Source organism: Winogradskyella sp. PC D3.3 (assembly GCF_054366245.1).
Map to the genome: position 1 here is coordinate 1338943 of NZ_CM135962.1, position 922746 is coordinate 2261688.

Sequence of the window (922746 nt, forward strand, 5' to 3'; positions counted from 1 at the left end):
TTCAGGACTTCCATCAACATTAGTATTGGTTAGTTCACTTGTTTTTGGAACTGATAATGTCGGTCCAGCAGATAATTGAAAATTAATTTTTTTGTCTTGTGAATAAATTTTGGTTAAAAAACCAATCATAAAAATCAGTAAAATTCTTTGTTTCATTGTTCAGTTTGGGTTTCGTGGTTAATGTATGCTAACGGTTACGTATAACCGTCAGTTACGGGTTAATATGCGTTAATTTTCGGTTTGGCACAGGCTTTAGCAATTCCGAGTGGATTCGGACGTAGTCGAATCCGCCGTAATTGCAGTTATACATTGTTGTAAACAGTTTTTTATTCACAATTCAAGTTTAATCTCAATTCAACATTTCGATTCCCTAATTCCAAAGATTTTTTCCAATTCTCGCAAGCTTTTTCATTATCGCCTTTTAGCTTATAAGCATTACCCAAGTTTGCATAAACAATTGGATAGTCAGGTTTAATTTCAATTGATTTTATATAATCAGAAATTGCTTTGTCGTTTTCGCCCATTTTCATAAATATAAGTCCGCGATTCATATGAGCTTCATTGTCATTCGGATTCAATTCAAGAGATTTTGTGTAATCCGATATTATTTGTTTTTCTTTTCCTCCAATCAGTTGTTGAGCATAAGCTCGATTGTAATATGCATCAGAATATTTAGGGTTGTCCTCAATTGCTTTTGTAAAATATTCAATTGCTTTTTCTTGATTTCCTTGTCTTGCGTTATAAATTCCGAGATTATAATTGTCAGTTCCGTTACAGCCTAATAAGACAGCAAAAATGGTCAGAAATATTAAGTTTTTAAGTTTTCTCAATGTTGGTCTTAAATTGTTTACAGCGTGTTATATCATAACTTTTGTCACTCATATTCTGCTAATTAGGTGGTTAATAGTCAGTGTTTTAAATGTTTAAAGTTACGAGCTACGAAGTTAATTCTATTTTTGTAAAAATCTATACGTAAAGTTACGTACAGCTGCGCTTCATTAATAGCCAAGATAAAGCCTTCAATTCTAAATTACTTACGGTAAACCGTAATAGCCAATTCATAATAGCCAAAACCCTACACAGATCAAACCCGCTTTGATTATGCAACGTAGTATTAAGCGTGGCTATATAGTGCTTATAGCATTGTTATGGCATAGTTATATCGTATTTTATCCCAGTAAAATATGGTTTAACTGTGTTTGTAAAAGTTCATAGTAATCTTGTAATTAAAGACATAAACAAGGACGTGTATATATGAGGGTTTAAATATAGTACTAAATGATTTTTTAGAGGACTTAATAAAATCATAATATGACTTTTCCAAAATAAATTAGTCTCTTTTTCCACTGTTTAGTGAGGTCGAGGTCTAACTCTTCGGTGTCTAGTTGAAAAAAAACATAGTATCGCAAACAATTTAGGTAATTGTGAAGGACTTTAATCCATTTAGGAAGTTTTGATTTTGCTATGGTTAAATTGAGGAAAAAATGTTACTTCCGGTTTAGAGTGTTGTTAAAACAGTTGTGGTTTTTATAGTAGTCTGATTATTATAAAATTATGTTAGATTTGTAGTTGAGGTTATAGATTGAATATAAACAATTGTCTATATCCAATTGTTGGCAACAATATGAGAAACACATGTCCGCATTCAATAACTTATCGTACCATTTTAAAATATGAATTTTAAATTCTACCTTTTTATTATATTAACTTTAATGTCAATTAACACTTTCAGCCAAGAGAAAAATGTAAACTCTAAAAAGCAGTTAAATGATAAATATAAAATCATTGAAAAAGAAAAAAAAGAATTAAGAAAGCAAATAGATGGTTCAATATTAGAGGAATTGAGCTTTGAGGATATTGACGGTAACAAACATACTTTGGAATCTTTAAAAGGAAAAATAGTTGTATTCAATTTTTGGTTTATTCAATGTAAACCTTGTGTTGAGGAATTTCCTGATTTAAATAAATTAAAAAAGAAATTCAAAGGTAAATCTGTAGAATTTTTTGCTGTTACATGGAACGATAAAAATTCATTAATTAAGTTTCTAGAAACAACTACACTTGATTTTACTGTAGTGCCTGACAGTGAGCTAATTAAAAAATTTAAAATTCCTTATTATCCATATAATATAATAATCGATAAAAAAGGAAAAGTTGAATATATAAAAGATATTTTAAGCTTAAATATTATGAAAAAAATTGAACGAAAAATAAATAAACTACTGTAATAGAAAATGATTCGCCAAAATTATTTAAAAACGCTGTTTTTGGCTAAATCTAAAAATCATTGCACGTTTGTTATGTCTTAAATTCTATTTAAAAAACAGTAATTATCATTACAGAAATGAACAAAAAAACAACAATTGGATTAATTCTAATACTATTTTTTGCGTGTTTATCATACGGACAAACGGAAAGAGACATAATTATTAATGATTCAATTTATCCAATAATTCATGAATCTGAAAATTATCAAAACGTAAAAAATAGGATATTTGAATTGGAAAAAAATTATGGTTATGAAGCTGAATTAAAATATTCACTTATAAATTATAGCTACCAATACAATGATATTGGATTTTTCAAAACTGAATTAACAAAACTTGTAAAAAATTATGGATTTCAACTCATTTATTTGAATGGTAGAGAATCTTATTATGAATCTATCACAAAAGGAGAATTGGCTGAATGGTTTAAAGAAATGTACCTTAAAAATCACTTTTTTTGGTTAAAAAATAATTTTGACAAACAAATAGATTTAAAAAAACTAAATGACATTAATGTAAAAGACCAACTAATAAATAAATACACTCGTCAAATTTGGAATGAATTAGAACTTGATTCAACTCAAAAAGCCAAACAAAATAATTTAATCTCTGACTTCTATTTTACAAATATTGCTGAATTATATGAAATTACTAGAAAAAATAGTAACTACCCGAATAGTAAGAGTTTCGCTCTAATTCAAAATAACTTATACGTTGCAGAAATCCACAATTTACAAGCAAAATCAAATTTTAAAAAATATTGGACTCTTTTTTATGCTTATTTTAAAAAAGCATATTTGAATAATGAAATCACGTATTCAATTTTCAAAAGCTATGACCAAATGAGTTTTGTGCATTTTGGTAACCAACATTTTGGTCTTTTAGAAATTGACAAAATTCCTGAAATCTATAAGAAAGAAAATTTGACAGAAGTACCAATTGTAGATTTGGAATTTTATAGTAAAATAAAAAAAGAATTTAACTGGAAATAAAATACTATTGCGACCAAAGTAATGAGGCAAAAAAAACAAGTAAATATCTAAATTATTTTTTACTAAAGTACTGTTATAGTTGCTATCAAATAGTAGGCTCTATTTGCGATGTCAAAACCTAATTTTAATTCCCGACAAGATATAAAAAAGGAATTCAATCCGACAATCTACCCTAATAATTAAGTGCTTTTTTCAAATATAAGTCTGTATTTAGGTCCAAAAAGCAGACATTTAAAGTATCGGTTATAGCGTGGTTTATAGTGCTTATAGCGATGTTATGGTATAGTTATGTCGTGTTTTATCTCAGTAAAATAAGGTTTGAGTGTATTTGTAAAAGCTCACAGTAATTTTGTAATTAAAGGCATAAACAAGAACGTGCATATATAAAGGTTTAAATATGGTATAGCTCTATATGTTTAAGGTAGAGTGGTGGGGTGCCTAGTATGGTTTAATATAAAGAGAGGTACTAACGTCTAAATTATGTATTCTAAAATGGTTGTTCTTTTGTAGTAATATGGTTATTATAAAATTATATTAGATTTGTAGTAAATATTATAAACTGGATATAAGCAATTGTTTAGATTTAATTGGTTTATAGGATTTTGATAAAGGAATGAAAATCCGAATTTTAACGACATTACTTTTAGTTTTTATAAGTTGCAAAAATGTGACTAAAAATGAAACTGAACAAGTTCAAATTGTAGTTGATCCGAGGGGATTAGAAATTAAAACGACCGAAAACCCAAATGGAAAACTAAAATTAGAATTTGAAAAAATATCTGATATTATAAAATCGACTTTTGAAATTGAAAAACCTGAATATAAAAAGGTGTTTAAACCATTGAAAATGGAATATTATACACTTATTGATTCAACCAAAGTGAATAGTTTTAAGAAATATTCAGAATTTTTAATAATCGAATTTGAAAATCAAAATGACACTGATAATGAATTTAAGAAAATAAAAACCATTGCAGAAAAATCACTGAAAGATAAAAAAGAACTGTTTGATTATTACGGAATTTTTAGTAAAAGTGGTATTAGTTTTAACAAAGTTGATAATTGGATTATAGCTCATCTTCTACGTTGTAATATGAACCCTAAAGATTATGAAATTGACAAAAAATTCTCATCTGAATTAGAAAAATTGGATTCCGAAGTTGATTGGATAAGGTCATATTGTGGTTGGGGAAAAATAGAAATAAAATAAAAAATGTTGTACAACACCGTCTATAATTAAGTGCTTTGGCAAGTGTTAATTTAGAAAATTTTTTCAGAATTATCTTGGGTTCGTATTTGTTTGTTAAATTTATCAGTAGTAGTTTAATCATGTCTCTAACTATCATCAATGGTTATAGGTAATTAGAGGAAAAATAACGAAAAAATAAACTTTGTAATGCTAAATAAAACGATAAACGATATCAAATTTAGATAAATGGTTATATATATTGTGATTTGTGTTTTATTGTAAGAATATATTAATTTTGTTTTTTATAGCTTTATATGAAGTCTTTATTGTTTTTTTTACTTTTCTTTCCTTGTATCCTTTTTTCTCAAACACGTCAACATAAAAAATTTGATTCTATTTATTATGATGTAGCAGTAAATATTTCTTCCGCTAATCCAACTAAAGCATTACATGTAGCAGATTCGTTATATGTTTACTCAATCAATGATAAGCAAAAAGTAAAAACGCTAATGCTTATTGCAGATATTTTAGAGAAACAAGAAAAGAGAGGTGAGGCAATTATAAAAGCCTTGAAAGCGTTAGATATAGTTTTAAATGAAGAAGATTACATATGGCAATCTAGAATTTATGGGTTTTTATCAACTCAATATAGAACAATAGGGTTTATTGATGAAGGAAAAAAGTTTTTAACAAAAGGAGTAGAAGCTAGTAATCATTTTAGTGATAAGAAGCAAGTGTTAAAATATAATGCCATGAGTAATCATGAAATGGCAGAATATGCAATTGAAGAGAAAGATTACTATAAGGCAATTGAATATCTAGAGTTAGCTAAGCTTTTATATAAAAATGAAGAAAATCCACAGCTTAAACTTTTTCTTCTTGCTAATACAGAAGAAATGTTAGGCCGTTCTTATAAATATCTAAATAAAAATAAAAAAGCATACTTTCATTTTTCTAAAGCTAATTTATATATAAATCAATCTGGCTCAGAAAATTCATTATGGTCAGCATTGATTTATCAAGGTTTAGGAGATACTTTTTTACAAAGAGAAAATATAGATAGTGCTAAATTCTATTTAAATAAAGCTTTAGTTATTTCTGAAAAAAGTAATCACAATGAATTAAAAACAAAAGTTTACAAGAGTATGTCCGAATATTATCAAAAGAAAAATATCTTGGATAGTTTTACAACTTTTACTTATAAATATAAAACTATTGTAGCCCAAAATAATTTTGATAAAAAGCTAATGATTAATAGAGCATACAATACTCTTCAAAATCAACCAAATAAAAGAGGATTAGGTAATTATGTTTATATAATTGTAGTCGCTGTATGTTTTGCAATAGTAGCTTTTTATTTTTATCGCAATAGAATAGGTTTGCTTTTTAAAGATAGAAATAAGAGGCAAGTAATGCATAAGGATAAATTAGTAAATAGTGTCCTTTCTAAAAAAACTGAAGATGAATTATTAGAAAAGCTAAAGCTGTTTGAAAATTCAAACAAGTTTTTAGATAAAAATATTTCATTACCTACAGTAATTGGGCAGTTAAATACCAATACAAAATATTTTAGGCAAATTCTTAAAAAATATAAAGAAACAGATTTTAATAATTATATAAATGAATTACGCATCCAGTATATTTTAGACAAGTTGAATACTGATAAAAAGTATTTGAATTATAAAATTAGTGTTTTAGCTAACGAATGTGGTTTTTCTTCTCATAGTAAATTTTCAGCTAGTTTTAAATCTATTACAGGCATTTGCCCTTCAGATTATATCAATAATCTTAAAAATAATCCAGCCGCTTAGTTTTTCATATTAAATATAATAAAGTTTATCTTTTTATTATTGATTTAAAGGTGCATATGATATGCATCTTTTGATTGTTGGTGTCTCGTATTATATAATAGCGATAGCTCGGCTCTCTATCTAAATTTTACGAGAATTTCCGCCTAAGTACCGTTTTTGATATTGTATCTTAATAGCTCTTCTGTCACGATAGTTATATCTTTTATTTATCCATCATGTAATTTCCTTTTTTTACTACTTTAATTTTTAATAACTCCTCTTTTGCTTTGATATTTATTAAGGCTTTACTGTCATTTATTTTTATCCATTTTCGAATCATTGAGATGTTATGAGCATAAAACATGCAAAGTTAGTATCGTTTTTAGGGTAGTTACGTTTTTTTATTTTAATGTTTTGAAAAGTGATTTGTAACTATCTGTTTTTGGGTTAGTTATAAAGCGTAAGGAAGGGCTATTTTTAGTGAGGTTTAGCTGTCTATTTAGCGGAAAACGGCTGTTAGTTTAGCGGAAAACGGCTACTGGATAAGTTTTTAGATGATGATACATAACCTAAATTGTTAAATAAATCTTAATGAAATTTAAAAGGAATAACAATCTAAAAGCTTTAGCATATGATAAAAAAACACTTTATAATATTTCTGTTAGGAGTCCTCTCTTTTCGGATGGGGTTTTCTCAAGAAATTTATAATAACAGATATAATGATGTAAATAGTATGATCTAGATTGATCTGCAATTGTTTATGATTTGAATAGCCCGTTATCTTATTAGAAGGTAGACTAAGATAGGTTAAAAGTCTTTAAAATAGTCTAATAACTCAAAGTAAAAACAAAGATGAATTTCATTTGTTTTCTCAAGGTTAATTTGAAAAAGCTTAAAAACAGAGAAAATAAATGTTTTAAAAATGTTAATAAAGAATGAAAAAAAACTACTCAAAAAAAGAGCTTGAATTTGAAAAATTTAAGATTAAAACTAAGAAAGCTAGCTTTCTATTTGTTTTTCTAATCTCATTGTTATTTACAAATTATGTAAATGCACAAGCCAGAGTATATGTAAATGGGAGTCTTGAGTTTGGTGTTCCTGTAAACGCTATGGATTTTAAAGATGCAAATTTTGGCTGGGGCGGAACTTTTGAAGCTGGTGTTCCAGTTATGTCGCCTTGGTATACAACACACCCAGTTAATGGTTGTACAGTTAGTGTAGGTGCCTGTCATCCCGTAGAAATTTGGGGATCAGGTTTTTTGGGAACACCAGCCACAGAGGGAGACAATTTTGTAGAGCTAAATGCCTATGTAGACTCTATGATTTATCAAAACATGTATCTTGTTAATGGCGATGTGGTTACATATGATTATAGACATAGAGCAAGGACTAATGGAAATCTGGAACAGGCAGGTTTGGTTATTGAAGATCAAAATGAAAATGTTGTTGCTGCAATTCATGAAACCACATTACCTTCATCAACAAGTGCTTGGTCTACAAACCAAGGAACCTATACTTTTACCGGGACTGATGGTGTATATAGACTAGGATTTAGAGCACTTAGTTCTTTTGCAGCTGGAGGGGGGAATTTACTGGATGCCGTAAGTGTAACACTCAATCCTATTATCGATTTAAAATATAGTAGTATATCTTCTTCGTGTGAAGGGGGTAGTAATGGTAGTATCTTTTTGAGAGTTAATGGAGGGGTAACAACGCCTACTTCAGTAGCTTTTGAGCTTATAGATCCTTTAAATGGTACTCCTTTTGTTTCAGATTCAGATATTACATTGACCCCTGTTCCTAATTCAAATGGAACACCTGTTCTTACACATACACCAGGAACTAATATATATGTAGTAACTATCCCTGTAGGAAATTACGACGGAGGTACGGTTTTAGGTTACGCTGACCCAATAAATGACGAGGATGGCATACAAATAAATGTGTCATCTGTATATGACGGTATTACTGAAGGTAATGAAACTTTTAGATTCGAAATAAAACCGCAAAATACGAACGGGGCAACAAATAATTTTGTCTCAACTTCATCTCCCGTATTTGGTGACACTTATTATGGTGCTACAAATGATGGTTTTATTTATTCGGTAGATTTTGATGGTGATGGTATTCCTGATGCTTGTGATTTAGACGATGATAACGATGGTATTCCAGATACGGTTGAAACAGGAGGTATAGATCCTCAAACAGATGCAGATGATGATGGTGTTCCAGTCTATTTAGATGATGACGATAGTGATCCATTAGTAGGTGATGCCAATGGAGCTATAGAAACTGGTTTTGATACAGATAGTGATGGTACGCCAGACTTTTTGGATTTAGATTCAGATGGCGATGGTTGCTCAGATGCTGTAGAAGCAGGAGCTACTAAAATTCTAACATCAAACTTCCAATTTCCTGCATCAGCGGTTGGAGCGGATGGTATTCCAGATGCAGTTCAAGCTACTAGTGGAGCAGATAGTGGGGTGATTGATTATAATGTTATAGGTTCTAATATTAATAATCTGCATTTTCAGAATGCCTCTGTTGGTTTTGCATGTTTTCCAGAGTTAGGATGTCCTGCTGAAGGTTTTCAAGTGATAAATAATGCGACACCTTCACAATGGCAACTAATGGATTTGGTAACTGGAGATATGGTTTTGGTAGATGATAATTCTAACCATAAAATAAATTCCATAGGGTATAATGTAAAGGATGGAAGAGTTTGGGGAGCATCGACGACTAGTATTGGTAAACTAACTGTTACGGCAAAAGATGGCTCAGGAAATTTAGTAACGGAAGTTGTAACCATTCCAGGCATACCAACATCATTTAATTCTAATGTAGGAGATATAGATGAGAATGGCCATTACTACTTCTGCGCGGGATCGGCTAATGCTAATGTTAGAGTCATTGATTTAGACCCAGAATCAGTAACATATTTACAGCAAATAAATAGTTTTACTGTTACTAATGGAGTTAGTTTTTCCGATTTTGCTTTCCACCCTTCAGATGGATTTCTATATGCTGTAACTAGTAATTCTGATTTGCTTAAAATAAACCCTAACACTGGGGTGCATATCAATTTAGGTTCTGCTGGAATGTCAACTGCATCTGGTTATGGTGCGGTATTTTTCGATGCTAATGGGTTTTTCTATGTTTTTAATAATAGTAATGGTAGAGTTTTTAGACTAGATTTACGTACAGACCCGGGTACAAATTACGACGAATCCCAAACAATACTCTTTTCACAAGGGGTAGCATCAGGCAATAATGATGGTGCACGTTGTGCGTATGCTGAACTATATACAGATTATGGAGATGCTCCAGATTTAGGTATGGGGACATCAATAGGAGATTATAAGACTCTATTATCAGATGATGGCCCTCGCCATACTTTACTTGATTTTTCAGAGGTGTCTAATACTTCTTCTTTAATGCTTGGTACTGCTGTAACTGCAGAATCAGATGCTTTGCAAAACACAGACGCTACTGGAGACCAAGATGATGGAATGACTTGGACTTCTTTAACTTCAGCACAATCTTATACAGAAACTATTGAGCTTATCAATACAACAGGTGAGTCTGCATATCTTAATGTATGGATAGACTATAATATGGATGGAGATTTTGATGATGCCGATGAACAATTGATTAACGATCAAGAGGTTTTAGCTGGGACAACTTCAGCTACTATTAATTTTACAACACCTTCTTATGCTATTTCAGGTGACACTTTCGCTCGTGTTCGTCTTTGTAGCAATTCTGGAGAATGTAACACTTCAACTGGTCCAGCCGCCGGGGGTGAGGTAGAAGATTATCTTGTTAATTTCTCTTTTGATCCATCAATAGAGATAACCAAATCAAGTACTTATGTAGATGTAAATGGAGATGGAGTAGCTAATGTAGGCGATGAAGTACATTATGTATTTGAAGTGAGTAACACTGGAAATGTTACAGTTAGTAATATCACAGTAAGTGATGCAAATGCAGTCGTAAGTGGAGGTCCAATAGATTTAACTTCAGGAGCTACAGACAGTACCACCTTTACAGCAGTGCATACTTTAACACAATTGGATGTAGATGCAGGCTATGTTTATAATATAGCCACAGCAACAGGAGAAGATCCAAGTGGCGATCCAGTAGAGGATGAGTCAGAAGATCCAGATCCATTAGATCCAAGTGATCCAGGTTATGATTCAGGTTGTCCAGATTGTACGGTAACACCAATACCACAAGAGCCATCAATAGAGATAACCAAATCAAGTACTTATGTAGATGTAAATGGAGATGGAGTAGCTAATGTAGGCGATGAAGTACATTATGTATTTGAAGTGAGTAACACTGGAAATGTTACAGTTAGTAATATTACAGTAAGTGATGCGAATGCAGTCGTAAGTGGAGGTCCAATAGATTTAACTCCAGGCGCTACAGACAGTACCACCTTTACAGCAGTGCATACTTTAACACAATCGGATGTAGATGCAGGCTATGTTTATAATATAGCCACAGCAACAGGAGAAGATCCAAGTGGCGATCCAGTAGAGGATGAGTCAGAAGATCCAGATCCATTAGATCCAAGTGATCCAGGTTATGATTCAGGTTGTCCAGATTGTACGGTAACACCAATACCACAAGAGCCATCAATAGAGATAACCAAATCAGGTACTTATGTAGATGTAAATGGAGATGGAGTAGCTAATGTAGGCGATGAAGTACATTATGTATTTGAAGTGAGTAATACCGGAAATGTTACAGTTAGCAATATTACAGTAAGTGATGCGAATGCAGTCGTAAGTGGAGGTCCAATAGATTTAACTCCAGGCGCTACAGACAGTACCACCTTTACAGCAGTGCATACTTTAACACAATCGGATGTAGATGCAGGCTATGTTTATAATATAGCTACAGCAACAGGAGAAGATCCAAGTGGAGATCCAGTAGAGGATGAGTCAGAAGATCCAGATCCATTAGATCCAAGTGATCCAGGTTATGATCCAAGTTGTCCAGATTGTACGGTAACACCAATACCACAAGAGCCATCAATAGAGATAACCAAATCAAGTACTTATGTAGATGTAAATGGAGATGGAGTAGCTAATGTAGGCGATGAAGTACATTATGTATTTGAAGTGAGTAACACTGGAAATGTTACAGTTAGTAATATCACAGTAAGTGATGCAAATGCAGTCGTAAGTGGAGGTCCAATAGATTTAACTTCAGGAGCTACAGACAGTACCACCTTTACAGCAGTGCATACTTTAACACAATCGGATGTAGATGCAGGATATGTTTATAATATAGCTACAGCAACAGGAGAAGATCCAAGTGGCGATCCAGTAGAGGATGAGTCAGAAGATCCAGATCCATTAGATCCAAGTGATCCAGGTTATGATTCAGGTTGTCCAGATTGTACGGTAACACCAATACCACAAGAGCCATCAATAGAGATAACCAAATCAGGTACTTATGTAGATGTAAATGGAGATGGAGTAGCTAATGTAGGCGATGAAGTACATTATGTATTTGAAGTGAATAATACCGGAAATGTTACAGTTAGCAATATTACAGTAAGTGATGCGAATGCAGTCGTAAGTGGAGGTCCAATAGATTTAACTCCAGGCGCTACAGACAGTACCACCTTTACAGCAGTGCATACTTTAACACAATCGGATGTAGATGCAGGCTATGTTTATAATATAGCTACAGCAACAGGAGAAGATCCAAGTGGAGATCCAGTAGAGGATGAGTCAGAAGATCCAGATCCATTAGATCCAAGTGATCCAGGTTATGATCCAAGTTGTCCAGATTGTACGGTAACACCAATACCACAAGATCCATCAATAGAGATAACCAAATCAGGAAGTTATGTAGATGTAAATGGAGATGGAGTAGCTAATGTAGGCGATGAAGTACATTATGTATTTGAAGTGAGTAATACCGGAAATGTTACAGTTAGCAATATTACAGTAAGTGATGCGAATGCAGTCGTAAGTGGAGGTCCAATAGATTTAACTCCAGGCGCTACAGACAGTACCACCTTTACAGCAGTGCATACTTTAACACAATCGGATGTAGATGCAGGCTATGTTTATAATATAGCTACAGCAACAGGAGAAGATCCAAGTGGAGATCCAGTAGAGGATGAGTCAGAAGATCCAGATCCATTAGATCCAAGTGATCCAGGTTATGATCCAAGTTGTCCAGATTGTACGGTAACACCAATACCACAAGATCCATCAATAGAGATAACCAAATCAGGAAGTTATGTAGATGTAAATGGAGATGGAGTAGCTAATGTAGGCGATGAAGTACATTATGTATTTGAAGTGAGTAATACCGGAAATGTTACAGTTAGCAATATTACAGTAAGTGATGCGAATGCAGTCGTAAGTGGAGGTCCAATAGATTTAACTCCAGGCGCTACAGACAGTACCACCTTTACAGCAGTGCATACTTTAACACAATTGGATGTAGATGCAGGCTATGTTTATAATATAGCTACAGCAACAGGAGAAGATCCAAGTGGAGATCCAGTAGAGGATGAGTCAGAAGATCCAGATCCATTAGATCCAAGTGATCCAGGTTATGATTCAGGTTGTCCAGATTGTACGGTAACACCAATACCACAAGAGCCATCAATAGAGATAACCAAATCAGGAAGTTATGTAGATGTAAATGGAGATGGAGTAGCTAATGTAGGCGATGAAGTACATTATGTATTTGAAGTGAGTAACACCGGAAATGTTACAGTTAGCAATATTACAGTAAGTGATGTGAATGCAGTCGTAAGTGGAGGTCCAATAGATTTAACTCCAGGCGCTACAGACAGTACCACCTTTACAGCAGTGCATACTTTAACACAATTGGATGTAGATGCAGGCTATGTTTATAATATAGCCACAGCAACAGGAGAAGATCCAAGTGGGGCTCCAGTAGAGGATGAGTCAGAAGATCCAGATCCATTAGATCCAAGTGATCCAGGTTATGATTCAGGTTGTCCAGATTGTACGGTAACACCAATACCACAAGAGCCATCAATAGAGATAACCAAATCAGGTACTTATGTAGATGTAAATGGAGATGGAGTAGCTAATGTAGGCGATGAAGTACATTATGTATTTGAAGTGAGTAATACCGGAAATGTTACAGTTAGCAATATTACAGTAAGTGATGCGAATGCAGTCGTAAGTGGAGGTCCAATAGATTTAACTCCAGGCGCTACAGACAGTACCACCTTTACAGCAGTGCATACTTTAACACAATCGGATGTAGATGCAGGCTATGTTTATAATATAGCTACAGCAACAGGAGAAGATCCAAGTGGAGATCCAGTAGAGGATGAGTCAGAAGATCCAGATCCATTAGATCCAAGTGATCCAGGTTATGATCCAAGTTGTCCAGATTGTACGGTAACACCAATACCACAAGAGCCATCAATAGAGATAACCAAATCAGGTACTTATGTAGATGTAAATGGAGATGGAGTAGCTAATGTAGGCGATGAAGTACATTATGTATTTGAAGTGAGTAATACCGGAAATGTTACAGTTAGCAATATTACAGTAAGTGATGCGAATGCAGTCGTAAGTGGAGGTCCAATAGATTTAACTCCAGGCGCTACAGACAGTACCACCTTTACAGCAGTGCATACTTTAACACAATTGGATGTAGATGCAGGCTATGTTTATAATATAGCCACAGCAACAGGAGAAGATCCAAGTGGGGCTCCAGTAGAGGATGAGTCAGAAGATCCAGATCCATTAGATCCAAGTGATCCAGGCTATGATCCCGGTTGTCCAGATTGTACGGTAATCGAGATACCAAACATTACTAATGCAATTAATGATATTAACAATACGTTTGTAAACACTCCTGTCTCAGGAAGTGTATTGACTAATGATTTTGATTTAGAAGGTAATGAACAATCAATAACATCAAATACAGAACCAGAAAATGGAACTGTAGTTGTTAATTCAGATGGAACATATACATATACACCGAACACAGGTTTTGTAGGTACAGATACGTTTACATATGTTGTCTGTGATAATGGAAATCCTCAAGCATGTGATACAGCTACAGTCACTATTAATGTTGAACCTATCTCAATTATAGAAAACAATGTTGTGGTAGCTAATGATGATGCTGTCATCACAGAAGTGGATACACCTATAGTTATTTCGGTGTTATCTAATGATTTTGATCCTAATGGAGATGCTTTTAGTATTACATCAGGTTCAGTAACATCACCACAAAATGGTGTGGTAACTGTAAATGCAGATGGTACCATAATTTATACACCAAATATCGGTTATGTTGGAGAAGATTCATTTACATATACGATATGTGATGATGGAACGCCTCAGGCCTGTGATACTGCTACAGTATATGTGACAATATTCCCAGATGATGGAGTAAATAATACTTATGCTGTTGATGATGCCTATTTTATTGAATGTTCATCTGATTTAACGATGAATTTATTAGATAATGATTATGATAATGAAGGTGATGATCAAATAGTAGTAACAACGCCTTTAGTTCAACCACTTCATGGAACTGTAATAATTAATCCAGATGGTACTTTTGATTATTCAGTAGATGGATGTTATACCGGACCGGATAGTTTTGTTTATCAGGTATGTGATAGTCATAACCCATCAGCATGTAGTCAAGCTACTGTCTATTTATTAATTGAAGATACTACTGTGCCAATATTCAATGAGAGTTTACCAGTAGATGTTACTGTTGGATCATGTGATGCTGTACCAACAGCGCAGACTTTAACCGCCACGGATAACTGTGGAGCAGTAGGTGTGGTGTTTGAAGAAACCATGGCAGAAGGGACTTGTGCAGGAAACTATACCTTAACAAGAACTTGGACGGCAACAGATGCATGTGGTAATGAAACATTACATACACAAGTCGTTACTGTAGAAGATACTACAGCACCAATATTTAATGAAGCATTGCCAAGTGATATGATCTTAGAATGTGATCAAGAGATTCCAGCAGCAGCGGCATTAACTGCGTCAGACAGCTGTGGATTTGTAGAGGTTACTTTTGAAGAGTCAACCGCATATGGTAGTTGTTCAGGTAGTTATGATTTAATTAGAACATGGACAGCAATTGACGACTGTGGAAATGAGAGTATCCACACGCAAACGATCACGGTAGAAGATACTACAGCACCAGTATTTATTGGAGATTTACCATTAGATATATATGCTTCATGTGATGCGATACCAGAGGCGGCTGTATTATCAGCTACAGATAATTGTTCGTCAGAAGTTACTATAGTACTAAATGAATATGAAGAAGCAGGAGACTGTAGCAATAAGTATAATTTAGTAAGAGAATGGATAGCGACTGATGATTGTGGAAACAGTTCAACCTATGTTCAGGTAGTTCATTTAACCTGCAAAATAAAAGGGGAAGATATCCATAATGCGGTGAATTTAGATAATTCTGTTTACGACAACTATTTTGTAATAGAAGGTATTGATTGTTTTCCAGACAATATGGTTCGGGTATTTAATAGATGGGGAGTAGAGGTATATTCTCAAAAAGGCTATAATAATGAAGATAAGGCTTTTAGAGGGTACTCTGATGGGAGAGCAACTATTGAAGATTCTAACGGTCTTCCAACAGGAAATTACTTCTATATCATAGAATATAAGTACAGTTATGATGGAGGTGAGACCTATGAAATATTAGATCAATCAGGATTCTTATATGTAAATAATAATAACAAATAAACAAGTGATGACGAAATATATAAAACTTATGAGAGCTACTATATTCATAGCCATGTTAGCGGTATCTCAAATAGTACTTAGTCAACAAGATTCCCAGTACACTCAATATATGTATAATACTCAAACGGTTAATCCTGCGTATGCAGGTAACCGTGGAGTATTGAGTTTTGCAGGTCTATATAGAACTCAGTGGGTAGGGATAAATGGTGCCCCAGAGACTATGAATTTTTCGGTAAATTCTCCAGTAAGCGAGCGCGTAGGATTAGGCTTATCCTTCTTTAACGATGAGATAGGAATTTCTACAGAGAATAATGTAGCAATAGATTTCTCATACACATTACCTTTAAATGATGATGAATTATATTTATCATTTGGCTTAAAGGGTGGTCTTAATATTTTAGATGTAGATTATGGTAAGCTAAATCCGAATGATATTACAGATCCGGCATTCCATCCTTCTAATAATATCGATGGTCAGTTATCAACGATAATAGGAGCAGGTTTATATTTACGCCATAGAGACAAATGGTATTTAGGATTCTCAGTACCGTCATTTTTAGAGACTGAGCATTATGATGATGTTACAATAAGTACAGCAAGTGAGTTAATGCACTTGTATTTGATAGGGGGGTATGTTTTTGATTTGACACCAGACTGGAAGTTTAAGCCAGCGTTTTTATTAAAAGCAGTAGATGGTGCTCCATTAGCGGCAGATCTATCGGCAAACTTTCTATATGCCAATAAGCTAACTTTAGGAGCTGCCTATAGATGGGATAGCGCCTTGAGTGGATTATTAGGATTTCAGGTAACAGAGCGTATAATGTTAGGATATGCCTATGATTATGATTTAACCGATATCCGTAATTATAGTGGTGGTTCTCATGAGATTTTCCTTCGCTTCGAGTTAGGAAAACAAGGTTCCGGAATTATTAACCCAAGATTCTTTTAATTCTAACTAACAACAAAACAAGATATGATGACAATAATAAAAACAGGAAAGCCCTCTATAAAACACTTATTAGCGTTATTGATGCTATCAATAAGTATTTTTGTACAAGGTCAATCAAAGCTAAAGAAAGCAGACGAAGCCTTTGTTAGTAAGTCTTACATGGAAGCTGCCGAGATTTATGAGCGCGTCGCAGAGAAAGGGTATAAGTCAGAAGAGTTATTACAGAAATTAGGAGACAGCTATTATTTTAATGGTAAATATGAAGAGGCCTCGAAGTGGTATGGAGAATTATTTACAATGAATAGTTCTCAATCTTCAGATTATCTATTAAGATATGCCCAGTCTTTAAAAGCGACTGGCGAAGATTCAAAGGGAGAGACTTATTTTGATCGTTACATACTTGAATCAGGTCTAGATAAAGGTGCACAAGTATTGGTAGAACGTTACAAGGAAATGATAGAGGCCAACTCAGGGCGTTATGATCTATGGTACGTACCATTCAATACAGAAGGAATAGATTATGGTGTAAGTTTTAAGGAAGAAGGACAATTAGTATTTGCTTCTACAAGAAATAAAGGAGTATTGAGAAATCGTCTTAGTTCGTGGGACGGATTACCATTTTTAGATATTTACACCGTAGAAGTAGAAAACGATACGGTATTTGGAACACCTAAGACCTTAAAAGGCGATGTCAATGCAAAGTATCATGAGTCAACGGCTTGTTTTACTAAAGACGGAAAGACCATGTACTTTACCCGAACCAATCCTCAACCATCCGAAGAAGAGGACGTAGATTTATACCATTTAGAGATTTATACAGCCACATATGACGATGGGAAATGGAAATCTGTAGAATCACTATCAATCAATGGAGAAGATTTTAACACGGCTCATCCAGTGTTGTCCCCAGATGAGACAAGATTATATTTTGCATCAGACCGTCCAGGTGGCTATGGGTCAGTAGATTTGTATTATGTAGAATTAGATGAAGGAGAATTAGGATCTATTGTAAATCTTGGACCTATAATTAACACCAGTGGTCGCGAGTCTTTTCCTTTTGTATCCTTAGAGAATGAGTTTTATTTTTCATCAGATGGGCATTTTGGTTTAGGAGGATATGATGTATTCTACCATAAGATGAACTCAGAAGGAGAATTCGTAGGGAATCTATTGAATGTAGGAGAGCCAATAAACTCGAGTTTTGATGATGTATGTTACGTTGTAAAAAACAAACGCGGATTTATAAGTTCAAATCGTACAATAGATGGAGAAGAGGTATATGATAACATTTATACCTTCTTAGAAAAAAAACCAATAAAAGATATTTACTTAAAGAGTCTTTTACATGGAGTCGTAACAGACAAATCTACTCAATTGCCATTACCAGGAGCGAAAGTAGAGGTGTTGGACGTAGAAAACCATGTTATAGCAACTTTAATCACGGATGAACAAGGAAGATATTCAGAAGAAGTAGCCTATGAGCCATCATATGTGTTAAAGGTGACGAAAGAGAATTATAGCAGTGCTGATGGCTATTCAGAAAAGGAACAAGAGGATAGAGAGCATAATTTTGAATTATCACCAGTAGAGAATGTTATAGAGCCTGGTACCGACTTAGCAAAGCTATTAAATATCCCCATTATTTACTTTGATTTTGATAAGTCAAATATCCGTCCAGATGCAGAAGTAGAGCTTCAGAAGTTAGTAGAAGCATTGAATATGTATCCTGAATTAAAGATCGATATACGGTCACATACAGATAGTAGAGGTAGTGATAATTACAATGAAGCCTTATCATCAAGACGAGCTACATCAACAATGCGTTATTTAATATCAGAAGGCATCTCTAAAGATCGATTGACAAGCAAAGGCTATGGAGAATACCAATTAGTGAATCATTGTAGTAATGGTGTACCTTGCAGTAAAGCAGAACATCAAGCCAATAGGCGAAGTGAATTTATTGTCGTAGAATAATGGTTTAAACCTCTCCTTTTTTAACTTAATCTTCAATAAGATTGTCTGGTTAATTACAAAAAAAGTAAAGGTTTATAAATTGTTGTTATTTAACGTAAATAAAATAGAATAAATATTTTTAACTGCCCTCCCTTCACAAATTTTCCCTAAGATTTGATTAAATAGCAGCGGAGGAGAGGGCTTTTATGATTTGAATTTTAAAGAAAAGATTAACTAAATTTAAATTTTTATTTGAAAGAATATAAAAAAAATAGCGAAGAGAATTCACTAAAGATGATTGCGCTTATGACTGTAATTATGATGGTAGCCTTTTTTGTATGGAGAATAGTTATTAGATATATGTGAATTCTATAATTTTTTGCAAAAAATTATATCCTTTATTCAGGACGAATCAATATGATCTTGTATTTTACTGTTATAGGTAGACTTAAATTAAATACTTTTAGTAATTTTTATATCCCATCTTAAGGAGGCTCTAAAAAAAAAAAAGAGGCTTTTGTATTTACTAGCTGTTGGTAAAGAAGTGTTAATGTATTAAGTTAAGGATAACACGATACCAATATTCTTATTACACTATTGTTACAAGTATAATAATTTGTTAAGACAAATCAAATTAACATGTTTGTTCACGAAATTTTAATGTTTACGAATATTGAACAGGTGGAAATAATGAACATTAAGGATTGTTAATATGAATAAAGTAGATATTCATAATAATGCAATTTATAATTTGTAATAGGAGAATCTAATAACTTAGGACAGGAAAATAATAGATTGTAATGAAGATATTGGAGTTGATGGATTAGGTATAACAATTAACAATTAACGGATTATAATGATTGAAGAGATTAAGAAAGACGTTAAAAAGCACTAACTATTTAATATTATTGTATACAATAAGAGATCTGAGGAGTTTTTGTTGGTTGCATAAAAATTATATCCAAAAGTTAAAAAAGAATTTCGCAAAATAATATTAATATTTAAAAGATAATGGTAAGGTGTATATTAATACAAATGATATTTTCCTTTGTATAGATACTAAAAAAAAACAACCAGAAACAAAAAAGAAAATGGAAGCCGAGCATTTACAAAAACAGGTTTATGATTGGTTTTTAATCAGCGTTTTAGATTTCAAAATAAAAATCAAGATAGGAGAAAATTATAACTCAATACAGAAAAAAACAGTTTGAGGAGGTGAACCAGCAGTAGGTATATTAACTAAATTATTTACAGCCAGAAAAGTTCATCCTACTCTATAAAAGAAACTTCAGAAGAGTTAATGATAAATCATTTATAATTAACAGATTATAACGTTAATATAGTGCCAAAAGAATAAGTTATGAAGACTTAATAATAAACTACGTACGATAAAAGAAGTAAAGAAACAGCAAAATAATACATCCAGCCAAAGCTATAAACAATTATGGAAACTATTTTGATGTTTTAGCCATAACTCAAAAATTCACAACACTATCTAAGGCATCATCTGCATCCTTATGAATAAAGTTAGCTTGATAATTGAGTGTAGTTTTTAGGTCACTGTGACGGTATAGCTTTTGCAACATTAAAGGATGAATATTATCCCCAGCAATGTTTCCAAATGAGTGCCTAGCGATATGCATAGTTATTTTTTTGGTTATACCTGCTTTCTTAGCTATTGATTTTAAATGTGTATTAAATTTTCTATTAGCAGTTTTTATTTTATTGAAAACATCTTTGGGGTTTGTTAGATCAGCTTTTTTTAGTTCTGGAAATATAAAATCAATTTCACTTCTTTTATCTGCTTTATATTTATCTAATATAAGTAAGGCTTTTTGCGGAATCTTGATAGAAATCAATTTTGAATTTTTGCCCATTCTATATTGAAGTCTATTATCATTGATATCAGACCATCTCGTTCTAAGAACATCTGCAATTCTCATTCCAGCAAAGTTGAAACTGTAAAGCCAAACATTTCTTGCATGTTTTTGACTAGGCGATAGATCATTTAAACTTTCAATGATTTTAATTTCCTGAATGTTAAGTCCAATTTTTATAGATTCGGGAAACTTAATTTTTATTTTATTTCCTCCAAATGGGTATAATTCTCTACTTACAATTTTCTGTTCTGTTGCTCTATTGTATAATAAACGGATGAGTACCATAATATTCATTATAGTTGTTTCTGAGAGTTTGTGCTTAGTTTTACAATATAACATTAACTTTTTCAAAAAGCGTTCGTCAATTTCTTGAAAAGTGAGTTGTTTGGATTTATAGAATTTGAATATATAACTAATCCAGGCTTTATCAGCTGAGAGTCTATTGAGTTTTTCTAAACTTTCTAAATCATCCAAGTGTTCTTGTGCAAGTTCAAAGAATGTAGAATTTCTGCCAGAACAGTATAACTCCTTCTTAATTTGATTAGCCGAAGCGTCTTTTTTTTCAGACTGAAGGGTTATTAATGCCTTGTTTAATTTTGATAATTCTTGAGATAATAGACTGTTTAAACTATTTGAATTTACATGAGATTTTTTAACTCTAATATTTTTCTCATCCCAATCCTCAATGTCTATATAATGACCAACATATTGATACGTTGAACGACGATTTTTCGTAATCCGAATTGCTAAAGGATAGAGACCTTTTGAATTTGCTTTTTTACGAAGAACTATTTTAGCATTTGATGACATAATTAACCTGTTTTGATCACGAAAGTCAAGTCAGGTACAACATAGGTACAACATTCAATTTTGAATGTAGTTTTTACCTAAGAATTACCTCAAAGATACAAATTTATTGGTCTTTTTGGGTACAACATAGGTACAACAAATGCTGAATTTAGCTGATATTAGATAATATCAAAGAAAATGATATATTTTGTAATTAACTATAAATGAACGACTTTGGTGTTGTTTGGTCAAAGGTACGCTAGACTTAGGATCTAGTGCCGCGAGGTGTGAGAGTTCGAGTCTCTCCGCCTGTACTGAGTAAGAAAGCTAACTTTAACGAGTTAGCTTTTTTTGTGCTTATATGTAATTAATTGATTTGCTGTACTAACAACTCTTAAAGACAAAAAAAGAGAGCTTCCGTTTAAAGAAACTCTCCTTTTAGTAAAAAAACACTTAATTAATTAAAGCTTTACTAACTTAGTTGTTAGGGTTTGGTTAGTGTCGTTTTGAACTTTAACCATGTACATACCAGAATTTAAAGATGATATGTCGAACGTATCGGTTCTTGTAAAATAACCTTGGAACGATTTAACTAATTTTCCGGTTAAATCATAGACTTCAACATTAGAAACGTTAACACTAATACTAAAAGCAGTTTCTGAAGGATTAGGATAAATATTGAAACCTAATATGGCGTCGTCATCAATGCTTAAAACATTTGAAGATGTGTTTCCTAATATTCTAAACTGACCAGCAGGTATGGTTAGTGCTGAGGTCGAATTACTAACAGTAGTGCTTCCTGTAGCATCCATAAGATCATACCATGTAGTGGTTACTCCTGCAGGGAAATTAGTATCAATACTTCGTGTAACAACGTCAAAATTGGCATATATAATTACATTTTTCAATTCTGAACTTGGTATTGAATTATCAAAAATATCAATTCTTGGTGTTAAGTTTCCTGAAGTGATGGCATAATCTCCTTTAAAAACTGGTTCTTCAATTTTTAGTTTATGAAGTTTAGACCAATCGTTATAAATCTGACCTCTAAGAGCATCCGTTAACCAGTTATTTGCCCATTGTGGTTGTGGTTTCGTATCTAATTTACAACCGTCGTTGTCATAACTTCCATCGTTACATGTAAAGATAGAAGTATCCATTCCTAATTCTCCAAAATGCCAAATCATTTTTGGCCCAGGAACCATTACAGAAATGGCTCCTAATGCAGACATTCTAGATAAGGCAGTATTCAAATCTTGAACGTTATGACTGCTATTACTTGTGTTACCAAAGGCTACATTCTTGTACATTAAACGTTCTTCATCATGACTTTCAGTATAGCCAACTAATCTAGGCCCGTTAAAGCCAGAGTGTGCTTTATGGCCCATTCTGTTGATGTTTTTATCACCACCTTGACCCATTGTGATTTCTCCGTATTGGGAATTCATATTTCCCCACATCATGACTCCTTTACCTTCGCTTAGTCTGTAATTAGCCCATTCTTTTTCTTCATTGTCAGATCCTAAATGCTCAAAAATTACGTAATGGTCTGGGTCTACTGACCATGAATGATCGGCATATTCTTTTAAAACATCCACTCGATCTTGTTGGTAATTTCCAGTACAGCCTGCATCTCCATCATAAGTCCCATTTCCACAATTTTGTGTAAATCCTTTGGTTAAATCCCAACGGAAACCGTCAATTTTATATTCTTCAATCCAATAACCAACGACTTGTTTAACATAGTCTTTGGTGTAATCTGAACTGTGATTAAAGTCGTTACCAACACTATATGAGTGTGTTGGGTACACATTAAAGTATGGGTTTTCTGTTGAAGGACCTCCCCAACCATCACCATCAGGATCGTCCATCCACATTCTCACCATTGGATTTCTTCCAAAAGCGTGATTAAAGGCGATATCTAAAATCACAGCAATACCGTTTTGATGACAAATATCAACGAGCTCTTTGAATTTTTCTTGTGTTCCGTAAAATTTATCAATGGCCATATGAAATGCGGTATTATACCCCCAACTTTCGTTGCCTTCATATTCCATAATTGGCATTAATTCTATAGCATTGACATTTAGATTTTTGAAATAGTCAATCTTATCAATTATGGTCTGAAAATTACGGTCAGTATCAAAATCTCTAATTAAAACTTCATAAATAACTAAGTCTTCTTCTGCGGGCTTAGTGAAATTGGTGACTTGCCAATTGTAAGGAGTTTGACCTGTTTGTAAAACGGTAACTTCACGTTCTTGTCCTTCGGGATATACAGGTATATTTGGATAAGTTGAAGCCGGAATATAAGCGTCATCAAAAGGAGATAAAACTAAAGGAGAATATGGGTCTGCAACTTTTACTAAGGCAGGTGAATTAGCTATAGGATTGGTGTCAAAAACCCAATATTGGTATGTTTCAATAGCTCCAGGTGTTAACCCTGAAACTTCCAACCAAAACTTTCCAGTAGCTGGATCACGTTTCATAATATCGGCAGTAGATGGAGTGTAGTTGTTCCAACTTCCAGCAACTTGTATAAATTCTTTATAAGGTGCTGTTAAAACTAAAGTCGCTTTAGTAGCATCGCTGTGGTAATTAATCCCATCAACCATGTTAGTTGGCATGGCTTCTTCTACTACGGTTGGTACAACAATAACATCAAAACTAGCTTCTCCGGTATCTGTAGAACCTGGAGGAGTCCCTACAAATTTTACAGTACCACTTTCTGTGATATTTGTAAGTGTTGAATTACAGGCCGGAAACCCACAAGAACCAGTAGTGGCTAAAACCTCATTATAGTATATTTCGAAACTACCCATAACCGTTGTAGAACCTTGATATGTAATGGTTGCACTTACAGAGAGATCACTACCAGAATTTATAACAACAACCTCACTAGTAGGTTGTGTGATATTGATTTGTACTTTTCCAACAGGAAAAATAAAATCACTACAACCATTATCTTTCAATTCTTGGTCACCAGTGGCATTTCTAAATACCATTCCTATTTGTGTCGCACTATCTGCTTGAGCTTGCGAAATGCCGTAATATGTTTGTGGAGTAATGGTAATACTAAACGTACCATCTCCATTATTTGTCATTTCACCAACACCATCATCTAGCCCCCAATTACCAACAACTCCATACCCGAAGGCATCAGAATTATTACCAATTCCAGAATGCATATATACTTTTGTTGGGTTATTTAGGCCATTACAATTGCTATCCGTGCTATTAACATCAACAGTTATTGTTACAGGCTGATCGACTTCGATTGCACTGACGCTAAGGCTAACTTGTGCATGCGCGAAGTATGAGAACACTATAAAAAGTGCAAGTAATATTTTCTTCATAGTTAAAATTTTTAATAAAAAAAGCTATGTATTAAACATAGCTTTTTTTATGAATATCAATTAGTTAATCTAATGTAATAGTTAAATTGACGGTATCAACTGTTAGTGTGTACGTACCAGGCGTACCATCGAATGAGAAATTTAAATCACCATCCATAGCATTACTAAAGTTACTATCAATCGTGTAGCCTAGACCTTCATAAGTTGGGTAATTTATACCTGAACCCCAATCGTTATTAACTGTAAAGAATCTAAACGCATCATTTGTTAATTCTATGTCACCAGAGTATATTCCGGCACCAGTACAAGGTAAAGCAACAGGACTATCCCATCCCCAACCAGCATCAGCAATACCTGCACCAACTAGCCAAAGTTGTTCAAATTCGCATTGTAATTGTTCAGGACCTAATGTAATGGTTTTATTAATATCATCAACAGTTAAGTAGTACGTACCAGGTGTACCATCGAAAGAGAAATTTAAATCACCATCCATAGCATTGCTAAAGTTACTATCAATCGTGTATCCTTGATCTTCATAAGTTGGGTAGTTAGTTCCAGAACCCCAATCGTTATTAACGCTGAAGAATCTAAATGCATCATTAACTAATGCTACATTTCCGGCATAGGTTCCGTTACCAGTACAAGGTAAAGCAACAGGACTATCCCATCCCCAACCAGCATCAGCAATACCTGCACCAACTAGCCATAATTGATCAAAGTTACAGTTTGGTCCAACAACTGCAGGGCCTAATGTAATTGTTTTAGCTGCCGTATCAACTTCTATAAAATATTCACCAGGGGTTCCTGTAAATTGGAAATTACTGTCACCGTCTAAAGCATTTACTAAGTTAGAATCTATGGTGTAACCAACAGCTTCGTAATATGGATAATTTAAGCCTGAATTCCAATCTGAAGCCACGGTAAAGAATCTAAACGCATCATTAATTAAATTAATGTTTCCAGAGTACTTAGTTCCTTGTAGTGGTAACTCAACTGGAGAATCCCATCCCCAACCAGCATCAACAGCACCTGCCCCTACAACATATAATACTGGAGCTAATTCTACACTAAAAGGAGTAACGGTAATTGTAATAGGATCTGAAAAACGTTCCATATTTCCACCAGCCATCTCAATGGTCGCTTTAATTCTAATATCTAAACTTCCTGCTTCTTCTGCCGTAAGTCCTGAGTTAAGCACAATCTCGTTAAAAGCTTCATGTGTACTAGAAAAAGAAAAATCTGTTGCACTTTCACTAACTGCAGTGGCGAAATTAGTACCAGCTTGTGCAAATTGAACTTCATAATTAACACTTACAGTGCTATTTTCACCAAAGTCTGGATCGTCCCAAGTTACAGCAATAGCGTCATCCGTTGGTGTGGTTTCAAGTAATACCAATTCGAAGGTGTTATCTGGACTTGTAATTACAGGAATAGCCTCTGAATATGAAGATACACTAAAGCTTATACTATTAGTTATATTAGATCCTGAGGTTACTCTCATAAAAACCGTGAACGGTTCAAAAGCATCTGCTCCTTGATCTAATAGTAAATTATTAAATTCGGCAACAGTCATGGTAAATCGATCGGAAGTAGACGATCCAATAACTGTAGGATTTTCAAATAACGCATCTGGTGATAATTCAACCATATAGCTATCTCCAGAGTTTAATTGGTCATTCCATACAATAGTGAATGCTTCATTATTCGGAAGATTATAATTTAAATTAATATTAGAAATCGCTGGCTCCAAAAGTTTAAATGAAGCATCAGGAGTAGTAATATCAATACTTTCTTCTGTTTCGCACGCCACAAAAACTAAGAAAAGACTTAGAATAAGCGCACTAATTTTATTGAAATTCATAGTGTTATTTTTTTATAAGTTAAGTGGGATCATTATATAATCTCCAGTTAAGTCGTTAAACCAAACCTCATAGTCATCTTGTACAATAACAGGAATAGATCCGCCTCCGTCAGTCGCAACACCAGAGAATGATGTATCTCCTCCCCAAGAAGATCCTGTATTGGTTACAAATTGTAAATTGCCAGATTGAAGATTTACGCTGGTAATATTCCAGATGTGTGGATCAACGTTAGATTGCGTCATTGAAACATTCCCTCCAGATAAAGCACTACCTTCTATGGTTATGCTTGAATAATCTATTGCGCCACTCACGTCAAAGCTTGAAAACGTATAGTGAGGTTCTTCAGTTGGCATAGAGAAATTAATGGTAAATGTGTAATAGCCATCTACCTCTATTCCAAAACGTCCAGGGTCTCCATCTTGTGTGGTTGGGTTTCCTGCAATATTTCCAGACACTTGCTTAGTGTCGTCACCTTCATTATCTGTAACTCCCCATTGTGGTTGCCATTGTCCACGTTCTTCTAAAATTTTAAATCGTCCTTGGTCAAAACCACCACTTCCTGTCCCGAAGAATCCAGTATAGGTGTACAAATTACCATTAAGCCCATCTCTGAACAATGGTGGATTATTATTGTTGTTATTCCAATCAGGATCTTCCCAAACTCCATTACCGTCTATATCTAGTGCATTTCCAACTAAATAAAAATCTTTTAATGTATAGTTGTAGTAAGGTTGTACTTCAAAACTAATAATATTAGAACTCACAGGAAGACCGTTTTGTGTCCCTAATGAACTTTCTACTTTAGCATACAAAGTATTAAAGAAAAAAGGAGGTAATCCTGCAGCACCAGCCGAAGAATTTAATTCACTAACTGACAAGGTTGCTGATGTTGTTCCTGTGATTATTGTTGCTACAACAGGATTTGTAAATGCTTCATCAGCAGAAAAAATGACAGCATAATTTTCGGATGCTTGTTGGCCATAATCAGCTTCATTCCAGTTAAATGTTATTGCAGGATTTCCAGGATTAGAGGCATCTAACTCTATCACTGTAATAGGAAGTTCTGCAAGCGTAATAGGTTCTGTTTCTGTAGCTGTAAATACTGAGGTGTCATCTTCACAAGAATTTAAAAGGAATCCTAGTGAGAGTACAGTTAACAGTACAGCTTTTAGTTTTAGTATTTTTTTCATTGCTTTATTTTTTAGTATCCAGGATTTTGAGTAAGATTCGGATTAGAAGACATACTTAAACTAGGTATAGGAAATAAGTTTAAATGTGCTGGTATAGCTATACCATTACTTCCGTTTCCTTTCCATGCCCAATTGTAATTTCCTCCGGTATATAATCCAAAACGAATTAAATCTTGTCTTCTGTGTCCTTCCCAATGTAATTCTCTAGATCTTTCATCTAATATAAAAGGTAGGGTTAAATCAGAAGCAGAAATCATATTAGGGTTGTTGGCACGAGTTCTTAATGCATTTACTAAGTTAACAGCTTCGGTAATGGTTCCTCCACCGCCACGAAGATGTGCTTCAGCATACATTAAATGTACATCAGCTAATCTAAATAGTGGAAAATCTGTATCAACAAATGTTTGATCTATCCCAGCAACTCCATTAGAACCGATATTAGAATATTTTTTAATAATATAACCTTGGTTAGGATCAGAGATATCCGTAATTCCAATAGGTCTATCAGCAGAAATGATTGTGTTTCTATCATCATCAATAAAGTTTCCACCTTCCCATAATTGAGCAAATTCTTTTCTAACTCTAAGTGCGCCTCCCCAGCCAGCTTCTGATACACCAACTTCGGCACCATTAACTTCAAGACTACCTACAGAACCGTTAATCATAACTGTTGTTGGTCCGTAGTTTTGAATTGTAGAACCATCAGAAATAATAGGAAAAATAACTTCTCCTGTTGCTGAATTGACATTATTGTCTGCTTGGAATAGATGTTTGTATTCCGTTGCAAGAACATAACCAGAGTTTAATAATTGTTGGCAGTAGTTCATACAATCGGTATATCTAGGTGTTCCTGTATAAACTTCGGCATTAAGATATATTTTAGCAAGAATCATATAAGCAACACCTTTATCTGCTCTACCATATTCGTTTTGACCAGCATCTACTAAATCTGATTCAATGTCTAATAATTCACTTTCAATAAATTCAAAAAGCTCTGTGCGGTTGGCAACAGGTAAAACCGAGTTGACAGGATTAGCTTCTGTTCCAAAGTTGGCTTTTCCATAAAGATCCATCATATAATAATAAGACAGCGCTCTTAATAATCTAGCTTCAGCACGATATTTAACGATGTCTTCACGTCCACTTTCAGAGACTCCTCTTGAATCTAATTTTTCTGGAGTTGTTTCTCTCAAAAAGTTATTGGCAAGTGCAATAGTTAAATGAGTTCTACTAAACATTCCTAAGATTAGAGGGTTTTGAGCGGTCCAAATGTTACGTTGAAGTTCTCTAGTTCCTGGGTCATTTTCGTAAGACCAAATCATTTGATCTGCTGTTAACGTCTGTAGGTATAACAATACACGACCAAATTGACTTGTACCAGCATCAATACCTTCAATATTAGAAGATTCTGGTCCGCCTGTTCCTGTTAATGCTAAATTAGCATATACACCTGCTAATACCCGTTCGTAGGCTGCTTCATCTTCGTAAAGTGTTGAGCCTAATATGGTGTCGTCATCATTTGGTGTTATATTTAAATCTTCAGTACAAGACGTCAATGTAAACACCGTTAAAACGGCAATGACACTAATATTTTTTATTATTCTTTTCATAGTTATTAAAATTTGAAATTAGCACCAATTAATATGTTTCTTGGTCTAGGATAAATTGTATTATCAATACCATTGAATACTTCTGGATCTAAACCGCTGTATTCTGTAATGGTAAATACATTTTGAACACCACCCCAAACTCTAATCGATTTTATAAATTTTGATAAGTCTTTAAACGTATAGCCTAAAGTAATGTTATCCATTTTTAAGAACGATGCATTCTCAACATAGACATCTGAAATAATGACATCAGAGGTTGTTTGAAAGTTCGTGTCTAAAACTGATGTAGGGATGTTTCCTAAAACAGCATTGCTACGTAATAAATCATATTGCGCACGCGCAGAATTTACATTGTTATAAACGTAGTTTCCAATGTTGGCTCTTAAGTTAAATGAAAAATCAAAGTTCTTGTACTCTAGATTAGTTTGGAATCCTAAGATAACATCAGCATCTGGGTTTTCTTTAAGATAACGATCTTCATCATTAATAATGTTATCACCATTTAAATCTACATAAGCCCCTTCGATATAATTACCTTGAGTATCTCTTAGTTGTTTAAATACGTAGAAAGAATTTGGTGATTCACCTTCTCTAAATAACTGAACAAAGTTTCCTGTTCCTCCTGCAATACCACCAGTAGTTACATCTTGGCCAAAGGCTAATTCTGTAATCTCTCTATCTAAAAGTGTTGCATTAAAGTTGAAATTTAAGTTGAAATCTTCCTTTTTGATAACGTCTGTATTAATTGTAAATTCTAAACCTTGAATTCTAAGATTTCCAATATTTTGAACAATACTGTTTGAAAAATTACTTCCATCTGGCACAGGTGCATTAAATAATAAATCTTCCGAATCTTTCTGGAATACGTTTAAACTACCTGTAATGCGTTCATCAAATAAGCCGTAATCTACACCAATTTCTAAAGTTTTTGTTTCCTCCCATTTTAAATCAGGATTAATTTCTGAAGGAATTAATGACGATATAACCCCGTTACCAAATTGATATTGAGAATTATTCTGACCTGCTTGGTAACGACTTAAAAATAAATCACGTTCACCAATTTCTTGCTGTCCTGTAATACCATAACCAACTCTTAACTTTAAAGTAGAAATGGTCTTAGATTCTTTAAGAAAATCTTCATCACTTACTTTCCATGCGAAAGCACCGGCATAGAAATTTCCCCATCTGTTGTCTTCACTAAAACGCGAGGTACCATCTCTTCTATAAGTAAGTGTCATTAAGTATTTTTCATCTAGAGTAAGATTAGCTCTTCCAAAAAAACCAATTAATACAATGTCTGGATCTGCAAAGGTATCACCAAAACTATTGGGATCCATTTGGTTTCCTGTATAATAGCCTTCGTTAGTAAATCTTTGGTAAGAATAACCAGCAGTTAAATCAGTTCCTATTTTACCAAATTCTTTTTTATAGTTTAAGAAACCATCTAAAGATTGATTGGTTCTTTCTTGGTAACTAAATGATCTATTTCCTTTAATAGGGTCATTTGTTGCGTAGACGGCATTGTTACGAGTTATACCTTCGGTTTTATCGTAACCTAAGTTTAATACTAATTTCATTTCTGGTAAGAAATGGAATTTATAATCGAAATTGATATTACCAAAGAAACGCTCAGAATCTCCAATATTATTAGTTTGTAGTAATGATGCTACAGGGTTTGAACCTCCTAATAAAAGGGTGTTTCCGTTTCTATGTTGGTAGAATCCTCCAAAAGGAGACGTTGGATCATAAACAGGCTGTGTTGGGTCATAACCAAGTGCAGCTCCAATTTGTCCCGAATCTGCAAATCTGTTATCCTCGTATGAGAGGTTTGTATTTATGTTAACTTTAAGATGATTATCTAAAAACGTTGGATTTAAAGATAACGATAAGTTACGTCTGTCGAATTCTGAGGTTAATAAAGCTCCTTCTTGTTCCGTAACACCAAAAGAAAAACGTGCTGGTATAGCATTAAATAAAGATCCTCTTAAGGTAATGTTGTGGTTAACGGATACCGTTTTTCTGAAAATTTCATCCTGCCAATTGGTATTAGCGTCTCCTAATTGAGAGATGAAAGAATCTGGTAAGTTTTGAGCTGCTACTAATGCTCTGTATTCGTTTGCCGAGAAGACTTCAATTTGCTCATCAATATCTCCTAAGGTATACTGTACATCGTAATCAGCACTAAACTCAGATTTCCCTTTTTTAGTGACAATAATAATGACACCATTCGACGCTCTAGAACCATAAATAGCAGTTGCAGAAGCATCTTTTAAAACGGTAAATGAATCAATGTCGTTAGGGTTAATACTCGATAAAATACCTCTAGAACCCCCTACGTTATCATTTGTAATTGGTAAGCCATCAATAACAATTAATGGATTGTTAGAGGCGTTAATAGAAGAGCCACCTCTAATTTTAATTTCTGATCCAGATCCTGGCGCACCACTAGTATTAATAGTTACACCGGCAACACGACCGCTTAATAAGTTTTCAGGTGTTACAATGTTTCCACGTGTAAAATCTTTTGACGTTACAGCTTCAACAGAACCTGTGGCGTCTTTTTTAGTGGTTGTACCATAACCAATAAGGACAACTTCGTCTAATTGAGAAGCGTCCTCTTCAATAACGACATCTATAGTGGCTTGGCCTGTAAACTCAATTTCTTGTGTTGTATAGCCAAGATAAGAAACTACGATAATTTCACCTTGGCTTAGTTCTAAGGAAAATTTACCGTCGAAATCCGTGGATGTTCCTCTGGCAGTACCTTTAATAATAACATTTACGCCTGGTAGAGGCATGGCGTTTGCTTTGTCTGTAACAGTACCAGTGACGGTAGATTGTGCCATCAACGTTGCTGGCAGCATAATGAGACAGAATAGTAAAGCATTTAAAACTGTTTTCATAAAATGTATTTAAGTTAATTGCTTGTTTAATAGATTTATATTTTCACTTCTCGGGTTAAATCTATGTAAATTTAATGTGAATTGAGGTTTAAAAAAGATGACGAAAGTCACGAAAACGTTTTCGTGTTAAAAACTTTTCTTAAAATATTAACATTCGGAGAAGATTAGTAAAAAACTGAGTATCTTTTATTAATAATATCTAAAAATTGCGAAGTCAAAAATTCTTTAATTTAATATTTGACTTATATTCGTTTATTCTTAGCCTTATTTAAGAATGAAGCCTATAAAGCGTTTTGTTAGATCAAGGAATGCTTGGTGACGTATAAGATGCAACAAAATAAAGAATTAATATACACACATGAAAAGAAAAATAACATTAAAACAAATAGCAAGAGAACTCGATGTTTCTATTTCTACAGTGTCTAAGGCGTTGCGTAATAGTGCCGAAATTAGCGACGACACCAAACAGAAGGTTCAGGCATTCGCTAAACTCTATAATTATAGACCAAATAATATTGCTTTAAGTCTTAAGAATAGAAGAACAAATACAATAGGAATCATAATTCCTGAGATTGTCCATCATTTCTTTTCTAAGGTTATTAGTGGAGTTGAGCTTGTAGCGAACAAAAGAGGTTATAATGTTATTATTGGTTTGTCTAATGAGTCCTTTTCTAAGGAGGTGATTAACATGGAAATGCTAGCCAATGGTAGTATTGACGGCTTTATTCTATCGATGTCTAAAGAAACCTTAAAGTTGCAAGATTATCACCATTTTAATGAAACGATGACGCAAGGAATGCCTATTGTAATGTTTGATCGTGTAGTGTCCGAGATAAAATGTGATAAGGTTATTGTTGATGATTTTAATGGTGCAAAAAAAGCAGTTGAAAAACTAATAGAAAATGGATGTAAATCCATTGCTTTAATTACTACAAAAGATTATGTAAGCGTTGGTAAATTAAGGACACAAGGTTATCTTGAAGCTTTAGAGGAACACCAAATGCCACCAAAATCAGAGTTAATTTTAAAAATTGACGAATCTTTAGATTATGAAGCGCATTTAGAGGCACTTGAAAAGGAAATAGAGCAGTTGTTTCAGTCCAACCCTAAATTAGATGGTGTTTTTGCTGTGAATGAAATATATGCCTTATTGGCCATGAAAGTCGCTCGAAAATTAGGACTCGATGTGCCTAATGATGTACAGGTTATTGGTTTTACTGATGGGGTGTTATCAAAACACGCAACACCAAGTCTTACTACCGTGAGTCAGCATGCGCAGCGTATGGGGGAAAAAGCTGCGGAACTATTAATTGATAAATTAGAAAGTGAATTTAATAGTGCAGATGAAGTCTTTCAAACCGTTGTAATTACTACAGATTTAGTTGAACGAGAATCTACCAAATAAAAATTTATCATTGCCGTTTTAAAATCTTTTTTATCTTTGTCGCATATTCAAAACTTATATTTTCACTTCTCATCATAAGTTTTGATAAGCTAAGCTTGTCAGAATAGTATTAACTTTAATATACTATTTAATGGAAAAGCGTAGATTAAGTTTCTGGCAAATCTGGAACATGAGTTTTGGATTTCTAGGGATACAGATGGGTTTTGCCCTTCAAAATGCCAACGCAAGTAGAATTCTTCAAATTTTTGGAGCAGATGTCCATGAGTTATCATGGTTTTGGATTATAGCGCCTTTAATGGGACTTATAGTTCAGCCTATTGTTGGATATTATAGCGATAGAACTTGGGGTAAATTAGGACGACGAAAACCTTATTTTTTAGTAGGAGCTATTTTATCGTCAATTGGTCTTGTGCTTATGCCACAAGCAGACATGTTTATTGCCTTTTTACCAGCACTATGGGTTGGAGCAGGGATGCTAATGATTATGGATGCCTCTTTTAATATTGCTATGGAGCCTTTTAGGGCTTTAGTTGGTGATAATTTAAGAACCGATCAGCGTACGGCAGGTTTTAGCATTCAAACAGCATTAATCGGTTTCGGAGCCGTTATTGGGTCTTGGTTGCCTTATGCCTTAACCAATTGGTTTGGGGTGTCAAATGAAACTGTTGCAGGTGTTGTTCCAACAAATTTAATACTATCTTTTATTATAGGTGCTGTGATCTTAATCATCTCGATTTTGGTAACAGTTATTACTACAAAAGAGTATACACCAGAAGAATTACATAGTTTTGAAGATCAGGAAGAGACCTATGCTGATAAAATAGCTAATGAAGAAAAATCGAGTTTAGTTGATATTTTTGATGACTTTAGAAAAATGCCAACAACAATGCGTCAGCTAAGTTGGGTACAATTCTTTTCTTGGTTTGGACTTTTTGGAATGTGGGTCTTTGCAACACCTGCAATCGCACAACACATTTATGGTTTGCCTTATACAGACAGCAGTAGTTCTACGTATCAAGATGCTGGAGATTGGGTTGGTATTCTTTTTGGAGTCTATAATCTTGTTTCTGCATTTTATGCTTTTGTACTTCCTTATATCGCAAAGAAAATAGGACGAAAACGCACGCATGCCATATCCTTAGTTATTGGAGGATTAGGTTTACTTTCAATTTACATCATGCCAGACAAAAACTGGCTCATCGTTTCTATGATTGGTATAGGAATCGCTTGGGCAAGTATTTTGGCTATGCCTTACGCTATTTTAGCTGGTTCAATTTCTCCAAAAAAGATGGGTGTTTATATGGGGATTTTTAATTTCTTCATTGTAATTCCTCAAATAATTAATGCCTTAATTGGTGGACCTCTTGTTAAATATGCCTATGGAAATCAAGCCATATTTGCTTTAATGATAAGTGGTATTAGTTTTTTAATCGCAGCAGCATTAGTATCAAAAGTTAAAGACGTTGATGACGTTATTCAAAAATAAATAGATGAACAAAAAAGGATTCATATTCGATCTCGATGGTGTAATAGTAGATACCGCCAAATATCACTTTTTAGCATGGCAGCAATTGGCTAAAGGTTTAGATATCGATTTTACAGAAGAAGAAAACGAACAATTAAAAGGAGTTAGCCGTGTACGCTCTTTAGAAAAAATATTGGCTTGGGGAAATAAAACCATTTCTCAAGAATTGTTTAACGAACTCATGGGTAAAAAGAACGAAGAGTACTTAAGTTTTATTGCCGAAATGGATGAAAATGAAATTCTACCCGATGTTCCAAGAGTTTTACAAACACTAAAAGAAAATAATCAACCGATTTCTTTAGGTTCAGCAAGTAAAAATGCTAGAACCATTTTAGAACGTGTGAATTTACTAACGGACTTCGATGCTATTGTAGATGGTAATGATGTCAGCAAAGCAAAGCCAAATCCCGAAGTGTTTTTAATTGCCGCTAAGGAGATCAACATAAAACCAGAAGATTGTATTGTTTTTGAGGATTCTGTTGCTGGAGTTGAAGCAGCTAATACAGCCAATATGATATCTATAGGTATCGGAAGTAAAGACGTATTAGGTCATGCAGACTACGTGTTCAATGATTTTACAGAAATATCAGATGATTTTATAAAATCATTAATAGAAAACTAAACATAAAAAAAATGTCTCATAAAGAGACTTTTAAATAATATTATAAATGAACCTAGATTACATCATCCCAAACAACTGGTCAATTTTAGAAGAAGGATTTGAACCAGATCATGTTAAAGCATCAGAAAGTTTATTTAGCATTGGAAATGGTGCTATGGGACAACGTGCTAATTTTGAAGAAAAATACTCAGGCCCTACATTTCAGGGGAGCTACATTGCAGGCGTTTACTATCCCGATAAAACTAGAGTTGGTTGGTGGAAAAATGGGTATCCAGAATATTTTGCTAAAGTTTTAAATGCGCCAAGTTGGATAGGGATTAATGTCATTATTAATAACGAACAACTCGATTTATTTACTTGTAAAAACGTAAAAAACTTTCGTAGAGAACTAAACATGAAAGAGGGTTGGTTGTCTCGTAGTTTTGTTGCAACGCTTCAAAATGATATTGAAGTTGAAGTGAAAACGACCCGATTCCTAAGTTTAGATTTAGATGAAGTTGGAGCGATTAATTTCAACATTACACCTCTAAATGCAGCTGCAGAAATTACCTTCGAACCATATTTAGATTCAGGAATTACAAACGAAGATACCAATTGGGACGATAAGTTTTGGGACACCTTAAATGTGAGTCACAAGAATCATCAAGCCTTCATTCAGGCTAAAACCATGAAAACAGATTTTTACACCTGTACCTTTATGGAGTCTCAAGTTTTTATTGATGGTAAATCGGTATTAACTGAACCAAATTTTACGGCAGATTCAAATTTAGCGGCTTTCAGTTATACTTATAATGTTGAGCAAGGAGAAACATATTCTATTCACAAATTTGGAGGTTATACTGTAGATCGCAATCACGATAAAAATGAATTAGTTGCTGCAGCAAAATCCACATTAAGTAAAGCTACAGAAGCTGGTTTTTCTAAGTTATTAGACAACCAAAAAGAAGCTTGGGCTAAAATTTGGGATATGGCAGATATTACCATTGATGGTGATGTTAAAGCACAGCAAGGGATTCGTTTTAATATTTTTCATCTCAATCAAACGTATTCAGGTACAGATGCCACTTTAAATATTGGTCCAAAAGGATTTACGGGAGAAAAATACGGAGGAAGTACCTATTGGGATACTGAAGCGTATTGTATTCCTTTTTATATGGCAACTAAAGACCAAGAAGTCGCTAGAAACCTTTTAAAATATCGTTATAACCATCTTGAAAAAGCCATAGAAAATGCTGAAAAATTAGGCTTTTCAAATGGAGCGGCTTTATATCCTATGGTGACCATGAATGGTGAGGAATGCCATAACGAATGGGAAATTACGTTTGAAGAAATTCACAGAAATGGCGCTATAGCTTTTGCCATCTTTAACTATTATAGATATACAGGTGATTTTAGCTACATTCCAGAAATGGGACTTGAAGTCTTAATCGGAATTGCACGTTTTTGGCATCAAAGAGCTAATTTTTCTACAAACCAGAATAAGTATGTTATTCTTGGAGTTACAGGACCAAATGAATATGAAAACAACGTTAATAACAATTGGTACACAAATTATATTGCGAAATGGTGTATCGATTATACCTTAGAAACGATTGAAAAAGTAAAAGAAGGTTATAATGATGATTATAACAGAATTGCTGGTAAAACTAAAATTACACATGAGGAGTTAGACCTTTGGAAAAAGGTAGCCGACAATATGTACTTTCCATATTCTGAAGAACACAAGGTGTTTTTACAACAAGATGGCTTTTTAGATAAAGAATTAATCACAGTAAAAGATTTAGACCAATCACAACGACCAATTAATCAAAAATGGTCTTGGGATAGAATTTTACGTTCTCCTTACATAAAGCAAGCAGATACACTACAAGGAATGTATTTCTTTGAAGATAAATTTACCACGGAAGAATTAGAACGTCACTTTGAGTTTTATGAACCATTTACAGTTCACGAAAGTTCATTGTCCCCTTGTGTACATAGTATTCAAGCGGCTAAATTAGACCGTATGGATCAAGCTTATACCTTTTATCTAAGAACATCTCGATTAGACTTAGATGATTACAATCACGAAGTACACGAAGGTTTACATATCACCTCAATGGCTGGTACTTGGATGAGTATTGTTGAAGGGTTTGGAGGTATGCGAGTTAAAAATGATACCTTATCTTTTGAACCTAAAATACCAAAACAATGGGAGGCGTATTCGTTTAAAGTGAATTTTAGACATCAAATTATCACTGTAAGTGTTAGCCAAAACGAAACACAATTTATATTAGAAGGCGATAAAGATTTAACCATTTATGTAGATGGAAAAGAAGTTTCAATTAGTCCTAATAATAGGGTTACCGTTTAAATAAAACTATAATTTCCTGTCGGGTTTCTATAACCTGACAGGTTTTTAAAATAAATAGACATGAAAGCACTAAAACACATTTTTATAATATTTATCCTTATTAATGTGTCGTGCAAAGAAACCACGTCTAAAACAACAGTTGTTTCTAAAACGGTTTTAGAAATTAGAAACGATATTGAACGTGTTGAGCCCCCAAATTGGTGGGTTGGTTTTAAAAATCAAAACGTGCAACTACTGGTTAAGCATCCAAACATTGGTAATGCAATACCTCAAATTTCGTATCGCGGAGTTACTCTCAAGGAAGTTCATAAGGCAGATAGTCCTAATTATTTATTTTTAGATTTAGATATCGCTGAAACAGCAAAAGCAGGGCAATTCAATATTACGTTTCAATTTGAAAATAAATTAGAATTAATTCATACTTACGAATTAAAGTCACGAGAAAAACCAGCCGAAGATTACATAGGATTTGATAGTTCTGATGCGATTTACCTTATTACACCAGACCGTTTTGCAAATGCCAATTCTAAAAACGATGAAGTAGAAGGGCTGCTTCAACAAGGTATTGATAGAACGGATGATTATGCGAGACATGGTGGAGATATTCAAGGGATTACCAAGCATCTAGATTATATTGAAGACCTAGGATTTACTGCCGTTTGGCCCTGTCCTGTTTTAATCAATGATATGCCCAATGGATCTTATCATGGCTATGCTATAACAGATTTTTATAAAGTCGATCCACGTTTTGGAACCTTAGAAACGTATAGAGAATTAGCCGATGATTTAAGATCGCGAGATATGAAACTCATCATGGATCAGGTGGCTAATCATTGTGGTTTATACCATTGGTGGATGGAAGATTTACCGTTTAACGATTGGGTAAACTATCAAGAGTTATACGAAGAACATATAGATAACTGGGATTGGAAAGTTACTAAAACATCCAACCACAGACGTACTACCAACCAAGATCCTTATGCCTCTAAAAGCGATCATCGCGAGATGGCTGATGGTTGGTTTGTTTCGGGTATGCCAGATCTAAATCAGCGCAATCCATTTATGGCAAACTATATTATTCAGAATAGTATTTGGTGGGTCGAAACTTTAGGTTTAGGAGGTATTCGTCAAGATACCTATCCATATTCTGATAAAGATTTTATGAGTGATTGGGCAGGAGCTATTATGACCGAATATCCTAATTTTTCTATTGTAGGTGAAGAATGGAGTTACAATCCATTATTAATAGGGTATTGGCAAGAAGGACACCATAACAACGATAAATACGATTCTAATTTAAAATCGACCATGGATTTTGCCATGCAAAAATATATCGTAGATGCCTTAAACGAAGACGAATCTTGGGATCAAGGACTTGTTAAAATGTATGAAGGCTTAGCTAATGATTTTGCCTATGCCTCTCCAAAAGATATTATGGCATTTTTAGACAACCATGATAAGAGTCGTGTTTTTACAGAATTTAAAGGCGATATAACTAATACTAAAATGGCATTGAGTTATCTATTGATGATGCCAAGAATTCCACAAATTTATTACGGAACAGAAATCTTAATGGACGATTTTGATAATCCTGGAGATCATGGTTTAATCCGCACAGACTTCCCAGGAGGTTGGGAAGGTGATACTGTAAATGCATTTTCAGGAGAAGGACTAACTGCAGCACAAAAAGACATGCAAGTCTATCTTAAACAAATCCTAAATTACAGAAAAAACAGCAAGGCTATTCACAATGGAAAAACCATGCATTTTGCACCAGAAAATGGAGTTTATGTTTTAGCTAGAATTTTGGATAATGAAACAGTTGTACACATCATTAATAAAAATGAAGATCTAATAGAATTAGATTTAGAAAGATTTGAAGAGTTAGGTTTAGATGGAAAGATGCTAAAAAATATCATTACTCAAGAAGACATAAAATGGAACACTAGTATAGCATTACCTGCCAAAGGTAGTTTCATTTTTACCACTAAGTTTTAATTAGAGTTTATATACAATTATCTAAAAATGAAAAATATAATTTTAGCGACCATAATCCTCTTTTCCTTTGCATTTTTAGCGGCTCAAAATACCAATCGTGTTTTTAAAAGTGCAGTTAAACAAGGTTTAGATTTAAAGGTAGAAGTCAATGATGGCTATTACATTTTTAAATCCTATTCGGCCAATATCATAGAAACGACCTTTGTCCCTCAAGGGGATTATCTCAAAAAGAAGTCTCATGCTGTAATTGCAGAACCTTATAGTTCTTATTTCGAAATGACAGACAGAGGTTCGGATGTGGTCTTAAAAACAAAGGGATTAAACGTAACGATAACTAAAGAACCATTTCAAATTTCATACTATTATAAAGATCAGTTTGTAGTTTCTGAAAAAGAAGGGTATGCAAAAAACGATAGTTTAGAAACTATAGAATTTAATCTTACAACAGACGAAGTGTTATATGGTGGTGGTGCCAGAGCATTAGGAATGAATCGTCGCGGTAACCGATTACAATTATACAACAGAGCTCATTACGGCTATGAAACCCATAGTGGGTTAATGAATTATACCATGCCAATTGTGTTGTCGTCTAACAAATACATGATTCATTTTGATAACGCTCCAATCGGCTTTTTAGATTTAGATAGCAAAGGAGATAATACCTTGAAATACGAAACTATTTCGGGTAGAAAAACCTATCAAGTCATTGTAGGAGACTCATGGTTAGATATGTTAGATAGTTATACCAATTTAACAGGAAAACAACCCATGGTGCCACGTTGGGCTTTAGGGAATTTTTCGAGTCGTTTTGGTTACCATTCACAGAAAGAAGTTGAACAGACAATCGCTAAATTTAATGATGAAAAAATTCCTGTAGATGCTATTATTCTCGATTTATATTGGTTTGGGAAAGAACTAAAAGGGACTATGGGAAATTTGGAAGTCTTTCGAGATTCCTTTCCTGATTTTGAAGGCATGGTAAAGCGCCTCAATACTAAAGGTGTAAAAACGATTACGATTACAGAACCTTTTGTACTAACAACGTCTAAAAAATGGAATGAAGCCGTTAAAAAAGATGTGTTAGCTAAAGATTCTTTAGGTAATCCTGCGAAATACGATTTCTATTTTGGCAATACAGGGCTCATTGATATTTACAATCCTAAGGGCGAAAAATGGTTTTGGGATATCTATAAAGGATTAGCCGACAAAGGAGTTGCTGGAGTTTGGGGCGATTTGGGCGAGCCAGAAGTGCACCCCAATTGGGTACAACATAAAACCGGTAGTGCAGATGAAGTTCATAATATTTACGGCCACGATTGGGCTAGATTGATTCATCAAGGTTATCAACGCGATTTTCCAAATACAAGACCATTCATCTTAATGCGTGCGGGCTACTCAGGGTCGCAACGCTATGGATTAATTCCTTGGTCAGGAGATGTAAATAAAACTTGGGGTGGTTTACAAAGTCAACCTGAAATTGCACTACAAATGGGAATGCAAGGATTAGCGTATATGCATAGTGATTTAGGTGGTTTTGCAGGTGCTAATTTAGATGATGAGCTTTATGTACGTTGGTTGCAGTACGGAGTATTTAATCCAATATTTAGACCACATGCTCAAGAAGATGTGCCAAGCGAACCCATTTTTAGAAGCGAAAAAGCAAAAGCACTAGCCAAGCAAGCTATTGAATTACGCTATAAATTATTGCCATACAATTACAATTTGGTATATGAAAATACCAAATTTGGGAAACCATTAATGCGACCATTGTTTTTTGAAGAAGCAGCTAATTCAGAACTGTTTAACTATTCAAAAACCTATTTATGGGGAAATGATATTTTAGTTTCACCTGTTTTAGAAGCAGCGATAACAGAACAAGACGTTTACTTTCCAAAGGACAATGTCTGGTTTGATTTTTATACGGATGAAAAAATAAATGGTGGACAAACAAAATCGGTAGCATTAAAAGAAAACTCAATTCCGACATACGTAAGAGCAGGAGCTTTTATTCCAAATACAAGTGTAGTTCAAACTACAGATAAATATGATGATAACGTATATAAAATTGATTACTATCACGATTCATCTGTTGTAACGGGTAGCCGACAAATCTATTCGGATGATGGAAAATCTGCAAATGCTGTTGCAAACGAAGCTTATGAAATTTTAAATTTTGATGTAACCACCAAAGGTTCTGTTTTAGAATTTAAATTCTCAGATAAAATAGGAAAGAATTTTAATTCAAAATCACGTTTATACTATCTAACTATTCACGGGTTAGCACATAAACCCAAACGAATTACAGTGGGCAGGCATTCGGATTTTGATTGGTCTGAGACCTTAAAAACTGCTAGAATTCCTATTGAAAGAAATTCAGGAGAAACTTCAATAATTACGGTTAAACTCAAAAAATAATCCAAATGAAAAATAGTAAAAGAATCGCAACGTTATTAGTTGTATTAAGTCTTTTTGGATGCAAAAATGAAACTAAGAACACAGACATGGAGCGTAGCCGAAATGATAAAGAAATAAAACAGAGCATGAAGAAAAAGGAAGTCGTTTATCAAGTCTTTACAAGACTCTTCGGTAATACTAATACCACCAATAAACCTTGGGGAACCCTAGAAGAAAATGGAGTTGGAAAATTTAATGACGTTACCGATAAAGCTTTAAGTGAAATTAAAGATTTAGGTGTGACACATATTTGGTACACAGGTGTGCCCCATCATGATGTGATTACCGATTATACAAAATATGGCATTTCAAACGACGATCCAGATATTGTAAAAGGTAGAGCAGGTTCGCCTTATGCAGTTAAAGATTATTATAATGTGAACCCAGATTTAGCTGTAAATGTTAAACATAGATTAGAAGAGTTTGAAGCCTTAATAGAGCGCTCACACAAAGCCGGATTAAAAGTGATTATTGATATCGTTCCAAATCACGTAGCGCGTAATTATCAAAGTTTAACTAATCCTGAAGGCACAACCGATTTTGGAGCTGAAGATGATACAACTAAAACTTACGACGTCAATAATAATTTTTACTATAATCCAGGTGAAGCATTTAAAGTGCCAGAATGGAAAAATGGCTACCAACCATTAGGAGGTGAGCAACATCCTTTAGCCGATAGTAAATTTGAAGAAGTACCTGCAAAATGGACAGGTAACGGATCACGTGCATCGCAACCAGATATGAATGATTGGTACGAAACGGTAAAAGTAAATTATGGAATTTCACCAGAAGGAAGAAAAGACTTTGATGAATTACCAGATGGTTTCGACAATGAGGATTACAAAAAACACTTCGAGTTCTGGAAAGATAAAACGGTTCCTAGCTCATGGATAAAATTTAAAGATATCGCCTTGTATTGGACCTCCAAAGGAGTGGATGGCTTCCGTTATGATATGGCAGAAATGGTGCCAGTTGAATTTTGGAGTTATATGAATTCGCATATTAAAATGGAAAATCCAGAGACCTTCTTATTAGCCGAAGTTTACAATCCAAGTTTATACAGAGATTATATCAAAAAAGGAAAAATGGATTATTTGTATGATAAAGTACAATTGTATGATACCTTAAAACACGTGATGCAAGGTCATGGAAGTACAGATAATATTCCTCCAATCTTGAAAGATTTAAGTGATATTGAACATCATATGCTTCATTTTCTAGAAAATCATGATGAGCAACGTATTGCGAGTCCAGATTTTGCTGGGAATGCATTAAAAGGAAAACCCGCAATGGTGGTTTCGGCAACGTCATCAACAGCACCAACTATGATTTATTTCGGACAAGAATTCGGTGAGCCAGGAGCCGAAGATTTAGGGTTTGGAGATCCAACTCGGACTTCGATTTTCGATTATGGCTCTGTACCAAGTGTAGTCCGTTGGGTTAACAATAAACAGTTTGATGGAGGGCAGTCTACAACAGAAGAATTAGAGCTTCGTGATTTTTATAAGCGTTTGTTAAATTTTACCATCAATAGCTCGGCCTTAATGGGAGACTATCAAGATCTTCAGCATTACAATCACCAACATACCGAATGGTATAATGATAAAGTGTTGTCGTTTGTACGATGGAGTGATGATGAAAAATTAATCATCATTTCAAACTTTAATGCCGATAATACTTATGGTTTTGAGTTGCAATTACCAGAAGATTTAGTTCAAAAATTAAAACTTCAAGATGGTACATACGAAGTAAAAGATCAATTGTATAACCAATATACTTCAACATTAAAAGTTGAGAATGGCAAAGCGCAAGTCAGAATTGATATTAAACCTTTGGAGTCGTTTATTTTAAAAATCAAATAAAGACCTAGCAGGTTTTGTAAACCTAGCAGATCTAATACCGATAATCAAAAAGATACCCACTTTCGTGGGCAATACATATGAAAAAACTATTTTTATTTACTATAATTCTTGTCACTTTGAGTTTCAAAAATAAAGACACAGAAAACCAAACCGCTACCGTGGAAACACCTGAAGTTGTAGAAATACCATTTATTTGGGAAGGTGCAAATCTCTATTTTTTATTAATCGATCGCTTCAATAATGGGGACACATCAAATGATGTTAATTTTGATAGATCAGAAAAAACCGGAAAACTGAGAGGTTTTGAAGGAGGAGATATTAAAGGCATCACTCAAAAAGTAAAAGAAGGTTACTTTACAGATCTAGGAATTAATGCCATTTGGATGACTCCAATAGTGGAACAAATCCACGGAGGAACAGACGAAGGTACCGGAATTACCTATGGTTTTCATGGCTATTGGACAAAAGACTGGACAAAAATTGATCCGAATTACGGAACCAAAGACGATTTACACGAGTTGGTAAAAGAGGCGCATGCTAGAGGTATAAGAATTGTGTTAGATGCTGTTATCAATCATACAGGACCAGTAACAGATAAAGATCCTGTTTGGCCAGAAGAATGGGTAAGAACAGATAAGCAATGTACTTATGATAATTATGAAAATACTGTAAGCTGTACATTGGTAGCTAACCTTCCAGATATTAGAACCGAAAGTAATGATGACGTGGAATTACCGTCGCAATTGGTAGAAAAATGGAAAGCAGAAGGACGCTATGAAGAAGAAGTAAAGGAGCTCGATGCCTTTTTTGAACGTACAGGTCACCCAAGAGCACCGCGATTTTATATTATGAAATGGCTCACGGATTATATCACCGAATTTGGAGTTGATGGGTATAGAGCAGATACCGTAAAACATACCGAAGAATATGTTTGGGAAGAGTTTAAAGTGGAATGTGATTATGCCTTTTCGGAATATAAAAAGCACCATCCAGATCAAGTTTTAGACGATAACGATTTTTACCTTGTTGGTGAGGTTTATAACTATGGAGTAAGTAGTGGTCAAGAATTTGATTTTGGTAATAGAAAAGTCAATTATTTTAATCCTCCTAGTTTTCAAAGTCTTATTAATTTCGAGTTTAAGTACAATTCGAAAGACATGGGGTATGAAGATTTATTCGCACATTATGATGCTATTTTACACGACGCCTTGGAAGGTTTTGGTACATTAAATTATTTGAGTTCACATGATGATGGAAATCCTTTTGATGCTCAAAGAAAAAAGCCCTTTGAAACCGCTAATAAATTGTTATTATCGCCAGGAACATCGCAGGTTTATTATGGTGATGAATCTTCTCGTTCTCTTATTGTAGAAGGAACCGAAGGAGATGCAACATTACGCTCAATGATGAATTGGGATGCTATTGCTAAAAGACAACATACCAAAGACGTATTAACACATTGGCAAAAATTAGGTCAATTTAGAGCAAAACACCCAGCAATTGGTGCCGGAAAGCATCAAATGATAACTGAACAACCTTATTATTTCTTCAGAAGCTACGAAAAAGGAGATTTTAAAGATAAAGTCGTTATAGGTTTAGATCTTGAAAAAGGAATGAAAGTGATTGATGTTTCTAAAGTTTTTCAAGAAAGCGTATTGCTACATGATGCTTATTCTGGAAAAACAGCAACTGTAGAAAATGGAAAAATCACTTTAGACACAGAATTTGAAGTCGTTTTATTAGAAAGAAAATAAGCTATAAAATTGACTTGTAAGGTTTCCAAAACCTAACAGGTATTAAAGATGATAAATATTATGAAAGTATACATTTTAGTTTTCGCAATTGCATTATCATTATTCTCATGCAATTCAGAAAAAAAACAAACTATGCAAATCACGTCACCAAATAAAAAGGTGACTATTGATTTTAACATTAATAAGGAAGGACGTCCTTTTTACATGGTTAAATTCAACAATAAAACCGTTGTTGATACCTCTTATTTAGGTTTTGAATTTAAAGATGCTCCTGCTTTTCATAAGAATTTCATAGTTAAAAATACAAGCAGTTCAACGTTTAACGAAACATGGCAAATGCCTTGGGGAGAACAATTAGATGTGGTTAACCATTATAACGAATTAAAGGTTGAGCTTCAAGAAAAAACAAGTCCAGAGCGTTTTTTAACCATCGTATTTAAAGTCTATGATGACGGTATTGGATTTAGATATGAATTCCCAGAGCAAGCACGATTAAAAGGAGATGTGTTTATAACAGAAGAACACACGGAATTTAATCTTACAGAAGACTATAAAACCTTTTGGATTCCGGGAGATTGGGATATCTACGAACATTTATACAATACAACTAAACTGTCTGAAATTGATGCTTTGCAATTTGCGAATCATAAAAATTTAGCCCAAACTTATATTCCAGAAAATGCAGTGAATACACCAGTTACTATGGTGGGAAGTGATGGGACGCATTTAAGTTTTCATGAAGCAGCTTTAGTCGATTATTCAGGGATGACTTTAAAAGTAGATACTGAAAATTTGAACCTTAAAAGTAATTTAGTAGGTTCAAAAAACACAGATTACAAAGTAAAAAAAACAATGCCCTTCAATACACCTTGGCGAACGATTCAAATTACAGATAATGCTCCAGAATTAATTGAATCTAATCTTATTGTCAACTTAAACGAACCTAATAAACTTGGAGATGTCTCTTGGTTTAAACCTATGAAATATACTGGGGTTTGGTGGGAAATGCACTTAGGTAAATCATCTTGGGATTACGGGATGACGCAAGATATGAGCACATGGACAGATGGAGGAGCGTCTCACGGAAGACATGGAGCAACTACAGAAAACGTAAAAAACTTTATCGATTTTTCAGCAAAAAACAATATTGGTGGTGTTTTAGTTGAAGGTTGGAACATAGGATGGGAACACTGGATTGGTTTTGAAGACAGAGAAGGAGTGTTCGATTTTGTAACTCCATATCCAGATTATGATATTGAAGAGGTCGTACGTTACGGAAAAGAAAAAGGTGTGGACATTATTATGCATCACGAAACTTCTGCAGCTACAGAAACCTATACCAAACAACAAGATACCGCTTTTGCATTGATGCAGAAATATGGTATGCATACGGTTAAAACAGGTTATGTTGGTAAAATATTACCAAAAGGCGAATATCATCATGGGCAATACATGGTGAATCATTATAATCATACAGTAGAAAAAGCAGCAAAGTATCAAGTTGCCATCAATGCCCATGAGCCGATTAAAGCGACAGGTTTAAGACGTACTTATCCAAATACCATTTCTAGAGAAGGTTTGCGTGGTCAAGAATTTAATGCTTGGGCAAGTGATGGAGGTAATCCACCAGAGCACTTACCCATTGTTGCGTTTACAAGAATGTTGTCTGGACCTATAGATTTTACGCCTGGTATTTTCAATATTAAGTTTGATGAATTCAAAAAAGATAATCAAGTCAACACCACCATTGCTCAGCAGTTGGCATTGTATGTGGTTATTTACAGTCCGGTGCAAATGGCTGCTGATTTGGTAGAGCATTATGAGGCTAATCCAGAACCGTTGCAGTTTATTAAAGATGTTGGTGTCGATTGGGAAACGACTAAGGTTTTAAATGGAGAAGTTGGAGATTATGTGACTATTGCTAGAAAGGAAAGGGAAACTGGCAATTGGTTTGTGGGAGGTATTACAGACGAAAATGCAAGAAACATAGATGTTGTTTTCGACTTTTTAGATGCGAACCAAAAGTATGAGGTTATCATTTATAGAGATGGCGAAAATGCACACTGGGATAACAATCCTTTAGATATTTCTATAGAAAAAATAGAGGTGAGTAAAGGTTCTAAATTAAATGTAAAGTTAGCTGAAGGTGGAGGTTTTGCTATTAGTTTAAAAAAAGTATAAATTAAATATTTATCCCTCATGAAAAATTTAATCATTTTAATTACGCTCATATTATTCACTAATAATGCATTGGCCCAAGTAGGAATTGGTACTACAGATCCCAAAAGCACGTTAGATATAAACGGAAACTTATCTCTTAAAGTTGTGAGTTTAATTGGAGGGCCAAGTGGTACTGCAACCTCTATTGATGATGGTGTTTATATTAATCTGATACCTACTTCTGGTAATGCGGATTTTGAATTGCCATATCAAGAACTGTACCAGGACGAATCTACATATTAAGAAATATTACAGATACAGAAACAGCTTATATTCTAACTCAAGGAGCAGGAGTTGAATTTTTTGCAGGCGATAGTACGTCTAGTACAACTGTTGTGAATATGACAACAGTTGTAGGAGGTGGAAATTTAAATAAAACACTTATTTTTATAAGTGATGGTTCTAATTGGACCTATGGTAAATTAGGGTTTTAAACGTTTTTTAATAGCCAATAGGTATAACAATTTATCATGTAAGATATTTTTAAAATTATCGACTATATTAGAAATACGTAACTTTGCCTATATAAAAAAACTACTTTCTTTGGATATTAATGATAACATAGAATCGTCTCTAGTGATTAAAATTAGCTTTGATAAGCTATTTAAACAGTATGAGAACTTAATCGCAGATGATAATGATTACATTTCAGCTAATGCGCACCGTGTCTTAGAAATTGCCGAAAACAATCCCATTTTAAGAGAAGGCTTTAGTGATTTTTCTGTATTTGAAACACATGAAAAGGAAATAAAAGGAATTCTTCAAGACGCCTTTAGTCCGATTTTAACTAAAAATGAGATTAAAACAGCATCTGTTCCTTATCACAATTTTATATTCAATGCTTCAGAACGTTTTAAATCTATTTTAAAAACAGCTGGTGATGATTTTGAATTAGAGATGAAGAATTTACCAGAAAATCAAAGGTATATCACTGAATGTGCTATTATTTTGAATTTCTGTTATGGGTATAATCTAAACTTTAAAAGACCATTTTTTTACGAAATACCAGATGCAAACGGGATAATGCGTTATTATAAGATTTTATATAATGCAGATTTTACAGAAATAATTCCGAATGAAAATGCACCTAAAATTACCGAAGACGATTACAACGAATTACTAGATAATTTTGAAAATATCGATTTATGGAAAGAGAAATTTCCGCTCAATAGTTACACTTTTAAAGGTTTTGTAATTTCAAATATATTTGATGTCACAGACGATCAATCGATCTCTAATATTAAGTCGACATTAATAGGAAAAGAGAAGCGTAAAAACGAAAGTTTTATGCAAGGTTTTTCCGGAATCTTTCAATCGTTATTTGGTTTAAAAAATATTGAAGTCGGATTTTCGATATACAATGAAGAAGACGATACGTTTGAGCGTGTTCATGGAGTTGGAATGAATAGTTATTTACTGAATAATTTAGAAAGTAAAAACTGTGCGGATGCTTTGTGCGAATGGTCCTATAATAAACTTCTAAGAGAGAATGAATATTTTTCAGTTTCAGATATCGAACAATCATATCAACTTTCAGAAGGTAAGGCACCTCACATAAAAGTATTGAACGAGCAAGGATTTAAAAGTGCCATTTTTGCTCCAATAGCTAATGAGGATGGCTTAATGGGGATTTTAGAAATCGTGTCTAAACAACCTAAAGTTTTAAATAGTATTAACGCTAATAAGTTGGTAGATGTAATGCCTTATATTGTGTCTGCAGTTGAGCGTTCTAAAAATGATGAAGCCAATTTAATTGAAGCTATTATTCAAAAAGAATGTACGTCCATTCATCCTAGCGTCCATTGGAGATTTAAAAAAGAAGCTAAGCGTTTTATTATAAATCGCATGAATGGCATAAATTCAAATTTTAATAAAATAGCCTTTGAAAATATTTATCCGCTATACGGACAAATAGATATTAAAGGGTCTTCTGAAGCAAGAAATTGGGCTACACAACAAGATTTATCATTGCAGTTAAATACGGTAAAAATGATCTTAATAAGTGCTTCTAAAATTGAAGAACTTCCCATTTACGAGCAATATATTTATCAAATAAATGACTTTCTAAATGATATAGAGGTTCATTTTCAAGTGGATTCTGAGCATCAGATTTCAAGTTTTATTAAAAATGAAATTGAACCGATTTTAAAACATCTTTATTCTATTGAAGATCTTAAAGAAGAAATTGATAGCTATTTTAATCATATCGATGATCGTGCAGATGTGCTTTATCACCATAGAAAATTATACGATGATACAATTTCGTTAATTAATAAAGAAATGGCGTCATTGTTAGATCAAAAACAGGTTGAAGCACAACTGATGTATCCACACTATTTTGAGCGTTTTAAAACAGACGGTGTAGAGCATAATATGTATATCGGTGAGTCGATTACAAAGGAAGATAGTTTTAATCCAATTTACTTATATAACCTTCGGTTATGGCAATTGCAAGTCATGGTAGAAATGGAAAATGTCTACTATCAGATGCAGCCAGATTTTCCAGTAGCATTAGATGTGGCATCTATGATTTTAGTTTTTAATCAGCCATTATCGATTAGTTTTAGAATGGATGAAAAGCAATTTGATGTTGATGGTACTTATAATGCCAGATACGAAATTGTAAAAAAACGCGTCGATAAAGCTTTTATAAAAGGGACTCAAGAGCGCGTTACCCAAAAAGGAAAAATAAGCATCGTCTATTCGCAACGCGAAGATGAAATAGAATATTTAAGATATATCAAGTTTTTACAGTCTAAAAAGTATTTAGATAATGATATCGAAATTGTAGAGCTTCAAGATTTACAGGCAGTTACAGGGTTAAAAGCAATTAGAGTAAGCGTTTTATATCATAAAATTAACGGCGATAAAGATTTCTATACTTACGATGATTTAATGAAAGAAATTAAGGCGTAATTCGTCTTAAACTTGAATAAATAAAGTACCGTAAAATCTCACTCCTTTTTTTATTTATAAAAGTGCAGTAACCGGAGCATGTGACTCTAAACCAGAAAGCTTAAATGCCACTGCAAAAGCAATCACACTTACAACAATACCGACCATAAATACGGTGTACGTAATTCGCAATAATTTGTACTTTCTATTGAGAACGAGGCCTAAAAAATACAGGTCTTTTGTTAACGATCCGTAAAGATAATCTCTGTCTTGCATCATTTCACTCATGGCCCATTCAAATTCATCCAATTTCATTTTATGAAAGTTTCCAAAGAATAGAAGATTTACTTTTTTATTGGCAACATCTTCCTTTGTAAATTTTCCACTAGTTACATTTGGTCGTGTGGCTAATACCGATAAAACGATAGAGACTACTGTAAATAAGGCAAATATAGCCGTTGGTAATATTAAATATCCATTTGAAGGATTATCTAACTTAGAAATCAAATTGGAAATAACTAATGAAATAATAATCGCATTTACAGATAATAAAATATTGGCTTTGGTATCTGCAATATCACTCAGCGTAATATGATTTCTAAGGGCTACTCTAAACATCGTTTCTATACCGCGTTCAGGAAGCTCAACTTTACTCTTTTTAAATTTAAGTTGTTCTTTCTTTTGCTGAAGCTTTATATCGGCTTGTTTTAATTTATGTTGTTCCTTCAATAATTGCGCTAAATTTTTGCTTTTGCGTTCTTCCCATTTTGCAGCTGCGATATCGGAATAAAACTGATGCGTTGTGGTTAGCCAATTAATATTTTCCTCGAGCCACTCAGAATCTGTTAAGATTTTGTCGCAAGTTAGTTCCCATTCTTTTCTAAGTAACTCGCAAATTGCATGGTAGTTTTTGCTTCCAATATGTGCAGAATCCCCATCTCTAATGAGTTTTTCTAAGAGGTTGGTAGGTTGATGATTTATTTCAGTGGCCAATATTAAATCTAAAACCAATTGAGTTTTAGCTTCAGGGTACTGGTGTTGTTTTAGAAAATCTGATGCTATTTTAACACTTTCTTTTTCATGCTTCTTGAAGCCTTTAGTAAAACCTGTATCGTGAAACCAAGCGGCCAATTCTAATTGTTCTTTCTCTTGGTCATTTAAATTCAAAGCTTCAGAGAGCGTTTTGACACTTGCAACAACTAATTGGGTATGCGGAAGATTATGATAAACAAAATGGTTGTCTAATTCTTCATTCAAAAGATGAATGACATAGTTTTTGGCTTCTAATAAAATGTTTTCCATGAATTAAGAATAGAGATTAAATTAAGCATTTTTATCTACACGTCCTAAGGTCAAAAATTGAAATTTAGCTTAGATAAAAATATTTTATGCAATGTAATAAATACTTTGACGACAAACAGTATGTCGGTATGTGTACAATATAATTACTTTTTGAGTCAACTATTAAAAAGTATGAGTAGTATTTTTATAGTATTAATACCAATTTACAAGTCGTTTGTAGCAATTGTAATTTGTATTTTTGATAACCAACCTGATTTTTATGAGAATATTTTACAAGTTTGTTTTTTTGTTAGGTCTAATTGTGCTTAACATTTCATGTGCAACATTTAAGAAGCAGGTCGTTGTCGGTTCAGAAAAGGCCATTTCAACAGACAAAGCAATAGAACATACATTTTACTTAATTGGAGATGCAGGGAATTCCGATTTAGGTGAGAGTTCTAAGCCTTTAAAAGCTTTCAAGGCTGAATTAGAACAAGCTAGTAAACATAGTACAGCCATTTTTCTTGGAGATAATATCTATCCAAAAGGACTTCCAAAAACATCGTCTAAAGGCTATGAGTTAGCAAAACATCGTATACAAATTCAAACAGAAGCGGTTAAAAACTTTAAAGGTGAAACTATTTTTATTCCCGGAAATCACGATTGGTATTCTGGTATTTCTGGTTTAAAAAATCAAGAGCAATTTGTTACAGAAATACTCGGTAAACATAGTTTTATGCCAGAAGATGGCTGTCCTATTGATAAAATACATGTGTCTGATGCTATCGAACTTATCATCGTTGATTCGCAGTGGTATATTACTAATTGGAATAATCACCCTACAATTAATGATGATTGTGACATTAAAACACGACAAAATTTTTTAGATGAATTTGATGGTCTCATAAAAAAAGCAAGAGGTAAAACAACCATTGTGGCCATACACCATCCGATGTATACCAATGGTTCTCATGGTGGTCAATTTAGTTTTAATGACCACATGTCGCCTTTGCCAATACTAGGAACGATTAAAAATAGTATTAGAAAAACAAGTGGTGTTGCTAATGTAGACCTTCAAAACAAAATGTATAACGAATTAAAAAAGCGCTTAGTCACGTTAGCGCAAGCAAATAAAAAAGTGGTTTTTGTTTCGGGTCATGAACACAATTTACAGTATTTGATAGAAGATAATTTACATCAAATTATATCAGGTTCGGGCTCTAAGGTTTCTGCCGTACGTAATGTAGGATCTGGTTTATTTGGTTATGCGACTCCTGGCTATGCAAAACTCATGGTTTATAAAGATGGTTCTTCAGATGTCGTTTTTTATGCTGTTGATGAACAAAAAGAGGTTTATCAAGCAGAAGTTTTTCCTGAAGATCAATCAGTAGCGGTAGACGTATTTAATAATTCATCACCTTATACATTAGCTTCGGTCTATTCTGAAGAAGAAACTACTAAAGGTGGTTTTGGTAAGTTTCTGTGGGGAAATCGCTATAGAACGGAGTATAGTACTAAAGTTAAGGCGCCGAATGTTTTATTAGACACCTTGTTTGGTGGATTAGTACCAGTAAGAAAAGGTGGGGGAAACCAATCAAAATCATTACGTTTAGAAGATAAAAATGGGACTCAATATGTTATGCGTGCTGTGAGAAAGCAGGCACTTCAATATTTACAAGCCGTCCTTTTTAAAGATCAATATATCGAAGGTCAATTTGATAACACGGAGACGGAAGATTTAATTTTAGATGTCTTTACTGGTTCGCATCCTTTTGCACCACTTGCTATTGGTGATTTAGCCGATGCCATTGGGGTTTATCATACCAATCCAGTATTGTATTATGTGCCAAAGCAAGAACGTTTAGGACACTATAATGAGGACTTTGGAGATGAACTTTATATGATTGAAGAACACACTTCAGAAGGGCATGATGATAAAGCTAGTTTTGGTTTTCAAAATGAATTGGTGTCAACTGTAGACATGATGCAAAAGATTCATAAGGATGAAGATATCCTAGTAGATGAAACAGCTTATATAAAAGCGAGACTATTTGATATGCTTATTGGAGATTGGGATAGGCATCAAGATCAATGGAGATGGATTGCATTTGAGGAAGATGGTAAGACTGTTTTTAGACCAATGCCAAGAGATAGAGATCAGGCATTTTCAATTATGTCCGATGGTTTTCTTATGGGAGCGGCTGTAAAATTAATTCCAACAGCTCGTATACTTAGAAAGTATTCTGAAGATTTAGTAGATGTTAAGGGAGTTAATGTAGAACCCTATCCTTTAGATATGGAGATCATTACACAATCTGGAAAAGAAATTTGGGATGCACAAGTCAAACATATACAAGAGCATGTTACTGATGCTGTTATTGAAAAAGCATTTTTAAATATTCCAGAAGAAGTTAACGGTAAGTCTATTGAGGATATTAAACGGAAGTTAAAAGCAAGACGCGCTAATCTTCAAAAGATATCTAATCGTTATTATGAGTTAATAAACAAATATGCTGTAATCAAAGGCACTAATAAAGATGATTGGTTTGATGTTGAACGTCTTCCAAACGGGTTAACAAAAGTGACGGCGTACCGCATAAAAGGAGGTGAAAAGAAAGATAGGTTCCATGAGCGTATATACAATAGTAAAGACACAAAAGAAATTTGGATTTATGCATTAGATGACGACGATGTTTTTAATGTTACAGGGAATGGAGATCATTTAATAAAAGTGCGCTTAATCGGTGGACAAAATAATGACAAGTATCATATAGAAAATGGAAAACGTGTTATTTACTACGACTATAAATCAAAGAAAAATACGATTGTAAATAATAATGGACATAAGAAGCTAACAGATGACTATGAAACCAATGTTTACGATTATAAAAAATTAAAAAACAGTACCAACCAACTAATTCCATCGTTTGGAGCTAATCCAGATGATGGCTTTAGAATAGGTTTTGTAAATCGATATACAACTTATGGTTTTGAACGTAATCCATTCACCTCGCAACATCAATTGGAAGCAGCTTATTATTTTGCAACACAAGGATTTGATGTTGCTTATAACGCAGAATTTGCTAATGTTATAGGAAATTTAAATCTCGGGATTAAAACACGTTTTACAAGTCCAAATTATGCATTTAATTTCTTTGGTTCAGGTAATGAAACTCCAAATCCAGAAGCTGATGAAGGTGATGGATTGGACGTAAATTTGGATTATAATAGGGTAAAACTTCAAACTTTAAAATTAACACCAACGTTAATGTGGAATGGGAGATATGGAGCAAGTTTTGAATTCGGATTAACCTATGAAAGGATAGAAGTTGAAGATACCGAAGGCCGATTTATAAACCTGTATATTGGTGATAACACAGAAATTAGTAATACCTATTTCGGAGCAGATGCTAAGTATCAGTTTTCCAATTCAGACAATGAAGCATTTCCAACATTAGGGATGCTTTTTGGTCTACAAGGAGGTTATAGGAACAATACAGATTCTAAAAAAGGATTTGGGTATATTATATCAGAATTTGGTGTGGATTACAAATTAATACCAAGTGGTCAGTTTGTTTTAGCAACCAAACTAAGAGGGCATTTTAATTTAGGAGATGATTTTGAGTTTTACCAAGGCGCTACAATAGGAGCTGATAATGGGTTGAGAGGTTTTAGAAATCAGAGGTTTAATGGTAAAAGTGCCTTTGTTCAGAGTACAGATTTACGATTGAATTTAAGAAATGTCAAAACGCGTATTATGCCCTTGAAAATAGGACTTTATGGTGGCTTCGATTATGGTAGAGTTTGGTTAGATGCAGAAGATTCAGACACTTGGCACACTTCAATTGGTGGCGGGGTTTTTGCAATCGCTGCAGATATGATGACCTTAAATTTATCAGCTTTTAATAGTGATGAAGGATTACGCTTGGCTTTTAAATTAGGTTTTGGCTTTTAATGAATTGTCTATTTAGATTAATGGCCTCTTTGTTTTTTTGAATTTTCTAAGAAATGTACTTTGGGTAAGTGGCGTTATCCTATGACTCAATTTTCAATTTTGGATATGAGTTAAGATGTCGTCGTATTTTTATAATGAATTGAATTATTAATTGGTTTATTGCATACTGCATTCAGTGTACTATAACCTCAATGCTAAAATAGATGGAGTTAAATATAAAAGATACATTTAGTAAAGAGTTACCATCAGATCCTATTTTGGAAAATACAAGACGCCAAGTCTCTGAGGCGACACATTCTTATGTAATTCCTAAAATTCCATCGCAACCCAAATTAATTCATGCTTCAAGAGAGATGGCAAATGCGATTGGTTTAGATGAAGAAGCTATCAAATCAAAAGATTTTTTAGACGTTTTTTCTGGAGTAAAAGTTTATCCCAAAACAAAGCCTTATGCTATGGCCTATGCTGGACACCAGTTTGGGAATTGGGCAGGACAACTAGGAGATGGACGTGCGATAAATTTATTTGAAGTTGAAGAAAAGCATAAGCGTTGGGCTATTCAACTTAAAGGTTCTGGAGAAACACCATATTCAAGGCAAGGTGATGGTTTAGCTGTTTTGAGATCTTCAATTAGAGAATACTTATGTAGTGAGGCTATGTATCATTTAGGGGTGCCAACAACAAGAGCACTGAGTTTAATGTTGTCTGGTGACGATGTCCTTAGAGATGTACTTTATAATGGTCATCCAGATTATGAGAAAGGAGCCATAGTCGCCAGAGTTGCACCGACGTTTATTCGGTTTGGTAATTTTGAATTGTTTGCAGCTCGAAATGATATCGAAAACCTTAAAAAACTAACCGATTATACCCTAAAATACTTTTATCCTGAATTGGGAAAACCTTCAAAAGAAACCTACATCAAACTTTTTGAAGCGGTTACACAACGCACTTTAAACATGATTATCCATTGGCAACGCGTTGGTTTTGTACACGGAGTTATGAATACCGATAACATGTCCATTCTTGGCTTAACTATAGATTATGGACCTTACGGTTGGCTCGAAGATTTTGATTTCGGTTGGACGCCTAACACAACGGATAGTCAAAATAAACGCTATCGCTATGGTAATCAACCAAACATTGGATTATGGAATTTACTGCAACTCGCTAATGCCCTATATCCATTAATAGAAGAAGCTGAACCTATTGAAGCCATTTTAAATCAATATCAAACAGATTTTGAAAAGCAATCCCTCCAAATGATGCGCTCTAAATTAGGACTACAAGTTGCAATGGAAACGGATGCTAAATTAATGACCAATTTAGAGGATTGTTTGCTTTTAACGGAAACAGATATGACCATTGCCTTCAGATTATTAGCTCATTATAAGAAAGGTGATGCAGACAATGGCTTAGAAATTATTGAAAAAGCATTTTATAACCGCGAAGAACTTACTAAAGATAAATTGTTACAATGGAAAGTTTGGTTTAAAGCTTACGACCAAAGATTACAGAAGGAGGAGGTAACAGATGCTCAACGACACCAAATGATGAATACTGTTAATCCTAAATATGTACTTCGGAATTATATGGCACAATTAGCCATTGAAGACGCCGATAAAGGAGATTATGGTTTAGTTGAAGACTTATTTCAATTACTAAAAGCGCCTTATGACGAGCAACCCAAATATGAAAAATGGTTTGCCAAACGCCCAGAATGGGCAAGGCATAAAGTAGGATGCTCTATGTTATCTTGTAGTTCTTAATTGTTTAATTAATAAAAATGTTATCATGGATTTTTCAAAACTCAAAGTGCTGTATATCAATTGTACTTTAAAGAAATCACCTGCGACTAGCCATACCGAAACACTTATGCAAGTGTCTCAGAATATTCTAAAAAAGGAGAAGGTTTCATTTGAGACCATTCGATTTATAGATTGTGATGTAGCGGTTGGAGTGTATCCAGATATGACAGAACATGGTTGGGATAAAGATGAGTGGCCAAGTATTTATAAAAAAGTGATTGAAGCAGATGTCTTAATAGTAGGAACACCAATTTGGTTGGGCGAAAAATCTTCTGAAGCTCAAAAGTTAATTGAACGCTTATATGCTATGAGTGGAGAGACCAATGATAAAGGACAATATGTGTTTTATGGTAAAGTCGGTGGATGTATGGTGACAGGAAATGAAGATGGAGTCAAACACTGTGCAATGGGTATTTTGTATGCCTTGCAGCATATAGGTTATTCTATTCCTCCACAAGCTGATTGCGGATGGATTGGTGAAGTAGGACCCGGGCCAAGTTATGGAGATTCAAAATGGAAAGATAAAACTATTAAGCCGCCAGTAGGTTTTGATTCAGAGTTTACAAACCGAAACACCACATTTATGACCTATAATCTTTTACACCTAGCAAAATTATTGAAAGAGCATAATGGGTATAGCAATTACGGAAACTCCCGAGAAGCATGGGACAGTGGTACGCATTGGTCTTTCGAAAATCCGGAATACAGATAGAATTTTGTCTACACTAAACGTGCTTATTAAATACTAAAACACAACAAATATGAAGGCCATTTGGAATAATAAAGTCATAGCCGAAAGTAATGAAACAATCGTCATAGAAAACAATCATTATTTTCCTCATGAGAGTATTAATAAAGAATTTTTTAAATCAAGTGAATTACACTCGGTATGTCCTTGGAAAGGAACGGCCTCTTACTATACGATCGAAGTAGACAGTAAAGTAAATAAGGATGCCGCTTGGTTTTATCCAGAAGTATCAGAATTGGCAAAAGGGATTAAAAATCGTGTAGCGTTTTGGCGCGGTGTAACCATTGAAGATTAAGATGAGATTATGAAAAGTACGAAACTAAAAATAGTAAATAGAAAAGGCTTGATTTTAAATGCAAGTTTAGAATTACCAGCCAATCAGAAGCCAAATTACTACGCCATTTTTGCACACTGTTTTACGTGTAGCAGTAGCCTCAGTGCTGTTAGAAATGTGAGTAGAGCTTTAACGCAAAATGGATTTGCGGTGCTGCGTTTTGATTTTACAGGTTTAGGACGAAGTGAAGGAGAATTTTCAGACAGTCATTTTTCTGCAAATGTTGATGATTTGTTAGATGTGCATCAGTATATAGCTGAGCATTATAAAGCTCCAAGCCTACTTGTTGGTCATTCTTTAGGTGGAGCGGCAGTATTGGTTGCTGCTTCAAAATTAGAAGCTGTCAAAGCCGTTGCTACAGTAGGTGCTCCCGCAACAGTAGATCATGTGAAGCATTTGTTTTCACACCAAGTTGAAGAGTCTATCGAAAAAGGAGATATAGAGGTTAATATAGGCGGACGACCATTTGTTATTAATCAAAGTTTTGTTGAAGCGTTTGATAAAACAGATTTGCCTTTAATTGTAGGAAATTTACGTAAGCCTTTGTTAATAATGCATTCGCCTATCGATAAAATTGTCGGTATAGCAAATGCAGAGCAATTATATAAAAATGCACACCACCCTAAGAGTTTTGTTAGTTTAGATAATGCCGATCATTTATTGTCTAAGGAAGAAGACAGTCAGTATGTTGGTGAGGTCATTGGGACCTGGGCAAAACGATACTTTCCAAAGGAGGAAAATGTTATGTTAAGTACAGAAGGCGAGCAATTAGTGGGGCATTTAAACATCATTGAAGATAATTTTACCACTTCAATACAAACTAAAAATCATACGCTTATTGCAGATGAACCCGCAAGTGTTGGAGGTAGTGATTTTGGACCTTCTCCTTACGAATATCTCAATGCGGCATTAGCAGCATGCACGGTAATGACGCTTAAAATGTATGCCGAACGCAAAAAGTGGGATTTAAGAGAGGTTTATGTTTATATATCGCACTCTAGAAAACATAGCGACGATTTAAATCTTGTTTTAGAACAACCCAAATATTTAGATCACATAAGTAAAAAATTAAAATTTGTTGGAGATTTAACGACCGAACAAATAGAACGTTTAAAAGAAATTTCGTCGCGTTGCCCTGTACATAAAACAATAGCGAGCGAAGTTGTTTTTGAAACCGAAGTCCTTTAATTTATAGATGTAAATAAAAAAACTTTTTAAAGCTTGTGGTTGCGGTTGTTCGATTAATATTCTGATGAGGAGTTGTTGAATGTTATTTTTAAGAAGTAAGCTTTATTTCTTAACAAAGCTCTGTAGATTGGTTGAATTTTGAATGATATCAATTAACATCTTAAGCATAAGGCATAAGCTATTAAAACTAAAATACCGTTTTTTGGTATTTACTTTGAAGTACCTACTTTCTGTGGGTTTTATTTATAATTAACAAACGTGAAGAACTACCTAGATACAATCTTTAACTCACTAGGAAAGTTAGAAAGTAATATTGCTTTTTCTCCTTCAATTATTAGTCTATTGGGGATGTAATTTATTTAGGAAGCTTTGAGGTGTCTCATACCTCGTTAAACATGCTCTAATCTTAGACGTTAACAATGCCGAAATGACTCGAAGCTTGTTAACGACATTTATTTCAGGTTTAATTTCAATATTGGTCATTAGCTTTTCACTAGTGATGATTTTACTTAATCAGGCTTCTAGTAACTTTTCGCCACGATTACTTCCAGGATTGATATCCAATAGAAGACATCAAATTGGCTTGCATTAAAGGAGTGTAACACGTTAATTTAAATTAAAAGAATAGATATATCCTCCTTCAGAATTTTTTCTTTCGTCAGTAATAATTAGGGTTGAGTCGGTTTTAAAACAGATACCTTCTTTTTGAGAATCATGATCAAATTTAGTTTCTGTTAGCGTTCCGGTGAAAAAATCATCACGCTCAAAATTGGTGATTTTCCATAATTTATCGTGATTTAAAAGAATTATAGTGTTGCCGTCTTCGCTAATATCGGCTGAGGTTATTTTATTATTTTTACCTTTAAACTTATATTCAGAATGTAGTTCTGCTACTTGTTTTCCGATGCTATTCTTCACTTTTAAAACACGGAATGTTTTATTCTCTTTACTGAAAATGTAGAAGGAATTATTATAAATAAAAAAGGACTCAAAATCTTCAGGTTTTTGGTTTTTAGGAAGTGAAAATTCAATGATTTCAGCATCTGCTGAATTGGAATTTAAATCCTCGTAATTTACTTTATAAATCTTAAATGTTTTCCGCTTTTTTTTGTTGTTTCCAAAATCTCCTATATAAATGTTGCCTTGGTTATCAGAAGTTAAATCTTCCCAATCTTTATTTTTGGCATTACTAATATTAATGTTTCTAACCATGTGCCCATTGTTATCTAGCCCTATTAGGTGATTGCTATTTCCAGCATCTTGAATGACCCAAATGATATCAGAATCTTTGCCTATTTCTGCAGCAGACACTTCCGTTAATTCGTTAATAATGCGCGCTTCAATTTTTAATTGCCCTGTAGATTGACAAGAGCTCGCAATAAATAGTAGAAATATTAGTCTTTTGATGGATATCATTGTAATTTTATACTTTGACTCAAAGTAGCATTCGTCAATAAAAAACACAAATAAATTATCACAAAATCTTCTTAATAAAACAGTTTGAATAAGCAAAAAGATATTATAATTATAGGTGGTGGAGCTGCAGGTTTTTTTGCAGCAATTAATATTGCAGAACAGCATCCTGAATTGTCTGTTGCCATTTTAGAACGAGGAAAAGAAGGTTTGCAGAAAGTAAAAATTTCTGGAGGTGGGCGCTGTAATGTGACGCATGCTGAATTTATACCCTCAGAATTGGTTCAGAATTATCCACGAGGAGAAAAGGAACTTTTAGGGCCTTTTCATACGTTTATGACAGGAGATACTATTGCTTGGTTTGAAGAACGTGGAGTGGAGTTAAAGATTGAAGAGGACGGCAGAATGTTTCCGGCGTCAAATTCATCTCAAACCATTATAGATTGTTTTTTACATGAGGCTGAAAAGCATCATGTAGAAGTACTTTATAATCATTCTGTAAAGACGGTAAAAGCTTTAGAAAATGAGTTTGTAATTGAAACCTCTCAAGGCATTTTTCAATCGAAAAAATTATTAATTGCTACAGGAAGTAATCCTAAAATTTGGAAGCTTCTTGAAGATTTAGGACATACGATTATAAACCCAGTACCATCACTTTTTACTTTTGATATTAAAGATAATCGTATCAAAGATATTCCTGGTGTGGTGGCAAAAAATGTTGAAATTAAAGTTGTCGGAACCGATTTAGAATCTCATGGCCCATTGCTTGTGACTCATGTAGGAATGAGTGCCCCGGCCATATTAAAACTCTCTGCTTTTGGAGCTGTAGAATTAGCAAAAAGGAATTATAATTTTAAGATTGAAATTAATTTCATTCAATTAGATTTTGAATCTTGTTTAGATCAGCTTAAACGTTTTAAGCAAGAATTTGCAAAAAAGACGGTGGTTAAATTGGCACAATTCGATTTGCCCAAACGCCTTTGGAAACAATTGGTTTTGGCTTCCGATATTGAGGAGACTATGCGATGGGCAGATCTTAATAAACAGCAACTAGAAGCCTTAGCAAATCAGTTGACTTGTGCTATTTTTCAAGTGACAGGAAAAAGTACCTTTAAAGAAGAATTTGTGACGGCTGGAGGAGTTGACTTAAAAGAAGTGAATTTTAAAACTTTTGAAAGCAAACGTATTCCTAATTTGTATTTTGCAGGTGAAGTTATAAACGTCGATGCTGTTACTGGAGGTTTTAACTTTCAGAATGCATGGACCAGTGCTTATATCGCTTCGGCATCCATTTTACGGTAGTTGTCATTATGGCCACTGTACGAGGTGATTACGGCTTTAAAATCGTCAAAAATATAAGGTTTTGTAATAATCTGATCGATGCCTACAGCTTCTGCTCTTAAAGAAATTTCGTTAGAATTTAATGCTGTCAGTGCTAAAATAGGGATGCTTGTGTTAAACATTCTAATGTGTTTAGTTACTTCGTAACCATCCATGTCTGGCATATTGATATCCATTAAAATTAAATCGAAATCCATTTCCTTTATGATAGAAATAGCTTCTCTGCCATTAGCGACCGTTTGGCAACTATAACCTTTAATTTTTTCGATATTCTTTTTCGTAATTAATAAGTTTATTTTGTTGTCATCTACCACTAAAATACGCATATCTCGTTGTGGTATAACAGGTACAGTGCCTTGAGTATCTATGGCTTTAGCAAGCTTAAATTTGATTTCAAAGAAGAAACAAGTGCCTTTATTAGGTGTTGAAACAAAATCGATATCTGAATCATGACTTTTTAAAAGTGTTTTTACAATGTATAAACCTAGTCCAGAGCCGCTACTGTTTTTATTTAAAAAGGCTTTGTTTTCAAAAGCACTAAAAACAATTGATCGGTGTTCTTCTTTAATACCAATACCAGTATCTTTTACTTCAAAGCGCAGAGTAATATCGTTAGCGTTGCGTTTCTGTTCAAAAACATTTATAGTAATGCTGCCTATTTTTGTATACCTAATGGCATTGTATGCTAAATTGATTAAGATCTGACTAAAGGCCACTTTATCAACCAAGATAAATTCTTGGTCATCAGATTTATCAATATGAACTTTAAGTTCTAAACCTTTGTTTTCAGCAGCCACGGCAACCGTATTCATAACGTGGTTAACAATCTGCGATATCTTACCAGGCTTTAATCGCAGATTTTTCTTTTCAAATTTTAAACGATTGGCCTGTAAAATATTATCAATTAAAATCGATAAATAATTACTAGATGATATTAAAGAATCTAAATAAGATTGTTTTTTATTATCGTCACTCTCCTGATCAATAAGTGTCGCTAAACCGCTAATACCATATATTGGTGTACGTAATTCGTGACTTAATACTGAGAAAAATTCAAGACGATCTTTATCAATCTCAATAAATTTAGAATTAGAGGCTTTTAAAGCTTTGTTCATTCTTAGTATATTTCGTTTGGCTTTAAAATAAACATAGAAAATGCTTAAGGTAATAAGCAATAATGCACTTACAATTATTGTACTGATTAGAAATATTTGAGAATTTTTTGCGTCTTTTTTCTGTAGCTCTTTAGCTAGGTTTAATTTTTGTTCGGCATCTATAATTTTGTAAATTAACTCCCCATTTCTACTGTTTTTGTTTTCAATAATTGCGAGGGCCTCGTATTTGTATTTATCAGATTTTAATAAGTATTTATTAGCAGAATCTAAATTTTTCTTAGCATTAGTATAATATAAATATTTATAATAATTGAAGGTTGCTAGCTTTCTGTACGCATTAATATTGGTGCTTAATGATGCTTTTAGCTCTTCATCTTTTATAGAAAATAAAAGGTGATAATTACTAGGTTTGGTATTGTCTACTTTAACTTGTGCAAGCGCATTGTAATATTTGTAAGACTGTAGTAGATTTTCTTTTAAGTTTTCTGTATGATATTCTTTAGAAATATTTAAGGCTGAAACATCAGTATTATTTAAGAGTTTTAAACCTTTACTAGACATTTCTAATAGGCTAGCATTATTAAAAGTATAATAATCTCTTTTGATTTTGTTTTCTAAATTTAAAAAGTAAATTTCACTATTTAGTGATTTTGAAAGTCGCTGTGCCTTTGGATAAATACTGTCAAATTTATCATAATTCTTTTCTTGAATATATGCATTTAACATTCCGGATAAAACAAAATCTTGTCCTTTTTTATTGCCAAGCGAATCATAAATATGTAAGGCATCTTCAAGATAACTTTCAGCCTTCTTGAAATTAGACATTTTTGCTAAAACATTTCCTAAGGCATTATAAGATTTAGCTAGTGTTAACTTTAAATTGTATTTTTTTGAAAAACTAATGGCGTCATTAAGGAGAATTGTAGCCTTATAAAGGCTGTCATTTTTAACCAATACATCTAGTTTGTAACTGTCAAAAGTACAAGCTGTTGTGGTGTCGTTAGCTACAAGCTTTTCTTGGGCCTCAATCGTATGCCAGTTAAAAAATAAGAACGCGAATATAATAATAACAGCGTTTGATTTGGGGAAACACATGTAGTTAAGGGATTAAGGACACAAAACTAAACTTTTTATGAAATCTTGCAACATTTAATCGGTTTTATTTGCATTTAAAAGAATTAAAGACTATAGTTATTGATGAATTTTTGCATGGTTAATAGTTGATGTGGTATGGTAATGCGTTGTTTATATTGATATTAGTTAAAGGGTGTATTTTAGCTATATTTACATTAATTGCTAAAAATAAAATTATTAAATGCAGCGTTATATTGCACTTTTGCGCGGAATAAATGTTGGTGGTCACCGTAAAGTACCCATGGTTGAGCTTAGAGCATTGTTATCTGATTCTGGTTTAGAAGATGTGACGACCTATATTCAAAGTGGTAATGTTATTTTTAAATCTTTAAATAAGAATTTAAAACAATTAGAACAGAGGATTCAAAAATTGATAAGGGAGCATTTTGGATTTGAAGTTTTAGTTTTTGTTAGAACCCAAGAGCAGTTATCTACTATTTTTAATAGGTGTCCTTTCGAAGATGCTAAAAAAGTAGAAAGTTATTTTGTGTTGTTAAGTGAACTTCCGGGTGCGGATTTAGTAATCGAAGCGTCTCAAAAAACATATCCAGATGACGACTATGTAATCCTAAATGATTGTATTTACCTCTTTTGTTCTAAAGGTTATGGGCGTTCAAAATTTAATCTTAGTTATTTTGAAAAAAAGCTCAATAGTAATGCCACTGCCAGAAACTATAAAACAATGGTAAAACTACTCGCATTGTCAGAAGAATAAAGTAAGAACCTTTAGAATTTACTTATTTTTGCAGATAATTATAAGATATAATTGAAAAGTCTGCCTTTAGGCAGTCTTGCTCAGATATTTAGTATGCAATGACAGAACAAGACTTTATACTTAAAACCTACAATTCAACAATAGAACAAGGTGTTGTAAAATGGGCTTCACCAAGTAATATTGCTTTGGTAAAATATTGGGGAAAAAAGAAACATCAAATTCCCGAAAATCCATCGATTAGCTTTACGCTTTCAGATTGTAAAACCATTACCGAAATTACTTATATAAAGAAGGAGGGCCAAGGTTTTAGTTTTGATATTTATTTTGAAGGTGAAAAAAATGAAGCATTCAAACCAAAGATTCAAACCTTTTTTGAGCGTATTGAAATTTATATGCCTTTTTTAAAGGATTACCATTTTAAAATAGAAACATCGAATACGTTTCCACATAGTTCTGGAATAGCTTCTTCTGCATCTGGCATGAGCGCCATTGCTTTATGTTTAATGAGTATTGAACAAGAACTTTCTGGTTCTGTGGAGACGGCTTACTTTAACCAAAAAGCATCTTTCCTTGCGCGATTAGGTTCAGGAAGTGCTTGTAGAAGTATTGAAGGAGAACTTGTAGTTTGGGGGAAAAATGAAAGCGTTGTAGGTAGTTCTGATTTGTATGGTGTGAAATTTGAAGGAGATGTGCATGCAAACTTTAAAAATTATCAAGACACTATTTTATTAGTTGATAAAGGCGAAAAGCAAGTGAGTAGTACCGTTGGTCATCAACTAATGTATGGTCATCCGTTTGCAAAAGAGCGTTTTTTGCAAGCCCATGAAAATTTAGCAAAGTTAAAAGGAATATTGAAGTCTGGTGACTTAACTCAATTTGTGAAAATCGTAGAAAGTGAAGCCTTAACCCTTCATGCTATGATGATGACAAGTATGCCGTATTTTATATTAATGAAACCAAATACGCTAAACATCATTAATAAAATTTGGGCTTATAGACAACAAACGGATTCCAATATTTGTTTTACACTCGATGCAGGAGCCAATGTGCATGTCTTATATCCAGAAAATGAAAAAGAATCTATTCTAGAATTTATTGAGCAAGAATTGGTTAGTCATTGTCAAAATGGGCACTATATTTGCGACCAAATTGGACTCGGCGCCAACCAATTAGAATTTTAATACGTATATTTGTTAAAGCTATTGCTTATACCATATGAAGGGACCACTATTTTATTCTAAGATTCTATTATTCGGTGAATATGGAATTATAAAAGATTCTAAAGGTTTATCTATTCCTTATAATTTTTATAATGGAGCGTTAAAGAGGGATGAAAATCCAACTAAAGAAGCTCAAGAATCTAACGAAAGCTTAAAGCGTTTTGCGACGTATTTAGAAGGGTTAGATAAGGATTTGGTGACCTTTAATATCAATAAATTGCAAGACGATGTAGACTCTGGTATGTATTTCGATTCTTCTATTCCACAAGGATATGGAGTGGGGAGTAGTGGTGCATTAGTAGCTGCAATTTACGATAAATATGCTAGTGATAAAATCACGGTTTTAGAAAATTTAACACGTGAAAAACTTCTAAAGTTAAAAACCATTTTTTCTGAAATGGAGTCATTTTTCCATGGGAAATCTTCGGGATTAGATCCGTTAAATAGTTATTTAAGTCTACCTATATTAATCAATTCTAAAGATAATATTGAAGCTACAGGTATTCCTTCTCAAAAAGTGGAAGGTAAAGGTGCTGTGTTTTTATTAGATAGTGGTATTGTAGGAGAAACTGCACCAATGGTGAGTATTTTTATGGAAAACATGAAAAGTGAAGGTTTCCGTAGTATGCTTAAAGATCAATTTATAAAACATACAGATGCTTGTGTTGATGATTTCTTAAAGGGTGATATGAAGTCATTATTTAAAAACACAAAACAATTGTCTAAAGTGGTTTTGAATAACTTTAAACCGATGATTCCTACGCAATTTCATGAGCTGTGGAAAAAAGGTTTAGAGACTAATGATTATTACCTTAAGCTTTGTGGTTCTGGTGGTGGCGGTTATATTCTAGGATTTACCGAAAATATAGACAAAGCAAGAGAAGCGCTTAAAGGTCAGAAATTAGAAGTGGTATATAACTTCTAAATTTTTGGTATTGTAATACTGCGTTTAAATATGCTGTTGTTTCAGAATTTACACCTTCAAAATAATGTTATCAAGACGGCAGAAACACATTCTACTTAAATTCTTTAGTCTATTTTCTGTAGTTAGAGGGTACAATATTTTAGTGGTCGTAATTGCACAGTATTTAGCATCAGTATATATTTTTGCTCACGATAAACCTGTTAAATCCGTACTTCTCGACCTTAATCTTTTAATGCTGGTTTTAGCTTCTTCGGCAACAATTGCAGGTGGCTATATTATTAATAATTTTTACGATTCCGAGAAAGATTTAATCAACAAACCTAGAAAAACCATGCTAGACCGTTTGGTGAGTCAAAACACAAAATTATCCTTCTATTTTGTGCTCAACTTTTTGGCCGTTGTGGTTGCTAGCTATGTATCTTTTAAAGCAGTAATATTTTTTTCAATTTATATTTTTGCGATTTGGTTGTATTCCCATCGTTTAAAAAAGCTACCCATTGTTGGTAATATGGTGTCAGCAGTATTGACCGTAACACCGTTTTTTGCTATTTTTATTTATTATCAAAATTTTGAAACGGTTGTTTTTGCACACGGAATTTTTCTGTTTTTGCTCATTTCTATGCGAGAACTCACTAAAGATTTAGAGAATTTAAAAGGGGATTTGGCTCTGAATTATAGAACGATTCCTGTGGTTTATGATGAGAAGGTGTCTAAGTTAATGTTAACCATTGTGGCTGCTTTTACGATTGTCTCAGCAATTATGCTCATTTTGTTTTTTAAGATTGGTCATATGTATTATTTCTTTTATCTCAGTATTGTGTTGTTGGTGCTATATCTCATTCTTCTCCTAAAATCGAATAAAAAAAACCATTATCTTATTCTTCATAATATTCTAAAATTTATCATTGTGGTGGGTGTTTTTTCTATTCTTTTAATTGATGTTTCCATCGTTTTAAATCGAATTTAAAAGCAAGGCCTATTGTTTTTTAGGGTGTTGCAAAGCTTGGGTGTTAAACATCTTAAATAATTAAGCACTAGATATAAACAATTGTTTACCTTTGCAAAAAATTGGAACATGACCAAACATCAAGATAGCAAGGGAAAAGGAAAGACTTCAGGAAGAGGAAATGCTAATAGTAAGACAAACAGTTTTGCTAAAGGAAGCGCTCCTTTTAAAAAGAAAACACAATCCGTTAAGAAGACAGCATCGTCTTCAAAATCATCAAACCCAGATGAGATTCGTTTAAATAAATACATTGCCAATAGTGGTATGTGTTCACGTCGTGAAGCCGATGAGAATATCGCCATTGGTTTAGTAACGGTTAATGGTAAGGTGATTACCGAAATGGGTTACAAAGTGAAACGTGCAGACGATGTTCGTTTTGATGGCCAACGTATTACTCCAGAACCACCTGTTTATATTTTATTAAATAAACCAAAAGGCTTTGCTACAACGACTGCCGAAGGTAAAGGGAGAACGGTTATGGATTTAGTGGCAAATGCGACTAGTGCAAGTATTAAACCTATTGGTCGTTTAGGAAGAAACTCTTTAGGCCTATTATTGTTTACTAATGATGATAAAATTGTTCAAAAATTCACAAATTCTAAAAGTGGAGTTGCCCGATTATTTCAAATAGAACTTGATAAGAATCTTAAATATGAAGATTTAAAGAAGATTCAAGAAGGATTTAAGGTCGATGGTAAATTAGTGGCTGTTGAGGAAATTAGTTATATCCAAGGTGAATCTAAGAGTCAAGTTGGTATTAAGATTAAAAATACAGGTAACACTATTTTACGTACCATATTTGAAGAACTGAACTACGATATTGTTAAAATTGATTGCGTTGCTATAGGTCATTTAACTAAAAAAGACATTCCTCGTGGTCACTGGAAGCATCTTACTGAACAAGAGGTAAATACCTTGAAGATGCTGTAGTTTCTGGGCTCACCGGCAACGGCGATAATATTGTGATTTTACCGTTCGTCGAATAAATGTAACATTTTATCGATTGACTGGTTGTTTTTTCTATATTGCTCCCCCAAATAGATTAAAAATGACCTACTTATGAAAAATTTTACACTTTTTTTCGTGCTTTTACTTATGTTAAATTGTACGACGGATACGTCAGATGTTCAAGACCCTTTTGCCGATTTAAGTCCACAAACGCTCAATTGCGTAGATGATTTGCCACAAGTTAGAATTACTAACAACGGTACAATGAGTTACGATATTGTGATATACGGACAAGATTACAGTGAATTGTACACCCAGAGTTTATCGACTACTAATGATACAGATTGGCAAGCGTTGTCTAATAATGATATTATTGTTGTAGCCTCTAATGTCAATAGCAACGGACAAAAAATGCAATTAAATCTTTTGCCTTGTGATGCTATTGAAATAGAGATAGATACCAATAATGCTTTAATGATTTCTGACGAGTAATTACTAAAAAGCCTCGCGTAATCTTTAACAGTCGAATTTAATGGTGTACGTGTAAATCAAGATGTTTCTATTGCCTAACAGCATAAAATTAAACAGAGAACGTTTAAAAAAACCTTAGATCGTAAATTTGATCTGAGGTTTTATAATTATTTATATACCTCGCATTTTTATCATTTTTTGAATTATTTATTGAGTTTTCTTAGTTTATTATCGCTCATGTCTTTCACTTTATCATCATCATTTTTTATAGCTTTTGTTTATGATGAGCTTTAGATCTTCTAACTCAGCATCATAATTAGTGTCATTCGTTTTAATATCTTTAAATATAATTTCTAGAGAAGGCTAGAATTAGCATCAGGTATATTAGCTATGTTGAAGTTTATAGTTGTACTAGGTGGTTTTAATTGAGTGTTGTTTGCACGATATAAATTTGTAGTGTTTAAAAGATAAATGAAGATAATGATAGGTGCTACAGATATATCGTACGAGGTATATATTTCTCTATTAAAGTTAAGATTTCTATAGCTTACATTTTAGTTTTTGTAGGAATATTATTGAATTGATTATCTGTTTTTTAAGGGTAAAATAAGCAGGGCTTAAGGGGGGAGTCGGTGATATAAGTGTTTGTTTACTAATGATTTGTTTTAGGTATATGTTGAATTTGAAAAACGATTAAAAAAAAATAAAAAAAGTTTAACGTATTAAAAAATAATTTACATTTGTACCGAAATTGGTACCTTTCTAACAAGATTATAAAACCAGTTTTAGCTGAACAATTGAAACATGTTTTTATGTTCGGGTTCTTGAAAATTAGGAAGTCATATTCAAGAGCAGCTTATAGATTAAGTAACCGAATTTTAGAGCTAACTTCCGCATCTGCGATTGCTGCTAGTCAGCATATTTATGGTTTTGTACCAACTACACAAAGCCAAATTCAGGTATGATATAACGTGCCCTTATACGGTCTACGCTTATATTTTTAATTTTTTACTTGAATTTTTAATAAACATTATGAATAATAAATACATTGATCTTATTGATCAATCCTTTCACTTTCCTCAAGACGAATTTAAACTTGAGGACAAAGAGCTGCATTTCCACGATATCGATCTTATGAAGTTGGTTGAAGATTATGGAGTGCCATTAAAATTTACTTATTTACCACAGATATCTAATAACATTCAACGCGCAAAAAAATGGTTTTCAGATGCGTTTGTAAAGTACGATTATAAAGGAAAATACAATTATTGCTATTGTACCAAAAGTTCGCACTTTAAACATGTTTTAGATGAAGCATTAACCAATGATATTCATATTGAAACGTCTTCAGCTTTTGATATCGATATTGTAAGAGCGCTTAAAAAAGAAGGTAAAATTACGGATAAAACCTATGTGTTAAGCAATGGTTTTAAACGTGACCAGTATATTACAAATATTGCAGATCTTATTAATGATGGGCACAAAAATGCAATTCCAATTATAGATAATTATGAAGAAATTGACTTGCTTTCTAAAGAAGTAAACGGAAAGTTTCAGGTTGGGATTAGAATTGCTTCAGAAGAAGAACCAAAGTTTGAATTTTATACCTCACGTCTAGGAATTGGATACAAAAACATTGTCCCTTTCTATAAGAATCAAATTCAAGATAATAAAAAAGTAGAGCTGAAAATGCTTCATTTCTTTATTAACACAGGGATTAGAGATAATGCCTATTACTGGAATGAATTACACAAATGTTTAAAGGTTTATACGGCTTTAAAAAGAATCTGTCCAACTTTAGATAGTTTGAATATTGGAGGAGGTTTTCCAATTAAAAACTCTTTAGCGTTCGATTTTGATTATGCATACATGGTAGACGAAATCGTTAATCAGATTAACATCGTTTGTGAAGAAGAAGAAGTTGATCCACCGAATATTTTTACAGAATTTGGCAGTTTTACAGTTGGTGAAAGTGGAGGAGCATTGTACAAAATATTATACCAAAAGCAGCAAAATGATCGTGAAAAATGGAACATGATTAATTCTTCTTTTATCACAACTTTACCAGATACTTGGGCTATAAATAAGCGTTTTATAATGTTACCTATCAACCGATGGAATGATAATTACGAACGTGTACTTTTAGGGGGATTAACATGTGATAGTGATGATTATTACAATAGTGAGCAACATACTAACGCTATCTATTTACCTAAATATAATAAGGATAAACCGTTATATATTGGGTTTTTCAATACTGGTGCTTATCAAGAAACTATTGGTGGTTTTGGTGGGTTACAGCATTGCTTAATTCCAACACCAAAACATATTTTAATTCAAAAAGATGCTGAAGGTAATCTAAGCACTAAAGTTTTTGCAGAACAGCAAAAAAGTGAAAATCTGTTAGGTATTTTGGGCTATGAGCCAGAAGAAAAGGTGAAGTAACTTTTAGAAAATAACATTTAAAAGAAAAGATAAAGTCCTAGTTTAAATGATCTCATTGAGCGGATTTTAGGTTTTTTTTTCGAAAATAAAATAAGTATAATTTAATAAGATTCCCGTTTGCACGGGAAGTAAACATGAAAACAAAAACTTACGCTGGTATTCCAGAAGAATTAGCAAAATTAGAAACGGCTAAAATCGTATTAATTCCTGTACCTTACGATGGTACAAGTACATGGCAAAAAGGAGCTGATAAAGGTCCTGATGCGTTTTTAGAGGCTTCAGCAAATATGGAGCTCTATGATATTGAAACCGATTCTGAAGTGTATCAACAAGGTGTGTTTTTAGCAGATGCTGTTACTGAAAAGGCGTCGCCAGAAGCGATGGTAGAAGCGGTTCACCAAGCTACAAAACGCTATATTAAAAAGAACAAATTTGTGACTATTTTTGGTGGTGAACATTCTGTGTCTATCGGAACCATTAGAGCATTTAATGAAATGTTTGATGATTTAACGGTTTTACATATTGATGCACATGCCGATTTACGCGAAAGTTACGAAGGTACTAACTGTAACCATGCTTGTGCTGTTTATGAAGCGAGTCAAACTACTAACTTAATACAAGTTGGAATTCGCTCAATGGATATTATTGAGAAAACCGTAATGGATGAGGAGAAAACGTATTTTGCTCACGAAATGGCTGTTGATGATAGTTGGATGGATGCTGCAATAGATCAGATGACTGATAATGTATTTATTACATTTGATTTGGACGCTTTTGATCCTTCAATTATGCCAAGTACAGGTACGCCAGAACCAGGAGGTTTATTATATTACGAAACACTAGAGTTCTTAAAACAAGTATTTGAAGAAAAGAATGTAGTTGGTTTTGATATTGTAGAATTATGTCCAAACGAAAAAGATAAATCATCAGACTTCTTAGCGGCTAAATTGTACTACAAAATGTTAAGCTACAAATTTCAAGACCAAAATATTGAAGATGGTTTTGAAAGCAATTTCAACGATTCAACTAACACAGGAAATAAAAAATCTAAATTTGATACAGATGATGACTACTAATAAAGGAGAAATTTCAAAATTTATAGAAAAGTATTATTTACACTTTAATTCAGCTGCTTTAGTAGATGCTGCAAAAGGTTATGAAGATCAGTTAAATTCTGGTGCAAAGATGTTAGTGTCTTTGGCTGGTGCTATGAGTACTGCGGAATTAGGGAAGATTTTTGCCGAAATGATTCGTAAAGATAAGGTGCAAATCGTGTCTTGTACTGGTGCAAATTTAGAAGAAGATATCATGAATTTAGTGGCACATAGCCATTATAAACGTGTGCCAAACTACAGAGATTTAACGCCTCAAGATGAATGGGATTTATTAGAGAAGGGCTTAAATCGTGTAACAGATACGTGTATTCCTGAAGAGGAAGCCTTTAGACGTATTCAAGAACATATCGTAAAAATATGGAAAGATGCTGAAGCTAAAGGTGAACGTTACCTTCCGCATGAATATATGTACAAATTGTTATTGTCTGGTGTTTTAGAAGAGTATTATGAAATAGATTTGAAGGACTCTTGGATGTATGCTGCAGCTGAGAAAAACCTTCCTATTGTTTGTCCAGGTTGGGAAGATAGTACTATGGGGAACATTTTTGCAAGCTACGTGCTTAAAGGAGAGCTGAAAGCAAGTACTATGAAATCGGGTATTGAGTATATGACATTTTTAGCAGATTGGTACACCGATAATTCTGAAAATGGTATCGGATTCTTCCAAATTGGTGGAGGTATTGCTGGTGATTTTCCTATTTGTGTAGTGCCAATGTTATATCAAGATATGGAACGTCCGGAAACTCCATTTTGGAGTTATTTTTGTCAAATTAGCGATAGTACAACCAGTTATGGGTCGTATTCTGGCGCTGTGCCAAATGAAAAAATAACATGGGGAAAATTAGATATTAACACCCCTAAATTTATTATAGAAAGTGATGCGACCATTGTAGCACCTTTAATTTTTGCTTATCTTTTAGATATGTAATGGAAGAGCATAGAATTGATAATATAGAATTAAGCTTTTTAACGGTTGGTGATTTTGAAGAATTAAAATCAGCAACCCTAGAAGCCTATGGTGGTGTTCTGAATTCGTATTGGAAAAAGGATCATATTGCTCGTTTGACCTCTATTTTTTCTGAAGGTCAAGTGGTTATTCGTATCGACGGACAATTGGCGGGTTGTGCGTTGTCTTTAATTGTAGATTACGATAAAATTGATGATAACCATACCTACGCGGACATCATTGAAGGTGATAAATTTAAAAATCATGATCCTGATGGCGATGTTTTATATGGAATAGATGTCTTTATTAAACCAGAATTTAGAGGCTTACGTTTAGGACGTCGTTTATATGATTACCGAAAGGAACTATGTGAAAATCTAAATCTAAAAGGGATTGTGTTTGGTGGTAGAATGCCAAATTACCACAAGTATAAAGATCAATTTTCACCAAAAGAATACATTCAGAAAGTAAAACATAAGGAGATTCACGATCCGGTTTTAAACTTTCAGACGTCTAATGATTTTCATCCCATTCGAATTATTAAAGGCTATTTAGAAGGGGATACGGCCTCTAGTGAATACGCGGTGTTAATGGAATGGGATAATATTTATTATACCAAACCCAACAAAAAGGCGAGCAGTGTTAAAACAGTAGTGCGTTTAGGGTTGATTCAGTGGCAAATGCGTCCATACAATGGCTTAGATGATTTAATGCAGCAAGTGGAGTATTTTGTTGATAGTGTCTCTGCGTATCGTTCAGATTTTGCGGTGTTTCCTGAGTTTTTCAATGCACCATTGATGGCTAAGTATAATCATATGCACGAGCCACAAGCCATTAGAGAGCTTGCGAGTTATACGCAAACTATTGTAGAGAAAATGCAACAGTTATCCATTTCTTACAATATTAATATCATTTCGGGTAGTATGCCAGAAGTTGTGGATGATGTGCTTTACAATGTGGGGTATTTATGTCGTAGAGATGGAAGTTTAGAACGCTATGAAAAAATTCATGTCACTCCAGATGAAGCTAAAGTTTGGGGAATGCAAAGAGGGCATCAGTTAAAAACTTTTGAAACCGATGCTGGGAAAATTGGAGTTTTAATTTGCTATGATTCAGAATTCCCAGAATTATCGCGATTATTAGCAGATGAAGGCATGGATATTTTATTTGTGCCATTTTTAACAGATACTCAAAATGGCTATTCTAGAGTGCGTTTATGCGCTCAAGCAAGAGCTATAGAAAACGAGTGTTATGTTGCTATTGCAGGTAGTGTTGGTAACTTGCCTAATGTAAATAATATGGATATTCAGTATGCACAATCAGCAGTGTTTACGCCTTGTGACTTTTCATTTCCGAGCAACGGCATAAAAGCAGAAACCACACCTAATACAGAAATGATATTAGTTGCTGATGTAGATTTGGGATTATTAAGAGAATTACATTCCTTTGGTGCAGTGAAAAATTTAAAAGATCGTAGAAAAGATTTTTACGATGTTATACGAGTAAGCAAATAAGTATTATATTTAAAAAAAAAATAGCTTCAGAAATAGTATTAAAGAATGACATATCCATTGCTAAACGTTTATCAAGGAGAATCATTTACAAGGGATATAACATCTGACATATAGAAAAAAACAGAAATTACCTGATGAAACCAAAAGACGCACATTTAAAACGAGTTATAGTTGATTTTAAAAAATTGACACCAGAAATTTTAGCACTACTGGTAGAGAAATATCCTGATGGCTATGACGACGATAATGTTATCTCGTTTAAAAATGCAAGAAATGAAATAGTCGAAGCTGTAGAGGTCACTACTGAAGATACCAAATATTTGGTAAAAGTGAGTACAAAGCTAGAGCAAACTATGGAAAATTATGACGAAGATGATTATGAAGACTTCGCAGATGATGATCCAGATGCTATAATTGACCCAGATTTAGAGCCTGGAGCTGAGGATGAAGATTTCGATTAAAGTTTAGTTTAGTTGAAACTAATGTTGAAATTTGAATTAAAATTTATACAATTTTAAACGGTTGAATTATGGAATCATCGTTTCACATGTCATTACCATGTTTAAGTGTAGAGGACACAAAAAACTTTTATACTAATAATATTGGTGCTTCAATAGGAAGAACAAGTGAGAATTGGTTAGATATAAATTTATTTAATCATCAACTCACGTTTATTCAAGCCGAAAAATTCAATTTTAATAGTCCAAATTATGTGTTTGAAGGTAAGTTATTACCCTCATTTCATTTTGGTGTGATTATCGATGTTGAAAAATAGGGAGAACTCTATGCTAAACTGAATCGTTTAAAATTAAAAGTGGTAACACAGACTACATTTTTAAAAGATAAAACCGGTGAACATTTATCGTTTTTTATCAAATATCCAAATGATTACATGTTAGAATTTAAGAGTTTTAAAGACTCGCAAGACATATTTAAAATATAATTGTTACTATTAATTTAGTACGATAGAGAAAAATAAACTTCACTTATATCCACGTAATTATAACCAAGAGGTTGTAATCTAAAAGCATTTGGGCTTGAGGTGGCAAATTCCCAAAACCACAATCTAAAATTAATATATGCTGATGTTGTCAGTATTAAAATTTAATGCAATGAATACAAAAAAAAATATAGTATTTGTGCTTCTAGTAATGGTTTTAAGCGCGAATGCATTTTCAATTTCAAATGAAAATAGTCAAGACAAGAAAAAAATAACAACGACTGGAATTTATGACGGTTACGATGCAGACGATGGTTATGCTTTTGTAATCAGAGAAGATGAAGATGACGAAGACAGTGAAGAAACCGTCTATTTTTCAGAAATTACAAATGAAGCGTTAAAAGCAATAAATCTAAAGTCTAAAGCTATGATTGGTAAGCGTTTCAAAATCACTTATGAGATCACAGAATACGAAGAAATAGATGAAAATGGTATTGAAGAGGTTTATGAAACCTTTAAAATAATTGAGGTTAAAACGATGTAATTAATTAAATGCAATAGGTATTATAAAATTAGACTACTAGGCAACTAGTGGTCTTTTTTTTATAAAAATTTCCCATAGAAAAACGGAAAATACAATGACATATTCTAAGCTAATGATCCAAAGATTTTCGGAATAGGTACTGTTAGAATAGGCTAAATAACTCAATACAATCACCATTGACCAAACTAAAGGGAATTTGTAATTTGTAAATACACTTAGTATTAGTAGCGTTGCGATATACCATGGATGCACCGTTGTACTTAAAAATAAATAACAGGTTAAGGCTAATAACATCGACGTTATTAATTTACTCATGCTGTTGTTCTGCTTTAGGAATGAAAAGCCTAGAATGATAATGATGGAAATTAGAGGTAGAATTTTACCTATAATCGCAATTTCATTATAACCTGTTATTGCATACCCAATAGCTCTTGCTACATAATAAATACTGGCATTAAATTCAAAATTACCAAACCAAAGTCCAACGGTTTTGGAGTAGTTTGTTATAAATTCCATAGAAAAGAACGGTAAGAACAATAACAGGGTCGTGGCCATTACAATAGTGTAAAATGTAATTAATTTTATTAGTCCTAATTTCTCAGCTCGATCATTCAATTTATTAGAGTTGAACCACCCAAAAAATAAAGGCAGCAACATTAATGGGATTAATTTTATTGAAATAGAACAGGCTAACACTACTGCAGCCCATTTCCATTTACGAGCGTGTAATAAATACAATGCCCACATTAAGAAGAAAATCATGACACCTTCAAAATGAAGGTTGCCTGTAAGTTCAATGATAATAAATGGATTTAAAATGTACCAAAATATTCTATTTGACGGTAGGTTTAAGCGTTCTAAAAGTTTCTTTCCAAAATATAGTGTTCCAATATCTGCGGCTATAATAACTAGTCTTAAACCAGTTATAGCGCTTAAAATACTTTGACCAGGAAATAGATTGGCAATAACAAAGCACAGTTGATTTAATGGAGGATAATTAGAAAAATGTGAAGAACTTAAACTTCCCATACCATTGTATAATTCCTGAGCTTGTTCTATTGATAATTCCCCACTATTAATCAAAGAATCTGGAGTATAGAGATATGGGTTAAGGCCTTCAAGAATTAAGCGTCCATCCCAAATAAACCGATAGAAATCTTGTGATAAATTTGGAATCGCAAAGAGGAATAATACTCTAAAAACAATTGAAAAGATTACTAAAAGGCTAAAGTTAAACCCAGAGGTCTTTATAATTTTATAGGCAAATACAAATAATGCAATATATAAAAGTATGAGTTGAGTCGTTTCAATGCGTGTTAAATGGTAAGCAAACCATAAATAAAGGATGCAACTCGCAATGAAAAATAGAAATGGAATTTTGTGATATTTCCAAAGCGCAATCACACCTTAGATCTCAGTGATTTAAAAAACACATAGCCAAAACCAATAAATAGCATTAAGTGAAAAGGAAATAATCCAAAATCACCACCTTGGTCCCCAACCACAAATGCACTATACATACCAAAAGCAAAATAAAGCATCAATATACCTTCAATAATCACATGAGGAGATACTTTTTTGATAATGTATTTATTGCCTTTCCAAGAATCTCTAATTGTACTAATATTGAATTTTGGAGTTCGTACAAACTCACTTCGTTTGCCGATATGGCCTTCAATTACAGCAATAGAATTATGAAGCGAAAAGCCCATAGCTATTGAGAAAAAGGTAAAAAACATCCCGATGTAATTAAAGAATTTTTTGAAGCCACTACCATAAATACTGCGGTACATAAACCAATAGCATACAAAGAAAATAATGGTGCTCATTACAAAGAAACTCATCACATAAAAGTAATTTCTTAAATGTTCATATTCGTTCTTTATATACAACATTGGAATACTTAAAATAGCCACTGTAAATATGCTTAAGAACATCGTACTGTTTAATAAATGAAGCAAACCGTGAACTTTAGTTTTTGTCGAAATATTATCAGATTTTAATACACGCCAAAGCATTTTTCTAAAGTTCTCTGCGCCACCTTTATTCCAACGAAATTGTTGAGAACGTGCAGCACTAATCACCACAGGTAATTCTGCAGGAGTTTCAACATCTTCAAGATATTTAAATTCCCAATTTTTTAATTGTGCTCTATAACTTAAATCTAAATCTTCAGTAAGTGTATCACCTTCCCAATTACCAGCATCGATAATACAGGTTTTACGCCAAACACCAGCGGTACCATTAAAATTAATAAAGTGCCCTTTACTATTTCGTCCTACTTGCTCTAAGGTAAAATGGGCATCTAAAGCAAAAGCTTGAATTTTAGTCAACAAAGAATAATCACGATTGATATGTCCCCAACGTGTCTGAACAACTCCTATTTTTTCATTTTTAAAATAAGGGATGGTACGTTTTAACCAATTCGGTTGTGGTAAAAAATCGGCATCAAAAATGGCAATAAACTCACCTTTTGCAATTTTTAAACCTTCTTTAAGTGCACCAGCTTTAAAACCACTTCGGTCTGTTCTGGTAATATGTGTAATGTCTAAACCTGTTTTAGCTAATTGTTCTACATGTGCCTTTGTTGTTGCAACGGTTTCATCTGTAGAATCATCTAAAACCTGAATTTCTAATTTGTCTTTAGGATACTCTAAAAGTGCAATGTTGTTTAACAAGCGCTCCATGACATACATCTCGTTAAATACAGGAAGTTGAATGGTAACAATAGGGATTTCTTCAGGATTTGAAAAATCAAAGGTCTCACAATCTTGTCTTTTCTTTTTTGAAGACAAATAATTGTAAAGTAGATTTAATTGTGCCAATGCGTACATAAATATTAGTACAATGGCAATGGTGTAAATGACAATAATAATCGATTCGAGAATCATTTTTTAAAACTATATTTAAAAATCCAACCTAGGATTTTTATGCCTGCAAAGATAGCACCTTTTATTGTTCCTGAAACTTTTGAGACACCTATTCTGTTTCTGTAATTAACAGGAATTTCCCTATAACTTAATTTTTGCTTTAATACTTTGAGCTGCATCTCTACCGTCCAGCCATAGGTTTTGTCTTCCATGTTTAAGCCTAAAAGCGTCTCGTATTTAATAGCTCTAAAGGGGCCTAAGTCTGTAAATGTTGAACGGAAAAATAAGGTCATTAGGCTTGTTGCTAGCCAATTACCGAAAATTTGAGGTGAAGTCATTGAGCCTTCTTCTCGTAATGCTTTGTCACGAGCCCCAACCACAAAATCAATATTATCGTCTATTATAGGTTGAATAATTTTTGTTAATTCTTCGGGATAATCACTATAATCACCATCTAAAAAAACAATGATATCTGGTTTTTTTTCTAGTTTTGAAATATAATCCATGCCTTTTAAGCACGCATAACCATAACCTTTTCTGTTTTCAACTACAACCGTTGCACCAGCATTTTTGGCATTAAGTTCTGTGTTATCAGTAGAGTTATTGCTAACTACAATAATTTCATCGACAATAGAAGGGATGGCTTTAACCACAAGAGGAATGGACTCTTCTTCGTTATAGGCAGGAATAATAACTTTTATATTGGGCATCGCGGGCGTTTAAAAGAGCAAAAGTAATCTTCTTATTTTTGATTCACTAAATCCATTAAATCCACATCGTTTCCTAAAAGCACTTCTGTTGGATTAATACGGCCTTTCATAGAGTCATTTTCTAATTTTAAAACACCTCTTGGACAAACAGCAGAACAAATACCACAACCCACACAACTAGAACGTACGATGTTTTCTCCTTTTTGCGCATAGTGTCTTACATCAATACCCATTTCACAACTGTTAGAACAGTTACCACAAGAAATACATTGGCCACCATTAGTGGTAATTCTAAATTTTGAAAATAAACGCTGTTGGAATCCAAGAATTGCTGCCATAGGGCAACCAAAACGACACCAAGAACGATTTCCTAAAATGGGATAAAACCCAGTACCAATGACTCCAGAAAAAATAGAGCCGATATAAATACCATAGGTAGATGTTAAGGTTCCTGCTTTAATATAAAATAAGTTTTCGGTAGTACCTGTAAAGTGCATAATGAGTAAAAGCATAATGACTATAAAATAACCAATAGCCCCATATTTGGCATCTTTTCCTAATTCTTGTCGTTTAAAGAACATTACGGCGGCAAAAACTAGGGTTAAAAAGCCAATGACTAAGCTTATAAAAACACCTCTGGTCAGCCAGAAATCATTTTTATCATAACCTAAGTAGGTGTACACCATGGCAACAGTCATTACAATAGAAAATACTAAAACAGTATGGATTAACCAACGTTCTAATTTCCAAGCTGACATCTTTTTAGACGATAATTGTCTAAACGAATCACCAGCCGTTTCTGCTAATCCGCCACATCCACAAACCCAAGAGCAATACCAACGTTTACCGTATTTGTAGGTTAAAATAGGTGTAAACACAAATATGGATAAGATACCAAATATGAGTAATGCGATACCAATATTTCCATTTGATAAAAAGCCATTTACTGACCATTCATCAAAAATGTAATAATTAAGAGGCCATATACTTTTAAGGTCATAGTATGGTAAATCGTTGTTCATAACGTACATAAATTCAGGAATCAAAAAGGCAAAACCCAATTGAAAAAACATCACTGAAACGGTACGTAATTGTTGGTAACGATTATGTCTGTATTTTAGAATAAATTTATATCCAAAAGCTAAAATAGCAACGGTATACAAGGTGCCGTAAACAAACCATTGGCTCGCATTTCTACCACTTAAGAGTTGACTTAAAGGGTCAAATAAACTAATTAAACCCGTGTTTTCTGCACCATCAGTACCTAAACCTAAATATTTAGGAAAAAAGTAAAGTACAATATAGAAGGTGGTTAAAATCACACCAACAATCCAACCCCAAACTCCACGAGAGGAAATAGATTTAAACCAAACACCATCATTCTTTATGCCTTCTAGTTTTGTAAGGTAAGCTTCTCTAGAATACATGATAATACCACCAATTATAGATCCTAACGACAGTGTAAGAAATAAACCTTTATTGGGGAAATTAGTATTAAAAAGCGCTAAGGCTAAAATAAATAAACCAATAACACCTATGGCAAGAGCTACTTTTTGTTTATTATTAATATCTAAAGCATCTGGTTTTGCTAAAGACATACTGTGATTTATTTTATTGCTCATTTTTATACTGGTTGTAACTGGTTAGTGTAGGCTTTTAAAATTTCGTTTTCAAATCTTGAATAAAATTCAGGATCAAAGTTGGCTTCAGAGAGGTGATTCATCACGTAATCCACATCGCGTTTTTCAGTAAGCCATTGATCAAAAACGTCATGGCGCATTCTAATTCCAAAGGTGTTAATGCCTAAAAATTTATTGGTATTTTTATCGTAAGCAACAGTTATACATTTGGTGTCGTCTTCATGTTTCCAATGAAAATGTTGTTCGTATTCTGGTCGTCCGCGTTCGCCAAATACCCAACCATAGGTTTGATATTCGATATCTAAAAATTTAGCAGAATTAAACCAATGACCTGGTTTGTATTCCATTCTATTACCACAAATAGTTTGCGCTAAAGTTTCACCCATCATACGGCCAGTGTACCAAACGGCTTCAATAGGTCTTCGATTGCCAATAGCTTCATGCTGTTCGGCACAATCACCAATAGCATAGACATCTGGAATGTTGGTTTCCAAAAAACGATTCACTTTTACTCCACGACCTAATTCTATACCAGAATCTTTTAAAAAATCAACATTTGGTGTGACTCCTGCCGTTAAACCAACCACATTACATTCTAATTCTTCACCGGTTTCTTCAATAATAACCGATTTCACATTGCCATTATCGTCTGAGTTAATGGCTTTTAGATTTGTAGAAAGTCGTAAATCGATATGATGATTTTTAATGTGCCTATTAATCATTTCACTTTCTCCTTGTGGCAAAACACCATTCCAAAAGCTGTCTTCTCTAACAAGAAATGTTACAGGAATACTTCGGCTATTCAACATTTCAGCCAATTCAATACCTATTAATCCACCACCAACAATTACAGCACGTTTGCATACCTCATTATTGGGTGCATATACTTCTAGATTTTCTAAATCTTGTTTGTGGTACATGCCCATTACACCGTTTAAATCTTGTCCTGGCCAACCAAATTTATTGGGTTTACTTCCTGTTGCAATAATTAATTTATCGTATTGAAGCATATCACCTTCGGCAAAATGAAGTGTTTTAGTGGCCGTTTCAACCTGTTTTACGTAACCTTTTTTGAGTTCAATTCTGTTTTTTTTCCAGAACCAATTTTCGTAAGGTTGTGTGTGTTCAAACTTCATATGGCCCATATAAACATACATTAATGCTGTACGAGAGAAGAAATAATCGGCTTCGGCAGAGACGATAGTTATTCTTTTATCGGATAGTTTTCTGACGTGTCTTGCAAGCGTAACTCCAGAAATGCCGTTGCCAATAATAACGATGTGTTCCATATAATTGAGGTTGTTGATATGGACTATAGGTCGAAGCTTTTGTTAAAACCTTAATCTATTAGTCGAATTTCTTTAAATTTAGGCATAATTTTATAGTATGCGATATCTTTTTTACTTCCTTTTAAGTGTCATTGTTATTAGTTGTGCTGCGATTCCGCATCAATCTTCTAAAATTAATGGTGTTAGTTTTGTCGCTTCTAGAGGCGTTGTAGATGCAACACATGTTAAACCAATCGTGAACATTCATGCGAATGCTGCTGCTGTTATGCCTTTTGGTTTTATTAAGGATATGAACCATCCTGAAATAATTCATAATACTGAACGTCAGTGGTTTGGTGAAACGCGATCTGGAGCAGGACAATATATTGAAGCGCTTCACAAAGAAGGTATTAATGTGATGGTGAAACCACAACTTTGGATTTCTCATGGGGAATTCACAGGATTTTTAAAAGCATCTTCGGAAGTCGATTGGCAATTGTTAGAAACCTCATATACTGACTTTATTGTTGAATATGCTGAATTGGCTGAGGAGTTAAATGTAGAGGTGTTTTGTATAGGAACCGAGCTTGAAGAATTTATAAAAAACAGACCAGAGTATTGGCATCAATTAATAAAGGATATCAGAAAAGTCTATAATGGGAATCTAACTTATGCAGCCAATTGGGATGAGTTTTGGACCACTCCATTTTGGTCGGAATTAGATTATGTGGGCATTGATGCCTATTTTCCTGTGAGTGATATGCAAACCCCAACGGTTGAAGATTGTATAAAAGGTTGGGAAAAACATAAACCTGGTTTAAAGAGGTTTTCCGAAACATTAGATCGTCCAATTCTGTTTACAGAGTTTGGGTATAGAAGCGTCGATTATTCAGGTAAAGAACCTTGGCGCTACGATCGTTCTATGACTTCTGTAAATCTCGTAGCGCAAAACAACGCTACGGAAGCTCTATTTGAGGCCGTATGGGAAGAGGATTGGTTTGCTGGAGGTTATTTATGGAAATGGTTTGTAGATCACCATAAAGTTGGTGGTTTAGAAGACAATCAATTTACTCCACAGAACAAGCCTGTAGAGCAAATTATAAAAGCACACTACTATAAAAAATAGGGAGTGATGAGTTGGGTTTACTCGCTTTCAAGGGCCTTAAAATCTTTTATCGCTTTATTGGGTTCAATAATGTTATAACCCTTCCAAAACTCAGGGTCGTATTGATTTAATTGGGTTGGAGTGACAAGTGATTTTTCTTTGAAATTTTCAAAATCAGACTCAGAAATGGCATTAGTTTCAAAGACAATCAGTTCTGACTTTTCAATATTTCTAACGATAAAATGAAGGTCTCCTTTTAATTCATTTTGTTTGCGTCTGCCTCTTACATTTTTGTTCTTTTCAACAATTTTTATAGGACGTTTAATTCCTACTAGTTGACCTAAAGATTCATCTCTGTATTTTAAAGTGTATTTTTCATTGTCATTTTTTTGAAAGATGATGGTCCCTTCCTTTAAGTACTTTTTCATTGAAATGCCAAGGAGAGAAAACTTACTAAGGGGCTTCACATTTTTATAATCAACTCTTACAACCGCAAAGTCTTCAGTATTCACATACATGGTTCCAGAAAAGTCTTCACTGCGTTTGGGCTTAAATGGAATCACATACACAAACATATCATTGATATACGCATAATCTGCAATTTCAAATTCATATCGTCTAGATTTATGAATAAAATTGAGGTCATTGTCGTCATCAATAAAGTTGTTGTTTTCAAAATTATGAATCTGCATTTTTCTCCAATGTAAAAAACTAATTTTACGGATCGAGTCTTTTTTCTTTTGTTCGGCAAGTAAGGCATCTGTAGCGGCTTCATTTTTTTTATTTGTATCTCCAAATAATGAAGAATCCATTTCCTCTTTTACACTAAACCAACCCGATTTTATTTTAAAGTACGAATCGCGTTTTACATACTTTTTAAAGATATCGTTAAAACGTTTTTCGTAGTTATCCATATTGATGTCTTTAGATTTATCATATAAATAACAAGCTTTTAAGATGTCCATTTTTTGAGAGGCCTCAGGATCGATTTCACCATAGAGTTCACCTAATATTTCAGTATGACTACTACTGTTTTTAGGCATCATTTGAAGCAAACTATCTATGAATTGCTGGTTGAATTCTGGTATGGTCGATTTTTCTAATTTAACATCATATTTGTCCATTTCATTATAGTAAGATGTTCTATAAAAGAGTTTGCGTTTGTTATAACTGTAGTCGTAATTATCAGTTAAGCCTTCTTTTACTTTATCTAAAATTTCGTCAATCGTGTATGTTTTATTGGTGACTAGCACTTCCGATAAATCCACAGATTTTGAGGTTAAGTAAATAGGGGAGTTGTTGAAGTTAAAAAGAGGGATTCGCTTTTCTTCATAACCCAAACAACTGATCATTAATGAGTCTGTAGCTTTAATAGCACGTTTAATCGTAATATTGAATTCTCCATTGTCATTACTGATTACTCCTGTTTTTGAGTTAAATTGAATAGTTGCAAAAGGAATGGGTTGTTCTGTTTTTGCATCTAGTAATGTTGAAGAAAAAGTTTCCTGTCCGTAAGATTGCGACACTATGCATAGGATAATCGCAATGATGATTTGATTGATTTTCATGATGAAGGATTGATTGGTTGATTTACAGCCAAAGTATAAGGTTGAAAGATTTTATAACGTCAATTTAATCTTTTTTTAAGTAAGATTTATCTTAAGTTTAACAACTTTAAGAAAAATTAAGACGTTTAATTATTAAGAGATTGACAATGTTATTATATTTGTGTTAATACTACACAAAACAAAATGGCATTACAACAAAATATTAAAGTTGCAGTAGATGCTGTAGTTTTTGGCTACGAATCTAAAGGGAATTTATCAGTGTTATTAATTAGACGAGGTGTTAATCCTTATAAAAATGCTTGGGCTTTACCTGGAGGTTTGGTTTTAGAAGACGAGTCTTTAGAGGCTGCCGTAAAACGAGAACTTAAGGAAGAAACAGGGGTTAAGATCGACTATCTAGAGCAATTGTACACCTTTGGAAAACCCAAAAGAGATCCACGAAATAGGGTAGTGTCAGTGAGTTATTTTGCTTTGGTTAGACCAAATCATTTTAAGATAAAAGGAGATACAGATGCTGCTGAAGCAAAGTGGTTTTCGGTTAATGATTTACCAAAACTAGCATTTGATCATAAAACCATTTTTAATACGGCAGAGAAACGTCTCAAAGGAAAATTAGTATATCAACCTGTTGGATTTGATTTGCTTAATCCAGAATTCCCATTTTCAGATTTAGAACATTTATATGCTACTATTTTAGGCCAAGATGTCGATCGAAGAAACTTCAGAAAAAAAATAATGAGTTTTGGTTTTGTTGAAGAAACGGATAAAATTCATCAAGAAGGTAGTGGTAGACCTGCAAAACTCTTCAAGTTTAATAAAACAAAATACGATGCCTTAGTGGATAACGGCTTCCACTTAGATATTAAGTTTGTGTAATTTTTACGCAAAATATTTTGCGAAGTCATTATTTCAAATTACATTTGTGTAAAACTAACACAAATGATTTTAAATTTAGACCCTTCATTTCGGCCATTAGGAAAAGCGCATAACATTCTATTTGAAAGTTTTGTATTCTCAGGTGGTGAACCTCATATTAAAATTCATTCGGATTTAAGTGCTGTAAGTAAGATTACAATTACAACAAGACTACAATCCTTTAATGATTTAGGATTGTTGTTAATCGCTGTAGATGCTTTGCGTAGAATGGATGTTAAAACGATTCATCTGTTCTTACCCTATATGCCAGCAGCGCGTCAAGATCGTGTTATGATTCCAGGTGAAGCCTTATCGGTTAAGGTTTATGCCGATGTTATTAATAGTTTAAATTTAGAGTCTGTTACGGTTTTCGATCCACATTCTGAAGTTACACCAGCCGTGTTGAATCATTGTAAAGTGATTTTTAATTATACCTTTATTAGGTCTGTTATAAAGGCTATAAATTCTGAAGTGACACTTATCTCACCAGATGGTGGAGCTCTTAAAAAAATCTATAATGTCTCGGCTTATTTAGGTGGACTTCCTGTTATAGAATGTTCTAAAAAACGAAATGTAATCAATGGAAAGCTAGAAGGATTTAAAGTTTATGAAGACGATTTAAAAGGATGTAATTGTTTAATTGTAGATGATATTTGTGATGGAGGAGGTACCTTCATCGGTTTAGCCAAAGCACTTAAAAAACGGAATGCGGGTAAATTATATTTAGCGGTAAGTCATGGAATATTTAGTAAAGGACTAGATGTATTGAATGCTCATTTTGAAAAAATATTTACAACAGATAGCTTTAAATCTAAAACGATAGAAGGTGTAGAACAGATTAAATTAAAGGAATTATTGTAATGAAAATTCAAGTCATAAAAGCTGATATAACCAAGATAGACGTCGATGCCATTGTGAATGCCGCAAATTCATCATTACTTGGGGGCGGAGGAGTTGATGGAGCCATTCACAGAGCTGGTGGTAGGGCCATCCTTGATGAATGCAGAGCAATTAGAAATAGGCAAGGCAAGTGTAAAACTGGAGAAGCTGTAATAACAACAGCAGGGAATTTATTAGCTAAGAAGGTCATACATACGGTTGGGCCAGTTTATAATGGAGGAAACCGTTTAGAAAAAGAAAAACAAGCCTTAGAACAGTGTTATGTAAATAGCTTAAAGCTTGCTGAAATCAATGACTTAAAATCAATAGCATTTCCAAATATTAGTACAGGGATTTATAAATTTCCAAAAGAATTAGCAGCAAAAATAGCAATTAAAACGGTCTCAAATTTTAAAAGTGAGATCATAGAAAATGTAATCTTTGTCTGTTTTGATGATGAGAATTATCAGATTTATAAAACGGAATTAGAATGAAACTTAAATTAAAACCATATAAAGAACAACTAAAGGATTGGCCTAAAACAGGTCATCATATCATGGCGCAATACAATGAAGATGAAATTGTAGTTTACCAATCGTATAGACCAGAAATTGGGAATTTTGCTGCTGAAAATCAATATTTCGGAGGGGCTTTTAAATTGAGTCGCATGACCTGGATTAAACCTAATTTTTTATGGATGATGTATAGAAACGGATGGTCTACAAAGGTTGGGCAAGAAGTTGTTTTAGCCATTCATTTAAAACGCAAGGCTTTTAATCGCTATTTAGAACAAGCCGTTTATTCGAGTTATCAAGATGATTTGTATCTGTCGAGAGAGGCTTGGCAAACTCAAGTAAAAGATTCATCTATACGTTTACAATGGGATCCCGACCACGATCCTTATGGTGCAAAATTAGAACGACGCGCCATTCAAATTGGTATTAGAGGAGATGAGATTGCTAAGTATGCAAAAGATGATATTTTAGAAATTGAAGATATTTCGGGTTTTGTAAGAGAACAATATCAATTTGTTTTAAATAAGGAATTAAATCAATTGATAATTCCAGAAGAGCATCCCTTAGTATTAGAGGATGAAAATTTAAAACATCATTTAAGATTGTTATGAAAACCAAGACGGTACATTCTGCATTATTTGGTTTAGCTGTTGGAGACGCTTTAGGAGTTCCGGTGGAGTTTAAAGAACGTCATTATCTAAAACAATATCCTGTTACTGATATGATGGAATTTAAAGTCCATAATCAACCAAAAGGTACTTGGAGCTATGATAGTTCTTTAGCTTTTTGTTTGGCAGATAGTTTGTGTAAGTCATATGATCTTAATGATATTGGACAAAAATTTGTACAATGGAGAAATGAGGAACTTTGGACTCCGCATGGAAAGGTTTTTGATATTGGTATAGCTACCAATCACGCCATTCATTCTATCGAAACAGGAACTAAACCAATTCTTGCAGGAGGTTCTTCAGAAAGAGATAATGGCAATGGATCTTTAATGCGCATTCTTCCTTTGTTATTTTTTATTCAAAATTTTAGTATCGAAAAACGATTCGATATAATTAAAGAGGTGTCCTCAATAACACATGCCCACATAAGATCAGTCTTGGCTTGTTTTATTTATCTTGAATATGCCCTCAATAGTTTAAAGGGAAATGATAAATGGCAAGCCTATGTAAAGATGCAAGTTGAGGTTAATAATTTTTTAAATACGAATGCAATTTGCGCTCAAAATGAAATAGATAAGTTTCATAAAATATTAGAGAATAAAATTGATGGTTATGGGCAACAAGCCCTTTATAAATTGGAAGCGCACGAAATTCGCTCAAGCGGCTATGTCTTAGATAGTCTGGAAGCTAGTTTTTGGTGTGTTTTAAATTCAAATACCTATAAGGAAACCGTCTTAAAAGCCGTAAATTTAGGAAGCGATACAGATACAACAGGAGCCATAGCTGGTGGATTGGCAGGATTGATTTATGGTTTTGAAGCGATACCTAAAGATTGGATTGAGGTATTGTCTCGTAAAGAAGATATTATAAAGTTATGCGATAATCTATCCAAGACATATAAGTAGATCATGAATGAAAAAGATAAAAATCAAATAAGTAAATTTTTAAGCTTGGTGTTGCGACATCAACCAGAATACATCAACCTCAAATTGAATAAAAACGGTTGGGCTTCAGTTGATGAACTAATTGAAAAAGCAAAAACAAAACATATTAAGGTTTCCAAGGAAGAATTGAGCGAGATTGTAGAAACAAATGATAAACAACGCTTTGCTTTCAATACGAATAAAACCTTAATAAGAGCCAATCAAGGGCATTCCGTAAAAACGATAGATTTACAATTTGAAGCTATAAAGCCACCCGATTTTTTATACCATGGAACCGTTGCAAAGTTTATGGATTCAATTAGAACAAACGGATTACAAAAGCAAAGTAGGCAATATGTGCATCTCAGTGAGGACCGAGATACGGCGACTAAAGTTGGACGTAGACGAGGAGATGCTATCATTTTACATATAGCATCAGGTCAAATGTATCACAAAGGGTTTAAGTTTTACCGCTCAGAAAATAAGGTGTGGCTTGCAGATCATGTTCCAATTGAATTTATAGATTTTGAATAACATGAAAAAAATCGAACGATATAAAGATCTTTTTATTGTAGAGTATTTTTTGACTTCAGAAGAATGTGACTATTATATTAATTTTGGAAACTCTATAGGGTTTGAAGAAGCTAAAATTGGTGTTGAAGGAGCGCAAGTTATGAATAAAGAGGTGCGTAATAATGACCGATTATTATTTTTTGATCAAGCTTTCTCCGATAAACTTAGGGAACGTATTCAGCCCTTTTTACCTAAAAAAATGGAGTCTATAACGCATTAGATTTAAATGAAATGTTTAGAATATATCGTTATACTAAAGGGCAGCGTTTTAAAATGCATCGTGATGGAAGCTATGAGCGTAACGAAAATGAAAGTAGTTTCTTTTCATTTATAATATATTTAAATGATAATTTTGAAGGAGGAGAAACAAAATTTAGAAAATTTGAAACCATTGTGCCCCAAAAAGGTTCTGTTTTATTATTTCAGCATGCCTATAGGCATGAAGGAAAAGAGAGTATATTCGGAACAAAATATGTGTTACGCACCGATGTTATGTAATAAATTAAACGAATGAAAAGAACGTTAGCCATAGGCGATATTCACGGAGGCTATAAAGCCTTAAAACAACTTTTAGATATACTGAAAATAACTAAAGAAGATAAACTGATTTTCTTAGGTGATTATGTTGATGGATGGAGTGAATCAGCTCAAGTCATAACCTTATTAATGGAGCTATCAAAAAATAATGATTGTGTATTTATTAAAGGAAATCATGATATATGGTGTGAGCAATGGTTAAGGACGGGTGAGGTGAATGATGTTTGGTTTATACACGGAGGAAAAGAAACCATTGAAAGTTACAGTTCGTTTTCAATAGAAGCTAAAAAACAACACTTAGACTTTTTTGAAGCCATGCCATCGTATTATATTGATCATAAAAACCGACTATTTCTTCACGCAGGTTTTACCTCAATGCACGGCGTAGAAAAAGAAATTCACAAAGAAAATTTTTCTTTCGATCGTACGCTTTGGGAAATGGCCTTAACTATGGATAAACGTATTAAAAAAGATTCAGCTATATATCCTAACCGACTAAAACATTATACCGAAATCTATATTGGTCATACTCCAACGACTAATTATAAAATACTTCAACCAATGCACGCTGTTAATGTTTGGAATATTGATACTGGAGCGGCATTTACAGGACCTTTATCTGCCATTGATGTTGATAGAAAAGACATTTTTCAGAGTGATAAGGTTATGGACTTATATCCAAATGAAATCGGCCGGAATAAAAAATGATATATGTGATGATAGGTAGGACTTTATCTTAGTTTTATAAAATCTTTTTTATTTGTGTAAATAATACACAAATAGTTTTGTGCTTTAAATATTGAAATGTATATTTGTGTAATAATTACGCAAATCAAATATTATGAATCCACTACTATACACAGATGGTTATAAAGTTGACCACAGAAGACAATATCCAGAAGGAACTACTTTAGTCTATTCTAACTGGACACCAAGAAAAAGTCGAATTGAAGGTATCGAAAACGTCGTGTTTTTCGGATTACAATATTTCATCAAAAAATATATGATAGATGATTTTAATACCAACTTTTTTAATCAACCAAAAGCCGAAATTTGTAAACGTTACTCTAGACGTATCAATAATTATTTAGGTCCAAACCAAGTCGGAATTGACCATATTGAAGCGCTACATGATTTGGGATATTTACCCATGGTTATAAAAGCGTTGCCTGAAGGCTCACAAGTGCCAATTAGAGTGCCAATGGTTACAATGTATAACACAAAACCAGAATTTTTTTGGCTAACAAATTATTTCGAAACCTTATTGTCAACCACACTTTGGATGCCTTGTAATTCAGCTACCATTGCTAAACAATACCGAAAAATATTGGATACCTATGCCGAGGAGACGTCTTCAATTCCTGAATTTGTAGATTGGCAAGGTCATGATTTCTCAATGCGAGGCATGGCCGGATTAGAGGCCGCAGTTATGTCTTCTGCAGCACATTTGTTGAGTTTTACAGGAACGGATACAATACCAACAATCGATTTTTTAGAAACTTATTATAATGCAGATTCTGATAGCGAATTAATTGGAGGTAGTGTCGCAGCGACTGAACATTCTGTGATGTGTATGGGAACAAATTTAGGAGAACAAGCGACCTTTAAACGCTTAATTACAGAAATTTATCCAAACGGTGTTGTTTCTATAGTTTCAGATACTTGGGATTTATGGAAAGTACTTACAGATTATTTGCCTCATCTTAAAAATGAAGTATTAGCAAGAGATGGAAAAGTAGTGATTAGACCAGATTCTGGAGATCCAGTGGATATTATTTGTGGAAATCCGCATGGCAAATCTACAGAAGAGCAAAAAGGAGTAATTGAATTACTTTGGGATATTTTTGGTGGTAAAACCAATGATAAAGGTTACAGAGAATTAGATTCGCATATCGGAGCTATTTATGGTGATAGTATCACTTTAGAGCGCGCTACGCAAATTTGTGAACGCTTAAAACAAAAAGGCTTTGCATCAACCAATGTTGTTTTAGGAATTGGCTCGTTTACCTACCAATACAATACTAGAGATACATTCGGATTTGCCATGAAGGCTACTTACGGAGAAGTGAATGGAGAAGGAAGAGAAATTTATAAAGATCCAATCACAGATGATGGTACAAAAAAATCTGCAAAAGGTTTAATTAAGATTGAAAAAGAAAATGGTAGTTATAAATTAATTGATCAAGTGTCTTGGGAAGAAGAGCAACAAGGTGAGTTGAAAGAGGTCTTCCGTGATGGGAAAATACTTGTAGAAGCGTGTTTAAGTTCTATTCGTGAGCAAATAAAAAGCTAGTTTTAATCCGATGCTGAAGGATTAATTTATTCTAAGAGTGATGAGATAATCGTTTAAATATATAACCTAGCCAATGTGCCGCTTATAATACGCCAACAACTCATTAGCTGAAGCACCAAACCATTTTTTTACATAAATCGTCCAAAAATGATATTGTAGTTTCCAAACACCATGTTTACGATAGAGTCGTGCTGAGGTTGTCAATTTTTTATTGATGACTGTAAATTCATTCCGAGCATACAACTCATTAATCAGAATATTGTCTTCGTAGATAATATAGTTCTCGTTATAACCACCAATATCGTTAAACAGTGTTTTTGTAATAAACTGACTTTGGTCGCCACCTCTACTGGCTCGCCAAGAAAATTGGGTAAGCCAACTGGCTAAACGTAACCACCAATGGTTACTGTCAAACTGCATTCTAAAACAACCTGCTTGATTACCTTTTTGAACTTCGTTTATAATAAATTGATCAAAATCTTTAGGTGGAAAAGAATCGGCATGAAGAAAATATAAAATACTTCCAGTGGCATGCTTTGCACCAAAATTCATTTGTTTTGCTCTTCCTTTTGCCGAATTAATCAAAAGAATATTTGATTTATTTGCAAATCCTGAACTTGATTCAGGATCTCTTTCAGCGTTATCTAATACGTCAGTTCGAGTGAAATTCTTTTTTTGGAATTTTGTATCGCGAACATTGGATTTTATGCTTTCTATTACAGACCTGTCTGGTTTCAAAAATCGGACAGGTCTAAGTATGTCCAAAGTACCATCTGTACTACCTCCATCAACCACTATAATTTCAGAAATATTCTTAGACGACGAATTCTCTATTAAATGTGTTAACAAACGGCTAATAGTATCAGCCTCATTTAAAACAGGAATAATAATACTAATCATACAGTACTTACGATAAATTAATGATCGTAGTTTTAATCATTTAAATTCCAATTGTAATCGGTATAGCTCTTTTTAGCAGATGAAGAAATGGTAATGTCTGAGTATTGATTTAAGAAATCAATTAAGCTACCATCTTGCTCAAAATCCTTTTTAAACCACTTAAATATTTTTGAAATCTTGATGTTGTCTTTAGACAATTCGTTTTTAGACGTATCCGCTAAAAATTCTTTTGTAGCATTGGTTAATTGTGCATCTAAGTTTGAAGCTGTAAATGCTGTATTCTGAAGTTTAGGACATGATACAGAAGCACAAACAATAGCAAAATGAATTCTAGGTTCATTCATTTTTCTTAGTATTTTATGTTCAATATCGTTTAGGTTTTGCCAAGTGTTACCAAATTTCCAAAGCCTTTGATCCCAGGATCTTAATATCTTTTATACTTTTTGTTGGGTAATTTCTGAGGATTAAATCTATGGTTAAAGCGTTGTATGCATTAATCCAGTAAGCGAGTTTGTCGTTCTTAGTCCAATCATCATTAGGTTGATGTAATTTTAACAAGTCAATATAACGTTGTAATGTTTTTGACTCAGTTTTAAGACCTTTATAATTTACATTTCCATTTTCTGAAACGTACTTTTTTAACAATGCATTAAAAATAGCGTGATCAAAAGCTTCCGTATAAATAATCTCTGTAGTTACTGAAATGCCATCATCACTTATGCTACCATTTTCTCCTAAGCTTATTTTAGTCGAATTATTGTCTTTGTTTTGTTCTGTCAAAACAATCTTAGAAGCATTTGTTTCTATAACTTTATCTTGAGTTACTTTTTGGAATCCACTACACGCTGAAGTAAATATTAAAGTGACAATTAAGGCTGATAAATATTTCATATAAATTCTTTTATTAATCTGTTTTCCGCTTACGCTGAAATGCAGGATAGGCAGACTGACTCATAAAATCTTTTGGGAAATTTTCATCGTCATCAAAACCCAATTCGATATCTCTGCCATCGTGTGGAATGTAATCGGTTTTAAACAAATAATCCCAAATACTTAACGTGATTCCGAAATTGACTCCGAAACGTTCTCCTTTGGGTAATTCTTTCACGTGATGCCAAATATGCATTTTCGGATTGTTGAAAATATATTTCAAAACTCCATAATCCCAACCCAAATTCGCATGGTTTAAATGTCCAATAGTTATGTTGAAGAAATAAACAATCGCCACATCTTGTGCGTCAAACCCTCCAATTATAGCAAGTGGAACGTATAATATCGTTTTATAGACAATAGGTTCCATCCAATGGTAGCGTAAATGACCAGCAAATCCCATTTCTTTGATGCTGTGATGCACTTTGTGGAAATTCCAAAGCCATTCAAAACGGTGCAAAAGCCGATGGGTATTCCATTGTACAAAATCTGAAACAATAAAAAAGATAAATAAGCCTAACCATTTAGGAAGTTCATCAACATCAAACAATTGAAAGCTTGAAACAGACAGTCCTACAAGGCCCAAAACATCATTAAATAGTTCTGAAACCGTATTAGATAAGGCAATAAAAACAATAAGATTCAACAAAAAGAAATTGAAAAACATGTAAAACGTATCTAGCCAAAAATCTTTTCGGAATAAGGCTTGGTCTTTACGCCAAGGAAATGCAATTTCAAGAATCCAAACTAAAACAGAAATAAGGATAAGACCATAAAAAAAGTTATCCCAATGATTGAGGTCAATGAGTTCGTATTTGAGGTAATTCCAGTATCCTGAATAGGAATTTTTAATGAGGTCTATATACTTTTCCATAGGTGCTTCTTGAGTAGGCAGGAATATCTTTTGTTATTCTGCAAGGTTTTTTAAATCCTGGCAGTTTTTTTATAAGGTCTTAATCAATTCTTTAAATAAAGTAATCATATTCGGTTCAGCCTTTCCGGCCATAGCAATGATTTCAGAAATATCAACGGGTTTTAAATTATCTGGATCACATTCGTCTGTTAATACAGAAACGGCTGCAACTTTTAAATTCAAATGATTTGCCACAATAATTTCTGGAACCGTACTCATGCCAACAGCATCAGATCCAATAATTTTTAACATGCGATATTCGGCACGAGTTTCTAATTGAGGACCAACGACACTAGTGTAAACACCTTTGTGTAGCGTTATATTGTGTGCTTTAGCAATGCTTTCAAATTTCGAATTAATTTCAGCATCATAAGGTGCACTCATATCTGCAAAACGTTCTCCTAATTCTGAAACGCCTTTAAACGCTAAAGGTGAACCTCCTTGAAGATTAATATGATCGTCAATAAGCATTAATTCTCCTTTTTTATAATTGAGATTAATGGCTCCGGAAGCATTTGAAACGAGTAACGTTTTAATACCTAATTTTTCCATAATTCGAACAGGAAACGTAACATCTTGCAACGAATACCCTTCATAAACATGAAAACGGCCTTGCATTACCACTACCTTTTTACCTTCTAAAATGCCGTAAATAAGTTTGCCTTTATGAAACTCTACGGTTGCTGTAGGAAAGTTGGGAATGTGATTATAGCTGGCTTCGGCTAAAATTTCTATTTCATCAATTAATTGTCCTAAACCTGTACCTAAAATGATACCGATTTCTGGGTTTTCAAAACCTTTGCTTTGTAAATATTCGGTACTTTCTATAATCTGTTTAATCATTGAGCTGCTGTATTTTTTCTTGTAATTTATTATTCGATTTGTAAAAGTCTGAAGCAATTAAGTCTTCATAAGTATCAATATCGTTTAAAGTGTCTAAGGTACCAACTGAAATTTGATTATTCTGTAACTCTTGTAACGTTAGTTCTAATAAATTGGGTTGACTCCATGGTTTATTGGTGAAAATTTCGGTATTCAATTTAGACATGCCTACCAAATAATAGCCGCCATCTTCTGCAGGTCCGAAAACCACTTCACTCGTATTTAAGGCCTCTAATCCATTTTTTATATGTGTAGAATGGATGTCTGGTAAATCAGAACCAATTAATACAATGTTGTTATAGCCAGCATCAAAGCCATCTTTAAAAGCGTTAAGCATGCGTTCTCCTAAATCTGCTCCATGTTGCACCACTTTAAATTCACCTTTCCATTGATCATCTACAATAGCATTAGAAAAATAAATGTGTTTATCGATGTCTAATTTCTGAGTTGCTTTTTCTGTGATTTTTACCAACTCGGTGTACACTTCAAACGCACCAAAATCGCCAATAGTTTTAGCGAGTCTAGTTTTTACAGTTCCTAATTTTATGTTTTTGACAAACACAATAACAAGTGATTTATTCATAGATTTTAATGCCTTTTAATAACCATTTACTCCAGTCTTTAGAGTAAGCGTGTACGTGATCTGTTTCCTTTTCTTCGGAATTATATACGGGAAAATTGTTGTTCTTCCATTCAAAAATACCACCAAATAAATTGTAAACATTGGTGTAGCCTTTCTTTTTCAGTTGTTCTGCAATGTCTTCAGAACGAATACCAACAGAACAATATACAACAATAGTTGATGTTTTATCAGGCAGTGTTTTTATAACAGTATCTATATCGAAATTATCGTAGCCAACATGTATAGCATCCTCAAGATGACTTACATTGTATTCTTTAAGTTCTCTGGAATCCAGTAGAATAGCATCCGTTTTTGGCATGGCCAATTCTTGAACAGACATATAAGGAATACGCTCTTTATTATGAATTTTTAATAACTCATGAAGGGTTTCTTGGCTATTTCCAAAGCAACTTAAGAGTAAAAATGATAAGATAAAGAGGTTTCGCATTTCTAATTAGTATAAATAGTTTGGTTAACCTTACAGTTCTAGTGGTTTTCCTTGCTGCTGTTTTTCGGGTTCAGGTAAAATTTCCATGTTGTCCCAAATCCCTGAAACTATCGTTTTTGCATAAGATTCTGGGAGCAATCCGTTAAGCATTAATTTGTTAGTGAACGTATGGTTATAGTCTAACTTACGAAAATTTACTTGCAAAGGTTTTACAGAATCCTCCAAAATAGCAAACCAAACATTGGGTTTTCCATCATTAGCAGGCATACCAATCACACCTGGATTTATCCAAAGTTTATCGCTGTTTTTATGTTCGAAAGGTAGACCACAATGGCCAGCAATAATAATATCACTTTCGGTAGCTTCAAAATTAGAGTGTTTCGTAGCCCAAGCTGTCGATTTGAAAATAAATTCTGAAACATTAAAATACGAACCATGTACAACAGTCACCTTTTGATCTCCCATTGTGAATTTTATATAATCTGGAAGCGTGTCAAGATAGTCAAGTGAATCTTTAGAGAGTTTGCTCTTCGCATAAGGATACCATTGTTGTGAAAAACCATCGCATCGTGAGCCTTCTCTAAAATCGCAGCCGCAATCGTCTTCATCATCACGTAGTTGAATTTCAACATTACCAACAATGCTTCTGGCATTCCAAGTTTTAAAGGTTTGAATGGTTTCTTCAGGTTGTGCGCAATAACCAATAATATCGCCAGTGCAAATACAATTTTCAGGGGCAATGCCTTCAGATTCTGCCACAGCAATTAATGCTTCAAGGGCTTGAAGGTTACTGTAAACACCACCAAAGAGTAGTACTTTACCTGAAAGGTTTCCTATGTCAACTATGTTTTTATCCATAACATTTTCCACGCAAGTGGACATCTCATTTATTTGATTTCAACCATTTCGGTATGAAATATAAAATATTACAACTTAAAATTCCCCAAATATTCACCCAAAGTAAATCAGCATACTTACCTTCTGTAAAAATTAAGGCTTCCGGAAACACATTAAAAACCAAGGTAAATCCAAATATTAATCCGGTAATAACACTCAAATAGAAACTCATTTTGGGTACTTTAATGTTCCAAAACAGAAAGATGGGTGTTAAACCAATCACCATGGTGCCAGATATGGTGGTTGCTGATAAAATTTCGGCGTCAAGAAAAACAGGCAGTGTACCTAATATAGCAATAGCTGCCATGGATATTCTGCCAAAGGTGATATCGTTAACGATACCTAAATCAATCGCCAATAATTTTGAAAAGGACGAAAATGTTGAGTCTAGTGTGGAAGCGGCTGAGGTAATCATTATAAAATTAATGACTAACAAAATAACCACGCCAAAGGCTTTTCCAACTTCTACGGCGGCTTGACCTTTAAATCCTTGGGTTTGTGCATAGATACCAATAACACTAAAGAGTACAATACAAAGCGCACCTAATAAACTTGCCCATAAAAAGCTTTTTCGGGTGACTTTAGGTGAACTGATAAAGGCTCTATCGGTTAAAACCGGATCGTGAAACGGATAACTAAAGGATTGAATAATGGCAGCGAAAAATAAATTTAAACCCAACTCAAAACTCCACGTACCAGAGGTTACCACATCAGTAACGCTAAAGGTTTCAATAGAGAAGATATTCCATAAAATCACTATAAGTAGAATACTGAATAATACCATTTGAATCACATCGGTAAAAATAGAACTACTTAAGCCTCCTTTTATGGCATACGCTAAAGTCAAAATAGTAAAAACGATAATCGCCCAATAATAATTGGAACTGCCTGTTTCTCCAAAATAACTCCCAATAACCATGGTATTACTCCAGACTTCATTAAACAAACGAATCGCAATCAATATCGAAAATAAAGCCATGGCTCCTTTTCCGAATTTGGTGGTAAGAAACTGATGAATACTTTTAAATCCACCAACAACGCGCATTTTGTAAATTAATAAACCAGCGACAGCAAAGGATATATAATAACCAGCATAGGCAACACCACCAACAATACCAAAGTCTAAACCTAAATTAGCAGCATTGGTAATGCTCTTGGCAAAAATCCAAGAAATAATAAGACTTCCAGTAAGCACTAAGCTGTTTGGTGCTTTTCTTTTATGAATCGCCTTAAAAAATTCGTCTGTAGTTTTTGCTAATGGTGATAATAGAAAGAGTAGTAAACTCGATGCGATTATCAAGATCCATTGCCAGTTAATTATATCCATCTATGTTTATTCATTCCACCAAACTGGCACGTTTATACTATTGTTGTCTGTTGCGGTTGCAGCAACACTGTAATTTTCAAAATTTAAAGCTGCTTCTTCGGCGGGATAAGGCATTCTAATCGGGATTAAATCATTGTTTAAACTCGCGGAAATGGTTTGCAGTTCGGGGAAACCTGTTCTTCGGTATTCTATCCAACCTTCATAACCATTAATGACATTAGCGATCCATTTTTGCGTTAAGATTTGTTCCATCGGATTTGTACCAATTGCATCATAAGCCGCAGGACCAGTGAGGTAATCTGCCGGTAATGCTGTGTTCCAATATTCGAAAGCTAAAGTGACTCCGGAATTATAAAGCGTTTGTGCATCTGCATTAATAATGCCTTTGGCAGCCGCTTCGGCTAAGGCAAATTGCACTTCCCAAGCCGTAATAAAATTAGCGTCTAAAGTTGAGGTGTCTTCTCGAAAAGCAGTACTTGCTAAAGAATAATTAGCTAAGGCAATTGAGGTTGATGAGGCATCAATGCCATTTAATAAACCATTAAATTCATTGGAAGTTGAATTAGAAAATGGTCGGAATAAACTTGAAAGTCGTGTGTCATTCAAACTCACTAAAATCGTTTCCATAGTTTCGGATAAGACAAAATTGTTGAAATCTCCAATTCGTAATTGGGCTAACCTAAAACTGTTTGGATCTGTATTGGTAAAATTGAAAATAGCATTCTCACTGTTGGAAGTGATATAATTACCTTCATCAAAAAGCGTTTGTAAATCATTAGAAATATCAATTTTATCTGAAATACGCACCAAATGTTTAATTTTTAAAGCATTCGCGAATTTTATCCAAGCCTCCAAATTGCCATTAAATAAAATATCTCCTTCTAGCGGAATCACATCCGTATAGGCTTCAATAGCTGCAATACCTTTATCTAAGTTATCTAAGATGCCGTTTTCATTGAGGTAAATCTCTTCTTGCAAATCATATGCTGGTGTTACTGTACCGTTAACGCCATTAAAAGCTTCAAAATAAGGCACATCTCCAAATAAATCCGTCAAACCAGCAGCCATATAAGCCTTAAGAATTAAAGCAGGACCTTCATAAACAGCAAAGGTTTCTGTGGTTCTGGCTTGGTTGAGAATAATCTCATTATCTCTTAAGTTTGTATAAAAAATAGGCCAAGGATTGCCACCTAATTGTGGTGATTTTAGCGCATGTCTATCAAACAAATTAAAATCTAAAGCGGTTCTGTGTTGTGCTAATAAATCGCCAGCAACAAAACCTTCGTAGCTCATGTTTTCGCCAAAATCGTAAATCACTTGTCGCAGTAATAAACTAGGCTGAACAGAACTTGGTGCATTTGGATTGGTATTAATGTCTTCAAAATCTTTGGTACAGCTTGTGGTGAACATTAAGCTTAAAACCGAAACGATATATATAATTTTTTTCATTGAAAATTTTATTTTCATTCCCTTAAAAAAGGGAAGTTTATTATTTTGTTCACTATTCTTGAGATTCCCATTGTTGTGAGAACTAGAAGTTAAATCCGGCTTTAAAACCAATACTTCGTGTGGTCGCATAACTCATGTCTTCAACACCACTTACAAATCCATTCCCTTGAACCGCTAATTGCTCAGGGTCAAAATGCGGATTCTCCGTAATCGCAAATAGATTATTTCCAACTAACGAAAGACTTAAGTCAGCACCTTCTTTTAGTCCCAAGAAGCCATCTTTTATATTGAAGGTATAACCAATGGCAAATTGACGTAGCTTTAAAAAGGAAGCGTCGTAAACGTTGTTTTCTTCGTGATTTCTATCGTAAAACTGTCGGTAATAACTTTCTGCCGAAACCGCAACAGTATTGGCTTGTCCTGTATTTACATTAACACCTTGTGCTACAATTCCAGCATCTGGTCTGTAACTCGTTTCAGCTAATTGACCACCGACATTTCCTAAAGCACGTGTTCTCGAAACAATTTCGCCTCCTTGTCTCCAATCGAATAAAAAACTCATATTCCAGTTTTTATAATTGAAATTATTGCTCCAGCCCAAAGTGAAATCAGGATTATAATTTCCTAATTTTTGTAAATCATTATCTGCGATAAATCGACCTTCATCATCAATTAAAAATTTGCCATTTTCGTTTTTTTCATAACCTGTTCCATAGAAATCACCAACACGTCCACCTTCTTCTACCTGAAACCAAACCGTTTGGTTGGCGCTATCGTAAATTCTACTGTAGGCTAGTGTTAATCTGCCATCAGCTTGTGGTAAATCTTTAATTACAGAACGATTGGTTGCAAAATTAAACGTGCTATTCCAATTAAAATGATCGGTTTGAACAGGTGTGATCCCTAAAATAATTTCCACACCTTGCGTATTTACTTTTCCGCCATTAACCACTTGCTGATTGTAGCCCGAAGAAATAGCCACAGGTAAAGAAATAATTTGGTCTTCGGTATTGGCATTGTAATAAGTGACATCTAATCGTACTCTATTTTCAAAAAAACGCAAGTCGGTACCAAATTCATAAGAGGTGGTACGTTCTGGTTTTAAGTTGGCATTTGGGATAAAATTTTGATCGCTAAATGTGGGTTGACTGTTATAAGGCGTTTGTGACACAAAAGCACCTGAAGTTTGATAAGCGCTAGTATCATTTCCAACTTGTGCCACACTTGCTCTAAGTTTTACAAACGAAAATACGTCTGGCAACTCCACAATATTAGATAGAATAAAACTCGATGACACAGAAGGGTAGAAGAACGAGGTGCCATCCACAGAAAAAGGTGTAGCTAAAGCACTAGACCAATCGTTTCTTCCTGTAATATCTAAAAATAAATAGTCTTTATAACCCAGTTTTGTAATGCCGTAAAATGAATTAATTCGCTTTTCGCTTTCAAACTGAAACACTTCAATTGGTGATGCTGCATTGTTTAGATTAAAGATTCCTGGTTGTGCCAAACTAACCGTTTGCGATTGTTTAGTTGATGCGGTTTGGTTCAATCGATTTCCACCTAAAAAGATATCTACAGAAAAGTTATTAAACTGATTTTTATAGTTGATTAAAAAATCGGTATTCACTTCTCTAAACATTACATCGTGTTCTGCGTATGCACCATTACTAAAACGGTTGCTGCTGTAAGCACGACGTAATTGGCGTTTTTCTGTAGAATAATCCATTCCTGTTCTTAAGGAAATACTTAAGTTTTTAGTCAGTTCTTGCTTAATAGAAATATTCCCAAAAATACGATCGCGATTAAAGGAATTGGTGTTCTCATTTAAGATTAAATACGGATTGTCAAAAAAGGTGTAGTTAAACGAGTATTGTTGTGTGCCTTCTAAACCAGGTTGCCAATAATTTTTTAAGTTGTCAATATTTAAAGAACGTGGACCCCAAGCTACAAGCGAATAATTCACGTTTTCACTTCCGTAACCATTGGAAGGTCTATTGTCGCTACTAGAATTTATGTAGCTAAAAGATGAATTGATTTGAGTATTCTCACTTGGTTGAAAGTTTAATTTGGCAGCAATGGTTTGTCGGTCTAAATTCACGCCAGGAATAATCGATTCACTTCTCAAGTCGGTAAATGATAATCTGTAATTACCGGAATCAAATCCATTAGAAACTGAAATATTATTAATGGTTGTAACACCGGTTTCATAAAAATTCTTCAAGTTATCTGGATTCGATTTAAAAGGTGTTGCTGTGATGTCTAAGCCATCGTAAAGGGCAGTATCTCCACCTCTAACAAAAGTGCCATTTGGTAATTGCACAGGACTATCAAATTGCGGAATTAACAAACCCGTGTCTAATCGTGGTCCCCAAGAATAGGTGATATTGTCATTTATACCACCACCTAAACCGTCTACATATTCAAATTCACCAGAATTACCTTGACCATACGAATTTTGAAATTCAGGCAATTTAAAAGCAGATTCAACAAAAAGAGAAGAATTAAAACTGACGCCTAAACCTCTTTTGTTTTTTCCGTTTTTAGTTTCAATAACAATAACACCATTAGAGGCTCTTGTACCATATAATGCAGCAGCACTCGGACCTTTTAAAACCGTAACGGAACCAATATCATCCGGATTGACTTCCATGCCACCATTACCAAAATCAATTTCTTGAAATCCTGCAGCAGCTTCATTGGTGAAATTAAAAACCGTTTCATTATTTATAGGCACTCCATCCACCACAAATAAAGGATTGTTGTTAGAAAAGGACGCTTCGCCTCTAATCGTAATTTTGGAAGAAGAACCAACACCTGTGGCACCTTGCGTTACTGTAACTCCAGCTAATTTTCCTTGTAGGTTATCTAGAAAGTTTACGGTTTTTACTTCTGTTAATTTTTTGGAAGAAATGGCTTGAACAGCATAACCTAATTCTTTAGTGTCCCGTTCTAAACCTAAAGCAGTAATGACCACTTCGTCTAAAGCTGCGGAATCTTCTTCAAGTGCAATATTGATTATAGTTGTATTACCAACACTAATGGTTTGGGTTTTAAAGCCTAAAAAGGAAAAAGTAAGTTGCTCTGAATTTGAATTAACGACAATGCTATATGTGCCTTGCTCGTCTGTTGTTGTTCCATCGCCATTGTTAGATGAGATGTTTACAAACGGCAAAGGTGTGTTTGAAACAGCATCGGTGACGGTTCCGGTAATTGTAATTTGCGCATTGCCCAATAGACATAAGCATAGCAGCAAGCATGAGTAAATGTACTTCATATCACGACCACAAAACATGGCGATTTTTTAAGATGTGAGAATATTTAGGTGTAAAAATTCTTGGATTTTAATAGCGTTAAAATCCCTCTTTATAGATGAAGTGATATTGGTGAGCCTTTGTTGTATGGTGATTCAAAGACTGTAGCATATTGAAAAACGGAAGCAGACGTTACAATGGTCTTAATTGTTTTTCGAAGTATTAATAGTAATCGTTTGATTTTAAAATCTAATGTTTTAAAACGTTCTAAAACAAGGTCGATATCGGAAACATCATCAATATCTGTTAGCATTTCTAAATAGGAAACACTTTTGTTTTGATGTTGCAATTCGGTATTTAAACGCTGTCTTAATTTAGCCGTTTGCCAAGGTAAATTCTGAAAACTAGTTTTATTAAAATGTGTTTTTTTGAAACCCATTAAATAAAAACCACCATCGGTTGAAGGTCCTAAAACATAGTCTGAAGTTGCTAAGTTTTGAGTCGCCTTTAGAATATGATTGGCCCTAAGATGTGGTATGTCGTTTCCGAGAGAAATAACATGTTCAAAGCCTTTATTAAAAACGGCTTCAATGGCATTAGTAAAGCGCTCGCCAAATGAACTACCTATTTGCTCTTTTTCGGAAAAATGAAAATAGGGTAAATTCGTTTTCTTAACCGTTTTTACAGTATCAGAATCAAGCAAATTAAAGAAGTCAGAAGAAGAAATTGATTTTGAAATCAATTCTTTTTCTGCAGAATTTGCAAAGATTAATATGGCGGTTTTAGTCTTCATTATTTATTCCTGCGAAGGCAGAAATCTTAATTAATTTATGCTACAACACCTTGACAGCTGCTTCCTGCGCCAGCAGTACAGCCATAGCAATGTTGTGAAATGACGATATTACGTCCTTCTAATAATTCTTCGTTAAATTCTGATATGTGCCTCGACTTACTATTTACAGGTAGTTCTAACATTTGATTAAAATCACAATCAAATAAATACCCATCCCAACTAATCGATAAGGTATTGGTACACATCACATTTTCTACAGCAGCCGGATTATAAGCTTCCACCAAAGAATACATGTAATCTTCGTAGTTTTCTGAAGCAATTAAATAATCTAAGAATCGTGCAATAGGTAAATTTGTAATGGCAAATAGATTGTGGAATTCAATTCCGAAATCGTCCATCAATGCCTTTTTGAAATCTTTTTCCATTGCAACTTGATCACCTGGTAAAAAGGCTCCAGACGGATTGTAAACCAAATCTAATCTTAGGTCACTTCCTGGCATTCCGTAACCCACAGCATTTAATTCTTGTAAGGCTTTTATCGATTTATCAAAAACACCATCGCCACGTTGTTTGTCTGTTTTTCCACGTGTCCAGTGTGGCATAGAACTTACCACGTGTACATTGTGCTTTTTAAAGAATTCTGGTAAATCGTAATATTTTTTATTGGCTCTAATTATGGTTAAATTAGAACGTACAATAAAATCTTTAATGCCGACTTTAGCAGCTTCTTCTACAAACCATCTAAAATCAGGATTCATTTCTGGTGCTCCACCAGTTAAGTCTAGCGTGTGTGCTCCAGAATTTTTGATCACCTCAAGACATTGTCTCATGGTGTCTCTGGTCATTATTTCTTTTCGATCCGGACCAGCATCAACGTGGCAATGGTCGCAAACCTGGTTACACATATAACCAACGTTAATTTGTAGAATTTCTAGTTTTTTTGCTTTAATTGGAAATTGACTCGTTTCTGAAATCTTAGCTTTAAACGTAGGTAATTCACCATTTTTAAAAATACCATTAGAGAGTATTTCTATTTGTTTATTGCTTTGTGCTAAATCGTTTCCGAGCTTTTTTAGGGACTTTGTTGCCATTAATCGTTTCTCTTGTTTGTAATTCTTACGAAATTAATGCGGTTGAGGTTTTTAATCTAACCGTCTAATTTGTTGACTTTATTCATCATTTGTACACCATGTACTAAAGTAGCACCGCTTTTTATGGCTGCACCAACATGTATGGCTTCCATCATTTGCTCTTTGGTAATACCACGTTGCAACGTGTCTTTTGTATAGGCATCTATACAATATGGGCATTGTTCTGTATGTGCTACTGCTAAAGCTATGAGTGATTTTTCGCGTGCGGTTAAAGCACCTTCTTCAAATACTTTTCCGTAATAGTCAAAGAATTTAGTTCCTAATTCTTCACTCCATTCGGTAATTTTTCCAAATTTGCGTAAATCCGCAGCATCGTAATATGGTTTCGACATAAAATTATTTTTTGATTTAGAAAAATCAATATAACGATTAAGTCGAAGTTAAATCTTAAAGATTACAGAAAATTTTAAAAGATTGATTTCTATTAAAAGGTTTGACGCTAGTTTTAAAAATAGAAGAGCATTTCAATCAAAAAACCTTACTTTTAAATTCTCTTTTTTTATTAGAAATGCAAAACTGGATTGACTTACTTTCTGAATTTAAACAAAAGCAAATACCTGTTGCCTTTATAACGGTAACGAAGTGCTTAGGGTCAACACCTTGTGTGGTAGGGGCGCGTATGTTAGTGACTGAGAACAAAGATATTCACGGAACCATAGGAGGAGGGAAGCTTGAGTTTAAAGCCATAGACGAAGCTATCGTTGCTTTAAAAGAGAATAAAATTATTGAATCTACCTATACTTTAGGTCCAGAATTTGAACAATGTTGCGGAGGAAAAGTGGAATTTATCATAGAACCTATGAATCAATCACCAGAATTATTTTTATTTGGAGCAGGACATATTGGTGTTGAAATCTGTAAACTTCTAGTCGATACACCTTTTAAAGTGCACCTTATAGATTCACGCCAAGATTGGTTTTCTAATTTAGAATTAGACAGCAGTGTAACGACACATCAAGCGACCGAAACCGATTTTAAGACCTTTAAAGATGCTGTGAAATGGGGACCTAATTGTTATGTTTTAGTGCTGACACATAATCATGCCATTGATTTTGATTTGATAAGTATGGCTTTGCAAAACGAAACTAAATTTTTAGGACTAATAGGAAGCAAAACAAAAAAAGTAAGATTCAATACGATGTTGATTAAAGAAATGGATATTCCTGAAGGGATGACAAATGTGGTTTGTCCAATAGGATTAGATATCGGAGGCGATACACCAAAAGAAATCGCGATTAGTGTGGTTGCTCAATTACTTCAAGTGCATTATAAAGACACCGTTGAGAATTAAAAGAGATTCCCGTTTTCACAGGAACTTAAGATGAAAAACAACAAATCCATCATAGAAAAACTAACAGCACTTTGGGCTTTAAACGAGTCGGGTTTAGGCGGTTTTTTGCATGTGTTTAATTCGCCATTTACTGGATTGATTGTTGGTGGCGTGTCCATTTTACTCATTAGTTTAATTGCCTATTATGCCGAAAATAAATGGCAATCGATTCTAAAAGCCTTGGTCATTGTCTTAATTATAAAAATGGCCGTGAGTCCATATTCACCATTCGGTGCTTATGTTGCTGTGAGTTTTCAAGCGGTTTTAGGCGCGATTTTATTTTCTAATGTCTCATGGAAAGGAGCGACGATAATGGTTTTAGGAATGGTGACGTTTTTAGAATCGGCCCTTCAAAAATTATTAATACTAACCATCGTTTACGGAACAAATCTCTGGGAAGCCATTGATATTTATGGAGCTTGGGTTCAGAAAAAGTTAGATTTTGTTTCAGAAACCTCTACAACATCGGTTTTAGTCACCACCTATCTTTTGGTTTATGGGATTTGCGGAATTTTGGCAGGTATTTTTATTAAAAACACGATTAAGATTATTTCGAATAAAAAAGAAACTGATTTTTATCTTCAACTTGAAACGAATAAACGCGATAAGAAAACCAAAAAAGTAGCTTTTAAAACGAAAGTCATTTGGGTTTGGTTGGTTACGATTGCGATTATAGTTTTAGCCTTTTCAATATTTGGTGGTCCGCTTTTTGGGTGGCAAAAAGCCATTTATATCGTCTTACGAAGTTTCTTAATTTTAATGCTTTGGTATTTGGTTATAGGCCCTTTTTTATTGAAAGTGGTTCAGAAATATCTTCGAAAAAAAGAATCTAAATATCAAGAGGATATTGCGAATGCTCTGGACTTATTTCCGTATTTCCGTCAAATTATTGCATTGACATGGAAAGACACAAAACATTTAAAAGGCTACACGCGATTCCAGTATTTTATGGCGAATAGTATTTCTAATTGTATTCATTTTAAAGTGCCTTCGGAATGATATATATCCTCACAGGTGCTATACGAACAGGGAAAACAACAGCTTTATTACAGTGGTGTAAAAACCGAAATGATGTTGATGGTTTATTATGTCCGGATGACGAAAATGGAAAGCGCATTTTTTTGAAAGTAAAATCAAAAGAAGCATTTGAACTTGAAGTTGAAACTGAACTTGAAAACAAAAATGAAGATATCACTGAAGTAGGACACTTTAAATTTTTAAAATCGGCTTTTGATGAGGCGAATACTTATTTGCTAGCTGTCGCTTCAGAAAAGAAATCGCAATATCTTATTATTGATGAACTTGGGAAGTTGGAATTGAAAGGTGAAGGCTTGCATAGTTCTGCTGAAAAATTGATTTCAAATTATGAAACTAATGAAAACAAGCATCTCATTCTTGTTGTTAGAGATTATTTATTGGATGCTGTTTTGACGCATTATGGAATTACGGAATTTAGAATTTTTACTAAAGAAAATTTAGAATCACTGAATTAGTCCTGTAAGGTTTGAAAAACCTGATAGGTCTGATTAAGGGATGTTACGCATCACACAATCTCATTCGTCTCCGTTTGGTGAGGTTTTATAAGAAATAGTAAGACCTTGCAGGTTTTTCAAACCTTGCAGGTCTGGTAAAGCAAGAACATATAATCTATTTGTTCGGCTGTTATCCTGATACGATTTTAAAAAACTTTGCTGCTGTTAATTAACTTTCATACCTGTCAGGTTTTAAAAACCTTAGAGGATATGTACGATAATAATGTTCTTCTCATTTTTGGGATTCCTGCGTTTGCAGGAATTGGTTAAGAAAAAATAGTCTCACTCAAAGCATAATAAATCGCCATTAAAGCAGAGAATACAGCCGATCCCAAAAACCTCCATTTGAGTTGGAATCGATTTTGAATAATATAATTTGCCATAAAAGAAATAGGGATATTTACCAAAAACGACCAAAACGCAATCTCTAAAAGGTTAAAACCAATCGCTTCAAACTGACCTGAAAATAATTTAATAAATAGTAAATGTCTGGCAATCCATAAGGGATTAAAATAGGCTATTGCTAAAATAGTTTTGCTTAATGTGGCTTTAGCGCCTTTTCGAAACTGTGTTGTTTTTACTATCCAATCAAAATAATTTGGGATTTCAAAAGCGTAGAATGTAGCACCAACTAGCATCATTCCCAATAAGCGATAAATTGAAAATTCATCTAGCAGCAATGCAGCAATAGAGTCGCCTGCACTGTAAATAAGTGCGCCTTTAAGGATGTTTTGTTTTTTGTAATGTAGAGCGATAAGGCGTTTAGATTAAATCTGATTTTATGAGACAATAAATTTCGCTATCTGAAAACTGGCCATCATAATAAAAGTTCTCTCTAAAACGAGCCTCTAATTTAAATCCAAATTTAAGTAACAGTGCTTTAGAATTTTCATTTTTAGTATTAACATTAGCAGCGTAACTATGAAGATTTAAATTATTGAATCCAAAACGAATTAGTGTATTAAAAGCTTCTGTCATGTATCCTTTTCCCCAAGAGTCGGGATGTAAAATATAGCCTATTTCTCCTCTTGAGTTTTGCCTGTCAATTCGCCAAATCCCAAAATCACCTATAGGAGAATTACTAGACTTTTCAATAATAGTCCAAGTAATACCTTTTTTTCCTCGAAAGCGTTCTGATAGTCTGTGATTTTATTTTCGGCGTCTCTAATCTGTTTAGGGATTGTGGTATCCATATATTTTGAAACATCTTTATGGCTTCTAAGATTAAAAAGCGCTTGAGCATCATCCTTTTTATAAGCTCTAAAAAGTAATCTGTCGCTTTCTAATTCAGGGAATGTTTCAAAAATGCGTTCGTTGATTTGTGTTTCTGTAGTCATTTAAACGCTTTGATTGTTGTACAAACTCATCAACACTTTTTCAGGTGTCATCGGTGCATGAAATTGTAAATTATACTTAGGATTAAACGCCTTTATCGCATTTTGAAGCGCAAAATAAGCGCCAATACCATACATTAATGGTGGCTCACCAACGGCTTTAGATTTTAAAATCGCCATGTCATTGCCTTCGGTTTCTACTGGAATCACTTCCACACGTTTGGGTACAGAAAATATATCAGGCACTTTATAGGTTGATAGTGCATTAGATAATAATTTACCATCATCATTATAGGCAATTTCCTCCAAAGTCATCCAGCCGATACCTTGTATTAAAGCACCTTCTACCTGACCTAAATCAATGCCTTCACTCATGCTTTTTCCGTAATCGTGTACAATTTTAACGGAGTCAAATTCGTAAGTACCACGCGTACAATCTACAGTCACCGTTGTAATCGCTGTGCCGTAAACGTGATAGGCAAAAGGGTGGCCTTTTTCTTTGGTTTTATCAAAGTGAATTTCTGGTGTGGCGTAATGGGCATTTTCGGTTAAAGCGACACGTTTGAGCATGGCACTATTAATAAGTTCTGTCCAGGATAATTCGGATGGTTTATCATTTATAAAGACAAATTCATCTTTTAAAGTAAGGTCCTTTTCTGAAACATTTAAATCTTCTGAAGCCACTAGTTTTAAACGTTCTACTAAAGCATTACAAGCCATTAAGGTCGCTTTTCCGTTTAAATCTGCCGTAGAACTCGCCGCAGAAGGAGACGTATTGGCAACACGCGTTGTATTGGTCGTTTCAATCTTAATTTTTTCAATAGGAATCGAAAATACATCTGCAGCAATCTGCATCATTTTAGTATTCACACCTTGACCCATTTCTACAGCCGCTGTGCTTATACCAACACTACCATCTAAATAAATATGAACCAAAGCACGTGCATGATTCATTGGTGTGTTGGTAAACGATATACCAAAGGTAATTGGCATAAACGAAAGGCCTTTTTTGAAGGCTGTATTATTCTTATTGAAATCAGCAACCTCTTGTTCTAAAGCATCACTATTAAATATGTTTTTGGCAGAATGCCATGTGTTTTTGGCTTCTACTTGTTTAGCAATTTGTCCATAGGAGAAGGTGTCATTTTCATCTAGTAAATTCGCTTCTTGAATTTGTCTAGCAGAAACCCCAATTTCAGAAGCTGCTTTTGCAATAGCAGATTCAATCACAAACATACCTTGTGGACCGCCAAAACCTCTAAAAGCTGTATTTGGTGGTAAGTTGGTTTTACAACTCAATACTTTTGTGGTCACATTTGGTACATAATAACTGTTGGTGGCATGAAATAAGGTGCGCTCAGCAATGGCAGGAGATAAATCTGCAGCAGCACCAGAATTTTGTAAAAATTCGGTTTGGTAAGCTAAAATTTTTAAGTCCTTAGATAATCCAATTTTATAAGTGCTTTCATAAGGATGACGCTTTCCTGTCATGCGTAAATCATCATGACGATTTAGGATCAATTTCACTGATTGGTTTAGGTGATACGTTGCCAAAGCAGCCATAACGGCCCAAGGTGTGGCTTGATCTTCTTTTCCACCAAATCCACCACCAAGACGTGTCACATCGACCTCAACTTTATGCATGGCAATGCCTAAAACTTTTGCAATAGTTTTTTGCACAGCCGTTGGGCCTTGCGTAGATGAAGTGATTTTTATATTGCCATTTTCCATTGGTTCAGCGTAAGCGCCTTGTGCTTCAATATATAAATGTTCTTGTCCATTGGAAAAGGTTTCCCCTTCAAAAACATAGTCACAGTCTGCAAATGCTTTTTCAGTATCACCTAAACTAAAAGAACGTGGTGCGTTGATAAAACTACCTTTAGCTTTGGCTTCTTTTGCTGTGGTGATGACTGGTAAATCTTCAATTTCAATCTCAATTAAACCTCTTGCTTTTCGTGCAATGAATTCTGATTCGGCAACAATTAAAGCAATTGGCATGCCCCAAAAATGCACCTCATCTTCTGCAAATAAAGGTTCGTCTGCGATGATGCCTCCAATTTCATTTTCACCTGGAACATCTTTGTAGGTGAAAATACGTTCGACACCTTCCAAAGCTTCTGCTTTAGAATAATCGATATGTTTTATTTTTCCGTGTGCTTTTGGTGAGTCAAAAACCACGGCGTGAAATGTGCCTTGTCTAATATTAACATCATCAACATACAAGGATTCGCCACGAACATGCGTATAAGAATCTAAGTTTTTAATGCTTTGTTTTAATGATTTTGAAACCGCATCTAATTTAGTGTCGCGTACTGTATTTGTCTTGTTATTATGCATACTGAACAAAATCGTTTAAGGTGAAATGATTGGGGAACAACTCCGTAAAATGTGCGAAAAACAATTGCCTTGCAAGTAAACGCTTATAATCACTAGTTCCTCTAACATCGCTAATTGGACTAATTTCCTTTTGAAGTATCTCGTTAGCTTTTAATATCGTTTCTGAATTCAGTGGTTTTCCTGTTAAAAATGCTGAGGTATCGTGTAAATACTTCGGAATTGCAGCAACACCGCCAAGAGACACATGCGCTTTTGCAATGGTACCATTTTCAACGGATAAATGTATCGCTGAATTGACACTTGCAATATCTAAATGGGTGCGTTTACAGACTTTTTCAAAATTGAAAAAGGACTGCGCTGTTGGTAACTTAAAGCTGATGGCTTTTAAAAGTTCATCATCTTTTAAGTCGTAAGTTTTATAACCTTGATAAAAGTTATTTAGTGCAACACTACGCTCTTCGTCTTTTTCATTGGTAATTGTAAGATCACTATTAAGTGCTAAGAAAAATATGGTCATATCACCAATAGGCGATGCGTTGGCGATGTTTCCACCTAAGGACGCCATATTTCTAATTTGTTCTGAAGAGACTAGTTTTAAGTGTTTTCTTAAATTGGGTAAAATGCGGTTTAATTCTTTATGATTCCATAAATCAGAAACGGTAGAGTTGGTTCCAATAGTGCAAATTCCGTTTTCAATTGAAATGCCTTTTAGATACTCTTTTTCAGCAATGAGATGCACGTCGTTATCTGCTAAATGATCTGCTTTTTGCACGTATAAGTCCGTTCCGCCAGAAACATATTTTCCTTTAGGTTGATTTAAATCTTTAGCTTCAATATCTTTTAAACGTTGTGGAATGCTTTCAAAATACTCTGGAATAAATCCATTGTCAATTAACCATTTAAAAGAATTTTTTTCTTGATGCTCTAGTTTTTTAACCACTTGATGAGCGGCTTTTTCAATGGCTTTATAACCTGTGCATCTGCAAATATTTCCACTAATAGCGTCAATGGCATTGCTGTAATTGTTTTCTGAATTAGATAAAGCAAAGCCAGTTAGAGCAACGACAAAGCCTGGTGTACAAAATCCGCATTGGGTAGCGTAATTCGCTTTCATGGCTTCTTGAGCTGTGGTGAGTGTGTCTTTTAGATTGGTGCCTTCAACCGTTACTATATGTTTGCCATGTGCGTTTCCTAATGGTGAAATACATGAGGTGATACTTTGGTATTCCATTGTATCGTCGTTTAGTGTACCGACCAAAAGTGTGCAAGCACCACAATCGCCTTCACGACAACCAATTTTGGTGCCAGTTAAGCGTTGTTGGTAACGTACAAAATCCAGTAAAGTGGTTCCGGAATGTTCCGATGTTTTAATGGTTTTGTTATTTAGGATGAAGGTGATCATGTTAGTTATTTCAATTATAAATGAATTAAAAATGTAACGATTACATCACTTCGAGTGAAATTCCCTTTTCGGAATTTTCTATCGAGAAGCTTTTTTGTGACAAAAGTTCTCGATACATTTCGACCCAAAAGTCAAAACACTCGAACTGACGTATTGGATTGTTTAGTATTCTGTCTTATCTTCTTTTTTAGTCCATTCCTGAAATGGTTCTAATGCAATTTCTCTTCCTAATTGTTCAAAAGGAATGCTACGTTCTGAGTATGGTAATGGGATTTCTTTGTAAATAAATTCGTCATCAAAGCCAATATTTGCAGCATCTACTTGGTTACTTCCATAATATACTTTGTCTGGTCTCGCCCAATAAATAGCGCCTAAACACATGGGGCAAGGCTCGCAAGAGGTGTAAATTTCACAACCATCTAGTTGAAAAGAATCTAAATTTTTACAAGCATCTCTAATCGCTGTAACTTCAGCATGTGCTGTTGGGTCATTTGTAGAAGTTACTTTATTGTTTCCACGTCCTACAATTTTTCCGTCTTTAACAACCACGCAACCAAATGGTCCGCCTTCATTGTTATTCATTCCTTTTAAAGCTGCGTTTACAGCCTCTTTCATGTATTGTTCTTTTTCTGTCATATGTAATTGTTGTCTAGTTTTGAAAACCTATGTTTCAATAAAGATATTAAATTCAAATATAATAAGGTATTTGCAATTGCATAGCATTGCTTCGGTTTATCATATAATTAAAACGAATAGCCAATAGCGAAGTTAAGTACAGGTTCGTCATATTTAAAATCGAAGCGTTTTCCTGGTGCTAATGACGGATCGTGGAAAGGTGCAGCCAAATCGAAACGAATAACAAAACCTTGGACATCAATATGCAATCCAAATCCGGCTCCCATACCTAATTCATTAATGAAGTTAGAGGTGAATTTATCTTCACCATCAAACACAGAATTGGCTTTAGAGTTCCAGACATTTCCAGCATCGGCAAATACCGCACCTTTAAAATATGAAACTATAGGAAAACGATATTCTACATTGGCTTCTAGTCTAATATTTCCAGTTTGATCCCAATAGGTTACATCGTCGTTATTGCTATTGTCATTGTAAGTTCCTGGTCCTAAAGAGCGCGTTTTAAAAGCTCTAACACTATAGGGACCTCCTGAAAAATATTGCTTTACATACGGAATAACATCCGAGTTTCCATAAGGTAAGCCGTAGCCCGCAAATAATCGTGTTGCTATGGTTTGTGCTCTGTCTTTACCGAAGTTAAGATGGAATCTTAAATCTAAATCGGCTTTCGCATATTGCGCATATTGCAATCCTAAAAATTCTTTAGGTTCGCCAGAAGTGGTTTCTTTTCCTAGCAAACTAATCGAATTACCTGCAACATCTAAAGCTGTATTTAGGTAAAACTGATTAGGATCGTTAGCATCTACCATTTCGTTATAAGTAAATGAAAAGGTCATACCTGAAATAAATTGCTGATCGAAACTTTGTTGTAAGTATGAATTTTCGTCTAAAATAGCTTCAAATTCAGCAGTGGTATTTGAAAGTCTAGTGTAGCTTACGGAAATAGGATTAAACTGATAGGTTATAAATCTATTAGCATTCCAAGAGTAGCCAAACTGTCCAGTTCCTGAAAGTAAAGTATATAGTTGACTTCGACTCAAATAATTAAGTCCAACACTTGTCTTTGTTTTTGGGATAGAATATTTAAAGAAATCCGTATTGATTTTTACAGGAAATAAAACACGAGGAAAAATGAGTTCCGTTGTTAGACCCAATTCTATACTGCTAAGTCCTGTGTTGTTGCCACTGATAAATTGCGATTCGTAACCAACATTTGTACTAATGTTAAACGTTTCTCCACCTTTAAACACATTTCGATTACTGTAGGTTAACGCTAAATGTGGGCCTGTGTAATTATTAGATTTGGTGACGGCTTGCAATTCGGCACGGACGGCACGTTTGGTTAATGGTGATAAAAAAATATTAGTTTCAAGAATACCTAAACTGTCCGTGAGTAGCGAATCAATTTCTTTATATTGAATGTTGACATATTTATACGCTCCAATTTTAGATAAACGTCTGGCGGTATTTTTAGAATTTTCAGGACTGTAGAAATCTCCTTCATTTAGTGTAATAAATTCATCGAGGAATTTAGGTTTTATAAACAGTGTATCCTGTATGTAATTCTTATTGTTGAACCGTTCTGTTTTGGCGTATGTGGAATCTTGTAAGTCGTAATTAGCAAAGACATTTATCTTTGAAATGCGGTAAGGAATAGTCGCTTTTTTAGGGACTTCAGCTTTCAATTTTAGAAATAAATCGAAACGTTTATTGTCGTACTGATTGGTATCTGCTTCAAAAATGAAAAAATCGGGATTGAGATTATAATAGCCTTTTTGCTTTAGTTGCGCATCAATACGTTGACGTTCTAATTTCATATTAGACAAATCGAAACGCATGCTTTTTTGAAATGGGGATTTGTCAGTTTCTTTTTTTACATCTTCATAGAGTGGTGACGGCATAGAGTCGATCTGAAAACGTTCCATTTTATAGGGTTCCGTGATTTTTAGTTTATAATTAATGGACGCCTCAATCTCTTTTTCTTCAAAAGCGGAAGTTGCAGTGCTATAGAAATAACCTTTGTTTTCTAGTCGATTTCTTAATACGTCTTCAATCTCAAAAGGTGTTATGCTAGATTGATAAATAGGTTTTTCTCCTATTTGTTTATATAGCCATCTGTTGAGAAACCCTGGTTTTTTCTTTTGCATTTTGTAATAATAATACAAGCCTAAATGCATGCCTAAGAATTTAGAATTCGGTTCAGGTCTTAAAATGGTTTCCAATTCGGCTTTAAGATCATCTTCATTTTTTATAATCGAATCGGATTCAATTTCAATTTTAGCACCAGTATATAAACGTTCGCCTTCAGGAATGTGTTTTGTTATACTGCATGAGTATAAAATCATTCCGAAGAAAATAAAAGCGATACTATGTTTTAAGATGCTTTTCAAGTTTAATTGGTTTTCTGTTCCATGCTTTCGTCCGTTGCTTCTTGCTGTTTTTCTTGTGTCGCTTTCTCGGCTTCGGGTTTTGCTTTCTTTTCTTTTTTAGAACGCAAAATAGCGTCCCAAAGTTCGCTAAATTGGTTGAATTCTTTTGTAAATATTAAACTAATACCACTCACTATGGTTTGGCCATCTATTACATTTTCAAATTCACTTTTTCTAAAGCCTTTTAGTCGGTATCTGCCATCTTCTGTTAACGCATATTCTAAGCTTACATTACCAATTACAGGTGTTTCCTCATCAGTGCTACTGCTACCTTGTATATCAACGTCACTACCAACACTAACCGTTAATCTGTCGTTAAACAATTTTTTCTTTGCTGCGATTTCTAACTCGGTACGGTCGGTTGGTGAATCGCCTTGATAATCGGTGTAGCTATTCAATCCAAAATCGAGTTCGATACCAGTACTACCTAATATTTTATCAGAAAATGTATTCAGCTGATCGGATACCGCATCGTTTAAATTGTCTCTTGCAATAGTGGCAAAGCCTCCGTCACTACCATCACTACCCGAATCTGGATAAAAACGATTGAGCACTAAAAGAGAAAAGACTTGGCGATTCAATTCTCCTTCTTGCTGGTTGACTTGTTGTACTCTCGAATATACTTGTCCGCTAATGGCACCTTGGTCTTCTTCCGGCATATCTAAGCCAAATGAAATTTTTGGTTGTAATAATTCACCATCAATATTGAGGTAGACATTAAAAGGTAAAACTTCTTGGTATTTGCTTTTTACAGAGGAATCTGCACCAGAGATTTGCGATGCCATCAATCCGTAAGCTGAAGTTTCTAAATTGTAAATGGCACGTATATCTAGTTTCGCATCAAACGGATCGCCAGACCAAGTGACACGACTGCCTTGAGCAATTAAGAATTTTCGATTCACTAAATTGTAAAGGTTGAGTTCGTAATGCCCTTCTGAAATTTCATAGGCACCAGTTAAAGTGATTCTTCCGTTTGGTTTCATGGTGAACACAAAATCGCCTTCACCTGAAATTTTAAAATTATCTCCGGTGTCTTTATCTATAATTATAGTGACTGCTGCGTTTTTTCCAACGTTGAATAACGCCCTAATATCAAAGCCTTTTATCGTAGCCGTTTGTTCTTCAGTTTGAGTGAGAATAGCATCTCGATTTTCACGATTAACAAATACAACAACTCCATCGCGTTCCTCTACACTGGCTACTGACGATGGTAGTACATAAGTGAGATCGGTATCGGAACCTAAAGTGAGCTTAGCATCTAATTTTGGGATTTGTAAATCGCCAGTTAGTTTTGCATTGGCATCAAAAGTGACCTTGCCGTAAAATTCTTGATTGTCTTCTTTTGAAGCGTTTAAGACTTGAAAATTTGTAGTTTTCACACTTAAATCGAAGGTTGGATTGATAAAACTTTCGGTGCCAACCTTACCAGAAAGGACTAAGGCATTATTGTTTTCATCGTTAATGGTGAAATCTTTCATTGAAAGTCCTTCATTATTGATGCTCAGCGTTTCTTTAGTCATGCTAAATTTAGTGTTCAATTTAGCGATATTGAAACCAGTATTATTGAATGTTATGGAACCATCATATTTTAAATCTGATGTTGAACCTGTAACTTTAAAAGCACCAGAAAAACTACCGTCAGCATCTTTAATTTCACCCATAGATAAGGTGTTGAGTGCTTGTATTTTGAATTCGTTGATATTAAAATCGAGATCGAGATTTGCTATGTTATTAGTAATAGTGTAATCTCCAACGAGATCAAAATCAATATCACCACCTTTTAGTCCAGCATTAAAAGCATAACTATTGTCGTCCAATGAATTTCCATTCACGCTTAAAGTCCCTAAATCGGTTTTAAGCATGTTCAATTGTTCAATGCTTAAATCGGCTAAAATACCAGCATTGTTAAACGGATCTTCAAGAATAAAATTACCATTTAGTTGTCCGGTTGCTAATTCGGCTTCTGGGTTTAGATAATCAAAGACGGCATTGATATCAAAATTCTCGAATTCAATGGCAATATGCTCTTTCGAAATATTTTGTAATTTGTCCGTAAGCGCGATAGATTGGTTGTTTTTGTTGATTTTGAAGTTATTAAATTCGAGATGCTTATCGGTTAAGAGGATTTCATTGTCTTCAGGAATTAACCATTTCTCTTTATTGAGAATTAAGCTATCCGGATTTACTGTAAATCTTAAACGCTCTCTGCTACCAGTGATTTTGGTGTTGACGTTCATGAGCTGCTCTCCTTGATGATAGCCCAAAAAGTTAAGCGCTAATTCGTTGTTGGTTTGGTGGCCAGTTATGATGGTTTTAGGCACATCTAACGGACCAGCAGTGATGTTTTTAAAACCTAGATTAAAATTGAAATTCTCTTTGTCAGTATCCATAGAAAAAGCAAGACTGTCCAATTTATTGCCACTATAGTTAATATGTGGCGCCGTAATATTTGCTTGTAGTTGTCGCGCTTTTTCGTTAAAATCTACAGCCACGTTAATGGTGTCTAAACCTTGAACATTAACTAAGAAGACGTCATTCAGTAAAGGGGATTGTGCAATTTTTCCTTTGAGGTTTAGGTTTACAAAATCACTAATCGTGTCTGAGACATTTTCATCCCTATAAAAATAACTTAGAACGTGGCGTTTAATCGCTTTACTAAACGTTTGAGGATTGGTATTTGACTTTAAATCAAGATCTAAAATGTTGTTTTTAACAGAAACCGAAGTCGTGTCTGTATCCACATGAGCAAAGGCTTTAATATCACCTATTAAAAAACTTCTATTGTCATACACAACAACACCGTTGTCAATGTTAGCGCTAGCATCGTAGGTTTCACCATTGCCTTTAAAATCTACAGTGACATTCATGGCCGTTTTAATATTACGACTCATTACACCAAGCGCTTCTAGGTTAGCGCCAATAACGTTAATTTTAACTTTAGCTTCAGGTGAAATAGAATCTAAAACCACAAAAGCATCTAGGTTGGCATTGAGATTACTGTCTTTATATTGCGACTGAATATTTCCTGTTCCGTTTTTAATATCACCATTAAGATGAAGATCTTTTATGGCATAATTATGAAGTTGAAATTCAGAAATAGTAGCATCCAAAATGGCATCGAGTGTGTTGATGTTGTTTCCGCTTCCTTCAGATGTAAGGGTAAGACTTAGTGTCCCAAATTGCGGATTGTTAAGCAATTCATTTACTTTATAATCTTCAATAGCGACAGTAGCATTAAACGCAATTTTATCTGCGTTTTTAAAGCTACCATTAATAGTCGCAAGGCCTTGAGAGCTTGTTAGTTTTGCTTTTGCTGAAATGTCTTGTGGGTTGCCTTTGAGTTGTGCTACAAATTTCACGTCATTTGGAAAGCTAATTCCTAAGTCTTCCTCATTTACAAACTGAATTAAATCAGAGCGTTTTGTAACTGCTGAAAACTGTGGAATATCAAATTGAAGTGTTTCAGGATTGGTGACGTTTTGAAGCGTTCCTTTAGCTGAAATTTGGGTTGTAGTTCCCCAATTTAATTTGGTATTGGTTAAATTGATGGAGGCTAAAGTTCCTGAAGCATTCAGGTTTCCGGTTAATTGTTTTTTACTTAATGTGTTGAGGTAAGTGTTGTTTTTTAAATCGGGTTGAAACTTGAAGATTTCAGATAAGGACACGCTAAATTCAGGTAAATTCAGGTTGACTTTAGTAGAAGCAGGAGCTTCTATTAATTTTGAAAGTGACTGATACTCTAAATGCGCATCACCTGAAATTGAATTGTTATTTAACTTGAATTTTAAATCATCCAATTGCATGCTTTGATCTGTAGCTTCAAAATTAACAGCTAATTGATTTAAGTTTAATCCTGAAGCTTCATTAAAATTAAGCTGCTCTAAATTTAGGCTTGCGTTTTTATCTTTTAATAAAATGTCCTTCGCTTGAAGCGTGAAATTTGACAGGGCAATCGCATCAGGATTAAACACGTCCTTTGTTGGTTTTGCATTGCCAATAAGATAATTAATGGTGTTGTTTTTAAAATCAATTGTCGCAACATTCACTTTAAGTTGAGGCCATTCAAAGGTGTTGCTATCTGTTGTTGAATCTTCAGTGACGTCATCTATTTTTGGTGCTAAACCATCTATTTTAGCTTTGGTTGTTAAGCTAATTCTTGAATTTTTAAGCGTGATTTTTTTTAGACTGAAATCATTATCCGCTAAATTTATATTCGGTGATTGTGTTTCGAATTCTGAAATATCGACATCTGCAATCAAACGGTCAGGTTGGGATTCGTAATAAGCAACCACATTGTTTAGCACAATAGTTTCAAAAGCTAATTTCGGTAAAGGAGTATTTGAAGTTGTGGTGTCAATCTCCACAGGTTTTTGAATAAACTTGATATTAGCTTCGCTAAGTTCAATCGTTGAAGCATCAAAAATCATGTCTTCAATATTGGTGGTTTTCATATTAGCTTTCAACTTGCCAATTATAAACCTCGAATCAATGCCCGCAACCGCATCATCAAAAACAACATCAAAATTCTTGAAATTTAAGTTACCTAAAACAAGGTTCAGTGGAGTGGAGGTGGTATCTGTTGCAACAGCTGTAGTGTCGGTAGAAGCAAAAGCATCAATTAGAAATTGAAAGTTATAACCTTCAATGCTATCTTTTCTAATCACATTGGCACGCAAACCATCCCAATCTAAAGCATCAACTCCTATGCCATTACCTCTTATAATTTTAATTAGAGGGATATTAGCTTCCAATGATTTTGAATAAACTAAAGTGTCCCCTTTTTTGTCTTCGAGATATAAACCATCGAGTTGTATATCACCGTCAAACGTAATAAAGAGTTTTTCTATAGCAACTTTAGTTCCGGTTTTATCTGAAACGAAGCTAACGGCTTTTTCAACAATAATAGATTGTCCCCAAGGACTACGAACAAAAAGAATCACCAAAAATAAAAACACAAGAATTCCTAGCAGTACGCGTAAGGTTCTGCGCAACCAACGAAATTTTCGTTTTCTTGGTATTTGGGGTGCTGTGTCTTCTGTTTTGTTCAATACGTAAAAATATACGAGTAAAAGTATTACAATTGTCGTTATTGCTAATAATATTAACGCTCATACTTTAATTTTAGCTAAAATTAAAACGTAAAAAAGCCAAACAGATCGTTTGGCTTTATATTTATAAAATGTAAGTGTGTTCTACGCAACTTGCTGTACTAATTTTTCCTTTGATTTCAATGCCGTCGAAAAAATAGGTTTCAAAAAGCGTGCTAATTGGTCAAATTCTATTAAAAAAGCATCGTGGCCGTGTACGGATTTAATTTCATGAATATGAACGTTGTCTTTCACTCCTTTTAAATCTACATAAGTATTCCAGTTTTCATCCGCTTTAAAGAACAAATCAGAATTAATGGTGATGATATGAATATCACTTTCAATTTTTGAAGCGACTTCTAAAAAATCAGTTCTGTTTCTTGTAATATCAATAGTGCGCAAAATTTGATTCATCAGTTTATAAGCCGCAACCTGAAAACGATTGTCTAGAGCGTTGCCATGATAACTCAACCATGATTCAATATTGTAAAGGGCATCGTTTTTCTTAGTACGTTCAAATTTTTGTGTTAACGATTCTGGTGTGCGATATAAGGTCATGGCGTGCATTCTAGCATCCACTAGTGGTTGTGAAGAATTATTCAATATTGCATCTTGAATGTGGCAATTCGCAATGACCCAATCTGTCGATTTCCAGTCGGTCGCAATAGGAATTAAATGTTGAATTAATTGGGGTTTTAATGCGGCTAATTCCCATGCAATTCCACCACCTACAGAGCCTCCAATTACGGCAAATAAATGTTCAATTTCTAATTGCTCTATGGCTAAAGCAAATAGTTTTGCAATATCTCTTGCTGTAAAATCTTTGTAATTTTCAATGCAGTTTTCTGCAATATTATCGTAGCCATTACCAAGAATATTAAAGGCTAAAATAGTATAATCATTAGTGTCAATACATTTGTCGTCTCCAATAATATCATTCCACCAGCCGTCTTCTCCAACCACATTTGAGTTTCCGGTTAGGGCGTGGTTGACTAAAATTATGGGTGCAGAATGTAATGCTTTACCAAAAGTTTGGTAAGACAATTTAGGATTGATTGTCTTACCACTTTCAGTAACGTAATTAGTTAGGGTTATGTAGTGTAAATGTGCCATTACAAATATTTATATAGCTGTATATTCTTTTTCTACGGAAATTTTTAAAGGTGTCTTGTTCTGTAAATTATCTTTTACAGGACAACGTTCTTCAACAATTTGAAGCCATTGCGTTAAAACTTCAATACTGGCATCGGTCTCTGGAATAAGATTGAGATTAATGGTTTTAAAGCCTGCGCGTTCTTTGGTAGATGTCCCTAGAAATCGATCAGGATTTAATTCCCCTGTTACTTCAATCTTTAAATTTTTAATTGTAAAACCTAATTCCTTAGCTACCAAATGTCCAACAACATTGGCACAACCAGCAAAGCCTGCTAAAATGTATTCTACAGGATTGGCATCTTCATCGGTGCCACCTAAAGCTTCCGGTTCATCTACAACTAAAGTAAATTGTCTTGTTTTTCCTATAAATTGGGTTGCAGAAGTACTGTCTCCTACAACGGAGAATTTTAAATCACTCATGTTTTTGTCTTTTTAGTGTTGAATACTATAAAACAGATGTCTTTAGAATTAAAGACATCCATTTTACTTCACAATTTAAATTTAATTTTGAAGGGCTTTTTTCTGTTTAACAACAGCAAAAGCTTCTTTTAAATCATCTTTTAAATCTTCTATGTTTTCAATACCAACAGACAAACGAATTAAATCTTTAGTAACACCTGTGGTTTCTTGCGCTTCGTCACTTAATTGTTGATGCGTTGTACTTGCAGGATGAATGATAAGTGATTTTGTGTCTCCAATATTGGCTAATAATGAGAATAGTTTGGTCGTATCGGCAATGGTTTTTGCAGCTTCGTAACCACCATCCACTCCAAAAGTGACGACGCCACTTTGGCCTTTTGGTAAATATTTTTTAGCAAGTTCTCTGTATTTGCTGCTTTCAAGTCCAGGGTAATTCACCCATTTGACTTCGGGTTGAGACTCTAACCATGTTGCTAATTCAAGGGCATTTTCACTATGTTTTAAAATACGTAGTTCTAAAGTTTCTAAACCTTGAATAATTTGAAAGGCGTTAAATGGACTTAAGGCTCCACCGTAATCTCGTAGACCTTCAATTCTAATTTTTGCTATAAATGCAGCTGCTCCTATGGCTTCGCTATAGACTAAACCATGATAACCTGCAGATGGCTCTGTAAATTCTGGGAATTTTCCGTTAGTCCAATCAAATGTTCCGGCATCAATGATGATACCTCCAAGTGATGTTCCGTTTCCAGTGATATATTTGGTTAAGGAATGAATAACGATGTTAGCACCATATTCTATTGGATTTAATAAATAAGGTGTAGCCACGGTATTATCTACAATTAAGGGCACTTTATGCGCTTTCGCTCCTTTTGAAATTGCTTCAAGATCTAAAACATCTAATTTCGGATTCCCTAAAGATTCTACAAAAAAGGCTCTTGTGTTTTCTTGTGCTGCTTTTTTAAATTCTTCCGGATTTGACGCATCAACAAACGTTGTAGTAATACCATGTCTTGGTAAGGTGACGCTTAATAAATTGTAGGTGCCACCATACAAACTACTCGACGCGACAATATGGTCTCCTGCTCTTAAAAGCGTTAGCAAGGTTGTTGCAATTGCTGAGGTTCCAGAAGCCGTAGCCACTGCTGCAATTCCTCCTTCTAGCGCTGCTAATCGCTGCTCCAAAATGTCGTTTGTGGGATTGTTTAGTCGTGTGTAAATAAAGCCAGGAACCGAAAGGTTAAATCGTCCGGCTGCATCATCGGAATCATTAAAGACATACGATGATGTTTGGTAAATAGGAACAGCTCTTGTTCCTGAAGTTTGACTGACGTCGTGACCTGCGTGCAACGCTTGTGTTGCGAATTTTTGTGTACTCATTTTTCTAAGTTTTTGAGTTAATAAAAGATTAAACCAAAAGCCAAATAAGCCTCATGTGTTCTTTGAACGTGAAGCGTACTTAATAGAAAAATATTAAAAAGAAAATGCTAATTACAGATGGGTAATTAGTCTTGAGTTATCTATCCAATTTTCCGATTAATGAATCGGATAATTAAGTAGAATTTAGCACCTTCTTAGTAAATCTAAGGGTTGCTAAGGCTTCATAGGGTCATTCCCTCCACCTTTCTTGATAACATTTCAGTAAGTGTTTGAACTTTGTGAGCACAAATATTGCAACACAAAAATTGGAAATCCAAATTATTTGTAGATTTTGTGAGTTTTTTATGAATTTCGTAGAATTATGAACTTTTCTTTGCTAAATACTTAATTTGGATGATTTCGCTAACAGGTTTGTTTTCGATTTTGCTTTCTAGCCAAGAAATAATATCGAGATATAAAAAGGCGCGTCGTTCGTACGGATGGTCTTCAAAAGTCTTTAGTGTTTTGTGTAATTCTTTAAACGCATTTTTAAGATCGTGTGGGTAAATATCCTGAAGTCCTCTAATGAATTTTATCATTTCTTTTTGCACTTCATGCAGGTCATTCATCTTAATTAAAAACTTGTACGTGCTTCGTAAAAGGGTTTCTAAATGGTAATCTAGTCCAGCTTCATAATGCGCTACAAGGTTTAGAACTCTCGAAAAACAGAGTAAGTCTTCGCGCATTGAAAGTGTTTTGTTTGAGATAATTTTATCTAAGTATTTTATACAAGCTTTGTTATTTCCGGCTCCAAATTGTAAACTCGCAAACTTATAATAAAAAACCATTTTATGGTGAGGGTCAATTCTGTCATTAAACGGAATTAAGTCGTTTTCAATTTTTGGAATTAGATGAAGTCCGTCTTCAAAACTACCATCAATAAAGTGTTGGTTAATGCTGTGGAAATTGGTGTATAAAAAAACAAGAGTAGCTACATTTTCATCGGTTGGAAACGTCGATTTTTGAACAGTCGCTTCAAACTCAGAGAATTTTTCTAAAAATTTTGGTTTGTTACCAATAAAAACGAGTGCTTCTAAAAGGTAATTATTGCCTTTGAGGAAAAATACAGGATTCAGGTTAATCATGCTTGGATTTTGATAAAATAAATCCACCCATTTTGAAGCGTATTTGTAGCAATTCAAAAAATCTTGAAGCAAAAAGCTTTGCCATAAATTGGCTTTATAAAGCCATAGTTTCTCTCTAAATCCTAATTTTTCAATATTAACTTTTGGAAGGCTTTTGTTAAAATAATTAATGACCATATTGGCTTCTTCCTCATTTCTTATATAGCCTGTTTTTAGAATAGTACTATAGAGTTGTAGTGATAAATTAGAGAGTTTACTGGCGATAACATTAAGTGCACTTAGTTCTTTGGCTTGTATGGCTAGTTCGTCCGCTCGGGTGCTAATGCTTCGTGTGATGTATTGAGATTCAATTAATTTTTCAAGCTCTACAATCTCAAAAGCTGAATTTTTTTCTTCGTTAATAATTGCGAGCTCCTTGGCCTTATCTAAAATTTTTAAGCTTTGTTTATATAAGCCTTTGTGATACAAAATAGAAGCAAAATCGAGTTGTTCTCTAATTTGTGAGCGTACATTTTGATGTGATGGGTTGAGCTTAAGACTGATTAAAATTTGTTTATATAAATGCGCTTTGACATTGGCAAGTTGTTGCTTTTTTACGATGCCACTTTTTAAAATAAAAGCTTCATTGTAGGTTTTAGCTTTGTCCAAAAGATTGAATAAATTCAAGAATTTAGAATCTGAATTTACTCCAAGTCTCCCTACGTAAAGTTTAAATTGCCGTTTTTCGGATTTTGTTAAGGACTTTACAAGTGAAAATAAATTATCTTTTTGGTCTTTAGTTATCAATAGAAAATAGATTTATAAATCTGTAAATCAGTTATTTAAAGTATATTTTGGCGACTGAACATCGTAAACTAACTATATCAATAATGTTTAAATCTAAATCAAAACATACATTCGTTAGACAATACTATAAAATATATTTTGATATATGTCAAATAACAACATACAAATCTTCGATACAACACTTCGCGATGGAGAGCAAGTTCCGGGTTGTAAACTCAACTCAGAACAAAAAGTAGTCATAGCAGAACAGTTAGATCAACTTGGGGTGGATGTGATTGAGGCAGGATTTCCGGTCTCTAGTCCAGGTGATTTTAAATCGGTAGAAGCAATTTCAAAAATTGTTAAAAATGCGACTGTTTGTGGATTAACTAGAGCCGTAGAAAATGATATAAAAGTAGCGGCAGAATCTTTAAAGTATGCTAAAAAGCCAAGAATTCATACAGGAATAGGAACTTCAGATTCACATATCCTTCATAAATTCAAATCGAACAGAGAGGCGATTATTGAGCGTGCTTTTGAAGCGGTAAAATATGCAAAATCATTTGTTGAAGATGTTGAGTTTTATGCTGAAGATGCCGGACGAACAGATAATGAATATTTAGCAAGAGTTTGTGAAGCTGCCATTAGAGCAGGTGCAACAGTATTGAATATTCCGGATACAACTGGGTATTGTTTGCCAAGTGAATATGGTGCAAAAATAAAATACTTAAAAGAAAATGTAAAAGGTATTGAGAAGGCTATTCTGTCTTGTCATTGTCATAATGATTTAGGCTTAGCAACAGCAAATTCTATTGAAGGTGTCATTAACGGAGCGCGTCAAATTGAATGTACCATCAACGGTATTGGTGAGCGTGCAGGAAACACGGCTTTAGAAGAAGTAGTGATGGTGTTAAAGCAGCATCCTTATCTTAATTTAGACACCAATATTAATACATCAATGCTATTCGGAATGAGCCAGTTGGTTAGCGATAGTATGGGGATATATACACAACCAAACAAAGCGATTGTTGGAGCAAATGCTTTTGCGCATAGTTCTGGGATTCACCAAGATGGTGTAATAAAAAATAGGGCAACTTACGAAATTATCGACCCTAGAGATGTCGGTGTTACGGAGTCGGCTATTGTGTTAACTGCAAGAAGTGGAAGAGCAGCCTTGGCTTACAGAGCAAAAAATGTAGGTTATGAACTGACCAAATTACAGTTAGATGATGTGTATGCAAACTTTTTGAGTTTTGCAGATCGAAAGAAAGAAATCAATGATAATGATATTCATCAAATTATCGAAACGAGCAATGTGTATCAACAAATAATTTCAGCATAAGATAGATGGGTAAAACATTATTTGATAAAGTTTGGGATTCGCATGTGGTCAGTACTATAGAAAATGGGCCACAAATATTATATATAGATAAACATTTAATACACGAAGTAACAAGTCCGCAGGCTTTTAACGAGTTAGAAGACCGTGGTATTCCTGTTTTTAGACCCAATCAGATTGTGGCTACAGCAGATCATAATACTCCAACACTACATCAAGATCAACCGATAAAAGATGCCTTGTCTAGAAAGCAATTGGAGCAATTATCTGAAAATTGTAAAAAAAAGAATATAACACTATACGAATTAGGGCATAAATATAATGGTATTGTGCATGTAATGGCTCCAGAGTTAGGGGTGACACAACCAGGCTTAACCATGGTCTGTGGTGATAGTCATACGTCTACACATGGTGCGTTTGGGGCCATTGCTTTTGGTATTGGGACAAGTCAGGTAGCGCAAGTATTTGCGAGCCAGTGCTTGTTGCTTACAAAACCAAAAAGTTTAAGAGTGACCGTTAATGGTAAGTTGAAAAATGGAGTTTTACCTAAAGATGTGATTCTGTATATCATTTCAAAATTAGGAACCAATTCTGGTACGGGCTATTTCTGTGAATATGCCGGAAACGTGTTTGAAGAAATGAGTATGGAAGGTCGAATGACGGTCTGTAACATGAGTATCGAAATGGGCGCAAGAGGAGGTATGATTGCTCCAGATGAAACGACTTTTGAATATGTAAAAGGTAGAGAATTTGCACCAAAAGGTGAAGAATTTGAGAAGAAAGTGGCCTATTGGAAAACCTTGCCAACAGACAGCGATGCTAAATTTGATAAAGAATACAGCTTCGATGCCGAAGATATAGCGCCAATGATTACATATGGAACGAATCCGGGAATGGGAATTAAAATTTCTGAAACGATTCCTGTAGATGAAAATCCATCGTTTAAAAAATCTTTAGCTTATATGAATTTTGAAGCTGGAGAAAGCTTGATTAATAAGCCTATCAATTTTGTGTTTATAGGAAGTTGTACCAATTCTAGAATTGAAGATTTTAGAGTCGCAGCCAACTATATAAAAGGCAAGAAAAAAGCCGCTAATGTTACAGCTTGGTTGGTGCCAGGAAGTAAGCAAGTAGAAACTCAAATTATTGAAGAAGGTCTAAAATCTATTTTTGATGACGCAGGTTTTGAATTGCGTCAGCCTGGTTGTTCGGCGTGTTTAGCAATGAACGATGATAAGATTCCTCAGGGAGAATATTGTGTGTCAACCTCTAATAGAAACTTCGAAGGTCGCCAAGGACAAGGTTCAAGAACGATTTTAGCAAGTCCTTTGGTCGCTGCAGCAACAGCTGTAGAAGGTAAAATTATAGATATTTCAAAGCAATTAAATTGATATGGTCCTGCAAGGTTTCAAAAACCTTGTAAGTATTTAAAATGAATTAAAAGAAAATACCCACTTTCGTGGGCGTTACTATGGAAAAGTTTACAACATTACAATCAAGAGCCATTCCATTACATATAGAGAATGTAGATACGGATCAAATTATACCTGCTCGTTTTTTAAAAGCAACAGATAGAGAGGGGTTTGGTAACAATGTATTTAGAGATTGGAGATATCATAAAGACGGAACAATTAATACGGATTTTGTGTTAAATGATTCAAAATACTCAGGAAGTATTTTAGTTGCTGGAGATAATTTTGGCTGCGGATCGAGTAGAGAGCATGCCGCTTGGGCTATAACAGATTTTGGATTTAAAGTTGTGGTATCTAGTTTTTTTGCTGATATATTTAAAGGAAATGCCTTAAATAATGGCTTGTTGCCAGTACAGGTCTCGCCAGCTTTTTTGAGTGACTTAATGCAGGAAATCGTGTCCAATCCAGAGACAGAATTAGTGGTTGATCTCGAAAAACAGACCATCTCAGTAAAAGATTCAGAATTATCCGAAAATTTTGAAATCGATGCCTACAAGAAAACATGTATGATCAATGGTTATGATGATATTGACTATTTGATTAATAATAAAGAACAAATTGAAGCTTTTGAAGCTCAAAAAATATATTAATAACTAAATAAGATTTTCGTTAATTCGGGAATTGATTTTTCTTCGATGAAATTAAATATAGCAATTTTACCAGGTGATGGTATTGGTCCAGAAGTAACGAATCAAGCTGTAAAAGCTTTGAAGGCGATTGCTTCAGAGTTTAATCACAATTTTAAATTTACAACAGCAGATGTGGGTGCTGTTGCCATTGATAAGCATAATGCTGCTTTGCCAGAGGAAACATTAGAACTTTGTAAAAAAAGTGATGCTATTTTATTTGGAGCTATTGGTGATCCTAAATATGATAATAATCCTTCTGCAAAAGTACGACCAGAACAAGGCTTACTGAAATTGCGCAAAGAGTTGGGATTGTATGCTAACATTAGGCCTGTAAAAGCTTATAAAACATTGCTAGATAAATCCCCTTTAAAGAAGCATATCATTCAGGGGACAGATATTTCTATTTATAGAGAATTGACTGGTGGTATTTATTTTGGTGAAAAACAGACGTCAAAAGATGGTGATTATGCTTCAGATTTATGTAGTTATTCACGTGAAGAAATAGAGCGTATTGCACATTTAGCATTTGTTGCTGCGGAACATAGAAATCATAAAGTGACGTTAGTAGATAAGGCTAATGTGTTAGAAACATCTCGACTTTGGCGACGTGTAGTTAAAGAAGTTGCGGAGCAATATCCAGATGTTACACTCGACTTTTTATTTGTAGATAATGCAGCAATGCAAATGATTTTAAACCCAAAACAGTTTGATGTGATTTTAACAGAGAATATGTTTGGTGATATTATTAGTGATGAAGCTAGTGTTATCGGAGGTTCTATAGGATTGTTAGCTTCAGCTTCAGTTGGAGATAAATATGCGATGTTTGAACCTATTCATGGCTCATACCCTCAAGCGGCCAATAAAGGTATTGCGAATCCGATTGCGTCAATTTTATCTGCTGCTATGTTGTTGAGTCATTTTGAATTACATAATGAAGCCGAATTAATTAGGTTAGCTGTAGAAAAATCGTTAAAATTAAACATTACAACACCAGATATAAATTCGGTGGTAAATACAGTGACGACCTCTAATGTTGGTGACTTTGTTGAAGATTTTATTTACAATCCAAAAGATACTAATCTCAATTTTAAGAATATCCATTTAGGGCAGTCTACAATAATATAATTTAAGATAATGTCCACACAACCAAAATTAACACGATTCAATCAAAATGTATTGTCTAAGTATCAGATATACAACAGTATATTTATGACCTTGCCTTTTGATGCGGTTACAAAAACAGGAGCGCTTTTGCCTTTGTTTCACGAAACCTGCCATAAAGGATTTGAAAATAAAGAGATCCTACAACAATCGTTAATACATTTTTTAAAAAATACCAAGCCAGACGCTCTTCTGAGAGTCAGGTGAATCTGTTATTTCGATTTATTCAATATATCGAAAGACAGGTCGTTTTATTCGATGCGATTGAAGATGCTGCTTTTCCTATTGTAAATAATATGGATGGTATCGGAACCTTGCGAAGTTTAAAAGAAACGGTTTCTGCTGATAATAAGTTGGAGACCCTTCGTAAATATTTAGAAGAATTTAAAGTGCGAATTGTTCTAACAGCCCATCCAACACAGTTTTATCCGGGTTCTGTTTTAGGAATTATTACGGATTTAACCGAGGCTATTCGCGAAAATGATTTATTAAGAATTAATGATTTATTGGCGCAATTAGGAAAAACACCATTTTTTAAGCACGAAAAACCATCTCCTTTTGATGAAGCAGTGAGTTTAATCTGGTATTTAGAGAATGTATTTTATAAGTCCTTTGGAGGTATATACGATTACATTCAACAGAATATATTCGATGGTGAACAAATAGAAAACAATATTATTAATATAGGTTTTTGGCCAGGAGGTGATAGAGATGGAAATCCTTTTGTAACACCAGAAATTACGCTAAAGGTTGCCGATAGATTACGACTTTCAATTATTAAAAATTATTATAGAAACGTAAGGCAATTAAAGCGGAAGTTAACGTTTCAAGGAGTCGAAGATCGTATGGGTAATTTAGAGCGTGAGCTTTATAGTATTATTACAAATGAAGCTTCTGATTTAACGTTGAAGACTTTTGTTTCAGAATTAAAAGCGGTGAAACAAATTGTTATCGATAAGCATCAGTCTTTATATGTTGATGAGCTGAATAGTTTAATTAATAAAACTCATTTATTCGGATTTCATTTTGCGAATTTAGATATCAGACAAGACAGCCGAAAACACGAGCAGTTTTTTAATGATATGGTAAATGCGTTGCTTGAAAATGGAAGTGACATCTTTCCTAAAAATTATCACGATTTACCAGAACGTGAACAAATTAAAATTTTATCTAAAGTTGAAGGTTCTGTAGATTTATCTCTAATTAAAGATGAAGAAACTTTAATGGCTTTAGAGACGATTAAGGCTATAAAAACCATTCAAGAAACCAATGGGGAGCAAGCTGCAAACCGTTATATAATTAGTAATAACCAATCGACTTTACATGTCATGCAATTGTTTGCGATGTTAAAATTAGTGGCATTCCAAGACGATTTAACAGTGGATATTGGACCGTTATTTGAAACTATTACCGATTTAGAGAATGCTCCAAAAGTGATGGAGGAGTTGTATTCTAACCCTGATTATGCGAAGCATTTAAAAGCAAGAGGTAATAGGCAAACCATTATGCTTGGGTTTAGTGATGGTACTAAAGATGGTGGTTATTTAATGGCAAACTGGGCCATTTATCAAGCTAAGGAAAATTTAACCAGAGTATCTAGAGAACATGGTATCAAAGTAATTTTCTTTGATGGACGTGGTGGGCCACCGGCACGTGGTGGCGGAAAAACGCATAATTTTTATGCGTCTTTAGGTCCGACAATAGAAGATGAAGAAGTACAATTAACCATACAAGGTCAGACGATAAGTTCTAATTTTGGAACTTTAGAATCTGCACAATATAATTTAGAGCAGTTGATTAGTTCTGGTATTGGTAACAGTTTAAGTGATGCCGATTTAAGCATGCAGCCAGAAAACAGGGAGGTTATGACGGACTTGGCAAATCGCAGTTATGAGGCGTATGCGAATTTTAAAGCGCATCCTAAATTTATTTCGTATTTAGAGCATATGAGTACGCTTAAATATTATGCGAAAACAAATATTGGTAGTCGTCCGTCTAAAAGAGGTAAATCGGAAGGTTTGGTGTTTGAAGATTTAAGAGCGATTCCTTTTGTAGGATCTTGGAGTCAATTGAAGCAAAATGTACCAGGCTTCTTTGGAGTAGGTACAGCATTGAAGCATTATGAAGATATTGGTGAGTTTGATAAAGCACAGCATTTGTTTAAAACATCTGCGTTCTTCAAAACGTTGATTGAAAATAGTATGATGTCTCTGTCTAAGTCTTTTTTCGACTTAACACGTTATATGTCTGAAGATGAGGAATACGGTGAATTTTGGAATGTAATTTATAAAGAATATGAAGTTTCAAAACGTTTGATTTTAAAACTTACGGGTTATAAGGAATTGATGCAAGAAGAGCCTTCTGGAAAAGCATCAATTGCCGTAAGAGAATCTATTGTGTTACCGTTATTAACGATTCAGCAATATGCTTTAAAGAAAATCCAAGAGCTTGAAAAAGCTGAGGTACGAGATGAAGAGCAGATTAAAATCTTTGAGAAGATGGTAACTAGGTCTTTATTTGGTAATATAAACGCGAGTCGTAATTCAGCATAAAAACAAATAGTTTGTAATATTATAAATCCTTAGTAGTTTTAAACTTCTGAGGATTTTTTTTGTGCAATTACTAAACTAAAGTAAAAAACCTTCAAAGTTAGACTTCGAAGGTTTTTATTCTAATAACTAAATTAATTATCAATTAAAACTTATGTGAAAGAATACAACACGTTAATTAGCGTTCTCTTTTTCCTGGATAAGCAATTTCACCATGTTCGGAAAGGTCAAGTCCAACAAGTTCTTCTTCTTCACTAACACGAAGCCCCATTGTAGATTTTAATATTTTTAGAATGATGAATGATAGCACAACAGACCATACGCCGTAAGCTAAAACACCTGTAGCTTGAGCTCCTAATTGGGTAAATCCTCCGCCGTTGAATAGGCCTATTCCTGTTTCACCATCAATTCCCCAAAGGCCAATAACAAGTGTTCCCCAAACTCCGGCAACACCATGAACAGAGGCAGCTCCAATAGCATCATCAATTTTAAGTTTTTTCTCAATAAATTCAATAGAGAATACAACAATAACACCTCCGATTAGTCCGGCTAGAATGGCACCTAAAGTAGACATGTTTCCGCAGCCAGCAGTAATACTTACTAAACCGGCTAAAGCTCCGTTTAAAGTTTGTGGTAGATTTGGTTTTCCGTACCAGATCCATGTCGTTATTAGTGCGCCTAAACCACCAGCTGCTGCTGCTAAATTTGTGATTAAAACAACATTAGATGCGGCGATAGAATCTGCACCTCCCCAAGCCAATTGAGAACCTCCGTTAAAGCCAAACCATCCTAACCATAGGATAAAAACACCTAAAGTTGCTAGTACTTGGTTGTGGCCTGGGATTGGCATTACTTTTCCATCGATATATTTTCCTATTCTTGGTCCTACCATATAGGCGGCAACTAAAGCTGCCCATCCACCAACAGAGTGTACAATTGAGGATCCTGCAAAATCAATAAAACCAAGTTCGGTTAACCAACCAGAACCTTGCCATTGCCATCCACCAGCAATAGGGTAGATTAATGCAGTCATTACGATTGAAAATATAGCGTAAGTTGAGTATTTTGTTCTACCTGCAATAGCTCCAGAAACTATGGTTGCGGCAGTTGCGGCAAACATCGTTTGAAATAATAAGTCAGCTCCTTCTCCTTGCATTAGGCCACTCCAGAAAAACCATCCGTTTGAAGTGTCACCATACATTAAAGAATAACCAACAAACCAATAGGTTAATGATCCTACGCAAATATCAAGTAGGTTTTTCATGGCGATATTGGCCGCGTTTTTAGAGCGGGTCATTCCTGTTTCAACAAGCGTAAAACCAGCTTGCATAAAGAAAACTAGGATTGCCGAGATCAGCATCCAAAGCATTCCCATGTCGCCATTTATAGCAGCAACTGCAGCTTCGACTTCAGTAGGTTCAGCAGCATCTTGCAATGCTGCTAGAGTTGGGAGTGTTGTTAAAAAATTATATATCATAATAATAGAAATTAGTTAGTGTTGTGATTTAGAATGTGTAGATAGCGGCTAAAGTAAAAGCACTTAGGCTGCTAGTTGCTAAGCCATCATTGTCGATAACATTACCATATATGCCTCCATCTGCATCAGTTAAAGAATCTAATCTAAACTCTGGTTTAATGATTAAGTTGCTATCTACGGTATAGCTACCTGTTAATGTAACTCCAAATACACTCGGGTAGTCAAAGTTGTCAACTTCACCATGTAAAGCAAAATACTCGCCTCTTAAGCCAATGCTAAAATCTTCAGATGTAGCATATTGTGGATATAATGCAGCACCATAAAAGCCACTTCCATCATTATCGTTGTAAGCTGCGTTGATCCCTAAGAAAAAGGCATCAGAAACATCAAAGCCACCTGTATAGTCAACTTCAAAACCTAATCCACCATTGTTTCCACTGTCATAGTAAAAATTTAAGAATTGACCAGAGTAGCCTAATTGCGCTCCAAATGAATATTCACCAGTTGTAGATGTATCATTGGTGTCCCAAGGATTCATAACGGCTAACATTAAGCTAAAATCATCAGATAAAGCAAAATCTGCTTTTAAGCCCATGTGTGAGAAAGGGCCGCTAGAGAATAGGTAAGATGTGCTATAGTTAAAGTTTGCTGCTGGGGCAATGACTTCGTATCCTAAAAATGTATTAAAACGTCCCATGGTTAAGGTTGTTTTTTCTGAAACATTCCAGTAAACATAGGCTTGGTTGACGATACCATCAACAATATCATTGCTAAATGTAGCGGCTCCACCTCTTGGTCCTGTAACTAAATCTAGAACAGCACCTACTTTGCCGCTTTCATAGCTAGCGATGATGTTTCCCATACCAAAGGCAAAACCTGATTTATCTGCGAAAGCTGTACCAAATGTTGCACCAGCATCATCAGGCGCAGATATGTAGGTTTGGTAATAAGCGTCAACACTTCCGCTTACTGTAAAAGACTTTTCTTTAGTCTCTTCTGTTTCTTGAGCCGTTAAAACTACTGACATCGCAAGTAGTGTTAGAGTAAAAATTTTTTTCATAATGATGAATTTAATATAGTTAGTTCGTTTCAAATCTATATAATCTTTATTTATACCCTATTAAAATGTGGGGTTAAAAAGTAATTTTTATGAATATGTAATTTTATACCCTATAAATTTTAGGGTTAAAATTAATTTAAGCTATATTTTTGTTATATCGATAATTGAGGTTTTAATAATGTTCATCAAAATGAGTATTTTGATGAGTTATTTTTAATGTTTAATTGCTTTTTTGGTTGTTTTCTTACTGTAGCTTGCTTTTTGTTGATTATTTCTTATTGTTGATTTGATATTTAGACGTCGTGTTAATTAGATTTCCCGCAATCATTTCAAGGCTTATTGTGAATTCTTGAAAAGTGTTTGTGCTTTTTTTTATATCAAACCTAAGTGCATATATTAGAGGAGTAATAAGGTGTGAAAGCCTTTAAAACTTTCTGAATTATGCTTAAGAAACAAGGACTCTATTTACCAGAATTTGAACACGAAAATTGTGGTGCAGGTTTTATATGTAACTTAAAGGGAGAAAAGACAAATCAAATTATACACGATGCACTAGAGATTTTAGTAAAACTAGAGCATCGCGGTGGAGTAAGCTCTGATGGTAAAACCGGTGATGGTGCTGGTTTGTTAATAGATATTCCTCATGCTTATTTTAAAAGAGTATGTGGGTTTAAAGTGCCTGTTAGAGGAAAATATGCTGTAGGTATGGTGTTTTTGCCTAAAAATAGAAACCAGTACAAATTTTGTAAAGATACTTTTGAGAAAGAAATAATAGCTCAGGGTCTTTCTGTGATTGGATGGCGAGAAGTTCCTGTGGATTCAACACAACTCGGTGAAATAGCATTGGCGTCTGAGCCAAATATTGAACAGCTGTTTGTTGGAAAATCAAATGAAGTTTCTGAAGCTGATTTTAAAGCAAAATTGTACGCAGCACGAAAAATAACAGAACATACGGTTAGGAAATCTAAGATGTCGCAAAGTTCTTATTTCTATGTGTCCAGTTTGTCAATGAACACACTTATCTATAAGGGGATTATTATGCCTGAAGATATTGGGGCGTATTATAAAGATTTACAAGAATCAGATTTAGTAACACGTTTGGCCTTAGTGCATCAACGATTTTCAACAAATACAATGCCTACATGGGAGTTGGCACAGCCATTTCGATTTATGTGTCAGAACGGAGAAATCAATACGCTTCGTGGAAATGTGAGCAGAATGCGTGTACGTGAGGAGATTATGAAGAGCGATGTGTTTGGGCCACAAATTGAAAAATTATTTCCAATTATCTTACCAGGAAAATCCGATTCAGCATCTATGGATATGGTTGTGGAATTGTTAACGCATACTGGACGTTCATTGCCAGAAGTCATGATGATGATGATTCCTGAAGCATGGGAAAAACACGCAACAATGTCACCAGAACGTAAAGCTTTTTACGATTATAATGCTTGTATCATGGAGCCTTGGGATGGACCTGCTTCCGTACCGTTTACAGATGGTAATTATATAGGTGCCTTACTCGATAGAAATGGTTTAAGACCATCGAGATATACCGTGACTAAGAGCGGAAAACTAATTATGTCTTCAGAAATTGGAGTGGTAGATATTGCTCCAGAAGATGTAGAAAGTCATGGTCGTTTAGAGCCAGGGAAAATGTTTTTAGTAGACATGAACCAAGGTCGGATTATTAATGACGAAGAAATAAAAAGTAAGATTGTTAGAGAACGACCATATCAAGAATGGTTAGATAAGACCAGATTGCACTTAAAAGATATTCCTTATACAGGTGAAACATGTCCAATTGAAAATTTAGATATTAAAACAAGACAGCGTTTATTTAATTACACGTTTGAAGATATTCAAGAAGTTATTACGCCAATGGCTCTAAAGGCTAAAGAAGCTTTGGGGTCTATGGGGACGGATACTCCATTAGCGGTTTTGTCTAATAAACCACAACTGATTTCTAACTATTTTAAGCAATTATTTGCTCAGGTTACCAATCCTCCTTTAGACGGTATTAGAGAGGAGATTGTAACTGATATTAGTTTGTCTTTAGGTAAGGATCGAAATATTTTTAGTATTACAGAACGACAATGTCGAAAATTAAAAATTCAGAATCCCGTAATTTCAAATGACGATTTAGAAAAAATACGACACATTTCCGTTGAAGGGTTTAAAGCCGAAACGATTGAAATTTTATATCAAAAAGATAAAGGTCTTAACGGACTCGAAGATGCTTTGGATGACATTATTATTCAAATTGAAAAGGCATTAGCTCGAAAAACAAATATTATCATATTGACAGATAGAGGTGTTAGTAAGGAGATGGCTCCAATTCCATCGTTATTGGCGTGTTCTTATGTTAACCACCAGTTGAATCGTTTGCGTAAGCGTTCCTATTTTGATATTATTATTGAATCGGCAGAGCCGCGTGAGCCACATCATTTTGCGACCTTATTTGGTTATGGAGCGAGTGCTGTAAATCCTTATATGGTAAACGAAATTATTCGAATCCAAGTCAAAGAAGGCTTCATTACAGGTATAGATGAACAAAAGGCGGTGGATAATTTCAATAAAGCCATTGGAAAAGGTATCTTAAAAGTGATGAATAAAATCGGAATTTCTACACTTCACTCTTATAGAGGTTCTCAAATTTTTGAAATCGTCGGTTTTAATTCGCAATTCGTAGAAAAGTATTTTCCTTATACAGCTTCAAGAATAGAAGGTATTGGTTTGTATGAAATTGAAAAAGAGATTGATAAACGCTATAAGTATGCTTATCCAGATATTGAAATAGATAAACGTTTGGGGTTAAATATCGGTGGTGATTACAGATGGAGACGTAATGGTGAAAAGCATTTATTTAATCCAACAACCGTTGCAAAATTACAACAAGCGGTTAGGTTAAGTGACCAAGCGAGTTATGACGTGTATGCAAAAGCTATTAACGAACAATCAGAAAATTTAATGACCATTCGAGGGTTATTTGAATTTAATAATATCGATCCAATTCCTATTGATGAAGTCGAACCTTGGACTGAAATTGTAAAACGGTTTAAAACAGGTGCCATGTCTTATGGATCCATTTCTCGTGAAGCCCATGAAAATTTAGCCATTGCGATGAATAGAATTGGAGGAAAATCTAATTCTGGTGAAGGAGGAGAAGACCGAAGACGTTTTCAACCCGATGTGAATGGAGATAGCAGGAATTCTGCCATTAAACAAGTGGCTTCGGGGCGTTTCGGCGTAACGTCTCATTACTTAACCAACGCTAAAGAGATTCAAATAAAAATGGCTCAAGGTGCAAAGCCTGGAGAAGGTGGTCAATTGCCTGGTGAAAAAGTATTGCCATGGATAGCTGCAGCACGGAATTCGACACCATTTGTAGGTTTAATTTCACCACCACCACATCACGATATTTATTCTATTGAAGATTTAGCACAATTAATTTACGATTTAAAAAATGCGAATCGTGACGCTAGAATTAATGTAAAATTAGTATCCGAAGTTGGCGTTGGTACCATTGCGGCTGGTGTAGCAAAAGCAAAAGCAGATGTGGTACTTATTTCAGGATACGATGGCGGAACAGGAGCCTCTCCTTTAACTTCGCTTAAACATGCTGGTTTACCTTGGGAATTGGGTTTAGCGGAAGCACAGCAAACTTTAGTACTTAATAATTTAAGAAGTCGAATTGTTGTTGAATGTGATGGGCAATTAAAAACGGGTCGTGATGTTGCGATTGCGGCATTATTGGGAGCAGAAGAATTCGGATTTGCAACGGCGCCTTTAGTGGCTTCAGGATGTATTATGATGCGAAAATGCCATTTAAATACTTGTCCTGTTGGAATTGCAACCCAAGATAAAGAGTTACGTAAAAACTTTAAAGGGACACCAGAGCACGTTATTAATTTCTTCTATTATATAGCAGAAGAATTAAGACAGATTATGGCAGAACTCGGATTTAGATCTATGGCAGAGATGGTTGGTCAGACGCATAAAATAAATGCAAATAAAGCCATTAAACATTATAAAGCTAAAGGTTTGGATTTGTCTTCAATTTTGCATCGACCAGCATCATACAGTAAAATGCCGGTGAAGAATTCAGAAAAGCAAGATCACAATTTGGATAATGTTTTAGATTTTACCATTCTTAAAGATTCACATCGCGCATTGTACCGTAAGGAGCAAATGTGTTTGTCATATCCTATTAAGAATACAAATCGTACGGTTGGAGCTATTGTGAGTAACGAAATTTCAAAAATATATGGACATTTAGGTTTGCCTGAAGATACTTTAAATATCAATTTTGAAGGTTCCGCTGGTCAAAGTTTTGGAGCGTTTGGAGCCCATGGATTGACGTTTAAGTTAGAAGGAAATACTAATGATTACTTAGGAAAAGGCTTGTCTGGAGCTAAGTTAATTGTCAAAAAGCCTACTAAAGCAAGTTTTAAAGCGGAAGACAATATCATAGTTGGTAATGTTTGCTTATTCGGGGCGGTTGAAGGGCAAGCGTATATCAACGGTATTGCGGGTGAACGTTTTGCAGTAAGAAACTCGGGTGCAACAGCTGTTGTAGAAGGAGTTGGGGATCATTGTTGTGAGTATATGACAGGTGGAAAAGTGGTTGTTCTTGGTAAAACAGGACGAAATTTTGCAGCAGGAATGAGTGGAGGAATAGCCTATATCTACGATCCTGAACATCAATTTGTCAACGGCTTGTGTAATACCGAAACGATAGAATTTGAAAAGATTTTGAAGAAAGATGCTAATGATTTAAAAACACTAATTGAAAAGCACGTAAAATTTACAGATAGTAAACGAGGTGCTGCATTATTAGCGGATTGGGAAACAAGTTTGAAAAATTTTGTTCGCGTGATGCCAATAGAATACAAACGTGCTTTAAAACGTTTAGAGACAGAAGAACAAATGGTTGAAGAATTGGTGTGAGCTAAGGGAGACGATAAAAGTGATAACACAATTAAATTTAGAAAGTAGGATGAGACTCCTGCTTTCGCAGGAATAAAATGGGAAAAGTAACAGGTTTTAAAGAGTTCGAAAGAAAAGATGAATCCTACAAGCCAGTAAAGGATCGTGTAAAGCATTATAATGAATTTACCGTACCCTTGAAGGATAAAGACATGACTGAACAAGGGTCGCGTTGTATGGATTGTGGAATTCCATTTTGTCATAGTGGTTGTCCGCTTGGTAATCTAATTCCAGATTTTAATCATATGGTACACCAAGGCGAATGGCAAAAGGCCTCTTGGATTTTACACTCAACAAATAACTTCCCTGAGTTTACGGGGCGTTTATGTCCTGCACCATGCGAACAAGCTTGTGTGTTAGGTATTATTGAGGATCCGGTTTCTATTGAAAATATTGAGAAAAATATTGTAGAACGTGCGTTTAAAGAAGGGTGGATTAAACCTCAACCTCCTAAAAAACGAACAGGAAAGACGATTGCTATTGTGGGTTCTGGTCCCGCAGGTTTGGCGGCAGCACAGCAATTAAATAGAGCAGGGCATTTAATAACGGTTTTTGAACGTGATGATGCTATTGGAGGTTTGTTACGCTACGGTATTCCTAATTTTAAAATGGAAAAAGGAGTCATCGATCGTCGTTTGGCTATATTAGAAGCAGAAGGTATTGTATTTAAAACTAATGTTAACGTTGGCGTGAATTATGATGTTGAAGATTTAAAAAAGTTTGATGCCGTCGTGCTTTGTGGTGGTGCAACTGAAAGACGAAGTTTGCCAACACCAGGTATTGATGCAGATGGTGTTGTGCAGGCGATGGACTTTTTAACGCAACAAACTAAAGTGGTTTTTGGTCAGAAAGTAAAAGACCAAGTATTAGCAACAGGAAAAAATGTAATTGTCATTGGAGGTGGAGATACAGGTTCAGATTGTATTGGGACATCCAATCGTCAAGGTGCTAAATCGGTTGTTAATTTTGAAATCATGCCGAAACCACCAGGACATCGTTCACCAACGACACCATGGCCATATTGGCCCTTACAATTAAAAACGTCAACATCGCATAAAGAAGGTGTGGAGCGTAATTGGTTAATCAATACTAAAGAATTTGTAACGAATGCGAAAGGTAAATTAACAGCTTTAAAAACGGTAAATGTTGAATGGGAGATGGTTCCTGGCGAGCGGCCTAAGCTGATTGAAGTAGCCGGTACAGAAAAAACTTGGAAATGTGATTTAGCATTATTGGCGCTTGGTTTTACAGGTCCAGAATCTACAATTGCAGATAAACTTGGAATAGAGCGCGATGTACGCTCTAATTATAAAGCGAGCTATGGAAAATATCAAACTAATATACCTAATATATTTACAGCTGGCGATATGAGGAGAGGTCAATCATTAATTGTTTGGGCAATTTCTGAAGGTAGAGAAGCCGCTCGCCAAGTCGATATTTATTTAATGGGAAAATCTGATTTAGCGACTAAAAATGTTGATGGGGATTTAGTAGGGTTATAATTTTACATGTTTCTGCTACTATATATTTCTAGGGGTAGTCTATTGTTAGGGTAGAAATATAAAAGCATCTGTTTTACAGATGCTTTTTTTATGAAATTCAAAATTTTGATTATTTTACTTCATAAGGCCTCTTGAGTTGACACTTGTGAGAAGTTTATTCCTAGGATTGTCCCCTTGAAGGGGTTTTAGAGAAGTTTTTTATTGAGGAAACTTAGCTCTAATGTCATCCAAACACAGATTATGAATACTACCTATATGCGAATGTTCTTTTCCTAAATCTGGTTTGTAAGTTCCTGCTTGTACTTCGCTTCCAATTTTTTGATAAGCCTCTCTAAAGCTCATGCCTTCAACCACTAAATTATTAATGCTGTCTACGGTGAATAGGTATTGGTATTTCTCATCAGTGAGGTCAATATCCTTCACGATGATTTGTTGAATGGAATAATTAAAGATGTCTAAAATATCTTTGACATCTTCAAACGCATTGATGATGTTTTCTTTCAACAATTGAAAATCTCTATGATAACCACTTGGTAAATTATTGGTGATTAATAACATTTCAGAATGTAAGGCTTGAATTTTATTACACTTACCTCGAATCAATTCGAATACATCAGGATTTTTTTTGTGTGGCATGATGCTGCTTCCAGTGGTTAACTCATCTGGAAATGTGATAAACCCAAAATTCTGACTCATATACAAGCAAATATCCATGGCAAAACGTGCCATTGTATTACATAAGCCTCCTAAAGCACTGGCGATAGCACGTTCGCTTTTTCCTCTGCTCAATTGTGCAGCAACCACGTTATATTTTAGTGTTGAAAAGCCTAATTCTTTGGTGGTAATATTCCTATCAATAGGAAAAGAACTGCCATAACCAGCAGCAGAACCTAATGGATTTTGGTCTGCAATTTTTGAAACTGCATTCAGTACATACACATCATCAATTAACAATTCAGCATAAGCAGAAAACCATAAACCAAAAGAGGAAGGCATGGCTACTTGTAAATGTGTATAGCCTGGTAACAATTGTGTTTTATGTGTTTCGGCTAAATTTAAAAGCGTATCGAAAAACGTTTTTGTTTTACTGTTTATGATTTCAAGATTCTCTTTGTAGTAGAGTTGAAGGGCTACTAAAACTTGGTCGTTTCTAGAACGTGCGGTGTGGATTTTCTTTCCAACATCGCCTAGTGTTTTGGTGAGTTCGTGTTCAATTTTAGAATGTACATCTTCAAATGAATCTTCAATTATAAACGTACCATCTTCAATAGATTTTGCTAAAATATTTAATCCTGATTTTAATTGTTCTAACTCTTCTGAAGATATAATTCCAATAGATTCTAACATCACAGCATGCGCTCGTGAAGCTTCTACATCATATTTTGCAATATGCATATCGATTTCTCTGTCGTTGCCAACAGTGAATAATTCTATTTTTTTATCTATTGAATAGCCTTTGTCCCACAATTTCATACTTATTCCTGCGAAGGCAGTAATCTCTGCCTTCATTATTTAGTTAATAAATTTAGACCTGCTAGGTTGAAAAAACCTACTAGGTCTATTATCTTTTTATAATACTTTCTCTAACAATTTAATATACAAATCAATACCTTCTTCAATTTCGGCTAGATAAATAAATTCATCAGCCGTGTGCGAACGTGTGCTATCTCCAGGCCCTAACTTTAACGACGGACAAGTTAAAACCGATTGGTCAGAAAGTGTTGGCGAACCATAAGTTTCTCTTCCAAGTTCAATTCCGGCTTTAACTAAGTCGTGATTAATAGGAATAGAAGACGAATTTAATCGTAAGCTACGTGGTGTAATGCTTGAGCAAGGTGATTTCTGGGTTAAAATATCCGCAATTTCCTGATTTGAGTATTTGTCATTCACGCGCACATCAATAACCAAATCAACTTCTGCAGGAACCGCATTGTGTTGCTTACCAGCATTGATTTGGGTGACCGTCATTTTTACATCACCTAAGACTGGTGATTTACGTTCAAACTTATAATCTTTAAACCAATTTAAAACGTCGATGGTGTTGTAAATTGAATTGTCATTATTAGGGTGTGCTGCATGGCTAGCGGTTCCTTTTACTTTCGCATCAAAAACAACTAAACCTTTTTCAGCTATGGCTAGATGCATTAAAGTTGGTTCGCCAACAATAGCGACATCAACTTTAGGAATGATAGATAACATGCTGTTCAGGCCCTTTGGTCCACTGCTTTCTTCTTCTGCAGAAGCTACAATGACTAAATTGTAGTTGAGGTCTTTCTTATTATAAAAATACGTGAAGGTGGCTATTAAAGAGACCAAGCATCCACCAGCATCATTACTTCCTAAACCATATAATTTACCATCTTCAACAATCGCCTTAAATGGGTCTTTTGTGTAACCGTTGTTGGGTTTTACGGTATCGTGATGTGAGTTTAATAATAAGGTGGGTTTGCTCTCATCAAAATATTTGTTGGTTGCCCAAATGTTATGATGGTTTCTTTTAAATGGTATGTTATGCGATGTAAACCAATTTTCAATAAGCAAAGCTGTGTGGTCTTCCTCTGACGAGAATGACTGTGTTTCTATGAGTTGTTTTAACAAGTCAATGGCTGCTGTGGTAAGGCTTTCTATCATTTTGTGATGGTTGTATGTTTGTTGTTGGTATTGAAAAGCATGTCTGATTTTCCGATACAAACTTTTTGAACGTTTTGATTTATAGCATGAAAACAGTTGTCTAATTTCGGTAACATGCCTTCGAATATGATATGGTTATCTTTTAATGCTTTATAACTTTCTGTGTTGATGTTTTCAATGACAGAATCATCATCTTCTACATTTTCTAGAACACCATTTTTTTCAAAACAATAATATAATTCGGTGTTAAAAATTGACGACAAGCCAATCGCCAATTCTGAAGCAATCGTATCTGCATTTGTATTTAGTAATTGTCCGTTTTCATTATGAGTTATAGCACAAAAAATAGGTGTGATATTGTTACTTAGTAATATATTTAATACCTCTGTATTTACTTTTTTTACATCACCAACAAAGCCATAATCAATGGTTTTAACAGGTCTTTTTCCTGAAACAATAGTATTGCCATCTGCACCAGAAAGTCCAATGGCATTGCATTGATTAGCTTGTAATTGTGTCACTATATTTTTATTGATTTTTCCAGCGTAAACCATAGTGATAATATCTAAAGTATCAGCATCTGTAATACGTCTACCTTCAGTCATCTTTACAGGAATATTCATTTGTGTTGCTAACTTGGTGGCTAATTTTCCGCCTCCATGAACTAAGACTTTAGGACCTGTAATAGTTGAAAAATCTTTAATGAAGGTGGCTAGTGCGTCTTCATTATCGATAATATTTCCTCCTATTTTTACGACTTTTATTGTTTTCATCTCGTGCTCGCGAAGGCGAGTATTTTTAAGTTGTAGACCTGTCAGGTTTTTCAAACCTGCGAGGTCTAATATATTTTTTGTCTCCTCGAGCGCAGTCGAGAGGTCTTTAACATTAATAGGTCTCGATTGCGCTCGACCAGACATAAATTATAAATCTTCCAAAATCTGTTTCAATACAATTTGTGTAGCATAGGTTCTGTTATTCGCTTGCTTAATCACCACAGATTGTTCACTGTCTAAAACCGCATCTTCAACCACAATATTTCGTCTTACAGGCAAACAATGCATGAATTTGGCGTGACCTAATTTGGCTTTTGTCATCATCCAATTTTTATCTTGATTATTAACTTTTCCATAGTCTTTGTAGCTACTCCAGTTTTTTACATAGACAAAATCAGCATCTTTTAAGGCGTCTTCTTGGTTGTAATTTATTGATGTGTCTTTAGTGATTACTTCATTTAATTCGTAGCCTTCAGGATGCGTAATGGTTAAATCTACTTCTAAATCTTGCATCATTTCTACAAACGAATTTGCAACGGCTTGCGGTAAAGCTTTTGGATGTGGTGCCCAAGACAACACGACTTTTGGGTTTACTTTTTCTGCAAGTTCGGTAATGGTAATAGCATCAGCCAATGCTTGCAACGGATGCGCAGTAGCACTTTCCATATTCACGATTGGAACAGTCGCGTATTTTTTAAAATTGTTGAGAATGTATTCCGATTCGTCTTTAGCTTTATCTTGTAATGTTGGGAATGCTCTTACAGCAATGATATCTGCATATTGTGAAATAACACGCGCTGCTTCTTTAATGTGTTCAGATTTGTCAACGTTCATAATGGTGCCATCCTCAAATTCTAAATTCCAAGCGTCATTCACGTTTAAAATCATCACATCCATACCTAGGTTTTTTGCTGCTTTTTCAGTGCTTAATCGTGTTCTTAAACTCGAATTGAAAAATAGCATGACTAAGGTTTTGTGTTTTCCTAAGTCTTCAAATTCAAAAGGATTCATTTTTAATAAAATGGCATCCTTAATGATTTCAGAAAGGTTAGAAATATCTTTTATTTTGGTGTAGTTTTTCATAGTCATTTCCCACGAAAGTGGGAATCTCATTAATTAAACTTTAATTTTAAGGTTTTCGAATTAATCCTTATTTCTTTTTTAATTCATTTTCTAAGGCTTCAAAAAACACATCAATGTGTTTTTTCTGAATCGTTAAAGGCGGAAGTATTCTAATTAAATTAGGATTCTTTGCACTTCCTGTAAAAATATGATGGTTAAAAATTAATTTTTTTCTTAGTTCTGAAATTGGAAAATCGAACTCTAATCCCAACATTAAACCACGACCTTTTATCGATTTTAAATGTGGTAATGACTTCGCTTTCTCTTGAAAATATTTTGAAATATTTTTAGCATTTTCCATTAATTGTTCTTCTTCCAAAACTTCTAAAACCGAAAGTGTTGCTGCACATGCCAAATGATTACCTCCAAAGGTAGTTCCTAATAATCCAAAAGATGCTTTAATTGAAGGATGGATTAAAATCCCTCCAACCGGAAAGCCATTTCCCATGCCTTTGGCCATAGAAATAATATCTGGTGTAACGTTATGCTTTTGAAAAGCAAAAAAGTCACCAGTTCTACCAAATCCAGATTGTACCTCGTCTGCAATAAATGCTGTGTTGTATTGTTTGCAAAGTTGTTCTAGTCCTTTATAGAATTCCGTTGTACTTTGGTCTAAACCGCCAACACCTTGTATAAATTCTACTATAACAGCGCAAGTTTCGTTTTGTTTTAAAATGGTTTCAACCGTGTCTAAGTCACCTAATTCTACAAAATCAACGTGTTGTTGCGCATTAATTGGTGCAACAATTTTAGGATTGTCAGTTGCGGCAACAGCAGCTGACGTTCTACCATGAAATGAATTTTTAAAGGCTAAAACTTTCTTTTTGCTATTATGGAATGAGGCTAATTTTAAAGCATTTTCATTCGCTTCTGCACCAGAGTTACATAGAAATAATTGGTAGTCTTTACAGCCAGATACAGCTTCAAGCTTATCTGCTAATGCTGTTTGTAATGGATTTTGAATCGCATTACTGTAAAAGCCTAGTTTTTCAACTTGATTAGAAATTGCTGAAACATATTTTGGATGGGAATGACCAATAGAAATTACTGCATGTCCACCATAAAGGTCTAAGTATTCTACATTTTTATCATCGTAAACGTAAATGTCTTTTGCGCTTATTGGTGTGATATCAAACAGTGGGTAAACATTAAATAAACTCATATTTGCTCTTCTTTAATGGTATTGATTTTATTAAAAGAAGCCACCATGCCTTGGATTAAAGATGAACTCAATCCTTTGTGTTCCATTTCATTTAAGCCTTGAATTGTACAACCTTTAGGTGTGGTTACGCGGTCAATTTCTTCTTCTGGATGATTGCCGTTTTCTATCAGTAAGTTAGCAGCTCCTTCACTGGTGTACATGGCTAATTCTTGTGCTTCTTTCGCGTCAAAACCTAACTGAATTGCGGCTTGCGTCGTCGCGCGAATGAGTCGCATCCAAAAGGCAATACCACTTGCGCAAACCACTGTTGCGGCTTGCATTTGAGATTCTGGAATGGCTAAGGTATGACCTAGTCTATCGAAAATAGCTTCTGCAATTTTAATACGTTTAGCACCTTTTTCATTACTACACATACAAGTCATGGATTTACCAACCGCAATGGCTGTATTTGGCATAGCTCTGATGATAAATTGGTCAGTCCCAACAATGCCTTCGATTTTAGGAATTAGAAACCCTGTAATCGTTGAAATTAAAACGTGTTTTTCAGTTAAATGAGGTTTCACAACATTTAATATATTTTCAAAGTGTCTAGGCTGAACAGCAAATATTAATATGTCTGATTGCTTTACGGCTTCGACGTTGTCTGTTGTTAATACAACATTTTTGTACCCATCAAATTCTTGAATATCATCCAAGTTTCTTTTGGTTAAATATAGAGTTGTTATGGCGTTGTTCGTGATGAGTCCTTTGGCTATGGACTTTCCTAAGTTTCCTGTTCCTATGATTGCTATTTTCATTTTGCTTTTCTATTGTTTTTTAATGGTAAAATGTGTTCGCATTAAAAAATGCTCGGTTCATATTTATTAACCGCGAAAGCGGTTATCTCTTTAAGTTAAACTTTATTTTATCTAAACCTTTCGACTGCACTCAAGGTGACAGTTTAGGCGATTTTAAATTTGGTTTAGACCTGCTAGGTTTCAAAAATCTGACAGGTCTATAGTGTTTATTAAAAATAATTTGCCTTCAATTGTAAGCCTTCGGTTTCTTCAAAGCCATACATTAAATTCATGTTTTGAATCGCTTGTCCTGATGCTCCTTTTAATAAATTATCAATGATACTTGTGACTAATAATTTATCGTTGTGTTTATGTAAATGAAGAATGCACTTATTGGTATTGACGACTTGTTTTAAATGAATTTCGTCATCTGAAACAAATGTGAAAGCGGCATCTTTATAAAATTCCTGATACAATTGTTTTGCGTCTTCTAAACTGCCTTCATATTTCGTATAAAGTGTTGCGAAAATGCCTCTTGAAAAATCACCGCGATTCGGCATAAAAATGATTTCAGAATTAAAATCTGATTGTAGCGTATTTACGGTTTGATTTATTTCTCCTAAATGCTGATGTGTAAATGCTTTGTAGTGTGAAAAATTATTATCTCTCCAAGTAAAATGTGTTGTCGTAGATAATGATGTGCCAGCTCCAGTTGCTCCAGTTACAGCATTAATATGGACGTCATTTTTTAAAGCTCCTGCTTTAGCAAGAGGTAATAATGCCGTTTGAATTGCTGTAGCAAAACAACCTGGATTAGCAATGTAATCGGCTTTTTTAATGGCTTCTTTATTTAGTTCAGGTAGTCCATAAACGAATGGTTTACCATCAAAATTAGAGTCATCTGTCAATCTAAAATCATTACTTAAGTCAATGATTTTTGTAGCTTTTGAAAATTTAATTTTTTCTAAAAAAGCTTTAGAATTTCCATGACCTAAGCACAAGAAAAGAACATCAATCTCAGGATTAATTTCGTTTGAAAATACTAAATCTGTAGAACCTAATAAGTCTTGATGAACCTTGCTGACTTTATTGCCAGCATTAGATGTGCTATAGATAAAATCTATTTCAACTTGAGGGTGATTAATTAACAGACGTATTAATTCGCCTGCTGTGTAACCAGCTCCTCCAATGATTCCTGTTTTTATTTTTTTCATATCCATTTCCCACGAAAGTGGGAATCTTTTTAATTCAACCTGACTTTAAGTTTTATACCTACAAGGTTTTTGAAACCTTGCAGGATAATTTAATTTTTGAGACCTGCTAGGTTTTAAAAACCTGCAAGGTCACGAAATGACTAATTATTTACCTGCTGGTAAATCTTATTTTGATTCCCAAAAATCTTAATAAACCCTTTGGCTTCATCTGCGGTCCAACCTTTATTTTCTTCACCATAACTTCCAAACTTCGCACTCATTAAATCGTGTTTAGATTTTATACCATCTAGCGTGAAGTGGTAAGGTTTTAGTGTTACAGTTACATCACCAGAAACTTTATCTTGACTACTTTGTAAAAAGGCTTCCATGTCTCGCATTACTGGGTCTAAATATTGCCCTTCGTGTAAATGCATGCCATAAAAATTAGACATATAATCTTTATGTTGTAGTTGCCACTTCGTTAAGGTGTGTTTCTCTAATAGGTGATGGGCTTTTATAATAATTAAAGCAGCTGCAGCTTCAAAACCAACACGACCTTTGATACCTACAATCGTATCGCCAACATGAATATCTCTGCCAATAGCATAAGCAGAAGCTAAGTTGTTAAGCACTTCGATATTGACTTCGGGATTATTTTCTACACCATTTAACGCGACTAATTCACCTTTAGAAAATGTTAGTACTACTTTTTCAGGATCTGAATGTTTTAGTTGTGAAGGGTAAGCGGATTCTGGTAGTGGTTTTTCGGACGTTAAAGTTTCTTCTCCACCAATACTCGTTCCCCAAAGGCCTTTGTTTACTGAGTATTTCGCTTTGTTCCAAGACATGTCGATGCCATTTTCTATGAGGTAGTCAATTTCTTGCTGTCTGGTTAATTTGCCATCTCTAATTGGTGTAATGATTTCAATTTCTGGTGCTAAAGTTTGAAAAATCATATCAAAACGCACTTGGTCATTTCCTGCGCCTGTGCTACCGTGTGCAATATATTTAGCATCTATACTTTTGGCGTATTGTACAATTTCAATGGCCTGAATAATACGTTCGGCGCTAACAGATAAAGGGTAGGTGTTATTTTTTAAAACATTCCCGAAGATTAAATACTTAATCACTTTATCGTAATAGGAAGCAATCGCATCAATATTCTTGTATGTTGAAACCCCCATTTTATAGGCATTGCTTTCAATAGTTTTAATTTCTTCTTGAGTAAATCCGCCAGTATTCACACTAATCGCATGAACATCATATCCTGCTTTACTTAAACTTACTGCGCAGTAAGAGGTATCTAAGCCTCCACTATATGCTATAACTAATTTTTTATTCATTTTTCGCTTTTATTGTTTTTTCAGTTGTAAAATGTGTTCGCATTTAAATGCTCGGTTCATCTTTTTTGTCTTTTATTAAAAACATATGCTGTTTTATTAATTTTAATCGTGTCCATACTTTTTTGTCATAAGGACGTGTTTTAGGTTTTGATGCTTCAGCTTTAGAAGGATCATATAGCATTCCTGTGCATAAACACATTTTCTGTTCTGTTCTCGTTAATACATCGAAATTTTTACAGGTTTGGCAGCCTTTCCAAAAGGATTGATCGTCTGTTAATTCTGAAAACGTCACAGGTTTGTAACCTAATTCGCTATTCATTTTCATAACCGCTAAACCTGTCGTAATACTAAAGACTTTGGAGTCGGGGAATTTTGTTCTAGAATGATTAAAAATGACTTTCTTAATCTGTTTTGCGAGGCCAAGATTTCTAAAATCAGGATGTACAATTAAACCCGAGTTAGCGACGAATTTACCATGACTCCAAGCTTCGATATAGCAGAAACCTGCGAATTTGTCTCCGTCTAGGGCTATTACCGCATTGCCATTTTCCATTTTAGTAATAATATACTCTGGTTGGCGTTTTGCAATACCAGTACCTCTAACTTTAGCAGCTTCTGCAATGGTTTCGCAAATAAGTTCTGCGTAAATGCTATGCGATTTATCAGCAATAACAATTTTCATTGTAATTGAATTTTTGAATTAAAAAATATGATGTTGTGATTTTGAAAGTAGAACCGGACACACCTGAGTTCCATAAATAGTAGCATACCCTTACGGGCGACGAGGAAAAATACGGCGCACAACATTAGCATTATCTTTTAGGATAATTAATGATTGAGAGTAGTATTTAAAATTTAAGTGGAACACAATAAAATAAGTAAAAATGAATATAGACTTTTGCTGCTAAATTAAAGAATTAGCTACGGCGTTTTTCCAGATTAAGTTCTGTTGGTCTGGGTGTTCTATATTTGTGTCTCAGTGTAAACATAGTACTAATCTACATATTAAATTATTAATAACAATAGCTATACTATTGTTTTTAGAGATATTTACGAATTTCTAAAAAATAATCTTTTTTAATTGTAAACATCTCATTTTAGGCTTCTTAATTAAAGAATATAATCTGTGCTTACAAAGTTTGAAGCTCTAGAATCTAGTAAATCTTTTAAGATGGCATTGTTGTAATCGTTGTCTTTTGACGCCACAAAGGTTCTTATTGAAAATGAACGTAAAGCATCATGTACACTTAATGTTGCTACAGCCGAATCTTTTCGTCCAGTAAATGGATATACATCTGGTCCACGTTGACAAGAACTATTTAGATTCACACGGCAAACTAAATTCACAAGAGTATCAATTAGTGGAGCTAAGGTTTTAACGTCGTTTCCAAATAAACTCACTTGTTGTCCGTAATTAGATACTGCCATATCATCTAAGGGTTCTTCAATATCATTAAAAGGAACTATTGGAATTACAGGTCCGAATTGTTCTTCTTGAAAGACGCGCATATCCTTAGTTACTGGATATAATACCGCTGGAAAAATATAGTTTTCTGTGGTGTTTCCACCTTTCTTATTAATGATGTTGGCTCCTTTTTCAATGGCATCGTCAATTAGATCTTGAATATATATTGGTTTATCGGGTTCTGGCAACGGAGTTAGTTTTGCGCCATCTTCCCATGGGTTTCCGAATTTAAGCGCATCGACTTTAGCTGAAAAACGCTTGTTAAATTCTTCAATGATATTTTCATGTACATATAGAACTTTCAAAGCCGTACAACGTTGCCCATTAAAAGAAGTTGTTCCTGCAATACATTCATCAATGGCTAAATCTAAATCAGCATCTGGTAACACAATAGCAGGGTTTTTCGCTTCAAGACCTAAAACTAAACGTAACCTGTTACTTTTTGGATGTTGGTTTTGTAAAGCATTTGCGGATTTACTATTCCCGATTAAAGCTAAAACATCCACTTTACCAGATTGCATAATTGGAGCCGCTACGGTTCTTCCTCTTCCGTAGATAATATTTACAACTCCTTTTGGAAAACTATCTCTAAAAGCTTCCAATAACGGTGTAATTAATAAAACTCCATGTTTTGCAGGTTTAAAAATGGCTGTATTACCCATGATTAAAGCCGGAATCAATAAAGCAAAGGTTTCATTTAAAGGGTAGTTATAAGGGCCTAGACACAAAACAACACCTAAAGGTCCTCTTCTAATGTGAGCGTTAACACCAGAACTTTTTACAAATTTAGCGCTATCGCGATCCATTTGTTTGTAATCTTCAATGGTATCGTAAATGTATTCCACAGTTCTATCAAATTCCTTTTCAGAATCAGGTAGGGTTTTTCCAATTTCCCACATTAGTAATTTGACGACTTCCTCACGTTTCGTCTTCATCTGTTCTACAAACTTTTCCATGCAAGCTATGCGGTCTACAACTTTCATTGTTGGCCATAAACCTTGTCCTTTATTGTATGCTGAAACAGCAGCATCTAATGCTTTTATGGCTTCTTTTTTCCTAAAGTCGGAATAGTTCCAAGTAAGGTGGGTTTATAATCTTCAGTGGAAGAAATTGTAGAATATACTTTAGAAGTTTCTCCGCGCCAAGGTATCAGTGCGCCGTCTACTAAATAGGTGTTTTGTTCGACTAAATTTTTAATTTGAAACTGTTCTGGAATATTCACAAATGCTGAAGTCATACTAACTTGTTTTGAACTGTTAATTGTAAGTAATAAAGATACTAAATCGCATCTCTTGTGTGGTTATGGTTATGTTAAGCTATACTAAAAACTGAAATAAATCGGGTTTATCATTTAGGTAATCTCCATAGAAGTTATTAAGCTTCATTTTGGTAATTAAAGGTTCTAAATCCTCTGGTGATTTTAACTGTAAACCAACGACTGCGACATCATTTTCGCGATTGACTTTTTTAGTGTATTCAAAATGTGTAATATCATCTGTAGGGCCTAAAATATCAACTACAAAATCACGTAGAGCTCCTGCGCGTTGTGGAAACTTGATGATAAAGTAGTGTTTAAGATTGGCATAAAGAAGTGCACGTTCTTTTATTTCTGCCATTCGCGTGATATCGTTATTGCTTCCGCTAATCACACAAACCACGTTTTTACCTTTGATTTCTTCAGAAAATTGGTCTAAGGCACAAAGACTCAAAGCTCCTGCAGGTTCAACTACAATAGCATCTTTATTATAAAGGTCTAAGATAGTTTGGCAAATTTTGCCTTCGTCTACGGTAACGACACGATGCAGTGTTTCTTTACAAATAGCAAAACTTAAATCTCCAACACGTTTAACAGCAGCACCATCTACAAAACTATCGATGGTATTTAATTCTGTATTTCGATTAGCTCTAATAGAGGTGAGCATTGCTGGTGCTCCTTTCGGCTCCACGCTAATAATTTTAGTTTGAGGAGATAAGATTTTAAAAACAGAGGATAATCCTGCGGCAAGTCCACCACCACCTACTGGCACAAAAACATAATGAATGGGATGTGTTTTGGCTTGGTCTATAATCTCTAAGCCTACGGTTGCTTGGCCTTCAATAACTTTTTCGTCATTAAAAGGGTGTACAAAGGTTTTATTGAGTTCCTCACTTTGTTGCATTGCTGCGTGGTAAGCATCATCAAACGTATCTCCAACTAAAACAACTTCAACAAACTCTTCCCCAAACATTTTTACCTGTTCAATCTTTTGATTGGGAGTAGGCGAGGGCATAAAAATAGTGCCTTTTATTTTTAAAAGTTTACATGAAATGGCAACACCTTGCGCATGATTTCCTGCGCTTGCGCACACAATTTCATTTTCAATTTGAGATGGACTTAATGAGGCTATTTTATTATAAGCACCACGAATTTTGTAAGAACGCACAACTTGTAAGTCCTCTCTTTTAAAATAAATATTAGCATCAAAATCTTTAGAATAGCGTGCATTTTTAATTAAAGGTGTTACGGATGCAATGCCTTGTAATTTTTCTGCTGCAGCTTCAATAGCTTTTAATGTTGGTCTGTATGTGGTTTTGGTTTCTTTCATGCTCACTTCCCTTGAAAAAGGGAATCTCTTATTTATTAGCCCTATCAGGTTTTTACTTTGGCTACACTCAGCCATCATAAAACCTGACAGGATAATTTTTGTTACGCTAAAACAGATGCTTTTACATCTTCAGTTTTAATCACTTTCATAGCAGTCATTGCTGCACGCAAACGTTGACCAACAGCTTCGATAGGATGATTTCTAATCGCGTCATTAACAGCGATTAATTCTATATTGTCAACTCCTGTTGTTTTTGAAAATGATTTTCCAATGATAGATGTATCTACTGTTTTCATGAAATCCGTTAATAAGGGCTTGCAAGCATGATCAAATAAATAACAGCCATATTCTGCCGTGTCAGAAATGACGCGATTCATTTCAAATAATTTTTTTCTTGCGATAGTGTTAGCTATTAATGGTAACTCGTGAAGCGATTCATAATAAGCTGAGTCCTCAATAATACCTGCACTTACCATGGTTTCGAAAGCGAGTTCTACACCAGATTTTACAAAAGCAACTAATAATACTCCATGGTCAAAATATTCTTGCTCTGTAATATGATCTGAAGTCAATTTTGTTTTTTCAAAAGCAGTTTCACCAGTTTCTGCTCTCCAGGTTAATAAATTAATATCGTCATTAGCCCAATCTTCCATCATGGTTTGAGAGAAGTGACCTGAGATAATATCGTCCATATGCTTTTCAAATAATGGACGCATAATACCTTTTAATTCTTCAGATAATTCGAAAGCTTTTAGTTTAGCAGGGTTAGATAAACGATCCATCATGTTGGTAATACCTCCATGTTTTAAGGCTTCTGTAATGGTTTCCCATCCAAACTGAATTAATTTCGCAGCATAACCTGGTTCGATGCCTTCTTCAACCATTTTGTCAAAAGATAAAATAGCTCCGGTTTGTAACAGACCGCACAATATGGTTTGTTCTCCCATTAAATCTGATTTTACTTCAGCAATAAAAGAGGATTCTAAAACACCAGCACGATGTCCTCCAGTTGCAGCGGCATATGCTTTTGCTTGCGCCCAACCTTTACCTTCTGGATCATTTTCAGGATGTACAGCAATTAATGTTGGAACTCCAAATCCACGTTTATATTCTTCTCTTACTTCGGTTCCAGGACATTTAGGTGCCACCATAATTACGGTTAAATCCTCTCGGATTTTAGTGCCTTCTTCAACAATATTGAAACCATGAGAGTAGCTTAACGTTGCTCCTTTCTTCATTAAAGGCATTATGGCTTTTACGACATTGGTATGTTGTTTGTCTGGAGTTAAGTTTAAAACTAAATCGGCTGTAGGAATTAATTCCTCATAAGTGCCTACTGTAAATCCATTAGACGTTGCATTTTTATAAGAATCGCGTTGTTGGTCAATGGCAACTTGACGAAGCGTGTATGAAATATCTAATCCAGAATCGCGCATATTTAAACCTTGATTAAGGCCTTGCGCTCCACAACCCACAATAACGATTTTCTTTCCTTTTAATGCGTTGACGCCATCTTCAAATTCTGAAGCGTCCATAAAACGACATTTTCCTAATTGACCTAATTGTTCTCTTAATGGTAATGTGTTAAAGTAATTTGACATTTTTTCTTGTATTTTAATGTTCTAATGCTAATAGCATTGTTGATATTTTCATTTCGTCTTTAGTTACAGCAATACGGCCTGAGCGTGTAAACTGCATAATGCCAAAGACACTTAATTCTCTATGTAATAAATCGATTTCTTCTTTTCTACCTGATTTTTCTATAACGAAGAAATCGCGATTTACAGTGACAATTCTAGCATTGCTTTCTTTAATGATATTCTGAATTTGACGTTCATCAAACAATAAATTAGATTTCATTTTGAAGATGCACGATTGCTGATAAATGATTTCTTCTTCAGTATGATAATAGGCTTTTATGACTTCGACTTGCTTTTCAATTTGGCCTTGAATCTTTTTCATTTGAGATTCTGTAATATTGACGACAATCGTAAACCTAGAGACTCCTTCAATTTCAGATGGCGAAGTGTTTAAACTTTCAATATTGATGTGTCTTCTTTGGAATATTGCAGAAATTCTGTTTAATAATCCGATGTTGTTTTCCGTATATATAGAAACGGTAAATTGTTTTATTTCGTTTTCCATAGTTAGTCTAGTCTTATATCTGAAACACTTGCGCCTGTTGGAATCATTGGGAAGACATTACCTTCCTTTTCCACTCGGACTTCTAAGAAATAAGGGCCTTCACAGTCAATCATTTCTTTTACAGCTGCTTTTAAATCTTTTCTTTCGGTTACTTTTTTAGCTTCGATAGAATAGCCTTTTGCAATGGCTATAAAATCGGGGTTTGTCATTTCTGTTGATGCATAACGTTTGTCAAAAAATAACTGTTGCCATTGGCGAACCATACCTAGGAATTCGTTATTTAATACCACGATTTTAACTGGTACTTTTTGTTGAAAAATAGTACCTAACTCTTGAATTGTCATTTGGTAACCACCATCTCCTGCAATCATTACGACTTCTCGGTCTGGTGCTGCCATTTTTGCCCCTATGGCTGCTGGCAATGCAAATCCCATAGTCCCTAAACCACCTGATGTAATATTGCTTTTGCTTTTATTGAATTCGGCATAACGACAAGCAATCATTTGGTGCTGACCAACATCACTTACAATAGCAGCATCTCCTTTGGTTTGAATGTTGATTTCTTTCAACACTTCTCCCATGGTTAGGCCTTCTTTGGTTGGGTGTAAATCATTTTTAATTACTTTTTCGAATTCAATGTTATATAAATCTTTGAATTTTTGATGCCATTCAATATGAGAATTGGCATTTAATAAGGGTAGCAAAGCTTCTAAACTTGCTTTTGCATCTCCAAGAACGGCAACATCTGTTTTTACGTTTTTATCTATTTCGGCAGGATCAATATCAAAATGAATGATTTTTGCCTGTTTTGCATAGGTTTCTAAATTTCCGGTAACACGGTCATCGAATCGCATGCCAATCGCGATTAAAAGATCACATTCGTTTGTTAATACATTTGGAGCATAATTTCCATGCATGCCAACCATACCAACATTTAATGGATGCGACGTTGGGATGGCAGAAGCACCCAAAATTGTCCAAGCCGAAGGGATTCCTGCTTTTTCAATAACTGCTTTAAATTCTTGTTCCGCTTTACCTAAAATGACTCCTTGCCCCCAAACGACTAATGGTTTTTTTGCATTATTAATAAGTTCGGCAGCTGCTTTTAGTGTGTTTTTATCAGTGTCTGGTACAGGTTTGTAGCTTCTTACGCCTTTACATTTTTCATATTTAAAGTCAAATTCTTCAAATTGAGCATCTTTAGTGACATCTATTAAAACTGGTCCTGGTCGTCCGCTTCTAGCAATATAAAATGCTTTAGCAATAGCTTCTGGGATTTGAGAGGCTTTAGTAACCTGACAATTCCATTTGGTTACAGGAGTTGAAATTCCAACAATATCAGTTTCCTGAAACGCATCACTTCCTAATAAATGCGAACCGACTTGGCCAGTGATGCAAACCATTGGAGTCGAATCGATTTGGGCATCAGCAATACCTGTAATTAAATTGGTGGCTCCAGGGCCAGACGTTGCCATGCAGACACCAACTTTACCTGAAATACGAGCATAACCTTGTGCAGCGTGTGTTGCGCCTTGTTCATGACGCGTTAAAACATGATGGATGTTGTCTTGATACTTATATAGTTCATCATAAACAGGCATAATGGCACCTCCAGGATATCCGTAAAGCATATCAACACCTTCGGCTAATAGGCATTTTATAATGGCTTCACTTCCAGAAATACGTTCTGTAGCTTCAGTGTTTTTGGTGTTGTTTTGTACGGTTTGAGTTTCTTTCATGTTTTTACTTCCCACGACAATGGGAATCTCATTTTAAAATCTGTACGTCTCGAAGGAAGCATAGATTGGTTATTCAATACTTGTATTATCGTTCTCTTTTTTATGGATTGGCTTTTTGGTTTTCCGACTTAGAGATTCCTTTTTTAAGAAATTAGTTAAAACTCGTCAGTCACACATCCTTTAGATGCTGACGATACTGTTTTGGCATATTTATAGAGGACACCACGTTCAAATTTTAATTCTGGTGCTTTCCATTGTTGGCGTCTTTTCTGAAGCTCGACTTCAGAAACTTCTAATGAAATGGAATTGGTCTCAGCATCAATAGTAATAATGTCTCCATCTTTTACGACGGCTATTGTACCTCCTTCTTGTGCTTCAGGTGTAATATGACCTACCACAAAACCATGAGTTCCACCAGAGAAACGACCATCTGTAATTAAAGCAACATCCTTACCTAAACCAGCTCCCATAATCGCAGCGGTAGGTTTTAGCATTTCGGGCATTCCTGGTCCTCCTTTTGGCCCTTCATATCTAATGACAACAACATCTCCTTTTTCAACTTTGCCATCTCTAATACCATCATTAGCGGCATATTCTCCTTCAAAAACTTTGGCCTTTCCTCTAAAGCATAAGCCTTCTTTTCCTGTAATTTTAGCCACACTGCCTTCGGTAGCTAAATTGCCGTAGAGCATTCTTAAATGGCCTGAAATTTTTATAGGTTCTTCAATAGGTTTAATAACATCTTGCCCTGCTTTAAGGTCAGGAACGTCTAATAAGTTTTCTGCAATTGTTTTTCCTGTAACGGTTAAACAATCTCCATGAATCATGCCTTTCTTTAAAAGGTATTTTAATACAGCTGGAATACCTCCAACAGCATGCACATCTTCCATTAAATATTTTCCGCTAGGTTTTAAATCTGCTAAGAATGGCGTGTTATCGCTAATATCTTGAAAGTCTTTAAGTGTAAACTCTATTTGAGCAGCTCTTGCTATGGCTAAAAAGTGTAGGACGGCATTGGTTGATCCTCCTAAGATGGTTACAAGTCTTACGGCATTTTCGAGTGACTTTCTTGTAATAATATCTGAAGGTTTAATATCTTTTTCTAATAATAAACGTAAGGCTTCACCAGCTTTTACGGATTCGTTTTGTTTGGCATCACTTAGTGCTGGGTTTGAAGAATTAAACGGTAATGTCATTCCCAAAGCTTCAATGGCAGAAGCCATGGTGTTTGCGGTATACATACCACCACAGGCACCAGCTCCTGGACAGGCTTTTTCAACAATATTTTGGTATTCTGATTCATTCATTGTACCAGCCACTTTACTTCCCCAAGCTTCGAAAGCAGAAACAACATCTAGTTTTTTGCCGTTATGACAACCCGAATCAATAGTGCCACCATAGACTAAAATACTTGGTCTGTTTAAACGAATCATAGCCATTAAAGCGCCAGGCATGTTCTTGTCACAACCGACTACAGTTACTAAGCCGTCGTAGCTCATGGCTTGGACTACGGTTTCCATAGAATCTGCAATAATGTCTCGCGATGGAAGTGAGTAGCGCATGCCTGGCGTTCCCATGGAAATGCCATCACTTACTCCAATGGTATTGAAAATTAATCCAACGATGTCTTCGTTTTTTGTGCCGTCTTTTACCAATTTAGCCAAGTCGTTAAGGTGCATGTTACACGGATTGCCCTCGTAACCTGTACTTGCAATACCAACAATAGGTTTAAAAAAATCTTCTTTTGTTAATCCAATGGCATGCAACATAGCTTGAGCTGCAGGTTGCGTTGGATCTTGGGTGACGGTCTTACTGTATTTGTTTAATTCGTTCATAGTTTTATTATGGCAAAAATGATTTGCTGAATCTAAATTACTTGTTATGCAGCGTTTGTATATTAATATTCTGTTTCTTAATCTAAATTCAATAGAACTAGCTCAGTAATAAATATCTAGAAATCAGTTAGTTAGTGCAAAATAAATATGATGTCCAAGTGTGGTAATTTTTTGCATAAAAAAAGCCTTCCTGTTTAAGGAAGGCTTAAAATAAATTTATGTTTAAAATTATCATAGCATTCCTTGGCCTCGTGAAATAATCACGATGCGACGAATAATAGAAATGATATTGATAACTTGTTTTGTCATATATAAAATCAAATATTAAAATTTAATTTTAGGATTCCTAATTAAGTGCCTAGTGTTTTATTAAAACATTTCTAAAAGTTAAAAAAAGCAAGGTATTAGGGTAGAAGTTTTAGATTTGTGTTGCTTTTTCAAAATTTCGTGGTATAATGTATCACTTTAAAGGAAATTCTTATTTTTAGAGCGTTCTCATCTAATTTGTATATTGTTACTGCATGAAAAACCTCCTGTCGTTTTTACTTTTATTATTTATTTTTACTTTAAATGGTTATAGTCAATTCTCCCCTAGTATTCATAATTATACATTAGCCGAGTATAAAGCGGGTAATCAAAATTGGGATATTTCTAGAGCAGATAACGGTAAAGTTTATGTTGCTAATAATAGTGGGTTATTAGAGTATGATGCTCTAGTTTGGAAATTTCATCAGTTACCAAATAAGACCATAGTGCGGTCGGTATTGGCTGTTGATGATGTTGTTTATACAGGATCTTATGAAGAGTTTGGGTATTGGAAACGGGATGACTTTGGAGCGCTAAAGTATTATTCATTGAGTGATACTATACACAATTTAGTTTCACCAAATGAAGAAATTTGGGAGATCGTAAGGTTTAAAGATCGCATTATTTTTAGATCATTTTTAAATATTTATATCTACGATTTTAAAACTGTTATTCAGTTAAGGCCTAGTTCGGTTATTATTTCTTGCAGTGTTGTTGAGGATGATTTGTATGTCAGTACACTAAATGAAGGGGTGTTTTTATTAAAGGATAACACCTTAGAGCCGTTTTATTTTAATGAGCTATTGTTAGATACCAAAATTATATCAGTTACTAAGTATCAAGGTAAACTTTTACTTATGACGTCATTAAAAGGAAGTTATTTCTTAGATGACGGAAAGTTAACACCAGCTAATTTTGAAATTAATAAGTATATAAAGCGTCATCAGTTAAACGCATTTTCTGTTTTGGGTAATGGGGATATGGTTTTTGGAACGATAAAGGATGGTGTGTTTTTAACGGACAATAAAGGAATTCCTAAATTTCATATTAGTAAAGAAAACGGCTTGTTTAATAATACGGTGTTGGGCTTGGCTTTAGATACTACTGATAATCTTTGGTTAGGGTTAGATAATGGTATTGCTAATATTGAGCTCAACAGTAGTAATTACTTTTTTAATGATGTTTCAGGTAGGCTAGGCGCTGTATATGATATTGTAAAGTATAAGGGGATTATTTATATAGGGACTAATACTGGACTTTTTAGATTAGATGAAGAGGAAAAATTAAAGTTTATAGAAGGATCACAAGGTCAGGTTTGGGATTTGGAGATTATTGAAGACGAACTGTTTTGTGGTCATAATGAGGGGACGTTTATAGTAGATAAAGATAAGCTGACCAATATTTCTACGCACACTGGTGGTTGGACGATAAAGAAAGTGCCAGAACGAAAACACACGTATATACAAGGAACTTATTCTGGATTAGTGAAATTTGAAAAAATATCTGGAGAATGGCAAGTCAATCATCTTGGGAAAACCACCATACCTTCACGATTTTTAGTATTCGAAAATCCATATACGGCTTGGATTGCTCATGCAACAAAAGGTGTGTACAAGGTTCGTTTTGATGAAAACTACAATGAGATTACTGAGGTTAAGGATTATCATGATAAAGGTATCAGTTCTAATTATAATGTGCGCGTTTATAATATTAAGAACAGCATTAGTTTTAAATCTAATGAAGGCTGGCAAAAATATGAGCCTATTTTAGATACTATAGTGCCTTATGAGTTGTTGAATAATTTGTTAGGGAAGAATAGTTATATAATATCTGAAGAGAATACTGATCTTTTTGCATTGAAAGACAAAAGTGGATTTATAAAATTTAAATCCTTTGATAATGCTCAAGATGAGTTTTATTTAAACGATATATTTTTAAAGAATAGGTATATCGTAGGTTATGAAAACGTTTCTAAAATAAAAGATACGGTTTACGCTCTAAATCTTGATAATGGCTTTATGATGATAAATGGTACTTCTACCGCAGGTATTAATTTGTATAAGCCAAAAATAGAAGTCGTTACGGTAGGTGGTCGTTCTATTAATTTATCCAATATTGAAGATGAAGGCGTTGGTTTTAATTTTAAAGAAAGTATTGCTGTAGAGTTATCCTCTTCAAAATCTCTAAATCATTTTTTTGAGTATAGTATTTCTGATTCTGATGGAGTAAGGGCAGGTGATTTGTGGTATGGCATAGATGGGAATAAGGTTGAATTTTCAAATCTTATAGATGGGGATTATACCATATCGTTTAGAGCGAGTGATAACGCAGGTAATGTGTCGCCAATACAATCATTGAGCGTTGATGTCTATCCTCCTTGGTACAGGATACGTTGGGCTATTTGTTATACGTCCTTTTAGTGGGTTTAACAATAGTTTTATTTTATACGCTTCACAATAAAAAAATCGCCAAAGAGCAGCGTCTCATTAAAATTAAATACCAGCGCGAGCAACAAAAACTCCTACGTGAGAAAACTTTAGAGAATGAAAAACGAATCGTGCAGCTTAAAAATGAAACCTTACAAAACGAGATTAAGCTAAAGAGTAAGCAGTTAGCTAATAATGCTATGGCATTAGTAAAGAAGAATGAAACACTTCAGGACATCAAAAAGGATCTAATGATTAATAAAGATGGTTTTAATAATTATTACTCTTATAAAAAGCTCGTGAAGAAATTAGATAATTCAATTGTTTTAAAAGATGAATGGGAAGTTTTTGAAAACAATTTTAGTCAAGTTCACGATGAGTTTTTTGAAATTTTAAAGGCAAAACATGCTAAACTTACACCAAAGGATTTAAAGGTTTGTGCTTACATCAAAATGAATCTTTCTTCAAAAGAAATAGCTCCACTTATGAATATCTCAGTAAGAGGTGTTGAAACTCATCGATATCGATTAAAAAAGAAATTAAACTTAGAAAATGATATTTCTTTAGTGGATTATTTATTAAATATTAAAAACTAGCAGTATTTTCTTACGTCGAGCTTAATATTTAATACGTCATTACTACGTCATATAGTTATTTTTCTTTCTACTACAACGTTTTTTTTATAGGTTTATAGTACGTCAATACGTGTTTTATTAACACATATTAACCTTCTATATGGTGTGTGGCGTATTTAAAATGTAAATAGATGTTAATAGAATTTAACATTAGATTATAACTTGGACTTTTAAATAAACTAACTCTATTATTAAATATTAATCAATCTATATGAAAACAAAAATTAGTCTATTGTTGATGTTGTTTATTTCAATTTGTTCTTTTGCTCAGCAGATTGAAATCAATGGAATTGTGACAAGCGAAAGTGACGGTATGCCCTTACCAGGGACTAGCGTTATAATAAAAGGAACGAGCAGAGGAACTACAACTGACTTTGATGGTAAATACATGATTAAGGCAGAAGTAGGTGAACAAATTGAATTCAGTTATATTGGTTTCGTTGTGCAAGTGGTTACAGTAAGTGATCAGGCGGAAATCAATATTACGCTTAAAGACGATGTAGCTTCATTAAGCGAAGTTGTTGTCGTTGGTTATGGGACGCAGAAAAAAGCAGATTTAACTAGTGCCATTTCAACTATTAAACCAGAAGAGCTACAAAAAACACCTTCGGCTCAAATTGCTCAGAGTTTCCAAGGTAAAGTTGCAGGTGTGCAAGTTAGTAGTATGGGGTCTCCAGGTGAAACACCAGAAATTATTATTAGAGGTACCAATTCATTATATGGTAACTCTTCGCCGTTGTTTGTTGTGGATGGTGCTTTTTTTGATGACGTGGATTTCTTAAACTCTAGTGAGATTGAAAGCGTTTCAATATTAAAAGATGCTTCTGCTTCTGCCATATATGGTGTAAGAGCTGCAAATGGTGTTGTTTTAATTACAACCAAAGGTGGGCGATTTAATAAGAAAGCAGAAATTACATTTTCTACTTATTATGGTATGCAGACTGCCCAAAATGTTTTAAAAATGGCAAACTCAGAACAGTTTGTAACGTTTGCACAAGAGTCTGGTTCAGCTGCTGAAATTTCTAGCGTTGAGCAAGCAATACAACGTTTTGGTCGTAGTAGAGTGAATCCTAATATACCTGATGTAAATACAGATTGGTATGATGAGGTACTTAGAGTCGCTTCTATTGAAAATCACGATTTCCAAGTTAATGGAGGTGGAGAAGATGTTTCTTATTCTGTTGGTGGTAACTTTTTTGCTCAAGATGGTATTCTTGATATGAAAAATAGTTACGAACGTTTTAATGTTAGAGCCAAAGTAGATGCAAAAGTTAATGATTGGCTTAAAGTTGGTGGAAATATGTTATACAGTAATGCTGTAAAATATGATGACGAAGCTTCTGCTTGGCAAGAAACTTATTTTGCAGTGCCAATTTTACCAGTATATGATAGTAATTTTACTAATGCAGATCCTTTACCATACTCAGATGCAAGAGAAATTGGATATAGAAATGCACAAAACCCATTTACATTATTAGATAATTCTGATAGAAGGGGAGAAAGAAGAAGAACTGTAGCTAATTTTTATGCAGACTTTAAACTGATTCCTGAACAATTAAGTTTTAAAAGTAGTTTGTCTTATAACTATTTAGGTGTAAATGAGCGTATTGTTTATCTTCCATATTATGTTACGGATGATTATCAAAGAAGTGTTAATCAGTCTTCAATAACTCGAAACAATGCTGTTACAGAAAACTACATTTGGGATAATGCCTTAACATATACAAATACTTTTGGCGAGCACGATGTTACCGTTTTAGCAGGAATGTCATTTAGAGATGATTACGGAAGAAACTTTGGGGCTTCTGGTAATTTTGATCCTAATGGTGCTTTTATTAGAAATAATGATAAAACGTGGTATTTAGGAAATACATCTGAAGATAGTAGAACAGCATACGATGGCGGAAGTCGTTCTTATGGTTTTTCTTATTTTACAAGAGCGCAATATAAATTTAAAGATAAGTACTTAGCTTATGCAACATTTCGTGCAGAAGGAAGTAATAAATACGATGAAACTTATGTATATCTACCTGCATTTGGTTTAGGTTGGGAATTGTCTAAAGAATCTTTCATGGAAAATGTAGGGTTTATAAATTATTTAAAACTTAGAGCGGGTTGGGGTAGATTGGCAAATGATGCCGTACCAGCTAGTATTCCTCAAAGTGCTTCTACTATTTCTACAGTTTTTGACGATACTTTAGTGAATGGATTTCAATTCTCTACAGCTTCAGATGATCTAGATTGGGAATATACAGAAGAATTAAACTTAGGTATCTCTTCTAATTTCTTTAATAACCGTTTGTCTTTAGAAGCAGATTATTTTATAAAAGACACCGAAAATTTAGCCATTCCTGTTTTACCTTTAATAGGTACTGATGTTAGCTACCAAAACGTAGGTTCGCTAAGAAATAAAGGACTAGAACTAGCAGCAACATGGCGTGGAGAAATATCAGAAAATTGGAGCTATTCTATTTCAGGAAACTTTAGTACTCTAGATAATGAAATTACAAGTCTTGAAGGTCAGCCATATATTGATAGAGGTACTGCAGAAGCACGTCAGCGTTTAGTTGTTGGTCAGCCTATAAATGTATTTTATGGTTGGGAAATAGACGGTGTTTATCAAAATCAAGCAGAGATTGATGCAGATCCTGTAGCGCAAGCAGCAATTGCAGATGGTACGGATATCAAACCTGGTTATTTTAAATATAAAGATAACAATTCAAATGGTACTTTAGATAGTGAAGATAGAGAGTACTTAGGATCACCAGTTCCAGATTATTATTACGGAGGGAGTTTAGGTCTTAATTATAAGAATTTCGAATTAAATGTTGCTTTTTACGGTCAAGGAGGAAACGTAATTTTAAATACAAATCGTATGGAAGTTATTCGAACTCAGGGTCGTAATATAGATGCGCAATTGGCTGTTAATCGCTGGCATGGTGAAGGAACAACCAATGAATTCCCTTCATCAGAAGGTTATAGAAATGTATGGAACCAGAGATTGTCTAAATTCTTTTTACAAGATGGAGATTTCTTCAGAATTCAAAATATTCAATTAGCTTATACTTTGAGGGAGAAAAATTTACCTGAGATGCGTTTTACATTAACTGCCGATAGGCCTTTTCTTTCTACGAAGAGTTATGATGGTTTTAATCCAGAAGTGGGATTTGATGGGAGAGACACTCAAACATACCCAACGCCTTCAGTTTATACTTTTGGTGTAACCGTAAAACTTTAAAATTTTAAAATTAAGATGATGAAAAATATATTTAATATACGATTGATTTTATTTATTCTACCTGTTTTTATGTTTACTTGTGAAAACCAGTTAGATGAAGAACAAGAACTAGTTGTTATTGCCGATGATATTGATTACACTAGTGCAGACGGTGCCTTAGGTGCCTTAGTTGGTGCCTATCAAAAATTTAATGATATAGGATGGGAGCAAATTCCTTTGTTATCTGTAAGAGGTGATGATGTTAATGCAGGAGGTCTGGGCGATCAGCAAGGTTTTGCGGATACAGATAATTATGTTTATGATAATAATTTTTGGATGTATAATGTGTTTTTTGAAAATTGGGCACAAGATATACTTCAAATTACAGCTCAAATAGAGCAATTAGAAAAGTTTAGAGCAGGAGGTGTTGATTCCGATTTAATCGATCAATATGTTGCAGAATGCAGGGTTTTGAGAGGTTTTATAACATTAGAGCTTTCTAGAATGTTTGGAGCTGTCTATAAAATTGAAACAACAGATCAGACACAAATCGAAGTGCTTCCTAAAGATGAATTGATGGTTTGGATTTCAGACGAAATGGATCAGTCTATTCCATATTTATTAGATGTTGCGCCAAATCAAAGAGTAGATTTACCAGGAGGAATTACTAAATATACCGGGTTAACAGTTAAAGCAATGGCTAACTTAGAAGTGGGTAATTATCAAAGTGTTGCCGATGCAACGGGTGAAATTATTAATTCTAATCGTTTTGAGCTTTTTGATGACTATTATCACTTATTTAAAACGGATGGAAAGTTAGCTAATGAAAATATTTTAGAAATTCAATATTCAGATTTTGGCCAAGCATCCGGAGAAAATATAAGTCATCTATTTGCTTTTTATGGCCCAGAAAATTGGACAGGTGCTGTTGCTGAATCCACAAGTGGTTGGGGGTTTTATGAACCAAGTTTTAAGTTTATTAAATTTATGTTAGATAGAGGTGAAACCATTCGTTTAGAGACAAGTGTATTGTTTACAGATAGAGGTATTGCTGAGTTGCAGTCGGATCCTAGTTATGCAACCTTGCCAAGTTGGATCTCTAATACTACAAGAGATGGAGACATTATAAACGATTTTAACAGAGCGTATTTTTCTAGTGGTAAACATTATTTGCCATCTATAGAGTTAACTCCTGGTAGAACGGATTATGGAACTAATAAAAATTATACAGTAATTAGATATTCTGAAGTATTATTGATGTACGCAGAAGCATTAACAAGAGGGGCTTCTGGTTCTGCGGGTTCTGCAGATAGCGCAGTAAACGAGGTGAGAAATCGTGCTGGTTTAGGAAATTTAAATGGAGTTACTAGTGACCAAGTTATGGATGAGAAATTTGCTGAGTTAGGTATGGAATGGGGAATTAGATTCTATGATATGGTTAGACTCGGAAAAACGGAAGAATTGAGTTATGACGGAAGAAATTTTACCATGGATAAAGCGTTTTTGCCTTACCCACAGGCACAATTAGATCAGAGTTATATTCTTAATGATTATTATCAAAACCAAAACGACTAAGACATTATGAAAACTATAATATTAAAAACAGTAGTAATTTTTACGATGCTTTTTTTAGCGTCGTGTGACGATGGTATAGATCCGATTACTAAAATAAATCCAGGTGCTGATGCTGGTGCACCAGTTGTTACAATTAACTATCCCACTGAAGGAACAGTCATAACAGGTTTAGAATTGGTTGTGCCAATTGATATTAAATTCAAAGTTGAAGATGATATTGAAGTCGGTTCAATCGTGGTGAATATGGATGGTGTTCAAATAGCAACTTACGATACGTTCTTAGATTATAGAATCGTTAATCAAGAGTTTACTTATAATAATTTATCTAGTGGAGAGCACGTGCTAACCGTAACAGGAACTGATTTAGTTGGCAATATTACAACCGCTACAGTTAACTTTTCTAAAGCTCCACCTTATGAAGCGCTATTTCCTGGGGAGGTTTTTTATATGCCTTTTGATGATAACTATACGGAATTATTGTCTATAACAGATGCTGATCAAGTTGGTACACCTGAGTTTTCAGGAGAGCCATTTTCAGGCACAAATGCGTTTAAGGCAAGTGAGGGGTCATATCTAACATTTCCTATTGATGGTATGTTTGGAAGCCATATGAGTGGTGCTTTTTGGTATAAAGTTAATGGTGATCCAGACAGATCAGGTATTTTAACCATTGGTGATGATGCGGATGATCGTCTTCAAGGACTTAGGTTATTTAGAGAGGCTAGTGGAGTAGAACAACGGATTAAGTTAAATATTGGAACAGGAGATGGAGAAAGCTGGAATGACGGTGGAGTTATTGACGTTACTGCTGAAGAATGGGTACATGTAGCTTTTACAATTTCACCAACGCAAACTGTAATTTATCTTAACGGGTTACCTGTAAATACAGGAACACCTAGTGGTCCTATAGATTGGACTGGTTGTAGTGAAATTACAATTGGTTCTGGTGGTGAAACTTTTAGTTATTGGGGGCATGAGTCTGATAATAGCGCAATGGATGAATTACGTTTGTTTAACACCACATTATCTCAAGATGAAATTCAGAATATGATTAATATTACTAATCCTTATGAGCCTGTATACGATGGTGAAACATTTTATATGCCATTCAATGGATTTAATACTGAATTTGTTAGCTTAAATGAGCCTTCAGTTATAGGGGCACCAGCGTTTTTTGGAGAAGGTTACCAGGGAGATAATGCTTATATGGGAGCTGATAATTCGTATCTAACATTCCCTATCGATGGGCTATTTGGAGCTGATGCTTTTAGTGCTACTTTTTGGTACAAAGTGAATGGAACACCAGATCGTTCTGGAATATTGGTCGTTGGAAATGATACCCCAGAAAACAGAAAACAAGGCTTTAGATTGTTTAGAGAGGGTAGTGCTACGGAGCAACAGATTAAAGTAAATGTTGGTATTGGAGATGATGAGAGCTGGAACGATGGAGGTATTATTGATGTTACCGCAGGTGAATGGGTGCATGTTGCATTAACCGTTTCTGCCACTGAAAGTAAAATCTATTTTAACGGAGTTGAACAATTGTCTTCAACGTTGAGTTCTAGTATCGATTGGACCGGTTGTAGTGAAATTACAATTGGGGCTGGTGGAGACACATTTAGTTATTGGAATCATCTATCTGATTTAAGTGCTATTGATGAATTAAGATTATTTAATAGAGCGCTTTCACAATCCGAAATAGCAGATATGCAATAAAATTGAAGAATTAATTAGTAATATTAATTATCTCTTATTTGGTTTTTAGCGGCATTTTTTAAGCATCTAAAATGCCGCTATATTCTTACTTAAATTTTTAATGATGAACCTTTATAAAACACTTGTCATTGGTTGCTTGTTGTTTCTTAGTGTTGGGTGTAAATCCAATGATAAAACGGATATTAACCAGGTACAACAACGTATTAATAATAGTGAAAAATCAACTACAGTATTGATAAATAATAGTTTGTTAGATACCATTCAAAAACAAACCATCAATTATTTCTGGGAAGGAGCGGAACCGAATTCCGGATTAGCAAGAGAGCGTCTTCATATGGATGATCGTTATCCAACATCTCCAAAAAACACAGTAACAACAGGAGGGAGTGGTTTTGGCTTAATGGCAATTTTAGTAGGTATAGAAAGAGGATTTATTAATAAGGATGAAGCCTTAGATAGGTATCTTAAAATTGTAGATTTTTTAGACAACGCAGAGCGTTTTCACGGAGCTTGGCCACATTGGATAAATGGTGAAACAGGTGAGGTATATCCTTTTAGCAAAAAGGATGATGGAGGTGATTTGGTTGAAACTGCATTTTTAATTCAAGGTCTGTTAACCGTTGCAGAGTATTTTGATGGTCATACTGAAAAAGAAAAACAACTTGTAACTAAGATTGATGAATTATGGAGAAGTGTTGAATGGGATTGGTATACTAAAAATGGAGACGATGTGTTGTATTGGCACTGGTCTCCAAAATATGGTTGGGATATGAATTTTCCAGTAGGTGGTTATAATGAGTGTTTAATAATGTATGTTCTTGCAGCGTCCTCACCAACCCACCCAATTAGTCAATCGGTCTATGAAAAAGGTTGGGCTAGAGATGGTGCAATTGTTTCTGATAAAACTTTTTACGATGAAGATCTTGTTTTAGATTATTATGAACAGGATGACGATTTAATAGGGCCTTTGTTTTGGGCACATTATTCGTATTTAGGTTTAAATCCAAAAGGCTTGTCAGATCAGTATGCGGATTATTGGAAATTGACTCAGAATCAGGCTAAAATTCATTATAAGTATGCCGTAGATAATCCAAAGAATTTTAAAGGTTACGGAGATAGTCTTTGGGGGTTTACCTCAAGTTATTCTATGAAAGGGTATTATGGTCACAGACCAGAAAAAGATATTGGAGTGGTGTCTCCAACAGCAGCATTGTCTTCATTTCCTTACACACCAAAAGAGAGTATGAATGTTTTGCAGAATATCTATAACAACCATGACAGTCTTGTTGGTAAATACGGGCCTTATGATGCTTTTAGTTTTGAATATAATTGGTATAAACCAAGATATTTGGCGATAGATCAAGGACCAATTCCTGTAATGATAGAGAACTATAGAACTGGTTTGTTATGGAAGTTGTTTATGAAAAATAAAGATGTACAATCAGGTTTAGATAAACTTGATTTTAAATATAAAAAGATTGATTAATATGAGAATTTATAGCCTTATAGTCGTAGTATTATTATGTTTTAGTTGTGGTTCAGATGATGGGCCAGGCTATCAAGAACCTTATAATCCAAATGATGATGATCCTGTTGTTGAAACTTTGACAGATGAGGAGATAATGGATTTAATCCAAGAAACTACGTTTAAATATTTTTGGGATTATGCTGATGCTAACTCTGGTGCCGCTAGAGAACGCTATCATCCAAATGATCCTACTAATAGCCAGAATATAGTGACAACTGGAGGAAGTGGTTTTGGTATTATGGCCATTTTAGTAGGTATAGAGAGAGGCTATATTTCAAGAAGTGAAGGATTTGATAGGTTAGCTCAAATCTTAACATTTTTTGAAAACGCAGATCGTTTTCATGGAGCATGGCCACATTGGATAAACGGAACTAATGGTAGTGTGGTGCCATTTAGTGCAGAAGATAATGGAGGTGATCTAGTTGAAACGGCACTTTTAGCGCAAGGTCTTATTTGTGTTAAAGAATACTTTAAGAATGGTACAACGGAAGAAGCTGCTTTAGCAACTCAAGCAGATGTGCTATGGAAGGGTGTAGAGTGGGATTGGTATACGCAAGGTCAAAATGCATTGTATTGGCATTGGAGCTCTAGTAATGGATTCTCAATAAATTTAGAACTTAAAGGTTACAATGAAACGTTAATAGCGTTTATCTTAGGTGCAGCTTCTCCGGACTTCCCTATTCCGGCAGAAGCGTACCATCAAGGATGGGCTAGTAATGGAAGCATTGTGTCTTCTTCAAGTCAATATGGTATTCCATTAGTATTGGATCATGCAGGTACTGGTACAGGACCACTATTCTGGGCACATTATTCGTTCTTAGGATTAAACCCTAAAAACCTATCAGATCAGTACGCTAATTATTGGGATTTAAATGTAAATCATACAAATATCAATTATCAATATTGTGTTAATAATCCAAATAATTATGTGGATTATGGTGAGGATTGTTGGGGCTTAACAGCAAGTTATAGTCGAAATTCAGATGGATCTACGGGCTATGCTGCACACGATCCTGAAAATGATTTAGGTGTTATCTCGCCAACAGCAGCCATTAGTTCAATTCCTTATACACCAGAGAAATCACTAGCAGCAATGCATTATTTCTATAGCAAGAAAGATGTTTTATTAGGACCTGCTGGTTTTTATGATGCCTTTAGTCCGCATTATAATGATTGGGTAACCGAACGTTATTTAGCCATAGACCAAGGTCCAGAAATTATTATGATTGAAAATCATCGATCAGGCTTGTTTTGGAATCTTTTTATGCAGAATGAAGATGTTCAAAATGGTTTGGATGCCTTAGAATTTACATATTAAACATTTTAATAACGGAATATGAAACCTCATTTAGTAACTTTAATTTTTAGTATTATAATCTTTAGTTCGTATGGTGTAAAAGCGCAACAAACGGAATCTTCAAAAGATTTGTTTTCATACGAAAATCATATTGTAAAAGGAGATACGCTTAATTACAGAATGCTTTTACCTAAAGATTTTGAAGCATCTAAAACATATCCATTGGTGCTAATGCTTCATGGCGCTGGTGAACGTGGCAATGATAATAAAAAACAACTGGCTCATGGAAGTCAATTGTTTTTAAACGAAACGGTAAGAGATTCGTTTCCGGCTATAGTGATTTTTCCACAATGTCCTAAAAATGATTATTGGTCTAAACTAGATGCCGATCGTTCAACAAAACCGATAACCTTTAACTATAAATACAATGAAGCTCCAACGAAAGCAATGGCATTGGTGATGGATTTAATGAAAGATATGGTTGCTAAACCTTTTGTAAAAACCGATCAGGTTTATGTTATGGGATTATCCATGGGAGGTATGGGAACTTTTGAAATCATTTATCGTTATCCTAAAATGTTTGCTGCGGCAATACCAATCTGTGGTGGTGGAGATCCAGAATCGGTAACGGCTTATGCTAAAGACATACCACTTTGGATATTTCATGGAGCAAAAGATGATGTGGTTGATCCGAAATTGTCTTTAAATATGGCTTCTGCAATTATTAGTGCAGGTGGCTTTCCTAAATTGACCTTATACGATTTTGCAAACCATAATAGCTGGGATCCGGCTTTTGCAGAACCAGAACTTTTAAATTGGCTTTTTTCAAAAACAAAATAATACAATGACTAAACGATTTTTCACTAAATTAATAGCACTTTTTTTAATCGCTTTCACTTTTTCAAGTTGTAATTCAAATTCGAATGCAACAAAGTCAACTGCTGACACTAATAATCCATTTGAAGCTCAAGTAGATTCTATTTTGGGACTCATGACTTTAGATGAAAAAATAGGTCAGCTTAATCTCCCTGTTTCTGGTGATATTACAACAGGGCAAGGAAAGAGTTCTGATGTGGGTAAAAAAATCCAAGAAGGTAAAGTTGGAGGGATGTTCAACATTAAATCTGTTGAAAAAATTAGAGCCGTTCAAAAGATTGCCGTAGAAGAAAGCCGATTAAAAATTCCATTATTATTTGGTATGGATGTCATTCACGGTTACGAAACAACGTTCCCTATTCCTCTAGGTTTATCCTCTACTTGGGATATGGAACTTATTGAAAAAACAGCTCGTGTTGCTGCAACTGAAGCTAGTGCAGATGGTATTAATTGGACGTTTTCACCAATGGTAGATATTTCTCGTGATCCACGTTGGGGACGCGTTTCAGAAGGTAATGGTGAAGATCCTTATTTAGGAAGTAGAATTGCAGAAGCCATGGTCAAAGGTTATCAACAAGATGACTTAAGCGGTAATAATACTTTGATGGCTTGTGTTAAACATTTTGCATTATATGGAGCTTCTGAGGCAGGTCGTGATTATAACACGGTTGATATGAGTAAAATTAGAATGTATAATGAATACTTAGAGCCTTACAAAGCTGCTGTTGATGCAGGTGTAGGTTCTGTTATGGCATCATTTAATGAAATTGATGGTATACCAGCAACAGGAAACAAATGGTTACTTACAGATTTATTACGAGAGGATTGGGGTTTTAATGGGTTTGTGGTTACGGATTACACCGGAATCTACGAAATGATGGCTCATGGAATGGGCAACGAAGAACAAGTCGTCTCTCAAGCATTAAGTGCAGGAATTGATATGGATATGGCAGGTGATTCTCCAATTGCAACGGCTGCATTTATTAAATCGCTTAAAAGTGCTTTAGAAAAGGGAATGGTGACTATAGATGAAATCGATACCGCAGTAAAACGAATGTTAACGGCTAAATATCAGTTAGGGTTATTTGATGACCCATACAAATACTGTGATGCAGAGAGAGCAAAAAACGAAGTTTTTACAGATGAAAACAGAGCGTTTGCAAGAAAAGTTGGAGCTGAATCTACAGTATTGCTTAAAAATGAAAACAACATATTGCCACTAAAAAAAGAAGGTACTATTGCTTTAATTGGGCCACTGGCCAATAATGCTGTTAATATGGCTGGTACGTGGAGTGTGGCTACAAACCAAGAAAAATCGAATCCATTTTTAGCAGGGTTAAAAACCGTTGTTGGTGATAAAGCGAATGTCCTTTATGCCAAAGGCAGTAATCTCGATTACGATTTAGAACTCGAAACCAAAGCAACCATGTTTGGTAAAACGATTCCAAGAGATGGTAGAAGCGATAAAGAATTATTAGATGAAGCCTTAAGTATCGCTAATAAGGCAGACGTTATTGTTGCTGCTATTGGTGAATCGGCAGAGTTCAGTGGAGAAAGTAGTAGTAGAACAGATATAGGAATTCCTCAAGTTCAAAAAGATTTATTGAAGGCTCTCTTAAAAACAGGTAAACCTGTAGTTTTAGTTTTGTTTACAGGACGGCCTTTAGTTTTAGTTGATGAAAATGAAAATGTTCCAGCAATTCTCAATGTTTGGTTTCCGGGAAGTGAAGCCGGTTTGGCTATTTCAGATGTATTATTTGGAGATGTAAATCCTTCAGGTAAATTAACAGCAACCTTCCCAAGAAGTGTTGGACAAATTCCAATTTTTTACAATCATAAAAATACAGGGAGGCCTTTAATGAATGAAGAAGGTCGCTTCGAAAAATTTAGAAGTAATTATATCGACGAAAGAAATGAGCCTCTATATCCTTTTGGTTACGGTTTAAGTTATACAACATTTGATTATTCTAATTTTAAGATCAGTACAACAACTATTGATAGGGATGGTACACTTGATGTTTCTGTGGATGTCACCAATTCTGGAAATTACGATGGAAAAGAAGTTGTGCAACTTTATATTAGAGATGTTGTCGGTTCAGTCACAAGACCGGTCAAGGAGTTAAAAGGATTTCAAAAAGTTGCAATTAAAAAAGGAGAAACTAAAACAGTAAGCTTTAAGTTAACTGTTGAAGATTTAAAATTCTATAATTCGGATTTAGATTTTATAGCAGAACCAGGACAATTTCAAGTATTCATAGGTACTAATTCAGATACCAAAATGATGAAAGAGTTTAAGTTGACTAAATAATAGAGGCATAAAGTGCAAGCGCTCTAATATTAAATGATAATGGCATAACATCTTAGATTCATATTTTAAAAATAAATTTCTTTAATTGATTAATAGCAGCCCCTATGCCACATATAAACTTTAAGTACCAATCCCTATTCTTATTATTATGTGTGGCTTTTACATGTCAAATTATAGCGCAATCTCAGGATATTAATTTTAGTGTAAAGTCTTCAGAAAAGCGTATAAGTTTCAAAACCTATACTTATGCTATAAAAGGAAATGATACCTTAAAAATGGATATGTTTACACCTAATAAAATTAAAAAAGGAGAAAAATTACCACTATTACTTTGGATGCATGGGGGTGGGTTTTCGGGTAGTCATCGAGCGTATCCAGATGATCGTAATTTAGTTGTATATGCAGCTAAAGAGCAAAACTATATTGGAGTGTCTATCGATTATCGTTTACTTAGAAAAAATACGGCTACTGGTTTTGGTTGTGATTGTACTAAAGATGAAAAATTAGAAACGTTTAAACAAGCGGCAATTGATTATTTGGATGCAGCAAAGTTTTTAGTTGATCGAGCCGAAATGTTTCAAATAGATACTACTAAGATTATTGCTGGTGGAAGTAGTGCGGGTGCAGAAGGATCGTTAAATGCGGTATTTATGAAGGATTATTTTATAACCAATAAAGACGCCTACAGTAATGTGAAATTTGCAGGTGTGTTTTCATGTGCAGGTGCTGTGGTAGATGCAAGTTATATTACAGCGAATAATGCGGTGCCCTCAGTTTTGTACCATGGAACTAATGATAGTTTAGTGCCGTTTAGTAGTGCCTCACATCATTTTTGTGATTCTAAAAAAGACGGTTACTTTATGCTTGATGGTTCTGAGGTTATCGCTGAACAATTAGAAGAATTTGGAGTTGGCTATTATTTTAATATTGTTAAAGGAGGAGGGCATGAAATTGCAACAATTCCTTCGGAAGATTTCGATAAAATATTCAACTTCTTTAAATGCACGGTTTTAAATAACGACGTAATTCAGACTAAAGTTTTAAAAACAAAACAGCTATGAGACAATTTTATATTCTATTAATGATTTTGTTGGGGGTTCAATCTTGTAATAATGCCAAGGATAAGAGCATAGAACAACAGATTAATACAAAAGAAAAGACAGAAATAAAAAAAGGATTTGATACGTATATTAATCCTTTGGATATCGATTATACTTATATGGTTTATAATTCAAGCCAAAACAAATCGTACCGTTCTGGTGCAGATCCTGCGGTTATAGAGTTTAAAGGCGAATATTATATGTTTGTCACGCGTTCTTTTGGCTATTGGCATTCTACGGATTTGATGAATTGGAATTTTATTAAGCCGCAGCAATGGTTTTTTGAAGGGAGTAATGCACCAACAGCGTTTAATTACAAAGATTCGTTAGTGTACTTTGCTGGTAACCCTGCAGGATATGGAAGTATGCTTTATACGGACGATCCGAAAAGTGGAAAATGGGAACCGACAGCATCCATATCTACGGACATTCAAGATTCGGAATTATTTATAGATGATGATGGAAAAACCTATTTGTATTGGGGGTCTTCTAATGTACATCCGCTTCATGTAAAACTATTGAATAAAGACGATCGGTTTTTAGAAACAGGTGTTCGTAAAGAATTGTTTACTCTTGTTGAAGAAGAACACGGATGGGAACGTTTTGGTGAAAATAACTTTCACCCAACTTTAAAGGAGGGGTATTTGGAAGGCGCTTCTATGACCAAACATAACGGGAAATATTATTTGCAATATGCAGCACCCGGTACGCAGTTTAATGTGTATGCCGATGGCGTTTATATTGGTGATACGCCTTTAGGTCCTTTTAAATATATGAAAAATAATCCGATGAGTTTTAAGCCAGGTGGATTTACAAATGGTGCAGGACACGGCATAACGGTGAAGCAAACCAATGGACAATATTGGCACTTTGCAACGATGGCGCTTGCCTCTAATTCGCAATGGGAACGTCGTTTGTGTATGTTTCCAACTTATTTTGATGAGGATGGATTTATGTATAGCAATACAGCATATGGAGATTACCCGCGTTTTGGAGCTAATCATCCTACAAAGGCAGGGCAACATAATGGTTGGATGTTATTGTCGTACAAAGGAACTGCTACTGTCTCTTCTTCATTAATGCAGGTTGAGAAATTTACATCTGATGATGATGCCGTAGAGGTCACAGAATTACCTTTAGAAAAAAATAATGATGGTCAAATAATTTCTAAAGTATTAACAGATGAAAATCCTAAAACATTTTGGGTTGCAGATGCTAATGATGATAAGCAATGGATAACGATTGAAATGCTAAAACCTGGAAACATCAATGCTTTTCAATTGAATTTCCATGACTATGAATCAGGTATTTATACACGTACTAAAGGATTAAAACATCAATTTACAATTGAAACTTCTGAAGATGGCGTTAATTGGCAAACAGTTGTAGATAGAAGTATAAGCGAAAAGGATACACCAAATGCTTATATTGTATTAGATAAAACTGTAAAAGCAAAGTATGTGCGTTATAACAATATAAAAGTACCTGGTGCCAACTTTGCAATGTCCGAGTTTAGGGTTTTTGGATTAGGATTAGGAGATAAGCCAGAGAAGGTTACAGGATTTAAAGTAAAAAGAGAAGAGGATCGCAGAGATGTGTCTTTTTCTTGGAATGCTGTAGAAGGTGCTCAAGGGTATAATATCCGTTGGGGCATTGCAGAAGATAAATTATATCAGTCATGGCAAGTTCACGATACCAATGAGCATTTTATGCGTTGTTTAGATCGTGATACGCCTTATTATTTCACAATTGAAGCCTACAGTGAAAACGGAGTTTCTGAAAAAAGTGCAGTGATTTTTGTCGAATAAATTCTTAAATATGCAGTGTTAATTGATACTTGTATTAAATGTATTATCATTTATCTCCTTTAACTGAAGTATAGTATTAAGGGCTAAATAAACTAATATTAAATAAATATATAAAATGAAAAAAGGTGTTTTCTTATTATTAATCGCCGCGGTTTCCGCGTTAGGTGGTTTGCTTTTCGGCTATGATACAGGGGTTATCAATGGTGCTCAATTTTATCTTACAGAATATTTTAATTTAAGCGATGCTTTAAAAGGCTGGGTTGTAGGTAGTGCCCTTTTAGGATGTTTTGTTGGAGCTATTGTTGCTGGGCCATTGAGTATTAAGATTGGACGTAAATGGTCGTTAATTATTTCGGCAATTTTCTTTACGGTGTCCGCTTACGGTTCAGGTTTGCCAGAGATATTTCCTCAAACGGTGAGTATGTTAGTTGTGTTTAGAATTATTGGTGGTTTGGGTATTGGTGTCGCTTCGATGAATGCACCTATGTATATTGCTGAAATTGCACCTTCAAATATAAGAGGACGTATGGTGACGTATTATCAATTAGCTATTGTTATTGGCTTTTTTGTGGTATTTCTTGCAACTTATTTTATTGGTAACGATTTAACCGTAGCCGAAAATATTGAATTCGGGTGGCGTCGTATGTTCTGGTCAGAATTAATTCCGAGTCTTTTGTTTTTAATACTGTTGTTTATCGTTCCTAAAAGTCCAAGATGGTTGGCTCTAAAGGGGAAAGAAAAAGATGCTTTAGCCGTTTTACAAAAAATAAATGGAGATGAAGTCGCAGAAAAGGAAATGAGGCATATTAAAGAATCACTTAATGAAACGAATGATGGTGTTAAAGTGAGTTATTTTTCTAAAGGTATACTTGTAATTATAGCTATTGGTACAGTGCTTTCAATGTTGCAACAATTCACCGGAATTAATGCGGTATTGTATTATGGTGCTGATATTTTTGAAAAAGCACTTGGCTTTGGAAAAGAAGACGTCCTAGCTCAGCAAATATTATTAGCCTTTGTAAATTTAGTATTCACTTTTGTAGCCATGTTTACAGTCGATAAATTTGGAAGAAAACCACTGCTTTATATCGGTTCTGTTGGAATGATTGTTGGGTTTTTACTTTTAGGAATAACATTACAACAAGAAAGTGTAGGTGTCTTATCTTTAATTGGTGTGCTGCTTTTTATTGCGTCATTTGCCTTGTCTATGGGACCTGTAGTTTGGGTTTTATTATCAGAGATGTTTCCAAATAAAATTAGAAGTGTTGCGATGTCTGTGGCTGTAGCAGCGCAATGGGCCGCTAATTATGTGGTTTCGCAATCGTTTCCTGTTGTTATGGGGAGTGAAGTAAATAATAGTGCGCCTTGGAATGGCTCTTTACCTTACTATATTTTTATAGCCTTTATTCTAATCATTGTATATGTTACTTACAAGTTTATACCTGAAACAAAAGAAAAATCTCTTGAAGAAATTGAAGGGTTTTGGTCCTAAATCTTGTTTATATATTTGTTTTAATTGAAAAATCAAGGTGTAACACCTTGATTTTTTTGTTTAAAGCTTTGATTAACTGTTTTTATATACAATTTTTAATTTTGATCCTTTTTTTTTTATAAAAATCGGTATCTAATTTTAATTAGCACACACACACACACAACTTTTGAGATTGATCCCCTTGATCCGTAATACGCTTTGAGTACGCTATAAAACCAAAAAACCCGATTCCTAGGAATCGGGTTTTGGTGGTGGTGCCTCCAGGAATCGAACCAGGGACACAAGGATTTTCAGTCCTTTGCTCTACCAACTGAGCTAAGGCACCAATTGCTTTGTTAAGCGGATGCAAATATAGAAGCATTTTTATTATTCACAAAAAGAATTTGATAAAATTTGATTTTATAAATTTGCAGTATATAAAAATACTTATGAATCTTATTGTAGATGTGGGGAATACGTATGTAAAGTTTGCTGTTTTTAATAACGCAGATTTAATATATAAGTTAAGTTTTAAGCTTAAAGAGTTCAAAAAACAGTATAAAGTCTTGAAAAAAAACTTTCCAAAGTTGAAAAAAGCAATTATTTCATCTGTTGGTCATTTGTCCATGGAGCAAGTAGAACTAATAAAACATGATTTAAATGTAATTGAATTAACTTCAAAATTAAAATTTCCATTTGTAAACGATTATCAAACACCAAATACGTTAGGTGTAGATCGTATTGCTTTAGTTTGTGCTTCCGTTAATCAGTATGCAAACAGGAATACACTAATCATTGATGCGGGAACGTGTATAACATACGATTTTGTCACAAACGATAACCATTATCGTGGAGGAGCAATTTCTCCAGGATTGAGATTGCGTTATGTCGCACTAAATAATTTAACAGCAAATCTTCCGTTATTAGAGACTAAGCGACCTGTTAATGTAGTAGGAGACTCCACAGAATCATCAATTCATTCGGGTGTAGTTTATGGTGTAATAAAAGAAATTGATGGAGTAATTGATCAATATCAAGAAGATAACTCAGATTTAACAGTTATTTTAACAGGAGGAGATAGTAAATTTTTGTCAAACCAATTAAAAAATACCATATTTGCGAAATCAAATTTTCTTTTAGAAGGTTTGAATTTTATTCTAGAATATAATTCAAAATAATGATAAAACGATTCATTGTAATTTGTATTACAATTATAAGTTCTGCAGCTTTTGCACAACAAGGCACAGGCTCTCCATATTCATTTTATGGTATTGGAAGTCTTAAGTTTAAAGGTACTGTAGAAAACCGTAGCATGGGAGGAATAGGTGTTTACTTAGATAGTATTCACTTTAATCTAAGAAACCCAGCTTCGTATGCAGGGAATCCTATAGAAGGATCTTATTTCAATGGTGAGAGTAGACCTGTTAAATTTACGGTTGCTGGTACTATGAATAATGCAACATTAAAAAGTAATTCAAACGAAGCCAGTACTAATAGTACTATGTTTGATTATATAGCGATATCAGTTCCTATCGGTAAATTTGGCTTTGGCTTTGGCTTGTTGCCATACACATCTGTAGGATATAAACTAGATGATATTAATGATGATAGTATCTTAGAGAACCGTTTTAGTGGTGAAGGTGGTTTAAATAGAGTTTTCGCAGGCTTAGGTTACCAAATTACGGAGAAGCTTGGTGTTGGTGTTGATTTTAGTTATAATTTCGGAAATATTCAAAATAATGCACTCGAAGTAAAGTATGGCCTAGATGGAGATATTATACAATATCAAACATTAGAATATAATAGGTCTGATTTGAGTGGTTTAACTTTAAATTTTGGTCTGAATTATAAAACTATGATTTCGGATAAATTAGAGTTGTCTGCTACGGCAACTTATGCGCCTGGTAGTAAACTGAACTCAGATAATATAAGATCATTATCTACGGTTACTATTGATGCTTCTACATATCAGGTTTCACGTTTGTCGAATGAAATTGATGTAGATCTTGAAGCTCAAAATCTGAAAAGCACAAAATTAACTTTACCATCAACATTTTCTTTTGGTGTAGGTGTCGGATCGCCAAAATCTTGGTTTGTTGGTACAGAATATACGTATCAAAGTGCTAGTGATTTTTCTAATCCAATATTTTCTAATACGATTTCTTCTTTTGAAAATTCTTCAAAAATTGCTGTTGGTGGATTTGTTATTCCAGATTATAATGCATTCTCAGGTTACTTTAAACGTGTCGTTTATAGGGCTGGATTTAACTTCGCTAATACAGGCTTAGTTATAAAAGATGAATCTATTAAAGAGTTTGGCATGTCTTTTGGTCTAGGATTACCAGTTGGAAGACGAAGTTTATTCTCTAATGCTAATTTAGGCTTAGAATTTGGAAAGCGAGGAACAACTAATAAAAATTTAATTCAAGAGAATTTTGTAAACTTCAATGTAAGTTTATCTTTAAATTCTAGATGGTTTGAACAAAGGAAGTATAAATAACAAAATTAACTAAAGATGAAGACGAGAATTACTATACTATTTTTAGCACTGTTTATGAGTGTTAACTTAGGGTTTGCTCAGCAAGATGAAGAATGTATGAACAATCTATCAATTTTTGATAGTTATGTAAAGAGCAAAAAATATGATGATGCATATGGTCCTTGGAAAATTGTTAGAGATAAGTGTCCTAAATTTAATAGAGCAATCTATGTGCATGGTGAAAAAATCCTAAAACATAAAATAGAAAACTCTACTGGAGCAGAACAAATAGCACACATTAAAGATTTAATGTTGTTACACGATCAGAGTAGAGAGCATTTTGAGTCTAGATATGATTTAGGTGAAATTTTGGTTGATAAAGCTAACTTAGCTTACAAATACAGAAAAGAGTTAAATATGTCAGACGAGCAAGTCTATAACATGTTCGATGAGGCTTATCAAAAAGATCCAAAAAACTTTACTAATGCAAAAGGACTTTATACGTATTTTTCTTTGGCTGTAGATTTATATGACGCACAAAAGATAACGGCGCAGCAAATGTTTGATAAGTATGATGATGTTATTGAATTGATTGATGATATCGAAAAGAGTCATACAGAAAAACTGAATAACTTAATTGAAAAGGAGGAAAGTGGTATTGAACTAACGAAAAATGAATCGAAATACAAAAAATATCACGAAAGTAGTTTAGAAGCCTTTGATAAAGTAAAGGCTAGTATGGATCAGAAAGTAGGTGAAAGAGCGACTTGTGAAATTTTAGTGCCATTATATCAAAAAGATTTTGAAGAGAATAAAACTAATGGAGAATGGTTGCAACGTGCTATGAACAGAATGTATGCTAAAGGCTGTAAAGATGATCCTTTATTTGTGCAATTAGTTCAACAAAAAAATAGTATTGAGCCTAGTGCAGATACCGCATTCTACTTATACTTATTAACGGGAGAGCAAAAGTATTTTGATCAAACGGTAAAGTTGGAAACAGATCCATTAAAAAAAGCAAAGCTTTACAAGAAATTAGCGCAAGAGTTTAAAGGAAAAGGTAGTTACGGAAAAGCAAGACAATATTATATGGAAGCTTTAAAGCTAAATCCTTCAGATGGTTCACCATACTTAGCAATTTCTAATATGTATGCAAAAAGCGCAAACAACTGTGGAGATACAAACTTTAATAAAAGAGCTGTATTCTGGTTAGCTGCTCTTGAAGCAGAGAAAGCTGGACGAGTAGATGGACGTTTAAAAAAGGCAGCGGCTCAAACAGCAGCAAGTTATAGAGCGCAAGCACCTTCTAAGACAGAAATATTTAACTGTACTTGTGCAGGTGAAACGATTAAAATCGGATGTTGGATAGGACGATCAGTAACAGTTCCTAAAAATTAATGAGAAAACAGTTTTCACATATTACAAAAAACCTAGTCACAGCAATTGTTGTGACTTTGTTTTTTTCATGTAACAATGACTTTAATGAGGTTCAAAAAGTTGGTGTCTTACAAAATCAGCCTATTGGTGAGGCTGAAAATATAGATTTAAAATATACCGAGTTTGAAGAAGATACTGTAAGATTACTAGCCAATTTGCTAAGTCCAAAAATGTTAGACTATTCTAATAGGAGATTTGCATTTTCTGAGTTTCCAATAGGAATAGAGCTGAAAATCTATGATAAAAATAATAATCTAACAACAATAACTTCCAATTACGCTATTGTCTATTCAGATACTGATATTATAGATTTACGTGGCAATGTTCAAATTGCAACACATGAAAAGGATACTTTATTTACAGAGCAATTATTTTATAATCAAAAGTTAGAATGGCTATTTACTAATGAGCCTTGGTTGTTTAAACGTTTTGGTAGCCCGTCACATGGAATTGGTTTCGATTCTGATAAAGAATTCAAAAACTTTCAGTTGTTAGAAATGGGAGGCGAAGTTCAATTCGATAATTAACTATCTTTGCGCTATATTCAGTTTACTTAAAACATGACCTGAGCGCAAAACAGAACTTCAAAGTTTTAGAACGGTTTCATGCGTCAAGATTATGAGGTAAGTAAAAAAAAACAATAAAAATTAACACATGAAAATACAGAAGATTTTTCATTACGCCTATCTCATTTTTGCGGTCCTTTTTATTTATGATGCCATAACAAAATGGTCTGAAAATAGAAATGGGGCATACATGTCATTGCTTTTTGCAGCATTGGCTGGATTTATGTTTTTCTTTAGAAAACGCTTCAGTAAAAAGTTCGAAGATCATAACAATAAATAATTTATGACTACTGATTTAGTCATTATTATAAGTACACTGATACTGTCAGCCTTTTTTTCAGGTATGGAAATCGCTTATGTGTCTTCAAATAAAATTCATATTGAATTAGAGAAGAAACAAGGGGATTTTTTGGGGAGAATTCTAGGTAAGCTTACCGCTAAGCCATCCAAGTATATTGCTACAATGCTTATTGGTAATAATATCGCCTTGGTGATCTATGGTTTTAAAATGGGGGAAGTTTTGGTCCGTTGGTTTCAAACCATGTTGCCTTCAGATAGTGATGCTTTAACGTATTTGTTTGTTGATTTGCAATTGTTGACACAAACTGTGATTTCAACCTTAGTGATTTTAATTACGGCAGAGTTTTTACCTAAAGTATTCTTCCAAATTTATGCGAATACCTTATTGAAGATATTAGCATTTCCTACGTATATATTCTATCTCTTATTTTCTTGGGTTTCAGATTTTATCATTTGGATTTCAGATGCGGTATTAAAATACATATTTAGAGCCGAAGGAGAAGATGTCGTTTTAGCAATGACTAAAGTAGAACTGGGTAATTATATTACAGAGCAAATGGAATCTGTTGAAAACCAGGATGAGGTAGATAGTGAGATTCAGATTTTTCAAAATGCTTTAGAATTTTCAGAGGTAAAGGCGCGTGAGGTAATGGTGCCGCGTACAGAGATCACAGCGGTAGATATTTCAGATTCTATAGAAAATCTAAGGCAACTTTTTATAGAAACAGGTAGGACTAAAATTATTGTCTATAAAGATAATATTGATGATATTTTAGGCTATGTCCATTCGTTTGAACTGTTTAAAAAACCCGAAACCATTAAGTCTATAATTATTCGTGTTGCTTTTGTTCCTGAAACCATACTTATTAAAGATGTATTGAATATTTTAACGCGAAAACGTCGAAGTATAGCCGTAGTCATTGATGAGTACGGAGGTACATCTGGGATTATGACAGTTGAAGATATTGTGGAAGAGTTATTTGGTGAAATTGAAGACGAGCATGATACGGTTGAAATGGTTGAAGAGCAATTAAATGAAAACACCTATAAATTCACAGCCAGATTAGAAGTTGATTATATTAATGAAACCTATAAATTAAATCTTCCCGAAAGTGAAAATTATGAAACATTAGGTGGATTAATTGTTCATGCTACAGAAGGAATTCCACAAGAGAATGATGATGTGCAAATCGATAATTTTAAGTTTACCATTACCGAAGTATCATCAACAAAGATTGACGAAGTTATATTAAGAGTTCTTGATGTAGATTAATGGATTTACTTTTTTTTAAGTAATATTGATTATAGTTGACTTATAATAAGTGTATTACGAGAATTTAAAAGTTAATATAACTTTGTGTTTTGCTTCTGTAATTACAAAGTTACTTAAGTCTATTTCTGTAAAATTTTGAATAAAGCTGATAACACTTATAAAAACTGCACTTCTCCTTTTATTATTTAGTAGAATATACTATTTTCGCAGACTTATTTACATCAAATTAAAGACGATACAAGAAGACTATGGCAGTTTTAAATAAAATTAGACAACGCTCACTAATATTAATATTAGTAATCGCATTAGCGTTATTTTCATTCGTAATTGGAGATTTATTCAAAAATTCTGATGCTCTAACAGGTGGCTCACAAGACGTGATTGCTACAATTAACGGTACAGACATCAACCGAGTTGAGTTCCAAGAAAAAGTAAAGAATTATCAAGATAGATCTGGAGGAAGACAAACGTCTACCCAGTCTATGAATGCAATTTACAATCAAGAGCTACGTAGAATCGTTTTACAATCAGAATTTGAAGAATTAGGATTGTCTGTTGAAAAAGACGAAATGAGAGATTTATTAAAAAATAGTTTCTCTTCTTATCCAGAATTTCAAGATGCTGACGGAAACTTTGATGTTAACCGTTTAAATGCATTTATTGCAAACTTGAGAGATTTAAATGGTGATACCGCTCCTTTAGGTAATTTTTTGGTAAACTATGAGAGCTGGACAAACAATGAACAAACCATTGCTACAAATGCGATTCAGCAGACGTATTATAACATGATAAAAGCTGGTGTCGGTACAACTGTTGCTGAAGCTGAAGCGGAGTATTTAGGTGATTCTAAAACAGTAGACATTCGTTATGTGCAAGTGCCATATACAACTATTGCTGATACTTTAGTTTCTGTGTCTAAAAGCGAAATTTCTGCTTATATGAAAAAGCATGAGGATACTTATAAAACTGATGCGACTAGAGAAGTTGTTTATGTAGAATTTAAAGAAGAAGCTTCTAAAGCTGATGAAGATAAAATTAAAGCTGATTTATTAGCCTTAAAATCAGATAGAACTGAATATAATGAAAGTAGTAAGAATACAGAAACAATTCCTGGATTTGATTCGGCTACAGATATTGAAGAATTTGTGAATTCAAACTCTGCAATAAAATACAACGATGCTTTTTTAAGAGCGGGACAATTACCAGCTGTTGCTAAAGATACTTTAATGAAATTAGAGGTTGGTAGTTATTACGGGCCTTATAAAGATGGTGAGTTCTATAAGTTATCTAAAGTTATTGCAACTCAAGAATTACCAGACTCAGTAAAAGTGCGTCATATCTTAGTCCCTTTTGTCGGTGGTCAAAGAGCAGATGCGTCTGTAACTAAAACACCAGTAGAAGCAAAGAAAACTGCAGATAGTATTTTTGCAGCAATTAAAGGGGGTACTAAGTTTTTAGACTTATTGGAACTGTCTTCTGATAAAGTGAGTAATGAACAAGATGGTGAAATTGAATTTGACTATTTAGCAGGAATGGCACCAGAATTTAAGGCTTACGCTTTTGATAATAAAGTTGGCGACATTGATGTGGTACAAACCTCTTTTGGTTATCATATTATAGAAATATTAGAGCAGAAGAGTTTTAATAAAGCGATAAAAGTAGCGACAGTAGCAACTAAAATTGAGCCATCTGATCAAACGCTTCAAGATGTATTTAACGCGATGTCTAAGTTTGAAATTGCAGCAAAAGATGCAGATTTTAATGCCTTAGCTAAAGAACGTGGTTTAACAGTTAAGCCAATTACATTTAAAGCATTAGATGAAAATATTCCTGGTCTTGGAAGTCAAAGAGAAGTGGTGCGTTGGGCCTTTGAGGAAGATACAGAAATTGGTGACTTCAAAAACTTCGGAATTTCTAATTTTGGTTTTATCATTGCTAAGGTTGTAGAGAAAAGAGAAAAAGGATTAATGAGTGTTGAGGACGCTTCAATTACAGCATTACCTGAAATAAGAAAGGAAAAGAAGGCGAAGATGATTCGTGAAAAGATTACAGCAACGACTGTTGATGATATCGCTAAAAATCAAGGACAGAGTGTGAGAACAGCTGCCGCACTTACAATTAAGAACACAACCTTATCTGGTGCTGGTGTTGAGCCTAAAGTTGTAGGAGCTGCATTTGGTTTGGCTCAAGGCAAAACCTCTAACCCAATTGATGGAGATAAAGGGGTTTATGTTATTGAAGTTACTAAAGTTAATGAAGCAACGAAATTAGATAACTATGGTGCTATAGTAAACCGATTAAATGCAGAACGTAGAAATACAGTACAATCTAAAGTGTTTACAGCTTTAGAGAAGTCTGCAGATATTGAAGATAACAGAGCTAAAACGGTATACTAACCGAGAAGCTTACAATAAAATTAAGAATATGGCTTTGCAGAAATGTGAAGCCATTTTTTTGTGTTATAGATTTAGGTTAAAACCATGGAGTCATAGCTCAAAACTGTCTCAAATCCTTTAGCATTAAAATAGGCTTTAGGATTGGTTTTAGCTGTGACCATAATAAAATCTCCTCCCCAAGCTCCTAAGCTTTTTACGGCGCCATTAAAGTCTGAAAATAATTGCGTTTTAATTGGAGCTTGTTGTATAAGGTCAGCAATAATGTTTTCATGAGACGCAATTAAGGTTTCAAATTCTGAAAGTGAATCGCAAACAAGCATCGCTTCGGTAATAGCGTTAATTTGATTAATGATTTTAGAGTTGATTTTGTCTAGGGTTTTATATGCTGAAATACCATCTCTACTATTTTGTTTCTGATTCAAGTATACAAAATAGAGCTGATCTTTAAATTTAGGTATAAAATTAACGGGTTTTACTATTGGGTTTTGTTTGGGTTGTAGTTGAAAGGTAATTGACGTATCATGTTGTGCACATGCAATGTCATAACCACTACCTCCAAACGTTTTTTCAAGCAATTTATAGGCGTTCACCTGTGCCCAATTGGCAATATTATTAATTAAAGTAGAGGATGTGCCTAAGCCCCAAAGACGGTTAAAATCCTGATAGGTTGTGATCTGATAACCTTGGGTTGACGATAAAAAATCAGGATTTAGGCTTTGAGTCGCTTTTAGAATTTGTAATAGTCTGGCTTTAACATCGAGTTGAGACGGAATGGTTTTGTGAGAAGAAGCGATTTCATCATAGGTCATAGAGCATTCAAACCAAATCTGTTCAAGTTCATTGTAACTTTTCCAGTTAATGCGATTAGAGTCGTTCTGCTGAATCTCTAAACACTGTCCATATTTAGTAGGAATGGCCAAGGCTTTGGCGCCATTCAAAACAGCATATTCAGCGGTGAGTAATAGTTTTCCGTTACTTCTAAAAGTCTTCAAATTTAGTGTCTTAAGGTTTCAATAGCATCTACCACAGCACTGTGTGTAACGACATTGGTTTTAAAATGTTCTACGATCTTTATTTTCTCCTCAGGTGTCGCTTCAAACTGATTTAATATATTCATTAAGTGCATTTTCATGTGTCCCTCTTGAATACCCGTTGTAGTTAAGGATTTTAAGGCTCCAAAATTCTGCGCTAATCCTGCAACAGCAACGATTTTCATTAAATCTTTTGCTGTTGGTTTTTGTAGCATTTCTAACGAGAATTTGACTAAAGGATGTAAGCTTGTTAAACCGCCAACGGTTCCTAAGGCTAATGGGATTTCAATCCAAAACTTAAACATACCATTGGCAATTGTACAATGGGTTAAGCTCGAATATAGGCCATCTTTTGCGGCGTAAGCATGTACGCCGGCTTCTACAGCTCTAAAATCATTTCCTGTAGCCAAGACAACAGCATCAATTCCATTCATAATACCTTTATTATGCGTTACTGCTCTATAAGGTTCTATTTCGGCAATATTAACTGCTTGCTTAAATTTTTCGGCAAATTCTTCCGGATTTGGAATATCCTTACTTTTTAAATCTTCGATCTTACAAGAGACTTCTGCGCGTACTAAACATTGTGGGACGTAATTAGAAAGTATACTCATTACAATTGAAATATGCTTTTCTTCCGCATTAAACATTGAAAATTGTGATGCTTCGTGTTTAAAAGTTGTCGCAAATTGCTCTAAACAAGTGTTGATGAAATTAGCACCCATCGCATCTAAAGTTTCAAACGTCGCATGAAGTTGAAAGTAATTCGGTAAATCGTTAGATTTATTTCGTAACTCAATATTTAAAATGCCCCCTCCTCTGCGTTCCATGCTCTTTGTTATGGAAGCAGTGTCTTTGATTAATATAGGTTTTACATGCTTAAAGAATGCCTTAAGTTTTTCAACATCTCCATTATATATAAAGTGCACTTGTCCGATTTTTTCTGTGGATAAAACTTCGGCTTTAAAACCGCCACGTTCTAACCAAAACTTTGCAGCTTTACTTGCTGCAGCAACGACCGAACTTTCTTCAATAGCCATTGGAATGGTGTAAAACGTATCGTTAATTAAAAAATTGGGAGCCACACCTAATGGCAAATAATAGTTAGTAATGGTGTTTTCGATAAACTCATCATGAAGTTTTTGAAGTTTCTCATCTGAGTTCCAATAACGTTGAACAAGTAATCTTGCGCTATCTTTATCTGTAAAATACGTATTTAAAAGCCACTCAATTTTTTCGGATTTAGAAAGCTTAGAAAAGCCAGTAATGGTGTTGGGCATATTGGTTTTAATTTTTGAAAAAAACAAAGATACTAGGATTGGTGTAAAATGTCTGCATATAGGATTGTAAATGCCGATTTACTGTTAATAATAGCGATTTTTTGCATAATTTTTAGTAAACTTGGCATTGCTTTATTAAAACATGAAATTTACGAAACGAGCATACTTAGAATGCTGTTCATCAACGAAATGATTATTAGCGCATAGCATGTGACCTTTTTAAAATTAATAAATATAAATACATGAAATTGAGATACCTTGCGGTTATTTTTTGCTTTTTAATGACCTCTTTAGTTTTTTGTCAAGAAAAACAAATCACGCTTCAGGAAATTTGGAGTGGAACTTTTAGAACAGAAGGAATGCAAGCTTTACATTCAATGGCGAATGGAAATCAGTATTCTGTTTTAAATTTTAATAGGCAATCGCGAACTTCTACTATCGATATTTACGATTATAAAACATTGGAAAAAGTAAAAACCTTAGTGTCTTCTGCTGACATTTCAGAGATTCAAGGTTTTTTTGATTATTCATTCAGTGCAGACGAATCCAAAATAATACTTACTACAGTGTCTCAACCGGTTTTTAGACGTTCTACGTTAGGTGAGTACTACATTTACGATATAGCTTCAAAGAAAGTTATCAAAGTTTCTGATAATTTAGTTCAAGAGCCAACATTGTCTCCAGACGGTTCTAAAGTCGCTTACGGATATGAAAATAATTTGTATGTAAAGGATTTAAAATCAGGAAAAGTAGATCAGTTAACTACAGATGGTGAAAAAAATAAGATTATCAATGGAATTACGGATTGGGTTTACGAAGAAGAATTCAGCTTTGTAAGAGCCTTCGATTGGAATGCTGATAGTAATAAAATTGCATTTATACGATTTGATGAATCTGAAGTGCCAGAGTTTTCAATGGATGTTTATGGTTCGGATTTATACCCAACACAACATGTGTTTAAATATCCTAAAGCAGGTGAAGCTAACTCTAAAGTGTCTTTGCATTTGTATGATTTAGACACAAAGAACGTAACAGAATTAAAAGTTAATAAAGGCTATAACGATTTCTACATTCCAAGACTTAAATGGACTAATGAAGCAAATGTTTTAAGTGTTCAATTTATGAATCGTCACCAAAACGAATTAGATCTTTGGATGATTGATACCAAAGCTATGACTTCAAAAATTGTATTGGCAGAAAAAGACAAGGCGTATATCGATGTTACTTTCAATCTGACATTTTTAAAAGATAATAGTTTTATCTGGACGAGTGAATTAGATGGGTTCAATCATATTTATCACTATTCTAAAACAGGGAAACTTATTAATCAAGTTACAAAAGGGAATTGGGAAGTGACAGATTACTACGGTTTCAATGAAAAAAAGAATACCATTTATTTTCAATCTACAGAGAATGGTTCTGTTAATAGAGACGTTTATTCTATTAGTTTGAATGGTAAAAATAAAAAACGTCTCACCCAAAAGGATGGAACAAACAGTGCGTCGTTTAGTGCTGATTTTACTTATTTTATTAATACATTTTCTAGTGCAACCACTCCACAAGAATATACGTTGTACGACTCAAAATCTGGTAGAATTGTAAAGCAGATTAAAGATAATAAGGCTTTAGCTAAGCAATTAGAAGGTTATGCTATGTCTAAAAAGGAGTTTAGTACTATTTCTGTAAATGGTAATGATTTAAATATGTGGACCATTAAGCCGGCAAATTTTGATCCTAATAAAACATATCCATTATTTATGTATCAATATTCCGGACCAGGATCTCAACAGGTTGCTAACCGTTGGAATAGTGCAAATGATTATTGGTATCAAATGTTAGCACAACAAGGTTTTATAGTGGTTTGTATTGATGGAAGAGGTACTGGGTTCAAAGGAGCAGATTTTAAGAAAGTCACACAAAACGAATTGGGGAAATACGAAGTAGAAGATCAAATTGAAGCGGCAAGGCAACTTGGGAAACTAGATTATATTGACGCAGAAAGAATTGGTATTTGGGGTTGGAGCTATGGTGGATTTATGAGTAGTAATGCACTTTTTAAAGGGAATGATGTCTTTAAAATGGCTATTGCAGTGGCACCGGTTACAAGCTGGAGATTTTATGATTCTATTTATACAGAGCGTTATATGACCACGCCTCAGGAAAATCCAAGCGGTTATGATGACAACTCACCAATAAATCACGTTGATAAACTTAAAGGTGATTTTCTTTTAATTCACGGAACAGGTGATGATAATGTTCATGTGCAGAATACTATGCGAATGGTTGAAGCTTTAATCCAAGCGGATAAGCAATTTGAATGGATGATTTATCCAGATAAAAACCACGGCATTTACGGGGGAAATACAAGATTGCATTTATATAAGAAAATGACAAATTTTATTCACAGAACATTGGGTGATAAACTGTAATTCTTAAAAGATTAAATGCTAAGATTAATGACAACGAAACTAACTAATACTAACGAATAAGATTATGTCAGCAACAACTAAACAAGCACATCAAAAGGAACTTTTTGGGCATCCAATAGGACTATTTATTTTGTTTTTTACAGAAATGTGGGAACGTTTTTCTTATTATGGAATGCGGGGTATTTTAGTACTTTATATGGCAACGTCTGCAACAGCAATAGATCCAGGTTTAGGCTGGTCTAACAAAGATGCGATCTGGTTATACGGCTGGTACACTATGTTAGTCTATGTTGCCTCTATTCCAGGAGGATGGATAGCAGATAAATTTCTAGGACAAAAGAAAACAGTAATGCTCGGTGGGCTACTTTTATGTTTTGGTCATGGTATTTTAGCAATACCTCAGAGTTGGGCCTTTTTTACAGGTTTAGGTTTAATTATTTTAGGTGTGGGTGGACTTAAGCCAAACATTTCTACAATGGTTGGTGGTTTGTATAAAGAAGGTGATATTAGACGAGATAGTGGATTTACAATCTTTTATATTGGTATTAATGTTGGTGCCTTTTTAGCAAGTATAACAGTTGGTTTAGTAGCTTATTATTATGGTTGGCATTATGGTTTTGGTTTAGCTGGTATCGGAATGTTACTGGGACAAATTGTATTTATCTGGGGGCAAAAATTCTTAAAAGGTGTTGGTGAATTTACAGGTGGAAGTCAGGCTACGGAAGCAGAGCGTTTAGCGTCAAAACGTCCGTTAAGTAAAATTGAGAAGGATAGAGTTGTTGTTTTATTAATTTCATTCTTAATCGTTGTTGTGTTTTGGGGAGCTTTTGAGCAAGCAGGCGGGTTGATGAACTTATATACGGATGCAAAAGTCGATAGAACTATTGGATTAAGCTGGTTAGAAGAAATTCCTGCAGCAGTATTTCAATCGTTAAATGCCGGTTATATTATCATATTTGGAACGCTAGTAGGTGGATTTTGGATTTGGTGGAAGAAGAGCGGAAAAGAATCATCTTCATTATTCAAAATGGCCATCGGTACCATTATTATGGGGCTAGGATACGTGTTTATGATGTTTGCTTCTCAAGAAGCTAGTTCTGAAACTTTTGGAAAGGCCGCTATGATGTGGATTTTCTTAGCGTATTTATTCCATACAATCGGTGAGTTATGTACCTCTCCTGTATCACTATCGTTTATTACAAAATTAGCGCCATTAAAATATGCGTCTATTATGATGGGGGTTTATTTCGCAGCGACAGGTTTTGGGAATAAATTAGCGGGTACTATTGGGGAATCGTCTCAGTTAGAATCGTTTAGCGGAACAATGATAGTGAGTAAGCAAGAGGTTTTACCTTTTATTTCAAAAGAGACATTTAAAATAAAGAATGATAAAAAAGAAGTTGTAGATACAACGGATTATCCAATTAATGAGGATAAAAATTTCATTATAAAAGCTACTGTATATCCTGAAAATGGACAGGTCGTGTTTAATGATTTTGAAACAGGTAAGAACTTAAATGGTTTGTTTGAATTGGCTCAAGGAGACGATTCAAATACCCATCAACTTTTAGAAGAGTTAAAAGAGAATAATGTATCGGAAGCTAATCCTTATCACGCAAGATTAGTATTCGAAAAAGATAAGGATAAGGCTCAAATTATTGAAAACAAAGGAGACGGAAAAGATTATGGAGTGTCTTTTGTTTTAGAAGAAGAGCAAAGCGAACAAGAATTTGCAACCTTTATGTGGTTAACTATATTTACGGTTGCATTTGGATTATTGCTACTTTTATTCTTGAAGAAATTGAAGAAACTAACACATGGTGCAGAGGATAACGAACATGAAATACTAGAAACAGAAAATTTCGAGTTAGCAAATCCAGATCTAAACGATTAATATAAATAACCCTAATAAGAATTCAAGCTTAAGAATTCACCCTAACTAAATTATTTTTTATGAATACAGACATCGAAAATTTATTTAAAGACAAAGTTCTAGGTCATCCTGCCGGACTTTTTGTATTGTTTTTTACTGAAATGTGGGAGCGCTTTTCATTCTACGGAATGCGTGTATTATTAGTAAATTTCCTTACTATGGCAGCTATTGGCTATAATCCAGGTTGGGAATGGACAGTAGAAAATGCAGGGGCACTTTTTGGAACTTATGCGATGTTACTATATATCACACCTATTATTGGTGGTTGGCTAGCTGATAAATATACAGGATATAGAGCGGCAGTTATTATTGGGTCGTTAATTATGACGGCAGGTCATGCGTCCATGGCTTTAGAAACTGAATTTTCATTGTACTTTGGATTGTTTCTTTTGGTAGTCGGTACTGGTTTCTTTAAGCCAACAATGACGTCTATTATTTCAGATATGTACAAAAAGAACCCAGAAAAGAAAGATGGTGCTTATACCATTTATTATATGGGGGTAAATGCTGGAGCGTTTTTCGGAATGATGCTTTGTGGTTACTTAGCTGAAAAAGTAGGTTGGGCTTATGGATTTGGATTAGCAGGAATTTTTATGCTGTTAGGAACGATTCAGTTTTGGTTAGCAGGTCCTTTATTTGGAAAGATTGGTGCTAAGCCATCTAATGTTCATGAAGTAGAACTACCTCAAAATATTAACGAAAAAAGTGTTGAAATTACAGAAGAAGAGCAGGAAGAACGTCCTAATCCTTTTACAATTTTAGATAAAGTATTAATTGTTATCGCATCTATCATAGGTTTAGGCTATGCAATTAATGATCCCATGTCTAAAATTGCGGGTGTCGATATGTTCTCCTTTTTGCAAATAGGTGATTTTGAAGGGCAGTACACTGCCGTTTTATTTGCTTTAGCGCTGTTTTTGATATTAGTAATAGGTCGTATTTTAAGATATACAGCTGTTGTAAGAGATCGAATGATTGCTTTTATCGTATTTGCGTTCTTTACGGTATTCTTTTGGATGTCTTTTGAACAAGGTGCTTCATCATTAGTGATTTTTGCTAGAGATAATGTCGATAGATTATTGAGTGGAAATTCGGCGATAATATTCAATATCGTAAATACATTACTTACGGTGATTCCATTGATTATTATTTCTTATGTCCTTTTTATTTTATGGAAGAAAACATTTAAGAAAATTCCAGGTTCTAATATTGTGTTGGTAATTTGTTTCTTGTTAATGTGGGCCATTGTTGGATGGATGTTAAATAGGGATTTTAATACTACAGCTTATGATGTGAGCTATAGTGCTATTGAGCAACCACAATTAGATGAAAAAGGTGTACAGGTTAAGAATGATAAAGGGGAATTGCAATTTAAATATATCCCAGTTACTCAAAGTACAGTAACCAATTCATCGCAAAAAATTGTAACAAAAACAATTACTGTTGGAGAACCTTATGCCGATTATAAAGTAGGTGAAAGCAAAATTCTTATTAATAAGAATAAGGAATTAACAGAATTCTCATTTGTGTCTTCTGAAGAAAAACAAGCGGAATTAATTGCTAATGCAAAAAACTTAGGGAGAGATACAGGATTTGTAAATGCAACTGTTACTAAAGTTAGAGATAACGAAGTTGAAATTACAGTGTCTTGGTTTAGTATTCTAAACTCGTTCTTTATTATTGTTTTTGCTTCATTCTTCTCTAAATGGTGGGAAAGTAAATATAACCCAAGTGCAGCAACAAAATATGCTTTAGGATTATGTACTATGGGACTTGGTTTTGGTTTACTAGCCTTCGGTGCTTTTGGTCTTGTAGATGGTGTAAAAGTAAGTATGGTTTGGCTGATTTTAGCCTACCTGTTCCATACTCTCGGCGAACTCTGTCTATCGCCTGTCGGTTTATCTTATGTAAGTAAATTGGTGCCAGGTAGAATGATTGCCTTAATGTTTGGGATGTGGTATTTAGCCATAGCCATTGGTAACAAATTGGCAGCAGTAGTTGGTGGACAAATTGAAAATATTACTAAGCAATATAGCTTGTCTACGTTCTTCTTAATATTTACGATTGTGCCAATTATCGCAGGGCTAATTATCTTTGTATTAAATCCAGTATTGAAAAAACTAATGCACGGTGTACGTTAACAAAAACCGTTAAAACGATCTAAAATGCTCCTGTTTAGGAGCATTTTTTGTAAGTTCGACTCATTATTTGCAACAAATCTAATATGATGAAAAAAATAACTTTAGGATTAATAGCTGTTTTTGCATTTTCATTAACAGCAATAGCGCAAGAGATTAATTGGGTAACTTTAGAAGAGGCTTTAGAGCTACAGAAAAAGGAACCTAAGAAAATATTTATGGATGTGTATACCAACTGGTGTGGGCCTTGTAAAATGTTAGATAAGAACACTTTTGGAAATGCAGATGTAGCCGCTTATGTAAATGAACATTATTATGCTGTAAAATTTAATGCAGAAGGTAATGATGAAGTAACTTATAAAGGTCAAGCATTTGCGAATCCTAATTACGATGCAACAAAAGCAAATAGACGTAACAGTGCACACGAATTTTCGCGCTACTTAAAAGTACAAGCATATCCAACTATGGTCTTTTTTGATGAAGAAGGTGGTGTTATTTCGCCAATAACAGGATATCTAAAACCACAACAATTGGAGCTGTATTTAAAACTTTTTAAAAGTGATGCATATAAAGAAATGACGTCTCAAGAGCAGTTTAATGAGTATTTTAAATCCTTTAGTCCTACCTTTAAAGAATAATAGAAATCTATTTTAATATAAAAGCTCCCTTTTCACTTGTTTGATGGAAAGGGATTTTTTTATGTTTACAAGTGGCCTTCCAACGATTTAAATACGACTTATAATTGCTAGCATCAGCAATAATGAGTTCTGGCTGTAAACTATCGATTACTCTGCTGAGATTTAGCTTTGGTGAATTTCTTAGTAAAATGTAATTGGGCTGAAACGTAATCCCTTTATAAATTCCGAAACTATCTATTGCTAAAATAACCTTGTCCTTGTATTGATAAACGGATTGTAAACTGTTTGAAATCACAATGTCTAAAGATGAGCCTACTTTATAATTCTTAATGATATTATCTGATTTTAACTTAAGGGAGTCTAAATTATGATACAAGGTTAATGTTTTATGGGTTTTTAGTCCAATCATTGAATAGCGATTCTTGTTGAAAATCACTAACGCATTATCTTGTGTTTGATGCTGATTGTAAAAGTAAACCCCTTGAAGTGTAATAATTGCAATTAAGCTTATAGCAACCCATCTAAAGTTTTGAAATTTGTAAACTTGAATCAAAGCTATAATGAGCATATAATAAGCAATGGCCTGAAGCATTGTAAACGGAATGTCTCTAAATAGAAATTCTTCAAATTGAGCTACCCAAGTGATAAACGCATTGAGACTATCAATGATGAAACTATAAGTGGTAACTATGGCACTTGGAAGCCAATTTATGAGTGCTAAAACAATAACCAAGAGTCCAAAGCCTAGAATTAATCCTAAAAACGGAATTACGACCAGATTGGAGATGAAAAACAAACCAGGAAACTGATGAAAATAAAACAAACTAATCGGAACAACCCCAGCCTGTGCTGCTAAAGTCACTGTAAAAATCTGCCAAGGTTTATCAATAAGCCAATATTTTGGTTTCCAAAGATTATAAATAATAGGTTGTACACTTACAATCCCTAAAACAGCCAAATAACTCATCTGAAATCCTACAGCAAATAAAAAAGTAGGTTTAAATAATAGAATTATAAATGCAGAAATAACGAGGGTATTATAAATGTTAGTTTGTCGCTTTAGATGCATGGCAATACTTATAATACTAAACATGGTTACAGCTCGTGTTACAGAAGGGGATAAACCTGCAATAATAGCGAAAATCCATAGGATGCAAACTAAAATAAAGGGTCTAATAAAACGCCCGTATTTAAGATAGAGTAGTGGCTTAAATACAAAATTTAGGATCCATAAAATAATACCTACATGAAGTCCGGAAATGGCTAAAATGTGGATAGTTCCGGAGTTGACATAATTGTTGTATAAGCTTTTGTCAATGGATTGTCGTTGCCCTAATAACAGTGCGTTCATAATGCTAAGGATGTCATTTTTAAATCCGGCTTCTTCAAATTTGGAATTGATATGAGTTCTCAAGGCATCGGCATAGCCATAAATTGTAGATTTTGAGTTGGAAAGTTTTAAAATGGTAGATGAATCGAGGTAAAGCTGATGATTTACCTGTTGCAATTCTAAATAGCGGCTATAATCAAATTGATAAGGGTTTAATGGCTTTTGAATGGCTTTTAATTCTGAAGAAGTAAACAGAACATCATCAACGTAAAAAGGTTGAGAAGTGCTATCTCTTCTAATGTTGATTAATAAATGACCAATAGCATCTTCATTATTAAAAGCCTTAATTGTGGCTATATATTTGTCATTATAAGCATCAGGCTTTAGTCGTTCTTCGATTTTAAAAATAAAAGCATTAATATTATTAGAAGTATTGAGATGCGTATAATGCTTAAGTCTTAGTGGTTCATCTTGAAGATTATATGTTGTAATGCCAACTCCAATCATACAAAAGAAGGCGAGGATTCCGAAATAAGGGGAATGTGTAATTTTAGATTTTATACTTAATCCATAGGCTCCAAGGAGAATAACTAATCCCATACTTACATATAAAACGAGATGGACATTTGGCTTTAGGTAATGCGCCAAAAGAATGCCAATCACCAAATAGATGGTCAGTTTTATAATGGTAAAATTTAGTAACTTCATGACAATGAGTTACTAATATAATAAAAAAAGCTAATTTATAGTACGCGTCTTGCTTGCACAAAAGAAAAGTACCAATACTTCTCAGCGATAGAAGAAATCATAACACCTCTGCTGGTTGAGGCATGCAAAAATTCAACATTCCCAGTTCTAACATTAGTTACAATGCCAACGTGATTTACTTTTCGACTGTTCTTGTTTGTTGCAAAAAAGACTAAATCACCAACGTTAACTTCTTTTAAATCGATCCACTCCCCGAAACTTTTTAGTCCAGAGGTTGTTCTAGGTAGGTTGACATTATATTTTTTATAGCTCGTGTAAATTAAACCAGAACAATCCATACCTTTTTTGGTGGTGCCACCGTATTTATAACGGGTGCCATCAAAGGTCTTAGCGTATTTTACAATGGTTTCAGCTTTGGCACTTGGCTTTGATGCCGTATTAACTTTTACAGTATGAGACTGTTTTTTTTTGTTAGAATATGTTTTTTTTGACTTACAGCTAACTATAAATAGTGTCAATAATAAGATGGGGAGTAATCGTTTCATTCAAATTTTAGTAGGCGTAGTTACTTTAAGGTCGAAAATAATAAAAAAAGATGATGATTTTTTATAAATTTATAGAATCATGAAAATTATAAGACTTTATTCTGATGTTGATGATGTTATTATATTATGTATAGTAGGCATTACTGCATTTCTATTTTTGATGAATTGGTTTTAGCATAGAATGAAAATGCTAAGGAAGAAAGCACAACTTGTTTTTTTAGATTTAGAGACATATAGTAAAGTCAATGTAAATAATTATACATTACATTTTGAAAACAATACTAAAGTCTTAGATCCAATAAGCATAGTGTCTAAACTTATGTTAATGGTTTTTGCTTTAGTCGTTATGGTGACTCCTTTATCTGAATTTGTGGTTACTTTGAAACCTGCTATGTTTTTTCAAGTTTGGACTTGTGTGCTGTTTTGAATTTTTGTTTTAGAGAAATATAAAAGGTGTTATTTAGACTTTTTAACAGCCTCGTAAATTAACTTTGCGGCTTTGTCGCTTGCTCCTCGTCCTCCTAAGACTTTTTCTAATTCGTAATAATCTAAAAAGAGTTGTTCTCGTTTTTTGGTCTCTAAAATAGCCGTTAGTTCTTTTTTAAGGCGCTTTTTATTTAAATCTCCTTGAATCAGTTCTGTAACCACTTCACGATCCATAATTAAATTCACCAATGAAATATATTTTAACGTTATAATACGTTTTGCAATTTGATAAGAAATGGCATTTGCTTTATAACATACAACTTGTGGGACTTTAAATAAAGCAGTTTCTAATGTTGCTGTTCCTGAAGTGACCAACGCCGCAGTAGAAACACTCAATAGATCATAAGTTTGGTTAGAAATAAACTTAATGTTTTTCTTTTTAATAAAGCCTTTGTAAAATTCAAAATCTTGACTAGGAGCCCCTGCAATAACAAATTGGTAATCTTTAAAATCATCGACTAAGCTCAGCATTACACCAAGCATTTTTGTTATTTCTTGTTTCCGGCTTCCTGGCAATAACGCAATGATAGGCTGGTCGCTAAGGTTGTGTGCTTTTCTAAATACATCTTCTTCAACCTGAGGTCTATCTGCAATGGCATCGATTAAAGGATGACCTACAAAATTAACCTCGTAGTTGTATGTTTTATAAAACTCTTTTTCAAAGGGAAGAATGCAATACATCGCATCGATATCGTGTTTTATTTTTTCCACTCTACCTGCTCTCGAAGCCCAAACTTGAGGAGATATATAATAATGTGTTTTATAATTGAGTGCTTTTGCCCATTTGGCAATTCTAAGGTTAAAGCCCGAATTATCAATAAATATAATCACATCGGGTTGAAATGATTCAATATCAGTTTTACAGAATTTTATGAGGCCTAAAATTTTTCTGAGGTTAAAAATCACTTCAGCAAATCCCATAAATTGACGTTCCTTATAATGCTTTACGAGTTCTCCTCCAACTTGTTGCATAAGATCACCTCCCCAAAATCTTATGGTAGCGTCTTTGTCCTGTTTAAACAAGGCTTTCATGAGATTAGAACCGTGTAAATCGCCTGAGGCTTCACCAGCAATAATATAATATTTCATGTGTGTTATTGCTTTTTGTTTGTCAAATGAAATAGCGTTATATCAGTTAATTGTGCGTAATTATATTTTGTGAGTCGCTGTTTCATTTAATTTATAAGTTTAATTATAAGCGTTATAATGAGTATGACTACTGTAGATATTAAAACGCCTTTAGCTCTATCATCCTTATTTTTCTTTAAGAATAGAAAAAATGTTCCCAAATTTAATAGTGCACCAAGGCTAATTAATTTCGTAAAAAACCCTCCTGCGATGGCTTTTTCAATTACAACTCCCCAATCATCGGATTTTCCAAATATCTGAATAGCAAAAACAAATCCAAAAATGCTGGCTATAATACCAATAATAAAACCTATTAAAATTTCCTTTTTCATATGAATATACTTCAGCTTGGTAAGCGCTATTTAGTGTTTAATTTCCATGTGTTTAGCTTCTGTATAGTGTGATGTGCGGTTAAATCAAAATGCACAGGCACCACAGAAACATAGCCGTGCTCTAAAGCCCACTCATCGGTGTCTTCTCCTTTGTCCATGTTCACAAATTTTCCACTTAACCAATAATACTCACGTCCCATAGGGTTAGTGCGTTTGTCAAATTCTTCCTCCCAATTTGCTCTAGCTTGTCTACAAACCTTTATACCTTTTATAGCGTCTTTTTCAAGATTTGGTAGATTGACGTTTAGAACCACACCATCTGGTAGTCCATTTTCTAGCACTTGCCTAGTGATGGTTTCAATAAACGATGTGCAATGTTCAAAATTAGCATTCCAATTATAGTCTAATAATGAAAAGCCTATTGCAGGAATCCCTTCTATACCAGCTTCTAAGGCTGCACTCATAGTGCCAGAATAAATTACATTTATTGAGGAGTTAGAACCATGATTAATTCCTGATACGCAAATATCTGGTCGTCTTTCTAAAATTTCATTTACAGCTAATTTTACACAATCTGCTGGCGTTCCAGAGCAACTGTACTCAGGTTGTTTTCCGTCTACAGTAATTTTTTCTAAATGCAATGTGGAGTTAATAGTAATAGCGTGTCCCATAGCACTTTGTGGGCTGTCAGGAGCAACAACTACAACGTTTCCAATTTTGTTCATTACCGAAATCAAGGTTCTTATTCCGGGAGCTGTTATGCCATCATCATTAGTAACTAAAATTAAAGGTCTTGCAGACATTTTTTGTAAAGATTTAATGCGTTGTAAAAGTACTAAAAAAGCTTTCGAATTATAAGTAATCTTAGGTTTAACAAAAAAATAGGGAATGTATTTTTTATGGCACGGTTTTTTCTTCTATTTTAGTGAAAAATTGAAAGCCTACTTAATTTAGAATAAAAAATAAAAAAATGAACCGAGCTAACTCAGAAAGTTTAGTTGAAGGGTTAAGTTAATTGGTGAACACATTTTTGCCGAATCAAAATAATAAAAAAGAAAAAAAAGAAAAAATGAAAGGGAATTATAAATTTTTATTACTCGCGCTGTTAATAGCATTTGCCTCATGTAGTTTTACAAGTAAAAAATTTGAAGATCCAGATAAGGATAAGTTACTAATACAATTGATTACTTATCTTCTCGATCAAGGTCATTTTGAACCAAAAGATATAAATGATGATTTTTCATCGCATGTTTTTGAAGATTATTTAAACAATTTAGATCCCTTTAAACGCTACTTCTACGAATCGGATATTAAAGAATTTGAAGCGTATAGAGATAAAATTGATGATCAAATCAAGGCTTATGATGTTTCATTTTTTGATCTTACACATCAACGATTGTTACAACGTATTGCTGAGTCTAAAGAAATATATAAAAACATATTAGAGAAACCATTCGATTTTTCTAAAGATGAAGATTACGACGCAAATTATGAGGATCTTACCTATGTAACTAATAAACGTGAAATGAAAGAGCGTTGGAGACAACAACTTAAGTTTTCTACAATAGCGAATTATGACGAAGTAATTTCTCAGCGTGAAATTGACTTAAACCCTGAAACAATTACAGATATAGATTTTTCTGAATCAAAAAAGAAACCGAAGGCGATTGGTAAAAAATCATTAAAAGAGATTGAAGCTGAAGCGAGATTATCAACTAAAAAATCATTAGACGACCTTTATGATTATATTGATGACAGAAGACGTGCCGATTGGTTTGCTGTATATATAAATGCTATTGTGGAAGAGTTTGATCCACATACGTTTTATTTCGCTCCAGAAGATAAAGAACGTTTTGATAGAGATATTTCAGGGAAGTTTGAAGGTATTGGAGCACGTTTGCAAAAGAAAGTTGATGGCATTATGGTCAATGAAATCATTAGTGGTGGACCGGCTTGGAGAGCAGACGAGTTAGAAGTAGGAGATCAAATCCTTAAAGTAAGGCAAGAAGATGAAAAAGAAGCGGTTAATGTTGTTGGTATGCGCCTAGACGATGCTATTAAATTTATTAAAGGCCCAAAGGGCACTGTCGTGACTTTAACCTTGAAAAAAGTAGATGGAACCGTTAAGGATATTTCTATTAAAAGAGATATTGTTGAGTTAGAAGAAACCTATGCGAAATCTTCAATTGTAGAAAAAGAGGGGAAAACGTTTGGAATCATTAATTTACCTAAATTCTATATCAGTTTTGAAGATTATAATGAGCGAAATGCGGCTTCAGATATCAAACAAGAAATTTTAAGATTAAAAGAAGAAGGAGTTGAAGGTTTGGTAATGGATTTAAGAAATAATGGTGGTGGTTCTTTACAAACTGTAGTAGATATTGCTGGTTTATTTATTGAAGACGGACCAGTAGTGCAAGTAAAAACAACCGGTGAAGCTAAGGAAGTGCTTAGAGATAAAGATAAATCGATAGTTTGGGATGGGCCATTAGTGATTTTGGTTAACGAATTATCAGCATCTGCTTCTGAGATTTTAGCGGCTGCAATGCAAGATTATAAAAGAGGTATTGTTATTGGTAGTAAACAAACATACGGTAAAGGAACAGTACAAACGGTAATGGACTTAAACCGAATGGTTAAAAATAATACTAAAGGAGACATGGGGGCTTTAAAGTTTACCACTCAGAAATTTTATAGAATTAATGGTGGTTCTACGCAATTAGAAGGAGTTAAAAGTGATGTTGTGGTTCCGGACCGTTATAGCTATATCAATATTGGTGAAAAAGATCAAGAAAACCCATTACCTTGGGATAAAATTGATGCTGCAGATTATGAAGTTTGGGGCAATTATTTTGATTATGATACTACCATTAGTAAGAGTAAAGCAAGAATGGCTGCGAATGAACAATTGAAACTTATTGATGCAAACGCACAATGGGTGAAGAAAATAAGAGATCGTGAGTCGTATTCGTTAAATTATGATACTTATAAAAAGGAAATGCAGGTTAACGAAGAGGAAGCTAAACGTTTCTCAAAACTTTCAGAGTACCAAACGGATTTAACCTTTAGTTCTTTACCTTATGAAGTAAAACTAATGAATGAAGATTCTGTATTGTTAGAAAAGCGTAACCGTTGGCATAAAGCTTTAGCAAAAGATGTTTATGTAGAGGAAGCGATTAACGTACTTCACGATTTAAAAATGACTTATGCTGTAAAAAATAAAGTGGCTAATTCTGTGAAGAATTAAAATTATAAATGAGCAATCAAAATAATTCATTAACAAGCTTAGCGCTTCAAAAGTTTAAAAGGAACTTTTGGGGCGTTTTTAGTTTGGGTATTATCACGTGTATTGGTTTGATGTCTATTTTTGCTTATATATTAGCGCCAGATGCTTCTAGTAATGCAAATCAAATGCATTTGTCTATTCATTCAAAATCGCCTGGTTTTGAAGTGCAAATGCTAACTATTCCTTCAGGAATTGCATCGGATCAAAACCTCGTTTCAAAATTATTCTTTGGAACAAATAATACGGATACAGAGATTCCTATTCAATCTTATAACGAAAAAGATGGAGCCTTGTATTATGTAGAATATGCTTCAGACGGAGTATTAGGTAACGAAAAACAAATTGCGGTGTCACGATTTCCAAATTCAAACTATGAATCTTATATTGATAACAGAAGCTTTGTTTTTGGCACAGACAAATACGGAAGAGATTATTTAAGCCGAATTTTGATAGGCTCAAGGATTTCGTTTTTTATTGGTTTTGTTGCTGTTTTTATCTCCTTAATTGTTGGGCTTATAATGGGAAGTTTAGCAGGTTACTATGGAGGGAAAATAGATGCCTTTATCATGTGGATTATTAATATCACTTGGTCCATTCCAACCTTATTATTAGTTATTGCTATAACATTAGCGTTAGGGAAAGGTTTTTGGCAAGTTTTTATAGCTGTAGGTTTAACGATGTGGGTAGAAGTGGCAAGAGTGGTGCGAGGACAAATCATTAGTGCTAAAGAAATGCAATATGTAACAGCAGCAAGAGCTTTGGGTTATAATGATTATAGAATTATCACAAAACACATATTACCTAATGTTTTTGGACCATTAATCGTTATTTCTGCAGCCAATTTTGCAGCGGCCATTTTAATAGAAAGTGGACTGAGTTTTTTAGGCATTGGAGCACAACCACCAATGGCAAGTTGGGGAGCGATGATAAAAGACCATTACAATTATATTATTTTGGGCAAACCATATTTAGCCTTAATTCCAGGGCTTTGTATTATGCTCTTGGTAATGGCGTTTATGCTGGTAGGGAATGCTTTGCGTGATGCTTTGGATGTGAAGACTTAGTTGCTGTTTCTTAGTTGTTCAATTTCTTCGTTGGTGTCTTCAATGAAATTTAGCACATCATCTTTGCCTGTATAATTAGAAGCAGATGTCACAAAATAGGGTGGTAATTCTTCCCAGAATTTAAGTAGTTCTTGGCAGTATTCATCTACATGACGTTCAATCGCTTTTGGTTTTAACTTATCCGCCTTGGTAAAAATAATGCCAAAAGGAATCTCGCTTTCACCCATGTATTTCATAAATTCTACATCTATGGGCTGAGGTTTGTGTCTTATATCTACTAATACAAAAGCAGATACCAATTGAGTACGTTGCTCAAAATAATCAGTTATAAACTTCTGAAATTTCTTCTTAGAAGATTTAGAAACACGAGCATAACCATAACCTGGTAAATCTACTAGGTACCAGTTTTTATTAATAATAAAGTGGTTAATTAATTGAGTTTTTCCCGGACGGCCAGAAGTTTTTGCTAAACTTTTTCTATCGGTTAGCATGTTAATCAATGACGATTTTCCGACATTACTACGTCCTATAAAAGCATATTCTGGTAGGTTGTCTTTAGGGCATTTAGCCACTTCGGAATTACTAACTATAAATTCAGCTGATTTTATCTTCATCTTCAGTTCCCGTGAAAACAGGAGTCTTATTTAATTAAACTTAGTCTTTTGTGAAGTAAAAAAAGCGGGTTTTTCAAAAGGACAAATACTAGTGATTTTTTTTAAGTATAAGCTTTGTGTCTCTGTACCTTTGTGTAATATTTTTACTTCCTGCTTCCAACTTTTCAGTAGTCAAGCTTTTTTTTTACCTAAAATCCACGCTTCTTAAGCCAGCGCATTAAAATTTCATTAAATTCATCAGGATGCTCCATCATTGCGGCATGGCCACATTTGTCAATCCAATGCAATTCAGAATCTGGTAGTAACTCATGAAATTCTTCAGCGACTTCTGGTGGAGTTACTGTATCGTTTTTTCCCCAAATAATACAAATTGGTGTATTCATTTTTGGTAAATCTTTAGCCATGTTATGCCTTATAGCACTTTTTGCAATGGCTAAGGTTTTTATGAGTTTATTACGATCATTAACAGTTTCATAGACCTCGTCTACAATTTCTTTTGTTGCCACAGCTGGGTCATAAAAGACGTCTTGTGCCTTCTTTTTCATCACTTCGTAATCGCTTCGTTTAGTGTAGCCACCTCCCATGGCGCTTTCGTAAAGTCCAGAGCTTCCTGTGATTATAAGTGCTTTTACTTTTTGAGGATATAGTTTAGTGTGGTAGAGACCGATGTGTCCACCAAGAGAGTTTCCCAGTAGAATAACGTCTTCTAAACCTTTAAAATCAATAAAATCTCTTAGGTAGTTAGCAAAGCTTTTGACGTTAGTTTTTAGTAGCGACATGCTATAAATTGGTAGTTCTGGAATAATAACTTTATAGCCATTAGAACTAAAATATTTAGTCACGCCATCAAAATTGCTGAGCCCACCCATTAGGCCGTGCAACACAATAATTGGTGTGCCTTCGCCTACTTCAATATATCTAAATTCCTTTTCTTTTTTTAAAAGGTGTACCATGTGCGAGTTCGTGCTTATGTGTTAGAAACAAATATAACTAAATCCTTTAGAATATAAATAATATGGAAAAAATATCAATGTTTTTTATCGTAAGAATTTTAAGAGGCTTGTTGTTAATAATTCCCACTCAAAAATAATTGCTTAAAAGTCGAATTCATTGGTGTTAAAATATAACAGGAGGTTTTTAAACTAAAACTTATCAACAAATGTGGTAGAATGTGGTAAAAAGTGGTGATTTTTTCAATATCTTTGAATATTAATCGTTAAAGTGGTAAACGAAACCTTTTGAATTCATTTATAGGAACATACGAATGTAAAGCTGATGCCAAAGGAAGGCTAATGATACCTGCTGTGCTAAAAAAACAGTTGTCATCGGCCTTGCAAGATGGTTTTGTTTTAAAGCGTGCTGTGTTTCAGCCGTGTTTAGAATTGTATCCGATGTCTGAATGGAATAAAATGATGGAGAAAATAAATAAGCTCAATCGTTTTAAGAAAAAGAACAATGATTTTATTAGACGTTTTACTGCTGGAGTTAAAATGGTAGAAGTGGATAGTGCGGGGAGATTATTAATTCCGAAAGATTTGATCAGTTTTTCTGGTATACAAAAAGAAGTGGTTTTAGCTTCTGCTGTTAATATACTCGAAATCTGGGATAAAGATAAATACGAACAAGCTATTGATGATGCGGCTTCAGATTTTGCTGATTTAGCCGAAGAAGTCATGGGACAAGAGGAAGATGACGATGGATTATCATAATGCAGTATTACTTAAAGAAACCGTTGATGGTTTAGCTATTAAGCCCGATGGTGTTTATGTCGATGTCACTTTTGGTGGTGGTGGGCATAGCAAAGAAATCTTATCTAGGTTAGGGCCTAATGGAAAACTATATGCTTTTGATCAGGATAAGGATGCTTTAGAAAACGCCATTGATGATGATCGTTTTGTGTTGATTAATGAGAACTTTAGATTTATAAAACGATTTTTAAGATTTTATGGAGCTAAAGAAGTTGATGGAGTTTTAGCAGATTTCGGAGTGTCATCGCATCAGTTTGATGTTGCAGAGCGCGGTTTTTCTACGCGTTTTGAAGCAGATTTGGATATGCGAATGAATCAAGATAGTAAGTTGTCTGCTTTTGAAGTTGTTAATAATTATGATGAAGCGCAATTAAGAACGGTCTTATTTCAGTATGGTGAATTAAGAAATGCGCCAGCAATGGCAAGGGTGATTGTTGAGGAGCGAAAGACAGCTGAAATTAAAACAAGTCAGCAATTAAAAGCGGTTTTAAAGCCGTTTTTGAATCATCAAAAAGAAAATAAAGTTTTGGCACAAATCTATCAAGCGATTCGTATTGAAGTGAATCAGGAGATTGAGGCGTTAAAAGAGCTGTTGCTGCAAACACCTGAGGTCTTAAAAAAGGACGGGAGATTGAGTTTTATCTCATACCATTCCTTAGAAGATCGATTGGTGAAACGATTTATTAGAAATGGGTTGTTTGAAGGGGAGCCTGAGCGTGATATGTTCGGAAATTTTGAAGTGCCATTAAAAAAAGTTGGAGGTTTAATTGTGCCTTCAAAAGAAGAGATAAAACAAAACAATAGGGCTAGGAGTGCAAAACTGAGGATTGCTAAAAAAATATGAAAAAAAACATATACGGCATATTAAGGGGGAAGTTTCTAATCAGTGATGATTCGTTTAAAAATTGGCGTATCATCATTTTTATTTCATTTCTAGCAATAATAATGATTGCAAGTTCGCATAGTGCGGATCAAAAAGTATATCAAATCGCAAAGCTTACAAATGAAGTGAAAGAATTACGTTCGGCATTTGTGGATAAAAGAGGAAAGCTGATGCAGCTTAAAAAAGAATCTTTTGTAGAAGCTGAAATGAAAGATAAAGGAATTGGGATCTCCTTAAACCCACCAACAAAAATAATAGTAAAAACCTCAAAAGTAGGGAAGCATACAGATTAAGAAATAAGATGGGGTTTAAACCGTCTTAAGTATAATTAAATCTCGATTAACGAGTAAAATCACAACGTCAATAATAATAAGCTTTGGCAATAACAGAAAAAAACATATTAAACAGATTGTATTTCGTAGCAGGCTGCATGTTTGTGTTCGCCTTGGCTGTGGTGTTCAAGTTGGTGAGTATTCAGTTTATTCAAGGTGATGAATATAGGGCGCTTGCGGATAAGCGTACGTTAGAGAATTTTGATATTCCTGCAAATCGTGGTAATGTCTATTCTGCAGACGGCAGTTTGTTGGCGACGTCGATTCCTAAATACGATATTAGAATTGATGCTGTTCAGGCGAAAGAAGCAACGTTTGAAAAATATATTGGTGCTTTGGCAGATTCGCTTCATGCATACAAGGGAAAGCCAGCTTCGTATTATAAGAATGTTATTCGTAAAGCACGAAAAAATAAAAACAGATATTTTTTGCTGGCCAGAAATATTAGCTATTCCGATTATATCAGAATGCGCAATTTTCCATTACTAAATTTAGGTGCAATAAAAGGTGGGCTTATTGTAGAGCAAACAACAAGACGAGAGCATCCAATGGGAGAAATTGCAGCGCGTTCTATTGGTTATGAACGTTTTGATGATGAGGGTAATGTGAGTAGAGCAGGTATTGATGGTGCTTTTGGTGAGAAGTATTTGCAAGGTACTAATGGTAAACGTTTAAAACAAAAAATAGGTAATGGGCAATGGAAGCCTATTCGAGATTTCGATCAGATTGAGCCAAAAGATGGTTATGATGTTTATACCACTATAGATGTTAATATTCAGGATATTGCACATCACTCTTTGCTTGGGCAATTAGAAAAGTATGAGGCTGAACATGGTTGTGTTGTGGTTATGGATGTGAAAACAGGAGAGGTTAAGGCGATTGCTAATTTGGCTAAAACGTCTAAGGGTACCTATTATGAGAAGCGTAATTATGCCGTTTATGAATCTCATGAGCCGGGTTCTACGTTTAAAATAATGGCAATAATGGCAGCCTTAGAGGATAAGGTTATTGATACGTCTACGGTTGTGGATACTCAAAATGGAAATAAACGTTTTTATGGAAGAACGATTAGTGACTCCCATAGAGGTGGTTATGGTAAGATTTCTGTAGCTAAGGCTTTAGAGGTTTCTTCTAATATAGGAATGGCTACTGTTATAGATGATAATTATGCTAAGCAGCCGATGAAATTTATTAATCGTCTAAAGCAATGGAAGCTTAATGATTCTTTAGATCTCTCAATTATGGGTGAGGGTATTCCAGATATTCCTGAACCTGGTAAGTCCAATTGGAGTCGAAATGCATTGCCGTCTATGGCTTATGGTTATAATCTTACCATTACACCACTGCAAACTTTAGCTTTTTACAATGCGATTGCAAATAATGGTGAGTTAATAAAACCACGCTTTATAAAAGCGGTTAAGTCATTTGATAAAAATATCGAAGTTTTTCAGAAAGAAGTATTAGTTGATAAAATCTGTTCAGATAAAACCCTAGCAGAAATACAAGATATTCTTAAAAATATAATTATTCGTGGGACAGGGAAACGTATGTATTCTGAAACGTTTTCCATGGCAGGTAAAACAGGTACGGCTAGAACAGACTATGCAAACGCTGAAGAATGGAGGAAAGATAGAAAGTATATTTCTTCATTTGCAGGTTACTTTCCGGCTGATAACCCAAAGTATTCTTGCATTGTTGTTATTCATAAGCCTAGTACAAAAGTTGGGTATTATGGTGCTGATGTATCTGGACCAGTATTTAAAAGAATTGCGCAAAAAATATATACAGATACACCAATTATAGATGAGCTTGAGACTTTGGATTTTAAAGATGAGTTAGTTAACGAGGATTTTGAAAGCTACTATGAAATTGCGCGCAAATATAAAGAATTGATGCCTAGTGTGGTTGGTATGCCTGCTATGGATGCTATAGCGTTATTAGAAAATTTGCATGTAGATGTTAAGGTGAAATTAAATGGTACTGGTGTTATTAAAAAGCAATCGGTAGAGAAGCATCAAAAATTACGAACCAATCAAACCATTGTTTTAGAAGCGTCATGATGGTATTAAAAGACATATTATATAAGGTTACTATTAATGCTGTCGTTGGGAGCACCAATATTACGGTGCGCAACGTTCAATTTGATTCACGTCAAATTGAAGTCAATGATGTTTTTGTGGCTATTTCAGGAACCTTAACAGATGGTCATAATTATATAGAGAAAGCTATTAAAGACGGAGCAACTGCAATAGTTTGTGAAAGGCTTCCAGAAATTCTAGAAAATGGAATCACTTATATATCAGTAGCGAGCTCTAATCAAGCTATGGCGTATATGGCGGCTAATTTCTATGGTCACCCTTCCGAGAATTTAAAACTCGTTGGAGTTACTGGGACTAATGGGAAAACAACAGTTTCAAGTTTGCTGTATCAATTGTTTAAAAAAGCGGGTTATAAAGTCGGTTTGTTGTCAACTGTAAAGATTATGGTGGATAATACCACTTATAAGGCAACGCATACAACGCCAGATTCATTGACGATTAATAAATATTTACAGTTGATGAATGAAGAGGGTGTGGAATTCTGCTTTATGGAAGTGAGTTCGCATGGAATTCATCAAAGTAGAACAGAAGGCTTGAAGTTTGAAGGTGGTATTTTTACAAATTTGTCACACGACCATCTCGATTATCACGATACGTTTGCGGAATATAGAGATGTTAAAAAACGATTTTTTGATCAATTACCAAAAGAGGCGTTTGCATTAACCAATATCGATGATAAAAATGGCTTAGTGATGTTTCAAAACACAGAAGCTAAAAAATATACGTATGCCTTAAAAAATTATGCAGATTATAGAGCTCAGATTTTAGAAAATGAGTTTAGTGGGTTGTTGTTAAAGCTTAATGAAAGTGAATTGTGGACCCGATTAATAGGGAGCTTTAATGCTTATAATATTCTAGCCATTTATGGAGCGGCCGAATTATTGGGCTTGGATAAGGATGAAATATTACGGTTAATAAGTGAGCTTGAAAATGTTGCTGGACGTTTTCAATATTTTATTTCAGAAGGCAAGATTACTGCGATTGTTGATTATGCACATACACCAGACGCCTTAAAGAATGTTTTGGAAACTATAAATGATATCAGAACTAAAAATGAATCTCTAATAACCGTTGTGGGTTGTGGTGGGAATCGAGATAAAACAAAGCGGCCAAAAATGGCACATATTGCTTCTGCTTTAAGTACAAAGGTGATCTTAACTAGTGATAACCCGCGCAATGAAGTGCCTGAAACCATAATTGAAGATATGGAAAAAGGAGTGGAACCACAAAATTTTAAAAAAACATTATCCATAACGGATAGGAAGCAAGCTATTAAAACAGCGTGTCAAATGGCAGAGGAAAAGGATATTATTCTCATTGCAGGTAAAGGACATGAAACCTATCAGGAGATTAAAGGTGAACGCTTTGATTTTGATGATTATAAAATCGTTCAAGAGTATTTAAAACAATTGCAGAAATAAATAAAATCTTCCTGTTAGTTTTTTTTTAACCAGACAGGTATTAAAGTGTAACAAGAGAATGTTGTATTACTTATTTGAATATCTAGAAAAACAATTTCAGTTGCCAGGAGCATCACTTTTTGGGTTTATAACCTTTAGAGCAGCTGTGGCCATGATATTGTCGTTATTGATTTCTACGATTTATGGTAAGCGTATTATTCGATTTTTGCAAAAACAACAAGTAGGAGAAACGATTCGTGATTTAGGCTTAGAAGGTCAGGTTGAAAAGGCAGGAACGCCAACTATGGGTGGAATTATTATCATTCTAGCAACATTAATTCCAGTCTTACTTCTAGCAAAATTAGAAAATATTTATATCATCCTTCTGATTGTTACAACGTTGTGGATGGGTACTATTGGATTTATTGATGATTATATTAAGAAATTTAAAAATGATAAAGAAGGTTTAAAAGGTAAATTCAAAGTGCTTGGTCAAGTTGGATTAGGGGTTATAGTTGGTGCAACCTTATTTTTTCATCAAGATGTAACGCTGAAAGAAAAGTTGCCTATTCAGCAACAAAATGAAATTCGTGCTGAAAACCCAAATATACAAGCATCAAAATTATTTAAAGCTGAAGAGAAATCGACTAAAACAACGATTCCTTTCTTAAAAGATAATGAGTTTGATTATTCAGATTTAATTACATGGATTAGTCCTAGCTTAGGTAAATATACTTGGGTTGTGTTTATTCTCGTCAGTATTTTCATTATTACAGCAGTCTCAAATGGAGCTAATCTAACCGATGGCATAGATGGACTTGCAGCAGGAACATCTGCTATAATTGTATTAACCTTGGGAATTTTTGCATGGGTCTCTAGTAATATTGTGTTTTCAGGATACTTAGATATTATGTATATCCCAAGAGCTGAGGAAATTACCATTTACATCGCAGCGTTCGTTGGAGCTTTAATTGGGTTTTTGTGGTATAATACGTATCCGGCTCAAGTATTTATGGGTGATACAGGGAGTTTGACGATCGGTGGTATTATCGCTGTAATTGCTATTGCCGTTCGTAAGGAATGGTTAATTCCAATTTTATGCGGAATATTCTTAGCAGAGAATCTATCGGTGGTATTACAAGTTAGTTATTTCAAATACACCAGAAAGAAGTTTGGAGAAGGACGACGCATTTTTAAAATGTCCCCTTTGCATCATCACTATCAGAAATCGGGTTATCATGAAAGCAAGATTGTTACGCGTTTTTGGATTGTGGGAATTCTTCTAGCTATTATAACTATAGTAACCTTGAAAATTAGATAATGAAAAGGCTGGTAATTCTTGGTGGTGGCGAAAGTGGAGTCGGAACAGCGCTTTTAGGAAAAGCAAAAGGATACGATGTATTTGTATCAGATAAAGGAAAGATTAAAGAAAAATATAAAGACGTTCTTTTAAATAATGAGATTGAATTTGAAGATGAACAGCATACGGAATCAAAAATTCTAAATGCAGACATCGTCATGAAAAGTCCTGGGATTCCAGATAAAGTGACTTTGGTGAAACAAATTCGTGATGCAGGAATTTCGGTGGTTTCCGAAATTGAATTTGCTTCAAAATTTACAGAGGCTACTTTGGTGGCTATTACAGGGAGTAATGGTAAAACTACAACGGCAACGTTAACACATCATTTGTTAAGTCAAGATTTGGGTGTGGGTTTAGCCGGAAATATTGGAGATAGTTTCGCGAAGCAGGTTTTAGAAAAGAATCATGATAACTACGTGTTGGAAATTAGCAGTTTTCAATTGGATGATATCAAAGATTTTAAACCAAAAATTGCGATTATAACCAATATTACACCAGACCATTTAGATCGATACGATTATAAGTTTGAAAATTATATCGCTTCAAAATTTAGAGTGGTAGAGAATCAAACAGAGGAGGACTATTTTATATATGATGCGGATGATGAGGTCATTTTAGACTATATGAAAACGCATCAAATTCAATCCAAAAAATTGCCTTTTTCATTAACAAAAATTATTGAGGAAGGCGCCTATTTAGACAATAACAATATAATAATAACAATAGATAATAATAAAATCATTATGCCAACAGATAATTTAGCCTTAGAAGGGAAACACAACGTGAAGAATGCAATGGCAGCTTCTACTGTGGCGCATTTACTTAAAATTAGAAAACAAACGATACGCGAAAGTCTTGAGAATTTTCAAGGTGTTGAACATCGCTTGGAACACGTGTTAAAGATTAATAAAGTGCAATATATCAACGACTCAAAAGCAACCAACGTTAATGCAACCTATTTCGCTTTAGAAAGTATGGATGCTCCAACGGTTTGGATTGTTGGAGGTGTAGACAAAGGGAATGAGTATAGAGAATTATTCCAATTTGTAAATGAAAAAGTAAAAGCAATTATTTGCCTTGGTGTAGATAATGCGAAGCTTATGGAGTCTTTTGAAAATATGGTAGATGTGATTATCGAAACCCAATACATGAATGAAGCGGTAAAGATAGCATACAAATTGGCTAATGCTGGTGATAATGTATTGTTGTCTCCGGCTTGTGCTAGTTTCGATTTATTTGAAAATTATGAAGACCGAGGACGGCAATTTAAAAATGCGGTTCGTAATTTATAGAGATCTGTAATTCTTGTGTAAGCAGGAATTCAAAATATAATGGATACATAATTAGATTTCTGTATGTGCAGGAATAAGAAAACGGGAAATGCAAAATTTATTCAAACAGATAAAAGGAGATAGAGCCATTTGGGCTATAGTCACGCTGTTGGCTATATTTTCGTTTTTGCCTGTGTATAGCGCTGCAAGTAACTTGGCATATCATGGAGGGAATAGCAGTACGTTTTCCTTCTTTATAAAACACTTTATGCATTTGTTTTTGGGCTTTGCAATTATGTTTGGTATACATAAGGTGCCTTATAAATATTTCAGAGGCTTATCAATGGTGATGATTCCGATTGTATTTGTGTTGTTGTTAGTAACCATGTTACAAGGTACTACCATCGATGGTGCTAATGCGAGTCGTTGGATACAGATTCCTATCGTTGGGATGTCTTTTCAGACGTCAACCTTGGCAGCAGTAGTGTTAATGGTTTATGTAGCGCGGTATTTGTCAAAAATTAAAGATAAAGAAGTTCAGTTTAAAGAAACGATTTTGCCGTTGTGGACTCCTGTGTTTTTTATTTTAATCTTAATACTTCCGGCTAACTTTTCTACGACAGCCATTATTTTTACCATGATTATGATGTTGGCTTTTATAGGTGGTTATCCTTTAAGGTACTTGGTGTTAATAATATTATCTGGTTTTGTTGGTTTAACAATTTTTATTCTTGTTGCAAAAGCATTCCCAGAGACTATGCCAAACCGAGTAGATACTTGGATCAGTAGAATTGAAAACTTTTCTAATGGTGAAGATACAGAAGCGGATTATCAAATAGAGAAAGCTAAAATAGCGATTGCTACTGGTGAAATTAAGGGATTAGGACCAGGAAAAAGTATTCAGAAGAATTTCTTACCTCAGTCGTCTTCAGATTTCATTTTTGCTATTATTATAGAGGAATATGGACTGATTGGCGGTGTGTTTATATTGGTTTTGTATTTGTGGTTCTTGTTTAGAATAGTTGTTGTAAGTCATAAGTCAGATACCATTTTTGGTAAGTTATTGGTTTTAGCAGTTGGTTTGCCAATTGTGTTTCAGGCTTTAATTAATATGGCGGTTGCAGTTGAATTATTTCCTGTAACAGGACAAACGTTACCATTAATAAGTAGTGGAGGAACCTCTATTTGGATGACCTGTTTAGCTATAGGAATTATATTAAGTGTAAGCGCTAAGCGTGAAGAGTTAAAAGAACAAGAAGATTTGGAGGATAGTCCATTGGCGATTTTAAGTGAAGCTATTTAATGAGTAATTATAAATTTATATTATCAGGAGGAGGAACAGGAGGACATATTTATCCTGCGGTTGCGATTGCAGACGAATTAAAGTCGCGTTATCCTGATGCCGAATTCTTATTTGTGGGTGCTTCAGACCGAATGGAAATGGATAAAGTGCCACAAGCAGGCTATAAAATTGAAGGCTTATGGATTTCTGGAATTCAGCGTAAATTGACTTTAAAGAATTTAGCATTTCCGTTTAAGTTGATAAGTAGTTTGTTGCGTTCAAGGAAAATTGTAAACAGATTTAAACCCGATGCCGTTATTGGTACAGGTGGTTTTGCAAGTGGACCATTATTACAAGTGGCGTCATCAAAAGGAATTCCGAGTGTAATTCAAGAACAGAATTCATTTCCGGGAATCACAAACAAGTTGCTTTCTAAAAAAGTAAACACTATTTGTGTGGCTTATGAAGGCTTAGAGAAATTCTTTCCAAAAGATAAAATTAAACTGACAGGAAATCCGATTAGAAAAGATTTACTAGAAGTAAAGAATAAACAAGTTGAAGGTAAAAAAGCTTTTAATTTAAAAGAAGATAAACAAACGCTTTTAGTGTTAGGTGGAAGTTTAGGAGCAAGACGAATCAACCAATTAATAGAATCGAATATCGAGTTTTTTGAGACTCAAGAGGTTCAAGTAATTTGGCAATGTGGAAAATTATATTACGATCAGTATAAGCATTATAATGAATTGAAGAATATACAAGTGCATGCGTTTTTAAATCAAATGGATTTGGCCTATGCTGCAGCTGACGTCATTATTTCTAGAGCAGGAGCCATTTCGGTTTCGGAATTATGTATTGTCGGAAAGCCTGTGATTTTTATCCCGTCTCCAAACGTGGCTGAAGATCATCAAACTAAAAATGCGAAATCAGTTGCAGATAAAAATGCGGCTATTTTGATAAGAGAAAAAGAATTAGATGCTGATTTTCAAAAGAAATTTTTAGAATTAATGTCTAATGACGGAAAGCAAAAAGAATTAAGTAAAAATATTGAAGCTTTAGCTTTGGTGAATGCCACTAATGCCATTGTTGATGAAGTTGAAAAACTATTGGGAAATAAATGAATTTTGAAACGATAAATAACGTCTATTTTATTGGTATCGGAGGAATCGGTATGAGTGCGCTTGCGCGTTATTTTGTAGCCAATGGTAAGCAAGTGTCTGGGTATGACAAAACACCAACAGACATCACAAAATCACTAGAGGCTTTAGGAGTTGAAATTCATTTTGAAGATGATATCAATAAGGTTTCAAACGCATTTTTAAATCCGGAAAATACACTTGTCGTTTATACACCTGCAATTCCAAAAGGACATTCTGAATTTAATTATTTTAAAGATAATGGTTTTTATCTTTTAAAGCGCTCAGCGGTTTTAGGCGAAATTACAAGGCAAACCGTGTGTCTTGCAGTTGCTGGTACGCATGGAAAAACAACAACAACGAGCATTTTAGGGCATTTGTTGAAGGCGTGCAATGTTCCTGTTATGGCCTTTTTAGGTGGTATTAGTGAAAATTATAATTCAAATTTAATTATTAACGGAACGGAAGTCACAGTTGTAGAAGCTGATGAGTTTGATCGTTCGTTTTTAACCTTATCGCCAGATTTAGCTTGTATTACTTCAATGGATGCTGATCATTTAGATATCTATGGTAATGCCGAAGAGTTGGTAAAAACCTTCAAGGATTTTTCAGAGTGCATTAAGCCCAACGGAAAATTATTTATAAAAAATGGTTTGCCGTTACAAGGTGTTACTTATGGTATAGAGGATGATTCGGACTATTGTGCACAAAATATTTCTATAGAAAATGGTAGCTATGTGTTTGATGTAAAAACTCCAAATGGCATCCATAAGGATTTTAAATTTAGTTTACCAGGTAGGCATAACCTTTCTAACGCTATTATTGCTTTGGCAATGGCAGCAGAATATGGTTGCTCTTATGACGATTTATCAAAGGCTTTGGAGACCTATAAAGGCGTGAAACGACGATTTACGTATCAAATTAAAACGGATGATTTTGTTTTTATAGATGATTATGCACATCATCCTGAGGAGATTAATGCCGTATATCAGGCAGTTAGGGAAATGTATCCAGGCAAAAAAGTGTTGGCCATATTTCAACCTCATTTGTTTAGTAGAACAAGGGATTTTATAGATGGTTTTGCTGAAAGTCTTTCAAAATTCGATGAATTATTGTTGTTAGATATCTATCCAGCAAGAGAACTGCCCATAGAAGGAGTGACTTCAGAATGGCTTTTAAATAAGATTGAAAATTCAAATAAAAAATTAGTTCAAAAATCACATTTAATTGATGAAATAGAAAAATCTGATGCTCAAATTGTATTAACTATTGGAGCAGGAGATATAGGGGAAGAAGTAAAACATATCAAAGAAGCGTTTTATGTTGAGAATTAATTATAACTACATTAAAGTCATAGGTTTGTTGCTTTTGGTTGGCTTTTTGTTTGCCTTTTCCAATGAAAGAAATAAGGGGCGAAAAGTGAGTGCGCTTAACATAAAATTTTTGGGTGAGAATAAATTATTTATTACAGAAGCAAATGTTAGTAAATTGTTAATACTAAATCAAGAACCTGTTTCGGAGCAACCCAAAGATATTATAGATTTGAACGAATTAGAAATTGCCCTGAATTCTAATCCAATGATTAAGCAAGCCGAGGTGTTTATGTCAGTAAACGGAAGGCTTTCAGCTGAAATCGAACAAAAGAGACCTATAGCAAGAGTCAACACAAATGCATCATATTATATAGACGACGAAGGTGGTTTTATGCCTTTGTCTCATAATTATGCTGCAAGAGTTCCACTCGTTACCGGAAATATTAAGAAAAATAAGCTTGAAACTGTCTTTCAATTTGCGAAATTTGCAGACGGAGATGATTTCTTGAAGAAGCATGTAATTGAGATTCGTCAAAATGATGATGAAACGATTGATTTCAAAATTCGGAAAAGTGATTTTAAAGTCCACGTAGGAACCTTGAAAAATCTCGAAAAAAAAATAAATAATTTTAAGGCGTTTTACCAAAAGGCTTTAAAAGACCAGATTCTAGATCGCTACAGTGTAGTGAATCTTAAATTTGATAAACAAGTTATTTGCACCAAAAAGTAAACTATGGACAAACAAAACATTTCGGTAGGTCTAGATATAGGAACCACAAAAATTGTGGCCATGATTGGTCGCAAAAATGAGTATGATAAAGTTGAAATTTTAGGTTTAGGTAAAGCCAAAAGTATGGGTGTGCATCGTGGTGTGGTTAATAACATCACCCAAACAATTCAGTCTATTCAGCAAGCTGTGCAAGAAGCAGAGGCAGCTGCTAATGAAAAAATTGTAGATGTGACCGTGGGTATTGCAGGTCAGCACATTCGTAGTTTACAGCATAGTGATTATATCACACGTCCTAATTCTGATTTAGTAATAGATGAAGCAGATATAGACCGTTTAATTAATCAAGTGCACAAATTGGTAATGCTTCCTGGAGAAGAAATTATTCATGTATTACCACAAGAATTTAAGATTGATGGTCAGGCCGAAATTACAGAGCCTATTGGAATGTACGGTGGACGCTTAGAAGCAAATTTTCATGTTGTAGTTGGTCAGGTTTCATCAATAAGAAATGTTGGTCGTTGTATTAAAAGCGCAGGTTTAACTTTAGAAGGGATCACATTAGAACCCTTAGCTTCTGCAAATGCGGTATTGAGTAGAGAAGAGAAAGAAGCAGGTGTAGCGTTAATTGACATAGGAGGTGGAACAACGGATTTAGCTGTTTTTAAAGATGGTATTATTCGTCATACTGCAGTAATTCCTTTCGGTGGAAATGTAATTACTGAAGATATAAAAGAAGGCTGTTCAATTATTGAAAAGCAAGCTGAGCTTTTAAAAGTAAAGTTTGGTTCGGCATGGCCAGGTGAAAATAAGGATAACGAAATTGTTTCTATTCCAGGATTACGTGGAAGAGAGCCAAAAGAAATCACCTTAAAGAATTTGTCTAAAATTATTCACGCAAGAGTAGTAGAAATTATAGAACAAGTTTATGTTGAAATAAAAAATTACGGACACGAAGAGCAAAAGAAAAAATTAATAGGTGGTATTGTATTAACTGGTGGTGGAGCGCAATTAAAGCACCTAAAACAATTGGTAGAATATATCACAGGAATGGATACGAGAATAGGATATCCTAACGAGCATTTGGCAGGAGATAGTGATGAAGATATTGCAAGTCCTTTATTTGCTACTGCTGTTGGTTTAGTTATGGATGGCCTAAAACGTCAAGAGCGTAAAAAAGTCGAAACTATTGAGGAAGAGGTGGAAGACGTTGTTGAAGAAGAAGAAGAAGAGATCCCAGAACCAGAAATAGAAGTTAAAGTAGAAACTCCTACAAAAGAGCGTCGTTCGTTTTTAGATAAGTTAACAGAACGCGTAAAGGATTTTTTGGATAATGCGGAGTAAATTCCGATGAGTATAAATAAATATAAATGTTGGGGCAACTAGTGAGTTGTCTGTGAGTACAAAGAATAGAATAATAGAAAACCCATAATTATCATGAGTAGTAGCAACGAATTTGGAAACATTTCATTTGATTTGCCAAAGCACCAATCAAACGTCATCAAAGTAATTGGTGTCGGTGGTGGTGGTAGTAATGCCATTAACCACATGTTTCAACAAGGCATCAAAGGAGTCGATTTTGTAATCTGTAATACAGATTCTCAAGCACTTCAAAGTAGTGGAGTTCCTAATAAAATTCAATTAGGAGTTAATTTAACTGAAGGTTTAGGTGCAGGAGCCAATCCAGATGTTGGAGAAGAAGCGGCAATAGAAAGTTTAGAAGACATTCGTAGAATGTTAGATACCAATACAAAAATGGTATTTATCACAGCAGGAATGGGTGGTGGAACAGGAACAGGAGCTGCGCCAGTCATTGCTAAAATGGCTAAAGAACTCGATATCCTTACCGTTGGAATTGTAACGATGCCATTTCAATTTGAAGGTAAAATGCGTAACGCCCAAGCACAACGTGGTATTGAAAAACTACGTTCTCATGTCGATTCGTTAGTGGTTATTAATAACAATAAACTACGTGAAGTTTATGGAAACCTTGGGTTTAAAGCTGGTTTTTCTAAAGCCGATGAGGTCTTAGCTACAGCATCGCGAGGAATTGCGGAAGTTATAACTCATCACTATACACAGAATATCGATTTACGTGATGCGAAAACCGTATTAAGTAATAGTGGAACAGCGATTATGGGATCTGCTACAGCTTCGGGTCAAACTAGAGCACAAGAAGCTATTATGAGTGCCTTAGATTCTCCATTACTTAATGATAATAAAATTACAGGTGCTAAAAACGTATTGTTGCTTATCGTTTCTGGCTCTCAGGAAATTACTATTGATGAAATTGGAGAAATAAATGATCATATTCAATCTGAAGCAGGATTTGGAGCCAATATTATTATGGGTGTTGGTGAAGATGCAGAGTTACAAGAATCTATTTCTGTAACAATCATTGCTACAGGATTTGATTTGGATCAGCAAAATGAAATTTCTAATACAGAAACTAAGAAAGTAATTCATGCCTTAGGAGAAACTACTGAAACAAGTACTCAAGAAAAAGAGCCTGCAATTATTACTCCAGATATTGTTTTAGAAAAAGAAAAGGAAGCACCTATTGTACGTCATACTTTGCTTGAGGAAGAAGTAGAAGTGACTAAAGTTACCCCAAAAGCAGAGGCTGAGCCTAAGACTGAGGATAATAATGATATGAACATCATCCCAACTACAGATTTCTTAAGAAATATGAATATCGTGTATGATGAAGTTTTAGATACAAAACCAGAAACGTCAGTTAAGCCAGAAGAGTTCGTTATTACGCCAATAGAGAATAAAGCAGAGACCATTGAGCCTGAACCAGAAGAGCAAATAACATTAACCTTCGATTTACCTATCTCTAACACATCACCTAAGCCTGTGGATGAAGATAGAAAAGAAGAGAAAATGTTCTTTAGCTTAGATGAAGAGGTTAAAGAAATTGATGTCAATGAACCAGTAGAAATTATCGCTGTAACTGAAGTTAATGAACAAGGTGAAAAGCGTTATGCTTTAGATGATTTTGAAACCTTTCAATCTTCTATAAATACAAAAAAGGAAAAAACAGAAGTAAAAGAAGAAATTGTTTTTGAAAAGAAAACACTTCCTTTAGATGAAACTGTTGAGGTGTCTGAAGATGAGATTGATCCAATGAATAGTCCAATATCAGATTTACTTATAGCTCGTGCAGATGAGCGTAGAAGAAAAATGAAAGATTTTAACTATAAATTTAATAATGCAAAAATAGACGAAATTGAAAGAGAGCCTGCTTATAAAAGACAAGGTGTTAATTTAGAAGATGCTCAGCATTCCTCTGAAACGAAAGCTTCAAGAATGTCAGTAGGAACGGACGAGAATGACGACATTCAATTAAGAAGTAATAATTCATTTTTACACGATAACGTAGATTAGTAGCAAATTTTTATTATGGTGTTAAAACACTAAAATCAAGCCCAAAAAGTCACTCATGCTTTTTGGGCTTTTTGTTTGTAAAAAAAAATAAAGGTATCTCTGTTTCTTCTGTAAGCTAAGACGAACTTTTTAGTATCTTCGCATTCTTATTTAAAGGAACATTACTATGAGTTTACAAGTCGATATAATGACTGCTATGAAAGCAGCGATGAAAGAAAAGGATCAAACAGCTTTGGCTGCATTGAGAGCTGTAAAATCAGAAATATTATTAGCACAAACATCTACCGGATATAAAGAGGATATTTCTGAAGAAGAAGAAATAAAAATCTTGTCTAAAATGGTAAAACAACGTAAGGATAGTGCTGCTATTTTTTTAGAGCAAGATCGTAATGATTTAGCAGAACCTGAATTAGCTCAAGCAGAGATAATCAGTCAATTTTTACCGGAAGCCTTAAGCGAAGAAGAAGTTGAAAAAGTCGTTGTTGATACTATTAAAAAGATTGGAGCTGAAGGCATGAAGGATATGGGTAAGGTAATGGGAATAGTAAGTAAAGCATTGGCAGGTAAAGCTGATGGAAAAACGATTTCAAATATTGTAAAGGCTAAATTGTCTTAAATACATATACGAATAAGACACCTGTTTTTGCAGGTGTTTATGGCTGCGTAGTTCAACTGGATAGAATATCAGATTTCGGCTCTGAGGGTTGGGGGTTCGAATCCCTTCGCGGTCACAATACATAAATTGTAGTATAAAAAACGCCAAGCTTGCTTGAGCGTTTTTTTTATTGAATGTTTTTAGAGAAGTGAAGTCTGGGTTCAAAGCGTTGTTTGTAGTTGCAAAACAATATCTTTTAGGGTTTTATGGTGGTAAAAGTGGTCAATTGACTGCTTTTTCTTGTTAATAAGCTAAACATTATTGATTTTTTACTTCAATAAAAGATTAATTAATAACTTATGAGTTCTAAAACAGATTAGAATGAAGAAAATAATGACAATATTATGTGTCGTACTGATGTGTTCTTGTAAAGTTCATCAAAGATCAAACATTAAATCTAATGAAGAATTTATAGTAGAATTAAAGCGTCCTCAAACACGTGGAGGTTTAGTTGAGACTGCTTTAGAAGGTATCTTTTTTGGAGCGTCATATCTAGCAGAGAAAACATCAAAATCCTTATCAAATACTTATTCTCAGTCGCTTTCTATCAATAATTATTACAATACTGATTTAGGAAAGGTTAAAAAAACGTATAAAGAGATTCATATTAAAAAATTCTCTAAACCTGATGACACTGTAAAGAAAGATGAAATTACTGCTATTGTTAAAGATGACTTCAATAAAACACCGAAGTCTAGAGGGCATGCAAATGCACTTAATATTAATGATGTCATCAGAGTTGAAGAAGATGATTTGTTAAATTTTTACGCTGTAATTGAGTTAATTAGCGACCCAGAAAATCCTGGGATTACTAGGTTAAGTTTTAATGAATTGCGTGTGTTTTTCTCCAAAACTAAAGTGTATAGTGATGAAGATCTAAACGCTAGAGTTTCAATCGCTATTGAAGGTCAATGGAGAGGTGACGACGGTACACCCAAACATGCAACGCTGATTGAGCAAGAATACGATTTTAAAGATTTAAAATACGGAGCCGATAATTTAATTGCAAAACCAATTTTGTCTCCATGGTACTATGATATTCCTACAACCACACTTGTTGACAATAATAGTAATTACGGTGTTGTAAAAGTCAATGTAAGATTAGAAGAATATGAAGGAAATAAAAGTAAGTATATTAGTAAACTACCAAGTATGCTAAGTGATAATAAAGATGCTATTGTTACTGACGGTGCTTCTGTTATCGAAAAAATCACAAATTGATATATTGTTCTATAACCACATTGTATAGAGACGCTTTGAGATATGCTATTCTGACTTCTGTTTTAATAGTCACTTGGAATGTATTACTTGTGAGTTTTTTTAAATAAAATTATATGCGATTACCATCATTAATTGGTTTGTTTTTATGGTCTCTTGGTTTACATGCTCAAGGGGATTTTTTGGAAACGCATACAAAATTGAATGATTTACTCATCAATAAGACGGGTAATGAGTTGATGTTTGCCAATGATAGTTATATTTATTTTGCCGATTTTAATACTTTAAAAGTTAAAGATTCTATTAAAATTGTGACATCAGATAATGTTTATATTGATCAACTACAGTTGGTTAATGGCGCTAATCCATTCGTAATAATTAAGACGAAAAATAGAAATACCTACTATCAAGAGTTTTATGAATACCCAGAAGATTCTCTGTATATTTTCAATCTAAATCTTAAGTCTGTAGTCAACAAATTTGCAGGAAACTTGTATGCGAATTTTAATGAGAAAACTTCAAATCAATCTGTTGTTGCTTATAACAACTTTCGTCCTTATAACAGTCCTCGCACAAGGAAAACCTTTAATAGTGCGCGTCAAGGAGGATTGCAAGTGTTTCCTGAGAAAACCCAAGTAGCCGCTTCGGGTATAGTTCGTAATTTGAAAATAAATTCGAAGGGCAGCGAAGTAGCGATTGTTTATTTTGATTCAATTGCTAAAAACTCTGATTATTACTATACACTTGAATTACGAAGTTTACCCAATCTAGAAATTATAAATTCTAAGCCTATTGTGGGGCGCCCTAAATCAATATATTTTTCTAAGGACGATAGCTATTTAGTTTTAAAGAAGGATTACAGTACTATAGGTTCAACCTCCCTATCTGCAGAAGAAGACGTGGATATATACGAATCTAAAACCTTGAAACAACTTAGAGAGATACCCAACAGCTTATACATCGAAAATGTAATTGAAAATGGAAATGTTTGGAAGAAAGTTAAGAGTGAGGTTATTAACAACAGTTATGGAACAAATGAAATTAAGCATCGCATTTGGTCTAATTTAACGCCGTTTGCAATCATCGATGGTTTTGTTAAAATAAATAGCGATGAGCTCTTAATTTATGGAAATAAAGGCTACGGTTTTTCAGGAGAAAAAAATGGTATTTATAAGTATTCATTGTCAAATAATGCTATTTATTCAAAGAATTTAAAGGTCGCGGTGTTAGATACGTTATTTCAAAGAGATAAGGTGTTGATTTCAAATAATAAGGTGAATGGCGATCATCCTCAACTCGATAGAAATAAAAACATAATGCAATTGCATAGCGGTAAAAAATTGCAACTATGGTCTACTCTAGATAAACGAAAACTTTATGATTTTGAGTTTGATACTGCTATAAATGCGTTTTTGCACCCTTTAGGGCACTCTAGTTTTATTTTTCAGTCTTATGAAGGAAAATCATTTAATGAATTTAAATTGCGATACCTAGACTTACAGACCGGAATTGCAACTACCAAATTATTTACTGAATCCGATTTTAACGCATTACGCTCCAAGTGTTTTAACAGCGATGGGCAAGGAGATAGTTGGTTGTGTAATGATGGTACTGCGCGTCTTTGGAAGATTAATGCGAAAAGTAAAGTGATTACAGGGTTAGAGGATTATTCGAATCCTAATTATTATAGAACCGATATTGAGGTATTCAAAAATATCCCTGAAACTAACAAAGTAATAATTGCTTTAAGAAGCGTTAATGTAGCACCAAATCATTCAGTCACTGAATCAAAATTTGAAGGCTTTAAAATTTACGATTCAAATACAAATACTTTAACGGATATTTCTAATCTTAAAGAAAATCTTGAGGTGTTTCCAGTGTCATCAAACGCGTTAATATTTCAAAACGGAACTCACTTAAAACTATTTAATTTAAAGAAAGACACATCAAGAAATTTACAAGCCTTAACGGGTTATACTATTTCAAAAATTGTGAAGCATAAAAACGTAGCGAACATTATTCTTGAGAACAATGAAAAGTTTGCGGATAGTTTATTAATCTTAGAATATAAGGATGATGCAAATGAAATTTCAAATACATTTAAAGTGCCATATAGTACAGGTCATTTTTTAAATGATGACGGGTTTCATTATAAAAAATCAGACCAATATTTTACATATAATAGCACATTAAACGAAAACGTCGTTTGGGAAAACCCTGAAAGTCTGTATACCCAAAGTACAGACCTATGCCTAACGTTAGATGGTAAAATGTTATTTAGAAATGAATCGTTGTTCAATCTAAATACACTAGAGTTAGAAGCTCAAATTCCTGGGTTTTACAATAGTGTTTTACTCGAAGAGAATCAGTTGTTTTATGTAGATTCACAACAATACAATGTGGAAAAGCCATTTTTTCAGTTTAAAATTGGAGAACAGCATAATTTAGAGTCGGTCTATTGGGAGAGTGAAAAATTTTCGATAAAAGGACATGATTATCCTAACGTAACACAATTCTCCAAAAATAAAAAGTTTGTTTTAGCATATAAAACGGGATTGTATGAAGGACAGACTTTATATCTAATAAACCTAGAGGATAAAACCATAAAGACTAAGAAAATAAAGTTTCATCTTAATACTGTCCGGTTTTCTGAAGATGAATCGCGTTTAGTATTAGTTAATAGAACGAATACGTTTCCATCTCAAACCATCAGTCAATTTTACGAGACTAATACCTTTAAACTTATTAATGAGATAGATGTAAATTACAGTAGTCACATTAATACAAATAGTATACTTCATATAAACGGGTCGTACTTGGTGCATAGTCGTATTGATGCTAATCAGTTAACAGAAGTGAATCGTTATTTTGCTCGTAAACAATTGTCTATTGGAACCTATGTCGGCTCAAAAGAACTTATAGTTGCGGGTTCTGATACTGGTGAATTGGTATTTTGGAACTTCGATAATCAATCGCCTATTAAAACATGTAAAGTTTCCGATTCTGAGATTTTAAAAATTCAAGAAATTAATAATGCTTTATTTATACTTTCTAAAGATTGCTAAAGTAAGTATCGTTAGTTTAGAGGATTTAGAGCTTGAAGTCACCTGTTCTTTTTTTGAAAAAGACCAATCGGTATCCGCCGCATGGTTTACACCAGAGGGGTATTTTAAAGCAAGTAAAACAGATATTAGAAATTTTCACTTTGTAAAGGATGGTAAAGTTTTTCCTTTATTAGATTATTCATTGTTTCTGAATAGGCCAGATGTATTAATGAAAAAAGTAGGGTTTACACCAAAGTTAATTTACAATGAATACAAAAAAGCCTATTTAAAACGACTTAGTCGAAATAATTATTCTGAAAATACCGCTATTCTAAGTCTGAAAAGACCAACTGTTATTTTAAAGAATAGAGCCGATATTACCTCAATTACAAATAAAAATAATCTGTTATTGGACATTCAAAACACTTCCAACGCAGAGGAATTAACAATTTATATAAATGGTGTACCTGTTCAGAACGAAAAAATTAAGAATAAGGCTCTAATTTCTACAACTATTGTCTTAAATAATGGTATGAATCGAGTTAGTATTATCACTAAAACTGCTGAAGGTATTGAGTCTGATCCAATCACATTTGAAACTAAAACTATTATAAAAAGGGAGAAGTCAAAAGTTTATTATGTTGGTGTTGGAGTGTCAAAATATAAGGATAGCTCAATGAATTTAAAGTATGCCGATAAAGATGTACGGAGGTTAACCGATGTTTTTCTAAGTGAATTTGAAGGGAGAATAGAAATAGATACTTTGCTGAATCAAAATGTAACAAAGACCAATATCAAAGCTTTAAAAAAGAAACTTAAACAAACATCTATAGATGATACCGTGATTATTTCATTTTCAGGACATGGTTTAATTGGTGCTGATAATACATTTTATTTTGGAGTGCACGACATCGATTTTGATTCTCCTGAAATTGATGGCATTAATTATGAAGAAATCCAAGATTTACTGACTAACATTCCAGCAAGGAGGAAGCTATTATTGTTAGATGCTTGTCATAGTGGTGAGTTAGATGTCAATGAAAATACAGACACAAATACAAATATTGATGAGAAAGTGACTCAAAATATCCCCATAGGTGCCAAAGGAAGTAAGGCTAAAAAAACGGAAGGAAGTAATGGAGATACGTTTCAACTTATGCAATCATTGTTTTATGATTTAGATCGAGGTAATGGCTCGTATGTTATTTCTGCTGCAGCCGGATCTGAATTTGCTTATGAAGATGATAAATGGAAAAACGGTGTATTTACCTATAGTTTTATTAATGCACTATATGATTTGGGATATGATACGTGGCAAGGGGATTTAGGTATTCCAATTTCTAAAATTAAGAAATATGTGTACGATCATGTAAAGAAATTGACCAATAATAAACAGCAACCAACATCTCGAGCAGAAAATCTAGAATGGGATTGGGTTTTAGAATAGTCGTTTTAATCTATGCCATCAATTTCATTAAGCGATAAGTAATAGCATGGTAACATTCTATTGTAAAGCGATTATCATTCTCGTTTTAAAAAAATAAATTCGCCACCTTCATGGTTGGCATTTTTTATAACTCCATATTGTGGAATATTCTCAGTATTTGATAATACAACCTCTTGAATTGTATTAAAAAGATCACTAGATTTTAAATAACTTTTTTCATTTTCTGCTAGTGTTTTTAATAGGTATTTAATAAATACGCTTTGGTCTGGTACAGGTTTATCTAAACCACTTGTCATTGCATTTCTACCATTTTTAGTCAGTAGTTTTTTTAAGACGAAATCTGATGAATTTGTGTTTACATCTCTATTGTATTCAAATATAGATCCACTGAAACAAGCATCGCTAATAAGTAGTGTATGTTTTGTCTTTATATTGGTAATGTAGTCTTTAATATCTAAATTAGACATCCAAGTGCCTTTGTTGTCTATTTCTGCATCAGAAGGTAACCAATACCCTCGCTTAAATCCTTCGTCATAAACTCCGTGGCCAGCATAAAAAATAAGTAAGTGATCTGTAGGTGAACTTATTTCATAAATGGAATGTAAGGCCTTAAATATATCTTTACGAGTCGGGTTTTCAAGAAAGATAATATTGGCATCGTCAAAGCTGTATTTTGACCCCAAAATGGTTTTTAATTTTTTGGCGTCAGAAATGGGAAAGCTTAAATCCTTTATAGCGTCATCATTGTAGTTTTGCTCAGCAATAATCAATGCTCTATAAGTGAATTCTGTTAAAGGATTGGTTTCGTTTTTTAAAACTTTAGCTCCTCTTGTTTGTAAATTTAAAGCTCCCTGAGCACTTAATTCATTGAGTTGGTTGGTTAACAAGTCAATCTGTGTTTTAAGTGTTTTTATCTCTGCTTTTTTTAAATTATTTTCGCTTTGAAGAAAACTGATTTTTTCACTATCAGTCATTTTAGCAAAACGCATGGCTTCTTCTGCCGCTTTTTTCTAGAATCTGCCGTGCTGATCTTGGAGCTAGATTCTTTATGTCTTTGCAATTTTAGTTTCAATGTAGCAGCTTTTTTGCTGTAGGCCATAGCTTCATCAATATTACCTAAGTCATGATGTAAACTTGAAATTTCGTTTAATTTGATCAGGTATTCAGATGTTAGTTTTCCTTTTTTTATGGTTTCGATTTCTAAAACGGCAGCCTCTAACTCAGATGAGGTTTTGGGTTTGTAAGCGTCAATAGCAACGTTATAAGGCATATTGCCATTTTTGTCAAGGATATTATAAGCAAAATCATAGGTGTACATTTCGGTATAATTAGCTTTCACATATTCTAAAGAAGAATTATCCTCATTTTGAATTATAGGGTCAAAATTTATAGGTTCGGCAGAAGCAAAGCCTTTTAAGGTTAGTGTTTCATATGGTGGACCAAAATTAAAGAGGCAAGACTCTACAGAAATAGTTTGATGAGGTTCTAATCGTCTTTCGCTTCCCAAGAGAGCACAGTTCACATTAGGAATAAATGACTGTATTTCTCCTCTACTATTTATTTCAATAATACTAAAATATATAGGAAGATCCGATAGGTTGGTTACTTCTAATATCGCAACACTCTCATTAGCATTAAAGTTAATAATCCCATCGCTTTTTGATAGGTGTTGTAGAACTGGAGCGTTTACGACTTTACCATTTTTATATGTTATGGGTTTTATTTTGAATTGAAAGGCGTATAAGGGATTTTTTAATCTTAAATTTTTAATCCTATAACCATAAGCATATTGTTGAATCTTGTCTTTTATAAGTGCTAATGTTTTATTGGGTTTAGAATTGTCGATTTTATAAATAGTTTGCATTTCAGGTAACCTCGTCAAAGTATAATTGGAACCATCAAAGGCGAGTAGTAAGTTGCTGGTTTTTAAATTAGGATGTAATAGTCCTATGTGTTTATTATTTAAAAATTCTGTAAGGTCTAACTTAAAATTATCATTAGTTATTGAAGCATCTATAGTTATTTTAAGTCCTACAGAATTAAATGATGGTGCCGCTTGACTATAACCAAGGGCCACAGACCAAAATAAAACAATCGCTAAAATGCTTCTCATAGTTTATTCTTTTTTTCTTACAATTTCATAGACAAACTCCGTACTGTAGCCATCGACACGTTCTGTGGTTCTATTACTTTTACTGCCTCTAATTTGTGTAAAAGTTTGCCCAATAAAGCCTTCTAAAGGATTCTTGCTACCTCGTGTTGTATGCGCACCTCTAGATTGTACTGTTGGTTGAAAGTTGATAGGTGTTGGAGTGGCAAACCCTTTTAATATTAAGGTTTCATAAGGGGCGCCAAATTCATAATAGCAAGTTTCAAAAACCATAGTTTTACCAGGTTGAAGAAGTCTTTCGTTATCATTTAATGAACAGTCATCATTCGGCATAAAAGGAGCAACTTCTCCTTTAGAATTAATTTCGATAATACTAAAATATAAAGGTCTGTCACTTTTATTGGTAACTTCTAAAAATACAATGTCACTTGTGGTGTTTACTTTAAATTTTCCGGCTTCATCAGTAAAAGCATTTGAATCTAAATACACTATGTCTTGTGTTTTTTCGTCTCGTTTGGCTGGTATCAATTTAAATTCAAATTCATAATCTAAATTCTTAAGACTTAATTCTTTGAGGTAACTGCCTTGTGCATAGTTAAAAATAGCTGTGTTTAAATTTTTAAAATTATAGTCACCATCAATTTTTGTTTGGGTATAGATGTTTGATTTTCCATTAACGGTTTCTATAGCAATGCTGTTTTTCGATTCCGAAATAATAAGATTTGCATCTAGAGTATCATTAACTATTTTACCTAATTGTTTTTCATCTAAAAAAGTTTTGATGGCAGTTTTAGCTGTTTTAGATTGTAATGAATGGTCAAAATAGAGCTTCATATGAATATCTCCGTAAGTCGGTTGGTCTATAAAAACCCAATATGATTTCTCGTTTGTAGTACTTAACTGCTTGTCTAATTTAATTATAGATTCATTAAACGTTGTTGTTTGTATGGTGCCTTTAGAAATGATATTCTTTTCGTTTACTTTAGTTGTTCCGGCAGGTAAAATTAAAACAGTTGTACCATCAAATAAACGTTGTAATTTTCCTGCATTTATTTTTATGATATCTGGTCGGGAGACTTTTGAAACCTCATAATAAGGCTGTTGTTTTACATAGTCACCTTTAAATAATTTGTAATCGATATCTCCTTCAATGGTTGGAGTTTGTTTTGGCGAAATGACATTCATATTTGCCGAAATTGAAGAGAATAATTTGCGATAGGTGAAGTCGGAACCTAGCTCATTCATGGCTTTAGAAAACGCAAAACTAAGTGAGCCATAACCGTCGTATTCATAGTTTAATTCATCTGCAGAAGCACCTGATAGCATTACGAATGGAGCGGCTTCTGGGGTTGCAATAGTGCGTTCTACCATAGCACTACCTGTTGTGTTCTTATCTGAAGTAGGAGTCCAATTTGGTGGAGCAAATGTGGCTTCTCCACCACGAGCAATTCCTCCTCTAGTTGAAGAGCCTGAATGGCAACTATCTAATAGCATTAAAAGCTGACCATGTTTACCTAATTTATTTCTGAAATTGGCAATGATATTTCCTAACTCATCATCTCTAATATGATTTTCACCTTTATAGTTCGAAGTGTATCGGACCAAGGCGTCATAAGGGACAATGGCTTCATCTTTGCCATCAATTTCATCTCCATTATTGTCAAAAATCTGTTGACCATGCCCAGAATAATGAATCACAACAATATCACCAGGTTTGATTTTTGATTGTAAATCTTCGATGGCTTTTAAAATGCCAGCTCTCGTAGCAGAAGCATTGGTGAGTATTATAATGTTTTCAAGTTTAAAATTTTGATTCAGTAATGCGTTTTTAATTAAAGGTACGTCATTAGTTGAGCTTATAGACGACCAGCCTGTTTTAGCTGGATAGTCTCCAATGGCAACAATAAGGCCATATTTTTCAGCCATAGCATTTAAACTAAACATTAGAGCAATAAGGAGGAGGACTTGTTTTTTCATAATTGTTATCATTAATGGTTTAGTTTAAATCAAAGAGGCTAAAGGAAATTCCAAAATAGTAACCAAAATCATAGACGTTCTTAGTAAAACTGTCTGTACTGTTAAAAGGAGTTACATCACCGACTTCCGTGCCGTTGGTTAATTTTTTTATCGGTCCATAAGCAACTCCACCCGAAAGTGATAAGCGACTATCGCTTCCAAAGAAAAGCGAAGGTCCAAATAGGAAATTAATACCATTAACATTATTGTCTCCAGAAATTGGAATAGACAAACCAAAGCTTCCTCCTACATTAAAATTCTCTCCTAAATAAGGATAAAAGTTAATCATGGTACTTAAATTAGGAGTATAAAAATCATTTTTATCGGCTCCAATAACTCCACTTTCATCTATAAAATAATCATTTGATTTGGATCCAAAATTATTTAATGTCATTGCAACACTGGTGTTAATTTTAAATCCACCTCTAGAAAATAATTTTATGTTTCTCGTTTTTAATGTGGTAGAGCCACCATCATTTTCAATATCACTAGAGAAATCACTTTGTACAAATTTAAGTTCAATATTTACTTTGTCTGCTGATATTTCATAATCATACGTTTGCTCAAAGTTGGAAGCTTCTAGCACAGTATATAAGGAGCGTAATTCTTCTAAACTTTGTAAACTTTGATCGGTTGACTTATTAAGGTTAGTCATAAGATGCTGTAAATCGGCTAAAGCAATGTTGCGAGAGGTTAACTCTCCTCGAGTAAGATCGGTGTCGTTGGCAATCTCAGTTTCAACAGCACCAGACATGGTCTTAACATTACTTTCCAATTGTGAACGACTTTCTTTAATGGATTTTTCAACCTTAGCTAAATAGACATAAAAATTGTCTTTTGCACTTGGTAAGCGTACATCTTGTTCAGTGTCTGCAGTTTCTATAAGATTTTTTAGAATGGTTTCTTTATCTAAATTTGGATTTAAGAGATTAGACAGTAAGGTTGTTTTTAATGCCGAAACATTTGTAATGGTATTGTTTAAATCTTCAAAATTACTAGTGGCCAAAGCACTTCCTCTTGTGCCAGCTTCTGATCTAAACATATTAGAGTCAGGAAGGTTAGAAGTATTTAAATCGATGTTGTCTCCTGTAAAAGAGTTGATTCCGCCTAGTAAGGAGCTGAAATTAAAACCTTGTCCATTAGAAATTAAGTCTTCTTCCTTAACATCAGTCTTTACTTGTACAGCAAATGGATTGATGTTTTTGAGCTTAAGCTCAACTAGGCTATTTCGTTTTAACTTAGGATTATTGAGGGTATCTATTACTATATTGTTTTTATCTAGTTTTAGATATCTCACTGTCTCAGTAGCATAATCGTAGGTGATTCTGTAGCGCTCTTGAGCGGTTAGTGCGCCAAATAATAGAAAACCAAATACAATTAAAATACTTTTAGTAGCGGTGTTTTTTTTCATGATGATGCGTTTAAATTTAAACCTGATTTATTGTTTTACTTTTCAGTATGTTTTATTATTTAGTTTAGGGTGATTGACACTGCGCTATGGAATTATCCTTTTCTTGATTTTTTCAAAAACTTTGCTAAAGTTTTATGCTTTGCTTTCTTTGCAAGTTTCTCAGGATAGTTTTTGTCAGTGTTTTTAGCATTAGCATCAACACCTTTATCTATAAGTATTTTAGCTATTTCTGTATTGCCTGTTTGGGCTACTAAGTGTAATAGATTATCACCGTTACTCGTTATTATATTTGTATTTGCACCATAATAGATTAAGATTTCAGCTACTGTAGTTCTGTTATTTAATACTGCATTTTGCAATGCGGAATATTTTGAATTCATCCCAGCATCAGCTAAAATAGCCTTCGCTAAAATAATTTTAAGAGCTTCAGTATTATTTTTAGAAATTGCAAGATCAATCAGCTCTCTAGCAAAATCATCAGAAATAGTTTCAGAAGTATTACTTAAGATATGGTCTAAAGCTGCATTGTCATTATAATTAAGTGCTAGGGTTTCAAAACGACCATTTTGATTTGTGTAATCACTATTAAAAATCCAATTGTAGATACTCCATGAATTAAATCGGTCCTTTAGATTGTGCTGTATGGCATATTCTATATTTTCATAGATAGCCATCAAGAGTGTTTCTGGCGGTATTGCAGTGATTTTGTGTGCTTGGCAACCGGCTGTGTAATTAACAGAATCCCACTGTACCGTTTTAATACAGTCACAGTCTTCATTATATGTGTAATCGCCCGTGTATGTCTCATCAACGGCACTATATGCTACGGCACCTCTAACTAAAATGCCTTCAATAAAACCATTTTGGTCAAAAACAGGACCTCCAGAATTTCCTGGAAATGAATCAATATTACTTTTAAACCAATTACTAGGAGAATTATCAACGACGACAGCATTTGTAGAAAATTTTAAGGGTAATCCTGTTGGACATCCAATAGTGTTAATTGCTCCACTTTCTAATACAGTTCCGCTAGTTCTAAAACGGTAAGGAGCTCTATCAGACTGCCGTTTTAGCTTCAAGATGGCATAATCATTATTGGTGTCATCATCAAAGGTAGAAGCGATAATGCTTTCAACTTCAAAAATATTTTCAGATTTAAAATTAAGTCGATTGCCATCTATGAAGTCAGACTCATTTGTATAATCAAATACCCAAACGGATCTATTGGCGTCTTCCATAGAGTTTATACAATGTCCGGCCGTAACCATAACATCTGGTGCAATTAAGAATCCTGTGCAAGAACCAACGGTTGGTTGGTCTAAGAACTTTACGTTTGGATGAAATTTATCCGTTTCAAATTTTTGTATTAGCAAATCGCGCAAGGACCAGGCATAGAATTCATCATCGTAGATGTTCTGTTTAGAAATCATAACCGCTGTGGCTCTTACAAAGTCTTCGTACCCTTCCGCATCTTTAACTTCTAGACGTCCATCTTCCCCAAAAATGCCTCTAGCGACTTTAGAACCTGGTTCTGCAAAAGGGTATTCAATGTCTTTGTTTTGGGATGTTTCTTGTGAAAAAAGAGATAAATTAAAAGTCGCCAATAGCAGGAATAGGTAGTGTGTTCTCATCGTAAATGTTAATTAATAGCTCGATAAAGTTATTCTTTTTTATTCTTTTAACAAGTAAATTGATGCGTAATGAAGTTGAAATGTGCATTATTTCAGTCAATTAGGGGGTGTTTGGTAAGTTTTTATGTGTGGAATGGATTGTTATTTTTGATAACGGATTAAATTGAAATATAAACTTATTAAGAAGCTTGATGTATTATTGTCTTAATGCTTTAAGTCCAATTTGAAGCTAATGAATGACAATTTATTTTGTCAATTACCTATAAAAAAAGGACAATAATTTAACAATCATTTTGCAAAGGATTATTGAATTATAGATTTACTTTGTATTATAATTTGAATTTAAAAATGTTTAAAACACTATTTCATATAGTATTGTTTATTGTTGGCATGAGTGTTTCTGCTCAGGCCGTCAATATCGAATTACTCAATAGTGATTTAGAGTATTCAAAGACTGATACCACCTCTAGTGAAGTATACACATTAGCGTCACCTCAGGATTTGTTTTTTGATATTCAAACGGAGGACTATAGTGTTGTTATTGTTTCTGTTACGGAACCTTCTTCATCCGATGAGATTTCGGTAAATATAGATGGTATTACTAATTACAGTAACTATCTTTTAACAGTACAACGCTCTCAATATGTTAAAGCGAAGCGCAATAGTTTTAATAATTTTCATTTAAGGGAAACCCTTTTTCCATTTCATTCTTTTTGGTAATACTGGTGTTATAATCTCATTTACATGAGGTCGTTTTATGGCATAAAACTGTCGTATTAATACATACACTTAAAATTACTATCAAAAAATATCAAATATTATGGAATCTGGATTATATATTATCGATGCGATTATAATCGCTATTGTTGTTTTACCTTTTGCACTCTTTGTAAGTGGAAGACAAAAAAGAAAACGAAAGTTGCGTAAGGCCCTTGAGCAAGTTGCAACACGAAGCAATTGTAAATTAAGTAAAATAGATACGTATAGCAATTTTGCAATAGGTTGGGACGAGGCTGAAGAAAAACTGCTTTTTTATAAAGAAATGGAAGATTCGGCCTATGCTAAGGTGATCGATTTAAAAGCAATAACGTCTTGTAGAATTGTAAAAGACGCTAAACGTGTTAAGGATAAAAAGACGCACTACGATGTTATTGAAAAATTACAATTGTCTTTTGAGCCTAAGCATAAAAAAGACAATGTAAGCTTAGAACTTTATAATAATGACGATGAAATGGTTTTAGGTAATGAGCTTGTTGTGGCACAAGAATGGGAAGCATTTCTCAATAAATACTTGGCTAATAAGCATCAAGGCATAGCTTCAGAAAATCAGAAAGAAATGGCGGCTGCTTAAGCATTGCATAGGTAATACCGCAGCAGATGTGATTAGAGTTTGAAATTAAAAAAAGGCTTCTTTTAATACGTGTTTTAAAAGAGGTCTTTTTGATTTTTGCAGTGCGTTTTATAATTCAAACACAATCATTCTACATTAAACTTGGCGGTTAATTTTAGCATCTTCTCACTTAAGCTAAATAACCAATATAATTGTTCCCATATTAAGTGGGCTTCTTTATGTGAATGCTCATTATCAGATTGTGAAATGGCATTGTTTGTAATACGATTTATGGGGAATTCAAAATGATCTGTGGTGTAAGTTTTAGTTTCAATGTTAGGTTTAGAACCTTCAAAATTTATGGCCTTTAATTGTGAGCAGACTTTATTTAAATTAGCATTTATTTTTTCTGAAATAAGCTTAAAATTATCAGAAGCTTCAGTGGTTGTATGATTTTGAATATAGGAGCTCAACGATGCTAATGAAGATAAGAAACTATGGTTAATTACAACCAATTCGTAAATGTCCTCTATGTGGTTTTGTTTCGATTCAGGTTCTTGTGCCATTCTTTGAAACGCAGCACTTAAATTAGAAGTTTGTAAAAAGGCTTCTTTACGATTAATTTTTAAGCTTGTAGGAATCGCCCCTTTTTTTTCATAATAGCTGCTAATAGATTTAAAAAATGCGGTATTGGCAACTAAGCTATCTTTTATATGATTGCCTATGTCCATAAAAGACCAAGCTGGCCATAACCAGCGCATTGCGGTATATGAAAGTGCTGCTCCAATTATGGTATCTATAACTCTAAACTGGATAACCTTTATAATATCGGGTTGTAAAATGGCATAAATAAAAATAACACTTAGGGTTATAAATGTTGCGGAGGCTTTATAGTTTTTCTGTACCATTGAAAATGCGATAACCAAAGAACAGACTCCTAAAGCACCAAAAACATAAGGGTTTGAAATAAGAAACACCAATCCACTAGCTAATGCAGCACCAATGAGTGTTCCAATGATTCGATCTTTTGTTCGGGTTTTAGTTAAGCCATAACTCGGTCGCATAATAACAATAATGGTTAACATAATCCAATAGGGGTTTTGAAAATGGAAGAATAGACCAACACCGTAACCTAATACTACGGTCACAGCTAAGCGTAAGGAATGTTTAAAAATTGTTGATCTAAAGCTGAGATTTCTAAGGATTAAGTTGGGATTGTAATCTTGCCTATCAATAAAGCGTTTTAGCTTATCGTTTTTTATAATATCGTCTGTTGTTAATTCAGGATTCCCTAATAGCCATTTAATTTTTTTTAGTTTTCCAAATTGCTTTTTTTGATAGTCTAATAAATTCTGAAGCATTAGATATTGTTCGTAATCTTCAGGATGCTCTTCATTTTTAAAAGCTATAATATTATTTTCGAGTGTTTTAAATGCCTCTGAAAGTCTTTTGTTTGAAGGGAATTGCTTAGGTTTATTGATATGCTTTGTAATGGCTCGCAATTGGCTAGAGAACTCCGTAATTAAGTTTTGGAAATCGGATTGAAACTGAGGATGCTTGTTAAAAAGAGCATCCATTTTATCATAATTTACAGGATTTGCAATCGCGGTTTCTAATATTTCAATCAATTGAACAAAAACTAATAGTCGTCTACTTTGATAGTTCGATTTACCAGAATGTTTTCGTGATAAGACTAAGGTTTCGCGTAACGTTTTGTGAAGCTCAGTTAATTCAATTTGCAATGTCATAAGTTGCTTTTGCAGAGCAACGCGGTTAGGTTGTTCTCCTATGAGTTGTTTTCTAGTATCTAAAAAATCTGCAGTTAATACGAAGGTTTCATTGAGCGCTTCTTCGGTTTGTGCCTTGGGATTGAGAAGGTACCAAATAGTTGATAGTACTAAATACCACAATCCACCGGCTCCAATTAACAATGCATATTGGTATACTTCTAGGGTCTTTGTAGTATGCGCAAAGCTTAAAACTAAAGCCAATAAACCCGAAAAGCTAATTAATGATGCTCTAAAACCATAAATGGATATAAATGCAATGCTAAAAGTTAATATTCCTAAAATAGGGAATAGAAAGATATTAAAGACCTCTAAATAGCCGCCTATAAAACTAATAATAACGACCATAATAGAAGAAAACAGAATGCCAACCTGTTTGTGTTTTAAACTACCGCTAACATCACTAGGTGAGCACCAAAATCCACCAAAACAGAGCGCAAGACCAATTTCAAAATGATTAGTGGCAATCCCTAAAATAATAGGAACCGTAACAGCAATACCAATTAAAACGGCTTTTGAAAAGCTAGTGCTCTTAAAGAATTCTAGTAATTCTTTAGTATGATTTGATATCAGATTATAAATAAGATTGGAGATTTAAACATTAGCAACAAAGATACAACTAGAATGCTAAAGCAGGTTTTAATAAGGAGGAGGGAATTAAAAATTATTGAAGGAAGAAGAACTAAAATAGGATAAAGCGAATTGTTGTACTACTTTTTTATTTCAATAGGATAGGTTAAAAACAACAATGCCTTCAAAATAGAAGGCATTGTTGATATATCGGTGTGATATTATTGTATTACTTCATAATACGAGTCAATTGGAAGAATTTTTTGTAATCTTCAGGAATGGTATCAATATTTAATAAAGAGCCCTCTTCAATTGTAGGGTAGATGTCAGCGTAAGTTTTTACATCGTATAAGCCAACACGTTTACTAATATGTTCACGTTCTAACTCATCAGGGCTGTTAAGTCCTGCAGCGGCAACAAGCTCTAAGAAACTGTGAATAGTCGCTTCGTGGTAGCGGTGTGCTCTTGGTGCTTTATCTTCTACAACTAATCCTTTTACTAAGGATGGGTTTTGTGTTGCTACACCAACAGGACATGTGTTTGTATTACACTGTAAGGCTTGAATACAACCAATAGAAAGCATCATAGCTCGTGCACTATTACAACCATCTGCACCTAAGGCTAAGGCTCTTGCCATGTGGAAACCTGTGATGATTTTTCCGGCAACAATCACTTTAATATCCTTTCTTAAGTTGAAACCAACTAAGGTATCATGGACAAAAATTAACCCTTCACGTAAAGGCATTCCCATAGAGTTAGAAAACTCAACAGGCGCAGCACCTGTTCCTCCTTCACCACCATCTACGGTAATAAAATCAGGGAGTATTCCTGTGAAAATCATAGCTTCACAAAAATCCATAAATTCTTGTTTTCTACCTAGACATAACTTAAATCCAATAGGTTTTCCATCAGAAAGATCTCTAAGTTTTTTAATAAAATGCATAAATTGTATGGGGTCTGCAAAGGCAGAATGCGATGGAGGCGAGTGTACTGCAACACCAGGTTTGACGTGTCTGATTTTTGCGATTTCTTCCGTGTTTTTCGAAGCTGGTAAAATACCACCATGGCCAGGTTTAGCTCCTTGAGATAATTTTATTTCTATCATTTTTACTTCAGGGCGTAAGGCATTTTTTCTAAAAGTAACCTCGTTAAAAGTGCCATCATCGTGTCTACAGCCAAAATACCCTGTGCCTATTTGCCAAATTAAATCACCACCATGTTTTAAATGATGATCACTTATCGCACCTTCACCTGTGTTATGAGCAAAATTACCCATTTTCGCACCTTTGTTTAAGGCGAGAATAGCGTTATTACTCAACGAACCAAAACTCATGGCGGATATGTTTAATAAACTTGAAGAGTAAGGTTGTTTACAATCTTTTCCTCCAATTATTAAACGTGGAAATTCACCAATATCCTTTGGGTTTGTTTTGGCATACATAGAGTGTTCTAACCATTCGTAACCCGAATGATAAAGATCCATTTGCGTTCCAAAAGGTTCGGTGTCGTTTTCACCTTTAGCCCTTCTGTAAATTAAAGATCGTAAAATACGATTGAGTGGCCTTCCTTCTGTATCTGTTTCAACAAAATACTGCATAATTTCCGGACGTATAGATTCTAGCATATATCTAAATCTTCCTAATAATGGAAAATTTCGTCGGATGGTATGCGCTTTTTGTAAAATGTCAAAAACACCCATAAGAATGAGTGGGCCAACTAACAGGAATGCCCATAAAATAGGAGGCCAATAAATCGCTATTCCAACGATAGCTAAAACTACAATTGTAGAAATTACAATAAAGTACTCACGGACTTTCATAGTGAAATTTTTAAATTAATTGGCAAAGATAAGATTACCCAATCGAATAATAAACTATAATTATGTAGTTTGTCTTTTTTTGCTAATTATTTTTTCAAATCAATAATTATCTTGGTGTTTTTTATTGATATCATAAATTCTTTCGCTTTACGGAAATTCTAAGCTCTGTTTTTTAAATTCGTGATTATAGTTGTTCTTTTGTGTGTTAAATTGTTGTAAGCTAATGAATTGCGTAGTTTTTCTTCGTGTTTTTATTATTGTAAAAATCGTTCCATAAATTCATTTTTGAAAGCACGTCCTAATGGAGTCCTAATATCGTTTTCAAAATAGATCTGATTGCCAGAGACTTTAATTATTTTCTTGGTGTTAATTATATAGGATTTATGAACGCGTATAAACTTAGGTTGAGGTAAAAATGCTTCCCAATAACGTAAGGATTCTGAGGAAAGGTGTTTTTTGTTTTTTAGATGTAACTCCGTATAATCGGCATCAGACCTAATGAAAATGATATCTTTTAAATTAATGCGGATATGGTCGTAGCCACTCTTTATATAAACATCTTCTGTCTGATTGTTTTCTCCAGCGTCTTGGTTGAGGTGATTTATTTTTTGTTTAGCCATAACTTTAGAAATAGCTTTAACGAAACGCTGAAATGAAAATGGTTTTAAGAGATAATCTACCACATTTAAATCATAGCTTTCTAAGGCATAGTCAGAAAATGCCGTAGTTAGGATAATTTGAGGTGGATTAACCAGTGTTTTTAAGAAGTCAATTCCAGATAATTTGGGAAGATGAATATCGAGAAAAATCAAATCGATATGTTCTGATTTTAAGCCTTCCATAGCTTCCATGGCATTGGTGTAGCTATGTATTAAATTTAGAGTATCAGTGTCTACATTATTGACAAACACCAATGAATCTAGTTCTAGAAACTTTACAGACGTCTTTCCGTCATTACATACATCTTATAAATTAAGTGATAATGTTTCATTACAAGCGGGTTATTCTAAACGTATTTTTAGACCAAGATTATGGGATTTAAACCCATTCTTTAATATTAGAAATAACTTTAATATCCGAATTGGTAATCCAGAGTTACAGCCAGAATTTACAGATTCTTATGAGTTAACGAGCATTTATAAGATTGGTAAAGCATCATTTAGTTCTAGTCTCTATCATAAGTATACCACAGCAGTGGTAGAGCGTGTTTCAATATTTGTAGATAATGTAACAATTACAACGCCAGAAAATATCGGGACTAATTCCACCGTTGGTTTTGAGACCAATGGTAAATATAATCCTAGTAAATGGCTCACCTTTACTGGTGATTTTAATTTTAATTATTTTGATCGTGTTGGAACTTTTGAAGGGCAATCTTTTGATTTTTCTGGTCGCCAATGGTCTTCGAGATTAGGATCAAAAATAGGTTTACCAGCAGATTTTGATGTGGAGTTAACAGGAAACTATCAATCGGGTTATGAAACCGTACAAGGTGATGTTACGGGCTATATGTTTTTAGATTTAGGTATTCGTAATAAAATATTCAAAGGAAAGGCTGTCGTTAATTTTGGAGTTAGAGATGTATTCGAATCTAGGATTTCGGAGCAATTTGTATCACAACCAACTTTTGAAACTTATAACTATGGAAAACGAGGTCGTTTTATTACTTTAGGAATAAGTTATGGCTTTGGAAAGGGTGAAGCAATGACGTATTCTGGTGGTAGAAGACGATAATTCAATTCTTTAAAGTTCTTATTTCTTCAAAAAAAGTTGTTATTTATTTTAAGATTTCTGCGTTTGAAATCTTATATTTGAAGTTGATTTTTTTGTAACAAAACTATTTATATGATAAAAAAAGTATTTCTTACCCCATTCCAAAAATTCGTAAAAATTGAAAGCTTTAGTGGTATTTTACTATTGCTTACCACAATAACTGCTTTGGTTTGGGCAAATTCATCTTATGGTGATATTTATAGAGAAATATGGCAATATGATATAGGTATTGTTACGCAGTCCTTTGAGTTTAAAAAACCATTAATCCTTTGGATTAATGATGGGCTGATGGCTATATTCTTTTTTCTTATAGGATTAGAAATTAAACGTGAACTCTTAATAGGTGAACTTAACTCCCCTAAAAAAATTGCGTTCCCCTTGGTAGGGGCTTTGGGAGGGATGTTGGTTCCTGTTATTTTCTTTTTAGTACTCAATCAAAATCCAGAAACAACTAGAGGTTGGGGAATCCCAATGGCAACCGATATTGCATTTTCATTGGCTATATTAAATGTGTTAGGTAAGCGTGTACCTTTAGGTCTTAAGGTGTTTTTAACTGCTTTTGCCATAGTCGATGATATTGGAGCCGTATTAGTTATTGCCATTTTTTATAGCGGTAGTATTAATATAAGCTTGCTTTTAGTGGCCATAGCGATGCTCGTTGTTTTATATGTATTATCTTATAAAGGAATCTACTCTAAATTTTTGATGTTCTTCTTTGGGATAATTATTTGGTTCTTGTTTTTAAAAGCGGGAATTCATCCAACAGTAGCTGGTATTTTATTAGCCTTTTCTGTACCTATTAGACAAAAGATAGATACGGCTACATTTTTAGAACAATTAGAAAATGTTTATAAGGATATTAAAGATGCTAGTGTTCTTAAAAAGCCAATTTTATCTACTGAGCAAATTCAACATATGGATGATTTAGAAGATTGGTCTTCTAAATTTCAGTCACCTTTACAGCACTTAGAACATAATTTACATGGTTGGGTGGCCTATTTTATTATTCCAATTTTTGCACTGGCAAATGCCGGAGTTTTAATTAGTGGTTCAGAAAATCTAGAATTCGCCTTAGTTACTAATATTGTCATTTGTTTAGTTTTAGGGAAGGGGATTGGAATTAGTTTAATTGTCTTTTTAGCTAAAAAAATCAAACTCATTGAGGTACCAGATGATATTACTTTTAAGCATATAATAGGGGTTTCATTTATTGCAGGTATCGGTTTTACTATGGCTATTTTTATAGCAAGTTTAGCATTTGCTTCAATACCAGAATTTGTTGATTCAGCTAAGATTGGTATTCTAATAGGATCTTTTATTTCAGCAATTATTGGGTATGTAATTTTGCGCTTTGATTCCAAAAAGGCTTAAACACACGGCCAACTTAAGGTTGATTGATTTACAAATGACTATGCAACTTGTCTTGAAATATCACTTCGGTGTTTGTTTTACATCTCATCTACTTTAGCAACTTATAAAGAAGCTTGCAAAAATCACTGATTATTGGCGTTTAATAGAGCATAATAATATTAAAAATTTGGTGGTTTTTTACTGACAGAACATGAGAATTCTGTGATTTTAACCGCAATTGGAATGATAATTTCGTCTTCAAATCGTGTTAACTCCTTTATTATCTGATGTTCTATTTTATTGCACACACAAAATGTGTTTTTACTAGAGAGGATATTGTTAAATAGGATTGCTTATCGAAGCATTAAGACCGGTTTAAATAAAAACAAAATTTTAGTGAAATCGATATATAGTTATTTAATAATAAAACTGCTTTATATTATGGAAAATGTTATTTTTGTGGTGTAATTATATGTAATTCTAAAAAAACGATACGCATAAATGGGAAATACAAAAAAAGATTCAAAAACAAAGAATAAAAAAGTGCCTTTAAAAGGGATGATGGATAATGTTATGGAGCAGTTTAATAGTGCTGCAGATCATATTAATCTTCACCCTAATATTAGGAAAATATTGAGTATTACCAATAATGAGATTTTGGTAAATTTTCCAGTAAAAATGGATAATGGCGAGGTAGAAGTTTTTACCGGTTATCGTGTTCAGCACAATGGTGCTTTAGGGCCTTATAAAGGAGGATTGCGTTATCACGCAACAGTAGATTTAGATGCGGCAAGAGCATTAGCAATGTGGATGACGTGGAAAACGTCTTTAGCTGGTTTACCATATGGTGGAGCCAAAGGAGGTATAAAAATTGATCCTGCGTTATATTCAGAAAATGAATTAGAGCGTATAACAAGACGTTTTACTTATGCTTTAGCTGATAATATTGGTCCAGAGCATGATATCCCTGCGCCAGATGTAAATACCAATAGCCAAACGATGGCTTGGATTGCAGACACCTATATGAGTTCTAGGCCGCCTGCACAACGTTCAGCAAACCAACATGTGGTTACTGGTAAGCCAGATGGAAGTGGTGGATTAGAAGGTAGAGATAGAGCTACAGGATTTGGTGTGTATTTAACAATTAAGTTTTGGGCTGAGAAAAACAATATGGATTTAAACGGTAAAAAGTTTATTGTTCAAGGTTTTGGTAATGTAGGGTATTGGGCTTCACACTTTTTAGAAAAAGATGGTGCTAAATTAGTTGGTGTTCAAGATGCTCAAGGCAGTATTGAAAATCAAGACGGTTTAGATGTTGAAGAACTTTTTAAATACAACGTAGCTAATAAGGGCACTATTTTAAATTACCCTGATTCTCAACCCGTAGAAAAGAATGAATTCTTCTCAATTGATTGTGATATCTGTATTCCTGCGGCATTAGGAAATCAAATTACTAAAGAAAATGCGCCTAACATAAAAGCAAAATTAATTGCTGAAGGTGCTAATGGGCCAACAAACGTTGAAGGTGAAAAAATATTGAAGGAAAGAGGTGTTTTTATTATACCAGATATTTTATGTAATTCAGGTGGGGTTATTGGTAGTTACTTTGAATGGTTACAGAACAGAAATGGTGAGATTTGGCATTTAGAAGAAGTTATGGAGAAGTTAACTAAAAAGCTAAAAGGTTCGTTTAATAAAGTCTACGATTATTCAGAGAGCGAAGGTATAGATATGAGAACGGCAGCGTTTTGTATTGCTATAGAGCGCATAGAAAAAGCCTATGTACAAAGAGGTATTTTTCCATAGACTTTAGATTTTCTAAGTATATTATTAAAAAAAGCAAGTAGGCGTTTCTATAACGATACTTGCTTTTTTTAGTTATATACGGTATTCAAAAGCCTTAACTGCTTTTACCTTAAGCGGATTAGAAAGTATATCCATATTATAATGGATTGATATATAGGTCTGTACAATTGTAGTTTTAGGTTAAGCCTTATTTTTTTGACCCCCCCTTTATTTTATGTCCCCAAATGGCAAAGAATAAAATGAGAGCATAACAAGGAATAAGAATCCAATAACTATTTGTTGAAGCACTTGCTAAAGCATCGGCTTCATTGAGTCCTGAACTGATGAGGTCTAATTTTTTACTATCAACTATTTTTCCATATAAAGGAGGGATTATTGCACCACCAGAAATAGCCATAATTAATAAAGCAGATGCTGTTTTAGTGTGTTTACCTAAACCGTCTAATGTTAATGGCCAAATCGCAGGCCATACTAAGGCATTTGCAATGCCTAGAGCAGCTACGAATAAAACAGATGTTAATCCTGAAGTTGATAAAATTATAAGACTAAATATAATTCCTAAAATAGCACTAATAATCAAGGCTGTTTTTTGTTTAATATACTTCGGAATTAAAAACACGCCTAAAGCATAGGTGGCGACCATTGCCATTAAAGTGTAAGTTGTGAAATATTTAGCTTCTTCACCTGTAAAACCTAAGGAAATACCGTAAGAAATTATAGTGTCACCTGCAATTACTTCGGCTCCTACATATACAAACAAAGCTAAAACTCCCAACCATAAATGAGGAAATTGGAAAATCGTTTTATTAGAAGAGCTTTCTCTGGTAGTTGCTTTATCTTCTGTAGCCTCAACATGTGGTAAAGGAGCGTTTCTTATTAAAACACCTAAAACAATTAAAACGATTGCCATAATAACATATGGTATAAAAACGCTATCTGCCATGGTATCAAGAAGCACGGCTTTTTCAGAATCAGTAGCAGATGTTAACTGTTCTTTTACAGCATCAATTCCCGATAGAAGAAGCGCTCCAAAAATTAAAGACCCTAATGCACCAGCAACTTTGTTTGCGATCCCCATAATAGCAATACGTTTCGCTCCGCTTTCAATAGGTCCTAAAATTGTGATATAGGGATTGGCAGCGGTTTGTAAAATCGTCATTCCTATGCCCTGAATAAAAATTCCAGTTAGAAATACCCAATAAGTTCTAGCTTCAGCTGCTGGAATAAATATTAAAGCCCCAATAGCCATAATAAATAAACCGAGTGACATGCCTTTGCGGTAGCCTATTTTGCTTAGAATATATGATGCAGGAAGGGCCATCACTACAAACGAAATATAGGATGCAGATGCAACCAAATAAGATTGAGCATCGGTAAGTTCGTTAATGGTTTTCATAAACGGTATGAGTGCTCCATTAATCCAGGTTACAAAACCAAAAATAAAGAAGAGTCCTGCAATAATTACAATAGGAATTAGGTTGTTTTGTGATTTTACGTTTGTGTTCATAAGATTTAATAGTGTATTTAGTTTTTGCGCGATGAAATTAGGTGTTAAGATAATAGTTTTGTTTACAATTTAGTACCCCTTGCTTATTAAAATGTATATATACAATATGAGTACCACTATTTAAAATAGGTCTGTTTTGTTATATTTGGACATGACTTATATTTCGATAACGATGATACACTTTTTTATGCCAAATTTAGAATTCATAATCATCAACACAGCATATTAATGGTATTAGGTAAGTCTAATGCCATTCTAGAATTGGCTATAATTTCTAATCTGGTGATACCTGTAGTTATTGTTGTGATAAGTCTATTTATCTTATATCGAATAGTAACAATTTTTCAATTGTATTACGCTACAGTTTGTAAAAAGCCATTATTTGTGCATCGTTATTTTAATCTGAAGAATTTATCTAAACAACAGAAAGAAATTTTGCAGAACGAACATTCTTTCTTTGGAAAGTTATCGGTTAAACAACAGCGTCAATTTGAGCATAGAGTCGCTACATTTATAAAAGGAAATAAATTTATTGGAAAACAAAATTTGCAGGTTACTGAGCAAATGAAAGTGGCGATAGCTGCAACCGCAACAATGTTGAGCTTTGGGTTTAAAAACTACCAATTAGATATCATTGAAACTGTAATTATTTATCCTAGTGCGTATTATTCTCAAATTAATAAAACGTTTCATAAAGGTGAAACTAATCCGCGATTAAAAGCCATTGTTTTTTCTTGGGAAGATTTTCAACGTGGTTACGATATCGAAAATGACAATCTTAATCTAGGGGTTCATGAATTTGGACATGCAATCCATTTAAATGCTTCTAAAAATAGAGATGAGAGTAGTCTCATTTTTAATCGAGGTTTTAAACGATTAATGCTGTATTTACAAACACATGAATCTGTTAGACAAAATTTAATTGCCTCAAAATATTTTAGAGCATATGCTTACACCAATCAATTTGAGTTTTTTGCTGTACTCTTAGAGAACTTTATAGAAACACCATTAGAATTCAAATCTCAATTTCCTGAACTGTATAAATATATGAAGCAGATGCTTAATTTTAACTTTGAAGGCTATTAGCTATTATTCCTTGAAAAACAATCATTAAGAATAGTAAACATAAGGTGTTAGACGTGGTATAGAGAAGATTTGTTGTAATTTAAATCAAAAAAAAGGCTCACCATGGTGAGCCTTTTTTTTTTGATTTTTTAATTATTAAAGCTTAAATATAGCTTGTAAGTGATATTGGTAATGGTTGTTATCATAACCACTATTAGAGTGATCAAAGGCAAATTTAGCTATTGTTTGAGCTCTTAAACCAAAAGATCTATGTCTGTTTAACCAAAATAATACACCACCACCTATATTTGCTGATATATTAGTCTCATTTATATGAAAGAAACCTAGACCTGCATTGGCATATATATCAAACCAATCCGCATTTCTACCGCGACCGAGGATAAGTTCTCCAAAATAATATTTTACGTGTGTATCAAAAGATATATAATTATAATTCTTTTCTGGTTTAGCATAGTCAATACGAGAATCTTCACTAAAACCATTGAATGTAATTGATTGCTCTATCGCAAATCGATCTGTCCAATTAAATTCAACTCCTGCAGATATTGGAAATTGATAGCTCCAGTCTTCAGGACTATTAAGTGGAGATTGAGTTCCTAAACTATTGATAGCATTAAGACCAATATTTAAAGACCAATCGCTCTTGTTTCTTTGAGCAAAAGAGGATATACTAAATGTTATTATTAATGCTAATAAAAGTATTTTTTTCATACTAAAATATTTTGACCAAAGGTAGACTTTAATGATTATAAAACATGTATAGGGGTAAAGGTATTATAATAATGGTTAAATCAAATTAAAATCGATTTAATTTAGACTTAAATTTGAATTATTACGTATATTTTAGCGTAAATGGCCTTTTTTTCTATATGAAACTGAAAAGCAATGGGTTAATTGGAAATTGTAATTCTGAAATTTGAAAAATATACAGAGATATTTTAGGGGGCTTAAAACGAAAAGTTATTAAAAAGATTCGTTTTATTTAAAATTTTTTCCTTAAGGATATGTTTGGTGTAACTTTTATTAGTGTATATTAATTGTAAACGACTTGTTATAAAAATTGTGGCCATTTTTATACTGTTAATAGTAATACGTACAGGCTTAAAAGACATTTTAATTCTATGCAAAAGACCTCGGTATTTCATATAATTATTAGAATTGATATACGAGAATTCAGGAAAGTATTGTTTAGCTAACTCAAAATAAGACTGCCCATATTTAGAATTTAATAGGATAGATATAAATTCGTTGTTCTGGGGTGTTTCTAAAACAATAAGATCATAAATAGATTTTATACTTGTTATATTATAATAATGCCCATTATCATTAAGTTGCCAACTTAGTATTAAATGTTGGATTATGTGGTTTATGTGAGGAACGGCAATTGTATTTATACTTTGTTTAGAATTCAGAATCGATTCCATATTTAACAGGGACCAATGTGGTTTATTAAGTAGATGTGTATGCAGTTCTATCGCCGCTAGTTCATCTTCGGATATTAAGCGATCAAGATGTCTAAAATCCTTTTTGTCATACGAAAAACCAAATGTCTTATTATAACCAGCATTTTTTAAAATATCAAAAGCATTATATACTTCTGATTTTTCGACTAAAATATCTATATCACCAACCATACGTTCCCCATTGTCTTTATAGCATCCAGAAGCAAGTAAGGCCGTGCCTTTTAAAAACACGTGATCTATGTTGTGATGGTTTAAAATTTGTGATATGGTATGAACCTGATTGAGGATTCTTATATTTCTAGATCTATTTATATTAGTGATTTCTTCTAAGTAATCAACTAATTCATGAGGTAATAAGTGAAGAACTTCTTTTGCTTTTAATCGGCAATATAGGGTAGGTAATACCAGTTGTTTACTTCCCTCAATTACAATTTTGTCCCAATCAAAACTAGGGGCACCAATGGTTGTCTCTAGCTGTGACTTTGGGGTTTCAAAACTTAAGATAGCGGCAATATGTTGATATGTAGTAGCTAAATTATCCATAGACCTCAATACAGACTACTAATATAGGTTATTAATTTTCGTAATTAAATTGTTTAAATAAAGTTGAAATTGTGGCAGACACACTGGTGGTGTCACTATAAGTGATTTGATATAATTTAACGGTTTCCAACCAATCTAAGAATTGCTGAGCATGCTTAGGATTTGGTGATAACCAAGAGTCTTCTATTATGGTTTCTAAAACCTGTTTAATAGAAACCGATTCTATTATGGTTTTGGACTCAGGGGTATAATTCACTAAAATAATTGCACGGCATGGATAGTGATTTTGTTCTGGCTTCGGACAAGGCATATACTTTAATTGGCCTTTAATTTTGTTAAATTCGACTATAGGTAAGTCTTCAAAATTATTAACTAATGGTTCCAATAGGTTGAAGGCACCTTGTTTAATTGAAATTGATGACGGATTGTAATATATATGCTGATCTTCTGAAAGTAATTGAGAAACATCATCTGCTAATAACTGAAAACCATTCGTTGCTAACAATGCGGATAAGGTACTCTTTCCTTTTCCAGATTTTCCAACAAATAGAATAGAAGAATGTCCATCTGTAATTGTTGATCCATGAAGCGTTCCAATCCAGTCGTGTTCTGTTTTATTATGCAGGGAACAAAGTAGTTGCATAATGAATTTACCTTGCAAATGATGATATTCTCTTTTGGGAACACGAGTTATTAATTCTGCATTCTTAAAAAGGTATAAGTGATCATCATTTAAATAAATATCGAACGTTACATCTGGCTCATTTGTGGTTGTTTTACAAAAATGGGCAATAGCAGGGTGAACTGTTTTTAGTACCAGTTCAGAACTGTAATAAATTTGAATATGTTTAGAATTGAATAAATACTGCTTAGAAATATTCCGATAAGACGTATCGAGAATTTCTAAAGATTTAGAAGGTAGGCTATAAGGATTATTACAATCCTTAAGGTAATTAGATATGCTCTCATAAATCTGAGAGCTTTCCATATCACAAAAATGATTTGAAATTTTTAACGAAAATTCGTTTTTGGTATTAGATGCTAGGTATAAGTCTAAAAGAAGCTTAAAATCCGAGTCGATGATACTATAACTATTAGAAGTAGAGTACCACAAGACGTAATAATCACCGAACATCTTTTTATATGTTGGTGCCAATTTAATATTCAAAATAGATATCGAAAATTAATTACCATGGTAATCCACCCGGATCAGGTGGTAACGATTGTGCCTGTGATTTAAGCGGATTTAAAATCACAAATGTTCCTACTGCCGTTATTGCAGCATACTTCCCCATTTTTGAAATGGCTTCTTTACGTGTGATTTTATCTGAGTTGTTTTCTTGCTTCATGGCTTTTGCCCTAAATTTGAGTTCAAAAATAATAAAATTATTTATTTAATTACCTAATTTACAAAAGGTTTACATTAAAAATCAATTTTATCTCTAAAAGAGAATGTTTTTTGTAATTTACATCTAAAATCTTAGACTTCAAAATTAAAGAAAACATACTTCATTCTTATTCTATATATTATTGTGTTTACTGTTTGTGTAATTTGCGTTGCGATTAATTATAATGTAACATATTAATTTTCAGTTAGCTTATAATTAAAACCGGGCGCAAGATATGTAATATTTTATGAAATAGCCATCATTTTTTAACGTATAATTATTTTTTGAGTTTTATGTTGTGTGCTATTTGTTAATTCAATAATATAAATGCCCGTTATAAGGCTGCTCACATCAATTGCATGCCAATTGTCGTTTGTGTTTTTTAAACTAGTTGCACTTACAAGTCGTCCTTGTAAATCGTAAAGTTTTGCCGTTGTTTTTTCTAATAACATACCGGAAACCATAATAGTTTTATTTGTGTTATTAGTGGAAATGTTAAATCCGTTAACTTGGTTGTAAGTAGTTGATAGAGTAGTGTTTGAAGTGTGTAAATAGAAGCGACCTGTGCCATTTAGGTTGGAATTAAGTGTTGTTGTATAGCTATCAGTATTGAGTAATGTAAATGTGTTAGTGGCATTATCTTCTAAGTACACTTGTGTGGTGTTTGATAAATTACTCGTCGTAATGTTAAAGGTAACGGCGTCCCCTTGCTTAGCGTATACACCTAAAGGAATCGTTACATCGCTTAAGTCACTACTATTGAGTGATTGAATGGCCATTTTCTGACCTTCGTTACTTTCAACGAGCTCAGAATACAAATAAAAATCGGGGACATTGCTATTAAAAAGTTTCGCATCATAACCTGGGTCTAATGCACGAGTTGAATTCGTGTTAAAATAGAAATCCGTGTGATACTTGGCATTTGTCTTTTCTAGTTGTAGACTAAAATGAGAGTTGGTTTCAGAGGTCCTTCCTGCAATAAAATCATCGCCTCCAGAGGCACGTCTCATTGTAGGTGTGAAATTTAGCGTTGAAGAGCTTTCAGCGGCGACCATAAAGCCTTGCCCTGGCGCTAAGTTTCTTGTGGTATTCATGGTATTGAAATTTATAATGTCCCAACCATCTTGAGCAGAACCATCATAGCCATAAATACCTACGGCATCTTCGTCTAAAAACGCAGCATTCGCTGTTAGAAAATCGGCACTATTGATATAAGATGGGTAAGGATTACCTATTAAGTTCCAATTAAAAGCAGACCCTGTATTGATGTTCACAGGAACTGTTCCTGTGGAGACGTCACCTACAAATGTAAATGTTGAAGCATTAGTAGACCCAGTTCTGTACCCTGTACCAGTTGTTATAATTTTAGAATCATCGGATGCAGAGTATAAAGTGTATGGTGCCGATAGATTAGAATTATCAAAAGGACCAAATAAATAGTTAGTTGTGCCACCTATACTTCCAGAGGGAATATTGGTATTGGTCGCTCTAAATACGCCAAATGTTTGACTAGCATTAGTTACAGGAGCTGAGATAAGATCATTCCCTCCTGTTGTAGAACCAGGTGTTGAGTTATAGGGGTTTACATAACGCTTGTAAGTTACATTGCCTATAATTGTACCATCTGAAATTAAACTAGAATATAAATCTGAATCTGAATTTAGAGTTAAATCCTCAGTGATGGTTAATGTTGTACTTGTGTTTAGTGTTAGGCTAGAACCGGCATTAATAGTTGATGTATCTATGTTTGCGTCAATATCTAATACCAAGTTATTATTAATAGTTATATCTCCACCATTAGTTGGGATGCCTTTATAGACCCAACGGTTAACATCATTCCAATTGCCATCTGAATTAGATGTATATTTGGTATGTTCTGAAAATGAATTTTCATAAAAAGAAGTAGATGGATTTATGCCAGATCCTGTAGAGTTGAATATAATTTGATGCGTAAGGACTTTTGAAGTTGCCCCAGGTAATGGGTTAGAATCTGGATATCTAGACCACATATAATTCCCTTCAGGATTATTAGTCCAATATGTAATTCCAATAGGTTTATTATCACCTGGCGTAAAATTTAAAGCAGTCTATGCAATTCTTATCCTTACTTCACCGTTAGGCGATTCTGTAAAGTTGATTTTAGAGTTTGTGTTATCATTTCCATTAGTTCTACTTATAAAATTCCATGAGCCAGAGGTGCCATCATATAACTCAATAGCATTTCCATTAGATTCAGGAATTCCGTAAAAATTTGAGTTATTTTCAAATACTGAGTAATAATCAGGTAAGTGATTTCCTGTGGCAAAACTAACGCCTTCAATAGCTGTTCCTGTTCCTGCTGTAGTATTGGGGTCTGTATCAATTGCGACATAATACATGTCAGAAGAATAGTTTGTTGACCCTTCAGACCAACCAATATATAAATAATTAGTATCCCAGTGCGTATAAAATGTTGTTATTGATGTAGCTATCAGACCTTCAGTAGAGAATGCAGTATTGTTATTGTCACTACTGCTCATACTTATAGTTTTTGGTGTATTCTGACCGAATACTGAAATAGTAATTAATAAGATTAGTATTAATTGCACCTTAGTTGCAACGCATAGGAGTTTTTTAATCATCTTAGGGGAGGTTTAATCGTTTAGAGATATTTGTTTCAGCAAATATATATGAGTTTTTATAACGGCAATAAACGAAAACGTTTGCGTGTTAATAAATTATTGAGTTAATGTTAATTTTCTTTAAGATGTGATAATTTATGTATAAAAAAACGCGCTAAACTAAGTTTAGCGCGTTTTTTAGAAACAGTAAGCGATGAGTAAGATGCCTTATCTTAATATCACTTTTTGAGTTTTGTTTTGAGCCGCATTATGCAGTTTTACAACATAGATACCATGGCTTAAATTGCTTACATCTATAGCTTGTGATCTAACAGTGGTTTGTAATAGCGTAGTAGATACCAAGCGTCCTTGAACATCATAAACCGATGCTGTTGTTGGTTCTAATAATTGACCTGCTATAACAATGGTTTTATCTGCTTTATCAGTATAAATACTTAGTTGGTCTAAGGTGTTATCTATAGTAGATAATGTACTATTTGACACACGTAAATAGAATCTACCTGTTCCACTTAAAGCATTACTAGGTGTTAGCACATAATCATTAGTATTTAGTAGAGTAGAGGTATTAGCCACATTATCGTCTAAATAAACACTTACTGTACTTGGTAATGTGGACGCGTTAATGCTAAATGTTAATTGTTCGCCTTGGTTAGCATTTACACCAAGTGGAATCGTAACATTAGCAAGATCGGTTACATCTAAAGTTTGAAGCGCTATAGGTAATCCATTATTATCTTCAACTAAATGTGAAAATAATGCGAAATTAGGAGCAGTACCTCCCCAAATGGCAGCGTCATAGCCTGCATCTAAACCTAGGGTTGCATTAGCATTAAAGTAAAATTGCGTCGTATAATTATGAGTGGTCGTACTTGTGTTAAGTTTAAAATAGGTTAACGTATTGGCATTACGACCAACAATAAAATCATCTCCGCTTCCTGTGGTTCTCATCGTTGCTTTAAATTCTAAATCGTGAGTAGCAATATACGTTGCATCTGCACCTACTAAGAAACCTTGACCTGGAGTCATCAGTCTTCCTGAGGCATTAGCAAGGTTAATTATGTCCCAATTATCTGAGGCATCTCCATCATAGCCGTAGATACCAGAAGTATCACCTAGTAAATCAATATTCTTAATATCGGTTCCGTCAACTGTATCTACGACATAATTTAAAAAGGCATTGATATCTAAGTACGAAGGGTAAGGATTACCAATTAAATTCCATTCTTGGTAACTAGATCCAGAATGGTCAATGTTAATATTGATATCTCCTGAATTCGCATCGCCTGTAAAAATAAGTGTTGACGTGTTGCTTGATGCCGCTCTATAACCTTTACCTGCTACTAATAGTGTAGAAGCGTTATCTGTTGTGTTATAATTTTCATAATCACCTGTAGACTTATCAAATATAGCAAAGGCTTTTTCTGAAGCATCCCCAGGATTGGCAAGTAAGTTGCTATTGGCAGTAGCAAAGTCTCCAAAAGTTTGACCAGATAGTGGTGGTGTAATTAAATCATTCTCACCAATGGCGTTAGTGTCCCCTGTAAGAGTATTACCGTTTACATGACGCTCATAGTTAATAGTACCTGCAATAGTACCATCTAATATTAAACTAGAATAACTATTTGAAACAGATTCTAAAGTTATAGCATCTGTAACTGTAAGCGTTGCACCAGTGTCAATAGTTAAACTAGCACCAAGATTAACCGTTACTGAGTTAATATCTGTATCAGATGAGATTATTGCGTTGCCAGAAGTAATAACAATAGCATCATTGGCGGTCGCTGTGCCATTTGGATCATTTGGTGACCATGTGCCATTGTAGGTGTAGGTTGTAGGTGCGCCACATGTTGCTGTGTGAGAACCTAAATTACTAATTGTGTCTTGAGAGTAACCAGTCCACTCACTTTCTAAAGTAGGGAAGGTACAAACAGAAGGGTTTACAGTAATACCTCCACATACATCAGCGTTTCTTACAAGTGTACGATCAGATGTGTCATTTGAACCTTCAGTCCATTGACTTCCTGGGTCACATCCTATATTACCTATAATGTCTATTATATCACTACCTTTTTTCAGGACTATGGCGTCATCTCCATTAAAATTACATACACTAGAACTGTATGCGGTACCTCCATATATCGTAGCACTAGAGTTTTCTAAAACAATAACGTCTCCATTTGCAAGTGTAGCAGGGAAACCTGAGCTAAAGTCTTCTGTATTGTTCGGACTTGAATTACCATTGGCATATAATTCAACAGAATAATCTGTAAGGGTTACTGTTGCACCTGTACCATTGTATATTTCAATATATTTATTATTACTAGAGCCTTCAATATATTCAGAGAAGAATAAATCTGCAGCTCCAACAATAGGCTCAGTAATTTCAAAAGGAGTGCTATCTGTTGTTGATAATACGCCGTCATCTGCAGTTAATACTAAACCAGAACCTGCTACTGTATGGGTAAGTGTTGCAAATGTAGCAATACCATCTACTGCGGTTGCTGTTACTGGCGATCCGGATAATGTTCCTGTCGACGTAATGTCTACATCTAAATTATAATCAGTATCTAAGTTACCATTGGCATCTACACCAGAAACCGTTATAGCGGGTGACATTGCAATATTAAGTTCTGTGTCAGAAGGCTGTTGAGAGAAAACAAGTTCTGTAGCATCTACATCAATAATCATATTATTTCCAACCACATCACCAAAAAGGAATGGATCAACAAAATCAGAACCACTTGCATCAGCAGCAAAACCACTAGAAGCTTCGTCTATTTGTAATTGTATGACACTACCATCTATTATAGATGTTGTGTTTAAGTATAAACCTAATATAAATTCTAAGGTCGTACCATCTGAAACAACAATCGGACTTCCAAAAGTCAATACAATTTCGGTATCAGTAATACTTGTTGTTGGTGCATAAGACACTGCGTTTTCGTCTAATAAGGTAACCCCTTGTATATGGTCTGTCCAATCTGCTGTATTATTTGGTCCTGGAACAAAACGCATGGTTGTAATGTTTGTTGGTTCTCCATCGGTAGTTCCTTGATCTCCAACTTCAAAGCCAAAAACATCAACAGCAGTACCACTTGTTGTGGCATCAGCAGCAGTAATAGTTGTTGCTGCTACTTGAGATGTTGGGTCATAGACTTCAGTGTCTGAGTCTAAAGTAATATCCTCATAGATATCAATATTTTGTATTCTCCAATCTTCTGCGCTACCACTAAAATTCATGTCATATTTAAAGGCTAAATAAGCTGTGCCTATAATACTTGATGCGTTTACAGAAGTAATTGAAGCGGTAGATAATGTTCCACTAGAAGAACTGTTGTTCGGGTTAAATGTAAGTGCTGTCCATGTTGCAGTTGTTGGATCTCCACCAGTATAATCTGTAGAGTATAGTAAATCAAATTCACCAGGAGTATTTGTGGTATCTCCATATCGCTCTTGAGTAGTTACATCAATTTTAACGGATGAATAAGCACTAAAGTCAATCGTGAAATCTGAGATTAACCAATCTGTATCATCTGTGCCTGAATATCCATTTATAGCATATTCATCTCCGGAACAAATCCATTCATCATTACCAGCTTCATCAAATGGCGTCCATTCTGCAGATCCACAATTGGAAAAATCTTCATTATATGGTAACGTTATTGGTGGTGTTATATCATTGTTTGTTAGTGTAAGTGTAAACGAGTTGTTTGTTCCTACAACAGCACTACTCCCGCCAGTTATATTTTGTATTTCAAAGATTAAAGTTTCATCGGCTTCGAAATCAGTGTCATCAGATACAGTTAATGTAACAATTTGATTTACTGCAGATCCACTAGGAAATGTTACAGTTTGAGTTGTGTAACCATTAATATCAGCAGCATCTCCGTCGCCTCCAGTAAGAACCACATCAAAACTTGTTGCTGTAGCACTTTCATTTGCAATTGTAAATTCTAAATCATAATTGCCAACACCTTCTGAAACAGAGGTAGAGCTTGATATGAATTCTACAATTGTTGGAAAATCATTATTTGTTATAGTTAAATCAAATGTGTTATTTGTTCCTGCAGCAGCACTATTTCCTCCAGCGACATTTTGAATTTCAAATGTAAACACCTCATCATTTTCTATAATAGCATCATCAGTTACTGTTATGGTAACTGTTATATCCGTAGTAGAACTTCCTAGGAAAGTTTTAGATTGTGTCGTATAAGAATCGATATCAGTAGCGTCTCCAGAAGTTAATACTACATCAAACGTTGTTGCAGCAACATCTTCATTAGCAATTTCTATAACTAAATCATAAGAGCCAATACTCTCGGAAACAGATGCTGTAGTACCTGTAAATTCAACAGTAGTATTTGCTAAAGTTGTAAAACTATCAGTTAAAGCAGTGCTCATATAGCACGTGTCTGTGTTATTATATTCGTAGATAGCAATATAGTATATTGTATTAGAAGCTAATCCTGTAATTGCCTCGGATGTGCCAGCACCATTATAGATAACATAGTTTCCTGTTCCTAGTTCAGTTCCAGATGAAAAATCGGTATTAGCTCCATAAGCGGTTTCGCTGCTTGGACTAAAATCAACGGCGGCCCCTTCTTTCATAATAACAATTACATTGTCACCATCGATACCTCTTGTCCAAGATAACGTTGCGGCATCTGTGGTAACATTAGATGCTGAAAAAGCTGTTGCTTCACTTGTTGGTGCAGAACAAGTAGCTGGTGTGGTGTACGTCACAGTAAAACTGTCTATATAAATTCTATTACCACTACCACTTTCTCTTTGGTAAAATTCAACCTCACTACTTGCTGAAATTCCACTTATTGAATAGGTTGATCCGCCAGATAAGTTAGTAGCTGATCCTTCGTCAACGGTGTATCCAGCATCACCTGTTCTGCTTGACGCATTGACTACAATATCAGTTATTGTAACTCCATTATTGGCATAGATAATAATTGATCCTCCTTTAGTAGCTTCTTGGTATAAACGTAATTGACCACTGTTGAGTGCTGGATTTGATGTACCCGAGTTTTTGAAACTACCAAAACCTATATTTGGATCAGAATCAACAGTAATACCAGGTGATGATTCATTTAGTCCTGTGACAGCTCCTCCAGCAGAAAAATCATAGGTTACTGTAGTCTGCGCAAAGCCTAACCCAGTCATTATTAGGGCAAGTAAAAGTGTGTAAAAATGTTTCATGTGCTAATTTGTTTCTAGTTTTAGAATGAAGTGCAGAGAACAGAATAGGTCTTTTTTAGGAAAAAACTTACATATGTAAACAATACAGCATCACAATAGGTTATTAATGGTTAAAACCTCAAAAAAGTGCGCTAATGCTCTAATTATAAGGGGTTAAAAATATAATGAAAGTTAAGAATGCTTGTTTTTAAATGTATTAACAAATCATTACTATTAAGTGGGATATGTGTTATATGATTAAAGTGGTGGTTAGTTAATTTTCTGGTTATTAATGTTTTATATACGTTCTGTTGTGGGTGGGAAATTGTTTATTATTTTTTGAGATTATTGTTTTTTACGAATAAGTTTTACATAAGAAATAATGATGTATATGGTGGTATAGGTCTTTTCGCATAAGACTTAAGGTAAGTGTGGTAGGGGGTTTTTATCATAATGTAGTTTTAGATTTTAGTTGTATTCAACTGAATTTATTAGATTTTGTTTGTGCTATTTCTTCAATATTAGTTTTTGTATTGGAGATGGTAAACAAAAAAAAGCGCATCTTATTAGAGATGCGCTTTTAGATTTAAAAACTATGGTTTAGTTATCTAATAATAACTTTTTGAGTTCTGTTGCTTGTTGCATTTTGCAATTGTACAACATAAATACCTGCAGTAAGATTAGAAGCATCAATACTGTGTTCTGTATTATCAGCGTTTAGTACTTGTGATGTAACTATTCGTCCTTGTATGTCAAATAGATTGAACGTTGTTTGTCCTTCTAGCTGACCTTTTACAACTATCACTTTAGAGTTAGCATTTACAAAAATTTCTAAACCATTTAATACGTCATCATTTACACCAAGTACACTTTGTCCAACATGTAAATAGAAACGTCCTGTACTATTCAGGGTCGTTGCAGAGGTGAAGTTGTAGTCGCTTTCTACTAAATTGGTAAATGTATTTTCAACATTATCTTCTAAAACAACGGTTGTTCCTTCTGGGATATTATGTTCAGAAATACTAATCACTGCTTGTTCTCCTTGTGCAATGTTAACTCCTAAAGGAATGGTAACATTGTTTAAATCAGAATAACTAACGGACTGAGCAGCCATGTTTTTACCTAAGTTGTCTTCTACTAGACGAGAATAGATAGAGAAAGCCGGTGCGGTAGTTTCAAATAGTTCAGAGTCGTAACCCGGATCCATGCTTAACGTAGCGTTGTCGTTAAAGTATAATGCAGTTTGATAAGTTGCATTGTCTTTTTCAACTTTAAGATTTAAATGTGCTAAGTTTTGATTTTCAGTTCTACCAACAATAAAATCATCAGTTGTTCCCACAGTACGCATTGCAGGAGAGAATTCAATAGTTGCGCCACCAGCTATTGAAGCCACAAAGAAGCCTTGACCTGGTGCTATTTTAGCGCTGGCGTTAGCGTCAGAATACGCTTGGTTCCTTACGACATATCCCGTAGATATATCACCATTATAACCATATACACCATAACGAAATGCATCGAATTTGCTAGCGTTATTAGATAAGAAGCTAGATAGACTGATGTACGATGGGTATGGGTTCCCAATTAAGTTAAAGGCGCTTCCTAAACCTACTGTAATAGGAACAGATACAGCTCCTGTTTCAACATTACCTACAAATTTAAAAGGAGATCCATCAACTGTTAATGATGCTGTTCTATAGCCAATACCTGGTGTTACAGCGTCTGAATAATTGGTAGCGTTATAATTGATATAATCATCGAGGTTATTGTCAAAAGGACCAAATAAAAATGAAGGGACACCTGCAATAACTCCAGAAGGGATGACAGGGTTAGCTGTTAAAAGGTCAAGGAATGTTTGATTAGCATTCGTTACTGGTGCCGATACTAAATCGTTATTTCCTGTGGTAGAACCGGTATTTGCCACTTGATTGACATGACGGTTATAGATGACGTCTCCCATCACATTATCTGCAACAATTAAACTTGAATAAGATGTTGATGCGGAATTTAATTGTAAAGTTCCGCTATTGACTACGCTATTTGCTGTAATTGATTGTCCAGAAGAAATTTGAGTATTTGCACCTTCATTAATAAAGAAATTATTAGCAACGATGTTTGTACCAACATTATAGGTGCCATTGTAAATATAAACATTTTCACTCCCCGTTGAGGTTGTAGCACTTACTCCATCATAAGGAATGTCTGGTGTCCAGCTATTATTAGCAAATAATAAACCATCAAATGTAGTTGTTAACTTAAAGTTGTCAAAACCAGTAAAGCCATTAATGTCATTTCTGTTTTTTACGCTAACTTCTAAAGCGATAGTATTTACCGAATTTGGAATACTGATGCTAACTGTACCTTGGTCAGTATCAATAGCACCTCCTCCTTCTAACAGGTATACCAAAGGTTGCGCAATACCATCATATAGTAATGTGTAACTTACATCACTGTTCTCGTTTGAATACCCGTAAACATTCCAATCAAATGCTAGGTTGACATTATCAAAAGCGCTAATGTCAATAGGGGCAAAAGTCATCACTGCAAAATTAGCTGTTCCGTTGTCTCCTTCGTCATTAATATCGTTTTCTCCAAATATATTGCCAGAGAAAGACACATTATCTAAAGGAGAAGCAATGGCATTATCAATAATTCCATAATAGCCATCAGTGCTCCAGCCGTTATCAAAAGTTGAAACGTTAGTGGTATATGTCCATTCTGGTGTAGTGCCATCAAAATCTTGATTAGCGATCTTAATTAATGGACCTGTAATATTAAATTGATCACTTATGGCTAAAAACGGGCTATAGATTAACATAGCCACAACAGCTTGTTCGTCTGTAAAAATAATATTGTCTAATTCAGCAAATCCGTTGGTCATAGTATATAAACTTGGATTTGGAGTTATGGGGCCAGTTGCCGAAACGGTAATAGGGCTATTATAATCAACATCTTGATTTCCATTAGCATCAACCGCTACTACTGTAGGAAAAGGCGTCATGATTTCAAATTGATTAGTATTTGTAGGTTGTTGGTCAAAAATCAATGTAGTTGCCGTAACTTCAATTCTATTGTCATCACCAAGTATCGGTGTTTGTGGGCCTCCTGCGTCAAAGGCTTCAAAGCTAGATCCTAACAATGAATCTGAGGTTGCTGCTGTAACCGTAAGTTGAATTTGTCCATTATCAATAATACTAGTTTTAAAAGTTGCATAGACATCAAAAGTTTTTGAGCTATCATCGGAGGCAGATAGTCCTGAAATTCCAGAAAAAGTTGCCAATCCCGAAGTTACTGTCGTTTCAGCGATGTTAGTTGAACCATCAAAAATAGCAAGTGTATTAAGTAAGTCACCATTTGAAACTGCAAATTCTAAGTCCGTTAAAATAGTTGGTAGAATATCACCATCAGTTAAATGGAATCCTCCGTCTAATATTGAGAATTCACCAATTTTTATAGCATTAGTAGTCGTTAAACCAGAGGCTACAGAATACATTGCGTAGCTAATATTGTCACTTGGGTCAAAGGTTGTAGCTGTCATGCTTGATTCTACACTATGAGGAGTTGAACTTGTAATGACCCCAGATAACCTTAATCCAGGACTAGATACTCCAAAATCTGACCATGCTGTTTTGGCAGGGATTCTGAACCAGGCATTGGCATTTATAGCATTCCATGCATAAAGCCTAAATGTTATTGTTCCTCCTGTCCCTGAGTTAATAGTTAGACCTGTAAAATTAAAATCAGAAGCTGCTGTAGGTGATGATTGTTCTATTTCTATAGGTAGTCCTATTGTAGCAAAGTTGTCTAAACTATAATAAATTTGAAAGGATTGCGGTCCATTAGCAGCTCTTCGTACTCTAATATCTAAATCTGTAATAGTGATATTATTTGAGGCACTTGCTGTGGTAGACCATTCTATATAATCGTTATTAGTTACAGCATCTGCCTGTGTTGCTGAGTCCCATTGATTTGATGTGAAATTAGCCGCTGCAGTTGCTAAAGCAATACCAGAACCTCTTGTAAGTCCTGTAGAGGATATTGAGGCATCATTACCTGAGGTAGTGGGGCCTACAATATTAGCACGATCAATAGTTACGATGGTTTGACTGAACCCAAATGAGAATAAGGTAACCAAACAATAAAAAATGTAAGTTTTTTTCATATTTATTTTGAATTAAATCTTTAAAACACTTGTGTGTCATTTTTTAAGTGGCGTGCTTTGCTGAGTTAAGAATCAAGTAAAGGTAGTTAAAAATGTTAATAAACAGCTATTTAGCGTAAATTATCGTTCGATGAAGTGAATTTGAATGTAATCTTTATCTGATGCGAGGTGATGCTTTTGTTATGTTTTTTGTGTTGGTATATTATCATATGTTACGCTTTTATATCTATTATTAAGTGCTGGTCGTTAGACGGAATTATTAAAGTGTAGGTGGTTAAGGATTGCGTTGTGTGTCCTATTAAACGCAATAACACTAACATGGTCTTAGATTTTATTTTAGATTTGTAAACTAATTAATACAGTAATCTGTTAAGAGGAAGAAATCTATCATAATTAACAAGTGTAAGTTTTTAAATGCAATTGCTACCTAATGAAATTTAGTAAACGTCATTTTGCCAAAACGATTACTTGGCGCATTATAGGTACTTTAGATACCTTTTTGTTATCTTGGTTTATATCTAGCAATATGACTGTTGGTTTGCAAATTGGGGCTTTTGAATTGGTTACTAAAATGATATTGTATTATGGGCATGAACGGATATGGTTTAAGTCCACAATCAAGTCATCCAACAAACGCCATATTTTAAAAACATTTTCATGGCGCGGCGTTGGGACTTTAGATACGATTTTATTAGGATGGCTAATTTCTGGGAATCCGTTAATGGGTCTAAAAATTGGTGGCGCAGAAGTAGTAACGAAGATGTTACTGTATTTTGGGCATGAAAAATTATGGTATAAAATTGATTTTGGATTAGATCAACGGCGACATCGAAAAAAAACGTTAAGACAAAACTCTAAAAAAACATGAGTCTGAATACAGTTAGACACGAGTATAGTATTTCAAGGTCAGATAGAGCTAAGCAAGTAGGGCATCCTTCTTTTTTATTGTGGTTTACTGGGTTGTCTGGTTCAGGCAAATCAACTTTAGCGAATTTGGTGGAGGTTGAATTGCATAAAAGAAACTATCTAACCTATACTTTAGATGGTGACAATATTAGGCAGGGCATTAATAAAGATCTTAGTTTTGCGCCAGAAGATCGTACCGAAAATATTAGAAGAATAGCTGAAATTGGACGCCTAATGATTGATGCTGGTGTGGTTACATTTGCTGCTTTTGTGTCTCCGTATATTAAAGATAGAGAACATATAAAAACCATAGTGGGATCAGAAAATTTTATTGAAATATATGTCAATACGTCTTTAGAAGAATGTGAACGTAGAGATGTAAAAGGCTTGTACAAAAAAGCACGAGCTGGTGAAATTAAAAATATGACCGGAATTTCAGCACCTTATGAAGCTCCTATGAACCCGGATTTAGAAATTGTAACAGATCATCAAGATATAGAGACCTCTGTTCAAACTATTTTAGACTTTATTATTCAAAAATTAAAATAAAACGCATGAGTAATTACGTAATTAATCATTTGAAAGAATTAGAATCGGAAGCCATTTTTGTGATTCGAGAGATTGCAGCACAATTTGAAAATCCTGTGCTACTATTTTCTGGGGGTAAAGATTCAATTTTACTAACCCATTTGGCTAAAAAAGCTTTTTATCCCGCAAAAATTCCGTTTCCTTTAATTCATATTGATACAGGGCATAATTTTCCTGAAACGATTGCTTTTCGTGATGAATTAGTAGAGAAACTCGGTGTTAAACTTATCGTGGGGTCAGTACAAGAAGCCATTGATAACGGTCGTGCAAAAGAAGAAACAGGGGCTGATGCATCTCGTAATTCACTTCAAATTGTTTCACTATTAGATACACTTGAGGAGTATAAAGTAGATGCCGCCATGGGAGGGGCAAGACGTGATGAAGAAAAAGCACGTGCTAAAGAACGTTTCTTTTCGCATAGAGATGAATTTGGACAATGGGACCCTAAAAATCAAAGACCAGAGTTATGGAATCTTTTTAATGGTCGTAAAAATTACGGAGAGCATTTTAGAGTGTTTCCTATTTCAAACTGGACAGAAATGGATGTATGGGAATATATTAAATTAGAGAATATTGATTTGCCATCACTGTATTTTTCACACCAACGCGATTGTGTAGTTAGAGACGGTGTGATTTTGGCAAATTCAGAATTTATTAAGTTAAAGGAAAACGAAGAAGTGGTCAACATGACGATTCGGTACCGAACTTGTGGAGATATGCCAATTACTGGAGCTGTAGAATCTGAAGCTGATACTTTAGATAAAATTATTGAAGAAATTGCGACTACCAGAACTACTGAGCGTGGTGGACGTGCAGATGATAAACGTGCAGAAACAGCCATGGAAGATCGTAAAAAACAAGGTTACTTTTAATAGAAAATAGGTTTTAGTTGTGAGTATTGTCCCCTTGAGAGGACTTTAGGGGTGTTTTAAAAAGGGTTATAAAAATACTAACTATGAATATTCGCGATTAGCATAAAATAATATAAGAGAATAAATACATGGAATATCAAGATATAGAATTATTACGTTTTACAACAGCAGGAAGTGTAGATGATGGAAAAAGCACATTAATAGGGCGCTTATTATATGATAGTAAATCAATTTTTCAAGACCAATTAGACGCTGTAGAGGAGTCTAGTAAATCTAAAGGTTTCGATTATGTAGATTTATCATTACTTACTGACGGTTTAAAATCAGAGCGCGAGCAAGGGATTACCATCGATGTGGCCTATCGCTATTTTGCAACTCCAAAGCGTAAATTTATCATTGCAGACACACCTGGTCATATACAATATACACGTAATATGGTTACGGGAGCTTCAACGGCTAACTTGGCTATTATTCTTATTGATGCTCGTAAAGGAATGTTAGAACAAACCCATCGTCATGCATTTATTGCATCATTATTACGTATACCTCATGCCATTGTTTGTGTCAATAAAATGGATTTAGTAGATTATAGCGAGGATGTATATAATGGAATCGTTTCCGATTTTAAAGCCTTTTCATCAAAGTTGGGTATTAGTGATATTCAGTTTATTCCTATTTCTGCTTTAAATGGGGATAATGTTGTTAACCGTTCTAAAAATATGGACTGGTATCAGGGAAGTACCTTAATGTATCATTTAGAAACAGTTCATATCTCAAGTGATCATAATTTAGTGGATTGTCGTTTTCCTATTCAGTCTGTGATTCGTCCTCATACTTTAGAAAATCAAGATTACAGAGGTTTTGCAGGTCGTATTGATGGTGGAGTATTTAAACCAGGGGATAAAGTGAGGTCATTACCTTCGGGTTTTGTGTCGACTATTAAAACCATAGAACTTAATGGGGAGCAGATAGCAGAAGCATTTGCACCGATGTCTGTAACGATGACTCTAGAGGATGAAATCGATAACAGCCGTGGAGATATGATTGTACGCGAAAACAATGTGCCTGAAGTCAGTCAAGATTTAGAGGTTTTAGTGACTTGGATGAGTGCAAAACCAATTCAATCACGGACTAAAGTGGTCGTTAAACATACCACAAATGAATCCATTGGTATGGTTAAAGAATTAAAATATAAAATTGATATTAATACATTACACCGAATAGAAGGCATTGATAAGGTGGAAATGAATGATATCGCTCGTTTGTCAATAAGAACGGCAAAACCCATGTTTTATGATGCGTATAAAAAGAATCGTCAAACAGGAAGTATCATTATTATAGACGAGCAAACCAATGAAACTATTGGTGCTGGGATGATTATATAGTGGTGGTGTGGTGAAGCAGTGATGCGGTGATACAGTGAAACAGTGATGTGGTGATGTGGTGAAACAGTGATGCGGTGAAGCAGTGAAGCAGTGAAGTGGTGATGCGGTGATGCGGTGATGTGGTGATGCGGTGAAACAGTGATGCGGTGAGGTTTAGAATAGGAATTTAAAAATTTTAATAATGACTCATAAAGATTTAGAAGTTTATAAATTGAGTTTAAATCTAGTAGAGGATATTTATAAACTTACGAAGGGTTTTCCTTCATCTGAAAATTTTGGATTGACTTCTCAGCTTAGAAGAGCAGCGGTTTCGTTGCCTTCAAATATAGCTGAGGGTTCGAGTAGAGGGTCAACAAAGGACTTTATTCGATTTTTAAATATAGCATCAGGATCATTATCAGAAATAGAAACACAGTTAGTCATAGCAGAACGAATAGGGTATATAACGTTCGATGATGCCTTACAAAACAACATCATTACAATTAGAAAAATGTTATACCGTTTAAAACAAGGTTTAATCAAGAAACTAAGTAAGTAAAATGAATAATAAAAGCTCCAATCCGTCGAATAACCGAATAACCGAATCACCGTCTCACCGCCTCATCACCTCGCCACCTCACCGCCTCACTGAACTACTGCATCACAGTATCACCGCAGCTTTAGAAGCAGGAAAAGTAATTCTAGACATCTATCATTCCGATGATTTTGAAGTGGAACTTAAAGGAGATAACTCCCCTTTAACTAAAGCCGATATCGCTTCGCACAATGTGATTATGTCGCATTTAAAATCAACAACTATTCCTGTGTTATCCGAAGAAGGTAAGTCTATATCTTATGAAGAACGTAAAGATTGGAGCCAACTATGGATTGTAGATCCTATAGATGGGACTAAAGAGTTTATTAAGCGTAATGGTGAATTTACGGTGAATATTGCTCTTATAGAAAATCAGAAAACCGTACTTGGGGTTATTTATGTGCCAGTACTAGGTGACCTTTATTTTTCAACTAGCGAAATCGGTGCTTATAAGGTGTCAGTAAATCTCGACGATTATGATGTTTCTACTTTAATCGGCCAAGGGAATAAATTGCCATTAGAAAGAGACGATAAAACGTTTACAATTGTGGCAAGTCGTTCGCACATGTCGCCAGAAACGGAAGCTTATGTTTCTGAAATGCGAGAAAAACATGGTGATGTCAACTTAATTTCCAAAGGAAGCTCACTAAAACTATGTATGGTGGCAGAAGGTCAAGCGGATTGTTATCCAAGATTTGCTCCTACTATGGAGTGGGATACTGCTGCAGGTCAAGCTATATGTGAACATGCTGGTTTTGAGGTTCTGGATTGGAGTACGAAAGAACGTATGCTATATAATAGGGAAGAACTTTTAAATAATTGGTTTTTGGTAAAGGCGGTGTAGTTAATTGAAGTAATGCTAAACATTTATATAACTTTTGTGTTAGTAATTATCTGTAATGTTTTGAAAATGAAATAGCTCTCAAATGTTCTGATTTTATTTTTAAAGTCTAAAAAGACTAACAAGTCTGATATTTTATTAGCTTTGCAGATTGAAATAATTTTAATTTATAACTATTTTATTTTATAGTTTTTATGAGTAAAGTTGCATTTATAACTGGCGTTACAGGGCAAGATGGAGCCTATCTTAGTGAGTTTTTACTAAAGAAAGGTTATGAGGTTCATGGTTTAAAACGCCGCTCTTCATTATTTAATACCGATAGAATTGACCATTTATATCAAGACCCACATGTCGATCATCGAAATTTTTATCTGCATTATGGTGATATGACGGATAGTACGAATCTTATTCGATTGATTAAAGAAATTCAACCCGATGAGATTTATAATCTAGCCGCAATGAGTCACGTAGCTGTGTCGTTCGAAATTCCGGAATATACAGGTAATGCCGATGGTTTAGGAACGTTACGAATCTTAGATGCTGTACGTTTATTAGGCTTAGAAAAGAAAACGCGAATATACCAAGCCTCAACATCAGAATTATACGGTAAAGTTCAAGAAGTACCGCAATCGGAAACGACTCCATTTTACCCACGTTCACCTTATGCTGTAGCAAAAATGTACGCCTATTGGATCACGGTAAATTATCGTGAAGCTTATAATATGTTTGCTTGTAATGGTATCTTGTTTAATCACGAGTCACCAATTAGAGGGGAAACGTTCGTCACACGAAAAATTACAAGAGCAGTATCGCGAATAGCTTTAGGTCTACAAGATAAATTTTATCTAGGAAATCTTGATGCGCAACGCGATTGGGGACATGCTAAAGATTATGTTCGGATGATGTGGATGATTCTTCAAGCTGATGAAGCAGAAGACTGGGTGATTGCAACGGGAAAAACGACAAGAATCCGTGATTTTGTGCATATGAGTTTTGCTGAAGTCGGTATAGAATTAGAGTTTAAAGGTGAAGGTGAAAATGAAAAAGCGTTTGTCGTTAAATGTAATAATCCAAACTATCAAATTGAAATCGGTAAAGAAGTTTTAGCGGTAGATGCACGCTATTTTAGACCAACTGAAGTGGAGTTATTGATAGGAGATGCTTCAAAAGCCAAGAATAAATTGGGGTGGGAATGTAAATATGATCTTAACGATTTGGTTAAGGATATGATGCATGGTGATATAAAACTCATGAAAGAACAGCAATACCTTGAAGAAGGGGGCTATAAAACTTTAAATTATTTTGAGTAATGGGTTAGGCGTGAGGCGTGATTGGTGATGCGTGATTGGTGATGCGTGATGTGTGATTGGTGATTGGTGATTGGTGATTGGTGATGCGTGATTGGTGATTGGTGATTGGTGAATGGTGATTGGTGAATGGTGAATGGTGATTGGTGATTGGTGATTGGTGATTGGTGATGCGTGATTAGCGAAGAGTATATTACAAACCCCGAATCACGAATAACGAGTCACGAACCCCGAATAACGAATAACGAATCACGAACCCCAAATCACGAACCCCGAATAACGAATCACGAACAACGAACAACGAACAACGAATCACGAACAACATGAAAACCCATAAAGATTTAGACGCTTGGAAAAAAGCAATGGATTTGGTAGAAGACATTTACAAATGTTCTCAATCGTTTCCGTCTAATGAAGTTTATGGTTTGACGTCACAAGTAAGAAGAGCAGCGGTTTCCGTTCCGAGTAATATCGCAGAAGGTGCAGGGAGAAAAGGAGATAAAGAATTTATTCAGTTTTTATATATAGCTTTGGGGTCGTTAGCTGAGGTAGAAACACAAGTGCTTATCGCAAGACGCTTAAATTATATAGATGATACCCAAAAGATGACAGACGATATAGAACGATTAACAAAGTTAATTTATGGACTCATCCGTTACATAAAATCAAAATAAATTCAAAACAATAACAAATCACAAACCCCGAACAACGAATAACGAACCCCGAATCACGAACCCCGAACAACAAACAACGAACAACGAATCACGGGTAACGCATCACGAATCACGAATAACGAATAACGAATGACAAATAAAAACTCCCAAATCACAAGTAACGAACAACAAAACACGACCCACGAATCACGCATCTACGTAGCCGGTCATCGTGGTATGGTGGGGTCTGCGGTTTGGCGAGCTCTAGAAGCAAAAGGCTATACCAATCTTATTGGTAAAACCAGTGCTGAACTCGATTTACGAAATCAGCAAGCCGTAGTCGATTTTTTCAATAAAGAACAGCCAGAGGTTGTCATAAATGCAGCAGCAAAAGTAGGAGGGATACTCGCTAATAATGAGAATCCTTATCCGTTTTTAATGGAAAACTTACAGATACAGAATAACTTGATTGATACAGCTCATAAGAAGGCTGTTTCAAAGTTTGTATTTTTAGGAAGCTCTTGCATTTACCCTAAGTTTGCTCCACAACCTTTAAAAGAAGCGTATTTACTAACGGATAGTTTAGAACCTACTAACGAGTGGTATGCTATAGCAAAAATTGCAGGTGTAAAAGCTTGTGAAGCGATTAGGAAACAATACGGTAAAGACTTTGTAAGTTTAATGCCCACGAACCTTTACGGCCCTTTTGATAATTTCGATTTAAAAAGCTCGCACGTGTTACCAGCCATGTTACGAAAGTTTCATGAAGCTAAAGCCACCAATGCACCAGTAACCTTATGGGGCAGCGGTACACCAATGCGCGAGTTTTTACATGTCGATGACTTGGCACAAGCCGTTGTGTTTGCGGTTGAAAACGTATTGCCAGAGCACTTATATAATGTGGGTACGGGTACCGATGTTACGATAAAAGAATTAGCAGAAACGATTCAAACGATTGTTGGGCATAACGGAGAATTGGTTTGGGATAGTTCTAAGCCCGATGGGACGCCACGGAAGTTGATGGATAGTTCTAAGATGCAAGCCTTAGGTTGGTCTCCTGAATTTAGCTTAAAACAAGGGGTTTCTGCAACGTACGATTGGTATTTAAAGAATAAATAGACTGCTATGCAAAAAAAAATTATAATCACGGGAGGTGCTGGTTTTATAGGTTCTCACGTTGTAAGACTTTTTGTGAATACCTATCCTAACTATCAGATTATTAATTTAGATAGTCTTACATATGCAGGTAATCTTATGAATCTTAAGGATATTGAAGATTCTTCAAATTATAAGTTTATAAAAGGAGATATCACTGATGAAGTTTTTATTAATAACTTATTTGAGACAGAGCAGCCAGATAGTGTAATTCATTTAGCAGCAGAGTCTCATGTAGACCGTTCAATCACCAACCCTTTAGCATTTGCCAAAACTAATATTTTGGGCACTATGATTCTGCTTAATGCGTTTAAGAATTTATGGAAGGATAATTGGGAGAATAAATTGTTTTATCATGTAAGTACGGATGAAGTCTATGGCTCTTTAGGAGCAGATGGACTTTTTACGGAAACTACAGCATATGATCCAAATTCACCATACTCAGCATCTAAAGCGAGTTCAGATCATTTTGTAAGAGCTTATGGTGAAACGTATGATTTGCCTTATGTAATCTCTAACTGTTCAAATAATTACGGGTCTTATCAGTTTCCAGAAAAGCTTATACCATTGTTTATTAATAATATTATTAATAATAAAGCTTTGCCTGTATATGGTGATGGTAACTATACCAGAGATTGGTTATATGTTATTGATCATGCCATTGCAATAGATTTAATTTTCCATCAAGGAGTTATAACAGAAACCTATAATATAGGTGGTTTTAATGAGTGGAAGAATATAGATTTAGTGAAATTGTTATGTCAACAAATGGACACGAAGTTAAATCGAAAACAAGGTACGAGTGCAAAATTGATTACCTATGTAAAAGATCGTCCAGGACATGATTTAAGATATGCTATAGATGCTTCTAAAATTAATACAGAGTTAGGCTGGAAACCTTCTGTTACTTTTGAAGAAGGTCTCAGTAAAACTATTGATTGGTATCTAAATAATGAGGTGTGGTTAAAAAATGTAACGAGTGGTGATTATTTAAAGTACTATAAAGACCAATATAAATAGTTATTAGAATTACTCTTCAGTATCAAACACTAATAAGTAAACAACATGAAAGGAATTATTTTAGCAGGGGGATCAGGAACACGCTTACATCCTTTAACTATTGCCGTAAGCAAGCAGTTATTGCCTATTTACGATAAACCGATGATTTATTATCCCTTATCGGTTTTGATGCTCGCGGGAATAAGAGAAATTCTAATTATATCTACGCCACTAGATCTTCCTAATTTTAAACGCTTATTAGGTAATGGCGATCAGTTCGGCATTCAATTAAGTTATAAAGAACAGCCAAGTCCAGATGGTTTGGCACAAGCTTTTATCTTAGGTGAAGAATTTATTGGCAATGATGATGTATGTTTAGTCTTAGGTGATAATATTTTTTATGGTGCTGGATTACAAAATATATTAGCAGAAGCGTTAAATTCAGTAGAAAGAGAAGGAAAAGCTATTGTTTTTGGTAACTATGTTAAAGACCCTGAGCGTTACGGTGTTGCAGAATTTGATAAAAATAGAAATGTCATTAGTATTGAGGAAAAGCCTAAGAACCCTAAATCAAACTTTGCTGTGGTAGGGCTCTATTTTTACCCCAATTCTGTTGTTCAGATTGCCAAGACGATAAAACCATCGGAACGTGGTGAATTGGAAATTACATCGGTTAACCAAGATTATTTAGACCAAGAAAATTTAAAACTTCAAATATTGAGTAGAGGTTTTGCTTGGTTAGATACCGGCACACACGAAGCCTTAACGGAAGCTACAGAGTTTGTGAAAGCAGTAGAAAAAAGAACAGGTTTAAAAATCGCATGTTTAGAGGAGATTGCTATGAATTTTGGATGGATTAGTAAACAGAAAGTAGCGAGAGAAATTGAAAATTCAAAAGGAGATTACTTTGATTATTTGAAATTAATAATATCAAAGTAATATCTTATTACAATAAAAAAACTATTATTCGATTAATTTAGAGTTTTCTTGAGCTTCTTTTTTCAAGTAAATAATGTAATAAACTATAATTATGATAATTGAAAATTTAAAATGGGACAGTGATTTTTTTGGACTTAAAGTTGGTCGGTTAACTATTTTAGATAATTCAGTTTTTAACCTTGATGATTTTTTAAAAAAAGTTAAGGATGATGATTATGATTTAGTTTATGTCATCAGTTATGATAAAATGTTGCAAAATCAAAGTTTGCTTAAAGCTAATCTCAATTTAGTGGATATTCAAATGACAATGTCTTTAAGGTTCAATAGTAATAACTATATAACAAATCCATATGAATTTAGGACAGAACTAAACGAAAAAGAATTAATTGAATGTTACGCAATTGCAGAGTCTACTTCTAAAGTATCAAGATTTTATACTGAACTATCTATCGGAACGGAAAAAACTAAAGAATTATACCGCAAGTGGATAGACAATGCCATCAATAAATCATTTTCGGACGGTTTATTTCTAGAAAAATTAAATGATAAAGTTGTTGGGATACATTTGATTAAAACTGATGAAAATAATGATAAAGGATATTTTACTCTAACAGGTGTTGATGAAACAATCAAAAGAATGGGGCTAGGCACTAAGTTATGGAATCAAAGTTTTGGTTATTTGGCAAATGAGAAAAAAATAACTGAAGTGAAAAGCCCATTTTCATTTCAAAATAAGGAGTCATTTAATTTTCATCTTAAAAGAGGATTTAATAAGGTGGATGAAATTAAGTATATATATCATTATAATAAATAAAAAAATTAAAAAATGATACCATTTAACAAACCTTATTTAACAGGTAAAGAAGCACACTACATGTACGATGCCGTACATACAGGAAAATTATCTGGAAACGGAAAATTTACGAAAAAATGTCAAGAATTTTTTGAAACTAAATTTGGGTTTAAAAAAACACTTTTGACGACTTCGTGTACAGATGCTTTAGAGATGTGTGCATTGTTATTAGATATAAAACCAGGAGACGAAGTTATTGTACCTTCCTATACATTTGTGTCCACAGCTTTAGCTTTTGTGAGGCAAGGTGCTAAAATAATTTTTGCTGATTCAGAGGGTAACAATCCAAACTTAGACATAAGTAAAATAGAACCTTTAATTACCGATAAGACAAAAGTTGTTGTTCCTGTTCATTATGCAGGTGTTTCGGTTGATATGGACGCTTTAATGGCTTTAGCTGATAAATACAACTTATTTGTAGTTGAAGATGCTGCACAAGCAATTGATAGTTACTATAAAGGAAAAGCATTGGGCACTATTGGTCATCTATCTGCATTTTCGTTTCACGAAACCAAAAATATTATCTCAGGAGAAGGAGGTTTATTAGGTATTAATGATAATCGATTTATAGATAGAGCTGAAACTTTATGGGAAAAAGGAACAAATAGAGCTTCTTTTTTTAGAGGCGAAGTAGATAAATACGGATGGGTTGATACAGGGTCATCTTTTTTACCTTCAGAAACAACAGCTGCGTTTTTGTATGCGCAATTGGAGAATCTAGATGATATCCAAAGAAAAAGAGTTCAGTTATGGAGCTATTACTATTCAAAATTAGAGTGCTTAAAAGAAGTGCTTACTTTACCTTTTATTCCAGATTATGCGACTTGTAATGGTCATATGTTTTATGTGGTCTGTAACGATGTTGAGGAAAGAGGGGGGGTGATTAAAACATTAAAAGAGAATGGTGTTTATAGTGTGTTTCATTATTTAAGTTTACATAAAAGCCCATATTATCTTAAGAATTTCACAGAAAGACCAAATCTAATTGAGGCAGATAGATATACGGATTGTTTATTACGCTTGCCTATGTATTTTGAGTTAACAGAATCTGAAATTGATCGTATAACGGATGTAATCATATCATTTTACAAAAAATAAAAATCTATAATGATTTTACATTTAATACCTGCTGAAAAATTTACTGATCGTGCTATAAAGATATTTGAAAACGCTTATCCTGGTAAGAATCATTTTTATGTTTTTATAGAGGACCTAAAGAATCTGAAATTCTCGGAAAACCTTAAGGCTAGTAATATTACTATTGTGAATAAAGAAGAAAAATGGTGGAAAAATAATTTTATTGATATAAATAAATACCAGAAACTTATTTTACATAACCTTTATTCTAATGCGAATATATATTTTGGTAATCTGTTTTCAAAAAAAATTGAAACACATGGTGTTATTTGGGGGTATGAGTTTTATGGCATCCGAAATTTTTGGGATTCTAAAAATTATGGAGAATTAACCGCACAAAAAAAGAAAGAATTAGAATCTTCTCAACCTGATTTTAAAAAGCCGCTAATAGCTAAGTCATATTTAATAAAACGCGCTTTTAAACTATTAACGAGTAAAAAGTATAGATGTGAGAACCCAACGTTAGAGGCTAAAACTAATGTGTTTCTAGGTTTAGATGTTATTCAAACACATTCATATCAAGATTATTTAAATGTAAAAGCTAGGTTTAATATAAATCCACTTTGGTCAAATTTTAGTTATTATAGTTATGAAGATTATAATATAGAGGTGTCAGATTTTAAACTTGATAAAAAAATATTAGTCGGTAATTCTGCGACATTTACTAATAATCATCTCGAAGTTTTTGAAATGTTAAAAGATAGAGTTCAAGATTTTGAAATTATTTGTCCCTTAAATTATGGCGACCCTATTTGTGCTAATTTTATTAGGGAGATAGGAACTGATTATTTCCAAGAAGGTTTCACTCCTTTAATGGAATTTATGCAATTGGAGGATTATAACAAGCTTCAAGCAAGCTGTGGTATAGTAATAATGAATCATTATAGACAACAAGCAGCTGGTAATATTATCGCAGCATTAATTTTTGGGTCAAAGGTGTTTATGAGCTTGTCATCACCGCTTTTTAAACACTTTCAGCATTTAGGGATTCATATTTATTCTATTGAAAATGATTTGAAGGACGATAATGCATTAAAAAATTTAAAAGTAGAATATGCAGTAGAAAATAGAATAATTTTGAAAAAATATTATTCAATGAATACTATTGTTGCAGCAATCAAGGGAAGTATTAAATTATGAGTGTTAAAAAGAAAGCTATAGCAGGAGTCAAATGGACAACTTTAAGTACTATTGTTATTGCGATAACATCTATAGTTAAGCTTTCTGTACTTACAAGATATTTAGATAAAGAGGATTTTGGTTTAATGGCTTTAGTTACAGTTGTACTAGGGTTTATGAGCTTGTTTATGGATATGGGGATTACAACCTCAATATTACATGTCCAAAATATAAAGAAAAAAGAATACGCCAGTCTCTATTGGTTAAACTTTTTGTTTAGTATTGTTTTATTTCTATTAATTGCCTTATCGGCACCTATTATTGCTAATTTTTATAACGAGCCTGAATTAGTGCCCCTTTTGCAATTAATGGGAGTAAGCTTATTAATTTCTGCTTTTGGAAGGCAATTTAAAACTATTGAACAAAAAGAATTAAACTTTAAGTTTATATCTGGTCTTGATATTGCTAGTGCAATAGTGTCTTTAATAGTCGCAATTGTTTTAGCGGTTAAAGGTTTTGGAGTATATACATTAGTATATTCTGCTTTAACGCAATTCGCGTTGTCAAATCTTGTTTTATTGCTGTCGGGTGTTAAAAAACACGGATTACTGTTTCATTTTAACTTCTCAGAAACTAAACGTTTTCTAAGGATTGGAATGTATCAAGTAGGTGGGCAGATCGTAAATTATTTTAATAGAGATCTAGATACCTTATTAGTGGGTAAATTATTAGGGGCAGAAATTTTGGGTGGCTATAGTTTAGCCAAACAACTTGTGTTTAGACCAGCTTCTTTAATAAGCCCAATTTTAACCAAGGTTGCAGCACCTTCACTAGCATTATTTCAAAATGATAAAGTGGCTTTAAAAAGAAATTATTTAAAGTTACTAAATATTGTATCGTCTTTAAATCTGGCAGCGTATTTAATGTTAGCACTATTTGCTCCGATAATTGTAGCCTTGCTTTATGGTGATGCTTTTGTGTATATAGTACCAATTGTTCAAATATTATCTGTGTATATGTATTTAAGATCTATAGGTAATCCTGTAGGTAGTTTAGTAATCGCCACAGGCAGAACGGAATTAGAATTTTATTGGAACATATTTTCATTAGTGTTTATGCCAATTTTTATATTTGCAGGTAGTTTTTATGGCGTAGAAGGCGTTGCCTACGGCTTGGCTTTGTTTATGCTGTCTGCCATATTTCCATTTTGGAAGTTTCTAATAAATAAAATGATCACTGTTAATTTTAATGATTACGTTAAAGCGTTAATGCCTAAATTTAAAATATATTATAAGCAATTTGTTAATAGGTAATGGATTGTATTATCAAATCTAAAGTTTTTTTGACTTAAAAATAGTAAGTTTAAACCTGTATAGAACGAGATACCACTGAGTACTATTTTATTACTGATTAATATATTTATTGAGACAAATCAATCAAAAATTAATAAATTATATTTGGCATTGATTTAAATGAGAGTAGCTTTTATATCATATAAAACCGAATGGATACTTAACAAACTAAAAAATAAATAGTAACACAACACATAATGAAAATACTAATTGTAATAGGTACGCGTCCTAACTTTATAAAAGTAACTCAATTTAAAAAAGTAGTTGCGCAACAATATCCAGAAGTAGATTTAAAAATAGTACATACTGGCCAACATTATGATGAGAAGATGGCTAATATCTTTTTTGATCAATTTGAGTTAAGACCAGATTACTTTTTAAACATAGAACCAGCGTCTCCAATAAAACAAATGGCTGATATAATGGTTACTTTAGAGGGTTTAATAGAAAACACCTTTACACCAGATTTAATGATTGTTCCTGGTGATGTTAATTCTACTTTGGCTGCTGCATTGGTAGCTAATAAAAAAGGAATTAAGCTGGCACATTTAGAAAGTGGCTTACGCTCTTTTGATAAAGAGATGCCCGAAGAATGGAATAGGCTTCTTGTTGATGAAATGTCAGATTATTACTTTGTGACCGAAAAAAGTGGCCTTAAGTATTTGGAACAAGAAAATAAAAAAGGAAAAGTGTTTTTTGTAGGTAACACTATGATTGATACTATGGTTGGTTTTGAAGCTCAAATACAGCAAAGTCAAATATTGGAGCAATTACAAATTAATTCTGATTTTGCGTTACTCACATTGCATAGACCTTCTAATGTTGACAGCGAAGAAGGTGTAAGAACAATGATGAATTTATTAAGTTATTTGAACGATAAAATAACAGTAGTATTCCCTATCCATCCGCGAACTAGAGCAAGAATCTCAGCTTTTGGTTTTGACCAAGAGTTTAGTAAACTAAGTAACATTATACTTTCAGAACCATTAGGTTATTTTGATTTTCAAAAGTTAATTGCAACAACAAAAATGGTTCTAACAGATAGTGGAGGAATCCAAGAAGAAACCACTTTTAGAGGTGTGCCTTGTTTAACCTTACGAGAAAATACAGAGCGTCCAAGTACTATTGAAGAGGGGACAAATACCTTAGTGCCATTTGAATTTGATAATTTGCAGAAATATATAGATCAAATATTAGAAGGGACTTATAAAACAGGAAGCGTACCGGAGTTATGGGATGGTAAAGCAACTGAACGTATTTTAAAACATATTGTAGAACTATAGTGATTTATTTTACATTTAACGATCAGCCATCAGGTATATATCAAAGTCAAGTTATAGATGTTATTTCTGAACTTAATCTACACGTAGATAAACCTATAAGATTAGTTGCCTTTATTTCAATTAGAAATTATGGAAAGAATAGGAGAAAAATAAAATCATTATATCCAAATTCTATAATTTTAATGATGTTTCCCAGATTAAACAATTGGAAAATGAACTTGTTTCAGTTAGCCTTTGTTAAGGGAATAAAAAAGGAGACAATATTAGCAAGAGGGCCAATGGCATTTTATTTAGCCAATAAATTGAATTCTAATGTAAGCTATGATGGTAGAGGTGCGGTAAAGGCAGAAATGGTGGAATATCCTAAAATGATTCCAAACAAAAAATTAGTTCACTCAATTATTTCAGCAGAAAGGTCCGCAGTTCTTAATGCAAAACACAAAATTGCAGTCTCAGAAAAATTGGTTGAATATTGGAGAAATGAATTTGATTACAGGGGAAGTAATCATATAATTATACCTTGTACGCTTACTAATTCAATGGTTGTTGATGAGGAATTTAAAAAAGAATTATTTTTTAAGTATAATTGGGGGAGAAGGATATTGTATTAATCTATTCTGGAAGTATTGCTGGTTGGCAGTCCTTTGAAAAAATAAGTGATTTAATAGAAAAATGGATAGAGGCACAAAATGTTAAAGTTTTATTTCTCTCTAAGAGAAATGATATTTTGGAGAAACTCATTTTAAAATATCCAAATAATATTAAGCAAGAATGGGTAGGTCACGATGAGGTAGGGAATTATTTGAGTATTGGTGATTATGGCATTTTGATCCGAGAAGATAATGTTACTAATGCTGTCGCTTCTCCTGTGAAATTTGCTGAGTATTTAAATTCAGGTCTTAAAGTTTTAATTAGTAAAAATATTGGGGATTATAGTTCTCTTGTCGAAAAACAAGATTTGGGAAGTGTTATTTATGAAGATATCATCCCTTTACAAAACGTAAGCCATATAGAAAAAGATAGAGTTAAAAAGTTTGTTCAGAGAACATTAACTAAGAAGTCAAATAGAAATAACTATAAGCAATTTATTAGAGAGGTTTTAAAATAAAAATGCATAAATTAATGAAATTATGTAGAAGTGAAAATATAAAAATAGCACTACTTACAAATGGTATCTTTCCTTTTGAGGTTGGAGGAATGCAGAAACACTCATACGCTTTGGCAAAGCACTTCGCTAAAAACAAAATTAATGTTGATGTTTATCATTTTAAAAAGGAAAAAAATAAATCAGTCGATCTAAGTTTGTATTTTACAAAGAATGAGTTGAGAGAAATTAATTTTATTGAAATAGAATTTCCAGTTTTTAAGTTTTTTGTTGGTCATTATATTTACTCTTCATATTGCTATTCAAAAAATATATTTGAAATTATAAAGGATAAGGATTACGATGGTGTGTATTCTCAGGGCTTTACCTCTTGGTTTTCTTTGAGGAAAGAACCATTTAAATCTAATTTTATTACAAATTTACACGGTTTAGAAATGTTTCAAACTTCAATAAACCTTAAAAATAGATTAGAGCAATTAATATTGAAAATTCCAGCTAAAGAAATTATAAAAAGATCGAGATATAATGTTTCTTTGGGAGGTAAATTAACGTCACTTTTATATGAAAATGGAGCTTCTAAAAATTCAGTGATAGAACTGCCCAATGCAATAGATAGGTCGTGGCTTATAGATGAAAGTGAAATTTTAAAACAAAACAACAAAGAATTAAATCTATTGTTTGTAGGTAGGTACGAACGAAGAAAAGGCATAGAAGAATTTCAAGAAGTTATAGGTAGAACCATTACTAATAGTAATTACAGCGTTAATTTTATTGGACCTATTCCAGTGAATCAGCAAATTACTCACCCTAAAGTTAACTATAAAGGATTAATTAAAGATCCAGAGCTTATAAAGCAAGAGTTTTTGAATGCAGATATTTTGGTATGTCCAAGTTATTCGGAAGGAATGCCTACGGTTATATTAGAAGCGATGGCTTTTGGGTGTGCTATTATTGCTACAGATGTAGGTGCTGTCAATACTATGGTAAATGAGCAAAATGGTTGGATAATTAAAGGAGATATTTTATCGGGTTTAGAGATGGCCATAAACGAAGCACTTCTTTTGGATGCCACTGCGTTGTGTGATAAAAAGCGAGTATCTTTAAACCGTGTAAAAGCTAATTTTACATGGGAGCATGTAGTTAATAATACCATTTCAGCTATCTCTAAAATTAAAAATAACTAGTGTTTTTTTCTTTATTATGGTTAAACAGATGATATTTGTCTTCAGTATTACTAAAACCGACAAAAATAATAGTTTTTAAGAATATTTCTAAATTTTTGTTAAATGACAAGTTCAACAAATACTTGGAAAATAGGAAATGATGCTAGATTAAATGATTTATTGACTATAAGTCTTTTACTTGGGTATATTATAACTTTAATTTAAAAATTTACTTTTATTAATGAAAAAGAGATTAATTATTTTATCCCTTGTGATAGTCCTATTTTTAATTTTAGAGATTTTCTTACGACAGTATTTAGGATTTTGTGACACTGTATTAATGAAAGAAGATTCTAATTATGAATATATCGCTCAACCTAATCAGAATCGATTTAGATTTAGAAATCATATAAAATATAATTCATTTTCTATGAGAAGCGATGAAATTGATACTACTGCCATTAAAATATTAGGATTTGGGGATTCTGTAATAAATGGAGGAGTTTTAACTGATCAAGATTCTTTAGGAACAACATTATTATGTGATACCCTGACTGATTTTTACGACAATAAAATACAATTTCTGAATATTTCAGCCGGTAGTTGGGGCCCTGATAATTGTTATGCATATCTAAAAAAACATGGTGACTGGGGTGCTAAAGCCATTTTTCTTTTTATTAGTTCTCACGATGCTTATGACAATATGGATTTTGAGAATGTTATTGGTGTTTTAAAAAATTTTCCGCGTAAGCAATACTCATTAGCTTTGTATGAATTAATTGATCGGTATTTAATTCCTCGTTTAAAAAGTAAATTATATAATGAGGTTTCCGAACTAGAAAAACTTGGGATTAACAAGAAGAAGGATAATAGTGTTTTTAATACTGGTTTTAACGATATATTTGCTTATTCAACAGAAAAAAATATACCTCTGATATTTTATTTACATGCCGATAAAAATGAATTGCAATCTGGGTCATATAATGAACAAGGGCAGATGATTATCGATTTTGCAAATCAAAATAGTATACCTATTATTTTAGATATGGAAAATGGGTTGGGGTTGACAGATTTTCGAGACGGCATACACATAAACTCTAAAGGGCAAAAAAAGCTAGCAAATACGATTGCTCGATATCTGATGGGTGAAATACCAGTTTTCACTAAAAATGTATTTAAAAATAAATGAGTTAATGTTAGAAATAAATAATAAAGGTAACTATTGTAGGTTTGAAGAGAAAGGATGTTATAAGTATAAAGGCCAAGTAAATAACAATAGTAAATATGGGGAGTTTGATTAGATTGTAAACAGGATTATTCGATTATTTAAATTTATACAAAAACAACTTATAAGTTAAGGGTGAGTCAGATTATTAGAAGTTTTCAGGTTTTTAAGCCAACTTTAGTGTGGCTATTGTTCGTTGTTTTATGTGGTGTTTTGGGAGGGTTTATAGCTGCTTCCGTGGCAATTATTTGCGTATTTTTAGCTATTAAAAATAATGATTTAGTACAAATAGAGACCTTATTTGTGTTATTTATTATTACTTTTCTTTTAGCTGATAATTTTCAAGGAGTTTTAAGTTTTGCACAAAATTTAAGATTTGTAGTTTTAGGTGTAGCTCTTTTTATTTTGTTAAAGTTTCAAATTTTTAAATCTAATCTAGGGTGGTATATTTTACCCTTTAGTATAATTGCTATAGTAATTACTTATGCGTTATCACCCCTTGGGTTAGAAGCAATAGCAAGAGGGGGGGGCATGTTTTAATGGCACTGGTTCTTTTTAAATCTGTACAATTACTTGTCGAACATGATACAAGTCGTTTTTATGACCTTATTACAGTACTATTACTAGTTTATTTTAGTTTAACACTTCTAGTGTTTTTTATACCTTTTATCGATGAAGTATATATGGGCAATCGCTTTAAGGGACTCACAGCGAATCCAAATAAACTCGGTCTAATTAGTCTTTTTTCATATGCTACTATTGATATCGTAAGAAGGGGTGGGAAAACTACTTTTAGACCTCGATTTTTTACTACATTTAAAATATTACTCATTAGTTTAATAATTCTAACAGGCTCACGTACTGCTTTGTTTAGTGTTTTTACCTACGAGATACTTTTGCGACTTCAAAAGAATAAGTTCTTATTAGGATTAGCTCTTTTAGTTATGTTTAGTATTTATAATATTGGCATTAATGCGTTGTCCCTCGTTGAATTGTTTGGATTGTCAGATTTTATAAGATTGGATACAATAGAAAACGCTAGTGGGCGAACAGAGGTATGGACTGTGGCAATCCAAGAAATTAAAAATCAACCTTGGCTAGGTAAAGGCATGCTTTACGATGACTATTTTATTAATAATTATGCAGAACGCTTTATAGGTGAAAATAGAGCTAGGCATTGGTACGGTATTTGGAACTCCTATTTAAGCCTATTATTAAATGTAGGGATTATAGGAACATTGGCTTTTGCTTTTTTTTGGTATAAAATGTACATCTTTAGCCAAATGAAAAATATTAGATTTGCTTTTTTAATAATTTGTTTATTTTCTGGGATTTCAGAATCTTGGATGGCAGCGTCTATGAATGCTTTTATGCCTTTGATATTCACTTGTTTGGCTTTACAAATCTATACACCTAAATCTAATACCGAAGTTATATGAATATTGTAGTACTCTATACACGTTTAACGGGCTATTGGATGGCTTGTATGCGAAAAGATGTGGCGTTAAATAAAAATACGTATTTAGTGTATAGAACAGCACCTAGCCCTGAGGCGCCATTTAAAATTAAAAGTGAACCAGGGATTACAATTTGTGATTATTCTGAGCCCGCATTTAGTGCAATGCAAGCCGAAATACATGCATTTCAACCAGATCTAATATATTGTGCGGGTTGGGTGAATAAAAACTATTTGAAAATTGCCAAAACATATAAATCAATGGGTATTCCTGTAATTACAGGAATGGATAACCAATGGCTTGGAACGCTTAAACAACATATAGCTAGCGTTTTTAGTAAATTCTTAGTTCGCAAGTATTTTACGCATATTTGGGTCGCAGGAACACCACAATATTATTACGCGCGTAGGTTAGGATTTCAATCAAAACAAATTTTATCAGGACTATATTGTGCGGATGAATCTATTTTTGAAACCATAAATCAAACAGAACACCAAAAACAATTAATTTTTGTCGGACGTATTGTAGACCATAAAGGGGTTGAGCTGTTGTTTGAAGTTGTGGAAGACTTATTAAGGTCTAAAGGTCTCGATTTTAAATTACATGTAATAGGAAGTGGCCCTTTAGAGCATTTAATTCCGAAACATTCCAATGTACAACATACACCTTTTGTTGACCCGGAAGAAATTCCAAAATTATTAACGAATGCAGGGACGTTTATATTGCCTAGTTTTTATGAGGCTTGGGGTGTCGTAGTCCATGAAGCTGCATTAGCAGGATTACCAATTATAGCGACACAACAATGTGGTGCAGCTACAGAACTTTTAGTGGACGGTTTTAATGGCTATAAGTACGATGCCAATGATAAGGAAGCACTCTCGGCAATCATTACCAAAATGATGACTCAAAATATAGAAGACTACTTTAAGATGGCAGCAAACAGTAAAAGTTTGGCATCTAATATTAATTTAACACGTTGGACGGCACTGCTAAACTCAGTTGTGTTAGGCAATACTAATTTCACGAAATAGAATAGAACTAAGAGTTAGATGATAATTAAGAAAAAGAAAGTATTAGTATGTATTGATTGGTTTCTACCAGCTTATAAAGCAGGAGGACCCATACAGTCTATTGCTAATTTAGTGAACCATACAAAAGATGATTTTGATTATTATATAGCAACGTCTAATTCAGATTTAGGAGAGACTTTAGATTTGCCTCTAACGTCATTAAATACATGGATTAATAAAGGGGATTATAACATCATCTACCTCGATCCAGTACATCAAACGTCTAAATATTATAAGGAGATCTTCTTAAATAAAAACTTTGATGTAGTTTATTTTAATTCATTGTTCTCTCAGAAATTCACATTATTACCACTTTTAATTTTTAAAAATCAATCCATACGAAAGGTTTTAGCTCCGCGAGGAATGCTTGGTAAAGGTGCTTTAGCTATAAAACCGATTAAGAAAAAAATCTTTTTGACACTGTTTAAGGCGCTAAAATTTCATAATAAAGTAATTTGGCATGTCACTGCAGAAAGCGAAGCTATTGAAGTCAATAAACATTTTGGAAAACATTGTGCTGTATTATTAGCTCCAAATTTATCTGCAAAAACACAATTAAAATCAGTTAATAAATTAAAGGCAGTAAATGAGGTTAATCTATTCTTTTTGTCACGGATAGCCGTTAAAAAGAATTTGTTGAATGCACTAAATTATTTGGCAGATGTAAATACGTCTTACAAGGTTAATTTTAGTATTATCGGTCCAATTGACGAGGCAACGTATTGGGATAATTGCCGATCTAAAATAGATAAGCTCCCTCAAAATATAACGGTTAAATATCTAGGGGCTATACCTCACTATGAGATTTCTGATAATTTAAGTCAACAACATGTCTTATTGTTACCAACACAGCATGAGAATTTTGGACATGTTATTATGGAAGCATGGCAGAATGGATGTCCTGTAATTATATCTGATCAAACACCATGGAGATCGTTATTAAAAGATAATTTAGGATTTGATATTCCTTTAGAGGAACAACATAAATTTATTAAAGCTATTGAGCTATTTGCGGCAATGGATCAAAGTGAATTTAATACGTGGTCAGAGTCTTCAATTAAATTTGCTAAGAATTTTACTGAAAACCCAGAGCTCATAGAACAAAATAAAGCCTTATTTTTGAACCCGAATAATAAATAATAAATACATGAAAAGGATTTTAGTCACTGGAGGAGCGGGTTTTGTAGGTTCACATTTATGTGAACGTTTGCTTAATGAAGGAAATGAAGTGATTTGTTTAGATAACTACTTTACAGGATCAAAGCAAAATATAGAACACCTAATGGATCACCATTATTTTGAGTTGGTGCGTCACGATATTATTAACCCCTATATGATTGAGGTGGATGAAATCTATAACTTAGCTTGTCCTGCGTCTCCTGTGCATTACCAGTACAATCCCATAAAGACCATAAAAACGTCTGTAATGGGGGCTATTAATATGTTAGGTTTGGCAAAACGTATAGGAGCTAAGATTCTTCAGGCTTCAACTAGTGAGGTGTATGGTGATCCTAGTGTACACCCGCAACCAGAAAGTTATTGGGGAAATGTGAATCCTATAGGTTTGCGTTCGTGCTATGATGAAGGGAAACGTTGTGCCGAGACGCTTTTTATGGATTATCACAAACAGAATGAGGTTGATATAAAAATTATCAGAATATTTAATACCTACGGACCGCGTATGCATCCTCAAGATGGACGTGTGGTGTCTAACTTTATTATGCAAGCCTTAAAAGGGGATGATATTACCATATTTGGAAAAGGAACACAAACCCGAAGCTTTCAATTTGTTGATGATTTGGTAGAAGGTATGATACGCATGATGAATAGTAGAGCTGGTTTTGTAGGGCCTGTAAATATTGGGAATCCAGTAGAGTTTACAATGCTAGAATTGGCGCAACAGGTTATCGAATTGACCAACTCAAAATCTAAAATTATTCACTTGCCATTACCTCAAGACGATCCTACGCAACGTCAGCCTAATATTGATTTGGCAAAGAAGGAGTTAAATGGTTGGGAGCCTAATGTGCATCTGAAAGAAGGCTTAGGAAAAACAATTGCCTATTTTGATAACCTTATTAAATCGAATAGGGCATAACCTTACTTAACCTTGTGAAAACGGATCTGTCGACATATAATAATAGTTGGTACCAACCAGGCTCTAAATTGAAGCGTTTGCTTTGGTATGTTACGAGTTTGATGTTTTTTGAAGGAGGCTGGAATATATCTTCAGGATTAAAGATTTTTTGGTTGAAACGTTTTGGGGCTACAATTGGTGAAGGGGTAGTGATTAAACCTAAAGTCACCATCAAATACCCTTGGAAATTGAGCATAGGCAATCATTGTTGGATAGGAGAAGGGGTTTGGATCGATAATTTAGATCAAGTAACCTTAGAAGATCATGTTTGTGTATCGCAAGGCGCTTTATTACTTTGTGGTAACCATAATTATAAAACCCCAAGTTTTGACCTATTTGTGTTACCAATTCACTTAAAAGAAGGCAGTTGGGTTGGTGCAAAATGTAGTGTTGCCCCAGGTGTAACACTTGAAAGTCATGCGGTGTTAAGTATGGGCTCTGTTGCTACAACGAACTTAGAAGCTTATAGTATTTATAGTGGGAATCCTGCTGTAAAAATAAAGTCACGTCAATTTAAAACGCCCTAAATGAAAGTCTCAATAATAACTGCAGTATATAATAGTGAAAAAACTATTGATGCCTGTATGGATTCTGTATTGAATCAAACCTATCCCAATATTGAATACCTCCTTGTAGATGGTGGTTCAAATTCAGAAACTCTAAATAAACTTAATGCGGCTGCGGAAAAGTATCCCAATATAAAACTAAGCTCTGAACCTGATAAAGGGATTTATGATGCTTTAAATAAAGGGGTTAAAAAAGCAACAGGAGAGATTGTAGGATTTGTGCATTCCGATGATTTTTTAGCAGATCCTACCATTATAACTTCAATTGTTGAGGCGTTTAAAACTCAAGGAGTAGATGGTGTTTATGGCGATTTACATTATGTAGCTTTAGAAAATACAGATAAAATTATACGAAACTGGATTAGTCAACCTTTTAATTATAAGTTGCTTAAAAAAGGTTGGATGCCTGCGCATCCCACATTGTATTTAAAAAAGAGTTTGTATAATAAATACGGCATGTTTGACCTAAAGTTCAAAATAGCAGCAGATTATGATTTTATTTTACGTATATTTAAGCAGACCAATTTGAACTTTTTCTACTTACCAAAAACCATTGTTAAAATGCGCGTTGGTGGTGCTAGTAATAAAAGTTTAAAAAATATTTTACAAAAATCGAGAGAAGATTACCGAGCGATAAAGACAAATCAAACAGGTAATTGGCTGACGATTCTTCTAAAAAATGTAAGTAAAATCAAACAGTTTAAAGCTTAAATCGATTTGTTTACACATCCTAACACTTAAATTACATCGGTTTAAAATATTTAACAGATATTTGCATCAAAAAAGTAGAAGCAATAGAAATGGTAAAAGAATTACTCCAAAATTTTATTCCACAAGATCACATAGGCTGGCTTTTTTTGCTAGCTGTTTTTATTTCATTTTTTGTGTCTAGTACGAGTTATCCTGCTATAATTAATGTTGCAAAATCTAAAAATTTAATGGCCTTTTCTGGGGGACGAAGTAGTCATTCTGGTAGTGTTCCTAATTTGGGAGGTATTGGTATATTTCTCAGTATTGTAGTAACTATCACTACTATTGGGGCGCTATTAGATACTAAAATGTTATTATTAATATTAGGCGGCATTACTTTATTGTTTTTTCTAGGATTAAAAGATGATATTCTTATTCTATCTCCTCGTAAAAAATTTACAGGGCAATTATTGTCGGCGTTATTGCTTATTCTTTTTACTGATACAAGAATTGTTAGCTTATCAGGTATCTTTGATATCAATATTATGCCTTACTGGTTATCAGTAGTGTTTACGCTCTTTGTTTATATATTAGTTATAAATGCCTTTAATCTAATTGATGGTATTGATGGACTTGCTGGTACTTTGGCTTTAATGGCCATTGTAGCCTTCGCTTATGTATTTTCTAGATATAAAGATATTAGTATGGTGGTTTTAGCAGCATCCGTGATTGGGGCTCTAATACCTTTTTTATACCTGAATTTTTCAAAAAAAAACAAAATGTTTTTGGGAGATACCGGTTCTATGATTCTTGGTTTTATAATTGCTTTATTTGCTGTTCGGTTTATTAATAAGTCCGAATTATCCCCTGATGCAATTTATCATAACGCTTCACCAGTATTGGTCTTAGCCTTTTTGTTTTTCCCATTACTAGATACCTTGCGTATTTTCTTTATTCGCTTAGTCATTCATAAAAAAAGCCCGTTTGCAGCTGATAGAAATCATTTACATCATCGGTTCTTGTTTTTAGGCTTTTCACATAGACAAACCACGGCTATCATTGTCGCTACTAATTGTGTTCTTATTGTTATTACCTTTTTAATCAGAAATTGGAATATTAACTGGCAGTTAGTGATGTTGCTAATTAGTGGCACTATCTTATATTCTTTATACTTTGTCTTTAATTGGATAAGAGGTGAAAAGGGAAATAATTCTGTAGAAGTTTCTAATTAATTAGGTAGTAAGGTTATTACTTTGTCAATAGCTTTATTGCACTTATATTTGTCACTTTATTAAATACTTACAAATGTCCAAATATTTTTATAGCTTATTCTGCTGTGTACTCATATCGTCATGTGTCAGCAAGAAAGAAATTTTATACCTACAAGATGCAGATCAGTATGCCAATAAAGAAATTAGTTATTCTAATGCCATAATTTTACCTAACGATGTGTTGCGCATTACTATAAGTGCATTAATCCCTGAGTCCGTAATTCCTTATAATAAGGTATCGGTAAATTCTGGTGGTTCAAGTGTTGATTTAATTCAACTCGACGGCTATTTGGTTAGTGAAAATTTAACGATTAACTTTCCTGTTTTAGGGGAGTTGTCCGTTGCAAATATGACAACGCAAGACTTTGCTAAGTTTCTTAAAAAGAAGCTCGAAGATGAAGGCCATCTTAAAAACCCTACAGTTGATGTGCGCTTAATAAATGCAAAAGTGACGGTATTAGGACAAGTTAATAAACCAGGAACATTTAATTTTACAGAACAAAATATTACATTATTACAGGCTTTGGGCTATGCAGGTGATTTGACGATTAACGGAAAGCGCGAGGATGTTATTGTGATGCGTGATGAACAAGGAGTGAGGCAAATTACGCATATAGATCTTACATCAGCCGATTGGTTAGAGGGACCTTATAATTTTATTAAACCTAATGACGTTATCATTGTAAATCCTAATAATCCAAAAGTTAAAAGTGCTGGTTTCATTGGTAATGTTGGAACGGTTATATCAGTGGTTTCTATTTTATTAACCACAGTAGTTTTAATTACAAAATAAGATGAGTCAGATTGAAGAGCATAATTTCCAAAAAAAGGTGATCAAGGGGAGTTTATTAAACGGGAAGTTCGTAAATATCTGCGCTATTGGTATTGGTTTGTTTTAGGGGTTGTATTGGCATTTATAGGAGCCTATATCCATTTAAGATATACACCTAAAGTGTATAGTGCAAGTGCGAAAATTAAAATTTTAAATAAAACTAAAGGCTTAGAATTACCGTCATCGGCCTTTATATTTAACCGCTCAAACATTAACTTAGAAAATGAGATAGAAATTCTAAAGTCGTACCGTATTATTGAGGATGTTGTCGATCGTTTAGATTTAACCATGCGATTTTTTGAAGAAGGAAGTGTTCTCACTACTGAAATAAATCACTTGCCGTTTAATATACTAAAAACCATTAGTAACGACAGTATTTATTATGGGACATCTTATAAAATTGAGGTGAAACCTCAAGCGTTTGAAGTTACACCTTCTAGTACCGAGACAACAATAGTATTTCCTAATTTTGATACTACTAAAACCCAGCATAGCTTACCTTTTGAATTAAGCTGGAGCCCGTCTTTGTCTAAGGCTTTTATCGGGAAAACCTATGTTGTTACATTTTCACCAGTGGCTTCTGTAACAAGAGGTTTAAAAGGAGGGGTGAATATTAGTATGCTAGGTAAAGGTAGTGATTTGCTTCAGTTAAATTATTCAAGTCAAAGTAAAGCTAAGAATGAGCGTATTCTTAATACCTTAATAGACGTATTTAATGAGGATGGTATTAATGACCGTCAAGATATCTCAAGACGAACTATCGACTTTATTGATGAGCGTTTTACGCTAATAGAGCGAGAATTAGATTCTATAGAATTGGGTATAAAAGATTATAAGGAAAAAAATAACTTAATTACCTTAGAATCAGACGCTGAACTTGGGATATCACAGCGTACACAGTCGGAACAAGAATTATTTGAAACTGAAAACCAACTAATCCTTTTAAGTTTACTTAAAGAAACTTTGGAGAAGCCCAACTCTAATTCTGAACTCCTTCCAGCTAATATTGGCGTTAATAATTCAAGTATTAATGGTTTAGTCAATAATTACAATGCCCTTGTTTTGGAGCGTGATAATTTAATTGTAAGTGCTGGTGAAAGTAATCCCAATGTGGTATTACTAAATAATAGGTTACAAGACTTAAAAGCTAACATATTTACATCTATCGATTCCTATGCTAAACAATTGGATGCTTCTAAAGCGCAATTAATGCGTAAGAATAGAAAATTTGCATCACAAGTCTATAGTTTACCGGGTAAAGAAAAGAAAATAACAGATATCACTAGGCAACGCGAGATAAAGCAAACCTTATATTTGTTTTTACTTCAAAAACGCGAAGAAGCAGCTATCAATTTGGCGATTACAGAACCTTCAATAAAAGTGGTGGAGTACGCCATATCAGGTGGTACACCGATATCTCCTAATTCTAGAAGCACCTATTTAATTGCTTTGGTTTTGGGCTTAATTGTACCTTTTGGGGTTATCTATGCTTCAGAACTCTTGGATACTAAAATAAAGGGACGTGAGGATATAATGCAAGTGAATTCTAAAGTGCCAATTGTAGGCGAATTACCAAAAGTGAAGTCGGAACAACTTATTTTTAGTGATCCAGATGATAATTCTACCCAATCTGAAGCCTTCAGAATCTTAAGTTCTAACGTCGATTATATCTTACCTGTTAAGAATGATAATAAAGGTAAAGTGATTTACTGCACATCCACCATTAAAGGAGAGGGAAAGACCTATGTAAGTATTAATTTGTCTTTAGCGTTGTCGAGTATCAATAAGAAAGTGTTATTAATAGGGGCAGATTTAAGAAATCCACAAATTCATGCGCATATTATTGAAGGCAAACAAAACGTAGGGTTGTCTAATTACCTTCATGATATTAATTATGATTGGAGAGACGCCTTAATAAACGGTTTTAAAAAACATCCGAACCATCAAATTATATTGTCAGGGAGTATTCCTCCAAACCCGGCACATTTATTAACTAATGGACGTTTTGCAAAACTGATAGAGGAAGCAAAAGATGAATTCGATTACATTGTAGTTGATACAGCACCTACAATATTAGTAACCGATACCATGTTGATTTCTCAATTAGCTGATGCTACCATTTATTTAACTCGTGCTAATTATACAGAGAAAAATTTATTGAACTATTCGAAGGAGCTTTCAGATTCTGGCAAGTTGAAGAATATGGCTTATGTTATTAATGGCGTCAGTGTTAAAGATTCTTACGGCTATGGCTATAATTACGGTTATAATTATGGGTATGGAAGTAAATCATAAGGAAAGGGGATATACGTAAGATAACGTGATAATTGTCATACTTTACTTCTGTTTTATAAGTTACTTTTAGTAGTGAATTTTAAAACTAGAACTCATGAGAAATGACACGTTAATTTCTACAATAATGTCTACAGATATCATTGCGCTAAATAGAGATGATAATTTGGAGACCGCAGAACTCCTATTTAAGAGACATAAAATAAGACATATTCCCGTAGTTAAAGAGGATGTTGTGGTTGGTATATTAAGTTATACCGATTTACTTAGAATAAGCTTTGCTGATGCCGTTGATGAGACCGAAACAGAGGTAGAAAGTCTGGTATATAATATGTTTACTATCGATCAGGTAATGGCTAAAAATGTGGTTACGGTGTCGTCTAAAGCAACTATAAAAGAGGTCGCTAAAATTTTAGCAGAGAAAGAATTTCATGCCTTACCTGTTGTTGATGAGGGCAGTTTAGTTGGAATTGTTACAACTACAGATCTCATTAACTACTTGTTGAAACAATTATAAAAAAAAATGCGCTTAATGCGCATTTTTTTATGAATTAGCTAAATCTTTTAAAGCTTTAATTGTTGCTGTGGGATTGTCACTTTTAAAAACATGACTACCAGCTACAAAAGTATCAGCACCTGCTTCGACTAATTTTTTAATGTTTTGGTCAGTAACTCCACCGTCAACTTCAATACGTGTATTTAAACCTTGTTCGTCTATCATTTTACGAAGATTCCTAATGCGTTTATACGTAATGTCTTCAAATTTCTGACCTCCAAAGCCAGGATTTATAGACATTAATAAAATCATATAGCATTCAGGTAAGATATCTTCTAAAACCACTAGTGGAGTGGTGATGTTAAGAACAATACCCGCTTTACATCCTGCGTCTTTAATTTGTCTTAATGTGCGGTGTAGATGAACTGTAGATTCATAATGTACCGTGATAATATCGGCACCAACCTTTGCGAATTCTTCAATATAACGCTCAGGCTTTTCAATCATTAGATGAACATCTAAAGGCTTAGTGGCGTGTTTTTTTATAGCGGCAATTACAGGCATACCATAGGATATATTCGGTACAAAATGGCCGTCCATTACGTCAATATGAAACCAATCGGCATCACTGTTGTTAACCATTTCTGTATCGCGTTGTAGATTGCCAAAATCGGCTGCTAACATGGAAGGTGCAATTAATTTGGAATTCATTTTTTGAAATTCTATTGGGTTTCAACAAAGGTAATTAAATTGTGAGGATTAATTTGTCCTATTTTAATCGGAAAACAAAAGATATTAAAAAAGTGAACCCACGGTAATCAGCCGTGGGTTCTTTCATCAATCAAAAAACGAACAGTTATGTTTGTAACTGTTGTTACCTTTATTAAGTTAGTCGATTATGTTGCTCAGTTCTTACAAAGTTAATGATAACTGAACGAAATTTATCTTAACCTAAATATGTTTTTAATATTTTACTTCTAGACGTGTGTTTTAAACGTCTAATAGCTTTTTCTTTAATTTGTCTTACACGCTCACGAGTTAAATCGAAAGTCTCACCAATTTCTTCTAATGTCATTGGGTGTTGGTTACCTAAACCAAAATACAAACGAATTACATCTGCTTCACGAGGAGTTAGTGTTTCTAATGCACGTTCAATCTCAGTACGCAAAGACTCATGTAATAAATCTCTATCTGGATTTGGAGATTCTCCACTTCGCAATACATCATATAAGTTAGAATCTTCTCCTTCAACTAAAGGTGCATCCATACTGACGTGACGACCAGAATTTTTCATAGACTCCTTAACGTCGTTAATGGTCATATCCAATTCTTTGGCAATCTCTTCTGCAGAAGGTGGGCGTTCATGACTTTGCTCTAAAAAGGCAAAAGTCTTGTTGATTTTATTAATAGAACCAATTTTATTTAAGGGTAAACGAACAATACGAGATTGCTCTGCTAAGGCTTGTAAAATAGATTGTCTAATCCACCAAACAGCATAAGAAATAAATTTAAAACCACGCGTTTCATCAAAACGTTGTGCAGCTTTAATTAAACCTAAATTACCTTCATTTATTAAATCAGGTAATGTTAAGCCTTGATTTTGATATTGCTTTGCAACAGAAACCACAAAACGTAGGTTAGCTTTAGTTAATTTTTCTAAAGCAAGTTGATCTCCAGCTTTAATACGTTGAGCTAATTCTACCTCTTCGTCTGCTGTAATAACATCTACCTTACCAATTTCTTGTAAATATTTATCTAACGATGCAGTTTCCCTATTGGTGACCTGCTTGGTAATTTTAAGTTGTCTCATTTAATTTTAAGATTTGTGCAATTTAAATACAACAAGGTGTTGCTTTTATTATACGTACGGAAGCAATAAAATGTTACACAATAATAAAAAAAACTTTTATATTTTTAGAAGTTTTACGGTTTCAAGATTAATGGCACCTACAGTTTCATTGGTGAATTTGTAATGGCCTTTCATTGTGATGAGTCTAAAACGATACGATTTTAATTGACTTAAGGTATTTAGAAAGAGCCATTTTGATTTTAATAAACGTGGTTTTTCAGACTTTAAACTTAGGTCAAAGATGTGTTTACGTCCTTCTTTCTCTGCAACAATATCTGGGGTCACATCAATATCACTTCCTTTTTTGTGATAGGATTTTGGGGACTCATAACCTTCAAGATCTGCCTTAATATTAGAGTAACCTAAATTTTCAAGATAAGATATTGAAGTACTTAATTCTGCTGTGTATTTATTTTTGTCTTGTGTAATCATAACTTATAACATAAGGTTTTTTAGTGTAAAAACCTAATTATCAGCGTTAAAAATGTGAATAGGTACTTGATTTAATCATTTTAGAATTCTAAATTCTAACCTGTCCATCTCCGTAAACGTAATATTTATTAGTTACTAATTGGTTTAAACCTAAAGGACCACGATGGTGTAATTTGTCTGTGCTAATGGCTAATTCAGCACCAATTCCCATTTGACCACCATCTGTAAATCGCGTTGAAGCATTATGATATACGGCAGCACTATCTACATTGTGCATAAAATGCATAGCTTCCGTTTTATCTTCTGATATAATTGCGGAGGAGTGTTTTCCTGAATAGGTGTTAATTATTTCTATAGCTTCATCTACGGAGGCAACTTCTCCTATTAATAATTTTAAAGCTAAGAATTCTTCATACCATATTTCTAAATTAGAGATCGATTCTTTTTCAGATAAAATATGAGATATCTTATTATCTACTAATAGCTCTACCTTGTGCTGTTCTAGTTTTTCTTGAAGCATTTTTAGTTTTGTTTGGTACTGCGGTAGATTCTTATTGATAAGTACCTTGTCTAGAGCATTACATCCGGATATTTTATCTGTTTTAGCATTGATAATTACATTTACCGCTTTACTCCAATCGGCATGTTCTGAGACATATAAAAAATTATTGCCTCGGCCACTAACTAACACGGCACATGTTGCATGTGTTTTTACGAAGTTGATCAGTCGCTCACCGCCACGAGGGACGATTAAGTCTAATGGTTCTGTTGGGTTTTTAAGAAAGGCTTGGGTGTCCTCACGTTTTAAATGTAGAAGTGTAATCCACTCCTTAGACAATCCGTTTTCTTCTAAAGCCTCATGCCAACATTTCTCTAGAATAAGATTACTCTGTAAAGCTTCTTTTCCGCCTTTTAGTAGAATCTTATTATTGGCTTTAAATGCTAAAACAGCGGCTTCAACCGTGACATCTGGACGCGACTCATAAATAATTAGAATAGTGCCGAAAGGTGCAGTCGTATTTACGATGTTTAAATTGTTTTTTAAGGTTCTGTTCGTTATTTCTTTTCCAACAGGATCATCTTGAAGCATCACAGCGTCAACAGCAGCAATCATTTCATCTACTTTTTTATCATTTACAATTAAACGATCATAAAGGGCCTGATCTTCTTTTTTAAAAGCATTTAAATCTTTTTTATTGGCTTCAATAATAGCATTGCGTTCGCGTTCTAAAATTTGAAGCATGGATCTTAATACCTTATTTTTTATTTTTGTATTTAAAAGTTTCATGTGTTTTCTGTTTTAATGTGTGACTAGGCACTAATAAATTTAGTACCTACTGTCTTATTGTTAATGATGTCTACAATTACATTTTCTGTTTTACCATTAGCAATATAGGTTGGTATGTTTTTATTGGCTGTTCCTTTGGCTATTTTCAATTTTGAAGCCATGCCACCGCGACCTTCTCCTTCTTTTTTATCAAAATCTTGAACGTATTTTTCTACATCTTGGTTGGTAATTACGGTATTCAGAAGCTTTGAATTGTCGTCATCTGGATGCCCATTGTAAAGTCCGTCTGTATCAGATAGAATAATCAATCGGTCGGCATCAATAAGTTCTGCAACCAAACTAGCGAGTTCATCATTATCCGAAAACATTGACATAGTAAGTGAAACGGCATCATCTTCATTGGCAATAGGGATAACTCCTTCAGCTAGTAAACCTTCATAACAATTAATCATGTTTTCACGGTGTTTACCACTATCAAAATCTCGTTTTGTAGCTAAAACTTGAGCGCATCGCATGCCGTAATCATGAAATAGACTATAATAATGCCTCATCATTCGTGGTTGACCTACCGAAGAATAGATTTGCCGTCTAATTGATTTGTCTTTAATATTTGTTTCACCGAGTATTTCCATACCTGCCATAGCAGAGCCAGACGAGACTAGAATCACCATAATGTTCTGTTCGTATAGAACAGCAATTTGTCTAACCAATTCGCGAAGAATAGGTCCTAAAATTCTATTATCTTTATTTGTTAAGACGTTGGTCCCTACTTTTACGACCACGCGTTTAATCTCTTTACACATAATTTTATTTTTCTTTACCCAATTCTACAGCACGATCAAAGGCAGCATAAGCGGCATCTTCAATGAGTTGCTTTACATTATTATCATCCATAGAGTCAATGGCAGCTTGGGTGGTACCTCCTTTTGAGGCGACTTTATCTATCCAAGATTTTGGTGAAATATTGTTTTGATTGAAAAGTTCGATAGCTCCTTCAAACGTACTACTTACTAAAATTTTAGAATCATCATCTGAAAACCCCATTTTTTGAGCAGCTTCTAACATCGATTGCATAAAATAGAAGACATATGCAGGGCCACTTCCAGAAATTCCTGTAGAGGCATCAATGAATTTTTCGGTATTGACGTGTATTGATGTTCCTGTGGTGTCTAATAGGTTTCTGACCATTAGCAGTTCTACTTTAGAAACGTCTTTAGATTCTGTATAGGATGTAACACCTTTGCCAACTTGGGCAGGTAGATTAGGCATTGTACGAATGACTTTATCGGCTTTTAATTTTTGTTTAATGGTCGCTATAGTTACACCTGCCATTAAGGATACAAAAATTTGATCACTGTTTATCATTGGTTTCATCACTTCAAATAAGCCATCACTATGATATGGTTTTACGGCAATAAATATAATATCTGCTTTAGGTAAACAATCGCCTAGATGGTCAAAAACATTAAACCTTGCATCTTGACTTAAACGTTTTATTTTTTTGGGATCAGTATCATAAATTCTTAGATTATGCTTACTAAGGAGTGGCGACGCTGCCATTCCCTCTGCATATGTTAAACCCATGTTTCCAGCTCCAATTACTAATACTCTCATAATTTATTTAATAAGTTTACTGACATTAATGTCAGTTATGACTAATAGCCGCAATTACTGTGCGATAGTGCCAAAATGAAATTATCATTTGGAGAATTTTGATATCCTGAAGCTTTTGTGTAATTCATTGGGATATTAAGAATTATTGACTGTAATTATTTTCAAAATCAAAATTCATAAAAATGATATCTCCAATAATCATGTCAGGCTGTCGGTGACAAAATGGAAGTTGAAACTAAAAAAGCCTACAAAATATAGAATTTCGTAGGCTTATAATTATGATATTATAAAAGGGATGTTTATTTCTTTTCTTCTAAACCACGTGTTAACCAACCTCTTCTATTGGCTGTTGCAATAGCATAAGGTGTAATCCAAAATAAACCAAATGTAAACAGTATACTATAAGAATATGCCCAAAAGCCTTCGGTAGTTTTGTATTGACTGGCAAAAAACAATACTGAAAATGTTGAAATCACTAAAATGCTAACGAGGGTAGAGCCAATAAAAAGTAAGGGATGTACTAGTACAAAAAATAACATTGAAATTAGTAAAGGATAGCTCATTAATATTTTTAGGAATTGACTTATAAATAAGATTCTAGTTCCGGATTTACCTTTGGTTCTAAAATTTGTGAATACGTATTTTGCCATTTCTAAATTCTCTCTTACATTACTTCTTCCCCAACGAATAAACATTTTATATAATCCCATATATTGTTCTGGGACGTTAGTAAAAGCTACAGCATTTTTCTGAAATAGGACATGTTTACCCTGTTTTAAAATCATATTCGTCATGGCTCTATCTTCCCCAATATCTGAAGGTTGTCCCATAAACGTTTGATTAATCCATTGTGGTAAACACTCATGAACGGCTGTGCTTTTGTAGGCCGCTAATGCGCCAGGTGTACATAACACCGAATTCAAATTACTTTCGGCAGAACGCACAAATTCAAAGCTTAAGACAAAACTGACGTCAAGCATTTTAGGTAACATTTCCTTTTTGTTATTTAAGACTCTAATGTTTCCTGCAACGGCACCACAATTTTCATCTTTAACAAAAGGGCTTACCAAGTTTCTAAGGGTGTCTTCAGTAACGATAGAATCGCTATCTACTGTGACATAAATATCACCTGTACCTAAATTAAATCCGCGATAAAGTGCATGACGTTTCCCTTGGTTTTCCGATTGCTGATAAATCTCTAAACGATCCCCAAGTTTCGTTTTGGCATCAAGCATCCAGTCCCAAGTATCATCTTTACTACCATCATCAATAGATATAATTTGAATTTTATGTTTGGGATAGTTACTATGGTCTAAACTCATTAAGGTATCCCAAACTTGTTTACCTTCATTATACGCAGGAACAATAACCGTAACCGTTGGTAATTCTTTATCTGATACTGATGCAATAGGTTTGTATTTAAAGTAATTGTAGGCTTTGTAAATAAAGAATGAGGCTTTAAAAGCCATGAGTATAGTGGCTAAAACGATGAATGTAAGTCCTATTGTAGAACTCCTTTTGTCGATGTTTAATTGTTCAAAATCACCATAAAAAACGGAGAGGAAATACACGCCTAAAAGCAGTAGTAAAAAGGTACTAAAGAGTACAATTTTATTGTTTGGGTTTTCTGTTTTTGATTTGCTATTTAGAAACAAATTGAAATTATTAGAGATACTCTTAGTTCTCTTTTTTGAATTTGAAAGTATTGTTTTAGAGGTCGGTTTTTTTGAAGCCATAGATTGTGTTTGTAGATTGATTAACTAAATCAGATGTACGTTGGCTTCTTTATTTTAGACTTTTTTTAGTTTTTATTTAACATAGCAAGCCTTATCTTTAAAGCGATAAACGTTGCTTTTTAGACAATTAAGGAATGGAGTGACTATGATGGATCCTCTTCATTTTACAACAAAAAGAAACCCTAAATAGAACATTTCTATTTAGGGTTTTTATAAGGATTAGAATTTCAGAATTAATCTTCCTTCTTATCTTCTCTAGGTTTACGATCATCACGTCTGTTGTCACGTCCGCGGTTATCTCTTCCTCTGTTATTATCACGTCCACCAGAACGTTTATCGTCTCTTGGTGGTCTTGCTACATAACCTTCAGGTTTTGGTAACAATGCTTTACGAGATACTTTTTCTTTTCGAGTTCTAGGGTCAAGACCAAAGTACTTCACATCAAAAACGTCACCCATGTTTACCACATCAGAAACATTTTCTGTACGTTCCCAAGCTAACTCAGATACGTGTAATAATACTTCGTTTCCTGGTGCATCCAAGTACTCAACAACAGCACCAAAATCTAACATTTTGATGACTTTTACTTCGTATACGCTACCAACAGTAGGCTTAAATAAAATAGCATCGATTTTTGCCATTACAGCATCAATACCTTTTTTACCTACTCCTAAGATTTCAACAATACCTTCTTCAGTCACTGGATCTTCGTTTATAACGATAGTCGTTTCAGTTTCTTTTTGCATTTCCTGAATGACTTTTCCACCAGGTCCAATTAAGGCTCCGATAAATTCGTTAGGAACACGTCTAGTAATCATTGTAGGAGCATGCTCCTTAACATTTGTATTTGCTGTAGAAATAGTATCTGTCAGTTTTCCTAAGATATGTAAACGACCTTCACGAGCTTGTTTTAAGGCATTTACAAGAATTTCGTAAGACAAGCCTTTTACTTTAATATCCATTTGGCAAGCGGTAATTCCGTCTGCCGTACCAGTAACTTTAAAATCCATATCTCCTAAGTGATCTTCATCTCCTAAAATATCAGATAATACGGCATACTTATCACCTTGAGAAATTAATCCCATAGCAATACCAGAAACAGGTTTCTTTAATTGAACACCAGCATCCATAAGTGCCATTGTACCAGCACAAACTGTAGCCATTGAAGAAGAACCGTTAGATTCTAAAACTTCAGAAACCACACGTACTGTATAAGGGCATTCATCAGGAACCATACCTTTTAAAGCACGTTGTGCTAAGTTACCATGACCTACTTCTCTACGAGATGTACCACGGATTGGTCTAGCTTCACCTGTTGAAAATGGTGGAAAATTATAATGTAAATAGAAACGCTCTTCACCTTCATAAGATGGCATATCTAATTGGTTGGCATCTCTAGAAGTACCTAAAGTTACAGTTGCTAAAGCTTGCGTTTCTCCACGAGTGAAAATTGCAGAACCATGTGTAGATGGTAAGTAATCTACTTCACACCAAATTGGTCTAATCTGGTCTGTTTTTCTTCCATCTAAACGTAAACCTTCATTAAGGGTTAAGTCTCTAATAGCTTGTTTTTCAGCTTTATAATAATACTTAGAAACTAAGTCTCCGAAATCTTCTAATTCTTCTTCAGAAAACGTGGCTTTAATTTCTTCTTTTATTTCAGAAAAAGCAGCACTTCTTTCGTGTTTAGAGATCCAGCTTTAGCTATAGCATACACTTTATCGTAAGCCATGTCATGAATTTTCTTTGCTAAATCTTCATCTTCTCTTTCTCCTTCATATTCACGAGTTGCTTTCTTTCCAAATGCTTCAGCCAATCTAACTTGTGCAGCACATTGTACTTTGATTGCTTCATGAGCAAATTTAATGGCATCAGCCATTTCTTCTTCAGAAATCTCATCCATTTCACCTTCTACCATCATTACTGAATCGGCAGACGCACCAATCATCATGTCTAAATCAGACTCTTCTAATTGTGCACGTGTAGGGTTGATTACAAATTCACCATTGATACGACCAACTCTTGCTTCAGAAATGGGGCATTCAAAAGGGAAATCTGATAATTGAATAGCAGCAGAAGCCGCTAAACCTGCCATGGCATCTGGCATAACATTTTCATCATGAGACATTAATTGAATCATGACCTGTGTTTCAGAATGGTAATCTTTTGGGAACAATGGACGTAAAACACGATCCACTAAACGCATTGTTAGCACCTCTCCATCACTTGGTCTAGCTTCTCTTTTGAAGAAACCACCTGGATAACGACCTGCAGCAGCAAATTTTTCTCTGTAATCTACTGTTAATGGTAAAAAGTCTACTGGACTTTGTTTGTAGTTGGAAACAACTGTACATAATAACATACATTTTCCTGATTGCACAACAACGCTACCATGCGCTTGTTTTGCTAATTTTCCGGTTTCGATAGAAATTTCTCTACCATCACCAAGGTCTATGACCTCTCTAAAAACTTTTGGAATCATAAATTTTTTAATTCTAATTAAACAATGGTCGTTGTGTTGTTGTGTAGTTGTTGTTTGTGACCAATGAAAAACCGCGAATCCTAAACTCATTTTAGGATTTTTCTGCTATTTTTTTTACGATTGTTTTACTCTTACGTTTGAGTTATATGAAAAACAAAAAGCCACGCTAAATGCGTGGCCTTTATATTGAGATTATTTTCTTAATCCTAATTCTTTAACGATGGCACGATATCTTAAAATATCTTTCTTAATTAAGTAATCGAGTAGGCTTCTTCTTTTTCCTACTAACTTTACTAGCGAACGCTCAGTGTTAAAATCTTTACGATTTTGTTTTAAGTGTTCTGTTAAGTGATTAATTCTGGCTGTAAATAATGCAATTTGTCCTTCTGCAGAACCAGTGTTTTTTGCATCACCACCATGTTTTTTAAAAATTTCCTCTTTTGCTTTTTGATCTAAATACATGCTAATATTATTGTAAATGATTTTTATGTACACGAAAGCCTCTCTTTCGAGCGGCAAATATACTATTTTTTTGTGATTTGGGATTTTTTTTCGTAACTTTTAGATATCCTATAAGAGTATAATGATGTCCTAACTAAGATTTTCCCTAATTAGAAATAACTTTCAAAAGATTAATCCTTTATTAAACGATATGTATGAAAGTTTCAAATCATCTGCGGAATTTCTCTAACGCTTACGACGTTTTAGAACGCGCATTTAACAATACTTATAATGGTATTGCTATTGTAAATTTAAATGGAAATTGGTTAAAAGTTAACGAGAGTGTCTGTGAAGTTTTTGGATATACACGGTGGGAACTCTTTAATATGGACATTAATAATATTGTCTATGCGCAAGATCTTGGTGTTCATGAAGAAAAATTTGAAAACCTCATAAGCGGTAAAATTCAAAAGTACCGTGTTAAACAACGTTATTTTCATAAAAACGGTTCTATTATTTGGGTATTAATCTCAGTGTCGTTGGCCTATTTTAAAGAAGGAAGACCACACATGATATGGCAATTTACAGATATTACCAATCGTAAGAAAAGTGAAGATAAGCTAAAAATGATGCTAAGTGTTGCAAAAGAACAAAACGAAAGGCTAACATCTTTTGCTAATATTGTAACCCATAATTTGAGATCACACTCAGGGAATCTATCGGCTTTAACTGAGTTTTTAGAGGAAGATTATTCTGCTTTAAAAACCAATGAGAATTATCAATTATTGAAAAGAGCAATTGATAACTTACAAGAAACTGTATTGCATTTAACTCAGGTGCCTAAAATTATAGAAATTGAGGATTCTAAAATGGTAGCACTCAACCTATATGATTATGCTGAAAAAGCGACCTATAATATTATAGCCTTGGCACAAAACGCTGAAGCGATTATTTATAATCATATTGATGAGGAGGTTTGCGTAAAAGGGATACCAGCTTATTTAGACAGTATAATCCTTAACTTTATTACAAACGCTATTAAATATAGATCTGAAAAACGACGTCCAATTATTGAATTGAGTTCTCAAATCGAAGATGATGTTGTGATTCTTAAAATAAAGGATAATGGATTAGGAATTGATTTAGAGAAATTTGGGGACCAACTTTTTCAGATGTATAATACCTTTCATTGTAATGCTGATGCTATAGGTATCGGACTTTTTATAACAAAAAATCATATTGAGTCTATAGGTGGTAGAGTAGAAGTAAAGAGTAAAGTTGATGTTGGCACTGAGTTTTTAATCCATTTTAAGAAAGCGTAATAGTTAAGGGCAATAAATAAGTCGATTTCTGAACCACTTTTCAATTTAAAGCAAAAAAAAGAGACTATATACGTCTCTTTTTTTTATAATGTTTTATGCTCTTACCGGTTGATTTTTTATCAAGTCGATATAAAGGTTTACGCGGTTCTTAAGGTCTTTACGATGTGTAATAAAATCTAAGAAGCCATGTTCTAATAAGAATTCAGAAGTTTGAAATCCTTCAGGTAATTCTTTACCTGTGGTGTCTCTTACAATTCTAGGGCCTGCAAAACCAATTAATGCGCCAGGTTCTGCGATGTTAATATCTCCTAGCATTGCAAAAGAAGCTGTTGTACCACCTGTTGTTGGATCTGTACATAACGAGATGTAAGGAATGCCAGCATCGGCCAACTGAGCAAGTTTTACAGATGTCTTAGCTAATTGCATTAATGAAAGCGCCGCTTCCATCATACGTGCACCTCCAGATTTACTAATAATCATTAATGGTATTTTCTTCTTTATGGAGTAATCTGCTGCTCTTGCGATTTTTTCACCGACAACACTTCCCATTGAGCCACCAATAAAACTAAAATCCATACAAGCAATGACTAAATTTTCTCCTTTAGATTTACCTACAGCTGTACGTACGGCATCTTTAAGTTTTGTTTTTGCTTGTGCCGCTTTTAAACGGTCTGGATATTTTTTAGTGTCTTCAAATTTAAGCGGATCTTTTGAAGTTAAATCAGGATCTAATTCGGTGTACTTATTATCATCAAATAGAATTTGAAAATACTCGTTACTACCAATTCTTACGTGATAACCATCTTCTGGGCTGACATAAAAATTTTGTTCTAGTTCCTTTGTGTCTATAATTTTCCCTGTTGGAGATTTATACCAAAGTCCTTTAGGTGTGTCCTTTTTTTCTTCGGTAGAGGTATGAATACCTTTATCTTTTCTTTTAAACCAAGCCATATTAGGTTGCGATTTTAATCCTTCGATTTACACTAAGATACTTTTACTGTAAACAGCATAAGCTCTGGTTTGTGCAATCCTCAGGAAAGGTTTGCGATTATTGATTTAATCTCTAATCGGTATTTTTAGTTAGTTCTATTTTACATTTAGAAATGCGTACAAAATTACTATTTTATTAAATATAACTCAAAAATAGAGAAAAGTATCTCAAAATTTGAGTGATGTTAGTTAAATAAAAACCCATTAAAACTCTGATTTTGAGCTTTAATGGGCCGGTAAATATTTCTTAAAATAAACTTATAACGTGTCTACATTGTTTAAATCTTCGAATGCTTTTTTAAGTCTTTCTACAAATGCATCTTCACCTTTACGCAACCAAACACGTGGATCGTAGTACTTTTTGTTAGGTACATCAGCTCCTTCAGGGTTTCCGATTTGCGTTTGTAAATAGTCTTTTTTATCTTGGATGTAATCTCTAACACCACTTAAAAATGCGTATTGCATGTCTGTATCAATATTCATTTTGATAACACCGTATCCAATAGCTTCTCTAATTTCTTCTACTGTAGAACCCGATCCACCATGGAATACAAAATCAATATGGTTGTGAGGTAGATTATGTTTTTTAGATAAGAATTCTTGAGAGTTCTTTAATATTTTTGGTGTTAATTTAACATTACCTGGTTTGTAAACGCCGTGTACATTTCCAAAAGCTGCTGCGATTGTAAATTGATCACTTATTTTGCTTAACTCTTCATAAGCATAAGCAACTTCTTCTGGTTGTGTGTATAATTTAGAATCATCTACATCTGTATTGTCAACACCATCTTCTTCACCACCTGTAATCCCTAATTCAATCTCTAAAGTCATACCCATTTTGCTCATACGTGCTAGATATTTTTTACAGATTTCGATGTTTTCTTCAATTGGTTCTTCAGATAGATCAATCATGTGAGAACTGTATAGGGGTTTTCCTGTTTCTTTAAAATGCTGTTCACTAGCATCTAATAAACCGTCAATCCAAGGTAATAATTTTTTTGCACAATGATCTGTATGTAAAATTACAGGTACACCATAAGCTTCCGCCATAAGATGAATATGCTTAGCACCAGCAATAGAACCTGCTATAGCTGCTTTTTGATCTTCATTACTTAAACTTTTTCCTGCATTAAATTGCGCTCCACCATTAGAAAACTGAATGATCACTGGTGCATTTAATGATTTTGCAGTTTCTAAAACAGCATTAATCGTATTAGAGCCAATGACATTTACAGCTGGTAATGCATAGCCTTTTTCTTTAGCATGTTTAAAAATATTCTGAACTTCTTTTCCTGTGGCAACGCCAGGTTTAATATTATGACTCATAATTTTTTGGATTGAAAATTTAGTTATCAAAAATACATAAAATTTCAGTATTTATGATGCCCAAACCGTTATAATATGTCGAAAACGTTATCGTGTTTAACGGATTATAAATTTAAAATTTACTACCAAAATAACTGTACGTGAAATCTAAAAAGGATAATTAATTCCAATGTTATAAACCGCATTTCTAAAGTTGTAATCTCTAAACCATCGGTTATTATCGCTTTGCGATGGATCGTACGTTTTTAAACCAACATCAAAACGTAGAACAAAAAAGTCAAAATCATATCGGATTCCAAAGCCAGAACCTACGGCAATATCTTTTAAAGCGTTGAAATTAGTAAATGTAGCAGCTTCTTCAGTGACGTTATCTAAAACATTCCAAATATTACCAGCATCAACAAAAACAGCTCCTTGAAAGGCACCAAACAAACTGAATCGTTGCTCGGCACTCAAATGAATTTTAAAATTGGCTTCGTTAAATTCGTTAGTGGTTTTAGAGCTTCCTGGGCCTAAATTATACGCGGTCCAAGCTCTGTTGTCGTTTGGTCCACCGGCAAAGAAACTTTCCGCGAATGGGATACTATTAGAGTTTCCAAAGGGTATCGCAATTCCCGCATAACTACGAAACGCAAAGACGTTTTTTTGGCCTAAATCTACATACTTAATGTAATCGATTTCAGTTTTAAAATATTGAGAGAAAGCCACTCCAAAGACTTCATAATTGCCATCGTCATTTCTAGAAGCACCCGTAATACTGGATATACTTGAAAGTAGGTTTCCTGCTAATTCAATTCTCCATTTAAAGACGGAGAAGTCGTTATCAAATATGTTTTTTCTTTTATCCTTTTTATAATCAAAACTAGTTGAAAATATAAGGTTGTTTTCTGTGAGTCGTTCTTTGCGTTCTTCAATATTATTTACAGATAAATAATCATCATCACTAGAGGTTAAACTTGTGTTGCCTGCTAAAACATCATTAATAAATATATCTGCAGGGGCATATTGATTTACCAAAGTTTCATCATAAAGACTAGCATCACTATCAATATAATTGATATCCCTGGCAATAGCATTTAAACTGGCAAAAGAATTGGTGTATACGCCAAAGTAATTGCTGGTATTTAAGTTTTTGACGAAATTGACATTAAATAATTCTAATGTATTGGTAACCGTGTTAGAAGGGAACCAATTGTAACTAAACATTCCCGAAATGGCTTGCTTATCTAAACCGATATTTTGTTGACTCGTTGCAGAGAGGTTAATGATAGTACTTGGCGACATGTATTTAGGAACAATCTTATCGGTATTAAAAGGACTAAATAGCCTTGGGATGGTTAAACGTATATTTCCACCATACTCATTAATATCAAAAAAGGCGGCTTCTAATTCATTTCGGGTTTTAGAAGATCCAATGGCTGCAATTCCTGAGATCTCGAGGGTTTCTGCACCTCTAAAAACGTTTCGGATTTTTAACCCTGTACTAAATGAAAACCCAATAGTTTGAATATTACTTGTATTGATTTCAGGATCAAAACTTAAATCATATTTCTTTTTAGGTTCTAAAAAGATATTAGCCGTTAGTGTTGTGTCTTCTTCGTTTTCAATAAAGTCTATATTGGGGTATCTAAACATCTGTAAATCGTTGAGGTATCGCGATGTTCTACTTCTTGCTAAATCACTGTAATGTTCTCCTTTATTTATAAAAACAGCGTCTGTTAATGCTTTAGGTCTAAACCTTAATTTTTCTTTACTATAAAGGTTAATGTCTTTATAGGTGGTAGTATCTGTAATGGGTTTAAATCGGTTGTCAAAATTATCGTCTGTAAAAACGTTAACCTCTTTTATTTTATAGATTTTAAATTGTGTCGTTGTTGTAGAATCGTCTCCTCTAATAGTTCTGTTAGCAATTATTAAATCTGTATTGACTTTATGATTTGTGTCAATGGTATCCATTTCAAAACGAATATAGTCTTGTCCAAAATGATAAAAACCTGTATTTCTTAAATAGGTATTAATTCGCTCTCTTTCGTTTTCATAATTTTGCTCATCATATTGTTCTCCTTTTTTAAGGAGTGTAGATTTGATGAATTTGGGATAAATAGAATCTATTGCAGGACTACTTATCACAGGATTTAATGAATCTAAAATATAAGGCTCCTTTTTTGTGACTTTATAAGTGACTTTAGCAAACTTATTGCTATCCTTTTCGACGTTGTAAGTGACTTCATTGTTAAACCAACCTTTACTATAGTAGTATTTTCTAAGGTTTTTAGCCGTTTTTATAGTTTTGTCTTCATCGTAAATTACTGGAGCTTCTCCATTGCGTTTTAACCAAGCGTTAAAATCGCGTCGCGATTGTATTTGCTTATCAAACTGCTTTTTAGATAGTAAAGCAATTCTTCGTTTTACTTTAGTTGAATCGCTTAAAATATTAGCATTTAAAATGGAATCAATATTAGGCCTAGCAAGATTGTAAATATGAAGTTTTAAAGGAAAACCTAAATATTTTCGCATACCAGAGTTGACCTTTTGAGAAATTATATTGTTAATACGTTCGTTAGACACATGAATACTGTCCTCTAAAATGGTATTATTTATAATAAGATGCTCTCCGTCTTTAACACGTTTTACAACATTACAAGAGCTGAGTATTAATATACTGAGCAAAAGCAATATATAGCCATACAAGGACTTGTACTTAGTAGATGGTGTAAAAGTGATCTTTCGCAAAGTTATATGAGGTGTGTTTTTTTAATAAAATTAATCAAACAAAAATAATACCATTTATCCTTTAGAAATAGTATAGTCGCTTTAATTTCAAAGCGCTATTAAATCAAAAAAGGTTTACTTTGTGTTTATAAGTGTTTCGTCTAACAAAAGTAAAGACATTTTAATGTTATCAAAGAATCAAATAAAGTTAATTAAAAGTTTAAGTCAAAAAAAAGGTCGTCAGCAAAATGGTTGCTTTATAGTTGAGGGGATTAAGGGAATTACAGAATTTCTGAAGTCGGACTATAATTTGAAAGCCCTTTATACAACAAAACCAATTTTTGAGGCGCCTAAAACTTTAATTTTTGAAATATCAGAAGTAGAATTAAAAAAAATCTCTGCACTTAAAAATCCTAATACAGCGTTAGCTATTTTTGAAATTCCTGAACAAGCAACATCTCAGGGAACTGGTTTGGTTGTCGCTTTAGATGATGTACGAGATCCTGGGAATTTAGGCACCATAATTAGACTTTGTGATTGGTATGGTATTAAAGATTTAGTCTGTAGTTTAAATACAGTGGATTGCTATAACTCTAAAGTGGTACAGGCAACTATGGGGTCTTTAACACGAGTTAATGTTCAATATTTAGAATTGAGTGAATATTTAACATCTAATCCATCGGAGGTTTTTGGGACCTTTTTAAATGGTGAGAACATATATACTGCAGATTTACCTGCAACGGGTATAATAGTATTAGGGAATGAAGCTAATGGGATTTCTGAAGCCATTGAAAGAAAGGTGGATCGAAAAATAACCATTCCACAATTTGGTGCAAATAAAGCTACAGAAAGTTTAAATGTTGCTAACGCTACAGCAATTTTATTGAGTGAATTTAGCAGGCGGACTATTGAAATGTAAAATTAATAAATAGACCTCGTGTTTGCATTTTTGAGATATTTCCAGTCCATGGACTATTAGGGTCAATATCTTTAATGATTTCGTCATTCATGGAAAAAATACCACGAATCGATGGGGTGAATTTAAAATATTCTAAATAGAGGTCAATTCCAAAACCAATTTCGTAGAAGTAGGTGTTTTTAGTCATTCTAAACTCGCCAGAACTGTTATCATTAGGATTGTCTTGATTACTAGAAAGGTTTAAGGCTGTAGAAACACCTCCAATGATAAAGGGTTTAAAATTGTTAATACGTTTTGTTGAAATTTTTAGTAAAAGTGGAATATGAACATACGTAGACTTCACTTCTCTAAGCAAATCAGAGTCATTAAATCCTGTGCCTTGAAAATAGCTTTCGTCATACCTAAGATTTCTTGTTGTAAAGAATACTCCTGGTTCTAGTCTTAAATTCATGTAATCATTAATACGCATATCTCCAATAAGCCCTAAATGAAATCCAAAAGATTTATCGACAAGAATATCTTTTAAGTTTTCATTATAGTCAAAATTGAAGTCGTATTGATTAAAGCCAATAAAATAACCCCAAGTCAAAAACTTTTGATCAATATTGTCTACGGAATTTGTTACTTTCTCTTTTGTAAAAAGCTGTGCAGACATGCTTTGGAATGCAAACAAAAATGCTAAAAGGCTAAAAAAATGCTTCATATTATGCTTTAGATGCTGAATAAATGGTAGCGACTCCCATAGTTTGTGGGTAATCTTCAACATTAATAAACCCAATTTTTCTTAAAATATTGTTTAACGCTTCTCCATAAGGAAAAAGAGAGGCCGATTCACTTAAATAACTATAGGCTACTTTATCTTTAGAAAACAGTTTTCCTATGGTAGGCATAATTAACTTTGTGTGAAAATTATAACCGGCTTTATAAATAGGATTTGTAGGTACAGACGTTTCAAGAATAACAAAAATGCCATTGGGTTTTAGAACTCTTAAAATTTCAGCTAAACCTTTTTCTAAGTGTTCAAAGTTTCTAACTCCAAAGGCTACAGTAATCGCATCAAAAGTGTGATCTTCAAAAGGTAAATCTTCAGAATCACCGATAACCATAGAAATAACACTGTCTAAATTTTTAGAGCTGATTTTTTTTCGACCAACTTCTAACATGCCATCGCTAATATCTAAACCGATAATTTCTTTAGCATTTGTAGAAGCTAAGCTAATCGCTAAATCACCAGTTCCTGTTGCAATGTCTAAGATGTTTTTAGGCTTGGTTTTGTCTACCATTTTTACAACCTTATTTCTCCATTTTACATCGATTCCAAAAGAAATTACACGGTTTAAACCATCGTATTCTTTAGAAATAGTATCAAACATTTTTGTTACCTGAACTTTTTTTGATTGATCACTGTCCTTATATGGATTTACTTTTTTAGCCATAAAAATTTTTTGCAAATATACTAAGAAGTTCTAACTACATATAACTTTAAATACTTTAGGTACTTATAAATTTGCATCTTTTAGCTACACTTGTAACTTCTTAGTATATTTGTATGCTTATTTCAAAGAGATATAATGAAAATAATTATAGCAGGTGCAGGTGAAGTCGGATTTCATTTGGCAAAACTTTTATCATACGAGTCACAAGAAATTACATTAATTGATACCAAAAAAGATAGTTTAGGATATGCCGGAGAACACTTGGATATTAGAACTATTAAGGGAGATGCCACGTCTATTGCAATTTTAAGGGATGCGCGTATAGAAACAGCAGCCTTGTTTATTGCTGTAACATCTTCGGAAACCACTAATATTACAGCTTGTGTTTTAGCTAAGCAATTAGGGGCCAAACGAACCATTGCTAGGATTTCTAATACTGAATTTATAGATAATAAGGAAACCGTTGGGTTTTCTAAATTTGGAATTGATGAGTTAATTTCACCAGAATCATTAGCGGCATCTGAAATTGAATTGTTGCTAAATCAATACGGTTTTAATGACACGTATGAGTTTGAAGATGGTGCCTTAACCATGCTAGGATTGCGATTGTCTAGAACTGCAACTTTTGTAGATAAGACGGTGAAAGAGGCTGCTGAGATTTATCCGGAATTGAACTTTATTCCTATTGCAATTCAACGCTTAGGAACTCAATATACCATAATTCCACGTGGTGATACGATTTTTAAAGAAGGCGATAAGGTTGTTTTTATGACTTCGAAAGGTGGTGATGAAGAGCTTTTTAAATTATCAGGAAAAGTAAAAGTAGATATCAAGAATGTTATGATTCTTGGAGGCAGTAAAATAGGATACAAAACAGCTAGAGATCTATGTTCTAGTAAGTTTAATGTGAAATTGGTAGAAAACCGAAGAACTATAGCTGAAGAATTAGCTGAAGATTTACCTAATGCTTTAATCATATGTGGTGATGGTAGAAATGTCGATATCTTGGATGAGGAAAATATCTCCGATATGGATGCTTTTATTGCGGTTACAGGGAATTCAGAAACGAATATTATGTCTTGTCTTTTGGCAAAATCAAAAGGTGTAAAGAAAACCATTGCCTTAGTTGAGAATATGGATTATTATCAATTATCACAATCTATTGGTATCGATACTTTAATTAATAAAAAACTTTTAGCAGCAAATAATATCTTTAGATATATTAGGAAAGGTGAGGTGGTAGCCATGACAAAATTGACCAACATGAATGCGGAGCTTTTAGAGTTTGTTGTAAAACCAAAATCTAAAATTACCAACAAACTAATTAAAGATTTGAAATTTCCAAAATCAGCTATTATTGGTGGTGTGATTAGAGGAGAAAGCGGATCTATTCCATTAGGAAGCTTTACAATACAAGCTGGTGATCGTGTTGTTGTTTGTTGTTTACCACGCTCTATTGCAGAAGTAGAACGATTTTTCTCTTAAAAGATATTATGTCTCGGATTCAGCTTAATAATAAAATTATTTTTCACTTTTTTGGACTGCTATTATTGTTTAATGGTGGTTTTATGCTTATAGCAACGTTAATCAGTCTTATTTATAAAGATGGTGTAACGTTTCGATTATTTTTAGCGGGACTTATAACGCTATTAATTGGCGCTATTGCCATGTGGCAAACCAAGAACCATCGCAAGGAGATGAATAAACGCGAAGGTTACATTGTTGTGGCTTTTGGGTGGATTGTGATGTCGCTTTCAGGAACCTTGCCTTATGTGGTTACTGAAGCAATACCGTCTTTTACCGATGCTTTTTTCGAAACGATGTCTGGTTATACCACAACAGGTGCTAGTATTTTAAATGATATAGAGATTATACCTGAAGGTGTTTTGTTTTGGAGAAGTACGACGCATTGGATTGGTGGTATGGGTATCATTGTCTTAGCGATTGCTATTTTGCCTTTATTGGGAGTTGGTGGTATGCAATTGTTTGCAGCAGAAGCGCCAGGTCCTGGTGGAGATAAATTACACCCAAGAATTACGGATACAGCAAAGCGTTTATGGCTTATTTATGTCGGGTATACTGCGGCTGAAACGATTTTGCTACAGGCTGCAGGAATGTCGTTTTTTGATGCGATAAACCATGCTTTGAGTACCTTGTCTACAGGAGGGTTTTCTACCAAAAACGCAAGTGTCGCATATTGGAATGATAATCCTGCTATACAATACATCATTATATTTTTTATGTTTTTAGCAGGGGCTAATTTTGTACTGAGTTATTATCTGTTTAAAGGAAAAGTTTCAAAAATCTTAAAAGATGAGGAGTTTAAACTCTATTTTAAGTTTATCATCATTTTTACGCTAATCGCAGCCGTGTTAATCTATTTTAGAGCCGATGTCTCTAGGTCTTCTATTATTCATCCTATGGTTTTAGGTGAAGCGGAAAGTGCTCTAAGACATGCCCTGTTTCAGGTGCTATCTGTAATTACTACGACAGGTTTTATAAGTGCAGATTATACCTTATGGACACCCTTTTTGACGGTTTTCTTTTTTGGATTGATGTTTTTAGGTGGATCAGCAGGAAGTACATCTGGTGGAGTAAAAGTGGTACGTCAATTAATTTTGATTAAGAATAGTTTTTTAGAATTTAAACGCGCATTACATCCCAACGCTATAGTGCCAGTGCGCTATAATGAAAAATCAGTTTCACGAGAAATTGTATTTAATGTTTTAGGTTTCTTTATTCTCTATATGTTGTCTTTTATTGTTGGAGCTTTAGTGTTTTCTATGCTTCAAATAGATTTTATATCTGCTATTGGATTGTCTGCATCTAGTTTAGGAAACGTTGGACCTGCTTTTGGGGATTTTGGACCTGTAAATAACTATGCCGCATTACCTCCTTTAGGGAAATGGTGGGCGTCGTTCTTAATGCTTATTGGTCGATTAGAATTGTTTACGGTTCTGATATTGTTAACTCCTTTTTTCTGGCGTAATCGATAATTATGGTGGCTAACTATGATTGTAAATAAAACGAAATTATTAGCAGCAGCATTTATAATTTTAGGTTCTGTTTTATTCCTTTTGAACGACTTAAAGTTTGGTCCAGTGATTCTAATCCTTAAAACGATAGGTTTGGTGCTGTTTATTTATGTGCTCGTTAAAGAAAATCATTAATTCTATTATTTTTTTAAATTTAGCTAGCCTATATTCTCACTAATAATTCGATGAGTTTTGATAGTTTATTTTTGTTATTTGTTGAAATTGAGGTTGTAACATTTGTATTGTTTGTGCGTCTTATTTGTATAACCAACTAAATTATCAATCATGGAATTATCATTAAACTCAACATTAGAATTTGTACCAGAGCCCATTGAGGTATCTCATTTTACAACTAAAGGCTTGTTAAACTCAAACTACAAATCTATAGTGAAGCACAACTTTAAAACCTTAGGGGCAAAATCCGTATTTGGAATTAGACAACGCACAAAGACAATTCAATTCAATACGGTAAACCATATGGCTGTTATTTTAAAACTATCTGTATTTGCCATCTTTTTCATCGCTTTATTTTAAGCGTATACGTAACTCTTTTTAACTGACGCATTTGTTGTTGTCTTTTATCGCCAAGATCACATATTACATTAGGTATTTATGTGATTCATTCTAGCTTATTTTTAAATCTAAAACCGTACAGTTATGTCATCTAATCCAATGAATGTCATTAATTACAATAGGGGCCAGTTGCCTCAACGTGAGAAATTTAAAAACGTACTTGGTGGTTCTAGTCGTAATCTTAAAACGGAATATAATTTACCTAAAGCATCAACTAAACAGTTAAATATTATTGGTAAACGATTAAAAGAAGAGTATAAGCTCAGAATGCTAAAAGTTGTAGTATGTACTGTTGTTTTGTTTGTTTTTCTTTTAATGGGTTTGACGTATGTAACAGATGTATTGTTCAATTAGTAAAAAAAATAACAGTTATGCCACTAGGAGAATCTATGATTAGTTTTATTAAAAGTAATAGGAGTATAATGCTTGATAAATCGAAACGGTTTAGAAAGACACTTGGTGGTTATGGTCTAAAGCGTAAAACAGAATACAATTTACCTAAAGCAACTCCCGAACAATTAAAAGCGATTAGGCAGAAGTTAAAAAAGGAAAATCAATTGTTTTGGATAAAATTCATTGGTCTTTCAATACTCGTAATGGGAGGTTTAATAGGGCTTCTAGTGGTTTAAATATAGACTAAAACGTTGGAGTAGGAATTGTTAAATATCTTTGTGTTTTATAGTGATTGTTGTTGTGTTTCGTTGTTTTTTTTTTGAGAATTTAATTAATAATTTGTATTTTATCTGAAATTAGTAACATTAAAAAGGATAATTATGAAGTCAAGAAAAATGGAAGACAGAGGAATTAATATGGAGCACGCCGAGGTATCTCATTTTACAGCTCAAGGTTTGTTGAATTCTACATACAAGCGCACTGTAAAACAAAATTTTAAAAAGGCTTGTAAGAAAACCTTATTTGGTGTTAGACAACATACAAAATCACCAAAACTGAGTAAATCTACTCACACAACTTCTATGGCATTAAAAATATCGGTATTTGTTAGTACTGCTCTTGTAGCATGTGTTTAAGATACCTTATGATTAAAAAGAGGTTTGGCGCGAAGTTTACTCACAAAAAAAGTTGTAACAATTAATGCTACAACTTCTTTATAAAAATAAGGTAATTTATATTTTAACTTAAGGCTGTTTTTATGCGTTTAATCGCTTCCTTAATATCGTCTTGAGATGCAGCATAAGAAATTCTGATACAATCAGGATTACCAAAGGCTTCCCCAGTAACTGTCGCTACTAAAGCTTCTTCTAAAAGGAATAAAGAAAAATCAGAGGCATTATTTATCGTTTTGCCTTTAATTGTTTTTCCAAAATAAGCAGACACATTAGGGAATACATAAAATGCACCTTCTGGTTCATTCGTTTTAAAGCCTTCAATTTCACTTAATAAGTTTAAAATCAGTTGACGTCTTTCTTTGAATTCATCAACCATATACTTTATGCTTGAAGGATCAGCTTCTAAAGCCGTAATTACTGCGCGTTGTGCAATACAATTAGCTCCACTCGTTATTTGACCTTGCATTTTGTTACAAGCTCTAGCAATCCAATCTGGTGCACCTATATAACCGATTCTCCAACCTGTCATAGCAAACGCTTTAGATACTCCATTTACGGTAATAGTTCTGTCGTACATATCTTCAAATTCAGCCATACTAAAATGACCTCCTTTAAAATTAATATGCTCGTATATCTCATCTGAAACAACATAAATATTTGGATGCTTTTGAAGTACATCAGCTAAAGCTCTTAGTTCTTCTTTGCTGTAAACAGAGCCACTTGGGTTACAAGGAGAACTGTACCAAATCATTTTCGTTTTTGGAGTAATGGCAGCTTCTAGTTGTTCGGCTGTCATTTTAAAATCCGTGTCTATAGAGGTTTGCACTTCTACAGGTACTCCATCGTTTAATTTTACAATATCACTATAACTTACCCAATATGGACAAGGTAAGATAACTTCATCTCCTGGATTAATCATTACAGCAGCTATATTAGCCAATGATTGTTTTGCGCCTGTTGAAACAACGATTTGTGGTAGTGTATAATTGAGGTTATTATCGCGTTTGAATTTTTTAATAATCGCCTCTTTTAATTCTACATAACCATCTACAGGAGTGTAGCTATTGTAATTTTGATTTATGGCTTCAATAGCCGCATCTTTTATGAAATCTGGGGTATTAAAATCTGGTTCTCCCAAACTTAATCCAATAATGTCTTTTCCTTCTGCTCTAAGTTCTCTGGCTTTAGCTGCCATTGCGAGCGTTGCTGATGTTGATAGGTTATTAATTCTATCCGAAAGTTGATTCATTTGATAAAAATATAGAATTAGGCTTGTAATGCTGGACGCGTTCCCATTTGTTTTAAAAATTTGAAATGAGCCGCAATTGCTTTTCTTGTGGTTTTGTATTCTTTGTAAGGTAAGTTAAATTCCTTCGCTGTAGATTTTACTATTTCAGCAATTTTACCATAATGGATGTGACTAATATTTGGGAAAATATGATGTTCTACTTGATGATTTAAGCCTCCTGTATACCAGTTTATAATTTTGCTTTTAGCTCCAAAATTAACGGTAGTGTTTAATTGGTGAATAGCCCAAGTGTTTTTCATCGTACCGTCTTTTTCCGGTAAAGGCATTTCGGCTTCCTCCATAACATGAGCTAACTGAAAAACAACACTTAAAATTAATCCTGCGATATAATGCATAATAAAGAATCCAATTAAAATTTTATACCAAGCAATATCTGTAAGTAAGATTGGTAAAACAATCCACATAGAAACATAAATAATTTTAGATATTACTAATTTACTCCAATTAGCTACTGGGTTTGGAAATTGACCATAAGATAACTTTCGTTGCATATAGCGTTTCATTTGTTGAAAATCAGTAGTTATAGCCCAATTGATAGTTAATAAGCCATAAAGTAAAATAGAGTAGTAATGTTGAAAACGATGATGTTTACGCCATTCTGTATGTTCTGAGAAACGTAAAATACGGCCTGCTTCTAAATCTTCATCGTGACCATGAATATTGGTATACGTATGGTGTAAAACATTGTGCTGTACTTTCCAATTGTATACATTTCCAGCTAAAATGTAGATACTGCTTCCCATAATGCGGTTTACCCATTCTTTATTAGAAAATGCACCGTGATTACCATCGTGCATTACATTCATGCCTACGCCAGCCATACCTATGCCCATTACTAAGGTTAATAATAGTTGCGCCCAAGTTGGGATGTTTAAGGTTAATAAAAGGAAATAAGGTGTTAAAAATAAAGCAAACATAACTATGGTTTTAACCCATAATTGCCAATTGCCAGTACGTTTTATATTGTTTTCTTTGAAATAATTGTTTACGCGTTTGTTGAGGGTTCTAAAGAACTTGGCTGAGTCTGTTCTTGAGAATGATAATGTTTGTTGTGCCATGTATTGTGTTAAATTTAATATTATAACGTTAAGGATTAAAAAACATTATAACATTGCAAAGATAGTTAATAAAAAAAAGCAACCTTAATAGGGAAACGTTAAATTATGCAGATTAAAATTAAGTACTTTTGTAAAAAAAATTAATAATGGAGCTTATCTTAAAGTATTTCCCGGATTTAACAGAAACTCAAATTCAACAATTTGAAGCCTTAGAAGGGTTATATAAAGACTGGAATAGTAAGATTAATGTGATTTCTCGAAAGGATATTGATGAGCTGTATTTAAGACATGTCTTACACTCTTTAGGGATAGCAAAAGTGATAAATTTTAAGTCTGGTACATCGATTTTAGATGTTGGTACTGGTGGTGGGTTTCCTGGAGTGCCTTTGGCAATATTATTTCCTGAGTGTCAATTTCATTTGGTGGATAGCATTAATAAAAAGCTAAAAGTAATTAACGCAGTTGCGGAAACTTTAGAACTTACAAATATAAGAACGACTCATAGTAGGGTAGAGGCTATTGACGAAACTTTTGATTTTATTGTAAGCCGTGCTGTAACTACAATGCCAGAATTTACAACATGGGTTAAAGGTAAAATAGCCAAAATTCAAAACAATGATCTTAAAAATGGTATCCTTTATTTAAAAGGAGGAGATTTAAGAGAGGAGTTAAAACAGTACAAAACGGTAAAGGCCTTCTTGTTATCAGACTATTTTAAAGAACCATTTTTTGAAACTAAAAAAGTCATTCATTTACCTTTAAAGTATAAAGTTTAGTTATCTATTTATTAGTCATATAAAAAAACCGTCACAATAATTATTGTAACGGTTTTTTTATAACAAGAAAGTTAAGTGTCTTATTGCTTAACTATTTTTTTAGTAATAGATTCACCTTCTTCGTTAGTAAAACGAATAATGTATGGCTGTGCAGATAAATCTGAAATATCAATAGTATTGTCACCAGAAACAATGTTAGCTTGTTTTACGTTTTTTCCTAATAAATTATAAAAATTAGCAGTTAAATTTTCATTAGAGTTTACATTAAGTTCATTCTTTGTATTTGTAGGATAAACATTTAGAGTCGCTAATGAAGATTCGTTAATACTTAAACTTGGGTCAAAATTGTATGTTACGTTTAAAGGTGTTCCAATTGCTGTACCACTAGCATTAAATGCTTGAAATCTAAGCGACCAACTCATAGGAGTTGTCGTTGTAGGATCATTTAAATTCCAAAAATTATTACCAGGACTATTGGTTGCTCCAGGAGCAATCATAGCTGCAGCGTTTGGATAGCCACCATATAAGGCAACATTATTATAACATTGACCTGCAAAGCATAACTGAAAGAATGAGCCATCGGTTCCTACAAGATTGTCAACAAAAATTCTCATATATATGTTTTCGGTAGAAGTATTTGTGACTTTAAATTTCCAGTTACAAGGGTCAGAATAACCACAGCCTGCTTCAGAAAAACTGATAGTTTGTCCATCAGTGACAATACTGTCGTCACTTTTGTCTCTAACTTCAAATTGTGCGTTTGCAGAGAATGCGGCTAAAACTAAGCCTAAAAAAAGTAATGTTTTTTTCATAGTATTTTGATTTTTAGTATTGAAAATATCTTTTCAAAGATAGGTTTTTTTGTATGTAATAAAAAAGGGAAGTCTTTTTTGAAGCACTTCCCTTAATGTTATAGTAGCATACTATAATTATTTACTTACTACAAATTTTGAACTGTACGAAGCCTTTCCATCATTAATATTCATGATGTAATGTCCAGCGTTTAACTGAGATACTGGTAACTCTATGTTTTGAGTTCCAAATAAACCTTCGTAGTTATTGTTGATAACGGTTCTTCCTAACATATCAGTTACCGTAATGTTGTAATTGCCATTTCCATTTTGGAAAGCAATATTAAGTGTATCTGTTGCAGGATTAGGGTACAATTTAATTGAATCTATTCCTGTTACTTTTTCAACACTTAATGCTTGCGCTACAGTACTTTGTTTTGCGCTCACAATAGTGCCATCGGTTCCGTCAATTAATACCACAACAATATTCATATTGTTAACGTCACTTGTGGCAGGAACCGTATAGTTAAAATCATAAGATACATTTTCACCAGTATTAATCACTGATGGTACAGAGTTTTCTTGTCCATTAAATCCTCCTAATAATGCTCTACCAACGTGGTTATATACCATGTCTGTGGCAGGTTTAGGGTTTCCGTAGGCTTCATAACCACCCATTGGTCCTTCTGATCCTCCAGAGTAGTAATTCACTTGGTCATAATCCGCATTATTAACATTTGTTCCATCTCCTGTACCTGTAACACCATCTTCCGTAATTATAACACCTAATCTATAATTAGCAGCACTAAAAGAAGTGTAAAATACAGCTTGAGCAGAAATGGTTAAAGTATTCCCAGATTGAATAGCGCTAGATGATAAATCTGCAGGAACAATTTCATTAATCTGAATATCATAACCTTCTTGTAAAGAAGCTTGTCCTGGATCTACACCTACTAATTTTCTATCAAGACCAGAGTTAGGCCATCCAGAACCAATAGTGTTAACTAAGTTAGTGTCATATTCTGCTACCGTCATTGGATCATCATTATGAACAGCTATTGCAACAACCGTATTTGGATAAGTTGTAGCCATATAATCTAATCCTACAGTACCTCTAGGACACCATCCACACCAAGTACCAGTAGATTCCTCTATAAGTACAGTCTTTGTGCCAGATTGCGTCATGGTATTAAATTTAGTGTTTATTGAATTAACTAAAGGACTAGGGTTGGTAGAATTATTAATTTCTGTTATTGTAACATTAATATCTTTTTCTTCAGCAGTAGGATAGTTAACCATTATTGGGTGGTTTAATGTTGCTGTAGCATTTGCTGCAATGTTTGTATTGATAGTAGAGATATGATCTGTAGTACCATCATTCCAGTTAATTTCTAAAGACGTAATTGGATTTGTACCTATATTTTTAACATTAACTGACAATTGATTGTCAACAGAAACTAAAGAGTATCTGTTTAAGCTTAGAGATTGTAAGGCCACGTCTGTTGGAGTAGGAATGGTTGTAACAGAAACGTCATCAATATTTAATCGGAATTGGTCAGTAGTATTGTGATGTCTAAAAGCTACATATATAGTTTGACCAGCAAAAGAGGAGATGTCTAAATCTCTCTCAGCATATCCTCCTGTAGCTCCAATAATCTCGTTGAACGTCGTTGTAGATGCGCCTAATGTTGCAATATCTGAAGCTGTTGCTACATAAACGGTGTAATTTTCGTTAGCCCAAGCTTGATCTTGTCCATAAGCTTTCCATTGTAATAAAATAGAACCACTGGCTCCTGTTAAATCGATAGCTTTTGAAACCATCCAGTTATCAGGAAATAATGCTTCTCCTAATGGTGGTGTAGGAATCCAAGATGCTGATGTGGCGTGTTCTTCTTGTACTCCATCATCTAAATCAGCTACATACCAACCATTGTTGTCTCCATCAGCGTCGGTTAATGTCCAGTTGTCCATATTTCCTGATGAAAAATCATCATAGAAGTAAGTTTGTGCTGTAGAGAATTGCAAGAAAGCAAAACTGAGCAAAGTTAAGAGCGTAATTTTTTTAATCATGTTTTTAAGTATTAGTTAATATTTGAGAATAAGTGAGCTTGAAGATACTTAAATAGCTAATTTTTGCAAAAAATTAACATAAAAAAAACGGTATTTATAAATAAACACCGTCTAAGTACTATTATATCGGATAAAATTAAAAAGCAACGGTTAAGTTAGCACTAAGGCCCGTATTTGAGGGTACAAATCTACACACTCCACCAATACATATTAGACCACCACGTTGTCTTCCATAGTTAATGCCTAATCTCGTATTGCCTTTGCTGTAACTTCCTCCAACACTATAATAATGTATTTTGTCTACTCCACCGTAATTATAGTTGTCTGCTACATAAAGTGCTAAACGTGTAGAAAAATTATATTCAACAACTCCGGCTGCCCAGTTTTTACGATCGTCTTCGCTCCATAGGTGTTGTACAACAAAACGTGCTGCTTTTCCGTTGTCAAATCGTCTTGTAGCTTCAATAACACCAATATTTGCAAGGATAGATTTTTTTCCAAGTGGACCTCCTTCAACAATGGCTTTGTCTACTATTACATTTTGATAGGTTAAAACAGAACTCCAATTTTTAGACCATTTCTTTTTAATTTCAAGATTAAAATCTCTGAACAATTGGTGACCTTTGCCAATAAATTTGGCTTTGTACCATCGGTTTTCAATATTATATTCAGCATCTAATCCTCCCCAATAAGAGAAGTTCATCGCTAGCTTTGTTCCGTATTTTCCGCCTAAAGATGTACCTTTTTTAAAAGAGTAAAATAAATCGAATTGTGTGCCGACTTCTCCAGAGCGTTGGTCAAAAGACTCAATAATTAGTCTTGGCTGCGGATTGTAAACGTATAGATTTGTTAATAAATAATCTTGCTGTTTGGTAAGTCCAGGGACGTAGTTTACAACTTGTTGGTTGTAAATATTACCTTCGGCAAAGCGGTCTGAATAAAAGCTAAAGTTTTCTAGACGTCTAAACGTGGCATTTATTCCTAAGCCTTTTTTTGCATAACCAGCGTTAACTTGTAAAGCTGTTCCATCGTAAAGTTTGTTGGATGAAATCTGTTCTTCATTAACAATAACATCAGGATCTTTTACAATGGCTTCAACACTAGCATAAAAGTTATCGATAATAAAATCTAAACGTCCACCATAAGCTCCAACTGTAGTGGGAAGAGCTTCGTTTCCATTCGTATCTTGATATCTGCCAACATAACTAGCACCTAGTTGTATATCTACAGATTCTATATTTAAAGCTCCGCTGAGACTTAAATCGGCATCTATACCTTGAATAGTACCTGCAGATTCTTCAAAACCATAACGTTGTTTCCCGAAAACAGCTTTAAGGCTTAAGTCTTTAGTTGCATTAAATTTTATGTTCAATCCCTTTATGGCATTATTTAGTCCTAATTGTCTGTCTTCCCATGAACGCAATATTAATCCACTACCAAATTGCTCGTAAAAATAGCCTGCGGTAATATCTAAATTTTCGGCTTTATAATTAAAATAATAAGTTGCTATATCGTTTTGATTATCATAGATAGGGCTATAGCCAAGTAGTCCAGATGGTAAGTATGATTCGTATTGAGCACCAGCAGTAAACTTACCAAGATTGTAATTCATTAAAATGTAATTGTTAGCTCTAAATTGGTCTTCTGGTGCTACAAAATTTAAGCCTTTATCTGTTTGAAGCCATTGTGAATTAGATTCTAATCCACCGTAAAATGAACCATTTTCTTGAGCATTTATAAGGTAGAGATTTGACAATAGCGTTGCTAGAATAACTATTTTTTTCATTATAATATGGTTGTTAGCGGTAAGGTTAGTCTTGGGTTTTATTAGTTAGAAAATTCTTTAATTTTTTCGTACAGTTCTAGTTCTGCACCAGGACTGTAGCCAGAATGTTTATAAACAATCTTATTGTCTTTTACTAAAATTGTAAGCGGAATACTTGAAGCATTTAGTGCACGCTTTAAATCATTATTCGTATCTAGTAAAACGGTGTAATCCCAACCTTTACCATTTACCATTGATTTTACACGTTTTACAGTTCTACTATCATCTACTGATACAGCTAGAAGTTCTACATTAGTTTCTTCTTGCCATTCGTCGTAGATATCATTAATGGCATCTAATTCTTTTAAGCAAGGTACACACCAGGTTGCCCAAAGGGAAATAATGGTAATACCATCTTTATTAGTAGCGTCTTTTAATACGATGGTTTTACCGTCAATAGAGGTTAAGTCTACACTAGGAAGGTCGTTTTGAGCCATAGCGTTTAGACTAAATAGACTTAAGCAAAAAATAAAAATTAGTTTTTTCATGTATTTATAATTTGTCGTTTTTAACTAGTACGTGCTGTTTGTTGAAATATATACCAGAAGGTGATAATACATTTAATAAGCTTGTATAGTAATAATTTTTAAATTGTGTTTCACAATATTAGTTAAATTATTTTCAAATGTAGTGAAGTACTAAAAATTAATTATTTTAGCAAAAAAATAATAGAATTGCTATGATTTTAAAAAAAATACCAAAGTTCTTTTTATTACTAATTGTTTTAGTAAGTGTTGCATGTAGTAAAACGGAAGATAATGTACCCTTAAACACTCCAACCACTCAAATTGTTGTAGATAAGTTGGTGCGTAAAGCGTCATTAATTAATCAAGAGATTCCTTTTACAATTACAAGTGATTCTGAGGCCGGAGAAATTACCGACTTGGTGTTTTATGTCAATGGGGAGCCTATGGAAGGGACGTCATTCTCTTCTGATACTATTGGAGATTTTGAAGTGTATGCTGTTTATATGCAGGATGGAGTAGAAGTTACTACTAATACAGAAACATTTAGTGTTATCATACCCAAAAGAAAAGTTGTTGTAGAAGATTACACTGGTACATGGTGTGGCTTTTGTCCGAGAGTTGCAGGTGCAATTTATTCGTTAAGTGAAGAAACAGATGACATTACGGTTGTTGCTATACATGAAACAAATAACAATTTTCCTGAGCCAATGCATTTTGGACAAATACAATTGTTAAAAGATGCTTTTGGTGTCGATGGTTTACCTGCAGCAAGATTAAATAGAACTGAAGATTGGGCAACACCACACCCCAATAGTGCTGTTACTAGTATGGCTGGTTTAGATACTAATTTAGCAATAGCAATAAACTCTGAGGTTGAAGAAGGCGAGTTACAAGTTCAAGTCAATGTAGTTTATGAGGAAGGCTCAGTTCAAGGAGATAAATTAGTAGTTTATTTGCTAGAAGATGGTATTATAAGTGATCAATTTAATTATTATAATGATGATGCTACAAGTCCTTTTTATAATATGGGAGATATAATCCCAGATTTTGAACATAACGAGGTCTTAAGAAACTCTTTATCTGGTCTTTTGGGAGATGCAATTCCTGTAACAGCTGAATTAACTGAGCATATTTGGTCAAATACAATGACGCTTCCTTCAAATTATGTTGTGGAAAATTTGAGTATTGTTGCTATGGTTGTTGGTGCTGATAACACGGCTAAAAATTCACAGCATGCACATGTTGGAGAAGATAAGTCTTATGAATAATTTCTTTTGCTGAATTTCTATAAGAAAAAACCTGAACACTAATTTTAGCGTTCAGGTTTTTTTTTATGCCTAAGTATTTAGTGTGCTATTTATTTACTAAAAATTTTGTTGTAAATATTGAATTGTTTTCTCCAATTATATTGAGAATATAAAATCCAGAAGCTATATTCAAAGGTATTATTGTGCTGTTATCTAATTTTAAATTGGAGTTGTATACAGTTTTTCCTGTTAAATCTGTTATACTAATGTTTGCGTTAGTACTGCTGTTAGACTTTAATACTAATTCATTCTTTATTGGATTGTTTTCTAATTGAATAGCTATTACTTCAAAATTAGGGATATGTAAAGGAGAATTCAATATTTCGTCTAAAGCAAATGCAACGTTCGCTTCTGTAAGTTGAAGGTGAGGTTCGTTGTCTTCTGGCATAAATGTATTAACAAAAGGGGTGTTGTTTGTCGTGTTGCTTCCTGCTATGTCAACAGTTTGATACCAGTTAATATTATCGGCTTCGGTTGCATCTGTAATATCCAATGCTAATGCGCTTACAGAAGGAACATAGCTGAATTTATCGATTTGTAAGGCATTAAAAAAATCTTCACCAATACCGCCTATTGCACCAATACTGCCTGTTATTGCGGATAAATCAAATAATCCGCCAGGTGCAGCATCGACACCGTCATAATTGGTTGTTCCAGAATTAGCAATCACTTCAATATTTGAAATAATTGGAGGTAAAAGTGGTGCAAAAAATCGACTTACTTGTTGTGCTGAACCTGCACTTGGTGTCATATTTATTGCTATTTCAACATCAACACTTCCTAGAATTGGTACTTCTACAGGTAAGGTAATGTCTACTATTGGAAATCCACTTGTTACCGGTGTTACTCCATCTGCGGCTAAGTATGTACTTCCTATTCCACTACCATTGATAATAGCAACATTACGCACGTTTGTAGGAAAACCATTAGGTGTTAAGCTGTTTATGTTCGTTTCAAAAGTTTCTCTAAACGGATGTGGTTTTGGAAGGGTTAGTGCAGGATCAAAACTATAGGCATCAGCACCAGATAGGTGAGATTCGTAGTGATCTATTAATAGTTGTCTTCCTGCAGGAGACTTAAGAAGCCCTTCAATTAAAGGCTCTATTTCTGTTACTGGACTCAAGGTGTTATTGGCTAAATAATTTAATTGGTGTTGTAATCCAATTGGCACATTAGCTCCGTGATGCGGCGCATCAAAAGATATAAAAAGTCTCGTGTCAGCATCTAATGCATTTGCTTCCATATAATTTAAGGCATAGCGAGAAATTAGGCCACCCATGCTTGGGCCAATAATAACATTTTGCTCAGGGCTGTTTGTGGCTTTTGCGGTATTAATAATAGTGATTAGTTCAACTAGGAGCATGGCGTTTCGTTCTATGAAATCAGTGCCACCATCTATGATTTCAGAATCGGCAGTACGTGTGTAAATTGGAAAATTTAGAATAACAACATCAAATCCTTGAGTTCGTAATTGATCGGCTAAGTTTTCAGTTCCAGAAGTATTTGTAAAGTCTAATAGGTTGTATATACCATTGATATCTCTTATATCTCCAGAATCGAAACCATCTACAACAATAATTGGTTTGTCTAAAATGTTATCAGGACTTAAAAATATTTGATATTCTCCTTCTCCTGGGTAGTTTACTGTTTGCCCATAAGTTGATAAGTCTGGTGTTATTCCAGATGTAAACGATGTTTGCGCAAAACTTAGAAAGGGTAAGCAGAATAAAATAGAAAAGTAATGTTTTTTCATAGGTCGTGATTTTGAATTAATATCTCGAAAAGATACAAAGTTTACGTTAGCTATTGTTGGTTTTTGAGGTCATTTCTATAAAGCGCAAAAAAAAATCCTTAAAAGTATTGAACTTCTAAGGATTTATATTTCAGGTTTTTATAAGTGTTTAGCCTAAAAAAGGATATCTGTAATCCGTTGGAGTTACAAAAGTTTCCTTAATTAGTCTTGGAGAGACCCAGCGCAATAAGTTTTGAGCACTACCCGCTTTATCGTTAGTTCCAGATGCTCTTGCTCCACCAAAAGGTTGTTGGCCAACAACAGCTCCTGTTGGTTTGTCATTAATGTAGAAGTTACCTGCTGCGTTCTGTAAAGCTTTAGTTGCCTCTTCTACGGCATAACGACAAGTTGATAAAATAGCACCAGTTAAGGCGTATTCGCTAGTCTCGTCAACCAGTTTTAAAGTTTCAGTGAATTTGTCTTCGTCATAAACATAAATCGTCATGACAGGTCCAAATAACTCAGTACACATGGTTGTGTATTTTGGGTTTGTTGTAACAATAACAGTAGGTTCAATAAAGTAACCTTTAGATTTATCGTAGTTCCCACCAACAATAACTTCTGCATCCGCATCAGTTTTAGCTGCGTCTATATATTTTGCTAATTTATCAAAGGAACCTTCGTTAATTACTGCAGTAATAAAGTTACTCATGTCTTCAGGTGAACCCATTTTGAAAGATTTTACATCTTCAATAACGAATTTTTTAACATCCTCCCAAATGTTACTTGGGATGTATGCTCTAGAAGCAGCGCTACATTTTTGGCCTTGAAATTCAAAGGCACCACGAGAAATAGCTGTTGCAACTTGTTTTGGAACTGCTGATTTATGAGCTACAATAAAGTCTTTGCCACCTGTCTCACCAACGATTCTTGGGTAGGTTTTGTAATTCTCTATATTGTTACCAATTTGTTTCCATAAGCTTTGGAATACTGGTGTAGAACCTGTGTAATGTAAACCAGAAAAATGAGGACTTGCCATTACGGTATCTGTAATCATTCCAGGGTCACCAAATACGACGTTAATAACACCAGCAGGTACGCCAGCTTCTTTAAAGACGTCCATAATAACTTTTGCAGAATATATTTGGTTGTTACTTGGTTTCCATACAACAACATTACCCATTAATGCCATACAAGCTGGTAAGTTTCCGGCAATAGCAGTAAAGTTAAAAGGTGTTACTGCATAGGTAAAACCTTCAAGAGGTCTGTATTCTACTCTGTTCCATGCATCGCTAGTACTTTCTGGTTGTTCCATGTAGATGTCTGACATAAACTGAACATTAAAACGCAAGAAATCAATTAACTCACAAGCAGCATCAATTTCAGCTTGGTGTATGCTTTTAGATTGCGCAATCATGGTTGCTGCATTAATTTTGGCTCTGTAAGGACCTGCAATTAATTCGGCTGCTTTTAAGAAAATACCAGCACGTTGTTCCCATGGCATTTGTGACCATGCTTTACGTGCTTCTAATGCTGTAGCAATAGCGTCTTCAACGTGTGTTTTTTCAGCTAAATGGTATTCGCCGACTATATGTTGATGATCGTGTGGAGGAGACATTGTTCTGGTATTACCAGTTTTAACATCTTTTCCATTTATGTATAGAGGAACTTCAACCTTAGAATTAAACATTGATTTGTACGCTTCTGAAACGGCTTGACGTTCAGCAGAACCTGGTGCGTAAGTCATCACTGGTTCATTAACTGCTACTGGTACATTAAAGAATCCTTTTCCCATAATATATTTGTTTTTTTAGTTTGAATTTTGAAAGGGCAAAGGTACAATTTTTATAGGAGAATAGTTTCTTGAAATGTTATTGTTATGTGAAGATTGAAATTGAAGTGGTATGAATGGTTTATTCATATTTAGAATCAAGATCTATAGATTTTTAATTTAACCAGTAGTGCTACTGTAATATTATTTAAATAACTGTATTTGAGTGGGTTAATTGAGAGGTGTGTCTTCGGAATATCGTAAATATTAATCTATAAATAGTCTTTAAGATGAATGACTATTTGAATTTGCAACGAGTTTAATATAACTTTTGAAGCTTAATTTAGGGCGAAAGGAGCACTTAATTTAAAAGAGGGGATATAGACTTTAAACTTATTTGTTTTAGATAGGTTTATCATGTTGTAATAGCCAGACATAGCGCCAAATGGAGACGTTAATAAGCATCCTGAATTATAAGTATGAGATTCGCCTGGTTTTAAAACCGGTTTTTTTCCAATGACGCCTTCTCCTTCAATAATCTCTTCGTTATTTAAAGCGTCAAGTATTTTCCAGTGTCTAGAGTTTAATTGCACAGAATCTTTACTCTGGTTTTCAATAGTTACTTTATAACCAAATGCAAAATGTACTTTATAGTTCTTGTAAAATGTTCCTTCAAAATTGGTTTCTACAGAAATTTTTATGCCGCTTGTAACTTGTTGTACCATGAATTTAATTCTTTAACTATAGCTAAAATAACATAATTTTTGAATGAAGCACTATAATTCGGTTAAGGGGATGTGTTTTTTAACAAATACCTAATAAAAATGACTTGTGGTGTGAAAATGTTAATGGGTATCTTGTTTTGGTATTGTTAATCATGTTAATTAGAAATGTTTACAGAACTGGCTTCGCCAAAACCAATAAGTCTATCATATCGTGAACCGAGATCTTTATAGTATACTAAAACTTTGTAATTGTTTTCGGTTTGCCAAAAATTTCCACTAATAGCACCTTCGTCTAATTCTCCTGTGTTTTTATCAACAGCAACAAATTTATAATTGTAGAATCCTTGTTTTAGAAGCAATATCGTTTCATAGCGTTTGCTTTCAGGATTAAAAAGCATTTGTGTTAACGGCTCAATGGTGAACGCATTAAAGTTACCATAGACATGAATATCCTTAGTCTTTAATTCCTCTTGGGATAATGAGAAATGAACCATTACATAATCTGCTTCAATATCGGGATTGTCTCGGTCTAATATGGTGACAAGGAAATTTCCATTAATATCTGGATTGTAGGTGTATGGTCTATTCTTTCGAGATATATTGGTGTATAAATAATTGTGATATAGGTCTTTTAAATCTGTAAATTGAACTCCAACATTTGCAGCTCTAACATCTTTGTTTTCAAAAAATAAATATTCATTTCCTCCCCAAAAAGCGGATTCGGTATCGTAACGATAAATGAGTTCGTTACCCAATGTGTATTGTGGTTTTAAGTCAGAAATAGCTGTGTTAAGATTGTTGTTTTGAATAATAAGTGTTTTAATAGTTTCTAATGGGTTGTTTAGATTCATTCCGTTTGTGGTAATAACCATATCTACAGATTGCTTTTCTGCAATTGCTTTAACATCTCTAGAGCGTTTTATGTTTACTCCAACGCTGGCTATGTCTTCATATATCATGAATTTTCTGCTGAACATCAACTCGTCATAATCATCATAAATAGAAATAAGATAATTTCCGCTTTTTAACAATCCGTGCGTTTGTTCGTTTGGTATGCTTAAGTTGTAGTGAGAATAAATTTGATAGGTGTTAAACGAGTTCTCATAATCTCTAATGCGTTGGTTATCTATGCCTTTCAGGTATTCGGATTTTGAGAGGCTGGAGGGAGTCCAATCAAAGTTAAAATGTTCAATAACATAGTAGAAATCTTCTTCATCTCCTGTAAGGGCGTCGAACTCGAGCGTTAAAGGCTCTCCGAGTTTTAAAACGGGTAATTGGCCTTGTGTGGTATTGCTCTTAAATGTTATGGTTTTTATAAAATATGGAGGATTGAGTTCTTCAGCAACTTGAGCGCCTATAATGGAGGGAGATAGTATAAATGTTAAAAGGTAAAAAAAAGTGTTTTTCATTTTATTTAAAATCTAAGTGCATAAAGATAATCAAAATCTATGCCTTAAAACAAGTCTCTTATTTATAATCATTACAAATAAAAAAGATGCTTTAATTTGAGTCTTTTTTAAGCATTAATTCGTAAATTTGCACGGATTTTTAGATAACTAATCTTTAATAGATATGTCAAAAGACATCAGAATTAAAAAGGGTTTGGATATAAAGCTTGTCGGTGAAGCCGAGAAAGCAACAGAGAATGCTATCATTAGTAATTCTTATTCCATAAGACCTGAAGACTTTCATACTATCATTCCGAAATTAGTTGCAAAAGAGGGCACTCACGTTAAAGCGGGTGAAACTTTGTTCTATAATAAGGATAATGAAGCTATGAAATTTGTTTCACCTGTCTCTGGTGAAATAACAGAAGTACAACGAGGGCCAAGACGTCGAATCGATGGCATTAAAATCACAGCAGATAAAACGCAAGTACATGTAGATCATGGCAAGTTTGATTTGGCATCTGATGCTGAAAAAACTAAAGCTCATTTGTTAGCTACGGGTTGTTGGGCTTTTATTAAGCAACGTCCTTATGATGTTGTTGCCAAAGCAGACGTTGCTCCAAAAGCTATTTTTATCTCTGGTTATGCTAGTGCACCATTGGCGGCCGATTTGGATTATACGCTTGCTGGTAAAGAGGCTGAATTGCAAGCTGCAGTTACGGCGTTGTCGCATTTAACAGATGGAGGTGTACACATTTCAATAGGAAGTACGAACTCTCCTTTAGCAAATTTAAATAATGCTACAACTTACAAAGTTTCAGGACCGCATCCTTCTGGGAATGTTGGCACTTTAATTAACAAGGTCAGTCCTGTTAATAAAGGTGAAACGGTTTGGACTGTTAATGCACAAGACCTTGTTATTATTGGCGAATTGCTACTTACAGGAAAATTCAATGCTGAACGTGTTGTTGCTTTTGTAGGTTCTGCAGTTCAAAAACCAAGATACTTTAGAACTAAAATTGGATCGGAAGTAGCAACAATGGTTTATGATAACGGAGTTGATAAAAACGGTAATAACCGTATTATTTCTGGAAATGTATTATCTGGTAAACAAGTACAGCCAGATGGTTATTTAGATTATTATAGTAATGTTATTACTGTAATACCAGAAGGAGATGATTATGAGTTGTTTGGTTGGAATAAACCCGTATTCAATAAAATTTCTACATCTAGAGCATTAACCTTTTCTTGGTTAAATCCTAAGAAAAAGTATGATCTAAATACCAATACGAACGGAGAACATCGTGCATTTGTAACTACAGGAACATATGAAGAAGTATTTCCGTTAGATATTTACCCAATGCAGATTTTGAAAGCTTGTATGTATAAAGATTTAGATGAAATGGAAGCTTTAGGAATGTACGAAGTTGCACCTGAGGATTTTGCATTAACAGAATTTGTGTGTGTGTCTAAGCAACCACACCAAAGAATAATTAGAGAAGGTTTAGACTTAATGCTTAAAGAGATAGGATAATGGGTTTAAAAAGTAATTTACATAATCTTAAAGAAAAGTATAAAGGCACAAAGATGGCTCCGGCTTTCAATGCTTTACATACATTTTTATACTTGCCAAATGAAACCACTCACGGTGGTACACACATTAAGGCAGCAGATGATTTAAAGCGTACAATGAATACAGTAATCATGGCTTTAGTACCATGTTTAATATTCGGTATGTTTAACGCTGGTTATCAGCATTATTTAGCACAAGGTTTAATAGAGTCTGCTGATGGATTTTTTGGAGCTTCATTTTGGACTTTAGACAATTTTGTGGTTGGACTTTGGAAAGTGTTACCCTTAGTAATCGTTTCTTATGGTGTTGGTTTAGCGGTAGAATTTATTTTCGCTATAATAAAAGGACACGAAGTAGAAGAAGGATATTTGGTAACAGGAATGTTAGTACCACTTATTGTTCCTATAGATACTCCATTATGGATGTTAGCTGTAGCAGTAATCTTTGGTGTGGTTATCGGTAAAGAAGTCTTTGGTGGAACAGGAATGAATATTCTGAATCCAGCATTAACTATTAGAGCCTTTTTATTCTTCGCTTACCCAACGTGGATGTCTGGGGATAAAGTATGGGTACATGGTGCTGTTGAACGCGATCAAATGATTGCTGCAGGACAGAATGTTGATGCTATTTCTGGTGAAACCATATTAGGTTCATTAGCACAAGGGAAAGAAATTGTTTACTCCGTCTGGGATATGTTCTACGGAATTATTCCTGGTTCGGTTGGAGAAACATCAACACTATTAATTGTATTAGCTGCATTATTTTTGGTCTTTACTAAGATTGGAAGCTGGAGAATTATGTTATCTTCTGTAGCAGGTGCCTTAGTAATGGGACTTATATTTAATGGTCTTGTTAATGCAGAGGTCATTACAGAAGGAAGTAAGTTTTACGGCTTAATGAGTACAACATTTTGGCATCATTTACTAATTGGTGGTTTTGCTTTTGGTACTGTATTTATGGCTACGGATCCTGTAACAGCATCACAAACTAATAAAGGAAAATGGATCTATGGTTTCTTAGTAGGGTTTCTTTCTATTATGATACGTGTATTCAACCCAGCATATCCAGAAGGGGTGATGTTAGCTATCTTATTAATGAATGTGTTTGCACCAACTATTGATCATTATGTGGTTAAAGGTAATATTAAGAAGAGAAAGAAACGTCTAAAAGCAAAAACTGCGTAACGATGGAAAATAGAACAGATAAAAATTCATACACCATCCTATTTGCTGTAGGTATGGTAGTGATTGTTGGCTCATTATTAGCATTTACCGCGTCTTCGTTAAAGCCAACGATTACTGAGAATCAACGTATAGAAAAACAACAGAATATTCTGTACGCGATGGGTGTTAATGAAAATGACGAAAGTAGTGCCAATTTTGTTTCTACAGACGAAGCACCAAAATTGTTTGAAAAGTATATTCAAAAGCAATTGGTTATTGAGGATGGAAAAGTGACTGAAAATGATCAAGCGTATTTAATTGATGTTAAAAAAGAGCAAGCCAATGCAAAGGCTGGTAATGCTAGAAAATTACCATTATTTGTAGGTGTAAAAGATGGTAAAACATATTACATCGCACCAATTAGAGGTAAAGGTCTATGGGATGCTATTTGGGCTTATGTTTCGATGGATGAAAATATGGTTGTACAAGGTGCCTTTTTTGATCATGCTGGTGAAACTCCTGGATTAGGAGCTAACATTAAGCAACGTTTTTTTATGGATGATTTTATTGGTGAACATCTTTTAGATGCTTCTGGTACCTTTAAAGGTATTGCTGTATCAAAAGGAAACGCTGATCCAAAAAACATGGATAAAACAGATAATGAAGTTGATGCAATAGCAGGAGCTACTATTACAGGTAATGGTGTTTCAGCAATGATAAAAAGCGATTTAAAGCTTTATGAACCTTACTTTAAAAATTTAAAAAACAATTAATTTATGGGACTTTTATCAAAAAAGGATGCCAAGTTAATCACAGATCCATTAGCGGATAATAACCCAATAACTATTCAGGTATTAGGTATTTGTTCTGCTTTAGCAATTACTGCAGAGCTAAAAGCTTCTATCGTAATGGCTGTTTCTGTAATGGCTGTTTTAGGGATAGGAAACGTGGTTATTTCTTTAATGAGAAATATCATTCCTTCAAAAATTAGAATTATTGTACAACTGGTTGTAGTTGCTGCTTTAGTAATTATTGTAGATCAAGTTTTAAAAGCTTATGCTTATGAATTAAGTAAAACGCTTTCGGTTTTCGTGGGCTTAATTATTACGAACTGTATTATTATGGGACGTTTTGAAGCTTTTGCTTTAGCAAACAAACCATGGCAATCGTTTTTAGATGGTATTGGTAATGCCGCTGGTTATGGTTTAATACTTATAATCGTTGGTTTTTTTAGAGAACTTTTAGGTTCTGGGACTTTATTAGGATTTAAAGTGTTAGGAGATCCTATTGAGAAACAGGATTGTATGCAATAGGTTACGAGAATAACGGATTTATGTTATTATCACCAATGGCATTAATTGTTGTAGGAATCATTATTTGGATACAACGTAGTAGAAACAAAGCTTTAATTGAAGACTAAATTAGTTTATGGTTACTTGTTATTGGTTGATCATTCTCACCAATAACTAAATACTAACAACTAAAAACAAAATATATGGAACATATAGAATTATTTTTTAAATCGATTTTTATAGACAACATGGTGTTTGCGACGTTCTTAGGAATGTGTTCTTACCTTGCTGTATCTAAAAAAGTTGCCACAGCTGTTGGTTTGGGTGCCGCAGTTATTTTTGTACTTGCCATTACTGTACCTTTAAACTGGTTATTAGATCAGTATTTATTACAGCCTGGAGCGTTGTCATGGTTAGGTGAAGAATATGCGAGTTATGATTTAAGTTTCTTATCATTTATTATGTTTATTGCGACTATTGCAACCATGGTACAATTGGTAGAAATCGTTGTAGAGAAATTTTCGCCGTCGCTATATAATTCATTAGGTATCTTTTTACCTCTTATTGCTGTAAACTGTGCCATTTTAGGGGGGTCATTATTTATGCAATCAAGAGAAATACCTACATTAGGATTAGCGACAACTTATGGTATTGGTTCAGGTATTGGATGGTTCTTAGCTATTTTAGCAATTGCTGCAATTCGTGAAAAAATTAGATATTCTAACGTACCACCTGCATTACGTGGTTTAGGAATTACATTTATTATTACAGGTTTAATGGCTATTGGCTTTATGAGTTTCGGTGGTATGTTAACAGGTGGTGATGAAGAAGCTAAAGAAGAAGTGACTACTGCTAAAGTAGACGCAGAAAAGACAATCGAAGAAACAAAAGCATTAGCTGATAACACAATTAAAGTAATTGAGTAGTATGATTTTATTAGCAGCAAGTACAACTGGAACAATCTTAGTTACCGTAGTAGCATTTTTAATCATTTTAATGTTATTGGTAGGTTTATTATTATTTGTAAAACAAAAATTATCGCCATCGGGACCTGTAAAGATTTTGATTAATGGCGAACGTGAAATTGAAGTGGCTTCAGGAGATAGTTTACTATCGACATTAGGCTCTCAAAAAATATTTTTACCATCTGCATGTGGTGGTGGTGGAACTTGTATTCAATGTGAATGTCACGTGCTTTCTGGTGGAGGTGAAGCCTTACCAACAGAAACTCCTCATTTTAGTAGAAAAGAATTGGAAGAGGGAGCACGTTTATCTTGTCAGGTAAAAGTAAAGCAAGACATGGAGATTACGATTCCAGAAGAAGTTTTTGGAATTAAAAAATGGGAAGCAACTGTAGTGCGTAATTATAACGTGGCCTCATTTATTAAAGAATTTGTTGTTGAGATTCCTGAAGATATGGGCTATAAAGCTGGAGGTTATATCCAGATTGAAATCCCACCATGTGAAGTGAAGTTTTCAGATATGGATATCACAGCGCATCCAGAAGAGCACGAAACACCAGATAAATTTCAGGCAGAATGGGATAAATTTGCGTTATGGCCTTTAGTTATGAAAAATACAGAGACAGTAGAGCGTGCGTATTCTATGGCTTCTTATCCTGCTGAAGGGCGTGAGATTATGTTAAATGTACGTATCGCAACACCTCCTTTTGATCGTGCAAAGAATGGATGGATGGATGTTAATCCAGGTATTGCATCCTCTTATATTTTTAATCAGAAACCAGGTGATAAAGTGGTTATTTCTGGACCATATGGTGAATTCTTCATCAATGATTCCGATAGTGAAATGCTTTATGTTGGTGGTGGTGCAGGTATGGCGCCAATGCGTTCGCACTTATACCATTTATTTAAAACCTTAAAAACCGGTCGTAAAGTAACGTATTGGTATGGTGGTCGTTCTAAACGTGAATTGTTTTACTTAGAGCATTTCCGTGAGTTAGAAAGAGATTTCCCTAACTTTAAATTTTACTTAGCGTTATCTGAACCTATGGAAGAAGATAACTGGAAAGTAAAAGAGAATATTGATGCACCAGGAGATGGGTTTGTAGGCTTTATTCACAATTGTGTAATAGATAACTATTTAAGCCATCATGAATCGCCAGAAGATATTGAATTATATTTCTGTGGACCACCATTGATGAACAAAGCTGTTCAGAAAATGGGAGAAGATTTTGGAATCCCAGATGAGCACATCAGATTTGATGACTTTGGAGGCTAATCTAGATGTTTCAAGATAAAGACTCTCAATTGAGAATTATTATATAAAAAAAGCCAATACTTTAATTTAAAGTATTGGCTTTTTTAATGGCTTTAATTAGTGGTTTATACCAATTGATTGGTGTTTAATACAGTTTCATATTTAAACATTACGGAACAATGCATCTCATTTTTTAGGTTATCCATACGACATAGTTGTGACACCACTTCACAAAGCCCATTAAATAAGATGTCGTCAGTTATGACTTCTGGTTTATATAAGCTATGATGTAGGGTAAAATGGTAACCACAGCCTTTTAAAAAGGCACTTTCAATTTGTAAGAGTTCTATTGGTGAATAGCCATTAAATCGTCGCCCTAGGTTTTGATGGACTAAACCTATATAATTCAATTGTGTTGCCCCATGAAAATCCGATAAATGTTTCCAACTTTCGTTATGGTCTAGAATATTGCCTACAGCGCATTGTGTGTAGTCATCAGGATTTAAATGCTTATTATGAAAAGCAGTGTATAATTTACGAATGGCATGATCAAAACGTGCTGAAGTTTTCATATCCTGAAGAGTTTATTTCAGGAATAAGGTACGAAAAAGGCAAGTAATAAAAAATCTTTAGATCTTTAGCGAGTTGTTGATTCTTGTAATAGACCTTTTAATGTTTCTAAGGATATGGGCTTAATAATGTAATTAGAGACATTATCATAGCGTTTTGCACGCTCTAGGTCCACTGGGTCTATTGATGAACTCACAATGTAGATCGTTGTGGTTTTATGGGATGCTATAGTTACGAAGGCATCCAAAAATTCCCATCCATCCATGATAGGCATATTGATATCTAATAATATAATATCTGGAACAGCGTCACCATTTTTCATAATGGGTTTCAAATGAGTAATGGCTTCTTCTCCATTTTTGAAAATCATAAAAGAATTACAGAAATCTGATAGCTCCATCATTCGCTTAGCACCAAATATAAAAATAGGATCATCATCGATAATACAAGCGAGATCAATTTTAGTCATGTTTTTTTAAATATATATAAAAGGTTGTACCTTCATTTACTTGACTATCGACTGTGATTTTTCCACCTATAGCTTCAATTTGATTTTTAGTTATGAATAGGCCTAGTCCACGAGAATCCTCATGTTTATGAAATGTTTTATACATTCCAAAGAGCTTATCCCCATACTTTTTTAAATCGATACCTTGGCCGTAATCTTTAATCTCTAAAACTACAAAATTGTTGTCAATACGCGTATTTATTTCAATTTTAGCTGGCGTATTCGGTTTTTTATATTTTATAGCATTGGTTAAGAAGTTTAAAATAATACTATCTAAATAAGCCGAAACACCAACGATATATTGTTGAGGATCTATATTTATATCAACTGTAGTTTTTGATTCTCTAATTAGAGCCGAGATACTAGAAAAAGCTCCATTAAAACTTTTCAATAGGTTTAAGGGTTCTGTATTTAAATCTTTTTGAATATTAATGGCGGCAACTTCATTTAAGTTTGAAACAGTTTCTCCCAAGTGGTTTACAGCTTGTTGTATTAATGGAAATATTTCGTTGTCGGTAGTTTCTGGTAAATCCATTCTAACAATGTCAAGTAACATATCTAAATTACCATAATGGGACCTTAGATTATGTGATACAATATGAGCAAAGTTTAATAGGCGCTTATTCTGGTCTTCCGTAGTTTCTAATAATTGATTAACTTTTTTACTTGTTTTTTTGATTTCTGTAATGTCGTTAATTTGTGCTACAAAATGTATAGGTAAACCTTGGTCATCGTTTACAATAGAGATCGATAACTCTGCCCAAATAGTTTCACCTTTTTTATGTACATAGCGGTGCTCTGATTCATAATGATCAAATTCACCACTAATTAGGCTTAACATAGCTTTATAATCCTTACGGATATCTTCAGGATGGGTAAGATCTATAAAATTTAGCTTGTGTATTTCTTCTCTACTATAGCCAAAAATATTGCAGAGACTTTTATTGACATTAAGCCAATTGCCCTCTAAATCAATCGTAGCCATTCCCACTAATGCGGTGTCAAAAGTTCTTCTTAGTTGGAGTTCTTTATAGGCTAATTCTTTAGAATCTTTTGTTCGTTTATCAATATCTTGAAATAAGCCTTGGACTAAAACACATTGATCATTTTCCACGATACAAATGCCAATGGCTCGAACCCATTTATCCTTTCCTGTTTTTGTGGTTATTTGAACTTCAACATCAAAATCTTGGTGCTTTTCAATACAATTGGTAAATAAGGTAGTAATGGTGTCTCTACTGTAACCTTCTTTATAAAAAGAAAGACCCGTTTCAACATTGGGCTTATAATTTAACGGAACTTCGTGAATCTTAGCAGTTTGAATGCTCCAGGTTAGAATAGTTGATAAAGGATTATATTCCCACGTACCTATAGAAGCACGTTCTTGGATAAAATCTAATAAGTCAATACTACTCTTTTTTTGCTTAGTAGGTATATACAAAATAAGATGAGTTAAGGGGCTTAAGAAACAAATCTATATTTTTAAATTGGATTAAATCAAAATAAACGTAGTTTTTTATGGATTAACGTGTTTTTATTGTAAGGTTTATCTTCAATTGGTCTAATAGACATGTTTAAGAGTGTTTTTTATGATAGAATTTAAGTCGGGGATATTTTAATGCTTTAATAATCAGCCATAAGATAAGTTCTGTTTCTTTTTTAATTCTGAATAATAATTGGGGTTGAGATATCTCGCAGTTAAAATTACTCACACCACGACAAAAAGAAATAGTTGCAGGTATAGTTGATGCTAAAAGTTTCAAAATGGTAGCTAATGATTTGTTTATTTCCATTGATACGGTGCGTACACATATCAAAACGATCTACAAGGCTTTAGAGATTAATAGTAAGGCGGAATTAATCAAAAAAATCTTAGAATAACGAGTTGTAATTCAACGTTCAACACACCAAAAGCCATAACTTATACGTTAGGTTAGGTATGAAGAAAGTTATACTCGCCCTTTTTATATGTGCATCGCTTGTTGTTTTAGCAGTTCAATTTCAACCCTTAGAAAAAGGGGGTAGTATAGTTTCTGCTGTTATTGATACACCAAGTTTGGTTAATAAAGATAGTTTAACAATTTCTTCTAGAGTTAATGTTCCTGAAGGTTATACACGTGTTGACTATGCTAAAGGAAGCTTTGAAGCATATTTGCGCCATTATAAATTGAAAGCTTTTGGAAGTAAAATTATCAATTACGATGATACCAGTTACTTCTGGCAAGGAGGCCATATCGGCATTTTAGAAGTTCCCGTACCAAAAAACGGACTACAGCAATGTGCCGATGCTCTAATTCGAATACGAAGTGAATACCTTTGGGACAACAACAGAAAAGATGAAATAGGTTTCAATTTTACCTCAGGCCATTATTGTTCTTGGACCAAATATGCCGAAGGGTATAGGCCTAAAATTAATGGTAATAAAGTAACGTTTCATAAAACGGCAAGGGCTAATACTTCAAAAGACAACTTCTATAAATACTTGAATTTAATTTATATGTATTCTGGAACCTTATCGCTTTACAATGAGTTAGAATCCGTTGCAGCCAAAGATTTAAAAATTGGTGATATGCTTATTAAAGGAGGTTCGCCTGGTCATATTGTTATGATTGCAGATGAGGTTATAAATGAAAGTGGTGAAAAGTTATTCTTATTGTTTCAAGGTAATACGCCAGCGCAAAGTGTACATTTGGTTAAAAATTTGGAAAATTCAACGCTATCTCCATGGTATCAATTAGAAGATAATGCTGTGATTTCGGTTTCAAATTATACGTTTGGCAGTTCTAAGTTTGTAAGGTTTAAATAATAGCGAAGACCATTAGCTTGACTTCAAAATTCTTAATTCTTCAGTTATATTCGGAAATATCTCAGCAAGACTTTATCTTTGTGACAGTCAAAATGTAATATGAGAAAACCACTAACACCTCAAGAAATTCACAATCTCGCCATGAACCATGTTGGTAAAGACCTAGAATCACGTGGTTTTGAATTTATTGCTATTAATAGTAAGCTAAAACGTCACCCACAATTTGTCTGTATTGATAAAAATAAGCAGTATTATTTTGTGATTGTACGCGCAGTAATGTTGCCAGAAAATCCAAATAATTATGATGTGGTTTGGATGGAAACCTTTAAAAAACACGCATTCGATAAAGATGCGAAAGTGTTATATGCCGGTGTTGGCTTGGGAAATCCTGATGGCGAAGATTTGCCGATTTATTTAAATGAAGAATATCTTATTGAGTATAATGGCATTCAGGTCATTGAAATGAATTTGAATTAATACAGTATCCGTTTTATTAGACGACTCACAGTCTAAATCAATCTATATAGTTATGAAAAAAATAGTTTACCTATTTCTAATTACCATACTTTTTTCTTGTAATCAAGAACCTGAAAATACTAAAGTTAGTGGTCCTGTATTTGGAACCGCCTACAATATTCAATATTACACAACGGATGATTCAGATTATAAAACACAGTTTGATAGTCTTTTTACGGTAATTAATCAATCGATGTCTACCTATATTCCAGATTCAAAAATATCTCGAATTAATAAAGGTGAAAACATTGAATTAGATCAACATTTTATACGTGTTTTTAATAAAGCCAAAGAAATTTATAGAGCAACAGAAGGAGCTTTTGATCCTACCATCGGTGCGGTTGTGAATGCATGGGATTTTGGTCCAGAAGGAAAAATCATGCATATCGATAGCACAACAATAGACAGTTTAATGAGATCTGTGGGATATAACCGTATGGGATTGAGAGCTAATAAAATTGTTAAAAGTTCTAAATCGTTTATAGATTTCAATGCCATAGCCAAAGGCTATGGTGTGGATGTGATTGGAGAGTTTTTAGAAAGTAAAAACATAACCGATTATTTAGTTGAAATCGGAGGAGAAATAAGAGCAAGAGGTATTAATCTTGAAAAAAAATCCCCTTGGAGAGTCGGTATCGATGATCCAAATTTTGAAGGGGAACAGTCGTATTCAAAAGTCATAGAACTAACAGATGAAGCTATGGCAACATCTGGGACGTATCGTAAATTTAAGATCGATGACAACGGAAATCGCTATGCACATATTATCAATACCAAAACTGGTTACCCATCAAAAACTAACATTCTAAGTGTGTCTGTAATTGCAGAAGATTGTATGACGGCAGATGCTTATGCAACGGCGTTTCAGGCGATGGGCATTGATAAAGTAACGGATTTTTTATATAAACACTCAGAGCTAAAAGTGTATATAATATATGAAGATGAAAATAAGTCGTTACAGACTTTAAATATAAATGGTTTTTCAGAATAGCTAGAATCACGCTCAGCAACTCAAACCTGTATTTTAGAAGTTAAAGCAGCAATTACTAGTAGTAAATTGTATTTTTAACTTTTATTTTTTCAATTGTATAGAAAACTACTTTTCATTTGTCTTTTAATGCTTTCATTTTTCATGAAAGCACAGCAACCCGTTTCTGTACATCTTACAGAAAAAGATGGCTTACCAGATAAAGAATTCTATAATATTCTAGAGGATAGCAAAGGCTTTATTTGGCTTTGTGCAGATAAAGGTCTTTTTAGATATGATGGTAAAACATTTGAAAATTACAGTAACCAAGACAAGCGAGGTTTATCTGTTTTTGAACCTTTAGAGGATCATCTTGGTCGTATTTGGTGTATTAATATTTCAGGTCAGTTTTTTTATGTTGAAAACAACAAATTAGTCACTTTTATAGATCTTGGAAAAGAACTCAATGGCGAACTGTCTTCTTTTGTAGTCACTAAAAAAAATCTTATTGTTTTTAGTCGGTTTAAAATTTATACAGTCAATTTATTAACCAAAAAGATCATAACAAAATTCAAGACTAATTTTGCATACGGTTTGCCATTTAGGTATAAAGACAAAGTGCTTTTTGGAGGGCTTAATTATTTGTCTAATATTAATAGAGATGGTAAAAAAGAAGACCTTATTAAATTAGAGTTACCTAAAACGAATGCAACCGGAGGCTTCAACATTAATCAAAAATCTAATATATTTCAATTAGGATCTTCATTATTCTTGAAGCAGGAGTCCGCAGAAAAGAATAGTTTTTTTAAACTTGATTTAGAGAAAAAAACTAACACCAAAATTCATAATTTAAAAGAGCTCATACACAAGAGATACCTTGTCTTTTTCGATAACGACAATGAGTTGTGGGTTGCTACAAATACCGGTGTTTATGTGTATTCGTATGATAATCATGTATTTAAATTAGAGAAGCAATTTTTAGAAGACTATCAAGTCACTAGAATCCTTAAGGATAAGGATAATAATTTTTGGTTTACCACACTAACCAACGGTGTTTTTGTGATGCCTAATATTTTTATAGAACACCTTAATATTTCTAAAGAGAATAGTAATATAAGCTGTTTAGATAAAATAGATGATACTACGTTGTTTTTTGGAACAAATAAAGGAGATGTAGGGTTTTATAATACAGACAATCATAGTGAAGAAATTATAGATTTGTCATCTGCAAATCGCGTTTCAGCCATAAAGTATCATCCTAAAAATAAGGTATCTTTTATTAGTAAAGATGGTGGTGGTTTTTTGTTAAATAATAAAACCAAGCAAACAGAAGTTATTGAAAACTTTTATACGGTAAAGAGTTTTTCAATAGTAGAAAACGAAGATTTGTTGTTTGCAAACTATTCTAGTGTTCGTTTATTAAAACGGAATTCTTTAAGCGGAAAAGGGAAATCAATTTCTGCTAATAAGCGTGCTTATAGCTCATTTTATAGCCTAATAAATAAGATTGCCTATGTTGGTTTTGTAGATGATTTAGTCGCTTACGATAGTCAATGGATTCCAGAAAAAATAAGATATAACGATCAACCTATTTTTGCGGTGTCGTTAACAGAAACTAGTAACGGAATTGTTTGGGTTGGTACGTTTAAGGACGGTATTTTTGGCATTGAAAACAATAAAATAGTTGCGCATTTTACAACAGCGCATAATCTAATATCTAATAGAATTGAGAAAATAAAAGCAGATCAAAATAAACTTTGGATTGCTACAGATAATGGTATACAATTATTAGATGTAGACACCATGGATATAAAAACGTTAACCAAAAGAGATGGTGTTATATCGTATGATATTTCGGGTATAGAAATATTAGGTAATAGGGTGTTTTTTTCTTCTAATATTGGGATGTTTTCTATAGATAAAGTAAAGGCGTTTAAAGCACCAATTGAGCATAATGTTTATTTTAAGCATGTTGAAATTAATGAAAAAGTAGTCGATTTAAAATCCAATTATAAACTAGACTACGATCAAAATGCGATTAAAATAGAATTTAATGTTAATGGGTTTCAATTTAACCAAAAAGGAAAATACGCCTATCGTTTATTAGGTTTAAATACCGATTGGTTTATTACGGAAACAGGAATTAATTCGGTTAAATATAATAGTCTACCTGCCGGAAATTATACCTTTCAAGTAAAGCCTGTATTAGGCGTTGATAGTGAAGAGAATGTTATTGAAGAACTTAAGTTTTCTATTAAAAGACCGTTTTGGAAAACCTGGTGGTTCATCTCTAGTTTTTCTATTTTAGTATTAGGTTCTACGGTGTTATACTACCGCAGAAAAATTAGAAAAGAAGAACGACAACGAGAAATTGAAGTAAAGCAACTGTTTTTAGATAAGCAGCTTATTGCCTTAAAATTAGAGAATTTAAGATCGCAAATGAATCCGCATTTTATCTTCAATGCCCTCAATTCGATTCAAGAATATATTGTACTAAACAAAAAGAAATTAGCGAGCGAGTATTTAGGCAAGTTTGCAGATTTAATACGAACCTATTTAAATCATAGTACCAAAGGGGCAATAACGCTTCAAGAAGAAATTGATTGTTTGGAAATGTATCTCGAATTGGAGAAACTGCGTTTTGAAGATAAGTTACAATACAACATATTAACATCAGGTGATTTATGTCCCAAAGAAGTTAACATTCCAACAATGTTTGTTCAGCCTTATGTAGAAAATGCTTTAAAACATGGACTTTTGCATCGGAAAACAGACCGTGTGTTGACAATTAACTTTTTTATTGATGAGACGGCTAATGTTGTAAAATGTACCATTGTAGATAATGGTGTAGGACGCGTAAGAGCAGAGGCGTTTAAAGCTAGGAGTCGTAAAACACACCAATCATTTGCAACCAAAGCAACCAGCGATAGATTGGAGTTATTAAATTACGGTAAACAAAAACAAATTGGTGTTACTATTACAGATTTAATGGATGGTGAACATGCAACAGGGACTCAAGTAGAAATTATAATACCTTATACAACGCATTAAATTATGACAGTAGTAATTATAGACGATGAGCCAAAAGCTAGAAAATTATTAGAAATATTAATAAACGAAAACTGCCCCAAAATTACTACTATTTTTACGGCAGAAGATTTACTTAGTGGTGTAGAGATTATAAAGCGAGAAAAACCACAGATTGTATTTTTAGATATTGAAATGCCAGAACATTCGGGCTTAGAAATCTTTGATTTTATTGAGCAGCATAATTTCGAAATTATTTTCACAACTGCTTACAGTGAATATGCGATAAAGGCTTTTGAACTTGCTGCTGTAGATTATTTACTTAAACCATTACGAATAGATAAACTCACTGAAGCGATTAAAAAAGCCGTTGAGAGTTTAGGTCGATCTCATATTAATATAAAATTAGAAGAACTTCAAAAAAGTTTAAAATCTGCGAATTTTAAGAAAATTGGACTTCCTGTGGCAGATGGTATTAAGTTTGTTAATTTCGAAGATATTATTCTCTTAAAGGCAGACGGAATGTATACAAAAGTAAGCATCCAAAATGCTTCCGAGATTTTAATTAGTAAGCCACTCAAACATTTTGAAACCTTATTAGATAAAATTTCAACATTTTATAGGCCTCATCGTTCATATATAATTAACCTTAAATACATCCAAGAGTATTCAAAAAAGGATGGAGGTTACATTATTATGGATAATGGAGAAACGGTTTCGGTATCAAAAGATAAAAAAGAAGAATTTTTAACGATTGTTCAGAATATTGGATAAAACGGTTTAGAAACTCAAACCCGTTATTCAGCAATTGAAAAAAGAAGTTGAGGTATTTTTTTTCATCTTTACAAGATATACCACCTCAATGAAAAAATTACTGTTAGCATTCATTACCATTTTTTTTTTTTTCAATCTAGTTTTTCGCAACAAAAAGTTATAGATAGTTTAGAATACGTCCTTTCTGAAATTAAAGTTGATAGCCTTAGAAGTGAAAAATCAACTGAACTCATCAATTTTTATCGTCATAGAGATTCGGATGTGCATTTATATCTTTTAACGAATTTACTTAACAAAAGCCTTAAAGATGGAAATGAAAGACTTCAGAGTAAATGGATTAATGAAAAAGCGACATACTATAAAATACAAGGTAATATTGATTCTTCACTAATATTCAGTAAAAAAGCGCTTAAAATTGGAGAAAAGCTTCAAGATTTTGGGCTTATAACTAATGCTAAAACATCACTTTCTGCGGCTTATATGGCTAATGGTAATCATACTAAAGCCATAGAATTATCGAATGAAATGCTTAAGGCTCATGAAGATTTAGGCAAGGAAGATGAAAGAAATTATCTCATCACAAAATATAATCTTTCTGGTGCATATTATGATATTGAAGACTATGATAAGTCTTTAGATTTAATAGAAGCCTTGTACAAAAGTTCAAAAGTAAAGGAAGATGAAGAGTTTTTGTCTGAAGTGTGTTTGCAAATTGCAGCAGTTAAATACCAATTAGATGACACAGATGAAGCTATAGAATATGCCAAATACGCAGAATCTATTGAAAAGCGATCTTATCTAAAAGCTATGATTTATTCGGTTTTAGGATCCTTATATAATGAAAAAGGAGACCATCAAAAAACCAACGGATATTTAGAAAAATCACTTCCTGTTTTTGAAGCTATGGGAGATCAAATTAGAATCATTGCCACCAAACAAAATATGGGGAATAATTCAATGTTTTTAGGCGAATATGATTTGGCAGAACAACAATTAAAAGAAGTTGAAACGCTATTGGCAAATGAGAAAAATCCAAGTTTAACTAACCTAGAAATTAATTATAGAGTGTTATCGGAGCTGTATGAAAAGAAACGAGATTATAAGAAATCTTTAGCATATTCAAAGAAAGAAAATGTGGTTCGTGATAGTGTTTTGGGTCTTGAAATGAGAACTGCCATTAGTGATATTGAAATAAAATACGATACAGAAAAAACGAAAAGAGAAAAAGAAACCGCAGAACAGCAAGTCGTAATCACTAAGCTAGAAAGCCAGGAAAACAGAAACTTGTTTATAGGCGCTTTAGTTGTTGCAGGTTTATTATTGTTAGCGTCCGTATTTTATTTTAGCCGATTGAAAGCAAAAAAGAAAGCAGAATTAATCACTTTAGAACTTAAAGAAGCACAAAAACGATTGGCTATTGAAAAGCAGTATAGAGATTCGGAATTAAAAGCGCTGAAGGCACAAATGAATCCGCATTTTATATTTAATGCCTTAAATTCTATTCAAGATTATATTGTGTTGAATCAAAAGAATTTGGCGAGTGACTATTTAGGGAAATTTGCAGATTTAATTCGTAATTACCTTCATTTTAGCGATACAGGTTTTATTTCTATTTCAGATGAAGTTCATAATTTAAACCTCTATTTAGAGCTCGAAAAATTACGTTTCGAAGAAGAATTAGAATATGCATTTCAAATTGATGATGCTGCAAATTCTGATGAGATAAATATTCCCACCATGTTAATTCAACCTTATATAGAAAATGCCTTAAAGCATGGTTTATTGCATAAAAAAGATAATCGAAGACTTGAAATTTCTATTCATAGAGTTTCAGATAAAATTATAGAATGTACCATTGTAGATAATGGCATAGGTAGAGAGAAATCGAAACAGATTAATAAAAAACGAGAATCACAACACAAGTCTTTTGCCTTAAAAGCAACCACAGAGCGCTTGGATTTGTTAAACTATGGTCGTGAGAAAAAAATAGGTGTAGCTATTATAGATCTATACGAAAACCATGAGCCAACAGGAACAAAAGTGATTTTGAAAATTCCAATTATAAAAAAGTAAAATGAAAGCACTTATAATAGACGACGAGAAAAAAGCAAGACAAGTATTGCATGTTTTGGTAGAGGAAAACTGTCCTAAAATCACTGAGATCTTTGAAGCATCAGATTTATTATCAGGTGTAGAACTCATAAAAAAAGAACAGCCAAGTATCGTCTTTTTAGATATTGAAATGCCAGAGCATTCAGGTTTAGAAATTTTAAATTTCATTGAAAAAGAAGTCCATAATTTCGAGATTATTTTCACCACAGCGTACAGTGAGTATGCTATACAAGCCTTTCAACTTTCAGCAATAGATTATTTATTAAAACCTGTAAGACCAAGTCAAGTAAAAGAGGCTGTAGAAAAAGCGCTTACTTTTTTAGGAAACACTCAAATTAATAAACGCCTTTCTGAATTAAAATCAAGTTTACAAGACTCTAGTTTCAAAAAAATAGGTTTGCCTAATGCAGATGGGATTAAGTTTGTGAATTTTAACGACATTATTATGTTAGAAGCAGACGGTATGTACACTAGCGTTTCAACTACGACACATGGTACTATTTTAGTAAGTAAACCCTTAAAGTTTTTTGTAGAGACACTTCAGGAAATAGGTGTGTTTTATAGACCACACCGTTCTCATCTTATTAATTTGTCTTTCATCAAAGAATACATCAAAAAGGATGGCGGTTATATTGTGATGGAAAATGATCAAACCGTATCGATCTCTAATGATAAGAAAGACGAATTTTTAACCATTGTTCAAAATATTGGTTAGTGCTCATTTTGAACTCTACGTTAGAAAAAGTTGTATGTAAATTATTAAATTGAAAATATGAAGGCATTTTTTTTAATTCTTTTTCTGTCCATATCGATCTATCCTTTAGTGGCTCAGGAAAAAGCATATATCTCTACTGAAAAAGCTATTTCAGATATAGACTACATGATTGAAACTATAGAGAAAGTACACTATAATCCTTATTTCATGGTGTCTGAGGATCAATTCAACCAAAGCAAAGAGGAATTGTTAGGAGCGTTTAATCAAGACTCAATACCGCTTAAAACTTTCATTGCTACAGGAATGAAATTGGTATCTCAACTCAGCGGAGGTCATACGATGATGGATTGGCAAAATCGAAATTTGATGCCAGAATTAATGCCCTTTAAATTTATTCCCTTTTCAGGAAAATTAGTCAATAACAATCAGGATTTTGAGGTAACCAAATCAACCATTTTAGACCTAGAGAAAGGAATGCATATTGTGTCTATAAATGGCATTAGCATGGTAGATTTGTATAAAGAATGCATGACTTATTTTGGTGGAATAGAATCTTTTAAAAATGTAAATGCCGAAAAAACACTACCACTCTTTCTGTTTTTTACAGACAAAATAGAAGCGCCATATCGTATAAAATTAAAAGGTGCTAAAGATGAATTGGAAACATTAGGAATAAATGTTTATGAAATCAACAATTTAATGACTGAAAATCAGCCAAAAGCCAATAATTATACATTTGAAATAATAAAGGATAATATCGGTCTTGTTTCTTATAATAGTTGTCAGGATTACGATGCATTTGATACCTTCTTAAAAGAAACATTTGCGAGTCTTAAAACAAAAAAGATTACAAAACTTATTATTGATATTCGAGAAAATGGAGGTGGAGATTCTAGTCTAAATGACTTATTGTTGTCATATATTACAACAACACCATACCGTCAATCTAGTGGTCGGTTTTGGAAAGTGAGTACACTGGCCAAAGAAACTTATAATAGTAATAGTGTGTTTGAAAAACTCTTTGGAAAGGAGTTTTTAATGACCTATAATGAGGCAGAAAACCAATCTATAATTGAAGATTTTGATGACTATTTAGTTAAGCCTATTACACCTGAAAACTATTTTAATGGAACCACATGTTTTTTAATTGGTCCTAGTACGTTTTCTAGTGCTAATTTTTTAGCAGATGCTGTAAAGACCTATAAATTAAGTGCGTTAATAGGTACAGCAACAGGTGAGTGTACCAACGATTTTGGCGAACTTATAAGTTTTGAATTACCAAATTCTGGCAATTATATTTATGTAAGTTCTACCTATGATATTGGCGCTAATGGGAAGTCTGATGTTTTTGAACCTGTTTTTCCTGATATTAAAGCGGAAAAAGAGGTGCTTTCTTTCGCTATCGATTGGATTGAAAATATAGATTAAATTCGTTGTAAAATTATTTTGTTATGATCTCGTAGGTGTCATGCTTACGAGATTTTTTACTTCAGAAGTTCAAAACCGCTTTTCAGAAATTTGCCATAAAAAAGACCACTGTTTTATGGCAATTTTGTTTTCAAATAAATCAATAAAAATAATTATTTTATGAAAACAAGAGTACTATCAATGTTAACACTTCTTATTATATGTATGGGAGTAAATGCACAAAATGTAAACATTCCAGATGCCAGTTTTAAAAGTTATTTAGTAAATAATCATACCATAAATACCAATCAGGATACAGAAATACAAGAAAGTGAAGCCATTGCTTTTGCTGGCTCTATGTTTTGTGATAATCGATCGATTTCAGATTTAACAGGTATTGAGGCATTTCCGAATATTGTAGAGTTATTTTGTCACGATAATGATTTAACAACTATAAATGTTTCAAATAATACGGCTTTAAGATATTTAGATGTTTCAGATAATGCTTTAAGTAGTATAGATGCTTCTGCTATTGTGGGGTTAAGACAATTTGACGTTAGTGGAAATCCAATGTCGAGTATAGACGTTTCATCCAATACGGCTTTAAATTCTTTATATTGTTACAATAATAATTTAACAACTTTAAATTTTCTAATAATACAGCTTTAATTGAATTAAGTTGTGGAGATAATGCATTAACAACCTTAGATGTAACTGCTAATTCTACGCTGTATGATATCTATTGTCAAAATAATGCATTAACAAGTTTAAAGGTCGCTAATGGTGTAAATAGTCCATATGGTCGTTTAAATGCCTTAAACAACCCCAATTTAACGTGTATAGAAGTAGATGATGTGGCTTGGAGTACTGCAAACTGGACTAATATAGATGCAACTGCAAGCTTTAGTACAAGTTGCGTAGCAACACCTTGTACTGTAAACATACCAGATGCAAACTTTAAAGCTTATTTAGTAGGTAACTCTGTAATAAATACAAATGGCGATACAGAAATTCAATGTAGTGAGGCAACTGCTTTTACTGGTTTAATCAATTGTTCTAGTTTATCAATTTCAGACTTAACAGGTATAGAGGCCTTTATAAATATAACAGATTTAATATGTCGTGATAATAATTTAACAAGCATAGATATTTCTGCAATTCCTAATTTAGGTGGGTTAGATTGTAGTGATAACCAGTTAACAAGTTTAGACACTTCTCTTAACACTGGTTTGTATAACCTTCGTTGTGCAAATAATGCATTAACAAGTATAGATCTTTCCACTCATCCATATATTAATACATTATATTGTAATGGTAATAATATAACCACCCTTAATCTTTCTAATCTTACTACTTTGTATGATTTAAATTGTAGTGACAATCAGATAACAAGTATAGATGCTTCTAATATTCCTTTACAATACTTCGAATGTCAAAATAATGCGTTAACAAGTTTAAATGTAGCAAATGGTAATAACTACAATATTGTAGATTTTGAGGCCACAAACAACCCAAATTTACCATGTATTCAAGTAGATGATGTAGCATATAGTACTACAAATTGGACAAACATTGATGCCGCTTCAAGTTTTAGTACAAGTTGTGCAGCTTGCGTTGTAAACATACCAAATGCAAACCTTAAACAAATATTAGTATCAGTTGCAGATACTAATGGAAATAATGAAGTGGAGTGTACAGCAGCAATTGCTTATACCGGTACTTTAAGCATAGGGTATCTTGGTCTAACAAATTTAATAGGTGTAGAGGCTTTTATTAACGTTACAAATATAAGTTGTCCGAGTAATAATATAACTAGTTATGATTTTTCTGCAAATACACAATTAACATATTTGTATATTAATGATAATAATTTTACAAGCTTAGATGTTTCTAGTTTAACAAATTTAGAAACTCTTTATGTCTCTTTTAATAATTTAACCGGTTTAGATGTTTCTAACTTATCCAATTTAGAAGATCTTGCTATCTATAACAATCAGATAACAAGTTTAGATGTTTCAACAAATACTTCTTTAGAATCACTTCATTGTGGCCTTAATTCTTTAACAAGTTTAAATGTTGCTAATGGTAATAATACTAATTTCACCAGTTTTAATGCCGAAAGTAACCCAAACCTTACTTGTATACAAGTAGATAATGTTGCATATAGCACGACAAACTGGACAGACATAGATCCTACAGCAAGTTATAGTACAAATTGCTCTGCTTGTACTGTAAATATTCCAGATGCAAATTTTAAAACCTATTTAGTAGGAAACGCAGCAATAAATACAGATGGTGATACAGAAATTAGTTGTAGTGAAGCAATGGCGTTTAATGGAACAATAGATTGTTCTAACCTATCTATAGCAGATTTGACAGGTATTGAGGCATTTACGTCTTTAGCAAAATTGTATAGTCACACAAATCAATTAACAAGTTTAGATGTTTCAGATATCACTACGTTAAACTATTTGACTTGTTATGGTAATCAATTAACAAGTTTAGATCTTTCAAATAATACGGCTTTAACGTATTTGAATTATTCAGAGAATCAAATAACAAGTTTAGACCTTTCTAATAATACGGCTTTAGAATATTTGTTTTGTAACGATAACCAAATAACAAGTTTAGACCTTTCTAATAATACGGCTTTAGTAAAATTATCGTGTACCACGAATCAATTAACGAGTTTAGATGTTTCAGTTAATACCGCGTTAGAAGATTTAAATTGTTCTGTTAATCAATTAATAAGTTTAGACCTTTCAAATAATACTGCTTTAACAAAAATGTATTGTGTAGATAACCAAATTACAGATTTAGATATTTCAGCTCTCACGGTATTAGAAAGCTTGTTTTGTAATGAAAATGAATTAACGAGTTTAAATATTGCAAATACAAATAATGCAAACATGCTACATATGTTTGCTAATGATAATCCAAATTTATCTTGTATTCAAGTAGATGATGTAGCTTATAGCGCTGCAAACTGGACAAACATAGATCCTATAGTAAATTTTAGTACAAATTGTAGGGGATTAAGTGTAGGTGATTTTATGAAGAATACAGTGTCTATTTATCCAAACCCAACGACATCTGTTTTAAATATTAAAATGGATAGCAACTTAAAACGAGCAACCATCTATTCTACATTAGGAGCTATCGTTTTAGAAACAACGTCAAAAACTATAGCAACGGCAAACTTAAAAAGTGGATTCTATTTAATTAGAATTGAAGACGAAAACGGAAACATTGCAACAAACCGATTTATTAAAGAGTAATGTGTAATTAAGTTCTTTTAGGGAAAAAAGGGATAAGAAATCTCGTAAGTGTCATGCTTACGGGATTTTTTTTTGCTTTAGAAGTTGAAAACGGTGTTTCAGAAATTGAGCAATTTTTTATGAAACTTCATAGTAGATATTTGTCCTCATAAATCTAAAATATAACCTATTATGAAAACAAAATTATTTTATGTATTGCTACTAATATGTGGCTATTCCTATTCGCAAGTGCCTGCTGGTACGTATGCCAAATACGATTTTACAAATGGCCTATTAATGGACACGGAAAACGGAATTCCATTAATTCAAGGAGGAACAACGTTTACAACTGTAAATGATCGTGCTTTAGTAGCAAATAATGCACTTAATCTAGACGAAGATTTTTTGTCAAGAGCAGATGTAGATTACCCAAATAGTTTTTTTGGTGCTCCTTATGGGCAAGATGGTACTATTAGTTTTTGGATTAAAACATCAACCGTAGATAGTAATGAGAGAGTTATTATTGATGATTCTAACAGACCAGATTTTGTAAGTACCAGTTGGGCTGGGTATAACATATTTTTGAAAAATGGGAATATTGGAATAAACGCTAGAATTGAATATACTAGTAATACAGGTTTAGGGTTTCAAGGGCTTACTAAGACAATCCCTTTTTTTGTTAGTGACGACGAATGGCACCATATAGCTATAACTATTGGTAACGAGTTAAGAGGCACGGGAGCAAGTGATATTATTGAAACTACGGCTAAAATTTACATTGATGGTCAATATTATGATGAAGCCAATAGAACGGATGTTAGGTCGGTTGCCTCTGGTGGTTTGCAATTAGCTCAGTCTCATGATGTTGCTGGAGATTTTGTCATAGCAAATAATAGAAGTAATAATTTAAGTGTTACTAATACATATCTCGATATTATAGACGATTTATATATTTACAAAAGACAACTTACCGCGCAAGAGGTTGGACAACTAAGTGTTTTAAATGGTTTTTGCTTTCCTATAACTTCGTCAGACATAACAGTTACTAATATAACAGGAACCACAGCAGATGTTTATTGGCCAGTGTCTGGAGATTTCGATTTGGCTTACGTGCCAAAAGGAGACCCTTTTACTAGTGCAACTATTATATCAAGTACAGGTTATATAGCTAATACTTTACAGAGTTTAACGGGATTACAACCTTCTACAATTTATAATTTTTATTTAAGAACAAAATGCTCATCAAATGCTATGTCTGCTTGGTCTGTGCCTTTAGAATTTAGAACTAATGGTATTACTTACGTTAACATAGGTGTTGTGGGAGGAGATAATAACGGTACATCATGGGCAAATGCGTATGATAATTTACAAGATGCCTTTACTACAGTAACTAATAATGGAGAAATATGGATTGCCGCAGGTACTTATACACCACACGCTTCGGATAGAAGTATCTATTTTGTAATTGATAAAGAAAATTTAAAAATCTATGGAGGTTTTGCAGGTACAGAAGCATCTATTAATGATAGAATTATTGGTGCTAATGAAACCATACTATCTGGTGACCTTGATGATAATGATGTAAATGTTTCTGATTTTATCGGTAATTATGCAAATACCACAAGAAACGCAGATAATAGTTACCGAGTCATAAATATTCTTAATGCCGGAAATAATTTATTGTTGGATGGTTTAACAATTAGTGATGCGCATAACAATATTAATGCAACAGCTCGTGGTGCCGCAATAGTAAAAGAAGGAGATGTAAAATACTTAAGCATAAAAAACTGTATAATAAAAGATAATGTGTCTAGAAATATAAACGCAGGCTTATTAGCAGATTTTGACTTACAGTTACCAAGCCGCACAGGAGGCTTAGTAATAGAAAATTGTCAGTTTATAAATAATATGTCTCGTGCAGGAACGGCTATTTATGCTCCAATATCTTATAGTGCAACTGTAAGTGTCAGAGTTACTAATACATTGTTTGATGGAAATATAGCAGGAAATTTAAATACGACATCAGCTCAAGGTCTTGCCGGAAGTTCTTCGTGGTTTAGATTAACTAATAACGGATCCAATGTGACACTCAATTTAACGAATAACACCTATGCTAACAATATCGATACAGGTACAGATCAAAGTTTAGGAAATTCTTCTAGATCTACTGTTGCAATTGGTAAATTCTCAAACATATCTAGTACGCTTAATGCCACTGTAAATAACTGTATTTTTTGGGGAAATACAAGTGCAGGCGGCTTAGATGCTGTAGCTATAACAGATTTACATGAAAGCCCAGTAATAGGTTCTATAACCGTAAATAACTCTATAGATTTATATGATTTTACAGATAGTGTTATTACGTCTAAATCTAATACTGTTACTACAGATCCATTATTTACTGATGCTGCTAATAGCGATTTTACATTAACAACTTCTTCGCCAGCAATAAACACAGGTGATAATACTTATGTTTCAACACCAACAGATTTATTAGGAAATCAACGTATTTTCAACTCAACAGTTGATATGGGAGCTTATGAGTACAATTCTACACTTGGAGTTCATACTTTTCATTTAAATGAAAACGAAATTAAACTCTATCCAAACCCTACAACGTCTGTTTTAAATATTGAGATGAAGGCAAATCTTAAGTATGCAACTGTTTATTCTGTTTTAGGTGCTAAAGTTTTAGAAACAAAATCGAATATGATAAACACGTCTAATTTAAAAACTGGATTATATTTAATTAAAATTGAAGACGAAAACGGAAACGTTTCAACCAAACGATTTATTAAACAATAAAGTTTTAGTTACTTTTTTTTAGGGATTAAAAGGGGAAGAAATCTCGTAAGTGTAATACTTACGAGTTTTTTTGTTTTAGAAGTTGATAACGGCATTTCAGAAATTCACACCATTTTGTTGAGGTATCATGATAGATATTTGCTGACATAACAATACTTAAAACCAAATTTATTATGAAAGCAAAATTACTATTACTTATTTTATTTATTAGCAGCATCACGTATGCTCAAGTACCAGGGGATTACCAACTACGATATGATTTTACAGGAGGATCACTACAAAATTTAGGATCTTCAGGTGCAAATCTTGTAAGAACAAGCGGTAGCGGAACAATTTCACAAACAGATCATTATGGAACCAACAATAACGCCATAAGAGTAAATGGAGATGAGTATTCGGGTGGTTCTTTAGCAGCAACCAATAACCTTACTATTAGCTTCTGGATGAAAGGTGGAGGTCCTGATGGTACATCTCAAAGAATTCTTCAGCTTATCGATAGTTCTGGTAGTGGCGTTTATATAGAAAACGTGAATGGTGACCGTTTAAAAATTCATATAGAAATAGGAACAACAGTGCTAACAACTACAGACGTTAGATCAGATATATATGATGGTGAATGGCATAATATTACTTTAACAGTCCAATTAAATGGATATTATTATTATTATTCTAATTTATATGTAGATGGTGCAGCGGTTAGTACAACTTCTTCTTATAAATTCTAGTGCACAGTTTAAAATCACACCAATATCATCTCTTAAGTTTTATGATTCTATAGATGATATTTCTATTTTTAGTAGAGCCCTTTCTGCTTCCGAAGTTTTTGCACTTTATAATCAATCAGAAAATACAGGAAGTAACCTTAGCCGTTATTACGTAGATCATACTGCAACAGGTTCTGGTGATGGTTCGTCTTGGGCAAATGCCTTTGTAGGTTTGCAACAAGCATTGGTTAATGCAGGTAGTGATGATGAAATTTGGATAGCTTCAGGTACTTATAAACCAGCAGTTGCTAGTCGTTCTACATATTTTCAGATTGTACATCCTAATTTAAGTATATATGGAGGTTTTGCAGGTACAGAAACTTCAATTGAAGATAGGGTTTTAGGAGCCAATGAAACAAAACTATCTGGGGATTTACTAGGCAATGACGTAAATGTTGCAGGTTTTGTAAATAATTATGCAAATACAACCAGAAATAGTGATAATAGTTACAGAATTATAGCTATACAAGCAACAGGAGAAAATTTACTTTTAGATGGCTTAACAATTAGTGATGCACATACTAATGTTGATGGAACAACTATAGGAGGTGCAATTTATAAAAACGATGCAGTTAATAACTTAACACTTGTAAATTGTATTATAAAAGATAATGTAAGTAGAAACTTTTCTGCAGGAATTTATGCAGATTTTAATTTAGGAAATGCAACGAGCGTAAGAGGTAGTTTAGTTTTAGATAGATGTCAGTTTATAAATAATATGTCTCGTGGAGGTTCAGGTATGTATAGTATTATTAGAGAGAATACAGATATAGATATTCGTATTACTAATAGTGTATTTGAAAATAATATAACGAGTGATTTAAGTGGTACATTAAAAGCTGTTTCTGGGAGCTCAATGTGGTTAAGATCAGCAGGTGCTAATTCAGATGCAGACATTAGTATTTATAATAATACCTATGTGAATAATATAGATAGCGGAACTGAGTATGCGACTGATGATAATTTTAGAGCAACTTTAGCAATCGCTAAAAACGGAACATTTTCAAATAATATTGTTGCTAATGTTGCTAACTGTATCTTTTGGAACAATACAGGTGAATCAGGACTTACAAGAGCAATTTCAGACCTTTGGGAAAACCCTATTACATCACTTAATGTGTATAATTCTTTAGATGCATTAAATTTTGTAGAAGGCAGCATCACTAACTCAGTTAATACGGTAACTACAAGTCCTTTATTTGTAAATACTTCAAATGGAGACTATAACCTAACAGCAAGTTCGCCAGCCGTAAATACAGGAGATAATACCTATATTTTTGGAGCCATGGATTTATTAGGAAACCAAAGAGTTTATACGACCACTGTAGATATGGGAGCTTACGAATATGGTTCTACATTAGGGATTAACGATTTTTCTATTGCAGAAAACCAGGTGAAATTATACCCAAACCCAGCAGCGTCAGTTTTAAATATAGAAATGACTCAAGACTTTAAGCAAGCCACGATTTATTCCGTTTTAGGAAAAGAAGTATTAAGCACTCAAAATAAAAATATGAATATTTCAGGATTATCAAACGGTGTGTTTTTAATTAAAATTGAAGACGAAAACGGAAACGTTTCAACCAAAAGATTTATCAAACAATAATGTTTTAGTGATATGTTTTAGGGAGTAAGGGGATAAGAAATCTCGTAAGTGTAGTGCTTACGGGATTTTTTTTGTTTTAGAAGTTGAAAAAGGGGTTTCAGAAAGTTACCACATATTTAAGTCTAATTCTATAAGATATTTGCACAAGTAAAATATAAATAACCAATTATGAAAAAAATAATAGTATCCATTGCATTAGTGTTAACAGCAGCCTTAACACAAGCACAAAACAGTTTATTTAATAACATTTCTACCACAGAGCAATATCAAGAATATTGGTCAGTTTATGATGCAAAAGGAGATGGGGTGTATACAGTAACCAAAAAGCGTTTTCTTGTTACATTTCAAACAGAATATCTAGCTACTGGAGAAGGGTATAAAATAGAAGCTGTTATTGAAAGTGAGGGGGTTAATAAAGGAAGTGTACAACACAGGTATGATGCCACTGATAATTATTATTTGGCCTCTGGATACCCATACGAATCTATATTAAAACATAAATATCTAAAAAATGGATTTGTATCTATGGGTGACTATGTACTCTTGCTTTCTGGTATCTCAGAAGATGGTACGTCTTTTGAAGGCATTGACAAAATATACATAAAAAAAGGAGCAGCGACACCATCAAAAGAAGCAGAAGCAGAAAAGGTAGAAAAACCAAAAAAGAAGAAAATGTCGTTTAAAGAAAGAATAATGGCATTAAAAACTAAGGCAACCGGTGTTGCTAATAGTAATGGCGGAATCAAGATAAAAGATTTACGTAAAAACATTACGGATTACTTAGTAGCTATGAAAGCAAAACAAGATGCCAGAACCTCTGCTGAATTAAAGGGAGATAAAAACATCATAGCTGCTAGAGAACGAGGAGACGCAGATATAAAAAAATATAACGACTCTATTAAAGCAACACCTGAGTATAAAAAAACGATGGCTTTCCATAAACGTAGGGATGGTGAACAAGTAACTATTAACAATGAAACTGGTAGAACTATTTATGTATTTCGAAAAGGGGATGATAGAACATTTTCGGGAACTGAAGTATGGGATAACGGTTCTACAAAATTGGAGTGTGACCAAGATTACTCTTATAGTTTTAGTAAAAAAGGCTCAGGAATTCAATGTTATACCGCTAATACTGCTTGTGGTAATGCTGTTACCGTAGAATAGATAATACAAATAAAACTATTCCGCTTTTGTAGTAATGATATGGTGGCTAACAACATTAATTATAATCTGTAAAACAAACAGATGAGTTAAATAAACAATTTGAAAAAAGATTAAAAAGTGCTATTAATCAATTTAAGAAAGTTGGACTAATTAATTTTAGTTCAACTTTTCTTTTTTATAATTGTTTTGATGCAATCACTCTAGTGTTACTAAGCATTAATCAACACCAAAAACCAACCTGCAACTAATAATAATCCACCTATTGGAGTCACAGGTCCTAAAAATCGAAGCTTTTTTCCTTTGGCATCCGATAAAATCAAACCGTAAATACTAAAAGAGAATAGTATAATACCAATGGTGAAACACCAATACGTTGCTGAGGTCACATTGGTAGCGCTTAGACCTAAAGCTAATAATACAATAGCATGATACATTTGATATTTTACGCCAACTTCAAAACTATGCAATTGCTCTGTAGATAAAATTTTCTTTAAAGCATGGGCTCCAAAAGCACCAAAAATTACAGCTAACATGCCAAAAAGTGCACCAGTAGCAATGATAATATGTTGCGTCATTTAAGTCAATTGTTTTATTTATAAACTACAGGAATAATTTCACCTTTAGCTAAGCAGTATTTTTCAATGTCTTCGTTAGAAAGGGAAGCTGTATAATCTACTTCTTCAACTTTAAAACCAATAGAACGCAACTTATCAAAATAATCACGACCATAAACCCTAACGTGATCATATTGTCCAAAAATCTTAGCACGTTCATCTCTATCCGTTATAGAATCATCTTCAAAAGTCACTTCACGATTCAAATCTTGTGGAATCTGAAAAATACCATAACCACCAGGCTTCATAACTCTATATAATTCTTGCATGGCTTTAGTATCATCTGGAATATGCTCTAAAACATGATTACAGAGAATAATATCATAACTGCTATCCTCAAAAGGCAAATCGCAAATATCGGCTTTGACATCTGCAATAGGTGATAATAAATCGGTTGTGGTATATTTTAAGTTTTTAAGACCTTTAAACCGTTTTAAAAAACATTGTTCAGGTGCGAAGTGGAGGACGCTTTTTTTAGCAGAAAAGAAATCTGTTTCATTATTAAGATATAACCACAATAATCGGTGACGTTCTAAACTTAAGGTTGATGGTGATAATACATTGTTTCGTTGATTACCATAACCATAAGGTAAAAAGGTTTTGAAACTTTTACCATCAATGGGATCTGTGAAGGTATTGCCTTTTAAAAAGAAAGCTAAAATTGGTCGTACTATGTAGCTAAGCCTTATTAATAAAGGTCTTGGAATGGTGTTTAATATAAGTTTAAAAATTTTCTTCAAATTAACTAAGCATCAACTTCTACAGAAGAAGAAATTAAATTATATATACCATCCCAAAGCGTAATTCTATGTTGTAAAGCCGCTTTAGCAACCGCTAAAACTTCATTCCATTTTTGTTCATCATTACCACATAATTCTTCAATCATTTTTAAAGAAAGTGGACCATGCTCATCTCCATCTAGTTCAATATGACGTTTAAAATAATAAGTTAATTTACTATAGGTATTGTCACTAGTTTTAGACTGATTTATAATTTGAAAAAACATATCAGGAATAACATCTTCACGCCCAAAAGTAAAAGCCGAAGCAATTTTATGAGGTTTTTCTGTTGCAATCACTTGGAATGTAAAGTCAATAAAATTTAAAGTTTCTTTACTTAATTCAACTTTACTAACGGTGTTTTTTATAGAAAAACCATTTTGAATATGATAGACAAAATTCTCGATTTGTGTGGTGCTTGCATTAATTTGGTGCATCGCATCTATATACATTTCATAATGACTTTTAGGTTCACCTAATTCATTGATGTCGCTTTCTTCTCCAAGTACTATTTCATTAATAAAACGCGCTGTCGATGGATTTTGAACAGGGCTCCATGGCACTGATGTGTTTGTTAGATGATTTTGAAGTGCTTTTAGTAAAGACATAAAATCCCAAACAGCAAACACGTGTTGCTCCATAAATGTTTTTACAGCTTCAATAGAAGTTAAAGCACTATATAGTTTATGATTATTGAGTTCAGATCTTAAACCGGTTAATTCTTTTTCTAAGTATTCAATGCTCATAATAATTATAATTTAAAGCACTAAAGCCTTTTGTCTAAAAGCATCCTCTTCATCAGAAGTAATTCCTAAAGCTTCATAGACATATCCAAACGTTGATAAAATTTCAGGTTTCCCGTCAACAATGGCAACATCGTGTTCAAAATGCACACTTGGTTTTCCGTCTTGAGTAACAATCGTCCAACCGTCACTCAATTGTTTGACTTTATGCGTTCCTAAATTTATCATTGGTTCAATGGCAACAACCATACCTTCGATAAACTTTTTACCACGACCGCGTTTTCCGTAGTTGGGCATTTCAGGGTCTTCATGCATTTTTCGACCTAAACCATGACCAACCAATTCTCTAACAACACCATAACCTTCGGCTTCTGTGTATTGTTGAATAGCAAAACCAACATCACCAACGCGATTGCCAATTTTTAATTGTTCAATACCTTTATAAAGTGACTCTTTAGTAATCTGAATTAATTTCTTCGTCTCTTCTGCAACATTTCCAATTTCAAACGTATAAGCGTGGTCTCCATAAAAGCCATTCAAAATAGAACCGCAATCTATCGAAACAATATCGCCATCTTTTAGTGGAATATCTGTTGGTAAACCATGTACTACAGCTTCATTAACACTACATAATAAAGTTGAAGGACAATCGTAAAGTCCTTTAAAACCAGGTAGAGCACCTTGGTCCCTTATAAATTCTTCTGCAATAGTATCTAAATGATTGGTGGTAACCCCTTCTTTTACTTCAGAGGCTAACATCCCTAAGGTTTTAGATACGATAAGTGCGCTTTTGCGCATTAATTCAATTTCTTCAGCTGTTTTTACTATAATCATGATTCAAATTAATTGGGTGTAAAGATAGGTAATTATAACAATTTTATAATATTTCTAAAACATGATAAATAACAGTTTCTAAATAAATTTTCTATTATATGTTTGCATTATAAAATTAAATAGCCATGTATAAAACCGTTACCGCAGAAGAAGCTTTAAAAGTTGTTAAATCTAATGATCGTGTATATATTCAGGCAGCCGCAGCAGCTCCACAGGTGCTTGTTAATGCCTTGTCAGCAAGACATGAGGAATTAAGAAATGTTGAAGTGTGTCATTTACATACCGAAGGTGAAGCGCCTTATGCCGATCCAAAGTTAAAAGATAGCTTTCACGTTAACTCTTTTTTTATTGGAAAAAATGTAAGACATACCTTAAAAGCAGGAAATGGCTCTTACACCCCTGTTTTTTTAAGTGAATTGCCTCGACTTTTTCAACAACGTATTTTAGAACTTGATGTTGTTTTAATTCAAGTTTCCGTTCCAGATCGTCATGGGTATTGCTCATTAGGGGTTTCTGTAGAAGCCTCTTTAGCAGCAATAGATAATGCGAAATGTGTAATTGCACAGGTGAATCCGCAAATGCCAAGAACGCATGGAGCAGGAATTATTCATATGACTGAAATTGATTATTTTGTTGAGTCAGATGAAGCGCTTCCTGTACATCATATGGCAGAGCCTAATCCTATTGAAAGTAAGATTGGAGATTATGTTGCTAGTTTAATAGAAGATCGAAGTACATTGCAAATGGGGATTGGTTCTATTCCTAATGCCGTATTAACACGCTTAACAAATCATAAAGACTTAGGGTTACATACCGAAATGTTTTCAGATGGTGTTATTGATTTAATATTGAATGACGTCATAAATGGAAATTATAAAAAGATTAATCGCGGACGTTCGTTGGCGACATTTTTAATAGGTTCTAAGCGCTTATATGATTACGTAGATGATAACCCGTTTGTAGAAATGCGGGCTTCAAATTATACCAATAACGCAGCGTATATTAAGCAAAACCCAAAGATGGTAGCTATAAATTCAGCGATAGAAGTCGATGTTACTGGTCAAGTTTGTGCAGATTCTATTGGGGCTAATATGTATTCTGGTGTTGGTGGGCAAATGGATTTTATACGAGGAGCATCATTAAGTCAAGGGGGTAAGGCTATTATTGCACTGCCGTCAGTGACTAAAAATGGGATTAGTAGAATTGTACCAACATTAAAACCTGGTGCAGGTGTTGTAACTACGAGAGCTCACGTACATTACGTGGTTACAGAGTATGGTATTGCTAATTTATACGGAAAAACGATAAAAGAAAGAGTAAAGGCTTTAGTCAATATTTCACATCCAGATCACAGAGAAAGTATCGATAGGGCTTATTTTGATATGATAAAGTAACTAGCAGTATTTACAGCTTCCACCATTTTTTTGGTGGAGCTGTAATTTTTGGTTCTTCGTTGGTGATCAATTGGTATACTTCCCCCCAGCCTAGAATGCCACCTATATTTCTATCGTCTATAAATAGGTCGGCATGGATTTTACGACTTCTACTGTAATCGTATTTTTCTTCTGGAAAACTCGCGTTTACAGCATAAAAATCAATACCATTTTCTTTACAAAAATCAACAGCTTCTTGTAATTTAGCACCACATCTATAGGTCCATAAAATTAACCGATGACCATCTTCTTGAAGTCTTTTTAAAGTTTCAAAAGCAAAAATTCGTGTTTTACCAATTTTAGGATAAGCATCCTCTACAATGGTACCATCAAAGTCTACGGCAATTATTAATCTATTTTGAAAATTCATGCTATTTATAGTATCTGGGTCTAAGGCAAAGTTACAACAATAAGAAAATTACACAAGGCTTTCTCTTGTCATTGCTTTTGGTTGTGGTATGCCAATTAACTTTAAAATAGTTGGTGCAATATCGCCTAAAACTCCATCTTTAATAGTCTTTAAATCCTTGTCTATTAATATAACAGGAACAGGGTTAGTGGTGTGAGCTGTATTTGGTGAGCCATCAGGATTTATCATGGTTTCACAGTTACCATGATCGGCAATTAAAATGGTGGTATAATCGTTTTCTAATGCTGTAGTTATAACTTCTTTAACGCATTTATCTACATGTTCACAAGCTTCAATTGCTGCTTGCATCACTCCTGTGTGACCTACCATATCTCCATTAGCGAAATTTAGGCATACAAAATCAACGTCTCCTTTTTTAAGTTCCGGAACTAAAGCGTCTGTTAATTCATAAACACTCATTTCTGGTTTTAAATCGTAAGTAGCGACTTTGGGTGAGTTTCTTAAAATTCGGGTTTCACCTTCAAATGGTTTTTCTTGCCCACCAGAAAAGAAGAACGTTACATGAGGATACTTCTCAGTTTCAGCAATTCTAATTTGTTTTTTTTGATGTTTTTCTAAGACTTCACCTAAGGTGTCTGTTAGATTATCTTTATTAAAAACAACATTAATGCCTTTAAACGAGTTATCGTAATTGGTGATAGTCACGTAATACAGATTCATTTTGTGCATATTGTACTCATGGAAATCTCTTTGAGTTAATGCCTCTGTTAATTGTCGTCCGCGATCCGTTCTAAAGTTAAAAAAGATAACAACATCATCCTCTTTAATTTTAGCTATAGGTTGGTTATTATGATCAGTTACAATTAATGGTTTTATAAATTCGTCTGTAATATCGTTGTCGTAATTATTTTGAATCGATTTTAAGACATCATTGGTTTTTTCTCCTTCTGCATTTACCAATGCATCATAAACAATTTTTACACGTTCCCAACGTTTATCTCTGTCCATGGCATAATAGCGACCAGTTACTGTTGCTAATTGTCCTGAAGTTTTATCGAGATGATCTTCTAATTTAGAAATAAAACTTAATCCAGATTTTGGGTCTACATCTCTACCATCTGTAAAGGCATGTACAAAAACGTTCTCTAGACCATAATCATTAGTGGCATTTAATAAGCCATAAAGATGATTAATATGAGAATGTACTCCACCGTCACTGACCAAACCTAATAAATGAACATTTTTATTATTGATTTTAGCATATTCAAAAGCCGATTTTAAAACCGGTTCTTCACGAAGTGTATTGTTTTCTACAGCAAGGTTAATTTTTACTAAATCTTGGTATACAATTCGTCCTGCACCTAAATTCATATGTCCAACTTCGCTATTTCCCATCTGTCCTTCAGGTAAACCTACGTGGAGACCGTCGGTTCTTAAGCTTGCATTTGGATATTTCGTATAAAGCGAATCTATAAATGGTGTTTGTGCGTTGTCTATAGCTGAAACTTTAGGATCAGGAGATTTTCCCCAACCATCTAAAATCATTAAAATAACCTTCTTGTTCATTTGTAATTGTTTTGAGTATCAAAGATAACACATACAACTCGACTATAAATCGCTAGGCTAAAAAAAATTGAAGCATTAACGTTGTTTTAAGGTTTTTTAATGCATTGATAAAGTATGGATTAGGAATTGTAATAATGCTAATATGTTTATTTTCAAAATGTTAAAAATATGTTATAAAATAATTTTTGTGTAACACTTCAGTGGTTGTGGCGTCTATTTAGTGTAATCAAAAAACAATCAATTAAATTTAAAACCTTTCATCATGAAAAAATCAGTAGTAGTATTAGCCTTAGCATTAGGCTTCTCAATTTCAAATTTAAATGCATCCAATGCCATTTTAACTTCAGAAGTTAATGACATCATTGTTACAACCGTTGAAGTAAGTCCTTTATGTAAGGCCGTTGCAACAGGTAATTTAGAAGAAATGAACAAGCTTATAAAATCTGGTGCAGACGTCAATGCAAAGTCTAATGGTATGATGCCAATTCACTATGCAGCAAAGTATAATCGTGTAGAAATTATTAAAGTATTAATCACTGCAGGTTCTAAAATTCATGAATCATGTGATATGGGTTATACGGCATTAAATCACGCACAAAAATCTAAGGCTAAAGAAGCCGAAATGTTTCTTAAGCGTTTTAAAAATAAAGATGTCTAGGAGTAGGCAATTATTTGAGTTAGTTAGTCAAAAAAAAAGCGTCTCTAGGACGCTTTTTTGTTTATAGGATGGTTGAGTTATAATTTAAGATGGACGGTTAAAAACAATATAGTCTATTTTAAAAAACTTAAATCAGAAGTAGTCGCTATTTCATAGGGAGGTTTTTTACATTCAAATATTCTAGCATCTAGTGTACCTTGTAGTGTTATTTTGTTGCCTTTAACGGCAATCCAACTTCCTTCACGAATACCTATAACAGGTTGATTATTATACGCATGAAACTCTTTAATTCTGGTTTCTCTGGTTTCCCCCATATGTGTACTGCCTTCAATAGGATCTAGGTAATGCGGATTAATATTGAAAGGTACTAAACCTAAGGTTTTAAAACTAGGAGGATATACAATTGGCATATCGTTAGTGGTATGCATTGTTAAGCCACAAATATTACTTCCTGCACTGGTACCTAAATAAGGTGTTCCGTTTTTAACAGCTTCCTTTATAGGTAGTAATGCTTTGTTTTTATAGAGTTGTGACACTAAAACAAAAGTATTCCCTCCACCAACAAAAATACCTTCTGCATTTTTAATGGCGTTTTCTGCATTTTCAAATTCGTGAATACCCTTTACCGTTTTTCCTATTTTATGAAATGCTTTAGATGCCGTTTTTGTGTAGTCATCATGCGAAATACCTCCTGGTCTAGCATAAGGAATAAATAAAATTTCATTTGCAGATTTAAAATGAAGCTGAAGTTCGTCTAATAAATAGTCTAAATAACCACTACCATGGATAGTGGAAGTACTTGCAATTATAATTGATTTCAAATCGTGATATTTTAGTGGTTCCGTTTTACAAAGAAAGTTAATCTTTTTTAAAAGTACTATTTTCTCATTTAACAAACATTTACATACGAATTCCTATGAGAATTGAAGAATATAACCGAAATTTATTACAAGAATTAAAATTAGGAAAAAGGCATGTTAAAATTGTTTTCAATTAAGAGAATGATTTACAATAAACAGCTTCCAATAATTTTAGAAAAACAGATATAATCACATGAAAAAATTACTACTCTTATTATTTGGAATTGCTACGTTAACAGGCTTTAGTCAGGAGGTTGAAAGAATTACAGTAAATGGTCGAATTGTAGTGTCTTCTGATGATAAAGAAGGTGTTGCTGTTTTTAACTCGTCTTCTAATAAAGGAACCTATACGGATGCAGATGGGAATTTTGAAATAAAAGTAGCACTTAATGATGTTGTAGAGTTTGGCGCACTTCAATTTAAGGATTTTACGGTCACCATTACCGACAAAGTACTTATGTCAAAACGATTAACAGTTATCCTTGTTGAAGAAGTTAATAAATTAGACGAAGTGGTGTTACTGCCATTTGACCTAACGGGAAATTTGGCAGCAGATTTAGAAAACGTTAGAACCTATAACGTAAGTTTAGATGCTGTTTATTTTGGTTTAAATAATATTGAAGATTTTGAGTTCTCGGCAGATTATAAGACTAAAGCCGATAATTTAGCATTCAATGAATACAATCCGCACGTAGGAAATATGATTGATATGGTTAATGTTGCAGGATTTTTAATTAAACAAGTGGTTGATTTAAATAAATTGAAATCGAAAACCAAGAAAGAGATTTTACTAGAAAAAACACCTTTTAAGAAAGCTTTAGATGCGTATAGCGTTAATTATATTCACAGTAATTTTGAAATACCTTTAGATCAGGTGGAGTCATTTATTGATTATGTGGAAAAGGAAGGGATAGATGAGAGCTTATTTGAAAAAAACAAGGAAATGCAACTTTTAGAACGTATTTCTCAGTTAAGTAAAGCGTTTTTAAAAGATACTAGTGAAAAAAAATAGAATTCTTTATATCGTTACGGCCCTTTTAAGTGTGTGTTTTGTTAACGCACAACGAAACGATTTAAAAGGAGAATTGCTTGCTAATGATGAGGTTGAAGGACTTCATGTTCAAAATAAAACAGCAGCAAAATATACCATTTCAAATGAAGATGGGAGTTTTGTTATTCCTGCTAAAGCGCAAGACACTTTGGTGATTTCTGGAGTGAAATATCAAACACAAGAGGTTGTTATTTCAAAAGCAATGATGGATTTAGGGAAACTAACGGTCCAATTAACTGAGAGCGTTAACGCGTTAAATGAAGTTATTGTCGGTAAAATTTTAACAGGAAGCTTAGAATCCGATCTTGAAAATTTAAAAACCAAACCTGAGATTAATTTTTACGATTTGGGTATTCCTGGCTATAAAGGAAAACCGTTAACCCAAAATGAAAGAAAATTGTACGATGCAGATGGTGGATCATGGGGCAGTGTGGGTTTCGGGTTTAGTGTTAATTTATTTAAAGTCTTAAATACTATTAGTGGACGAACAAAAAAACTAAAAGCGATTGTAGAACTAGACGATCGTAGTGCATGTATAGAGCACATGAAAAATAACTATGAAAATTATATTTTTGAAAATGATTCTTTAGCTGAAAATCGTCGTGCAGAGTATTTTCTGTTTTGTCAAGAAGACGATGAGTTTCTAGCAATTTGCAATAAGAATGATGATCTTACAATGCTAGAATTTTTAAAAGTAAAGCTAAAAGTATATCAAGAAAATAGAAAATCGGTAACTAAAGACTAACTTTGGAATGCGTTTTGTAAACGTATAATACCATCCAAAAACAAAGCATGAAACTACAATATTTTTTAAGTCTCTTTTTTATTCTTCCATTTTTAATTTTCAATTCTAATTCACACGAGTATTACGTCAGTGTAACAGAAGTAGAATATGCAAAAGATCAACAATCACTTCAGATTATTAGTCAGATTTATATCGATGATTTTGAAACTGTCTTGCGCAAACGTTACGATGATAATATTACACTCGATATTGATGACGAATTAGAATCGGTAGAGACTTATATGAAGCGGTATTTAACGGATAAAATAAAAATTAAAGTTAATGATGCTGCCGTCAATTTCAAATTTATAGGAAAGGAATATAAAGATGATATAACATACTGCTATTTAGAAATAGAAAAGGTGTCAGATATTAAATCTATAGAGTTTACCAATCAGGTTTTATTCGATGTGTTTTCAGGTCAGCAAAATATTGTTCGATTAAAACTTTTAGGAAAAAATAAAAGTTTTTTGTTGATTCCTGAGAAGGATACTTGCTTGTTAAATTTTGAATAAAAAACAGTTAAAGCCGTCATAAATTCATACTTTAGGCATCATTTTTTAATAACAAAAACTTTTTATGAAAATTTTTAAATATGTTTTATGCGCTTTGTTATTTACATCATTTAGCACATATGCTCAAAATGATGTAAAACCAGAACGCCAACAAGGTCATACTAACCAGAACAAATTCAAACAGTTGTATGATGAGTTTTCTACTCCAAACGCATTCCGAACAGGTTCTGGTGCACCAGGACCGGCTTATTATCAGCAGCAAGCAGATTACAAAATGGATATTGAAATCGATGATGTAAACGCAAGACTGTATGGGAATGAAACCATCACTTATACTAATAATTCACCAGATGAATTAAACTATTTATGGGTTCAGTTAGATCAAAATATGCGATCTAAAGATTCTAAAACTCCATTAATTAGAGAGTCTGGTATTGCGCCAGCAGCATCGTCTTCAAACGCTGTAAAAACGTATTTAAAACCGTCTTTTGATGGAGGGTTTAATATAGAGTATGTTAGAGATGTTCAAGGTAAAGATTTGCCACATACAATAAACCGCACTATGATGCGTGTAGAATTGCCCTACACAATGAAAACGGGAGATAAATTTTCTTTTGAAATAAAGTGGTGGTACAATATTAATAACCACCTTGTAGATGGAGGGCGTTCAGGATATGAATATTTTGAGGAAGATGACAACAAGCTATATACTATAGCTCAGTTTTACCCTCGCATGGCTGTCTATAATGATGTAGAAGGGTGGCAAAATTCTCAGTTTTGGGGACGCGATGAGTTTGCTTTACCATTTGGAAATTTTGACGTGAATATTACAGTACCTGCAGATCATATTTTAGATGGAACAGGGGTGTTAGTTAATCGAGAGGAAGTTTTCACAAAAGACATGATGAAGCGTTATAAGAAAGCACAGAAATCTTATGACAAGCCTGTGATGATTGTAACAGAAGCTGAAGCTAGAAAAGCAGAGAAAACTAAGAGTAAAGATAAAAAAACATGGAAACTTTCAGCTAAAATGGTTCGTGACTTTGGTTTTGCAACCTCTCGTAAATTCCTATGGGATATGATGGCAGTAAAACTAGGAGAAAAGGAGGTTATGGCGGTTTCGCTTTATCCTAAAGAAGGAAACCCATTATGGGAGCAATGGTCTACCAAAGCTGTTGCAAGTACATTAAGAACGTATTCACGTATGACCTTTGATTATCCTTATCACAAGGCGATTTCTGTAAATACACCTATGGGAATGGAATACCCAATGATCTGTTTTAATTTTGGTCGTCCAGATAAAGAAGGAAATTATTCAGATAGAACAAAATATGGAATGATTGGAGTTATTATTCACGAGGTTGGGCATAACTGGTTTCCAATGATTGTAAATAGTGATGAGCGTCAATGGACTTGGATGGATGAAGGTTTAAATACATTCACGCAATATGTTGCAGAACAAGATTTTGGAGAATGGTATCCTGAAGCATTATCACCTAATGATAAAGCATTCCCATCACGACGAGGCCCTGCTAAAAATATTGTGAGATATATGGGAGGTGATCAAGACTTTATAGCCCCAATAATGACCAAAGGTTTAAATACCTACCAATTTGGAAATAATGCTTACAGTAAACCAGCTACAGCCTTAAATATTTTAAGAGAAACGGTAATGGGACGTGAGCTATTTGATTATTCATTTAAAGAATATGCCAATCGTTGGATGTTTAAACATCCAACTCCAGAAGATTTCTTCCGTACAATGGAAGATGCGTCTGCTATAGATTTAGATTGGTTTTGGAGAGGTTGGTTCTATACAACAGATTATACTGATATTGGAATAAAAGAAGTCAAACGTTTTGCGGTAACGGGTACTCCAAATGAAAATGGAAAACGATTAGCTGAACGTTACAATAGAGATCCTAAAAGCTTAGTGTATTTTATTGAAGAAGGGACTGAAGGGTATGAAGATGCCATTAAAACAAATGCCTCTATAGAAGATTTGCCTACGGTAAAAGAATACATTATGGATAACTTTACCCCAGAAGAACAGAAGGCAATGAAAACAGCTCCTAAATATTTTTATCAAATTACTTTTGAAAAGCCCGGCGGATTGGTGATGCCACTAATTGTAGAATTTACCTATGCCGATGGAACGACGGCTAGAGAAACCTATCCTGCTCAAATTTGGAGATTGAACGATAAAGAATTTAAAAAAACTATAGCTAGCGATAAAGAAATTGTATCTATTCAAGTCGATCCAGATTTAGAAACAGCAGATGTTGATACAACTAATAATTCTTGGCCTAAAGAAGTTAAAGAAAGCGATTTTGATAAGTTTAAAGAAAAGGTTAAGAATTAATAAGACCTAAATTATAAATTTAAGCCAACTATTTTTTAGTTGGCTTTTTTTATTTTTAATTTGAAGTGGTATAATCCACAAACTCACTTTATATTTGCACTGTGATACATCAACTAACATTATTATTTATTGGAGGTGCCGAAATAATGGTAATACTATTAATCGTAGTATTAGTGTTTGGCGCTGATAAACTGCCTGAAATAGCACGTGGCTTGGGTAAAGGTATGCGTCAATTAAAGGATGCGACTAATGACATAAAGCAAGAAGTGACTAAAACCGCTCAGGAAAACAACATCATTGATACCGATGTTGCTAAAAGTGTAGCAGAGGAACTTAACAAAGTAAAAGATGAGCTTGAAGACTTTACGGGGTCATTAAAACGTAATAAGTAAATTGTGTATTTCTTAATAAATCACTTCGTTTTTTGTAATAATCATAAATGTAAGTGTTAATTAGTGCGTTTTATTTAATATATTTAGAGAGTTAATAACCGTCTAAATATTACGACATGAAAAAAATGTACACTTTGGTAGTGCTTCTAATAGCGATTACCATAGTATCTTGTTCTAAAGATACTGTTCTTGAAACCGAATCAGAAGCCGTTCAATTTCCCGAAAACCCTTTAACTGTAGAGCAAATTAATCAACGAATTAGCGAAAGCATTCGAACCACTGGAGATTTTGACTGGAATAAGGAAAATGCTCATTTTTTATGGAGTGCCTTAACGCATGGACAAAATGTTTTAACGGTTGGTTACGGTGAAGAAGGTCAGAGTTTTAGTGAGAAAAAAGATGAAGATCTTGAAAAGAAAAAAAATAGTTTAATTGCTACAATACGTAATGAAGAAAATGTTTCTAAAGAAGACTTTAAGCTTAAAGTCGATGATGTTTTAACAGTTTTCGATGTTGAAGTTACTAAACTTGAAACTATTATAGCTTTAAGAGAAAGTGGCTATATTAGATATTTAGAGCCAAATGGCTATAATCAATATACTGAGAGTATTCAGGAAAAATCAAGTTCAGGATGTGATACAAGTGGAGCCTCTATTAATGCATCGCATTACTCTACAATGGCGCCTAATAACGCACAGGTGTCTTGGCATTTTAATGAACACAATATACCAAGTGCCTGGAATTTGTCTACTGGAGCTGGCGTTACCATCGGACTGATTGATACTGGTGTTTCAAAATCACAAGCGCTTTTAAATTCGGCAGGATTTAATGATGGCTATTCTTCAGGACGTTTTGTTCAGAAATATGGGACGTTTATCGATTCAAATTGGTGGTGGTCTAGTAATTATGATGGTCCTCACGATAAATGTGGTCACGGCACAGCAATGGGCTCTACCATGGCGTCTCCAAGAAATGATAACGGTATGCCTGTTGGTGTAGCTTATAACGCTAATTTGGTAGCTTACAGAGCGACCGAAGATGTATTATTAAACGATTATCATGAACGAAAAGGTGTTTCTCAGGCTTTAAAAGATTTAGGTAATCGAAGTGATGTAAAAATTATTTCTATGTCCATAGGATATGTGTGGTCTATTGGTAATATTAAAGATGCCGTAAAGTACGCTTACAGTAAAGGAAAGTTAATTTTTGCGGCTGGTGGAACATCGACGAGTTTTACGAATGGCTTTGGGGTGATATTCCCAGCAACTATGAGTGAAACTGTTGCTGTTACAGGTGTAAACGATGGAAGTAATTATGAACGTTGTGATACCTGTCATAGCGGTAATAAAATAGACTTCACTATTGTAATGGAAGGGGATAATAATACAAGTAAAGCTCCTCCGGTATTAGGATTTTATGATGGTCAGCGACGTTACACAGGTGGGTCTTCTGTTGCAACAGCAACTACAGCTGGTATAGCCGCTTTAATTTGGTCGAGATATCCAAGTTGGAGTCGCACACAGGTTCTGAATAGATTAAAACAATCAGCAGAATTTTATCCAAATAAAAACAGTAGTTTTGGTTATGGTAATATTAATGCTTTACAAGCCGTGCAATAATCTGAAGTGAATTACAAAAAGGAAAAGCCTCATTAGTTTATAATGAGGCTTTTTTTTATATATAAACCGTGATGTTAATCTACAACTAAAACATGTTTTTCAAAAATAGATTGTAATTCAAGTTCTGGATTGTCTGTTAGACCAGAATGCGTCTTAGAACTTTGAATAACCGTACTGCGTGAGGCAGCTAACCATCTAAATCTATCTGACAATTCAAACTGAGCAATGGCTCCGCCAGAGGCATCTCCTTTAGAAATTAATTCCCAAGATTTTAAATAACTATTTATGGCGTCTAAATCTAATTCGCATGAAAAGGCATTTAACTTATTTTCGTCGACTTTAAATTTAACTCCTAGAAATTTCTTTCGTTTAGAGAATAAAATGACTCCAATGTTGAAAAACTCTTCACGCTCAACTTTAGGGACCAATCTAATAATGGCATATTCAAAAGTAACTTTATCTTGCATCTTCAGCTTCTTTTACTAAGGTGTCAATTTTTAAAAGTCTTGAATTTAGGTATTCAATATAGGCTTTTCGCATTTGGTCTGGCGTAAAGGAATCAGACTCATTTATCAGCCAATCTTCAGGTATTTTGTAGATAATATCTTCAATGGTACTTTCATTAAGTGCTTTAATAATAGTTTTAGAGGCTTCGCTTAAAAGTGATGCCCGTTCTAAAAGCACATGATTCTTAATAAGTGGAAACGTTCTAGTAAGATGATTTTTCCATGTGTCCCAATTATGATGAAAATAGAAACTTGCGCCATTGTCTATAACCCATAATTCGTTATTCCAATTTAGTAGATTCGTGTTTTTTACGGTTCGGTCTATGTTACTAATGATGCTGTCTAAAAGTACAATTTTAGAAGACGTTAAGGCATCAGCCACTGATACTAAAGGGTCAAATGTTATAGAGCTACTTAAGTAGTGCAGACCTAAGTTTAGGCCAACACTAAATTTAAGTAAATCTTGTATTTCTTCATCGGGTTCCGTTTTACTAAAGGAATCATCTAAGTTCATAAAGACTAATTCCGGAACTTTTAAACCAATGGCTCGTGCTAATTCTCCACCAATAAATTCTGCAATTAATGCTTTTGCGCCTTGACCAGCTCCTCTAAATTTTAGAACATAAAGAAAACCATCACTAGCTTCTACAATAGCCGGAAGTGATCCGCCTTCTCTTAACGGAGTGATGTATTTAACAACATCTACTGTTCTAATATCAATTTTATTCATGTCTGGTAGATTATAATTTTCTACTAATAGTTAAACCATCTCTAATAGGCAATATAACGGTTTCTATTCTCTTGTCAGACTTTAAAAGTTGGTTATAATCTAAAATAGATTTTGTTGAAATATCTTTATCTCCAACGGGTTCAACTACTTTTCCATGCCATAATACATTATCTGAAAGTATAATACCACCAGGATTCAACTTATCGATGATTAAATGGAAATAATTACTGTAGTTGGGTTTATCAGCATCGATAAAAACTAAATCAAAGGTTTGATCTAATTCTGGAATGATATCTAATGCATTACCTGTATGTTGAATGATTTGTTTACCGTAATCGGATTTGTCAAAATATTTCCGTTGAAAATCAACCAATTCTTCGTTAATATCAATAGTATGAAGGCTGCCGTTTTTTTGAAGTCCTTCAGCTAAACATAGCGTCGCATAACCCGTAAAAGTCCCCAATTCTAAAATAGATTGAGGTCTAATTAACTTCGATATTATACTTAATACACGACCTTGATAAGGGCCACTAAGCATAATGGGTTGTAATATTTTTTGATATGTTTCTCTAGTCAGTTGTTGTAGTAGTTTAGGTTCTTGTTCAGAATGATCAACTACATATTTGTCTATGTTTTCAGGCAACAATTGCATACAAAATAATTTTAATTATAGGAATAAAATCTAGGAAACTGTTAGGATAAAATTCTATCGACTAATTTCTGTTTTGCAACTTCATCATCTCCACATAACCATTGAATCACATTGTCTTCCCAAATGGCATCACCTTCGGTCTCTGTAATTATCTCGCGCTCTATAGCTAAATCTATAATTTTTCCAGGGTAAGAAGACTGCTTTTCGCTTTCCATTTCGCCAAGTGGATAAGGATCATCTAATCCCATTAAGACTTGTTTAGAGCCTTGATTCCTAATTAATAGTTCTAGGCCGCCTGTGTCGTGAACGAGTGTATCAAAGAATATGTTTTTATGACCAACGGCTTTTCTAGGGTGGCTTTTGCCTTCAAATAAATCTGGACGACCATCAAAACCTTGAATTCGTCTCCCTAAGTTGATTTGTGCCAATTGTCCTCCATGTGCAAAGCATGTTCGCATATTAGGATATTTGTCTTGGTACCCATTTAAAGTTAAGAAATGATACGCATCAGCACATTGTGCTAACATCCAAATTAAGTGAAATCTCCAAGAGGTATTTTCTAGTTTAATAAATTTTTCACCATCGTAAGGATGAATTTCTACGGCAAGATTATATTTATTCGCTAACTCAAAAATAGGTTCGTTCTCCTCATCAAAAATACAACGCCAAGTTCCAATCGTATCCATATAATGGGTTGGTAAACATAAAAGTTGAAGACCTAAAACTTCAACACAACGTTCAATTTCCCAACATGCTCCTCTAACAAATCCTGGATGAACAACAAACCCACAGGTAAATTTACTTGGGTGATTATGTTGGATTTTAGCATTAAAATCGTTCTGAAAACGTAAGGCTTGTTTCATCTCCTCAACACGAAGCCCATTTCCATAAAGTTGCGATAGGTTTAAAACAACAGCATGGTCAATATTAAAACGTTCCATCCATGCTAATTTTTCATTTAAGAAAAAACTAGAATCTGTAATTGGACGGTTCCAATCTTTTTGAAGCATGAATTTTCGGTCTTTATCTACCCAAAAAATACCTTTGTCTTGCATAAACTGAGGTATTTCCTCTGGATAAGGAAGTAAATGTGAGTGGCCGTTTATTCTAAGTTTACGTTTTTCCATAGTTATATCCCGAGAAGGGAAGAATCTTTTTTGGTTAGGGGTTAATATTTCTTTTTAGGGAAATTAAAAGCACTTTTAGTCTATCTGTACTTTTTTAGGAGGCTCCATCACTTCTCCGCAGTTTGGACAGCTACGTTTATTTTTGTCACTGTAATAGTTATCAAAAATCTTAGGCATATCTGTCTCAATATTTTCTACGGTAAAATCTTCTTCATATAGTTTTGTGGTACAATTTTCACAGAACCAAAGTAATGCATCTTGAACACCTTTGTCTCTTGGATATTCAATAACCAAACCAACCGTATTAGCTCCACGTTGCGGAGAATGTGGAACTTTTGGTGGTAAAAGAAATATTTCACCTTCTCTAATAGGAATGTCTTTAGGTTTACCATCTTCAATGATTTTAAGCACCATATCTCCTTCAATTTGATGGAAAAACTCTGGTGTTTCATTATAATGGTAGTCCTTTCTGCTGTTAGGTCCACCAACAACCATCACAATAAAATCACCATCTTTCCATACCACTTTGTTACCAACAGGTGGTTTTAGTAAATGACGATTTTCATCTATCCATGCTTTGAAATTAATGGGAGGATATATTTTACTCATGATTTTTGTTTTTTTATTCTCTATAAAGTTACAAAGATTTTGTTCGTCCGCCATCAACAGGAAGATTAATTCCGTTAATATAAGCAGCGCGTTCACTTGCTAAAAAGGTAATAGCATCAGCCAATTCTTCGGGTTTTGCGAAACGTTTGGCTGGTACAGCACTTTTCATAGCATTGGCCGCTTCTTCTTCTGTATTTCCGGTTTTTGCTGATTTGTTTTTTATGATTTCAGCTAAACGTTCTGTTCCTGTAGCGCCAGGTAAAACGTTATTCACTGTAATCCCAAATTGCCCTAGTTCATTGGCTAAGGTTTTACTCCAGTTAGCCACTGCACCACGAATGGTGTTACTAACACCTAAACCATCTAAAGGTTGTTTTACAGAGGTTGAAATCACGTTTATAATACGACCATAACCTTCACTTTTCATAAACGGAACAACCGTTTGAACTAAGACATGATTACATTTTAAATGTTGGGTAAAAGCGGATTCAAATTCGTCTACCTCTGCTGAAAAAACAGGACCTCCTTTTGGACCTCCTGTATTATTAACTAAAACATGAAACCCATGATGTTTAGAAACATAGTCTGAAACTTTGGCTTTCAATTCGATAGGGTTTGAAAAATCAGCGACAATATAATCGTGCGGTCTTTGTTGCGGTAATTCGGCTAATGTAGCTTTTAACTTGTCTTCGTTTCTAGCAATTAGAGTTATTTGAACACCTTCTGCCGCTAAAGCTAGTGCTGTTGCTTTTCCTATTCCTGCTGTGCTTCCGCAAACTAATGCGTATTTGTTGTTTAATTGTAAATCCATAATATTTCCCACGAAAGTGGGAATCTGTTTAATGTGATACTGAAATGTGTTCAGCATGACATATGATTAATAATTTCGTTTCAATTTATGAGATTCCCACTTTCGTGGGAACTAGTATTTTATACAAACATTCTTAGCTTCCGTAAAAAATCGTAAGGCTTCAAAGCCGCCTTCACGACCAACTCCAGATGCTTTTACTCCTCCAAAAGGGGTTCTTAAATCGCGCATCATCCAAGTGTTTACCCAAACAATTCCTGCTTGTAATTGGTGACTTAATTTCATGGTGCGTTTTAAATCATTAGTCCAAAGGGTCGCTGAAAGTCCGTATTTAACTTTGTTGGCCATTTCTAAAACCTCGTCTTCAGCATTGAATGGCATAATGGTGACGACAGGTCCAAAAATTTCTTCTTGGTTCACTCTGCAGTTGTCATTAGGAACTTCAATAATCGTTGGTTCTAAATAATAACCGTTTTCATAACCTTTAACGGTAATTTCATTACCACCGCATAACACAACTCCATTTTCGTTTTTAGCGATTTTAATATAGTCTTTTACTTTCTCTAAATGCGGCTTAGATACTAAAGCACCAATATTAGTGTCTTCGTTTGATGGATGCCCAACTTTTAACGCTTTTACTTTAGCGACAAAATCTGTTTTGAATTTCTCATAAATAGAGGCTTCTACAAAAATGCGACTGCCACATAAACAGATTTGTCCTTGATTTGCAAACGATGAACGAACCGTTGTATTCAGCATGTCTTCATAATCACAATCTGCAAAAATGATATTTGGGTTTTTTCCACCTAATTCTAAGGATAGTTTTTTGAACATTGGTGCGGCAACTCTCGCAATATGTGCTCCTGTTGCTGTGCCGCCTGTAAAACTTATGGCTTTAATATCTTGATGTTCAATTATCGCTTGTCCTGTTGAGGTTCCTAGTCCGTGAACAATATTTAACACGCCTTTTGGCAAGCCAGCCTCATTACAAATTTCGCCTAATAAATAAGCGGTCATTGGTGTGACTTCACTTGGTTTGGCAACCACACAATTTCCTGCGGCAAGCGCTGGTGCGATTTTCCAAGTAAACAAGTAGAGTGGAAGGTTCCAAGGTGAAATACAGCCTACAACTCCAATCGGTTGGCGTAAGGTGTAATTTATGGCTTGTTGTCCTACGGATTCATGACTTTCACTTGCAAATTGTGTAATCGCATTTCCAAAGAATCTAAAGTTACTTGCAGCTCTTGGAATATCAACCGCTTTTGCTAAACTAATAGGTTTTCCGTTGTCTTTACTTTCTGCTTCTGCAAAACGCTGTAAGTTAGCTTCTAGTAATTCTGAAATTTTAATTAAGATTCTGCTTCGTTCTTCTAGCGTCGTTTTACTCCAAGTTGGAAAAGCAGATTTTGCTGCGATATAGGCATTTTCAACATCTTCTTTTGATGAGTTTGGTATTTGTCCGTAAACTTCACCATTAGAAGGGTTATAGTTGTCTATCCAGTTATTGTTGATTGGATTGTGAAAGTTACCGTTTATGTAGTTTTTGATGTTCATGTGGTTTCAGATAAAAGAACCAAGATAATAGAGTCAAGATTTATAAGTCTACAATTCTTGGTTCTAGGTTCTTTAATCTTTTTTCTTATAAGCCATAACCTTTATCTCAACCACTAAATCAGGATGTGGTAATTGATGCACCGCAACGGTTGTTCTAGTTGGTCCTGTTTCTTTTTCGAAGAATTCTGCGTAAGCTTTGTTGTAGTCAGCAAAGTCATTCATGTTGACTAAAAAGGAAGTGACATCAACCACATCTTTTAAAGTTGCTCCGACTTTGGCTAAGTTCTTTTCTATGTTTTTTATGACTTCTTGCGTTTGTACATAAGCGTTTAGACGTTTTGTTCCCATCTCGTCTATAATATCAACTCCTGCAATGGTGTTGTCTGGTCGACGAGAACTTGTGCCTGAAACGAAAATAAAATCGCCAACTTGCTTTACATGTGGATAGGCTCCTCTTGGTGTTACTCCTGTTCCTGCGGAAGCAGGAATCTTATCATTTGTTTTACTCATCATTTTATTTTTTTATTCCGTTCATTTGCCTTGATGCAAACGAACCAAAAATCACAATCAAAATTAGGAAATTGCTAAAGCATCATTCGCTTTCGGAACTTCGTGCTTGAGGCTGCGCCTCGCATCTTCGTTCCTTCGTTCATTATTTCTGAATTTTGATGTTCAATTCTTTGAATTGATTTGGGACATTCGTATTTACTAAATCTTGTTTTTATCCCAGTTTGTTTTTTATTTTCAACTAATCACTAATCACTAATCACTAATCACTAATCAATGCAATCCAGCAATCCGATCATCTTCTAAAATCGCTTCAGTTTCTGCTTTTACTTTATCTAAAATGTCTTTTAAATCATCTTCAGTTGATATAATTTTATCAGTTAACATATTCAAAATAGCCTTGTCTTGTGCTCGTCCTCTTAGCATGGCTTCATTGTATCCAATGTCTTCGTTAAAGGTAACTAAACTATATTTTGATGAATAGGCACTAGGGAATTCTTTTTCTAAAGCCATTTCAATTTTTCGTTTTTCTTGAAATATTGGATTGGCAACATGACCTTTCATTTCATGGAAATTGTCAATGGCTAAATCGGCAATGGCATCTGTATCTTTCTTTCGGTTTTTCTCGTAAGCTTCAAATGTAGCTTCCCAATTATCTAGATTTTGATCTAGTACTTTATCAAATTCAACCACATCTTCAAATGAGGCATTCATACCTTGACCATAAAAAGGCACAATGGCATGTGCTGAATCTCCCATTAATAAGGTGTTGCCTTTATAATGCCAAGGGGAACATTTTACAGTGCCTAAAGCTGCTGTTGGGTTTTCGAAAAAGTCCTCTACCAAATTCGGCATGATTTCTAATGCATCTGGAAATTCTTTTTGGAAGAATTCCGTTACCAATTCGGGTGTCGTTAAATTATTGAAATTGTATTCTCCTTCGTTATAACTTAAAAATAAAGTGACTGTAAAACTACCGTCTAAATTGGGTAAAGCGATAAGCATAAAGCTACTTCTTGGCCAAATGTGTAACGCGTTTTTATAGGTTTTGTAACCACCATCTTCTTTTGGTAAAAAGGTTAATTCCTTATAACCGTGACTTAAATACTCTTGCGAAAAACTGAATAGGAATTTATGACTTAAATAATAGCTTTTTCGTAATGCGTATCCAGCTCCATCTGTGGCGATAATACAATCTGAATCTTCAATAAACTCTTCTTTAGAATTGTAATCTTGGAATAAAGCTGTGGTTTTTTCGAAATCTACAGAATTACATTTCTTGTTGAAATGAATGGTGACATTATCATGCTTTTCGGCTTCAGTTAAAAGTAAACCGTTGAGTTCACCTCTAGAAATGGAATTAATGTATTCATAATCTCTTCCGCTGTAATTAGATAAAAACGTATTGCCTTCTTTGTCGTGAATCATTCTGCCGTTCATAGGAATGCACAATGCTTTCACTTTATCTTCAATACCAACGAGTTTCATGGCTTTGTTTCCACGGTCCGAAAATGCTAAATTGATGGAACGACCTGCTGAAATATCTGTGGTTCTTAGGTCTGGACGCATTTCGTACACAGTGACGTTGTACCCTCTTTGTCCTAGTCTTAATGCTAATAGGCTTCCGCAAAGTCCTGCGCCTATGATTAATATGTTTTGTTGTTTCTTCATAGTATTCTGTCTGGTCGAGCGCAGTCGAGACCGAATTTGACCTCTCGACTGCGCTCGAGGTGACATTTAGTTTTTATTCAAAATAACTTTCATTTTTTCAACCATCAAATAAACATCTTCAAATGAATTATACAATGGTACAGGTGCACATCTTATAACATCGGGTTCTCTCCAATCGCTAATGACTCCGGCTTCGGTTAATTTATCGTGTAACGATTTATCAGCGTTTAAAACTTGAATGGATAACTGACAACCACGTTCATCAGGATTTTCTGGTGTGATAATTCTTATGGTATCTTCTCCTAAGTCTTTCAGTAAATACTCGAAATAACCCGTTAGTTTTTTCGATTTTTCAATCAGTTTTTCAATACCAACTTCATTAAACATATCTAAAGACGCTTTAATGGCGGCCATTGATAAAATAGGTGGATTACTTAATTGCCAGCCTTCGGCTCCAGGTAATACATCAAACTCATGGCGCATATTAAAACGTGTGTCTTTGTTGTGGCTCCACCAACCTGTAAATCGGTTGAGGTCTTTGTCGTAAGCGTGTCGCTCATGGACAAAACAACCCGACAAACTTCCTGGTCCAGAATTCATGTATTTATAAGTACACCATACGGCGAAATCGGCTCCAGAATTATGTAAGTCTAAATTAACGTTTCCGGCACCATGTGCACAATCAAATCCGACTTTACAACCATAACTGTGTCCTAAGGCTGTAATACGTTTAAAGTCGAAAAACTGCCCTGTGTAATAATTGACACCTCCAATCATTATTAATGCAATCTCGTTACCATGAGCTTTTAATATAGCTTCTAAATCGTCATAATTTAGTAATTCTTCACCCTCTCTTGGTTGCCAGAGAATTAAACCTTCTTTATCATCATAGCCATGATGGCGTAATTGCGATTCTACCGCATATTTATCTGAAGGAAAGGCGTCACTTTCAATAAGTATTTTATAACGCTCTTTGGTTGGTTTGTAAAAAGACGCCATCATAAAATGCAGATTTGCCGTTAAAGAGTTCATGGTGACCACTTCAATCGGTTTTGCGCCAACTAATTTTGCTGTGGCTTCTGTTAGGAATTCATGATATGGTAACCAAGGGGTTTTGGCATCTGTATGACCTTCTACACCTAGATTTGCCCAGTCTTCTAATTCTTGATTGATATAAGACTTTGTAGATTTGGGTTGAAGTCCCAAAGAGTTACCACAAAGGTAAATAAGTTCATTTCCGTGTTTGTCTTTTGGAATATGAAATTGAGTTCTATAATGAGATAATTCGTCTAATTTGTCTTGTTGTTGCGCGTACTCAAGACTCGGGTTATAGTTGGACAATTTGAAAGGTTTTTCGGTTTGTAACAAAAATAGCATAATTATATGATATTTCCTTTAATCGATTAATGTAGAAAGCACGACTGAATTAAAAAGAATTAAATAGTTTTGCGTATATTTTTTTGGCTAAATTTATAGTCAATAATTTTTTTGTATGCTAAAAAAACTTTGGATATCCTACCACCAATGGTATATTGAGTATAGCGGTTTTTCTAATGAAAAGAAAAAAGAAGACTTAACCTATTTTAGAGATAAACTATTTGTCTCTATTTTAATACTAACGCTTGCCTTAGGTTTAATGTCTTATATTCCTAGTGCAGTATTGGCTATTGTTTTAGAGAAATGGTTTGTTTTTGTAATCGATACGCTTTCTGTGTTAGTTATGTTGTTTTTGTTTATTAATAAACGAATGCGTTTAGCAACAAAGAAAACCCTATTTTCTATTAATTTGTTTTTGTTATCTTCTGCTTTAACTGTTGATTTAGGGCTTAATGGCAACGGTACTATTTTACTTTTTATGCTTAGTGTTTTAATAACGCTTTATAGTGGTAAAAGAGCTGGTGTTATTTCGGTTTTAATGTCTGCAGTATTTTATGTTATAGTATTGTTTATTGACTTTTTTGAAGGTATAGATTTTCAATTTTTTCCGGAGTCTCCTATAGAAATTTTATTTGTGGTTTTTATTAATAATATAGTCTTTGGATTATTAACGGTTTTTTCGGTGTCTTTTTTAGTTGATCACTTGCATCATTCGTTATTAAAAGAAAGTCAACTTCAAGAAGAGCTTATTGAGAAGCATAGAAATGTGCTAATAGCTAAAGAACGAGCAGAAGAATCGGATCAGTTAAAGTCGGCGTTTTTAACCAATATGAGTCATGAAATTAGAACGCCTATGTATGGTATTCTTGGTTGTGCTGAACTTTTGAAATCGTACCATACAGACGATAAAGACTTTAACGAATACCTTAATGTTATTGAAAGTAATGGTAAGGAGTTGTTAGATGCTATAACTGATATTTTAAGTATCTCAAAAATAGAAACAGGGTTAATGACGATTAACAAATCGACATTTAATATTAATGACTGTATTGATGGCGTTTATAATGTGTTTTTAATTGATGCAGAATTAAAAGGTGTTGATTTTACTTTAAATAATTTTATATCTCCTCAAGACAGTATTGTCAACTCAGACCATGATAAATTTACAGTTGTCTTAAGACATTTAGTAGAAAATGCAATTAAGTATACTTCAGAAGGGGGGCGTATTTCTCTTACCTGTAATGTCGATAAAAGTAAGTCGCAATTTCAATTTATTGTAAAAGATACAGGTATCGGTATTCCTGATGATAAATTAGAAATTATTCTTAATCCGTTCTATCAAGTTGATATTGAAAACAAAAATGCACTTCATGGTTCTGGTATTGGTCTTTCTATATCTAAGGCTTATGTAGAAATGTTAGGAGGCTGTTTGATTATAGAAAGTGTAGTAGGTGAAGGAACAGCTTTTAAATTTAGTATAGATATTGATTTAGCATAGATTAACGGCAGGCATCTCTAGTTTTCAATATAAAAAAGAAAGCACTTCAACTAAAAAGTAGAAGTGCTTTTTATATATAGGCGCACTATGTGCGGAAAATGTAAGCTATGCGATTTTAAGTTAAAACTTAGAACGCGAATCTTACATTATAGATAGCAAAAATACGGTCTTATTTTTGTTTGTCCAAAGTAATCTCTATGTCCGTAAAATTAAGATTCCAATGGTCAGCCGCTTGCTTGTGGTTAGTCGCAATCTTAATGCCCTTGTAATGCTTTATATTTTCAAATGTCGTTGTTAATGACGGTTCTACGGAATTCCCTTTTCTATAAATCCATTCTTTTATAATAAACTGCTCATCGTAAAAGATATCATAAGCATCCCCTGGAGTGTAGCCTCCTTCGTTAGGATAGGTTAAGGTTATCATATGTAGTTCTTTTTTACTAATTGGAGCTAGCATTTTTTTAGGTTCAGAAATTGTTGCCGAGGAATCCCACACCAATTGAAACGGAACGAAAAGCCAGAATTTATCATTAATAAAAGCACTGTCTGTGTTAATATGTGTGCTATCAACTTTGTTTCTATTGTAGCTAATGGTGTCTTTGCTGGCTATCATAATCACGTTGTCCGTTTTAGGCTGCCATATCCAAGATCGTCCACTTCCTTTTATTGTATCTCTATCGACTTGAAAAGTGAATTTTACCTCTGATACATTTATCCAATGTTCAAAACCATGAGCACTCGCAATTTTTTCAGCTATAGATAATTCTTTTTTGTTGTCTTTTAACGTGATTTGTGGTGCGTCAGATTTACAATTTGAGACAAGTAACAAGCAGATTAAACCAATATATAATGATTTCATAATAAAGTTGTTTTAAATTACATGCGAAATTAATCAACTATGAAAGCGAATACGAATTATTTTGAAGTTAATAAAGCGACTTGGAACGCTAAAGTGGCTGTACATGCACAAAGTGAAATGTACGATCTAGAGGCTTTTAAGAAAGGAAAAACATCACTTATGCCTTATGAGTTGAAAGCTTTAGGGAACGTAGAAGGCAAGTCGTTATTGCATTTACAATGTCATTTTGGTCAAGACACGTTAAGTTGGAGTCGGATGGGAGCTCAATGTATTGGTATTGATTTGAGTGATGAAGGTGTGAAATTAGCAAAACAACTAAATGACGAATTACAGCTTGATGCTGAATTTATTTGTTGCAATGTTTTAGAAACGTCTAAATATGTATCTAAAACGTTTGATATTGTTTTTACAAGCTATGGCACTATTGGTTGGTTACCCGATTTAAAGCCTTGGGCTAAAATGATATCCGAACGTTTAAACGTTGGTGGTACGTTTTATATTGTAGAATTTCACCCTATTGCATGGATGTTTGAGTACACTGATGGTAAATCCATAATGACCTATCATTACAATCAAGATGATGTGATTTATGATGAATATGAGGGAACTTATGCTAATCAAGATTCAAAAATGGTAAGTAAAGAATATGGTTGGAATCATGGTTTGAGTGAGGTTGTCAATGCTTTGATTGCAGCCGGATTACAAATAAACTATTTAAATGAATATGACGAAAGTCCTTATGATGTGTTTCCAGATTTAATAAAAACGGAATCCGGGATGTATAAAATGAAAAATCAATTGTTTCCTATGATATTTGAATTGAAGGCGACTAAGGTTTAACTTAAGACCTGTCAGGTTTTTAAAACATGACAGGTCTGTTGCATTAGTGTTTTTTACTATCTTTTAATAACTCAGGGAACTTCGCTTTGAATTTATTTAATCTCGGAATAGAAACATTTCTTATGTAGCCTTGATTAGGATGTAAGCGTTCATAGTTTTGGTGGTAATCTTCTGCAACCCAAAATTTTTGAAAAGGATAAACTTCAGCAGCTATAGTGGCATCTAATTCTTTGGCTAATGCTGCTTTTTTATCTTCTATGATTTGCTTTTGTTCATTGTTTTGATAAAAGATAATAGAGCGGTATTGCGAGCCATGATCTGGTCCCTGACCATTAACTTGTGTCGGATTTTGAGATCCAAAATAAACATCTACTAAATCTGCGAAACTTACAACTTCAGGATCATAAATAATTTCTACAGCTTCTGCGTGGCCGGTTCTGCCAGTGTTACTGTCTTCGTATGTTGGATTTTCTGTGTGTCCACCAGCGTAACCCGAAATAGATTCATCAACCCCTTTTACGCTTTCAAAAATGGCCTCAACACACCAAAAGCAACCACTAGCAAAATAAGCTCTTGCTTTACCATCTTGTAGTGGTACGACAATAGGTTTTGTATCGATTACGGATTGTTGTTTAGGCGTAACTTGTGCTTGATTGTGACAGCTAAAAAATAAGGCAATAGTTAAAAGACTGAGTAATTTTTTCATATTTAATTTTTCTTTAGGAGTATAGTCGTAAAAAAATAGGAGTCCTTAATACTAATTATTAAATAGGTTTTAGAGTATAACAAATAAAAAAGCCTTTGCTGTTGCAAAGGCTTAAATATAAATATGTGAGGAATGATTATTTGCTAAGTTTAGCAAATAATTTATCCATTTTTATTTTTTCTTCTTCAGCTAAAGCAGCATCAACTAAGATACGTCCACTATGCTCATCAGTAATGACCTTCTTACGCGAAGCAATTTCTACTTGTACTTGAGGAGGAATCGTAAAGAAAGATCCACCAGATGCACCACGCTCAATTGCAACAACAGCTAAACCATTTTTAACATTGTTTCTAATTCTGAGGTATGCTTTTACTAAACGATCATCAATTTTCTTCTGAAAATCTAAAGATTTGCTGATTAAAGCATCTTCTTCTTTTTCAGTTTCCTTTAGAATTTCATTAAGTTCCCCTTTTTTGTGCTTTAAATGCGCAGTACGGTCTTTTAAACGATCTTTAGTTTCAGAAATAACTTCTTTTTTCTGTTCTATTTGAACTTTAAATTCTTTAATGTGCTTTTCTGCCAATTGAATCTCTAATTCTTGAAATTCAATTTCTTTAGTTAGTGAGTTGTATTCTCTGTTATTTCTAACATTTTTCTGTTGCTCACTATATTTTTTGATTAAAGTTTTGGCTTCTTCGATTAGGTTTTTCTTACCTTTAATCTCATCATCAATAATAGTTAGGCTATCATTTAGCTTTTCCATTCTTAAGTTAAGCCCTTCAACTTCGTCTTCTAAATCTCTAACTTCTAAAGGTAGTTCTCCTCTGACATTTCTTATTTCGTCTACTCTAGAGTCAATTAATTGTAAATCATATAGTGCTCTTAATCGCTCTTCAACAGAAACTTCAGCTTTTTTTGCCATAATTATAAATACTTTATCGGATTTGTATTTGTCTTTGATAAAATGATTGCAAAATTAGTGATTTTTTTCGAGAGATAGTCTACTAAAAACGATTTTGTGAACTGTTCGCTTTCATAATGTCCAATATCTGCTAAAACAATAGCGTTTTCTGCACTAAAAAAATCGTGATATTTTAAGTCTGCAGTGACTAAAAGATCAGCGTTTGCGGCTTTTGCAGCAGAAATGGCAAAACTTCCCGATCCTCCTAGTACTGCAATACGTTTAATGGTGTCACTTACGGGTTTTGAATGCCTAATACACTCAGTTTGCATTTTAGTTTTAATAAAATGAAGACAATCAATGGTTTTTAATGGGGTTTCTAGCTCGCCAACCATGCCTATGCCGATATGTTGATTGGTATTTTCTAACGTGGTAATTTCATAAGCAACTTCTTCATATGGGTGTGTTTCAAAAAGTGTTTTTAAAATTTTGGATTCTAAATGCTTTTTGAAAGTAATTGAAATAGCGATTTCTGTTTCTGTATGGAATTCTCCTTTTTTGCCTATGACAGGATTAGAGTCCTCATTGCCTAAATATGTGCCTTTTCCTTCCATATTAAAACTGCAAGATTCGTAATTTCCTAAATGTCCGGCACCTACATTAAATAAAGCCTTTCTCAATGCTTCTGCATTTGCTTTAGGAACATAGGTTAGTAATTTTTTTATGGTACCAGATTGTGGTATAAGTATCCTTTTATTAATTAAGCCTAATTGATCGCAAATAATAGAATTGACTCCTTGGTGTGCATTGTCTAGGGCAGTGTGAATAGAAAAAATAGCAATATTATGTTGAATGGCTTTTATAACCACACGCTCTACGTAGGTTTTTCCGGTTAATTTTTTTAATCCTGAAAATATGATAGGATGAAAACTGACAATTAAATTACAGTTGTTTTCAATGGCTTCGTCAACAACAGCTTCAAGCGTGTCTAATGTGACTAAAATATTTGTAACCTTTTTATTTGTATCACCAACCAAAAGTCCGACGTTATCAAAATCTTCGGCATAAGCCAAAGGTGCTAAGTTGTGCAGGTGATTAATTACGTCTTGTATAATCATAAGTGTATATTTGTTTCAAAAATAATATAATTTAGTTCTTGTGAACCATCATTCGTCTATATTGCCTTTAGAGTACAATGGGTAATGTGATGCTCCATAGAACAAAAATATGCTATAAATAAAAACACATGAAGATTATCCGCATCATATTGTTTCCTATTGTGCCAATTTATTTCATCATTACGTGGTTGCGTAATTGGTTGTATGATGTTGGGTTTAAACCGTCTAAGGCTTATGATTTTCCTGTGATTTGTGTAGGTAACCTAAGTACAGGTGGAACAGGAAAAACACCAATGATAGAATATTTAATTAGGCTTCTAAAGGATGAAACATCATTAGCGACATTAAGTAGAGGTTACAAACGAAAAACGGAAGGTTTTGTTTTAGCAGATGATAATGCAAACGCAGATACTATTGGAGATGAACCGTTTCAGTTTTATCGAAAGTTTAAGGACGTTCGTGTTGCTGTTGATGCCGATAGGCAACATGGTATTGCAACACTTAGAACGTTACAGCCACAACCCGAAGTGGTGTTATTGGATGATGCCTTTCAGCATAGAAAAGTAAAAGCGGGCTTTAATATTCTTTTAACGGCTTATCATAATCTCTATTCAAAAGATATTGTGTTACCTACTGGTAATTTGCGAGAACCAAGGTCTGGTGCTAAACGTGCTGATTTGGTTGTTGTAACAAAATGTGATAAGAAGATTGGCGATGTTGAAAAGGGGGAAATTGCTTTGGCCTTAAATTTAAAAAGGAATCAACAGTTATTTTTTAGTTATGTAGATTATGCTTCACATGTTATTTCAGAATCGAGCACCTTAGAATTAGCTCAATTACCAAAATTTACATTGGTGACAGGTATTGCAAACGCAAAACCATTAGTAGACTTTTTAGTGGAAAAAGGATTGACCTTTGATCATTTAGAGTTTAGTGATCATTATAATTTTAGAACTAGTGATATCGAAAATTTGAAATTGAAAACTTTAATACTTACAACGGAAAAGGATTATGTAAGATTAAGCGGTTATAGAAGTTTAAAAGATAAATTGTATTATTTACCTATTGAAATAAAATTAGATAAAGCAGCGGAATTTAAAACAGTTGTAAAAAGCTTTATTAATTAAAGTAGCTCGATATTATTTTTTCTCCAGAAAGTGCGGCATGCAATTTATCTTCAAAATCGTCTTGTTTAAACGGTTTGGATATGATGTCATCAAAACCAGCGTCTCCAAATTCGTGCATTTTGTCTTCTAGGGTTACAGCCGTTAGTGCAAATATGGTAAGTTCTTTATCAAATGTTCTAATGATTTTAGTGGCTTCTAATCCACTAATACCTGGCATATGAATATCCATTAAAACGATATCGTATGCAGTGTGTTTAACTTGTTCTACAGCAGCTTCTCCATTGTCGACAACATCACAGTAAAGATTCATTTTGTTTAGAATCTTTTTGGTAATCATTTGATTGATTTTGTTGTCTTCTACAATAAGAATCTTAACGTTGCTTAAATCCAATCCTTCCATCTTATTAACTTTTTTAACTTCTTCTACTTCGGTTTTGTCAACAACTTCAACATATTCTAATGGAATTTCGAAAAAGAATGTTGTGCCTTTGCCTAGCTCACTCTTTAAATGGATTTTTCCTTTCAGAATTTGAATAAGTCCTTTTACAATTGATAAGCCTAGACCAGTACCTCCATACTTTCTATTGATTTGTACAGAGCCTTGAGAGAAGCTCTCAAACATGTGTTCTTGTTTTTCTTTTGTAATACCAATACCATTATCTTCAATTTCGAAGCGTATGTTGTACATATTGTCTTTTAAGTCAACTTTGTACGTTCTTACCCAAATGTCTCCGTTTTTAGTGAATTTAATAGCATTTCCTAGTAGGTTTATTAGGATTTGGGAAATTTTTAATTGGTCTCCAACAAATGTTTCAGGTAAACTATCTTCATAGTCAAAATGAATTGTAGTGTTTTGATCTTTAGCAGAATTACTTAGTGCCGAGATTACATTTTCTAATTTATTTTTAAGGTTAAAGTGTTCTGGATTTATTTCAACTTTATTAGCTTCAATTTTATTAATTTGAAGAATATCATTAATAAAGGTTAAAAGATAATCACCTGAGAATTTTAATGATTTTAAATGTGGTATTTGATGTTCTTTTGGGTCTTCATCCAATAACATATTTGTAAGACCTGTTACGGCATACAATGGTGTACGCAATTCATGGGTAACCGTAGATAAGAAGTTGGCTTTGGTTTTAGAGGCCAATTCTGCCTTTTCTTTAGCAACAATAAGTTCATCGTTCTTTTTATGAAGCATAGTGTTGGTATTCAGTCTTATATTATTGTTTTTATATAGCGATAATGTTAAGAGTGATAAAATTGTAATTAAAGCAATACTGAGTATAGTTGTAATTCGGGTAAAAGCACTTTCTGCACTTACTTCATCAATTTGAGCTTTTAATTGTGCATTTTGGGCATCCTTATAATTATTGATAGTTTCACCTGATATACCAGGAGCTAAGTTTTCTCTTTTGACATTTAAAATAGAGTCTGATAAGTGAATATGTTTTTTAATGTACTCATGAGCGTCTTTATAATTCCCATTTTTTTCATGAATATCACTAAGTGTTAAAAAAGCTTCATTTATATTTTCTATAATTTTGTGTGATTCGGCAATCTCTAAACCAGCTTCAGTTTGAACGAGTGCCATTTTAGGATTGTTGAGGGCGCTATATACTTTTCCACTTTGTATGAGGGCACTACTTAGGCGTCGTTTTTGTTCGTATTTCTCGTCGTACTTTTTAGCTATTACTATCGTTCTTTCGAGCTTTATTTTAGCCTCTTCGTATTTTTTTTGAGCGATTAATACTTTTGCTTCATTAAGTGTAACATCTGAAGTGTATTCTTCTAAATTTTGTTGTTCAAATAGGTTTCTTGCAGAAGTGAAGTAACCTAAGGCACTTTTGTACTCACCAAGCGTACTATAAATAACGCCTTTAATATTATATGTAATGGCCAGGTTGTTATAATCATTGGCCTCGCGTTGAATCTGTATAGCTTTATTCAGAGAAATATTAGCCTGTTCTTTTTCATTAACTAGAAATTGAACTTTAGCAATTTTGGTGTGAATTTTACCTTGGCTAGATTTGTCGTCAATTTTTTCTGCAATAGCTAAAGCTTTGTCTAAGTTGTCCTTGGCATTATAATAATTACCTCGTTCACTATCAAATTTGGCTTGATCTACGCGGTTTTGAAGTCGTAATGTAAGAAGGTCTTTGTCTTCTACACTGTCTTGCTGTGCGAATATAAAACCATAAAAACATGCTAAAAATACAAATATGTAATATTTGATATGGGACATTCAACTCAGGTTAATTTGAACAAATATAATTATTTACTAGACAAAAGTGCTTTTTTGTCCGATAAATTGCAAATTAAATCTAAGATTCGTGAGCTGTACCCTGTTTCATTATCATACCATCCTACTATTTTTACCATATTGCCTATAACTGAGGTCATTAGGGCATCAAAAATACAAGAATGTGAATTGCCAACAATATCAATAGAGACAATAGGGTCTTCAGTATATTCTAAAATACCTTTTAATTCATTATTTGCCGCATTTTTAAAAATGGCGTTCACGTCTTTAATGGAAGTTGGTTTCTCAACATTTATCGTTATATCTGTTAATGAACCGTTTGCAACAGGTACTCTAATGCCACACCCTCCTATGACATCTGATAATTCTGGAAAAATTTTAGTCAAAGCCTTTGCTGCTCCTGTTGTGGTAGGTACAATAGATTGTCCAGCAGCTCTAGCGCGTCTTAAATCTTTATGAGGTTGATCGTGTAAACTTTGATCTGTTGTATAAGAATGTATGGTTGTAATATACGCTTGTTTTATTCCTAGATGTGCTTTTATTAAGGCAATCATAGGTGCGGCATTATTAGTTGTACAAGAGGCATTAGATAATATCGTTTCGGAGCCATCTATGCTATCATCATTAATTCCTAACACAATGGTTTTGATGTCATCTTCTAAAGGTGGGACTGATAAAATCACACGCTTAGCACCATTTGTTATGTGATGTTGAAGTTCCGCCTTTGTTTTAAATTTACCGGTGGATTCTACAACAAAGTCTGGTTGAACTTTAGACCAATTAATAGCTTTTGGGTGCGATTCTCTAAATAGGGGAATTGAAATATTATTTACAATAATATGATTTTCATCAAATGAAACGGTGTCTTTTAAAACACCGTGAATACTATCATATTTTAATAAATGGCTTAAAGTTTTAGCATCAGCTAAATCATTAATCCCAACAACTTGTATTTGTGGATGTTCTAATGCAAGTCTAAATACACGACGGCCAATTCTTCCAAAACCGTTGATGGCTATAGTAATCATTAATTAATATGTTTTTGGGCTTTGTAAGATGATCTTACTAAGGCACTACTTTCTACATGTCTAAACCCTAAGTCTAAACCAATTTCTTCATATTCTTTAAATTGGTCCGGATTTATAAACTGTTTTACGGGTAAGTGCTTTTTACTTGGTTGTAAATACTGACCTATCGTTACGACATCGACATCGTGAGCTCTTAAGTCGTGTAGTGTTTGTATAACTTCTTCGCGTTCTTCACCTAAACCTAGCATAATGCCCGATTTCGTTCTGCGTTGTCCTTGTGCTTTTAAATATTTTAAAACACCCAGGCTACGATCGTATTTGGCTTGTATTCTAACTTCACGAGTTAAACGTCTTACGGTTTCTATATTATGAGATACAACTTCTGGTGCTACCTCAATAATACGATCGATATGTTTTTCAACTCCTTGAAAATCTGGAATTAACGTTTCTAATGTCGTTTCAGGATTCATACGTCTTACAGCTTTTACCGTTTCTGCCCACATGATACTTCCCATATCTTTTAAATCATCACGATCGACACTTGTTAAAACGGCATGCTTAATTTGCATGAGTTTTATAGAGCGTGCAACTTTTTCTGGTTCATCCCAATCTACCGTTTCGGGACGACCAGTTTTAACACCACAAAATCCGCACGAACGTGTGCATACGTTTCCTAAAATCATAAACGTAGCTGTTCCTTCTCCCCAGCATTCACCCATATTTGGACAACTTCCAGAGGTGCAAATGGTATTTAATTTATACTTGTCAACTAAGGTTCTTAGTTCGGTGTATTTTTTACCTGTAGGTAATTTAACTCTTAACCATTTGGGCTTTCGTTCTGGTAAAATATTTGAAGCAACTTTCGTTTCCATGCAATTATCAATTTCTAAAAGCAAAGATACAAAGTAAATACTAAAATCAGTTGATTGGAATGATGGATGCTGAATAAGAAAAATAGAGCATTAACCTTTATAATTATTTAATGAATTACGGCTGTTATATGTTAAAAAGCTTAGGATTTTGTAATAATTGCAGCGAGTAGTTTTTTTGCTCTCAAAAGTTTCACTTTTACGTTATTAATCGGTTCGTTTAGTTCTTCTGAAATTTCTTTATAACTCAATTCTCGAAAATATCTTAAGTTGATAACTTCTTGATAATGTGGTTTTAGTTTTTTTATGTCGCGCAATAGATTCGCAAGATTTTGTTCTGTTATAATTTTATCTTCAGGGGTTGGTGAATCATCAATAATGTCAAAATAGTTATTGTCATTATCTTTTGAAGTATTATTAATTGTATTTTTCTGTTTTCGAACGAGATCGATATGAATGTTTTTCGAAATAGTGATAAGCCAAGTTTTAAACTTATAGTCTTCATTATAAGTGTCTATCTTATCAAAAGCTTTAGAGAATGTTTGAATGGTAATGTCTTCAGCATCATTTTCGTTTAGCGTACGTTTAAGTTGAAATGCATAGACGTCGTTCCAATATTTATCAAGGAGAAAATTGAATGCTATTTGATTGTTATTTTTTGCTTTGCTTATGGCTTCTTTTACTTCCAATGTTTTGGCTTAGATATCAGATTAGTGATAAAGATACTTAATTGTGAAGTAATGAGAACTAATTCTAAAATTGGCATGAGAATAATTAAGTCGGTTTCTTCAAATTTTTTCGCTGTAAATCCAAAACATAACCATTGAATGGCTAATCGTAGTCCAATTAATGAAACCATCCATGGCCAAGAAAAGCCTATCATTAAAAGTGAAATTCCCAAAACCCAGAATAATAATTGCGAGATATAGAATACGCCTAATAGGAATTTGTGTTTAAGTTTATAAAAATGCGCTGTACTTATATGTCTTCGTTTTTGAAGAATCCATGCTTTAAAAGAGGTTTTAGGCTCTGAAATAGTGAAACTTTCTTTGGTGAAGCAGAGGGCTGTATTAGAAGCATTGGCGACTTCATTAATAAACAAATCGTCATCACCAGACTTAATAGACATATGATTATTAAATCCGCGGTTATTGAAAAATAAGTCTTTTCTGTAAGCCATATTTCTACCAACTCCCATATAGGGGATTCCCATTTGGGCATAAGAAAAATATTGTAAAGCAGTCATTACCGTTTCAAAACGTATAATCTTGTTTAAAAAGGATAATTTCTTTTTTGCATAAGCTCCATAGCCTAATACAATGGCGTGTTCATTAGAAAACTGGCTACTCACTTGAGCTAACCAATCTTTTGAGTTAGGCGTACAATCGGCATCTGTAAATACTAAGAAATCATGTTTAGAGGCTTTTATACCTAGGGTGAGAGCGTATTTTTTATTTCCCCAAAAGGCTTCGTTAATTTTTACATCAACAAGCGTTATGTTGTTGTGTTTAGCTTTAAAATCTTTCATGATTTCTAAGGAATCGTCAAACGAACTATCGTTAACTAAGACAATCTCAAAATTTGAATAAGCTTGCTCTAATATTAAAGGAATATTTTTTCTTAGATTTTCGGCTTCATTTTTAGCACAAATAATTAGTGATATTGGGATGTGTTTTTTTAATCGGTTTTCGGCACGTTTGATGCTGAAAGCGAAAAGAAAACTAAGGTAATATGCGACTTGAATACTAACTACCGCAATAAATGCGTAAAATAGTATTGAGGGAATTGTCATTAATACTTAAGAATGTTGAGGTGCGCTACAGTCTTTGTATTCCTCTGGTAATTTTCCACAAAAACCACAAGCTTCACCTTCTTTGTTTAGCATTGGGTTTTGGCTTGCACAAGTACCTGCAAATTTGCCGTCTTTTTTTGCCCATATTTTTATAGCGATTCCTGCTACTGCTAGAGCTAATAATCCTAATGTAAGAAATAGTAATTTCATCTGTTGATATCTATTATGTTTTAATTGCCAGATAGGAACACCTTTAGTCATTCCATATTCATATTAAATCTGAAATTAAAGATGTTTCACTTAAATGAATAAGTTTATTGCAAAGATAATGCTTTTACATTTATTCTTTACTTATTTTGGTGTGACTTAACTTGTTGAATCTGTGTCTTATTACTAAATAAATATTTTTACTAACTAATTAATTTAAGAATTATGAAAAAATTATTCGCTGAGTTCTTCGGAACATTTTGGCTTGTGTTTGGTGGTTGTGGTAGTGCAATATTTGCAGCTGGTTTCCCTGAATTAGGAATTGGATTTCTAGGGGTTGCGTTGGCATTTGGTCTTACTGTATTAACAATGGCTTTTGCTGTTGGTCACATTTCTGGAGGTCATTTTAATCCTGCTGTGTCAATAGGGCTATGGGCTGGAGGAAAGTTTGAAGCTAAAGATTTATTAGGTTATATTGTTGCTCAAGTTGTTGGAGCTATTGCTGCGGCTGCTGTTTTATTTCTTATAGTATCAGGTAAATCTGGTTTTGATGGAGTAGGTGGTTTTGCTGCTAATGGTTACGATGCTTTATCTCCTGGAGGTTTTAATATGATGTCGGCGTTAGTTGCAGAAGTCGTTTTAACAGCATTCTTTTTAATCGTTATTTTAGGAAGTACTAATGTTAGAGCTCCTAAAGGTTTTGCTCCAATTGCTATTGGATTGGCGTTAACGTTAATACACTTAATAAGTATTCCTATTACAAATACATCTGTAAATCCTGCCAGATCATTAAGTCAGGCTATTTTTGCCGATGGTGCTTATTTATCACAGGTTTGGTTATTTTGGGTTGCTCCAATTGTAGGTGCTATTATTGGTGGTATTATTCACAAATCATTCTTTGAGAAAGCATAATTTTTTTAGATTTTGAACAAAAAGAGGCGCAATTTAAATTGCGCCTCTTTTTTAGGATTAATTAACTAAATTTAGTTTTCTTTTAAAGAAATTTCAGCAACTTCCGTGTCGTTTTCGCTTGCACTATCTCCTTTAGTACCAATTTTAATACTTAGTGCTAAGGCATCTTCCATGTATGGAATCTGTTTCAACTTACGGTCAGATTCATCTAAAATACCTAAGTTAACCATACGGTCTTGTAATTCAGCCCAAATTTGATATTGTTGCTCTTTGGGTAATTGAGGCAACGTAATAACATCAATCATAGACGTTTTTTCAACCGGATTAATGTAGGCAACTGTTTTTAAGTTTTTCGCTCGTTCGTTACCATTAATCACATATTTTTTAGAATCTGGGTTATTGAGTTTTAATAACTCTCTAGAGAGTTCTTCTAATTTAGAATTATTTTTTTCAATATCACTTCTAAGGTCAAAAATCTCTTCAACAACAACATTGTTTTCGCTATTTAAATCTACGTTTTTCTGATAGAGCATAAATGAGGTGACTCCAAACATTATAGCGGCAGCACTTGCAGCGATGCTATACCAAGGTGTTTTTTTGTTTTGCGCTAATGGAGTGACTTTGGTGTCTTTAGGTGCTTCTATAGATTCTAAAATATCTCCTAAAATATAATCAGGTGCATCAACAGCACCTGCTTTTGCTATAATTTCTAAATTATCTTGAAGTTTTTCATAAGCTTGCGCGGCTTCAGGATAAGTAGAAATAAAGTGTTCTACTTCTTCGGATTGTTCCAAAGAAAGGTCTCCGACCAAATACTTATTAAGTAAGTCAGAATTTAAAAAGTTGTGTAATTTTTTTTCCATGATCAAATAATTTATGGATTGTAAACTTTTTTCAGTTCTCTCAATCCTATTTTTAATCTAGATTTAATAGTGCCTAGCGGAATGTCTAATTCGTCACTAGCTTCTTGTTGTGTCATACCCTGAAAAAACAAGGCATCTAACACAATTTGATATTTTTCTTCTAGCCCTCCAACATGCTTTTTAATGTCCATGACATCTTCGTTAAAATTTGTTGTTGGTAAGATATATACGTTAGAAGTTTCAATTTGGACTTCTTTATGGTAGCGATTATTAAAACTTCTTAGTTTATCTATAGCGGTATTGCGGGCTATTCTAAATAACCAAGTAAAGAGTTTTGCTTTGGAAGGATCGTACTTTGAGTGGTTTTTCCATACTTTAATAAAGGTTTCTTGCAAAGCATCTTGAGCAACTTCTTCATTAATTGTAATTTTTAAGATAACACCATAAAGGCTATTTGAATAATTTTCATACAATAAATTCAAGGCACGTTTATCTCCTTTTTGGAGATAATCAATAATATTTTGTTCTGTAGGTGTTATACTCAAAATGTTAAAGTCTTGTTTTTGTGATTTTTAAAACGTCCTAATTGAATTTCTGAACGTAAATATAATTAAATACACCTAACAACGGTGCTCAATTTAAAGTATTAGAATGGTTTTATCTTCATAGGAGGTTGATTAATAGCAATATCATAAAAATTATTCTAAATTCAAAAGTCACAATTCAAATTGTGACTTTTGCTTTATATAATATTCACTTCAGTTTCAATACAAATATTAAATAACCGCTTGACCGTTTTTTGAATTAATTGTGCTAATTCATAAATTTCTTGTCCTGTGGCATCTCCATAGTTTACTAAAACTAAAGCCTGCTTATTATGAACACCGTAATCATTAAAGCGTTTACCTTTAAATCCTGCTTTTTCAATGAGCCATCCTGCCGGTATTTTTATGGCGTCATCTGATATTTTATAAGATGGTACTTCTGGGAAATGACGTTCTAATTCATTAAAATCTTCTGATGAAATTATAGGATTCTTGAAAAAACTTCCACTGTTACCAATTTCTTTTGGGTCTGGTAATTTACTTTTTCTAATCGCAATTACTGCATTTGAAATGTCTTGAATCGTTGGCTTGCTAATGCTTTTCGATTCTAATTCATTTCTAATGACGCCATAATCAGTGTGTAATTGATGGTTTTTCTTTGTCAGTCGAATATTTACACTTGTAATTATGAATTGTCCTTTTAGCTCTTGTTTAAATATAGATTCTCTATAACCAAAGTTGCAATCCGATTTTGAGAAGGTTTTTATGGTTTGGTCGTGTATTTTTAGTGCTTCACAGCTTTCAAAAACATCTTTAAGTTCAACTCCATAAGCGCCAATATTTTGAATTGGAGCTGTGCCAATATTACCAGGAATAAGAGCTAAGTTTTCTATACCTCCGTAGTTGTGCTTTAGACACCAAAGCACAAAGTTGTGCCAGTTTTCACCAGCCATGGCTTTAATAATAACAGTGTTTTCAGTTTCACTAAGAACTTCAATACCTTTTAAATTAATATGAAGCACTAAGGCTTCAATATCTTTAGTTAACAACATGTTACTTCCTCCGCCTAAAACAAATATTGGAGCGTTATTATTGTTTTTTAAAACGGTACAAAGGCTTTCTATTGAGCTAATATCACAATACGATTGCGCTTTAGCATCAATACCAAAGGTGTTAAACGATTTTAAAGAAGCATTGTTGATAATAGTCATTAGTCTTTATATACTTTTAATGCTTCTTCTAAGATCTTAACGGCTGTTTTTAAACTGTCATTATTTAAAACGTAAGCAATACGGATTTGATTTAAACCAACTCCAGGAGTTGAATAGAAACCTGCTGCAGGAGCCACCATTACAGTGTTGTTATTATAATCAAAGGATTCTAAAAGCCATTTGGCAAAATGATCTGAATTTTTTACTGGTAATTCTGCAATACAATAGAAAGCTCCATTTGGCTTTGCTACTTTGACTCCTTCAATTTTTTCTAACGCTGAAATAAGTGTGTTTCTGCGTTTTACGTATTCGGCTTTTACATCATCAAAATAACTTTGAGGTGTCTCTAATGCTGCTTCACTTGCTATTTGTGCTAGAGTAGGAGGACTCAATCTTGCTTGTGCAAATTTTAAAGCAGTTTTTGTAAATTCTTTGTTTTTTGACACTAAATAACCAATTCGTGCACCGCACATGCTATAGCGTTTAGAAACCGAATCAATAACAATAGCGTGTTCTTCTAAGCCTGGTTCTTGTAAAATAGAATAATGTTCAGCGCCATCGTACACAAACTCTCGGTATACTTCGTCTGCAATTAAAAATAAATCATGTTTTTTTACAATAGCGGCAAGCTGTTTTATTTCTTCCTTAGAGTATAAGTAACCTGTAGGGTTTCCTGGATTACAAATTAATATGGCTTTTGTTTTTGGTGTAATTAATTTTTCAAACGCTTCAATCGGTGGTAATGCAAAATTATCTTCAATTTTAGAAATTACAGGAACAACATTCACTCCAGAAGCGGTTGAAAAGCCGTTGTAATTAGCATAAAATGGCTCAGGAATGATGATTTCGTCACCTTCGTCCATAATGCTTCCAAAAGCAAATAAAAGTGCTTCACTACCGCCTGTTGTAACTATAATATCGTTGTGAGAAACCTCAATTGAATTGCGCTTATAATATTCCGCTATTTTTAGTCTATAACTCTCAGAGCCTTCAGATCTACTATACGCCAAAGTTTCGAGGGTGTTATTTTTTATAGCATCAAGTGCGACTTGAGGAGTTTTTATATCTGGCTGACCTATATTAAGGTAGTAAATGTTTTTTCCTTTTTTTTGAGCTTCTTCAGCATAAGGTACCAATTTTCTAATTGGCGATTCTGGCATGTGGATGCCTTTGTTTGATATTGATGGCATTTGGTATTGGTTTTAAAATGCTAAGTTCTGAAAAATCTTAAAGTTTATAAGGAAAAAATACAAAAAAAATGAGCACTCAATTTGAGTGCTCATTTTTATGTTATTAAATGTATTCTTGATTATTGCTCAATCATACTTTTACTTTTCTTTTCTAAAACGCTAGTTTTATTAGAATCTACAACTAAGCCTTTTATTTTAAGCGCTACTGTTGGAGTTTCTGCATTAGAAAAAACCGTAATTGTTTTTCTAATTGGGTTAACTCGTTTTGTATCGTATTTTACTTCAATCTGACCCGTTTCTCCTGGCATAATTGGTCCTTCAGGTTTTTTAGGGACAGTACACCCACAAGTCGATTTTACTTTAGAAATGACTAAAGGGGCATTTCCTGTATTGGTAAATTCAAATACTCTTACACCATCTGAACCTTTTTCAATGGTACCATAGTCAATAACATCTGTCTTAAATTCTATCTTTGCTACTTTTTCTTGAGCAAAAGAACCTAAACTCATTAATCCTACAAATAATACTACTATTAAATTTTTCATCATTTTAATTTTAAAATTGATTAGTCAAAACTAGGCACTTTTTCATTCCTAACAAAATTTTTTAGTTGTATTACGCTTCATTTAACAGATTTTATGGGTTCTGAATTCATATTGTTACCCTAATAATTTTGCAAAAAAGGAATTATAAGTACTTTTGCTTGTTATATTACAAAAACAATACCAAACATGGAAATTCCTTCTAAATATAATGCGTCGTCAGTAGAAAGTAAATGGTACGATTACTGGATGCAGCACAATTACTTTCATTCTAAACCAGACGAAAGAGAACCTTATACTATAGTGATTCCTCCTCCTAATGTAACAGGAGTGTTACACATGGGACACATGTTGAATAATACCATTCAAGATGTCTTAATTCGTCGTGCACGTTTATTGGGTAAAAATGCCTGTTGGGTACCTGGTACAGATCATGCCTCAATAGCCACTGAAGCTAAAGTTGTAGCTAAACTTAAAGCGCAAGGGATTGATAAAAACGATTTGACTAGAGAAGCGTTTTTAGCGCATGCTTGGGAATGGACCGAAGAGTATGGAGGTGTTATTTTAGACCAACTGAAGAAACTGGGATGTTCTTGTGATTGGGATCGTACAAAATTTACTATGGATGACGATATGTCGGAAGCTGTAATTAAGGTGTTTGTTGACTTATACAATAAAGGTCTTATTTATAGAGGATACCGTATGGTGAATTGGGATCCGGAAGCAAAAACAACCTTGTCTGATGAAGAAGTCATTCATGTTGAAAAACAAGGTTTACTTTATTATTTAGAGTATAAAGTTGAAGGTAGTGATGAAAAATTAACCATCGCAACCACACGACCAGAGACGATTTTTGGTGATACGGCTATTTGTATTAACCCAAATGATGAACGTTTTACACATTTAAAAGGTAAGAAAGCGATTGTGCCTATTTGTGGACGTGTTATTCCTATTATAGAAGATGAGTATGTGGATGTTGAATTTGGTACAGGTTGTTTAAAAGTAACTCCTGCTCATGATGAAAATGATAAAGTATTAGGAGATAAGCATCAATTAGAAGTTATCGATATTTTTAATGCCGATGCTAGTTTAAATAGCTTTGGGGTGCATTACGAAGGTCAAGATCGTTTTGTTGTTAGAAAAGCCATTACAAAAGAATTGGAAGAGGCTGGTGTTTTAGTGAAAACTGAAAATCATATTAATAAAGTAGGAACATCAGAACGTACAAAAGCAGTTATAGAGCCAAGGTTGAGTGATCAATGGTTTTTAAAGATGGAAGATTTAGCACAACCTGCTATTGATGCCGTTTTAAAAACAGGAGAAGTGAAATTATTTCCAAAGAAATTTGAAAATACCTATCGCCATTGGATGGAGAATATTCGCGATTGGAACATTTCGCGTCAATTGCTTTGGGGACAACAAATCCCTGCCTATTTCTATGGCGATGGAAAAGAAGATTTTGTAGTTGCAGAAAATATTGAAGAAGCTGTTAAGCTTGCAAGAGAGAAAACTTCAAACGCAGAGCTTCAAGCTTCAGATTTAACACAAGATACAGATGCTTTAGATACTTGGTTTAGTTCTTGGCTTTGGCCAATGAGTGTGTTTGATGGGATTAGAAATCCTGAAAACGAAGAAATAAAATATTATTACCCAACAAACGATTTGGTAACTGGGCCAGATATTCTATTTTTCTGGGTAGCCCGTATGATTATTGCGGGTTATGAATATAAAGATGAAAAACCTTTTGAGAATGTTTATTTAACTGGATTAGTTAGAGATAAACAACGACGTAAAATGTCGAAGTCTTTAGGAAATTCACCTGATGCTTTAAAACTTATTGAAGAATACACTGCCGATGGAGTTAGAGTAGGATTACTGTTAAGTTCTGCAGCAGGAAACGATTTAATGTTTGATGAAGCCTTATGCCAACAAGGAAAAGGTTTTGGGAATAAAATATGGAATGCATTTCAATTAACCAATCTATGGGAAGTTGCAGATATAGCACAACCTAACTCTAGTAAAATAGCTTTAGAATGGTATGAAGCTAAATTTCAATCTGTATTAGTAGAGATAGAAGATCACTTTAGTAAATACAGATTAAGTGATGCTTTAATGTCTATTTATAAATTGATTTATGATGATTTTTGTGGTTGGATGTTAGAGATGGTAAAACCAGCATATCAGCAGCCAATAGATAGAACGACCTATGAAAAAGTGATGTCTATTTTTGAAGATAACTTAAAAATAGTTCATCCATTTATGCCGTTTTTAACTGAGGATATCTGGCATTATATTAAAGAACGTTCACCGGAAGAAGCTTTAATCATTTCAAAGTGGCCAGAAGCAAAGCCAATTAATGAAGCTTTGATTTCTGAATTTGAATTTGCATCTGAAGTGATTTCTGGATTAAGAAACATCAGAAAACAAAAGAATATTGCGTTTAAAGATGCCATTGGTTTTTCTGTCGTTAATAATGAAAATGTAAAACCTACGTTTGATGAAGTTATCTCAAAATTAGGCAACCTTGAAAGCTTTGAATATGTAACAGAAGCTGTTGAAGGAGCATTAACATACAGAGTAAAATCTAATGAGTACTTTATTCCTATGGAAGGAAGTATTGATGTTGAAGCTGAAATTAAAAAGTTAACCGAAGAATTAAACTATACGGAAGGCTTCCTTAAATCTGTCCAAAAGAAATTATCTAATGAGCGATTTGTTGCTGGTGCTCCAGAACAAGTGGTGGCTTCTGAGAAAAAGAAAGAAGCAGATGCTTTAGCTAAGATAGAAACGATAAAAGCAAGTTTAGCGAGTTTAAAATAGAGCTTGTCACATTAAGATATTGTAAAAAAAGACTGCTGATAAAGCGGTCTTTTTTTATTTACCACTCATTAATTTTATTACTATCTAACTTTATAAAAATAAACAGTAAAATAGTAAAACCCCAAAGTCCTGAGCCACCATAACTAAAAAAGGGTAAGGGAATACCGACAGTAGGTATTAAGCCCATTACCATACCTATATTAATGGTGAAATGTACAAATAGAATAGAAGCGACACCATAGCCATATACACGACTAAATTGCGATTTTTGAGCCTCAGCCAAATATAAAATCCGAATAATTAACAGTACAAAGGTTAGTACAACTAAACTCGTTCCTATAAATCCCCATTCTTCACCTACAGTACTAAAAATATAATCGGTATGTTGTTCTGGTACAAATTTACCTGTTGTTCTCGTGCCTTGTAAGAAGCCTTTACCTGAAATGCCACCTGAACTTATCGCCTGTTCCGATTGAATAAGGTTATAGGCCTCTTCTTTTTTCATGCGTTTTAACTTGGCAGGATCTTTTTCTAAGCGCAACCAAAGACTAATTCTATTTTGTTGATGTGTTTTTAAGCCATGCTGATAAAATAGTTGAACTCCATAAGAGAACACTACTGCAACTATAAACACAACGATATACTGTAAAATAGAACCTCTTTTTTTCTTTCTAATAAAATAAACACAAGTGGTTATAACAGCTACCGTAATGGCGGTTATAACAATCCCAAATTTTAGAGCTAAAACAGCAAGTATTATAAGCGATAAGGCGATTATTAAATAGACTTGTTGTAAGCCTTCACGATAAAAAACAAAGAAAAATGCTAAATAGACAATTGTACTTCCTGCATCATTTTGTAATAAGATGAGTAAGGCGGGAAATAATATAATAGCCGCAACCCTAAGCTGATCTTTTATGGTGGTCATGTTGGTTTGAAGGTCACTAATATATTTAGCGACAGCTAATGCGGTAGCGAATTTTGCAAACTCACTGGGTTGTATAGTCATGCTACCAATGCCATACCATGAGCGTGCTCCATTAACATCTTTTCCGAAAATGAAAAGTCCTATTAAAGCCAGCATAGCAATTAAATAAATAATACTAGCAAACCGTTCATAGAACTTGGCTTCAAATGACAAAATAAACACAATAAGAAGGGCGGTTAGTCCTATAAATACAAGGTGTTTTCCGTAAAGTTGACTGGTGTCAAAATAGCTAGTGATTTCACCTTCGTGTGAAGCGGATAATATATTTAAATACCCAAAGCCAAGTAATAATAAAAATAGAATGATGGTAATCCAATCAAACTTAAAATGTCTTTGGTTTTCTCTTAACATGAAGGCTTACGATTTTACGGAGCTAGGGGTGTCACTTTTAATAGGGTAATTTTCTTCGGTGGCATAGTTTTCAATTACTTGAAGCTTAGCTTCACCATTAATTTTAAAAGGTTTCCCTGAATATGGTTTTTTGTATTCGTCTTCAAGACTATGGGTGAAAATCCAATCTTCTAAATCGGTTCTCGTAATATGCCCTTTAATATATTTTTCAATCATTAAACTTGCCATTCGGCCCGCAAAACGACCTCCCCAATAACCGTTTTCAACAAAAACAGCAATGGCAATCTTTGGATTGTCTTTTGGAGCAAATGCCACAAATATAGAATGGTCAGTAAGTTGGGTTTTTACACTATCTATTTTTATGAAATTTTCTGCAGTCCCTGTTTTTCCACAAATATCAATACCAGGAATTCTTATGTGTTTTGCTGTACCTTCATTATAAACATCAAACATACCTTGAATCACAGGTTCAAAATGACGTTTGTCAATGGTTGTATGTTTTGGTGTCGTGTATTTCTCGGGAATGGTTTCTCCTTCAATATTTTTTACAATGTGTGGTGTGTAATAATAACCGCGATTTCCTATTGCTGCAGCCATATTAGCCAACTGAATTGGAGTGGCTTCAACTTCTCCTTGGCCAATAGCATTAGAAACAATATAGGTTGAGCCCCATCGATTGTCGCCGTATTGCCTGTCGTAATAGTCACCATCAGGAATGCGTCCAGGTTGGCCAACCGATAAATCGTTATTTAGAAAATTACCTAAGCCAAAACTTTTGGCATGATTAGCCCAAATATTCATGCCTTTTCCAGCATCATCATATTTGTCAACAATACGACGATAAACATTTACAAAATAGGAATTACAAGATTGTGCAATCCCATTGTTCATATCAACAGGACTTTTATGGTGGTGACAACCTGTTAAGCGTCTGTTACCATAATAATACCCCATTCGGCATGAGAATGTATCGTCAACCGAAACAACTCCTTCTTGTAATCCAATGAGGGCGTTTATGACTTTAAATGGTGATCCCGGAGGATATTGTGCTTGTAAACCTCTGTCAAAAGTTGGTTTATTTACTTTGTCTAAGAATAATCTCGAAAAATTTTTGTTTCGTTCTCGTCCTACTAATAAGTTTGGGTTGTAACTTGGTCCTGTAACCATTGCCAATATCTCACCACTACTCGGGTCAATGGCAACAATACCTCCGCGTTTATGTTTCATGAGCAATTCACCATAAGCTTGCAAATCAGAATCAATGGTGATAGTGACATCTTTTCCTGGTTGTGGTAAGGTGTCTAAGACTCCATTTTTAAATGGACCAATGTTTTTATTAAATCTATCTTTTTGAATAAACTTAATACCCTTAACCCCTCGCAAGATTTTTTCGTAGGTTTTTTCTATGCCTTGTTTTCCAATAAGATCACCTAATGTATAGTAGGCATCATTTTCGATTGTTTTACGATTAACCTCTCCCAAATCACCTAGTACATTGGCTCCAATATTTGTTTGGTAGGATCTAAGGGAACGTTTTTGAATATAAAACCCTTCAAATTTTCGCATTTTCTCTTGAAGAACAGCATAATCTTTTTTTGAAAGCTGAGGAACAAAAGGCGAGGGTAGTCTAGGCGAATAATGTCTTGCCTTTTCTAATTTTCTATCGTAATCTTCTCGTGTAATTTTTAAAAGGCTGCAGAACTCTTCAATTTCTAAGGAGTCTAAAGGAGCGACTTCTCTAGGAATAACCATAACATCATACGATGGTTGGTTGGCTACAAGCAATTTTCCATTTCGGTCATAAACATAACCACGTTTAGGGTAGCTATATTCTTTTCTGATGGCATTGTCTTCAAAAATATTATAGGCGGTACTATCATAAACCTGAAGATAAAATAAACGCCCAATAAAAACCAGACCAACAAGGATAACAGTTATTAATAGTAGCAGTTTTCTCATTTTCGGTTTCGGCTAAATAAAATTATAATCAATACACTAAGAATAATAGTGAAAATACTAGAAAATAACGTCTTTTGAAGGGTTAAAAGTATGTTGGAAATGTTAAAAATTTCTAATGAGAATAATATCAAATGATGAATAACGGTTCCTAAAGAAATATAAGTTATTAAGCTACCAATATCTGTAGAACTAAATTTAATACTTTGATGTTCATATAGCATTCCAAATGAGCTTTTAAGTAAAATAGGTCTTATGTAGGCTAAGCTAACAGCTGCAGCTGCATGTACTCCTCCCGAATCTGAAAACATGTCTACAAGCATACCTAATAAAAAACTAACTAATAAAAGGGCTAATCGCTCTTCTCTAATTGGAAATAGAAAAATAAAAATGATATAGATATAAGGATTTATATATCCTAAGAAATTGATATGATTGCAAATGACTACTTGTAATAATAGTAGTAAAATGAACCTTGCGATATTTATGCCTGCAACACTATTCATTACTACGTTTTTCTAATACACTAATTTCTGTACGATCTAAATTTTCTAAAATATAAACGGTTCCAATGTTAGTCATGTCATTAAACAATTTGACTTGTATTGTATAGGTATCTCCGCTTATATCAGTTTCAAAACTCGTAATAGTTCCTATACCAATGCCTTTAGGGAAAATGGAAGATTCTCCTCCGGTTTGAATGGTGTCACCAACTTTTACAGGTGCAAATTGAGAGACATCTTCAAGTTGAACATAAACGGGTGATTTTCCATTCCATGTTAAAGAGCCAATATGGTTGGTTGATTTTATTTTAGCATTAATTCTACTTTTGATATTGAGTATAGATAATGCTGTCGAATAGTTCTTTGATGTATTGTCTATAATTCCAATAATTCCATTAGATGTAATAACACCAAAATCACGTTTTATGCTATCATTTTCACCTTTGTTTAAGGTGATATAGTTATTGGGTGCAGAATAACTGTTTTTATAAACATCTGCAATAGTAACTCTGTATTTTTCCTTAGCGTAAGTACTGTCAATATAAGACGAATCATTTGCGACATCAAGATTGAGTAAGCGTTCTCTTAATTGTTTGTTTTCTTCCGCTAGAATATCGTTTTTTGTTTTTAAATCGAAATACTGATCTACAGAATTCATAGTACCATAAACACCGCCAGTTAAACCATTGGCTGAATTTATGAATTTACTCCTATGATAAGAATGCGATTGAATGGTTAAAGCTAAGGCAATACTAAAAAGCAATAAAAACAACAGAAAGGTTTTGTTTCTTATAACAAAATTGAATATTTGTTGCATTATATTACGTCTTATTTAATCAATACGCTTTTGTATTTAGGTAAGTTTTTAAGCACAATACCAGTACCTCTTACTACGGCTCTTAATGGGTCTTCTGCAATATAAACAGGTAAGTCTGTTTTTTGAGATAAACGTTTGTCAAGACCTCTTAACATTGATCCACCACCAGCTAAATAAATTCCGGTATTGTAAATGTCTGCTGCTAATTCTGGAGGGGTTTGTGATAACGTTTCCATTACAGAATCTTCAATACGTAAAATAGATTTGTCTAAAGCTTTTGCAATTTCACGAAATGATATTTGAACTTGTTTAGGTTTTCCTGTTAACAAATCACGACCTTGAACACTCATGTCTTCTGGTGGCAATTCTAAATCTTCAGTAGCTGCACCAATCTGAATTTTAATTTTTTCAGCAGTTCTATCTCCAACATATAAGTTATGTTGCGTTCTCATGTAATAAATGATATCGTTTGTAAATACGTCACCTGCAACTTTTACAGATTTGTCACAAACAATACCTCCAAGAGCAATTACTGCGATTTCGGTAGTACCACCACCGATATCAACAATCATGTTTCCTTTTGGTTGCATAATATCTACACCAATACCAATGGCAGCTGCCATTGGTTCGTGTATTAAATAAACTTCTTTACCATTTACGCGCTCACAAGATTCTTTTACCGCTCGCATTTCTACTTCTGTAATTCCAGAAGGAATACAAACGACCATTCGTAATGCTGGGTTAAAAAATTTCTTCTTTAATGCAGGGATGTTTTTAATAAACATGCTAATCATTTGCTCCGAAGCATCAAAATCTGCAATTACACCATCTTTCAATGGACGAATTGTTTTAATGTTTTCGTGCGTTTTTCCTTGCATCATGTTGGCTTCTTTACCAACGGCTATTATTTTTCCGCTAATGCGGTCTCTTGCTACTATCGAAGGATTATCAACAACAACCTTGTCGTTGTGGATGATCAGTGTATTTGCGGTTCCTAAATCTATGGCTATTTCTTCCGTTAAGAAATCAAAAAATCCCATGTGCTGTTATAAATTATTTGGGTTATTCTCGTCTACTAATTAAGACTATCTGTAAATGTAGTAAATAATACGATATTTATACGATATTCGACGTTTATTGATAGATTTTTTTTGTTTTTTATGACGCTTTTATAAATGCTGTCTTCAGCGTGAGGGTTTTATAAAAAAATAGAGCCTAGAAATAAGATAGTTATGCGTCTTAGTTCTAGGCTCAATATACTTACTAAATTAATAATTTTTAGTGTTTAAAATGGCGTGTGCCTGTAAAAACCATCGCAACGTTATTTTCGTTACAATAGTTAATACTTAACTCATCTTTTATAGAGCCACCTGGTTGAATCACAGCAGTGATACCAGCATTATCTGCAATCTCTACGCAATCTGGGAATGGAAAAAAAGCATCACTAGCCATAACCGCTCCTTTTAAATCGAAATTAAAAGATTGTGCTTTGTGTATTGCTTGGTTTAGGGCATCAACTCTACTTGTTTGTCCGGTTCCACTAGCGCACAATTGTTTGTTTTTAACAAGAACAATCGTATTCGATTTGGTGTGCTTACAAATTTTTGAAGCAAATATTAAATCGTCTAATTCATTTGACGTTGCCGTTGTAGTTGTAACGGCTTTTAAACCTTCAAGTGTATCTGTAACATTATTTCTATCCTGAACTAAAACACCATTCAAACAACTTCTTACGTTGGTTTGTGGCATCTCTATATCTTTTAATATTAAAAGGATTCTGTTTTTCTTACCTTTTAGGATTTCTAGAGCTTCAGCGGAATAAGAAGGAGCAATAACGACTTCACAGAATAGTTTGTGAATTTCTTCAGCAGTAGCGACATCTATTTCAGAATTACTGATTAAGACACCTCCAAACGCAGAGACAGGGTCTCCTGCTAAGGCATCAACATAGGCTTGGTGCAAAGTGTCACGTTGCGCTAAACCACAGGCGTTGTTATGTTTTAAAACAGCAAATGTCGGAGCGTCATTTTTAAATTCGAGCATTAAATTTACGGCAGCATCGACGTCTAAAAGATTATTATAGCTTAATTCTTTACCGTGAAGTTTTGTGAAAATTTCATCAAAATCACCAAAAAAGAATCCTTTTTGATGTGGGTTCTCGCCATATCGTAAAACTTTACCTTTGTTTTCGGAAATTTTTAAAGACGGAATTTCATGATTTTTGTTGAAGTAATTAAAAATTGCAGCATCGTAATGAGACGATACATTAAATGCTTTTGCAGCAAATTGTTTTCTATCCGCTTCAGAAGTTTCTCCATTTTTAGTTTCAAGTAACTCTAAAAATTCAGCATAGTCATCTACAGAAGACACGCAAGTGACATCAGCATAATTTTTAGCAGCGGCTCTAATTAAAGAAATACCTCCAATGTCAATTTTCTCAATAATATCCTGATTACTTGCTCCAGAAGCTACCGTTTTTTCGAAAGGGTAGAGATCTACAATAACGACATCAATCTGTGGAATGTCAAATTCTTTTAATTCAGCAATATCACCTTCGTGATTTTGACGATTTAAAATACCTCCAAATACTTTAGGGTGGAGTGTCTTAACACGTCCTCCTAATATGGAAGGGTAAGAGGTGATATCTTCGACTGGTACGACGTTGATACCTAAATCTTTGATAAATTTTTCAGTGCCTCCTGTAGAATAAATGGTCACATTGAGATCGTTTAATTTTTTAACGATAGGTGCTAATCCATCTTTACTAAATACCGAAATTAGTGCCGATGAAATGGTTTTGTTGTTCATAATGTTGTGTTGTGTTTTAGATGCTGCAAAAGTAAACATATTCAAAAAGAAAAGCTTGGTGCAAAAACGAGTTTCTTTAAGTTTTTTGTAACAATATATTGTTGAAAACGTCCTATCTTTAAAATGTTTTAAAACACCCCTTGCATGCTAGTCTATTTTCGTTTACTAAAAGAGAGTTTTTCGTTTGCTATAAATGCACTTCGAAACAATAAACTCAGAACATTTTTGTCGCTTTTAGGTGTAACTGTTGGTATCTTCTCTATTATTGCTGTGCTTGCCGCTGTGGATTCTTTAGATAAAACGATAACCTCTCAATTAAGTTCCTTAGATAGTAATACCATGTATGTAGCAAATATGTCTTTTGGACCAACAGATGTACCACGTTGGCAAAGAGAAACGTTTGAAGAACTCTCTTATAACGAATATAAAAGTTTAAAATCTAATTTGTCTGAGGCAGAATATGTGGCTTTGCAACTATTTGTAAAGCGTGAAAATATTAGATACGAATCAGAATTAGTAAGTAGTGTAAATACGGTTGTTGTTTCGCATGAATTTATAGATATTCAGGCTATGGAATTTGAAAAAGGTCGTTTTTATAACGAATCTGAATCTAATTCTGGGAGTGCTGTTGTTGTTATTGGTTCCGAAATTGCAAAATCTCTTTTTGGTGAGTTAGAGCCTATTGGGAAAAAAGTTCGGCTTTACGGTCAGAAATTCACGGTTATTGGTGTTGTGAAAAAAGAAGGCTCCGGCATATTTGGAGATAGTAACGATGTTTCCATCTTTCTTCCAGCAAACTATGTGCGAAATCGCTATGGTGATAATAATCCGTTTATGAAATATATTGTGATTATAAAACCTAAAAAAGATGCGGATATAGAAGGTTTAAAAGCAGAAGTTACTCAAATTCTTCGAAATAAAAGAGGTCTAAAACCAGACGAAATAGATACATTTTTTATTAGTGTTATTTCTGGTTTTCAAGATGCTATTGATGAAATTTTAGGCTATATGAATTTAATAGGTTGGATAATAAGTGGCTTCTCACTTTTAGTTGGTGGTTTTGGAATTGCTAATATTATGTTTGTGAGTGTTAAAGAGCGTACTAATCTTATTGGAATTCAGAAATCTCTAGGTGCGAAGAATAAGTTTATACTATTTCAATTTTTATTTGAAGCTGTTATTTTAGCTGTTGTAGGTGGATTGGTAGGTTTATTTTTGGTGTGGATTGGCACTATAATAGGAAGTAGCCTTACGGAAGATTTTGAATTTGTATTGTCACCTTATAATATGGCTCTTGGATTCTTTATTTCTTCGGTAATTGGTTTAATATCAGGAGTGATTCCTGCGCTAACGGCATCAAAACTAGATCCTGTGGAAGCTATACGAACAGGAATGTGATATCGGTTAACAGTCTTGTTTAGTTAGTGTATTCTAATCCGTAAGACCTTGTGTTTTTTTATTTTCCCGTTTAGAATTTAAAAGGACAATTTTATTTTAATAAAGTAGCCACCTCTTTACAAACAAACTCCAAAAAGCGTTCATCAGCTTCTGTAAATGGATCAGGAGTACTAGAATCGATATCTATTTGACCAATGTTTTCGCCGTGGACAAAAATGGGAATTACAATTTCAGCTTTAACTGTCATACTACAAGCGATATAATTATCTTGAGCAGCCACATCTGGTACAACAAAATTTTGATTGCTTATAGCAACCTGTCCGCAAATGCCTTTACCAAATGGAATTATAATATGATCTGTTGGCTCTCCAACGTAAGGCCCTAATTTCAATTCGTCTTTATCTCCGTTTTTAAAGTAGAACCCTACCCAATTATAATAACTTATATTTGCTTCAAGAAGTTCGCAAATCTTCAATAAACGTTGGTCTACAGTAAGATTGTTCTCTGTAACGATAGATTTTATTTCGGGCTTTAAGTCATGTAAATTCATAGGTGTAAAAAACTTTTTGCAAAAGTATCTAAAATACACTGTTTTAAAACGCGGTTTTTATAAATTTAACAACAAACTAACATTAGTAATTTTTTTGAAGACACTTTTTATAAAATATAAATCTGTTATTCGTTTTATCGTTACCTTTTTAGCAGTGTATGGTATTTTAACTATTGGCTATAATGTGTATTTAAATGTGTCTGATGGTTCTAAGTTTTATCCAGATTATTTAACCCATTTAGTGGCAGAGCAGACCAGTTCAATATTAAATAGTTTAGGGTATATAGCTAAGGTTGTCCCTCATCCTAGCGAACCTTCAATGAAAATACTTATCAATGGAAAGTATGTGGCAAGAGTTATTGAAGGATGTAATGCTTTAAGTGTGGTTATTTTATTTTTGTCTTTTATTGTGGCTTTTGCAGGTAAATTTAAAACAACATTGTTATATGGTTTAGCTGGTAGTATAATTATTTATGCCTTTAATTTAATTCGGATTGTAATTTTATCAGTAGGATTATATCATTACCCTTGGAGAAGAGAGGTATTACATACGGTTATTTTTCCAATGTTAATTTATGGTACTGTTTTTATACTTTGGATGGTTTGGGTGAATCGTTTTTCTAAAAATAAGACATCCAATGCATAAAATAGTTACTTATATATTGGTCGGAATACTATTGGTGCTACTAGTACTAATTAGAGCTTATGAAAGCGTTCTGTTTTACGATCCGTATTTAACGTTTTTTGAAAATGACTATTTATATATGGATAGTCCTAGGCGAGAAATTTTAAAACTTGTTTTATTTACATCGTTACGGTTTTTATTAAATACTGTAATTTCATTAGGAATTTTATATCTTATTTTTAAGGATAAAAGTATTGTCAAGTTTTCGGTAATAATCTTTGCTGTGGCCTATGTTTTATTGCTCATTCCTTTTTTGTATTTCGTCATAAATCCAAATCAAGAAGATTACTATTTGTTTTTTAATATTAGACGTTTTTTAATTCAACCAATAGGCTTAATTCTGCTTTTACCAGCGTTCTATTATTATAAACTAAATCGTTAATTGTTTTTTAAAACGATGTCGTCAATTTAATAATTTTGTAGTTTTGCATTGTGAAAATTTCATATTTACATAAAATCTTTTCTGTAGCACTATCATTATTGGTTTTGTTTTCTACACTGTCATTAAGTATAGAGAAGCATTTTTGTGGAGATGTTTTAGTTGATGTGGCTATTTTTTCCGAAAGTAAAACATGCGGTATGGAAGTTTCGGAAATGAAACAGACAGACGATGTTACAAAAGACTGTTGTAAAAATGAAGTTGATGTTATTGAAGGAATTTCTGATTTAACTATTAATTCAGTTGAAGATTTTGATTTTATTCATCAACAGGTCTTATTTGCTTATAGCTATTCCTACATCAATCTTTTTGAAGGTTTACCAAGCTTGGTTATTCCTTATAGTAATTACTTACCTCCAACATTAGTAAAAGATATTCATCGCTTAGATGAAGTTTACCTTATTTGATTCAGATATAACTCTTAACGAAATAGGAAGCACATCAAGGTGTGTAGTTAGTTGTACCTGAAATTCAAAAAAAATGAAAAAATATTTATTTATAAAATTTATGTTCTTGTCGCTAATATTGTCTGCGCAAGATCAATTAAAAGGAGTTGTTTTAGAAACCAGCAGCGGAAAAGAAATGCCATTACCTGGTGCCAATGTGTATTGGTTAGGCTCATCAATTGGAGCAATTACAAATGAAGATGGGGTATTTGTGTTACCTTATAAATTTTCTTATAATGAGTTAGTAATTAGTTATGTTGGTTTTAAGTCGGATACGATTACAATAAAAGAAAATCAATATATAACGCATATCTTACAGGCTAGTGATGAGTTGGATGCTGTGGAAATTACATCGCGTAAACAAGCTACTCGAAAATCGTATTTGCAAGCCTCTAATACTTTTACCGTTACTAGTGCCGAATTGTTAAAAGCGGCCTGCTGTAACTTGGCGGAAAGTTTTGAAACCAATCCGTCAATAGACGTGAATTTTGCAGATGCGATTTCTGGGACAAAACAGATAAAAATGTTGGGGTTGAATTCTCCTTATATTTTAATAGCAACAGAAAATATTCCTGCTATAAGAGGTGCATCTCAGGCTTATGGTTTGAGTTTTATTCCAGGCACTTGGGTAGAAAGTATTCAGATTACTAAAGGAACAGGTAGTGTGGTTAATGGATTTGAAAGCATTGCAGGTCAGATTAATGCCGAATTGGTAAAACCTTCTACAGATGATAAATTATTTGTAAACCTTTACGGGGCCTCTAGTGAGCGTTTAGAGCTAAATACTCACATTAATACTATAGTTTCAGATAAGTGGAGTACAGGCTTGTATGTGCATGGAAATACACATCAGGAAAAGCATGATGTTAATGATGATGGATTTTTAGATATGCCTTTGTATAATCAGATTAATGTTATGAATCGTTGGCAATACACCAATGCAGAAAAAGGAGTAGTGAGCTTTATTAATTTGAGATATCTTAATGATGAAAAACAGGCAGGACAAGTCGATTTTGAGCCAAAACGTGATAAAGGTACTACGAATTTTTGGGGAAGTGAGATTGATACAGAGCGTTTTGAAGTTACTACAAAATTAGGTTATGTAAATCCAGAAATCCCATATCAAAGTATTGGGTTTCAAACGGCCTTTAGTCATCATCAACAAGAATCATACTTTGGGTTAAATCAGTATGATATTAAGCACAATAGTTTTTATTCGAACTTAATATATAATTCTATTATTTCAGATTCGAGACATAAAGTAAAAACAGGATTAAGCTTTACATACGATCATTATAATGAGCTTGTAAACAGTACAAATTACAAGCGTACAGAGAATTCTGTTGGTGGTTTTTTTGAATATGCTTTTGATAATTTAGATAAACTATCATTAACAGCCGGAGTACGAGTAGACCAGCACAATAGACTAGGATTTTTTGTAACACCGCGCTTGCATGTACGTTATACACCTTGGGAGAAATCTGCATTACGCGCCTCAATAGGGAGAGGGAAACGTAGTGCTAATATTTTTGCAGAAAACCAGAATATGTTTTCAAGCTCAAGACAGATTAATATTTTAAATTCAAATGGCAAAATCTACGGATTAGATCCTGAAATTGCATGGAATTATGGCATTAGCTACCTACAAGGGTTTAATTTATTTAATAGAAAAGCCGATGTAACTTTTGATTTTTATAGAACCGATTTTCAGAATCAAGTGGTTGTGGATTGGGAAAATCCTTATGAAGTCAATTTTTATAATTTAGAAGGAGATAGCTATGCAAATAGTTTTCAGTTTGAATTTAATTATAATGCTTTTGAACATTTTGATGTACGAATGGCTTATAAGTATTACGACATTAAAACGGATTATAATTCTGGTAAATTAGAAAAACCTTTAGTGCCAAAGCATCGTTTATTTGCAAATGCATCGTATGAAACTGTTATTAAAGAAAGTGGGGCACAGTGGAAGTTTGATGCCACCTATAATTGGTTAAGTGCTCAGCGTTTTCCTAGTACAGATTTAAGTCCTTCTCAATTTCAATTGGCCGATAAAACACCAACAGTTGGCACCTTAAATCTACAAGTTACTAAAGTGTTTTCTCCGAAATTTGAAGTATATTTAGGAGGAGAAAACGTAACAAATGTGCGACAAGATAACCCCGTAGTTAGCGCAGATAATCCATTTGGTTCAAATTTTGATAGTAATTTTGTGTATGGTCCAATTTATGGTAGTATGTATTATGCCGGCCTACGTTTTAGAATAAAATAACCAAACGATTATAACAACAAGTAAATCAATCAAATTAAAGTTAAATAAATTAATTCCTTTTTTACAGGAATTATAAAAATTAGAAATTATGAAAAAACTAATCACAGTTATTATGGTATGCATGGGAATGTTTGCTTTCTCACAAAATAAAAACGCCAAAGCAAACATTGAGGTCGATGGTGTTTGTGGTATGTGTAAAGAACGTATAGAAAAAGCAGCTATTAGAACCAAAGGGGTAAAGTCTGCAGTTTGGAGCATTGATACACATGAATTAAAATTAATTTATGATGAACGTAAAACAGATGTAAAAACCATTTCTAAAAGTGTAGCTGCTGTTGGACATGATACTAAAGAAATTAAAGCAACAGATGAGCAGTACCATTCTGTGCATGCTTGTTGTCTTTATCGTGATGAAGATGTTAAGAAAGACCATGGGAATGAAAAGCAAGATGGAAAATAGAAAAAAAAGCCTGAATTTAGATTCAGGCTTTTTTTATGGTTATATAATTCATAGGAAATCTATGAGTCTTTAATTTACCTTTACAGACCATTAATCCAAAGCCGCATCAATTTCTGCAATTAGCACATCGCAACTTTTAATTCCGAGATTTGTGGCCTCTTTTTTATCATCAAAAGTCGTTAATAAAGCTCTGACAATATTTTTCAATTTAATTTCGTCTAAAAATGGACCTTTACCTTGTGGTATAAGGTCGTAATCGGCATAATTTACTAGGTAGTGGCCTAAATAATCTTTTATTAAGCTAGTATGTCTTACATAGACATCTGCCATTTCATCGTCATTAGAATAGTGTTGCTGAATCGTTGTTTTGAGCTTAAAATTTTCAATTAATTTTAAGTTACCTGAATTTATTAACGTTTTGTAGGTGATGCTTTTTGGACTAAAATTTTCATATTTAACGATGTCAAAAATATTATACATCAATTGCATATCTTGTTCCGTATTAGAATTTAACACGGGGATAATCTTTGAGCAAGACGCTAATTTTTTTATCAATAGCTTCCATATTTTTTTGAAGTTGAACTTTATCTGCTTCAACATCACTTTTTAGATTTGTGAGGTATTGAATTTTTAAGTTATTGTCTTTTACCTTGTCAGCACACTTGTTCATGCTAAAAGCAATGGTTATACCCATAATAACGATAATAATTTCTCTTAAGGTGTACTTCCAAGTCGTTTTAGCCATCATTATTTTTGATTAGATGTTTAAAGCCAATGAAATAATTCAAAATAAAAGCCCTAGATGAAAATCTAGGGCTTTTAAGCTTTGTTATATATACTCACTAATAATGATTTATAGTAGTGAGTTTTTTACTTGTCCGAATTATGGACTACATCATGCCAGGCATACCGCCTCCACCCATTGGTGGCATAGCAGGCGTATCTTCTTTAATGTCTACTAAAGCACACTCGGTCGTTAAAATCATGCCCGCTACAGAAGCTGCATTTTCTAAAGCGATACGTGTTACTTTCTTAGGATCAATAATACCAGCTTTAAGCATGTCTACGTAAGTTTCAGTTTTAGCATCGTAACCAAAATCTTTCTTACCTTCTAATACTTTATTGATAACAACAGAGCCTTCTCCACCAGCATTTTCTACAATTGTACGTAAAGGCGCTTCAATAGCTCTATTTACGATTTGTACACCGGTTGTTTCGTCTAAATTATCTGTTGTGATTTGTTCTAAAACTATTTTAGCTCTCACTAAAGCAACTCCACCACCGGCAACGATACCTTCTTCAACTGCCGCTCTCGTTGCATGTAAAGCATCATCAACACGATCTTTCTTTTCTTTCATTTCTACTTCAGAAGCAGCTCCAACGTAAAGTACAGCAACACCTCCTGCTAATTTAGCTAAACGTTCTTGAAGTTTTTCTTTGTCATAATCAGAAGTTGTTGTTTCGATTTGAGCTTTTATTTGGTTAACACGAGCTTTAATGTCTTCTGCTTTACCTTCTCCATTAACAATTGTTGTATTGTCTTTGTCAATAGTTACTGTTTCAGCAGTACCAAGCATAGTAAGATCCGCGTTCTCTAAAGAGAAACCTCTTTCTTCAGAAATAACAACACCACCTGTTAAGATTGCGATGTCTTCTAACATTGCTTTACGTCTGTCACCAAATCCAGGAGCTTTTACTGCAGCAATTTTTAATCCACCACGTAATTTATTTACAACTAAAGTAGCTAAGGCTTGTCCGTCAACATCTTCAGCGATAATTAATAACGGGCGACCAGATTGAGCAACTGGTTCTAGTATTGGAAGAATTTCTTGTAAGTTAGAAATTTTCTTATCAAATAATAAGATGTATGGATTTTCTAAATCGGCAATCATTTTATCAGCATCGGTAACGAAGTAAGGTGATAAATACCCTCTGTCAAACTGCATACCTTCAACAACGTCTACATACGTTTCCATACCTTTAGCTTCCTCAACAGTGATCACACCTTCTTTTCCAACTTTTCCGAAGGCTTTAGCGATTAATTCACCTATAGTATCATCGTTGTTAGCTGAAATTGCAGCGACTTGTTTAATTTTATCCGAATCGCTACCTACTTTTTGAGACTGCTTGTCTAAATCTTTCACGATTGCTTCAACAGCTTTGTCAATACCGCGTTTTAAATCCATTGGATTTGCACCAGCAGCAACATTTTTAAGACCTTCTTTTACAATAGCTTGAGCTAAAACGGTAGCCGTTGTTGTACCATCACCAGCTAAATCATTTGTTTTAGAAGCGACTTCTTTTACCATTTGCGCTCCCATGTTTTCAAGCTCGTCTTCAAGCTCAATCTCTTTTGCAACAGAAACCCCATCTTTAGTGACCTGAGGTGCACCAAATGATTTACCAATAATTACGTTTCGACCTTTAGGGCCTAATGTTACTTTTACTGCATCTGCCAAAGCATCAACACCACGTTTAAGTCCGTCGCGTGCTTCAATATCGAATTTTATATGTTTTGCCATCTTTATTTTTTTTAACTTTTAGTTGTTAGCACGAGGCTATTACTAATAGATTTATTTATAAATTGATTTTTTATTTTTTGAAGTGTGCTAAAGGCTCAAAACCCATAGCTAAAAGCAATTTAGATAATTGCAAGGATGTCGCTTTCACGCATCATTAAATAATCTTTACCTTCAAGTTTAAGCTCAGTTCCACCATATTTCCCATAAAGTACAGTGTCACCAACTTTTACCGTTAGAGGTTCGTCTTTTGTACCATTTCCAATGGCTACAACAGTTCCTTTTTGAGGTTTTTCTTTTGCATTATCTGGAATAATAATACCTGAAGCCGTTTTCGTTTCAGCTTCCTTTGGTTCTACAAGAACACGGTCTGCTAAAGGTTTAATGTTTAAACTCATTTTGTTATATGTTTTTTTAATTATTTAATTAATTACGCTTTAGCGTATTTCGAAAATTATGCCAATAGAGAATATCTGACAAAGTTTCAGCCCTGTCTGCCGAAACTGTTGGAATAAAAAAAGCCAACTTAAAAAAGTTGGCTCAATGTCTTATGTAAAATAACGTTTGTGTTATTCGGCAGCTGTATTGTCTGTAGTTGGTGCAGGAATAGCAGGCATGTCAGTTGTTTCATCAGCATCGTAAGCTTTAGATTCTACAGCTCCACCAGAATTGATGGTTAAATTTGATGCTAAGATTAAAATAATTAATGCGGTTGCTAAAAACCATGTACTTTTATCTAGAAAATCTCCGGTTTTCTTAACGCCACCCATTTGTTGGGTGCCACCTCCACCAAAAGAAGAAGATAATCCTCCGCCTTTAGGGTTTTGTACCATAATTACTACGATAAGTAAAAAGGCAACGATTACGATTAGTACTAAAAATATTGTAAATGCACTCATTCTATATTGTATTATTATCTTTTAATTCTTTTACCAATTTTATTTGGTGTGCAAAGAAACTACTTTTTTCTGGATATTTCAAACTTAAAATTTTGTAAGATTGAATTGCCTTATCAAAGTTTTTTTGTTCTAAATAAATTCGTGCCAAAGTTTCAGTCATTAAACTGTCTGAAAGAGGGTTGTCATTGTTGACTAGTTTTGGTTTTGGGGTGTTGTTAGTGACGGGTTTTATCTTAGGGTTTTCCCTTATAAATTTATCTATAATAGCAAGTTTATCTTGTAAAGGAGGTGTGGTTTTTTCTTTATGATTTTGCGTTTCATCAATTTTTTTAGGTTCTACTGTTTTTTCTTCAGTGTTATCTTGATTGCGAATAATAGGTTTAAAACTGGTTATTTTTAACCATTCTGTAAACGAATGATTTTCAGTTTTATCAAATTCTAAAGGTTTACCAATCTTAAGTTCCTGTTCTGGCGTGATGTTTTTAACATCTACAGCAATGATTGAATCTTCAATTGTTGCAACCTTCGGTTCTAATTTAGGTTCAGCTATTGGTTTGGCTTCAAACAAACCAGGGTCTAATACGCCTTCTGTGGCTTTAATCTGTTCTTTTAAAGCATCATCTATGGTGACACTTTTATGGACTGAAATATCATCTACAGCATTAACTTCGATAGATTTGATATGTTCTATGTTTTGTTTAATCTGCTCAGATATTTCATTTTGAGTAAAGCTATCGGACGTAATATAATCAAACAATACACTTCGGTCTGTGGTGTGAGCAGCTGTTACCTTTAAAGCATTGTTGTATTTGTAACTTTCTTTCTGCTTTAAGCCTTTTAAATACAGTGCTCTTAACGGTTGAAAATAGGGATACGCTTTTATAGCAGAAGAGAGTATTTCAGTTTGAGATGCTGTTACGGCTTCCGGGTGTTGTAATAAATATGTAAGGTCTTGAAGCTGCATGTTTTTACCAATCTGCTAATGAAGCATTAAGAATATCTTGTGTTAAACGCTCTAAGATTTCATCAAACGCTGTATCTTTTATAGTACCTGTAAGTTGTTCGCTGGCACCATAATCGTAAAAGAATGAAAAGACACGTTCAAAATCTTTTTCTTCATCTTTGGTATTAATATAGCGTACTTTAACACTTATTGTTAACCTGTTTTGTGCAGCCGTGTTTTCGGCAGTAGCAGTCATAGGGGCAATACGGTATTCTGTAATTTCCCCTTCATATATTACCTCACCACCAGAAGTGACCAATTGAGCACTTGTTTGATTTACAATCAGGTATTGGAGTGCATTGGTAAATAATTGATCTAAGCCTGGTTCTACTAAATCGGCATTATTCTGAAAGAAATTTACTTGAAAGGTTTCTGGGGTTTCTGTAATTCCTGTAAACGAATAATTAACCTTACAACCGTAGCACGTAAGGCATATGGCAACGATGAGAAAATATTTTAATGAATTCATTTAATATGAGTTTGTTTTTTAGGGTTATAAGAATTTAAATATAACCAGTGTATTCTGCTACATCAAAATCTACATTAGGAAGTGATAACTAGCAATACGTTTTTATTGATGAGGTTTTTAGATCCTTAATCTGTTTTTAATAAACGATTTACAGATTAAAAATATTTCTATAGACATCATAAATTTATCCTAAAGATCAAATTGTTTGATTTTCCTATAAAGTGTACGTTCGCTGATGCCTAATTCTGCTGCTGCTAATTTGCGTTTTCCACCGTGACGTTCTAATGATTTTTTTATTAACTCAAGTTCTTTATCATGTAAAGATAACGTTTCTTCTTCTTCAATTTCTTCAGCAAAATGATATTTGTCTCCTTGTTCGGAAACAATTTCTTCTGTAGGTTCTTTGTGCTCTGCGATAGATAAAATTTCTAAATCTTCAACAGCAGCTTCAAAGGCTTCATCTTTATCTTCACCATAGATTTTCTGAATTAAATGCTCATTATCTTTTTGAACATCAGAATCGCTTCCTTTTTTCATGAGCTCCATGGTGAGCTTTTTAAGATCGTTAAGATCACTCTTCATATCAAATAAGACTTTGTATAAAATCTCACGTTCACTACTAAAATCACTTTCAGATTTAGAACTATTGACTACAGCAGGCAAATTACTACCTGTATTTGGTAAATAATTTTGAATTGTTATACCATTTATAGTCCGGTTTTGTTCTAAAACAGACACCTGTTCTGCAACATTTCTCAATTGTCTAATGTTACCATTCCATCGGTATTTGGTCAATAGATTAACGGCGTCATCGGTTAATTTAACCGTTGGCATTTTATATTTTATGGCAAAGTCACTCGCAAATTTTCGGAATAACAAGTGAATATCTTCTTTGCGCTCTCTAAGTGGAGGCAGATTGATTTCTACAGTACTGAGTCTGTAATATAAATCTTCTCTAAACTTTTCTTTTTTTATGGCTTCAAACATATTAATGTTAGTTGCTGCTACAATCCTAACATTCGTTTTTTGAACTTTACTAGATCCTACTTTTAAGAATTCACCATTTTCTAAAACACGTAATAAACGGACTTGTGTTGTTAATGGTAGTTCGCCAACTTCATCTAAAAAAATGGTCCCTTCATCAGCAACTTCAAAATATCCAGAACGTGTTGTCGTGGCACCTGTAAATGCTCCTTTTTCGTGACCGAATAATTCACTATCAATAGTGCCTTCGGGAATAGCACCACAGTTTACAGCAATGTACTTGCCGTGTTTTCGGTGCGATAACTGATGAATGATTTTTGGGATGCTCTCTTTTCCTACACCACTTTCACCAGTAACTAATACCGAAATATCAGTGGGAGACACTTGAATCGCTTTTTCTATAGCGCGATTAAGTTTAGGGTCGTTTCCTATAATCCCGAAACGTTGTTTTATGGCTTGAATAGATTCCATACCTTAATTTACATAATTGAATCTTTCATTAATTTCAAAAGACAACTCTGGCCCGAAGTCATAAGCAATATCACGACTTTTAATTCGTCCTACAGAATTGTATTCTAAATTAAAATTAAATGCTGTTCCGTTAAAGGTCGCTCCTTTCCAGTTATTCGTAGAAAGAAATTGTGCTATTTGTGGGCCAATCTCATCAGAATATTCATCTCTCAAAAATGACAAAAGGTAATTGTCTTCATAAATTACTTTTAGAGGATTTATGTTACCATCAAAGACATAGGTTGTATTGCTTTCAGTTTCAAGTGATGTTACACTGCTGCTTATATTCCCATTACTATCATAGGTTATAGTCTCTATTTGTGCAGGGAAGCCATCAATGTAAGATTCTTTAGATACAATACGATCAAAGGCATCTACGGTGAAAATTGTTGTTTCTGTAGTTCCTACTTTGGTTCTTGTGATTTGATTGCCATTATAAGTAAAGTTATAGGTGTAATCGTCGTCGTCATTTTCATAATAATCATAGGTTATTTGTGATATAACACCATTAGTGTAAGTAATCAAGGTTTCATTAGTAGTAACACCTGAAGTGTTTACTGAGATATCGCTAATAATTTGTCCTGAATTATTACGGGTTATGATTTGGTTTTCAGTTTCAAAAGCACTGCCATTAGCTGAAAGTGCGTTTGTGCCTGAAGCAATTTTATTGCCACTAATTAAAAAATCTGAATTGGTAATTGTCTCAATAGGTATTCCAAAAAACACTAGATTAATTTGTGTGTCTAACTCGTAAACAGAAAGGGTAAGGTCTGCGCTTTCGCTACCGTCATCTCCACCAGGGTTTACGCCACCTTGGGTGTAAGCAGAATCTAAAGGTTCTACATTACATGAGGTAACTAGGGTTAACGTGAATAATAGTAATGCTAATTTCTTCATTTATTTGTTTATTAATTGTTTTTTGAATAATCAATTGCTTTTCCAATGAGTGTTGCGCTTGTACAATCTGTTATAAGTACATCAACTAAATCACCTACCTTATAATGTTCTTTTGGAAAAACAGCGACTGTATTGTCTGAGGTTCTTCCAGACCATTGTTGATCAGATTTTTTAGATGCTTTTTCTATTAAAATTTCTACGGTTTTATTAAGGTGTGCGCGTGTGTTAATTTCGCTATACTTTCGTTCTAATTTAATGATTTCACTTAGTCGACGTTTCTTAATTTTTTCTGGGACATCATCTTTTAATTTACGACCAGCTAATGTTCCAGGGCGTTCAGAATACGTAAACATATAACCGAAGTTGTATTTTACATATTCCATTAACGATAAGGTGTCTTGGTGATCTTCTTCAGTTTCAGTTGGGAAACCAGCAATTAAGTCAACACTTATTGAACATTCAGGAATCAGACGCTTAATATTATCGATAATCTCAAAATATTCTTCTCGTGTGTGTAAACGATTCATCGCTTTTAAAATACGATTACTTCCACTTTGTACAGGAAGGTGAATGTGTTTACAGATATTATCGTACTTAGCCATGGTTTCAATAACATCCATGGTGAAATCTTGTGGATTTGATGTCGAAAATCGGATTCGCATTTTGGGTTGTGCTTTTGCACATAACTCTAAAAGGTTCGCAAAATTTACAGCAGTTGCTTTTTGAAGCTCAGAAGCATTGTCAAAGTCTTTCTTTAGGCCACCTCCATACCATAAATAGCTATCTACATTTTGACCTAAAAGGGTGATTTCCTTAAATCCTTTAGACCATAGATCATTGACTTCTTCTATAATACTTTGAGGGTCTCGGCTACGTTCTCGTCCTCTTGTAAAAGGAACGACACAGAAGGTGCACATGTTATCGCAACCACGAGTGATTGAGACAAAAGCAGTAATACCGTTGCTGTTTAATCGTACAGGAGAAACATCTCCATAAGTTTCTTCTTTAGATAGTATAACGTTTATGGCATCTCTACCTTCATCAACTTCGGCAAGTAAATTTGGTAAATCTTTGTAAGCATCAGGCCCTACAACTAAATCTACTATTTTTTCTTCTTCTAAGAATTTAGTTTTTAGTCGTTCTGCCATACAGCCTAGAACCCCAACTTTCATTTTTGGGTTTATGCGTTTTACGGCATTGTATTCTTGTAATCGTTTTCTAACAGTTTGTTCTGCTTTATCTCTAATAGAGCAAGTGTTTACCAAAACAAGATCTGCTTCTTCAAGAACTTGCGTGGTATTAAAACCCTGTTCCGAAAGAATGGAAGCCACAATTTCACTGTCACTAAAATTCATAGCGCAGCCATAACTTTCAATAAATAGTTTTCGTTGGTTACCTTCTTTCTTGTCTATAACCAAGGTTTCTCCTTGTTTTGTTTCGTCTATAATTTTTTCCATCAGCTGTAGTGAATACTTCAAATCGCAATAAGTATGCAAAGATAATATTATTTTAGAGATTATGACAAAGTGGCAGTTATAATGTTTGATTATATTTTTAAAATTCGTTCACCTATGGTTTTTCTTGAATTTGTGCTAAAAAAAGATTTCTTTTGACGGACTAACCAAATTTATTATAAAAAAAATGAACACTACTGAAATTCAACATCGAATTCAAAATGCTAAAGTGCTAGACTTTGGGACTATTTTTAACCTATCCATTGAACTGTTTAAAAAGGTTTGGGTACAGGGCTTAGTTACTTTGATACTAAATATTGTCTTGGCAATACCTGTTTTTTTGATTATGTATATCCCTATGTTATTGTTAGGGTTATCTAGTGTGTTTCTTGATCCTAGCCCTTATGATCCATACGATTCTTATTCGGAACCAGATCTAAGTATTATTATGGTGTTTTTTATGGTGGTGATTTATCTATTTATGATTGTAGCAATGAGTACTATTGGTTTGGGTTTAAAAGCTGCGTTCTATAGGATTTGTAAGTTTAAAGACTTAGAGGAATTAGGTAGAGAAGATTATTTTTATTTCTTTAAAAAGCCCTATTTAGGAAAAACAATTAAGATAGGGCTTGCGTTTACAGGTATTAGTGTTTTAGCTGCATTTTTGTGCTTCTTGCCCTTACTATATGTTATAGTCCCGTTATCTTTTATGGTTATTGGTTATGCTTTTAATCCTGATTTGTCGGTTTCAGAAATTGTTAAATTGGCATTTGAATTGGGGAATAAAAAATGGTTGATTTCATTTGGACTTATGTTGGTTTCAGGATTCTTGGCAATGATAGTGGGCTTTTTAATGTGTGGTTTAGGGATATATGTGACCTCTTCTTTTGGTTATTTACCTTCATACTTTATTTATAAAGAGGTTGTCGGTTTTGATGAAGAAAGCGATCAAATGCGACGTATTGAACAATTGTCAACTAATTAATATTTGCTTTTTAAATTAGTGATAATTCAAGAATTATAAAATTTTATAAACAGTAGAAGCCTTACATTTCGTAGGGCTTTTTCTATTATTTGAAGACTTTTAATCACGATAAAATGTATGGTATTTACGACCAAATTAGGATTGTATCTTAATTTTCATATACATTTGTAAACGCAAAATTTTAAGAATGTCAAAGAATCTCGTTATTGTTGAGTCCCCTGCAAAGGCTAAAACCATTGAAAAATTTTTAGGAAAAGATTATAAAGTAGAGTCCAGTTTTGGACACATTGCAGATCTGCCTTCTAAAGAATTAGGAGTAGATGTTGAAGGAGACTTTATGCCTAAATATCAGGTTTCAAAAGACAAGAAGGATGTCGTTAAAAAATTAAAAGATTTAGCAAAGAAAGCAGATATTGTTTGGCTAGCTAGTGATGAGGATCGCGAGGGAGAAGCCATTGCTTGGCACTTAGCTGAAACTTTAAAATTAGATAAAGAAAAGACGAAACGTATTGTATTCCATGAGATTACAAAAAGCGCTATTCAAAAAGCTATTCAGAATCCAAGAAGTATCGATTACAACTTAGTAGATGCGCAACAGGCAAGACGTGTTTTAGATCGTATTGTAGGTTATGAATTATCTCCAGTATTATGGAGGAAGGTTAAAGGTGGTTTATCTGCTGGTAGAGTACAGTCTGTTTCAGTACGTTTAATTGTTGAACGCGAACGCGATGTGCAGGCTTTTAAAGCTACGGCGTCTTATAGAGTAGATGCAGAATTTACCAATGAAGATGGAAATGCTTTCAAAGCAAAATTGCCTAAGAATTTTAATTCAGAAAAAGAAGCTTTAAAGTTTCTTAATGATAATATAGGAGCCACATACGAGATTGCTGATTTACAAAAGAAACCCGCTAAGAAATCTCCAGCGGCACCGTTTACAACTTCAACACTTCAGCAAGAAGCTTCACGTAAACTTGGGTTTTCTGTAAGTAGAACCATGACAAATGCTCAGCGTTTGTATGAAGCAGGTTTTATAACTTATATGAGAACAGATAGTGTTAATTTATCTGATGAAGCCAAAAAAGGAGCAGAGAACGAAATTATTTCGGCCTATGGTGCGGAATTTAGTAACCCTAAGAATTATAAAGGGAAATCTAAAGGAGCGCAAGAAGCTCACGAAGCTATTAGACCTACAGATTTTTCAAATCATACGGTTAATGCCGAACGTGATCAAGCTAGATTATATGATTTAATATGGAAACGTGCTATTGCGTCGCAAATGAGTGATGCAAAATTAGAACGTACCAATCTTAAAATTCAAATTAATTCTAAAAATAAGATTAACGAACAATTCACAGCAAACGGTGAAATCATAACTTTCGAAGGATTTTTAAAAGTCTATTTAGAAGGTACTGATGATGAAGATACTGAACAAGAAGGTATTTTACCAGATTTAAAAGTGGGTGAAATTCTTCAAAATAAATATATTACAGCAACAGAACGTTTTACAAGGCCACCGGCAAGATTTACTGAAGCGTCTTTAGTAAAACAATTAGAAGAATTAGGGATTGGTCGTCCGTCTACTTATGCACCAACGATTTCTACCATTCAAAATAGAAACTACGTAGAAAAAGGTACACATGAAGGTGATGAGAGAAGCTATAAGCAATTGGTCTTTGAAAATCAAACTATAAAAAATAATATACTTTCAGAACAAACAGGTTCTAATAAAGGGAAGTTAGTGCCTACAGATATAGGTATGATTGTTACTGACTTTTTAGTTAATCATTTTGAAAGTATTTTAGATTACAACTTTACGGCAAAAGTTGAAGATCGCTTTGATGATATTGCAGAAGGTAAGGAAGACTGGAGAGCAATGATGAAGGATTTCTACAAAGGCTTTCATCCGCAAGTTAAAGATGTGCAAGAAAATGCTGAACGCGAATCAGGTGAGCGTATTTTGGGTACAGATCCAAAAACAGGTCGCCAAGTTAGTGTGCGTTTAGGTAAGTTTGGGCCAATGGTGCAAGTAGGGACAATGGATGATGAAGATAAGCCTAAGTTTGCGAGCTTATCTCCAGACCAGCAATTGAACTCCATAACTTATGAAGAGGCTATGGATTTATTTAAGCTTCCAAAAGCATTAGGTCAATATAAAGATGAAGAGGTTGAGGTTAATAATGGACGTTTTGGACCTTATGTTAGATTTGGTGATAAATTTGTGTCATTGCCAAAAGGTGTAGATCCATTAAGTGTTGAAATGGAAGAGGCATTAATATATATTAAGGAGAAAGAAAAAGCAGATGCTCCTATATATATGTATAAGGATTTGGAAGTTACAAAAGGTAAAGGGCGTTTTGGGCCATTTATAAAATGGAACAATATGTTTATTAATGTCAATAAAAAATACGATTGGGATAATTTATCTGAAGAAGATATTGTGACGTTGATTGAAGAAAAAATTCAAAAAGAGATCGATAAGGTTATCCATAATTGGGAAGATGCAGGCATAAGAGTAGAGAAGGCGAGATGGGGAAGACACAACATTATAAAAGGCAAACAAAAAGTTGAGTTGGCCAAAACGGTGGATGTGAGTAAAATGACTTTGGAGAAAGCTCAAGAGATTCTCGAAAAAAATGCCCCTAAAAAGAAAGCTACAAAAAAGAAAGCCACTAAAAAAACGGCAACAAAGAAAACGGCCACAAAAAAGAAAACGACAACTAAAAAGAAATAATTGGATATGAATTTTAATTTCCTTACGCCTGTCTCAGATGCGGTTTTAGCTCATAATGAACTAATAGCGCAACAAGCATTAGGAAAAAAAATAAAGGTACATTCTCGTCAAAACGGTATTCCAGATTTGGAAAACGTAGATATGGCGATTATTGGGGTTCAAGAAAATCGAAATGACGTCAATTATATTGGAGCTCAAGTAAATTTTGATTCTATTCGTAAAACCTTCTATACGTTATTTCCAGGTAACTGGTATACAACATTAGCTGATCTTGGAGATATTGAGCCTGGTGAAACCGTTGAGGATACTTATTTTGCGATCCGTACGGCTATAACCGTGTTAGTGGAGAAAAACATCATTCCTATTATCTTAGGAGGAAGTCAAGATTTAACTTATGCTAATTATCGGGCCTATGATTTACTTATGCCTATGGTGAATGTGGTAAGTGTTGATAGTAATTTTGATTTAGGAGATGCTAATCTTCCTATTAAAAATAATAGTTATGTTGGTAAAGTAATTGTAGAAGAGCCTTACAATCTATTTAATTATACAACAATTGGCTATCAAACTTATTTTAACTCCCAAGAAGAAATAGATCTTATAGAAAAGTTGTACTTTGAGGCCTACCGTTTAGGTGAGATATCTGGAGACATCAGTAGGGTAGAGCCTTTAATGAGAGATGCGCACATTGTATCGGTAGATTTAAAATCTGTAAGAGCTTCTGAAGTTAGTGAAAACCAGAAGTATTCGCCTAACGGTTTTTCTGGAAAAGAAATTTGTGCCATTAGTCGATATGCAGGTATAAGTAATAAGGTATCTTCATTTGGAATTTATGAATACCAAGGTTCTAAAAATGATAATGCCACGTCAATGCTTATAGCACAAATGATATGGTATTTTATTGAAGGAGTGAATTGCAGAGTGAAAGATGACGATTTTAATAACGAAAAGACGAGCCAAAAGTATAATGTTTTGGTCGATAATGATGAATTGATTTTTTATAAGAGCCTAAAAACAGGGCGTTGGTGGATTGAAATTCCATTTTTACCAAATGTTAATAATAAATTAAAAAAGCATACGTTATTACCTTGCATGCATTCCGATTATGTGCATGCTACTCAGGGTGAAATACCAGAGCGTTGGTATAAAGCCTACAGGAAGAATAGCTTTTGAAATAACCATTCATCGATATTTAACATTTTTTTTATCGATGAAATACTTATTTTACGGGTAAAGTGTAAAAAAAAGATAAAAAAAGTTGTTTATTCGGAAATATATAAATATGTTTACGACCTCAAAAATAATAAGGACTAATTTAACCTAGAGTTACTATGAATATTAAGAAGTTTATTTTACTAACCGCAGTACTAGTTATGGTTGCCAGCTGTAATTCTGGAGATCGAGGACAATTGGTAGGTGTACAAGGTAAGAAATGGCATCCAGAAAAGCCCTATGGAATGACATTGGTGCCTGGTGGAGCTTTTATTATGGGTAAGTCAGATGATGATTTAGCTGGCGTACAAGACGCACCAACAAGAACAGCTACTGTTCGTGCATTCTATATGGATGAAACAGAAATTACAAATAGCGAGTATCGTCAATTTGTAGAATGGGTGAGAGATTCTACTCTAAGATTAAAATTAGCAGAGATGGCTGACTTAGAGGGAAAAACACCAGGAAATGGAGATATTGGAGAATTTGCTTATTTAGATGCAAATCCAGAAGATCTAAACGCTTACGAAAGTTACATGGTGAATACCTATGGTAATGAGCAGAGAAAAATTAATCGTGACGTGAAGTTAATCTTCGATACAGATGAGTATCCAGATGAATTATATGCTGAAGTCATGGATGGTATGTATTTACCTTTAGAAGAATCATATAATGGTCAACGTACTTGGGATGTGAAACAATTCAAGTTTCAGTATACTTATATGGATATTCAAAAAGCTGCAAAAAACAGAGGTTTAAAACGTTCTGAAGTTGTGGTACAACAAGAAGTTGAGATTTACCCAGATACAACAGCTTGGATTAGAGATTTTGCTTATTCTTATAACGAGCCAATGCATAATGATTATTTCTGGCATGATGCTTATGGAGATTATCCTGTAGTAGGTGTGTCTTGGAAACAAGCACAAGCTTTTTGTCAATGGAGAACATTATATCATAATGGAGATAGAAAGAAAAGAGGAAAACAACCTGTAAATAAATATAGATTGCCTTCTGAGGCAGAATGGGAATATGCAGCTCGTGGTGGTTTGCAAGGAGCAACTTACCCTTGGGGTGGGCCTTACACTAAAAATGACAGAGGATGTTTTATGGCAAACTTTAAACCTTTAAGAGGTGATTATGCTGCTGATCAAGCATTGTATACAGTAGAAGCGGATTCTTATGATCCTAACGATTTTAACTTATATAATATGGCTGGTAACGTTTCTGAATGGGTAAATGGTTCTTATGACCCTACTTCATATGAATTTGCGTCATCAATTAATCCAAATGTAAATGATCCTGATAATGAGCGTAAAGTCGTTAGAGGTGGTTCTTGGAAAGATGTTGCTTATTTCTTGCAAGTGAGCTCTAGAGATTATGAATATGCAGATTCAGCAAGAAGCTACATCGGATTTAGAACGGTTCAAGATTACATGGGAACTGAGGTGACTAAAAACGCTGCAACTAACTAATTAAACTTAACTTTAACTAAATATTAATCCTAAATGAGTATTAATTAACCAAGCTCATTTGAAAACAAAAAATTAAAAATCATGGCACAAAAGAAATTATCAACGATGAATATGGTCTACGGACTTGGAGCTGCAATTGTAATTATTGGAGCGTTATTCAAAATTCAACACTGGCCTTATGGATCCCTTATCCTTACTCTAGGTATGATTGTTGAAGCAGTTGTATTTACAATATCAGCATTTGAAAAACAAGGAGATGACTTAGATTGGTCGTTAGTATACCCTGAATTGGCAGGTGGCCAAACTTCAGGTTCTAAAAAGAAAGCTTTAGAAGAGCCTAAGGATGCAGAAGGTATGTTATCTAAAAAATTAGATAACTTATTAAAAGAGGCAAAAATTGATGGTGCGCTTATGGCTAGCCTTGGTGATAGCATTAAAAACTTTGAAGGAGCGGCTAAAGGTATCTCTCCAACAGTGGATTCTATGGCAGCTCAAAAGAAATATAGTGAAGAAATGTCATTAGCAGCGGCTCAGATGGAGTCTTTAAACAGTCTTTATAAATTACAAGTTGATAGTGCAAACAGACAAGCAGCAATTAACGAAGAAGCAGTTGAAAACGCTACTAAATTAAAAGAGCAAATGCAATCTTTAGCATCTAACTTATCATCTTTAAATGGTGTTTATGGTGGTATGTTATCTGCAATGAACAAAAACTAATTGGTTTTTATAATCGAATTAATTAACATTTAAAAACTAAATTAGAAATGGCAGGAGGAAAACAGTCCGCAAGGCAAAAAATGATTAACTTAATGTATTTGGTATTCATTGCAATGATTGCGATGACCATGTCAAAAGAAGTATTATCTGCATTCGGATTAATGAACACAAAGTTTGATAGCGCTAATGAATTAGCTGCTACTTCAAATGAAGGTATACTTTCACAGTTGCAATCACAAGCAGACGAAAAACCAGAGGATTTTAAGGAAGCCAATGATAAAGCGAAGCAAATAAATACCATATCTGAAGAATTTTATAAGTTCTTAGAAACTGTAAAAGAAAATGATATTGTAAAATTAGGTGGCTACGAAAGAGAAGAAAACGGTGAATTACCTTATGAAGAAATGGATAAGGGTGATAAACTTGATGAACATTGGTTTACTGGTGATCGTTATACAAAAAGAGGTGATGAAATTATTGCTGCTATAGAAAAATACAAAGCTGATATAAAAGCTGTATTACCTAAAGAAGGCAAATGGGAACCCGTAATTAGTAGTTTTGAAAAGCGTTTTAATTTAGATCCTATCGTTGATAGCGAAGGTGCTAAGAAAAATTGGTTAGATTACCATTTTCAAGGATTTCCAGCGATTGCATCTTACACTAAGTTAACTGCAATGCAAAATGATGTTAAGGCAACCGAGACTAATATTTATAATGGTTTTCTTGGTAACTTAGTAAGTAATGCAACATCATTAAAGAATTATACAGCTATTGTTATCGCTGATAAATCGGCGTTCTTTGCAGGAGAGAAATTTCAAGGTAAAGTTGTATTAGGAAAGTATGCTAATGTAACGCCAACAAAATTAACGGTGCAAGGTCAGGAAATTGACTTAAGTAACGCTATTGATTCTACTGGTGCTGCACGTTTAGATTTTACTGTTGGTAATGTAGGAGAACAAAATATTGAAGGTAAGTTCACCTTTTAGAAGATGGGAAACCTTTAGATATTCCTATTGTTGGTAACTACGTTGTTGTACCTAGACCAAACTCTGCTACAATTTCTGCTGATAAGATGAACGTTGTTTATCGTGGTGTTCCTAACCCAATGACAATTTCTTTTGCTGGTGTACCAGATAATAAAGTTTCTGCAAGTGGTGCTGGTTTAAAGAAAGCATCAGGTACAGGTAAATATGTAATGAATCCTGGTACAGGTAGAGAAGTTACAATTAATGTATCTGCGACTTTAGACGATGGAACAAGAGCAACAGATCAGCAAACGTTTAGAATTAAAGATATTCCTAAGCCTACTGGAACAATCTCTGGTCAGGATGGTATGGTAAGATTACCTAAGCGTAACTTAGAAATAGGTACAGTAGGTGCTAAATTAGATGATTTTGTATTTGATTTACCAATCAATGTAACATCATTCCAAGTTAAAGTACCTGGTCAGCCAACAGTAAATGTAGCTGGTACTAAAATGAATAGCCAAGCAAAAGCGGCTATTGGTAGAGCTCGTGCTGGTGATATAGTTACAATTTTTAATATTAAAGCTAAGATTCAAGGGAATTCAAGCTATAATTTAAAAGGTGTATCTCCTGTAACGGTTGAAGTATCTAATTAAGCGATAATCGAATACGATATTAAACGTTAGCCATAAAGAAAATCCCAAATTATAATAAAAAATAAGATGAATTTAAAAAGCTTTTTATGTATAGGATTAGGTGTTTTAGCCGCAAACTCTATGTTTGCTCAAGCTAACATCCTAAATGCAAAAATACCAGAAGAAATTGGTATGAAAACTGAAGCCCAGTTACTTCTAGATAACGACAAGCCTTTAGAATATGGATATGTCGGAGATAGAGATATCTTATTTTCTAAAATGACTTGGGAAAAGATTGTTTTAGATGAACGTGCTAATTTTCCGTTGTACTTTCCTGTTGATGATAATTTAGGAGATGATAGAAAATCATTATACATGGTACTATTGCAAAATATCAAAGATGGAACTATTCCTAAGGTATATGCTGATTCCTATTTTAGAGAAGAACGTACCATGGAGGATTTAGAACCAGCTTTAGTAATGGAGCGAATCACTGATGTAGGAATTGATTGGATGAATGCTGAAGGTGTTACTGATACGGCTTTAGTGCCAGAAGAATACAAGATTCGTAGAGAAATTGGTCCTGCGGATATTAATTCTTATTTAGTAAAAGGACTTTGGTATTTTGATAAGCGTCAAGGAGAATTAAAGTATCGTATTCTTGGTATTGCACCAGCAGCACCAGATGTAAACTTTATTGATTCTGATGATGAAGCTAATAAAGAACCTATCGGTTTATTTTGGGTGTTTTTCCCAGAAATAAGAGATATTCTTCATGATGCTAAAGCGTTTAATAACAAGAATAGTGCTGTGCCATTATCTTTTGATCATTTATTAAACAGTAGACGTTTTAGTGCAATAATTTACAAAGAAGAAAATGTTTATGGTGATAGAGAAGTAAAAGAGTATGTTGCAGAGAATGCATTAATGCAGCTTTTAGAATCAGAACGTATCAAAGACAAGATTAGAAACTTTGAACAAGATATGTGGAGTTACTAATTAACTTAACATAAAATATAAAAACGCTCACTTTTTAAGTGGGCGTTTTTTATGACAAACATTTTTTTACTTTTGCCACATTAAACACCATATGAAAGAAGTCGATTATATTATTGTAGGTTGTGGTTTAGCTAGTATTGCATTTTGTGAGCAATTAAGAGCTAATCACAAAACGTTTATTGTCTTTAACGATGATTCTCAGAAGTCTTCTATCGTTGCCGCTGGATTATATAATCCGGTAATCTTAAAGCGTTTTTCTGAAGTTTGGATGGCTAAGGAACAATTGGCCCTGGCGCTTCCAATGTATGCTAAAATTGAAAAGGAGTTAAAGGTAACAATCGATTATAAACTTCAACTTTTAAGACGGTTTACATCAATAGAAGAACAAAATAAGTGGTTTACAGCATCGGATAAACCGTCATTAGAGGCTTACTTATCACTTCAACTTATTAAAAACGCCAATCCTGAAATAGATGCTCCTTTTGATTTTGGAGAAGTGTTACATGCTGGTCGATTAGATACAGAAACGCTTATTACGAGTTATAAGTCGTTGCTAAAAGAGCGTCAAAGTTTAAAAGCCGAATCTTTTATTTATGATCAAATTCAATTTGAAGAAGATGTGGTTCATTATAAAAATATAAAAGCCAAACAAATTGTATTTGCCGAAGGGTTTGGGGTGAAACAGAATCCATATTTTAATACTATTCCTTTAACCGGTTCTAAAGGAGAAATATTAACGGTTAAAGCACCAGATTTAAAAATTGATTATGCGATTAAATCTTCTGTTTTCATTATTCCACTTGGTAATGATTTGTACAATGTCGGTTCCACCTATAATAATGAAGATAAATCTAATGTGCCTACAGAGTCTGCTAAATCAGAGTTGATTTCTAAGTTAAAAACATTTATTAATTGCGATTTCGAAGTGGTGAATCACATTGCAGGAGTAAGACCTACAGTAAGGGATAGACGACCATTGGTAGGGCAACATCCTAAACATAATAATCTTTACGTTCTAAATGGTTTAGGAACAAGAGGTGTAATGATAGCACCTTATGTGGCGGATAAATTATTTAGATTTATAGAAAAAGGCGATAAGCTAGATGAAGCTATCGATATAAAACGCTTTGCGTAATTAATCCTTTTTTGTGGCCTTAGCCGATTTTTTTGCTAATTCTTTATCGTAACTCATAAATAGATTTATCCAGATATTACGAGATAGACGCATAATTATAGGCATAAACACAATTAGTGTAACAACAATCGCTATAAAAGATATCATTAAAGAGAATTCTAATATATTATAGCTAATAATAAACGCAGCTACAGCAAAGGCAATACCAACAGCATAACTTACATACATGGAACCATAGAAAAATGACGGTTCTATTTGGTATTTCGTTTTACAATGCGAACACGTTTCTCGCATTTTTATAATATCAGAAAGTACATATGGATTTTTATTAACGTACATAGATTCTTGATGACATTTTGGACAGACACCAAAAAGAATACTATAAAGTTTCATTCCTTTTCTAATCATAACTAAAACCTTTACTTTTGCGTTTTCTAAGACAATGCGAAGATAAAATAATATAATCGAAGCATTGTAACAATTGTAACGCAAATTCACAATTGTATTATTCAAAAAATTTATGCTAAATATTCATAATCTTTCTATATCATTTCAAGGAGAATACCTTTTTGAAGAAATTACTTTTAAACTCGGTCCTGGCGATCGTATTGGTTTAATTGGTAAAAATGGCGCCGGTAAATCTACTATGCTTCGCATCTTATCAAAAGAACAAGAAGCCGATTCTGGGCAAATCGCAGCAGATAAGGATATGAGAATCGGATTTTTAAAACAAGATATCGACTTCGACTTAGGTAAAACGGTTCTGGAAGAGTCCTATGAAGCATTTAAAGAGATAAAGAAATGTGAAGCTCAACTTGAAGAAATTAATACACAGCTAGCAGAGCGCACCGATTACGAAAGTGAATCGTATCATCAATTAATGATTGATTTGAATGATATTCAGCATCAGTATGAGATTTTGGGAGGTTACAATTATCAAGGTGAAACGGAGAAAATTCTTCAAGGTTTAGGGTTTAAACGCGAAGATTTTAATAAACTGACAGATACGTTTTCTGGTGGTTGGAGAATGCGAATAGAGCTCGCTAAGCTTTTACTTCAAAATAACGATTTATTACTTTTAGATGAGCCGACTAACCACTTAGATATTGAGTCTATCATTTGGTTAGAGAACTTTTTGAAAGGCTATAGTGGTGCTGTAGTCATTGTCTCTCACGATAAAATGTTTTTAGATAATGTAACCAACAGAACAATTGAGATTTCGCTAGGGCGTATTTACGATTATAACAAGCCATACACGCAATTTTTAGCGTTGCGTAAAGAAATGAAAATTCAACAATTGGCGGCTCAGAAGAATCAGGAAAAACAAATTCAGCAAACCGAAAAACTGATTGAAAAGTTTAGAGCCAAAGCTTCTAAGGCGACCATGGCGCAATCACTAATTAAAAAATTAGATAAGATTGATCGTATTGAGGTCGATGAAGATGATAATAGCGTGATGTCTTTAAATTTTCCTGTCTCAGTTACACCAGGGAAAATTGTGGTAGAGATGGAAAACGTTTCTAAAAAATATGGTGATTTACAAGTATTGCATAATGTGAATTTAGCAGTACCACGTGATATTAAAACCGCATTTGTTGGGCAAAACGGACAAGGGAAATCAACTTTAGCAAAAATTATTGTTGGAGAATTAGAACACGAAGGTAAACTGACTTTAGGACATAATGTTCAAATTGGTTATTTCGCGCAAAATCAAGCCGAGTATTTAGACGGGAATAAAACGGTTTTAGATACCATGATTGACGCGGCTAATGAAACGAATCGAAGTAAAGTTCGAGATATTTTAGGATCCTTTTTATTTAGAGGAGAGGAAGCAGAGAAGTATGTTAGAGTTCTTTCTGGTGGTGAACGTAACCGTTTAGCTTTAGCGAAATTATTATTACAGCCATTAAATGTCCTTATTATGGATGAGCCTACCAACCACTTAGATATTAAATCGAAAAATGTTTTAAAGGAAGCTTTGACGAGATTTGAAGGTACTTTAATATTAGTCTCACACGATAGAGATTTTCTTAAAGGGTTAACCGATACGGTTTACGAATTTAAGGATCAAAATATTAAGGAGTATTTAGGCGATATTGATTTTTATTTAGAACAACGTAATCTCGAAAATTTACGTGAAGCTGAAAAAAGAACAGTGATAGCAGATAAACCAAAAGAAAGCAATAAGCAGAACTACGAAGATCAAAAGAAATTAAAATCTCTAAATAACAAGTTGAGTAATATTGAGTCTAAAATTAATCAACTTGAAAAAGACATTAAAGCTGATGATTTAAAACTGGAGACAGACTATGATAAAACAGCTTCAGATCCAATGTTTTTTGAGGGTTATCAATCTAAGAAAAAGGCATTAGAGAAGTTAATGGGTGATTGGGAAAAGGTGCATTTTGAGCTAGATGCGCTTTCAGATTAATAATTAGGATTTCTTTAACGCATTCACTTGATGATAAGGTTAGCTTTGTAAATTACTGACCACCATTGTTATTATGTTAAGAAAAATTATTTTATCTGTCCTAGGTATTCTATTTATTATAGGTGCTATTATCTATGCTAATTATCTCATTGATAATAAACATAAACCCAAACCAGTAGTGCCCAAGGTGGTGAAAACGGTTTTAGTTGATACCGTAGAAAATACAACTGTTCCTATTTTAATTTCTTCAAACGGTAACCTAAGGGCTAAAGAGCGTGTAGAGTTATACTCAGAAGTTCAAGGGATTTTTAAAATCGGCCCTAAACTTTTTAAACCTGGTCAGAAATACAATAAAGGCGAAACACTAATTCGTTTAGATGCTTCCGAATATTATGCTAGCGTACAATCGTCTAAAAGCAATTTGTACAATAGTATCGCTGCAATTATGCCCGATTTACGATTAGATTTTCCAGATATATTTCCAAAATGGCAAGGGTATTTAAATCGCTTCGATTTAAATAAAACCACTCCAAAACTACCAGAAATTTCAAATGAAAAAGAGAATTACTTTATTACGGGACGTGGTATTGTGAGTGCGTATTATAACGTAAAGAATTTAGAACAACGTTTAACTAAGTATAGAATTGTAGCTCCTTTTTCAGGCATCTTAACAGAAGCCTTGGTTACAGAGGGGACTTTAATTAGAAGTGGGCAAAAGCTAGGCGAATTTATTAATCCATCAGTTTACGAAATGGAAGTGGCCGTAAGTAAATCTTATGCCGATGTTTTAAAAGAAGGAGAAGATGTAAGTTTAACCAATCTTGAAAAAACAAAGACATACAACGGAACGGTTTCTAGAGTTAACGGAAGTATCGATGCAACAACACAAACAATAACGGTTTATATTGAAGTTAAACATGCTGATTTAAAAGAAGGGATGTATCTTGAAGCCAATTTAAATGCCGAGAAAGTAGAAAATGCTATTGAGATTGATAGAAACTTATTGTTAGATAGTCAAGAAATTTATATCGTTAGAGATAGTTTACTAGATGTTATTTCTGTAAAACCTGCGCATTTCTCTAAAGAGAAAGTTGTATTAAAAGAAGTGCCAAATGGAACAATTATTTTAAAGAAGCCTGTGCCTGGAGCTTATGCCGGAATGCATGTTAAAGCCGCAAAAAGTAACACTGTAACTTCTGATTCTATTCAATAATGAAAAAATTAATTGAATATTTTATAAGGTATCATGTTGCAGTAAATATCTTTATTATAGCATTTATAGTCTTCGGTACTATAGGCGCTTTGTCTTTAAAATCGTCATTCTTTCCGCTTACAGAGTCTAAAATTATCAATATTAATATTGCTTACCCTGGTGCTTCGCCTCAAGAAATTGAAGAAGGGATTGTCCTTCAAATTGAAGATAACCTAAAAGGGCTTAAAGGAGTTGATCGTGTAACGTCGACATCGCGTGAAAATAGTGGGAGTATTACTGTAGAAATTGAAAAAGGCGAGAGTTTAGATTTTATGCTTCTTGAAGTTAAAAATGCAGTTGACCGTGTGCCATCGTTTCCAACGGGTATGGAGCCACTGGTCGTTTCTAAACAAGAAGCGGTACGAGAAACAATTTCTTTTGCAATTAGTGGGAAAGACATTCCGTTAGTCACCTTAAAACAATTAGCACGTCAAGTAGAAACAGATTTACGGGCAATTGATGGTATTTCTCAAATTGAAATCTCAGGGTTTCCCGAAGAAGAAATTGAAATCGCCGTTAATGAGCTCGATTTATTAGCTTATAACCTCACGTTTAACGAGGTGGCAGATGCGGTCAGTAATGCTAATATTTTAGTGACAGGTGGAAATGTAAAAACGGTTGCAGAAGAGTATTTAATAAGAGCGAACAACAAACAATATTACGGAAGTGAGCTTTCTAATATTATTGTAAGAGCTTCGTCAGATGGAAAAGTAATTCGTTTAAAAGACGTTGCTATCATTAGAGATCGTTTTTCTGAAACACCAAATGCGACCTATTTTAATCAGGAGTTGGCTGTTAACATTTCGATTACAAGTACTAATAATGAAGATTTAATTAGTTCAGCAGATAAAGTAAACGCCTATATAGAAGCGTACAATCAAAAGTATACTAATATTAGATTAGATGTTGTCCGCGATTTATCAATTACCTTAAAACAAAGAACCCAGTTATTAACAGAGAATGCTATTGTAGGTATGATTCTGGTGTTAGTGTTTTTATCGGTATTCTTAAATACACGTTTGGCATTATGGGTGGCTTTTGGCTTACCTATTTCATTTTTAGGGATGTTTATTTTTGCGGCACAGTTTGATGTGACTATTAATGTATTGTCTCTTTTTGGAATGATTATCGTTATTGGTATTTTAGTTGATGATGGTATTGTGATTGCTGAAAATATCTATCAGCATTACGAAAAAGGAAAAAGTCCAATTCAAGCTGCTATCGATGGTACAATGGAAGTTATTCCACCTGTAGTATCTGCAATTATTACCACGCTTTTGGCCTTTTCATTATTTTTCTTCTTAGATAGTAGAATTGGTGAGTTTTTTAGTGAAGTCGCCGTTATTGTGATTTTAACATTAGTGGTGTCATTAGTAGAAGCGCTGATTATCTTACCAGCCCATTTGGCACATTCTAAAGCGTTAAGAGCTCAGAAGGTTGATGAAAATCCTTCAAAAATAAAACAGTTTTTCTCATTTATGAGGGCTATTAACAATGGTGGAGATCGCCTAATGTCTTTTCTTAGGGATAAGGTTTATACACCTATTTTATATCGGGTTTTAAAATTTAAATTATTCTCTTTAGGAGTTTTTGTTGCTTTGTTAATCTTAACTCTTGGGTCACTTGGAGGTGGAGTTATAGGAGTTACGATGTTTCCAAGAGTGGCAAGTGATGCAGCTAATATAGAATTAGTAATGCCAGCTGGTACAAATATAAAAATCACAGATTCTATCATTTCTATGATTGAAGAGAAGGCCTTTATTGTTAATGAAGAACTGACCGAGAAATACCTTAAAGGCACAGGAAAACAATTATTTGAAAATACTATCGTAGAAATTAGTAGTAGTTCTAGTGCCAGGTTAATAATTAATTTATTACCAGGAGAAGAACGTCCAGATGAAATAAAATCAGATCTCATTACAAACCGTTTAGAAGAATTAGTAGGCCCTGTAATTGGCACCGAACGCTTAATCTATGGCTCTAATGGAAACTTTGGTGGTAGTCCTGTATCAGTATCATTATTAAGTAATAATATCGAAGAATTAAAAGCTTCAAAATTAGAACTTAAAAAATACTTAGAATCTAATCCATTACTTAAGGATATTGGAGATAACGACCCTGCAGGTATAAAAGAAATCCGATTAGAACTTAAAGAAAGTGCCTATTTATTAGGACTAGATTTAAGAACCGTAATGGCGCAAGTGCGTTCAGGATTTTTTGGAGCTCAAGCGCAACGTTTTCAACGTGGGCAAGATGAAATTAAAATTTGGGTACGTTACGATAAAAACAATAGAAGTTCTATTAACGATTTAGATGCTATGCGTATTGTAACACCAACTGGCGAGCGCGTAACATTAAAGGACATTGCAAGTTATAGTATTGCTAGAGGTGATGTTGCAATAAATCACCTTGAAGGTAAACGCGAAATACAAGTGTATGCAGATTTAAAAGATCCAAGTACAAGTGCCACAGATATCATGGATGATATTAAAACTGTGTTTATACCTCAGTTACAATCTAAGCACCCAACAATAAACGCTTCTTATGAAGGGCAGAATAGAGAAAAAGATAAATTAGTAGGGTCTTTAGGTGTGGCAGGTCCTATTATTTTAATATTAATTTATATCACTATTGCCTTTACATTTAGAAGTTACTCACAACCGTTTTTACTTCTTTTATTAATTCCATTTAGTTTAACAGCTGTAGCTTGGGGACATTGGTTGTTAGATTTTCAAGTTAATATTTTATCACTTTTAGGAATTATAGCCTTAATTGGTATTATGGTGAATGACGGTCTGGTTTTAATAGGTAAATTCAATAGCAATCTTAAAGAAGGGATGACCTTTGATTTAGCACTGTCTGAGGCTGGTAAGTCGCGTTTTAGAGCGATTTTCTTAACGTCGTTAACAACGATTGCTGGTTTAGCACCATTGCTTTTGGAGAAAAGTAGACAAGCTCAATTTTTAAAACCTATGGCCATCTCTATATCTTTCGGAATTGCTTATGCTACGGTTTTAACCTTATTGATATTACCATTGTTTTTGTCCTTTAGTAATACAATTAAAACGAATGTTAAATGGTTAGCTACTGGTGAAAAGGTTACAAAAGAGGAAGTAGAACGTGCTATAAAAGAACAAAATGAAGCTAATGAACATTAAAAGTCAACTTACATTTCTTTTTTTTGCATGCTACATTAGTTTGCAAGCTCAAGACCTTTTAACTAAAGAACAAGCGGTTTCTGCCGCCCTAGAAAATAACTACGGAGTTAAAATTGCAAAAAATGCAGTAACCATAGCTGAGAATAACACCAATATTTTAAATACAGGTTTCTTACCAACGGTTTCGGGTAGTGCTGGCGCAAATTATAATTTAGATAATACAGAAGCTGAGTTTTCAGATGGTAGACCTGATGCCGTGTTAAATGGAGCAGAGAGCTCAAATTATAATGCTAATATAACGGTTAACTATACCCTTTTTGATGGGTTAGGTAGACGTTATAATTATAAACGCTTAAAAGAACAGTATCAATTATCAGAATTACAAGCTAGAGCAACTATAGAATCAACATTATTACAATTGTTTTCAGTATACTATAATGTGGCTCAGCTTTCGGATAACCTAAATGCTTTAGAGGAGACATTAAGTAATACTAAAGACAGATTGGTACGAGCTGAATATCAGTTTGAATATGGGCAGAATACAAAGTTAGAAGTACTAAATGCAGAAGTAGATATTAATACCGATAGCATCAATATTATTAATATTAAGCAAGAGTTAAAAACGGCAAAACGCGATTTGAAACTGGTGTTAGGTGAAACGTTTACAACTGATTTTAATGTTGAAACCGACGTTGAATTTACACTTCAATTTCAAAAAGATAGTTTATTTGAAAAAGCGAAATCGCGAAATGTAGAGTTGCTTCAAACTGAGAAAAATATTTTAATTAGTCAACTGGATATTAGTTCCGGTAAGTCAGCATATTTACCAACTATTGGTTTGTCAGGATCTTACGGTTGGAACAAAAACAATAATAATGCTGTCGCACTTTTGGCGGTTTCAACAAGTACAGGTTTGTCTGCTGGATTGAACCTTAATTGGAATTTATTTGATGGAGGAGCAACAATAACCAGAGTTAAGAACGCTAAACTAAATCTTGAAACCCAAAAGCTTCAAAAAGAAAGTATTTTACTCAGTATAGAACGCAATTTTAATAATGCATGGGATAATTATCAGAATAAGCTTGAAATTTACAATATTCAAGAAAAGAATATTATAACAGCTCAAAATAACTTTGATCGTACCCAAGAAAAATTTAAAATTGGGCAAGTTAATTCTATCGAATTTAGACAAGCACAGCTTAATTTACTTAATGCTGAATTAAGTCGAAATCAGGCTAAATTTTCCGCAAAACTATCTGAGTTAGAAGTGTTACAAATAAGTGGGGAATTGTTAAATGTTGAATTTTAAGTTTGAAAGACAATGGATGAATATTGCTTTTTAATGTCCACATTGTTGGGAGCAGATTTCTATGCTAGTCGATGTATCGCAACGGTATCAAAAGTATATTGAAGATTGTGAGATTTGTTGTAATCCTATTCAAATTTCTATACTTATAGAAAATCAAGAAATCAAAGATTTTCAAGCTGAAAGTACTGCCCAGTAAAATTAATAAATACCCGAATTTTGAGTGGGTGTTTTTTCTGAATAGTGCTGTTCGTCGAAAAAATTTGCAGTTAAGAGATAATATGCCTAGATTCGTAGTGTTATTGTGTCCCTCCACAAAAAACTACCAACTATGAAGACACTAAAAATAACATTGCTATTCTGCTTCGTTTCAGTTTTATCTTTTGCCAAAGTTTCACAAGATCAAAAATCAGCACTTGAAGATTTATACAAGGCCACTAATGGTGATTCTTGGAATCAGTCATGGGACTTAGATCAACCTATATCAAAATGGTATGGTTTAACCTTAGAAAATGATAATGTTGTTGCTATAGATTTAAGTTTTAATGGATTGCGAGGTAATCTTCCAGAGTCAATTTCAAAATTAACACATTTAAAAATATTAAATTTATCATTCAATAAATTGGGGGGTGAATTACCAAGTTCTTTAGTAACCATGACTAACCTAGAAGAATTAAAATTATTCTCTAATGTTTTTAGTGGGGCAATTCCTTCTGATATTGGAAAGCTAACTAATTTAAGATCTTTAGAGTTATTTAATAATGACTTTAGTGGAGAGATTCCAGCGTCTATAGGAAGCTTAACTAAATTAGAAAATTTAATACTAAGTAGTAACCAATTAATAGGTCACTTACCGTCGAGTTTATCTAGCTTAAAATCTTTAAAAGTATTAAGCGTTTTTGATAATCATTTATTAGGAACAATTCCTTCATCTATAGGAGGACTTGTAGAATTAGAAGAGTTAGTATTGTCTAACAATGCCTTTTATGGTAGTATCCCAAATGAATTAGCGCAGTTGAAGAATTTAAAAACATTACTATTAGGTCAAAATGAATTTAAAGGCAACTTTGCGGCTTTAAAAGAAAAATTACCAAATATTGTGGATTTTGATTTAGATGAAACGAATAGAAAAGGGGAGTTGGCGACTTTAGACGCTGAAGAAGATGATAATTAATTTTTTGCCATGATTATTAAAAAAAACGCTCAAAAATAAAATTGAGCGTTTTTTTTAATTTAAACTTTCATAGTTTAAAAAAAGTATTATCTTTGCAGTCCTAAAATGATTGAGTCGGCATTATGAACCGAAAGTTAAAAGCTAAGAAAATCATTTTAAGATTAAATCGCGGGATAGAGCAGTAGGTAGCTCGTCGGGCTCATAACCCGAAGGTCACTGGTTCGAGTCCAGTTCCCGCTACTAAGTAAGACAAGGCTTTCGAGAAATCGGAAGCCTTTTTTATTTAACTTCTTTTTTAATCATCACACACAACTTTTGAGATTGATCCTTAAAGAATTCAGATGTTGGATTAGAGAAATGTTTTAGCAATTCTTCAGGCTATGTTGTGTTTCCAAATATAGGAGAAGGTGCCTTAATTATAGGTGCGGCTTCAGGTAATGGTGTTGTTTATGAAGACGGAATGCCTATAGGAATGGCTGATATGAAAAAACTAGACATTGGTTTACAAGCAGGAGGAGAAGCCTATATACAAGTTGTGTTCTTTGAAACAGAAGAGGCCTTAAATGCATTTAAGCAAGGAAATTTTGAGTTTTCTGCAGAAGCAAAAGCGGTAATTGTAGATAAAGGAGCTAGTAAAACTGTCAATTATAATGATGGTGTTGTCATTTTTGCAAAATCCAAAGCTGGAGCAATGGCTGACGTTTCAATTGGTGGTCAAAAATTTAATTATTCAGAATTTTAGTAGATTAATTAAATCTATATCACAAAGGAAAGCCGATTATTATAATTGGCTTTTTTTTACATTTTAAAAAGTTCAATCTTTATGTTTTAGTGATTCTGTAAAATAACATAGTGATTTATGTGATTTTTAATATTAAATTTGATTAAAATGAAAATAGAAGAAATATTTATCTAGTGCCAAAAGCTTTATAATGAAATTATTGTTAAAATTCGATTTTACTAAAGTTTGCAATACTGTTTTAAAACAGAAATTGGAAGCGCACCAATTCAATTATCAGCAAACGGCTTTTGGTGAAATCGAATTGACGGATAAAGTATCGGAAGAACGGTTAAAACTGTTTCATGAAGATATTAATGGTTTTGGTATTGAGGTTGTAGAAGACCCTAAAAAAATCGTGATTCAAAAAATTAAAGACGTCATTGTAGATATGGTCTTTAATGAAAAGGATATAAACGTAAAGACTTCTGTTTATTTGTCTGAGCAACTAGAAGAGAATTACAACTATTTATCTAATCTGTTTTCGGAAGTGACGTATACGTCTATCGAGAATTTTATTATCTTACAGAAAATAGAGTACACTAAGATATTATTGACAAATGAAGAACTTTCGCTCACCGAAATAGCATTTAAACTCAACTATTCCAGTGTGGCACATTTAAGTAAACAATTTAAAAATACAACAGGTATTACACCTTCAGCTTTTCAGCGTATTATTGCTAAAAGAAAACAAATTAACTAACCTTACTATAAGTTTGTAGATATGAATAGCGATTATATTAATATAGCTTTGGCTGATGATGATGAGGACGATAGGTTGTTTTTTACAGAGGCCTTTGAAGAGTTGAAGATTAAAAGTAAAGTTTTACTTTTTAAGGATGGTATCGAACTAATGGACTATTTAAATGATTCCAATAATACACTTCCAAATTTATTATTTCTAGATCTCAATATGCCAAAGAAATCTGGGTTAGAATGTTTGAAAGATATCAAAGCAACCAAACGATTAAGTGATATGGCCATTGCCATTTATTCTACATCAGCATCTGAAGAAGATATTGAAAACACCTTTGTAAAAGGTGCCAATGTATATATTAAGAAGCCTAATGATTTTGAAAAACTAAAAAAAGCACTTTCAGAAGTCGTCACTACCAATTGGCAATATCATACCAGTGGTTTAAATAAAGATAATTTTTTATTAAGATTATAAGCTATGCCAACACCTTCCAGCAGATACCTAAGAACCGCTTTTATAGTTGGTCTTTTTGTTATTTTATGTATTGGAGGGTTTACATATAAACATATTAGCGAGCTATCCCAGACCTCAAAAGTTGTTAAAGATAATTACTCCTTAAGAAGTGAATTAGAGCTTATTATTTCTAATCTTAAAGATGCTGAAATAGGGCATAGAGGCTTTTTGCTAACGCATGATTCACTATTTCTTAATCCGTACAATGAGAGTTTACAAAAAATAACCAACAACCTTTCTAGGTTAGATACTCTAATTGTTCCTAATGGTGAGCAGGTCGAAAAACTCAAGGAATTAAAGAACGATATTGCATCACGCTTTAAGAATTTTGACAAATCGTTTAGTCTAGCAAAGGATGATGCAATACTCTCTCAAGATTTATTATTCTTATTGCATGAAGGTGAAATTAGAATGGACAGAATTCGTGCGGATATCACCGAAATGTTAGATTTAGAACAGCGTCTGTTAACACACAATCAGGAAATTAATGAAGAAAAAATAGGACTAACTCCTTTATTATTTTATGGTTTATTAATTGTTACGTTAGTTATTCTTTTACTAGCTTATTTTAAGATGACTAAGGATTTAAAAGCGTTAAAAGAGAACAATATTGAGTTAGAAATTTTTGAAAAATTAACCAAACAATCTGAGATTGTCAGTAATATCAGTACTTGGGTGTGGTATATTGAAGACAATGTATTTGAGTTTTCAGATAATTTATATCGTTTAGTAGGTGAAGAGCCACAAAGTTTTGAACCAACTTTAGAAAATTTTTATAAATACGTACACGAAGAAGATATTAATAATTTAGGGCAGCAAGTTAATATGATGATGCGGGAAGAGGAATTGCCTTTTACAACGTATCGCGTCGTACACAAAGATGGCACCATTAGACACCTAAAGGCCTATTCTAAACTTTTGGATGATACTGAAGGTGATAAAAAAATGTTTGGTGTCACCATTGATGTTACAACTGAAGTTGAAAACTACAGAATCATCGAGCAGCGTAACCAAGAGTTAGAACGTACTAATAAAGAACTGTCTGCGTTTAACTATGTTGCCAGTCATGATTTGCAAGAGCCTTTAAGAAAAATCCAGACTTTTATGTCACGACTAGAGGCTAAAGAAAAGGATCATATTTCTGAAAGTGGACAACTCTATATTCAAAGAATGAAGTCTGCATCGGCCAGAATGCGTATGCTGATCGAAGATTTATTACAATATTCCAGAACAAACACCTCAGAAAAGGAATATTTAAAAACGAATATGAATATGCTCTTGGAGCACGCTAAAACTGAGCTTTTAGATAGCATTGAAGAGAAACAAGCTAAAATTATTTGTGATGATTTACCAACAATGGAGGTCATTTCGTTTCAAATTCAACAATTGTTTATCAACTTAATAAGCAATTCGTTAAAGTATAGTAAAGAAGATGTTCCTCCAATAATAGAAATTACACACGAAGAGGTGCGCTCTAGAGATGTAGAGCAAATAAAGGAATCCTTATATAAGTTTCATCATAAAATCACCTTTAAGGATAATGGTATTGGATTTGAGCAAACTTATGCCGAAAAGATCTTCTTGCTCTTTAATAGGTTGCACGGTAAGTCTGAATATTCAGGTACAGGTATTGGTTTAGCCATTTGTAAAAAGATTGTAGAAAACCATAAAGGAGTTATTATTGCAGAGGGCAAACCTAATATTGGTGCCACATTTATAATTTACTTGCCGTTTTTAAAATAATAGACATTATTGTCTGCCTTAAAATAGTATAAACATTTTCGGAAATTGTATAACATGCTCTATTTGTAATTGAGCATATTTGTTATGTGTTTTACTCCTCTATTTTTATAATTACTTAAACTATTTCTTTATAGAGTTGACGCCCTTAATAAAATCGTTTTTCAATAATGAAGACTTTTCTTTCTGTTTTTTTAGTGTTATTAGTAATCCTTTGGGCCATCGGATTTTTTGTTTATGCAGTATCTGCTGTAATTCACATTGTATTAGTAATAGCTATTATCTTACTTATAGTTGTCAATAGAAATAATTCTAAAGATTAACACAAGCCTTCTTCAAGGTTACTTCAATTTAAACGTTTCCATTTAAATCTATTTTTTAATTACCCATTCTGCCTGGTTATTCTTCAGTGTATTTGTAAGCATTGGTTTATATGGGTTGATAGTTGATTTAATAGACCTCTAATTTGTACTTTTTTATGTTTTGTTTAACACATATTAGAAATGATGTAACAAAACTGAGGAATTGTATAACATAGCAAGCCTAAAGAGGTTGTTACTTTGTCATAAGAAAATTAACCAATCAATTATATCATGAAAATATCATCTAAACATTTACAAAAGCAGTTTGCAAGAGTGGGAAGAATTTTTCCAAAACGCAAATTTGAAGTTGCTTATTCAGAACTAAGGTATTCAAAACTTAATGCCGTCGTAAGTACCAAAGAGACTTTTTAAGCTTACAAGAGTTACTATCCTAATTAGTAAAACTAATAGGATTTATAAAAAAATTACTATCTAACCAAAAACAAACACATATGAAAACTATAGAGATTAAAGCAAATAATTTACAATTTATGTTTCACGCTTTAAATAATGAAGTTGGTGGAACTTTTACAACAAACCGCAGAGAGGTTGAGTTAAAAATTGATAATGAGTTAGGAGTAGGATTAATTAAAGGTATAGAGCTAGAAAGACATACGGTATTTATTGAGTTTGATGTAAAGTTTAAAGAAGACATTAAGTTCGTTGTTGAAAGTTCTAAACGATCAGTAGTTAACTTCTTATATTGTTCAGAAGGAAAATTAAAGCATGCTTTTAATAACAACGGATCGTCAAATACGGTAGAAACATTTCAAACAGGAATTTCTGCTAATATTGAGACCAATGAAAACCATATCAGCTTTTTTAAAGATGTTTATGTCAACTCTACGATTATTTCAGTGAACACCTCTGAAAAGAGCTCTGCGAAGCACCATATAAATAGTATGGTTTCAGAACTTTTTATTTCAGGAAAAACAGCAGATTATAGTTATGTAGGGTCTTATAACTTAAAAATTGCAGAAAATATTAAGCAATTAAAGGCCATTAAACAAGATGGGGTGGTAAGAACATTATTAATTCAAGGATTAGTGAATTTTGTATTAGCCATGGAGATAGAGCAACATTCTTTAGATCTAAAGAGTTCTCAAAATCCAACAGGGTCGTTAACGGCATTCGAACTAAAGCAAGTTAAAGCATTATCGGATTACATTAATAATTTCCCTGAAACTAACTTAAGCGTTACAGAATTGGCGGCGAAGATTTCAATAAGCCCTGCTAAGGTTCAGGAAGGATTCAAATTAATGCATGGTAAGACGCTTAACAGCTTTATAAGATCAGTAAGAGTTAAGAAGTCTGAAGAGCTTATTAAAAACACTGATTTAAATATTTCTGAAATTGTATATTCATTAGGGTTTTCAAGTAGAAGTTACTTCTCTAAAATCTTTAAAGCGCAATACAATTGCTCGCCAATAGAGTATAAACAAAATATTAAGTTAGCTGCAACAGCATAATATAGATCAAAAAAAGATTGTTAAAAAAAAGAATAAAGAATGAAATGTCATATTGAGCGCAGTCGAAATACTTATAGAGATTTAAGTTTTCAATGGTACTCTAGCTGACATATGTTCAAACAGATTGTCTTAGTCATATCTAATGTCATAAAGATTAAGTTAGCTGTAACAGCATAATATATATCAAATAGAGGTTGTATAAATAGTATTTTTAATATTTATACAACCTCTTTTTTTTGATTTCTTAATCAAAGAATAACTCAAATTTCTATTTTTGATTCATGAATGATAATTTTACAAATGAATTCTTCGGCATTGGAATTCAGAATGGAAAAACACCAGAAAATTTAGGTGTACTTTGGAGATCTGCTCAAAATTTAGGGGCGAGTTTTATTTTTACAATAGGGAATCGTTATGCGAAGCAAGCTTGCGATACACATAACGCTGTAAAATCCATGCCTTATTTTCATTATGACACGTTTGAAGATTTCTTTAATAATTTGCCTAAAGGAACACGACTTGTTGGTGTAGAATTAACAGAGGACGCCGTGCCGTTAGAAACATTTAAGCATCCAAGACGTTGTGTGTATTTACTCGGAGCTGAAGATCATGGTTTGTCTAACCTGGCCATTGAAAAAAGTCATTTTTTAATAAAATTTAAATCTCAGTTAAGCCTTAATGTTGCTGTTGCTGGTAGTATTGTGATGTACGATAGAGGTATTGACAAACCTAGAGTTTAATTCTAATAAAAATACAAAGCATAAAAAAACCTTGAACAGATATTCAAGGTTTTTTTAGATATTATATGTAATTGGACTTTAGCCATTCATTGAAATCAAAAATTCTTCATTATTTCGCGTTTGTTTAAAACGGTCATTAATGAATTCCATAGCTTCAACTGGGTTCATATCTGCAAGATACTTACGCATTACCCACATTCTTTGAATTGTGTTTGCGTCTAATAAGATATCATCACGTCTTGTACTAGATGAAGTTAAGTCAATAGCAGGGAAGATACGACGGTTAGAAATTTTACGATCTAATTGTAATTCCATGTTACCAGTTCCTTTGAATTCTTCAAAGATAACTTCATCCATTTTAGAACCTGTTTCTGTAAGCGCTGTTGCTATAATGGTTAAAGATCCACCATTTTCAATGTTACGAGCAGCACCAAAGAAACGCTTTGGTTTGTGTAAAGCATTCGCATCAACACCACCTGAAAGAATTTTTCCAGAGGCTGGTTGAACGGTGTTATAAGCTCTTGCTAAACGTGTGATAGAATCTAATAAAATCACAACATCGTGACCACATTCTACTAAACGTTTGGCTTTTTCTAATACGATATTAGCAATCTTTACGTGTTCGTGTGCTTCTTTATCAAACGTAGAAGCAATCACCTCACCACGTACATTACGTTGCATATCTGTAACTTCTTCAGGACGTTCATCAATTAATAAAATCATTTGATAAACCTCAGGATGATTCGCTGCAATAGCGTTAGCAACATCCTTAAGAAGCATTGTTTTACCTGTTTTTGGTTGCGATACAATCATACCACGTTGTCCTTTTCCTATTGGAGAGAATAAATCCATGATACGTGTAGAAATCGTCGCTTGTTTTTCAGCAAGGTTAAATTTCTCTTGTGGAAATAATGGTGTTAAATGCTCAAAAGCAACACGATCTCTTACCACATTTGGACTTTGACCGTTAATTTTGCTCACCTTAATTAAAGGAAAATATTTTTCACCTTCTTTTGGTGGTCTAACATGACCAAGAACAGTATCTCCTGTTTTTAATCCAAATAATCTAATTTGAGATTGTGAGACATAAATATCATCTGGAGACGATAGGTAGTTATAATCCGAAGATCTTAAAAAACCATAACCATCTTGCATAATATCTAAAACACCTTCACTTTCAATAATAGCATCGAATTCAAAATCTGGCTCACGGTAGCGATTTCTGCTATCTTTATTACCATTATTTTTTGAATTATTACCGTGTGTGTTTCCATCTTTAGAACGAGGTTGCCTATCGTTTTGCGGACGACGTTTATCGTCTTTACGGGGATTAGGTTTCTTTTGTTCTTGTGGTTTATTGTGAGACTTCTCTTTTACAGGTTTCTCTGTGTTCGATTTTTCGTCTTTATTTTTAGTATCCTGTGGTTTGTTTTCTTGTGGCTTGCGCTCTTGAGGTTTACGAGGATTAGGTTTGTTTTGCGCCTGAGGCTTTGCTTTTGTGTCTTCAGGCTTGTCTGTAAACTCTAAAGATTTTTGCTCTTTAGGTTCTGCAGGTTTTTGTGAAACTCTAGCACGTTTTGCTGCTGGTTTGGTCTCCTTTGGCTCAGGTGCTGCAGGGGCTTCAGTAGCGACTGTTGCTTTTACAGCACTAGGATTAGCTGCTTGGTAGTCTAAAATTTGATAAACCAAGTCTAGTTTTTTTTGTGTACGGTATTTAGGTACGTTTAGTTGTTTCGCTATCTCCTGTAATTCAGGAAGTTTTTTAGCTTTTAACTGAGAAATTTCAAACATTCTATATGTTGTATATGTATTATAATTTGATATTATTAATTCAATATTTTCTAAATGAAATAAAAAGAAAAAAAGTGAGATTAATTTGGAAGATTAGAAAGATGCAACTCAGTACGTTACTTCTTTCTATTGCAATAATACAATTTTATTTTAAAATAATTTCTATCTTTTTAAAAAATAAACTCCTAATTTTGCAGAGCTTTTTTAATAAAAGATATGATTCAACGCATTCAAACTCTATATTTATTTTTAGCCGCTGTAATTTCAGCTGGTTTAATATTTGTGTTTCATTTGTGGACAGATGGTGAAGGAACTAAAGTATTTGCCCTAGATAATTATTTGTATTTAGGTTTATTTTTAGGCTCAGCTTTATTATCTTTGATTTCAATATTTAGATTTAAAGACAGGAAGTCTCAATTTGTTTTGGGACGACTCAATATAATATTAAACTTTATTTTACTAGGAATCTTTGTATATCAGTCTCTAAACTTATCTGGAGAAATTAACGTTTCTGAGAAAGGTATTGGGATGCTTCTTCCTATTTTTTCTATTGTGTGTTTAGTCTTGGCTAACAAGGCTATAAAAAAGGATGAAGATCTCGTAAAATCTGTAGATAGATTACGATAGACCTAAAATCTTAGTAGTATTAGTGTGAAAAAACCCAAACGCTGCCGTTTGGGTTTTTTTTTATTTTCACCCTTTCTTGTAAAAGAAAACATGTTTGCTTTATAACATAAAAAGCAATAGTTTAGTTATTGATTTTAAAAAGGCTCTACTAAACAAATGAAAAAACAAGTTTTTTTGCATGTATTAGCCGCTTTGGTTTTAAGTTTTTTATTATATCAATTGGCTACGTTTACTTTAGGAAGCTCAATATTTATTGGTGTAGGTGCGGCTAGTTTAGGATTGTTATATGCCATGAATAGCCGTAAAAAATAATTTAGAGGAAACGATAAATAGTGGTTTCGTCTTTAAATATCTAAGCGTCAAATTCAATGACTTCCAAATCTTTAATTGTTTTTCCTTCAATTTTAAATCTTAGCATGGTTCTTACTTTATGAAATCCATGTTTACCTGCAGCCCCAGGATTCATGTGTAATAAATCTAGTTTTTTATCTGGCATTACTTTTAAAATATGAGAATGGCCTGTAATAAAAATATCAGGAGGATTTAAACTCAGTTCCTCTTTGACTTTATGGTTGTATTTCGGAGGGTAACCACCAATATGCGTTATCCAAATATCCATGTCTTCACACATAAATCTATTGTGAAGCGGGAATTCGGCTCTAGCTTTGGTGTCATCAATGTTGCCATAAACGGCTTTTAAAGGTTTCAGGTTTTTTATTTGATCTGTAACATTTAGGTCGCCAATGTCGCCTGCATGCCAAACTTCATCAGCTTGTTTTACGTGCTTAAGAATGGCTTCGTCCATGTAACTATGTGTATCGGATAAGAGGAGTATTTTTTTCATTTTAGGCTGAACGCAATTCAGGATCTTATTTTTAGGTTAAAAAGGACTAACGTGTCGTGTAATGTTTTGTTAAAATCCCTAAAATTCGGGACTGTCTTCTTTTGAATAAAGTTATCTTTGTAGCTTCTGAAGCAAAAATAATGTAATCTTTTGAGATATTTTTTAGAGTTATCATATAATGGTAAGGCGTATCATGGATGGCAAATCCAACCTAATGCAATTTCTGTACAAGAAGTATTAGAAAAGGCCTTATCTACTATATTGAAAACTAAAATATCTATAATGGGAGCGGGCCGAACAGATACTGGCGTACATGCCTCACAAATGTTTGCTCATTTTGATTATGATGGGGATTTTAAGTCTATAGATATCGTTTATAAACTGAATTCATTTTTACCGAAAGATATAGCTATAACTTCTGTTTTTGAAGTCAAACCTGAAGTTCATGCACGATTTTATGCGGAAAGTAGGACGTACAATTATAAAATTTCTACTTCTAAAAATGTATTTAATTACGATTTTGCTTACGAAGTACAATTGCCTTTAGATGTTGAAGCAATGAACGAAGCTTGTAAAATCTTATTTCAGTATAAAAATTTTCAATGCTTTTCAAAGACTAATACAGACGTTAAAACGTATAATTGTGATATAAAAGAAGCGTTTTGGACAACAACCAATGAGCAACTTATCTTTACGATAACAGCAGACCGTTTTTTAAGAAATATGGTAAGAGCTATTGTAGGGACTATGGTGAATATTGGATTAGGAAAAATGAAAGCAGAAGAATTACATGCTATTATCGCGTCTAAAAGTAGAAGTGAAGCTGGATTTTCAGTTCCTGCACATGGATTGTACCTTGTGAAAATAGTATACCCTGAAACGATTAAAATAGAGAGTTAATAAATTAAATTTCCGTTGTAACGGAAAAGATTCCGAAACAAGTTCGGCATAAAATGGCAGAAAAAGATAAGAAAATATTTGATGTATCGTTATTTACACGATTATTACAGTACATAAAACCTTATCGTGCGGTTTTCGTGATTTCGCTATTGTGTGTTATTGGCTTAGCCTTTTTTGGTGCGTTTAGACCTTATGTTTTAAAAGAAGCGATTGACGTAAAAATTGCTAATAAAGAATATAACGGTTTTATAATCTATATGGTTATAATGCTTGTTTTACTTCTATTAGAAGTCATTTCGCAATTGCTCTTTATTTACTATGCGAGTTGGTTAGGACAGTCAGTCGTTAGAGATATTAGAGTGAAATTATTTAAGCACATGCTTAAGTTTAAAATGACCTATTTTGATAAATCATCTGTTGGAGTATTAATTACAAGAGCGGTTACTGATATGGAGCGTATTGCTGATATTTTTGGTGAAGGTTTATTTATGATTTTTAGTGATGTCTTAAAAATGCTAGTCGTAGCCAGTTTTATGTTTTACATGAATTGGAAATTAAGCCTTATTGTAATTGTGACTTTACCTTTTGTATTAATAGCGACTAATATTTTTCAAAAGTATATGAAACGTGCTTTTGAAGATGTGCGTACCGAGGTTTCTAACCTTAATTCATTTGTTCAAGAACGTGTTACAGGAATGAAGATTTTACAATTGTTTACACGTGAAGATACCGAGTTTAAAAAGTTTAAAGCCATTAATGAGCGTCATAAAAAAGGCTGGTTAAAGACGGTTTGGTACAACTCTATTTTCTTTCCAATAGCAGAATTTATTTCGTCATTAACAATGGGCGCTGTGATATGGTACGGTGGTTTAAATACCGTTATAGGGCAGACAGCAACTTTGGGTGATTTAATTGCCTTTACCATGTTTATTCCTATGTTATTTAGACCTCTAAATCAAATTGCAAATAAATTTAATACCCTTCAAATGGGTATGGTGGCTGCAGATCGTGTGTTTAAAGTATTAGATACATCCGCTAATATTGATGATTCTGGCACTATTGAAGCAAAACATTTTAATGGGAATATTTCATTTCAAGATGTACGGTTCTCTTATGTTAAAGAGGAAGAGGTTTTAAAAGGTATTTCATTTAATGTAAATGCAGGAGAAACGGTAGCCATAGTTGGTGCAACAGGAGCTGGTAAGTCTACAATTATTAATTTATTGAATCGTTTCTACGATATCAATTCAGGTACCATAAAAGTAGATGGTATAGATATTAAGGATATGACTATAAGTTCACTTAGGAGTCAGATAGCTGTTGTATTACAAGACGTATTCTTATTTGCGGATACCATACTAAATAATATTACTTTAAATAATGAAAACATCACAGAAGCAGATGTGGTGAATGCTGCAAAAGTAATTGGGATTCATGAGTTTATTTCAAGTCTTCCTAATGGGTATCACTATAATGTGAAAGAGCGTGGCGTTATGTTGTCTTCAGGACAGCGTCAACTAATCTCGTTTTTAAGAGCTTATGTGACTAATCCAAGTATTTTAATTTTAGATGAAGCGACGTCTTCGGTAGATTCGCATTCCGAGCAATTAATACAAGATGCCACAGATAAGATTACTAAAGGGAGAACCTCAATTGTTATTGCGCACAGATTAGCAACAATACAACAAGCTGATAAAATTATTGTGATGGACGCTGGTCAGATTGTTGAAATTGGAACGCATCAGTCATTACTGAAGCAAGACCATGGTTATTACAAAAATCTTTATGAAGTTCAATTTTTAAAAGCAGAAACGACTTAGTGTATTGCTTGTTTTTTTGCTGCTTCTTCTGCGGCCTTTTTCCCAGCTTCAAACATGGTTTGTAAGTCGCCGTTTAAATACATCACTCCTAACATTATTATTGTGGCTATAACCATTACCACTCCAAGAGCTATAAAAAAGAGTAGGGTTCTAACAACAATGTTCAGTAAGTTAAGGTTGTACAGTCGTTTGAGGCAATAGGCAGCGTAAAGTATCATTAATGGCATCATGGCTAAGCCGATGATATTTGAAGACAATCCAATTAAAGCTAAAACTAAAACAAAAAGCGCACTAGCAATTGAGGTTTGGGCTTGTATATACATAAATATAACAAGCAATTCGGTATAATTAAAGCGCTTCAAATTAAAAAAAACAAATCGTGCTATAATTGCATAAAGCGGTACATAAAGCATCATGACTACAGATTGATACTCTTGTAAAAAGGCCATATTCTTTTTTTGAAAATCGGCTTGTCCTTTAATAGATTTAAAAGAGAAATCGTATACTTCTGGAAAATATTTATTGATAATTAAGAGTTGAAATCCTGAAATGGTGATGGCAAGCGCAAAATAACTAACGACATTTACATATTTTTTTCTAGTTCCGTTTATATAGCTACCAATTACAACTTCTGGTTTAGTAAATAGACTAATGAAGGTCTGTAAAAGTTTATTGTCGTAATTAAAAAATGTTTCAGTAAAGTGGGTAAAGAGGTTTTGAATGGTTAGTCTATTTCTAATCACTTTACCTCCGCAATGTTTACAATAATCGTCGTGTTCCTCAAGATCTGTCTGGCAGTTTTTACAAATCATTTATGTAAGGCAATTCCAATTATTATAGCGACTATTAGTACAAGTAATCCGATGACCATAAATGAGCCTATATAGATTGCCATTACGAGTAAAAATCGAGCAAAGGTGTCCCAAAATGTTGTTTTAAAGATGCGTTTTAGAACATAAAATAAATACATGAAAGTCGGGATGTATATTATGGAAGATATGACAAAGTAATTTAGTCCACATATTAAAAATAGTATGGTTAATAAAGCAGTTATAATGATGACTTGGGCAGAGTAGTATAAATTAATAACAATATGCTCTGTAAAATTATAGCTTTTGTCTCCGGTTATATAATAAGCAAGCCAGCTTCCAAGTGCTGAAAATGGGACTGTTAAAATATAAATTAAACCTTGGTAATTGTTGAAACTATTAAAATCAATGTCTTTAAATGGATTTTCTGTTTTACCTGAAGACGCATTAAAACCTTCTATAAATCCTGAACCAAAATCCATTGATTCCTTAAAAAAAGTAGACATTAAAAACACTTGAAAACCGACTAAAGTTATTGATATGGCAAAATACTGAAGGACATCAATATATTTTTTTCGAGTACCATTTATGTAGCCAATAATGACTGCTTCGGGTTTTTTTAATAAGTCTATGAATGTTAGCAGAAACTTGTTGTCTACACAAAGAAATTGCTCATTAACTTGTTGCGCTAAGACTTTTGGTTTTAAACGATTTTGAATGATTTTCGCGCCGCATTCATCACAAAATTTTTGTGTGTTTCTAAGGGTGTTATGGCAGTTTTTACAATGCACTACCCTAAGTCTTGTTTAATTTTATCTCTAAGCTCGTCAGTATTTTTAAACATTTCAAATTCACCATTTTTAATATAGGACACTTGTCCGGTTTCTTCACTTACACAGAGCGCAATAGCATCTGTTTTTTCAGTGATCCCAATCGCTGCCCTATGACGTAAGCCAAAGCGTTCTGGGATATTTTTTTCGTTATTAACGGGGAGAATAACACGTGTTGCTTTTATTACATTATTGTCAATAACAATAGCGCCATCGTGTAAAGGACTATTTTTATAAAAGATACTTTCTATAATGGGCTGAGAGACTAAGATATTCATCTCATCTCCTGTATTTGTTAGAAAGTCTAAGTTATTATTGCGTTCAATAACAATTAAAGCCCCTGTATTAGAAGATCCCATTTTATTACACGCATTAATAATGGCATCCACATCAGTTGTGGTTTGATCGTCGTTTTTAAGAAACTTGAAATTTTTAAAAAGATTTCGTTTACCACCAATATTCGTAGAACCAACCATTAGAAGAAACTTTCTAATTTCGGGTTGAAACACCACAATTAAAGCGATAATTCCAACTTTCATAAAACCATCAAAAATGCTGTAAAGCATGTGCATATTGAGGTAGTCGGTTAAGCGCCAAGCAAAATAAATAATAAGAATACCAATGAAAATATTGATAGCAACTGTTCCTTTTACAAGCTTGTAAATATAGTAGAGCAGAATAGCTACGAGGAAGACATCCACGAAGTCTATAAATCTAAAATCCCAAAGTTGTAAGTTTTCCAAAAGATTGGTGTTTTTGCTAATTTAGTAATTTATGCTTAGTTCAAAAGAAAAAATTATAATTGTTACCTCAGTTCTGTTTTTTCAAAACATTAAGATTTAATTAATCTAATTAATAAATGAATTCGTTAGAGTCAATTATAACTTTTTTAGTATCGATTTCTAATATTTCTGATTTTATTGAAATGTAATCTTGAAAGCTTAGGTTTTCGTCAAAATATAGATTTATTGAAAATTCAGTTATTCTTTTATCTTCAGAAATTGTAGTTATTTGTTTTAATATTTCAATAATCTCATCTTTAATTTTCGTTTTATTATCGTTATTAATCTGAATTGGAAGTTTTAAAAGGTAGTCTGATATGATGCTATCATTAGTTATTTCTTTTTGTATTAGCTGTTTAATATTTATGGGTTTATCATCTGCTTCCGTAAATTCATAATATACATCCGTAAATTCTAAAAAACCTAAATTTTCAATTCGCGTATCATTACATGTAAAATAATTCTTAGCATCTTCATTTTTATGCATTTCGGCATTGCGCTTTTTGTCTTGTAAGAATTTAATATGTGGAATAGCTTGTTTTAACGTTAAGCGTTTATCTACGTTAACCAACCAATTGGTGGTAATTATTAAATTCTTTCGATTTAGTAGCGTTGAATCAGGTTGGGTTTCATCATAAAAAAGATACGCAGGTGATACGTCTAAAACTTCGGTGACTTCAGCATTTTCAATTTCTGGTAAGTGTAAAACACGTTCGTTGTTGCAGCTAAAACAACATAAAATAATAAGGATAAAAATATAGCGCATGGGTTAATTAGATTTCAATTGGTTAAAAAGGGTCACGCATTCTATAGCTTCTTTGACGTCGTGTGCACGTAAAATTTTTGCACCTTTTTGTAACGCCACCATATGTAAAGCCGTTGTGCCGTTGAGGGCCTTTTTAGAAGTTAAATTTAGCGTTTTGTAGATCATAGATTTACGAGAGATACCGGCTAAAATAGGTTGGTCAGTAAGTTGAAGCAATTCAAGTTGATTAAGCAATTCAAAATTTTGATCTACTGTTTTTGCGAAACCATATCCAGGATCAATAATAATATCATTAATTTTTTCTTGGTGAGCAGCTGCAATTCGTTCAGCAAAATAGGCAATCACCTCTTTAGTTAAATCCTTATAATCTGTTTGTTGTTGCATGGTTTTAGGAGTTCCTTTCATATGCATCATAATATAAGGAACGCCTAATTTTCCAACCGTAGAAAGCATGTTTTTATCTAATTTTCCCGCTGAAATATCATTAATCAGTGCGGCACCAGCTTCAATACTCTTTTTTGCGACGTGACTTCTAAAGGTGTCAACAGAAATTAAAGCGTTAGGGAAATGCTTCAGAATTAATTTAATTACAGGTATTACGCGATTCAACTCTTCTATATCACTAACATCGTCAGCATTTGGCCGAGAGCTGTAACCACCAATATCAATAAAAGTAGCTCCATGGCTTAGCATGGTTTCAACTTGATTTAAAATAGCAGTTTCGTCATTATATTGTCCACCATCAAAAAATGAATCTGGTGTAACATTCAATATGCCCATCACTTTTGGTGTGGATAAATTGATTAATTTTCCTTTACAATTTATATTCATATTTACTCTAAAAAAGGCGTTAAGAAAACTTTAAACCCCAAACTTTGAACTTCTAATTTATTTATGCGAAATTTACGGAAATTATAACGTAATAAATGCAAGATACTTCAAAACAATACGATGCTGTTGTCGCTAAATGTAGAGCGCTTTTTGTAAATAAAATGAGTGATTATGGTAGTGCATGGCGCATTTTAAGATTGCCATCGTTAACCGATCAGATTTTTATAAAAGCACAACGCATTAGAGGATTGCAACAAAATGCCGTGAGAAAAGTAGATGAAGGTGAGGTAAGTGAGTTCATAGGAATAATAAATTACTGTTTAATGGCTTTAATTCAGTTAGAAAAAGGTGTGGTAGAACAGCCCGATTTAAATACCGAAGAAGCTACAAAATTATATGACGAAAAAATAGCAGTAACAAAGCAGTTAATGCTCGATAAAAATCACGATTATGGTGAGGCTTGGAGAGATATGCGCGTGAGTTCGCTGACGGATTTAATCTTACAGAAATTATTACGTGTAAAGCAGATTGAGGATAATGCAGGGAAAACAATTGTAAGTGAGGGCATTGATGCTAATTATCAAGACATGATTAATTATGCAGTTTTTGCTATGATTCATTTAAACGAAGCTAATTAATTTCTCATTTCTGCTACGGCAGAAATCTATTTAAATAATATAAATTTCAATTTTACTAAGACGAAGCTCACTGAGCAAAAGAAACACCATAAGCATATGAAATACATCGTACAACTTAGCAGAATATTTACAGGAATATTATTCATTATTTCAGGATTTATAAAACTTAACGATCCCTTAGGATTTTCTTATAAGCTTGAAGAGTATTTCGGAGCCGATGTATTAAATCTCGAATTCCTAATTCCATACGCTCTGGGAATTTCAGTCATTGTTGTGGTGTTTGAGGTTGTTTTGGGGGTGTTCTTGTTAGTTGGCTATAAACCAAAATTTACAGTTTGGAGTTTGTTGTTAATGATTGTGTTTTTTACGTTTCTAACGTTTTACTCGGCTTATTTTGATAAGGTGAAAGACTGTGGATGCTTTGGTGATGCTTTAAAATTAACTCCTTGGGAAAGTTTTTCAAAAGATTTAGTATTACTAGTTTTAGTGCTAATTTTGTTTTTTGGAGTAAAACACATTCAGCCAATTTTTTCAAAATTAGCAACAACTGTTATTGCACTATTAAGCTTTATTTTGTCATTATGGTTTGGGTACCATGTGTTAATGCATTTGCCTTCTATAGATTTTAGAGCCTATGCTATTGGTAAAAATTTACCTGAGCAAATGGCAATTCCAGAAAATGCGAAAAAACCAATATTAGAATACACATGGACGTTTAATGTTAATGGAGAAGAGCAAGAGTTTGTTACTAATGGAAGTTACCCTAGTGTCGATGGTGAATATGTCGGTGTAGAAACTAAGACTGTTGATGAAGGTTACATTCCTGCAATTCAAGATTTATCAATTGAATCTGATGAAGAGGATTTAACAAGTTATTTCTTAGAAAAAGAAAAGCTTATTATGATTACGATGTATAATGTTAACAAGGGAGAACCCGAAGGTATGGCAAAGCTTAAAACATTTACAGATCAAGCGATGAAAAAGGGTTATACCGTAATTGGTTTATCATCTTCTGGCGCTGCTGACAAAGCAAACATTAAAGCCAAATATGATTTTAATTTTGATATTTATCTATGTGATGAAAAAGTAGTTAAAACTATTGTGCGGGCAAATCCTGGAATTATTATATTAAACAAAGGAACTGTCGTAAACAAAGCACATTGGAATGATATTGAGGATATTGAGTTATAGTTTATAGCGTAATATTTTAGTGTCTGTTTTTAATTAAACAATGTTTTTACTGAGTTTTATAACAACCCATTTTTTTGATAAGATATATAATCAATAAAATCTTTTATGCTTTTATCACCTTACTAGGTGTTATAACCGTCATTTTCTTTTTATTTAATAAACTTGGTGATCCTGCAAAAATGATGCTAGGGCAAAACCAATCTGAAGAACAGGTAATTGCTGTTAAGAAAAAGTATGGATTTGATAAGCCTATTGGGACACAGTTTCTTTATTATCTCAATGATTTGTCACCGATATCTTTTCACTCCAAAGCTCCAAGTAGTTTTACGTATTTAGGTCCAAATAAATACACCGCAACAACCTTGTTCAGTTTTGGAAATACCACAATGGTTATAAAAACACCTTACTTGCGAGAATCCTTTGCTAAACAAGGAAAAAAAGTTACTCAAATTATTAGAGAAACTATTCCTAATACGTTTGTTTTAGCTATTTCGGCAATTGTGATTGCGATTATTTTAGGAGTTGTTTTTGGTGTTATTTCTGCATTGTACAAAGATACTTGGATAGATAAAACCATTCAAATATTAAGTACGTTTGGTATGAGTGTCCCATCATTTTTTAGTGCTATTTTATTTGCTTGGTTATTTGGTTTTGTATTACATAAATATACCAATTTAGAAATGACAGGTAGTTTATACGAGCTTGATGATTTTGGTGAAAAGATGCAAATTAAATGGAAAAACTTAATTCTGCCTGCTGTCGTTTTAGGGATTAGACCATTGGCCGTTGTTATACAATTAATGCGAAATTCACTATTAGAAGTTTTAAATCAAGATTATATTCGTACAGCTCGAGCTAAAGGATTGAGTGAATTTCAGGTGATTAAAAACCATGCGGTTAAGAATGCTTTAAATCCTGTTGTGACAGCTATATCAGGTTGGTTTGCATCTATGTTAGCGGGCGCTGTTTTTGTAGAATATATTTTTGGGTGGAATGGCCTAGGGAAAGAAATTGTTAATGCACTGAATACGCTAGATTTACCAGTGATAATGGGCGCTGTTTTAGTAATTGCGATTATCTTTATTACTATAAATATTTTTGTAGATGTCATTTACGCTTGGTTAGATCCTAGGGTGAAGTTATCTTAATGAAATACTGACAATTGTCAATTCACTTTTATCTTTATTGTGTTATTTTTGTGTACTTAGTATTAAAATTCAATTCACTTAAATTATGAGAAAACATATCGTAGCCGGAAACTGGAAAATGAATAATGATTTACCTCAAACGGAACTTTTAATAACGGACTTATTAAAGCAAAGTCAAACTTCAGATGCTGAGGTAATGATTGCACCAGCATTTACAAATCTGTGGCAAGCATTTGAGTCTTTAAGACAAGAGTCTATAGAGGTCATTGCTCAGAATATGCATTTTGCAGAAAATGGTGCTTACACTGGTGAAATTAGCGCAGCTATGCTAAAAAGTATCGGAATTAAAACGGTTATTTTAGGACATAGTGAACGTCGCGCATATTTCAATGAAACAGATGAAGCTTTAGCTAAAAAGGTTGATGCTGCTTTAGTTAACGACATCCGAATTATCTTTTGTTTTGGTGAAGAATTACAAGATAGAAAATCTGGAAATCATGAAGCTGTTGTAGAACGTCAAATTAAAAATGCACTATTCCATTTAGGAGCTGATGTGTTTAAAAATATCGTTTTGGCTTACGAACCAGTTTGGGCTATCGGAACAGGTGAAACTGCAAGTCCTGAACAAGCACAAGATATGCATGCTTTTATTAGAAAAACTTTAGCTGATAAGTATGGTAATGGAGTTGCGGAATCGGTTTCAATATTATATGGAGGTAGTGTAAAGCCAAATAATGCAAAGGAAATTTTTGGAAAACCTGATGTGGACGGAGGCTTAATTGGTGGAGCTGCTCTAAATGCAGAAGATTTTTATGCTATTGTGAATGCGTTTTAAATTTAAAAACTCAAAATAAAGAAAAGCGAACGTTATGTTCGCTTTTTTTTGTTCGAGCTAATTCACTTGGAAAATGTATTCGGATACCGTAATAGCATCCGTGTAGGTATTCAAAATACTCTAATTTGAAACAAAATTAATCGTAACTAAATTAAGGATTAGTAAATTTGTAAAAAAAAATAAATAAATGTCAGAAATATATATTGGTTATACGTTTAAGGTAAACCCTATACAGCCAGCTGTAGAGATTTTAATTGCAGAATTAGGCTATGCTGGTTTTGAAAGCTTTGTTGAAACGGAAGAAGGGGTTATAGCTTATATTCAAAAAGAAGAATGGAATGAGAATATTTTAGACCATATTTACGTTTTAACCTCAGATGAATTTGAAATTTCTTATACGTTTGAAGACATAGAGCAAACCAATTGGAATGAAGAATGGGAGAAAAATTTTAACCCGATTGTAGTAGATGATTTAGTGTCTGTACGTGCTCCGTTTCATGAAAAGCTAGATACAAAATTCGATCTTATTATTGAACCTAAAATGAGCTTTGGTACGGGACATCATGAGACTACGCATATGATGATTCAGCATATATTAAATAATGATTTTAAAGATAAATCAGTTTTAGATATGGGCTGTGGAACAGGGGTCTTAGCTATTTTGGCAGAGAAGGTTGGGGCTAGTAAGCTCGACGCTATAGATATCGATAATTGGTGTTATTTAAACAGTATAGAAAATGTAGAGCGTAATGATTGTAAGAATATTTCGGTTTATGAAGGTGATGTAAAACTTTTAAAAGGGAAAAAATACGATAGTATTATTGCTAATATTAATAGAAATATATTGTTAGCCGATATACCACATTACGCAAAATCCTTAAACGAAAATGGAACTTTATTTTTAAGCGGGTTTTATAAAGAGGATATCCCTATGATTGAAATGGAATGTAATAAACAGATGTTAAAATTAGACGAAACTCTTCAAAAAGGTCAGTGGGTTTCATTAAAATTTATAAATTAGTGTAAACTTAAGTTTAACTATGATTTTTCCTACGGGGAAGTTTGTAAAGAACAAAAGGGATGACAAAAGAAAAATATTCAGAAGAGTTGCTTCTGCAAGAAGAAGAATTAAAACAGAACGAGATCGTATTGTTTAATGACGAAGTCAATACATTTGATCATGTTATTGACACCCTAATTTACGCTTGTGATCACGTACCCGAACAAGCTGAGCAATGTGCATTATTGGTGCATTACAAAGGAAAGTGTACTGTGAAAACAGGATCTTATGAAGATTTAGAACCACGATGTTCCAAGCTTTTACAAGCAGGGCTCAGTGCTGAAATAGTTTAATAAAAATCCCACTTAAATAGTGGGATTTTTTATTTGTAATTCTTATTTGTAATGTAGAATTGTTGGTCTTATTTAGACATTCTGCCTACAGCGCAACTCACAAAAGATTTCGCTTTTTTAGGTAAAGAGTTTGTATCTCCTAGAATGGGATAACCTAGATGAGATAATTTACTTTTTACAGCTTCTATGTCGTTTTCTGTTGACGCAAGAAAGCTTACTTCGTCTGTGTCATTATCTACAACAACTTCAGAAATACCGTCGAGTTTAGATAATTGTGTGACTATAGTATTAGCACAGCCACCACATTTTAAGTTTTGTATTTTAAGTGTGGTTTTCATAATGTTTAATTTTATAATGTTGAAGGACAAACAAAATTGGTTGTCTTTATATCGGTTTCTTTAATCGCATTATAGCCGCCATCAACGTCTATAAGTTTGTCATATCCTCTTGCTTTTAAAATGGATGCCGCAATCACAGAACGATAACCTCCTGCACAATGCACATAATAGGTTTTATCTTTACTGACTTCATTCATTTTTTCATTGATAAAGTCTAATGATAAATGTTGCGCATCTACTATATGAGACGATTGATACTCTCCGTCTTTACGAACATCTAAAATATTTAGCGTATTTTCTTTTGCTCTTTTTGCAAATTCGTCAACCGATACAGAATCTAAGGTTTCAATATCTTTTCCGGCCAGTTTCCATGCTTCTAGGCCTCCTTTTAGATAACCTAATGTGTTATCATAGCCCACGCGAGAAAGTCTTGTTACAGCTTCTGCAGATTTGCCTTCTGGTACGACTAAAATAATCGGTTGTTTTATATCTTTAATTAAGGCTCCAACCCAAGGGGCAAATTGGCCGTTGAGTCCTATAAAAATAGAATTTGGAATATGAGCTTTTATATATTCAGATTGTGATCGTACATCTAATACTAAAGCAGATTCTTGATTAGCCATCGCTTCAAATTCATCTGGATTAAGGGCAACATCACCAGTTTTTAAAACCGTTTCAAAAGCATCATAACCCATTTTGTTCATCATTGCATTTTTTGCAAAATACTGCGGAGGAGGTGCAATACCATCAAGAACTTCTTTTATAAATTCAGCTTTAGTCATGTTTGCGCGTAAAGCATAGTTTGTTTTTTTCTGCTCCCCTAAAAGACCAACGGTTTCTTTGCTTAGATTTTTTCCACAGGCAGAACCTGCACCATGCGCTGGGTAAACAATGATGTCATCAGCTAAAGGCATAATTTTATTTCGTAGCGAATCAAACAACATCCCTGCTAAATCTTCCTTAGTTAAATCGGATTTAATAGCTAAATCGGGTCTTCCAACATCACCTAAAAACAGGGTGTCTCCAGAAAAAATTGCATAATCTTTTCCGTTTTCGTCTATTAATAAATACGTTACAGATTCTAATGTATGGCCTGGAGTATGTAATACTTTAATGGATATTTTTCCTAGTTTTAAAACCTCGCCATCTGTTGCTGAATGGATGTCAAAAGCCGTAGAAGCCCCTGGCCCGTATACAATAGTTGCTCCGGTTTTTTGGGCTAAATCAACATGTCCTGAAACAAAATCAGCATGAAAATGCGTCTCTAAAATATATTTAATTTTGGCGTTATTAGCATTTGCTTTGTCAACATATTGTTGGATTTCTCTAAGTGGATCAATTATAGCAACTTCACCTTCAGATTCAACATAGTAAGCACCTTGTGCTAAACAGCCTGTATATAATTGTTCAATTTTCATTCTTTATGTATTTGTTTTGCAAATTTACGAAACTTCATTTTTTGAAATGTGATAATTATCACAAAGTGTTATAAGAGCTCCTTGAATATAATATAGATAGCCATAAATATGGTAAAATAACCAAATCCTCGTTTTAATCCTTTTGCACTAATTTTCTTAGCTAGTGCTAGGCCTATAAAAATTCCAACAATTGAGATGGCAGTAAATGTGATTAGAAATTTCCAATCTATAGATAATGTTTTTAAATCGCCTAAAAAGCCAATAAGTGACTGTATCGCAATTATAAATAATGAGGTGCTAATGGCTTTTTTTATAGGCAGTTTGACTAATAAAACCAAGGCAGGAACGATAAGAAAACCACCTCCAGCTCCAACTAAGCCGGCTAGGGCTCCAATACCTATGGCTTGTGTACCAATGGCAAAATAATGGGTATTGTCAAATTCTTTAATGACTTGATCAGTATTAATGGTTTTAGATTTTATCATTGACCAACCTGCTAAAAGCATAATAATAGCAAATAGTAACATGATAAATAGTGAATTGGTAAAAGAAAAATTACCAATAGAAAATAAAACCTTTGGTAAGTTAGGTATGACTAAGCTTCGCACCATAAATATGGTAATTATTGAAGGAATTGCAAATATGATGGCCGTTTTAAAATCGATGGTCTTTTTTTTGATGTTTCGAAACGTGCCAATTAAAGCCGTACTACCAACAACAAAAAGTGAATAACCCGTAGCCACTATAGGACTAAAGCCTAAAAGATAAACTAAAATAGGGACTGTTAAGATAGAGCCACCTCCTCCAATTAGTCCTAAAACTAATCCAACAATTAAGGCGCCAACATAACCTAGTATTTCAATTAATTCCATATCAATGTGGTAATTTGTCTTTTAGTAATCCATAAGCGAAAGTGCCTAATAAAGCAGCAGCAATAACAATTAAAATAGAGAATGCGCCAGTACCAATTAGGATATACATAGGTCCTGGGCATGCTCCTGATAATGCCCAACCCAAACCAAAAATTATTCCACCAAGAATATAACGTGTAAAACCGCGATCCTTTAACGGAACTCTTAAGGTTGTACCTTCCGTTGTTTTAATCTTACTACTTTTAGAAATTAATAACAAAAGTATACCTGTAGCTACTGCAGTTCCAATAATGCCGTACATATGGAAGGATTGAAATTTAAACATTTCAAAAATACGATACCATGAAACGGCTTCAGATTTTACTAAAACAATTCCAAAGAAAATACCTACAACGAAAAATTTTATATACTTACCCATAGTTAAAAGAGTATTGGAAAAATAAGATGAATCATAATTAAGCCTCCAATGAAGAAACCAATCACGGCGATTAACGACGGTAGCTGTAAACTACTTAATCCTGTTATGGCATGGCCAGATGTACAGCCACCGGCGTAACGTGTGCCGAAACCAACAAGAAATCCGCCTATGATAAGTATCGATAGTCCTTTAAGGCTAAGAACAGCATCCCAGCTAAATAATTCTGGAGGTAATAAATTTTGACCTGCATCATTAAATCCAAGTGTACTCAAGTCTTTTATAGTAGCTTCGCTTAGATCCATGTCTATTGGGTTTGATAATAAGAAGTGAGCAATAAACCCTCCAACAATTGCTCCTAGAACAACAATTAAGTTCCACTTTTGGCTTTTCCAATCATAATTGAAAAATTCCGAACGCTTTCCTGCTCCACCAATAGCGCATAACGTTCTGAGGTTAGAAGACATGCCAAAGGTTCTTCCAAAATAGAGTAGAAGAAACATAACGATTGCAATACATGGACCTGAAACATACCAAGGCCAAGGTTGTAAAATATATTCCATAGCATTAATTTAAGACAAAAATAAAGTTCTGTTATTTAGGTAATGTAATAAATGTGACTAAAAATCTAAAACAATGATCTTGTTTCTTCCAAGTTCGATTTTTTTCTCTCTTTCGAGTTGTTTTAATAATCTCGAAATTACAACTCTAGAGGTATTTAGGTCTTCAGCAATTTCTTGATGAGTAACTTCTAAGCTAGTAGAAGCCGTTAGTTTAACTTGGTCTATAAGATATTTGAATAAGCGCTCATCCATTTTCATAAAGGCGAGTGTGTCAATGGTTTCTAGCATTTCGTCAAAACGAATTTGATAACTTTGTAAGATAAAATTTCTCCAGCTTTCGTTTGAGTTAAACCATAATTTCATGTATTCTATAGGAATCATTATTACAGTGGCATCCTCATCTGCAATAGCACGAATTTTACTTACCGATTTTACCATACAGCACGTTAGCGACATCGCACAAGTATCTCCAGATTCTAGAACATACAATAGTAGTTCGTCACCATCGTTATCTTCTCTTAAAACTTTAATGTTTCCTTTGATAAGCAACGGGATAAAGTTTAAATCCTGACCAATATCAATAATGATATCTGCTTTTTGAAACGTTTTAAGAAAGGCAACATTAGCAATGCTATCGATTATTTCTTCGTCGAATAAGTAATGAAAAGGCTGAAGTAGTTCTTTAGAAATCATAGTTCAAAAATAGTAATTTAAAAATTTGAAATAAATAATTTGGCAATGATTTAATAAATGTATTATATTTGCACCCACTTAAAAAAACATCTTTGTGTTTAAGTAAAGTGAAAATAATGGCCTCGTGGCGCAACTGAATAGCGCACTTGATTACGGCTCAAGAGGTTACTGGTTTGAATCCAGTCGAGGTCACTACTAAAACCAATGCTTTCAAGCGATTTTGAAAGTGTTGGTTTTTTTTATTTTCAGAATTATTCGAACATTTATTGCTAGTTAGTCGCCATTTTTTTTGCGAATAGCAGTATATCTTCTTTTTAAAATGGTAGTGGTATTACTTGAAATTTAATTTTTTTTAGACTAATGCATTTTTAGTCACATAAACACGCCAACCTATAATGGCAAGCTGAAACTTACTTGCTTGGCTCAGGTCGAGCTGTCTTTTAGAATATGAAGGAAGTATGGCTTTATTAATTTTAGCCAGAATTTTAAAGATTTTGATTTTCATTGTATGTTGAATAATAAATCTTTAACAAAAATAGTAAAACTTATTCTAGAACTAAGTTCTACTTGTCTTGGTTGGTAGTTTTTTTTTGTTTTTAATTTAGATTACAACTAAAATAAGTTCAATAATCAATTTTGCTAATGTCATCATAATGTTTCGGTTTTAGAGGTTAGTAAAATACTTCGTTTGTTTGATTGAGTTTTCAATATATAATCTTAACCAATAATCCTCCAAGCGTTTATTAATAAATTCGTGAATTTGAATTCTAATTTATAACTAAAAATATGATATGTGTTTTAGTATTCTGTGACTTGTCTATAATTAAGTTTTAAATTGTAATTGTTTTATATGTTTGTGGTTTCGGATTGATGGTTTTATAGGGCTGTTTTAAGGTGGTTTTAGGAATTGTAGAGGGATTTTATGATTAAAACATTAAAATTTTAGTTTTTCATCTTTGAAGAGATGACATCGTATGATAAAGTTCATGTTTTATCTAAGGTGTTTTTTGTATTTAATTTTGACATAACCTATGACTTAATAATAAAGTTATCTTTGTATAAAAAATTAGAAATGAAAAGAATTACGATTGTTGTATTACTCTTACTTTCGGGATTGAGCTGGTCTCAGGTTTTAGTTATAAATGAATTGGAAGCTGATAGTCCAAGTATTGATACAAAAGAATTTATTGAATTAAAATCGCAAACTCCCAACTTTTCTACTGATGGTTATATTTTGGTGTTTTTTAATGGATCGGAAAGTGGAGGTGATAGCAGTTACTTTGTCTATGATTTAGACGGGCTTATAACAGATAACAATGGCTTGTTGGTTGTAGGAAGTTCGAATGTTTCGCCTTTCCCTCAAGCATTAATGTCAGAGAACGTTATTCAAAATGGGGCAGATGCTGTTGGTATCTATTTGGCGTCTGTAGATGATTTTCCTGAAGGTACTGTCGCTACTCAGACCAATCTAATCGATGCCATGGTTTATGATACTAACGACGCTGATGATGTTGGTTTACTTGCTTTGTTAGGGCAAACGATGCAGTACAATGATAATGGTACTAACGCTAACCCAAAATCAATTCAACGTTATGTTGACACTATGGGGAATGTGACTTTTGCTGCAGCTACTCCAACTCCAAGACGCGAAAATGATGGCTCTGGTATTGCCATTGTGCCTATTGCTATTTCTGTTTTGGAGACGCAACTTAATGAAGGAGATGTTTTTGATATTACGTTTACGGCAGAAGCGAATATGACGTCGGATTTAAACTTCAATATAAGTTTAGATAATTATGGATTCAATACCTCGGATTTTACAGGAAATACAAATCTTACAATTCCATCGGGTCAAAATACAACAAGTACAACCATTACGTTAATAGATGATGCTGATGATGAAGGGGATGAGGTTTTAAAAATTCGATTTTTAGATTTAGTTGAGCCTAATGTCGCATCTAATGGTGCTATTGAAATTAGAGTAGTTGATAATGATTTTACTGTTGCTGCTTGGGGAACACCAATCGATCCTACATACGGAATTGTGGAGAGTACGCAACCTAATGGTTATTATAATAGTTTAGATGGTTTGGCTGATGTGCAATTAAGACAAGCTTTGCAAGATATTATAGCAAATCCAAATATTGTTAGAGCACACTCATATGCCGATGTTATTGATATTTTAAAAGAGGCGGACCAAAACCCTGAAAATAGTAACCAAGTATGGTTAGTGTATTTAGAAGAAGGGCGTGCTAAATTAGATGTGCAAACCAATTCTTTAAGTACCGGAAAATGGAATAGAGAGCATACATTTCCTAGGTCTCGTGGTGGTTTTTATAATATTGAGGAAGATGAAATTGCCGATGGTATTGATGTTTATTGGACTACAAAAGCCGATTCTTTACGTCATGGAAATTCTGATGTGCATGCTTTAAGAGCTGTAGATGGCCCTGAGAATAGTTCTCGAAATAATCAATTTTATGGTGAGTATAATGGACCAGATGGTACCTTAGGGAAATTTAAAGGTGATGTGGCAAGAAGCGTATTTTATATGGCTGTTCGTTACAATGGTTTAGAAATAGTAAATGGTTTTCCTGAAGGGATTGTTGGTGAATTTGGAGATTTGGCCACCTTGTTAGATTGGCATAGAAATGATCCTCCAGATGATTTTGAAATGAATAGAAATAACGTAATTTATAACTGGCAGAAGAATAGAAACCCATTTATAGATCAGCCAGATATGATAGAATATATTTGGGGAAATATGATTGGAGAAGTATGGGCGCAACCTCTAAGTGTAAATGAAACGACGCAGTTAAAAGTGAATATATTTCCTAATCCAACAACAGGACGCGTTTATATTTCTGGGTTAAATGCTGATGCAAAAGTTGAAGTCTACTCTGTGGACGGAAAACGTCTAAAGCAATCGCAGTCTGTTACAGATTATATAGATTTAGATGTTACGTCTGGCATGTATCTCTTAAAATTAACAAGCGAAAATCGTTCGGTAATTAAGAAAATTATTGTTGATTAACGTATAATATTACTTCAATAAAAAAAAGCCAAACTGCATTTAAATAGTTTGGCTTTTTTCATATTTATGGCTTTTCTATTGAGTTCTCGCTATTAAAGAACCTTCTGATTTTCCAAATTCTATATTCGGAATACCATCAGTTGCTTTCCAGGTCGCACTACTTTTATATCCGTTTTTATCTTCGAGGCTAATTTTTATACTTGTAATTTCACCTTTTTTGTTTCGTTTTAATTTGGAATACTTAACCGTGATTCCAATTCTTTTAAGTTCATTTACGTGAGAATCTAAAATTTGAGCTGGTGTAGATTTTGAAATATAAGCAATGGATCCATTTTTTGAAGCATCTTCATCGTCAATATAAGTCAAGCTATTTATTTTTGGTTTGCCAACGACTTTCCATGGGTTATCTTTTTTAATGGTTTTACTCTGAGTAAATTTGTTGCTGTTTTTAGAAATCACTTCAACAACTCCATTGGCTCCTTTTTTACCATATTTTTCTTTGGCCTCTTTTCCTTTTAAAACTGTTAAACTTGAAACCGTTTCTTTTGAATATACTTTTAATAAATCTGATTTAGATATGTCTTTACCATCGAGAATATATAATAAGTTGTCCTCATTTGGAAATTGGGTGTCCATATCAGCATTTTTATAACTTCCTTTTACAGTGTTATTTGATTTTGTTCTAAGAATAATGACACCATTCTGCCCTTTTTTACCATATGCATCAAGAGCATCTTCACCTTTTAAAACGGTCATGCTTTCAATCGTATTAGCATTGATGGTTTTTAAATATTCAGTAGAAGCAGGTGTGCCATTTACAATAATTAATGGTTTTGGATTCTGCGAATCATAACGTAAGTTATAAATTGCCGTATTGGTTGGATTATGAATGATGACTTCTTGACTTATAATTTTAGGTTTAGATCCATCTTCATAATAAAAATCAGATTTTGTGTTGATTTGGCTCTTAATCTCTAAAGAATCCATTGATAAATAAATCGTGTCTTTATTAAAACTTAATTGATTAAGGTTTGTCTTGTATTTAGGAGTTTGAGTATTAAAATAGATACTGTCTTTAACTGTAAGGTCTAAACTATCACGTAATTCTTCGATTATAAATGTTTTCCTTTTATGATCATTAGGTTGAATGCTTTCAACTCTAAAATTCCCATCATCATCCATTTTAAATTCAAAAGGGGCGATACCATCTTGGTCTTTAACATGGTAATTCGTAGTGCCATTTTTTGTTTTAAAATCAATATTTAAATTCGAAATTTCGCTGTTTCTGTTTCGCTTTACATGTTTTGTGGTCATGGTGACGTTCTTCGATTTTAGCCATGTTTTTATTTCACTTAAGCGTTCATCAGTCATGTTTTTTGTGAACTTAATTTTGATACTTTCGGTTGTGATGCTGTTAATAAAATCAGTGGTATTGCTATTGTTTTGAGTTTCTACATAAATTGTTTCCGTGTTCATGCTCATTAATAAAAAGGCTAAAAGTGGAAGAATTAACAGGTACTTCAATTGATTTTTTTTGTTTGATCTCGATTTGTTTAACATAAGGATTCGTTTTTTGATTGATGAATTGTAAAAAGTGTTTGTTAGTAAGGTAGCGTGATTAGCGACGCTTGTTTTTAGTAGTAAATGTTGATATTGTTTTTCCGAATTTGATAATAATTGTGTTTTAGAATCGGCGATGTATTCTAAGTTTTGACGGATTTCTTGTCGGTAAAGCCAAATCAATGGATTAAACCAAAAGAGCGTACAAGCTAGTTGAGTCAGTAAAATATCGATGGAATGCCATTGATTAGCATGTACTTTTTCGTGTGTAAGAATGAGGTCGAGTTCTTCTGTTTTATAAGATTTCGGATTATAAACAATCCATTTAAAAAATGAAAAAGGTGAAATCTTATGATCTACAATAACATAAGTGAAACGTTGTGCCTTGTGCTTTGGATGTTTTAGTAGAAGTAAAACTAATGAGCTAAACTGAAAAATAAATTGAATGGCAAATGCTATTAATCCCGTAATATATAATAGGGGAATAAGTTTAAGCCAATCAAATGGGGCTTCGGGTGTTGTGCTAACAAAACTTGAAGGTGTAGATGCTATAAAAGACGATACCTGAGTTGTTGTAGGTTCTACAGTAATATAAACAGGGATTACAATTAATGGAAAAATTAAGGCAAGGAGTAATCCGGTTAAAAGAAACCATCTGTTGTGTTCAAAAAACGTTTCCTTCTTCAAAAAGAGATAAAAACAGAAGTATATGAGTGCAATTACGGCTGAGGCTTTTAAAAGATATTCCATAATTATTTGTTATTTTCAATTAATGCAATAATCTCTTTTAGCTCATCAATGCTTATTTTTTCTTCTTTTGCAAAAAAGGACACTACGTTTTTATAAGAATTATTAAAGTAATTTTCAATAGCGGTATTCATAAACTTAGCTTTATAAGCTTCTTTACTTACTATTGGGTAGTATTGATGGGTTTTACCGTAGGCATTATAGCTGACGTAGCCTTTTTCTTCTAAGTTTCTTATAATGGTAGATAAGGTATTATAATGGGGTTTGTCTTGTGTTATTTCTGCTAGCACGTCTTTAACAAAAGCTTTTTCTAGCTTCCACAAAATGTGCATTATTTCTTCTTCTTTATTTGTTAGTTTTTGCATAGGTGTTATGTCTTGAGGTGAATAGTGATGTCGAATATATAACTATTTTTATAGTTATACAACTATTAAAGTAGTTGTATAACGAAAAATATAGTTTTAGTAGGTGTGAAAATGAAATATTATCTTCGCGTTTTTAATAGAGGTAAGTAATTAAATAAACGATAGTAGATGAGTGTGTTTTTAGTGATTGCTGGTTTGGCATTGTTAGTGGTTGGTGGTGATTTTTTAGTGAGAGCTTCTGTTGGTTTGTCGTTTAAACTTAAAATATCTAAATTGGTTATTGGTATGACAGTGGTGTCTTTTGCAACCTCTGCGCCAGAATTACTAGTAAGTTTACAAGCGGCCTTAGAAGGAGTTTCTGATATTGCTTTAGGAAATGTCATAGGTTCTAATATTGCAAATATTGGTTTGGTTCTAGGAATAACAGCTATTATTTCCCCATTAGCCGTAGATCGGGAGTTTTATAAATTAAATTGGCCAATGATGATGTTGTTGTCATTTGTGCTGTATTATTTTTTGAAGAATGATGGAGTCTTAACCTTTGTTGAAGGCTTGTTATTGATGATTTCATTAGTTGTCTTTTTAATTGTTTTAATTAGAAGCTCTAGAAAATCTACAAAAGCTAATTTAGATGATGTTGATGATGCCTTAGCGGTTGTTTCTAATTTTAAAATAATAATGTGGTTGCTTATTGGTGCTGCAGGATTGTATTTTGGATCGCTGTGGTTAGTCGATGGCGCAAAACAATTGGCCAAATCAATAGGAATTAGTGATTATGCTATATCGGTAACTGTAATTGCAATTGGTACTAGTGTACCTGAGTTAGCGGCTTCAGTAATAGCTGCTTTGAAGAAAGAAAAAGCAATCTCTTTAGGTAATCTTATAGGTTCTAATATCTTTAATATTGCTTCAGTTTTAGGTCTTACGGCTATGATAAAGCCTATAGTTGTAAATCCTAATACTCCAGAAATACTATCAACCAATATCTTTTGGATGATTGGTTTTGCGGCCATTTTAATTCCATTTATAATCATTCCAAAACGTTTTGAAATTGGAAGAATTAAAGGGTTTTTGTTATTTGGAGCTTATATATTCTTCATTTTTACAGCGCTTAAATAAAAAAGTGTACCCTGTAATAGGTACACTCTTTTTATGGTGTTCTTTGGTATTTTGAATTGATTAAATTTAATTCAAAATTATTTTAACTGATCTTTTTTTATTTGAGTTTTGTAATTGAACAATATATGCACCAGAACTAAGGCTTTGGGTCTCTATGGTGTGTTTTGTGTTTTTAGTGTCTAATTCCTTTGTCTTTACAATCCGCCCCTGAATGTCATAAACCAATAATTTAGTTTGAAAAGAGAATTGGCCATCTACTATTATAAATATCGTGTTCTTGTCGGTATAAACTTTTAGATCGTTAAGGTTGTTTTCGGAAATAGAAAGCTGTTCCTGACGAGAAAAAATAATAGAAAAACGCCCTACACCATTTAAATCTGTGCTTGGGGAAATAGTATAATCACCTGCTTTTAAATCTGTAATGATGTTAGTTAGGTTGTCTTTTAAAAACACATCAGTGTCTTCTGGAGTGACATTTTCAGAGATACTCACCGTAATTTGCTCACTTTGTGAAGCATTAATACCTATAGGTATTTCTACGTCGTTTAAATCGTTAAAACTAACAGCTTGAACTGCTAAATCTTCTCCAAGACTGTTTTCAACTAAACGTGAATAGATGGCGAAATCTGGTGCGCTATTATTGTAAAAAGTTGCATCGTAACCTTTGTCCATGCTTAAGCTAGCATTAGGGTTAAAATATAATGTTGTGCTATAGTTTTTATCTGAAATTGAAGATAGTAATAGTGTTAAGTATCCATTATTTGCCGTTGTAGAAGAACGGTTTGCGATGAAATCATCTGTGTTACCAATGGTACGCATACTTGGTGTAAAAGTGATGGTTCCTCCATCAGATTTAGAAGAAACCAAAAACCCTTGACCAGGTGTTAACATGGCATTTGGATGAGTGTCAGAGTATGCTTTGTTCCAAATTTCCCAACCGTCAGAGGCATCTCCGTCATAGCCATAAATTCCAGCATTTGGTGTGTTAAATTGTGAATTGTTTTCGGTAATGAAAGTTGATAATTTTATGTATGAAGGGTATGGGTTACCAATAAGGTTCCAATCAGCAAATTGAGCTCCTGAGTTATAAATAGCTATAGTTTTTGTACTTGTTTCAATGGCACCTGTAAATGTAAACGTATCATTGTCTGTACTTGCTGCTCTATAGCCAATCGCAGGATCTAAGGTTATGTTTGACTCTGCAGAGATATCAGTATCATAAAAATCGTAAATACCGGTAGCTTTGTTAAAAGGCCCAAATAATTTTTGTGATACGTCTGATGGATTTTGAACAATATTAGAGTTGTTTGAAGTGAAACTTCCAAATGTTTCGCCAGTTAGAGGTGCTGATATTAAGTCGTTTCCACGAAGTCCTGCATTTGAATTAACATGTCTTTTGTATTTAGCAGTTCCCGTAACTGAACCTTCAACAATTAGACTAGAATAATTCTCGGAATCCGATTCTAAAATTAAATCATCTGAAGTGGTTAAGTCACCATTAACCGTAACTGATCCTGTTTTTGCAATTTCAGTAGTTGCTCCATCTTCAATCTTTAGATTATTTATCTCTACGTTACCTGTTTCTGTATAAGTACCATCGATCACTAAAGCGTTTACGGCTCCAGTTGTTGATGAAGGAGCCTCAGGTGTCCAAGAACCAGATGAGTATGCTAGGCCGTCATAAACGACACTGCCTTTTATGATAATACCTGTGTCAGTAGTACCCAGTACAGTACCTAGGTTGTTTTCTATATTAAAGGTGCCTGTTGGAAGCCCTAACCATGCAAGCAGATCTTTAGCGTCATATCCATAAAGTCTAAAGGTTATAGTACCACCTACAGCAGAAGTTAAATTGGTGCTTATGGTGTTTATTTCGCTACTAGAACTTACACTTGTATCCGTAAATAAATCAGTCGTATAGCCATCTAAACTACTTTTTAATGTCACTTTTTTTGGACCAGCTCCTATGAGGCCTAATACGCTTGCACTTCTGTCATAATTAATTTCTAAACTAGAGATATTAACAGTAAACTCAGGATCAGCGGTAATAGACCACTCTATGTAATCATTAGTGTCAATACTTGAACTATTAGTCCAGTCTCTGCCTATAAACACGACTCCTGTAGCAGAGGATACACCAGGTCCAAATGATAGCGGTGTGGTGCTAATGTAATCTATGGAGTTAGAAGTTGGTGTAGATGTGCCTGAGTAGGCTGCGATATTTTGACTAGTACTGTTCCATCCATTTAACAGGAGTAGATAAACCATAACAACAGGTAGGTGGAATTTTTTCATTATAAGATTTGGCTAAGATATAATTAGTTTTTTAGGGTTGAAATCTGAAATAGTAAACTTCAAGGTATTGTGTTTATTTAGAAAAACACGAACATTTGTTATTTATTCGATTATAGGTGCTTTAAAATAAGAGTATATAGGAATTATCTTATATATGTGAAGCGGAAAGTAGATTTAATTAAGCTATTTTTTCTGTTAAATAATGAGCAAAAAAAAAACGAGTTATTAATAATTTTATTAGTTGCCTTTTTAATTAGAAGTTCTAGAAAAGCTACAAAACTAATTTAGATGAAATTGATGATGCCTTAGCTGTAGTTTCTAATGTGAAAATTGTAATGTGGTTGTTAATTGAAGCCGTAGGTTTGTACTTTAGGTTACTTTGGTTTGTTGATGGGGCTAAGCAATTGCCACAGTATAAGAGTTTGTGATTATGCTATATCTGTAATGGTAATGGTAATGGTAATGGTAATGGAATTTGGTACTAGCATGCTAGAGTTAGCGACTTATGTAATAGCTAAGACGGGGTACTCTTGCTGGTTTTAATAGCTTTGATATTGCTTCATGTTTAGGTCTTACGGTTATGATAAAGTCTATTGTTATAAATCCCAATACTCCAGAAATACTAGTTGTCGATATCTTTTGGATGATGGGTTTTACTACTATTTTAATTTCATTTATAATGATTCCAAAACGTTGTGAATAGGAAGAATACATGAAATCAATTGATTTGGTGCTTCAATCGTTCTCACTTTAAAATAACGATCTTTTTCTAGTTATCTATTGAGGGTGTATTTTAAAATATATTTCAAGAAGTATTAATAGTAGAGTTATTCTCAAAAAGAAAGTCGCCTGAAAATTAATTTCAGGCGACTTTTTTATTTAGTAAATAGAATTATCAATTCTTCTATTTTGAAATAACAAACTTCTTCGTTATGCTACTATTTCCTGTAGTGATTTTATAAATATATAAACCAGAAACTAAGTTATTACCGTTAAAATCAGCGTTGTAAACTTTACCAGAATGAACTTCTTTATTGAATACAATACCTACGTTACGACCATTGATGTCATAAACTTCAATAAGTACATTTCCAGAGGTTTTTGGTGTGAATTCAATATGTGAAACACCGTTTGTTGGATTAGGGTATGTTTTAAAACCTATCGCATTAGCGTTTGGTGTGTTTACGCCTAATAAGTCATCTTTTCCATTAAGATAAGCGTCAAGATCAAAATCTTCACAATTAGCTAAGGCAACAACACCGTCTAAGTCATAACCATCATTAGTTCTTGATAATTCATTGTTGTTAACTACAGCAACATAGTATATAAAATCAAAATCACCAGCATCTGATATATCTATCATATTGTCAGAATTACATACAGTTCCAGCAAAATGATAATTAATGTTATCCGCAGAAACGTAGATATCAGCATATTCACCACTTGTTTCACAATCTGTGCTATTGAAACTAGTCTCTACAAAAAGTAAATCATCACCTTCTTGGTTGTATACAGCTCCATTAAAAGTTAAGGTGATTTCTCCTCCATAACCAAGCGATGTAAATACGTATTCATCAGTTGTTTCTGGTTCTCCAAGAACGTTTTCAGGAGTTTCAGTTCTAATAGGGTCAATATCACCACCACTTATTGTTGTTCCGCCATAATACTTAATGAAGTTTGTGGCATAACATTCAGCAGGGTTAGGTAGTAATGGATCATTACATCCTGTTAATGCAACAACGCCGTCTAAATCAAATCCGTCGTTAGAAACAGAGCCTTCAGGGGTTGTATCTACAATTTTAACGTCTGTAATATATGTTAGGTTGATAGGGGCGTTACTTATGTCAAGATCATTAGATCCTCCTGTTACAACAGATCCTATAAAGTAAAAATCAATACCGTTTTGTGAAACGTAAACGTTAGCAGATTCTGGATAGTTAGCGTATGTTGCATTATTAAATGTCGTTTCAGCTATAGCAATATCTGCACCTTCATTGTTAAGAACAGCTCCATCAAAAATGATAGTAACTTCACCACCATATCCTAGTGATAAAAAATTAATAGTGTCGTCCATTTCTGGTTCACCCAAAGCGTTGTTTGTGTTCATTCTTTCTAAAATTGATAAGGGTTGTCCTGAACTATCTAAACCAGGGTTATAGCTAATTGCAGCTGAAGCGTAACAAACTTGTGTTGGTATGTCTTCACATCCAAATACGGCTTCAATACCGTCTAAATCATAACCGTCTCCATTGGCCATAGTTGTCGTATCTGTAATTCTAATTTGAGATACGAAATCTAAACCAGTGCTTTCTATATCGATAGCACCATCACGACAAATGGTTCCATATTCAATCCATGTGTCACCATATTGAGATAATTCAATTAATGCGGTTTCATCATCAGAGTTGCCACAAGTATCTCCCGAAAATGATGTTTCGTAAATCATGATATCAGTTCCGGCTTGGTTAAATACGGCACCACCTAATTTTAGGGTAATGCTACCATTGATACCTAAAGAATAAAAACCACCGTTTAAATTCGCTTTGTCTGGTGTGTATAAAGCCGAATTTACATCAGAACGATTGGCTGCAACGGGTGAACCGTTAGTCTGTAAGCCTTGAGTAGCAGAAATAACCTCTACAGCAGTACAGTTATCTTGGGTATTGTTTTGAAAAGCGTTTAAGTTGGTTGTCATAAAAGTTGCAACGCTACATATAATAGGTAGTAGGTGCTTAGTAAAGTTTTTCATAAGTATATGCATTTGGTTAATAACAAGGCAATATTATGAAGGTATTTATGAGCCGTCTAAAAAAAGCGAAGACGGCCATTAAAAATCGATAAAAGGCTTCTATTTTCTTTAAAAAACAAATTTTATCGTTGTAAGGAATTACTCCTAAACTGCAGTGCTTTTATCTGTGAAATAGATTGATATGAGAAAGTGATTGTTTTTTAATCTGTAGAAATAGAACCAGAAAATTCTAGGTCTTTTAAATTTTAGTTGGTATATTAAGGAGTAAAAAAGTCGTCTAGAAAATAGTATCTAGACGACTTTTAAATTTATATAATGTAACTAATTAAGAAATATTAGCACTTTTTACTGTTTTTATAATTCTACCAGCAATTTTGTAAGGGTCTCCGTTAGATGCAGGTCTTCGGTCTTCTAACCAGCCCTTCCAGCCTTGTTCTACTGTGATAATTGGAATACGAATTGAAGCCCCTCTATCTGAGATACCATAGCTAAAATCGTGAATAGAAGCCGTTTCATGTTCACCTGTTAAACGTTGGTCATTAAACTCACCGTAAACTGCGATATGCTCTTTTACAACAGGTCTAAAAGCTTCACATATTTTTTCGTAAGTCTCTTTGCTACCACAAGTTCTTAAAACTGTATTAGAGAAGTTAGCGTGCATACCAGAACCATTCCAGTCCATATCTTTTCCTAATGGTTTAGGATGATATTCTATATAGTAACCATATTGTTCTGTTAAACGATCTAAAAGGTATCTTGAAACCCAAATTTCATCACCAGCTATTTTAGCTCCTTTAGCAAATAATTGATATTCCCATTGGCCAGAAGCAACCTCTTGGTTAATGCCTTCAAAGTTTAAACCAGCAGCAATACAAAGATCGGCATGTTCTTCTACTAAATCTCTACCATGTGTGTGTTTTCCACCAACCGAACAATAATACATTCCTTGTGGGGCAGGATAACCACCAATAGGAAAACCTAAAGGTAATTGTGTTTGTGTATCCATAATAAAGTACTCTTGTTCAAAACCAAACCAGAAATCATTGTCATCATCATCAATCGTAGCTCTACCATTAGAGATATGAGGAGTTCCATCGGCATTTAAAACTTCAGTCATTACTAAGTATCCATTCTTTCTAGCAGGATCTGGATAGATGGCAACAGGTTTTAATAAACAATCTGAAGCTCCACCAGAGGCTTGTCTTGTAGAAGAGCCATCAAAAGACCAAATTGGGCAGTCTTCTAATTTACCACTAAAATTTTCCTCAATTTTAGTTTTGCTTCTCATGTTTTGAGTAGGCTTGTAGCCATCAAGCCATATATACTCTAATTTAGATTTACTCATTGTGCTGTGATTTAATGTTTAATTACATTACAAATATTACTTTTTTTTTAACCCATCAAAAAAAACAGGGGTGTTTTAGGTTAAATGAGGTTAATTATTGTTGATACCCTATTTTTTAATGGGTAATTGGCGTTATTTTAAATATTTTGTATTTTTGACCTTAAAAAATAATAATATGTCAACACTTAGATTTCATGCTGTAAAAGCATCATTAAAAAGGAAGCCAGTAAAGATTAAAGAAGAAAAGCGTCGTTCCGAAATTTTTGGCTCTAATGTGTTTAACGAGGTCGCTATGCGTCAATATTTAACCAAAACAGCGTTAAATAGTGTTTTAGAAGCTATTGAAAAAGGCACAAAGATAAACCGACTTGTTGCGGACCATATTTCAACAGGAATGAAAGAATGGGCCATTTCAAAAGGAGCAACGCATTATACGCATTGGTTTCAACCTTTAACAGGAGCAACAGCAGAAAAACATGATGCCTTTTTTGAAACTATTGGAGATGGACTAGCGATTGAAAAATTTGGTGGCGACCAATTAGTGCAGCAAGAGCCTGATGCATCAAGTTTTCCTAATGGCGGTATAAGAAATACATTTGAAGCAAGAGGGTATACGGCATGGGATCCTACGTCTCCAGCTTTTATCTATGATAAAACATTGTGTATCCCTACGGTATTTGTGTCCTATACAGGTGAAGCCTTAGATTTTAAAACTCCGCTTTTAAGGGCTTTACAGGTTGTAGATAATGCTGCTGTAGCGGTTTGTAAATATTTCGACAAGAATGTAAAACGAGTCAGCACTTCTTTAGGATGGGAGCAAGAATACTTTTTAATCGATGCTGGCTTAGCAAAATCGAGACCCGATATTTTATTAACAGGAAGAACGCTTTTTGGGCATTCGCCTGCTAAAGGACAGCAATTAGATGATCATTATTTTGGGACTATTCCGGCTAGGGCAATGGCTTATATGCGCGATTTAGAACATCAATGTATGTTATTGGGAATTCCTGTTAAAACAAGACATAATGAGGTTGCTCCAAACCAGTTTGAATTGGCTCCTATATTTGAAGAGGCGAATTTGGCAGTTGACCATAATTCATTGTTGATGGATATTATGCATAAAATAGCTAAGCGTCATAATTTTACAGTGCTTCTACACGAAAAACCATTTGCTGGTGTAAATGGGTCAGGGAAGCATAATAACTGGAGTTTAAGTACTAATACAGGAGTAAACTTATTATCTCCTGGTAAAACTCCGATGAGTAACCTTCAGTTTTTAACCTTCTTTATTAATACCATTAAAGCCGTACAAACTCATGAGGAAATACTACGAGCAGCAATTGCTTCGGCAAGTAATGATCATCGTTTAGGGGCAAACGAAGCACCACCTGCGATTATATCCATTTTTATTGGCGATCAATTGACTAAAGTGCTTAGCGAGTTAGAAACAGTGACTAAAGGGAAATTATCTCCTAAAGAAAAAACAGATTTAAAACTCAATGTAGTAGGTAAAATACCAGAGGTTATATTGGATAACACGGATAGAAATAGAACATCATCATTTGCTTTTACGGGTAATAAGTTCGAGTTTAGAGCAGTTGGCTCTACAGCTAATTGTGCTAATCCAATGACTGTTCTAAGTACCATTGTTGCTAAACAATTAATGGACTTTAAAATTGAAGTCGATGAGTTAATCGATAAAAAAGCAATGAAAAAGGATGATGCTATTTTTAATGTTTTAAGAGAGTATATTAAAACATCAAAAGCCATTCTTTTCGAAGGTAACGGTTATAGCGAAGCATGGGAAAAAGAAGCTAAAAAACGCGGCTTAAGTAATAATAAAACAACACCTCAAGCTTTAAAAATTAAAAAGGCCAAGCCAACCATAGCGCTTTTTGATAGCTTAGGGGTTATGAATAAAGTAGAGTCAGAGGCGCGCTACGAAATTGAAATGGAGGATTATATTCTTCACTTACAAATAGAAAGTAGAGTTATTGGTGATATTGCTAGAAATCATATTGTACCAACGGCTGTAAGGTATCAAAATATTTTAATTGAAAATGTTACTGGGCTAAAGACTATTTATGGAGAGCGATTTAAAGATTTTGCAAAAGCACAATTGGTTCTTATAGAGCAAATTTCGGGGCATATAGAAGCGATTAATGATACAGTTACTAAAATGACAGATATGCGAAAAGAGAGCAATAAGCAAACGAGTTTAGAAAAGAAAGCAGATGGCTACTCTAATAAGGTGAAGCCTTTGTTTGACGAAATTAGATACCATTGTGATAAATTAGAATTGATGATTGATGATGAGTTATGGCCATTAACCAAATATAGAGAGCTTTTATTCACGAAATAACCAATTTAATGCTTCTTGAAAGCGTTTTAGCAGATAATGCCGTACGATGAAATACGTATATATACGTACAACTCACGGCGGCAAATTTGCGTTTTGTGCAGTTTGTCGATGACATTAAACTAGTTGTCGAAAAGGTGGAGAGGTGAAGGTAAATAATTGAGAATAATCATTTTAGCAATACGGTTATTTCGTACTTTTGTAGGGCTATTAATCAATATTTGTAAAAATGAAAAAGTTACTACTTAGTGTAGCAATTCTTGTTGGAGCAACTCTAATTCTTTCTCAAGACAATTCAGGTGAATTGAATAATGTGAGTAATGATGATGTTGTAAGTGTTCAAGTAAATCTACCATCGAATCTTAAAAATTAAGATAAAAAAAATATAAGGTAATATTTACCTTTTAGATTATAAGATAAAACCGATTAATCGGTTTTATCTTTTTTTGCCTTAGAGATTCCTTTTTGATAATCTGCAATTTGATAAATATTTTTCTATATTGTACAACTTCTAACTTGACGTTGAATCGATGTATTTATTAAAAGGAATATGAATTCCAAATCCAATAGTGTTTTATTGAGTATTGTAATATCGGTATTATTCTTTAATACCTTATTTTCTCAAGAAGAAACGGATAATAAAAAAGATAAGTCTATTGCCAATCGATTTTCATTTTTTGAAAAAAGAGGATCTCATGCCATTGATATAGCCGCTGGTTCCGCAATCATTAATGGTGATTATCCAGATTCAGAATTTGAACTTTATTTTAGGGTAGGTTACAGGCATCATATTACAAGTCATTTAAATGTAAATTTCTCGTACAATAAGTATAATTTAGCCGTGAAAAATGTCTACAACGAAGGATTTATGTCTTTTGATTTTAATGTAGAATATGTTTTGAGTCCATTTACTAATGTTACTCCATTTCTATATGCAGGCGGAGGTTACAACGCTTCCAATTATTTTGTTACAACTGCAACAAAGGCACAAGGAGGTTTTGGTATTGAATTTCTCCTTGCAGAAGGTTTAGGTTTCAAAGTGTTTGGGGAATACAACTATATGTTCACTGACGATCATCTTGATGGTTTTATGGATGGTGAATCAAATGATACATTCGTTAGAGTAGGTTTAGGTCTTAATATGTACTTCGGTGGCAATAAGAAAAAAGAGATGCTTAGAAAAAAAATGAAAACTGTTATTAATTCCAACTTAATCATTCCTTATAATTAAACGCAATCCTTACTTTTGCATCACCAATACTAATTTAATAGTGCTATGAGTAATTCGGTGAGTAAAAGATATGCGCAAAGAGGTGTTTCTGCTTCAAAAGAAGATGTGCATAATGCGATAAAGAATATCGATAAAGGGTTGTTTCCTAAAGCCTTCTGTAAAATAGTTCCAGATTATTTAGCTAATGATACGGACTACTGTTTAATTATGCATGCAGATGGAGCAGGTACAAAGTCCTCATTAGCTTATATGTATTGGAAAGAAACAGGTGATATTTCAGTATGGAAAGGTATTGCGCAAGATGCGTTAATTATGAATGTTGACGATTTACTATGTGTGGGTGCAACCGATAATATCATGTTGTCTTCAACTATTGGGAGAAACAAGAATTTGATTCCTGGAGAGGTGATTTCTGCAATAATTAACGGAACAGAAGAATTAATTGAAGATTTGAAATCATTTGGTGTAACCATTCATTCTACAGGTGGTGAAACTGCAGATGTAGGAGATTTGGTAAGAACTATTATTGTCGACTCTACAGTTACAGCACGTATAAAACGATCTGATGTTATTGATAATGCTAATATTTCTGAAGGTGATGTTATTGTAGGGTTAGAGTCTTTTGGACAAGCGTCTTACGAAACCGAATATAATGGTGGTATGGGAAGCAATGGCTTAACTTCAGCAAGACATGATGTGTTTTCTAAATATTTAGCTGAAAAATACCCTGAAAGCTTCGATGCTACAGTTCCGGAAGATTTAGTGTATTCTGGACAAACAAAATTAACGGATGCTGTTGAAAATTCACCAATAGATGCCGGTAAATTGGTGCTATCACCAACACGAACGTATGCACCAATTATAAAAGCAATTTTAAATACATATTCTAGTGAAGCTATTCACGGAATGGTGCATTGTAGCGGAGGTGCACAAACCAAAATCCTTCATTTTATAGATAATCTTCATATTGTAAAAGATAATATGTTTAAGGTTCCACCGTTATTTAAACTCATTCAAGAACAATCTAAGACAGATTGGAAAGAAATGTATCAAGTATTTAACTGTGGTCATAGAATGGAGCTGTATGTAAAACCAGAGGTTGCGGATGCTATTATAGCGATTTCAAAATCGTTTAATGTCAATGCTAAGATTATTGGTAGAGTAGAAGCTTCAGATAAAAAACAACTTACTATTACTAGCGAATACGGTACATTTACGTATTAAATTTTTAAGCATGAAAAACTGTCCGTGGTTTATTTTTAGTGTATTTGTGTTATGTTCGAGTGTGCTTTTTGCTCAGCCAGATTCGTTGTATTTTCTGAAGAAAAAAAATGAACCAATTCAATTGGGATGGAGAACTAAAAAAGAAATTGGCTTAAATCTTAATCAGGTGTCATTTACCAATTGGAATTCTGGTGGTACAAATTCTATTTCTGGAATTGTCACAGGAAAGGCCGAAGCAAAATATAAGCAAGAAAAATGGTATTGGAATTCTAATTTCAATATTCGCTACGGTTTAAATAAGCAAGAAGATTTAAATATTAGAAAAACAGAAGATGTTATAGAGGTTATTTCTAATGTCGGTTTAGAAAAAGATCCTAAAAGTAATTGGTTTTATTCTTCCAAATTTAGTTTTAACTCGCAGTTGGCTAATGGGTATAATTACCCTAATAGAGATGAGCCAATTTCTAAATTTTTAGCACCAGGTTATATGTTTTTTGGTTTAGGGATGGAGTATGGTCGATTTATTGAACGACTGTCCTTTTATGTCTCGCCATTTACTTTAAAAACAACTTTTGTCTTAGATGATGATTTGGCTAATAAAGGAGCTTTTGGTGTCGATCCCGCAATTTATGATTTGGAAGGGAATATGCTGAAAGAAGGGCGAAAAGTAAAACAGGAATTAGGTATCTTATTAACGAATCAATACGAAGAAGAGCTTTTTGATAATATAAAAGTCTCAAGTCTATTGCGATTATATACCGACTATATTAATAGTTTTGGTAATATTGATATAGAGTGGGAACTGAATTTAGATATGAAAGTGAACAAGTTTGTGAAAGCAACTTTAGGGTCGCACCTTAGATACGACGATGATATAAAAGTTAAAGTTGAGACGAATGAAGTTACCAATGAAGAAAATGTTATTGTGGGGCCTAAACTGCAGTGGAAACAAATTTTAGGAGTTGGTGTTGTTGTGGATTTAGATAATATTATTAGATCTAGTAGATCATCTTAATGCAATTCTTATTGTACACACCCTGCGCTTAAGTAGTTGTAGTCTTCAAGTTCCGTCAATTGATTAATCTTTTTAGTCGTGCCGTTTTTTAGCAAGTATATAATGTCTGATGTCTCAATGATATGTTGGTACATATGGTCCGAAATAATGATGATTTTGTGTTTCTTTTCTGCTGTAATAAGTGCTTTTACCGTTTCAATATGTAATGGAGATATGTGGGAAAAGGGTTCGTCTAAAAATACAATTTGACTTTTCGTTTTTAGGATAATATAGGTTTCAATAAGACGTCTTTCTCCTCCAGATAATGTCTTGATTTTAGAATTTTTATAGATTGAAAACGCTTCAAAATTTTCAATAAAGAGAGGCCAATTTATACCGTATAATTTAAACACAAAAGAAAGGGTCATAGCTCTTGGGATAAAATTATATTGTGGTAGATACTTTGCGAAACCTTTTGTGAATAAGGGTTTACGAAGCGGTTTGTTATCTAATCTCACTAGCATGTATTTTGGTTTTAAATTTCCGAATGCAATATTGAGTAAACTGCTTTTACCACAACCATTTCTGCCTAAAATAGCGGTAACAGTTCCTGTTTCAGCTTTTAGATATATGCCATTTAAAACCCGTTTGTTTTTAAAGTAAAGTTCTACATTGTCTAATTCAAATATCAATTTTAAATACTATTTATATGAATTCCTTAAATATGCTAAGGAATATAATGGTTAAAGCACAATCCACAATAAATATAATGGAAAAGAGCTTAATGGACGAAATGCCTAAATTTTTATAAATTGTTAATTTGCGCTTATTCGGAGTTTCATTCACATAATACCATGCGAAAACCGTAAGAAATAATTTGGTAAATATTGCTGGCACTAAACACGGATTAAAAAACGCAATTATGGCATTAACAACAAAAGACCAAACCACAAACGGTTTGTAAAATGTAAGTATAGCTAGGAATCGATACATACTAGATAGGTAACGTTTGTTTTATGTATTTTATTTTTTTATATGTTGAAATGTCCTTAAATCCATCGCTTCAGAATCCATAATTTATCGTATTTTTGAATTCCAATTTTTGAAGAGAGATGTTAGAGAAAATACAGATTGTAAAACAACGTTTTGATGAGGTAAATGATCTTATCATACAACCCGATATTATAACAGATCAGCAGCGCTACACAAAGCTGATGAAAGAATACAAGGATCTTAAGTTAATTGTTGATAAAGGCGAAATTTATAAAGACGCCTTAAATAATATATCTGAAGCTGAAGAAATTATTGCAGATGGTTCTGATGCCGAAATGGTAGACATGGCTAAAATGCAACTCGAAGAAGCTAAAGAAACTATTGATAAGCTTGAAGAAGAGATTCGGTTTATGTTGATTCCTAAAGATCCTGATGACGCTAAAAATGTCGTAGTTGAGGTACGTGCAGGAACTGGTGGAGATGAAGCTAGTATTTTTGCAGGTGATTTATTCCGAATGTATTCTAAGTACTGTAGCGATAAAGGTTGGAAAGTTGATGTTGTGAGTCAGAGTGACGGTACATCAGGTGGTTTCAAGGAAATTATCTTTGAGGTTTCAGGTGAAGATGTGTACGGCACATTAAAGTTTGAGGCAGGTGTTCACCGTGTGCAACGTGTACCACAAACCGAAACTCAAGGTCGTGTGCATACGAGTGCTGCAACCGTTATGGTGTTACCAGAAGCGGAAGAGTTTGATTATGAATTAGACATGACGGAAGTTCGTATTGAACGTACCACATCTACAGGTCCTGGAGGTCAGTCGGTAAATACAACGTACTCGGCTATTAAGTTACATCACGAACCTACAGGAATGATTGTGAGTTGTCAAGATCAAAAATCATCACATAAAAACTTAGAAAAAGCCTTAAAGGTATTACGTTCGCGTTTATATGATTTAGAATTAGCCAAGCAACAAGCTGCTGATTCTGAAAAACGTAAGAGTATGGTAAGTTCGGGTGATAGATCGGCTAAGATTAGAACTTATAACTATCCACAAGGACGAGTAACAGATCATAGAGTGCCAGGTTTAACACTTTACGATTTATCAAATATCATTAATGGTGATATTCAAAAAATAATAGATGAATTAATGTTAGCCGAAAACACTGAGTTGTTAAAGGCGAACGATGATGTAATTTAAATTGAAGCCTCCTTTTGAGGCTTTTTTTATACTATGACCACACAACAACTTATAGACCAAATCAAAAAAAAACAATCCTTTCTTTGTATTGGATTAGACGTCGATTTAAATAAAATTCCAAAGCATTTATTAAAAGAAGAAGACCCTATCTTCGCTTTCAATAAAGCGATTATAGATGCAACGCATCATCTATGTGTTGCTTACAAACCCAACACAGCCTTTTACGAAGCTTACGGCATAAAAGGTTGGCAAGCTTTAGAAAAAACAATTAACTATCTCAAAAAAAACTATCCTGAAATTTACACTATTGCAGACGCCAAACGTGGAGATATTGGAAATACCAGTACTATGTACGCTAAGGCGTTTTTCGAGGATTTAGGTTTTGATAGTGTCACAGTGGCTCCTTATATGGGAAAAGATTCAGTTGAGCCTTTTTTGACTTTTAAGGATAAACATACCATACTATTAGCTTTGACTTCAAATGCAGGCGCTTTTGATTTTCAAACAAAAACGGTTGATGGAGTAGAGCTGTATAAGCAGGTTTTAGAAACCTCTAAATCTTGGGAGAACTCAGAAAACCTGATGTATGTGGTTGGTGCAACTAAGGCCGAATACTTAGTGGATATCAGAACAATTATTCCTGATAGTTTTTTATTAGTACCAGGTGTTGGAGCTCAAGGTGGAAATCTTCAAGAGGTCTGTAAATATGGTATGAATGATTCTGTAGGGTTGTTGATAAACTCATCGAGAGGAATTATTTATGCTTCACAAGAAGAGGATTTTGCAGAAGCTGCTGTAGAAAAAGCCAAAGAACTTCAATTGCAGATGGCCAAAGAATTGAAAGCATAATTTTATATAAACAACAAACGCTTAATTGTTGTTAAAACTTAAAAACTCAAACTTTACTAATGAAAACTTGTATAGACCAATTAAATCGTAAAATTTTATTTGGTCGCAAACCAAAACGCATTGTTTCATTAGTGCCTTCTCAAACAGAGCTATTAGTAGATTTAGGTTTAGAAGCTTTTATATTAGGTGTGACAAAGTTTTGTGTGCATCCAAAGCATCTTAGGATGTCTAAAGCGGTTGTTGGTGGGACTAAAAAAATTAATGTTGAAAAAATTAAAGGACTTCGTCCCGATATTATTCTTTGTAATAAAGAGGAAAATACAAAGGAAATGATTGAAGAGTTGAAAGCTATTGCTCCAATTCATATTAGTGATATTTATAATCTTGAAGATAGCTTTGAGCTTATAAAAATGTATGGAGATATCTTTGAGGTTGAAAAAAGAGCTTCTGACTTAATCGATCATATTAAAATTGAACGTGAGGCCTTTCAACTTCAAAGTCAAAGTAAAGCGAAATTAAAAGTGGCTTATTTTATTTGGAAAAAGCCCTGGATGGTTGCTGCTTCTGAGAACTTTATTGATATTATGATAAAAGAAGCGGGTTTTGTAAATGTGTTTGAATCTGAAAAGCGCTACCCGGAAATCGACTTAAGTAATCCGAAATTAAAAGAAGCAGATCTTATTTTTCTCTCTAGCGAACCTTTTCCGTTTAAGGAGGAGCATGTTTTAGAATTGAAAGTTCAATTTCCTGAAAAAACCGTTAAAATTGTGGATGGTGAGTTGTTTTCTTGGTATGGGAGTCGCTTGCTAAAGTCTTATAGCTATTTTCAAACACTTCACAAATAAACATAAAAAAGTCGATACCTAACTACAATACCGACTTCTAACTAACTATTCTAAGATTTAACTAACTCAATCTTTTGCTCTGCAAAGATGATAACTTTAATTGTTTTGTAAGTTAAGGGAATGTTAGGGTATAATTAAGTGTAATTTAATAAGTTAGGATTAGTTGGCTTGTACGTCTGAGTTGTATACAACAAATCCTAACTTATTAATTTTATAGAGGACTTTAGTGGCTTTGTATTCAGAAAAATCACTTAAAGCGTGATCTGTTTGTCTTAAGTTATAAGCATCTTCAATAAGTTGAATATACTTTTTCTTAAGCTTTCTTCTTTTTTTAATATCTTATCTGAATAGCTCACTATTAAATTTTAATAAATACGTTAGTAAATTACTAAATTTTAGTCAGAATAGATGTTTTTTATTTAAAAAATAGCAAAATTGTTTAAATAATTGTTATTTAGTCTTGTAGTGCAAAGACCTTCTTTAATAAATCTGTGCTACGAGAAGATGCTTTGGTTCTAATTTCTTTTTCTTCAACAGCAATCATAGTATAAACACCTTTTAAAGCTTCTTGGGTGACGTAATCCGTTAAATCTGGGTTTACATTATTGGTTAGGGGAATGTTATTGTATTTCGTAATGAGATTCGACCAGATTTGATCTGCTCCAACTTTACTAAATGAATTACTAATAACGGGCTTAAATTTATTATAGAGTTCGGTTTGTGTTTTTGTCGTTAAATAAGCTGTAGCCGCATTATCGTCTCCTAAAAGAATAGTTTTAGCATCGTCAAAAGTAATGTCTTTTACGGCATTTACGAATATTGGTGTTGCTTCAGATACAGCATCTTCAGCTGCTCTATTTAATACTTTTAAGCCTTCATCAGCTAAACTACTTAGTCCAATTTTACGAAGCGCACTATCTACCTTCTGTAGTTCTTCTGGTAAAACGATTTTGACTAGTTCATTTTTAAAGAAGCCGTCTTCTGCAGTTAATTTACTAACTTGTTTTTCAATACCTGTGTCTAACGCTTCTCTTAATCCAGCTGCAATGTCAGTATTACCTAAAACATCACTGGTGCCTTGAGGTAAAGAGTCAACAACTTGTTGTAGTTCAGCGCAAGCTGTTAAATTGAAAACCATTAGTAGGGCAAAAATTCTTTTAATCATAATTTAAGTTTTTTTTTAGTTGGTAAAGATAATTTATATAGGCAAAAACACTTTAACTTTTAGATCTAATATTAGACATTCGACATCTTTTGATTAAAACGTGTTGACCTACTTAATAGACACATAGTAACACCAAGCGTCACTTTTTATTTTATCACATCTATTATTTTCTCTTGAATTTTAGATGATATCGAGATTATGAGAATATAATGGTCTTATTATTATAAACCATAACTTTTCTTTTCGCATGAAGTTTAATAGCGTTAGATAAAACGATTTTCTCTAAATCTCTCCCTTTGGCAATTAAGTCTTTTATAGAATGGGTGTGTGATACATGTGCTACATCTTGCTCAATTATCGGTCCTGCATCGAGTTCTTCGGTGATATAATGACTAGTTGCTCCAATAATCTTTACTCCGCGTTTATATGCGGAATGGTAGGGTTTTGCTCCAACAAATGCAGGTAAAAAGGAATGATGAATATTAATGATTCTATTGGGGAAGTTATCGATTAAAGTTTTAGATACAATTTGCATATAACGCGCCAAAACGATAAAATCAATAGCGTGTGATTCCAATAGATCTAATTGTTTTTGTTCGGCTTCATGTTTTGTCGCCTTTGTAACAGGGACATGATAGAAGGGAATCTTAAAACGGTCTGCTATAGGTTTTAAATCGAGATGATTACTTAAAATAAATGGAATTTCAAGAAACAATTCATCCGAATTGTAACGCCCTAATATATCGTATAAACAATGGTCGTATTTAGAAACAAACAGAGCCATTTTAGGTTTTCTTTCGGCGGCAAATATTTTCCATTCCAGTTGAAATTTCTGAGCTAAGGTTGTGCTGAAAAGCTGTTCAAAGTTTTCTAGAGCAAATGTGTTAGATGCAAATTCACATTCCAAGCGCATAAAGAAGATATTTTGTTCTCTATCAACATGTTGATCTATATAAACGATGTTTCCATCATTAGTAGCCATAAAATTAGTTACCGATGCAATAATGTTGGGTTGGTCTTCACAATGAATAAGTAGCGTGATTTTTTGCATAAAATTGATCTTTAATGAGTTGTTAAAATTAATTAAAATTATGCGCGAACTTGACTTTCTTTAAGTTTTAGATAATTGGTGATTATTGCTTTAGATTTTTGAATATTCCTTAAATTTGCTACTCAAATAAGCAAGATTTTTAAGAATGGAACAAATTGCACCTTATAAGCCAAAATATAAAGTACGTATAGTAACAGCGGCATCGCTTTTTGATGGACACGATGCTGCTATAAATATAATGCGTCGTATCATTCAATCTACTGGAGTGGAGGTCATTCACCTTGGCCACGATAGAAGTGTAGAGGAAGTAGTGAACACAGCGATACAAGAAGATGCAAATGCGATTGCATTAACCTCTTACCAAGGTGGTCATAACGAGTATTTTAAATATATGTATGATTTACTGAAGGAAAAAGGAGCTGGTCACATCAAAATCTTTGGAGGTGGCGGTGGAGTTATTCTTCCTGAAGAAATTAAAGAATTAATGGATTATGGAATTACCAGAATCTATTCGCCAGACGACGGAAGAGCCCTCGGATTACAAGGCATGATTAATGATTTGGTACAACAATCGGATTTTGCCATTGGAGACAAATTAAATAATGAAGTTGATGTGCTTCCTGAAAAAAATCCGAAGTCGATTGCTAGAATTATTTCTTCGGCTGAAAATTTTCCTGACGTCGCAAAAGACGCTTTAGAGGCAATTCACGCTAAAAATAAAAATTCAAAAACACCAGTTCTTGGAATTACAGGAACAGGTGGAGCTGGTAAATCGTCATTGGTTGATGAGCTCGTACGTCGTTTTTTAATTGATTTTCCTGAAAAAACCATAGGATTAGTATCTGTGGATCCTTCAAAACGAAAGACAGGTGGTGCGCTTTTAGGAGATCGTATTCGTATGAATGCCATTAATTCACCTAGAGTTTATATGCGCAGTTTAGCGACACGTCAATCTAATTTGGCTTTGTCTAAATATGTAAATGAAGCGGTTGAAGTTTTAAAAGCAGCTGAATATGACTTAATTATTCTTGAAACTTCAGGAATTGGACAATCAGATACCGAAATTATAGAACATTCGGATGTGTCACTTTACGTAATGACTCCAGAATTTGGTGCTGCGACGCAACTCGAAAAAATTGATATGCTAGATTTTGCTGATTTAGTAGCCATTAATAAATTTGATAAACGAGGAGCTTTAGATGCATTACGCGATGTGAAAAAACAATACATGCGTAATCATAATATGTGGCATGAAGATCCAAACACAATGCCTGTTTTTGGAACGATAGCCTCGCAATTTAACGACCCAGGAATGAATACACTCTACAAAGCTATTATGGATAAAATTGTAGAGAAAACTCAAATAGATTTGCACTCCACTTTCGAGATTTCGAAGGAAATGAGCGAGAAGATATTTGTTATACCACCATCAAGAACACGTTATTTATCCGAAATTGCTGAAAGCAACAGAGCTTATGATAAAACGGCTAATGAGCAAGTTGAAGTGGCTCAGAAGTTGTATGGTATTTATAAAACATTAGAATCTGTTTCTGGTGTGGCCTTAAATCTAACGAAACATGGTATTGACATCGAAGGTCTTGAAAATGCTGAGACTAATGATCAATTTATAAAACTTTTGTTCGCTGAATTTGATCGTGTAAAACTTGATTTAGATCCTTACAATTGGGAAGTCATTATAGGTTGGGACGAAAAAGTAAACCGTTATAAAGATCCTATTTATTCATTTAAAGTAAGAGACAAAGAGATAAAAATTGAAACGCATACCAAATCCTTATCTCAAACAGATATTCCTAAAGTGGCTTTACCAAAGTATCAAGCTTGGGGAGATATTTTAAGATGGTGTTTACAAGAAAATGTACCAGGAGAGTTTCCGTATACAGCAGGATTGTATCCATTTAAAAGAACTGGTGAAGATCCTGCTAGGATGTTTGCAGGCGAGGGTGGACCAGAGCGTACAAACAGACGCTTTCACTATGTTAGTGCTGGTTTACCAGCAAAACGTTTATCTACGGCTTTCGATAGTGTAACGCTTTATGGAAATGATCCTGATTTGCGTCCAGATATTTATGGAAAAATCGGAAATGCTGGTGTGTCTATCTGCTGTTTAGATGATGCTAAAAAGCTTTATTCTGGTTTTGATTTGGCAAACGTTATGACTTCTGTAAGTATGACAATTAATGGTCCTGCTCCTATGTTACTTGGCTTTTTTATGAATGCAGCCATTGATCAGCAATGTGAAATTTATATCAAAGAAAATGGTTTAGAAAAAGAGGTTGAAGCAAAAATCGCTAAACTTTATAAAGGAAAAACGCGTCCTTCCTATAATGGGGAGTTACCTGAAGGTAATAACGGTTTAGGCTTAATGCTTTTAGGTGTTACGGGAGACCAGGTTTTACCATCGGATGTTTACGCCGAAATAAAAAAGAATACCATTGCTCAGGTTAGAGGAACGGTTCAAGCAGATATTTTAAAAGAAGATCAAGCGCAAAATACTTGTATCTTTTCTACGGAATTTGCCTTGCGTTTAATGGGAGATGTTCAAGAGTATTTTATTGAGAATAACGTCCGTAACTTCTATTCGGTATCAATTTCTGGTTACCATATTGCAGAAGCAGGAGCCAACCCAATAACGCAATTGGCTTTAACACTATCTAATGGATTTACTTATGTAGAGTATTACTTAAGTAGAGGTATGGATATTAACAAATTTGGACCTAATTTATCTTTCTTCTTTTCAAACGGAATCGATCCAGAATATGCTGTTATTGGTCGTGTAGCTCGTAAAATTTGGGCGAAAGCCATGAAACATAAATACGGAGCCAATGCAAGAGCTCAGATGCTGAAATATCATATTCAAACGTCTGGTCGTAGTTTACATGCTCAAGAGATTGATTTTAATGATATTCGTACAACGCTTCAAGCCTTATATGCAATTTATGACAACTGTAACTCATTACATACCAATGCGTATGATGAAGCGATTACAACGCCTACAGAAGAGTCGGTGCGTAGAGCTATGGCAATTCAGTTAATCATTAATAAAGAATTAGGATTAGCTAAAAATGAAAACCCAATTCAAGGTTCTTTCATTATTGAAGAATTAACCGATTTGGTTGAAGAAGCTGTTTTATTAGAGTTTGATAGAATTACTGAACGCGGAGGCGTACTTGGTGCCATGGAAACCATGTATCAACGTTCAAAAATTCAGGAAGAAAGCTTGTATTACGAAACCTTAAAGCACAATGGTGAATTTCCAATTATTGGTGTGAATACCTTCTTAAGTAGTAAGGGGTCGCCAACAGTGCAACCAGCTGAGGTTATAAGAGCAACGGAAGAAGAAAAGCAGTTTCAGATAAAAACATTGGAGAATTTACATAAAGCAAATAATTCAGAAGCATTATTGAAAGATTTGCAAAACAAAGCCATTAATAATGAAAATATTTTTGAAGCGTTAATGGATGTGTGTAAAGTCTGTAGTTTAGGAGAAATTACAGCATCATTGTTTGAAGTAGGAGGTCAGTATCGTAGAAACATGTAAGTAGAGAACTAGTTATTATTCGGAATCATAAATCGTCTTTCCGAGCATAGCGAAGTATTGTAGTAAAATTAATATAAAGCGTTTCATTTTGAAACGCTTTTTTATATCAAAAAAAAGAAAATGTCTATAAATCATACTTTTAAAGCCAAGGTAAATTGGTTGCTCAATGAAGGAGAGAGTACACTGAATCCAAGAACTTTTAGTAGAAATCATAATGTTTTCATAGATAAAAAGGCAACACCATTACAAGTGTCAGCAGCAAAAACATTTAGAGGTGATGCGGCATTATATAACCCTGAAGATTTGTTATTATCGGCCTTAGCATCCTGCCATATGATGTCTTATTTATATGTTTGTTCATTTCATCATATAGAGGTGTTAAGTTATACCGATTGTGCCGAAGGAGATTTGGAAGTAGATGCTTTGGGACGTGGCAGTTTTAAAACGGTAAGGTTAAAACCTGTAGTCACTATAAAAGATGTTAATAAAAAAGAACTCGCGCTGAGCTTACATAATGAAGCTAGTAGCCTGTGTTTTATTGCTAATTCTTGTAATTTTCTAATTTCCCATGCGGCAGCGGTATATGGTGAGTAAATTATTCTTAAAAATAAGTGCTGTGATTTTGCATCTTTTTTTAAACATTCTCGTCTATTATATGAACGTAAAAAATCATATATCATGAAAAATAATGAATGTACCTGCAACTGTGAAGGTTGCTCAAAAGGAAATTGTGAAAACTGTACTTGCGAACCTTGTACATGTAGTAGCTGTAATTGTTAAATCTAGTTTAAACACACTAATAACGATGCTGATTTTAGTAACTTTATACTACAATTAGCATTGTTTTTTTATAGATGGCTATGACGACTAAAGAGATATGGAAGACGCACGCAAAGGATGTTAAATACTTTATTTTAAGTAAAGTTAAAGACACGACTGCTGCGGATGATTTGTTGCAAGATACCTTTATTAAAGTACACACAAAGTTAGAGACCTTGAAAGATGAAGAAAAAGTAAAGTCTTGGGTTTTTTCTATTGCTAGATATACGGTTCTCGATTATTTTAGGCAGCGTAATTTGGTGTATGAGATAACTGATGAAGACTTTGTTTTTGAAGAACAAAAGTTAGAACATACGGAGGCTGATTGTCTGCATGGAATTATTAAAAGTTTACCTAAAAAGTATAGAGATCCTTTATTTTTAAGTGATATAAAAGGATTAAAGCAAACAGAGGTTTCAGCGCAATTAAACTTGCCTTTATCTACTGTGAAATCTCAAATTCAACGTGGACGAAAAATGATTGCTCAAGGGTTTATGGACTGTTGTGATTTTGTAGTAAATGACCATGGTTATTTAGTTGGTGAAATCAAAGACAAAGCAGATTGCAAAGTCTGTCATTAATGGTATCTTTGCAGCCATTAGTGAATTTTTAATTTACTATAAAAAACGCAAACATGTCTTTCAAGAAATTACATCCTTTATTAAAAGAATCTTTAGAAAATGCTGGTTTTGAAACTTCAAACCCACTTCAAAAAAAAATATTACCAATATTAAAAGGAGGTGCTGATGCTTATATTATTGCTCCAAAAGGTAGTGGCAAAACTACGGCACTTATTATAGCAACCATTCATAAACTAAAAGCTGAGGCATTTGAAGATTCTCCGCGAGCTGTTGTTATAGCTAAAGATAAAGCAGATGTGTTAGCGCTTAAAGAAGAATTTGAACGTTTTACAAAAAACACAGATTTAAGGGTGTATGCGCTTTACGATGAATACGATATAGAAAAGCAAAAAACAGAAGTTTACTTTGGTCAAGATATTGTAATTGCATCGCCAGCCAGATTAAGTAAGCTCTATTTTTTGAATGGGATTCATATGGGGCAAATTCAATTATTTGCTATTGAAGACGCTGATTATTTAGGTAGAAATAACGCCTATAACCATGTTTTAAGACTTTCTGAAAGTGTAAACAAGTGTCAGTTTGTAATCATTGCCGATGAGATGAATTCTAGAATTAAGAATTATCAAAATGCTTTTATGAGTAATGCACACCTCATTACTCAAAATTAGCCGTTTATAAGGTCAACATCCAAGTACGTTGCAGTTTTCTGAATTTTTTTAATTCACCACGAAGAATTGGTAAATAATCTCTACCGTTACTGTTAGATTTTTCAAGTCTTCTACAGTTACGGTACAATCGTGTTATTAAGCGATCTAAACTCTCTAAATGCATACTTTTTTTATCAGAGCAACTTTCACGTTCTACACTAATAATTTGTGGTGCAAGATTTGTGGATTGTTGAACAATATCTCCTGAAAAATAAATATGATGATCCTCAGTGCCATCAGCGTTTAGGTAGGCTAAATCTTGATTGAGATACGAAGAAATACTTCGAGATAGTACAATTATATCCATGGCCTTTTGATATATAGGCAAATCAGATAAGTGAGATGGTAAGTGGTAACTCATAATTTCAATAGCAATTGATACGAAATTAAGAACTAAAATTGAAAGTTAACTTTATAAATTAAAGCATTATTGTATTTTTGCTTTAAATATTATATTTTTATAGTTAAATTTCCTTAATATGAGTATCGATAATTTAAATTGGAAAATTTTAAAGTGCTTACAAGAAAATGCGCGTATGTCTAATGCTGAAATTGGAAGGCGTGTAGGGGTAACATCACCAGCCGTTTCTGAACGCATCAAAAAAATGGAAGATGCTGAAATTATCCAGGGGTATACCACTTTTGTTTCCCCTTTTGAAGCGGGGTATCAGCTTAAAGCTTTAATTACACTTCGGGCATTTATGGGGATGTTGAAACCTTTTTTAGAAAAGGTAAAAACCTATGATGAAGTGGTAAACTGCTATCGCATAACGGGGAACGAAAATATAGTAATGGAAGTGGTACTTAAAAATCAAAAGCACTTAGAGGTTTTTATAGATCAATTAATCAGTTATGGTGAAACCAAAACGCAAATTGTACTCTCTCACGTTATAAAATACAGTGAGGTGAAACCTGTAAAGTAATGCCTATTTGTGGTTGGTTTGAGTTATAGTAAGTTGTTTTGAATGTGATTAGTAATCAATTTTGCATGCACTCTAGAATTTTCAATAAACCATTTGTGTGTTTCTTTTCCTCCACAAATCACTCCGGCTAAATAAAGACCATCGATATTAGATTCCATCGTTTTAGGATTATAGTTAGGGATCGATTTTCCATCGGTAGAAAATGTTATCCCAGCTTTTTCTAAAAACTTAAAATTAGGTTTGTAACCTGTTAATGCAATAACATAATCGTTTGGAATGGTCGTTTTACCTTCAGGTGTCCTAATAATAAGTTCGTTTGGTTTAATTTCTTCAATTTCAGAATTAAAATAGGCCTTAATACTGCCTTCTTCAATTCGGTTTATAATATCAGGTTTTACCCAATATTTTACGCGTTCTCCAATGGCGCTTCCTCTAATGATCATGGTGACATTGCCTCCTTTTCTGTAGATTTCTAATGCTGCATCAACAGATGAGTTACTTGCGCCTACAACAGCTACGTCTTGCAGTGTAAAAGGGTGGGCTTCTTTGTAATAATGAAACACTTTTGGCAATTCTTCTCCTTCGACATTTAGGAGATTAGGAATGTCATAAAATCCAGTAGCTATAATAACTTTCTTAGTCGTGTATAAGGCTTTGTCAGATTGGATTTTAAAACCATATTCTGTGTGATTAAATCCGATGACCTTTTCATATAAATTAACGTTTAAGGCATTTGATGTTGTTACACGTCTGTAATATTCTAAGGCTTCATTACGTGTTGGTTTTGGATTGTTGCTAATAAAAGGAATACCGTCAATTTCTAGTTTTTCAGAAGTTGAAAAAAAGGTCATGTTTAATGGGTAGTTGAATATAGAGTTGGTTAAGGCTCCTTTTTCAAGCACAACATAATTTAAATTTCTTTTTTTACATTCTAAAGCACAAGCAATTCCTATAGGTCCTGCACCAATAATTACAACGTCTAAATCTAATCTTTCCATAAGGGTTTAAAATTACAGTTAAAGTCGATAATTATAAAATGTATGTTATTAAATATCTCTTAAAACTAAAATGAAATTGTATAAGTTGTATTTTTGAGGATTAAAATTAATACGAATGAAAAATTTATTATTACTTCTTTTATTGGTCTTTTCTTTTAGCTGTGCTCAAGAAAAAAAGAAAATCACAACTGAATCTCCGTTTCAGAAAAAAATGAATGATGAATTTAAGGATGCTTCAAAGTCTCCTTTAAAGGCAAAAGATTTAAAAACGTTTGAAGGTTTAGATTTCTTTCCTTATGATTCTGTATATGTTGTAAAAGCGACTTTAAAGCGAACTCCAAATGCAGCATGGTTTAGTATGAAAACGACAACCGATCGTATTTCTAAAGAACGTGTTTTTGGGGTTTTAACCTTTGAATTAAAGGGGAAGTCTTTTGAATTAAATGTTTATCAAGGGAAAGACCTTATGCAAAGAGAGGGATTTAAAGATTATTTGTTTTTGCCTTTTCTTGACAATACAAATGGTGAGTCTACATACGGTGGAGGACGCTATATCGATTTAAAAATTCCGGAAGGCAATATCATAGAACTTGATTTTAATTCTGCTTATAATCCATATTGCGCTTATAACGAAAAATATTCTTGTCCGATAGTGCCAAGTGTTAATTATGTGGATTTGGAGATCGAGGCCGGTGTTAAGGCTTTTGTGAAATAAAATGTAGTAAGTCTTTCTGCTTCAGTTAACGTTGAGTTGTTCGTTATTTAAACGATACATCTAGTTTCCCTGAAGGTTTAAGGACATTAAGAAATTGTGATTTTTATTAGAATTCTTTTTGAACCAAATAATTCTCAAAAGCAATTCCTTTATAATTCTTATTCTGTCTTTTCAGAACTTCAAAATATTTATTGTCGAAAAATGGTAAAGCTGTTTTACTGACGTCTGACTTTAGGATTTCAAAATCATTCATCATCACTTGAGATTCTACAATTCGTAATAGTTTAGAGCCAATACCTTGTCGTTGGTAATCGTTGTGTACTAAAAGACCTTCCAAATAATTTCCGTTTTTTAAGTAGGCAAAACCAACAATAGTGTTCTCTATTTCAGCAACAATAAAATAGAGTTTAGTAATGCGTTTTTCCCATTCTTCTGTGTCATCAGCAGCAGAAGCCCAAATAGTAATCTGTTTTTCGGAATATTGTTTTGTACTCGTATGGATAACGGTATTTCTAAAAACCGAAGTGATTTCTGGTAGATCTTTTATTGTTGCGGGTCTTATTTGTATCATTTTTTTAATCTAAATATACTACCAAAAGAAACAACACGCTGAAAAAAGTAAAAACTTTGTTCTGCATGATCACTAGAATCATTGGTTGTTCTGATGTTATTCATATCTATATAGCCACCTTTTGCATTTAATTGTATAAAAAAGTGCTTAAAAAATGTGAGATTTAATCCAATATTAGCAGATATGCCATAACCTGATACATGAAATTCATCGTATCTTTCCTTTTGTAATAATGTTGTGTTGGTTCTAGGGAATAAAATGCCTCCACCAATGCCTTCGGTGATATTTACTTGAAATTTATCCGTGTTATTAATATGGAATAGTGACGAAATATCATCATATCTCGCAATTTCAGTATAGATATAGTTAAGACCGTCCGTGTGTTCAAATTTTAATAAATCACTAGAAACAAAAACATTTTCATCGTTAAAAGTACCATTATAGTTACTTCCAGGTTCATTGTCTGGTAAGTTAATATAGCCGTTTACGGTTCTATTTTTATCTCTTTCCATTACATATTTCATATGGTCTAAACCAATAGAGATGGTGTAATGATCTGATATAAAATACCCCAATTTAGCATTGGTTTGAGGGATTGTAACACGAGTTGGATTTATATAATCGATGTGCCAACCTTTAGGTTTGTCTTTTGATGTAGCATCGCTTATAGTAAAGTCGTAATCGTCACCTTTAAAACGGATATCCGATTTTGAATATGCTCCTCTATTGCCGCCCCAACTAATAAATATTTTTCCTTTATTAGACGTTGTGTAGTTTAGTATTTCTTGAGTCTGACTGTATGCTATAGTGCATAAAAAAGTGAATCCTAAGCTTAGAATTCTATTGAAATAGTTCATAAGAAAATGGCCATAAAAGTAGTAGTAGACGTTAATCTTTTAGCTTACTTACAAGGGGGTGAAAAAATAAATGTTAGAGTGTGTTTATTGTTTTTCTTATAGCAACTAAGTTTGTTAACAAACCTTCTAAGTTGTCTAAATGTAACATGTTGGCTCCGTCGCTTTTGGCATTTGCAGGATCAAAATGGGTTTCAATAAACAAACCATCGACGTTGTTGACGACTCCAGCTCTAGCGATTGTTTCAATCATATCTGGTCGTCCGCCTGTAACTCCTATACTTTGATTAGGTTGTTGTAGTGAATGTGTAACATCTAAAACCGTTGGGGCATACTGACGCATCGTTGGAATGCCTCTAAAATCGACGATCATATCTTGATAACCAAACATCGTTCCTCTATCAGTAATCCAAGCTTTTTCGTTACCAGCATCTTTTACTTTTTGAACCGCATGTTTCATTGCTTCCGGACTCATAAACTGTCCTTTCTTCAGATTAACGACCTTTCCTGTTTCGGCAGCGGCAACAACCAAATCGGTTTGTCGCACTAAAAACGCAGGAATCTGTAAAACATCAACATATTCAGCAGCCATTGCAGCATCAGATACTTCGTGTATATCCGTTACTGTAGGGACATCAAAAGTTTCAGATACTTTTCTAAGAATTCTTAAAGCTTTTTCATTTCCAATACCGGTAAAACTATCAATCCTACTTCGGTTCGCTTTTTTAAAACTTCCTTTAAAAACGTAAGGAATTTTAAGTTTATCTGTGATTGTTATAACTTTTTCAGCAATACGTAATGCCATGTCTTCACCTTCAATAGCACAAGGGCCACAAAGAAGAAAGAAGTTATCGGATTGGGTATGTTTTAATTTTGGAATTGATATCAAAGTTTTAGACTTAATGTTAGGGGGGCAAAGATACAATTCTGAATGCTTAAATGAAACATTGTTTTTTGAATTCTATAATGCTGTCTTTAGATAATTTGTCTTGTTTAAATGGTTAAAACACTTTCTTCATTCCGTTGCGTACCATCCAAAGGGACATCACAAAATTACCAATAACTAAAAGGCCTCCATAGAATAGTAGTTTTTTTGAATGCTCTGTCCAATGAATAAGGTTGAGTAAATCCGATAAATAAGCTAATATTAAATAAGACGATAAGCATACAAATACAATACCTAAAGAAAAATTTAATTTTCTACTTGGTTTTATAAGTTGCCATAAAAAGGGGGTGCCAAACAATAAAATAGGGTAAGCAGAAATACCTTCAATTTTATTTATGGTTGTAAACCAATATACAATTACTGACAAAAAATAGAGATAAGGGATAAATTTGGTGTATTTGCTAAGGGTATTCATCTGTTAAATTTTTAGGGTTCAGATTAGTCAAACAGAAGCTGTTGTAATTACCAAAATCGCAGTGAGTTTGGGAGGGGAGGCTTTGTGCTGCTAATCAATAATTTAACGTAAGTTACAACTTCAGATTATTTGATAATGAAATTATAACATTTAATTAACGAAAAAACAAGAATTAAACGTACATTTGCACGCTTAAAAATCAGCAGCAGTTATGACTAAGATTAAAAATATTGCAATTATTGCACACGTCGATCACGGAAAGACAACATTGGTAGATAAAATTATGTATCACTGTCAATTGTTTCGTGAAAACGAAAACACAGGAGATCTAATTCTAGATAACAACGATTTAGAACGTGAGCGTGGTATCACTATTACATCTAAAAACGTTTCTGTTGTATATAAAGATACTAAAATTAATATCATTGATACACCTGGTCACGCCGATTTTGGTGGTGAAGTAGAACGTGTATTAAACATGGCTGATGGTGTTGTGTTATTGGTAGATGCCTTTGAAGGTCCTATGCCACAAACACGTTTTGTATTACAAAAAGCAATTGACTTAGGGTTAAAACCTTGTGTGGTTATCAATAAAGTGGATAAAGAAAACTGTACTCCTGATGAGGTACATGAAAAAGTTTTCGATCTAATGTTTGAACTTGGTGCTGAAGAGTGGCAGTTAGATTTCCCTACCGTTTATGGTTCTGCTAAGAACAATTGGATGAGTGACGACTGGAAAAATGAAACAAAGAATGTTGAGCCATTATTGGATATGGTTATTGAGCATGTACCAACTCCAGAGTTTGAGAAAGGCACTACGCAGATGTTAATTACCTCTCTAGATTTTTCTTCTTTTACAGGTCGTATTGCTATTGGTCGTGTACAAAGAGGAAACATCGTAGAAGGACAACAAATCGCTTTAGTTAAAAGAGATGGGACGGTTATAAAAAGTAGAGTTAAGGAAGTTTTTGTATTTGAAGGTCTAGGACGTAAGAAAGTACAAAAAGTTGAAACTGGAGATATTTGTGCGCTTGTTGGTGTTGAAGGTTTTGAAATTGGAGATACCGTTTCAGATATCGAAAATCCTGAAGGTTTAAAATCTATTGCGATAGATGAGCCAACAATGAGTATGTTATTTACTATTAACGATTCACCTTTCTTTGGAAAAGATGGAAAGTTTGTAACATCTCGTCATATTAAAGATCGTTTAGAAAAAGAATTAGAGAAAAACTTAGCACTTAAGTTAGGTGAAACTGGTAGTGCCGATAAATTCATGGTCTTTGGTCGTGGTGTATTACACTTATCGGTATTAATCGAAACGATGCGTCGTGAAGGTTATGAATTACAAATTGGACAACCTCAAGTAATCATTAAAGAAATTGATGGTGTTAAATGTGAACCTATTGAAGAATTAACAATTGACCTTCCGGAAACCGTATCTGGTAGAGCTGTTGAGTTTGTTACTAAACGTAAAGGTGAGTTGCTAAGTATGGTAACTAAAGGTGAGCGTATGATTTGTGAGTTTATGATTCCTTCTCGTGGTATTATTGGTTTACGTAACCAATTGCTAACAGCAACTGCTGGAGAGGCTATTATGGCACACCGTTTTAAAGAATACCAACCTTATAAGGGTGATATTCCTGGACGTATTTCAGGGTCTTTAATTTCAATGGAAAACGGAACAGCGATTCCTTATTCAATTGATAAATTACAAGATAGAGGTAAGTTTTTTGTTGAGCCAGGAGAAAGTATCTATGAAGGACAAGTTATTGGAGAAAATTCGCGTCAAGATGATATGTCTGTAAATATTACTAAAGCTAAAAAGCAAAGTAATGTACGTAGTTCTGGTGCAGATGATAAAGCTAAGATTGTACCAGCAATTAAGTTTTCTTTAGAAGAAGCCTTAGAATATATTCAAAAAGATGAATATGTTGAGGTAACACCAAACTTTTTACGATTACGTAAAATTCATTTAACTGAAGTAGATCGTAAGCGTAATAAAATATAATCGAGTTTAGATTCATAATATATTTGAAAAAGAGAAATCCTAAAAAGGGTTTCTCTTTTTTTATTTGTCGTATTTCTTCTAGTTAATAATAGAAACACATCTTCATAAACAATAAGCAACAGCTTAGTACAAAATAATAAAAAAGGTTTTACTGAAGTATTGTTAGTTGATTATATAAATCGCTGTAAATTAAAATCTAAATCTTTAATGGTTATTTAGTCTATACCGAGATAATTTACCTTAATTTCTATATTTTTACCACTTATCTACCAATATTTCGTAATGCATTATAGACTTACTAAACTGTCTTATTTTCTTTCATTAATTAGAGTGCAACAATGGGTTAAGAATCTTTTCGTTTTTCTACCTATGTTTTTTAATAAACAACTTATCGCTTCAGATAGTCTTTTAAGTGCGAGCCTTGCTTTTATTTCATTTTCATTGGTTGCTAGTTCTATTTACTGTTTTAATGATATTGTAGATTTAGAATTTGATAAACAACATAAGTCAAAAAAAAATAGAGTTTTAGCGAGCGGTTTAATTTTGAAGAAGGAAGCTAAAATAGGTATGCTGTTTTGTGTGATTTTAGGACTAGGGGTGTCTTATTTTTTTAGTGGATTTAGTTTGTTTTTGGTTTTAGCTAGTTATTTTGTTCTTAATATCTTATATACTTTAGTTTTTAAGAAAATCATTGTCTTAGACGTTATGTGTATTGCTGCCAGTTTTGTTTTAAGGCTTTTGGCAGGTGGAGTGGCAACACATACCGAGTTGTCATATTGGATCTTAATAATGGTAATTTTATTGGCTCTTTTTCTTGCATTTGCAAAACGAAGAGATGAAGTTGTAATCTATCTAGAAGATGAAATTCTAGTAAGAAGTAATATTGATAAATACTCATTAAGATTCCTAGATGCTATTTTAATGGTGTTGTCTTTCATAATTATTATACTCTACTTAGCTTATTCTTTTTCTTCTGAAATTGAAGCGCAATTTAATAATGATTATGTGTGGCTAACTTCAATATTTGTGATTTTAGGATTGTTTAGATATAATTGGTTAATAAAATTGAGACGTAATTTTGTTAATCCCACAAAAATCTTATTGAAAGATAAAGTCATGCAATTTGTGGTGATTGGTTGGATTATTAGTTTCTATATTATAATATATACGTAAAACATTAGAGTGGAATTATTTAAAAAGCTTTTAACTATTTACAAAAACCATACATTAAGTATAACTGTAGTTTTTATTACAGTTGTTATGTTGTTGCTATCATTTCAAGGTTTTGATGTTGTTGATGAAGGCTGGTACATGACCTTTTATCAACAATTTTTTAATCATCCAGAAACTGTAGAATATAATTTTGTGTTTTACCTTACAGGAATTATTGGTGGTATTTGGTATGAGTTATTTCCTCATGGAGGCATTTGGTCTTTTAGGGTTTTAGCATTACTCTGTATTGTTTTAACCTTCGTCTTTGCTTATAGAATATTAATTCAATATATGTCTAAAACTTGGGCAATTATCGGTCTGTTAATGGTGTTATTTGTTAATGATTTTGGTTATGTAGCCTTTTACTATAACCAATTGTCAAGTTTATTCGCTGTATTAACGATCTTCTTTTTATTGAAAGGTTTAGTTAAAAATAATATTGTTTTTATAATGATTGCAGGTAGTTTAACAGCAATAAATGTCTTCTCAAGACTTCCTAACCTTACACTCTTTGCATTTAGCTTGGTATTTCCATTGCAACTTTTATGGAATAAATCATTGGGAATTAAATTTATGTTTAAACAGGCTAGTGCCTATGGAATTGGTGCTCTGCTTGGGTTTAGCATAATGTATGTAATACTATTATGTCTTGGACATTTAGATATTATGCAGAATTCTATTTTGGCGATTTTAGATAAGGGACAAAATACAGGGAGTAATCATAATTTTTCAAAATTATTAAGTGTGTATTTTAAAGAATATTACTTATTACTAAAGGTGTTTTTGAAAATACTAATAGCGTCTGTGATTTTAATTTCAACACAAAAGCTTCTCTTTAGACATAATGTTGGTAAATACCTCTGGTATGCAATAGGTGTTTTAATGTTTGTATTTGTTTTTAGAAATAATGCTATATACGCTTTATATGCCCTTAGTTTATTTGGATGCTTGAGTTTGCTAAGGGGTAAAACAGTAAAATCAAATTACAAATTGTTGAGCTTGTTGGCACTGATAATGATGTTGTTTTTGCCTTTGGGTAGTGATGGCGGAATTCATAATGTGGGTTATGTGTGTATTTGGCTAGCATTACCTTTATTTTTTTATGTGATTAATCAAACTGATGTTTTAAGTTTTGTATGGCTAAATAAGCAAATAATGTCAAATGTTTTTTTTAATAAAAGCATACTCCAATATGTTTTGCCCTTGATGGTCGTTGGCTTTTTTACGGTTAAAGTGTATAAAATATCAAATGAATCTTATTTTGATTTAGGTAGTCGTTTCAATAAGGTATATGCCATTGATAATAAACTAGCAAAGGGGATTTATACAACTAAAGAGCGAGCGAAAATAGTCAATGAATTACTACCTGAACTTGAAAAATTCGTTAAAAAAGATGATTACTTATTGGCCTATGACAATATTCCTATGGTAAATTTTTTAACACAAACACAACCGTATATGTATATCTCTTGGGTATGGGTCTATGATGGTGAGATGTTTAAAAAGCAATTAGAAAGAGCAGAAGCAGAAATAGGCGTTTTGCCAATAGTGGTTCAACAGAAGTTTGAAACCATTGGTCAGTTTTCTACTCCAGATCCTTACTACATGTCAGAACATAAAGTAGAGAATTATAGATATAATCGGAATCGCGTTAAGGCAATGAATGATTTTTTAGATAGAAACAATTATTCAATAAGTTGGAGTAATGCTTATTTTAATATTTATCAACCAAATCAAAATAAGTAAATGAGAAAAATTGCGGCTTTCGATTTTGATGGAACATTAACAAAAAAAGATTCATTTGTTGAATTTATAAAGTTTTCTAAAGGAAGGTTTAGATTTTATTTAAATCTTCCATTTATAGGTGTGGTGTGGTATTTATCTAAATTAAAATTAATAAAAACACATTATGCTAAAGAATTTATTTTTTCAAGCTTTTTTAAAGGAATAAGTTTAATTGAGTTTGATAAATATTGTGTTGATTTTATAAGTGAAATAGATAAAAATCTTAGAGATGACGCTAAAACTGTAATTCAAAGTCACTTAATTCAACATAACGATGTGTTAATAGTTAGTGCATCTATAGAAAATTGGATAAGGCCTTGGGCTATGGCTAATGGTATAAATACTATTGTCGCCACAAAAGTTGAGATTGATAGCTCAGGAAAATTAACGGGTAAATTCGCTTCCGAAAATTGTATTGGTAAAGAAAAAGTAAACCGTTTACTCAGTGTGTTTCCAGATAGGGAATCGTATTATTTAACGGTTTATGGAGATAGTAATGGAGATAAAGCTTTAATGCGTTTAGCGGATAAAGTGTTTTGGAGGAGGTTGACGTAATTCAATTTTTTTAATAAAATTTAATGTCATTTAACTTGCAAAAGCATTCAAAGCACTATTTTTTATCATTAGCTGTCTTTTATTGTAAACAATAACTTATTACAAATAATCTTACTCATCGTTTTTTTTATTTACTTTGGTCAATAAAATTCAAATATCATTTTCTCAGTAAAAAAATATCACTCTAGCTTGCAACCAGAATGGGATGCCTTTGTAAAAAAGGCTAAAAATGCCACATTCTTATTTCAGAGAGGTTTTATGGACTATCATAGTAATCGGTTTAACGATTTTTCTGTCATGGTTTATAGAGGTGAAGAACTATACGCATTGCTTCCTGCAAATGTAGTTGGTAACAAGATAATTTCTCATCAAGGGTTAACTTATGGGAGCTTTGTACTACAAGACAAATCAAAATTTTTCTATGCTTTTGAAGCTTTTAAAGCGATGCTTGCTTTTTACCACTCTGAAGGTATTAAGCAACTTGAAATAAAAGTTATACCTACGTTTTATAATATAATGCCAGCTGATGAGTTGGACTATTTTCTATATAAAGCCAATGCACAATTATTAAAAAAAGATGTGCTGATGGTTATTGATTATGCTCATAAATTACGCTTTCAAAAAAACAGAAGAGAAGGTCTCAATAAAGCAATGCGATCTGGTCTTGAGTTGAAGGTAGATACTAATTTTAAAGAATTTTGGAATACGGTTTTGATACCAAATCTAGATAAGAAACATGGCATTAAACCCGTTCATTCTTTAGAAGAAATAGAATTGTTGGCTTCACGCTTTCCAGAGCATATTAAGCAAGTTAATATTTACAAAGATGGTAAAGTTGTAGCCGGAACAACTGTGTTTTTAACCAAAACGACTGTCCATCCGCAATATGTTTCTGGTAATGCAGATAAAAACGCCTATGGTAGCCTTGATCTGGCTTATGATTTTATAATCAATAAAATGTGCGATGATAAGCGTTATTTTGATTTTAATATTTCGAGCGAGGACAACGGAACAAAAATCAATGAAGGACTTATTTTTTGGAAAGAAAGTTGCGGTGCAAGAAGTCATACTGCAAATACGTATCTGCTAGAAACTGCTATTTATAAAGTGTTAGATATTCCGAGAGTATAACTAGTTTTTTTCTTCGCTTTGTCTAATTTTAAGTGTTTATAGCCAAATTAGTACAGTATTTCCGAAGGTTATTGAAATCTAGTTAATTAAAGTTTTAATTTCATCAATTGTTGTTTTATATTTCACAGGTTTATCTGATTGGTCAGTTGAGCAAAGAGAGTTATGTCCTTATAATTTAAAATTTATGATTAAGTTTTTAGATTTATATAAAATCAATAATCGCTTTAGAGACGAGTTTCAAGTGTCCTTCAATCAATCTTTGGATGATGCTCATTTTATTTTAGGAACTAACGTTACCAATTTCGAAAATGAGTTTGCAGCTTATTGTGGAACACAATATTGCATTGGTACAGGTAATGGTTTAGATGCGTTAACTTTAATCTTAAAAGGATATATAGAACTCGGTAAACTCAAAAAAGGGGATCGGGTAATTGTTCCTGCAAATACATTTATTGCAACCATTTTATCGGTTATTCATGCAGGATTAGTCCCTGTTTTGGTAGAACCTGATCCAGAAACCTATACTATTGCTGTTGATATAGATACTGCTCTGTTTGTTGATGCTAAGGCTGTAATTATGGTTCATTTATATGGCCAATTGGCAGATGTAGACCGTTTTCAGCAAATAGCTAAAGATTTTAATTTACTCTTAATTGAAGATGCGGCTCAAGCGCATGGCGCCATTGCAGATTCTAATTTAGCTAAAGCAGGAAACCTTTCAGACGCAGCAGCATTTAGCTTCTATCCGAGTAAAAATCTCGGAGCACTTGGTGATGGTGGTGCTATCACTACTAATGACTCAGAATTAGTTACTATCATTAAGTTATTGCGAAATTATGGTAGTGAAGAAAAATACAATAATAAAATTATTGGTTTTAATAGTCGTTTAGATGATATGCAAGCCTCATTTTTAAGGGTGAAATTGAAGGTCTTAGATAAAGATAATGATAGACGTAGGGAAATCGCTAAGACTTACTTAAATGGTATTAAAAACCCCAAATTAAAACTACCATACTATAATGGTTCTAAGAATCATGTGTTTTATGCTTTTGTTATAGAGGTTGATGATAGGGCCGATTTTATAAAGTTTCTAGATACCAATAAAATAGAATGGTTAATTCATTATCCTATTCCACCGCATCAACAAGAGGCATTGCGCTCTTTTTCTTATTTTAATCTTCCGCTTACTGAAAAGATTCATAAAAGAATTATAAGTTTGCCAATGAGTCCTGTGATGCTAGACAAAGATATTCAGTCGGTTATCTCGGCTTTAAACACATATTAATTGAAAAAGTTTTTTAATTACATAAATAGCGAAGTCTTAGTAAAGGCGGCAAGTTTAAACTTGACTAACATTAGCCTTAGAATTTTAGCAGGTATTTTGATTTCGAAATTTATAGCCATTTACATTGGTCCACAAGGAATGGCACTTATTGGGAATTTGCGGAATTTTATGAGTGTTCTGCAGTCGCTCTCTATTTCTGGACTATACAAAGGGGTGGTTAAATTTGTCAGTCAAGTTAAAGATGATGCCGTTGAACTTAGTAAAATTTTATCTACAGTATTTTACTTTGGTTTTTTTACCTCTATATTTTTAACGTTCTTTTGTTACTACAACGCTGAGTTTATAAATAATATCATTTTTTCTTCGAGCTTTAGATATACATATATCATTAAAACAGTTGCCATTGTTTTACCGTTTTATGCCTTAAACATGTTTACATTTTCCATTATGAATGGATTTTCTAAACACAAGTATTTGCTGCTGATAAACATTTTAGGTCAGATTTTAGGTCTTCTGGTGACATTGATTCTGATATATCAAGAAAATATAGATGGTGCTTTACTAGCCATAGTGATTACTCCGGCGCTTAATTTATTAATCACCATTGTCGGTATAGCCTTTAGAAGAAGCTTAATGTCCTTTGTTAAGATTACACGAATTAGTTTGTCGGTTTTAAATAAATTAAGTCCGTATATGATGATGGCATTGGTGAGCTCTATAGCAATTCCAATTGTAATGATAATTATTAGAAATTATCTTATTGATGAAATTGGAATAAAGTCAGCAGGTTATTGGACAGCCATGACCCGCGTTTCAGATTATTACTTAATGTTTATTAATTCCTTAACGGCACTTTATATTTTGCCTCGTTTTTCTGAAATTAATTCAAAACGGGATTTTAGAAAGGAAGTCTTTAGCTTCTATAAGAGCATTATGCCTGCGTTTTTAATATTACTTCTTGTAATTTACTTGAGTAGGTCATTATTAATAAATCTATTGTTTACAGAAGAGTTTAGACCTGTAGAAGACCTATTTGGTTATCAAATATTAGGTGATATAGCTCGTGTGTTTTCAATGGTAATTGCCTATCAGTTTTTGGCAAAAAAGATGTTTGCACATTTTATTATACTAGAAATATTTTTATTCGTAATAATGTACTTTTCTAGTATTTATCTTATCGATGAGTTTGGATTACAAGGTGCTGTAATGGGACATTGTCTAAGTTATTTTATGTACTTCGGAATAATATTATTACTCTTTAGTAGTTCCTTATTTGGTGTTATTAACGAAGAAGGTATAGAAGAGTATTAAAAGCAAACACGTGAAACTTCCAAAATTTATTAGTAATAATACGGTGCTTAAGATTACATCGCTAAATGCAGTGGTCATAACTATTAGATTAATTGTTTCTGCATTTATTCAGCGTTTACTTGCGGTTACAGTTGGTGAAGTAGGTATTGCAAGTATTGGACAGGTGCGGAATGTAATAGCAATGTTAACAAGTACCTCTACATTGGGAACATTCAATGGGGTCGTTAAATATGTAGCTGAATTTAAAAATGATCAGCCAGAACTTTCTAAAATATTCTCAACCGTAACTATTTTTGGTGTTATTGGTTCAATCAGCTCTGCTGCAATTTTGTTTTTTGGGGCAGTATTCTTGTCTAATTATTTATTCGGTTCACAAGACTATGTCTATGTTTTTCAGCTTTTGGCTGTTATTATTCCCTTTCTCGCCATAGGTCGTATTGTAAATGCAGTGGTTAGTGGTTTGTCGGATTATAAACGCTATGCTAAAATTGAATTAATAAGTTATCTTCTAGGTATTATAGCACTTGTTATTGGACTTTATACTTTAGAATTAAAAGGAGTGCTTATTGCTATTACCATAACACCAGTGATTCATTTATGTGTTTTGGCTTTTGTATTTGGAAAAACCTTGAGAAAATATATAAAATTTAAATCAATAAATTTAAGTCTCGTTTATCAAAATAAGTTGTTAGCCTTTACATTGATGTCCTTTATTTCTACGTTTTTATTGAATTATATTGAATTAGATATAAGGACTTTGGTTGCACAAGAAATGAATATTAATGAAGCAGGCTATTGGACAGCCATCACATTTGTTTCTAAAAATTATATGGTATTTGCTACTGGATTGTTTACGCTATATGTGTTACCAAAATTTGCGAGTATTCATACCAAGCATGAATTTCAAACTGAAGTTTTTAGTATTTATAAAACCATTCTACCCATTTTTGCATTAGGAATGTTACTCGTTTATTTTCTTAGAAACTATATTATAAAGTTTATTTATCCAGATTTTATAGGCATGGAGCCTTTATTTAAATGGCAATTATTAGGCGATTTTGTGCGCTTGTGTTCTGTAGTATTAGCCCATCAGTTTTTAGCTAAAAGATTGGTTAAAAGTTTTGTGATTACTGAAGTAATTTCTTTAGCCCTGTTTTTTACACTTTCTAAAGTGTTTATTCAGTATTACGGAACAGAAGGCATTGTAATAGCACATTTTGTGCGCTATATTATCTACTTTATAATTGTAGCTTTTCTAATTAGGGGGTATTATAAATCACAATCTAATACCTAAAATGGTGAATATTACAGCACACCATTATTAGTTAATATTTCTAAAAAATTAAATATGTTTCTGCCAAGTTTCTAAATACTGTTGGGCGCATGAGATATGATCATGATGTGCTTTTACAAATTGCCTAGCATGAGCCGAAATTTCAACGATTTTTTCAGGATTAAGTATGAGCCACTCTAATTTTTTGGCTATTAGTTCTGCATCAGGTAATGCATTTATAGCAATGGTATCGTCTTTAAGCTCATAATAGTCTAACCATTCTTGTTCCGCGCCTGTAAATACTACTTTTCCTTTTGCCATGGCTTCCAAAGCATTAAAACCTTGATCATATGCATACACTTGATCTAATAGAATATGAGCTCTGTCAAAACTCTTAATATAGTCTTTATAAGGTAAGTTTTTGGCAATAATTATTTCTATTTTATCTCCATATTTCTTAGAAATAATAGCTAAGGCAGCATCAAAGATATCATTCCCTTTTTTGTAATAATTAAACGTATTTATACCATGAAAAATGATGATTTTTTCGTCAATAGATGGTGTTTGAAAGCTGAGCTCACTTAAGTTAATAGCATGAGGAATCATGCCTAAATATTTTGAATAGCCTATTAATGGAATATGATAATCTAAATCATTTGAAATAACCCCTTTAATACTTTTAAAGATTTCATTATGCAATGCTATGTGTGCTTCACTGATATAACTTAGAGCAGGCGAAAAATCTTTCTTAGAACCTTTGTTTTCAAAATAAGGTGTTAATATAGAATATCTAAATTTCTTAGCATAAGCATAGCTGATACTTGGGTAATCTAAGCCAGCCGAAAGTAAAAAAACGCTTTTATTCCATTGTTTTAGCCAATTGAAAATTATAAGTTGGTGTTTTCGCTCAAAATCAAATGGAGCTTCATTAATAAATTGCACAATATCATAATTAGAAAGTAGTTTCTTTTTAGATTTTATTTGGCGTTTTATTGAAACCGCAGTAAGGTCTATTCCAGTGATTTTTTTAATTAAAATCCTGAATTTTTTTCTAAATTTAGAACGATAAGGGTCTATTATTTCAATGTCAACATCAACTTTTTTAAATCCATCTCTATTACTAACCAAAATGGCTTCATGTCCTAAACTGTTAAGGCCTAATTTAATGTTCCATTGCGCTCTATTATATTCACCAAAGAGTAAAACTTTCATTTATTGCAGTTTCATTTAATATCTTTATCCAATTAATTAATGAACATGCAAAGTAAACATAAAAAAAGAATTTGTATCGTGTCACGCTCACTTAGTGAAGGCGGTGCCGATAGAGTGGCAGCTATGCAATCTATTTTTTTATCAGATTTAGGATATGATGTTTATATCGTAACCATACTCAACAGTATAAAGTATCCTTACAAAGGTGAATTATTCAATTTAGGTGAAATTAAAGAGCAGAATGATTCTATGTTAGGCCGATTTAAACGCTTGTTGTTGTTTCGTAAATATTTAAAGGAGAATAGAATTGATATTGTCATTGACCATCGTGTGCGTTGTAAACGTTTTTCAGAATATATTATTTCTGGATTGATATATCCAAAAACGACCATTTATATTGTGCATAATTTTACAATTGAACGTTATTTTCCACCAGTAAAGTGGTTGACAAAATTATTGTACGGAAAAGCTAAAAAGATTGTGACAGTTTCTGAAGGTATTGAGAAAAAAGTAAAAGAATTATATAATTTCAATAATTTAGAAACTATTTATAATCCAATAGATTTTGATTACTTAAATCGTTTGAAAGCGGCTAATGTTGCTATAGCCGTTCCATTTATTTTTTGGTATGGACGTTTTGAAGAAGATCAAAAGAATGTAGCATTATTAGTGGATGCTTATTCTAAATCAGAACTTTCAACGCAAGGCATTAAGCTTGTACTTATGGGCGATGGAAAAGATAAAAATTGGATAGTAGAAAAGATTTCAGATTTAAATTTAAATGGTTTAATAGAAGTATTACCCTTTTCTGAAAATCCTTTTGCATATATTGATAAATCGATATTCACGGTGTTATCTAGCAAATATGAAGGTTTTCCTATGACCGTTTTAGAATCTCTAGCTTGTGGAGTTCCTGTGGTTAGTGTCGAATATAAAAATCATGAGGATGGTGTAATTGTAAATGAAGTTAATGGTTTATTGGTCAAAAATCATAATCCGTTGGCATTATCAAAAGCCCTAAATCGTTTTATTAAGGATGAAAAATTATATCTTCGTTGCAAAGCCCATGCAAAACAAAGTGTAGAACCTTTTTCGGTTCAAAATATTTCAAAACAATGGCAAATTTTAATAGAAAATTAATGAGTACAACAATTGATGATGTTTCTATCCTAGAAATTCCTAGAGTACATGACGAACGTGGCCTTTTAGCCGTTATTGAAAAAAACACGATACCTTTTAAAATTGAACGTGTCTATTATTTGTACGATGTGCCTTCGGATGCATTTAGAGGTGGTCATGCTCATAAAGAACTTTATCAACTTATTATTCCGCTTTCTGGCAGTTTTGATGTGTTATTGAAAGACGGAAAAAAGAGTAAAATAGTGAAACTTAATAAACCTCATAAGGGATTATTGGTTGTGCCAGGTATATGGAGAGAAATTGATAATTTTTCTTCAGGTTGTGTTTGCTTAGTATTAGCGTCTTCAGAATATGACGAATTAGATTACATTAGAGAATATAATGATTTTCTAAGCTTTAAAAAGTTTTAAATACAATGTGTTTTTTATAATGTAAGGTCTCATTTTATTCAGTAATCTCAGTAAAAATGAAGGAGTTTTTAATAATGTCTTTTGCTTGAAATTGAGATTTTCAAAATCTATTGAATCTTTTGTGTCTCTATAAATTTTAGATTCTCCATTTATTTTAGTGCGCAATGCTAAGCCGTAGCGTTTTAAGTCTAAATACTGTTTTAAACTCTTATTGTTTTCTTCAAAAGATTTGTAAGCGTTTAAAAAGTCAAAGCGTACATCATTAATTTCACTTTTAGATAAGCTATTGACAATCGCTTTGTTGTAGCACATGGTAACCTTAGGGTTGAATACAATAGTTTGGTTGAGTGCTATTCTTATCCATAAGTCTAAATCTTGTCCAGTAGAGTATTTACTATTAAACATACCCGAGCTTAAGAATTTTTCTCTCGAAATTGCAGCAGCAGATGTCCAAATTACGGTGTCTTTTAAACTGGCTTTAAAAAAATCTTCAACAATGCATGGCTCGTTAGCATATTCAAAATTGAATTTTGCAGGTTGTATGTACGAGTCATTATAATTAACTTCATAATTATTACCATAAAGACCAGCATTTGGAAATTGCTCAATGCTTTCTTTTAATGTTTGTAAATGATTTGTTTTCCAAGATCATCAGCATCTAAAAAAGCTAAAAACTTGCCTTTTGCCAATTTTGAAGCATAATTTCGAGCTTTACTTACTCCGGCATTGGCCTGATAGACCAGATTTATGTTTTCAGAATTAAAGCCTTTAACTATAGCCTCACTTTGATCTGTAGAGCCATCGTTGACTATAACAATTTCGTAATCTGTAAAATTTTGATTTAAGACACTTTCTAGACAATCAGAAATATAATCGGCTTTGTTGTATAATGGAATTATGACAGAGAAAAAGGGCATATTAATGAGTTTCTAATAAATGTTGAGCAATGGTTTTTGAGGATTGTAAGGTGTCATCAGTAATAGCACCTTGCAATAAAACACTATTATATAAAGCCTTTTTAAATGTATCAATTTTTACCGTATCAGGCACATTATACATGGCTTTTTCTAAAATTGAAGATAAGTCTTCTTTGGTTTTAAGTTTAAGACAAATTTGATCATTATCATAAAATGCATTTCCTAAAACGACTACTGTTTTATAGGCTAAAATAGCTTCTATTCCAACAGTAGAATTATTAACCACCACAATTTTTGCAAAGTTTATAGCCTCTAGTAATGGGGTGTTATTATCTATTGGAATATGATTTTTATGTGCAAACTCATACATGGATGTGTCATATTTATTAATGTATAAAGGATGCTCTCTTATAATTAGCTTGATGTCTTTGGGCAGATTAGAATATACACTAGTTATAATTTCAGTATGTGTTTTAAAATTAGGACTGTGATAAATCATATTTACATCTTTAGGAATTTGAAGTATTAACAACACATAAGGTTGTGCTGCTTTTTTTGAATTTTCTAAAGAATTATATGGCTTTTTTAAAGCACGATGAATAACATCTGTATATTTTAAATCAGGAGGATAGATTGCTGTATTTTCAAACAATATAGCACATAAAAAATCCATACCACGATAGAATGGCGAACGTTTATAAGGTTTTGAAGTCGCAGTTCTTTGTGTTTTAGATTGTAAAACTGTATGGTTAGTGGTATTAGAATTAAATTTAGTTCTAATACTCAAATTCGCATTTACACCTTCATTATCAAAAAAAGTGGTATTAAAAGGCCCTTGTTCAATAAAATAAATCTTTATATTCTGCTGTTTTGCAAGTGCAATAGCGATTTCAATACAAAGTCTAGAGTCCCCAAGTGTCAATAAAAAATCCGGTTGCTCTTTTGTAAATCGCTTATCAAATATATCGATGTAAGCCAAAGCTTGCAACTGTAATGCTTTTTTTGAAATTTTAGAATTTAAGGCTAAATGAAATTTTATGTGGTTGTTATATGAAATTCCTTTATAGGTATCCGAAGTTTTTATAGTTGTTTGATAGAGTTGCTTTTTACGGAGTACTATTAGCCAAGCTTTGAGAGCAATCCAACTACTAAATTTTAATCGGAATAAATTATAAAGAAACCCACTGAGATGAATGCTGTAAATTTTAAAAATAAGAGTAGAGTGGTGTTGCGTTTCAAGATGCTTTTTAATATCAAGAAAATATCTTGAAAACTTGTCGTAGTACCCAATACATATTACAGTCATGTTTAAGTGTGAAAATTTAAATTTAGTGTTTTTAACTAAATTATATAGAATTAGAGATTAACATCTCATTTAGAATCAAATTCTTTTTAACTCTTACGTTGCACCACTTCAAACACCTTGTTTTCGTCGCATTTTAAGGTTTTGCTCGGATATTTTAAAAGTAAAGCATAATCGTGTGTCGCCATTAAAATGGTGTTACCATTTTTATTAATATCTTGCAAGACTTCCATGACTTCAACACTGGTTTGTGGATCTAAATTTCCGGTTGGCTCATCGGCTAAAATCAGTTCAGGATCATTTAACAAAGCACGTGCAATAGCTATACGTTGCTGTTCACCACCAGAAAGTTCATGTGGATATTTAAAGCCTTTGGTCTTCATGGCCACCTTATCTAAAACTGTATCTATACGGTCTTTAATACGGTCTTTTTCTTTCCAACCTGTTGCTTTTAACACGAATTCTAAATTTCCAATAATAGTACGATCTGGTAATAATTTAAAATCTTGAAAAACGATACCCAATTTTCGTCTTAAAAACGGAATATCTTTTTCTTTCATGGTTTTTAAATTGAAATCTACAATTGAACCTTCTCCTTCGGTTAATTGTAAATCACCATAAAGGGTTTTCATGAAACTACTTTTTCCACTTCCTGTTTTACCAATAAGATAGACAAAATCTCCTTTCTTCATTTCAAAATTCACCTTAGACAGTACCATACTGTCGCCTTGATAAATTGTAGCATCTCTAAGTTCTAAAACCGTTTCGGACATATTATAAATATAAATAATTGGTAACTGTAAATGTATTGCTTAAAATTTCAAATCCAAAACTTAAGTTTTAAATTCCAATATAGAATTCTATTTTCAACCAACAACCAACTATAAATCAAAATAATCGATATAATTCTGTAAATCTTTATCACCACGACCAGATAAACTAATCACCACAACGTCGCTAGGTTTAAACGTTTTATGTTTAAAAATAGCCAAGGCATGCGAACTTTCGATAGCCGGAATAATACCTTCCAATTGCGTTAATTCTAAACCAGAATTCATAGCTTCATCGTCGGTTGCTGAATAAAATTCACCACGACCTGTTTTATACAAATGTGAATGTAGTGGCCCAACACCAGGATAATCTAACCCTGCAGAAATAGAATAGGGCTCTGTAATTTGTCCGTCTTTAGTTTGCATTAATAAGGTTTTGCAACCGTGTATAATCCCTTCTTTTCCTAAAACAGAAGTTGCGGCACTTTCACCTGAGTGAATCCCTTTTCCAGCGGCTTCTACAGCAATAATACCAACATCTTCATTATCTAAAAAATGATGATAGGTTCCTGCGGCATTACTGCCTCCACCAATACAAGCGACCACGTAATCCGGATTTTCTCGACCTTCTTTTTCTTTTAATTGCCATTTTATTTCTTCGGAAATTACCGATTGAAATTGCGTCACCATATCCGGATAAGGATGAGGTCCAATAGCAGAACCAATAATGTAATGGGTGTCAACCGGATTATTAATCCAATCGCGAATAGCTTCATTAGTAGCGTCTTTCAACGTTCTGCTACCAGATAACGCAGGAACAACTTTGGCGCCTAACATTTTCATTCGGGCGACGTTTGGGGCTTGACGTGCAATATCAATTTCTCCCATATAAACCACACAGTCAATACCTGTTAAAGCACAAACGGTTGCGGTTGCAACGCCGTGTTGACCAGCTCCAGTTTCGGCAATTATTCTGTTTTTACCTAAACGTTTCGCCATCAGAATTTGACCAATGGTATTGTTGATTTTGTGAGCACCAGTATGATTTAAATCCTCACGTTTTAAATAGACCTTGGTATTGTATTTTTCTGAAAGACGTTTCGCAAAATAGAGTGGAGAAGGACGACCAACGTAATCTTTTAAAAGTTGATTGAACTCTTCTTGAAACGAAGGTTCAGCCATAATCTTTAAATAGTTTTGGCGCAACTCTTCTACATTAGGATAAAGCATTTCGGGAATGTATGCTCCACCGAACTCACCGTAATAGCCTTTTTCATTGATGTTGTATGTGTTTTTCATAAGCCTTTGTCATTCCTGCGAAGGCAGGAATCTATTAATTTTGATTTTCATTGTGGATTCCGCATCACGTGCGGAATGACAGATGAGTTATAAATTTTTCTAATTCTTCAATATTTTTCAATCCAGGTTCAATTTCAAATTTACTATTCACATCAATAGCATAACAGTACTTTGAAGCCGGACTTTCTTTGAATTCTTTTAGTTTTTCAATTTCATGTAATCCAATACCACCACTTAAAAAATAAGGTTTGGTTGATGGATACTGCTCTAATACATTCCAGTTGAAGGTGTAACCGTTTCCGCCTGGTAATTTTCCTTTGGTATCGAATAAAAAATAATCACAGACATCTTCAAAAGGTTGAAGCACATCAAAGTTGAATTCATCTTTAATGCTGAATACTTTAATCACTTCCACATTATTTAGTTGACTGCAATACTCTGGTGATTCTGAACCATGAAGTTGAACAGCTTGCAAATTGAATTTTTCTATGGTGTCTTTTACGGTTTTTAGTTCTTCATCCACAAAAACACCAATCTTTTTAATTGATTTTGGCAATTCAGGAATACTAGAATCAAAATGTCTGGTTGATTTTTTATAAAATATAAAACCGAGATAGTCAGGTCGCAAACTAGCCACAGCTTCCAGGTTATCCTCATATTTCATTCCGCAGACTTTTAGTTTCATCTTCATTTTCGCGAAAGCGGGAATCTCACCACGCATTCGACTTTTTTAAATTATTATGTATTGAGACCTGCTAGGTCTTTTATAAATTGAGTAGCACTTGCTTCAGGGTTCTCTGTTTTCATAAAGTTTTCGCCGATTAAAAAACCTTTGTATCCATAAGGCTGTAGTTTTTTGATGGCGTCCACCGAACTAATACCTGATTCTGACACTTTTACAAAATCGTTAGGTATCAATGCACTCAATTGTTTTGAGATGTCTAAACTGACTTCAAATGTTTTTAAATTTCTGTTATTCACACCTAACATATCTAAAGATGGCATAATTGACTTGTGTAATTCGTCTTCGTTATGGACTTCTAATAACACATCAAGTTTTAGGCTTTTCGCTAATTCAGAAAACTGCTTAATTTCAGCTTTAGTTAATATGGCTGCAATTAGTAAAATAGCATCTGCACCAATGGCTTTGGCTTCAATAATCTGATATTCATCAATAATAAATTCTTTTCGAAGCAAAGGCAATTCGCAATTTTCTCTAGCAATCATTAAATCGTCCATGGAACCACCAAAATAAATCTCGTCTGTTAAAATAGACATGCCACATACTCCTGCGTTTTCGTAACCATAGGCAACATCTTCAACCAAAGCAGTATCATTTATAATGGATTTAGAAGGTGACTTACGTTTAAACTCTGCAATAATACCAGTCTGACTAGCTCTTAGTTTGTCTGACAATGACCTTGTTTTTATTCCAAAATAAGGTGATTGTTCATAAGCTTTTATAGGAATTAGTTCTTTTTTAAGATTAACCTCCTTGCGTTTGTCTATTACTATTTTGTCTAAGATGTTCATTTGCTTAATTCAATTAGTTTATCTAAACTCTGTTTTGCTTTTCCACTAACAAGCGATTCTTTGGCCAATTCAAAACCTTCCTTGTGTGAAATTTGTTTAGCCGTAGCAATAGCTAGTCCGGCGTTAGCACACACCACATTGTGCTGTGCTTCTGTACCTTTATAATTAATAACGCTTTTAAAAATTTCGGCAGCCATTTTGATACTGTTTCCTCCAAAAATTTCAGATTGTTGAATTTGTGAAAGGCCTAGATAAGAAGGTTCAAATAAAACTTCAGATGTATTAGAAATCACTTTTGTTTTTCCCGTTAATGAGATTTCATCATAACCATCTAAAGCATGGACAATCGCATAGTTTTTATTTGTTTCTTGATATAAATAACTGTATAATCTTAACAATTCAAGATTAAAAACACCAACCATTTGATTTTTTGGAAATGCCGGATTTACCATAGGACCTAACATATTGAAAAAGGTTTTTACTCCCAATTCTTTTCGGATTGGTGCTACATTTTTCATAGCAGGATGAAACAAAGGTGCATGTAAAACACAAATACCAGCCTCATCTATACTACGTTTTAAAAAGTCGGTATCATTTGTGAATTTTATGCCTAAATATTCCATAACATTTGAAATCCACAAGCTGATGATACACCGTAATTTCCGTGCTTCGTAACGTGGACTCCTGCTCCTGCAGTTACAAATGAAGATAAGGTTGAAATATTAAAAGTGTCTTTTCCATCACCTCCAGTTCCACATAAATCAATGGTTTCGTAATTATCTAAATTTACAGGAATACATAATTCTAAAAGTGCATCTCTAAAACCACGAAGTTCATCAGTGGTAATACTTCGCATCATATAAACGGTTACGAACGATGCAATTTGACTTTGATTATATTTTCCTTCGGATATGTTCACCAAGACGTTTTTTGCTTCTTCACTAGAGATGCTTTCTTGGTTAATGAGTCTGTTTAATAATTGTTTCATAGTAATGCCTGCGAAAGCAGGTATCTTTTTATTTACTCTTTCTTTCTTTCTTTCTTTCTTTCTTTCTGAAAAGCATAGTTTTTTTTCTAACCTTGTCTAAATCTAGGATGTTACTGTTTACTAAAAACTGAGACTGAGGAAGAAACAGAATCCTCTATTCACTCATTTACCCAATTCTTAAGAATCTTTTTTCCATCTGGCGTCAACACCGATTCCGGATGATATTGTACACCTTTTACATCATAAATCTTATGTCTTAACGACATGATTTGTCCGTTTGCGTCAAAAGACGTGGCTTCTAAACAATCTGGCAAATTGGCATTAACGACCCATGAATGATATCTGCCCACTTCAAAAGTTTTACCTAAGCCTTTAAAAAGGGATTCATCATCCACTGAAAGTGTAATGCTAGTGGCTACACCATGATACACATTATCTAAATTTTCTAATGAACCACCAAAAACTTCTCCAATAGCTTGTTGTCCTAAACAAACACCTAAGATACTTTTGGTTGGAGCATAAGTTTCTATAATCTGTTTCAATAAACCAGCTTCATCTGGAATACCAGGTCCTGGAGACAACACAATTTTTTCAAAAGCATCGACGTCTTCTAGCGTTAGTTTATCGTTTCGTTTTACGGTGACTTCACAATCTAAGTCCTCTAAATAATGAACTAGATTGTATGTGAAACTGTCGTAATTGTCTATGACTAATATTTTTTTCATTTTATGCCTGCGAAAGCAGGTATCTTTTTGATTATACTTCAATTTTTTAAATAGATTCCTGCCTACGCAGGAATGACTGCTAATTCAAATTTCCTCAGCCTGTTCAATCGCTTTTGTTAAAGCACCAAGCTTATTATAAACTTCTTGCAATTCACTTTCGGGATTAGATTTGGCAACCAATCCTGCGCCTGCTTGCCAAAATAATTTATGATCCTGACTTAAAAATGTTCTAATCATAATGGCATGATTAAAATTACCGTTAAAATCCATAAAACCGATAGCTCCACCATAATAACCTCTGCTCGTTTTTTCGTACTTTTCAATCAACTGCATGGCTTTGTGTTTTGGTGCTCCACTTAGAGTTCCAGCTGGAAATGTGTCTGCAACCACTTGCATGGTGTCGGTGTTTTTGTGAATTGTACCTGTAACTTTACTTACTAAATGAATGACGTGAGAGAAGAATTGTACTTCTCTATAATTTTCTACAGTAACATTGCTTCCGTTTCTACTTAGGTCGTTTCTGGCTAAGTCAACTAACATAACATGCTCGCTGTTTTCTTTGTCATCTTTTATTAATTCTTCAGCTAATTGCGCGTCTTTAAGGTCGTTTCCACTTCGCTTAAAAGTACCAGCAATAGGGTGAATTTCGGCTTTACCATCACTAACTACCAATTGTGCTTCTGGTGAGCTACCAAATATTTTAAAATTCCCATAATCAAAATAGAATAGGTAAGGAGAAGGGTTAATACTTCTTAAGGCTCTGTAAACATTAAATTCATCACCACTAAATTGTTGCGAGAATTGTTTAGACAGTACCAATTGAAAGACATCTCCGCGACCACAATGTTTTTTTGCCAGTTCTACGTGTGCTTTATATTCGTCGTCTGTAAGATTTGATTCAATAGTGCCTTTAGTTTTAAAATCGTAAGAAGCGTATTGTCTGGTTTGGATCAATTGTAAAACGTCGTCAATATTATTTTCGTTATGAAAGCAGTGCGCAAAAATATAAGCTTCATTTTTTTGATGGTCTATAGCAATGATGTTTTGATACACAGCATAGTATATTTCAGGAATAGACACTGAATGGTCTTTTTTTGAAATCTCAATGTCTTCAAAATACTTTACAGCATCATACGCGGTGTACCCAAAAATTCCATTATTTATAAACTTGAATTCTTTATTTGAATCCACTTTAAAACGTTGTGTGAATTTGTGTATCTCTTCAACAACACCTACGGTTCCTATAGGACTAGTCTTTATACTTCCGTCAGGAAAAGTTTGAAAAATTATATCATTTTCAACTTTTATAGAAGCAATAGGATTGCAACATATATAAGAAAAATTATTGTCGTTAGCATGGTAATTACTACTTTCTAACAAGATACTATTTGGGAATTTATCTCTAATCTTTAGATAAATGCTCACAGGAGTAATGGTGTCTGCTAAGATTTTTTTATAATGGGTGTTTAAACTAAATGTTTTCATTTTATGTCAAATTCAATTTGATGTCTCTTTAGACAGAGACAGGTTTCAATATAATAGCTTATGAAGCCTTTGTAAAAAAAAAAAGGCTTGTCGTGAATGACAAGCCTTTTTATATATATAAGTTTTACATACCAAGGATGATTTCACGAACGTAAGTTTGAGAAATTCCACCACCAAGTATGATTTGTATTTATTTTCATTTGAGCATCAAAGATAGAAATCAAATTTCGGATTTCAAACACTTTAGGAAAAAAAGATTCCTGTATTAGGGTTTTACTAAAAACAGGAATCAAAATTTAAATGTTACTAAAGTTAGTTATTAGGGATTAAAACTTAAGGGTTACATTTAAATCAAAGTCATCATAAATAGCTTTATCTTTTAAAGTTTCTAAAAGAGAAGGCGATTTGTAAGTGATGTTATGTTTTGTTCTATCAATTTTTAAACTTGCGGTTGCTGTGTTGCCTTTAATTAACATTGGAAAAGAGATCGCTTCCGTTTTTCCTTTAATAGTAACATCTGCATTTACATTAAAAGCACCATTTTTACCTGTAACCGATGTAATTTCTAAAGTTGCTGTAGGGAATTCTTCTACACCAAAGAAATCATCAGATTTTAAATGACCATCTAATTTTCCTTTGTATTCTCCTTGTAAATCTGTGGTATTAATAGAAGTCATATCTATGGTAAAATTTCCACCAGTTAACATTTTGCCATCAAATGATAAAGTACCACTTTTTAGATTAATCGTTCCAGTATGTTCTCCGCCTACTTTATAGCCTTTCCATATTACTGAGCTCTCTTCAACTTTTACGGTTTTGTCTTTTAATGTCGTAAAAGACATAAATGATAATGCTAAAATTAATAGCATAGCAATGTTTGAATTTCTGTTTTTCATAATTATTTGTTTTTAAGTTTTATTAAAAGGGTGTTCAATTGTGTTAACTCGTCTGGAGTTAAGTTTTTTGTAATATTTTTTTCTGTGTGATCTATAATTGGGTCTACTGTTTTTAGCGTTTCTAAACCTAAATCTGTAATAACAATTTCAACTTTTCTCCTATTGGATTTGCAAATCGTACGTTTTACGAATTTTTTATTTATCAGCTTATCAACCAATCTAGTGGTATTACTCATTTTACTTACCATACGTTCTTGTATATCTTGTAAGTTTATGGCATTGCCATGTTGACCTCTTAAAATCCTAAGCACATTGAATTGTTCTAAGGATAAATCGAAAGGTTTTAGCTCTAATAACAATTCATCTTTTATCCATGTGGTGGTATGAAAAATGTTTATTACTGTCGCTCTTGATATCGGTAAATCAGCTTTTATTTTTAATATGTCATTCAATTCTCTCATATACAACAATTGTATATACAAATGTATGTGTTTTATCGAGACAGAAAATTAATATTTTGTTAAATTTATTAAGTTGTGGGCTTTGGGTGGTTAAGAGGTAGATCTTTCAAGAAGGGATGGATTAAATTGAAAGACTTTTGGATATTTGATTGTATAGCTAACGTTTATCTACCGTAGATTCCTACGTTTTAGATGGAATATGTTAAAAAGTGAATCCGAAATGTAACACTTCTGTTATTTTTTCGTTTATGTTATAATGAAATGTTAATTTTGCTAAAAATTTAGATTAAAAAAATGGCTGATTTATCACAAGAAGAATGGACAAAACAACTCGAAGCAGACGATAATGCTGTTGTTTTGGATGTAAGAACACAAGATGAAATAAATTTAGGTATGATTCCTAATGCAATTCATATTGATATATTTAAAGGACAGGGTTTTATTTATGAAGTAGAAGAATTAGATAAAACAAAAAATTACTATGTATATTGTAAGTCGGGTAATAGAAGTGGACAAGCTTGTGCCATTATGAATCAATTAGATATTGAAAATGCTTATAACCTTTTAGGTGGTTTTAATGAATGGCAAGGTGAAGTTGCCCACAAGTAATGATTTTAAAACAAACAATAATGAAAAGAGTATTTGTAATATGTTGTTTATTGTTAACGCTAGGAGTTAGCACAAGTTGTTTAAATAGTGTTGAGACCGACTCTGAAATAAAGCTAATAACAGCTGATGAAATGCAATCTATTTTAGAGTTGGAGGAAGTGCAATTAATAGATGTAAGAACGCCTAAAGAATACGATGGAGGTTTTATTGCTAATGCGCAAAACATTGATTTTATGTCTCCAACATTTGATGACGACATAACAAAATTAGATAAAAATAAACCTGTGATACTGTATTGTAAATCTGGCGGTCGAAGTGCTAAATGTGCTAAAAAGATGAAAGATGCAGGATTTAAAAAAATATATGATTTACAAGGCGGAATTTCCAAATGGCAACACGCTAACGATATAAAAACCGAAGGAAAATCTTAACACACTAACCGAACTTAACGTTCGGTTTTTTTATACTCCTAATTCTCTTCTCGAATTCTTAAGATTTTTATAAATTAGACGACTGTAAACAGAGAGCTGAAAGACTTCTGTTACATTTGCAAATTAACATGTCGTTTATGAATTTTAAAAAAGCACTTCTACTTTGCCTTTTGGCATTTTCGTTTTCATTCAATTTATTTTCTCAAGTTTTCGATCCCGTAAAATGGGAAACAAAAGTCGAAAAGATTTCCGATACGGAATACAACCTTATTTCAATAGCAACTATAGATTCAGGGTGGCATTTGTATTCGCAAAATGTTCCAGAGAATGGACCAATTGCGACTAGTTTTTCATATACCAATACAAAGGATTTTGAACTTGTAGGTAAAACGTTAGAGGAAGATGGACATACTGTTGATGATCCTGTTTTTCAAATGCGCATCAAGTTTTTTGAAAATAAGGCAGAGTTCTCTCAACGTATTAAAATTCTAAATAAAGAATTATCATTAGTTGAAGCTGAGGTGGAATTTATGGTTTGTGATGATGAAAAGTGTTTGCCACCAAATTATATAGACCTTAAATTCAATTTTAAGAACGACTTAGACGCTGAAGAGGATGCTTCAGAAGTGAGTCTCGATATTATGGGAGCGACTCCTAAAATCATTGAACCTGTTAAATGGAGTACTTCTGTTGAAAAATTGAATGATACTGAATTGATTTTAGTGGCTACAGCAACCATAGATAAAGGTTGGAAACTATATGCTCAAAATATTGATGAAGGCGGACCAATTCCAACAAGTTTTGATTATACATTAAAAGAAGGGGTTGCTCTGGTTGGAGCAACTAACGAAGAAAAAGGAGAAGAGAGTATAGATAAGGTCTTCGATATGAAGATTAAATACTTTAAAAATAAAGCTCAATTTAGACAGAAAATAAAAGTTTCAGATGCAACAATTTCTAAAGTTGTATCGGAGGTTGGTTTTATGTCTTGCAATGATACGCAATGTACAGCGCCAACTTATGTCGATTTAGAATATGATTTAACTAAGACTGTTGTTGCTAAATCGGATGTGAACGAAGCCTCGGATATCGACGATGAGTCGAGCAAAGGTTTATGGTCTATTTTTATTATTGCTTTCTTTTCAGGATTTGTCGCGTTATTAACACCATGCGTGTTTCCAATGATACCAATGACAGTAAGTTTCTTTATAAAACAAAGCCAATCTAAAGCCAAAGGCATCCGTAATGCTATTATTTATGGTTTATCAATTATTATTATCTATGTTTTATTAGGAACAATCATAACAGCAATTTTTGGTGCCGATGCCTTAAATGCCTTAGCAACAAACGTTTGGTTTAACCTTATTTTCTTTATATTATTAGTGGTTTTTGCCATTTCATTTTTAGGTGCTTTTGAAATTGTATTACCAAATTCATGGGCAAATAAAGCCGATAGGCAAGCTGATAGAGGTGGACTTGTTGGCATCTTTTTTATGGCTTTAGCCTTAGCCATTGTCTCGTTTTCTTGTACAGGGCCAATAGTTGGAACTATTTTGGTTGAAGCGGCTTCAAAAGGAGGTATCGCACCCGTAATAGGAATGTTAGGCTTTTCATCTGCAATCGCATTACCTTTTGCATTATTTGCTGCTTTTCCAGGTTGGTTAAATTCATTACCAAAATCAGGAGGCTGGTTAAATACTGTGAAAGTCGTTTTAGGATTTTTAGAATTAGCCCTAGCGTTTAAATTCTTATCGCAAGCCGATTTAGTATTGCAATTACATTTCTTAGAACGTGAAGTATTCATAGCGATATGGATTGCTGTTTTTGGAACATTGTCGTTATATCTCTTTGGGAAAATCCAATTACCACACGATTCTCCATTAAAACATATTTCTGTAGGACGACTATTATTTGGTTTACTAACATTGACGTTTACAATTTATATGATTCCTGGACTTTGGGGTGCACCTTTAAAAATTATAAGTGCCTTTCCTCCTCCATTAGATTATTCTGAATCTCCGTATGGAGTTGGTAATTCTAAAGGTGGTGGTTCAGCAAGTACAATAGATATTCCTGAGGGAGCTCATTTGTTAGCACCACATGATATTTTAGCATTTAATGATTACGAAACCGGTTTGGCTTATGCTAAAAAAGTAGGAAAGCCAGTAATGCTCGATTTTACAGGTTGGGCTTGCGTTAATTGCCGAAAGATGGAACAAAATGTTTGGGTAGATCCTCAAGTGTTATCTAAGCTTAAAAATGATATTGTGCTTATTTCACTATACGTAGATGAGCAAATAGATTTTCCTGAAGGTGAAGCACCAGATTCTAAATTAAGACCAGGGAAAAAACTAAGAAACAAAGGGCAGCTATGGAGCGAAATGCAAACCATTAAATATAAAACCAATACACAGCCGTATTATGTTTTGATGGATCATAATGAAGAAAATCTAAATGAGCCTGTTGCTTATACTCCAGATATAGAGGAATATGAGGCTTGGTTAAAAGAAGGGATTGAAAATTTTAAAAATTAAAACACCAAACTAAATACAGAACCTTCACCTTCCACACTTTTTACAATAATTCTACCTTTATGAAGTAACATAATTTGCTTACAAAGGCTTAATCCAATGCCACTTCCTGTCGTTTTACTAGTAAAGAACGGTACAAAGATATTTTCTAAAATGTCTTTAGGAATTCCAGAGCCATTGTCTAAAACTTTAATTACAATATCTCTATTGGGGTTTTCAGAAGCAAGGACTTTAATTTCGGGATGGGCTTCATCTTTACAAGCATCAATAGCGTTTAAAATAAGGTTGATTAAGACTTGTTCTATAAGATGGGTGTCAATATCCAATTCTAGTTTAGGAGAGGTGACATTAAATGCTATACTTATATTTTTCGCCTTTATTGAAGGTTCCATTAACAACTGAAGATTATTAAATAAGTCTTCAATTTTAACACGTTGTAGGTTGAGGTGTGTGACTTTGCTCAAACTTCTATAGGTCTTCGCAAATTTTAAAAGGCCTTCACTACGGTTTTTAATGGTTTTGACTCCAGCGTTTAAATCGTCTAACTCAAGTCGTGTTTCTTCAGGTTGTTCTATGGCTAATTGTAAGTTTTTTTGAAGGGTATCTGCTAAGGATGAAATCGGAGCAATAGAATTCATGATTTCGTGTGTCATCACACTTAAAAGTTTCTTCCAAGATTCCGATTCATTTTTATTTAAAGTATCATCGATATTCTGAATCACAATTAATTTGAACGCATCCTCTTTAACCTGAAATACGGTATCCGAAATCAAGATTTTAATACTTTCATTTTGAAGCGCAATCGAAATGGAATTCGGTTCTCTATGGTAGGTTTCAAAAATGGTATTGAATAATTCTGGTTTTCTGTTTTCTACAAACCGAATATTTTTAAACGACGGCATATCTAGCGTTTCCCCAAAAGAATCATTACTCCATAGCACGTCACCAGATTCTATATTATACGCAATAATCCCAATGTCTACCATTTCTAAAATCTTTTGAAGGTAAACGTATTGCGCTTCGTTTTGAGAGTTGATTTCTTTAATGGTTCTATTAATTTCATTAAAGCCTGTGTATAAAAAACGAATATCTTTTGGGCCTCTGTCTTCTGGAAACCATCTCGAAAAGTCACGATACTTAACCGCTTCAAAAAAATCATCCATCACCACAAACCTTCGTTTTACAAACGTGTAGGTATTAATACATAAGTAAAGTAGTGCAATGCTAATTACTACGATGTAAGCCGTCTGTTCCTTATATATGGTATAGGCTAATGCAAGTATGGTACTCACTAAAAGCAGAATTCTAAAAAAGAGCCAAAAGATGTAACTTCTATAGTTCATACTTTTCTAGTCTTCGGTATAAAGCAGCTCTTGTAATTCCTAGTTCTTTAGCCGATTTTGACACGTTGCCCTTATTTTTTTCAAGGACATTTAAAATCGCATTTTTTTCTAAATCGTCTAAGTTTAAACTTTTCGTGGTAATACTCGTTGCTGAGGACGGACGTTCTATTGATGAAAACACTAAGTCTTCAGGTTTTAAAACGGAACCATCGGTCATTATCACAGCACGTTCTAAAACGTATTGTAATTCTCTAACATTACCCGGAAAATCGTGGTTTTTTAATTTTGAAATAAAACCCGAATCAAATGAAAACGGACTTTTATTATATTTTTCGGCATATAAGGTGACAAAATGATGTGCTAATTCGGTAATATCTGTGCCACGATCTCTAAGTGGTGGCGCAATAATATCCACCGTATTTATTCTGTAAATTAAATCTTTTCGAAACTTCTTTTCATCCGCTAAAATTTGTGGGTCAATATTCGTCGCACAAACTAAGCGAATGTCAATAGGAATTGAAGTATTAGAACCTAAAGGCGTCACTTGTCTATTTTGTAAAACGGTGAGCAATCGTGCTTGTTGGGCTAAACTAATATTGCCAATTTCATCTAAAAATAATGTACCACCATGGGCAGCTTCAAAACGGCCTTTTCTATCTTCTCTAGCGTCTGTAAACGCTCCTTTTTTATACCCGAATAATTCACTTTCAAATAATGATTCGGTTAAAGCACCAACATCGACTTTTACAAAAGGTTGGTGTTTTCTATTGGAGTTATCATGAAGCGCACGAGCAATTAAATCTTTACCTGTGCCGTTTTCACCAAGGATTAAAACGTTGGCATCTGTTGGTGCCACTTTTTTAAGTTTGGTAAAGACATCCGTCATAACATCACTGTCGCCAATGATTTCAACGGTATTACTATTAAATTGTTTCTTCTGAGTGTTTTGGGATTTCTTTTGACTTAGGATCGTTGTAATCGTTTCTACAATTTTTTCATTCTTCCAAGGTTTCATCAAAAAGTCAGAAGCTCCTTCTTTTAATCCTCTAATCGCTAAATCAATATCAGCATAAGCGGTCATTAAAATAACTGAGGTTTCAGGTTTTTGTTTCCGAATTTTATTTAGCCAAAAGATACCTTCGTTACCTGTATTGACTAAACCATTAAAGTTCATGTCTAAAATGATAATGTCGTAGGAGGTACGCTCAATTTGAGACGTAATATTACTCGGATTTTTTTCGGTAACCACTTCCTTAACTAGTGGTTTTAAAAGCAGGCGTAATGCTGTTAATACATCAACATCATCGTCTATAACTAATATTGTAGCGTTTTTTAATACCATCACTCGATAATCGAGGTTTATTTATTAGGAAGTCCTTTCAAAGCCCAATGTCATTCTTCGGAAATAACGTATGGAGCTCATTCTAAGGTTGTGTTTACAATATTACGATTTTATCTTGGGCTTATAAAAATTACAAAACCTAAATTTTTAGAGCCTTCAAAAGTGTGCGTTTTCGAACATAAAGTGTATCAAAAACGGACACTTTTAGTTTTGGGATTGAATGTAAGTGTCTGTAAATAAGGTTTTTGTGGTTTTGGCATCATCTTCACTATATAAATGGTATAAATAAAAGAGATATAATGGACGTTCCAATTCAGAAGAAGAAATTTTCAAATCAAAAATTAGGATTAGCTTTAGGTATTTTAGCCATAGTGGCTTTAATCGTGTATGTTATTTTTCAAACCTCAGGTGGTTCAAAATTGAATGTTGAAAAAGAACGTATTTCAATCAATACCGTTTCTAAAGGTGTCTTTCAAGAAAATATTCCAGTTAATGGCATTGTGCTTCCTGTGACGACGATTTATTTAGATGCTTTAGAAGGTGGACGTGTAGAAGAGAAGTTTGTTGAAGATGGAGCCATGCTGAAAAAAGGAGAACCTATTTTAAGACTATCGAATACGGATTTGGAATTGAGTCTTGTAAACCAAGAAACTTCAGTATATAACTTGTTAACGCAAATGCAGATTTCTCAAAATGCAGCGCGTCAAAATACCATCAACAGACAAAATCAATTTACTGATGTTGAAAACAATCTGATTGAAGCAGAACGTGTTTATAATTTGAATAAACGCTTATATGAAAAAGGAGCCATAGGACGAATGGACTACGAGTCGTCTCAGAATAATTATGAGTACCAAAAAGAACGTATGAAACTGGCTAAACAAGTCTTAAAAGAAGATACTATTTCGTCTAAATTAGAAGTAAGCCAAGCAAAAAACTCTTATGCCAGAACTCAAAGTGCTTTAGAATTAATGCGAAAAAAAGTAGGTGATTTAGTGGTTAGAGCTCCAATTGATGGGCAATTAACATCTCTTGATGCTGAAATCGGACAATCCATAAATAAAGGGACACGATTAGGACAAGTTGATGTCACTAGTGGTTACAAGGTAAGAGTTGATATCGATGAGCATTATATTTCTAGAATCTATAATGGTCAAATCGGAACTTTTACGTTGAATAATAAAACCTACACGTTAGTCATTAAAAAAGTATTTACTCAAGTCACCAATGGTCGTTTTCAAGTGGACATGAAATTTGAAGGAGATGTACCAGAAGGCATCAGAAGAGGTCAAAACTTACAGATCCGTGTGGCCTTGAGTGCCGAAAAAGAAGCCTTATTAGTTTCAAAAGGTGGGTTTTTTCAAAAAACAGGAGGCAATTGGGTGTTTAAAGTGAGTGAAGATGGTAATACGGCCTACAAAGTAAATATCAGATTAGGAAGTCAGAATACAGAATACTACGAAGTGCTTGAGGGATTAAATCCTGGTGATAAAGTAGTGACATCAAGTTATGATGCTTTTGGTGATTCGGAAGAGTTGATTTTGAAATAGAAACAAGAGAATAGAGAAATAATTAAGAGTTAACAACTAACAAGCTAAAGGCTAACAGCTAAGGGCCAACAGCCAAAAAACAAATACAATGATACAAATTACGGACTTAGAGAAATTTTATAAAACCGAAGAAGTGCAAACCATAGCTTTAAATAAGTTGTCTTTTAATGTAAAAGAAGGTGAGTTTGTGGCAATCATGGGACCTTCAGGATGTGGGAAATCGACCTTATTAAACATTTTAGGGTTATTAGATGATCCAGATGGAGGCAGCTTTATGTTTAATGGTACTGAAGTCGCTGGTTACAATGAGCGTAAACGTTCAGAATTACGTAAACATAATATCGGTTTTGTATTTCAGAGCTTTAATTTGATCGATGAACTTACCGTTTTTGAAAATGTAGAATTACCATTAATCTACACCGGTGTAAAACCGGCAGAACGTAAAAAACAAGTGGAAGCGGTTTTAGAAAAAATGCAAATTATGCATCGTCGTAATCATTTTCCTCAGCAATTGTCAGGTGGTCAACAACAACGTGTGGCAGTAGCGAGAGCGGTGGTTAATAATCCAAAATTAATATTAGCTGATGAACCAACAGGAAATTTAGATAGCACCAATGGTAATGAGGTTATGGATTTATTAATAGATCTTAATGAAGCTGGAACAACCATCATCATGGTAACCCACAGTGAGCATGATGCAAAATACAGTCATAGGATTATCAGAATGTTGGACGGGCAAAAAGTAACCGAGAACATTTTGGCTTAATATAATAGACCTGTCAGTTTTTTAAAACCTTACAGGTCTGGAATCAATCAATCAATCAATCAATCAATCAATCAATCAATCAGGTGGAAATACTTCAGTACGTCATCAACCAACCAATTAACCAACCAATCTGTGCTGAAGTGTTGAAACCAAATCAATCAAGAAACGAACAGTAATTTTAGAAATCATGCTAAAAAATTATTTCAAAATAGCGTTTAGGAATCTTATTAAAAATAAGGTGTATTCATTTATCAATATATCCGGTTTAGCTGTTGGCATGGCAGCGACGATTATGATTGGTTTATGGGTCACTGATGAATTAAATTTTAATAATCATTTTGAAAATAAAGAGACTATAGCTCAAATATTTCAAAGTCAGACTATAAATAATACTATTGGAACTAGTCCAGCAATTCCGAGACCATTAGAGTTTGCTTTGCGTCAAGATCATAAAGATAACTTTAAACATATTGTGATGTCATCTTGGGAGCAACCACGATACCTGAAATTTGGTGAAACCAACATTTACAGAACAGGAAACGCGATGCAAGAAGGAGCAACCGATATGTTGGACTTGGATATTATTGCAGGTGTTAAAGATGGACTTAAAGAGAAACATTCAATCATGCTTTCTGAATCTGCTGCCAATGCTTTATTTGGGAATGATACAGCACTTGGTAAAATCGTAAAAGTAAATAACGAAGATGATTTAGTGGTCACTGCAATTTATAAAGATATACCAGCTAACAATTCGTTTAGCGACATGAAATATATCATGCCTTGGAAGCATTATATCACTACGCAAGATTGGATTGAATGGTCTAAAGAATCATGGGGAAACAATTCTTTTCAGTTGTTTGTGCAAATCAATGCGAATACCACTATGGATGTGGTCAATTCTAAAATTAGTGATGTAAAGAAAAATGCCTCATCTGAAACAGCTCAATTTAATCCGCAACTATTTTTATTACCCATGAAAGATTGGTATTTGCGAAGTGAGTTTGAAAACGGAGTGCAATCTGGCGGACGTATTGAAAATGTTTGGTTGTTTGGTATTATAGGTATATTCATTCTGTTATTAGCTTGTATCAATTTTGTGAATTTAAGTACCGCACGTTCCGAAAAACGAGCGACCGAAGTTGGTATTAGAAAATCGATTGGCTCACAACGTAGTCAGCTTATTTTTCAATTTTTAAGTGAATCGTTTTTAATAGTTTTTCTCTCATTTATTGTTGCACTTGGTTTAGTGTTGTTATTCTTAAATGGATTTAATAACCTAGCGAGTAAAGCCATTGTTTTTCCGTGGACAAGTCTTCAATTCTGGTTGATAGCATTAGTGTTTGTAATTATTACGGCATTTTTAGCAGGAAGTTATCCGGCATTGTATTTGTCATCTTTTAATCCTGTAGCGGTATTAAAAGGTACTTTTAAATCTGGTCGCTATTCATCCTTACCTCGAAAAATTTTGGTGGTAGCACAGTTTACCGTTTCTGTAGCATTAATTATAGGAACATTAGTGGTAATGAATCAAATTCAGTTTTCTAAAGATCGCCCTGTTGGATATAATAAAGAAGGATTGATTCAAATTCCTGTAATGAGTAACGAGTTTATCGGGAAAAAAGATATCATGAGGAATCAGTTTATAGCCTCTGGAGGTGCTTTAGAAATGACGGGTACAAGTGGGCCAATGACTAATGTGTGGTCTAACCGATCTGGCTATACTTGGGATGGTAAACCTGAGGGGTTTCAAGAAGATTTAGCCTACACTTCTGTGTCTTATGAATTTGTTGAAACTTTAGGTTTAAAAGTATTAGAAGGGAGAGGGTTTTCGAGAGCATTTGCTTCAGATTCTAATGCGGTACTTCTTAATGAAACCGCTGTAAAATATATGAATATCAAAAATCCTATAGGGAAATATATAAGGGATTCTGATACTGAAGATCCAAGTCCACCTTTAAAAATTGTAGGCGTTGTTGAAGATATGATTATTCAATCGCCTTACAGTCCTGTGAAACAAGCGATGTATGTTTTTGATAGCGAGGATAATACGGCGTTTTATAATGTAAGACTTAATCCTGAAAAAAGCACTAGTGAAAATTTAGCGTTGATAGAAGCAGTCTTTAAAAAGAACTTCCCAAACACACCATTCGATTATCAATTTGTGGATGAAGAATATGGAGCAAAGTTTAAGTCTGAAGAACGTGTTGCCAGTTTAGCAAGAGTCTTTACAGTATTAGCGATTTTTATAAGTTGCTTAGGACTTTTTGGATTGGCATCGTTTGTTGCAGAACAGCGTACTAAGGAAATTGGAGTCCGTAAAGTATTAGGAGCATCAATCAGTCAGTTGTGGTTATTGCTTTCAAAAGACTTCATCACGCTTGTGATCATCGCATTGTTAATTGCATCACCGTTAGCTTATTATATTATGGGACAATGGTTGCAGAAGTTCAGTTACCGTACCACCGTAAGTTGGGATGTCTTTGCGATCGCTTGTTTTGGAGCATTAATCATTACACTAATCACTGTAAGCTTCCAAGCCATAAAAGCAGCCACGTCAAATCCGGTGAAATCGTTGAGAACAGAATAAATCAATCAATCAATCAATCAATCAAAAAACGAACAGTAATTCTTTGAAACTATGTTTAAAAATTATTTCAAAATAGCACTCAGAAACCTCTGGAAGAACAGAACGTTTACGGCACTCAATGTTGTAGGACTTACAATGGCATTTGGAGTGGCCTTATTATTAGGCATGTTTGCGGTTTTTCAATTGTCTTTTGATCGCTTTCATGACCATGGAGATGCGATTTATAAAGTGTATTCAGAAGATAGTGGACCATACGGTATTGAAGCCAATACCTCAAAATCTGAACCTTTTGCAGCTGCACTTAAAGATGAGGTTACAGGAGTAGAGAAAATAACACGTTATAGTGGTTCTGGAGTCTTATTAACGTATCAAGACAAGCAACTTGGCATGGGGACGGCTTATGTAGATCCCGACTTTTTTGATATGTTCAGTTTTCCCATTGTAAAAGGAGATACAAAACATCCAATAACATCAGAGTCTTCGGTTGCAATGACAGAGCAGGCTGCAAAACGCATATTTGGAGATGAGAACCCTATAGGGCAAACCGTTACGATTTTAAGAGATGAAGTAGAAGTGCCTTTTAATGTTACCACGATTATTGAAGATTTTCCGGATACAAGTTCTATTGGTTTTGATATCGTTCTCAATTTTAAAAGTCAAAATGAGCATGCTTATGCCAGAACTGTTGGGCGTTGGGATATGGAGAATCATGAGGTGTTTATGCAACTTTCTGAAGGATTAAAACCTGAACAATTTGAGAAAAGCACAGCGGATTTTACCCAACTACATTATAAAAATGAGATTGATAATGCCAAACGAGATGGTTTTGAGCCTAATGCAGATGGCCTTTATAGACAAATAAAACTATTGCCGTTGGCAGATGTTCGCTTTGCGAATTTTAATCAAGGTGTTGTTAGTGTTAATCGGACCATGCCGTATTTAGTTTTGGGAATTTCTTTTTTAATTCTGTTTATCGCTTGTGTGAATTTTATAAATATGAGTATTGCCAAAAGTTCACAACGTTTGCGTGAAATCGGCATGCGAAAAACGCTTGGAGCCAATAAAAAACAGCTCTTCTTTCAATTTTGGGGAGAGAGCATTTTGGTGTTTTTAATGGCTATAGGTTTAGGGATCTTATTAGCTGTGGTGTTACTACCTTATTTTCAAACACTCTTTAGAACGCAAGCTTCATTGGCAACGTTACTAAATCCATCATTACTGATTTTGCTAATTTTTAGTGTTTTGCTTATTACATTAATTGCCGGTGGTTATCCTGCATTACTCATGAGTCGTCTAGGAACTTTACAAAGTTTAAAAGGAAAGCTACAAGTGAATGGTAAAAATCGTTTACGTAACAGTTTAATGGTTTTACAATTTGGGATTGCTATTTTATTGATCAGTGGTACGCTTGTACTTTGGGATCAGGTAGAATTTATGCGAACTAAAGATTTAGGGTTTAATAAAGATCAGGTGATTGCCTTTCCGCTTAATGGAAAACACAACGACCAAAAGGCTATAGAATTACTTCGAAATACGCTTCAGGATAAGCCGAATATTGTGAGCATCACAGCATCTAATAATATTTTGGGTATTGGTAAAGATGGCAATCGAACGACGAGCATCTTAGGTTTTGAGCATAAAGGACGTGGAGTGGATACGCATATGATAGTCGTTGATGCCGATTATGTTGAAACTTTAGATTTGAATATCATTGAAGGCCGTTCATTTCGAAAAAATCTGGTGAGCGACAGTCTATCGGTTATTATCAACCAAGCAATGGCCAAACAGATGAATGAAGACGATATTTTAGCATCTCAAATCACGCTCGATGATGCTTCGTATAATATCATTGGAGTTATTGAGGATTTTAACTTTCAGGAATTAGATCAGCATATTGCACCTATGACCTTATTTGCACTTCCTAATTGGAATCTCAGAAATGCTTACGTTAAAGTCACATCTCAGAATTTAGAACAGGCTTACGATGATGTAAAAACTGCTTGGAATACCATAGAGCCTAATGTGGAATTTCAAGGCTCATTTTTAAATGAAAATATAGAACGAACCTTACGCAACGAACGCACCATGATTACCATGATTGGTAGTGGTTCCATACTCGCCATTATCTTAAGTTGTATCGGTTTGTTTGCCATGTCATTGCTTATTGTGGCACAACGACGAAAAGAAATTGGCGTGCGTAAAATTGTGGGAGCAAGTGTCTCTGCGATTACAATTTTACTTACCAAAGACTTTTTAAAATTGGTTGTTATTGCATTTCTTGTGGCTACACCAATTGCATGGTGGAGCATGAATAAATGGTTACAGAACTATGCTTATCGTATTGATCTTAATATTTGGATGTTCCTCGCGGCAGGTGGAATTGCAGTATTAATAGCCATACTAACCATAGCCGTAAAAACAATAAAAGCCGCAACCTCTAATCCTGTAGAATCTTTAAGAACGGAATAACTAATCCATTAAATCATACACATCATGATTAAGAATTATTTCAAAATAGCCTGGAGGAACCTTATGAAGCATAAGGTGTTTTCTCTAATAAATATCATAGGTCTTACTATAGGATTAAGTGCGTCGTTTGTAATTGGTTTAATGGTGTATTATGATGCTACTTTTGATGACTTTCATAAAGATGGTGATCGAATTTATCGAGTGGTTACCGATTTAATTAGTCCAGAAGATACCTTTTCTATTTCAGGAGTCACCTTAGCCTTAGAGGATGAAATAAAGGATGATTCTAATTTTGAAACGGTTGGTAGCTTTTATATAGAACGCCCTTCAAAAGTTGAAAATAGAGAATTAGGTTCAGAATTTAAGTGGCCAAACTTCGTCATTTTTACAGATGCCAATTATTTTAAGATTTTCAATTACACCTTTTTAGCAGGAGATGAAACTAGCATCTTATCACATCCAAATAGTGTTATACTAACAGAAAATAGAGCAGCAGATTATTTTCCAAATACGGTACCTTCAGATATTATAGGAAAGACTTTAGTTTATAACGATTCCCTTAATGTTACTGTATCAGGTATTGTTGAAAATTTTAAAGAAAGAACCGATTTTGTATTCGAAGAATTTATCGCAAAACCTCTTCTTTTGCAAACCCGATTACGAGAAAATTTCCTCAATTTAAATTGGAATAATACAAATGATGCTTCACAACTGTTTGTAAAAGTAGCTTCTAATGCCGATGTATCAACCATACAAAATCGTCTTGATAATTTAGCTGCAGCGCACCAAGATGAAGATTCAAAAAAATATGGTGACGAGCAAAAGTTTGGATTACAGCCGCTGTCAGATATTCATTTTAATCAAAAATATGGCATTTATGATTGGACCAAAGGGCAAGCCAATAAATCATTACTGACAAACTTAGCTTTAGTGGCTGTATTCTTGTTATTGTTAGGCTGTATCAATTTTATTAACCTCAATACAGCACAAGCATCTCAACGCGCCAAAGAAATTGGTATTCGTAAAACCTTAGGGAGTTCTAGAAAGCAATTGATTGGTCAGTTTATGGGAGAGACCTTTTTATTGGTGCTAGTATCTGCTCTATTGTCTGTTTTACTTTCTAAATGGTTAATAAATGTGTTTTCAGATTTTGTGCCAGATGGTCTAAATTTTGAGCTTTTTAAATCGCCTTTAATTGTTGTTAGTGTTATCGTTTTATTAATCATCGTAACCTTTTTATCAGGATTTTATCCAGCCCTAATTTTATCAAAATTTAATACCGTTTCCGTATTAAAAAATCATTTAGCTGTTGGCGATAAAAAGGTGAAACTAAGAAAGTTTTTAACCATTTTTCAGTTCACTATTGCTCAGATATTCATAATTGCCACCTTGTTGGTTGGTAAACAAATTAATTTTCTGCTCACTACAGATATGGGGTTTAAAACGGATGCTATTGTTACTGTTTATAGTCCAAGAGGTGAGCGTGAAGTTTCCAAAAAAGAGCTTTATGCTGAAAAATTAAGAGCTATTCCAGAAATAAAAGACATTAGTATTGGTGGTACACCTCCTGCATCGATATCCACAAATAGTACGTCTCTTTCCTATAATAATGGTGAAAATGAGGTTAATACCGACTTACAATTTATTTTTGGAGATACTAATTATGCCAACGTATTTGAGTTAGATCTTTTAGCCGGAAGAAGTATAAGAAATGATACGGTTAAAGAGTTAGTCATAAACGAAACCTGTAGAAAAAAACTAGGTTTTAAAAGTCCAGAGGAAGCCGTTGGTAAGATCGTTTTGTTAGGTGGTGAGAATGTTCCGATTGTGGGTGTTATGGCCGATTTTTTTCAACGTTCATTGAAAAGCAATATTAAACCTATGGCATTTCGTGGCGATTGGAACCGTCCAAATTGGAGTCAATTTCAGGGATTACATTTGGTATTGCAAAATGAATCTTCCGAAGGCTTAAAAACAACATTGTCTAAAATTGAAAATGCTTATAAATCCGTCTATACCGAAACAGATGATTACCGTGTGGAGTTTTTAGACGAAAGCATTCAAAATTTCTATAATCGTGAACGTAAAATGTCTAAACTTTTAAATTGGGCCACGGGTTTATCTATTTTAATTAGTTGTTTAGGCTTATTAGGTCTTGTCATTTATACCACGAACCGACGTGTAAAAGAAATAGGAGTCCGCAAAGTTTTAGGCGCTTCATTATTTCAAATTAACACAATCCTATGTAAGGAATTCTTAATCTTGGTTGCGATTGCTTTTGTAATTGCGGCACCAATTGCCTATTACGGTATTCATAATTGGTTGCAAGATTTTGCCTATAAAACAAGTATAAGTTTCTGGGTGTTTTTAGTAAGCGGATTAGCTATGATTTTCTTTGCTTTACTAGTTATTAGTGTAAAAACACTACAAGCTGCAAGTGCTAATCCAGTGGACTCATTGCGTTCAGAATAAAGTGTTCGATTACGAACAAATAGTGTACTAAAAGCGAACACTATTTAGTTTTGAATTAAATTTAGTTTGTTGATAGATAAGGGTTTAGGGTTTTGGCATCATCTTCACTATATAATGAGTAGAAGTAATTAATTCAGTCAAAAAATAATATGATTTTAAATTATATAAAAATAGCATTCCGAACGTTACGTAAAAATAAAGGGTATAGCTTTCTGAATATTTTCGGATTAGCCATAGGAATTACGTGTGCCAGTTTAATCTTTCTATGGGTTGAAGATGAGTTGAGTTTCAATTCGGAATTTGATAAGCAAGATCAAGTGTATTACGTGCCAACGCATCAAGAATATGATGGAGAATGGCGAACGTTCAATTCTACACCAGGACCATTTGCGGAAGCTATGAAAACTGAAATTCCGGGAATTGTTAAGGCATCGCGTACCAAATATAGAGACTTTTTATTTGCGGTAAATGACAATGCCATTAATAGCGGTGGACGTTTTGTAGATGCCGATTTTATTGAGATTTTTAGTTTAAAGTTTGTAGAAGGCAATGCTAAAGACGCCTTTAAGAATCCGGAAGCTATCGTTATTACTAAAGAAACCGCAGAACAGCTTTATGGCGAAAACATCAAGGTATTAGGCAAAGTCTTAACTATAGACAATAAAGATCAATACCTCATAACTGGAGTGATTGAGAATTTACCGAAAAACGTGACGTTTCCTATCAACTGGATTGCGCCATTTGAACGTTGGAGTGGAGATAAAGAATGGACAAATGAATACGGCAGTTTCTTCGCAGATACCTTTGTCGAATTATCACCAGAAGCTGATTTTAATGCTGTTGATGCACAAGTAAGAGGTTTATTAGAGAAAAAAACAGGAGATAGTGATTCAAAAGCATTTTTACAGTCTATAAAAGATTGGCATTTAAGAGATCATTTTGAAAATGGAAAGCAAGTTGGAGGTCGAATTGATTCGGTGAGATTATTTACCATCATTGCTTTAATTATCTTACTTATTGCGTGTATTAACTTTATGAATTTATCCACAGCGCGAAGTGAAAAACGTGCCAACGAAGTTGGTGTTCGCAAAGCTATGGGCTCTGGTCGCACACGATTAATTTTTCAATTTATAACTGAAGCTTTGATTTTAGCGTTTATAGCAACTTTAGTGAGTGTGTTGTTGCTCTTCATATTGTTACCACAATTTAATTTGCTCATAGAGAAAGATTTAGTTTTAGGATTAGCACAACCATTTCATATCCTATTTTTAATAGGAATTACATTGGTGTGTGGCATCTTTGCTGGACTGTATCCAGCTTTTTATCTATCCTCATTTAAGCCTGTTGAGGTTTTAAAAGGTTTAAAAGTGACTCAAGGTTCTGCAAATTATATCCGAAAAGGGCTTGTCGTTGGACAGTTTACAATTTCAATCGTTTTTATCATTTGTACGATTCTAGTCTATCAACAACTTCAACATATAAAAAATAGAGATTTAGGTTTTGATAAAGACCAATTGATTTCATTGAATGTCAATGGGACGATGATTGAAAAATTTGATGTCATCAAACAAGATTTAATACATACAGGAGCGGTTTCAAGTGTCGGTTTAAATAATTCTGGGATTCTAAATGGAGGTAATAATGGTTCTAACCTAACTTGGACAGGAGGCACAAATACTGAAGACGTCTTAATTTTCTTTAGATATGTCAGTTCCGATTTCTTAGAAACTGCAGGTATGGAAATCGTTGAAGGTCGTGGGTTTTATGAAAATATGGCAAAAGACAGTGCAAGTGTTTTAATTACAGAATCATTTGCTAAATTGATGGGACAAGGCAGTGCTATTGGTAAAAAGGTAAATCGAGGAGATGTGTATACGGTTGTTGGTGTTGTAAAAGATTACCTATTTGATGACATGTATGGGCAAAGTGATCCTGTGCTATTTTTTAACTATCATGGTGAAGCGAGCTATATGTATTTAAAAACAAATCCTAAACTAAGAACTAGCGATGTGCTGTCTAAAATTGAAGCAGTGATGAAAAAACACAATCCAGCGTTTCCTTTTGAATACAGTTTTGTAGATGATGCTTTTAATGCCAAATTTAAAAGTGAACAGCTCGTCGGAAAGCTATCGCAACTCTTTGCTCTATTAGCCATTCTTATTTCATGTTTAGGACTTTTTGGATTGGCAGCTTACACCGCAGAACAACGTAGTAAAGAAATAGGAGTAAGAAAAGTATTAGGAGCTAGTGTTTCTGGTATTGTGAAATTATTATCTAAGGACTTTTTAAAACTTGTTGGTCTTGCTATCGTAATCGCTATTCCTATGGCTTGGTATGTTATGGATAATTGGCTAGGGAATTATGCATATCGCATTGAAATTAATTGGTGGATTTTTGTCATAGCTGGTGCCGTTGCTATTATCATAGCGATGTTAACGGTGAGTTTTCAGGCTGTAAAAGCAGCATTAGCAAATCCTGTAGATAGTTTAAAAACCGAATAAAAAAGAAGTATTATGATACGTAGTTATATAAAAATTGCTTGGAGAAGTTTAAAGACGAATCGTTTATTTTCAATTGTAAATATTTTAGGGCTTTCCATTGGTTTAGCCACAACATTGGTTCTATTTTTATTTATTTTACACGAGCGTAGTTTTGATTCCATGTACGCCAACAAGGATAAGATTTACCGTGTACTTCTTAATACAACAGAAGATGATCTTGAAACTTGGACAGGCTCTCCTTCGGCAGTTGCACTGGAGCTCGAAGCTAATATTCCTGATGTTGCTGAAGCAGGACGACTACTCAAGCACGATTTTGGTGGCACAGCGTTTATTAAAACGGGTAACGAAGTGTTTACTGAGAAAAAACTATTCTGGTCTGATGCTTCTATATTAAATATGTTTGGTGTTGAAATGGTTAAAGGTGAGGGGGCTGAAGTTCTCAATACTCCCAATACAGTTTTAATTTCAGAAAGCACTTCAAAACGGTATTTTGGAAATGAAAATCCAATAGGAAAGACCTTAACCATAGACGATACAGATGTCGTTGAGGTGAAAGGTGTATTTAAGGATTTTCCTGAAAATAGTTCGTTAGATTTTAACGTGGTGGCTCCGTTTTTAATGCAAAATGCAGCAAAAAATCCTACTTGGGATAATGCGAGTTTTGAAACCTTTTTGCGCTTTAATTCAGCGTCACTAAATGTGGCAAATGTGGAAGCTAAAATTCAAGATATTCTAGATAAAAATGTTAAGAAAGATGAGCAATGGTATAACTTTTCACTTCAACCTTTAGATCAAATTCATTTGTATTCTTCAACGTATAAGGATAGTTATATTGAGCGAAATGGTGATATCAATCAAATTCGGAATTTAACGGCTTTAGCGATTTTAATATTAATAATTGCTTGTATTAATTATATGAATCTAATTACAGCACGGTCTCAAAAACGTGCCACAGATGTCGGTATTAATAAAACGCTTGGAGCATCTGTTAGAGATATCATTGTTAGATTCTATATTGAAACAGGTTTAATTACTGCAATAGCCATGATTTTAGGAGGTGTGCTTGCTATTGTAGCATTACCAATCTTTAATGATATTGCCGGAAAAGAACTCGATATTTCATCGCTTTTTTCTGTTGAAATCATCGTCTTTTTAGTCTTAATTTGGTTGGTAACAAGTCTTATTTCAGGATCCTATCCGGCATTGTATTTATCACGATTCTCTCCTAAAGAAGTCCTGAAACCATCTACTAATAAAGGAGGTGTCGCAAGTGTTATAAGAAAGGGATTGGTTGTGGTTCAGTTTTCAGCATCTGTTGTTCTAATTATTGGAGTCATTGTGATTCATCAGCAACTAGAGTATATTCAGAATAAAAATTTAGGCTATAATCCTGAAAATGTAATGGCTATTTCAACATCTGCAATTCGCGGTGGACAGGCTAATCAGGCTTTAATAAATGCTTTTAAAAAATTACCAAATGTTTCAGTTGTAGGCAGATCTCAAGGTTATCCTGGCATGGGAGTTAGTGGGAGAAGTATTAATAAGCCAAATACGGATGAAACCATGGGGATTTCAACAAATACTTCTGAGCGCGAAGTGGCGGATGTGTTACAGCTTAAGCTCTTAGCAGGTCAATTGTTGCCTAAAAATAAACAGGCAGGTGATACCTTAGTTGAGGTTGTGGTGAATAAAACTACTGTTGACTTTTTAGGATTATTGCCAGAGGAAGCTATTGGGAAAAAAGTAGCGATGCAATTAGGTAATAATGCTTATATACATGGAGTTGTAGAGGATTTTAATTTTGCGTCATTGCATAATCCAATTGGGGCTTATGCGTTTCATAACTCAAACAGAGAACCGAAATCTTACTTGTTAATTCGATTTACAAATAAAGTTTTATCTGAAACGATTGCAAATTTTGAAAACACATTTAAAAACATAGCACCAAACTCTGCCTTTGAATATACCTTTTTAGATAAGAATCTAGAATTGCTATATGAGAAAGAGCAACGTACAGCAAATGTCGGATTGTTATTTTCAATTTTGGCAGTCATTGTAGCTTGTTTGGGCTTATTTGGCTTAGCAGCTTATATGGCAGAACAACGTCATAAAGAAATTGGAATACGGAAAGTTTTTGGAGCAAGCGTCCCAAGAATCGTACAGTTACTCTCTATGGATTTTATGAGATTGGTCTTAATTTCTTTAGCGATTAGTTTTCCGTTAGCATTTTATGTTATGAATCAATGGTTACAAGATTTTGCTTATCGCGTTACTATTAGCTGGACTGTTTTTGCAATTGCAGGTGTATTAGCGTTGATGATCACATTTGTTACGGTCGGATATCAAGCGGTTAAAGCAGCAGTGGCAAACCCTATAAAAAGTTTAAGAACAGAATAATTTTATAAAAATAAAACATGAAAAATTTGAAATATAGCTTAGTCCTACTATTGGTTTGTATGAGCCAAATTACACTAGCACAAACAAAGAAGCCTGTTGAATCTTTTAATATGGTTATTATAAGGCCACATATTGAAACCACATTTGTTCAAGGAGATGAAGAATCTGTAACCATTATAGAAAATACAGAATCAGATGACAAGATAAATATTGAAGTGAATAAAAACACACTTCGCATTTATTTAGACGATGCTAAAGAAACCACAAAGCAAGAAAAAGTTGTTATCGATGGTGTTGAGCGCAAAGTGCCAATCTATAAAGGGAAAGTACTGACGATTCGTGTAACTTATAAAAGCATTGAAACGCTATCTGTTAGAGGTGAGCAACGTACTTTAATTGAGAATTTAATTGAAGCGAAAAAGTTCAAACTTTATATTTATGGAGAATCTCAAGTGACCTTTAATCATGTGAATTTTGACACATTTAACGTGGATATTTACGGAGAAAGTGAATTGGTAATTAAAAAAGGAACTACGGTTAAGCAGAATATTACAGCCTATGGAGCAGGAATCATCAATCTTGTAGATGTGGATAATAAATCGTCTAAACTTAAAGCCTATGGAGAAGCGGTATTTAAAATTCAAGCTTCAAAAAGTATCAAATTTACAGCTTATGGAGAAGCGACATTACGATATAAAGGCGATGCTGAGGTCAATAAAGGATTGAGTTTTGGCGATTATGAAATTAGACGAATAGATTAAGTTATAAATAGTAGAAACAATATTATATTTTCCTAAAAATAGTCTTAGTTAGATTGTCCCCTTGAGGGGACTTTAGGGGTGTTTTTTTAGAGAGAATTATAATAAAAAAAACAAAGAATACAATAGTTAACACATTAGTCAAAATGAAAAACACACTATTAAGTCTAAACGAAGCCACCAAAACCGTAAATTCAGCGCGCCATAAAGTCACGCTATTAGATAATATCAATTTGAATGTAGAGGAGGGCGAATTCATCTCACTTATGGGACCATCGGGTTCTGGGAAATCTACCTTGTTGAATTGCATTGGCATGTTAGATCATTTCACAGATGGAGGCTATACCTTTTTAGGAGAGCCTGTGCATAGCATGAAAGAAAAGAACAGATCCAAATTGTATAAAGAATACATCGGATTTGTATTTCAGGCGTATCATCTTATTGATGAACTCACCGTTTACGAAAATATTGAAACCCCTTTGCTTTATAAAAATGTAAAATCTTCTGAACGTAAAGCCATGGTGGCTGATATGTTAGATCGTTTTAATATTGTTGGTAAAAAAGATTTATTCCCTATGCAATTAAGTGGAGGGCAACAGCAATTAGTGGGTATTGCCAGAGCATTAATAGGAACACCTAAATTAATTTTAGCGGATGAACCCACAGGGAATCTAAACTCAAAACAAAGCGGCGACATTATGGAACTCTTTGCACAGTTAAATAAAGAAGGAGTCACCATAATTCAAGCCACACATTCAGAAAGTAATGCCGCTTATGGCTCTCGAATTATTAATCTGCTAGACGGAGAAATAGTCTAATTATCATAAACAAAAAGGCATTTCGATAACGTTGCGTCACTTCGAGTGAAATTTTCGCTTTTCAGAAAATTTTGTATCGAGAAGTAATATGTAGATGTAAGATTCTCGATACATTTCTCGCTCACTCGAAACACTCGAATTGACGATGCTGTAGGATTAATTGTTCGACACCTAAATAATTAAAAGAAACAAATCATGATACATAAACTTGTAATACTAATCATCATTGTACTGATGAGCTGGGCTGGTTTTGCTCAAAATGAAGTAAATGAAAGTTATACTTTAGACGAATGCATTGCAGTCGCTTTAGAGCATAATCTCGATTTAAAATCTACGAATTTACAAGCCAATTCAGCAAAAGTAAATTACCAACAGTCTAAAGCTAATTTGCTGCCAAGTCTTAATGGAAACTTTAGTTTGGGTGTTAATGACGGAAGAAGTATCGATCCATTTACCAACGCTTATATCAATCAAGAATTAACCTTTTCAAACTTAGGATTGAGTTTAGATATGACAATCTTCAATGGCTTTCGATTATTAAATTCGGCCAAACAAGAGCGATTGAATAAAAAGGCGTCTGAGTTAGAAATTGAAGCCGCGCAACAAGATTTAATATTAAATGTAACCTTAGCATATCTTCAAGTTTTAAATGCTAGAGATGTTTTAGAATTAACTAAAGCAAGGTTAGAAACAACGAAACAACAACTTAAAATTCAACAAGATTTTTACGATAACGAATCTGGAAATCCAGCAGATTATGCAGATATTTTAGGACAAGTGGCAAGTGATGAAACTAGTGTTTTGTCTTCTGAAAGTAGCTTAAATAATGCCAAACTGAACTTAGCACAATTAATGAATTTAAAAGAAAACGTCAATCTAGTGACAGATGGATTAATCCTAGATTTTGAAAAATACAATTTAAGTTCGGATGCCGTTTTTGAAGAGGCTATTCAAAATTTAGCCACATTTAAAGCTAAGGAATTACGTATTGAAGCTGCTAAAAAAGGTGTCAGTGTTGCAAAGTCTCAATTCACACCCGAAATTTCGCTTTTTGGTGGTGTCAATACCAATTACTCTAGTGCAGCAGAACTGTTTACAGCAACAGGGACAAATATTGTGGCAACTGGTGATTTCGTTACGGTTGATGGTCAAGACTTACCAATTATGACAGAGCAAACCAACTTTACATCAAAAGCTATAAGTTACAAAGATCAATTAGATAATAACTTAAATACTGTGGTTGGTGTTGCAGTTAATGTGCCATTGTTTAATGGATTTAGAGCAAAAAACAATGTCGCTTTAGAAAAAATTAGAGTAGAGGAGTCCATCCTAGAATTAGAGCGTACACATGTAGATATTAAAAATGCCATTGCTCAGGTTTATTTTGATATGGAAGCCGTTTATAACCGTCATCAAAGTTTAGAAAAACAAGTAGAGGCTTATCAGGAATCTTATCGTATTAATGATATCCGATTTAAAAATGGAGTGTCTAATTTCTTAAATTATATTACCAGTAAGAACAATTTAGATAATGCCAAAGTGAACCTCGCCAATGCTAAATACGAATATTTGTTACGTGTAAAAGTTTTAGATTATTACAGAGGAGTTGTTAATTAATTCCATTCTAAATCACTTCGTTCTTGCCAATAGTCTTGAGGATCTACAGTAAGCGATTTTAGCTTTTCTATATCGTCTGCTTCTAGTTTTAAATTAAAAGCTTTCAAATTTTGTTGAAGCTGATTCGTGTTCGTCGCACCACTTAAGATGAGAGTAGGTTCTAAACTATCCATAATAAAACGAATGGCTATAGCATCTGCGTTAACGTTGTATTTCTTGGAGAGTTCATCAAGATAGTCATAAGCAGATTTATAAGCAGGAAACTTATCGTTCTTAAAAATTCTACCGTTAGCTAAAGCTTCTTTGATAATAATAGTTTTTCCTTTTACTAATAATCGCTTTAAAATTTCAAACGTAGATTGTTCAAAAATATTGAAGGTGACTTGATAGCTATCAAATAAATCTTTACCGTCAAAAGATACTTTTAGAGCTTCTTCTATGATTTTTACTTGTTCAGTTCCGCTAGATGAAATTCCGATTTTAAGTTGATGCTCTTGTTTTAAGTCGTTTAATCTAGAGAGTACAACATCATTGGTTAAAACACCACTATCTAATGTTGCAGAATGAATTTGATAGATTTTTAAATTAGGCAATAAAGCTTTTGAAACCTCCCATTGTGCATTCAATTTTTCTATAGAATGTTCTTTAATTTCATGCTTACCTGAAAATCCAACTTCCCAATTCGCAACGTACGTATACCCAAATTTAGTCGAGAGATTAGCGTCTTTATGATTTCTAGAGTCATTCCAATCTTGTAAAAATTGTTCACCTAATCCATAAGAAGGGGCCACATCAAAATCCCGAACTCCTAAGGCATAGCTCTCATCTAAAACCTTTAATGCATTTGCCTTAAAGCCTTCAATAGACTTATCAATGTTTTGCTCTGGTCTTATGTTTATATAATCTGGTCGGCCTAAAGCGGCTAAACCTAATCCAATTTTTGTAGTGCTCATCTGTTAATTATTCTGATGTCGATTGTAATGTTTTGGGAATATAGTCTGTATCAATATAATTTAAAAAACTCTTTAATAAGAGCCTCAATTTAGGATTTATAAAGCGTTCGCAGAAAGGTTTTTCAGGATTTTTTTGATAGTAATTCTGAATGGCTTCATGAGATGCTTTAAATTCGGAAAACGGATAAACTTTAGTTATTAGTTGGTTTCCGAACTTTGGTTGAAATGCTTGTAATAGGGTTTTAGCTTCAATTTTCTGACTCTCTGAAAAATAATAGATGGCAGAACGGTACTTGTCTCGCATAGAATGCGTAGATGTACTTTTGTGTGTACGTAAATGAATTTCAATTAAAACCTGAAGTGAAATAATATCAGAATTATAATGTAAAATAACAGCTTCAGAAAAGGAGCTATTTTCTTTGGTAGAAGCAATAAAACCTTGTTCTACATTACAGACTCCTTTCAAAGATTGAAATACAGCTTCGGTACACCAATGGCAACCACCTCCAAATGCTATTTTAGTTGGTTGATCCATTTTATTAATTCTGTGTCCGATGGGGTTCGTAATTTTTTAGTTCCTAAAGTGAGGGTTGGAAAATTAAGTTTTTTATTGGTGTATAAGTTCCTTAATTCTTCATTATAATCTTCATTGATGTCTACATCTAAAAATGAATATGGTAAACCTCTTTCATTTAAAATCTTTATATAATGTTGGGTTTTATGGCATCGTGATGTGCCGTATAATTTGATTTTTAAAATAGAAGACATGTGCTAGTCTTGTTCTTTCCTTCGATAAAAAAAAGCAACTCTCAATAGAAAGTTGCTCTTAAATATTTGTTTGTTATTTCAACTTATCTGAATGCAATTTTCTGAGCTTCGCTAATTTGGGATCTATGACAAAACTACAATAGCCATATTCTGGATTGTTTTCATAAAAATCTTGATGCTCTTGTTCTGCTTCATAAAAAACAGGAGCAGCGGTTAATTCAGTTACAATAGGTTGCTCGTAATAAGGCTTCATCTCTTTAAGTACAAGATTAGCAATGTCTTTTTGTCTGTCATCATGATAATAAATTACAGAACGGTATTGTGTACCACGATCGGCTCCTTGTCTATTCAGCGTTGTAGGGTCGTGGGTGGTCATAAAAATGATAAGAATATCCTTGTAGCTAATCACATTAGCATCAAAAGTAATTTGTACCACTTCGGCATGACCTGTTAAACCAGAACAAATTTCTCTATATGTTGGTCGTCCAGGAACAGTTCCGCCAGCATATCCAGATATCACTTCTTCTACACCTTTTACTTCCTGAAAAACAGCTTCTGTACACCAGAAACAGCCTCCGCCTAGGGTTGCTATTTGTAAATTTTTAGTGGTCATTAGGCAATTTCCTTATCTAAAATCATGGCTTCTGAATTCACGCAATAACGCAAGCCGCTTGGTTCGGGTCCATCTGGGAATACATGTCCTAAATGACCATCGCAGGTGTTACACATCACTTCTACACGCACCATTCCAAAAGCCGTGTCTTTTTCGTACTTAATGGCGTTTTCTTTTATAGGTTGCGTAAAGCTTGGCCAACCTGTGCCTGAGCTAAATTTTATGGTAGAATCGAACAACGGAGTGTTACAACAAACACAATTGTACTTGCCTTCGTCATAAGCTGTACAGAGTTCACCAGTATGCGCACGCTCTGTGCCTTTTTGTCTCGTAATTCGGAATTGCTCAGGAGTTAATTGAGCCCTCCATTCTGCTTCTGTTTTTTCAACTCTTTTATCTGGAGTTGGATTTCCATTTACGGAAAAGTTGATGACTTCCTTCCAAGTTAGCATAGTTAATGTTCCTTTCTTATTTATAATTGATTTGTCTATCTGTTTTCAAGATAAAGATAGTCGAAATGTTTTTTAATTTCTTACAGTTATAAAATTATAAGTGTATTACCTAGGTGTCCTTTTAAATTTAAGTCTTATTGCTAATTATTCACGTTAAGTTTTTCTTAAATACTCCGAAAATATTAGGTTTCATTCTTTATTCTGTCTTAGAAATAATAGTTTTGCAGCTTAAATAAATGAAAACAAGAAGTATGAGTATAGTAAAAGAGAATGACACAGTAAAAGTACATTACACAGGAAAATTAAAAAACGGACAAGTTTTTGATAGTTCTCTAGAGCGTGAGCCATTAGAGTTCACATTAGGGCAGGGTATGTTAATTCCTGGTTTTGAAAGTGCTGTCATTGCTATGAAAGTGAACGATAAAAAAACAGTAGATATTCCTGTGGCTGAAGCCTATGGTGAAGTAAGACAAGAATTATTTCATAAAGTTGAAAAATCACAACTTCCAGAAGATATGAAACCAGAAGTGGGGTTAGGTTTGGTGTCAAAAGACGCACAAGGTAATGAGCATCCATTTAGAATAGCAGAGGTTAATGAAGATCATATCATTGTAGATGGAAATCATCCATTAGCAGGACAAGAATTAACATTTGATCTTGAATTAGTAGAGATTAAATAAGAATGTTTTACTTAGAAAACTAAAAAGACCTGTGAAGCATTTTTCACAGGTCTTTTCGTTTTTTAATAATTGGAAGTTAAAAAAATCGAGTATAGTTATAACTTATTTAAACGCAGGAATAACTAGAAAAGGGACGATGCAATGAAATCCAATTTTATTGATGACCGGTTCTTTTGTGATATTCTCGATAAAGCTATGCTTGTAATTAACCATCACAAGAATATCAATATTAAATTCCTTAATAAAATCGTTAATAGCTTGTTCTTTAGTTTCAAAATCTGGCATCCAATGCACGCTAGTTTGGTAATCTTCTAAATACGCTTTTAGCATGGCTAAATTATAGTTTTGCTTATCACTCAAAGTCTTACTTTCATTGATGTGAACAATTCGTATTCTAGAATTATATAATTTAGTTAATTGCTTTAATGGTAAGAGTTCTTCACCATAGAATCTATTAAAATCTGTTGGAAATGCAATTTGTTCTGGTTTTACAAATGGATGTTCATTTGGTACGACTAAAACAGGACACAATCTTATTTTCTGAATAATGTTTACGGTATTACTTCCATAGAAAAATTCTTTGGCTCCTGTAGCACCTTTGGTACCCATGATTACAAGATTTATTTTATGATCTTTAATCGCCTTTTTAATGGTTGGTAATAAGGATTCTGTACTATGAATACTTTCAAATTTATGATTGGTTTCGCTATTCTCCGTCTTTAATTGCGTTTTTATTTCTTCTAAGCGATTTTTTGATTCTTCTTTTAGCTGATCTAGATAAGTTGAGGTGATATAGGTTCTAGAACCTGTATCGGTAAATGCCCAAGTATGTAAAAGATAGAAGGTACACGTTTGGTTTTTGTATAGGTTAAGCGCATAGTCTATTGCACTCATAGCATTCTCAGAATAGTCTGTAGGTAATAATATATGTTGTCTCATTTTGTATTTAATTTTTAAAAAATAGGTTGTTGTTTCTATCGTCTAAAAAGCGGTATATCAGCCTAAACAAGGAATCACTAAAAACGGAATCGTTGGGTGAAATCCTAGGTTTTTTATCACGGGTTCTTTTACAATATTTTCTATGAAACTGTGTTTGTAATTAATCATTACTAAAATATTAATATCATATTCTTCAATAAAATCTCTAATAACTTTATCCTTTTTGCTATCTCCAGGTACCCAATGGAAACTATGTGGATAATCTTTTAAAGCTATTTTTAATTGTTCTAAATGATAATCTTGAGACTCAGAGAGCTCATCTTTTTTATTAATATGAACAATTTTAATTTTAGAATTATGAAGTTTAGCTAGTTCTTGTAAAGCGGTAATCTCATCACCATAAAAACGACTAAAGTCTGTCGGGAATGCGATTTTATCGGGGTTTACATAATCAAATTTATCAGGAACAACTAAAATAGGACATTTCTTTACCTTTTTAATAAGGTTAACGGTATTGCTTCCAAAAACAATTTCTGTCCCTTTTGTCGCGCCTTTAGTACCCATAATAATGAGGTCTATTTTGCTTTTTTCTATTTCAACATCCATTGCATCGATAAGCTCAAGAGAACTTAAAACGGTTTCAAAATGATGCTCAGGGTTGGTGCTAATCTCTTTTGCTGCCGCTTTTAATTTATCGAGATCCTTTGAGGCTTGCTCTGCCATTACACGTGAAAGTTTACTAGACATGCTAGACATGGCAGAAACCTTCATGTCTATTGAATGTATAAAGTAAAAGGTACAGGGCTCTTTGGCATATAATTTAAGAGCATATACTGCAGCACTCCAAGCATTATCTGAGAAATCTGTAGGTAATAGAATAGTCCTTTTCATATAATTTTTTTTAAAATAATGGGTTTATGTTAGTTGGTGTCATACACTAATGTTTGTTAATTTCGATTGGTATTTTGCATGGCTAATAATGGTATTTCTAAGCCAATGCTCACTTTGTCTATTGTAGAAGCAAATAACATATCTTCTAAAAATGAATGTTGTGTGTTTACCATAGTGATGAGATCAATATGGTTATCCTTAATATGGTTTTTAATAGTATCAGCGACTTTTTTACTGTTTTTAATACTAAAATGAACCTTATTGTCACGTAATACATCTTTTATAAAACTCTGATTATCTTCTTGTCTCATAGATAATTTTTGAATTGTTGAAATGTAAATGACTTCAATATCACTGCGGTAAGATTTAGCTAAAACCGACAATAGTTTTAACTCACGTCTTTTATAAGGAATAAGGTAATTTGTTGGAAATAAAATATGTTTTGGTTGTGCGTTAGTATAATTTGAGGGAATTGCTAAAACTGGACAATCCACATATTTTAAAACCTGAAATGTTTGACTTCCAAACACAACGTTATTATCGTTAGACTTGCCTTTAGTTCCCATTACAATTAAGTCTATATTGTATGTGTTTGCAATAGCATTGGCTTCTTCTACAAGCGTACTGTTTGCTGAGATAGTTTGATAGGTATATCTCGGGTTTGGAGCAATAGTATTTACGTTTTCTAAAAGATGATCTAGATTGGTTTGAGATTCTGTTTTTACTTGGTCTAACACATCATCAAAAACGTCACGAGATACCAAATCATTATGATCGTAAAATTCATTGCGGTAAGCGTGCATAAAATAGAATTGTACTTTCTGATATTTAAAAAACTCTAATGCATACTTAATCGCATTCATTGAATTTTCAGAAAAATCCGTGGGTAAAAGTATGGATAGCATAAGTTTCGTTTTTGTGAAGTATAAAATTACTTAAGATTTTCTTCAAAAACTATGATAATTGTCAGAGTAATAATAAAGATTAATCTCTAAAACGTTGATGTAATTTGGTTTTTTTGCAGTTTTATTAGGGCTTGTGGCTGTTGTTAGGAGCTCCATAAGCTTGTAAATATTAACATGTTTATAAATAAAATGTTTCATATTGGACTAGGTTAAATAAATTTTAGAATGTATGCTACTTAATAACATGTGTTTTTGTAAGCTAGTTATTGCAAATAAAAATGTCAAATTGACATTTTATTTGATGAAAAAATGACAATCATTCTGAATATTTGACGCTAATAATCTGCGCTTTAATAGTGGTTTTTAGTAAAAAATGACAGTATTCTGTTTTGGTATTTTTTTTGTTTAAATACGATTGAAGTCAGTGAAGATTTCAAATTTGAAATAATGTTTAATTTAAAATTTTGTAATTATGAGCAATTTAGTAAGTGTTCCTAAAAACGGAAGTTTAACAAACACAAATTCAAATGTAAACTTCCCAACGTGGTCTAATTGGTTAGATGATTTGTTTAACAGAGACCTGCCTTCAGTATTCACTTCAAATTTTAATACTGGACTGACATTACCAAAAGTAAATATTAAAGAAACGGCTGATGCCTATATGGTAGAAATGGCGGTGCCAGGTTTAAAAAAGTCTGATTTCCAAATAGACATTGAGAATCAAGTGTTATCAATTTCTACCGAAACTAAAGAAGAAAGCGAACAAAAAGGTGAAAACTATACACGTAGAGAGTTTGGTTATGCATCGTTTAAAAGAACCTTTAGTTTACCTGAAACGGTAGAAGAAGAGAAAATAGAAGCTAATTATAGGGACGGCATTCTAAGTATTCACTTGCCTAAAAAAGAAGAGGCGAAACAAAAACCGCCACGAACTATTAAAATTTCATAACTGCATTTAAATAGTGTAGTTAAGTGTTAAAGATGAGGCTAATAACATAGCCTCATCTTTAACACTCCTATTATAATTGTAAGGAGAGTAAAAGAAGTTTAATTTTAAAATTTAACATAATGAAAAAGCATATTTTATTATTACTGACTGTTCTTTTAAGTGTGAGTTGTAGTGGACAAAAAGATGACTCCAAAAAGGTAGAAATAAAAGAGAGCGAAAAACAAATTGTAAAAGAACCTAAAGGTAGTTGGAAAGTCGATAAAGAATTTGATGAAAACGGGAATTTAATTCGCTATGATAGTATTTATTCGTGGTCTTCTATGGATCATTTAGATGATCTTTCAATGGAGGAAAAGGACAGTTTAATGCAAGCGTTTAAATCGCGATTCTTTACAGATTTTTCGCATTTTGAAGATGAAGGCTTTCAATCATTGTTTTCTGAAGATTCCCTTTTTAGTAAACAGTTCTTTAATGATGATTTTTTTGGAAGTGATTTTGGAAAAGATTTTATGGATATTGATAAAATAAGACAGCAAATGCTTGAGAGACAAAAGAAATTTTTAGAAAAATATCAGACAAAATTTATTGCACCTGAAGAAGATGATCGTTAAGGAGAAATCAGAAATCCTTACTTTTTCGCATTGAACAAGACACAAATCGATTCGATTCGTTGTGGTGTTTAATGCCTTTTTTTTTTGATGTAAAATTAGTAGAGTATTACGTTCATGTGTTATTGAAGTCTGTTTTTATTTGGCTATTGAAACAATTTCAAACACCCAATGGTTATCACGTTTAAACTTTCTGCTAAAATTGGGGGATTTTATTCCAGTGTAAACCATTCCTGCAGCAGGTATCGTTAATAGAAAAGCTGATGTATCTACGAGTACTCCAACTAAAACGGCAACTCCAGTCGCAATGGCACCAATATAAATAAAAGCAACACTGGTAACAATAGAAACAAGTAGTGGATGACGTTTGATTTCACCAATTTCTGATAATTTATATTGCTGGTTGTTTATTATAATGGTATTTTCTTCTAGTTGGAAACGACCCGATATTTTTTGACCATCTAAGGTTTTAATTTTTATCCTTTTGTTTTCTTTTATGGTGATTTCTTTTTTAGAAACCTCATTTGTGATTCTTAGCGCTTGATCTTGGCTAAATAGACTATTGGCAATTAGTAGGCTAAACATCAAAAGGATTAATTTCTTCATGTCAATTGATTAAAGGATTCAAGAGGTCTTAACATTTGTTCTAAATATTTAAAGGGCTTAAGAACTGTGTTGTAAATATCTAATTTAACAAATCTCTCCCAAAGGCTTGCAAGGTTAATTTTAAATGAGTTTATAAAATGGAGGGAAGTCATCAACGTTAATTCAATTGTCAACTATGTAAAAAAAAATAAAACCCTGTAAATAAGGTGTTTACAGGGTTTATTGTGGAGTCGGAGAGAATCGAACTCTCGTCCAAACAAGTAACCAAAAGGCTTTCTACACGTTTATTCTTTTCTTGGGTTTTCGACTAAAAGCTGGTTAAAGACAACCCACTTTTAGCTTAGCTTCTTAATCTTGAAAAGGCATCAAAGCACTACCTAATCTTAGTCAATTTTTACGATGCCTCAAACAGAAACGCCACTGACTAGGGCTTTTCGGAGACATTTAGCCTTCCTACCTAGTAGGAATGAGCACGAAATCTTACTATAATTCAGATTATGCAGCTAAAGCGTAGTTATTCTCGCCGTTTAAAATTTGGTCTAGCCTTTTAGGTGTTTCAATGCCATTACACCACGTGCTTACCATCTAATTAATCTCGCTGTCAAAACCAGTCGACCCCAATTTAAATGATATATGTTTTGGCGTTACCTTTTCAGGTCGGGCTGTCCGCTATATCTTTTGCTCAAAAAGCAAAAGGATGCCGCTTCCATCCCTAACGCGCTAATCCAAGAAACAATTTAGTATTTCAAGGGTTGCAAAATTACTAAAAATACTAATGCAAAAGCTATACCAATCTTGTTTTATATGTATTTGCAGAAATAGTGTCAGTACAAGTTTTTGAAGATGACCTAATAAAACAAAATAGTATATTAGGTCTTAAAGGAGATTTAACATCAAAAGACCCACTAATTTCATTACGTTTACAGTGCTAAATACTATGGCTAATTTGGTATTGTAAATAGGGCATAGAATTTAAAAATACCGTTGTTTTAAAGTTTATTTTTGTCGACTTCAATTTACTAATTCTATAACACATGACAAAACCAAGAATAGCACTTGCGATTGGCATTATTTGTATTTCAATATTCCCAATATTGGTCAAGTTAAATTTAACTCCAGGACTTGTTTCAGCATTTTACAGAATGGCCATAGCCTCTGTATTTATTGTGCCTTACATTCTTATAACAAAACAGTTTAAGGTAACGTCTAAAAAAGCATTAGGGTTTTCTGTGATTTGTGGTGTTGTATTTGGTTTAGATGTTGGTGTTTGGAATATTGCGATTCAACAATCTACGGCAACACAAGCGACATTACTAACTAACTTATCTCCTGTTTGGGTGGGTGTTGGAGCGTTTTTATTTCTTAAAGATAAACCGAAACAGAATTTTTGGTTGGGTACCGTTATAGCCATCATAGGTATGGTCCTTTTGGTTGGGTTTGATTTGTTTCTCAATTTTGATTTTAATATCGCTTTTGTTTTTGGTGTTTTATCCGGAATGCTCTACGCTGTTTATATGTTGTTGAGTAAGACGGTTTTAAGGGAAATGGAGGTCATGACCTTTATGATGATTAGCCTATTATCTTCTACTATAGCCTTAGGTGTACTTAGTTATGTCTTTAATGAACCGTTTACAGGATTTTCAGATGCAGGATGGTTGGTGTTAGTGGTTCAAGGGGTGGTGTGTCAGCTTTTAGCGTGGTTACTTATCAGTTTTGCAACAAAGCATATGCGAGCGACAAGAGTTTCTGTGAGTTTGTTAGGACAAGCCGTATTGGCTTCTATTTTAGCTTGGTGGCTTCTCGATGAACAAGTGTCCTTACAAATGGTGATTGGAGGTATTGTATTACTCTTTGGAATTAGACTTACATTTTATGAAAAAGCGTTGCTTAAAGCTAAAGCTTAACTGTATTAGTTGTGGTTTTATTTATAGCGATAGTTCTGTAAATAAGTTATTTGAACAGCGTTTGTAAAAAAAAGTAATAATTAAAGTACCGTAAACCAGAAGCCTATAATATATGATGAATACTGTTGCGGACCTTAAAGCTTATAAATATTTTTAACCAAAGAATGTTTGCGAAAACATGCAAATCCGCTTATTTTCGTGAAAATATTTTCAAAATTAAATGCCGGAATTATTGAATTTCTTTGAGTCCATTTAAAGAAATTAATAATGTATTTGTAATATAAATACTGGGCAATATTTAATGTAGAACTATCTCAATTTTAAAATTTATCTATGACATTTGCCATCATAAAAGAACGTAAAAATCCACCAGACAGACGGGTGGTATTTTCACCAGAACATTTAGCAGAAGCTCGAGTTCAATTTCGAAATGCTAAGTTTATTGTAGAATCTTCTGATATTAGAATTTTCCCTGATGAATCTTATCTAAAATTAGGTTTTGAAGTGTTAGATGATGTATCGCATGCCGATGTAATGATTGGAGTTAAAGAAGTGCCTATTGAACATTTAATTCCAAATAAAAAATATTTCTACTTCTCACATACGATTAAAAAACAACCTTATAACAGAACGCTCTTAAAGGCTATGTTAGAGAAAAATATAGAAATGTTTGACCATGAAACTATTGTTAAAAAGAGTGGTGCAAGGCTTATTGGATTTGGACGTTTTGCGGGTTTAGTTGGTGCTTACAATGGGTTTAGAGCGCTAGGCTTAAGAGATGGATTATTTGAATTGCCTAAAGTAGAAACCCTTGCTGATTTAGATGCTGTAAAAGCGGAATTGGATAAAATTACAATCCCTAATATTAAAATTGTATTAACAGGGACAGGTAAAGTGGCCTATGGTGCTAAAGAAATCTTAGATCATTTAGGGATTAAACAAATTAGTGATGCGTTGTATTTAACTTCACAGTTTACGGAGCCCGTTTATGTTATGGCTGATGTTATGGAATACGCTAAACGAGAAGATGGCAAAGTAGGGGATAAGTATGAGTTTTATAAAGATCCGTCGGGTTATGTCAGTAACTTTATGCCATACGCTAAGGAGTCTGATTATTTTATTGCAGGTCACTTTTACGGTAATAATGCACCTTATTTGTTTACAAGAGAAAATGCTAAACACCCTGATTTTAAAATTAATTTGATTGCCGATATTTCTTGTGATATTGACGGTCCTGTGGCAAGCACACTTAGAGCGTCAACTATTGAAGATCCTTTTTATGGTTACGATCCTATCAGTGAAAAAGAAGTCGCTTACGATGCTAAAGGTGCTATAACAGTTATGGCTGTAGATAACTTGCCATGTGAATTACCAAAAGATGCTAGTGAAGGTTTTGGTGAAGCATTTTTGGAACATGTATTACCTGCATTTTTTAACAATGATGAAAATGGTATTCTAAAGCGAGCAAAAATGACCGAAGACGGACAGTTAACTAAACGGTTTAGCTATTTACAAGATTATGTAGATGGGAAATAAAACACGTTTTATAACGCAAAATAGTGTTGGTTTAAATAAACATCGGAGTAATAAAAAAGAGGAAAGTCAATTAAGACTTTCCTCTTTTTAGATTGTTAACTGTCGTTTTTATTTTTTTAGAAGATCAATCATAATATCTATTTCAGTAACGATCTTTTCAGCAGAACCACTATAACCTATTGATTTAAAATTAATTCGTCCACTTGGGCCAATAATCACTTTATTAGGTATACCAGAAACGTCATAAGCATTTGCGGTTTTATATGTTCCTTTGGCTTCATCTAAAGGATCAATTAAGACATTAAAATCGTAATTATTAGCTTCTAAGAATTTAGAGACATTTTCAATTCTATTTTTTCCATTTTCAAATGTATCTATAAATAGAAATACCACGTTCTCATCGTCTTTATATTTTGTAGCGACACTTTGCATACCAGGAAAAGCAGCGATACAAGGACCACACCACGTTGCCCAAAAATCTAAAATCACAGTTTTGCCTTTTAATGACGATAATGTCACAGTTTCACCATTTAAATTCGTTAAAGTAAAATCAGGGGCCTCGTCATCTAACATAGATGCTTTTAAACGTTTTGTTTCGTTTTCTTTTACAATGTCTTCAAGTTTAGCTAACATCGCACCAGCATCTAATGTGGCATCTACTTTGGTTACTGCGTCTTTATAATAGGATTTTAGTTTTGCTGTGCTTTTACCGTCTTCAATAAATTTAGAAGCTTTTTCCATAACGGTTTTATACTGCTTATCCGCCATCAAAAATTCAATATAACGTTCGTTTAATTCGGCATTATTGCCATCTTCTACAGCCAAAGCTTGGTAGGTAATGGCTTCTTTGATTTCTCCTTTTTTAAAGGCTAATAATGCATAGGTGTCAGCATACATATTATAGGCGCTCTTTAAGCTGTTTGCATATTGTTTAGGAGTTAAATATTCTGGCTTATCTTGAGGTGCGCTTTGTTCTGCTTTTATCAGCTCTAAAGATTTTTTAGATAATGCCATAGCTGCTTCTATATCTTCACCTGTTTCAGCTTTGGGCCAAGCAATAGTATTATAAAGCGATGCTTTATCTGTTTTGCTGTTTTGAAGACTTAAATAATGTTCAAAAGCCTTCATGTCACCTTTTTTATAATTTGCCTTGGCTAAGGTTCCTAGAACATAACTTGCATAGGTTGACTCTAATAATTGGTCTTTATGTGTATTAAAAATAGTTTCTAGCGTACTGAGTTCTCTTGTTGCAGAGAAATCATTAATTACAGCTCGTAAGGCTAAATCGCTATCAGGAAATTTTTCAGCGACTATTTTGAGGATACTATCACTACGTTTAGAATCTCTTATGCCATTATAAACACTAGATAAGGTTTTGTAGTCGTCTAGTGATTCTGCTTGTTTAGTGCTAAATTCAGAAAGATACATATCACTAATGGCTTTAGCCTTTTGGACATCGACTTGTCTCGCTAAATATAGATGTCTTTCTATCCATTCTTTTTTTAATTCAGGATTTGTCTTTAAGGCCTTTTCTACGGCATTTAATGCATCTTCAACACTGCCTTCAATACCAAAATCTTTGCCATAATTAACGATGTAATTTTGTTTAGAAGCTTCTGTGTCTGCAGCTGTATTTTTATTGGTATTAACGACAGAAAAAAGGAATCCTTCTTCATTGTTGTTAGCATAATTGTCATCAACTTTAATATTAAAAGCAATAGCCGAAATACTATCTGGTACGGTAATCGTTGCTGTTTTGTTTTTAAATTCTAAATCATAAGGATATGATTTGGTATGCTTTAATTCGTAGTAAAAACTATCGTCTAATTCTCCTGTTCCATTATAAGTGATTTGGAATGGTGTGTTAGCTTCAATGGTCTTAGAAGAAAAACTAAAATCCCCAATTTCAACAGATTGAGGTGCTACTTTGTCTTCATTCTTGCAGGCAACAAAAAGGAATAAACAAAGTACGGTGTAAAATGCTATTTTTTTCATGATATAGTGTAATTTATGAAGTATAAAAATATCAAATATTTAGTTTTAAAAGACTGTTTTTCCATTTAAGTAAATTAAAGGTGTTTCATGGGATAATAATTTTTAACAGTTAGAGTTTTGTCTTCTAAGTTAACATATTGATAGATAAGGGTGTCATTCTTGTCGAACTTACCATTTGTATTAGAGTCTGATATACTTTTAAAATACAATCGTTTTAATTGTGGTATCAGTTTCCAATCGACAATTTGAGCTAAATTAGGGGTGAGTTTTTTAAAGTTGTTACCATCAATATTACTTATATATAACGTTTCAACATCTTTAGAATTTAGCTTTGCATCTTTGTTGGTATCCATATCTCTAATGGTGTACACTAGCAATTGAAGTCCGGTTTGTTGTCTTAAGTCTTCCAGAAAATGGATGGATGTGATTTCTATGATCTTATCTGTTAAAGCAGTGAGTTGTTCTGAAGTAATCTGTTGAAATTTAATATTACTAAACGTACCTTTTATAGAAAAATTAGTATAGTGTCCTACTGAATACGACGTATTATCACTTCCATTCTTATAACTTGAAAATCTAGAATTATACTCAGAAATATATCCAATTGGGTGGATTAAATAATCTGTACTATCAATGTTAATGGGTAAATCAGCAATCTCGATTTTGGAACTGTCCTTTTCGATTTGGACTTCGAATTGATTACTATGGCTTATTGTTTTTGAGTTATCCCTACAACTCATCATAAAGACAGACAGGCACATGGCTATAAAAGTTAGTTTTATCATTTTAATTTAGTTTTAGTCGATTCAAATTTTTAAACATAAAATAGCCTATGGTTAAAAACGCACCAAAGCCAAGGGTAAATAACCACGCTTCATAATGTTGAAATGGAGAAAAGACAATCGTTAAAATATCTTTAAATAAATGGTGTGGTTGGCTTATGATTTCCCAAGTGTTGTAACGAAGGAATCGTCCTAAGTAGACTCCAAATCCGCACAAAAAAAGAATAGCGATACTGATAATTTCAATAGGAAACTTTTTAAATTTAGATAAAACAAGTTGTTGCATATGGGTAATAGAGATATAAAATAACAGTAATCCACTTAAGGCAAAAGACAGCACTACCAGTACATCAAGCCATAATAAGGCATCATTTCCTATTCTAATGTGAATGAGGTCTGTAACAATATAGGGGGCGTTGGGTAAAAAAGCTAGCCAAATGATGCACCACACAGCAAGCTTAATGTGACTAAGATTTGGAGTGGTGGTTAAATACATGGTGATGGAGAAGGGTATGATGGCCAAAAACACATTCCAGATTAGAAATAGAAAGAAAAAAGAGTTGTTGAGTTTTACACGGACTAGTAATAAAATAGCACTAAATAGTAAGGCTACTGTAATTAACGATAGGGTTTTAAATCGCTTTATAAGCTCTGTTTTTATAGTTTCCATAGTTTGTTGCTTTGTAAATTTTTAAGTTTAGGGATAAGAGTCTCTGCACCCAGAATGGTGAGTATTCCTAAGGTATAGGCGAGTAAGTCTGTAATATGAAAGGTGCTACCAAAGATGAGTTTAGCTGTAAGATTAGTTTCTAAATTAAAGTAAGTTAAAAATGGTGTGAGTTGAAGAAATTCGATACCATAAGCAATTAAGAGGACGATTAAACTTGAGGCCCTCACACTCAGATTAGTGCATCCTCTAATAATTGCATATAGTAAAATTACAACGAGATAATCGCCAAAAGTGTAACGAATAAATCCTGTTTTTATAATGAAAGCAATAGCTAGTTCTACCAAGAACAAACTGTGTGCCAAGACTAAATAGTTTTTGTGAAATTTAAAGTTCATTGGATGGTGATTTTTTCTCCTAAGAATTTTGGTTGGACATTAAATAATAAATCTAAGCTGGCTTTCGTGCGTGCTAAATATTCGCGAGCTGGTGTTTTGTAAACGTCTTTGGCATTAAATGCTATAGCGTTAATGTTAAAATGTTGAGCGATATAGATAGCGCGTTCGTTATGAAATTTTTGAGAGATAATTGTTATGGAATGCTGTCCGAATATGGCTTTAGCTCTCACTATAGAATCTAGCGTTCTAAAACCTGCATAATCTAAAAATATACATTCTTCAGGGATTCCTTTTGCAATTAAATCAGTTTTGAAATCAGTGGGTTCATCATAGTCTTTTCTTCCATTATCACCACTCACCAAAATGTAATCAATCTTACCCGCTTGGTAGAGCGCCACAGTGGCTTCTATTCTGTGTTTATAAAATAGATTTAGGTTTCCGCTTGGAGCCCATTTGCTTGCACCAAGGACCAGCCCAACTTTGTTTTTCGGAATATTATTTAGGTCTGTATAATTAAGGTCATTAGCTTTATAGCTTATCCAGTGAAAGATGCTAAAAATACTTATAGTCAAACAAATTCCTGCTATTATTACACGTTTTAAGATCTTCATATTGTAATTATGTTGAGGTTTAATAAGTTGTGTTTTGGAAACATAGCAGCTCTGAAGTCTGAAATGGAAGAGGTTAGTAATTCCTGATAATCAAAATGATGAAAAGCATTTGCCGCTTGCCCTATTTTAAAAGACTTATAGTAATATTTATAATAATCTGGAAGAATTGCGACTCCAAGAATAATCGCTCCATACAAGTAAGGACTGCGTTTTCCGTTGCCATAACACAGACATTGTAGTGCAATTTCATCTTCAACTTTTATACTGTAGCCACAAAGTACGTGGTAACAATCATGACGCTCTACTTTTGGGATTAAGTCAAAATTATGCCTCTTTAGAAATTCGCCTAAATGTCGTCCAAAAGCAGGTTCTGGTAGTTTTAATAGCTCGGATTTAGTAATTTTCCATGATTCATGGTTTTTAAATAAAGTTGTGTATATGCGTTGTGAATGTTCAAACATCCAAATGATGAGTTGTTTTCGCATGTGTTTTAATATTTTAAATAGATTACTCATGGTAATTCGGGATGCTGTGGTTTTGTTGTTTTACGATTGTGGAATAGTGACTTTTGCTGTACTTTAATTTAAAGTTCCAAATTAAAAGTGCTAAAACATATGTGCTTATTGAATAATAGAGGACACTAGAAGCGTAGTTAAAAGTTATAAGTGCCGTTAATTCCAATCCAAATAGGATAATCATATAGTAGGGGAAATAGGTTTTAAAGACTAACGCTTTGTCGTTTGGGTTTTTAGAAAACCAAAACATACATGAAATACTAAGTCTTATAATGATAAACGTAAAACCTCCAATAATTAAAACCGTAAAGACGATTAATGCAGCCATCTTATTTGGTATTTAATTTAAAATTATCGTATTGTAATTCTTGCCAATTATTAGTTCTTAGCTTATAAACATATTGGTTGTATTTTGATTTTATAAGATGAATAGAGTCACGATTTAAATATTTGTTTTCTAGCTGTTCATTCAATAATAAGGTGTTGTTATTGGATAGACCAATGACATAATCATAGTCCATTGATTTTGCATAATTGAAGTTGAAATAGGTAATGTGATAATCCCAATTTATAGTACTAGAAACAATAAGAATTATAAATGCAGCTTGGGTGTTTAATCTAAATAAATACCAATTATTTTTGGCATTATTTATTTTTAAAAGTGTTGTGATTAGTCCAATTGTGGCGAGTAGAAGATAAATATTAACTCCAATGCGTTTATAGGTTAAACCAAAATTATAGATATACTGAGTATTCTTAAAAACGATACTTAAGACCAATAGGATGTTTAAAATAATCCAAGCAAAGGCTAAACGTTTTAGTGTGGTGTTTTGTTCGTAAAAATTCAGATTACCTCTAAAGACATAAAGTAGGATCATTATAGCAATAACAATAGAAGCTATAAGAGCATTGATGCCATTATGAACCTGAGCAGAATAAACAGAAGCGCTTACGTCTTGTTGTGTTGTTAAAAAGGTGATATCTGTAATTAAATACATAACGATTAAGGCATTTAAAAGCGCAATTAAGACGATGCCAAGTTGATTCTCCTGTTTTAATTTTGGAATAGAAAAGGCTTCTGTTTTGTGTAAACTATTATCGGTTTGTAAATCGATTTCAGTAGCAGCTTCTACTGCTATTGGGGCATAAATATTATTAAACAAGTAGTAGCCTAATCCAGCCATCAATACCCATTGGATATTTATAAATGCGAAATCTATTTTTTCTATTAATGCCCTAAACAGCGGATTTCCTTCTTTGTAAAGCGCAATAAAAAGGATTACAATTACGGATGGAATTAGAATAATTTTAGCCCAATGGAAATAATCTATGGCTGTTTTTTCTTCTGTTTCTTCGGGATTAGTTTTTGATTCAACTATGGCAAAGTTACGGTGAAAAAAACCAGCTATTGTTGTGTATAAACCGTTTAGCCAATTGACGTAAATAGACGATTTAGTTTCAGAGAGTACACCTATTAAAGTGAAAAAGGCTACTAGATTTGCAATTATAGAAAGTGTAGAACTATGGAAAAATATGGTAAGTCCGGTGATGAGGTACGCTATAGCGTAGGTTTGGGTTTTCTGATTCTTAAACTGAGACTTGTTATTAATAAAAAGGATGACAACCGTAAGAATACTGAATAAAAAGAGGTTAAGCCCGATAGTCTGGTTGTAGAAGAAGGTGCTAAATAAGAGGGCTGCAATGAATAAGATTAGTTGTTTCATGACGAATGATTTTAAAGTACTTTGAATTTCAAAGTGAATGATTAAAAAAAATATTTTAAGTGTTCAACTGTTCTATTTAGGGCAGTTGAGGTGGTTTTATTGGGTTTTGTTTATCAGTTTTTCTAGGGCTTCTATGTGTTTTTGAAATTCTAATTTTCCTAATCTTGTAACGCTGTATCTTGTATTCGGTTTTCGACCTATAAACTGTTTTTCAACCAAAATATATTCTGCTTTTTCTAATGCTTTTGTGTGGCTGGCTAAATTGCCATCTGTGGCCCCCAATAGGTCTTTTAGCATATTAAAATCCGCATACTCATTTACCATCAGAACCGACATAATGCCAAGTCGTATCCTATGATCAAAAAGTTTATTTATGTTGGTTATTATGCTCATCTCACTTCCTGCGAAAGCAGGAATTTTATTTATTTTCAATATTCAGTTTCGAAATTAGGTGAATTGATATTTAAATAGTTTGCCAATTCCTTAATAGTCTCTGTGAATCTCCGTGTAATCTCTATGCATCGCTGCATTATTTTTTACTTTGCGACTTCGCGAGAACCTTTTTCTTATTTCTCTTATCTCTCTTTTTCTCTGTGCAACGTCGTGTCTCTTCGTGTAAATTTTCAGTATAAAATCTTCATTTGTTTTGCGGCTTAGCTGTCTTCGCGTGAACATTGTTTGACTTCACATCATATTTAAAATGCATCCAAGTTCCATATACAATATGCATTATGCCAAAGCCAATAACCCAAAGCCAAAACCCATATCCAGGATACACTGCCGCAATAAGCCCCAAAGCTATTTGAATAAATCCTAAATACTTAATATCTCCGATACTATATTTTGAAGCATTGATTAACGCTAAGCCGTAGAAAATTAACATTAAGCCACCGGTTTGTCCATATTTCCCCTGACTTAGAATGATTAAAGTATATAAACCACCTGAAACTAGAGGTATTAGAAAATTAAATAACAATCGTTTAGAAGAGTTATCCCATATTTTTTCACCAGTTTTTTTTGCTTTTCTGGTGGTTAGTAAAATGCCCGTAGCTACACTAAAAAACGCAACTAAGAATAGAATGAGTAATACGGTTTCAAAAATCCAACCATCTAATTTGAGTGTACCATAACTATAAGTGCTCACTAGCCAATAGGTCACAGCGGCACCAATTAAAGCATATATACCAGCGAGAATACCAGATAATCCACTTAAGGAAATAAATCGAGAAGATTTATTCATAAGGTGTTTTATCTCGCTTATGTCTTTTAGATAATCTTTGTTGCTCATATTAAAGTACTTTGAAATACAAAGTAAACGATTTTATATGAATTATTCTTAATTAATTTTTATTATTTTTGAAAATATCTTAAGATCTTAGTTTGAACCCTGCAGAAACACATATTCTAAATCAGCCCGAACCATTCAAGTCTATATTTATGCATTTGCAGGTCTTAATAGAGCACACATTGCCAGAAGCTGATTTACTTTACAAATGGCGAATGCCATGTTATTATATGGGTAAAAGACCGATGTGCTATATTAATAAAACCAAAAATTACGTTGATGTTGGCTTTTGGCATTCTGCTCACTTATCAAAACAATGGGATGCTTATTTAGTAAGTGAAAAACGTAAAGTTGTAAAATCGTTGCGTTATAAAACACTAGATGATATTGATGACACCATTTTTATTTCAATCTTAAAAGAAGTAGAAGCAAAGAAGGAAAAAGGCTTTTATAAGAAGGATTGATTGTCGTTTACAGTCGTAGTAATCGGAAACGGTATTTAGTCAGAGAATAGAAAAAATAATTCGCCTATTTAAGTCTTTAATTGATTGCAGAATAAGCTGACAGAAAATCCTTTGGGGTGCTGAAATTTTGAGCCTTTGCAAACAATAAACTCACTTAACCAAAAACATTCCGAAAAACACCGCTAAAAATCCAACCACAAAACTAGCAATTGTATAAATCGCAAAACTCATAAAATCACCCGATTTTAAAAACACATGGTTTTCATAAGCGAAGGTTGAGAATGTTGTAAATCCACCACAAAAACCAGTCGCTAAAAGCAAGGTCTGACTTTGAGACAAGGTTTCATTTTTAGCCGCTAAGCCAAGAATAATACCTATTAATAGACTTCCTAAAATATTGGCAACAAACGTTCCATAAGGAATACCTGTTTGAGAATTGTTGAGCCATTTTCCAATGATAAAACGCAGCACGCTACCAAAGCCACCACCCAGAAATACGAGAATTAGTTGTTTCAATGTTTATTAATCGTTTGTTTAAATATAGAGGCTTAACTATGCATATTGTCATCTAAGTTTTATAGTTCAAACACTATAAAACTACTTAAAATTGTATCCTATTCTTTAATGGCTACATATATTTCCGTTTTCCAATCTGCTGGATTTGGAAAATTTTTAGGCATTGTTAAATAGGTTTCAAGCATTGGTCCTCCTTCAATCATTTCGAGGTTATGGTCTGCAATATAGGTCATGGTGGCATTCCAAGCTTCTTTCAAGTTTGAATAATTACCATTTAAAATGGTTTTTACAGTTCTAAAGGATTCTAGTTTACCTGTTAGCACCTCGGGTTCTTCTGAAAGAATTCTCGAATTTGTAGGGATGCACGCAGAGAAAATCACAGCATCATTGTCTTCATCCCATTTATGGTATAAAACAAACGGTTTCCCGGCCATTGAAATATTATGTGTTATAGCGTACGATCCAATATCGCCAAGCATCGTTTTCATTTTTTGAGGGAAATCACTGAATTTGCATGATGCCGTATTGTAAAGGTAGTACCCTCCACTGTGTTGTGTAATTCCTAAAACATTAACATTATAAACTTTCATCTCAGCCTGTACTGTGCTGTCTAATTTTTCTAAGCCTCTTTCATAATCTCGACCAATCTGCTGTTCCATACCACCTGAAAAAGCTGACCACATTTTAAATCCAAAGGGTAAATTTTTACTAGAAATGGTCCATGTTACGTCTGTAGAACCATTAGAATTAGATTTAAAATCCCAGGTTACATTAGATTTTGGAAACTCACCAAACTGCATGTCTTGTGTAATAGAGGTATTTGGTTTTGTTGCTATGGTAGACATACGTCCTAATGTAGCTTTGTCTTTCCAATTATAAGTACCTCCAATTCCTTTTGTGGTATCTCCAAGGGTAACAACAATTTCAGGATTACTTTCGGTCCAAGGATTCCATGATTTCCAATTTTTAAAGTCAATGACATTATTATAAATAACAGATTTATGTGCTTTTATTGTTCTGGTTCGCGTTACTTCAAACGAATTGGGTTGCACAGCAATATAAATTGAAACGCCAATAACAAGGATTAGAAATAATAAAAGGAAGGATTTAAATGCTTTCATTTATAAGGATTAGATTTTTGTATAAATCAAAGATAGTGATTTTATGATATGTGATATATACATTACATTTGTGTAGAACTAAATAAATAAACTATATGAATTTAAAATTAATATTTAAAATTTGCCTTTTTACTTTGCTAATAGTAGCATGTAAGAATGACGTAAAAGAAGCGCCAGCAGAAACAGTTAAAACTGTTGAGCCTGTAGAAAAGGATTTCAATTTTAATGTAGAAGAGTTTGCAGACATTAAAATTTTGCGCTATCAAATACCAGGTTGGGAAAATCTAAGTTTAAAAGAACAGAAATTGGTTTATTATTTAACACAAGCAGGTCTTGCTGGTCGCGATATTATGTGGGATCAGAACTATAGACACAATCTTAAAATTAGACATGCTTTAGAAAATATTTACACCAATTTTAATGGAGATAAAACAACAGCGAATTGGAATAATTTTGAAAGCTATTTAAAACGCGTTTGGTTTAGTAACGGTATTCACCATCATTATTCTAACGCTAAATTGAAGCCTGATTTTAATAAGGAGTATTTAAATGAATTATTAGCAGCAACAAATACAACCTTAGAAGGTGAAGCTTTTGACGTCATCTTTAACGATAAGGATGCTAAAAAAGTAAACCAAGCTAAAGGTGTAGATAACGTATTAGAATCTGCGGTTAACTTTTATGGTCCTGATGTTACTAATAAAGATGTTGCTGATTTTTACAAAACAAAAACTTCTCCAGATCCAAAGAAGCCGTTGTCTTATGGGTTAAACTCACAATTGGTAAAAGAAAATGGAGTGTTAAAAGAACGGGTTTATAAGTCAGGCGGATTATATGGCTCTGCTATAGATGAAATTGTAAAATGGTTAGAAAAAGCGCAAGGTGTTGCAGAAAATGAAGCACAAGGTAACGCCTTAGGTTTGTTAATTCAATATTACAAAACAGGTGATTTACAAACTTGGGACGATTATAATGTGGCTTGGACCGCAGCAACAGAAGGAAATGTAGATTATATCAATAGTTTTATTGAAGTTTACAACGATCCATTAGGATACAGAGGGTCTTATGAAACGATTGTACAAATTAACGATTTTGACATGTCTGAGAAAATGGCCGTTTTATCTGAAAACGCACAATGGTTTGAAGACAATTCACCTTTAATGGATGAACATAAAAAAGATAGTGTTGTTGGCGTAAGTTATAAAGTCGTTAATGTGGCAGGTGAAGCTGGTGATGCCTCTCCAAGTACACCAATTGGTGTTAACTTACCAAATGCCAATTGGATTAGAGCAGCAGTAGGCAGTAAATCAGTTTCTTTAGGAAACATTATTAATGCTTACAATAATGCAGGTGGTACAGGGCGTTTAAAAGAATTCGTTCACGATGAAGAAGAACTACAGTTAGAAGAAGAATACGGACAACTAGCAGATAAATTACACACCGCATTACACGAAGTCATTGGTCATGCTTCAGGGCAATTAAATCCTGGTGTTGGTGAAACTAAAGAAACATTAAAAAATTATGCATCTACCTTAGAAGAAGGACGTGCTGATTTAGTTGGGTTGTATTATTTATACGATTCTAAATTACAAGAACTCGGTCTTGTAGACGATTGGGAAAAAGTTGGGAAAGCGGCTTATGATGGTTATATTAGAAATGGTTTAATGACACAGCTTGTTCGTTTAAACCTTGGTGACGATGTAGAAGAAGCACATATGCGTAACAGACAATGGGTTTCGGCTTGGGCTTTTGAAAAAGGAAAAGCAGATAATGTTATTGAAAAAGTAACCAGAGAGGGTAAAACGTATTTCAATATTAATGATTATAAGAAATTACATGAACTTTTTGGTCAATTATTAAGAGAAACACAACGTATTAAATCTGAAGGAGATTTTGAAGCCGTTGAAGCATTAGTTGAAGGTTATGGTGTAAAAGTCGATCAAGCTATTCATGCCGAAGTTTTAGAACGTAACAAGCAATTTCCATCTCCACCTTATAGTGGTTTTGTAAATCCTGTTTTAGTGCCTGAAACTAATGAGGTTGGTGAAATCACAGCCATTAAAGTAACACAGCCAAAGACGTTTGCAGAACAAATGTTATATTATAGTAAGAATTACAACCATCTTCCAGATGTGAATTAATGTTCAATTACGGATAATATTAAAAAAGCACTTGCAGTAATGTAGGTGCTTTTTTTATGCGCCAACAGGTACGGTTTTAACAAAACTTCCGCATCTTTGTTGTTAAATGAAACACTGTGAATTTTAAAGATAAAGACCTAATTATATTCGATTTTGATGGCACGCTAATTAATAGTATTCCAGATCTGACCTTGGCCGTAAATAAAATGTTGAAGCATTATAGTTTACATCCCTTAACCATAGCACAAGTCACGCCTTATATAGGCAATGGCGCAAAACCTTTGGTGCGTAGAGCTCTAGAATATAGGATGCAAGACAGGGAGCTGCCAGAAACCTTGCTAAAAGAAGCCTTTGGTATCTATTTAGCGGCTTATAAAGACGCTATTTGTGTAGATACGTTTATGTATCCTGGTGTTTTAAAAACCTTAAAAAGTTTAGATAAAAAAGGCTATAAAATGGCCATATGCACTAATAAACCTTATGGATTTATAAAACCGATTTTAGACACTTTAGAAATCACCAAATATTTTAAATGTTGGATTGGTGAAGATTCCTTAGCTGAGAAAAAACCAAGTGCAGCACCATTGTTACACTTAGTAAAAGAACTGAATACCACCATAGAAAAAAGCATGATGATTGGTGATTCTAAAAATGATATTCTGGCCGCTCAAAACGCCAACATGGATAGTATTGGTGTGAGCTACGGTTATAACTATAATGAAAACATTGCCGATTATAAGCCAACATTAGTTGTTGATGAGTTTGCGGAACTTGCCAAGTTGTTTTAGAGAGGTAAACTTAGAAAGTATTTGTTTTTAAAAAGCACTTACAGTTTTGTAGGTGCTTTTTTTGGTTCAAAACGTACGTGACTTTACGTATAGATTTTTGGATTGTTTTGGTTAGCTTTACGAAGTGAAATAACTCTGTAAGTACGCTTATCCCGAAATTTTGCGTGATATTAGTAGTAAAGGTTACTATATAGCGAGTTACCCACAATTTGGAAGCGATTCGTAATTGATGTATATTTACACCAAACAATTATATTATGTCAAGACAAAGTATATCATTTACAGAACCTAACGACGAATGGCTGAAAGCCCAAGTCAATGGAAAAGAGTATTCAAGCAAAAGCGAATTAGTAAACGATTTAATTAGGCAAGCTCGAAAACAACAAGTCGAAATTGATTGGGTTCGAACTAAATTGGAAAAAGCTGAAAATAGCGGATTTACAAGCGAATCAAAAAATGAAATTTTAGCTCAATCAAAAACTTTACTGAATGGCTAAATATCGATTAAGTAATGAAGCTAAAAATGACTTAATCCGAATTCATCACTATGGAGTTAAAAAATTTGGAATGACTCAAGCGGATAAATATTTTGAATCATTCTTTGAATATTTTGAAATTATTTCCCAACGGCCTTTTTCATTCGAGTCAGTTGATTATATAAAAAAAAGACTACAGAAGATGTGTTTGCGGAATAGATAGTATTTACTATAAAATAAATAACGACGTTGTTGAAATAATGGCAATTGTAGGAAGACAAGATTTAAACGACATATTGTAATCTGAATAATAAAAACTGTTGCCAACACCGTATATAATTTATTGCTGGCTTCTCGCCTACTTATGAAAGTCCTCGCGGACTTTCTTGGTCGGTAATTATTACTAAATTAGTTGCTTAAACCACGCAACAAACCATATACAAACACGAAAGGTTACTATATAACGAGTTGTGCATAATTTGAAAAACGAACTCTGAACTCAAGAAAATGATTAAATATTGGAAAATAAATAAAGTAAATAATTTAAGTGAATTTTTGATTTTAAACAAAGACTCTATATGGATTTCAAAAATTGATGAAAGTGAAATCTCAATTGATAAAGCGATTGAAGAAAAGAAACTATTTGGAAAAACTAAATTTTATAAATTTTCTGATTTTGAGAATATAATGTTTGACGAAGATAATTTCAATTTCATCTTAAATTATCTGACAGATGATGACGGAAAAAAAGAGAAATCGATAAAAATTGATATTAAAAAAGCTGATTATAATGATTTCAAAAATCATCTTTTAGCAATTTTCAAAAACTCTAAACTAACCGACTTATCTTTTTTTGACAAAAACAAACCGATTATATTTTCATTATTAGCCACAATCGGAATTGGAATATTTTTAATAGTAACAATCGGGTTATCGCTAAAAACCCTCGGAATTTTATTATTAATGACTATTGTAGAAATTGTTGTAGTTAAAAGTCTTTTGAAAACACCTAAAAACGGAAAAATATTAAAGATAAATTAAAAAAACTATGCACAACACCGTATATAATTTATTGCTAGTTCTAGCCAACTTACGAAAGTCCTCGTGGACTTTCTTGGTCGGTAATTATTTACTAAATTAATTGTTTGAAACACGCAACAAACCATATACAACAACGTTACCCAAAAGTTGACTATGAAAAAACTATAACATTAATATTTCTACTTTTCGTTTTTAATTTGACTTTCGGACAAAAAGATGACGGAATAAAAATCCCAAAAATTGAGGAAACTGACAAATACGGATTTACAGAAATTTATGAATTGGACAGTTTGACCGCCAAAGAATTGTATAACTCGACAAAATTATTTCTGACAAAAAAACATTCTGACAAAGAATTCTTTATTGACATTCCAGAAAAAGAGCTTTACGACAATGGTAGTTTCCCTGCTAATATGAACGTTTCAAATATTCCAATAACCTATACAATTCTTTATACAATATCAACTGAATTTAAAGAAAATAAAGTGAGAATTACAATTTCAGATTTCAAAGTAAGTTCAAATTCTCAAGGAACAACATCTGAAGTTGTATTAGAAAATCATTTTGATAATATGAACGTAGTTAAAAGCGGAAAAAAATACGCTCGAAAAATGAATGAAAGTTTATCGAATTCAATAATTGAGCAATCCGAAAAACTAATTGCTGACTTAAAACAAAGTTTGACAAAGAAAAAAACCAGTGGGTAACACCGTATAAAAAAAAATGCTAGTTTTAGCTAAACCAAAGTTAGTTGCTTGTTTGCTAGCTACTGATTTTCCTTCGGAAAATCCTCGCACACAAACACGCAACTTAAACGTTGTACCCAATTAAAAAATCACGTTTCATAAGATAATTCAGATTAAATGATTTGTATCTTTGATAGTATCAAATGATAGTATCAAATGATAGTATCAAATGATAGTATCACGAATGAAACCACCTTACGAAATAACATCTTCTATTTTAAAATTAATAACTTCTATTTCAGAAAAAATAGGAGAAAAAAATAAGACAATCTATCGTTTAAAATAACTGGGCACAACACCGTATAAAATTAATTACTAGTTATAGCCTATTTATGAAAGTCCTAACGTATTTTCTATTCGGTTTTTAATTGCTAAATTAGTTACTTAAACACACCACTAATCATATACAAACCCGTTTCAGAAAAACAAAGAAATACCCAACATTGCAACCAAAAACAAAACCCCCAAGACTAACCTGTTACAAATGCATGAGTCCTAAAAGCACCTGTATTTGTAAACACATACATCCGTTACAGACTAAGACGCGTTTTATTATTTTGATGCACCCAAAAGAGTACAAGAAAGAAAAAAATGGAACGGGACAGATGACGAAGCTTCAACTCGAAAATTCGGAAATTATAGTGGGTGTCGATTTTACCAATAATAAGCGCGTTAATGAGATTCTGTCTAATGAAAACAATAGTTCTTTTTTATTGTATCCAGGAAAAGATAATTTCAACTTGTCGGTAAGGAAAAGTTCAGAAGTGAATGTATTTATGGGGAATCATCCACATCTTTTCATTTTAGATGGGACATGGCCTTGTGCGCGTAAAATGCTAAAATTAAGTCAAAACTTGCAAAGCCTAAAACGGGTGAGTTTTGATAATGCCATTAAATCAAAATTTATTATCAAACAGCAACCAGAATCGCTTTGTTTAAGTACCATTGAGTCTGTTTATACCGTTTTAAACTTACTTAAAGAAGGCGACGTTGAACATTGCGACACATCAGGTTTCCTTGTGCCTTTTGAAAAAATGATAGCGCATCAATTAGACTATCTGCTCAATCCAAAGCATAAAAATGACTATTCTACAGCAATCAATACCCTTGCTGTTAAGGACATGTATAAAACGGAAAGAAATACTATTTTTGAAGTAGAACGTTAACTGGCTTTTTTGTGATTATTGGTGAGTAATTCTAAGAAAATGACTAAATTTAAATAATCCATACCTAATTTATGAAAGATAATTTTTCGTCAAATTCAGAAGGCTATGCTAAGTATCGTCCTACATATCCTAATGCGTTTTTTGCGTATTTATATGCTTTGTTGCCAATAAAATTAAATGCTTGGGATTGTGGTACCGGAAATGGTCAAATTGCTTACCAATTATCAAAAGTATTTAAGCATGTATATGGCACAGATATTAGTCAATCTCAATTAGACAATGCTTTTAAAGCAGATAATATTAATTATAGTGTTCAACCTGCCGAACATACTAATTTTGCAGACAACACCTTTGATTTAGTTATTGTAGCACAAGCCATACATTGGTTTGATTTTAATGCATTTTATACGGAGGTAAAACGTGTAGCAAAACCTAATGCTAAACTTTGTGTGGTTGGCTACGGAAATATTAAAATTTCTAAGACTATAGATCCTATTATATATGACTTTTATACCAATATAATTGGCAAGTATTGGGATGACGAACGTAAGTATATAGACCAAAATTACGAAACGATTCCATTTCCTTTTGAAGAAATCAAAACCACGCCTTTTATCAATACTAAAAAATGGGAACTTAAACACTTAATTGGCTATTTAAACACATGGTCTTCTGTGAAACATTATATAGACCAGCATAAAAGCAATCCGGTTGAAGTATTAGAAATTAAATTAAAAGAACATTGGAAGGATAATGAAATTAAAGAAGTCACGTTTCCCATCCTTTTAAGAATAGGAAATATAGATAAATAAGGTTTTAAAAGGTACTTTAAAAGGTCTTATTACTTTTGTGTTTAGAGGAAAGATGGACGCTTTCAAATAAATTTCGATGATCAACTAAAGGCATTAAGTAAGGTCATCACAAAGTTTAGTGGTTATATAATAGGAAGTCCAAAAAAAGTCTAAAAAAAAATCAATTAAACTTCATGTTGTTTAAGTGCTTGATATTTAGTGATTAAATCTTTAAATATTATTAAGCTCCAGTCCTCAATTCAATTTAATTATGAGAATTTAAAACCACTCAGGCAACCATAACAATAAAATTAGCGTCTAGTATTATAAAGGGATAAACCATTGTTTATTCTATTCATCAATCAATCAAAAAACGCTAACCATGAAATTAAATCAATTATTCTATTCGCTCATTATTTTACTAACACTATCTAGTTGTGCAACTTCAAACATTGACAACGTTTTAAAACAAGGCCAAGTTGCTCAAGAAAACTTTAAAACCACCATTCCTTTTACATACGTTAATGGTTGGATGGTTTTAGAAGTAGAAATAAGAGATAAGGCTTATAATTTTATTTTAGACTCAGGCGCTTCTAATTTTGTAACCACAGAATTTGCAGAAGAACTGAATTTAAAAGTGCTTGGTGCTGAAGAAATAAAAGATATCAATGCTACTAAAAATTCAACCGAATATTCAAGACTTGATAACGTTAAAATAGGTAACGTCGATTTTCAAAATACAATTACAGGTATTGCAGATCTTAATAAGATAACAGAAATAAGCTGTACAAAAATTCATGGACTTATTGGTTCTAACTTAATGCGAAAAGCGGTTTGGGATTTCGATTTTCAGAATCAAACCATCACAATAGCTAGTGACGAAAGTCAATTAGACATTCCAACAGAAACTATAGATACTAAAATGTATATCGGAACTGCAGGCATACCAGCTGTGACCTTGAAAATTAACGGACAAAAAGTATTAAACAATACTATAGATTTAGGAAATAGTGGCACTAATCTATTACGCGGAGACTATTTTGTAAAACAAAGGGATGCCAATCTCATAACAAAATATGTAAAAGGGACTCAAAAAGGGTTTGGTGGATTTGGCCGTACTGAAGAGAAAGCGTTTTACCATACCATGGTTAATGAATTAAAAATTGGGAATCATACAGTCAATAATTTGTTTACAACGGTAAAAAGTGGTTCAGGTAATAACTTAGGTTTAGCATTCTTTAAAAATTATAGAGTGATCTTAAACTGGAATAAGAAAAAAATGAGCCTGATAGAAATTACTAAAGCAGGTAACGATACTTATAATACCTATGGGTTCTCTATGTTTTATAAAGAAGACAATGTTTACGTAAATGCCATTGTAGAAACATCTAGTGCGTCTAAGGTTTTAATGCAAGATGATATCATATTGCGTGTAAATGATACCAATTATGCCAACATTGTAGAGGAAGAGTATTGCAGTATTTATAGTGATAGTTTTGAGCAAAGAACAGAAGCATTATCCATTACGATTTTAAGAGAAGGAGAAGAATTGACATTCGATTTATTAAAAACTGAATTGCTTTAATAAGTTTGTATTAAAATCACTTTATATAAACCACTTTAGAATTAAATCTAAAGTGGTTTTCTGTAGGTGTCTCTGGTTAGTTTTCTTTTACTAACTTCGCTGAGCACGAGAAACATCTATAACTAAATTTTGATACAAAAGCGAATAATTATAGGGATATACTATGTGACCTTTAAAAAAAAAACAATAAATAACAGCTCATGAAACTAAACTTACTATCCTGTGATGCGCAAAGACCTGATAAAAGAGCCATAGCCAATTGCATCACTGAGATTGCTATTAATGGTAATGCCTCCTTATCTCATGAGCTTACCGAAATATTATTAGACGGGGATGCTGTAGATATTGAGATTGATGATAAAAACTCGGGTTCTGCATTAAGAGCCTTGCGAAAACTAGATGTTGATTACGAGATTATAGAGTAAGTCTTAAAACGATTTTGTCTAAGTAACCTAAACATTTTGAATTAAAAAAAATCGTCCATTTAAGTCAATACAATGGCTATCGCCATTCCTATAAAAATTAATCCTGAAATTTTATTCAAGTAAATGCTAGACTTGGGATTGGCCTTAAACTTCTCTGAAAAAATCCCAGCAAATAACGTTAAGGTGATATACCATATAACACCAATAACTGCAAACGTCAAACCTAAAATCAGGAAAGGAATCGGATCATTAATCGCATTCGGACTTATAAACTGAGGAAATAAGGCCAAAAAGAATAATGCAACTTTGGGATTTAATAGATTGGTTAAGAATCCAGACCAAAAGTCACTTTTACGCACGTTTTGATTCGGATGATCTTGTTCTGAACTCAAAAGCGCTTTGTTATTTTTAAGACTTAAAATACCAATATATAATAAATAAAGTGCTCCTAAATATTTAATAAACGTAAAGGCATAAGCGGATTTTGCTAGTAACACAGATAAACCAATGGCAGCAAAAAAAACATGAGCTAATGCACCAGAATTAATGCCTAACGAGGCGTAAATTCCCGATTTTCGTCCTTGACTAATGGATTTGTTTAAGACAAAAACCGTGTCCATACCAGGTATCATAATAAATATTATGGCTGTAAAAATAAAAGAGATAAAATTTTCTATTCCCATCATGCTATTACGTTAGTTTAAAACAATATGTTTTGGCAAAGGAAATACTTTGATGACCATTGAAAAATACATATTTTTACCTTATTAATGCAAAAACCGCATTAAAGATGACGATTCAACAAATCAAATATTTTTTAGAACTTGCTAATGCACTTCACTTTTGGAAAACCGCAGAGAAGGTGTCTATATCGCAATCAACATTAAGTCGGCAAATTCAATCCTTAGAAGATGAATTAGGGTTTCAACTTTTTGAAAGAGATAAGCGGAACGTAAAATTGACAGCTGCTGGTAAATTTCTTCAAGATAATTGGACGACTTCTATTAACGAATTAGACAGAATTTATAAGCAAGCACAAAAAATTGATATTGGTACTTTGGGCACGATTTCAATTGCATATCCTGGTTCGATATCATTCGGGTTTTTACCACGTCTGATGACTATTCTAACCACAGAAATGCCCGATTTGAAAATAGAATTAACAGAACCAAATGATGTCAATCATGAATCCTTACTTCTAAATTATCATATTGATATTGCTTTAAGTCGTGATGAAATCTTAAACCCTACGATAGTTTCCAAACGGCTGTATTCAGAATCTGTTTGTTTAGTTGTGCCCATAAATCATTGGGTCACTGAAGAAAATTTTACAGATTTAACAATGGTTCAAAATGAAAATTTTATCATTTCTCCACTGGAGAACAAGACCTATTTTTCATCATTATTACGTGGTATTTTTAATACGAGTGGTTTTAATCCAAAAACAACGATTGAATCTGATTTTGGGAATGTGATATTAAACCTTGTGGCAAAAGATTTAGGAATTTCTATTTTACCATATTCATTCAAGTTTGCCAACTATAAAAATGTTCGTTTTATTGAACTTGCAGAGAAAGTCGATTTGTATATGAACTGGCGTAGAAATGATCCTAATAAAATTGTGAAACGCATTGTGAACTATTCAGAAGTTCTCGGTGAAACTTATATCCCATAACTATTTAATTTAAATCAGATGATTCACCTTATAGACAAAAGAGAAAATAACTATTGAAATTTTAGAACTACTAAAAAAGGTATTGAGGAGTGGATTGAAATCGGAGTCGAAGAAGGTTGAAAAGCTTATGGAGTACTCACTTCCAATTAATTTAATTATGATTTATCCAGCTTGGATAATTCCTGCAATCTTTATTTTACGAGCAATAGGGGAATTCAAATATATGGTTTTTTTAAATGCGTTAAAGCGTCTAAATTTGGAAAGTTAGACACCAATTTATTTTCACCGTTATGTTTGATGATGGGACTAGTTGGTGTAATTATTCAATTAACGTCATAGGTTCTTGTGCTAACAAATCTTTCAAGGCTGGTCTTAAATTTGCGTATTTAAAATTAAAACCTTCAGTTTCTACTTTTTTAGAACTGACACGTTGACTTTCAAATAATAAAATATGCATGTCTCCTAAAATGAGTTTCATAAGAAACTTGGGAATGTTTGGTAATAATAATGGTCGATGTAAAACTTTAGCGGTCGCTTTAGTTAATTCTTTATGCGTTACCGCATTTGGTGCAACACCATTATAGATGCCTTCAAAATGATGTTGTACTGCAAATACAAAGAGTGACGCCAAGTCTTCGATATGAATCCAGCTTTGCCATTGCTTACCACTTCCAAAGGCTGCACCAGCTCCATACTTTATAGGTTTTATAATTTCGGGTAAGGCACCTCCATCTTTAGCTAAAACTAAACCAATCCTTATTTTTGCGACCTTACAGCCTAAGGATTTAAAACCATCTACAGTGGTTTCCCATTGGTGGACGACCTTTCCTAAAAACGATTCTGAAATTTCGGTATTCGATTCTTCATAGTAATTAACTAGGCTCGTTGGGTAAATTCCAATAGCACTAGCCGAAACGACGTGCTCAATTTTATAATGATGTGCCTTTATCGTGTCTTGTAAAAGCTGTGCTGTTTTGGTGCGACTATCTATGATTTCTTTTTTGTAGCTATCGGTCCAACGTTTAGAAATAGATGCGCCAACCATATTTATAATGGCTGTAACGCCATTAAAACAGTTGTGGTCAATTTCCTTGGTCTTGGGGTTCCAATAAAAACCTTTATAATTTGTGTCGGTGTTCAGTTTCGATTTTGATGTGGTTAAGTAATGTACATCAATTCCTTTATCATGACATTGTTTTACAATTTCCTGTCCAATTAATCCTGTTGCGCCTGTTATTAAAACGGTCATTTTTCTTTTTGTGTAAAGATACAAAAGGGGAAAAGTGTGCGCATGAGATTTAGATATGATTTAACGTTTGAGCTTGTTATTCAGGTGCTTTTTAAAGTCGTGGTGATGTGTTTTTTACAAATGTCAGTTTGAGTGATTTGTAAAGTATGCGCACATTGTATCGCAAACCTTGGTGGTTTTATAGAATAATCTCTTCTATAAAAAAAAAACTAGAAAAGAAATTTCATTCAAAGCGAGGTTAATTAAGGATTGCTACTTTAGCTTTTAAAGCATTTGGCTCAGTGCATAGAATGTTATAAGCTCTTTTTTTGAGCGCGTAACATTTCACGTTTACCTGGAGGTCCAGGTAGTCGTTCTACTATAAAACCAACGGCTTGCATAGCACGTCTGACGCTTCCTTTTGCAGAATAGGTAACTAAAACGCCATTAGGCTTTAGTGCTTTGTACATGATTTTAAAAATAGTTTCCGTCCATAAATTGGGTTGAACACGCGCACCAAAAGCATCAAAATAAATAAGATTAAATTCATTTTGGTTTTCTATAGCCTCAAAGAATTTCTGTTGTTTTTCTAATTCAAAATAAGGTGTGATAGCATGTGGTGCTTCCCATGGAGTGTCATGCAATTTTTCAAAAACAGCTTCATGTTCATTAGAAATAAGTTCAATATAATTGAGTTGTTTAATTTCTTCAAGTTGAACAGGATAAGCTTCTATTCCAACATAATTGATGTCTAATTTTAATTTTTCAGCTTTAACTAAAGTTAAAAAAGCGTTGAGACCTGTGCCAAAACCAATTTCTAAAATGGATATTGGATTGGTTGATGCGTTAGATGTACCAGGTAAAAGGGTGTCGTGATAATACTGCAATCCATGTTTCATAAACACGTGATTTGCTTCTTGTATGGCACCATGAATGGAATGGTACTGCTCGTTCCATTCTTCTATTTGTATGGTTTTAGAACCATCTGATGTGGTAATTATATTTCGTTTCAAATATTATTGAATCAGTAGTTTTTTAATCTTTGGAATTGGTCCTGTGCATTCCGTTTTATGACAGCTTAGACAGTTGTTGATTGCGACATTGTAACGCACTTTTAATTCTTCATTTGAAAGTGTATCTACAATGGCTTCTTGCGATTCAATAAAGACGTTTACAAAGCTTTGCCAATTTTGAGTTCTAGATTTACCCTTACTCATTTCGGCTGAATGCAATTTTATTAAATCTAAAGGCATTGACGTTGGTGTCTCTCCTGCAATAATTTGTGCTTTTAACTGCTGGTTGTACGCATACATTGCATTCATAAAACCCGCCATTTCAGAAGGTTGGTACATATCGTACACAAGCTTCTTTTTTACAGGTGCTTCAATAACTTTTTCTTCATTTTTACAGTTGAAAAACAATAAAAGAGCTAAAGCTAGTACGGCGTAATGTTTATTCTTTAAGTAAAACGCCATCAGCTTCAAAATGATATTGAAATTTAGGATCTGTAATTGCAGCAATTTCTTCTTTAGATTTACCAGCATCTTCAGCGTAGTGTCTTAATTCGTCTACAGAAGTTTCAGAGACAAACGCTTTACCATTGATTACAACATCACCTTCAGCATTTAATGGCATAAAGAAACCGTAATCTTTAAACTTTACCATAACGTCATTGTCGCCCTCAATATCTAGTGTCATCCAACATCCTTTTTTAGAACAAACTTCAATGATTTTTCCTTTTATTTTAGAATTAAGGGTATCACCGATTTTTAAGCTTTTATATTGTTCTAGTATCCGTTCTGCTGTTAAAGCGTCCTTGTCATTTATTTCTTTTCCAAAAGAAGCATAAGTAACTTCTGGTTTTGCTTCTGAAGCCTCAGTATCAGTAGTTTTAGTTTCGTTTTTACAAGATAAAGTAGCCAAACATACCGCTACAAATAGGAACACTTTTTTCATTATTATGGATTTTGAATTGAATTATTATTGAATAGCGAAATTAAACAATTTAAGTGAATATTACCTTTTTTTAACGATGCCGATTATGTATTTTTGTTGTAAAATCGCAATAATTATGGCTATTCATACAGATAATATTAATGTTGAAAAATCAGACACTTCTAAAATCAATACTGTAGATTTTAACAATTTGGACTTTGGTCGTGTGTTTACAGATCACATGTTTGTTTGTGATTATGCGGATGGAAAATGGCAAAATCCAAAAATAATGCCTTATCAAGCGATGAGTTTTGAGCCATCGGCTCGTGTGTTTCATTACGGTCAGGCCGTTTTTGAAGGAATGAAAGCTTATAAGGATGACCAAGGAAAGGTTTTTCTTTTTAGGCCTAAACAAAATTTTGAGAGAATTAATAAATCATCGGGCCGTTTAGCAATGCCGGCATTTCCTGAAAATTTCTTTTTTGAAGGTTTGGAAACCTTATTGAAATTAGATAGTGATTGGATTAAACCAGGAGTTGGGAATTCATTGTATTTACGTCCGTTTGTTATTGCAACAGAACCCGCTATTTCTGCGTCGCCAGCAAATTCGTATCGTTTTATGATTATCTGCTCACCAGCAAAATCCTATTATAATTCAGCTGTACGTGTATTAATAGCTGATCATTATAGCCGTTCTGCAAATGGCGGAGTTGGAGCTGCAAAAGCTGCTGGTAATTATGCGGCACAGTTTTATCCAACAAGTTTGGCACAAGAAAAAGGATTTCAACAAGTAGTTTGGACCGATGCCGATACGCATACGTTTCTTGAAGAAGCAGGAACGATGAATGTGTTTTTTAGAGTAAATGATAAATTAATTACAGCACCAACAAGCGATAGAATCTTAGATGGGGTTACGCGTAAAAGTGTTATTCAGCTTGCTGAAGATTTAGGTATTCCTTGTGAAGTAAGGCAAGTGACTGTAGAAGAAATAAAAAATGCAGCAAAAGATGGTAGTTTAAAAGAAATTTTTGGAGCTGGAACAGCGGCGGTAATTAGTCCAATTTCAGCATTTGAGCACCAGGATGAATTATTTGAAATCTCTGGAGTTGATGCAGAAGATTCTTATGCGAAATTATTTAAGCAAACCTTATTAAACATTCAACATAATTTAGCGGAAGATAAGCATGGTTGGAGATATGAGGTTAAATAAAAATTTAAGATTATAGTGTTATAAAGAAAAAGCAGCCCATGGGCTGCTTTTTTTATGATTCTAAAATCGCTTTTATATGAGGTTTAAAGTAGTTAGGACCTTTTAATACTTTTCCATCGTCACGGTAAATCGGTTCTCCATCTTCACCTAATTTACTCATATTGCTACGTTGTATTTCTTCAAAGACTTCTTCAATCTTATGTTGCATACCATGTTCTATAATGGTACCACATAAAATATAAAGCATATCACCTAAGGCATCAGCAACTTCAACTAAATCATTGTTATTTGCGGCTTCTAAATATTCTTCATTTTCTTCGCGCATCAGTTTGTAACGCAGCATATTTTTATCGGTTCCTAAATCGGCTTTTGGGGTTTCGCGATGTCCTATTTTGAAAGCTGTATGAAACGCTTTTACTGCATTAATTTTGTCTTGCATAGTTGTTGTTTTAATCCTTATTTTTGCATAAAAATAAGAAGATGTTTAGTACTGGTCAATTGATTTTTGGAATATTATTTTTTATCGCCTTCGTTATTGTTATTGCTTATCAGTATCGTAAAGATCTTCAACTTCACAAAAAGCATTATAAGGGTACCATTTGGGTGCTTATTGGTTTTGTTGCATTTATAGGAATGATTGCAGCCATAAAGTTTATTTTTATGTAATTACCTGTTTTTTAGACGCATTGGCTGTGTTTTTTTATTGAATTCTATTTTATAATGTACTTTTATCAAAATAAAGACCTTATCAGATAGCGGTGTAATGCATTGATATTTGAGGTGTTAAGAGCTCTATAAGGGAAAATATATTTTTTAAAGTCAATTATAATTTTAACTTCGCCATTACTCAAATTACATCTATTATGAAATTTACAAAACTATTAACCTTTTCAGTGTTCTTATTCTTTCTAAATTTATCTTTTGGACAAAGCTATGTGGGCCATTCCGTTGATAATTACTCTGGGATACATGGTGTTATTTATAACCCATCGAGTATTGTCGGTTCTAATTTAAGAGCTGATATCAATTTACTATCGGCTAGTGTCTTTGGTGGTAGTGATTATTTTGGAATTAATGTCAGTGATATTTTAAATTCCGATGGCGGTTTTGATTTTGAAGATGACACCGAGAAATTTACAAGTAATTCTAACAATTTTTTCTTAAATATCGATGTTCTTGGACCTTCATTTATGTTTAATATCAATAAGAGAAGTAGTATTGGTATTGTAACACGAGTGCGGTCAAACTTAAATATTAATAATATTAACGGTGAGCTCTATGAAACCATAACAAATGATTTTGATTCTGATGAGGATTTTAATTTTGACTCAAAGAATTTAAATGGAACTATTCACGCTTGGGCGGAAGTAGGATTAGCTTACGGTAGAATTCTTATGGAAAAACCAAACCATCTCTTAAAAGGTGGAGTTACATTGAAATATTTACAAGGAGCGGGTGGTGCTTTTATGAGCAGTCCAGGATTACAAGGACAATACAATGCGTCTACAGAAATGTTAACAACTCAAGGTCAACTAAACTATGGGACTAGTCAAGATTTTGAAGCCGATGATGTCGATTTTAGTAATCTTACGGCGGGATTTGGTTTAGATCTTGGTTTTACTTATCAATGGTATTCTGATCGAAGTAATAATAGTCTGCCAACCTATAAAACACCTTATAAATTAAAAGTGGGAGTGTCAGTTACAGATATAGGAGCTATTAATTACGACAACGCTACGGTTAGTAACTACGATTTAAATGCTGTAGCAGATACTTCTAATTCTGAAGATGATGTAGAAGATTTTTTAGATAATAATTATTCAAAAGTAGAAACTAATGAAACCGCGAAAATAAAATTGCCAACAGCGCTGCATTTACTTGTAGATTACCGATTAGCAAAAAAATGGTATGTGAGTGCTCAAGCCGATTTGTCTTTAGTCAAAAAAGGTACAGAACTGAGTAGTACGGTTATTAATACAGCAACGGTTGCACCTAGATTTGAAACGAAATGGTTTAGTTTTTATGCTCCATTAAGTTTTAGACAATATGGAGATGTTTCTTTTGGAGGAGGACTTCGTTTTGGACCTTTAACTGTAGGATCTGGATCTGTTTTTACGAATCTTTTATCAGATAGTTCTAAAACTACAGATCTGTATTTAGGGCTTAGAATTCCATTATATAGATAAACGTCTATGGTTTTAAATATATCAGCATCCACTATGAGGTGCTGTTGTGTTTGACGCTATTGTGTGGATTGGTAATTTACAAAGGCATTTCTAAAAATAGCTTTAGAGCAAAAAAAAAGCAGTCCATAAAGACTGCTTTTTATATTGAAATTTAGCTTTGTTTAAATTTTGTTGCTCGTTAAAACGATTTTTAATTCAATCTCATCATTGATGAATTTATCACCTAAATTATCAAAAAATGATTTTGAACCATATTTAATATGCCATTTAGAACGATCTATTGTAAACGTATCACTTGTCACAGTCATTGTGTCTCCATTAAATGTTGTTACAACAGGAAAACTAATATTATTTGTTGTTTCTTTTATGGTTAAGTTACCAGAAAGCATTGTTTTTCCATCTTTAGTTTCCATTCCTGTAACTTCAAATTTGGCATTCGGATAAGTTCCTACATTAAAGAAATCGTCACTCTTAAGATGATCGGTTAATTTAGCGTTTCCTTCTTCTTCGGTAGGAATGTCGCTAACCACAATACTATTCATATCAATAATGAACTTTCCGTATTTAATGGCACCATCGCTAACGTTTAATTTTCCAGCACTTATAGCAATTGTGCCATTGTGGCTACCTGTTGGTTTAAAACCTTTCCATTCAATCATAGAATTCTCTAAATCTACAGCGTAATGTGTTGCATTAGATTTGGAGACTGCAGCATCTTTAGGTTGCGTAGTATCTGCTTCTTTGGCTTTGTCGCCACAACTTGATAATGAAACTACAGCAATTAGCATAAAAATTTTAAAAAAATTTGACTTCATATTGGTATATGTTTATTTGAGTTTTAAATATACAAAGATATATAATATGGTATTTAAAGTACGATAAAAAAATGTTAATGACATTTTGACATTTTTATAAGAATGGCAGTACTTTTGCCAATCTAATTGAAAGTAAAAAAAGGAACTCAAAATGAGTAAAAAAGATAAAAACAATAAGGTTGAAGATCCACAAGTAGAGGATCAAGCTACAACGACTGCAGAAGCTGATGTTGAAGCACAACAAGAAGAGATGAAGTCACCAGAAGAACAGTTACAAGATCAACTGGTTGCTGAGAAAGATAAATTTATGCGTTTGTTTGCTGAATTTGAAAACTATAAGAAGCGAACTTCTAAAGAACGTGTCGAATTGTTTAAAACAGCAAATCAGGATGTTGTACTAGCAATGCTTCCAATTTTAGATGATTTTGAACGTGCTTTGTCACATATCGAAAATGATAAAGAAGCCGAAGAATTAAGAAAAGGAGTGTTATTAATCTATAATAAGCTAGTCAATACTTTAGAGCAAAAAGGCTTGTCTAAAATAGAAGTAAGACAAGGAGATGCCTTTAATGCGGATAACCATGAAGCTGTAACTCAGATTCCGGCACCGACAGACGATCTTAAAGGGAAAATTATTGACGTCGTTGAACGTGGATATAAATTAGGGGATAAAGTTATTCGTTTTCCAAAAGTGGTTATCGGACAATAATATTGAAATACGAATTTGCACATTTTTGCGAAATCAAGAATTAATTAGTTGATGAAAGAAGATTATTACGAGATATTAGGAATAAGTAAGGGAGCATCTGAAGCCGAAATAAAAAAGGCCTATCGCAAAATGGCATTAAAATACCATCCGGATAAAAATCCTGATGATAAAGGTGCTGAAGAGAAGTTTAAAAAAGCAGCAGAAGCATATGAAGTTTTAAGTAATGCTGACAAAAAAGCACGTTACGACCAATTTGGGCATCAGGCTTTTGATGGCAATGGAGGCTTCGGCGGTGGTGGAATGAATATGGATGATATATTCAGTCAATTCGGAGATATCTTTGGAGGTGCTTTCGGCGGCGGCGGCGGATTTAGTGGCTTTGGCGGCGGCGGAAGACAGCAGCGTGTGGTTAAAGGTAGTAACTTGCGTATTCGTGTCACTTTATCGCTAGAAGATGTAGCGAATGGAGTTGAAAAGAAAATAAAAGTTAAACGTAAAATACAAGCTCCAGGCACAACCTATAAAACATGTAGTACTTGTAATGGTTCTGGTCAAGTGACTCGAGTAACCAATACGATATTGGGTAGAATGCAAACCGCTTCGTCTTGTCCAACTTGTGGAGGTGCAGGTCAAACTATCGATAAAAAACCAGCAGATGCAGATGCACATGGTTTAAAAGTTTCTGAGGAAACCGTTACCGTTAAAATACCTGCAGGTGTTGTAGATGGTATGCAACTTAAAGTTACCGGAAAAGGTAACGATGCTCCCGGAAATGGTATTGCAGGTGATTTATTAGTGGCTATCCAAGAAGAAGAGCATCCAACATTAAAGCGTGAAGGGGATAATTTACATTACGATATGTATGTAAGTCTACCAGATGCGGTCTTAGGAAACTCTAAAGAAATAGACACCGTTACTGGCAAGGTGAGAATAAAAATTGAACCAGGTGTTCAGTCTGGTAAAATATTAAGACTTAGAGGTAAAGGTATTCCTAGTATTAATGGCTATGGTAAAGGAGATTTACTCGTTCATGTAAACGTCTGGACACCAAAGACATTAAGTAAAAAGCAAAGAACGTTTTTCGAAAGCATGAAGGAAGATGAACATTTTGAGCCTAAACCAGAAAGCACAGATAAATCTTTTTTTGAAAAGGTTAAAGATATGTTTTCATAATAGGTGCCTATTTAATAAAAATTAGTATATTTGATTTATCGCTAATCTAATTAGCGGTAATTTTTCTTTTTCATAGCAATTTTTTCCCATCCTTGTCTAACCATAAGGGTGGGTTTTGTTTTTTAAGGTCTTAATCGTTTGTTTTGTAGTTTGTTAGTGTCGATTTTCGATTCGGACGAACGTCATCTAAAACAAATATTTCAGTATAATATGCTTCCTAAATGACTCGAAAAACTAGGGGTATTTTTTTATAAATTTTAATATAAGCATGCACTTTAGCGATCTGGTAAAGAAATATACACCTATTATATAAATAGTATCACATTTCTTATTTTAGAATCTATAACATTTAATATCTTTACATATTAACCACACCCTAAAAATTTAGTTTAATATGAATGACTTATTAGTTGCTAATTCCGTTTCAAAAAATTTCGGAAGTTTTAAAGCACTAAATCAAGTATCTATTGCTGTGCCAAAAGGTAGCATCTTTGGTTTACTTGGTCCAAATGGAGCAGGAAAAACCACGTTGATCCGTATTATAAATCAAATAACGATGCCAGACGAAGGTTCTGTACTATTAGATGGACAGCCTCTAAAGCCTGAACACATTAGAGATATTGGCTATTTGCCAGAAGAACGCGGTTTGTACAAATCCATGAAAGTTGGCGAGCAATGTCTGTATTTAGCACAGTTAAAAGGGTTAACTAAGTCTGAAGCCAAAACCAGATTGAAATATTGGTTCGATAAATTAGAGATTGGAGACTGGTGGAATAAGAAAATTCAAGAATTGAGTAAAGGACAAGCTCAGAAGATTCAGTTTATTGTAACCGTACTTCATCAACCAAAATTGTTGATTTTTGATGAACCTTTTTCTGGTTTTGATCCTATAAATGCAAATTTGATAAAAGATGAGATTCTTCAGCTTCGAGATGAAGGAGCTACGGTGATTTTTTCAACCCATAGAATGGAATCCGTTGAGGAATTGTGCGATCATATTGCCTTAATTCATAAATCTAATAAGGTCTTAGATGGAAAATTAAACGATATCAAACGTCAGTTTAAAACCAACACATTTGAAGTGGGATTAGAAACCTTAAATAAAGAAAAAGTGTTTTCTGAAATTCAGGATAAATTTGAAGTGCTCCCGGCAACATTCAAAAATTTAAATGATGATATTAAGTTGAATATTAAAATAAATGAACAAACATCACCTAATGATTTGCTATCATTTTTAACCTCAAAAGCAGAGGTGCATCACTTTGTAGAAGTGATACCATCAGCTAGTGATATTTTTATTCAAACTGTAAAAAATAACTAATAATGAATCATTTACCTTTAATTATAAAACGAGAGTATTTTACTAAAGTAAAAAACAAATCATTTATTATAATGACGTTTTTGAGTCCTTTAATAATGATTGCTCTTATTGCAGTTGTGGCTTATTTATCGCAATTGAATAATGATAAAGAACGAACGATTTCAGTTTTGGATGAAACGGGATACTTAAAAGATGTTTTTCAAAATACAGAGCATACAACTTATACCAATCTTAACGGATTAAGTTTAGATGATGCCATTGCGTTGGTAAAAGAAAAAGAGGATTATGGTTTGTTATATATAGGTAAAGCCAATTCCCTTGATGATGTCTCTGGTAAGGTCAAATTTTATTCTGAAGAATCTCCTTCTTTAAGTGTCATCTCAGGATTAGAACGCCAAGTAGAAAAGCGCTTAAAAGAAAAAAAGCTTGAATTAGACGGTGTGACCTTAGCACAAATTGAGGCTTCACAGACAAATATTGAAATCGCACAAGAGAGTTTTGATGGCCAAAAGAGTTCTAAAATAGATAATATTGTAAAGCTTGCGTTCGGTGGGGCTGCGGGGTATTTGTTATTTATGTTTATTGTAATTTACGGTAACATGATTATGCGTAGTGTAATTGAGGAAAAAACGAGTAGAATTATTGAGGTTATTATTTCTTCTGTAAAGCCTATTCAATTAATGATGGGAAAAATTATTGGAACTTCATTAGCTGGGGTTACACAATTTGCAATTTGGGTTGTTTTAGGAGGGGTTTTATTGTTTATCGTTTCTGCCATTTTCGGTATAGATTTAACACAAGTACAGACTCCACAACAAGAAATGATGAATCAGGCTATGCAAGTGGATGGAGCTCAGGCCATGGCAGAGAACTTAATTACAGCGATAAGTAACTTGCCAATTACCAATCTTATTATTGCATTTTTATTCTTCTTTATAGGAGGGTATTTGCTTTATAGCTCGTTGTATGCCGCAATTGGTGCAGCTGTTGATAACGAGACCGATACACAGCAATTTATGTTGCCCATTTTAATGCCATTAATGTTAGCGGTTTATGTTGGTGTATTTACGGTGATTGAAGATCCGCATGGTACTGTATCAACAGTATTTTCATTTATTCCATTAACATCTCCAGTGGTGATGCTAATGCGTATTCCTTTTGGTGTTCCATTATGGCAACAAGGTTTATCGTTATTACTGCTTATAGGAACATTCATTTTTGCCGTATGGTTTGCTGCTAAAATTTATCGTGTTGGTATTTTAATGTATGGTAAAAAACCAACTTACAAAGAACTTTTTAAATGGTTGAAATACTAAATAATGACTCAAGATTTAAGTGGAATAGAAGACAAAATAACAGAAAGTGACGCTTGGAAGACTGTCAAAGATTTCCTAGGGTTACACGTGAGTTTAGGTCAAGATATTAGTATTTCAATACTTGATATCTTAATTATCATTACTGTTATATTTGTTACAACTATTGCATTAAGAATAGTTTTGAAAATTATCACTAGAAATGTACCTGAAGAAGATAAAGGTAAATTTGGTGTTGTATATGGGTATTTTCGATGGCTTGTTTATATTGTAATACTCTTAATAACGTTGCACAGTGTGGGGGTCAATGTAACAGCCGTTTTTGCAGCGTCTGCAGCGCTTTTAATAGGGATTGGTTTAGCTTTACAAACCTTATTTCAAGATATTATATCAGGTGTATTTATATTAATTGACCAATCGTTACATGTGGGTGATATCATTGAAATTGAAGGTAAAGTTGGTCGCGTAGAGGAAATTAAATTACGAACAACCAGAGCAATAACCATTGATAATAAGGTCTTAATAATTCCTAATCATTTGTATTTAGAAAATAGTTTGTATAACTGGACGCAAAACGGAACGACAACTCGAGAAAATGTAGAAGTTGGTGTCGCTTACGGAAGTGATGTTCAATTAGTAAAAAAGTTGTTGCTTCAAGCAGCGAGTTCAAATAAGAATGTCCTTTCAGAGCCAGAGCCTGCTGTTATTTTTACAAATTTTGGAGATAGTTCTTTAGATTTTAAGGTGTCATTTTCATTAGTAGATAGTTTTAAGGCACAGTTTCCGAAGAGTGAAATCCGGTTTGAAATCGATCGTCTTTTTAGAGAAAATAATATCTCAATTCCATTTCCACAACGCGATATACACATTATTCAAAAATAAAAGCGGAATATGATTCTTCTCTTTTTAAATTATTAAGTAATTTGAAAGGCTAAAGTTATAGTCATCATAAAAAATTAAAATATAGTTATGCCAAAAATATTAGTAATTGAAGATGAAGCTGCTATACGACGCGTATTGTTAAAGATTCTTTCTGAAGAGAATGATACGTATCAGGTAGAGGAAGCAGAAGATGGTTTAGTGGGAATTGAAAAAATAAAAAAGGAGGATTATGACTTGGTGCTTTGTGATATCAAAATGCCAAAAATGGATGGTGTTGAAGTTCTTGAAGCTGTAAAAAAGATAAAACCTGAAATTCCGATGGTTATGATTTCTGGACATGGTGATTTAGATACGGCTGTTAATACTATGCGTTTAGGAGCTTTTGATTATATTTCTAAACCACCAGATTTAAATAGATTATTAAATACGGTACGTATTGCTTTAGACAGAAAAGAACTCGTTGTAGAGAATAAAAGGCTTAAGAAAAAAGTCAGTAAAAACTACGAGATGATTGGTGAAAGTGATGGAGTGGAACGTATTAAAGACATGATTGACAAGGTTGCCCCAACTGATGCACGTGTTTTAATTACAGGACCAAATGGAACTGGAAAAGAACTCGTGGCGCATTGGTTACACCAAAAAAGCGAACGCTCTAAAGGCCCAATGATAGAGGTGAATTGTGCGGCAATTCCCAGTGAACTTATAGAAAGTGAATTGTTTGGTCATGTAAAAGGAGCATTTACCTCTGCAGCAAAAGATAGGGCAGGTAAGTTTGAAGCGGCTAATGGAGGAACCATCTTTTTAGATGAAATTGGTGATATGAGTTTGTCTGCGCAAGCTAAGGTATTACGTGCGTTACAAGAAAGTAGAATTCAGCGTGTAGGAAGTGACAAGGACATTAAAGTGAATGTTAGAGTGGTTGCTGCAACCAACAAAAATCTTAAAAAGGAAATTGAAGAAGGTAAATTTAGAGAAGATTTATATCATAGACTGGCGGTTATTTTAATTGAAGTTCCTGCTTTAAATGATAGAAGAAATGATATTCCTTTATTAATTAATTATTTTTCTGAAAAGATATCTAATGAGCACGGAACTGCTAAAAAAGCATTTTCAGATAAAGCGGTTAAATTACTTCAGAATTATGATTGGACTGGTAATATTAGGGAGTTGCGCAATGTTGTAGAGCGTCTTATTATTCTAGGAGGCAATGAAGTAAGTGAGAGTGATGTAAAAGCTTTTGCTTCAAAATAAAATGTAGTAATTATGAAAGATGTAAATATAAAAGACTTTAAGATTTCATCTCAAATTAAGATTAAGGATCTGCCAACATCATTTGACCTAGGGCTTAATAAAAAGAAGATAGAACGCGAACTGCGAACTGTAAGTGAAAACTTAGCTGATATTCAGAACACCATGTACGCTCATGGAAAATACGCTGTACTAATGTGTATACAGGGTATGGATACTGCTGGCAAAGATAGTTTGATTCGTGAAGTTTTTAAAGAATTTAATGTTAGAGGAATTGTAGCGCACAGTTTTAAAAAACCTACAGAGTTAGAGTTAAAACACGATTATCTATGGAGACATGTTAAGGCTTTACCAGCAAGAGGAAAGTTTGGTATCTTTAATAGAACACATTATGAAAACGTATTAGTAACAAGAGTGCATCCCGAGTATTTAATGTACGAGAATATGCCAAATGTTAATAGTTTAGATGATGTTACTGAAGCGTTTTGGGATAAACGATTTAATGAAATCAATAATTTTGAAAAACATATTGCTGATAACGGTACAATTGTCTTCAAATTCTTTTTAAATATTTCAAAAGAAGAGCAAAAAAACAGATTGTTAAGACGACTTAATAAACCTGAAAAAAACTGGAAATTTTCACCAGATGATTTAGATGAGCGTAAGTGTTGGGACGACTATCAAATCTTTTACGAAGACGTGCTAAACAGAACGTCTAAAGCACATGCACCTTGGTATAATATACCAGCGGATGATAAGCCAACTGCGCGATATATTGTTGCAAAAGTTCTTTACGATACCTTAAAAACGTACACTGATATAAGAGAACCCGAATTACCACCACATCAAAAAGAGAATATAGATTCTTATAAGCATCAACTTGAAAATGAATAAGTTTAATACCGTAGTTTTTAAGGTCGTATTGTGTTATACAATTTTGTTTTCATTGCATAGTGAGGCTCAAAATAAAGCGGATCTTCCATATTATGAGTTACCCAAATATTCAGAGGAATTCACGGCAGGTACTATGGCAGCACGTATGGTTGATGCCTTAGGTTTTAGATTTTATTGGGCAACTGATAGTTTAACGGCTAAGGATTTGGCCTATAGAGCCAATGAAGATAATCGGTCGTCCGAAGAAACTATAAAACATATTTATGGTTTGTCTAAAATCATTGTTAATGCAACCTTGAAACAACCAAACTCTAATAGAAAAGAAGAATTATCTTATATAGAATTGCGTTCTAAAACTTTGCAAAACTTAAAAACTGCTGCAGATATTTTAAGAACGTCTGACGATATTTCGCAATACAAAATTAGTTTTGGAGAAAATAAAATTTCGTTCTGGAACCTCGTTAATGGACCATTAGCCGATGCGATTTGGCACTGTGGACAACTCGTAATTTATAGACGATCTACAGGGAATCCTATAAGTCCAAACGTAAATCATTTTAGTGGCAAAATTAAGCACTAAACCATAATCATTGAGTATTATATTTAAAGCAATTGTGTGTTTTTATGTTGAAAAAAGAGACTTTTAATCTAGTCTTTTTTTTGCCTTCATCTTCTTTTTTCATTTTAATATATTTAGAGACTAGTCGCGCTCCTAATCTTGCAAAAAGGATTACGGCAAATACTAATACAATATCTAATCCTGTCATTATTTTATATTAATTACTTGTTGCTGGGAGGGGAAATTGTGGGGTTTTAACTTTAGGGTTACTACGTAACTGTGTCATTAATTCCTTAACGGCTCTTTCAAGTTGAGAATCAGTTCCAATGGATAATGCTATGGCATTTGGCCTAACTTCAATATCTGGTGCTACACCTTTATTTTCTGCAATCCAATGATTGTTTATAGGGTGAAATACCGCGTTATCAGGTGCGCTTAAACCTCCACCATCAATAAGCGCATAATTTGTAGACGATTTTATCAGGCCTCCCGCCTCCCCAAGTTGGCATCCCAATTAATTTACCAACATTTTGCTGTCTAAAAAACCATGGAAAAAAGGCTCCATCAGAACCCGCAAGTTCATTTATCAATAATATTTTTGGGTCTAAAATTCCAGTAGGAAGTGTTAATGGTTTTCTATTAGGGACTTTATTGGTTAATCCTGCTCTAAGACTTCGTGTCATTGAGTCTACCATATAATCCACCTTCATTAAAACGTTCATTTATAATAGTACCTTCTTTGTCTTGTTGTGCAAAATAATACCTGCTAAAAGATACAAAATTGAGACCTCCAGTAAAGGGTCCCAAATATAGCCTAAGCGAGCATATGATAATTTATCTACTAATCTGCGGTTAACTTCAACTCAAGCGCATTGCTTTAACGAGTTTTCGCTGCGAATAGGCTCAACAATTTCTTGGCAATTACCTTTAAATTCTGGTTGTCTCAGTAATCTTGTGCCTTGAGCAAATGATAAAAACTTTGTTAGTAAAACTAAAATAGAAAAATAGAAAAATAGAAGACTTGATGAGGCGTTTATGATTGTGACTTCATAAGGGTGAGTTAATTAAATTGATTATAATCATGTTATAAAGTTGGAAATAACTTAATAGCCATTCTGTAATTTAATGCTGCGCTTCCAATGGTTTATCTAAAGACTTACCATATTCTTCTGTATAAATTTTAACTAAAGCCATAAAAATACTTATAAGTAAGGGGCCAAAAATCAAACCGATAAATCCAAATAATGGCACTCCTACAATAACACCTATAAGGGTAACTAAAGGATGTACATCATCGAGCTTTTGCAACACATACAAGCGAATAATATTATCAGTAGAACCGACAACGACCACACCATAAATTAAGATGCCCCATGCTTGAGCCGATTGGCCACTAGATAAGGTTAGTATAAAGACAGGAATAATGCCCACAAAAGTACCAATAAAAGGAATCATGGAACCAATGGTAACTATGACAAACCAAAATAACGGATCTTCAACTCCAAAAATTAAAAAACCAATTAACGCTATAATTCCTTGGGCTATGGCAACTAATGGAATTCCAATGGCATTCGATTTGACCATGGCTTGGACCTCGCTACCAATTTTAGAAATATTTTTATTATTCATTGGAATGTAGTTTTTAAGCGATTGCCTTAATTGCTTGCGATTGGTGAGCATAAAATAAAGCATAAAGTACATTAATCCTAAAGCAACAAGTAAGTTAAACGTACTGCCAGCCATACTTTGTACACTTTCAGAAAGCCAGGTGGTAATTGCTTCAGTGTCAATTTGAGAATTAATGTCAAAGCCCGTTTTAAATTTTAATTGGCCGACTTGATCTTTAAACGCATCAATAACTTTTTCACTATTACTAGCTACATCCGAAATTTTGTTGCCTAGCATAATTCCAAAACCCGTTAGAGGTACCATTATAATAATGAAGGAACTAAGCATCAAGGTTAATGCAGCTAGCGTAGGGTTCCAATTATATTCATTAACTAATCGTTTCATTAGTTTTCGAAGTAATATGTAAAAAGTAATTGCTCCCAAAACACCGCTCAAGTATGGTAACATTTCACGAAAAATCAAGCTACCAATGAGTAGGATTAATAGTAAAACAAATACTTGACGAATTATTTTAGGAGCAATTTGATTCATAGCGATAGCGTTTACAATAGTTCAAAGGTAATTGCAAACGGAATGGAAACGTGCTCTAAAACAATAAATTGTTAACGCAATTGGGTCGATTTATAAGGTAATCTCAACTTGATTATTTAAGATGTCATCAAAAGTTTCACGTTTTCTAATTAAATGTGCTTTTCCTTTATACCATAATACTTCTGCAGGTCTGTATCGCGAGTTGTAGTTGCTAGCCATAGAGTAACAATAAGCGCCTGCATTTTTAAAGCATAAAATATCTCCTTCATTTATTTCAGAAATTCGTCTGTTATTAGCAAACGTATCTGTTTCACATATATATCCTACTACAGAATAAAAACGCTCGCGTCCTTTAGGATTGGAGATATTTAGAATGTCGTGTTGAGATCCATAGAGCATTGGTCTTATTAAATGATTAAATCCGGAATCTATCTGAGCAAAAACCGTAGACGTGGTTTGTTTTACCACATTAACTTTAGCCAAAAAGACACCAGCCTCGCTCACTAAAAATTTACCAGGCTCAAAGGCTAAGGTTAAATCGTTGCCGTATGCTTTGCAGAATTCATTAAAACGTTTTGATAACTTGTCTCCTAATTCTTCAATATTAGTTTCAATATCACCGGTTGTGTATGGGACTTTAAAACCAGAACCAAAGTCAATAAATTTTAGTGTTTTGAAATTTTTTGCTGTTTCAAACAGAATTTCACTAGCATATAAGAATACATCAATATCTAAAATATCACTACCTGTATGCATGTGTATACCATTGATGTTCATTTTTGTGTTTTCTACAATACGAAGTAACAACGGGATTTGATGAATTGAAATTCCAAATTTGCTATCAATATGTCCTACAGAAATGTTCGTGTTTCCACCAGCCATAACATGCGGATTTATACGAATACAAACAGGAACTTTAGGGTGCTTCGTTCCAAATTGTTCTAAAATAGAGAGGTTGTCGATGTTAATTTGTACACCTAGTTTGGCAACCTTTTCAATTTCTTCTAAAGAGACACCATTGGGTGTAAATATGATATTTTCTGGTTTAAAGCCTGCTTTTAAGCCTAATTGGACTTCTTGTATTGAAACGGTATCAATACCTGATCCTAGCTTATTAAACAATTTTAAAACAGAAATGTTGGAAAGGGCTTTAACAGCGTAATTCAACTTTAGCTGTTTTACCTTACTAAATGCTTTTGTTAATCGTTTATATTGAGATTCTATTTTTTCAGCGTCATAAACATAAACCGGACTCCCAAAGTCTTTAGCAATCTGTAATAAGGTACTATCTTTCATTCTTTATCTTTCTTAAAATTATCTGGCGAAAATAGATGTAATCCATCCTATAAACATAAAAAATGAAAAAATATAGCTATTTTTACACAAAATGTTAAATAGTTAACAAAATGAAATAGGTATTTAAAAGTTAAATCGTCTTTTAAATCCTATTAAAACTTTGTAATACGAGAATGAAGTCGTTTCACGTGTTCTCAATTTTAGAGTTGTTTTCATTAAAATCATCAAAATTTAAACTTATGAAAACCATTGCCTCTTGTGTTCAAGATATTATAATTGCCAGCCCTTTTTTAGAAGAAGGCTTATCTCGAGAAATTATTAATTTTTCAGCTTTAGCAAAAGAGTTGAATGCACCAATCTCTGCCATGTTGCGAAAACCGGTAAAAGATGGTGCTATTATGATGGCTTTACGACGCTATCAACAGCCTTTAAATCTTGAAAATTCGAAAAAATTAAAGCAAGCCTTTACGGAATTAGGAGATATTACGGTCCGTTCTAATTTAAGTGATTTTACTTTTCAAAATTCAAAAACCTTAATTCATAGTCATTCTCAAATCTTGGAGACTATAAGCGAAAATCATCAAATTTTTTATGCTTTTACACGTGGTATGTTTGAAAGTAATATTATTATTTCAACTTCAGAAAAAGAACGCGTTCTCAAAGCATTTAAAGCTGAAACGCAAATTGGATTGCAAGAAAAACTGTCTGCAATTAGTATTTATTTACCCAAAGGGAATTCAAAAATTGTTGGCTTGTATTACCAGATATTTAAGCGTTTGGCTTGGGAGAATATTACCTTATATGAAGTAGTTTCTACAACAAATGAATTTACGATAGTGGTAGAAGACTATTTGGTTGATAAAGCATTTTCTGCTATAAAGCGTTTAATTGATTAAGAGAATTATACGCAAATAAAAATAGATATCGGTTGCCATACCTGAGTTGCCTTGTTAAGAGTTAAATCAATTTTAAAAACTATTGGTAAAAACTATTAGTATGCTTACTTTTGTACGACCAATAAATTTCTGATTAAAAATGAATTTACACGAATATCAAGGAAAAGAATTATTAAGCAGTTTTGGAGTACGTATTCAAAGAGGTATTGTCGCTCAAAGTGCTAAAGAAGCTGTTGATGCAGCAAAGCAATTAACAGCTGAAACTGATACAGGTTGGCATGTTATAAAAGCACAAGTTCATGCAGGTGGACGTGGAAAAGGTGGAGGCGTTAAGTTGGCTAAAAACCTTAAAGAGGTTGAAGAAATTGCAGGACAAATCATAGGAATGGATTTGGTAACACCTCAAACTTCTGCAGAAGGAAAACGTGTTCATCAAGTTTTAGTTGCTGAAGATGTTTATTATCCAGGTGAAAATGAGCCAGACGAATATTATATGTCTGTTTTATTAAATCGTGCTACAGGAAAAAATATGATTGTATATTCTACAGAAGGTGGAATGGACATTGAAACTGTTGCTGAAGAAACACCAGAATTAATACATAACGAAGAGATTGATCCTTCAACTGGTATATTACCTTTTCAAGCACGTCGTATAGCCTTTAACTTAGGGTTATCAGGTACTGCTTTTAAAGAAATGACAAAATTTGTAACAGCTTTATATACAGCTTACGATAAATCGGATGCGTCTTTATTTGAAATCAACCCAGTATTAAAAACTAGTGATAGTAAAATAATGGCTGTTGATGCTAAAGTTACTTTAGATGATAACGCATTATACAGACATAGAGATTTAGCTGAATTACGTGACTTACGCGAAGAGAATCCAATTGAAGTTGAAGCAGGTGCTTTAGGTTTAAACTATGTAGATTTAGACGGAAACGTTGGTTGTATGGTTAATGGTGCTGGTTTAGCAATGGCAACTATGGATTTAATTAAGCAAGCAGGTGGTGAGCCAGCTAACTTTTTAGATGTTGGTGGTACTGCTGATGCAGCTAGAGTAGAAGCGGCTTTTAAAATTATATTAAAAGATCCTGCTGTAAAAGCTATCTTAATTAACATTTTTGGTGGCATTGTACGTTGTGATAGAGTTGCTCAAGGTGTTATTGATGCTTACAAAAACATGGGTAACATTAATGTCCCAATCATTGTACGTTTACAAGGAACAAATGCGGATATCGCAAAAGAATTGATTGATAATTCTGGATTAGACGTTATGAGTGCAACTGAATTCCAAGAAGCAGCTGATAAGGTGCAACAGGTTTTAGCATAAGCATATATTGTTATTGTCCTGTTCTCTTTAAACAGACAGGTGAGATATAAAATAAAAAGAGCAACATTTACTGTTGCTCTTTTTTTATTTAGCTTGTTTTGACTCTCCTTTTTTAGGCATTGGGCCTCGTAAATGAATAATTAATCCATTAAGGAAATTTCTAAGAATTTGATCACCACATTCCATATATTTAGGGTGGTCTTCATTTCTGAACATCGCGTTCAGTTCACTTTTTGAAATTCTGAAATCTACCAATTCTAAGATTTTTACAATATCATCATCTCTTAACTTATGTGCTACTCTTAGTTTTTTGAATATGTCGTTGTTTGTCATTTTGTAAATTGTTTATGATCCGTTGAAGATAAGAATCTATGTTATTAATATTCGATTATTGTTATGTATTTGATGCCTCATTTTAAATTAACCATTGGTAGGCGTTACCAAAATGAGCTGACCAAAATTTTTCGTTATGTTGACCGCCTTCTATAGTGTAACTTTTAATCTGGGAATCTTTAAGACCCTTGGTTTTTAATAAGTTTAGCATCTGTTCTAATTTCGGAAGCATCGTTTCTCCTTCGTCTGTGCCAACTAAGAAATAAAACTTTGAAGTTTCAGGTATGTCAATAGCTTCAGCGAAATCAAAAATTTCAGGATTTATCCAGAATGAAGGTGAAAATACTCCTGCTTTACCAAATGTTTCAGGGTATTTTAAAACAGCATAAAACGATAGTAAACCACCTAATGAAGACCCGAAAATTGTAGTGTGTTTTGCATCTGCTAAAGTTCTATAAGCAACATCGATATGTGGTTTTAATGTGTTTTTAATAAAGCTTAAATAAGCATCACCTTGTCCTCCCCGTATTTTAGATTTTTAAATGGAGTTAGCTCATCTATTCGTTTTTCATTTCCGTGTTCTATTCCAATAATGATACTTTTATTTTCGGTTAGGTTGTCCATGTACTCATCAACTTCCCATTCTCCAGCATAAGCTGTTTTAGCATCAAATAAATTTTGTGCATCGTGCATATAAATCACGGGATAGGATTTATCTGAATTTTCGTAATCTGTAGGTAAATACACCCAAATTTTTTTTACATAATCTAATTGAGGAGATGTAATTGAAAAGGTTGTAATGTGTTGTTGTATAGTGTTTTGAGATGTTGTTTGTGTTGAAAAAAATGCTGAAATCAGCAAGTATATATACTTTAATTTCATGGTAAAAATGATAAATTAGAGTGATAAAAGTTTAAAAAAACCGACTAAGTACATTTAATTTTTCGACAAGATACATTATATCAACGACAATAAAATAAACTACCTCTTTAACTTTACACTATAAATTAATCCCCATTAAATCATGATTAATCGTGTTGAAAAACTGAGTTTGCTTTCCGAGATGATTGCATTCGCTCAAACAGATGAAAATATAAAATCTATTGAATATAAATTTTTATATAGTATTGCTAAGCAGTTAGAGATTTCAAAAGAAGATTTTAAATACCTCTTTGAACATCCTGTAACGTATGTACATTTAAAATCACATAGCGAACGCATTGTTCAATTTCACCGATTAGTATTGCTTATGAATCTCGATCATAAAGTGGCACCAAAACAATTGGTTAAAATTCACAATTTTGGATTACGAATGGGATTAAGTCATGAATCAATTAACCGCGTTCTAGATTTAATGGATAGTTTTCCTAATAAAATTGTACCACCAGATTTCTTGATTGATATTTTTAAAGTGCAGTATAACTAGTTTTCAGTATCTAGTATTCAGTTTGCAGTCTCAATGGTAATTTTAAAAAGCTATCCTATTTAAATATATGCTTAATTTTTAGAACAATCTCTCTGTGAATCTTTGTGCCTTCTCTGTGTAACAATTTCAGTTTTAGTCTCAGTTTTTAATTTTGAAATTTAGTTATTGAGTTTCGGAATGTTTTCTTCTTCGGAACTTTATGTGAAATCTTCCAATCTTCCGTCAATTTTTTTTAGTTTCATTCCTCACACTTTTTACTGACCACTGACTACTGACCACTGTTTTACACCTTTAACTTCTCTAACTTACTCTGATAGGCTGTAATTTCATCTCTAAAACGAGCGGCTTCTAAAAAGTCTAAAGCCTTTGCAGCTTGTTCCATTAATTTGCGTCGTTCTCTAATTTTCTTTTCGAGTTCTTCTTTTGTTAAATATTCGCTTTCTGGTTCTGCAGCTATCTGCGCATCTAATTCTGTCCGATAAGTACTTACAGAGTTTTTAGTTAATGCACTGTCTAAACTCTTATTTAAAGCTTTAGGTACAAGATTGTGTTTTGTGTTGTATGCAATTTGTTTTTCACGACGATAATTAGTCTCATCAATAGTTTTTTGCATGCTTTTTGTAACTTTATCAGCATACATTATAGCTTTTCCATTTAGGTTTCTTGCGGCTCTACCAACAGTTTGTGTTAGTGAACGCGCAGATCTTAAGAAACCTTCTTTGTCAGCATCTAAAATAGCAACTAGTGATACTTCAGGTAAATCTAAACCTTCACGTAGTAAATTCACACCTACCAAAACATCAAAAACGCCTTTTCGTAAATCTTGCATTATTTCCACACGTTCCAAAGTATCTACATCACTATGGATGTATCGGGTTCGTACCGAAATTCGAGTGAGGTATTTCGTCAATTCTTCCGCCATTCGTTTGGTCAACGTGGTGACTAAAGTCCGTTCGTCTTTTTCTACACGATTTTGAATTTCTTCAATTAAATCATCAATCTGATTTAGACTTGGTCTGACTTCAATAATAGGATCTAATAATCCTGTTGGACGAATGACTTGCTCTACATAAACTCCATCTGTTTTTTGCATTTCGTAATCTGCAGGAGTCGCAGAAACATAGATTACTTGATTTTGAAGTGCTTCAAACTCTTCAAACTTTAAAGGTCTATTATCCATGGCGGCTGGTAATCGGAAACCATAATCAACTAAGTTGACTTTTCTGCTTCGGTCACCTCCGTACATGGCATGGACCTGTGAAATGGTGACGTGACTTTCATCAATGACCATTAAAAAATCATCTGGAAAATAATCCAATAAACAGAAAGGTCGTGTTCCTGGAGACCTACCGTCTAAATATCTTGAATAGTTCTCAATACCCGAACAATATCCCAATTCTCGAATCATTTCTAAATCGAATTCCGTACGTTCTTTAAGGCGTTTGGCTTCAAGATGTTTACCTATATCTTTAAAGTAATCGTATTGTTTTACTAAATCGTCTTGTATGTCTTTTATGGCACCATTCAACACATCAGGAGAGGTCACAAACATGTTTGCAGGATAAATGTTTAGGCGATCATAGCGTTCTATGATTTCGTTAGATCTAGCATCAAAAGCTTCAATTTCTTCAATTTCATCACCAAAAAAGTGAATTCTGAAGGCATGATCAGCATAACCAGGAAACACGTCTACGGTGTCACCTTTTATTCTGAAGTTTCCATTTTTGAATTCAGACTCTGTTCTAGAATATAAACTTTGAACCAGTTGATGTAATAATTTAGTACGAGAAATAACCTGATCTCGTTCTAGAGATATGACATTTTTTTGAAATTCCACAGGATTTCCAATACCATATAAACAAGATACTGATGCTATCACAATCACATCACGACGACCTGATAGTAGGGACGAGGTGGTGCTTAAACGCATTTTTTCGATTTCTTCGTTGATAGATAAATCTTTCTCTATATAAACACCTGAAACCGGAATATAGGCCTCGGGTTGGTAATAATCGTAGTACGACACAAAATACTCAACAGCATTCTCAGGAAAAAACTGTTTGAATTCGGAGTAGAGTTGTGCGGCCAAAGTTTTGTTATGCGCCAAAACCAAAGTTGGTCGTTGCACTTCTTCAATAACATTGGCAACGGTAAAGGTTTTACCAGAACCAGTAACACCCAAAAGCGTTTGGTACTTTTCGTTATCGGTAATCCCTTTTGCTAGTTTTTTTATAGCTTGTGGCTGATCACCAGTAGGTTTAAATTCAGATTCAATTTTAAATCGCATATTGCAAAGTTACAATAAAGCGCTTATAGTTGAATTGTGAACTGCGTTACAATTGCGTTAAAATAAAGCGGACTTCAAGATTTGAATTCTGAAGTCCGTTTTATAGATATTTAGATTAACTACACTTTATATCTCTTAATGCTTTAAAGCAAAATGGCCTCTAAGTTCTTCTCCATTTTTTAATGTAATTAAATACCAGAAATCATTTGATTCTAACATTTTACCATTGTAATAGCCATCCCAAGAATATTGTGAAGGGATTAATTGCTTAATAAGTTTACCATATCTATTAAATATAAGTATTTCTTTTACTATACGGTTTCTATCAATAACGGTCCACAAATCATTATCACTATCATTATTTGGTGTGAAAAAGACAGGGATAAATAGGTCGACTTCAATTTCAAAGGAAAGGGATTTAATGATGCAGCCATTAAGATCAGTGACATGTAACGTATGAATACCTTCTGAAAGATCATTAAAAATATTAGAGGTCTGTTGACTAGAATAATCTATAGCATATAAATAGTCGATAGTTAAATCGGACATCGTTACGATAAGTGTACTGTTACTTATTGAAATATTAGATTCATCGAGTGTAAAATCTACTGCTTCATTAATAGTAATGTCAAAACTACTTTCATTAGAGCAAGTATTTGGGACTGTTCCTATTTCGTTGTAGATGTATAAGGTTTGTGAATTGGTAATGACATCTCCAGCATTTAATTGCGTTCCTGTCCCATTGGTGCCTGTAAAATAGTTGCCATTAGTTAGTGCAGGCAATGTGTATTCTAAACATTCCGTTTGATTAGCCATGGTGTCTACATTGGGAGCCCCTGTGATTGTAACATCAAAACTACTTTCGTTAGTACATGTATCTGGTGCTGTACCTATTTCGACATAAATATAGATGGTTTGTGAAGTCGAAATAATATCACCAGCATTTAGTGGAGTTCCTGTGCCATTGGTGCCAGTGAAATAATTACCATTGGTAAGAGTAGGTAAGGTATAAGAGCCACACTCGGTTTGATTCGAAAGTGTATCCACATTAGGAGTCCCACTCACCGTAACGTCAAAACTACTTTCGTTTGAACAATTATTGGGGGCAGTACCTATTTCATTATAAATATAAATGGTTTGATCTATTGAAATCACATCACCAGCATTAAGTTGTGTTCCTGTACCATTAGTGCCTGTAAAATAATTGCCATCCGTTAGTGCCGGTAACGTATAACTAGTACAGACTGTTTGGTTAGCAATGGTATCGACATCTGGAGTTCCGGTAATCGTAACGTCAAAACTACTTTCGTTTGAACAATTATTGGGGGCAGTACCTATTTCATTATAAATATAAATGGTTTGATCTATTGAAATCACATCACCAGCATTAAGTTGTGTTCCTGTACCATTAGTGCCTGTAAAATAATTGCCATCCGTTAGTGCCGGTAACGTATAACTAGCACAGACTGTTTGGTTAGCAATGGTATCGACATCTGGAGTTCCGGTAATCGTAACGTCAAAACTACTTTCGTTTGAACAATTATTGGGGGCAGTACCTATTTCATTATAAATATAAATGGTTTGATCTATTGAAATCACATCACCAGCATTAAGTTGTGTTCCTGTACCATTAGTGCCTGTAAAATAATTGCCATCCGTTAGAGCAGGTAACGTATAACTTGAACATACAGTTTGGTCTGAAAGCGTATCTACGGCTGGATTATCGATATTTAGTTGAGCAGCATTTGTAATTAACAAACAAGAATCGTAGGTGACTTCACAGTAGTATTGATTTCCGTTAAAACTTATAGGGGCATTAGTGATCTCTAATGCGCTAGTTTGAGAGTTAGAATATGGACTAACATTTGGGACATCTGCCCAATTTCCTGAAGCATCAAGAACTTTCCACTGGTATAGGAATATACTATTATCTAAAGATGTATTAAAGATTACAGTACCATTCTCACAAATGGTTTGGGTAATTGGGTCTATAATATCTGGAATGTTATTTGTAATTGGATCTGCTGTATGTGATCCTAAATCGGAACAATTTTCACTAGATGCAATAGACCAATCGTTACTATCATAAGTTGTTTGTGGTATTGGTGCATCCGCATTTCTAATCACAGTATAGCCTCTTTCATCAGGCGAGTTTACAACATCAATAAGGATTCCGTTTTTAAAGAGTTTGAATTCATCATTATCATTAATTCCTGTAGGGATATTGAAATCCACATCTAGTGGCGAACAATTGGTGCCACTTCCCATTTGAATGATAAAAGTACTTAATGGTGGAATTGTCCCTACAATGTCACTAAAGATATTGTTAGGTGTCGCATTTCCGACATCACCATAGCGTTCTATGACATAAATATTGTCTATTACCACAGGAGCGTTTGTAGGGTTATAAAGCTCTATAACCGCATAGTCACCACTGTTGGCATCATATATTTCCGAAATATAAATATCGGCAGAATCACAATCTGAAGTTATCACCGTAAAATCTGTAGAAGACGTGCCTGTACAGCCACCATTGCTTATAATAGAAATGCTAGACGTAGTGCTTGTGCCAGCAGGTATAATCGCGGTAATTTGAGTATTATTTATAATGGTGAATGTGGTAGTAATTCCATCAATAGAAACAGAAGCAGCATCGTTAAAATTACTACCATTAATTGTAATTAATGTGTTTTCTGGTCCACTCGAAGGTGTAAACGTATTAATAATTGGAGCAGGACAAAAGCTGTTGTCTGTTATAACATCGCTTCCCACTGTGGCATAAGCGTTTGTTATAAAAATTAAACTTAAGACGTAGGTATACTGAATTAATAAATTAATGCGCTTCATTGCTTCAAATTAAACGTTTAAAAAGGGTTTTATTTATTTAGATAAACCCAACCTGTATAAGGTTTAGACCTTGTATTTGGCTCATTTAAATATAAGACATAAAAATAAGTGCCTACAGGTAGTACTTTATCTGTATGCATTGCTCCTTTGTTTGCGATTCCGAACCATTTCTTAGTATTGTTTCCTTCAAAAACTAAAGTGCCATAGCGGTTATAAATTTCTAATTTATGATTGGTGTAGACGTCATAGAGACCTTGAATGTTAAACCATTCATTCTTGTTATCATTATTAGGTGAAAACCCATTTGGTATAATTAATTCTTCTGCTAAAGCTGCAATGTCAAAACTGATGGATTTAGTAATACAGCCGTTAGCGTCTTGTACGTATAAAGTGTGTGTACCTTCTGTAATATTTGTAAATGTATTTTCACTTTGAAAACTTGAGCCATCAATAGCGTATTCATATGCTATTGATGTATCAGACATGGTTATCGTTATAGAATCCTCATTGATTTCAATATTTGAATCCGTTAGCGAGAAATCTGTAGAAGGATAAATTGTAACATCAAAACTACTTTCGTTATTACATGTATCTGGAGTTGTACCAATTTCATTAAAAATATAAATGGTTTGTGAGGTTGAAATAATAGCGCCTGCACTAAGTTGTGTGCCTGTGCCATTGTTTCCTGTAAAATAGTTACCATCTGTAAGGCTCGGTAAAATAAACTCAGAACAGATAGAAATGTCAGAAAGTGTATCTACATTTGGAATTCCAGTTACGGTTACATTAAAACTGCTTTCGTTAGTACAAATATTAGGGGCAACTCCAACTTCGTTATAAATATAAATCGTTTGCGAAGTTGAAATAATAGCACCAGCATTTAAAAGTGTTCCATTTCCGTTAGCTGCTGTATAATAATTTCCATTAGTGATACTTGGTAGCACATATTCTGAACAAACAGTTTGATCAGCTAAGACACTTACAAGTGGATTACCACTAATAGAAACGGTGAAGCTAGATTCGTTTTGACACGTATTAGGTGGAGTGCCAGATGTATTAAAAATATAGATGGTTTGAGACGATGTTATAATATCTCCAGCATTAAGTTGCGTTCCTGTGCCGTTAGTTCCTGTATAATAATTTCCGTTTGTTAACGCAGGTAAGATATAGTTAGAACATACAGTTTGGTTTGGCAACGTATCGACTTCAGGATTTGAAACCTCAAGTTGTGCTGCATTTGAAACAAGGTTACAACCTGTAGATGATAGCATACAGTAATATTGTAATCCATTAAAACTAGCAGGAATATTAGTAATTGTTAATGTGTTGGTGGTAGCACCAGAATAATTACTATCGTTACTAAGGTTTAGCCAGTTTCCTGAAGCGTTAAGAACACGCCATTGGTAAGAATACGATCCTGAACTTACAGCAATTGAAAAGGTTGTTGTACTGTTTTCACAAACGTCTTGATTGTTAGGATGTGTAATGTTTGGAGTAGAACTAGCATCAGCAGTATGTAATCCTAAGTTAGAGCAATCTTCATCCTCTAATAATAACCATTCGTTAAGATTAAATGTTGTACTTGGTGCGGTGGCATCTGCATTTCTAATAAAGCTGTAACCTATTTCATCATCGGTGTACATCACATCAATGATAGCCCCATTTTTAATTAATTTGATTTCGTCATCTTCATTAATACCTGCAGCTACAGATGTCCCAGCGGTTAAGCCACTACATGTATTACCAGTACTACCCATTTCAATAATATAAGTACTAAGTGGTGCTATGGTGCCGACTAGTGGTATTGTGGCACTTGGCGCGGCATTACCAATATCTCCAAAACGTTGTACTTCGTAAACTGTATTTAGACTTATAGCCGTATTGGTTGGGTTGTAAAGTTCTATAACGCCATAGCTTCCTCCATTAGAATCATAAACTTCAGAGATATAAATCTCATCGGCAGAATTACAATCCGAATTTAATAAGGTGAAACTAGCAGTGGTTGTAGTGTCACATCCGCCAGAAGTCGTAAGCCTTATGTTAGACGTATCAGGAGTTCCAGAAGGGACAATAATTGAAATTTCGGTATCACTTAGTATTGAAAAGCTAGCAGTTAGACCATTAAAATCTACTGTTGTTGTCGTGTCGAAATTACTTCCATTAAGTGTGATTTCGGTGTTTACAGGTCCACTTGATGGATTAAAGGTGTTTATGATTGGTGCCGGGCAAACTATGCTTTCAGCGTTGTAGCTTGTGTAATTTGTGTTGTTAATTAAAAAATAACCATTAAAAATTAAAACGAGGGGAAAGAGTAAAAAAATATAATTCTTCATTTAGTATAGATAAAAATAGTTGACAAAAATATGTAATAAAATACTTTTATTTGTTAAGTAATAGTTACGCTAATTTTTGTTCAAATAAGGGTTGAGTTAGTTATCACAAAAATAGAAGATTAAGTGATAACTCAAAATGTGAAGCTATTATTATAGTGAATAGGGAATCAGGTATTTAGCTGTTTTTGTCTTTTTTTACTTCTTGTGTTCTGTTTTTAAAACACTAGATATGAGATTTTTTTTTCTATCTGAATACAAGAAAACAGAAGATAATCTTTTAGTTTAGAGCATTGGCTGCTCTCATAAATCTATAATTTGAACCATTATAGGTCTATCATCATATCGATATAAACCTAAAATGTTGTGTTTTAGGGGGAAAGTATAATTGAAAACAATGAGACCTAAAAACGAACTATCTCCGCAATGCAAAATGGCCAGTATAAGTTTTGCCATCATAAAAATTAGCGACAAACCAATAATCATCGCTTGGAAGTGGTTTTCCTTTGAGCATTCCATTCCAACTTCGATTTGAAGCCGTTAATTGGGTCATCAATTTACCGTAACGATTATAAATCTGAATCGCTGCTATTTGGTCAAATTGTGCATTAGTACCAATCACTTGCCATGTTGGGTTGTCGTCATCTCCATTTGGAGTAAAGAATTTTGGGAACCCTAAGACTGAAATGATTTCTTCTTGAGTACCACAACCATTTTTATCTCTTATATATATGGTATGGAAGCCTTTAGAAACATTTGTAAATACAAAATGATCTTGGTAAGGTCCATTGATGTCATCCAATGCGATTTCGTAATCTCCTTCACCAGAAAGCGAAATGGTTATAGTGTTATTAGGTGTTACACCAATTACGTTGATACTTTCTATTATTGCTAACTCTGAGGCTAATACTGTAATTGTTCTACTAGAAGAACAGCCATTAGGATCTGTAACAATTACCGTATAAACACCTGGCTCTGTAACATCATAAAATAAGGTGTTGACGGGAGTTGTGGTACCATTAAAAAGCCATTCGTAATAATAGTTGTTGGGTAAATCATTAAGCACACCACCATATATAGTAAGTGGTTCAGGGAATGCATTTAAACAATATAAAACGGTTTCATCAGCTTCTAATACTGGAGTATAAAGGACATTAAGGTTTACTGTAGAGATACCATAGCACTGGTTGTTATCTGTGATTTTTACGTAAATCATTTGGGTATAGGCTATCGTGTTTTCAAAACTATCAGATAATTGATTAGATTCGTTCAAAGCATCTTCTTCTGTTTCGTAATAACGGACTTCAGCTCCTATCGGAATTTGATTTTGAATAGAGGTTTGAATATTAGATAAATCAAAAGCGGTAAATCCATCTATAACCGCGCCATCACAAGCTTCAAGATTAGGAATATATATCGTGTTATTTGACGTTTGTAATTCTAATTCTACAATGTCAAAACAATTTGCTTGATTAATAATCCTAGCATAAACAGTTTGAAAAGGAACCGTATTCTGAAATGCTTCAGGATTTGTAATGGGGTTTATATTTGCAATGGCATCTGATTCGGACAAGAAAAAGGCATCAACAAGGATGTCTTGATTTCCATTGATTAAATCAAAGGAGGCATCAAATAAATCATACATTGATAACCCATCTTGGTTACTATCACATTCAATTAAAATAGAATCAACTCCAATAGGTAACGGTGCGTATTCAATTAGAACTTCCCCATATGAAATACATCCATTGGCTAAAGTGACTTCAACGTTGTATACCCCAGGTTCTGTAACGGTATAACTATCACATGTTACACATCCTGAAGCCCCTTGAATCAAGACATCATCTTTATACCAATCGTAAGTATTCTGACCATCTTGATATGCATTAAGCTCAACTGTTTCGCCTTCACAAAGTGCATTATTTGTAGCAAGTAGTAAATTTGGTCCTAAATCTGAAGAGAGTTCAAAACTGCCAGCCTCTAAAAAAACGGCAGAATCGTATCTGTAATTCTGCTCATCAGCAATGACTAATTTGACATGGTAGGTTGTATTTGGTTCTACATTTGCTGTAGCGGTTAAGATAGCAGTCTGACCATTAAAATTAATGGGAGCAGTGCTATCATTATAATTACCAAAATAGGTTTCATTTTCTGGGGGACAACTACCTGGGACACCTGGCATTACAGTCGTAACTTTAACAGGAGTGTCTGTGTCCGGAACTAAGGCTATATTTTCATATTGCTGCTGTCCGGTTGCCGGCTTAATTAAAAAGCCAAATAAATCGGAATATTGACAAGTATTAGAATTATTTTCTTGATACTCTTCTGAGGCAAAAATATATCTAAAACTTACCTGTGAGGCAACTGAGGTAAACTCAAATTCCAAAATGGTAGCGTTTGTTGTTGCAGATTCATTTAGAGCATTTTCTAAATCAATATCTCCAATCCAATTCGGCGCATCATCATCACTTAAGTTGTCATTTGGTCCAGGGACATTTGTTAACCTTCCCGTACTTAAAACAATACCACTTTCAAAAGGAAATGTTGAGCCTGAAGCATCAAAATAACCATAGCTTTGATCTGCACCGCCAAAATCACCGCCTACCACATTCGTTACAGTGATATTGCTTATGCAATCACTATCAATTAAAATGTTCTCTATAAGTTGTTGTGGAGTATAGGTTTGACTGTCTACTGAAATATTTTGAGCATAATTCAATAGAGAAAATAAAAGGACAATAGCCTGTAGTATATGCTTCATTTTCATTTTAAGGGACTGCAAAGATACACTTCTATGGATTATCTAAATTGTAATACGATGTTAAAAAAGATGATAGGTTTTTATTAACGACGAAGCGCAAAATGGCCTTTCACATCAAAAGCGATATTGCCTTGTTTTATTTCTGCTAAAAACCAATAATCCGTAGCTGGCATGTTGTAACCATTATAAGTACCATCCCAGCCTTGTGTACTAGACCCTAACTGTTTGATTAATTTGCCATAGCGATTAAATATATAAACAATACTTCCGGGCAGTGTTTCTATACCTATAATATGCCATGTGTCATTTTGTGTATCTCCATTGGGCGTGAAAAAAGGCGGAGCATCCACGACAACAACTTCTTTGGTGACTTCGGCACAACCGTTAAGATCAATAATTCTGACAGTATGGTAGCCTAAGGAAACATTTTGAAAAACATTAGATTCTTGTGGTTCTCCATTGTCTAAGATGTAGAGGTAATTTCCAATACCAGTAATGGTTATCGTAATATTATTGGGATCAGAAAAATCAACAGTTTCTGCAAGTTCTATAGTTGCTGATTCTGAAGCTGAAACATTAAACGTACGTGTTGTGATACATCCATTTTCGGAAGTCACGGTGACTGAATAGGTGCCGATTTCTGTGATTTCGATTTCAGGACTATTTTGATTTGTAGACCACGCATAGGTGTCTGTGGCATAAAATGTATGAGCTGAAACCACTAAAGGTAAATTATCGATACAAACCACTTGATCTGGGATATTAACAAACGGTTTCCGATTGACGATTAATGAAAATTCAACAAGATCAAAACAACCCGTTGCCATGTTTTCAATACGTGCCGTAATAACTTCATTGTTAAATCCATTGTAAGCTTCGTCGTTTATTGGGCTTAAACCGTCTATAGCTTCAAGGGTGTCATTAAAGTAGGTCACGCTAAAGTTTGATGGATTTTGAAAGCCTAAAACACTTGCTGTTTGTTGATTTAAATTGAACTCAAAATACCCATCATAGTCATCATCACAAGCAATGATATTTTGTGGTTGATTGGCCACAGGTAGTGGGTTAACGTTTAATTCAAATGGATAAATATAAAAACAATGTGTGGTGCTATATTCTACACGCGCAAAAATGATATCCGTTGTACTTGTATAAATATAAGTGGTGTCTAGCGCATTTTGGTTGGCAAGGGCGTCAGCTTCTGAAGTAAAATAACGAAAGAGCACATTGTAATTTGTATCAACAATAATGTCATTTATAGTCGTTAAATCGAAACTGTTGTCTTCATTTTCGCAAATATCAAATATTTCAAAGGAGTTAGTCGCTGGAGGAAGATTTACATTTAATTCTAATGGTACATAAGTGAAGCAATCGGCTACCGAATTAAACACCTTTATGTATACGGTTTGTGGATTGCTGATGTTAGAATAGTTTTCAGGATTTAATATGGGATTATGATCAATTTGTAAATCGTCTATTGATGTAAAATATGAGATGATAGTATCCGGATTTGGTGTTGTAAACAAATCATCTTCAGCTGCTGTTAAATCAAAAAGTGTAATGGCATCATAATTTGTGTCACATTCTAAAAGTGGTTCTGGAATGTCTGGATGCGGATTTACAATTAATGTGAAATCTGTTAAACTATAGCAACCTGTGTTATTGTTCTCAATTCGAACATTAATTTGCTGTTGATTTGACGTTGTAAAAGGGGATGTAATTGGGTTCTCTCCAGCTTCGGCATCACTAAGATTTAAATGATAAGTTACTGTAAAGTCAATTGAGGTTTGTGTGCCTAAAATGATATCCGTTTGAGATTCTAAATTAAAAGATGAAATGCCATCATTAGAATCGTCATCACAAGTCTGAATATCATTTGGGGTATTTATAATTGGAGGAGGGTTAATTTGAAGTATAAAATCATACACAAAAAAGCAACCCGTATCTGGATGTTCAATACGAACAAAAATAACATCGTTTAGCGTTTGATAATTATAATTTAAAGCTAATGGATTGATACTGTTTAGCGCATTATTGTAGCTTTCAAAATATGATAAAGTAGCTTGTGTTCCTGGATTAATTAAGACCGATTCAATTTCCGAAAGGTCAAAACTATTTGTTGGATTACCACAAATTTCATAAACTTCAAAATCATTAAACGGTGGTGGAAGGTTCACAATTAAATCTAGTGGAACATTAACAAAGCAATGACTAAGTGTATTGGTGATTTTAACGTATGCGGTTTGCGGATTGCTAATATTATTATAGTTTTCAGGATCTAGGATCGGGTTGGTATTAGTTTCTAAATCATCAATAGATTCAAAATAAGAAATCTCTATATTATCTTGTCTTACTCCGAGTATTTCAACTTCAGAAACTGTTAAATCCCAAGTCAAGATGCCATCGTAGTTATCATCACAGCGCGCAATTGGAGTTGCGGAATTCACCACTGGAGCTGAAATAACATTGATATCGAAAGTTGAAATACCAATACAATAATTGCCATTATCAACTCTAGCGTAGAGGTCTTGTGGGTTTGTTGAATTTGTATAAATTAATGGTACAGGGTTATTATTGTTAGTCGCATCAAAAGCGGATTCATGAAATGTAATATCTAAAGTTTCTGGACTACCAGCGACCATTTCGGCAATCTTATCATTTAAATCAATTGTTATAAAGCCATCATTACTGATATCATCACAAACAAAAATACTTGTCGCGGCATTAAAAATAGGAATAGATCCAACTTCTATTTCAAACGAAGAGGTACCAAAGCAATTAGAATCCGTAACGCTTTCTACTCTAATATAAATAGTTTGAGGGCTAGAGGTATTGTTGTAGATTGCATATTTGTCAATACCATTAATCCCAGCAAGGGCATCAGCTTCGCTTTCGTAATAAAGCACCTGTTTATCGGGTTGTCCATTAAGGATTTCTTCATCTTTTAGATAGAAATAAAAATCAGCAACTCCCGTGATATCGGCTTCACAATTTTCAAAATTTGTAATTGGAATAAATTCTGGCAAGGTATTTATATAAGTATAAAAACCAGAAAGACTATAACAACCTGTAGTTTCATTTTCAACTCTAGCGTAAATGTATTGTGATGTCGTTGCATAATTTTCAGGATTGCTAATCTCATTTTCACCTTCAATAGCAGAAGTATAGTCTGTGTAAAATGTGATTTCGTAACCAGCAGTAGAGGTTGTAATTTCAGGAATTTTCGATTCTAAATTGACATCATAAATACCATCGGCATTATCATCGCAAATAATTATAGGTTCGGGATACATAATTATTGGTGCAGGTACAACATGGACTTCTAGAGTAGAAATATCATAACATTCCGTTTGTGCATTGGTTACTCTTATGTAAAATAATTGAGGATTGCTGGTGTTATAAACATATTCTGGAAGTATGTTTTCATTATTAATTGCATCTTCTTCCGTAAGATAATATTTCACATTTGCGGCTTGTACACCTTGACGCGCAATGCTATCAAATGTGTCCATAATTAATGTAGTATAACCATCGCTATCTTCATCACAATAGTCAGTAACTTGAGGTGTTAAGACAACGGCTGGTGCAATTTCTAAGGCAATATCTACAAATCCCGTACATTCTCCATCGGCTAAAGTAGCATATAGAATTGTGCCATTGTTAATAACATTAAACGGAACGGATTTGTCTAGTAAATTGCTGTCGTTTGTTCGATCATCTGCGGTGTTATAAAATGAAACTTCAAATTCATCATAGCCATCTTTGAGGTCCATTTCAACAGCATTCAAATCAAAATTGGCAATACCGTCATTGGATATATCATCACAAACAATAAAAGTTGTGTTTGAAAACGTTGTTTCAATAATATTAGAATGTAGTTCTAATTCTATAATGGTATTACATCCTGTTATAGGATCTTGAACGCGTATATAGAGTATTTGAAAATTTGGAGTTGTGTTTATATAATTTTCCGGATCTGCTATGGGATTCGTGTTACTTAAAGCATCGTCATTAGTGATATGAAAGCTAACATCTAAACCTGTGAGACCTTGCAAAACATCATCAACAACGGTCGTTAAATCAAAAGCTTCAAAACCATCGTCATCTTGCTCACACGCATTAATCCATTGATTGTCTAAATTAATATTAGGGATGTCTTGTAATTCGACAGAAATTGTAGTTGTAGAAAAACAACCTGTAAGGGCATTGTAGATTCTAACATAAAGGGTTTGAGAAATATTAGCATTTGAATATGGAGAGAAAATGGGGTTAATACCTAAATCTGCTTCGGGTGCCGAATAATGATAAGAGACATATAAATTAGTATTTCCGTTTATAATTTGGTCGTTAGCAACAGTTAAATCGACGAAGGTAAAACCATCTAAAGTCGGATCTTTACATACGACAATCGGGTCTGGATCCTCATAATCTGGTTTTTCATTTACAACTAAATTGAAAGTGGAAAATGCCAAACATCCATTAACAGTATCTTCAATTCTAACATAAATAGGTTGTGGTGACATTGTATTTTGAATAGGTCCTAGAATAGGATTACTACTGTTTTGAGCAGCTTCATTTGTGTAGTGGTAGCTAATACTATAAGTTGAAGGAGGCACAGAAGCAAGTACTTCGTTGTCTTTAATTGAGAGGTCAAAAGTTTCTATGCCATCATTAGACTCATCGTCACAATAAATAATATCTGAAATTTGAGTTGAAGGTTGTTCTGTGTTGAGCGTAACTTCAACGTTGTCTTCTATGACACAAGAGGTGGCGTTGAGTTGTATAGTGATTTCAACACGATACGTGCCAGAAGATTGTGCTTCTAATGTTGGATTATTTTCGCCAGCGATAAGTGTACCATTTTGAAACCAGCTATATGAAGCTTGCGGATTTTGGATATCTCCATTTAATAAGACAGCATCTCCACATGTAATAATATCTGGACCAAGATCAACATTAGCATTAAAACTATTACCTTCAATAAAAACGGCTGAGTCAAAGTTATTATCGGTTTGATCTGCAATAATTAGCTTAATTTCATATTCTATATTGGGTTGAATTCCTGCGGTTGCCGTTAATACTGTTGTTCTTCCGTTGTAATTTGTATCTCCGACATTATAACCTTCAAAAAAAGCTTCATTTTCTGCAGCACAAAATCCCTCAATTTGGTCGTGAATCGTACTTGTGTTTACGGGTGTCGATGAGCCAGGAACTAGTGCTATGTTTGAATATGGCTCTGAAGATCCTGCTTTTCGAATTAAAAAAGCAAATCCATCCGAATAAAAACAAGGGAATTCTTGTTGGTATTCTTCTGAAGCTAATAAGTAATTAAATTGAATTTGATTAGCTACAGAAATAAAGTTGAATTGTATGGAGGTTGCATTTTGAGTATTTGTTATGCCTAAAGCATTTTCTAAATCGATATCGGTTTGCCAAGTGTCATCACCTTCATTTAATGGATTACTGTTTAATATATTTCCAGCAGAGTTTACATTTCCAGTGGTTAGTAATATTCCATTTTCAAAAGGGAAATTAGAATCTGAACGCTCAAAATAACCATAACTATTAAAGCCATTTATTGAACCATTAATACTAGATGAGATGTTAGATATTTCAACGCAGTTTTGACCTAAATTTTGTTGAATAAGTTGTTCTAAAGGTAAAGTATCATCTGTTGTTATTTGCTGAGAATAGCTACAATAAAATCCAATAAAAGTAATAACGAAAGAAAATATGTAATTTAATTTCACGGTTTTGATTTATAAAAAAAAGATAGATTAAATAGGTCTAGCTTCTAACAAAGCTATTTAAGAGATAAAAAGTAGCTAAAAAATGCCTTGTATTATGGATTTGTAGGGTAAGCTACCTTTTTAATTGATGAATAACCTCTTATGAGTGTATGAGGGGGATGCGGTTAAAAAAATTAGCGCTTAAGTGTAAAATGTCCTTTTACTTGAAATGCCTTTCCATTCTGAATTACATCGGCAATAAACCAATAATCACCTGCTGGCATTTTTTTACCGTTATAAGTTCCATCCCAACCTAAAGTTGTATGATTGAGTTGTGTCATTAATTTTCCGTAACGATCAAAAATATGGATTACTGTTCCTGGTAAGGTTTCAACTCCCGCAATATGCCAAGTGTCAAAATCCCCATCATCATTGGGTGTCAAATGTTTAGGTGTATCTATTACAAAAACCTCTTTAGTCATACTTGCACAACCATTTTGATCTATAATTGCGTAACAATCTGTGATGGTGTTTTTTTACTCTAGCATAGATGATTTCATTATTGTAAGCGAGATGGTCCGTATTAAGTGGCTTTAGATTTTCAATGGCTTTGACTTTAGCGTCGTAGTATGTAATTGAAATGTTTATAGCACTTTGATTGCCTAATATAGATGTGTTTTGCGGTGTTAAATCTAATTCTTCATAGTATCGTAGACCATTAAATTATTTGGCTGGCTATGTGATTTAAAAGAACAACCAATTGAAAAGGATACACAACGTAGTATTTTGTAGTACAAAATGAAATTCGTTATCAAAGATCTTTTAAATATAACAAATCCCCTTACCATAAAGTAAGGGGATTGTTAAGAATAATAATTGATTGTAGTAGGCTTTAATGTTTCAATGTAAAATGACCTTTTACTTCAAAAGCAATAGAACCGCGATGTATTTCTGCAGTGTACCAAAAATCGCTTGTTGGTAGTATGTGACCATTATAATACCCATCCCAACCAGGAGAACTAGAGGTTAATTGTTTTATAAGTTTACCGTAACGGTCAAAAATATTAATAACCGTTCCAGGTAATGTTTCGATACCTACAATATGCCACGTATCAAAATCACCATCGTTATTTGGTGTAAAGAACTTAGGAATATCCACAACTAAGACATCCTTAGTAACATTAGCACAACCATTTAAATCGATAATTGTTACGGTGTGATACCCCATAGCTACATTTTGAAATACATTAGATTCCTGAGGTTCAAAATTATCTAATTGATAAAGGTAATTACCAATACCGCTAATTGTAACAGTAATATTGTTTGGGTCAGAGAAATCAAGAACTTCTGTAGTTTCAATTGTGGCTGTTTCAGATTCGGTAACACCAAAATAGCGTGTGTTTTCACAACCAAATTCTGTGGTGACAGTGACCCAATAGTTTCCTACTGCTGTAATGTCTATTTCTGGGGTCGTTTCTCCGGTAGACCACAAATAAGAATCTGATGCATAATTGGTGTTTGCTGATACTAGCAAAGGCATATTATCAACACAAATAACTTGATCTTCAATATCTATTACAGGAATAGGGTTTATGATTACAGAAAATGAAGTTACACTATAACAGCCTGTATCGTTATTTTCTATGCGTGCATAAATCACTTCGCTATCATATGCCATATAATCTGTTTCTAAAGCTGAAATGTTTTCATTAGCCTTAAGAGCTGTGTTATGGTATGTTATTGTATATAAATCGGGGTTTTGGCCTCCTAAAATACTTGAGTTTTGTTGCGTTAAATCGAATTCTAAAATACCGTCAAAATCATCATCACAAGCAATTAAGTCATTAGGCTGATTAGCTACAGGTAAAGGGGTGACTTTTAAATTGAATTGGTGATACGTTGAACAATGCGTAGTGCTATACTCTGTTCTCACAAATAACGTATCATAATTACTTTGGTACGTATAATTAGTATCTAATGCATTTGTATTTGCAATAGCATCTGCTTCAGTCTTAAAATAACTATATAGAACGTTATAACTAACATCTGTAGCTATTTCATTAATTTCAGTTAAATCGACACTGTTGGTTTCATTGGCACATACGGTGTATTCTTCAAAATCATTAATAATAGGAGGTTGGTTAACAATTAACTCTATTGGAAGCTCAACATAACAATTAGAAACTGTATTCGTAACTTTCATGTAAATGGTTTGCGGATTAGAAGTGTTCGTAAAATTTTCTGGATCCGTAATAGGGTTAGAATCCGAATTAGAATCGTCTAAAGTGGCATAATAATTAATGATAATATCTTCTTGTCTTACATCTAAAATATTAGACTCAGCACTTGTTAAATCAAATACAAGTGTCCCGTCTGTATCGTCATCACATTCAATCATGGGCTCCGCTAGCGTTACATCTGGAACTTTAATCACGTTAACAACAAAGGATGTAATAGATTGACAAATTGTACCATTATCGATCTGAACAAATATTTGTTGCGGATTTACGGTATTGGTAAATTGTAATGGAATTTCATTTGTACTATTTCTCGCATCGTTTTCTGTGGTATAGAATTTAACGGATTGTATATCTGGAATGCCAGCGCTGACTTCGTCAACGATACTTGAAAAATCAAATAATTCAGCACCATCGTTTGAAATGTCATCACAAACAAACCAGTTTGTTGGCTCATTGTATGTTGGATTAGTACCGACCTCAATTGTAAATGAAGAGGTAGAATAACACGATTCATCTGTAGTGTTATCTACTCTAACATAGATTTCTTGAGGGTTACTAATGTTTTGATACGTACTTGTTTTATCAATAGCATTGGTTTTATTTTCGGCATCAGTTTGGTTGAGATAGTAAGTGACTTCTTTGCCTGTTTGGCCATCTAACGCTTCAGATCCTTATTTTCAAAAATAAATTCACCAATACCATCTGATACATCTTCACAAAAATTGTATTGATCAACATAGTTTGTTAAATCACCAACATATGGTAAGGTGTTAACTGTAATGTCTAATTCTTCAATAGCATAACAACCTGAGTTGCTATTTTCAACGCGCATAAAAACAATTTCTGTTTGAGCTTCGTAGTTTGAAGGGGTAAGAATTTCGTTTTGATCTAAACGTGCATCTTGTAAACTATTATGAAAACTAACACTTCTGTTAGGTGTTGCTAAAATAGAATTTGGAATACTATAGTTTAAGTTTATAGTAGAGAAACCATCTCTATCGGCATCACAAATAATGATATCTGAAGGTTTTTCACTTTCTGGTGCTGGTAAAACAGTGACTTCAAACGAGTTGTAGTCGTAACACCCTGTTTGTGAAAATGTTATCCTTGGGTATAATGTAAACGGGTTTGTTAGGTTGGTGTATGAATTAGGTAATGGGTTCGTATTATCAATAGCATCTTGTTCTGTTAAAAAATACTTAACATTAAATCCTTCTTGTCCATTAGTTACGTCCCCGTTTAATGCAGATAAATCGGTTGTTGTAAAACCATCTTGGTCCTCGTCACATACTGTTAAACCTATCACAGAATCAAATTGAATAATAGGATATAGAACCAAATCAAACTCTGCAACTTCAGTACATGTAGGGCTCTCTAAGGTTATATATATCGTTTGTGGATTACTTACAGAACTATAAGGAGACGTTATATCTATTGGGTTTATTCCGTTGTCTCTGTCGCTTTCACTCTCGTAGAAGATAATATCAACATCGGGTAAGTTATTAATAATTCCAACGGCAATGTTTTCAAAATCAAAGTCCTCAGTATTGTCATCATCAATATCACATAAATTGATATCTCTAATATTGGTTCCGGTAAGTAATAGGTTTGTATGAATTTCTATTGGAGTTGTAGAAGCACAACCCGAAGTTGAGTTTTCTACTCTGATATATACGATTTGTTCTTCAGAATTACTATTGGCATAGTTAGTGGCATTTGCAATAGGATTTAGTCCAGAAAGCGCATCCTCAGCAGAACTGTGGAATGTTACCGTAACTCCTGTAAGACCTTCCAAAACTTCAGGAATTATAGATGTTAAATCAAAATTGGCATAACCATCATGATCGGTATCACAGGCGTCAATATAATGTGGTTCTGTGTTAATGACTGGACTTTCTGTAACACTAATATTTAAAGAGGTTGTACTAATACATCCTGTTTCTATGTTTTTAACACTTACAAATAGTTGCTCATTTGGACTAGAATTGGTATATGGCATTGGAAAAGCGTTAACACCAGCAGCGGCGTCAGCCAAAGTTCCATGATAGCTTACAACAAGGTTGGGCTGAGATAATGTAATCTCACTATCCTTAAGTGCGTTAAGATCCATAGCCGTTAATCCATCAGCTGTATTATCACTATCACATATCGTTAATGATGTTGGGTTTGAAATAATTGGTAAGGAATTAACTACTAAATTAAATGTTGAGTAGGCTAAACAACCATTAACCGTATCTTCTATTCTTACATGAATAGATTGTGGGTTTGAGGTATTTTGAATTGGACCAGAAATAGCATTGCTATTATTAATAGCATCTGCATTGCTGTAGTGATATGAAATGGTATAAGTAGAAGGTGGCACTGAAGATAAAACTTCGGCATCTTTAGTTGATAAGTCAAAAGTTTCTATGCCGTTGCCGCTTAAATCATCACACAACAGAAAATCTGAAATAGGATCTGAAGTTTGTGTTGTATTTAAAGTAATATTAATGTCATCTTCTATAACACAAGAACTTCCGGCAAGGGGTAATCTAATTTCTACACGGTAATTTCCCGATTGTGAAGCGGTTAGTGTAGATTGCGTTTCTGAAGGTATTAAAGTATTGTTGTAATACCATTCGTATGTTGCGTTAGGATTATCAATGTTTCCATCTAAATCAGCACTATTAGCACAGGTAGAATAATCCTCACCTAAATCTACAGAGGCATCAAAACTATTTCCTTCTATAAATACAGCAGAATCATAATTTTGATCGTTTTGATCGGCAATTACGAGTTTAATTTGGTATTGTACATTAGGTTGAATCGTTGCTGTAGCAGATAGTACAGTGGTTCTACCATTATAATTGGTGTCCCCAAGATTATATCCAGCGAAATACTCAGCGTTTGACGCAGGACAAAATCCAACGATTTCATCGTGAACAGTATTTGTGTTTACAGGAGTTGTAGTGCCTGGTACTAAAGCAATGTTGGTATAAGGATTTGTTGTACCTGCTTCTTTAATTAAAAAAGCAAAACCATCAGAATAATCACAAGGGAAGTTTCCAAAATATTCTTCTGAAGCTAAAATATAATTAAACTGTATCTGATTTGAAATTGATATAAATTCAAATTCTATAGATGTTGCATTAACTGTACCCGAAATACCTAAAGCATTTTCAAGATCACTATCCGTTAACCAAGTCGCATCTCCATCGTTTAAAATGTTATTGTTTTGTCCATTACCAGCAGAGGTTGCATTTCCTGTGGTTAACACAATTCCATTTTCGAAAGGGAAATTTGAATTCGCACGTTCAAAATAACCAAAACTACCGATACCGATAGAAGATCCATTTGAGGGTGATGAAATGTTAGAGACTTCAACACAACCTTGTATTAATGTGTTTTGAATTAAGTCTTGAGGTGAAACTGAATTATCTACGGTAACTTGTTGTGCAATAGAAAGATTACAAATTAAGCCTATAAATAAGCAGAGGGAGCGGTTTAAATAAGTCATTCGTTTCGGTTAAGGTTAGATACTTTAGTGTAGGGTAGATTTGGAGTCGACGCAGACATCTAATTTAATTATGGACGAAAAGTAGATTAAAATAAGATGAAATACAAAATAATACGTCAAAACGCACTAAATGTTAACATTTAGAGCCCAAAATGGCCTTTTCGGCTGGTGAATTCAGCGAATTAGAGAATAGGCGTATACGTAAATCTTGAAATATTCCTTATGTTTTTGTAAGAAATACCTTAAGCTGAGTATCAGTAATTTAGTTCCATAACCGAGATAAATCTAAAATATAATTATAGCTATTAATTAACTATTAAAATTTTTGAGGGAATTATTAAAATGTGGAGGGAAATAGTAAGTAAATCTCACTAGCAGGTATAAAATTAAAGTAACTAAAGGATAATAACAAAAAAATAAGATGAATGGATTAAAACTTTAACAATTCTGAAAAATTATAACGGATTTTAATAGTTAATATAGACCCAACCAACAAATGGTTTGTAATTGGGATCATTCAAATTTAAAATATAATAGTACGTCCCAACAGGCGCTTGGTTACCTCTATTATTAAGTCCTCTGTTTATTTTACCAAACCAAGGTTTTTCATTATGACCAACAAAAATCAATTCCCCGTAGCGATTGTAAATTTGTAATTCGTGTTCTGTAAATATATTGTATAAACCTTGAATATTAAACCAATCATTTTTTGTGTCTCCATTGGGAGAAAACCCTTGAGGAATGTAAGGTGGACAGTTTTCAATTGTCAAATCAAACTGAAATATCTCATAACATGGATCACGCTCTATCCGAGCATATATTGTTTCAGGATTAGAAACATTATTATAATCTGATGGTATTATTATAGCATTAGATTCTGTTTCTAAATCTTCTATTGAATGATAAAAAGCAATATCTTCTTCATTATAATTTAAAGTTTCAAGGGCTTCAAATAAATTGAAATTCGAAATTTCAAGACCTTCATTACAACCAACTAGGTTCGGAAGTTCTATTATTTCAGGAATAAGAAGTAGTTCAATCTCTTTAAATGCGCTATTGTTATTTTCATTAGATTCTGTAACAACTCCGTTCATGGTGCCATTATCATCTACTATAGCAATAATGGTGACATTAGGATCTGTGCCATTAGGTAGGTTGAGGTAAATTGATTGACTTTCACTAGCATTTATAGCAATATCATTAACCGTTGCACTGGCACCAATAAAACTTCCGTTGCTATAAAATGCAATTGGTGTATTTGCTGGTAAAACACCTGTGCTATTTGTGTTGTATACGGTGTAAAATAATTCAATAGTATGATCTCCACAACTCACGGTATTATTGTCTATGCTTATCGTTGCATCAGGTAATTGACTGTTTAATACAGTTATGATGTTATTTATCATTACGAAATCTTGTCCTGACGTTAGTGATATTGTAGCCGAGGTGTCACCAATATTGATATGGTTTTGAATGCTATAAACATCAATATCCATATTATAAAGATTTGAAGCACCTGTAAAAGAATTAGTGCCGTTGAAGGCATTGTTTGCTGGATTTAAGGGATAATTACTAATTACGTTTCCGTTTATAGTCAGTTGTTCATTAACCGCAATAGACCGATCTCCTTCCCAAGCAATAAATCCAATTTTAGCATTTTCATTATCTAAGACGTTTAAATTATCGAGTGAAATACTTAGATAGTCAGGGACACTTTGTAAACCATCATAAACATTGAGTTGATTTAGCGGAAGGTTATGATCTTCGTAGATCACAGTAATTGCCCAACCTCCAAAATTTGTACCTGATGCGCAATAAGGCCCAATATCCGCACTAAGATCAAAATTGGAAATCGTATAATCCGTACTGCCTTGATCCAAAATGATTGAAGTAATATCTGCAAAAGCAGCGAAGAAAACACGATCGCTATCTAAAGCATCACTAAATGTGCGCTCTGCAGTAATGTCTATATTATTCAATGAAATATGAAAATCTCCATTCCCAGAACCAGCCCAATATAAATAAGCTGCGACGATATTTTGATTGTCGTTTAGTGTTAAGTTCGCCGAAGAAGATGTTAAAATTGTACAAGGTCCTAAAGTCCCATTCTCTACCGTATTCATAGTGTTTCCAATAGCAACATAATCATATCGACCATTAAACTGCTGAAATAATGAAACATCTTGCGAGAATAAAGGAAGCGTTAGGCTAAATAGAAAGAATAATAATATAAAATGATTTTGTTTCACAAGTTTTGATTGGTGGTCTAAAATACAATTTTTATTGTTAGCGTTTTAGCGTAAAATGGTTGGTAAATGTCCGTCCATCTTGAAGCTTAACTTTAAACCAATAATCACTGGTTGGCATTGTTTCTCCATTAAATGTTCCGTCCCAACCCACACTTAAGGGGTCAAGTTCTTTCAATAGCTTACCATAACGGTCAAATATTAATACGGAAGAATTTGATTGAAAAAGAGATGAAATCCCTTTTACTTGCCAAAAATCATTAACGGTATCGTCATTTGGAGTAAAGAATTTAGGGAAGCCAATCACAGAAACTAAGGCGTCTGTAATGCCACAATCATTTTTGTCTTTGATGTAAACGGAATAGAGCCCTGGTTGTACATTTTCAAAAGTGGTGGCATCTTGGTAAGGTCCATTAATATCATCGAGAGCATATTCATAATCACCTTCACCACTTACAAAAACAGTTATAGTGTTATTTTGAGTCGCATCAATCACTTCAATATTGGTTACTGTTGCAATATTTGAAGGTAAAACGGTTATTGTTCTATCTTTAAAACAACCATTAGTGTTAGTGACTCTTACGGTATACGTTCCTGGCGCATTAATATCTATCGTTGAAGTATCTTCTCCTGTTGACCATTCATAATAGTAATTGTTAGGGATGTCGTCAATGACACCACCATTGAGAGTTATCGTTTCTGGAAAAAAGTTAAGACAATATTGAGTTTCAAACGTAGTTTCGATATTTGGTAATTTAAAAACAGTCAGTTCTATTTCGCTAATCCCATAACATGCATTTTCATTTTCCATACGTCCATAAATGGTTTGATTATAGGGTATGGTGTTCGTAAATGTTCCTGAAATAGGATTGGTTTCCAATAAGGCGTCTTCGTAGGTTTCGTAAAAGACTAAAACAAAATCTTCAATTGTATTCGGAAAAATATTGCCAGCTACCGCGCCCAGATTAAATTCCATAAAGCCATCTTCAGTACCATCTGTATCACATAGCTGGATACTAGCATTGTTCGTTGCTGTTGTACTAACTTCTAACGAAATTTCACTAAAATTAACACAGCTAGTATTATTGTTGGTGACCCTAGTATAAATGATTTGTGGGTTAAAAAAATTAGCGAAAGAGCTACCATCTATAGCATTCTCTTGATTTTCTGCATCAATCTGAGAGAGGTAATATTCTATAGTTGAGTTGGGATCTCCTTCTGTAATTTCATTGGATGCCTGAGTAATGTTAAAGGTTGTAAAGCCTTCCGGAATACCATCTTCATCACACTGCAACAGTGAAACATCATTCGCTATGGGTTTGGGATCCACAGTAATAATAAAAGAAGTGAAACCAATACAACCAGAATCTAGATCTTCAATTCTAACAAATATTTCGGTTGGAGTAGGAGCTGTATTTCTATAGTTTAGAGGTAAAGGAGCCGCAGATGTTTCAGCATCAGCTTGATTTAAATAATAACTAATGGCATAATTTGTATTAGGAATTCCTTCAATAATTTCTTGTGATTTGATATTAAAATCAAAAGTAGAAATACCATTTTGATCATCACCATCTAAATCATCATCACAAATGTTATAATCTGTTGTTGTATTAAAATTGGTAAGTGCTGAAACATTAATATCAAAATCGTTAATAATATAACAGCCTGTAGTTACGTTTTCGATTCTTACATATATGGTTTGACTACTCGATGTATTAGTAAAGATATTTCCTAAAGGATCTAAATTAATGTTAGCATCACTTTCTGATGTATGATACGATACCATTACATCAGATTCTCCATTAATAATGTCTTGCGTTAAACTTGTGAGATCAAACTCTGTAATGTTATCATCATAGGGTGCTGTAGCATCACAAATAGTTATAGTAGGTAAACTGGTTGATGTGGTACTAGCAACCAAAGGATTCGTGGGGGCTTCTGGAAAAGTGGCCGTACCAGTCCATTCTAAAGAAAACGGGCTATTTCCAATAGGTCTATCAATAACAATAAAATAACTTTCGCCTGCTAAAACATCAATAGCGCTTACAAAACTGTCTCCTGCAGCACCTGGACCTTCAGAGGTTTCTGTAGATGATGAATTTAAACCTGTTTTATTATTTCCTTGATTTGCGGCAGCAGGATTTGTGGTAGAACATCTAATCGCTTGTCCTATATTTCCGCAGCTTACGTTGGGGCCGAAAATAAAGAAGTCATAATCTTCACTGATATTTGTGCTACTAGGCGTCAGTGTAAAGGCCAAAGTACCAGCGGTTGCAATATTAACTTCTAACCAAATACTATTATTTTCTTGACTTCCACAAGTGTTGGAGTTGTTTAATTCTTGAGAGCCAATACCATTTACATCTAAACTAAAATCTGAATTGCCACAAACCGTTACTGCGAATTGGCAATCATTTGGTTGTTGGGCAAAAATTAGAGTACTGTAAAAAAAAGCGCATGTTAAAACTAAAGATTTAATAAACATATTAGGGGTGTTTGTCATCGTTTTAATGTAAAGTGATTTGTAAATGTACGTCCGTCTTCTAAGATTACCTTAAACCAATAGTCACTTGTTGGCATTTTTTTGCCATTATAAGTACCATCCCAACCTGGACTTAAGGGATCGAGTTCTGTTATAAGTTTGCCATACCTATCAAAAATAAATATAGAAGAATTTATTTGAAAATCATTGCTTATACCATACACTTGCCAAAAATCATTTTTGGTATCGTTATTTGGTGTGAAAAATTTAGGAAACCCGATAACAGAAACGACATCCTCCGTAATGCCACAATTGTTTTTATCGCGTACGTAAACGGTATGTAATCCTGGTAGAACATCATTAAACGTATGGTTGTCCTGATATGGACCATTGCTATCATCTAGAGCATACTCATAGTCTCCTTCTCCATTAACGCGTATAGAAATAGAGTTGTTTTGTGAAGCATCAATAACTTTAATTTGTGTTATAGTTGCGGTATGAGATGGTAAAACAGTAATTGTTCGGTCTTTAAAACAACCATTCGTATTTGTCACTCTAACACTATACGTTCCTGGAGCATCAATGGCAATCTCAGCGGTGTTTTCGCCAGTGGACCACTCGTAATAATAGTTGCTAGGAGAATCTTCAGTGACACCTCCGTTTAATATAATGGTATCGGGAAAGAAATTTAAACAATAAACCGTTTCAAATTCAGTTTCAATATTCGGTAAGTTAAAAACCGTTAAGGCTATTTCACTTATGCCATAACACGCATTAGCATTTTCTACACGTCCATAAATCGTTTGCTGATAGGCAATGGTGTTGGTAAATGTTGTTCCAACCGGATTATTCTCTAATAATGCATCGTCATAAGTTTCATAGTACGTTATATTTAAGTCTGAAGCAGAATTTGCTAGAACAGTACTTGTTGCCTCTGTAAGATTAAAAGTCATGAATCCATCTTCCAATCCATCGGTATCACATAACGATAAACTGGCATTGTTTGATGAGGTTGTACTAACTTCTAAAGTAACTTCGCTAATATTCATACAATCGGCATCAGTGCTTGTGACTCTTGCATATAGTGTTTGAGGGTTGAAGTAATTTTCAAAAGCTTCGGCATTTAAAGGGTTTTCTTCGTTTTCGGCATCGGTTTGAGAACTGTAAAAAGTAACACTTCTATTTGGTGCTCCATCTGTTATTTCACTTATACTTTCGTTAAGATTAAAAGTTGTAAAGCCTTCGGGGATGCCATCTTCATCACATTGAATGATGGTGGTATTATAGGCTGTTGGAATAGGATTAATAACCACATTAAAGCTATCTGTAGCAAAGCAATTGGTGTTTAGTGAATTTTCGACCCTAACAAAAATAGTTTCATTTATTGCAGTGGTATTGGTGTAATTGAGAGGTAAGGCACTAGTGTTTGAATCGGCATCATCTTGAGAACGATGAAATGTAATACGACTTTCAGCTTCTGTTTGATGGCCTCTTATGGTGGGAATTAAATCGCCAAGTGCTATGGTTGCAATGCCATCTGTTACATCTCCAAAATTATCACAAAATTGAATGGTATCTAGTACTGGAATTTGTGGTTGGTTGAATACTTCAATATTAAAAGAGTTAATCGCATAACAATTAGTGTTTTCCACATTGTCTACACGAACAAAAATAGTTTGAGGATTTACCGTATTAGTGTAGGGAAACGTTAATTGATTTTCCTGAGCATTGGCATCGTCGATTGTTTCATAATAAGTTACATTGTATAATGAGGGATCTTGATCTAATAACACTTCTGGGTTTTTTGTCCTAAAATTAAAGCTTGTAAATCCGTCGTTATCACTTTCGTCGCAAACATCAACGTCTGAAACGGGGTGTGCTACAGGGATTTCAAAAACACCAACTACAGCATTACCTTCAATAGGACAATCACCGTTATTAGGTTCAATATAAACTTCATAATAACCAGGAGTGTCAACAACTAATTGCGAACTAGTTTCCGTCAAAGGAGTACCGTTAAAAGACCACACATAATCTGCACCAATAATGTCATCGGCTTGTAAGGTGTAAGAATCATTCGTACACAGTTTCAATTCAGTAGTGCTAATACCATTTCTAATGATATCGGTTTCAGAATTAAATAAAGATTGGATAAAAGGAGGTAATCCTATTGTACTTCTATTTTGGTTTGAACCATTGATATCTAATAATATACCTTGTTCACTATAATTTGCAGCTAATCCATCTGCTTCTGGGTTACTAATAACTCCTAAATATTTTGAAATTGTTGGATGTCCATTGTAACTTAATTGAGCTCTGTAAATACGTCTGTCAATACCTAATTGTAAGGCACCTGCAGTCATAGAATTAGAAGAGTGGATTATTTGTAGAGAACTCGGTATGTCAGAACTTTCTAAATCCCATTGTAAAACATGGCTTGTTCCAGATCCTGCAGCACCTTCAGCTATTGTAGCATATACTTTTTTGCTTTCTGCAGAAAACTCTACACCATAAGGACTGTCTCCATTTTCTACGCCGTAAAGCTCTAAAGGATTAGAAACGGTTCCTGTTTCATTATTAAAATCATATAAAAACACATTGCCAGGAGCATTACCACCAGCAAGTGCAGCTTCACCATAGTTGGCCGCCACAAGTTTAGACGCATCTGGTGAGGATTTAATATAGCCCAAAGAATTTCGTCGATAACCCTCAATAGGAATATAAGGGCCGACTTCTGATATTACAGGAGTTGTTTGGACTCCATTGGTGTCAATTTTAAAGGCGTAAAATTTATTGCCAAAATGGGTAATAACCCAGAAGGACGAACAATCTTCAGCACGAACTGCGGTGATTTTTTCGGAACATTTATATTGTATTTCAATAGGAATGTTAGGATCATAGGTTACTAGATGAATGTTTTTTTCTGAAGTATCTACATCTCCCAAACCACCGTTTAAGGTCATGTCTATTAGGGTATAGTTGAAACCATTGTTAAAACCATCATCATCTTGAGGTATTGTGGTGCCCTCAACATATGGACCAGGAAATTGATTAGGGTAGGTGCTGGCATTATTTTGATGCGGTTCATCTACTGTGAAAATATAATACTTATCAGGATCTTCGGGCTTTGGAACAATTAAACCTGATGATGTACTTGAAGGATCGCCTAAAAGCCCAGTGCCACCAAAGTAATTGCCATTGGTCATGATTTGATGATTTCTATTCCAAACGGTTCTTCCATCGGAATAAAATAATAAATTGCCATCAGTATCTGCTATTGAGGTGCAACCTTCTAAGGTGTTTATTTGCCCATTGGTTATTGCCGTTACTGTTCCTGTTTCGGCATTAAAACGTAAGCCAGCATTTTGCCCAAAATACCAAAATGAAGCTTCATTTTGCGCATAAAAATGAGTGCTAATAAATACTAAGAATATAATTAAAAAGATCCTTTTCATAAGCGCTTAATGTGGGGAATACACATTAGGCACACAATATAACAACTAGAACATAAAAAAAACCGAGTTTTAACATTGTATCATGACAAAGCAGTTTTATTAACACGATTATAAATCTCTCTTTTTTAATAATCGATAAGATAAAAATACAAATAAAGCAGTCCAACCTAAAACAATAGCAATCTCATACCAATGTACTGCGTAATCGTACACAATATCTGTTTTTTCAGGGAACTTAGTCATTATTATACGTTGCATAGGTTGATTGATAAGATTGTACATAGATTCTAGAGGCATGAAACTTTTGACCTTAAATGCTGTTTCTACAGTTCCGGTGATATAGACAGCAGCCCAAAATACAAGCCATTCTACAATATAGAGAATTACTAAAAACGCTAAGGCAAATGCTGAACGTTTTACTAGCATACCAAAGAATAGACACAAACTAAAAAAACCAACGAGTTTTATAAAATAAGCCAATAAGAATTCTACTTCTCTAAAAATAATAGTGGCTTCCGTATAACTTGAATAATACATCCCAATTACAAATGTGGCTAAACCAATGAGTAAGGTGGCGCACAATGAGAAAAATACAATGGTGTAGAATTTAGAAAGTATAAACTCTTTCTTGCTTAAACCATCAATTAGGTTTTGTTTTAAGGTTTTATTACTGTATTCATTACCTATCATGCTAACGACTACAATAGCAAAAAAGAATTTGAAATAGGATGCGAAAAAGGTAGTAATGTGCCAAATGATTGGGAAATTGAAAATACCTAATTCACCTAATTCTAAAGTAAAAATGCCGAAAAAATTTATTTTAATGGATGATAAAATAAGTACTGTGAATGGTAAAATAAAGGATATAAAGATTAAAACGAGACTGACTTTATTTAGCCAAAGTTTTTGAAATTCTATTTTTATAAGACGTAACATATTTGATTGGTTTTGCACACTCTCAAGGTATAAGAATTATGCTGTTCTTTTGATTGATTTATTGGTTGTCTGTTAGTTGTAAGAATTGCTCCTCCAAACTTTCTTTGCGTTTTACAAGATGTGAAAGTAAAATTCCTTGGTCAAACATGGATTTATTAAAATCGGAAGCCGACATGGGTTCTTTTAAAAAAGCGGTAATTAATTCTCCTTCAACTTTTATTTTACCAATTTTAGAATGTAACTCTAATAAGCCTAAGAGTTCTTGATGCTTTTCAGCTTTTAATTCAAAAAAGCCATAACTGTTAATCATTTCATCGACACGACCAGCGTATAATTTTTCTCCTTTTCGTAAGACCACAACATGAGTACAAACTTTTTCTACTTCATCTAAAAGGTGTGACGCCAAAAGAATCGTTGTGCCATTGGCAGCAATATCTTTTATAATTTGACGTATTTGATGAATTCCTTGTGGATATAAACCGTTAGTTGGCTCATCTAAGATTAAAATTTCAGGATCATTAAGTAGGGCAGAAGCGATAGCTAAACGCTGTTTCATACCTAAAGAATAGGTTCTGAATTTATGATCTTTTCTATCAAGTAAGCCCACTACAGCAAGTTTTTCGTCAATTTTACTCCGATCGACTCCTTTTATGCGGCAAACTAATTTTAGGTTTTGCTCGGCGGTCATATACGGATAAAAATTTGGACGCTCTATGATAGCCCCAACTTGCTTTAAGGCATCATGGGTTGAGGTATTGCCATCAAACCAATGAAAATCGCCTTTTGTTTTATTTACCACATTTAAAACAATACCTAAAGTTGTGGATTTACCACTTCCGTTAGGGCCTAAAATGCCATAGACATTACCCTTATTAATAGTGAAACTTAAATCTTTAACGGCAGTGAGATAACCGAATTTTTTTGTGAGATTATTGATCGTAAGGATTGGCTCCAAAATGATTGGTTTTTTAGATGCTGACACAAGTTCAGCAAAAGTTGGTTATGTGTATAAGACGATTGATGCTTTTGTTTGTTACAAGAATTTATATTTTATAATAAATAATCCTGCAAAATGATGGATTTAATTAGTCGTTAGATCTTTAAGAAACAATTTATTCAAATTTAGTGGGAACTTTTTATTATTCACTTTAAAACCCTTAAATTTAGCCTATGAGTAATGATTTAAAAATATCAAAAAAGAAACCCACATACCCTATATCTGATAAATTAAATACGTATTTATCTAAATATAGAAGGAATATAGATTTGCCTATTTTCTATTCCGATTTGTTGCGCTTTCAAGGTTCTATTGTGGTATATGATAAAAATGATGTTGATACGCTATGGGTACGTGTGTATTATAATGAATTTGAACGTGAAGAAATTGATATTAGTTTAAAGCAAGTATACTCAAGTTTAATTTCTGACGGCGGAACTAGCATTTTAAAATACCTTAGTGTAGATGCGATTGATTTTTGTACGTTCGGAAATTCTAAACCTTTTAGAATAAAAGTGAGGAATGTTTTGAATGATAATTTTACTCATTTTTACGTTAAAACAGCAGATGCATCACGAGTTTATGGATTAGAGCTAGAGCAAATGTTATCACCATATCAAATTAATTTTTTGGTGTGTAAGGATACGTTGATTGAAGAGCATATTGCAGGCATTCCTGGAGATGAGTTTATAAAGAATATGTTACCAGATTGTAGTGCGTCTGAAAAATCACAGATAGCTAAAGAGTTTGTAAAGTTTAATGAACGTTGTTTAATTAGGCTTTTGGGAGATATGCGTTCTTACAATTATGTGATTGTGCCTACTCACGATTTTGATCATGTGGTTTTTAAAATTAGAGCCATTGATTTTGATCAACAATCTTATGAAGGCAATCTAAAGATTTATAGGCCGCAATTTTTTAAGGAAAATTTTAAGATGGTTGAGTTGGTCCGGGAAAAAATTCAACCCGAATCCATAGATCAATATAAAATTGAAGAACGTTCTATTGTTGCGAAACGAATGATTAGTTATCACTCGCGTTTAAAAGCATTATTAGAATGTATGGAAGCGGACGAAATTTCTATTCCTAAACATATTGAAATGCTAAAGGAAGCTATTTACAATTACACCCATGATATTAACTTTAGAAAAAGTAAAAACATGGGTGAAGTTCTTAAAAATGCGCTCGACTTTGTAAAGCGAAATTATGAGGATGTTAATTTAAAGCGATTTAGTTAATTCCAATTTTCATCAAAATCTAAATCACTGTAGTCATCAATATCTAAGTCGTCTTCAAACGCGTTATAATCGTCATCGTCTTCTTCAGCTTCAAATGTTTTTTCTGGAGCTTCATCAGGAATTTGACCATGAACAAACATTAAATTAGGATAATCCGTACCTTCTGCTTCTTCAACAATTTCACCTAGTTCAACATAAAACGTCCACATGTTCATAAAATCGTAAAGGTAGATAAGACGTGTTGATGCTTCATGAACAATAGTATTAATAACTGTTTCGTTCATTATTTTAACTTCATTGCCAGCTTCGCTCATGTCCATCATAGCGATTTCCTCACCCTGATTCCACTGCTCATCACTTACATAAAATGACGCCATTTCCATACCATCGAACCCAAAAGATTGCGTAATAGTATTGTGTAAATCTTCCATCGTGTCACTTTCGCGTATTTCTATATCACGGAACACATCATCTTCGGTATCGTTATCAAGGATAATTCTAAATCTATAAATCATGCTGCAAAGTTAAATCATTTTTTAATTATTTGGTAAAGCGATGTAAGGTAAATGTCATAGCACTTAACAATATAAACGCCCCCACTTGGTGTAGTACACCTAACCAAACCGGAACAGCTAATATCAGTGTAAAAACACCTAATAAAAATTGAATGCCTACCATGGCTAATAGTACGTTAATCCCTTTAGTTTGATATGAGGTAAGTGTCATTCGGTTGGCTTTATACCAAATGGCGAGTATAAAAATCACCACGACATATGCGAATGTTCGATGTACAAATTGAACCCCACTTTTACCTTCTAAAAAGTTGAGGTAAATTGGGGTATGTTCAATAAATACAGTTTCGTGTATCCATTTACCTTCGCTCATTAATGGCCAATGGTTATGAATCCATCCTGCATCTAAACCCGCTACAAAAGCTCCATAAATGATTTGAATTATAAGAATGACTAAACCGATTCTTATAAAATTTCTAAATTTTTTATCAATGACTTTTTTATCAGGAAACATTAAGTCTAAAGCAACCCAAAACGTGTAGGCAAAGGTTAAAAATGCTGTAGTTAAATGCGCAGCTAATCTAAAGTGACTCACGTTAGGCTCATCTACTAAACCCGATTTTACCATGTACCATCCTAAGAAGCCTTGAAAACCTCCTAAAATAAGTAGGATTGCAGATTTTTTAATAGTGGACTTTGAAAGGCGTTTTTTAATTAAAAAATAGATGAATGGAATAATAAAAACCAAACCAATAAATCGCCCAATGACTCTATGAATCCATTCCCAAAAGTAAATGTCTTTAAATTCTTCTAAACCGAAGTGATTATGAAGTTTTTGATATTCAGGATATTGTTTATAAAGTTCAAAAGCTTCGTTCCATTCTACCTCATTCATTGGAGGAATAGTTCCTGAAATTAACTTATAATTTGAAATAGATAAACCTGAATGTGTTAGCCTAGTGATGCCACCAACAATCACCATGATAAAGATTAAAACACAACCTGTCAATAACCAATATATAACTGCTTTGTTTTCTTTTGTTTGATGAGCCATAAATACAAGAATTAATATTATTTTACTGCTTACTGCTTACTGCTTACTGCTTCAAGTCCTAGTTTTTTACCTTTCTCCAACATCAACTCAAAAGCGGCGTCATAGTCATTAGGTATTTCTCCTTCTAAAATGGCTTCTTTTATCGCTTCTTTAATTAATCCAATTTCTCTTGAAGGTTTTAAGTTGAAGGTTTTCATAATTTCTTCTCCAGAAACAGGAGGTTGAAAATTACGAACTTGGTCGCGTTCTTCAACTTCAATAATTTTATCTCTTACCTTCTGAAAGTTATTATGATATTTTTTGAATTTTTTTGGATTCTTAGTGGTGATGTCAGCTTCGCAAAGCGTCATTAAATCCTCAACATTATCGCCGGCATCAAAAACCAAACGCCTTACGGCAGAATCCGTAACGTCTGTTGCTAAAACAATAGGACGAGAACTCATAAACACCATTTTTTGGACAAATTTCATTTTGTCATTTAATGGCATTTTTAAACGTTTGAAAAGTTTAAAGACCATTTTAGAGCCTACAAATTCATGTGCATGAAACGTCCAACCAATTTTTTTATGAAATTTTTTGGTAGGTGCTTTTCCTATATCGTGTAATAATGCCGCCCAGCGTAGCCAAAGGTTATCGGTAGTTCGGGCAATATTATCAACGACTTCTAAAGTGTGGTAAAAATTATCTTTATGGCGTTGCCCTTCAATTTCGTCAATACCTTTTAAAGCTGTTAATTCAGGAAGAATAAAATCTAAAAGGCCTGTTTTTTCTAAATGAATAAATCCAATAGAAGGTGTTTTACTCTCCAAGATTTTGTTAAGTTCAACAACAATACGTTCTTTAGTAATAATCTTTATGCGTTCTTTATTATCAGTGATAGCCTTAAGAGAAGCTGCTTCAATTTCAAAATTGAGTTGTGTTGCAAATCGAATAGCACGCATCATACGTAAGGGGTCATCACTATACGTAATATTGGGATCTAAAGGTGTGCGGATGATGCCTTTGTCTAAATCACTGAGACCATCAAAAGGATCTAAAAGTTCTCCGAAATTATTTTTATTAAGACTAAGAGCTAAAGCATTTATGGTAAAATCGCGTCGGTTTTGATCATCCTCTAAAGTGCCGTTTTCTACAATCGGATTTCTACTGTGTTCGGTATAGCTTTCTTTTCGTGCGCCAACAAACTCAATTTCTATGTCGTCATAACATAACATTGCTGTTCCGTACGTTTTAAAAACTTGAACTTTTGGTTGGGTGGGTAGATTTTTAGCAACTTGTTTTGCTAATGCAATACCACTGCCAACAGCTACCACATCAATATCTTTTGCATCTCCTCGTTCTAATAAATAATCGCGAACAAAACCACCAATGACGTAGCTTTCTACTTGTAATTCTTCGGCAGATTGAGTGATGTAATTAAAAATACGGTGTGTTAAGGCGCGTTTGTGATTCATAAGACGATTGAAACTACAGATGCTCTAAATTAATTTTAAAACAACTGTATTTTTTAGCTGTGCAAAGATACGACACGTAGCTAATCTTTTAAAATGAATAATGTCCTTTTTGAAAAGTAAGAATTATTCTAGATTTTTAAAGCTTTAATATCATCTTGTGCTTTTTCAAAATCGTCATGTTTTCCAATATCTAACCAATAAGTTAAAATCGGATAATTAATGATTTTTTTGTTTTTGCTAAGTAAGGTTTCCACTAAATCAGTAGCATCAAAAAAGGTGTCTTCTGGAATAAAATCTAAATAGGCTTTCTTAAAAATATAAATTCCAGCATTAGAGTAATATGTATAGGAGGGTTTTTCTTTTAAGTCGGTAACATAACCAGCATTGGTTTCTACGATTCCATGTGGAATATTAACCGTATACGGTATTGTAGCAATTAAGGCATCCGCTTGCTTTAAAATAAAGGCGTTATAAATGGCTTCAAAATTCACATTAGTGAGCAAGTCGGCATTCATCACTAATATATAATCTGTATGGAACTTTTTTATGAGTTTTAAAGCTCCAATAGTCCCTAAAGTTTTGGATTCTTTTATAAAATTAAATGTAAGCTGATGTTTGTTATTGTCTTTAAAATAAGCAACAATTTGTTTGCTTAGATAATTAAGACAGATATTGATATGCTTAATACCGTAAGATGCGAGTAGGTCTGTGTTATATTCAATTATGGGTTTGTTTCCTATTTTTAAAAGGGGTTTTGGAGTGTTTTTGGTTAAAGGCATTAAACGCTCACCTTTACCACCAGCCATAATTACAACATCAATTTTGTTATGCATCAGTTACATTTTATGATCTAAATATTGACCTGTTTCCTTGTGGTTAAAGTTCGGTAATATTGTGTTGAATAAATGGATTAATTCGTTCTTTGTCCAAGATTTTTTAGATTTGAGACGCTGAATTGTATTAGAGAATAGGTTTAATTTCTCGGTGTTGTTCGCTAAAGGGGTGTTTTTAATAATCCCTATAGTATTAAATCGTTGTAAATCTAGAGTTTGGTGTGCTTCAAAAAATACTTCAGATTCTTTTTCACCAGTTGTGTTACTATGTGTTAATAAATAGGGCCATTTACCAGTTTGGGGTAAGGTTTGCGCTAAAGTTCTTGCTTCATTTTCATCTTTACATAAATAAGGCTCATAACCTAAGTTTTGAATATATTTTATAGCAATGTCAGCAAAGCTAGTGAGTTGTAAATTCGCATTTAATTTAGGAAATACTAAATCATTATTTTCGCCTAATAGACATGCTATTAAACACAGCTCTCCAGATTCTTTTGGTGTGATGAAGTATCTTTTAATATCATTGGGAGCTACTATGGGTTGCTGTTTTTTAATACGTTGTTCAAAACTATAGAGTAATGATCCATCAGAAAAAGCAACATTAGCAAAGCGTGCTGTTGAAATGTTGATGGCTTTGCTTTTTTCCATTAAAAATAATTCCATAATACGTTTTGACGCTCCCATCATATTTACTGGATTCGTGGCTTTATCAGTTGAAACGCAGAAATAGTTTTTTACAGCATTATCAATTGATTGTTGAATGGTTTTTTCGGTATTGCAGATATTTACGTCAATCATGCGCATTAATGTGAAAGCGTCTTCTTCACTTCGTACGTGTTTTAAAGCTGAAAGATTTAGTACATAATCATAATTTCCGTCTGAAGCAATAAACGCATCATATACAACAGTACCAATATCTAAAGCAAAGGTTTTAAAATCGCCATCAATATAACCGTATGAACTTCTAAGGTCTCTAACTAATTCAGCTAAATTATTTTCACTAAGATCAACTACATGCAGTTTTTTAGGCTGACGTCTAAATATTTCTTTAGTTACTGCTTGGCCTATAGTTCCTGCACCACCTAAAACTAGAAATTTTGAAGATGCAACGATAGTGTTTATTTCGATATGATAGGTGTTCATATCAATTTCAAACAAATTATTTTTTCTACCGATAAGATCTAATAGCTGCATTTATAGTATTATTTAATGTAAATTTAATATAATGATTTAATAATAGAAGCCAATAACAAAGGGAGTTGTTAAAACGATGAATTTTAAAGAGAAAATAGGGCTTTCGATTTAATTTGTAAATACGGATTAGAATATAAAAATATAACTATTTTTGTACATTACATGGACTTATAATAACGCGCAAACAAGTGGTTAAACGGTTTAAGTAGCGTTAACGATATCATAGTGAATAGAACAAAAAGCATACACAATAATTTTAAGCAATATGAAACGTTTTTAGACGCTATCATTACAGATTTCGATACTAAAGGTGAAGATTATGGTAACCAAAAGCGAAATTCTTTAAAGCTTTTTAAACTCGAAGACAAAACACTTAACGTGAAGTCTTTTAGAGTACCAAATGTCATCAATCAGATTGCATATCGGTTTTTTAGAAAAAGTAAAGCACAACGTTCTTTTGAATATGCAAAACAACTTCAGAAGTTAGGTGTAGGAACTCCACAACCTGTTGCGTATTATGAGTATACGTCGAGTCTTTTGTTTAAAAAAAGTTACTATATTTCTGAGCAATTAGAATGTGATTTGACCTATAGAGAGCTACTTACGGATTATAATTATCCTAATTACGAAGCTATTTTGAGAGCCTTTACACGATTTACTTTTGAACTGCATGAAAAGGGAATCAATTTTTTAGACCACTCACCAGGAAATACCCTAATTACTATTGATAAAGAGAATTACGAATTTTATCTTGTTGATTTAAACCGAATGAAATTTGTAACCATGGATTTTAATGCAAGAATGAAAAATTTTGCAAGATTATCTAAATACAAGCATATGGTAGAAATTATGAGCGATGAGTATGCTAAATGTTACGGCAAGCCTTACGATGTCGTTTTTAATAGTATGTGGGGAGAAGTTCAGAAGTTTAGAAATAAGCACGATAGAAAACAACGACTCAAAAAGCGTATTAAAGGTTAGGTCGTTTTTTTGTTTAGTTCTCGTAGCTTGGCATATTTTAAAAAGCGAATATGCGCGGTTTGAACAGAAATGTAGAAACCATTAAACCCATCTAAGAAACCTAATTTAATAAAATAAGATTGAACAAAGGCCCATGTAGGATTTACAATAAGTTTAAAAAGTGAAGCTTTTTTCCCTAAATCGTAATAGGCGTGAGCAGCAATTGTTGTGAATTTTTCGATTTGTTGGTTGTGTTCAGAGTAGGTTTGATAATTTGTGTGTAGAATATCCCCTTTCAGAAATCCCGCTTTTTTAGAGGTGTCTATTAAACTGATTTTATCATGAGGATTAATACCTGTCCATGTCGCTTTTCTTTTATTAAATATGCGTAATTTTTTGTCAGGATACCAGGTCGTGTGTTTAATCCATTGACCACATAAATTATTTAGACGATTGGCGTAATAACCGTCATATTTCCAATTTGATTTTAGTTCTATTATTGATTTTTGAAGCGTTTCAGATAAGGCTTCATCTCCGTCTAATGATACTACATACTCATACTTGGTTTGGGCTAATGCAAAATTCTTTTGTTCAATGTAACCTAAAAATGTTTGTTCAATAAAACGCACGTTAAATTTTTTGCAAATTGCCTTAGTATTGTCAGAAGAAAAAGAATCTACGACAACAATTTCGTCGACAACGTTAATTAACGATTCTAAACATTGTGCAATATGTCGTTCTTCATTATAGGTAATTATAACTCCAGATAGTTTAATCATAGTTGTAAATTGATAAATGTAAAAATAGTATTTTTGTGCTTATGCAGACTAATCTTAAAGCATCAGTAATAATAAGTACTTATAATAAGCCAGAGTGGTTGAGTTTGGTGCTGTATAGTTATGAACTTCAAACAAATTTAGATTTTGAAATTATTGTGGCAGATGATGGTTCGGATGAAAGAACTAAAATTATAATTGATGAGTTTTCACAGACATCAAGATTAAATATCATTCAGGTTTGGCAGGAAGATGATGGGTTTCAGAAAACAAAAATTTTAAATAAGGCTATTGTTGCTTCAAATGCTAACTATTTAATATTTACCGATGGTGATTGTGTTGCTCGCAAAGATTTTGTAGAAACTCACCTAAAGTTGAGACGATTGAATTGCGCCTTGTCTGGTGGATATTTTAAATTGTCAGAATCGATTACTAGAATAATTACAAAAGAAGTAGTTGAAAATCAGGTTTGCTTTAATAAAGAGTGGTTGCTTAAAAATGGTCAACAAAAATCATTTAAATTTAATAAGCTAACGAGCTCCAAGTTAAAGGCAAAAGTATTAAATAAAATTACGACGACAAAAGCCACCTTTGATGGTATGAACGTGTCTTGCTATAAAGCTGATATTGTTAATGTAAATGGTTTTGATGAGCGAATGAAGTATGGTGGATTGGACAGAGAAGTAGGTGAGCGCATGATGCACAATGGTATCAAGTTTTTACAGATACGCTATAGTGCTATCTGTGTGCATTTGCATCATGATAGACCTTATAAAAACGAAGAGGCCTTGTTGCTAAATAAAAAAATCAGACAGGAAACTAAACGCGAAAAACGCACCTATACGAAATACGGAATTCATAAAGCATAATTTATTTTTGTATAGTATATGCTTTAGAATAACTCTTAAACGTAAAGTAACCTAGGCGTTTTCTTATTTTATATTTCCTAATAAGGTTGAGCGGTTTCTTTTTTAAATAACGTTTGTCTTTATGTAAAAAGGTCAGACAAGCATCAACAACACGTTTACTAGATTTGCCGTCAAAATAAGGGTGTAATTGCTCAATAAACGCTTCTATGGTTTTTGTTAAATTTAACGATGGATTGAGCGCTTCGGTAATAGCCTTTTCAATGGCGTCTGTTGTGGTGATATTTATGAGATAATTGTGGTTAAACGTATGATTATAAGTAACTACGGGTTTTTGTTGAAGTAAAAACTCTTGAATGGCAGATGTCGTATCGGCAAACATAATATCAGAAGCCTTAAATAAAGGAATTAAATCAGTGGTGTTATAATAGGTGAAATTTTTATTTTCTAATGATTTCCACTTTGTTTTTACCTCATTGGGTAATTTAGGATGAAGTACCATGATAAATTTATACTTATCGGTATTGGACAGTCTTTTAATTTCATTAAAAACGTCGTCTTGTAACGCTAAACTTAGACGTTTGGTAAATGTAGAGGCAATCATTATCGTTGGTGTAGCACTCTTGATTTTAGTGTTTAATGGAAATAAGGGGTCTACTTTGCTCCAACCTGTTTCTATAACTTCAAAATGCGGATGCTTTTTTTGTTGCTCTTTAAATCCAGAAGTCGATGTTGGCCCTTGTGTACAATACAAATCGAAAAAACCACGAATTCTAAAATGAGAAAAATTATTGTGTCCCTCTGGTCGTTTTTGAGCATTAAAGCCATGAAAAATTTGCACTTTTAATCCTGAAATAAAATCAGGTACGTCATTGGTTGCCGCCAGCACAATATCGGGTTTGTAATTTACGACACTTTCAATGGTGTCTAACACATTATTTTTTCCTTGTAAGGCTATTTTGCCATCGTCAAGGTCGCTAAACCACATTGCGGTATCACCTCTGCTTAAGATTTCTTTTTCTAATGGAATCCCTATGGGCAATGCATAACTATAAGATATATATATTAAAAATTTATAATGCATTCTACTTTTATCTTTTAAACTGTACGGACTTAACGCATGCGTTCTTCTAGCCAACCTAATATATAATCTAAAATATGTGGTGGACTACGATCTAAACTTTGGAGGCCTAAGAATAATTTGTCTTTAGCTTTTATATTCAATTTGAATTTATACCAATACAACGGTTTCTTATAAGACCTAAAGTACATCAGTTGAAGATCATCCTTAAAATAACATGTTTTGTTTTTTATTTCTAAATGATTTGCTAAGCCTTGAGATAGAAATTGATTTGGATTCCTAAATTTATATTTTATATTTTCTAAAAAAACCTGACTATTCGTTTTAAAATACGTTTCAAAAGTAGATTTCCTTAAAGGATGAGGTGTGTGTTTAAAATTGTAATACTTGTCTAGTCCAGCAAGTTTTGCAGCAAGTTGTTGAGCTGATTTATGTCCGATTCTTGGTTTCTTTAATTTTTTATAGAATTTGTTTTCATCAAATTTTTGCCATTTACCTCGTAAAACAGGATATCCATTTCTGAAAAAATCTTCAGGTTGTGTTTCTTTTATTAAAAAAAAGTCATCGTTAAGATAGATGAAATGCTCTGCTAAATTGGGGATCCGATGTATACAAGTTTCTAATGTTCTACTGCAAAATGTAGGTAAAAATTCTTCGTAACCTTCGAAAATAACTTTGTGATCTACAATAGATACTTTCTTATACAGGTCTTTTGTTTCGGTATGATTTAAAAATTCGGGTGTTTGGTTATCTGTAACTATAAAAATGTTTCTCACATAAGGAGCAAACTTTAAAATGGAATTTATAGTGAATTTAATTTCATTCACTTGATCATATCGGGTTCTGAAATTGTCTAAATTAATTTTAGTTTTGTCTTCTAAGTAAGGCAGCATTTTAGCTTTATGCTTTTCGTCATTGCCATCAACCCACAGTATTACTGCGTCTATAGGATGCTTTTCAATAATGTCCTTCGTCATAGTATCTATTACTTAATTAAACAAAAAATGGTTCATGTTCTTTTCTATTAAAATTTAGTAATTACGTTTTGACCTTCTTCAAATTTAGGCAATTTAAAATAATCTCCAATAATAGTATTGTATTCATCTGGGTAAAATTCTTTTCTAGCGTCAGATGGGTAGAACGTCATTTCTCCAAATATAGTTTTACCATTAACAGAGTAAAAATCCACTCTAACAAAAGGAAGGTTTTTAGATAAAATCTCAGCTAAATTTACCATTTCTTTAAGATTCGTGGGTTTGGGGATTCCAGCAGAAATACTTTTATAAGTTTTACTTTTACCAAAAGGTAATACATTAAAATCTAAATCAAAGCATCCTTGTTTGTGGTCCTCTTCTCTGTCTATGTGTACGTCTATAAATTTAGGTACTCCATCAAAACAATAAAATTTATAATCAACTAAAGTGCTTTTGTCGTCTTCTTTCAAGAATTTTTCAATGATTATTTTTGGTTTAATATCTTTATAAGCCCATTCTTGACCTCTTCGATAGTATTGATTTTTATTTAACCATTTTTTAAACTTTTTAATGACATCCTCCTTTTTGAGATTTTCTTTGTTTTTTACGATAAGGTTATGACCATTGGTATGATTAGTTTTTATTACAAATTTATTAGGCAATTTATTAAAGTCAATGTCCTCGGGATTATCATAAACAGCGTAAAGCTCATTAAGGTATTGAGCACCTATTTTCTCTTTAACAAAATCTCTTACTTCATATTTATCAACTAAAGTGTTCAGGATTTTTGGTCTAAAAAAAACTTTGTACCATTCTATTTTTGCATTGAATTCCTTTGGGTTGTTTAAATCTAATTTTTTACTAGAAAAATATTCGTAATGGCATCTAACGTAAAATTTAGAGGGCAGAAAACGCATTTTTCGTAAGTGTCTTAAAAGGAATCGACGTATTTTATTAGGCATAGATAAAGTAGTTTAAGTAAAGATAAAACATAAATAGGGTGTCAATTTTCGATTTTTATATTCATTTGAATTAAAACGAAATTCATTATTCAAACCGATAACCAAAGCCGTCAATGACGTATTGTTTACAGGGATTACATTCACCACAGGGTTTGTTGTTTGAACGATGGCAAAACCAAGTATTGTTCATAATATCTATAAAACCATGCTTTTCAGCATAACTTTTCATTTCTAACTTTGAGATATAAGCAATTGGAAATCTAATATTTTTAAACAGTTCTTTTCGAAGAAAATCCATTTTCTTCGGGTTTACAACCCAGTTTTTCCCACCTGTTTCATCTGAAATTTCTATTAATTCATCAAAATATATTAAAGAATCTCGATCTTCATTGTGAAATCCTTGTTCCAAGCCTTTATATTTTTTTGCTAAGCAAGCCAACCAATAGTATTGCTTTCCTATTCTACGACGACGTCTAATTATTTTAAAAATTAACTTTAAGTATAGGTTAGTGGATATTTCTTCTCGCTTTATCAGCTTTACAGGTAAAATTTTACCATTAGAGTCTTTAAATTTTTGCTGTATTTGTTCCGATAACAACTTAATTGTTTCAAGCTCTTTAGTTGTAGAAGGTCTGCCTTTGTCAATTACATAAAGGGGTTGAAGAATTAATTCACGCTCATAGAGTTGGATAATTCTAAATGTAGAATCCCAACCACCAGTCCATAAAACAATTTTCTTCTCCTTCATATTTAAACAGCTACATCATACTCACGCAAAGCATCATTTAATGATGTTTTCTTATTTGTGCTTTCTTTACGTTTACCAATAATTAACGCACAAGGTACTTGAAATTCGCCAGCGGCAAACTTTTTTGTGTAACTACCAGGTATAACTACAGATCGAGCTGGTACAACACCTTTAGTTTCTACAGGTGTGTCTCCAGTAACATCAATAATTTTTGTACTCATGGTTAAAACTACATTAGCACCTAAAACAGCTTCTTTTTCTACACGGACACCTTCAACAACAATACAACGACTGCCAATAAAAGCGCCGTCTTCAATAATTACAGGGGCTGCTTGTAAGGGTTCTAAAACCCCACCAATACCAACACCACCAGAAAGATGTACGTTTTTTCCAATCTGCGCACAACTACCTACCGTTGCCCATGTATCTACCATAGTGCCTTCATCGACATAAGCTCCAATATTTACATAACTTGGCATTAAAATAGTACCCGCAGAAATATAAGCTCCATGTCTTGCAACGGCATGAGGAACCACTCTAATCCCTTTTTCAGCATAACCACGTTTTAAAGGGATTTTATCATGATATTCAAAAATACCAACTTCAAATGTCTCCATCTTTTGAATAGGAAAATATAATACTACGGCTTTTTTTACCCATTCATTGACTTGCCAGCCGTCAGTAGTAGGCTCAGCAACACGTAAGGTTCCGGCATCAATTAGATCAATGACACTTCTAATAGCATCTATTGTTACCTTGTTAGTTAAAAGAGAGCGATCGTCCCAAGCATTTTCGATAATAGATTGTAGTTGATTCATAATTTTGAAAAAGGATTTAGTCTCCAAAGATACTTTTATAATAACTTAAGCTAAAATACTTTTTTGAAAAATGTGACCACTTAAATAAAATGGGGTCTTAAAACTAATTAAATACTGGTATATCTTATAGATATCTAGGAATTTACTAATAGCTAATTTTGAAAACTCCTCTCCTCACATTGAGGAGTTTTCTTTTTTTTGACATAAAATGTGACCGATTAAAAAATGGGGTGTCTTAATAGTATAATTAATACAATGATTTATTTTTTAGAGGGAATATATCACATTGATTAATTTGGGTAAATTGATTTTTTTTAAAACGCTTCTTTTTTAAGGAGCGTTTTTTATTTGTCGTCAATTTAAGTTTAGAATTGGTATTACATTATCTTTGTCATTATGGGACGAATATTAGCCATTGATTATGGTACAAAACGAACAGGTTTAGCTGTTACTGACGAAATGCAAATTATAGCATCTGGTCTCACTACGGTTGAGACTAAAACGCTATTGTTGTATTTGAAACAATATGTTGCAAAAGAAAGCGTAGAGAAAATTGTGGTTGGCTTACCTAAGCAAATGGACAATACAGCTTCTGAAAGTGAAGTGTATATTCAGAAATTTTTAGTGCAATTGGCAAAAGCAATCCCTCATATTCCTGTAGAACGTGTGGATGAACGTTTTACGTCAAAAATGGCATTTCAAACGATGATTGATAGTGGTTTGAAGAAAAAACAACGTAAAAACAAAGCGTTGATTGATGAGATTAGTGCAACATTAATATTGCAGAGTTACCTTTCTAGTTTTCAGTGAAGAATGAAAATGTTATAATATTACAACATTGTTTCTATACATCGCTCTGAGAAAACACTATGGAATTTAGTTTTTGAAATTTGAATTATTATCCATGATTTTTGATACTTTTGCATCCGAAAAATAAACGAAATATGATTTTACCTATTGTAGCCTATGGCGATGCCGTCTTAAAAAAAGAGGCAAAGGAAATAGATAAAGATTTTCCAAAGCTTAAAGAACTCATAGAAAATATGTACGAAACCATGTATGGTGCCTATGGAGTTGGTTTGGCTGCACCTCAAATTGGTTTAGCGATTCGTTTGTTTATAGTTGATACAAGTCCTTTTGCTGATGATGAAGAGCTTTCAGAAAAAGAAAGTGAGCAAATGAAAAATTTCAAGAAAACATTCATTAATGCTCAAATTTTAGAAGAAGAAGGTGATGAATGGGCTTTTAATGAAGGCTGTTTAAGCATTCCAGATGTAAGGGAAGACGTTTTTAGAAAACCAAAGATTAAAATTCAGTATCAAGATGAGAATTTTGAGACACATGTTGAAGAATATGATGGTTTAATCGCTAGAGTGATTCAACATGAATATGATCATATTGAAGGCATTTTATTTACTGATAAATTATCATCATTTAAAAAGCGTTTAATAAAAGGAAGACTTACTAATATTTCAAAAGGTAAGATTAAAATTGATTACAGAATGCGTTTTCCTGCAATGAGCAAGAAACGTTAATACAATATATATGAGCTTAGATAAAATTTTATCCATTTCTGGGAAACCAGGTTTATACCAAATCGTAGCACAGACTAGAACGGGTGCTGTTGTAGAATCGTTAATTGATAATAAACGCATTACAGTTGGTGCACACAGTAATATTAGCATTCTTAGTGAAATTGCTATTTATACTTTAGCTGAAGAAGTACCTTTAAGAGATGTACTAAAGAAAGTAAAAGAAAAAGAAGGCGGACAACCAACGTCGATCAGTCATAAAGATAGTAAAGAGGTTTTAGAAGAGTTTTTCTTCGAAGTCTTACCTGATTATGATGAAGATCGTGTGTATCCTTCAGATATTAAAAAAGTGGTTCAGTGGTATAATTTACTTCAAAAAAATAATCTTTTAGATGCACTTGACGAATCTAAAGATGACAAAAAAGTTTCTGACGAAGAAGAATAAAAATGTCTGATAAAGCTACCCAATTAAAAGCCTTTGAGCGTTTGTTAATTATTATGGATGAGTTGCGTGAGCAATGTCCATGGGATAAAAAACAGACGATGGAATCTTTACGGCATCTCACCATTGAAGAAGTTTATGAACTTGGTGATGCCATTCTTGATAAGGATTTAGAAGAGGTTAAAAAAGAATTGGGTGATGTTTTACTTCACATTGTGTTTTATTCAAAAATAGGGAGTGAAACCAATGATTTCGATATTGCAGATGTCTGTCATAGTATTTGTGATAAATTGATTGATCGTCATCCTCATATCTATGGTGATGTCGTTGTAAAAGATGAAGACGAAGTAAAACGTAATTGGGAGCAACTCAAACTTAAAGAAGGAAAGAGTAGTGTGCTTGAAGGTGTACCTAAAAGTCTACCAGCAATGGTGAAAGCAAGCAGGATACAAGATAAAGTTGCTGGAGTAGGATTTGATTGGGAAACACCAGAACAAGTTTTTGAAAAAGTAGAAGAGGAGCTAGCCGAACTAAAAGTTGAAATAGCAAAAGGAGATCAAGATGCTATAGAAAGCGAATTTGGTGATGTGATGTTTTCTATGATTAATTATGCACGCTTCTTAAATGTAAACCCAGAAAATGCTTTAGAGCGGACTAATAAAAAATTCATAAAGCGCTTTCAGTATCTAGAAGGTAAAGCTAAAGAATTGGGTAAATCTTTAAAAGATATGACGCTTTCAGAAATGGATGTCTTTTGGGAAGAAGCCAAATTACTCTAAATCTTTATCAAACAACGTCTCTCATACGTTGTTTTTTTATGTCATCAGCTAATGATGTAAAATTATGGTCATTTTAGAAAGCACTTTTCAATTATCGCACTATAATTTCTTAGATATTCTAAACCTTGTTCAAAGCCTTGAAAACCAACCAAAATGCTATAAAATTGGGAGGAAATTTTAGAAATTATCAAAAAATTCACTAATAAAACATCCAAAAGTAATTTTCCTACGTAAATAGGGTATATAAGAACAAATAAACGTTTTTATAATCTTAGTAGGAGATCTTAATTATTATTTTAAGCGGTTGTAATTAAGGTTAATTTAGTTTAGTTAGGGCAAAACCCATCTGTTAGTTGCAGATGGGTTTTGATATTTAAAAGAGTGTATTACTCTACGTTACCTTTGTTTTTTATTTTAGTGCCTATGCCATAGCTTACAGTCGCAATTAGACCTGTTATAATACAAGTGGTCCAATTAATACCCATAGGGTCTGTTTTTATAACAAGCGTATAGGTTATATAAGCAGCAGTAGGAAAGGCAATGATAAAATTCCCTAATAAATCTTTATCCATTAAAAGGGGAATGTTTTAGTTGTACATTCCACGGACTTTGGTAAGCTTAGCTTTCCAAATTTCTAATTCATTCTTATGATTAGCAATGTTTTTATGTACATCTTTAACCAATGGATTGTCTGATTTTACATTAGAGAAAAACTGTAAATTATTTTCTAGCTGATTGATTTCAGATTTGATTTCAGTAATTCTTTTTCTGATAAAATTTTGCTCATTATCAAGTAATCGTGTGTCATCAGAATCGGCTAAGTTTTCGAGTTTACTCTCAAACTTAATCATTTCTAATTTCGATTTATCCATTTTCAGCTTATCGAATTTATCATCAATTGCTTTATAAAACTTACCATCAATGTAACGTTTGTTTTGTGGTACGTATCCGATTTCTTTCCACTGAGCAATTTTCTCTTGTAGAGTTTTGATATCTGCTTTCGGATCTTCAGTTAACTCTAGGGCTTTTAATTCGTCGAGAAGTTTTACTTTTTTATCAAAAGCATCATAAAGATGTTGGTCTTGCGCTTTACGCGCTGTGTGCATTTTATCAAAATAGTGGTTACAAGCAGCTTTAAATTGTTTCCAGATTTTATCACTATCGCGTCTTGGAACATGACCAATCTTTTTCCATTCATTCTGAATTTTCTTCATCAACGGAGTTACCTTGGCATAGTCATCACTGTCTTTATGGTCTTCTGCAATTTGAATTAAGTCTTTCTTCTTTTTAAGATTATCGTACTGATCTTTCTTTAAATCTTTATAAAAACTATTTTTACCACGGTTAAAGGTTCTAACAGCAGATTTAAATTTAGCCCAAGTGCTTTCGTTTACTTTTAATGGCACTTTTCCTGCTTTAAAAAACGCGTCTCTTAGTGCTTCAACTTCTTTGATTTTTTTCTGCCAAGCACTATGCGTATTACTTTTATCTTCTGCAATAGCTGTTATTTGTGCAATAATTTCTTCTTTGCGCTCAAGATTTTTTTCGTGCGCTTTATCCATATCAGCGTAGTAAGCTTGACGTTTATCGTGTATGGCTTTTGTTGCATTACTAAAACGTTCCCAAATAGCTTCTCTGTGTTCTTTTCCAACAGGTCCTAGCTCTTCTTTCCATAGTTTATGTAATACTTGAAGCTCTCTAAACGAACGGTTGGTATTTTCATCTTCTGCTAATTCTTCAGCACGTTCTATGATTTTTAATTTCTGATCATAGTTATGCTTAAAATCCATATCTCTCAAATCGTTATTGAGATGTAAAAAGTCATAAAAACGTTCTACATGATGATGGTAGGTATTCCAGGCATTATTGTATTTGTCTCTTGGAATTGGTCCTGCATTACGCCATTTTTCTTGAAGTTCTTTAAAGGTCTTATACGTTGTACCCATGTTTTCTTCAACGCTGAGCAAACCTTTTATCTCTTCAATTATGGCTAGCCTATTTTCTAGGTTTTGCTTTAAATTTTGTTCACGTTCTTTATAATATGCATTTATAGTATGCTTATATTCTTTATAAAGTGAGTTGAATTCTTTTTTGGTATCGTTAGTGTAATAAAAGTCTATTTCGTTTCCTCCATCGGCAATGAATTCTTCCTTTTTTTCATCTAGAAGTTCACTGAATTTGGCATTAAACTCGCCTTTTATTTCATTAACATGTTTAGAAATGGTCTGAACTTTGTGATTTTTTAAAAGTCGGCTCATTTCTGCTGTCAACTCAACCATTGACATAGCGTGATAATCTTTTTCTTCTACTTCATGACGCTCAGCATTAGATTCGTCTTCTGCGTCTTCAGCATTTGAAGCTTCAATTTCATCAACGAGATCATCTTTAACAACTTCAGTTGTCGTATCTGTGTCAAGCTTTTCAGAGGTTTCAACATTGTTTTCAACGTCGCTTATAGCTTCTTTCGTTTCGCTTACAGATTCGATTTCAGTTTTAATTTCAGCTTGCAGTGTTGGAGTAGATTCGGTTGATTCTACTTCTTTTTTTCCATCTGCTTCTTGCAGGTTATCATTCTCAGACATGTGTCAAATATTTTTTATAGTTGTTAAAGATACTAACTAGTCCTTTAACTACAAAGGAAATGCTCATAGAGCTTGTGTTTTAGACTTTATTCCAGATTTCCCACGATTTTTCGGCTTGTAGTCTTAACATTTCCAGTCCATTAATGGTTTTGGCGCCTCTGATATAACCCTGGTTTAAGAATTTAGTTTGATCTGGATTGTATATTAGATCGTATAAAATGTGCTGTTTTGTGATGGCTTCATAAGGAATATCTGGACATGCGTCTACATTTGGAAACGTACCAATAGGTGTACAGTTTATTATAATGGTATAGTCCGAAATAATAACATTGTTTAAGTCTGAGTACAAAAAAGTTACATTTTCTTTTTTAGTACGTGAAACAAAATCATACTGTATGTTTAGTTTTTTAAGTGCATAAGCAATAGCTTTAGAAGCACCTCCAGTACCAAGAATCAATGCTTTTTTATGATGCGATTTTAGATGCGGTTTTATAGAGTTTTTAAAGCCGTAAAAATCGGTATTGTAGCCAACTAATTTGTTGTTTTTGGTAAACCTAATGGTGTTTACAGCGCCAATCGCTTTAGCTTTTTTATTGAGCTTATCTAGCAAAGGAATAACCTGTTCTTTATAAGGAATGGTAACGTTAAGGCCTTTTAAATTTGAGGAGGTTTCTATGATTTCTGAAAGCTCATCTATAGATTGTAGATCGAAATTCACATACGAATGTGGTGCGTTTTCAGTCTTGAATTTATCTTTAAAATAACCTCGCGAAAAAGAGTAGGAGATGTCTTTGCCTACGAGTCCGAATTTATAATTTGATTTGTCTTGTGCGTTTTCCATACCATTCTAATCCTAAAACTATAAGGATTCCTAGGGCAATATAAACAATTGCAATGTAAGTTTGGGTGTTGAGTTCTGGTAAAAAGCGTTGGTAATTAGAAATGATTTGTTTTCCGGTAGAATCTAAAATAATAATACCTTCAGAATTGGTTTTGTAAATCGTTTCTTTCCATGGCCAAACCACTCCTAAGGAACCGATAATAAACCCCATTATAGTAGCTAGTGTTATGAATTTATAATTTTTTAGAATATAATTTAAGATATGAGAAAAGGTTACCAATCCAGTAACAGAACCAAGTGTGAATACGGCTAAAACTTTTAGCAGTCGTATGCGATAGGCATTGTGAATAAATTCAAAATCACCACTAAAGAGATCAAATATAGTGTCGTTAAGAGCGTTAACGGAATCCACGAGTAATAGAACATAGTTACCTAAAAGAATAAGGATGAATGAGCCAGAAAACCCAGGTAGCGTCATGCCTGAAACACTAATAATACCACAAAAGAACACAAAAAAGAGATTGTCATTTTCTGTTGCAGGATCTAAAAAACTAACGCTAATCCCTGCTATTGCACCAAGCACGAGTGCTAATAAGGTTGTCCTATTCCATTCTTTAAAATCTTTAGAGATGTAATAAATTGATCCTAAAATCATACCAAAGAAGGTACTCCAAACATAGAGTTCATAGTGGATAATAAGATAGTCTAATAATTTAGACACACTAAAATAACTCACAATCATACCTAAGAAAAGGAGGCTTAAAAATTTACCATTTATATAGCGGTAAAAGCTCTTAAATCGTGCATTAAATAAGAGTTTAAAAGCCGTTTTGTTTACGCGTTGTAATGAGTAGATAAACTCTTCATAAAAACCAGCAACAAAGGCAACCACTCCACCAGATACACCTGGAACTTTATTGGCTGCACCCATAGCCAAACCTTTAATGACCAAGAAAACACGATCTTTAAGGGCTCTTGTACTTTGCATTACACTTTGTTTTTTTGTTTTCCTAGACTTTCTAAAATAAGAATCGTTGCAAAACCGATGACAATAAAAATGATTGCCATTACTAAGTCGTTATCTCCGGCGTAAGATGTTGGCAATATACTTTTGTCTAGTAACGTTACGACTTCACCTTCAGAGTTTATACGCGTTTTTAAAACCTCTTTCCAAGGCCAGATTTTATTTAAAGACCCAATCATAAAACCAGTAAGAATAGCTAAGGTTAGATTTTTATGATGTTTAAACATCCAATTTAAGGCCTTAGAAAATACTTTAAGTCCGATGACAGCTCCAACACCAAGTAATACAAATTTTAACAACGCATCTTTAAAAAGTTCCATGTTTCCATTTAACAAACCATCTCTTAAATTATTAATGGTATCAATTGCCGTTTGGTAAGCTCCAAGAATTAGTAAAATAAATGCTCCAGAAACTCCTGGTAAAATCATAGCAATAATGGCAATGAATCCACAAAATATGAGATAATATGGACTGTCTGGAGAGGCAAATGGTTCGGCTTTCGTAATGTAAAAAGATATAATTGACGTAATTATAATAGCAATTATCAATTTTAAGGACCAGCCTTTAATTTGTTTCGCGATGTATAAAATACTAGCTAAAACAAGTCCAAAAAAGAAAGACCATAGTAATACAGGTTCGTTGTGTAATAGCCATTTTATGAGTTTTGATAAGGATAAGATGCTTATAGCGATACCAGAAAAAAGTGCTAATAGAAAATTTCCATTAACGGAATTCCATGCGGTTTTAAAACCATCTTGTTTCCAAACTTTAAAAACACTAAGATTAACTTTATCTATGCTTTCTATTAATTCTTCGTAAATACCAGAGATAAATGCAATGGTTCCGCCAGAAACACCTGGAACAACATCTGCTGCTCCCATTGCAATACCTTTAAAAGTGATGACTAAATAATCTAAAAATCGTCTTTGCATTCTTCTATAAAATAAGAATCGCTAAGGTATGATTTTTTTTAGTTAGACGTCTTTTTAGCTTCTGAAATTATAGCCTTAATCATGGGCTTGTCTGAAAGTTTCGGAAATAATTCTGAAATAATAAAGTTGTAATCAAAGTTAAGTCGTGTTGCATTTTTTAGGTGGAAACGTCCTTCTTCGATTTGATGAACAGAAAAGTATAGACCTGCTAATCGGTATTCAACCTCTGCGTTTTCAGGATAAAACTCTGAAGTTTGAAGTAAATTATAAATTGCTCCTTGGTATTCACCTAAGGTTATTAAAACATCCGATCTGTTTAACCAAGTGTCTAATTCATAATTTCCCAAGTCTAAGGCCCGTTTGTAACCGCGTTCTGCTTCTTCAAGAAAGTTTAAACGCTTATTTACGGTAGCGTACAATTTCCAATATGCCACATTTTCGCTGTCTATAATAACCGCTTTATTAACGTAATATAACGCTTTTTGGTAGTTAAGACGTTTCATGTAAAACTTGGTAATTGCAATCCAGCCTTTATCAAGTAAGGGGTCTTCGTCTATTGTTTTTTTGAAAAACTGAATCGCTAATTCTTCTTGATTCAACTTGGCATAGCATTGACCAATACGTAAAAGAGCAAAGGATGTTGGGTCTTCTAATGCTAAAGTAATTTTGTAATTTTCAATAGCCTCTTCGTACTTCTTTAACTTTTCGAGTACTTTCCCTTTTTCGATATAAGCACCAACAAACGTATCATCTGAAATGATTGCAAAATCTAATGCGGCATTTGCTTTATTGTAATCTTTAACTGTTAAATACTGGCGTCCTAGTTGATGCCAAGCAACTTCACAATATGGGTTGGTGTTTAAGTATGAGTTTAAATAGTCTATGGCTTCAGAATTCTTATTTAAGAAATCATAGCAATACACAATGTTGTGAAGGGCGGAATAATCCGAGACGTCACTTTCTAGGCATTTTTTAAAATATATTATAGCATCTTCAAATTGATCTAAAAACAAATACTCCATTCCAACTAAAGCATATAAATCTGCATCGTCTTCAGGTGTGTGAGACATCTCTATTGCAATTAGTAAGGTGTCTATGGCTTGTTGATGTTTATCTTGCTTAGATAATACATTGGCCTTTTGAATGAAAATTTCTTCGTTTGTAGGTTCGAGGTTATGTAATTTATCTAAAAGATCATCGGCTTCTTCAAATTTATTTTCAATCACCAATATTTCAACTTGAAATAATCTTAGATTAATGGATGTAGGATGTTGTTCTAAACCTAATTTAATAGCGCGCTTAGATAGGGGAATCTTACCATTTTCAAGATAATGATGAATGATATTTTCAAATTCGTTCGAGTCAAAGAACAAAATATTATTGGTCTTTAACATCGATTCGAATCGAGTGAGAGGGAAGTTTTCGTCGTCTTGACTGTAATGCATAAATAGTTTAATAAATCACTGAAATAAAATTACAGTTATCCTGTGCGTTAAAGGCGTTTTTAAACTAATGTTCTTAACAAAATAATTAACATTAGAATTGTTGTTTATGTAATAGTGTTTAAAATCCTGTATTTAAGATGTTTATATGGTATTAAATAGATTTAAATTGTATCCAATAATGAAGTTATAATGGAACAACCTTCTATTAATTCATCATTAGAAATGGTTAAAGGAGGTGTAATTCGGATGGCTTTGGGTTCAAAAAGTAACCAAAACAGAATTAATCCTTGGTCTTGAGCACGCAATATTAATTGGCTTGTGCGTTCTGCATTTTCGGTAAAAGCAGCTAACATTAAACCACGTCCTCTAATTTCTTTAATGTGTTTGTGTTGAAGATGTTGTCTGATTAATTGCTCCTTTTCTAAGGCTTCAGACATCAGGTTGGTTTCTGTAATTTCTTTTAAAGTCGCTAAAGCTGCGGCTGCAATTACTGGGTTACCACCAAAAGTGGTGATATGTCCAAGTTTAGGATTATCACTTAAGCAATCCATCATATGTTTTGAAGCTGTAAACGCTCCAATGGGTAAACCTCCTCCTAATCCTTTGCCTGTAACCACAATGTCTGGTTGGCAATTATAATGTTCAAAACCGAAGAGTTTTCCCGTTCGTCCTATGCCTGGTTGAATTTCATCTAAAATAAATACAGCTCCTACGTCATTGCAACGTTGTTGAACTTTAGTTAGGTAATTATCTGTAGGTTCAATAAAACCGGCACCTCCTTGAATAGTTTCAAGAATAACAGCTGCTGTTTGATTTGTGATATGCTTTAAATCAGATTCAGCATTGAATTCAATATGTTTAATACCTGGAATTAAAGGTAGAAATGGTTGTTTACGTTCTTCATAATCCATTAAACTAAGCGAACCCATAGTGTTGCCATGATAGGCGTTTTTTGCAGCAATAATTTCTGAACGACCTGTAAATCGTCGAGCTAATTTTAAACTCCCTTCAATAGCTTCTGTTCCTGAATTTACAAGATATGTAGATTCTAATGGATTAGGTAGATGGTTTGCCAATAGCTGAGCTAATTCTACAGCAGGTTTTTGGATATATTCTCCATAAACCATGACGTGAAGGTATTTGTCTAATTGCTCCTTTACAGCATTGACTACTTTTGGGTGTGAATGTCCTAAACTACACGCTGACACTCCTGCAACAAAATCGAGATATGCTTTGCCTTTAGTATCGTAAATATAAGCGCCTTTAGCATGACTTATTTCCATAGCTAATGGATGCGGAGTCGTCTGAGCTTGGTATTGTAAAAATGCGTCTTTCAATGGTTAATCTTCTTTTTTGTCTTCTTGTTTATCGTTGCTTTTTAACGGCTGTTTTTTTTGAGGTATTGGTTTTGGAGGTACTAATTTAAATGGAGTTGCCGTTGATTTTGCTGGTAGATTTCTAGCGGCTTTATTCTCCTTTTTGGGAGTTGCTTTTCCAGCCTCCTCGACACGTTCCGTTACAGCATCATCAATAAATTCTTCAGGTGGAACATAATCTTCTAAGCCTTTAATTTTAGGTAATTCTAAAGGTGGGTCATCTTTAAATAAATCTTCAACAGAGCGCGGTTGTTCTTCACCTCTCCAATCAAAACCTCTTAATTGTCTTCCGCTTTTCGGGAAGTCTGATTCTGGGAAAATATTACCATCAATTTGATTAATGAAACGTACTTCGTCAACAATCTGATCAATTATTTTAACGTTTATACTTCCTGATTTCGACTTTTGAATTCCTATTAATTCAGTATCGTCATTCCTTAGGTAACGAATGGTCTCGGCGTTTTTAATAATGTCAACATTGTAGAGTTCGTTATTTTCAAATAAACCAATTAAACGTTGTCCTTTTATTTGGTTGAATCCATTTTCGCTTATGGTGTCTTTGCTTATTAAAAAGGCATTGTCAAATACTTTTAAGGAATCGAGTTGCTCTGTTTTGGTATTAGAAATTAAATGAATTGTATCGCCTGTCATCTGATTGTCAATATTCCAGAGTACAGGTTTTCGTTTAATAGCGAAGGCATCTGTAGAACTAAATCTACTGAGGTTAATCATTTGTGTTAAACCTGTTTTATGGTTAACATGTATAGAGTCTGATTTACCTGATAAATCGCTTTTATAAAGTCTGGCGTTATAATAAGCGCGAGTAATCCGGTTTTCAGGTTTTCCAGTAACCATAAGGGTGTCTGCATGCATATAAATGGAATCCTTTTCTTGTACGGTTATGGCTAAAGCACGTTTAGTAATGTACATTGAGTCTTGCGCTCTCCAAACTTCCGCGTAATGACCCTTTACAATACTTTTATTTAATGTATCGGTTACCGTAATATTGTTGGTTGCAGAAGCAAAATTCTTAGTGCGGTCAAAATATAAGCTGTCACCTTCAACAGTTCGGTTATCATAATCGATTTTAGCGTTTCGTTGAAAATTGCCAACATTATTATTGGTGTCATAAAAGCCGCGTTCACAATAAATTTTACTTGTTTCTCCTGTAATGGTCGAAGGACCAAAAAGATAGGCGTGTCCGTTTTCTGTAAAGAAATCGAGACGTTCGGTGTTTAAAGTGTATTGCGGATTTACGAGAACCACATCTTTAACAAATTGGTATTTGCTAGTATTCATGTAATATCTTCCAATTTGACTTGTAATGGTTCCTGATGAATCTCTTACAACCGTACCTCCTGTATTGTAATAAGCTTGTTGTCTCGTTCTATTAAACCAAAGTGTATCTGTTTTTAGTGTTGATTGTGGTTCGGTTAAAACAACATCTCCACTTGCAAAAGCTAATTGCGTTTTTCCGCTATACTCTACATATTTGGCCACCATATTAATAGAGTCTCCTTGTTTCATTACAACATTACTAAAGGCTTCTATAAAATCTTGATCTTCGTAATAAATGGCTTTATCACACCACATATTTACTCCTTCATGAATAAAATGAACTTGCTGTGATTTATCTCTAATAAAGACGACGGCTCCTTCTTCTACGTCTGGTGCCGTAGAAGCATTTCCTGCATATTTAATTGTGATTTTCTGTTTTTCTTGTGCGACACTGAAAAAAATAGACAGTAAGCAAACGATAAAAAGTAGATGTTTAAAACGTTTCAATGATTTATGTTTTTTACAAAATAACACTTATTAAATTTGCTTTAGTATGTGTTAACGTTTTTTTTAACAGAAAGGTATAGCTTATCAAGCTTAATAGTAGATAAAAATAATGGTTTTTTTGAGAAATAGTTTAAAGTTAAGACGGGATATCTTTACCGTTATTTTCACAAAAAAACCAATATTTTATTGAAGTCTAATTATATTTTCTTACGAATGATAGTCTGTCTACGATCAGGCCCCACAGATACAATTGTAATTGGAATATTTAATTCGTTTTCTAAAAATTCAACATAAGCATTTAAATTTTCTGGTAGTTGCGATGCTTCAGTCATTCCTGTTAAATCAGCAGCCCATCCTTTTACTTCTGTATAAATAGGAGTAATATTTTCTTCTTCGATGTTATATGGTAAATGCGTAATGGTTTCACCTTTATACTTATAAGCAGTACATACTTTAAGGGTTTTAAAACCAGAAAGCACATCTCCTTTCATCATTATTAATTGTGTAACCCCATTAACTTGACAAGCATAGCGTAAAGCCACTAAGTCTAACCAGCCACAACGTCTTGGACGGCCTGTAGTGGCTCCAAATTCGTTTCCAACCTTGGCCATGGTGGCACCATCTTCATCAAATAATTCTGTTGGAAATGGTCCAGAACCCACACGAGTAGTATACGCTTTAAAAATTCCGAAGACTTCTCTAATTTGGTTTGGTGCAACACCTAAACCTGTACAAGCACCTGCCGCAGTGGTATTAGATGATGTTACAAAAGGATACGTTCCAAAATCAATATCTAATAAAGAGCCTTGAGCACCTTCTGCTAATATTGATTTACCAGATTGTTGAGCTTGGTAAATAAATTCTTCAGAATCAATAAACTGTAATGATTTTAAAGTTTCGATAGCTTCAAAGAAATCGGCTTCTAATTCTGTTAAATTGTATTGAATATCTACGTTGTAAAATTCAATCATGGCTTCGTGCTTATCTGCTAAAGCTCTGTATTTATCTTTAAAATCGGCTAATTCAATATCTCCAACTCTAATTCCGTTTCTACCGGTTTTGTCCATGTAGGTTGGACCAATACCTTTTAATGTAGAACCTATTTTAGCTTTACCTTTAGAAGCTTCACTCGCCGCATCCAATAAGCGATGTGTAGGTAAAATAATATGGGCTTTACGAGAGATACAAAGGGATTTTTTATAATCCACATTTTGCGCTTCTAATTTATCGAGTTCTTTTTTGAAAATAACAGGATCGATAACCACTCCATTACCAACAAGATTAACTTTGTCTTCATGAAAAATCCCAGACGGAATAGTGTGTAATACATGTTTTTTGCCGTTAAATACTAAAGTGTGTCCTGCATTTGGGCCACCTTGAAAACGTGCAATAATGTCGTAGTTAGAGGTAAATACATCGACAATTTTTCCTTTGCCTTCGTCTCCCCATTGTAATCCAAGTAGTAAATCTACTGCCATTTTAAAATTGAGTTAGTCGTCCTTTTTACGATTACCGTAAAAATATAGTGAATGATTAGTTATTTGAATATCAAAAACCTCTTCAATGGTTTTTTTTATGGATTGAATGCGTGGGTCACAGAATTCTATGACTTCACCTGTATCAGTAAGAATTACATGATCATGATTTTTATCAAAATACGATTTTTCATAATGTGCCTGACTCTGTCCAAATTGATGTTTACGGACCAAAGCACACTCTAGGAGTAACTCTATAGTATTGTAAAGTGTTGCTCTGCTAACACGATAGTTTTTGTTTTTCATTTTGATGTACAGCGATTCGATATCAAAATGTTCTTTGTTATCATAAATTTCTTGAAGTATAGCATAACGCTCAGGTGTTTTTCTATGACCTTTATCTTCAAGGAATTGTGTAAATACGCGCTTTACAATTTCCTGATTACTTTCTTCTGTGGTTGCATTCATAATTAAACAGCAAATTTACACAAATTTTATAGGATATGAATTATAAAATGGGGTATTAAAAATGAAAGAAATGAACAAGTTTAAAAATAATAGTTGATAACAATTTACACCCTAGTCACTTTGTCAATTCCATTTATTTTTTTAAGATTATCAATTAGCTTTTTAAGCATGGTTTGGTTTTTTACCTGGACTGTTATTTTTCCTGTAAAAATGCCATCATCACTAGAGAAACTTATGCTTTTCATGTTAACGTGCATGTTTTCAGAAATGAGTTTAGTGATATCGTTAACTAACCCTAAATTATCTATACCAGACAAGATAATCTGAGAAGTATATACCTGCTGAGAGGAGTCTATCCATTTGGCTTGCATAATTCTGTAAGCATAATTAGATTGTAAACTTACAGCATTAGGACAATTGGTTTTGTGCACCTTTAGTCCATCGTTAATTGTTAAAAAACCAAAGACTTTGTCGCCCGGAATGGGATTACAACAATTAGCTAATGTATAATTGAGCTTTTCTTCTTCCTTCCCAAAAACTAACATATCATATTTTGAGGTAATCTCTTCTTTATGAATGTCTTTTGGAACAGAAGGTTTGTAGATTTTATTTTTAAAATAACTCACAAAGGCATTGCTTCGTGAAGAAGCAAAAGCTTTTAGTTTTGTGTTGTCTATTGTACCAATACCTACACGGTAAAATAAATCTAAAGAGGTGTTAAGCTTAAAGTAGCTGACAAGTTCATTTACGGAATTTTCATTGAGTGTAATTTTAAGTTGTTTTAATTTTCGTCTTAAAATTTCTTTTCCTTCTTCAGCAATTTCTTTTGTGCCCTCATTTAAAGCCGATTTAATTTTGCTACGAGCTCTTGCGGTGGTTGCATAATCTAGCCAATTGGAATTAGGTTTAGCGCTTTCTGAAGTTAATATTTCTACACGGTCTCCACTTTGTAACTCATGACTTAAGGGCATTAGTTTTCCATTGACTTTAGCACCACGTGTTTTTAATCCAATTTCAGTATGAATACTAAAAGCAAAATCGAGCGGAGTAGCTCCTTTAGGAAGTGATTTTAAATCTCCTTTTGGTGAAAAGACAAAAATTTCTTTAGAGTATAAATTGAGTTTAAATTGCTCTACAAAATCAACAGCGTCCGCTTCATGATTCTCTAAGGCTTCTTGTAAACGGTTAATCCATAAATCGAGATTGTCTTCTTTGGTATCTGCATTTTTGTATTTGTAATGTGCAGCATAACCTTTCTCAGCAATTTCGTTCATACGTTCACTTCTAATCTGAACTTCTACCCAACGGCTTTTAGGGCCAACAACAGTAATGTGTAAGGCTTCGTATCCTGTTGATTTAGGGGATGAAATCCAGTCTCTAAGTCGAATAGGGTTAGGCGTAAAGTGGTCGGTTACGATGGAGTATATTTTCCAAGCTAAGAATTTTTCGTTCGCTAAATCGGATTTGTATATAATTCGAACTGCAAATTTATCATAGACCTCTTCAAAAGAAACCCCTTGTTTCACCATTTTTCTACGAATACTAAATATCGATTTTGGTCGTCCTTTAATTTCGTAGTTTAAACCTTCGGTGTTTAAGGAGTCTTCAATGACTTTAGAAAATGCTTTAATATAGGCATCTTGATCTTCTTTGCTGTCTTGAATCTTAGCTAAAATATCATTGTAAACTTCGGGTTCCGTATATTTTAAACCTAAGTCTTCTAATTCTGTTTTAATATTATAGAGTCCAATTCTATGTGCTAAAGGTGCGTATATATATAAGGTTTCGGAGGCGATTTTGACCTGTTTGTCTGATCGCATAGAATCCATAGTTTGCATATTATGCAAACGGTCTGCTATTTTAATAATGATAACTCTAACGTCATCATTTAATGTGAGTAGCATTTTTCGGAAATTCTCAGCTTGTAAAGACACATCCATATCTTTTTTAAGCGAAGAGATTTTGGTAAGGCCATCAACAATTCTAGCCACGGTTTCTCCAAATAATTGCTCAATATCATCAATGGTGTAATCTGGGTTATCTTCAACTACATCATGAAGCAACGCTGCTGCGATGGAGGTGGCATCCATACCAATTTCTTGGGCTACAATTCTAGCTACTGCAATAGGGTGAAAAATATAAGCTTCACCCGATTTGCGTCGTTGATCTTTGTGTGCATCCACTGCGACCTCAAAAGCATGACGAATTAATTTCTTATCATCTTTGCTTAATGTCTGATAGCTTACCTTGAGTAGTTCTTTGTAAGCTTTTGCAATGGCCTTATTTTCTTTTTCTATAGCTTCCTCAGTCATAGAACTAAAGTAGTGAAAGGATTTCTAATTGGCAATTGTTTTTTTAAATGAAATTTGAATAAATTTTGATTTTTTAAGAAAATAGTATCACTCGTTTAGGTAAGAATAGAAAAATTAAGAGCTGTATTTATTATTGCGTAAGATTAAAAAAACTAATCATAACTATTTGAATTAGCGCTATAATAAATGAAGCCAAATTCATCTTTATTAATTCATCGCTTTTTAGGTGATAAACGACCTTTGTATTGTCTTTATTGTTCATTACTCCAATGAAGATCATTGGAAGTATTACGAAAAGAAAAGCAAATACTATTGACCCATCTCGTTCAAGTTCGGCATCAATAAAAAAATAAATAAAAAGGCTTATTAAAAAATAGTAAAAGGAAAGCATTAGAACCCAACCCATTTTTGTTTTTAAGAAGACACCAATTAGAGGAATAAGCATTAAAAATGAAGTCCTTAATGTTGAAGTAGTAAATACTGTTTTCAAATAGTCAACAATGGAGTTGCTATTTCCTGTTAATTCAAAATAATCAATTAAACTATTATAATCACGAATGAAGACTAGGATTGAAATAATAACAATTGGTATTTTAACTATAATATTTGTTATTGGTGTTTTAATTCTAGTCAATCTTAAGGGTTTAAATGTTTTAATTACTCTGATTTAGAGTTCAATAATACAAATACTTCAAAATAAAAAATAACAAAACCCGCAATTAATGCAGGTTTTGTGAAATCTTATTTTAATTTGAAACTTTTACGGATTAGTAGACCACAACGACGCATTAGCCATCATAGCGCGTCTAGGTAGTTTTAAACCAGATACAATTAGTTCTGCAAAATCTTCGGGCTGTAATACGCTGTCTTCAGAATCTTTGCTTGCAATACCCAATTCAATAGACATATCTGAAGCTATGGTACTTGGTGTTAAGGTACATACTCTAATATTGTTTTTGCGGACCTCTTTCATTAACGATTGCGACATTCCAATAACGGCAAATTTTGAAGCTGAATATGCAGAAGTCGTAGCATTACCTGTTAAGCCTGCTGTAGAAGAGATATTTATAATATCACCTTCGTTTTTAGCTATTAAATGTGGTAAAACCTCTTTAGTGACGTAATACATTCCCATTACATTGGTTTGTATAATTTGGCTCCATTGATCCACTTCCATATCGTTTAAGGATCCAAAAGCAGCAATACCGGCATTGTTAACTAAAATATCAATAGAGCCTAAAGTTTCAATTAAAGTTTTAATGCTTGCTTGTACTTCCTCGTAATTACTGACATCAAATACAGCATATATAGCGTTAACTCCAAATGTTTTTAACTCTGAAACGGTTTCTTTTAAAACGGCTTCATTTCTGCCTGTAATAGCTACATCAATACCTTCTTTAGCAAAAGCGATAGCTGTTGCTTTTCCTAAACCTCTTCCGCCTCCTGTAATTATTGCTTTTCTATTTTTTAAATCTGTCATTATAGTATGTTTCTTTTTGTTCAAAGTTATAAAAATTGTGGGTTTGTCATGTTATAATAATGTGAACTTACGACCTTAAATTCTTAATACGTTCTAAAAGTGTGAGATGCGTTTTTTTGACAAGTATTGGGTGTTAGAAAATGTTATTTACCGTGCTTTTTCCAATACGATTTACCGTAGCTGCAAAATACTTCTTCACCATAGTCTATATCTTTTATGGCTTTGAGGCAGACATTATGATCATCGTCTAAAGTAATTGCAGCATTATTTTTAAAATTACTTTGCGATAAGCCTTCTGCATCATTAGCGTATTTGGCAAAGCAATGGGTATGCATACTGTCCATAATAGTGCCATCTAGCAAATTAATAAAATACCTGTCTTGGTGCTGTGCTGCTCGTTTTGCGGCTTCTTTGTTATCGATAATTTCCCCTTTAAACAACGCAATGATTTCATCTTTATAAATGTCCACTGCCGTAAATAAACCTTGTCCAGCATGTTTAATTTGTGAAGGCTGAATAAACAAGTAGTCTGATTCTGGAGCTTCAATAGTATTTGTGCTTATATAATGCTCTTCTGTATTGGAGGCGTTCAAGGTTTATGAGATTTGTTAAGGTTATTAGTTGCTAGAATTTAAACCGCTTTTATTTTTTCAAGTTATTTACGCGTTCTAAAAGCGTAGGGTGCGAATAATGCATAAACACATAGGCTTTATGAGGTGTTAAATTACTCAAACTATTTTTAGATAGTTTTTTTAATGAGGTGATTAAAGGTTCGGCTTTATATGTTGCTTTAGCATAATCATCTGCTTGGTATTCAAAAACTCTTGAAACATAATTCATTATTAAACCTGTGACTTCAGAAATAGGCGAGTAGAGTAGTCCAAAAGCAATTAAGCCAACATGAAAACTCGGAGTTTCAACTCCAATAGCATTAGATAATAACGGATTTGATATAAAGATGGATAAAATGAATAGTGTTAATCCTGTAAGTAGAATAGAGGTCACTAAATTGAAAATGATGTGTTTCTTTTTGTAATGTCCTACTTCATGTGCTAAAACAGCAACGATTTCTTCATCGTCTAAATCGTTGACTAAAGTATCGTAAAGCGTGACACGTTTTTCACTGCCAAATCCCGAAAAATAAGCATTGGCTTTGGTGCTTCGTTTTGAACCATCGATGATGAATATTTTCTCGAGATTAAAACCAACCGATGCTGCATAGGCTGAAATTTTAGTTCTCAATTCACCGTCTTCTAAAGGAGTTTGTTTGTTGAATAGAGGTACAATAAGTTTGGAATAAAACATATTCATAAATACAGTGAACGCGGTTACAATACCCCAAGCATATAACCAGAACTGATTTCCTGTAACTTGATAAAACCAAACAATAAGTGCAATGATGCCTCCGCCGAGAAGTATGGTCATTAGCAAACCTTTTAATTTATCTAAAATAAAGGTTTTTTTAGTCGTTTTGTTGAAGCCGAATTTTTCTTCAATTACAAAGGTTTTGTAATAGCCAAATGGTGTTGTAATTAGATCGCTAGCAATCATAATAATGCCAAAGAAAATTAAGGCAATTAGTATTGGGTTATCAGAATAACGTCTAGCGAAATTGTCAACGTATTCAAAGCCATCTAAAAGTAAGAAGCCTAAGGTTAATACAAAAGAAAACAAGGAGGTTATAAGTCCAAATTTATAATTCAGGGTTTTGTAAGCTTGTGATTTTTTATATTCCTCTGCGTCATACACATCGTTTAATACTTCAGGAATTGGATCGTTATAATGTTTTGCGTTTATAGCATCGAGGACTTTATCGATTATAAAGTTGATGACAATAATAGCGATGATGATATAGAATAGGGTTTGTGCTGTCATTAATATATTTTTTTGTCACCTAGAGTTCAGGTGAGAGGTTTTAGAATACTATTAAAATAGGTTTCGACTGCGCTCAACCAGACAAAAATTAGGTTATTTAAAATGGCGTTGGCGTTTGGCTTCAAAAATAAGAATTCCAGCAGCAACCGACACATTCATGGAGTCAATTTCACCTTGCATTGGTATACTTATATTTTTTGTTGCAGCTTTGCGCCATTCTTTGGTTAAACCTGTCGCTTCTGTACCCACTACAATGGCTGTTGGTAAGGTGTAATCTTGTGAATGGTAAGGTTCTGATTCTTGTAAGATAGCGGAGAAAATATTGAAGTTGTATTTCTTTAAAAAGTCAATAGCTTCATCAGAACTGGCCATAGCAATTTCAGTCGTAAATACGCAGCCAACACTAGAACGAATGATATTAGGATTGTATAAATCCGATTTTGGATTCGCAATAATAACGGCATCAACATTTGCGGCATCAGCTGTTCTAAGCAAGGCACCAATATTACCAGGTTTTTCAGGGGCTTCGGCCACTAAAATTAGGGGGTTTTTAGATTCAAATTTTAAATCTTCCAATGTATGATGTTTTGAATTCACAACAGCAATAACCCCTTCAGTAGTATCGCGATGTGCTAATTTCTGAAAGACCTCTTTTGATATTTCAATAATCTCAATATTGTATTGTGACATTGCTTGAGCTTCGCTTTCAGAAAATAATTCTGGATAAAACAACAAGGTGTTAACAGTATAGCCACCTTTTATAGCTAATGATAATTCACGTTTGCCTTCAATTAAAAACAGTCCTGTTTTTTTGCGTTGTCTCGCTTTTTCTTTGAGCAGAACAAGTTGTTTTATAAATGGATTCTGAACGCTAGAGATGGATTTACTCATTACTATATTATTTATATCTATATTTGAGAGATACAAATTTAACCTATTATGAAACAAAAACTACTTTACCTATTTCTATTCTTAACAATCAGTGTAACTTCATTTGCTCAAGTGGCTAACCAACCAAATGATTACGTGGTTTGCGATGATGATAATGATGGGTTTGCTTCATTCGATTTAACTAATGCAGATGCACAAGTTTTAGGAAGTCAACAAAGTGTAGCAGATTATACGGTAACGTATCACGAAACAATGAGTGATGCCATCAATGGAATTAATGCAATTTATTATCCTTATGTCAATAATACGGATTTACAAATTATATATGTGCGATTAGAAGATAATAATACAGGAAGTTATGATACTACTGAATTAGCCTTAGTTGTAAATCCAACACCTATAGTTACGGCATCAACCTCCATGATGTTATGTGATGATGATGCCGATGAGACTGCTGTATTTGATTTAACAGTAAACAATTTAGAAATCACACAAGGTAATACTGATTGGACAGTAGCGTATTATGAAACGCAATCGGATGCTCAGGCTCAGATGAATATGATATCTAATTCAATAGCTTATACAAATACCTCAAATCCGCAGACATTATTTGCAGCAGTTACGGATACCAATACGGGTTGTGTAGGTATAACTCCATTAACCATACGTGTATTACCAAACCCTTCTGTTGCTATGGGCACTCCAAGTGATATTATGTTATGTGATGATAATAATGATGGAGTTATCGATTTTGATCTAACACTAAACGAGGGTGAAATAAATCCGTCAGGAGAGCCTTTTACACTATCTTATTTTATAGATGAAGCTGATGCCTTAGGTAATTTTGCTCCAATTTTAGATCCAACTAATTTTACAAACGTAAGTAATCCACAAACTATTTATGTTAGAGTTGAAACTCTAGACGGCTGCTATGCACTTACTAATTTTGATATTTCTGTTAATCCTTTACCCGAAATATATCTGGATGGTAGTAATAGCTTATGTACAGGCAGTACTTTGGTATTGGAAACAGGATTGTCTGTTTTTGATTATTATTTTCAATGGAGTCTTAATGGAAATACGATACAAGGCGCAAACCTACCTTCACTTACGATAACAGAACCTGGTGAATATGTAGCTGTGTTGTATTCTTTAGATTTTGAGTGTTCTAGCAATACTTTTATTACTGTAGAGGAAGTTAGTTGTACAGATAGTGATGACGATGGAGTCATTGATAGCGATGAAGATATCAATGATAATGGTAATCTAGACGATGATGATACCGATGGTGATGACATTCCAAATTATTTAGATGACGATGATGATGGAGATGGTGTTGCTACTAGTGTTGAAATTAATATTGTTTTAGGACGAAATACGATGCATCCATTTGTGGATACCGATAATGATACTATTGAAAATTATTTAGATAACGATGATGATGGTGATGGCGTATTAACTATTGATGAAGATTATAATAACAACGGCGATCCAACAGACGATGATACGAATAACAACATGATTCCAGATTATCTTGAAAATGCTGTTGCTTTAGGAGTTGACGATTATAGTGTTGTAAATTTTAAACTGTTCCCAAATCCAACAAAAAATGAAGTCAACATTCAGTTAGCAACATCTCATTTTACAACTGGAAATATAAACATTTACAATATTCAAGGCAAAGCAATTTTGAAACAAATAACATTTGAAGAGAATACGTCAACTATAGATATTTCAAGTTTAGAAAGTGGTTTGTATTTTGTAGAATTAACTATAGGAAATACAGCAACCGTTCAGAAATTAATTGTGAATTAAGTTGAAATAATATTTTATTTGAAAAGCTTCAGCTAATTCCTGAAGCTTTTTTTGTAATACTTAATGATTAATTTCGTCAAACACTTCAACTTAAAACTATATCATGAAAAAAATAGGACAAACTCTACTCTTAGCAATTTTAATTACAGCTTGTAAAAACGAACCAAAACAAGACACTAAAATTGTAGAAGAGGTAAAGCAAGAAGAGATTACCACAAGCATCTATCCAGAATCTATAACTAAAGTGTTTGATGCACATGGAGGCATTGATAACTGGAACAAAATGCAAACGCTCTCTTTCTCCATTACAAAACCTACAGGAATAGAAAAGACGACTAAAAATTTAATGACTAGAGCAGAATTAATTGATACTCCAACTTATATTCAGGGATTTGATGGTGAAACGCTTTGGATTAATGAAAAAGATGGAAATGCATATAGAGGAAAGCCTCAGTTTTATAAAGGTTTAATGTTTTACTTCTATGCGATGCCTTTTGTTTTTGGTGATGATGGCATATCTTATAAAGAAACTGAGTCATTGGTTTTTGAAGGAAAAACATATCCAGGAATCTTAATTTCTTACGAGGCAGGAGTTGGTGAATCTTCAGACGATCAGTATAAGATTTTTTACGATGCCGAAACAGGTCAGATGGAGTGGTTAGCCTATACGGTAACCTTTGGGAAATCTGAAGGAAGTCCAGATTTTCATTTTATAAGATATAATAATTGGCAAACGGTTAATGGTTTGGTATTACCAAAAAGTATAGATTGGTATAATTATGAAAATAATGTACCAACAGAAAAGCGAAACACAGTTGAGTTTACCGATATTTTACTTTCAGTAAAAGCACCAGATAACGCGATATTTTCAAAACCAGAAGGAGCTAAAGTGATTGAATAATCAATATATCTAAACACAAAAAAAGCGAGCCAAATGGCTCGCTTTTTTTGTGTTTAGATGTTACGTAAACGTGCTAAGGTAATTTAATAGTAGCTTAACTTTTAAACTAAAAACACCCCTAGAGGGGACTTGAGGGGTATAAATTAATAGTTGTTAATCTTCTTGATTCAGTTTCGCTGAAAACCGTTTCCAAAGTTCTGTTTGATGGGTTTCTAAGCTTAAATTTCTACCATCAATAAAAGCATGTGTTAATTGATTGGTGCGCATATCTAAGGCATCACCTTCACTAATAAATAGTGTTGCGCTTTTACCAACTTCTAAAGTGCCATACATATCATCAATACCCATGATTTTTGCAGGGTTCTGTGTGATTAACTGCAAGGCTTCTGCTTTGGTTAAGCCATGTGCTACAGTGGTGCCAGCATAAAACGGGAGGTTACGAGAATTCATACGTTCCATTTGTCCGCTTGGTTCTAAAGCCACTAAAACACCAGCATCTACTAACTTTTTTGCGAGTTTATAAGAAGTGTCATAATCATCATCTTCTAATTCTGGTCTAGAGTGAATTCGTCTTAAAAAGACAGACACATCATTTTGTTTTAAAAAGCTAGCGACATTACCTGCTTGATAACCACCAACAATTGTAATTTTAGAAACTCCATGGGACTTTGCAAAATTTACAGCATCCGTAATGCCTTTTTCATCATTAGCATTAATGTATAAACGTTTAGAGCCCTCAAATAAGCCCGCTAAAGCTTCAAAAGGTAAATGTAATTCGGACTTATTTCCTTTATTATAACTCTTAGATTCATTGAAGTAATCTGATAATTCTTTTACTTGTTTGGCATAATCCTTATTGGGCTTTAAACCTGGATCTTCACCTAACCACCAACGCCCACGACTAAAACTACTTGGCCAATTGACGTGAATTCCATTGTCCATTTTTATGGCAGCATCTTCCCAATTCCAAGCATCATATTGTACTACAGACGAGGTACCTGAAATACGGCCTCCTCTTGGAACAACTTGTCCAAGTAATACGCCATTCGGTCGCATAGACTCAGTAACTTTAGATTCGGTATTGTAAGCGATAATACTTCTAATATGTGGATTATATGTTCCCATTTCAGATAAGTCATTTGAGGCTTTTACAGCATCAACTTCTACTAAACCTAAGGTGCCGTTAGCGACAATAAAACCGGGATAGACGTCTTTTCCTTTGGCGTCAATAATAGCCATGGCTTGTCTGGTGAGTGGAGTTGTAGCTTCTGGTCCAATCATTATTATTTTTCCGTTACTTACTACTATAATACTGTTTTCTATTACAGTACCATTACCGATATGAGCGGTGGCACCAACAATCGCAAAGTCTTTGGTTTGCTTTGGTGCAGGTGTTTGCTGTGCGAATCCTAAAGTAACACACAACAAAAACAATAGACTATTTATTTTATTTATGTTTTTCATTTTAAATCGTTTTTAGTGGTGTGAATCCATGGTGTCACAATGCATTAATTTCTCTTCTTTTTTCTTAACAGGCTGTGTTTTTAAGCCTTTGTTTTTTTCTTGAAGCATTAAGTTTGTGAGTTCACTTTTTTCTTTTTTAATAGCTTCACGCATTTGTTGATCTCTAGCTAAATCAAAATAGGTTACTCCTTCAATAATCGTTTTTTCAGCTTTAGCGTAAATAGATAACGGATGATCGCTCCATAAGACCACATCGGCATCTTTTCCAACTTTTAAACTTCCAACGCGATCATCGAGATGTAAAAGTTTTGCAGGATTTAACGTCACAAATTTTAAAGCCTCTTCTTCACTAACTCCACCATATTTAACCGATTTTGCAGCTTCCTGATTTAAACGACGCGACATTTCAGCATCATCACTATTAATAGCGACGGTAATTCCGGCATTGTGCATAATAGCTGCATTATAAGGAATGGCATCATTTACTTCATATTTATAAGCCCACCAATCACTAAACGTAGAGCCACCAGCTCCATGTGCTTTCATTTTATCAGCGACTTTATAACCTTCAAGAATGTGTGTGAATGTGTTGATTCTAAAATCGAATTGCTCGGCAACTTTCATCAGCATATTAATTTCACTTTGCACATAAGAATGACAAGAAATAAAACGCTCACCATTTAGAATTTCAGCAAGTGTTTCCATTTCGGCATCATGTCTATATGGTTTGCCGCTTTTCTTTAATTCGTCATAAGCTTTTGCTCTTGTAAAATAATCGACAAATACCTGTTCAACACCCATTCGCGATTGTGGGAAACGCGAATTGGTTCTGCTTCGCGATTGCTTTACGTTTTCACCCAAAGCAAACTTGATAAACTTAGGAGAATTCTCATAGATTAAATCGTCAGCAGCTTCTCCCCATTTTAGTTTGATAATAGCTGAGCGTCCACCAATAGGATTGGCTGAGCCATGTAAAATTTGGATAGAGGTCACTCCACCTGCCAAATTGCGATAGATATTAATGTCTTCATCATTTACAACATCTTCAATAGTCACTTCTGCTGAAGAATTTTGACCTCCTTCATTTATCGAAGCGGCTGCAATATGCGAATGTTCATCAATAATACCAGCCGTAATATGTTTTCCTGTAGCATCAATAACTTTTGCGTTTTTACTCGATAGGTTTTTTCCTATTTTGGAAATTTTACCGTCCTTAATTAAGACATCTGTTTGTTCTAAAACACCTTCTTTTTCGTTTGTCCAAACGGTTGCATTTTTGAATAATAAGGTTTCCGATTTTGGTTTCTCAGTAAATCCGTAAGCTAAATTAGGATAGGTGATAGGACTCATAAAAGGCGTCTCTGTAGCGTCATTGGCTTTCTTTTTGTCGTCTTTTTTATTGGTGTCTTCTTTGGCTACTTTATTTGCAAAAAATGACAATTCATTACCATTTTCTAAAATAGCCTTACCGTTTAAAGTATTGTTGTTTGCTGCGTTAGCTATAATTCTAACGTATGCTTTTTTCGTGCTATCAGCAGTTTTGAACGTCAGATTTACCCAGTCATCTGAGTAGTTCATTTTTGTGCCTAAAGTTTGGTCACCACTTTCAAGTTGAGCTGTTGGTTTACTTGTGCTTCCAGAAATGGTAAGTTTATAATCATTTCTAGCGAGTTTAAAATTGTAATCGCCATCAATGTCTTTTGTATTCATATTGGCTATAACATGTGGTGTGCCTTGTACCCAATTTTCAAAAAGTTTAGTTTTCTTTTCAAAAATGTCTCCATCAGTAATTAAGAAATTGGCATAGCTTCCCGTTTTTAAAGTGCCTAAGACATCTGATTTTCCTAATAATGACGCCGGAATAGTGGTTAAAGCTTCTAATGCTTTTTGTTTAGAAAGCCCATTTTCAATCGCTTTCATTAAATTAGAAGAAAAGCTTTTATTCGATTTTAAACCATGTGTGGTTAACGCGAATTTGATACCGTTTTCAGCCAATAGTCTTGGGTTATGAGGTTCTTGATTCCAAGCACGCATATCGCTTAAAGACAATGTACTTGCTAAGAAAGGGTCATTAACATCGTAAGCCAATTGAAAATCTATGGGAAGAATAATGGTGGCGTTTGTGCGTTTAATTTCATCAATACGTTCGTATTCATCTCCACCACCAACAATGGTATATTGAATATTAAAAGCATCTCCAACTTTATCTGCTCGCATCAAATTAGCTCTACTGCCAGCTTCAAAAATTTGAAGTAAATTTTTGTTTTTGTTTAAAGCTTCTAGTGATAAGTCTTTGGTATCAATATGTCCTGCTTCATACCATTTGGCATCATTATACATTTGGCGCAGTAAAGCCATGCTGCCCATAATTGAAGATGGGTACGATTGGCGAGATCTTACACTTTTACGAAATGATAAATGTTGTGTGGTTTCGCCATCAACAATACGCATAGCATTATCTGAGTTATTATTCAATGCAATTAAAGCACCTGTGCCTCTTACAATACCATCGGGCATATGCGTATTTACAACCCCAAAACCTAATTTATGTAGCGCTGATGCCGATTTCGCGTCATATTTAAAACTAGCCATAACGTCTTGCTCTGGCATAATATGGTCGTTCCAATAATAGCCGCTTCGACTCGCTCCGTATTGTGGGCCGTTGCCACCACGTTTGGGTTTTTCTACGCCAAAAGTGGTATATATATCAATGAAAGACGGATAAATGGTTTTTCCTGAAAGATCAATTTTTGTAGTGTTCTTCGGAATGTTTACTGATTTTCCAACACTCACCACTTTACCATCCTTAATGAGGAGCGTGGCATGGTCTATTATTTCGGTTGGTGATACGTGAATTGTAGCATTTGTAAATGCTGTGTAGTTAGCGTTGTTTGCAATGACTCCAGAATTGCTCGGAAAGTAATCTTGTGCAAATAACGAAAAACTGCACATAAAAATGAGCAGCCGTAAATGAACTTTAATCATATGGTTTTGGTTGGTTAGATTGAATTCTAAAGATATGAATTATAGCTAAATGGATATTCATTATTTGAATACTTTAACATTTTCTAAGTAGAATTAATGTTGTATTAATGAGCTAGATGGCCATTTAATGTTTAATAAAGTTTAAGCCTATTGCTGAAATTTAACTAAAATGTTGAATGTTTGTATTGTCCACTTGAGGGGACTTTTGGGGTGTTGTTTTAAGGATTAATTCACAATTGTTTATCCTCATAATAATTAACCAATAGAGCAACGACATAACTGTAGCTTTTCATACCAGCAGATTGATTGTTTGCTTTTAAGAAACTATCAAACGTTTTTTCGAAAATAGGTTCTATTGGATTTTCGTAAGACTTCCAGAAATCTTGTGAATCCTGGTAATTTTTTAAAATGCCTTTATTAATAGTAAACATAATGCCTAAGTAATGTTCTGGATTTCTGTTGTAGAGTTCTGCTAAGCAATACCGAAGGGCAAAGGTATAGCCTGAATATTTAAAGTAAATATCGTCATTATGAATGGCGGCGAGACTTCCTATAAAATTCGCTTCATTTTCGGCGGCATAACCAAGTTGATGTGCGGCTTCGTGACAAGCTGTGGTTGGGAATTTGTAGGTGGAGATCAAACCGTTTACTTGAGCTTCATTTGTAAATGGATTTAAATAACCTGAAAATCCCATATAAGTTAGAGGCAAGCTATAAATAGATGTTTTGATGCTTTTGGGATGGTATTCGAGATGCGGGTAGACTTCAGAAAGGGTATTGTAACCCTCTTTTACCTTACTTAAAATTTCAGATTTAGTATAAGGTATTTCAACTTTTAAAGTATCGTTTTTTGCTAATTGAAGGTGTAGGTTATTCGATTTTTGAATTAATTTTTCTGTGAACGAAATCAGTTGTTCTGTGCTGTATTCGGCTTCAAGATTTAAGGATTTGTACAGTGGTTGTCTGTAATAGTTGAATGCCCAAAGGATATGAAATGCAAAATAAGCGATTGATAAGGTTGCTCCAATATCTAGGAACCAATTTAAGGTGTCTTTAATAATGCGTTTCCGATTTATAATTAACCATCGTATTATATAAATTCCTGCAAGTGTGTATAATATATCTCCAACCGAAAAAGGGATCCAACCAAATACATAGCGACTGAGTTTAGATATGAACACGTATAGTCCATTGCTGTAAAATTGCTCAACAAATTCGGGATAATGCTTGAGTATAGCAATTAAAGCAATTTGAATTCCTAAGAATATAACTAAACCTAATTTTTTGTTTTTGAGCATAGACCAAAAATAAGAAAAAGATAGGATTGATTTATGGTTTTTCTTCTATAGAAATAGAACTGTAATGAGATTCTGAAACAAGTTTAAAATGACCACATAGAGTTATCCTTATTTTGTAAATTTGCTTTTTTAAAATTATATAAATATGAATTCAGAAATAAGAGCCTTAGAGCCAAAAGAATTATGGAATAAATTTGCAGATTTAAATGCTGTACCACGTCCTTCAAAAAAGGAAGAGCGTGTGATTCAATTCATGAAGGATTTTGGACAAAACTTAGGTTTAGAAACGATAGAAGATGAGGTTGGGAATGTAATTATCCGTAAGCCAGCATCAAAAGGTATGGAAGACCGAAAGCCTATTGTGATGCAATCGCATTTAGATATGGTACATCAAAAAAATAACGATACGGTGTTTAATTTTGATGAACAAGGTATTGAAATGTATGTTGAAGGCGACTGGGTAAAAGCAAAAGGTACAACTCTTGGTGCCGATAATGGTCTTGGTGTGGCAACAATTATGGCTATTTTAGAAAGTGATACTATTGCACATCCAGCACTTGAAGCGTTGTTTACAATTGATGAGGAGACAGGAATGACAGGTGCTAAAGGATTAAAAGGAGGTTTACTTAAAGGTGAGATTCTTTTAAATCTAGATACCGAAGAGGATGATGAAATTGGTGTGGGTTGTGCTGGTGGAGTCGATGTTACTGCAACACGCGAGTATAAAGAAGAAGAAACTCCAGAATTTAAAATTGGGTATACCATTACCGTAAAGGGCTTACAAGGAGGGCACTCAGGAATGCAAATTCACGAAGGCTTAGGTAATGCTAATAAACTAATGAACCGTTTGTTATTTGATGGTTTTGAAGATTATGGACTTCGTATTTCTGAAATTGATGGAGGAAGTTTACGTAATGCTATTCCTAGAGAAAGTAATGCAACGGTTGCAATTGATGCGGTACACGAAGCTGCGTTTGAAGCAGAAATGAAAGCTAAAGCTGATGAGCTTAAGTTTGAATTTAAAACTATGGAACCTGATTTAGAAGTTGTGGTTTCTAAAACTGAGACTCCAGAGAAAATAATGGATTTAGGTGTGCAAGAAGGCTTAACAAGAGCATTATATGCTGCATGGAATGGTGTATATCGTATGAGTCCGGATATTGAAGGCTTAGTAGAAACGTCTAATAATATCGCTAGAGTTATTGTAAAAGAGGGGCATATAAAAATTGGTTGTTTAACTCGTAGTTCTGTAGAAAGTACAAAACAAGACTTAGCAAATACCTTGCGTGCTGTTTTTGAACTTACAGGTTGTGAGGTTGAGTTTTCTGGTGATTATCCAGGTTGGGCTCCAAATATGGATTCTGATATTTTAAAACTAATGGTGCCAATTTATGAGCGTTTAAATAATGGTGAGAAGCCACATGTTGCTGCTTGCCATGCAGGCTTAGAATGTGGGATTTTAGGAACCAACTATCCCAACATGGATATGATTAGTTTTGGACCAAATATTAAAGGTGCCCATTCTCCAGATGAGCGTGCACAAATTTCTTCTGCTCAGAAGTATTGGGAATTTGTACTAGAGATTTTAGAAAATATTCCTAAAGCGCTTAATTAATATTAATACAAAAAAAAAGCAGCTATTTATATAGCTGCTTTTTTTTTGTAATTATATCTTATTTAATACCAACTAATTCAATATCAAAAACAAGGTTGGCGTTTCCTGGAATTACAGGAGGGTTTCCACGTTCACCATAACCTAAATAATAAGGAATAAATACTCTGGCTTTATCACCAATTTTCATGTTAAGCATGGCTTCTCTAAATCCAGCGATTAATGTTGCCGTTTCATTATACGGCATATCAAATGGTGCATAACGACCCGCTTTATCTTGTCTTTCGTCGTATTTACCATTTTTTTCTGCAACAGATTTAGAAGTTGTCCAGAACAGATCTCCATTCTCTAAATAACCAGCACATTCAATACTAACATTTTGTGTAGAGCTTGGTTTAACTCCATTACCTTCGTTTAAAAAGATCATCGCCATACCTGTTGGAGATTCAATTTTACGACCTTTTAGTTCGTTGTTCTTTTTTAAGAATTCGGCTTTAGCAATATCAGCTTTAGATTTTGCTTCTTGTTTTGCTTCTTCAGCTTTCTTTTCAGCTTCTAGTTTCGCTTTTTCTGCACGTTCTTTAATTTTTGGTAATTCTTCAGTAAAGACTTTAGGGGCATCAAACTTTTTTGCTGCAGCACCTTTTCTAATAATGTTTAGTTTAGTGATAACAACATCTTCTAATGGTTTATTAGATCCAGGCTGTACTTTGACATTAGAAATAGTATCTAATACCGTAAGACCTTTTACGATTTCTCCAAAAACAGCGTGGCAATACACTCTTGGATTTGCACAGTCTTTTAAATTACCTGCTTCATCATAACCGTCTAACCAAGGAGTTGCTTTTTCTGTAATAAAGAATTGGCTTCCATTAGAGTTAATACCACTGTTAGCCATTGATAACATACCTGGTTTGTCATGTTTTAATGAAGGTATAAGTTCATCTTCAAACTTATATCCAGGATCACCAGTACCAGTCGCTGTTGGATCACCTCCTTGAATCATGAAGTTATTCATAACACGGTGAAACGTTAATCCATCATAGAATGGTTTCCCTTTAAAATCATCTTTAACTAAAGGATGGTTTCCTTCAGCTAAGGCCACAAAATTGGCAACGGTTACAGGAGCGTCTTCAAAAAAGAGTTTAGCAACCATAGTGTCTTTGGAGGTTACAAATTCGGCATAAATGCCATCTTCTAAATCAGAATAGCGTTCTTGACAAGAAATATTAGCTAATACTAGTAGTACAACGAGTGCTGTAAGTGCTTGTTTAATCATTTTTTTTAGTTATAGTGTTTAAAGTTACTTCACAAATTAATGGAACATTGGTTCCTATTTTACCTTCATCTCCATAATACCCAAAAGCTTTTTGAGATGGAAAAATAAATGTTGCTGATTCTGTTGGTTTCAGTAGTTTTAAGCCTTCACGTAAACCAGTGAACAATTCTTCTTTGTCCATAATATAGGTTTTATTAGTGTTGGCATAAATTTCATTACCTTCAATATTAGATACATCATACGTGAAATGTACAACATCCCCAAATTGTGGTTGAATGGTATCCGTTTCAATTTTAGAATTATAAGAATACCAAAAGCCACTTTCCGAAGCGATATAGTTTTTATCAGGATTACTTTGAATAATATCCTGAATTTGTTTGCGTTCTAGTTCGTTAAGTTTTTTATTGCGTTCTGCAGAGGCTTTTAAAAATGAACCCGATTGTACCGATTCTGGCAGTCGTGGTTCTGGTGATTTACAGCTAAAGCATAAGAGTAATGCAGAGGAAAGTATGAGTAGGTTTTTCATATTGAAATGTTTTATTTGATGCCAATTTAGGGGATTCATTGGGACAAATCTTGTTTATATTGTGGTAATATACTAATAAATTTATTTATGGTGGTTTGCATATCGTCTTCACTACGTCCTCCTGCTGCATTGGTGTGTCCACCTCCATGAAAATGAGCTCTCGAAAATTCGTTTACCGAAAATTCACCTTTACTGCGTAAAGATATCTTTATGATATCGTCTTGTTTGCTTTCAATAAATATGGCTGCAAAAATAATATCTTTTAATGATAATGCATAATTCACAAAACCTTCTGTGTCTCCTTTTCTAAAGTTGAATTCGTCCAATTCAGCTTGAGATAAAGTGATATACGCTGTTCTTAATTCTGGTATGACTTTTAGGTTTTGCATTGCTCTCCCTAATAATTGTAAACGACTGTAACTGTTAGTGTCGAATGTGTTATTATGTATTTGCGAATTGTCGGCTCCTTTTTCAATCAAATTCCCAATAACGTGATGTGTTCTACTAGTGGTAGCTGGAAAACGAAAAGAGCCTGTATCTGTCATAATTCCGAGATATAGACAAGATGCAATAGTGGCATCGATTTTATTATCATCTCCAAGCATTTCTATAAAATTGTAAACCATTTCACAGGTTGAAGACATCAAGACATCCGAGTACATATACTTAGCATAATCGTCTGGTTGTTGATGATGGTCTATCATAATTTTGATGGCTTCAGATTGCTCTAAAGCGTGAGCCATTTGATGTCCTGCTCTATGAAAGGCATTAAAATCTAATGTAAAAATGAGATCAGCTTTAGCTATAAGTGCATTGCTTTCGTCTTGTTGATTCTCAAATTTTAGAACAGTATCATCTCCTGGTAACCATTTTAAAAAATCAGGATAATCATTGGGTGCAATTACAGTTGCATTGTGATTATAAAGTTTTAAATAATGATACAATGCCAAAGTAGAACCCATAGCATCTCCATCGGGATTGCGATGTGGGACTATAACAATGTTCTTTGGTGTACTTAATAATGCTTTTATTTCTGGAATTTGTGCTTTAATCATAGTCGGCTAAGATACGTATTTTTCAGTTTTATAAAACGGAATTATCACATTGTAGTTACTAATGATTTGTTAAACCTATTTTCTAAATAGAATTAAGATTGTTGAGAATTGTACAATTTATAAGGGGCAAAAGGGTAACAATCATTTAATAAAAGGAGGCCTTGATTAATTAAAGAAATACATTACTTTTGCACCTCATAAAAAAAAAGATACATGGCAACTAATAGAACATTTACAATGTTAAAGCCAGATGCTGTTGAAAAAGGACACATTGGCGCAATATTGGAAAAAATTTCAGCTTCAGGATTTAGAATCGTAGCAATGAAATTAACTCAAATGACCAAAGCAGATGCTGAGGAATTTTACGCAATTCACAACGAACGCCCATTTTTTGGTGAGTTAGTTGAGTATATGACTCGTGGTCCTATTGTGGCTGCAGTTTTAGAAAAAGAAAATGCAGTTGAAGATTTTAGAACATTAATTGGTGCTACTAATCCTGCTGATGCAGCTGAAGGTACTATCCGTAAAATGTTTGCTGACTCAATAAGCGAAAACGCTGTTCACGGAAGTGATAGTGATGAAAATGCAGCTATTGAAGGTGCTTTTCATTTTGCTGGAAGAGATATGTTTTAAGCTAAAACAGTATGACATATTAAAAAGACCATCTGAAAGGATGGTCTTTTTTTGTTTTAAAATTATTGATTTTATACGTTTTTATATTGCCCAGTTTTCTAAGAGGTTTTAATCTACAATATGAAAAATTAGTGGCATTTTGTATAAAACATTTACAGGGTTTTCATTTTGTGTTCCTGGTGCCAAATCGGGTAGTAATCCGATAACGTCTTTGGCATTTTGGTTCATAATTTCGGGGCCACCAGTTGCTGTAATGTTTACGGGTTTTCCGTTTGTATCAATTACAAATTCGATATTTATTTTTATTTTCCCTGTTACTTTAACTTCTGCTGCTAAATCTGTATTAAATTTTCTAGAAACAAATCTATTGATGTAATTACGCGTGCATTCTTGTCGTTTTTCTAAGCTCCATTTCGCCTTACAGTCTGGAGCGAGTGGTGGATTTTCAACGAGGCTATATTCTATGATTTGAGAGGCATCAATTTCTTTAAGTACCAATTCTGATTTTGAATAATCAACGGGTTCTATAATTTCTTTTTTTGATGTAATGAGTTTTGGTTTGGAAGGTGTGTCATTACTGATTTTTTCCATTTCTAACCGCATCATTGGAAGTAAAAAATAAGTTTTACCATTGATTTCTTGAAACATAATGTGCATTGAAGAATAATCATTATTCATTCCAATTTTAATTTGATCGTTTTCAATGATCCAATTTTGATTGTCAAGAAAAAACAATTCTTTTACTCTAGCGTCTGTTGTTTTGCCATAGGTTATTTTAAAAACTTTATTTCCTTTAAAATTAAACTTTGAGCCTAAAAAAGCATCGGTCATTAATTTTGAGGCTTCTTTTTGACGGGCGTTCTCTGGGTTAGGGATTTCAACATTAATTGTGACCCATTCTCCCATTATTGATTCATCATTAAGGTTCTGAGCTGTTGTTGAAAGCGTAACTATTAATGTGATAACGACTAGTAATTTATATTTCATATTGTTTATATTTTTAAATATTCAATTGGATTTAAATAAAACATTTTTTTCCAACCTTGTTTGTCTGAATCAATTTTCCAAACATATGGAACGATTGTTAAAATAGAATAATGTAAGTGTGGTGATTTTCCAGAAGCGTTTCCAGTTGTTCCAACCGTTCCAATTATTGAGTTATGGTTCACAAAAGAAAACGAAGCTGTTTTTAAGGCATTCAAATGGGCATAATAATGTAATCTCCATTTTGGACCAAGTACCAATACAATTTTTCCGCCCTTACTTATTTCTCCAGAATATAAAACGAAACCAGAAGTTGCAGAATTGATTTCAGTGCCTTTTTTAGCAAAAATATCAACTCCTTTATGTGTTACCGATTTTCCCCAAGGATAAAACCAAAATGAGTTAGAGTTATAGTCCGATTTTGTAGCTCCTTTAACCGGCATTTTTAAATGCTGTGGTATTAAAAATCCGATTATTAGAATGGTTAATATACTTATAACTATTTTCTTTCTTTTTCTCAATATTGTTATGGTTTCAAATTATAGCTAACACCTCTATATATGTTTTAAAATTTATTTCAGGTATCTAAATTTAGGAAATTAAATCGAATAGACCTTAGCATAGTGGCCTTGCAAAATAAAATAATGGGGTTTTGGCGCTAAGGCTAGAAGTAACAATGCATTATATTGCTGTAACTTGTCGTTTTAGAAGTTACAATTCGTCATTAAAAAATGACATTTCGGTTATTTGTGTTTTTTTTACCAGGACATGTACTCGATATTTGTATCAAACAAAACCATATACCATGAATATACTCGTAAAAATGACGGTTATCACTTTGATTAGCTTTGTCAGTTTGCACTTAGAAGCTCAAGAAAAACATACTCTTACAGTCACTGTGGTTGAAGCCGATAACAACGAAGGTAAAATGTTTATAGCCCTTTATAATTCTGAAACCGAATTTTTAAAGGAAAACTATAAAGGTACTATAAGTGCTATTGAAAATAAACGTTGCACCGTAACTTTTGAAGGGATTCCGGATGGTACTTATGCGGTTTCCGTTTTTCATGATGAAAATGATAATGGCAAAATGGATACTAATTTTATGCATATTCCCAAAGAAGATTATGGCTGTTCAAATGGAGCTACGGGGTTTATGGGACCACCAAAATGGAAGGATGCTAAATTTGAAATAAAAGCAGATAAGACGATTGAAATAACCTTATAATATTAAAAATCAAAGACACATGAAATATCTAATTATTATCACAATGCTCTTTGTTACGCCACTAACACAAGCGCAAACCAATTTTGAAAAAGGCATGCTAAAGGCCTTTGAACTTTGGCAAGCTAATAAAACGGACGAAGCCGAAAATATGTTTGAGCGTATTGCAAAAGCAGAACCAAAAGAATGGTTGCCAGATTATTATATCGCTCAGATTAATAGCCTAAAAAGTTGGACAGAAAAAGATGCTACAGTTTTAAAAGCGCAATTAGACGAGGCGCAGCAACATATAGATGCAGCTATGTTAAAAAGTGAAAATAACACAGAATTACTGGTTATGCAGGCTCAAGTTTTTACCAATTGGGTGGCGTTTGATGGTATGACCTACGGTATGAAATACGGAGCTAAAATAGCGGAGTTGTATGATAAAGCTACAGCTTTAGATCCTACAAATCCAAGAGCAGCTTTAGGTAAGGCAGAGTGGGCTATAGGAAGTGCAAAATATTTTGGAAAAGATACAGCGCCTTATTGTAAAGACATAGAAGCATCCATTGATCTTTTTGATACCTTTAAGCCAGAGAGTCAATTACACCCTAATTGGGGAAAAGAACGCGCAGTAGCTGTTGCTAAAGATTGTAAAGCCTAATAAATTATGATGAAGTCATTAAAAAAAATAATGCTAACCTTCGCCATTGGATGTGTGGTGTTTGTAATAGGTAATCTTTTATCTGATGGTTTTAATTATGACTCATTTAATGACTTCAGTATTCAATTTGGATTTTATCAACTCTATGCCTTTGTTTTAGGCTATTCTAATATGGCGTTTTTCGATTATATGGAACGGCGAAATTGGGAGAAAAGTAATTATATAAAGCGAATCATACTAGGAATTATTGGCAGTACGTTTATTACTTTAATTGGTCTGTTTTTCTTACGAGCTGGTACATCTGTGTTTTATTATGGAACGGACTTTAATGTGTTTATGGAAAAGGAATCCTGGCAAGCTTATTCATTTGGTATTTGGATTACATTAAGCATCGTTATTGTTTTTCATATCGTTTATTTCTATAACCGCTATCAGAAGAATAAAATAAAAGAACAAAAGGTTATTGCTGGTACGGCAAGTGCCAAGTTTGATGCTTTAAAAAATCAGTTAGATCCCCATTTTTTATTCAATAGCTTAAATGTATTAACGAGTTTAATTGAGGAAAATCCTAAGAATGCACAAAAATTCACCACCTCTTTATCTAAAGTGTACCGTTACGTTTTAGAGCAAAAGAGTAAAGAATTGGTAACGGTAGATGAAGAGTTAAATTTTGCCAGAACCTACATGTTGCTTCTAAAAATGCGTTTTGAGGATAGTATCATTTTCGAAATTCCGGATAAGGCATCAAATCCAGAAAGTAAAGTAGTGCCATTATCCTTACAGCTATTATTAGAAAATGCGGTAAAGCATAATATGGTGACATCTAGTAAACCTTTGCATATCAAAATATATGAAGATGATAATTATTTAGTGGTGATGAACAATCTTCAGCTTAAACAAATTGTAAAAAAGAGTACAGGTGTTGGTTTAGAAAACATAAAGCAACGTTACCAATTACTTTCCAATAGAAAAGTAAACATTAATCAAAGAGAAAAGGATTTTGCAGTAGCAATTCCAATGCTTACAAAACAAGTATCAATCATGAGAACCATAGAACCTAAAACACAATTTGACGACAGATATATTAGAGCACGTAAACGTGTTGAAGAGATGAAAGAATTTTATTATAGTTTAATCTCCTACTGCATTGTTATACCATTTTTAATTTTTATCTGGTTTCGTTATACACCACATACCATCCAATGGTTTTGGTTTCCAATGTTAGGTTGGGGAATGGGCTTAGCATTTCATGCCTATAAAGTGTATGTCAATGATGGTGTTTTAGGTAATGGATGGGAAAAACGTAAAATTGAAAAGTTTATGCGCGAAGAGGAAGAACAACGTTGGAATTAATTCTTAATATCATGGAAAATAATATAGAACCCTTCGAGCATAGTAATACTCAGAGCGCTTGGGAAAAAGAAGAAACTTATTTAAGAGCTAAAAAAAGAGTAAAAGCAATAGTAGGCTTTTACTGGCACTTAGCATCTTATGTGATTGTAAATGTATTTCTAATCATTTTGATAACTTCTAGTGGTGTGAAATTTTTTAGCTTCGGAACATTCTCAACCGCATTTTTTTGGGGAATAGGACTTGCTTTTCATTTTGTGGGAGTTTTTGGATCTCGTTTTTTCTTAGGAAGTAACTGGGAAGAACGCAAGATTAAAGAGTTAATGGATAAAGACAATAAAAACTGGAAATAATGAACAACACTAATAATTTTTTGCAAAATGAACGTTACAAGTTTGCCGCAAAAAGAGTGAAACAACTCAAAGGGTTTTACACGCATTTAACCATTTATATTATTGTTAATCTCATCTTTGTTTTTATCAATATTGAAAATTTAAGCGATGGCGAAAGCTATTTTCAATGGCGTAATTTTATCACATTTTCATTTTGGGGAATTGGTGTGTTAGCACATGCTGCTTCTGTATTTCTTCCAAGTTTATTATTTGGAAAAAATTGGGAAGAACGCAAGATTAAAGAGCTGATGGATAAAGATGCTCAGGAAACCAATCGTTACGAATAAGTGTCAATCTACCAAAATAAACAGCAATGAATGTAATTATAATAGAAGACGAAAAACCATCAGCAAGACGTTTACAACGTATGTTAAAAGCTGTAGATCTAAATGCTGAAACCATGTTACATTCGGTTGAAGAGTCTATAGAATGGTTTCAAAATAATGAGCATCCAGATTTGATTTTTTTAGATATTCAGTTGAGTGATGGTTTGTCTTTTGAAATCTTTGAAGCTATCGATATAAAATCGGCTGTGATTTTTACAACGGCTTATGATGAATATGCCTTAAAAGCCTTCAAGCTAAATAGTATTGATTACTTATTAAAGCCCATTGATGATGAGGACTTAAAAACTGCTGTGGAAAAATATAAAGGCAGATTACCTCAAAAACAATCTGTTACCTTAGATTTTAATGATATTAAAAATTTATTGGTGAATCCGATAGAGCGCGAGTACAAAAAACGCTTTTCGGTAAAAGTTGGTCAGCATTTAAAGCTTATTAATATTGAAGATATCGAATGTATTTATAGTGAAAATAAAGGCACTTATGCATTTACCACCGAAGGCCGTAATTATCTTTTAGACGCGACTTTAGATGAGTTAGAAGCGGATTTAGAACCTGATATATTCTTCAGAATCAGTAGAAAGTTCTACGTGAATATCAATGCCATAAAAGATATGGTGAGTTATACCAATTCCCGACTTCAAATAAAACTCAACCGTTTCACCGAACAAGATATTATAGTTGCTAGGGAACGTGTTAAAGATTTTAAAAATTGGTTAGAGTAATATCGGATAGGTTTAAAATTAGATGTAACCGATAAAAGTTGTATCTTTGTGATATGTGGGACGTTAATACAGCATATCGCAACGATTTAGAATCTACTTTTAGTAGGTTATTAGACAAGGTAAAGGTTTTAAATGCAGCTAGACCATTGCCTAATATTGTATTGCAAAATATTAAAGAATCACTTCTCATAGAGTGGACCTATAATAGTAACAGTATAGAAGGTAATACCTTAACTTTACGAGAAACGCAATTGGTTTTACAAGAAGGCATTACCATAAAAGGAAAATCATTACGAGAGCATTTTGAAGCTAAAAACCACGAAACGGCTATACATAAGTTGTATACTTTAGTTAAGAATGATTATGTTTTAAATGCTAAAGATGTTTTAGAGCTTCATGGTTTGGTATTGCGTTCTATAGAAGATGAGTATGCAGGGAGTTTACGAAACGCTGCTGTTCGTATTTCTGGTGCTAATTTTATACCTCCAAACGCTCGTAAAGTTTCAGAATACTTAGATACATTAATAAACTATATTAATACAAATCCACAAGGGCTTAATCCTATTGAGTTGGCCACGGTTTTTCATCATAAATTTGTATGGATTCATCCCTTTTTTGATGGTAATGGTCGTACCATTCGGCTTGCCATGAATTTATTATTGATGCGCTATGGTTTTCCCCCAGCCATCATTCTTACTAATGATAGAGCTAAATATTACGCAGCACTAAATCAAGCTAATAAAGGAAATTATAGTAAACTGATGTTATTAATGGCTCAGGCTTGTGAGCGTTCAATAAATATGTATATGAGTGCTATTCCGGGTTCTGATAACGATTATCAGGCGATTTCTAATATCGTTGAAGAACCAGCGGTGCCTTATAGCCAAGAATATGTCAGTTTATTGGCACGTCAAGGTAAAATAGATGCGCATAAAGAAGGGCGCAATTGGTATACGACTAAAGAGGCTGTTCTAAATTACATTAATGCTAAAGGGAAATAAAGTTGAATTTTTGAATAAAGACAGGAAAGCTAATTGTAGTATTAATCGACCTCGCGGTTTTTATATAATTCAATAGCCTTTACATAATTTAGAGCACCTTTCATACTTAAATCGTGAATAAAGCCATCCATTTCAGGATGATGAAGTTTAATCCAATTGGCAAGAGCGTTCACTTCATTTTGCCATACGGTCCAATTAACATCCTTACAATCTAGTTCTTTGATTCTTGATATTTTTCCTGCTGTAAATTGAAACTGATAGCGACAGCTCATTGGGTTATTCTTTAAAAATTCAAGTTTTAAAGAACGCATAGAAACAGTCGCAAGAAGTTGTCCATCCTCATAGCTTAAATCAACTAATTCATAATCGGGTTTAAAGATGGAGTCCCATTTAAATTGTTCGTAATAACTCTGATGTGAGTAGGTTGTGGTATAGTCTCCAAAGACTGTTGTAAGACTATCAGCTAATACTTTTTTTATCAGTTTGTAATCCGAATTTTTATAGCCGTTATAGTATGTTTTTATTTGCTCAGATTCCGTATGTTGTTTTTCAGCACAACTCATAAAGACTATGATTATTAATAGAAATAAAATGTGCTTCATAATTCAGAGTTCATTTCGGAAAACTCATACTTAACTTAATCCTTATCGTCTATTCTATTGTCGTCAAAAGCTGAAGGTAATAACTTAGGAATAAATTTGATAAATAATGGTAAAAGCAGCATACCGCCAGGTAACATAAAGATGGCTAAACTCGGTATGGATTTAAAGATGTCTATGAGTTGCGTTTGAATTTTCTTCTGTTCCTCGTCCGTTAGATTGCGTTGTGTAGACTGTGTTAATAGATATAAAGCTTCTTTACTTTCAGATAATTCTTTAATTAAGCGTTTACTGTTTCGATTAATAAGCTTCGAAACGACCTTACTACTGTTATCATAAAAACTTTGTGCTAAATTCTTAGAACTTAAAAAAGCGACTTCACCTTTGTGTTCATCGTAAAATAGATTAATGTCATTCACCGATTTTACAATGATGGTATGATCGATAGCTAAATCTGTTTTTAACTGATTTAAAAAATTATGTTCTTCATTATCTATAATCTTATCCGTCCATGATGCCATACAGACTAAATCTATGACATAAAGTTTTTCTAGAGGATCATTAATAATTGCAATTGCCTCAGTATAGGTAAGAAGTTCTGCATTTTTGTAACGAACAGAAGCTTCAAATAATTTAATAAGATTTTCATCATACTCTGACTTCGCGGTTTTATTTTCAATTACCGAGAACACAATCGTTTCTAATGCAGATTCAAGATTCTCAACATAGCTTTTTATGTTGTTTTCATCTTTTAAAAAACGTTGATAGCCTAAAATATCAACAAATAAAAGGGCATTAATTAAAAAATAATTAAAACTTTTGGTAATAAAATTATCATCAATATGTATGCGCTTATGAATGATTTTCTCCAACAAACTATCTGGAGAATTATCACTAAATAAATCTTCAAAAAACGAACGCTTTTGGTCACTTATAGACTTATAATATCTAATGAGGCTTTCTGTAAATTGTACTTCGGGCTTTTCCTTATTATAAATATAGTAGAAGGTAAGAAGTAAATTAGTTTTACAACGTTCCTCTTCACTAAGTTCAAAGGGTTTAACAATATCTAATACCACTTTAATATTACTCCCATATATAAATCCAGCGCGTTTTAAGTTATTATAAAACACAGCAGATTCAGTTTGAGAATACATGGTTTCTGAAACTTGATTGAGTAATTTTTTTATCCAGCCGCTAGCCGATGGATTCATACCGTATAATTTGAAAGTTCAAAGTTAATTTTTTATATCGAAAAAGCATCAATTTATTTCATTATCAAAATTTTAATACCACTCTTGTTTCTAGGTTTTTGCAGGTCGAGTAGTGATGTTAAAAACGAAGATCACATCCAATTATCCCTAGAATTATACTTAAAAAAGTGAAGTGCAATCTGTAGAATTCATTTTGCAATAGTTCCTCTTTGTGATAAACTCACCTAAAAACAATACAAGTATATTATAACGCGTAATAAAATAGCTAGATTTTAAGGATATTGTTTTTATTAAGTTATGAGAGGTTCAGCTTGCGCTGTAATTTTTCTTAGAAAGGTTATAAGTTCAAATAATCTCAAAACGACTGTATTTAAGTCATCTTGATTGCTATAATCTAGAAGCCATCACCTTCATTTCCAAAACTTGGTTTGCTCAATTATTCAGAACTGAGGGTTATTAAATTCCAAAATTGCGGTGCTTGCCTTCGAATTCCGGTTTCTAAATTTCGGAGTAGCCTTCTTTTTTAGTTATTGGTTGGCACTTATGCGATTCAGTTCGTTTTTAAGATATTGAAGAGCTTTCTAATGTTGAGTTGAGCAAGGTTAAATCCAAATTTTAGTTTAAGACGGTTCTATTTAGCAGCTCTTCTTCGTCTTATTAATTGCATTAGAAATCCATAGACCAAGCCTCCAGTCAACCATATTAAAATCCTTATCCAAAAGCGATCAAAAGTAAAATCATCTGTAATGACATCAAGAATACTTGAGAATATGAGCATAATGATACCAAATATTAAACCTTCTGTAATCCAATTAATTTTTATGGTCATATTTTTATATAAGTTAGTTTTTATGCTAAACGATGTGTTATATAAGACGAAATAGATTCCTTTATTCCTTTCTGTTTTCAGAATGGCAGAAGTTTAGCAATGTTGTTTGGTTTTAAAGTTACCAAAAATTAACTAGTTTTATGTACCTAAAGTTAGGGGGTTTTCGCATAAAATAAGTAGTCGTAATTCAATCACTTACGGAATCCAGCACAAAGCTATGCGCTAAAAGTTGGCTATGTATTATGACGTCTATAGGGCTATTAGGCTTAATTATAACACTGTTTTAACATTTTTTAAGTCTTAAATCATGTTTAAAATTCAGTACTTTTATAGCCATATTCAAAACAACAAAACATGAAGAAAATTTCGCTTACAATTATTGCTTTTATTATATCAGTATCGTCGGTAATGGCAGATGAAGGCATGTGGTTTTTAATGCATATAGATCGCTTAAACCATCGCGATATGCAAAAAATGGGTTTACAGTTAACTGCAGAGGAAATCTACAGCGTCAATAACCAAAGTTTAAAAGATGCTATTGTACAATTCAATGGAGGTTGTACCGCAAGTATTATCTCAGATAGTGGTTTAGTTTTAACAAATCACCATTGTGGTTATAGTGCTATTGCAGAATTATCTACTGCAGAACAAAACCATTTAAAAAATGGGTACTGGGCAGGCTCATTGGCAGAAGAATTGAAACCAGAAAGCTTGTATGTGCGCTTCTTTGTAAGAATGGATGATGTTTCTAAACGTATTCTATCTCTTGTTAATGATAGTATGAGCGAAAAAGAGCGTGAAGCTATTATAAACAAAGAAATTGCTAAAATTGAACAAGAAAATAACGAAGGTGGTAAATACACGGTTTCAGTACGTTCGTTTTACCAAGGTAATGAATATTACTATTTTGTTTACGAAGATTATAACGATGTGCGTTTGGTAGGAACTCCTCCAGAAAGCGTTGGTAAATATGGTGGTGACACAGATAACTGGGAATGGCCAAGACATACAGGTGACTTTTCATTATTTAGAGTTTATGCCGATAAAGACGGAAACCCTGCAGAATATTCTACAGATAACGTGCCTTTAAAAGCAAAATATCACTTACCTGTTAATATTGATGGTGTAAAAGAAAACGATTTTGCTATGATTTTAGGTTATCCTGGTCGTACCAATCGTTGGATGCCAGCCTCTGGTGTAGAGCAAAATGTGAAGTATGCTTATCCTGCTTGGGTTGAAGGCTCAAAATTAAGCATGGATGTGATGAAAAAATACATGGATGAAAGTGAAGAAGTCGATTTAATGTATGCTTCTAAATATGCAGGTATAGCTAATTATTGGAAGAATCGTCAAGGTATGATTGATGCTTTAACAGCACATAAAACCGTCAAGGCGAAACGTAAAACTGAAAAGAAATTCGCTAAATGGGCTAAGAAGAAAAAAAATAGAGATAAATATGGGGCTGTTATTAAGAACATTAATGATTACTACAGCTTAACAAATGAAAAGGCTAAACATGGTAATTATTTATTAGGGATGTTGCGTTCTAGTAAATTTGCTGTATTACCATATAGTATAGGAAAAAGTTTAGAATATTATGCAAGTCAAAATGAAGCAAAGCAAGCTGAGGTGTTGCCAAGAATTGAAGCTTTAATTGAGTCGCAATATAAAGACTACTATTTACCTTTAGAAAAGGAAGTATATGCTAAGCAATTAGGTTTATATGCCTCAAAATCTAACTATGAATTGCCTGCGATTGTATCTGAAATTGGAAACAAAAACAACAATGATTTTACAGCGTATATAAATGCGAGTTTTGAAGAAAGCATTTTTGCTTCTAAAGAAAAAGTTGAAGCGTTTATGAAACATCCTGATGCAACAGTATTAGCTAACGACCCCTTGTATATTTTATCGAGTCAGATATTAGAAAAATACAGAGAACGTCCTGAAAGTTTAGAGCAGCCAGAAAATGATTTTCAAGCGGCGTTTAGATTATTAGTTCAAGGTTTACGTGAGTCTGGATTAAGCGAAATACAATATCCTGATGCCAATTCTACCTTACGTTTGTCATACGGTAAAGTGAGAGCGTTACCAGCAGATAAAAGAAATGATGCTAAAGTAAATAATTATACCACGTTTAAAGGTATGATTAAAAAATACAAGCCGAATGATAGTGAGTTTGATTTAGATCAAAGCATGTTAGATATCTACGAAAAGAAAGATTACGGTCGTTACGCTAATGAATTTGGTGAATTACCAGTCAACTTCTTAACGGATAATGATATCACTGGAGGTAATTCTGGTTCGCCTGTTATTAATGGAAAAGGGGAGTTAATTGGTTTAGCTTTTGATGGAAATATTGAAGCTATGGCAGGCGATGTTATTTTCGATTCTAACTTACAACGTACCATTAATGTTGATATTAGATATGTCCTTTGGTTAATTGATAAATACTCTAATGCAAAACATATTGTAGATGAGTTAACTATTATCACTAACAAGTAAGACTAAAATTAAGATTTAGTTTACAAAAAAAGCGATCTGAGTTTCAGGTCGCTTTTTTTTGTTTGTTACATGAGGTTTATTCTATAATACCTGCACAACCAATACGAGCTCCAGCATTACCTGTAGGTTGTGTTTTTAAATCGTCGACACCAATATGTACAATAATGGCTTTTTCTAAGATGTCTTTAGTTTCATCTCCACAACCTATACACCATTTGTCTGTTATTTTAGTTATGGTAGCAGGTCCATTAACGTTTGCGGTAAGATTACCTATATCATCTTTGTGATATCCTGTTTCAGATCCCCAAGCACCATGTGGATGTTCGGTGGGATTCCAATGACCACCAGAAGATGTACCGTCATCTGCTGAACAATCTGCTTTTTCATGGATATGAATAGCATGGTCACCTTCTTCTAAACCTGTAACCATACCAACCATAGATACCATGCCATTTAATTGTGTGAAATTAATAGTGCCTTCAACACGACTACCACTTTTTGGGGATAAGGTGATGGATAATCGCTTAGGTGGGGGCAATGTTTTCAACGTTTAAAACGTCGGTTTCAGTAACTGTTTGATTTTAGTGTCCTTACAAGCCGTTTCAAATAGAACACCAAACGTCAATACTATAAATTTTAAATGTTTCATGATATGGTTTTAAGTTTAACTAGTATTGCTTATACTTTAGATCAATAACAACAGTGAGATCATTAAGTCAATCATGATGTATAAAAGTAAATGCCAATAATAGGTTTTACGCTACTATTGGCATATGTACTTAATATAAAAAAAAGTAATACCGCATCCAAAGTAATGAAGTAAACAACGTTTCAATAGCGCAATTACGACTATTGTTAATTTATTTGGTGCTACTTGTGGTAAACGATATCAGATTATAAAATGCTAAGGAAATTATTTGTCGCGTAAATAAGTGTTCACTTCAATAGCAACATCTTCCCAAGTTTTACTCACACCGTCCGCTCCTTTATGAAGATCGAAACATACTTTGTTTAACGTTTCTAACGCTCCGAGTGCATCCCATTCTTTAAGATCCATTGTGCCTGTCATGCTAACACGTCTTTCATCAGTAATGTTAACCGTTAAAGGTAAATCTGAAGTAACACCATTCATCGTAATACTTGCCACATAGCTGTCATTAGCGTACTTAATGGTACCTTTTAAAAATTCTGTATCTAACATAGCTCCAAAGAACGACGTTTTTAATTTTTGATCTCTAGAATCATCTTTAGTAAATAAGCTACTAATAGGAATTGAGAATTCTAGGTTATTTAACGCTTCTTGTGGTGTTGCACCTGCTTTGTCTTCAAAATTTAAAGTTGCAAATTCGCCACCTACAGGTAATTTATCGGTGGTCTTATAAGCCGTCCATTTTACAGTCGTTGCTTCTGGTTTAACAATATATTTTATTGCCGTTTCAACAGTTTCTGTTGCTTCTGTTTTGGTTTCTTTTTTGTCTTGTTTACAAGAGGTGATTACTAGTGCAATAACAACTAATAATGAGAAGAACTTTGTACTTTTCATAGTTAAGATTTAAATATTTTAGTAAAGTTAAGTAGATAAAAGTTTTTAAGCAAGCACATCGGATATTCTTCATTAGACTATTTTAATCAATATGATAAATGTCATATTTTAATAGAACACATAGGACTAATTTTGACTGTCAAATCTTTATAAAAAATGAGTCAGTCGTTAATTAATAAGTATAATGTTGCAGGCCCTCGTTATACGAGTTATCCTACAGTTCCATATTGGAATTCAGATACTTTTTCTTTAGCGCAATGGAAAGACTCATTAAAGCGATCTTTTGAAGAAAGTAATAGTTCGGAAGGCTTAAGCCTTTATATTCATTTACCGTTTTGCGAAAGTCTTTGTACCTTTTGTGGTTGTCATAAACGTATTACAAAACGTCACCAAGTCGAGTCACCTTATATAAAAGCCGTTTTAAAAGAATGGAGTTTGTATTTGGAGGTATTAGGTCGTAAACCTAAAATTAAAGAATTACATCTTGGAGGTGGAACACCAACATTTTTCTCTCCAGAGCATCTTCAGTATTTAATTTCTGAATTATTACGGGATGCAAATTTAGCGGAAGGCTATGAGTTTAGTTTTGAAGGTCATCCTAATAATACCACGGAAGGTCATTTACAAACCTTATATGATTTAGGATTTAGACGTGTGAGCTATGGAGTGCAAGATTATAATCTTAGCATTCAAAAAGCTATAAACCGTATTCAGCCTTTTGAAAATGTAAAACGAGCTACGGATTTGGCACGAAAAATAGGATATACCTCTGTAGGTCACGATATTATTTTTGGATTGCCATTTCAAACTGAAGCTGATGTTATTGAAACTATCAATAAAACAAAGGAGTTAATGCCAGACCGTATTGCATTTTACAGTTATGCGCATGTGCCTTGGATAAAAGGAAACGGACAGCGTGGTTTTAGTGAGGACGATTTACCGTCTCCAGAATCTAAACGTCAACAATACGAAACCGGAAAGCAACGTTTTGAAGACGCAGGTTATGTAGAGATTGGTATGGATCATTTTGCTTTAAAAAGTGATTCCCTTTATAAAGCAATGGAAAATAAAACATTACATCGTAATTTTATGGGGTATACAGCCTCTAAAACACAAGCTATGATTGGTTTAGGGGTATCTTCAATTAGCGATAGTTGGTATGGTTTTGCACAAAATGTAAAATCGAATGAAGAATACTATCACTTATTAGAGCACAATATTATTCCGGTGTTTAAAGGACATATTTTAAATACTGAAGATTTAGTGATTAGAAAACACATCCTTAACCTAATGTGTAATTTTGAAACGTCTTGGGAAAGCAACACCTTAGTATTTGACGAATTATCAGAAGTGCTTATAAAATTAAAAGAATTTGAATTGGATGGTTTACTTCAATTTGAACCTAAACAAGTAATTGTTACCGAAAAAGGAAAAGCATTTATACGAAATATATGTATGGCTTTCGATTTATTATTACAAAGAAAAAAGCCCGAAACTCAGTTGTTTTCAATGACTATTTAATATAACAAAAAATGAAAAAAATAATTGTACCAGTAGATTTTTCAGAACATTCAGAATTTGCACTCGAAGCTGCTGCGAGTTTAGCTCAAAAGTATGGATCGGAACTTATTGTATTACACATGTTAGAATTGTCTAATGCAATTATTTCTTCTGCAAGTGAAGCTTTAAATCAAGAAGCTGTGTTTTATTTAAAACTTGCCGAACAAAAATTTGAAAGCTTTTTAGATAAACCCTATTTAGAAGGCCTTAAAGTAACTCCAATTGTAAAACATTTTAAAGTTTGGAGTGAAGTGAATGATGTGGCCTTAGAGCATCAAGCCAATTTAATAATTATGGGTTCACAAGGAGTAAGTGGACTAAAAGAAGTATTTGTAGGGTCTAATACTGAAAAAGTAGTACGTCATTCTGATGTTCCGGTATTGGTTATTAAACATAATCCGATTTTAATGGATTTTGAAAATGCAGTTTTTGCTTGTGATTTTTCTGAAGAGACCGTTAAGCCTTACTTAAAAGCCAAAGAAACTTTTGATTTATTGGGGACTAAGTTGCATTTGGTATATGTGAATTCACCAGATGGAAACTTTAGAAGTTCTTCTGAGATTGATAAACGTGTATCGCTGTTTATGGAAAAAGCAGAAGGAGATTTAAAAAATGTGAATCAAGTTAACGTGGTGTCAGATTATTCCATAGAAAAAGGGATTCTTAATTTTGCGAATGTGATAGGAGCAGACCTCATTGCAGTGGCAACTCATGGTAGAAAAGGCTTATCGCATTTCTTTGAAGGTAGTGTTTCTGAGGATATCGCAAATCATTCAACCTTACCTGTAATGACGTTTAAAATATAGTTGGAGATGTTTTTTTTAGTTAGTGTTTAAACATCACTAAAAAACGCCTTAGAGAATTTCTTAGGCGTTTTTTTATAGTAGGCTCTTATAAAATTTTCGATAATTAAGGTTGTACTTGTTTTAAAAACGATAACCAAGTCTTAAATGCAGGTTTAAAGCAAGACCATTATTATTGCTTAAGTAGACATTTTTTTCTTTAAAGTAGTGTATATATCCTAAACCGATACCTGTTTCGTAAGTGAAATGCTTACCTACATTACGTCTAATTCCCCAAGTTGGAATAATTGAAATATCACTGATGAAATTCAAATTGTCATCTACAGAGTTGACAATAATATCGGGATGGTATGTTGTTTTAATTGAAATAAAATTACCACTATTACCATCTATTCGTCGCGATTTAGAAACTCTTTTATTAAGGTTGTAATACCATCGTGGTTCTAATACAATTGCCGGTACTAGAATAAAGCCTTTACTACCAACAAAATTGTTGCTATAAATACCGAGGTCTAACCCTAATTCACTTCGTAAAGCTATGGAGTTTGATAGTTTAGATTCATTATGTCCCCATATACCAAAGAAACCGGTTTGAATACCGTAAGTAGATTGCTCAACACTAGCATCTTGTGCTGTTGCCGTAAATATGGAAACACTAAAAATAAATAGAAGAATCTTGTTTTTCATAGTTAAATTATTGATATTTATAGAAAGCTAAGATATCAATAATTAGACCATTTTGTAGGAAATGATTTATATATTAATGGCATTCAATAGCACTTGTCGCTGTTTCAACTATTGGAGCTGGTGATAGGTAAGGGATTCCTAATCCTAATCCACGAAGAATAAATAATAAGCCAATAACAATAACAAAAACAGGAATGGCTTTTTGTATGCGTTGTTTTATCGTACTGTTTAAAAATTTACCTAAATAAATTGCAGTTGTCATTAATGGAATAGTTCCGAGTCCGAATAAAATCATATATAAACTGCCTTCTATAAGGCTTCCTGTAGCGATAGATCCAAAAACAGCCATATACACTAAGCCACAAGGTAAAAATCCGTTGAGAAATCCTATCGTTAAAAATGTGTCAGCGGTTTTCTTTTTTAAGGCCTTACCAAGTGATGATTTTACTTTAGAAATAATACGATATAGAGGCTTTGATAGATTGTATTTACCAATAGTTTTGTGTGGTAAAAGCACAATAATAATCATTATTACACCAATGAAAATGGAGAGCTGTTGCTGTATGCCAAACAAGTAAAAGCTTTTACCTAGTAGTCCAAAAAATAGGCCTATTAAGCTATAGGCTAATAATCGACCAATATGATAGATGGCAATTTGACTAACTTTTTTGAAAGAATTAGACCGATCAACAGGTAGCATAAAAGCAATGGGGCCACACATACCTACGCAGTGCAAACTTCCCAATAATCCAAATATAAACGCTGAAAACAACATTTAATATGTTATTTCGGTTTTATAGAGATAAGAATTAGTGTTATATTTCCAATCTATTTTAATGTTCCAACGACCATCCAACAAACGTTTGTCAGGTATGAGCAAATTATGGTTAGATAGTGAAATTGGTGTTTCAAAATCTAATTGTTTGTTAGATGGTCTATATAGGAACACTTTACCTTCAATATTTTGAATGTCTAAGTCTTCAGGAAATGTAATTAGAATGCCATCGTTGGTTTTTTTCCAGGTGACATTCGTCTTTAACGTTTTTGCATTTTCTTCATGATTAATATCCGCTTGAAATTGAAGTTCTTGCCCATAATAATCTTCTATTACTAAATCATGATTATATTTTTTATCCGTACTCATCGTTATAACAAAGTACATGATAAACGAAATAAAACATACAAATGCAATAATGATTCCTGTTCCCCAATTTATTTTCATAATCAAATCTATTTTATTATCCTGAATTAAACTCTAGATCAACGTTAACCTAAACGATACCTAGTTAAAACTTCGAGGTCCCAAGAACGTTACAGATGTCGTTTCAATAACCTCACCATTACTATAAAGGTCAATCATAACCTCGTTTTTATCACCAGACAAATCACTTTGTTTAAGCTCTATAAATAATGTACCTTCGGCTATACCTTCTGAATCTACCGTAAAGGTATCTGATGTAGATACCACTTCAATTTTACCATCCCAACCTCTTAATTTAAAAGTGATATCATCAATATCTTTAGAGGTTTTATTGACTAGTTTAAATGTATAAACGTTACTAATGATACCATTTTCCTTATGTTCAAATAATTGTCCCGGTAGACGCAAAATTCTTGCTTCAACATCACTTCTTAGTAATAGCATGCCAGCTAAAATTCCAATTAAAATGGTAAGTACAGCCATGTAACCTTTCATACGAGCCGTTATTTTAAAAGGCTCTTTTTTCTCAATTTCATCTTCACTCGCAAAACGAATTAAACCTTTTGGTAGATTAATGCTTTCCATAATATGGTCACATTCATCGATACATGCAGTACAGTTAACACATTCTAATTGTGTACCGTTTCTAATGTCTATACCCGTTGGACATACGTTTACACATTGATTACAATCTATACAGTCCCCATATCCTAAAGCTTCTCTATCTTCGTTTTTTCTGAATTTTTTGCGACCACTTTCAGCCTCTCCTCGTTTGTAATCATAAGCTACAACAATAGATTTGTTATCTAAAAGCACCCCTTGTAAACGACCATAAGGACAAGCGATAATACAAACTTGCTCTCTAAACCAAGCAAATACAAAATAGAAGACTGCTGTAAATATAAGTAACGGAATAAGTGTACTTGTGTGTTCAAAAGGACCTTCAGTAATATATTTTAAGAGTTTATCTCCTCCTATTAAATAAGCTAAAAATACATTAGCAATGATAAAGGAAATGACTAAAAAGACAAACCATTTTAATAGGCGTTTTCTGATTTTTTCAGCATCCCATTTCTGACGATCCAAACGCATTTGTTTATTTCTGTCACCATCTATCCAATATTCTATGCGTCTAAAGACCATTTCTAAAAAGATCGTCTGAGGACAAATCCAACCACAAAATACACGACCAAAACCAACAGTAAATAGGGTGATAAAAATGACCCCAATTAACATGGATACTACAAATAAATAGAAGTCTTGTGGCCAAAACGGAAAACCAAAAATATTAAAACGTCTTTCTATTATATTAAATAGTAGAAATTGGTTACCATTAATTTTTATAAATGGAGCAGCTAAGAAAAATGCTAATAAGAAATAACTTACTAATTTACGCTTTTCATATAATGGACCAGAGGGTTTTTTAGGAAATACCCATTTACGTTTACCTTCTTCATCGATGGTACCAATTGAATCTCTAAAAACTTCATTTTTTGGTGTTTCCATTACTTTTTTTTGACTTAGCTATTATTTAAATCTTAAAAATATTGTTTTTGTGTTACTCTTTAGAGTCCTCTTCTACCCAAATATCACCTTCAGGATCTTTAGGATTTGCAGGTGTTGTACCTTGAAATTGTAAAACATAACTTGCTACTTGTGCTATTTCAAGGGGCTTTAAGCTTTGTTTCCATGCAATCATTCCTTTACCTGAACGTCCCCCTTCAGAAACTGTTTTGAAAACATTTTTGATACCTCCACCTAAAATCCAATGGTCATCGGTAAGATTTGGACCAATTCCACCACCACCATCTATCATATGACAGGCCACACAGTTGGTTTCAAATATCTTTTTACCAGCATTTAAATCTGCTGTTTCTGTTAACAGCTCTACAGAATTAGCATCAACTAAACCTTTTGCTGTTTTCTTGTATTCTGCAATAGCAGCATTTGCTTCTGCATATTCCATTTCATATTCTACAATTTGGTTGTCTGCATCGAACACATGATAACGCACCATATAGATTACGGCAAAAATTATTGAGATATAAAATGAGTAAACCCACCATGGCGGTAAATTATTATCTAATTCTCTAATACCATCGTAGTTGTGGTCTAATACAATTTCTCCTTCTTGTTCAATAGGTTTACTATTACCAACTAATTTTGAATATATAGCTTTTACTTTTTCAAACTTAGGTGCTTTAGATTGCGATGCTATATAGCGTTTTTTTTCTTCTTCATCTAAGCTCTGATATAGAATATTATCTAATGAATTAACAATACCTTCAATAGCAATAAGGACTAACAACACTAAAAGTAAAAATAATAAGATCATAGGCTGCTCAATAAAAGCAGGCTGATCACCTGAATCTACAAAATATTCTATGAGTCCGGCAATCGCAAAAAAGATAACAGGTACTCTAATGTATGATGGAATTAAATGTCTCATATTTCGGTGTCGTTTTGGTTGTCTAATGGTAAATTACTAACAGTGGTTATATACTCTTTTTTAGCTGTGATTACCCAGTAAAATAACACAACAAAAAAGATAAAGAAAATAAGAAGTGATATCATAGGATATATTTCTATACCTGTAATACTTTCCAAGTGGCCTTTTATAAATTTGAACATAATGAATTAGTTTTGAGCGGTTTCGTCTAAAATATCTTTTACTTTAATATCAGTTCCTAAGCGCTGTAAATAGGCGATTAAGGCTACGATTTCTCTGTTTCGCATTTCTACAAACTCATCACCTGAAGCCGCTTTATCAGCTTCGTAAGAGGCTACAAAATCTGGGTCATTGTAAAGGTTTTTCTCAATTTGAATCCCTTGTTCTAACATGTTGGCCTGAGCGTTTGCAATATCTTCTTCTGTATATGGTACACCTAAAGTTACCATAACTTCCATTTTCTCTTCAATGGTAGATTTGTCTAACTCATTTCTAATTAACCATTGGTAAGCTGGCATAATAGAACCTGTAGAGATACTTTGAGGATCATACATGTGGTTAAAGTGCCAGTTGTCTGAATACTTTCCACCGATACGATGTAAATCTGGTCCTGTTCGTTTACTTCCCCAAAGGAATGGATGATCGTAAACAAATTCACCTGCTTTAGAGTATTCTCCATAACGTTCTACTTCAGATCTAAACGGACGTACCATTTGTGAGTGACATCCAACACAACCTTCTCTAATATAAAGGTCTCTACCTTCAAGTTCTAATGGAGTGTAAGGTTTAACGGTACTAATTGTTGGTATGTTTGATTTTACAACTATAGTTGGTATAATTTGAACAATACCACCAATTAAAATAGCAATGGTTGCATATATTGTTAAAAGTACAGGCTTACGCTCTAACCAAGTGTGCCATCCTTCTCCTGCAACACGGCCTTTAGAAACACGTTTTAGTGCAGGTGCTTCAGCTAATTCGTCGGTAACTTTATGTTTAGACGTTACAACAGTCATAATAACGTTAACGACTAAGATAATCATACCAGAGATATACAAGGTTCCTCCAATGGCACGCATCCAATACATTGGCATTATTTCAGTTACCGTTTCTAAGAAGTTACCATAAACTAAAGTACCATCTGGATTAAATTGTTTCCACATACTTGCTTGTGCAAAACCAGCGACATATAATGGTAATGCATAGAGCATAATACCTAAGGTCCCTATCCAGAAATGAACGTTGGCTAAACCAATTGAATATAATTTTGTTTTAAATAACCTTGGTATTAACCAATAAATCATACCAAAGGCTAAGAAACCATTCCAAGCTAATGCACCAACGTGAACGTGAGCAATAATCCAATCGGTAAAGTGTGCAATAGCATTTACATTTTTAAGCGAAAGCATTGGGCCTTCAAATGTTGCCATACCATAACCGGTAATAGCTACAACCATAAATTTTAAAACAGGATCTGTACGGACTTTATCCCAAGCACCACGCAAGGTTAATAATCCGTTAATCATCCCACCCCAAGATGGCATCAATAACATTATTGAGAATGCAACACCTAAATGTTGTGCCCATTCTGGTAAAGCAGTATATAATAAGTGGTGTGGTCCTGCCCAAATGTAGATAAAGATTAACGACCAAAAGTGAACAATAGATAATCTATAAGAGTAAACAGGTCTGTTGGCAGCTTTAGGTACAAAGTAATACATTAAACCTAAGAACGGTGTGGTTAAGAAAAATGCAACAGCATTATGACCATACCACCATTGAACTAAGGCATCTTGTACACCTGCATAAACAGAATAACTCTTCATACCAGTAAAACTTACAGGAAGTGCTAAACTATTAAATATGTGAAGTACAGCAACCGTTACAAATGTTGCTAAGTAAAACCATAGTGCAACATATAAGTGACGCTGACGACGTTTTATCATGGTACCAATAAGGTTAATACCAAATGCAACCCAGATTACCGCAATTGCAATATCTATAGGCCATTCTAGCTCAGCATATTCTTTAGATGTAGAATATCCTAAAGGTAAAGTTATAGCCGCTGCGACGATAATAAGTTGCCATCCCCAAAAATTTAAGTTACTTAAAAAGTCACTAAACATTCTAGCCTTTAATAGACGCTGAGTAGAGTAATATACACCAGCAAAAATAGCATTACCAACAAAGGCAAAAATGACAGCGTTGGTGTGTAAAGGTCTAAGACGACCAAAACTCAACCAAGAGATACCATCAGTCATGTTTGGGAATAAAAACATAAAGGCCAAAATGAGCCCTACAAGCATCCCAACAACTCCCCAAAAGATTGTTGCATAGAGGAATTTTTTAACGATTTTATTATCGTAATAGAATTGTTGCATTTCCATATTTAATATAATTAGTCAGTTTTAGTTTGTTTAGATGTGTTGGTTTGCTCTTTGACGAGTTCGTCTTCAAAAAGCATGCGTACAGAAGGTGTATAATCGTCATCATATTGACCAGACCTGACTGCCATTATAAAAATAACAAAGAAAGCCACGCCAATGACGACGCTAACTGATAACAAAATATAAATAACACTCATACCTACTGAAGTTATGGCCCAAAATTACGTTTGAACTTGTTTCGAAAACATGATTTTTATCATATTTCCTTATTTTTAATCATTCTAATCGTTTTCCTAGAAGATTTGTAGCAACTGTTGTAAATACAACAATACTGATTGAGCTTAAAGGCATTAATATTGCTGCAACGACGGGTTCTAATTGTCCGGTTGTAGCAAAGTATAATCCAATAATATTATAAAAAAACGAGACTACAAAACTCCACTTAATAATTTTTATGGCTGATTTAGAGGCTAAAATATAGTTGTATAATTGCTTAAATTTTGAAGCATCTAATATGGCATCACAAGCAGGTGAGAAGACGTTTACATCTTCTGATATGGCGATACCAACATCACTCTGTGCTAATGCTCCAGCATCATTTAAACCATCACCAATCATTAAGATTTTGGCTCCTTCTGATTGATGATACCTAATAAACTCTAATTTGTCTTCTGGTTTTTGATTGAAAATTAATTTGGTTTTAGCCGGTAATAACTTTTTTAAATTTTCAAGTTCACCTTCATTATCTCCTGAGAGAATAACCAAATCAAAATGCCGCTTTAACTGATTAAATAATTTTGAAACCCCTTTTCTGTAGCTGTTGTAAAAGGTAAATTTGCCTTTATAGACATTATTACTACTCACATGAACAGTAGTATTTAAAGCCGTACTTTCATTTGGGTTTCCAACAAAACTTGCAGAACCAATTTTCATGTTAACCGATTCGTGTTTGGCCTCAATACCTTTACCAATATGTTCTTCAAAAGCATCGAGTGTAATAATATTGTTTTCTTTTAAAATGGTATATAAGGTTCGGCTTAAAGGATGGTTTGAGCCTCTAAGCGAATTTTTAAGTACTATATTTTCCGATTCTGAAAGTAATTCGCCATCGTATTCTGCATTACTGTTTTTGTTGGATGTAATCGTTCCTGTTTTATCAAAAATTACGGTGTTTATTTGTGCTAGCTGTTCAATAACACTAGCGTTTTTTATGTAAAATTTCTGTTTACCAAAGATTCTCAATAAGTTTCCAAAGGTAAAAGGAGCAGAAAGCGCAATGGCACAAGGGCAAGCAATGATTAATACCGCTGTAAATACATTCATAGCTTTACTAGAATCTACAAACAACCAAAAGGTTGTCGCGATAAAAGCAACCGTTAATATCGCTATTGTAAAATATTTACTAATGGTGTTGGTAATATTAGTAAAACCATCTTCTTTGTTTTTGTTAAAAACATCATTACTCCATAATTGTGTGAGGTAACTTTGCTCAACAGATTTTAGAGCTTCCATTTCAATAACTCCATTGGTTTGTTTACCTCCTGCAAATAATTTGTCTCCAGATTGTTTCGATACTGTTTGTGATTCGCCAGTAACAAAACTGTAATCTATTTTTGCTTTTCCGTTAATTAAAATACCATCGACAGGGATTAATTCTTCATTCCGAATTAAAATACGATCGCCTTTTTCAATATCATAAACCTGAATGGAATCTTCGTTACCTTCTTTGTCTATCTTGGTTATTGCGATTGGGAAATACGATTTATAATCGCGCTCAAAAGATAAAAAATCATAGGTTTTTTGTTGAAAGAATTTACCAACTAAAAGAAAAAATATTAATCCAGCGAGACTATCAAAAAAGCCAGATCCCATATCAAACATAATTTCAATAGTACTTCTTATAAATAGGACTGAAACTCCAAGAGCAATAGGGACATCAATATTTAAAATTTTAGCCTTTAAACCTTTGTATGCCGAAATAAAATAATCTTGAGCTGAATAAAACACAATCGGTAAAGACATGGCAAACATTAACCAACGAAAGAGTGGTTTATATTGTTCTAGCCAAAACTCGTTAACTTCAAAATATTCAGGAAAAGACAAAAACATAATATTGCCAAAACCAAAGGCTGCAACTCCAAGTTTATAGATTAAACTTCGGTTAATGTGTTTTTTGCCTGAATTAAAATCCTCTAAGCTGATATAGGGTTCATAACCAATAGAGCTTAATAATAAGACCACAGATTTTAAGTTAGTCGTCTCAGAATTATAAGTTACCCTAACCGTTTTCTTACCAAAATTAACGTGAGAATCTGAAATATTAGGATTGAGTTTATTGAGGTTTTCAAGAATCCAAATACAAGAACTACAATGGATATGTGGAATGTATAAGGTGGCGATTTCAATTGAATCTCCTCTAAATTCCGTTAGTTTATCAATTATATTTTCTTGGGATAGAAAATCGTATTTACCTTCAATTTCTTTTGGGATTGCTCCAGGAGAATTTTGTAAGTCGTAATAACATGTAAGATCGTTTTCGTTAAAAATTTCGAAAACGGTTTTACAACCATTGCAACAGAATGATTTGTCCTGAAATGTAATTGGGTGATTACCACAGTCATCACCACAATGAAAACAAGTTTTGTTTTCCATTATAAATTTGCTCTATTATACCTACTGCAAAAGTCCCAAATCTAGTGATTTTAATCTATGATATTTGTCATGTTTTATTTAACTTTGAATTTAATAGATTTTGGAATGGGTAAATGTGAACAATGTATAATTAAACAGTTTAATGCTTTAAGGTCATTAGAAAAAAACGATCTAATTCGAATTTCTGGATGTAAAACTTCTAAATTTATTAAAAAAGGAGAAATTCTTTTTAGAGAAGGTGAAAGTATCAATGGTGTTTATTGCATAAAAGATGGTGTTTGTAAGTTAACAAAATTGAGTGCTAATGGCAAAGACCAAATCGTTAAGCTTGTAGTTAGAGGAGATTTATTAGGACAACGTTCATTAGTAAATGATGAGAAATCGAACTTAACGGCTATAGCACTAAATGATATGGAAATTTGTTTTATTCCTAAAAGTGAGATTTTACATGATTTAACGAAAAATGCATCGTTTTCTTTAGATATGCTTAAAGAGATGGCTAAAGAACTTAGGATTGCCGATAATATCATTGTTGATATGGCTCAGAAATCTGTAAAACAACGATTAGCTGATGTGCTTATTTATTTACATGAAGCTTTTGATAGAGATGAAAATGGTTTTTTAGGCGTTATGTTATCTCGAGAAGATTACGCCAATCTTGTAGGAACCGCTACAGAATCTGCGATTAGAATTTTATCTCAGTTTAAAAAAGAAGGACTGATTTCAACGACAGGGAAACATGTAAAGATCGAAAATTTAGAAGGTTTGAAACGCGTTGAATAATAAGAGCTTTTATTACCTGTTTGATTTATAATATTTTTTAGGGACCAATACTTTAATGATATTCTTATATGTCATGCTAGCGCTTATTAAAGGTGCTATGAAAAGAAGTACTTGTAAGCCAATATTCAGATCATATTAGAGTCGATAGAGACCTCAAAGATTCTGAATACTTGCCGTTCATATTATATTTATTGTTAATTGATTTACGTAATTAAACTATCCACATTGGAGGAGAATTATAGAAATGAAATGCAATAATCTATAAGAAAAGAGCAACTACAGTCTAAAATATAACGAAAAGCTATTATTTGATTTCTAAAGGAGATGTTAATGCTGATGATAGCCGCGTGAAAAGCATTATTTTTACATAGCTATAAAACTAGTATTCTTAAAAAAAATATTACACAACGACTTAGGGGAATAGCGAACTGCATGTGTCAGTTAAATTACAATAAAGAAAAACACATGAAAGAAAAAACGAATAAATCGGGTTTCGTCTTTAAAACCTATGAAGCTCCGCATCAATCTCCTTTCGATAAACTCTTTGAAATCTTTAAAGAACTGATTACACATACTTCTGGTGATTTTGATGAAGCTATCGATTGGTTACGAGAACTGGATAAAGAATACAAATTAACAACTCCAGAATATACCATTGATGATTTTATTGAAGACCTAAAGAATAAAGGGTATATAAGAGAAGAGCTAGATCCTACTGGTGCAGGTGAAGGCGGTATGACAATTACAGCCAAAACAGAACGTGCTATTAGACAACAAGCACTAGATCATATTTTTGGTAAAATAAAACGCAGTGGTTCTGGTAACCATAAAAGCAAAGGTGTTGGACTTGGAGACGAGCATACAGGTGATTTTAGACCTTATCAGTTTGGTGATGGTTTAGATAACGTTTCGATGACTGAAAGCATTAGAAACGCACAAATCAATAATGGGATTGGAGATTTTAGTCTAACAGAAGACGATTTGGTGGTTGAAGAAACGCTTCACAAAAGTCAAATGAGTACGGTTTTGATGATTGATATTAGTCACAGTATGATTCTGTACGGAGAAGACCGAATTACTCCAGCGAAAAAAGTCGCTATGGCTTTAGCCGAATTAATCACCACACGCTACCCAAAAGACACTTTAGAAATATTAGTCTTTGGTAATGATGCCTGGCCAATTAAAATTAAAGAATTACCCTATTTAAAAGTCGGTCCTTACCATACCAATACCGTTGCAGGATTACAACTCGCGATGGATATGTTGCGCAGAAAACGAAATACCAACAAGCAGATTTTTATGATTACGGATGGCAAGCCTAGTTGCTTACGTATGCCAGACGGCCAATATTATAAAAACAGTAATGGTTTAGATCCGTTTATCACCAACAAGTGTTATGCGATGGCACAACAGGCAAGACGTTTACATATTCCGATAACAACTTTTATGATTGCAGAAGATCCGTATTTGATGCAATTTATTAGAGCATTTACACAAGCCAATAGAGGAAAAGCCTTCTACACAGGATTGAAAGGTTTAGGAGAAATGATTTTTGAAGATTACGAAAACAATAGGAAGAAAAGAATTAAAGGATAAAAACAGCGTTTAGCTTTTAGGTATTAGCCTTTAGCTCAAACGAGCATACTAATAACTAAAAGCTAATAGCCACAAGCTATACAATGAAAACAGAAAACATAAGTACACTCGGAGAATTAAAAAAAGCAGGTTATCAATCAAAGTCTATTAAAGATGAATTGAGAGATAATCTTATTGAAAATATAAAGAATAAAGTCAATACGTTTGAAGGCATTCATGGTTATGAAAATACCGTAATCCCAGAATTAGAACGTGCGATTTTATCTAGACATAACATTAATTTATTAGGATTAAGAGGTCAGGCAAAAACACGTTTGGCAAGGATGATGGTGAATTTGTTGGATGAAAATATTCCAGTAGTTGAAGGTTCTGAAATTAATGACGATCCATTAGCTCCGATTTCAAGATTTGCAGTAGAATTGATTGCTGAAAAAGGAGATGATACTCCAATAACTTGGTTACATAGAAATGATCGTTTTGCTGAAAAATTAGCCACTCCAGATGTAACTGTTGCCGATATTATTGGTGATGTGGATCCGATAAAAGCAGCCAATTTAAAATTGAGTTATGCTGATGATCGTGTCATTCATTACGGCATGATTCCAAGAGCGAACCGTTGCATTTTTGTTATAAACGAATTGCCCGATTTACAAGCACGAATTCAAGTCGCCTTATTTAATATTTTACAAGAAGGAGATATTCAAATTAGAGGATTTAAATTGCGTTTGCCTTTAGATATGCAGTTTGTGTTTACAGCCAATCCTGAAGATTACACAAACAGAGGAAGCATTGTAACTCCTTTAAAAGATAGAATAGGGTCTCAGATTTTAACGCATTACCCAGATTCTGTAGAAACGGCTAGAACCATTACAACTCAAGAGGCAAAGTTAGATTCGAGACAATCGGAATCTGTTTATGTTCCAGAATTAGCGAAAGACCTTTTAGAGCAAATCAGTTTTGAAGCCAGAGAAAGTGAATATGTCGATGTAAAAAGTGGAGTCAGTGCACGTATGAGTATTACGGCTTTTGAGAATTTACTAAGTACCGCAGAGCGTCGTGCTTTAATTGCTGGTGACGATACAACAGCAGTACGTTTATCTGATTTTACAGGAGTGATTCCTGCAATTACAGGAAAAGTGGAATTGGTGTACGAAGGTGAACAAGAGGGTGCCGATTTTGTAGCTAACGCTTTAATGGAAGCTGCGGTAAAAACCTTATTCCCTAAATATTTTCCTAAAGTTGAAAAACTAGAAAAACAAGGTGACGAAACTCCTTACGATGACTTAATCTCATGGTTTTTCAATGGAGATGGTTTTGAATTGTTAGATGATTATGATGATGCAACTTATAAGGCAAAATTAGATGAGGTAACACCTTTAGATGCTTTAATTGCAGATTATCAGCCAGAAATTGATCCTAAAGATGTCTATTTTGAAAAGGAATTTATTCTTTGGGGTTTAACGCAATTTAAAAAATTAAGTAAGTATCGTTATTCTGAAGGCATGCAGTTTAAAGACCCTTATGGAAGTTATATAAGTGGGTTATAATTTACCAAATATCACGACTTTTAATATTAGCATCGCAGAGTTTAATAATCTCTGCGATTCTTTTTTGTTTTGTCGCTTCGCGTTTGGCTTGGTTTAACCAATATAAATACTGTTTTCGGTAGCTAGGAGCAAAGTTGAGGTAGTTTTCAAAAGCATTTTTGTTAGCATCAAAGGCTTTTTGAAGATTACGAGGAATGACTCCATTTTCGACATCGTCTAAAGCTGTCCAACTGCCATTTTCTTTTGCAATTTGAATAGACAGATGTCCACTTTTGTGGATTAGGTCTGCTTTATGTAATTGCGCTATATGATTTTTGTTCACTGCACTCCAGACACTCTTGGGTTGTCGTGGACAAAAATATTGTCTACGTTTTCCGTCTCCTAAACTTTTTACTGTGGAATCTATCCAGCCAAAACAAAGGGCCACTTTTACGGCTTCTTCCCAACGCATAGAGTCCTTTTTATGATCGACTTTGTAGAAAATTAAATGAACCCCTTTTACAGAATCGTGATAGTCTAGCAACCATTCGCGCCATTCCGTATCTGTTTTAAAATATAATTCTTGTAATTCCATGTTCATTTCCCGAGAAAGCGGAAATCTTTTGTTTTCAGACCTGTCAGGTTTTTTTTAATGTTATTTGATTCAACTGAGTGAATTGTCCTCTTGAGGGGACTTTAGGTGTGTTTTTAAATTTCTTTTGAATTTACATAAAAATTTCGGTCAACGATAAGTGACATTTTACTAGACTTTGTCATGAGCGATTTCCATTCTGCCTTTGGGTATATCCATTGTTCTTCATTGCCAATAATCACTTTTAAAGGCATATCAAACCCCTCAACAATGTCTGTCCAACGATACTTTAGTTCCCCCTTTTTTATTTCATATTCCAAGGTTGGAATTTTAGTCGTTCTTAAATATTGATTAAAAAAAGCCGTTAAATCAATACCAGAGTGCTCACTTAAGTAATCTTCAATCTGCTTCGTTGTTACCGTTTGATGATAAAATTCAGAATTTAAGCCTCTCAGTATTTGTCTCCATTTTTCATCATCTTCAATGAGTTGACGAAGTGTGTGCAACATATTAGCTCCTTTATAATACATGTCGCTAGAGCCTTCATTATTCACATTGTAGGTGCCAATTAAAGGTTTATCGTTTTGAATATTAGCACGTGTGCCAATCACATAATCGGCAGACGCTTCTTTGCCATAATAATAGTCTAAAAATAAATTTTCAGAGTAGGAGGTAAAGCCTTCGTGAATCCACATGTCAGCGATGTCTTTGTTGGTGATATTGTTAGCAAACCATTCGTGACCAGCTTCGTGGATAATAATAAAATCAAATTTTAAACCCCAACCTGTGCCAGATAAATCGCGCCCTAAATAGCCTTGCTTATATTGGTTTCCGTAGGTTACAGAACTTTGGTGCTCCATACCTAAATAAGGGACTTCAACCAATTTAAAACTATCTTCATAAAATGGATAAGGACCAAACCAATGTTCAAAGGCTTTCATCATTTTTGGAGCATTTTTAAAATGCGTTTTGGCGCGTTCTAAATTATCTTTAAGCACCCAATAATCCAGATCTAAATCCCCTTTTTCGCCTTTAAAGACTTCAGAGAAATTGGTATAGTCGCCAATATTCACATTAACGCCATAATTATTAATCGGGTTGCTCACAAACCAATGCGACGTAACGGTGTTGTTATTATTTTCAACCAGCTTTCTAAGACGACCGTTAGAGACATTCGTCAGCCCTTTTGGATTGGTAACGCTAATGAGCATACTGTCCACTTCATCATACATATGATCTTTGTTGGGCCACCACACGCTAGCTCCTAAACCTTGACAAGAGGTTGCTATAAAGTGTTTTCCATTTTTGTCTTTTTTCCATGAAAATCCACCATCCCAAGGAGCGCGTTTGGCTTCTCTTGGATAACCATTGTAATGAATTTCAATGGATTTGATGTCACCAATATTTTGCTTTGTAGGAATTAAAATAAAATTAGCATTACCTTCAACTTGCACCTCTAATTCTTTGCCATCTTGAATCGCTTTGGTGATTTCCAGAGGCTGTTGCAAATCAATTTGCATAAACTCATTAGGCGCTGAAACTACTTTATAATAAATAGTGTTTTTTCCTGAAATGAACTTGAGCTCTGGTTTTACTTCAATATCTAAATGGTAATAGGTTAAATCCCACCATGCGCGTTCTGGAGTGATGCTTCCTCTTAAGGTATCTTGATGTGTGAATTTTCCTTTATCTTGAAGTAATTGTGCTTTTACAGAAAATGTTGAAAGAATGACAATGATGAGACATACGTATTTCAATTTCATTTCATTTGAAGTTTTAAATATTTAAAGAACATAAATCCTGCCAGTAGTAAGGTTAGTCCTAAATAGAAGGATCCAAAAAGAAGAAGGTTGTTATAATCTTGATTAATAACGTTAAATTCAGATAACTCAGAAACTAACGCTAATACCATAAATAAACTCAACATAATAACGACAGTGGAAATTAGTAATCCTAAAATCATTTTTTTACTGAATATTTGATAAACAAGAATAGCTAATAAAGCTATAGCAATGGGATTGAAAAGGTTGGGCGTTAAGATCCAATAATAGATAACGGAACCGATTAAAAATAATTCAGGCAGTAGAGATGTAATCGTTTTAATTTTCATGGTTGCTTTTGGTATAATTAGTTTAGTGTTTCACTAATTTAACGGTGTTTTTATCTTAAAATTTTATTTGGAAACACAACAACACTTTCATGCCCATCTGCACTTACCGCTGCCACTCCAAAAAAGAAATTATCAATAACGATGCCGTCTAAGGTAAATTCGGTAGCACCTTCTACATAACGGCTGTGATCCCAAGTTGGAGAAGTGGTGTCTCTCCAATAGATTTTATAACCTTTGGCACCTTCAACTTTATTCCATTGTAATTTAGCAGAGGCTTCCACAATGCCACCAATACTAACTTCGGTTGGTGACGGTGGAGCAGAAGCAAGGCTTGCCATAGTAATGGCATTGACAGTGGTTAATTTCTTGCAATACGGAAAGTTAACATGTTCAAAAGTGTCTCCGTATGCAATCCCGTTTTCTGTACGAATATCTTGATGCTGTTGGGTATAATTTTCGTGAGCTTCCATAATTCGGATGCCAGCAAAGCCCGCATCATTAAAAGGTCTATGATGACCTCCACGTCCAAAACGATCTAAGCGATAAACTAGCATTGGGTTCATCTCTGGCATGTAGGTTTTTGTGGTTTTATATACAAATCGTGCCAACTGACGTGAAATACCATCGACTTCACCACCATAAAAACGTCTGGCTCTCGCTTGTTTTGCTAATGCTTCAGGATCTGTTTCCGAGGTTGTAATAGGTTCTGAGAAAATTCGGAAGGTGCGGTTATCAATCACACCATCGACTCCAGCGATATTTCCAATCATGTCATTATTTAAAACCCCAATAATATCCCAATGATGCTCTTTGGCATATTTAGCCAAGCCTTGACCTCCAAACAAACCTTGTTCTTCACCAGACAGTCCCACATAAATAATACTACTTTCAAATTTATATTGAGACAACACTCTAGCAGCTTCAATAGCACCTGCCATTCCTGTGGCATTGTCATTAGCACCTGGTGCATCTGAAGTAAAATCATTTGGATCAGAAACTCTAGAATCGATATCACCACTCATTATGATATAGCGATTTGGATATTTTGTGCCTCGCTGAATAGCAACAACATTAACGACCATTACGTCTTTAACGATACGTTGATTCTCTCCTTTTTTTACTAAATCCTTTTGGTAGAACACCTCTAAGCAATCGTTACAATCGTTAGAAATGGTTTCGAATTCAGACTTTATCCAACGACGCGCTGCTCCAATACCACGCGTTTTAGAAATGGTGTCGCTTAAGGTGTGTCGTGTTCCAAAATCGACTAACGTTTGTACGTCTTTTTTTAAACGCTCTTCGGAAACAGCATCAATGATGTCATAAATGTTTTGGTCGGTTTGTGCACCTAGGATGATAGAAACCATTAGAAATACTGAGCTGAATGCGATTTTCATAGTATTGAAGTTGTTAATCGATTAATTGTAAAGTTCCGAAAATATTGGCATCAATCCAACCACGATTTTTATCTTCACCTTCAACAGGAATTGAGCCTATGAAGTTTTCACGTTCTAAACTACTGTCGTTGTCACAGTAGGCCAGGGCAAAACCTATGTTTTTATTCGCTTGTAAGGCTGTAGGCAGGTTATCCATATCGTCTTTATAGGTGTCGTTAAATAATTTTATTTTGACTTCCCATAAGGTGGTGTTTCCTGTAACGTTTCGTTTAGATTCTATATGTGAATTATATAGTTTACCTTCTCTTTTTGTCGACATATCAACGACATTTCCGTCTAAAGCAATATGATAAGCAAAGGCATTATGATTAAATTGATGTTCGCCACCACTATTGTCTTCATCAATAAATACTTCTAAACAATCATCGTCCCACCACGCTACAAGAGGATCTTTGTGAGTGTCTACAAGGATATCATCTTGTATTTCTGCCAAAAGATAAAGGGCATCTTTAGTCCAAGATAACTTGTATCGCCCTTTAAAATCGTCCGCGGTATAGGCTTCACCTAACCATAACTGATCGAGTTGATGCCATTCTGAATTTTTCCAAATGGTTTCATTGGCAATACCATCAATATTTATGTTTTCTTTTGCATGTTTAACTTTAATTAGCTGTTTCAGTGGTTTGCTGTTTTTTAAAGTTTTTTTGTAATTGAATTTTACGGTTTCCGTTTTACCGTTGTCTTCGATATCCACATAGACATTCATTTCATTCTCTGAAATTTTTTCGAAAACCATACCTTCAAAAACGACTTTGTTATCTGTGATTTCTATTAAAGGGAAATCAACGGTTTCATCTTTAGATTCCCAACCTTTTAAATCAGATCTAAAATGCTTTAATTGAAGTAATAATGTGTTTTCTACTTCCCGTATAACTTCTATTTCGTAAAATGACACTCTACCATCGTTTATAAATTTAAAGCTGGCCATCATACTACCTGCCGAGGGTTCACTCCAAATTTCTTCTACTTGTCCTCCAAAAGCGTCTCCATGCCATGTGCCAGAAATCCATGAAATGTTTTCTAGTTTTGGTGCTAATTTTTTATCGTTTTGCGCTTGGGTTGCGGTAAATGCTAATAGGAATACAATTAAATACTTCATGTTACAAATGGCTAATAGTTACTTAAATTATCAAGGCATAATAGGTCAATAAAGATATAATTTTTAAGATAGATTTGTGCATTACATTTTTATTACTACATTTGTAGTATTAAAACTATAATTGTGGATATAAAACAACTAAATAAATCTGAGCTTCAAATTATGAAGTATTTATGGATGCTTGAAAAAGGATTTATGAAAGACATTGTAGAGCAATTTTCAGAACCAAGACCTGCTTATACGACGATTTCAACTTTATTGAAACGTATGACAGATAAAGAGTATATAGGTTTTGAACGTTTAGGAAGAGACAAACTATATTTTCCGATTCTTAAGAAGAACGATTATTTTACGAAACAGGTTAACGGAATGATTCAGCATTTTTTTAACGATTCTAAAGCGCAATTTGCATCGTTTTTTGCCAAAAATGCCGATTTATCGATGCAAGAATTAGAAGAACTTCAAGCGTTGTTAAAGCAGAAAATGGATCAAAAGAAAGCCAATGATTAGTTATTTCATTTATACCATTATTAGTTTAGGTTGTTCTTATGCAGTCTATGTTTTGTTACTTAGAAAGCAAAAAACATTTCAGTTTAATCGCTTTTTTTTAATAGGTTCTATTCTTTTGTGTTTGGTAGCACCATTTATGGAAATTGAATTATTTAATGCTGTTCCTAGTATTACTGAGATTCCTTTAGATAAATTAACAGAATCCATTGTGGAAACTCAAGATATAGAAGACGTGACTTTTGGTGAGGTTGAGCAAGTGAGCCTATCTCAAAAAAGTCCTTTTTTCTATGTTTATGTGATGATATCATTGTTTTTATCCTTCCGGTTTTTTAAGAATTTATTAAAGATTTATAGATTGACAAGAAACGATTATGAGTATGTCGGGAAGCTTAAGTTAATTGAGAATTCGGATTCTGATATGGTGTCTAGTTTTTTTAATTATATGTTTATTCCTAAACAGCACACGCTTTCTAGAGAGGATTACAAAAGTGTTATTGCTCATGAAACCGTACATAGTAAAGAGTTCCATTCTGTAGATATAATCCTTTTAGAGTTCCTCAGTTGCATCTTTTGGTTCAATCCATTTATCTGGTTGTATAAAAAAGCCATTTTGCAGAATCATGAATTTTTAGCAGATGAAAAGTCAGTTTTATCTGGAATTGATATTGAGAATTATTCAAACACCATTATAAATTTAGGGCAAAAGGAATACCGTGTTCCTCTAACTAGCGGATTTAATTTCATTCAAATCAAAAATCGAATTATTATGTTACATCAATCAAAATCATCAGTATTCAAACGAACTTTAAACATTATATCTGTCAGCTTACTTCTTGCAGGTATCTTTGTATTAAGTTCTTACAAAGACTTAAAAGAACCGCTCGTAGTTGTTATAGATGCAGGACATGGAGGAAAGGATTCCGGAAATACGTCTTTCAATGTAAACGAAAAGGATATTGTTTTAAATATTTCTCATTACCTGCAATCTCTTAGTGATGACAAGCTGAAAATAATTACAACTAGAAATGAAGATGAATTCTCGTCTTTAGATAACAGAATTACTTTTATAAATAACCTAAAACCAGATCTTGTAGTTAGTTTGCATTGTAATGCGCATTCTAACAGTGAAAACTCTGGTGTTGAGGCTTACTATTATGAAAGTGATAGTTTAGAAAATAATAATAAATCTATGATTTATAGTTCTATATTGGTATCAAGTTTAGTAAGTCAGAATTTTGATAATGCGAAAATAAAGTCAGGGAATTTTAAATTATTAAGAAGTTTAGATAGTCCTGCTGTTATGTTAGAAATAGGTTTTTTGACTAATGAAATAGATAGAACACAGCTTACTAATGTTGAAAAGCAGAAAGAAATAGCAGAAGTCATTTATAATGGTATTTTGGATGCAAGTACTATTAAATTTTAGAATTATTAAAAACTAAAAAAGCCAATCCAACCCAATCGTGTATGGGAAGAATTGGCTTTTAACTATTCAACTTAAACTAAATTGCTAGAAGCAGTATTTGCCTTCAGCTTTTACTTTTTCTGCAATCTCAATACGTAAATCTACAATATCTGGATAGTTTGCATATTTTGTAAAACGCTTAAGTCCCATTAATAGCATACGTTGTTCATCTCCTTCTGCAAAAGAAATAATACTTTCTTTTCCTTTTTCTTCAACGATATCTACAGCGTGATATAAATATAATTTAGCCATAGCGATTTGAGCAGATTGCGCTTTTTCGCTAGTACGTTTTACGTTTTTCTCAGTTCTTAAAATTGCAGATTCTGCCATATAGATTTCAATTAAGATATCGGCAGCAGCAATTAATAATTGTTGATGTTCTTCTAGTTGAGGTCCAAATTTTTGAACAGCTCCACCTGCAACCATTAAAAAGGCTTTTTTAAGCTTCTTAATCATTTCTTTTTCTTCTGAAAATAATTCAGAATAATCTGGTGTGTCAAAAGATGGGATACCCATTAATTCTTCTTGGACTTTCTGTGCAGGACCTAATAAATCTACATGACCTTTCATTGCCTTCTTTACTAACATACCAACAGCTAACATTCTGTTGATTTCGTTAGTGCCTTCATAGATACGTGCAATACGCGCATCTCTCCAAGCAGACTCCATAGGCGTTTCTTCAGAGAAGCCCATCCCACCAAAAATTTGGATACCTTCATCAGCACAATTTTGTACATCTTCAGATACAGCTACTTTTAAGATTGAACATTCAATAGCATATTCTTCAACCCCTTTAAGTTCGGCTTCTTGATGCGAATTACCTGCTGCTTCTCGCATGGCGATTCTGTCTTCAATATTTTTTGCAGCTCTATACGTTGCAGATTCACCAGCATAAGCACTAGCAGCCATTTCAGCTAACTTTACTTTAATAGCTCCGAAATCGGCAATAGGTGTTTTAAATTGTTTACGTTCTTTAGCATAATTTACCGCAGTAGTTAAAATACGACGCTGAGAATCTAAACAAGCCGCAGCTAATTTAATACGACCAACATTAAGGGCGTTCATTGCGATTTTAAAACCTTCACCACGACCCGCTAACATGTTTTCAACAGGCACTACTGTATCATTAAAGAACACTTGACGCGTAGAAGAGGCACGAATACCTAATTTGTGTTCTTCTTCTCCTAAAACAATACCGTTAGGATTATCTCCATCATATTCTACGATGAAACCTGTAATGTTTTTATCATCTTCAATACGAGCAAAAACAATCATCAAACTACAGAACCCTGCATTTGAGATCCACATTTTTTGACCGTTAATTTTATATGATTTTCCGTCTTCTGAAAGCGTTGCTGTTGTTTTACCAGAATTGGCATCAGATCCAGCTCCTGGTTCTGTTAAGCAATACGCGCCAAACCACTCACCAGAGGCTAATTTTGGTACGTATTTTTGTTTTTGTTCTTCGGTACCATATAAGGTAATAGGCATAGTCCCAATTCCTGTGTGTGCACCAAAAGCAGTACTAAAAGAACCTGTTCCACTTGAGATATAATCACAAGTTAATACTGTAGATACAAAACCCATTCCCATGCCGCCATAAGCTTCAGGAACAGCAACACTTAAAAAGCCCATATCACCAGCTTTACGCATTACCTCTTCGGTTAGTGCATAATCTTTAGCTTCAAAACGAGGCTTATGTGGTATGATTTCACGATCGTTAAATTCCATTACGGATTCCTTCATCATGGTTTGTTCTTCTGAAAAATCTTCAGGAGTAAACACATCTTCACAATTTGTTTCTTTTACTAAGAACTGACCTCCACGTAGGATGTCTTTTTCTGTATCTGCCATTTTTTTTGTTATTAGATTTTAAGATTTCTAGAACCAAGAATCAAGACCACTTAAGTCCGGATTTGAAACTTGAAATCATTTTTTGTATTTGTTTTATTTTGTCTTCTAATTCTTTAAATTTTTCTTCTGAAATATAGTTTTCATTAAAAGCAACATTCAATTGTGTTTCCCATTCAAAAGCAGAACCTAGACTATGCTCTAAAAAAGTAGCAAAATGTTTATTTGAGCTTTTACTTGTGCCTTCCGATATATTTGAAGGAATAGACACAGCGCATCGATTCATTTGACTCGTTAATCCATAAGTTTCAAAATCTGGAAAATTCCTAGTGATTTTATAAGATTCTGAAGCTAATACCATGCTTTCATTCCAAATTTTTAATTTCTTGAAATTAGGCATAGTCTATCGTCTTTTACGTCTTTTTATTAATCTTGACTCTTGGTTCTTAATTAAGGAATTCAAAGATTCCACAAGCTCCTTGGCCTGTACCTACACACATAGTAACTGCACCATATTTGCCTTTCATGTCACGCTTACGCATTTCATCAAATAACTGTACTGATAATTTTGCACCTGTACAGCCTAATGGGTGACCCAATGCAATGGCACCACCATTGACGTTAATAATATCTGGATTAAGACCTAGTTCTCTAATGACTGCTAAAGATTGCGAAGCAAAAGCTTCGTTTAACTCAATTAAAGCTAAATCGTCTTGTTTTAATCCTGCTTGTTTTAAGGCTTTTGGAATAGCTTTTACTGGTCCAATACCCATGATACGTGGCTCAACACCTGCTGCAGCGTAGTTTACCATTCTTGCAATGGGCTCTAAACCTAGTTCTTTCACCATGTCTTCACTCATCACCATTACAAAAGCAGCACCATCACTCATTTGTGACGAGTTACCAGCGGTAACACTTCCTCCAGCAGCAAATACCGCTCTTAGTTTTGCTAAAGCTTCTTTGCTTGTTCCTGCACGAGGGCCTTCATCTTTAGTTACGGTGTAAGATTTTGTGGCTTTCTTTCCGTTAGCATCGATATAAGTTTGTTCCACTTCAATAGGTACAATTTGATCTTGAAAACGGTTTTCAGCTTGTGCTCTTAACGCTTTCATGTGCGAATTGTAGGCAAACTCATCTTGGTCTTCACGAGAAACATTGAATTGTTTTGCAACAGCTTCAGCTGTATTTCCCATGCCCCAATAATAATCTTCGTGACCAGATTTTACTAAATCGTAATTTAATTCTGGTTTAAAACCAGTCATTGGTACACTACTCATACTTTCTGCACCACCAGCAATAATACAATCTGCCATTCCAGCTTGTATTTTCGCCGTTGCCATACCAATAGTTTCTACTCCAGAAGAGCAAAAACGGTTGACTGTTACACCAGGAACATCCACAATATCTAATCCCATTAAAGAGATTAAACGTGCCATATTTAATCCTTGAGCACCTTCTGGCATGGCGTTACCAACAATAACATCGTCAATACGCTTAGGATCTAAATCAGGCAATTCCTTCATCATATATTTGATGGTTTCTGCAGCCAATTCATCTGATCTTTTAAAACGGAACACACCTTTTGGCGCTTTACCAACTGCGGTTCTATATGCTTTTACTATATATGCTGTTTTCATATTTTATGCTTTTGGCTATTAGCTTTTGGCTATTAGCGTCTAAAAATTTTACATTATCACTGCCTATAGCTATATGCTAAAGGCTAATCGCTTAGTAATTTTTAATTACGTAACGGTTTCCCTTTGGTTAACATGTGTTGAATACGTTCTAAAGTTTTACGCTCTGTACATAAACTTAAGAAAGCTTCACGCTCTAAATCCAATAAATATTGCTCTGTTACACGTGTTGGTTCAGATAAATCTCCACCAGCCATAACGTAAGCTAACTTATTAGCAATTTTCATATCATGTTCTGAAATGTAATGACTGTCTTCCATTGAGTCGGTTCCTACTAAGAACATACCCAAGGCTTGTTTACCAAGAACCAAAACGTCATCTCTTTTTACAGGTTGTGTGTAACCAGCGTCAGCCATTATTATAGCGTGTTGTTTCGCAACTGCTATTTGACGGTCTTTGTTTACAACAACAACATCTTTTCCTTTTTGTAATAAGTTTAAGTCGAAAGCTTCATAAGCCGACGTCGATACTTTAGCCATACCAATAGTTAAGAAATGCTCTTGCAACACGTTTAATTGTACATCTCCTTTATGAAAAAGGTCTTGTGCTCTTAAAGCCATTTCTTTAGAACCACCACCACCAGGAATAACACCAACACCAAACTCTACAAGTCCCATATAAGTCTCTGCTGCTGCAACTACTTTATCTGCGTGTAATGATAATTCGCATCCACCACCTAAAGCCATGCCGTGAGGCGCAGAAATAGTTGGGATAGAAGAATAACGCATACGCATCATGGAGTCTTGGAAGTATTTAATAGCCATGTTAAGCTCATCGTACTCTTGCTCTGCAGCCATCATGAAAATCATGCCGATGTTTGCACCAACAGAAAAGTTTGCAGCTTGGTTACCAACGACTAAACCTGCGAAATCTTTTTCGGCTAAATCAATAGCTTTATTTAATCCCGCTAAAACGTCTCCACCAATCGTATTCATTTTAGATTGGAATTCTAGGTTAAGGATGCCGTCTCCGATATCTTCGATAACAACACCAGAGTTCTTAAACACTTCGTTTGTCTTTCTAATATTATCAAGGATGATGAAACTATCTTGACCAGGTATTTTTGTTTGTGCTTTTGAAGGAATATCATAAAAATATGAAGCTCCTTCTTTTACAGTATAGAATGATGTATTACCAGAAGCAATCATCTCATTAACCCAAGCAGCAGGTTCTAAACCTTCAGCTTTCATTAATTCAATTCCTTTTTCTACGCCAATAGCATCCCAAATTTGGAAAGGTCCGTGTTCCCAACCAAAACCAGCTTTCATGGCATCATCAATCTTATAAAGCTCATCTGAAATTTCTGGAATACGATTAGATACGTAAGCAAATAATGCCGTGAAGCTTTTTCTGTAAAACTCACCAGCTTTATCTTTTCCTTTGACTAATACTTTAAAACGGTCAACTACTTTATCAATTGTTTTCGTTAATTCTAAAGTGGCGAATTTTGCACGTTTTGCAGCACGGTATTCTAATGTGTTTAAATCAAGCGATAAAATTTCTTTTTTACCTTCAGCAGACACCGTTTTTTTATAAAAACCTTGTCCCGTTTTACTTCCTAACCATTTGTTTTCCATCATGGTGTTGATGAAGTCAGGTAATTCAAATAACTCTAAACGTTCGTCTTTAGGACAGTTTTCTCTAATGCCGTTGGCTACGTGAACCAAAGTATCTAAACCAACCACATCAACCGTACGGAAGGTTGCTGACTTTGGACGACCAATGACTGGTCCAGATAATTTATCGACTTCTTCAATCGTTAAATCTAAATCTTTAACGGCGTGAAATAAGCTTTGGATACTAAAAATACCAACTCTGTTTCCTATGAAAGCAGGTGTGTCTTTAGCAACAACAGATGTTTTACCTAAGAATTTTTCACCGTATTCATTTAAAAACTCTAAAACAGCAGGATCTGTTTTTGGTCCAGGAATGATTTCAAATAATTTTAAGTAACGAGCAGGATTAAAGAAGTGTGTTCCGCAAAAATGCTTCTGGAAATCTTCACTACGCCCTTCACTCATGAATTTTATAGGAATACCAGATGTATTTGATGTAATTAATGTTCCCGGCTTACGGTATTTTTCTAAGTTTTCAAACACCATTTTCTTGATGTCTAGCCTTTCAACGACAACTTCCATTATCCAGTCGACATCAGATACTTTAGATATATCGTCCTCTAAGTTACCTGTCGTAATTCGACTTGCAAAAGATTGACTGTAAATAGGAGAGGGTTTCGATTTTAAAGAGGCTGTTAAGGCATCGTTTACTAATCGGTTTCTTACAACTTTGTCTTCTAAAGTTAAACCTTTAGCTTTCTCTTTGTCGTTAAGTTCTCTTGGTACAATGTCTAATAACAAAACATCAACACCAATATTGGCGAAATGGCAAGCAATACCGCTTCCCATAATTCCAGATCCAATAATTGCTACTTTTTTAATTCTTCGTTTACTCATCTTATTTTAAAATGTGTTCTTTTTTATTGTATATCTGTTTGTTGGAAATCATATTATTAATGACTTCAGCAACTTTGTAAAAATTTGTTAGTTCTTCTAAGGAGACATTATTTTTAATTGCCTCATTAAAGGTTAGAACTTTTTCTTTTGATAAGGCTCTTTTTTCTTTACCAAAATCGGTTAGGAAAATAAGGACACCACGGCCATCTTCAGGATTGGGTTTGCGTTCTATTAAATTTTTAGCTTCCATAGCTTTTAACGTTCTAGAAAGGCTGGTGGCCTCCATTCCCATTTTTGGACCCAAGGATGTTGAAGGGGTTCCTTTTTCTGGGTCAATACTTAATAATGTAAAACCTGTAGCCATTGTTGTTCCAAATTCAGAGGCTTCTTCATTATACATTTTATTGACTGCTAACCATGTGGTTCTTAATACGTAATCAATGGTTTTATCTTTCATAGATTGGTTTGAGTACCAAAGATAATAAAAAAATACTATGCACGCATAATAAATGTTTAAAATATTATTTCCATAATACTAAAATTAGAGGCAATAACTGAGAGAAGCTCTTTTTTAGTCCTAATTTTCTGTGAATATGTTAATATAAAAACATATAGAACAATTTGAGCATGACTTATAAATACACTCAATAAGAGGGGGGAGTATATAAATAAATTAAATTGAATAAAAAAAGGAACAGCCACAATAAGTATTGCGGTTGTTCCTTTTTTTTAGTTTTTATGACAACTATAGAATTAAGCTCTATAAATTTTATCGTAAAGATCTTGATACATCTTTTTTATAATAGCGCGTTTCATTTTTAAAGTAGGGGTGAGGTGACCACCTTCAATAGACCAAACATCAGGTGTTAATTCAAAACGTTTAATCTGTTCCCATTTACCAAAATGTTTATTGTATTTATCAATTTCTTTTTGAATTCTATTAATTACAATTTCAGAATTGGCAATTTCGGCATCAGTTTTACCAACATTGTTTTTTTTCAGGTCAATCCAATCACGTATAAAATCGAAATTAGGTTGAATTAATGCTGCTGGCATTTTTTCACCTTCTCCAATAACCATAATTTGTTCTATGAAAAGGGATTGTTTCATATCGTTTTCTAAAAGCGGAGGAATAACATATTTACCACCAGAGGTTTTAAACATTTCCTTTTTACGGCCTGTAATTTTTAAGAAACCATCCGCGTCAATTTCTCCTTTATCTCCGGTATGAAAATAGTCACCTGTCATAACTTCATCCGTTTTTACAGGGTCTTTATAATAGCCCATCATAACATTAGGGCCTTTAATTAAGAGTTCTCCATCATCTGCAATTTTAACATCTACATTATCTATGGGTTTACCAACGGTCCCCACTCTGTACATATTATCTTTATATAAACCAACAGCAATAACAGGTGAGGTTTCTGTTAAACCGTAACCTTCCATCACTAACATTTTTGCAGCTCCGAAAATTCTTGCTAACCTTGGTTGTAGTGCGGCACTACCAGAAACCATGGTTCCGAGTTCTCCACCAAGTGCTTCACGCCATTTACTGAAAATAAGTTTATTCGCAATTTTTAATTGAAACTCGTACCAAGCTCCATTTGCACCATAAGGTTCCCAGCGCTCTCCTAAACGCACTGCCCAAAAGAATAACATTTTTTTAATACCCGATAATTCATCTCCTTTAAGCATTATTTTGTCGAAAACCTTTTCAAGTAATCGAGGGACAACACTCATTAAATTAGGTTTAATTTCTTGAGCATTTTCTCCAATTTTATCAATGCCTTCGGCAAAATAGATAGAAGTACCAGCATATTGATACACATAGATTAATAAACGTTCAAAAACGTGGCAAATAGGTAAAAAACTCAATACACGAGTTTCTCCTTTACGTAATGGAACTCTTGGTGAACTATCTAATGCATTACTTGTAATATTCCAATGCGAGAGCATAACTCCTTTAGGTTTACCTGTTGTACCGGAGGTATAAATTATAGTCGCTAAATCGGATGGTTTTACAGCATCTTTTCGTAATTCGACTTCAGCTTGATTACTTTGGTCTTCGCCCAGTTCTAGTAATTCTGAATAATGCTTGCAACCTTCAATGTGATTAAAAGAATACACTTCTTTTAATTTGGTATTGGCTTGTACCTTTCTAACCTTTTCTAAGACTTGTTCATCAGAAACAAAGCAATAAATAGATTCGCTATGGTTTAAAACATATTCATAATCTTCAGGACTAATGGTGGGATAAATTGGAATATTTTGAGCTCCAGTTTGAAGAATCCCAATATCCATGATATTCCATTCTGTTCTATTTGTTGTTGAAATAACAGCAATTTTATCATCTTTTTGGATGCCCAGTCGCAATAAAGCTCTGCTTATTGCATTAGATTTATTTACATATTCTTGTGTAGAGATAGCTTCCCATTTCCCGTTATACTTTGTGACTAGTGCTTTAGAGTTTGGTTTGTGTTTTAATTGGTAATAAGGGAAATCGAAAAGACGTGTTACTTCTGTCATAATTATTGACGTTTATTTTAGAATGTGATATTACGAAAATATAAAAATTAAAGTTACAAAATGTAAAATTATTAATGTAGCATATAATAAAAGGATAATATGGAATTTTGTTATCATTATCTTATAATTTTTGCGCTGATTCAGTGAATTTTACATTTATCTGTTGGTTTTTTTATTAAAATCATATTTTTTTATATATTTGGTTAACCAGATTGGTTAACCAGTTTCTGTAATCAACAATTAATTATCATAAGTATGAAAACAATTTACACATTAAAGACTTCCGTTTTTTTTACAATTTGTGCGTTGCTACTATCGTCATATAGCGCATTTTGTCAAACTACATATACGATAGCTGATCCTGATGAACTCGAAAGTTTGTCTGAAACGCTTGCCGCTGGTGATACTGTAATTTTACAAGATGGAATCTATGACACGGATGGACGACTTAAATTTTCACCGACTACAGGAACTGCTGCTATGCCCATTATATTTAGAGCAGAAACTCCAGGAGGTGTTAAATTTACAGGAGGAATGCAAATGAGAATTGGTGGAGATCATGTTGTTGTGGATGGTTTTCATTGGCAAGGAGGTTATGGCTCTAGCAGTCTTATTGAATTTAGAGATGGTGAAGATTATGCCAATTATAGCACTATTCAAAATTGTGCAATTGATGGTTTAACTGTTGATCCAGATGATTTTGAAGTTGGAACAAGTGAAAAACACAATTGGGTAATGTTGTATGGAACCTATAATACGGTTATAAATTGCTCATTTATGAATAAGACAAATGCAGGAAACATGATTCTTGTTGAACTGGCTTATAATGCCTACCCACCTGTTGCGGATGGTGAACCTGAAATAAATACGAGTTGCGATATCGTTGGGCATGTAATTAGTAATAATTATTTCTATAAATATTCAAAAATTGATTCTGAGTTAACCAATTCTGGAGATAGTGAAACCATACGTATTGGTACAAGTTCCTATCAAAATGTTGATAGTAGCGTAATTGTTAGTAATAACTATTTTGTTGAAGCTGATGGGGAAAATGAAATTATTACGAATAAAAGTAAGAATAACACCTATATCAATAATACTTTTAGAAGATGTAGAGGGTCTTTAGTTCTTCGTCACGGTTCGCATGCCACGGTCGATGGCAATTATTTTTTAGGTGAAAATGTAGATGGTACTGGTGGAATTAGAATTGTGGATAGTGAGCATACTATTACTAATAATTATATTCAAGATTGTGTTACAGTTATTGATCAAGCCAAATGGAACAATGGAATAACCTTTTTAGGAGGAAGCGCTAATAATTCAGTGTCTTGTGCGTCTGACAATACTTCAAATGGCTATCAAAAGGTTGAAAATATCAACCTTTCAAATAACACCATAATAAATACGAATGCTCCTTTATATTATAACACGGATAAAGGATCAACAGACCCAACAGGAACAGTTTCAAATAACTTAATATATTATACAACTGATAATTCTAACATTACAAATGTTCTAACAGGAGATACTGAAAGTTCGTATACGAACCTTGGAACAACATTAGTTTACACAGGAAACGTTTATACAGGAACGATCTTAGGCGAAACAAACGCTGGGTTTTCTGAAGAAACTGGTATCATGGCTATTGCAGAAGGTGAGATTTATACGTTTTCTGGTACTGGATCGGAAGGGAAAGGAGCAGACATGGGGACTTATGGGCCAACAACCGACGCTATGGTTGGTCAAGGTATTGGAGCTTGTTTTTTAAATAACTTAGGTGTGAATATAACTGATGGTGATTGTACAATTGAAATACCAGAATCTTTAACGGTTAGTAGCTTACCAATACTTGCTCAAGCTGCAGGTAGTTATAATGTGTCTGTTAATGCAAATGTAAGTTGGACAGCTGTTGCGAATGACGACTGGATAGCTATAGATGTGACTTCAGGTACTGGTGATGCCATAGTTGAGGTTTCAGTTACTGAAAATGCTGACCTAAGCAGTCGAATAGGGAGTGTTACTTTTACACAAGATGCTGGTGGAGATGATATTATTAGAATTTTAAATATTACTCAAGACGGTGCAGATTTAACCGATTTGTACGACCTTATTAATACAGGTGTAGAAGGTGAGGATCCTGTAACAATTAATTCCTTTTCAAAAGAAGAAGCCAACGGCGTGGATAAGTTTAATTATGCGATTAATACTTTAGATAAAGATATGAGTTCAGTGTGGGCTGCAGATGATGGAGATGTTTTACCAGGAGATTACAAAGGTGATGGAGAGTATATTATTTATGATTTAGGAAGTGTTTATGCATTAGATTTAGTGCAATTTAATACGACAAATAAATCTGATGCTTTCGGGATTCAAATTTTAGTATCAACAACAGGAACTGAGGCTTCAGACTTTTCAATGATTTTACCCACTTCGGGTGATTTGTTATTGTCAGCAACAAATACGACTGATTTTAATTTGTATGAAGTCGATGCCAGTGCACGTTATGTAAAATTGTTAGGGTATGGACGATTTAATAGTGCAGGAGATTCTAGAGAAAGTGTATGGACGGCTATTGGTGAAATTGAATTTTTTGGATCAGAAGTATTATCTGTAGATGATACTGATCTACAAGATAACATAACTATATATCCTAATCCTGTTCAGAATAGTGTGAATGTAAAGGTTCATAACGCTACAAATATTGCCTTTTATAAATTGTATAATCTCGATGGTAGATTAATAATGGAATCACGGTCAGACGTTGAGAATTCTACATTTAAAATTGATGTATCAGCGGTGATGAGTGGTACTTATATTTTAAGTTTATCTACCGACAATGGTAGAAGGATCTCAAAACGCATTATAATTTCTGATTAAAACAGTAATCGTTAGTTTAAAAAAGAAAAGGCTTCTCAATTTGAGAAGCCTTTTTTATTAATTGTTTTTATCAATCCATTTTCTAGCATTCACAAAAGCTTCAAGCCATGGTGATACGTCATCTTTTCGTCCTGCTGGGTAATTAGCCCAGTTCCATTGAAAAATAGAACGTTCAATATGTGGCATCGTTACTAAATGTCTTCCGGTTTTATCCGTTAACATAGCCGTATTAAAGTCTGAACCATTTGGATTTGCAGGATATTCACTATAGCCATATTTAGCAACAATGTTGTATTTACTTTCTTCATAAGGTAAGCTAAATTTGCCTTCACCATGAGAAATCCAAACTCCTAATGTCGCACCTTCAAGAGAAGAAAGCATCACCGAATTATTCTTTTGAATCTTCACAGACGTAAAGCCACTTTCGTGCTTATGAGAATCATTATACGTCATTTTGCCGTGAACCTCGTGTTCTGGATTTACTAAATCGAGTTCCATCATTAATTGGCAACCATTACAAATACCAACAGACAATGTGTCTTCGCGCTTAAAGAAATCGTTAATCACTTTGTTGGCTTTGTCGTTATATTTAATAGCTCCGGCCCAACCTTTAGCAGAACCTAAAACATCAGAATTACTAAAACCACCAACAGCTCCTAAAAACTGAATATCTTCAAGAGTTTCTCTTCCCGAAATTAAATCAGTCATATGCACATCCTTCACATCAAAACCAGCTAAATACATGGCATTTGCCATTTCGCGTTCAGAATTTGAACCTTTTTCTCTAAGAATAGCGGCTTTTGGTCGTGTGTTGGTTGTGCCAAGCGTATCTTTTAATTTTCCTGTAAAATGACTAGGGAAGGTAAAGTCTAAAGCTTGATGTTTATAATTATCAAATCGGTCTTTGGCTAAACCATTTGCGGTTTGTTTTTGATCGAGTAGGAAAGAGGTTTTAAACCACATATCTCGTAATCTTGAAACCGTCATTGTAAAGACTTGACTACCGTTTATAATACCTAAAACATCACTTTCGGTAACGTTACCTATTTTGTGGAATTTGATAGCTGCATCAGAAAGGACTCCTTCAATGCTATCATCCTCTGATTGAATTACAAGTCCAGCATTTTCAGCAAATAAAACTTTAAATGAATCCGATTCGTTTAGGCTAGTAATATCTAATTCAGCTCCTAAATTGGTATCTGCAAAGCACATTTCTAAAAGTGTGGTTATTAATCCACCAGAAGCCACATCATGACCAGCCACAATTTGATTGTCTTTTATTAAATTTTGAATGGTATTAAATACCGTTTTAACGTAAGCCGCACTTTTTATGTTTGGTGTGGTATTTCCAATTTTATTATTAATTTGTGCGAATGAACTTCCTCCTAATTCAAACGTATCTTGTGATACATTGATATAATAAATAGATCCTTTTCCTTTTTGAAAAACAGGTTCCACAACTTTCGTAATATCATTACAGTTTCCGGCCGCAGAAATAATTACTGTACCAGGAGAAATGACATCACCATCAGGATATTTTTGCTTCATGGATAAGGAATCCTTACCTGTTGGTACGTTGATGCCTAAGTCAATTGAAAATTCTGAAATCGCTTTTACCGCTTCATACAAACGCGCATCTTCACCTTCATTTTTACAAGGCCACATCCAGTTTGCTGATAAAGACACACTCTTAAGTCCATCTTTTAAAGGAGCCCAAATAATATTGGTTAAGGCTTCTGCGATAGAGTTGCGACTTCCTGCTTCTGGGTTAATCAATCCCGAAATAGGAGAGTGCCCAATAGAGGTTGCAATACCTTCTTTGCCTTTAAAATCGAGTGCCATCACACCAACATTATTTAAAGGAATTTGTAAAGGACCAACACATTGTTGTTTGGCCACTTTACCACCAACACAGCGGTCTACTTTATTTGTTAACCAATCTTTAGAGGCTACAGCTTCTAATTGTAATACCTGGTCTAAATAATCGTAAAATTTATTGGTGTCATAAGAAATACCTCCATAGTTTTTTTCAACCGTAATATCGTTCATTATGGTTTTTGGAGAGCTTCCAAACATATCTTCTAAGGCTAAATCCATTGGTTTTTCGCCAGTAGTTTTAGATTCGAAAGTAAAGCGGTGTTTTCCTGTAACTTCACCAACATCGTAAATTGGAGAACGTTCTCTGTCGGCTATTTTATGTAATGTTTCTAAGTGTTTATCGGCAATTACTAATCCCATACGTTCTTGAGATTCATTACCAATAATTTCTTTAGCCGACAATGTTGGGTCGCCAACAGGTAATTTGTCTAAATCAATATTTCCTCCTGTATCTTCAACAAGTTCAGATAAACAGTTAAGGTGTCCACCAGCTCCATGATCGTGAATAGATACAATAAAATTTTCATCGCTTTCTACCATGCCACGAACCGCATTGGCAGCACGTTTTTGCATTTCTGGGTTAGAACGTTGTACAGCATTTAATTCGATGCCTGAAGCAAATTCGCCAGTATCTGCTGAGGATACTGCAGCTCCTCCCATTCCAATTCGGTAATTATCACCACCAAGAATCACGATTTTGTCGCCTTCTTGAGGTGTGTCTTTTAAAGCTTGATCTGCTTTTCCATACCCAATTCCACCAGCTTGCATAATGACTTTGTCGTAACCAATCTTACCATTTTGATCTTGGTGTTCAAAGGTTAAAACAGAACCACAGATAAGCGGTTGCCCAAATTTATTTCCAAAATCAGAGGCACCATTACTGGCTTTTATTAAAATATCCATTGGTGTTTGGTATAACCATTTACGTTCAGGGAAGGCTTTTTCCCAAGGACGTTCTTCTTCTAATCGCGAGTATGAGGTCATGTAAACGGCTGTTCCGGCTAATGGTAAAGAGCCTTTTCCGCCAGCCAATCGATCTCTGATTTCACCACCAGAACCTGTTGCAGCACCATTAAATGGCTCAACCGTTGTTGGGAAATTGTGAGTTTCGGCTTTTAATGAAATTACAGATTCGTAATCTTTAGTTGTATAGTAATCTGGAACATCCGCACGTTTTGGTGCAAATTGCTCAACAACAGGTCCTTTTATAAAGGCGACGTTGTCTTTATATGCTGAAACAATATCGTTAGGATGTTGTTTCGATGTTTCTTTTATAAGTTTGAATAACGACGTTGCTTTTTCTTCTCCATCAATCACAAAGGTTCCATTGAAAATTTTATGACGACAGTGCTCAGAATTGACTTGAGAGAAGCCGAAAACTTCAGAATCGGTTAGTGGTCGACCTATTTTTTTAGAAACACTTTCTAAATAGTCAACTTCTTCGTCACTAAGTGATAAGCCTTCTTGTTGGTTGTATTCTGAAATGTTTTCAATATTTAGAATCGCTTTAGGTTGAATATCAATTTTGAAAATATCTTGATTTAAACTTTGATATTTTTCAGAAATCATAGGGTCGTAATCTTTGAAATCTTTAGGAACTGAAGTAAATTCTTCAATTCTTAGGATATCAGAAATTCCCATATTTTGAGTGATTTCAACAGCGTTTGTACTCCAAGGAGTAATCATTGCTGCTCTAGGTCCAACAAAAAAAGCATCGAGAGATGCTTGTTCTATTTTTGGTTGGTCGCCAAATAACCATGTCAATTTTGAAACGGTTTCTGTTGATAATTCTTTTGTTGCTTGAACAGCAAATATCTTGCTGTTTTGGTTTCCGAAGAAATGAATCATTTATGTCGTGTGTTTGAGTTGTGTTTAGTAAAATGCAAATTTACTTTTTTTAAACGTGATTTAACTCATAATTGTGTATTGAAAATTGGGAGTTGTTCACGATGTTTTAAACATAAAAAAAAGCGACTCACTGAGTCGCTTTTTTTATATGATAGTTATACTTATTGTTTGATTAATCTTTTTGTCTGCGTACCGACTTCAGAATTTAACTTTACGATATAAACACCTTTAGTTAAGTCAGATATATTTAATTTAGATTGGTTTGATGAGATGTTTTGAACCGTTACTTTTTTACCTAAAATATCATAAACTTCGGCAATAATGTCTTGGTTTGATAAAATAGTAACCTCATTACCATTTGCAGGATTGGGAAACATTTTAATACGATCTTGTTCGACTTCTGTAACCGAAAGACTTTCCCATCTGTTTTGAGCTTCAGGGCCACCCCAAATTACAGTAGCTAAATAAGGATTATCAATAAAAGGGTTTCTATTGCCTTGCGCATACTCATTATTTGGATCCCCATGATATGCATTTCTAACATCTTCTAATTCTCCGTCTACTACAGGGTCTTCAGCATTCCATTTTAAAAACAAATCAATCATATTATCAGGAGTTGCCGCACTACTTCCAAAACCAACACCTGTTGGTAAACAACGTTCACCATATCGTAAATACATATACATAATGATTCTTGCACAGTCTCCTTTCCATTCGTCTCCAGGATACCATCCTCCATTAGTATTACCAGATTCACCATTAGGGAATTGACCAATGTTTTTATCTGCAAATTTTAGGCTTCCACGGTCTCCATTTCTTTGAACATCGCTTGGTCTTAGCATTTGAGCATCAGAGCCAGGGCCAGAAGTCCCTAAATTTGGGCTTCCTAACGATTTAGGATACACATGTTCTCTATTCCATTCGCCAACTCCACCTCCGTTATTATACTTTCCTCGAGTTCTATCCGTTGTTACGTCTCCATCGGTATCGTTATAGCCATAAAGTAATAGTACGTTATTCGGGTTGTTTGGATCTACATCTGTAATTCTTGAAGCATCCCAAATGTCACTATAACTTAAATAGTAGATGTGCTTATCTATGGTGACATCAATTAAGTCATTTTTTAAGCTAATACCTGTTGCTGAAAAATCAACGGTACTGTAATAAGATTCTAATTCTGCGGGTGGGGTTAATTGAGCAAATGCAAATGACGTTACAAATGCTAATAATAAAGTGTAAAAGTGTTTCATTAAATGTTTATTTTTTTATCGTGACAAGGAAAATCTCAAGAAAGGAGATTTACAAATTTTGTCAGTTGTAAAGGTAAAAAAAAATACAAATCAGATTATTTTTTAACACCTTTAAGGATAGTGCTGCTTTAAACTTTGATAATGTTTGTTTTAAACAAAAAAAGCAGCTAAAGAAGCTGCTTTTTATAGTATGGTTTTTGATTTTATTGTTTAACCAACTTTTTAGTAACTGTAGATTTACCTTGTGAAATTTTTACAATATAAATTCCTGATTTCAAATTTTGAAGGTTTAGGTTGCTTGTTTTTGATATGGTATTTTTAAAAACACGCTTACCTAGAATATCAAAAATTTCTATGCTGGTGCTAACTTGAGATTTTAAATCTACAGTTAAACTATGTTTTACAGGATTTGGATGAATTTTAACACTAGCAACATCAAATTCTTCAATATTTAAAGCTGAATAGCAGGTGTAAGATAAATCATCAAACACAACTCTATTGCCAGATGCACTATTACCATCGATTACAATAGAAACACTATTTTCGATATTAATATTAGGTATTGTAACGGTTTGCTCGGTATCGCTATACGCAATTGTGCCCACAAACGTTCCGTTTACATTAACATTAAATGTACCATCAGAACCACTAAAGACACGTTTTGTTGTTACAGTAAGCGCACCAATTCCACCAGGGGTTGTAGGTAGTGTTAACACACCATCTCTAATAGTAATAGCAGAAGTCATGTTAATTTCTTGATCTGTTCTAGCATCTGTAGCGGTCCAAGTTCCACCTTCATCACCTATCCAGCTAACTGTAGAATAGGATCCAATAGAGGTGTCTAAATTCTCGAAAGTTTCTGTTAAACAATCCGATCCGCCAATAGTGCCATTGTTAGTTGTGGTTTCACAATCTTGGTTACTAAATGCAGATTCATTATTCGCTGCATCTTTAGCTTTAACGGTGAAACAATAATTAGTTGCAGCCGTTAAACCTGTTGCAGTAACTGTTGTATTGCTAGAGTTAAAGGAGTAAGTTCCGTCAATATAAATATCATAAGATACTACTCCTACATTATCACTTGAAGCTGTCCAAGATAAGGTAATACTATTATCTGTAGGATTAGAAGCTACTAAATTTGTAGGGTTTGTTGGTGCTTCAGTATCTGGAGTAGGATTCCAAATTAGATCAGCATATTCTGGATGATCGACAAAAGGATTAGCGTTCCCTTGAAAATTAAAAGCGGCCTTATTTCTTTCGCGCTCTCTTTGGTCTACAGGGTCTATATTATTGTGCCAATCAAGTAAAACCTCAATAGCCCAAGGAAAAAACACTTGATCTTCGGTACCATTAAACATGTCAAAACTTGTATAACCATCAACAGTACTTTCATAACGCGTCGCAAAATAAAGTAGTGCTCTTGCGATGTCGCCTTTAAATTCATCGATAGGTTCAAATACAATACCTGAATAGCCTGGCATGGCGCTTGTTCCTCGTTTAGATCCGTTGTCTGTTACAAGATTTGCAGAGCCTACGTTTCCAAAAGGATACGATCCTCTGTAATTGTTAACACGACAATCTGTTGGGATAACGTGATGAATATCACTCTGCATTGGGTAATTACTATTGAAGGACGATTGCGGGACAATATGTTCTCTATTATAACAATCACCTTCTGAGTTTTGATTCCCACCTTCATCAACATTGTGCGTAAAATTGTATGGGTCTACACCTGTTGGATTTTCAGAATAAAAATCTAAAACAGTCCCGTCATTTTCATAATTTGTACCACCTGTGACATCAATATCAGAGTGTGTATCTACATAACCGTTAGAACCAGAAACACCAGAGCCATCATAAAGTTGATCGTATGTTCTAGGGGTATGACCATTAGAAGTAATATTTTTTAACTGTGTTTTTAAAGCAAAACCAGATAAACCATTGGCGCTATCATAGTAATTTGAAGGGATTTGAGCAAACCCAATACTCGATACTAATAAGAATAAAAGGTAAATGTGTTTCATATGTTGTATTATAATAAGTTGGTTTTGTTATTTCTTTTCTAAAAGTGCCATATAAAATCCGTCGAAACCAGATTTATAAGCCAATATTTTCTTGTCTTTAACAAGGGTAAATTCTTTTCCTGCTTCTGTATTTAAGAACGTTTCAACTTGTTTTTGATTTTCTGAAGGTAAGACAGAACAGGTTGCATAGACCATTTTTCCTCCAGGTTTCACCATTTTAGAGTACTGTTCTAAAACCTCCTTTTGGGTTTTCTTTATGTTTTCTATAAATTCAGGTTGTAATTTCCATTTGGCATCTGGGTTTCGTCTTAAAACTCCAAGTCCAGAACAAGGTGCGTCAATTAATAAACGATCCGCTTTACCATGTAATTTTTTAATAGGCTTCGTAGAATCGATGACTTTCATTTCAATATTATGAACCCCATTTCTACGGGCTCTAACTTTTAGTTTTCTCAATTTACTTTCGTAAATATCCATCGCTATAAGTTGGCCTTTGTTTTCCATTAAAGACGCTAAATGCAAGGTTTTACCACCAGCACCAGCACAAACATCAACCACTTTCATTCCGGGTTTAACATCTAAATAATCTGCAACTAATTGAGAAGACGCATCTTGAACTTCAAACCAACCGTCTTTAAAAGCTTGGGTCACAAACACGTTTGCACGCTCTTTTAATTTTAAAGCTGAAGGATGATTTGGTAAAAACTCAGTTTCAATGTCTTCAGATTGTAACTTTAGTTGTAAATCGGTTTTATTCGTTTTAAGTGTGTTAACTCTAAGAATAACATCGGCTTGCTCGTTTTGCATGGCTATCTCCTTAGTCCATTCCGCTTCACCTAATTCTTTTACTCCTAATTCGTCAATCCAATCTGGTATAGATTCTTTGAATTTTCTAATTTTAGACAATTCATCAAAACGTCCTTTAATTTTTCGAGAAGGAGTCGCTGTAAAATATTTCCAATCTGGTAATTTGATTCCTTTTAAGGTTGCCCAAACGGCAAATATTCTCCAAAGATTATCTCTGTCGTATGGTGCTTTAACATCTGCTATTTCGGCATAAAGTCTTTGGTAACGAACAATACTATAAACGGTTTCTGCGACAAAACCTCTGTCTCTGCTTCCCCAACGTTTATCACGTTTTAGTAATTGTTGTATGACTTTGTCTGCATATTCACCTTCATTAAAAATAAGGTGTAATCCGTCAATTACGGCAAAGCATAAGTTTCTGTGTAATCTCATATTAGGTCTTCTGTTTTCAATATTCATTTTGCAGTTGTTAAATCTCTGCAAAAAAGAACATGCAAAGGTAAGAGAAAAGTTTAAGAGTATAAGGTTTTATTATAAAGTGTTATCTTTTAAAAATTAATAATATGTTCCGCAAGTTTTTTTTAGTAACTGCATCTCAACTAAATTAGCACCTACTTTATCAACAGTATTTTTTGAACGAAACCGAATTCATACAAGAATTAAAATTAAAAAGCACATCAGCTTACAGTCAACTTTTGGATAATTTTCAACAGAAGGTGTTTAGTACTTGTATTTCTTTTGTGCCTAATAAAGAAGATGCTGAAGATATAGCGCAAGATGTTTTTGTGGAAGTTTTTAAATCGATTGATAAATTTAAAGGGGATTCAAAATTATCGACTTGGATTTATAGAATTACAACGAACAAATGCTTAGAATTTATCAGAAAGAAAAATACTAAAAAACGTTTCGCTTTTTTACAATCGATAACAGGAAATGCTATTCCTATAGATAAAACGGATTATTTTACTGAAATTAATCATCCTGGAATTTTGTTGGAGAATAAAGAGTTGAATGCCACCTTATTTAAGGCGATTAATAGCTTGCCCGAAAGTCAGACTGTGGTCTTTACGCTTCATAAAATAGATGGTAAAAGTTATCAGGAAATCGCGGATATTACCAAACGAAGTTTGTCTTCTGTTGAATCTATAATGTTTAGAGCGAAAAAAAACTTACAACACCTATTGGAAAATTATTATAAAAATGAATATTAACACAAGTTTTTCTAAACTTTTGCATCTAAAGATATAATTATCAATAGCTGTTCAAAATGGCTTTACGCAATGGAAAGACTTATAACGTAGAGTAAGTGTGAGTAAAAAGATAAACAAATATTAATACATAAAATCAAATGTAGAAATGAATAAAAAAGTAAAAGACACCTTTGATTCTATAGCGTCTATTGAGGAGGTTAAAGTGTCTCCGTTTTTTAAGGAAAACGTAATGCATCAAATTCGTAATGTCTCTGAAGACCTACAAGATGCAACTTGGTCGTGGTTAACACCTAAGCTACAATTGGCAACATTGGTTTGTGTTGTGATTTTAAATGTAGTCGCATTCAATAACCTCAAGAAAACAAACTATAATGAGAATGTTAGTAATTTTGCAGAATCCTATGGGTTGTCTACAAATACAGAAACTTCTTTAATAGATTAATTATGAAGAAAAATGTAATATTATATGTGTTACTTGTGTTTCTTATTGTTGTTAATGGTTTTTTCTTATTTAATTATATCGGAAATAATAGCGCTAGAAACATAAATGAACCACAACGAAATAGAAATTTTATCGTTAAAGAACTCGGATTTAATAAAACGCAATTAGATCAATTTAGAGAAAAGAGTAAAGGACATCATATTTCCATGATGCGTTTGTCTGATGAGATTAAGGATTTAAAAGATGAACTCTTTGGTAAATTGTCTGATGATTTTGTAGATGAAACTGTAATCGATTCTATTTCATCATTAATTTGTGAAAAGGAAAAGATAAAAGAAAAAGAGGTGTTTTATCATTTTAAAATGATTCAAGAGTTATCTAACGATACTCAAAAAGAAAAATTCAAAACGATAATAATGGATGCGCTGCGTCAAGATGATCAAGGTCAGAGACCGCCTCCTAGAGATGGTGAAGGACATAGGCCTCCACCACATAATCCGTAATTGTAAAATAAATCATAAGGACCTTCGAATATTGAAGGTCTTTTTTTTTGTTTTTTTTAACAAAGGAGCGCACAAGTTTATATAGAGAAGCTCATCTAAAAGTATATAATCTTAAAACATATAATTATGAAAAAGCACACATTTAAAACAGTAATATTAACATTTGGAATCGCAATTTTTATGTCTAATTCTGTTTTTGCTCAACCAGATGGTAATAAACAGGATAGAAAAAAACCACCAACATTTAAAGAATTAATTAAAGAGTTGGATGCAAATGAAGATGGCAAATTGTCTAAATCAGAAATAAAGGGGCCTTTAAAAGAACATTTTTCTAAAATAGATACCGATGAGGATGGGTTTATCACCGAAAAAGAATTTGAAAAAGCACCAAAGCCAGAACGAAAGGAAAGAAACTAATTCGTATTACTTCAAACTAACACAATAAAACTTAGATAAATATGAAGGAGGTTAAAAACAAATTAAGTGTGCTATATATCGCATTACTATGTAGTGTTTCTATCGTAACTTTTAATGCCTGTAGCAATGATGATGACGCAACAGAAACTGAAGCGGTAGTTGGAGTAGACGTCAATGATACCGATTTTGAAGCCACAGATTGGACTACAGAAACACACAGTAAAGATGCCGATCCTAATTTTGATGAAGTGTTCGAAGATAATACTGTAAAACGACTAGATATTGTTATTACTGAAGCACGTTGGCAAACCATGTTAGATGATATGACTGATTTATATGGCACATTTGGAACAAGTTCATCGGGACCAGGAGGTCCTGGTGGTCCAGGAGGCCCAAACGACTTAGTAGAAGTCGATGGGGATCCTGTTTTTGTGCCGGCAGAAGTGTTTTACAACGGGAAAGAATGGTATAGAGTTGGTGTGCGTTTTAAAGGGAATTCTAGTCTGCAATCTAGCTGGTCTAATGGGATATTGAAACTATCTTTTAAATTAGATTTTGACGAATTTGAAGATGATTATCCACAGATTGATAACCAGCGTTTTTATGGTTTTAAAAAATTAAGTCTGAAAAATAATTATAACGACAAATCGATGTTACGCGAAAAAGTAGCAGGAGATGTATTTAGAAATGCGGGTTTGGCAGGTTCTCATACTGCTTTTTATACAGTGTATGTAGATCATGGGGATGGACCAACATACTTTGGACTTTATACAATGGTTGAAGAAGTTGATGATACCGTTTTAGAGACTCAGTTTTCTGATGATGATGGTAATTTATATAAACCAGATGGTGATGGCGCAAGTTTTGCGTATGGTTCGTTTACAGAAGATGTTTTTGTTAAGAAAACAAATGAAGACGATAACGATTGGTCAGACATCCAAAGTTTATTTGCAGCATTACATGATGACACGAGAACAACGGATGCTTTAACATGGAGGACAAACTTAGAAACCGTATTTGATACGGATACTTTTTTAAAGTATTTAGCAACAAATACAGTGATTCAGAATTGGGATACCTACGGAAGAATGACACATAATTATTTTCTTTATAATAATCCAGATACGAGTAAATTAACTTGGATTCCTTGGGATAATAATGAAGCACTACAAGAAGGAAATAATTTAGGAGCATTGCCATTAGATTTTTCAGGATTAAGTAGTGAAGAGTGGCCATTAATTGGTTACCTCTATCAAGATGAAGTATATAAAGCGCAATACGATTCTTATCTTCAAGAGGTGGTGAATGGTGCCTTTAATGTTAGTACTATTCAAACGCAGTATGCAACATATTCAGCATTAATAGAGCCTTATGCAACTTCAGAACTTACAGGTTATACATTTTTAAATAGTAGTTCAGATTTTCAAACTGCGGTTAATGAGTTAAATACACATGTTGTATCACGTGCGGATGCAGTAAGTAATTATATAAATTAATAGATAGATTTTTTTTTTGATTGATTGGTTGTTTATTAAAGGCTTCGTGAGAGCTTGCGAAGCTTTTTTCTTAAAAAAAAAACAAACGAAAGGACCTATAATTTAGAGCTAACGATATGAGGTTATTTAGAAAAATAAGAAAGAAGTTATTGATTTCAGGTAAAATAAAAAATTATGTTGTTTATGCGCTTGGAGAAATTTTACTCATTGTAATTGGTGTTCTGATAGCTTGGAAAATTAACAATTTAAACGAATTAAGAAAGAATAGAATTGTAGAAGTAAAAATATACGAATCTTTAAATGAGGAGCTAAATTCAAACTTAGTGCTTTTAGATTCTTCCATTGCTAGTTATACCAAAAATATGGAAGCTATTGAAGCGACTATAGATCTCATTATGACAGGGCAACAGAACCAATTGGGGACAGATGAGAAACATATGATTATTAATGTAGATTATAAACCAACACAACTGCACACAGGTGCCATAAATTCAGTGAATACAACTAATAAATTTGAGTTTATAGAAGGTGTGTTGTTAAAAAATTTAATTGCAGCTTATCCTAATGAATTAGACAATTTTGAAAATCAAGAAGCAAAAATTAAAAATATCATTGTTAATCGGTTACAGCCTGCTATAGAAAAGTATGTATCATTAATTGATATTCTTACGAAGCGCGAATTTAATATAAACAAGCTTCAAACATTTTCTGTTGAATCGAATTATGCTCAGTTGCTTCAAAGTAGAGAATATCAGAATTGTTTAGTCGATAGGTTATTGCAAACTGAAATTCAATTGAAAAATGCTAAAAGTCTAAGAGAAAAAACGCAAATCATGGCTTTTCAGTTACATAAAGAACTCACAAATTAATTTTTAAAGTGTAACGCAAGTTTTTATTTGCTATGGCATCTAAAATCAAAATAATTAAGATGAATCACAGAAACATAAAACGCACAATCATAATTTTTTCAATGTTATTAGGTTTAGCCACTTTTGCACAAAGACCTCCAGGTGGAGGTAGAGGTAAAAGACAAGGAGGTGGGCCACCAAAAGTAGAAAAACCTGATGCGTCACAAATATTGAAATTATTGGATATAAACAATGATGATAAAATAGATAAGGATGAAGCTTCAAAAGATAAAAGAGGGAAAATTTCTGAAGATTTTGATACCATAGATGCTAATGAAGATGGATTTATAGATTTAGAAGAATTGGAAGCTTCTTTAGATAGTTCAAAACCTAAAAAAGTATCTGTAAAAAAACTTTTAAAAGAAGTCGATCAAGATGAAGATGGACAATTAAATGAGTTAGAGGTTGCTGCAAAAGACAAACGCGATTTAATGGATAATTTTTCGGAGATTGATGGCAATGGTGATAGTCAATTAGATGAAGAAGAATTGAAAGCGTTCTACTCAAAAACAGCTAAGAAAAAGGGAAAGAATAAAGATTAGGTTTAAATATTTACAATTAGAATATGAAACAGATACATAAATTTTTTGGTGTCATTTTAATAAGTCTTTTGTTGGCTTGCAATGGTCATAAGGGAGCTAGTGAACATAGCCATGATGGAGGTGAAGCGCATTCTCATCCGAATATCGCTAACAACTATTTTGGAGCTTATGATTTAGAAGATGAGAATTTTGGAACTAAAACTAAGGTTACACTGACAGAAGACGAACGTATTATGGTCACCAATGCGATACCAAATCATAAAACAGGTGCGTTTCCTAATCAAGGCAATCCAAATACAATTTCTGCTCAGAATAATACTTATAGTTTTCCATTACACCCAAAATACACAGGAAAAGCAACTTGGACAAGAGAGCCAGGTGTAGCTCTAAATGGAATAAAATTTGAACCTGGAACAGCAGAAGTTGTTGTTTGTGACACAGGAGAAAATTATCGTGTTGAAGCACTTCAAGATGTTATAGATTTAGGCTTAGATTTTAACCATGCGCATGTGCAACCAACAGGAGCTTATCATTATCACGGCACACCAACGTCTGTAATTAAAGATTTTGATAATGGAGACGATTTGGTTCATATTGGTTTTGCTCACGACGGTTTTCCTATGTATTACTCTAAAAGTGGAAAATATAAGCCAAGTTATAAAGCCCTCGATGGAAATAGAGAGGGCGAAAATTGTACTTATGATAATCCACATCAATCTATGGACCTTTCTGTTGGAGGTCATCATGATGGTACTTTTACTTCAGATTTTGAATATGTGGAAGGTTATGGTGATTTAGATGAATGCAACGGTATAACCATAAATGACAACTATATGTATTTCGTAACGAATGAATTTCCATATATAGGACGTTGTTTAATGGGAGAAACAACAGATGTACAACAAGGGCCACCTAATGGGGCGCAAGGACAAAGACCAAGTATTACAGATTTAATGAATCAAATGGATGCTAACAAGGACGGTAAATTATTTAAAAATGAAGTAAAAGGGCCGTTGTCTGAACAATTCTCAGAAATAGATACAAATAAGGATGGTTTTATTTCAAAAGAAGAATTAGAAGATGGATCAAATCAAGGGAAACAAGAACCTCAAGGTAGAAGATTTAGGGGTGGGAGAAATTAAGAAAAGATTTATTAGTACAACTAAATAAATAAGCAAGGCTTTAGTCTAAAGAAGAGCTCAGGTATCAGGGTTTTGATGAGGATAACTTAGGGAATCCAGATGTAAGCATACTGGCTTGCGAACAACCAACAGGTTATGTCGCTGATAATTCAGATACTGATGATTCTGGTTGTCTGTCAGATCAAATTTTAGAGAGTTCAAGAGGTGATTGTAATCAAACCTTAGCATTTGCCACGTCCTATAACCAAACGATTAAAGGAGCAACTAGAGTCCTTACATCTAATAGTATACCAGATCATCTTGTTGGAACCTTTGGAATGGGCCCTAGATCATTAAATCCTAATGCCATTTCTGAGCAAAATGAAAGTTATACGCTAACCATGAATCCAACAGAAGCTAATGTTCTGACACCTTTGTTATCAACAACAGGAGTTGGTGCCGATGCAGGACCGCAATATTCATTTGGTGTTTTATTAAATGGTGTAGAATTAGATCCTATTGCAGCAGAACCTTTTCTTCATGAAGGTGTGATGAGTCCAAACGTAAATTGGGAGTGGAATTTAGAGGCTTTAAATGTCAATCTAGGTTTAGATTGTAATAGTGCACACATACAACCTACAGGTAAATATCATTACCATGGTTCACCTGTGCTCTTTTTAGAATCACTAAATGTCCCAACAGATGCGATGACTTTAATTGGCTATGCAGCAGATGGTTTTCCTAGTTATTATAAATATGCGTATTCAGAGGCCACAAATATTAACTCTTCTGTTGTTGCCATGACTTCGAGTTACCAATTAAAATAGGCTTAATTGTAGTTGCTTTTAGTGTTTTGGGAGCCCTTTCTTGGCATCAGCGGAAGAACTTATAATTCAGAATACCCATCAGGAACGTTTTTGAAATGAATCGTTATAATTCCATAAGTAGGAAACAGAAATTATTTGTGTTCAGAAATCAATGATCTTAATAAAGTAGTGTTTTAGTTTGATGCTTTTTTATGAAATAATAAAAAATATAAAAAATAGTGCAAGTTTTATTTTATAACGACATCTAAACATTTAAATAAAACAATTTAAAAGATTTCCGCTATATCGGAAAGCAAACAAGAAAAATATGAAAAATCTATTTAAACTATTAATGTTATTAATTATTTGCACATCTGTAAGTTTAGCTTGTTCTAGTGATGACAGTAATTCTACTGATGGAACTGATGATGACGGTGGGACAGTAACAGAATTACACAATGCATTCGCAGAATTTGATGAAGATAACGTTACAGTAATGTTGAGCGGAACTAATGTTGTGATAGAATCTAACGGTTTGCCAAATCACACTTCTCCATATTGGTCTAATACAACATCGCGTACATTAACAGGTCCTGATGGAAATGCAATGACTACAGTTTCAAGTTCAAATCATCCATTATGGGTAGAGCCAACCTTAACCTCTTATGATGAGATGGCTCCAGGAAACATAGACGATTTTAATGGGTCGTATACCTTAACGGTTTCTGCAAATCCATCATTGTCAGCAAATACATCGGCTACAGGTTTAGGAGCTATTGGTATCGCAGTAAGTGGTGCAATGATTTATAATGATGAAGAAGGTCCAAATATTCCTTTAGATGACGCCGTGGGATCTCTAGACTATACAGCAGCGCATACTGGGCCGCAGAGTTATCATTATCACTTAGAGCCTAAAGCGTGGTCTAACGACGATGAAGCCTTAATCGGAATTATTGCAGATGGATTTTTCTTATATGGAAGAAAATGTAATTCAACAGGAACATACCCAACAGACTTAGATGCTTCAGGTGGACATATTAGTACAACGCAACATACCACAGAAGCAGAGTATCATTATCACATTCAAAATGAATTATATCTTAATGCATATTACATCCTTTTTCCAGGTGATTATCAAGGTTCAGCGAGTTCAATTAACTAAGTATAGTGTACTATTTATAGTCCTATTTAGTTTAATTAGTTGTAGCGATAATCGCGATAATTTAGCCGTAGAAACCACTAGTAATTCTGAAGTTAAAATGACTCGAAATACCCAAACGATTAATGCAAGTCAGTTAACTTTAGAAGCAAATAAAGGGCTTGTGTATTATAATGATGTTGTGTTCACAGGAACAGCACAACGTTATTATGCAAATGAAACATTAGCAGAAGAAATCACTTATGTTAATGGAGTTAAAGATGGCACCTATAAAAAATGGTTTGAAGATGGGCTTTTAAGCTTTGAGTCTAGCTACACCAATGGAAAACAACAAGGAGTTACAAAAAGTTGGTGGAGTAATGGAAAACTTCGATCAGAGTCAAATTATGTAAATGGACTAGCTACCGGAATACAGCGTCAATGGTATATTTCTGGTGAACGCTTAAAAGAACGGAACTTAGTAAATGGAAAAGAAGAAGGCTTACAACGAACTTGGAGAAGAAACGGAAAGCTTTATAATAATTACGAAGCTAAAAATGGACGCATTTTTGGATTAAAACGTGCAAACTTATGTTACTCATTACAAGATGAAGAAGTACAGTATAAAATATTATAGTTTAATTCTAGGGCTATTGTTGTTGGGGTGTAAACAAGCGGAACAAGAAAAAGCAAGTAGAGTAGAGTTGTTACCTTATTATAGTGATGCTTCTTTTACACCACATTGGATGTCTAAAGATGATAAAGCTTTAGAAACGTTTCATACGATACCACAGTTTAGATTAGTGAATCAATTAGGCAAAATCGTCACGGAAGACACTTTTCAAAATAAAATCTACATTACCGATTTTTTCTTTACAACATGTCCTGGAATTTGTCCTAAAATGACAGCAAACATGTCTATTTTACAAGACGAATTTTTAAATGATGATGAGGTGTTATTATTATCACATTCTGTAACACCCGAAACAGATTCAATACCGGTTTTAAAAGACTATGCAGAGACCAAAGGTGTTGTAGCTTCTAAATGGCATTTAGTTACAGGAGCACGCAAAACGATTTATGATTTAGGACGACAAGCTTATTTTGTAGAAGAAGATTTAGGTGAAGTTAAAACGGAGGATGATTTTCTGCATACTGAAAACTTTGTGTTAATTGATAAGAATAAACATATACGAGGAATTTATAATGGTTTAAATAAAACAGCTGTAGCACAGTTGATTGCCGATGTAAAGACCCTCGAAAAGGAAAACTAGAGTGATGATCTAGTTTATATTTGATTGATTGATTATTGTTGATTTGAAAAGCTTTGCGGTTATATCGCAAAGCTTTTCTATTTTTATATAAAATTGATTTATATGAGATTAGTTATTGTTTGTTTATTGTTGATTGGGTTTAGTTCTTGTAAATCTGAAGAACCAATAAAATCTAGAAATTTTTCTAAGGTCGAGATTACACCCTTGCAACAAGATTCGTTGTTAAATATTAGAGCTCTAGAAGTTGTTAAGTCAGAAGGGATTGGCATGTTTGCAACGTCAAATGGTAGTTTAGGCCATGTTTATCCTATTAATCATCCTAAACTTTATCCAGGCCAAGAGATCAATATGTCTGGTGGGATTTACTCTAAATTAGCGCATGATACTTTAATGATTAATTTTAGAGCAATGGCATTGACTAATAAAGGAATGCATTATATAACGATTGGTAGTCCAGCGTTAATTTTTAAAGTATCTAAATCAGGAAGAGAAGTTACTTATTCTGAAAACCACCCAAAAGCGTTCTACGATGCCATGGACTTCTGGAACGATGATGAAGGCATTGCCATTGGAGATCCAACAGAGGATTGTATGAGTATTATCATTACCAGAGATGGAGGAGAGACCTGGACAAAATTATCTTGTGACGATTTACCAAAAGCAAAAGAAGGAGAAGCTGCTTTTGCTGCAAGTGATACTAATATTGCAATCATTGGAGATCGTACTTGGGTTGCTACAGGAGGTAGAGCTAGTAGAATTTTATATTCCTCAAATAAAGGAAACACTTGGGAGGTTTATGAGACTCCAATTGTGCAAGGAGCACCAACGACCGGAATATACTCTGTTGATTTTTACGATGAAACTCATGGCTTTGCTATTGGTGGTGATTATACTAAGCCCAATCAAACTAATAATAACAAAATAAGAACTAATGATGGAGGTAAAACTTGGCACGTTGTGGCTAACGGAACAGGTCCTGGTTATAGGAGTTGTGTGCAATATGTACCAAATTCTAACGCTAAAGAATTAGTCGCTGTAGGTTTTAAAGGAATTGATTACAGTAATGATGCCGGAAATACTTGGTCACATTTGAGTGATAAAGGGTTTTATACTTTACGATTTATAAATGACTCTGTGGCTTTTGCAGCAGGAAAGGGAAGCGTAAGTAAACTTTTATTTAAGTAAAAAAAGAAGGAAGCTAAGTGCTTCCTTCTTTTTTATAGTATTAGTTTTTTGAATGTCGTTTTTTATATTCTTCAAACATCTTTTGCTTAAAGGAATGTTCTGCCTGATAGAGCTTTATTATTTTCTTTGCTGGAAGAATTTCAAATAAATCCTTTAGCAATTTAGATTGTAATTCCACTTTCTGCTTTTCGATATTTTCCATATCTAACAACAATAATCTGGCTTCGTCTTCAGATAACTCATCTGGGTTTTTAGATTTACGTCGGTTTGATGAACGTTCTCTAAGTTTGTTTTCTGCATCTTCATTGGCATTATAAATAGGCCAAAATTTCTGAGCTTCGGTTTCGGTTAAGTCCATTTGATCCGTTATATGTGCAATTTTTAAGGCTTTAATTTTTTCTCTATTTGGTCGTTGTGCAAATACGCTAGCACAAACAAATAATGTAAGTAAGAGTGTGTGTATTATTTTCATAATCTTATTATTCAAAAATTAGGTCTTCTGTTTCGATTTTTTCAAAATAATGATTGAGTGCTTCATCCGAAACATTTATATCTATAAAATCAATGACGGAAATATCATCAAATTTAAATAAAGATGCAAAATCGTCATTAGTATAATCTTCCTGATATAAATAACTTTCGAGGATTTCAGTATCCAAAGTATCAATAGTAATATTATCGTTATTAAACCCTAAGCTAAATAATAGCACAATAGTTGCAGCAATACCAACAAAATAATAAAATCTACTTTTTGGTTTTAAGTTGATAACCGGAGTTTCCGTTTTATGTTGAAGTTTTTCTAAAATTTTGCCTTCAACAGAATCAAAATAATTTTCAGGAACGGTAAAACCTGACGCTTCTGAAGACGTAATGGCTTCTTTTCTTTTAAGTGTTCAAAAAAATCAGCTTCAAACGACTCAAAATAATCATTTGGTGTTTTAAAACCCGAAGATTCAATGTTATGTAAGTTCGTGTTTTTCATGTTTGCTTTCCGATATTGTGAATATCTTTTAAATGGTTTTCTATAACTATGACTTCAAATTAGTAAAATGGTTTAATCTGAAGTTAAAATGGCTTCTATTTTTTTAGCGGCTATATGGTATGATGCTTTTAAGGCACCTTCACTTGTTTCCAAAATTTCAGCCATGTCTTTATATTTTAAATCATCAAAATAGCGCATATTAAATACTAACTGTTGCTTTTCGGGTAAGGTCGCTATCGCTTTTTGTAATTTTAGTTGAATGGCATCACCTTCAAAATACACATCTGCCGTAAGATTATTTATGGCTCTATTTTGGTGCTCTTCATTTGTTATTTGTAATCGCTTTGCATTTTTATTAATAAGCGTAATAGATTCGTTAGTTGCAATTCTATACATCCACGAGAAGAGTTTACTTTCGCCTTTAAATTTGTCAATACTGCGATAGACTTTTATAAATGTATTTTGAAGTACATCATCGGCGTCATTATGATTAATTACAATTTTACGGATATGCCAATACAAGCGCTCTTTGTAGAGTTGTAATAATTCTCTAAAAGCGGCTTCTTTTGACTTTGGGTCTTGTAAACGTAATATAAATTCCGATTCGTTAATCAAGTTAATAACTTTGGTATTATGACGCGTTAAATTACTAAAAGTTTAATGGCCGTTTTTATAAAAAAATCAATATCATTTTTGTGGGTTGAAAAATCGGTGTTTTATGTATCTTTTTTCGATAAAATGCAAAAATAAACGATTAAATGTATGTTTTCCTTGTGCGCTAGATATATTTATTTTATGTTTGTCCTAGCTTAACCTATTAAAAGTTATCAGTTCCCCAAACCTGATGACATATGTTAAAGGATGTATTGAATAATACATCCTTTTGGTATTTTATAGGGTAATGGCGTGAAGGTGTTAATGTGTGTAATGGTATGGTTTTGACACCTCTTAAAGTGGGGTTTAAATAAAATGACAAAGCTTATTCAAAACTCTGCATATCGACTAGCTTTTTGTAAACTCCATTTTTAGACATCAGTTCATTATGAGTACCTTGTTCCGCAATTTCACCTTTATTCATAACAACAATTTGGTCTGCCTTTTGAATTGTAGATAAGCGATGGGCAATAACAATAGATGTTCTGTTTTGCATCATTTTTTCTAAAGCGTCTTGTACTAAGCGCTCGCTTTCTGTATCGAGTGCAGAGGTCGCTTCGTCTAGAATCATAATTGGAGGGTTTTTTAGTACAGCCCTAGCTATACTTAAGCGCTGCTTTTGGCCTCCAGAAAGTTTCCCCCAGAATCACCGATATTGGTGTTGATTCCATGAGGTAAATCTTTTACAAATTCCCAAGCGTTGGCAATTTTAAGTGCGTTTATAATGTCTTCTTCTGTTGCATTTTCTTTACCAATTTTTAAGTTATTGGCTATGGTATCATTGAAAAGAATAGAATCCTGGGTAACTAAGCCCATTAAGTTTCTAAGTGAATGTTTTGTGAGGTTTTTAATATCTTCTCCATCAATAGCAATACTGCCTTCATTAACATCATAAAAACGCGTTACAAGGTTTGCTATGGTGCTTTTTCCACTACCTGATTGCCCTACAAGCGCTATGCTTTTTCCTTTAGAAACTTTAATAGAAAAGTTTTTTAAGACTAAATCGTCGTCATATTTAAAGGAAATATTATTGATAGCGATTTCTGAATTGAATTCGGTCTTGGTAATAGCTTCTTTGTGGTCTTCTAAAGGGTTTTGTGTTTCAATAATTTCGAGCACACGTGCCGCTGCAGCATTACCAGATTTTACTTGATAACTTGCTTTACTTATTGCTTTTGCAGGTGTAAGTATTTGATAGGCTAATGCCATATATCCAATAAAAGCACCACCAGATAAGGAGTGGTCTACCATAACCATTTTACCTCCATACCATAACAAGGCAGCTATGGTTGCAATACCAAGAAATTCACTTGTTGGTGACGCTAAATTTTGACGATTCATTAAAGTATTCGAAAAATGGTAATAACGGTTTGTAGACTCCTTAAATTTATTTGTAAATCGACGTTCTGCATTAAAACCTTTAATCACTTTTAGACCTCCTAGTGTTTCTTCTAAAGTAGATAAAAATAACCCTTGTTCTTTTTGAACTTTATCAGATTTTCGTTTCAAACTTTTACCAATACGCGATATAATAAAGCCAGCAACAGGAATAAAAATAAATACAAAAATGGTAAGCTTTACCGAAATTAGAAACATGGCTATGATGGCAAACGCAATGGTAAGAGGTTCTTTTACTATAAGTTCTAAAACAGATAGCATGGAGTTTTTAACAAGATTAACGTCACTAGAAATTCTAGCAATAATATCTCCTTTTTTCTTTTCAGAATAATATGAAATAGGCAGGCTTACTACTTTATTATAAATCTCATCTCTTAGATCTCTTAAAACTCCATTTCTTAAAAATGTAATAAAAAATAAGGCTAAATAATTAAATAAGTTTTTGAGGAGAAAAAGACTAATAATTAAAACAATCATGTAGAGAAGGGCTTGTTGCGGGCCATCTGCTTCAGTTGTGCTAGTTACTACGTAATTCAAGTAATTTTCGGCATAACTTTTAATGTGTTTAATGCCTTGGTAGACTGGTTTTGTACAAACTTTTTCGCTCTCGCCAAACAATACATTGATCATTGGCATTAAAGATATCATAGCCAAAGTGCTAAATAGGGCATAAAAAACATTACAAATAATATTTAATATGGCATACCGCTTATAAGGAACAATAAACCTCGATAATTTTTTTATATAATCCATTAATTATAAATTCATATCCTTTAGGATAGCATCGATTCTATTTTCCAACAATTGCTCCGTTTTTTCAAAGTCTGCCGTATTGTCAAGATCGGTATTTACACTGATATAAAATTTGATTTTAGGTTCTGTTCCACTCGGTCTTAAAGCTATTTTACTACCATTCTCTGTGTAATAGATTAAGACGTTAGATTTCGGAATATCTATAGTGGTCTCTTTACCTGATTGAAGATTCTTAGAAATAGATAATTGGTAATCTTCAATTAAAACGACCTTTTCACCATTGATTTCTTTTAGTGGATTGTTTCGGGCATCAGCCATCATTTGTTTGATTTCTTGTGCACCTTCTCTACCTTTTTTAACGATAGAGATCAATCGTTCTTTGTAGAAACCATGTTCTACGTATAAATCAATTAAGGTTTCATAGATGGTTTTTCCTTGTGCTTTAGCTTGTGCAGCAATTTCGCAAGCCAATAGTGTAGAGGTTACTGCATCTTTATCACGAACAAAATCACCAACCATAAAACCAAAACTTTCTTCACCACCACCAATAAAATCCATGGTAGGGAAGTCTTTTATCATTTTAGCAATCCATTTGAATCCGGTAAGTCCAATTTTGCATTCTACATCATAAGCTTCACCTAAAACAGACATCATTGGAGTAGAAACAATTGTAGAAGCTATAAATTGATTTCCATTGATTTTATTTGAGTTTTTCCATTGTTTGAGTAGGAAATTAGTCATTAAAACCATGGTTTGGTTACCATTAAGAATCACGAGTTCATTTTCTAAATTACGAACCACAACTCCTAAACGATCACAATCAGGATCTGTACCTATAACAATATCTCCATCTACTTTTTCTGCAAGAGCAATGGCCATTTTTAAAGCTTCTGGTTCTTCTGGGTTTGGTGAAACCACAGTAGGAAAATCTCCGTTAGGTATACGTTGTTCTTCTACAATATTTACATTAGTGTAACCTGCACGTTTAAGGGTTTCAGGTATAACTGTTATAGAGGTACCATGTAAAGATGTAAAAACGATGTTTAAATTTTCTTTAGCTTCTGGAGGCGTATCGAAACTACCGTTTTTTATAGAATTAGTAATAAAAACATCATCAATATCCTTTCCTACATATTGAATTAAGCTGTCATTGGCTTCAAATTTTATTTCAGCATAATCTAAACGGTTGATTTCAGCTATAACTTCAGCATCTTGTGGAGGTACTAACTGTCCGCCATCTTGCCAGTATACTTTGTATCCATTGTATTCAGGTGGATTGTGAGAAGCGGTTAAAACAATGCCGCAATGGCAGTTTAAATGTTTTAATGCAAATGATAATTCAGGTGTTGGTCTTAAATCTTCAAAAAGATAAACTTGTATGTCATTGGCAGAAAATACATCAGCTACAATTTTTCCAAATTCTTTACTGTTATGTCTACAATCAAAAGCTATAGCAACTTTTAGCGTTTCATTAGGGAACGATTGTTTTAAGTAATTGCTTAGACCTTGCGTGTTTTTTCCAAGCGTATATTTATTAATCCTATTGGTTCCAGGGCCCATAATACCTCGCATTCCTCCGGTACCAAACTCTAGGTTTTTATAAAAACTTTCTTCTAAATTTTTTGGGTTAGAAGCTATGAGATCTTTTATCTGTTTTTGAGTGTCGTTATCAAAAGTTGGAGTTAGCCAAGAATTTACACGTTCTAAAATTTCTGGTTTAATATGTATCATGGATAAAGTGAATTTATTAACAAAAATAAACAATTCAAAAATTTAATAAGTCTTGTAAACAATAAAATTGTCTTATTAAGAAAGATTCAAATTTTCTTTTATAAAATAGCGTTGTTGTTGACGGTTAGAGCGTAAAATGAGCTCCCCTAAAAAGCCTGCAATAAATAATTGAGAACCTATAATCATTGTAGATAATGCAATGTAGAATTGCGGACGTTCAGTGATAAGACGTCCTGTTGGGTTTAAAAATAATTTGTCGATACCTAAATAAGATGAAAAACAAAACCCGATAAAAAACATAATCACACCAAGTGCTCCAAAAAGGTGCATTGGTCGTTTTCCAAAGTGAGACACAAACCAAATCGTAATGAGGTCTAAAAAGCCATTGACAAAACGATTCATCCCAAATTTAGTATGCCCATATTTACGTGCTTGGTGCTGTACTACTTTTTCCCCAATGTTAGTAAAGCCAGCATTTTTAGCTAGTACAGGAATGTAGCGATGCATTTCTCCATACACATCAATATGTTTTACAACGGTATTGCTGTACGCTTTTAAACCACAATTAAAATCATTTAGGGTAACACCAGACGTGCGTCTTGCTGCCCAATTAAATAATTTTGAAGGTAAATTTTTAGAGAAATAAGAATCATACCGTTTCTTTTTCCAACCAGAAACAAGATCAAAACCATCAGTTTTAATCATTTTAAAGAGTTCAGGGATTTCTTCAGGATTGTCTTGTAAGTCAGCATCCATAGTAATAACCACATCTCCTTCTGCTTTGGCGAAACCAGCATGTAAGGCTTGTGATTTACCAAAGTTTTTAAGAAACTTAATACCTTTTACTTTGGGATTAATTTCACCAAGTTCAGAAATAATTTGCCACGATTTATCAGTGCTACCGTCGTCTATAAAAAGAATCTCATAAGAAAACTGATTGGATAGCATTACAGATACTATCCAATCATGTAATTCTTTTAAAGAGTCGCGTTCGTTAAGTAGTGGAATTACTACTGATATATCCATATGATTTAGGTATAATTTCTATTCTTCAAAAATAAAGAAATTATTTAAGCTGCGTGCGGATCATTTTTTTTAGTGGCTGCTGCAACAATAAGTCCAATAATACTAAAGCCAACAAGTTGATATGCAATAGACTTAATAGTGTTTCCTAGAGAGAAGAAACTGTCTTCTTTTTGTATTTGTTCCATGGCTTCATCAATTGATGCTTGTGGTGCACCAAATCTTTCCATCATTGCTAACTGATTATCTATGATTTTTTGTTGGAGAATACTTGCAGCTTCTGTATCAACGATATTAAAAATAATAAAGCCTACAAGAGCAGGAATTGACACCCCAATAGCAATTGTAATAAAAAAAGCAGTGAATGCGTCTTTAAAGCTAATAAAACCTCCAAGGGTTTTTTTTGCTTTCATTGCGGCAACCATTCCAAAAATGATAACGATAAACATTTGCCCTATACCAAACCACCATTGCGTAAACAGATCGAGATAAACAGCATACCCAATTATAGTAAAAGATGATAGTATTAGTGCTAAATACAGACCGTAATTAACAGAGGAAGGTTTGAAGGATTTATCCATAATAAATAGTAAGTTTTTGGTTAATTATCTAGTTAGTAGTCAAAGTTACGGAAATGTTACATACATTTGCTAAATAAAATTAATCAAAAAGATTGTAGATTTATAAAATTTACTTAAATTTGCACCTCGAAAAATCGAATACATTTAAAGCATTTAGTGATGAAAGCAGGAATACATCCAGAAAATTATAGAGTAGTAGCGTTTAAAGATATGTCTAATGAAGAGGTATACTTAACAAAATCTACAGCAGATACAAATGAAACTATCGATGTAGATGGTACTGAATATCCATTAGTAAAATTGGAGATTTCAAGAACATCTCATCCTTTCTATACAGGTAAATCTAAATTGGTAGATACAGCTGGTCGTATTGACAAGTTTAAAAACAAATATGCTAAGTTTAAAAAATAAACTTCGCTTACTTATACATATAAAAAAGCCTTTCTGTTATCAGAAAGGCTTTTTTATTTTAAGCAATTAAGCTATTTTTGGTGTCACAATTAAGTTGAAGTTTAGAAAATGACACTTCTAACGATCAGCGTCTAACCTAAAACCTTACCATGAACTACATATTATTTGATGGTCCTTATCGTAATAATCTTTTACCATTTACATTTACAAGACCAGTTGCGGACTTAAGAGTCGGTATTTTAACGATACGCCAAAAATGGGAATCGTATATAGAATATACCACAACAACGGTTACAGAAGACTACTTGGCAGATAAGTTTCCTATGGTAGAAATGGAAAATAATATTATGATTAATGCTTCTTTTCTGCCTAATATGGAAGTTGTAGAAGTTGTAAAAAACCTAAATCATAATCAGGCTTTATTTAAAGGTGAAGATGTTATCGCCTTTTTTGTTAAAGAAGGTGAAGAAGTTAATGATTTTTCAACTTTTGACGCTATTGAGTTCGAAGGAGAGCTTTTAAAAATAGAACATACTTGGGATATTTTTGCCTTAAATGGTGATGCAATAATTGAAGATTTTAATTTAATTACAAAGGATAGACAGTCGCAACCAATACCTTCGACAATAAATACTATTAATCCCGAAAATATCTTTATCGAAAAGGGGGCTACTTTAAATTTTGCGACCTTAAATGCTAGTTCAGGACCAATTTATATTGGTAGAGATGCAGAAGTGATGGAAGGCTCTATGGTAAGAGGGCCTTTTGCGTTATGTAATAATGCAACCTTAAAGATGGCGAGTAAAATTTATGGACCAACGACTGTGGGACCTCATAGTAAAGTTGGAGGTGAAGTCAGTAATTCTGTGATTTTCGGATTCTCTAATAAAGGTCACGATGGCTTTTTAGGAAATTCAGTTTTAGGAGAGTGGTGTAACTTGGGGGCAGATACTAATACGAGTAATTTAAAAAATAATTACGCAGAAGTTAGACTTTGGGATTATAATACGGAGGGCTTTGCTAAAACAGGATTACAATTTTGTGGACTAATGATGGGAGATCACAGTAAATGTGGAATTAACACTATGTTTAATACAGGCACTGTTGTAGGAGTAAGCGCTAATATCTTTGGAAGTGGTTTTCCTAGAAATTTTGTGCCAAGTTTTTCTTGGGGCGGAAGTAAAGGTTTTGTAACTTATAAAACTGAGAAAGCTTTTGAGGTTGCAGAAGTTGTTATGGCAAGACGTAAAGAAGAATTTACCGACCAAGACAAAGCGATTTTAAATCATATTTTTGAAGAAACAAAATCCTATAGAAAAAACTAATACCATTTAAAAAGCAGAATTTACACGGCCGTTTATATTTTTTACAAGCCTTAGAAATTAGTTCTTAAAACCTCATTATCAAGTGTTGCTTTAAAACCGTTACGATTTTAATTATTAAGTTCACTTTTTTTGACGGATTTCAGTTCTAGTAAATTAGTAGCGTTAATGCCTAAACCCGTTACATTTTTCCGGGTAAATCTAACCACTTCATCATAAAACATAGGTACTATTGGAGCAGAAGCCATAATTAAAGAATCCATTTTAGTATATAGTGCTATGCGTTTGTTATAATTGGTTTCTAAATAAGCTGCTTCATATAGTTTATCAAAGGCTTCATTTTTAAAATGGGTGTAATTCGGACCGTTTGGCGCAAAGTTTTTGCTGTAGTATAAGGATAAATAATTTTCAGCATCTGGATAATCGGCAATCCAGCTTGCTCTAAAAAAATCGACTTGGCCATTGGCTTTGGCGTCTTTTAAACTTGAAGGAGGAATCACGTCAACATTCACCAATAAGCCTGTTTTTTGAAGCTCTCGTTGAATAAATTCACAAAAACTTAAGTAATTACTAGTTGTGGTTAGTGTTATTTCAGGATGTGTAATTCCTGTTTCAGCTTTAAATTCTGAGACCAATTGTTTTGCTAATTCAGGCTGATATTTAAAACCAATTGTGGCATCAAAACCAGGTAAACCTTTTGGAATGAATCCACCATTTGCCGGAATTCCGATACCATTTCGCAAATACACCATCATTTTATGACGATCAAAACCAACGTTAATGGCTTTTCTTAGTTTTAAAGATTGAATAGCTTTAACCTTGGTTTCCATAAAAAAAGCTAAATATTCAGTGTTGAGATAAGGACCACGTATCATTTTTACATCATTCGCGTAATTAGATTTTAACTGTCCGACTGTGGTTAAAATTTCATCTTTATACGAGCCATCTAAACCAGAGACAAAATCGATATTACCTTGGGCGAACTGAAGAAATTCACTCTGTTTATCGGGTAAAAACGTAATGGCAACAGCTTCAAGATAAGGTAAGGCTTGGCCTAAGGAATCGGTTTCAAAATAGTTGTTATGTTTTCTAAAGACTAATTTCAAATTTTCTTCCCAACGTTTAAACTTAAAGGGGCCAGTTCCAATAGGGTGTGATCTAAAATCATTACCATAATGGTCTACAATCTCTTTTGGGACCACAGAACAGTACTTCATGGTTAATAAGCCTAAAAACGCAGGAAATGCCTGTTTTAATTTAATCTGAAAAGTCGAATCATTAATTGCTGAAAAGTCTTCAACTTTATTTAAAACCCAACTTCCGGGTGAAGCAATGGCTTTATCTTTTAATCTGTTGAAACTATATTCAAAATCTGAGGCTATCGTTTTTCGGGTAGAATCCTTTCCAAACAATTCGTGTTTATGAAAAAATACATCATCTCGAAGCGTAAACGTATAGGTTGTTGCGCTGTCTGTAATAGTCCAATGTTTAGCAATGCAGGGTTTTACATTGAGTTGGTCATCCATTTGAACTAAACCGTTAAATAGCTGATGAGTTGCCCAAATGTCAGCTAAATCTTTAGAAAATGCAGGATCTAAAGAACCAATATTTTTATGTTCATTGTATCTAAAAACCAGATGGTCTAATGTTGCAGTTTCTTTTGATGTACATGAGCATACCATCAAAATTAATGCAATATTAAGCAATCTATTGAATAAGAATGGTGTGAGTTTTAGCATATAACTTATATGTTGTAAATTTGCCAACTTGGTAAAAGTACAAGAATGAATCCAACAAAAAAAGTCGCATTTTATACACTAGGTTGTAAACTTAATTTTTCTGAAACCTCTACAATAGCTAGAAGTTTTAAAGATGAAGGATTTGATCGTGTAGATTTTAAGGAAGCGGCAGACATTTATGTCATAAATACCTGTTCGGTAACAGAAAATGCGGATAAGCGTTTTAAGACAATTGTTAAACAAGCTCAAAAAAATAATCCAAATGCATTTGTGGCGGCTATAGGTTGCTACGCGCAATTAAAGCCAGAAGAATTGGCCGATGTAAATGGAGTGGATTTGGTTTTGGGAGCTACAGAGAAATTTAAGATTACCGATTATTTAAATGACCTCTCTAAAAATGATTTTGGTGAAGTACATTCTTGTGAAATTGAAGATGCCGATTTCTATGTTGGAAGTTATTCAATTGGAGATAGAACAAGAGCCTTTTTAAAAGTTCAAGACGGTTGCGATTATAAATGTACCTATTGTACCATTCCATTGGCTAGAGGGATTTCGCGTAGCGATACAATGACCAGTGTTTTGAAGAATGCTCAAGAGATATCAGAACAGGGTATTAAAGAAATTGTATTGACCGGTGTAAATATTGGCGATTATGGAAAAGGGGAGTTTGGAAATAAAAAACACGAACACACTTTTTTAGACTTAGTTACAGAATTAGACCAAGTTGAAGGGATTGAACGTTTAAGAATTTCCTCAATAGAACCTAACTTACTAAAAAACGAAACGATAGATTTAGTTTCAAATTCTAGAGCTTTTGTACCTCATTTTCACGTGCCTTTACAAAGTGGAAGCAATGCCATTCTTAAAAAGATGAAACGTCGCTATATGAGAGAATTGTATGTGGACAGAGTTTCAAAAATAAAAGAAGTTATGCCTCATGCTTGTATTGGTGTGGATGTTATTGTTGGTTTTCCGGGTGAAACGGATGAATTGTTTTTAGAAACTTATAACTTTTTAAACGCATTGGATATTTCGTATTTACATGTGTTTCAATATTCGGAACGCGATAATACAGAAGCCGCGCAAATGCCTGATGTGGTATCTAAAGCAAAACGAGCCAAACGCAGTAAAATGTTAAGGGGCTTATCTGCTAAAAAACGGCGTGCATTTTATGAAAATCAATTAAATACCAATAGAACAGTATTGTTTGAAGGAGAAAATAAGGAGGGCTATATTCATGGTTTTACAGAGAATTATGTAAAAGTAAAAGCTCCTTGGAATCCGGAATTGGTGAATACCCTAGAAAAAGTGCGATTAACGAAGATTGATGAAGATGGTTTGGTTCGTTTTGAATTTGAAGAAAACTTGACACTAAAGAGTTGAGCTTAACACGTTTTATTACAGCTTATTTTCCATGTTAAGTTATTTCGTTTTATATTTGGAGCCATTAATATTTCAACTTTGATTAAAAGATCCATAGCTTGTTCCCTTATTGGTTTATTAGGTTTTATAACATCGTGTTCAGATCGTAATGACCATCAAATTACTGGGGTTTGGTTATTAACAACACGAACCATTGATATACCTTTTGATGTTAATGAAGATGGTATAGCTCATACAAATCTTCTTGATGAAATCGATTGTAATGAACGAGAAACCTTAAGCTTTGATACCAATGGTATGATAACTTCTGGGAATGAATTTTCTAATACACTCAGGTTTTATAAAGAAGTTAATACCGGCCGTTATAAGCTTAATTCAGACTGCAATAGAGAGGGGATTATAAGTTTTGCTTCTACATATGATATAATAGAAGAAAACACGTTTAAAATTTCAAATAGAGTTTACGTTTTAAGTGACAATACGTTAACTACAGTGTATAAAGATGCCGTGGATATTTATAATGATGATTTTTCTGAGGTCTTAGAAACTAAAGACTTAAAATTAATTTACACAAAGCAATAACAGGTATTAAATTTAAATATTAAAAAACCCGAAACATTTAAAACGTTTCGGGTTTTTTAATATAACTTTTTTAAGTTATATACGAATACCTACAGGAAGCATACGTTTGTATTTTCTATTTCGCCTTACAAATTTTGCAATTTCAGGACTTGTTGGTACCACACTAATATTGCGTTCTTTAATGTTAGTAAAAACTAAATCAATAAAATCTAACTCAAATTCGTCCGTTCTAATAGTGTCAGGAATAATCATTTTAGTTAAGAAAATCTTTCGTTCTTGCAAAGAGTACTCGATAATAGCCAGTTCGTTCTCAACTTTTAATTCAAATTGACGCAGGAAATCATTGTCAATTAATTCAGCAGTTTCTGTCATAATTTTATATATTAAATTCGGCGGTCGGCAGTGTAGATACTATATTTTATATAGTTTTGCTGTGCAAAGGTACAAAAAATCAACGAATGTTTTAGGTTATCGATGTTAAAACCTTAAATTGTAATTAATTAAGACGTCCCAGAATTAAAGTTTTAAGACCTATGAATAGTGAATTAATCCATGTTTATTTAATGCCAGGAATGGCTGCAAACCCTACCATTTTCGAACATATTAAATTACCAGAAGAGGCCTTTGAAATTCATTGGTTAGAATGGCAAATTCCTGAGGCTAATGAAAGCCTTATTGCCTATGCCGAACGCATGTGTAAATTTGTAAAGCATGATAATGTCGTTTTACTTGGGGTCTCATTTGGCGGTATTTTAGTTCAGGAAATGAGCAAGTTTCTCAACCTTAAAAAATTAATTGTGGTTTCTAGCGTTAAATCACACCACGAGTTACCAAAACGATTAAAATTACTTAAGGTAACCAAAGCGTACAAAATACTACCAACGCAATTGGTTAGTAATATTGATTTATTGGCTAAATATGCGTTTGGTGAAACGGTAAAAAAACGCGTGGATTTGTATAAAAAGTACCTTTCTGTTAATGATAAGACTTATTTAGATTGGGCAATTAAGCAAGTGGTGTGTTGGAATCAAGAAGAACCGCATCCTAATGCAATCTATATTCACGGTGATAAAGATGCTGTGTTCCCTCATTCTTGCGGAGGAAATTGTATTGTTATTAAAGGCGGAACACATATTATGGTTATTAGTAAGTATAAATGGTTTAACGAAAATTTACCAAAACTTATTATGGCTTGAATTTGAATGGTGTTATTAGATTGATTACATTTATAAAAAAGAAAAATTATAAAACGAGACTGTTAAAGTTGTTGTTAATCAAAGGAGTAACAAAACGAAAATAGCTTGGGACATAAAAAACATTAAATTTCATAGACATGAAAATCATAAAAAATAGTTTAGCATTAATAGGTGTGATTTGTATATCGGGCTTGTTTATTTTTTCAATGCAAAAATCACCAGATGAAATGACTTTGCCAGATCATTTGTTGGGAAAAGAAGATCCTATTGTTAATAATTACAATGTATATGCACTAGAAATGCCAGATGATTTAAACTTTGCTGGTGAGGCCGTACCTGTTAACGATCCTGATATTTACGAGCGTATGGATAGAGAATTGTTAGTGAATACGTATTGGCAGTCTAATGGCCTTTTAATGTTTAAACGTGCTAAAAAGTATTTTCCAATTATAGAGCCAATTTTGAAGAAAAACGGTGTGCCAGATGATTTTAAGTATTTAGCAGTAATTGAAAGTGGATTAGTACCAACTGCAAAATCTCCTGCAGGCGCTAGTGGTGTATGGCAAATAATGGCAGCCACAGGAAAAGAAAATGGCTTAGAAGTAAATGCTAACGTCGATGAACGGTATAATTTAGAAAAAGCCACTGAGGTTGCTTGTGAATACTTGAAGAAAGCCAAAGAAAGTTTAGGGTCGTGGACCAAAGCTGCTGCTGCATATAATGCAGGAAATTTCGGCGTTTCAAGACGATTGAAAGAACAAGATGTTGAAGGGTATTACGACTTATTGCTGGGGGAAGAAACAGGCCGTTATGTTTTTAGAATTGTAGCTTTGAAAGAAATACTTTCTAACCCTGATAAGTATGGATTCAATTTTAATAAATCGCATTTATATAAAGACATACCAACTTATAAAGTTGAAGTTGATACTGCTGTTACTGATTTTTCTCAGTTTGCAAAGCAGTTCGGAATTAACTATAAAATTCTAAAACTTCATAACCCTTGGTTAAGAGAACCGCATTTAAATAACAGTTCTAGAAAATCGTATTTTATAGAAATTCCTGAGAAAGGGTATTACAACACCAATCCATAATTTTTGGAGTTTATTAAAAATCATATTTGGCAAGTTTTAATTGTTCTCAATTATACCATTGCCTTATCTGCGGTTGTAACTATTTTACTTAAAAAACTTAATCCCACAAAAGCATTAAGTTATATCATAGGCTTATTAGCGTTTCCATTTTTAGGAATAATTGTGTATTATTTTTTCGGACAAGAATACCGGAAGATTAAAATATTCAGTAGAAAAAATGTTCTAAATCAGTCTATTGTTAAGAAAATTCAAGAGGAACTAGAGCTAGATACCAAAGATATTAATGAAGTTGATGATTTACTCGATCAAAAATCAAAGTTAATTCCCTTATTATATAATAGCGAAAAATCGAAATTAACGATTAATAATGATGTAAGGCTTATTAAAAATGGTGACAACAAGTTTGCGCTGTTATTTAAAGATTTAAAGGAGGCAAAACATCACATTCATCTCGAATATTTTGTGATTAAGGATGACAAAATAGGTACTGAAGTGCTTAATTTGTTATGTAAAAAAGCAAGTGAAGGTTTAGAGATTAGAATTGTAATTGATGATGTAGGAAGTTCTATTTCGTCTAAAATGAAACGAAAATTAAAGGATTGTGGAGTAGAAATAGAAGCGTTTATGCCTGTTTTGTTTTCGAGATTTACTGGTCAGATGAATTATCGTGACCATCGCAAAATTATAGTCATTGATGGTAAAATTGGTTATGTAGGTGGAATCAATATTTCTGATAATTATGTCAATGCCAATAACGATAGGTATTGGAGAGATACGCATATTCGATTGGTTGGAGAAGCTGTAAAACCGCTTCAAATATTGTTTTTCACGACTTGGGATTTTGTTAATGGCTCAACATTAGAAATTTCTAAAGCCTATTTTCCAAAACACAATTCTAAGGCTAATGTGCCTCTTCAAATTGCTGCTAGTGGCCCAGATACAGATTGGTCTAATATTATGGAAGCTATTTTTGTTGCTATAACTAATGCTGAAGATCATATTTATATAACAACTCCTTATTTTATTCCTAATTCTGAAATTCTTACAGCACTTCAGGTGGTCTCTAGAAGTAATATTAAAGTAAAAATAATTGTACCAAAAACATCAGATTCATGGATTGCTGAATATGCCACAAATTCTTATTTAGAAATGCTCTTAGAAGCAGGGGTAGAGGTGTATCAATATACCAAAGGATTTATTCATGCAAAAACGATGGTTGTAGATGGGGTGTTTAGTACCATTGGAACTACTAATATGGACTACAGAAGTTTTAATATAAATTTTGAAGTCAATGCTTTAATTTACGATAAGAACATTAGTAGTGAACTCACACAATTTTTTAAGGATGATTTAAAGCATTGTGAAAAGTTAGAATTAAAATCCTGGCAGAATCGCTCTAAGCGTACAAAAATGATTGAAGCTACCGCACGTCTGATGGCACCGTTATTATAATTTATGGGTTTTATTCTTCTGTTTATAAGAATCAATTAACATAACGGTTAAGGGAGCTATAATTATATGTTCTATATTTGCGGACTTAAATAAAATTATCAAGAATCTCAAAAGGAGATAGCAACCTGCATTAACAAGCAAGGTGCTAAAATGATAAGCCAATACTTTGGAAAAAATGTTAACATAATTTTCTACCGTATTTGCTTTCGGTCTTCTTTTTTATGAACCCTAAGAATGAAAACCTCGAAAAATTCAACAGCAAATTTTACCGCATTAATTCCATTATTAGTCTTTGTATTGACCTTTTTAGGTATAGGAATCTATAAAGATGACTTTTATGTGTTACCAGCGCCAATAGCCGTTATAGTAGGTATTGTTGTGGCTTTCTTAATGTTTAAACAATCCATTGATTCTAAAATAAGAACGCTTTTAAAAGGTTGTGGTGATTATAAAATATTAACCATGTGTCTAATTTATTTGTTAGCAGGGGCATTTGCTGCAATTACAAAAGCCACAGGTAGTGTTGACGCCATCGTAAATCTTGGTATGGATTATATTGCTATTCAATATATCTATTTAGGTGTATTTGTGATTTCAGCTTTTCTATCCATTTCAACGGGAACTTCAGTAGGTGCAATAGTGACTTTAGCTCCAATAGTAGTTGGTTTTTCTAGCCAAGGTGATATATCGTTAGCGATTCTTTGTGGTGCATTATTAGGCGGATCTATGTTTGGTGATAATTTATCTGTAATATCAGATACAACTATTGCAGCAACACAGTCTCTCGATTGTAAAATGAGTGATAAGTTTAAAGAAAATATTAAAATAGCGCTTCCTGCAGCATTAATTACAGTAGTGATTTTAGCAGTTCAAGGATTTAATTTAAATTCTAGTGCTTTAGAAGACGTCATATATCAGTATTCTGTGCTGAAAATAGTACCTTATGTATTAGTTATTCTATTATCTGTCATAGGAGTTAATGTATTTGTTACGCTTTTTTTAGGAATCATTTCTGCAGGTATTCTGGGGGTTTTTGATGGTGACTTTAGCCTTATGGAATCCACAAGAATTGCATATACAGGGTTTACTAACATGACAGAGATATTTTTACTATCGCTATTAACCGGAGGCTTGGCTGCTTTGGTAGAAAAAAATGGTGGTATAGATTATATTTTAACTAAAATTAAAGTTTTTATAAAAAGTAAAACGTCTGCTCAATTTGGAATTGCAGCATTGGTGAGTACCATAAATATGGCTATTGCAAATAATACCGTATCTATAATTATAACGGGGGCCATTGCAAAAACAATTAATGATGACTATGGTTTAAATAACCGAAAAACAGCTTCAATTTTAGATATTTTTGCCTGTATAACGCAAGGGATACTTCCTTATGGAGCGCAGGTATTAATGATTCTGAGCTTTTCAGAAGGGAGAATAGATTACTTTGATTTAATGCAAAACACGTGGTATCTGCTTATCTTATTTGTCTCAACAATGTTAGTAATAAGCTTTCAACCAGTATATCTAAAAAAGAAAGTATAGTAGAAATTTAGCGTCTACTTCTTCTATTTTGTCTTGCAGATGTTGGCTGACCGTATTGCTGTTTTGGAATAGAAGCTTTTTTCATTTGATCCTTCATCATCTTGATTTGTTCCGCAAGCATATCTCGTTTGTCTAATTTTTGAGCTTCAGCTAAAAGTTTTTGAGCTTCTGGTTTTCTGCGTTTAGAAAAAGCAATTCCAGCTAAATTCAATTTTGCCATTGCTAAATCATGGTCCATGGATAGACCTAAACTAATCGCTTTCTTAAAATAAGCTTCAGCTTCGTTCATATTGGTTTGTGAAACCATAATTCCATTAAGGTAGTTCAAATAACCTTGTTGTTTTTTGACTAAGGCGCTTTCAGGGTTCTTTATTTTGTCTAACCATTTTTTAGCACCAACAAAATCTTGTTTCCTTAATTTTAAAAATGAAAGTAAAATGATTTCATTCTTAAAGTAAAGAAAAATGAATATCGTAGATAGTAGGAGGTACATTATTCCATTACCAATATAACCTTCAGTGAATTGATATATGCCGTAACCTATAATTAATGCGGCAATGACTAATTTTATATTTTTATTAAACATATTTCTGTGTATTTTTGCAGAGCGCAAAGATAATAAAATCTAAGAGTTTAAAATCTATTCAAAAATTTTCTTTTGCTTCTTGCTAAAGTGAAAACTTGTTGTATATTTGCACGCAGTTTTGAGAGACCTCTCAATGTTCAAAAAAGATTATTAGTTTATAAAAATATAAGACATGCCAAAAAGAACGTTTCAACCGTCAAAGAGAAAAAGAAAAAACAAGCACGGTTTCAGAGAAAGAATGGCTTCTGTTAACGGAAGAAAAGTTTTAGCACGTAGAAGAGCTAAAGGAAGAAAGAAATTGTCTGTATCTACAGAAACAAGACATAAAAAATAATGATTAACAATTGTTAATATATTAGGGCGTTACTTAGGTGTAACGCCTTTTTTTGTATCCTATTGATAACTATTTTTGCACCTGCAAATGCGATATGGAACACATTTGCAATTTCACTAAACATAAAGTCTCATGCCAAAAAACAACAACATCAAATCTGTTTTATTGATCGGTTCAGGTCCTATTGTAATTGGGCAAGCCTGCGAATTTGACTATTCTGGGTCTCAAGCACTGCGATCATTAAGAGAAGACGGGATTGAAACCATCCTTATTAATTCTAACCCAGCAACAATTATGACTGACCCTACTATGGCAGATCATGTGTATTTGTTGCCATTAACTACAAAATCTTTAATCCAGATTTTAAAAGAGCATCCGCAGATTGATGCTGTTTTGCCTACTATGGGTGGGCAAACAGCTTTAAATCTTTGTATTGAAGCTGATGAAAAAGGAATTTGGAAAGATTTTAATGTAGATATTATTGGTGTAGATATTGACGCCATTAATATTACTGAAGATAGAGAACAATTTAGAGAACTCATGTTGAAAATTGGTGTTGGTATGGCACCTCAAGCAACTGCTACTTCGTATCTTAAAGGAAAAGAAATAGCACAAGAGTTTGGTTTTCCATTGGTTATTAGAGCATCATACACCTTAGGTGGTGAAGGAGCTTCTTTTGTATTTAAAGAAGACGATTTCGATGAATTATTAACACGTGGTTTGGAAGTCTCTCCAATCCATGAAGTAATGATTGATAAAGCTTTAATAGGCTGGAAAGAATACGAACTCGAATTATTACGTGATAAAAACGACAATGTCGTAATTATTTGTACGATTGAGAATATGGATCCGATGGGAATTCATACAGGTGACTCAATAACATTAGCACCAGCAATGACCCTATCTGATAAAACTTTTCAGAAAATGCGAGATATGGCCATCCATATGATGCGTAGTATCGGTGATTTTGCAGGTGGTTGTAATGTTCAGTTTGCTGTGAGTCCTGATGACGAAGAAGAAATAATCGCCATTGAAATTAATCCGCGTGTATCACGTTCATCAGCATTAGCGAGTAAAGCAACGGGGTATCCTATTGCTAAAATAGCATCGAAATTAGCCATTGGTTATAATTTGGATGAATTAGATAATCAGATTACAAAATCAACGTCAGCTTTATTTGAACCTACTTTAGATTATGTTGTTGTAAAGATTCCTCGTTGGAATTTTGATAAATTCGAAGGGTCAGACCGCACATTAGGGTTACAAATGAAATCGGTAGGTGAAGTGATGTCTATTGGTCGTTCGTTTCAAGAAGCTTTACATAAAGCGACACAATCATTAGAAATTAAACGTAATGGTTTAGGTGCAGATGGTAAAGGGTATAAAGATTATGATACTGTAATTGAGAAATTAACTTTCGCCAGTTGGGATCGTGTATTTGTTATTTATGATGCGATTGCTATGGGAATTCCTTTGAGTCGTATTCACGAAATCACAAAAATAGACATGTGGTTTTTAAAGCAATACGAAGAATTATTTCTACTTCAAAAAGAGATTTCTACCTTTAAAATCGATACCATTGAACGTGAGTTATTGCTAGAAGCCAAGCAAAAAGGCTATGGAGATAGACAAATAGCACATATGTTGGGGTGTTTAGAAAGTGAAGTTTATAACAAACGAAGCGAACTTAATATTAATCGTGTATTTAAATTAGTAGATACTTGTGCTGCTGAGTTTAAAGCGCAAACACCATATTATTATTCCACTTTCGAAAGTGAAGTAGAAACAGCAGATGGTAAAGTTTATGTGCAAAACGAAAGTATCGTTTCAGATAAAAAGAAAATCATTGTTTTAGGTTCGGGACCCAACCGAATAGGACAAGGTATTGAGTTTGATTATTGTTGTGTACATGGTGTTTTAGCCGCTGCAGAATGTGGTTATGAAACTATAATGATTAACTGTAACCCTGAAACGGTGTCAACGGATTTTGATATTGCTGATAAATTATATTTTGAGCCTGTATTTTGGGAACATATCTATGATATTATTCAGCATGAAAAGCCAGAAGGTGTTATTGTACAATTAGGTGGACAAACCGCTTTGAAACTTGCTGAAAAATTAGAGCGTTATGGTATTAAAATTATGGGAACCAGCTTCCAATCTTTGGATTTAGCTGAAGATAGAGGTAGTTTTTCAAACATATTAAAAGAGAATAATATTCCTTATCCTGAATTTGATGTTGCAGAATCAGCAGATGAAGCTTTAGCAATTGCAGATGTTTTAGATTTTCCAATTTTAGTAAGACCTTCTTATGTATTAGGAGGGCAAGGGATGAAAATTGTTATTAATAGACAAGAGCTAGAGTCTCATGTTATTGATTTATTAAAATCAATTCCTGGAAATAAATTGTTATTAGATCATTATTTGGATGGAGCTATTGAAGCAGAAGCTGATGCCATTTGTGATGCCGATGGTAATGTTCATATCATAGGTATTATGGAACATATTGAACCTTGTGGTATTCACTCTGGTGATAGTAACGCCTTATTACCAGCCTTTAATTTAGGCGATTTAGTGATGCAACAAATTATAGACCATACTCATACCATTGCAAGAGCATTGCATACTATTGGGTTAATTAATATACAATTTGCTATAAAAGATGATATTGTATACATTATTGAAGCCAATCCTAGAGCGTCACGTACCGTTCCTTTTATTGCAAAAGCCTATAAAGAACCTTATGTAAATTATGCAACTAAAGTTATGTTGGGAGAGAAAAAAGTAACCGATTTTAACTTTAATCCGCAACTTGAAGGCTACGCTATTAAGCAACCAGTATTCTCATTTAATAAGTTTCCTAATGTGAATAAACAATTAGGGCCAGAAATGAAAAGTACAGGTGAAAGTATCTTATTTATAGATAATTTAAAGGATGATCAGTTTTATGATTTATATGCAAGAAGAAAAATGTATTTAAGTAAGTAATGGCATAGTTTTCGATAAAGCGTAAGTGTTATTCACTAATAATTATTAACTTAGCATAGATTAATGCCTACTTATATGAAACTGAAATTACTTTTTTTAATATTTTTTATTGCAGCCTATTCGTTTGCTCAGGTGTCACCTGGTCAGGTAAATGATGTTGAAACAGGCTTAAGTGCTGTTGAAATTCAAAATAATGAATTCACTATTGCACCTAATCCTGCTAAAAATAAATTGAATATTAAATTGCAAAACAGAAACGAAGATTTAAAATTAGAAGTCTTTGATGTCTTAGGAAAACGAGTTTATAAAGGTGTAATTACCAAATTGGAATCATCAATTGATGTTTCTAATTGGAAAAGTGGTGTGTATTTGGTTAGATTAAGCGACGATACCGTCACACAAACGAAACGATTTATAAAACAGTAATTGCAATACAGTTTATACAAAATTAAAAAGCGACTAATCTAATTAGTCGCTTTTTGTGTTATACAGGGGTTCTTGATGTTTAATGACTATCAGGTAACTCAATCTTAACTCTGTAGTTTTTTAATTCGCTTAGATAATCTTCAAAAGCAAAATTGATATCGTTAAACTCTTTTTGTCTAGATGCCTTGGTTTCCATACGTTTTATGGCTTTCAAAAAGCGCATGACTTCCGTTTTATCGTTTATAATTAAACCCGGGACTTCATTAGATTGGCCGTCTTCATTCTTGGCAACCATAGAAAAATAGGAAGAATTACAATGTTTTATCTTACCTGTTTGGATGTGTTCAGATTCTACACGTATGCCAATGACCATAGATGTTTTTCCAACATAATTAACAGAAGCTTTCATGGTGACGAGTTCACCGACCTCAATAGGATTTATAAAATCGACCGTATCAACAGATGCCGTCACGCAATACATTCCAGAATGTTTAGAGGCACAGGCAAAGGCAATTTGATCCATAAGATTTAGTATAAAACCACCGTGGATTTTACCGCTAAAGTTAGAATGTGATGGTAGCATTAGTTGTGAAATGCTAATTCTTGAAGAATCTATAGTTTTATACATAAGCTTTAAAATTTAGGAAAAGTAAACTTGTTATTATAGCAATACCAAAGCTAATAAGCGTACCGATGAGTATATATTCGGTGAGTTTTCGTTCTTTAGAAGCGGTTAAATTTCCAAACCTAAAAACCGATTTAGCTGTTATTAAAAAACCTACGGCTTCCCAATGGCCTAAAACGACAAAGACAAATACTAAAAGGCGTTCTAAAACACCAATATAGGTGCCAGCATCTTTTAAGGATTCATTGTCTTTGGTCAGTTTTGAAATGTTCCATTTAGAGAAAATGGTTTTCATTATGATAGATGTCGGTGTGGTTAAAAAGGCAACACAAATTACTAAGAGTAGAAGCTGAGCATCTAAGGTTAGTGAGAGATTAAAATCATCAGGATATAGAATTGCTGTTAATCCAAGGATTGAAATGATATGGAATAACTGATCTAAAAAAAAGTATAATCGTTTTGTTTTTTTACGTTGAAGTATAAGTTTTAAGCCATCGATGATTAGGTGTAACAAACCAATACCTAATATTAATGGAGTGTATGATAAATCCCAAACGAATAAAAACATTAAGGCCAAATGCACTGCCACATGTATATAAAGCCAAGCAGATTTTAGTTTTTTCTTTTCTTTATGTTTTACCCACTTTAGAGGTTGAAGAAAGAAGTCTCCAATGAGGTGTGCCATAAAAAGTTTTAAAATGATTAGCATCATAATTGGTTTATTTTCTGTCTATATAAATGGTCTAATTCTAGAATCTCATCTAAATACGCTCGTTTTTGGCGTTTACTTACGGCATCTTGACTTATGCCAATGAGCTTAGCGAGGTCCGATTGAATCATATTGGGGTGTTCTATGCTAAGTTTTATAATTTCTGCAGAGTTTACCGTCCAATTATCCATGGCAATTAAAGCAAGTTTAAAATAAAGATTAAGCTCTGTATTTAACACGTCGCTATTGGTCTTAAGTTTTAAGTTGACTTTCTCTTTTTTTAAGGTTTCAAGGGTTTCACCAGAATATATAAAGGCTTCACCATTAGATTCACTTACCGTTTTACCTTGATAGGTTTTGTCTCCAATACCAATGGCAAGGCGTACATCTAAACCTTTTATCATTTTAATACAAGCTTTTAAATATACAGCATATTTAAAACTGTTGAGCGCGTCACTACATTCAATTTGAAAGCTATCGCCTCTGTAGATTTCGTAGTCAGAAGTGCGCGTAGATAGTGTGCTTAAAGCCGTTTTTAAGGTGTTTAACCATAAACTTTGACTCGTTGCTTCTCGAGATTTAATAATATCACCAGTAATTATACTTGTCATATATTCTTATATTATATTCAAATATATGCCTTAAAAACGGAATAATCTAATTTATGCCTTTATTGTGGCATATTTTAATTTATGCCTTTAAATAGGACTATTTTATAAATCATCTTCCGTAGCACGTTTTATAATACTTTCCGGAAGCGATTTTTTGGCTTTAGCTCCCATTTTTTTTATCTTTTCGACACGCGAAATAAGATTACCTTTTCCGTCTACTAATTTATTCATTGCGGCAGAATAGTCACTTTTGGCAGCATCAATTTTTTTGCCGACACCAGTTAAGTCCGTAACTAAACCTTCAAATTTATCATAGAGTGCACCTGCTTGTTTTGCAATTTCTAAAGCATTTTGTTGCTGCTTTTCGTTATTCCACATGGAATCTATGGTACGTAAGGTTGCTAAAAGGGTAGAAGGCGTAACAATGACTATGTTTTGTTCAAAAGCTTTATTATAAAGTGAATTATCTTCATTTATAGCCACAGCAAAAGCAGGTTCAATAGGAATGAACATCAATACAAAATCCGGTGATTCAATATCATATAAATCTTGATAATTTTTAGCAGAAAGCTGATCGACGTGTTTTTTTATAGAATTAACATGCGCTTTTAAAAAGATGGGACGTTGGTCTTCTTCAGCATTTACAAACTGCTCGTAAGCGGTTAAGGATACCTTAGAATCGATAATCATTTTTTTAGAATCCGGTAGATGTAACACCACATCTGGCATCACACGAGAACCATCTTCGCGCTGAAAGTTTTGTTGTACAAAATACTCTCTATCTTTCTCAAGTCCAGATTTTTCTAAAACACGCTCTAAGACTAATTCGCCCCAATTTCCTTGCGTTTTACTATCACCTTTTAACGCTCTAGTAAGATTTGTGGCTTCTTTAGCCATGATTTGGTTAAGGTCTTTAAGCCCTACTAATTGCTCTTTTAAAGCCGAGTGCATGCTGATACTTTCCTTTTGCGTATCATCAACTTTTTTCTCAAAAAGTTGTATTTTTTCTTGTAAAGGATTTAATATGTTTTTGATGTTCTCTTTATTCTGAAGTGTAAATTTTTCAGATTTTTCATCTAATATCTTAGTAGCCATTAATTCAAAATCTTTTCGCAATTGCTCTTGTTGTAAGATGAGTTCTTCGTCGCGTTTGAGGTTGGCTTTTTCAAGATTTTCGTATTCCGAATTACGTCTAGAAAGTTCCGTATTTAAAAAGTCTTTTTCTCGTCTAATCGCTTCACGTTCAATTTCAATTTTAGAAATTGTCTCTTTTAATTCCGTTAATTGTTGCGTGAAATACTGATTCTGTTTTTGGTTTTCAGTTTCGGAATAGGTCTTGAATTCATTGAATTGTTGCTGAAGATTAGCATTACGCTCTTCTAAAGTACTCTTGTCACTTTTACTCTTTAATTGAGAAAATTTGAGACTAATAAATGCTCCAATACCTGCGGAAACAAGTATAGCGATAAAAAGAATGATAGTGTCGTTCATAGTTGAAAATGGAAATTTTTCAAAGATAATTTATAAAAAGGAAATTGAAGTTGAAAATGAAAATGAAATCGAACTGAGGAAATAGTAAATCTATTTCGTCACTCTAAAGCTTCCTGTTTTATCATCAAAAACAATCAAATCCTCTGGAAAAAGGGAGTTGAAAACACCATCTGAAATTAATTTACAAGGCTGATCGCAAACCACTTCATTCTTTCGCATTACAATCATAGTATCACAAAGTTGAATGGCTAAATCAATTTCATGTGAAGAAAATAAAATCGTTTTACCGGTTTCTTTGGTTAGCTTTTGAAGTAGTTTCAAAATGTAAGCTTTATGATACATATCGAGATGCGACGTGGGTTCATCTAAAACAATAATAGCTGTATCTTGAGCCAAAGCACGTGCAATCATTACTTTTTGTAGCTGACCATCACTAAGCTCGTAACACTTTTTGTCTTTTAAATCTGAAATATTCACAAGCTTTAAAGCGTTGTTTATAATTGAGGTATCATTTTCAGTTAGGTTGCCAATCCAATTGGTATACGGATGCCGTCCTAAAGCAACAAGCTCAATAACCGAAAGATTTTTAGACGCTAAGGGTTCTGTTAATACAATACTCAGTTGTTTAGCAAGCTCTAAAGTGGTGGTGGTTTTAAGGTCTTTATCATTAAGACGTATAGAACCCGATAATTCTGGCTGCACTTTAATTAGTGTTCTTAATAAGGTTGATTTACCAATGCCATTTGCTCCAACTAGGCCAATTAATTGTCCTTTTTGCAATTCAAAATTTATATTTGAAGCAATAACAGTTTCAGCTTTTTTGGTTTTATAACCTATTGAAAGTTGTTCTGCTTTAAGGATGATATGTGATGTCTTTGTCGTCATTTTAAAACATCATTTTTCGTTGTCTTACTAATAACCATATTACAACCGGTGCTCCAACTAAAGCGGTAATCGCATTAATGGGTAAGGTGTAATCACTATTTGGAACTTGTGCAATAGTATCGCAAATAAGCATTACAATACCACCAAATAAAAATACGGCAGGTAACAATATTTTATGGTTGGTGGTTTTAAAGATTTGACGTGTTAAATGCGGAATTGCCAAACCAATAAATGCAATTGGGCCCGCAAAAGCAGTGATGGTTCCTGCAATTAAACTGGTAGCGACAATGATGATAAATCGGCTTTGTTTTAAATTTAAACCGAGGCTTTTGGCATAATTATCACCAAGTAATAAACTGTTTAGTCCTTTTATGGAGGCGACACTCAATATGAGTCCGATAGCATAAATACAGAAGAAAATTAAAAGTTCACTCCAAGATAGATTACTCAAACTTCCAAATCCCCAAAAGATGTATTGTTGTAATTGTTCTGCGGAACTAAAGTAAGATAGTACACTCACAATAGCAGCCGTAATACTTCCAAACATTAATCCAATAATAAGAATAGCCATAGTGTCTCTCACTTTATTAGAAACCGCTAAAACAGCTAGTAAAACTAGAAAACTTCCTAAACTCGCCGCAATAACAATGCTCCATTTCGTTGCTATAGCAGTAGCAAATAAGCCACCAAACAATCCTGAGCCTAAAATAACTAAAGCCACTCCTAAACTAGCTCCCGAACTGATACCTAATACAAATGGTCCTGCTAAGGGATTTCGAAATAGTGTTTGCATCAATAATCCGGAAATCCCCAAACCTGAACCAACCATAATAGCTGTTATGGCTTTTGGCAATCTATAATCCATGATGATGACGTTCCAGTTTGAAGAAGACTCTACAGATCCAAAAAAGCTTCCAAAAATACTTTTTAAGGGGATATTGATAGAACCCAAACTGATATTGACCACAAAGCAAACCAATAAAGCGAATGCGAGCAAGGTAAATTGAAGTCGATATGTTTTTTGTTTACCCAATTAATTAAGACGTTTAAAGAAATAAGGAGTATAATCTGTTAGCAATTCGGGATGGCAAATTTTTATTAAATCTTTTAAAACTAAATCGGGCCTAGCTGTTCCTAATTCATAATATAAAACACCACCCGTTTCTCCTGTTGTATTAGCGAAGCTATAGATGTTTTTGGTTTTAAAAGCTTCAAAATTGGTATATAATGCATTCGTTTCTTCTAATTGTTTTAAGCTAGAATAGTAAGAAGGGCTCAGCCATAAATCAGCATCCTTAGCTTTGTCTAATACCACTTCAAAACTTAAAGCTAAACTACCATTACCTGTGGTATTGCTCCATAAATAATTAACATTGGCATCTTTTAAAAATTGGGCTTCAGGACTAGAACCATTTGGTAAATACCATACGTCTTTATGCATCGCTCCACTTAAAATTGTGGGTTGATGTTTCGCTTGCTTTGCAATTGCTTTTGCCGCTAAATAATCGCGTTCAATAGTATTAAATATAGAGTCGGCTTCTTTTTCTTTATTAAAAAGTACACCAAAGAATTTAATCCATTCGGCTTTTGCTAAAGCTGAAGATTCTGCCCAATCCCCATTATAAATGACAGGAATCCCCGCTTTTTTTATGGTTTCGAAGGTTTTGTTTACACCATCAACGCCAAAGCCAACAACAACATCTGGATTTAGAGCGAGTAAAACTTCTGTATTAATACCTTCATTTTTTCCTAGCTCTCTTACGTTTCCAGCGTTAATTAACTGCCTTGTTTTTTTTGAGGACACATAATCTGAACCAGGAAAACCAATTAAGGTTTCTTCAACTCCTAAAAGTTCCAATGCGGGAATATGTGTTGTAGACGTTACTACCGTTTTAGTAATTGGAGTAATGATGACTCCATCATAATCGGCTTTATTAAAAGTGGTTTTTGCAGCTTGCTCTTTTGTAAGTAATAAATAGGTATATGTTTTTTCTGCCTCTGGCCACGCCTTAGTGATTTCTATGGTTTTACTTTTATCTGATTGCGAAATTTTAAAACCTTCGGCATATTTTAAAGGAATGGCTTTGGTTGCTGTTTGAGGTAAAATGGTATCGTTTTTAGTTTCATTTTTACATGCACTAACGATAAGCAGAAGAATTAAGAACTTAATGATTTTCATATGTAACCTTTGTAACTAATATTTAAGTTTTGAATTTTTAACTTTGTTAAAACTACAGTCATGAGAGACGATTCAAATTTAACACTATATATCGTTGCAGGAATAATCCTAGCACATTTTTTAATCGGTTTCATTTATTTAATCTATAAAATGAATAAGAAAAAGGATGACTAATCTCGTAACTTTATTCCATTTTTGATCTGAAATTAGGTCCTAATATCTAACCAATTAGATTAAAAGGGAATCAAGTGCAAAGAGGCACGGTTTAAAATCGGAAATTTTCATTCATTTACTGTTTCCGCAACTGTGAGTTTTATGCTCAATTAGATGGAGCTTCTCATTTTTTATTATTTTCTTCAAAACCACTGACATTTATGTTGGGAAGGTGAAATCGTAAGAAACAAGTGAGGAGACTTGCCTTATTCAACAATAAAATCAAACTTTCGGGATAAAAGTGATTGCAGAATGATACGTGTAGTACTCTTATTTTTATTGCTATTATTTGGTAGCGTTGCTAAGGCACAAACATCCACTGATTCTATTCAGAAACTGGATGAAGTTGTATTGAGTGATGTGAAATTAAAGCGCTTTGCTCATGGCTACAAAGTGACTGTGCTTAATGATTCTTTACTTCAACAAAATAGAAGCTCATTTACCGATATTTTACGTTTTAATTCTAATCTTTATTTTAAAGAGAATGGTTATGGTATCTTCTCCGTCATTTAGAGGTACTAATGCTTCGCAAACGGCTGTGATACGGAATGGGATTTCTATTAATTCGCAACTCACGGGGCAAACGGATTTTAATACCATTAATACCACTAATTTTAAAAGTGTGGTGATACGTTCTGGTGGTGGATCCGTTCAATATGGTAGTGGTGCCATTGGTGGTAGTATTCATTTAAATAATACTTTAAGTTTTAGTCCTCATTTTGATAATACCGTAACCTTATCTTATGGAAGTTATGATACTAAGAATCTCAGTTATTTGTCGTCTTATGCCAAAGACAAATGGTCTTTTAATATTGGACTTAATTATATTGATTCTGACAGTACCTAAATACAGATAAACGCAATACAAACGGAGCGTATTACAATGGAAGTATTAATGCTAACGCCGGTTATGTCTTATCCAATAAAGATGTCTTAAAACTTTATCATCAAACGTTTTTAGGAGAACGCGAATTTTCAGGAACCCTAAGTTCACCTTCTTTAGCTAAATACGAGGATCAAAACTTTAGAACCATGTTAGAATGGTCACATCAAGGAGATAAGGTCTTTTCGAAATTAAAAGTAGCACATTTACAAGAGCACTTTAAATATTTTGGAAATAAAAACACCGAGAATTATACCTTCGGAAAGGTAAATACTTACCTCTTTAATTATACGACAGATATTGATTTATTAACGGATTTAAAATTGAAACCGATAGTGTCTTATAATTATTACGAAGGTAGCGGGAGTAGTTTTGGTGATCCTAACCGGAAAGAATTTTCAACGACAGCGTTACTTCAATATACTCCTAATAGGAAATGGCAATATGGGTTAAATTTAAGACAGGATGTAACTTCAGGCTTTGAAAGTCCGTTGTTGTTTTCTTTTGATGTAGCCTATGAGGTTTCCAACAATTATAAATTGAAATTAAATGGGTCTAAAAACTACCGTATACCTACATTTAACGATTTGTATTGGCAGCCTGGAGGTAATTTAGATTTAGTGCCTGAAAATTCATATCAAATTGATTTAGGACAAGACATAACATATAAAAATGCCAAACTTAATCTAAACGCTTTTTATATAAAGACCACCGATTTTATCCAATGGAAGCCGAATACTTCGGGATTTTAGAGTCCGGAAAACATTGCTAAAACACAAAACTATGGTGCAGAAGCAAGCTTAGATGTTTCTAAAAAAATTAAGGAACATCATCTATCACTACAATTCAATTATGCATATAACATTTCAGAAGATTTAGAAAGCAACAAACAGTTAATTTATGTGCCTTACCATAAAGCCAATATAAACTTGGCGTATGCATACAAGCGGATGTCATTAGTTTAGCTGATAATGCTACAAGTTTACCAACAACGTCTTTATTTGATTTAAGTACGAGTTATGCTTATGGCTTATCTGTAGATGATAATCAGTTATTTGTAACCGATGCTAGCTTTACAGGAAATAGTACCTTATTAGTGTATGATATATCTTCAGGGACAGAAATTAATACGTTTAGTGTTGGTGTAGGTGCTTCAAAAATATATTTTAATTAATTATAGTTTCTAATAAGCAAGAAAAGCCGCTTTTACATTTTGTAGAAGCGGCTTTTTATTATAAATAGAAAATTAATCAATATACATATCTTGTTCTAAAGGAGATATTGGTCTACTTAATTCTATAAGCGTCGAACTGTTATCGGTCTGATTTGTAGCACGTCCAGAGGTTGTCATATGTTCAATTGCAGCGGACAAAAGAGGTTCGTTAACATCCCCTAGAGTTCCTAATGTACTTGGAGACTCACTGATTTCTATATCAGGAACCAAGCCTGTTGAAGGCACAAGAGCGTCAAATACATTTGTTGAATTTGCTATTAATGGCTGCATGGCATAATTATGGCTTAGGCTCACATTTTCTAAGGTAAAATCGGGGGAGTCATAAATGGTTCGTGAGGCTTGTGTTTTTCCTACAGTATTTTCCCCAATAACAATAACTTCGATATACGCTTTTAAGCTATTAATAACAAGTTCGCTGGCAGAAGCCGTTCTTTTATTTGTTGTAAGTACATAGACTTTAGATAAATTAAGACTGTTAATTGCACCAACGCCTGCTATTGAATTCGTAAACTTATACGTTTCATTATTGCTACTCAAATTATCATTGTAAAATAATTTCGAGTAGATTTCGCCATCAAACTGTCCTGTAACCATGCTTCCTAAATAAGCTGCAGTTTGTACAGAACCACCACCATTATAGCGAAAATCTAAGACCAGTTCTGAAACTCCGGCAGCTTTAAATTCACCAAAAGCGTTATTTAGGGCGCTATCAAAATTTTGATTAAACCCATTGTACATTAAGTACCCAATTTTAACATTATTAACATTTAATACTTGTGACTTATGAATAGGGTTCTCTGAATACACGGTTTTTGTTAAATCAGCGCTTTCACCATTTAAGGTAATGGTATCGTCTTCGGTGTCTGGAGTGCCATTAGTGTTGTAATCTGCAAAATTTAGAGTAAAAGAATTTTGATATATTGGATCGTTAAGATCATCGATACTATTATTGTTTAAAGGAATACCATTAATACCTCTAAAAATTTGCCCACGTTGTAAACCTAAATTATCAGCAACGCTGTTATTTAGGACCAAGGTAATAGCTCCAAAAACTTCGGTTTCACTTCCTGGTACACGATATAAATTAAATTCAATACCATTGTTTAAAGTTATACCGGCAAGTTGGTTTTGTAAATCGAAGTAGTTATCATAAATTCTACTAAATCGATCAATAGTCTCAGGGTTGTATTTTAAAGATTCAAATAAGTCTTCAGGACTACTAAAGTCGCTTAAGTAGTTAGTGTAATCAACGTCAGTAGAGAATCTGTCGTCTGCTAAATCTGGGGTTTGAGATTTATAGAGATAAAACACATTCATGCCTTTCCAAACAAAATCATTGATATCTATGGTTTTAGCAGTTATAATATTATCATCCATGTCTTCAAAACAACTTGTCATTGCAATCATAGCAATACAAGCGAGCAGTAAAGTCTTAATCTTTTTCATAGGTTGTTAATCGTTTTAATAAGTAGCAATTTCTTATATCTAAGTGTAAAACTCTAAATTTACTTACAATATTGTAAAATAAAGAAATCTTTGTAACAAAACATAAAGTGTATCGTCGTAATAGTGAAGGCGAATAACAATCGACTTTATCAACCAATCAAAACAATAATGAAGCAAGCAGATTTTGTAAGCTTAGTAATGCCATTTAAGGATAAAGTATTTCGTTTAGCAAAACGATTACTGGTTTCTCGTGAAGAAGCAGAAGATGCGACACAAGAAATACTTTTGAAATTATGGAAGAATAACAAAAAGATTGGGGACTATAAAAATGTGGAAGCATTTTCAATGACCATGACCAAGAATTTTTGCTTAGATCGCCTAAAATCGAAACAAGCACAGAATTTAAAAATTGTTCATAGTAATTACACAGATAATAATACGTCTTTACAAAAACAAGTTGAAGCTAAAGACAGTATGGATTGGGTTTCTAAAATCATGGAAGACCTACCAGAACAACAAAAAATAATAGTGCAGTTAAGAGATATTGAAGAATACGATTTTGCAGAAATCGCTAAAATACTAGATATGAATGAAACAGCGATTAGAGTAAATCTATCGAGAGCACGAAAAACAATACGAGAAAAATTAACTAATACACATCAACATGGTATTAAATAATATAGAAAAATTAATAGAAAAGTATCATAACGCAGAAACCTCTCTGCAAGAAGAAGCGCAGTTAAAAGCGTACTTCAACGGGGATAATGTAGCGCCAGAATTTGAGCATTACAAGCCCATGTTTCAATACTTTTCGCAATCACAAAAAGAGCAGTGTACCAAAGACGTTCCATTAAACACTAAGAAAACAAAATTGTATCAATGGATTTCTGTCGCAGCTGTTGCCGTTCTTATGATTGGTTTAGTTGTACCAAGCTTTATGGGGCCTACAGAACAAGAAAAACAAGAAGCACTTTTGGTATATAACCAAACCATGGAAGCTTTGAGTTTAATTTCTTTAGGAATGAATGAAGGGAAACAACAATTTAACAACTTAGCTTTAGTTGGTGATAATATCAACGAAGGTGCTCAACAAGCAAGCAAGCTAAGTCAATTTAGTACAATGACAAACAAAATTTTAAAAAACAAGTAAAACTAAAAATTAGAAATTATGAAAAAAATATTAGTAATAACGGCGCTTTTATTGACACCAGTATTGACGTTCGCTCAAGGTATATTCGATAAATACGAGGACATTGAAGAGGTGGCATCCTTTGTAATTAATCAGAAAGCATTTAGAATGTTGGCCACTATAGATATGGATATTGATGACCCGGAAGCGAAAGAGTTTATGGAAATGGTTAAGAAAATAACTGGTCTTAAGGTTTTTACAACAGGAAATGATAAAGTGTCTTCAGATATGAAAGCAACAGTAGATTCTTATTTAAAATCGTCTAAACTTGAAGAGTTAATGCGTTTTAAAGATGGTGATCAAACAGTGAAATTTTACGTAAAAGAAGGTAAAGACGAAAACCATGTAAAAGAATTATTAATGTTTATGTCAGGTCTTAAGGAATTAACCGAAGGACAAGACATCGAAATTAACGGTAAGAAACGTGTGTTTGAAACTGTAGTATTGTCTTTAACTGGTGATATTGATTTAAGACAAATTTCGAAAATCACGAATTCAATGGATATTCCAGGTGGTGAGCAGTTGAAGAAAGCTGGAGAGAAAAAACAATAAATATAACTAATGACAAGTCATGCTAAACACGTTAACATTCAATCGAAAGATGAATAGTGAACTACATTAGTCATTAAAAAAATAATAGAAATAAACTCATGATACAATCAATCAAAAAATCAATAGTAATGTTGCTTTTGGTTACAGCTTTTACAAGTTGTAATCAAGGGCCTACATTGCAGACCTATTACGTTGATAACGAATTAAAACCAGGTTTTGCTTCGTTTGATGTGCCAACAAGTTTTGTTAATGTTGAAAATGTTGACTTGACGGAAGAACAGAAAGAAGCTTATAATTCTGTAGATAAGTTGAATGTGTTAACGTTTATGAAAGCTGATACAGATGCTGAAGATTACAAATTAGAATTAGAAAAAGTTAATACTATTCTTAAAGATCCTAAATATGAAGAGTTAATGCGAGGGGGTGATGCTGCAGATGGAAAATTTGTGGTGAAGTTTTTAGGCGATATAGAGAATATTGATGAAGTCGTTATTTTTGGAAACGCTAAAAATAAAGGTTTTATCATCGCCAGAATTTTAGGAGATGATATGAATGCAGGCAAATTAATGTCCTTAGGATCTGTATTAAAAAAGGCAGATTTTGATGAAAATCAATTAAATGGTTTAAAAGACTTTTTTAAATAAACTGACAATTTTATTTAAATGTTAATGTGAATCGTCTTGAGAAGTATCTTCAGGACGATTTTTTTTGATATCATTTTTTAAGGCATAGCTAACCGCAAAAATAAACATGGTTCCAAAACCTAAGAATAGAACTCCCTTTATAATCATATAATCGAGCACATCTAATAAACCAGCTATAAATATACTGAAGGTTATAAGCGTTACGCAAATTAAGGCAATAGCATCTGTTGATAATGGGAAAAGTTTCACAAATTTAAAATTAGATTCCAGTATAATTACTTGGAGTAATCGCTTTTAATTCCGATTTAATAGCATCCGAAACCTCTAAGGTATCAATAAAATTTGAAATAGAACTTTGTGTAATGGATTCATTAGTTCGCGTTAGCCCTTTTAACGCTTCATAAGGATTTGGATAACTTTCACGTCTTAAAATGGTTTGAATCGCTTCAGCAACTACAGCCCAATTATTTTCTAAATCTTGAGCAAATTTAGATTCGTTTAGTAATAATTTACCTAAACCTTTTACAGTAGATTTAAACGCAATTAATGTATGACCAAAAGGCACACCTACATTTCTTAAAACCGTACTATCTGTTAAATCACGTTGTAATCTAGATAATGGTAATTTGGCAGACAGATGCTCAAAAATAGCATTTGCAATTCCTAAATTTCCTTCACTGTTTTCAAAATCAATAGGGTTTACTTTATGTGGCATTGCGGAACTTCCGACTTCACCAGCTTTAATCTTTTGTTTAAAATAATCCATCGATACATACGTCCAGATATCTCTGTCCAAGTCAATGATTATTGTATTAATACGTTTTAAACCATCAAATAAAGCTGCAACATGATCGTAATGCTCTATTTGTGTGGTTGGAAACGAATGATGTAATCCTAATTTTTCTTGAACAAATTTAGTTCCAAAAGCTTTCCAATCGATATTAGGATAGGCGACTTTATGAGCGTTGAAATTTCCTGTTGCACCACCAAATTTAGCAGCACTTGGAACGTCGTTCAATAAATTGAATTGTTCTTTTAATCGCACCGCAAAAACTTCAATTTCTTTTCCTAAACGCGTTGGCGATGCTGGTTGACCGTGTGTTCTTGCTAACATTGGTATATGTGCCCAATCGTTTGCTAAACCTTCAATTTTTTCTAATAATGCTAAATATTCAGGGACGTAAACATCATTCATCGCATCCTTAATGCTTAAAGGAATTGCTGTATTATTGATATCCTGAGAGGTTAATCCAAAATGAATAAATTCTTTATATGCAGATAACTCTAAAGCATCAAATTTATCTTTTATAAAGTACTCAACCGCTTTTACATCATGGTTGGTTACTTTTTCAATCTCTTTAATAGCTGAAGCGTCAACCGCTGTAAAATTCTTATAGATAGCTCTTAAATCTTCAAAAATAGAACTCGAAACCGATTCTAATTGTGGTAGAGGTAACTCACACAAGGCAATAAAATATTCGATTTCTACTAAAACACGATATTTAATCAGTGCTTCTTCAGAAAAATAGTGACCTAAAGCTTCAACTTTAGATCGGTATCTACCATCGATTGGTGAAATTGCATTAAGAGAAGAAAGTGCCATTTGTGTTGGTTTTTTTGAAGCATCAAATATAAGAAAGTTAGTTGGAATAAGCAGTGTCAATAACAGTATTCAATTTATAGTATTTTGTCTTCAGTTTTGAGTCAATGAGTTTGTTTCGCGTTTTTTTTAATAAAGTTATTTCTATGATCATTTGAAATTTTTTTTTCAGTCTCAGTTACAGTCTTCTGTCTTGCGTTTTTAGAGCTTCGTGTGAAATGTTGACAAACAGAAGCACAGATAAAAGCAAAATAAAAGGTACTTTATAATCTAGCTTTTAAAATAAAGATGCTACCAACAATTACCATCATTTTCTAATCTTCTTCAAAATATGTTTTGCTCTAGCCTTAAAACCTGAGCTTTGCAGTTCATAATCACGTTCTAAAATAATAGCTAATTCAGGATGAATCCAGTCGTATTCTGTACCTAAGAGATACAAACTATTCATACTATAGGCTTTTGGTGCAATTTTTTCGTCAGTAATCATCCAATCAAAACACGCTTCTATGATGTGTTCTTTGTGGGTTTCGGAAAGGGCTGTTTTAATGGGATTATTAGTTTGAGAATAATGGGCTTTGGTTAGATATTCGCAGACCTTAGCGACAGGTCTAACGGCCGAATCTAAATGAACTCTTGTTATCTGTTTTGTAAAGGTATTGAGATGTGGAATTATGGCATTGAGATTTTTACCGCACATAAATTCGAAAACCCAAGCGGCTCTGCACGAAATTTTATCGTCCACATTAAAAAGAATGTCTAAAAGTGGTGTGATTAATTGGGGATTATCTATGAGTAGGTTGGCGTATTTTAGTCGCTTTTCTCGTGAATGAGTGACGTAGTTCAATTCTTTGTATAGTTCTGCTTTTGTCAAAAGAAAAATGATTAATTTAGAGCTTTAAAAATAATCAATTATGAAGATTATAAAGAAAATAGGACTTTTACTTTTATTAGTATTTATTGTAGCTCAATTTTTTGGACCTGATAAAAATGAAGGGGATATTACAACTGTAGATGCCTTCTTTAGGGATACTAGTCCGCCAAATGAAGTCAAAACGATATTGGAAAATGCTTGTTTGGATTGCCATAGCGATACTACACGTTACCCTTGGTATAATAATATTACTCCCGTTAATTATTGGTTAAATGAACATGTGACTGATGGAAAAAAACATTTTAATGTTTCTAAATGGAATGATTATTCGGATAAGAAGAAGGATCATAAATTTGAGGAGTTAATTGAAATGGTAGAAGCCAAGGAAATGCCTTTAGATAGTTATACGTGGACGCATGGTGAAGCTAAATTGTCAGCAGAACAAATTGAAACTGTTGTGGCTTGGGCAAATACAGTGCGTTTAAAATATGTATTTCTAAAAGAACCGCAATAGTTGAAGAAAACGCTTTTAGTTATTGGTTTTGTTTGGCCAGAGCCCAAAAGTTCAGCTGCAGGTAGTCGTATACTTCAGTTAATAGAACAATTTCAAAATCAAGATTACCACGTTACGTTTGTCTCTGCGGCAAAAACGTCAGGTAATACTTTCGATTTATCGTCGATTGGAGTGATTAGTGAAGCGATTCTTTTAAATGATTCATCGTTTGATGAATTTGTAAAAAAAATGAATCCAGATGTAGTGTTGTTTGATCGTTTTATGACAGAAGAACAATACGGTTGGCGTGTTGCAGAACAATGTCCTGATGCTATACGAATTTTAGATACGGAAGATTTTCATGGTTTACGAAAGGCTAGGGAAGTCGCTTTAAAAAAGAATGAAAATCTTACCTTGTCTAATTTACAAAATGAAACAACCAAGCGTGAAATTGCTAGCATTTACCGTTGCGATTTAAGCATCATGATTTCTGAAGCCGAAATTGAAATTCTAACCCAACAGTTTAATATTGATAAGCGTTTACTTTGTTATTTGCCATTTTTATTAGATTCTATTTCTGAAATTGAAATACAACAATTACCAACTTTTGAAGAAAGACTACATTTTATAACTATCGGTAACTTTCTACATGCGCCAAATTATGATGCTATCTTATATTTAAAGCAAACAATTTGGCCATTAATAAGACAGCAATTGCCAAAAGCAGAGTTGCATATTTATGGGGCTTACGAATCTCAAAAAGTAACGCAACTGAATAAACCCAAAGAAGGATTTTTTATTAAGGGGTTTGCAAAAGAGGTGGATGACGTCATGCGAAATGCAAGAATTTGTTTGGCATCCTTACGTTTTGGTGCAGGCTTAAAAGGAAAACTCGTTGATGCGATGCAAAACGGAACTCCATGTGTTATGACAAGTATTGCCGCAGAAGGGATGTTTGGTCATTTTGATGAGAACGGGTTTATTGCAGACAATCCTGAGGTTTTTGCAGAAAAAGCAACAGAACTTTATACTGAAGCAGAACTTTGGAAAGAGAAGCAGTTACATGGATTTACAGTTTTAAACCAACGTTTTAATAAAACGGATTTCGAAAAAGCATTGACATCGAAACTAATAGAATTGTCCACCGGTCTAAATGCACATCGTGAACACAACTTTATAGGACAATTATTTATGCACCAATCGATGCAGAGTACTAAATATATGAGTAAATGGATTGAGGCTAAGAATAAGTGAGTCTGTAATAAACCAACACTCAGCATTAGACTTTAAATTATTGTAAAACACTAAATATTTTTTTGAAATTCTCGGGGAATTCATCTTTAATATATAGCTTATCTTTGGTAAATGGGTGAATAAATTTTAAAGAATAGGCGTGGAGGTACAATCCTTTTCCATTTAAAATAAGGGATGCTATACCATAATCTTTATCTCCTAATATAGGATTTCCTATGCCAGATAAGTGTTTGCGTAATTGATGTCGCCGACCAGTAAAGGGTTCTAATTCTACGAGATTTAGTTGACCAAATCTTTCAGAGCTAACAGATTGGTGGACTTTATAATTAGACCGAGAAGGCTTTCCGTCAACCTCTGTAGTTATGCTGCCTTCGGTGTTCATGTTACCAATCGTAACCGCAAAATAGGTTTTCTTAATGGCTCTATCTTCAAAAAGTTGATTTAAAGCACGAATGCTACGACTTGTTTTTCCAACCAATAAAATACCCGTAGTTGCAAAATCTAAACGGTGAACAGGTTGTGGTTGAGTTGTGTCATCGAGTGGACTTCGTTTTAAATTCTGGATTAAAGCGTTAGCGATAGTTTTAAAATGATTGCCACTTACTAAAATTCCACCAGGTTTATGAATGACAGCTAAATAATCATCTTCAAACAGCACCTTGAGTTTAAAGATCAATCTCTTTTTTGGACTCACGTTTTCAGGAACCGATAAGGTAATACATTCCCCTCCTTTTATAAATGTAGCTGAAGTTGCAATTTCTCCATTTACAGTAATATGATTTTTTTTTAAAGCCTTTTTTAAAGCAGATTTTGTGGGAAATGTCTTAAAAATACCAACACCATATTCTTGAAGTCGAATAGTCGTAGAACGCTTTGGTACAATATGGATTTCGGTTCGTTTAATTTTGGTCTTTATAATGAAGGTTATTTAACCGTTTTAAAGTTGCCAAAAATTAACCCCGTTAGTAACAACCCAATTCCTATTCCAATAAATGAACCTTTTGCTAAATCTGGTAATTCTGTCAATTGAGAAAATATTTGAGATATTGCAACGACAAAAATTCCAATAGATATTAGGAGTAACGTTTTCTTTTTTGTTATTGTTTTCATCTTTTTAAAGTTTGAAGTATTAGTAATTTGTTTTCAATATTTGTTACAGTTTTAAACCTAAAATTAGGAAGTTTTTTTTTTTAAAGAACATTAATGTCTAAAAGTAGATTAAAAAAGGTGAAACTAAAATAAGCAAAAACTATAGAATAATTCTAAATTTTTCCTAATTTCATGACGTTTTTTTAATTAGCAAGACGCAATATTAACTTTTAATTTTGTACAATCCTTTATAACTATTTAAACTAAAGCTCCGTTGGCTCCAATAACCTGACCAGAAACCCATTTAGAATCGTCACTTGCTAAAAACACAACAACTCTGGCAATATCAATGGGTTTTGCTAGTCTGTTAAATGCATTCATACTACTGAGTTTATCTATAAATTCTTGAGACTTTCCGTTTAAAAATAATTCAGTTTCTGTGGCTCCTGGGGCAATGGCATTTACTGAGATACCTCTTCCTATTTCTTTAGAAAAGACGCGTGTCATTTGTTCAACCGCTGCCTTTGATGCCGAATACAAAGCATACGTAGGAAACATTAATTTTACAGTACTCGATGAAACATTAATGATATTTCCGTTGTCTGCAAGTTTAAAATAGGCTTCTTGTAAGGTATTAAAAATACCTCTAACGTTAATATCAAATTGTTTAGAAAAATCGTCTTGTGTATTATCTTTTATTGCTTTTGAAATCATGACGCCTGCATTGTTTATTAAAACATCGACTTTGCCATATTTAGCAATGGTTTTATCAAATAATTGCGTGACGTCATCTCTATTGCTTACATCTGCTTTAATGGCAAACGCAGAGCCTCCGGCTTTAGTGATGTTTAAAACGGTGGTTTCAGCTTCAGTGGTGCTATTAGAATAATTGACTACAACTTTAGCGCCATTTTTAGCTAATTGAATTGCAATTTCTTTCCCAATACCTCTTGAAGCGCCTGTTACTATGACGACTTTGTTTTCTGTTTTCATGTCTAGTTTTATTATAATTTGTTTTAGGTTTTGATGCTTAATTTTGTGGAGGCGTTTCTAAAAGAGATAATAATGTTTTAACTCCTTCTGTTGCTGACTGGGCAATACTATGAACTTTACTATTTTTATTTAAATTAGGTTTCGGGTCAATATAATAAATTGGTGTTTCTGAAGGTGCAAAATCTAGCAATCCTGCAGCGGGATAAACCTGCATACTAGTACCAATAATAACTAAAATATCGGCTTGTTGACAAATTTCTATGGCTTTGTCAATCATAGGAACAGCTTCTCCAAACCAAACAATATGCGGACGGAGTTGATAGCCTTTTTCACAGGTATCACCCAGGTGGATATCTTCAGTCCATGTTCTGATATCGTTTTGATCTCCTGAGCTTCGTATTTTACGGAGTTCACCATGTAAATGCACAACATTACTGCTGCCGGCACGTTCGTGTAAATCATCGACATTTTGAGTTATGATGCTGACGTTATAATGGTTTTCAAGAGTTGCTAAATCTCTATGAGCTTGGTTAGGTTCTACGTCTTTTAATTGCTGTCGTCTTTCGTTGTAGAAATTTAAGACCAATTCAGGATTACGTTTAAACCCTTCTGGTGTGGCTACTTCCATAACATCGTGTCCCTCCCAAAGGCCGTCCGCATCTCTAAATGTTTTTATACCACTTTCGGCACTCATACCAGCTCCTGTTAATACAACTATATGTTTCATGTGGTTCTGTTTAATGTTGATGATAATCCTTGACTTGAATGTTTACGCTTTTAACATAGGTATTTCAATTTATAAAATTACTATTTTTGAGCTATGCAAGACTTGAAACTTCTAGAATATTTAGAAACATTCCTCACCGAAAGCCGCATTGAGCGTTTTAATAGCGTTCTGCCTCAACGTACAAAACATTTTACAGTCGCCACTGAAGATGTCTATCAGTTACATAATACGAGTGCTGTGATGCGTTCTTGTGATGTGTTTGGGATACAGGAATTGAATATTGTAGAAGAGGTGAATTCAAAAAGTATCGATAGGGAAATTGCTATGGGAGCTCAAAAATGGGTGGATTTAAATCGCTATAACTCAATAACAGACTGTATTGCTGATTTAAAAGCGAAAGATTATCAAATTGTAGCTACAACTCCACATATTGATGATTGTGAGTTAATCGATTTTGATATAGCTAAAAAATCTTGTTTTTTCTTTGGTAGAGAAACGGAAGGCTTATCACAACAAGTGATTGATAATGCAGATTGCTTTTTGAAAATTCCAATGGTTGGTTTTACGGAAAGTTTAAATATCTCGGTATCTGCAGCAATTATTCTTCAACATGTGACGGCACAATTACGAAAATCGACAATAGAATGGCAATTAAGCGAAACGGAAATTATTGAAAAACGTTTTGATTGGATTAAAAAAACGTTAAAAGATTACGATGCAATTGTAGAGCGCTATAAATTGAAAGTATAAATTTTGTAAATTTATTGAACTAAAAACACAGATTATGGTAGGTTGGTTTGAAATTCCCGTAAACGATATGGATCGTGCTAAAACGTTTTATGAAACAGTATTTAATGTAGAAATTAAAGATGTAGAATTTGATGGGTTAAAAATGGGCTGGTTTCCAGATAACAATGGAGCTTATGGAGCAACCGGAACATTGATTAAACAAAAGTCTTACATACCAAGTAAGGAAGGGACGTTGGTTTATTTTATGTCTAAGGATGTGCAGATAGAACTTGATAGTATAGAAGCTGCTGGTGGAAAAATAGGCCTAGAAAAAACTAAAATTTCTGATGAAAATGGGTTTATGGGAGTCTTTATTGATACGGAAGGTAATAGAGTGGCTTTGCACTCTGAAGCTTAAGTCTTAGTCTTTTTTGCCTTACTTCTTTTGATCACTTTATATTCTTCATAACATTCGCTAATAGCATCTAAAATTTGAAGATCATTAGCTGTGTTAATGAAATCTTTGGAGTAGTTACATTGATTTACGATTTCGTCTAAATCGAATTTTGTGACTTGTAAAAGCACTAATAACATTTCTCTATCAAAACGTTTCGATAGTTGACTTCTAATTTCGTCATCTTCTTTCATTTTCTTTAGCCTATGCATTTCATTAGGCTTTCGACCAAACATATTGTATAAGAAATCTGCTGGATTAAATATCGCACCAAGCACTTTGGTTGCAATATTTGGTTTTCCAGCTTCGTAACCTTGTCCAGGTAAACCAGAAATGCGATAACGATTATTAGATGTCATTGGCACCTGATTCATGTCGACTTCCAAATAGCCCGTTAATTCGAGTTGTTTTACTGTAACTTCTTCTAAAGCTAAAGCTAATTCGGTCATTTTAATTTCGGTATTCCCAAATTTTAACCAATCATTAGTGACTCTAACTTTAATCGATTTATAACCTAAATACGATAAATGTAAGGTGTCATTGACTTTTGCTTTTATTTCAAAAAGCCCTTCATCGGTTGTTGCAGTCCCTACAACTTGATTGATATTTATAACATTGGCTTCCGCTAAAGGTAGACCCGTCGAAGCACTAACTATAGTTCCTTTAACTTTAGTTGGTGTTTTTGTTGCTGTACTGTCTTGGCTAAAACCACTAACCGTACTTAAGCATATAATTAAAAAAAGTAGATATCGCATGCATTTGTGTTACGAGGTAAAGGTAATAAAGAAAACGGATTTAACATATTGCGTGCTTAGATTTGACTTAATATTAACTTTTTTAGGCATTAATGCGGCTATCACACAAAAAAAATCCAAAACTTAAAGGGCTACTTTAAGTTTTGGATTTTGTAATGTATTGTTTTGAAAGAACTGTTTTTATAACAGCTTAATCACGTCGTCTAGAACGTCTTGGTCTTTCGGAAGAACCACTAGATTCTGAAGAGCGTCTCTCTCCTCTGTCGCTTCTATCGCTAGTACGTCTGTCGCTTCTGTTTCCAGAACCACCTCCTTCAGAGCGTCTACCACTAGAGCGTCTCTCTCCTCTTGGTTTGTCATCGCGTCTGCGACTTCCTCCACCTCCAGAGCGTCTGTCATTTCCTCCACGGCTTCTACCACCACTTCTGCCACCACGACTTCTGCCTTTGTCTTCACTAACTTCTACGTTTACAAAACGACCTTCATATTTAAAGTCTGTAAAGAAAGCTAATACTTTTTCTTGTAATGCTTTTTCAGTATTAAAGAAAGAGAAACTTTCTTTAACATCTACCTTAAAGACATCGTCACGCCCAAGTTCTAATTGTTCTTTTAAGAAATCTTTCAATTTCATCCAATCAAAACCATCTTTGCTACCCACATTAATAAAATAACGTGAATCATCAGATTGTTTTCCGTAATCGCGTCCGCCATCTCTATCGCTTCCACGAGATTCTACAGTACCTAAGTCTTTCGATTTTTGGTAGTAATTGAAGAAACGGTTAAACTCTACAGAGAAAAACTTCTTAATTAATTCGTCCTTATCAGTATCAGCAAATAATTCATTGATACTTTCGAGATGCTTATCAATTTCGTGATTTGTTTCTGTTGTATGGATTTTGTTTGCTAAAGACATTAATTGTACTTCAACAATATCACCACCAGAAGGAATTTCTTTTTTATCGAAATCTTTCTTAATGATACGTTCAATACTTTTTATCTTTCTAACTTCACTTTTAGAAACAATAACCATAGACACTCCTGTTTTACCAGCACGTCCTGTTCTACCAGATCGGTGTGTATAGGTTTCTATTTCATCAGGAAGTTGATAATTAATAACGTGAGTAATATCATCAACATCAATACCACGGGCTGCTACATCGGTTGCAACTAACATCTGTATTTGTTGATTTCTAAAAGATTTCATGACCAAATCTCTCTGGTTCTGACTTAAATCTCCGTGTAGTGCACCTGCAGAATAGCCATCTTCAATTAAGTTTTCGGCTACTTTTTGTGTGTCTCTTTTTGTACGACAGAAAATTACAGAAAAAATATCTGGGTTTGCATCTGCCAAACGTTTTAACGCTTGATAACGATCTCTTGCGTTTACTAAATAGTATTCGTGAGAAACGTTACTCGTACTTTCGTTTTTATTACCTACCGTAATTTCAGTAGGATTGTACATGAATTTCTTTGCAATAGTTGCCACTTCTTTAGGCATTGTTGCAGAGAATAACCAGGTGTTTTTGTCTTCTGGTGTATGCGAAAGAATATCAGTAATATCTTCCTTAAAGCCCATGTTTAACATTTCATCAGCCTCATCTAAAACGCTGTATTGTATCTTAGAAATATCAACCATTCTACGGCTAATCATATCTTTCATACGACCTGGTGTTGCCACAATAATTTGTGCTCCACGTTTTACAGCTCTTGCTTGATCTGAAATACTAGATCCACCATAGATAGCTACAACATTTAAGCCTTTGCAATATTTACCGTAAAGTTTAAGTTCGTTGGTGATTTGTAAACAAAGTTCACGAGTAGGAGATAGGATAAGACCTTGTGTGGTTCTGCTATCAATATCTATTTTTTGCAACATCGGAAATCCGAAAGCTGCGGTTTTCCCTGTACCAGTTTGTGCCAAAGCTACTAAGTCTTTGTCTTCTTCTAATAATAATGGGATTGCTTTTGCTTGTACTTCACTTGGTTTTTCAAAACCTAAATCTGTAATAGCTTTAATAAGGTCTTCATTAAGACCTAATTCTTGGAATGTGCTCATTCTTGAGTATATGTATTCGATTATATTCTTTTGGTGTTACAAAAGAAGCGAATCGACATACTAAACACTTAAACTTCTAGGTAACACATCCTCACTCTGAGGAATATACAAAATCCGATCATGGATTTTTTGCAGGGTGCAAATGTACAACAATTAATTGGATAATCAATTTTTGTTGTTTTGTGTTTGTTAATGTGATTTAATTCAGTGTGTTATGTGTGTAGCAGAGTGATGATGAACTCGATAATGATTAATGATAAGGTGTTTTATACGCTGTTATTTTATCTTAATCTTTTAAAAATGCAATCAGTTTAGAAACGGCTTTCCCACGATGGCCTATTTTGTTTTTTTCTTCCAAAGAAATTTCAGCAAACGTTTTATCATAACCCTCGGCTTTAAAGATCGGGTCGTATCCAAAACCTCCATTACCATGTTTCTCAGGTGTGATTATACCTTTGCAGATTCCTGTAAACGTGTGTAGTTTTCCATTAAGATGTAATGCAATTACGGTTTTAAATTGTGCATTTCGGTTGGCTTTCGTTTTAAGCGCTGTAAGTAGTTTGTTGGTGTTGTCTTCAGCATTGCGTTGTGGACCAGCATAACGTGCCGAAAACACGCCTGGTTCTCCGTTTAATGCGTCGACTTCTAAACCTGTGTCGTCAGCAAAACAATCGTAGCCATAATGTTTTTTTAGGTATTCTGCTTTTTGTATGGCATTACCTTCAATTGTTGGTTGTGTTTCTGGGATATCTTCATCGCAAGCAATATCTTTTAAACTTAAAAGTTTAATATGTTCTGGTAACATACTTTGGACTTCTTTAATTTTATTTAAGTTATTAGTTGCGAAAACAAGTTGCATAGGGTGGTCTTATTTAATGTAATTTAGCTTTTGTAAAAATATAATATTTTAACATACTCACTATGGTAAAGCTTTATTTGCTTTTAGTTTTTTGTTTTGCTAACTTAACTCTTACGGCACAAGATTTAGATGATTTAGATTCTTTACTTGTAGACCGAGATATGGAAAATTATTCCATCCGTCTGTTTTCTAATTTTAAGGTGAATAAATTCAGTATTTCAGATGATGATTCTAAAGCCAAATTTGTGCCTAATAACCGATATGGTATAGGGCTTGGATTTGCTAATAAAAAAATTATACTCGATATCGCTGTTAATATTAAAAACCCGAATAAAGAGAAAACAAGTCGTTTTGATTTACAAGGAACAACCATTTTAAAAGATCAAAATTATGTAAAAATTTATACGCAAGTATATAGAGGTTTTAATGCTAAGAATAATTTTGACGAAGCGACTGTTTTTAGTAAAGATATTAGATCTGTGAGTGTTGGGTTTAATTATATGTACACTTTAGATGATATAGAGTTTTCGTATTCGCAATTAAAGGCAGGTTTGTCTAATAAAAATGATGAAAATATATTTATAACTGGAGGTATAGGACTTTTTGGGAGTTTTGATTACTTTTCAGCAAGACCAAGTATTTTATCTGAAACGACAAGTCCTTATTTTAATGAACAAGGTGATATTAAACGATATCAAGGATTATCCTTAGGGATTTTAGGTGGTTTTATTACTTATTTTAAACTTCCTGAGAACATTACAGCAACAGTAAATGTAATGCCAGGTATTGGTTTGGCTAATAAAAAAATCACACTTAAGGATGGAAGTTATAAGCCTTCTAATCCTATGGTGTACAAATTAGATTTTCTTTTAGGTTTGAGCTATAATTTGAAACAGTATTACATAAGTTTATCCTATAGTAACGATTTGTATAATACAGATTTTGGCTACGGAAATGATTACTTATTAAATCTTACTAAGGCAAAGTTAGCAATAGGCTATAAGTTTAATAAAAGGTAGAGATAGTCTAAGGTGTTCAATTCTAGTTCGTCTGCTTTTAAACAGGTGGTTTAAAGAACTAAATTGTAAAATTTATCAATTAATTATGATAATTATCAGGTTCAATATTGACTAAATCTTGTATCTTAGTGAAAAGAATTATTCATTAAAACAAGATAGATTATGACGGTAAATTTTCAATATGTAAACATTGATGCAAGTGAAACACTTTCAGCATTAACAGAAGAAAAATTAGAAAAATTAGCTAACAAGTTTGAGTTTCTTATTTCGGCTCAAGTATATTTTAAGCATGACGAAAAAGACCACAATGCCGGTAAGATTTGTAATATCGAATTAAGTTTACCTGGACCACGTATTTTTGCTACTTCAAACGAGAAAAATTACGAAATGGCTATGAGTGAGACTATTAACGATTTAACAAAACAGCTTAAAAAACGAAAAGAAGTTTATAAAACACATTAATTGAAGAAACGTTTCGACGTTTAATACCAGAGGGTTTATAGTTTTTAGCGGTGATGATAAGGCTCATTTCTAAGAATTGTAAACCCTCTGTACAATTGTTCAATAAAGAATAAACGCACCATTTGATGTGAAAAGGTCATTTTAGATAAACCTAATTTTCCGTTGGCTCTAGCATAAACGGCATCCGAAAATCCATAAGGCCCGCCAATTACAAAGATTAAGGTTTTAATTCCAGAATTCATATGTTTTTGTAAGTAACTCGAAAATGCTACTGAATCCATTTGTTTACCGTTTTCATCAAGTAAAATCAGAACATCAGAAGTTTGTGTTTTAGCTAAAATCAGTTCGCCTTCTTTGTCCTTTTGCTGGGCTTCGGATAAATTCTTTACTTTTTTTAAATCAGGAATGATTTCAAAATCAAACTTAATATAAAATCCAAGTCGTTTTGAGTAATCTGCAATTAATGCAATTAAGTTTTTATTGTCAGTTTTGCCTATGGCTATCAGTTTTATTTGCATTGTAGTGTCTGGCCGAGCGCAGTCGAGACCTCGTTAAATGACCTCTCGACTGCGCTCGAGGTGACAGAAACTGCCTAATTGAGTTTCAAATTTAAGGATTTAAAAGCATTCAAAAAGTTTGTCTCTTTATAATTTGACATTTACTTTTTGATATTTTTAATCTTTCAATTCCTATTTTTACAACAAATATGTATTCAGATGATTTCAAAAGCACAATTTGATAAAGAAATAGAATTAATAATTGCCAATGCCATTAGAGAAGATGTTGGTGATGGTGATCATAGTTCACTGGCTTGTATTCCTGTTTCAGCGCAAGGAAAAGCAAAATTATTGGTAAAAGATGAAGGTGTAATTGCTGGTGTTGAGTTTGCAAAATTGGTGTTCGCTTATGTTGATGCTGATTTGAAAGTTGAAACCTTAATAGAAGATGGACAAAACGTAAAACACGGTGATATTGTGTTTTATGTGGAAGGAGCGTCACAATCTATTCTTAAAGCAGAACGTTTAGTTTTAAATGCCATGCAACGCATGAGTGCCATAGCGACCAAAACAAGAACGTTTGTTGATTTATTAGAGGGTACAGGGACAAAAATTTTAGATACACGTAAAACCACTCCTGGTATTAGAGCTTTAGAAAAATGGGCTGTAAAAATTGGAGGTGGTGAAAATCATAGATTTGCCTTATATGATATGATTATGTTAAAGGATAATCACATCGATTTTGCAGGTGGAGTTGCTAAAGCTATAAACTTAACGAAGCAGTACTTAAAAGCCACTAATAGAGATTTAAAAATTATTGTTGAAGCTAGAAATCTTGAAGAAATTAAAGAAATTTTAGATTGTGGTGGAGTTTATAGAATTCTGATTGATAACTTTAATTATGAAGATACAAGAAAAGCTGTAAAACTTATTGGAGGTCAGTGTTTAACGGAATCGTCTGGAGGTATTAATGAAAATACACTTAGAAAATACGCGGAGTGTGGAGTTGATTATATTTCGTCAGGAGCCTTAACGCACTCAGTTTATAATAAAGATTTAAGCTTAAAAGCTGTATAAGTTAGTTTTGAGGTAATAGATTACAAGTTAGAAAGCCAAAAGCTAAAACTCATAAAATGTCAAAACTGATAGAAGATAAATTAAATAAAATTCCAGTAGTCAATATACTTGTGCGCTTTTTTAAGCGTATAAAATTACCAGGATTTGAAGGGTTATCCATATATGATTTACTAGAGCTTTACATTATGGGAATCGTAAATGGAGCGCTAACCACAAGAGCTAGTGCGATTGCCTTTAGTTTTTTTACGGCTATTTTTCCGTTTTTATTGTTTGTCATTATTGTAATTCCTTATATCCCAATTGAGGGGTTTAGGGTTGATTTTTTAGATTTTTTAAATTCAATTTTACCACCACAAACGTCTGAATTTTTAATAGATAGTATTTTTAAAGATATGAGTAGCAACACTAGTGGAGGTTTAATTTCTTCGGTGTTTTTATTGTCAATATTTTTAATGGCCAATGGTGTTAATGCTGTTTTTTCTGGGTTTGAAACATCGTATCACAAACAGTTATATCGCAATATTTTTAAACAATATATGTATGCGCTTGGTGTGGCGTTAATTCTTGCTTTTCTTTTATTGCTCACGGTTGCTGTGTTTGGGTATTTTCAGATCTATGTTATTCAGCCTTTGTATGAAGGTTTAAGTGGTCATGCTTTTACGGAAGAAGATAAAGGCATAGGCTGGATCATTTTTGCAAAGTATTTATTTTTTGTTATCATGACTTATTTAGCAACAGCAACACTGTATTATTATGGAACCAAGGAAGGTAAGGCGTCAAAGTTTTTCTCAGTTGGAGCTTTGCTCACAACACTTCTCATTATGTTAACGTCTTTCTTATTTGGTATTTATATTGATAACTTTTCACAGTATAACGAGTTGTATGGGTCCATAGGAGCATTACTGATTTTGTTACTTTACCTATGGTTAAATTCTAATATTTTACTTTTAGGTTATGAACTGAATGCGTCGCTTCAGTTTTTAAGGAAGAATCCAAGAGCTCGAAAAGAAATTAAAAAGAAAACAGTAGAGGAGCTAGCGCCGTAACAGATTTCAAAAAAGGATCCTTATATCTCTTTATAATTGGAGTATGAGTATCTGTGAAAATTAGTGTTAGCACTGTTTTTGTTTTATATTTGTTTTACAAAATCGATAGTAATAGGCCGTGATTTAAGAGGGTAAAGCTGATATGATTTGCTAGTGAATCTTTGAAAGATTAGGTGTTTAGCATGTTTTTTATAATATTTTAAATGGAAACTGTTTAAGGGCCTAATATAATTGCTGAACGTTTAAGTTTTAAAAACCATCTCTAATCGGGATGGATTTTTAAATTAAACCCATTACATTTGAAGGATAAACCTCTAAAACATTAATTATGATAAAAAACACTATTGCATTTTTTATTTTGTTCACGGTGTTTTTTAATTTACCAGCTCAGAGTATTCTAGGGAAATGGAAAACCATAGATGATAACACAGGTGATGCAAAATCTATAGTTGAAATTTATGAACAAGATGGAAAGATATATGGTAAGATTATTGCTGTAACTAATCCAGAAGTAGAATCTAGAACTTGTTATGATTGTAGTGGTGCTCACAAAGATCAACCCATTGTTGGGTTGGTTTTTATAGAAGGATTAACAAAAAACGGAAAGGTTTATGACGGAGGCACCATACTCAATCCTGAAAATGGTACCACGTATAGATGTCGTCTTAAACTCGAAGATGATCCAGATACACTTCAGGTAAGAGGTTATTTAGCCTTTTTCTACAGAACACAATATTGGAAACGCGTAAAATAATGCTACATTTTATAGATGTCATATTGCCTATTCCGCTTCGCAAATTAATCAATCTTAACATTACGGGAGTATAATTCAAAATCTTGAAAAAGACCAATTAACAGAGTTGATCCTCTATTAGCTAGTATGTGTAAATAAACAATTTTCGTTTCTAATTAGTTGGTTATTAATATTTTCAATAACTTTATTGTGCTATTAACAATAAATTATTTTAAATATGGAATTCAAAAAAATTACACTTTTATTTGCATTACTTTTTTTTATACCAATCGCTGCTCAAATAGATGAGTCTGTAGCTAATCAATTTCCAGAAATATTAGTCACAGAAGAATGGTCTGGAACGGAATGGGTTGAAGTAACGACCTTAACAACTTCTTTTAATTCAGAGTGCCTGCCTGAGGAGTCTTTTATCTCATCTCAAGGTTCAACATATTCTAGAGTAGTGTATGCTTACAATTCAGAAAATCAAACTATTGAGGTTGATACGCAAGCTTATGATGGCATTGGAGGTTGGATTAGTATTTCTAGAGTCCAAAGCACTTATGTTGGAGACAACTTAACTGAAGAGGTTACGGAAAGTTATAATGGATTCAATTTGGTGCTATCGTCAAGATCTCAATATTCCTATAATGGGTCTAATCAGTTAACAGAAGAGCTTTATCAGGAAAGGAACCTCGCAAACACTGGATGGGAAAATAGTAATAGGTCGGTATATACATACAATGGCTCGGGTACGGTAGATGAAGAAACGTATCAAGAATGGGATAGTAATACTACAACTTGGGGAAATTCGGAGCGTGTAACTTATATATACTCAGGTTCTGATGTTACTGAGTTTACAGAAGATTTATGGGATGGGGCAGCTTGGGAACCGGATTTGAAATATAATATTATCTATAATACGGAGGGGCAAATGATTGAGTTAAATTCTAGTTATTGGGATGGTTCATCATACGTTCTCGATGGAAGAACACTTTTTGACTATGATAGCAATGGATTCATTGAAGAAATTACAGAGCAAGATTATAACGGTAGTAGTTGGGATAATGATTATAGAACATCTTATACATATCCTGCTTGTTCATCGTTATCGGTGTCAGAATCAGAAGTATTCAATTTTGGTTTTTATCCAAATCCAGCGGATAGAAATCTTAAAATTTCAAATAGCGAATCTATAGTGGGTCAATTATCCTATGCTATATACGATATGTCTGGTCGTGCTGTAAAAAGTGGACAGCTAGATAATGATAAAAGTATTTCGTTAGCGCAGATGGTTAATGGTGTGTATTTGCTTAAACTCAATGATAATAAGCGGAGTGTAACAAAGCAATTTATAGTTAAACACTAATAGTCTTCATTATATTATAATAACCACCTTGATTTTAAATCTAGGTGGTTTTGTTTGTTATACGCTTCAATTTCTTCAAGATTCATTTATCTTCGTAGTTACATTATCAAACTATCACTTTTGAATTTTTATATAGACGTTATATTACCAATTCCGCTTCAAAAAGCGTTTACCTATCATATTACAGAAGCTGAATCCCAATTTTTATCACCAGGAACGCGTGTTTCTGTACCTTTTGGTAAGACTAAAATTTACACGGCTTTAGTGTATAGTATTCATAAAAGTCCGCCAACAGCTTACGATGCAAAAACCATTCATCAAATTATGGATGATACGCCTGTTGTAACGGAAACCCAATTAAAACATTGGGAGTGGATTTCTACTTATTATATGTGTAGTTTAGGTGAAGTGATGCGAGCTGCAATGCCAAATGCATTTTTATTAGAAAGTGAAACTATTATCTCAAGAAATGAGAAGGTTAGTGTTGAGGCGTCTGAGTTAAAAGACGAAGAATACTTGATTTATGAAGCCTTACAACATCAATCCTCATTAAAGATAAATGATGTTGCTTCTATATTAGATAAAAAGCGTGTATTGCCTATTATCAATAATTTGGTAAAAAAAGGGGTCTTAAGTTTACAAGAAGAAATGTACGAAAAGTACACGCCAAAATTAGTGCGGTATGTAAAGTTACATCACAATCATAAATCACAAGAAAAATTACAAGTATTACTTGAAGAATTGAGTCGTGCGCCAAAGCAGCGCGAGGTTGTGCTCACGTTATTTACAATGGAAGCCTCACTAAAACAACCTATTAAAGTTTCAGATTTAGCAGAACGTAGTGGAGCCTCTACTTCGATAATTAAAACCTTAATTGATAAACATATTTTAGAGGAATATCACATTCAAGTCGATCGGGTTCAATTTGATGGCGATGGCGATTCAGATGCTAAACGATTAAGTGAAGCGCAACAAGATGCTTATAATGAAGTTGAGGATATTTTCAAAGAAAAATCCGTAGCCTTACTGCATGGAGTGACGTCTTCTGGTAAAACCGAAATTTATGTACAACTTATTCAAAATCAACTAGATTTAGGGAAGCAAGTGCTGTATTTATTACCAGAAATTGCTTTGACAACACAATTGGTAAACCGACTACAAGATTATTTCGGAGACAAGGTGGCTGTATTTCATTCGCGATATTCAGGAAACGAAAGGGTAGAGGTTTGGCAAAATATGTTAGCTAATTCTGAAAAAGCTCAAGTGGTTATTGGTGCGCGTTCCTCGTTATTGTTGCCATTTACTAATTTAGGACTCATCATTGTTGATGAAGAGCATGAGTCGTCCTATAAGCAATTTGATCCGGCGCCGCGTTATCATGCAAGAGATGCAGCAATCGTATTAGCAAACATATTTAAAGCAAAAACACTCTTAGGATCTGCGACGCCAAGTTTAGAAAGCTATTTTAATGCGAGCCAAGGTAAGTATGGTTTGGTGGAATTAAATACACGTTACAACAATGTGTTAATGCCAGATATTGAATTGGTAGATTTAGCAGATAAGTACAAGCGGAAACGGATGAAAGGTCATTTTAGCGATCGGCTAATTGAAGAAATGACGGAAACTTTAGAAGAAGGGTTTCAAATTATATTGTTTCAAAACAGAAGAGGATTTTCTCCAATTATAGAATGTACAACGTGTGGAACCTCGCCTCAATGTCCGAATTGTGATGTGAGTTTAACGTATCATCAGTACAGAGATCAGTTGCGTTGTCATTATTGTGGTTATAATTCTGCGATGCTAAAAAGTTGTCAAGGTTGTGGTAATTCAACGTTAGACACCAAAGGTTTTGGTACAGAGCAAATAGAGCAAGAAGTAAAAGTGTTATTTCCAGAAAAGAAAGTGGCACGTATGGATTTAGATACGACGCGAGGTAAATACGGTTTTGAGAAAATAATAAATAGTTTTGAGCAGCGTGAAGTAGATATTTTGGTTGGAACACAAATGCTAACGAAAGGCTTAGATTTTAGATTTGTAAAGTTGGTAGGTATCATGAATGCCGATAACTTGTTGAATTTCCCTGATTTTAGAGCCCACGAACGCAGTTATCAACTCATGGCACAGGTATCTGGTAGAGCAGGTCGTACCGATTTGCGAGGAAAGGTGTTGATTCAAACGTACAATCCACATCATAATATTTTACAACAAGTCTCTACAAATGCTTATAAAGAGATGTTTGCTGAGCAAATGAACGAACGTTATAATTTTAAATATCCACCCATTTTTAGGTTGATTAAAATCACGTTTAAGCATAAAGATTATGATCGGGTTAATTTGGCTGCTGATTGGTATGCAAAATCTCTAAAACAATTATTTAAAGCCAATGTTTTAGGTCCAGAATTTCCGCCAGTATCAAGAATTCGAAATTTATACCACAAGAATATTTTAATAAAAATTCCTCAAAGCCAATCTTTGGTAAAAACTAAAGAAGCAATAAGGAAAATAGATAACAGTTTTAATGCTGTAAAGGATTTTAGACCTGTGAGGGTTGTAATTAATGTGGATAATTATTAAATCCAAATTTTAAATATTCTTGATGAATATTGTCCCTTTGAGGGGGCTAAAGGGGAGGGCTAACAATTTGTTAGCTCATAAATTTTATAACCAAAAAATCCTAAGCAGATGCTCAGGATTTTTTAAAATTATAATGTAATGCTTTTAATGTTAATGTAATATTTCTACATATTATTTAAAGCATCAACTAATTGGGTCTTTTTATTTCGACTCAATGGAATCTCATACGCACCAACTTCAACATTTTTACTGTTGAATCGGTCAATTTTATCGAGATTCACAATATAAGATTTATGAATTCTTAAAAATTTACCTTCGGGCAATTCGCTTTCAAACGCTTTCATTGTTGATAAAACAACTAAGCTGTTTTCTTCTGTTACTACTTTAACGTAATCGCCAAGTGCTTCAATCCATTTAATATCCTTTATATAAACTTTACGTTTTTTAAGGTTACTTTTTACGAAGATGTGCTCACCATCAGTTTCATTAAAGTCTAGTTTTAATTTGTGTTGCTCAATAGCTTTTTCTACGGCAACATTAAAACGTTCTTTAGTGATTGGTTTTTGAAGATAATCGGTGGCATCGTAATTAAATGCTTTAAAAGCATACTCGGTTTTGCCGGTAACAAAAATAATTTGGGGTTTGTTGTTGAGTACATCTAGTAATTCAAAACCGTTTAATACAGGCATCTCTATATCTAAGAAGATAAGATCCACTTTATGTGTATTAAGACCGTTTTTAGTTTCTAACGCACTGCTGTACTCTGCAATAAGGTTAAGCGAAGAATGATTTTCGATTAACTTTACTATAGAGAGACGCTGAATCGCAGAATCATCAACAACTACACAGTTTAAAGTCATAACATTATTAATTTTAGGTTAAGATATCGACAATAGTACGATAAATTCGGTTAAAAAACAAATAATGCCGACAAACCGTAGAATTTAACATTATTTGTACGATATAAAAACCTTTTTATTTTTACATTCAAAAACGTTGCCAAATATAGAATTTATATGTATTTTTGCACCCGTTTTAACATTAAACAAAATTATTTATTATGAATCATTATGAAACTGTTTTCATCTTAAATCCCGTTTTATCTGAAGACCAGATAAAGGAGACAGTAAAGAAATATGAGGATTTCCTCGTTTCTAAAGGAGCTAAGATGGTATCAAAAGAAGATTGGGGACTAAAAAAATTAGCCTATCCAATTCAAAACAAAAAAAGTGGATTTTACCATTTATTTGAGTACACTGTTGCCGGTGAGGTAATAGAGCCTTTAGAGGTGGAATTTAGACGTGATGAGCGTTTTATGCGTTACTTAACTGTGAAATTAGACAAACATGCTATTTCATGGGCTGAGAGAAGAAGAGAAAAAATGAAAGTTAAAGCAAAAGCAAAAGCGTAATTATGTCATCAATAGAACAACAAGCAAAAGGAAAAAAAGACGGCGAAATTAGATATTTAACTCCGTTAAATATTGAGACGTCTAAGACAAAGAAATATTGTCGTTTCAAAAAATCTGGAATCAAGTATGTAGATTATAAAGATGCAGATTGGTTACTAGGTTTTGTAAACGAACAAGGTAAATTATTACCAAGACGTTTAACAGGAACGTCTTTAAAGTATCAAAGAAAAGTATCTGTGGCAGTAAAAAGAGCTAGACATTTAGCCTTAATGCCATATGTTGCTGATTTATTAAAATAAAATATCATAACACGATGGAACTTATATTAAAACAAGACGTTGAAAATTTAGGATTTAAAGACGATATTGTATCTGTTAAGAACGGTTATGGTAGAAACTTTTTAATTCCTCAAGGACAAGCTGTAATGGCGACTTCTTCTGCTAAGAAAGTATTAGCGGAAACTTTAAAGCAAAGAGCTTACAAAGAGAAAACTATTATTGCTGAAGCTGAAAAAACTGCTGATGCTATAAAAGGTTTAGATATTAAAATTACAGCTAAAGCTGGAACTGGTGCAACTGCTGGAGATAAATTATTTGGTTCTATAACCACTATGGATTTAGCTGCTGCATTTAAAAACGCAGGTCACGATGTTGATAAGAAATTTATCTCTATCAATGGTGGTAATATTAAGCGTTTAGGTCAGTATGAAGCTGCAATTAGATTACATAGATCAGTAACTGTAGATTTAACTTTCGAAGTTATTGCTGACGCATAATCTCTTTATTACAATTTTTAAAAGCCGTTTAGTTTACTAAACGGTTTTTTTATAGTTTTTTTTAGAATACTAAGACAACTATAGTCTGGCAGGTTTTAATCGGTTTTAACATGAAACATCTTCTATTAATATTTACACTTTGCGCTTTTATTAGTTGCAAACAATCTAAAGAAACAGCTAAGCGTTCTGAGGTGCAACCTTCTAAACTTATTTCGCTTTTTAAAGCTTCAAATTCAGATTATCCAAATGTCAGTGTGCATCGTGGTGGAAAGGGATTAGTGAATTATCCTGAAAATGCCATCGAAACCCTTCGCTATGTTAATGATAGTATCGTTGCTATTTATGAAGTTGATGTCGCTCAAACTAAAGATGGACAGTTAGTTTTGCTTCACGATACCGCTATAGATAGAACCACAACAGGTAGTGGTAAAGTAGATGAATTAACTTATAATGAATTAAAGCAATTTAATTTGGTTGATGATTATGGGAATGAAACCACCTTTAAAATTCCTTTGTTTTCAGAAGTATTGCAATGGTGCGTAAAAAATAATGTAATTCTTACCGTAGATATTAAAAGAACAGTAAGTCAAGAAAGCGTTATTAATGCTATTAGAGCGGCTAAAGCAGAAGATGTATGTATCATTATTACTTATGATGTAGCGCAAGCTAAAATGGCTTATAATTTGGCTCCCGACTTGCTATTATCGGTTACAGCTAGAAATGATGAAGAGTTTGATCGCTTATTGGATGCGGAAATTCCAGTAGAAAATATGTTAGCCTTTACCGGAACGCGTTTATCAGATGCCTCATTTTTTGAACGACTACACAATAATGATATTGTTTGTTTGCTAGGAACTCTTGGTAACTTGGATAAACGTGCTGCTGCAAAAGGTGATGACTTATATCGTCAGTGGAAGGAAAATGGAGCCGATATTATGGCTGCCGATAGACCTTTTGAAGCGTTTAGAGCGATAAATAATTAGGATGAACTATTAAATAGCGTTCGCAGCAACTGTGAAACTACATATTATATATTCTTTTAAAGGCATACCATCTGACCTTTAAATAATAATAAACTATAACCAGATGAAATTTTCAAGATTAACCAAAGAACAATTTGAAGAATTACACCAAGAATTCATCAATTTTTTAGCCACACAATCTATTACAGCCGAGGAGTGGGAAGATATTAAAAAGAATAAACCAGAAGCTGCTGAGCAAGAATTAGATGTGTTTAGCGATTTAGTATGGTTTGGTGTCTTAAGTAAAGTGGAATATTTAGAACATATTTCTCCTCAACAAATTCACCTCTTTCAATGTAATGAAAAAAGTATGCGTTTAATTGCTTTAAAAATTGATATTGAAGCTATCGATTTTACAACTAAAGAAGGCTTTGAATGGTTACGCAATAATCTTTTGTCAGATGCTATAGAATTTTTTAATGCTAAAAAAGAGTATTCCGACGATAAGCATTTAGATATCTTTAAAATGATTCAGTCCGGAGCCAATATCACTAAGGGAGAATTATTTAACTATTTTGCTAATTTGATAAAAGGTGCTTAAAATCTTTTAGTTTGATCACTTAATTTATTAGCCTTTCTTTTGATTTGAATTTACAATGATATAGAAAGGCTTTATTATGGACTTTAGTGTCTAGTAAAATCTTAAAAGAGAGGCTTCTCGTTTTGTCTCCTTGAGTGATTCTATTCCAACGGATGAATTAGGTTTTTAACAGCGATTTATTCGTTATTTCTAGTCATTTACGAGGTATGTAGAAATTGTATCGGGAAGTTTTTATTTGGAAAATTCTACATTAAAAGGTTCTCGATAGAAAATAATAGAAAAAGCAATTTCACTCGAACTGACATCCAATTATAAATAGAATTTTAATTACTGATGTTATTTGAGATTCCTGTATTCCCAGGAATATATTACTCATAACGTAAACTCTCAATAGGATCTAATTTTGCTGCTTTGGTCGCAGGATACAAGCCAGAAACGACTGCCACAATAAAAGCAATACTTGTTGCCCAAATCATAGCGACCCAAGGTGTAGAAAATTCGAGGTCGAAACCTTTGGCAACGGCCAATCCTATTAAAATACCTAGTATGGTTCCTAAAAGACCACCAAGTTGTCCTATAATTATAGTTTCCATAAAAAACTGAAAGGCGATTGTTTTACTTTTAGCACCAAGTGCTTTTCTCACCCCAATTTCACGAGTGCGTTCACTAACGGAAACCAGCATAATATTCATTAAGGCAATAGTAGATCCAAAAATGGTGATGATGCTAATAATCCATGCAGCGACATAAAGCGCAGCAGTATTTTGTGCGACTTGATTTAATAAATCATCACTGCGTTCAATACCAAAATCGTTCTTTTCGATTGGATTTAATCCTCTAATATTTCTAAACGTAAGTATTGCATCATCTTGTGCCGCTTCTAACATATCAGTCTTATCAACTTTAACACTTAAGCTGTAATTAATATTCGGATTCGTAAAAATAGAACGCGCTTTTTGTATTGGTAAAATCACTCTTAAATCTTGATTGTTTCCAAACGTAGAGCCTTTTTCTTTCAGTACACCAATCACTTTAAATTTAGAACCTCTTATACTTATGGTTTTTCCAACAGGGTTTTCAACAGGAAATAATGCCTTTTGTAAATCGCTTCCAATTACACAAACCGAATTACTATTATCAATATCAAACACGTTTAAAGAGCGTCCTAATTCAATGTCTAAACCCGAATTTTCAATATAATATTCGTTAGCTCCAAGGACAGCAACTTCCGGATCTGTTTTTTTGTTATCGTATTTTACTTCAGCTGTAGAGGTTCCAAAGAAAGACACAGCTACTTTAGTAAATGGAAAATTATATTGATCTTCAAAATCCTTCACATTTCTATAATTAATAATAGGATTTATTTTCTGACGTTCTCTGCCGCTCTGACGTTGCGCTGTAAATTCATAACGCAGAAAATTGAAGGTATTAGAACCCATAGAAGAGAAATTACTAGAAATCGTATTCTCTAAGGCAGACACTCCACTTAAAATTCCAACCAAAGCCATAATACCAATTGCAATAATTAAAACCGTTAAAATGGTTCTGAGCAGTTGACTTTTTATAGAATCGAAAGCAATTCTAATATTCTCCTTAGCTAATGAAAACATAGTTTTTTGATACGTTAGTTGGATTGTTTAAAGTATAAGACGATTTAAACAGCATAAAGTTACTATAAAATCAAGATATCTTAGTCAGACCTCTAAAAATTATAATATTTTTGTGATTAGTATTGAGTTTAAATTAAGTTTCACTAAATAAGATTCCCGATTTCACGGGAAGTAAACATGGCACAAAAACCAAGCATCCCAAAAGGCACAAGAGATTTTAACGCAGAGCAAGTGGCAAAGCGTTCTTATATCATGGATACGATAAAAGCACAGTTTCAAGTTTTCGGATTTCAACCGATTGAAACTCCAAGCTTTGAAAACTCGGAGACCTTAATGGGAAAATATGGTGATGAAGGAGATCGCTTGATTTTTAAGATTTTGAATAGTGGTGCGTTTTTAAAGAAAATTTCAGATGAAGATTATAGCCAGAAATCTGAAAGTTTAATCACACCAAAAATTTCAGAAAAAGCCCTTCGATACGACCTCACGGTGCCTTTCGCAAGATATGTTGTGCAACACCAAAACGACATCGAGTTTCCATTCAAACGCTACCAAATGCAACCCGTTTGGCGCGCAGACCGTCCACAAAAAGGACGTTTTAGAGAGTTCTATCAATGTGATGCTGATGTGGTCGGTTCTAAATCGCTGTTTCAAGAGGTAGAATTTGTACAATTGTATGATGCCGTATTTTCAGCTTTAAAATTAGAAGGAGTAACCATTAAAATCAACAACCGTAAAATCTTATCTGGTATAGCTGAAGTGATTGGTGCACAAGACAAACTCATCGATTTTACTGTAGCTTTAGATAAGTTGGATAAAATAGGTGAAGAGAAAGTTAAAGACGAAATGCGCAGTAAAGGCATTTCTGAAGAGGGAATTACTAAGCTTCAACCTTTATTTACTTTAAAAGGAGATTTTGGGAATCAGATCGAAAGTTTAAAATCTATCTTGAGTTTATCAGAAATTGGACTAAAAGGGATTGAAGAACTTGAATTTATAAACACAGCCATTTCAAACTTAAAACTAAAAACAGCAAGCCTTCAATTAGATGTTACCTTAGCAAGAGGTTTAAACTATTATACAGGTGCTATTTTTGAAGTCTCCGCACCAGAAGGTGTAAAAATGGGCTCCATTGGTGGAGGTGGGCGTTACGATGACCTTACCGGGATTTTCGGGCTTAAAGATATGAGTGGAGTAGGTATTAGCTTTGGTTTAGATCGTATTTATTTGGTATTAGAGGAATTGGATTTATTTCCATCAACTATAGCCGAATCAACAAAAGTACTTTTTATTAATTTCGGAGAGAAAGAAGCTATGTTTAGTTTGGGAGCCGTAACCAAATTAAGACAGGCTAATATCAAAGCAGAGTTATTCCCAGATGCCGCAGTTTCTGGTAAACAAATGAAAAAACAAATGAATTATGCGAATCGTCGTAACATTCCATTTGTTGTTATAATGGGTGAAGAAGAATTAAAATCTGAAGTTTTTACACTAAAAAATATGGCTTCTGGTGAACAGCATAAAGTTGCATTTAAGGAGTTGTTGGAATTATTGAAAATAAAAAGCCTCAATCTTTAAAAGATTGAGACTTTTCCCCTTATTAACTAAAAGTATCTACTTCTAATTTACCGTAATTTTTTTGCTAACGACGGATCCTGTTCCTGTTTTTAATTTAGCGACATAGGTTCCAACGTTTAAGTTTTTTATATCATATTCAGAATAATTGTTTTGTAAAAATCGATTGAGTGTGAAAATCGATTGGCCTAGCATATTAAATATAGTCATCGATTCTAGGTCGATTGAATTTGGATTTAAAATCACAATTTTTTTGATAGCATTAGAATACAAGACATCAATTGGGTTTTTTAGAGGGGCATCAATATTTAATTGGTCTTCTTGTGTACCGAATGTAATTTCAAATCGATTGAGGTATTCCCCTTTGGTTAAGAAAATATTGTAATTGCTTGTTCTTAAATCGTGATACAAATTCAATTCGTTATCGTGTAAATAAACATTCATATCGTTAGGAACATGTTCCAAATCATCAATCATTATTGAGTTTATTCCATCTGTTTTTGTTTTAATCCCAATAGGGTAAGTAGAAGACGTATCGGATTCATTACTTGCTTGAATAAGGTAGGTTTCATCATTAATGAGCCAAAACATGTCGTCAATTTGCTGCTCATTTAACAGGCCATCATACCCCCAATCTACCCCTGATGTGGTATTTTCATCAATCGTTAACAGTAGTTGACGTTTAATGGTATTGACTGAATTAAACCCTATTCTAAATTTCATTCTGTTATCTTCAGAGCTGTTAGCGTCACTATTGTCGACAGTTGTCGAATTAGTACTCCTCATAAATACTGAAGAATTGCTTTCTTTTTTAAAAATGCGTTGTCCGTTATTAAAGTTAATACGTCCTGAATTTTGACCCATAACAAAAAAGCCTTGACCAATAGGAATGTAACGTCCTGGCGCTTTTTTAGGTTCACCATCTGTTTCTAGAATGGCATAGTTATTACCTTTATAAGCTGCGGCTACACCACCAGAAAAGTTGAATGTTGCATAGCCTCCTTCGTAGTCTTGTAAAGCATGAGAACCTCCTCCCCAATGATTCCAAAAGTAAAGTGTTCCGCTAATAAGAGGCGAACTGTTTGAATTAACGTCAGGTCCATTATCTCTAATAAATTGTAACGCATCTATGGCTGAAGGGTAAGGATTACCAACTAAATAATCACTGTTAGCGACTAAATTTAAATTAATATCTCCATTATTTGGTTTTCCAGAGAATACATAGTTTTGAGGAGTTGAAATAGATCCTGAACCAGGTCCTTTCATGGTAAAACCTTCACCAGGCAACATCGTACCTGTACGTCTAATATGCTGCCATGCTGAATACGTATTACTTGGTAGATTGGTGAATTTCCAAATCCAGTAATCTGCAATGGTTATTGGATTGGTAGGTGCTCCATTATAACCTGAAGATGAAAAGTTAATAGTTGAAGGGGTATGAGGGTCTGTACCATCTTTAAGTACATCCATAACCCTGAAATTGATGGATTCAGAATTTTGACGTGTAACAGGAGACGACCAGTAATTATATGTATACGTGTCAGACGTACCCTGTTGATCACGCTCTATGGCTCCATTAGAAAAGACGTCTAAATCACTACCTAAAGTTTGTACTAATTGCGATTCTCCTTCTAAATCTATTTTTCCAGTTAGTTCTAAGTAATGTGTAATGGTTAAGCCATTTCCTGTATGGTTTGCTGTTTCTCCTATAAGTTTCAATTCTTCATCTTTAACAAACAAACCAAGTACGGTTCTATTATTGTTTTTAGTTGGGGGTAAATCCCAATTATCCATTTTTAAGGAATGGGACGTTTTAACAATGTTCCAATCTATTGTTACATTTGGATCTACAATAGATGTTGCACCAGGAATGTATTGTAGATTTCCATTTTTCCATGTTGTATGGTCATTCCAATAACCTCCTTGTTCTGAGATATAAGGTAATGGAGCTGTTTCTGTATCTACCGATAATATATGTTTTAGTTCGCCATCATTGTTGTTTCCACTAGCATCGATGGTGTTTTTAATGGTAAAATTGGTCATTGGATAATATGCTGCTAAATCGGACCATACCATGGTAGAAATGTCATTTTTATCAATTGAAATAGGTAATTCTTTTCCTATAACTCGTCCTGAATCATTTGTAATTTCTTGATTCATAATAAAACGTAATTGCGCTTTAGTTAAGGATGTATTCCAAATTTGGACTTCATCAATATGACCTTTAAAATATTGTGTTGGTGCATTTTTTCCAGCGGCTGCAATTAAAAATGATGCATTAGAAAGAGTTGGTGCGGTTCTATCAGCAGAATTATCTAATACTCCATCTATATAGATTGAAACCTGTGAGTCATTGTAAGAAACAGCAATATGATGCCATTGGTTTTCTGGAATAGAAGTTTGAGATATAAGGGATTGACTGCTCCCGTTGTTCCATGTGATTTTAATCTTATTGTGAGTTGTAAGGACTAAGTCATACCCCTTTGTAAATGCAACATCTCTTTTCGATAGGATAGAAACATCATCAAAATTTGTAGCGTCATGGTTTATCCATGCAGAGATTGTAAAACCAGTTGGGTTTAAATCTAATGTATTCTGCATATCAATATAACTATCAGAACCATTAAAATATATAGAGCGTTCCTCTGAAATTTGAGGCGAAAAAACAAAAGTGATATATGAAGTATTATTAAAATTATAATCTGTCTCTAAGTAGGCATTGTCATTTAAAGTCATCATTCTAAAATCTAGATTAGAATCAAATGTATCCGAATCAGAAACAAGCATGTAATAACTACCAGTTGTAGAATTGTTATTAATAATGTCTTGAGGAATTCTAAGCTTTAATCTCGGAGCATCTTCACCAACCTGGATTAGTTTCCATATGCGTGTTGTTGCTGTGTAAGAGACTGCTGTTGAAATTTCAGAATTTACGTTAGAACTTAAATTTAAAGTCGTAGGTGTAGTATGTGTATGTAAAGCAGCACCATTATCTCCCCATGTTATGGTATGATGAGTTGCATTCGGGGTGTTGGCGAATTGGTTCTGAGTGTTATTCTCATCTGCTATACTAATGCTAAGGATAGGATTAGCGTCTGTTACTTCAGCGGTAGTTGTTATAGGTGATGGATTGAAGTTTGAATTGTTAACCTTTATAGATGCGATATTATGATTATAGTGACCTAATAGCGACCAAATTTGTTGAGGCGTGGTATTGGTATTTGCGCTTAGATCTCTATCCAACTGTTGAGTATAACTGGAGGTGAGAAATAATAAAGACAGAAAAAAAATAAGCGCAATTTTTTTCATCAAATTTGGGTGTTAACTGAAATAATTAGAGCGCTAATATAGTTATAATTTCGAATTTTCATCTATAAAATGCAAAAAAATCCGATGAAGTGTGTTTTTTTGAGCGAATTAAAGCTTTAGTGTATTATCAGAATGATATGTTGTTTTTACAATTTATAGCTGTAAACTAAAGGGGAAATGAACTATTGAAATGAAACTTAACTTAATGTTTAGTCCGTTTTATTACTCGAATAATTATAGCATTATTATCGTCTATAATGACATGTGCCGAGGAGAATATCATCATTTAGATGATGTTTATTGTTTATAATAAATTAGATTCCTATAGGTTTTTATTTCACTATTAATCTGAAGAATTTAGACCTTATCTGTTCCCGAGTTATCATCCTGTTGATGTTGAAAAACAAGTCGCAATAGAAAACGCTAAAACAATTTTGACTAATTAAACTTTCGTTTTTGAAACCATAAATCAGAGAGTGAAATATTAATATTTAAGGTATTCACATATTCTTTAATAAGGATGCTGTCAGTTGTACCCTTTTTTCCTAGAGTATAAGAAATATTTAAGAGCGATCGTTTACCTATAGGTAATCCTATTCCCAAAGATGCTGCGTATGTGTCTATGTTTTTGTCATCGACGCTTAAGTAGCCTGAATTATAGTTTAAGCCCATTCTAAAGTCGACACGTTTCCAGTATTTATAGCTGGTTGGATCAATAGCATATGAAGCCCCTAGACTAAAAATATCTTGATCAGTATAATCACCAATAGCATCAAATTGATTTGTAGCGGACCAAAAGTTTTTATTGTAATCTGCAGTTAAGAGTAAATTTTTAAATTTAGTGCTATAACCAAATCCAAGTTTTAATGGCAGGTGAAAACGATCTATAGATTCATCTTCTGTTTCTTCTAAGGTGCTATAAGCTGAATTTGAATATTTACCAATAAGAACATCTTTTGAACCTTTTAAAACAGTAGGGAAATCTACTGTAAAGCCAAAATTGTGTTTATTTAATAATTTGTATTGTAATCCTAAGCCAAATTGAGCACCACTATAATAGTTGATTTCGTTAATTTCTAAATAACTATTTGAAGTTACAATAGATTCATTTTCTTCGATCTTTCCAAATAAATAGGAGGCTTTAAAACCGACATTTAGGTTTTTTAATAGGGTTCTAGCATAGTCTAATCTTATTTCACTTAAGCCACCAGAGCCATCAATATTAGTAGAGAATTGCTCATCACTACCTTCAATATTATTATTTAAACCGATTAAAGAATAGCCAACATTGGTGGCTGGTTTTAAGGTTAAGCCAATGCCGTAATCGTTATTATGGTTAAAGGCTAAAGAGACGTTAGTAAAATTATAGGTGGTACTTTGTTGATTGACATCATCACCAATAAGGTTAATAAGTTCAATGGAACCTCCAAAGTCAAACGTTATTTCATTTTCTTTTAAGGTTGCAAAAGAAGCTGGGTTGTATAGGTTAATTCCGTAGTTGGCATCTAAAGAAATACCTGTTTTACCAAGTCCACTACTTCTGCCTGTATTAGAATTGTTTTCTACACCTAAACCAAAAAGAGAATAAGGGGAACCTGTTAGATTATTAGATTGAGAATAACTAAATAACCCAAATAGCATTACGAAAGTTATTAGGGATTGTGATTTATTCATATACAGCATAGGTTATAATGAGTTTAGTGTTATAATTAGACCGTTCACTGTCGTTAAAAATGATTTTATTTATGGTAGAATTATAATCCGTTGGAATTAATATAAGGGCATCTTCAGTTTCTGGGCTTTCATTTAATTTCTGATCGATAAAATTAATAACAGGAACGGTAAAGGCAACTTTATTAAATTCAGAATTGACATTTGTTGTTGTAGCTGTTACCGTAGTTTCGCTATTACTTATTTGACTTGCTAAATCGTTGTTTTGATCTATAGTGTAGAGTAATAAAGTTTCGCTTAGTGGTTGGATGTCAGAATGTGATGCCGAATTAGGTTCTATATAAAGTGTAGCATCTAATATGGTGCCTTCGCTACCGAGGTTATATAAATCTTTAATTGTTGGAAATTCAATTCTTGTAACATAACCTGTTCCTGCTTGATTGTAACTTATATGGCCACTCTCGGATGAGGTTAAGTTGTATTCTTGGTCTGTTATAGCTTCAAGAGGTAAACCACTGACATCACTTTCAATATGGTTATAATAAGTGTTTATGGTCATGTCGTAGGTGTATTCATCACTTTCTAGCTCATCTGGAATAGTATAATAAAACCTAAGGAAACTGGTGCCACTATCTGTTGAAAAACCAATGATAGATCCATCATCATCGGTACCAGGTAGTATAGTTAGTCCTTTTAATTTCTGATATAAGGATTCTTGATCTGTAATATTATTGTCTCTTATATCATTAAATAAGACCTCACCAAAATCGTAGGGTAGTGTTACAAAAAGCGAATCTTTATTTGGAGTTGGTAAATAGCTTTTAGTTGTTAAAGGTGTGGTTGCATAAGGAGTTTCTGTTGTGTTATAGAAATAGGTGTCATCAGAACTCATTTTGTCAGTTAGTTGGTGAATGTTGAGTGTTGCGACTTGGGTTGTGTCATTGTAATAATACGTGTCATATCCAAGAATTAAACCAATACTATCTAAAATAGCGTCATTATCTAAATAATAAGAGGAAGGGCTTAGTTGTATATAAGATGATGCATTTGCAATTCCCATATCGTCATCTTGATACTGTCCTATTAATAGCCGACCGCTAGTTGAGGTTGTAATAGAATCAAATTTCATGGTAGATAGCGTTACTGAAAATGTATCAATCGATAGGACTCTAATGTTCGTTCCTGTAAAGTCTTCACCAGCCAATAAACTGTCGTCTTCAGTGTCTGTAGAGCAAGCTATTACCATTAATAAGGCCATAATAGCTATAAATAATTTTGAAAAAGATTTCACCATTTGTTTTGTAGAATTTTTACAAATCAACTAACCAATTGATGTAATAAAAAGTCTAATATACCTATGGTACATTTTTATCTACAAAAGGGCTATTTTATACTATAAAAGTTTGTGGTTGGTTTTGTAGATTAAAAATTGTGGTTGGTCTATAAAAAAAGAGCCTAGGTATATTTTGTAATTGACGTAAAAGATTGAGGTAGTAAGTTAGCACCCGATGAGAAAATACACATTACATTATTTAACCTTGAGTTTCGTTTCTATGGTCTCTTATGGACAACAAATGTTCACAACAACAGACGTCGGAGATTTAATGACATTAGAGTATAGTAATTATCTAGGTCTGAACAGTGTTCAAATAGAGAATAAAACTATTGCTATGGACTTTACATCTTTATTAGATAAGCCAACCGTTGGTTTCGGTGTGGGATATACCAATTATAATTTAGATTTTCAAGATTATGACAGGTTTCGTAATTACAGTGCATTTGAAACATTACACAGTGTTGAAATATATGCTAGATATCAAAAAGCATTAGCTCATAACTGGAATTTAGATCTTGTAGTAGCTCCTTATTTATCATCAACTTTTAATAAAAAAATTACTAGCGACGATTTTGTATTTAGTTATGCTGCAAACTTTATTAAGACTTGGGATAACGACGGGCTTAAATCCACTTTAAAATTAGGAGCAGGATACGGTTCATTATTTGGTAAGCCTAACTTTTATCCTTTAGTGTCTTATTCCAAAAACGTCAATGAAAAATTTAGATTCGAAATAGGCCTACCGGTCACAGGTGTGTTTTATAAACTTAACGCGCAGAGTCATTTTGATTTTACAGCACAACCAGAATCTTTTTATGCTAATAATGCTTCTAGTTTTAGTATCGAAAATGATGAGGTCTATAATTCGAAGCTAGAATTTAAAGCGTTAAAATTAGCATTGGGCTACAAGTTTCATTTTGATGATAATTGGTCTAGCTATTTTAATATGGGGTATTTGATGGATAGTGAACTCGCAATAAACAATAACAATAATAAGATTTATGATTTTGATTCTAATGAATCACTGTCATTAAACATAGGAATTAGTTTTAATATAAATAATAAGTAAAATGAGAAAATTGAATAACAAATCAGCCATAAGATTGCTTTATTTAGGTGCCGTTTTGGCGTTGTTTTATAGTTGTAACAGCGATGATGATAGCGATACCTTAGGAAACTGGGTGAAGCGATCAACATTTAATGAAGAAGCACGAAGCAGTTCTTCTGCCTTTACCATTGGTAATATTGGGTATATGGGAACAGGATATGATGGTAGTGATTATTACAATGATTTTTGGAGTTACAATATGGATACCAATTCTTGGCAACAATTATCAGATTTTCCCGGAATTGAACGAAGTTCTGCAGTGGCATTTGTAATAGGAGAAGATGGCTATATTGGTACGGGGTACAATGGAGATTCTAATGAAGAGTTATCCGATTTTTATAAATATAATGTCGCTACAAATAGCTGGACAGCCATAGCTGATTTTGGTGGTTCAGCACGATATGGAGCTGTAGGTTTTGGATCCGATATGTATGGTTATGTGGGAACAGGTTACGATGGTAGCGACAAAAAAGACTTTTGGAAATACAATCCTATTTCCGATTCTTGGGAAGAAGTTTATGGATTTGGAGGCGATAAAAGAAGAGATGGTATCACTTTTACAATAAATAACGACGTGTATTTGGCAACAGGAATAAGTAATGGAGTATACGAAACCGATTTCTGGTCGTTTAACCTAGAAACCGAAGTTTGGACACAACACACCGATATCGATGATGATGAAGATGATTACGTCTATAGATCTAATGCTGTTGCGTTTACAATTGATGGTAAAGGCTATGTTGCATGTGGAGAATATTCTGGGAGTTTAAGTTCGGTTTATGAGTATTCACCGTCTAGTGAAAGTTGGGTAGAAAAAACAGGTTTCGAACTTTATGCAAGACGCGATGCCATCGCTTTTAATGATGGTTCTCGAGCTTTTGTAGCCTTAGGTAGAAACGGAACCTTATATCTCGATGATAATATGGAGTTCTTTCCGAATGCAGAGCAAGACGATGATGATAACTAAAACGATAAAGAATTGTTAAATTGTTTTGATTGATTGATAGGCTATTACTTTTGTGATTGATGGTAATAGCCAACCTAGAGTCAGGGTAATGTTGATATCCTACATTATTTCTGGCTCTTTTTTTTAAAATAGTAAAAGTGATGAAAAATAAATATAACTATAAGGCTGTCTTTTTAGGAATTACAATCTTATTTGTGGTGTTTTTTTATTTCCAATCAGGAGAGCTTAAAAAACCGATGAACGATGATACATCTTATGCTTTACAAGTAAAAGAACAAGATCAATTTTGGATTTATGAGGTGTATCACGACGATGCTTTATTTATCCGACAAGAATACATTCCAGCAGTAAAAGGAAGACAAGGATTTCAGTCTAAAGCAGATGCCGAAAAAATAGGAAAACTTGTCATGCAAAAACTTTCAGAAAATAAAATGCCCGTAATCAGCATAAAGGATTTAAATGCTAACGCTATACGTTTTAAGAACATTTAATAGAATCTATAAGTAGGCTATGTTAACAAAGCAGATATCTTACAAAGAGTTAATCGTACATACCTTGGTTTGGATATGCATAAGTATATTTCCTTTGCTTACGGCTTATATTGATTTGGGGGAAATACCATCCGGAATGTTTTTGAGACAGCTCATGCGTCCCATTCTGTTTTATATAAATTACTTGGTTTTTGTACCTTATATTTTATTGAAACGAAAATTATTCCTATATATTTTAGCATCAATTCTGTTCTTATTACTCTATAACTACGTCAGCGAAGAGCTCATTTCAAATACGATGAGAGCTGAGTTTAGAAATATGGGTATGTCTCCGAATAGACCAAGGGGGCCTTTTGGTATACGACACGCCATTCCTGTTGTATTTTCGTTATCTATTTTTCTATTGGGTGGGATTTTTAGTTTGGTCGTTGACTTTTATAAGCGCGATCGTTTGTCTAAGGAACTAGAAAATGAACAGAAAGACATTAAGTTGCAGTTTTTAAGAAATCAATTAAACCCTCATTTTTTGTTCAATTCCCTAAATAGTATTTATTCATTAGTAAGAAGTAAATCTGATGACGCCCCAGAAGCTGTCATTACATTATCAGAATTAATGCGCTATATGCTTTATGAAGCAGGTGATGAGCAGGTTTCTTTAGAAAAAGAAATGAATTATATTAAGCATTACATCGCTTTACAACGGCTACGGCTTAAAAACACAGAAGCTGTTAAACTTAATATAAAAGGAGATACTAGAAATTTAAAAATCTATTCTTTGTTATTAATTTCCTTTATTGAAAATGCTTTTAAATACGGTACCGACTATCAAGGGAATACTCATATCGATATAAAAATTCAAGTGGAGGGGAATAAACTGAACTTTAACGTAGAAAATATTATAGGCTTATATAGACGCGATGATAAAAACTCTGGAGTAGGTTTAGAGAATATAAAAAACCAACTTAATTACTTATATAAGAATAATCACGAGTTGATTATTGAAGAAGATAGCGCCTATTACAAAGTTCATTTAACATTAAATTTAAACGAAAATGAAGTGCATAATAATCGATGATGAGCCGCTGGCTATTGATGTCATAGAATCGTATTGCCAAGCCTTGGGTGCCGTAGAAGTAATTTGTACGTTTACTAATGCTATTGAAGCTTTAGATTTTATAAATAACAATGCTATTGATTTGGTGTTTTCAGATATTGAAATGCCTAACATCTCAGGAATAGAACTTATAAAATCACTAGAAGGTAAGATTCCCTATTTTATTTTTACAACGGCTTACCCAGAGTATGCTTTAGATGGTTTTGATTTAAATGCTGTTGATTATTTAGTAAAACCAATTCCTTTTCCAAGGTTTATAAAAGCGATTAATAGAGTAAAGGAAATCATGAAGCTAAATGAGGTAGGTATGTCCTTTAATATTGCTTCAGCAGGGGGTGAAACTCCCTCGCATGAAGACGACTTTATTTTTGTAAAATCTGAATACGAAAATGTAAAAATAGATGTTAAATCTATTAAGCACATTCAAGGTTTAAAAGATTATTTAAAAATTCATTCTGAAGGGGCAAAACCAATATTAACTTTAATGAGTTTTAAAGAAATGCAGTCTAAGTTGCCAGAACATATTTTTATAAGAGTGCATAGGTCGTATTTGGTAAATGTGAATAAAATTACTTCAATTCAAAAAAACAGAATTATAATTAAAGACGAACGAATTCCCATAGGAGAGAGTTATAAATCTATGGTTTATAGTCGCTTGAATATTTAGAGCTTAGTTTAAACCCCAAATTAAAGGCAGTACAAAATATACAATGAGCGTGACTAGAATAATTGAGATGATGTTCATCCAAATACCTTTTTTTACCATATCTTCTATATTGAGATAGCCCGATCCAAAGACCACTGCATTTGGAGGGGTTGCTACCGGTAACATAAAAGCACAAGAAGCGGCTAATGTCGCACTCACCAATAGAATGTAAGGATGAATATTGAGCCCTGCGGCTAAAGCAACCAATACAGGTAAAAGCATGGCAGTAGTTGCCATATTAGAGGTTATTTCCGTGAGGAAATTGACCGATGCGATTAAGATAAATAGTAGTACAAATACCGAAATACCAATTAATGAGGTTAGTTGGCTACCGAGCCAAGATGCTAATCCACTGACTTCAAAACCTGTTGCTAAAGCCATCCCGCCTCCAAATAGTAATAAAATACCCCAAGGTAATTTCACAGCATCAGACCATGAAATTAAGGATCCACTTTTATCTCTATTAGGGATTATAAATAAAACGATAGAGGCTATTATAGCAATGATGGTATCATCAATTTCAGGAAGCCATTTATTAAGAATAAATCCTCTACTAATCCATGCGATTGCTGCTAATGAAAATATAGAGAGAATCACTTTTTCTTCATAAGACATGTGCCTTAAGGCTTTCAGCTGGTTTTCAATTTCTTTTTGACCTCCAGGAAATACTGTTTGTTCAAATTTGAAGGCAAATCGGGTTAAATAAATCCAACAAATAATTAATAAAATGATACTTATAGGAAAGCCAAAGATAAACCATTGTGAAAATGTAATCTCTGTGTGATAGGTGCTTTCTACTACACCAGCTAACACTAAATTTGGTGGTGTCCCAATAAGTGTTGCCATGCCTCCTATGGAAGCACTATAAGCAATAGCTAACATTAAAGCTTTTCCAAATATTAAATTCTCATTGGGTTTAGTATTAGGATTGTCTTGAAGTTGTAAAACAATGGCAATTCCTACAGGTAAAATCATAACGGCTGTGGCTGTATTAGAAATCCACATAGATAATAAGGCGGTTGCCACCATAAACCCGAGGATAATTCTTCTGACATTGATGCCTACTATTTTTATGATGTTTAGGGCAATGCGTTTATGTAAATTCCATTTTTCTATGGCAATGGCTAGAATGAATCCACCTAAAAAAAGGAAAATGTATTTGTGGCCATAGGAAGCTGTAGTTTCAGTTATCGAAATACCTCCAGACAAAGGAAACAACACTATGGGCACAATGCTGTTACTGGTATAGCTATAGCTTCAGTAATCCACCAAATGGCAATCTAAACTGTTGCAGCCAAAATAGCATTAGCCTCGTCGTTTAGACCTTCAGGATGAAAGAAAAACTTTATGAGTATAAAGAGAAGTGGACCTAAAACGAGTCCTATATAGTGTTTGGTCGATTCCATTAGTTTTTAAAACAGATGGTTAGTATTATTTAAGGTACTAATTTTCTTATATTTTATGGAATCTCTTTTTATGGTGAAATTCTAGCTGAAAGGTATTGTTTTATCTTGATTTGACAACTTTAGATATGGATCAAATGGTGTGATTTTTTCTGCTTTTATGACTTAAGTATTTGAAATACAGGTGAAAAAAAAGATGATTTTTTGAGTTTAATGCGAATAATCATTATTTAAGTTGTTTCTTGTACCTCCCCAAATTTACTAAAAATGAAAATCTATTATCTTACAGCATTGGCTGTGGCCTTTTGTTATACAATTAAAGCCCAAGATCTGTCAACTACTATGCACATAAGTGCTGGTACAACCGCTGTTGTGTCATCGGGCACTACACTTTCTGCATCGGAAGTAAACCTTAAATCCACATCAAACAGCTTTGCTTGCTTGTTTCTAAACGAAGGTTTAGAGGCTTCTACAGTGGTGAATTATGATCGTTATGTTAATGTTATTGGTATGTCCGGACAAAATGGAGGTAACGATTTAATTTCGTTACCAGTAAAGACAACAGCAGACGCTACGTTTTCCGATTTCTTAGCTTACACAGACGGAACCAATGCGAATTCCGTTATTATACCAAATGCACCGTCTCTTCCAACGCTATTTGCTTTTGGGCCTTATAACAACGTTAATCAATCCTACACAAATTATAATACCGCTGTAGATGGAGGTGCTATCCTTAAAAGAGGTGTTGGTTATAGAGCTGCAAGTTATAGTGGCCAAACCGTTCGATTTACGGGTGAGGTATCTATGGTATCGGAATCTGTTGAGATTTCTACAGCTAATAATAGTTGGAACTTAGTAGGTAATCCTTATCCAACATTTATTGATTCTCAAGCTTTTTTAACTGCAAATTCTGCTGTGTTAGATCCTAATTCAGTAGCCATTTATGCTTATAATAGTGGTACAAATATGGCTGGAGGCCCTGGGACCTTTGGGAACTTTACAATTATTAATGGTTTAACTAATACGGATGTCAATATTGCACCAGGTCAAGGGTTCTTAGTCGCAAATGACCCTGTTGATTCTACAAATCAGCTAAGTTTCACTACAGCCATGCGAACCAAAGATGGTACAGATGACTTTATATTAGGTAGAGATGCCAGTCAAAATCAAATGTTACGGTTGCAAGTTGAAAATGACACGGAAAATTTTGCTACAGAAATTTATTTTAATGCAAATTCAACCTTAGGTTTAGATCCTGGATATGATGCTGCACTCTACAATGGTGTGGGGTATAATTTGGTGTTATATTCTCATTTGGTAGAAAATAACCTTGGTAAAAATATGGCTATCCAAAGCCTTGACCTTAATAATCAAAATGATATTAGTATCCCTTTAGGAGTAAAAGTAGCAGAAGGACAGCAAATTACATTTAGTATTGAATTGTCTACATTGTCAGATGAGGTTGAGGTTTATTTAGAAGATAACCAAACCAATACGTTTACCTTGTTGAATACTAATAACTATTCATTTACTGCAAATACAGCTATTTCTGGTACTGGACGATTCTACCTTAGAGTTGAAAATAGTGCATTATCAACTATAGATCTAAATAGCAAAAGCTTACAAATCTTTGCAAACGAGCAAACGCTTTTTATTAATGGACAACTTTTGGCAGATACAGAAGTCTCGGTTTATGATATTCAAGGGCGTTTAGTTTTTTCTTCTTCCTTAGCCGGAAAATCTGAGATAAACACCATAAATGCCGCGAGTTTAAGTCAAGGCGTCTATGTGGTTAAGTTAAAAAATGCAGAACAACAGCAAACAAAGAAAGTGATTTTTAAATAAGTTTTACGGCACTGTTTTACACATTTAAGTATTGTACGATGGTATGATACGACAAGATATTTGTAATACGGTAGTTTTCTTATTTAAATTAAAAAACACATAAAAGTGCTCTTTTTAAGACCACTTTAAATTGGTCCTACACCATTAATCATTACTCAAAATTTTAATAAAAACATTCATCGTCAGGATGAATCCCAATCATTTACCCCAAATATTCATTAACCACAGAACCCCAAATTTATGAAACATTTTAAAATTTTACTTTTTAGTATATTACTTACCGTTACCGGATGGTCCACTGCGCAAGTAGGAATCGGTACCATAGAACCAGATCCTTCATCACTGTTAGATTTACAATCAAATTCTCAAGGATTGTTAGCACCGCGAATGACAACCTTAGAACGCAACGCCATTTCAAGTCCAGCTGAAAGCTTATTAGTTTTTGATACGGACTTAGATGCCTTTTATTATTATAATGCCACAACTAGCGCTTGGGTGGAACTAGCAAATAATACCACTGCTAAACGAAACAATTATAAACTGATAAAATCAGCGTCAGATTTAGCAACCGAATTAGTTGATGGCGGAGGATCTAGTTATAAATTAGAAGAAAGCACCTATTATGAAATCAACGGAACAATTACGTTATCAAATCCTATTGATTTAAATAACGCCTACATTTCTGGTCTAGATGCCAATGAAGATGTCCTCTCTGCAACAGGAGTTGTTTTTAAAGGTAGTACTGGTGGAGGTATTAGAAATGTAACCCTAAAAGGAACTAAAGCTTTCGAAATTACAGGGCCAGGACTTACAAGTAGTGAGGTTCTTTTAGTTCAAAATATAGTAGTAGATGGTATGACTAGTGTAGGAACAATTTCAGGCTTAGGTATTTATTTTGGTAATATTAATCAATTTATAAATAACTCGGATGGAATTACCTATTCTAATATTGGTAATTTATTATTAAATACTCAAGCATGGATGAGTAGTAATAATGGTACGTTTGAAACATTTTCTGGTAACTTCGGGTTAATAGAAAAAGTGAGTGGTTTTAGTACTGTAGATGGTTCAGATGTTGTAATGGACGTTAGTGATACGGGTCTTAATGTAGGTACTGGTGTTATAGAAGGAACCGTGTTTTCTGGTACAACATCTAATCCTTCGGGCTATATTAATGGCTATACAATAGATTCGTATGATGGTTATAATTTCAGTACCGCATGGGAAGTCGATGCACCTGGTATTCCAAGGGAAAGTGATGATGTCGTTACAGCGAATTTATATTACGATGAAGCAAGTTCATATGGTGTCATTAATGTTTTGAACTCAACTCCTTTTAAATTACCGGTTAACACAAAAGCGATTAGGCTTTTTAGAACAGCAGAAGGGACAGGTGGAGATGCTGAAAATCGAATCATTTATGAAGGAGAAAAAGCAAGGGCTTTAAATGTGTTTGCTTCAATATCGTTTACAACAACTGATGGTACTCAATTTGCGTTTTCAATTTATAAAAATGGAAGTAAAGTGACAGGAACAGAAGCCATTGTTAATGTATTAAATATTAATGAAAGACAATCGGTTTCTGTAATTGGTACTGTCACAGTTGAAAAAAACGATTACATTGAGCTATATGTTCGAAAAACATCGACTAACAATGAACAGATCTTAATTTCGTCTTATAACTTAATAGTGAACTAAGTTTATGTTTTAATAATAATGTAAAGCCTTCGATAATACATGTCGAAGGCTTTTTTGTTGACTTAGCTTTGAAATACCAAAGTACAAGTCAAGGCAAGATTTGTGTTTTTTTAAAGACCAAAAAGACAATTTTAAAGTTTTTATGAAGGGAAGCGCTGTACTAAGATTTCCGTAATTAAAACGCATTGTTAAATTAATGCTAAATGTTTAGTTTTAGGTGGTTTATGTGGTTTTTGGAGATCCATAATTGCATTTTGATTCGTAAATTTGATAACAATTAGGACGAACATAACGCGCAGAAATCATGAATAAAAAAGAGGTAACCTTAGTTGAAAAGACGTAGTCGATTGGCATTTATTGAAGGCATTTTGCAATAGGAAAGCCAATTGCTATTTTGTTTAAAATACATTAAAACTAAGAAAAGACTTGAGGGAAAATGATGGCTAAAGCATGATGATTTAGTTGCAAATGTATTTATCAATCATATAAGTTGTTATGGGCTTAAGCGTTTTTCCTGTTTCAGGGTGTAGTCCTAAAGCTGTAAAATAGTCTATTGTTTTATCTTTATTTTTTCCATACCAGACCTTCACATGGCCTTGGTTATCAAAAAAAGGATAATCACAAGACGGTTCAATTTTCTTAAAAGACGTGATTCGCTCCTTTTTAAATAGCTTTAATTGGTTGAGCTTATAGGTCTCGGTATCAAAATCAACCTCTACATAATGGTTCTCTTGCCAAACCATCCAACGTTGTTTGGTTACTGAGTTAACTATATATATGCCAATAATTACAATTATGACTATACTGATAGTGCGTTTGTGTTTATTGAAAAAGGATCTCGTTTTAGTAACATTATCTGTTATTTCTGTAGGATGCTGTTTTATAAAGTCAGAAAAACTAGAAAAACCCAAAAAATGACTCAGCGATGTTGCGGCATGGGCTTTAATATGAATGCGTTCTTCTGGATGATTCATTAGTTTATTGTAATGATCACGTAATACACGTTCACCATAAGGTTCCTTACTGTCTTCTACGATATAATCAGAAAGGTAAATGGACAGGTGGGTTACCTTATGAGATTGGGTTTCTTTTTCTGCTTTTTTAAATGCTTCTTCCAGTAGTTTTCTATGCATATCAGTCAGTTAGTTGTGTTGTAAAATTAGTGAAATCACTTGGAATTTTTATGGAATTTCTTTTCCAAAAGGTTTCCAATCCCTTTCCATAGTTTTTAAGCATATCGCTTTTTATTTGTTTTAGAATTGAAATCAACCTTACGCATATAAGGTGCGCTAGCTTCAATTTAGCATTGAAGACATGATGTAAATAGATACTGTATTTGGGAAGGTACAGTGCGTTTTACTTCTGGTCTTCATACTTCCCAAAACAGAGGTTTCTACCTCAAACTTTAGTAGGTGTTGCCGTGCAACAAAGCATTCTGAGATCATCTCGGAAGGCAACACTAGTGTTCAATTTTAAAACTTATAAAAAATGAAAAAAGTAACTGTAATTATGTTGACCGTTGTTCTTAATGTGGTTTTATTTTCTTGTAATCCAGAGCTTTTGGTAGACGAAGCCGTACCGCAAGCCTGTTGTGGAGAAGGAGGTGAGATTCCGCCACCACCACCGCCGCCACCAACAAACAATGGATAAGTAATATTTTGTTATTACTTTAGAGGAATGAAACGAAGCAAAACGTCATTCCTTTTTTTTTTAATGTACTTAGCTTGGTCCTATTAGCAAGTATTCAGACTGCTTTTGCCCAAGTATCGCAGGATAGTTTAAACTATTATAGTGCATTGGCAGTACAACCTCAAAGTGCTTCAGATTTATTTAAAGCAGATCACTATTTCCATAAGGGGTATCAAAAGGCCTTAGAGCGTGGAGATCTGGCAAATGCAAGTCACCATTTATATTATATGGCGAGTATTGCCTATAAAAAAGGAGAGTATAATGCAAGTGAGGCAACAGCAGTTGATGGGGTTAAACTCTTAGATCAAATGCCGAATTCATCTTATCGGGAGTCTTTAAGGAAAAGTTTCTATAATCTTTTGGGCTTAATGTATGCAACGCAAAAGAATAAACAAAAAGCCTTAGAGTTGTATAACAATGCATTTAAAATTGCAGAATCTCCTTCTGATAGTGCTAAACTTTATAATAATTTAGCACTTGTGTATCGGAAGTTTGATGACCTTGCTAATGCTAAAAAGGAAATACTTAAAGCCAATCACCTTATTCCAAGAATTAAAGATACCATTACGCAGGCACTCATTCTCGATAATTACGGTGTTATAGAATCGCTATTACAAAATGCTAATGGCCTCGCTTTTATAAATAAGGCCTTAGAATTAAGAAAAGCGGTCAATGACACATCTACCATTTACACAAGTTATTTGCATTTAGCAGATCACTATTTTAGAGCAAATAACGAAAAGGCATCTAAAACTTATGCCTTAAAATCTCTTGAACTTGCTCAAGTCTTAAATTCGGCATCCTATAAAAATAAGGCGTTGGGCTTATTAGTCAATTTAAGCGACGATAGTTTTGCTAGAGCCTATAAAACCTTAAATGATAGTATTTATAATTCAGAAAAAGAGAGTTTAAATACTTATGCCTTAATGAAATATGATTACTCAGAATATAAGCGAAAAGCTTTGGAAAGTCAACTAGCCAAAGAACAGCAAGAATCTCGCACCATCTATGCCATGTTAATAGCTGTACTTATTGCCGTATCATCGGTATTTTTATATATTGTACTTAGGTCAAAACATAAAAAAGAAAAATTACAGCAGGTGTTTAATACGGAATCTCGCATCTCAAAAGAAATTCACGATGAAATTGCAAGTGATGTCTTTCAGGTGATGACCAAATTAGAGCATAAAACCGTTGAGCATAATGACCTTAAAACAGAACTTTATAATTTATATCATAAAACACGTGATATCTCTAAAAAACATAGCATTTTAAATACTGATTATCCATTTATAGACTACCTAGAAGAATTATTGGAGAGTTTTAATGATACCCATACCAATGTAATTATTAAAGGACTTTCTAATATCGCTTGGGATACCATGCCTCAGTTAACCCAGTTCACCATATATAGGGTTTTGCAAGAGTTATTAATCAACATGAAAAAGCATAGTGGAGCGTCCATAGTGGTGATTATGTTTGTAAAAGACAACAAGCGTATTCAAATTAATTACAGTGATAATGGTGTTGGAGGTCCGTTTAAAAAAGGCATTGGACTTCAAAATACGGAAAACCGTATTCAATCTATTAATGGAACTATTACTTTTGTAACAGATGCTAATAAAGGGTTTAAAGTCCATATAATTGTGTAGTAATGTTTAAGAACGTTTTAATTAATGAAGATCATGATGCTATTCTTGCTAATATCACCAAGATATTAAGCGATTTAAAGGTAGCGTCTATTGAAGCTTCTCAATATTGTGATGAAGCATATTTGAAACTAAAGAAAGCCGAGTTAGAAGGTCTTAATTTTGATTTACTCATCACCGATTTATCCTTTAAAAAAGATCATAGAGTCACAACTTTAGCATCTGGTGAGATGCTCATTGCAAAGTTACGTACAGAGTTTCCAGAGTTGCCCATTATCGTGTATTCTATGAAAGACCAACTTCAAAAAATACGCAGTCTACTTAATACCTATCATATTAATGGTTATGTGTGTAAAGATCGCAAAGGGAGTGTTGAACTAACTGAAGCTATACGTACGGTCTATGCTAAAAAAGTCTATGTCTCTCCACAAGTCCAAAAAGCATTGAGTCCAAAATCCCAATTAGAGATTGATGATTTTGACATTACCTTACTAACACTATTATCTCAAGGGCGATCGCAAGACGAGATAAGTAATCATTTGAAATCAAAAGGGGTTACACCAAATAGTTTAAGCACTATTGAAAAACGTCTCAACAAACTTCGCGAACAATTTAAAGCCAACAATGCCATCCATTTGGTAGCAATTACCAAAGATCTAGGAGTCATTTAGTAACAGCATTAACAATTAAAATCCAGTACTTTTTTTCATTATTTTATTTTAGGGAATACTATAAAAGGAAGGGTATCTGGTAAAAAGGCAATTAAACTAATTGCCTTTTTTTTGTGCGTAAACTAGTCAATATAGTATAGATACGGTTGGGGTTTGAGGCTTGTAAAAAAAACAGTAACGTATCTAATAACAATTGTCTTTAATCCACATATACAATAGTAATGAGTCGTGTGATATGTGAGTTCTTAGAAAGAGAGACTAAGCATTTTTATGGAATTCGCAATAGGATTTCGGGTAGCACTTATAATTTTTTAATTTTTATGGTGTTTTGCAATAGAAATTTAAAAAAATATTGAAAAATCGCTTATTTTATTGTAAATCTTTTAAAACGAGTGAGTTATGATTTTTAATATTTTTTATATGTTTGAAAACTAGTTATTTAGTAAATTAAATATTTACGACCTATAAGATCCGGAATTATAGTCAACTAGTTGTAACCAATATGATATTGGTAGTAATCCCTTATTTACCAACAAACCCAAAATCGTTTTGGGTGTTTAACCAGATATGTTACAACTTTATTAAGCCATAAGTTATACATATCCTAAATCTTTTTATGATGGCTAAAAATAATTCATTTATTAGACTCGAAGGGACCTTGGATGGGTTAACCTTTTTTAGACAGAATGGTAAAAGCTTTGTAAAAACGCAAACTCGTGTAAGCAAAAGTCGTATTCTTAACGATCCCGCTTATAAGCGTACCCGTGAGAATATGCAAGAGTTTGGTGGAGCAGCGCGTTGTTGCAAAGCATTTAGAAGCAGTTTCGCTACCATAGCACGTTTGGTTGGAGATGCCTATGTTAGTTCCAGAATTACAGGAAAGATGCGTGGTATTTTACCAAATGGTGACGGACTAAGAGGGGAGCGTACTATTAACTTGGTAGATAATGCAGCCGCATTAGTAGACTTAAATTTTAATGTAAAAAAGCCTTTTGATAGTCATTTTAATGCTCCCTCAGTCGGACCAGAGATTAACGCTAGCCGTGATACGGTGACCTGGTCTATTCCAGATTTTAATACCGATAGGTATATTCAAAAACCCGAAGGAGCAACCCATTGTAAGTTAGCTTTGGCGGCAGGCTATACCAGTAATTATGAATGGGTACCAGAATCAAAAGGCTACAAACCTATAGAGGTTACACCAAATGGTGTCGGTAATGTGGCTTATAGTCAGGCTATTCCTCTAACAGGCATGGTGGGGACTGATACTGATTTAACTGTAGATTTAACAGAACATGCGCCAATACCTGTAACAACGGCCTTATTTGTAGGTATAGCAATTGTGTTTTATCAAGAGGTTAATGGTCAACTTTTTGAGTTTTCTCAAGGCCATTGCATGAAAATTGCAACAGCTAAATAACGCTTAGTTCGTAGTTAACTGTTAGCAATTGGCTTTCAGTTTATATATCCCGCATTGGTTCTGCCTTTGCGGGATTTTTTTTCTTTTATAGGTTTTCAATATTGTTAAAAGTCTTTTTAACAATTCATTTCATTAGAAATAGAAATGATTTAGAACAGGTTTTTATGCAGCTTTAGGTATTAACTAGTAAGCGTCGAATGCTATTATAAGTGATGGCATTATGGCATTGTGCAGAGGTGACTAAGAAGGAGGGAGTGAATGCTCTATTTTTTAGCGATTACGGTTTTCCGTAAGAATGAATGATTAGATTTATATACATTTGTTAGAAATTTATAAACAAGCCTTAAAGGATGCAAATCACGATAATGGGTCTGATACTTGGGGCTTTTTTAAAAACAAATAGGTGATTAACGGATGAAAAAACTGCTTTTTATAAGTTTATGTATTACATTAATTAGCTTTTCTAAGACGACTAATAAGTTAATATCATCAGATAAAAACACCCTAAAGCTCATCACTTGGAACATCCAAGACCTAGGTCAAACTAAAAACGCGGAAGAAATCGCCTTCATAGTAGAGGTTTTAAAAGATTTTGATATTGTTGCCATCCAAGAAGTCGTTGCTAAACACCCTGCTGGCGCGCAAAAAGTAGCTCAAATAGCTGACGAATTAAATAGAAAAGGTGCTAAATGGGATTATAGAATAAGTGATCCCACAAAAAGTCCTTCTGTTTATATGAGCGAGCGCTATGCCTTTTTATGGAAAACAAGCAAAATAGATATACAAGGTCGTGCTTACTTAGATAAGGAGTTAGCCGAAGAACTTGTTAGAGAACCATATATCGCTGAATTTAAGATGAAACACACAGGGTATAAGTTTCATGTGGTCAATTTTCACTCACGGAAACACGACGATAATCCAGAATTAGAAATCTGTCATTTTAAAAATTATCAAGAACGATTAAATACAGACAAGCTAATCATAGCAGGTGACTTTAATCTGAATAACGAGCATATTGTATGGAACGATTTATACAAGCAAGGTTTTAAAGCTGCTGTAACAAACCAAAAAACAACTTTAAAACGCAAATGTAGTAATGGTAATTATCTAAGCCATGCCATAGATAATATTTACCATTCAAACCAGGTTATAACTATTAATTCAGGTGTTATTGATGTGGTTCAAAACTGTGAGAACCTTGCCACAGCAAGAGGTGTTTCTGATCATCTGCCTGTTTTTTTAGAATTTAAGTTTCAAAATAAGAATAATGACTAACTTTTAAAAAGTATTAATGTTTTAGACAATAGACATAAAAAACATGTAAAAAAAACAATTATTGTTATATGCGACGCTTTAGAAATATATGTCTGCTTTTGCTACCCTATATCATAATGGTAGTAATAAATGAATCTTACCGTTCTTTAATAACCGAAAAACCCTATAGTGCTTATGGGTTCACCGCGATAAACTCAGATCTTAAAAGTCCTCACAAGTGTAGTTGGATAGCACATAGCAATACGAGTTATTGTAAGCAACATCATGTTAAGTTTTTAAAAGATTATTTCCATATTACTGATAAAATATATTTTGGTGCCATTCAAGCCTTACATTCTACAGGAAATTATGGGGCTGCTAATATTATGTTTTTAGTCATACTTTTTCCTCTTATAATGTGGTATTCACTCATAAAGATTATAGACTACACCATCGCAATTAGAAAATTAAAAAAACAGCAAAAATTAATAAAATGAGTAAGATCGATTCTTTAATAGATGGGATGATTTATATAGGTGGTAATTTATATATTTATTGTACTGATTTTACCATAAACCTAGCAAATCTCACAGGGACATCATACTACGAAATCAATTTCTTTTTCTTTTGTGTATTATTTCCGTTTTTATTGGTGGTTTTGCCTATAATGGCGCTTATTTTAAGATTTAGACTTAAACAATTATCTAGGATGTATAAATAAGCAATTAACAATTAGAAAATAGTACTGTTAATTGTTATTATATCACGTTTATGTTATTATAATTATTGAATACGGTTTACCGTAATCAAATGATATTTTAATTATTTAGCTTTATAATTTAAGATAAAACTGAATAATTTTACAGTGAAAGTGCTATCATATTTAATCAAACATAAAACCTTTATTTTTCATGAAAAATGTAATCACATTAATAATTTTAATATTTACAACATTAACCGTGAGTGCCCAAATAGGAGTATCTAAATCTAAGATAATTCAAAATAACAGTGACTACATATTAGATGTTACAGAAGATGGAATTGAATATATCACCTATGTTGTAGAATTTGATAATTATGATAGACGTGTAGCATGTTATCTTACAAATAAAGAAGATGATGAAGAGCAAATATGCTATCGTGTGGCATATATAGAGCCTAGTTCAGAAACCAATAATTGGGTGAGATACTTTAATAATGAAAATTTTATAAAATTAGAGGGTATGACCTGGAAAGATTACGAGCATTCAATGCTATACGAAGTTGTAGTGAAAGATGGTAGTTGTTTGGTTATAAAATCTTATGACGAAAAACTTTAACTTTCAATACTAGAGCTTTTAAAAAAACAACCAAAAAACCATGGGACTACTTAACAAAATACTAGGCAACGCTAGCCAAGCTTCAACAGAGCAACAGGGAGTAAAGTAGAGTACAAGTCCATGCCTTATAAAAGTATATCACGATTCTCTTTAGAAACCTCAGGAACTTTCGATTTAGATGCCGAACTCAAAATCTGGATCTCTAGCGAAAATATCCCATCCGTAAGCAAAAAGTTTAATAAAAGTATCGATGTCTATGAAGTGCAAAAGTATTTAGCCGAAAAAGTGATGTAACCATTTATTGCAACAAACAGATTTTAAACTTACATTTAAAGCTCTAAAAATGACACCAAATTAATGGCCAAAAAAGCAACAACTAAAAAAACAAAATCCATAGAAGAAACCCTTTGGGATTCTGCCAATAAATTAAGAGGAACCGTAGAATCCTCAGAATACAAACACGTCGTTCTAGGCTTAATATTCCTAAAATTCGCCAGCGATAAATTCCAGAAACGCCGTCAAGAACTCATAGACGATGGCAAAGAAAAGTTTATCGACATGGTGGAATTCTACGCGCAAAATAATGTGTTCTATTTAACTGAGGAGTCGCGTTGGAGCTACATCATCGCCAACGCCAAACAAGACGACATTGCACTAAAAATAGATACCGCTTTATACACCGTAGAAAAAAATAATCCATCACTTAAAGGCGCCTTACCAGACAATTACTTTTCGCGCCTAAATATGGACGTTAGTAAACTAGCCGCCTTACTAGACACCATAAACAATATAGACACCCTAAAAGACCAACAACAAGATATCGTTGGGCGTGTGTACGAGTATTTTTTAAGCAAGTTTGCTATTGCAGAAGGTAAAGGAAAAGGCGAATTCTACACCCCAAAAAGTATTGTAAATCTTATAGCAGAACTCATAGAACCTTACAAAGGGAAGATTTACGATCCTGCCTGTGGTTCTGGTGGTATGTTTGTACAGTCTATGAAATTTATAGACAGCCACAACGGTAATAAAAAAGACGTTTCTATTTACGGACAAGAATACACATCTACCACTTACAAGCTAGCAAAAATGAACCTGGCCATACGTGGTATATCGGCCAATTTAGGCGATGTACCCGCAGATACCTTTGCCAAAGACCAACACCCAGATTTAAAGGCAGATTATATCATGGCAAATCCACCCTTTAACCAAAAAGCATGGCGAGCCACAGACGAGTTATTAGACGACCCACGTTGGCGAGGTTACGAGGTACCACAAACAGGAAATGCCAATTACGGTTGGATTCTTAATATGGTCTCTAAACTCTCAGAAAACGGAGTGGCTGGTTTTATACTAGCCAATGGCGCATTATCTGGTGGAGGCACCGAATACGAAATCCGTAAAAAACTCATTGAAAATAAACTGGTAGAAGCTATTTTGGTGTTGCCTCAAAATATGTTCTATACCACAAACATTTCGGTAACCATTTGGATTTTAAACAACAATAAAAAAGAAAGGCAAGTAAAACTAAATAATGTAGATAAAAACTATAGAAACAGAGAAAACGAAATTCTATTTTTTGATTTAAGAGAAACAGGTGTTCCTTTTGAAAAGAAGTTTATTCAGTTTAGTACTGATAATATTAAAAATATTGCCAAAACTTTACATAATTGGCAACAAAAGGATTCCCCTCTTGAGAGGGGTGCCAAAGGCGGGGAGTGTTATGAAAACATCCCAGAATTCTGCTACTCAGCATCACTAGATGAAGTCCGTAAAAAAGATTATTCCTTAGTGCCAAGTAAATACATAGAATTTGTAAACCGTGACGAAAACATCAATTTTGAGGAGAAGATGCAAACCCTACAAGCGGAATTTGCAGACTTGTTAAAAGACGAAGCACAATCCAAAACCGAATTATTAAACGTGTTTAAAGAATTAGGTTATGAAATCAAATTATAGAAAAATAGGTGATTTCATTAAGTTAGTTGATGAACGAAATAAAGATTTAAAAGTTACAAAACTTTTAGGTTTAAGTATTTCTAAACAATTTATTCCATCTGTAGCAAATACAATTGGAACAAATATGAAAAACTACAAAATCATTCGTAAAAATCAATTTGCTTGTAGTACAATGCAAGTGCGTAGAGATAAAAAAATGCCAGTTGCTCTATTACAAGATTTTGACGAGGCTATTATTTCACAAGCTTATCCTGTTTTTGAAGTTGTAGATGAAAGCATTCTGAATCCAGAATATCTAATGATGTGGTTTTCACGTTCAGAGTTTGATAGACATGCTTGTTTTTTAGCAGTTGGTGGCGTACGTGGAAGCTTAGAATGGGAAGATTTTTTAGAAATGCCAATTCCAATCCCATCCATAGAAAAACAAAACGAAATAGTAGCAGAATACAACACCATCGTCAACCGTATAAAACTCAACCAAACCCTAAACCAAAAACTAGAAGACACCGCACAAGCCTTGTATAAACATTGGTTTGTGGATTTCAACTTTCCAATTACAAAGGAAAGTTGTCCCGAACTTGTTTCGGGATCACCAGAATTAGAAGGTAAACCGTATAAATCTTCTGGTGGTGAGATGGTTTATAATGAGGAATTGGATAAGGAGATTCCTTTGGGTTGGGATAGTGGCAAGTTAGATAAATATGTTACACTAAGTCAAGGTCAAGTAATTAATGCAAAAACTAGATACTTGGTAGTTAAAAATGGTTTGCCTCTTTTGAAGATTACAGATTTGTTTAATGATACAGCAACAATGTTTATTGACCCTGAAAAAGTTAATAAAAAAAATCTAGCTACTAAAGAGGATTTGATTTATACAAGAACCGGACAAGTAGGCTATATTTTCAGAAATAAGGAGGGAGTAGTCTATAATAACTGTTTTAAAGTTAATCCGATTGAAGGTTATTTGTCGAAAGAATTTATTTACTGGTATTTAAAAGACGAGAATACAAGGAGGTTAATGATTGATTTAGCGTCTGGTTCTGCGCAGCCAGATTTGACACATTCAGCATTCTTTAGTGTTTCTATTCTTTGTCCAGTAGTTAAAATACAAGATGATTTTTCTAAAATATCTTTAACTATTGTGAAAAACATAGATGAAAAACATCAATTAAATTTAAAATTAGAAACTTTTAAAAATATTATCCTTTCCAAAATGTCAAAAACAGAAACTAAAACAGCAGTAGTTTAAAAAATGGTTTCTAATACTAAAATAAATAAAATAGGAGAAGCTATTGCTGCAAGAGGTGGAGAAATTACACCAGAGGAGCTGGAGTTATTACAAGAGTTTAGAACATCGTTTTCTAAACCATTAGTTAATGTGTTTAATACAATGCGAGAATTGGCAGATACCGTACACCAATCTAGTATTCTAGCCTTTAGGTTGAAGCGTATAGACACTATAATTAATAAACTTGGTCGAGAAAAAGGTATGGACTTAAGCAGAATGGGAGATATTGGTGGTATACGCTGTATTTTTTATAATGATGCCGAAGTCTACAAAGCAAAAGACCTTATAGAAAAGGCTTTTGAAACTGGTGGGAAAACAAGAGATTATATAAACGATAGAAAACGAGATATTGGTTATAAAGGCATTCACGTCTATGTAAAAGACCCAATTTCTAAACGTCGTATAGAAATACAATTACGTACAATAGACCATCATAATTGGGCGACGCTTATTGAAATTACAGATTTATTATATGGTTTAAGACTTAAAGAACTCGGTTTTAAATCGGATGAGAAATTCGGAAGATTTCACGCCTTAATGTCTAGCGATAAACAATTAGAAAAAGAAGAAGCCAACTTAATATATGAAGTGCTAGCAGAACGAGATTTTATATCCGTTTTAAGTAAAACCTTTAGAAAAAATAACGCTGAAGTTAAAAAACGATGGGCTAGTGAAGATAAAAATAATTCATTCTTTTTAATAGAAGCTTCAAAAACAAAAATTCCAACACTAAAATCTTTTGAAACATTTGATGAAGCAGAACAAGCTTATTTTGAACGTTACAAAGAAAACCAGTCTGCTGAAATAGTTTTAACATCAATTAAAAAACCAAATTTTAAACAGATAAGTGTAGCTTATGCAAATTATATATTATCCTATCATACGTTTACAAGTGATATAATGCCAATACTGCAAGAGTTGGCAATAGAGGCATTAGAAGATAAAAAGATTATAAAATTTATAAAAATTTTTAAGACCTATGAAGATTTAGTAGCTAATCTAATTTTAGATATTATTGCAGAAAGTGCAGACCTTGTTCTTAACAAAATGGAAAGGAATAAGGTGATTATTGGTCGCACAAAAAAAATGGATAAGTTGCAAGAAAGACAATTAGCAAAAAAAATACAGCTAAAAATTAATGAATTTAAGAGGTCACACAATATGTTTATTAAAGAGTTAGAAATATATATACCCAAGTATTTTTTCAGAAAAACAATTGTGCAAAACTTTCTAAAAAAACACAATAATAGAATTCAAAAAATTATGAAGAGTAAGCAAGTAGAGTTTGTTAATTTAATAAAAGAATAGATAATTATGCAAACACAACAACAAGCCTTTTTAATAGAAGAAATTTGGTTACTCACGTTTGGTGGTGCCTTTCAGCATGCAGGTATATATAAACCTAAAACCAAAGAAAAAGAGCGTACTCAGTTTAGAACAAAGCTTAAAGGATATATAGAAAATATAATTCTATCAGATTACAAAACCCAAGTTGTCAACCACAAAACACATTTAGAAAACATACAATCTATTTGCAGGTTTACAGAAAGCTTTAGCAATATTTTAAAAGCACCCATAAACATTGGTATCAGTCAAAAATTACTAAACTTAGCTTTAAAATACTATTGGTGTTTAGGAGTCATACCAGAGCCACCACATTGTCCTATTGATAGACTTATTCAACAAAAACTTTACAAACAACCACTAGTAAATTGGACACAACTTAATTGTGTAGAAACCTACATGCAAATCATAAATGATATTAGTGTATTAGCTAAAAAAAATAAGCAAAGTATAGCACATTGGGAATTGGTTAATTTTGATAGAAGATTAATACTATGAGCAAATTCACAGAAGCACAACTAGAAAACGTTTTTATAGACTTATTAGGGAACCAAGGGATTCCGCATGTTTTAGGTAATACCATAGCGCGTCAACAAAACGAGGTACTCATTAAAGCAGATATTAAAAACTACCTTAAAAGCCAATATGCAACAGACAACCTAACCGATAACGAGATACAGACTATCATTAGAAAGTTAGAGGTCTTTAGTGCTTCTGATCTATATGAATCTAATAAGCAAATCATGAAATTGGTTTGCAATGGCTTTCAACTAGAACGCGAAGATCGTTCTAAAAAAGACCTATACATTCATCTTATAGATTATTCAGTTTTAGATAACAACATATACAAAATAGTAAACCAATTAGAGATTTATGGCTATGAAAAGCGTATTCCAGATGGTATTTTATACATCAATGGTTTGCCTTTAGTAGTCTTTGAGTTTAAAACCGCTATTCGCGAAAACACAACCATTCACGATGCTTATGTGCAATTAACAACACGTTATCGAAGGGATATTCCAGAACTCTTTAAATACAATGCCTTTTGTGTCATTAGCGATGGTGTAAATAGTAAAATGGGCTCATTTTTCTCAAATTATGAGTTCTATTATGCCTGGCGAAAAGTCTTAGGCTTAGACAAAGAAGTCGATGGTATCAATGCTATGTACACCATGATACAAGGTTTGTTTAATAAAAAAAGATTACGAGAAGTGATCCATCACTTTATGTACTTTCCAGATTCTAATAAACACGAATTAAAAATAGTCTGTCGCTATCCACAATACTATGCCGCAACAAAACTTTTAGAAAATATAAAACAGCACCAAAAACCTAAAGGCGACGGAAAAGGAGGAACGTATTTTGGAGCCACGGGTTGTGGTAAAAGTTATACCATGTTGTTTTTATCGCGGCTATTAATGCGGAGTCCACATTTTAAAAGTCCAACCATAATTATAATTACAGACAGAACCGATTTAGATGATCAATTATCCAGTCAGTTTACCAATGCCAAATCCTATATTGGGGATAATACTATAGTTAGTGTAGAAAGTAGAAAGGAACTAAAACAATTATTAAAAGGAAGAAAAAGTGGCGGGGTGTTTTTAACCACCATCCATAAATTCACAGAAGATTTAGAGCAACTTACAGAGCGTACTAATGTTATTTGTATTTCAGATGAAGCCCATAGAAGTCAAATTAACTTAGATCAGAAAATTACAGTAACCGAAGATGGTGTTAAAAAAACTTACGGTTTTGCTAAGTACTTACATGATTCCTTACCAAATGCCACCTATGTTGGTTTTACAGGAACACCAATAGATGCCACTTTAAATGTGTTTGGCGACATTATAGATTCGTATACCATGACAGAGTCCGAAAAAGACGAAATCACGGTACGTATTGTTTATGAAGGCAGAGCAGCTAAAGTAGTTTTAGAAAATAAGAAGCTGTACGAAATTGAAGACTATTATAATCAATGTGCAGAAGAAGGTGCGAACGATTACCAAATAGAAGAAAGTAAACGAGCTTCTGCTAATATGAATGCCATAATAGGAGATCCAGACAGATTAAAAGCAATTGCAGAAGATTTTGTAAAGCATTACGAAACCCGAATAGAAGAGGGGGCAACCCTTAAAGGTAAAGCCTTGTTTGTCTGTAGTTCTAGACCTATAGCTTACAATTTGTATCAAGAAATTGTAGCATTAAGGCCCGAATGGACAGAAATTAAAGCATTTGAAGAAGGCTCAGAACTTACAGAAAAAGAGAAAAAGGAAATCAAACCCATGGAGCGTATTAAAATGATAATGACGCGAGGTAAAGACGACCCAAAAGAAATGTATGATTTATTGGGTACTAAAGAAGACCGTAAAGAACTAGACAGACAGTTTAAAAACGAAAAGTCTAATTTTAAAATTGCCATAGTCGTAGATATGTGGTTAACTGGTTTTGATGTCCCGTTTTTAGATACTATGTATATAGATAAACCTATTCAACAACATAATTTAATACAAACGATTTCTAGAGTAAATAGAAAGTATAAAACAAAGTCTAAAGGTTTAGTTGTCGATTATATTGGATTTAAAAAGCAAATGAATTTAGCGTTAAAGCAGTATTCTGCGGTTGATGGTCAGAATTTTGAAGATATTGAAACGTCTATAGTAGTTGTAAAAGACCAATTAGATTTGTTAGCTAGGTTGTTTCATAAGTTTGATGCCTCTAATTATTTTTCAGGCGAAGGAGTTAAACAGTTAGAGTGTTTAAATCAGGGAGCTGAATTTGTTCAACGTACCAAAAATATAGAAACCCGATTTATGAATATTGTAAAACGCTTAAAAGCAGCTTACGATATTTGTTGTGGTGCAGATGCATTTACGGAGGCGCAGAAAGATCATATTCATTTTTATTTAGCAATCCGTTCTATTGTATTCAAACTTACCAAAGGAAACGCCCCAGATACCGCGCAGATGAATGCTAGAGTACGTGAAATGATAAAAGAGGCTTTACAAAGTGATGGCGTAGAAGAGATCTTCAAATTAGGAGAAGACCAGCAGAATGAAATAGATATTTTTGATGAAGCGTATTTAGCAAAAATTGAAAAGATAAAATTGCCAAATACTAAGATTAAACTATTGCGGCAGCTACTGTTAAAGGCTATTGATGAGTTAAAGAAAACAAATAAAATGCAAGGGATTGATTTCTCTAAAAAGTTTAAATCTATAGTAGATAAATATAACGAACGTAGTGAACAAGATATTCTACAAAGTAACGTTCTAGAAGATTTTACAGATGAAATCATTGACTTGTATCATGAACTTAGAAAGGAAAAAGAATCGTTTCAAGAGATGGGTATCGATTTTGAAGAGAAAGCATTTTATGATATACTAAAGGCTATAGCACATAAATACGATTTTAATTATCCAGAGGATAAATTAATACACCTAGCAAAAGAGGTTAAGAAAGTTGTGGATGATAAAGCAAAATATACAGATTGGAACCAGCGAGATGATATTAAAGCAGAGCTAAAAGTAGACTTAATAATTCTGTTAGCTGAAAACGATTATCCTCCGATTACTAAAGATGAGGTTTTTAAAGAGATTTTTGAGCAGGCGGAGAATTTTAAGAAATATAAAATCTAATTAATTATTAAAGAACCCTATGAGTTACACGCGCTACATTAAAAATAAAAAGCTTGTTATCCTAAAAGGGAAATCCATTGCCGTGTGCACCAATCAAGTAATGCCAGTTCTAACGTAGTAGTGGTATTATAATTAGACAGAGATATCTAAATAAGACACAAAACAAATGAGTTATATCGATTACCTCGACGCAAAAGCAAATTCATACTTAATAAATAACAGTAGTACCCAGCTCAACTTTATCAAAGCAGTTTTAAAGCATTACTATGGTGAAGAGGTTTATTATGAAATGTTAGAAGATTTGTGGCATCAAAATATAACTAATGCCGAAAAGGGGAGGGCGTATTTAAACCTTTTTGACAACCTGCCAGTAATTAAAGATATTAATACCATAATTAATCATTTCTCAGAGGTACATACGCTAACCGATGTTATAAATATGGCTTATGATATTGAACATCATAAAATTAATTGGACATTGGGTTGCTCTAATTTTGAAAAAGAAGTAAATACATTAACTGTTATTTTAACAGAGGTGTTATTAAAAGACAAGTATTATAGTATCCAACACGTAGATGATGAATTGGACAAAGCTGTTGCCGATAAAAAAATGTTTACATTAAAACAAGTTAGAGAAGAACTAGGTTTTAAGCGATACGAAACGTTTCAACCTTGGCTAAAATGTTATTTTGGAGAAAAATATTTAAATAGTAACCGTAATAACGGGTATATTAATCTGTATGAGTATCAGGAAATTATGGAAACCTTCTTTTTAAGTTTTAACGAAACTGAATTTGATTTAGAATCTAATATAGAAGTCTATAAAGAACGATTGGGGCAGCTTTTAGTGCATTCAAAAGATATAAAACATATAGCCGGGAAGCCCCATAACTTTACAGAAGATGTGCAGATTGTTTCAGATAATAATAATCTTAAAACACCAAAAGGAGCACGATTATTCCCTTATAATCGCGCATCCTTAATAAAAGCCGAATTACCGAAACTTTATAAAAATCCAGATTAATCCTCAAAAGCAAAGTAACCTTCATCTAAGTATTCGCTTTCATCAATAAAATCTTGTGCTGCACTTTTTACAGCAACCTTGTAATTACTTGTTTTCATCTTATTAAGTTTTTAAATTATTTATAAGTCAAAAATATAAAGTAGAAACCATTCCACTTTTAAACTAATAGATGATTAGAAAAAATAAATTCTAAAAAAAGATAAAACTAACAACTCACAGCTAACAACTAACCGACCAATTCCGCCCCCGTCAGAACCCAGCCTCTAGCTTCTGGCAGGCGAGCGTCAATAGCTTGCAGAAGTCTTAACAAAAGAAATGCTGTTTGAGCGCAGCGAGTTCATTTCTTTAAGACATCAAAAGCGTAATTGACCGCCGAAGAAGTAAAGGCTAGACCTTTTAGGTTCTTTTTGCGGCAATGGGAAAAAGAACATATTAAAAAATTAAGCCACGTACTAACGACTCACAGCTAACAACTAACCTACCAATTCCGCCCCCGTCGGAACCCAGCCTCTAGCTTCTGGCAGGCGAGCGTCAATAGCTTGCAGAAGTCTTAACAAAAGAAATGCTGTTTGAGCGCAGCGAGTTCATTTCTTTAAGACATCAAAAGCGTAATTGACCGCCGAAGAAGTAAAGGCTAGACCTTTTAGGTTCTTTTTGCGGCAATGGGAAAAAGAACATATTAAAAAATTAAGCCACGTACTAACAACTCACAGCTAACAACTAACCTACCAATTCCGCCACCGTCAGAACCCAGCCTCTAGCTTCTGGCAGGCGAGCGTCAATAGCTTGCAGAAGTCTTAACAAAAGAAATGCTGTTTGAGCGCAGCGAGTTCATTTCTTTAAGACATCAAAAGCGTAATTGACCGCCGAAGAAGTAAAGGCTAGACCTTTTAGGTTCTTTTTGCGGCAATGGGAAAAAGAACATATTAAAAATTAAGCCACGTACTAACAACTCACAGCTAACAACTAACCTACCAATTCCGCCCCCGTCGGAAACCAGCCTCTAACTTCTGGCAGGCGAGCGTCAATAGCTTGCAGAAGTCTTAACAAAAGAAATGCTGTTTGAGCGCAGCGAGTTCATTTCTTTAAGACATCAAAAGCGTAATTGACCGCCGAAGAAGCAAAGGCTAGACCTTTTAGGTTCTTTTTGCGGCAATGGGAAAAAGAACATATTAAAAAATTAAGCCACGTACTAACAATTCACAGCTAACAACTAACCTACCAATTCCGCCCCCGTCAGAACCCAGCCTCTAGCTTCTGGCAGGCGAGCGTCAATAGCTTGCAGAAGTCTTAACAAAAGAAATGCTGTTTGAGCGCAGCGAGTTCATTTCTTTAAGACATCAAAAGCGTAATTGACCGCCGAAGAAGTAAAGGCTAGACCTTTTAGGTTCTTTTTGCGGCAATGGGAAAAAGAACATATTAAAAATTAAGCCACGTACTAACAACTCACAGCTAACAACTAACCGACCAATTCCGCCCCCGTCAGAACCCAGCCTCTAGCTTCTGGCAGGCGAGCGTCAATAGCTTGCAGAAGTCTTAACAAAAGAAATGCTGTTTGAGCGCAGCGAGTTCATTTCTTTAAGACATCAAAAGCGTAATTGACCGCCGAAGAAGCAAAGGCTAGACCTTTTAGGTTCTTTTTGCGGCAATGGGAAAAAGAACATATTAAAAATTAAGCCACGTACTAACAACTCACAGCTAACAATTAACCTACCAATTCCGCCCCGTCGGAACCCAGCCTCTAGCTTCTGGCAGGCGAGCGTCAATAGCTTGCAGAAGTCTTAACAAAAGAAATGCTGTTTGAGCGCAGCGAGTTCATTTCTTTAAGACATCAAAAGCGTAATTGACCGCCGAAGAAGTAAAGGCTAGACCTTTTAGGTTCTTTTTGCGGCAATGGGAAAAAGAACATATTAAAAAATTAAGCCACGTACTAACAACTCACAGCTAACAACTAACCGACCAATTCCGCCCCCGTCAGAACCCAGCCTCTAGCTTCTGGCAGGCGAGCGTCAATAGCTTGCAGAAGTCTTAACAAAAGAAATGCTGTTTGAGCGCAGCGAGTTCATTTCTTTAAGACATCAAAAGCGTAATTGACCGCCGAAGAAGCAAAGGCTAGACCTTTTAGGTTCTTTTTGCGGCAATGGGAAAAAGAACATATTAAAAATTAAGCCACGTACTAACAACTCACAGCTAACAATTAACCTACCAATTCCGCCCCGTCGGAACCCAGCCTCTAGCTTCTGGCAGGCGAGCGTCAATAGCTTGCAGAAGTCTTAACAAAAGAAATGCTGTTTGAGCGCAGCGAGTTCATTTCTTTAAGACATCAAAAGCGTAATTGACCGCCGAAGAAGTAAAGGCTAGACCTTTTAGGTTCTTTTTGCGGCAATGGGAAAAAGAACATATTAAAAATTAAGCCACGTACTAACAACTCACAACTCACAACTCACAACTAACAACTAACCTAACCCCCGACCTTCAATTATTTAGCGTAAAACATGCAGTGAAGCGAAGGGAGTAGTAAAAATCGATGGTAGCCATAAACAATAAACCATTGTAATAAGATACTTGGGAAATGCGATTATTAATACAACCACTACCCTCCATTTTTACGCCGCAGCAAACAAAAGGTTTAGCTAAATCATTGGCAGTCTTGATGGTTTTGGTTCGTTTTTTTATCAAGAAAAAAAGGAATACATATAAATATAGAACAAGTCGTTTTGAAACCAAAGATTCACAAAAAGAGAATTCTTATCAAACCCTAACATCCAATAAACGAACCCCAACCATAGCATCCAAACCATAAACCTCACCCTCAATAACCTCATAAAAACGTAAACCAAGAACAGCAATACCCACAAAATCAGGAACCACAACCGCATCCATAGCAATATCAAAAGAAGAAGACGCAGAAGACACCTCTAAAAAATGAGTAGGAGCAACGGTTAAAGAAGCGTCCAGAGTATCAAAGTTAAAGTCCAAAATACCTAATGTCAAACCCACGTGCGTTGCCGTTTTAGGAGAAGGATATGCTTTAGTACTAAAATCAGTAACAGTAAGCCGTTGAGTAGACCAGTTAAAACCAGAATGCAGAAGTATAGCGTTAAGCATCTTATGCTGAGGTGTAAATTCAAAAGTACACAACAACCGTCTGCCTTTAGCAGTTTGTAAACCCTCACCAACCCTACGAGAACCACGTTCAGAAGTCGCATCCAAAGCCTTTATACGCGTAAATAAGGTCATCATACGTGCATGCAACTTAGAATGTTTATAGCCATGTAATAAAGGCATCAAGGCCAATCTAAAAGCTTTTTTTACTTTACTACAATGGCCAAATTCACTCGCATTTTCACGCACACGTTGCATATTAGGGTGGTGACGTATAGCGTCACCGTTAAAACCACCACCAGCATTACGCGCAAAACCAACTCCTTTTACAACGTAAAAATTAATACCACCTAAGGTCCCCGAAAGTTTTAATAGTCCTTTTTGTCGTGCCATAGTAATGCTAATGTAGTGATTTTTAGCGATATATCAAATAGGTATAGCGTGTCTATAGTGTATTTGCCTAAGGTTTGATTCGGGTATATCCCGTGTTAATAGAAGGGGTAAAGCATATATGGACCATATAGCAAGGTAGAAAAATGAAGAAACGATCTAAATGAAATTTAAACTAAAAACTGAGAAGTTCAAGCTGATTTAAAAAATGAGACAAAGACTGATGTCTTTAAAATCTCAAAAAAAAGAATACAGCTATGTTTTAAACAGGCATAAATGCGAGGAAACAATAGTCCAGAATATAACAATAAGATTAAGTGAAATTATGGTAGGGGTAATTCTTGCAAGACGTTTGTTTTTTAGATAAGGCGCACGGTAAGGATAATTATAGCCAGCCTATTTTAGAAGTCCAAATAAAAGAAGCACTTAAAACGATAGACTACGATCTTGATAAATTTTTAGATCACGGTAGAGTTTATAATTGGGAGACTAATAAAAACGAAGATATATAAATGTATTTCAAATGAAGTTGAGTCTAATTTTGTAAAAGAGATGATGGATGTTTTTATATGATTATTTATTCTTAATATAGTATTTTAAAATTTAAATAGAACGATTACAAATGACCATAAACCAACTATCAGGAACCTACAATATTATTGGAAGCAACCAAGATAAAGATGGCATCACTTACAAAGGTACATTAGAATTAGCCTTAGATGAGTACAACCGAATACAAGCGAGGTGGTTGATTAATGGGAGTCAAGAGCAATTAGGAACGGGCTTTTTTAAAGATAACATCTTGGTGATTAATTTTAATTACAAAGGTGATGATGCGTTGATTTATAAAGGTGTTGTTGTTTATAAATGTCTAACTAAAGATATTTTGGAAGGCTTTTGGTCAGAGAAACATGGGAATCCGCTTTTTCTTGGAGAAGAACGTTGCTATAGGGTAGGGACTCAAAGTTTTGAGTTGGTTAATTGATTTGGTAGTTATTTTGTATGTACTCGATTTAGCTTCGCAGAATCTTTGGAAGGTGAGCTTTACAATAAAAAAGTCCAGCACTTTCGTGCTAGACTTTTACTGCTGTAGCGAGAACGAGATTTGAACTCGTGACCTCTGGGTTATGAATTTTACAAAGTGCTTTTTTTAAAATCGTAATTAATTGATTTTAAGACTTTTAAAAATTCGCTATGTTCTTAATCGTGTTCCAAAACGTGTGCAGTTTTGTGTTCACTTTTTGTTAGTAATTTTCGTTAATCAAATTTATAAAATTTAATTGGAAGTTTTTGTTTTTTATTGACGAGAATTATAGTTTTTAGCAACGAAGAAGTAACGGTGAGAAACAATTCATCGACGTCCGTTAAAAATAAAAGTTTTTCAAAATTTAAAGAAATAAGTTTTATGAAGAAATCTAATGGTAACCAGCCAATATTGTTATCCATATGGTAGATATCATCAAGAATTTAGGTGTTATATAAGATTAATACATAGTTAAGAAATCTATACTCAATAGAGGCAAAATGCTGTAAGGGATATTATATGAAGTGAGTATTTTAGTAAGAAGGGCAATCATGGATAGTTGTCTTTTTTTATTTATTATTCTGGATTACGGGATTCCGTAAGGTTTAATTATATAGTAAGTATAGCTTTATGCCTTAGTTAAATGACTGCTATAAATTTATTTGTTAAATGAATATAATTAACCATAATCCTTTTCGAATTGCAGGGGTTTTATCGAATGCAACTGCAAGAGAAATACAAAGTCAAAAGAATCGAATTTCAGCTCACTCCAGAATAGGAAGAGATACTGATTCTGAGTTCGATTTTCATTTTTTAAATGTAATATCTAGGGCAGATTTATCAGTTGTAGAAAAAGCATTCTCAAATATTCAACAAAATAAGGATAAACTAAATTTCGCTTTGTTTTGGTTTTTAAATGCAAATCCTTTTGACAATACTGCAATTGAATACCTAAAAAAAGGAGATACCGAAAAAGCAATTGAGATTTGGGAGAAAGTAACTCAAAATAAAGACGTTAATTCTAAGAATTTTTCTGCTTTTAATAATTTAGGAACATACAAATTGTTAAGTAAGAAGAAAGGTATTATAAGAGAAGGTATTGATGCTAAAATAAAGCTGATTCAATCTGAATATTTTGAAAATTTTGTTCATTCTGTTGCAGATGAAACTTTTACAATTGATAATAAAAAACAAATAGAAAAATTGGTTGATGAATTGCTAGATCAATTCAACGACAGGTATTCTAGTTCTAAGACTTTTAAGTTATTTAACAATTGTAATAGTACTACGCAAAAGTATATTTCAAAAAAGTTCACAGAAGAACCATTACACAATATTGAAAGCCAAATTTCAAGCAGTAAAAACAAAAGAAAGAACAACAAAATTGATGCCTACCAATTTGGACTAAACTTAGCTACAAACTGTAAAGATGATTTAGTAACTCTACAATCATTACTTGGAATTACTGACTTAACATATAAATCAATTGCCGACCAATTAGCAAATGAAATAATGCAATGTGGAATTGATTATTTTAACGAAAGTCTAGAAAATGACTCTAGTGCTGACTATATAAAACAGGCTAAAAAGTTAACAAAAATCGCAGATAGAATTGCGGTTGGTAAATTAACAAAAGATAGGGCAAAAGACAGTCTTGCATCTCTTGAAGAAATGAAAGACCAAGAAGTTAATCAAGCTATTGCTTTATTGAGTTCTATTAAGTTGGCTTATGATAAAGCTATTAGTGAAATTGACGCTCAAGTTTCTTCAATGATAAGGAATATGCCATACAATCAGAGCATCAATTATTCTAAAGTTAGTAAAATGAAAGCTAGCTGTTTAAATTGGTCTAAAGTTGTAGAGCTTGTTGGCAGTGAGATAAGTTTAAGTGACATTGATACAATAAAGAATTGCTCAAATCAAACTAAGGTTTTGGAATATCAAAACCTCGTGGAATTCTTATTTAAAAAACTTGGACCAATTCAAATAAACCAAATAAAACATATATGCTATTGGAAAGACGTAAGAGGAGCCCAAGCAAAATCTACAGCAAAAAAAGTTGGTTCAACTATCAGTAGTGCAACGGATAGTGGATGCTACATCGCAACAATGGCTTATGGCGATTACGATCATCCACAAGTAATGGAATTACGAAGATTTAGAGATGGCTTTTTAAGTAAAACCACAGTTGGAAAACGTTTTATCAAATTCTACTACAAATATTCACCAAGTTTGGTTGAAAAGTTAAAGAATAAACAAAGTATTAACCTCATAATCCGAAAAGGATTAGATCAATTTATTAAAGCAATTAAAAAATAATGAAGAAAATTCTACTCGTAACTCTCTTTTTTTGTGCAACAAATCTTTTTGCGCAACAACCACAGGATTCAATCTTACAAAATCAAATAGAAGAACTTAAAGGTCAGGTTAATAAGCAACAAGAAGATATAAAAAGTCTTTATTCTGAATTAAATAAAGAATATAGGACTTATCGGATTGTTAAAAGTGATTTGAATGAATCTATTATTTCAAACCAAAAACAGGTTATTGATAGTTTAAATTTTATTACGAAAGCAAGTCATCAAAAATTGACTAGAGTTAATGATGATTTAGATTCTAAAATTCAGAAAACAGAGGAGGTAGTAAATGCTAATAATTCCAAAATTAACGAATTAGACAACAGTTTAAGTAAAAATCAATTGTATTGGATTATTGCAACTCTGGCAACACTCTTATTAGGTGGTTTGTTGTATTGGTTGTTAGGAAAACGTATTCAATCGAGTAAAACAGATGTTGAAACTCAAATAAAGAATACGAAAACTGCTTTAGAGGAAGAAAGTGTAAAATTGGATAATAAATTGGTAGAAGTTTTAGAAACACAATTAAAACTTAAACAAGAAGAAACCAAAGTACAGCCTACATCTTCAAACGAAAAAGCAGACCATTCATTGGCTTTAAAAGTGGCAGATGAAGTTATAAGAATTCAAAAGAATTTGAGCAGAATGGACGAGAGCACAAAAGGATTAAAACAATTAGGTTCTTCCGTTAAACGTATTCAAGACAACTTTGCATCAAATGGTTACGAATTAGTAGAAATGTTAGGTAAAGAATATAATGAAGGAATGAAAGTAACTGCAAATTTCACACCTAGTGAAGATTTAGAAACAGGAAAACAAATTATATCAAGAATTATTAAACCACAAGTGAACTTCAAAGGCGAAATGATACAAGCAGCACAAATAGAAGTTAGCGTAGGCGAATAAAAAAATATCAAATGGCAAGAACAAAAATTGATTACGGAATTGATTTAGGAACTACAAATTCTGCAATTTCAAGAATGGAAAATGGTGAAGCAACCATAAAAAAAACGGACACTTTAAAGGATACAATGCCTTCCTCTGTTTACATAAATAAAAAGAAAGCGATTCAAGTTGGGGATAGTGCATACAATGCTCTAAAACGAGATAAGTTAAAAGCTATGAAAACTTGGGATGATTCAAATTCCAATGCATATATCGAATTTAAGAGAACAATGGGGAGTGATAAATCCTATTCGAGTTCAAATCTTGGAAAAAATTTAACATCTGAAGAATTATCAGCAGAGGTTTTAAAGACTTTAAAATCTTTTGTGAAAGATGAAAATGTCAATTCAATTGTAATTACAGTTCCAGCAGCTTTTAAAAACAATCAAAAAGAAGCAACAAGAGAAGCTGCGAGATTAGCAGGTTTTGACCATATTGAATTATTACAAGAACCTGTTGCAGCATCAATGGCTTACGGATTAGATTCTGACAAAAAGGATGGATTTTGGCTCGTTTTTGATTTTGGTGGAGGAACTTTTGATGCAGCACTTTTAAAAGTTGAAGAAGGTATTATGAAAGTAATTGATACCGAAGGAGATAACTATCTTGGTGGTAAAAATTTAGATTTTGCAATTGTAGATGAAATAATATTGCCATACATACAAGAAAATTTTGCAATTGATTCCATTTTAGCAGATGATTCTAAAAAGCAAATTTTAAGAAATGCAATGAAATTTTATGCAGAAGAAACCAAAATAAAACTGTCATTCAACGATACACACAATATACTTTCAGATTTAGGAGATATTCCTGGAGAAGATGATGAAGGAGAAGAATTTGAATTAGATATTACTGTTACACAAACTGACATATCAAATGCTCTTTCGCCAGTTTTTCAAAAAGCAATTGATGTTAGTAAAAACCTTTTAGAAAGAAATAATTTAAAAGGTTCTTCTTTAGATTCGTTAATACTTGTTGGTGGTCCAACTTTTTCGCCTGTATTACGAAAAATGTTAGAAACACAAATTTGTAAACCTGATACAAGTGCAGACCCAATGACAGTAGTTTCAAAAGGTGCTGCATTGTATGCTTCAACAGTTGACGTTTCTGAAGAGGTAAGAGAACAAACAAGAGATAAAACTAAAATTCAGTTAGAAATAGCAAACGAATCTTCAACAGTAGAAACAGAAGAATTTGTACCAATCAAAATTTTAGCTGATAAGACTGAAGGCGAAATCCCTGAAAAAGTATTTGCAGAAGTTACAAGAGGAGATAAGGCTTGGTCTAGTGGAAAAATTGAAATAAATACTATTGGCGAAATTGTAGAAATTCAATTAAACGAAGGCAAAACAAATATTTTTGATGTTGTTTTATATAACGACAAAGGAGACATTTTAGAAAGTGAGCCCTCAAATTTTAGTGTAATTCAAGGTTCAAAAATTGGAAGTGCAACATTAGCTTATAATGTTGGAATAGAATTGAAAGATAAGGCAACAGGAAAAGTACGTTTCAAAACCATTAAAGGTTTAGAAAAAAATCTATCTATTCCTGCTATTGGAACAAGTAATGGTTTGAAAACTCAAAAACAGATTCGCCCAGGAATGGAATCAGATTATATAAAAATACCAGTTTATGAAGGTGAGCACGCTTCTGATGGTACTCGAGCTATTTATAATGAACATGTTACGGATATATTGATTACTGGAGTAGATTTACCTGCTTTATTACCAGAAAATAGTGATGTAGATTTAACCGTGAATATTGATAGATCTGAAAAAATAACAGTTACAGCTTATTTTCCTTATTTAGATTTTTCAACAGAGATTGACATTGATTCAACCAAATCTTCGATTGAAACGTCTTGGTTAGCAAATGAAATTAGAAAAGCTAAAGGAAGTCTAACCGAATTAAAACAAGGAGATAGTCTAAATGAAGTTAAACTTAACAAAATCGATACTGAGTTAGGGAAATTAGAAAAATCCTTTGAAAATAATAAGAACGATACAGATGGTAAGCAAGAGGTTTTGTCTAATTTAAGAAAGTCTTTAAAAGCTATTGATGAGTTAAATGAAACAACTGAATGGCCAAAATTAGAAGAAGAACTTAAAGAAGAGTTTTACAGATTAGAAAAAGCTAATACAGATTTAGGAAATGAAAAAAGCACACAATTAGTTAATGAGTTTCGTTTCCAATTAGAGGAAGTTGTAAAAGTACAGGATGTAAAACTTGGTACCATATTGTTAGATGAAATTAGCAGTTTCTTTTTTCAATTAACAATGATTTATCAACTGATGGGTATGATAAGAAATTTTAATGACAATTTTGGCGATTATACATGGAGTGATTCTAATAGAGCTAGACAATTAGTTAATAAAGGAATTAGTAAGATATCTGAAAATCCCGATAAAGAGGAATTAAGACAAATACTAATTTCACTTTACGGTATGTTACCAAATAATGAAAGACCAAGTGGTGATGATTCAGTTTTAGTAGGCTAAATAAATGTTTTTATATGAAATCTCTACAAATAATTATTATATGTTGCTCAATTCTTATTCTAACTTCTTGCGAAAGTGAAGCAGAAAGAAGTAAACGAATAGCACAAGAAGAAGTGCAAAGAATTGAACTTGAAATTAATCTTAAAAAAGAAGCTGAAGAACTTGCGTTTCGGCAAGAGCAACAAAGAATTGACCGAGAAAAGCGAGAAGAAGCCGAACGTGTAGTTAGAGAAGCTAGACTTAAAAAGGAAAGAGAAGAAAAAGTAATTTATGATACATACATAAATAATTCATTACGTACAGGTGCAACACCATATGCCTATTGTTTTGGAAGTAATAGCTCTTGTTCTAATTGGGGTTGTGCAGGGATATCTGTAAAAACCCCATATAATTCAGATGTTATGGTTACTATAAAAAAAGATGGTAAAGTCTATAGACACGCCTATGTACAAGCTGGTCGTACGCATGAATTTGAATTCCCGAATGGTACTTACCAAGCATTTTTTTATTACGGTAAAGGTTGGAATCCTAATAAGTTTATGAAAGAAGTCGATTGTGGAGTTCTAAAAGGTGGGTTTGTAGCAAACGAGCTCTTCAGTAAGGATAAACCGCAACGATTAGACAATGCAGTTTTGAGTTATGAATTAATATTACAAGAAGACGGGAATTTTAGCACAAAGCCTAGTAATTCTGATGAAGCTTTTTAAATGAATAAACCAATACAAATATTATCCAAAGGTCAAAATATAGACGATAAATATAAAGTAACCTTCTTCCTAAAAAAAGGAAGTTACGCAGAATCCTATCGTGTAAAAGACGAAGATGGAAAAACAAAACTATTAAAGTTATTTGCTTATTCTAAATTACACAGAACACAGTTTGATGCTAACGATGATATTCTTGAAGTTAAGATTTTAAAACAAATCAAACATCCCAATTTGGTAAAGTATTGTGATTATGGGGATTTGCTTGTAGAAAATCAGAAATACGCTTATGTTATTCTAGATTATATTAGTGGAGAAACTTTAGCGGATAAAATGAAGCGTGAGCAAACTTTCAATACGTATGAAGCAAAGGATATTATATCAGGTGTTTTAAATGGATTGAATTACTTACATAATCTTGAAAAACCAATCATTCATAATGATATCACTAACCTGAATGTTATGACAGATTTATCAGTTAAAGTAACAGTTCCCAAGATTATTGACTTTGGCTACGCTAGATATTTAAGTCAGTCAAACAAAGATTTTTTAAAAGACGGTTTAAATCCATTTTATCAAGCTAACGAAAATTTCAACAAAGCCTTTTCTGTACAAAGTGATGTGTTTTCAGTTGGTGCTTTATATTATCATTTGCTTTTTGGGTTGCCACCATGGTTCGTAGAAATATCTAAATACAAGTCCGACAACATAAAATTAGAAGATGTTATTTTAGAAGAAAGAAATAAACCTTTAAAGTTTGAAGGTTCTGATATTAAGATTGAACAACAAACTGTAAATATCATAAGCAAAGCATTGCAACCAAATGCAGAAAATCGTTTTAAGAATGTTAAAGAATTTATCCAAGCCATAAACGGAGAATTAGAAATCAAGCAAGTTTCTAATACAAACGAATCAATCAAGCCCAAATTAAAAAACATAAAAAACGGTAAAGGTTTTAAGGCAATTGCAGGAATGCAAGAACTAAAAGACACCATACAATTAGATGTAATTGATGCGTTAAATGACAAAGAAAAATATGCAGAATATGGTTTAACAATTCCCAATGGAATATTGCTATATGGTCCACCAGGTTGTGGAAAAACATTTTTTGCAGAACGAATGGCAGAAGAAATTGGGTTTAATTTCTATCAAATAAAGCCTTCTGATATTCAGAGTAAGTTTGTAAATCAATCGCAAGAAAACATTAAAAACCTGTTTGATGAAGCAAGAGAAAATGCACCAAGCATCATTTTAATTGATGAACTGGATGCTGTTGTTCCGAATCGTGATAATTCAAGCGTAAATCATATGAACACAAGTGCTGTAAATGAATTTTTAGCCCAAATGAATAATTGTGGAGATGATGGTGTATTTATTATTGGAGCGACAAACAGACCTCATTCAATTGATCCAGCTATTTTAAGAGCGGGACGTTTAGATAAAATAATCTATTTACCACCACCAGATTTTGAAGCTCGTGAATTAATGTTCAAATTGTATTTGGAAAAACGACCAAGAGAAATTGGGCTGGATTACGCTTCTTTGGCAAAATCTACAGAAAATTATGTTTCAAGTGATATAAAGTTTCTTTGTGATGAAGCTTCGAGAACTGCATTAAAAACAAAATCTAGAATTTCAAAAGAAATTCTACTTGAAACAATAAAACAAAACCGTCCTTCAATTTCCTTAAAAGAATTGAATAGTTATAAAGCAATTAAGGCTAAAATGGAAGGTTTATCAGAAAATACTAACCAACGACCAAGTATTGGTTTTAAAAATAATTAATATGGAAACAATAAGCTTTAATACACTATTACTAAAGACAGCGTTTTCCTGTATGGCTTGCGATGGAGATATTGATAAACGTGAAGTGAAATTGATAAAGCGATTACATAAGGAAAAAATGACTTTTGGTGAAATTGATATTAATTCAGAAATGGAAAAATTATTAATAGCTATAAACAGAGGTGGTCAACAATTTTTAAAAGATTATTTTAATCAACTTACTACTTCTGTATTATCTGAAGCTAACGAGTTAAAGTTAATTGAAGTTGCAATCGATACTATTAAAGCTGATGATGTTATTGAGTATAGTGAAATTAAGTTTTTCAAAGTTATTCGCTCAAAATTAAAAATTGGTAATCAACCAATTCTTGACAAACATCCTGATTTTGAGGATTATTTAGAACAAGATATTATTAGTGTTTCTTATCTATCTAGACTTCAAGAGGACTTCTTTGACACGCATATTTCAAATGAATTTGAATTGATTAGCGAAATAGATAGTGAGACATTAGATAGCTTTAAGGAAAGTAATGAAGAATAGTGATATATTAATAAAAATATCCCTATCAATTCTACTATTACTATGTTTACTAGACATGCCATATGGATTTTATCAATTCGTTAGGTTTGTGGCATTAATTGGTTTTGGTGTTCTAGCTTTTAAAGCCAAGGAGGAAAATAACAAAACCGAAATGGTAATTTACGGAGCACTAGCTTTATTGTTTCAACCCTTTTTTAAAATTGCGCTTGGTAGAGAAATATGGAATGTTGTGGATGTCGTTGTGGTTTTAGGTTTAATATTTAGTTTATTCAAAAAAAAACAAAGAGAATAACACTATAAACATAACTTAAATGATATGCTATATTAGAGCTATATATTGAAATTAGACATTCGTTTGTGTCCAATTCTTGTGATGAATTAAAAGTAAACTTTTTCCTCCAAAAAAATAAAAATTAAAAAAAAAGGAGATTGTTAGTAATTGCAGCTTTATTAATTTTAGGATTAATTAGTTGTAATTCTGCATAGTGGGAGTGTAATAAATGAAAGTAAAAGCATGTTTTTAACTTTATTTCGGTGATAAATCGTCCGAGGTACTATTCCACACCGAAATCATAGACCAACCTTCGTAGGTAATAAAAGAAACTATTAGTAAAATGACTAATTTGATGGGTGAAAAATAAAAATGAGTCAAAGTTTTTAATTTTTACAAAAACACCATAGAACTAATTATAACCTGTTCTTATTTTAAATAAATACTAATATTTTATTGTTTAAGGATAAACTTTTTTAATAATTTGATAATAAACGATGACGATAAATTGCATCAGGATTTTCTGTTTGTGAATCCATTACCTTTTGCTATATTTATATAAGAACAAATAATCAGATTAATATATTGTATTTAACACGAAATCTTTAAAATTTTTATTCTTTCTCATTCCAATAAATTATGATAAACAAAGTTCTCTACATTGACATCGAGACTACTGAGAATGGGAAAATAAAAGACGTTGGAGCTCTTTTTAATGGACAAGAATTACATGAAAACCAACTCATAAAACTTGAAAGTTGGATCAACCAAGCAGAATACATCTGTGGTCATAATATTGTAACCCACGATATTCCATTATTAGAAAACGTATTAGGAAATGGGATTTTTAGAAATAAAAAAATAGTTGATACACTATTGTGGTCACCTTTATTATTTAGTGACAATCCATATCATAAACTTGTAAAAGGCTACAAAATAGTAAATGATAGCGATTATAATAATCCCTTGTCTGATTGTAAATTAACTAAGGAATTATTAAGTGATGAACTAAATCGTTTTAACGAATTAGATAAAAACATACAACAAATCTACGCAAGACTTTTATCAGGTTTTGAGGCTTATTCTGGTTTTTTAGAATTAATAAACTTTCAAATAAGTAATTTTGATACTGCGTCTGAAATAGCAAATCTATTTAAGCATAAAATTTGTGATAGTGCTAATATTTTTCAATTGGTAAATGATAATCCTATTGAATTAGCTTATGCTTTTGCATTAATAAATACTAAAGAAGATAAATCTATTTTATCCTATTGGGTGAATAAAACAAAGCCTAAAACACAACAAATTTTAAATGATATTAGGTTTAAGTATTGTGGAGATGATAGTTGTACATATTGTAATTCCAATTTAAATCCTAAAAAGGCATTACAAAGTTATTTCGGATATGAAGACTTTAGAAGTTTTGATCAAGATGAAGAGGTGAGTTTACAAGAAAGAACAGTCAGAGCAGGATTAACTTCAAGTTCATTCGTCGCTGTATTTCCTACAGGTGGAGGAAAATCATTAACATTTCAATTACCAGCATTAATGAAAGGTTCCTTGTCTCGACAATTAACAGTTGTGATTTCACCTTTAGTATCCTTAATGAAAGATCAGGTTGAAAATCTTGAAAAACGATTTGATATCACAAAAGCAAGAGCTATAAATGGTCTTCTTTCTCCATTAGAACGACAAGAGGCTATTGAAAGAGTAGAACAAGGAGAAGTGCAACTGTTATACTTATCTCCTGAGTCTTTACGTTCACCAACTATATTAAGAATTTTAAAACAACGTTCAATTGCACGATTTGTAATAGATGAAGCGCATTGTTTCTCATCTTGGGGACAAGACTTTAGAGTAGATTACTTATACATTGCGGATTTTATTAAAGATCTCGAAGAAGATAAATTATATGGGAAAATTCCTGTGTCTTGTTTTACGGCTACAGCAAAGCCTCAGGTTATTGAAGATATTAAAACCTACTTTAAAACAAAACTCAACATTGAATTAATCGAATTTGTTACGAGAGCTAGCAGAACCAATCTAAGATATGAGGTCATAGACGTTAAAGATCCAAATCAAAAAATGAGTTCGTTGCTGCCATTATTAAAGGATTGTGAAAAACCTGCGATTATTTATGCATCAAGAACAAAGAGAGTTGAAGAAATCCATGGCTTATTAGAAAAAGCAGGATTTAGTTCTACGTATTTTCATGGAAAGCTAGATAAGGAAGTAAAGAAAGATCACATGGATGCCTTTATGCAGAATGATAAAAATATCATTGTGGCAACGTCTGCATTTGGAATGGGAGTAGATAAAGATGATGTAAAGTCTGTGATACATTATAATATATCTGACTCTTTAGAAAATTATGTTCAAGAAGCTGGACGTGCAGGAAGAGATGAAAAAATTCAAGCGAAGTGTTATATTTTATTTAATGAACAAGACTTAAATAAGCACTTTAGTTTGTTGCAGCAAACCAAGATCAACCAAAAAGAGATTCAGCAAATTTGGCAAGCGCTTAAGAATTTATCGAAATATAGAAAATCAAAAAAAATAAGCAATTCTGCTTTAGAGATTGCTCAAAAAGCAGGTTGGGATACCGAAATACATGAGTTAGAAACAAGGGTTAAAACGTCGGTTGCAGCTTTAGAAGATCAAGGATTTTTAAAACGTAAGCAGAATTCCTCTATGGTTTTTGCTGATAGTTTGTTGGTGCCTAATTTAGATAAAGCTTTAGTAAAAATACAACAGAGTCATACAATTACTGAAAACCAAATAAGTCATTGTTCAATAGTACTCCAACGAATAGTAAAAGATGATGAGTGCAGAATTGATTATTTGGCCGATAGAACAGGATTAAAACTGTATGAAATTAGGGATGTCATTGATATCTTAAGAGATCTTAAAATTCTGGGTGATGCTAAAGATTTAACGGCATTTATAAATCTTACACAGTCAGAAAAAGGTTCAAAAAAAACACTAGAGCGCTATCGGAAAATAGAGAAGGCCATGCACGATGTTCTAAAAAAGGATATTAAAATATCGATGCGACAGCTAAACCAAACCATAAATGATATAGACGTAAAATCTGAAATACACGAACTTAGGAATGTTCTTAATTATTGGGAAATAAGAAATTTTATCACAAAAAAACGTGTGGATCGCGAGAACGATTTATATCAAATAAAGATAAAAGACTACAAATCTTTAAATGAAGATATTGAATGGAGGCATGAGTTAACGTTAGATGTTTATGAGTTACTAGAGAAGTTTTATTTAAAACAGAAAAAAAATCGAAAAACTGAAGAAAAAAAGGATTTACCTGTGAGTTTTTCAATGTTAGATCTTAAAAACTCAAACCAATTATTTGGACAAATAAAAGAAGAAGATATTAAGCGGTACGAGAAAACGCTGTTGTTTTTAAATCAGATAAAATCTATAAAATTAGAAGGTGGATTTATGGTGTCTTATAACCGATTAAATATAGAAGACATTGATAGGTCTCTCCCAAGGTTCACATTAGAGAACTTTAATAAAATGGGGGAACATTATGATCACAAAACCCAACAAATACATATTGTTGGTGAATATGCTAAACGTAGACTTCAAAATTATGAATCTGCCTTGGCTTACGTCAATGATTATTTTAGTCAACCTTACGAAGAATTTATTGCAAAGTACTTTCCTAGACGTAAAATGGAAATTAGCAGACCGTTAACACCTGAAAGATTTAAGGAAATAGCAGGAGAATTAGATGTTGATCAGCGTAAAATTGTAGATGATAATAAATCAGATCATATTTTAGTTTTAGCGGGTCCAGGAAGTGGGAAAACCAAAGTGCTTGTGCACAAAATTGCCAGTTTACTGCTGTTAGAAGATATTAAACCAGAACAATTTTTAATGTTAACTTTCTCTAAAGCGGCTTCGTTAGAATTTAGAGCAAGAGCCAGAAAATTAGTGCCAGAGTATACTGGTTTAATTAAGATTACAACGTTTCATGGATTTTGCTTTCAATTATTAGGTCAACTAGGGGATTTAAAAAAGTCTGAAAATGTTATACAAGATTGTATAAAAGCGATTCAAAATGAAGATATCGATATTTCATCAATCGTAAATAAAAGTGTTCTGTTACTTGACGAGTTCCAAGATGTCAATGATGCGGAATGGCTATTAGTGCAAATTATAATTAAAAAAGCCAAGAACATTCGAGTTATTGCAGTGGGAGATGATGACCAAAATATCTATGGCTTTAGAGGATCGTCCAATAAAAATATGCTGGAGTTTAAAAGAAAATATAATGCCACTCCATACACCCTAATCAAAAACTACAGGAGCAGTTCGCATATTGTGGCTTTCAACAATGCCTTACTAAAAAAAATACCAAATCGATTAAAAACACTAGAATTAGAGCCGATTGAGAAAAGCTTAGAGTCCAATTTAAAACTCATTAGGTACAACACATCTTATCTCGAAAAAGCATTAGCAGAAAGTGTTGTTCGCGATAATTATTCTGGAACACGTGCAATACTCGTTAGAACAAATAAGCAAGCGTTAATGCTAAATACTTTTTTAAAGGAATTAGGTCAGAGAACACGACTTATTACAGGATTAGAAGGATTTAGTTTAGATCACTTATTTGAGTTAAGAACTTTCACTAATCATCTTAAACAAAATAGTAATGATGCTGGTCTCATTTTTAATAATCAATGGGATGCGGCTAAAGATCATTTTATAGCCGAACATAATTCGAGTATGCATTTTGAAATTTGTTTAAAAATAATTGAAAAGTTTGAATTAAACTTTAATAAACAAAAGCAGCTCATAGATTGGTATGAGTACATCCGTGAAATTAAAATGGAGGATGCGATAGATCCCGATTCAAATGCTATAATAATTGCGACCATGCATAAGTCCAAAGGTAAAGAATTTGATCATGTGTACCTGCTTTTAGAAGATTATGATTTTACGAAAACAGAGTCTAAGCGTGTCATTTATGTAGGTTGTTCTAGGGCAAAATTAAGTTTGCAGATTCACTGTAACTCATCTTTCTTTGATGAATTTGGCAAAAGCGGATTGTCTATTGTAAATTTTGAAGGCACAACAGAACAACCTAAACATTTTGAATTAATCCTTGGGCACAAAGATATTTATTTAAGTTCTCAGAAGTATCATAGAACAATAACTGCAATAAATACTTTGAAGTCTGGAGATCAACTTAGAAAAGGTATTGTGACGTTTGCTAATAACGATGCAGTAGGATTAGGTAAAGAAGACAATAGAAACGTATTGTTGTTTTCAAAAGCATTTATGACAAAAAAATATAACACTTTTATCAATGATGGTTATCAATTATTAAGCGGTAATGTTGAGTATTTGGTGTATTGGTATGATAAAGAAGAAGGTAAAGAGTATAAAGTGGTGTTGCCTAAAGTTAGGTTTGAAAAAGCGTAATTCAATCACTTAATTTTTAATATAATCAGATATAGAAATTTGTAACATATTTAGTGTTCAATATTACGGTTTTAGTAATTTAATCGTTTGAAAATTCCTTAAGTTTCACTTTGAAATTTGAAAGGTTTTAATACCTTTAAAGTTCCCTAGTTAATTTCTTTTTTTTACCTATTGTTTCAATTTTTTATTTGAATCAATATGACTATTACGTACTTATGAATAAACACATATCAGAATCTGATACAAGGGCTAACTTTATAGACCCAAAACTAGTTGATAGTAAATGGGAAGCCATTCACATAGTTAGAGAACACTATTTTACGGACGGAAGAAAATTACTAGGTAACAAACGCGGTAAACGTCTTTTTCTAGATTATTTATTAAAGTATAATAATACCAATTTAGCCATAATTGAAGCCAAAAAGTTAGGAGATCATCCTACAAAAGGATTGCAACAAGCTTTAGAATATGCCGAAAAGTTAAAAATCAATTTTGTTTATGCTACCAATGGCAAACAAATTTATGAGTTTGATAGAAGTTTAGGAAAAGGAAACTATGTAGATAATTTTCCAACGCCTCAAGAATTATACAATAGACTTTTTGGAGCTAAAAACAAACTAAAAGAACAATTACATAACATTCCATTTTTACTTACTGGTAATTTTCAGCCTAGATATTACCAAGAAATTGCTATAAATAAAACAATGGAAAGTATTGCTGATGACCAAAACCGTATTTTATTAACCTTAGCAACAGGAACAGGAAAAACATTTATTGCGTTTCAAATAGTACATAAGTTATTAACGGCGAAATGGAATATTGAAGGAGAAAATAGAAGACCTCGAATTCTTTTTCTTGCAGATAGAAATGTTTTAGCAGATCAAGCGATCAATACATTTAATCCTTACGAAAAAGATGTAATTAAAATTGATGGAGAAGAAGTACGAAAACGAAATGGAGTAGTGCCGACTAACGCATTTATCTTTTTTGCTATTTATCAAGCTATTGCAGAGCGTGAAGATATTGGTGGTTATTATAAAGAATATCCAGAAGATTTTTTCGACCTTATTGTTATAGATGAATGTCACAGAGGTTCTGCCAATGAAGAAGGCTCTTGGAGAGCAATTCTCGACCATTTTAGTCCAGCGGTTCACTTGGGCTTAACAGCAACTCCAAAACGTGATGATAATGTAGATACTTACAAATATTTTGGACAACCTATTTATGAATATTCTCTAAAAGAAGGGATTCAAGATGGGTTTTTAACACCATATAAAGTTAAACGTGTCACCACGAATATAGACGAATACATACATACTAATGATAGTAAAGTAATTCAAGGAGAAGTCACAAAAGACCGTTACGAACTTAAAGATTTTAATAAAAGCATAACCGTTAAACAACGTATTGAGTTGGTGGCACAAACCATCTTAAAGCAAATAGGTAAAATGGATAAAACCATTGTGTTTTGCAGCAACCAAGATCATGCGCTCGATTTAAGAGATTATATAAATAAGCACAAAGAAGTATCAGATATCAATTACTGTGTTCGTGTTACCAGTGATGAAGGTAAACATGGTAGAGAATTATTAGAAGCTTTTCAAGATAACGATAAAGACATTCCTGTAATATTAACCTCGTCTAAAATGCTAACTACGGGAGTCGATGCCAGAAACGTACGCAATATTGTGCTTACTGCACCAATTGGTTCTATGGTAGAGTTTAAACAAATTATTGGTAGAGGCACACGCGTTTTCGATGGTAAAGATTTTTTTACCATTATCGATTTTGTTGGAGCAACTAATTTGTTTTATGATGCAGCTTGGGATGGAGAACCTGAAGAACCAGAAGGTGAAGGAGCAGGAGGTGACCCCATACCAAAACCACCACGTAAGCCTGAAGTTAACGAACCAGGAGAACCTTACGAACGCAAAGAGAAATTAATTATAGAACTCTCTAACGGAAGACAATTAAAAGTTACAGACATTGATACACGCTATATAGACGAAAACGGAAAACCATTAACGGCTCGTGAGTTTCTAGAAAAACTAATTGGCGAATTACCTGCCATTTATAAAGACGAAGCACATTTACGTAAAATATGGTCTAATCCAGATACAAGGGCTGATTTATTATTAAAATTAGGCGATTTAGGTTTTGATAACGAACAACTGAATGATTTACGGAATATGATTGCCTCACCAGAGTGTGATATTTTTGATGTGTTGTCTCATATCTCTTTCAACTCTAATTTAATGACACGTAAACAACGTGTGAAGTTTGTAAAAGATGAGCCTGAGTTTTTTAAAGTTTATAAAAACTTAAAAGCGAAAGACTTTCTAGAGTTTATCTTAAACCATTATGAAAATTATGGTATAGAAGAATTACAACGCGATAAATTAGGAGATTTAGTAAAACTAAAATTAGGTACGACCAAAGATGCAAAAACGGCTTTTGGAGATATGAAGACACTTTTAGGCGCTTATTATAAATTACAGGAAAACATTTATAAAGCAGGATAATGATTTGTAATATTGCTTATCGCAATATGCAATTTAATTTTTGAAGTACAGTAATATATAATAAAATATGTGTTATATTGCGTATCGCAATATGCAATATCATGAAAAAAAACAACAATTTAAAACCGCAAGATATTTTAATTCTTTTAAAAATATGCACTTTAGCAAATCAAGAATGGTTTCAACATACAATAGCTGAAGATTTAGATATTAGTCAATCTGAAGTTTCAGAAGGTTTATCGCGTGCAAAATATTCTGGATTAATTGATGCAAGTCGTAAACATGTTAATGTGCTAAATCTATTGGAGTTTTTAGAGCATGGCGTTAAATATGTTTTCCCAGAACAACCTGGTGCAATTGTACGTGGAGTTCCAACGGCGCATTCGGCTAGTCCATTGTCTAATGAAATTCATGGAAATGAAAATTTCGTTTGGGCTTATGCTCGAGGCAGTATGCGTGGACAAGCCATACAACCTTTATATAAAACGGTGCCAAAAATTGTTTTAAAAGATCATAAATTACATGAAATACTTGCGCTTGTTGATGCCATTAGAGTGGGTAAAGTACGTGAACAACACTTAGCTATTTCATTATTAAAAGAACGGTTACAATATGCATAATCATACACCAATAAATTTAGATATTGTTGCTACAGTTGCGCAAGCATTAGGTGATCTTAACACAGAAGTGGTCTATATTGGTGGTGCTGTAATTAGTATCTATGCTACCGATGAAGGTGCAGAATTACCACGTGTAACTACAGATGTAGATGTTTGTGTTCAAGTATCTACGCTCAATGATATGGAGACCTTAAGAGAAAGGTTGGCAGAAAAAAATATCTTTCCAGATGCGACAGGTACACATTTGTATCGTTATACCCATAAGGGTATCCTTATTGATTTTATACCTTATGAAGCCACACCTTTTGGACCAACCAATTCGTATTTAAAACCGGGTTTTGAGCAGGCTTATGAAACACAAGTTGGTTCTGTCGAAATTTCAGTACTTCCTGTTACTGTGTTTTTAGCTACTAAATGGGAAGCTTTTAATGATAGAGGAGGCTCAGATCCTAGATGGAGTCATGATTTTGAAGATATTATCTACATTTTAGATAACAATACAGACCTATTAGAACACGCAAAAGTAGCAACGACCGAAGTCATAAATGCTTTAAAAGCATTAAGTACCTTTATACTAGAACATTCTAATAGTAGAGAAATTATAGAATGCCATATTAGTCCAATTACAGCACAAGAACGTGGTGAATTTATTACAGAAAAACTAACAGCCATAACAAACCTATGAGCATACAAAACAACATAGACAGAATTACAGATATCCTTCGTCGCGACGATGGTATCTCAGGTGCCATGCACTACACAGAGCAAATCTCGTGGATTCTGTTTCTTAAATTTTTAAACGATTACGAAGACAATAAAGCAGACGAGGCTTTTTTAGAAGGTACTGATTACAACTATGTTTTGCGTAAAGATTTACGCTGGCATCAATGGGCTTGCCCAAAAGACGACAACGGTAAACTCGATGTAAAACGTGCTTTAACTGGTGACGATTTAGTAGACTTCGTCAATAAAACCTTGTTTCCGTATTTACAAGCCTTTAAAGCAACCACTAACAATCCTAAATCTTTAACCTATAAAATAGGTGCTATTTTCGAGTATTTAGATAATAGAATCGCAAGTGGTCACACATTACGCGAGGTTTTAGATATTATTGATGCGCTAGATTTCCAAAGTAGTGATGAGTTGTTTGAGCTCTCGCAAGTCTACGAAAACCTACTAAAAAGTATGGGAAGCGATGGTGGAAACTCTGGCGAATTCTATACACCAAGAGCCATTATAAAAGCTATGGTAGAAACCACAGATATTAAAGTAGGCGATACCATTTATGATGGAGCGGTTGGTTCTGGTGGTTTTCTGGTTGAAGCTTTCGATTTTTTAACGCAAGATGGTAAAAAAGAAAAACTATCTGCCAAAGATTGGGAAACCATACAAAACGATACTTTTTTCGGACAAGAAAAAACTAGTTTGGGATATGTAATGGGTATGATGAACATGATTCTACACGGAATAGAAAGCCCAAACGTATATAAAGGCAACACGCTTACCCAAAATATACGCGATTACCAAGAAAAAGACAGACACGATGTTATTTTGGCAAATCCACCATTTGGAGGCAAAGAAAAAAAGCAAATTCAACAAAACTTTCCTGTAGAAAGTAATGCTACGGAAATCTTGTTTATGCAGCATTTTATGAAAATGCTAAAACTAGAAGGTCGCGCAGCTATTGTTGTGCCAGAAGGCGTACTGTTTCAAACCAATAATGCCTTTACTAAAGTAAAACAAACCTTGTTAGAAAACTTTAATGTACATACTATTGTAAGTTTACCATCTGGTGTGTTTTTACCGTATAGTGGCGTAAAAACCAATATTATTTATTTTGATAGAAAAGGCGCAACCAGCAATATTTGGTATTACGATGTTACACCGCCTTATAAGCTTACCAAAAACAAACCCATAAGTTACGAGCATATCAAGGAGTTTGTACACCTATTCCATAACCCAAAAGAACGTAACATAACCAATGCTAAAACAGATGAAACTTGCCATGACTGGACTGTAAACGTAGCGGACATAAAAGACTACGACCTTAGCGCCAAAAACCCGCACAAAGTAGTTGAAGTAATACACCAAAGCCCTAAAGAGCTATTAATGGCTATTAAGCAAAACGATACTGAAATAAATACATTAATGAACCAAATTGAAAGCTTGATTGATGGGGAGTAAACAAATTTATAAACCAATTAAGGATTGTTGTTTACTAGTTACTGATGGTGCACATAAATCACCTAAGACTTTAGAAAAAGGATTTCCTTATATAACTGTTAGAGATATAGGTAATGATGGATCAATAGATACAACTAATTGTAAAAAAATTAGTCTTAAAGATTTTAAACTTTTAGTCGATGGAAATTGTCAGCCACTCAACGGAGATATACTTTTTTCAAAAGATGGAACCGTTGGTAAGGTTGCGCTTGTGAAAAATGAAAAGGAGTTTGTTGTTTTGAGCTCTTTAGCAATTTTAAGACCAGATAGAAAAATAATTGATTCAAATTTTTTTAAGTACATAATGCTAAGTCCTAATATTCAGGATGAAGCAATAGGTTTAAAAACAGGAGCCGCTATTAAAAGAGTTGTGCTCAGAACTATAAAGGAAATAAAAATCCCACTTCCACCATTACCAGAACAACAACGAATTGTTACAAAATTAGATGGTTTGTTTGCCCAAATAGACCAAGCTATTGGTTTGTTAGAAGAAAATATTTTGCATACGCAGGCTTTAATGGGGTCTGTGTTGGATGAGGAGTTTGGGAGGTTGGAAACTAAAGGAATTAAGTTAAAAGCAATAAGTGAATTTGCAAAAACAAAAAGTGGAGGGACACCAAGACGTAGTGAAAGACAATTTTGGAAAGGAAATATACCTTGGTTAAAATCAGGTGAATTAAATGATTCTTTTAAAATAGTAGAAAATACGGAATTTATTACAGAAATCGGTTTACAAAAATCATCTGCTTCTTTATTTACAAAAGGAACTTTACTTATGGCAATGTATGGTGCAACAGCTGGTAAATTAGGAATTCTTGGAATGGATGCTTGTACCAATCAAGCTGTTTGTTCTATTCAAAATAATAAAGGCTTGTTTGATGAAATTTATGTTTATTTCTTTCTGTTATCGCAAAGAGACAGAATTATCAGAGAAAGTTCAGGAGGTGCACAACCAAATATTAGTAAAGGTTATATAGATAAATTAGAAGTTCCATTGCCTGATTTAAAAACTCAGAAATTGCTATCTAATAAGTTTTTTGATTATCAAAATGGGATTAATTCAGTTGTAGAAACCCAAACCCAAAAACTAACCAATTTAAAAGCCTTAAAAAGCAGTTTGTTAGATCAGGCTTTTAAGGGAGAGTTGTAAGTATAAATAATTGTCATATGAAAGTAGTACTAAAAATTGATTGTTGGCATAAGTTCAATAAAAATTTAAATTTGGATTATGTGTCATGGGAAGTAAATACGTTATTTATTGGCACATTTAATCCTGGTTGTTGTAATGAAGAAAATAGTGCAGAATGGTTTTATGGCAGAACAGAACGTAACATGTTCTGGAATACTTTAGGCTATATTTATGAACAAAATCCATTACTAGGAACAGAGGGAAATCCTGATGATTGGAAATCCTTTTGTGAAAGAAACAAATTAGCTGTAACAGACTTACTTAAAAGAGTAAATAAAGTTGTTGCTAAGGATTTGAAAGAGACATTATGTAAAAATTTTAGTGACAGTAAACTAGAGCCATTCATTTTGCAAGATAATGTCTTACCTACAGAGATTTCAAACTTAATAGAACAATCCTCTAACTTACAAAACTTAAAATGTGTCTACCTTACGAGGGCAACTACTAACAGAGCATGGAATATACTCTGGAAACCTATAGCAGATGTTTGTAGAAAAAGAAAAATCCATGTAGCTAAATTAACAACACCTGGAGGTTTTAATTATTTTCAGTTTAATGAAAACTTTCCTAGAACACCCGAGAATTTAGCGGAGTTATGGGAAGCAAAAGGGTTTAAGAAATGTAATTAATTAAACAAATGTAACGCTTAAAAAGCTGTTTGTTAGATAGGGATTTTAAGGGGGATTTGTAAAAAATATTAAGAATGAAAAAAGAAGAGTATAGCTATATCATTGTTGAAAGTTACAAACCAAAAGTAAATAGAGGTTATCATGGTGAAATACACATTAAACCTATTTCAGGTCAAGAACCTTATACTGAAGATATGCATGTAGAATGTTCTAAAGTATTGAGTAAAGAGCATCCTGTTGGAACAAAATTTAAAATAAAAGCAAAAATAACGAGTAAAGAAGGTGGCCAACCATTTGCTTACTCTCATTACTCTTGGCCTTTTGAAGTGGTATAATAAAAAATTAATAAAATGGGCCAGAAGGTCGGAATGTTACGTTTTACTCAGTTTTACTTTCTAAGATTTACGTTAGATTGGAAGGATGATACCATTTTCCAAATTTTCACCCAATAAAGTGAATAAGGAGGAGATGGTTGACAACAGCGTCATAACTGTTGGCTTCCTGAAGTTGCATTTGCTGTTTAATGTTCTAAGCATTTTAATGATGTTTAAGAGGGTTATTACAAAGATAACAATTTCTATACCTGAAAAGAGTAGCGTCGCAATAGCTCATTACGAGTGAAAGCTTCGAAAGGCATGTACATTCTAAACCTGCTACTATTAGTAACTGGCCCTATTTTTAAATTATGGAAACAGAAGATTGGTTTAAATTAAAACGTTACCCGCACATTGGAGAGCCATTATCATTGAAAGATTATAAATGGATCAAATCTTATGTGGGAGATCCTCTATTTGTAAAAAAGCATAGTTTTTTACCTTTAATTCATAAGTGTATCATTAAACGTAAATATAGAGCTGATACTATTGATCTTGTTAGAAATAAAAAGGGTGAGCGTATGCGATTTATAGATAAACCTAAAGTTAGAGATATCTATTATGCTTCTCATTTAGACTCTATCGTGTTTTCTTATTATAATCATTTAATTAGTGACGCGTATAAAAATCTTATTGAGACCAAAAATTTTAATGAGTCCATAGTTGCCTATCGTAAAATACCTATAGCTGTTGGTTCAGATAAAAATAAATGTAATATCGATTTTGCCAAAAGTACTTTTGAGTTTATAAAAAAAAATGAAAACAAAAAAATTACAGCAATCGTTGCAGATGTCACTGCTTTCTTTGATAATTTAGACCATAAGATATTAAAGAAACAATGGTGTAAAGTTTTAAATGAAACAACTCTTCCAGAAGATCATTATAATGTCTTTAAAGCTTTAACTAATTTACATTATGTAGAAGGTGATCAATTATATAATAGTTATAATGGAACGATGCTTGTTGAAAAAGGTGTGCCTAATTCATCGAAAGACAAAGAGTTAAAAAGAATTGAAATCAAATCTAATAGTTACTTCAAAGAGAAAAATGCTGTTGCCTATTGTACAAAAGAAGAATTTTTAGCAAATAATTTAAATTTAATTATTTCAGCACAAAATAAAAAAGGTATTCCACAGGGAAGCCCAATTAGTGCAACTTTAGCTAATATTTACATGCTTGATTTTGATCAAGAAGTGTTTGATAAGGTGGATGCTATAGGAGGTTACTATCAAAGATATAGTGATGATTTAATTATAGTCTGTGAACAGGAATACGAAGACGATATAATAAAATTCATACGTGATAAAGTTAAAAATTTAGCAAAATTAGAAATTCATCCTTCAAAGACTGTTGTTTATAGGTTCGAAGAAATAGATGGTATTTTTAAAGGGTTTGAAATTGATGAAATTTCAAAAGAACATAACTATAATAAATGTTTAGAATATTTAGGGTTCTCTTATGATGGGCAACGGATTCTTATAAAAGACTCAGGTTTTTCTAAATTTTATAGATCGATGAAACGATCATTTAAAAAATCTAGTTCTTTAGCGATTCACAGTAAAAATCCTGATAAAAGTTTATTTAAGTCAAGATTGTACAAACGATTTACACACAGAGGAGCAAAGCGCAAAATGATTTATCATCCATCTAAGGCAGATCCTAAAATATATGAGAAAACAAAAAAGTATTATTGGGGCAATTATTTAAGTTATATCTATAAAGCAAATGATAGCATGAGAAATTTAAATGGAGGTAAAGATGTTATTAAAAGACAAAGCAGAAAGTTTTGGAATCGCTTTTATAAACTAATGAGATTTCATGAATCTAAAATAAGTAGTACTAAAAAAGTTAAATTGTAACTTATGATTCAATAAGGTCAATTAAGAAGGTTTATAAGAATAAGTAAATTAATCCATCAATTTAGATTAAAAAAAAATCGAAAAATATGGTATTACCAGAAATAGAATTATTTACAGATGGAGGTGCAGAACCCAACCCTGGTAAAGGAGGTTTTGGTACCATATTAAAACATAAAGGACGACAAAAAGAATTTTTTGGTGGCTACGAGTTTACCACTAATAATAGAATGGAGTTAATGGCAGTAATTTTTGGTTTAGAACAAATAAATACCAAAGCAAAGGTTACGGTTTATTCAGACTCTAAGTACGTGGTGGATGGTATAGAAAAAGGTTGGGCATTAACATGGAAAAAGAATAATTGGATTCGTAAAAAGGGCAATTTAGTACTTAATAAGGATTTATGGGAAAGGTTGCTTTCTGTTATTGAAAAACATGAAGTGACATTTAATTGGGTTAAAGGACATGCTGGCCATATAGAGAATGAACGCTGTGATTTTTTAGCTAACAAAGGGATTCACTCAGATAATAAAGTGAATGATGAAGGCTATTTAGATTACTTAGAGCATATTGAAGACTACAAAGAGAAAAGTATAGAAAAGGAAGGTGATTTATGTAGAAAGTGTCAAACACCTACGGTCAAGAAGGTTCCTAAGAAACGAAAATTCAATAAAAATAAATCTTATTATTTTGAGTATTATTTATATTGTAACAATTGCAAAGCCATGTACATGGTAGAAGAAGCAAAACGAGAAGTACCAAAGAACGATGGTTTATTTTAAAACAAAGCGCCTTTATAATTAGGTATAGAATATGCATTTTTAGTATTTCTGTTAGTTCATGTAACATGAACATTTGTTTTTTATGAACATTTGTGAGTTAAATATTTGATAATTAGAAGTTGTTCATTATATTTGATTGTTCATGTTACATGAACATGATTAAAATTTGAACAGAATGACTGATTTTGTACACATCATGGAATTTTTTGATGCTTTAGATTTTGAGGTAGAAGTTACCTATCAAAATTATAATAAAGCTAAGGAAGAAAGTATATACACAATAAACAACCAAAACGTCTTTGTAGAAACCAAAAACGAAGTAAGACCACAAAATATAATTGGTTTTATTAAAAGCAGAAGCAAAAACTTTCCTGTTTTAGTAGCTTCAAAATATATAACACCGAAAGCAAAACAGCTACTAAAAGCGCAAGGCATCAATTACATAGATAGTTTTGGAAACGCTTACATAGATTTAAAAGACCTAAAAGTCTATGTAGAGCAAGGCAACGCAAAACCATACAACAGCGAATACTCTAATATATTTACCCAATCTGGTGGGCAAATATTATTTAACTTACTCAAAAACCCAGAATTAATTAATGAAACGCAACGCAATTTAGCACAAATTAGTAATGTGTCTTTAGGTAGTGTGAGTAAGTTTTTAAAAGGATTGTTTGATGAAGGTTACAGTGTAAAATGGAACAACCAACAAAAATATCAATTAGTAAATAAAGACGCTTTATTAGAAAAATGGGTTATTCTACTTAACGAAAAGATATTACCTGCACATAAAATAGGCACTTTTACATTTTCTAAAACTAATAAAGGTAATTGGAAAAACCAATTAATGATTCCCAATGTACTGTGGAGTGGAGAACCAGCTGCGGCATTGCTTACAAACTACTTAAATCCTGAAAAGTTTTCAATGTTTACACATTTGCCAAAACAAGAAATTATTAAAGACTTAAAACTGTTGCCAGATGCCCATGGTGAAATAAGTATTTACAAACCGTTTTGGTTAGAAAGCAATACAGTGGATAGACTTTTAGATTATATAAAAAATCAAAACATAGTACACCCATTAATTATATACGCACAATTAATTTACAGCGGAAACGGTAGAAATTTAGAAACAGCCCAAATATTATATAATGAGCATATCCAACCCAACCTATAAGCAATATTCATTTGCGCATCATGCAAAAGTATATGCAATATTAGAAACCGTTTTTGCTAAATACGGTATTAATTATTATTTAATAGGTGCTAATGCAAGAGACGTACAATTATATAAGCAAGGTATAAAACCAAGTCGAGGTACAGCAGATATTGATTTTGCTATTATGGTTCCAGATATCGATGTGTATCAATCTATTTTTACAGAATTAAATTATAACGGGTTTAAAACTACAAAAGAAGGTTATAGGTTAGTTTTTGATGAAACTAATACGGTTTTAGATTTAATGCCTTATGGAGAAATAGAACAAGAGTTTACCGTAAATTTTATAGATAGAGATATCACATTATCAGTATTGGGTTTTACTGAAGTTGGTGAACATATAGAAACGGTAACAATTAAGGAAGAAAACTATACTTTACCTGTATCTCCAATAGAAGGTATTATAATATTGAAGTTAATGTCTTGGACAGATAAACCAGATTTAAGAGCAAAAGATCTTGAAGATATTTCGTTTTTATTACATCACGCTTGGACTTTGTATGAAGATGAAGCATACGAAAATCATTTAGATTTATTTGACGATGATAATTTTGATACACAAATTGTAGCTGCTAGAATTATTGGTAGAAAAATGAAGCAGATTATAAACCAAAATGAGACATTAAAAAACAGTATTTTAGAAATACTTAATAAAAGTATTGCTAAAAAAGAAAAGGCAGAAAACCCAGAAATAATATTAGCGCAATCAATGAACAAATCCATTGAAGACATACAAGTTTTATTAGCTAGTATTTTGGGAGGTATAAATGATGATTTAAGTAAAAAATAAAAAACGATCAATTTTATGATTAACTATAAAGACTACGAAAAACAAGTATATGATTGGCTGATGCAAAAGCATAAAAACGATCCAAATTTTACTTTTTCTTTAAGAATGAAAGGCTCTAAAGGAGCAGAGTTAGACTATTTTATTGGAACGGAAAAATCTAAATATTTTGGTATGACTTTCTGGACATTACCTGTTAATTTTCCTGGTTCTTCTGGTGATTGTATCGATTTGATTTTTGCTTTTTCAAATAACATTTACTCCTATAATTTTGAATTTACGCAAACAAAATCACCACATAATCCTCAAAACCAATCAGCACTTGACCTTATTGATTCATTAAAGGATTCATCAATTTCAAGTTTAGGTTTCTCTTATTCTAGTCCAGACAGTAACAAGATGTTAACTTTAAAAACAAATCAGAGGCAAGAAGGCTACACATCTATAGTTGCTTTGTTGGAAGATGTAGATAAGGATTTAAAAATTGTTCTACCAGCAGTAAATAAAGCTATCGCTGGTGAGAAGAAGAATAATCCTGACTTTAAAGCACATAGAATCACATTGTCTGAATTTAATACAATGCAAACAAGATTAGCAAAGCGTTTAAAAAAATATAAAAATGTAAATTTAACTGAGGATAAGGCTATCCAAATAAATGAATTAGTGCTTGAAAATAAAAGTTATAATATAGAAACAGGGAATTATTATGCGCCCTTAAACCAAATCTTCTATGGACCGCCAGGAACAGGTAAAACATATCATACCATTTTGGAAGCGGCTAAAATCGTCACCCAAAATACAGATTTAAATTATAGTGAAGCCCAAACCGTATTCAATGAAAATTTAGGCGATCGAATAGAGTTTATTACCTTTCATCAAAACTATAGTTATGAGGATTTTATACAAGGTTTAAGACCAGATATAGAGCAAAAAGCATTAAGCTTTAATAGAGCAGATGGTATATTTACCAAAATGGTAACTAATGCGTTGTTTGAGTATTATAAAGTATATCAGAAAAATCAAAAGATATCAGCGAGTGAAGAAAATTCGAAAATTGATTTGAACGATGTTTTTATTGAATTTGTGAACTCATTAAAAGAAGGGCAAGAGTTTAAGACTAAAACGGGAGGTACTGTTAAGGTAGATAATTTTACTGATAGACAGAATATAGAATTTAGAGCAATAAATGGTGTTAAATCCTATTTAGTGTCTGGTAATCGTTTATTAAAACTATATGAGACTTTTAATGATATTAATAAGATAAAACGAGTAAATCAAGATATTGTAGATGTTATTGGAGGTTGTAATGCAACAATGTATTATGTAGCATTAAGAGAATTTATAGAGTTCTTAAAAATTTATAAAGATACCGCTACCGAATTTGAAGACGTAAATGATACTATTACATATGAGAACATTACTTATCGTAGGAAAAAAGAATTATTATTTAACGTAAATAACAAGGATTTACATACGATTTCAGAATATAATGTTCCCAAATATGTAATTATTATAGACGAAATTAATAGAGCTAACATTTCTAGAGTTTTTGGAGAGCTGATTACCTTAATAGAAAAGGATAAACGTTCTCATGGCAAGATTCCGTTGTCGGCAACCTTACCCTCTGGAGAGAAATTTATTGTACCTTCTAATCTATATATTATTGGTACAATGAATACAGCAGATAAATCTATTGCACTTTTAGATATTGCATTGCGACGACGTTTTGAGTTTGTGCCTATGTATCCAGATTCTAATTCTACAGAACATAAAATAGTTAATGACCCTATTATTTTAGATGCAATTAATAATGAGATTATTTCTAGAAAAGGTCATGATTTTACTATAGGTCATTCTTACTTTATGGGTGACGATTATAACTTAATTAAAACTATTGATAATAAGGTAATCCCTTTACTACTAGAATATTTTATGAATGATTTTGAAGAGGTAAAAAAAATACTAGGAGCAGCGAATATAAAAGTGGATGGTTGGCCTTTGCAATACGTCGCTAATGATTAATCTTTTTGAATATAAAAATAAAGCCGAGTTTCCAGTAGAGCATTTCGATGATTTAGAAGTGTTTTTGGATGATATTTGGGCAAAACGAGAAAAATCGAGTTACTATTTTAATGAAGAAGATAATAGAGTAGAGCAGCAACGATTTATTCAGTTTTTGCACAAGACCAAAACTCTAAAATCTAATAAGTATGTGGGTGTTATTCATTTTGAAGGAGAAACCATCAATTTGTTACCTAAGATTTTTTATAAAGATGAAGAATCAACACAACAAGATGTTAATGCCATAAATAAGCATATCCTTTGGTGGTTGAGTTATTGCAGAAAATTAAAATTTCCAAATTATTTATCAGGTTTAAATAGTGAAAAGGCAGATTTCTTTGAGATTTTAATTTACTTGTTTAGTAAATACACTAGAGAGCTTTTAAATTCATCAATATATCAGCAATATACTGAAGTTAATAAGGAGCTGTCTTTTGTAAAAGGTCGTATAGATTTTAATGCTTACATCAAGAACAATTTATCTAGAGGTAGAAACCATAAAATTAGTTGTTCGTTTGATGCCTTTGAAATGGATAACGATTTTAATAGATGCGTAAAGTTTGTATCTAAACTATTGTTATCAACAACTAAAGAAAACCAAAGCCGACGATTTTTAAATGATATTTTATTCATTCTAGATGAGGTTAAGGATGTTACTATTTCGTCTGACCAAATGAAACGAATGACGTTTAACCCAATGTTTTCAGATTTTGAAACTATTAGGGATTATTGCGTCTTGTTTTTAGATAATAGTGTGTCTTTTAATTATAAAAACGACTTAAAACTATTTGCTTTTTTATTGCCAATGGAATATGTGTTTGAGGATTTTATTTTTGGTTTTATCGATAAGGAGATTGATAGTATAAAGGCAAAAGCACAAGACACGTCCAAATATTTAGCAGAAGACAATAAATTCCAATTAAAACCAGATTTATTGTTAGAGTTTAACAATAGAAAAATCATAGCAGATACCAAGTATAAAATTGTATACAATGATGTAAACGATACTAAAAACGGAATTTCTCAAACCGATTTGTACCAAATGTTATCTTATGCAGTGCGTTTTAAAGTCAATGAAATTGTTTTGTTTTATCCTAATACTATTAGTACAGAAGAAACAAATAATTCAGAATTCACAATTGTTGATGAATTAGCAGATAATCAGAAGGTGGTGATAAGCTCGTTTCAATTACCCATTATAAATTTTGAAATGTTTAATGACGATTATGAGAGTGAAAAATCATTAAGTTTAGATTTTGAAAGTGTTAAAGGAGATTTAATTATTCATATAGGAAAAGCGATAGATGTTTAATGATAGGGAAATTAATTAAAACTTATTATGTATCTACATCTATTTCAAATAAACAACAACCCCCTCAATCAAATCAAAATAGGGATACTGACCAAAAGCATTAGGATTCATGTTTTTAACCAAATGATAACGACCATTTAATTTCTCTACTAATTGAGATAAGTCACCTTTAGTCGCTGGTTTATTAGAGGCTTTTGTTAATAAACTTTTAATAGCATCAGCAGCCAAAGTTCCAGCCGTAGCATTTCCAACACCTCCCAAAGACATTTTTGGTTTCTGTGGGTTAGAGATTTTGGGAACAGTTATATTATTAGTCTCTATAGGGATTAAAGTTTTTGTTTTACGAGCATGATAAGCTTTTGAGCGACAAGTATCGCTACAATACTTCTGTACGCGACGTCGTTTAGGTTCAAATTCCTTATAACAATACTCACAAGTATAAAATTGTTTATTTTTCATTTAGCGTATAATAAACGTTTGTTTTACGCTAAATTAATGCTTTTTATCAATATTTACGCGTCGGGTTAGGATAAATCAACGCCAAAAACTGTTTTCATCAAAAAGTTGTCAATTTCTTCATCACTAAATTGAGGTTTTATTTTTTTCGTAGGAGTAGAAATTTTTGGTTTCGAATTTTTGCTTTCTTCTAGAACTTCATTTTTTAAAGGAGTATTAGAAAACGTCATTTTTATGTTTTTAAGAACATCAACGCTATCCAATTTAGGAGCTTGAGGACTCAATTTGAAATACTGTTCTAATTGTGAATAATGATTTCTAAAAAAAAGATTTTGATTTTTAAAAGCATTAAAGATTGTATTGCTGAGATCAGGGAATGTAATTTTTATGTTATCAACCATCCATGAGGTAATAACTAAATGACAGTCCATATGTTTTTTATAGTCATCTATAATAAACTGAAAGACTTCAGCATTGACTTTAGTTTTAGTGTCTAATAGCAGCAGTAAATTATTTTGTAGTATTTTATTTTTATTCAAAATATCAACTAAGGCTATCTTTTCTATATCATGAGTAGTTGCTCCTAATTTATCTCTGTTATAAGCAATGATATCATAAGACTCTTTAGGAATCATGCCTGCAATCATTGAATCTTCAATTTCGGAATAGACAGAACTAGGAAAAAATAAGATATACTTCTTAGTAATATTCTCTATTAATTTTTCGGATATATCAATCATTATCAAAGTGCTTAGAGTAGTCATTAGGCATAACGGCATCAATATCTCTTAAATATTTTTCTAATGCATCCATTGTTGAATGTCCTGTTATATTCATTAATTCACTTTTAGCAGCATGAGGGGATGAACCTTTAATTAAAGACTGGTATAAGATAGTAATAAACGTATGTCTAAAACTGTATAAAGTCTGGTCTTTGTCTAACTTAAAATGGTCTTTAACTACGGTTTTATAGCGTTTAGAAAAATAATTACTTTTATTTATGTCGGTGGCATCCCATTCTCCTCCAATTTTAATCGGTGTAAATAAATAACCTTCTGGATCTAGTTTTGATAAATCAGGTAGTTCTTCAATAATTTTACTAGGAATCAACTTTGTTTTTAGTGGACTGTTTTTGGCTTTAAATTGTATCGTTTTATCTTCAAGATTAATATCTTTTATTTTCAATCTACAAACTTCAACAGGTCTTAATAAATTATAGCTTATAAATTTAATAAAGAGTAGGAGTATGGGGTCTTCCGTTTTTAAATATTTAAAAATCTTTTTATGCTCTTTAGTTGTATAAGATTTATTTCTTTTAGGAATACTACGTAACGCAGGTATTTTCTTTATCGGATTAGAGTCTATAAGTTCGTTTTGCTCTAAAGTTTGTAAAAGGCTACTTAAGTTTAGTCTATAATTATTTCGGTTTCTAGCACTTGATCGAATTAAAACAGAATTTAAAAAATCCAAAGCGACTTTTTTATCGATTTGCTTAATCGATGTTACTTCTGATCTATTTTCCTTAATCCATTTTATAATGGCATTTGTTGTGTATTCATAATCTTTAAGTGATCGCACTGTAATTTGATTCTCTTTAATCTTTAAACTAAAATCAAAAGCTTCACGCAAAGGGAGACCATAATCTTTTGGCTCTTTTTTTTTGATAAATTCTAGTTTTGGTCTAGAGATGTCTTTTTTAATTATCTCCGAAGGATAGGCAATAGGTCGTGCGTATTCTTTTTTAGGAAGACTCTCAACAGTATTTATAGACGCTTTCTTAGAAAGTTTATGGTATAGGTCTGTATTATTAATGTGAGGACTATAACCTTGCTTAAGAAGTTTCAAAAGTCTTCTGCGATAACGCGACAATAGGGCTAAGCGATCTTCCTTAGTTTTATATGTGTTTGCATTGCCATAGATATTTTTTTGACGTTTAAGCTTATTTGTCTTAGGATCTCTGTATGAGAAATATACGTACCAACGTTTGGTTAAATCGCCGTTTGCGGAGTATATTTTAGGGGATGAAAAATCTGCTTTGTGTGCCAAATCGTGTTCTAAATCGTGTTCATAATCGTGTTCTAAGGTAAGAAATTCATTTAATGTAAGCATAAAAAAACGGTTTAGAGTGAACTAAACCGTTTGTTTGCAACCAATTAAGATATGTAGCGAGAACGAGATTTGAACTCGTGACCTCTGGGTTATGAATCCAACGCTCTAACCAACTGAGCTACCTCGCCATATTTACAATTACTATTGAAACGTCGAAATTGATATTCTGAACATGTTTCTAATTGCGGGTGCAAATATAAAAACAAATTCTTGTTGCGCAAACAATACAAACTAAAAAAAATAAATTTAGTTTAAAGTTTAAAACTCAAGGATATTTGTATATATTGAGCACATAATACAATGCTAATATGGACGATAAAGAAAAATTTGAAATGGAGTTTGTGATTCAAGCATCACCAGCACTAATATACACTTACATATCAACACCTTCTGGCTTATCAGAATGGTTTGCAGATAACGTTAATTCACGTGGTGAATTATTTACTTTTATGTGGGATGGCTCGGAAGAACAAGCTAAATTATTAAGTAAAAAAAGTGGAGAGCGAATTAAATTTCGTTGGTTAAGTGATGATGAGGAAGGCTCATCAAGCTATTTTGAAATACGCATACAGGTCGATGAAATTACTAAAGATGTCTCTTTAATGATTACTGACTTTGCCGAAGAAGATGAAATTGACGAAGGAAAGATGCTTTGGGAGAATCAAATTTCAAGCCTTAAACAAGTTTTAGGTTCGGCATAAGCTTTAAGAAAATATTCTATCCTATCTTTGTCTCGATTTAACTTTAAAACTAAATCGAGATTTTTTTATGATAAATTTTAACGGTACGCTTCTCTCAGAAAATGATTCTAAACTTTCTGTTGCTAATAGAGGTTATAAATACGGAGACGCGCTTTTTGAAACACTAAAAGTAGTGAATGGTAAAATCTTCTTTGGGAAGATCATTATTTTAGACTGATGTCTTCGATGCGTATTCTTAGAATGGATATTCCTATGTATTTTACTATGGAATTTCTTGAGGCTGAAATCTTAAAAACACTAGAGGCTAACGATTTATTGCATGCCACAGCGCGTGTCCGAATTAATGTCGATAGAGGAGAGGGCGGAAAATATTTGCCTTCTGAGACTGCTGAAGTTCACTTTAACATCAGTACAGAGCTACATCATGAACCTTTTTATTCAATAGCAGATGATTCCAATTGTGAAGTTGATTTGTATAAGGATTACTTTGTAGCCCCAGGATTGCTTTCAGGTTTAAAATCAAATAATAAAGCGATTCAAGTTATTGGAAGTATTTATGCTAAAGAAAATGATTTAGATAATTGTTTAATTTTAAATACAGACAAAAGTGTTATTGAAGCTTTAAATGGGAATTTATTCTTGGTTAAGGACGGTAAAGTAAAAACCCCTCCTTTGGAAGAAGGCTGTCTTAAAGGGGTAATGCGAAAGCAAATACTCGATTTATTAGCAAAAGATGTTAATGTGATTGTGGAAGAGGCTTCTATTAGTCCGTTTGAACTCCAAAAAGCAGACGAATTATTTATTACGAATGTTATTAAGGGCATTGTGCCGATTACGAAGTACAGGAAGAAAGTGTATGGAGATGTTTTTGCTCAGGGTTTAGTTGCTAAGCTTAATGCTAAATTGAGGTTGTTGTCTTGAGTTTTTGATTTTAGTACGATTTGTTTCATGTTTTTATAGGTTCATTTTGTCTTGATACAAAACGAACCAAAACATCAAGACTGCCGATGATTTATCTAAATATTTTGTTTGCTTCGGCGCAAAAATGGTGGGTAGTTGATGTTAGAATCCTAATGTTTGCTTATCAATAAATAGGAAAGTAAATTCATTGTATTTCCTATCGATTTTTGCTTAACCCTTCGCTTCAACTTAACGCTAAATAATCGGAGGTCAAGTGGGCTTCTCTGCCTAATAACCATTTTGGACGTGGTTTAATAAACCTAAAATATCCTATCTTAATGAATATGTTTGTCAGAATAGTATAACATACCATGAAGAAAAATATCACTAAAAGTTTTGTTTGAGTTGAGCTTCAAGTTTTGTTAAAAGGGCTAATTATAACTAGGATTTTCTGGAGCATTAGACCAAATACTATAATCGCCACCCAATTCTAACATTTTTTCGCGCCAAAAGGAACTACAAGATTTTGAAATGATTTCTTTATTGTAGATGTTTTCGGACACTAACCAAGCGTTGGATTCCAATTCATTGTCTAATTGCTGTTCTTCCCAGCCGGAATAGCCTAGAAAGAAACGAATATCATCTGTTGAAATTAGTCCTTTGTTAATTAGGTTCAACACAATATTAAAATCACCTCCCCAAAAAATACCGTTGGATATTTCAACGCTATTGGGTATTAGCTTTGGTGATTTATGAATAAAATAAAGGTTATCCTGTTCTACAGGGCCTCCGTTATATACCGGGAATTCAGATTCAGTACCTTCTATAAGGTCTTTTAGATTATAGTTTAATGGCTTATTTAAAATAAAGCCAACAGAACCTAAAGCGTTGTGATCTGCTAAAAGAATCACAGCGCGATTAAATGAAATATCTCCGATAATAGATGGTTCGGCAATAAGTAAACTGCCTTTTTCGGGTTTGTTCATTTTGGCTTTTTTAATGTTATTATTACTAAATCTATGTTTTTTATGTTAAAAAAGCAACTTATATTCAGTAAAAGTGGAGCAAAAAAAACCTGCTCGTTGAGCAGGTTCTGTATTTTAAACAAAAAATGGCTTAGTTTACAGCATTACTTAAGTCAGAACCTGCCTTAAATTTCACTACATTTTTAGCTTTAATTTTTATCGTTTTTCCAGTCTGTGGGTTTCTTCCATCTCTTGCAGCTCTTCTAGATACTGACCAAGAACCAAATCCTACTAAAGATACTCTGTTACCTTTTTGTAAAGATCCTTCGATATCAACTAATAAAGAGTCTAATGCTTTTTTAGCAGCTGCCTTAGTAATTCCAGCATTCTCTGCCATTCCATTAATTAAATCTGTTTTGTTCATAATATTTAATTTAAATTGTTAAATTTTTTTGATTCTAAAAAAAAATCTTTAAAATCTGTACACAAAATTATTAGGAATATTAAGCTATACAAGTAATAGCAAGGGAAATACAGCTTTTTGTTAATAACTTATAATATTTGTTAATAAAGCCTATGTATTTCATCGGATTTTTTGTAAAACCAATGATAATAAGGGTTTACAGCAGTTTTGCGGATGGAGAAAAATTAAACCCATTTAATAATGATTTCACTTCCATTTTACGCTTTCCTGGTAATTGTATTTCTAATATATTTATGTAACCGCCTTGACATGCGACTTTTAACGTGTCTTTTGATGTTATGATAAAACCATTGGCATGATTGTGCTTTTCTTCTAGCTTTTCAACACCGTATACTTTTACAGATAATAGATCTTTTTCGTTATTATCTAAATAGCACCACGCTGTAGGAAAAGGGTTTAGACCTCTAATCTTATTATATATAGTATCTATAGACTCTGACCAATCTATTTTGCAATTCTCGCGATTAAGTTTGTATGCCGTTTTTAAATCGTCGGTTTGTGGTTGAATTGTAGTCGATATGGTATCGTTCGCGACGCGTTCTACGGTTTCAATGACCAATTGACTTCCTATAGCCATTAACTCATCGTGTAAGTCTCCAACGGTTGTTGTTGGGCCTATTTCTGTTTCCTTACTTTGAATGATAGCTCCGGTGTCAATTTTTTCGTCTATAAAAAAGGTGGTTACTCCTGTTTTAGTTTCACCATTAATTATTGCCCAATGAATTGGAGCTGCACCTCTGTATTGTGGCAATAATGAAGCGTGTAGGTTAAAGGTCCCAAATTCTGGCATTTGCCAAACGACTTTAGGTAACATTCTAAACGCGACTATAATTTGTAAATTGGCTTGTAGTGCTTTAAGGTCGTTTAAAAATGTTTCGGCTTTTAAATTAGTAGGTTGTAATACGTTTAGTTGATGTTCTAAAGCGAATTGTTTTACGGCAGAACCTCTTAGTTTTTGTCCACGTCCTGCTGGTTTGTCAGGAGCAGTAATGACTCCAACAACGTTATAATTATGGTCTATAAGTGCTTTTAATGTGGCAACGGCAAAATCTGGTGTGCCCATAAAAACGATGCGTAGGTCACGTTTATTTGTCATACAAGTGTGTAGGTATTAGCGTGTGTTAATTTTATTTTTCTTATTTCTATGAGTTCCGAAAGACTCTGTAATAGGTCTTGTTCCGAACATTTAATGTGATGTAATAATTGGCGCGAAGATAAAGCTTCAGCTTGTAATGCCTTTATAATTTGAAGTGTAATCGCTTCATTTGAGTTGGTCTTTGTGTGTGTAGCTTTGGCAACACAAACCGAACAAATACCACAGGTCTTATTTGTGTTTTCACCAAAATAGCGGAGCAGTTGTTGACTTCTGCAAACCGTCTCATTTTTTATGTAACTGAGTACAGATTCTATTTGTTGATGCTTTAGGGTGTGTTGTTGGGTTATTGTTTTTGCAATTGGGTTGATGGTAATGTCATCTTCACGAGGTTTTAAAAAGGTAATTTCAGAATCTGTATTCGCCATCTGTAAACTTATTACCTCATCTTTTTCTAAACGTTGTAGTTGTGTAATGACTTGTTTTTCGGGAAGGTTGACTTTATCGACGACCAATGCTAGATTAACTTTTGTTTCATAATCAAAAATACCACCATAGGTTCTTAAAAGCACTTTAACTAGAATATTTAGATCTAAATGTGTTTCTAAATATTGGAATAACACTGCGTTTGTGGTTATAAATTGAATTTTAGTTCTAAAATTAAAATGCTGTATGAGAGTAATAACGGCATTGCGGTCTAATAGCAATAAAGCATTATAAGTGATACTGGCACTTAATTTATAGTGATTACAGAACGATTTAAAATCGAATTGATGCATTGTGTTTTCTCCTTCACCATATGAGATTTGAAAATAGTTACACAATTTATTATAAACCGTTTTTACAAAAGCAACTGAAGGTAAGTTACTTAAAAATTGATTGCGTAAGTGATCTTCATCTATATGTTGTTTTAAAATAATAGCTTGAGCGCGTTCACCATCTCTTCCTGCTCTTCCTGCTTCTTGGTAATAACTCTCTAAACTTTCTGGTAAATTAATATGGATAACTGTTTTTACATTTGCTTTATCAATACCCATTCCAAAAGCCGTTGTTGCTACCATAATCTGTTTTTGTCCATTGGTCCATTGGTTTAAGCGCTCTTGCTTTTCTTTATTGGTTATGCCTCCATGATAAAATGTAGAGGAAAAGCCTTTGGCACTTAAAAAATTATGGATATCACTAGTGGCGCGTCGGTTTCTCACATAGATAATAGACGATCCTGGATAGGTTTTTAAAAGCTGTTCTAGTTGAAATAGTTTATCATCAGTATGTACAACATTATAGGCAATATTTGGTCTTACAAAAGAAGCTTTAAAAACTTTAGGGTTTATAAAATCGAGATTGGCAACAATATCATCTACCACATTGTGTTTTGCAGTTGCTGTAAGCGCAATACAATTAACGTGAGGATGCATTTGTCGTAATGTAGAAATGGTTTTATAAGCCGGTCTAAAATCGTTTCCCCATTGACTAATACAATGGGCCTCATCAACGGCAATTAAATTGACGCGCATTTGCTGAATGCGTTCTTGTACTAAAGATTGTTGTAAGCGTTCTGGCGAGAGGTATAAAAATTTATAGTTTCCGTAAATACAGTTGTCGAGTTGTGTGTCTAAATCTTTGTAAGACATGCCCGAAGTTAAAGCAATTGCTTTAATACCTTTTGCTTTTAAGGTATTAACTTGGTCTTTCATTAAGGCGATTAGAGGCGAGATAACGATACAAATTCCATCTTGAATTAAAGCAGGGATTTGAAAGCAAACCGATTTACCACCACCTGTTGGTAAAAGGGCAAAGGTATCTTCACGGTTTAGAACCGAAGTGATGATCTCTTCTTGAAGCGGTCTAAAGGATGTATGGTTCCAATACCGTTCTAAAACTTCTATAGGATGCATTACTGCAAATTTAAGGACTCTAAAATAAATTCGACTCTAGTTTCTACACTTCCAAAAGGTACGTCAATTAAATGATATCCAAATCGCTTATATGTCTCTAATAAATGATGGTGTATTTCAATAGCCTCTTCAAAATTCTCATAACGTTCGCTATCACTCGTAAAAATCTCTTGCCATGGTGCTAAAATAAAGATGGCATCGTATTTATGGTTGTCACAGGCGTCAACGAAGTGTTTTGGGTAGGTATCACCAATATAGTCCATATATGCAATAACATCTGGTAAGCCTCTATCTAAGAAAACAACAGGTGCTGTTTCATTTGCAGCATCAGTAAATTGTTTGGTTCTACCTTCTAAAAGCTTTTCGCTGAACAAAAGAGGTTCGGTTAAAAAGAGCTGTTCAATACCGTCTTCTCGCGCTTGTAGCGTAATCTGTCTAGAAATTTCATCATAGCATAAAAGGCCACGATTTTTTAATTCATTAATGATAGTGGTTTTTCCAGTGCCTGGTCCACCCGCGATGACTATTTTTTTAGGATTCAAATTGGCAATATTTTTGATGTAAAAATTAAAGATAAAAATGTAAAGTTAAACGTATCTTTACAACTGAAAAATTTCATTATGGATAATTCTAAAAAAACAGACGAATTTTACGAAAAATTAAAATCACAACTTTACGATACAACGCTTTGGCCATCGGAATATTTGTACAAATTTATTGTGCGCTCTGAGGGATCAGGAGTCAATCATATTGAAGCCCTTTTTGATAACTTAGGAGCTGTTATTACAACTACAGCATCCAAAAATGGAAAATATACTAGTGTATCTATAAATGTTAGACTTAAAAACCCAGAAGCTGTTATTGAAAAATATAAGGAAGTCGCTGAAAATGTAGAAGGAGTAATTTCCTTGTAAAATTTCTTTTAAGCTTCATATTTTTTTGTACTTTGCAACAAAACCTAAAAGACTACAGGTTTTAAAATTATACACTACACATTTTACAATTTTGATTGACGATTTAGAATATAACACAGAGCGCGAGCATTTAATTATTCCAGAATATGGACGTCATCTGCAAAAGATGATTAATTACGCTAAGTCTCGCGAGACAAAGGAAGAACGTAATAAAATAGCCAAAGCAATTATAGCTGTAATGGGAAATCTACAACCACATTTAAGAGATGTGCCAGATTTTCAGCATAAATTATGGGATCAGTTGTTCATCATGGCCAATTTTGAAATTGATGTTGATGCGCCTTATGGTGAACCTTCAAAAGAAGAAATTTTAGCCAGACCAGAACCTTTAAAATATCCACAGAACCATCCTAAATATCGTTTTTATGGTAATAACATAAAAACAATGATAGATGTTGCTGTAAGTTGGGAAGATGGGGACTTAAAAGAAGCTTTGACCTTTACGATTGCGAATCACATGAAAAAGTGTTTTCTAAATTGGAATAAAGATACCGTTGAAGATGATGTTATCTACAAGCACTTGTTTGAACTTTCTGGCGGTAACATAGATCTAAAGGATAGTGATGAAGACTTAAGTGATTCTACCAGCTTGATGCGCACCAAATCTAAATATGGAAGCAAAAGCAATTCAAATAAAAAGAGTGCGTCTTCAAACAAGAAAAAATATACCAACAACCGAAAACGTTATTAACAGCGGATGAGTACATTTATTATTGAAGGAGGTCACCAATTAAAAGGCAAAATTCAACCTCAAGGAGCAAAAAATGAAGCCTTACAAATCTTATGTGCAGTGCTTTTAACTGCCGAAGAAATTAAGATAGACAACATACCCGACATTATTGATGTTAATAAACTTATAGCCTTATTAAAAAAGCTGGGAGTAAAAATTAATAAACTAGGGAAAGGGTCTTATACTTTTAAAGCAGACGAGGTTAATTTAAAGTATTTAGAATCAGAAGAATTTAAAGAAGACGGTAAAGGCTTAAGAGGTTCTATAATGATTGTAGGGCCTTTGTTAGCGCGTTTTGGTAAAGGTTATATTCCTAAACCAGGAGGTGATAAAATTGGGCGTCGTCGTTTAGATACACACTTTGAAGGTTTTATAAATCTAGGGGCTAAGTTTCGATATAATAAAGAAGATTTGTTTTATGGGGTAGAGGCAGACAAGCTAAAAGGTACGTATATGCTTTTAGATGAAGCTTCTGTAACAGGTACTGCAAATATTGTAATGGCTGCCGTTTTAGCTGAAGGTACAACAACGATTTATAATGCTGCTTGCGAACCATATTTACAGCAACTTTGTAAGATGCTTAACCGTATGGGAGCAAAAATCACAGGAGTTGGTTCTAATCTTTTAACGATTGAAGGAGTTGATGTTTTAGGTGGTACAGAGCATAGAATGTTACCTGATATGATTGAGATTGGTAGCTGGATTGGTTTAGCTGCTATGACTAAAAGTGAATTAACCATTACTAATGTCAGTTGGGATGATCTTGGAGTGATACCTAGTGTGTTCCGTAAAATAGGAATTACCGTGGAGCGTCATGGAGATGATATCCATATCCCTGCGCATACAGATGGTTATGAAGTACAAAGTTATATTGACGGTTCAATTTTAACCATTGCCGATGCGCCGTGGCCAGGATTTACACCAGATTTATTGAGTATTATTTTAACGGTTTTAACTCAAGCAAGAGGAAGTGCTGTTGTGCACCAAAAAATGTTTGAAAGTCGTTTGTTCTTCGTTGATAAATTGATTGATATGGGGGCAAAGATTATTCTTTGTGATCCGCATAGAGCAACCGTTATTGGTCATGATTTTAAATCGACATTAAAAGCAACAACGATGACGTCTCCTGATATTAGAGCTGGTGTGTCGTTATTAATTGCAGCGTTGTCTGCAAAAGGAACATCTACAATTCATAATATTGAACAAATTGATAGAGGTTACGAAAATATTGCCGAACGCTTAAGAGCTATTGGAGCTAAAATTGAGCGTGTAGAAGGGAATTAAAGTATTCTTATTATAAATAACAAAAAAGCTTCAAGGTTTAATCTTGAAGCTTTTTTGTTTTCTGATAGGATTACAATCCTAGTCTTTAATAAAAATAGTGTTCACTCGTAATTTTACCATCTATAACTTCATAGACGCAGACTTCTTGTATGTTTTGTCGGCCTTTTTCTTTAAAAGTACAGTCAAAATCCATTTTTGCAGTAAAAAAGTTACCAGCAACAAGCGGGTTGCTTATGCTACTTGCATGAATGTTTTTAACGCTATCTATCCATGTTTTGCTTTTATTCCAAACATTTTGCTTTCCGGTTACCACTTCACCAGGCATACCAGGCATTTCTTTGCTCACTACATTTTCGGCATAAAGCTCGTTAATGCAATCTAGGTTTTGACCTTTCTCGCACATTTCTTTCCATTTTTTTGCAACTCCCCAAGTATTCATAATGTTCTGGTTTTTGAATTAGTGCTTTAAAGTTAACAAAAAAGTTTGAGGTCTTTTTTAATATTAATTTAGAGTTTTAAATGGTTAAAATAAAAAAGCTCTGAAGACTAGTCAGAGCTTTTAAAATTGTTTGTTGAAATGGTTATTTCAGTTAAGACGTTAACAGTCTTATATTTAGCAACGCTATTTTTTTGCGTTTATTGTAATGGTATGGCGTTATTTTTTTTAATAGATTAATTTAATGCTGCTTTGTAGGTTTCTAGACAGCGTTCTCTTGCAGCTTTATGATCTACCATTGGCTGTGGATAGGTGAGTTCTTGGTACTCTGGAACCCACTGCTTTATGTACTCATGATTTTTATCAAATTTCTGAATTTGAGTGGTTGGATTAAATATCCTAAAATACGGTGCAGCATCAACACCACAACCAGCAACCCATTGCCAATTCCCTACATTGCTAGCCATATCGTAATCGTGAAGTTTTTCTGCGAAATAGGCTTCTCCCCATCTCCAATCAATTAATAGATGTTTGCATAAAAAGCTACCAACAAGCATACGAACACGGTTGTGCATAAAACCAGTTTCATTAAGTTGTCTTATTCCTGCATCAACTAATGGGTAGCCTGTTTCGCCTGCACACCATTTTTTAAAATCTTCTTCATTATTTCGCCAATCTATACGATCGTATTTAGGTTTAAATGCGTTGTTTAGGGTGTGTGGAAAATGCCATAAGATTTGAATAAAAAATTCGCGCCAAATCAATTCATGCCAAAAGATTTCATTTGCTTCTGCAATCGCTTTTTTTACCATTTGCCGTATGCTAACAGTTCCAAAACGGAGATGTGGTCCTAAGTGAGACGTCGCGTCTTTAGCAGGATAATTTCTAGTAGCTTCATAATTCTGAATTAAGGTTGGGGTAACATCGTAAGCCATAATGTTTTGATTCGAGTTTTCGAAACCAAGATCTGATAAGCTTAAATTGGGTAATCTGCTATGGGCAATTAAATTGTTTAAATATGAATTTGTATCGTAAATTTCTAAAGCTATAGTTTGAAATTTTTCTTTCCAAGTACGCATATACGGTGTATAAACTAAATATGGAGTGCCATCCTTTTTTACAACCTCGTTTTTTTCAAAAATAACATGGTCTTTATAGGTTTTGAATGCTATGGAATTATTTTCTAATACTAACTTTATTTTATTATCACGTTCTGCGGCATAAGGTTCGTAATCGTGATTGGTATAAACGGCAGCAATGTCGTAATCTTTGATTAATTGCTTAAAAACAGCTTCAGGTTTACCATAAAACAGGGCCATACTACTATTGTGATCGTCTTGCAATGTTTGCCTCATAGTTTGAAGCGTTTCATGTATAAAACAGACACGAGCATCATCTTTAGGTAAGCCTTCTAAAATTTCAGTATCGAAAATAAAAATAGGAAGTATAGGATGGTCTCCTTTTAATGCTTCATAAAATCCGAGATTATCATCTAATCTTAAATCTCTTCTAAACCAAAAAATATTATTTTTTTTACTCATGCTTATGTTTAACGGATGTGTAATGTTTTGTGTGCTTCTGGATTAGTGTTTCCCAAATAGCTCTTCTAACTTTTTTGTTCTATAGTTAAAGATCTCTTCGAGCTTAGGCTTTACTAAAATGGGATGTGCCAGCTGTCCTAAAAATCCCATAGGTAGTTTATAATCTATGATGTCTTCCATTTCCACACCACCATCAATTTCATTTATAAAATGTTTATGATGCCATAATGCATAAGGACCAAAACGTTGTTCATCTACAAAATACTTGTGGTCTTGTATATGAGTAATCTCAGTAACCCATTTCGTTTTTATGCCTAAAACTGGGGAGACACTATATTGTATGATTTGTCCCGGAAACATGGGGCGGTCTGCACCGGATAGAATATCAAATCCCATGTAATCTGGAGTAATGGTCTTTAAATTCGCAGGACTAGATAAAAAATCCCAAGCTTGTTCAACAGTAATTGGTAAATTCTGTTTTTTGTGTAGGGTATAAATTTTCATTGTTAGTTGTTTATAACAATGTATGCGTTAAGTGATGTCGCTATACAGAGCCAAATTAAATAGGGAAGCAATAGGTGTCTCATTTTACTTAATTTGTCATCTCTAAACGTGATAAAGAAATACAAGATGATTAGTGTAAGGGCTGAAATGATAACTAAGCCCAGCTGTGTTAAGTGTTGGTTAAAGAAAACGTAATTCCAGCTTAGGTTCAAAATTATTTGAATAGTATAAATTACTATGACAAATTTTGAATTTCTAATAGAAAATAAATAGGTAAGATATATAGAAAAGCAAATCATTATAAAGGTCCAAGCCACTCCAAAGACCCAACCTGGTGGAGTCCATGGTGCTTGGTTGAGGCCCATATACCATTCTGATGTAGCACCAGAACCCATGAGCCAACTACCTAGGGCAAGGCAACCAAAGTTGATGCTTAAAAATAGTATGAATAGATATATTTTTTTCACCTATAAATTTTTTAATTGCGCTATGCGTTCAGCAATTTTTTCTGCCTCAGCATATGCATTGTCACTTTCGGAGCGGTTAGTGGAAGAAAGTCTGTGCCAATCTGCCATTAGGGCTTTGTATTGCTTTTGAAGTTTATCTAACTCTGATGGTTTCTTAAATAATCCGAACATAACTTTAGTTTATATGAGAGGTGATACGAGAACTCATTGGTTTTGTAATAGAGTAGAAGTGGTCTAATAACTGACCTTTCTCATCGACTAAGTACTTTTGGAAATTCCACTTTACGGTAGAATTTTGATTACCATTAAATGCTTTTTTTGTCAACCATTGGTATAATGGGTGTTGTTGTTCACCTTTAACCGATATTTTTTCCGTAATTAAAAATGACACTCCATAATTAACTTCGCAAAATGTTTGAATGTCATCAGCGTTACCTGGTTCTTGACTTCCAAATTGATTGCATGGCATACCAATAACGACCAACTTATCTTTGTATGTGTCTTGTAATTGTTGCAGTTCTGTATATTGTGGAGTAAATCCACATTTTGAAGCCACATTAACAAATAGAAGGTATTTACCTTTAAAATCGGATAATTGAATAGACTGTCCTTGAAGACTATTGATTTTTATCTCGTAAATTGACTTTATTGCACTTTGAACACCATCAGTATTTGAAGTTTTAAATGTTCTAATAAAGGCTTTCAACAGCTTCATAATCTAGATTTTAAAACTAACAATGCCACAATCCATTTCAACTATTTGACCAGAGAGTGATGCTGCTTTTTCTGAAAGTAAAAACACGGCCATATCAGCGACTTCTTGTGGTTCTAAGTATTTTTTTAGGGGATGACGCTCATTCATGTTTTCGATCATCCTTTCGTTACGTAATAATTTAGATGCTAAATCGGTATTGGTAACTGTAGGTGCAATAGCATTAACCCTTATGGTTGGTGCTAATTCTGCACCTAAGGACTTTGTTAAACCTTCAACAGCAGATTTTGAAGCAGCTACACTGGCATGAAAGGGCATACCTAGTTTGGCAGCAACAGTACTAAAAAGTACAATTGAGGGTTGCTTTCCACTTTTTAAGGCTGGTAAGTATTTCTGAATTGCTCTGACAGCTCCAATAACATTGATTTCAAAATCATTTTTAAAATCGTCTACAGTTAATCGGTTAATGGGCTTTAAGTTGATGCTTCCTGGACAATACACTAAGCCATCTGCTATGTCTATTTCTGGTAGTTCATCTTTAAGAATATCACAGCTGTAATGTGTTACATTAGGGTGGGATTCTTCTGGTGCTGTTCTGCTGATGTTTATAATTTCATCATAAAAAGAAAGCAAAGCTATAACAATTGCCTTGCCAATACCTTTGCTTCCTCCTATAATTACTAGCCTCTTCATTATTAAATTATGAAGCGGTTAGTGGCCTTCCTTTTAAACGTTTTTCGATTTTTTGTTTTATAACTGTAAGACGCTTCATTAAATCCATAAGTTTAGCATCTTTCTTTTCTTTATATAATTCGTTTACCTCTAAAATTAGGTCTTTAGCCTCTCTCGCTGCTAAAATTCTGTCACTTGTTGTTTTGAAAGAAAATTTTCTGTTTTCAAATTCTATAGCTCTTTCTAATGTTCCCATAGCTTAATTGTTTATATAGTTTTGTAATTCTAAAATTTTTGAAGCGGTATTAAATTCGCCTCCGTAATATGTTGTTACTGTTGTTGATGTATCATCTTGTATACCTCTAGACGAGACACATAGATGTTTAGCATCAATAATAACAGCAACGTCTTCTGTTTCTAAAACAGTTTTAAGTTCGTTTGCAATTTGGTTAGTTAAACGCTCTTGCACTTGCGGGCGCTTGGCATAGTATTGAACGATGCGGTTTAATTTTGATAGTCCAATGACTTTTCCAGATGATTTATATGCAATATGTGCTTTTCCAATAATAGGCACAAAATGGTGCTCGCAGTTAGAGTAGAATGTAATATTCTTTTCAACTAACATCTGATTATATTGATATTTATTATCAAAAAGTGCGATCTCAGGCTTATTTTTAGGATCTAAACCTGAAAATATTTCTTCAACATACATTTTTGCAACACGATCTGGTGTACCTTGTAGGGAGTCGTCTGTTAAATCGAGACCCAAGACATCCATTATTTCTGAAAATAATATTGAGATACGTTCTTTTTTCTCTGTATTAGACATTTCAAAAGCATTTGCTTTCATAGGTGTGTCTAAACCTGTAAATAAATGATCGTCACCTATATCATCAATATTGAGCTTTTGACCATTTGTTTTGGAAATTGTTTCTGTAATCATAGAATCTTTTTAATGTGCTGTCTTTAAGTACTCCAAACTTAAATCAAAGCACGTGTTAACGTTTTGAAATAGAGTTGTTTGTTATTGTTTTTTGTCTAGAGCATTTAAATCTGCCTTCGTCGAACGTTCTTTTTTTACTGTGTTTTGTTGCTCTTCCTTGAACTCTTGTTCTCCACAATCTAAAACTGCTAGGTTTTAATTCTTTTCGCATTAAATTAATAACCTCTTGTTCTTTTAATTCAAATTGAAACGTAATGGCATCAAACGGTGTTCTGTCTTCCCATGCCATTTCAATAATTCTATCAATTTGTCTAACATCTAAATTCATAACTTTTAAGATAAACGGTTATCTAATATTATGGTTAGAATGTCATTTGTTAATTCCAATTTCTATACCAAATTCATAGACTAGCAATTTTGTCAGCTGCCATCCTTTTACTGTCTGGCTATATGCTATTCAATATAATGTCTCAAATCTACAAAACGTTTAACGTTTTAATACTATGTCTAAACAAAAATTAACAGAGTATTAGCGTTTTACAGTCTTATAGTTGGTGTTATGGGATGAAATTGTTAAATATTTGTCGGTTTAATATACGAGAACTTTCGTCAACGGCCCACATATTTCAAGATTTATTAGCTAAGGCATTAATCATACCATTGAAAACAAAGGCGTGAAATGGTAAGACCATGTACCAATATAAACGTCCCCAAAGTCCTTTTGGTCTAAAAACAGCGCGTTGATAAAGGATGCCTTTAACAATCTTAAATTCTAACCAAGCTTCACCAGGAAGCTTCATTTCTGCAAAAAGTAATAGGCGTTTTTCTTTTTTATCGGCAAGCAATACTCTCCAAAAATCAAGAGGATCTCCAGCTTCTAAATCGGTATCGTGTGTGCGTCCTCGTCGTAATCCAACACCACCAAAAATCTTATCCATATACCCTCGAATGCGCCATAAGCCATTAAAGCTATACCAACCATTGCGTCCACCAATACTCCAAATTTTGTTGAGTGTATATACATCGTCTTTTACAGGACGTTGTCTTAAATCTTCGAAACAACCAAACTGAGGTAATTCTATATGCTTAGATAATTGATCTTTAAAAACACCACTACTTACAGCATCTTTCCAGCTCGAAATCACTGCATTTTGTTCAATTTTTTGAAAAGCTAAATCTACAGCTGTTTTGTAAGCCATAGGTTCTATCTGTATATGATCATTGATGTCGCTAGGTTTACCAATGACTTCCACTTTCATACTATCTACCAATGCCGAAGCCAACTGAAAAGAGGTTGATGTTACAAAATACAGCCAAAACGATGATAGTTTTGGAGACAGAACAGGCAAGGTGTAGATGTAACGTTTTAAGCCTCTAACTTCCGCAAATTGAAGTAACATTTCTTTATAAGTTAAGACTTCAGGACCAAAAACATCATAAGCTTTATTATAAAGTTCTGTTTTACCTAATGCACCAGATAAGTAGGTAAGGATATCTCTAATGGCTAATGGTTGTGTTTTAGTATTTAACCATCGTGGTGTTACCATTATAGGTAATTTTTCTACAATATCTCTAATAATTTCAAAAGACGCACTGCCACTACCAACAATAATACCTGCTCTAAATGTGGTTAGGGCATAGGTTTTAGAGCTTAAGGTTTGTTCTACTTGAAGTCTAGATTTTAGATGTTTAGATAGTGAGTTGTCATTTACAATACCACTTAAGTAAATCACTTGTTGGCAATTGGTAGACGCCATTAAATGTTTAAAATTTAACGCACAATGTTCTTCTAAAGTTTCAAAATTATTAGACGATGTTGCCATAGAATGAATTAGATAATAGGCAGCATCTATATCTTTTGGAATTTGAACATGGTCAGGTTCTAAAAAATCAACCTTTATAAAAGAACAATTTGGATGGTTTTGTAATTCGTCTGGAGTTCTATTTAAATCGCGGACACAACAAATCAATTCATGCTTTTGTTCTAATAGTTGAAGCGCTAATCGTTTGGCAATATAGCCCGTTGTGCCGGTGATGAGTATGCGCATTATAGATTGGTTTTTACGAATTGTTGCATCTAAAGATTTTTGAAATTATTTATCTTAATATGTTGAGCCTTAAGGTCGAACATTAAATTATAAAGTCCAAAGAACGTTCTGTTGATATAAATAAAATGTTTAGAACCTCGGTTTCCGTTCATATTTCTGAGTTCTGTACTTTTAGAATAGCGCTGCCCCATTTCTGTAATTTGATTAAAAAATGCAGGGTCTGAAAAATCAAAGCTATCCGAGTGAAAAGGTTGCGTAAATAAGCTTAATAGTTCGTGAAACATTGCACTAAAGAATTTGATTTCTTCTTCAGAATCATCTTGTCGTAAAATTTCAAGTTGATAAAGCTTCTCGGTAAACCGTGTTGGATTTTCGATACAAGTTTTGTCTGCTAATTCAAAATAAGGAACGTAAAAATCCTCAGGAATTAGTTTCATACATCCAAAATCTAAAGCAATAAGTTTAGCGTCTTTAGCGATTAAAAAATTTCCAGGATGAGGATCGGCATGTACTTTCTTTAACGTATGAATTTGAAACATATAGAAATCCCATAAGGCTTGTCCGATTTTGTTCGAAAGATTTTGGTCTGTATTATGAGCTACAAATTCTGAAAGGTGTTCTCCTTTCATAAAATCCATAGTAATAATACGCTCAGATGAAAATGCTTCGTAATACTCTGGGAATTCTAAATTTGGAATATGTTTACAAGCTTCTGCAATTTCTTTACTCTGCGCAATTTCTAAAATATAATTGGTTTCTTCGGTGAGTTTGTTTTCAACTTCTTTAAAATACTTGTCGGAGTCTTTTCCTTTAATATTAAACATCTTAATAGCAATGGGTTTTACCAAAGCTAAATCTGATGCTATACTTTCTGCAACTCCAGGATATTGGATTTTCACAGCAAATGTTTTCCCATTCTTTTCCGCCATATGAACTTGGCCTATACTGGCAGCATTTACTGAAGTGGCGTTGAAAGTGTCAAAAATGTCTTCGGGATGTTTTCCAAAGTATTTTTTAAATGTTTTTATAACTAAGGGAGGAGATAGTGGTGGCACAGAGAATTGTGACAATGAAAATTTCTCAACATAAGCCTGTGGTAAAATGCTTTTCTCCATGCTTAGCATTTGCGCTACTTTTAAGGCGCTACCTTTTAGTGTTTTAAGACTGTCGTATATATCTTCTGCGTTATTTTGATTAAGGCGTTCTTTGGCATCTTCTTTAGAATTTACCATTTTGTCGCCATAATACTTTAAATAATTCACACCAACTTTAGCTCCAGTTGAAACTAATTTTGAAGCTCTAGATATTTTGGTCATCGGAATACGATCTATTGTTTTCATCTAGTTGGAGTGTATTTTTTCTTTATATAAGAATTTACCAAAGTCAATAAGACTTTTTAAAGGAGTGGTATCTATTAAATCAAAACTTGCCTGAACGGACTTTTCGATAAACACATCTGTTTTTTCAAAGGCTAGTGATGTGTCATCTAACCAAAATTTTAGGGTGACTAATAATTGAAACCAAGCGGATTCTTTGAGACCTCTATTTTTTAATTTTTCGAGTTTTTCTTCCTTAAGATCAATGGTTTTAATGTCTAAATGATCAATGTAATTGGTAAAGCTCTTCTTTAAATGTGATAGCGTTTTTAGGGACTTTAATTGGTTTTTATCTGTGTTTAAAGCATGGACCACATAGCTTCTATTGGCCGTTAATATTTCAAAAAACGTATAATAAAAACTGAGGAGTTTGTTTCGTGCATCAAACGATTGATAATCGTCGCTTTTTTCTAAAACAGCTAATGTGTTATCAAAAAATATTTTGAATATGGATTGTTCTAAAATTTCGAAGGAACTAAAGTATTCATAGAATTTTTGTTCTTCAAAATTGTGGTCTTTAGCAAAGGCATATACCGAATTGGGTTTGTGATTATGTGTTAGAACATAATCCATGTAAAATGATATAAAATCAGATGCTTTTATGTTTTTCTTTTTTGCCATTGTAATTAATTTACAATGTAAAGATACACTATGTTTAATTATTTTGCGTTATGGTTAAACAAAGTTTAACACCAATTTCTGATACTTGTGCGTTTTGTTACGTTGTTTGAGGGAAATAATATTTTTTACGCAACCAAAATGCGACTCTAACCAAGAGAATTAAAGCGGGTACTTCTACTAATGGACCAACAACACCAGCGAAGGCTTGACCTGAGTTTAATCCAAAGACAGCGATGGCTACAGCAATGGCTAGTTCAAAATTATTTCCCGCAGCTGTAAAAGCTATAGCGGCTGTTTTATCGTAAGTTGTTCCCATGGCCTTACTGACAAAAAAGCCAATAATAAACATTAGCGTAAAGTAGATTAATAAGGGAACCGCAATAATGAGGACATCCATGGGGATTTCTACAATTAACTCGCCTTTAAGTGAAAACATAACCACGATGGTAAATAACAAGGCAATTAGGGTCATTGGTGAAATGGCTGGTATAAATTTCTTAGAATACCAGACCTCACCTTTGAGTTTTACCAATATTAAGCGTGAAAGGATACCGAGTAAAAACGGAATACCTAAATAGATCGCTACACTTTCGGCAATCGTAGCAATGGAAATATCTACAATAGCTCCTTCAAAACCAAAATAGGGTGGAAGTACCGTAATAAATAGGTAAGCATAGAAACTATAAGCAAAGACTTGAAAAATACTATTGAGAGCTACAAGACCTGCTCCGTATTCACTACTACCTTCAGCTAAATCGTTCCAAACTAATACCATGGCTATACAACGAGCTAAACCAATAAGGATTAAGCCAACCATGTATTCAGGGTAATCTTGTAAGAATGTAATCGCTAAGATGAACATTAGTACTGGGCCAACAATCCAATTTAAAACTAAAGATATAGATAGAATTTTCACATCTTTAAACACCTTTGGTAATAAGGCATAATTAACTTTCGCTAATGGAGGATACATCATTAAAATTAAACCAATAGCAATAGGTATATTGGTAGCTCCGCTACTGTAAGATTCTACAAGCTCTGGAAAAGATGGAGCAAAAAAGCCAATACCAACTCCAATAGCCATAGCTATAAAAATCCATAAGGTAAGATAGCTATCTAAAAAGCTTAATTTTTTTTTGATTGCAGTCATTGTAATTAGTTTACGATGTTAGAAAACACATATTTTAGTTCAGTAGCAATTTGAAGGCTACGCTCGTTATATTTTTCTAATTGCTGAGGCGTATTATCAAAAGCTTTAGGGTCTTCATAGGTTATTGGAATTCGTTTTTCGGCACCAGCAATAAATGGGCAACCTTTATCTGCGTTAGAGCAGGTCATAATTGCAGTAAATTCTGAAATTGGATTAAACTGAGCATCAAATGTTTTTGAAAACCCAATAACAGGATGTGCGTTTTTAGAATATTTGATACTGTAAACCGGATTGGTTCCGTTAGAAAGCATTTCAATTTTAAATCCTGTGTTTTCTAAAGTTTTTGCAACCATAGGAAATAAGGCTGTAGCTTCTGTTCCTCCAGAATAACAGTATACATTATTTATTTCAAAATAGGACGCCATTACTTGTGCCCAAACTTGAGATAAATGGCTGCGACGGGAATTATGTGTGCAAATAAAATTTAAGTTAACTCTTGATTTATGAGTTACTTTTAATTGTACAAAATCTATAAGTGGTTGTAAAATAGTTTGGCGTTCTTTGGAAATAGAATTTGTATTTAGCTGTTCTATTTGGGTTTTAATAGGTTGGTATAGCATAGCTTTTTACGAAATATTAACGATTAACAACATCCTGAACCAGGCGCACAAGACGGAGCTTCTTTTTGTAATTCTGATAGTTTAAGTTTTGGTTTCTTTTCAGGAATACCACATTTGTCTTTAGCTAAACAATCTGTCAATTTTGTCGTCAATAAAAAATGTGTGCCATCAAAGTCTAAACCATATTTTCCAATCGTGTCTCCTTGGTATTCTACTTCAATTTCTAAATCTTCAATGTTTAAGACTTTTTCAGAAAGTTCAATGATGCTTAGTAGTTTTTCAGGGTGTAACCTATGGTCGTAATCGTCTGCTTCCCAAAGCTGAAAGTTGGCTACGTTTTCGGTTCTTACGGTGCCTCCACAATCAATAAAATGCTTCGATATTTTACCGACTTCTGTCACATGAAAGTGATTTGGTACTAAAGTGCCGTTTGGTAATTGAAATGCAATAGTGTCTAAGGTTTGTAATTTTGATTTAATTTCTGATAATTTCATAAGGCAATATTATATTTAACAACAGTTATTATTTTCATTTATATCTTGATTAAGGAATACAGAAAGTACGGTTTTCATCTGTGACCAGTTGTCTTTATCAATACAGTAACAAATGCTGGTACCTGTAATGTTTCCTTTTATAAGGCCTATTTTTTTTAACTCTTTTAAATGCTGAGAAATGGTAGGTTGTGCTAAACCAATTTCATCAACCAAATCCCCACAAATACAAGAATCTATTTTAAATAAATGCTGAAGAATAGCCACTCTTGCCGGATGACCAAAAACTTTAGCGATACTTGAGAGCTCATTTTGTTCTGGTGTAAACATCTCTGATTTCGTTAAACCCATAAGTCTTTATATTATTATATTGCAATATTACGATTAATAGTGTCGTTATCCTAAATATTTAGTGTTAAGAAATCGTTATGATAAAGGGGCGTTTTCTTTTTAAGGATTCCTTAACATTTATAGCTTGGCTTAAGT

Annotated in this window: 787 protein-coding genes, 5 tRNA genes, 1 other RNA gene, 12 pseudogenes and 3 riboswitches (1 of these 808 only partly in view); of the genes and pseudogenes, 418 read left to right on the top strand and 387 right to left on the bottom strand. The window is 33.5% G+C overall.

Annotated elements, in window-relative coordinates; translation table 11 throughout:
* Both ACXGSQ_RS05815 and ACXGSQ_RS05820 read right to left on the bottom strand, forming a co-directional pair.
* A protein-coding gene (locus tag ACXGSQ_RS05815) for an outer membrane beta-barrel protein (RefSeq protein ID WP_458628683.1) crosses the window boundary here: on the bottom strand, positions 1-156 show its beginning. Its footprint begins 579 nt before the window's first position; the window shows 156 of its 735 coding nt (coding positions 1-156); it begins with the start codon at positions 154-156; its stop codon lies beyond the left edge, outside the window.
* A gap of 170 nt (positions 157-326) precedes the next feature.
* On the bottom strand, positions 327-830 hold the full coding sequence (locus ACXGSQ_RS05820) for a tetratricopeptide repeat protein (RefSeq protein WP_458628684.1): 504 nt from the start codon (positions 828-830) through the stop codon (positions 327-329).
* Between the two features lie 843 nt (positions 831-1673).
* Between ACXGSQ_RS05820 and ACXGSQ_RS05825 the strand changes: the two genes are divergently transcribed.
* The 7 genes from ACXGSQ_RS05825 (at position 1674) to ACXGSQ_RS05855 (ending at position 18919) form a co-directional block, all read left to right on the top strand.
* Positions 1674-2228 carry a peroxiredoxin family protein gene (locus ACXGSQ_RS05825; RefSeq protein WP_458628685.1) on the top strand — a complete coding sequence of 185 codons (555 nt, stop codon included), beginning with the start codon at positions 1674-1676 and terminating at the stop codon, positions 2226-2228.
* A gap of 116 nt (positions 2229-2344) precedes the next feature.
* On the top strand, positions 2345-3259 hold the full coding sequence (locus ACXGSQ_RS05830; protein WP_458628686.1) for a hypothetical protein: 915 nt from the start codon (positions 2345-2347) through the stop codon (positions 3257-3259).
* Positions 3260-3872: 613 nt separating this feature from the next.
* Positions 3873-4469 (top strand): hypothetical protein, encoded by a 597-nt coding sequence (locus ACXGSQ_RS05835; protein ID WP_458628687.1) that lies wholly within the window; start codon positions 3873-3875, stop codon positions 4467-4469.
* A gap of 293 nt (positions 4470-4762) precedes the next feature.
* On the top strand, positions 4763-6259 hold the full coding sequence (locus tag ACXGSQ_RS05840; RefSeq protein ID WP_458628688.1) for a helix-turn-helix domain-containing protein: 1497 nt from the start codon (positions 4763-4765) through the stop codon (positions 6257-6259).
* A 914-nt stretch (positions 6260-7173) separates the two neighbouring features.
* On the top strand, positions 7174-15996 hold the full coding sequence (locus ACXGSQ_RS05845; RefSeq protein WP_458628689.1) for a DUF7507 domain-containing protein: 8823 nt from the start codon (positions 7174-7176) through the stop codon (positions 15994-15996).
* 28 nt (positions 15997-16024) lie between these two features.
* Complete coding sequence (locus ACXGSQ_RS05850; protein ID WP_458628690.1) at positions 16025-16945, top strand: PorP/SprF family type IX secretion system membrane protein; 921 nt, start codon at positions 16025-16027, stop codon at positions 16943-16945.
* A gap of 24 nt (positions 16946-16969) precedes the next feature.
* Entirely contained in the window at positions 16970-18919 is a 1950-nt protein-coding gene (locus ACXGSQ_RS05855; protein ID WP_458628691.1) for an OmpA family protein, read from the top strand.
* A 1454-nt stretch (positions 18920-20373) separates the two neighbouring features.
* On the opposite strand, the gene ACXGSQ_RS05860 is transcribed toward ACXGSQ_RS05855, so the two are convergent.
* From ACXGSQ_RS05860 to ACXGSQ_RS05885, 6 genes are all read right to left on the bottom strand, one after another.
* A complete protein-coding gene (locus ACXGSQ_RS05860; protein WP_458628692.1) occupies positions 20374-21588 on the bottom strand; it encodes a phage integrase SAM-like domain-containing protein in 1215 nt (404 codons plus the stop codon).
* Positions 21589-22028: 440 nt separating this feature from the next.
* A complete protein-coding gene (locus ACXGSQ_RS05865) occupies positions 22029-24923 on the bottom strand; it encodes an alpha-amylase family glycosyl hydrolase (RefSeq protein ID WP_458628693.1) in 2895 nt (964 codons plus the stop codon).
* A gap of 64 nt (positions 24924-24987) precedes the next feature.
* Entirely contained in the window at positions 24988-26784 is a 1797-nt protein-coding gene (locus tag ACXGSQ_RS05870) for a SusE domain-containing protein (protein ID WP_458628694.1), read from the bottom strand.
* Between the two features lie 12 nt (positions 26785-26796).
* A complete protein-coding gene (locus ACXGSQ_RS05875; RefSeq protein ID WP_458628695.1) occupies positions 26797-27975 on the bottom strand; it encodes a SusE domain-containing protein in 1179 nt (392 codons plus the stop codon).
* A gap of 11 nt (positions 27976-27986) precedes the next feature.
* Positions 27987-29585 (bottom strand): RagB/SusD family nutrient uptake outer membrane protein, encoded by a 1599-nt coding sequence (locus ACXGSQ_RS05880; RefSeq protein WP_458628696.1) that lies wholly within the window; start codon positions 29583-29585, stop codon positions 27987-27989.
* 5 nt (positions 29586-29590) lie between these two features.
* Entirely contained in the window at positions 29591-32488 is a 2898-nt protein-coding gene (locus tag ACXGSQ_RS05885; RefSeq protein WP_458628697.1) for a SusC/RagA family TonB-linked outer membrane protein, read from the bottom strand.
* 358 nt (positions 32489-32846) lie between these two features.
* Here ACXGSQ_RS05885 and ACXGSQ_RS05890 point away from each other — a divergent pair, with 358 nt between their 5' ends.
* The 11 genes from ACXGSQ_RS05890 (at position 32847) to ACXGSQ_RS05940 (ending at position 51597) form a co-directional block, all read left to right on the top strand.
* Positions 32847-33893, top strand: a complete 1047-nt coding sequence (locus ACXGSQ_RS05890) for a LacI family DNA-binding transcriptional regulator (RefSeq protein ID WP_458628698.1) — start codon at positions 32847-32849, stop codon at positions 33891-33893.
* A 130-nt stretch (positions 33894-34023) separates the two neighbouring features.
* Complete coding sequence (locus ACXGSQ_RS05895; RefSeq protein WP_458628699.1) at positions 34024-35379, top strand: MFS transporter; 1356 nt, start codon at positions 34024-34026, stop codon at positions 35377-35379.
* Positions 35380-35383: 4 nt separating this feature from the next.
* On the top strand, positions 35384-36040 hold the full coding sequence (pgmB, locus tag ACXGSQ_RS05900; protein WP_458628700.1) for a beta-phosphoglucomutase: 657 nt from the start codon (positions 35384-35386) through the stop codon (positions 36038-36040).
* A gap of 46 nt (positions 36041-36086) precedes the next feature.
* Positions 36087-38393, top strand: coding sequence for a glycoside hydrolase family 65 protein (locus ACXGSQ_RS05905; RefSeq protein ID WP_458628701.1), 2307 nt, complete (start codon positions 36087-36089; stop codon positions 38391-38393).
* Positions 38394-38453: 60 nt separating this feature from the next.
* Complete coding sequence (locus ACXGSQ_RS05910) at positions 38454-40391, top strand: glycoside hydrolase family 13 protein (protein WP_458628702.1); 1938 nt, start codon at positions 38454-38456, stop codon at positions 40389-40391.
* A 27-nt stretch (positions 40392-40418) separates the two neighbouring features.
* Complete coding sequence (locus ACXGSQ_RS05915; protein ID WP_458628703.1) at positions 40419-42806, top strand: TIM-barrel domain-containing protein; 2388 nt, start codon at positions 40419-40421, stop codon at positions 42804-42806.
* A 5-nt stretch (positions 42807-42811) separates the two neighbouring features.
* The gene (locus ACXGSQ_RS05920; protein ID WP_458628704.1) at positions 42812-44707 is read left to right on the top strand and encodes an alpha-amylase family glycosyl hydrolase; all 1896 of its coding nucleotides are present in this window, start codon (positions 42812-42814) and stop codon (positions 44705-44707) included.
* Positions 44708-44784: 77 nt separating this feature from the next.
* The gene (locus tag ACXGSQ_RS05925) at positions 44785-46461 is read left to right on the top strand and encodes an alpha-amylase family glycosyl hydrolase (protein WP_458628705.1); all 1677 of its coding nucleotides are present in this window, start codon (positions 44785-44787) and stop codon (positions 46459-46461) included.
* A 60-nt stretch (positions 46462-46521) separates the two neighbouring features.
* The gene (locus ACXGSQ_RS05930; protein WP_458628706.1) at positions 46522-48642 is read left to right on the top strand and encodes a glycoside hydrolase family 97 protein; all 2121 of its coding nucleotides are present in this window, start codon (positions 46522-46524) and stop codon (positions 48640-48642) included.
* An 18-nt stretch (positions 48643-48660) separates the two neighbouring features.
* A complete protein-coding gene (locus tag ACXGSQ_RS05935) occupies positions 48661-48924 on the top strand; it encodes a hypothetical protein (protein WP_458628707.1) in 264 nt (87 codons plus the stop codon).
* Positions 48925-49224: 300 nt separating this feature from the next.
* Positions 49225-51597: a GAF domain-containing protein gene (locus ACXGSQ_RS05940; protein ID WP_458628708.1), complete on the top strand. Its 2373-nt coding sequence runs from the start codon at positions 49225-49227 to the stop codon at positions 51595-51597.
* Between the two features lie 54 nt (positions 51598-51651).
* Here the strand turns inward: ACXGSQ_RS05940 and ACXGSQ_RS05945 are convergent, their stop codons facing one another.
* Entirely contained in the window at positions 51652-52878 is a 1227-nt protein-coding gene (locus ACXGSQ_RS05945) for a Pycsar system effector family protein (RefSeq protein ID WP_458628709.1), read from the bottom strand.
* A 259-nt stretch (positions 52879-53137) separates the two neighbouring features.
* Between ACXGSQ_RS05945 and ACXGSQ_RS05950 the strand changes: the two genes are divergently transcribed.
* From ACXGSQ_RS05950 to ACXGSQ_RS05975, 6 genes are all read left to right on the top strand, one after another.
* On the top strand, positions 53138-56812 hold the full coding sequence (locus ACXGSQ_RS05950) for a metallophosphoesterase (protein WP_458628710.1): 3675 nt from the start codon (positions 53138-53140) through the stop codon (positions 56810-56812).
* Positions 56813-57015: 203 nt separating this feature from the next.
* Positions 57016-58578 (top strand): protein adenylyltransferase SelO, encoded by a 1563-nt coding sequence (locus ACXGSQ_RS05955; protein ID WP_458628711.1) that lies wholly within the window; start codon positions 57016-57018, stop codon positions 58576-58578.
* Between the two features lie 25 nt (positions 58579-58603).
* The gene (locus ACXGSQ_RS05960) at positions 58604-59329 is read left to right on the top strand and encodes a flavodoxin family protein (protein ID WP_458628712.1); all 726 of its coding nucleotides are present in this window, start codon (positions 58604-58606) and stop codon (positions 59327-59329) included.
* A gap of 49 nt (positions 59330-59378) precedes the next feature.
* Positions 59379-59660 carry a DUF427 domain-containing protein gene (locus tag ACXGSQ_RS05965; RefSeq protein WP_458628713.1) on the top strand — a complete coding sequence of 94 codons (282 nt, stop codon included), beginning with the start codon at positions 59379-59381 and terminating at the stop codon, positions 59658-59660.
* A gap of 9 nt (positions 59661-59669) precedes the next feature.
* Positions 59670-60887: a bifunctional alpha/beta hydrolase/OsmC family protein gene (locus ACXGSQ_RS05970; protein ID WP_458628714.1), complete on the top strand. Its 1218-nt coding sequence runs from the start codon at positions 59670-59672 to the stop codon at positions 60885-60887.
* Between the two features lie 427 nt (positions 60888-61314).
* Complete coding sequence (locus tag ACXGSQ_RS05975) at positions 61315-61479, top strand: DUF2254 family protein (RefSeq protein ID WP_458628715.1); 165 nt, start codon at positions 61315-61317, stop codon at positions 61477-61479.
* Positions 61480-61493: 14 nt separating this feature from the next.
* Here the strand turns inward: ACXGSQ_RS05975 and ACXGSQ_RS05980 are convergent, their stop codons facing one another.
* Positions 61494-62303, bottom strand: coding sequence for an SdiA-regulated domain-containing protein (locus ACXGSQ_RS05980; RefSeq protein ID WP_458628716.1), 810 nt, complete (start codon positions 62301-62303; stop codon positions 61494-61496).
* Between the two features lie 84 nt (positions 62304-62387).
* Between ACXGSQ_RS05980 and ACXGSQ_RS05985 the strand changes: the two genes are divergently transcribed.
* Complete coding sequence (locus tag ACXGSQ_RS05985) at positions 62388-63602, top strand: BaiN/RdsA family NAD(P)/FAD-dependent oxidoreductase (RefSeq protein ID WP_458628717.1); 1215 nt, start codon at positions 62388-62390, stop codon at positions 63600-63602.
* Here ACXGSQ_RS05985 and ACXGSQ_RS05990 read toward each other — a convergent pair.
* Positions 63572-65851, bottom strand: a complete 2280-nt coding sequence (locus tag ACXGSQ_RS05990; protein ID WP_458628718.1) for a response regulator — start codon at positions 65849-65851, stop codon at positions 63572-63574. The genes ACXGSQ_RS05985 and ACXGSQ_RS05990 overlap by 31 nt on opposite strands.
* Before the next feature lie 220 nt (positions 65852-66071).
* Between ACXGSQ_RS05990 and ACXGSQ_RS05995 the strand changes: the two genes are divergently transcribed.
* The 13 genes from ACXGSQ_RS05995 to ACXGSQ_RS06055 all read left to right on the top strand — a co-directional run bounded on the left by ACXGSQ_RS05995 (position 66072) and on the right by ACXGSQ_RS06055 (position 78679).
* Positions 66072-66605, top strand: coding sequence for a DUF1697 domain-containing protein (locus ACXGSQ_RS05995; RefSeq protein ID WP_458628719.1), 534 nt, complete (start codon positions 66072-66074; stop codon positions 66603-66605).
* Between the two features lie 98 nt (positions 66606-66703).
* Positions 66704-67786, top strand: coding sequence for a diphosphomevalonate decarboxylase (locus ACXGSQ_RS06000; protein ID WP_458628720.1), 1083 nt, complete (start codon positions 66704-66706; stop codon positions 67784-67786).
* 34 nt (positions 67787-67820) lie between these two features.
* Positions 67821-68750 carry a mevalonate kinase family protein gene (locus ACXGSQ_RS06005; RefSeq protein ID WP_458628721.1) on the top strand — a complete coding sequence of 310 codons (930 nt, stop codon included), beginning with the start codon at positions 67821-67823 and terminating at the stop codon, positions 68748-68750.
* Between the two features lie 64 nt (positions 68751-68814).
* Positions 68815-69717, top strand: a complete 903-nt coding sequence (locus ACXGSQ_RS06010) for a geranylgeranylglycerol-phosphate geranylgeranyltransferase (protein ID WP_458628722.1) — start codon at positions 68815-68817, stop codon at positions 69715-69717.
* 108 nt (positions 69718-69825) lie between these two features.
* A complete protein-coding gene (locus ACXGSQ_RS06015) occupies positions 69826-70686 on the top strand; it encodes a pseudouridine synthase (RefSeq protein ID WP_458628723.1) in 861 nt (286 codons plus the stop codon).
* A 129-nt stretch (positions 70687-70815) separates the two neighbouring features.
* Positions 70816-71196 carry a hypothetical protein gene (locus ACXGSQ_RS06020; protein ID WP_458628724.1) on the top strand — a complete coding sequence of 127 codons (381 nt, stop codon included), beginning with the start codon at positions 70816-70818 and terminating at the stop codon, positions 71194-71196.
* Between the two features lie 1011 nt (positions 71197-72207).
* Positions 72208-73620 (top strand): type III PLP-dependent enzyme domain-containing protein, encoded by a 1413-nt coding sequence (locus ACXGSQ_RS06025; protein WP_458628725.1) that lies wholly within the window; start codon positions 72208-72210, stop codon positions 73618-73620.
* Between the two features lie 134 nt (positions 73621-73754).
* Positions 73755-74696, top strand: coding sequence for an agmatinase (speB, locus tag ACXGSQ_RS06030; RefSeq protein ID WP_458628726.1), 942 nt, complete (start codon positions 73755-73757; stop codon positions 74694-74696).
* The gene (locus tag ACXGSQ_RS06035; protein WP_458629324.1) at positions 74686-75663 is read left to right on the top strand and encodes a deoxyhypusine synthase family protein; all 978 of its coding nucleotides are present in this window, start codon (positions 74686-74688) and stop codon (positions 75661-75663) included. Before speB ends, ACXGSQ_RS06035 begins: the two co-directional genes overlap by 11 nt.
* Positions 75663-77195, top strand: coding sequence for a GNAT family N-acetyltransferase (locus ACXGSQ_RS06040; RefSeq protein ID WP_458628727.1), 1533 nt, complete (start codon positions 75663-75665; stop codon positions 77193-77195). Before ACXGSQ_RS06035 ends, ACXGSQ_RS06040 begins: the two co-directional genes overlap by 1 nt.
* Before the next feature lie 134 nt (positions 77196-77329).
* Positions 77330-77656 carry a hypothetical protein gene (locus ACXGSQ_RS06045; protein WP_458628728.1) on the top strand — a complete coding sequence of 109 codons (327 nt, stop codon included), beginning with the start codon at positions 77330-77332 and terminating at the stop codon, positions 77654-77656.
* 68 nt (positions 77657-77724) lie between these two features.
* Positions 77725-77970, top strand: a complete 246-nt coding sequence (locus tag ACXGSQ_RS06050; protein ID WP_458628729.1) for a hypothetical protein — start codon at positions 77725-77727, stop codon at positions 77968-77970.
* Between the two features lie 337 nt (positions 77971-78307).
* Positions 78308-78679 (top strand): hypothetical protein, encoded by a 372-nt coding sequence (locus ACXGSQ_RS06055; protein ID WP_458628730.1) that lies wholly within the window; start codon positions 78308-78310, stop codon positions 78677-78679.
* A 36-nt stretch (positions 78680-78715) separates the two neighbouring features.
* On the opposite strand, the gene ACXGSQ_RS06060 is transcribed toward ACXGSQ_RS06055, so the two are convergent.
* From ACXGSQ_RS06060 to ACXGSQ_RS06080, 5 genes are read right to left on the bottom strand one after another with little or no spacing between them, the layout of a single operon-like run.
* On the bottom strand, positions 78716-80080 hold the full coding sequence (locus ACXGSQ_RS06060; protein ID WP_458629325.1) for a mannosyltransferase: 1365 nt from the start codon (positions 80078-80080) through the stop codon (positions 78716-78718).
* Entirely contained in the window at positions 80080-81570 is a 1491-nt protein-coding gene (locus tag ACXGSQ_RS06065; RefSeq protein ID WP_458628731.1) for a cellulose synthase family protein, read from the bottom strand. Before ACXGSQ_RS06065 ends, ACXGSQ_RS06060 begins: the two co-directional genes overlap by 1 nt.
* Positions 81567-82259: a glycosyltransferase family 2 protein gene (locus ACXGSQ_RS06070; RefSeq protein WP_458628732.1), complete on the bottom strand. Its 693-nt coding sequence runs from the start codon at positions 82257-82259 to the stop codon at positions 81567-81569. Before ACXGSQ_RS06070 ends, ACXGSQ_RS06065 begins: the two co-directional genes overlap by 4 nt.
* A gap of 32 nt (positions 82260-82291) precedes the next feature.
* Positions 82292-83881, bottom strand: coding sequence for a 4Fe-4S binding protein (locus tag ACXGSQ_RS06075; protein WP_458628733.1), 1590 nt, complete (start codon positions 83879-83881; stop codon positions 82292-82294).
* Positions 83882-83883: 2 nt separating this feature from the next.
* The gene (locus tag ACXGSQ_RS06080; RefSeq protein ID WP_458628734.1) at positions 83884-85188 is read right to left on the bottom strand and encodes an NAD(P)/FAD-dependent oxidoreductase; all 1305 of its coding nucleotides are present in this window, start codon (positions 85186-85188) and stop codon (positions 83884-83886) included.
* Between the two features lie 97 nt (positions 85189-85285).
* On the opposite strand from ACXGSQ_RS06080, the gene ACXGSQ_RS06085 reads away from it, so the two are divergent.
* Entirely contained in the window at positions 85286-86293 is a 1008-nt protein-coding gene (locus tag ACXGSQ_RS06085; RefSeq protein WP_458628735.1) for a glycoside hydrolase family 113, read from the top strand.
* Positions 86294-86310: 17 nt separating this feature from the next.
* Here ACXGSQ_RS06085 and ACXGSQ_RS06090 read toward each other — a convergent pair whose 3' ends face one another.
* Positions 86311-87840, bottom strand: a complete 1530-nt coding sequence (locus ACXGSQ_RS06090) for a carboxypeptidase-like regulatory domain-containing protein (RefSeq protein WP_458628736.1) — start codon at positions 87838-87840, stop codon at positions 86311-86313.
* 183 nt (positions 87841-88023) lie between these two features.
* On the opposite strand from ACXGSQ_RS06090, the gene ACXGSQ_RS06095 reads away from it, so the two are divergent.
* From ACXGSQ_RS06095 to ACXGSQ_RS06140, 10 genes are all read left to right on the top strand, one after another.
* Positions 88024-88716: an NUDIX hydrolase gene (locus ACXGSQ_RS06095; protein WP_458628737.1), complete on the top strand. Its 693-nt coding sequence runs from the start codon at positions 88024-88026 to the stop codon at positions 88714-88716.
* Positions 88717-88779: 63 nt separating this feature from the next.
* Entirely contained in the window at positions 88780-89616 is an 837-nt protein-coding gene (gene prs, locus ACXGSQ_RS06100) for a ribose-phosphate diphosphokinase (RefSeq protein ID WP_458628738.1), read from the top strand.
* Positions 89616-90128 (top strand): O-acetyl-ADP-ribose deacetylase, encoded by a 513-nt coding sequence (locus ACXGSQ_RS06105; protein ID WP_458628739.1) that lies wholly within the window; start codon positions 89616-89618, stop codon positions 90126-90128. Before prs ends, ACXGSQ_RS06105 begins: the two co-directional genes overlap by 1 nt.
* Positions 90125-90760, top strand: a complete 636-nt coding sequence (locus ACXGSQ_RS06110; protein ID WP_458628740.1) for a DUF4291 domain-containing protein — start codon at positions 90125-90127, stop codon at positions 90758-90760. Before ACXGSQ_RS06105 ends, ACXGSQ_RS06110 begins: the two co-directional genes overlap by 4 nt.
* Positions 90757-91722: an ADP-ribosylglycohydrolase family protein gene (locus ACXGSQ_RS06115; protein WP_458628741.1), complete on the top strand. Its 966-nt coding sequence runs from the start codon at positions 90757-90759 to the stop codon at positions 91720-91722. The genes ACXGSQ_RS06110 and ACXGSQ_RS06115 overlap by 4 nt, the downstream gene beginning before the upstream one ends.
* A 3-nt stretch (positions 91723-91725) precedes the next feature.
* On the top strand, positions 91726-92274 hold the full coding sequence (locus tag ACXGSQ_RS06120) for an RNA 2'-phosphotransferase (RefSeq protein WP_458628742.1): 549 nt from the start codon (positions 91726-91728) through the stop codon (positions 92272-92274).
* Position 92275: 1 nt separating this feature from the next.
* Entirely contained in the window at positions 92276-92533 is a 258-nt protein-coding gene (locus tag ACXGSQ_RS06125; protein ID WP_458628743.1) for a hypothetical protein, read from the top strand.
* A gap of 11 nt (positions 92534-92544) precedes the next feature.
* Positions 92545-92811, top strand: a complete 267-nt coding sequence (locus tag ACXGSQ_RS06130; protein WP_458628744.1) for a 2OG-Fe(II) oxygenase — start codon at positions 92545-92547, stop codon at positions 92809-92811.
* Between the two features lie 12 nt (positions 92812-92823).
* The gene (locus ACXGSQ_RS06135; RefSeq protein ID WP_458628745.1) at positions 92824-93558 is read left to right on the top strand and encodes a metallophosphoesterase family protein; all 735 of its coding nucleotides are present in this window, start codon (positions 92824-92826) and stop codon (positions 93556-93558) included.
* A 133-nt stretch (positions 93559-93691) separates the two neighbouring features.
* Positions 93692-95143 carry a nicotinate phosphoribosyltransferase gene (locus tag ACXGSQ_RS06140; protein WP_458628746.1) on the top strand — a complete coding sequence of 484 codons (1452 nt, stop codon included), beginning with the start codon at positions 93692-93694 and terminating at the stop codon, positions 95141-95143.
* Between the two features lie 66 nt (positions 95144-95209).
* Here the strand turns inward: ACXGSQ_RS06140 and ACXGSQ_RS06145 are convergent, their stop codons facing one another.
* The 14 genes from ACXGSQ_RS06145 to ACXGSQ_RS06210 all read right to left on the bottom strand — a co-directional run bounded on the left by ACXGSQ_RS06145 (position 95210) and on the right by ACXGSQ_RS06210 (position 109041).
* The gene (locus ACXGSQ_RS06145) at positions 95210-96043 is read right to left on the bottom strand and encodes a TIGR04283 family arsenosugar biosynthesis glycosyltransferase (RefSeq protein ID WP_458628747.1); all 834 of its coding nucleotides are present in this window, start codon (positions 96041-96043) and stop codon (positions 95210-95212) included.
* A 32-nt stretch (positions 96044-96075) separates the two neighbouring features.
* Positions 96076-96387, bottom strand: coding sequence for a DUF547 domain-containing protein (locus ACXGSQ_RS06150; RefSeq protein ID WP_458628748.1), 312 nt, complete (start codon positions 96385-96387; stop codon positions 96076-96078).
* Between the two features lie 46 nt (positions 96388-96433).
* Positions 96434-96934: a DUF547 domain-containing protein gene (locus tag ACXGSQ_RS06155; protein ID WP_458628749.1), complete on the bottom strand. Its 501-nt coding sequence runs from the start codon at positions 96932-96934 to the stop codon at positions 96434-96436.
* A 13-nt stretch (positions 96935-96947) separates the two neighbouring features.
* Positions 96948-97847: a sterol desaturase family protein gene (locus ACXGSQ_RS06160; protein ID WP_458628750.1), complete on the bottom strand. Its 900-nt coding sequence runs from the start codon at positions 97845-97847 to the stop codon at positions 96948-96950.
* Between the two features lie 69 nt (positions 97848-97916).
* The gene (locus ACXGSQ_RS06165; RefSeq protein ID WP_458628751.1) at positions 97917-98729 is read right to left on the bottom strand and encodes a purine-nucleoside phosphorylase; all 813 of its coding nucleotides are present in this window, start codon (positions 98727-98729) and stop codon (positions 97917-97919) included.
* Positions 98722-99351, bottom strand: coding sequence for a TIGR04282 family arsenosugar biosynthesis glycosyltransferase (locus ACXGSQ_RS06170; protein ID WP_458628752.1), 630 nt, complete (start codon positions 99349-99351; stop codon positions 98722-98724). Before ACXGSQ_RS06170 ends, ACXGSQ_RS06165 begins: the two co-directional genes overlap by 8 nt.
* Positions 99344-99838 carry a rhodanese-like domain-containing protein gene (locus ACXGSQ_RS06175; protein ID WP_458628753.1) on the bottom strand — a complete coding sequence of 165 codons (495 nt, stop codon included), beginning with the start codon at positions 99836-99838 and terminating at the stop codon, positions 99344-99346. The genes ACXGSQ_RS06170 and ACXGSQ_RS06175 overlap by 8 nt, the downstream gene beginning before the upstream one ends.
* 30 nt (positions 99839-99868) lie before the next feature.
* A complete protein-coding gene (locus ACXGSQ_RS06180; RefSeq protein ID WP_458628754.1) occupies positions 99869-100696 on the bottom strand; it encodes a metallophosphoesterase family protein in 828 nt (275 codons plus the stop codon).
* Between the two features lie 25 nt (positions 100697-100721).
* Positions 100722-102062, bottom strand: a complete 1341-nt coding sequence (locus ACXGSQ_RS06185) for a sodium:solute symporter family transporter (protein WP_458628755.1) — start codon at positions 102060-102062, stop codon at positions 100722-100724.
* A 6-nt stretch (positions 102063-102068) separates the two neighbouring features.
* Positions 102069-103511, bottom strand: coding sequence for a SusD/RagB family nutrient-binding outer membrane lipoprotein (locus tag ACXGSQ_RS06190; RefSeq protein WP_458628756.1), 1443 nt, complete (start codon positions 103509-103511; stop codon positions 102069-102071).
* Positions 103512-103593: 82 nt separating this feature from the next.
* On the bottom strand, positions 103594-106788 hold the full coding sequence (locus ACXGSQ_RS06195; protein ID WP_458628757.1) for a SusC/RagA family TonB-linked outer membrane protein: 3195 nt from the start codon (positions 106786-106788) through the stop codon (positions 103594-103596).
* An 89-nt stretch (positions 106789-106877) separates the two neighbouring features.
* Positions 106878-107558 carry a TIGR04282 family arsenosugar biosynthesis glycosyltransferase gene (locus ACXGSQ_RS06200; RefSeq protein WP_458628758.1) on the bottom strand — a complete coding sequence of 227 codons (681 nt, stop codon included), beginning with the start codon at positions 107556-107558 and terminating at the stop codon, positions 106878-106880.
* 35 nt (positions 107559-107593) lie between these two features.
* Positions 107594-108649 carry an arsenosugar biosynthesis radical SAM (seleno)protein ArsS gene (arsS, locus tag ACXGSQ_RS06205; RefSeq protein WP_458628759.1) on the bottom strand — a complete coding sequence of 352 codons (1056 nt, stop codon included), beginning with the start codon at positions 108647-108649 and terminating at the stop codon, positions 107594-107596.
* 56 nt (positions 108650-108705) lie between these two features.
* On the bottom strand, positions 108706-109041 hold the full coding sequence (locus ACXGSQ_RS06210; RefSeq protein ID WP_020895861.1) for an arsenosugar biosynthesis-associated peroxidase-like protein: 336 nt from the start codon (positions 109039-109041) through the stop codon (positions 108706-108708).
* Between the two features lie 176 nt (positions 109042-109217).
* Here ACXGSQ_RS06210 and xdhC point away from each other — a divergent pair, with 176 nt between their 5' ends.
* The 3 genes from xdhC to ACXGSQ_RS06225 are packed head-to-tail and all read left to right on the top strand — an operon-like array spanning position 109218 to position 111532.
* The gene (gene xdhC, locus ACXGSQ_RS06215) at positions 109218-110000 is read left to right on the top strand and encodes a xanthine dehydrogenase accessory protein XdhC (protein WP_458628760.1); all 783 of its coding nucleotides are present in this window, start codon (positions 109218-109220) and stop codon (positions 109998-110000) included.
* Positions 110001-110030: 30 nt separating this feature from the next.
* Positions 110031-111038, top strand: a complete 1008-nt coding sequence (locus ACXGSQ_RS06220) for a hypothetical protein (protein WP_458628761.1) — start codon at positions 110031-110033, stop codon at positions 111036-111038.
* Positions 111035-111532 carry a nucleoside-triphosphatase gene (locus tag ACXGSQ_RS06225; RefSeq protein WP_458628762.1) on the top strand — a complete coding sequence of 166 codons (498 nt, stop codon included), beginning with the start codon at positions 111035-111037 and terminating at the stop codon, positions 111530-111532. Before ACXGSQ_RS06220 ends, ACXGSQ_RS06225 begins: the two co-directional genes overlap by 4 nt.
* Positions 111533-111837: 305 nt before the next feature.
* On the opposite strand, the gene ACXGSQ_RS06230 is transcribed toward ACXGSQ_RS06225, so the two are convergent.
* The 12 genes from ACXGSQ_RS06230 to ACXGSQ_RS06285 all read right to left on the bottom strand — a co-directional run bounded on the left by ACXGSQ_RS06230 (position 111838) and on the right by ACXGSQ_RS06285 (position 129658).
* The gene (locus ACXGSQ_RS06230; RefSeq protein WP_458628763.1) at positions 111838-112212 is read right to left on the bottom strand and encodes a hypothetical protein; all 375 of its coding nucleotides are present in this window, start codon (positions 112210-112212) and stop codon (positions 111838-111840) included.
* A gap of 121 nt (positions 112213-112333) precedes the next feature.
* Positions 112334-112681, bottom strand: a complete 348-nt coding sequence (locus tag ACXGSQ_RS06235) for a GNAT family N-acetyltransferase (RefSeq protein WP_458629326.1) — start codon at positions 112679-112681, stop codon at positions 112334-112336.
* A complete protein-coding gene (locus ACXGSQ_RS06240; protein ID WP_458628764.1) occupies positions 112639-112908 on the bottom strand; it encodes a GNAT family N-acetyltransferase in 270 nt (89 codons plus the stop codon). The genes ACXGSQ_RS06235 and ACXGSQ_RS06240 overlap by 43 nt, the downstream gene beginning before the upstream one ends.
* Positions 112909-115242: a xanthine dehydrogenase molybdopterin binding subunit gene (locus ACXGSQ_RS06245; RefSeq protein WP_458628765.1), complete on the bottom strand. Its 2334-nt coding sequence runs from the start codon at positions 115240-115242 to the stop codon at positions 112909-112911. It lies immediately after the preceding gene.
* Complete coding sequence (locus ACXGSQ_RS06250; protein WP_458628766.1) at positions 115235-116644, bottom strand: FAD binding domain-containing protein; 1410 nt, start codon at positions 116642-116644, stop codon at positions 115235-115237. Before ACXGSQ_RS06250 ends, ACXGSQ_RS06245 begins: the two co-directional genes overlap by 8 nt.
* A gap of 162 nt (positions 116645-116806) precedes the next feature.
* Complete coding sequence (locus tag ACXGSQ_RS06255; protein WP_458628767.1) at positions 116807-117280, bottom strand: nucleoside deaminase; 474 nt, start codon at positions 117278-117280, stop codon at positions 116807-116809.
* Positions 117281-117387: 107 nt separating this feature from the next.
* A complete protein-coding gene (gene tamL, locus ACXGSQ_RS06260; RefSeq protein ID WP_458628768.1) occupies positions 117388-119670 on the bottom strand; it encodes a translocation and assembly module lipoprotein TamL in 2283 nt (760 codons plus the stop codon).
* Positions 119671-119672: 2 nt separating this feature from the next.
* Entirely contained in the window at positions 119673-124757 is a 5085-nt protein-coding gene (locus tag ACXGSQ_RS06265; RefSeq protein ID WP_458628769.1) for a translocation/assembly module TamB domain-containing protein, read from the bottom strand.
* Between the two features lie 144 nt (positions 124758-124901).
* Positions 124902-125909 (bottom strand): alpha/beta fold hydrolase, encoded by a 1008-nt coding sequence (locus tag ACXGSQ_RS06270; RefSeq protein WP_458628770.1) that lies wholly within the window; start codon positions 125907-125909, stop codon positions 124902-124904.
* Between the two features lie 9 nt (positions 125910-125918).
* Complete coding sequence (locus ACXGSQ_RS06275) at positions 125919-126371, bottom strand: OsmC family protein (protein ID WP_334465264.1); 453 nt, start codon at positions 126369-126371, stop codon at positions 125919-125921.
* A gap of 81 nt (positions 126372-126452) precedes the next feature.
* Complete coding sequence (locus tag ACXGSQ_RS06280; RefSeq protein ID WP_458628771.1) at positions 126453-127751, bottom strand: O-acetylhomoserine aminocarboxypropyltransferase/cysteine synthase family protein; 1299 nt, start codon at positions 127749-127751, stop codon at positions 126453-126455.
* Positions 127752-127884: 133 nt separating this feature from the next.
* Positions 127885-128008: riboswitch (SAM riboswitch) on the bottom strand.
* A 102-nt stretch (positions 128009-128110) separates the two neighbouring features.
* On the bottom strand, positions 128111-129658 hold the full coding sequence (locus ACXGSQ_RS06285) for a hypothetical protein (protein WP_458629327.1): 1548 nt from the start codon (positions 129656-129658) through the stop codon (positions 128111-128113).
* 148 nt (positions 129659-129806) lie between these two features.
* Between ACXGSQ_RS06285 and ACXGSQ_RS06290 the strand changes: the two genes are divergently transcribed.
* From ACXGSQ_RS06290 to ACXGSQ_RS06310, 5 genes and pseudogenes are all read left to right on the top strand, one after another.
* On the top strand, positions 129807-130982 hold the full coding sequence (locus ACXGSQ_RS06290; protein ID WP_458628772.1) for a 2-isopropylmalate synthase: 1176 nt from the start codon (positions 129807-129809) through the stop codon (positions 130980-130982).
* Between the two features lie 5 nt (positions 130983-130987).
* Positions 130988-132370: a 3-isopropylmalate dehydratase large subunit gene (gene leuC / locus ACXGSQ_RS06295; protein ID WP_458628773.1), complete on the top strand. Its 1383-nt coding sequence runs from the start codon at positions 130988-130990 to the stop codon at positions 132368-132370.
* 80 nt (positions 132371-132450) lie between these two features.
* Complete coding sequence (gene leuD, locus ACXGSQ_RS06300) at positions 132451-133041, top strand: 3-isopropylmalate dehydratase small subunit (RefSeq protein WP_334465252.1); 591 nt, start codon at positions 132451-132453, stop codon at positions 133039-133041.
* A gap of 45 nt (positions 133042-133086) precedes the next feature.
* Positions 133087-134205: a 3-isopropylmalate dehydrogenase gene (gene leuB, locus ACXGSQ_RS06305; protein WP_458628774.1), complete on the top strand. Its 1119-nt coding sequence runs from the start codon at positions 133087-133089 to the stop codon at positions 134203-134205.
* Between the two features lie 9 nt (positions 134206-134214).
* Positions 134215-136793, top strand: a pseudogene (locus ACXGSQ_RS06310) (phosphoenolpyruvate carboxylase).
* Between the two features lie 175 nt (positions 136794-136968).
* On the opposite strand, the gene ACXGSQ_RS06315 reads toward ACXGSQ_RS06310, so the two are convergent.
* Positions 136969-138264, bottom strand: coding sequence for an ammonium transporter (locus ACXGSQ_RS06315; RefSeq protein ID WP_458629328.1), 1296 nt, complete (start codon positions 138262-138264; stop codon positions 136969-136971).
* Positions 138265-138295: 31 nt separating this feature from the next.
* Positions 138296-139327 carry an outer membrane beta-barrel protein gene (locus tag ACXGSQ_RS06320; protein WP_458628775.1) on the bottom strand — a complete coding sequence of 344 codons (1032 nt, stop codon included), beginning with the start codon at positions 139325-139327 and terminating at the stop codon, positions 138296-138298.
* 441 nt (positions 139328-139768) lie between these two features.
* Between ACXGSQ_RS06320 and gltB the strand changes: the two genes are divergently transcribed.
* A complete protein-coding gene (gltB, locus tag ACXGSQ_RS06325; RefSeq protein WP_458628776.1) occupies positions 139769-144277 on the top strand; it encodes a glutamate synthase large subunit in 4509 nt (1502 codons plus the stop codon).
* Positions 144278-144354: 77 nt separating this feature from the next.
* Complete coding sequence (locus tag ACXGSQ_RS06330) at positions 144355-145818, top strand: glutamate synthase subunit beta (protein WP_458628777.1); 1464 nt, start codon at positions 144355-144357, stop codon at positions 145816-145818.
* Between the two features lie 198 nt (positions 145819-146016).
* Here ACXGSQ_RS06330 and argH read toward each other — a convergent pair whose 3' ends face one another.
* From argH to ilvD, 15 genes and pseudogenes are all read right to left on the bottom strand, one after another.
* Complete coding sequence (argH, locus tag ACXGSQ_RS06335) at positions 146017-147291, bottom strand: argininosuccinate lyase (RefSeq protein WP_458629329.1); 1275 nt, start codon at positions 147289-147291, stop codon at positions 146017-146019.
* Positions 147292-147387: 96 nt separating this feature from the next.
* On the bottom strand, positions 147388-148449 hold the full coding sequence (locus tag ACXGSQ_RS06340; RefSeq protein ID WP_458628778.1) for a M20 family metallo-hydrolase: 1062 nt from the start codon (positions 148447-148449) through the stop codon (positions 147388-147390).
* Positions 148446-149222 carry an acetylglutamate kinase gene (gene argB / locus ACXGSQ_RS06345; RefSeq protein ID WP_458628779.1) on the bottom strand — a complete coding sequence of 259 codons (777 nt, stop codon included), beginning with the start codon at positions 149220-149222 and terminating at the stop codon, positions 148446-148448. Before argB ends, ACXGSQ_RS06340 begins: the two co-directional genes overlap by 4 nt.
* A 147-nt stretch (positions 149223-149369) precedes the next feature.
* Positions 149370-150305 carry a Rossmann-fold NAD(P)-binding domain-containing protein gene (locus ACXGSQ_RS06350; RefSeq protein ID WP_458629330.1) on the bottom strand — a complete coding sequence of 312 codons (936 nt, stop codon included), beginning with the start codon at positions 150303-150305 and terminating at the stop codon, positions 149370-149372.
* A 67-nt stretch (positions 150306-150372) separates the two neighbouring features.
* Positions 150373-151506 (bottom strand): aspartate aminotransferase family protein, encoded by a 1134-nt coding sequence (locus tag ACXGSQ_RS06355; protein ID WP_458628780.1) that lies wholly within the window; start codon positions 151504-151506, stop codon positions 150373-150375.
* Positions 151503-152303, bottom strand: a complete 801-nt coding sequence (gene proC, locus ACXGSQ_RS06360) for a pyrroline-5-carboxylate reductase (protein WP_458628781.1) — start codon at positions 152301-152303, stop codon at positions 151503-151505. Before proC (ACXGSQ_RS06360) ends, ACXGSQ_RS06355 begins: the two co-directional genes overlap by 4 nt.
* 209 nt (positions 152304-152512) lie before the next feature.
* On the bottom strand, positions 152513-153496 hold the full coding sequence (argC, locus tag ACXGSQ_RS06365) for an N-acetyl-gamma-glutamyl-phosphate reductase (protein WP_458628782.1): 984 nt from the start codon (positions 153494-153496) through the stop codon (positions 152513-152515).
* A 140-nt stretch (positions 153497-153636) separates the two neighbouring features.
* Positions 153637-154818: an argininosuccinate synthase gene (locus ACXGSQ_RS06370; RefSeq protein ID WP_458628783.1), complete on the bottom strand. Its 1182-nt coding sequence runs from the start codon at positions 154816-154818 to the stop codon at positions 153637-153639.
* A gap of 43 nt (positions 154819-154861) precedes the next feature.
* The gene (locus ACXGSQ_RS06375; protein ID WP_458628784.1) at positions 154862-155500 is read right to left on the bottom strand and encodes a GNAT family N-acetyltransferase; all 639 of its coding nucleotides are present in this window, start codon (positions 155498-155500) and stop codon (positions 154862-154864) included.
* A 428-nt stretch (positions 155501-155928) separates the two neighbouring features.
* A pseudogene (locus tag ACXGSQ_RS06380) lies at positions 155929-157520 on the bottom strand (NADP-dependent glyceraldehyde-3-phosphate dehydrogenase).
* Positions 157521-157599: 79 nt separating this feature from the next.
* Positions 157600-158868, bottom strand: a complete 1269-nt coding sequence (gene ilvA / locus ACXGSQ_RS06385; RefSeq protein WP_458628785.1) for a threonine ammonia-lyase IlvA — start codon at positions 158866-158868, stop codon at positions 157600-157602.
* A gap of 101 nt (positions 158869-158969) precedes the next feature.
* On the bottom strand, positions 158970-160469 hold the full coding sequence (ilvC, locus tag ACXGSQ_RS06390) for a ketol-acid reductoisomerase (protein ID WP_458628786.1): 1500 nt from the start codon (positions 160467-160469) through the stop codon (positions 158970-158972).
* 13 nt (positions 160470-160482) lie between these two features.
* Positions 160483-161013: an acetolactate synthase small subunit gene (ilvN, locus tag ACXGSQ_RS06395; RefSeq protein ID WP_334465179.1), complete on the bottom strand. Its 531-nt coding sequence runs from the start codon at positions 161011-161013 to the stop codon at positions 160483-160485.
* Positions 161014-161015: 2 nt separating this feature from the next.
* Positions 161016-162752, bottom strand: coding sequence for a biosynthetic-type acetolactate synthase large subunit (gene ilvB / locus ACXGSQ_RS06400; RefSeq protein WP_458628787.1), 1737 nt, complete (start codon positions 162750-162752; stop codon positions 161016-161018).
* 155 nt (positions 162753-162907) lie between these two features.
* Positions 162908-164587, bottom strand: a complete 1680-nt coding sequence (ilvD, locus tag ACXGSQ_RS06405; protein WP_458628788.1) for a dihydroxy-acid dehydratase — start codon at positions 164585-164587, stop codon at positions 162908-162910.
* 521 nt (positions 164588-165108) lie between these two features.
* Here ilvD and ACXGSQ_RS06410 point away from each other — a divergent pair.
* The 12 genes from ACXGSQ_RS06410 (at position 165109) to ACXGSQ_RS06465 (ending at position 184871) form a co-directional block, all read left to right on the top strand.
* Positions 165109-167313 (top strand): ligand-binding sensor domain-containing protein, encoded by a 2205-nt coding sequence (locus ACXGSQ_RS06410; RefSeq protein WP_458628789.1) that lies wholly within the window; start codon positions 165109-165111, stop codon positions 167311-167313.
* Complete coding sequence (locus tag ACXGSQ_RS06415; RefSeq protein WP_458628790.1) at positions 167313-167915, top strand: helix-turn-helix transcriptional regulator; 603 nt, start codon at positions 167313-167315, stop codon at positions 167913-167915. Before ACXGSQ_RS06410 ends, ACXGSQ_RS06415 begins: the two co-directional genes overlap by 1 nt.
* Before the next feature lie 250 nt (positions 167916-168165).
* Positions 168166-171192, top strand: a complete 3027-nt coding sequence (locus tag ACXGSQ_RS06420; RefSeq protein WP_458628791.1) for a SusC/RagA family TonB-linked outer membrane protein — start codon at positions 168166-168168, stop codon at positions 171190-171192.
* Between the two features lie 18 nt (positions 171193-171210).
* Entirely contained in the window at positions 171211-172746 is a 1536-nt protein-coding gene (locus ACXGSQ_RS06425) for a RagB/SusD family nutrient uptake outer membrane protein (RefSeq protein ID WP_458628792.1), read from the top strand.
* 6 nt (positions 172747-172752) lie between these two features.
* Positions 172753-174462 carry a LamG-like jellyroll fold domain-containing protein gene (locus tag ACXGSQ_RS06430; protein ID WP_458628793.1) on the top strand — a complete coding sequence of 570 codons (1710 nt, stop codon included), beginning with the start codon at positions 172753-172755 and terminating at the stop codon, positions 174460-174462.
* 100 nt (positions 174463-174562) lie between these two features.
* A complete protein-coding gene (locus ACXGSQ_RS06435; RefSeq protein ID WP_458628794.1) occupies positions 174563-175948 on the top strand; it encodes a glucoamylase family protein in 1386 nt (461 codons plus the stop codon).
* A 1-nt stretch (position 175949) separates the two neighbouring features.
* Positions 175950-177308 (top strand): glucoamylase family protein, encoded by a 1359-nt coding sequence (locus ACXGSQ_RS06440; RefSeq protein ID WP_458628795.1) that lies wholly within the window; start codon positions 175950-175952, stop codon positions 177306-177308.
* Positions 177309-177326: 18 nt separating this feature from the next.
* Positions 177327-178127, top strand: coding sequence for a carboxylesterase family protein (locus tag ACXGSQ_RS06445; RefSeq protein WP_458628796.1), 801 nt, complete (start codon positions 177327-177329; stop codon positions 178125-178127).
* Between the two features lie 4 nt (positions 178128-178131).
* The gene (gene bglX, locus ACXGSQ_RS06450; protein ID WP_458628797.1) at positions 178132-180471 is read left to right on the top strand and encodes a beta-glucosidase BglX; all 2340 of its coding nucleotides are present in this window, start codon (positions 178132-178134) and stop codon (positions 180469-180471) included.
* Between the two features lie 104 nt (positions 180472-180575).
* Positions 180576-181532, top strand: a complete 957-nt coding sequence (locus ACXGSQ_RS06455) for an alpha/beta hydrolase (protein WP_458628798.1) — start codon at positions 180576-180578, stop codon at positions 181530-181532.
* Complete coding sequence (locus ACXGSQ_RS06460) at positions 181529-183379, top strand: family 43 glycosylhydrolase (RefSeq protein WP_458628799.1); 1851 nt, start codon at positions 181529-181531, stop codon at positions 183377-183379. The genes ACXGSQ_RS06455 and ACXGSQ_RS06460 overlap by 4 nt, the downstream gene beginning before the upstream one ends.
* A gap of 115 nt (positions 183380-183494) precedes the next feature.
* Complete coding sequence (locus ACXGSQ_RS06465; protein WP_458628800.1) at positions 183495-184871, top strand: sugar porter family MFS transporter; 1377 nt, start codon at positions 183495-183497, stop codon at positions 184869-184871.
* A 249-nt stretch (positions 184872-185120) separates the two neighbouring features.
* Here the strand turns inward: ACXGSQ_RS06465 and ACXGSQ_RS06470 are convergent.
* A tRNA-Phe gene (locus ACXGSQ_RS06470) sits at positions 185121-185196 on the bottom strand.
* A gap of 103 nt (positions 185197-185299) precedes the next feature.
* Here ACXGSQ_RS06470 and ACXGSQ_RS06475 point away from each other — a divergent pair.
* From ACXGSQ_RS06475 to ACXGSQ_RS06505, 7 genes are all read left to right on the top strand, one after another.
* Positions 185300-186028 (top strand): type III pantothenate kinase, encoded by a 729-nt coding sequence (locus ACXGSQ_RS06475; RefSeq protein ID WP_458628801.1) that lies wholly within the window; start codon positions 185300-185302, stop codon positions 186026-186028.
* Complete coding sequence (locus tag ACXGSQ_RS06480; RefSeq protein WP_458628802.1) at positions 186028-187350, top strand: hypothetical protein; 1323 nt, start codon at positions 186028-186030, stop codon at positions 187348-187350. Before ACXGSQ_RS06475 ends, ACXGSQ_RS06480 begins: the two co-directional genes overlap by 1 nt.
* A 15-nt stretch (positions 187351-187365) precedes the next feature.
* On the top strand, positions 187366-188727 hold the full coding sequence (locus ACXGSQ_RS06485; protein ID WP_458628803.1) for a hypothetical protein: 1362 nt from the start codon (positions 187366-187368) through the stop codon (positions 188725-188727).
* Positions 188727-189293, top strand: a complete 567-nt coding sequence (gene lptC / locus ACXGSQ_RS06490) for an LPS export ABC transporter periplasmic protein LptC (protein WP_458628804.1) — start codon at positions 188727-188729, stop codon at positions 189291-189293. The genes ACXGSQ_RS06485 and lptC overlap by 1 nt, the downstream gene beginning before the upstream one ends.
* Positions 189294-189420: 127 nt before the next feature.
* On the top strand, positions 189421-189612 hold the full coding sequence (locus tag ACXGSQ_RS06495; RefSeq protein ID WP_458628805.1) for a hypothetical protein: 192 nt from the start codon (positions 189421-189423) through the stop codon (positions 189610-189612).
* Between the two features lie 3 nt (positions 189613-189615).
* The gene (locus ACXGSQ_RS06500) at positions 189616-190905 is read left to right on the top strand and encodes a hemolysin family protein (RefSeq protein ID WP_458628806.1); all 1290 of its coding nucleotides are present in this window, start codon (positions 189616-189618) and stop codon (positions 190903-190905) included.
* Positions 190906-191153: 248 nt separating this feature from the next.
* Positions 191154-193301: a peptidylprolyl isomerase gene (locus tag ACXGSQ_RS06505; RefSeq protein ID WP_458628807.1), complete on the top strand. Its 2148-nt coding sequence runs from the start codon at positions 191154-191156 to the stop codon at positions 193299-193301.
* A gap of 71 nt (positions 193302-193372) precedes the next feature.
* Here the strand turns inward: ACXGSQ_RS06505 and ACXGSQ_RS06510 are convergent, their stop codons facing one another.
* Both ACXGSQ_RS06510 and ACXGSQ_RS06515 read right to left on the bottom strand, forming a co-directional pair.
* Positions 193373-194293, bottom strand: a complete 921-nt coding sequence (locus tag ACXGSQ_RS06510) for a GYDIA family GHMP kinase (RefSeq protein ID WP_458628808.1) — start codon at positions 194291-194293, stop codon at positions 193373-193375.
* 2 nt (positions 194294-194295) lie between these two features.
* A complete protein-coding gene (locus ACXGSQ_RS06515) occupies positions 194296-195624 on the bottom strand; it encodes a hydroxymethylglutaryl-CoA reductase, degradative (RefSeq protein WP_458629331.1) in 1329 nt (442 codons plus the stop codon).
* 230 nt (positions 195625-195854) lie between these two features.
* Between ACXGSQ_RS06515 and ACXGSQ_RS06520 the strand changes: the two genes are divergently transcribed.
* From ACXGSQ_RS06520 to ACXGSQ_RS06535, 4 genes are all read left to right on the top strand, one after another.
* Complete coding sequence (locus ACXGSQ_RS06520) at positions 195855-198041, top strand: S9 family peptidase (protein WP_458628809.1); 2187 nt, start codon at positions 195855-195857, stop codon at positions 198039-198041.
* Positions 198042-198105: 64 nt separating this feature from the next.
* A complete protein-coding gene (locus ACXGSQ_RS06525) occupies positions 198106-199935 on the top strand; it encodes a peptide MFS transporter (protein WP_458628810.1) in 1830 nt (609 codons plus the stop codon).
* A gap of 59 nt (positions 199936-199994) precedes the next feature.
* Positions 199995-202115 (top strand): peptide MFS transporter, encoded by a 2121-nt coding sequence (locus ACXGSQ_RS06530; protein WP_458628811.1) that lies wholly within the window; start codon positions 199995-199997, stop codon positions 202113-202115.
* 86 nt (positions 202116-202201) lie between these two features.
* The gene (locus tag ACXGSQ_RS06535; protein ID WP_458629332.1) at positions 202202-202750 is read left to right on the top strand and encodes a thioredoxin family protein; all 549 of its coding nucleotides are present in this window, start codon (positions 202202-202204) and stop codon (positions 202748-202750) included.
* 7 nt (positions 202751-202757) lie between these two features.
* On the opposite strand, the gene ACXGSQ_RS06540 is transcribed toward ACXGSQ_RS06535, so the two are convergent.
* Entirely contained in the window at positions 202758-204788 is a 2031-nt protein-coding gene (locus ACXGSQ_RS06540; RefSeq protein WP_458628812.1) for a ComEC/Rec2 family competence protein, read from the bottom strand.
* A gap of 35 nt (positions 204789-204823) precedes the next feature.
* Positions 204824-205333 (bottom strand): C40 family peptidase, encoded by a 510-nt coding sequence (locus tag ACXGSQ_RS06545; protein ID WP_458628813.1) that lies wholly within the window; start codon positions 205331-205333, stop codon positions 204824-204826.
* Between the two features lie 187 nt (positions 205334-205520).
* Here ACXGSQ_RS06545 and ACXGSQ_RS06550 point away from each other — a divergent pair, with 187 nt between their 5' ends.
* Positions 205521-205760, top strand: a complete 240-nt coding sequence (locus tag ACXGSQ_RS06550; protein WP_458628814.1) for a hypothetical protein — start codon at positions 205521-205523, stop codon at positions 205758-205760.
* A 29-nt stretch (positions 205761-205789) separates the two neighbouring features.
* On the opposite strand, the gene lpxB is transcribed toward ACXGSQ_RS06550, so the two are convergent.
* From lpxB to surE, 3 genes are all read right to left on the bottom strand, one after another.
* Positions 205790-206908 (bottom strand): lipid-A-disaccharide synthase, encoded by a 1119-nt coding sequence (gene lpxB / locus ACXGSQ_RS06555; RefSeq protein ID WP_458628815.1) that lies wholly within the window; start codon positions 206906-206908, stop codon positions 205790-205792.
* 86 nt (positions 206909-206994) lie between these two features.
* A complete protein-coding gene (locus tag ACXGSQ_RS06560) occupies positions 206995-207279 on the bottom strand; it encodes a hypothetical protein (RefSeq protein WP_458628816.1) in 285 nt (94 codons plus the stop codon).
* A gap of 26 nt (positions 207280-207305) precedes the next feature.
* Positions 207306-208082, bottom strand: coding sequence for a 5'/3'-nucleotidase SurE (gene surE, locus ACXGSQ_RS06565; protein WP_458628817.1), 777 nt, complete (start codon positions 208080-208082; stop codon positions 207306-207308).
* Positions 208083-208348: 266 nt separating this feature from the next.
* Between surE and ACXGSQ_RS06570 the strand changes: the two genes are divergently transcribed.
* Both ACXGSQ_RS06570 and ACXGSQ_RS06575 read left to right on the top strand, forming a co-directional pair.
* Entirely contained in the window at positions 208349-210526 is a 2178-nt protein-coding gene (locus tag ACXGSQ_RS06570; RefSeq protein ID WP_458628818.1) for a carboxy terminal-processing peptidase, read from the top strand.
* A gap of 8 nt (positions 210527-210534) precedes the next feature.
* Complete coding sequence (locus ACXGSQ_RS06575; RefSeq protein ID WP_458628819.1) at positions 210535-211629, top strand: ABC transporter permease; 1095 nt, start codon at positions 210535-210537, stop codon at positions 211627-211629.
* Here ACXGSQ_RS06575 and yihA read toward each other — a convergent pair.
* Positions 211626-212243, bottom strand: coding sequence for a ribosome biogenesis GTP-binding protein YihA/YsxC (yihA, locus tag ACXGSQ_RS06580; protein ID WP_458628820.1), 618 nt, complete (start codon positions 212241-212243; stop codon positions 211626-211628). The two genes, ACXGSQ_RS06575 and yihA, sit on opposite strands and share 4 nt — an antisense overlap.
* 188 nt (positions 212244-212431) lie before the next feature.
* Complete coding sequence (locus ACXGSQ_RS06585; RefSeq protein ID WP_458628821.1) at positions 212432-213196, bottom strand: alpha/beta fold hydrolase; 765 nt, start codon at positions 213194-213196, stop codon at positions 212432-212434.
* Between the two features lie 285 nt (positions 213197-213481).
* Here ACXGSQ_RS06585 and mraZ point away from each other — a divergent pair, with 285 nt between their 5' ends.
* From mraZ to ACXGSQ_RS06675, 18 genes are all read left to right on the top strand, one after another.
* Positions 213482-213952: a division/cell wall cluster transcriptional repressor MraZ gene (gene mraZ / locus ACXGSQ_RS06590; RefSeq protein ID WP_458628822.1), complete on the top strand. Its 471-nt coding sequence runs from the start codon at positions 213482-213484 to the stop codon at positions 213950-213952.
* Positions 213939-214835: a 16S rRNA (cytosine(1402)-N(4))-methyltransferase RsmH gene (gene rsmH, locus ACXGSQ_RS06595; protein ID WP_458628823.1), complete on the top strand. Its 897-nt coding sequence runs from the start codon at positions 213939-213941 to the stop codon at positions 214833-214835. Before mraZ ends, rsmH begins: the two co-directional genes overlap by 14 nt.
* Positions 214832-215167, top strand: coding sequence for an FtsL-like putative cell division protein (locus ACXGSQ_RS06600; RefSeq protein ID WP_458628824.1), 336 nt, complete (start codon positions 214832-214834; stop codon positions 215165-215167). The genes rsmH and ACXGSQ_RS06600 overlap by 4 nt, the downstream gene beginning before the upstream one ends.
* Positions 215168-215304: 137 nt before the next feature.
* Positions 215305-217266, top strand: a complete 1962-nt coding sequence (locus ACXGSQ_RS06605; protein WP_458629333.1) for a penicillin-binding protein — start codon at positions 215305-215307, stop codon at positions 217264-217266.
* Positions 217263-218726, top strand: coding sequence for a UDP-N-acetylmuramoyl-L-alanyl-D-glutamate--2,6-diaminopimelate ligase (locus tag ACXGSQ_RS06610; RefSeq protein WP_458628825.1), 1464 nt, complete (start codon positions 217263-217265; stop codon positions 218724-218726). The genes ACXGSQ_RS06605 and ACXGSQ_RS06610 overlap by 4 nt, the downstream gene beginning before the upstream one ends.
* 58 nt (positions 218727-218784) lie before the next feature.
* Positions 218785-220026, top strand: coding sequence for a phospho-N-acetylmuramoyl-pentapeptide-transferase (mraY, locus tag ACXGSQ_RS06615; protein WP_458628826.1), 1242 nt, complete (start codon positions 218785-218787; stop codon positions 220024-220026).
* Positions 220026-221357 carry a UDP-N-acetylmuramoyl-L-alanine--D-glutamate ligase gene (gene murD / locus ACXGSQ_RS06620; protein ID WP_458628827.1) on the top strand — a complete coding sequence of 444 codons (1332 nt, stop codon included), beginning with the start codon at positions 220026-220028 and terminating at the stop codon, positions 221355-221357. Before mraY ends, murD begins: the two co-directional genes overlap by 1 nt.
* An 88-nt stretch (positions 221358-221445) precedes the next feature.
* Positions 221446-222639 carry an FtsW/RodA/SpoVE family cell cycle protein gene (locus tag ACXGSQ_RS06625; RefSeq protein ID WP_458628828.1) on the top strand — a complete coding sequence of 398 codons (1194 nt, stop codon included), beginning with the start codon at positions 221446-221448 and terminating at the stop codon, positions 222637-222639.
* Entirely contained in the window at positions 222639-223736 is a 1098-nt protein-coding gene (murG, locus tag ACXGSQ_RS06630) for an undecaprenyldiphospho-muramoylpentapeptide beta-N-acetylglucosaminyltransferase (protein ID WP_458628829.1), read from the top strand. The genes ACXGSQ_RS06625 and murG overlap by 1 nt, the downstream gene beginning before the upstream one ends.
* Positions 223733-225085 (top strand): UDP-N-acetylmuramate--L-alanine ligase, encoded by a 1353-nt coding sequence (gene murC, locus ACXGSQ_RS06635; RefSeq protein WP_458628830.1) that lies wholly within the window; start codon positions 223733-223735, stop codon positions 225083-225085. Before murG ends, murC begins: the two co-directional genes overlap by 4 nt.
* Positions 225072-225794: a cell division protein FtsQ/DivIB gene (locus ACXGSQ_RS06640; protein ID WP_458628831.1), complete on the top strand. Its 723-nt coding sequence runs from the start codon at positions 225072-225074 to the stop codon at positions 225792-225794. The genes murC and ACXGSQ_RS06640 overlap by 14 nt, the downstream gene beginning before the upstream one ends.
* A 3-nt stretch (positions 225795-225797) precedes the next feature.
* Complete coding sequence (gene ftsA, locus ACXGSQ_RS06645; RefSeq protein ID WP_458628832.1) at positions 225798-227135, top strand: cell division protein FtsA; 1338 nt, start codon at positions 225798-225800, stop codon at positions 227133-227135.
* 93 nt (positions 227136-227228) lie between these two features.
* Positions 227229-229181, top strand: coding sequence for a cell division protein FtsZ (gene ftsZ / locus ACXGSQ_RS06650; protein WP_458628833.1), 1953 nt, complete (start codon positions 227229-227231; stop codon positions 229179-229181).
* A 166-nt stretch (positions 229182-229347) separates the two neighbouring features.
* A complete protein-coding gene (locus ACXGSQ_RS06655; RefSeq protein ID WP_458628834.1) occupies positions 229348-229797 on the top strand; it encodes a GatB/YqeY domain-containing protein in 450 nt (149 codons plus the stop codon).
* Positions 229798-229838: 41 nt separating this feature from the next.
* Positions 229839-229912 (top strand) — tRNA-Arg (locus ACXGSQ_RS06660).
* A gap of 245 nt (positions 229913-230157) precedes the next feature.
* Positions 230158-231057 (top strand): hypothetical protein, encoded by a 900-nt coding sequence (locus ACXGSQ_RS06665; protein ID WP_458628835.1) that lies wholly within the window; start codon positions 230158-230160, stop codon positions 231055-231057.
* 113 nt (positions 231058-231170) lie between these two features.
* Positions 231171-234119, top strand: a complete 2949-nt coding sequence (locus ACXGSQ_RS06670) for a hypothetical protein (RefSeq protein WP_458628836.1) — start codon at positions 231171-231173, stop codon at positions 234117-234119.
* On the top strand, positions 234088-235545 hold the full coding sequence (locus ACXGSQ_RS06675) for a caspase family protein (RefSeq protein ID WP_458628837.1): 1458 nt from the start codon (positions 234088-234090) through the stop codon (positions 235543-235545). Before ACXGSQ_RS06670 ends, ACXGSQ_RS06675 begins: the two co-directional genes overlap by 32 nt.
* Positions 235546-235619: 74 nt before the next feature.
* Here the strand turns inward: ACXGSQ_RS06675 and ACXGSQ_RS06680 are convergent, their stop codons facing one another.
* The 5 genes from ACXGSQ_RS06680 to ACXGSQ_RS06700 form a co-directional block, all read right to left on the bottom strand.
* On the bottom strand, positions 235620-236534 hold the full coding sequence (locus ACXGSQ_RS06680; RefSeq protein ID WP_458628838.1) for a caspase family protein: 915 nt from the start codon (positions 236532-236534) through the stop codon (positions 235620-235622).
* Positions 236516-237658, bottom strand: a complete 1143-nt coding sequence (locus tag ACXGSQ_RS06685; protein WP_458628839.1) for a hypothetical protein — start codon at positions 237656-237658, stop codon at positions 236516-236518. The genes ACXGSQ_RS06680 and ACXGSQ_RS06685 overlap by 19 nt, the downstream gene beginning before the upstream one ends.
* Before the next feature lie 3 nt (positions 237659-237661).
* Entirely contained in the window at positions 237662-239644 is a 1983-nt protein-coding gene (locus tag ACXGSQ_RS06690; RefSeq protein ID WP_458628840.1) for a caspase family protein, read from the bottom strand.
* Between the two features lie 7 nt (positions 239645-239651).
* Positions 239652-241082 carry a hypothetical protein gene (locus ACXGSQ_RS06695; RefSeq protein ID WP_458628841.1) on the bottom strand — a complete coding sequence of 477 codons (1431 nt, stop codon included), beginning with the start codon at positions 241080-241082 and terminating at the stop codon, positions 239652-239654.
* A 92-nt stretch (positions 241083-241174) separates the two neighbouring features.
* Positions 241175-242713: a trypsin-like peptidase domain-containing protein gene (locus tag ACXGSQ_RS06700; RefSeq protein WP_458628842.1), complete on the bottom strand. Its 1539-nt coding sequence runs from the start codon at positions 242711-242713 to the stop codon at positions 241175-241177.
* 348 nt (positions 242714-243061) lie between these two features.
* Here ACXGSQ_RS06700 and ACXGSQ_RS06705 point away from each other — a divergent pair, with 348 nt between their 5' ends.
* Complete coding sequence (locus ACXGSQ_RS06705) at positions 243062-243433, top strand: hypothetical protein (protein ID WP_458628843.1); 372 nt, start codon at positions 243062-243064, stop codon at positions 243431-243433.
* 100 nt (positions 243434-243533) lie between these two features.
* Positions 243534-244064, top strand: coding sequence for a hypothetical protein (locus ACXGSQ_RS06710; protein WP_458628844.1), 531 nt, complete (start codon positions 243534-243536; stop codon positions 244062-244064).
* A gap of 125 nt (positions 244065-244189) precedes the next feature.
* Here the strand turns inward: ACXGSQ_RS06710 and ACXGSQ_RS06715 are convergent, their stop codons facing one another.
* The 3 genes from ACXGSQ_RS06715 to ACXGSQ_RS06725 all read right to left on the bottom strand — a co-directional run bounded on the left by ACXGSQ_RS06715 (position 244190) and on the right by ACXGSQ_RS06725 (position 249130).
* On the bottom strand, positions 244190-246178 hold the full coding sequence (locus ACXGSQ_RS06715; protein WP_458628845.1) for an FUSC family protein: 1989 nt from the start codon (positions 246176-246178) through the stop codon (positions 244190-244192).
* 451 nt (positions 246179-246629) lie between these two features.
* Positions 246630-248219, bottom strand: a complete 1590-nt coding sequence (locus tag ACXGSQ_RS06720) for an FMN-binding glutamate synthase family protein (RefSeq protein ID WP_458628846.1) — start codon at positions 248217-248219, stop codon at positions 246630-246632.
* Positions 248220-248473: 254 nt separating this feature from the next.
* On the bottom strand, positions 248474-249130 hold the full coding sequence (locus ACXGSQ_RS06725) for a LytR/AlgR family response regulator transcription factor (protein WP_458629334.1): 657 nt from the start codon (positions 249128-249130) through the stop codon (positions 248474-248476).
* Here ACXGSQ_RS06725 and ACXGSQ_RS06730 point away from each other — a divergent pair.
* Both ACXGSQ_RS06730 and nhaA read left to right on the top strand, forming a co-directional pair.
* Positions 249108-249953 (top strand): outer membrane beta-barrel family protein, encoded by an 846-nt coding sequence (locus tag ACXGSQ_RS06730; protein WP_458628847.1) that lies wholly within the window; start codon positions 249108-249110, stop codon positions 249951-249953. The two genes, ACXGSQ_RS06725 and ACXGSQ_RS06730, sit on opposite strands and share 23 nt — an antisense overlap.
* A 111-nt stretch (positions 249954-250064) precedes the next feature.
* Positions 250065-251363 carry a Na+/H+ antiporter NhaA gene (gene nhaA, locus ACXGSQ_RS06735; protein ID WP_458628848.1) on the top strand — a complete coding sequence of 433 codons (1299 nt, stop codon included), beginning with the start codon at positions 250065-250067 and terminating at the stop codon, positions 251361-251363.
* Between the two features lie 158 nt (positions 251364-251521).
* Here the strand turns inward: nhaA and ACXGSQ_RS06740 are convergent, their stop codons facing one another.
* On the bottom strand, positions 251522-251650 hold the full coding sequence (locus ACXGSQ_RS06740) for a hypothetical protein (RefSeq protein ID WP_458628849.1): 129 nt from the start codon (positions 251648-251650) through the stop codon (positions 251522-251524).
* A gap of 193 nt (positions 251651-251843) precedes the next feature.
* On the opposite strand from ACXGSQ_RS06740, the gene ACXGSQ_RS06745 reads away from it, so the two are divergent.
* Entirely contained in the window at positions 251844-253148 is a 1305-nt protein-coding gene (locus ACXGSQ_RS06745) for a Glu/Leu/Phe/Val family dehydrogenase (RefSeq protein WP_458628850.1), read from the top strand.
* Between the two features lie 187 nt (positions 253149-253335).
* Here ACXGSQ_RS06745 and ACXGSQ_RS06750 read toward each other — a convergent pair whose 3' ends face one another.
* Positions 253336-254655 carry a sugar MFS transporter gene (locus tag ACXGSQ_RS06750; RefSeq protein WP_458628851.1) on the bottom strand — a complete coding sequence of 440 codons (1320 nt, stop codon included), beginning with the start codon at positions 254653-254655 and terminating at the stop codon, positions 253336-253338.
* 228 nt (positions 254656-254883) lie between these two features.
* Between ACXGSQ_RS06750 and ACXGSQ_RS06755 the strand changes: the two genes are divergently transcribed.
* Positions 254884-255741: a zinc-dependent peptidase gene (locus ACXGSQ_RS06755; RefSeq protein WP_458628852.1), complete on the top strand. Its 858-nt coding sequence runs from the start codon at positions 254884-254886 to the stop codon at positions 255739-255741.
* Positions 255742-255876: 135 nt separating this feature from the next.
* Here ACXGSQ_RS06755 and ACXGSQ_RS06760 read toward each other — a convergent pair whose 3' ends face one another.
* From ACXGSQ_RS06760 to ACXGSQ_RS06795, 8 genes are all read right to left on the bottom strand, one after another.
* Positions 255877-256452 carry an outer membrane beta-barrel protein gene (locus ACXGSQ_RS06760; RefSeq protein WP_458628853.1) on the bottom strand — a complete coding sequence of 192 codons (576 nt, stop codon included), beginning with the start codon at positions 256450-256452 and terminating at the stop codon, positions 255877-255879.
* A 236-nt stretch (positions 256453-256688) separates the two neighbouring features.
* Entirely contained in the window at positions 256689-257747 is a 1059-nt protein-coding gene (locus ACXGSQ_RS06765) for a nucleotidyltransferase family protein (protein WP_458628854.1), read from the bottom strand.
* Positions 257748-257778: 31 nt separating this feature from the next.
* Positions 257779-258882 (bottom strand): hypothetical protein, encoded by a 1104-nt coding sequence (locus tag ACXGSQ_RS06770; protein ID WP_458628855.1) that lies wholly within the window; start codon positions 258880-258882, stop codon positions 257779-257781.
* Positions 258883-258934: 52 nt separating this feature from the next.
* Positions 258935-259096, bottom strand: coding sequence for a hypothetical protein (locus ACXGSQ_RS06775; RefSeq protein ID WP_458628856.1), 162 nt, complete (start codon positions 259094-259096; stop codon positions 258935-258937).
* 305 nt (positions 259097-259401) lie between these two features.
* Complete coding sequence (locus ACXGSQ_RS06780) at positions 259402-261144, bottom strand: T9SS type A sorting domain-containing protein (RefSeq protein ID WP_458628857.1); 1743 nt, start codon at positions 261142-261144, stop codon at positions 259402-259404.
* Positions 261145-261222: 78 nt separating this feature from the next.
* Positions 261223-261756 carry a hypothetical protein gene (locus ACXGSQ_RS06785; RefSeq protein WP_458628858.1) on the bottom strand — a complete coding sequence of 178 codons (534 nt, stop codon included), beginning with the start codon at positions 261754-261756 and terminating at the stop codon, positions 261223-261225.
* A 207-nt stretch (positions 261757-261963) separates the two neighbouring features.
* Positions 261964-266964: a beta strand repeat-containing protein gene (locus ACXGSQ_RS06790; protein WP_458628859.1), complete on the bottom strand. Its 5001-nt coding sequence runs from the start codon at positions 266962-266964 to the stop codon at positions 261964-261966.
* Between the two features lie 583 nt (positions 266965-267547).
* On the bottom strand, positions 267548-271102 hold the full coding sequence (locus tag ACXGSQ_RS06795) for a beta strand repeat-containing protein (RefSeq protein WP_458628860.1): 3555 nt from the start codon (positions 271100-271102) through the stop codon (positions 267548-267550).
* Between the two features lie 430 nt (positions 271103-271532).
* Between ACXGSQ_RS06795 and ACXGSQ_RS06800 the strand changes: the two genes are divergently transcribed.
* The 31 genes from ACXGSQ_RS06800 (at position 271533) to ACXGSQ_RS06950 (ending at position 301390) form a co-directional block, all read left to right on the top strand.
* Positions 271533-271970, top strand: a complete 438-nt coding sequence (locus tag ACXGSQ_RS06800) for a DUF2061 domain-containing protein (RefSeq protein WP_458628861.1) — start codon at positions 271533-271535, stop codon at positions 271968-271970.
* A complete protein-coding gene (cysC, locus tag ACXGSQ_RS06805; RefSeq protein ID WP_458628862.1) occupies positions 271967-272557 on the top strand; it encodes an adenylyl-sulfate kinase in 591 nt (196 codons plus the stop codon). Before ACXGSQ_RS06800 ends, cysC begins: the two co-directional genes overlap by 4 nt.
* Before the next feature lie 5 nt (positions 272558-272562).
* Positions 272563-273468, top strand: a complete 906-nt coding sequence (gene cysD / locus ACXGSQ_RS06810; RefSeq protein WP_458628863.1) for a sulfate adenylyltransferase subunit CysD — start codon at positions 272563-272565, stop codon at positions 273466-273468.
* 128 nt (positions 273469-273596) lie between these two features.
* Positions 273597-274853: a sulfate adenylyltransferase subunit 1 gene (locus ACXGSQ_RS06815; RefSeq protein ID WP_458628864.1), complete on the top strand. Its 1257-nt coding sequence runs from the start codon at positions 273597-273599 to the stop codon at positions 274851-274853.
* Positions 274854-275034: 181 nt separating this feature from the next.
* Complete coding sequence (locus ACXGSQ_RS06820) at positions 275035-275391, top strand: four helix bundle protein (protein ID WP_458628865.1); 357 nt, start codon at positions 275035-275037, stop codon at positions 275389-275391.
* A 1-nt stretch (position 275392) separates the two neighbouring features.
* Positions 275393-276271 (top strand): 3'(2'),5'-bisphosphate nucleotidase CysQ, encoded by an 879-nt coding sequence (cysQ, locus tag ACXGSQ_RS06825; RefSeq protein WP_458628866.1) that lies wholly within the window; start codon positions 275393-275395, stop codon positions 276269-276271.
* Positions 276272-276462: 191 nt separating this feature from the next.
* Complete coding sequence (gene gmd, locus ACXGSQ_RS06830; RefSeq protein ID WP_458628867.1) at positions 276463-277578, top strand: GDP-mannose 4,6-dehydratase; 1116 nt, start codon at positions 276463-276465, stop codon at positions 277576-277578.
* Positions 277579-277898: 320 nt separating this feature from the next.
* Positions 277899-278249, top strand: coding sequence for a four helix bundle protein (locus tag ACXGSQ_RS06835; protein ID WP_458628868.1), 351 nt, complete (start codon positions 277899-277901; stop codon positions 278247-278249).
* 129 nt (positions 278250-278378) lie between these two features.
* Positions 278379-279347, top strand: a complete 969-nt coding sequence (locus tag ACXGSQ_RS06840; RefSeq protein ID WP_458628869.1) for a GDP-L-fucose synthase family protein — start codon at positions 278379-278381, stop codon at positions 279345-279347.
* Between the two features lie 6 nt (positions 279348-279353).
* Positions 279354-280403: a dTDP-glucose 4,6-dehydratase gene (rfbB, locus tag ACXGSQ_RS06845; protein ID WP_458628870.1), complete on the top strand. Its 1050-nt coding sequence runs from the start codon at positions 279354-279356 to the stop codon at positions 280401-280403.
* 45 nt (positions 280404-280448) lie between these two features.
* Positions 280449-281321 carry a glucose-1-phosphate thymidylyltransferase RfbA gene (rfbA, locus tag ACXGSQ_RS06850; RefSeq protein ID WP_458628871.1) on the top strand — a complete coding sequence of 291 codons (873 nt, stop codon included), beginning with the start codon at positions 280449-280451 and terminating at the stop codon, positions 281319-281321.
* 91 nt (positions 281322-281412) lie between these two features.
* Complete coding sequence (locus tag ACXGSQ_RS06855; RefSeq protein ID WP_458628872.1) at positions 281413-282135, top strand: GNAT family N-acetyltransferase; 723 nt, start codon at positions 281413-281415, stop codon at positions 282133-282135.
* 12 nt (positions 282136-282147) lie between these two features.
* Complete coding sequence (gene rffA, locus ACXGSQ_RS06860; RefSeq protein ID WP_458628873.1) at positions 282148-283272, top strand: dTDP-4-amino-4,6-dideoxygalactose transaminase; 1125 nt, start codon at positions 282148-282150, stop codon at positions 283270-283272.
* A 9-nt stretch (positions 283273-283281) separates the two neighbouring features.
* Positions 283282-284451, top strand: a complete 1170-nt coding sequence (locus tag ACXGSQ_RS06865; RefSeq protein WP_458628874.1) for a TDP-N-acetylfucosamine:lipid II N-acetylfucosaminyltransferase family protein — start codon at positions 283282-283284, stop codon at positions 284449-284451.
* The gene (locus ACXGSQ_RS06870) at positions 284448-285743 is read left to right on the top strand and encodes an MOP flippase family protein (protein ID WP_458628875.1); all 1296 of its coding nucleotides are present in this window, start codon (positions 284448-284450) and stop codon (positions 285741-285743) included. Before ACXGSQ_RS06865 ends, ACXGSQ_RS06870 begins: the two co-directional genes overlap by 4 nt.
* 236 nt (positions 285744-285979) lie before the next feature.
* Positions 285980-287065, top strand: a complete 1086-nt coding sequence (gene wecB / locus ACXGSQ_RS06875) for a non-hydrolyzing UDP-N-acetylglucosamine 2-epimerase (RefSeq protein ID WP_458628876.1) — start codon at positions 285980-285982, stop codon at positions 287063-287065.
* On the top strand, positions 287065-287676 hold the full coding sequence (locus tag ACXGSQ_RS06880; protein WP_458628877.1) for a hypothetical protein: 612 nt from the start codon (positions 287065-287067) through the stop codon (positions 287674-287676). Before wecB ends, ACXGSQ_RS06880 begins: the two co-directional genes overlap by 1 nt.
* Positions 287652-288173, top strand: a complete 522-nt coding sequence (locus ACXGSQ_RS06885) for a hypothetical protein (protein WP_458628878.1) — start codon at positions 287652-287654, stop codon at positions 288171-288173. Before ACXGSQ_RS06880 ends, ACXGSQ_RS06885 begins: the two co-directional genes overlap by 25 nt.
* Positions 288174-288187: 14 nt before the next feature.
* On the top strand, positions 288188-289354 hold the full coding sequence (locus ACXGSQ_RS06890; protein WP_458628879.1) for a glycosyltransferase family 4 protein: 1167 nt from the start codon (positions 288188-288190) through the stop codon (positions 289352-289354).
* 220 nt (positions 289355-289574) lie between these two features.
* Positions 289575-290522, top strand: coding sequence for a hypothetical protein (locus ACXGSQ_RS06895; protein ID WP_458628880.1), 948 nt, complete (start codon positions 289575-289577; stop codon positions 290520-290522).
* A 171-nt stretch (positions 290523-290693) separates the two neighbouring features.
* Positions 290694-291098 (top strand): hypothetical protein, encoded by a 405-nt coding sequence (locus ACXGSQ_RS06900; RefSeq protein WP_458628881.1) that lies wholly within the window; start codon positions 290694-290696, stop codon positions 291096-291098.
* Positions 291098-291997, top strand: a complete 900-nt coding sequence (locus ACXGSQ_RS06905; RefSeq protein WP_458628882.1) for an O-antigen ligase family protein — start codon at positions 291098-291100, stop codon at positions 291995-291997. Before ACXGSQ_RS06900 ends, ACXGSQ_RS06905 begins: the two co-directional genes overlap by 1 nt.
* Positions 291994-293046 carry a glycosyltransferase gene (locus tag ACXGSQ_RS06910; RefSeq protein ID WP_458628883.1) on the top strand — a complete coding sequence of 351 codons (1053 nt, stop codon included), beginning with the start codon at positions 291994-291996 and terminating at the stop codon, positions 293044-293046. The genes ACXGSQ_RS06905 and ACXGSQ_RS06910 overlap by 4 nt, the downstream gene beginning before the upstream one ends.
* An 18-nt stretch (positions 293047-293064) precedes the next feature.
* Entirely contained in the window at positions 293065-294225 is a 1161-nt protein-coding gene (locus ACXGSQ_RS06915; RefSeq protein ID WP_458628884.1) for a glycosyltransferase, read from the top strand.
* A gap of 7 nt (positions 294226-294232) precedes the next feature.
* Entirely contained in the window at positions 294233-295183 is a 951-nt protein-coding gene (locus ACXGSQ_RS06920; RefSeq protein WP_458628885.1) for a UDP-glucuronic acid decarboxylase family protein, read from the top strand.
* A 14-nt stretch (positions 295184-295197) separates the two neighbouring features.
* A complete protein-coding gene (locus ACXGSQ_RS06925; RefSeq protein WP_458628886.1) occupies positions 295198-295749 on the top strand; it encodes a WcaF family extracellular polysaccharide biosynthesis acetyltransferase in 552 nt (183 codons plus the stop codon).
* Complete coding sequence (locus ACXGSQ_RS06930) at positions 295750-296499, top strand: glycosyltransferase family 2 protein (protein WP_458628887.1); 750 nt, start codon at positions 295750-295752, stop codon at positions 296497-296499.
* A gap of 89 nt (positions 296500-296588) precedes the next feature.
* Positions 296589-297710, top strand: coding sequence for an MraY family glycosyltransferase (locus tag ACXGSQ_RS06935; RefSeq protein WP_458628888.1), 1122 nt, complete (start codon positions 296589-296591; stop codon positions 297708-297710).
* A gap of 73 nt (positions 297711-297783) precedes the next feature.
* Positions 297784-298542 (top strand): polysaccharide biosynthesis/export family protein, encoded by a 759-nt coding sequence (locus ACXGSQ_RS06940; protein ID WP_458628889.1) that lies wholly within the window; start codon positions 297784-297786, stop codon positions 298540-298542.
* A gap of 114 nt (positions 298543-298656) precedes the next feature.
* Positions 298657-300876 carry a GumC family protein gene (locus ACXGSQ_RS06945; RefSeq protein WP_458628890.1) on the top strand — a complete coding sequence of 740 codons (2220 nt, stop codon included), beginning with the start codon at positions 298657-298659 and terminating at the stop codon, positions 300874-300876.
* Positions 300877-300970: 94 nt separating this feature from the next.
* On the top strand, positions 300971-301390 hold the full coding sequence (locus tag ACXGSQ_RS06950; protein WP_458628891.1) for a CBS domain-containing protein: 420 nt from the start codon (positions 300971-300973) through the stop codon (positions 301388-301390).
* A 27-nt stretch (positions 301391-301417) separates the two neighbouring features.
* On the opposite strand, the gene rpe is transcribed toward ACXGSQ_RS06950, so the two are convergent.
* The 9 genes and pseudogenes from rpe to rpsO all read right to left on the bottom strand — a co-directional run bounded on the left by rpe (position 301418) and on the right by rpsO (position 311232).
* Positions 301418-302080 carry a ribulose-phosphate 3-epimerase gene (rpe, locus tag ACXGSQ_RS06955; protein WP_458628892.1) on the bottom strand — a complete coding sequence of 221 codons (663 nt, stop codon included), beginning with the start codon at positions 302078-302080 and terminating at the stop codon, positions 301418-301420.
* A 235-nt stretch (positions 302081-302315) separates the two neighbouring features.
* On the bottom strand, positions 302316-303179 hold the full coding sequence (locus ACXGSQ_RS06960) for a sigma-70 family RNA polymerase sigma factor (RefSeq protein ID WP_458628893.1): 864 nt from the start codon (positions 303177-303179) through the stop codon (positions 302316-302318).
* A 96-nt stretch (positions 303180-303275) separates the two neighbouring features.
* Positions 303276-303650, bottom strand: a complete 375-nt coding sequence (locus tag ACXGSQ_RS06965) for a hypothetical protein (RefSeq protein WP_458628894.1) — start codon at positions 303648-303650, stop codon at positions 303276-303278.
* 88 nt (positions 303651-303738) lie between these two features.
* Positions 303739-304938, bottom strand: a complete 1200-nt coding sequence (locus tag ACXGSQ_RS06970) for a glutamate-5-semialdehyde dehydrogenase (RefSeq protein ID WP_458628895.1) — start codon at positions 304936-304938, stop codon at positions 303739-303741.
* A gap of 23 nt (positions 304939-304961) precedes the next feature.
* Positions 304962-305741: a glutamate 5-kinase gene (gene proB / locus ACXGSQ_RS06975; RefSeq protein ID WP_458628896.1), complete on the bottom strand. Its 780-nt coding sequence runs from the start codon at positions 305739-305741 to the stop codon at positions 304962-304964.
* 4 nt (positions 305742-305745) lie between these two features.
* Positions 305746-306552: a pyrroline-5-carboxylate reductase gene (gene proC, locus ACXGSQ_RS06980; protein ID WP_458628897.1), complete on the bottom strand. Its 807-nt coding sequence runs from the start codon at positions 306550-306552 to the stop codon at positions 305746-305748.
* 299 nt (positions 306553-306851) lie between these two features.
* On the bottom strand, positions 306852-308288 hold the full coding sequence (locus ACXGSQ_RS06985) for a glycosyltransferase family 2 protein (protein ID WP_458628898.1): 1437 nt from the start codon (positions 308286-308288) through the stop codon (positions 306852-306854).
* Positions 308289-308521: 233 nt separating this feature from the next.
* Positions 308522-310770, bottom strand: a pseudogene (locus tag ACXGSQ_RS06990) (polyribonucleotide nucleotidyltransferase).
* 192 nt (positions 310771-310962) lie between these two features.
* A complete protein-coding gene (gene rpsO / locus ACXGSQ_RS06995) occupies positions 310963-311232 on the bottom strand; it encodes a 30S ribosomal protein S15 (protein WP_458628899.1) in 270 nt (89 codons plus the stop codon).
* Positions 311233-311426: 194 nt separating this feature from the next.
* On the opposite strand from rpsO, the gene ACXGSQ_RS07000 reads away from it, so the two are divergent.
* Complete coding sequence (locus tag ACXGSQ_RS07000; RefSeq protein ID WP_458628900.1) at positions 311427-312533, top strand: sensor histidine kinase; 1107 nt, start codon at positions 311427-311429, stop codon at positions 312531-312533.
* 93 nt (positions 312534-312626) lie between these two features.
* On the opposite strand, the gene accD is transcribed toward ACXGSQ_RS07000, so the two are convergent.
* From accD to tamL (ACXGSQ_RS07015), 3 genes are all read right to left on the bottom strand, one after another.
* On the bottom strand, positions 312627-313484 hold the full coding sequence (gene accD, locus ACXGSQ_RS07005) for an acetyl-CoA carboxylase, carboxyltransferase subunit beta (RefSeq protein ID WP_458628901.1): 858 nt from the start codon (positions 313482-313484) through the stop codon (positions 312627-312629).
* A gap of 297 nt (positions 313485-313781) precedes the next feature.
* Positions 313782-314849, bottom strand: a complete 1068-nt coding sequence (gene fbaA, locus ACXGSQ_RS07010) for a class II fructose-bisphosphate aldolase (protein ID WP_458628902.1) — start codon at positions 314847-314849, stop codon at positions 313782-313784.
* 147 nt (positions 314850-314996) lie between these two features.
* A complete protein-coding gene (gene tamL, locus ACXGSQ_RS07015; RefSeq protein WP_458628903.1) occupies positions 314997-317582 on the bottom strand; it encodes a translocation and assembly module lipoprotein TamL in 2586 nt (861 codons plus the stop codon).
* Positions 317583-317745: 163 nt separating this feature from the next.
* Between tamL (ACXGSQ_RS07015) and ACXGSQ_RS07020 the strand changes: the two genes are divergently transcribed.
* Positions 317746-318480, top strand: coding sequence for a TrmH family RNA methyltransferase (locus ACXGSQ_RS07020; RefSeq protein ID WP_458628904.1), 735 nt, complete (start codon positions 317746-317748; stop codon positions 318478-318480).
* Here ACXGSQ_RS07020 and porT read toward each other — a convergent pair.
* Together porT and ubiE are read right to left on the bottom strand one after the other, a co-directional pair.
* Entirely contained in the window at positions 318467-319183 is a 717-nt protein-coding gene (gene porT / locus ACXGSQ_RS07025; RefSeq protein WP_458628905.1) for a type IX secretion/gliding motility protein PorT/SprT, read from the bottom strand. The genes ACXGSQ_RS07020 and porT overlap by 14 nt on opposite strands.
* 1 nt (position 319184) lies before the next feature.
* The gene (ubiE, locus tag ACXGSQ_RS07030) at positions 319185-319916 is read right to left on the bottom strand and encodes a bifunctional demethylmenaquinone methyltransferase/2-methoxy-6-polyprenyl-1,4-benzoquinol methylase UbiE (protein ID WP_458628906.1); all 732 of its coding nucleotides are present in this window, start codon (positions 319914-319916) and stop codon (positions 319185-319187) included.
* Positions 319917-320051: 135 nt separating this feature from the next.
* Here ubiE and trkA point away from each other — a divergent pair, with 135 nt between their 5' ends.
* The 6 genes from trkA to ACXGSQ_RS07060 all read left to right on the top strand — a co-directional run bounded on the left by trkA (position 320052) and on the right by ACXGSQ_RS07060 (position 324552).
* Positions 320052-321401, top strand: coding sequence for a Trk system potassium transporter TrkA (trkA, locus tag ACXGSQ_RS07035; RefSeq protein WP_458628907.1), 1350 nt, complete (start codon positions 320052-320054; stop codon positions 321399-321401).
* 8 nt (positions 321402-321409) lie between these two features.
* Positions 321410-322912, top strand: coding sequence for a TrkH family potassium uptake protein (locus tag ACXGSQ_RS07040; protein WP_458628908.1), 1503 nt, complete (start codon positions 321410-321412; stop codon positions 322910-322912).
* A gap of 324 nt (positions 322913-323236) precedes the next feature.
* A complete protein-coding gene (locus ACXGSQ_RS07045; protein WP_458628909.1) occupies positions 323237-323485 on the top strand; it encodes a hypothetical protein in 249 nt (82 codons plus the stop codon).
* 123 nt (positions 323486-323608) lie between these two features.
* Positions 323609-323878, top strand: coding sequence for a hypothetical protein (locus ACXGSQ_RS07050; RefSeq protein ID WP_458628910.1), 270 nt, complete (start codon positions 323609-323611; stop codon positions 323876-323878).
* A gap of 17 nt (positions 323879-323895) precedes the next feature.
* Positions 323896-324153 (top strand): hypothetical protein, encoded by a 258-nt coding sequence (locus tag ACXGSQ_RS07055; protein WP_458628911.1) that lies wholly within the window; start codon positions 323896-323898, stop codon positions 324151-324153.
* Between the two features lie 144 nt (positions 324154-324297).
* Positions 324298-324552 (top strand): hypothetical protein, encoded by a 255-nt coding sequence (locus tag ACXGSQ_RS07060; protein ID WP_458628912.1) that lies wholly within the window; start codon positions 324298-324300, stop codon positions 324550-324552.
* A 103-nt stretch (positions 324553-324655) separates the two neighbouring features.
* On the opposite strand, the gene ACXGSQ_RS07065 is transcribed toward ACXGSQ_RS07060, so the two are convergent.
* Together ACXGSQ_RS07065 and ACXGSQ_RS07070 are read right to left on the bottom strand one after the other, a co-directional pair.
* Positions 324656-325840, bottom strand: a complete 1185-nt coding sequence (locus ACXGSQ_RS07065; RefSeq protein ID WP_458628913.1) for a pyridoxal phosphate-dependent aminotransferase — start codon at positions 325838-325840, stop codon at positions 324656-324658.
* 17 nt (positions 325841-325857) lie between these two features.
* The gene (locus ACXGSQ_RS07070) at positions 325858-326958 is read right to left on the bottom strand and encodes a fatty acid desaturase family protein (RefSeq protein WP_458628914.1); all 1101 of its coding nucleotides are present in this window, start codon (positions 326956-326958) and stop codon (positions 325858-325860) included.
* 146 nt (positions 326959-327104) lie between these two features.
* Between ACXGSQ_RS07070 and rsmG the strand changes: the two genes are divergently transcribed.
* Positions 327105-327734: a 16S rRNA (guanine(527)-N(7))-methyltransferase RsmG gene (gene rsmG / locus ACXGSQ_RS07075; RefSeq protein ID WP_458628915.1), complete on the top strand. Its 630-nt coding sequence runs from the start codon at positions 327105-327107 to the stop codon at positions 327732-327734.
* Positions 327735-327814: 80 nt separating this feature from the next.
* Here rsmG and ACXGSQ_RS07080 read toward each other — a convergent pair whose 3' ends face one another.
* The 4 genes from ACXGSQ_RS07080 to ACXGSQ_RS07095 all read right to left on the bottom strand — a co-directional run bounded on the left by ACXGSQ_RS07080 (position 327815) and on the right by ACXGSQ_RS07095 (position 332908).
* Positions 327815-328546, bottom strand: a complete 732-nt coding sequence (locus ACXGSQ_RS07080) for a T9SS type A sorting domain-containing protein (protein ID WP_458628916.1) — start codon at positions 328544-328546, stop codon at positions 327815-327817.
* A gap of 117 nt (positions 328547-328663) precedes the next feature.
* Complete coding sequence (locus ACXGSQ_RS07085; protein ID WP_458628917.1) at positions 328664-330595, bottom strand: T9SS type A sorting domain-containing protein; 1932 nt, start codon at positions 330593-330595, stop codon at positions 328664-328666.
* 136 nt (positions 330596-330731) lie between these two features.
* Positions 330732-332381 carry a DUF6029 family protein gene (locus tag ACXGSQ_RS07090; protein ID WP_458628918.1) on the bottom strand — a complete coding sequence of 550 codons (1650 nt, stop codon included), beginning with the start codon at positions 332379-332381 and terminating at the stop codon, positions 330732-330734.
* Between the two features lie 41 nt (positions 332382-332422).
* Positions 332423-332908 carry a TlpA family protein disulfide reductase gene (locus tag ACXGSQ_RS07095; RefSeq protein WP_458628919.1) on the bottom strand — a complete coding sequence of 162 codons (486 nt, stop codon included), beginning with the start codon at positions 332906-332908 and terminating at the stop codon, positions 332423-332425.
* A gap of 191 nt (positions 332909-333099) precedes the next feature.
* Here ACXGSQ_RS07095 and ACXGSQ_RS07100 point away from each other — a divergent pair, with 191 nt between their 5' ends.
* A complete protein-coding gene (locus ACXGSQ_RS07100; RefSeq protein WP_458628920.1) occupies positions 333100-334155 on the top strand; it encodes an Omp28-related outer membrane protein in 1056 nt (351 codons plus the stop codon).
* A gap of 85 nt (positions 334156-334240) precedes the next feature.
* On the opposite strand, the gene ACXGSQ_RS07105 is transcribed toward ACXGSQ_RS07100, so the two are convergent.
* The 4 genes from ACXGSQ_RS07105 to ACXGSQ_RS07120 form a co-directional block, all read right to left on the bottom strand.
* Complete coding sequence (locus ACXGSQ_RS07105) at positions 334241-335947, bottom strand: T9SS type A sorting domain-containing protein (RefSeq protein WP_458628921.1); 1707 nt, start codon at positions 335945-335947, stop codon at positions 334241-334243.
* Positions 335948-336095: 148 nt separating this feature from the next.
* A complete protein-coding gene (pruA, locus tag ACXGSQ_RS07110; RefSeq protein ID WP_458628922.1) occupies positions 336096-337721 on the bottom strand; it encodes an L-glutamate gamma-semialdehyde dehydrogenase in 1626 nt (541 codons plus the stop codon).
* A 314-nt stretch (positions 337722-338035) separates the two neighbouring features.
* A complete protein-coding gene (apaG, locus tag ACXGSQ_RS07115; RefSeq protein ID WP_458628923.1) occupies positions 338036-338422 on the bottom strand; it encodes a Co2+/Mg2+ efflux protein ApaG in 387 nt (128 codons plus the stop codon).
* 155 nt (positions 338423-338577) lie between these two features.
* Complete coding sequence (locus ACXGSQ_RS07120) at positions 338578-339831, bottom strand: type IX secretion system plug protein (protein WP_458628924.1); 1254 nt, start codon at positions 339829-339831, stop codon at positions 338578-338580.
* A gap of 163 nt (positions 339832-339994) precedes the next feature.
* Here ACXGSQ_RS07120 and ACXGSQ_RS07125 point away from each other — a divergent pair, with 163 nt between their 5' ends.
* The 6 genes and pseudogenes from ACXGSQ_RS07125 to nqrF all read left to right on the top strand — a co-directional run bounded on the left by ACXGSQ_RS07125 (position 339995) and on the right by nqrF (position 346076).
* Positions 339995-341344: a Na(+)-translocating NADH-quinone reductase subunit A gene (locus tag ACXGSQ_RS07125; protein ID WP_458628925.1), complete on the top strand. Its 1350-nt coding sequence runs from the start codon at positions 339995-339997 to the stop codon at positions 341342-341344.
* Complete coding sequence (locus ACXGSQ_RS07130) at positions 341344-342567, top strand: NADH:ubiquinone reductase (Na(+)-transporting) subunit B (protein ID WP_458628926.1); 1224 nt, start codon at positions 341344-341346, stop codon at positions 342565-342567. The genes ACXGSQ_RS07125 and ACXGSQ_RS07130 overlap by 1 nt, the downstream gene beginning before the upstream one ends.
* 2 nt (positions 342568-342569) lie before the next feature.
* Positions 342570-343319, top strand: a complete 750-nt coding sequence (locus ACXGSQ_RS07135) for a Na(+)-translocating NADH-quinone reductase subunit C (protein WP_458628927.1) — start codon at positions 342570-342572, stop codon at positions 343317-343319.
* Between the two features lie 3 nt (positions 343320-343322).
* A pseudogene (locus ACXGSQ_RS07140) lies at positions 343323-343966 on the top strand (NADH:ubiquinone reductase (Na(+)-transporting) subunit D).
* Positions 343967-344041: 75 nt separating this feature from the next.
* Positions 344042-344764 carry an NADH:ubiquinone reductase (Na(+)-transporting) subunit E gene (gene nqrE / locus ACXGSQ_RS07145; RefSeq protein ID WP_458628928.1) on the top strand — a complete coding sequence of 241 codons (723 nt, stop codon included), beginning with the start codon at positions 344042-344044 and terminating at the stop codon, positions 344762-344764.
* A 4-nt stretch (positions 344765-344768) separates the two neighbouring features.
* A complete protein-coding gene (gene nqrF / locus ACXGSQ_RS07150) occupies positions 344769-346076 on the top strand; it encodes an NADH:ubiquinone reductase (Na(+)-transporting) subunit F (protein ID WP_458629335.1) in 1308 nt (435 codons plus the stop codon).
* A 104-nt stretch (positions 346077-346180) separates the two neighbouring features.
* Here nqrF and ACXGSQ_RS07155 read toward each other — a convergent pair whose 3' ends face one another.
* The 3 genes from ACXGSQ_RS07155 to ACXGSQ_RS07165 form a co-directional block, all read right to left on the bottom strand.
* The gene (locus ACXGSQ_RS07155; RefSeq protein WP_458628929.1) at positions 346181-346627 is read right to left on the bottom strand and encodes a Na(+)-translocating NADH-quinone reductase subunit F; all 447 of its coding nucleotides are present in this window, start codon (positions 346625-346627) and stop codon (positions 346181-346183) included.
* Positions 346628-346692: 65 nt separating this feature from the next.
* Complete coding sequence (locus tag ACXGSQ_RS07160) at positions 346693-347094, bottom strand: response regulator (protein WP_458628930.1); 402 nt, start codon at positions 347092-347094, stop codon at positions 346693-346695.
* Entirely contained in the window at positions 347087-348574 is a 1488-nt protein-coding gene (locus ACXGSQ_RS07165; protein WP_458628931.1) for a sensor histidine kinase, read from the bottom strand. Before ACXGSQ_RS07165 ends, ACXGSQ_RS07160 begins: the two co-directional genes overlap by 8 nt.
* A 248-nt stretch (positions 348575-348822) precedes the next feature.
* Here ACXGSQ_RS07165 and ACXGSQ_RS07170 point away from each other — a divergent pair, with 248 nt between their 5' ends.
* The 15 genes from ACXGSQ_RS07170 to ACXGSQ_RS07240 all read left to right on the top strand — a co-directional run bounded on the left by ACXGSQ_RS07170 (position 348823) and on the right by ACXGSQ_RS07240 (position 369056).
* On the top strand, positions 348823-349014 hold the full coding sequence (locus ACXGSQ_RS07170; RefSeq protein WP_458629336.1) for a helix-turn-helix transcriptional regulator: 192 nt from the start codon (positions 348823-348825) through the stop codon (positions 349012-349014).
* 58 nt (positions 349015-349072) lie between these two features.
* Complete coding sequence (locus tag ACXGSQ_RS07175; RefSeq protein WP_458628932.1) at positions 349073-349939, top strand: DUF4846 domain-containing protein; 867 nt, start codon at positions 349073-349075, stop codon at positions 349937-349939.
* A gap of 99 nt (positions 349940-350038) precedes the next feature.
* Positions 350039-350416: a Na(+)-translocating NADH-quinone reductase subunit F gene (locus ACXGSQ_RS07180; protein ID WP_458628933.1), complete on the top strand. Its 378-nt coding sequence runs from the start codon at positions 350039-350041 to the stop codon at positions 350414-350416.
* 52 nt (positions 350417-350468) lie between these two features.
* Complete coding sequence (locus ACXGSQ_RS07185; RefSeq protein ID WP_458628934.1) at positions 350469-351446, top strand: FAD:protein FMN transferase; 978 nt, start codon at positions 350469-350471, stop codon at positions 351444-351446.
* Between the two features lie 126 nt (positions 351447-351572).
* Positions 351573-354473: a sensor histidine kinase gene (locus tag ACXGSQ_RS07190; RefSeq protein WP_458628935.1), complete on the top strand. Its 2901-nt coding sequence runs from the start codon at positions 351573-351575 to the stop codon at positions 354471-354473.
* Positions 354474-354476: 3 nt separating this feature from the next.
* Positions 354477-355223 carry a LytR/AlgR family response regulator transcription factor gene (locus tag ACXGSQ_RS07195; RefSeq protein WP_458628936.1) on the top strand — a complete coding sequence of 249 codons (747 nt, stop codon included), beginning with the start codon at positions 354477-354479 and terminating at the stop codon, positions 355221-355223.
* A 261-nt stretch (positions 355224-355484) separates the two neighbouring features.
* Positions 355485-357296 (top strand): tetratricopeptide repeat-containing sensor histidine kinase, encoded by a 1812-nt coding sequence (locus ACXGSQ_RS07200; RefSeq protein WP_458628937.1) that lies wholly within the window; start codon positions 355485-355487, stop codon positions 357294-357296.
* A 1-nt stretch (position 357297) separates the two neighbouring features.
* Positions 357298-358050, top strand: coding sequence for a LytR/AlgR family response regulator transcription factor (locus tag ACXGSQ_RS07205; protein ID WP_458628938.1), 753 nt, complete (start codon positions 357298-357300; stop codon positions 358048-358050).
* Positions 358051-358107: 57 nt separating this feature from the next.
* On the top strand, positions 358108-359478 hold the full coding sequence (locus tag ACXGSQ_RS07210) for a S41 family peptidase (protein WP_458628939.1): 1371 nt from the start codon (positions 358108-358110) through the stop codon (positions 359476-359478).
* 159 nt (positions 359479-359637) lie between these two features.
* Positions 359638-360126 carry a hypothetical protein gene (locus ACXGSQ_RS07215; protein WP_458628940.1) on the top strand — a complete coding sequence of 163 codons (489 nt, stop codon included), beginning with the start codon at positions 359638-359640 and terminating at the stop codon, positions 360124-360126.
* A 185-nt stretch (positions 360127-360311) separates the two neighbouring features.
* Complete coding sequence (locus ACXGSQ_RS07220; protein WP_458628941.1) at positions 360312-362735, top strand: leucine-rich repeat domain-containing protein; 2424 nt, start codon at positions 360312-360314, stop codon at positions 362733-362735.
* Between the two features lie 171 nt (positions 362736-362906).
* Positions 362907-365519, top strand: a complete 2613-nt coding sequence (locus tag ACXGSQ_RS07225; protein WP_458628942.1) for a T9SS type A sorting domain-containing protein — start codon at positions 362907-362909, stop codon at positions 365517-365519.
* Positions 365520-365692: 173 nt separating this feature from the next.
* Positions 365693-366244: a LamG-like jellyroll fold domain-containing protein gene (locus ACXGSQ_RS07230; RefSeq protein WP_458628943.1), complete on the top strand. Its 552-nt coding sequence runs from the start codon at positions 365693-365695 to the stop codon at positions 366242-366244.
* Positions 366204-367889, top strand: a complete 1686-nt coding sequence (locus ACXGSQ_RS07235) for a T9SS type A sorting domain-containing protein (RefSeq protein ID WP_458628944.1) — start codon at positions 366204-366206, stop codon at positions 367887-367889. Before ACXGSQ_RS07230 ends, ACXGSQ_RS07235 begins: the two co-directional genes overlap by 41 nt.
* A 168-nt stretch (positions 367890-368057) precedes the next feature.
* Positions 368058-369056, top strand: a complete 999-nt coding sequence (locus tag ACXGSQ_RS07240) for a hypothetical protein (protein ID WP_458628945.1) — start codon at positions 368058-368060, stop codon at positions 369054-369056.
* Between the two features lie 209 nt (positions 369057-369265).
* On the opposite strand, the gene ACXGSQ_RS07245 is transcribed toward ACXGSQ_RS07240, so the two are convergent.
* Genes ACXGSQ_RS07245 through map form a run of 4 tightly spaced genes read right to left on the bottom strand, consistent with a single transcriptional unit; the run spans position 369266 to position 372026 of the window.
* Complete coding sequence (locus ACXGSQ_RS07245) at positions 369266-369631, bottom strand: DUF423 domain-containing protein (protein ID WP_458628946.1); 366 nt, start codon at positions 369629-369631, stop codon at positions 369266-369268.
* A 14-nt stretch (positions 369632-369645) separates the two neighbouring features.
* Positions 369646-370410, bottom strand: a complete 765-nt coding sequence (locus tag ACXGSQ_RS07250) for a class I SAM-dependent methyltransferase (protein WP_458628947.1) — start codon at positions 370408-370410, stop codon at positions 369646-369648.
* Between the two features lie 5 nt (positions 370411-370415).
* Positions 370416-371195, bottom strand: a complete 780-nt coding sequence (locus ACXGSQ_RS07255; RefSeq protein ID WP_458628948.1) for a DUF3050 domain-containing protein — start codon at positions 371193-371195, stop codon at positions 370416-370418.
* 12 nt (positions 371196-371207) lie between these two features.
* The gene (gene map, locus ACXGSQ_RS07260) at positions 371208-372026 is read right to left on the bottom strand and encodes a type I methionyl aminopeptidase (protein WP_458628949.1); all 819 of its coding nucleotides are present in this window, start codon (positions 372024-372026) and stop codon (positions 371208-371210) included.
* Between the two features lie 125 nt (positions 372027-372151).
* Here map and ACXGSQ_RS07265 point away from each other — a divergent pair, with 125 nt between their 5' ends.
* Entirely contained in the window at positions 372152-373420 is a 1269-nt protein-coding gene (locus tag ACXGSQ_RS07265) for an acetyl-CoA hydrolase/transferase family protein (protein ID WP_458628950.1), read from the top strand.
* A gap of 10 nt (positions 373421-373430) precedes the next feature.
* Here the strand turns inward: ACXGSQ_RS07265 and ACXGSQ_RS07270 are convergent, their stop codons facing one another.
* Together ACXGSQ_RS07270 and gpmI are read right to left on the bottom strand one after the other, a co-directional pair.
* Positions 373431-373829, bottom strand: coding sequence for a BT0820 family HAD-type phosphatase (locus ACXGSQ_RS07270; RefSeq protein WP_458628951.1), 399 nt, complete (start codon positions 373827-373829; stop codon positions 373431-373433).
* 48 nt (positions 373830-373877) lie between these two features.
* A complete protein-coding gene (gene gpmI / locus ACXGSQ_RS07275; protein WP_458628952.1) occupies positions 373878-375395 on the bottom strand; it encodes a 2,3-bisphosphoglycerate-independent phosphoglycerate mutase in 1518 nt (505 codons plus the stop codon).
* 262 nt (positions 375396-375657) lie between these two features.
* Between gpmI and ACXGSQ_RS07280 the strand changes: the two genes are divergently transcribed.
* Positions 375658-376053: an ankyrin repeat domain-containing protein gene (locus ACXGSQ_RS07280; protein ID WP_458628953.1), complete on the top strand. Its 396-nt coding sequence runs from the start codon at positions 375658-375660 to the stop codon at positions 376051-376053.
* Between the two features lie 113 nt (positions 376054-376166).
* On the opposite strand, the gene pepE is transcribed toward ACXGSQ_RS07280, so the two are convergent.
* Positions 376167-376874, bottom strand: coding sequence for a dipeptidase PepE (gene pepE / locus ACXGSQ_RS07285; RefSeq protein WP_458628954.1), 708 nt, complete (start codon positions 376872-376874; stop codon positions 376167-376169).
* Positions 376875-377106: 232 nt separating this feature from the next.
* Here pepE and ACXGSQ_RS07290 point away from each other — a divergent pair, with 232 nt between their 5' ends.
* From ACXGSQ_RS07290 to ACXGSQ_RS07315, 6 genes are all read left to right on the top strand, one after another.
* A complete protein-coding gene (locus ACXGSQ_RS07290) occupies positions 377107-377925 on the top strand; it encodes a carboxypeptidase-like regulatory domain-containing protein (protein ID WP_458628955.1) in 819 nt (272 codons plus the stop codon).
* Positions 377912-378709, top strand: a complete 798-nt coding sequence (locus ACXGSQ_RS07295; RefSeq protein ID WP_458628956.1) for a carboxypeptidase-like regulatory domain-containing protein — start codon at positions 377912-377914, stop codon at positions 378707-378709. Before ACXGSQ_RS07290 ends, ACXGSQ_RS07295 begins: the two co-directional genes overlap by 14 nt.
* A 47-nt stretch (positions 378710-378756) precedes the next feature.
* Positions 378757-379263, top strand: a complete 507-nt coding sequence (locus tag ACXGSQ_RS07300; RefSeq protein ID WP_458628957.1) for a DUF6702 family protein — start codon at positions 378757-378759, stop codon at positions 379261-379263.
* 64 nt (positions 379264-379327) lie between these two features.
* Positions 379328-381625: a M1 family metallopeptidase gene (locus ACXGSQ_RS07305; protein WP_458628958.1), complete on the top strand. Its 2298-nt coding sequence runs from the start codon at positions 379328-379330 to the stop codon at positions 381623-381625.
* Between the two features lie 101 nt (positions 381626-381726).
* Entirely contained in the window at positions 381727-382017 is a 291-nt protein-coding gene (locus ACXGSQ_RS07310; protein ID WP_458628959.1) for a Sec-independent protein translocase subunit TatA/TatB, read from the top strand.
* 116 nt (positions 382018-382133) lie between these two features.
* Positions 382134-383636 (top strand): S8 family peptidase, encoded by a 1503-nt coding sequence (locus ACXGSQ_RS07315; protein ID WP_458628960.1) that lies wholly within the window; start codon positions 382134-382136, stop codon positions 383634-383636.
* Between the two features lie 74 nt (positions 383637-383710).
* Here ACXGSQ_RS07315 and ACXGSQ_RS07320 read toward each other — a convergent pair whose 3' ends face one another.
* The 10 genes from ACXGSQ_RS07320 to kynU all read right to left on the bottom strand — a co-directional run bounded on the left by ACXGSQ_RS07320 (position 383711) and on the right by kynU (position 393141).
* Positions 383711-384103: a DUF3037 domain-containing protein gene (locus tag ACXGSQ_RS07320; RefSeq protein ID WP_458628961.1), complete on the bottom strand. Its 393-nt coding sequence runs from the start codon at positions 384101-384103 to the stop codon at positions 383711-383713.
* On the bottom strand, positions 384093-384872 hold the full coding sequence (locus tag ACXGSQ_RS07325; RefSeq protein ID WP_458628962.1) for a HipA family kinase: 780 nt from the start codon (positions 384870-384872) through the stop codon (positions 384093-384095). Before ACXGSQ_RS07325 ends, ACXGSQ_RS07320 begins: the two co-directional genes overlap by 11 nt.
* A 10-nt stretch (positions 384873-384882) precedes the next feature.
* Entirely contained in the window at positions 384883-385524 is a 642-nt protein-coding gene (locus ACXGSQ_RS07330) for an O-methyltransferase (RefSeq protein ID WP_458628963.1), read from the bottom strand.
* 41 nt (positions 385525-385565) lie between these two features.
* Complete coding sequence (locus ACXGSQ_RS07335; protein WP_458628964.1) at positions 385566-386651, bottom strand: amidohydrolase family protein; 1086 nt, start codon at positions 386649-386651, stop codon at positions 385566-385568.
* A 75-nt stretch (positions 386652-386726) separates the two neighbouring features.
* The gene (locus tag ACXGSQ_RS07340; RefSeq protein ID WP_458628965.1) at positions 386727-387260 is read right to left on the bottom strand and encodes a 3-hydroxyanthranilate 3,4-dioxygenase; all 534 of its coding nucleotides are present in this window, start codon (positions 387258-387260) and stop codon (positions 386727-386729) included.
* A gap of 28 nt (positions 387261-387288) precedes the next feature.
* Positions 387289-388071 carry an SDR family oxidoreductase gene (locus ACXGSQ_RS07345; RefSeq protein ID WP_458628966.1) on the bottom strand — a complete coding sequence of 261 codons (783 nt, stop codon included), beginning with the start codon at positions 388069-388071 and terminating at the stop codon, positions 387289-387291.
* Positions 388072-388182: 111 nt separating this feature from the next.
* Positions 388183-389622, bottom strand: coding sequence for an aldehyde dehydrogenase (locus ACXGSQ_RS07350; RefSeq protein ID WP_458628967.1), 1440 nt, complete (start codon positions 389620-389622; stop codon positions 388183-388185).
* Positions 389623-389694: 72 nt separating this feature from the next.
* A complete protein-coding gene (locus ACXGSQ_RS07355) occupies positions 389695-390132 on the bottom strand; it encodes a RidA family protein (protein ID WP_458629337.1) in 438 nt (145 codons plus the stop codon).
* A 270-nt stretch (positions 390133-390402) separates the two neighbouring features.
* The gene (locus ACXGSQ_RS07360) at positions 390403-391800 is read right to left on the bottom strand and encodes an FAD-dependent oxidoreductase (protein ID WP_458628968.1); all 1398 of its coding nucleotides are present in this window, start codon (positions 391798-391800) and stop codon (positions 390403-390405) included.
* A 66-nt stretch (positions 391801-391866) separates the two neighbouring features.
* The gene (gene kynU, locus ACXGSQ_RS07365) at positions 391867-393141 is read right to left on the bottom strand and encodes a kynureninase (protein WP_458628969.1); all 1275 of its coding nucleotides are present in this window, start codon (positions 393139-393141) and stop codon (positions 391867-391869) included.
* 151 nt (positions 393142-393292) lie between these two features.
* Here kynU and ACXGSQ_RS07370 point away from each other — a divergent pair, with 151 nt between their 5' ends.
* Positions 393293-394675, top strand: coding sequence for a sensor histidine kinase (locus ACXGSQ_RS07370; RefSeq protein WP_458628970.1), 1383 nt, complete (start codon positions 393293-393295; stop codon positions 394673-394675).
* Between the two features lie 169 nt (positions 394676-394844).
* Here ACXGSQ_RS07370 and ACXGSQ_RS07375 read toward each other — a convergent pair whose 3' ends face one another.
* Entirely contained in the window at positions 394845-395534 is a 690-nt protein-coding gene (locus tag ACXGSQ_RS07375; protein ID WP_458628971.1) for a hypothetical protein, read from the bottom strand.
* A gap of 39 nt (positions 395535-395573) precedes the next feature.
* On the opposite strand from ACXGSQ_RS07375, the gene ACXGSQ_RS07380 reads away from it, so the two are divergent.
* Entirely contained in the window at positions 395574-396374 is an 801-nt protein-coding gene (locus tag ACXGSQ_RS07380) for a class I SAM-dependent methyltransferase (protein ID WP_458628972.1), read from the top strand.
* A 43-nt stretch (positions 396375-396417) separates the two neighbouring features.
* Here ACXGSQ_RS07380 and msrA (ACXGSQ_RS07385) read toward each other — a convergent pair whose 3' ends face one another.
* The 3 genes from msrA (ACXGSQ_RS07385) to ACXGSQ_RS07395 all read right to left on the bottom strand — a co-directional run bounded on the left by msrA (ACXGSQ_RS07385) (position 396418) and on the right by ACXGSQ_RS07395 (position 399099).
* Positions 396418-397080, bottom strand: a complete 663-nt coding sequence (msrA, locus tag ACXGSQ_RS07385; RefSeq protein ID WP_458628973.1) for a peptide-methionine (S)-S-oxide reductase MsrA — start codon at positions 397078-397080, stop codon at positions 396418-396420.
* A 136-nt stretch (positions 397081-397216) separates the two neighbouring features.
* Positions 397217-398002 carry a zinc ribbon domain-containing protein gene (locus tag ACXGSQ_RS07390; RefSeq protein WP_458628974.1) on the bottom strand — a complete coding sequence of 262 codons (786 nt, stop codon included), beginning with the start codon at positions 398000-398002 and terminating at the stop codon, positions 397217-397219.
* Between the two features lie 2 nt (positions 398003-398004).
* Positions 398005-399099 (bottom strand): Nif3-like dinuclear metal center hexameric protein, encoded by a 1095-nt coding sequence (locus ACXGSQ_RS07395; RefSeq protein ID WP_458628975.1) that lies wholly within the window; start codon positions 399097-399099, stop codon positions 398005-398007.
* A gap of 128 nt (positions 399100-399227) precedes the next feature.
* Between ACXGSQ_RS07395 and lpxK the strand changes: the two genes are divergently transcribed.
* Positions 399228-400226 carry a tetraacyldisaccharide 4'-kinase gene (gene lpxK / locus ACXGSQ_RS07400; protein WP_458628976.1) on the top strand — a complete coding sequence of 333 codons (999 nt, stop codon included), beginning with the start codon at positions 399228-399230 and terminating at the stop codon, positions 400224-400226.
* Here lpxK and ACXGSQ_RS07405 read toward each other — a convergent pair.
* The 6 genes from ACXGSQ_RS07405 to ACXGSQ_RS07430 form a co-directional block, all read right to left on the bottom strand.
* Positions 400219-402471, bottom strand: a complete 2253-nt coding sequence (locus ACXGSQ_RS07405) for a tetratricopeptide repeat-containing hybrid sensor histidine kinase/response regulator (protein WP_458628977.1) — start codon at positions 402469-402471, stop codon at positions 400219-400221. The two genes, lpxK and ACXGSQ_RS07405, sit on opposite strands and share 8 nt — an antisense overlap.
* 29 nt (positions 402472-402500) lie before the next feature.
* On the bottom strand, positions 402501-403517 hold the full coding sequence (gene gap, locus ACXGSQ_RS07410) for a type I glyceraldehyde-3-phosphate dehydrogenase (protein WP_458628978.1): 1017 nt from the start codon (positions 403515-403517) through the stop codon (positions 402501-402503).
* Positions 403517-404389: a lipoyl synthase gene (gene lipA / locus ACXGSQ_RS07415; protein ID WP_458628979.1), complete on the bottom strand. Its 873-nt coding sequence runs from the start codon at positions 404387-404389 to the stop codon at positions 403517-403519. Before lipA ends, gap begins: the two co-directional genes overlap by 1 nt.
* A 140-nt stretch (positions 404390-404529) precedes the next feature.
* Positions 404530-405075, bottom strand: a complete 546-nt coding sequence (locus tag ACXGSQ_RS07420) for an RNA polymerase sigma factor (RefSeq protein WP_458628980.1) — start codon at positions 405073-405075, stop codon at positions 404530-404532.
* Entirely contained in the window at positions 405066-406178 is a 1113-nt protein-coding gene (locus tag ACXGSQ_RS07425; protein ID WP_458628981.1) for a glycosyltransferase, read from the bottom strand. The genes ACXGSQ_RS07420 and ACXGSQ_RS07425 overlap by 10 nt, the downstream gene beginning before the upstream one ends.
* 6 nt (positions 406179-406184) lie before the next feature.
* On the bottom strand, positions 406185-406388 hold the full coding sequence (locus ACXGSQ_RS07430; protein WP_458628982.1) for a membrane or secreted protein: 204 nt from the start codon (positions 406386-406388) through the stop codon (positions 406185-406187).
* Between the two features lie 222 nt (positions 406389-406610).
* Between ACXGSQ_RS07430 and aqpZ the strand changes: the two genes are divergently transcribed.
* Complete coding sequence (gene aqpZ, locus ACXGSQ_RS07435; protein ID WP_458628983.1) at positions 406611-407297, top strand: aquaporin Z; 687 nt, start codon at positions 406611-406613, stop codon at positions 407295-407297.
* A 71-nt stretch (positions 407298-407368) separates the two neighbouring features.
* On the opposite strand, the gene ACXGSQ_RS07440 is transcribed toward aqpZ, so the two are convergent.
* The 5 genes from ACXGSQ_RS07440 to ACXGSQ_RS07460 form a co-directional block, all read right to left on the bottom strand.
* Positions 407369-408160, bottom strand: coding sequence for an RNA polymerase subunit sigma-70 (locus ACXGSQ_RS07440; protein WP_458628984.1), 792 nt, complete (start codon positions 408158-408160; stop codon positions 407369-407371).
* 11 nt (positions 408161-408171) lie between these two features.
* Entirely contained in the window at positions 408172-408705 is a 534-nt protein-coding gene (locus tag ACXGSQ_RS07445) for an RNA polymerase sigma factor (protein ID WP_458628985.1), read from the bottom strand.
* Positions 408706-408902: 197 nt separating this feature from the next.
* Positions 408903-409916 (bottom strand): UDP-N-acetylmuramate dehydrogenase, encoded by a 1014-nt coding sequence (gene murB, locus ACXGSQ_RS07450; protein WP_458628986.1) that lies wholly within the window; start codon positions 409914-409916, stop codon positions 408903-408905.
* Positions 409916-411106 carry a pyridoxal phosphate-dependent aminotransferase gene (locus ACXGSQ_RS07455; RefSeq protein ID WP_458628987.1) on the bottom strand — a complete coding sequence of 397 codons (1191 nt, stop codon included), beginning with the start codon at positions 411104-411106 and terminating at the stop codon, positions 409916-409918. Before ACXGSQ_RS07455 ends, murB begins: the two co-directional genes overlap by 1 nt.
* A gap of 119 nt (positions 411107-411225) precedes the next feature.
* Positions 411226-411651, bottom strand: coding sequence for a DUF1573 domain-containing protein (locus ACXGSQ_RS07460; protein WP_458628988.1), 426 nt, complete (start codon positions 411649-411651; stop codon positions 411226-411228).
* 186 nt (positions 411652-411837) lie between these two features.
* Here ACXGSQ_RS07460 and ACXGSQ_RS07465 point away from each other — a divergent pair, with 186 nt between their 5' ends.
* Positions 411838-414468: a valine--tRNA ligase gene (locus ACXGSQ_RS07465; protein WP_458628989.1), complete on the top strand. Its 2631-nt coding sequence runs from the start codon at positions 411838-411840 to the stop codon at positions 414466-414468.
* Between the two features lie 58 nt (positions 414469-414526).
* Here ACXGSQ_RS07465 and rodA read toward each other — a convergent pair whose 3' ends face one another.
* The 6 genes from rodA to purH form a co-directional block, all read right to left on the bottom strand.
* The gene (rodA, locus tag ACXGSQ_RS07470) at positions 414527-415807 is read right to left on the bottom strand and encodes a rod shape-determining protein RodA (RefSeq protein WP_458628990.1); all 1281 of its coding nucleotides are present in this window, start codon (positions 415805-415807) and stop codon (positions 414527-414529) included.
* A 6-nt stretch (positions 415808-415813) separates the two neighbouring features.
* Entirely contained in the window at positions 415814-417766 is a 1953-nt protein-coding gene (mrdA, locus tag ACXGSQ_RS07475) for a penicillin-binding protein 2 (protein WP_458628991.1), read from the bottom strand.
* On the bottom strand, positions 417763-418269 hold the full coding sequence (gene mreD, locus ACXGSQ_RS07480) for a rod shape-determining protein MreD (protein WP_458628992.1): 507 nt from the start codon (positions 418267-418269) through the stop codon (positions 417763-417765). The genes mrdA and mreD overlap by 4 nt, the downstream gene beginning before the upstream one ends.
* Positions 418262-419083, bottom strand: a complete 822-nt coding sequence (mreC, locus tag ACXGSQ_RS07485; protein WP_458628993.1) for a rod shape-determining protein MreC — start codon at positions 419081-419083, stop codon at positions 418262-418264. The genes mreD and mreC overlap by 8 nt, the downstream gene beginning before the upstream one ends.
* Before the next feature lie 11 nt (positions 419084-419094).
* Positions 419095-420123 carry a rod shape-determining protein gene (locus ACXGSQ_RS07490; protein ID WP_092444594.1) on the bottom strand — a complete coding sequence of 343 codons (1029 nt, stop codon included), beginning with the start codon at positions 420121-420123 and terminating at the stop codon, positions 419095-419097.
* 238 nt (positions 420124-420361) lie between these two features.
* Positions 420362-421891, bottom strand: coding sequence for a bifunctional phosphoribosylaminoimidazolecarboxamide formyltransferase/IMP cyclohydrolase (gene purH / locus ACXGSQ_RS07495; protein WP_458628994.1), 1530 nt, complete (start codon positions 421889-421891; stop codon positions 420362-420364).
* A 144-nt stretch (positions 421892-422035) separates the two neighbouring features.
* Between purH and ACXGSQ_RS07500 the strand changes: the two genes are divergently transcribed.
* Entirely contained in the window at positions 422036-423289 is a 1254-nt protein-coding gene (locus ACXGSQ_RS07500) for an ABC transporter permease (RefSeq protein WP_458628995.1), read from the top strand.
* 91 nt (positions 423290-423380) lie between these two features.
* Here the strand turns inward: ACXGSQ_RS07500 and ACXGSQ_RS07505 are convergent, their stop codons facing one another.
* Positions 423381-423839, bottom strand: a complete 459-nt coding sequence (locus ACXGSQ_RS07505) for a GAF domain-containing protein (protein ID WP_458628996.1) — start codon at positions 423837-423839, stop codon at positions 423381-423383.
* A gap of 94 nt (positions 423840-423933) precedes the next feature.
* On the opposite strand from ACXGSQ_RS07505, the gene xrtF reads away from it, so the two are divergent.
* From xrtF to ACXGSQ_RS07530, 5 genes are all read left to right on the top strand, one after another.
* Positions 423934-424485, top strand: coding sequence for an exosortase family protein XrtF (gene xrtF, locus ACXGSQ_RS07510; protein ID WP_458628997.1), 552 nt, complete (start codon positions 423934-423936; stop codon positions 424483-424485).
* Positions 424478-424906 carry an exosortase F system-associated membrane protein gene (locus ACXGSQ_RS07515; RefSeq protein ID WP_458628998.1) on the top strand — a complete coding sequence of 143 codons (429 nt, stop codon included), beginning with the start codon at positions 424478-424480 and terminating at the stop codon, positions 424904-424906. Before xrtF ends, ACXGSQ_RS07515 begins: the two co-directional genes overlap by 8 nt.
* Positions 424907-424956: 50 nt before the next feature.
* Positions 424957-425370 (top strand): HYC_CC_PP family protein, encoded by a 414-nt coding sequence (locus tag ACXGSQ_RS07520; protein WP_458628999.1) that lies wholly within the window; start codon positions 424957-424959, stop codon positions 425368-425370.
* 73 nt (positions 425371-425443) lie between these two features.
* The gene (locus ACXGSQ_RS07525; protein WP_458629000.1) at positions 425444-427681 is read left to right on the top strand and encodes a TonB-dependent receptor; all 2238 of its coding nucleotides are present in this window, start codon (positions 425444-425446) and stop codon (positions 427679-427681) included.
* A gap of 88 nt (positions 427682-427769) precedes the next feature.
* Positions 427770-428141, top strand: a complete 372-nt coding sequence (locus ACXGSQ_RS07530; protein WP_458629001.1) for a heavy-metal-associated domain-containing protein — start codon at positions 427770-427772, stop codon at positions 428139-428141.
* A 90-nt stretch (positions 428142-428231) separates the two neighbouring features.
* Here the strand turns inward: ACXGSQ_RS07530 and ACXGSQ_RS07535 are convergent, their stop codons facing one another.
* From ACXGSQ_RS07535 to miaB, 10 genes are all read right to left on the bottom strand, one after another.
* Positions 428232-428657, bottom strand: coding sequence for a hypothetical protein (locus ACXGSQ_RS07535; protein WP_458629002.1), 426 nt, complete (start codon positions 428655-428657; stop codon positions 428232-428234).
* Positions 428644-428889: a DUF6090 family protein gene (locus ACXGSQ_RS07540; protein ID WP_458629003.1), complete on the bottom strand. Its 246-nt coding sequence runs from the start codon at positions 428887-428889 to the stop codon at positions 428644-428646. The genes ACXGSQ_RS07535 and ACXGSQ_RS07540 overlap by 14 nt, the downstream gene beginning before the upstream one ends.
* Before the next feature lie 142 nt (positions 428890-429031).
* Positions 429032-430663 (bottom strand): chaperonin GroEL, encoded by a 1632-nt coding sequence (groL, locus tag ACXGSQ_RS07545; RefSeq protein ID WP_458629004.1) that lies wholly within the window; start codon positions 430661-430663, stop codon positions 429032-429034.
* Positions 430664-430782: 119 nt separating this feature from the next.
* The gene (locus ACXGSQ_RS07550) at positions 430783-431058 is read right to left on the bottom strand and encodes a co-chaperone GroES (RefSeq protein ID WP_020896485.1); all 276 of its coding nucleotides are present in this window, start codon (positions 431056-431058) and stop codon (positions 430783-430785) included.
* 171 nt (positions 431059-431229) lie between these two features.
* The gene (gene secG, locus ACXGSQ_RS07555) at positions 431230-431559 is read right to left on the bottom strand and encodes a preprotein translocase subunit SecG (protein WP_458629005.1); all 330 of its coding nucleotides are present in this window, start codon (positions 431557-431559) and stop codon (positions 431230-431232) included.
* Between the two features lies 1 nt (position 431560).
* The gene (locus ACXGSQ_RS07560) at positions 431561-432523 is read right to left on the bottom strand and encodes a hypothetical protein (protein WP_458629006.1); all 963 of its coding nucleotides are present in this window, start codon (positions 432521-432523) and stop codon (positions 431561-431563) included.
* Between the two features lie 4 nt (positions 432524-432527).
* A complete protein-coding gene (locus ACXGSQ_RS07565) occupies positions 432528-433031 on the bottom strand; it encodes an LptE family protein (RefSeq protein WP_458629007.1) in 504 nt (167 codons plus the stop codon).
* A gap of 189 nt (positions 433032-433220) precedes the next feature.
* Positions 433221-434486: a sigma 54-interacting transcriptional regulator gene (locus tag ACXGSQ_RS07570; RefSeq protein WP_458629008.1), complete on the bottom strand. Its 1266-nt coding sequence runs from the start codon at positions 434484-434486 to the stop codon at positions 433221-433223.
* A gap of 3 nt (positions 434487-434489) precedes the next feature.
* Positions 434490-435422, bottom strand: a complete 933-nt coding sequence (locus ACXGSQ_RS07575) for a hypothetical protein (RefSeq protein ID WP_458629009.1) — start codon at positions 435420-435422, stop codon at positions 434490-434492.
* Positions 435423-435433: 11 nt separating this feature from the next.
* Positions 435434-436879, bottom strand: a complete 1446-nt coding sequence (gene miaB / locus ACXGSQ_RS07580; RefSeq protein WP_458629010.1) for a tRNA (N6-isopentenyl adenosine(37)-C2)-methylthiotransferase MiaB — start codon at positions 436877-436879, stop codon at positions 435434-435436.
* A gap of 184 nt (positions 436880-437063) precedes the next feature.
* Here miaB and ACXGSQ_RS07585 point away from each other — a divergent pair, with 184 nt between their 5' ends.
* The 8 genes and pseudogenes from ACXGSQ_RS07585 (at position 437064) to ACXGSQ_RS07620 (ending at position 447727) form a co-directional block, all read left to right on the top strand.
* Entirely contained in the window at positions 437064-437861 is a 798-nt protein-coding gene (locus ACXGSQ_RS07585) for a hypothetical protein (protein ID WP_458629011.1), read from the top strand.
* A gap of 187 nt (positions 437862-438048) precedes the next feature.
* Positions 438049-440592: a type I DNA topoisomerase gene (gene topA / locus ACXGSQ_RS07590; RefSeq protein WP_458629012.1), complete on the top strand. Its 2544-nt coding sequence runs from the start codon at positions 438049-438051 to the stop codon at positions 440590-440592.
* 6 nt (positions 440593-440598) lie between these two features.
* A complete protein-coding gene (locus ACXGSQ_RS07595) occupies positions 440599-441765 on the top strand; it encodes a formimidoylglutamase (RefSeq protein WP_458629013.1) in 1167 nt (388 codons plus the stop codon).
* Positions 441766-441929: 164 nt separating this feature from the next.
* Positions 441930-443276: a T9SS ring complex lipoprotein PorK/GldK gene (gene porK, locus ACXGSQ_RS07600; protein WP_458629338.1), complete on the top strand. Its 1347-nt coding sequence runs from the start codon at positions 441930-441932 to the stop codon at positions 443274-443276.
* Positions 443277-443357: 81 nt separating this feature from the next.
* Positions 443358-443993: a type IX secretion system motor protein PorL/GldL gene (gene porL / locus ACXGSQ_RS07605; RefSeq protein ID WP_458629014.1), complete on the top strand. Its 636-nt coding sequence runs from the start codon at positions 443358-443360 to the stop codon at positions 443991-443993.
* Positions 443994-444040: 47 nt separating this feature from the next.
* A pseudogene (porM, locus tag ACXGSQ_RS07610) lies at positions 444041-445614 on the top strand (type IX secretion system motor protein PorM/GldM).
* A gap of 66 nt (positions 445615-445680) precedes the next feature.
* Complete coding sequence (gene porN, locus ACXGSQ_RS07615; RefSeq protein WP_458629015.1) at positions 445681-446592, top strand: type IX secretion system ring subunit PorN/GldN; 912 nt, start codon at positions 445681-445683, stop codon at positions 446590-446592.
* A 91-nt stretch (positions 446593-446683) separates the two neighbouring features.
* Entirely contained in the window at positions 446684-447727 is a 1044-nt protein-coding gene (locus tag ACXGSQ_RS07620; protein ID WP_458629016.1) for an NAD(P)/FAD-dependent oxidoreductase, read from the top strand.
* Here ACXGSQ_RS07620 and ACXGSQ_RS07625 read toward each other — a convergent pair whose 3' ends face one another.
* Positions 447728-448135, bottom strand: coding sequence for a DUF983 domain-containing protein (locus tag ACXGSQ_RS07625; RefSeq protein WP_458629017.1), 408 nt, complete (start codon positions 448133-448135; stop codon positions 447728-447730).
* A 112-nt stretch (positions 448136-448247) separates the two neighbouring features.
* Between ACXGSQ_RS07625 and ACXGSQ_RS07630 the strand changes: the two genes are divergently transcribed.
* The 14 genes from ACXGSQ_RS07630 to ACXGSQ_RS07695 all read left to right on the top strand — a co-directional run bounded on the left by ACXGSQ_RS07630 (position 448248) and on the right by ACXGSQ_RS07695 (position 463347).
* Positions 448248-450158, top strand: a complete 1911-nt coding sequence (locus tag ACXGSQ_RS07630) for an ABC-F family ATP-binding cassette domain-containing protein (RefSeq protein ID WP_458629018.1) — start codon at positions 448248-448250, stop codon at positions 450156-450158.
* 73 nt (positions 450159-450231) lie between these two features.
* On the top strand, positions 450232-451371 hold the full coding sequence (locus ACXGSQ_RS07635) for an efflux RND transporter periplasmic adaptor subunit (RefSeq protein ID WP_458629019.1): 1140 nt from the start codon (positions 450232-450234) through the stop codon (positions 451369-451371).
* Complete coding sequence (locus ACXGSQ_RS07640) at positions 451371-454568, top strand: efflux RND transporter permease subunit (protein ID WP_458629020.1); 3198 nt, start codon at positions 451371-451373, stop codon at positions 454566-454568. Before ACXGSQ_RS07635 ends, ACXGSQ_RS07640 begins: the two co-directional genes overlap by 1 nt.
* Positions 454558-455877, top strand: coding sequence for a TolC family protein (locus ACXGSQ_RS07645; RefSeq protein WP_458629021.1), 1320 nt, complete (start codon positions 454558-454560; stop codon positions 455875-455877). The genes ACXGSQ_RS07640 and ACXGSQ_RS07645 overlap by 11 nt, the downstream gene beginning before the upstream one ends.
* Before the next feature lie 61 nt (positions 455878-455938).
* On the top strand, positions 455939-456073 hold the full coding sequence (locus ACXGSQ_RS07650; protein ID WP_458629022.1) for a CPXCG motif-containing cysteine-rich protein: 135 nt from the start codon (positions 455939-455941) through the stop codon (positions 456071-456073).
* Positions 456074-456205: 132 nt separating this feature from the next.
* Positions 456206-457048 carry a leucine-rich repeat domain-containing protein gene (locus tag ACXGSQ_RS07655; RefSeq protein WP_458629023.1) on the top strand — a complete coding sequence of 281 codons (843 nt, stop codon included), beginning with the start codon at positions 456206-456208 and terminating at the stop codon, positions 457046-457048.
* Between the two features lie 167 nt (positions 457049-457215).
* A tRNA-Met gene (locus ACXGSQ_RS07660) sits at positions 457216-457288 on the top strand.
* Between the two features lie 145 nt (positions 457289-457433).
* Entirely contained in the window at positions 457434-457790 is a 357-nt protein-coding gene (locus tag ACXGSQ_RS07665; RefSeq protein ID WP_458629024.1) for a lipid-binding SYLF domain-containing protein, read from the top strand.
* Positions 457791-457980: 190 nt separating this feature from the next.
* Complete coding sequence (locus tag ACXGSQ_RS07670; RefSeq protein WP_458629025.1) at positions 457981-458529, top strand: helix-turn-helix domain-containing protein; 549 nt, start codon at positions 457981-457983, stop codon at positions 458527-458529.
* A 21-nt stretch (positions 458530-458550) separates the two neighbouring features.
* Entirely contained in the window at positions 458551-458997 is a 447-nt protein-coding gene (locus tag ACXGSQ_RS07675; RefSeq protein ID WP_458629026.1) for a response regulator, read from the top strand.
* A 3-nt stretch (positions 458998-459000) separates the two neighbouring features.
* Positions 459001-460779 carry a CHASE3 domain-containing protein gene (locus tag ACXGSQ_RS07680; protein ID WP_458629027.1) on the top strand — a complete coding sequence of 593 codons (1779 nt, stop codon included), beginning with the start codon at positions 459001-459003 and terminating at the stop codon, positions 460777-460779.
* Between the two features lie 167 nt (positions 460780-460946).
* On the top strand, positions 460947-461099 hold the full coding sequence (locus ACXGSQ_RS07685; protein ID WP_458629028.1) for a lmo0937 family membrane protein: 153 nt from the start codon (positions 460947-460949) through the stop codon (positions 461097-461099).
* A 491-nt stretch (positions 461100-461590) separates the two neighbouring features.
* Positions 461591-462607 (top strand): helix-turn-helix domain-containing protein, encoded by a 1017-nt coding sequence (locus ACXGSQ_RS07690; protein ID WP_458629029.1) that lies wholly within the window; start codon positions 461591-461593, stop codon positions 462605-462607.
* Between the two features lie 281 nt (positions 462608-462888).
* Positions 462889-463347: an RNA methyltransferase gene (locus tag ACXGSQ_RS07695; RefSeq protein WP_458629030.1), complete on the top strand. Its 459-nt coding sequence runs from the start codon at positions 462889-462891 to the stop codon at positions 463345-463347.
* Between the two features lie 78 nt (positions 463348-463425).
* On the opposite strand, the gene rho is transcribed toward ACXGSQ_RS07695, so the two are convergent.
* Complete coding sequence (gene rho / locus ACXGSQ_RS07700; RefSeq protein WP_458629031.1) at positions 463426-465138, bottom strand: transcription termination factor Rho; 1713 nt, start codon at positions 465136-465138, stop codon at positions 463426-463428.
* 216 nt (positions 465139-465354) lie between these two features.
* On the opposite strand from rho, the gene ACXGSQ_RS07705 reads away from it, so the two are divergent.
* Positions 465355-465765, top strand: a complete 411-nt coding sequence (locus ACXGSQ_RS07705) for a DUF4293 domain-containing protein (RefSeq protein ID WP_458629032.1) — start codon at positions 465355-465357, stop codon at positions 465763-465765.
* 156 nt (positions 465766-465921) lie between these two features.
* The gene (locus ACXGSQ_RS07710) at positions 465922-466077 is read left to right on the top strand and encodes a hypothetical protein (RefSeq protein WP_458629033.1); all 156 of its coding nucleotides are present in this window, start codon (positions 465922-465924) and stop codon (positions 466075-466077) included.
* A 40-nt stretch (positions 466078-466117) separates the two neighbouring features.
* Here ACXGSQ_RS07710 and ACXGSQ_RS07715 read toward each other — a convergent pair whose 3' ends face one another.
* On the bottom strand, positions 466118-466609 hold the full coding sequence (locus ACXGSQ_RS07715; RefSeq protein ID WP_458629034.1) for a metallophosphoesterase family protein: 492 nt from the start codon (positions 466607-466609) through the stop codon (positions 466118-466120).
* A gap of 150 nt (positions 466610-466759) precedes the next feature.
* On the opposite strand from ACXGSQ_RS07715, the gene truA reads away from it, so the two are divergent.
* Complete coding sequence (gene truA / locus ACXGSQ_RS07720; protein WP_458629035.1) at positions 466760-467509, top strand: tRNA pseudouridine(38-40) synthase TruA; 750 nt, start codon at positions 466760-466762, stop codon at positions 467507-467509.
* A 53-nt stretch (positions 467510-467562) separates the two neighbouring features.
* A complete protein-coding gene (locus ACXGSQ_RS07725) occupies positions 467563-469329 on the top strand; it encodes an ABC transporter ATP-binding protein (protein ID WP_458629036.1) in 1767 nt (588 codons plus the stop codon).
* Here ACXGSQ_RS07725 and ACXGSQ_RS07730 read toward each other — a convergent pair.
* The 5 genes from ACXGSQ_RS07730 to folP all read right to left on the bottom strand — a co-directional run bounded on the left by ACXGSQ_RS07730 (position 469326) and on the right by folP (position 473347).
* A complete protein-coding gene (locus tag ACXGSQ_RS07730; protein ID WP_458629037.1) occupies positions 469326-470141 on the bottom strand; it encodes a DUF3667 domain-containing protein in 816 nt (271 codons plus the stop codon). The genes ACXGSQ_RS07725 and ACXGSQ_RS07730 overlap by 4 nt on opposite strands.
* Positions 470138-470929: a DUF3667 domain-containing protein gene (locus ACXGSQ_RS07735; RefSeq protein WP_458629038.1), complete on the bottom strand. Its 792-nt coding sequence runs from the start codon at positions 470927-470929 to the stop codon at positions 470138-470140. Before ACXGSQ_RS07735 ends, ACXGSQ_RS07730 begins: the two co-directional genes overlap by 4 nt.
* On the bottom strand, positions 470929-471711 hold the full coding sequence (cdaA, locus tag ACXGSQ_RS07740) for a diadenylate cyclase CdaA (RefSeq protein WP_458629039.1): 783 nt from the start codon (positions 471709-471711) through the stop codon (positions 470929-470931). Before cdaA ends, ACXGSQ_RS07735 begins: the two co-directional genes overlap by 1 nt.
* A 109-nt stretch (positions 471712-471820) precedes the next feature.
* Entirely contained in the window at positions 471821-472516 is a 696-nt protein-coding gene (locus tag ACXGSQ_RS07745; RefSeq protein WP_458629040.1) for a hypothetical protein, read from the bottom strand.
* Between the two features lie 3 nt (positions 472517-472519).
* The gene (gene folP, locus ACXGSQ_RS07750; RefSeq protein ID WP_458629041.1) at positions 472520-473347 is read right to left on the bottom strand and encodes a dihydropteroate synthase; all 828 of its coding nucleotides are present in this window, start codon (positions 473345-473347) and stop codon (positions 472520-472522) included.
* Positions 473348-473442: 95 nt separating this feature from the next.
* Here folP and ACXGSQ_RS07755 point away from each other — a divergent pair, with 95 nt between their 5' ends.
* From ACXGSQ_RS07755 to ACXGSQ_RS07780, 6 genes are all read left to right on the top strand, one after another.
* Positions 473443-473985 (top strand): DUF1599 domain-containing protein, encoded by a 543-nt coding sequence (locus ACXGSQ_RS07755; protein WP_458629042.1) that lies wholly within the window; start codon positions 473443-473445, stop codon positions 473983-473985.
* Positions 473986-474081: 96 nt separating this feature from the next.
* Positions 474082-475176: a BT_3928 family protein gene (locus ACXGSQ_RS07760; RefSeq protein WP_458629043.1), complete on the top strand. Its 1095-nt coding sequence runs from the start codon at positions 474082-474084 to the stop codon at positions 475174-475176.
* Positions 475177-475250: 74 nt separating this feature from the next.
* A complete protein-coding gene (locus ACXGSQ_RS07765) occupies positions 475251-476324 on the top strand; it encodes an ABC transporter permease (RefSeq protein WP_458629044.1) in 1074 nt (357 codons plus the stop codon).
* A gap of 85 nt (positions 476325-476409) precedes the next feature.
* The gene (gene tpiA / locus ACXGSQ_RS07770; protein WP_458629045.1) at positions 476410-477159 is read left to right on the top strand and encodes a triose-phosphate isomerase; all 750 of its coding nucleotides are present in this window, start codon (positions 476410-476412) and stop codon (positions 477157-477159) included.
* 187 nt (positions 477160-477346) lie between these two features.
* On the top strand, positions 477347-478180 hold the full coding sequence (prmA, locus tag ACXGSQ_RS07775) for a 50S ribosomal protein L11 methyltransferase (RefSeq protein WP_458629046.1): 834 nt from the start codon (positions 477347-477349) through the stop codon (positions 478178-478180).
* A 59-nt stretch (positions 478181-478239) separates the two neighbouring features.
* Positions 478240-478512, top strand: coding sequence for an ATP-dependent Clp protease adaptor ClpS (locus ACXGSQ_RS07780; protein WP_405576447.1), 273 nt, complete (start codon positions 478240-478242; stop codon positions 478510-478512).
* Positions 478513-478580: 68 nt separating this feature from the next.
* Here ACXGSQ_RS07780 and ACXGSQ_RS07785 read toward each other — a convergent pair whose 3' ends face one another.
* The 6 genes from ACXGSQ_RS07785 to ACXGSQ_RS07810 form a co-directional block, all read right to left on the bottom strand.
* The gene (locus ACXGSQ_RS07785) at positions 478581-478850 is read right to left on the bottom strand and encodes a heavy-metal-associated domain-containing protein (protein WP_458629047.1); all 270 of its coding nucleotides are present in this window, start codon (positions 478848-478850) and stop codon (positions 478581-478583) included.
* Between the two features lie 11 nt (positions 478851-478861).
* Positions 478862-480268, bottom strand: coding sequence for an MBL fold metallo-hydrolase (locus ACXGSQ_RS07790; RefSeq protein WP_458629048.1), 1407 nt, complete (start codon positions 480266-480268; stop codon positions 478862-478864).
* 68 nt (positions 480269-480336) lie between these two features.
* Positions 480337-481140, bottom strand: a complete 804-nt coding sequence (locus ACXGSQ_RS07795; RefSeq protein WP_458629049.1) for a sulfite exporter TauE/SafE family protein — start codon at positions 481138-481140, stop codon at positions 480337-480339.
* Between the two features lies 1 nt (position 481141).
* A complete protein-coding gene (locus ACXGSQ_RS07800) occupies positions 481142-481558 on the bottom strand; it encodes a DUF6691 family protein (protein ID WP_458629050.1) in 417 nt (138 codons plus the stop codon).
* 2 nt (positions 481559-481560) lie between these two features.
* A complete protein-coding gene (locus ACXGSQ_RS07805) occupies positions 481561-482118 on the bottom strand; it encodes a YeeE/YedE family protein (protein ID WP_458629051.1) in 558 nt (185 codons plus the stop codon).
* A 57-nt stretch (positions 482119-482175) separates the two neighbouring features.
* Positions 482176-482811 (bottom strand): Crp/Fnr family transcriptional regulator, encoded by a 636-nt coding sequence (locus ACXGSQ_RS07810; protein WP_458629052.1) that lies wholly within the window; start codon positions 482809-482811, stop codon positions 482176-482178.
* Positions 482812-482929: 118 nt separating this feature from the next.
* On the opposite strand from ACXGSQ_RS07810, the gene ACXGSQ_RS07815 reads away from it, so the two are divergent.
* Positions 482930-483003 (top strand) — tRNA-Arg (locus tag ACXGSQ_RS07815).
* Positions 483004-483163: 160 nt separating this feature from the next.
* Here ACXGSQ_RS07815 and ACXGSQ_RS07820 read toward each other — a convergent pair.
* Positions 483164-483316, bottom strand: a complete 153-nt coding sequence (locus tag ACXGSQ_RS07820) for an SsrA-binding protein (RefSeq protein WP_458629053.1) — start codon at positions 483314-483316, stop codon at positions 483164-483166.
* 567 nt (positions 483317-483883) lie between these two features.
* Here ACXGSQ_RS07820 and ACXGSQ_RS07825 point away from each other — a divergent pair.
* Entirely contained in the window at positions 483884-485845 is a 1962-nt protein-coding gene (locus tag ACXGSQ_RS07825) for an endonuclease (protein ID WP_458629054.1), read from the top strand.
* Between the two features lie 75 nt (positions 485846-485920).
* On the opposite strand, the gene ACXGSQ_RS07830 is transcribed toward ACXGSQ_RS07825, so the two are convergent.
* Entirely contained in the window at positions 485921-488155 is a 2235-nt protein-coding gene (locus tag ACXGSQ_RS07830; protein ID WP_458629055.1) for a M56 family metallopeptidase, read from the bottom strand.
* Positions 488156-488157: 2 nt separating this feature from the next.
* Positions 488158-488517, bottom strand: coding sequence for a BlaI/MecI/CopY family transcriptional regulator (locus ACXGSQ_RS07835; protein ID WP_458629056.1), 360 nt, complete (start codon positions 488515-488517; stop codon positions 488158-488160).
* Between the two features lie 168 nt (positions 488518-488685).
* Between ACXGSQ_RS07835 and ACXGSQ_RS07840 the strand changes: the two genes are divergently transcribed.
* Positions 488686-489636 carry a calcium/sodium antiporter gene (locus tag ACXGSQ_RS07840; RefSeq protein ID WP_458629057.1) on the top strand — a complete coding sequence of 317 codons (951 nt, stop codon included), beginning with the start codon at positions 488686-488688 and terminating at the stop codon, positions 489634-489636.
* Positions 489637-489702: 66 nt separating this feature from the next.
* On the opposite strand, the gene ACXGSQ_RS07845 is transcribed toward ACXGSQ_RS07840, so the two are convergent.
* The 3 genes from ACXGSQ_RS07845 to ACXGSQ_RS07855 form a co-directional block, all read right to left on the bottom strand.
* Entirely contained in the window at positions 489703-491931 is a 2229-nt protein-coding gene (locus ACXGSQ_RS07845; protein ID WP_458629058.1) for a T9SS type A sorting domain-containing protein, read from the bottom strand.
* Positions 491932-492835: 904 nt separating this feature from the next.
* Positions 492836-494680 carry a T9SS type A sorting domain-containing protein gene (locus ACXGSQ_RS07850; RefSeq protein ID WP_458629059.1) on the bottom strand — a complete coding sequence of 615 codons (1845 nt, stop codon included), beginning with the start codon at positions 494678-494680 and terminating at the stop codon, positions 492836-492838.
* Between the two features lie 325 nt (positions 494681-495005).
* Complete coding sequence (locus ACXGSQ_RS07855) at positions 495006-496025, bottom strand: glutamine synthetase beta-grasp domain-containing protein (protein ID WP_458629060.1); 1020 nt, start codon at positions 496023-496025, stop codon at positions 495006-495008.
* A 175-nt stretch (positions 496026-496200) separates the two neighbouring features.
* On the opposite strand from ACXGSQ_RS07855, the gene ACXGSQ_RS07860 reads away from it, so the two are divergent.
* From ACXGSQ_RS07860 to ACXGSQ_RS07880, 5 genes are all read left to right on the top strand, one after another.
* On the top strand, positions 496201-498387 hold the full coding sequence (locus ACXGSQ_RS07860; protein WP_458629061.1) for a glutamine synthetase III family protein: 2187 nt from the start codon (positions 496201-496203) through the stop codon (positions 498385-498387).
* Positions 498388-498613: 226 nt separating this feature from the next.
* Positions 498614-498757: a hypothetical protein gene (locus ACXGSQ_RS07865; protein ID WP_458629062.1), complete on the top strand. Its 144-nt coding sequence runs from the start codon at positions 498614-498616 to the stop codon at positions 498755-498757.
* Positions 498758-498934: 177 nt separating this feature from the next.
* Positions 498935-499615, top strand: a complete 681-nt coding sequence (locus tag ACXGSQ_RS07870; RefSeq protein WP_458629063.1) for a Curli production assembly/transport component CsgG — start codon at positions 498935-498937, stop codon at positions 499613-499615.
* Between the two features lie 45 nt (positions 499616-499660).
* A complete protein-coding gene (locus ACXGSQ_RS07875; protein WP_458629064.1) occupies positions 499661-500839 on the top strand; it encodes an AIR synthase related protein in 1179 nt (392 codons plus the stop codon).
* A 10-nt stretch (positions 500840-500849) separates the two neighbouring features.
* The gene (locus ACXGSQ_RS07880; protein ID WP_458629065.1) at positions 500850-501854 is read left to right on the top strand and encodes a DUF3078 domain-containing protein; all 1005 of its coding nucleotides are present in this window, start codon (positions 500850-500852) and stop codon (positions 501852-501854) included.
* 8 nt (positions 501855-501862) lie between these two features.
* Here ACXGSQ_RS07880 and ACXGSQ_RS07885 read toward each other — a convergent pair whose 3' ends face one another.
* A complete protein-coding gene (locus ACXGSQ_RS07885) occupies positions 501863-502525 on the bottom strand; it encodes an ATP-binding cassette domain-containing protein (protein WP_458629066.1) in 663 nt (220 codons plus the stop codon).
* Positions 502526-502945: 420 nt separating this feature from the next.
* Between ACXGSQ_RS07885 and prfA the strand changes: the two genes are divergently transcribed.
* The 3 genes from prfA to ACXGSQ_RS07900 are packed head-to-tail and all read left to right on the top strand — an operon-like array spanning position 502946 to position 505719.
* Complete coding sequence (prfA, locus tag ACXGSQ_RS07890; protein ID WP_458629067.1) at positions 502946-504025, top strand: peptide chain release factor 1; 1080 nt, start codon at positions 502946-502948, stop codon at positions 504023-504025.
* Positions 504026-504058: 33 nt separating this feature from the next.
* Positions 504059-504874, top strand: coding sequence for an orotidine-5'-phosphate decarboxylase (gene pyrF, locus ACXGSQ_RS07895; RefSeq protein WP_458629068.1), 816 nt, complete (start codon positions 504059-504061; stop codon positions 504872-504874).
* Between the two features lie 59 nt (positions 504875-504933).
* Complete coding sequence (locus ACXGSQ_RS07900; RefSeq protein ID WP_458629069.1) at positions 504934-505719, top strand: ABC transporter substrate-binding protein; 786 nt, start codon at positions 504934-504936, stop codon at positions 505717-505719.
* Positions 505720-505878: 159 nt separating this feature from the next.
* Here the strand turns inward: ACXGSQ_RS07900 and ACXGSQ_RS07905 are convergent, their stop codons facing one another.
* From ACXGSQ_RS07905 to purU, 3 genes are all read right to left on the bottom strand, one after another.
* Complete coding sequence (locus ACXGSQ_RS07905) at positions 505879-506055, bottom strand: Lacal_2735 family protein (protein ID WP_458629339.1); 177 nt, start codon at positions 506053-506055, stop codon at positions 505879-505881.
* A gap of 118 nt (positions 506056-506173) precedes the next feature.
* Positions 506174-506884 carry a DUF4197 domain-containing protein gene (locus ACXGSQ_RS07910; protein ID WP_458629070.1) on the bottom strand — a complete coding sequence of 237 codons (711 nt, stop codon included), beginning with the start codon at positions 506882-506884 and terminating at the stop codon, positions 506174-506176.
* Positions 506885-507080: 196 nt separating this feature from the next.
* Positions 507081-507935: a formyltetrahydrofolate deformylase gene (gene purU, locus ACXGSQ_RS07915; RefSeq protein WP_458629071.1), complete on the bottom strand. Its 855-nt coding sequence runs from the start codon at positions 507933-507935 to the stop codon at positions 507081-507083.
* Between the two features lie 145 nt (positions 507936-508080).
* On the opposite strand from purU, the gene ACXGSQ_RS07920 reads away from it, so the two are divergent.
* The 4 genes from ACXGSQ_RS07920 to ACXGSQ_RS07935 all read left to right on the top strand — a co-directional run bounded on the left by ACXGSQ_RS07920 (position 508081) and on the right by ACXGSQ_RS07935 (position 513562).
* The gene (locus tag ACXGSQ_RS07920) at positions 508081-511494 is read left to right on the top strand and encodes a methylmalonyl-CoA mutase family protein (protein ID WP_458629072.1); all 3414 of its coding nucleotides are present in this window, start codon (positions 508081-508083) and stop codon (positions 511492-511494) included.
* A gap of 120 nt (positions 511495-511614) precedes the next feature.
* The gene (locus ACXGSQ_RS07925; RefSeq protein WP_458629073.1) at positions 511615-512088 is read left to right on the top strand and encodes an OsmC family protein; all 474 of its coding nucleotides are present in this window, start codon (positions 511615-511617) and stop codon (positions 512086-512088) included.
* A 266-nt stretch (positions 512089-512354) separates the two neighbouring features.
* Positions 512355-512894, top strand: coding sequence for a sigma-70 family RNA polymerase sigma factor (locus ACXGSQ_RS07930; RefSeq protein WP_458629074.1), 540 nt, complete (start codon positions 512355-512357; stop codon positions 512892-512894).
* 53 nt (positions 512895-512947) lie between these two features.
* On the top strand, positions 512948-513562 hold the full coding sequence (locus ACXGSQ_RS07935; protein ID WP_458629075.1) for a DEAD/DEAH box helicase: 615 nt from the start codon (positions 512948-512950) through the stop codon (positions 513560-513562).
* 4 nt (positions 513563-513566) lie between these two features.
* On the opposite strand, the gene ACXGSQ_RS07940 is transcribed toward ACXGSQ_RS07935, so the two are convergent.
* Positions 513567-513962, bottom strand: a complete 396-nt coding sequence (locus tag ACXGSQ_RS07940; RefSeq protein ID WP_458629076.1) for a hypothetical protein — start codon at positions 513960-513962, stop codon at positions 513567-513569.
* A 118-nt stretch (positions 513963-514080) separates the two neighbouring features.
* On the opposite strand from ACXGSQ_RS07940, the gene ACXGSQ_RS07945 reads away from it, so the two are divergent.
* A complete protein-coding gene (locus ACXGSQ_RS07945) occupies positions 514081-514524 on the top strand; it encodes an Lrp/AsnC family transcriptional regulator (RefSeq protein ID WP_458629077.1) in 444 nt (147 codons plus the stop codon).
* Positions 514525-514547: 23 nt separating this feature from the next.
* Here the strand turns inward: ACXGSQ_RS07945 and ACXGSQ_RS07950 are convergent, their stop codons facing one another.
* Positions 514548-515522, bottom strand: coding sequence for a YpdA family putative bacillithiol disulfide reductase (locus tag ACXGSQ_RS07950; RefSeq protein ID WP_458629078.1), 975 nt, complete (start codon positions 515520-515522; stop codon positions 514548-514550).
* A gap of 115 nt (positions 515523-515637) precedes the next feature.
* On the opposite strand from ACXGSQ_RS07950, the gene ACXGSQ_RS07955 reads away from it, so the two are divergent.
* Entirely contained in the window at positions 515638-516237 is a 600-nt protein-coding gene (locus tag ACXGSQ_RS07955) for a DUF1684 domain-containing protein (protein ID WP_458629079.1), read from the top strand.
* Between the two features lie 106 nt (positions 516238-516343).
* On the opposite strand, the gene ACXGSQ_RS07960 is transcribed toward ACXGSQ_RS07955, so the two are convergent.
* The 4 genes from ACXGSQ_RS07960 to ACXGSQ_RS07975 all read right to left on the bottom strand — a co-directional run bounded on the left by ACXGSQ_RS07960 (position 516344) and on the right by ACXGSQ_RS07975 (position 519023).
* Complete coding sequence (locus ACXGSQ_RS07960) at positions 516344-516808, bottom strand: GNAT family N-acetyltransferase (RefSeq protein ID WP_458629080.1); 465 nt, start codon at positions 516806-516808, stop codon at positions 516344-516346.
* Complete coding sequence (locus tag ACXGSQ_RS07965; protein WP_458629081.1) at positions 516805-517665, bottom strand: hypothetical protein; 861 nt, start codon at positions 517663-517665, stop codon at positions 516805-516807. The genes ACXGSQ_RS07960 and ACXGSQ_RS07965 overlap by 4 nt, the downstream gene beginning before the upstream one ends.
* 73 nt (positions 517666-517738) lie before the next feature.
* Entirely contained in the window at positions 517739-518551 is an 813-nt protein-coding gene (gene kdsA / locus ACXGSQ_RS07970) for a 3-deoxy-8-phosphooctulonate synthase (RefSeq protein ID WP_458629082.1), read from the bottom strand.
* Between the two features lie 112 nt (positions 518552-518663).
* Positions 518664-519023, bottom strand: a complete 360-nt coding sequence (locus ACXGSQ_RS07975; protein WP_458629083.1) for a hypothetical protein — start codon at positions 519021-519023, stop codon at positions 518664-518666.
* A gap of 211 nt (positions 519024-519234) precedes the next feature.
* Here ACXGSQ_RS07975 and typA point away from each other — a divergent pair, with 211 nt between their 5' ends.
* The 8 genes from typA to ACXGSQ_RS08015 all read left to right on the top strand — a co-directional run bounded on the left by typA (position 519235) and on the right by ACXGSQ_RS08015 (position 529604).
* On the top strand, positions 519235-521031 hold the full coding sequence (gene typA / locus ACXGSQ_RS07980; protein WP_458629084.1) for a translational GTPase TypA: 1797 nt from the start codon (positions 519235-519237) through the stop codon (positions 521029-521031).
* A 369-nt stretch (positions 521032-521400) separates the two neighbouring features.
* Complete coding sequence (locus tag ACXGSQ_RS07985; RefSeq protein WP_458629085.1) at positions 521401-522204, top strand: UbiA prenyltransferase family protein; 804 nt, start codon at positions 521401-521403, stop codon at positions 522202-522204.
* 9 nt (positions 522205-522213) lie between these two features.
* Positions 522214-523989: a glycosyltransferase family 39 protein gene (locus ACXGSQ_RS07990; protein WP_458629086.1), complete on the top strand. Its 1776-nt coding sequence runs from the start codon at positions 522214-522216 to the stop codon at positions 523987-523989.
* Positions 523990-524583 (top strand): HAD-IB family hydrolase, encoded by a 594-nt coding sequence (locus ACXGSQ_RS07995; protein ID WP_458629087.1) that lies wholly within the window; start codon positions 523990-523992, stop codon positions 524581-524583.
* A gap of 189 nt (positions 524584-524772) precedes the next feature.
* Complete coding sequence (locus ACXGSQ_RS08000; RefSeq protein ID WP_458629088.1) at positions 524773-525714, top strand: GNAT family N-acetyltransferase; 942 nt, start codon at positions 524773-524775, stop codon at positions 525712-525714.
* A 184-nt stretch (positions 525715-525898) separates the two neighbouring features.
* Complete coding sequence (locus tag ACXGSQ_RS08005; protein WP_458629089.1) at positions 525899-526999, top strand: DegT/DnrJ/EryC1/StrS family aminotransferase; 1101 nt, start codon at positions 525899-525901, stop codon at positions 526997-526999.
* On the top strand, positions 527000-528310 hold the full coding sequence (locus ACXGSQ_RS08010) for an O-antigen translocase (RefSeq protein WP_458629090.1): 1311 nt from the start codon (positions 527000-527002) through the stop codon (positions 528308-528310). It abuts the gene before it with no gap.
* A 10-nt stretch (positions 528311-528320) separates the two neighbouring features.
* Positions 528321-529604, top strand: a complete 1284-nt coding sequence (locus ACXGSQ_RS08015) for an O-antigen translocase (protein ID WP_458629091.1) — start codon at positions 528321-528323, stop codon at positions 529602-529604.
* A gap of 48 nt (positions 529605-529652) precedes the next feature.
* On the opposite strand, the gene ACXGSQ_RS08020 is transcribed toward ACXGSQ_RS08015, so the two are convergent.
* Positions 529653-530795, bottom strand: a complete 1143-nt coding sequence (locus tag ACXGSQ_RS08020) for a glycosyltransferase (protein ID WP_458629092.1) — start codon at positions 530793-530795, stop codon at positions 529653-529655.
* A gap of 78 nt (positions 530796-530873) precedes the next feature.
* On the opposite strand from ACXGSQ_RS08020, the gene ACXGSQ_RS08025 reads away from it, so the two are divergent.
* Both ACXGSQ_RS08025 and ACXGSQ_RS08030 read left to right on the top strand, forming a co-directional pair.
* Entirely contained in the window at positions 530874-531935 is a 1062-nt protein-coding gene (locus tag ACXGSQ_RS08025; RefSeq protein WP_458629093.1) for a glycosyltransferase, read from the top strand.
* Positions 531935-532345 carry a sugar 3,4-ketoisomerase gene (locus ACXGSQ_RS08030; protein WP_458629094.1) on the top strand — a complete coding sequence of 137 codons (411 nt, stop codon included), beginning with the start codon at positions 531935-531937 and terminating at the stop codon, positions 532343-532345. The genes ACXGSQ_RS08025 and ACXGSQ_RS08030 overlap by 1 nt, the downstream gene beginning before the upstream one ends.
* On the opposite strand, the gene ACXGSQ_RS08035 is transcribed toward ACXGSQ_RS08030, so the two are convergent.
* From ACXGSQ_RS08035 to ACXGSQ_RS08090, 12 genes and pseudogenes are all read right to left on the bottom strand, one after another.
* Entirely contained in the window at positions 532325-532750 is a 426-nt protein-coding gene (locus tag ACXGSQ_RS08035; protein WP_458629095.1) for a hypothetical protein, read from the bottom strand. The genes ACXGSQ_RS08030 and ACXGSQ_RS08035 overlap by 21 nt on opposite strands.
* A gap of 212 nt (positions 532751-532962) precedes the next feature.
* A complete protein-coding gene (locus ACXGSQ_RS08040) occupies positions 532963-533262 on the bottom strand; it encodes a glycosyltransferase family 2 protein (protein WP_458629096.1) in 300 nt (99 codons plus the stop codon).
* A gap of 1 nt (position 533263) precedes the next feature.
* Positions 533264-534568: a capsular polysaccharide export protein, LipB/KpsS family gene (locus tag ACXGSQ_RS08045; RefSeq protein WP_458629097.1), complete on the bottom strand. Its 1305-nt coding sequence runs from the start codon at positions 534566-534568 to the stop codon at positions 533264-533266.
* 86 nt (positions 534569-534654) lie between these two features.
* The gene (locus ACXGSQ_RS08050; RefSeq protein WP_115807575.1) at positions 534655-535338 is read right to left on the bottom strand and encodes a cell division ATP-binding protein FtsE; all 684 of its coding nucleotides are present in this window, start codon (positions 535336-535338) and stop codon (positions 534655-534657) included.
* Positions 535339-535446: 108 nt separating this feature from the next.
* A complete protein-coding gene (gene trpB / locus ACXGSQ_RS08055; protein WP_458629098.1) occupies positions 535447-536634 on the bottom strand; it encodes a tryptophan synthase subunit beta in 1188 nt (395 codons plus the stop codon).
* Positions 536635-536698: 64 nt separating this feature from the next.
* Positions 536699-537319: a phosphoribosylanthranilate isomerase gene (locus tag ACXGSQ_RS08060; RefSeq protein ID WP_458629099.1), complete on the bottom strand. Its 621-nt coding sequence runs from the start codon at positions 537317-537319 to the stop codon at positions 536699-536701.
* 53 nt (positions 537320-537372) lie between these two features.
* Positions 537373-538167 (bottom strand): indole-3-glycerol phosphate synthase TrpC, encoded by a 795-nt coding sequence (gene trpC, locus ACXGSQ_RS08065; RefSeq protein WP_458629100.1) that lies wholly within the window; start codon positions 538165-538167, stop codon positions 537373-537375.
* Positions 538164-539155: pseudogene (gene trpD / locus ACXGSQ_RS08070) on the bottom strand (anthranilate phosphoribosyltransferase). The gene trpC and the pseudogene trpD overlap by 4 nt, the downstream one beginning before the upstream one ends.
* A gap of 158 nt (positions 539156-539313) precedes the next feature.
* Positions 539314-539880, bottom strand: a complete 567-nt coding sequence (locus ACXGSQ_RS08075) for an anthranilate synthase component II (RefSeq protein WP_458629101.1) — start codon at positions 539878-539880, stop codon at positions 539314-539316.
* 84 nt (positions 539881-539964) lie between these two features.
* Positions 539965-541365, bottom strand: a complete 1401-nt coding sequence (locus ACXGSQ_RS08080; protein WP_458629102.1) for an anthranilate synthase component I family protein — start codon at positions 541363-541365, stop codon at positions 539965-539967.
* A gap of 326 nt (positions 541366-541691) precedes the next feature.
* Positions 541692-542261, bottom strand: coding sequence for a YceI family protein (locus ACXGSQ_RS08085; RefSeq protein WP_458629103.1), 570 nt, complete (start codon positions 542259-542261; stop codon positions 541692-541694).
* A 2-nt stretch (positions 542262-542263) separates the two neighbouring features.
* Positions 542264-542722 (bottom strand): MarR family winged helix-turn-helix transcriptional regulator, encoded by a 459-nt coding sequence (locus ACXGSQ_RS08090; protein ID WP_458629104.1) that lies wholly within the window; start codon positions 542720-542722, stop codon positions 542264-542266.
* Between the two features lie 294 nt (positions 542723-543016).
* Here ACXGSQ_RS08090 and ACXGSQ_RS08095 point away from each other — a divergent pair, with 294 nt between their 5' ends.
* From ACXGSQ_RS08095 to ACXGSQ_RS08105, 3 genes are all read left to right on the top strand, one after another.
* Positions 543017-543331 (top strand): rhodanese-like domain-containing protein, encoded by a 315-nt coding sequence (locus ACXGSQ_RS08095; RefSeq protein WP_458629105.1) that lies wholly within the window; start codon positions 543017-543019, stop codon positions 543329-543331.
* A 20-nt stretch (positions 543332-543351) separates the two neighbouring features.
* A complete protein-coding gene (locus ACXGSQ_RS08100; protein WP_458629106.1) occupies positions 543352-543762 on the top strand; it encodes a rhodanese-like domain-containing protein in 411 nt (136 codons plus the stop codon).
* Positions 543763-543899: 137 nt separating this feature from the next.
* Positions 543900-546296 (top strand): protein-disulfide reductase DsbD family protein, encoded by a 2397-nt coding sequence (locus tag ACXGSQ_RS08105; protein ID WP_458629107.1) that lies wholly within the window; start codon positions 543900-543902, stop codon positions 546294-546296.
* On the opposite strand, the gene ACXGSQ_RS08110 is transcribed toward ACXGSQ_RS08105, so the two are convergent.
* Both ACXGSQ_RS08110 and ACXGSQ_RS08115 read right to left on the bottom strand, forming a co-directional pair.
* The gene (locus ACXGSQ_RS08110) at positions 546293-547636 is read right to left on the bottom strand and encodes a sensor histidine kinase (RefSeq protein WP_458629108.1); all 1344 of its coding nucleotides are present in this window, start codon (positions 547634-547636) and stop codon (positions 546293-546295) included. The two genes, ACXGSQ_RS08105 and ACXGSQ_RS08110, sit on opposite strands and share 4 nt — an antisense overlap.
* The gene (locus tag ACXGSQ_RS08115) at positions 547626-548978 is read right to left on the bottom strand and encodes a sigma-54-dependent transcriptional regulator (RefSeq protein WP_458629109.1); all 1353 of its coding nucleotides are present in this window, start codon (positions 548976-548978) and stop codon (positions 547626-547628) included. Before ACXGSQ_RS08115 ends, ACXGSQ_RS08110 begins: the two co-directional genes overlap by 11 nt.
* Before the next feature lie 299 nt (positions 548979-549277).
* Here ACXGSQ_RS08115 and ACXGSQ_RS08120 point away from each other — a divergent pair, with 299 nt between their 5' ends.
* The 10 genes from ACXGSQ_RS08120 (at position 549278) to ACXGSQ_RS08165 (ending at position 566913) form a co-directional block, all read left to right on the top strand.
* Positions 549278-550528 (top strand): efflux RND transporter periplasmic adaptor subunit, encoded by a 1251-nt coding sequence (locus ACXGSQ_RS08120; protein ID WP_458629110.1) that lies wholly within the window; start codon positions 549278-549280, stop codon positions 550526-550528.
* 88 nt (positions 550529-550616) lie between these two features.
* Positions 550617-551294 carry an ABC transporter ATP-binding protein gene (locus ACXGSQ_RS08125; RefSeq protein ID WP_092468267.1) on the top strand — a complete coding sequence of 226 codons (678 nt, stop codon included), beginning with the start codon at positions 550617-550619 and terminating at the stop codon, positions 551292-551294.
* 187 nt (positions 551295-551481) lie between these two features.
* Positions 551482-553881 carry an ABC transporter permease gene (locus tag ACXGSQ_RS08130; RefSeq protein ID WP_458629111.1) on the top strand — a complete coding sequence of 800 codons (2400 nt, stop codon included), beginning with the start codon at positions 551482-551484 and terminating at the stop codon, positions 553879-553881.
* Between the two features lie 51 nt (positions 553882-553932).
* Positions 553933-556350, top strand: a complete 2418-nt coding sequence (locus tag ACXGSQ_RS08135; protein WP_458629112.1) for an FtsX-like permease family protein — start codon at positions 553933-553935, stop codon at positions 556348-556350.
* Between the two features lie 24 nt (positions 556351-556374).
* The gene (locus ACXGSQ_RS08140) at positions 556375-558822 is read left to right on the top strand and encodes an ABC transporter permease (RefSeq protein WP_458629113.1); all 2448 of its coding nucleotides are present in this window, start codon (positions 556375-556377) and stop codon (positions 558820-558822) included.
* A 149-nt stretch (positions 558823-558971) separates the two neighbouring features.
* The gene (locus ACXGSQ_RS08145) at positions 558972-561323 is read left to right on the top strand and encodes an ABC transporter permease (protein WP_458629114.1); all 2352 of its coding nucleotides are present in this window, start codon (positions 558972-558974) and stop codon (positions 561321-561323) included.
* Positions 561324-561335: 12 nt separating this feature from the next.
* Positions 561336-563720, top strand: a complete 2385-nt coding sequence (locus ACXGSQ_RS08150) for an ABC transporter permease (protein ID WP_458629115.1) — start codon at positions 561336-561338, stop codon at positions 563718-563720.
* A 17-nt stretch (positions 563721-563737) separates the two neighbouring features.
* On the top strand, positions 563738-564481 hold the full coding sequence (locus ACXGSQ_RS08155; protein WP_458629116.1) for a GIN domain-containing protein: 744 nt from the start codon (positions 563738-563740) through the stop codon (positions 564479-564481).
* Positions 564482-564624: 143 nt separating this feature from the next.
* Complete coding sequence (locus ACXGSQ_RS08160) at positions 564625-565296, top strand: ABC transporter ATP-binding protein (protein WP_458629117.1); 672 nt, start codon at positions 564625-564627, stop codon at positions 565294-565296.
* A gap of 195 nt (positions 565297-565491) precedes the next feature.
* Positions 565492-566913 (top strand): TolC family protein, encoded by a 1422-nt coding sequence (locus ACXGSQ_RS08165; RefSeq protein WP_458629118.1) that lies wholly within the window; start codon positions 565492-565494, stop codon positions 566911-566913.
* On the opposite strand, the gene ACXGSQ_RS08170 is transcribed toward ACXGSQ_RS08165, so the two are convergent.
* The 5 genes from ACXGSQ_RS08170 to msrB form a co-directional block, all read right to left on the bottom strand.
* A complete protein-coding gene (locus ACXGSQ_RS08170) occupies positions 566910-567866 on the bottom strand; it encodes an aldo/keto reductase (RefSeq protein WP_458629119.1) in 957 nt (318 codons plus the stop codon). The genes ACXGSQ_RS08165 and ACXGSQ_RS08170 overlap by 4 nt on opposite strands.
* A gap of 7 nt (positions 567867-567873) precedes the next feature.
* Entirely contained in the window at positions 567874-568401 is a 528-nt protein-coding gene (locus tag ACXGSQ_RS08175) for a peptide-methionine (S)-S-oxide reductase (protein ID WP_458629120.1), read from the bottom strand.
* Positions 568380-568634 carry a glutaredoxin family protein gene (locus ACXGSQ_RS08180; RefSeq protein WP_458629121.1) on the bottom strand — a complete coding sequence of 85 codons (255 nt, stop codon included), beginning with the start codon at positions 568632-568634 and terminating at the stop codon, positions 568380-568382. Before ACXGSQ_RS08180 ends, ACXGSQ_RS08175 begins: the two co-directional genes overlap by 22 nt.
* Positions 568635-568707: 73 nt before the next feature.
* On the bottom strand, positions 568708-569247 hold the full coding sequence (gene msrA / locus ACXGSQ_RS08185) for a peptide-methionine (S)-S-oxide reductase MsrA (RefSeq protein ID WP_458629122.1): 540 nt from the start codon (positions 569245-569247) through the stop codon (positions 568708-568710).
* Positions 569247-569699, bottom strand: coding sequence for a peptide-methionine (R)-S-oxide reductase MsrB (msrB, locus tag ACXGSQ_RS08190; RefSeq protein WP_458629123.1), 453 nt, complete (start codon positions 569697-569699; stop codon positions 569247-569249). Before msrB ends, msrA (ACXGSQ_RS08185) begins: the two co-directional genes overlap by 1 nt.
* Positions 569700-569950: 251 nt before the next feature.
* Between msrB and ACXGSQ_RS08195 the strand changes: the two genes are divergently transcribed.
* On the top strand, positions 569951-570379 hold the full coding sequence (locus ACXGSQ_RS08195) for an FKBP-type peptidyl-prolyl cis-trans isomerase (RefSeq protein ID WP_458629340.1): 429 nt from the start codon (positions 569951-569953) through the stop codon (positions 570377-570379).
* A 102-nt stretch (positions 570380-570481) separates the two neighbouring features.
* Here the strand turns inward: ACXGSQ_RS08195 and ACXGSQ_RS08200 are convergent, their stop codons facing one another.
* The 3 genes from ACXGSQ_RS08200 to ACXGSQ_RS08210 are packed head-to-tail and all read right to left on the bottom strand — an operon-like array spanning position 570482 to position 573114.
* Positions 570482-571318, bottom strand: coding sequence for a universal stress protein (locus tag ACXGSQ_RS08200; protein ID WP_458629124.1), 837 nt, complete (start codon positions 571316-571318; stop codon positions 570482-570484).
* Between the two features lie 57 nt (positions 571319-571375).
* Positions 571376-572209, bottom strand: coding sequence for a universal stress protein (locus ACXGSQ_RS08205; protein WP_458629125.1), 834 nt, complete (start codon positions 572207-572209; stop codon positions 571376-571378).
* Positions 572210-572265: 56 nt separating this feature from the next.
* On the bottom strand, positions 572266-573114 hold the full coding sequence (locus tag ACXGSQ_RS08210; protein ID WP_458629126.1) for a universal stress protein: 849 nt from the start codon (positions 573112-573114) through the stop codon (positions 572266-572268).
* 472 nt (positions 573115-573586) lie between these two features.
* On the opposite strand from ACXGSQ_RS08210, the gene ACXGSQ_RS08215 reads away from it, so the two are divergent.
* Together ACXGSQ_RS08215 and ACXGSQ_RS08220 are read left to right on the top strand one after the other, a co-directional pair.
* On the top strand, positions 573587-574063 hold the full coding sequence (locus tag ACXGSQ_RS08215) for an Hsp20/alpha crystallin family protein (RefSeq protein WP_458629127.1): 477 nt from the start codon (positions 573587-573589) through the stop codon (positions 574061-574063).
* Positions 574064-574182: 119 nt separating this feature from the next.
* Positions 574183-574674, top strand: coding sequence for a hypothetical protein (locus ACXGSQ_RS08220; RefSeq protein WP_458629128.1), 492 nt, complete (start codon positions 574183-574185; stop codon positions 574672-574674).
* 135 nt (positions 574675-574809) lie between these two features.
* Here ACXGSQ_RS08220 and ACXGSQ_RS08225 read toward each other — a convergent pair whose 3' ends face one another.
* Both ACXGSQ_RS08225 and ssrA read right to left on the bottom strand, forming a co-directional pair.
* Positions 574810-575277, bottom strand: coding sequence for a hypothetical protein (locus ACXGSQ_RS08225; protein ID WP_458629129.1), 468 nt, complete (start codon positions 575275-575277; stop codon positions 574810-574812).
* Positions 575278-575499: 222 nt separating this feature from the next.
* Positions 575500-575896, bottom strand: a transfer-messenger RNA (tmRNA) gene (ssrA, locus tag ACXGSQ_RS08230).
* Between the two features lie 415 nt (positions 575897-576311).
* Between ssrA and ACXGSQ_RS08235 the strand changes: the two genes are divergently transcribed.
* Together ACXGSQ_RS08235 and ACXGSQ_RS08240 are read left to right on the top strand one after the other, a co-directional pair.
* Positions 576312-577181, top strand: coding sequence for a DMT family transporter (locus ACXGSQ_RS08235; RefSeq protein WP_458629130.1), 870 nt, complete (start codon positions 576312-576314; stop codon positions 577179-577181).
* Positions 577182-577514: 333 nt separating this feature from the next.
* A complete protein-coding gene (locus ACXGSQ_RS08240) occupies positions 577515-578717 on the top strand; it encodes an NAD(P)-dependent oxidoreductase (RefSeq protein WP_458629131.1) in 1203 nt (400 codons plus the stop codon).
* Positions 578718-578825: 108 nt separating this feature from the next.
* On the opposite strand, the gene ACXGSQ_RS08245 is transcribed toward ACXGSQ_RS08240, so the two are convergent.
* The 10 genes from ACXGSQ_RS08245 to ACXGSQ_RS08290 form a co-directional block, all read right to left on the bottom strand.
* Entirely contained in the window at positions 578826-580712 is a 1887-nt protein-coding gene (locus ACXGSQ_RS08245; RefSeq protein WP_458629132.1) for a redoxin domain-containing protein, read from the bottom strand.
* 74 nt (positions 580713-580786) lie between these two features.
* Positions 580787-581497 carry a hypothetical protein gene (locus tag ACXGSQ_RS08250; RefSeq protein ID WP_458629133.1) on the bottom strand — a complete coding sequence of 237 codons (711 nt, stop codon included), beginning with the start codon at positions 581495-581497 and terminating at the stop codon, positions 580787-580789.
* Between the two features lies 1 nt (position 581498).
* Positions 581499-582164 carry a DUF1361 domain-containing protein gene (locus ACXGSQ_RS08255; RefSeq protein ID WP_458629134.1) on the bottom strand — a complete coding sequence of 222 codons (666 nt, stop codon included), beginning with the start codon at positions 582162-582164 and terminating at the stop codon, positions 581499-581501.
* Positions 582152-582559 carry a ribosomal maturation YjgA family protein gene (locus tag ACXGSQ_RS08260; protein ID WP_458629135.1) on the bottom strand — a complete coding sequence of 136 codons (408 nt, stop codon included), beginning with the start codon at positions 582557-582559 and terminating at the stop codon, positions 582152-582154. Before ACXGSQ_RS08260 ends, ACXGSQ_RS08255 begins: the two co-directional genes overlap by 13 nt.
* Positions 582556-583170: a SanA/YdcF family protein gene (locus ACXGSQ_RS08265; RefSeq protein WP_458629136.1), complete on the bottom strand. Its 615-nt coding sequence runs from the start codon at positions 583168-583170 to the stop codon at positions 582556-582558. Before ACXGSQ_RS08265 ends, ACXGSQ_RS08260 begins: the two co-directional genes overlap by 4 nt.
* Positions 583167-583655 (bottom strand): Coq4 family protein, encoded by a 489-nt coding sequence (locus ACXGSQ_RS08270; protein WP_458629137.1) that lies wholly within the window; start codon positions 583653-583655, stop codon positions 583167-583169. Before ACXGSQ_RS08270 ends, ACXGSQ_RS08265 begins: the two co-directional genes overlap by 4 nt.
* A 22-nt stretch (positions 583656-583677) precedes the next feature.
* Positions 583678-584013: a hypothetical protein gene (locus tag ACXGSQ_RS08275; protein WP_458629138.1), complete on the bottom strand. Its 336-nt coding sequence runs from the start codon at positions 584011-584013 to the stop codon at positions 583678-583680.
* Between the two features lies 1 nt (position 584014).
* On the bottom strand, positions 584015-585409 hold the full coding sequence (locus ACXGSQ_RS08280; protein ID WP_458629139.1) for a DUF4153 domain-containing protein: 1395 nt from the start codon (positions 585407-585409) through the stop codon (positions 584015-584017).
* Between the two features lie 96 nt (positions 585410-585505).
* A complete protein-coding gene (locus ACXGSQ_RS08285; RefSeq protein ID WP_458629341.1) occupies positions 585506-585802 on the bottom strand; it encodes a winged helix-turn-helix domain-containing protein in 297 nt (98 codons plus the stop codon).
* 244 nt (positions 585803-586046) lie between these two features.
* Complete coding sequence (locus ACXGSQ_RS08290; RefSeq protein WP_458629140.1) at positions 586047-586697, bottom strand: hypothetical protein; 651 nt, start codon at positions 586695-586697, stop codon at positions 586047-586049.
* A 92-nt stretch (positions 586698-586789) separates the two neighbouring features.
* Between ACXGSQ_RS08290 and ACXGSQ_RS08295 the strand changes: the two genes are divergently transcribed.
* Positions 586790-587158: a DUF1801 domain-containing protein gene (locus tag ACXGSQ_RS08295; RefSeq protein ID WP_458629141.1), complete on the top strand. Its 369-nt coding sequence runs from the start codon at positions 586790-586792 to the stop codon at positions 587156-587158.
* 150 nt (positions 587159-587308) lie between these two features.
* On the opposite strand, the gene crcB is transcribed toward ACXGSQ_RS08295, so the two are convergent.
* Positions 587309-587674, bottom strand: coding sequence for a fluoride efflux transporter CrcB (crcB, locus tag ACXGSQ_RS08300; protein ID WP_458629142.1), 366 nt, complete (start codon positions 587672-587674; stop codon positions 587309-587311).
* A gap of 98 nt (positions 587675-587772) precedes the next feature.
* On the bottom strand, positions 587773-588795 hold the full coding sequence (locus ACXGSQ_RS08305) for an SRPBCC family protein (protein ID WP_458629143.1): 1023 nt from the start codon (positions 588793-588795) through the stop codon (positions 587773-587775).
* Positions 588796-588890: 95 nt separating this feature from the next.
* Here ACXGSQ_RS08305 and ACXGSQ_RS08310 point away from each other — a divergent pair, with 95 nt between their 5' ends.
* The 10 genes from ACXGSQ_RS08310 to ACXGSQ_RS08355 all read left to right on the top strand — a co-directional run bounded on the left by ACXGSQ_RS08310 (position 588891) and on the right by ACXGSQ_RS08355 (position 597954).
* The gene (locus ACXGSQ_RS08310) at positions 588891-590936 is read left to right on the top strand and encodes a dipeptidyl-peptidase 3 family protein (protein WP_458629144.1); all 2046 of its coding nucleotides are present in this window, start codon (positions 588891-588893) and stop codon (positions 590934-590936) included.
* A 116-nt stretch (positions 590937-591052) separates the two neighbouring features.
* Positions 591053-591724, top strand: a complete 672-nt coding sequence (locus ACXGSQ_RS08315) for a phosphoglycolate phosphatase (protein WP_458629145.1) — start codon at positions 591053-591055, stop codon at positions 591722-591724.
* A 257-nt stretch (positions 591725-591981) separates the two neighbouring features.
* Positions 591982-592221, top strand: a complete 240-nt coding sequence (locus ACXGSQ_RS08320; protein WP_036578964.1) for a ribbon-helix-helix domain-containing protein — start codon at positions 591982-591984, stop codon at positions 592219-592221.
* Complete coding sequence (locus ACXGSQ_RS08325) at positions 592214-592423, top strand: type II toxin-antitoxin system RelE/ParE family toxin (protein WP_458629146.1); 210 nt, start codon at positions 592214-592216, stop codon at positions 592421-592423. Before ACXGSQ_RS08320 ends, ACXGSQ_RS08325 begins: the two co-directional genes overlap by 8 nt.
* Before the next feature lie 284 nt (positions 592424-592707).
* Positions 592708-593241, top strand: coding sequence for a hypothetical protein (locus tag ACXGSQ_RS08330; protein ID WP_458629147.1), 534 nt, complete (start codon positions 592708-592710; stop codon positions 593239-593241).
* Between the two features lie 104 nt (positions 593242-593345).
* On the top strand, positions 593346-593948 hold the full coding sequence (locus ACXGSQ_RS08335; RefSeq protein WP_458629148.1) for a DUF4468 domain-containing protein: 603 nt from the start codon (positions 593346-593348) through the stop codon (positions 593946-593948).
* Between the two features lie 482 nt (positions 593949-594430).
* Positions 594431-595153: a tRNA-uridine aminocarboxypropyltransferase gene (locus tag ACXGSQ_RS08340; RefSeq protein ID WP_458629149.1), complete on the top strand. Its 723-nt coding sequence runs from the start codon at positions 594431-594433 to the stop codon at positions 595151-595153.
* A 71-nt stretch (positions 595154-595224) separates the two neighbouring features.
* Positions 595225-595965 carry a class I SAM-dependent methyltransferase gene (locus ACXGSQ_RS08345; RefSeq protein ID WP_458629150.1) on the top strand — a complete coding sequence of 247 codons (741 nt, stop codon included), beginning with the start codon at positions 595225-595227 and terminating at the stop codon, positions 595963-595965.
* A gap of 361 nt (positions 595966-596326) precedes the next feature.
* Positions 596327-597529, top strand: coding sequence for a retropepsin-like aspartic protease (locus ACXGSQ_RS08350; protein WP_458629151.1), 1203 nt, complete (start codon positions 596327-596329; stop codon positions 597527-597529).
* 200 nt (positions 597530-597729) lie between these two features.
* On the top strand, positions 597730-597954 hold the full coding sequence (locus ACXGSQ_RS08355) for a hypothetical protein (protein WP_458629152.1): 225 nt from the start codon (positions 597730-597732) through the stop codon (positions 597952-597954).
* A 59-nt stretch (positions 597955-598013) separates the two neighbouring features.
* Here the strand turns inward: ACXGSQ_RS08355 and ACXGSQ_RS08360 are convergent, their stop codons facing one another.
* The gene (locus tag ACXGSQ_RS08360) at positions 598014-598640 is read right to left on the bottom strand and encodes a LysE family translocator (RefSeq protein WP_458629153.1); all 627 of its coding nucleotides are present in this window, start codon (positions 598638-598640) and stop codon (positions 598014-598016) included.
* A gap of 104 nt (positions 598641-598744) precedes the next feature.
* On the opposite strand from ACXGSQ_RS08360, the gene ACXGSQ_RS08365 reads away from it, so the two are divergent.
* A complete protein-coding gene (locus ACXGSQ_RS08365; protein WP_458629154.1) occupies positions 598745-599629 on the top strand; it encodes a LysR family transcriptional regulator in 885 nt (294 codons plus the stop codon).
* Positions 599630-599948: 319 nt separating this feature from the next.
* On the opposite strand, the gene ACXGSQ_RS08370 is transcribed toward ACXGSQ_RS08365, so the two are convergent.
* The 4 genes from ACXGSQ_RS08370 to ACXGSQ_RS08385 all read right to left on the bottom strand — a co-directional run bounded on the left by ACXGSQ_RS08370 (position 599949) and on the right by ACXGSQ_RS08385 (position 602813).
* Positions 599949-600878 carry a TIGR01777 family oxidoreductase gene (locus ACXGSQ_RS08370; RefSeq protein ID WP_458629155.1) on the bottom strand — a complete coding sequence of 310 codons (930 nt, stop codon included), beginning with the start codon at positions 600876-600878 and terminating at the stop codon, positions 599949-599951.
* A gap of 293 nt (positions 600879-601171) precedes the next feature.
* Positions 601172-601870 carry a tRNA (5-methylaminomethyl-2-thiouridine)(34)-methyltransferase MnmD gene (gene mnmD / locus ACXGSQ_RS08375; RefSeq protein WP_458629156.1) on the bottom strand — a complete coding sequence of 233 codons (699 nt, stop codon included), beginning with the start codon at positions 601868-601870 and terminating at the stop codon, positions 601172-601174.
* 3 nt (positions 601871-601873) lie between these two features.
* A complete protein-coding gene (locus ACXGSQ_RS08380; protein WP_458629157.1) occupies positions 601874-602332 on the bottom strand; it encodes a hypothetical protein in 459 nt (152 codons plus the stop codon).
* Entirely contained in the window at positions 602310-602813 is a 504-nt protein-coding gene (locus ACXGSQ_RS08385) for a DUF4920 domain-containing protein (protein ID WP_458629158.1), read from the bottom strand. Before ACXGSQ_RS08385 ends, ACXGSQ_RS08380 begins: the two co-directional genes overlap by 23 nt.
* A gap of 115 nt (positions 602814-602928) precedes the next feature.
* On the opposite strand from ACXGSQ_RS08385, the gene ACXGSQ_RS08390 reads away from it, so the two are divergent.
* The gene (locus tag ACXGSQ_RS08390) at positions 602929-604002 is read left to right on the top strand and encodes a branched-chain amino acid aminotransferase (RefSeq protein WP_458629159.1); all 1074 of its coding nucleotides are present in this window, start codon (positions 602929-602931) and stop codon (positions 604000-604002) included.
* Positions 604003-604054: 52 nt separating this feature from the next.
* Here ACXGSQ_RS08390 and ACXGSQ_RS08395 read toward each other — a convergent pair whose 3' ends face one another.
* On the bottom strand, positions 604055-604441 hold the full coding sequence (locus tag ACXGSQ_RS08395) for a pyrophosphohydrolase domain-containing protein (RefSeq protein WP_458629160.1): 387 nt from the start codon (positions 604439-604441) through the stop codon (positions 604055-604057).
* A gap of 41 nt (positions 604442-604482) precedes the next feature.
* On the opposite strand from ACXGSQ_RS08395, the gene ACXGSQ_RS08400 reads away from it, so the two are divergent.
* Positions 604483-604668: a hypothetical protein gene (locus ACXGSQ_RS08400; protein ID WP_458629161.1), complete on the top strand. Its 186-nt coding sequence runs from the start codon at positions 604483-604485 to the stop codon at positions 604666-604668.
* Positions 604669-604865: 197 nt separating this feature from the next.
* Positions 604866-606188 (top strand): DUF5723 family protein, encoded by a 1323-nt coding sequence (locus tag ACXGSQ_RS08405; protein WP_458629162.1) that lies wholly within the window; start codon positions 604866-604868, stop codon positions 606186-606188.
* Positions 606189-606349: 161 nt separating this feature from the next.
* On the opposite strand, the gene ACXGSQ_RS08410 is transcribed toward ACXGSQ_RS08405, so the two are convergent.
* The gene (locus ACXGSQ_RS08410; protein ID WP_458629163.1) at positions 606350-607003 is read right to left on the bottom strand and encodes a YceI family protein; all 654 of its coding nucleotides are present in this window, start codon (positions 607001-607003) and stop codon (positions 606350-606352) included.
* 151 nt (positions 607004-607154) lie between these two features.
* On the opposite strand from ACXGSQ_RS08410, the gene ACXGSQ_RS08415 reads away from it, so the two are divergent.
* From ACXGSQ_RS08415 to ACXGSQ_RS08450, 8 genes are all read left to right on the top strand, one after another.
* Positions 607155-607712 carry a nucleotide exchange factor GrpE gene (locus tag ACXGSQ_RS08415; RefSeq protein WP_458629164.1) on the top strand — a complete coding sequence of 186 codons (558 nt, stop codon included), beginning with the start codon at positions 607155-607157 and terminating at the stop codon, positions 607710-607712.
* 51 nt (positions 607713-607763) lie between these two features.
* Complete coding sequence (gene dnaJ, locus ACXGSQ_RS08420) at positions 607764-608885, top strand: molecular chaperone DnaJ (protein WP_458629165.1); 1122 nt, start codon at positions 607764-607766, stop codon at positions 608883-608885.
* A 394-nt stretch (positions 608886-609279) separates the two neighbouring features.
* Entirely contained in the window at positions 609280-610206 is a 927-nt protein-coding gene (locus ACXGSQ_RS08425; RefSeq protein ID WP_458629166.1) for an ABC transporter ATP-binding protein, read from the top strand.
* A 2-nt stretch (positions 610207-610208) separates the two neighbouring features.
* Positions 610209-611522 carry an ABC transporter permease gene (locus ACXGSQ_RS08430; RefSeq protein WP_458629167.1) on the top strand — a complete coding sequence of 438 codons (1314 nt, stop codon included), beginning with the start codon at positions 610209-610211 and terminating at the stop codon, positions 611520-611522.
* A 3-nt stretch (positions 611523-611525) separates the two neighbouring features.
* Positions 611526-612401 (top strand): mechanosensitive ion channel family protein, encoded by an 876-nt coding sequence (locus ACXGSQ_RS08435; RefSeq protein WP_458629168.1) that lies wholly within the window; start codon positions 611526-611528, stop codon positions 612399-612401.
* Between the two features lie 87 nt (positions 612402-612488).
* On the top strand, positions 612489-613652 hold the full coding sequence (locus ACXGSQ_RS08440; protein ID WP_458629169.1) for a sigma-54-dependent transcriptional regulator: 1164 nt from the start codon (positions 612489-612491) through the stop codon (positions 613650-613652).
* 12 nt (positions 613653-613664) lie between these two features.
* Positions 613665-614543, top strand: a complete 879-nt coding sequence (locus tag ACXGSQ_RS08445; RefSeq protein ID WP_458629170.1) for a PPK2 family polyphosphate kinase — start codon at positions 613665-613667, stop codon at positions 614541-614543.
* A complete protein-coding gene (locus tag ACXGSQ_RS08450; protein WP_458629171.1) occupies positions 614536-615123 on the top strand; it encodes a hypothetical protein in 588 nt (195 codons plus the stop codon). The genes ACXGSQ_RS08445 and ACXGSQ_RS08450 overlap by 8 nt, the downstream gene beginning before the upstream one ends.
* 196 nt (positions 615124-615319) lie before the next feature.
* Here the strand turns inward: ACXGSQ_RS08450 and ACXGSQ_RS08455 are convergent, their stop codons facing one another.
* The 4 genes from ACXGSQ_RS08455 to lysA all read right to left on the bottom strand — a co-directional run bounded on the left by ACXGSQ_RS08455 (position 615320) and on the right by lysA (position 618558).
* Positions 615320-615616, bottom strand: coding sequence for a hypothetical protein (locus ACXGSQ_RS08455; protein ID WP_458629172.1), 297 nt, complete (start codon positions 615614-615616; stop codon positions 615320-615322).
* Positions 615552-615812 carry a hypothetical protein gene (locus ACXGSQ_RS08460; protein WP_458629173.1) on the bottom strand — a complete coding sequence of 87 codons (261 nt, stop codon included), beginning with the start codon at positions 615810-615812 and terminating at the stop codon, positions 615552-615554. The genes ACXGSQ_RS08455 and ACXGSQ_RS08460 overlap by 65 nt, the downstream gene beginning before the upstream one ends.
* Positions 615813-616224: 412 nt before the next feature.
* Positions 616225-617262: an AI-2E family transporter gene (locus ACXGSQ_RS08465; protein WP_458629174.1), complete on the bottom strand. Its 1038-nt coding sequence runs from the start codon at positions 617260-617262 to the stop codon at positions 616225-616227.
* A gap of 90 nt (positions 617263-617352) precedes the next feature.
* Positions 617353-618558 (bottom strand): diaminopimelate decarboxylase, encoded by a 1206-nt coding sequence (gene lysA, locus ACXGSQ_RS08470; protein ID WP_458629175.1) that lies wholly within the window; start codon positions 618556-618558, stop codon positions 617353-617355.
* A gap of 239 nt (positions 618559-618797) precedes the next feature.
* On the opposite strand from lysA, the gene ACXGSQ_RS08475 reads away from it, so the two are divergent.
* Positions 618798-619454, top strand: coding sequence for a hypothetical protein (locus ACXGSQ_RS08475; RefSeq protein WP_458629176.1), 657 nt, complete (start codon positions 618798-618800; stop codon positions 619452-619454).
* A 139-nt stretch (positions 619455-619593) separates the two neighbouring features.
* Positions 619594-620784, top strand: a complete 1191-nt coding sequence (sucC, locus tag ACXGSQ_RS08480; protein ID WP_458629177.1) for an ADP-forming succinate--CoA ligase subunit beta — start codon at positions 619594-619596, stop codon at positions 620782-620784.
* An 84-nt stretch (positions 620785-620868) separates the two neighbouring features.
* On the opposite strand, the gene ACXGSQ_RS08485 is transcribed toward sucC, so the two are convergent.
* The 3 genes from ACXGSQ_RS08485 to ACXGSQ_RS08495 all read right to left on the bottom strand — a co-directional run bounded on the left by ACXGSQ_RS08485 (position 620869) and on the right by ACXGSQ_RS08495 (position 621999).
* The gene (locus tag ACXGSQ_RS08485) at positions 620869-621117 is read right to left on the bottom strand and encodes a DUF1456 family protein (RefSeq protein WP_458629178.1); all 249 of its coding nucleotides are present in this window, start codon (positions 621115-621117) and stop codon (positions 620869-620871) included.
* Positions 621118-621199: 82 nt separating this feature from the next.
* Positions 621200-621646 (bottom strand): alpha/beta hydrolase, encoded by a 447-nt coding sequence (locus ACXGSQ_RS08490; protein WP_458629342.1) that lies wholly within the window; start codon positions 621644-621646, stop codon positions 621200-621202.
* Positions 621616-621999, bottom strand: coding sequence for an alpha/beta hydrolase-fold protein (locus ACXGSQ_RS08495; protein ID WP_458629179.1), 384 nt, complete (start codon positions 621997-621999; stop codon positions 621616-621618). The genes ACXGSQ_RS08490 and ACXGSQ_RS08495 overlap by 31 nt, the downstream gene beginning before the upstream one ends.
* 142 nt (positions 622000-622141) lie before the next feature.
* Here ACXGSQ_RS08495 and ACXGSQ_RS08500 point away from each other — a divergent pair, with 142 nt between their 5' ends.
* Entirely contained in the window at positions 622142-622543 is a 402-nt protein-coding gene (locus ACXGSQ_RS08500) for a TerB family tellurite resistance protein (protein ID WP_458629180.1), read from the top strand.
* Between the two features lie 283 nt (positions 622544-622826).
* Here the strand turns inward: ACXGSQ_RS08500 and uvrB are convergent, their stop codons facing one another.
* The 13 genes from uvrB to ACXGSQ_RS08565 all read right to left on the bottom strand — a co-directional run bounded on the left by uvrB (position 622827) and on the right by ACXGSQ_RS08565 (position 654307).
* The gene (uvrB, locus tag ACXGSQ_RS08505; protein WP_458629181.1) at positions 622827-624830 is read right to left on the bottom strand and encodes an excinuclease ABC subunit UvrB; all 2004 of its coding nucleotides are present in this window, start codon (positions 624828-624830) and stop codon (positions 622827-622829) included.
* 135 nt (positions 624831-624965) lie between these two features.
* Positions 624966-627677, bottom strand: coding sequence for a T9SS type B sorting domain-containing protein (locus ACXGSQ_RS08510; RefSeq protein ID WP_458629182.1), 2712 nt, complete (start codon positions 627675-627677; stop codon positions 624966-624968).
* Between the two features lie 29 nt (positions 627678-627706).
* Positions 627707-630010 (bottom strand): T9SS type B sorting domain-containing protein, encoded by a 2304-nt coding sequence (locus ACXGSQ_RS08515; RefSeq protein WP_458629183.1) that lies wholly within the window; start codon positions 630008-630010, stop codon positions 627707-627709.
* Positions 630011-630422: 412 nt separating this feature from the next.
* Positions 630423-632768, bottom strand: a complete 2346-nt coding sequence (locus ACXGSQ_RS08520) for a choice-of-anchor L domain-containing protein (RefSeq protein WP_458629184.1) — start codon at positions 632766-632768, stop codon at positions 630423-630425.
* Positions 632769-632851: 83 nt separating this feature from the next.
* The gene (locus ACXGSQ_RS08525) at positions 632852-638518 is read right to left on the bottom strand and encodes a choice-of-anchor L domain-containing protein (RefSeq protein ID WP_458629185.1); all 5667 of its coding nucleotides are present in this window, start codon (positions 638516-638518) and stop codon (positions 632852-632854) included.
* Positions 638519-638691: 173 nt separating this feature from the next.
* On the bottom strand, positions 638692-638979 hold the full coding sequence (locus ACXGSQ_RS08530; RefSeq protein ID WP_458629186.1) for a T9SS type B sorting domain-containing protein: 288 nt from the start codon (positions 638977-638979) through the stop codon (positions 638692-638694).
* Positions 638980-639389: 410 nt separating this feature from the next.
* Positions 639390-640931: a T9SS type B sorting domain-containing protein gene (locus ACXGSQ_RS08535; protein ID WP_458629187.1), complete on the bottom strand. Its 1542-nt coding sequence runs from the start codon at positions 640929-640931 to the stop codon at positions 639390-639392.
* A gap of 461 nt (positions 640932-641392) precedes the next feature.
* On the bottom strand, positions 641393-644233 hold the full coding sequence (locus ACXGSQ_RS08540) for a choice-of-anchor L domain-containing protein (protein ID WP_458629188.1): 2841 nt from the start codon (positions 644231-644233) through the stop codon (positions 641393-641395).
* A gap of 467 nt (positions 644234-644700) precedes the next feature.
* Positions 644701-646482, bottom strand: a complete 1782-nt coding sequence (locus ACXGSQ_RS08545) for a T9SS type B sorting domain-containing protein (protein WP_458629189.1) — start codon at positions 646480-646482, stop codon at positions 644701-644703.
* Between the two features lie 37 nt (positions 646483-646519).
* On the bottom strand, positions 646520-648982 hold the full coding sequence (locus ACXGSQ_RS08550) for a T9SS type B sorting domain-containing protein (protein ID WP_458629190.1): 2463 nt from the start codon (positions 648980-648982) through the stop codon (positions 646520-646522).
* Positions 648979-652416: a T9SS type B sorting domain-containing protein gene (locus ACXGSQ_RS08555; protein ID WP_458629191.1), complete on the bottom strand. Its 3438-nt coding sequence runs from the start codon at positions 652414-652416 to the stop codon at positions 648979-648981. Before ACXGSQ_RS08555 ends, ACXGSQ_RS08550 begins: the two co-directional genes overlap by 4 nt.
* A 108-nt stretch (positions 652417-652524) precedes the next feature.
* Positions 652525-653352: an ABC transporter permease gene (locus ACXGSQ_RS08560; RefSeq protein WP_458629192.1), complete on the bottom strand. Its 828-nt coding sequence runs from the start codon at positions 653350-653352 to the stop codon at positions 652525-652527.
* A gap of 58 nt (positions 653353-653410) precedes the next feature.
* Positions 653411-654307 (bottom strand): ABC transporter ATP-binding protein, encoded by an 897-nt coding sequence (locus ACXGSQ_RS08565; RefSeq protein WP_458629193.1) that lies wholly within the window; start codon positions 654305-654307, stop codon positions 653411-653413.
* 215 nt (positions 654308-654522) lie between these two features.
* On the opposite strand from ACXGSQ_RS08565, the gene ACXGSQ_RS08570 reads away from it, so the two are divergent.
* Positions 654523-655587: a hypothetical protein gene (locus ACXGSQ_RS08570; protein ID WP_458629194.1), complete on the top strand. Its 1065-nt coding sequence runs from the start codon at positions 654523-654525 to the stop codon at positions 655585-655587.
* On the opposite strand, the gene ACXGSQ_RS08575 is transcribed toward ACXGSQ_RS08570, so the two are convergent.
* The 5 genes from ACXGSQ_RS08575 to ACXGSQ_RS08595 form a co-directional block, all read right to left on the bottom strand.
* Positions 655584-656102: an IS1096 element passenger TnpR family protein gene (locus ACXGSQ_RS08575; RefSeq protein ID WP_458629195.1), complete on the bottom strand. Its 519-nt coding sequence runs from the start codon at positions 656100-656102 to the stop codon at positions 655584-655586. The two genes, ACXGSQ_RS08570 and ACXGSQ_RS08575, sit on opposite strands and share 4 nt — an antisense overlap.
* 25 nt (positions 656103-656127) lie before the next feature.
* Positions 656128-657153, bottom strand: a complete 1026-nt coding sequence (locus tag ACXGSQ_RS08580) for a COX15/CtaA family protein (RefSeq protein ID WP_458629196.1) — start codon at positions 657151-657153, stop codon at positions 656128-656130.
* Between the two features lie 29 nt (positions 657154-657182).
* Positions 657183-658607, bottom strand: coding sequence for a CCA tRNA nucleotidyltransferase (locus ACXGSQ_RS08585; protein ID WP_458629197.1), 1425 nt, complete (start codon positions 658605-658607; stop codon positions 657183-657185).
* A 128-nt stretch (positions 658608-658735) separates the two neighbouring features.
* Positions 658736-659440, bottom strand: a complete 705-nt coding sequence (locus tag ACXGSQ_RS08590) for a nucleotidyltransferase family protein (protein WP_458629198.1) — start codon at positions 659438-659440, stop codon at positions 658736-658738.
* A gap of 3 nt (positions 659441-659443) precedes the next feature.
* The gene (locus ACXGSQ_RS08595) at positions 659444-660634 is read right to left on the bottom strand and encodes a UDP-N-acetylglucosamine 4,6-dehydratase (protein ID WP_458629199.1); all 1191 of its coding nucleotides are present in this window, start codon (positions 660632-660634) and stop codon (positions 659444-659446) included.
* Between the two features lie 225 nt (positions 660635-660859).
* Here ACXGSQ_RS08595 and ACXGSQ_RS08600 point away from each other — a divergent pair, with 225 nt between their 5' ends.
* The gene (locus ACXGSQ_RS08600) at positions 660860-661615 is read left to right on the top strand and encodes a lipopolysaccharide kinase InaA family protein (RefSeq protein ID WP_458629200.1); all 756 of its coding nucleotides are present in this window, start codon (positions 660860-660862) and stop codon (positions 661613-661615) included.
* On the opposite strand, the gene ACXGSQ_RS08605 is transcribed toward ACXGSQ_RS08600, so the two are convergent.
* Positions 661612-662373: a glycosyltransferase family 2 protein gene (locus ACXGSQ_RS08605; protein ID WP_458629201.1), complete on the bottom strand. Its 762-nt coding sequence runs from the start codon at positions 662371-662373 to the stop codon at positions 661612-661614. The two genes, ACXGSQ_RS08600 and ACXGSQ_RS08605, sit on opposite strands and share 4 nt — an antisense overlap.
* Before the next feature lie 41 nt (positions 662374-662414).
* Here ACXGSQ_RS08605 and ACXGSQ_RS08610 point away from each other — a divergent pair, with 41 nt between their 5' ends.
* Complete coding sequence (locus tag ACXGSQ_RS08610; RefSeq protein WP_458629202.1) at positions 662415-663239, top strand: glycosyltransferase family 2 protein; 825 nt, start codon at positions 662415-662417, stop codon at positions 663237-663239.
* Between the two features lies 1 nt (position 663240).
* Here ACXGSQ_RS08610 and ACXGSQ_RS08615 read toward each other — a convergent pair whose 3' ends face one another.
* From ACXGSQ_RS08615 to ACXGSQ_RS08635, 5 genes are all read right to left on the bottom strand, one after another.
* Positions 663241-664320, bottom strand: a complete 1080-nt coding sequence (locus ACXGSQ_RS08615; protein ID WP_458629203.1) for a CDP-glycerol glycerophosphotransferase family protein — start codon at positions 664318-664320, stop codon at positions 663241-663243.
* 29 nt (positions 664321-664349) lie between these two features.
* Positions 664350-665294 carry a stealth family protein gene (locus ACXGSQ_RS08620; protein WP_458629204.1) on the bottom strand — a complete coding sequence of 315 codons (945 nt, stop codon included), beginning with the start codon at positions 665292-665294 and terminating at the stop codon, positions 664350-664352.
* A 47-nt stretch (positions 665295-665341) separates the two neighbouring features.
* Entirely contained in the window at positions 665342-666253 is a 912-nt protein-coding gene (locus ACXGSQ_RS08625; protein WP_458629205.1) for an ATP-grasp fold amidoligase family protein, read from the bottom strand.
* 85 nt (positions 666254-666338) lie between these two features.
* Positions 666339-667001, bottom strand: a complete 663-nt coding sequence (locus ACXGSQ_RS08630; RefSeq protein ID WP_458629206.1) for a hypothetical protein — start codon at positions 666999-667001, stop codon at positions 666339-666341.
* Between the two features lie 2 nt (positions 667002-667003).
* Entirely contained in the window at positions 667004-667819 is an 816-nt protein-coding gene (locus ACXGSQ_RS08635; RefSeq protein WP_458629207.1) for a 2,3,4,5-tetrahydropyridine-2,6-dicarboxylate N-succinyltransferase, read from the bottom strand.
* A gap of 396 nt (positions 667820-668215) precedes the next feature.
* Between ACXGSQ_RS08635 and ruvX the strand changes: the two genes are divergently transcribed.
* From ruvX to mazG, 4 genes are all read left to right on the top strand, one after another.
* Positions 668216-668629 carry a Holliday junction resolvase RuvX gene (ruvX, locus tag ACXGSQ_RS08640; protein ID WP_458629208.1) on the top strand — a complete coding sequence of 138 codons (414 nt, stop codon included), beginning with the start codon at positions 668216-668218 and terminating at the stop codon, positions 668627-668629.
* A 134-nt stretch (positions 668630-668763) separates the two neighbouring features.
* On the top strand, positions 668764-669354 hold the full coding sequence (gene def, locus ACXGSQ_RS08645; RefSeq protein ID WP_458629209.1) for a peptide deformylase: 591 nt from the start codon (positions 668764-668766) through the stop codon (positions 669352-669354).
* Positions 669355-669364: 10 nt separating this feature from the next.
* Positions 669365-669796, top strand: coding sequence for a DUF5606 family protein (locus ACXGSQ_RS08650; protein ID WP_458629210.1), 432 nt, complete (start codon positions 669365-669367; stop codon positions 669794-669796).
* Between the two features lie 2 nt (positions 669797-669798).
* Positions 669799-670572 (top strand): nucleoside triphosphate pyrophosphohydrolase, encoded by a 774-nt coding sequence (gene mazG / locus ACXGSQ_RS08655; RefSeq protein ID WP_458629211.1) that lies wholly within the window; start codon positions 669799-669801, stop codon positions 670570-670572.
* 386 nt (positions 670573-670958) lie between these two features.
* Here mazG and ACXGSQ_RS08660 read toward each other — a convergent pair whose 3' ends face one another.
* From ACXGSQ_RS08660 to ACXGSQ_RS08735, 16 genes are all read right to left on the bottom strand, one after another.
* Entirely contained in the window at positions 670959-671144 is a 186-nt protein-coding gene (locus tag ACXGSQ_RS08660; protein ID WP_458629212.1) for a hypothetical protein, read from the bottom strand.
* Positions 671145-671159: 15 nt separating this feature from the next.
* A complete protein-coding gene (locus tag ACXGSQ_RS08665; protein WP_458629213.1) occupies positions 671160-673154 on the bottom strand; it encodes a DUF349 domain-containing protein in 1995 nt (664 codons plus the stop codon).
* Between the two features lie 79 nt (positions 673155-673233).
* A complete protein-coding gene (locus ACXGSQ_RS08670; protein WP_458629214.1) occupies positions 673234-673995 on the bottom strand; it encodes a shikimate dehydrogenase family protein in 762 nt (253 codons plus the stop codon).
* Positions 673964-674983 carry a DUF368 domain-containing protein gene (locus tag ACXGSQ_RS08675; RefSeq protein WP_458629215.1) on the bottom strand — a complete coding sequence of 340 codons (1020 nt, stop codon included), beginning with the start codon at positions 674981-674983 and terminating at the stop codon, positions 673964-673966. Before ACXGSQ_RS08675 ends, ACXGSQ_RS08670 begins: the two co-directional genes overlap by 32 nt.
* Positions 674983-675951, bottom strand: a complete 969-nt coding sequence (locus ACXGSQ_RS08680) for a DUF368 domain-containing protein (protein WP_458629216.1) — start codon at positions 675949-675951, stop codon at positions 674983-674985. The genes ACXGSQ_RS08675 and ACXGSQ_RS08680 overlap by 1 nt, the downstream gene beginning before the upstream one ends.
* Before the next feature lie 38 nt (positions 675952-675989).
* On the bottom strand, positions 675990-677345 hold the full coding sequence (locus ACXGSQ_RS08685) for a tetratricopeptide repeat protein (RefSeq protein ID WP_458629217.1): 1356 nt from the start codon (positions 677343-677345) through the stop codon (positions 675990-675992).
* A 212-nt stretch (positions 677346-677557) separates the two neighbouring features.
* Complete coding sequence (locus ACXGSQ_RS08690) at positions 677558-678733, bottom strand: aspartate aminotransferase family protein (protein ID WP_458629218.1); 1176 nt, start codon at positions 678731-678733, stop codon at positions 677558-677560.
* Between the two features lie 3 nt (positions 678734-678736).
* Entirely contained in the window at positions 678737-680557 is a 1821-nt protein-coding gene (locus tag ACXGSQ_RS08695; protein WP_458629219.1) for an OstA-like protein, read from the bottom strand.
* A 197-nt stretch (positions 680558-680754) separates the two neighbouring features.
* Positions 680755-682035: an adenylosuccinate synthase gene (locus ACXGSQ_RS08700; protein ID WP_458629220.1), complete on the bottom strand. Its 1281-nt coding sequence runs from the start codon at positions 682033-682035 to the stop codon at positions 680755-680757.
* A 12-nt stretch (positions 682036-682047) separates the two neighbouring features.
* Positions 682048-682500: a Fur family transcriptional regulator gene (locus ACXGSQ_RS08705; protein WP_092468045.1), complete on the bottom strand. Its 453-nt coding sequence runs from the start codon at positions 682498-682500 to the stop codon at positions 682048-682050.
* A 104-nt stretch (positions 682501-682604) separates the two neighbouring features.
* The gene (locus ACXGSQ_RS08710; protein ID WP_458629221.1) at positions 682605-684812 is read right to left on the bottom strand and encodes a RelA/SpoT family protein; all 2208 of its coding nucleotides are present in this window, start codon (positions 684810-684812) and stop codon (positions 682605-682607) included.
* Positions 684813-684942: 130 nt separating this feature from the next.
* Positions 684943-685446 carry a hypothetical protein gene (locus ACXGSQ_RS08715; RefSeq protein ID WP_458629222.1) on the bottom strand — a complete coding sequence of 168 codons (504 nt, stop codon included), beginning with the start codon at positions 685444-685446 and terminating at the stop codon, positions 684943-684945.
* 126 nt (positions 685447-685572) lie between these two features.
* A complete protein-coding gene (locus ACXGSQ_RS08720; RefSeq protein WP_458629223.1) occupies positions 685573-686292 on the bottom strand; it encodes a 3-ketoacyl-ACP reductase in 720 nt (239 codons plus the stop codon).
* Between the two features lie 143 nt (positions 686293-686435).
* A complete protein-coding gene (locus ACXGSQ_RS08725; RefSeq protein ID WP_458629224.1) occupies positions 686436-686885 on the bottom strand; it encodes an SET domain-containing protein-lysine N-methyltransferase in 450 nt (149 codons plus the stop codon).
* A 49-nt stretch (positions 686886-686934) separates the two neighbouring features.
* Complete coding sequence (locus ACXGSQ_RS08730) at positions 686935-688167, bottom strand: M48 family metallopeptidase (protein WP_458629225.1); 1233 nt, start codon at positions 688165-688167, stop codon at positions 686935-686937.
* Between the two features lie 93 nt (positions 688168-688260).
* Positions 688261-689058 (bottom strand): TrmH family RNA methyltransferase, encoded by a 798-nt coding sequence (locus ACXGSQ_RS08735; RefSeq protein WP_458629226.1) that lies wholly within the window; start codon positions 689056-689058, stop codon positions 688261-688263.
* Between the two features lie 48 nt (positions 689059-689106).
* On the opposite strand from ACXGSQ_RS08735, the gene ACXGSQ_RS08740 reads away from it, so the two are divergent.
* Entirely contained in the window at positions 689107-690873 is a 1767-nt protein-coding gene (locus ACXGSQ_RS08740; protein ID WP_458629227.1) for a T9SS type A sorting domain-containing protein, read from the top strand.
* 103 nt (positions 690874-690976) lie between these two features.
* On the top strand, positions 690977-691774 hold the full coding sequence (locus ACXGSQ_RS08745) for a DUF6503 family protein (RefSeq protein WP_458629228.1): 798 nt from the start codon (positions 690977-690979) through the stop codon (positions 691772-691774).
* Between the two features lie 153 nt (positions 691775-691927).
* On the opposite strand, the gene ACXGSQ_RS08750 is transcribed toward ACXGSQ_RS08745, so the two are convergent.
* From ACXGSQ_RS08750 to ACXGSQ_RS08760, 3 genes are all read right to left on the bottom strand, one after another.
* Positions 691928-693238 (bottom strand): amidohydrolase family protein, encoded by a 1311-nt coding sequence (locus ACXGSQ_RS08750; RefSeq protein WP_458629229.1) that lies wholly within the window; start codon positions 693236-693238, stop codon positions 691928-691930.
* A gap of 12 nt (positions 693239-693250) precedes the next feature.
* A complete protein-coding gene (locus tag ACXGSQ_RS08755; RefSeq protein WP_458629230.1) occupies positions 693251-696223 on the bottom strand; it encodes an amidohydrolase family protein in 2973 nt (990 codons plus the stop codon).
* Between the two features lie 230 nt (positions 696224-696453).
* On the bottom strand, positions 696454-697521 hold the full coding sequence (locus tag ACXGSQ_RS08760) for a DUF3810 domain-containing protein (RefSeq protein WP_458629231.1): 1068 nt from the start codon (positions 697519-697521) through the stop codon (positions 696454-696456).
* A gap of 145 nt (positions 697522-697666) precedes the next feature.
* On the opposite strand from ACXGSQ_RS08760, the gene ACXGSQ_RS08765 reads away from it, so the two are divergent.
* Positions 697667-699136: an aminoacyl-histidine dipeptidase gene (locus tag ACXGSQ_RS08765; RefSeq protein ID WP_458629232.1), complete on the top strand. Its 1470-nt coding sequence runs from the start codon at positions 697667-697669 to the stop codon at positions 699134-699136.
* A 58-nt stretch (positions 699137-699194) separates the two neighbouring features.
* On the opposite strand, the gene ACXGSQ_RS08770 is transcribed toward ACXGSQ_RS08765, so the two are convergent.
* The 3 genes from ACXGSQ_RS08770 to ACXGSQ_RS08780 are packed head-to-tail and all read right to left on the bottom strand — an operon-like array spanning position 699195 to position 701993.
* On the bottom strand, positions 699195-700412 hold the full coding sequence (locus tag ACXGSQ_RS08770) for a peptidylprolyl isomerase (RefSeq protein ID WP_458629233.1): 1218 nt from the start codon (positions 700410-700412) through the stop codon (positions 699195-699197).
* Positions 700405-700938, bottom strand: coding sequence for a gliding motility-associated peptidyl-prolyl isomerase GldI (gene gldI, locus ACXGSQ_RS08775; RefSeq protein WP_458629234.1), 534 nt, complete (start codon positions 700936-700938; stop codon positions 700405-700407). Before gldI ends, ACXGSQ_RS08770 begins: the two co-directional genes overlap by 8 nt.
* 35 nt (positions 700939-700973) lie before the next feature.
* Positions 700974-701993 (bottom strand): DHH family phosphoesterase, encoded by a 1020-nt coding sequence (locus tag ACXGSQ_RS08780; RefSeq protein WP_458629235.1) that lies wholly within the window; start codon positions 701991-701993, stop codon positions 700974-700976.
* Positions 701994-702206: 213 nt separating this feature from the next.
* Here ACXGSQ_RS08780 and ACXGSQ_RS08785 point away from each other — a divergent pair, with 213 nt between their 5' ends.
* Complete coding sequence (locus ACXGSQ_RS08785) at positions 702207-702626, top strand: nucleoside-diphosphate kinase (protein ID WP_458629236.1); 420 nt, start codon at positions 702207-702209, stop codon at positions 702624-702626.
* A 108-nt stretch (positions 702627-702734) separates the two neighbouring features.
* Here ACXGSQ_RS08785 and ACXGSQ_RS08790 read toward each other — a convergent pair whose 3' ends face one another.
* Both ACXGSQ_RS08790 and ACXGSQ_RS08795 read right to left on the bottom strand, forming a co-directional pair.
* Complete coding sequence (locus ACXGSQ_RS08790) at positions 702735-703613, bottom strand: energy transducer TonB (protein WP_458629237.1); 879 nt, start codon at positions 703611-703613, stop codon at positions 702735-702737.
* A 5-nt stretch (positions 703614-703618) separates the two neighbouring features.
* On the bottom strand, positions 703619-704131 hold the full coding sequence (locus ACXGSQ_RS08795) for a M23 family metallopeptidase (protein ID WP_458629238.1): 513 nt from the start codon (positions 704129-704131) through the stop codon (positions 703619-703621).
* A gap of 284 nt (positions 704132-704415) precedes the next feature.
* Here ACXGSQ_RS08795 and ACXGSQ_RS08800 point away from each other — a divergent pair, with 284 nt between their 5' ends.
* From ACXGSQ_RS08800 to ACXGSQ_RS08830, 7 genes are read left to right on the top strand one after another with little or no spacing between them, the layout of a single operon-like run.
* Positions 704416-704838 carry a DUF2141 domain-containing protein gene (locus ACXGSQ_RS08800; protein ID WP_458629239.1) on the top strand — a complete coding sequence of 141 codons (423 nt, stop codon included), beginning with the start codon at positions 704416-704418 and terminating at the stop codon, positions 704836-704838.
* A gap of 19 nt (positions 704839-704857) precedes the next feature.
* Complete coding sequence (locus ACXGSQ_RS08805) at positions 704858-705481, top strand: tetratricopeptide repeat protein (protein WP_458629240.1); 624 nt, start codon at positions 704858-704860, stop codon at positions 705479-705481.
* A gap of 6 nt (positions 705482-705487) precedes the next feature.
* The gene (locus tag ACXGSQ_RS08810) at positions 705488-706834 is read left to right on the top strand and encodes a histidine kinase (protein ID WP_458629241.1); all 1347 of its coding nucleotides are present in this window, start codon (positions 705488-705490) and stop codon (positions 706832-706834) included.
* Between the two features lie 11 nt (positions 706835-706845).
* Positions 706846-707184 (top strand): 2TM domain-containing protein, encoded by a 339-nt coding sequence (locus ACXGSQ_RS08815; protein WP_458629242.1) that lies wholly within the window; start codon positions 706846-706848, stop codon positions 707182-707184.
* Positions 707184-707510 (top strand): 2TM domain-containing protein, encoded by a 327-nt coding sequence (locus tag ACXGSQ_RS08820; RefSeq protein ID WP_458629243.1) that lies wholly within the window; start codon positions 707184-707186, stop codon positions 707508-707510. The genes ACXGSQ_RS08815 and ACXGSQ_RS08820 overlap by 1 nt, the downstream gene beginning before the upstream one ends.
* A 26-nt stretch (positions 707511-707536) precedes the next feature.
* Positions 707537-708292, top strand: a complete 756-nt coding sequence (locus ACXGSQ_RS08825; RefSeq protein WP_458629244.1) for a LytR/AlgR family response regulator transcription factor — start codon at positions 707537-707539, stop codon at positions 708290-708292.
* A 53-nt stretch (positions 708293-708345) separates the two neighbouring features.
* Positions 708346-709293 carry a Fic family protein gene (locus ACXGSQ_RS08830; RefSeq protein WP_458629245.1) on the top strand — a complete coding sequence of 316 codons (948 nt, stop codon included), beginning with the start codon at positions 708346-708348 and terminating at the stop codon, positions 709291-709293.
* Between the two features lie 41 nt (positions 709294-709334).
* Here ACXGSQ_RS08830 and ACXGSQ_RS08835 read toward each other — a convergent pair whose 3' ends face one another.
* The 3 genes from ACXGSQ_RS08835 to ACXGSQ_RS08845 all read right to left on the bottom strand — a co-directional run bounded on the left by ACXGSQ_RS08835 (position 709335) and on the right by ACXGSQ_RS08845 (position 711935).
* Positions 709335-709895, bottom strand: a complete 561-nt coding sequence (locus ACXGSQ_RS08835; RefSeq protein ID WP_458629246.1) for a hypothetical protein — start codon at positions 709893-709895, stop codon at positions 709335-709337.
* Between the two features lie 35 nt (positions 709896-709930).
* A complete protein-coding gene (locus ACXGSQ_RS08840) occupies positions 709931-711106 on the bottom strand; it encodes an LETM1-related biofilm-associated protein (protein ID WP_458629247.1) in 1176 nt (391 codons plus the stop codon).
* A 631-nt stretch (positions 711107-711737) separates the two neighbouring features.
* Entirely contained in the window at positions 711738-711935 is a 198-nt protein-coding gene (locus ACXGSQ_RS08845) for a hypothetical protein (protein WP_458629248.1), read from the bottom strand.
* A gap of 354 nt (positions 711936-712289) precedes the next feature.
* On the opposite strand from ACXGSQ_RS08845, the gene ACXGSQ_RS08850 reads away from it, so the two are divergent.
* The gene (locus ACXGSQ_RS08850) at positions 712290-714440 is read left to right on the top strand and encodes a S46 family peptidase (RefSeq protein ID WP_458629249.1); all 2151 of its coding nucleotides are present in this window, start codon (positions 712290-712292) and stop codon (positions 714438-714440) included.
* Between the two features lie 76 nt (positions 714441-714516).
* On the opposite strand, the gene ACXGSQ_RS08855 is transcribed toward ACXGSQ_RS08850, so the two are convergent.
* Both ACXGSQ_RS08855 and ACXGSQ_RS08860 read right to left on the bottom strand, forming a co-directional pair.
* Positions 714517-714987, bottom strand: coding sequence for a superoxide dismutase family protein (locus ACXGSQ_RS08855; protein ID WP_458629250.1), 471 nt, complete (start codon positions 714985-714987; stop codon positions 714517-714519).
* Between the two features lie 366 nt (positions 714988-715353).
* Positions 715354-715983 carry a YceI family protein gene (locus tag ACXGSQ_RS08860; RefSeq protein ID WP_458629251.1) on the bottom strand — a complete coding sequence of 210 codons (630 nt, stop codon included), beginning with the start codon at positions 715981-715983 and terminating at the stop codon, positions 715354-715356.
* 156 nt (positions 715984-716139) lie between these two features.
* On the opposite strand from ACXGSQ_RS08860, the gene hemN reads away from it, so the two are divergent.
* Together hemN and ACXGSQ_RS08870 are read left to right on the top strand one after the other, a co-directional pair.
* Complete coding sequence (gene hemN, locus ACXGSQ_RS08865) at positions 716140-717504, top strand: oxygen-independent coproporphyrinogen III oxidase (protein WP_458629252.1); 1365 nt, start codon at positions 716140-716142, stop codon at positions 717502-717504.
* Positions 717505-717515: 11 nt separating this feature from the next.
* Entirely contained in the window at positions 717516-718349 is an 834-nt protein-coding gene (locus tag ACXGSQ_RS08870; RefSeq protein WP_458629253.1) for a universal stress protein, read from the top strand.
* Between the two features lie 120 nt (positions 718350-718469).
* Here ACXGSQ_RS08870 and ACXGSQ_RS08875 read toward each other — a convergent pair whose 3' ends face one another.
* The 9 genes from ACXGSQ_RS08875 to ACXGSQ_RS08915 all read right to left on the bottom strand — a co-directional run bounded on the left by ACXGSQ_RS08875 (position 718470) and on the right by ACXGSQ_RS08915 (position 727722).
* A complete protein-coding gene (locus tag ACXGSQ_RS08875; protein WP_458629254.1) occupies positions 718470-719033 on the bottom strand; it encodes a hypothetical protein in 564 nt (187 codons plus the stop codon).
* A gap of 73 nt (positions 719034-719106) precedes the next feature.
* Positions 719107-719808, bottom strand: a complete 702-nt coding sequence (locus ACXGSQ_RS08880) for a sulfite exporter TauE/SafE family protein (protein ID WP_458629255.1) — start codon at positions 719806-719808, stop codon at positions 719107-719109.
* Entirely contained in the window at positions 719809-720255 is a 447-nt protein-coding gene (locus tag ACXGSQ_RS08885) for a FixH family protein (RefSeq protein WP_458629256.1), read from the bottom strand.
* A gap of 60 nt (positions 720256-720315) precedes the next feature.
* On the bottom strand, positions 720316-721740 hold the full coding sequence (gene ccoG, locus ACXGSQ_RS08890; RefSeq protein ID WP_458629257.1) for a cytochrome c oxidase accessory protein CcoG: 1425 nt from the start codon (positions 721738-721740) through the stop codon (positions 720316-720318).
* 52 nt (positions 721741-721792) lie between these two features.
* Positions 721793-722683 carry a cbb3-type cytochrome c oxidase N-terminal domain-containing protein gene (locus tag ACXGSQ_RS08895; protein WP_458629258.1) on the bottom strand — a complete coding sequence of 297 codons (891 nt, stop codon included), beginning with the start codon at positions 722681-722683 and terminating at the stop codon, positions 721793-721795.
* On the bottom strand, positions 722680-722865 hold the full coding sequence (locus ACXGSQ_RS08900) for a CcoQ/FixQ family Cbb3-type cytochrome c oxidase assembly chaperone (protein ID WP_458629259.1): 186 nt from the start codon (positions 722863-722865) through the stop codon (positions 722680-722682). The genes ACXGSQ_RS08895 and ACXGSQ_RS08900 overlap by 4 nt, the downstream gene beginning before the upstream one ends.
* A 6-nt stretch (positions 722866-722871) precedes the next feature.
* A complete protein-coding gene (gene ccoN, locus ACXGSQ_RS08905) occupies positions 722872-725070 on the bottom strand; it encodes a cytochrome-c oxidase, cbb3-type subunit I (protein ID WP_458629260.1) in 2199 nt (732 codons plus the stop codon).
* Positions 725071-725081: 11 nt separating this feature from the next.
* Positions 725082-725267, bottom strand: coding sequence for a cbb3-type cytochrome oxidase assembly protein CcoS (ccoS, locus tag ACXGSQ_RS08910; protein WP_458629261.1), 186 nt, complete (start codon positions 725265-725267; stop codon positions 725082-725084).
* Positions 725268-725346: 79 nt separating this feature from the next.
* Positions 725347-727722, bottom strand: a complete 2376-nt coding sequence (locus ACXGSQ_RS08915; protein ID WP_458629262.1) for a heavy metal translocating P-type ATPase — start codon at positions 727720-727722, stop codon at positions 725347-725349.
* 105 nt (positions 727723-727827) lie between these two features.
* Between ACXGSQ_RS08915 and ACXGSQ_RS08920 the strand changes: the two genes are divergently transcribed.
* From ACXGSQ_RS08920 to ACXGSQ_RS08930, 3 genes are all read left to right on the top strand, one after another.
* Positions 727828-728505: a Crp/Fnr family transcriptional regulator gene (locus ACXGSQ_RS08920; protein ID WP_458629343.1), complete on the top strand. Its 678-nt coding sequence runs from the start codon at positions 727828-727830 to the stop codon at positions 728503-728505.
* Positions 728506-728970: 465 nt separating this feature from the next.
* Positions 728971-730101 carry a vWA domain-containing protein gene (locus tag ACXGSQ_RS08925; RefSeq protein ID WP_458629263.1) on the top strand — a complete coding sequence of 377 codons (1131 nt, stop codon included), beginning with the start codon at positions 728971-728973 and terminating at the stop codon, positions 730099-730101.
* An 83-nt stretch (positions 730102-730184) separates the two neighbouring features.
* Positions 730185-731648, top strand: coding sequence for a MoxR family ATPase (locus ACXGSQ_RS08930; protein ID WP_458629264.1), 1464 nt, complete (start codon positions 730185-730187; stop codon positions 731646-731648).
* A gap of 1 nt (position 731649) precedes the next feature.
* Here ACXGSQ_RS08930 and ACXGSQ_RS08935 read toward each other — a convergent pair whose 3' ends face one another.
* The 5 genes from ACXGSQ_RS08935 to ACXGSQ_RS08955 form a co-directional block, all read right to left on the bottom strand.
* Positions 731650-732222 (bottom strand): YdeI/OmpD-associated family protein, encoded by a 573-nt coding sequence (locus tag ACXGSQ_RS08935; protein ID WP_458629265.1) that lies wholly within the window; start codon positions 732220-732222, stop codon positions 731650-731652.
* Between the two features lie 113 nt (positions 732223-732335).
* A complete protein-coding gene (locus ACXGSQ_RS08940; protein ID WP_458629266.1) occupies positions 732336-733982 on the bottom strand; it encodes a M1 family metallopeptidase in 1647 nt (548 codons plus the stop codon).
* Positions 733979-734329 carry a hypothetical protein gene (locus ACXGSQ_RS08945; RefSeq protein WP_458629267.1) on the bottom strand — a complete coding sequence of 117 codons (351 nt, stop codon included), beginning with the start codon at positions 734327-734329 and terminating at the stop codon, positions 733979-733981. The genes ACXGSQ_RS08940 and ACXGSQ_RS08945 overlap by 4 nt, the downstream gene beginning before the upstream one ends.
* 50 nt (positions 734330-734379) lie before the next feature.
* Positions 734380-735726 (bottom strand): M28 family peptidase, encoded by a 1347-nt coding sequence (locus ACXGSQ_RS08950; RefSeq protein WP_458629268.1) that lies wholly within the window; start codon positions 735724-735726, stop codon positions 734380-734382.
* Positions 735727-735739: 13 nt separating this feature from the next.
* Positions 735740-736885: a DUF6265 family protein gene (locus tag ACXGSQ_RS08955; protein WP_458629269.1), complete on the bottom strand. Its 1146-nt coding sequence runs from the start codon at positions 736883-736885 to the stop codon at positions 735740-735742.
* 123 nt (positions 736886-737008) lie between these two features.
* Here ACXGSQ_RS08955 and ACXGSQ_RS08960 point away from each other — a divergent pair, with 123 nt between their 5' ends.
* Together ACXGSQ_RS08960 and ACXGSQ_RS08965 are read left to right on the top strand one after the other, a co-directional pair.
* Positions 737009-737395 (top strand): BlaI/MecI/CopY family transcriptional regulator, encoded by a 387-nt coding sequence (locus ACXGSQ_RS08960; protein ID WP_458629270.1) that lies wholly within the window; start codon positions 737009-737011, stop codon positions 737393-737395.
* On the top strand, positions 737388-738821 hold the full coding sequence (locus tag ACXGSQ_RS08965; RefSeq protein ID WP_458629271.1) for an N-acetylmuramoyl-L-alanine amidase: 1434 nt from the start codon (positions 737388-737390) through the stop codon (positions 738819-738821). The genes ACXGSQ_RS08960 and ACXGSQ_RS08965 overlap by 8 nt, the downstream gene beginning before the upstream one ends.
* An 84-nt stretch (positions 738822-738905) precedes the next feature.
* Here the strand turns inward: ACXGSQ_RS08965 and ACXGSQ_RS08970 are convergent, their stop codons facing one another.
* From ACXGSQ_RS08970 to ACXGSQ_RS09000, 7 genes and pseudogenes are all read right to left on the bottom strand, one after another.
* The gene (locus ACXGSQ_RS08970; RefSeq protein ID WP_458629272.1) at positions 738906-740714 is read right to left on the bottom strand and encodes an acyl-CoA dehydrogenase family protein; all 1809 of its coding nucleotides are present in this window, start codon (positions 740712-740714) and stop codon (positions 738906-738908) included.
* Between the two features lie 40 nt (positions 740715-740754).
* A complete protein-coding gene (locus ACXGSQ_RS08975) occupies positions 740755-741111 on the bottom strand; it encodes a four helix bundle protein (RefSeq protein WP_458629273.1) in 357 nt (118 codons plus the stop codon).
* 46 nt (positions 741112-741157) lie between these two features.
* Positions 741158-742348 (bottom strand): acetyl-CoA C-acyltransferase, encoded by a 1191-nt coding sequence (locus ACXGSQ_RS08980; protein ID WP_458629274.1) that lies wholly within the window; start codon positions 742346-742348, stop codon positions 741158-741160.
* Between the two features lie 101 nt (positions 742349-742449).
* Positions 742450-744858 carry a 3-hydroxyacyl-CoA dehydrogenase/enoyl-CoA hydratase family protein gene (locus ACXGSQ_RS08985; protein ID WP_458629275.1) on the bottom strand — a complete coding sequence of 803 codons (2409 nt, stop codon included), beginning with the start codon at positions 744856-744858 and terminating at the stop codon, positions 742450-742452.
* Between the two features lies 1 nt (position 744859).
* Positions 744860-745315: a MarR family winged helix-turn-helix transcriptional regulator gene (locus tag ACXGSQ_RS08990; protein WP_458629276.1), complete on the bottom strand. Its 456-nt coding sequence runs from the start codon at positions 745313-745315 to the stop codon at positions 744860-744862.
* Positions 745316-745611: 296 nt separating this feature from the next.
* Positions 745612-746148: a hypothetical protein gene (locus ACXGSQ_RS08995; protein ID WP_458629344.1), complete on the bottom strand. Its 537-nt coding sequence runs from the start codon at positions 746146-746148 to the stop codon at positions 745612-745614.
* Between the two features lie 45 nt (positions 746149-746193).
* Positions 746194-747384 (bottom strand): annotated as a pseudogene (locus ACXGSQ_RS09000) (AMP-dependent synthetase/ligase); the annotation flags it as partial.
* 255 nt (positions 747385-747639) lie between these two features.
* Here ACXGSQ_RS09000 and ACXGSQ_RS09005 point away from each other — a divergent pair.
* Positions 747640-750261 carry a chondroitinase-B domain-containing protein gene (locus ACXGSQ_RS09005; protein WP_458629277.1) on the top strand — a complete coding sequence of 874 codons (2622 nt, stop codon included), beginning with the start codon at positions 747640-747642 and terminating at the stop codon, positions 750259-750261.
* Between the two features lie 57 nt (positions 750262-750318).
* Here ACXGSQ_RS09005 and purL read toward each other — a convergent pair whose 3' ends face one another.
* The 4 genes from purL to ACXGSQ_RS09025 all read right to left on the bottom strand — a co-directional run bounded on the left by purL (position 750319) and on the right by ACXGSQ_RS09025 (position 758500).
* On the bottom strand, positions 750319-753987 hold the full coding sequence (gene purL / locus ACXGSQ_RS09010) for a phosphoribosylformylglycinamidine synthase (protein WP_458629278.1): 3669 nt from the start codon (positions 753985-753987) through the stop codon (positions 750319-750321).
* Between the two features lie 161 nt (positions 753988-754148).
* On the bottom strand, positions 754149-755237 hold the full coding sequence (locus ACXGSQ_RS09015; protein WP_458629279.1) for an endonuclease: 1089 nt from the start codon (positions 755235-755237) through the stop codon (positions 754149-754151).
* A 203-nt stretch (positions 755238-755440) separates the two neighbouring features.
* Complete coding sequence (locus ACXGSQ_RS09020) at positions 755441-757261, bottom strand: endonuclease (RefSeq protein ID WP_458629280.1); 1821 nt, start codon at positions 757259-757261, stop codon at positions 755441-755443.
* 27 nt (positions 757262-757288) lie between these two features.
* Positions 757289-758500 carry an RsmB/NOP family class I SAM-dependent RNA methyltransferase gene (locus ACXGSQ_RS09025; protein WP_458629345.1) on the bottom strand — a complete coding sequence of 404 codons (1212 nt, stop codon included), beginning with the start codon at positions 758498-758500 and terminating at the stop codon, positions 757289-757291.
* A 200-nt stretch (positions 758501-758700) separates the two neighbouring features.
* Here ACXGSQ_RS09025 and ACXGSQ_RS09030 point away from each other — a divergent pair, with 200 nt between their 5' ends.
* From ACXGSQ_RS09030 to ACXGSQ_RS09090, 13 genes are all read left to right on the top strand, one after another.
* Entirely contained in the window at positions 758701-759279 is a 579-nt protein-coding gene (locus ACXGSQ_RS09030) for an RNA polymerase sigma factor (protein WP_458629281.1), read from the top strand.
* 145 nt (positions 759280-759424) lie between these two features.
* Positions 759425-759721: a hypothetical protein gene (locus tag ACXGSQ_RS09035; RefSeq protein ID WP_458629282.1), complete on the top strand. Its 297-nt coding sequence runs from the start codon at positions 759425-759427 to the stop codon at positions 759719-759721.
* 2 nt (positions 759722-759723) lie between these two features.
* Positions 759724-760224 (top strand): hypothetical protein, encoded by a 501-nt coding sequence (locus ACXGSQ_RS09040; protein ID WP_458629283.1) that lies wholly within the window; start codon positions 759724-759726, stop codon positions 760222-760224.
* A 126-nt stretch (positions 760225-760350) separates the two neighbouring features.
* Positions 760351-760641, top strand: coding sequence for an EF-hand domain-containing protein (locus ACXGSQ_RS09045; protein ID WP_458629284.1), 291 nt, complete (start codon positions 760351-760353; stop codon positions 760639-760641).
* Between the two features lie 41 nt (positions 760642-760682).
* Positions 760683-762137 (top strand): CotH kinase family protein, encoded by a 1455-nt coding sequence (locus ACXGSQ_RS09050; RefSeq protein WP_458629285.1) that lies wholly within the window; start codon positions 760683-760685, stop codon positions 762135-762137.
* Positions 762138-762253: 116 nt separating this feature from the next.
* Positions 762254-763006: a hypothetical protein gene (locus ACXGSQ_RS09055; protein ID WP_458629286.1), complete on the top strand. Its 753-nt coding sequence runs from the start codon at positions 762254-762256 to the stop codon at positions 763004-763006.
* Between the two features lie 59 nt (positions 763007-763065).
* On the top strand, positions 763066-763587 hold the full coding sequence (locus tag ACXGSQ_RS09060) for an EF-hand domain-containing protein (RefSeq protein ID WP_458629287.1): 522 nt from the start codon (positions 763066-763068) through the stop codon (positions 763585-763587).
* 23 nt (positions 763588-763610) lie between these two features.
* Positions 763611-764729: a YHYH protein gene (locus tag ACXGSQ_RS09065; RefSeq protein ID WP_458629288.1), complete on the top strand. Its 1119-nt coding sequence runs from the start codon at positions 763611-763613 to the stop codon at positions 764727-764729.
* Positions 764730-765046: 317 nt separating this feature from the next.
* Positions 765047-765535, top strand: coding sequence for a YHYH protein (locus ACXGSQ_RS09070; RefSeq protein WP_458629289.1), 489 nt, complete (start codon positions 765047-765049; stop codon positions 765533-765535).
* A gap of 307 nt (positions 765536-765842) precedes the next feature.
* Positions 765843-766676 carry a YHYH protein gene (locus ACXGSQ_RS09075; RefSeq protein ID WP_458629290.1) on the top strand — a complete coding sequence of 278 codons (834 nt, stop codon included), beginning with the start codon at positions 765843-765845 and terminating at the stop codon, positions 766674-766676.
* Complete coding sequence (locus ACXGSQ_RS09080) at positions 766642-767289, top strand: toxin-antitoxin system YwqK family antitoxin (protein WP_458629291.1); 648 nt, start codon at positions 766642-766644, stop codon at positions 767287-767289. Before ACXGSQ_RS09075 ends, ACXGSQ_RS09080 begins: the two co-directional genes overlap by 35 nt.
* Positions 767261-767926 (top strand): SCO family protein, encoded by a 666-nt coding sequence (locus tag ACXGSQ_RS09085; protein WP_458629292.1) that lies wholly within the window; start codon positions 767261-767263, stop codon positions 767924-767926. The genes ACXGSQ_RS09080 and ACXGSQ_RS09085 overlap by 29 nt, the downstream gene beginning before the upstream one ends.
* A gap of 102 nt (positions 767927-768028) precedes the next feature.
* The gene (locus tag ACXGSQ_RS09090; protein WP_458625890.1) at positions 768029-769111 is read left to right on the top strand and encodes a WD40/YVTN/BNR-like repeat-containing protein; all 1083 of its coding nucleotides are present in this window, start codon (positions 768029-768031) and stop codon (positions 769109-769111) included.
* 40 nt (positions 769112-769151) lie between these two features.
* Here ACXGSQ_RS09090 and ACXGSQ_RS09095 read toward each other — a convergent pair whose 3' ends face one another.
* The 8 genes and pseudogenes from ACXGSQ_RS09095 to ACXGSQ_RS09130 form a co-directional block, all read right to left on the bottom strand.
* Positions 769152-769583, bottom strand: a complete 432-nt coding sequence (locus tag ACXGSQ_RS09095; protein ID WP_458625891.1) for a hypothetical protein — start codon at positions 769581-769583, stop codon at positions 769152-769154.
* Positions 769584-769590: 7 nt separating this feature from the next.
* Positions 769591-769821, bottom strand: coding sequence for a hypothetical protein (locus ACXGSQ_RS09100; protein WP_458625892.1), 231 nt, complete (start codon positions 769819-769821; stop codon positions 769591-769593).
* An 89-nt stretch (positions 769822-769910) separates the two neighbouring features.
* On the bottom strand, positions 769911-770093 hold the full coding sequence (locus tag ACXGSQ_RS09105) for a hypothetical protein (RefSeq protein ID WP_458625893.1): 183 nt from the start codon (positions 770091-770093) through the stop codon (positions 769911-769913).
* A gap of 72 nt (positions 770094-770165) precedes the next feature.
* Positions 770166-770708, bottom strand: a complete 543-nt coding sequence (locus ACXGSQ_RS09110; RefSeq protein ID WP_458625894.1) for an RNA polymerase sigma factor — start codon at positions 770706-770708, stop codon at positions 770166-770168.
* A 364-nt stretch (positions 770709-771072) separates the two neighbouring features.
* Positions 771073-772898 (bottom strand): annotated as a pseudogene (locus ACXGSQ_RS09115) (ABC transporter ATP-binding protein).
* A gap of 3 nt (positions 772899-772901) precedes the next feature.
* Positions 772902-774629 carry a phospho-sugar mutase gene (locus tag ACXGSQ_RS09120; protein ID WP_458625895.1) on the bottom strand — a complete coding sequence of 576 codons (1728 nt, stop codon included), beginning with the start codon at positions 774627-774629 and terminating at the stop codon, positions 772902-772904.
* A 75-nt stretch (positions 774630-774704) separates the two neighbouring features.
* Complete coding sequence (locus ACXGSQ_RS09125; protein ID WP_458625896.1) at positions 774705-775655, bottom strand: glycosyltransferase family 2 protein; 951 nt, start codon at positions 775653-775655, stop codon at positions 774705-774707.
* Between the two features lie 44 nt (positions 775656-775699).
* On the bottom strand, positions 775700-776233 hold the full coding sequence (locus tag ACXGSQ_RS09130) for a DUF4199 domain-containing protein (protein WP_458625897.1): 534 nt from the start codon (positions 776231-776233) through the stop codon (positions 775700-775702).
* A 159-nt stretch (positions 776234-776392) separates the two neighbouring features.
* Between ACXGSQ_RS09130 and ACXGSQ_RS09135 the strand changes: the two genes are divergently transcribed.
* On the top strand, positions 776393-776644 hold the full coding sequence (locus ACXGSQ_RS09135; protein WP_092443965.1) for a type B 50S ribosomal protein L31: 252 nt from the start codon (positions 776393-776395) through the stop codon (positions 776642-776644).
* Between the two features lie 149 nt (positions 776645-776793).
* On the top strand, positions 776794-777969 hold the full coding sequence (locus tag ACXGSQ_RS09140; protein ID WP_458625898.1) for a GlmU family protein: 1176 nt from the start codon (positions 776794-776796) through the stop codon (positions 777967-777969).
* A gap of 107 nt (positions 777970-778076) precedes the next feature.
* Here the strand turns inward: ACXGSQ_RS09140 and ACXGSQ_RS09145 are convergent, their stop codons facing one another.
* Positions 778077-779705, bottom strand: a complete 1629-nt coding sequence (locus ACXGSQ_RS09145; RefSeq protein WP_458625899.1) for an ABC transporter substrate-binding protein — start codon at positions 779703-779705, stop codon at positions 778077-778079.
* A gap of 45 nt (positions 779706-779750) precedes the next feature.
* On the opposite strand from ACXGSQ_RS09145, the gene mtaB reads away from it, so the two are divergent.
* A complete protein-coding gene (mtaB, locus tag ACXGSQ_RS09150) occupies positions 779751-781088 on the top strand; it encodes a tRNA (N(6)-L-threonylcarbamoyladenosine(37)-C(2))-methylthiotransferase MtaB (RefSeq protein WP_458625900.1) in 1338 nt (445 codons plus the stop codon).
* 78 nt (positions 781089-781166) lie between these two features.
* Positions 781167-781670 carry a hypothetical protein gene (locus ACXGSQ_RS09155; protein ID WP_458625901.1) on the top strand — a complete coding sequence of 168 codons (504 nt, stop codon included), beginning with the start codon at positions 781167-781169 and terminating at the stop codon, positions 781668-781670.
* 75 nt (positions 781671-781745) lie between these two features.
* Here ACXGSQ_RS09155 and ACXGSQ_RS09160 read toward each other — a convergent pair whose 3' ends face one another.
* Positions 781746-782042 carry an N-acetyltransferase gene (locus tag ACXGSQ_RS09160; protein ID WP_458625902.1) on the bottom strand — a complete coding sequence of 99 codons (297 nt, stop codon included), beginning with the start codon at positions 782040-782042 and terminating at the stop codon, positions 781746-781748.
* 161 nt (positions 782043-782203) lie between these two features.
* On the opposite strand from ACXGSQ_RS09160, the gene ACXGSQ_RS09165 reads away from it, so the two are divergent.
* From ACXGSQ_RS09165 to ACXGSQ_RS09180, 4 genes are all read left to right on the top strand, one after another.
* Positions 782204-782866 (top strand): alpha/beta hydrolase, encoded by a 663-nt coding sequence (locus tag ACXGSQ_RS09165; RefSeq protein WP_458625903.1) that lies wholly within the window; start codon positions 782204-782206, stop codon positions 782864-782866.
* 137 nt (positions 782867-783003) lie between these two features.
* The gene (locus tag ACXGSQ_RS09170; protein ID WP_458625904.1) at positions 783004-783957 is read left to right on the top strand and encodes a lytic transglycosylase domain-containing protein; all 954 of its coding nucleotides are present in this window, start codon (positions 783004-783006) and stop codon (positions 783955-783957) included.
* A 3-nt stretch (positions 783958-783960) separates the two neighbouring features.
* Positions 783961-785409, top strand: coding sequence for a cardiolipin synthase (cls, locus tag ACXGSQ_RS09175; RefSeq protein ID WP_458625905.1), 1449 nt, complete (start codon positions 783961-783963; stop codon positions 785407-785409).
* Between the two features lie 90 nt (positions 785410-785499).
* Positions 785500-785595: riboswitch (SAM-I-IV-variant riboswitch) on the top strand.
* Positions 785596-785643: 48 nt separating this feature from the next.
* Positions 785644-786954 (top strand): Na+/H+ antiporter NhaC family protein, encoded by a 1311-nt coding sequence (locus ACXGSQ_RS09180; RefSeq protein WP_458625906.1) that lies wholly within the window; start codon positions 785644-785646, stop codon positions 786952-786954.
* Between the two features lie 7 nt (positions 786955-786961).
* Here the strand turns inward: ACXGSQ_RS09180 and ACXGSQ_RS09185 are convergent, their stop codons facing one another.
* Positions 786962-787540, bottom strand: a complete 579-nt coding sequence (locus ACXGSQ_RS09185; protein ID WP_458625907.1) for a DUF2892 domain-containing protein — start codon at positions 787538-787540, stop codon at positions 786962-786964.
* A 172-nt stretch (positions 787541-787712) separates the two neighbouring features.
* Between ACXGSQ_RS09185 and rpmH the strand changes: the two genes are divergently transcribed.
* The 3 genes from rpmH (at position 787713) to ACXGSQ_RS09200 (ending at position 791288) form a co-directional block, all read left to right on the top strand.
* Positions 787713-787874: a 50S ribosomal protein L34 gene (gene rpmH / locus ACXGSQ_RS09190; RefSeq protein ID WP_115809298.1), complete on the top strand. Its 162-nt coding sequence runs from the start codon at positions 787713-787715 to the stop codon at positions 787872-787874.
* Positions 787875-788006: 132 nt separating this feature from the next.
* The gene (carB, locus tag ACXGSQ_RS09195) at positions 788007-790862 is read left to right on the top strand and encodes a carbamoyl-phosphate synthase large subunit (RefSeq protein ID WP_458625908.1); all 2856 of its coding nucleotides are present in this window, start codon (positions 788007-788009) and stop codon (positions 790860-790862) included.
* A 75-nt stretch (positions 790863-790937) separates the two neighbouring features.
* Positions 790938-791288, top strand: coding sequence for a T9SS type A sorting domain-containing protein (locus tag ACXGSQ_RS09200; RefSeq protein WP_458625909.1), 351 nt, complete (start codon positions 790938-790940; stop codon positions 791286-791288).
* A gap of 79 nt (positions 791289-791367) precedes the next feature.
* On the opposite strand, the gene ACXGSQ_RS09205 is transcribed toward ACXGSQ_RS09200, so the two are convergent.
* The 7 genes from ACXGSQ_RS09205 to ACXGSQ_RS09235 form a co-directional block, all read right to left on the bottom strand.
* Positions 791368-791916, bottom strand: coding sequence for an acyl-CoA thioesterase (locus ACXGSQ_RS09205; RefSeq protein WP_458625910.1), 549 nt, complete (start codon positions 791914-791916; stop codon positions 791368-791370).
* On the bottom strand, positions 791909-792625 hold the full coding sequence (locus ACXGSQ_RS09210) for a DUF3307 domain-containing protein (protein WP_458625911.1): 717 nt from the start codon (positions 792623-792625) through the stop codon (positions 791909-791911). The genes ACXGSQ_RS09205 and ACXGSQ_RS09210 overlap by 8 nt, the downstream gene beginning before the upstream one ends.
* A complete protein-coding gene (locus ACXGSQ_RS09215) occupies positions 792622-793233 on the bottom strand; it encodes an HMG-box domain-containing protein (protein ID WP_458625912.1) in 612 nt (203 codons plus the stop codon). Before ACXGSQ_RS09215 ends, ACXGSQ_RS09210 begins: the two co-directional genes overlap by 4 nt.
* Positions 793234-793335: 102 nt before the next feature.
* On the bottom strand, positions 793336-794724 hold the full coding sequence (locus ACXGSQ_RS09220; protein WP_458625913.1) for a DNA recombination protein RmuC: 1389 nt from the start codon (positions 794722-794724) through the stop codon (positions 793336-793338).
* A gap of 90 nt (positions 794725-794814) precedes the next feature.
* Positions 794815-795609, bottom strand: a complete 795-nt coding sequence (locus ACXGSQ_RS09225; RefSeq protein WP_458625914.1) for an ABC transporter ATP-binding protein — start codon at positions 795607-795609, stop codon at positions 794815-794817.
* 1 nt (position 795610) lies between these two features.
* Positions 795611-796642, bottom strand: a complete 1032-nt coding sequence (locus tag ACXGSQ_RS09230; protein ID WP_458625915.1) for a FecCD family ABC transporter permease — start codon at positions 796640-796642, stop codon at positions 795611-795613.
* Positions 796643-797788, bottom strand: coding sequence for an ABC transporter substrate-binding protein (locus ACXGSQ_RS09235; protein WP_458625916.1), 1146 nt, complete (start codon positions 797786-797788; stop codon positions 796643-796645).
* A gap of 191 nt (positions 797789-797979) precedes the next feature.
* Positions 797980-798224, top strand: a riboswitch (cobalamin riboswitch).
* A gap of 29 nt (positions 798225-798253) precedes the next feature.
* Here ACXGSQ_RS09235 and ACXGSQ_RS09240 point away from each other — a divergent pair.
* The 3 genes and pseudogenes from ACXGSQ_RS09240 to ACXGSQ_RS09250 all read left to right on the top strand — a co-directional run.
* Entirely contained in the window at positions 798254-798514 is a 261-nt protein-coding gene (locus ACXGSQ_RS09240) for a hypothetical protein (RefSeq protein WP_458625917.1), read from the top strand.
* Entirely contained in the window at positions 798492-798848 is a 357-nt protein-coding gene (locus tag ACXGSQ_RS09245; RefSeq protein ID WP_458625918.1) for a TonB-dependent receptor, read from the top strand. Before ACXGSQ_RS09240 ends, ACXGSQ_RS09245 begins: the two co-directional genes overlap by 23 nt.
* A 14-nt stretch (positions 798849-798862) precedes the next feature.
* Positions 798863-799636: pseudogene (locus ACXGSQ_RS09250) on the top strand (TonB-dependent receptor domain-containing protein); the annotation flags it as partial.
* 494 nt (positions 799637-800130) lie between these two features.
* Here ACXGSQ_RS09250 and ACXGSQ_RS09255 read toward each other — a convergent pair.
* A complete protein-coding gene (locus ACXGSQ_RS09255; protein WP_458625919.1) occupies positions 800131-801564 on the bottom strand; it encodes a S41 family peptidase in 1434 nt (477 codons plus the stop codon).
* Between the two features lie 168 nt (positions 801565-801732).
* Between ACXGSQ_RS09255 and ACXGSQ_RS09260 the strand changes: the two genes are divergently transcribed.
* The 4 genes from ACXGSQ_RS09260 to ACXGSQ_RS09275 all read left to right on the top strand — a co-directional run bounded on the left by ACXGSQ_RS09260 (position 801733) and on the right by ACXGSQ_RS09275 (position 803949).
* Positions 801733-802242 carry an RNA polymerase sigma factor gene (locus tag ACXGSQ_RS09260; RefSeq protein ID WP_458625920.1) on the top strand — a complete coding sequence of 170 codons (510 nt, stop codon included), beginning with the start codon at positions 801733-801735 and terminating at the stop codon, positions 802240-802242.
* Complete coding sequence (locus tag ACXGSQ_RS09265) at positions 802229-802714, top strand: hypothetical protein (protein ID WP_458625921.1); 486 nt, start codon at positions 802229-802231, stop codon at positions 802712-802714. The genes ACXGSQ_RS09260 and ACXGSQ_RS09265 overlap by 14 nt, the downstream gene beginning before the upstream one ends.
* Before the next feature lie 18 nt (positions 802715-802732).
* Positions 802733-803305: a DUF4252 domain-containing protein gene (locus ACXGSQ_RS09270; protein WP_458625922.1), complete on the top strand. Its 573-nt coding sequence runs from the start codon at positions 802733-802735 to the stop codon at positions 803303-803305.
* Positions 803306-803403: 98 nt separating this feature from the next.
* Positions 803404-803949 carry a DUF4252 domain-containing protein gene (locus tag ACXGSQ_RS09275; protein WP_458625923.1) on the top strand — a complete coding sequence of 182 codons (546 nt, stop codon included), beginning with the start codon at positions 803404-803406 and terminating at the stop codon, positions 803947-803949.
* 21 nt (positions 803950-803970) lie between these two features.
* On the opposite strand, the gene ACXGSQ_RS09280 is transcribed toward ACXGSQ_RS09275, so the two are convergent.
* From ACXGSQ_RS09280 to ACXGSQ_RS09290, 3 genes are all read right to left on the bottom strand, one after another.
* Entirely contained in the window at positions 803971-804198 is a 228-nt protein-coding gene (locus tag ACXGSQ_RS09280) for a hypothetical protein (protein ID WP_458625924.1), read from the bottom strand.
* A gap of 10 nt (positions 804199-804208) precedes the next feature.
* A complete protein-coding gene (gene purB, locus ACXGSQ_RS09285) occupies positions 804209-805552 on the bottom strand; it encodes an adenylosuccinate lyase (RefSeq protein ID WP_458625925.1) in 1344 nt (447 codons plus the stop codon).
* A gap of 304 nt (positions 805553-805856) precedes the next feature.
* Positions 805857-806420: an adenylosuccinate lyase gene (locus ACXGSQ_RS09290; protein ID WP_458625926.1), complete on the bottom strand. Its 564-nt coding sequence runs from the start codon at positions 806418-806420 to the stop codon at positions 805857-805859.
* Between the two features lie 40 nt (positions 806421-806460).
* Between ACXGSQ_RS09290 and ACXGSQ_RS09295 the strand changes: the two genes are divergently transcribed.
* Positions 806461-806934 (top strand): heme-binding domain-containing protein, encoded by a 474-nt coding sequence (locus tag ACXGSQ_RS09295; RefSeq protein WP_458625927.1) that lies wholly within the window; start codon positions 806461-806463, stop codon positions 806932-806934.
* On the top strand, positions 806935-808167 hold the full coding sequence (locus tag ACXGSQ_RS09300; RefSeq protein WP_458625928.1) for a glycosyltransferase: 1233 nt from the start codon (positions 806935-806937) through the stop codon (positions 808165-808167).
* A gap of 37 nt (positions 808168-808204) precedes the next feature.
* Here the strand turns inward: ACXGSQ_RS09300 and ACXGSQ_RS09305 are convergent, their stop codons facing one another.
* From ACXGSQ_RS09305 to ACXGSQ_RS09320, 4 genes are all read right to left on the bottom strand, one after another.
* Positions 808205-808861 (bottom strand): RluA family pseudouridine synthase, encoded by a 657-nt coding sequence (locus ACXGSQ_RS09305; RefSeq protein WP_458625929.1) that lies wholly within the window; start codon positions 808859-808861, stop codon positions 808205-808207.
* A 230-nt stretch (positions 808862-809091) separates the two neighbouring features.
* The gene (locus tag ACXGSQ_RS09310; RefSeq protein ID WP_458625930.1) at positions 809092-809277 is read right to left on the bottom strand and encodes a hypothetical protein; all 186 of its coding nucleotides are present in this window, start codon (positions 809275-809277) and stop codon (positions 809092-809094) included.
* 237 nt (positions 809278-809514) lie between these two features.
* Positions 809515-810249 carry an SDR family oxidoreductase gene (locus ACXGSQ_RS09315; RefSeq protein WP_458625931.1) on the bottom strand — a complete coding sequence of 245 codons (735 nt, stop codon included), beginning with the start codon at positions 810247-810249 and terminating at the stop codon, positions 809515-809517.
* Between the two features lie 37 nt (positions 810250-810286).
* Positions 810287-810976 carry an SIR2 family NAD-dependent protein deacylase gene (locus ACXGSQ_RS09320; protein ID WP_458625932.1) on the bottom strand — a complete coding sequence of 230 codons (690 nt, stop codon included), beginning with the start codon at positions 810974-810976 and terminating at the stop codon, positions 810287-810289.
* A 93-nt stretch (positions 810977-811069) separates the two neighbouring features.
* Between ACXGSQ_RS09320 and ACXGSQ_RS09325 the strand changes: the two genes are divergently transcribed.
* Positions 811070-811726, top strand: a complete 657-nt coding sequence (locus ACXGSQ_RS09325; protein ID WP_458625933.1) for a TrmH family RNA methyltransferase — start codon at positions 811070-811072, stop codon at positions 811724-811726.
* 34 nt (positions 811727-811760) lie between these two features.
* Positions 811761-812123 (top strand): VOC family protein, encoded by a 363-nt coding sequence (locus tag ACXGSQ_RS09330; protein WP_458625934.1) that lies wholly within the window; start codon positions 811761-811763, stop codon positions 812121-812123.
* Here ACXGSQ_RS09330 and ACXGSQ_RS09335 read toward each other — a convergent pair.
* The 3 genes from ACXGSQ_RS09335 to ACXGSQ_RS09345 form a co-directional block, all read right to left on the bottom strand.
* Positions 812120-812914: a carboxypeptidase-like regulatory domain-containing protein gene (locus tag ACXGSQ_RS09335; protein WP_458625935.1), complete on the bottom strand. Its 795-nt coding sequence runs from the start codon at positions 812912-812914 to the stop codon at positions 812120-812122. The two genes, ACXGSQ_RS09330 and ACXGSQ_RS09335, sit on opposite strands and share 4 nt — an antisense overlap.
* Positions 812915-813104: 190 nt before the next feature.
* Positions 813105-814970: a DEAD/DEAH box helicase gene (locus ACXGSQ_RS09340; RefSeq protein ID WP_458625936.1), complete on the bottom strand. Its 1866-nt coding sequence runs from the start codon at positions 814968-814970 to the stop codon at positions 813105-813107.
* 286 nt (positions 814971-815256) lie between these two features.
* On the bottom strand, positions 815257-815829 hold the full coding sequence (locus tag ACXGSQ_RS09345; protein WP_458625937.1) for a non-canonical purine NTP diphosphatase: 573 nt from the start codon (positions 815827-815829) through the stop codon (positions 815257-815259).
* Between the two features lie 62 nt (positions 815830-815891).
* Between ACXGSQ_RS09345 and ACXGSQ_RS09350 the strand changes: the two genes are divergently transcribed.
* Positions 815892-816848 carry a DUF4421 family protein gene (locus ACXGSQ_RS09350; RefSeq protein WP_458625938.1) on the top strand — a complete coding sequence of 319 codons (957 nt, stop codon included), beginning with the start codon at positions 815892-815894 and terminating at the stop codon, positions 816846-816848.
* Positions 816849-817010: 162 nt separating this feature from the next.
* Complete coding sequence (locus tag ACXGSQ_RS09355) at positions 817011-817310, top strand: HPF/RaiA family ribosome-associated protein (protein ID WP_458625939.1); 300 nt, start codon at positions 817011-817013, stop codon at positions 817308-817310.
* Between the two features lie 44 nt (positions 817311-817354).
* Here the strand turns inward: ACXGSQ_RS09355 and rlmH are convergent, their stop codons facing one another.
* Positions 817355-817828 (bottom strand): 23S rRNA (pseudouridine(1915)-N(3))-methyltransferase RlmH, encoded by a 474-nt coding sequence (rlmH, locus tag ACXGSQ_RS09360; RefSeq protein ID WP_458625940.1) that lies wholly within the window; start codon positions 817826-817828, stop codon positions 817355-817357.
* A 198-nt stretch (positions 817829-818026) separates the two neighbouring features.
* On the opposite strand from rlmH, the gene nadC reads away from it, so the two are divergent.
* The 5 genes from nadC (at position 818027) to priA (ending at position 824606) form a co-directional block, all read left to right on the top strand.
* On the top strand, positions 818027-818884 hold the full coding sequence (nadC, locus tag ACXGSQ_RS09365) for a carboxylating nicotinate-nucleotide diphosphorylase (RefSeq protein WP_458625941.1): 858 nt from the start codon (positions 818027-818029) through the stop codon (positions 818882-818884).
* A gap of 56 nt (positions 818885-818940) precedes the next feature.
* Positions 818941-819930 carry a YihY/virulence factor BrkB family protein gene (locus ACXGSQ_RS09370; protein WP_458625942.1) on the top strand — a complete coding sequence of 330 codons (990 nt, stop codon included), beginning with the start codon at positions 818941-818943 and terminating at the stop codon, positions 819928-819930.
* Positions 819931-820258: 328 nt separating this feature from the next.
* Positions 820259-820684 (top strand): DUF2147 domain-containing protein, encoded by a 426-nt coding sequence (locus ACXGSQ_RS09375; protein ID WP_458625943.1) that lies wholly within the window; start codon positions 820259-820261, stop codon positions 820682-820684.
* A 217-nt stretch (positions 820685-820901) separates the two neighbouring features.
* Positions 820902-822032: a T9SS type A sorting domain-containing protein gene (locus ACXGSQ_RS09380; RefSeq protein ID WP_458625944.1), complete on the top strand. Its 1131-nt coding sequence runs from the start codon at positions 820902-820904 to the stop codon at positions 822030-822032.
* 120 nt (positions 822033-822152) lie between these two features.
* Complete coding sequence (priA, locus tag ACXGSQ_RS09385; RefSeq protein ID WP_458625945.1) at positions 822153-824606, top strand: replication restart helicase PriA; 2454 nt, start codon at positions 822153-822155, stop codon at positions 824604-824606.
* A gap of 164 nt (positions 824607-824770) precedes the next feature.
* Here priA and ACXGSQ_RS09390 read toward each other — a convergent pair whose 3' ends face one another.
* Positions 824771-825466, bottom strand: coding sequence for a LytR/AlgR family response regulator transcription factor (locus ACXGSQ_RS09390; protein ID WP_020894444.1), 696 nt, complete (start codon positions 825464-825466; stop codon positions 824771-824773).
* A 200-nt stretch (positions 825467-825666) separates the two neighbouring features.
* Between ACXGSQ_RS09390 and rpsF the strand changes: the two genes are divergently transcribed.
* From rpsF to ACXGSQ_RS09415, 5 genes are all read left to right on the top strand, one after another.
* The gene (gene rpsF / locus ACXGSQ_RS09395; protein ID WP_458625946.1) at positions 825667-826017 is read left to right on the top strand and encodes a 30S ribosomal protein S6; all 351 of its coding nucleotides are present in this window, start codon (positions 825667-825669) and stop codon (positions 826015-826017) included.
* On the top strand, positions 826017-826316 hold the full coding sequence (gene rpsR / locus ACXGSQ_RS09400; RefSeq protein ID WP_172837628.1) for a 30S ribosomal protein S18: 300 nt from the start codon (positions 826017-826019) through the stop codon (positions 826314-826316). Before rpsF ends, rpsR begins: the two co-directional genes overlap by 1 nt.
* A gap of 14 nt (positions 826317-826330) precedes the next feature.
* Positions 826331-826792, top strand: coding sequence for a 50S ribosomal protein L9 (rplI, locus tag ACXGSQ_RS09405; RefSeq protein ID WP_115809378.1), 462 nt, complete (start codon positions 826331-826333; stop codon positions 826790-826792).
* A 110-nt stretch (positions 826793-826902) separates the two neighbouring features.
* The gene (locus ACXGSQ_RS09410; RefSeq protein ID WP_458625947.1) at positions 826903-827775 is read left to right on the top strand and encodes a glycerophosphodiester phosphodiesterase family protein; all 873 of its coding nucleotides are present in this window, start codon (positions 826903-826905) and stop codon (positions 827773-827775) included.
* Positions 827776-827878: 103 nt separating this feature from the next.
* The gene (locus tag ACXGSQ_RS09415) at positions 827879-828355 is read left to right on the top strand and encodes a DUF6495 family protein (protein ID WP_458625948.1); all 477 of its coding nucleotides are present in this window, start codon (positions 827879-827881) and stop codon (positions 828353-828355) included.
* Between the two features lie 368 nt (positions 828356-828723).
* Here ACXGSQ_RS09415 and ACXGSQ_RS09420 read toward each other — a convergent pair whose 3' ends face one another.
* On the bottom strand, positions 828724-829965 hold the full coding sequence (locus tag ACXGSQ_RS09420; RefSeq protein WP_458625949.1) for an ABC transporter permease: 1242 nt from the start codon (positions 829963-829965) through the stop codon (positions 828724-828726).
* Positions 829966-830142: 177 nt separating this feature from the next.
* Between ACXGSQ_RS09420 and hisS the strand changes: the two genes are divergently transcribed.
* Positions 830143-831543 carry a histidine--tRNA ligase gene (gene hisS, locus ACXGSQ_RS09425; protein ID WP_458625950.1) on the top strand — a complete coding sequence of 467 codons (1401 nt, stop codon included), beginning with the start codon at positions 830143-830145 and terminating at the stop codon, positions 831541-831543.
* A 42-nt stretch (positions 831544-831585) separates the two neighbouring features.
* Here the strand turns inward: hisS and ACXGSQ_RS09430 are convergent, their stop codons facing one another.
* From ACXGSQ_RS09430 to ACXGSQ_RS09440, 3 genes are all read right to left on the bottom strand, one after another.
* A complete protein-coding gene (locus ACXGSQ_RS09430) occupies positions 831586-834783 on the bottom strand; it encodes a LamG-like jellyroll fold domain-containing protein (RefSeq protein ID WP_458625951.1) in 3198 nt (1065 codons plus the stop codon).
* Positions 834784-835287: 504 nt separating this feature from the next.
* On the bottom strand, positions 835288-836523 hold the full coding sequence (locus ACXGSQ_RS09435) for a hypothetical protein (RefSeq protein WP_458625952.1): 1236 nt from the start codon (positions 836521-836523) through the stop codon (positions 835288-835290).
* Positions 836516-837814, bottom strand: coding sequence for a DUF4270 family protein (locus ACXGSQ_RS09440; protein WP_458625953.1), 1299 nt, complete (start codon positions 837812-837814; stop codon positions 836516-836518). The genes ACXGSQ_RS09435 and ACXGSQ_RS09440 overlap by 8 nt, the downstream gene beginning before the upstream one ends.
* A gap of 214 nt (positions 837815-838028) precedes the next feature.
* Between ACXGSQ_RS09440 and ACXGSQ_RS09445 the strand changes: the two genes are divergently transcribed.
* From ACXGSQ_RS09445 to ACXGSQ_RS09465, 5 genes are all read left to right on the top strand, one after another.
* Positions 838029-838925, top strand: a complete 897-nt coding sequence (locus ACXGSQ_RS09445) for a hypothetical protein (RefSeq protein ID WP_458625954.1) — start codon at positions 838029-838031, stop codon at positions 838923-838925.
* Position 838926: 1 nt separating this feature from the next.
* Entirely contained in the window at positions 838927-839931 is a 1005-nt protein-coding gene (locus ACXGSQ_RS09450; RefSeq protein WP_458625955.1) for a Kelch repeat-containing protein, read from the top strand.
* Positions 839932-840071: 140 nt separating this feature from the next.
* On the top strand, positions 840072-840422 hold the full coding sequence (locus ACXGSQ_RS09455) for a DUF4907 domain-containing protein (protein ID WP_458625956.1): 351 nt from the start codon (positions 840072-840074) through the stop codon (positions 840420-840422).
* Between the two features lie 208 nt (positions 840423-840630).
* Complete coding sequence (locus ACXGSQ_RS09460) at positions 840631-841497, top strand: sensor histidine kinase (RefSeq protein ID WP_458625957.1); 867 nt, start codon at positions 840631-840633, stop codon at positions 841495-841497.
* Positions 841475-842203: a LytR/AlgR family response regulator transcription factor gene (locus ACXGSQ_RS09465; RefSeq protein ID WP_458625958.1), complete on the top strand. Its 729-nt coding sequence runs from the start codon at positions 841475-841477 to the stop codon at positions 842201-842203. Before ACXGSQ_RS09460 ends, ACXGSQ_RS09465 begins: the two co-directional genes overlap by 23 nt.
* A gap of 3 nt (positions 842204-842206) precedes the next feature.
* Here ACXGSQ_RS09465 and ACXGSQ_RS09470 read toward each other — a convergent pair.
* A pseudogene (locus ACXGSQ_RS09470) lies at positions 842207-843648 on the bottom strand (SLC13 family permease).
* A 264-nt stretch (positions 843649-843912) separates the two neighbouring features.
* Between ACXGSQ_RS09470 and ACXGSQ_RS09475 the strand changes: the two are divergent.
* Both ACXGSQ_RS09475 and ACXGSQ_RS09480 read left to right on the top strand, forming a co-directional pair.
* Positions 843913-845490 carry a T9SS type A sorting domain-containing protein gene (locus ACXGSQ_RS09475; protein WP_458625959.1) on the top strand — a complete coding sequence of 526 codons (1578 nt, stop codon included), beginning with the start codon at positions 843913-843915 and terminating at the stop codon, positions 845488-845490.
* Positions 845491-845730: 240 nt separating this feature from the next.
* Positions 845731-847188, top strand: a complete 1458-nt coding sequence (locus ACXGSQ_RS09480; protein WP_458625960.1) for a hypothetical protein — start codon at positions 845731-845733, stop codon at positions 847186-847188.
* 458 nt (positions 847189-847646) lie between these two features.
* Here ACXGSQ_RS09480 and ACXGSQ_RS09485 read toward each other — a convergent pair whose 3' ends face one another.
* Positions 847647-848321, bottom strand: coding sequence for a hypothetical protein (locus ACXGSQ_RS09485; RefSeq protein ID WP_458625961.1), 675 nt, complete (start codon positions 848319-848321; stop codon positions 847647-847649).
* A gap of 355 nt (positions 848322-848676) precedes the next feature.
* On the opposite strand from ACXGSQ_RS09485, the gene ACXGSQ_RS09490 reads away from it, so the two are divergent.
* From ACXGSQ_RS09490 to ACXGSQ_RS09560, 15 genes and pseudogenes are all read left to right on the top strand, one after another.
* Entirely contained in the window at positions 848677-848838 is a 162-nt protein-coding gene (locus ACXGSQ_RS09490; protein ID WP_458625962.1) for a hypothetical protein, read from the top strand.
* A gap of 74 nt (positions 848839-848912) precedes the next feature.
* Complete coding sequence (locus tag ACXGSQ_RS09495; protein ID WP_458625963.1) at positions 848913-850529, top strand: tetratricopeptide repeat-containing sensor histidine kinase; 1617 nt, start codon at positions 848913-848915, stop codon at positions 850527-850529.
* Positions 850530-850531: 2 nt separating this feature from the next.
* Positions 850532-851197, top strand: coding sequence for a DNA-binding response regulator (locus ACXGSQ_RS09500; RefSeq protein WP_458625964.1), 666 nt, complete (start codon positions 850532-850534; stop codon positions 851195-851197).
* A 616-nt stretch (positions 851198-851813) separates the two neighbouring features.
* Positions 851814-852617 (top strand): hypothetical protein, encoded by an 804-nt coding sequence (locus ACXGSQ_RS09505; RefSeq protein ID WP_458625965.1) that lies wholly within the window; start codon positions 851814-851816, stop codon positions 852615-852617.
* Between the two features lie 414 nt (positions 852618-853031).
* A complete protein-coding gene (locus ACXGSQ_RS09510; protein WP_458625966.1) occupies positions 853032-853892 on the top strand; it encodes an endonuclease/exonuclease/phosphatase family protein in 861 nt (286 codons plus the stop codon).
* Between the two features lie 116 nt (positions 853893-854008).
* Positions 854009-854368 carry a hypothetical protein gene (locus ACXGSQ_RS09515; RefSeq protein ID WP_458625967.1) on the top strand — a complete coding sequence of 120 codons (360 nt, stop codon included), beginning with the start codon at positions 854009-854011 and terminating at the stop codon, positions 854366-854368.
* Complete coding sequence (locus tag ACXGSQ_RS09520; protein ID WP_458625968.1) at positions 854365-854592, top strand: hypothetical protein; 228 nt, start codon at positions 854365-854367, stop codon at positions 854590-854592. Before ACXGSQ_RS09515 ends, ACXGSQ_RS09520 begins: the two co-directional genes overlap by 4 nt.
* A 190-nt stretch (positions 854593-854782) precedes the next feature.
* On the top strand, positions 854783-855190 hold the full coding sequence (locus ACXGSQ_RS09525) for a hypothetical protein (RefSeq protein WP_458625969.1): 408 nt from the start codon (positions 854783-854785) through the stop codon (positions 855188-855190).
* Between the two features lie 93 nt (positions 855191-855283).
* Positions 855284-855484: pseudogene (locus ACXGSQ_RS09530) on the top strand (PH domain-containing protein); the annotation flags it as partial.
* A gap of 63 nt (positions 855485-855547) precedes the next feature.
* Entirely contained in the window at positions 855548-857146 is a 1599-nt protein-coding gene (locus ACXGSQ_RS09535; protein ID WP_458625970.1) for a type I restriction-modification system subunit M, read from the top strand.
* The gene (locus tag ACXGSQ_RS09540; RefSeq protein WP_458625971.1) at positions 857130-858395 is read left to right on the top strand and encodes a restriction endonuclease subunit S; all 1266 of its coding nucleotides are present in this window, start codon (positions 857130-857132) and stop codon (positions 858393-858395) included. The genes ACXGSQ_RS09535 and ACXGSQ_RS09540 overlap by 17 nt, the downstream gene beginning before the upstream one ends.
* A 3-nt stretch (positions 858396-858398) precedes the next feature.
* The gene (locus ACXGSQ_RS09545) at positions 858399-859742 is read left to right on the top strand and encodes a RelA/SpoT domain-containing protein (protein ID WP_458625972.1); all 1344 of its coding nucleotides are present in this window, start codon (positions 858399-858401) and stop codon (positions 859740-859742) included.
* Between the two features lie 6 nt (positions 859743-859748).
* The gene (locus ACXGSQ_RS09550) at positions 859749-860276 is read left to right on the top strand and encodes a hypothetical protein (RefSeq protein ID WP_458625973.1); all 528 of its coding nucleotides are present in this window, start codon (positions 859749-859751) and stop codon (positions 860274-860276) included.
* Complete coding sequence (locus tag ACXGSQ_RS09555; protein ID WP_458625974.1) at positions 860273-863416, top strand: type I restriction endonuclease subunit R; 3144 nt, start codon at positions 860273-860275, stop codon at positions 863414-863416. Before ACXGSQ_RS09550 ends, ACXGSQ_RS09555 begins: the two co-directional genes overlap by 4 nt.
* A gap of 166 nt (positions 863417-863582) precedes the next feature.
* Entirely contained in the window at positions 863583-864440 is an 858-nt protein-coding gene (locus ACXGSQ_RS09560; protein ID WP_458625975.1) for a hypothetical protein, read from the top strand.
* Between the two features lie 2751 nt (positions 864441-867191).
* On the opposite strand, the gene ACXGSQ_RS09565 is transcribed toward ACXGSQ_RS09560, so the two are convergent.
* Positions 867192-867938: a hypothetical protein gene (locus tag ACXGSQ_RS09565; RefSeq protein ID WP_458625976.1), complete on the bottom strand. Its 747-nt coding sequence runs from the start codon at positions 867936-867938 to the stop codon at positions 867192-867194.
* A 338-nt stretch (positions 867939-868276) separates the two neighbouring features.
* Here ACXGSQ_RS09565 and ACXGSQ_RS09570 point away from each other — a divergent pair, with 338 nt between their 5' ends.
* The 23 genes from ACXGSQ_RS09570 to ACXGSQ_RS09680 all read left to right on the top strand — a co-directional run bounded on the left by ACXGSQ_RS09570 (position 868277) and on the right by ACXGSQ_RS09680 (position 899088).
* Positions 868277-868447, top strand: coding sequence for a hypothetical protein (locus tag ACXGSQ_RS09570; RefSeq protein ID WP_458625977.1), 171 nt, complete (start codon positions 868277-868279; stop codon positions 868445-868447).
* A gap of 110 nt (positions 868448-868557) precedes the next feature.
* Positions 868558-868920 carry a hypothetical protein gene (locus ACXGSQ_RS09575; RefSeq protein WP_458625978.1) on the top strand — a complete coding sequence of 121 codons (363 nt, stop codon included), beginning with the start codon at positions 868558-868560 and terminating at the stop codon, positions 868918-868920.
* 708 nt (positions 868921-869628) lie between these two features.
* Positions 869629-871278 (top strand): CFI-box-CTERM domain-containing protein, encoded by a 1650-nt coding sequence (locus tag ACXGSQ_RS09580; RefSeq protein WP_458625979.1) that lies wholly within the window; start codon positions 869629-869631, stop codon positions 871276-871278.
* On the top strand, positions 871278-872222 hold the full coding sequence (locus tag ACXGSQ_RS09585; protein ID WP_458625980.1) for a hypothetical protein: 945 nt from the start codon (positions 871278-871280) through the stop codon (positions 872220-872222). The genes ACXGSQ_RS09580 and ACXGSQ_RS09585 overlap by 1 nt, the downstream gene beginning before the upstream one ends.
* Before the next feature lie 11 nt (positions 872223-872233).
* On the top strand, positions 872234-874759 hold the full coding sequence (locus ACXGSQ_RS09590; RefSeq protein ID WP_458625981.1) for an Hsp70 family protein: 2526 nt from the start codon (positions 872234-872236) through the stop codon (positions 874757-874759).
* A gap of 14 nt (positions 874760-874773) precedes the next feature.
* The gene (locus ACXGSQ_RS09595; RefSeq protein WP_458625982.1) at positions 874774-875466 is read left to right on the top strand and encodes a hypothetical protein; all 693 of its coding nucleotides are present in this window, start codon (positions 874774-874776) and stop codon (positions 875464-875466) included.
* A complete protein-coding gene (locus tag ACXGSQ_RS09600) occupies positions 875467-877248 on the top strand; it encodes an AAA family ATPase (protein ID WP_458625983.1) in 1782 nt (593 codons plus the stop codon).
* Between the two features lies 1 nt (position 877249).
* On the top strand, positions 877250-877789 hold the full coding sequence (locus ACXGSQ_RS09605; RefSeq protein ID WP_458625984.1) for a hypothetical protein: 540 nt from the start codon (positions 877250-877252) through the stop codon (positions 877787-877789).
* Positions 877790-877844: 55 nt separating this feature from the next.
* Complete coding sequence (locus ACXGSQ_RS09610; protein WP_458625985.1) at positions 877845-878081, top strand: DUF6804 family protein; 237 nt, start codon at positions 877845-877847, stop codon at positions 878079-878081.
* A gap of 618 nt (positions 878082-878699) precedes the next feature.
* The gene (locus tag ACXGSQ_RS09615) at positions 878700-883514 is read left to right on the top strand and encodes a RecQ family ATP-dependent DNA helicase (RefSeq protein WP_458625986.1); all 4815 of its coding nucleotides are present in this window, start codon (positions 878700-878702) and stop codon (positions 883512-883514) included.
* Between the two features lie 215 nt (positions 883515-883729).
* Positions 883730-886036: an EcoAI/FtnUII family type I restriction enzme subunit R gene (gene hsdR, locus ACXGSQ_RS09620; RefSeq protein WP_458625987.1), complete on the top strand. Its 2307-nt coding sequence runs from the start codon at positions 883730-883732 to the stop codon at positions 886034-886036.
* Between the two features lie 101 nt (positions 886037-886137).
* Positions 886138-886656 carry a hypothetical protein gene (locus ACXGSQ_RS09625; protein WP_458625988.1) on the top strand — a complete coding sequence of 173 codons (519 nt, stop codon included), beginning with the start codon at positions 886138-886140 and terminating at the stop codon, positions 886654-886656.
* The gene (locus ACXGSQ_RS09630; protein WP_458625989.1) at positions 886649-887341 is read left to right on the top strand and encodes a nucleotidyl transferase AbiEii/AbiGii toxin family protein; all 693 of its coding nucleotides are present in this window, start codon (positions 886649-886651) and stop codon (positions 887339-887341) included. Before ACXGSQ_RS09625 ends, ACXGSQ_RS09630 begins: the two co-directional genes overlap by 8 nt.
* Positions 887338-888840, top strand: coding sequence for a class I SAM-dependent DNA methyltransferase (locus tag ACXGSQ_RS09635; RefSeq protein WP_458625990.1), 1503 nt, complete (start codon positions 887338-887340; stop codon positions 888838-888840). Before ACXGSQ_RS09630 ends, ACXGSQ_RS09635 begins: the two co-directional genes overlap by 4 nt.
* Positions 888830-890029 carry a restriction endonuclease subunit S gene (locus tag ACXGSQ_RS09640; protein WP_458625991.1) on the top strand — a complete coding sequence of 400 codons (1200 nt, stop codon included), beginning with the start codon at positions 888830-888832 and terminating at the stop codon, positions 890027-890029. The genes ACXGSQ_RS09635 and ACXGSQ_RS09640 overlap by 11 nt, the downstream gene beginning before the upstream one ends.
* A 17-nt stretch (positions 890030-890046) precedes the next feature.
* Positions 890047-890697, top strand: a complete 651-nt coding sequence (locus ACXGSQ_RS09645) for a hypothetical protein (protein ID WP_458625992.1) — start codon at positions 890047-890049, stop codon at positions 890695-890697.
* Between the two features lie 74 nt (positions 890698-890771).
* Positions 890772-891032, top strand: coding sequence for a hypothetical protein (locus ACXGSQ_RS09650; RefSeq protein WP_458625993.1), 261 nt, complete (start codon positions 890772-890774; stop codon positions 891030-891032).
* 350 nt (positions 891033-891382) lie between these two features.
* Positions 891383-892930 carry a reverse transcriptase domain-containing protein gene (locus ACXGSQ_RS09655; RefSeq protein ID WP_458625994.1) on the top strand — a complete coding sequence of 516 codons (1548 nt, stop codon included), beginning with the start codon at positions 891383-891385 and terminating at the stop codon, positions 892928-892930.
* A gap of 86 nt (positions 892931-893016) precedes the next feature.
* Positions 893017-893709 carry a ribonuclease HI gene (rnhA, locus tag ACXGSQ_RS09660; protein ID WP_458625995.1) on the top strand — a complete coding sequence of 231 codons (693 nt, stop codon included), beginning with the start codon at positions 893017-893019 and terminating at the stop codon, positions 893707-893709.
* A 175-nt stretch (positions 893710-893884) separates the two neighbouring features.
* Complete coding sequence (locus tag ACXGSQ_RS09665) at positions 893885-894886, top strand: type IV toxin-antitoxin system AbiEi family antitoxin (protein ID WP_458625996.1); 1002 nt, start codon at positions 893885-893887, stop codon at positions 894884-894886.
* A complete protein-coding gene (locus ACXGSQ_RS09670; protein WP_458625997.1) occupies positions 894861-895718 on the top strand; it encodes a nucleotidyl transferase AbiEii/AbiGii toxin family protein in 858 nt (285 codons plus the stop codon). Before ACXGSQ_RS09665 ends, ACXGSQ_RS09670 begins: the two co-directional genes overlap by 26 nt.
* Before the next feature lie 15 nt (positions 895719-895733).
* Positions 895734-897737 (top strand): McrB family protein, encoded by a 2004-nt coding sequence (locus tag ACXGSQ_RS09675; protein WP_458625998.1) that lies wholly within the window; start codon positions 895734-895736, stop codon positions 897735-897737.
* On the top strand, positions 897730-899088 hold the full coding sequence (locus ACXGSQ_RS09680) for an McrC family protein (protein ID WP_458625999.1): 1359 nt from the start codon (positions 897730-897732) through the stop codon (positions 899086-899088). Before ACXGSQ_RS09675 ends, ACXGSQ_RS09680 begins: the two co-directional genes overlap by 8 nt.
* 39 nt (positions 899089-899127) lie before the next feature.
* On the opposite strand, the gene ACXGSQ_RS09685 is transcribed toward ACXGSQ_RS09680, so the two are convergent.
* From ACXGSQ_RS09685 to ACXGSQ_RS09700, 4 genes are all read right to left on the bottom strand, one after another.
* The gene (locus tag ACXGSQ_RS09685; protein WP_458626000.1) at positions 899128-899547 is read right to left on the bottom strand and encodes a hypothetical protein; all 420 of its coding nucleotides are present in this window, start codon (positions 899545-899547) and stop codon (positions 899128-899130) included.
* 65 nt (positions 899548-899612) lie between these two features.
* Complete coding sequence (locus tag ACXGSQ_RS09690; protein ID WP_458626001.1) at positions 899613-900284, bottom strand: hypothetical protein; 672 nt, start codon at positions 900282-900284, stop codon at positions 899613-899615.
* Entirely contained in the window at positions 900277-901653 is a 1377-nt protein-coding gene (locus ACXGSQ_RS09695; RefSeq protein ID WP_458626002.1) for a tyrosine-type recombinase/integrase, read from the bottom strand. The genes ACXGSQ_RS09690 and ACXGSQ_RS09695 overlap by 8 nt, the downstream gene beginning before the upstream one ends.
* A gap of 54 nt (positions 901654-901707) precedes the next feature.
* A tRNA-Met gene (locus ACXGSQ_RS09700) sits at positions 901708-901781 on the bottom strand.
* Positions 901782-901961: 180 nt separating this feature from the next.
* On the opposite strand from ACXGSQ_RS09700, the gene ACXGSQ_RS09705 reads away from it, so the two are divergent.
* Both ACXGSQ_RS09705 and ACXGSQ_RS09710 read left to right on the top strand, forming a co-directional pair.
* Positions 901962-902354, top strand: a complete 393-nt coding sequence (locus ACXGSQ_RS09705; RefSeq protein ID WP_458626003.1) for an START-like domain-containing protein — start codon at positions 901962-901964, stop codon at positions 902352-902354.
* A gap of 67 nt (positions 902355-902421) precedes the next feature.
* Positions 902422-903275, top strand: a pseudogene (locus ACXGSQ_RS09710) (aminotransferase class IV).
* A 410-nt stretch (positions 903276-903685) separates the two neighbouring features.
* Here ACXGSQ_RS09710 and ACXGSQ_RS09715 read toward each other — a convergent pair.
* The 5 genes from ACXGSQ_RS09715 to ACXGSQ_RS09735 form a co-directional block, all read right to left on the bottom strand.
* A complete protein-coding gene (locus tag ACXGSQ_RS09715) occupies positions 903686-904240 on the bottom strand; it encodes a YqgE/AlgH family protein (protein ID WP_458626004.1) in 555 nt (184 codons plus the stop codon).
* A gap of 130 nt (positions 904241-904370) precedes the next feature.
* Complete coding sequence (locus ACXGSQ_RS09720; protein ID WP_179006479.1) at positions 904371-904643, bottom strand: HU family DNA-binding protein; 273 nt, start codon at positions 904641-904643, stop codon at positions 904371-904373.
* 196 nt (positions 904644-904839) lie between these two features.
* Positions 904840-905799 carry a methionyl-tRNA formyltransferase gene (gene fmt, locus ACXGSQ_RS09725; RefSeq protein WP_458626005.1) on the bottom strand — a complete coding sequence of 320 codons (960 nt, stop codon included), beginning with the start codon at positions 905797-905799 and terminating at the stop codon, positions 904840-904842.
* Complete coding sequence (locus ACXGSQ_RS09730) at positions 905796-907691, bottom strand: RecQ family ATP-dependent DNA helicase (protein WP_458626006.1); 1896 nt, start codon at positions 907689-907691, stop codon at positions 905796-905798. The genes fmt and ACXGSQ_RS09730 overlap by 4 nt, the downstream gene beginning before the upstream one ends.
* Positions 907691-908233 carry an AAA family ATPase gene (locus tag ACXGSQ_RS09735; protein ID WP_458626007.1) on the bottom strand — a complete coding sequence of 181 codons (543 nt, stop codon included), beginning with the start codon at positions 908231-908233 and terminating at the stop codon, positions 907691-907693. Before ACXGSQ_RS09735 ends, ACXGSQ_RS09730 begins: the two co-directional genes overlap by 1 nt.
* 78 nt (positions 908234-908311) lie before the next feature.
* Here ACXGSQ_RS09735 and ACXGSQ_RS09740 point away from each other — a divergent pair, with 78 nt between their 5' ends.
* The 3 genes from ACXGSQ_RS09740 (at position 908312) to murA (ending at position 910679) form a co-directional block, all read left to right on the top strand.
* Positions 908312-908605 carry a DUF493 family protein gene (locus tag ACXGSQ_RS09740; protein ID WP_458626008.1) on the top strand — a complete coding sequence of 98 codons (294 nt, stop codon included), beginning with the start codon at positions 908312-908314 and terminating at the stop codon, positions 908603-908605.
* 91 nt (positions 908606-908696) lie between these two features.
* Positions 908697-909356, top strand: a complete 660-nt coding sequence (locus ACXGSQ_RS09745; RefSeq protein ID WP_458626009.1) for a DUF4290 domain-containing protein — start codon at positions 908697-908699, stop codon at positions 909354-909356.
* Between the two features lie 6 nt (positions 909357-909362).
* A complete protein-coding gene (murA, locus tag ACXGSQ_RS09750) occupies positions 909363-910679 on the top strand; it encodes a UDP-N-acetylglucosamine 1-carboxyvinyltransferase (protein WP_458626010.1) in 1317 nt (438 codons plus the stop codon).
* 85 nt (positions 910680-910764) lie between these two features.
* Here the strand turns inward: murA and ACXGSQ_RS09755 are convergent, their stop codons facing one another.
* The 17 genes from ACXGSQ_RS09755 to ACXGSQ_RS09835 form a co-directional block, all read right to left on the bottom strand.
* Positions 910765-911118, bottom strand: a complete 354-nt coding sequence (locus tag ACXGSQ_RS09755) for a SnoaL-like domain-containing protein (RefSeq protein ID WP_458626011.1) — start codon at positions 911116-911118, stop codon at positions 910765-910767.
* Between the two features lie 233 nt (positions 911119-911351).
* Entirely contained in the window at positions 911352-912656 is a 1305-nt protein-coding gene (locus ACXGSQ_RS09760) for a cryptochrome/photolyase family protein (RefSeq protein ID WP_458626012.1), read from the bottom strand.
* 42 nt (positions 912657-912698) lie between these two features.
* Complete coding sequence (locus ACXGSQ_RS09765; RefSeq protein WP_458626013.1) at positions 912699-913160, bottom strand: SRPBCC family protein; 462 nt, start codon at positions 913158-913160, stop codon at positions 912699-912701.
* A gap of 2 nt (positions 913161-913162) precedes the next feature.
* Positions 913163-913627 carry a TspO/MBR family protein gene (locus ACXGSQ_RS09770; protein WP_458626014.1) on the bottom strand — a complete coding sequence of 155 codons (465 nt, stop codon included), beginning with the start codon at positions 913625-913627 and terminating at the stop codon, positions 913163-913165.
* The gene (locus tag ACXGSQ_RS09775; protein ID WP_458626015.1) at positions 913628-913798 is read right to left on the bottom strand and encodes a Lacal_2735 family protein; all 171 of its coding nucleotides are present in this window, start codon (positions 913796-913798) and stop codon (positions 913628-913630) included.
* A 4-nt stretch (positions 913799-913802) separates the two neighbouring features.
* Positions 913803-914342, bottom strand: a complete 540-nt coding sequence (locus ACXGSQ_RS09780; protein ID WP_458626016.1) for a glutathione peroxidase — start codon at positions 914340-914342, stop codon at positions 913803-913805.
* A 3-nt stretch (positions 914343-914345) separates the two neighbouring features.
* Positions 914346-915032 (bottom strand): SDR family NAD(P)-dependent oxidoreductase, encoded by a 687-nt coding sequence (locus ACXGSQ_RS09785; protein WP_458626017.1) that lies wholly within the window; start codon positions 915030-915032, stop codon positions 914346-914348.
* A gap of 7 nt (positions 915033-915039) precedes the next feature.
* A complete protein-coding gene (locus ACXGSQ_RS09790; RefSeq protein WP_334471343.1) occupies positions 915040-915267 on the bottom strand; it encodes a hypothetical protein in 228 nt (75 codons plus the stop codon).
* A gap of 3 nt (positions 915268-915270) precedes the next feature.
* Entirely contained in the window at positions 915271-915954 is a 684-nt protein-coding gene (gene folE, locus ACXGSQ_RS09795; RefSeq protein WP_458626018.1) for a GTP cyclohydrolase I FolE, read from the bottom strand.
* A 55-nt stretch (positions 915955-916009) separates the two neighbouring features.
* Positions 916010-916282 carry a TIGR03643 family protein gene (locus ACXGSQ_RS09800; RefSeq protein ID WP_458626019.1) on the bottom strand — a complete coding sequence of 91 codons (273 nt, stop codon included), beginning with the start codon at positions 916280-916282 and terminating at the stop codon, positions 916010-916012.
* 298 nt (positions 916283-916580) lie between these two features.
* Positions 916581-918002 carry an SDR family oxidoreductase gene (locus ACXGSQ_RS09805; protein WP_458626020.1) on the bottom strand — a complete coding sequence of 474 codons (1422 nt, stop codon included), beginning with the start codon at positions 918000-918002 and terminating at the stop codon, positions 916581-916583.
* Between the two features lie 29 nt (positions 918003-918031).
* A complete protein-coding gene (locus tag ACXGSQ_RS09810; protein WP_458626021.1) occupies positions 918032-919342 on the bottom strand; it encodes an ABC1 kinase family protein in 1311 nt (436 codons plus the stop codon).
* Positions 919343-919999: a TetR family transcriptional regulator C-terminal domain-containing protein gene (locus tag ACXGSQ_RS09815; protein WP_458626022.1), complete on the bottom strand. Its 657-nt coding sequence runs from the start codon at positions 919997-919999 to the stop codon at positions 919343-919345. It lies immediately after the preceding gene.
* 97 nt (positions 920000-920096) lie between these two features.
* A complete protein-coding gene (gene arsB / locus ACXGSQ_RS09820) occupies positions 920097-921149 on the bottom strand; it encodes an ACR3 family arsenite efflux transporter (RefSeq protein ID WP_458626023.1) in 1053 nt (350 codons plus the stop codon).
* A gap of 5 nt (positions 921150-921154) precedes the next feature.
* Positions 921155-921769, bottom strand: a complete 615-nt coding sequence (locus tag ACXGSQ_RS09825) for an arsenate-mycothiol transferase ArsC (protein WP_458626024.1) — start codon at positions 921767-921769, stop codon at positions 921155-921157.
* A gap of 23 nt (positions 921770-921792) precedes the next feature.
* Positions 921793-922263, bottom strand: coding sequence for a DUF6428 family protein (locus ACXGSQ_RS09830; RefSeq protein WP_334471328.1), 471 nt, complete (start codon positions 922261-922263; stop codon positions 921793-921795).
* Positions 922264-922278: 15 nt separating this feature from the next.
* Positions 922279-922611, bottom strand: coding sequence for an ArsR/SmtB family transcription factor (locus ACXGSQ_RS09835; protein ID WP_458626025.1), 333 nt, complete (start codon positions 922609-922611; stop codon positions 922279-922281).
* Positions 922612-922746 lie beyond the last annotated feature (135 nt).

Excerpts from the sequence above, each read along its gene's own strand:
- ACXGSQ_RS05825 (WP_458628685.1), top strand. The coding sequence starts at position 1,674 with ATGAATTTTAAATTCTACCTTTTTATTATATTAACTTTAATGTCAATT.
- ACXGSQ_RS05830 (WP_458628686.1), top strand. The coding sequence starts at position 2,345 with ATGAACAAAAAAACAACAATTGGATTAATTCTAATACTATTTTTTGCG.
- ACXGSQ_RS05835 (WP_458628687.1), top strand. The coding sequence starts at position 3,873 with ATGAAAATCCGAATTTTAACGACATTACTTTTAGTTTTTATAAGTTGC.
- ACXGSQ_RS05840 (WP_458628688.1), top strand. The coding sequence starts at position 4,763 with ATGAAGTCTTTATTGTTTTTTTTACTTTTCTTTCCTTGTATCCTTTTT.
- ACXGSQ_RS05845 (WP_458628689.1), top strand. The coding sequence starts at position 7,174 with ATGAAAAAAAACTACTCAAAAAAAGAGCTTGAATTTGAAAAATTTAAG.
- ACXGSQ_RS05850 (WP_458628690.1), top strand. The coding sequence starts at position 16,025 with ATGAGAGCTACTATATTCATAGCCATGTTAGCGGTATCTCAAATAGTA.
- ACXGSQ_RS05855 (WP_458628691.1), top strand. The coding sequence starts at position 16,970 with ATGATGACAATAATAAAAACAGGAAAGCCCTCTATAAAACACTTATTA.
- ACXGSQ_RS05860 (WP_458628692.1), bottom strand. The coding sequence starts at position 21,588 with ATGTCATCAAATGCTAAAATAGTTCTTCGTAAAAAAGCAAATTCAAAA.
- ACXGSQ_RS05865 (WP_458628693.1), bottom strand. The coding sequence starts at position 24,923 with ATGAAGAAAATATTACTTGCACTTTTTATAGTGTTCTCATACTTCGCG.
- ACXGSQ_RS05870 (WP_458628694.1), bottom strand. The coding sequence starts at position 26,784 with ATGAATTTCAATAAAATTAGTGCGCTTATTCTAAGTCTTTTCTTAGTT.
- ACXGSQ_RS05875 (WP_458628695.1), bottom strand. The coding sequence starts at position 27,975 with ATGAAAAAAATACTAAAACTAAAAGCTGTACTGTTAACTGTACTCTCA.
- ACXGSQ_RS05880 (WP_458628696.1), bottom strand. The coding sequence starts at position 29,585 with ATGAAAAGAATAATAAAAAATATTAGTGTCATTGCCGTTTTAACGGTG.
- ACXGSQ_RS05885 (WP_458628697.1), bottom strand. The coding sequence starts at position 32,488 with ATGAAAACAGTTTTAAATGCTTTACTATTCTGTCTCATTATGCTGCCA.
- ACXGSQ_RS05890 (WP_458628698.1), top strand. The coding sequence starts at position 32,847 with ATGAAAAGAAAAATAACATTAAAACAAATAGCAAGAGAACTCGATGTT.
- ACXGSQ_RS05895 (WP_458628699.1), top strand. The coding sequence starts at position 34,024 with ATGGAAAAGCGTAGATTAAGTTTCTGGCAAATCTGGAACATGAGTTTT.
- pgmB (WP_458628700.1), top strand. The coding sequence starts at position 35,384 with ATGAACAAAAAAGGATTCATATTCGATCTCGATGGTGTAATAGTAGAT.
- ACXGSQ_RS05905 (WP_458628701.1), top strand. The coding sequence starts at position 36,087 with ATGAACCTAGATTACATCATCCCAAACAACTGGTCAATTTTAGAAGAA.
- ACXGSQ_RS05910 (WP_458628702.1), top strand. The coding sequence starts at position 38,454 with ATGAAAGCACTAAAACACATTTTTATAATATTTATCCTTATTAATGTG.
- ACXGSQ_RS05915 (WP_458628703.1), top strand. The coding sequence starts at position 40,419 with ATGAAAAATATAATTTTAGCGACCATAATCCTCTTTTCCTTTGCATTT.
- ACXGSQ_RS05920 (WP_458628704.1), top strand. The coding sequence starts at position 42,812 with ATGAAAAATAGTAAAAGAATCGCAACGTTATTAGTTGTATTAAGTCTT.
- ACXGSQ_RS05925 (WP_458628705.1), top strand. The coding sequence starts at position 44,785 with ATGAAAAAACTATTTTTATTTACTATAATTCTTGTCACTTTGAGTTTC.
- ACXGSQ_RS05930 (WP_458628706.1), top strand. The coding sequence starts at position 46,522 with ATGAAAGTATACATTTTAGTTTTCGCAATTGCATTATCATTATTCTCA.
- ACXGSQ_RS05935 (WP_458628707.1), top strand. The coding sequence starts at position 48,661 with ATGAAAAATTTAATCATTTTAATTACGCTCATATTATTCACTAATAAT.
- ACXGSQ_RS05945 (WP_458628709.1), bottom strand. The coding sequence starts at position 52,878 with ATGGAAAACATTTTATTAGAAGCCAAAAACTATGTCATTCATCTTTTG.
- ACXGSQ_RS05950 (WP_458628710.1), top strand. The coding sequence starts at position 53,138 with ATGAGAATATTTTACAAGTTTGTTTTTTTGTTAGGTCTAATTGTGCTT.
- ACXGSQ_RS05955 (WP_458628711.1), top strand. The coding sequence starts at position 57,016 with ATGGAGTTAAATATAAAAGATACATTTAGTAAAGAGTTACCATCAGAT.
- ACXGSQ_RS05960 (WP_458628712.1), top strand. The coding sequence starts at position 58,604 with ATGGATTTTTCAAAACTCAAAGTGCTGTATATCAATTGTACTTTAAAG.
- ACXGSQ_RS05965 (WP_458628713.1), top strand. The coding sequence starts at position 59,379 with ATGAAGGCCATTTGGAATAATAAAGTCATAGCCGAAAGTAATGAAACA.
- ACXGSQ_RS05970 (WP_458628714.1), top strand. The coding sequence starts at position 59,670 with ATGAAAAGTACGAAACTAAAAATAGTAAATAGAAAAGGCTTGATTTTA.
- ACXGSQ_RS05975 (WP_458628715.1), top strand. The coding sequence starts at position 61,315 with ATGACTCGAAGCTTGTTAACGACATTTATTTCAGGTTTAATTTCAATA.
- ACXGSQ_RS05980 (WP_458628716.1), bottom strand. The coding sequence starts at position 62,303 with ATGATATCCATCAAAAGACTAATATTTCTACTATTTATTGCGAGCTCT.
- ACXGSQ_RS05990 (WP_458628718.1), bottom strand. The coding sequence starts at position 65,851 with ATGTGTTTCCCCAAATCAAACGCTGTTATTATTATATTCGCGTTCTTA.
- ACXGSQ_RS05995 (WP_458628719.1), top strand. The coding sequence starts at position 66,072 with ATGCAGCGTTATATTGCACTTTTGCGCGGAATAAATGTTGGTGGTCAC.
- ACXGSQ_RS06000 (WP_458628720.1), top strand. The coding sequence starts at position 66,704 with ATGACAGAACAAGACTTTATACTTAAAACCTACAATTCAACAATAGAA.
- ACXGSQ_RS06005 (WP_458628721.1), top strand. The coding sequence starts at position 67,821 with ATGAAGGGACCACTATTTTATTCTAAGATTCTATTATTCGGTGAATAT.
- ACXGSQ_RS06010 (WP_458628722.1), top strand. The coding sequence starts at position 68,815 with ATGTTATCAAGACGGCAGAAACACATTCTACTTAAATTCTTTAGTCTA.
- ACXGSQ_RS06015 (WP_458628723.1), top strand. The coding sequence starts at position 69,826 with ATGACCAAACATCAAGATAGCAAGGGAAAAGGAAAGACTTCAGGAAGA.
- ACXGSQ_RS06020 (WP_458628724.1), top strand. The coding sequence starts at position 70,816 with ATGAAAAATTTTACACTTTTTTTCGTGCTTTTACTTATGTTAAATTGT.
- ACXGSQ_RS06025 (WP_458628725.1), top strand. The coding sequence starts at position 72,208 with ATGAATAATAAATACATTGATCTTATTGATCAATCCTTTCACTTTCCT.
- speB (WP_458628726.1), top strand. The coding sequence starts at position 73,755 with ATGAAAACAAAAACTTACGCTGGTATTCCAGAAGAATTAGCAAAATTA.
- ACXGSQ_RS06035 (WP_458629324.1), top strand. The coding sequence starts at position 74,686 with ATGACTACTAATAAAGGAGAAATTTCAAAATTTATAGAAAAGTATTAT.
- ACXGSQ_RS06040 (WP_458628727.1), top strand. The coding sequence starts at position 75,663 with ATGGAAGAGCATAGAATTGATAATATAGAATTAAGCTTTTTAACGGTT.
- ACXGSQ_RS06045 (WP_458628728.1), top strand. The coding sequence starts at position 77,330 with ATGAAACCAAAAGACGCACATTTAAAACGAGTTATAGTTGATTTTAAA.
- ACXGSQ_RS06050 (WP_458628729.1), top strand. The coding sequence starts at position 77,725 with ATGGAATCATCGTTTCACATGTCATTACCATGTTTAAGTGTAGAGGAC.
- ACXGSQ_RS06055 (WP_458628730.1), top strand. The coding sequence starts at position 78,308 with ATGAATACAAAAAAAAATATAGTATTTGTGCTTCTAGTAATGGTTTTA.
- ACXGSQ_RS06065 (WP_458628731.1), bottom strand. The coding sequence starts at position 81,570 with ATGATTCTCGAATCGATTATTATTGTCATTTACACCATTGCCATTGTA.
- ACXGSQ_RS06070 (WP_458628732.1), bottom strand. The coding sequence starts at position 82,259 with ATGCCCAATATAAAAGTTATTATTCCTGCCTATAACGAAGAAGAGTCC.
- ACXGSQ_RS06075 (WP_458628733.1), bottom strand. The coding sequence starts at position 83,881 with ATGAGCAATAAAATAAATCACAGTATGTCTTTAGCAAAACCAGATGCT.
- ACXGSQ_RS06080 (WP_458628734.1), bottom strand. The coding sequence starts at position 85,188 with ATGGAACACATCGTTATTATTGGCAACGGCATTTCTGGAGTTACGCTT.
- ACXGSQ_RS06085 (WP_458628735.1), top strand. The coding sequence starts at position 85,286 with ATGCGATATCTTTTTTACTTCCTTTTAAGTGTCATTGTTATTAGTTGT.
- ACXGSQ_RS06090 (WP_458628736.1), bottom strand. The coding sequence starts at position 87,840 with ATGAAAATCAATCAAATCATCATTGCGATTATCCTATGCATAGTGTCG.
- ACXGSQ_RS06095 (WP_458628737.1), top strand. The coding sequence starts at position 88,024 with ATGGCATTACAACAAAATATTAAAGTTGCAGTAGATGCTGTAGTTTTT.
- prs (WP_458628738.1), top strand. The coding sequence starts at position 88,780 with ATGATTTTAAATTTAGACCCTTCATTTCGGCCATTAGGAAAAGCGCAT.
- ACXGSQ_RS06105 (WP_458628739.1), top strand. The coding sequence starts at position 89,616 with ATGAAAATTCAAGTCATAAAAGCTGATATAACCAAGATAGACGTCGAT.
- ACXGSQ_RS06110 (WP_458628740.1), top strand. The coding sequence starts at position 90,125 with ATGAAACTTAAATTAAAACCATATAAAGAACAACTAAAGGATTGGCCT.
- ACXGSQ_RS06115 (WP_458628741.1), top strand. The coding sequence starts at position 90,757 with ATGAAAACCAAGACGGTACATTCTGCATTATTTGGTTTAGCTGTTGGA.
- ACXGSQ_RS06120 (WP_458628742.1), top strand. The coding sequence starts at position 91,726 with ATGAATGAAAAAGATAAAAATCAAATAAGTAAATTTTTAAGCTTGGTG.
- ACXGSQ_RS06125 (WP_458628743.1), top strand. The coding sequence starts at position 92,276 with ATGAAAAAAATCGAACGATATAAAGATCTTTTTATTGTAGAGTATTTT.
- ACXGSQ_RS06130 (WP_458628744.1), top strand. The coding sequence starts at position 92,545 with ATGTTTAGAATATATCGTTATACTAAAGGGCAGCGTTTTAAAATGCAT.
- ACXGSQ_RS06135 (WP_458628745.1), top strand. The coding sequence starts at position 92,824 with ATGAAAAGAACGTTAGCCATAGGCGATATTCACGGAGGCTATAAAGCC.
- ACXGSQ_RS06140 (WP_458628746.1), top strand. The coding sequence starts at position 93,692 with ATGAATCCACTACTATACACAGATGGTTATAAAGTTGACCACAGAAGA.
- ACXGSQ_RS06145 (WP_458628747.1), bottom strand. The coding sequence starts at position 96,043 with ATGATTAGTATTATTATTCCTGTTTTAAATGAGGCTGATACTATTAGC.
- ACXGSQ_RS06150 (WP_458628748.1), bottom strand. The coding sequence starts at position 96,387 with ATGAATGAACCTAGAATTCATTTTGCTATTGTTTGTGCTTCTGTATCA.
- ACXGSQ_RS06155 (WP_458628749.1), bottom strand. The coding sequence starts at position 96,934 with ATGAAATATTTATCAGCCTTAATTGTCACTTTAATATTTACTTCAGCG.
- ACXGSQ_RS06160 (WP_458628750.1), bottom strand. The coding sequence starts at position 97,847 with ATGGAAAAGTATATAGACCTCATTAAAAATTCCTATTCAGGATACTGG.
- ACXGSQ_RS06165 (WP_458628751.1), bottom strand. The coding sequence starts at position 98,729 with ATGATTAAACAGATTATAGAAAGTACCGAATATTTACAAAGCAAAGGT.
- ACXGSQ_RS06170 (WP_458628752.1), bottom strand. The coding sequence starts at position 99,351 with ATGAATAAATCACTTGTTATTGTGTTTGTCAAAAACATAAAATTAGGA.
- ACXGSQ_RS06175 (WP_458628753.1), bottom strand. The coding sequence starts at position 99,838 with ATGCGAAACCTCTTTATCTTATCATTTTTACTCTTAAGTTGCTTTGGA.
- ACXGSQ_RS06180 (WP_458628754.1), bottom strand. The coding sequence starts at position 100,696 with ATGGATAAAAACATAGTTGACATAGGAAACCTTTCAGGTAAAGTACTA.
- ACXGSQ_RS06185 (WP_458628755.1), bottom strand. The coding sequence starts at position 102,062 with ATGGATATAATTAACTGGCAATGGATCTTGATAATCGCATCGAGTTTA.
- ACXGSQ_RS06190 (WP_458628756.1), bottom strand. The coding sequence starts at position 103,511 with ATGAAAAAAATTATATATATCGTTTCGGTTTTAAGCTTAATGTTCACC.
- ACXGSQ_RS06195 (WP_458628757.1), bottom strand. The coding sequence starts at position 106,788 with ATGAAGTACATTTACTCATGCTTGCTGCTATGCTTATGTCTATTGGGC.
- ACXGSQ_RS06200 (WP_458628758.1), bottom strand. The coding sequence starts at position 107,558 with ATGAAGACTAAAACCGCCATATTAATCTTTGCAAATTCTGCAGAAAAA.
- arsS (WP_458628759.1), bottom strand. The coding sequence starts at position 108,649 with ATGGCAACAAAGTCCCTAAAAAAGCTCGGAAACGATTTAGCACAAAGC.
- ACXGSQ_RS06210 (WP_020895861.1), bottom strand. The coding sequence starts at position 109,041 with ATGTCGAAACCATATTACGATGCTGCGGATTTACGCAAATTTGGAAAA.
- xdhC (WP_458628760.1), top strand. The coding sequence starts at position 109,218 with ATGCAAAACTGGATTGACTTACTTTCTGAATTTAAACAAAAGCAAATA.
- ACXGSQ_RS06220 (WP_458628761.1), top strand. The coding sequence starts at position 110,031 with ATGAAAAACAACAAATCCATCATAGAAAAACTAACAGCACTTTGGGCT.
- ACXGSQ_RS06225 (WP_458628762.1), top strand. The coding sequence starts at position 111,035 with ATGATATATATCCTCACAGGTGCTATACGAACAGGGAAAACAACAGCT.
- ACXGSQ_RS06230 (WP_458628763.1), bottom strand. The coding sequence starts at position 112,212 with ATGATGCTAGTTGGTGCTACATTCTACGCTTTTGAAATCCCAAATTAT.
- ACXGSQ_RS06240 (WP_458628764.1), bottom strand. The coding sequence starts at position 112,908 with ATGACTACAGAAACACAAATCAACGAACGCATTTTTGAAACATTCCCT.
- ACXGSQ_RS06245 (WP_458628765.1), bottom strand. The coding sequence starts at position 115,242 with ATGCATAATAACAAGACAAATACAGTACGCGACACTAAATTAGATGCG.
- ACXGSQ_RS06250 (WP_458628766.1), bottom strand. The coding sequence starts at position 116,644 with ATGATCACCTTCATCCTAAATAACAAAACCATTAAAACATCGGAACAT.
- ACXGSQ_RS06255 (WP_458628767.1), bottom strand. The coding sequence starts at position 117,280 with ATGACAGAAAAAGAACAATACATGAAAGAGGCTGTAAACGCAGCTTTA.
- ACXGSQ_RS06270 (WP_458628770.1), bottom strand. The coding sequence starts at position 125,909 with ATGGCACATTTACACTACATAACCCTAACTAATTACGTTACTGAAAGT.
- ACXGSQ_RS06275 (WP_334465264.1), bottom strand. The coding sequence starts at position 126,371 with ATGAGTGATTTAAAATTCTCCGTTGTAGGAGACAGTACTTCTGCAACC.
- ACXGSQ_RS06280 (WP_458628771.1), bottom strand. The coding sequence starts at position 127,751 with ATGAGTACACAAAAATTCGCAACACAAGCGTTGCACGCAGGTCACGAC.
- ACXGSQ_RS06290 (WP_458628772.1), top strand. The coding sequence starts at position 129,807 with ATGTCAAATAACAACATACAAATCTTCGATACAACACTTCGCGATGGA.
- leuC (WP_458628773.1), top strand. The coding sequence starts at position 130,988 with ATGGGTAAAACATTATTTGATAAAGTTTGGGATTCGCATGTGGTCAGT.
- leuD (WP_334465252.1), top strand. The coding sequence starts at position 132,451 with ATGGAAAAGTTTACAACATTACAATCAAGAGCCATTCCATTACATATA.
- leuB (WP_458628774.1), top strand. The coding sequence starts at position 133,087 with ATGAAATTAAATATAGCAATTTTACCAGGTGATGGTATTGGTCCAGAA.
- ACXGSQ_RS06320 (WP_458628775.1), bottom strand. The coding sequence starts at position 139,327 with ATGAAAAAAATTTTTACTCTAACACTACTTGCGATGTCAGTAGTTTTA.
- gltB (WP_458628776.1), top strand. The coding sequence starts at position 139,769 with ATGCTTAAGAAACAAGGACTCTATTTACCAGAATTTGAACACGAAAAT.
- ACXGSQ_RS06330 (WP_458628777.1), top strand. The coding sequence starts at position 144,355 with ATGGGAAAAGTAACAGGTTTTAAAGAGTTCGAAAGAAAAGATGAATCC.
- argH (WP_458629329.1), bottom strand. The coding sequence starts at position 147,291 with ATGAAATTGTGGGACAAAGGCTATTCAATAGATAAAAAAATAGAATTA.
- ACXGSQ_RS06340 (WP_458628778.1), bottom strand. The coding sequence starts at position 148,449 with ATGATAGAAAGCCTTACCACAGCAGCCATTGACTTGTTAAAACAACTC.
- argB (WP_458628779.1), bottom strand. The coding sequence starts at position 149,222 with ATGAAAACAATAAAAGTCGTAAAAATAGGAGGAAATATTATCGATAAT.
- ACXGSQ_RS06350 (WP_458629330.1), bottom strand. The coding sequence starts at position 150,305 with ATGAAAAACTACACCAAAATAAAAGATATTTCTAACCTTTCTGAAATC.
- ACXGSQ_RS06355 (WP_458628780.1), bottom strand. The coding sequence starts at position 151,506 with ATGAGTTTATTTAATGTTTACCCACTGTTTGATATCACACCAATAAGC.
- proC (WP_458628781.1), bottom strand. The coding sequence starts at position 152,303 with ATGAAAATAGCAATCATAGGAACAGGAAACTTAGGAAAGTCCATAGCC.
- argC (WP_458628782.1), bottom strand. The coding sequence starts at position 153,496 with ATGAAAAAAATAAAAACAGGAATCATTGGAGGAGCTGGTTACACAGCA.
- ACXGSQ_RS06370 (WP_458628783.1), bottom strand. The coding sequence starts at position 154,818 with ATGAATAAAAAATTAGTTATAGCATATAGTGGAGGCTTAGATACCTCT.
- ACXGSQ_RS06375 (WP_458628784.1), bottom strand. The coding sequence starts at position 155,500 with ATGAAAATTGTTATTGCTGATAAATCGCATAGCATTTACGCAGAACTT.
- ilvA (WP_458628785.1), bottom strand. The coding sequence starts at position 158,868 with ATGAAAGAAACCAAAACCACATACAGACCAACATTAAAAGCTATTGAA.
- ilvC (WP_458628786.1), bottom strand. The coding sequence starts at position 160,469 with ATGTCAAATTACTTTAACACATTACCATTAAGAGAACAATTAGGTCAA.
- ilvN (WP_334465179.1), bottom strand. The coding sequence starts at position 161,013 with ATGGAAAACGAAATAAAACAATTTACCGTTTCTATATATACGGAAAAC.
- ilvB (WP_458628787.1), bottom strand. The coding sequence starts at position 162,752 with ATGAAAGAAACTCAAACCGTACAAAACAACACCAAAAACACTGAAGCT.
- ilvD (WP_458628788.1), bottom strand. The coding sequence starts at position 164,587 with ATGAACGAATTAAACAAATACAGTAAGACCGTCACCCAAGATCCAACG.
- ACXGSQ_RS06410 (WP_458628789.1), top strand. The coding sequence starts at position 165,109 with ATGAAAAACCTCCTGTCGTTTTTACTTTTATTATTTATTTTTACTTTA.
- ACXGSQ_RS06420 (WP_458628791.1), top strand. The coding sequence starts at position 168,166 with ATGAAAACAAAAATTAGTCTATTGTTGATGTTGTTTATTTCAATTTGT.
- ACXGSQ_RS06425 (WP_458628792.1), top strand. The coding sequence starts at position 171,211 with ATGAAAAATATATTTAATATACGATTGATTTTATTTATTCTACCTGTT.
- ACXGSQ_RS06430 (WP_458628793.1), top strand. The coding sequence starts at position 172,753 with ATGAAAACTATAATATTAAAAACAGTAGTAATTTTTACGATGCTTTTT.
- ACXGSQ_RS06435 (WP_458628794.1), top strand. The coding sequence starts at position 174,563 with ATGATGAACCTTTATAAAACACTTGTCATTGGTTGCTTGTTGTTTCTT.
- ACXGSQ_RS06440 (WP_458628795.1), top strand. The coding sequence starts at position 175,950 with ATGAGAATTTATAGCCTTATAGTCGTAGTATTATTATGTTTTAGTTGT.
- ACXGSQ_RS06445 (WP_458628796.1), top strand. The coding sequence starts at position 177,327 with ATGAAACCTCATTTAGTAACTTTAATTTTTAGTATTATAATCTTTAGT.
- bglX (WP_458628797.1), top strand. The coding sequence starts at position 178,132 with ATGACTAAACGATTTTTCACTAAATTAATAGCACTTTTTTTAATCGCT.
- ACXGSQ_RS06455 (WP_458628798.1), top strand. The coding sequence starts at position 180,576 with ATGCCACATATAAACTTTAAGTACCAATCCCTATTCTTATTATTATGT.
- ACXGSQ_RS06460 (WP_458628799.1), top strand. The coding sequence starts at position 181,529 with ATGAGACAATTTTATATTCTATTAATGATTTTGTTGGGGGTTCAATCT.
- ACXGSQ_RS06465 (WP_458628800.1), top strand. The coding sequence starts at position 183,495 with ATGAAAAAAGGTGTTTTCTTATTATTAATCGCCGCGGTTTCCGCGTTA.
- ACXGSQ_RS06475 (WP_458628801.1), top strand. The coding sequence starts at position 185,300 with ATGAATCTTATTGTAGATGTGGGGAATACGTATGTAAAGTTTGCTGTT.
- ACXGSQ_RS06480 (WP_458628802.1), top strand. The coding sequence starts at position 186,028 with ATGATAAAACGATTCATTGTAATTTGTATTACAATTATAAGTTCTGCA.
- ACXGSQ_RS06485 (WP_458628803.1), top strand. The coding sequence starts at position 187,366 with ATGAAGACGAGAATTACTATACTATTTTTAGCACTGTTTATGAGTGTT.
- lptC (WP_458628804.1), top strand. The coding sequence starts at position 188,727 with ATGAGAAAACAGTTTTCACATATTACAAAAAACCTAGTCACAGCAATT.
- ACXGSQ_RS06495 (WP_458628805.1), top strand. The coding sequence starts at position 189,421 with ATGAAAATACAGAAGATTTTTCATTACGCCTATCTCATTTTTGCGGTC.
- ACXGSQ_RS06500 (WP_458628806.1), top strand. The coding sequence starts at position 189,616 with ATGACTACTGATTTAGTCATTATTATAAGTACACTGATACTGTCAGCC.
- ACXGSQ_RS06505 (WP_458628807.1), top strand. The coding sequence starts at position 191,154 with ATGGCAGTTTTAAATAAAATTAGACAACGCTCACTAATATTAATATTA.
- ACXGSQ_RS06520 (WP_458628809.1), top strand. The coding sequence starts at position 195,855 with ATGAAATTGAGATACCTTGCGGTTATTTTTTGCTTTTTAATGACCTCT.
- ACXGSQ_RS06525 (WP_458628810.1), top strand. The coding sequence starts at position 198,106 with ATGTCAGCAACAACTAAACAAGCACATCAAAAGGAACTTTTTGGGCAT.
- ACXGSQ_RS06530 (WP_458628811.1), top strand. The coding sequence starts at position 199,995 with ATGAATACAGACATCGAAAATTTATTTAAAGACAAAGTTCTAGGTCAT.
- ACXGSQ_RS06535 (WP_458629332.1), top strand. The coding sequence starts at position 202,202 with ATGAAAAAAATAACTTTAGGATTAATAGCTGTTTTTGCATTTTCATTA.
- ACXGSQ_RS06540 (WP_458628812.1), bottom strand. The coding sequence starts at position 204,788 with ATGAAGTTACTAAATTTTACCATTATAAAACTGACCATCTATTTGGTG.
- ACXGSQ_RS06545 (WP_458628813.1), bottom strand. The coding sequence starts at position 205,333 with ATGAAACGATTACTCCCCATCTTATTATTGACACTATTTATAGTTAGC.
- ACXGSQ_RS06550 (WP_458628814.1), top strand. The coding sequence starts at position 205,521 with ATGCTAAGGAAGAAAGCACAACTTGTTTTTTTAGATTTAGAGACATAT.
- lpxB (WP_458628815.1), bottom strand. The coding sequence starts at position 206,908 with ATGAAATATTATATTATTGCTGGTGAAGCCTCAGGCGATTTACACGGT.
- ACXGSQ_RS06560 (WP_458628816.1), bottom strand. The coding sequence starts at position 207,279 with ATGAAAAAGGAAATTTTAATAGGTTTTATTATTGGTATTATAGCCAGC.
- surE (WP_458628817.1), bottom strand. The coding sequence starts at position 208,082 with ATGTCTGCAAGACCTTTAATTTTAGTTACTAATGATGATGGCATAACA.
- ACXGSQ_RS06570 (WP_458628818.1), top strand. The coding sequence starts at position 208,349 with ATGAAAGGGAATTATAAATTTTTATTACTCGCGCTGTTAATAGCATTT.
- ACXGSQ_RS06575 (WP_458628819.1), top strand. The coding sequence starts at position 210,535 with ATGAGCAATCAAAATAATTCATTAACAAGCTTAGCGCTTCAAAAGTTT.
- yihA (WP_458628820.1), bottom strand. The coding sequence starts at position 212,243 with ATGAAGATAAAATCAGCTGAATTTATAGTTAGTAATTCCGAAGTGGCT.
- ACXGSQ_RS06585 (WP_458628821.1), bottom strand. The coding sequence starts at position 213,196 with ATGGTACACCTTTTAAAAAAAGAAAAGGAATTTAGATATATTGAAGTA.
- rsmH (WP_458628823.1), top strand. The coding sequence starts at position 213,939 with ATGGATTATCATAATGCAGTATTACTTAAAGAAACCGTTGATGGTTTA.
- ACXGSQ_RS06600 (WP_458628824.1), top strand. The coding sequence starts at position 214,832 with ATGAAAAAAAACATATACGGCATATTAAGGGGGAAGTTTCTAATCAGT.
- ACXGSQ_RS06605 (WP_458629333.1), top strand. The coding sequence starts at position 215,305 with ATGTTTGTGTTCGCCTTGGCTGTGGTGTTCAAGTTGGTGAGTATTCAG.
- ACXGSQ_RS06610 (WP_458628825.1), top strand. The coding sequence starts at position 217,263 with ATGATGGTATTAAAAGACATATTATATAAGGTTACTATTAATGCTGTC.
- mraY (WP_458628826.1), top strand. The coding sequence starts at position 218,785 with ATGTTGTATTACTTATTTGAATATCTAGAAAAACAATTTCAGTTGCCA.
- murD (WP_458628827.1), top strand. The coding sequence starts at position 220,026 with ATGAAAAGGCTGGTAATTCTTGGTGGTGGCGAAAGTGGAGTCGGAACA.
- ACXGSQ_RS06625 (WP_458628828.1), top strand. The coding sequence starts at position 221,446 with ATGCAAAATTTATTCAAACAGATAAAAGGAGATAGAGCCATTTGGGCT.
- murG (WP_458628829.1), top strand. The coding sequence starts at position 222,639 with ATGAGTAATTATAAATTTATATTATCAGGAGGAGGAACAGGAGGACAT.
- murC (WP_458628830.1), top strand. The coding sequence starts at position 223,733 with ATGAATTTTGAAACGATAAATAACGTCTATTTTATTGGTATCGGAGGA.
- ACXGSQ_RS06640 (WP_458628831.1), top strand. The coding sequence starts at position 225,072 with ATGTTGAGAATTAATTATAACTACATTAAAGTCATAGGTTTGTTGCTT.
- ftsA (WP_458628832.1), top strand. The coding sequence starts at position 225,798 with ATGGACAAACAAAACATTTCGGTAGGTCTAGATATAGGAACCACAAAA.
- ftsZ (WP_458628833.1), top strand. The coding sequence starts at position 227,229 with ATGAGTAGTAGCAACGAATTTGGAAACATTTCATTTGATTTGCCAAAG.
- ACXGSQ_RS06655 (WP_458628834.1), top strand. The coding sequence starts at position 229,348 with ATGAGTTTACAAGTCGATATAATGACTGCTATGAAAGCAGCGATGAAA.
- ACXGSQ_RS06665 (WP_458628835.1), top strand. The coding sequence starts at position 230,158 with ATGAAGAAAATAATGACAATATTATGTGTCGTACTGATGTGTTCTTGT.
- ACXGSQ_RS06670 (WP_458628836.1), top strand. The coding sequence starts at position 231,171 with ATGCGATTACCATCATTAATTGGTTTGTTTTTATGGTCTCTTGGTTTA.
- ACXGSQ_RS06675 (WP_458628837.1), top strand. The coding sequence starts at position 234,088 with ATGCTTTATTTATACTTTCTAAAGATTGCTAAAGTAAGTATCGTTAGT.
- ACXGSQ_RS06680 (WP_458628838.1), bottom strand. The coding sequence starts at position 236,534 with ATGCGTTTTGCTAAAATGACTGATAGTGAAAAAATCAGTTTTCTTCAA.
- ACXGSQ_RS06685 (WP_458628839.1), bottom strand. The coding sequence starts at position 237,658 with ATGAGAAGCATTTTAGCGATTGTTTTATTTTGGTCTGTGGCCCTTGGT.
- ACXGSQ_RS06690 (WP_458628840.1), bottom strand. The coding sequence starts at position 239,644 with ATGATAACAATTATGAAAAAACAAGTCCTCCTCCTTATTGCTCTAATG.
- ACXGSQ_RS06695 (WP_458628841.1), bottom strand. The coding sequence starts at position 241,082 with ATGAAAAAAAACACCGCTACTAAAAGTATTTTAATTGTATTTGGTTTT.
- ACXGSQ_RS06700 (WP_458628842.1), bottom strand. The coding sequence starts at position 242,713 with ATGAGAACACACTACCTATTCCTGCTATTGGCGACTTTTAATTTATCT.
- ACXGSQ_RS06705 (WP_458628843.1), top strand. The coding sequence starts at position 243,062 with ATGTTTAAAACACTATTTCATATAGTATTGTTTATTGTTGGCATGAGT.
- ACXGSQ_RS06710 (WP_458628844.1), top strand. The coding sequence starts at position 243,534 with ATGGAATCTGGATTATATATTATCGATGCGATTATAATCGCTATTGTT.
- ACXGSQ_RS06715 (WP_458628845.1), bottom strand. The coding sequence starts at position 246,178 with ATGGTCGTTATTATTAGTTTTATAGGCGGCTATTTAGAGGTCTTTAAT.
- ACXGSQ_RS06720 (WP_458628846.1), bottom strand. The coding sequence starts at position 248,219 with ATGAAAGTCCGTGAGTACTTTATTGTAATTTCTACAATTGTAGTTTTA.
- nhaA (WP_458628848.1), top strand. The coding sequence starts at position 250,065 with ATGATAAAAAAAGTATTTCTTACCCCATTCCAAAAATTCGTAAAAATT.
- ACXGSQ_RS06745 (WP_458628850.1), top strand. The coding sequence starts at position 251,844 with ATGGGAAATACAAAAAAAGATTCAAAAACAAAGAATAAAAAAGTGCCT.
- ACXGSQ_RS06750 (WP_458628851.1), bottom strand. The coding sequence starts at position 254,655 with ATGAACACAAACGTAAAATCACAAAACAACCTAATTCCTATTGTAATT.
- ACXGSQ_RS06755 (WP_458628852.1), top strand. The coding sequence starts at position 254,884 with ATGGTATTAGGTAAGTCTAATGCCATTCTAGAATTGGCTATAATTTCT.
- ACXGSQ_RS06760 (WP_458628853.1), bottom strand. The coding sequence starts at position 256,452 with ATGAAAAAAATACTTTTATTAGCATTAATAATAACATTTAGTATATCC.
- ACXGSQ_RS06765 (WP_458628854.1), bottom strand. The coding sequence starts at position 257,747 with ATGGATAATTTAGCTACTACATATCAACATATTGCCGCTATCTTAAGT.
- ACXGSQ_RS06770 (WP_458628855.1), bottom strand. The coding sequence starts at position 258,882 with ATGTTCGGTGATTATTACGTCTTGTGGTACTCTACTTCTAATAGTTAT.
- ACXGSQ_RS06775 (WP_458628856.1), bottom strand. The coding sequence starts at position 259,096 with ATGAAGCAAGAAAACAACTCAGATAAAATCACACGTAAAGAAGCCATT.
- ACXGSQ_RS06780 (WP_458628857.1), bottom strand. The coding sequence starts at position 261,144 with ATGTGGTCTAGATATCCAGATTCTAACCCATTACCTGGGGCAACTTCA.
- ACXGSQ_RS06785 (WP_458628858.1), bottom strand. The coding sequence starts at position 261,756 with ATGATTAAAAAACTCCTATGCGTTGCAACTAAGGTGCAATTAATACTA.
- ACXGSQ_RS06790 (WP_458628859.1), bottom strand. The coding sequence starts at position 266,964 with ATGAAACATTTTTACACACTTTTACTTGCCCTAATAATGACTGGGTTA.
- ACXGSQ_RS06795 (WP_458628860.1), bottom strand. The coding sequence starts at position 271,102 with ATGAAAAAAACTTACATTTTTTATTGTTTGGTTACCTTATTCTCATTT.
- ACXGSQ_RS06800 (WP_458628861.1), top strand. The coding sequence starts at position 271,533 with ATGAAATTTAGTAAACGTCATTTTGCCAAAACGATTACTTGGCGCATT.
- cysC (WP_458628862.1), top strand. The coding sequence starts at position 271,967 with ATGAGTCTGAATACAGTTAGACACGAGTATAGTATTTCAAGGTCAGAT.
- cysD (WP_458628863.1), top strand. The coding sequence starts at position 272,563 with ATGAGTAATTACGTAATTAATCATTTGAAAGAATTAGAATCGGAAGCC.
- ACXGSQ_RS06815 (WP_458628864.1), top strand. The coding sequence starts at position 273,597 with ATGGAATATCAAGATATAGAATTATTACGTTTTACAACAGCAGGAAGT.
- ACXGSQ_RS06820 (WP_458628865.1), top strand. The coding sequence starts at position 275,035 with ATGACTCATAAAGATTTAGAAGTTTATAAATTGAGTTTAAATCTAGTA.
- cysQ (WP_458628866.1), top strand. The coding sequence starts at position 275,393 with ATGAATAATAAAAGCTCCAATCCGTCGAATAACCGAATAACCGAATCA.
- gmd (WP_458628867.1), top strand. The coding sequence starts at position 276,463 with ATGAGTAAAGTTGCATTTATAACTGGCGTTACAGGGCAAGATGGAGCC.
- ACXGSQ_RS06835 (WP_458628868.1), top strand. The coding sequence starts at position 277,899 with ATGAAAACCCATAAAGATTTAGACGCTTGGAAAAAAGCAATGGATTTG.
- ACXGSQ_RS06840 (WP_458628869.1), top strand. The coding sequence starts at position 278,379 with ATGACAAATAAAAACTCCCAAATCACAAGTAACGAACAACAAAACACG.
- rfbB (WP_458628870.1), top strand. The coding sequence starts at position 279,354 with ATGCAAAAAAAAATTATAATCACGGGAGGTGCTGGTTTTATAGGTTCT.
- rfbA (WP_458628871.1), top strand. The coding sequence starts at position 280,449 with ATGAAAGGAATTATTTTAGCAGGGGGATCAGGAACACGCTTACATCCT.
- ACXGSQ_RS06855 (WP_458628872.1), top strand. The coding sequence starts at position 281,413 with ATGATAATTGAAAATTTAAAATGGGACAGTGATTTTTTTGGACTTAAA.
- rffA (WP_458628873.1), top strand. The coding sequence starts at position 282,148 with ATGATACCATTTAACAAACCTTATTTAACAGGTAAAGAAGCACACTAC.
- ACXGSQ_RS06865 (WP_458628874.1), top strand. The coding sequence starts at position 283,282 with ATGATTTTACATTTAATACCTGCTGAAAAATTTACTGATCGTGCTATA.
- ACXGSQ_RS06870 (WP_458628875.1), top strand. The coding sequence starts at position 284,448 with ATGAGTGTTAAAAAGAAAGCTATAGCAGGAGTCAAATGGACAACTTTA.
- wecB (WP_458628876.1), top strand. The coding sequence starts at position 285,980 with ATGAAAATACTAATTGTAATAGGTACGCGTCCTAACTTTATAAAAGTA.
- ACXGSQ_RS06890 (WP_458628879.1), top strand. The coding sequence starts at position 288,188 with ATGAAATTATGTAGAAGTGAAAATATAAAAATAGCACTACTTACAAAT.
- ACXGSQ_RS06895 (WP_458628880.1), top strand. The coding sequence starts at position 289,575 with ATGAAAAAGAGATTAATTATTTTATCCCTTGTGATAGTCCTATTTTTA.
- ACXGSQ_RS06905 (WP_458628882.1), top strand. The coding sequence starts at position 291,098 with ATGGCACTGGTTCTTTTTAAATCTGTACAATTACTTGTCGAACATGAT.
- ACXGSQ_RS06910 (WP_458628883.1), top strand. The coding sequence starts at position 291,994 with ATGAATATTGTAGTACTCTATACACGTTTAACGGGCTATTGGATGGCT.
- ACXGSQ_RS06915 (WP_458628884.1), top strand. The coding sequence starts at position 293,065 with ATGATAATTAAGAAAAAGAAAGTATTAGTATGTATTGATTGGTTTCTA.
- ACXGSQ_RS06920 (WP_458628885.1), top strand. The coding sequence starts at position 294,233 with ATGAAAAGGATTTTAGTCACTGGAGGAGCGGGTTTTGTAGGTTCACAT.
- ACXGSQ_RS06930 (WP_458628887.1), top strand. The coding sequence starts at position 295,750 with ATGAAAGTCTCAATAATAACTGCAGTATATAATAGTGAAAAAACTATT.
- ACXGSQ_RS06935 (WP_458628888.1), top strand. The coding sequence starts at position 296,589 with ATGGTAAAAGAATTACTCCAAAATTTTATTCCACAAGATCACATAGGC.
- ACXGSQ_RS06940 (WP_458628889.1), top strand. The coding sequence starts at position 297,784 with ATGTCCAAATATTTTTATAGCTTATTCTGCTGTGTACTCATATCGTCA.
- ACXGSQ_RS06950 (WP_458628891.1), top strand. The coding sequence starts at position 300,971 with ATGAGAAATGACACGTTAATTTCTACAATAATGTCTACAGATATCATT.
- rpe (WP_458628892.1), bottom strand. The coding sequence starts at position 302,080 with ATGAATTCCAAATTAATTGCACCTTCCATGTTAGCAGCCGATTTTGGC.
- ACXGSQ_RS06960 (WP_458628893.1), bottom strand. The coding sequence starts at position 303,179 with ATGAGACAACTTAAAATTACCAAGCAGGTCACCAATAGGGAAACTGCA.
- ACXGSQ_RS06965 (WP_458628894.1), bottom strand. The coding sequence starts at position 303,650 with ATGATTACACAAGACAAAAATAAATACACAGCAGAATTAAGTACTTCA.
- ACXGSQ_RS06970 (WP_458628895.1), bottom strand. The coding sequence starts at position 304,938 with ATGAAACTTTTAAATACAAAAATAAAAAATAAGGTATTAAGATCCATG.
- proB (WP_458628896.1), bottom strand. The coding sequence starts at position 305,741 with ATGTGTAAAGAGATTAAACGCGTGGTCGTAAAAGTAGGGACCAACGTC.
- proC (WP_458628897.1), bottom strand. The coding sequence starts at position 306,552 with ATGAGAGTATTAGTAATTGGAGCTGGAAACATGGGTTTAACATATGCA.
- ACXGSQ_RS06985 (WP_458628898.1), bottom strand. The coding sequence starts at position 308,288 with ATGGCTTCAAAAAAACCGACCTCTAAAACAATACTTTCAAATTCAAAA.
- rpsO (WP_458628899.1), bottom strand. The coding sequence starts at position 311,232 with ATGTATTTAGATCAAAAAGCAAAAGAGGAAATTTTTAAAAAACATGGT.
- ACXGSQ_RS07000 (WP_458628900.1), top strand. The coding sequence starts at position 311,427 with ATGAAAGTTTCAAATCATCTGCGGAATTTCTCTAACGCTTACGACGTT.
- accD (WP_458628901.1), bottom strand. The coding sequence starts at position 313,484 with ATGGCTTGGTTTAAAAGAAAAGATAAAGGTATTCATACCTCTACCGAA.
- fbaA (WP_458628902.1), bottom strand. The coding sequence starts at position 314,849 with ATGAGTCATAATATTAAACCTGGCGTTGCCACAGGAAAAGAAGTTCAG.
- ACXGSQ_RS07020 (WP_458628904.1), top strand. The coding sequence starts at position 317,746 with ATGTTATCAAAGAATCAAATAAAGTTAATTAAAAGTTTAAGTCAAAAA.
- porT (WP_458628905.1), bottom strand. The coding sequence starts at position 319,183 with ATGAAGCATTTTTTTAGCCTTTTAGCATTTTTGTTTGCATTCCAAAGC.
- ubiE (WP_458628906.1), bottom strand. The coding sequence starts at position 319,916 with ATGGCTAAAAAAGTAAATCCATATAAGGACAGTGATCAATCAAAAAAA.
- trkA (WP_458628907.1), top strand. The coding sequence starts at position 320,052 with ATGAAAATAATTATAGCAGGTGCAGGTGAAGTCGGATTTCATTTGGCA.
- ACXGSQ_RS07040 (WP_458628908.1), top strand. The coding sequence starts at position 321,410 with ATGTCTCGGATTCAGCTTAATAATAAAATTATTTTTCACTTTTTTGGA.
- ACXGSQ_RS07045 (WP_458628909.1), top strand. The coding sequence starts at position 323,237 with ATGGAATTATCATTAAACTCAACATTAGAATTTGTACCAGAGCCCATT.
- ACXGSQ_RS07050 (WP_458628910.1), top strand. The coding sequence starts at position 323,609 with ATGTCATCTAATCCAATGAATGTCATTAATTACAATAGGGGCCAGTTG.
- ACXGSQ_RS07055 (WP_458628911.1), top strand. The coding sequence starts at position 323,896 with ATGCCACTAGGAGAATCTATGATTAGTTTTATTAAAAGTAATAGGAGT.
- ACXGSQ_RS07060 (WP_458628912.1), top strand. The coding sequence starts at position 324,298 with ATGAAGTCAAGAAAAATGGAAGACAGAGGAATTAATATGGAGCACGCC.
- ACXGSQ_RS07065 (WP_458628913.1), bottom strand. The coding sequence starts at position 325,840 with ATGAATCAACTTTCGGATAGAATTAATAACCTATCAACATCAGCAACG.
- ACXGSQ_RS07070 (WP_458628914.1), bottom strand. The coding sequence starts at position 326,958 with ATGGCACAACAAACATTATCATTCTCAAGAACAGACTCAGCCAAGTTC.
- rsmG (WP_458628915.1), top strand. The coding sequence starts at position 327,105 with ATGGAGCTTATCTTAAAGTATTTCCCGGATTTAACAGAAACTCAAATT.
- ACXGSQ_RS07080 (WP_458628916.1), bottom strand. The coding sequence starts at position 328,546 with ATGAAAAAAACATTACTTTTTTTAGGCTTAGTTTTAGCCGCATTCTCT.
- ACXGSQ_RS07085 (WP_458628917.1), bottom strand. The coding sequence starts at position 330,595 with ATGATTAAAAAAATTACGCTCTTAACTTTGCTCAGTTTTGCTTTCTTG.
- ACXGSQ_RS07090 (WP_458628918.1), bottom strand. The coding sequence starts at position 332,381 with ATGAAAAAAATAGTTATTCTAGCAACGCTATTGTCAAATCTCTACCTT.
- ACXGSQ_RS07095 (WP_458628919.1), bottom strand. The coding sequence starts at position 332,908 with ATGAAAAAACTAATTTTTATTTTTTGCTTAAGTCTATTTAGTCTAAAC.
- ACXGSQ_RS07100 (WP_458628920.1), top strand. The coding sequence starts at position 333,100 with ATGATTTTAAAAAAAATACCAAAGTTCTTTTTATTACTAATTGTTTTA.
- ACXGSQ_RS07105 (WP_458628921.1), bottom strand. The coding sequence starts at position 335,947 with ATGAAAAAACATTACTTTTCTATTTTATTCTGCTTACCCTTTCTAAGT.
- pruA (WP_458628922.1), bottom strand. The coding sequence starts at position 337,721 with ATGGGAAAAGGATTCTTTAATGTACCAGTAGCAGTTAATGAACCAGTG.
- apaG (WP_458628923.1), bottom strand. The coding sequence starts at position 338,422 with ATGGTACAACAAGTTACAAGCGGCATAAAAATTTCTGTAGAAACCAAT.
- ACXGSQ_RS07120 (WP_458628924.1), bottom strand. The coding sequence starts at position 339,831 with ATGAAAAACACTTTTTTTTACCTTTTAACATTTATACTATCTCCCTCC.
- ACXGSQ_RS07125 (WP_458628925.1), top strand. The coding sequence starts at position 339,995 with ATGTCAAAAGACATCAGAATTAAAAAGGGTTTGGATATAAAGCTTGTC.
- ACXGSQ_RS07130 (WP_458628926.1), top strand. The coding sequence starts at position 341,344 with ATGGGTTTAAAAAGTAATTTACATAATCTTAAAGAAAAGTATAAAGGC.
- ACXGSQ_RS07135 (WP_458628927.1), top strand. The coding sequence starts at position 342,570 with ATGGAAAATAGAACAGATAAAAATTCATACACCATCCTATTTGCTGTA.
- nqrE (WP_458628928.1), top strand. The coding sequence starts at position 344,042 with ATGGAACATATAGAATTATTTTTTAAATCGATTTTTATAGACAACATG.
- ACXGSQ_RS07155 (WP_458628929.1), bottom strand. The coding sequence starts at position 346,627 with ATGAAAACTTCAGCACGTTTTGATCATGCCATTCGTAAATTATACACT.
- ACXGSQ_RS07160 (WP_458628930.1), bottom strand. The coding sequence starts at position 347,094 with ATGACTAAAATTGATCTCGCTTGTATTATCGATGATGATCCTATTTTT.
- ACXGSQ_RS07175 (WP_458628932.1), top strand. The coding sequence starts at position 349,073 with ATGAAGAAAGTTATACTCGCCCTTTTTATATGTGCATCGCTTGTTGTT.
- ACXGSQ_RS07180 (WP_458628933.1), top strand. The coding sequence starts at position 350,039 with ATGAGAAAACCACTAACACCTCAAGAAATTCACAATCTCGCCATGAAC.
- ACXGSQ_RS07185 (WP_458628934.1), top strand. The coding sequence starts at position 350,469 with ATGAAAAAAATAGTTTACCTATTTCTAATTACCATACTTTTTTCTTGT.
- ACXGSQ_RS07190 (WP_458628935.1), top strand. The coding sequence starts at position 351,573 with ATGCTTTCATTTTTCATGAAAGCACAGCAACCCGTTTCTGTACATCTT.
- ACXGSQ_RS07195 (WP_458628936.1), top strand. The coding sequence starts at position 354,477 with ATGACAGTAGTAATTATAGACGATGAGCCAAAAGCTAGAAAATTATTA.
- ACXGSQ_RS07205 (WP_458628938.1), top strand. The coding sequence starts at position 357,298 with ATGAAAGCACTTATAATAGACGACGAGAAAAAAGCAAGACAAGTATTG.
- ACXGSQ_RS07210 (WP_458628939.1), top strand. The coding sequence starts at position 358,108 with ATGAAGGCATTTTTTTTAATTCTTTTTCTGTCCATATCGATCTATCCT.
- ACXGSQ_RS07215 (WP_458628940.1), top strand. The coding sequence starts at position 359,638 with ATGAAAACAAGAGTACTATCAATGTTAACACTTCTTATTATATGTATG.
- ACXGSQ_RS07225 (WP_458628942.1), top strand. The coding sequence starts at position 362,907 with ATGAAAACAAAATTATTTTATGTATTGCTACTAATATGTGGCTATTCC.
- ACXGSQ_RS07230 (WP_458628943.1), top strand. The coding sequence starts at position 365,693 with ATGAAAGCAAAATTACTATTACTTATTTTATTTATTAGCAGCATCACG.
- ACXGSQ_RS07235 (WP_458628944.1), top strand. The coding sequence starts at position 366,204 with ATGGTGCAGCGGTTAGTACAACTTCTTCTTATAAATTCTAGTGCACAG.
- ACXGSQ_RS07240 (WP_458628945.1), top strand. The coding sequence starts at position 368,058 with ATGAAAAAAATAATAGTATCCATTGCATTAGTGTTAACAGCAGCCTTA.
- ACXGSQ_RS07245 (WP_458628946.1), bottom strand. The coding sequence starts at position 369,631 with ATGACGCAACATATTATCATTGCTACTGGTGCACTTTTTGGCATGTTA.
- ACXGSQ_RS07255 (WP_458628948.1), bottom strand. The coding sequence starts at position 371,195 with ATGAGCATTGAATACTTAGAAAAAGAATTAACCGGTTTAAGATCTGAA.
- map (WP_458628949.1), bottom strand. The coding sequence starts at position 372,026 with ATGATTATAGTAAAAACAGCTGAAGAAATTGAATTAATGCGCAAAAGC.
- ACXGSQ_RS07265 (WP_458628950.1), top strand. The coding sequence starts at position 372,152 with ATGTATAAAACCGTTACCGCAGAAGAAGCTTTAAAAGTTGTTAAATCT.
- ACXGSQ_RS07270 (WP_458628951.1), bottom strand. The coding sequence starts at position 373,829 with ATGAATTTTCAAAATAGATTAATAATTGCCGTAGACTTTGATGGTACC.
- gpmI (WP_458628952.1), bottom strand. The coding sequence starts at position 375,395 with ATGAACAAGAAGGTTATTTTAATGATTTTAGATGGTTGGGGAAAATCT.
- ACXGSQ_RS07280 (WP_458628953.1), top strand. The coding sequence starts at position 375,658 with ATGAAAAAATCAGTAGTAGTATTAGCCTTAGCATTAGGCTTCTCAATT.
- ACXGSQ_RS07290 (WP_458628955.1), top strand. The coding sequence starts at position 377,107 with ATGAAAAAATTACTACTCTTATTATTTGGAATTGCTACGTTAACAGGC.
- ACXGSQ_RS07300 (WP_458628957.1), top strand. The coding sequence starts at position 378,757 with ATGAAACTACAATATTTTTTAAGTCTCTTTTTTATTCTTCCATTTTTA.
- ACXGSQ_RS07305 (WP_458628958.1), top strand. The coding sequence starts at position 379,328 with ATGAAAATTTTTAAATATGTTTTATGCGCTTTGTTATTTACATCATTT.
- ACXGSQ_RS07315 (WP_458628960.1), top strand. The coding sequence starts at position 382,134 with ATGAAAAAAATGTACACTTTGGTAGTGCTTCTAATAGCGATTACCATA.
- ACXGSQ_RS07320 (WP_458628961.1), bottom strand. The coding sequence starts at position 384,103 with ATGCAAGATAAAGTTACTTTTGAATATGCCATTATTAGATTGGTCCCT.
- ACXGSQ_RS07325 (WP_458628962.1), bottom strand. The coding sequence starts at position 384,872 with ATGAATAAAATTGATATTAGAACAGTAGATGTTGTTAAATACATCACT.
- ACXGSQ_RS07330 (WP_458628963.1), bottom strand. The coding sequence starts at position 385,524 with ATGCAATTGTTGCCTGAAAACATAGACAAATATGTAGTTGATCATTCT.
- ACXGSQ_RS07335 (WP_458628964.1), bottom strand. The coding sequence starts at position 386,651 with ATGGAAAAACGTAAACTTAGAATAAACGGCCACTCACATTTACTTCCT.
- ACXGSQ_RS07340 (WP_458628965.1), bottom strand. The coding sequence starts at position 387,260 with ATGAGTAAAATATATCCTCCCATTAATTTCAAAGCATGGATAGATGAA.
- ACXGSQ_RS07345 (WP_458628966.1), bottom strand. The coding sequence starts at position 388,071 with ATGGATTTACAATTAAACAACAAATACGCATTAGTTTGCGGAAGCACA.
- ACXGSQ_RS07350 (WP_458628967.1), bottom strand. The coding sequence starts at position 389,622 with ATGAACATCAAAAACTACATAAACGGTAACTTTCACAATCCAATCAAC.
- ACXGSQ_RS07355 (WP_458629337.1), bottom strand. The coding sequence starts at position 390,132 with ATGAGTAAAACAAATGATAAGATTCCTGCTTCCGCAGGAACAGGAGTA.
- ACXGSQ_RS07360 (WP_458628968.1), bottom strand. The coding sequence starts at position 391,800 with ATGAAGAAACAACAAAACATATTAATCATAGGCGCAGGACTTTGCGGA.
- ACXGSQ_RS07370 (WP_458628970.1), top strand. The coding sequence starts at position 393,293 with ATGCTAAAAAAACTTTGGATATCCTACCACCAATGGTATATTGAGTAT.
- ACXGSQ_RS07375 (WP_458628971.1), bottom strand. The coding sequence starts at position 395,534 with ATGAAATCATTATATATTGGTTTAATCTGCTTGTTACTTGTCTCAAAT.
- ACXGSQ_RS07380 (WP_458628972.1), top strand. The coding sequence starts at position 395,574 with ATGAAAGCGAATACGAATTATTTTGAAGTTAATAAAGCGACTTGGAAC.
- msrA (WP_458628973.1), bottom strand. The coding sequence starts at position 397,080 with ATGAAAAAATTACTCAGTCTTTTAACTATTGCCTTATTTTTTAGCTGT.
- ACXGSQ_RS07390 (WP_458628974.1), bottom strand. The coding sequence starts at position 398,002 with ATGGCAAAAAAAGCTGAAGTTTCTGTTGAAGAGCGATTAAGAGCACTA.
- ACXGSQ_RS07395 (WP_458628975.1), bottom strand. The coding sequence starts at position 399,099 with ATGATTATACAAGACGTAATTAATCACCTGCACAACTTAGCACCTTTG.
- lpxK (WP_458628976.1), top strand. The coding sequence starts at position 399,228 with ATGAAGATTATCCGCATCATATTGTTTCCTATTGTGCCAATTTATTTC.
- ACXGSQ_RS07405 (WP_458628977.1), bottom strand. The coding sequence starts at position 402,471 with ATGTCCCATATCAAATATTACATATTTGTATTTTTAGCATGTTTTTAT.
- gap (WP_458628978.1), bottom strand. The coding sequence starts at position 403,517 with ATGATTACTATAGCCATCAACGGTTTTGGAAGAATTGGCCGTCGTGTA.
- lipA (WP_458628979.1), bottom strand. The coding sequence starts at position 404,389 with ATGGAAACGAAAGTTGCTTCAAATATTTTACCAGAACGAAAGCCCAAA.
- ACXGSQ_RS07425 (WP_458628981.1), bottom strand. The coding sequence starts at position 406,178 with ATGACAATTCCCTCAATACTATTTTACGCATTTATTGCGGTAGTTAGT.
- ACXGSQ_RS07430 (WP_458628982.1), bottom strand. The coding sequence starts at position 406,388 with ATGAAATTACTATTTCTTACATTAGGATTATTAGCTCTAGCAGTAGCA.
- aqpZ (WP_458628983.1), top strand. The coding sequence starts at position 406,611 with ATGAAAAAATTATTCGCTGAGTTCTTCGGAACATTTTGGCTTGTGTTT.
- ACXGSQ_RS07440 (WP_458628984.1), bottom strand. The coding sequence starts at position 408,160 with ATGGAAAAAAAATTACACAACTTTTTAAATTCTGACTTACTTAATAAG.
- murB (WP_458628986.1), bottom strand. The coding sequence starts at position 409,916 with ATGACTATTATCAACAATGCTTCTTTAAAATCGTTTAACACCTTTGGT.
- ACXGSQ_RS07455 (WP_458628987.1), bottom strand. The coding sequence starts at position 411,106 with ATGCCATCAATATCAAACAAAGGCATCCACATGCCAGAATCGCCAATT.
- ACXGSQ_RS07460 (WP_458628988.1), bottom strand. The coding sequence starts at position 411,651 with ATGAAAAATTTAATAGTAGTATTATTTGTAGGATTAATGAGTTTAGGT.
- ACXGSQ_RS07465 (WP_458628989.1), top strand. The coding sequence starts at position 411,838 with ATGGAAATTCCTTCTAAATATAATGCGTCGTCAGTAGAAAGTAAATGG.
- rodA (WP_458628990.1), bottom strand. The coding sequence starts at position 415,807 with ATGTTAAGAGAAAACCAAAGACATTTTAAGTTTGATTGGATTACCATC.
- mrdA (WP_458628991.1), bottom strand. The coding sequence starts at position 417,766 with ATGAGAAAACTGCTACTATTAATAACTGTTATCCTTGTTGGTCTGGTT.
- mreD (WP_458628992.1), bottom strand. The coding sequence starts at position 418,269 with ATGAATAGTGTTGCAGGCATAAATATCGCAAGGTTCATTTTACTACTA.
- mreC (WP_458628993.1), bottom strand. The coding sequence starts at position 419,083 with ATGCAACAAATATTCAATTTTGTTATAAGAAACAAAACCTTTCTGTTG.
- ACXGSQ_RS07490 (WP_092444594.1), bottom strand. The coding sequence starts at position 420,123 with ATGGGATTTTTTGATTTCTTAACGGAAGAAATAGCCATAGATTTAGGA.
- purH (WP_458628994.1), bottom strand. The coding sequence starts at position 421,891 with ATGAACAACAAAACCATTTCATCGGCACTAATTTCGGTATTTAGTAAA.
- ACXGSQ_RS07500 (WP_458628995.1), top strand. The coding sequence starts at position 422,036 with ATGCTAGTCTATTTTCGTTTACTAAAAGAGAGTTTTTCGTTTGCTATA.
- ACXGSQ_RS07505 (WP_458628996.1), bottom strand. The coding sequence starts at position 423,839 with ATGAATTTACATGACTTAAAGCCCGAAATAAAATCTATCGTTACAGAG.
- ACXGSQ_RS07515 (WP_458628998.1), top strand. The coding sequence starts at position 424,478 with ATGCATAAAATAGTTACTTATATATTGGTCGGAATACTATTGGTGCTA.
- ACXGSQ_RS07525 (WP_458629000.1), top strand. The coding sequence starts at position 425,444 with ATGAAAAAATATTTATTTATAAAATTTATGTTCTTGTCGCTAATATTG.
- ACXGSQ_RS07530 (WP_458629001.1), top strand. The coding sequence starts at position 427,770 with ATGAAAAAACTAATCACAGTTATTATGGTATGCATGGGAATGTTTGCT.
- ACXGSQ_RS07540 (WP_458629003.1), bottom strand. The coding sequence starts at position 428,889 with ATGATGGCTAAAACGACTTGGAAGTACACCTTAAGAGAAATTATTATC.
- groL (WP_458629004.1), bottom strand. The coding sequence starts at position 430,663 with ATGGCAAAACATATAAAATTCGATATTGAAGCACGCGACGGACTTAAA.
- ACXGSQ_RS07550 (WP_020896485.1), bottom strand. The coding sequence starts at position 431,058 with ATGAGTTTAAACATTAAACCTTTAGCAGACCGTGTTCTTGTAGAACCA.
- secG (WP_458629005.1), bottom strand. The coding sequence starts at position 431,559 with ATGAGTGCATTTACAATATTTTTAGTACTAATCGTAATCGTTGCCTTT.
- ACXGSQ_RS07560 (WP_458629006.1), bottom strand. The coding sequence starts at position 432,523 with ATGCAGCTTCAAGACCTTACATATTTATTACAACACCCGGAAGCCGTA.
- ACXGSQ_RS07565 (WP_458629007.1), bottom strand. The coding sequence starts at position 433,031 with ATGAATTCATTAAAATATTTTCTCATCGTTGCCATATGCCTTACGTGC.
- ACXGSQ_RS07570 (WP_458629008.1), bottom strand. The coding sequence starts at position 434,486 with ATGGAATCTATTCAAGCCATAAAACAACGTTTCGGGATTATAGGAAAC.
- ACXGSQ_RS07575 (WP_458629009.1), bottom strand. The coding sequence starts at position 435,422 with ATGAAGAAATTAGCATTACTATTATTCACGTTAACCCTAGTTACCTCA.
- miaB (WP_458629010.1), bottom strand. The coding sequence starts at position 436,879 with ATGGAAAAAATTATAGACGAAACAAAACAAGGAGAAACCTTGGTTATA.
- ACXGSQ_RS07585 (WP_458629011.1), top strand. The coding sequence starts at position 437,064 with ATGAACACTACTGAAATTCAACATCGAATTCAAAATGCTAAAGTGCTA.
- topA (WP_458629012.1), top strand. The coding sequence starts at position 438,049 with ATGTCAAAGAATCTCGTTATTGTTGAGTCCCCTGCAAAGGCTAAAACC.
- ACXGSQ_RS07595 (WP_458629013.1), top strand. The coding sequence starts at position 440,599 with ATGAATTTTAATTTCCTTACGCCTGTCTCAGATGCGGTTTTAGCTCAT.
- porL (WP_458629014.1), top strand. The coding sequence starts at position 443,358 with ATGGCACAAAAGAAATTATCAACGATGAATATGGTCTACGGACTTGGA.
- porN (WP_458629015.1), top strand. The coding sequence starts at position 445,681 with ATGAATTTAAAAAGCTTTTTATGTATAGGATTAGGTGTTTTAGCCGCA.
- ACXGSQ_RS07620 (WP_458629016.1), top strand. The coding sequence starts at position 446,684 with ATGAAAGAAGTCGATTATATTATTGTAGGTTGTGGTTTAGCTAGTATT.
- ACXGSQ_RS07625 (WP_458629017.1), bottom strand. The coding sequence starts at position 448,135 with ATGATTAGAAAAGGAATGAAACTTTATAGTATTCTTTTTGGTGTCTGT.
- ACXGSQ_RS07630 (WP_458629018.1), top strand. The coding sequence starts at position 448,248 with ATGCTAAATATTCATAATCTTTCTATATCATTTCAAGGAGAATACCTT.
- ACXGSQ_RS07635 (WP_458629019.1), top strand. The coding sequence starts at position 450,232 with ATGTTAAGAAAAATTATTTTATCTGTCCTAGGTATTCTATTTATTATA.
- ACXGSQ_RS07640 (WP_458629020.1), top strand. The coding sequence starts at position 451,371 with ATGAAAAAATTAATTGAATATTTTATAAGGTATCATGTTGCAGTAAAT.
- ACXGSQ_RS07645 (WP_458629021.1), top strand. The coding sequence starts at position 454,558 with ATGAACATTAAAAGTCAACTTACATTTCTTTTTTTTGCATGCTACATT.
- ACXGSQ_RS07650 (WP_458629022.1), top strand. The coding sequence starts at position 455,939 with ATGCTAGTCGATGTATCGCAACGGTATCAAAAGTATATTGAAGATTGT.
- ACXGSQ_RS07655 (WP_458629023.1), top strand. The coding sequence starts at position 456,206 with ATGAAGACACTAAAAATAACATTGCTATTCTGCTTCGTTTCAGTTTTA.
- ACXGSQ_RS07670 (WP_458629025.1), top strand. The coding sequence starts at position 457,981 with ATGAAATTATTGTTAAAATTCGATTTTACTAAAGTTTGCAATACTGTT.
- ACXGSQ_RS07675 (WP_458629026.1), top strand. The coding sequence starts at position 458,551 with ATGAATAGCGATTATATTAATATAGCTTTGGCTGATGATGATGAGGAC.
- ACXGSQ_RS07680 (WP_458629027.1), top strand. The coding sequence starts at position 459,001 with ATGCCAACACCTTCCAGCAGATACCTAAGAACCGCTTTTATAGTTGGT.
- ACXGSQ_RS07685 (WP_458629028.1), top strand. The coding sequence starts at position 460,947 with ATGAAGACTTTTCTTTCTGTTTTTTTAGTGTTATTAGTAATCCTTTGG.
- ACXGSQ_RS07690 (WP_458629029.1), top strand. The coding sequence starts at position 461,591 with ATGAAAACTATAGAGATTAAAGCAAATAATTTACAATTTATGTTTCAC.
- ACXGSQ_RS07695 (WP_458629030.1), top strand. The coding sequence starts at position 462,889 with ATGAATGATAATTTTACAAATGAATTCTTCGGCATTGGAATTCAGAAT.
- rho (WP_458629031.1), bottom strand. The coding sequence starts at position 465,138 with ATGTTTGAAATTTCTCAGTTAAAAGCTAAAAAACTTCCTGAATTACAG.
- ACXGSQ_RS07705 (WP_458629032.1), top strand. The coding sequence starts at position 465,355 with ATGATTCAACGCATTCAAACTCTATATTTATTTTTAGCCGCTGTAATT.
- ACXGSQ_RS07710 (WP_458629033.1), top strand. The coding sequence starts at position 465,922 with ATGAAAAAACAAGTTTTTTTGCATGTATTAGCCGCTTTGGTTTTAAGT.
- ACXGSQ_RS07715 (WP_458629034.1), bottom strand. The coding sequence starts at position 466,609 with ATGAAAAAAATACTCCTCTTATCCGATACACATAGTTACATGGACGAA.
- ACXGSQ_RS07725 (WP_458629036.1), top strand. The coding sequence starts at position 467,563 with ATGGCAGAAAAAGATAAGAAAATATTTGATGTATCGTTATTTACACGA.
- ACXGSQ_RS07730 (WP_458629037.1), bottom strand. The coding sequence starts at position 470,141 with ATGATTTGTAAAAACTGCCAGACAGATCTTGAGGAACACGACGATTAT.
- ACXGSQ_RS07745 (WP_458629040.1), bottom strand. The coding sequence starts at position 472,516 with ATGCGCTATATTTTTATCCTTATTATTTTATGTTGTTTTAGCTGCAAC.
- folP (WP_458629041.1), bottom strand. The coding sequence starts at position 473,347 with ATGAATATAAATTGTAAAGGAAAATTAATCAATTTATCCACACCAAAA.
- ACXGSQ_RS07755 (WP_458629042.1), top strand. The coding sequence starts at position 473,443 with ATGCAAGATACTTCAAAACAATACGATGCTGTTGTCGCTAAATGTAGA.
- ACXGSQ_RS07760 (WP_458629043.1), top strand. The coding sequence starts at position 474,082 with ATGAAATACATCGTACAACTTAGCAGAATATTTACAGGAATATTATTC.
- tpiA (WP_458629045.1), top strand. The coding sequence starts at position 476,410 with ATGAGAAAACATATCGTAGCCGGAAACTGGAAAATGAATAATGATTTA.
- prmA (WP_458629046.1), top strand. The coding sequence starts at position 477,347 with ATGTCAGAAATATATATTGGTTATACGTTTAAGGTAAACCCTATACAG.
- ACXGSQ_RS07780 (WP_405576447.1), top strand. The coding sequence starts at position 478,240 with ATGACAAAAGAAAAATATTCAGAAGAGTTGCTTCTGCAAGAAGAAGAA.
- ACXGSQ_RS07785 (WP_458629047.1), bottom strand. The coding sequence starts at position 478,850 with ATGAAAACCACACTTAAAATACAAAACTTAAAATGTGGTGGCTGTGCT.
- ACXGSQ_RS07790 (WP_458629048.1), bottom strand. The coding sequence starts at position 480,268 with ATGAAAATTGAACAATTATATACAGGCTGTTTAGCACAAGGTGCTTAC.
- ACXGSQ_RS07795 (WP_458629049.1), bottom strand. The coding sequence starts at position 481,140 with ATGGAATTAATTGAAATACTAGGTTATGTTGGCGCCTTAATTGTTGGA.
- ACXGSQ_RS07800 (WP_458629050.1), bottom strand. The coding sequence starts at position 481,558 with ATGGGTAAGTATATAAAATTTTTCGTTGTAGGTATTTTCTTTGGAATT.
- ACXGSQ_RS07805 (WP_458629051.1), bottom strand. The coding sequence starts at position 482,118 with ATGGAATATATTTTACAACCTTGGCCTTGGTATGTTTCAGGTCCATGT.
- ACXGSQ_RS07810 (WP_458629052.1), bottom strand. The coding sequence starts at position 482,811 with ATGATTTCTAAAGAACTACTTCAGCCTTTTCATTACTTATTCGACGAA.
- ACXGSQ_RS07820 (WP_458629053.1), bottom strand. The coding sequence starts at position 483,316 with ATGAAAATCAAAATCTTTAAAATTCTGGCTAAAATTAATAAAGCCATA.
- ACXGSQ_RS07825 (WP_458629054.1), top strand. The coding sequence starts at position 483,884 with ATGAAAAGAATTACGATTGTTGTATTACTCTTACTTTCGGGATTGAGC.
- ACXGSQ_RS07830 (WP_458629055.1), bottom strand. The coding sequence starts at position 488,155 with ATGGAATATCTTTTAAAAGCCTCAGCCGTAATTGCACTCATATACTTC.
- ACXGSQ_RS07835 (WP_458629056.1), bottom strand. The coding sequence starts at position 488,517 with ATGCAAAAACTAACAAATAAAGAAGAAGAAATAATGCACATTTTGTGG.
- ACXGSQ_RS07840 (WP_458629057.1), top strand. The coding sequence starts at position 488,686 with ATGAGTGTGTTTTTAGTGATTGCTGGTTTGGCATTGTTAGTGGTTGGT.
- ACXGSQ_RS07845 (WP_458629058.1), bottom strand. The coding sequence starts at position 491,931 with ATGAAAAAATTCCACCTACCTGTTGTTATGGTTTATCTACTCCTGTTA.
- ACXGSQ_RS07850 (WP_458629059.1), bottom strand. The coding sequence starts at position 494,680 with ATGAAAAACTTTACTAAGCACCTACTACCTATTATATGTAGCGTTGCA.
- ACXGSQ_RS07855 (WP_458629060.1), bottom strand. The coding sequence starts at position 496,025 with ATGAGTAAATCTAAATTAGAGTATATATGGCTTGATGGCTACAAGCCT.
- ACXGSQ_RS07860 (WP_458629061.1), top strand. The coding sequence starts at position 496,201 with ATGTCAACACTTAGATTTCATGCTGTAAAAGCATCATTAAAAAGGAAG.
- ACXGSQ_RS07865 (WP_458629062.1), top strand. The coding sequence starts at position 498,614 with ATGAAAAAGTTACTACTTAGTGTAGCAATTCTTGTTGGAGCAACTCTA.
- ACXGSQ_RS07870 (WP_458629063.1), top strand. The coding sequence starts at position 498,935 with ATGAATTCCAAATCCAATAGTGTTTTATTGAGTATTGTAATATCGGTA.
- ACXGSQ_RS07875 (WP_458629064.1), top strand. The coding sequence starts at position 499,661 with ATGAGTAATTCGGTGAGTAAAAGATATGCGCAAAGAGGTGTTTCTGCT.
- ACXGSQ_RS07880 (WP_458629065.1), top strand. The coding sequence starts at position 500,850 with ATGAAAAACTGTCCGTGGTTTATTTTTAGTGTATTTGTGTTATGTTCG.
- prfA (WP_458629067.1), top strand. The coding sequence starts at position 502,946 with ATGTTAGAGAAAATACAGATTGTAAAACAACGTTTTGATGAGGTAAAT.
- pyrF (WP_458629068.1), top strand. The coding sequence starts at position 504,059 with ATGACCACACAACAACTTATAGACCAAATCAAAAAAAAACAATCCTTT.
- ACXGSQ_RS07900 (WP_458629069.1), top strand. The coding sequence starts at position 504,934 with ATGAAAACTTGTATAGACCAATTAAATCGTAAAATTTTATTTGGTCGC.
- ACXGSQ_RS07910 (WP_458629070.1), bottom strand. The coding sequence starts at position 506,884 with ATGATTAAAAGAATTTTTGCCCTACTAATGGTTTTCAATTTAACAGCT.
- purU (WP_458629071.1), bottom strand. The coding sequence starts at position 507,935 with ATGCAAAAAATCACGCTACTTATTCATTGTGAAGACCAACCCAACATT.
- ACXGSQ_RS07920 (WP_458629072.1), top strand. The coding sequence starts at position 508,081 with ATGGAACAAATTGCACCTTATAAGCCAAAATATAAAGTACGTATAGTA.
- ACXGSQ_RS07925 (WP_458629073.1), top strand. The coding sequence starts at position 511,615 with ATGTCTATAAATCATACTTTTAAAGCCAAGGTAAATTGGTTGCTCAAT.
- ACXGSQ_RS07930 (WP_458629074.1), top strand. The coding sequence starts at position 512,355 with ATGACGACTAAAGAGATATGGAAGACGCACGCAAAGGATGTTAAATAC.
- ACXGSQ_RS07935 (WP_458629075.1), top strand. The coding sequence starts at position 512,948 with ATGTCTTTCAAGAAATTACATCCTTTATTAAAAGAATCTTTAGAAAAT.
- ACXGSQ_RS07940 (WP_458629076.1), bottom strand. The coding sequence starts at position 513,962 with ATGAGTTACCACTTACCATCTCACTTATCTGATTTGCCTATATATCAA.
- ACXGSQ_RS07945 (WP_458629077.1), top strand. The coding sequence starts at position 514,081 with ATGAGTATCGATAATTTAAATTGGAAAATTTTAAAGTGCTTACAAGAA.
- ACXGSQ_RS07950 (WP_458629078.1), bottom strand. The coding sequence starts at position 515,522 with ATGGAAAGATTAGATTTAGACGTTGTAATTATTGGTGCAGGACCTATA.
- ACXGSQ_RS07955 (WP_458629079.1), top strand. The coding sequence starts at position 515,638 with ATGAAAAATTTATTATTACTTCTTTTATTGGTCTTTTCTTTTAGCTGT.
- ACXGSQ_RS07960 (WP_458629080.1), bottom strand. The coding sequence starts at position 516,808 with ATGATACAAATAAGACCCGCAACAATAAAAGATCTACCAGAAATCACT.
- ACXGSQ_RS07965 (WP_458629081.1), bottom strand. The coding sequence starts at position 517,665 with ATGAACTATTTCAATAGAATTCTAAGCTTAGGATTCACTTTTTTATGC.
- ACXGSQ_RS07975 (WP_458629083.1), bottom strand. The coding sequence starts at position 519,023 with ATGAATACCCTTAGCAAATACACCAAATTTATCCCTTATCTCTATTTT.
- typA (WP_458629084.1), top strand. The coding sequence starts at position 519,235 with ATGACTAAGATTAAAAATATTGCAATTATTGCACACGTCGATCACGGA.
- ACXGSQ_RS07985 (WP_458629085.1), top strand. The coding sequence starts at position 521,401 with ATGTTTTTTAATAAACAACTTATCGCTTCAGATAGTCTTTTAAGTGCG.
- ACXGSQ_RS07995 (WP_458629087.1), top strand. The coding sequence starts at position 523,990 with ATGAGAAAAATTGCGGCTTTCGATTTTGATGGAACATTAACAAAAAAA.
- ACXGSQ_RS08005 (WP_458629089.1), top strand. The coding sequence starts at position 525,899 with ATGATTAAGTTTTTAGATTTATATAAAATCAATAATCGCTTTAGAGAC.
- ACXGSQ_RS08020 (WP_458629092.1), bottom strand. The coding sequence starts at position 530,795 with ATGAAAGTTTTACTCTTTGGTGAATATAATAGAGCGCAATGGAACATT.
- ACXGSQ_RS08030 (WP_458629094.1), top strand. The coding sequence starts at position 531,935 with ATGAGTACAACAATTGATGATGTTTCTATCCTAGAAATTCCTAGAGTA.
- ACXGSQ_RS08035 (WP_458629095.1), bottom strand. The coding sequence starts at position 532,750 with ATGTTTAATAGTAAATACTCTACTGGACAAGATTTAGACTTATGGATA.
- ACXGSQ_RS08040 (WP_458629096.1), bottom strand. The coding sequence starts at position 533,262 with ATGCCCTTTTTCTCTGTCATAATTCCATTATACAACAAAGCCGATTAT.
- ACXGSQ_RS08045 (WP_458629097.1), bottom strand. The coding sequence starts at position 534,568 with ATGACTGTAATATGTATTGGGTACTACGACAAGTTTTCAAGATATTTT.
- ACXGSQ_RS08050 (WP_115807575.1), bottom strand. The coding sequence starts at position 535,338 with ATGTCCGAAACGGTTTTAGAACTTAGAGATGCTACAATTTATCAAGGC.
- trpB (WP_458629098.1), bottom strand. The coding sequence starts at position 536,634 with ATGAAAAACACATACAACATCAATGAAAAAGGCTATTACGGTGAGTTC.
- ACXGSQ_RS08060 (WP_458629099.1), bottom strand. The coding sequence starts at position 537,319 with ATGAAACTAAAAGTCTGCGGAATGAAATATGAGGATAACCTGGAAGCT.
- trpC (WP_458629100.1), bottom strand. The coding sequence starts at position 538,167 with ATGAACATCTTAGACAAAATAGTAATAGACAAACGCAAGGAGGTTAAT.
- ACXGSQ_RS08075 (WP_458629101.1), bottom strand. The coding sequence starts at position 539,880 with ATGAAAAAAATATTAGTCATAGACAATTACGACAGTTTCACATACAAT.
- ACXGSQ_RS08080 (WP_458629102.1), bottom strand. The coding sequence starts at position 541,365 with ATGAAAACATTTAGTTTAAACACCCATTATAAAAAAATCTTAGCAGAC.
- ACXGSQ_RS08085 (WP_458629103.1), bottom strand. The coding sequence starts at position 542,261 with ATGAAAAACAGAAATTCAAACATTGCTATGCTATTAATTTTAGCATTA.
- ACXGSQ_RS08090 (WP_458629104.1), bottom strand. The coding sequence starts at position 542,722 with ATGAGAGAATTGAATGACATATTAAAAATAAAAGCTGATTTACCGATA.
- ACXGSQ_RS08095 (WP_458629105.1), top strand. The coding sequence starts at position 543,017 with ATGGCTGATTTATCACAAGAAGAATGGACAAAACAACTCGAAGCAGAC.
- ACXGSQ_RS08100 (WP_458629106.1), top strand. The coding sequence starts at position 543,352 with ATGAAAAGAGTATTTGTAATATGTTGTTTATTGTTAACGCTAGGAGTT.
- ACXGSQ_RS08105 (WP_458629107.1), top strand. The coding sequence starts at position 543,900 with ATGAATTTTAAAAAAGCACTTCTACTTTGCCTTTTGGCATTTTCGTTT.
- ACXGSQ_RS08110 (WP_458629108.1), bottom strand. The coding sequence starts at position 547,636 with ATGAACTATAGAAGTTACATCTTTTGGCTCTTTTTTAGAATTCTGCTT.
- ACXGSQ_RS08115 (WP_458629109.1), bottom strand. The coding sequence starts at position 548,978 with ATGGTATTAAAAAACGCTACAATATTAGTTATAGACGATGATGTTGAT.
- ACXGSQ_RS08120 (WP_458629110.1), top strand. The coding sequence starts at position 549,278 with ATGGACGTTCCAATTCAGAAGAAGAAATTTTCAAATCAAAAATTAGGA.
- ACXGSQ_RS08125 (WP_092468267.1), top strand. The coding sequence starts at position 550,617 with ATGATACAAATTACGGACTTAGAGAAATTTTATAAAACCGAAGAAGTG.
- ACXGSQ_RS08130 (WP_458629111.1), top strand. The coding sequence starts at position 551,482 with ATGCTAAAAAATTATTTCAAAATAGCGTTTAGGAATCTTATTAAAAAT.
- ACXGSQ_RS08135 (WP_458629112.1), top strand. The coding sequence starts at position 553,933 with ATGTTTAAAAATTATTTCAAAATAGCACTCAGAAACCTCTGGAAGAAC.
- ACXGSQ_RS08140 (WP_458629113.1), top strand. The coding sequence starts at position 556,375 with ATGATTAAGAATTATTTCAAAATAGCCTGGAGGAACCTTATGAAGCAT.
- ACXGSQ_RS08145 (WP_458629114.1), top strand. The coding sequence starts at position 558,972 with ATGATTTTAAATTATATAAAAATAGCATTCCGAACGTTACGTAAAAAT.
- ACXGSQ_RS08150 (WP_458629115.1), top strand. The coding sequence starts at position 561,336 with ATGATACGTAGTTATATAAAAATTGCTTGGAGAAGTTTAAAGACGAAT.
- ACXGSQ_RS08155 (WP_458629116.1), top strand. The coding sequence starts at position 563,738 with ATGAAAAATTTGAAATATAGCTTAGTCCTACTATTGGTTTGTATGAGC.
- ACXGSQ_RS08160 (WP_458629117.1), top strand. The coding sequence starts at position 564,625 with ATGAAAAACACACTATTAAGTCTAAACGAAGCCACCAAAACCGTAAAT.
- ACXGSQ_RS08165 (WP_458629118.1), top strand. The coding sequence starts at position 565,492 with ATGATACATAAACTTGTAATACTAATCATCATTGTACTGATGAGCTGG.
- ACXGSQ_RS08170 (WP_458629119.1), bottom strand. The coding sequence starts at position 567,866 with ATGAGCACTACAAAAATTGGATTAGGTTTAGCCGCTTTAGGCCGACCA.
- ACXGSQ_RS08175 (WP_458629120.1), bottom strand. The coding sequence starts at position 568,401 with ATGGATCAACCAACTAAAATAGCATTTGGAGGTGGTTGCCATTGGTGT.
- ACXGSQ_RS08180 (WP_458629121.1), bottom strand. The coding sequence starts at position 568,634 with ATGTCTTCTATTTTAAAAATCAAATTATACGGCACATCACGATGCCAT.
- msrA (WP_458629122.1), bottom strand. The coding sequence starts at position 569,247 with ATGACCACTAAAAATTTACAAATAGCAACCCTAGGCGGAGGCTGTTTC.
- msrB (WP_458629123.1), bottom strand. The coding sequence starts at position 569,699 with ATGCTAACTTGGAAGGAAGTCATCAACTTTTCCGTAAATGGAAATCCA.
- ACXGSQ_RS08195 (WP_458629340.1), top strand. The coding sequence starts at position 569,951 with ATGAGTATAGTAAAAGAGAATGACACAGTAAAAGTACATTACACAGGA.
- ACXGSQ_RS08200 (WP_458629124.1), bottom strand. The coding sequence starts at position 571,318 with ATGAGACAACATATATTATTACCTACAGACTATTCTGAGAATGCTATG.
- ACXGSQ_RS08205 (WP_458629125.1), bottom strand. The coding sequence starts at position 572,209 with ATGAAAAGGACTATTCTATTACCTACAGATTTCTCAGATAATGCTTGG.
- ACXGSQ_RS08210 (WP_458629126.1), bottom strand. The coding sequence starts at position 573,114 with ATGCTATCCATACTTTTACCCACGGATTTTTCTGAAAATTCAATGAAT.
- ACXGSQ_RS08215 (WP_458629127.1), top strand. The coding sequence starts at position 573,587 with ATGAGCAATTTAGTAAGTGTTCCTAAAAACGGAAGTTTAACAAACACA.
- ACXGSQ_RS08220 (WP_458629128.1), top strand. The coding sequence starts at position 574,183 with ATGAAAAAGCATATTTTATTATTACTGACTGTTCTTTTAAGTGTGAGT.
- ACXGSQ_RS08225 (WP_458629129.1), bottom strand. The coding sequence starts at position 575,277 with ATGAAGAAATTAATCCTTTTGATGTTTAGCCTACTAATTGCCAATAGT.
- ACXGSQ_RS08235 (WP_458629130.1), top strand. The coding sequence starts at position 576,312 with ATGACAAAACCAAGAATAGCACTTGCGATTGGCATTATTTGTATTTCA.
- ACXGSQ_RS08240 (WP_458629131.1), top strand. The coding sequence starts at position 577,515 with ATGACATTTGCCATCATAAAAGAACGTAAAAATCCACCAGACAGACGG.
- ACXGSQ_RS08245 (WP_458629132.1), bottom strand. The coding sequence starts at position 580,712 with ATGAAAAAAATAGCATTTTACACCGTACTTTGTTTATTCCTTTTTGTT.
- ACXGSQ_RS08250 (WP_458629133.1), bottom strand. The coding sequence starts at position 581,497 with ATGATAAAACTAACTTTTATAGCCATGTGCCTGTCTGTCTTTATGATG.
- ACXGSQ_RS08255 (WP_458629134.1), bottom strand. The coding sequence starts at position 582,164 with ATGGAAACTATAAAAACAGAGCTTATAAAGCGATTTAAAACCCTATCG.
- ACXGSQ_RS08260 (WP_458629135.1), bottom strand. The coding sequence starts at position 582,559 with ATGAACTTTAAATTTCACAAAAACTATTTAGTCTTGGCACACAGTTTG.
- ACXGSQ_RS08265 (WP_458629136.1), bottom strand. The coding sequence starts at position 583,170 with ATGAAGATCTTAAAACGTGTAATAATAGCAGGAATTTGTTTGACTATA.
- ACXGSQ_RS08270 (WP_458629137.1), bottom strand. The coding sequence starts at position 583,655 with ATGCGAAAACAACTCATCATTTGGATGTTTGAACATTCACAACGCATA.
- ACXGSQ_RS08275 (WP_458629138.1), bottom strand. The coding sequence starts at position 584,013 with ATGGCTGCATTAATCGTCTTTACGGTTTTAATTATTGGAGGTTTTACG.
- ACXGSQ_RS08280 (WP_458629139.1), bottom strand. The coding sequence starts at position 585,409 with ATGAAACAACTAATCTTATTCATTGCAGCCCTCTTATTTAGCACCTTC.
- ACXGSQ_RS08285 (WP_458629341.1), bottom strand. The coding sequence starts at position 585,802 with ATGAGCATAATAACCAACATAAATAAACTTTTTGATCATAGGATACGA.
- ACXGSQ_RS08290 (WP_458629140.1), bottom strand. The coding sequence starts at position 586,697 with ATGAGCAACAAAGATTATCTAAAAGACATAAGCGAGATAAAACACCTT.
- ACXGSQ_RS08305 (WP_458629143.1), bottom strand. The coding sequence starts at position 588,795 with ATGAAAGCATTTAAATCCTTCCTTTTATTATTTCTAATCCTTGTTATT.
- ACXGSQ_RS08310 (WP_458629144.1), top strand. The coding sequence starts at position 588,891 with ATGAATTTAAAATTAATATTTAAAATTTGCCTTTTTACTTTGCTAATA.
- ACXGSQ_RS08320 (WP_036578964.1), top strand. The coding sequence starts at position 591,982 with ATGTCAAGACAAAGTATATCATTTACAGAACCTAACGACGAATGGCTG.
- ACXGSQ_RS08325 (WP_458629146.1), top strand. The coding sequence starts at position 592,214 with ATGGCTAAATATCGATTAAGTAATGAAGCTAAAAATGACTTAATCCGA.
- ACXGSQ_RS08330 (WP_458629147.1), top strand. The coding sequence starts at position 592,708 with ATGATTAAATATTGGAAAATAAATAAAGTAAATAATTTAAGTGAATTT.
- ACXGSQ_RS08345 (WP_458629150.1), top strand. The coding sequence starts at position 595,225 with ATGAAAGATAATTTTTCGTCAAATTCAGAAGGCTATGCTAAGTATCGT.
- ACXGSQ_RS08350 (WP_458629151.1), top strand. The coding sequence starts at position 596,327 with ATGAAATTAAATCAATTATTCTATTCGCTCATTATTTTACTAACACTA.
- ACXGSQ_RS08355 (WP_458629152.1), top strand. The coding sequence starts at position 597,730 with ATGAAACTAAACTTACTATCCTGTGATGCGCAAAGACCTGATAAAAGA.
- ACXGSQ_RS08360 (WP_458629153.1), bottom strand. The coding sequence starts at position 598,640 with ATGATGGGAATAGAAAATTTTATCTCTTTTATTTTTACAGCCATAATA.
- ACXGSQ_RS08365 (WP_458629154.1), top strand. The coding sequence starts at position 598,745 with ATGACGATTCAACAAATCAAATATTTTTTAGAACTTGCTAATGCACTT.
- ACXGSQ_RS08370 (WP_458629155.1), bottom strand. The coding sequence starts at position 600,878 with ATGACCGTTTTAATAACAGGCGCAACAGGATTAATTGGACAGGAAATT.
- ACXGSQ_RS08380 (WP_458629157.1), bottom strand. The coding sequence starts at position 602,332 with ATGGCGTTTTACTTAAAGAATAAACATTACGCCGTACTAGCTTTAGCT.
- ACXGSQ_RS08385 (WP_458629158.1), bottom strand. The coding sequence starts at position 602,813 with ATGAAAAAAGTGTTCCTATTTGTAGCGGTATGTTTGGCTACTTTATCT.
- ACXGSQ_RS08390 (WP_458629159.1), top strand. The coding sequence starts at position 602,929 with ATGGCTATTCATACAGATAATATTAATGTTGAAAAATCAGACACTTCT.
- ACXGSQ_RS08395 (WP_458629160.1), bottom strand. The coding sequence starts at position 604,441 with ATGCAAGACAAAATTAATGCAGTAAAAGCGTTTCATACAGCTTTCAAA.
- ACXGSQ_RS08400 (WP_458629161.1), top strand. The coding sequence starts at position 604,483 with ATGTTTAGTACTGGTCAATTGATTTTTGGAATATTATTTTTTATCGCC.
- ACXGSQ_RS08405 (WP_458629162.1), top strand. The coding sequence starts at position 604,866 with ATGAAATTTACAAAACTATTAACCTTTTCAGTGTTCTTATTCTTTCTA.
- ACXGSQ_RS08410 (WP_458629163.1), bottom strand. The coding sequence starts at position 607,003 with ATGAAGTCAAATTTTTTTAAAATTTTTATGCTAATTGCTGTAGTTTCA.
- ACXGSQ_RS08415 (WP_458629164.1), top strand. The coding sequence starts at position 607,155 with ATGAGTAAAAAAGATAAAAACAATAAGGTTGAAGATCCACAAGTAGAG.
- dnaJ (WP_458629165.1), top strand. The coding sequence starts at position 607,764 with ATGAAAGAAGATTATTACGAGATATTAGGAATAAGTAAGGGAGCATCT.
- ACXGSQ_RS08425 (WP_458629166.1), top strand. The coding sequence starts at position 609,280 with ATGAATGACTTATTAGTTGCTAATTCCGTTTCAAAAAATTTCGGAAGT.
- ACXGSQ_RS08430 (WP_458629167.1), top strand. The coding sequence starts at position 610,209 with ATGAATCATTTACCTTTAATTATAAAACGAGAGTATTTTACTAAAGTA.
- ACXGSQ_RS08435 (WP_458629168.1), top strand. The coding sequence starts at position 611,526 with ATGACTCAAGATTTAAGTGGAATAGAAGACAAAATAACAGAAAGTGAC.
- ACXGSQ_RS08440 (WP_458629169.1), top strand. The coding sequence starts at position 612,489 with ATGCCAAAAATATTAGTAATTGAAGATGAAGCTGCTATACGACGCGTA.
- ACXGSQ_RS08445 (WP_458629170.1), top strand. The coding sequence starts at position 613,665 with ATGAAAGATGTAAATATAAAAGACTTTAAGATTTCATCTCAAATTAAG.
- ACXGSQ_RS08450 (WP_458629171.1), top strand. The coding sequence starts at position 614,536 with ATGAATAAGTTTAATACCGTAGTTTTTAAGGTCGTATTGTGTTATACA.
- ACXGSQ_RS08460 (WP_458629173.1), bottom strand. The coding sequence starts at position 615,812 with ATGAAGGTGGATTATATGGTAGACTCAATGACACGAAGTCTTAGAGCA.
- ACXGSQ_RS08465 (WP_458629174.1), bottom strand. The coding sequence starts at position 617,262 with ATGAATCAAATTGCTCCTAAAATAATTCGTCAAGTATTTGTTTTACTA.
- lysA (WP_458629175.1), bottom strand. The coding sequence starts at position 618,558 with ATGAAAGATAGTACCTTATTACAGATTGCTAAAGACTTTGGGAGTCCG.
- ACXGSQ_RS08475 (WP_458629176.1), top strand. The coding sequence starts at position 618,798 with ATGAAAACCATTGCCTCTTGTGTTCAAGATATTATAATTGCCAGCCCT.
- sucC (WP_458629177.1), top strand. The coding sequence starts at position 619,594 with ATGAATTTACACGAATATCAAGGAAAAGAATTATTAAGCAGTTTTGGA.
- ACXGSQ_RS08485 (WP_458629178.1), bottom strand. The coding sequence starts at position 621,117 with ATGACAAACAACGACATATTCAAAAAACTAAGAGTAGCACATAAGTTA.
- ACXGSQ_RS08495 (WP_458629179.1), bottom strand. The coding sequence starts at position 621,999 with ATGAAATTAAAGTATATATACTTGCTGATTTCAGCATTTTTTTCAACA.
- ACXGSQ_RS08500 (WP_458629180.1), top strand. The coding sequence starts at position 622,142 with ATGATTAATCGTGTTGAAAAACTGAGTTTGCTTTCCGAGATGATTGCA.
- uvrB (WP_458629181.1), bottom strand. The coding sequence starts at position 624,830 with ATGCGATTTAAAATTGAATCTGAATTTAAACCTACTGGTGATCAGCCA.
- ACXGSQ_RS08510 (WP_458629182.1), bottom strand. The coding sequence starts at position 627,677 with ATGAAGCGCATTAATTTATTAATTCAGTATACCTACGTCTTAAGTTTA.
- ACXGSQ_RS08515 (WP_458629183.1), bottom strand. The coding sequence starts at position 630,010 with ATGAAGAATTATATTTTTTTACTCTTTCCCCTCGTTTTAATTTTTAAT.
- ACXGSQ_RS08520 (WP_458629184.1), bottom strand. The coding sequence starts at position 632,768 with ATGAAGCATATACTACAGGCTATTGTCCTTTTATTTTCTCTATTGAAT.
- ACXGSQ_RS08530 (WP_458629186.1), bottom strand. The coding sequence starts at position 638,979 with ATGACTAAAGAGGTTTTTGTAATAGATACACCTAAACATTTGACACCC.
- ACXGSQ_RS08540 (WP_458629188.1), bottom strand. The coding sequence starts at position 644,233 with ATGACTTATTTAAACCGCTCCCTCTGCTTATTTATAGGCTTAATTTGT.
- ACXGSQ_RS08550 (WP_458629190.1), bottom strand. The coding sequence starts at position 648,982 with ATGACAAACACCCCTAATATGTTTATTAAATCTTTAGTTTTAACATGC.
- ACXGSQ_RS08555 (WP_458629191.1), bottom strand. The coding sequence starts at position 652,416 with ATGAAAAGGATCTTTTTAATTATATTCTTAGTATTTATTAGCACTCAT.
- ACXGSQ_RS08560 (WP_458629192.1), bottom strand. The coding sequence starts at position 653,352 with ATGTTACGTCTTATAAAAATAGAATTTCAAAAACTTTGGCTAAATAAA.
- ACXGSQ_RS08570 (WP_458629194.1), top strand. The coding sequence starts at position 654,523 with ATGAGTAATGATTTAAAAATATCAAAAAAGAAACCCACATACCCTATA.
- ACXGSQ_RS08575 (WP_458629195.1), bottom strand. The coding sequence starts at position 656,102 with ATGATTTATAGATTTAGAATTATCCTTGATAACGATACCGAAGATGAT.
- ACXGSQ_RS08580 (WP_458629196.1), bottom strand. The coding sequence starts at position 657,153 with ATGGCTCATCAAACAAAAGAAAACAAAGCAGTTATATATTGGTTATTG.
- ACXGSQ_RS08585 (WP_458629197.1), bottom strand. The coding sequence starts at position 658,607 with ATGAATCACAAACGCGCCTTAACACACCGTATTTTTAATTACATCACT.
- ACXGSQ_RS08590 (WP_458629198.1), bottom strand. The coding sequence starts at position 659,440 with ATGCATAACAAAATTGATGTTGTAATTATGGCTGGTGGTAAAGGTGAG.
- ACXGSQ_RS08595 (WP_458629199.1), bottom strand. The coding sequence starts at position 660,634 with ATGCAGCTATTAGATCTTATCGGTAGAAAAAATAATTTGTTTGAAATT.
- ACXGSQ_RS08605 (WP_458629201.1), bottom strand. The coding sequence starts at position 662,373 with ATGATTAAACTATCTGGAGTTATAATTACCTATAATGAAGAACGACAT.
- ACXGSQ_RS08610 (WP_458629202.1), top strand. The coding sequence starts at position 662,415 with ATGCAGACTAATCTTAAAGCATCAGTAATAATAAGTACTTATAATAAG.
- ACXGSQ_RS08615 (WP_458629203.1), bottom strand. The coding sequence starts at position 664,320 with ATGCATTATAAATTTTTAATATATATATCTTATAGTTATGCATTGCCC.
- ACXGSQ_RS08620 (WP_458629204.1), bottom strand. The coding sequence starts at position 665,294 with ATGACGAAGGACATTATTGAAAAGCATCCTATAGACGCAGTAATACTG.
- ACXGSQ_RS08625 (WP_458629205.1), bottom strand. The coding sequence starts at position 666,253 with ATGCCTAATAAAATACGTCGATTCCTTTTAAGACACTTACGAAAAATG.
- ACXGSQ_RS08630 (WP_458629206.1), bottom strand. The coding sequence starts at position 667,001 with ATGAAGGAGAAGAAAATTGTTTTATGGACTGGTGGTTGGGATTCTACA.
- ACXGSQ_RS08635 (WP_458629207.1), bottom strand. The coding sequence starts at position 667,819 with ATGAATCAACTACAATCTATTATCGAAAATGCTTGGGACGATCGCTCT.
- ruvX (WP_458629208.1), top strand. The coding sequence starts at position 668,216 with ATGGGACGAATATTAGCCATTGATTATGGTACAAAACGAACAGGTTTA.
- def (WP_458629209.1), top strand. The coding sequence starts at position 668,764 with ATGATTTTACCTATTGTAGCCTATGGCGATGCCGTCTTAAAAAAAGAG.
- ACXGSQ_RS08650 (WP_458629210.1), top strand. The coding sequence starts at position 669,365 with ATGAGCTTAGATAAAATTTTATCCATTTCTGGGAAACCAGGTTTATAC.
- mazG (WP_458629211.1), top strand. The coding sequence starts at position 669,799 with ATGTCTGATAAAGCTACCCAATTAAAAGCCTTTGAGCGTTTGTTAATT.
- ACXGSQ_RS08660 (WP_458629212.1), bottom strand. The coding sequence starts at position 671,144 with ATGGATAAAGATTTATTAGGGAATTTTATCATTGCCTTTCCTACTGCT.
- ACXGSQ_RS08665 (WP_458629213.1), bottom strand. The coding sequence starts at position 673,154 with ATGTCTGAGAATGATAACCTGCAAGAAGCAGATGGAAAAAAAGAAGTA.
- ACXGSQ_RS08670 (WP_458629214.1), bottom strand. The coding sequence starts at position 673,995 with ATGGAAAACGCACAAGACAAATCAAATTATAAATTCGGACTCGTAGGC.
- ACXGSQ_RS08675 (WP_458629215.1), bottom strand. The coding sequence starts at position 674,983 with ATGCAAAGTACAAGAGCCCTTAAAGATCGTGTTTTCTTGGTCATTAAA.
- ACXGSQ_RS08680 (WP_458629216.1), bottom strand. The coding sequence starts at position 675,951 with ATGCAAAGACGATTTTTAGATTATTTAGTCATCACTTTTAAAGGTATT.
- ACXGSQ_RS08685 (WP_458629217.1), bottom strand. The coding sequence starts at position 677,345 with ATGTTAAAGACCAATAATATTTTGTTCTTTGACTCGAACGAATTTGAA.
- ACXGSQ_RS08700 (WP_458629220.1), bottom strand. The coding sequence starts at position 682,035 with ATGGCAGTAGATTTACTACTTGGATTACAATGGGGAGACGAAGGCAAA.
- ACXGSQ_RS08705 (WP_092468045.1), bottom strand. The coding sequence starts at position 682,500 with ATGAATGCAACCACAGAAGAAAGTAATCAGGAAATTGTAAAGCGCGTA.
- ACXGSQ_RS08710 (WP_458629221.1), bottom strand. The coding sequence starts at position 684,812 with ATGACTGAGGAAGCTATAGAAAAAGAAAATAAGGCCATTGCAAAAGCT.
- ACXGSQ_RS08720 (WP_458629223.1), bottom strand. The coding sequence starts at position 686,292 with ATGACAGATTTAAAAAATAGAAAAGCAATAATTACAGGAGGCGGAAGA.
- ACXGSQ_RS08730 (WP_458629225.1), bottom strand. The coding sequence starts at position 688,167 with ATGACAGCACAAACCCTATTCTATATCATCATCGCTATTATTGTCATC.
- ACXGSQ_RS08735 (WP_458629226.1), bottom strand. The coding sequence starts at position 689,058 with ATGAGTAAATCCATCTCTAGCGTTCAGAATCCATTTATAAAACAACTT.
- ACXGSQ_RS08740 (WP_458629227.1), top strand. The coding sequence starts at position 689,107 with ATGAAACAAAAACTACTTTACCTATTTCTATTCTTAACAATCAGTGTA.
- ACXGSQ_RS08745 (WP_458629228.1), top strand. The coding sequence starts at position 690,977 with ATGAAAAAAATAGGACAAACTCTACTCTTAGCAATTTTAATTACAGCT.
- ACXGSQ_RS08750 (WP_458629229.1), bottom strand. The coding sequence starts at position 693,238 with ATGAAAAACATAAATAAAATAAATAGTCTATTGTTTTTGTTGTGTGTT.
- ACXGSQ_RS08755 (WP_458629230.1), bottom strand. The coding sequence starts at position 696,223 with ATGATTAAAGTTCATTTACGGCTGCTCATTTTTATGTGCAGTTTTTCG.
- ACXGSQ_RS08760 (WP_458629231.1), bottom strand. The coding sequence starts at position 697,521 with ATGCTCAAAAACAAAAAATTAGGTTTAGTTATATTCTTAGGAATTCAA.
- ACXGSQ_RS08765 (WP_458629232.1), top strand. The coding sequence starts at position 697,667 with ATGAATTCAGAAATAAGAGCCTTAGAGCCAAAAGAATTATGGAATAAA.
- ACXGSQ_RS08770 (WP_458629233.1), bottom strand. The coding sequence starts at position 700,412 with ATGATTAAACAAGCACTTACAGCACTCGTTGTACTACTAGTATTAGCT.
- gldI (WP_458629234.1), bottom strand. The coding sequence starts at position 700,938 with ATGAAAAACCTACTCATACTTTCCTCTGCATTACTCTTATGCTTTAGC.
- ACXGSQ_RS08780 (WP_458629235.1), bottom strand. The coding sequence starts at position 701,993 with ATGATTAAAGCACAAATTCCAGAAATAAAAGCATTATTAAGTACACCA.
- ACXGSQ_RS08785 (WP_458629236.1), top strand. The coding sequence starts at position 702,207 with ATGGCAACTAATAGAACATTTACAATGTTAAAGCCAGATGCTGTTGAA.
- ACXGSQ_RS08790 (WP_458629237.1), bottom strand. The coding sequence starts at position 703,613 with ATGAAATATAAATTACTAGTCGTTATCACATTAATAGTTACGCTTTCA.
- ACXGSQ_RS08800 (WP_458629239.1), top strand. The coding sequence starts at position 704,416 with ATGAATATACTCGTAAAAATGACGGTTATCACTTTGATTAGCTTTGTC.
- ACXGSQ_RS08805 (WP_458629240.1), top strand. The coding sequence starts at position 704,858 with ATGAAATATCTAATTATTATCACAATGCTCTTTGTTACGCCACTAACA.
- ACXGSQ_RS08810 (WP_458629241.1), top strand. The coding sequence starts at position 705,488 with ATGATGAAGTCATTAAAAAAAATAATGCTAACCTTCGCCATTGGATGT.
- ACXGSQ_RS08815 (WP_458629242.1), top strand. The coding sequence starts at position 706,846 with ATGGAAAATAATATAGAACCCTTCGAGCATAGTAATACTCAGAGCGCT.
- ACXGSQ_RS08820 (WP_458629243.1), top strand. The coding sequence starts at position 707,184 with ATGAACAACACTAATAATTTTTTGCAAAATGAACGTTACAAGTTTGCC.
- ACXGSQ_RS08825 (WP_458629244.1), top strand. The coding sequence starts at position 707,537 with ATGAATGTAATTATAATAGAAGACGAAAAACCATCAGCAAGACGTTTA.
- ACXGSQ_RS08830 (WP_458629245.1), top strand. The coding sequence starts at position 708,346 with ATGTGGGACGTTAATACAGCATATCGCAACGATTTAGAATCTACTTTT.
- ACXGSQ_RS08835 (WP_458629246.1), bottom strand. The coding sequence starts at position 709,895 with ATGAAGCACATTTTATTTCTATTAATAATCATAGTCTTTATGAGTTGT.
- ACXGSQ_RS08840 (WP_458629247.1), bottom strand. The coding sequence starts at position 711,106 with ATGAATCCATCGGCTAGCGGCTGGATAAAAAAATTACTCAATCAAGTT.
- ACXGSQ_RS08845 (WP_458629248.1), bottom strand. The coding sequence starts at position 711,935 with ATGACCATAAAAATTAATTGGATTACAGAAGGTTTAATATTTGGTATC.
- ACXGSQ_RS08850 (WP_458629249.1), top strand. The coding sequence starts at position 712,290 with ATGAAGAAAATTTCGCTTACAATTATTGCTTTTATTATATCAGTATCG.
- ACXGSQ_RS08860 (WP_458629251.1), bottom strand. The coding sequence starts at position 715,983 with ATGAAAAGTACAAAGTTCTTCTCATTATTAGTTGTTATTGCACTAGTA.
- hemN (WP_458629252.1), top strand. The coding sequence starts at position 716,140 with ATGAGTCAGTCGTTAATTAATAAGTATAATGTTGCAGGCCCTCGTTAT.
- ACXGSQ_RS08870 (WP_458629253.1), top strand. The coding sequence starts at position 717,516 with ATGAAAAAAATAATTGTACCAGTAGATTTTTCAGAACATTCAGAATTT.
- ACXGSQ_RS08875 (WP_458629254.1), bottom strand. The coding sequence starts at position 719,033 with ATGAAAAACAAGATTCTTCTATTTATTTTTAGTGTTTCCATATTTACG.
- ACXGSQ_RS08880 (WP_458629255.1), bottom strand. The coding sequence starts at position 719,808 with ATGTTGTTTTCAGCGTTTATATTTGGATTATTGGGAAGTTTGCACTGC.
- ACXGSQ_RS08885 (WP_458629256.1), bottom strand. The coding sequence starts at position 720,255 with ATGAAAATAAATTGGGGAACAGGAATCATTATTGCATTTGTATGTTTT.
- ccoG (WP_458629257.1), bottom strand. The coding sequence starts at position 721,740 with ATGGAAACACCAAAAAATGAAGTTTTTAGAGATTCAATTGGTACCATC.
- ACXGSQ_RS08895 (WP_458629258.1), bottom strand. The coding sequence starts at position 722,683 with ATGAGACATTTAATTCCATCATACATTAGAGTACCTGTTATCTTTTTT.
- ACXGSQ_RS08900 (WP_458629259.1), bottom strand. The coding sequence starts at position 722,865 with ATGTTCAAATTTATAAAAGGCCACTTGGAAAGTATTACAGGTATAGAA.
- ccoN (WP_458629260.1), bottom strand. The coding sequence starts at position 725,070 with ATGGAAATGCAACAATTCTATTACGATAATAAAATCGTTAAAAAATTC.
- ccoS (WP_458629261.1), bottom strand. The coding sequence starts at position 725,267 with ATGAGTGTTATTTATATTTTGTTATCAGTTAGCGTCGTCATTGGCGTG.
- ACXGSQ_RS08915 (WP_458629262.1), bottom strand. The coding sequence starts at position 727,722 with ATGGAAAACAAAACTTGTTTTCATTGTGGTGATGACTGTGGTAATCAC.
- ACXGSQ_RS08920 (WP_458629343.1), top strand. The coding sequence starts at position 727,828 with ATGGGTAAATGTGAACAATGTATAATTAAACAGTTTAATGCTTTAAGG.
- ACXGSQ_RS08925 (WP_458629263.1), top strand. The coding sequence starts at position 728,971 with ATGAAAGAAAAAACGAATAAATCGGGTTTCGTCTTTAAAACCTATGAA.
- ACXGSQ_RS08930 (WP_458629264.1), top strand. The coding sequence starts at position 730,185 with ATGAAAACAGAAAACATAAGTACACTCGGAGAATTAAAAAAAGCAGGT.
- ACXGSQ_RS08935 (WP_458629265.1), bottom strand. The coding sequence starts at position 732,222 with ATGGAATTACAAGAATTATATTTTAAAACAGATACGGAATGGCGCGAA.
- ACXGSQ_RS08940 (WP_458629266.1), bottom strand. The coding sequence starts at position 733,982 with ATGAAATTGAAATACGTATGTCTCATCATTGTCATTCTTTCAACATTT.
- ACXGSQ_RS08945 (WP_458629267.1), bottom strand. The coding sequence starts at position 734,329 with ATGAAAATTAAAACGATTACATCTCTACTGCCTGAATTATTTTTAATC.
- ACXGSQ_RS08950 (WP_458629268.1), bottom strand. The coding sequence starts at position 735,726 with ATGAAAATCGCATTCAGCTCAGTATTTCTAATGGTTTCTATCATCCTA.
- ACXGSQ_RS08955 (WP_458629269.1), bottom strand. The coding sequence starts at position 736,885 with ATGAAGTATTTAATTGTATTCCTATTAGCATTTACCGCAACCCAAGCG.
- ACXGSQ_RS08965 (WP_458629271.1), top strand. The coding sequence starts at position 737,388 with ATGATTAGTTATTTCATTTATACCATTATTAGTTTAGGTTGTTCTTAT.
- ACXGSQ_RS08970 (WP_458629272.1), bottom strand. The coding sequence starts at position 740,714 with ATGGCAGATACAGAAAAAGACATCCTACGTGGAGGTCAGTTCTTAGTA.
- ACXGSQ_RS08975 (WP_458629273.1), bottom strand. The coding sequence starts at position 741,111 with ATGCCTAATTTCAAGAAATTAAAAATTTGGAATGAAAGCATGGTATTA.
- ACXGSQ_RS08980 (WP_458629274.1), bottom strand. The coding sequence starts at position 742,348 with ATGAAAACAGCATATATAGTAAAAGCATATAGAACCGCAGTTGGTAAA.
- ACXGSQ_RS08985 (WP_458629275.1), bottom strand. The coding sequence starts at position 744,858 with ATGAGTAAACGAAGAATTAAAAAAGTAGCAATTATTGGATCTGGAATT.
- ACXGSQ_RS08990 (WP_458629276.1), bottom strand. The coding sequence starts at position 745,315 with ATGAAAGATAAAACCATTGATTACGTATTAAGAACCACATGGTTAGCA.
- ACXGSQ_RS08995 (WP_458629344.1), bottom strand. The coding sequence starts at position 746,148 with ATGATGGGCTATTATAAAGACCCTGTAAAAACGGATGAAGTTATGACA.
- ACXGSQ_RS09005 (WP_458629277.1), top strand. The coding sequence starts at position 747,640 with ATGAAAACAATTTACACATTAAAGACTTCCGTTTTTTTTACAATTTGT.
- purL (WP_458629278.1), bottom strand. The coding sequence starts at position 753,987 with ATGATTCATTTCTTCGGAAACCAAAACAGCAAGATATTTGCTGTTCAA.
- ACXGSQ_RS09015 (WP_458629279.1), bottom strand. The coding sequence starts at position 755,237 with ATGAAACACTTTTACACTTTATTATTAGCATTTGTAACGTCATTTGCA.
- ACXGSQ_RS09020 (WP_458629280.1), bottom strand. The coding sequence starts at position 757,261 with ATGAAACACATTTACCTTTTATTCTTATTAGTATCGAGTATTGGGTTT.
- ACXGSQ_RS09025 (WP_458629345.1), bottom strand. The coding sequence starts at position 758,500 with ATGAGATTACACAGAAACTTATGCTTTGCCGTAATTGACGGATTACAC.
- ACXGSQ_RS09035 (WP_458629282.1), top strand. The coding sequence starts at position 759,425 with ATGAATAAAAAAGTAAAAGACACCTTTGATTCTATAGCGTCTATTGAG.
- ACXGSQ_RS09040 (WP_458629283.1), top strand. The coding sequence starts at position 759,724 with ATGAAGAAAAATGTAATATTATATGTGTTACTTGTGTTTCTTATTGTT.
- ACXGSQ_RS09045 (WP_458629284.1), top strand. The coding sequence starts at position 760,351 with ATGAAAAAGCACACATTTAAAACAGTAATATTAACATTTGGAATCGCA.
- ACXGSQ_RS09050 (WP_458629285.1), top strand. The coding sequence starts at position 760,683 with ATGAAGGAGGTTAAAAACAAATTAAGTGTGCTATATATCGCATTACTA.
- ACXGSQ_RS09055 (WP_458629286.1), top strand. The coding sequence starts at position 762,254 with ATGAGGTTATTTAGAAAAATAAGAAAGAAGTTATTGATTTCAGGTAAA.
- ACXGSQ_RS09060 (WP_458629287.1), top strand. The coding sequence starts at position 763,066 with ATGAATCACAGAAACATAAAACGCACAATCATAATTTTTTCAATGTTA.
- ACXGSQ_RS09065 (WP_458629288.1), top strand. The coding sequence starts at position 763,611 with ATGAAACAGATACATAAATTTTTTGGTGTCATTTTAATAAGTCTTTTG.
- ACXGSQ_RS09070 (WP_458629289.1), top strand. The coding sequence starts at position 765,047 with ATGGGCCCTAGATCATTAAATCCTAATGCCATTTCTGAGCAAAATGAA.
- ACXGSQ_RS09075 (WP_458629290.1), top strand. The coding sequence starts at position 765,843 with ATGAAAAATCTATTTAAACTATTAATGTTATTAATTATTTGCACATCT.
- ACXGSQ_RS09085 (WP_458629292.1), top strand. The coding sequence starts at position 767,261 with ATGAAGAAGTACAGTATAAAATATTATAGTTTAATTCTAGGGCTATTG.
- ACXGSQ_RS09090 (WP_458625890.1), top strand. The coding sequence starts at position 768,029 with ATGAGATTAGTTATTGTTTGTTTATTGTTGATTGGGTTTAGTTCTTGT.
- ACXGSQ_RS09095 (WP_458625891.1), bottom strand. The coding sequence starts at position 769,583 with ATGAAAATAATACACACACTCTTACTTACATTATTTGTTTGTGCTAGC.
- ACXGSQ_RS09105 (WP_458625893.1), bottom strand. The coding sequence starts at position 770,093 with ATGAAAAACACGAACTTACATAACATTGAATCTTCGGGTTTTAAAACA.
- ACXGSQ_RS09120 (WP_458625895.1), bottom strand. The coding sequence starts at position 774,629 with ATGATACATATTAAACCAGAAATTTTAGAACGTGTAAATTCTTGGCTA.
- ACXGSQ_RS09125 (WP_458625896.1), bottom strand. The coding sequence starts at position 775,655 with ATGGATATATCAGTAGTAATTCCACTACTTAACGAACGCGACTCTTTA.
- ACXGSQ_RS09130 (WP_458625897.1), bottom strand. The coding sequence starts at position 776,233 with ATGGATAAATCCTTCAAACCTTCCTCTGTTAATTACGGTCTGTATTTA.
- ACXGSQ_RS09135 (WP_092443965.1), top strand. The coding sequence starts at position 776,393 with ATGAAAGCAGGAATACATCCAGAAAATTATAGAGTAGTAGCGTTTAAA.
- ACXGSQ_RS09140 (WP_458625898.1), top strand. The coding sequence starts at position 776,794 with ATGAACTACATATTATTTGATGGTCCTTATCGTAATAATCTTTTACCA.
- ACXGSQ_RS09145 (WP_458625899.1), bottom strand. The coding sequence starts at position 779,705 with ATGCTAAAACTCACACCATTCTTATTCAATAGATTGCTTAATATTGCA.
- mtaB (WP_458625900.1), top strand. The coding sequence starts at position 779,751 with ATGAATCCAACAAAAAAAGTCGCATTTTATACACTAGGTTGTAAACTT.
- ACXGSQ_RS09160 (WP_458625902.1), bottom strand. The coding sequence starts at position 782,042 with ATGACAGAAACTGCTGAATTAATTGACAATGATTTCCTGCGTCAATTT.
- ACXGSQ_RS09165 (WP_458625903.1), top strand. The coding sequence starts at position 782,204 with ATGAATAGTGAATTAATCCATGTTTATTTAATGCCAGGAATGGCTGCA.
- ACXGSQ_RS09170 (WP_458625904.1), top strand. The coding sequence starts at position 783,004 with ATGAAAATCATAAAAAATAGTTTAGCATTAATAGGTGTGATTTGTATA.
- ACXGSQ_RS09180 (WP_458625906.1), top strand. The coding sequence starts at position 785,644 with ATGAAAACCTCGAAAAATTCAACAGCAAATTTTACCGCATTAATTCCA.
- ACXGSQ_RS09185 (WP_458625907.1), bottom strand. The coding sequence starts at position 787,540 with ATGTTTAATAAAAATATAAAATTAGTCATTGCCGCATTAATTATAGGT.
- rpmH (WP_115809298.1), top strand. The coding sequence starts at position 787,713 with ATGCCAAAAAGAACGTTTCAACCGTCAAAGAGAAAAAGAAAAAACAAG.
- carB (WP_458625908.1), top strand. The coding sequence starts at position 788,007 with ATGCCAAAAAACAACAACATCAAATCTGTTTTATTGATCGGTTCAGGT.
- ACXGSQ_RS09200 (WP_458625909.1), top strand. The coding sequence starts at position 790,938 with ATGAAACTGAAATTACTTTTTTTAATATTTTTTATTGCAGCCTATTCG.
- ACXGSQ_RS09205 (WP_458625910.1), bottom strand. The coding sequence starts at position 791,916 with ATGTATAAAACTATAGATTCTTCAAGAATTAGCATTTCACAACTAATG.
- ACXGSQ_RS09210 (WP_458625911.1), bottom strand. The coding sequence starts at position 792,625 with ATGATGCTAATCATTTTAAAACTTTTTATGGCACACCTCATTGGAGAC.
- ACXGSQ_RS09215 (WP_458625912.1), bottom strand. The coding sequence starts at position 793,233 with ATGACAAGTATAATTACTGGTGATATTATTAAATCTCGAGAAGCAACG.
- ACXGSQ_RS09220 (WP_458625913.1), bottom strand. The coding sequence starts at position 794,724 with ATGAACGACACTATCATTCTTTTTATCGCTATACTTGTTTCCGCAGGT.
- ACXGSQ_RS09225 (WP_458625914.1), bottom strand. The coding sequence starts at position 795,609 with ATGACGACAAAGACATCACATATCATCCTTAAAGCAGAACAACTTTCA.
- ACXGSQ_RS09235 (WP_458625916.1), bottom strand. The coding sequence starts at position 797,788 with ATGAAAATCATTAAGTTCTTAATTCTTCTGCTTATCGTTAGTGCATGT.
- ACXGSQ_RS09240 (WP_458625917.1), top strand. The coding sequence starts at position 798,254 with ATGATACGTGTAGTACTCTTATTTTTATTGCTATTATTTGGTAGCGTT.
- ACXGSQ_RS09245 (WP_458625918.1), top strand. The coding sequence starts at position 798,492 with ATGGTATCTTCTCCGTCATTTAGAGGTACTAATGCTTCGCAAACGGCT.
- ACXGSQ_RS09255 (WP_458625919.1), bottom strand. The coding sequence starts at position 801,564 with ATGAAAAAGATTAAGACTTTACTGCTCGCTTGTATTGCTATGATTGCA.
- ACXGSQ_RS09260 (WP_458625920.1), top strand. The coding sequence starts at position 801,733 with ATGAAGCAAGCAGATTTTGTAAGCTTAGTAATGCCATTTAAGGATAAA.
- ACXGSQ_RS09265 (WP_458625921.1), top strand. The coding sequence starts at position 802,229 with ATGGTATTAAATAATATAGAAAAATTAATAGAAAAGTATCATAACGCA.
- ACXGSQ_RS09270 (WP_458625922.1), top strand. The coding sequence starts at position 802,733 with ATGAAAAAAATATTAGTAATAACGGCGCTTTTATTGACACCAGTATTG.
- ACXGSQ_RS09275 (WP_458625923.1), top strand. The coding sequence starts at position 803,404 with ATGATACAATCAATCAAAAAATCAATAGTAATGTTGCTTTTGGTTACA.
- purB (WP_458625925.1), bottom strand. The coding sequence starts at position 805,552 with ATGGCACTTTCTTCTCTTAATGCAATTTCACCAATCGATGGTAGATAC.
- ACXGSQ_RS09295 (WP_458625927.1), top strand. The coding sequence starts at position 806,461 with ATGAAGATTATAAAGAAAATAGGACTTTTACTTTTATTAGTATTTATT.
- ACXGSQ_RS09310 (WP_458625930.1), bottom strand. The coding sequence starts at position 809,277 with ATGAAAACAATAACAAAAAAGAAAACGTTACTCCTAATATCTATTGGA.
- ACXGSQ_RS09315 (WP_458625931.1), bottom strand. The coding sequence starts at position 810,249 with ATGAAAACAGAAAACAAAGTCGTCATAGTAACAGGCGCTTCAAGAGGT.
- ACXGSQ_RS09320 (WP_458625932.1), bottom strand. The coding sequence starts at position 810,976 with ATGAAACATATAGTTGTATTAACAGGAGCTGGTATGAGTGCCGAAAGT.
- ACXGSQ_RS09325 (WP_458625933.1), top strand. The coding sequence starts at position 811,070 with ATGCAAGACTTGAAACTTCTAGAATATTTAGAAACATTCCTCACCGAA.
- ACXGSQ_RS09330 (WP_458625934.1), top strand. The coding sequence starts at position 811,761 with ATGGTAGGTTGGTTTGAAATTCCCGTAAACGATATGGATCGTGCTAAA.
- ACXGSQ_RS09335 (WP_458625935.1), bottom strand. The coding sequence starts at position 812,914 with ATGCGATATCTACTTTTTTTAATTATATGCTTAAGTACGGTTAGTGGT.
- ACXGSQ_RS09340 (WP_458625936.1), bottom strand. The coding sequence starts at position 814,970 with ATGAGCACATTCCAAGAATTAGGTCTTAATGAAGACCTTATTAAAGCT.
- ACXGSQ_RS09345 (WP_458625937.1), bottom strand. The coding sequence starts at position 815,829 with ATGCAACTTGTTTTCGCAACTAATAACTTAAATAAAATTAAAGAAGTC.
- ACXGSQ_RS09350 (WP_458625938.1), top strand. The coding sequence starts at position 815,892 with ATGGTAAAGCTTTATTTGCTTTTAGTTTTTTGTTTTGCTAACTTAACT.
- ACXGSQ_RS09355 (WP_458625939.1), top strand. The coding sequence starts at position 817,011 with ATGACGGTAAATTTTCAATATGTAAACATTGATGCAAGTGAAACACTT.
- rlmH (WP_458625940.1), bottom strand. The coding sequence starts at position 817,828 with ATGCAAATAAAACTGATAGCCATAGGCAAAACTGACAATAAAAACTTA.
- nadC (WP_458625941.1), top strand. The coding sequence starts at position 818,027 with ATGATTTCAAAAGCACAATTTGATAAAGAAATAGAATTAATAATTGCC.
- ACXGSQ_RS09370 (WP_458625942.1), top strand. The coding sequence starts at position 818,941 with ATGTCAAAACTGATAGAAGATAAATTAAATAAAATTCCAGTAGTCAAT.
- ACXGSQ_RS09375 (WP_458625943.1), top strand. The coding sequence starts at position 820,259 with ATGATAAAAAACACTATTGCATTTTTTATTTTGTTCACGGTGTTTTTT.
- ACXGSQ_RS09380 (WP_458625944.1), top strand. The coding sequence starts at position 820,902 with ATGGAATTCAAAAAAATTACACTTTTATTTGCATTACTTTTTTTTATA.
- ACXGSQ_RS09390 (WP_020894444.1), bottom strand. The coding sequence starts at position 825,466 with ATGACTTTAAACTGTGTAGTTGTTGATGATTCTGCGATTCAGCGTCTC.
- rpsF (WP_458625946.1), top strand. The coding sequence starts at position 825,667 with ATGAATCATTATGAAACTGTTTTCATCTTAAATCCCGTTTTATCTGAA.
- rplI (WP_115809378.1), top strand. The coding sequence starts at position 826,331 with ATGGAACTTATATTAAAACAAGACGTTGAAAATTTAGGATTTAAAGAC.
- ACXGSQ_RS09410 (WP_458625947.1), top strand. The coding sequence starts at position 826,903 with ATGAAACATCTTCTATTAATATTTACACTTTGCGCTTTTATTAGTTGC.
- ACXGSQ_RS09415 (WP_458625948.1), top strand. The coding sequence starts at position 827,879 with ATGAAATTTTCAAGATTAACCAAAGAACAATTTGAAGAATTACACCAA.
- ACXGSQ_RS09420 (WP_458625949.1), bottom strand. The coding sequence starts at position 829,965 with ATGTTTTCATTAGCTAAGGAGAATATTAGAATTGCTTTCGATTCTATA.
- hisS (WP_458625950.1), top strand. The coding sequence starts at position 830,143 with ATGGCACAAAAACCAAGCATCCCAAAAGGCACAAGAGATTTTAACGCA.
- ACXGSQ_RS09435 (WP_458625952.1), bottom strand. The coding sequence starts at position 836,523 with ATGAATAAATCACAATCCCTAATAACTTTCGTAATGCTATTTGGGTTA.
- ACXGSQ_RS09440 (WP_458625953.1), bottom strand. The coding sequence starts at position 837,814 with ATGGTGAAATCTTTTTCAAAATTATTTATAGCTATTATGGCCTTATTA.
- ACXGSQ_RS09445 (WP_458625954.1), top strand. The coding sequence starts at position 838,029 with ATGAGAAAATACACATTACATTATTTAACCTTGAGTTTCGTTTCTATG.
- ACXGSQ_RS09450 (WP_458625955.1), top strand. The coding sequence starts at position 838,927 with ATGAGAAAATTGAATAACAAATCAGCCATAAGATTGCTTTATTTAGGT.
- ACXGSQ_RS09455 (WP_458625956.1), top strand. The coding sequence starts at position 840,072 with ATGAAAAATAAATATAACTATAAGGCTGTCTTTTTAGGAATTACAATC.
- ACXGSQ_RS09465 (WP_458625958.1), top strand. The coding sequence starts at position 841,475 with ATGAAGTGCATAATAATCGATGATGAGCCGCTGGCTATTGATGTCATA.
- ACXGSQ_RS09475 (WP_458625959.1), top strand. The coding sequence starts at position 843,913 with ATGAAAATCTATTATCTTACAGCATTGGCTGTGGCCTTTTGTTATACA.
- ACXGSQ_RS09480 (WP_458625960.1), top strand. The coding sequence starts at position 845,731 with ATGAAACATTTTAAAATTTTACTTTTTAGTATATTACTTACCGTTACC.
- ACXGSQ_RS09485 (WP_458625961.1), bottom strand. The coding sequence starts at position 848,321 with ATGCATAGAAAACTACTGGAAGAAGCATTTAAAAAAGCAGAAAAAGAA.
- ACXGSQ_RS09490 (WP_458625962.1), top strand. The coding sequence starts at position 848,677 with ATGAAAAAAGTAACTGTAATTATGTTGACCGTTGTTCTTAATGTGGTT.
- ACXGSQ_RS09500 (WP_458625964.1), top strand. The coding sequence starts at position 850,532 with ATGTTTAAGAACGTTTTAATTAATGAAGATCATGATGCTATTCTTGCT.
- ACXGSQ_RS09505 (WP_458625965.1), top strand. The coding sequence starts at position 851,814 with ATGATGGCTAAAAATAATTCATTTATTAGACTCGAAGGGACCTTGGAT.
- ACXGSQ_RS09510 (WP_458625966.1), top strand. The coding sequence starts at position 853,032 with ATGAAAAAACTGCTTTTTATAAGTTTATGTATTACATTAATTAGCTTT.
- ACXGSQ_RS09515 (WP_458625967.1), top strand. The coding sequence starts at position 854,009 with ATGGTAGTAATAAATGAATCTTACCGTTCTTTAATAACCGAAAAACCC.
- ACXGSQ_RS09520 (WP_458625968.1), top strand. The coding sequence starts at position 854,365 with ATGAGTAAGATCGATTCTTTAATAGATGGGATGATTTATATAGGTGGT.
- ACXGSQ_RS09525 (WP_458625969.1), top strand. The coding sequence starts at position 854,783 with ATGAAAAATGTAATCACATTAATAATTTTAATATTTACAACATTAACC.
- ACXGSQ_RS09535 (WP_458625970.1), top strand. The coding sequence starts at position 855,548 with ATGGCCAAAAAAGCAACAACTAAAAAAACAAAATCCATAGAAGAAACC.
- ACXGSQ_RS09540 (WP_458625971.1), top strand. The coding sequence starts at position 857,130 with ATGAAATCAAATTATAGAAAAATAGGTGATTTCATTAAGTTAGTTGAT.
- ACXGSQ_RS09545 (WP_458625972.1), top strand. The coding sequence starts at position 858,399 with ATGGTTTCTAATACTAAAATAAATAAAATAGGAGAAGCTATTGCTGCA.
- ACXGSQ_RS09550 (WP_458625973.1), top strand. The coding sequence starts at position 859,749 with ATGCAAACACAACAACAAGCCTTTTTAATAGAAGAAATTTGGTTACTC.
- ACXGSQ_RS09555 (WP_458625974.1), top strand. The coding sequence starts at position 860,273 with ATGAGCAAATTCACAGAAGCACAACTAGAAAACGTTTTTATAGACTTA.
- ACXGSQ_RS09560 (WP_458625975.1), top strand. The coding sequence starts at position 863,583 with ATGAGTTATATCGATTACCTCGACGCAAAAGCAAATTCATACTTAATA.
- ACXGSQ_RS09565 (WP_458625976.1), bottom strand. The coding sequence starts at position 867,938 with ATGGCACGACAAAAAGGACTATTAAAACTTTCGGGGACCTTAGGTGGT.
- ACXGSQ_RS09575 (WP_458625978.1), top strand. The coding sequence starts at position 868,558 with ATGACCATAAACCAACTATCAGGAACCTACAATATTATTGGAAGCAAC.
- ACXGSQ_RS09580 (WP_458625979.1), top strand. The coding sequence starts at position 869,629 with ATGAATATAATTAACCATAATCCTTTTCGAATTGCAGGGGTTTTATCG.
- ACXGSQ_RS09585 (WP_458625980.1), top strand. The coding sequence starts at position 871,278 with ATGAAGAAAATTCTACTCGTAACTCTCTTTTTTTGTGCAACAAATCTT.
- ACXGSQ_RS09590 (WP_458625981.1), top strand. The coding sequence starts at position 872,234 with ATGGCAAGAACAAAAATTGATTACGGAATTGATTTAGGAACTACAAAT.
- ACXGSQ_RS09595 (WP_458625982.1), top strand. The coding sequence starts at position 874,774 with ATGAAATCTCTACAAATAATTATTATATGTTGCTCAATTCTTATTCTA.
- ACXGSQ_RS09600 (WP_458625983.1), top strand. The coding sequence starts at position 875,467 with ATGAATAAACCAATACAAATATTATCCAAAGGTCAAAATATAGACGAT.
- ACXGSQ_RS09605 (WP_458625984.1), top strand. The coding sequence starts at position 877,250 with ATGGAAACAATAAGCTTTAATACACTATTACTAAAGACAGCGTTTTCC.
- ACXGSQ_RS09610 (WP_458625985.1), top strand. The coding sequence starts at position 877,845 with ATGCCATATGGATTTTATCAATTCGTTAGGTTTGTGGCATTAATTGGT.
- ACXGSQ_RS09615 (WP_458625986.1), top strand. The coding sequence starts at position 878,700 with ATGATAAACAAAGTTCTCTACATTGACATCGAGACTACTGAGAATGGG.
- hsdR (WP_458625987.1), top strand. The coding sequence starts at position 883,730 with ATGAATAAACACATATCAGAATCTGATACAAGGGCTAACTTTATAGAC.
- ACXGSQ_RS09625 (WP_458625988.1), top strand. The coding sequence starts at position 886,138 with ATGAAAAAAAACAACAATTTAAAACCGCAAGATATTTTAATTCTTTTA.
- ACXGSQ_RS09630 (WP_458625989.1), top strand. The coding sequence starts at position 886,649 with ATGCATAATCATACACCAATAAATTTAGATATTGTTGCTACAGTTGCG.
- ACXGSQ_RS09635 (WP_458625990.1), top strand. The coding sequence starts at position 887,338 with ATGAGCATACAAAACAACATAGACAGAATTACAGATATCCTTCGTCGC.
- ACXGSQ_RS09640 (WP_458625991.1), top strand. The coding sequence starts at position 888,830 with ATGGGGAGTAAACAAATTTATAAACCAATTAAGGATTGTTGTTTACTA.
- ACXGSQ_RS09645 (WP_458625992.1), top strand. The coding sequence starts at position 890,047 with ATGAAAGTAGTACTAAAAATTGATTGTTGGCATAAGTTCAATAAAAAT.
- ACXGSQ_RS09650 (WP_458625993.1), top strand. The coding sequence starts at position 890,772 with ATGAAAAAAGAAGAGTATAGCTATATCATTGTTGAAAGTTACAAACCA.
- ACXGSQ_RS09655 (WP_458625994.1), top strand. The coding sequence starts at position 891,383 with ATGGAAACAGAAGATTGGTTTAAATTAAAACGTTACCCGCACATTGGA.
- rnhA (WP_458625995.1), top strand. The coding sequence starts at position 893,017 with ATGGTATTACCAGAAATAGAATTATTTACAGATGGAGGTGCAGAACCC.
- ACXGSQ_RS09665 (WP_458625996.1), top strand. The coding sequence starts at position 893,885 with ATGACTGATTTTGTACACATCATGGAATTTTTTGATGCTTTAGATTTT.
- ACXGSQ_RS09670 (WP_458625997.1), top strand. The coding sequence starts at position 894,861 with ATGAGCATATCCAACCCAACCTATAAGCAATATTCATTTGCGCATCAT.
- ACXGSQ_RS09675 (WP_458625998.1), top strand. The coding sequence starts at position 895,734 with ATGATTAACTATAAAGACTACGAAAAACAAGTATATGATTGGCTGATG.
- ACXGSQ_RS09680 (WP_458625999.1), top strand. The coding sequence starts at position 897,730 with ATGATTAATCTTTTTGAATATAAAAATAAAGCCGAGTTTCCAGTAGAG.
- ACXGSQ_RS09685 (WP_458626000.1), bottom strand. The coding sequence starts at position 899,547 with ATGAAAAATAAACAATTTTATACTTGTGAGTATTGTTATAAGGAATTT.
- ACXGSQ_RS09690 (WP_458626001.1), bottom strand. The coding sequence starts at position 900,284 with ATGATTGATATATCCGAAAAATTAATAGAGAATATTACTAAGAAGTAT.
- ACXGSQ_RS09695 (WP_458626002.1), bottom strand. The coding sequence starts at position 901,653 with ATGCTTACATTAAATGAATTTCTTACCTTAGAACACGATTATGAACAC.
- ACXGSQ_RS09705 (WP_458626003.1), top strand. The coding sequence starts at position 901,962 with ATGGACGATAAAGAAAAATTTGAAATGGAGTTTGTGATTCAAGCATCA.
- ACXGSQ_RS09715 (WP_458626004.1), bottom strand. The coding sequence starts at position 904,240 with ATGAACAAACCCGAAAAAGGCAGTTTACTTATTGCCGAACCATCTATT.
- ACXGSQ_RS09720 (WP_179006479.1), bottom strand. The coding sequence starts at position 904,643 with ATGAACAAAACAGATTTAATTAATGGAATGGCAGAGAATGCTGGAATT.
- fmt (WP_458626005.1), bottom strand. The coding sequence starts at position 905,799 with ATGACAAATAAACGTGACCTACGCATCGTTTTTATGGGCACACCAGAT.
- ACXGSQ_RS09730 (WP_458626006.1), bottom strand. The coding sequence starts at position 907,691 with ATGCATCCTATAGAAGTTTTAGAACGGTATTGGAACCATACATCCTTT.
- ACXGSQ_RS09740 (WP_458626008.1), top strand. The coding sequence starts at position 908,312 with ATGGATAATTCTAAAAAAACAGACGAATTTTACGAAAAATTAAAATCA.
- murA (WP_458626010.1), top strand. The coding sequence starts at position 909,363 with ATGAGTACATTTATTATTGAAGGAGGTCACCAATTAAAAGGCAAAATT.
- ACXGSQ_RS09755 (WP_458626011.1), bottom strand. The coding sequence starts at position 911,118 with ATGAATACTTGGGGAGTTGCAAAAAAATGGAAAGAAATGTGCGAGAAA.
- ACXGSQ_RS09760 (WP_458626012.1), bottom strand. The coding sequence starts at position 912,656 with ATGAGTAAAAAAAATAATATTTTTTGGTTTAGAAGAGATTTAAGATTA.
- ACXGSQ_RS09765 (WP_458626013.1), bottom strand. The coding sequence starts at position 913,160 with ATGAAAATTTATACCCTACACAAAAAACAGAATTTACCAATTACTGTT.
- ACXGSQ_RS09775 (WP_458626015.1), bottom strand. The coding sequence starts at position 913,798 with ATGTTCGGATTATTTAAGAAACCATCAGAGTTAGATAAACTTCAAAAG.
- ACXGSQ_RS09780 (WP_458626016.1), bottom strand. The coding sequence starts at position 914,342 with ATGAAGCTGTTGAAAGCCTTTATTAGAACATTTAAAACTTCAAATACT.
- ACXGSQ_RS09785 (WP_458626017.1), bottom strand. The coding sequence starts at position 915,032 with ATGAAGAGGCTAGTAATTATAGGAGGAAGCAAAGGTATTGGCAAGGCA.
- ACXGSQ_RS09790 (WP_334471343.1), bottom strand. The coding sequence starts at position 915,267 with ATGGGAACATTAGAAAGAGCTATAGAATTTGAAAACAGAAAATTTTCT.
- folE (WP_458626018.1), bottom strand. The coding sequence starts at position 915,954 with ATGATTACAGAAACAATTTCCAAAACAAATGGTCAAAAGCTCAATATT.
- ACXGSQ_RS09800 (WP_458626019.1), bottom strand. The coding sequence starts at position 916,282 with ATGAATTTAGATGTTAGACAAATTGATAGAATTATTGAAATGGCATGG.
- ACXGSQ_RS09805 (WP_458626020.1), bottom strand. The coding sequence starts at position 918,002 with ATGCGCATACTCATCACCGGCACAACGGGCTATATTGCCAAACGATTA.
- ACXGSQ_RS09810 (WP_458626021.1), bottom strand. The coding sequence starts at position 919,342 with ATGAAAACAATAGATCGTATTCCGATGACCAAAATATCTAGAGCTTCA.
- ACXGSQ_RS09815 (WP_458626022.1), bottom strand. The coding sequence starts at position 919,999 with ATGGCAAAAAAGAAAAACATAAAAGCATCTGATTTTATATCATTTTAC.
- arsB (WP_458626023.1), bottom strand. The coding sequence starts at position 921,149 with ATGACTGCAATCAAAAAAAAATTAAGCTTTTTAGATAGCTATCTTACC.
- ACXGSQ_RS09825 (WP_458626024.1), bottom strand. The coding sequence starts at position 921,769 with ATGCTATACCAACCTATTAAAACCCAAATAGAACAGCTAAATACAAAT.
- ACXGSQ_RS09830 (WP_334471328.1), bottom strand. The coding sequence starts at position 922,263 with ATGAAATTATCAGAAATTAAATCAAAATTACAAACCTTAGACACTATT.
- ACXGSQ_RS09835 (WP_458626025.1), bottom strand. The coding sequence starts at position 922,611 with ATGGGTTTAACGAAATCAGAGATGTTTACACCAGAACAAAATGAGCTC.